The sequence below is a fragment of the Bacillus sp. FSL E2-8900 genome (assembly GCF_037966225.1).
Taxonomy (GTDB): Bacteria; Bacillota; Bacilli; order Bacillales; family Bacillaceae_G; genus Bacillus_A; species Bacillus_A cereus.
In genome coordinates this window covers 2915595-3838340 of record NZ_CP150193.1, presented here as the reverse complement: position 1 = coordinate 3838340, position 922746 = coordinate 2915595, and the positions used below count along the sequence as shown (strand labels likewise).

Sequence of the window (922746 nt, the reverse complement as noted above, 5' to 3'; positions counted from 1 at the left end):
ATGAAGGATATTTAGATATTACAGATTGCTACGCACTTGGTTCGCCTCTTGAAATAGCAAAGATGATTCAACAAGCACTATTAACAGAGTTGCAGCTTCCGTGTAGTATCGGAATCGCTCCAAATCTTTTCCTAGCAAAAACAGCTTCTGATATGAAAAAACCTCTCGGTATTACCGTACTTCGAAAACGTGATATTCCAGAAATGATTTGGCCACTTTCAGTTGAAGCAATGCATGGGATTGGAGAAAAAACAGCTGAAAAATTAAATGAAATTCATATACATACAATTGAACAGTTAGCGAAGGGAGACGAGCATATCATTCGCGCTAAAATTGGCAAGCACGGTATTGATTTACAAAAGCGTGCAAAAGGTACGGATGATAGGGAAGTGGATCCGAGTCAAATGGGCCAACATAAAAGTGTCGGTAACTCGATGACTTTTTCAAAGGATATGGATGAAGAGAAAGAATTACTTGATATGTTAGAACGGTTATCAAAATCAGTGAGTAAAAGATTACAAAAGCGAACCCTTGTCAGCTATAATATTCAAATTATGATTAAATACCATGATAGGCGAACAGTAACACGGAGTAAGCAATTGAAAAATGCAATTTGGGAAGAACGCGATATTTTTCAAGCAGCATCCCGTTTATGGAAGCAACATTGGGATGGTGATTCCGTTCGTTTACTAGGTGTTACAGCTACTGAAATAGAGTGGAAGACAGAATCGGTGAAACAATTAGATTTATTTTCATTTGAAGAGGATGCGAAAAAAGAACCACTACTTGCTGTCATTGATCAAATTAACGATAAGTATGGAACACCGATTTTACAACGAGGTAGTCAACTACTACGTAAGCAAGAGAAGTCGTTTCAACAAAAGTTAGAAAATAAGTTTATGTAGAAGGTGTCATGAAGTAGTAAAATCATGACACCTTTCCTATTATACAGGCACCAAGTGATACGAGAGCATTTGTCCGTAACCCAGCCATTCGGTGTCTCCATTGTCTTTCCATTCCAATGCAAGCTCCTACAATAATTGCTATAACTAACCTGAATACAATGTCGTACCATACCATCATGGTCACCTCCATATATAATATGTGTTATGTTTTTTAGAATGAGCGGGGGATACCCACTCATTCTTATTTTTACAACCAGCTATGAAACTTGTTAATATAAAGCTTTTTCAGGAATTGTGTTAAAAAAGCGTAGCCTAATAGTATTCCTACTAACCAAGGGAAATAGTTAAGTGGCAATGCTTGTAAACCAACGGCTGTACCAAGTGGTGAGAATGGAATATAAATCCCAATTGCCATAATAAGAGCGGTTAATAAAACGACTGGTGTTGATGCAGTGCTTTGAATAAATGGAATCTTTTGTGTTCTTATCATGTGAACAATTAAAGTTTGTGTTAACAATCCAACGACAAACCAACCGGACTGGAATAATGATTGCTCGCTCGATGTATTTGCACCAAATACATTCCACATGACTACGTATGTGATAATATCAAATATAGAACTAATTGGGCCGATACAAATAATGAAGTTTCGTAAGTTTGCAGTATCCCATTTTCGTGGTTTTTCTAGAAACTCTTTATCCATTTTGTCCCATGGAATAGAAAGTTGTGAAATATCATAAAGTAAGTTTTGAATTAAAAGATGAATGGCAAGCATCGGTAAAAAAGGAATGAAAGCACTTGCTACTAACACGCTAAACACATTACCGAAGTTAGAGCTAGCTGTCATCTTAATATATTTTAAAATATTTCCGAATGTAGTACGTCCTTCTAAAATCCCTGCTTCTAATATAGTTAAACTTTTTTCGAGTAGAATAATATCGGAAGCTTCTTTCGCAATATCAGTAGCAGTATCAACAGATATTCCGACATCAGCTTCACGTAATGCTACAGCATCGTTAATGCCGTCTCCCATGTAACCTACAGTGTGTCCATTTCCTTGTAATGCGTGTATAATACGAGATTTTTGCATTGGATTAAGCTTCGCAAATACAGTCGTTTCTTCGGCAAGTCTTGCTAATGCTTTATCTGGTAAAGAATCAATCTCGTAACCGAGGATTGGTTCGCAGATATCTAATCCAACTTCTATACAAACCTTTCTTGTAACAATTTCGTTATCGCCAGTTAAAATTTTCACTTGTACACCATGTTTTTGTAATGCTTGAATTGCAGCTGCTGCAGATGGTTTCGGTGGATCTAAAAAGCCGATATATCCAGCGAGAATCATATCAGTTTCGTCTTTTACTGCGTACTCTGTATCATTTATTCTTCTATTTTTTTTATAAGCAACAGCAATAACCCGCATACCTTCACTATTTAGTGTCTCACTTAGTTTTTTGACATTTGAACGTATTTCCTCGGTGAGTGGAACGATTTTTTCATCCACTTCAGTGTAGTTACAAATTGATAAAATTTCTTCTACGGCACCTTTACAAACCATTGTATGTTCACCTGAAATATCCTTTACGATGACTGACATACGCCGGCGGGCGAAATCGAATGGAATTTCATCTAGCTTTTGAAAAGCTGATGGATTAAATGTATTGTTTTCCTCTGTATGCTTAATAACAGCTTTATCTATTAAATTTTTCAATCCAGTTTGATAGAAACTATTTAAATAGGCAAATTGCAAGACGCGATTGCATTCATTTCCCTTGGGATCTAAGTGACGAACAAGGACAACTTTATCTTCTGTTAAAGTTCCGGTTTTATCTGTACAAAGAATGTTCATAGCACCTAAGTTTTGAATAGAATTTAGCTGTTTTACAATTACTTTTTGTTTAGACATGTTAACGGCACCTTTAGCTAAATTAGCAGTTACAATCATCGGTAACATTTCAGGTGTAAGGCCGACAGCGACGGCAATAGCGAAGAAGAAAGCTTCTTGCCAATCACCTTTTGTGAATCCATTAATGAGAAGGACAATAGGTGCCATAATAAGCATGAATGTAATTAAGAGCCAGCTTACTTTGTTTACACCTTTATCAAAGCTTGTTTCTACACGCTTTCCAATTACCTTATTGGCTAAAGAGCCGAAATACGTATCGGTACTTGTTGAGATGACAACAGCTTTTGCGCTACCACTTACAATATTTGTTCCCATGAAACAAAGGTTTTCCATATCGAGTGGATTGTAATTTTTTTTCATGTTTGTCGGTAAGATATGCTTATTTTCTGTATGGTAGCAGTGTTCGTATTTTTCTACAGGAAGTGCTTCCCCTGTTAAAGAAGATTGATTAACAAATAAATCTTTAGCGGATACAATACGCACATCAGCTGGAACGATATCACCGGCTGAAAGGGAAATGATATCGCCAGGTACAAGTTCCTCAATTGGAATTTCTGTTGTGTAATTTCGATTTAAATTCGTTACATTTTTTGTTTCATGTACAAATCCATTTATTCTAAATACGCTTGCAGTTGTTCGAACCATAGCTTTTAACTTATCGGCAGCTTTTTGAGAACGAAATTCTTGGGAAAACCGAATTGTTGCACTAAGTAGTACCATTGCAGATACGACAATTGTTCCTTGCATATCATCCGTGAAAAAGGAGAGTGCTCCAAGAGCTAATAAAACGAAAATAAATGGATTTTTAAATGCCAACAGAAATTGAATGTACCACGGCGCCATTTTATTATGAGCTATTTCGTTCGGACCATATAAAGAAAGTCTACGAGACGCTTCTTGTTTAGATAATCCATCTTGTGTTGTTTCTAAAAGTTTTAACGCAGAGCTTACATCTTGTGTTGCAACCTCCACTAATAATTCGTTATTTGTTTTCATGCTATCTTGCTCATAAGCATGCTTTGTTTCTTGTCTTTGTAAATTAAACATCGGTAGTTCCTCCTCTGTCATGAAGGAGGAAACAATCTGTTACCTAACTATTTGAAATGGTGAGGAACAGTTTCTTTCCTACCTACATGATGAAATATGAATGTAAAACGTATGGGTATCTGGGCCGAAGCATCAATTGCCAACTGTTCCTCACCTCCGTACAATTTAGTAGTTTCTGAATATGCTATGTTTGTTTCATAGTAAGGTGCATATAGACGTAAAAAGACCTTTACTCAAAACGAGTAAAGGTCTGAATTCGCAGCTAAAAGAGTCCACAACAAAGACTGTTAGTAGACATAAATAAAAACAGTTTTTGTGTATGACAAAATACATGCACCTCTCCCTCGTTGAGTTTTAGCACTGTATAGCATAGGTACTGAAACCAGCTACATTAAAAAAGGCCTTCATTCCGACCTTTCCTGTTGACCCATTGGCGTCTCTCGACATTTTTGGGCAGCAGCGTTTCTCTATACAGGAGCCTCACCTAACAGAGACCATATTCAATTACATGTTGAATGTTAGCACTGTAAAATTGTAGTGTCAATATCTTTTTATCTGTGTTTTTTAAAATATTAAACGGATTTATAATAGATATGTGGGATGAAATGCATGATATTGATTATGAATAATATGGAAAATAAATATTTTTATAAAAGGGGAATTTGTAATGGTACCACAAAATTTTATTATAAATATTGAGAATCAAAAGTGGTTGTTTAATGAGCAGGAAGATTTATGTTCTCACGGGGAAATTTATTTAAATGTGGATGGAACGATTATTACACAAACAGGTATGGATGAGGAATGGGGAATAAGTGAATCAGCTTTAGCTCTGTTACGAACTTTAGATAAAGAATATATTTGTGATATTGAAAATGAAGAGGGGCTTATTTTGCACGGATGTGGCACTATGCTCATGTTAGGATGCCCAATTTCAATTCATTGGACTATAAACCATATAGGTGAAAATGTGGTTTTAAAGGATTTTGTCAAAGTTATTTCTACTGATCAAAAGGCTATATACTATGAAGGGCTTCATATAGAAGTAAATGAAAATGAATATAGAAAACAAATTGTTTCTTTTGCGCTACAGGCAAAAGAATTATTCAATAAATCAAGTGAAAAGATAATTTTAGATGAGTTTGATCAAAGTATGTATACAGACTTTTGGACGGAATATGATCATTTGTTAAATAAGTATAAATAAAAAAGCACTGTAACCAGTGCTTTTTTATTATAGATTACGAGATTGTAGGGTTTTCAAAAATAACAATCTCTGAACTGTTTGTAGTTGAAACACGTTGGGCGTAATATGTTAAAGCTGAAGAAATATATGCTGGTAACGTATCATTTGTATGTGATGTTGTATATTCATGGATTAATTCCTTTAAAGTTGTCCATTCTAATTGTGCTGGGTGATCAGACACGAAAGAACTTACCCAGCGATCAAATGAAGATGAAAAATCAGTTTGTAAACGAAATACTTCTTTCATAATAAAACGCTCCCTTAAAATGTAGTATAATTATTTTAACACAAAACACGAACGATAGCTAAATTTTTTGAGTATAACGTTCGTGTTATATAGTTGTCTAGATGTTTGGTTATGTAAATTCAATTTGCCATTTGAAATAACATTCCGTAAGATGAGAGATAGAGTATATTTAGAGCTGGAGGAAAGAAAGTGGAATTTGTATTTTTAGGAACTGGTGCAGGTGTTCCTTCAAAAGGAAGGAACGTTTCAGCAATTGCTTTACAATTGTTAGAAGAACGAGGACAAACTTGGTTATTTGATTGTGGTGAGGCCACGCAACATCAAATATTACATACATCTGTACGTCCGCGCCGCATTGAAAAAATATTTATTACGCATTTACATGGCGATCATATTTTTGGATTGCCTGGTTTATTAGGTAGCCGTTCATTTCAAGGAGGAACTACGCCTTTAACGGTGTATGGACCGAAAGGAATTAAACAATTTATTGAAGTGGCATTATCGGTAAGTACGACACATGTGAAATATCCACTTGAAGTTGTGGAGATAACAGAAGAAGGTACCGTATTTGAAGATAATGAATTTTATGTAGAAACGAAAAGATTGTCACACGGTATAGAATGCTTTGGATATCGTATTGTAGAGAAAGATATACAAGGTGCTCTTTTAGTTGATAAGTTGCTTGAGATGGGTGTGAAACCAGGTCCAATCTTTAAACGTTTAAAAGATGGTGAAGTAGTTGAATTAGAGGATGGCACGATATTAAATGGAAATGAGTTTATCGGCCCACCTCAAAAAGGAAGAATTATTACTATCTTAGGTGATACGCGATATTGCGAAGCGAGTAGGGAGCTTGCGCAAGATGCAGATGTACTTGTCCATGAAGCGACTTTCGCAGCAGAAGATGAGCAACAAGCGTATGATTATTTTCATTCTACATCTAAGCAAGCTGCGAGCATTGCACTTCAGGCAAATGCGAAGCGACTAATATTAACTCACATTAGTTCTCGCTATCAAGGAGATACATATAAGGAATTATTGAAAGAGGCTAGAGAGTTGTTTTCTAATACAGAAATAGCGACAGATTTGAAATCATTCCCAGTAGAAAAATAATTATTTTGTAAAAAATGGTAACGGCGGGTTACCATTTTTTTATGTCTAAAAAAATTTAAAAATAAAACTGTTATTATTTTATACTTATACTTGGATGATACAGAAAATTAGGATGGTTTGAATATATAGGATAAAAATACGAAATAATGATTATTTAGAAAAACTGTTATATAAGTCAGATGACATACAAGTGATACAAATAGCAGAAATGGACTTTTATTCAGAACTTTTAAAATTCAACAAAAGTAAGCGTTTTATAAAAAACAAGCTATAATGAGGGCAGATTATAATTTATGATAAGCCGCATGTATTTTAGTCATTATCGTAACAAGTGAAGTTGACTAAATCATGAGAGAGTAACATGAGAATTATAATAGGAAAGATATCGCTTGTTTATGCTATCCTTGCAATGGCTTCTGTGTTAAACTTTGGATTGCTACCAGACTTTATTCTGGATCATCTTGTATCATTTTTAAATAAAAATAATGCTAAGATTCTTATGTAGTATGATAACTGGTATTATTTCAGGTTATATTGGATTACTTTTATTCAAAAACTATCCAATTCGTACAGCAGAACAAATTCGTGGTACAACTGGAAAAGCGACAGATGTAGCAGCTTAATAGAATAGTAGAATAAATTTTTTCATAGAGGTTTAGGGGGAGTTATGATGAAGTATCGCTCAGTATTTGATATTATCGGTCCAGTTATGATTGGACCATCAAGTTCACATACAGCAGGCGCAGCAAGAATGGGGCAAGTTGCTCGCCAGCTGTTTCGTCATGAACCAGAAAGAGTAAGCATTTCGTTATATGGATCATTTGCAAAGACGTATCGAGGGCATGGTACGGATGTAGCACTAATCGGTGGAATATTAGGATTTGAAACAGATGACTTACGTATTCCAGAGGCGCTAGAAATAGCAAAAGAGCGCGGAATTGAAGTGGAATTCATTGAAGAAGATGCCAATGCACCTCACCCAAATACAGCGAGAATTCGTTTGTATAAAGGTGAAGATGAAATTGAAGTTGTTGCTTGCTCAATTGGTGGCGGTAAAATTGAAGTTGTAGAATTAAACGGATTCGATCTTCAATTATCAGGCACGAGCCCAGCACTACTTATTGTAAATAACGATCGCTTCGGTGCTATTGCAGCGGTAGCTTCAATCCTTGCGAAACATGAGATTAACATTAGCACAATGAGTGTTTCTCGTAAAGAAAAAGGAAGAAGAGCGCTTATGGTCATTGAAACAGATGAATTATTAGCAGATGAAGTAATTGAAGAAATAAAAGCGCAACAAAATATTTGTCAAGTAACTATTATGGAATAATTGCAGGGGGGACACACCATGTTTCGGAACGCAGCGGAACTAGTGGCGCAAGCTAAAGAACAAAATGTAAAAATCGCAGAAATTATGATTCAATGTGAAATGGAAACAAGAAGTATTTCACGTGAAGAAGTAATTGCTGGTATGGAAAAGAACTTAGTCGTGATGGAGCAAGCAGTAGAACGTGGTATTCGCGGCGTGAAATCACCAACTGGTTTAACTGGTGGAGATGCTGTAAAAGTTCAAGCGTATATGAAGAGCGGAAAAGGCTTATCTGGAGATACGATTTTGGATGCAGTAAGCAAAGCTGTTGCAACAAATGAAGTAAACGCAGCGATGGGAATTATTTGTGCAACACCAACAGCAGGTTCTGCTGGAACAGTGCCAGGTGTACTATTTGCACTAAGAGAAAAATTGCAGCCTACACGTGAAGAAATGATTGAATTCTTATTTACAGCAGGAGCTTTCGGTATGGTTGTTGCGAATAACGCTTGTATTTCTGGTGCAGCGGGAGGATGCCAAGCTGAAGTTGGTTCAGCAAGTGGAATGGCGGCTGCAGCTGCAGTTGAGATGGCTGGTGGAACACAAGATCAAGCAGCTACAGCGATGGCAATTTCATTAAAGAACATGCTTGGTTTAGTGTGTGATCCTGTTGCAGGACTTGTAGAAGTACCTTGTGTAAAACGTAATGCGGCAGGAGCTGCGAATGCGATGATTTCAGCAGATTTAGCATTAGCTGGTGTAACGAGTACAATTCCATGTGATGAAGTAATTGAGGCAATGTTTAGAATCGGACAAACGATGCCAGTAGCACTTCGTGAAACAGCAGAAGGTGGACTTGCAGCAACGCCGACTGGTCGTCGCCTGCAAGAAGAGATTTTTGGGAAGAACAATAACTAAGTGTAATTATAGAAAAAGGAGCTCAAATAAACTTGAGCTCCTTTTTCTATTTTTCTTTTGTTAGTTGTTCTAATGTTTTTCCAAGATTATGTGATCGTTTCGTTGCCTGTGTAATACAAGAAATAAGTGCTTGTTGAAATTTATGTTCTTGTAATACTTCAATACCTGCTTCGGTAGTTCCACCAGGAGAAGTAATTTCCTTTCTCAAAATAGAAGGGTGTTTGTCACTTGCTTTTAGCATTTCAGCAGCACCAATCATCGTTTGAAGAATAAGTGATTTTGCAACATCTTCTTTTAAACCAATTTTTTTTGCAGCTTCTTCCATAGCTTCCACTACGTAATAAATATAAGCAGGTCCACTTCCGGATAATGCAGTGACAGCATGCATATCTTCTTCCTCTACAACAGAGACGAGACCAATCGTTTCAAATAAAGATGTTGCAGTGCGAATATGCTCCGCTGTTGCATGTTTTGAAGGGGAGATAGCGGTAGCTGATTTTAAAATGGCTGCGGAGGTATTTGGCATTGCACGAATAATTGGAACGTCTTTTTGAAGTAGTTTTCTAATTGAGTCAGTAGAAACACCTGCTAGTAATGAAATAATAAGCACGTTATTATTTATGTATTCTTTAAAAGGGGTAAGCGCCTCTGCAACATCCTTTGGTTTCATTGCTAGAAAAAGAATATTTGCATCAGTAAGTAATTCTTTTTTATTATGAGTACCTTTGACACCGTATTTTTTATGTAGCTCTTGTAATCTTGTCTCGTTAGAACGATTACTTACAGTAATTTGTTCACCTTTAACGACATTTGCATGTAACAAGCCACCAATAATAGCTTCGGCAATAGAGCCTGCACCGAGAAAGGAAATGTTTTGAATAGACATGATGTTCCTCCTTTAATTTTGGTTAGAAATTCTTATAAATGTACATACATTCGTTTTTTTATAGGAAACACCTCTTTTTATCTGAAAATAATGACAAATATATATAGAAGTTGTAAACTGAAGAAGTATTCATTTTTGAACCGGAAAGAGACAGGGGGGCTAAGCATGACGGCGATTCACCGAATGGAGATTCCTGTACCATTTGCAGTGGAAACTGTGAATGTGTTTTTAGTTGAGGGGGAGACATTAACATTAATTGATACAGGGACGAATACAGAAGAGGCAAGGAATGCGTTAGAAAGTCAATTAGGTGCATTAGGACATACGATAGAAGATATTGAAACAGTAGTCATTACGCATCATCATGCAGATCATTGTGGACTTTTAAATATATTTTCTGAGAAGACGAATATTATTGGACATCCTTGGAATGAGCCTTGGATTACACAAAATCCAGAATTTTTAAAGCGGTATCATGAATTTTTTAGAGGGACGGCCTTACAGTTTGGTGTGCCAGCAGCATTTTTGAAAGACGAGTCGTTATTGACGACGAGGACACTTAAATATTCTTGTAATAGATCGTTAACGCATACTGTGAGAGAAGGAGATCGTATTGATTCTTTGCCTGGATTTACAGTACTTGAAACACCAGGTCATGCTTCTACTCATATTTCTTTATATAGAGAATCTGATGGAATATTAATTGGTGGAGATGCTCTCATTAGTCATATTTCTTCGAATCCAATACTAGAACCGCCATATGAAGGGCAAACAGAGCGGGCACGCCCATTACTACAATATAATCAAACATTACAGCGTTTAAGCGAAATGAATATTTCACGCATTTTATCAGGGCATGGGGAAGATGTTCTAAATGTGAAACAACTTATTGAAACGAGATTACAAAAGCAAGAAACACGTGCTTTTAAAGTGCTTGAGTTATTAAAGGAAAAACCAATGACAGCATTTGAAGTATGTGTAAAACTATTTCCGGTATTATATAAAGAACAATTACCACTTACTATTTCAGAAACGGTTGGACAATTGGACTATTTAGCATATAATCAACAAGTGATGATTGATGAGTCATCGCAACAATTGATTTATTATGCAAAGTAGGTGACAGCAATGACAGGACGTTTACAAAATAAAGTAATCGTCATTACAGGTGCTTCTAGTGGGATTGGTGAGCAAGTTGCAATGCAAGTTGCAGCACAGGGAGCGACTCCAGTATTAATGGCTCGAACAGAAGAGAAACTACAAGCGTTAGTAGACAAAATTAAAGAAACTTATAATACGCCTTGCTATTATTATGTATTAGATGTAAGTGAAGAGATGGAAGTACAGTCTGTTTTTTCAAAGGTATTACAAGAAGTGGGACGTATTGATATATTAGTAAACAATGCGGGATTTGGTATTTTTAAAACGTTTGAAGATGCGTCAATGGGTGAAGTAAAAGATATGTTCCAAGTAAATGTATTTGGATTAGTAGCATGTACGAAAGCGGTACTACCTTATATGGTAAACAAGAACGAAGGACATATTATTAATATTGCTTCACTTGCCGGAAAAATTGCAACTCCGAAATCAAGTGCGTATGCAGCAACGAAACATGCTGTATTAGGATTTACGAATAGTTTACGCATGGAATTAGCGAATACAGATATTTATGTTACAGCAATTAATCCAGGTCCGATAGATACAAACTTTTTTGAAATAGCGGATCAATCTGGTACATATGTAAAGAATATGGGACGTTACATGTTAAAACCAACATACGTAGCAGAACAAATCGTAAAGTCGATGCACACGAAAAAACGTGAAGTAAACTTACCGAAGTGGATGGGAATTGGTCCAAAACTTTATGCTTTATTCCCAGGTTTATTTGAACGTGTAGCAGGTAAATCATTAAGTAAAAAATAGGAGATTTCCACATGGAAATCTCCTATTTTTTATTGTTTTCCAGTCACATAATCATAAACAATATCCTCAATCTCCTCGTATAAATCAATTTCAATATTTGAATGAGTCACCGTTTGAATATGTTTCACTAGCATTTCCTGATCTTCTTTTGATATTGGACTGCATTGATATTGCTGAAAACTTTTTATAATCATTTTCTCAATTAATTTTTCGTTCATATTTTTTCCCGCCTGTATGTACGTATGTATTGTTTTATTGTACTTGAAGTGAAATAAAAAAACTACTATGCACTATTTTTGTATAAAAATTCGGTTGAGTATATTATTTTTCTAATAAAATTAAGTTTTTTTAGATTTAAAAATTTATAAATATTTAATTGACTCTATAAATATACAATATTATAATCATACTTAATTTAAAGAATCGATTTGAGGAGGAACTTATGAAAGTCGCAATTATTGGAGCCACTGGATATGGGGGCATTGAATTAATTCGTTTATTAGAACAACATCCATATTTTTCTATAGCATCTCTTCATTCTTTTTCGCAAGTTGGTGAGTGTATAACAAATGTATATCCGCATCTTCGAAATGTCCTTTTTCATACGTTACAAGAAATTGATGTGAAGACAATAGGGAAAGAAGCAGAAATCGTATTTCTAGCAACACCAGCAGGAGTATCAGCGGAGTTAACTCCCAAGTTAGTAGCAGAAGGTTTAAAAGTAATTGACCTATCTGGAGACTTTCGTATGATAGATCCTTCGTCATATGAACTGTGGTATAAAAGGCCAGCAGCGAAAGAAGAAATTCTTAGAAAAGCAGTGTATGGGTTAAGTGAATGGAAAAGGACTGAGATTCAAAAGGCAAATTTAATTGCAAACCCAGGATGTTTTGCTACAGCCACATTGCTAGCGATAGCGCCGTTAATACGTAGCGGCATGATTGAAGAAGATTCGATTATTATTGATGCGAAATCTGGGGTATCAGGAGCAGGAAAAACACCAACAATAATGACTCATTTTCCTGAGCTATACGATAACTTACATATCTATAAAGTAAACCAGCATCAGCACGTTCCAGAGATTGAGCAAATGCTTACAGAATGGAATAGTGAATCACAGCCAATTACATTTAGCACACATTTAATACCGATATCACGAGGAATTATGATTACACTTTATGCAAAAGTAAAACAAAAGATGGAAATAAAGCAACTTCAAAAATTGTATGAAGAAACGTATGAACAATCTCCTTTCATCCGAATTTGTACGCAAGGGAAATTTCCAAGTCCAAAAGAAGTGAGAGGCTCAAATTATTGTGATATTGGCATAGCTTACGATGAAAGAACTGAAAGAGTTACGGTCGTTTCTGTTATAGACAATATGATGAAAGGCGCGGCTGGGCAAGCGATTCAAAATGCAAACATAATAGCGGGACTAGAAGAGACAACAGGTTTACAACATATGCCGCTTTATCTATAAGGGGGACATGATGATTAAAGTAGCGTCTATTACAAAATTAGAAAATGGTTCAATTGTAACGCCAAAAGGCTTTTCGGCAATTGGTACTGTAAATGGTCTGAAAAAGGAGAAAAAGGATTTAGGGGCAATCGTCTGTGACGTACCAGCATCATGTGCCGCTGTGTATACAACGAATCAAATACAAGCAGCCCCTTTGCAAGTAACGAAGGATAGTATAACGGCAGAAGGGAAGTTACAAGCAATTATCGTTAATAGTGGAAATGCAAATGCTTGTACTGGAATGCAAGGATTACAAGACGCATACGAGATGCGCGCGTTAGGGGCGGAACATTTTGGAGTGAAAGAAAATTACGTTGCAGTAGCTTCAACAGGTGTAATTGGTGTTCCACTGCCGATGGATATAATCCGAAAGGGGATTGCAACTCTTATACCGACGAAGGAAGAAAGTGAAGCATATTCTTTTTCTGAAGCAATTTTAACGACAGATCTTATCACGAAAGAAACTTGCTATGAAATGATTATTGATGGGAAGAAAGTGGCGATTGCGGGTGTTGCAAAGGGTTCAGGGATGATTCATCCGAATATGGCAACGATGCTTAGTTTTATTACGACAGATGCTCATATAGAGCATGACGTATTGCAAACAGCATTATCCCAAATTACGAATCATACATTTAATCAAATTACGGTAGATGGAGATACTTCTACGAATGATATGGTCATCGTTATGGCAAGTGGATTATCAGAAACAAGCCCGATAAATATGGAACATACAGATTGGGAAACTTTCGTATGTACTTTACAGAAGGTATGTGAAGATTTAGCAAAAAAAATTGCGCAAGATGGTGAAGGCGCTACGAAGTTAATAGAAGTAAATGTGCTAGGAGCTCAAACGAATGAAGAGGCAAAAAAAATTGCAAAGCAAATAGTCGGTTCGAGTCTTGTGAAAACAGCAATACATGGTGAAGACCCAAACTGGGGGCGAATTATTAGCAGTATTGGACAAAGTGAAGTAGCTATTAATCCGAACACAATTGACATTACTCTTCAATCTATATCGGTATTAAAAAATAGTGAGCCTCAAATATTTTCTGAAGAAAAAATGAAAGAGAGATTACAAGAAGATGAAATAGTCATTAATGTGTACTTACACTTAGGTGAAGAGACAGGATCAGCTTGGGGCTGTGACTTAAGCTATGAATATGTGAAAATAAACGCTTGTTATCGTACATAAGGAGAGAGAAGATGAGCGATTATATTGTAGTGAAATGCGGCGGTAGTATGTTGAATCAATTAAATGATGTGTTTTTTGAATGTATAAAGAAATTGCAACAGAAGTATAAAGTAGTGATTGTTCATGGTGGTGGACCAGAAATTGATGCCAAATTAAAAGATTGTAACATCAACGTAGAAAAAAGAGATGGATTACGGATAACACCAAAAGAAGTTATGGATGTTGTTCAAATGGTGCTATGCGGAAGTACGAATAAAAAACTCGTAATGAATTTACAAAAGCATAATTTACTTGCGGTAGGTTGTTCAGGGTGTGACGGCAATTTACTTCAAATTCAACCTGTCAGCGAAGAGATAGGATATGTAGGGGAAGTAAGTTATGTAGAAACAGCTTTATTAAAAGGATTAATAAATATGGAGTATATTCCTGTTATTGCTCCAATCGGGGTAAATGGTAATGAAATTTATAACATAAATGCGGACAATGCTGCGGCTGGGATTGCGGCCGCGTTAGGGGCAAAAGAGCTTGTTTTTATTACGGATGTAGATGGAATATTACATGAAGGGGATTTGGTAAAGGAAACGGATGAATCTGAAATTGCAACTTTTATAGAAACAGGTGTTATTACAGGTGGGATGATTCCGAAAGTACAGGCGGCACTAGCATCATTAAAAATGGGAGTGCAAAAGATAAGTATTGTGAATGGTACAAAAGATTTTACTGAGGTTACGGGAGAGTGTATTGGAACGACGGTAACGAAAGGCGTGAGTATTGCATGACGAGTCATCTTTTTCAAACGTATGGCAGAAGAACTATTGAGTTTGTAAAGGGAACTGGAACGAAAGTTATTGATAATAACGGTAAGGAATATTTAGATTTCACATCAGGAATTGGCGTATGTAATTTAGGACATTGTCACCCTACTGTTCTCAAAGGTGTACAAGAGCAACTTGATGATATATGGCATATATCTAACCTGTTTACAAACAGCTTACAAGAAGAAGTTGCGTCATTATTAACAGAAAATAGAGCATTAGATTATGTGTTTTTCTGTAATAGTGGGGCAGAGGCAAATGAAGCGGCTTTAAAGTTAGCACGTAAGCATACTGGAAAATCTCTCGTCGTAACATGCCAGCAGTCTTTTCACGGTAGAACATTTGGAACGATGAGTGCAACAGGCCAAGATAAGGTAAAAGAAGGATTTGGTCCATTACTTCCATCTTTTTTACACATCCCTTTTAACGATATTAAAGCATTAGAGGAAGTAATGAATGAAGAAGTTGCGGCGGTAATGGTAGAAGTAGTTCAAGGAGAGGGAGGAGTAATACCTGCTGATCTATCTTTTTTGAAAGAGATTGAAACATTATGTAATAAGTTCGGTTCCTTATTTATTATAGACGAAGTACAAACGGGGATAGGAAGAACTGGAACACTATTCGCTTATGAACAAGTGGGAATAGAGCCTGATATCGTTACCGTTGCAAAGGCACTTGGGAATGGGATTCCTGTCGGAGCGATGATTGGCGGGAAAGAGCTCGGAACGTCGTTTACTGCAGGATCACACGGTTCAACTTTTGGCGGGAATTACATCGCGATGGCTGCAGCGAAAGAAGTATTGCAAGTGAGTAAAAAACCATCGTTTTTAAAAGAAGTACAAGAAAAAGGCGAGTACGTATTAGAGAAGTTGCAAGAGGAATTACAGCATGTCGAATGTATTCAAAATATACGTGGTAAAGGGCTTATGATTGGGATTGAGTGTAAGCATGAAGTTGCAAGTTTTATAGAACAACTAGAAAACGAAGGACTTCTCGTATTACAAGCAGGCCCTAATGTTATAAGACTATTACCGCCACTCATTGTCACGAATGAAGAGTTAGAACAGGCAGTATATATAATAAAAAAAGTAGTTTGTACAAAAAACGTATCAATCATATAAGGGGGAAGTTTCATGTCAACTGTACAAGTACCGAAATTAAATACGAAAGATCTTTTAACACTAGAAGAATTAACGAAAGAAGAAATTATTTCTTTAATTGAGTTCGCTATATATTTAAAAAAGAATAAGCAAGAGCCTTTATTACAAGGCAAAATATTAGGGCTTATTTTTGATAAGCATTCAACTCGTACTCGTGTATCTTTTGAAGCGGGAATGGTACAACTCGGGGGACATGGTATGTTTTTAAGTGGAAAAGAGATGCAAATGGGAAGAGGAGAAACTGTTTCAGATACTGCGAAAGTATTATCGCAGTATATTGACGGGATTATAATACGTACATTCTCGCACGCGGATGTAGAAGAGCTTGCAAAAGAATCGAGTATTCCTGTTATTAACGGTTTAACGGATGATCATCATCCTTGTCAAGCATTGGCAGACCTCATGACAATATATGAAGAAACAAATACATTTAAAGAAATAAAATTGGCTTACGTAGGTGACGGAAATAATGTATGTCATTCATTGTTGCTAGCGAGTGCAAAAGTCGGAATGCATATGACTATTGCAACGCCTGTAGGATATGAACCGAATGAAGAGATTGTAAAAAAAGCGTTAGCGATTGCCAAGGAAACAGGAGCTGAGATTGAAGTTTTGCATAATCCTGAATTAGCGGTGAATGAAGCAGATTTCATTTATACTGACGTTTGGATGAGCATGGGGCAAGAGGGCGAAGAAGAGAAATATTCTTTATTTCAACCTTACCAAATCAATAACGAACTTGTTAAGCATGCGAAGCAAACATATCGTTTCTTACACTGTTTACCTGCCCATCGTGAAGAAGAAGTAACAGGAAAAATTATAGATGGACCGCAGTCTATCGTCTTTGAGCAAGCTGGTAATCGATTGCATGCTCAAAAAGCGTTATTAGTGAGTTTATTTAAAAATGTAGAAGAGCCTTCCTAAAAGGGAGGTTTTTTTATATTAAAATGTCATATGTATATTTAGTTAACCATTTCGATATCATTTATAATAAAAGAGAAAACTAAATTTGTTTTTCAGAGTGTGTAAGGACATACTACATATAAAAATATAGTTAAAGAGATGATGAGGGTGAAAACAACTAAGAAAACATATTCGTTTTTTCAGCGGATATGGAGAATATTAAAGTTTCAATATTATAAGTTGCTTCGATCGCCAGAAGGCGCAAAGAAAGTATCATTAGGGTTTGCTATAGGATTCGGCTTAGAAATGTTAGTCATTTATACGGCATCGCTCGTATATGTAATATTTTATCCAATCGTCAGGTTAGCAAAGGGATCTTTTCCTGCGGCAGTTATTGGCAATATTATTGGGAAAATATCGTTTCTCCCAGTATTTTTATTTCCGCTTGCGTATACGCTAGGAAAAATGATTTATCCATTTCATGTACAGAAAATTCATCATGAACCATTTAAGATATCGGACTTGTTTTCAAGTCACATTTTTACGATATTAAAGAGCTTATTACAAAGTGAAGTGTATGTATTAATTGGAATGACGATTTTAGGAGTTGTGTTTGGTCTCATTTCGTATTTCGTTGTGCATTATTTATACGAAAAGAACCGTAAGTTACGCTTGAAGAAAAGGAAGAAACGAGTGAGAGAACCACTTGTACAATTATAAACAATGTCACATTCATTTTCTCCTTTGAATATGTTTAAGAAAAAGGAGGAGAGGATAATGTATTATTATTACGTACCTCAAGTATATCCATATGTAAATTATTATCCGGTTTATGATACGAGTAGACAATACGAATTATATCGGCAACAACAATTACAGCAATTATCACAAATACCACAAATACCACAACAACAGCCTACACAGGAAAAAAAACCATATTTAACAACATGGCCATATTCCAATGTATACTATGGTAACTATTACGAATCATAAAGCTGCTTCTATTTAGAAGCAGCTTTATACGTTTGTTTTCAAAATTAAATTTTGAATGGTTTGAAGAGAATGAATGAGCTTTTCGCGCTCTTCCTCAGATAATGTTTGGAAATTTTCTTTTAGTTTGTCTAAAATGAATTGCTGATACTGATTTACTAATAATTTCCCTTCAGCTGTTAGGGAAATTAAAATGACCCGTCGATCTTTTTCGCTATAATGACGCTCTATTAGTTCTTCTTGAATAAGTTTGTTTAATAGAGGTGTCATGTTAGGCCGTGAAATCGCTAGCCGCTTGCCGATTTCGGAAACTGCTAATGTGCCGTTTTCATGCAAAAGCAGTAATACTTGTGTATGTGATGGCGGCATATGTCTTTGAGAAGAAAATTCTCCAGGAAGCATAAATTTGCGATAAAAAAGAGGCACTAGCGAAAGAAGATGATCAACAATACGTTCCCACTCGCGTGATTCCATATAAAGGCCCCCTTCCACTATCATTGTAACAAAAAAGACATGTTATAAAAATAGAATTGTTTCATGGTCGCTTTAATATTTGTAGGATAACACTTGCTTTGTAAATGTATTGGCAATAATTGCATAGCCGTTATCATTTGGGTGTACTTGGTCAAATAATAACTCTTTTTTATCATTCGATATTAATTTGCGAATTGGTAAAACGATAGATGGTTGATTTGCTTTGGAAATGGAATAAACAGATTCATTCCAGCCATCTAAAAACATATCTGCATAACTTGCGATGGAGTCATCGAGTTGTAACGGGTTATAGAGTTCTGAGAGAATGAGTAAAGCATCCGGATTTTGATCTCGAACTGTCTTTACAATACTTTTTATATCCGCTTCAAAATGGGCTTTTTCTTTATTTAACATTTTTATACCATCTATAACACCGACATCACGATTTAAACGAAATAAATTATTTCCTCCAATATTAATTGTAATTATATTTGCTGCTCTAATTTTTTCCTTTACATCTTCTGATTGAACTTTTTTAGCGAGACGATCTGTTGTAAGACCGTTTACCCCAAGGTTTTCTACTGTAATTGGTTTATGAATTTGTGCTTCTATTTGCTTAGAAGCTAATTCAGCAAACCCACCTTGTGTCGATCCATATCCTTTAGCGAGTGAATCACCTAATACAAGATGATAAAAAGATTCGTTTGTTTGCTTATCAATCCAATTTGGGGCAGATGTTTTTTCTGTTTTTTCTTCAGATTCATTTTGTTTTGTCTCGTCGTTCTTTTCAAAATAAGAATAAGAAATGATCAGAAGGAGGAGACAAACAATTGTTAAGATGACTTTTTTCATAAATTCATCCTCCTTGTAATTGGTAATTGTATCATATTCAGCAGTATTAGCAATGTAAGGGCATATTATATGTTTATGAAAAGTTTATAATAACTTTACAGAAAATTTGTTGAAGTTTGTCAAAAAATATTGACGATAGGAAAGAACTTTATATATGATAATGTCAGATAAGGTGAAACTTTAATGAGTGGGAGCTTTATTTCCTATTAATTGTTAGTCTTCATCAATCGGGCGTTTAAGGGGACTACTCGTTAGCGCAGGGTGAAATGAAAATTGTGTCTCTAATAGAAGAAAAAAGGTATGTGGTTAGAGACAGATAGGGATTCATTTCATTATTTCTGGTAATTGTATAAGGGGGATTTTTTGTGAAAAAGTCAAAAAAAATGCTAGCTGGAGCAACTCTTGCGATTGGTGTTATAGCACCGCAAGTAATGCCAACAACAGCTCATGCAGATGAGAACACTGGGGAGAGTACAGTTAACTTACGAATTCTAGAAACATCAGATATTCACGTTAACTTAATGAATTACGATTATTATCAAACGAAAACAGATAATAAAGTAGGTCTCGTGCAAACTGCAACACTCGTTAATAAAGCACGTGAAGAAGCGAAAAACTCTGTCCTATTTGATGATGGAGATGCATTACAAGGGACACCGCTTGGAGATTATGTAGCAAATAAAATAAAAGATCCGAAGAATCCTGTGGATCCTAGTTATACACATCCATTATATCGTGTAATGAATTTAATGAAGTATGACGTCATCTCTCTTGGGAATCATGAATTTAACTACGGCTTAGATTATTTAAACAAAGTGATTGAAAAAACGGATTTCCCGGTTATTAACTCGAATGTATATAAAGATGACCATGATGATAAGGAAGAGAACGATGAAAATTATTTTAAACCATATCATATTTTAAAGAAAGAAGTAGTGGATGAAGCAGGCCAAAAACAAATAGTAAAAATTGGTGTAATAGGATTTGTCCCACCTCAAGTTATGAACTGGGATAAGGCAAATTTAGAAGGAAAAGTAAAAGCGAAAGATATTGTCAAAACAGCGAATAAATTAGTACCGAAACTGAAAAATGAGGAACATGCAGATATTGTCGTTGCACTAGCGCATTCAGGTGTTGATAAGAGTGGATACAACGAAGGAATGGAAAATGCATCATATCATTTAGCAACACAAGTTCCTGGCGTAGATGCAGTATTAATGGGACATTCACATACTGAAGTGAAGGATGTATTTAATGGTGTTCCAGTTGTAATGCCTGGTGTTTTTGGTAGTAACTTAGGTATTATTGATATGCAATTGAAAAAGGTAAACGGAAAATGGGAAGTACAAAAAGATCAATCTAAGCCACAACTTCGCCCGATTGCTAATAGTAAAGGTACCCCATTAGTAGAATCTGATCAAAAATTAGTTAATGAAATTAAAGATGAGCATCAAGCGACAATCGACTATGTAAATACACCTGTAGGTGAAACGAAAGCACCAATTAATAGTTATTTTTCATTAGTACAAGATGATCCTTCCGTACAAATTGTGACAAATGCGCAAAAATGGTATGTAGAACAAGAACTTAAAAAACCAGAGTACGAAAAGATTAAAGATATTCCGGTTTTATCTGCAGGCGCACCATTTAAAGCAGGTGGCCGAAACGGTGCTACATATTATACGGATATTCCAGCTGGAACGTTAGCAATTAAAAACGTTGCAGATTTATACGTGTATCCAAATACGTTATATGCTGTAAAAGTAAATGGGGCACAAGTGAAAGAATGGCTTGAAATGTCTGCAGGTCAGTTTAATACAATTGATCCAAAGAAAACAGAAGAACAGCCATTAGTAAATATAGGCTATCCTACATATAACTTCGATATTTTAGATGGCTTAAAATACGAAATTGATGTAACACAACCGGCGAAATACGATAAAGATGGAAAAGTTGTAAATGCAAATACGAATCGTATTGTAAATATGACATATGAAGGTAAGCCAGTAGCTGATGATCAAGAGTTCATCGTCGCTACAAATAACTATCGTGGAAGTAGTCAAACGTTCCCAGGTGTAAGTAAAGGGGAGGTTGTATACCAATCACAAGATGAAACACGTCAAATCATTGTGAAGTATATGCAAAAAATAAAAAATATTGATCCAGCAGCTGATCAAAATTGGACGTTTAAACCGATTGTTGCAGATAAATTAAATACAACATTTGATTCTTCACCAAATGCACAAAAGTATATAAAGAAAGATGGGAACATATCATATGTTGGACCATCTGAAAATGAATTTGCTAAATATGCAATTGATATAACGAAGAAAAATGATGATAAAGAAACTGGTGAAGGAAATCCAACGACACCGCCAACAGGTGGGGGAGAAAATCCAACAACACCGCCAACAGAAGAAGGTAATAATGGTAATGAACCAAAACAAGATGGAAACAATACTGGATCTGGACAAACTACAACAGATGATCAAAATACAAAAGAAACAACAACAACTGTAAGTGAAAATAAAGAAGCTGAAAAAGATGAACGTGATTTACCGAAAACAGGTGCAAGTATTGCTTCTACAATTGGAGCGGGTCTTGCGTTTGTTGGAGCGGGATTACTTATGTTATTTAGAAGAAAGAAAGCGAATAGATAGTCGAGAAATATAAAAAGGATTACCGATTTGGTAATCCTTTTTGTTATATTATGAAACTGGTACTGCTTTTTCTTTTTTCCATGAAAGACCGAATCCAGTAAAGCCGACGATAATGGTTACGACTGGACATGCTAAACAGAAGATTGCGTATGGCAGGTAATCGAATGTTGGAACGCTAAGAACGTTTGTTAAGAATACGCCACTTACACCCCATGGTACGAGTGGATTAATTACTGTACCAGCATCTTCTAATACTCGTGATAAATTACGACGTTCTAAACCGACTTCATCGTATTTATTAGCAAATGCTTGTCCTGTTAAAACGATGGATAAGTACTGCTCACCGAGTAAGAAGTTTACACCAATTGCAGTTGAAGCAGTAGAAATAATTAAGCGTGTACTAGTTTTTACGAAGCTAGAGATAATATTCATCAGCTGCGCTATAATACCCATTCCTTGTAATAATCCTCCCATACAAAGAGCTAGGAAAATAAGAGCAATTGACATCATCATACTTTGCAGGCCACCGCGAGATAATAAGCTGTCAATGTCTTTGATACCAGTTTTAGAAACGTAACCGTCTTGCATAATTTTTATTAAATCAGCTAAAGAAGTGCTAGGTTTAAAAATAAAGAGAATAATAATCCCTACCACAATTCCTGCAAGTAATGTTGGAACTGCGGGTACCTTTTTAAATGCGAATAGGAACAGTAATAAAATAGGAATCAGTGTAACGATAGAAATCGTTGCATTTTTTTCTAGTGTGTTAATAAATGCTGAGAAATCAACGTTTCCACCAGATCCGCTTCCTAAAATGAAAAATGCGATAAAAGCAATAATGAAAGCTGGCACTGTTGTCCAAAGCATGTTACGAATATGTTCAAATAAATCTACACCTGTTACAGCAGGCGCTAAGTTTGTTGTATCAGATAAAGGAGACATTTTATCTCCGAAGAATGCACCAGAAATAATTGCACCAGCAATAAGAGCTGGATCGTATCCAAGGGCAGTACCCATTCCCATAAAGGCAAGTCCTACAGTTGCAGCAGTTGTAAATGCACTACCGATACTCGTTCCAACAATTGCACAAACAACAAAAACAGTTGGAACGAAAATTTTTGGAGATACAAGTTGGAAGCCGTATACCATTAAAGTGGGAATAGTTCCAGCTGCGATCCAAACGCTAATTAATACGCCTACAAGTAAGAAAATAAATATAGATGGAATGCCAGCTGAAATACTACTAATCATCCCTTTCTCCATAGTAGACCAAGAGATTTTCTTCAAGAATCCAAATGCTAATAAAAGAACGATACCAAATAAAATTGGGATGTGTGGTGAAACTTCTAATTGAATAACACTAAAACCAATACAGAAAAAGATAAAAATTGTTAAAAGAACAGACTCAATTTTTGAAACCATTGTTTTCCCCTCCTAAGTAATGTGAAATAGCTCTTTTTTATATAAAATTCGCCAATATTGTATATTTCCTTCTAAAATTTAGAATTTTGTGACAAATTACCGGTAATTGTTAGTCCTTCTATATGATACGGAAATGATTGGATAAAAAAACGTCCCTGCATATAATTATGCAGGGACGAAGAAATCGCGGTACCACCCTAGCTTGTGAAATGAATGTATCACAAAATAAAGGGTCATATGATATGCGCTTATAAAATAAAAACGCCCCTGCAATATATGCAGGGACGAAAAATTCGCGGTACCACCCTAAATTGTGAAACAGTTTCGTTTCACCACTCTTTAGACATAACGGTCTATAACCGTCTTTCACTACTCCTTACGTTTCGTAAAAGAAGCTCCAGGGGGTAATTCATAATTCGCTCTGTACTGGTTCGCACCGACCACCAGCTCTCTGAAATCAGAAATCGAAATACTACTAAATCCTATCAACGCCGATTCATATGATGTTAGTTAAATTTTTATCATATATTCATCATACATGTCAATAAAAATATGTGATATTTTTTTAGGGAAATAAAGGAGATAGGTTTTAACACTAAAAAATGTGCGTTATAATGAATTTGAAAGGGGAGGAAAGAGTGAAGAAAAAAATAATTCTTTTTACCACCTTACTAGTCATTGGCGGAAGTGCTGGCATTTACACAGCTTTTGCAGCTGAATCAGAGCAAGCGAAGCAAAAGCAAGTACAGCAGTCAGAAGTGAAGAAAGCGAAAGAAGCGGAAGAGAAGAAGTCGATGGAGAAAGCAGCTACGAAACTAGGGGTTTCTAGTGATGGAAAAACAAAAGAAGAAATTACGAAAGAAGTAAATAAGGCTAGATTTGAGCAGCGTCATGATTTATTAATTGAGCATGCGAAGCAGCTTGGAATTAATACAGAGGGAAAAAAAGATGAAGAAATTATTTTAGAAATTGGAAAGATACAGCATGGAAAGTAGAACAACTTATCGTATGATAAGTTGTTCTTTTTTAAGAACTATTTGATTTTAAAATAATTGACAGTCATTCAGATTTAATGTTAACTTTATTTGTAAACAAGTTAACATTAGGGGTGACAATTGTGACAATAAATAGTAAAACGATTGAAAAATCATCTTATACATATGAAGAATTAGCAGAGAAAAATAAAGCTTACGTATGGCACCCATTTACACAAATGAAAGATTATTTAGAAGAAGATCCTGTCATTATTGAACGTGGAGAGGGAAGAAAGCTATACGATGTAAATGGTAATGAATATTGGGATGGTGTTTCATCTATATGGTTAAATGTTCACGGACATCAAGTACCGGAATTAGATGAAGCAATTCGTGAGCAATTAAATAAAATTGCTCATTCTACTATGCTAGGACTTGCTAACGTTCCATCTATTTTATTAGCAGAAAAAATTATTGAGGTTGTACCAGATGGATTGAAGAAGGTATTCTATTCTGATTCAGGTTCTACCGCTGTTGAAATTGCAATTAAGATGGCTTTCCAATATTGGCAGCATAAAGGGAAACCAAAGAAACAAAGATTCGTTACATTAAAAGAAGCATATCACGGTGATACAATTGGAGCTGTTTCAGTAGGAGCAATAGACTTGTTTCACCAAGTGTATAGTTCGCTCTTATTTGATGCGATTAAAATGCCGTATCCATATACATATCGTTCTCCTTACGGAAATAATAAGGAGGAAATTGTAAAAAGCCATTTAGAAGAAATGGAAGAATTGTTGAAAGAAAAGCATGAAGAAGTAGCTGCCATCATTGTAGAGCCATTAATGCAAGGTGCTGGCGGGATGATTACAATGCCAAAAGGATATTTAAAAGGACTGCGCGATTTATGTACTAAGTACAATGTATTATTTATTACAGATGAGGTAGCAACTGGATTTGGGCGTACAGGGAAAATGTTTGCTTGTGAACATGAAAATGTGACGCCAGACATTTTAACTGCTGGGAAAGGTTTAACAGGTGGATATTTACCAATTGCAGTTACGGTAACGACAGATGAAATATATAATGCCTTCTTAGGAGAATATGAAGAACAAAAAACATTTTTCCATGGACATAGCTACACAGGCAATCCGTTAGGGTGTGCCGTAGCAATCGCGAATCTAGAACTATATGAAAAAACAAATTTAATAGAAGAAGTGGCACGTAAAACGGATTATGTGGCAGCGCAATTAGAAAAGCTCTTTGCTTATAAACATGTAGGTGATATTCGTCAGTGCGGATTAATGGTTGGTATTGAGCTTGTGAAGAATAAGGAAACGAAAGAAGCGTTTGACTGGACAGAGAGAGTCGGTGTTCAAGTATGTAAACGCTCAAGAGAGCTGGGTATGATTTTACGACCGCTAGGTAACACGATTGTATTTATGCCGCCACTTGCTTCTACTTTTGAAGAGATTGATGATATGTTACGCATTTTATATAAGGCAATCTCGGATGTTACGGAGGGAGAATAATGAGTGGTTTTTTCATAACAGCAACTGATACTGAAGTTGGAAAAACAGTAGTTGCAGGTGCTATAGCAGGTGTATTTAGAGAATTAGGATATAACGTAGGGGTATATAAACCGTTGCAAAGTGGGCATGTTGCATCAAACCCTGAGGGAGATGCGGCAAGGTTAAAATCATTATCAGGTGTACCGACACAAGAAAATGAAATTTGCCCTTATTCTATTGAAGAACCACTTGCTCCGAGACTTGCCATGAAAAGAGCTGGAAGAGTAGTAAAGTTAAAAGAAATTACTGATTACTATAATGGACTATTAAAAGAGTTTAATAGCTTATTTGTAGAAGGAGCAGGTGGGCTTGCTGTCCCATATACAGAAGATGCTTTAGTAATTGATTTTGCAAAAGAATTACAGTTGCCTCTTATTGTAGTAGCTCGTCCTACATTAGGAACAGTAAATCATACAGTGTTAACGATTGCTTACGCAAAGGCGCATGGCTTAACCGTAGCGGGTGTCATTTTATCAGGTTGCAAAGAATGTGAAATGGAAAGAGTGCAAGAAAATAAAGAGATGATTGAAGAGCTGAGCGGGGTACCAGTTTTAGGATTATTACCATTCTTTGCAGGTGAGTTTACGAAAGAAGAAGTATTAGAATCTGCAAAAGAACATATTATGATTTCAAAATTAGAGGAGTTTATCCAAAATGAATCAAACGTGGCGGGCGCACCTTCAATGTAAATTACAACAATTACATGAGCAAGGGCAGTATCGTGATTTGCATGTAACAGAGAAGGCAGAAGAGACTTGGCTTATTCGAGATAAAAAAAGGATGTTAAATTTAGCGTCAAATAATTATTTAGGGTTAGCTGGAGATGAAAGGTTAAAAGAAGCTGCTATTGCCTGTACAAAAAGATATGGAACTGGAGCGACTGCCTCTCGTCTCGTTGTAGGAAATCATCTATTATATGAAGAGGTTGAGAGAAGCATATGTGACTGGAAAGGTACTGAAAGAGCTTTAATTGTAAATAGTGGGTATACGGCAAATATAGGTGCCATATCTTCTTTAGCCTCTCGGCACGATATTGTTTTTAGTGATAAGTTAAATCACGCAAGTATTGTTGATGGAATCATATTAAGCGGGGCAGAGCATAAAAGGTATCGTCATAATGATTTGGATCATTTAGAGAAGTTGTTGAAAATGGCTTCGCCTGAAAAAAGGAAATTAATCGTAACAGATACCGTTTTTAGTATGGACGGTGATACTGCGTATTTGAGAGATTTAGTACAGCTGAAAGAGAAATACGGGGCAATCATTATAGTCGATGAAGCACATGCGAGTGGAATATATGGAATCGGCGGAGCTGGGTTATCTCATATAGAAAAAAATCTTTCTCAAAAAATTGATATACATATGGGGACGTTTAGCAAGGCTTTAGGGTGTTATGGTGCGTATTTGACAGGTGATGAAATTTATATAGAGTATTTACAAAATATGATGAGAAGCTTTATTTTTACTACAGCCTTACCACCAAGTACGTTAGGAGCAGTGCAAAAAGCAATTGAAATTGTAAAAGAAGATAACGAAAGAAGAGAGAACCTTATAGCAAACGGAGAATACTTCAGAACTAAATTAAGGGATGCTGGTTTTGATATTGGAAATAGTTCAACTCATATTGTACCGATTGTAGTCGGTTCAAATGAACATGCTTTACGGTTTAGTAAAAGGTTGCAAGGGGCAGGGATTGCGGCTATTGCAATTCGTCCGCCAACTGTGCCGGTTCATAGTTCTCGAATTCGCTTTGCAGTTACATCGCAACATACAATAGCTGATTTAAAATGGGCTATTGACCGAATTATCCACATTGCGAAAGAAGAGGAGCTTTTCGTATGAATGAGCTAAAGATTATTTTTATCCCCGGATGGGGAATGGAAGAGAATATTTGGGATTTAGTACTTCCGTATTTTAAAGGATATTCTGTTCAATGCATAGATTGGCGTAATGTGAAAGAACGAAGTGAATTTGCGGAACGAATTATAGATGTAGCGCATAATGACAACGTAATATTGGTTGGATGGTCACTAGGAGCGTTAGCAGCAGTTGAAGCTTATAAAAAGATTCAGGCAAAAGGCATCGTATTAATTGGTGGTACTGCTAAATTTACAAATACGAGCGATTACAGTAACGGATGGAATGCTTTGCATGTAGAACGGCTGAAAAGGAATTTGGCGAGAAGGAAAGAAGATACGCTCAAGCGGTTTTATGAAAATATGTTTACGAAAGATGAGCTAAAAGAGAATAAAAACTTTGAAGACATTGTAGACCGTTTTAAAGGTGATTCTATTCAGTCTTTACAACTAGGTTTAGATTATTTAATAGAAACAGATATGAGAGAAGAACTAAAAGAAATTAAAGTACCTATACTACTTATTCACGGAGAACAGGATGTAATATGCCCATTGTCTGCGGCACGTAGTATGACGGAAAATAGCAGCAGCGAGCTGAAAGTAGTAAGTGAAGCAGGGCATGCATTATGTGTGACGAATTTTGAATATTGCGCAAATGAAATAATTCAATTTGTAGAGGGGATACGACATGATCAACAAAACGTTACTACAAAAACGGTTTAATGGGGCAGCCGTATCTTACGATCGATATGCAAATGTACAAAAAAAGATGGCACATTCATTACTTTCAATCTTAAAGGAACGATATAGTGAAACGGCATCAATACGTATTTTAGAACTAGGATGCGGGACGGGGTATGTAACAGAGCAATTATCAAAGTTATTTCCGAAATCACATATTACAGCAGTTGATTTTGCTGAAAGTATGATTGCGATTGCGCAAACTAGACAAAATGTAAAAAATGTAACGTTTCACTGTGAAGATATTGAGCGATTACGATTAGAAGAATCATATGATGTCATTATTTCAAATGCTACATTTCAATGGTTAAATAATTTACAACAAGTGTTAAGAAATTTATTTCAACATTTGTCTATAGATGGGATATTACTCTTTTCAACGTTTGGACATGAAACATTTCAAGAATTGCATGCTTCGTTCCAACGTGCGAAAGAAGAAAGAAATATAAAAAATGAAACATCGATTGGTCAACGTTTTTATTCAAAAGATCAGTTGCTTCATATATGTAAGATAGAAACAGGAGATGTGCATGTTTCTGAAACATGTTACATAGAGAGTTTTACAGAAGTTAAGGAGTTTCTGCATTCTATTCGAAAAGTAGGAGCAACTAATAGCAATGAAGGATCATATTGTCAAAGTCCCTCACTCTTTCGTGCGATGCTACGCATATACGAAAGAGACTTCACGGGAAATGAAGGGATAATGGCAACGTATCATGCTTTATTTATACATATAACAAAAGAGGGGAAGAGATGAAATGAAACAAGTACAAACAAAAAGGGATTGGAAAAAACTTGCATACGACGTAGTGGAAGAGAAAATGATTACGAAAGAAGATGCAATAGCGATATTAGAAGCTGATGATACAGAAGTTTTAGAAATTATGAATGCAGCTTACATTATTCGCCATCATCACTTTGGTAAGAAAGTAAAATTGAATATGATTATTAATACGAAATCTGGATTATGTCCTGAAGATTGTGGATATTGCTCACAGTCTATTATTTCAGAAGCACCGATTGATAAATATGCATGGTTAACGCAGGAGAAGATTGTAGAAGGGGCACATGAAGCAATACGCCGTAAAGCAGGTACATATTGTATTGTAGCGTCTGGTCGTCGTCCGACGGATAAAGAGGTAAATCACGTAATTGGAGCAGTTAAGGAAATTCGTGAAACGACAGACTTGAAGATTTGTTGTTGTTTAGGTTTCTTAAATGAAGATCAAGCAGGACGTTTAGCGGAAGCAGGCGTGCACCGTTATAACCACAACTTAAATACACATGCAAATAATTACGATAGTATTTGTTCAACTCATACGTATGATGATCGTGTTGATACAGTTCAAAAAGCAAAACAAGCGGGCATTTCCCCATGCTCTGGAGCGATTTTTGGCATGGGAGAAACAATTGAAGAGCGTGCTGAAATTGCATTTGAATTACAACGTATAGATGCAGATTCTATCCCTTGTAATTTCCTTGTTGCTGTAAAGGGGACACCTCTTGAAGGGCAAAAAGAGTTAACGCCAGTAGAATGTTTAAAAGTACTGGCAATGATGCGTTTTGTAAACCCGACAAAAGAAATTCGTATTTCAGGAGGACGTGAAATCAATTTACGTTCTGTACAGCCAATCGGTTTATTTGCAGCGAATTCTATTTTTGTCGGGGACTACTTAACGACAGCTGGACAAGAGCCGACTGCAGACTGGGGTATGATTGCAGATTTAGGATTTGAGATTGAAGAGTGTGCATTATAAGATAGATGAAAAAGCAAACTTGTAAAAGGGTTTGCTTTTTTTGTAAATAAAATGTAATAAATAGTTGTGAACGCCTGTTACTATTGGTTTTTGAACGAAAAAAAGAATTTTTGTGGACGAATTTTCCAAGCCCTAGTTGTACATAGTAAATATGTAATTTATATTGGGTTGGAGGATTTTACATGTACAAATACATATTAGCGATTATGACTTGTTTAATTTTAATAAAAGCAATAAGTTCTGATCCAGTTAAGGCTGCTGAAAATCCTGAACAAAAAGAGATGCAACAAAGAATCGAACAACACTTTCGAACGAAAGCTGAACATTTTGGATTGAAAACGGAAGGAAAAGATTTAAAGGAAGTTAGAAAAGAAATTACTATTATAGAAGAAGCGAAAAAAAGAGAGAATGTATGGAGAACAGCACAAGCTCTTCATATAAAAACAGAAGGAAAAACGATGAATGAATTAATAAAAGATGTACAAAAAAAGGTGAAAAAATAAAAAGAGGCCGTAGCCTCTTTTTTTATGCCCATTGTTTTGATAAGTGAGCCATTTCAATTGCAGCAACAGCTGATTCATATCCTTTATTACCAGCTTTCGTACCTGCGCGTTCAATCGCTTGTTCAATTGTTTCTGTCGTTAATACGCCGAAAATAACTGGGATGTCCATTTGTAGTGATAAAGACGCAACACCTTTTGCTACTTCATTACAAACGTAATCGTAGTGAGTTGTAGCACCTCGGATTACAGTACCTAATGTAATAACAGCATCATACTTTCCGCTACTAGCCATCTTTTTAGCGATTAAAGGAATTTCAAATGCACCAGGAACCCAAGCAACATCAATATCACTTTCTTCTACACCGTGACGCTTTAATCCGTCTAAAGCGCCGCCAAGTAACTTACTTGTAATAAATTCGTTAAAACGTCCAACAACAACTCCAACTTTTAATCCTGTACCAACTAAATGACCTTCGAATACCATAATAAATCTCTCCTTTAATTATAAGTTTAGTAAGTGTCCTAATTTGTTTACTTTCGTTTGTAAATACGATTTATTCTCTTCTTTTGCTGGCATTTGCAACGGTACACGCTCGATTACTTCTAAATCGTAACCTTGTAAGCCAGCAATTTTTCTTGGGTTATTCGTTAATAATCGTAAACTCTGTAAACCTAAATCTTTTAATATTTGAGCACCGATACCGTAATCACGAAGATCAGCAGGGAAGCCGAGTTTTTCATTTGCTTCTACAGTATCGAATCCTTCTTCTTGTAATTTATAAGCACGAAGCTTATTAAGAAGCCCAATGCCTCTTCCTTCTTGCCTCATATAAAGAAGAACACCTTTTCCTTCACGCTCAATTTGAGCAAGTGCTGCATGGAGTTGTGGTCCGCAATCGCAGCGATGTGAACCGAATACATCTCCTGTTAAGCATTCAGAATGAACACGCACAAGTACCGGTTCACCTGTTGAAATATCACCTTTTACAAGTGCGATATGTTCTTTCGTATCTAATGAGTTAGAATAGCCAATTGCGTGGAAAGTACCGAAATCTGTAGGTAATGTAATTTCCACTTCTCTCGTCACAAGTGTTTCATGATGGCGGCGGTAAGCAATTAAATCTTCTATTGTAATCATTTTTATATCAAATTGTTTTGCGCATTCTATTAAATCAGGTACACGTGCCATCGTGCCGTCCTCATTTATAATCTCGCAAATAACTCCAGCTGGTTCGGCACCGCATAGCTTTGCTAAATCAACAGCAGCTTCTGTATGACCTGCACGACGCAGGACACCGCCTTCTTTCGCAATTAATGGAAAGATATGTCCAGGTCGATTGAAATCAGCGCCTTTTGATGCGGGGTTTAACAATTCTTGTATCGTAGTTGCACGTTCGTGAGCGCTAATCCCTGTTGTTGTAGAGACATGGTCAATGCTCACTGTAAACGCAGTATGATGTGAATCTGTATTATGAGATACCATTGGTTCTAATTGTAGACGTTCTGCGTACCCTTCCGTAATCGGTACACAAACGAGACCACGGCCATGTGTAATCATAAAATTAATTGTTTCTGGTGTAATGTACTCTGCTAAAGCAATAAAATCGCCTTCATTTTCTCGGTTTTCATCATCACATACGATAACGACTTTACCTTTTTTTAAATCTTCTAGAGCTTCTTCAATACGATGAAACATTGTGCTTCCCCCTTATAGAAATCCGTTTTCTTGTAAAAAGCTTTCGGTCATTGAACCTACTCGTTTTGTAGGTTTAGTAATAAAGCGTTCGATATATTTACCAATCATGTCACACTCAATGTTTACGATATCTCCGGCATTTTTTTCTCCAATGACAGATTCGCTTACTGTGTGCGGGATGAGTGAAATCGTTATGGAAGATTCGTCTATATCAAATATCGTTAAACTCGTTCCATCAACAGCAATGGACCCTTTCTGCAAACAATAGCGCAGCAGGTCATCAGAAATTGCTATTTTGTAATAGACGGCATTGTAATGTTGTTTTTTATTTAAAATCGTTCCGATTCCATCAATATGTCCTGAAACGAAATGTCCACCGAATCGTCCGTTTGCAGCCATTGCTCGCTCTAAATTTACTTTAGAGTGCGGTTTAAGCATGCGAAGTGATGTCGACTGCATCGTTTCAGGCATTGCATCAACTGTAAATGAAGTAGTTGTAAAGTTTGTTACAGTTAAGCAAATACCGTTAACCGCGATACTATCACCTAAGTGAACATCTGATAAAATTTTCTTTGCATGAATCGTTAATTTCATCGCTTCTCCGCTTTGTTGCATGTTTGCTATCGTTCCTAATTCTTCTACAATTCCTGTAAACATTTCGTCACCTCGTTTCGGGCATTCGCAACGATTTTTATATCATCACCAATTTGTTTCATCTCTTGAATTTTCAAGGAAAGCGCATCTTGTAATTTTGAAAAACCATTTCCTCCAAATAAAGTAGGAGCATCTTTCCCACCAATTAATTTCGGGCTTATATAGGTTACAATTTCATTAAAATTGTTTGTTTTTAAGAAACTTGCATGAATCGATTGGCCACCTTCAACGAATAGAGAAAGAATTTGTTTCTCTCCAAGAAAGGAAAGAAGGTCCTCGATTTCTATATGCTTCGTTTCCATTTGGAATATAGCTATATTTTTAGATTCATAAGAAGATATCTTCTCTTTCTTTACATCCTTACCGACAATAATCCATGTCGGTGCTAAACCATCTGTTATAACATGAGAAGATGGTGGCGTTCGTAAATGGGTATCTAAAACAACGCGAATAGGATGTTTCCCACCATTTGGAATTCTTGTTGTTAAATGAGGATTATCAGCTATAACTGTATTCACTCCAACAAGAATTGCATCATGTGTATGGCGATATTGGTGAACATCAGCACGTGCTTCTTCACCTGTAATCCACTTACTTTCACCAGTTACAGTTGCTGTTTTTCCATCTAAGCTCATCGCTGTTTTGATTGTTACAAAAGGGCGCTTCGTTTTCATGTAGTGAAAAAAGTAGCGATTTAATAAAACTGCTTCTGCTTCAAGAACACCGGTAGTTACTTCAATTCTAGCTTCCTCTAATCTTCTTTTTCCGTTACCAGAAACGAGCGGATTACAATCGAGAGTAGCAATTACAACACGCTTAACTCCTTTTTCGATGAGCAATTCACAACAAGGTGGTGTTTTTCCAAAGTGGCTACACGGTTCCAGTGTTACATAAACGGTAGCGTCTTTGGCGTTCTGACCAGCCATTTGAAGGGCATGAACTTCTGCGTGTTCTTCACCAGCTCGTAAATGAGCCCCCATACCAACGATGTTTCCATCTTTTACAACAACAGCACCAACCATAGGATTTGGACTTGTTTGTCCTGATGTCCCTTCTGCTAACTGCAGGGCAATCCTCATATATTCTTGATCTGTCATTTTCTTCACCTCTCCTAAAAAAATCAAAAAACCCCAAGGATTTAATATCCTTGGGGTTTGGGAGACGTGATTTCTAGAAATATAGTTTGAATACGAAAGCATAGGAAAGAAACCTAACGATAATTGATATTTCTGCATAAGGAAAAAACCTAGCAAAATATCGAATTTTTAAACGCTAGTTGTCTCTTTTTATTTCAGTATAAAAAATAAGTATAGAAAATTAAACATATATAAAGAATCAAAATGAATCTTTAAAAATATGCATACTGAAATAAAAGTGTATTCACTATATAAAAAACTAGAAACATATCCTTCTCCCATCCAGACTATACTGTCGGCCCTAGAGTTTCACTAGATCCACCGTTTTCGAGTTGAAAACGGGTCACGGACTTAGAAGTTTTCACTTCATCACCGCCGGTTGGGAATTTCACCCGACCCCGAAGGATGCTGTTTGCTCAAATTATAGCACAAAAAAAATAAAAGGCTAGTAAAAAATATTCGAATGTGAAGAATTGTGTGAAAATATATGCAGGCTGGAATGGAAATAAAAGTATTAGAAATGTTGTAAGGAGAAGGGATATAACGGAGTTGCTAAAAAGAAAAAACATGCACAAAAAAATGTGCATGTCACATGTAAAATTATTCTGCCTCTGGTGCTCTAACAACAGACTCGAATTTACCTTTATGCGAAGCGTCGCAATAAGGCATATTTTTTGATAAACCACAACGGCATAAAGAAAATGCCGGTTTTGCTGGGAATACATTCCCTTGTGAGTCGACTAATTCCACGTCCCCTGTAACGCGAAAAGAGCCATTATCATTTACTTTAATTTGTACTTTTGCCAACGTTATCCCTCCTTCCCAAACGCTTAATTTCATCATATAATCAAGGGAAGTGCTTGACAATATAAAAAGAGCACTTTGTTTGAGAAAGAAGAGAGTGTTATAATAGTTTTCATAACTGACTAGAGTAAGGTGACGAGAGATGGATAAACAATTACATACATTACGAAACATTGCAAATGAGCGCACGTGGGCATCATTTTTGAATGATAATCATCCATATAGTTTGTTACATTGGTCCATTGCAGGTGTAGGGCAAGAGGCAAAGGATGTTTGGTTACTTCAAGATGAAGTAACATTTCAAACGACAGAATTCCCAACGTTAGATGATGCAATGCAATGGATTTCTGAAAATATGGAACAAGTTACAGACGTTTTAGCGCAATAAAAAACAGGCTTATGCAAGCCTGTTTTTTGTTTCTTTCACATATGTGTTTAAAAATTGATCGACGGCTGCTTCGTACTCTTCTTTATTTTCGTTATAAGAGCAAGCGTGTGCACCGTGTTCTGCAATATAAAGCTGCTTATTATTTTCTTTCGCTTCATATAACGCTTTTGTCATATCAGCTAAAATATAGTCGTCATCTTTACTATGAATAAAGAGAACGGGATTGTTAATGTTTTTTATACAGTCGATTGGTGAAACTTCACGAATTGTATAACCGTCACGAACTTTTAAAAATGCGTTTGCTAAAGGTAATAAAGGCCATTTTGGTAGATGGAATTCAACCTTTAAACGGTGCTGTAATTGTCCGTGAAAATCAGAGAAAGGACAATCTGCAATATAGAAATCAGCACCATCTTCTACAAGTCCTGCGTATTGAAGAAGTGTTGCAGCTCCCATAGATTCACCATGAATACCAAGTGTAATATTGGTGCCAAAACGGTTTTTTAGCCAGTCAACTACGGATTTTAAATCATGTTTTTCATAGTATCCATAGCTTGTTGTTTTTCCGCCAGTTTTACCATGACGACGATGATCGTAAATGAGGACGTTATATCCCCTTTTTAAGAATAAGTTTGCATATTTTACAGAGTTTATTTTATTTACAGTTACACCGTGGCAAAAAACCATAAACTTATTGGTGGAATGACCAGCAGGAATGTAATATCCGTGAAGGTCGTATCCGAATTGTGAAGGGATATGAATTTCTTCTTTATGAAGAGCATCAAAATCCTCTATACGAAAATGTTTTTTCGTTTCTCTTTCGAGTACTTCTTCCTCTGTTTTTTTCTTTAAGTACATCACTTTATTTGTAAAGAAAATCCCAAGGGCAGTTATTGCACCTAGTATAGTAAACAATGCTGCAAAAAAACGTTTCATACTTTACCTCATCCTCCAAATACCGTTACATGTGATACACTTATATTGTATCACAATGATATAAAAGGGGAGAAATAGGAAATGCTGCATATACAAAAAATTACGCCAGCGATGAAAGAAACAATCCGAATGTTCATGTGTGAGAACTGGGGAAGTTCATTGATGGTTTCACGTGGTAAGGGACATCAGTTAGAAGAGTTGCCAGGATTTGTTGCGCTCTCAGATGACAGAATAATCGGAATTATAACGTATGAAGTGACCGGAAATATATGCGAAATTGTATCGCTAGATAGCTTTGAAGAAAGAAAAGGAATAGGGACGAAACTTGTGGATTGTGTATTACAAGTTGCAGAAGAAGAACGGTGCAGACAGGTTTGGCTTATTACAACAAATGATAATATGAATGCGTTACGATTTTACCAAAAGCGCAATTTTGTAATGACTAATTTATATGTGAATGCGGTAGAGGAGGCACGAAAAATAAAGAAAGAAATTCCACGTATGGGATATGATAATATCCCAATTTTACATGAAATTCAGTTGGAGTATCGTTTAGTGAAATGATGTAACAATTTTCAGAAATGTGAGTTATTAATCTTGACGGATAGTGTAATTTAGGTTACCGTAAAATTGTAATCTATTACCATATTAAGGGGTGACGATGTGGCAACTATACGTGATGTTGCAAAATTGGCAGGTGTTTCAGTCGCAACCGTTTCACGAGTTATTAATGAAAAAGGATACGTTCATGAGGACACAGTAAAACAAGTAAAGGAAGCAATTGAAGAATTACGTTATAGGCCAAACAGTGCAGCGAAGCCACTATTTAAAGAGAATTCAACGATAATTGCATTACTTGTAGATAATTTATGTAACCAATCAAACATCACTTTGCTACATTGTATTGAGGAAATAGCATATAAAGAAGGCTATCAAATCATTATTTGTAATATAGAGAATAAAGATAGATACATACATATGCTGAAGCAAAATAACATTGCAGGTGTTATTTTGACGAGAGCAGTTTTTAAAAGTGTAGGAGAAATTCCATTTCCGTTTGTTGTGATCGATGAGCAACAATCACATGGAAATTATTATGAAAGTGGACAGAGAGCTGTTTCTTTATTAAAAGAGAAAGGGTGTCATTTTCTTGCATATTTCGGTGAGGGAGAAGAAAGTGAAGAAATGGAAGATCATATAGCAGGGTTTTTAGACGCTGTTTGGGATGAAGGAATCTCTTATCGAGAAGAATGTGTACAAGGGTATACAAATAAACAATTTATTACATTATTGCAAAACAATCCGTATATAGATGGAATTGTAGCCTCAAGTGATCAGATTGCTATTGAGTTAATTCGGTCAGCGAGATTTCTAAATATACATATACCAGATAAATTAAAAATTGTTGGACCGAATGGGAGTATAGAGTGTGAATGGATAGGTTCATCACTACCGACAATTGAAAGCTATGTCAAAGATAACGGAAAAGTAGCTTTTCAACAATTAAAAGGAAAAATAAAAAAGTAAAAGGTGCGTTTTATACGCACCTTTTTATAATGTAATTGCGGCAATAAAGCCAAATATAAGTAACGGTATATTGTAATGTAGAAAAGTGGGTACACATGTATCCCATATATGATGGTGCTGACCATCAGCATTTAAACCGGATGTTGGTCCAAGGGTACTATCCGATGCTGGAGATCCTGCGTCACCTAGTGCTCCGGCTGTACCGATAATTGCAATTGTGGCCATTGGACTAAATCCAAGCTGAATGCAAAGAGGTACAAAAATGGTTGTTAAGATAGGGATGGTTGAAAAGGATGAACCAATTCCCATCGTAACGAGAAGTCCAATAACGAGCATAAGAAATGCAGCGAGTGGTTTGTTATTTCCAATTATATGTGCACTCGTTTGCACCAGAGATTCAACATGTCCTGTTTTTCGAAGAACAGCGCCGAATCCAGCGGCAGCAATCATAACAAAGCCAATAAAGGACATCATACGCATTCCGCTTGTTAATATCGCATCTGCTTCTTTAAGTGGTAGACTGCCACTAACTGATAAGACGATAATACCTGCTAAAGCACCGAAAATCATTGATTCTGTTGTTAATTGAACAGTTAATGTAGCAATGATAGATAATAACCCGAAAGTAATGCTACGTTTTGTATAGGGAACGATTTCATTTTCGGTAGTATGAATTTGTTCTGTTTCATACGTACGAGGTTTTCGGTACGTAATGAATACCGCTACACATAATCCAATAATCATACCAATTGCTGGAATAGTCATTGCTTTTGGAATAAGTGTGACATCAAATGTAAGGCCGCTTTGCGCAGCGTTGGTTTGTAATACGTCATGATAAATTTTTCCGAATCCTGCAGGGATCCACATATAAGGAGTAATCAATCCAAATGTAATAATACATGTGACAAGTCTGCGATCCACTTTCAGCTCATTTAATACTTTTAAAAGTGCTGGAATTAAGATGGGGATGAAAGCAATGTGAACAGGAATCACATTTTGTGAGAAACAAGCCATCGTTAAAATAATGAATAAAATAAGTATTTTAGAATAAACTTGTTTTTTCGTGTCTTGTTCATGGCCAATCCATTTTAATGCAGTTTGAATCATAGCATCTGGAAGTCCTGTTTTGGAAAGGGAAATAGCGAAACCACCAAGCATTGCATAACTTAAAGCGATTGGAGCACTGTTTCCAAGACCAGTTGTAAAAGTGTTAATCGTTTCTGAAATACCGAGTCCGCCGATAAGTCCGCCTGTTAAAGCTCCAACAATGATGGCGACAATGACCTGGACACGTAACAAACTAAGCAATAGCATAATTGCTACTGCGACGAGTACAGCGTTCATAATAAATGTAATCTCCCTAAATTTTTATTCTGTTAAGACAAGTAAATATGAAACATTTTGCTATGTTTATACATGCTTGCGACATATTATTATAAAATGTTTTCTATGAAATGTAAAAGAGCCTTTTGTTACTAATGCTGAAAAGCTAGCTCTTGTTTAATTGATTGTAAAGAATTAGCGAATAATTCTGGTTCTTCTAAATCAGGAGAATGTGCTGAATTTGGGAACCAAATCATCTTTTTTATAGGCGCTTCAATAATATCGCAATATTCCTGAACGAGTGCATAAGGAGTTTGATAATCATAGCGACCAGAACAAAAATAAACTGGAATAGATAAACTTGAAATAGAAGAAAAGAAATCGATTGTCAGCATTTCTTCCCATAAAACACCAGATTTTAAATTTCCTGCGAGAAACTTGAACCAATCTAATAGCGTATATTCAGGAGAAAAGAAACCTTTTCGTATGAAAGAAAAGGAAGATCCGTTTTGGATTGCGCCTCCAAATGTGCCAAGCCACTTTCTTTGAATAATGAGACGTCTCGTATCTAAAAATGGTGGTTTGCCTAATTTTAAAAGGGAAGCTAATGCTTTTTTATGATCATGTTTTTTTGCAGAATGAATTAAATGTTGATATAGCAATTCTTCATTTTGTTTCATATGTACAATTTGCCCAATACCGATGTAAGCCTCGATATACTTTGGATATTGATGTGCTATGTTAAGCCCAATAATACTTCCCCAAGAATGACCAGCGAGAAATAGTTTTTGTTTGTTGAACTTTTTAAGTACATATTGAATCACTTCTTTTGCATCGGAAACGAATTGTTCGATTGTGAAATTTGCTCCGAAATCTTTCATTGAAAAGGATTTACCAGCCCCGCGCTGATCCCAATTAATAACAATAAATTGCTTCTCTAATTCTTTTTGAAAATGGCGAATAAATCCGATTTGTGCCATCCCAGGTCCGCCGTGACAGCATAATAAAATAGGTTGCTCTACGTTTTGTCCACGCATAAGGAGAGTTTGTTTTCGATTATTAATCATAACGCTTTCTATCGTAGCGATACTATTAGGAATGAGTTGTTTGTTTTCGTTATAGAACTGAGGGGTGTAGCTACGAAAAAGCATATTGAAAACCTCCTTTTGTGAAATCGTATGAATCGCACAGGCTATTCATTTTGCATATACTGTTAGAAAATCATTGTAACATACCATACTAGTGTCATTTCAACACGGGAGGAGGGAAATTGTGACGATTGGAGAAATTATAGATGGTTTAAATAGACGTGAATCCATCGCTATTATAGCAAAACGTCTTGAAATAAGCCCGTATACATTATCGAAGAAATTAAGATTGATTGGATACGAATATGATGGAGAGCAGAAGAAACGTATTTTTGTAGGAGATGGAGAAGAACCACGTCACTTACAACTCCAAGAAGCGACCGCCCTTCAATATGAGAAAACAGATTATCAATTATTAATTTATGAGCAATTACAAAGCATTTATGAGTTATTAAGAAAAAGAGAAGAAGTAATTGCACCAATTGTGAGTAAAAGTACAGAGAAAAAGAGACGGACCTTTTCTATTAATACAGAAATATTAGCAAGATTGGACCTTATATCAGAATCGAAAGGAATTCAAAAATCTAAACTTGTAGAAGAGGCGTTGCAACAATTTTTACAGCAATATGAAGTTGACAAAACATCACATTTTGATAACTAAAGAAAAGGATACTGTGTTCATTAGAAGAACGAGTATCCTTTTTATGATGTATATTACGTATAAAATAGAGGATCAGTACAAATCCTTTATGCGTGAAAAATGAAATTTATTATTAGAGAAACACTTAATTTACTTTTTGAATTCTTCCATCAATAACTGGCTGAATTGGTTCTTTTAATTGTTTTACGTAATTGACTAACGCTTCAAAGTCGTTTGGCCCAGTTTCTGCATTTTTACCATTTTTAAATGATACGAATCCATCACCGCCAGAAGCTAAGAAGGCATTTGCAACTACGCTATACGTTGTAGATGGAGATAATTCTTCTCCGTTTGTTAAACGTATATTTGTAACTTTTTCACCGTTTGGTTTATTTGCATCCCACGTATATTGAATACCTGAAATTTGAAGCATTCTTGTTGTTCCCTTTTGCCATTGCTGATTTAAAATATCGCGAATGTCTTGACCTGTTAAATTTACTTTAATCAATTGATTTCCAAAAGGTTGAATGCCGTATAACTCACCCCACGTAATATCACCAGCATCTAAGTCATTACGAATGCCACCAGGATTCATGAGGGAGATTTGAGTTTGCATCGTTTGACGCTGAGCATCGGCAACTAAATTTCCAAGAGTGGACTCACCAGCATCATTTTGTTTACGGTCGATAGGTGCTGTAGATTTTCCGACCACTTCATTTACAAGTGGTGCGATTTTTTCTTTATATTGATCTAGTTTTTTCTTTACTTGTTTATCAGGTTCTACACCTTCATGATACGTTGTAACAACTTCAGCTTTTTTCTTTACAATATCCTTTGTTTTACGATCAATTGTTACATCGACGTCTGAGAAAGCCATTCCGTATGAATTTGCTTGGACAATTAGTTTATTATTTACTGTACCATTTACATACGTATGACTATGTCCACCGAAGATAACATCAACTTCTGGGTCTGTTTCATTTGCAATTCGAGTAAGGTCGCCATTTGTTACCCCAGACTCATCGGTTGTTCCACCGACATGAGCAAGAACGACGATAGATTTAACGCCGAGGCGTTTTAATTGTTGTGTTGATTTATTAATTGCTTCTACTTCATCAGTAATTTGTACATTGTTAAGCATCGTAGGCATAACAACATTTGGTGTATCAGTTGTAACAACCCCAATGAATCCTACAGGAACACCATCTACCATTTTTACAGTAAATGGTGGTAAAAATAAGCGGCCAGTTGATTTGTTATAGAAATTAGCAGCTACATAGGGGAAGTTAGCCCCTTTGAAATTTCCTGTTTTTTCATGATATCCACCGTAAATGAGGCGTTTCATTTCATCAATGCCTTCATCAAATTCATGGTTCCCGATTGTACCGACATCAAATTTTAAGTCATTTAAAAATTCAATCGTCGGTTCATCTTGTAATAATGCTGAAACTGGTGGACTAGCTCCGACGATATCACCAGCATGTAAGAGAAGTGTATTAGGGTTTTGTTTTTTATGTTCTTTTAAATAAGTAGCTAAGTAATCAGCGCCACCAGCTTCTTTATTATTGATTTTTTTAACAGTATCTAGTTGTCCATGGAGATCATTAATACCAAGCATTTGTACGTCTATGTAGCGGTTTTGTTCAGCTGGATTCTGAGATGGGGGAGCGGCAAATACGCTTGAAAAAGTAATGGTGCTTAAAACAGCAACGGCAGGAATAATTTTTTTCCACATAATATAATTCTCCTTTTTTATAATCTGACATCATACGACATAATTTTAATAGATTCATAGGATTATAGCTACATAAAAATTTAGTCTTTTCGAAAAATTAACATATTTACAAAAAGTGAATAATAGAGTAAAGACCCTTTTTTATTGTCGATTTCATTGTGTATCTACTATAATGGAGAAAAAAGTAAAAGGTGAGTAGCATGAAGAAAAAGAAACAAAGACAAATGCAAAGACAATCACAAGTGAATCAACCAAAGAAAGAAACACTTACATTAGGCGATCAATTAAATGATTCACTCATGCAACAATTAAAGAGTAAGAAGAAAGAGTTGCAAGTGAGGGAAGAGGAAAAAGAGGCAGCTGAACTGGAAAGAAAGCGCCAAGAACAAAAAGAACGTGAAAAGAATAAATCATTTGAAGAACTGCTAAGTGAAAGTAACCTTACTTGGAAAGACTTTAAATAATAAAAAAATGATCAGTGAAATACCACTGATCATTTTTTGACGAGCTTGTAAGAAAAGGGGAGTTAGAATGAGAAAAATTGTCGTTGTTCCACATGAAAACCATTGGAGTGAAAAATTTCAAATGGAGGCTAAAAGATTAAAATCAGCGATGCCAGAAACGGTAAAAATTCATCATATTGGAAGTACGTCAGTTCCCGGACTGGCAGCTAAACCTATTATTGATATGATCATGGAAGTAGAAAATATCGAAAGAGTAGATGGGTGGAATGAACGATTTATAGAGCTTGGTTACATCGTAAAAGGGGAAAATGGTATTTCAAGACGCCGATATTTTATTCATGGAACTGAAGAAAAACGCTCGTATCATTTACACGTGTTTGAAAAAGGAAATCCAGAGATAGTAAGGCATTTAGCATTTCGTGATTATATGATGGCTCATTGTGAAGAAGCAGAGGCATATGCAACCTTAAAGAAAGAATTAGCCGAAAAGTATACATATGATGGCGCGTTATATACGGAAGGAAAAAATGAGTTTGTGCGCAATGTGGATGAAAAAGCGAAAGAATGGAGAAAAAATAACGTGAATGAATGAGTTCACGCTATTTTTTAGCTATATAAAAGTGTTATGTAAACTGTACGTATGTTTTGACTTTTGGGATGAATCTTGTTGAAATAAAATTGTGGCTTATAAAAAATGTAACAATGAAAGGGAGACGACTGTGCATATTCCAACAACTACACTTCATAATGGCGTGAAAATGCCGATGATTGGTCTAGGCGTATATAAAGCGAAAGAAGGAGACGAAGTAAAGCAAGCAGTAAAAACAGCGTTAGAAGTTGGATACCGTTCGATTGATACAGCAACTGTATATGAAAATGAAAGCGGTGTCGGAGAGGCGATACGTGAATCAGGAATTCCAAGAGAAGATATATTTATTACAACAAAAGTATGGAACGACGATCAAGGATATGAGGAGACACTCGAGGCGTTTGAAAAGAGTTTGAAAAAATTACAAATGGACTATGTAGATTTATATTTAATACATTGGCCGGTAAGAGGGAAGTATGTTGATACGTACCGAGCTTTAGAGAAATTGTATGAAGAAGGTAAAGTGCGTGCGATTGGTGTTTCTAATTTTCATAAACATCATTTAGAACTATTATTACCAAATTGCAAAGTGAAGCCGATGGTAAACCAAGTGGAACTTCATCCGATGTTGACGCAATTTGAGTTGCGAAATTATTGTCAAGATGAGCAAATTCAAATGGAAGCATGGAGTCCGTTAATGAGGGGCGGAGAAGTATTCCAGCATCCAATCATTCAGGCTATTGCTAACAAATATGAAAAAACACCTGCACAAGTTATATTAAGGTGGGATATTCAAAGCGGGATTGTTACAATTCCTAAATCTGTTACACCATCTCGTATTAAAGAAAACTTTACTATTTTTGATTTTGCACTAACTGAAGAAGAGATACGTCAAATTAACACGTTGAATCGTGATTTACATGTAGGAACGAATCCTGATAAATATGATACGTTATAAAAAAGACTGTCTCCTAATACTGGAGACAGTCTTCTGTTTTATCGGTAATTCGATATTTTTAACGATGCAAAGCATATGTGTCATATTTAACAATCTTTTGAAGTTGTATATATTCTTCTTTCGTTAAAGGTAACTGTTGACTAGCTCGTATATTTTCCTGTAATTGTTGAAGAGAGCTTGCACCAGGTATAATAGCTGCAACAGTCTTATTATGTAAGCAATATTGAATAGCTGTTCCTGTTAAAGAGCGTTCTCCAATTATTTCTTTTACACTTGCTAGAGTTGCATGTAATTCATCGTAAGAATAAGAGAGATAATCCTTTTCCTTTACTCTTTCTATCTTTCTTGCATTATTGTCAGTTAAAATTCCTTTTGCAAGTGGCCCGCGGGCAATGACGCTAATTTGGTGTTCATTTAGAAGGGGGAACCATTCTTCTGGACGACGATTTAAAAGGTTATATTCCATTAGTACACTAACGATGTTTGAGCGTTTTGCATATTCACGAACGACATTTGGGCGTATAGAAGAAATACCGTAATGGCGAATAATACCTTCCTTTTTCAATTCTTCAAAAGCTTCAATTGTTTCATCTATTGGATCTTCAATTGTTCCGCCATGAAGTTGGTAAAGGTCAATATAATCAGTTTGAAGTCTACGTAAACTTTCCTTTACTTCAGTCTTTATGTAAGCTTTAGAAGGATCCCAAGACCAGCCATTTTTTTCTTCTGTCCAACGATTTCCAACCTTCGTTGTAAGTACAATTTGGTCTCTTCTTCCCTTCAAGGCTTTTCCAACAAATTCTTCATTTAATCCGTAATCATATAAATCTGCTGTATCAAAAAAATTAATTCCTAAATCGATCGCTTCATCGATAATATGCATAGCTTCTGTTTCAGATGTACCGAGAGACATACAGCCAAGGCCCATTTCTGTAACAAACAAATCTGAGTTTCCTAATTGACGTTTTTTCATAGGTCAACCTCCTTACCTTTATTGTACGAGAGGGAAAAGAGGTTGACAAACGTTTACTTTCCGCTTCGCATTAACTGCCCGTAAAAGCATGATTAATGTTTCACTTTATTTGCTGTAATCCACTCTTGTACAGTTGTATACTCTTTGCTATATTGCTTTAGCTTATGGCGAATTTGCCATGCTTTTCCGACTAAAGTGACGCGATTTGGTAAAATATAAACTTTCATTTCTATCACGCTCCTTTCAATGTGGTAAAATGTATGAGGAAAGAATAGGAAATAGAACAGGGAGATGAAGTAGTATGAGTAATCTTGCAGAGAGAACAGTAAAAACTGAGCCAATTTTTGATGGTAGAGTTATAAAAGTTCGTGTTGATGATGTAGTATTACCAAATGGAGCAATGAGTAAACGTGAAATTGTAAATCACCCTGGTGCAGTTGCTATTATTGCTATTACTGATGAGGGGAAAATTGTGCTTGTTGAGCAGTATCGTAAAGCACTTGAAAAGGCGATTATAGAAATTCCGGCTGGCAAGTTAGAACCTGGTGAAAAACCTGAGGTAACAGCAGTTCGTGAATTAGAAGAGGAAACAGGATATGTATGTGAAAATATGGAGCTCATTACTTCTTTCTATACATCTCCAGGATTCGCAGATGAAATTTTATATGTATATAAAGCGACAGGTTTGACAAGAAAAGAAAATAAAGCTGAGTTAGATGAAGATGAGTTTGTGGAATTAATGGAAGTATCGTTAGAAGAAGCGATTACTCTTATGAAAGATCTTCGTATTCATGATGCGAAGACGATGTTTGCAGTACAATATTTACAACTACAAAAATAAACACTCGCCAAAGGCGAGTGTTTTTTAATTGATTTTTGCATATACACGTGCATCACGTAAGCTACCATCTGGTGCTAGGAAATCATTTTCCATTGTCCCTTCTAGAATGAATTCTAGACGTTCTGCTAAGCTACATGCATTTATATTTGTTGCATCAGTACGAATTTCAATTCTTCTAGCGCCTAGTTTATCAAAGGCGAACTGAATTGCACCTTTAACAGCTTCGGTCATATAGCCTTGTTTTGTATAGGCACTATGTAGCCAGAAGTGAAGTGAAAACTTTGGAATATCCCAGTTTTCAGGCTTTAGTGTAATTGCTCCGATGAATGTACCAGATACTTTATCGTATAAGTGAAAATCAAGTGTTTCACGAAGTAAAAACTGTCCGTGAGCTTCGCGAACAATTTCTTCAGCACTCTCTTCTGTTTCAGCGTTAATTGGTATCCACGGTACTAAGTCTTCTAGAGAAGCTTGGATTGCTTCATATACTTCTGCACCATCACCTGGAAATGGTTTACGAACTTGCAAGCGTTCAGTTTGAAATAATGTTGGAAAATCTAATAATAATGGTTTCAAGAGAAATCCCTCCTATTCTCTACTTTTTAGTTTAGCAAAGTAGAGCGGAATTTCAATGTTAATTCGTCATACTTTTTTCTTTCTTTCATACATTTTTAATAAGAGTGTGAACGGAGGGAAGAAAAATGTGGCGAAAAAATTGGCAAGACCGTGTAATGTCTCACATACAGGAAAACTCTTCATTATATATATTTAACGCTGTTTTATTATTGATGGGAGTAATATTCGGAGCCATTCTCGTGAATAGTTTACAAATCAATCAAAAACAAGATTTATCATTTTATTTACAACGTTTTTTTGGACAAGTCTCTAAAGGAGAATTTGCCATTGCGGGCGAAATGTTTCGAGAAAGTTACTTTTCGCAATTAAAATACATCGGATTTATTTGGATTTTAGGAATTTCAATTATTGGATTACCACTTATTTTTATTTTATTATTTGTAAAAGGAGTTGTCGTTGGATTTACAGTTGGTTTTTTAGTAAGTCAGCATGGATGGAATGGACTATTATTAGCATTTGTATCTGTTTTGCCACAAAATTTAATTATCATTCCAGTCTTTCTCGTTATGACAACCATTGCTGCAAGTTTTTCTTTACGGATGATTAGGCATCAATTTATTAGAAAAATAACCGAGCCACTATTACCATTATTAATCCGTTATACATGCTTCTTTCTCGTAATTGGAGTGGTGTTAGCACTTGCTTCTAGTGTGGAGGCTTACGCATCACCAGTTTTAATGAAAGAAGTCGTTGAGGCTATTAATAAAAAATAAATACTTTTTGAGAATAATTATCAATTTGTTTTTATTGTTTTTTCTTTTGACAGAAGCCCTTCTTCTGATATAATGGTGTAAGAGTGGCGAGGAGGGAGTAGTACCGAATGGAAGAAAGAATTGAACGAATTAAGAAGCAATTACATGCAGCGAGCTACAAATTAACACCGCAACGTGAAGCAACAGTTCGTGTGCTGCTAGAAAATGAAGAAGATCATTTAAGCGCAGAAGATGTTTACCTCCTTGTAAAAGAAAAGTCGCCAGAGATCGGATTAGCAACCGTCTATCGAACTTTAGAACTATTATCTGAGTTAAAAGTTGTCGATAAGATTAACTTCGGAGACGGTGTTTCACGCTATGACTTACGCCAAGAAGGTGCGCAGCGTTTCCACCATCATTTGATTTGTACACAATGTGGTGCTGTACAAGAAATACAAGAAGATTTACTTGGTGAAGTGGAAAGGAAAGTAGAACGAGACTGGAGCTTTAAGGTGAAAGATCATCGTTTAACATTCCATGGGATTTGTAAAAATTGTCAAGAAAATGAAACGGATGAAAAATAACCTTTTCCTATTTATCTAGGAAGAGGTTTTTTATTTGAATAAGGTATAAATTGGTGAAAGCTTGGCATATGTTGTAATAACTTATATTTTGGAGGAATTTACAATGCGCCGAGCTTTAAAATTAACTTTTGATGGAATAAAAGTATTTTTATTATTTACAAGTTGTACGATTTTGTTTTATTTCGCTATACTATGGATAAATGAAGAATATGAAAGCTATCATCGTTATGAAAAACCTAAAGAAGAGACTGTAGAAAAAGTATCAGGGAATGAAGAACCGGCAAAGGATGCTTTCGTAAATAGAATGATGTTTTTCTATGAAAATGGGGAGTAGTGTAGAGTGGAAGATCAATTAAAAGATTTTATTCATTATATGGTTGTCGAAAAAGGATTAGCAAAGAATACAGTAGTATCGTATGAACGGGATTTAAAAAGCTACGTAAAGTATTTGCAAAATGTGGAACAGACGAAAACTTTTCATGAAGTGACCCGTTTACACATTGTTAACTTTTTGCAGTATTTAAAAGAGAACGGAAAATCTTCGAAAACATTGGCGCGTCATATCGCATCAATTCGTTCGTTCCACCAATTTTTACTTCGTGAACGAGCGGTAGAACACGACCCATCCGTACATATTGAAACGCCACAAGGGGAACGGAAATTACCAAAAGTATTATCAGTTGATGAAGTAGAGGCGTTACTTCAAACACCAAAAATGACAAGTGCTTTTGGTATTCGTGATAAGGCGATGCTAGAGTTACTGTATGCGACAGGACTTCGTGTTTCAGAATTGATTGCACTCAATTTAGAAGATGTACATTTAACGATGGGATTTGTTCGTTGCATAGGGAAAGGGAATAAAGAAAGAATTATTCCACTAGGAAGTTTAGCAACGGAAGCGATTCAAAAGTATATTGAAAAAGGAAGAAGAGAATTAATGGGGAAAAAAGTAGTAGATGCACTCTTTTTAAACCATCATGGTAATCGATTATCAAGACAAGGATTTTGGAAAATATTAAAACGATTAGCGAAAGAAGCAAACATTGAAAAAGAGCTTACACCTCATACGTTGCGTCATTCGTTTGCTACGCACTTATTAGAAAATGGAGCAGATTTACGTGCTGTACAAGAAATGCTTGGACATGCAGATATTTCAACGACGCAAATCTATACGCACGTTTCAAAAACTAGATTAAAAGATGTATATAAACAGTTTCATCCGAGAGCATAGTTACTATGCTCTTTTTTTCATAGATTAAGAGGGAAAGACAGTTTCACAGAAACTTCACAAACATTTCGTATATTGTTTTCAGCAGAAGACTGGAATATTACAATGTATTTCATCTATACTAAATAAAGTATAAAGGAGGAAATGATGATGAAAAAACTGATTATAACTTTATTTATCGCGATGCTAGCGTTGGCTGGCTGTAATACAAACAAAGAAGAACCGAAAAAAGAACAGAAACTTGAAGCTGTAAAAGTAGCAGTCCAAACAAATCCGAAAGAAATTAAACCAGGTGAAAAAACAGAAGTACAAGCACTTGTTACACAAGGGAAAGAAAAAGTAACGGATGCCGATGATGTAAAGTTTGAAATTTGGAAAGATGGCGACGAAAAGCACGAGATGTTAGATGGTAAGCATAAAGGAAAAGGTGTTTATGCAGTAGAGAAAACATTCGAAACGGATGGAGTATACCATATTATCGCTCACACAAATGCACGTGAAATGCACGTTATGCCAGAAGTGAAAGTTGCTGTAGGAAATGCGAAAGTAGAAGATGCGAAAAAAGAAAATAGTGATCACAGTGCAGGACATGGAGATCATAAAAGTGACACAATGATCCATCTTATGGCTGGAGACATAAAGGCAAATGCTGAATCTACAATGAAAGTTCATTTAAAACAAAAAGAAGAAGCCCTAACTGGTGCTGAAGTACAACTAGAGATTTGGAAAGATGGTGTTGAAAAACACGAATTTATTCCAGCGAAAGAAGGGAATAAAGGAGAGTATGAAACGAAACATACTTTCAAAGAGAACGGTGCTTACAAAGTGAAAGTACATGTAAGAAAAGGCGAATTGCATGAACATAAAGAGGAAACAATAGAAGTAAAATAAAAAGTAGCTCTTTAGAGCTACTTTTTATTTTTTATGAAGAAATAAATCATAAAAAAATTAGCACTTCGTTGCAGAATGGATTACAATAGAAGTGTGAAGAAAATGAGAAATTCTACGAAAATGTATTAAAAAGAAAGCGTAAACATGTTATGATATCAGTATCAGATGTCTGACATCTGACTTAGAAAAAACTAGAAATGTTTTTGAATCGTTTCAAGTAAACGAAATAGGTTAGAAAATGATTTAAAGAAGTACTGTTTGACAATGAGAATTCTTTTGGATAACAGTTTCACTTTATAGCGTTTTGAACATACTACAAGAAGTAGAACTGAACTTATAGGAGGTCGCAGTTATGAATAAATATAAACGTATATTCCTAGTCGTAATGGACTCTGTGGGAATCGGTGAAGCACCAGATGCTGAGCAATTTGGTGATTTAGGATCTGACACAATTGGTCACATTGCTGAACATATGAATGGGTTACAAATGCCTAACATGGTGAAATTAGGTCTTGGTAACATTCGAGAAATGAAAGGTATCTCTAAAGTAGAGAAACCACTTGGATATTACACAAAAATGCAAGAGAAATCTACTGGTAAAGATACAATGACAGGTCACTGGGAAATCATGGGCCTTTACATTGATACACCATTCCAAGTGTTCCCGGAAGGATTCCCGAAAGAATTACTTGATGAATTAGAAGAAAAAACAGGCCGTAAAATTATCGGTAATAAGCCAGCTTCTGGAACTGAGATTCTTGATGAACTTGGTCAAGAGCAAATGGAAACAGGTTCTTTAATCGTTTATACTTCTGCTGATAGCGTATTGCAAATTGCAGCACACGAAGAAGTAGTGCCACTTGATGAGTTATATAAAATCTGTAAAATTGCACGTGAATTAACATTAGATGAGAAATACATGGTAGGTCGTGTTATTGCTCGTCCATTCGTTGGTGAACCTGGAAACTTTACACGTACACCAAATCGTCATGACTATGCATTAAAACCATTCGGCCGTACAGTAATGAACGAATTAAAAGATAGTGACTACGATGTAATTGCTATCGGTAAAATCTCTGATATTTATGATGGCGAAGGGGTAACGGAATCACTTCGTACGAAGTCTAACATGGATGGAATGGATAAGCTTGTAGATACATTAAATATGGACTTTACAGGTCTTAGCTTCTTAAACTTAGTTGACTTTGATGCATTATTCGGCCACCGCCGTGATCCACAAGGATACGGAGAAGCTCTGCAAGAATATGATGCACGTCTTCCAGAAGTATTCGCAAAACTAAAAGAAGATGATCTATTATTAATTACAGCAGACCACGGTAATGATCCAATTCACCCTGGTACTGACCATACACGTGAATATGTACCATTATTAGCATATAGCCCAAGCATGAAAGAAGGCGGACAAGAGTTACCACTTCGTCAAACATTTGCTGATATTGGTGCAACAGTAGCAGAAAACTTCGGTGTGAAAATGCCAGAATACGGAACAAGCTTCTTAAATGAGCTAAAGAAATAGGGGGATAAACAAATGAATCGTGAACTTATTACAAAATCAGCTTCATACTTAAAAGAGAAATTTCAAGAGACACCACAAGTAGGACTAATCCTTGGATCAGGACTAGGTGTATTAGCAGACGAAATTGAGAACGCAGTAACAGTACCGTACAGTGAAATCCCTGAATTCCCAGTATCAACTGTAGAAGGCCATGCAGGTCAACTAGTATTTGGTACACTTCAAGGTGTAACAGTAGTAGCAATGCAAGGACGTTTCCACTTCTATGAAGGATACGACATGCAAAAAGTAACATTCCCAGTTCGTGTTATGAAAGAACTAGGTGTAGAAACAGTAGTTGTAACAAACGCAGCTGGTGGTGTAAATACATCATTTGAGCCAGGCGATCTTATGTTAATTTCAGACCACATTAACTTCATGGGTACGAATCCATTAATCGGACCGAATGATTCTGAAATGGGCGTACGTTTCCCTGATATGTCTACATCATATACAGTAGAACTTCGCGAAATGGCGAAACAAGTTGCAGCAGACTTAAATATTAAAGTACAAGAAGGTGTATACGTGGGAATGACAGGTCCTGTATATGAAACACCTGCTGAAATTCGTATGCTTCGTACACTTGGCGGAGATGCAGTTGGTATGTCAACAGTACCTGAAGTAATTGTAGCGCGTCATGCTGGTATGAAAGTATTAGGTATTTCTTGTATTTCAAATATGGCAGCTGGTATTTTAGATCAACCACTTCATCACGATGAAGTAATTGAAACGACAGAACGTGTTAAAGCTAACTTCTTAGCATTAGTAAAAGCAATCGTAAAACAAATGAAGGGGTGACTTCACAATGAGAATGGTGGACCTAATTGCAAAAAAACGTGACGGACATGCATTAACGACAGAAGAAATTAACTTTATTGTTGAAGGATATACGAATGGTGATATTCCTGATTATCAAGTAAGTTCACTTGCAATGGCAATTTTCTTCCAAGATATGAACGATCAAGAGCGTGCTGATTTAACGATGGCAATGGTAAATAGCGGTGATACAATCGACTTATCGGCTATTGAAGGTGTAAAAGTAGATAAGCATTCAACAGGTGGTGTTGGTGATACAACGACACTTGTATTAGGTCCATTAGTAGCTGCTTTAGATGTACCAGTAGCGAAAATGTCTGGACGCGGTTTAGGACATACTGGTGGTACAATTGATAAATTAGAAGCAGTTCCAGGATTCCATGTGGAAATTGAAAACGATGAATTCATGCGTCTTGTAAATGAAAACAAAATCGCTGTTATCGGTCAAAGTGGTAACTTAACACCTGCTGATAAAAAGCTATATGCACTTCGTGATGTAACAGCAACAGTAAACTCAATTCCGCTTATTGCAAGTTCGATTATGAGTAAAAAAATTGCTGCTGGTGCAGATGCAATTGTTCTTGATGTAAAAACTGGAGCAGGTGCATTTATGAAAACGGATGAAGATGCAAAACGTTTAGCAGAAGCAATGGTACGTATCGGTAATAACGTTGGTCGTAATACGATGGCAGTTATTTCTGATATGAGTCAACCACTCGGTGAAGCTATCGGTAACGCATTAGAAGTTCAAGAAGCAATTGATACATTACAAGGTAAAGGGCCGAAAGATTTAGAAGAGCTATGTTTAACACTTGGAAGTCAAATGGTGTACCTTGCTGGACAAGCTTCATCTTTAGAAGATGCACGTGAAAAGCTAATTGAAGTAATGAACAACGGAAAAGCGCTAGAATCATTTAAAACGTTCTTATCAGCGCAAGGCGGTGACGCATCTGTTGTTGATGACCCTTCTAAATTGCCACAAGCACAATTTAAAATTGAAGTGGAAGCGAAAGAAGACGGATATGTATCAGAAATCGTTGCAGACGAAATCGGAACAGCAGCAATGCTTTTAGGAGCAGGACGTGCAACGAAAGAGTCTGAAATTGATTTAGCAGTTGGTCTAATGCTGCGCAAAAAAGTAGGCGATAGCGTGAAGCAAGGTGAATCTCTCGTTACAATTTACGCAAACCGCGAAAATGTTGAAGATGTAAAAGCGAAAATTTATGAGAACATGAAGATCTCTAAAGAACACGTAGATGCACCAACTTTAGTACACGGTATCGTAACGAAGTAATAAAAAAAGCTGAGGAGGTTTCTCCTTGGCTTTTTTTACTATTTTTTGTTTATAATAATAATGGGTGAAATTATGATTAGAATTTGTGCAGTAACAAAAACAAATGAAGTATTATATGATGTTTCTCTAGAAGAAACAAAGAAAGACCATATTGTATGGTATTGGCTAGATTTATATAAGCCAACGAAAGAAGAGTATACATATATTCTGCAGGACCATTTTAAGTTCCATCCCCTTGCAATTGAAGACTGTATAGAATACGTACAGAGGCCAAAAGTTGATTTTTATGATGGATATAACTTTTTAGTTCTTCATGCATTTGGGGAAGATGGACTAGAACCGCACGAAATCGATTTATTTATTAGTGATCGTTATATTGTTTCTTTCCACTTTTCTCATAACAATGCAATCGAAAGAGTATGGAAAACACTTGGAGAAAAGAAGCGTATTAAAAATAGTCCTTTACACGTAGCTCATACAATTATTGACCAAATTGTAGATGACTATTTTGCGCCTGTATATTACATTGAGGATCATTTAAATGCAATTGATGATAATTTAACCGGGGAGACAGCAGGAAGCGTATTAGAAGAGGTATTTGATATACGTGCAGATTTATCAAAGCTAAGGCGTACAATCATTCCAATGCGTGATTTATTATATCGTATTTTAAATTCGACTCGTTTTTATGGTATAAGCGATCATGAAATTTACTTTAAAGATATACATGATCATTTGCTTAAACTAACAGAAATGATTGAGGCAAGTCGAGAGTTAACAGCAGATATTCGGGATAGTTATTTTTCATTAAACTCACATCATATGAATAACATTATGAAAACATTAACTGTATTCTCGACTATTTTCATGCCATTAACATTTATTGCGGGAGTATATGGAATGAACTTTACGCATATGCCAGAGCTTGGTGGACAATATAGTTATTTTATTTGTCTACTTATCATGGCACTAATTGGCGGCGGAATGATGGCCTGGTTTTATAAAAAAGGATGGTTTAAGTAAAAAAACACCGAGGATTTCCTCGGTGTTTTTTTAACCAATAGCATGTAATACAAACATAGCTAAGAATAAGCATGTAATGATATACATAGATGGTGCGACTTCTTTACGCTTTCCAAGAGCAACTTTTAAGATAGGGTAAGCAATAAATCCGAACGCAATGCCATCAGCGATACTATATGTGAGCGGGATCATAACGATAATTAAGAATGCTGGAAATCCTTCTGAAAAGTCATTCAGAGGAATTTGTTGGATGCTTGTAATCATCAGCCCGCCAATAATAATTAAGATTGGTGCAATGGCACTATCAGGAATTAATTTGACAAATGGAAGAGCAAACAGTGATGCAAAGAATAGCAACCCAGTAACGATAGACGTCAGACCTGTCTTACCACCTGCAGTAATACCTGCGGCACTTTCTACTGTTGAAACGGTAGGACTTGTGCCAAATAGACCACATGTCATTGCTGAAATTGCATTGGCTTGGTAAGCACGTGGGAATTTACGATCATCTTCTAATAAACCGTGCAGAAGTCCCATGTTCTCAAAGATAAGCACCATGCTTAAAGAGAATGTTGCAATCCAAAACGGTAAGGAAGAAAGTTTCCCAAATGACATAGCTCCAAACACATCACCGTAATTAGCGAATGAGAATGAACTATTTCCCACTTGACTCGTATCCACAAGACCAAATAACCATGCGATACCAGTTCCTATTGCAATCGTCCATAAAAAGTTTCCACGTACGTTACGAATAAATAATACAAGTGCAATGATAAGAGTAAGTAATGTCGCAAGAACGACAGGATTACTTAATTTCCCCATTGCCACAGCAGTATTTGGGTTCGAAACGACTAAACCACCTTTTTGCAATCCGATAAACGCTAAAAATAATCCGATGCCGACAGTAATCGCTTCCTTTAATGACTTTGGAATTGATATTGATAGCACGCGAGCGATTGGTGTAAAAGCGGCAATTGCAAAAATAATACCAGAGATAAAGACAGCAGCCAATGCTTCTTGCCAAGTTAGTCCAAGCGCATGCACAGCTGTGTACGTGAAGAATGCATTTACACCCATACCCGGGACAAGAATAGCAGGTGCATTTGCCCAAAATGCCATGAGTAGACATCCGACAAATGAACTAAAAACAGTTGCTAAAATTCCAGCTTCAAGAGGAATGCCAGCATCTGATAAGATTGACGCATTTACAATCATAATATATACGATTGTGAAAAATGACGTAACTCCAGCTAAAACTTCTTGTTTTGGTGATGTTTCGTGTAAACCTAATTTAAATGTTCTTTCAAGTATTCCTTTCATGTTAAACCTTCTTTTTCATATCCCTCTCCCACCCGTGATATCTCTTTTGTAAGAGCTCACCGTTCTTTATTATATCAGAACATCATGTTTTTACAACAAGTAAAATGATAACGTTTACTTGTAAAGAGAATTCGTTATAAATACGTAAAAATAGCCCGTATGGATGAAATGATTTCTAATTCACCCGATTGAATAGGCGGGGCTGCTTGTGCATGTAAAGTAGCATAAGACGTAACCTCCCTTGGTAATTGGGCAGATTCTTCAACGAATGAGAGGGGAACAGGATTAATATTTAAATTATATGTACTCGCAATAGCACGAGCTTTTTCTACTGCTTGGTGCAGAGCTTGAATGAGAGCTTGCTCATAATATTTATTTGGATGAGATACTCGGAAACGTAAACCTTTTGCTACATTTGCACCATTTGAAACGGCTATATCATATACTTCCCCAGCTTTTTGTACATTTAAAACGGTAATTTCATACAAATGCTCCACGCGGTATCCTTGTAGCAATGCTTTATCATTTACATATTCGTATTGAGGAGTGATCGTATAAGAAATCGTTTCTATATCTTTATCGGCAATACCAAGCTGTTTAAGTGCATCCAGCAATTGTTTGGATTGCACTGCATTTTCTTCTTGAGCCTGTTTTACATTTTTATCATCTGTTCGAATGCCAAGCGTTAATATAACAACATTCGGTTTTGCTTTAACGACGCCTTCCCCTTGTACAGTAATAGTAGCTTCTTTACCAGTATTAGCTGTGCGTACGTTGTGTAAATAAGGATTCATTCCACCCTGCATTTTCCATCACCATCCTTTTTATATGTATATGTGTGAACAAAAAAGAAATTTATATGAAAAAAGTTACATAAATGAGAATGTTGAGGAAAGAAAGCATATACAACATAGGTATTTATAGATTATAATATGTGTAAATATGATAAAAAAGGGACGAGGCTATTGAACGAAAAAAGAGAAACACTGATTTTAGATTTATCTGCATCATTTCGAAAAATGATACGTTTATTACAAAATGATATTAATACACGTTTTGCAGAACATATGCCATATAATGAATTTTCTGTATTACGTGCGTTATTTTTAAAGAGTCCACAGATGGCTTCGCAAATTGCGAGTGAAGTAAACGTAACCTCCAGTCATATTACAGCTGTTACAGATCGTCTCGTACGAAAAGGATTAGTAGAAAGAAAACGTTCTAATTCAGATCGTCGAATCGTGTACTTAGAAATTACAGAGCACGGAAGAGAAGTAACTGAAAAACTTGAAGCTGTGCGTAAAGAATATTATAAAGAGAGATTTAAAGGTTGGAGCGACCAAGAAATAGAAATGGTCTTAGAACTATTTGGCCGCGTATTATAATAAATGAGGATAGGAAGCGAAAGCATTCCTATCCTTTTTCTTTTGAATAAAAATATTTTGAAACTCCGATACTTTAATTAAAAGATCGGAGGAAAGATTATGAAATATATTGCTGCACTTACCATTTTATTTGGTGGTTTTTTCTGTTTTCAAACATTCACGTACGCAAATACGCCTATCCAAGTGGTGCGAAAAGAAGTGAAGTACATTGAAAATGATAATACAGTTTTATATTCGAAATTATGGGTTCGTTCTATGCAAAACGCAGTATTATTCCACCATAGCGATAATATTCGTAATCAGGACACATTACGTAATGTAACAAGTTCATCGCTTGTTAAAGCGAAGCAACTATCTTTTCAGAAAGCAGCACTCTATATACCGAGACTATCGCAATACGTATCAAAAATAGGAAAAGAAAATATTCAAGTGTACTACATTGCGATTCACTATAATGTAAAAAAAGAAAATGCATATCAATTAGATGGCATGAACTATTTTCTACAAGTATTCGTAAAAGAGCGTGGGGAATGGAAAATTGCCGAAAGTGTAGTTGCCCCGACAGAGCAAATTGTGCAAAATGGTGATGGATTTGGGATGAAAGAAGAGATGGTGTATGGGGATAGGAGAGAGAATGTGAAATAACCTCCTTTTAAAGGAGGTTATTTCACACGCCAAGAAAATTTTAATTTTAATAAGCGAGATAATAGTAGGTAGACTATCGTACTGGTCCCTATAAAACCAATATAATAATTTAAGATAGAACGACTTCCGCCCGCTGCCATTCCTCCAAACATTCCAATAAAGATTACACAACATATCATACATAGTGTTTTAAGCTTCGGGTATAATAGAAAGTTTCCGTTTTGTTCATTAGGTGATCTTGTATATAAGTACATTCCTAAAGGGAATAGAATAAGTATATTTGCAATTGGACCGGTAAGTTTTGTTGCTGAAGGAATATACGTAAAATTAGGTTCATCATGACGTACGCCTTGTTGATCAGTATAAGCACGTTGAGGATCGTAATTAAAATTAATATTAAATCCACGAACGGGCGCTAAAATACTCATTTTTTCTATTACTGAACCGTAACGATCTACATTTTCCTCCGTATAGACGGTATGATTGGAAGTAAGTCCAACCGTATGAATAGAAATAGCTCCGGCAATTAGAGTCGGCAAAATAAAAGGGAATCCAAGTATAGCAACACTGAAGAATCCTTGTGAAATCATATTACCAGCAATTGTTCCTATGCATAATGCAAGTGTATAGATAGCAATTAAGATGATAACCATGTACAAGAAGTAAGTATGAAATGGTGAAAATATTTGATACTTATTATGAAAGGTTGTCTTTTTCATAATAGCAAAAAGTCCCCAATTTAGTATAACGATAGCTACAATATTACACACAACAAAAAGCCATTTCGTTATGAAGAGATGTTTTCGTTTAAATGGCATAGACCATAAAATGTCACTGGATTGATTTTGACGTTCCCATCCAATAAGAATGCAGGCTAATATAATAAGGAGTCCTCCTTGAACCATGATAGCATCGGGAAGTGAAAGTTGATAATAGTATCGGTATATATATTTCCATTCATTATGTTCATGAAAATATTTTAATTGCTCGGCAGCTGCTAAATAGTATTTATATGATAGTACATAAAAACTTACTAACCAAAATAGCCAAACAATATATTTACTTTGTTTGTAGGTATGCACCCATAATGCTTTTTGAAACATAGGATCTCTCCTTTAAAAAACTTTATAGTTTGTAAGACGTGATAATATAAAATAAGTGACGATTCCAAATAAAAAGAATCCAACATAGTAACTAAATAATAAATCAAAACGTTTTAACATTTGCCCACCTATTAATGCAAAATAAAAGGTAGTACACCACATCCAGAGTGAGTTGTATTTTGGAAAAAGGAAAATTTTCTTATTATGTTCATTAGGTGACCTTGCATAGAGAAACATCCCAATAAGCAAACTGAAAATTGTATAGAAGATAGGAACAAGTATTATTTTTGCAGAGTAATAACTATGAAAAGTAGGTCCCCTTTGTATTACTTTTCCATGATCTTCATCTGATTGGGCAGTAGGGTGGTAATTATAACTAATTGAAAAGTCTAATATAGCGCTTGAAATGTTGGTTTTTTTATTGAATTTATAAACGTTTTCGAAACTTGTATAACTTTTATTTTCGTGTATTGCTTCAGCATGAGCTGTAAAGAAAAGGAGTAAGAGTGAAAAGATTCCCATTCCCATTATGCAAAAAGTAATGCTGAAGATGCTTTGTGAAATAATACTGCCAGTAAATGTACCTATACATAAAGAGACAGTATAGATAGCGATATATGTGAAAATTGCATACAAGAAATATCGATGAAACGGTTCGAAAGATTGATATTCAAAGTGAATCGTAGATTTATAAATAAAATACATAAGACCCCAATTGATTAGAAATGATAGTAAAATGAAAAATCCACCGAAAACCCACTTCGATAAGAACATATCACGTCTTTTAAATGGAAATGTCATAAGTGAATCTCCATTTTGATTACTTCGCTCCCAGCCAATTAATATACAGGATAGGATAATTGTAATAATACTTAACCAAAAGCTATTAGAAGAATAAAAAGAATAATGATAGTAGAACTTTTCTTCACCTATTTTTTCTGGATGGAGAAAGAGAGACTGTTGAGTTTCTGCTGCTTGATAGTATTCGAAAGATAAAAAATAAAGTGAACTGAAGAGAAAAAGTAACGCAGCATATTTCCCACGCTTCCAATTCCACATCCACAATGCCTTATGAAACATACCCATCCTCCTCCAGTGTCGTAACGAAGACATCTTCAAGTGACATTGTTAATTCTTCAATGAGTATAGGTTGCTCTTTATAAAACTTCTCCAGTGTTGTAGCCACATTTCCCTCAATTAAAATCGTATACACTTTTCCTGTTTGATTTAATATTTTAATATTGCTTAAGTTTTCTAGTTTTTGAGGTAATGAACGCTCGTAAGCTACTTGTATTTTTGCGAATCGTGATTTTGCATCGTCTAGTGATGTAATAGACGAGATAGTATGGCCTTTTAATATAATGATTGTATCTGCAATTTGTTCCACTTCATCTAAATGGTGAGTTGAGATGAAAATGGTAATTTCTTTTTCTGCAACTTCTCCAACGAGAAACTGTAAAATCTGTCTTTTAACGATAGGATCAAGTCCGTTTGTTGGTTCATCTAAAATAATATATTCTGCCTGTGCAGCAACAGCTAAAATGATAGCAAGCTGTGCCTTCATTCCTTTTGAATAACTACGAATTCGTTTGTTTGGTAAGTTGAAACGTTCTAGTAGTTCGTAGAAATATGGTTCATCAAATGCGGTATAAACTGCTTTATAAAACTTCACGATTTCTTTTACTGTATAACCGTTCAGTATGTTAGTAGAATCCGGGACATATACGATTTTTTGTTTCGTTTCAGGATTCTTATGAATGTCGATATCCTCATATGTAACAGTTCCCTCATCTGGGTCTAAAATGCCGACTATCGTTCGTAATAAAGTTGTTTTCCCCGCACCATTTCTTCCAAGTAATCCGACGATACTACCTTTTTGTAATGTGAAAGAAACATCGTCTAAAATTGTTTGATTATCAATTGTTTTCTTCAAGCTTGTCACTTTCAACATCCGTATTCCCTCCAATCTCTTTATAGTATGAATCTATCCAATCATGAATTTTATCTTTCGTAATACCAAGATAAGAGGCTTCTAATAGTAATTGATGAAATTGCTTTTCAACCATAGCGATTTTCCTTTCGTCTAATGTTGGGGTAATCGATTGGGATACAAATGTTCCTTTTCCTCGTAACGTTTCAATAATTCCTTGTCGCTCTAACTCTTGATACGCTTTACTCACTGTATTTGGATTTATAACGAGTAAAGAAGCGAGTTCGCGTACAGAAGGAAGTTTATCACTTGGAGCCAACATGCTTTTCAATACGAGTTCTTTTATATTTTGAACAATTTGTTCCCATATCGGAGTGTTGCTTCTTGGGTCAAGTTGAATATGCAAGAGCAATGTCTCCTTCCTCATATGTATTAAGTGTACTACTATGTGTAATACACTTAATACAATATAAGGAACGAATGTATTTGTCAACTGAAAATAATAGAAAAAATTGGTATTAAAAAAGGAGAATTGGAAAAAATAGGTCTGATATAGAATGGAGGGTTAGTCATGAAGCGAGTTTTTGGAATACTTGTTTGTTTCATGTTATTGCTTTCTGGAACTTCAGTGAGTTTTGCGCAATCTGAAAAAACGAAGCAGGAGAAAACAGAAGAAACAACGCCGAAGTTAGCGGAACAAGCGTCGTCAGCAATCGTAATTGAGCAAGATACAGGTAAAGTTTTATTTGATAAAAACCCAAATGAAAAATTACCACCTGCTAGTATGACAAAGATTATGACAATGCTTTTAATTATGGAACAAGTTGAAAAAGGAAAACTAAAACTGACCGATAAAGTTAGAGCGAGTGAACATGCAGCTTCAATGGGTGGATCGCAAATCTTTTTAGAACCTGGGGAAGAGATGACTGTAAATGAGATGTTAAAGGGTATTGCAATTGCATCTGGAAATGACGCATCTGTTGCAGTAGCCGAGCATATCGCAGGTTCAGAAGAAGGATTTGTAAATATGATGAACAAAAAGGCGAAAGATTTAGGGCTGAAAAATACACATTTTCAAAACCCAACAGGTCTTCCGGCCAAAGACCATTATTCGACAGCAAATGATATGGCTATAATGGCGAGAGAATTGATGAAGTATCCACTTATTCGTAAATACACAGGTAAGTACGAAGATTATTTACGTGAAGATACGGATAAAAAATTTTGGCTCGTTAATACGAATAAGCTAGTACGTTTTTATCCTGGCGTAGATGGAGTAAAAACAGGTTTTACGACAGAAGCGAAATATTGTTTAACAGCATCGGCTGAAAAAAATGGCATGCGTGTCATTTCAGTTGTCATGGGAGCACCAACATCAAAAGAACGGAACAACCAAGTGACGAAGCTTCTTGACTATGCATTTGGACAATATATGACAAAGAAATTGTATACGCGTGGCGAAAAAATTAAGACAGTTCAAGTAGGGAAAGGGAAAAAAGAAAAAGTAGATTTAGTTGCATCAGATAATGTTTCTCTTCTTATGAAGAAGGGCGAGAATATGGACAAGGTAAAACAAGAAGTAATTGCTGAAAAGAAAGTAAAAGCACCGATTAAAAAAGGTGACGCGCTTGGTACACTTGTTATAAAAAAAGATAAAGATGTTTTATTAAAACAAACAATTGTAGCAAAAGAAGATGTTGCTGCAGCGAGCTGGTGGGAGTTATTTAAAAGAAGTTTTGGGATGTTTTCAACATCAAAATAGCGGCAAATATTTTGCCGCTTTTCTATTCGTATATAAGTGAATAATGCTGAAAGGTTTCACTTTATGACGAAATAGTTCTTCTTTTGTCAGCAGGAAGGATTCTTATTTTGTATCACGAAAATCTTTATGTATGTGAATAAGTAAAGTTTGAGCATAAGGAGGAAATCGTGTGAGTCTTTCCATGCAATTAGAAGTAAAACGTGACGTCCTATGTGTGAGACTAGAGGGTGAATTAGATCATCATACGGCTGAAGAGTTGCGAACGAAAGTAACAGATATGATTGAGACACATGGTGTTCATCATATTGTTTTGAGCCTAGAGAACTTATCTTTTATGGATAGTTCTGGTCTAGGTGTTATATTAGGCCGATATAAACACGTAAAGGGATTAGGTGGAGAAATGGTTGTTTGTGCAATTTCACCGCCTGTTAAGCGTTTATTTGAAATGTCGGGCTTATTCAAAATCGTTCGCTTAGAAGAAAGTGAAGCGCACGCGCTCGCGACGTTGGGGGTGGCATAGATGAGAAATGAAATGAACCTTCAATTTTCAGCATTAAGTCAAAATGAATCGTTCGCTCGCGTTACTGTGGCGGCTTTCATTGCACAACTAGATCCAACGATGGAAGAATTAACGGAGATTAAAACAGTTGTGTCAGAAGCGGTTACAAATGCAATTATTCATGGATACGAAGGAAATGCAGAAGGTATTGTTTATATTTCTGTAATTTTGGAAGAAGCAATGGTGAAACTCACGATTCGAGATGAAGGGATTGGAATCTTTAACTTAGATGAAGCGAGACAACCCCTTTTTACAACTAAACCTGAATTAGAGCGTTCCGGAATGGGATTTACTATCATGGAAAATTTTATGGATGAAGTAGAAGTTATTTCAAACGAATCTTTCGGGACAACAATCCATTTGACAAAATACTTATCAAATAGTAACGCTCTATGCAATTAAGGAGAATAGCCTATGGACATAGAGGTCAAAAATGAGAAGAAGAAACCTCAGTTAAAGGACCACGAGCTAAAAGCGTTAATTCAAAAAAGTCAAGATGGAGATCAACAAGCGAGAGATACAATCGTTCAAAGTAATATGCGCCTCGTTTGGTCGGTTGTACAGCGGTTTCTTAATCGAGGATACGAACCAGACGACCTATTTCAAATTGGATGTATTGGGCTCTTGAAATCGGTAGATAAATTTGATTTATCTTTCGACGTGAAATTTTCAACATATGCAGTTCCAATGATTATTGGTGAAATACAACGTTTCTTACGTGATGATGGATCAGTGAAAGTTAGTAGGTCTTTAAAAGAAACAGGAAACAAAATTCGAAAGATGAGAGATGAGCTTTCGAAAGAATTCGGAAGGGCTCCAACGATTAATGAAGTGGCAGAGGCACTAGAACTAACGCCAGAGGAAGTTGTTCTAGCACAAGAAGCGAGCCGGGCCCCTTCATCTATACATGAAACTGTATATGAAAACGATGGAGATCCAATCACTATTTTAGATCAAATTGCAGATCAATCTGAAACGAAATGGTTCGATAAAATTGCTTTAAAAGAAGCGATTAGAGAACTAGATGAACGAGAGCGCTTAATTGTATACTTGCGTTACTATAAAGATCAAACACAGTCAGAAGTAGCCGAGCGCATAGGCATTTCGCAAGTACAAGTTTCAAGACTTGAAAAGAAAATATTAAAACAGATGAAAGATCGAATAGACGAATAATTGTCTATTCGATTTTTTTATGCCGTTAATAGGAGAGAGATGTTAATTTTCGCAAAAATTAACAGAATTTATTGATAATTTAGTAAATTTAAAATATAATCCAAGTATGAACTTGTCATAAAGGGGGAAGGAAACATGGAAACGAGGCAACAGTGGGGAACGAGAGCTGGATTTATTTTCGCAGCGGTCGGATCTGCCGTTGGATTAGGAAACATATGGCGTTTTCCTTATACAGCGTATGAAAATGGAGGAGGAGCATTCTTTTTACCGTATTTATTTGCATTATTAACGACTGGTATTTCATTGTTAGCGTTTGAGTTTGCCCTTGGTCATCGTCATCGTGGCTCAGCACCACTTACATTTTTCCGTATTAGCCCGCGTGCAGAATTTATTGGATGGTGGCAAATGTGCGTAACATTTATTGTTTCAACATATTATGCAGTGATTATTGCTTGGTCTATATCGTATACATACTTTGCAATTACTGGAGCATGGGGAAAAGACACGCAATCATTTTTATTTAAAGAGTACTTACATGTTGCAGATAAGCCAGGACAATTTGGAGGACTTGTACCAGAAGTATTAATTCCGTTAGCTCTCGTTTGGATTATTGTGCTTGGCGTTGCATTTAAAGGAGTTAAAAAAGGAATCGAAGTTGTTAACCGTATATTTATTCCTTTATTAGTTGTTATGTTCCTTATTATCGTTGTTCGTGCAGTGACGATGGAAGGTGCTATGCAAGGACTAGATGCATTCTTTAAACCAGATTGGAGTCGTATTTTTGATGGGAAAGTATGGCTTGCTGCTTACGGTCAAATATTCTTTAGTTTATCTTTAGCATTTGGAATTATGATTACGTATTCTAGTTATTTACCGAAAAACTCGGATACAACAAATAATGCCTTTATTACTGGATTTGCAAACTCAGGATTTGAATTATTAGCAGGTATTGGGGTCTTTGCAGCTCTTGGATTTATGGCAAATAATATGGGAGTACCGGTTGATAAAGTAGCAAGTGCTGGCGTTGGGCTTGCGTTCGTAGTATTTCCCCAAATTATTAATGAATTGCCGATGTCACCGTTGTTTGGTGTTTTATTTTTCTTATCGTTAACGGTTGCTGGAATTACATCACTTATTTCACTCGCGGAAGTATGCTTTGCCGCTGTATCTGAAAAATTCAGTTTAAGTCGGGAAAAAACTATTGGAATTATGGGAACCCTTCTCGTGTTAGTTTCTCTTGTTTTTGCAACACGTGGTGGACTTATGTTCTTAGATGTTGTCGACTATTTCGCTAATAATTTCGGATTAATTACAATTGCACTTGCGGAAGTAGTTACGATAGGACTCATTTTACGCCGTTTACCAGTTTATCAAAATCATGCAAACTTTGTATCTGATATTAAATTAGGAACGTTTTGGAGAGTGAGTTTACTCGTTATTACTCCGCTTATGTTAGGGTATATGCTAATTGATGGTACAATCCAAAATATTAAAAAGAACTACGGAGATTATCCGACTGAGTTTGTTGTAACGTATGGTTGGTCGATAGCAGCAGCATTCCTCATAGTTGCAATAATCATTGGCCTGAAAAAATGGGATGCACAAATTCATTCGGATTCTGCCAAGCTTGAAAAAGAATGGAAAGATCGAGGTGTTTCATAATGAGTGGATCAGCGATTATGATGATGGTTATTGGAATAGTAGTCATTTGGGGAGGGCTTGCATTAAGTATTGCAAACTTATTTAAGAAAAAGGCATAAGTAAAAAACATCTGTACCGAAATGGTGCAGATGTTTTTTTATGAAAAAATTGTATTAGAAAAAAATTCAATAACCATACTACAACTACGAGGAAGAGTGAAGGGGTGAATGAAAGTTGGAACAAACGATTTATATTAAAATGCGCAATCGTTTAAAAGTTTCTCCTACTTATGAAGTAAAGCTGGGCGATGTTGCTCAACTTGCCGGAGATTCTTCCGTAGTTGAGTTGTTACAAAATGAGATAGTTTACAAAATAACAGCGCATGATAAGACGCATGTTGTAATTGATGTTATGAAAGTAATTGAGATTATTCAACAGAAAGCATCTCACGTACAAATTAATTTACTCGGTTCTGGACAAACTCTTGTTGAAATTATATACGAAAAAAAGAAGACACACCCAATTTTTTTCGGGCTTGTATGGCTGTTACTGTTCATTGGAGCGGCCCTTGCGATCATTTATTTCCATGAAGATGTAAGTATGCAACAAGTACATCAACGGTTATATTACATGATTACTGGAGAATTTAATGCACAACCACTTTTATTTCAAATTCCTTATTCTTTAGGTCTTGGCTTAGGGATGGTTTTATTCTTTAATCATGTATTTCAAAAGCGAATTAATGAAGAGCCGAGTCCGTTAGAAGTTGAGATGTTTCAATACCAACAGTCACTTGATCAGTATGTAATCGTTAATGAAAACAAGGATAATATGAAACAACTTGCCGATGATTGAGTCTGGATTTGTTATTTTAATTGGTTTAGCTGGAGGGATTGCGGTAGGTAGCGGATATGTCGCATTTTTAGCTGTACTTGGTATAATCCCCCGTTTAGCTCAATTAACGAGAAGTGGAAAGCATATTCAATATTTTGAGTGGGCAGTCATTGCAGGTACTTTAACAGGGGCTTGGTGCAGTTTGAAAAACATTACATTTCAAACGTCGCAATATTGGCTCGTTATATTAGGGATATTTTGTGGCACATTCATCGGAATGCTTGCTGCGGCATTAACAGAGGTGTTAAATGTTCTACCTATTTTAGCGAAACGAGTAGGGGTAGAGGGGAAGATTATTGTTTTACTCGTTGCTCTTGTACTTGGGAAAGTAATAGGATCGTTGTTTCACTGGATTTATTTCGTAAAGTAGGAGGCAGTATATAAATGACAAGTCAGAAATTGAAGGATGATTACATAAATAAAGTGAAGGAGTATCATCCAAAGCCAAACTATTTACTAAATTGTATCAAAGCATTTCTTGTAGGTGGACTCATTTGCACAGTTGGAGAAGTATTGATGAAATTTTATATACATTATTTTCACTTCAGTGAACAAGAGGCAGGAAACCCAACTGTTGCAACCCTTGTTTTATTATCCGCGATTTTAACAGGGTGTGGTGTATATGATAAAATCGGTCAATTTGCTGGAGCAGGATCAGCGGTACCGGTAACAGGATTTGCAAATTCTATGGCGAGCGCTGCCTTAGAACATAAGAGCGAAGGGGTTGTTCTAGGGATTGCTACAAATATGTTTAAACTGGCAGGAAGTGTGATTGTATTTGGGGTTGTTGGTGCATATATCATTGGGTTAATAAGGTATACCTTTAAAATTTTTATGTCTTAAAGGAGGGGCTAGTATGAGGTTGACCGGAAAACAAACGTGGGTATTTCAAAATGATATATATGTGAATGCAACGGGTACTGCTGTCGGTCCGAAAGAAGCTGAGGGCCCTCTTGGGAAAAAATTTGATACTTCATATGATGACTTGCATTGTGGAGAAGAAAATTGGGAGCTTGCCGAACGAAGATTAATGTCAGACTCAATTCAACAAGCAGTGCAAAAAGGGAATATAAAAACATCGCAAATTGATTTCTTTTTAGCGGGAGATTTATTAAATCAAACAGTGACAGCAAATTATGTTGCGCGTAAATGGGGCATTCCTTTTTTAGGAATGTTTAGCGCTTGTGCGACGTCTATGGAGACTTTAGCAGTTGGCTCAGCTTTTATAGACGGTGGATTTGCAAATCGTGTTTTAGCTACAGTAAGTAGTCATAATGCAACGGCTGAAAGACAATTTCGCTATCCAACAGAGTACGGTGGACAAAAGCCAGGGACAGCAAATTCAACTGTGACTGGTGCAGGGTCTATATTAATTAGCAATGAAAAAAGTGCAATTAAAATTACGTCGGCTACAATTGGAAAAGTGCAAGATTTAGGAATCACAAATCCTTTGGATATGGGAGCAGCGATGGCTCCAGCAGCAGCTCATACAATTCAACAACATTTTGAAGATTTAAGAAGAAGTGCCGATGATTATGATTTGATTGTTACGGGTGATTTATCAGCTGTTGGGACGCCGATTGCGAAACAACTTTTACTTGAGGAAGGTTATGATCTTGGACATATATACAATGATTGTGGATTGATGATTTATGAATCAAGTCAAGAAGAAGTGTTTGCAGGTGGTAGTGGTTGCGCTTGTTCAGCAGTTGTCACATATGGTCATTTATTACACGAGATGCAAAAAGGGAATTTACAACGAATTTTTGTCGTTGCGACTGGTGCATTATTAAGCCCGATGATGATGCAACAGAAGGAAACGATTCCAACAATTGCACATGGTGTCGTATTTGAGAGAGTTAAAGGAGAGTGAATTGTGGATTTTATATATGCATTTCTTGTAGGTGGAGTTATTTGTTTAATTGGGCAACTATTGTTAGATTTCGTAAAGTTAACACCAGCTCATTTAATGGCAACTTTTGTAGTCATCGGAGCAATTTTAGATGGATTTGGATTGTACGATAAACTAATAAAGTTTGCAGGTGCTGGAGCAACAGTCCCTATTACAAGTTTTGGACATTCACTATTGCACGGAGCAATGCATGCAGCAGAAAAACATGGATATTTAGGAATTGGTATTGGCATGTTTAGTTTAACGTCTGCGGGCATTTCCGCAGCGATATTGTTTTCGTTTTTTATAGCACTTATATGTAAACCGAAAGGATAAATCAAATGAGACGAAGGGTTGTTTTGGTCACAGATGGAGATGAATATGCAAAGCGGACAATTGAGCTTTTAACGAAGGAATTTGGGGGAAGGTGTATTTCAGCATCACAAAGTAATCCAACCAAATTGACAGGGAAAAAAGTTGTTGAGCTTATTATGCAAACGCCATATGACCCTGTATTTGTCATGTTTGATGACAGTGGATTTATTGGAGAAGGATCTGGTGAAAAGGCTTTAAAATATGTGGCTACCCATAAACAAATTGATGTGCTCGGTATTTTAGCGGTAGCGTCTAATACGCATCATTGGGAATGGGCACGTGTAGATGTAAGTGTAGATCGGAACGGGAATTTAACCGAATACGGTGTTGATAAATTTGGACTTCCAGATGGTGAAATTGGCAGAATTAGCGGAGATACAATTTATTGTTTAGATGACTTGAATGTTCCTGTCATCGTTGGAGTCGGTGACATTGGTAAGATGTGTGGAAATGATGAATGGGAGAGGGGATCACCTATTACGAAGAAAGCAATTCAATTAATTTTGGAAAGGAGTGGTTTTTATGACGAAGCCTAAAAAAGTGGATATCCCTATATCAACTTTCATAAGTGACAATGAAAATTATTTAAAGCAGACAGTTGGACTAGGCGTTACATACGATGTTGGTATTCGTAAATTTCAAATTTTGAATAAAGAAATTGGTGTGTTATTTGTAAACGGACTTTGTGATACAAATTATATTATCCCTATTTTAGAAGAAGCGGTGGATACAAATGAGATAAGGGATGTAGAAGAAGATACAGTGAAGCTTTTAGAGAATCGCTTAATCCATCAACAAGTAAGTAAAGTGAAAACGATGGATGAGGTAATGCTCCAAGTATTATCAGGACTCATCGTGATATTTGTGGAAGGTGAAACGGAAGCGTTCGCAATCGATGTTCGTAGTTATCCAGGGCGAACGCCGACAGAACCAGATACCGAAAAGGTAGTACGCGGTGCAAGGGATGGATTTGTTGAAAATATCGTTGTAAATACAGCATTAATCCGTAGAAGAATTCGAGATCCACGTCTTCGAAATGAAATGGTTCGAGTAGGAGATAGATCACAAACGGATATTTGTATTACATACGTTCAAGATGTTGCAAATCCAGATTTAGTAAAGATTATAAAACAAGAATTAAATAACATCGATGTAGATGGAATTACGATGGCGGATAAAACAGTAGAAGAATTTGTTGTAAAGCAAAGCTATAACCCATTCCCACTTATTCGATATACAGAAAGGCCAGATGTAGCAGCAAATCATCTACTAGAAGGACATGTGTTAGTACTTGTTGACACATCGCCAAGTGCTATGATTACACCGACAACATATTTTCATCATTTACAGCACGCGGAAGAGTTTAGACAAAATCCAGCTGTCGGTACATTTTTACGCTGGGTGCGCTTTTTAGGTGTTATATTCTCGTTATTTTTATTACCATTTTGGTTAGTGTTTGTATTTGATCCAACTCTTTTGCCAGCAAATCTTGCTTTTATTGGACCGACTAAGATGACGCATTTACCAATTTTATTACAGGTGTTAATGGCAGAGGTCGGACTTGAGTTTTTAAGGATGGCAGCCATTCATACTCCAACGCCGTTATCGTCTGCAGCAGGGTTGATTTCCGCTATATTAATTGGTCAAATTGCAATTGATGTAGGTTTGTTTGTGCCAGAAGTGATTTTGTATGTAGCAGTTTCGATGATTGGTGCATATGCAACACCGAGTTATGAATTAGGATTAGGGAATAAGGTTGGGAAATTGTTTGTTATTATTTTAACAGGCCTCTTCCATGAGATGGGATTTGTAATTGGTATGACGATATTAATTTTATTTTTAACGTCTATAAAAAGTTTACAAACACCTTATTTATGGCCGTTTTTACCATTTGATTGGGGCGCATTAACAAAAATTTTACTCCGTCCAACGATGTCTAGTTTAAAAGTACGACCAAGTATTGTAAGACCTCAAAATGTAAAAAGACAAAAATAAACGGGATTATACACCCGTTTATTTTTTTTTAGCAAAAATTTATTATTTTTTAACAAAAATCAAACATTTTTTGTGTACACTTAGAGTAGATATTGTGTATGGAAGGGGAAGAGGACATGATTAAATTATTTGTAAGTGATTTAGATGACACGCTCGTTTACGATGTGAATCATATGCAAAAAGAAGATGAACGTGCGCTGTGTTGGTTAGCTGAGAAAGGGACAAATATTTGTTTTGCCTCTGGCCGCTTTACACACAGAATTGATGAAGTTGTAAAAAGGTTTTCATTCCCATATTACACAACTGGCTTAAATGGAGCGACAATGTTGCTTCCGGATGGAAATTTATTTCATGAATCGAGTTTTGAAAATGTGGTTGCCCAGGAAATATATCGATATATACATAAAAAAGGACTAGCGGATATTGTTTGTGCAAATGAGCAGCGATATACAAAAAGGAAGAATGAACATCACCATAATTTTGAAGCGTATATGGGCGTGCATATCGCTGAAATTGAAGCGTTAGAAGAAGAGTTTGGTAAGACTGTACACCCTGCAAAATTGTTTGTTTTTGGAGAAGAAGAGAAAATTGTGACGTTAGATCAAGAGCTACGAGATATGTTTCAAGGCGAAGCGGAAGTTTTTATATCAGGTAAACGCTATGTTGATATTATGCCAAGAGGCGTGAGTAAGGGGAGTGCTCTAAAGCGACTAATGGACCATTTGCAAATTGAAGCAAATGAAGTTGCTTGTATTGGAGATTCTTTCAATGATATTTCTATGTTTGAAGTAACCCCGCATTCATTTACTCTTCATCATGCCCATCCATATGTAAAGGAGAAAGCAAATCATATAGTGCGTTCGGTTGAAGAGGCTGTTATGAAATTACCGTTACTTGTATAAAAAAAGAAGCCCGTCACTGGCGGGCTTCTTTTTTACTTGAATAAAGATTTAACAAAATCAATGATACTTGAGAAGAAATCTTTCACTTTATCTAGAAAACTTTGTCCTTCTTCAGAACCTAAGAAGGCAGAAACGTGTTCTTTTGCTTTGTTTAATTGACTACCAACTTGATTCCAATCGATATTAAGATTTTTCATTTTATCAAATAACGATACTAAGTTATCTAACTGTTCATCTGTCAATGTAATGCCGAGTTGATCAGCAATTTTTTTAATTAATGAACGTAAATCTTCTGTTGTTTTTGGCTGTTCTTTTGCAATTTCTTCTTTAATTTTTGCAACAAGTTGAACTGCTTTTTCTTCACCAATTTTATCACCAAGCTGGGCTGTTTGTACCATTTCTTCATTCGCTACTTTTTTAACTTCTTCAGGAATTTGTTTATTGGACGCAGTTTCGTATGCTTTCATTAATCCAGTTAAAGCTGCAGTTCCTGAAACTTTAAAAGGTGCAGTAATTTGAATTTCTGCATCTTTTACACCTGCTGTAATCAAAGCGTTAGTGTACATTGCATCTGTTACCCAGTTAATGTTCTTTGATTGTACAATAAGACCAGATCCTGGTTTTGTGTATGTAATCATAGAAGAAGAAATTGCTCTCGTACCAATTTGTGCTTTTGGAACAATGCCTTCTAGAAATTTATGTTCTTCCGCATTAGATACAGTAATAATTGTAGCATCTTTCGGTGCTTTCATTTCTTTTAACAGATCTTGTTTTTGTTGTTCAGATAAGTTCTCTCCTAATGTAACAATTGATTCTCCCTCGATGATGTCTGCAAACGAAGCTGTTGGCATCATAAATACCGTTACAGCTAATAGCAGAGCTAGTAATTTCGTTTTCACGAAAAATCGCTCCCTTTCTCTTTCTAAAATTTTCGGGCAACAAAGTTATTATAGTATATATTTCTTATTTGTCACCTAGCTTTTTCCACATTTCAAAAAAGAAGTATCTAGATTGTCGGATTCTTTTTGTTTCTAGTCATGAATGTGGTAATATAGTGCTGAGATACTTGAAAGGAGACATATACGTATGAAAACTTTAGGATACATATTAATGGAAAACGGTGAAAAAATCGACTTGGAATTTTTCCCAGAAGAAGCACCGAAAACAGTAGAAAACTTTAAAAAATTAGCAGAGCAAGGATTTTATGATGGTGTTACATTCCACCGTGTTATTCCTGGCTTCGTAAGCCAAGGTGGAGACCCAACAGGTACAGGTGCAGGTGGCCCAGGATACTCTATTCCATGTGAAACTGATGGAAACCCTCATAGACACCTTGTAGGATCACTTTCTATGGCTCACGCTGGCCGTAACACAGGCGGTAGCCAATTCTTTATCGTTCATGAGCCACAGCCGCATTTAGATGGTGTTCATACTGTATTCGGTAAAGCAACAAGCGGTATTGAAACAGTATTAAAAATGCGTCAAGGCGATGTAATGAAAGAAGTTAAAGTTTGGGAAGAATAAGGTAAGGAAAAAGAGAGCTTTTGCTCTCTTTTTTATTTTTAATGAGATTGAGTACTACTTCTACAGCTCATCATACAAGTAGTATTGTTGCTAAAATATATTGCTTGTGAGAACAAACCTTTAACCAATTACATAGAATACATTACATTATATGTTTCAATAAATATTTTTTGTTATATTAATTTTGCTAGAATTGTGCTGCTTTAGAGTAACTATAAATGAAGTGCTGTTGAATGATATGTTTCTTTCCATTCCATATAAAATTTTCTTTTTTTAACTCTATTTATTAAAGGAATAGTGCTGAAACATAGATTTGACTTTCTTCTTTTCGCTTTGTATGATTATCAAGTTGTTTTAGACTCTTCTCACTCTGTTGAAAATATTGTAAAATGAATGTGATATGAAAAGAGTGATTGAGGGGATTACTAGTTTGTAACTTTTGTAAGAAGGGATAAGGGTTATGTTAATTCGTTTTAAAAAAAGTTATGAAAAAATTGCAATGGGGCTTCTTTCGTTTATGCCAACTGAAAAAGATGTGAAAACATTACAATTGACAATGAAAGAATATGAAGCAAAAGATGATTGGCAATTGTATTTGTGGAAAGAAAATGAAGATTTTGTTGGAATAATGGGGATTGTAAAAAAAGAGAATCAAGTATTAGAAATTCAGCATTTGAGTGTGAACCCGTCTCACCGTCATGTGGGGATTGGGACGAAGATGGTTCAAGAGTTAAAGAGTAAATTTCTTGAGTTTACAATTTGCGGAAATGAGCAAACAGCAAGTTTTTGCGAAAAATGTAAAGGGCTAGAACAAAATATACATTCGTGAAAGCAGAGATAAGTAGTTTATTATCTCTGCTTTCTTTTTTGTAATTGTTCGTTTCGTTCAGTAATGACCTCTGTGCGATCACGCAAAGTGTGCTTGTTTATAATATATTCACCTGGGATAGCATTCAAGTCTTTCCAAGGGAGGTTTTGTTTTTGACATAACTCTATGCACTGCTTCTCTAACGATGAATCTGATAAGGGTAAAAATAAAGGTACAAAACGTTCTTTTTTATGGATAGATTGCAATCTTTCATTGAGCAAGGAAAGAAGTTGTACTTGATTAATTCCTAAACGTTGTAAAGGCACACCGCTTTTTTCTAAAATTGTAATTGCGCTTTTCATCATTTTTGTAGAACCATTCCAATTAGCACGTCTTTGGTGGTATAAAGAAACTGCAATTTGAATGAGACCAACTAAGTAATGATCACGATTACCTCTTGGTTTTGTCTTCCAATACTCTTCTAGTATTTCGTGGCATTCAAAATAGTCATAATCTCCATGGAAATGAATTAAAAATTGTATGTATTCGGTAGGATACATGTTTTCTCGCTCCTATCTAACGGTTATACATATAAGTGTATCATAGAAATATGAACAATAAACGACTAGGAGGTTTCCCCCTAGCCGTTATTGTTCATATTAGCAGAAGCAAGCTGCTCCTACAATAATTAGTAAAATAAACAGTACAACAAGTAATGCGAACCCACCGCTAAAACCACAATCAACGTGACCCATAGTTTTTTGACCTCCTACATTGTTCTTACTACACTGTTATCATATGAAGTGGTGGGCATGATGACATAGGCATCGGTCTATTTTTAATTAAATTTCTTAAAAAGGTTGGATAGAACATGAGTATGCTCTATACTTATGTTGTTATAGAAAAAATGTGGTGGGATGCTTTGTGCAATATAATTTTAAAGTAGAGGCTTTTGAAGGGCCGTTAGATCTATTGTTACATTTAATACATCGTTATGAAATTGATATATATAATATTCCTGTAGCAGATATTACAGAGCAATATTTATCTTATGTGCATACGATGAAAGAACTTCAATTAGATGTTGCAAGTGAGTATTTAGTAATGGCTGCAACGTTATTACAAATTAAAAGTAAGATGTTGTTGCCGAAACATGAAGAAGATGTACTTGATAACGGTGATGATTTTATAGATGATCCTCGTCAAGAATTGATGGAGAGGTTAATTGAATATAAGAAATATAAGCAAGTTGCTACTGAGTTAAAAGAAAGAGAACAAGAAAGAGCACAGCTATATACACGTCCACCAATTGACTTTACATCGTTGCAACAAGAAGAGGAGACAAGCTTACCTCTTGATGTTACGTTATATGATATGCTAGCAGCATTTCAAAAATTAATGCGCCGTAAAAAGGCAAAAAAACCTGTAACAACACGTATTACTCGTCAAGAAATACCAATTGAACAGCGAATGACTGATATTTTAAAACAGTTAAAAATAAAGGGTGGTCGCCAAAGTTTTTATGATTTGTTTGTTGATGATGAACGTGAAATAATGGTTGTAACATTTTTAGCAGTTCTGGAACTTATGAAAAATCAACAAATCATAATTGAGCAAGAACATAATTTTGATGAAATTTTCGTATCAAGCTCTAATAAATCTGCATAGAGCAAGTATGTGAAAATGGGATAGCAACATTTTATCTCATGCTATGTTTTAATGTATCGTTTGGAACAAGAGAAAAAATATTGAACCGAACGCATTAATTGTGATTCGGTTTTTTGATGTGTATTTTTATGAGAAAATAGAAGGAAGGAGCTCGTGAAATGGATAGGAAAGAACAAAAGTCAATTATTGAAGGCCTTTTATTTGTTTCTGGTGATGAAGGGATTTATCCAGAACAAATAGCGAAAGTTCTTGAAATTGAAATGAATGAAGCAATTAATATTTTAGAAGAAATGCAACAAGAATGTGAAGGTGCAAACCGTGGTTTGCAAATTGTACAGTATGCAAAAGTATATCGTTTTGCTACAAAGAAAGAACATGCTTCATATTATCAAAAATTAATAGATACACCAACAGCTGCTTCACTCTCACAAGCTGCCCTCGAAACGTTAGCGATTGTTGCATATCGCCAACCAATCACAAGGACTGAAATGGAAGAGATTAGAGGAGTTAAAACTGATAAGGCGTTACAAACGTTGGTTTCACATTTACTTATAAAAGAAATGGGAAGAGCAGAAGGACCAGGGCGTCCTATTTTATACGGAACAACAAAAGAATTTTTAGACACATTTGGATTGAAAACATTAGATGATTTACCACCGCTTTCTGAAGAGAATGAACAAATGAATGAAGCAGATTTATTCTTCGGTTCCTTACAAGAGATATCGAAATAAAAGCTTAGCATTTTGCTAAGCTTTTTTTGTATATCAATTATTTACAGTGCCATACTAAATGAAAAAAGGAGACGAGTTATGAGAGGTATGCGGATTATTTTATTATTAGTTTCTGTTTTATTATGTTTTTCTTTAAATAGCGCATCAGCTAAAAGGTATATGATGTCCATTCATACTACGTCTCCTTTACATATGCATCGGCAACATCTTAGTAAAATGAAAGTGAGCTTTTTAAAAGTGGGGCAAGGTGACGCAACACTTATTATAATGCCAAATGGACAAACAATGTTAATTGATGGAGGACCTTATGAAGCAGGAGAGGTTATTATTCAGAAATTAATTGAGAAAGGGATTAATCATTTAGATGTAATTGTCAGTACGCATCCCGATATGGATCATATAGGGGGGTTAATTCCAATTGTAGAGCAAATGCCGGTATCGCTTATATTAGATAGCGGAAAAACATATAGTTCTCTTACTTATCATACGTATCGGAATAATATAAAAAAAAGAGGGATACCTTTCGTTTCAGTAAAGGAAGGACAATATATACCGCTGGATCCACATGTTTCTATACAAGTATTAAACAACGGGAAATCAAAAGATGAAAATAATGAATCCTCAATTGTTTTAAAGGTGCGATATGGAAAAGCGGATTTTTTATTAATGGGTGACGCGGATGTACGGACAGAACATGAAATATTAAAACAATTTGATGTCCATGCAGATGTGTTAAAAGTGGGGCATCACGGCTCATATACTTCAACAAGTGAAACGTTTATAAAAAAAGTGGAACCGCAGTTTGCTATTTTGTCGTACGGGAGTAGTAATCCGTATGGACATCCTCACCAAAGTGTAGTGAAACGCTTAAAAAGGCACGGTATAATGGTATATAGAACGAATAAAAGTACAGTAGAAATGGAAACAGATGGTGAACATATTATGTTAGAGTCTAGCGGGTTAATGCCATTATTGAAGTGATTTCTATATTAGGGGGGCGATACTGTCCCTTTTTGGAAAAATGAATAATATATATTATAATTATAAGAGACGTAAGAAATTTCCTTTTCTGTTGAATAAAAAGGAAATTTTATTAGAATGTATAGACAACTACTCGTGTGTATATTAAGATGGAACTAGGCGAATAAGGTAATAATAACAAGTAGGTAATTCATGGGAAAGGATCGATGAAAATGAAAACGCAAATTGTCATCAATGCCAAAATTTACACAGGTCAAGAAATAGTGGAAAACGGATTTATTCGTTACGCAGAAACCATTAAAGAAATTGGTTTGATGGCTCAATATGTACCACAAGAAAATGAAACTGTTTTTGATGCTACAGGGAAGATTGTAATTCCAGGTATGATCGATGTTCATATTCATGGTGGATACGATATTGATGCGATGGATGCAAATAGCGATGGGTTAGTAACTCTAGGTAAAGAAATGTTAAAAGAAGGGGTTACAACTTACTTCCCAACAACAATGACACAAGCTCCAGAGGCAATTGAAGCAGCGTTAACTGCTGCAAAAGAAGCAAAAGAAAAAGGAGCGCATTTCGAATATATTCACTTAGAAGGACCTTATGTTTCAAAGAAACGTGCAGGTGCACAACCACTTGAACATATCGTTCCTGCAAATATTGAGCAATTTAAACAATGGCAAGAAGCAAGTGGGAATTTAATTAAATTAGTAACATATGCACCAGAAGAAGAGGGAGCATTAGAGTTTGAACAATATCTTGCTGAAACTGGTGTAGTTGGCACAATGGGGCATACAGATGCAATTGATGGGCAACTAAAAAATAGAAAAATTACACATGCAACACATTTATACAATCAAATGCGTGGATTACATCACCGTGAACCAGGAGTTGTTGGTCATGTGTTATTAAATCCAGATGTAATGGTTGAAGTAATTACAGATGGTATTCATATTCACCCTGATATGGTGAAATTAGCATATAAGTTAAAAGGACCAAAAAAAGTAAGTGTTATTACTGACGCAATGCGTGCAAAAGGTCTTGAAGATGGATTATATGAGCTTGGCGGACAGCCAGTACATGTAAAAGATGGTAGTGCTCGATTAGAAGATGGAACGTTAGCTGGTAGTATTCTAAAAATGGATCAAGCTTTCCGAAATGTAATTGAATTTACAGGTTGTTCAATCGAAGATGCAGTACTGATGACATCAGTTAACCAAGCAGAAGAGTTTGGATTAAATAATAAAGGTGCATTAGCGGTAGGAAAAGATGCAGACTTTGTTGTGATGAATGAAGATTTACATGTATATGATACGGTTCGTTTAGGAATTCATATGAAGGAAGGGAAGTAATTAAATGAATATTCTTGTTGTAAAAACTCCAGAAGAACTAGCAGAAGCAGGTTATAAATTAATTGAAGAAGTTGTAAAAACAAAAGAAAATCCAACATTAGGAATGGCTACAGGAAGCTCTCCATTAGGTATTTATGCAGAAATGCGAAAAAATAAACTTGATACAAGCCGTGTAACCACTGTAAACTTAGATGAGTACGTAAATTTACCACATGAAGATAAAAACAGCTATCACTATTTCATGCAAGAACAGTTGTTTGATCATCTTCCATTTAAACAAACTTATGTACCAAACGGGATGGCAAGTGATTTAGAGGAAGAGTGCAAACGTTACGAGAGCATTCTAGCTGCTAACCCAGTTGACCTACAGATTCTTGGAATCGGTGAAAACGGTCACATCGGATTTAATGAGCCAGGAACACCGTTTAATTCTCCAACAAACATTGTTGAATTAACAGAATCTACACGCCAAGCAAACCTTCGCTTCTTCGAAAAAGAAGAAGATGTGCCAACTCATGCGATTACAATGGGAATTGGAAGCATTATGAAAGCGAAACAAGTTCTACTTGTTGCTATGGGTTCTAAAAAGGCAGAAGCTGTTAAAGAATTATTGCAAGGTGAATATAGTGAAGAGTGTCCGGCTACAGTTTTACAACGTCATCCGAATGTAACCGTAATCGCTGATCAAGAAGCTCTATCTTTATGCAGTGAGGCGATTGCTGATGAACATCGACAAGTATTCACCATTTCCGATCTATTATCAGATTCAAGAGTGGGTGAAACAGCTAATTGAGGACGGCGAATGGAAGCCGGGAGATAAAATCCCATCTGAGAATGAACTTTGTGATAAGTTCGAAGTGAGTCGAATGACAATCAGACAGGCGATTAATAATTTAGTGGAACAAGGCTATTTATATCGGAAGCGTGGAATTGGAACATTTGTCCAACTTCCGAAAGTGGAACAAAAATTGCAAGGAATGACGGGATTCACAGAAGACATGATTTCTCGTGGGATGAACCCAAGTAGTCAATTACTTAGTTTCCGCCTAGTTCCAGCTACTGCTAAAATAGCAGACCGGTTGAGAATACAGGAGGGGGAATCGGTTTATGAAGTGAGGCGTATTCGCTTAGCTGATGATGAACCGATTGCTTTTGAGACGACATATTTGTCGCCAGCTCTTGTAAAAGATATTAACGAAGAGATATTGCAACAATCTTTATATGAACATTTAGAGAAAAAACTGGGCTTTAAACTTGTTAGCGCTACTCAGTCAATTGAAGCTTCCGTTGCGACGGAAAATGAAGCTGAACATCTGCATATTCCTAAAAAGGCGCCTGTACTTGTAATGCGTCAATGGTCATATTCAGAAGGTGAGGTACCGCTAGAGTACGTGAAATGTATTTATCGTGGAGATCGTTATAAATTTATTACGAATATCGCACGTAACAAATAGTATATTTCAGTTTGTGAAGTACAGTGGAATTGAAAATGGTTAACATGTAAAGAAATAAAAATACGACTCATCCTTATAAGGAATGAGTCGTATTTTTATTATGAGCAATTACGTGGTTAACAGCATCTTTGACGTGATTTACTACATAGTGAGCGTGATTTTTTACTGCATCATCTGCTTGTGACATAGCAAAACTGTGAGGAGTTAAAGAAAACATAGGAATGTCATTGTAAGAATCCCCTATACAAGCAATTTCCTCAGGTTTTATTTGAAACTCATTTAATAAAACAGAAATGGCAGAGCCTTTACTAACATTCGGTGGCATTACATCTAAACATTGTTCTGCTGAGATGAAAGTACTAACTTTCCCGTGGAATTTTTCATCAATTTTTTTCTGAAGGAGTTGTAAGCTCTCCTTTGTTCCGCCGACAGAAATTTTATTTGGGAAAATTGTATCATCAATCTTCTGTAGTAAGTTTGGTTCTTCAACAGAAGTCATAGTTACTTGTTGTTCAAGTTCTTGAATAAAAGGTGTTTTCTCTTCAATGTAATAATTATGCTCATCACTTACATAACGGAAATAAGGCTCTTCATTCGTCATAGCTAACAAATCGGGAAGTATGCTGGAATCAAAAGTTGCAGATAATAGTTGTTTATTTTCATGTGTATATACAAAAACACCATTTACACTAATACGATGAAAATTTGTATTCACAGCTTTCATTAAGTCTGCAATTTCATTATCAAGTCTTCCGGAAGCGAAGCAAAGAATAACATTTTGTTCGGCAAGGCTGCGCAGTGCCGCAACATCTTGTTCATCAATAAGACCTCCGTGTTGCATCATTGTACCATCGATATCACTTACAAACATTTTAATCATGCTGTTATCTCCTTTCTATGTACAGTTGCTCTTACATTATACGCATCATATATAAACATGTCTAAAAAATGAATTTTTATTAAATGGCAGATGTTTTACATTGACGACAAAGAAGAATATTCTGTAACATAAAAGTAGGCTATTTAAGTACGAGGGTGGTGTTATATGAGTAATTATCTAGAAATTAAAAAAGTTTTAAATAATAATGTCATCATTGCTAGCCATCCGGAACACGAGGAAGTAGTAGTGATTGGTAAAGGAATTGGATTTGGGAAAAAAGCGAAAGATGTATTGGAGCAAGAACAAATCGAAAAAATGTTTGTCTTAAAAAATGAACGTGATCGTGAACAATACAAATTATTAGTGCCGCATATTAGTGAAAAATTAATTGAATTGATGAACGATATTATGCTGTACATTCAAGGAAAAGCGAAATCTCCACTAAATGAACATATTCATATTGCGTTAACAGATCATATTTCATTTGCGATTAAAAGGTTAAAACAAGGACTTACAATTGATAACCCTTTTTTAGTTGAAACAAAAATGCTCTATCCAGAGGAATATGAAATTGCGGAAGGTGTTGTAGAACTTTTAAATTCTCGTTTGCAAATTACATTGCCTGAAGGAGAAATTGGTTTTATTGCACTGCACATTTACAGTTCGCTTACAAATTCTGATTTATCTTCAGTTAATCAAAACTCCCGTCTTATTGCACAACTTGTATCTTTAATTGAGACAAACTTACAAATTACATTAGATCAAGAGAGCATTCATTATTTACGTCTTATTCGTCATCTTCAATATGCTATTGAGAGGGTGAAAAAAGGAGAAAAAGTAGAGGAATCGCAAAGTTTTGCTGATTTATTAAAGGCGGAGTATCCAGTTTGCTATAACTTGGCTTGGAAGCTAGTTAAGGTCATGCAAAAAGAGTTGCAACTACCTGTATATGAAGCTGAAAGTATTTATTTAACGATGCACTTGCAACGCTTAGTAAAGGCAGAGCATGTGTAAAAAGTCATATATTTTTGTCTAAAATGAAAACGTTAAAAAAAATGATTGAATCGCTTACAATAGTTATGTATAATAACTATTGCAAAGTTATACAAATTTCGACAAACACATTAAGGTGAGTAACGAAAACGTTTGCCTTAATTATAGTGAACTTATACGTAAACCTATTTTTGACACGTGTTACTGATTCGATCAGGCATGAGTGGAGAAAAGTAAGGAATGTAAGCTAGAGAAAGGGATATACTACCCTTTGTATAGCTATCGTTCTATCTTTTTTTCCTCATGTCTTTTTGGCGTTTGTCGGAAGGTATCAATATAGATAAGAGAGGAAGGGTTTCCATGTTTAAGAATATCTTTGGTGTTCTTCAAAAAGTCGGAAAAGCGTTAATGCTTCCAGTAGCGATTTTACCGGCGGCAGGTATTTTACTTGGATTTGGTAATGCATTTCAAAATCCACAGTTAACAAATGTTATTCCTGCTTTAAAAGCAGATTGGTTCGTAATGGTTGCAAAAATTATGGAACAATCTGGTGATATTATTTTCGCTAACCTTGCATTATTATTCGCAGTTGGGGTAGCAATTGGTTTAGCTGGTGGAGACGGAGTAGCTGGTTTAGCAGCATTCGTCGGCTACTTAATTATGAACAAAACGATGAGTGTGTTCTTAGAAGTAGATAAGCTAGTGAAAGTAACAAGTTCTGGAGCAGACCCAGTAAAAATTGGATTTGCAGATCCAGCGTATGCGAACGTATTAGGTATTCCAACGCTACAAACAGGGGTATTTGGTGGTATTATCGTCGGTATAGTAGCGGCATATTGCTATAATAAATACTTCAACATTGAATTACCATCATACTTAGGTTTCTTTGCAGGTAAGCGTTTCGTACCGATCGCAACTGCAACATTCTCTTTAATAGTAGGTATTATCATGTGCTTCGTTTGGCCATACATTCAAGGTGGCTTAAATACGTTCTCACATCAAATGATTGATGCAAATAGAACAATCGCAGCATTTATATTCGGTTTAATTGAACGTTCATTAATTCCATTTGGATTACATCACATTTTCTATTCACCGTTCTGGTTCGAATTCGGTCAGTATACAAATGCAGCTGGCGAATTAATCCGTGGTGACCAAAAAATCTTTATGGCACAGTTAAAAGACGGTGTAGAATTAACAGCAGGTACATTTACAACTGGTAAGTATCCGTTCATGATGTTCGGTCTTCCAGCAGCAGCTTTAGCAATGTACCATGAAGCACGTCCAGAAAATAAAAAATTAGCAGCAGGTATTTTAGGTTCTGCAGCATTAACATCTTTCTTAACAGGTATTACAGAGCCACTTGAATTTTCATTCTTATTCGTAGCGCCAGTATTATTCGGAATTCACGCTGTATTTGCTGGTCTATCATTTATGACAATGCAAATTTTAGGTGTTAAAATTGGTATGACATTCTCTGGTGGTTTAATTGACTTCCTATTATTCGGTGTACTACCAGGCCGTACAGCATGGTGGTGGGTAATTATTGTTGGTCTTGTACTAGCAGTTATTTACTACTTCGGATTCCGCTTTGCAATTCGTAAATGGAATCTAAAAACACCTGGTCGTGAAGTGGCAAATGCAAATGACGGCGCAGGAAAAGCAGAAGCAGGCGAACTTCCTCGTGAAGTATTAGTAGCACTTGGTGGTAAAGAAAACATTGCTTCTTTAGATGCTTGTATTACTCGTTTACGTGTTCAAGTTAACGAACACAAGAATGTAAACAAAGACCGCTTAAAAGAACTTGGAGCAGCTGGTGTACTTGAAGTTGGAAATAACATTCAAGCTATTTTCGGACCGAAATCTGACACATTAAAATCACAAATTCATGATATTATGTCAGGTCGTACACCTCATGTTGAAAAAGAAGAACCTGTAAAAGTGGAAGAAACTCCTCAAAAAGTTGATGAAAATGAAACAATTGTATCACCAATCGAAGGGAAAATCTTACCAATTACAGAAGTGCCTGACCAAGTATTCTCAGGAAAAATGATGGGAGACGGATTTGCAATTGAGCCAACTGAAGGAACAGTAGTTTCTCCAGTGAACGGTGAGATTGTCAATGTATTCCCTACAAAACATGCGATTGGTATTCAATCTGAAGGCGGAAAAGAAATTTTAATCCACTTCGGTATTGATACTGTAAAATTAAATGGTGAAGGTTTTGAAGCGCTTGTAGCACAAGGCGACAAGGTGAAACAAGGCCAACCATTATTAAAAGTAGATCTTGCATTTGTAAAAGAAAATGCACCATCTATCATTACACCAATTGTCTTTACAAACTTACAACAAGGGCAACAAGTCGAATTGAAAAAAGATGGAAATGTTAAGAAGGGCGAAACCGCTATTATTGACATTCAGTAGGAATTTGACGCAAAATGTTTATAATTATAATAGGCGATGTGGTTGACCGAACATCGCCTATTATATACAATAGATGATGTAGTACTCACGTCTATACAACTAAAAAATACTGTAATTTAAAGGAGATAAATTATCATGGAAAAAATCTTTAAAGTAACTAGCGACTCAGGAATTCATGCTCGTCCAGCAACTCTACTTGTAAACACTGCAAGCAAATTCGGTTCTGACATTAACTTAGAGTATAACGGAAAGAACGTTAACTTAAAATCAATCATGGGCGTTATGTCTTTAGGCATTCAACAAAACGCAGAAATTAAAATCACTGCAAATGGTGATGATGCAGCTCAAGCACTAGCAGCTATCGAAGAAACTATGAAAAACGAAGGATTAGGAGAATAATGACTCTTAACATTCAAGGGATCGCTGCATCAAGTGGGATTGCTATTGCAAAGGCTTTCAGACTTGAAAATCCTGAATTTAACATCGAAAAGAAATCAATTACAAACGAAGCTGCAGAAATTGCACGCTTAGACGCTGCGCTTGAGAAAGCAAAAACTGAATTAGAAGCTATTAAGGACCACGCATTTGCTGAGCTAGGTGCTGACAAAGCTGCGATCTTTGAAGCACATTTATTAGTGTTAAATGATCCAGAACTAGTAAATCCAGTAAAAGATAAAGTAAATAGCGAAAAAGTAAATGCTGAATTTGCAATGGATGAAGTTGCATCAATGTTTATTTCTATGTTTGAAAACATGGATAACGAATATATGAAAGAACGTGCTGCGGACATTCGTGACGTAACAAAACGCGTTCTTGCACATTTACTAGGAATTAACTTCTCAAATCCTGGTACAATTTCTGAAGAGGTAATCATCATTGCTGAAGATTTAACACCATCTGATACAGCTCAATTAAACCGTAAGTATGCAAAAGGTTTCACTACTGATATCGGTGGACGTACATCTCACTCTGCAATTATGGCTCGTTCTATGGAAATTCCAGCTGTTGTTGGTACGAAAGTTGTTATGGAGAAAATCCAAAACGGCGATATCGTTATCATTGACGGTTTAGATGGAGAAGTAATTGTAAACCCATCAGAAGAAACTCTTCGTTCGTTTGAAGAAAAGAAAGCGAAATTTGAAGAGCAAAAAGCTGAATGGGCTAAATTAAAAGACCAAGCTACTGTAACAAGTGACGGACATCACGTTGAGCTTGTTGCAAATATCGGAACACCAAATGATGTACAAGGTATTATCGATAATGGCGGAGAAGGCGTTGGCTTATACCGTACAGAATTCTTATACATGGGCCGTGACAATCTTCCAACAGAAGAAGAGCAGTTCGAAGCGTATAAAGCAGTTCTTGAAGGTGTAAAAGAAGGTCAGCCAGTCGTTGTTCGTACACTTGACATCGGTGGAGATAAAGAGCTTCCATACTTACATTTACCAAAAGAAATGAACCCATTCTTAGGATACCGTGCAATTCGCTTATGTCTTGATGAGCAAGATGTGTTCCGTACACAACTTCGTGCATTACTTCGTGCTAGCGTATACGGTAACTTAAAAATTATGTTCCCAATGATTGCAACTCTTGATGAGTTCCGTCAAGCGAAAGCGATTTTATTAGAAGAGAAAGCGAAACTTGTAGAAGCGGGTACAACTGTTTCTGATTCTATTGAAGTTGGTATGATGGTTGAAATTCCAGCTTCAGCAGTATTAGCAGATCAATTCGCGAAAGAAGTTGACTTCTTCTCTATCGGAACAAATGATTTAATCCAATACACAATGGCTGCAGACCGTATGAACGAACAAGTATCATACTTATACCAACCATATAACCCATCTATTTTACGTCTTGTAAAAATGGTTATCGATGCTGCTCATAAAGAAGGCAAATGGGCTGGTATGTGTGGTGAGATGGCGGGCGATTCACTTGCTATCCCATTATTATTAGGATTAGGTTTAGATGAGTTCAGTATGAGTGCAACATCTATTCTTCCTGCAAGAACACAGCTAAGCAAGTTGTCAAAAGCAGAAATGGAAACATTAGCAGAAAAAGCATTAATGATGTCAACTGCTGAAGAAGTTGTTGAACTAGTTAAAAGCATATAATTAATAAAAAAACCTGAGTCGATTTGAAATCGGTCTCAGGTTTTTTCTATGAGAAAAGTAAATCTTATTTGCTTACTATCGAGGATAAGAGACAGAATTAGATAGCGATTGCAACGATATCAGTTGGGCATACACGTAAAATACCAGTAAAAGTATTTCGATTTTGATTATTCTTATCGTCTTTATTGTTATCTTTGTTGTCTTTGTCATTACGAGCTAAAGCAGAGAAAAGAGCAACACCGTTAGCGAAACCTTCAAAAATAACATTGTTGAATGTGCCGTTACCTCTAATGCTTAAAAGAGAAAGTTCTGTTCCAACTGAAATGTTAGCAAGTACGTTACATACAGCTGGTTGTTGTGGTCTAACCTCTCTCTCTCTCTCTTTCTCGCGATGGTCGCGCTCTCTTTCATGATGATGACATTCTCTAAAGTTATCACAGCATCCAAATGATCCAAACATAATCCTCATCACCCCCTTCACACTTATAATCTATGTAAGTTCGGTAGTTAGTGACTGGACAGAGAGTGGAATTTTTTCTAGGGGATTTTCTCATTTTAAATGACTAGCTGGGTGTTTAGTATGGAATGATGTTTAAAATAGGGGGAATATAACAAAAAAATGTAAAAACCACCGAAATAAATGAAATGGGTAGCCTTTACACTTTTTTACTTTTATATAAAACGATGATATATACAGGAAGAGCTAGGAGTAGTGGTACAATGGATCGTGCAGTATGTTTTTCTGATTCTAATTGGAATGCTTCTTCTTTTGGAAATTGTAAAATGGAGATGTTTGCGGCATCACCAATAAAATATAGAAGCAGTACAGTTACTATGTAACATAAAAGTGCGATAAAGCTTCCGTATGAACTCAATGAAAATCCCTCTCTTGTTATCTATTTGTTATCATTGTATCACAATTGTAACAAAAATACACGGGTATATTTCAACGCCTTAACAAAATTCGACACGAAACGTCACGTTTATTTATGAGAAGGGAATAGAATATACTTTTCCATAAGTATAAATGTCGAATGATTTGTAGTAATATTACAAAAGTATGACAGGGAATAAAAAAACGAAGGCAATGTAGTTGCCTTCGTTTTTTATTATTTTGCCCACTCGCTCACTTGCTCTACGCTCATGCGAGGTGCAGGGTGGCCTTTTAAAGTTGATTCACCAATTGTAATAAGCATAATTGGAACGTAACGAGATGAAACGTTAAATTCGTCTGTCAGTGCTTGTGGATTGAAGCCACCAATAGCACAAGTATCCCAACCAGTTGCTTTAGCTGCAAGCATAAGTTGCATTGCTGCTAAAGATGCATTTGAAAAGGCAGCATCTCTTGGGAATTGTTCACGAGCATATGCAGATTCAATATTTTTAGCTAAGCGTTCTTTTGCTTCTTCTTTCATAAATCCTTGTTCTACAATTGGACCATATACTGGCTCAACATTTTTATAAGCTTCTAAATCACCTAAAATAGCGACTACTGCAGAAGCATCAAGAATTTGTTGTTGGTTATAAGCTATTGGATGTAATCGTTTTTGTACATCTTCACCTTGAAAAACAAGGAATTTCCAGTGTTGTAAGTTCCAAGCGGAAGGTGCTTGTGCTGCTGCTTTTAAAATCTCATGTAATTCTGTAGATGAGATTTCTTTATTTGGGTTGAATGCACGTGTAGATGTGCGTTCATATAGAACGTTAAAAAAGTTGTCGTTTGTCATAATATATCCTCCAAATTGTATATAAAATTATCAGGAAAACGCAATGTATATTACTTACATTTTGTAAGTTATCGAATTTAAGAATATAATATCTTTATTTTAATTGTCAAGTTTTAAGAAATAAGCTAGGGCATTCATACAAACGATATAATTCCTATAATCATACACTAAAAAAGGAATTTATAGAGTGAAAAGGGAAGATAACATTCTCAATTAGCTTGTTAATATGTATTTCTCACAAATTAAAGTTTATTGGAGAACAGTCTTTTAAAAATATTTGTGAGGAATTCAGTAGAACAAGATATATGAAGTGAGTGAAGACTAGTGATGAACATACTACATTTTTTATTAGAGAATACGGTTTTCCAAAATGTGTTACAAGATCTGCAGTTAAATGTCCTTTATATAGAAAATGGATGTAAACATCAACAAACGATAGAAAATATCCATCCAAAATGTATGTTTATAGCAAATAGTTTTGAAGAGGGTGAACTATTATTTCAAAGAACGAAACCGCACATTATAATTATGTATGTAACAGATTATTCTCAAATAAAATATATAAAGAATATGTATACCTCGCAAAGTACATTCATTGTCATTTGGGATCAACAAATAACAAAAGAATTTACAGATGTACTTGCATTAGGAATACGTAATATTGTAATAGCCCCTGTAACTCCGCAAGCAGTGTTAGAAGAAGTGAATAAGAGTTTGTATCAACTTTCTTTGGTAAGGCAAGTTAGTTTACAACAGGAACTGCTTCAAACGATGTTTGATTTTCAAAATGATTTATTATTTATAGTAGAAGATGATGAAATTGTTGATTGTAATACAAATTTTTTAACGTTTTTCGGATATGAAAATTTGTTTGCCTATCGCGAGCAACATTTAGTATTTGCTGAACATTTTATTAGAGAAAATGGATACTACTCGACGACGCATGATATAACATGGCTAGACGATACTTTATCAAGCGGTAGAAGAATTAAGATGTCAAATTATGAAGGGGCAGTATCTACTTTTCTATTACGTGCGACACCATTGCCAGAAGATTTATCAAGATTTATTGTAAAGTGCACGGAAATTACAGAATTAGATGAAATCTATCAAGAACAAGAAAGACTTGCTATGATAGATTCATTGACAGAGATTTATAATCGTTTAAAGTTTCAACAAATACTAGAGGTAGAATGGGAAAAGGTAATACGTAATGATGAGAAAATAGCAATTATTTTATTTGATATAGATAATTTTAAAACAGTTAATGACACATATGGTCATGATTTTGGCGATTTGGCATTAATACAACTTGCAGAGCTTATGAAATCTAAAGTGGAGCAGCAACATGTATTTGCAAGATGGGGAGGGGAAGAATTCATTATATTAGTGACAAATACAGTAGAAAAGGAAGCATTTCAAGTTGCGGAATCATTACGATTCTTCATTGAAACAAAGCAATTCACTGGAATTTCGAAGTTAACAGCTAGCTTTGGAGTTGCGTTATATGAACAAGGAACTACAAGAGAAGAATTAATGCAACGAGCGGATATTGCATTATATGAAGCGAAAAAAAATGGAAAGAATCAAGTATGTGTGTATAGAAAAGAAAAAATGTGATTTTTCGCAACAAATTGTTGCGATTTTTTTTTATTGTTTGATAATAGAATAGGGGGACAATTTTTAGCGAAGGAATTATGGAGGATTAATATGATAAAAAAAGTAATGGTGGTGGCTTCACTGTCTGCTATAGTTGGCGGCGGAGTATACTATTTTCTTGTTAGCCCCAATATAAAGGAAAACACTGTATTAACAACGAAAGTGAATCCTACTATTGAATCGGAAGTACAAGGGAATATAGAAGAAAAAGAAGAGCAACAAATTGATTATGCTAGCATATCTCAAAAATTAGATCAATATTTAGTCGGAAAGCAATTCAATGGAACAGTTTTGGTAACAGATAAAGAGCATGTTATATTGAATAAAGGATATGGGTATGCTGATGTTCAAAATAAAATAGAAAATACGCCTCAAACAAAATATCGTATCGGTTCTATTACGAAAACAGTCGTTGCCACATCTATTTTACAGCTGCAAGAACAAGGGAAATTGAATATTCAAGATAATGTAAATAAATATATTCCTTCATTTCCGGAGAATAAAAATATTACGCTATATCATTTATTAACGCATACCTCTGGTTTACCTGAACACGCAAAAGGCAATATTAATGCGGCTTCCCGCTTACAATTAATTAATTGGATTGGACGTCAAAATTTAGAATTTCCTGCAGGAACAGGTTGGAGATATACAGATTATAATTATATGGTGCTTGCTTATATAATAGAACATATATCGAAAAAACCTTTAGGAGATTACATAAAAGAAAACATATTTGTAAAAGCAGATATGCATGAATCCGGTATGGGAAATATGGTACCTGGAGATAAAAATTTTACAAAGGGTTATGTGAAAAAAGATCAAGAGCTTGTACCAGCGCAGAAGTTAGGCATGGATTGGCTATATGGTTGTGGTGAGATGTATACGACAGTTGGAGATATGAAGAAATTAGACGAAGCAATTATAAATGGAAAACTTCTTTCTGAACAAAGTATACAGGCAATGTTTTCACCTTCAGCAGAACGGAAATATGCATTTAGTTTATATATATATCCAGATTATTTTCATAATCATGGTGTATTATCTGGTTGGAACACTTTCAATAATTTTAATAAAGAAAAAGGAACTTTTGTTATTTTATTTTCAAATGTGAAAAATAGTATGGATGATGACTTTAATAAAGAGTTCCGAAAGATGGTAAATGATTTATTAGAACAAAGGGGATGAGAAAATGGAACATAAAACTTTATCAATAGGTTTCATTGGGATTGGCGTAATGGGAAAAAGTATGGTTTATCACTTAATGCAAGATGGTCATAAAGTATATGTATATAATAGAACGAAAGCAAAAACAGATTCTTTAGTGCAAGATGGTGCAAATTGGTGTAATACGCCAAAAGAGTTAGTGAAGCAAGTTGATATTGTAATGACAATGGTTGGATATCCACATGATGTAGAAGAAGTGTATTTTGGTATAGAAGGAATTATAGAACATGCAAAAGAAGGTACGATAGCAATTGACTTTACGACATCTACACCTACTTTAGCAAAACGGATTAATGAAGTTGCAAAAAGCAAAAATATATATACGTTAGATGCACCTGTCTCAGGAGGAGATGTTGGTGCGAAAGAGGCAAAACTCGCAATTATGGTAGGTGGGGAGAAAGAAATATATGATAGATGCTTACCTTTACTTGAAAAGTTAGGAACAAACATTCAATTACAAGGACCAGCTGGGAGTGGACAACATACAAAAATGTGCAATCAAATTGCGATTGCTTCCAATATGATTGGAGTATGTGAAGCTGTTGCTTACGCGAAGAAGGCTGGACTGAATCCAGATAAAGTGTTAGAGAGTATTTCAACAGGGGCAGCAGGTAGCTGGTCATTAAGTAATTTAGCTCCTCGAATGTTAAAAGGAGACTTTGAGCCAGGATTTTATGTAAAGCATTTTATGAAAGATATGAAAATTGCTTTAGAGGAAGCAGAAAAATTACAATTACCAGTCCCAGGCTTAAGTTTGGCGAAAGAATTGTATGAAGAGTTAATTAAGGATGGCGAAGAAAATAGTGGAACACAAGTACTATATAAAAAATATATAAGGGGGTAAACGAGGTGGACCTTCAAAAGTTTGATGAGATGATTGATACTGTACAGCGAGCTACTTGTATGCAAATTAATGAAAAACAAAAAGAAGCTTTTAAACAAAAATATGATTTTGAACCAGAATTTGAATATGGAAGAGATGAGAAGGGGCATTATGTAATTCGAACCTCAAAAAAGATGTTAGAAGAAATGGAGTTTTATTTAGCATTGAAATATGATCGTGATGGAGTGGATCTTTATATGCAAGCTGAGATTGACGGCATATTTTATGTATCTATTAGCTATGGTGAAGATGCCCTACATCTACAAGAATTGTTTCAATTTCTAGAAGAAAATAAATAAAAGTCCTCAAATGAGGACTTTTATTTATTTAGTCATCTTTAATTTTTATAATTATAAGTTAGAAGCCCGGCGGCATCGTTCAACCGGGAACGGGATAATTTGTGCGATATGATTAGGACCAAATTGTTTTGTACGAGCATGGCGTATTATATAAAAAGCACACAGAATTGAAACAGGAATAGCGCCGAATAAACCAAATAATAAAGCGCTTACACAAGATGCGACAAATCCTAAAACACCAATTTCTAACTCTTCCATAATAGCTCCTAAAATAACAGGAAATGCTCCACATGTAACTCCAAGTATAAGTGCGATAAGTAAGCTCATGATTATCCCCCTCTGTTTGCGATATTATTTTCCTTCTTAGTTAATTGTAGTATATCACACATAAAACAGAATTTTCAGAAAAAATTCAATAAATGTTCAAAAAATGTTCGAAAAATGCACTTGAAAAATCAAGGTGTTAAATTTGTGATGAAATGGTACTTTCAAGTAAATAAAAAATCAGGCTTATTTCAAAATGAAATAAGCCTGTTCCATAGGAGGATGTATATATGTAGAGTGAATAAAAGTTTGGAAAAGGGGGTCCAAGTCCTTTTATTCAACTAACTACCTTAATAGATTGGAACCCAGCCTTCAGTTGTCACAAAAATACGAATAGCTACAACTTGGCGATCATCTTGCAAGGTAAAATAATGTCTTGCATTTTCAGGAACAGATATTAAATCGCCTGGCTCAAGTTCAACATCAAAGAATTTCCCATCTTTACCTTCAATAGCGAAAATGCCATGACCACTGACGATAAAGCGAACTTCGTCATCTGTATGATGGTGTTCCTTTTGGAAATTAATTAATAATTCGTCAAGGTTAGGGGTGCTATTTGAAAGTGAAATTACATCATGTGCTTTATAACCACGGCGTGCTGAAACATCAGCGATTTCTTTTGAAAAAATAGCTAATATTTCAGCTTTGTTTTCATCTGTTAACGAATAATTTTCATTTAAATGAGTAGGAAGTTTAGAAATATTCCATTTCTCATATAAAACGCCTTCCTCTTGTAGAAATTTAGATACTTCCACTTCATTTTCAATACGAGTATTTACTTCATGAATACGAATTTGCGCCATTAGAAACGCCTCCCTGAATTGATAATAGTTTTATATGAAATTGGAATAAAAACTCATAAGCTTCTAATCTCTTCTTTGCATCAAAGCTATCTCGGCCCCATACAGTAATACCGTGGTTACGGATTAATACTGCACCCGAATCTCCTTGTATATGCTTTCGGAAGTTTTCTCCAAGCGTTGGGATATGGGCATGGTTTTCGATAATAGGAATGTGAATTGTTGCACCTTCTTCCCAAATATCGAGTGCTTTAATAATTTCTTGATTTTGAAGGGTGACTGCATCACTATATAAATTTGTGATGACATTATTATCGGTTGTATGAACATGAAGTACGCAACCGGCATTCGTATTGTTATAAATGTGTGTATGCAATATTGTTTCTGCTGAAGGACGTAATTCAGTCTCTAAAACGGGAACTCCTACATGATCTACTAATAGAAAATCATCTGGAGTGGTTTTTGTTTTATCTTTACCGCTTGCCGTAATAAGAAAAGTAAGTGGTTCATGACTAACCTTTATAGAAATATTACCACTTGTTGCTGGGAACCAATTTCGTGTTGTTAACTCTTTTTTTATCTCGCTTAAGTCATACCATTGACGAAAAAGTTGTTTCATGCCTTCACCTCCAACAAAAGTTTTAATTCAGCTTGCACATCTTGAAATGTTTCAAACGGTGTATAAGCAATATGATTTTCTGCACACTTTGTAATAAGAAAATCGCGAGCGAATACTTTATCAGCTTGTTTCGCGGCTTGTAAATCAGTAATAGAATCTCCAATTACAATATGAAAGTCATCTGTATCACTTAATTTACGGATTAATGATGATTTACATAATCCGCAATGATTTTGACAATGATCATCACAAGAATGAGGCCATTTAACTGTAATAAACTCTGCTGAAAAGTCTGTTTCATTACAATAAATTTGCTCTTTTGGAATGATTCCTTGTAAGAGTGGATAGACGAAGAAATCCATTCCACCTGATATCACGTAAAAAGAAATGTTATTTTCCTTTACGAATTGTATAAACTCATGAAAACCACTACGGATTTCAGCAGTTTCTATTAAAAATTGAATAATATCATCGTGCAGATTAGTAGGTATTAATTGAAATAATTGAGAAACACCTTCTTGAATGGATAGTTCTTGTGATAAAATTTTATTCTTTACTTCTTCGGCTTCTGGTGGTGCGAATTTTTCCATAATGGAAATAATGTTATCATTATTTGTAATCGTGCCATCGAAATCACAAAATACTTGAATACTCATAATTTCACCTCATAAGAGGGATTTCCCCATATTTGTAGTGCACTATGCAAATTTATGTCGTCTACTTCATGGAGTGGTTTATTTTGCAAAGTAGCATCAATTGCAGTACGAAAAGCTTTACCGCCGCCTTGCGCTCCATTTGGATGTCCGTGTATCCCGCCGCCAGCATTAATAACAACATCTTTACCGAAATCTCGTACAATAAAGGGAACGAAACCAGGATGAATACCAGCAGACGGAACAGAAAAGCTCTTCTTGAAAAATGCATCGTCTTCAGTTAAATATTTTGAGATAGCAAGAGCCTCCTCTTTTTCTAGCGCAACACTTCCGTATGGAGATGGGAATAATGAAAAGTCAGCCCCAGCATAACGTAGTAGCTTTCCAAGTAATAATGGAGATGAAACTCCATATAACTTGGATGCTGAATAAGCACCACTTACAGCAGGATGTGCCATAATAGGAACTGGGATTTCATCATCTTCTGCAAGTGATTGTAGTACATCTAGTCCGTAAGCAAATACGTTAAATAATAGAATATCAGCTCCAGCTTGCACTGCACGTTTAGCATTTTCTTTTAAATCAAAAGTTCGCCCTGTTAAATTTACGGCATATAACGTTTTATGACCGTATGTTTCGTAGACAGATTGTAAAACTTCTTTTCCAGATACAATGCGTTTCGTAAGGGGTGTTAATGCATTTTCAAATAATATTTCATCATCTTTTACTATATCTACACCACCAATTGCTTGATCGCGTAATTGCGTTTTTAAATACCCAATGTTTCGTCCAATCATTCCTTTAAAAATACTCATTAAAAGGGGACGATCATGCACTTGTAAAAGATTTCGAATACCATCTATCCCGAATTTTGGACCAGGAAAATGTTTTTTTAACTCGTCTGAAAAAGTTAAGTCAATTAGTTTTACTTCGCCATCAAGTGATAGCTTTCCAAATGTAGTCGTTAAAATCGCTGGTAAATCTGGACTGAAGTTTAATAGCGGATATTCGATTTTAATAATTCCGCGTTTTACTTTTTTACGTAAATACGAATTGGTATGTTCATGTTCAGCTAATTCCTCAACATGAATGACGTTGCCTTTATGCTGCTTTAATTGTTCTTGCAATAAGTGTGGCAAATGAGTCCAAGAGCCAATTGTTAAACCGAGTGCAATTTGCTCAGCTTTTTTTTCTAAGTTATGTGAATCATCATGGATTAAATACGTCGCTATAATTCCGCTCATTGTTATAACCTCCTAGTTAAATAAAAAAACCTCTCAGCTAAGGAGAGGTTTTTTTACAACCAGCTCCTTATCTGTCAGCGTAATGCTGCGAGAATTAGCACCGTGTCTACAATTGTAGATCGGTTGCCGGGTTTCGTCGGGCTCGTCCCTCCACCTGCTCTTGATAAGAAGTATTTAGAAATGTTTAAATTTTTAAGATAACTGAATTTTGTCAGATATTTTTCGTGTTGTCAATTACTTTTTGAAAAAATTTAATTTATCAATTCGATTAATGGCTTCTCGTAATCTATCTTCTGTATGCAAGAGACCAACACGGACATACCCTTCCCCATGCTCACCAAATCCAACACCAGGAGCAACTGCGACATGTGCTTTTTCTAGTAAAATATTAGAAAATTGCTCAGAGGTATATCCTGTTGGAACGGGAAGCCATGCAAAGAATGATCCTGTTGGAATGTCTACATTCCAACCAATTGAGTGACAGGCTGAAATAAGAGCGTTTCTTCGAGATTCGTAACTATTTACAAGGTCTATTACACAAGACTGTGAACTTAATAGCGCTTCTCGAGCAGCATCTTGAACTGCACCGAATATACTAACATACATATGATCTTGTAATAGGTTAATTGTTTCAATCACACTTTCATTCCCTACAGCAAAAGCGATGCGCCAGCCAGCCATATTGAAAGTTTTTGATAATGTGTAAATTTCAATTCCTATATCTTTCGCACCATCTGCTTGCAAGAAACTAACAGGTTTTTGACCATCAAATCCGATAGCGCCATAAGCAAAATCGTGAACAACTAATATATTATGTTTATTAGCAAAGTGAATGGTTGCATCAAAAAAATCTTTTGATGCAGTAGCACCGGTAGGATTATTTGGATAGTTTAAAAACATTAATTTTGCACGCTCTGCAATAGAGTCATCAATGTTCGTATAATCTGGCAAAAAGTTATTTTCTGCAATAAGCGGCATTGTTTCAAAGTGTGCTTTTGCTAAAGCAACCCCGGATAAATAATCTGGATAACCTGGATCCGGAACGAGAATCGTATCACCGGGATTTGTAAAACAAATCGGTAATTCTACTAGTCCAGCCTTCCCTCCAAACAAAATAGCAACTTCAGTTTTTGGGTTTAATTCCACGCCGTATTCATGTTTATAGAATGTAGCCACGGCTTCCTTTAAGCTTTCATGTCCGCGAAATGGCGGATATTTATGATGAATGGTCTTTTCGGCAGCATCTTGTAAAGCTTTTACGATATGCTGCGGTGTTGGTTGATCTGGATTACCTTGACCTAGATTAATAACATCGTGACCAGCTGCAACGACTTTGTTAACTTTTGCAACAAGTGAAGCGAAAAATTGTGTTGGCAATGATGTTACTATCTCAGAAGGTTGAAATAATTTCATACTTTCCACCTCTTTTGAAAGTTGTTACAATTCTAGTGACAAATGATATAATCTTTCCAGTATTTTGTAAAGAGAAAAATAAGAATGGGGCTGAAAAAATGAAAGTCGCATGTATTCAAATGGATATTGTTTTTGGAGATGTAGAAAAAAATATTGAGAATGCTAAAAATAAAATAAGTGAAGCTATGAAGGAAAGGCCAGATGTTATCGTCTTACCAGAACTATGGACAACAGGATATGATTTAACGAGACTTTCTGAAATTGCAGATAGGGATGGAGTGGAAACGAAAGAAAAGTTAATAGAATGGGCGAAGCAATATGATGTACATATTGTTGGTGGGTCCATAGCAAAGCAAACAGAGCAAGGCGTTACAAATACGATGTATGTTGTAAATAATGAAGGACAGTTAGTCAACGAATATAGTAAAGTACATTTATTTCAGCTTATGGATGAACATAAATATTTAATAGCTGGTAATGGTACGGGCGAATTTAAGCTAGATGATGTTGAATGCGCTGGAACAATTTGTTATGATATTCGTTTTCCAGAGTGGATGCGTGTTCATACTGCTAAAGGGGCAAAAGTATTATTTGTTGTAGCAGAATGGCCATTAGTTCGTTTAGCACATTGGCGTTTGCTATTGCAAGCAAGAGCAGTTGAAAATCAGTGTTATGTTGTTGCGTGTAATAGAGCAGGAAAGGATCCGAATAATGTGTTTGCAGGTCATTCTTTAATTGTGGATCCTTGGGGTGAAGTTGTAGTAGAGGCGAATGAAGAGGAATCAATTTTATTTGGAGAGCTTGTATTCGAGAAAATTAGAGAAGTACGAAAAGGAATTCCAGTTTTTGCGGATCGTCGTCCAGAATTATACAAATAAAATGTTGACAAGTGATTTTTATTCTTGGTATAGTCATCAACATAAAGTTAAAAATTCAAAAAATTATACAACTCTTATCAAGAGCAGGTGGAGGGATTTGGCCCGATGAAGCCCAGCAACCGACCGTAATACCATTGTGAAATGGGGCGTTTATTACGCCAAAAGGCACGGTGCTAATTCCAGCAGAAAGTAAAACTTTCTGGCAGATAAGAGGGGAGAAGATAAACTTCAAACCTCTTTCTTAGTGGAAAGAGGTTTTTCTGTGTTAGAAAAACCTCTGAATTTAAAAAGGGGGAGAAGACGATGGGATATTATTCATTAACAGAAATAACAGCTGTACAATATGCGAAAGATCATGGTTATTTTGAAGAGAAGGCAAATGTCATTTGTCATGAAATTGGAGATGGAAACTTAAATTACGTGTTCAAATTAGATGATGGAGAGAAATCCATTATAATAAAACAAGCACTGCCTTATGCTAAAGTAGTTGGTGAAAGCTGGCCATTGTCTATAAAAAGAGCAACGATTGAAAGCAAGGCATTACAAATTTTTGCGCAGTATGTACCGGATTATGTTCCAGTAGTGTACAGTCATGATGAAGAGTTAGCGATAACGGTAATAGAAGACTTATCAAGACTAACAATTACAAGAAAAGGATTAATAGACGGAGAAGAATATCCGCTTTTATCCCAGCATATTGGTCGTTTTCTAGCACATGTTTTATTTTACACTTCAGATTTTGGTTTACAGTCAGAAGAGAAGAGGATACTAGAAGGTACCTTTGTAAATCCGGACCTATGTAAAATTACAGAGGATTTAGTGTTTACAGATCCTTTTGGGCATTATGATACAAATGATTATGAGCCAGATTTACAGCTCGTGGTTGATGAACTTTGGAGTGATAAAACTTTAAAACTAAAAGTAGCACAATATAAATATAAGTTCTTAACAAGAAAAGAAACTCTTATTCATGGTGATTTACATACTGGTAGTATTTTTTCGTCACCTTCTGAAACGAAAGTGATTGATCCAGAATTTGCGACATATGGCCCATTTGGATTTGATATAGGTCAATTTATTGCAAATCTATTATTAAATGCTTTATCTAGAGAAGAAGAAAAGAGAAGTGTACTATTTTTTCATATAGAAAAGACGTGGAGTTATTTTGTAGAGACTTTTACAAAGTTATGGATTGGGGAAGGTGTAGAAGCATATACGAAAGAAAAACAATGGTTACCAATTATTTTGCAAAATATCTTTACTGATGCTGTTGGATTTGCCGGATGTGAACTAATTCGTAGAACAATTGGTTTAGCTCATGTAGCAGATTTAGATGAAATAGAAAATAAAGAAACAAGAATTCAAGCTAAGAAACAAGCGCTATCCTTAGGAAAAGAACTAATAAAATATGAATCTAAAAGTGCTGATATTCAACTGTTTCGAACATTATTTCAACAGACAGTTTCAAGGGGTGTAAAAGCATGAGTACAATTGTTACTGTTCCGAGATCTGTAAGTTGGAAAGGTGATGCAATTGCAGTATTAAATCAAACGAAATTGCCACATAGCACAGAATACAAAACATTAACGACTATTGAAGGGGTTTGGAAAAGTATCATAATGTTAGAAGTACGTGGAGCGCCTGCAATTGGAATTGTAGCTGCATTTGGCTTGGCGCTTGCAGCGAAAAAATATAATACTTTACATATCGAAGAATTTCAAAAGAAGTTTAATAGAGACTGTAACTATTTAGGGACATCACGCCCAACGGCAGTAAATTTATTTTGGGCAATTGATCGTATGAGAGAATCTATTCGAGAGATTACTACAATAAAAGAAGCACAAAAAATATTAGAAGAAGAAGCGCTTCGCATTCAACAGGAAGATGAAGAGGTGTGTCGAAATATTGGGGAATATGCGTTAACATGTTTTAAAGATGGCGATAATATTTTAACAATCTGTAACGCTGGAAGTATCGCAACTGCCAGATATGGAACTGCATTAGCTCCCTTTTATATTGGAAAAGAGAAAGGTGTGCGTTTACATGCATATGCGTGTGAAACGAGACCAGTTTTACAAGGTGGTCGCTTAACGACGTGGGAATTGAAGCAAGCAAATATTGATGTGACCCTTATAACAGATAATACTGCAGCTCATGCTATTCAAACGAAAGAAATAAACGCAATTATTGTGGGGGCGGATCGAATTGTCGCAAATGGAGATACAGCCAATAAAATAGGGACAATGAATTTAGCTATTTTAGCAAAGTACTTTAATATCCCATTTTACGTTGCTGCGCCACTGTCAACATTTGATGTTACGAAAGAAACTGGAGCCGAAATTATTATTGAAGAAAGAGATGAAACAGAAGTTACGAAAATCTTTGGAAAACAAGTAGCACCAATTGGAACGGATGTTTATAATCCAGCATTTGACATAACGCCGAATGAATTAATTACAGGAATTATTACTGAGAAAGGTATTATACGCGGGGACTATAAACGAGAAATTGCATCATTATTTGAAAAACAAGCTAATACATAATAGCTTGTTTTTTTATGCCTAAATGCAGTGTTTTCTCTTACTTATATAATGAAAGGAGGGGAAGAGGGTGGAAGAGTGGATCAAGATGATAGGTAATGTAGGGTTTCCAATTGTTGTAACATTATATTTACTCCACCGTATTGAAAGTAAATTAGAGGGGGTAATTGTTGCAATTGAGAAGCTCCCGCGGCAATTACTAAAGTACGAAGATCCTCGGGATAAAAAATAAAGTTTGCTCTTCTTGAGCAAACTTTATTTTTATTGAGCGGTATAACCACCATCGATAACGACAGCTTGACCAGTTATACCTTTAGCTTTTTCACTCGCTAAAAACATCGCATAATCTGCAATTTCTTGTACTTGTAATAAGCGCTTTTGTGGAACGAGTGGATAAATAACATCTTCTAAAACATTTTCAAGTGGTACATTTCGTGTAGTAGCTAAGTCTTGTAGTTGATTACGTACAAGGGGGGTATCAACATAACCAGGGCAAAGGGCATTAACAGTAATACCATGCGTAGCACCTTCTAAAGCGGCAACTTTTGTTAATCCAATTACGCCATGTTTTGCACTATTGTAGGCAGCTTTTCCAGCAAACCCGACAAGGCCGTTAATAGAAGCGATATTAATAATACGACCATATTTTTGTTGTTTCATAATCGGAAAGGCATGCTTAATTGCAATAAACGGAGCAATTTGCATAATTTGAATTAGTAGCTCGAACTTTTCAGTTGGAAAGTCTTCAATGGGTGAAACGTGTTGCATTCCTGCGTTGTTAATTAATATATGTAATGAACCGAAATGATCAACTGTTTGAGAAATTGCTGCTGTAATTTCCTCTTCAGATGTAACGTCACATTTTAAACCGATAGCTTGAAAACCTTCATTTTGTAATTGTTCAGCAGCTTCTTTTGCGCGTTCTTCAAGCCGATCGGTAATCACAACTTTTGCACCTTCTTTTGCAAAAGCCTTTCCCATTTCATAACCAATGCCACTTGCAGCACCTGTTAAAAAGACAACTCGATTTGTAACCATGATGAAAAACATCCCTTCATAATAAAGTTTTCATAGTGCTCTATTTAGAGAAGCTATAATGAAATTCCTGCAAACATTTGGAAAAAATATCGTTAGCTATCTTGTTTTGCAAAATAGTCTTTGCTATACTATTTTGTAAAGCAAGATACTTACGCTTATCTATCTTGTAAAGCAAGATAGTAGGAGGATTTGAATTATGTCGACAAGTCAAATGCTGAAAGGGATTTTAGAAGGATGCTTACTTGCTATTATTTCTGAAGGCGAAATATACGGTTATGAAATGAGTGAAAAGCTAGCGAAGTATGGTTTTACAATGGCGAGTGAGGGAAGTATTTATCCGTTATTAATACGAATGCAAAAAGAAGGACTAATAACAAGCGTAATGAAGGAATCTCCATCTGGTCCAAAGAGAAAATATTATACATTAACAGAAAAAGGCGAGGAAGCACTTGATGAATTTATGGATCGCTGGGAAACGATGCAAAGTAGTGTAGAACGTCTACTTGAAGGGAAGGGAAGGAGAAAATAATGCTATCAAGTGAAGCGCGAAAGTTTTTGTTAGATATGAGATTATTTTTGACGGCAAAGAGTGTGAAAGAAAGCGATATTGAAAATTTTATAGAAGATGCGGAACTCCATTTAATTGAGGGGGAGAGTGATGGGAAAAGTGTAGAAGATATTTTCGGAAGCTCACCGAAAGAATATGCAAATGAACTTGTCAAAGTAATGGAAAGAGATAGACAGGAAACGTGGAAGCAAATTGGTTTTACAGTAATGAATATCGTATCGTTTTGGATTATTGCTTCTATCTTAATAGTGAATCATGGAATGTTACAGATTTCACTTATTCAGTGTATCGGTTACAGTTTTTCATTGATTTTAGTTGTTATAGGTCCTAATTTTCTACTTCGCAAAATGACCTTCGTCACAAGCTTTACAAAAACATGGTTTTCCATGTGGTCTTTAGTTATGATTGCTCCATTGTTTTTATTAGGAGCTGTTACGATATTAGATGTGATATATCCTACAAAAATGCTCACATTCACCGAAGTCCAAAGTTATATAGTAGCTGGTGGGATTTTTATGATCACAGTAGCGATAAATATATATTTTGAAGGATGGTTTAAAAACTTATATTTAATCATTCCACTTTCTATTATGTTACTGTTTAAAACATTTACATCGGAAGATCTTATGCCAATGCTATTTCAAATTATATGTTTATACGGAAGTTTGTTTATTTTAATTTTCCTTGAAATTATGATGAAGACGAATAGAAGAGAAATGGTTAAATAAGGGAGGGGTTATAATGAATGTTTCTAAAGAAGGAGAAAAGTTTTTAATCGATACGAAAGTATATTTAATAACAAAAGGGATTAAAGAAGAAGAGGTGAACGCCTTTCTAGAAGATGCAGAACTTCATTTAATAGAAGGTGAAAAAAAGGGAAAGACGGTAAGGGACATATTTGGTGACTCACCAAAAGAGTATGCGGAAGAATTAGCGAAAGAGATGGAGAAGGATAAAAGCGGAAGTATAAAGAGTGTTTTAGGAATGATTATTGGTATTGGTGGGTATTGGTTACTAACCAATATTTTATTTGGAAATTCGAATCAACAATTTACGTTAACAAATGTACAGTTAATTGGTTATCCTATCGTTTTAATTATTACAATTATTGGAACGGTTTTTGCGTTTAGAATGTCTTCTTTTAAAAGTAAATTAGTAGAGTTTGGAATTATTTATGTAATAGTAATGATACCTATTTTATTATTAGTGTTATTAATGTTTATGAATAAATGGTACGGGACACCTGTATTGCAATTAACTACAATGCAAAGTTATATACTAGCTGGAATAATCTTATTAGTACTGCTAATTGGTGAAGCGTACATACTTGGATGGATTGGAATATTAGCTGTTATCATACCGTTATTAATTATGTTTGTATTTAAAGAATTAGGGAAGCAAAACCCATATTGGGGAATGTTAGAGCCTTTACTTCTGTACGGAAGTTTATATGTATTAATGAGATGGTCTTTTAAAAATGAAGAGGAAAAAACTATAAGCTAGTTTTATACTAATAGTGAAGTGAACGAACTGAATTTTTTATCAAGGGGGGAACGAATATGCAAAGTATATTTCTAGGTATATTGTCTATTGTGTTTTTAGGTTTAACGATTTTTGGGCTCTATACTACCTTTGTGAAAAAGGTACATGATGACTATTTCGATACTTTATTAGATGACACATCGGGTTATATTCTGTTCTTCGGTTTTATTGGAAAAGGGCTGCTCTGGATACACCAAAAATTATTTCCAAAGAAATATTATATAGGGATTTTTAGAGGGATTACATTTACATTTAGTTGTCTATTTTTATTTCTAGCAGCCGGGATTTGGTTTGTTGATTGGAATAAGTCGTTTTAAACAGTAACATGAGGGTTACTGTTTTTTTCTTTGTAATAAAGAGCTTTGTAAAGAGAGCGCTTTTTGTTCTGCTGTTAATAAGGAATGAATATGAACGTTTTCTGGACGAGGGACTATCGGATACATAAGATTGGTTGGAGAAGGATGGTGCTCCGAGCCAGTTGGGGAATGAGGATCTGCATGAGTAAGTTTTCCGTGAATACGTCTTGTAAATAAGATATGACCGATTTCGTGAGCGAGCGTATATATATTTTTCATAGGAGCAGCTGAGTTTGTTAAAACGATATATCCTGTAAGTTGTTGCTGTTTTGCTAAAGAGTAAGCGCAGGCAATTACTGCTGTTTCTTTGAAATAATCACTGCCAATATAACAAATATAAAGGTCGCATTCAGGAGCTTCATTTACACATGTTTGGAAAAAGGATGCCAGCTTTTCTTGACTTTGAATGGAATTTTTATAACTGATTTCACGGTCAAAAAAACGGAAAAGTTCATTTAATACAATTACTTCTTGAATTTGAAATGTAATGGGGTGCCAAATTGATTCTGCAACAGCTAAATCTTTTGCGATGCGGTCATCAGAAATATCGGCGCCGGGAGTAATACAAATACATATATTGACGTATGGATCCATAAGGAACACCTCAAATGAAAAAAGTTCTTCCTATAATATATGTGGGAAAAAGATGTCATGTATGGATAAACGCCTTCTTTATTGAATATATAGATGACAAGTCGAAAAAATTTCATAGTTCTATAACGTAGTGTGATCATCTTTTTGATATAGTAAAGGAAAGGGGGAGAATATATGTATACATTAAAAATCGTTTCAGACAGAGAAGCACTTTATCAATTTGCGAGTTATGTAAGAGTTGTACAAGGGGTGGAAGATGTATATGTAGAGGTGGGAGAACCTTTATATGAACATCCGTTAATGAAGTTTTATGTACATATTAAGCTGAAAGAAACATATGAGCAGCATAAAGCGTTACAGGAAATAGCAAGATTAGTAGAATTGGGGCGTTTTACATATGTCCATTATCGTAATGATGAAATTGAGGAAGCTTTTGAAGCTGTAAAATATGAAAGTTTTAAGAAATAAAGGTGAAAAAAAGGAGGCGAAAGCTTCTTTTTTTCTTTAAAATTACATGAACAAAAAGAGCAAAATTTTGTTATGATAAGGGAGGTTAGGGAAAGGGGAATTTACATATGGGGTATATTGAAGAGTTACGAAAAGTCGTTGGTACAAGGCCGCTTATTCTCGTAGGATCAGCAATTATTATATTAAACGATAATCAAGAAGTATTGCTTCAATATCGTTCAGATACATATGATTGGGGTGTACCTGGTGGGGCGATGGAACTGGGCGAAACGACAGAAGAAACTGCACGTAGAGAGTTATTTGAGGAAACGGGGTTAACTGCAAAAATAATGCAATTTCTTGGTGTTCTATCTGGAAAAGAAGTATATTTCCGTTATCCGAATGGCGATGAAATTTTCAATGTTATTCATCTGTATCAGGCACATCATGTGAGCGGGGAATTAAAGCTCGATCATGAAGGGTTAAAACTTCAATATTTTCCAGTAGATAAGTTGCCAAAATTGAATGAAACGACAGAGAAAATTTTACAAAAGTTTTTATATGCGCTGACAGAATAGAAGGTTAATTCCTTCTATTTTTATTATATTAAATATTTTGATTTTTTAGTATGTTTATAGTATGATAGTTATAGATATACATCTTATGGAATTTCACCTAAAAACTGACTAGGGTACATAAGAGAGGGGCAAGTGCAAAATGCATAATGTTGTTATTACAGCTGCAGTTCGTTCGCCAATTGGAACTTTTGGAGGAGCGCTAAAAAATGTAACGCCAGTAGAATTAGCTGTTCCTGTACTTCAGGAAGCTGTAAAACGAGGCGGGGTAGAACCACATGAAGTTGATGAAGTAATTTTAGGTCATTGTATTCAAAGAACTGATGAAGCAAATACGGCGAGAACAGCTGCATTAGCGGCAGGATTTCCTGACACAGTTACGGGATATACAATCCAACGTCAATGTTCTTCAGGTATGCAAGCAATTATGTCAGCTGCAATGCAAATCCAATTAGGTGTAAGTGATGTTGTTGTTGCAGGTGGGGTAGAAGCGATGAGTTCGAGCCCTTATGCATTGAAACAGCACCGCTGGGGACAACGTCTACAGCACGGAGAAATTCGTGATACGGTGTGGGAAGTGTTAGAAGATCCGATTCACCATATTATGATGGGTGAAACAGCGGAAAATTTAGTTGAACAATATGAAATTACAAGAGAGGAACAAGATGAAGTTGCTCTTCGCAGTCATACATTGGCACTGAAGGCAATCGAGTCTGGATACTTTGACGATCAAATTGTTCCTATTACAATAAAAGAGCGTAGAAAAGAAGTTGTATTTTCGAAGGATGAACATCCACGTGCAGATATTACAGCTGAAAAATTAGCTGGATTGAAGCCGGCATTCCGTAAAGATGGATCAGTGACTGCTGGAAATGCATCTGGCCTTAATGACGGGAGTGCAGTTCTAGTATTAATGAGCGAAGAAAAAGCGAAAGAAAAAGGTTTACAACCGTTAGCTAGAATTGTTGGATATTCAGTAGCTGGAGTAGATCCAAAAATTATGGGTATTGGACCAGCACCAGCAATTCGTAAAGGTTTAGAAAAAGTAGATTGGTCATTGGAAGATGCAGATTTACTTGAAATTAATGAAGCTTTCGCGGCTCAATATTTAGCTGTAGAGAAAGAGTTAGGCTTAGACCGTGAAAAAGTGAACGTAAACGGTAGTGGCGTAGGACTTGGGCATCCAATTGGTTGTACAGGGGCTCGTATTACAGTAAGTTTAATTCACGAATTAAAAAGACGTGGGTTAGAAAAAGGAATTGCCTCTTTATGCGTCGGTGGCGGTATCGGGGTTGCCTTATTTATAGAAGCACTATAAAAAAGAAGCAGCTATTGCTGCTTCTTTTTTTACGACTCAAATAGATGATGGAATAATCGATCGCGATTTTCAAAGAAAAGTTTCGTCGTTTGGTAATGCTCAGTTTCTTCTAATGTGGATTCGTGAATTCCCTCTTGTGTTAAAGAATATATAGTGGATTCAGGATAAGCCATTAAAATAGGAGAATGCGTCGCGATAACAAATTGTGAACCTTGTTCAGCTAGTTCGTGCATTCGAATGAGCATGGAAAGTTGTCTCATTGGTGATAAAGCTGCCTCAGGCTCATCTAAAATGTATAAACCTTGTCCTGAAAAACGGTTCATAAATAATGAGAAGAATGATTCACCGTGTGATTGTTTGTGTAGTGAGATACCACCATAAGAGTTGATAACCGGATTCCCACGTGCTTCTCTATCAGCATCTATTTCATCAATATAAGAAGCAACGTTATAAAATGATTCAGCGCGAAGAAAGAAACCGTCGTTTGGTGTATTGAAACTTTTTGAAATGCGAAGGTATTCATGTAAAGATGAATGGGAATCGTTTGTGCTAAAGCGGAAGTTCTTCGTTCCACCTTCTGCATTAAAACCTAACGCAATTGCAATTCCTTCAAGTAATGTTGATTTACCTGTTCCGTTTTCTCCAATAATGAATGTTACATTTGGATGGAAAGCTAGTGATTGTAATGTTCGAATAGCGGGTAAGCAGTAAGGATATGCGGAAAAACTAGGGATATTTTCTTTTTTTAATGTGACATTTTGTAAAAAGGGTACGTCAATCAATATATAAACCTCAATTCATAACGGATTTTGAATTTAAAAAGGCAGCAAATACAAGTGTTAATGACACCTGAATCCCTTCTTGTTTTCTGAATATTTTATGTGGATTATATCATTTAAACTATCATATTCCAATGTGAAAATAAATATTGCATGAAGATCCATTCTCTCGTTATGATATATGGTATTCTATTGAAAATGTGAGAAGGAGTTAAAGTATGCCGTTTACATTTGCACATCCAGCAGCAGTTCTTCCTTTTGCGAAAAAGCATTCTAAACATATTTCAGTAACGGCTCTTATATTAGGTAGTATGGCGCCTGATTTTGAATATTTTTTGCACTTTAGACCCTATGGTGTTATTGGCCATACATGGCTTGGGTTCTTATATTTAAATTTACCGCTTGTATTTCTAATCGCATACATATATCATTACATTTTAAAAAAGCCGTTTATAACGCATTTGCCTAAACCGTTTGCTGGTTATTATTCATATGCAATAGATGAGAGGTGGGGGCTACATACCTGGAAAGAATTCTTTGTATTTTGCTATTCTGCATTATTCGGTATGCTCACGCATGTTGTTTGGGATGCATTTACTCATAATACAGGCTATTTCGTTATGAAAATAGCATTGTTACAAATTGAATTACGCAGTATTCCATTGTATAAATATATGCAACATGGGAGTACATGTGTTGGCTTATTATTGCTATTATACGTACTATGGAAGTATAAAGATGAAACAGGGAAAGATATGATTGTAGCTTTAGAAAAAAGAAAGTATTGGGTTTCGATAATCATTGTGACAGCTTTTATATTTATCGTGCATGCGTTCCTAGATCCCTATTTTCATATTTTCCAAATTGGAGGTATAATAGTATCTGGATTGACAAGTTCATTTTGTGGAATTGTCATTGTTTCTATAGTTTACAAAGCAAGGGACTAATTTTATATTCATGAATGATAGCGTTAGGAGAAATGAAATGATGAAAGCATGGAAAAGTATTTTTGTTTTATGTAGTTTTCTTCTTATGTTAAGTGGTTGCTTCCATCAAGAAGAAAAGAAAGCTGAACCGAAGAAGAAAGAATCTATTCCTGAAACGAAAGAATATGGTGGGCGTGAGCTGAAAAAAGTAGGACAAAAAGTGAAAGAAACAGGATGGGGTACTTTCAAGTTAGAGCAGATGCATTCTGTGAATCAAACATTTGAAGTAGCGCCAATGAAAATTCACGTACAAGATGTGAAAGTAATCTCTTTATCACAAATGAGTGAAAAGGCAAAAAATACATTGAAAGTATATACGGCACTAACTCCTGAAGAAGTAAAACGTAGATTAGGGGATAAAGTAAGCCAAGAAGATGCAGAATTATATGCATCGCTAAGTGGAACAGAGATTAGTAATACAATTCGTTACGTTGAGATTACATATAAAGTGGAGAATAGCGGAAATAAAAATATGCAATTTTTCTCTATGAATGATGTTATGATTAATGGTAAGCAACATTTTAAAGTAGCCACTCAAAACTTTTTATATGACGAAGATACGTTAGTTGGTACAAAAAATGTATCAAGAGAAGACTATAAGCCTGGTGAAATAAGAGATGGTATTATTGGTTTAATACTTGACGATGGAAAAGACAAGGTAAAGGATATTCAGTTTACAACTGATGATTTACTTGCAGGAGATTCAGAAACACAAGATGTTGTAAAAGAGCCACAAACGTTTAACATCTCACTAAAATAATGTAAGACAAAACAGTCAGCATACAAATATTATGCTGACTGTTTTTTTATTTCTTTTATGTATGAATCTACATTTTGAAAAGGCACCTTAATTTTAAACGCATCTTTTTGTTCATTAAATTGCTTTTCATTGTAGGGACCGAAACGTTTATTGTGCTTTACATCAATAATCCAATAATGTTCACTTTTTTTATTTGCAATTGCTGCGTCAGGGTTATTTGGATCTGATTTTTCCTCAGTTTGTTTTGCAATAATGTATTTATCATCCCAAGCAATGTCTGTAATTTTTGCAGGGATGTATTGTGTGGCATATACAGCATCTTGCGAGGGGAAAAGTTCAAATGCATTTCCAGAAGTACGTATGAGTTCGTATTCATCGTTAACCATATAAGTTAAGTGACTTGTGTTTCCTGCACAACCAGTTAATAGGAAGGCGACGAATAGGATTATCCATTTTTTCAATATGGGAACCTCCTTTATAATGCTATTGTAACAAATTGTACAAGAAAAGTAAGAGAAACGCTAGTTTACAATGTTTTTTAGAAGTGGTACGATGAGACGGGTAAAGAAGGATATGAAGGAGTCGACATAAAATGAAGTTAAAGATGCATCGTCCAGCGCTTGTAATGAATCGCATAGGTGCTTCCCTAATTGACATGTTTTTAATCTCGGTTATGTATGGTGCAGTAGTAGCTATTATGACCGGAAACTATAGTGCTATGTTTAAGCGCTTTAATATAAGCTTAGGTGATTTTAGATATGATTTTGCAGTAGTTTTCATATTAATGGCGATATATTTTATTGTATTACCCTTTCTTTGGAACGGTGTTACACTTGGAAAAAAGATAACGAGAATAAAACTAATTTCATTGAAGAGTGAAAAGCTAACATTGCAAACATTAATTATAAGATTTTTTGTAGTGTTATTACCGAACGTATTGCTATTAGGAATTCCATTAATATGTAATGTATATATGATGTTGTTCCGCAAAGATAATTGTGGTTTTCAGGATTTAATTACAAAAACGAAAGTAATAAGTCTTGTATAATGAAAAAAAGACCTTTTTATATATAAAAGGGTCTTTTTGATTTTATAAGTATATGGGGAATGTTTACAGTAAGGAAAAGCCAAAATGTATTATTTCTATTTGTAATAGATTGAAAATTAAGAAAATGATATAATGATTAAAAATAATATCTTTATTCCGCCATATTGGGGCTGAGTAAAATTTCACTTTATATAATAAGGGGGAAGTTAAAATGACAGGAGGTAGCATAATTTTTTGGGGTATTCTCATTTTTATCGGTCTAGTTTTCGATCAGCGTAATAATAAGAAAAAAGAAGGATAAAAAGTAAACGTTTACAAATTAAATAGCAATTTTTCTTGCTTGCAGATTAATCTTATAAAGGAGTATACTGAATGACGGTAAGACTTATAGAAGGGGTAATGAAAATGAAGCTTGCAGGAAAAGTTGCTATCGTAACTGGCGGTGGCATCGGTATTGGACGTAATACAGCTCTTTTGTTGGCTAAACAAGGCGCAAAAGTTATTGTGACGGACATTGATCAAGAGAGTGGACAAGCAACAGTGGAGGAAATTATGAATCTAGGCGGAGAAGCACTTTTTGTATCCTATGATATGGGAAAGCAAGGAGATTGGCAACGCGTTATTAGCATTACTTTGAATGCATTCAGTCGCATTGATATGCTTTTTCAAAATGCTGGTTTATATAAAATAGATTCTATTTTTTCTCGCCAACAAGAGAACGATTCCAATGTACTTTGTATTAATGACGTTTGGATAGAGATAAAACAATTAACGTCATCTTTTATGAAACAGCAAGAAGAAGTGGTGCTTAGTGATTTACCGATTTTCGGTATTATTAGCACGAAAGGACAATCATTTCATACAGTAGAAGCCCTAGTATAATAATGAAAACCGCCCTCAATATATGTGGACGGTTTTTTGTATGTGTATAGTAAAGATAAATTTTTTAGCGAATACGTTGTTCAGTTTGGTTATCAAAGAAATGCGCTTTATTCATATCAAATGCTAATTTAATTTGGTCACCAGGTGAAAACGTATGTCTTGCATCTACACGTGCCGCAAAATCTTGATTCCCAAGTTTCATATATAAAATGGATTCAGCACCTAATAACTCAGCAACTTCAATTTTTGTTGTGAAGGCAGTAGATTGTGAAGCTTCTAAAAATAGTAGTTCATCATGAATGTCCTCTGGACGAATACCTAAAACAATTTCCTTATTTACATAGCCTTGTTCACGTAGCATCTTCATTTTTCCTTCAGATACTTTAATTTTTATAGTATTGTCTATAACGAAATCGGTTTCAGTCAATTTACCACGGAAGAAGTTCATAGCTGGTGAGCCGATAAATCCACCCACGAAAATGTTTTCTGGTGTTTCATATACTTCTTTTGGAGTTCCAATTTGTTGGATTTTTCCATCCTTCATAACGACAAGACGCGAAGCCATAGTCATTGCTTCTGTTTGATCATGTGTTACATAAATTGTTGTTGTTCCAAGACGATGATGTAGCTTAGAAATTTCTGAGCGCATTGCAACACGGAGTTTAGCATCTAAGTTTGATAATGGTTCATCCATTAAGAAAACTTTTGCATCTCGAACGATTGCTCTACCTAAAGCAACACGTTGGCGCTGTCCACCTGATAATGCTTTCGGTTTTCTATCTAAATATTGTTCAAGTCCTAAAATTTTTGCTGCATCTTTCACACGACGATCGATTTCATCTTTTGGTATTTTTCGAAGTTTTAATCCAAATGCCATATTATCATATACACTCATATGTGGATAAAGAGCGTAGTTTTGGAATACCATAGCGATATCTCGATCTTTTGGAGGAACATCATTCATTAGTTTACCATCAATTGAAAACTCGCCTTTTGAAATATCTTCAAGTCCAGCTACCATTCGTAATGTTGTAGATTTTCCGCATCCAGAAGGACCGACAAATACAATAAATTCTTTATCTTGAATGTGTAAATTAAAATCAGTTACAGCTGTTACGTTATTATCATATATTTTATAAATGTTTTCTAATTTAAGTTCTGCCATGGTATTTCCCCCTAGAAATAATTATGCAAACGTTTTCTTTGAGTTCATTATAAACGAATAGATTCAAAAAATAAATAAAAAAATAAAACGTTTTCATTTATTGGAGATTTATTAGTGGTTTTCATATGTTTTCTTAGAAAAAGAACAATAAAAATTGTAAGCGCTATTTTAAATTGAGATAGAATCTGTTATCATTCATTAATGAAAACGTTTGCGCCTTAAAAAAGAGAAAAATGAATGATGAATGAAATGGGGTAGCATAATGGAAAAACAATGGTGGAAAGAAAGTGTAGTATATCAAATTTATCCTCGTAGCTTTATGGATAGTAATGGTGATGGTATAGGAGATCTTCAAGGGATTATTTCAAAGCTAGATTACTTAAAAGAGTTAGGGATTGATGTGATTTGGTTATCACCAGTCTATGAATCTCCAAATGATGATAATGGTTATGATATAAGCGATTATTGTAAAATTATGAACGAGTTCGGAACAATGGAAGATTGGGATGAGCTATTACATGAAATGCATGAACGTAATATGAAACTTATGATGGACTTAGTTGTTAATCATACTTCGGATGAACATAATTGGTTTATTGAATCACGTAAATCAAAAGATAATAAATATAGAGATTACTATATATGGCGCCCTGGAAAAGAAGGAAAAGAGCCGAATAACTGGGGAGCAGCGTTTAGTGGATCAGCATGGCAGTATGATGAAATGACAGATGAATATTATTTACATCTGTTTTCTAAAAAACAGCCAGATTTAAATTGGGATAATGAAAAGGTAAGACAAGATGTTTATGAAATGATGAAGTTTTGGTTAGAAAAAGGAATTGATGGCTTCCGTATGGATGTTATTAATTTTATTTCTAAAGAAGAGGGATTACCAGCTGTTGAAACAGAAGAAGAGGGGTATGTTTCAGGTCATAAGCATTTTATGAACGGTCCAAACATTCATAAATATTTACATGAAATGAATGAGGAAGTATTATCGCATTATGATATTATGACGGTTGGTGAAATGCCTGGTGTAACGACAGAAGAAGCGAAATTGTATACTGGAGAAGAACGAAAAGAATTGCAAATGGTATTCCAATTTGAACATATGGATTTAGATTCAGGAGAAGGTGGAAAGTGGGATGTAAAACCATGCTCACTTCTTACTTTAAAAGAGAATTTAACAAAGTGGCAAAAAGCATTAGAGCATACCGGATGGAATAGCCTTTATTGGAATAATCATGATCAGCCTCGCGTTGTATCTCGTTTTGGTAATGATGGAATGTATCGCATTGAATCAGCAAAAATGTTAGCGACAGTTCTTCATATGATGAAAGGAACGCCATATATTTATCAAGGAGAGGAAATCGGAATGACGAACGTTCGGTTCCAATCAATTGATGAATATCGAGATATTGAAACGTTAAATATGTATAAAGAAAAAGTGATAGACCATGGTGAAGATATAGAAAAAGTAATGGAATCTATTTATATAAAGGGTCGTGATAATGCTAGAACTCCGATGCAGTGGAATGATCAGAATCACGCTGGATTTACAAAAGGTGAACCTTGGATTACTGTAAATCCTAACTATAAAGAGATTAATGTGAAACAAGCAATCCAAGATGAAGGTTCAATTTTTTATTACTATAAGAAATTAATTGAACTACGCAAAAATAATGAAATAGTTGTGTATGGATCATATGATTTAATATTAGATAATGACCCTTCTATTTTTGCTTATGTAAGAACATATGGAGATGAAAAACTACTTGTCATTGCAAACTTTACTGCGGATGAAAGTGTATTTGAAATGCCTAAGGATATTAGTTATAGTGAATCAGAGTTATTTATACACAATTACGATGTAGAAATCGGATCAATAGATAACATTCCATTACGTCCGTATGAAGCGATAGTGTTCAAATTGAAATAAGAAAAAGCCTTATGCCACTTCAAACTTGGCATAAGGCTTTTTTGGATTACCATTTTAATATGGAGAATCCATATGGAGGAAGTGTAACTTGTAATACACTTGCTTCTGCTGAAAATTCTTCGTTTGTATAAATGTTAATTATTTTCTTACCAGTAACATGAAGAGGGAGTGAAACTGTAACTTCACTATTAGTAGGGTTTAAAACGAAAAAGATAGTTTCATCCTCATATGTTTTCGTATAAGAAATATAATTATGTTCATCATTTGCTTCGATGAATTGAAAAGTACCATGTCCTCCAAATGCTTTATGTTGTTTCCGTAATAAAATCAATGTTTGTATATGGGTAAATAATGCATGATCTTGTTCTTTAGTATCCCAAATCATACATTTACGGCAATCAGGGTCCATGCCGCCATCCATACCAATTTCATCTCCGTAATAAATACAAGGAGAGCCGATGAAAGAAAGATGGAATACATAGAGCAATTTCAACTTATTTTTATCTCCGTTGCATGTTGTTAAAATTCTTGGAGTATCATGGCTGTCTAATAAATGAAATGCTGCTTCATTTACATTCATAGAGTAGGAATGTAGAGATTCTGTAATTTGCTTCATGAATTCACTTGCTTTAATGGAATCGTTAGCAAAGTAAGAAAGTAGAGCGTTTGTAACAGGATAGCTCATGACAGCATCAAATTGATCGCCTTGTAGCCACGGAAGGGCATCGTGCCAAATTTCTCCCAAAATATATACTTCAGGATTTAGTGTCTTTATTTCAGTTCGGAATTCTCTCCAAAAGTTGTGATCGACTTCATTGGCGACATCAAGGCGCCAGCCATCTATATTGAATTCTCGTACCCAATAACGTCCTACTTCAAGTAAGTATTCTTTTACATCTGGATGAGCTGTATTTAATTTTGGCATATACGGTGTAAAGGCGAAAGTATCATAATTTGGAAGTGGTTCTGTTATAATCGGAAATTCATGAATGTGGAACCACTCTTTATATGCGGACTTCTCACCATTCTCTAGTACGTCTTGAAATTTCTCGAAAAAGTATCCACTATGATTAAACACAGCATCGAGCATTACTTTTATACCGTGCTTATGACATTCTTCAACGAGCTCTTTAAAAGTTTCTTTCGTCCCAAATTGTGGGTCAATTTCCATATAGTCAATTGTGTCATATTTATGGTTTGAATGAGCTTTGAAAATAGGTGTGAAATATATTCCGGAAATGCCAAGCTTAACAAGGTAATCAAGGTTTTGAATAACACCAGAAAAATCTCCGCCGAAAAAGTTAGTTGGAGTTGGATTCGCACTTCCCCAAGGGAGGGTGTTTTCTGGATTCAGCGTACTATCGCCATTAGCGAATCGCTCAGGGAAAATCTGATACCAAATGGTGTCTTTAATCCAAGATGGTGCTTTGAATACATCATCTGCATGAATAAATGGAAAACAGAAAAAGTTACCAACATCATCATTTGGAATGCTAGAAAAGAATCCTCGCTCTGCATAAATAAGAGTGTCTGTTTCAGATTTTAATTCAAACCCATAACGTAAGCGCTTAAATTTTGGTTCGATTGAAATGAACCAATAATCAAATAATGCAGTAGAACCCGTTTTTTTCATGGGTGTACTTGCTGATATCCATTTCCCGTCTTTCCATTCGTAAGGATCACCGTAAATAAGATCGGCGCTTTGAATATCATCTCTCTTAGTACGTACTCGGATGTGAATTGTTTGTTCATCATAAGCGTATGCATAATTATCTTTCGGCCTATGATAAATGGCTTCTTTAAACATATAGAAAATCCCCCTTCAATATCTCTATACATAGTATTCCCTTAAGTGTAATAATAAAGCCTATATTGCAAACGATTGCCTTTCTCGTAGCTTTAATATTGCTTATAAGAGTAGTATTCATTTCATATAAAGTCAATGTATAAAGAGTATAATGACATAATTTTTAAATTAATATTTGCAAAATGAATAAAAGAATGTATAATGATAGACAAATAGCGCAAACGTTTTCATAGATTGAGATATTGTTTGCGCTTCAATTAAACTATTAAATGCAAACGTTTTCAGTTACTGAGGTACATAGACAATTTAGGGAGGTTTTTGGGATGAAGAAAGCATTATCATTATTAACGGTTTCAGCATTATCTATTGGTATGTTATCTGCATGTGGGCCGAAAGATTCAGGGAAAAAAGAGGAAAGTAAAGCGAAAAAAGACTATGATCTTCTTGTTTGGGAAGATGATAAAAAAGGTGTTGGTTTAGAACCAGCAGTGAAAAGCTTTGAGGAAAAATATAAAGTAAAAGTAAAAGTTGTTGAAATGCAAATGACAGATCAAGTGAAGAAGTTACGCCTTGATGGGCCAGCGGGGACTGGACCAGATGTTGTAACATTGCCACACGATCAAATCGGAAATGCAGTAACAGAAGGTTTACTTTCTGAAGTGAAAGCAGATGATGCTGTAAAGAGTAAATTTACTAATTCATCAATAGAAGCACAGACATATAATGGGAAATTATATGGTTTACCAAAAGCAATTGAGACACCAGTCTTTATTTACAATAAAAAACTAATGCCAAAAGCGCCAGAAACGATGGACGAGCTGTTTAACTTCTCAAAAGAATTTACGAAAGATGGCAAGTACGGATTTTTAGCATTAGGAGATAACTTCTACTTTGCTAATGCATTCATGGCAGGTATGGGCGGTTATGTATTTGGTGAAAAAGATGGAAAGCCAAATGCAAGTGATGTTGGATTAAATAATAGCGGAGCAGTACAAGGTGCTGAATATCTTCAAAAATGGTACAAGGAAAAATTATTCCCAAAAGGTATTATCGGTGAATCAGGTGGGCCTGCTGCTGATGGACTATTCAATGAAGGAAAAGCAGCTTCTATCATGAATGGCCCATGGGCGTTCCAAGCAATGGAAAAGAACGGGATTGATTATGGCGTTGCTCCAATGCCGAAATTACCAAATGGTCAACCAATGAAAACGTTTGTTGGGGTTAAAGGATGGCATGTAACAAGTTTCTCTAAACAAAATGATTTAGCTACAAAATTCACTGAGTGGGTAACAAATGAAGAAAACGCAAAAATTCGATTTGAGAAAACAAAAGAAATTCCTCCAGTAAAATCAGTAATGGAAGATCCAATTATTAAAGATAACGAAGCTGCAAAAGCAGTTGCAACGCAATCTGAAAATGGAATTCCAATGCCAAACATTCCAGAAATGCAAGAAGTTTGGAAACCAGCTGGAGATGCGCTTCAATTAGTTGTTACAGATAAAGAGGCACCAAAAGCGGCGCTTGATAGTGCAGTGAAACAAATTAAAGGTAATATTGAGGCAAATCATAACAAGAAAAAATAAGGTGAAATTCGTGCCTCGAATATGAGAGGCACGAATTCTCTCCCTTCCATGTAGGAAGAAAAAAGGGGGAAGGAACATGCAAACATCTATGGAACCAGCAAATGGGTTAAACCATTCAAAGCATAGGAAAATGGCAACCATGTTATCAATCATTCCAGGCGTGGGCCAAATGTATAATAAACAATTTGTAAAAGGTCTTATTTTTCTAGTATTAACAGGTTCATTTATTGTAGCCTTTGCTGATTTATTAAATATGGGATTATGGGGTATTGTAACGCTTGGTACAGAAGTTCCACGTGACCATTCTGTTTTTCTATTAGTAGAAGGAATCTTGGCCCTTATCGTTATCGCTTTTGGGCTCGGCATATATGCATTTAACTTATATGATGCATACCAAAATGGAAAGAAACGTGATAGCGGAACACCGTTAAATTCTGTAAAAGAGCAATACCGTAATTTGTTAGATCAAGGTTTTCCTTATTTAATGGTTTCACCAGGTTTTCTACTACTTATCTTTGTGGTTGTATTTCCAATCATCTTCGTAATTTTAATTGGATTTACAAACTATGATTTATATCATTCTCCTCCAGCTAAATTAGTAGATTGGGTGGGCTTTAAAAACTTTATTGATATTTTCACTTTACCGATGTGGAGAGAGACATTTGTAAGTGTATTCTCTTGGACTGTTATTTGGACATTCGTTGCAACAACATTACAAGTTGCACTTGGTATTTTCTTAGCGATTATCGTAAATCAGCCCGGTATTAAAGGAAAGGCGATTATTCGAACAATCTTCATTTTACCGTGGGCGGTTCCAGCATTCGTATCTATTCTTGTTTTCTCTGGTATGTTTAATGAAACATTCGGAGCGATTAACAATCAAGTATTAGCTTTATTCGGAATTGAAAAGATTGCTTGGATGACAGATCCATTTTGGGCGAAGATTGCTTTAATTATGATTCAAACGTGGCTTGGGTTCCCGTTTATCTTTGCGATGACAACAGGTATACTGCAATCGATTCCGGGAGAATTATATGAAGCGGCTACAGTAGATGGAGCGACAGCTTGGCAACAGTTTCGCAAAATTACATTGCCACTTGTGTTATATGCAACAGCACCAATATTAATTACGCAATATACGTTTAACTTTAATAACTTTAGTATCATCTATCTATTTAACGGTGGAGGTCCTGCTGTAGCTGGACAAGACGCAGGTGGAACGGATATTTTAATTTCATGGATTTATAAGTTAACGATGACTTCAGCGCAGTATGGAAAAGCAGCAGCTCTTACAATGATATTATCGTTAATTGTTATTACAGTTGCGTTATGGCAATTTAAGAGAACAAAATCATTCCAAGAAGAGGATATGATGTAAATGAATATTAAAAGACAGAAGATGTTACGTCTCTCATTAAGTTATTTAGTTATTTTCGTAATGTGTGCCATCATTTTCTATCCGTTATTATGGATTATTGGCTCATCGTTTAATCCGGGTGATAGTTTATCTGGATCAAGTATTATTCCACAAAATGCAACGTTAGATCATTATCGTAAGTTATTAGATCTAGAGAATAGTAATTACTTACTATGGTATAAAAACACATTAAAAGTAAGTGTTTTAACGATGATTTTCTCAGTGTTAGCAATTAGCTTTACTGCTTATGCATTTTCGAGATATCGTTTTGTTGGAAGAAAAAATGGTTTATTAACATTTTTAATTCTGCAAATGATTCCAAACTTTGCAGCGTTAATTGCTTTATACGTATTAGCTCAATTAACAGGATTAATTGATACACACCTTGCATTAATTTTAATTTATGTAGGTGGGGCTATTCCGATGAATACATGGCTTATGAAAGGGTATTTTGATACGATTCCGAAAGAACTAGATGAATCAGCTCGAATGGATGGAGCAGGGCATTTTCGTATTTTTTGGCAAATCATTATGCCACTTGCAAAGCCAATCGTAGCGGTTGTAGCGTTATTTACTTTCATTGGTCCATTTACAGATTTCATTTTAGCGAGTATTATTTTGCGAACACCAGAAAATTATACTTTAGCAGTTGGATTATATGAAATGGTTGCGAAGAAATTCGGTAATGAATTTACAACGTTTGCAGCGGGTTCTGTGTTAATTGCGATCCCAATTTCAATTTTATTCCTATCACTACAAAAATACTTTATTTCTGGTTTAACAGCTGGAGGTACAAAAGGATGAAAAATGGGACATTACGTCCCATTTTTCTTTTCATCTCCCTATAAATAAGTTTATAGGGAGATGAAAAGAGATTTGACATCACATGTGAAAAGAAGTGAAATAAATAGTATATTATAGTATAGGAAAAAATAGCTATATCCCTTACAATACATGAAGAGGGAGAATAGGATTAGTTTTGCAAGATATAAGAAATGAAAGTTTATGACTTGCAATGAGTGCGAGATAAAATATATGAAAAATGGCAGAGAAATGAGAGGAGGGGGATTTTTATGACAGTTACAATTAAAGATGTGGCGAAGCAAGCGAATGTGGCACCATCAACAGTTTCTCGTGTAATTGCTGATAATCCAAGTATAAGTGAAAAGACAAAGCGCCGTGTTAGGAAAGTGATGAGTGAATTAGGGTATCATCCCAATTTAAATGCGAGAAATCTTGCGAACCAAACGACGAAAACACTTGGTCTTGTTATGCCAAGTTCTGCAAGTAAAGCTTTTCAAAATCCATTTTTCCCAGAAGTTATAAGAGGGATTAGTTCATTTGCACACGTAGAAGGTTATGCGCTTTACATGTCGACAGGTGAAACGGAAGAGGAAATTTTTAATGGTGTCGTAAAGATGGTACAGGGACGCCAAATTGGTGGCATTATTCTTTTATATTCAAGGGAGAATGATCGGATTATTCAATATTTACATGAACAAAATTTCCCGTTTGTTTTAATAGGAAAACCATATGATCGAAAAGATGAAATTACATATGTAGATAATGACAATTATACAGCTGCAAGAGAAGTGGCAGAATATTTAATTTCATTAGGGCATAAGCAAATCGCGTTCATTGGTGGTGGATCAGATTTACTTGTAACGAGAGATCGTTTAGCTGGTATGAGTGATGCCTTGAAATTAGCAGACATTGTATTACCAAAAGAATATATTTTACATTTTGATTTTTCGAGGGAAAGTGGTCAACAAGCTGTTGAGGAATTAATGGGACTGCAGCAACCGCCAACGGCAATTATGGCAACCGATGACTTAATTGGACTTGGTGTGTTAAGTGCTCTTTCTAAAAAAGGATTCGTTGTACCGAAAGATGTTTCTATTGTAAGCTTTAATAATGCTTTATTATCAGAAATTGCGAGCCCTCCACTTTCGACAGTTGATGTGAATATTTATCAGCTAGGATATGAGGCAGCAAAAGCTTTAGTTGATAAAGTAGAGAATGCAGAATCCACTGCAAAGTGTATCATTATTCCTCATAAATTACTAAAACGTCAAACTTGTGATCATTATGCATAAAAAAGCTAAGAGTTTAACTCTTAGCTTTTTTCATTAGAAAGGCTTCTAATCGGTCGCAGCCTTCTTTTAAAGTTTCGATACTATACGCATAGGACAAGCGAAGGTAGCCTTCACCGTATTCAGAGAATGCTGTTCCAGGAACTACAGCTAGTCCCGCTTCTTTGACAAGATCAAGTGCAAAATCAAATGATGAAGATGTCAAATGACCAACATATGGGAATAAGTAAAATGCACCTGTTGGCTTTTCAACTGTTAATTCCATTTGAGTGAGTCTATTATATACGTAATCACGGCGTTTTTTATATTGGTGGCGCATCATTTTTGGTGCGTCTTTAGCTGCTGTTAATGCTTCAATTGCAGCGTATTGAGCGATTGAAGTAGCACACGTTACATTGTATTGATGAACTTTTAATATGTGTCCTGCTAAATAGCTTGGTGCAAATAAAAGTCCAACACGCCAGCCAGTCATAGAATGTGATTTAGATAAACCGTTAATGACAATTGTCTTTTCACGCATTTCTGGGAAATGTGCGATAGATGTATGCTTTTGTTCATATACAAGCTCACTATAAATTTCATCTGAAAGGACGAAAATATTTTTATCTTTTAAAACATCTACAATATCTTTTAATTCTTCTGTGGATAAAGTTACACCAGTTGGATTAGAAGGATACGGTAGTACGATACATCTTGTTTTTTCTGTAATAGCATTTTTAAGCGCTTCAGCTGTTAAACGAAATCCAGTTTCACGAACATCTACAAAAATAGGCGTTGCACCGCATAATCGAATAATGGGTTCGTAACCTGGATAAATAGGAGCAGGTAAAATTACTTCTGTTCCTGGCTCTAAAATCGTTCGGAATGCAACATCAATTGCTTCGCTAGCACCGATTGTAACGATGGTTTCGTTTTCAGGTGAGTAATGTAAATCGTAGTTATCTTTTACGAAGTTACAAGCTGCCTTACGTAATTCTAGTAAACCAGCGTTATGTGTATAGCTTGTATAGTTTTCTGTAATAGCCCGTTTTGCCGCTTCTTTCACGAGAGAAGGTGTAGGGAAATCGGGTTGTCCAATTGTTAAAGAAATCAAATTATCATAGTTTTGAATCATGTTAGAGAATTGACGGATTCCAGAAATTTGGATATCCTTCACTCTAGGGTTAATGAATTGTTCCATTGTATCTCCCTTTCTTCCGTTTGAAAATTAAGTTCATTTTATCATATTTTCTATGATTACGCTTTGTATATGTTATTTAGAAAGAGAGAGAAAAGAGAAAAAAAGCCGCTATAAGCGACTTTTTAATATCCGTATTCCCAATCTATTTCATCTTCATTCCAGAGTACAGAGGATACCTTGCCAAGGTGAACAACTGATTCGTTCACAGCACATGTGCAGTTTTCTTCTCCCGCTTTATGCTGTAACTCTTCATATACTGATTTTTCAACATTTTCTAGAACAACCAAATTTTCTTCTTTTAAAACAAGCGTAGTACCCGCCATATTTATCTTCCTCCTACTAAAGTAATGATCACTTATTTGTAAACATAGATAGTATGGATTATATGCTGTATTTTGCTATAGTTGTCCGTCTAAAAAAGTATTTTTATATTTTCTTTGTAATCCGTATTCATTGTATACTGCACGAAGGAAATTTGGTACAGGGTTTACAATCATTTCGAAAATCTGTAACAATTATTATGAGTTGTTAACAAAGAATTAACAAATATGTTAAGAAAAATCAAAATTTTAAAACAAATACACCTATAAAATGATATAATCATATCAAAATACATATAGGGGATGAGAGGTTATGGAGCTTATCCGTGATTTATTGATTCAAATTGCCATCATAATTTTGCCACTATTTTTATATGAAGCGATTCGTTTAAATCGCTATCAAGAAATGCCTCCGAAGCCAAATCGTTACTTTATTATGTTTTTATCTAGCGTTACGCTCGTTCTCTCCATGACATACTCTATTTGTTTTGGCAATGTGTGTGGGTATAACTTTCATCCCATTCCAATTGTCAGTGGTTTTTTATATGCTGGGATTGTTGGTTTAATCCCAGCGGTTATTTTTGTTGCATACGAATGGTTACTAAAGGGAATGAGCTTTCTTCCAGTTTTAGAAGTAATATTTTTATTGATAGTTCCGCTATTTTTATCAAAGAAATGGTCTCTTTTTTCAAGGGATAAGAAATTAATTTTAGCATTTATGATTTCATCATTTTATGTGCTTGTTTCTTTAGTATTAGGCATGATTAATGTTCTTTTGGAAACAGGATTTACACCGTATATTTCGCAAATATATAGCGGATTTATATTTGCCTCGCTTATCATGGTCATGACAATGGTATTCCAGGTGTATTTAACTGAATATTTAAATGAAAATGCATTGCTACGTACAGAGATGCAAAAATCAGAAAAGCTTAATATTGTAAGTGAGTTAGCAGCAAGTGTGGCACATGAAGTTCGAAATCCACTAACTGTTGTTCGTGGATTTATCCAATTGCTAGAAAGTACGGAAGATGTGAAGAATAAGGATTATATGCGTCTCGTATTAGCTGAATTGGATCGGGCGGAACAAATTATTTCAGATTACTTAAATTTAGCAAGGCCACAAATTGAGAAAAAAGAACACATTTGTTTATCAGCCCAATTAATAGAAATGACCACTCTTATGTCGTCATTTGCAGCGATGCAAGGTGTATATTTACAAGTTGAAATTTCAGAAAGTCTTTATACGATTGGTGATAAGACAAAATTGAAGCAAGCCATTATGAATGTTGTTAAAAATGGTATTGAAGCAATTCAAGGAAATAAAGGATATTTAAAAGTAACAGCTATTCAAAAAGATGAAACAATCATAATAAGAGTTAAAGATAGTGGTGTTGGTATGACGAAAGAACAGTTAGCAAGGCTTGGGCAACCATATTATTCTTTAAAAGAAAAAGGGACAGGATTAGGACTTATGGTAACATTTAGTATTTTACAAGCGCATAATGGTACATTGGAATATAAGAGTGAAAGTGGAAAAGGCACTGAAGCAATTATTATATTACCAGCTGTACAAAATAAGGAATAAAAGTTACCGATGAAAGGTAACTTTTTATTTTATATTGTTTATTCATTTGTTTTTTCTTGTTTTGCTCGGCTAAATAAACTTTTAAATGATTGAAAGAAGCTTTGCTCTTTTGAGGCAGCAACCATTCTTTTTGTTTCTTGAATTTCTCGAATAACTTGCATAAGCTGTGCATCACGGTTACTGTCTTTATTATAAATTTGACTAACAAGTTTATTCATTTTTTCTTCCTGTTTGGATTCTCGTTTATACATATGATTCATTAATAAGTCCATCTTTTCTTTTTGCAGTGCATCTGTTTGAGCGGCGTGATCGACTAACTCTTGAAGCATTTTTTCTTGAGAGCCTTCTTTTACATAAACTTGTTGCATCAATTCGTCTAGTTTCTCATCCTTTAAACGATTTTGTGTAATTAAAGTAGAATTTTGATGAATAATTGCCTCATTTAATTGAGCTAGCATTTCAAGTTTTAACATGAACTCCTCAAAGTTACGCCCATCTTCTTTTTCTTTCGTTTGTATCTCTTGCTTATCTTGTATAACTGGTACAGGTGGGGCCTCTTTTTCTTTTAAAATAATCGGTATCGTTTCTGAAATATCTTCTTGTAATGTAGCAGCTCTTTCGTGTATAGATTTCAATAATTTTAAATCATCAAGTTTATAAATACGAGCATCAGCTGTTTTGGAAATCATATAACCATGTTCCTCTAACAGTTGACTATATTTGCGAACTATATGTTTTGGGATGCCTGTTTTATTCGTGACATCTTTCGTTTTATAGGTAGCTTCCATCATATTTCCTCCCCAAAAAGTATCGTATATATCATTTCAATCTTTTATGAGGACTTCCTTTGAAAAAGAATGTCGGAAGGCTATTAGTTTTCTACAGCATTAGTGAAAAAATGAAAATTTTTGGCGGAATGGCAAGGAATAACTAAAATAATGTCTGAAAACATATACAGGAGAAGTTTGTTATAATAACGGAGGAAAAGAAACTGGTAGAAACATGGAGGTATACATGAAGCAATTAAAAGGTATTATCATTTCAATTATCGCAATTCTGTCTATTTTAGTAGCAGTTTATGAAGTACTTGTGCCAGAGGAAACAAGTGTAAAGAAAACGAATACGTATGATCAAGTGTTAGAATTTCCGAAAGAACGTTATCCAGAGACAGGAAAACATATTACGGATGCTATAAAAGAAGGGCATTCAGAAGTTTGTACAATCGATCGTGGTGGTGCTGCAGATAGAAGGAAATTGTCGTTAGCACCATATCCATCAAAAAAAGGGTATGATCGTGATGAATGGCCAATGGCGATGTGCAAGGAAGGCGGAAAAGGAGCACATATTGAATATATAAGTCCGGCGGATAACCGTGGAGCAGGCTCTTGGGTAGGGAATAAGTTAGATAAATACCCAGATGGTACGCGAGTAAAATTTGAAGTGAAGTAGTAGTTGTATATTTCATAATGAAGGAGAAGGGGAACTATGGAGTTAACGATTTCTTATTCGCAATTAATGTTGATGAACTATGACGGTGAGCAGCCTTATGTAGATTGGACTGATGAAGATTTTGAAAGAGGTTATGCTAAGGCAGATGGAACTGTTATTTTTGAAGCACTTTCTGATTATACTTGTGAAGTGAAAGTGACCCCAGGGAAACATATTGAAAAAGAAGAAGTAGTTAGAACGATTACGGTTCCTTTTACAGTTGAAAATGAAAGTATCGTTATAACGAGTATTCTTTCTAATAAATTTCAAATACCTATTCCAAATGGTGAGTATACAGTTGTATTACAAGCAATTCCTCTTGAAGAGCCAACGGATGATGAATTATATAAAATACAATATGAATTCTTTTTTGAAAGTAAAGAATAAAAAATGGGTTATCCTGAGAAAAGGATAACCCATTTTTGTTATGCGTTTGTTTTTAAAAGGGAACGAGCATCTTTCGCTGCTTGCACCATATGTTCTAAAGCTGGAATAACTTCTTCTGTTCTTCTCGTTTTTAAACCACAATCAGGATTAATCCAGAAATATTTAGGATCACATACTTCTAAAGATTGTTCTACGATTGTATACATTTCATCTTTACTCGGTACACGTGGGCTATGAATATCATATACACCTAGGCCGATGCCTTTTTCATATGTTGTATGTTTTAATGTATCAATAAATTCTCCGTGACTTCTTGATGTTTCGATAGAAATTACATCTGCATCTAATGCGCGAATCGCGTCAACAATATCTTCGAAGTTACTGTAACACATATGAGTATGAATTTGTGTTTCATTTGCTACAGAAGAAGTTGCTAAAAGGAAGGATTGTACTGCCCATGTAATATAAGCATCCCAATCTTTTTCTTTTAGTGGCATTCCTTCACGAAGTGCGGGCTCATCGACTTGGATTACTCTAATTCCGGAAGATTCAAGTAGTTCAATTTCGTGACGAAGAGCTAGTGCAATTTGATACGAAACTTCTTTTCTTGGAATATCATTTCGAACGAAGGACCAATTTAAAATTGTAACAGGTCCGGTTAACATTCCTTTTACAACTTTCTCTGTTAAGCTTTGCGCATAAACTGTTTCCTTAATAGTCATGCCGTTAATAAAGGCTACATCACCATAAATAACAGGTGGTTTTACGCAGCGGGAACCGTATGATTGTACCCAACCGTTTTTAGTGAATGAGAAACCAGCAAGACGCTCACCAAAATATTCGACCATGTCAGTTCTTTCAAATTCACCATGTACAAGGACATCAAGCCCAATTTCTTCTTGGTAACGAATCCATTTTTCTGTCTCTTTTTCAATAAATTGTTCATATTGTTCATTTGAAATAACACCGTTACGCCATTCTTTTCGCGTTTGACGAACTTCAGTTGTTTGCGGGAAGCTACCAATAGTCGTTGTTGGTAATAGCGGTAACTCTAGAGCAACTTGTTGTAATTCGTATCGTTTTTCAAATGGAAGAGGACGTGAAAAATCTTCTTCTTTTAGTGCTGTTCGTGCTGCTTTGACATCTTCTCGGTTACGTGCAGCAGATGAACGAATTGTATGATGTACGTTTCGATATGTTTCCAGCTCATTACTAATGCTTTCTGTACCTTGAGTGAGAGCGGAATGAATAAGAACTAACTCTTCTAATTTTTGATTTGCAAATGCTAACGCATCAAACAGCTCAGTCGATAAGTGAGTTTCTTCTGTTTTATCGATTGGTGTATGCAATAAGCTACAAGAAGGCTGAACGATGATATCTTTCGTTTGGACTTGTTTTTGTAACGTTGTAAATAACTCAAGAACTTCATCAAGGTCAGCTCTCCAAATGTTACGGCCATCTATACAACCGACAGCTAAAGTTTTATCAGCTGGGAATCCATATTTTGAAATAGCATTTAGATTACCTTCTTTACCATGAATGAAATCTAATCCAATACCGGATACCGGGAATGTAATAATTTCTTCATAGTTTTCTTCTACGCTATCAAAATATGTTTGTAAAAGAAGAGTCGCATTTGGAACTTCTTTACGAATAGCTTCATAAATTTCTTTTGCTTGTTGAACTTCTTTTTTAGTTAAAGAAGCGAAAATCGGTTCATCAACTTGAATGGCTGGTGCACCAGCTGTATGTAGTTCTGAAAGCAGTTGTACGTAAGGTGCAACTAACTGTTTTAAAATGGTAGGAAATTGTTCTTGTGTATAGCCTTTAGCTAATTTTAAGAAAGTATATGGTCCTAAAATAACAGGCTTTCCATCTACTCCTAATTCTTGTTTTGCCTCTTCGTATAAGCGAAGGGGACGATTATCTTTTAAAGAGATTTGTAATCCCTCTTCATATTCAGGAACGATATAGTGATAGTTTGTGTTAAACCATTTTGTCATTTCGGAAGCTACGTGATCTTTAGAGCCACGCGCCATTGCGAAATATACATCAAGGTAAGATGTAAACTCAGAAAAACGTGATGGAATAAATCCTAGCATATAGGCAGTATCCAAAACGTGATCATAATATGTAAAGTCGCCAATTGGAATGAGTTCAATCCCTTTTTCTTGCTGTACTTTTACGTGTTGAAGGCGAATTTCTTTCATTGTTGTTAAAAATTGTTCTTCATCGATTTTATTGGACCAAAAAGCTTCCAATGTTTTTTTCCACTCTCGTTGTAGTCCGATACGTGGATAACCTAAGTTACTTGTTTGAATTGCCATTTTAAATTCCTCCCTAATTGAAAGTAAGCATTTCCGTTTACTAGGAAATACCTATAACAAAAAGTACAAAGACATAGAAAATAAGCCTTCCTTTTTGTTTTAACACCTCATCATCATCCGTGAATCTATCAGTGTTGTTAAAACAGGCAGGTCTCCTGACTTATGCTTCATATAATTTCTTTTACCTTCCCGTTTTCACAGTGGCACCAAAAAGAAATCTCAGCATTTACAGTGGCGGGACCGTGTTGGAGTTTCACCAAGCTTCCCTTTTAAACACGAAACAAAACTTTCGTGTACCTATTTTCCTTTTGAAAGGAATTTAACAAGCGATATGATATTGAAACAAATTTTAACATAATTTTTGGAATTTTGTCTACTGTTTTAAAATAAGAAAATTCTAAAGTTTTTATTTCTTAGTATTCTGACTTTTTATATTCTGGAGTAACGAATAATATTACAGTATGAAAAGAGAAATTGAGCTATGAAAGAAGTAGGGATGTCTTCTTTCATAGCTCAATCTTCATCTATAGCAACTTCTGAAAGTCGGCCTGCTATAGCATCTTTAAGGAGGGTGTTTAGCCATTGTAATTCAACTGTAATATGCTCAATTACACTTTGCAAAATATATAGTTGTGCACGTGGAACCTTTCCTTTATTACAATCATATATCGTTTGCATAGTATGTAAATATTGAAGAGTATCGTTTTTCTTTTTTTCTAAAATAGGAACTAATTCGTGATCATTGCTAAAGTGAGCGAAAGATAAGGCTGAATAAATAGGTTTATATATTTGGTTTTTGGCTTCGAATTGTTTTAATAGTAAAGTGTGGAATAGTTTTTTGCCTTCTTCTGTTATATGAAAAATCGTTTTGTCAGGTCGATTTGTGTCTCTAATTACATTTGTAATATGAATTGCCCCTTGCTTTTCTAATTGCTCGAAGGCGTAATAAAGTGATCCTTTAGCATATTTAATGTAACAATCCATTTGTCGTTCTTTCATAATATGCTGCACTTCATATGGATGTTTATCTCCTTCGAGTAGCAAGCCGAGAATGACTAATTTCATGCTCATGCTGTCTCAACTCCTGTATATAAAAACTTTATCCAGTAAGATCCCCACCCAAAAATTCAGCGGAAGCAAAGAAGTTAGGTGGGGATTAACTGCCCGTAAAAGCCCGATTGGTGTGGGCTAATAATCAGTGGGGGATGAACATCCCCCACTGATTAAAGTTTCACTTTATACATATTATAAACGGCATATCCTTTTTCATAAAGGAATATGCCGCTTCTTTTTTATATTAACTAACTTGCTTTTGTTTTTCTTTCTTTTTAGGGCCTGTAAAGAGGCGTTCATTTCCCATAAGTAAAATACAAATAATACTTAGTACAGCCGGGATGAGTGCCCAGAAGAATGTATTCGCAATAGATGTAGCGAGAGCTTCTTTAATACCCGCTAATATTTCAGCAGGAATTTTTGCGGTAGCGCCTGGTGATAATAAGAAACTTGTGTCTCCGCCTTTTGGAGCTAATTTTGCTAGTTCAGGGGGGAATACAGAGTTTAGTTTATCTGTAAAAATATGATTTTGAATTGTACCGAAAATCGTTACACCAAGGGTCATACCGAGTGATCGGAAGAATGAGTTTGTTGATGTCGCCGAACCACGGTCCCGCATTTCCAACTTGTGAATAGAAGACATACTTAATACTGAGAATGAGAAGCCAACACCAAGCCCAGCGAGAATCATAAATAGTGTTACGAGTAAACGAGGTGTGTCCATTGTTAAAGTACTTAATAAATAAATACCAAGAACGAAGAAGACACCAGATACCATCATAATGTTACGATAGCTTGTTCGAGAAGCTAATTGTCCTCCTGTTTGACTTCCAATTACAGAACCAACCATCATTGGTGTTAAAATTAATCCAGCATTAGAGGCGGAACCTCCAAGAACGCCTTGAATGAAGATTGGAATATAAACTGTACAGATAATAAAAGCGGCACCATAGAAAAAGGCAACTCCTTGACTAGCTGCGAATAAAGGTTTTTTAAATAGATGGAACGAAATAATAGGCTCGGTTGCTTTTCGTTCTACAAAGAAGAAAATAATAAGCGTAATAACTACTGTTGTAAATAAGCCAATAATTACAGTAGAATTCCAGGCATATTCCTTACCACCAAGTTCTAATGCGAACATTAAGCAAACGATACTTATGACAAGTGTAATAGCACCAGCCCAATCAATTTTTTGTTTTCTAAATTCTAGAGACTCACTGTAGTATTTAGTAATGAAGAAAAAGGAGATAAGTCCTAATGGAATATTAATATAGAAGACCCAATGCCAACTTATATAGTCTGTAATATAAGCACCTAATAAAGGACCGAATACACTAGATGTCCCGAAAACAGCACCGAATAGTCCTGTCATCTTCCCGCGTTTTTCTGGTGGGAAGATATCGTACATAATTGTGAAGGCGATAGGCATAAGGGCACCACCACCGATCCCTTGAATAGCTCTATAAATACTTAATTGCTCAATACTTGAAGCTGTTCCGCAAAGAGCAGAACCGAATAAGAAAAGAATGAGGCCCCCAATATAAAAACGTTTCCGCCCGTACATATCAGAAAGTTTCCCGAAGATAGGCATCCCTGCCATTGTTGCTACCATATAAGCTGATGTGACCCAAACAAACTTATCAAATCCTCCTAGGTCTCCAACGATTGTTGCCATTGCGGTTGCAACGATTGTATTATCCATTGCGGCCATTAATATACCAAGCAGTAAACCAGCAACAACAAATTTTGTCTTGTTGGCTTCTTTTTTTAATGGTTGAGTTTCCAAATATAACCCTCCTTTAGAAATAAGTAAACTATATTAAGTTTTGAGTGCAGTGGATAAAAAATTTTAATGTATAGTTGATTTTAATTTCTTTTCCATAAGTGCACTGATATGCCATAAAGAATATTATAGTCAAATTTGACTATAAGGCAAACTTTTTCTTACGTCAAAATATTCTTTCGTATGAGTAGAGAACGAGTGAGCCATACTGAATATTGCTATGAAGGGAATGAAGTAAATTGTAAAAAAATTTCATAAAGAACACCTTCTGTTAATAGATGAAAAATGGTTTTTTCTTCATATTGTCGAATAGGATAAAAGGAAGAGAAATATTAAACATTGCTTGTAGCAAGCTTTAGTAATTTGGGGAATTCATTGTGTGTATGTTACATCTGAAATGAGGTGAATATATATTATGAAAATATGGGGACGAATTTCGGATACAGGAAAGTATTCAATACCGCTACAACCAGTATTGTGGATTGACGGATCGAAAAAGGAAAACGAATTTCCTCAAGTAGCCGTTACATTACAAATTGGTAGTATGTATACAGAACAGTTTTCGTATGAATTGACCTACGATGTAAACGACATACTTATTATGCGAATTGAAGTGGAAAATAAAGGGGTAGAAATGATTTCGAGAGTTGTTGTAAGTCATATGATTCGAGATTACTTTGCTTATATTCCTAATTCTTTAAAAGTTGATAAGGGGATAAGTGAGTTTTTATTCCAGCTTGTTAGATGGCGAATTGATGATTTGTTACCGAATGAGAAGGTGGAACTACGTTGTAAAATAAAAGCTAATAAAGATAAAGCTCTTAAACAAACATTCTTTCAGGCTACATATACATTTCAAGATAAAGAGATATCATATGGCCCACTGCAAACAAATGAAGTTGTTGTGCGTCAATGATAAAAAGGAACCTGTACAAAAGGTTCCTTTTTTAGTGAAGGTTGTGTTTTTTGAGTATTTTCTTTTGCTCCATTCCTTTTTTTCCTACATAGTTATTTTTGTAGCCAAAGTATAGAATAAATAAAAATGAAACAACATTAACAATAGCGTCGATTTGATCGTTTGTAATAAAGTGTATCCCGAAAGAGGTAAATAATAATTTTAATGATAATAGAAAACCAGCTAGTAAACGCATAGCATCTGATAGATTCTCTTTTTGTAGCATATAGATTACTCCTTTCTATAAAAGTTATATATTATATATATGAAATAGAGTAGAAAAGGTATACAAGCTTAAGCAGAAATGTACATTGCATATGTACATTTTTTATTTTGTAGAAAAACATTATTGATATAGAAACATATATTGGTATAAAAGGGGGAAAAGTATGAAACATAAAGGGAAAATTAGTGGATTATTGCTTGGCAATACTGTGGCAGTTACAGAATGGATTGCACTTCAGGATGTAATTGCAAAACTGGATTCACGATCATTTTATACCGTCTTTATTATTTATATATTGCAAATGATACTAAGTTATTATTTTGGACATTGGTACGATAAAAGAGCGAACGAGCGTATGGGTATGGAAGTAGGAGGAATGGCAAGCAATGATTTTGTTGTTGATTTTTTTGGGAAAGTAGCTGCTTTATCTGAAAGAGATTCTCGTAATATTACAGTGTACATTCTTTCTGTAAAAGAATGGGAAGGATTAAAAGACACGTTGCAAGAAAAAAAGTTGGGAGTGTTAGTACAAAAATTAGAGAGTACCATTGTAAAGACAATTCGGAAGGGTGATGTTGTTACAAAGTGGGATGAAAATAAGTACGTTATTGTAGCAATTGATAATGGTCATGAAACATCAACAATAACAAAACGATTAATGAAAAATATTGAAAGTGAAATAGAAGGTGATTTACTCAGTGTCACTCTTTTATTTGGAGCAGCTAGCTATCCAGTAGAAGGAAAAACGTTTGAAGAACTGTTGAGAAAGTCGCAAAATCAATTGTACCAGTATAGAAATTTGCAGGAAAATGAGTGAAGCTTTGATTTGAAGATATATGATAGGAAGATGTTTTATTTGTAACATTTTTTTGACTTTTATTACAAAAAAACGCCGCGTTTGTAATAAAAGTCTTTAAAAATATATGAAATAAGCATATAATTATGATGGTAGTGCCAATGCAATTTGCACAGTGTGTTTTATTTTAAAAGTGTAGAGGAAAGCAAGCTCTACACTTTTCCTTTTTAGGAAATGAAAAGAATATTTGTAAGTTGTTGCGAGATATCGATTGTACTGTGTAAAATGAACAAAGAGATTAATTGATAGAAAGCTGGAAAGGGAATGATAGACGTGAGAGCGGAGCGATCACCTTTTATCAGGTGAACTATTATAGTCTTATTAAGACTGAGGTGAAATTCCGTGGATATTAAAGTAATACATAGTGTGAACAGGCCTTAAAAAACACGAAGTAGTATACTTAAAGATGGATATGGAATTGCTAAATAATTCAAAAAGAATAATGTAATATCAAGTAATAATTTGTACAAACAATATTAATGATCTTCGTAAAAAAGATGCGAGTGTATAGAACAATTACATATTTTATAACTTTTTTATATTACACGATGGTCGTTTATAAGTAGGAGGAAGAGATGTTGAAATATAGTAAATTAGCAATTGTAACTACATTATCAATGATTTTATTAGCCGGTTGTTTCGGCCCGAAACCAGAAGAAGAATTATATGTAGCGTTTGAAAACGCTGCTAAACAAGAAAAAACAATGTTTGAAGATGCAAAAAAACTTGAGACTTTAGAGAAAGAAGGACAAGAATTATATAACCAGATTGTTCAAGAAGGAAAAGATAATAATCAAACTGTTAAAGAAAAACTGAATCAAGCAGTGAAAAATACAACTGAACGAGAAAAAGTGCTTACAAAAGAAAAAGAAGTTTTAAATACAGCGCAAGAAGAAGTGAAGTCAGCTGATAAGTATGTGAAGAAAATTGAAGATAAGAAATTGAAAGATCAAGCTGATAAAGTGAAAAGCACGTATGAGAAACGCCACGATTCATTTAATAAAATGTATGACAGCTATAACAAATCTTTAAAACAAGAAAAAGAGTTATATACAATGTTACAAGATAAAGGTACTAAATTAAAAGATATTAGTGAAAAAGTAAAAGTAGTAAATCAATCTTATAAGGATATTGAGTCAGAAAAAGATAAATTTAATGAATTTACAAAGTCTTATAATACAGAAAAAGTAGCTTTTTATAAACAAGCAAATATTAAAATTAAAGAAGAGAAAAAATAAAACAGTTTGGCCTACACTTGGCCAAACTGTTTTATTTTTTTGTATAAGTACGACTATACCATGGAACAGGCTCACTTAATTTTTTTTCTTGTTTTAATGCTTCAGGACCAATATAATCTTGAAGTGTTTTTTTTGCTACTGTTAAAGATAAGGTTGTTTTCGGATTTCGATAGGAGGATTCAAGATGACCAAGATGCGGTAGAATTCGAAAATCTTCTTTCGTAGGAGGGATGTGGAAAAAATAATCGCCTAAACGTATAAGGACATCAGATTGTTGTTGGCTAAAACGTGGGTTTCTAGAAAAATGCAATCCTTCTTTAATTGCTTTTTTTTCAGCGATCAAACGTTCTAAAGCTGTCTTTTTTAACCAGTATAAATATTTAGGATTAGTAGCTGCTTTAGCATGACGATTCACAACGAAAATAGATTGAGCTAGTCGATTAATAGAATGTTGGTTTTGTAATTGAGATTGTGGTTGTGAAGGTTTCATATTGAATCTCCTTTCAATTTTTCATTATTATACCATAAATAAAATAGGTATTTATTATACGCAAAAAGTGATTGTATATATTTTCAATATTAAAGCAATATTGTTACAAAAAACAACTATTTTGTATAATAGTAATAGAATATGTTTTTGAAATTTGATAATGAAAGAGTGAGAAGTTTGAAAGAAATATTAAAACAACAGTATGCCATTATAGATATTGGATCTAATACAATGCGTTTAGTTATTTATGAAAAGCAAAATGGAGGTTTTTATAAAGAGATTGAAAATACGAAAGTTGTTGCTAGGTTAAGGAATTACTTAATTGATGGTGTATTGAATGAAGAGGGAATAGAAGTATTATTACAGACATTATTTCAATTTCAAGAAAGTACAAGATTCCATCAGTTGCATCATGTACTTTGTGTTGCAACAGCAACAATTAGACAGTCGGAGAATCAAGAGGAAATTAAAAAGCTTGTTGAAGGACAAACGGACTTTACTCTTAGAGTATTATCAGAGTATGAGGAAGCGCGTTACGGATACTTGGCGGTTATGAATTCTACATCGTTTTCAGAAGGAATAACGGTAGATATTGGTGGGGGAAGTACGGAAGTTACATACTTTAGAAATAGAGAGATTTTAGAGTACCATAGTTTTCCTTTTGGGGCACTTTCTTTAAAGCAACAATTTATTAAAGGTGATATTCCTACTAAAGATGAGTTAGAGGGAATGCAACAGTATTTAGAGTTTCAATTTCGAAAGTTACCATGGTTAATCAATAAGAAATTGCCTCTTATTGCAATTGGTGGTAGTGCTAGGAACTTAGTAAAAATCCATCAAAATTTAATATGTTATCCTATAGCAGGATTACATTTATACAAGATGAAAGAAGAAGATATTGAAAGTGTAAAAGAGGAATTGGAAAAATTGTCGTTCATAGAACTTCAGAAATTGGAAGGATTAGCAAAAGATCGAGCAGATACGATTATTCCAGCGGTTGAAGTATTTCATACACTTGTTAATGTTATAGAGGCACCGGCATTTGTATTAAGTAGAAAAGGGTTAAGAGAAGGTGTTTTCTATGAAGAGTTGACAAAAGATTTGGGGATTTCATATTATCCGAACGTAGTTGAAGAAAGTTTGCATTTACTATCACATGAATACGAAATGGACATGGAATTTGTTATTCAACTTATTAAACATGGAAGATTAATTTGCAAACAACTTGAGGAAATAGGGCTTATTTCTATGACAGTAAAAGACTGGGAAGTGTTCCATCAAGCTGCGAAAGTATTTAATATAGGCAAATATATAGACGAAGAAGCGAGCCGTTTACATACGTTTTATTTATTAGCGAATAAGACAATTGATGGCATGATGCATAAAGATCGAGTAAGGCTAGCGCTTATTGCATCGTATAAATCAAAAATGTTATTTAAACAACATTTATCTCCATTTGAAGGTTGGTTTGATAAAAGCGAACAAAAAAAAATCCGCCTGTTAGGAGCTGTTTTACAATTTTCAGCTACTTTAAATGTAAGGCAACGATCGCTTATTGATACCATATCTATAACAGAAAGCGAAGAGGGATTAATGTTTAAAGTTTTATGTGAACAATCGGCATTAGCAGAAAAAGTACAAGCTGAAAAACAAAAAAAACAGTTAGAAAGAGTATTAAAAACGAATATTAATTTATTATTTGAACTAAAACATTAGGTTGTACGGATGTCTTTACGAAAAATTTACACTTTGTAATATTGTAATTTGATAAAATGAAATTAACTAAATTATAGTAAAAAAGTTTCAAGGGGAAGTGTGAAGAGAATGGAATTATTGAAGGGGAATGCAGTAAATTTAAATGATACAGCTTATTACAATAATCGAGAGTTAAGTTGGTTAGCATTTAATGAACGTGTCTTACAAGAAGCGCAAGATGCAAATAATCCACTTTTGGAAAGATTGAAATTTATTAGTATTTTTAGTTCGAATTTAGATGAATTTTTTATGGTACGTGTAGCGGGATTAAAGGATCAAGTGAGTGCTGGATTTAATCAACCAGAAAATAAAGCTGGCTTAACACCGAAAAAGCAATTAAATAAAATTGCGATAAAAGCCCATGTACTAATGACAGTACAATATGATACATTTAAAAATTATGTATTACCAGCACTTGAGTTAGAGGGAATTGAACGTTTAACATTCAATGATTTGACGAAAGAGCAGCGAGAATTTATAGAAGAGTATTTTGACGAGCAAATTTTTCCGGTGTTAACTCCTGTAGCTATTGATGCATATCGCCCATTTCCAATGTTATTAAACAAAAGTTTGAATTTGGCTACTCTTTTATATGATGAGAAGCAAGCGGAAGAAGAAAACAGGACGAAGTTAGGGATTGTACAAGTTCCTTCATTACTTGAGCGCTTCATAATTTTACCGAGCGAAGGGCAAAAGCATAAATTTATTTTATTAGAAGACGTAATTAGTAGCTTTACTCATAAATTATTTACGGGATATACAGTATCATCTGTTACTCGTTTCCGTATTACACGCAATGCAGATTTAACGATTCATGAAGAAGGTGCGAGAGATTTATTAAAGGTAATTGAAAAAGAATTAAAAAAGCGTAAGTGGGGGGCTGCTGTACGTTTAGAAGTTGGGAAAGAACACATTGATGAAAGAGTATTAGCGTTATTATATGAGGTTCTGGAAGTAAAAGATGAAGATGTATATATAATGGATGGCCCATTAGATTTGACATGTTTGTTTTCTTTATATAAAAAACTAGCTCCTTTATATGAACATCTTGTATATCCAGCTCTTATTCCGCAACCGCCTCAAGATTTAGGTGATGAAGAAGATGTATTTGAAAAAGCAATTGAGCATGATATTTTATTACATCATCCTTTTGAATCATTTCAGCCGGTAGTTGATTTTGTCCGTGATGCGGCAGACGATCCGAATGTACTTGCGATTAAACAAACGTTATATCGTGTAAGTGGTGATTCACCGATTATTCAGGCGTTAAAGATAGCGGCTGAAAAGGGAAAACAAGTGACGGTATTAGTTGAATTAAAGGCAAGGTTTGATGAAGAAAACAATGTTCACTGGGCTAAAGAATTGGAACAGGCAGGCTGTCATGTTATTTACGGTGTCAGTCACTTGAAAACACATAGTAAAATTACGCTAGTTGTAAGGAGAAAAAACGGAAAAATCGAAAGGTTCGTACATCTGGGAACTGGGAACTATAATGATGCAACAGCGAAGTTATATACTGATTTTGGATATATTACATCAAGAAAAGATTTTGGGGTCGATGCAACCAATTTCTTTAATTATTTAAGTGGTTATACAACAAAGCCACATTTTCATCATTTATCGGTTGCTCCATTTGATATAAGAGAGCAATTTATGGATTTAATAGATGAAGAAATCCGTTATCATAGGCAATATGGAAATGGATATATTATCGCTAAGATGAATTCATTAACAGATAAACCGTTAATAAAAAAAATGTACGAAGCATCACAAGCTGGAGTAAAGGTAGAGCTCATTGTTCGAGGAACATGTTGCCTACGACCTGGTATTCCAAATGTAAGTGAAAATATTCGTGTAGTTAGTGTTGTTGGAAGATATTTAGAACATAGCCGTATTTATTATTTCCATCATAATGGGGAGGAGAAAATATATTTATCTTCAGCTGATTTGATGACGCGAAATATGGAGAAGCGAGTGGAAATATCTTTCCCGATATTAGATATTGAAATGAAGGCACGAATTAAGGCGATTTTACAGCTTACATTAGCTGATAATGTGAAAACACGTGAACAAAATAAAGATGGTGATTACTATTATGTTATTAATGGTAGTACAGAAGAAATTGATAGCCAAGTGAAGTTGTTTAAGATGGCGTATCAAAATACAGACGCTGAATAATGAAAAAAAGTAAAAACCTCTTATGTCCATAAGAGGTTTTTACTTTTTTCTACTCATATGCTCCAAAAATGGAAGGATGAGTAGAAACAATAGTTTTATTATAAGCGTGTAATGAGATGGCTCGTTGAGAGAATAATATTTGAAAGAATCGTTACTTTAACCTAGTAATAGTATGGTTGCTGACATGGTCCACCGTAACAAGGATAAGGTGCTGGCGGCGGGAAAGGTGGTGGATAAGGTGGATAAAATGGTCGAGGGCCGAAAGCTAATGCTCCGCCGAGCAATCCACCAGCAATTCCAGCTAGAAAGGGAACGCCAAAAAACGGGAAGAAGCGTGAGTCGCCTACTGGACCAATAGGTGCTGAACGGACTGGAATTGGTTGATAATATGGATACATGAACATACCTCCTTTATTGGACTCACTTTTATCATATGGTAAACGAAACATGGATGAGCGCGTACAAGAAAGGATATGTAAGAAAATAGGCGAATTATTACGAATGTTGGAGTGTGAAAATTGTGATTTCAGGTTTTGACATAAAACGAAATGGGACACGTGTTCTTCCAAGACCTCGATTGACATAGAGAGTTAAATCCTGCATCGTATAGAAGCCTTCAATATAGTCTTTGGCGAGTGATGGTGTAATAATAGCACCTAAAAAAGGAATTTGTACTTGTCCGCCATGGCTATGACCAGAAAGTTGCAAGTTGATTGGATATTTGGAAATTTGCGGCGCGATATCTGGCTCGTGAACAAGAACGATGTTATAAGTATTTTGCCGTGCATGTTGTAATGTTTTCTCTATTTTTGGTTTGCCTAGTAGTATATCATCGAGACCGAAAATAGAAATTTCACTATTATCCATTAGACGAATTCTTTTTTCACTATTTAGCAATAGTTCAAATCCTGATTCACGCATGATGTGCTCATAGTATTCAGTTCCATATCCACCGTGATCATGGTTACCATAAATAGCGAATTTACCGAAGGGGGCTTGTATATTTTTTAAAATGGATGCGACAAAAGGAGTGTCAGTATACGTTTGATAATTATCAATGAGATCTCCGGTAAAAAGGACAATATCTGGATTTACAGCATTAATTTTAGAAACAACTTGAGATAAATGTTGAAGCGAGAAATAGTATCCGAGATGTAAATCGCTGAATTGAAGAATTTTCATACCATGAAAACTTTTTGGGATGAGTTGTGATTTTAATGTGTGCTGTGTAAAAGAAATGAAATGGGGTTCTATATATTTAGCATAGTAGTATCCGATGCCACTGGTTATAAATGAATAGAGACAAGTACGCATACCAATTTTCAAAAAATTTCTTCTTGTAATGTGCGTCATAAAAATATGAGTATACCTCAATGTTTTTATTCCATTTACAGGCTACTCAAATCTCCTTTCAGTTTATTTAAAAATATATTTTACATAATAAAAAATTAGTATAGATTACGAAAAAAATGAATAAAAAGAAAGTTCTTTACATTAAAATATCAGAAAAGTTTAAAAATATAAAGATTTCTATTAAATAAAGTGATAAAATGAATGTGTATTCATTTTTTGGAGGGGATGTATGTGAAAGAAAAGGTAGTTATTATAACAGGTGGATCGAGTGGAATGGGAAAAGGAATGGCGACTCGCTTTGCAAAAGAAGGGGCACGAGTTGTTATTACAGGACGTACAAAAGAAAAACTAGAGGAAACAAAGTTGGAAATTGAACAATTTCCAGGGCAAGTATTACCTGTACAAATGGATGTAAGAAATACGGATGACATTCAGAAAATGATTGAACAGATTGATGAGAAGTTTGGTCGAATTGATGTTTTAATAAATAATGCAGCTGGAAACTTTATTTGTCCAGCAGAAGATTTATCCGTGAATGGCTGGAATTCGGTCATTAATATTGTATTAAACGGTACATTTTACTGTAGCCATGCTGTCGGAAAATATTGGATTGAAAAAGGTATAAAAGGGAATATCATTAATATGGTAGCAACATATGCATGGGATGCAGGTCCAGGAGTTATTCATTCGGCTGCAGCGAAGGCAGGAGTATTAGCGATGACGAAGACGCTCGCTGTTGAGTGGGGACGTAAATATGGAATACGAGTTAACGCTATCGCTCCAGGACCAATTGAACGTACGGGTGGTGCTGATAAATTATGGATTTCAGAAGAAATGGCTAAGCGTACGATACAAAGTGTTCCGCTTGGAAGGCTGGGTACGCCAGAAGAAATCGCTGGTCTAGCTTATTATTTATGCTCAGATGAAGCTGCGTACATAAATGGAACTTGCATGACAATGGATGGAGGACAACATTTACATCAATATCCATTTTAAAAGGGATAAAAAAATGAATGTTTGATTCATTTTTTCACGGTTAAATGTGACGGAATTGTGACATATGAAAGAAAAGTGTTTACAAGAGGTCATATATACGTTATATTTAAGACCTCTTTTTTCTTCATAGTAGAATTGCTAATTCCCCTTAGCATTTTACCCCTCTAATCCCTTCAGGAAAACTGAAGGGATTTTTTATTATTTTTCCGTAAATATCATGTTATAATTTTTGAAAAGTAAAGGGAGGGAAGCACGTTGATAGATGCATTAGATGTAATGAGTAACTTGGATAAAGTCCTTCCTTATTATCAAGCTATTTTTAGTGCTGATGAGCATACTGTAATTGGATATGAAGTAGTAGGACGTATTCAAACAGAAGAGGGCATACAAAGTTTAGCTTCTTTCTTTCACGATGATTCGATTCCAAGTGAATTTCAACTGGAAGCGGATAATATTATAGTAGAAAAAGCTTTAAATCGTTATTTAGAAAGCGATCAAAAATTATTATTATTTATACATCGGAATGCTAATGTATTAATGAATGATGATGATGAAAGCTTGCTTCAACTTTTATTGAGGTATGAAGAACAAGGTTTAAATTTAAAACAAATTGTTTTAGAGATTACAGAGCATGAATGTAAAGAAGATATAGAGCAATTTAATCATTTGCTTATGTATTATCGTACATATGGTATTCAAATTTCGATTAATAAAGTCGGAACGGGTACAAGTAATTTAGAGCGTATTAGCGTGTTAGCACCTGATATTTTAAAAGTAGATTTAACGAACTTAAGGCAAACAGCACTTTTACAATCTTATCAAGATATTTTATATTCTTTATCATTACTTGCTAGAAGAATTGGTGCAACTTTATTATATGAAGAAATAGATGCTTTTTATCAACTGCAATATGCTTGGAAGAACGGCGGAAGATATTATCAAGGTAATTATTTAAAAGAATGTTTACCTGATTTTATTGAAACGAATGTTTTGAAAGAGCGACTAGGTAATGAATGTCATCAGTTTATTCAGCATGAAAAGAAGAAGTTACAAAAAATTTATAATTTAACAGAGATGTTACGCGATCGCATTGGCGATGTTTTATCAAAACAAAAAAAGAATGAAGATATAAATGATTGGTTATTACAATTTAGTCAAAGTGTATCACAGTGTAGTTTTCGTATATTTATTTGTAATGAAGATGGTTTCCAACAATCAGGAAATGTTATGAAAAAAGATGGAGAATGGATTGTGATGCCGGATTATTATATGAAGAACTGGAGCTGGCGCCCGTATTTTCTCGAGAATATAATGAAAATGCGTTTTGAGAATAAGGCGAGGCTTTCAGATTTATATGCAGATATTGAAACGGGAGAAATGGTACGAACATTTTCTTTCCCGATTGATGATGACAACTTTTTATTTATAGATTTATCTTATGAATATTTATATGAAGAAGATGTTTTATTTTAATGCACGAAGAGATTCGTGCATTTTTTGTTTGTTTTTATCATAAATTGGTAATAGTGAAAATGGTGATGAAAATGCTGTCTATCGTTGTAAAGATTTTACGAACGAAATCTGTCCTTTCTTTGCATAATCATTGTTACAATGAATACTACAAAGACAAGTTCTTTTAAAAGGAAGGTGAAAAAATGAGGAAATATGGAATATGGCTTGTTCTATTTGTATGTGTTGCCTTTCTAGTTGGTTATAGTGTTACGACTGTTTTAGGAAAAGAGGAAGTGGAAGTCGATCGGAAAGAAGTATTTACAACGATACAAAAAGGCTATGAAACCCAGTTTTCAATTCGTGGGAAGCATTTGCCGATGAATAAGATGATAGAGACGTTATCACCGTATTTTACAGATAATTTCCTTCAAGTATTTACAGATGAAAATAGCAGAAGTGATAAACAAAGTGGTGAATATTTACTTCCGGCAAAAGAAGCACCGTTTTCTTTTAATTCAGAAACGAAAATGTCGTATGATGAAGAACATAAAAATTTATATGTATATGAGCGGACAAAAAGTGGACAATATCAAATTGTAACATTGAAAAGGGATCAAGATAAATGGAAGTTAGCAGGATATCATGAAAGTCAGGAACTTTTAACTGAAATAAAAAGGTTGCAACAATTATAAAGTGAAACTTTTAATCAGTGGGTGGGAGTTTTACTACCTACAAATAGCGGGATAAGAATAGGAATAGGTATTTACCTATTCCTATTCTATATTGAGTAGTTGTTGTAACTTTTCAATTTGAAAACCTGCAACTACTTCGCCATCAATTACGACTGTTGGAGTTGAATAAGAATCATAGTCGTATAAAAGACGATTGCGAGCAGCAGCGTCTTTTTTTACGTCAAATTCTTCATATGCAACGTTATTATGCTTCAAAAATTCTTTTACAATAACACATGGCGGACAATCGGGTTGTGTATAAACCTCAATTTTTTTCATTGTAATTCCTCCTTTTTTCTGTTTTTTATTATATTCTTCCAGTATAAAAACCGCAATAATGAAGGAGAAATATGTTCTTTCTGTTTTTTCCTTCGCATTTCGACAAATTTTTAGTTGAGTTTCTGGCCAATAACCTTTATCCTAGAGTGTGGAACATTTTTTCTGTTATGACGGATAGAATGAGTATAGCTGTAAAACCTATTGGTAGGAAGATCAGAGAAAGGAGAGATTTCATGTCTCTACTCCAAGGAATTTTAACTCGACTTGTTAGTCTACAAGAACAAGCTGAAAGCGGTGAAGTAGCACAACGCTATTTTGAAGTGAACGGTGAGCGCAAATGTAGCGTGAAATTTTTCGATAAAAGTGAAATGTATGAGTTAGAAGTGTATCAACAAGGTGAAAAACCTCAAGTATATCAATTCGATAATATCGACATGGTTGCAATTGAGATTTACGATATCATTTCTTGATACATATAAAAAAGGTACTGCCACATGGCAGTACCTTTTTTAGTTCTATTACTTTCTAGCATAATGTATAGAAGTTTTTTATTTTTCCTACAATGGTATTAAAATGAAAATTTAATCCGTGCAAGTTTGCTTATCCATGTGGATAATTAGTCCCGTCAACCGGGTGAATATGTGAAGCTAAATTTCTCACTATCGCTGGGTTTTGCAAATAGCGGGAGAAATATAACTAGGAGGTTATCGTATGGAACGTTTACCAGTTGTGATTTGTCCTAATTGTCAAAGTTCTGCTGAGATTATTCATGTATTAACGGCTCAATCTAATCAAAATGTAATTTATACGTGCCAAGTTTGTCACTTTGTAATTCGAAATATTGAAACGAATAAAGGATAGGAAGTTATAATTTTAGTTTTTGTCCCATACAATGAGAATACGAAAAGTCTGTCTAATTGAAAGGACGTGACTCTGTGGACGGTGCACATAAATTTTACAATGTTTCAGAGAGACATTTAAATTTTGATATGGTCTTTAACCGTATTTGTAGTTTCATTGAAAAGGATCCGCGAAATTTGTATCGATTATCCATTGGGACAGACTCGCAAGCGCATCAAAAGGATACGAGGTTTATTACAGCAATCCATATTCATCGTATTGGAAAAGGTGCCTGGGGTTGTTTACACCATAGATCAGTAAAAGATAAGCCAGCGACCTTACGTGAGAAAATATATTTAGAAACGCAGTTTAGTCAAGAAATCGCATGTCTATTTACGCCTACTCATATACAAACAATATGGGAGTTATTGCATCCTTATGCTCAAGATGGGGCTGGATTCATAATGGAAATTCATTTAGACATTGGGAATGATGGCTTAACAAAAGAATTTATTTTAGATATGACAGAAAAAATTCGAGCGATGGGATTAACTGCAAAAATTAAGCCGGATGCTTATGCGGCGTTTAGCTATGCAAATCGATATACGAAATGATTTTTTTGTATGTGTACGATTGTTACATATCTTTTAATAAAAACTGAATATTACATCTATTAAATAGGTTGAATTTTTTATATAATAAGAGTAACGATGCGAGTGTAAGGAGAGGGGTATATGCAAAGGGAAGTTGTTTTAACGAAGGAAGAAGAAAGTTTACTACTAGATATTTTATTTCAGCAAAATTACGCAAGTGAAATTTTAGCTGTGGAACTTACAGATATTGAGAATGGTTTGAAACAGACAGATGTGATGCAATATAAAAAAATCACAAGGTTATTTTACAGATTAAAAAATAAAGGGTATTAAGCGCTACCGGAATGGTAGTCTTTTTTTTGTGCGGTATGCTAAAATAGCTGTGTGATTGTATTTTTATTGAAATAAATTTAGGACAAAATAATAATATGAAAACGCTGTCATAAAATGTGAATAGAGTTGTGAACATAAGCAGGAAAAAGGGAAAATGGGGGATGTAATATGATTAGTATTCCGAAAGACGAATTTCAACAAATTCTTGTGAAGGATTTAATGATTTCATCGGAAAAAGTAGCTCATGTCCAAATTGGAAATAGTTTAGAACATGCTTTACTTGTTCTTGTAAAATCTGGATATTCAGCGATACCTGTCTTAGATCCAATGTATAAACTACATGGTTTGATTAGTACTGCCATGATATTAGATGGTATGTTAGGATTAGAACGTATTGAGTTTGAAAGGCTCGATGATATGAAAGTAGAGCAGGTGATGAAAGAAGATATACCTGTTCTTAAATTAGACGATTCATTTGCAAAAGCTTTAGAAATGACAATTGATCATCCTTTTATTTGCGCTGTTAATGAAGAAGGCTATTTTGAGGGGATTTTAACACGTCGGGCTATTTTAAAATTGTTGAATAAGAAAGTAAGGCAACATAATCGATAAAGTGAAAAAAGTGACTTCATAGAAACGAAGAAGTCACTTTTTTTCGTGCATATCACTTGTGTATGTATTATATTTAAAAAGACATAAAACATAAGGAAAGTTTGCGCTGGACAATTGTATTTTCTGAATGAAAGCATTCGGATAAATTAAGGATGAAAAGCTTATTGAAATAAGGTGTATGGAAGCTAAGGAAAGAGGGAGAAAGTTGCAAATTGATGATTTTCAAATGATGGTTGTGTTAGCTCAGGAATCAAATATGAGAAAAGCGGCGGAACGTTTATTTGTTTCCCAACCTGCGCTGAGTCAACGATTACAATCTATGGAGAAACAATGGGGAATGAAGTTTTTTATTCGCTCACAAAAAGGATTGACAATTACACCTGAAGGGGAAAAAGTTGCAAATTATGCCAAAGAAATGTTGCAAAGGGAAGAAGATATAAAAAGTGAGCTGGCTGTTTTCAGAACGGAAACTCATGGAACGTTAAAAATAGCTGTTGCATCAGTTATTGGTCAATATTGGCTCCCTCCTGTTTTGAAAAAGTTTGTGCATAAATATCCTTCTGTAAAGATATCGCTGTTTACTGGATGGAGTAGTGAAGTGCAAAAGCAGTTTTATGAAGGAGACGTGCATGTTGCTATACTGAGGGGAACACAAGAATATAAAGGTCAGAAGCAACAATTATTTGAAGATGAACTGTATTTAGTTGATAAAGAAATAAAAGATATTTCGATGTTAAAAGAAACAAATAGGCCGTTCATTCAATTTAAAAGTGACTCGACTTATTATGGACAAATACAAAATTGGTGGTATGGTTTATTTTCTAATCCGCCTAAGCGAACGATTGTAGTTGACCAAATTGAAACATGTAAACAACTTGTTTTAAATGGTATAGGTTATGCCCTTTTACCTTCTACTGTTTTAAAGGAAGTACAGGAAAATATGTATAAAACACCTGTTCAACTGACGAGAGAAACATGGTTGTTAACAAGTGACTCGGCAAGGCAGTTGAAGCAAGTACAAGCATTTTTAGAAATTATAGAAGAAATTCAAAGGGAAAAATAAGATTATTATCTTGCTACTCGCTCTTTCGTTTGGTAGAGTAACATTATAAATGGATTTAGGAGGCAACAAGAATGAAAATGATGGACGCTAACGAAATTATTTCGTTTATTCAAAAAAGTGAAAAGAAAACTCCTGTAAAGGTATACATAAAAGGGGATTTAAAAGAAGTAACATTCCCTGAAACAGTACAAGCATTTGTGAATAAAAAATCAGGTGTATTATTCGGAGAATGGTCTGAAATTAAGACAATTCTTGATGAGAATAATAAGCACATCGTTGACTACGTTGTAGAAAACGATCGTCGTAATTCTGCAATCCCAATGCTTGATTTAAAAGGTATTAAAGCTCGCATCGAGCCAGGTGCTATTATTCGTGACCATGTTGAAATTGGTGACAACGCTGTAATTATGATGAATGCAACAATTAACATTGGTGCTGTAATTGGTGAAGGTTCTATGATCGACATGAACGCAGTACTTGGTGGACGTGCAACAGTCGGTAAAAACTGTCACGTAGGTGCAGGTGCTGTACTTGCAGGTGTTATTGAGCCACCTTCTGCAAAACCAGTTATCGTTGAAGATGATGTAGTAATCGGTGCAAATGTAGTTGTTTTAGAGGGTGTTACAGTAGGTAAAGGTGCAGTTGTAGCAGCGGGAGCTGTTGTAACAGAAGATGTACCTCCATACACAGTTGTTGCAGGTACTCCAGCACGTGTAATCAAAGAAATTGATGAGAAGACAAAAGCAAAAACAGAAATTAAACAAGAGCTTCGTCAATTAAACCCAGAGAAATAAAAAGTAAAAAAAGCGTAAGAGCGTAAATGGGCTCTTACGCTTTTTATAGATAGAGGTGCAAAAATGACAGTAAGCAAATTTGTCCAAATTCGTAGAGATCTACATAGAATTCCAGAAATCGGATTTAAGGAATGGAAAACACAACAGTATATTTTAGATTATATAGGAACACTTTCTCATGAATTTGTGGAAGTGAAGACATGGAAAACGGGTGTAATCGTTAAAGTAAATGGAAAAAATCCCGAAAAAATAATAGGTTATCGTGCAGATATAGACGGTTTACCAATTACAGAGGAAACTGGATACGAGTTTGCTTCTATTCATGAAGGAATGATGCATGCATGTGGCCATGATGTACATACAACAATCGGTTTAGGCCTTCTAACGAAAGCTGTGAGCGAAAGAATAGATGATGACCTTGTATTTCTATTCCAGCCAGCAGAAGAAGGACCAGGCGGTGCTCTTCCTATGTTAGAAAGTGAAGAGTTAAAAGAATGGAAACCGAATATAATTCTTGGTCTTCATATTGCACCAGAATACGCTGTGGGGACAATTGCAACGAAAGAAGGACTGTTATTTGCCAATACTTCAGAATTATATATTGATTTAAAAGGGAAAGGTGGCCATGCTGCCTATCCGCATACTGCAAATGACATGATTGTTGCAGCGAGTCATCTTGTTACACAGCTTCAATCCGTTATTAGTCGCAATGTAAATCCTCTTGATAGTGCAGTAATTACAATCGGGAAAATTACTGGTGGTACGGTTCAAAATATTATTGCAGAAAAATCTCGTTTAGAAGGAACGATTCGAACATTATCAGTGGAATCAATGAAGCGTGTGAAAAGCAGAATTGAGTCAATTGTTGCAGGTATCGAAGCTTCTTTCCAGTGTGAGGCGATTATAGATTACGGAGCAATGTATCATCAAGTATATAACCATGAAGAGTTAACGAGAGAGTTTATGGAATTTGTACATAAACAAACTGATATGAATGTTATTACATGTACTGAGGCAATGACGGGTGAAGATTTTGGTTATATGCTTCGAGAAATCCCTGGATTTATGTTTTGGCTTGGAGTAAATTCAGAATATGGTTTACATCATGCAAAATTAAAACCAGACGAAGAAGTGATTGAAAAGGCAATTACATTTTTAAGCCAATATGTAAAGTGGAAAGGGAATAGAAAATAAAACTTCCACTTTCTTGAAGGTTCCAAAAAACTTTTTGTTCTGAGGTGTAAGTAACGCTCGTATAGATTGATTTTAGACATTTATATACAAATGGAAGAATTAAAGTTAATTGTACTGTTTTAATAATGAGCAGGGGGTTTAGCCACTGCTCATTATTAATTATTTGACTAACTTATATATGTTTACTTTTAGTATGAAAAGTGTGTAAAATCAATGTGAAACATAGAAAAAAGGGTGGGGAATTACGTGCAAATTAGCAGTGCGATTTTATGTTTCGTCTTATATGCGTATGTTATTATTGCGGCGGTTTATTTTGGGATAAGTTTTTATGCCTATCGTCTAGTAGATAATAATGAATATGACGAAACATACAAATGGGTGAAGAGATATTTATCACCTGTACTAGAAATTATGAATGGGTTTGTGCTCTTTTTATTTATTGGATTAATTGCTTTTTCAACGAGTTTAGTAGGGAATAAAACTACGTTATTTGTATTGGGTATCATTATTTTTATGTTGTTAGGAATAAGGATTGGTAATACGGTCTTTTGGAATGAAAGAAAAGTAGATGGTTGGACGGGAATGTTAATTCCGTGCATGTTAGCTGCAATCGTGACAAATATAGAGCATGAATATTATCAATTACATTTTTGGCTTATTATCGTTTTAACAATTCTTTCTGTTCTGTATATAAGCACAGTAGTACTAACATATATTGCACATGAAAAAGGAGATGTTAAAGGCACTCGTTTCTTTAGAGGACGGGCATTATTTTGGAGTGTGCCGACGATGGTAGTTATCGCGCTTATTGCGATATTAGTAAATGGATATCAATTTTCTAATTGGCAACTATTTTTAGAAAATTGGTGGATCTTTATCTTTTCGTTTATTGCTTTTTTAGGTGCAACGCATTATTTATTCCATCAACATCATTACATATGGGCGTTGTTATTTGCATTCACACAGCTTCTATTTGCCTTTTTTGGTCAAGAAACATTATTATTCGTTTTTGAAACATTTAGTTCTTTTGGAAATATATTTGTATTTGCTATGCTACTTGTGGGTATCGCTTTTTACTTGCAACAATATTTTTATATACAAAAACAAAAATAAGAGCTAATTACAGTTTTTGTGACGCATATAAAGTGTGTTACACTGAAAATAAATAGTACTTGAAGTTATTGGAGGAATTCCCGTGGGTGAGAAAGAAAAAGAATTTGCTGTCATTGGACTTGGTCGCTTTGGTGGAAGTATTTGCCGAGAACTAGCTCAATTAGGAATGGAAGTAATGGCAATCGATTCAGATGAGGATAAAATTAATGAATTTGCAAATATAGCTTCGCATGCTGTAATTGCAGATTCAACAGATGAGATGGTATTAAAAAGCCTTGGTATTCGAAATTTTGATCACGTAGTCGTTGCTATTGGAGATAATTTAAATTCAAGTATTTTAACGACTTTGATTTTGAAAGAGTTGGGTGTAAAAAATATTACTGTAAAAGCTCAAAATGATTATCATGAAAAAGTGTTAAGTAAAATAGGTGCAGATCATATTGTGCATCCAGAACGTGATATGGGAAAAAGGATTGCTAATAATATTGCATCAAGCAATGTGCTAGACTACCTTGAGCTTTCAGATGAGCATAGTATTGTAGAGATTATTGCGAATAAAAAAATTGATGGGCACTCTTTAATTGAATTAGATATTCGTGCGAAGTTTGGATTGAATATTGTAGCAATTAAACGAGGCAAAGAAGTTATCGTATCCCCTCGAGCTACGGAGAATATTCAAGCAGGAGATATATTAATTGTCATTGGTCATGACGATGAAGTGGATCGATTTAAACACTTTTTAAGATAAGAGAAAAGAAAAGGACAATGCCTTCATGGCATTGTCCTTTTTCTTATATTTCCATAATGATTGGTAAAATCATTGGACGGCGTTTCGTTTTCTCATATAGGAATGGAGCTAATGTGTCTGTAATTTCATTTTTAATTTCAGACCATTGTGTTGTTTTACGCTCCATTACTTTTTCTAAATGAGTTGTAATTAATGTTTGTGCATCATTGATTAAATCGCTACTTTCACGCATGTAAACGAAACCGCGTGAGATGATATCAGGTCCTGCTGCAACTTTAAATTCTTTCATATCAATGCTTACAACTACAATTACAAGTCCTTCTTCAGAAAGGATACGACGATCGCGTAATACGATATTGCCAATATCTCCAATACCGTTTCCATCAATGTAGACCGAACCAGATGGGATTTTTCCAGCTACGCTAGCTTCATCCGAACGTAAAGCAAGAACATCGCCATTATCCATAATGAAGCAATTTTCTTCAGGGATGCCACAATCATTTGCTATGTTCATGTGCATACGCTGCATACGATATTCACCATGAATTGGCATGAAGTACTTCGGTTTAATTAGACGTAACATTAATTTTTGTTCTTCTTGTCCACCGTGTCCACTTGTATGGATATTTGAAAGTTTCCCATGAATTACATCAGCGCCAGCGCGGTACAACATGTTAATTGTACGACTTACGCTAATTGTATTTCCTGGAATTGGTGAAGAAGAGAAAACAACTGTATCTCCAGGAATAATTTGAATTTGGCGGTGTGTACCGTTTGCAATACGTGAAAGTGCTGCCATCGGTTCACCTTGACTACCTGTACATAAAATAACAACTTTATTAGCTGGTAAGCGGTTTAGTTGAGATGCATCTATGAATGTATCTTTCGGGCAACGAATATAACCAAGGTTTTGTCCAATTTCAATCGCTGCTTCCATACTTCGACCAAACACAGCTACTTTACGGTTGTTTTCAACAGCAGCTTCAACAACTTGTTGTAAGCGGTGAATATTTGATGCAAAGGTTGCGAATATAATCCGTCCTTCTACTTTACGGAAAATGTCTTGAATGCTATCACCAACGCGACGCTCAGACATAGTAAAGTTTGGAACTTCACTGTTCGTACTATCAGATAATAGACATAGTACGCCATCTTTACCGATTTCAGCCATTTTTGTTAAATCAGCTGGTTCACCAACTGGTGTGAAGTCAAATTTGAAGTCACCTGTATGAACAACTTGACCTTGAGGTGTTTTCACAACAACGCCGTACGAATCTGGAATACTGTGAGTTGTACGGAAGAAGGATACAGACGTTTTTTTGAATTTAATAACGTCATCTTCTTGAATCTCGTAAAGTTTTGCTTTACGAAGTAAGCCGTGTTCTTCTAATTTGTTTTTGATGAGTGCAATTGCTAATTTTCCGCCGTAAATTGGAATGTTCACTTGACGTAATAGGTAAGGGATTCCGCCGATATGATCTTCGTGACCATGTGTAATGAATAACCCTTTAATTTTATCTTCGTTTCGCACAAAATAAGTGTAGTCTGGTATTACATAATCGATTCCGAGAAGTTCGTCCTCTGGAAATTTAATTCCAGCATCAATTATAATAATTTCATCTTGAAATTGAACAGCGTATGTATTTTTACCGATTTCACCAAGCCCACCGAGAGCAAATACAGCAACTTGGTCGTTTTTTAGAAATTTCATATCGCTATACGATTTCCGCTAATGTTAAATCAGCGTTTTCTTTTTCATATTCAAGATGAGCGCCAGTAACAGACTGAACAAACTCGATATTATATGCGAACTTATTTAATTTTGTACGAACATCCTTTTCAGACGTAGCCTCTAAATATAAAACTTTTGTATTTTCACGTACTGGAACCTCAGTTAATTTTTCTTGATAAAATACTTTAAAAATCATTTGGAAAACCTCTCCTTGTCTATGTTTTGCATTATCTGTTACTTATTATAAAGCAAACAGTCACGATTTTCATGTTTTTTCGAATGAGAATGAAGAAAAAGCCCGAAATGGGCACAATTTAAGCGACTGTCTTTTTACGGACTAGACCATTTAAATAACGCTTGAGCTTTTTCTTCAGCTTCTTCAGCATGATTACTCCTTCCTTTCCTTATTTTAAACATGCCTATTACTAGTGAAAACTCTATCTCTGATATAAGAGATAGGACAAAAGTGAATGGTGAATCTTGTCCTTTCCCATACAGTGAAAGTTATTCTATAGTAACGATCAGTAGCCGTTAGTTATAGGTATAGTATGAGGTAGAATGGAAAAGAAAATTCATCCGAACAAGTATCTACATGTTTTACTAATATATATATGCAAAGTTTACAAATAAGGTCAGAAAGGGAACGCTTTCTTCACAGATGTTTAATATGTTATACTTTTTTTTAGAATTTGAAAAGTGATATTCAAAATAGGAATATAGAGTCTCAGAAAGGATTTTGACAAATGAATGATAAAATTGTCTTTTTTGATATTGATGGAACATTATTAGATCATGATAAAAAAATTCCGCAATCTACACGAGATGCAGTAAAACAGTTACAAGAAAAAGGTGTACATGTAGCAATTGCGACAGGGCGCGCGCCATTTATGTTCGAAGATATTCGTAAGGAACTTGATATACATAATTATGTTAGTTTTAATGGACAATATGTTGTCTTTGAAGATGAGGTAATATTTAATAATCCGTTACATCCAGATGCTTTACATAAGTTTACTCAGTTTGCAAAACAAGAAGGATATCCACTTGTATATCTTGACCATCAAGATATGAGAGCATCAGTGGAATATCATGATTATGTGAAAGAAGGCTTTGGAAGCTTAAACTTTGAGCATCCAGCATATGAGCCTAATTTTTATGAGGAACGTAATATTTATCAAACACTACTTTTTTGTGAAGTAAATGAAGAGGAAAAGTTTATTAATCATTATCCAGATTTCCATTTTATTCGTTGGCATGCATATTCAATGGATATCATTCCGAATGGTGGTTCTAAGGCAAAAGGAATTGAGAAATACATTGAAAAGTTAGGTTTTAATCGTGATCAAGTGTATGCATTTGGAGATGGCTTAAATGATTTAGAAATGATCGAAGCCGTTGGCACAGGTATTGTGATGGGAAATGGCCATGAAGACTTGAAAAAACTTGCAAATCATGTGACAAAGGATGTTAATGAAGACGGTATATATCATGGACTAAAGTGGGCTGGATTGCTATAAGTGAATATGGAACCCATTTCATAATAAAAAGGCGGAAGATTAACTTCCGCCTTTTTATTATTATCGCTCTAGAGGTTTGGAATCATCAGGAGCGGCAAAAGGATTTTCTTTATTGATATGGTCATAGAACATAACGCCATTTAAATGATCAATCTCGTGTTGGAATACGATTGCTGGTAAACCTTTTAAACGTAATTTTACTTCTTCTCCGTTAATAGAAGTTGCTTTTACTGTAATTCTTGTATAACGAGGAACATAACCAGGTACTTCGCGGTCTACAGATAGACAGCCTTCACCACCCTGTAAATATGTACGTTCAACAGAATGGCTAATGATTTTTGGATTGAATAATGCATGGCTATATAATGTACCATCCGCATCGGTTACATGAACTGCAATCATTTTTTTTGAAACACCGATTTGCGGAGCCGCTAATCCGATTCCAGGGCGTAAACTATATTTTTCAGCCATTTCAGAATCTTGGCTATTTATTACGAATTCAATCATTTCTTTTAAGGTAGTTGTATCTTCTTCGCTTGCCGGTAAGGACACCTCTTCTGCAACGTTGCGCAAAATAGGATCTCCTTCGCGAATAACATCTTTCATTGTAAGCATATGTAATCTCTCCTTTCCTCTTTAGTCTACCAAAGGAGATGGAAAAAGTCATCGGCAAGAAAGGGAAGGCATTTTGGAAATCGTTCTATTATAGAGTAGTTATGTATGTGATAAACAGAAAAAGACGGCAAAGCCGTCTTTTTCTTTCCATAGTTGTTTCGTTTTACAATTAGCGAATGCAAGCAGCACCAACGATAATTAAAAGAATAAACAACACAACGATTAAGGCGAAGCCGCGTCCAGACCCGCCACAAGAACCGCCATAACCGTAGGAAGGATATGAACAAGTTGGATAGCAATATGAGTATCCGTACATGAGATGACCTCCTTTATCATTTCCCGCTAATACTGCGGTTACTATAATGTATGGAAGAGAGGGTAGAAATGTATAGGTATTTACCTAAAAAAGGAAGAGTAGTTTGTATATTTTTGTTACGAAGAGAGAAAAACTAAAGAGAATTAAATCGTTTACATATTATTCTAAGAGAAAAAATAAGTGAAAAAGGGAATAATATAACAGTAGGTCAATGCTTACTAATACAGATGTAAAAAATAAAAACACGTTTGTGTAGTAGAAACCTGCATATTATTTATAAAAAAACGTATTCAAAGTAATTGACATCGTAATTAGAATAGTTGTAAACTAAAAAACGTGATCAAGATTGTATTAATATGTTTCTGAAAAAACATTAGTACAGATTGTTAGGTACACAAAATTATTCTCAACCGACATACAAACATGTTGGTTTACATCGTTGCGCTTTTTAAACTGGAAAATAGCCAGTGAAAGCGTTTCAGAATATGGTTCAAGAGAGGAAGAGGTGAACGGAATGGGTACTAAAACAAAAAAGACCCTATTTAATGTTGATGAGCAAATGAAAGCTATCGCAGCTCAATTTGAAACATTACAAATTTTAAATGAAAACGGTGAAGTTGTGAATGAAGCAGCTATGCCTGAATTATCTGATGATCAATTAAAAGAATTAATGCGTCGTATGGTGTATACTCGCGTATTAGATCAACGTTCTATTTCTTTAAACCGTCAAGGACGTTTAGGTTTCTACGCACCTACAGCTGGACAAGAAGCTTCTCAATTAGCAAGTCATTTCGCACTTGAAGCAGAAGACTTCATCTTACCAGGATACCGTGATGTACCACAATTAGTATGGCACGGATTACCATTATACCAAGCATTCTTATTCTCTCGTGGACACTTCATGGGTAACCAAATGCCTGAGAATGTAAATGCATTAGCTCCACAGATCATTATCGGTGCGCAAATCATCCAAACTGCTGGTGTTGCGTTAGGTATGAAACTACGTGGTAAAAAATCTGTTGCAATTACTTACACTGGTGACGGTGGTGCTTCACAAGGTGACTTCTACGAAGGTATGAACTTTGCAGGTGCATTCAAAGCTCCAGCAATCTTCGTTGTTCAAAACAACCGTTATGCAATCTCTACTCCAGTAGAAAAGCAATCTGCAGCTAAAACTGTAGCACAAAAAGCAGTAGCAGCAGGTATTTACGGAATTCAAGTAGACGGTATGGATCCATTAGCTGTATACGCAGCAACTGCTTTCGCTCGTGAGCGCGCAGTAAATGGCGAAGGCCCTACTTTAATCGAGACTTTAACATTCCGTTACGGTCCACATACAATGGCTGGTGATGACCCAACTCGTTACCGTACAAAAGATATCGAAAACGAATGGGAACAAAAAGACCCAATCGTACGCTTCCGTAAGTTCTTAGAAGCTAAAGGCCTATGGTCTCAAGAAGTTGAAGAGACAGTAATCGAAGAAGCAAAAGAAGATATCAAACAAGCAATTGCTAAGGCTGACCAAGCTCCAAAACAAAAAGTAACTGATTTAATGGAAATCATGTACGAAAAAATGCCTTACAACTTAGCTGAACAATATGAAATCTACAAAGAAAAGGAGTCGAAGTAAGCCATGGCTCAAATGACAATGATTCAAGCAATCACTGATGCTTTACGCGTTGAAATGAAAAATGACCCTAACGTACTTGTATTTGGTGAAGACGTTGGTGTAAACGGCGGTGTATTCCGTGCTACTGAAGGTTTACAAGCTGAATTTGGTGAAGATCGTGTAATGGATACTCCACTTGCAGAGTCTGGTATTGGTGGACTTGCAGTTGGTCTTGCACTTGAAGGATTCCGTCCAGTTCCAGAAATCCAATTCTTCGGTTTCGTTTATGAAGTAATGGATTCAATTTCTGGTCAATTAGCTCGTATGCGTTACCGTTCTGGTGGACGTTGGACTGCTCCAGTAACAGTTCGTTCTCCATTCGGTGGTGGTGTTCATACTCCTGAACTTCATGCTGATAGCTTAGAAGGATTAGTGGCTCAACAACCTGGTCTAAAAGTTGTTATTCCATCTACTCCATACGATGCTAAAGGTCTTTTAATCTCTGCGATTCGTGACAACGATCCAGTTATCTACTTAGAGCATATGAAATTGTACCGTTCATTCCGTCAAGAGGTACCAGAAGGTGATTACACAATTGATTTAGGTAAAGCTGATATCAAACGTGAAGGTACAGATGTATCTGTTATCGCTTACGGTGCTATGGTTCACGCTGCATTAAAAGCTGCTGAAGAACTTGAAAAAGAAGGTATCTCTTTAGAGGTTGTTGACTTACGTACAGTTCAACCATTAGATATCGAAACAATCATCGCTTCTGTTGAAAAAACAGGTCGCGTAGTTGTAGTTCAAGAAGCTCAAAAACAAGCTGGTATTGCAGCTAACGTTGTAGCGGAAATTAACGACCGTGCAATCTTAAACTTAGAAGCTCCAGTTGTACGTGTTGCAGCTGCTGATACAGTATTCCCATTCTCTCAAGCAGAGAGCGTATGGTTACCAAACCACAAAGATATTGTTGAAGCTGTAAACAAAGTAATGAACTTCTAATTTTTAGCTTTTCATGTGCAAAAGAAATCAGCACATGCTGGTTTCTTTTGCACATATTCCATAATAATGAAATGAATCAGGGGGCTGAATTCCGTGGCATTTGAATTTAAACTACCAGATATCGGTGAAGGTATCCACGAAGGTGAAATCGTAAAATGGTTTATTAAACCAGGCGATGAAGTAAACGAAGACGATGTACTTCTTGAAGTACAAAATGATAAAGCAGTAGTAGAAATCCCTTCTCCTGTTAAAGGTAAAGTACTTGAAGTACTTGTAGAAGAAGGAACAGTTGCAATCGTAGGAGATACATTAATTAAATTTGATGCTCCTGGATACGAAAACCTTAAATTTAAAGGTGACGATCATGATGAAGCTCCAAAAGCTGAAGAAGCAGCAGTAGAAGCTCCAGCAGCGGAAGCTACTCCAGCAGCAACTGCAGAAGTAGTAAATGAGCGCGTAATCGCTATGCCATCTGTTCGTAAATACGCTCGTGAAAAAGGCGTAGACATTCATAAAGTAGCTGGTACTGGTAAGAATGGCCGTATCGTAAAAGCTGACATCGATGCATTTGCAAATGGTGGACAAACTGTAGCAGCAACTGAGGCTCCAGCAGCAGTAGAAGCTACTCCAGCAGCAGCGAAAGAAGAAGCACCAAAAGCACAACCAATCCCAGCTGGTGAATATCCAGAAACTCGTGAGAAAATGAGTGGTATCCGTAAAGCGATTGCGAAAGCAATGGTTAACTCTAAACACACAGCTCCTCACGTAACATTAATGGACGAAGTAGATGTAACAGAACTTGTTGCTCACCGTAAGAAGTTCAAAGCAGTAGCAGCTGACAAAGGTATTAAATTAACTTACCTTCCGTACGTTGTTAAAGCTTTAACATCTGCATTACGTGAATACCCAATGTTAAACACTTCTTTAGACGATGCATCTCAAGAAGTAGTTCATAAACATTACTTCAATATCGGTATCGCAGCTGATACAGACAAAGGTCTATTAGTACCAGTTGTTAAAGATACAGATCGTAAGTCTATCTTCACAATCTCTAACGAGATCAATGATCTTGCTGGTAAAGCACGTGAAGGTCGTCTAGCTCCAGCTGAAATGAAAGGTGCTTCTTGCACAATTACAAACATTGGTTCTGCAGGTGGACAATGGTTCACTCCAGTTATCAACCACCCAGAAGTAGCAATCCTTGGTATCGGCCGTATCGCTGAAAAACCAGTTGTGAAAAACGGTGAGATCGTTGCAGCTCCAGTATTAGCATTATCTCTAAGCTTTGACCATCGTTTAATTGACGGTGCAACTGCTCAAAAAGCGTTAAACCAAATTAAACGTCTATTGAATGACCCACAATTATTAGTAATGGAGGCGTAATAACAATGGTAGTAGGAGATTTCCCAATTGAATTAGATACAGTCGTTGTTGGTGCAGGTCCTGGTGGATACGTTGCGGCAATTCGTGCAGCACAATTAGGTCAAAAGGTAGCAATCATTGAAAAAGCTAACCTTGGTGGCGTATGCTTAAACGTTGGATGTATTCCTTCAAAAGCGTTAATCAATGCAGGTCATCGTTATGAGAATGCAATGCATTCTGATGACATGGGTATTACTGCAGAAAACGTAAAAGTTGACTTTACAAAAGTTCAAGAATGGAAAAACGGCGTAGTTAAGAAATTAACTGGCGGTGTTGAAGGCCTTCTTAAAGGTAACAAAGTTGAAATCATTCGCGGTGAAGCTTACTTCGTAGATGCTAATACATTACGCGTTATGACTGAAGATGCAGCTCAAACTTATACGTTTAAAAATGCTGTTCTTGCAACTGGTTCTACACCAATCGAAATTCCAGGATTCAAATACTCTAAACGTGTTATCAACTCTACAGGTGCTTTAAGCTTACCTGAAATTCCTAAAAAACTTGTTGTAATCGGCGGCGGTTACATCGGTATGGAATTAGGTACTGCATATGCTAACTTCGGTACAGAAGTTACTGTAGTAGAAGCTGGCGACGAAATCTTAGCTGGTTTCGAAAAAGCTATGAGCTCTGTTGTTAAACGCGCTCTACAGAAAAAAGGTAACGTAAATATCCATACAAAAGCTATGGCTAAAGGCGTTGAAGAGACAGAAACTGGCGTAAAAGTTAGCTTTGAGGTTAAAGGTGAAATCCAAACTGTAGAAGCAGATTACGTATTAGTAACTGTAGGTCGTCGTCCAAACACTCAAGAAATCGGTCTTGAGCAAGTTGGAGTTAAAATGACTGACCGCGGCATCATCGAAATCGATGAGCAATGTCGTACAAATGTACCAAACATCTATGCAATCGGTGATATCGTTCCTGGACCACCATTAGCTCACAAAGCTTCTTACGAAGGTAAAGTAGCTGTAGAAGCAATTAGTGGCCATGCATCAGCTATCGATTACATCGGAATTCCTGCAGTATGCTTCACTGATCCAGAATTAGCATCTGTTGGTTACACTAAAAAACAAGCTGAAGAAGCTGGAATGACTGTGACTGTATCTAAGTTCCCATTCGCTGCTAACGGTCGTGCATTATCATTAAACAGCACTGACGGTTTCTTACAACTTGTAACACGTAAAGAAGATGGTCTTCTTGTAGGTGCTCAAGTTGCAGGTGCAGGTGCTTCTGATATTATCTCTGAGATTGGTTTAGCTATCGAAGCTGGAATGACAGCTGAAGATATCGCTCAAACAATCCATGCTCACCCAACATTAGGTGAAATCACAATGGAAGCAGCTGAAGTTGCTCTTGGAATGCCAATTCACATTGTAAAATAATTTAAGTAATGTAAATAGCCCTTCTCTTATTGTAAGAGAGGGGCTATTTTTATTTTCATCAAATGACTTGCAAGGTCTTTAAACGTACTTGTCGAATGAATATATAATACTTTAACAAATGATTCCGGCTTAACTTACTTCAAAGGTAATATATATCATCCTATAATATGTAATTGATTCAAACGTAACCCCATATATTAATAAAATAGAGCATGTCAAAGGAGAAGGTTCCATGAAAATATTACATGTTATATTTTATCATTTACTACTATGGAGTGGCTTTTCCACTGTATTAACATTATCGAATGGTGATAAGTTTCATTATAAAGTTATTCTTTTTTTCGTATTTCTATATTTAGCCTATGTAATAGCATATTTTGTATTGCACGTAAGAAAGCAAGCTTTATTTCTTACATGTTCGAATTGTATATTATTTTTAATCATATTATCTATTTTTTAAATTAGCGTTTATAAAAATACATTGTTCTTCCATTAAATAATTGTAACTCTCCTTCTAATTTCTTCGCTAAAAAACGGCAAAATTCATTTGCTTTCCCTTTGTCACCAAATGTTGCATTAGGTGGTAAAGAAACTTGGATGAAAGATTGTTCATTTTCTATACCAACACCAATATAAATTGAGTCATACCGGTCGTGATTGGATTGAAGTTTTAATGTTGTTGTAGATGTATCTAAAATTTCATAAGGAAAAGCGGTATTTGTATACGTGTAATTAATTTGGGCACCAGTTTTAGAAGTAACTGTTTTATAATAATGAAAAAGTTGTTTTATATCATCTATTGAAACTGATTGTTGGTTGGATTTCGGTACAAGCGTAATAAAGGCGTGTTGCATATAAGTTCCCCCTAACTTAGTAGAATACTATCATTCTACATCCTACTGAATTTTTTGACAATTAAAAGGAGTATTACATGTTTTGTTTAATATACTATTAATGAAACGTGATGTAGAAAGGTGGAAACCAATGTTTGAAAAATTGTATGATGAGCATGAAAGTGTGAAGGTACGATTTTTAGGGTTTATGACACATGATACACGTTATGATTTTGGTGTTATTTATACAAATATGTTTTTTGGAAAGCCGCTCATTGTTTGTATGCAAACAGGAAGGTCTACTTTACTCGGACGAGATGATGTAGAGAATGTTCAATATATACAGGAGATTTTTAAATTAGGATCAGAAGAGGAAGCAAAGGAGTTAGCTCAGTTTTTCAAATTTCTAGTTCCGTCAACTTCTTTACATGCGGAATATGAAGAATAATTAATGTGAAACAGTCGTACTTATAAATATGGCTGTTTTTTATTTGAATATCGCATACTAATTTAAATTTAAAATATTTAATGTGTTATACTAAAAACCTATTGACGTAAAAAGTATAACATATTAAAATAAAGACAGAAAGTTAAGCGGTTACAAAAAGTTTTTGGGATTATAAACTTAGGGGGAAATGAAAAATGGGAACAATCGTATGTCAAGATTGTGAAGGTACAATTGCACACTTCGAAGATGAGAAAGTAACGGTACTTTACGGGAAATGTGGATCTTGCGGATGTGATCACACAGAGCATACAAAAGCCCAATAATTGATAGGAAATGGACAGCTAAAAGTTTTTAGGACCATAAACTTAGGGGGAAATGAAAAATGGGAACAATCGTATGCCAAGTATGTGAAGGAACAATCGGACATTTTGAAGATGAGAAAACGACGGTACTTTACGGAAAATGCGGAACAAATTGTGACTGTGCTAGAAAAGATAATGCGAAAGCTTAATGATAAATAAATAGATTACTATTGAAACTCAGGGGGAAATGAAAATGGGAACAATCGTATGCCAAGTATGTGAAGGAACAATTGGACATTTTGAAGATGAAAAATCAACAGTACTATACGGGAAATGTGGATCTCATTGCGAATGTGACCATAAAGAACATACAAAAGCTTAATAATAAGAAAAAGCGCCTACATGTGTAGGCGCTTTTTTAATAAATTGTAGTTGTATGACCAACTGTTGCAACGATTGCATCATCCCTAATCGGAATAAAGCTTATGGAGGTCTGTGGTGTACTAGAAGAAGCGTATTGGCTCATTATACGACTATCGATACGGGTAATAGTATCGGTCAAGAAAGCTGAAATAAAAGCGTAAGGGACTCGTCGTTCATTTAATGAATAAATAATTTCTTCTTTTGTTTTTACACCTACGCCATGCCCGTAAAAAAAGAAATTTCCTAAATAGATTGTATTTTCTCCTTGCCATTCAATCGTAGCTGGATTTACTTGTGGGTTTTTAAAGTAAACGAGGTCACCTGGAACAAGATCGCCACCGTTTTTTGTTATAAGCCTTAGATCTTGGTCGTAGTCCCATGTATAAAGTAAAAGGTTTGCAAATAGACGATTGAAAGTTTCTTCCTCATACAATGATAGTAAAGCTTTATAAAAAATAATGATCATAGCGGTTGCGCATTCAGTTCCATATAGTTTTCCGTTTTTGAAAATATCCTGTATGGCAATAGAAGGTGGTATGTTTGGAAGAAGCTCGAATCCCCCAAGAGACGTTCTTTTCCAATACTGGGGGTTGCAAAAGGATTGTTGAAATGTACGAAACTGAAATCCACTTTGAAAAAGCTCTAGTGCAGAGATAATAATATTAACTCGTAAATTGAGATCAAAGCTGAGTTCATCAGCTGTTCGGAAGGAATAAACTTCTTGATTTCCTGCCATTATTGATAAAATTTGTTGTTTCTCTGCTGCAAATGGCTCATATTCATTTGTAATATAAGGATGTACAATAGAACGGCCTATTACAATCATAATAGTATCCCCACCTATACGTTACATTCTTAAGTATCGTATGAAGAAAAGGAAAAAAGGTGAAAAAAAAGCCTATCAACTGATAGGCTTGTACTCTTTAATAACACGTAATGTTTGTAATGTCATATCTTCAGGACCTTGTACAGGTAAACCTGCTTCTAAGTTTTTACGAATATACTCTAAGTTTTCTTGTGTAATAATTTCCCCCGGAGTAAAGATTGGAATCCCTGGCGGATAAACCATAACAAAATCAGCTATAATACGACCCGCTGCATTTTCAAATGGAATGACTTCTGTTTCCGAATAAAAAGCATCTCGAGGAGAAAGTGCTAGCACTGGAATTTCTGGAATCTCTACTTGTACTTGAACACCTTTATCTGCCCTATTTCTAAATGTTGCTGCTAAATCTTGTAATGCTGCAATAAGTGTATTTGTATCACTTTCTGTATCTCCCAAAGTGATAAGACATAGTATGTTGTATAGATCTGAGAGTTCTACTTCAATGTTATATTGCTCTCTAAGCCATACTTCAGCTTGGTGGCCGGTAATACCTAGATCTTTTACAGATACAATTATCTTTGTAGGATCATAGTTAAAGGTAGCATCTGTACCTAACATTTCTTTTCCAGGACAGTAAAGATGCTCAATAGAATTTATAGCATCACGAACATGCTCAGCTAATTGTATTGTTTGTTCTATGAGTGCTGTTCCTTCTGTAGCAAGACGTTTTCTCGCAACATCAAGGGATGCTAACAAGATGTAAGAAGTTGATGTAGTTGTAAGCATGCTAATAATAGATTGGACATGCTTTACATTCACTAAGCCTTCTTTCACATTAAGAATAGAACTTTGAGTTAAAGAGCCTCCTAATTTGTGAACACTTGTTGCTGCCATATCCGCACCAGCTTGCATCGCTGACATAGGTAATTCATCGTGAAAATGAATATGAACACCATGAGCTTCGTCGACTAGTACAGGGATGTCATAAGAATGTGCTAATTGTACAATCTGTTCTAAGTCTGCAGCAAACCCAAAGTACGTTGGGTTAATAACAAGTAAGCCCTTTGCATCTGAGTGCTCTTCAAGTGCTTTTTTGACAGATTGAATTGTGATTCCATGAGAAATACCGAGCTTCGGATCGATTTCAGGATGCATGAAAATCGGTTTTGCACCTGAGAAAATAATAGCTGACATTACTGATTTATGCACGTTTCGTGGTACTAGGATTTTGTCACCAGGACCGCAAACGCTCATCACCATTGTCATAATAGCGCCACTTGTACCTTGAATAGAAAAGAAAGTATGATCTGCACCGAATGCGGCTGCTGCTAAATCTTGTGCTTCTTTAATCATACCTTTTGGATGATGTAAATCATCGAGTGGCGCAATATTAATTAAATCAATTGCTAATGCATTATGCCCAATAAATTCGCGAAATGTAGGATCCATGCCTTGTCCTTTTTTATGACCAGGAATATGGAATTGAATTGGATTTCGCTTACTGTGCTCAACTAAAGCGGTAAACAATGGTGTTTCGTATTGGGACAATCTATACACCCCTTCTTCTTCATAATATTTAGTGTAATTTGTTTTATATAATCCTGCTCTAAAAAAGTGTAGCCCTTTTTAGAATAAGGCTTGTTTTTCTGCCATTCAAAAAATCGTTTTTGAGATGGTAGCTTCACTTTATTTTCTATAAAACAAAAGCATTATATCACCAATAATTATAGATGTATAGAAAAAAATCTTTTTAAGGTGAGTATGTTTAATAGTTAGCCTCAACTAATGAATAGAGGAAGACAATTCCATTAAAATGAATAAATAGTGTATAATGCAGAGTGGCTATAATGAAGAATAAAATATTCTCTTTAAGATAGCATAATGAAACAAGAAGAAATGATAAATGAGGTGCGAAATGGAATATCAATATCCGTTAGATTATGATTGGTCAAATGAGGAAATGGTTACAATGGTGAAGTTTTATGAAGCGATTGAGAAAGCTTATGAAAAAGGAATTATAAGAGAAGAGTTAATGGGTTTATATCGTCGTTTTAAAGAGATTGTTCCATCGAAAGCAGAAGAAAAGAAAATTGATAAAGAATTTCAAGAAGTAAGTGGATACTCTATATATCGTGCTATTCAAAGGGCAAAAGAAGTCGAAGAACAAAAGCTTGTAAAAATGTAAAAAATATTTTGAAAAATAAAAACTGAAGTGATATAATGTGATAACAACTAAAAACGGACAATATAAATTGTCCGTTTTCTACTATCGATTACAAAGTGCATATAAAGGAAGGAGTGATTGCATCGTAGATTCAATCTTAGCAAGGAATTGTTCGTTGGTCATTGCTGAAAACTCCTCTGGTGATATATGAATACCAACTAATAATTCTGCTTTTTTTACAGTAGCTAATCGTTCAATCATCTTTTGTAAGTCTTCGGTTTCAAGTGTTTTATGTAATTTCACACTTGGTTTAGTATGGTCAATGGACCAAACGAAGTCATTTGGAATATTTGTTTTTAAATCATTTAAATGTTCTAAGAAGGCATGAGCCGTCTCAACTTTTTGTGGACACTCATAGATTAAACCAAAGTATATGAAGGCATGAGTACCCCATAAGCCGATTTGGAAATGCGGTAGCATTTTATATCCTCGTTTATTTGTTGAAAAAGCAACCCAAGTATCGTTTGGTGGATTGACTTTGCGGCGTGCGTGTTTTGCAACATGATAAAAAAAGTTCTCATCAGTTTGTTTGGATAAGTATTCTGCAAATTGTTCCCCTAAAGCTTCTAGCTTAGGATGAATGTTCGTTTTAATTGCACTCATTCGTTCTTCGAGACCATCAACTGTAAAGACATCAAAATCAGTTGACTTGAATGTTTGAATTGTCATGATTGTTCCTCCAACTCCTATTTTGCTTTTATTTTAGCATAGCTTGTACTATTCATAAAAAAAACAGCACAAAAAAATTTAAATAAAAAAATATAATTTTGTTGCATAGATGATTTATCCAACATAGTATAGTATAAAACAAAAAATCAGAAAATTGAATTAATTCTAGTCCGAGGGCAGACGAATATTGGGAGGAGGCAAATAATATGAGACAGGTGATTAATGCGTTAAAGAGAACAGATGCTGAAAAGAGAATACCGGTGCTACGTTTGGAGCTAGATTATGAATTAGCAACTTTATATGATGCGATGATGGAAGATGATAACCAGAAAAAAGAAGAGTGTGTACAAAAGTTAGAAGTGTTAAGACTTGAAATGATTCGTTTAGAAGCGTAATAATAGTATATGTATAAAAAATTAGTTGGTGCGAACCTTATAAAGGGTTCGTTTTTTCTGTGAACAGTATAGATCGGAGTGTTTAAACATGCAAGAAGTATGGAAAGACATCGATGCACACGCCAAACGGTGGATTCGGGATGCAGGAGAGCATTTAATGGCATCAATGAAAAAAGCACTTATTATAGAAACAAAATCAAATGCAGCTGACTTAGTTACAAATATGGACCGAGAGATAGAACAGTTTTTAATTGGGAAAATTAAAGAAACATTCCCGAATCATAATATTTTAGGAGAAGAGGGTTATGGAGACGAGATAACGTCTTCTGACGGGGTTGTTTGGTTAATTGATCCAATTGACGGCACGATGAACTTTGTTCATCAAAAAAGAAATTTTGCGATTTCAATTGGGATTTATGAGAACGGTATCGGAAAGATTGGACTTATATATGATCCAGTGCATGATGAACTATATCATGCAGTCAAGGGATCTGGAGCTTTTTGTAATGATATATCAATTCCTCCATTGGAAAAAGGAACTGTAGAGCAAGGTATTGTAGCTTTAAATGCGATATGGCTTACAGATAATCCATTGCTTAATATGGAAAGTATGATGGCACTTGTTAAGAAAGCAAGGGGCACAAGGTCATATGGCTGTGCAGCGTTAGAGATGGTATACGTTGCAACAGGAAGAATAGATGCATATGTAACGCCGAGATTATCACCATGGGATTTTGGCGGAGGGCAGATAATTGTAGAAGAAGTTGGAGGTAAGGTGACGACATTCTCTGGAGCGCCACTTTCTATCATAGAGAAGAGCAGTGTGTTAGTTGCAAAACCAGGAGTGTATGAAGAAGTGTTATCGTTTATATGAGAGCAACAAAAAAAGTAAGAGGCTGTGTATAAGCTTCTTACTTTTTAGCGTTATTGTGATTTGCGCATTTTTCTTTTTGTTACAAAACCGTATCCAACTGTAACAAATGTGCCGATAATGCAAATAATAATACCGATTGGACTATTTTCAGCAATCATAATGCCGATACCGATTAAGAAAATAACACCGATAATTGCAGTTAATAAAAAGCGATATTGAATGTGTTCCATTTCTTCACCCTCCAATCTCATTTTACTTTCACAAAAGTAAGAATACAACTATATTTTCATTCTTGCTTTTATTTTAATTGCTATTGTATCCCCTTCGCTCTTATAATAGAGAAGGATTAAAAAGACATTAGGAGTTGGACATGTTGAAAAAACGACAAGATTTACGTAATATAGCAATTATTGCCCACGTTGACCATGGTAAAACAACACTTGTTGACCAGTTATTACGTCAAGCGGGGACTTTCCGTGCGAACGAACACGTTGAAGAACGCGCAATGGATTCAAATGATCTAGAAAGAGAACGCGGTATTACAATTTTAGCGAAAAATACAGCGATTCACTATGAAGATAAAAGAATTAACATTTTAGATACACCTGGTCACGCTGACTTCGGTGGAGAAGTAGAACGTATCATGAAAATGGTTGATGGTGTTTTACTTGTTGTTGATGCATATGAAGGTTGTATGCCACAAACACGATTTGTTTTAAAGAAAGCTCTTGAGCAAAACTTAACTCCAATCGTAGTTGTAAACAAAATTGACCGTGACTTCGCTCGTCCAGATGAAGTAGTTGATGAAGTAATCGACTTATTCATTGAGCTTGGTGCAAACGAAGATCAATTAGAGTTCCCAGTTGTATTTGCATCAGCAATGAACGGAACAGCAAGCTTAGATTCAAATCCAGCAAATCAAGAAGAGAATATGAAATCATTATTCGATACAATTATCGAACATATTCCAGCACCAATTGATAACAGCGAAGAGCCACTTCAATTCCAAGTAGCACTTCTTGATTACAACGACTACGTTGGACGTATTGGAGTTGGTCGCGTATTCCGCGGTACAATGAAGGTTGGACAACAAGTTGCTTTAATGAAAGTAGACGGAAGCGTGAAGCAATTCCGCGTAACGAAATTATTCGGTTACATGGGATTAAAACGTCAAGAAATTGAAGAAGCAAAAGCAGGGGACTTAGTAGCCGTTTCTGGTATGGAAGACATTAACGTAGGTGAAACAGTATGTCCAGTTGAACATCAAGATGCGTTACCATTATTACGTATTGATGAGCCAACACTACAAATGACGTTCCTTGTAAATAACAGCCCATTTGCAGGTCGTGAAGGTAAATACATTACATCTCGTAAAATTGAAGAGCGTCTTCGTTCACAATTAGAAACAGATGTAAGTTTACGTGTAGATAATACAGATTCTCCTGATGCGTGGATCGTATCTGGACGTGGGGAACTACATTTATCTATCTTAATTGAAAACATGCGTCGTGAAGGTTATGAATTACAAGTATCTAAGCCAGAAGTAATCATTAAAGAAGTTGATGGCGTAAGATGTGAGCCTGTAGAGCGCGTACAAATCGATGTACCTGAAGAATACACTGGTTCTATTATGGAATCTATGGGTGCACGTAAAGGTGAAATGTTAGATATGGTGAATAACGGAAACGGTCAAGTTCGCCTTACTTTCATGGTTCCAGCACGTGGTTTAATTGGTTACACAACAGAATTCTTAACATTAACTCGTGGTTACGGTATTTTAAACCATACATTCGATTGCTACCAACCAGTACACGCTGGACAAGTTGGTGGACGTCGCCAAGGTGTTCTAGTTTCACTTGAAACAGGAAAAGCATCACAATACGGTATTATGCAAGTTGAAGACCGTGGTGTAATCTTCGTTGAACCAGGTACAGAAGTATATGCTGGTATGATTGTCGGAGAACACACTCGTGAGAACGACTTAACAGTTAACGTTGTGAAAATGAAACAACAAACTAACATTCGTTCTGCGACGAAAGATCAAACTTCAACAATGAAGAAACCACGCCTAATGACTTTAGAAGAATCATTAGAGTACTTAAACGATGACGAGTTCTGTGAAGTAACTCCAGAATCAATTCGTCTACGTAAAAAGATTCTTGATAAGAGTGAGCGCGAAAGAGCTGCTAAGAAAAAGAAATCTGTTGAAGCGTAAAAATAAAAAAACAACGCCCTTTATAAAGGGCGTTGTTTTTTTATTTTGTTTATTTTTTAGAATATTTACTCTTTTTTGTGGACAGTATTTTTTTTGCGAGTTACTCTTGTATTAAGTGTATAAAGAAAATTGCATTTTACTGCTAGGGGGGAAGAGTGTGTTAGAAAGGATGTCTTTTTTTGCAAAATTGTGTAAGGTAGATGAAAATCCAGAGTTAGGAATGTGGTTACTTTATGGGACGATTATTATATTAAGTGCTCTCGTTTATAATTTAGGGTTTGCTAGAAAGTTGTCTGTACTAAAAAATATTGTGATATACATATCATTAGCAATTGGATGCACAGTATTAACCTTTTTTGCTGTGTTTTTACCTGTTGGAGAAGGACTTGTTGTAGCAGCAATTGTACTTGGAATTTATAGACTGCGTTTGCGTCAAGCGAAACAACAAAAAGCAGGATAAGAAAGGGGAGTTTTCATGCGTTCAGTGCAAGATGCACTATATAATTGGTTAACAATTAAAACAGTTGCGGAAGCACGTCCAGATGATAGTGCTGCAAAAGAAACATATTTGTTATTTCAAAATATGGTATATGAAGAACATAAATTAAGAAATGTGGAAGTCGAAAAGAACGAGGAAATGTATTTAATTACATATGAAATAAATGGAGAACGGAAATCTGCAAGGTTTCCGTTAGAAGCCATTGATTGTTTTTTGGATCAGATGAATCGTGAACCAGAAAAATATAAATAAGTCCTTATCTATATGAGTAAGGACTTATTTACATTTTACCAATCATCTTCGATTTTTTTATCACGATATAATCGGAAATTACCACTTGCATGACGTTCCATTGTACGCTCTGCAATTCGTTCCGAACATTCCATGCACATATATGTATGAATAGGGCGATTACGCAGTTTTTTTGCCATAGGATTTTCATCATCTAACATATCTTTTTTATCACAAATCATACATTTGACTCTCATTTCGTCACCTCAATACGAATTCTATCAGTATAAGTATATCATGGAAGTATAATGTTTTTGAATAATAGTGGGAAAAAATAATATTTTCGCAATTCAAAAAATAAGTTATGATAAGGATATACCAAGTATATTTGGAGGTGAAAATATGGCGAATGTAGTAGAGCCTACCTTAACAGAGGATTTAGTACAAACGTTGCGTAAAGAGTGTATTGTTATGATAGCAACGACAGATTTCGAAAAACAAGTTCCTAACGTAAGTGCTATTTCTTGGGTGTATGCAGTGAGTAAAACTAGTATTCGATTTGCAGTAGATCAACGTTCACGTATTGTGGAAAATATACGTCATAATACAGGTGTGGTATTGACTATAATGGCGAATGAATCCGTATTTTCTATAAGTGGTGCAGGTGAAATTTTGACAGATAGAATGGAAGGTATTTCTCTAAAATTAACTGTAATAGAAGTAAAGGTGCAAGAAGTGCGTGATGTTATGTTTTATGGAGCGAAACTTGCAATTGAACCAACATATGAAAAAACATATGATCTTCGGGCAGCGAAAAAGCTGGATAACGAAGTCTTAGTAGGGATAAGAGAATTATAAAGATGCTAAATAAGAAATTCGTTTATTCACTTTTGTAGTCGGTTATTGTGATTTAACGTTAATAATTATAATAAAAAGTAATATATTGAATAGAAATGAATAAAGAATAAATAAAAGGTTTAATGACTATGATTTTCGATTCTACCTCGTTTACACGGTACATATAATTATAACAATGGTTCGTCCATATTTTATGGATGAAACCCTTGTTCTACAAATTTAAAAGTGGAGTCAGGGGGTAACAGGTTGGATAAAATTTATGTGTTAGATACGAATGTACTTTTGCAGGATCCTTTATCTATTTTTTCATTTGAAACCAATGAAGTAGTGATTCCAGCAGTTGTATTAGAAGAGGTTGATTCGAAAAAACGTTATATGGATGAAGTAGGAAGAAACGCTCGTTATGTATCTAAGTTAATAGATAAATTTCGTGAAATAGGAAAGCTGCATGAAAGTATCCCGCTAGAAAACGGCGGAACATTTCGTATTGAATTGAACCATCGTTCATTTGTGCAACTACAAGATATTTTTGTAGAAAAAACAAATGATAATCGAATTTTAGCTGTAGCAAAAAATCTATCTTTAGAAGAACAGGAAAAAGAGGACGGGAAGTCTGTTATTTTAGTAAGTAAAGATGTACTCGTAAGGGTAAAAGCTGATGCAATTGGTTTGAAGGCTGAAGATTATTTAAGTGATCGCGTAATTGAAGTAGAAAATATATATTCTGGTTTTTTAGAAGGATATATATCAAAAGAACAATTGGATTATTTTTATGAGAAAGGTGAATTGCCTCTATCTGAAATTGCGAATCATCCTTTTTACCCAAATCAATTTGTAGTAATGAAAGATGCATTAGGGGGCTCTAGTTCTGCGCTTGGCATTGTGGATCACTTAGGGAAGAAGGTAAAGAAACTTATTTTTCACAATGAACAAGTGTGGGGGATACGACCACGAAACGTGCAGCAAATTATGGGATTAGAATTGTTGCTTCGTGAAGATATTCCGCTTGTAACGTTAACGGGGAAAGCCGGCACAGGAAAAACGTTACTTGCGTTAGCTTCGGGACTTATGCAAACAGAAGACTTAGGGTTATATAAAAAATTACTTGTGGCAAGACCAATTGTTCCAGTCGGAAAAGATATCGGTTATTTACCAGGAGAAAAAGAAGAAAAATTAAGACCATGGATGCAGCCAATTTTTGATAACCTAGAGTATTTATTTAATACGAAAAAGCCAGGAGAGTTAGATGCTATTCTAGCGGGAATGGGTTCGATTGAAGTAGAAGCCCTTACTTATATACGCGGGAGAAGTATTCCAGATCAGTTCATTATCATTGACGAAGCACAAAATTTAACAAAGCATGAAGTGAAAACGATATTAACTAGGGTAGGGGAAAAGAGTAAGATTGTATTGATGGGAGATCCTCAGCAAATTGATCACCCATATTTAGATGAATATAATAATGGCTTAACGTATGTTGTAGAGAAGTTTAAAGAACAGCGTATTAGTGGTCATGTGAAGTTTGTTAAAGGAGAGCAATCTAATTTAGCTCAACTAGCAGCAGATTTATTGTAAAAAGGAGTGAGCTTAAGCTCACTCCTTTTCTTTAAATAATTGTAAATTTACGGATGTTACGGATTGGATTTTGTTGATTAGATCCATCATTGAAATAGAGATGAACAGGCCCGTCTTCTTTTAATGGTTTTCCTTCTTTTGAAAAGCCTAGTATAGCATTTTTGACAGTTTCTAATGGAAGTGTCATTGTATGATCTACCGTTTCAATTTCAACTTGCGTAGCGTCCTCTAAAATTTCAGCGTTAGCAAGGAATGGATGAAATGGTATACCAAATGTTCCAGTAATCAGCTGTTCTTTTTTATATTTCTTCACACTTTGTTGTATTGGAGGAAAAGCGGCACCATCACGGATTTCGCGATCCCAATGTTCTGAAGTGTTTTTTAAATAAGTTTCTAGTTCAGACGTGTTTTCTCTAGTTTCATCAAAGTAAGTTGTCAAATCTACTTTTCGATCATCAAAGATCCAAACAGTTGGATCAATAGTGATTGGAAAACGTACTTTTCCGTTAATAAATAAAATTTCGCTCATTGTTGTTCCCCCATTTGTGTTATACTCCCACTTTTCAGTATAATAGTATTAGACACTGTTGTCACAAAAAATGTTTCTATTGCAATTTATTAAAACTATCGCTAATATTAATAGATAGGATAGAGGAGAGTAGGACGGAAACGGAGGGAATCAATTTGGCGTCTGAGACAGTAGCAAATCATCAGGAAAAGGCACTAGCCCTTCTACAAGCGGATGCAGAGAAGATTTTAAGACTTATTAAGGTGCAAATGGACCATCTTACAATGCCGCAATGTCCATTATATGAAGAAGTGTTAGACACACAAATGTTTGGACTATCCCGCGAGGTCGATTTTGCAGTTCGCCTTGGTCTTATTGCAGAAGAACAAGGGAAAGCAATGTTAGGTGAGCTCGAACGTGAGTTATCTGCACTTCATGAAGCATTTACAAACAAACAACAATAACGGGTTCAAATAAGGGGGCTCAAACTAAATTAGTTTGAGCTTTTTATTTGTATAATAAAGCAGGAAGAATCAATGTACATATGGAATACAACAATAATTAAATTGAAACAGAAAGAGGAAATGAAATGAAAAAAGTATGGAAATCAATGGATTATTCATTGTTACTTCCTCTTGTTATCTTATGTGTGCTGGGGGTAATAATGGTATATAGTTCTAGTTCCATTGTTGCGATTTCGCGATTTGATAAACCAGCAAATTTCTTTTTTAAAAGACAATTAATTACTTTAGTTGCTGGGACAATAGTATTAATAATTATTGCTACTATCCCATATAAAGTTTGGAGAAAACGAATTTTTTTGTTGGGGAGTTACGGTGCTAGTGTTGCTTTATTAGCTGCAGCTGCCTTTTTCACTAAGTCAGTAAACGGTGCAAACGGATGGATATTTGGAATACAGCCTGCGGAATTTGTAAAGATAACGGTTATCCTCATATTAGCTCATTTTTTTGCGAAAAGACAAGAAACGAATACACCTGTTTTCAAAGGGTCAGGTCCAGTACTCATTGGTGTTGGTATAATCATGTTTTTAATATTAAAGCAAAATGATTTAGGTACTGATTTGTTAATTGCAGGAACAGTAGGAATTATGTTCCTTTGTTCGGGAGTACAGGTTAACTTATGGATTAAACGAATTGCTTTAACTTCTATAGTATGGATTCCGGCACTATATCTTCTTGGCAATTATGCATTAAATCCATATCAAAAGGCACGTTTTTCTGTTTTCCTTGATCCGTTTAATGATCCTCAAAAGGATGGATTCCAATTGGTAAATTCATTTATTGGAATTGCTTCTGGAGGGCTTAATGGTAGGGGATTAGGAAATAGTGTGCAAAAGTATGGTTATTTACCAGAACCACAAACGGATTTTATTATGGCAATTATATCGGAAGAACTTGGTTTTATAGGCGTAGCAATCATTTTGATTTGTTTATTGCTTATAATTATTCGATCATTTAGAGTCGCACAAAAGTGTACAGATCCATTTGGAAGTTTAATAGCTATCGGAATTGCAAGCTTGTTTGGAGTTCAAACGTTTATTAATGTTGGTGGTATGTCTGGAGTAATACCACTTACCGGAGTACCATTACCGTTTGTCAGTTACGGTGGTAGTTCTTTATTAGCTAATCTACTTGCGATGGGGATACTACTCAATATTGCTAGTCACGTGAAACGACAAGAGAAACAACAGAATGGATTAATGAAAGAAAAAGAACAAAATGGACCACATCTTGTAGTTGTAAAATAAAAACACATTGTGCTTTAGAGCATGATGTGTTTTTATTTTTAAGTAGTTTTAAATGTGATGTATTAATATATCTTTCGGTTAAACGATATATCACATTTAGTTTAATGTGATATACAATTAAGTTGTTAGAAAAGGAAGAGGTATGCTATACTATTTTTGTGAAACAAATTGCACAGAAAACTTATCATTTGTTAAAAAATAAGGTATGATGGATAAAAATAAAGTGAAGCTTTCTAAGTATAATATAATGTGGAAAGTGAAGAACTTCACGCTTTTTAAGGTGTGTATATATTTTATCTCTAGAGTGGTAGGAAAGTAGAGGGGGAAAATCATGACAAAGCTGCAACGTATTCAAAAAGTATTGGTAGCTAACCGTGGAGAGATTGCAATTCGTGTGTTTCGAGCTTGTTCGGAACTTGGATTAAAAACAGTTGCAATCTATTCTAAAGAGGATAGTGGTTCTTATCATCGCTATAAAGCCGATGAGTCCTATTTAGTTGGGGAAGGAAAAAAACCAATTGATGCTTATCTAGATATTGAAGGCATTATTGAGATTGCAAAAAGTAATCATGTAGATGCAATCCACCCTGGATATGGTTTCTTGTCAGAAAATATTCAATTCGCTAAACGTTGTGAAGAAGAAGGAATTATCTTTATCGGTCCGAAAAGTAAGCATTTAGATATGTTTGGAGATAAAGTGAAAGCAAGAACACAAGCGCAGCTAGCACAAATTCCAGTTATACCTGGTAGTGATGGTCCAGTAAATTCATTAGAAGAAGTCGAAAAATTTGCTGAAAAGTATGATTACCCGATTATTATTAAAGCATCCCTTGGGGGTGGCGGTCGTGGTATGCGTATTGTGCGTACTAGTGAGGAATTAGGAGAATCATATAATCGAGCGAAATCAGAAGCGAAAGCAGCCTTTGGTAATGATGAAGTTTACGTCGAAAAATTCGTTGAAAAACCTAAACATATAGAAGTACAAATTTTAGCAGATGAAGAAGGCAATGTTGTTCATTTATACGAGCGTGACTGTTCTGTACAACGTCGTCATCAAAAAGTTGTAGAAATTGCACCGAGTGTATCACTTTCAGATGATCTGCGTCAGCGTATTTGTGATGCTGCTGTGAAGTTAACGAAAAATGTAAATTATTTAAATGCAGGAACAGTAGAATTCCTTGTAAAAGATGATGAGTTTTACTTTATTGAAGTAAATCCACGTGTTCAAGTAGAACATACGATTACAGAAATGATTACGGGAGTAGATATTGTTCAATCACAAATTTTAATAGCTGATGGACATGCATTACATAGCAAAATGGTAGGTGTTCCGAAGCAAGAGGAAGTAGTTGTACATGGATTTGCAATTCAATCTCGTGTAACAACTGAAGATCCGCTAAATAATTTTATGCCGGATACAGGAAAAATTATGGCGTATCGATCAGGCGGTGGTTTTGGTGTACGTCTTGATACAGGAAATAGCTTCCAAGGTGCAGTTATTACACCGTACTACGATTCTTTACTTGTAAAAGTTACAACTTGGGCACTTACTTTTGAGCAAGCTGCTGCAAAAATGGAACGTAACTTAAAAGAATTCCGTATTCGTGGTATTAAAACAAATATTCCATTCCTAGAGAATGTAGTAAAACATAAAAACTTCTTATCAGGAGAATATGATACTTCATTTATCGATGCGTCACCTGAATTGTTCTTGTTCCCGAAACGTAAAGACCGTGGAACGAAAATGTTAAATTACATTGGTACAGTAACAGTAAATGGTTTCCCAGGGGTAGGTAAAAAAGAAAAACCAATATTCCCAGATGCTCGTATTCCATGTTTAAAACATTCAGAGCCAATCCAAAATGGAACGAAACAAATTTTGGACGAGCGTGGAGCGGACGGATTAGTAAAATGGGTACAGGATCAAAAGCGTGTACTTTTAACGGATACAACATTCCGTGATGCACACCAGTCATTACTTGCAACTCGTATTCGTACAAAAGATTTACATCAAATTGCGGAGCCAACAGCGAGAATGTTACCGAACCTATTCTCAGCGGAAATGTGGGGCGGTGCAACATTTGACGTTGCGTATCGTTTCTTAAAAGAAGATCCATGGGAACGATTACTAGATCTGCGTGAAAAAATGCCGAACGTGTTATTCCAAATGTTACTTCGTTCTTCAAACGCAGTTGGATACAAAAACTATCCAGATAATTTAATTCAAAAATTTGTGGAATGTTCTGCTCAAGCAGGCATTGATGTATTCCGTATTTTTGATAGCTTAAACTGGGTGGAAGGCATGAGAGTTGCAATTGACGCTGTACGAGACACTGGTAAAATTGCAGAAGCAACAATGTGCTACACAGGGGATATTCATGATCCACTGCGTAGTAAATATGATTTAAATTACTATAAAAATTTAGCAAAAGAGTTAGAAGCATCAGGAGCTCACATTTTAGGTATTAAAGATATGGCAGGCTTACTAAAACCAAATGCAGCATATGATTTAGTTTCTGCATTAAAAGAGACAGTGTCGATTCCAATTCATCTGCACACGCACGATACGAGTGGAAATGGTATATTAACGTATACGAAGGCAATTGAAGCGGGTGTTGATATCGTCGATGTAGCAGTGAGTTCTATGGCTGGTCAAACGTCACAACCAAGTGCGAACACGCTATACTATGCATTAGGTGGAAACGAAAGACAACCAGATGTTAATATAGATTCTTTAGAAAAACTATCTCATTATTGGGAAGATGTACGCAAATACTATGCACCGTTTGAAAGTGGTATGAATGCGCCGCATACAGAGGTATATATGCATGAAATGCCGGGTGGGCAGTATAGTAATCTTCAGCAACAAGCGAAGGCGGTTGGTTTAGGAGATCGCTTCGATGAAGTGAAAGTAATGTACCGCCGTGTGAATGACATGTTTGGAGATATTGTAAAAGTAACGCCATCATCAAAAGTTGTTGGTGATATGGCATTATTTATGGTTCAGAACCATCTGACAGAACAAGATGTTTTAGAGCGTGGACATGCGATGGACTTCCCAGGGTCTGTTGTTGAAATGTTCTCTGGTGATTTAGGTCAACCGTACGGTGGTTTCCCGAAAGAATTACAAAAGATTATTTTAAAAGGGAAAGAGCCATTAACAGTAAGACCAGGTGAATTACTAGAGCCAGTAGATTTCGAAGCGTTAAAAGAAGAATTATTCCATAAACTTGGACGCGAAGTAACGATTTTTGATGTAGTGGCATATGCTTTATATCCAAAAGTATTTATGGATTATGAAAAAGTTGCTGAGCTTTATGGAAATGTATCTGTACTTGATACACCGACGTTCTTCTATGGTATGAGACTAGGTGAAGAAATTGATGTAGAAATTGAACAGGGTAAAACATTGATGGTTAAACTAGTATCAATTGGAGAACCTCAGCCGGATGGAAACCGTGTTCTTTACTTGGAATTCAACGGTCAACCACGTGAAATTATCGTGAAAGATGAGAGTGTAAAAGCAACAGTTGCACAACGTGTGAAAGGAAACCGTGAGAATCCAAATCATATTAGTGCAACGATGCCAGGAACGGTAATTAAAGTAGTTGTAAAAGAAGGCGACGAAGTGAAAAAAGGCGATTCTATGGCAATTACAGAAGCGATGAAAATGGAAACGACAGTTCAAGCGCCGTTCAATGGTAAAGTGAAGAAAGTATATGTTAACGATGGTGATGCAATTCAAACGGGTGATTTACTTATTGAATTAGATCACTAAAATAAAAAAAGGGCTGTGTAAATACAGCTCTTTTTTTATTGCAAAAAAATCCCTTGCCAATTCGGCAAGGAATTTTAGTTTTATATTATTTTGTTTGTTTAGAAGTTGATGCAGCTTCTTTTGCATTCACTTTACTTCTTGTTCCTAACATAACTAAATAGCATAGTACAGCAAACAAGCAAGAAATAAATAGAGAATGTAACAATGCCATCGCTAAACTAGCGTTTGTAAATACAACTAAAACTCCTACTACAGCTTGAAGTGTAACAAGGATAAATGAAATGATCCATCCCCAATATACGACAGGTTGCTGTTTGTAATGGCGAATAGCGAGAATCATCGCGTATAGTATCCAAGCGAAAATTAACATCGCTGCAACTCTATGGCCCATTTGAACCCATTCATGTAGTTGAGTTGGCATAGGTCTGTTTTTGCTACATAAAGGAAAGTCTGGACAGGCTAAGCTAGCTCGTTCGTGACGTACTAAAGCGCCTGTGTAGACGACGATATAACTGTAAATTGTTACACCATAAATATGAAATTTCATTTTTTTGTCCATAATAAGTGAACGTGCATCAAATTTTTGGTCAATTTCAAAGATAAGACACGTTAATAAAATGACAGAAGCAAATGAAATTAAGGAAATACCGAAGTGGATAGCAAGTACAGCGGGCATTTGGCCCCAAACAACTGCTGCTGCTCCCATTAATGCTTGTGCAACTAAAAATACGAAGGATAAAATTGCTAACGTTTTTGTTTCACGCACATGTTTATAATATTTCCAGGACAAAATACAAAGGAGAGTGACAAGAATTCCAGCTGATCCTGATGTTAATCGGTGGCTAAGTTCAATAATAGTTTCCATTGATAAATTAGATGGAACAAATTCACCGTTACAAAGTGGCCATGATTTACCACAACCTTGACCAGAACCTGTTTTTGTAACTAAAGCGCCTCCTAATAAAACTATTAATAAATCAAGGCTTGTAATGACTGCTAACCATTTAATAAAGCGTTGCAATCTCTTTCACCATCTTTCTGCTATGAAGTTATTGCGAAATATTTTCATTCCATTATGTATAGAATAAAACGCGCTAGTTCCTATGATATATAAAAAATAATAAAATAGCAAAGAAATGGAGGAGGAAGGAAATGGGGAGAAAACAGGTGTAAAAACAGGGTTCCTAAGGAAAATTTTGGGTGAAAAATAGGCTATTTTGAAAAGAAATGGGGAGAATACGTGTTAAATAGGACAAAATAGTTTATTATAGAAGGTAACATCATGTTATGATAAGGACAAGTCAGAATGAAGTTTTTTATATTCGACACAAAAAGTTCATGTTTTCTTCACAAAATGTTCGGGAAATATGATTTAATATATTGGAGTATGAGCGTAGATTAGTAGTAGAATGGGTTAACAATGTTTCTACTGTAATAATATTGCTATATAGAAGCGAATTATTTCATTTGAAATATGCGCAAAAAGAAAGATGAAAGTTTTAAGAGGGGGTTAGAGTGATGAACCATGCAACAAGTGAGCTGCATGATGAGTCCGCTGTTACAAGTGTACCGGAAACAACTCGGTTACAAGATTTAAAAGCACTCGTTAAAATGGGGATTGTAAACTCAAATACACTTACTGTATTTACAGGATTTTGGTTGGCATTACACTTTAATGGATTAAGTGTAATGGACAATCTGGATAAGTTATTCTTTACAATCGTTGGTTCTGGATTAGTTATGGCAGGGGTATGTTGTTTAAACAACTACATTGATCGAGACATCGATCCATTAATGGAAAGAACAAAGACCCGTCCAACGGTTACTGGAAAGTATAAACCAGGATTTGCACTTACATTTGGACTAGTCATATTACTTCTTGGTTTTGTATTTTTATTATTAACAACACCAATGGCAGTCTTAATGGGATTTATTGGTGCTTTCACATATGTTGTTCTATATAGTTTATGGACAAAGAGAAAGTATACACTAAATACTGTTGTAGGTAGTATATCTGGTGCAGTTCCTCCTTTAATTGGATGGGCAGCAATCGATCCATCTTTAGGCCATCCAATTGCTTGGATGTTATTTTTAATTATGTTTATTTGGCAAATCCCACATTTCCTTGCATTAGCAATGAAACGTGTTGATGAATATCGAAATGCAGGAATTCCAATGCTTCCTGTAGTTCATGGATTTGAAATTACGAAACGCCAAATTATGATTTGGACAGTATGTTTATTACCACTACCATTTTATATGAGTGGACTAGGGATAACATTTATGGTAATTGCAACACTGCTTAACATCGGATGGATCGTTTTAGGATTTTATGGCTTCCGTAAGAAAGATGACATCAAATGGTCCGTGCAAATGTTTGTTTATTCCCTAAATTATTTAACAATCTTATTTGTATCAATGATTGTAGTTACATTCTTCTAAGACAACGACATAATTGGATTTCTTTACGTTGAGATTTACTTTACTTAACTATAAAGTACAATCTAATTCACAAGGAAAGTGGGGGTTGTTTGTATGAAGAAACAGTGGCGACTGCTTTCGTTCGTTTCACTGCTGGCTTTACTGTTAGGGGGATGCGGTAAAGCCTTTCAATCTACTTTAATTCCGCAAGGAGAAGTAGCAAAAATGCAATATGATTTACTTCTACTGGCGAGTGCAATCATGGTAGGAGTAGTACTAGTAGTTACTATTATTTTCTTATATGTAATTGTGCGTTTCCGACAAAAGAAAGGTCAGGAAGATTATATTCCAGAGCAAGTTGAAGGGAATCACAAGCTAGAAATTATATGGACAGTTATTCCGATTATTCTTTTACTAATCTTAGCTGTTCCAACAGTTACATATACATTCAAACTTGCTGATGTAAGTGCGATGGAGAAAAAGAATATTGATAAAGATACTATCGTTGTTGATGTAACAGCGAATCTTTATTGGTGGGAATTTTCTTATAAATCAGAAAAGATAGTAACTTCGCAAGATTTGGTCATCCCCACAGGTAAGAAAGTGTATTTAAATTTGAAGGGTGCCGATATTAAACACTCATTTTGGGTTCCATCTTTAGCAGGGAAAATGGATACAAATACAGACAATGTGAACAAAATGTGGTTAAAGGCAGATAAATCGGGCACTTATAATGGTTTTTGTACAGAATTTTGCGGCCCATCACATTCTTTAATGCAATTTAAAGTGAAAGCTTTAGATGAAAGCGAGTACAAAAAATGGCTTGCTGATATGAAGAAGATTGATGGGAAGAAAGAAGTAGCTTCAACAAAGGCGCAAGAGGGCCAAGAAATATTTAATAAAAGCTGTATTGGTTGTCACGCAGTTGGATCTAATGATAGTAGACCACCTTCCGCTCGTATCGCACCAAACTTAGCAAACTTTGCGGATCGCGATATGGTTGCCGGTATTGCCGAAAACAATGAAGAAAACTTAAAAAAATGGCTGAAAGATCCTGAAAATATGAAGCCAGGAAACAAAATGACTGGCAAATATGGCAACTTAACGGATGATCAAATTGATGCATTAAATGCATACTTACAAACGTTAAAAGTTGAAAAGTAAAGAGGGACTATTCGCGAAGGGGAGGTTGAAAACGTGAGTTCTGTAGCAAAAAAACAGGGGATGGGTGCTGTCATATGGGATTATTTAACGACAGTAGACCATAAAAAGATTGCCATTCTCTATTTAATTGCAGGTGGATTGTTTTTTGTAATAGGCGGAATAGAAGCTCTATTTATTCGCCTTCAATTAGCGATTCCTAACAACGCTTTTCTTGTTGGGGATGCTTATAATCAAGTATTAACGATGCACGGTACAACAATGATTTTCCTCGCAGCTATGCCACTCGTGTTTGCATTTATGAACGCCGCTGTACCACTTCAAATTGGTGCACGTGATGTAGCGTTCCCGTTTTTGAATTCACTCGGATTTTGGTTATTTTTCTTTGGTGGAGTATTTTTAAATTTAAGTTGGTTTTTAGGTGGAGCACCTGATGCAGGATGGACATCTTATGCATCTTTAGCTTTAGCCTCTAAAGGTCATGGTGTTGATTTCTATGTACTCGGCTTGCAAATCTCAGGTATTGGTACACTAATTGGAGGAATTAACTTCCTTGTAACCATTATTAATATGCGCGCTCCAGGAATGACGTATATGCGTATGCCGATGTTTACATGGACAACATTTGTAACATCTTCGCTTATATTATTCGCTTTTCCGCCGTTAACTGTAGGATTAGGACTTTTAATGTTAGATCGTTTATTTGGAACAAGTTTCTTTAATCCGGCATTGGGCGGGAATACAATTATATGGGAGCATTTATTCTGGATTTTCGGTCATCCAGAAGTATACATTCTTATACTCCCAGCTTTCGGAATATTCTCGGAAATCTTCGCAACATTTTCGAAAAAACGATTGTTTGGTTATTCATCGATGGTGTTTGCGACTGTATTAATTGGATTTTTAGGATTTATGGTATGGGCGCACCATATGTTTACTGTTGGACTTGGTCCAGTTGCTAATGCTATTTTCTCAGTTGCAACAATGGCGATTGCGGTTCCGACTGGTATCAAAATATTCAACTGGCTCTTTACAATGTGGGGCGGAAGTATTCGTTTTACGACACCAATGATGTGGGCAGTAGCTTTCATTCCATCATTCGTAATGGGTGGAGTTACAGGGGTTATGCTAGCATCTGCACCAGCTGATTATCAATTTCATGATAACTATTTCGTAGTAGCGCATTTTCATTATGTAATCGTTGGCGGTGTTGTATTTGGTTTACTTGCAGGAGCTCATTATTATTGGCCACTGATGTTTAATAAAGTATTAAATGAAACATTAGGAAAGATAACGTTTTGGCTATTCTTTATCGGCTTCCATTTAACTTTCTTTATTCAGCATTTCCTTGGCTTGATTGGTATGCCACGCCGTTACTACACATATCTTGAAGGGCAAGGGTTGGAAATGGGGAATATGATTAGTTCCATCGGAGCGGTGTTTATGGCTCTTGGAACGATTGTTCTTCTATTCAATGTAATTAAAACGACAGTATCAAAAGAAAAAGCTGGTCGTGATCCGTGGGATGCACGTACATTAGAATGGACAATGCCAGCACCGACACCAGAATATAACTTTAAACAATTACCATTTGTTCGCGGATTAGATCCGTTTTGGATTGAAAAACGTGAAGGTAATAAAGAAATGACAGCAGCGGAACCAGTTGGTGATATTCATATGCCAAATCCTTCGTTTTCACCATTTGTCATTTCTTTCGGATTGTTTATAGCGGCATTTGGTGCGATGTATATGCAGGGCGGAAAAGATAAGTTCTGGTTATTAGTAGCAATTATTGGTTTAATCATTACATTTGGCACAATGTTCCTACGTTCAGTAATTGATGATCATGGGTATCATATTCATAAAGAAGATTTAGAGGATAAGGGGGGCAAGGCATAATGCATGTAGATGAAAAATTAACGAATGAAACATTTCCAGCAGAGCCTGAAAAAGCAACCCTTGAAGGGAAAAATAAGTTTGTCGGTTTTTGGTTATTTCTTGGAGGCGAAACAGTGTTGTTCGCTTCCTTATTCGGAACATATTTAGCGTTAAAGAATTCTACAAATGGTGGACCAACATCTCAAGAGATGTTCCAAATGCCACTCGTTTTCATTATGACGATGCTTTTATTAACGAGTAGCTTAACGAGTGTATATGCGATGTATCACATGAAAAACTTTAACTTTAAGAAAATGCAGCTTTGGTTACTAGTAACAGTATTGCTAGGTTTAGGGTTTTTAGGATTTGAGATATATGAGTTTTATCATTATACACATGAATTTAAGCATACTATGAGAAGTAGTGCGTTTGGCTCTGCGTTTTATGCTCTTGTTGGTACACATGGACTCCACGTATTGTTTGGGTTATGTTGGATTTTAACATTAATCTTTAGAAATGCGAAGAGAGGTCTAAATTTATACAATGCACCGAAGTTTTATGTTGCATCGATTTATTGGCACTTTATTGACGTAGTTTGGGTGTTTATTTTCACTGTAGTATATTTAATGGGAATGGTGGGATAAACAATGGCGATAAAGCAAACGAATAATCCTAAAGTTGATCTTGTTTATCGGAAGAGAAAAAGTGCGGAGGAAATGAGGCATCAAGTTATTACGTTTGCATTAATGATTTTTTTAACATTAGTTGCATTTGTAGCGGTGGCGTATCCAAAAACTTTTAGTCCGATTTTCTCTGTACCGTTTATTTTACTATTAGCAGTGGTACAAGTAATTTTTCAATTGTATTATTTTATGCATATGAGTCATAAAGGACATGAAGCAGCAAGTTTCTTTCTTTACTCTGGTCTGCTAATAGGGTTAATTACAATTTTAGCTTTTATGACAATCGTGTGGATTTGAAAAGTGAAAAATAAGGGAGCTTGTGTTGTCACAGCTCCCTCTTCATATTATGAGATAACCTTACGAAGGTAGGTGTGAAAATGAGTAACTTGTGGATATTTGGTTTTCAGGCTTTATGGAGTCCAATCTTTTTATTATTTATGCTTTCGATTCTTATTGGGTACTTCTTAATTATTGGGCCATATAGAATGCGATTTGAAAATGCGACGAAGGTAAGTAAAAAGCAAATTTTTTATTTTACGACTGGTATTGTTCTTTTGTATTTTGTAAAGGGAGGGCCTATTGATTTAATTGGCCATATTATATTTAGTGCTCATATGTTTGAAATGGCAGTCATGTATATTGCAGTTCCACCGTTACTGTTGCTTGGTATACCAATTTGGTTATATCGTTACATTACTTCTTTTAAGTTTGTTCAAATTATATTAAAGGCATTTGCTAAACCGCTTATTGCGTTATTTGTATTTAACGGCCTGTTTTCTTTTTATCATTTACCAGTTGTTTTTGATACGGTAAAACAAAGTCAAATAGCTCATCCTATTTGTCTCGCTATATTGTTTTTTACAGCAATCATGATGTGGTGGCCGATGTTAAATCCATTACCAGAATATCAAACGTTAAGTGATATAAAGAAACTTGGTTATATGTTTGCTAACGGCATATTATTAACGCCTGCATGTGCGTTAATCATTTTTGCGACAGCCCCGTTATTTGCAACGTATACGGATCCGGCTGCTTGGATGAAAGCGATGGAACTATGTGTACCAGCGGGCACTTTATCAGATTTAAATATAACGGGACCAGAATTTTTGCACTGGATGCCAGTCGTACAAGATCAGCAAACTGGTGGTATCATAATGAAAATTGTCCAGGAAATAGTGTACGGTACAATTATAGGCTATGTATTCTTTAGATGGGCACGTAGAGAACGTGAAAAGGATAAGGAGCAGTTGCAACAATTGCCGCCGTATTTACAGATTAAGTAAAAAAGTGTATGGGATTCCATGCGCTTTTTCTTTTTAGTTACCTTAAAAAGATTGAATTTTCTAACTTTTTATGTTAAGTTAGTGTAGGCGTGTACTAAAAGTGGAGATAAAATTTACTACTAGCTTTCATGCGTAATAATTCCATATGTAGTGCAAGTTTTTTAGAGAGTTACAAATATATATTGTTATCTTTAATAAACACGAACTATTTTAAGGGGGAGTTTAAATGGGTAGTAGTGGAAGTATGGTAAAGCCGATTAGTGGTTTTTTGACAGCACTAATTCAATATCCAGTACCAGTAGTAGAATCGCGTGCAGACATTGATAAACAAATTCAACAAATCATAAAAACAATTCATTCGACCAAATCAGGTTACCCTGGTTTAGAATTGATAGTATTTCCTGAATATAGTACACAAGGGCTCAATACAAAAAAATGGACTACAGAAGAATTTTTATGCACAGTGCCTGGGCCAGAAACAGACTTATTTGCTGAGGCATGTAAAGAATCTAAAGTATATGGTGTTTTTTCAATAATGGAGAAAAATCCTGATGGTGGAGAGCCATATAATACAGCAGTTATTATTGATCCACAAGGTGAAATGATTTTGAAGTATCGTAAGCTAAATCCTTGGGTGCCAGTCGAGCCTTGGAAAGCTGGAGATTTAGGCTTACCTGTTTGTGATGGACCTGGAGGAAGTAAATTAGCTGTTTGTATTTGTCATGATGGCATGTTCCCTGAAGTAGCTCGTGAAGCGGCCTATAAAGGTGCAAATGTCTTAATTCGTATTTCTGGATATAGTACACAAGTTAGTGAACAATGGATGCTAACCAATCGTTCAAATGCATGGCAGAATTTAATGTATACATTGTCGGTAAACTTAGCGGGTTATGATGGCGTATTTTATTACTTTGGTGAAGGACAAGTATGTAATTTTGATGGGACTACTTTAGTACAGGGACATCGAAATCCTTGGGAGATTGTTACTGCTGAAGTATATCCAGAACTAGCAGATCAGGCTAGATTAGGATGGGGATTGGAAAATAATATATATAATCTAGGTTCAAGAGGATATGTAGCAACTCCTGGTGGGGTGAAAGAAAATCCATATACGTTTGTAAAAGATTTAGCTGAAGGTAAATATAAGGTTCCTTGGGAAGATGAGATTAAAGTAAAAGATGGATCTATTTATGGATATCCAGTAAAAAAAACGATTCATTCTTAGGGAAGGGAAATAAAACAAGCGCATCATATTGATGCGCTTGTTTTTGTTAATCAATAATTTGAAATTCTTTTAACTCTTTTTCGACATTTTGTAGGAGTTGTTCGCTTTTTTGAAGTACATTCGTTGGGAAAGTCTCATCATCACCATATTCAACGCCGTGAGGATAATAATGTTTTCCTAATAAGGGGGGAAGTAGTTTTACTTCAGCGTGTCTACTGCCAATGTCACCTTCAACAGCAACTCCTTGCACTCGTAAATAATAAACATCCTTTAATATTTCAAATTTATAATCGTATGTAACTCGCTCATAATCCCACTGTCCGGCAAGTACGAAGTGGTTGTTTTCCATGATTTCAGTTAAAAGAGTTAATTCAACGACGGCTCCATTAAATTTCGTATTTTTAAATTGCATATAATACCTCCTTTTTTAATGTTACACCATTATTTTTATAATAGTATGAATAATAAGAAAGTGCAATTCATATTGAGAGAAAAGGGATAATCCAGACTTTTTTCACAAAAATATGATATAGTGAAAAGAGTACGGTACACACAAAAAGAAAGAAAAGGATTTGTGTATATCTCAATTTTATGTTTTGTTCAGGAGGTATATCGTTTGAAGAAATTATTGCGTATCGTAATGATTACATTTTTAATTTTAGCTGTTGATTTATACGGGAAATTACTCGTTTCACAATATATATTAACCCCATCTCAATCAAAGCAAGAAAATAAAATTGTGAAAAAGAAAAAGCAAATTAAGGAAGACTCCTCAGACACTGTTTTAAATATGATTGGTGAAGACTCTGAAAACTTATTAGCGAAGTGGGGAGAACCCTCTCGAATAGAGCCATCTGCATACGGATATGAATGGTGGGTATACAACCAGGATTTAACTCAGTATGTTCAATTTGGAGTTTCTGAACGTAAAGTTGTAACGGCATACGCAGCTGGTGAACAAGTTAAGGTTCCACCTTATTATATAAATGAAAAATATGAAGAAGTATATAAAAAAAGTCCGCTTTCGCATGAAATTTCATTAAAAAGAGGGAAAAATAGTTATCAATTTGAGCTATCTGATACCGAAGTCATGGAACAACCGTTAATACCTGTAGAAGATGGATGGGCGCAATTGTATTTTGATCAATTTACACATGAGCTTGTTGGTGTTCGTTATATGGATGATGAAACTTTATTACGCCAAAGACCGTATCAGCTCGTTTATTCAGGTGAATTAATAGCAGAACAACCATTGACTCCAGAAAAAATAAAACAAGTAGAAAATGGGAATATGCAACAAATTTTTGATTTAACAAATATCATTCGAAGTCGTCATAAATTACCATTATTAACATGGGATCAGGAAACAGCAGATGTTGCTGTTGGTCACAGTAAAGATATGAAAGACAATAATTATTTTTCTCATGACTCACCTACATTAGGTACACTAGGAGATCGTTTGCAGCGCGGGAAAGTAGGATTTCAACTTGCTGGTGAGAACATAGCGGCGCAACATAGTGATGGAATTGCGGCAGTGCAAGGTTGGTTAAATAGTGAGGGGCATAGAAAGAATTTATTAAATGAACAATTTACAGGATTAGGTGTTGGTGTATACGATAAATTTTATACACAAAACTTTATTCGAAAATAAAGTGAAATTGTAAGCGGTGGGGTGTTAACATCACCAAATTAGTTACTTCGTATTCACTGAATTGTAGGTGGGAATCTGACCGTATGCAAATAGCAGAAAAAAAGGTGCATGAATCGTCTAAAAATAGGCGAACCATGCGCCTTTTTTTTCTTACTATATAGTAGATATACATGGAGAGGTGAGGATTATGCCAACAACAAAAGGACCGTTACATCCATCGGTTCAACAGTTTAAAGAATTTGTAAACCATCACCCTAAAATGGTTCATGAGGTTAGAAGTGGTCATAAAACATGGCAACAATTTTATGAAGAATGGTACTTACTTGGTGAAGAAGATCCAATATGGGCAACTTATAGACCGGATGGAGCGCCTGCGTTTTCTTCGGTAAAAGAAAATAAAAAAGAAAAAGATAATCGAACTGAAGAGGAAAAAACTGCTGATGTGATGGGGCAAATGCTTTCTTTTTTTAAAAAGTTGGACGTGGAACAAATGCAGAACCATTTAGCCAATGTGACGAGTGCAATTGGGAGCGTGCAACAAGTTATTCAGCAATTTCAAGGTAACCGTACGCAGCAAGAGCAAAGTACTTCAGAAAATAACCCGTTTTTCTTTCAAAAGGATTAGGGGGAAAGATGATGAGAGCAGAAATTATGGAGTTTATAAAGGCTGATGAGGATTTATCTCGCTATATTAGAGAGCAACCGTACTGGTATAGAAAATTAACACGAAATCCTGAAGAAAAAGAGGCTTTTGAGTTAGCGGCGATGCAACATTTCAAAAAAACAATACCAGATAAAGTGGAAAAGTTTCAAAATCAATTGGCCGTTGCTTCGATCATGATTGATATGTTTCAGTATATGAAGCAACAAAATGCAACCTAATTGGAAGTGAAAAATATGTCCGTCATGCAGAACTTTTGTTACAATAGAGGTTGATTATTTAAAAAGGAGTTGCAGCATGACGGAAATTTGTTTAGTACGACATGGACAAACTGATTGGAATTTTCAAGAAATTATTCAGGGGCGAGAAGATATTCCGCTTAATGAAGTTGGTAAGAAGCAAGCGAGTCAGAGTGCAGCTGCTTTACAAGAAGAAACGTGGGATATCATTATAAGTAGCCCGTTAATTAGAGCGCAAGAAACGGCTAATGAAATTGCAAAGACAGTTGGATTACAATCGATTTTATTAGATGAGCGATTTGTTGAACGGAATTTTGGAGAAGCTTCAGGGAAGCCGGTTGCGGCTGTTAGAGAGTTGATTGCTGAAGGTAAAGTAGAAGGTATGGAGCGAGATGAAGAGATTGTAGCTCGTTGCTTTGCTGCTTTAGAAGATGTTGCGACAACTCATTTTGGCAAACGTATTATTATTGTTGCTCACTCACACGCGATAAAAGCGATTTTACATGCCATTGAACCAGATGAAATTACATTTAAGACACCATTAAAAAATGCGTGTATTAGTTATGTGAAACAAAATAGTGGAAAGTGGGATGTTCTTAAATATAATATAGCGGAACATATTAATGTATAAGTGTGTACGGATATAGTGTAAAAATAGTTTCATTATATCTTTCTTTTGAGTAAGTCACTTCAATTAGTAGTTCTAATCTAAATGTGGTATGATGGATACTCGGAGGTGTCTCTCATGATTGTAGCGACGCTAGAAAGCGTATTAATATTAGATAAGGCAGAGCAGCTTGCAAAAGCGATTATCTGTTCAGATATAGCAGAAGATTATCGTAAGTATTATAGAGAATTACATGAAGATATGGAACTTCAGACGCTCATTCAGCAATTTACAGCGATGAAAGAACGGTATGAGGAAGTACAGCGTTTTGGAAAATACCATCCTGACTATACTACCGTGTCAATGAAAATGAGAGAATTAAAGCGTTCTGTGGACTTACATGATAAGGTTGCAGCTTTTAAAAGAGCAGAAACTGCTTTGCAGAAGTTATTAGACGAAGTTAGTGTAGCAATCGGTTCGGAAGTGTCTTCTTCCATTAAAGTGCCAACAGGAAATCCATTCTTTGATGCTGGTGGCTGTGGTGGAGGTTGTGGTACTGGCGGAGGTTGTGGTTGTAAAAAAACGGGGTGATGTACCCCGTTTTTTAGAAGTTGGAAGAAAACGTATACAGAGTTTGTCCTGTAATGTTATAAATTTCTGATTGGTTTTCATAGAATATAAAATATATGTTTTTAAAAGGAGAAGATGGAGAAGATTATGTTCGGGCAACGACAAAGTATGATTGTTTATTTACATTCATTGAAACATGCCAAGATTTTAAGGAAATATGGTAACATACATTACATATCAAAACGATTAAAATATGCTGTAGTATATTGTGATATGGAACAAATTGAGCATATGATGCATAAGTTGAACAAACTTCCTTTTGTGAAAAAGATAGAACAGTCGTATCGCCCGTATTTAAAAACGGAATTTGAAAATTCCCGTCCTGATCGAGCAAAAGAATACGATTATAGCTAATAGAAAAAATCCCCGGCTAAATTTAGCCGGGGATTTTTCACTTGAAATAACGTGTTATTTCATCGGAGGAATGAAATTGTTCATTCGTAAAATACCAATTAAATGATTAAAAAATAGTTCTTTTTCTGGGAAAGTTGTAGATGGTTTTACAGTAAAGGTAGCCACTTTTTTTCCGAGTTGTTCCGCCGTTTCTTCAAATAAAATGACACGTTTACTTTTTTTATTTTCAAATACAGGAATGCCTTCACGACATATGTATAATGGTTGGAAATCACCAGTAGTAGTTGGTTTTAATATTACAACAAGCGAACATACTTTTTTATCGTTTTTTATCGTTTCAAATTGTAACATATGTGCTATACGTTCTTGATTTGTTTTGGCAATTTCAAGTAATTCATATAAATCAGAGTAGCCTTCTCCAAGTTCTATAAAGCGTTGAATCATATCTTTTCCTCCTCTTTCTTTTACTGTACCATTTCACTTTTTAAATGAAAAGCACACAAAGAAAAAAAACCCTGCATAGCAGGGCCCTTCTTATACTAGCATGTACTAGTAAGAAGGCAAAGGGAGAGGAGAAACCGGAGGAAGAACTTATGGGGAAACGTAAGTCTTCTCCGCGGTTGGCAACAACATCGAAGGTGATGTTGTTATAATTATTTATGTCCAATCTAAATGAAGATATACATAATGAAATTAAATTTTATGTTGGGCTTTTTATTTTTCTTTTTTTTATTTTGTGATAGGATAAAAAAGATAAAGTGGAACTAATATACATATTGGGTTCATATTAGTGAATGATGAGATGAATACATAAAAATAACGAGAGGTTATTTGAGGCCGAGTTTTCCTATAGTTAGGTGAATGTGGTTTGTTAACGGTTACCGAAGTGGGAATGGCTTTCTATAATCGCTCGATAGATTGAAATAAAGGTAGTGACAACAGATGAGAGTAGTTTCAGGAAAATGTAAAGGACACCCACTTAAAGCGGTTCCTGGTAATACAACACGTCCAACGACAGATAAAGTAAAAGAATCTATTTTTAATATGATAGGTCCTTATTTTGATGGTGGTATCGCCCTTGATTTATTTGGTGGTAGTGGTGGTCTTGGAATTGAGGCTTTGAGCAGAGGGATTGATAAAGCAATTTTTGTTGATCGGGATAGTAAAGCGATAAAAGTAATTCATCAAAATTTAGAAAGTTGTAGAGTACAGGAACAAGCTGAAGTATATCGAAATGATGCTGAACGTGCAGTAAAGGCGCTAATAAAACGTGAAATGTCATTCGATCTTATATTGATAGATCCTCCATATAAAGAGCAAAAAATTGTATCTTTAATTAGTATAATGGATCAACATGGATTGCTACATAGTGATGGATTAATTATGGCAGAGCATGGTAATGATGTAGTTTTACCTAATTCAATAGGAAGGCTTGTAAAAGTACGAGCTGAGAATTATGGGATTACTGCAATATCGATTTATAAGTATGAAGGTGAGGGGACAGAATGACAAGTATAGCTATTTCTTCAGGAAGTTTTGATCCAATTACCCTTGGGCATCTGGATATTATTAAAAGGGGAGCAAAAGTATTTGATGAGGTGTACGTAGTCGTTTTAAACAATTCATCAAAAAAACCATTCTTTTCAGTTGAAGAGCGATTAGAATTAATTCGAGAAGCGACAAAGGATATCCCGAATGTAAAAGTAGATTCGCATAGTGGGCTATTAGTAGAGTATGCAAAAATGCGTAATGCAAATGCAATATTACGTGGTTTACGAGCAGTTTCTGATTTTGAATATGAGATGCAAATTACTTCTATGAATCGAAAATTAGATGAAAATATTGAAACATTTTTTATTATGACAAACAATCAATATTCATTTTTAAGCTCGAGTATTGTAAAAGAAGTTGCGAGGTATGGAGGAAGTGTAGTAGATCTTGTACCTCCTATTGTAGAACGTGCTTTAAAAGAAAAGTTTCAAACCCCGTTAAAGTGAACGGGGTTTTTCTTTATATGTGCGCAAAAATAATAAAATAACATATAAGTATAGACAAAATAATGTGAAAATTGGTCCATAATGTATAAAAGATGTCCAAATTTCATGTAGTATAGAAGGATGCTCGGATAAAAATACAGGAATATCTTTTGGCATAGGCGAGAAAGAACTCACTTTCTCATAAAATGGTGTCCAAAATACAAATGTAAAAATAGGGGCAAGAATACTTTGAATAATTCGTGCGAAAAAATAGGGTTTAAATCGGATATCTGTTTCAGCTAATATGCTAGCAACTTGTGCCTGAATAGAAAGACCACTAAATGCTAAAATGAAGCTTGTTACCATAGCTTGTTGTAAGAGCGGTGTTTCATTTATTTGACTAATCATTTGGCTTCCGAGTGTCATTTCGAAAATACCTGATAATATAGGTATACTAAAATCTGTACTTAGTTGGAAGAATGATAAAATATGTTGCATAATAAAAGAAAGAGCTGCTGTAATGTGAAATACAGTAATCATTTTATTTAACACAGAGAATAAAATAATAAATCCGCCAATCATAAGTAATGTTTGAATAGAAGAAACAATGGCATCCCCAAGTAATTTACCAATTGGTCTTTTTTCTTGTAAGCGTGTCTCGTGAAGGATTAAAAAAGGGTTTTGAAAGCGACGTTTTTTTGTAGTGTGTGTATTAATTTTGTAAGCGGTATTATCGCCGTAAAAACGCATAATTAATCCGACAGCAAAGTTACTGAAATAATGGGCAGCGGCTAATATAATTCCTAATTTCGGATTATTAAAAAAACCGATAGACACAGCACCGAAAATAAAAAGTGGATTAGAAGAATTTGTGAAAGAAACGAGGCGCTCCGCTTCAATCTGAGTTAAAAGATTGCTTTTTCGTAGTCTAGCGCTTAATTTGGCGCCTGCAGGGAAACCAGAAGCCATTCCCATCGCCCAAACAAATCCGCCTATCCCTGGAACGCGAAAAAGTGGGCGCATGAGTGGTTCTAATATAACGCCAATAAATTTTACAACACCGATACTAATTAGAAGTTCCGCAATGATGAAAAACGGTAGTAGTGAAGGGAATACAACTTCCCACCATATATTTAACCCGCGAATAGAAGCTTGCAAAGCGGCTTGGGGGTGGAGTACAAGAGAAAAGGTTAAAAATAGCGTTGATATGGTAAGGAAAGCGGTTTTCCATTTTTCATACATGTAAGTAAATCCCCCTTTGTCCCAAAAAACGTTCATTTCAGTATACGTGGATACGTAGTGAATTTAGACCATAAGTATGAAAAAGGAATGAAAAAAATTAAAGGGTGAGAAAAATGAAAGAACCAAAGATTGGTTTAGCACTTGGGTCTGGAGGAGCGAAAGGGTTTGCTCATATTGGTGTAATAAAGGTTTTAAGGGAAGCGGGTATCCCTATTCACATGATTGCAGGAAGTAGTATGGGGGCGCTAATAGGTACGTTTTATGCGGCAAGTAGCAACGTTGAAAGATTGTATAAATTGGCATCTGTTTTCAAGCGGAAGTATTATTTAGATTTCACGGTACCGAAAATGGGATTTATTGCTGGAAAACGTGTCAAAGATATGATTAAAATGTTTACATATAATAAAAATTTAGAAGAGTTAGATATCCCGACGGCTGTTGTGGCTACTGACATATTGAAGGGGGAAAAAGTGGTTTTTACAAGTGGGCCAGTTGCAGATGCGGTGAGGGCTAGCATATCTGTTCCTGGAGTGTTTGTACCAGAAAAAATAGATGGAAGATTATTAGTGGATGGTGGAGTCATTGATCGCATCCCAGTATCGGTTGTGAAAGAGTTAGGGGCCGATATTGTTATCGCTGTTGATGTATCTCCAATTAAGGTAAATGGCGATGTTACGTCCATTTATGACGTAATCATGCAAAGTATTGAAATTATGCAGCATGAGCTTGTAATGAATCGGCAAATTGCATCGGATTTAATGATGCGACCAGCTGTAGAGCAATTTAGTTCACGTGCTTTTACAAACATTGAAGACATTATTCGAGTTGGAGAAGTAGAAGCAGAAAAACATATTTCAAATATTTATTTATTAATTGAGCAGTGGAAGGAGAAACATAATGTTTAAGCGTTTTCGGTTTATATATGCAATCTTAATAGGGGTTATATTGGCGATGTTACTTGTTTACGTACGTTTACCGTATTATATAACAAAACCAGGAATGGCTGCCAAATTAGAGCCTTATGTTCAAGTTGAGGGTGGAACGAAAGAATCTGGTGATTTTATGCTTGTTACGGTTTCAATGGGACCAGCAAATGTGGTGAATTTAATAGCGGCACAGTTTAATAAATATACACATATTTCGAAAGCGGAAGAAATATTGCAAAAAGGTGAGAGTGATGAAGAATATCAATTTCGCCAAAATTATGCGATGAAAGATTCACAAAATGCAGCAATTTATAATGCATATAAACGTGCAAATCGCTCAGTATCTTTTGAAAATAAAGGTGTATTAGTTGCTGGTGTGGCAAAAGGAATGCCGTCAGAAGGAAAGCTTAAGCTTGGTGATGTTATTATAGCTGTTGACGGAAAAACGTTTGAAAAGACGGAGCAATTTATTGAATATATGACAGGGAAAAAAGAAAATGATGCTGTAAGTATTGAGTACATGAGAAATGGAAAACAATTGAAAGAGAATTTAAATGTAAAGACGATTCCTAATGGGAATGGACGTGTCGGTATAGGTGTTTCTATCGTTACGGAAAGAGAATTAGTGGTCGATCCGAAAGTGAAAATTAATTCTCATGAAATTGGTGGACCATCCGCAGGTTTAATGTTCACATTAGAAATATATAATCAACTTGTGGAAGAAGACTTAACGAAAGGACATGAAATAGCTGGAACAGGTACAATTAATGAAAAAGGAGAAGTGGGCCCGATTGGTGGTATAAATCAAAAAGTGGTGGCTGCTAGCGATGCTGGGGCTGAAGTGTTCTTTGCGCCAAATGAAAAAGGTGCGGAGAAATCGAACTATAAAGATGCACTTGAGACTGCAAAGGATATTAAAACAAAAATGAAAATTGTACCAGTGGATACGCTGGATGATGCGTTAACATATTTAGAAAAGATGGATAAGGAAAAAACCTCTCTGAAATAGAGAGGTTTTTTATAGGAATTTTGTAGTTGTTTCATCATAGCGAATAGGATGGTGTGTTATATCCTGTTTTAATAGTTGTGTGCGTAACGGTTCGTGCATGATGGAGAAATATACAGAGTTTGCTTTTTTCTCTATATCTAAAGCGGCATGGTCGAATGTTTTTGTATGAGTAAGGATTGGAAGTTCGATTTTTTTCTTATTTTTTGAAAGGTAAGTTTGTCCTTTTTGTGACATGCCTAGCAGGCGAATATATGGTGCGTGTTGTTCTATATTTGCGCTACGTATATCCTCTTTTGTTGTGTTTGTTAAAATGTGTGTACAAGCTCTTTGTAATCTAGTCCATGTATAACGTTTTGTTTTTAATGCTTCCATGAATGAATAGAAGGAGGAACTGTTTTGTATTTTTGATAAAATACGATGCTCTAAACCTTCTTCTATTTCATATATATGTCGTAAGTCCCCTGGAGACATCGTCATGAGTCTATATTTAAAAAATGAAAAGTATTGTTCCCAATTATGTAATATCCCGTAGTTTTGTTTGTAATTTGCTAAAAGCGAAGTGGTTGCCTGTGGGAGAAAAGGTTCAATTGTTGTAAATGATCCTTCTTCGCTAAAGAGTTGTTTTCGGATGCTTGTCGCGCTTGCAATATGTTGGTCATTAAATGTTTCATCGTGATAATGAGAGGCAAATCTTTTTATAGTTTGAGCTTGTATAGAGCTATTTTGTGACAGAATTGCTTTCATATATTGGAAGCCTAAAATATTATTTGGTTGTGACATATCTATGTTTTTTTCAGATGTTAAAATGTGTGAGAAAGCATCCGATGTTGCTTTTGCATAACTATTACCAGCGTCCATGAATTGTTTTACAAGGCAGTTAAAAGTCTCTTCTTCGTTTTTTTGTATGGAGATGGTATTATAAAAATTTTCGATTTGTCCATCCTCACTACCGAAACAAATTTCGGAAACACGTAGGGCATTTAAAATGGAAATAGCACCATTTGCGAAGGTTTCAGCCTTTTGTGTTGCAAAGACGTATGGAAGCTCTACAACAAGGTCTACGCCGTTTGCTAAGGCCATTTTAGTGCGATACCATTTGGAAATGAGTGCGGGCTCACCACGCTGTAAAAAAGGACCACTCATAACGGCAATTATTATATCGGATTGTGTTAACTTTTTTGTCTGTTGCACATGATAAAGATGACCGTTATGAAAAGGGTTATATTCAACAACAATACCACCAGCTTTTATGGTAATCTCTCCTTTCGATGTAGCATCTTTTTGAAAAACGTGATACTCTATATATTATTTACTATGATGACTTCATTATAGTGTAAAGAAAAAACATTGACAAATATAAAATGGCTAGCTATAATTTTGTTTGTTGCCTTGAGGTGATATGATATGAAATGGTCCATCCATCAATTGAATAAATTGAGAAATAAAGGATTGACATTGGATGAGATGGTAGATGTAAGTGAGCTAAAAGAGGTCGAGAAAGATATTCGTGAAATTAATCCTGTTCATGTAACGGGAAGAGTTGATTTTGGCTCCGGTAAGTTTACGTTTCATCTACATATAACTGGAAGCATGGTTTTACCATGTTCTCGCTCTTTAGTAGATGTGACATTACCATTTGACATTAAAACAACTGAGGTGTTCCAAACTTCACAAGAAGAATTTGAAACTGAAGCTGAAATTCATTCTTTAGAAGGAGAAGTACTTGACTTACTGCCCGTAATCAAGGAAAATATACTTTTGGAGATTCCAATGCAAATTTTCAGTGATGATGTTTCTGGTGGAGCACCGACGCAAGGTCAAGACTGGCAAGTGATTTCGGAAGAAGACAAAGAAAAGACTGTTGATCCAAGATTGGCAGGACTTGCAAAGTTTTTTGACAAATAATCGGAAGACTGGTTCAGGCCTTCATATGAAAATAACTATTTCTTTTAAGGAGGTGGGAAGAATGGCTGTACCTTTTAGAAGAACTTCTAAAACAGTAAAAAGAAAGCGTCGTACGCATTTCAAATTATCAGTACCTGGTATGGTAGAGTGCCCAAGCTGTGGTGAAGCGAAATTAGCTCACCGTGTATGTAAAGCATGCGGTACTTACAAAGGTAAAGAAGTAATCAGCAAGTAATTGCGGGAAAATAAACGCAGAAGATATCTTCTGCGTTTATTTTTTTTGTCTTAATCTTTAGTTGTTGTATTCTATCTTTTCTAGTAACTGCATATGCTTAATAAAAAATGCATAGGGAGGACTAGAGAGATGGCGACAACAAGACAAGATGCTTGGACTGATGATGAAGATTTGCTTCTGGCAGAAGTAGTACTCCGGCATATTCGAGAAGGTGGAACACAACTTTCTGCCTTTAAGGAAGTGGGAAAAAATTTATCTCGTACACCAGCAGCATGTGGGTTTAGGTGGAATTCTTACGTAAGAAAGCAATATAAAGAACGTATTGAGGAAGCAAAGCAACTTCGTAAAGTAGAACATTATGAAGTGAAAGAGACAAAGGTGTTAGAACCTACGTCAATTACGTTGAATGATGTTATTGATTTCTTGCAAAATTATAAAGATGAAAACTCTTTAACGGTGTTGCAACAACAAGTTGAATCATTACAAACAGAAAGAGAGCGCCTTCTGGAGCGATTATCAGTATATGAAGAAGAGTATAGAACATTACTTGATTATATCGATCAAAAAAGAAGTGTAATGGTAGCGGAAAGAAACAATGCTCGCTCGAATGAGAAGTTAGAGAAGCTTAAGAAATAAAAAACAGCTGTTATACAGCTGTTTTTTTATTTCTTAAGCCGATTCTTCGTTTGTAACCGCATTCAAATTTGTTTCTGGATGCCAAATATAAAAATCACCATCAGTTACTGATACGGGGTTGAAATTTAATTTATCCCAAAAACCAGCTGAATGAATACGTGCTATTGTTTTAATAGGAAATTGCATTTGTTTCGCATGATTTACAAGCATTTGCCCGAATCCTTGTTTTTGAAAAGTTGGTAATACTTCAAGTTTATAAAGTTCTAGGTAAGGACCTGTAATTTCGAATGGTTCTCCGCCGTTTCTTTTCATATATAGACTCATACGTGCGATTAGTGATCCACCATAATAAATGCCGTAAAATGGAGATTCACTGTCGTTTTCAATAATGTTTGCTTGCAATTCTTCCAGCATAGATAGTTCTTGGGCTCCGCACCCTTTAAATTTTTTGAATTCATCTAACGTTTTATAATTGATGAGCAAGCGCTCAACTTTTGGGAATCCCATTACATCACATCCTTTTGTTATCTTGTTGAATGCAGAAAAGTAAAAATATTTACAATAATAGTATAACTCATTTTTTTATTTTTATGAAGAAGATAGTATATTTCTTTTATTATTTTTTTGAGGATTTGCTAAACTAAGAGTATAAGTGTATTAATAGGCAGTATTATACATAGCGAAAAAAGAGAGTGTATTTGTTTGGCAGAGGACAACGAAATTATAGGGCGTGCTCATGTACTTTAAAAAGATATAAAAAGGAGGGGAGGCAAGGGCGCTTAATGTGAATCCCTTGTGTGAAAATGAAAATTGGAATTGTCGGACCAGGTGCTATTGGTCTATTGTATACATTTTATTTACAAAAAAGTAACCAAGATGTTACGTTGTTTACAAGAACGGCTAAGCAGGCTGAAGAGTTGAATGAAACAGGTGTAACTTGTATTAGAGATGGAAGATGTGAAACAGTATATCCATCTGTTTTACCGATAGAAAGTATGGTAGCACAAAATTTAGATTATATATTTATTTCTGTGAAGCAATATCATATAGATGACGTACTACCGTTTGTGGAAGGGGCATCATCATTAATCTTTTTGCAAAACGGAATGTCGCATCTTCAAAAGATGCTGAAAATAGGGAGTGAAAATATAGCTGTTGGTATTGTAGAACATGGTGCGAAAAAAGAGGGAGGGCATATCGTTCATCATACTGGGATAGGGGTAACAAAATTTGGAGTGGTTTGTGGTCAATCTATACATTTCAAGAAAATATTCCGTTATTTTCCTGTTACTTATTTTCCAGTTCAAATAGAAACGGATTGGGAAGAGATTATGCACAAAAAATTAGTAGTAAATGTATGTATCAATCCATTGACAGCACTATTGGGAGTTAAGAATGGTGAATTAATCACGAATCGTTTTTTTTATCAAATGATGGAGCAAGTGTTTCAGGAGGTCGCATTTCTTATTAGAGGAGAAAAAGAAATGGTATGGCAAATGGTACGAAATGTGTGTGAAGGAACGTCTCGTAATACATCCTCTATGTTAGCGGATGTAAGAGCGAATAGACAGACGGAAATTAATGCGATTGTTGGATATGTATTAGAAGAAGCTAAGAAACAGCAACTACCAGTTCCGACACTTCAATTTTTGTTCGATGCAATAAAAGGGTTAGAAACAAGAGTATAAGTGTTATTCTTTGCTTTTACGTGAAACATTGACTACAATGTGGATTGGTGAGAGAACTGGATACGAAAGGAAGAATTATATGGAGATAAAAGAAATCTCTGTTCCGCAACAAGGTGTTGTAGCGGACTATATGAACGGTAAAAAAGAGATACAGTCATGTTTTGATTATATGTTAACAGAAGATGCTTTTAAACAACGTTTACATGATTTGCGTGAAAGGGAGTTTTTCCGCCAAGATTTAGTAGCGCATTTATTAGAATATAATACAAAATTACAAGCGGGAGAATCTACACTTCAAAATGTAAAAGCGCTTGGAGATGAAAATACATATGTTGTTATAGCTGGACAACAAGCAGGGTTATTAACTGGACCGCTTTATACAATTCATAAAGTTATTTCAATTTTACAGCTTGCAAAGGAAAAGGAAGAAAGTTTAGGAGTTAAAGTTGTCCCTGTCTTCTGGATTGCGGGTGAAGACCATGATATGGATGAGATTAACCATACTTTTGTAGCGAAAAATAAAAAGATGAAAAAAACTATTTTTTATGACCGTAATCCGAAAAAGGCGAGTGCTTCTGAGTCTGAACTTTCTGTTGAAGATTGTAGAAATTGGATTGAAGAGATTTTTAAAACATACCCAGAAACAAATTTTACAAAGGATGTATTAAAATTTGTTGAAGATGCTTTGAAAAAATCGAATACGTATGTAGATTTCTTTGCTCATCTTATTACGAAAATCTTTGCTAATTCTGGTTTAATCCTTGTTGATTCACATCATCCTGAATTAAGAAAGTTAGAAATTCCATTTTTCAAGCGAATTATAAGTAAGTATAAAGAGATACAAGAGGGGCTTCGTAATCAGCAAGAAGTAATGAAAGAACTAGGATACAAACCGATTATTGAAACGAAGTCTCATGCAGTGCATATATTCATGGAAATAGATAATGAACGAGTATTGCTTGAAGATCAACAAGGTAAGTTTGTTGGAAAGGATAGGGCGCATTCCTTTTCATACGAAGAGTTGATTGAAGAGATGGAGAGAAATCCGGCACGTTTTAGTAATAATGTTGTAACACGTCCTCTTATGCAAGAGTATGTATTTCCTACGCTCGCATTTATTGGAGGTCCAGGAGAATTAGCTTATTGGAGTGAATTACAACAAGTATTCCATACTGTCGGTTTTCAAATGCCACCTGTCGTTCCTCGTCTTACAATTACTTATGTGGAGAGAGATATAGCGACGGATTTATTTGATTTGCAATTGAGAGAAAGTGATCCGTTTTTAAATGATGTCGATAAATTGCGTGAAAACTGGTTGTCTAATCAAATAGAGGAACCGATTGATGATCATTTTGAAAAGGCGAAAAAAGAAATTGCCGATATTCATACATCTTTACAGCAATTTGTAAAGAAAATAGAGCCAGGGTTAGGTGCGTTTGCAGGGAAAAACGAATTGAAAATTAATGAACAAATTGAACTGCTGGAAAGAATGTTGAAAAGAAATGTTGAGAAAAAGTATGAGGTTCAGCTAAATAAATTCCGCCGTATACAATTCGCACTTCGTCCATTAGGTGCACCGCAAGAACGTGTGTGGAATGTATGTTATTATTTAAATCAGTTTGGTTTGGATTTCGTTGATCGTGTAATGGAAAACCCTTTTTCTTGGGACGGAAAACATCATGTTATAAAACTATAAAATCTTGCTCTTTGGAGCAGGATTTTATTTTTATTCCGTTGAATTTACTGTGAAGTGATTTTTTTCTGAATTATCAATCAAAAAAAGTGTTAAATATGGCAATTGTGTTGGATACTTAAATATATGACAAAATAGCACAAAATGTAAACGTATTATTCGCTTTTTCGACAGTTTTTTATTTAAATTCCCGCAAAAGATGATAAAATTTAGTATATAATAAAAGAAAATAGCGATTTGTATAGTATGTTGCCTTTGTTGGTAAGTTAAATGAGTCGTTCTTTCGTATTATTTCATTCTCTAAGCGTGAAATATGTGTTTAGAGGAAGGGATACATTCAACATAATTAATTGGAAAAAGAGTAGGTGCAACAATGTTTAAACACGTAACAGTGCTTTTAAAGGAAACAGTAGACGGCTTAGATATAAAGCCAGATGGTACATATGTAGATTGTACACTGGGGGGAGGAGGACATAGTTCTTATTTATTATCCCAATTAACTGAAGGTGGAAAATTAATAGCGTTTGATCAAGATGAGATAGCGATTCAAAACGCGAAAGAAAAGTTCTCTTCATACGGTGAACAGTTTATAACAGTAAAGAGTAACTTCCGTTATTTAGCTGAAAAACTGCAGGAAATAGGTATAACAGAAGTAGACGGTATTTTATTTGATTTAGGTGTTTCATCCCCACAATTAGATACACCAGAACGAGGCTTTAGTTATCATCATGATGCACCGCTAGATATGCGGATGGATCAAGATGCCCCATTAACAGCGTACGATGTTGTAAATAGCTGGTCATATGAACAACTTGTAAGGATTTTCTTCCAATACGGTGAAGAGAAATTTTCAAAACAAATTGCAAGAAAAATTGAAGCTTATCGTGAGAATAAAGCTATTGAAACGACAGGAGAATTAGTAGAGCTAATTAAAGAAGGTATTCCGGCTCCTGCTCGCAGAACGGGTGGGCATCCTGCTAAGCGAGTGTTTCAGGCAATTCGTATAGCTGTAAATGATGAATTAAAAGTATTTGAAGAAGCATTGGAATCTGCTATTGAGATGGTTAAGCCAGGTGGAAGGGTTAGTGTTATAACATTCCATTCATTAGAAGATCGTATTTGTAAAACAACGTTTAAGCGAAATAGTACAACGCCACAATTGCCGCCAGGATTACCGATTATTCCTGATGAATTTAAGCCGAAATTAAAGCTTATTACAAGAAAACCGATTTTACCTTCTGATATAGAGCTAGAAGAAAATAATCGTGCGCGTTCTGCGAAGTTGAGAATCGCTGAAAAACGATAAAAGGGAGAGAGAGGTATGACTAATTTAGCTGTAAAGTACAAACAACAAGCGCAAGAAGAGGTGCAAATTCAAACGCCCCCACAGCAGATGGCTAAGCCGAAGGTTAAAGCGAAAATTACAAGAATCGAAAAACTGTTGTATGTAGCGTTTATTGGCTTTTTATTGTATGCCTGTGTCGCGTTTATTGGAAATAAAGCAGGCCTTTATCAAGTTAATGTAGAAGCAGCGACGATAGAAGAAAAAATTGTACAGCAGCAAAAAGAAAATCAAGAATTACAAGCTGAAGTAGAGAAGTTAAGTCGCTATGAACGGATCGCTGAAGTTGCAAAAAAACACGGGCTAGAAATTAATGCGAATAATGTGAAAGGCCTCAAATAAGGCAATAGGTGTGAAGGAACGATGAAGAAGAATATGACTAAATTTCATACCAATAAGGGAGCAGGTTATTTTATGATATTTTTCCTCCTGCTCTTTTTGCTGTTATTAGCCCGATTTTTTTACATACAATCAACAGGAACAGTTCATAATCAGGATTTAGATGCACTTGCTAAACAAAAGCATAGTAAAACAGGAGTTCTTGAAGCGAACCGAGGAACCATTTATGATCAAAACGGTCATGTGTTAGCGCAAGACGCAAACTCTTACAAAATGGTAGCTGCACTAAAAGGTGCTAACTCAGTTGAGAATAAAGAAGATACTGCAAAGAAAATTGCAGGAGTACTTGGAAAAGGCGAAGAGGATATTTTAGCTTCTTTAAACAAGGAAGGTAGAAGTCAAGTCGAATTTGGAACGTTAGGCAAGGATTTGACGAAAGAAAAGAAGGAACAAATAGAAGCGTTGAAGTTGCCGGGAATATCTTTTATTACAGAAAATGCAAGGGTGTATCCAAACGGTGATTTTGCATCTTACGTTATAGGTCATGCAAAACCAAATGAGAATGGAACCTCGGTAGGTCAATTTGGCATAGAGAAAAGCTTGGATAAATACTTAAGTGCTTCGAACGGAGAAGTAGCATATACAGGTGATCGTAAGGGTGTGTCCCTTGATGGGGGAAAAGTTAATGTAAAGGCACCTAAAAATGGAGATAACGCTTATTTAACAATTGATCAACGTGTCCAAAGTTATTTAGAAGACGCGATGAAAGCAGCAAGTAAGCAATATGAGCCAGAAAGTTTAATAGGGATTGTTGCAGATCCGAAAACTGGGAAAATATTAGCGATGTCTACTAAACCTAGTTATGACCCTAATGATCGCCAAATTAAATATTTCTTCAATGACGCGATTGCCAATGCATTTGAACCTGGATCAACAATGAAAATTTTTACGTTAGCGGCAGCTATTAATGAAGGTGTGTACAAAGGACAAGATTATTATCAATCCGGGACATATCAAGTCGGAAATAGGAAAATAAAAGATCATAATGGCGGTGCTGGTTGGGGCTCTATCACGTTTGATGAAGGGGTAGAGCGTTCTTCAAACGTAGCGTTTGCAATTTTAGGAGATCAAAAACTTGGTCCAGAACGTTTCCGAAAATATATTCATAGTTTTGGATTAGATGAAAAAACGAACATTGATTTATCAGGTGAAGGATCGAATACAATTTTATTTGATCAGCAAATACAACAAGTGACAACAGCTTTTGGACAAGGTTCCACTGTAACACCAATTCAGCTTGTACAAGCTGCAACGGCCATTGCAAATGATGGGAAAATGATGAAACCTTATGCAATTGATAAAATTGTAGATCCGATAACAGACAAAGTAAAATTAGAACATAAGCCAGAAGAAGTAGGAAAACCTGTTACAAAGGAAACAGCAGCGCAAGTAAGACAGTTATTAGAACGTGTTGTTACATCTCCGAAAGGTACAGGGACAGCTTATAAAATTGATGGATATTCAGTTGGTGGTAAAACAGGTACAGCGCAAATTCCGGATGGAAAAGGCGGCTATATGACAGGAAGACAGAATTATATATTCTCATTCTTAGGTATGGCACCAATGGACGATCCACAACTTGTCGTGTATGTAGCTGTTAAACAGCCGAAATTAAAAGATGACGAGAACGGCGCACAACCTTTAGCTGATATTTTTAAATATGTAACAAAAAATAGTTTAGAGTATTTAAAGATTAAGCCAAATGAAGTGAAAGATCCGAAAAAACATCTGAAAGAACAACAAACTACTGTTCCAGATGTAACTGGTAAAACGATGGCTGAAGCGGGGAAAGCGATTGATAAAGCAAAACTTCGTCCAATCGTACTAGGTGAAGGGAAAGTACAGCAACAAGTACCAAAAGCGACTGAACAAACATTAAAAGGCGACCGAGTCTTCTTGGTAGGAGATAAGCCTACAATGCCAAATATACAAGGATGGGCACTGCGTGATGTTATGAATTTAGCGAAGACATTACAGCTTAACTTGAAACCTTCTGGTACAGGATACGTAACAGAACAAAGTGTGGCGGAAGGAACATTATTACAACCTGGTACAGAATTAGGTGTCACACTCGTACCGCCACTCGAACCACAGCAAGAAGCAGAAAAGCCGTAATGGTAAAAGAGAATAAGTTCTAATTAAATAAGTACAAGCATATATTGGAACAAGCTAGGCGTAAGGGAGGCTTGTTCCGATATGCGTGTATCAAATGTAACAGTTAGAAAACGACTTATTTTTATACTTATATCAGGTATACTTATTTTCACTATTATCGATATTCGTCTTGGATATGTGCAATTTTTTCTTGGGAATATGTTAACGGATCGTGCGAAAGATTCATGGAGTCGTAATATTACTTTTGAACCCGAACGTGGGAAAATTTTAGACCGAAATGGTGTGGAACTTGCCACGAATAAAAGTGCTCCAACTGTCTTTGTTGTACCGAGGCAAATTGAAAAACCAGCAGAGACTGCAGAGAAGTTAGCTGCAGTATTAGGTGTGGAAAAAGATGAGATTTATAAAAGGATTACAAAAAAAGAATCGATTGTAAGGTTAGATAAAGGCGGAAGGAAAATATCACATGACAAAGCGAAAGAAGTACGAGGATTAAGTTTGAAGGGCGTGTATATCGCAGAGGATTCTATCCGGTACTATCCATTTGGAAACTTTTTATCACATGTATTAGGTTTTGCAGGTAGCGATAACCAAGGTCTTATGGGACTAGAAAAATATTATGATAAAGAGCTAAATGGGGACAAAGGTCATGTGCGTTTTTTTGCAGATGCGAAAGGACAAAGGATGCCTAATGTTGGTGATGATTTCAAAAAGCCAGAAGCTGGTTTAAATTTAGGATTAACAATCGATGCGCGTATTACAAGGATTATGGAAAGAGAAATGAATATTGCGGAGTCAACTTATAATCCTGACGGTATGATTGCGATTGCAATGAATCCTAAAAATGGTGAAATTTTAGGTATGTCTAGTCGACCGAGTTTTGACCCAGCGGATTTTCAAAGTGTCTCTCCAGAAGTGTATAACAGAAATCTACCTGTATGGAGTACGTATGAGCCTGGTTCAACATTTAAGATCATTACATTAGCTGCAGCATTGAATGAAAATTTAGTAGACTTAGAGAAGGATACGTTTTATGATGATGGAGCAGCTGAAGTAGGTGGAGCTAGATTGAAATGCTGGAAAGCAGGAGGTCATGGCAGTCAAACGTTTTTAGAAGTCGTTCAAAACTCATGTAACCCGGGATTTATTGAACTTGGTGATCGCCTTGGTAAAGACCGATTATTTAAATACATTCGTAATTTTGGTTTTGGGCAGAAGACTGGAATTGACTTGCAAGGTGAAGGCAGTGGGATTTTATTTAATTTAGATAAAGTTGGTCCAGTAGAGCAAGCAACAACTTCATTCGGCCAAGGGGTTTCTGTTACACCAATTCAACAAGTAGCAGCTGTAGCGGCGGCTGTAAATGGTGGAACATTGTATCAGCCGTATATAGCTAAGGAGTTTATTGATCCGAAAAATAATCAAGTTGTTAGTAAAAAGACACCTGTTGAGAAAAGAAAAGTTATTTCCAAGGAAACTTCAGAAAAAGTTCGTTATGCATTAGAGAATGTTGTAGCGAAAGGTTCTGGTAAAGGTGCTTATATTGATGGATATCGTGTAGGTGGAAAAACGGGTACTGCTCAAAAGGTGAAAGATGGTAAATATTTAGAGAATAATTATATAGTATCTTTTATCGGATTTGCTCCAGCGGATGATCCAGAGATTGTTGTGTATGTTGCTGTTGATAATCCAAAAGGGGTTACACAGTTTGGTGGAGTGGTAGCAGCTCCGATTGTCGGGAATATCCTTCGAGATGCGCTTCCTGTTATGGGAGTGAAACCGAGAAAAGAACAAGTTGAGAAAGAATATAAATGGGGCGATACACCAACTGTGGAAGTTCCGAATTTAATTGGAATGAAAAAGAAAGACTTACAAACACAACTCGTCGATTTGAAGCTTGATATAAGTGGAGATGGAGAGAAAGTAATTAAACAATCACCAGAAGCGGGAGCTAAAGTAAAAGAAGGCTCAAAAATTAGAATTTACTTCGGGAATTAAAGGTAACATAGTACGTTTTATGGTACAATTGGTGGAAGTGAGTTCTTTATAGAACAGTTACTTAATTTGAGACAGTAAGTGTCTCATTCATAAATAGGTCAGTAGCACTTACCTCCTTATATAGGAGGTAATGTGTTGCTTACTGAAAAAAAGATAAATAAACAATGTAGAGAGGGTTTAGTGAAATGAAGTTGCATACACTTGTATCATGTTTGCATGATTTTCCAGTTGTTCCAAAAGAAAATCCAGAAATCACATCTATAGAAGCTGATTCACGTAAAGTGAAAGAGGGAAGCTTATTTGTATGTATGAAAGGATATACGGTTGATAGCCATGATTTTGCTAAGCAAGCAGCGGCACAAGGAGCGGCTGCTATTGTTGCGGAAAGACCAATTGATGTTGACGTTCCAGTTGTACTTGTGAAAAATACTTTTCGTTCGTTAGCGGTTTTAGCTGATTATTTTTATGGTCAACCGACACACAAGTTACATTTAATCGGAATTACAGGTACAAATGGAAAGACAACAACATCGCATATTATGGATGAGATTATGCGAGCACATGGTCATAAAACAGGGCTAATTGGAACGATTAATATGAAAATCGGTGATGAAACATTTGAGGTGAAAAATACAACACCAGATGCACTAACACTTCAACAGACGTTTTCAAAAATGGTTGAACAAGGTGTGGACAGCACGGTAATGGAAGTTTCGTCACATGCGTTAAATCTTGGTCGTGTACACGGATGTGATTACGATGTAGCGGTGTTTACGAATTTAACACAAGATCATTTAGACTATCATAAAACGATGGAAGAATATAAACATGCAAAAGGGTTACTATTTGCACAGCTTGGCAATAGTTATAATCATAATCGTGAAAAGTACGCTGTGCTGAATAGCGATGATAATGTAACAGAAGAGTATATGAGAAGTACTGCAGCAACAGTTGTAACATATGGTATTGATACAACAAGTGACATTATGGCAAAAAATATCGTTATGACGAGTGGCGGGACTACATTTACGCTTGTCACACCATATGAAAGTGTAAATGTTACGATGAAATTAATAGGTAAATTTAATGTATATAACGTACTTGCAGCAACAGCAGCAGGACTTGTTTCGGGTGTGAAATTAGAAACAATCATTGCTGTTATAAAGGATTTAGCTGGGGTTCCAGGACGTTTTGAAGTTGTTGATGGAGGGCAAAATTATACAGTTATTGTTGATTACGCACATACGCCAGATAGTTTAGAAAATGTATTAAAAACTGCAAAACAATTTGCAAAAGGTGATGTGTATTGTATCGTTGGTTGTGGCGGCGATAGGGACCGAACGAAGAGACCGATAATGGCAAGTGTTGCAACAAAATATGCAACTCATGCAATTTATACATCAGATAATCCAAGAAGTGAAGATCCAGCGGCTATTTTAGATGATATGGTACATGGTGCAAGCGGGAAAAATTATGAAATGATCATTGATAGAAAAGAAGCAATACACCATGCAATCGCTAAAGCGAAAGCAGATGATATCATTATTATTGCTGGTAAGGGGCATGAAACGTATCAAATTATTGGTAAAGAAGTTCATCATTTCGATGATCGTGAAGTTGCTAAAGAAGCAATTACAGGGCGTTTAAACAACGAAGAGTAACAACGTGAGAGGAGGACTACATGTGCTTGAGCAAGGTTTATTAGTAACGGCTGGGGTAGCATTCTTAATTTCTGTTGCCCTTTCGCCATTGTTTATTCCATTTTTAAGAAAATTAAAGTTCGGACAGAGTATTCGTGATGAGGGACCGAAGTCACATCAAAAAAAATCAGGGACACCGACAATGGGTGGTATCGTCATATACGTATCTATGATGGTAACTTCACTTATTATGGCGATTAAGTTTAATTATTTAGGTGCAGAGGTTTCGTTATTACTATTAGTGACGTTTGGTTACGGATTGATTGGATTTTTAGATGACTACATAAAGGTAGTTAAGAAGAGAAATCTTGGTTTAACATCAAAGCAAAAATTAGTAGGTCAGCTTGTTATTGCTATTGCATTCTTTTTAATTGGAAAAGGGCAAGCGTTCCACACATACATCATGATTCCGGGAACGGATGTTAAGTTTGAATTAGGTTGGGCGTATTTCGTACTTGTACTATTTATGCTTATTGGTGGATCAAATGCAGTTAACTTAACTGACGGTTTAGATGGTTTATTATCAGGAACAGCTGCTATTGCATTTGGAGCATTTAGTATTATTGCTGTGGCACAAGAGCAATTTGGAGTAGCGATATTCTGTATGGCAGTTGTAGGAGCTGTACTTGGATTTTTAGTATTCAATGCGAATCCAGCAAAAGTGTTTATGGGAGATACAGGTTCATTAGCTTTAGGTGGAGCCATTGCAGCTGTAGCGATTTTATTAAAACAAGAATTGCTACTTGTAATTATTGGCGGAGTATTCGTAATGGAAACTTTATCGGTTATCATTCAGGTCATTTCATTTAAAACAACAGGAAAACGTGTCTTTAAAATGAGTCCATTACACCATCATTATGAATTATGCGGTTGGTCAGAGTGGCGTGTTGTTGTGACGTTTTGGTCTGCAGGATTTTTATTAGCTGTGTTAGGAATTTATATCGGGGTGTGGATGTAATTGAAAACTGTAACTGAATTTCAAAATAAGAATATTCTTGTATTGGGTATTGCAAAAAGTGGTTATGCAGCAGCTACATTGTTACAAAAGCTAGGGGCAAATGTTATTGTAAATGACGGAAAGCCTTTAGCAGAGAATGTACTTGCTGCAGAATTACAAGCAAAAGGAATGGACGTTGTATGCGGTGGTCATCCTTTAGAATTATTAGAGAGAAATATTTCTCTTGTAGTAAAAAATCCAGGAATCCCGTATTCTAATCCAATATTAGTTGCTGCGAAAGAAAAACAAATTCCGATTGTTACGGAAGTTGAATTAGCATATCGTATTTCAGAAGCACCATTTGTTGGGATTACGGGGTCTAACGGTAAAACGACGACGACAATGCTGACATTTGAAATGCTAAAAGAAGGACAAAAGCATCCTGTAATTGCAGGGAACATTGGAACTGTAGCGTGTGAAGTAGCACAGGATGCAAAAGAAAATGAAGTTGTAGTTACAGAACTTTCATCGTTTCAATTGATGGGAGTAGAATTGTTCCAACCTAAAATTGCTGCGTTTTTAAATTTATTTGAGGCCCACTTAGATTATCATGGGACGAAGAAAGAATATGGTTTAGCAAAAGCAAATATTTTTAAAAACCAAACAGAAAATGATTATAGTGTAATAAATGCGGATGATGCAGATGTGATGGCTTTGTCTGCGTATTCTAAAGGTCAAAAAATCCTGTTTTCGACAACGAAAGAAATTGAAGATGGTGCGTGTATAAAAGATAACGCTCTTTATTTCAAAGGTGAAAAAGTTGTTGAAGTAAGCGATATCGTTTTACCTGGTCAACATAATCTAGAAAATATTTTAGCTGCGATGAGTATTGCGAAATTATTAGGTACTTCTAATGAAGCAATTACGGTCGTGTTAAAACGTTTTACGGGTGTAAAACATCGTTTAGAATATGTAACAACGATTAACAACCGTAAGTTTTATAATGATTCAAAAGCAACGAATATGTTAGCGACTGAGAAAGCACTATCTGCGTTTACACAACCGATTGTGTTACTAGCAGGTGGGCTTGATCGCGGAAATGAATTCGATGATTTAATTCCGTATTTCAAAAATGTAAAAGCGATTGTAACATTTGGACAAACAGCTCCTAAACTAGTAAGAGCGGCAGAAAAAGCGGGATTAGATATAATTGAAAGTGTCGATACTTTAGATGAAGCAGTGGTGAAAGCTTATGCTCATTCTAAAGATGGTGATGTCGTTCTTCTTTCTCCAGCGTGTGCAAGCTGGGATCAATTTAAAACATTTGAAGAAAGAGGAGACATTTTTATACAAGCTGTGCATAAACTTATATAAAGTAAATCAAAACATCAGTAGGCTAACACCTACTGATGTTTTGTTACATAGGGCAAAAGGTTCTGCCTAAAGAGGTGGTGTTTGTGGGTAATGAAGAAAACGCCTGATTTTATGCTCATCATCGTAACACTTTCATTGTTGACAATCGGAATGATTATGGTTTATAGTGCGAGTGCAGTTTGGGCCTCTTATAAAATGGGGGACTCATTCTTTTTTGCAAAAAGACAATTACTGTTTGCGGGTCTTGGTGTAGTAGCTATGTTTTTTATTATGAAAATTGATTATTGGGTGTGGCGTACGTATTCAAAAGTGATTTTGCTAGTTTGCTTCATTCTTCTTATTCTCGTTCTTATTCCTGGAGTAGGTCTTGTTCGAGGAGGAGCACGAAGTTGGATTGGAATCGGAGCATTTTCGATTCAACCGTCAGAATTTATGAAGTTTGCGATGATTATTTTCTTGGCAAAGTTTTTAGCAGAACGGCAAAAATTGATTACATCTTTTAAACGTGGTTTATTACCGGCTCTTAGTTTTGTGTTTCTTGCTTTTGGGATGATTATGTTACAGCCAGACCTTGGGACAGGAACGGTAATGGTTGGGACATGTATCATTATGATATTCATTTCGGGAGCGAGGGTCTTTCACTTTGCAATGTTTGGTTTGATTGGTGTAGCAGGATTTGTAGGGTTAATTGCATCAGCACCGTATCGAATGAAACGCATTACATCATATTTAGATCCGTGGTCAGATCCGCTCGGGAGTGGATTTCAAATTATCCAATCATTACTTGCAATTGGACCTGGTGGATTATTTGGGCTTGGACTTGGACAAAGTAGACAAAAATTTCTTTATTTACCTGAACCACAAACTGACTTTATATTTGCGATCTTATCCGAGGAATTAGGTTTTATTGGTGGTTCATTTGTGTTATTATTATTTAGTCTATTATTATGGCGCGGGATTCGTATCGCATTAGGAGCGCCAGATTTATATGGTACGTTTTTAGCAGTAGGTATTGTGGCGATGATTGCGATTCAAGTAATGATTAATGTTGGTGTTGTAACAGGACTGATGCCTGTTACGGGTATTACCTTGCCGTTTTTAAGTTATGGTGGATCAAGTTTGACATTAATGTTAATGGCAGTAGGTGTATTATTAAATATAAGTCGCCATTCTCGCTACTAAACCCTGTTTATAAGACAGGGTTTTTCGTATGTGTGTAAAAATGCAATATGTATATAGAAATAAATATAATGGAAATAAGAAAAGAGAAGCGGAGGAGTTAGTAGTGCGTGTATTAGTGAGTGGTGGGGGTACTGGTGGTCATATTTATCCAGCTCTTGCTTTAATTAGAGAAATAAAAAAGTTAAATCCAGAAGCAAGATTTTTATATATTGGTACGGAAAATGGACTAGAGAGTACAATCGTTCCAAAAGCAGGTATACCATTTCAATCTATTGTTATAAGTGGATTTAAACGAAAAATATCATTAGATAATGTGAAAACAGTAATGCGTTTTCTAAAAGGTGTACAGGATAGTAAACGATATATTCGTCGTTTTAATCCGGATATCGTAATTGGAACGGGTGGATATGTATGTGGACCAGTTGTATACGCTGCAGCCAAATTAGGTATTCCAACTATTGTACATGAACAAAATAGTGTACCAGGTGTAACGAACAAGTTTTTAAGCCGTTATGTTGATAAAGTTGCTGTTTGTTTTGAAGCAGCTATAGAGCATTTTCCAGAGTCAAAAGTGGTAATGACAGGTAATCCACGAGCATCAGAGGTAATGGATCAAAATGGAATGAAGGGGAAACGTTCAGTTGGGCTTTCTCTTCCTAAAAAGTCTGTACTTATATTTGGTGGAAGTCGTGGGGCTAGACCGATTAACGATGCCTTCGTTGAAGCAATTGAACAGTTTGGGAACAAAAGCTACGAAATACTATATGTAACAGGTGAAGTACATTATGACAAAGTGATGGAAGCCGTGAAGCAAAAAGGGAACCCAAGCAATGTTATTATTAAGCCGTTCATTCATAATATGCCAGAGGTACTAACTGGTGTAGACCTTGTTGTTTCAAGGGCTGGGGCAACAACACTTGCAGAATTAACAGCGTTAGGAAAACCAAGTGTGTTAATACCGAGTCCGTATGTAACAAATAATCATCAGGAAAAGAATGCACGTTCAGTTGTTGATAAAGGAGCGGCAAAAATGTTACTAGAAAAAGATTTAACAGCTGAAACGCTTATTCGTGATATTGATGAGATTTTATTAGATGCACAAACATTACAAAATATGAAGCTAGCTGCTAAGCAACTAGGTATTCCAGATGCAGCAAATAAGCTGTATGAAGTAATGAATAAGCTTGTAAAAAAATAAAGTGAGGCTTTAATCAGCGGGGAGTGATTCTCTCTCGTTGATTATTACCTTTCACTAATCGGATGTTTACTGGTATCCTCATTCCGCCTAATTTCTTTATTATCGCCTAATTTTGATTTAGGAGCTGTACTGCCCGTAAATAGAGGGATAACGTTAGGTGAATGCCCTGCATATTATTGTCATAAGGAGACTTAATATGGGGGAGATTGTCTATGGAACAATTAGTAAATGAGCTTATAGAAGCAGACGTTGGTCGTGTTTTAGTTAACGAGCCGTTAGCACGTTATACAACTATGAAAATAGGTGGACCAGCGGATATTTTAATTGTGCCAAAGCATGTAGCCGGTATTGAAAAAACATTACAGTTAGTAAAACAATACAAAACGAAGTGGACTGTAATTGGTCGCGGTTCAAACCTTCTTGTATCTGATCAAGGCATAGAAGGTGTTGTTATTCGTTTAGGAGAAGGATTAGATCACTTAGAGGTCGAAAAACATAAGGTAAGAGTTGGTAGTGGATATCCTCTTATTAAATTGTCAACTTTACTTAGTCGTCAAGGGTTAGCTGGATTGGAGTTTGCAAGCGGTATTCCAGGAAGTGTCGGTGGTGCAGTATATATGAATGCAGGTGCACATAAATCGGATATATCGAGTGTATTATCGAAGGCTCTCATTCTGTTTGAAGACGGTACAATTGACTGGTTAACGAATAAAGAACTGGAGTTTTCTTATCGGGCATCTGTATTGCAAACGAAACGTCCTGGTATTGTTTTAGAGGCGGTGTTTCAATTACAGGCGGGAAAACGTGAAGAAATTGTACGTAGCATGCAAAATAATAAAGATTACCGCCGTGAAACGCAACCATGGAATCACCCGTGTGCAGGAAGTGTATTTCGGAATCCAATCCCACATTTTGCAGGAGATTTAGTAGAAAAAGCAGGGCTTCGTGGTTATAGGATTGGTGGAGCTCAAATTTCTGAAATGCATGGCAATTTTATTGTTAATACCGGGGGAGCTTCAGCGCAAGATGTATTGTCTTTAATTGAATTAATAAAACATACAATTAAGGATAAATTTGATGTAGATATGCACACAGAAGTAGAAATCATTGGAAGATAACGGTTATTCGTTCCGCTCATTATCATTTATGTTATAATAAGAAGATAAGAACGGCATGAGGAACATGCCGTTCTTTATGTTACATAGGGGGATCGTACATGAATAATAGTAAAGTGATTAAACTACAAGATCGTGTACCAAAATTGAAAAATCAAAAGAAAAAAAACAAAAAAAATGTTAATCATCGATTGATTTTATACATATCAATTTTATTTTTATTAGTGCTCTTTTTAATTTATTTTCGGTCTCCGCTTAGTAATATAAAAAAGATTAGTGTGTTTGGAAATCACTATATGACGGATGAACAAGTAATGAAGGATTCAGGCGTGACATATGATACAAGTTATTTCCGAGTGACAGCACATAAAGCTGAAGAAAACTTAACGAAGCGAAAAGAAATTAAAGCAGTAAATGTAAAAAAACGTTTTCCAAACAATATTGATATTCATATCGAAGAATATGTAACGATTGGTTATATAAATAAAGAGGGAAAATTACAACCGTTATTAGAGAATGGAAAAACACTTGATGTACTACCTAATGGAAAACTTCCTGTTGCAGCACCGATTTTCGAACCTTTTAAAGAAGAGAAAATGAAGGAGTTAATCGCTGAACTAGAAAAATTAACACCAGCTATTTTAAAATCTATTTCGGAGATTCGCTATTCACCAACGAATGCGAATGAAGATCATCTTACTTTATATATGAATGAAGGTTATGAAGTGAGCACTACAATTCAAAATTTCGCAAAACGTATGGAAGCCTATCCGCTTATTTTAAAAACAATTGAGCCAGGTAAGAAGGTATTAATTGACTTAGAAGTAGGTGCATATACGAAAGAATTAGGTGCAGAAGAAAAAAAAGAATAGAATGGTAGTTTTCGTTACTTATAGCAGAAAAAACGAAACGAATGTTCTATTATGTGTATACGAATTTAGAAGAATGGTTCATTTGATGAAAAATATGTAAAAATTCTTAGATTCATACTAGTATTGGTACAAGTTTCACTTTTCTATGAGTACATCTTAGTGTAGACTTATACTTGGCGGTAAACTTTACACTCGAAATAGAATTATTTCAAGATAAGCAGTTATTCATAGTTTACTGCGATATTCTTAATTGAATGCTAAATAAAAATAAGAAAAATATAGGGTTAAAAAAGGGAAACGTATAAAGACGTTGAATATTTTTCTTATAAATAGTAAAGTTGCGATTGTTGTTCCATATATTGAGTTGTATGGTATAAATAAAGAAGGAGGTGCCAAAGAATGAACAGCAATGAAATATATGTTAGTCTTGACATCGGTACATCCAATGTTAAAGTCATCATTGGTGAAATGGTTAATGACAGCTTAAACATTATTGGTGTTGGAAATGTAAAATCAAATGGTTTAAAGAAGGGATCGATAGTTGATATAGACGAGACTGTTCGATCAATTAAAAAAGCAATTGAACAAGCTGAGCGCATGGTGGGAATCCACATTGAGCAAGTTGTAGTAGGTGTCAATGCAAACCAGGTACAGCTACTTCCTTGTCACGGAGTAGTCGCTGTTTCAAATGAAGATCGTGAAATCGGGAATGAAGATGTCTTACGCGTTCTAGATGCAGCACAAGTTGTGTCAATTGCTCCAGAACGTGAGTTTATTGATGTGGTACCTCGACAGTTCATCGTAGACGGTCTTGACGAGATTAACGATCCACGCGGGATGATCGGTGTAAGATTAGAAATGGAAGGTACACTTATTACAGGCTCGAGAACTTTACTACATAACCTACTTCGTTGTGTAGAAAAAGCAGGTCTTGAAATTGTTGATATTTGTCTTCAACCTTTAGCGGCTGCAACAGTTGCAATATCTTCAGATGAAAAAAATAGAGGAGTAGCCCTTGTTGATATGGGGGGAGGATCTACAACTTTATCTATTTTTAAAGATGGAGAGTTACAAGCGACGAGCGTATTACCATTAGGTGGAGACCATATAACGAAAGATATTGCGATTGGGTTGAAAACTTCAACAGAAAATGCAGATCAAATTAAGTTGAAATATGGACATGCTTTTTATGATACAGCATCTGAAGAAGAGATGTTTACGGTTCCTATTATGGGAAGTGATCAAACAGAACAATATTCTCAGTTGGAATTATCGGATATAATAGAGGCTCGTGTAGAGGAAATTTTAATGTTTGTTCAAGATGAAGTGCGTAAGTTAGGAGTAAAGCAAGTGGCTTCTGGTTATGTACTAACTGGCGGAATTGCTTCTATGCCAGGTGTTCTTGATCTTGCATATGATATTTTACATGAAAATGTTCGTGTAGCAACTCCTGATTATATTGGTGTGCGTGAGCCCCAATATACAAGTGGAGTTGGATTAATTAAACATTCTTATCAAAAAGCTAAATTACGTGGGAAAAATGTGCAGGAAAAGCAAGAGCATTTTGAACCAGTACCAGCACCAGCACCAACGCCGGTACAACAGCAACCCACGAAACAAAAAACTCGTAATCAAAACAATAATAATCAAAATGATGACCGCATGATGTCAAAAGTAAAACGTGTATTCCGTTATTTATGGGATTAAAATTGGACACGAAAAATGAGGTTCTAGGGGGATTTCGACATGTTAGAGTTTGATACTACTCAAGATCAATTAGCGAATATAAAAGTTATCGGTGTCGGCGGTGGCGGAAACAATGCTGTAAACCGTATGATTGAACACGGTGTACAAGGTGTAGACTTTATCGCTGTGAACACTGATGCACAAGCATTAAATCTATCAAAAGCTGAAACAAAAATGCAAATTGGTGGAAAATTAACGCGTGGACTTGGTGCAGGCGCAAACCCTGAAGTAGGGAAAAAAGCTGCAGAAGAAAGTAAAGAACAGATCCAAGAAGCACTTCGTGGTGCGGATATGGTCTTCGTAACTGCCGGTATGGGCGGTGGAACTGGAACTGGTGCAGCTCCAGTTGTTGCTCAAGTTGCAAAAGAATTAGGTGCTTTAACAGTAGGTGTTGTAACACGTCCATTTACTTTTGAAGGACGTAAGCGTGCGACGCAAGCAGCATCTGGTATTGCAGCATTTAAAGAAAATGTAGATACTCTTATTGTAATTCCAAACGATCGCTTATTAGAGATTGTTGATAAAAATACGCCAATGTTAGAAGCATTCCGTGAAGCTGATAACGTATTACGTCAAGGTGTTCAAGGTATTTCGGATTTAATTGCAACGCCAGGTTTAATTAACTTAGACTTTGCAGACGTAAAGACAATTATGTCTAATAGAGGTTCTGCTTTAATGGGTATTGGTTCTGGTAATGGGGAAAATCGTGCTGCAGAAGCTGCGAAAAAAGCGATTTCTAGCCCATTACTAGAAACATCTATTGATGGAGCTCAAGGTGTTATCATGAACATTACGGGTGGCGCTAACTTAAGCTTATATGAAGTACAAGAAGCGGCAGACATCGTAGCTTCAGCTTCAGATCCAGAAGTAAATATGATCTTCGGTTCTGTTATTAACGAAGGATTAAAAGATGATATCGTTGTAACTGTAATTGCAACTGGTTTTGATGATAGCATTGCAACTCAACCACCAAAACCAATTATTCGTCCGAATGCGAACCACACGCAACAACAGCAACAACCAGTAGCTCAACCTTCAAAACAGCGTGAAGTAAAACGTGAAATGAAGCGTGAAGAGCCAGTTGTACATGAGCGTCATTCAGATTCAGATGATATCGATATTCCAGCATTTTTACGTAACCGTCGTAGACGATAAAAAAAGGAGCTTTCATGCTCCTTTTTGTTTTTTATGGAAAAGACCTGCTAAGCAGGTCTTTTTTTTTATTTCGTATATTTCAATATATTTTGTTTGTGAAAATAAGAGTATATCATTCTATGAATTTGTACTTTTATTTTTTACCGACAGATTATGTCTAGAAATCACAAAATAACAAAAAAACACCTCCGCAAATTGACACACTTTCCTATTGGATATGCATTATACTAGTCTCAACTTGAAAAAAGAGGTGAATTGTTTGGTTGTTTACGCCGACGTTGTTTGGTTGTTAAACGCCTGCATTGATTTTCTTTTGCTTTTATTAACAGCTACCGTGTTAAAAAAGAAAATCAAAAGATGGAGGCTTGTGTTAGGGGCATTTATAGGTTCAACTATTGTTATTTTTGCCTTTACTCCTTTTGCTTCTATGATGACACATCCAATTATGAAACTACTGTACTCGTTACTTATTGTGTATACAGCATTTGGGTTTACAACATTTAGAAATTATGCACAAACTGTTTTTACTTTTTACTTTGTAACCTTTATGGTTGGCGGAGGATTAATTGGAACTCATTTCTTTTTGCAAACGAATGAAATGGTAAATGGATTGGTTCAATCTCAGTCAATTTCTTACGGTGATCCAATTAGTTGGTTATTTGTTATTTTTGGTTTTCCAGTAATTTATTATTTTTCTAAAAAGCGTATTGAAAGCGTAGAGGTCACGAAAATACACTATGATCAAATTGTGAAAGTAAAAATTCAATTAGCCGAAGAAGAACTAGAACTCGCAGGTCTTATTGACAGTGGGAACCAACTTTATGACCCATTAACAAAAACACCTGTTATGATTATGCATGTTTCATCATTAGAACATTGCTTACCATCTTGGTTAACAGAACAAATTTATTCCAAAACAGAAATTCCTCAAATACCAGAAAATGATTCTGGTTGGGCGACCAAATTACGCTTAATTCCTTTCCGTGCAGTAGGAGTAGAGAGTCAATTTTTGTGGGCAATTAAGCCTGACAGTGTGCAAGTTGACCATGAAGGTAGTTCTATTGTTGTAAACAAAGTATTAATTGGATTAAATACACAACAGCTGTCTACTAATGGGGAGTATCAATGTATTGTGCATCCAAAAATGTTGATTTCGCAAAAAATGGTGATCGCTTAATAAATGAGAGGCGGGATAATATGATGAAATTAAAATTTTATTTAGTATACCTTTGGTATAAAGTATTGCTGAAATTAGGAATTAAGACCGATGAAATTTATTATATTGGTGGAAGTGAAGCGTTGCCACCACCGTTAACAAAAGAAGAAGAGGAAGTTCTTTTGAATAAATTGCCAAAAGGAGATCAGGCAGCAAGGTCATTACTTATTGAACGTAACTTAAGGCTCGTTGTATATATAGCAAGAAAGTTTGAAAATACAGGGATAAATATTGAAGATTTGATTAGTATAGGAACAATCGGCCTTATTAAAGCGGTAAATACATTTAATCCAGAAAAGAAAATAAAATTAGCAACATATGCATCGCGTTGTATAGAAAATGAAATTTTAATGCATTTACGTCGAAATAACAAAAATCGTTCGGAAGTTTCTTTTGATGAACCACTAAACATTGATTGGGATGGGAATGAACTGTTATTGTCTGACGTGTTAGGTACAGATGATGATATTATTACAAAAGATTTAGAAGCTACTGTAGATCGTCACCTTTTAATGAAAGCATTACACCAATTAAATGATCGTGAAAAACAAATTATGGAACTTCGGTTTGGGCTTGCTGGAGGAGAGGAAAAGACGCAAAAAGATGTGGCGGATATGCTTGGGATTTCACAGTCATACATTTCGCGTTTAGAAAAAAGAATTATAAAAAGATTACGAAAAGAATTTAATAAAATGGTGTGAAGAATAAGACCAGCCGTTATGTAGGCTGGTCTTATTCTATTTAGTTGTATTAGGAAAGATAATTTAAATAAAAAATCGTGAAAAAACCACATGCATAAAATCCCCTTCAAAGGAAATACTTTACACTGTACAGCAACTCCCGATAGGAGGGAACACTTTGACGAGAAACAAAGTAGAAATTTGCGGTGTTGATACAGCTAAACTTCCAGTATTAAAAAATGATGAAATGCGTAAATTATTTCGTGAAATGCAAAGTGGAGAGATAAGCGCAAGAGAAAAATTAGTGAATGGAAACTTACGTCTTGTACTGAGCGTCATCCAAAGATTTAATAACAGAGGAGAATATGTTGACGATTTATTTCAAGTTGGTTGCATCGGACTTATGAAATCAATTGATAATTTTGATTTAGGCCAAAATGTAAAATTTTCAACGTATGCTGTGCCGATGATTATTGGGGAAATACGCAGATATTTGCGTGATAATAATCCGATTCGCGTATCGCGCTCATTGCGAGATATTGCGTATAAAGCTTTGCAAGTAAGAGAAAAATTGATTGCAGAAAATTCAAAAGAACCAACAGCAATGGATATTGCAAAAGTGCTAGAAGTAACTCATGAAGAGATAGTATTTGCTTTAGATGCGATTCAAGATCCAGTTTCATTATTTGAACCGATTTATAATGATGGGGGAGATCCTATCTTTGTTATGGATCAGTTAAGTGATGAAAAACAAAAGGACGAGCAGTGGGTTGAAGAATTAGCATTGAAAGAAGGAATGAAGCGTTTAAATGATAGAGAGAAAATGATTATTAGAAAACGTTTCTTCCAAGGAAAGACACAGATGGAAGTTGCAGAAGAAATTGGGATTTCCCAAGCGCAAGTATCACGTTTAGAGAAGTCAGCTATTAAACAAATGAATAAAACGATTCAAGGATAAGGTCTCACCAATTATGGTGAGACCTTTTTATATGTAATATGGTTTGTGCTCATAGTAGGGGATTAGTGTTCATATAATGAAACTAGCATGGTGTTTCGTATAGATGGCTTCCTGTAAATATGAGAAACAGTTTCCAATTTGTCATATAAGGGAGAGGATAAAAATGGTGATACGAATTTCAGAGTTACAGATGAAGGATGTTATAAATATTTCAGATGGAAAAAGGATTGGGAATATTGGAGATATTGAAATTGATATGAACACAGGGCAAGTTTGTTCTGTTATTATTTCCAAACAGACACGTATGCTAGGTATTTTTGGAAAAGATGTTGAGATTGTAATTCCTTGGAAGGAAATTGTGAAAATTGGGGAGGATGTCATACTTGTAAGAGTAAATCCTGTTAATTCTGTAACAGAATCAATACAAACACCGACAATTTCATAAAGAATATTACAAATTCCTCTTTTTTTTCTGTTAGGATTATGAAAAAATAAAAGTATGGTAAAATAGACAGGAAGTACCATGCTTTTTTCTGTTATTTTAATTAAAAGGAGCCGCTTTATTATGAGAGAACCATTTAAATATGTGGACGGTATACTGTATTTACAAGCGTGGAAAGAACTTGGAAACATTACTGCTGGATTTACGACAAAAGATGGTGGGATAAGTACGGGCTCCTTTCATGCGATGAATTTAGGATTACATGTGAATGATATCGTGGAGAACGTTCATGAAAACAGACGCATTTTAGCAAATAAGTTACAAAAACCATTAGAAAACTGGATTTGCTCTGAACAAGTTCATGCTCATCATGTTGAAAAAGTAGGGCAACAGGAAAAGGGAAGTGGTGTCTATTCATATGAGGACGGCATTTCAAAAACAGATGGCATTTATACGAGTAATGAAGATGTTCTGTTAACGTCTTGTTACGCGGATTGTGTTCCGCTCTATTTTTATGCACCATCACATGGTATGATAGGACTTGCGCATGCTGGATGGAAAGGCACTGTACAAGAGATTGCAAAGGAAATGATTCAAAAGTGGAATGCAGAAGGTATTTCAAGTGATGAAATTCATGTTGCAATTGGGCCGTCGATCGGATCTTGTTGTTATGTTGTGGATGATCGTGTATTAACAGCAGCACAGGAAGTAGTTAGCGGTGCTGTTCCTCATCAAAAAATTTCTGACGGGCAGTACGCAATTAATTTAAAAGAAATTAATCGTATATTATGTGTACAAGCAGGCATAAAAGAAGAGCATATTGTAATGTCATCTCTTTGTACAAGCTGTGAAGAGCAACTATTTTTCTCTCATCGTCGTGATCAAGGTAAGACAGGAAGAATGTTGAGTTTCATAGGTTTTAAGGAGGAAGGAAGCAAGTGACAGTACAAGAAAATTTAGTAATTGTAAACGAAGCTATTAAAGAATCTTGCGCTCGAGCTGGACGTTCGTTGCAAGATATTAAACTTGTTGCAGTTACAAAAACTGTAGGGATTGAAAAAACAAACGAAGTAATTGAAGCTGGAATTATCGATTTAGGTGAAAATAGAAATGAAGGTTTCTTACAGAAATACGAGCATTTCGGTTCAAAAGTTAATTGGCACTTTATTGGCTCATTACAAACGAGAAAAGTAAAAGAAATCATTAATGAAATTGATTATTTACATTCGTTAGATCGTCTTTCGCTGGCGAAAGAAATTCAGAAACGTGCTGATAAGAAAGTGAAATGCTTTATTCAAGTGAAAACCTCATCTGAAGAATCGAAGCAAGGATTGGCAATAGAAGAGGTTGTTTCTTTTATTCAAAGTTTGCAAGAATTCGATAAAATTGAAGTGGTTGGACTAATGACGATGGCTCCATTTACAGAAGAAGAGGAAGAAATCAGACGCTGTTTTAAGGAATTACGTATGCTGCAAACAGAGGTGCAGGAGCTAGAGTTATTACATGCGCCATGTAAAGAATTATCAATGGGAATGTCCAATGATTACACAATTGCAATTGAAGAAGGGGCTACATATATTCGTTTGGGAACGATTTTAGTAGGAAAAGCGTAAAAGGAAGGAGAATCTTATTATGAGTTGGTCAAAAGTAAAATACTTCTTTTTTGATACACCGGAAGAAAAAGAAGCAGCTCAATATGGTTATGAAAAGGAGCAAACAGACATGAAAAAGCAGCAAGATCCACCAGAACAACAAGACGTTACGTTTCCGAAAGCGCAACCGAAGCAAAATGTTGTGAGTATTGAAACAGCAAAACAATCTTCAAAAGTTGTTTTATTAGAACCACGCACATATTCGGAAGCACAAGGGATTGCGGACCACTTAAAAGGTAGACGAGCTGTTGTAATTAATTTGCAGAGAATGTCTACTGATCAAGCGGTACGTATCGTTGACTTTTTAAGTGGTACTGTATACGCTATAGGCGGGGACATTCAAAAAATAGGACCGAAAACATTTATGTGTACACCTGAAAATGTAGATATTGTTGGTGCGATTTCAGAGTTATTCGGTGAAGAAGAAGAAACAAATATAAAGAGGTGGTAATACGCCATGACAACAGTTTTTATAGTGTTAAGTTATGCTATCGAGATTTACTCGTGGGCACTTATTATTTACATTCTCCTATCATGGTTTCCTGGTGCAAAGGAATCAGCTTTTGGAGAGTTCCTGGCACGTATTTGTGAACCGTATTTAGAACCATTCCGCCGCTTTATTCCGCCGCTTGGAATGATTGATATTTCTCCAATCGTTGCGATCTTTGCGTTGAAACTTGCTAAAACTGGTTTGTTCAGTTTATTAAGCTATTTCTTATAGTAAGAAGGTAAATACATGAGCATCTACGAACATTTTAGGCCTGATGAGGAGGTCTTTGTGGATAAAGTGCTAGAGTGGAAGCGAGCGGCGGAATACCATCAAGTGAAGTTAACGGATTTTCTTGATCCTAGGCAACAACAAATTGTTTCTATGGTAATAGGACAAGGTGATGTTGCTGTGCAATTTGGTGGTGCAACGCCTAATGCAGAGCGTAAAAGAGCACTTATTTATCCAGACTATCTAGAATTAAATGAAGAAGAATTTCAAGTAGAAGTATTAGAAATTGACTATCCTTCCAAGTTTTATACGCTAGAACATAGGCAAATATTAGGTACATTTATGTCTCTTGGTTTAACAAGAGAAAAATGTGGTGATATTTTGCTGCAAGAAAATCGTGCCCAAATTGTAGTTGCGAAAGAAATTGTATCGTATATTGAGATGAACTTACAATCAATAGGGAAAGTAAAAGTCTCTTTAGCGTCAGTGCAAGGAGAACAAATTCTACAGATAGATGAAACGTGGGGAGAGAAATCTGGAACGGTTTCTTCACTTCGTTTAGATGTTATGTTAGCTGAAATGTTACATTTATCTAGACAGAAAGTACAACCTTTCATAAAAAATGGTTTAGTAAAAGTCAATTGGAAAACAGTGGAGCAAACTTCTTATGAATGCTATCCAGGAGATGTTTTTTCTGTTAGAGGATATGGCCGAAGTAAATTATTTTCTGTAGAAGGTAGAACAAAACGCGACAAATGGAGAATTTTGTATGGTATACTAAAATGATTGGTTTTTTAGAAGGAAATCCTCCTATTTTGTCGAAGAAAAGATATAATTGAAAGAGGAAATTTAGATAACTACTTGGAGGTGGCGTTGTGCCGTTAACACCATTAGATATTCATAACAAAGAATTTGGTCGCGGATTCCGTGGCTATGATGAAGATCAAGTAAATGAGTTTCTTGATCAAATTATCAAAGATTATGAATTGGTCATTCGTGAGAAAAAAGCTTTAGAAGAAAAAGTTGCGCAGTTAGAAGGGAAGTTAGATCATTTCTCTAATATTGAAGATACGTTAAACAAATCTATCGTCGTTGCACAAGAAGCAGCGGAAGAAGTAAAACGTAATGCGCAAAAAGAAGCGAAATTAATTGTGCGTGAAGCTGAAAAGAATGCTGATCGTATTATTAACGAAGCATTAGTAAAATCAAGAAAAGTTGCTTTTGATATTGAAGAGCTAAAGAAACAAGCGAAAGTATTCCGAACTCGTTTCCGTATGTTATTAGAAACACAGCTTGAGATGTTAAACAACGATGATTGGGATAAACTAATTGAATTAGAAGACGAAGTAGATGAACTGTTGAAAAAAGAAGAAACAGTGTAAGCTTGACGTTTTTCTCATTATTACATATAATTTTAAACAACATATTTATTAAGAAAAACGAAGATAGGGATAAGTACCTTTTCAAACCTTATATAGCGAACTGAGGATGGTGTAAGCTCAGGATAAGGAGATAGTGGGAATATCACCCTGGAGTTCCGCGCTGAACAAATAGAGTAAGCGTAGGCGTGTATTCGCGTTAAGAATATAAAGAGGATTCTATACACATGTATATGATCTACTAGGGTGGTACCGCGGGAGACTTTCTCGTCCCTTTTTGGGATGAGAAGGTCTCTTTTTTATTCCGTTTTTTAAGTGTTTCTTTTATACATGTAAGGAGGAATTGAGCATGGAGTACAAAAATACATTACTGATGCCAAAAACAGAGTTCCCAATGCGTGGGAATTTACCAAAACGTGAGCCTGCAATGCAAGAAAAATGGGCTGAAATGAATATTTACGAAAAAGTACAAGAACATACAAAAGGACGTCCTTTATTTGTATTGCATGATGGACCTCCATATGCGAATGGTGACATTCATATGGGACATGCATTAAATAAAGTATTAAAAGACTTTATTGTTCGTTATAAATCAATGACTGGTTTTAGTGCGCCATATGTTCCAGGATGGGATACGCACGGTTTACCAATTGAACAAGCTTTAACAAATAAAGGTGTAAAACGTAAAGAAATGACAGTTGCTGAGTTCCGTAAGTTATGTGCAGAGTATGCATATGAACAAGTAGAACGTCAACGTGAACAATTTAAGCGTCTAGGTGTACGTGCAGATTGGGATAATCCATATATTACTTTAGAGCCAGCTTATGAAGCACAACAAATTAAAGTGTTTGGTGACATGGCGAAAAAAGGTTATATCTATAAAGGTCAAAAACCAGTTTACTGGTCTCCAACGAGTGAATCTGCTTTAGCGGAAGCTGAAATTGAATATCAAGATAAAAAATCAGCATCTATTTACGTAGCATTCCCTGTAAAAGATGGAAAGAACGTATTAGAAGGTGATGAAAAGTACATCATTTGGACAACGACACCTTGGACATTACCTGCAAACTTAGGTATTTCTGTTCACCCAGAGCTTGAATATAGCATTGTAAAAGTAAACGATGAGAAATATATCATTGCTTCTGAGCTGTTTGAGACAGTTGCAAAAACGTTAGAGTGGGAAAATGCTGAAGTTGTGAAAATAGTAAAAGGTAGCGAACTTGAGTACACAGTTGCAAAACATCCATTCTACGATCGTGATTCATTAGTTATGCTAGGAGACCACGTAACAACAGATGCAGGTACAGGTTGTGTTCATACAGCACCAGGACACGGGGAAGATGACTTCGTTGTTGGTAAAAAGTATGGATTAGAAGTACTTTGCCCAGTCGATGATAAAGGTGTATTAACAAATGAGGCACCTGGATTTGAAGGCTTATTCTATGATAAAGCTAACAAACCAATTACAGAAAAATTAGAAGAAGTAGGCGCGTTACTGAAACTAACATTCATTACACATTCATACCCACATGATTGGAGAACGAAAAAACCAATTATTTTCCGTGCGACAGCACAGTGGTTTGCATCTATTGAAGCATTCCGTAAAGAATTAATAGAAGCTGTAGCAGAAACAAAATGGGTACCAGCATGGGGAGAAACTCGTCTTCATAATATGGTTCGTGACCGTGGTGACTGGTGTATTTCTCGTCAGCGTGCATGGGGTGTGCCAATTCCAGTATTCTATGCTGAGAATGGTGATCCAATTATTACGGATGAAACAATTAACCATGTAGCAGATTTATTCCGTGAACACGGTTCTAACGTATGGTTCGAGCGTGAAGCGAAAGATCTATTACCAGAAGGATTTACACATCCAGGTAGCCCAAATGGCGAATTCCGTAAAGAAACAGACATCATGGATGTATGGTTCGATTCAGGTTCTTCTCACCAAGCGGTATTAGAAGAGCGCGAAGATTTACAGCGTCCAGCTGATTTATATTTAGAAGGATCTGACCAGTATCGTGGTTGGTTTAACTCTTCATTATCAACAGCAGTTGCTGTAACAGGTAAAGCTCCATATAAAGGCGTACTAAGTCACGGTTTCGTACTAGATGGTGAAGGACGTAAGATGAGTAAGTCGATTGGAAACATTGTCGTACCGAAGAAAATTATGGATCAATTAGGCGGAGACATTTTACGCTTATGGGTATCTTCTGTTGACTATCAATCTGACGTACGTATTTCAGATGATATTTTAAAACAAGTAGCAGAAGTGTATCGTAAAATCCGTAACACATTCCGTTTCTTATTAGGAAACTTAGACGACTTTAAGCCAAGTGAAAATGCAGTAGCTGTAGCTGAACTTCGTGAAGTAGATCGTTACATGTTAGTGAAATTAAATGACTTAATTACAAAAGTTAAAGAAGCATATGAGACATACGACTTCGCTGCTGTGTATCATGCAATTCATAACTTCTGTACAATTGATTTAAGTTCATTCTATTTAGACTTTGCAAAAGACATTTTATATATTGAAGGTGCAAACCACGAAGATCGTCGTGCGATTCAAACTGTATTATATGATGTTCTTGTTGCGTTAACGAAACTTGTAACACCAATCTTACCGCATACAGCTGATGAAGTATGGCCATACATTCCAGGCGTAACAGAAGAAAGTGTACAATTAACTGATATGCCAGAAGCTGTACAATTAGATGACGCGGAAGCGTTAAAAACAAAATGGGATGCATTTATGACATTACGTGATGACGTGTTAAAAGCACTAGAAGTAGCTCGTAATGAAAAAGTAATCGGTAAGTCATTAAATGCAAGCATTACGCTATATCCAACTGCAGAAATGAAAGCTATGTTAGAGTCTATTAGTGAAGACTTAAAGCAATTATTCATCGTTTCTGAGTATAAACTTGGTGGTATGATGGATGAAGCGCCAGCAGATGCACCGAAGTATGAACATACAGCGGTTGTTGTTGCTCAAGCAACTGGTGAAACATGTGAACGTTGTTGGGTAGTTTCAGAAACAATTGGTAAAGATGCTGAACATGAAACATTATGTGAGCGTTGTGCAACAGTTGTTAAAGAAAACTATGTAAAATAATAAAAAAAGCTGACTGCTATTGATGCAGTCAGTTTTTTTGTTGATGGCATATCAAAATCACTTTCAGACTCTTTCCTGTGAAGGAAAAATGTGTGTGAGGTAAGCAAATAAATTTCGGACACACTAACTGTACATTACAGCTAGGAGGAATGTACACGTGAATGAAATTTACATGGAAATAAAAGAAGAATTGCAATTGATGAGAAAAGAGTTGCAAGAGAGACTAGCTAAAGAAGTAATGCACAAATATGATGTCGAGTTCAGCCAAGAGCTTGGATATGAAATTAAGGAAGAGATAAAGAAAAAATTGCTATTACATGATATAAAAGAGGATTTAAAGGATGTAGAACGCGCATTATTTAAAATGGAAATAGACATGTATGGTATTTGTGAAGATACGGGGAGATTAATTTCGACAAAGCAAATGAAGACAATGCCGACTGCCCGTACGATTCATGAATTCTTTTATGAAAAGGTAAATGTATGAATACGCACAACGATATTATATTACCTTTTTTTAATTTATTTTATTCTTCTATAAAGGTTCATTGTGAAAAGGTAGCAGCTATGCTAAAATTTTGAGGTACACTGTCTTTGTGGGGGAAATGAAAATGATATATTATGTAATAGCGTTATTCGTCATTGCTATCGATCAAATATCGAAGTGGTTAATTGTAAAGAACATGGAATTGGGTACGAGTATTCCGATTATCGACAATGTATTATACATAACATCACATCGAAATAGAGGCGCTGCTTGGGGTATTTTAGAAAATAAAATGTGGTTCTTCTACATTATTACAGTTGTTTTTGTAGTGTTTATTGTATTTTATATGAAAAAGTATGCGAAAACAGACAAGCTTCTAGGTATTTCGTTAGGCCTAATTTTGGGCGGGGCAATTGGTAACTTTATTGATCGTGTATTTAGACAAGAAGTAGTGGATTTCATTCACGTGTATATTTTCTCGTACAACTATCCAGTATTCAATATAGCTGATTCAGCATTATGTATTGGTGTTGTATTAATTATTATTCAAACATTATTAGAAGGCAAGAAAGCGAAGGAGTAATTGAATGAGTGAAGTAGTACAAGTAACAGTTGCAGCAGAGCAAAAAAACGAGCGAATTGATAAATTCGTTACAGGGATAAATAACGAATGGTCACGTACGCAAGTGCAGCAATGGATTAAAGATGAAGTTGTGACAGTAAACGGGAAAGCGGTAAAAGGGAATTATAAAGTAAAAGAAGAAGATGAAATTACAGTAACAATTCCTGAACCAGAAGAGTTAGATATTCAACCAGAGGATTTAAATTTAGAAATTTATTATGAAGATGCAGATGTGCTTGTTGTAAATAAGCCACGTGGTATGGTTGTACATCCAGCACCAGGGCATACAAGTGGTACACTTGTAAATGGCCTTATGCACCATTGTACAGACTTATCAGGCATTAACGGTGTAATGCGTCCAGGTATCGTGCATCGTATCGATAAAGATACATCTGGACTATTAATGGTTGCTAAAAATGATATGGCACATGAATCGCTTGTAAATCAGCTTGTAGCAAAAACAGTAACGAGACGTTACAAAGCGATTGTACACGGTGTGATTCCGCATGATAAGGGAACGATTGATGCTCCGATTGCTCGTGATAAGAAAGAGCGTCAAAGTATGACAGTTGATGAAAATGGTAAGAACGCTGTTACGCATTTCCAAGTGTTAGAACGCTTTAAAGACTTTACACTTGTAGAATGTCGCTTAGAAACGGGACGTACGCACCAAATTCGTGTTCATATGAAATATATTGGCTATCCACTTGCAGGAGATCCGAAGTATGGTCCGAAGAAAACGTTAGATATGAATGGACAAGCACTTCATGCGGGTATTTTAGGCTTTGATCATCCTCGTACTGGTGAATATATTCAGTTTGAGGCACCGATTCCAGAAGTGTTTGAAGACGCATTAAATATTTTACGAAAATAGTATTGACAAATCATAAGAAAACTGAGATACTGACAACAGTTAAATAATGATCCTTTAACACAGCCCCGTGAGGTTGAGAAGGTAACGGTTTGAAATACTTAGGGTATGTTGTACCCTTTTTTCAAAAGTCCTCTCGCACACGCTGAGAGGACTTTTTTTATACCATTACTCTCACGCAAGAAAAAAGCTTGGAGGTGTAGAGCATGCAAGAGAAAGCTGTCGTTTTAGATGACCAAATGATTCGCCGCGCTTTAACACGAATTAGTCATGAAATCGTGGAACGAAATAAAGGTGTCGATAATTGTGTTCTTGTCGGAATTAAAACTCGTGGAATTTTTATTGCACAACGTTTGGCAGAACGAATTGGTCAAATTGAAGGAAAAGAAATGGAAGTTGGAGAGTTAGACATTACGTTATATCGTGATGATTTAACACTACAATCGAAAAATAAAGAACCACTTGTAAAAGGTTCTGATATCCCTGTAGATATTACGAAGAAAAAAGTTATCCTTGTGGATGACGTATTATATACAGGAAGAACAGTTCGAGCAGCAATGGATGCTCTTATGGATTTAGGTAGACCATCTCAAATCCAATTGGCGGTTCTTGTTGATAGAGGTCATCGCGAATTACCAATTCGCGCTGATTATGTAGGGAAGAATATTCCAACATCAAGTGAAGAGCGTATCGAAGTTGATTTGCAAGAGACAGATCAACAAGATCGAGTAAGCATATACGATAAGTAAAGCCCTTTTAAATGTAGTCCTGTGAGGCTGCCAAAGGGTCTTGGCTTTCATATGTCAAATTTGGCATACGAAAGTGTAGGACTCTTTGTGCACAGGCACAAAGAGTTTTTTTATTGCAAAGATTTAAACTGAAGGAGGATGTAACAATGGAACAAAAGCCAGTGTTAGACGTTAATGAAGTACCGAAACCGGGAAAATGGTTATTTTTAAGTATACAACATTTGTTCGCGATGTTTGGATCAACAGTGCTTGTTCCGTTTTTAACAGGATTGAATCCATCAGTAGCATTAATATCAAGTGGATTAGGAACGTTAGCGTTTCTTCTTATAACGAAAGGTCAAGTACCTGCTTATCTAGGATCATCATTCGCCTTTATCGCACCGATTATAACAGCGAAAACGGCAGGTGGACCGGGAGCGGCAATGCTTGGTGGTTTGCTAGCAGGACTTGTGTACATCTTAATCTCACTCGGAATTAAGAAATCAGGATCAGAGTGGATTATGAAATTACTACCACCAATCGTAGTTGGTCCAGTAGTAATGGTAATCGGTCTAGCTTTAGCACATACAGCAGTTAACATGGCGATGAACGGTGCGGATGGCAAATATAGCTTTACACACTTTTCAGTAGCGTTAGTAACATTAGCAATTACAATTATATGCTCGATATTTGGAAGAGGATTTTTCAGTATCATACCAGTGTTACTTGGCATTATCGGCGGATATATCTTCGCTTACTTCCAAGGGCTAGTAGACTTAAAGCCGGTAGCTGAGGCAAAATGGTTTGTTGTACCAGATTTCACAGTACCATTTGTAACATACACACCAGAGTTTTCATGGAAGATTGTACTCTTGATGGTACCAGTTGCACTAGTAACAATATCAGAACATATCGGACATCAAATTGTTCTTGGAAATGTTATTAAAAGAGATTTAATTGAAAAACCAGGTTTACACCGTTCAATCTTCGGTGACGGAGTAGCAACATTAATCGCGTCACTAATCGGTGGGCCACCGAATACAACGTATGGTGAAAACATCGGTGTGCTAGCAATTACGAGAGCATACAGTGTATACTTATTCATCGGTTCAGCAGTATTCGCAATCATGTTCGGATTTATCGGTAAGATTTCTGCACTGATTCATTCGATCCCAACACCAGTTATGGGTGGTGTATCAATCTTACTATTCGGTGTAATCGCATCAAGCGGATTACGCATGATGGTAGATGATAAAACAGATTTAAGTGACAAACGAAACTTAATGATTGCATCAGTAATATTAGTAATCGGTATTGGTGGAGCGGTACTTCATGTAGGAGAATCATTCCAAGTAGAAGGAATGGCACTAGCAGCAATTGTAGGTGTACTGTTAAATCTACTACTACCGGAAACGAAACAAATAAAACAATCTAAGCAGATTGCTTCATAATAATAACCTTTTAATTCAGTCCTGTGAGACCGGAAAGGGTGGCTTCTTTCTTGCACCCTAGTCTCACACGATTAGGGTATTTTTATGCAAAGGTTGTTATAAAAATTCAAAAGTGGTAACATAAAAATCAGAAAGATGAGGGATGACGATGAGCCATTTGTTAACGATGAGTGAATTATCGGAAGTAGAAATTTCAGAAATCCTAAAAGATGCAGAAGATTTTGCGAATGGAAAAGAGAGCAAAACGACAGAGCAAACTTTTGTTGCGAACTTGTTCTTTGAGAATAGTACGAGAACGAGATTTAGCTTTGAAGTTGCTGAGAAGAGATTAGGACTTGATGTTTTAAACTTTTCAGCTGATGCATCTAGCGTACAAAAAGGAGAAACTCTATACGATACGATAAGAACACTAGAATCAATCGGAACAAAAGCAGTGGTCATCCGCCACGAGCAAGATCGCTACTTCGATGAACTAAAAGATCAGGTGAATATTCCAATCTTAAATGCTGGAGATGGATGCGGAAACCACCCAACACAGTGCCTACTGGACCTTCTTACAATTAAACAAGAGTTTGGAAGATTTGAAGGTTTGAAGATTGCAATAGTAGGAGATGTTCGTCATAGCCGAGTAGCACGTTCTAATGCAGAAGCATTAACGAAGCTTGGTGCAACAATTTACTTTGCAAGTCCAGAAGAGTGGCAAGATGAAGACAACACATTTGGAACATACAAACCATTAGATGAACTTGTTCCAGAAGTTGATGTAATGATGTTACTCCGTGTACAACATGAGCGTCATGATCATTATGAAACAGACATTATGAAAGAATATCATGAGAAACACGGATTAACAGTAGAAAGAGAAAAGCGTATGAAAGAAGGAAGCATTATTATGCATCCAGCTCCTGTAAACCGTGATGTTGAAATTGCAAGTGAACTTGTTGAGTGTGAGCGTTCACGTATATTTAAACAAATGGAAAATGGAGTTTACGTAAGAATGGCTGTACTAAAACGCGCCTTACCAAATGTATTAGGAGGAATGAAACATGAATTATTTGTTTAAAAATGGTCGTTATATGAATGAAGAAGGAAAAATCGTAGCAACGGATCTTCTCGTACAAGACGGTAAAATCGCTAAGGTAGCAGAAAATATTACGGCAGATAATGCTGAAGTAATCGATGTGAACGGAAAGTTAATCGCACCTGGATTAGTAGATGTACACGTACATCTTCGTGAACCAGGTGGTGAACATAAAGAAACAATTGAAACAGGTACACTAGCAGCGGCAAAAGGTGGATTCACTACAATTTGCGCAATGCCAAATACACGCCCGGTACCAGATTGCAGAGAACATATGGAAGACTTGCAAAAACGTATTGAAGAAAAAGCTCATGTTAACGTACTACCATACGGAGCAATTACAGTACGTCAAGCTGGTTCTGAAATGACAGATTTCGAAACATTAAAAGAACTTGGAGCATTTGCTTTCACAGATGACGGCGTAGGCGTACAAGATGCGAGCATGATGTTAGCGGCTATGAAACGTGCAGCAAAATTAAATATGGCAGTAGTTGCGCACTGTGAAGAGAATACGCTTATTAATAAAGGTTGTGTACATGAAGGGAAGTTTTCTGAGAAACACGGATTAAACGGTATCCCATCAGTATGTGAATCTGTACATATTGCAAGGGATATACTGCTTGCTGAAGCAGCAGATTGCCACTATCACGTATGTCATGTAAGTACGAAAGGTTCTGTACGTGTAATCCGTGATGCGAAACGCGCTGGAATTAAAGTAACAGCAGAAGTAACACCGCATCACCTAGTGTTATGTGAAGATGATATCCCATCAGCTGATCCTAACTTTAAAATGAACCCACCGCTTCGTGGAAAAGAAGACCATGCAGCATTAATTGAAGGTTTATTAGATGGAACGATCGATATGATCGCAACTGACCATGCACCGCATACAGCGGAAGAGAAAGCACAAGGAATTGAAAGAGCACCGTTTGGAATTACTGGTTTTGAAACAGCATTCCCGCTTCTATACACAAACCTTGTGAAAAAGGGAGTTATTACGCTAGAACAGTTAATTCAATTCTTAACAGAAAAGCCAGCTGATACATTCGGCTTAGAAGCAGGTCGCCTAAAAGAAGGTAGAGCAGCTGATATTACAATCATTGATTTAGAACAAGAAGAAGAGATTGACCCAACAACATTCTTATCAAAAGGAAAAAATACACCATTCGCAGGTTGGAAATGCCAAGGATGGCCGGTAATGACAATCGTTGGTGGTAAGATCGCATGGCAAAAGGAGAGTGCATTAGTATGAAAAGACAACTTATCTTAGAAGATGGAACAGTATTAATTGGAACAGGTTTCGGAGGCGAAATCGAAAAGTCAGGTGAGGTTGTATTTACAACAGGAATGACTGGATATCAAGAAACATTATCTGATCCATCATATTGCGGTCAAATCGTAACATTCACGTACCCATTAATCGGAAACTACGGCATTAACCGTGACGATTTTGAATCCATTCACCCATCTGTAAATGGTTTAATCGTAAACGAAATTTGTGATCACCCATCAAACTTCCGTAATGAAATTTCGTTAAATGATTACTTGAAAGAAAGAAATATCCCAGGATTAGCAGGGATTGATACGAGAAAATTAACGAGAAAAATTCGTCAATACGGTACATTACGTGGACGCCTTTGTAACATGGATGCAGATGTAGAGTACATTGTAAGCCAATTAAAAGCGACAGTATTTACAGATCATGTAAAACGCGTATCAACGAAAGATCCATACCCAAGCCCAGGTCGTGGTCACCGAGTTGTACTAGTAGACTTCGGTATGAAACATGGTATTTTACGAGAATTAAATAAGCGTGACTGTGATGTAATTGTAGTTCCTTACAACACAACAGCGGAAGAAATTTTACGCCTTAGCCCAGATGGAATTATGTTAAGTAATGGACCTGGAGATCCGAAAGATGTACCAGAAGCAATTGAAATGTTAAAAGACATTATCGGTAAAGTTCCTTTATTCGGAATTTGCCTAGGACATCAATTGTTCGCTCTAGCATCAGGTGCAAATACAAGTAAGTTGAAATTTGGTCACCGTGGTTTAAACCATCCAGTAAAAAATCTTGCAACTGGAAAAGTAGCAATTACATCTCAAAACCACGGATACGCAGTAGAAGAAGAATCAGTTGAAAATACAGATCTTGAAATTACACATGTTGCTTTAAACGATGGAACGGTAGAAGGTCTTCGTCATAAGAAGTTCCCGGCATTTACAGTACAATACCATCCAGAAGCTTCAGCGGGACCAGAAGATGCAAATGATTTATTCGAAGATTTCTTAACAATGATTGAAAACTTCAAGAAAGAAGGGGAAGAGTTATGCCAAAACGCCTAGACATTAACACAATTTTAGTAATCGGATCAGGACCAATTGTAATTGGGCAAGCAGCGGAGTTTGACTACTCTGGTACACAAGCTTGTCAATCTCTTAAAGAGGAAGGTTACAAAGTAATCCTTGTTAACTCTAACCCAGCAACAATTATGACGGATACTGCAACAGCTGATAAAGTATACATCGAGCCATTAACATTAGAATTCGTAAGCCGTATTATTCGTAAAGAACGTCCTGATGCAATCCTACCAACATTAGGTGGTCAAACAGGTTTAAACATGGCTGTTGAACTTGCAAAATCAGGCGTACTTGACGAGTGCGGAGTTGAAATTTTAGGAACAAAATTATCAGCAATCGAGCAAGCGGAAGATCGTGATTTATTCCGTACATTAATGCAAGATTTAAATGAACCAACACCACCAAGTGAAATTATTCATAACCTTGATGAAGCATATGGATTTGTAAACGAAATTGGTTACCCAGTAATCGTTCGACCAGCGTTCACATTAGGAGGAACGGGCGGCGGAATTTGTCATAACGAAGAAGAGCTAATTGAAATCGTAACAAGTGGTTTAAAACATAGCCCAGTAACACAATGTTTATTGGAGAAAAGTATTGCTGGCTGTAAAGAAATTGAATACGAAGTAATGCGTGATTCAAATGATAACGCAATTGTAGTGTGTAACATGGAAAACATCGATCCAGTTGGTGTTCATACAGGTGATTCAATCGTTGTAGCACCGAGCCAAACGCTAAGCGACCGTGAATACCAAATGTTACGTAACACGTCATTACGAATTATTCGTGCACTAGGAATTGAAGGTGGATGTAACGTTCAGCTTGCACTAGATCCATATAGCTTCCAATACTATGTAATCGAAGTAAATCCACGTGTAAGTCGTTCATCTGCACTAGCATCTAAAGCAACTGGATATCCAATTGCGAAATTAGCAGCAAAAATTGCAGTCGGCTTAACGTTAGATGAAATCGTAAACCCAGTAACACAAAAAACTTACGCTTGCTTCGAGCCAGCGTTAGACTATGTTGTTTCAAAAATTCCACGTTGGCCGTTTGATAAGTTTGAATCAGCGAACAGAACGCTTGGAACACAAATGAAAGCAACTGGTGAAGTTATGTCAATCGGACGTAACTTAGAAGAATCATTACTAAAAGCAGTTCGTTCTTTAGAGCTTGGCATTTATCACTTAGAATTAGACCACTTAAAAGAACTTGATAAAGAAACGATGAAAAAACGTATCATTAAAGCGGATGATGAACGACTGTTTATTGTAGCAGAAGCAATTCGCCAAGGTGTAACGAAAGAAGAAATCAATGAATGGTGTGAAATGGACTTCTTCTTCTTACAAAAAGTTGAAAACATCGTAAATATGGAACGTGAAGTAAAAGCGAATGTAGGAAATATGGAAGTACTACAAACTGCAAAAGAAATGGGCTTCAGCGATCACTACATTGCAGCAGCTTGGAACAAAACGGAGCGCGAAATTTACGATATGCGTAAAGAAAATAATATGATGCCAGTATTCAAAATGGTAGATACTTGTGCGGCAGAGTTTGAATCTGCAACGCCATATTACTACAGCACATATGCGGACGAAAATGAATCGATTGTAACAGATCGTAAGAGTGTAGTAGTTCTAGGATCTGGTCCGATCCGTATTGGTCAAGGTGTTGAGTTTGATTACGCAACAGTTCACTCAGTATGGGCAATTAAAGAAGCTGGATATGAAGCAATTATCATTAACAACAACCCAGAAACAGTTTCAACAGACTTCAGTATTTCTGACAAATTATACTTTGAACCATTAACGATTGAAGATGTAATGCATATTATCGATTTAGAAAAACCAGAAGGTGTTATCGTTCAGTTCGGTGGACAAACGGCAATTAACTTAGCAGCGAAACTAGAAGAACATGGTGTGAAAATTTTAGGAACATCACTTGAAGACTTAGACCGTGCAGAAGATCGTGATAAATTCGAAGCTGCTTTAACAAAACTTGGCATCCCGCAACCAGTTGGTAAAACAGCAACGACTGTAGAACAAGCGGTAGCAATCGCAGAAGAAATTGGTTACCCAGTATTAGTAAGACCATCTTACGTACTAGGTGGACGTGCGATGGAAATCGTATATCGCCAAGAAGAACTACTGCACTACATGAAAAATGCAGTTAAAGTTCATGCAGATCACCCAGTATTAATCGACCGTTACATGGTTGGTAAAGAAATTGAAGTAGATGCAATTTCCGATGGTGAGAATGTATTCATTCCAGGTATTATGGAACATATTGAACGCGCTGGAGTTCACTCTGGTGACTCAATTGGAGTATATCCACCACAAAGTTTATCTGAAAAACTAAAAGAACAAATCATTGAACATACAATTGCACTTGGAAAAGGATTAAACATTGTTGGATTACTAAATATCCAGTTTGTAGTATTCAAAGATCAAGTGTACGTAATTGAAGTAAATCCACGTGCAAGCCGTACAGTACCGTTCTTAAGTAAAATTACAGGCGTACCGATGGCGAATGTTGCAACGAAAGTTATTTTAGGGCAAGACCTAGTAGAGCAAGGATACGGAACTGGCTATCACCCAGAAGAGAAAGAAGTATATGTAAAAGCTCCGGTATTCTCATTCGCGAAACTACGCTCAGTTGATACAACATTAGGACCTGAAATGAAATCAACAGGGGAAGTAATGGGTAAAGACTTAACGCTTGAAAAAGCATTGTATAAAGGATTAGTTGCTTCTGGAATTAACATCCCAACGCACGGCTCAGTAATCATTACTGTAGCGGATAAAGATAAAGAAGAGGCGATGGAAATTGCAAAACGTTTCCACGAAATCGGCTATAACTTATTAGCAACAGCTGGAACAGCACAATCATTAGAAGAGCAAAATATCCCAGTACAAGTTGTAAACAAAATTGATTCTGAAGACTACAACTTACTAGATATTATCCGTCAAGGAAAAGCACAGTTTGTAATTAACACATTAACAAAAGGTAAACAACCAGCGCGTGATGGTTTCCGCATTCGCCGTGAATCAGTAGAAAATGGTGTGGCTTGCTTAACATCACTTGATACAACAAGAGCAATCTTACGAGTATTAGAATCTATGACATTCTCAGCTCATTCAATGAAAGAAATTACGCAAACAAAGCGTCACGAGGTGGTACATGCATGATGCAAAAGCAAAATATGATCGTCGTTAACCAAAAAGAAATCGCAAAAAATATTTACGAATTAGTGCTTCAAGGAACGTTAGTACAGCAAATGAACGAACCAGGGCAGTTTGTACACATTAAGGTAGCAGAGGGCATTGCGCCCCTTCTGCGCCGCCCAATTAGTATTTGTAATGTAGATCAAGAGAAGAACGAATTTACAATGCTATATCGTGCCGAAGGACAAGGGACAAAAACATTAGCAACTAGAAAACAAGGTGAAATGGTAGATGTACTAGGACCATTAGGACACGGTTTTCCTGTAGAAGAAGCAGAAGCTGGTCAAACAGCTTTACTAGTAGGTGGGGGAATTGGTGTACCACCACTTTATGAATTATCACAGCGCCTCGTTGCAAAAGGTGTACGTGTTATTCACATCTTAGGCTTTCAAACGAAAGATGTAGTTTTCTATGAAGAAAAATTTGCAGAACTTGGTGATACGTACGTTGCGACAGTAGACGGTACACACGGTACAAAAGGATTTGTCACAGATGTAATTGATAATTACGGAATTGACTTTGATATTCTTTATTCATGTGGTCCGCTAGCGATGCTTCGTGCATTAGAAGGACGTTACAAAGAGAAAAAAGCCTATATTTCATTAGAAGAACGTATGGGCTGTGGTATTGGAGCTTGTTTCGCATGTGTATGCCACTTACAAGAAGATCCAAGTGGACATTCTTACAAGAAGGTGTGTAGCGACGGACCAGTATTTCCAATCGGGGAGGTTGTACTATGAACAGATTGCAAGTTGAATTACCAGGATTATCATTAAAAAATCCAATTATACCGGCATCTGGATGCTTTGGGTTTGGTCGTGAATATGCACAGTTTTACGATTTAAGTGTACTAGGATCAATCATGATTAAAGCGACGACAGAACAACCACGTTATGGAAATCCAACGCCTCGTGTTGCTGAAACACCAGGCGGCATGCTAAATGCAATCGGACTTCAAAACCCGGGATTAGACAAAGTAATGAATTCGGAATTACCATGGTTAGAACAATTTGACCTTCCAATTATTGCAAACGTTGCAGGCTCACAAGCTGAGGATTACGTAGCGGTTGCGAAGGAAATTTCTAAAGCGCCTAATGTCCATGCACTAGAATTAAACATTTCTTGTCCGAACGTAAAAACAGGTGGTATCGCCTTTGGTACAAATCCTGAAATTGCTGCTGATTTAACGAAGCGAGTAAAAGAGGTTTCTGAAGTACCTGTATACGTGAAATTGTCACCGAACGTGGCAAACATAGTAGAAATTGCAAAAGCGATTGAAAATGCAGGTGCAGATGGTTTAACGATGATTAATACATTGCTTGGTATGCGTCTAGATTTAAAAACAGCTAAACCAATTTTAGCAAACCGTACAGGCGGATTATCAGGTCCTGCGATTAAGCCAGTAGCAATTCGCATGGTACATGAAGTAAGCCAAGCGGTTAACATTCCAATTATCGGAATGGGTGGTATTGAAACAGCTGAAGATGTAATTGAATTCTTCTATGCTGGCGCAAGCGCAGTTGCAGTAGGTACAGCGAACTTTATCGATCCGTTCGTATGTCCGACAATTATTGAAGAGTTACCAGCATTATTAGATGAATTAGGATTTGATCACATTTCGGAATGTCAAGGAAGGAGCTGGAAGCAAACATGTCACAGTCGTTAATCGTTGCACTAGATTTTCCAGGGAAACAAGAAGTAGAACAATTCTTACACCACTTTGAAGGGGAAGAGTTATTTGTCAAAGTAGGTATGGAGTTATTTTACAAAGAAGGCCCTGCGATTATTACGTACTTAAAAGAAAAGGGACATAAGATCTTCTTAGATTTAAAACTTCATGATATTCCGAATACAGTAAAAAGCGCTATGCGTAGCCTAGCTAGTCTAGATGTTGATATGGTAAATGTTCATGCTGCTGGGGGAAGCAGCATGATGAAAGCTGCGATTGAGGGATTAGAGGAAGGTAAGCAAGAAGGAAAAGAGAGACCGATTTGTATTGCAGTTACACAACTAACAAGCACTTCGGAAGCTATGATGAAAAAAGAGATCGGCATTGAGAAAACGTTAGAAGAAGCGGTTGCTCATTATGCAAAATTAACGAAAGAAAGTGGACTTGATGGCGTTGTTTGTTCAACACTTGAAGTTCCAAAATTACGTGAAGTATGCGGAAATGAATTTGTAACAGTAACACCGGGGATTCGTCTTGCAAGCGATGATGTAAATGACCAAGTGCGCGTAGCAACACCGAAACGTGCGAGGGAACTTGGCTCAAGCTACATCGTAGTTGGACGTAGTATTACAAAAGCAGAAAATCCGCTTGAAGCGTATAAAACAGTAAAACAACAGTGGGAAGGTGTAACAGTATGAAAAAAGAAATCGCATCGCATTTATTAGAAATTGGAGCAGTATTTTTACAACCAAATGATCCATTCACTTGGTCTTCAGGTATGAAATCACCAATTTATTGTGATAACCGTTTAACTTTATCTTATCCAAAAGTACGTCAAGCGATTGCAGCTGGATTAGAAGAGTTAATTAAAGAGCACTTCCCAACTGTAGAAATTATTGCAGGAACAGCAACTGCTGGTATTGCGCACGCTGCATGGGTAAGCGATCGTATGGATTTACCAATGTGCTACGTACGTAGTAAAGCAAAAGGTCACGGTAAAGGGAACCAAATCGAAGGAAAAGCTGAAAAAGGTCAAAAAGTCGTAGTAGTAGAAGACTTAATTTCAACTGGCGGTAGTGCAATTACATGTGTAGAAGCACTTCGCGAAGCTGGATGTGAAGTATTAGGAATCGTATCAATCTTCACATACGAGCTTGAAGCAGGAAAAGAAAAACTAGAAGCAGCTAACGTAGTATCATACTCTTTAAGCGATTACAGTGCATTAACTGAAGTAGCAGCAGAAAAAGGTATGATTGGACAAGCTGAAACGAAAAAATTACAAGAGTGGCGTAAAAATCCAGCTAACGAAGCTTGGATCACAGCGTAACACGAAAAAAACGACTGCGGGGGAACGCGGTCGTTTTTTTATATCATTGTTAAAAATTCAAGTAAAGTTCCATCAATATCAAAGAAAATCATATTACAATCTCCTTAACTACTTAGTGCTTTCTGCAAGCTTATATCCTCTTACAAACAATAGAGTCACATAAGAAACAATAAATGAGAAAATGCTATACATGCCGACCCAAAAGAAAAATTTTGGAGTAAAGGCGATAACACCTATTATTAAAAAACTAGCAAACGTTACAATCGGCATTACGTAATACGTTTTCGACTTGCGCGTTCCAATAACAGAAACGATAAAGATAAGTAACGGACAAATTAATAAGACGAAAATCAATTCATTCATAGTTATGTCCCCTTTTCTAATTGCAGTAATCTGTTTCTCGTAAACGTTTTGAAAAAATTACTCTCCTAATATAATTTCGCTAAGGGATAACGAATCCCTGTTGAAAACCAGTAATTCATGATGAATTTTACAAGAAAAAACGTAAGCAAGAGAATGCTTGCTTACGTTATAAAATAAACATTGCAAAGATAGTGGTGACAATTAAACCGATAACAACCGGTAAAAAGTTTCGGCGTGCCAGTTCAAATGGATCTACCTTGCAAATTGCAGCAGCAGGAATAAGCGCCCAAGGAATTAACGTCCCGCCCCCGGTCCATATAGCCGCAATTTGTCCGAGTGCTGTTAATGTAGCTGTTCCATGACCTAAAGCTGTTCCGAAAAGGTTTGCAATGGAACCAGCAAGCGATATACCGGAAAAACCAGATCCATCTAAGCCTGTTATGACACCAACGATAGTTAATGTTCCCGCCGATACGTATTGGTTTAAAGGGACCGTTTGAGATAAGGCAATCCCTAAGTCGTTAATGATTCCATGTGAACCTTTCGGTAAATAGTCTCCGATAATTTTCACAAAGCCGCTATCTCCTAAATAAAAGAGTGCAGCAATTGGAATAACTGGACCAAAGATTTTAAATCCAAATTGGAGCCCTTCTATAAAATAATCGGTTGTTTTATTTAGTCCATTACCTTTGTAGGCGATGAGTGAAATGATGATAATCATAATAACAGTCGTTCCGCCGATAAGTGCAGTTGCGTCGCTTCCTTGTAGTTTAAATTGAATCATGCAAAGGATATCAATGATATATACGATAGGAATACATATAGCGAGCCATTTCTTTATGCGAGGAGATAATGAAGTGAGCGTTTTAGAAGACGCAGTTAATGGAATAGATTCTTGTATAGATAAGCCTGTATGAAACTCTTTTCGTAAGAAGAAAAAAGCGACGGAAGTTGTCACAATGCCCATAACGATAACAAGTGGAACACTTGCAGATACGACGCTGGAAACAGGGAGACCAGCCGCGTCTGCAGTTAATTTCGGTGCACCTTGAATAACGAAGTCGCCAGATAAGGCGATGCCGTGTCCGAATAAGTTCATAGCAATTGCAACCCCAATTGGAGGAAGACCGACACGTACAGCAACCGGCAATAAAATAGCTCCCATTAAGGCGACAGCTGGAGAAGGCCAAAAGAAGAAAGAAATGGTCATCATTAAAAGGCCGATAATCCAGTAGGCGAGTGTAGGTGTACGAATCATTTTTGTAAATGGTGAAATCATCGTATCATTTATGCCAGTATGAACGAGTAAATTGCTCATTGATACGATAATGGAGATGATTAATATAGTTGGTAATAGCTCAGTAATGGCGTAAATGAAACTTTGAAAAATCCCGCTAATGGCAAGAGGGATAGAACTTGTTGCAGTTAATGCTAATAAAAAGATAAAAACGATACAAATAATCGTCGTATCTTTCCGGAGAATAAAAAAGGTAATAATAGTGAGTAAACAAATAATGTAGAGAGCGTGTAATAGCGTTAATTCAACTCCCATAACATTCACATCCTTTAGGCATTCGTGTAGTTTATTGTATGAAAGCAGTGAAAGTATGTGAGTATAGGAAAAAGAAAAAAGTAAAATTTCATGTACTGTAATGGTAAGGACGATAAATGGATGTTACAATACAATTAATCCTAAAAATGGAATTTGAGGAGAAGTAGAATGGGGGAGTACGAATGAGAGAGAGAATAGGATATTATGGTGTGCTCGTTTGTTTACTATTATCAGTTATTTCAGGGCAATTTCTTAACAGTGGATGGGTACCAGTTATATTATGTATTGGCGTATTGATTTTTGCTCCTATGTATCGCTGGAATGAATGGAAAGCATATAGTCGAAAAAAGAAAATGCTTTTCAGTATCGAGTTTATCATTATAATTAGTATGATCCTATTTTTGTTATTAAAAGGAAATGAAATAATAGATGGAATTGTAATGTTTCAAGGATGGTTGTTTATTGCGAAATTACTATATTTAATTTGCATTTTAATGTTGGTAGCGATAGTCACTAAAAAATTAAACGAAAAGTTATTCGTTAATGAATAAAAGAAAATGCCACCTTATTCGGTGGCATTTTCTCATTTTACTGAATGGGCTTTTTGCATTTTTTTAATTAAACGAATTTGTCCGCGATGATTGATTTCATCTTCAAAAACGTGAAACCATTTAAAGTAGTTGTTAGCTGGTTTGTCATACCAAAAGTCTGTTGTTTTAAACAGCCATTCATCAGGTAATGATTGAAATGTTGCAATCGTTTTGGAACGTACTTCTTGTAATGTATTGATGTAAAATTTTATAGGTTTTCCTTTTATTTTCTCGCGTCCAAGGTTCCCTAACTCAATAGCAGGTAACCAATGTTCTAATTCGGCTTCCGTCGGTTCACGGTCTTCAAAGGTATGAATTTGGTAGTAAAATTCAATAGCAGCCATATGGTACAATAACATACCAATTGAATTTGCGTCCTTATCATATAAATAATCAAGTTCTTCAATTGTTAAACCTTCCACTGCTTGCATTGTTGTATAGCGAGCGTAATTCATCATGGAAACAAGATTTGAAAATTCTACTTGTAAACCCTCTATTTTATCAATTACAAAATTCAATTTAAATTCCTCCTCTTTAAACGAATACTCCAGAGAAGGAATTCTATGTGTAGAGAAAAACTCCTTTTAAAAAGGCCATGATTTTAACAAGGGATTACAATTAGTTCTCTATTTGATTTTGTAATAACTTCATATCCGTCTTTTGTAATGACGATATCGTCTTCAATTCTACAACCGCCCCAGTTTGGTATGTAAATACCTGGTTCAACTGTAACAACCATACCTTCTTTTAATGTAGCTTTACTTTCTTGGGATAAGCGAAGAGGTTCATGTATTTCTAAGCCAAGACCATGACCAGTAGAATGACCAAAATATTGACCATATCCACAATCTGTAATGTAGTTTCTTGTTACATCATCGATACTTTTCGCGGTTTCTCCAGGCTTAATCGCTTCAGTCCCACGTTTTAACGCTTCTCGTACAACATTGTATATTTTTTTGAATTCTTCCGATGGTTCCCCTATTGCTACAGTACGTGTTATATCAGAACAATATCCGTCATAAAGTGCACCGAAATCTAATGTAACGATGTCGCCTCGTTCAATTATTTTATTTGATGCAACTCCATGTGGAAGAGAAGAACGAACACCAGAAGCTACAATAATTTGAAATGATGAAGATGCAGCACCTTTTTTTCGCATGAAAAATTCTAATTCATCTCGTACAGCATTTTCACTTAGTCCTGGTTTTAGAAACGTAAGAATGTGGTGAAATGCTTCGTCCGCGATATTAGCTGCAATTTTCATTGTTTCTATTTCAGGCGTGTCTTTAATGATACGAATATTTTCGATAATTTCGCACACTTGAATCATTTCCGCCTGTACGTATTTTTGCAAGTTTTTATATTGTTGCAATGTCATGTTGTTTTCTTCAATTCCAAGTTTTTGAATGTTTAATTTCGATACTTGATGTGCAATTTCTTTTTCTAAATTTCCTTTATGCATAATAATTTCAGCATCTTTTATTTGTGATTTCGCTTGATCTACATAGCGGAAATCAGTGATAAAAACAGCTTGATCGGCAGAGATTAAGACGACGCCAGCGCTACCTGTAAAGCCTGTTGCATATTGGCGATTTTCTTTTTTTGTAATAAGTAACCCGTCAATTTCATAGTTTTGTAGTTGATTTTGGATTTTATTAATTTTTAAAGTCATGTTAATTCCTCCTATTCATAGTATTGAATAAAGCAAATAGCGTGCCAAAATGTATATTTGAAGAAAGGATAGTAGGGACAACATATATTTTAGGGGAGATAAAAAAATAGCCCGTAATTTGTGGGAGACGGTTTGTTCATAAAATCTAGATTGCTTCAATGAATAGCAGGGGGATGGGGAAAAATGATTGGAGTTACACTTGTACTTTATTTACATGCTGTAAAAAAATTTATACAAATGTGAAATGATACTGTCAATTTTTTTGACAATATTGAATGGATATAGCAACGAAATTGAAAACATATAAAAAATGCGCTGCATACAAGCAACGCATTTTTTTATTTATGCTTTTAATTTCATTACAATATCAGCATCTGGTGTTACATATACGGTTTGCTGATTGTCGTACGTAACAAAACCAAGTTTTGCACCACTCGGTTTTTTGACATGGCGTATTTTGGTGAAATCAACAGGTACAGAGCTAGACTCTTTCGCTTTACTGTAATAGGCAGCAATTTTGGCAGCTTCTAGTAAAGTTTCTTCAGCAGGCTCTAAAGAACGAATGACAACGTGAGAGCCAGGTATATCTTTCGTATGTAACCAAATTTCATCACGGCGGGCAAACTTCGTTGTTAAATAATCATTTTGTTTATTGTTTTTACCAACGAAAATCTCTGTGCCATCACTTGCTACATATTTATCTAATACTGGTTTAGTAGGCTTTTTCTTTGCGTTTTTCGTTTTGCGATTGCGCACATAACCTTCTTCAGCTAATTCCTCACGAATTTCTTCAATGTCTTTTGAAGAAGCAGCTTCCATTTGTTGAAGTAAGCTATCAAAATAAAGAATTTCTTCATTTGTTTTTTCAATTTGTTCTTCTACAACAACAACTGAATTTTTTGCTTTTTGATACTTTTGGAAATAGCGTTGTGCATTTTCAGATGGTGTTTTTAAAGGATCTAATGTGATTTTTACAGTTCCACCATTCTCATCGTAATAATTAACGACCTCAATATCTTTATCGCCCTTTTTTAAAGCGTACATATTGGCTGTAAGTAGCTCTCCAAATAGTTGATACTTATCTGCTTTTCCAGCATCTTGCAGTGTTTTTTCGAGTTTAATGAGTTTTTTCTCGTTTTTATTTTTTTCGTTTTGCATAAAGCGTTCTAAATCATGAGCTTGTTGTTTTACACGATCACGTTCTGCTTTGCCAAAGAAGAAACGATCTAACAATTCGCTCACTGATGAGAATGTTTTTTCTTCTCCTTGCAAGTGTGTAAGAGGGAAAAGATAAAAGAATTCTTTTCCATTTGCAGTAATCATTGTAGGTGTATATGCATGAGATAGTAATGGTGTTTGTACAGAGAAAAATGCTTCTGATAATGCTTTCTCGTTTACCATACCGGCTTTCTTTACTACTTCTTTTGCAAATAATGGGGATATTCCCATGAAAGCACCGACGAGTTGTTTATCCATATTTCCAGATAGAAAGTCTAGCGGTCTAATAAAATCATCTGCGGTTTCAATTTGCAGAGGATTGATTTTATGTTGGGCTGGTGGCGCGACGTACTCAGCACCAGCATATACAGTTCGGTGACGGTTTACGGCTAATGAAACGTGTTTTAAGCTATCTAAAATCACGTTTGTTTTCGTATCTAATAAGATAATGTTACTATGTCGTCCCATTATTTCAATTACTAATGTTTTTAATGATTCGTCTCCGATCTCATTACGACTGCGAACTGTAATTTGAATAATGCGTTCTAAGTCGATTTGTTCAATTTTTTCAATAAATCCACCTTCTAAATGTTTGCGAAGAAGCATACAGAACATCGGCGGTATTGCTGGCGAATCGTAGTTTTGATTCGTTAAGTGCATACGCGCATATGTAGGATGAGATGAAAGAATTAGTTTTTGGTTCTTTCCATTCGCTCGAATATGTAATAAAATCTCGTATTTTGAAGGTTGATATATTTTGGAAATTCTTCCTGTGTAAAGAGAATTTTCAATTTCATGTGTAATCGCTCTTGTAAATAATCCATCGAATGCCATAAATGAACACTCCTTTCTAACTAAATGTTAATTATAGCATTTTTTTGGACGAGGCTGAATAAGCTTTCAATAGAGTATGTCTGGAATCAGGAGGTCGATAGCAGGATGAACTGGTATGGAATGCGAGCACATGAAGTGGAAGAAAGAACGAATACGAATGTAAAGGTTGGACTTACAGAGAAAGAAGCAGAAGGGCGAGTAAAGAAATTTGGTACTAATGAATTAGAAGAAGCAAAAAGGCCTTCTGCACTAATGGTATTTTTAGCACAGTTTAAAGATTTCATGGTACTCGTTTTGTTTGGAGCAACAATTGTTTCTGCGTTTTTAGGTGAATACATTGATTCTATTGCTATTGTTGCCATTGTTATTATCAATGGTATTCTCGGCTTTTTTCAAGAAAGAAAAGCTGAAAAATCATTGGAAGCTTTAAAGGAACTAGCTGCCCCGCAAGTTACTGTAATGCGGAATGGAAAGTGGGTAAAAGCACCATCTAAAGCACTTGTTTTAGGTGATATTATTAAGTTTTCCAGTGGTGATCGTATTGGGGCTGATGTGCGTCTTGTTGAGGCATCAAGTTTATATATTGAAGAGTCTGCTTTGACAGGGGAGTCCGTACCTGTACAAAAGAAGGTAGAAGCACTGCAAGGGCAAGATGTTGCAATTGGGGATCAAAAAAATATGGCTTTTATGGGGACAATGATTACGCGAGGATCTGGTACAGGAGTCGTTGTAGCAACTGGTATGAATACAGCGATGGGGCAAATTGCAAATATGTTGCAAAATGCAGAGCAAATGGAAACGCCACTGCAAAGAAGGTTAGAACAGCTCGGAAAAATATTAATTATTGTAGCTCTTATTTTGACAGCGCTCGTTGTATTGGCTGGTGTGTATCAAGGGAATGAAGTATATCATATGTTTTTAGCTGGGGTATCGCTAGCTGTTGCGGCTATTCCAGAAGGATTGCCAGCAATTGTTACAGTAGCTTTATCACTTGGTGTACAGCGTATGATAAAAAAGAGAGCAATTGTAAGGAAGTTACCGGCCGTAGAAACGTTAGGCTGCGCTTCTGTTATATGCTCTGATAAAACGGGAACAATGACACAAAACAAAATGATGGTAACACATATGTGGTCAGGCGGAGAATTGTGGAAAGTGACAGGGCAAGGATATGAACCTAATGGCTCTTTTATGAAAGGTGAAAAAGAAGTGAATCCAGCTAAGACAAAATCACTTTATCAGCTACTTACATTTGGTTCACTATGTAACAATGCAAATATTATTCAAAAGAAAAAGGCGTACGTATTAGATGGGGATCCAACAGAGGGAGCGCTTGTAGCTGCAGCAATGAAAGCTGGGATAACACGTGAGGCATTGAAAGGGAAATTTGAAATTATTCGTGAATTTCCATTTGATTCAACTCGAAAAATGATGAGTGTTATTGTACGAGATCGAGAGGGGAAAAAGTTTATTGTTACGAAAGGAGCACCGGATGTTCTTTTGCAAATGAGTCAAACAATCTTATGGGGGGATAAGCAGCAGCCGTTAAGTGAGCTATATAGAAAAGAAGTACAGGCGGCTATTCATAGCTTAGGTAGTCAAGCGCTTCGAACAATTGCAGTTGCGTTTAAACCTTTAAAAGTCACGGATTCTATTGAACATGAAAGAGACGTTGAAAAAGATTTTATGTTGGTTGGGATACAAGGTATGATTGACCCGCCAAGGCCAGAAGTCGCGCAGGCGGTAAAAGAGTGTAAAGAAGCTGGTATTCGAACAGTAATGATTACAGGTGATCATAAAGTGACAGCAATGGCGATTGCTGAACAATTAGGAGTTTTACCACCAGATGGACGCGTTGTTGAAGGAGTAGAACTCGCGAATATGGATGTGGAGGAATTAGAAAATGTTGTAGAAGATACGTATGTATTCGCTCGTGTATCACCTGAGCATAAATTGAAAATTGTTAAAGCATTGCAAAATCAAGGACATATAGTAGCGATGACAGGTGATGGAGTGAACGATGCTCCAGCTATAAAAACAGCGGATATTGGGATAGCGATGGGGATTACAGGGACAGATGTTGCAAAAGAAGCCTCTTCACTTGTTTTACTAGATGATAATTTTGCTACAATTAAGTCAGCGATTAAAGAAGGAAGAAATATATACGAGAACATACGTAAGTTCATTCGCTACTTATTGGCGTCAAATGTTGGAGAAATTTTAGTTATGTTATTTGCGATGTTACTTGCATTACCACTGCCGATGGTTCCTATTCAAATTTTATGGGTGAACTTAGTTACTGATGGTTTACCAGCGATGGCATTAGGTTTGGATAAGGCTGAAGGAGATGTGATGAAGAGAACACCGCGTCACCCGAAAGAAGGGGTATTCGCTAGAGGGCTTGCGTGGAAAATAATAAGTCGAGGGTTTTTAATTGGAGCAGTGACGTTAGTGGCGTTTATTATTGCGTATAACCAACATCCAAATGAACTGAAATATGCACAAACTGTAGCGTTCGCGACGTTGGTACTTGCACAGCTTATTCATGTATTTGATTGTCGTAGTGAGCATTCTGTCTTTCACCGTAATCCATTTGGGAACGTGTATTTAGTAGGGGCGGTTATTATTTCGTTACTACTTATGCTAGTGGTTATATATTATCCACCGTTACAACCGATCTTTAGCACAATGCCGATACAAGCAAGAGATTGGTTATTAATTGGAGGTTTGTCATCAATTCCGACTTTCTTACTAGTAGGTTCTTTATTAACAGGGAAAAAGGCTAAGAAGAAAAAGCCGATGTTATATAAGAAGGGATTAAACTTGAAATAGTCAATGTTATGAAAATGTGATATAATTTACAGAAGGTAGTAGAGCCTTGTCTCTATTACCTTTTTCATTGAGTTATTTTATGGCTTGGATGTGATAAAAATGATTTCTAGTATGACAGGGTTTGGAAGATCGAAAGTAGAAAGTGATACTTTTCAAATTACAGTAGAAATGAAATCGGTGAACCACCGTTTTTTAGAGATGAGTATTCGACTTCCTAAGCAAATGATGGTATTTGAGGACAAAATTCGTAAAATAATTGCACAGCAAGTTCGACGTGGACGCATCGAAGTGTCTATTAGTATAGCAGGTGAAGGACTTGTTGAAAGAAAATTAAGTGTGAATTGGTCACTTCTTGAGCAGTACCAATCGATGATGGAAGATATAAAAGGGAAATTTCAATTACAAGATTCTATTACACTCGAACAATTAATGGCAATGCCAGAAGTAACAGCAATTGAAGAAATAGAAAATGTAAATGAACATTTTGAGAACAGTTTATATGAGGCTGTTCGTCAAGCTGCTCATATGTTGAAAACGATGAGAGATGGCGAAGGAGAACGATTACATAAAGATATAGCGTATCGTTTACAAGAGATTAGCAATTGTGTAAATGCGATTATTCCACATGCACCAATTGTTACACAAAAATATCGTGAACGATTAGAAAATCGCTTAAAAGAATTACATAATCAAGATCTAGATGAACAAAGATTGCTAACAGAAGTCGCAATCTTTGCAGAGCGTTGTGATATTCATGAAGAGTTAGTTCGTTTGCAAAGTCATTTAGAGCAATTTCGTGAAACATTGCAGATTGAAGAGCCTGTTGGAAGGAAAATGGATTTCATCGTGCAAGAGATGCATAGAGAAATTAATACGATTGGTTCTAAGGCAAATGACTTAACAATTTCAAAATATGTTGTAGAAATGAAAAATAACCTTGAAAAAATTCGTGAACAAGTACAAAATATTGAGTAGCTTTCAAAAAATATATAAAGTTATACGTGGTGGAGAAATCGGATAGACTTACTAGGAGGCGCAAACTATGGCCATGCGGTTTTTAAATATTGGATACGGAAATATTGTATCTGCTCATCGAATTATTGCTATTGTAAGTCCGGAGTCAGCTCCTATTAAACGAACAGTACAAGAAGCACGCGAACATAATGCTTTGCTTGATGCTACGTATGGGAGAAAAACAAGGGCGGTTATTGTTATGGATGATGGGCATGTTGTATTAAGTCCAATTCAACCAGAGACGATTGCACATCGTTTGAATAATAAAGAAGATTTAAGTGAGGAAGGGTAGGTTTTACATATTTATGAGAAGTAGAAGAGGATTGCTCATCGTTCTTTCAGGGCCTTCTGGGGTTGGAAAAGGGACGGTTCGTAAAGAGCTGTTTAGCCATGAGGATACACGTTTTCAGTACTCTATTTCAGTAACGACACGTAAGCCGCGTGAAGGTGAAGTAGATGGTGTGGATTATTTCTTTAAAGAAAGAGAAGAATTCGAGGAAATGATTCGTAATGAAAAATTACTTGAGTGGGCTGAGTTCGTAGGTAATTATTACGGAACACCGATTGACTATGTTGAAAAAACATTACAAGAAGGAAAAGATGTATTCTTAGAAATTGAAGTGCAAGGAGCAATTCAAGTTAAGAAAGCTTTCCCAGAAGGTGTATTTATTTTCTTAGCACCTCCAAGTTTATCTGAACTAAAGAGCCGTATTGTCGGACGTGGTACAGAGACTGAAGATGTTATTGAAAATCGTTTAACTGTAGCGAAAGAAGAAATCGAGATGATGGACGCTTACGACTATGTAGTAGAAAACGATCAAGTTGAATTAGCTTGTGATAGAATTAAAGCAATTGTGGTTGGCGAACATTGCCGCCGCGAAAGGGTAGCAAAATATTATAAAGAAATGACGGAGGGTCTATAATTATGTTAAATCCATCAATTGACTCATTACTACAAAAAATCGATTCTAAGTACACTTTAGTAACAGTGGCTGCAAAACGCGCACGTGAAATGCAACTTGCTAATAACTGTGTTGTAGAAAAACCTGTTTCTCATAAATGTGTAGGTAAAGCATTAGAAGAAATCGATGCAGAAGCATTAAGCTACGTACCAAGTGAAGATAAAGTAGCTGAATAAGCCTTTGCCTTCGACAAAATAAAACATAGACTTTATAATTTTCTATGTAACGGTAACAACCTATTTACAAGTAGGTTGTTATTTTTTTACGAAAGGAATGAAATATTGGTACTGACGAGCTGAGAATTCTATTTCAGTATTATAAGTTTGAAAAAGAAAGAGGACGAGTCATATGCTAAAAGGGAAAAAGATACTTCTATGTGTAACAGGAGGCATTGCGGTTTTTAAAGCAGCTGCGTTAACGAGTAAATTGACACAATCTGGCGCGATTGTCAAAGTAATGATGAGTGAGTCGGCAATGAAGTTTGTTACGCCTCTTACATTCCAAGCGCTTTCTCGCCATGATGTATATACGGATACATTCGATGAGAAAGACTCAGCTGTTATTGCTCATATTGATTTAGCAGATTGGGCGGATGTTGTACTTGTCGCACCTGCTACTGCCAATTGTATTGGAAAGTTAGCTGGTGGTATTGCAGATGATATGATTACAACTACTTTGTTAGCTACTACAGCTCCGGTATGGATTGCGCCTGCTATGAATGTGCATATGTATGAAAATAAAATAGTTCAAAAAAATATGATGACATTGAAAACGCTAGGATATACATTTATTGAGCCTGGGGAAGGCTTTTTAGCATGTGGATATGTAGCGAAGGGACGACTAGAAGAACCTGAAGCAATTATTGCACGGTTAGAGGAAGCTTTCTCAGAACACAAACCATTGCAGGGAAAAAGAATATTAATAACTGCTGGCCCAACACGTGAAAAGGTTGATCCAGTTCGTTTTATGACGAATTTTTCTTCTGGGAAAATGGGGTATGCGATTGCGGAAGTGGCAGCGAATTTAGGCGCTGATGTTATACTCGTTTCAGGACCGACAGCATTAAATCCACCGTTACATGTAACGACAGTGCAAGTGGAATCTGCACAAGATATGTTAGAAGCAGTTCTTCAACATTATCAAAACGTAGACGTTGTCATTAAAACAGCAGCAGTTGCAGATTATCGTCCGAAATATGTGCATGAGAATAAAATGAAAAAGCAAAATGGTGATGCTGTCATTGAACTTGAAAGAACGGTGGATATTTTAAAAACGTTAGGTCAGAAAAAGGATAAACAGTTACTTATCGGTTTTGCTGCTGAAACGACAAATGTAGAGGAATATGCAACGAAAAAACTACGTGAGAAAAATGCAGATATGATTGTCGCGAATGATGTAAAAGCGCAAGGAGCTGGATTTGGCACGGATACGAATATTGTAACAATGTATAGAAAAGATGGAAAAGTTATTGAGTTGCCACTTTTAATGAAAAAAGAGGTAGCTCGTGAAATATTGAAGCAAATTGAAATGATGTTAGAAGATGATCGTTTATGAAATTTGCAAGTGTAATTGTTGATGTACCTGCCCGTCAGACAGATCGACCATTTGATTATATTATTCCTAAAAAATGGGAAGATATTGTACAGACAGGAATGCGTGTAGTAGTTCCGTTTGGGCCAAGAAAATTGCAAGGTTTTATTATTGGGATTAAAGATTCGGTGGATGTAGAAAGTAAGAAGTTAAAGACAATCCATGAAATATTAGATGTAACACCGGTTTTAAATGATGAATTATTAAAGCTTGGATATTGGCTTACAAGTGAAACGTTATGCTACATGATTTCAGCTTTTCAAGTGATGCTTCCAACTGCGATAAAAGCAACGTATAAAAAACGTCTACAACTTTGTAAACAGGAAGAAATAGCACCTGAAATACTATATTTATTTCAGGATAAAGAAGCAATTGATTTTGAAGTAATCGAGCAACAGCCACATTTATACCGAACTATTCAACAAGAAATTAAAAATGGTACGGTTGAAGTCGTTTATCAAGTGAAAGATAAAGTACAAAAGAAGAAGCAAAGAGTGGTTCAGCCGGAGTTGCCAGAAGATAAATTGGAATTAGCGGCATTTGAACTGAAAAGTAAAAAACAACAAGATGTACTTTATTATTTTGTGGAAAATTATAAAAGTACACCGTTGAAAGTAATTACAGAAGAGTTACAAATAACAGATGCTCCAATAAAAGCACTTGTTAAAAAGGGATTCATTTCAGAAAAGTATGTGGAAGTATACCGAAATCCGTATGACGATGATGATTTTGAACAAACAAAACCATTTCCACTTACGGAGGAACAAAAACAAGTTATTACACCGATTTTATCATCAATTACAAATGAAACTTATAATCCATTTTTACTATATGGTGTTACAGGAAGTGGAAAGACAGAAGTATATTTACAATCTATAGCAGCAGTGCTCAAGAAAGGAAAAGAAGCTATCGTTCTTGTTCCTGAAATTGCACTAACGCCCCAAATGGTGGATCGTTTTAAAGGTAGGTTTGGCTCGCAAGTTGCAGTTCTTCATAGTGCGTTGTCTGTTGGAGAAAAGTATGACGAGTGGCGTAAGATTTTAAGAAAAGAAGTGAAAGTTGTAGTTGGTGCGCGTTCAGCTGTTTTTGCGCCTTTTGAGAATTTAGGGATTATTATTATTGATGAAGAGCATGAATCAAGTTACAAACAAGAAGATAATCCGAGGTATCATGCAAGAGATGTAGCTGTCTGGAGAGGACAATATCATAAATGTCCTATCGTTCTTGGTAGTGCGACACCAACACTTGAATCGTTTGCAAGGGCGAAAAAAGGTGTTTATGAACTATTAACAATGGAAAAACGTATGAATGAACAAGCTTTACCAACGGTAGAGATTGTTGACATGCGAGAAGAACTTCGTGACGGGAATCGATCAATGTTTTCTAAGGCGCTGCATGAAAAAATAGCAGATCGATTAGAAAAGAAAGAACAAATGGTACTCTTTTTAAATAGAAGAGGTCATTCTACATTTGTTATGTGCCGTGATTGTGGGTATGTTGTCCAATGTCCGCATTGTGATATTTCATTGACATATCATAAAATGAATCATCGTTTAAAATGTCATTATTGTAGTTACGAAGAGAATATGCCAACTGAGTGTCCAGCTTGTCAAAGTACATACATTCGTTTCTTTGGTACAGGTACACAAAAGGTAGAAGAAGAAATTACAAAACTATTTCCAGAGGCACGAGTCATTCGAATGGATGTAGATACGACAAGTCGAAAAGGAATGCATGAAAAATTATTAAAGGCGTTTGGGGAAGAAAAAGCAGATATATTACTTGGAACACAAATGATTGCTAAAGGATTAGATTTTCCGAAAGTAACGCTCGTTGGGGTTTTAACTGCAGATACGATGCTTCACTTACCTGATTTTCGGGCGAGTGAAAAGACATATCAGTTACTGACGCAAGTAAGTGGACGAGCGGGTAGACATGAATTGCCAGGGGAAGTTGTGATTCAAACGTATACGCCAGAACATTACAGTATAGAGTTAGCGAAGAACCAACAATATGATGTGTTTTTTGACCAAGAAATGCAAATGAGACGAACAAGACAATATCCCCCATATTACTATGTTGTACTCGTAACTGTATCTCATCCAGAATTATTAAAAGCGGTACAAGTGACGGAAAAAATTGCCTCGTATTTACGAACGCATTGCTCACAGCAAACAATGGTGCTAGGACCAGTTGCTTCAGCGATTCCAAGGATAAAAGATAGATATCGTTATCAATGCATGATAAAATACAAACGGGAACCAAACTTAAAGAACGTGCTCAAAATGGTAAATGAACATTATCAAGCAGAAATGCAAAAAGAGCTACAAATCTCAATTGATTTTAATCCAACAATGTTAATGTAGCGGAGGGAAATATGGCAGTTTTAGAAATAATAAAGCATCCAAATGAAGTGTTAGAAACACCATGCGAAAGAGTAATTAACTTTGATAAAAAGTTAGTGAAATTGTTGAAAGATATGCATGAAACAATGTTAATTGCGGACGGAGTCGGTTTAGCTGCGCCTCAAGTAGGTGTAAGCTTGCAAGTAGCGGTTGTTGATGTAGATGATGATACTGGGAAAATCGAGTTAATCAATCCATCAATATTAGAAAAACGTGGTGAACAAGTAGGTCCCGAAGGCTGTTTAAGCTTCCCGGGACTTTATGGTGAAGTAGAACGTGCCGATTATATTAAAGTAAGAGCGCAAAATCGCCGTGGGAAAGTATTCTTATTAGAAGCGGAAGGATTTTTAGCGCGTGCAATTCAACATGAAATTGATCATTTACACGGTGTTTTATTTACATCGAAAGTGACAAGATATTATGAAGAAAACGAACTAGAATAGGTGTTAAAAGGAGCGGTTTTTAAATGATAAAAGTAGTGTTTATGGGAACACCGGACTTTTCAGTGCCGGTGCTTCGTCGTCTTATTGAAGATGGCTATGAGGTAGTAGGTGTTGTGACGCAACCTGATCGTCCAGTAGGTAGAAAAAAAGTATTAACACCTACACCTGTTAAAGTTGAAGCGGAAAAACATGGTATCCCTGTGTTACAGCCGTTAAAAATTCGTGAAAAAGATGAATATGAAAAAGTATTGGCATTAGAGCCAGATTTAATTGTAACAGCTGCATTTGGGCAGATTGTACCAAATGAAATTTTAGAAGCACCAAAGTATGGGTGTATTAATGTTCACGCTTCTTTACTTCCTGAACTTCGTGGTGGTGCACCAATTCATTATGCAATTATGGAAGGTAAAGAAAAAACAGGTATTACAATTATGTATATGGTAGAAAAATTGGATGCTGGTGATATCTTAACGCAAGTGGAAGTTGAAATTGAAGAGCGTGAAACGACAGGCTCATTATTTGATAAATTAAGTGAAGCAGGAGCACACCTTCTATCTAAAACAGTGCCTTTATTAATTCAAGGTAAGTTAGAACCGATTAAACAAAACGAAGAAGAAGTAACGTTTGCGTACAATATAAAACGTGAGCAAGAGAAAATTGATTGGACAAAAACAGGTGAAGAAGTATACAATCACATTCGCGGATTGAATCCATGGCCAGTTGCTTATACAACTTTAGCAGGACAAGTTGTTAAAGTATGGTGGGGGGAAAAAGTGCCTATAACTGAACCGGCTGAAGCAGGTACGATTGTTGCAATCGAAGAAGATGGTTTTGTTGTAGCAACGAGTAATGAAACAGGTGTTAAAATTACTGAATTGCAACCTTCTGGTAAAAAGCGTATGAGTTGTTCACAATTTTTACGTGGAACAAAACCTGAAATTGGAACGAAGTTAGGAGAAAATGCATGAGACAAAATGTTCGTGAATTAGCTCTTGATGGTTTAATTCAAGTGGAAAAAAGTGGTGCATATAGCAACTTACTTTTAAATAATCTAATTGAAAAAAGTGCAATTGATAGAAAAGATATTGGTTTATTAACTGAAATTGTATATGGAACGATTCAACGTCGTGACACATTAGATTATTATTTACAGCCTTTTTTAAAAAAGAAGGTTGAGGCGTGGGTAAGAGTATTGCTTCGCTTATCTTTATATCAAATGATTTATTTAGACCGAGTGCCAGAAAGAGCGGCTATTCATGAAGCGGTTGAGATTGCAAAGCGTCGCGGGCATAAAGGAATTGCTGGTATGGTGAACGGTGTATTACGTTCGATTCAGAGAGAAGGTGTACCTTCTGTAGATGAAATCAAGGATCCAGTAGAACGTCTTGCAATTACAACAAGTCATCCAGTTTGGCTTGTCCAAGAGTGGACTTCAGAATACGGTTTAGAAACTGCAGAAAAAATGTGCGAAGTAAACATGTTACCCCCTGTACCAACAGCGCGTGTGAATGTTGATAAGGTAACTGTAGAAGAAGCGATTGAGTTGTTGGCAAGTGAAGGTATAGAAGCAAAACGTGGTGACTTATCAGATGATGCTATTCAGATTGAAAGCGGAAATGTAGCGCATACAGAAGCGTTTAAAAAAGGATTTCTTTCTATTCAAGATGAAAGTTCTATGCTTGTAGCACGCGCTTTAGAACCGAATACGGGAGATGCAGTTCTTGATAGTTGTGCTGCTCCAGGCGGAAAAACAACGCATATCGCGGAACGATTAAAGGGAACTGGTAAGGTCATGTCCCTTGATTTACATGCACACAAAGTACGTTTAATTAAACAGCAAGCAGAGCGACTTGGTCTAGAAAATGTCGAAACTAAAGCGCTAGATGCTAGAAAAGTGCAAGAGCACTTTGCAAATGAAACGTTTGATAAAATATTGGTAGATGCACCGTGTTCTGGATTTGGTGTAATTAGACGTAAACCTGATATTAAGTTAGGAAAAGATAAAGGCGATAGTGAAAGATTATCGAAGATTCAAATTGCAATACTAGAAAAAATAGCACCATTATTAAAACAAGGCGGTCGTCTTGTTTATAGTACGTGCACAATTGAGAAAATAGAAAATGAACAAGTAATAGAGAAATTTTTACAAGAACATCCTGAATTTGAATGGGATACTACGCTTAAAGAGCGTATGCCAGAAAAATTAACTCCGTATATTGATGAAGGTCAAGTGCAAATTTTACCGCATTATTTTGCGACGGATGGCTTTTATATTGCTTGTTTAAGGAAGAAGGTGTAGCATCATGGAAACGACTGTAAGAAAACAAAAGAAAAATTTAGAAATGAAGAAACCATCAATTTACTCTTTACAACTTCATGAAATGCAAGATTGGTTAAAGGAACAAGGAGAACCGAAGTTCCGTGCTGGACAAATTTTTGATTGGTTATATAAAAAACGTGTAAAAAATTATGAGGATATGTCAAACCTTTCTAAAGGATTGCGTGATAAATTGTCGAATTCCTTTGATATTACTACTTTAAACACGTTAGTAAAACAAACGTCTTCGGATGGAACAATTAAATTCTTATTCCAATTATATGACGGATATTCTATTGAAACGGTATTAATGCGACACGAATATGGAAATTCCATTTGTGTAACAACGCAAGTGGGTTGTCGTATTGGGTGTACGTTCTGTGCTTCGACACTTGGTGGATTAAAGCGAAACCTAGAAGCTGGAGAAATCGTAGCGCAAGTAGTAGAAGTTCAGCGTGCGCTTGATGAAACGGAAGAACGTGTAAGTTCTCTTGTTGTTATGGGGATTGGAGAACCATTTGATAACTATGATAATTTAATGGGATTCTTACGCATCATTAACCATGAAAAAGGACTTCATATTGGTGCGAGACATATGACTGTTTCGACGAGTGGAATTATCCCGAAAATTTATAAGTTTGCTGAAGAAGATCTACAAATTAATTTTGCGATTTCATTGCATGCTCCAAACTCAGAATTACGTTCAAAATTAATGCCGATTAACCGTGCTTATAAATTACCAGATTTAATGGAAGCTATTAAATACTATGTAAATAGAACAGGGCGTCGTATTACTTTTGAATATGGATTATTTGGAGGAGAAAATGACCAAGTAGAGCATGCTGAAGAGCTTGCTGCGCTCTTAAAAGGTGTAAAATGTCATGTGAACTTGATTCCGGTAAACTACGTACCTGAACGTGATTATGTACGTACGCCACGTGAACAAATTTTCTTGTTCGAGAAAACGTTAAAAGATCGTGGAGTGAATGTAACGATTCGCCGTGAACAAGGTCATGATATTGATGCAGCCTGCGGTCAGTTGCGTGCGAAGGAGCGCAAAGAAGAGACGAGGTGACGAGATGAAAGCCGTATTTCTATCGGATAAAGGAAAAGTTCGTCAACATAATGAAGATAGTGCAGGAGTTTTTCACAATTTAGATGGAAATGTATTAGCGGTAGTAGCAGATGGAATGGGAGGTCATCGAGCTGGTGATGTAGCTAGCTCGATGGCCATTCAATTATTCCATGATTATTGGAAGCAAACACATAATATGAATGAGCCGAAAAAAGTAGAACAATGGTTACATACTAGTGTTGGGATTATTAATGAGCGTATATATGAATACGCTCAGCAAAATGTAGAATGTAATGGTATGGGAACAACGCTTATAATAGCTGTTTGTACACCAAGCTTTGTGACAATAGGGCATATAGGAGATAGTCGTTGCTATATGGTATCAGAAGGAGAAATGACGCTAGTAACGGAAGATCATTCACTTGTAAATGAGCTTGTGAAACATGGTGAAATTTCGAAGGAAGACGCAGAGTATCATCCGAAAAAGAATGTGTTATTAAGAGCATTAGGAACAGAAGAAAAAGTTGGGTTAGATGTTAAAACGTTGGTGATTGAGGAAGATGATCAATTACTTCTTTGCTCTGATGGGTTATCAAACAAAGTTTCTATTGATGATATGCGACAAATTTTACAGTTAAATGAACAGCTTGAAGGTAAAGGGCAGTGTCTCATTCAATTGGCAAATGATCGCGGTGGAGAAGATAATATCACACTTGTTCTTATTGATTATGCGGGTTCGACAAACGAAAGTAGGTGAAGTGCAACGTGCTGATTGGAAAACGCTTAAATGACCGTTATAAGCTGCTGAAAATGATTGGTGGTGGCGGAATGGCCAATGTATATTTAGCTCATGATGATATACTTGGCCGGGATGTAGCGGTAAAAATATTAAGACTCGACTACTCAAATAACGAAGAGTTTATTAAACGTTTCCATCGAGAAGCGCAGTCTGTTACAACGTTGTCGCATCCAAATATTGTGAATATGTATGATGTCGGAGAAGAAGATGGTATATACTATCTTGTCATGGAATATGTACCAGGGCAAACATTGAAGCAATACATAATTGAGCGAGGGATGTTACCTATAGGAGAAGCTCTTGATATTATGGAGCAGTTAACATCCGCTATGGCACACGCCCATCATTTTGAAATTGTGCATCGTGATATAAAGCCGCACAATATTTTAATTCGAGCTGATGGAATAATAAAAGTAACAGATTTTGGAATTGCGACAGCTACAAGTGCAACAACAATTACACATACAAATTCAGTGCTCGGTTCAGTCCATTATTTATCACCAGAACAGGCACGTGGCGGGATAGCAAATAAACAATCAGATATCTATTCTCTTGGGATAGTTATGTTTGAATTGTTAACAGGAAGACAACCGTTTTCTGGCGAATCTGCTGTTGCTATAGCTTTAAAACATTTACAAAGTGAAATCCCATCACCAAAAAGATGGAATGAAAATATTCCGCAAAGTGTTGAAAATATTATATTAAAAGCAACTGCAAAAGATCCGTTCCATCGATATCAATCTGCCAATGCGATGAAGCGAGATATTGAAACTGCGCTATATCCAGAGAGGATAAATGAGCAACCGTTTTACATACCAGAAGATATGGAAGCGACGAAAGCGATTCCGATTATTCAACAAGAACAATTATTTGAAAATGTAAGTGATGAAACGATTGTTTTAAAAGGGAGTAAGGTGGAAGAACCGATAAGAGCAGAAGCAGCTGAGTTAGATAAGAAGAAAAAACGGAGTAACAAGTGGCTTAAAGTTTTAATTTCAACATTTTTATTTTTAGCAATAGGAATAACATTAGCGCTTACGGTTATTCCAGGATTATTTATTCCGAAAGATGTGAAAGTTCCTGATGTGGCTGGTATGAAATACACGACAGCTGTAAATACATTAGTAGAAAAGGGCTTTGAGGTGACGGAGCCTAATATTGTATATACAGATGATGTTGAAGTTGGGGATGTAATAAAAACGGACCCTGTAGCAGGAAGAGTCGTAAAAGAAAACGCTAAAATTACTATCTATCAATCAGGTGGAAAAAAGAAAAGTAAGATGGCAAATTTCACAGGTCAAAACTTTGAGAGTGTAAAAGCTGAGTTAGAAGAAAAATATAAACAAGTTACGGTAAATTATATTGAAAATGATAAGCCGAAAGGTGAAATTGTAGAACAAATTCCGACGCCTGATCAGATGGTTATAGAAGCGGAGCAAGAACTGAAAATCTGGGTAAGTAAAGGGCCTTATCAAATTAGACCAGGTGACTTTTCGGGGTGGACTGAAAATAGTGTAACTGGTTATTTGAATGAGAGAAAACTAACGTCAGATATAAAACGAGAGTATTCAGATACAGTCGAAAAAGGACTTGTAATTTCGCAATTTCCAAAACCAGGTACACCATTAAAAGAGGGAGATAAAGTAACTATTATTATCTCTGATGGTCAAAAGCCTAAAGTGACTAAAACGGTAAAAGTGGACAATATCTCTATCCCATATGAGCCTGCTGTAACAGGTGAAAAAAAGCCGCAAACAATAGAAATTTATAAAGAAGACATGCAGCAAAAAATGGATAGACCGGTTGAAACGAGAACAATTACTGAATCAGCGACTATTTCTTTAGAATTTGTAATTCAAGAAGGTTCAAAGGGACACTATAAAATTGTACGGGATGGAGTAACGATTATTGATAAAGAAGTACCATATCCAACTCAATAATAGTGAAAGTCTACTTATTATTATTGCCTGTTATGCTGTCTACAAAGTGGACGGTATAGCAGGCAAAAATATATGATTCAAAAAGCTAGTAAAGTGATGCAGCTGTAAATATTTTTTTGCATTTAATGGGAAATTCAATGTATATTAGCGAAAGTATATATGGTAGGTTTTGAAATCGTTATTTGGAAAATTTAAATCCATTCATTTTTAAATTCAGCATCACCTTATACAAAAAAGGAGAATTCTATGCCAGAAGGAAAAATTATAAAAGCTTTAAGTGGGTTTTATTACGTGCAGCATGAAGAAGGGGTTACGCAATGTCGTGGACGAGGTGTATTTAGAAAAAATAAAATTACACCACTTGTAGGAGACCAAGTTGTTTTTCAGGCAGATAATCCAACTGAAGGTTATGTGCTTGAAGTGTTTGATCGAAAAAATGAACTTGTTAGACCTCCTATTGCTAATGTCGATCAAGCGATCCTTGTGTTCTCTGCAGTAGAACCAGATTTTAATCCTGGACTGTTAGATCGATTTTTAGTGCTGATTGAATATCATAACATTAAGCCAATTATTTGTATTAGCAAGATGGATTTAGTAGATGAAAAGATGAAAGCAACTGTTGAAGCTTATGCGAATGATTATCGTGAGATGGGTTATGATGTTTTATTTACTTCTATTAATACGTCAGAAAGTATTGATATATTAAAACCATACTTAGAAAATTGTGTTTCTGTCGTTGCGGGCCAATCTGGTGTTGGGAAATCTTCAATGCTTAATGTGCTACGTCCAGAATTAGAGCTGAAAACAAATGATATTTCTTCCCATTTAGGACGCGGGAAGCATACGACAAGACACGTAGAATTAATTGCAATTGGGAGTGGACTAGTAGCAGATACACCGGGTTTTAGTTCACTAGATTTCATTGATATAGAAGTAGAAGATCTTACATATTGTTTTCCAGAGTTGAAAGAAGCGAGCCAATACTGTAAATTTAGAGGGTGTACACATCTTTCTGAACCGAAATGTGCGGTGAAAGCTGCGGTTGAAGAAGGGAAGATTACAGAATATCGCTATAAGAACTATAAACAATTCGTAGAAGAAATTAGAGAGAGAAAGCCGAGGTATTAGTTATGATTAAAATTGCACCATCGATTTTATCAGCAGATTTTTCAAAATTAGGGGAAGAGATTAAAGATGTAGAAAAGGGCGGAGCGGATTACATTCACGTTGACGTAATGGATGGACATTTCGTACCAAATATTACGATTGGACCGTTAATTGTAGAAGCAATCCGTCCGATTACATCATTACCATTAGATGTACATTTAATGATTGAAAATCCTGATAACTATATCCCGACTTTCGCACAAGCGGGAGCGGATATTATTACTGTTCACGTAGAGGCGTGTCCGCATCTACATCGTACAATTCAGTTAATTAAATCTCATGGTATTAAAGCGGGCGTTGTATTAAATCCACATACGCCAGTTTCAGTGATTGAGCATGTATTAGAAGATATAGATATGGTATTACTTATGACAGTAAACCCTGGATTTGGTGGACAGAAGTTTATCCATTCTGTATTACCGAAAATTAAACAAGTTGCAGACATGGTGAAAGAGCGCAATCTAGAAGTGGAAATTGAAGTTGATGGTGGTGTAAATGCTGAAACAGCAAGACTTTGTGTGGAAGCAGGAGCAAATGTACTTGTAGCTGGGTCAGCAGTATACAATCAAAAAGACCGCGGTGAAGCAATTCGCGTAATTCGTGGGTAGTGGTGAACTTTTATCCTAGTAAGGCATTTATAGGATAGGATAAAAATATGTAAAAAGGCAATCTACCGAATGGCAGATTGCCTTTTTACAATGGAAGGAGAAGAAAAAATGATTATTCATATTTTGGCAGGAGGACCTTCGGAATATTGCGCAGATTTTGCTCGATACGAGAATGAGGAAGTAGTGTGGGCAGCGGTTGATAGGGGAGTATACCGTCTATTAAAGAAAGGGATTACCCCGGCTGTTGCGTTTGGAGATTACGATTCAGTTACTGAAGAAGAATTAGTATGGATGGGACAGCAAACGAACGAATTACATATTGTTCCGCGGGAAAAAGATCAAACGGATTTAGAAATTGCAATCAACTGGGCATTAGAACAGAAGCCGGCACTAATTCGTATTTTTGGTGCTACTGGTGGAAGGCTTGATCACGGTTTGGCAAATATACAGATGCTTTTAAAAGGGTTAGAAGTAGAGATAGAAATGTGTATTGTGGACAATAAAAATGAAATAACAGTTAAAAAAATGGGTACACATATAATTGAAGAAAATAAAAATTTTCCTTATGTATCTTTTGTACCAGTTACTGAAATAGTGGAAGGGATTACATTGTTTGGTTTTAAGTACCCTCTTACTAATAAAACAATAGAGTGGGGATCAACACTTTGTATTAGTAACGAACTCGTTGAGGAAAAAGGTACTTTTTCATTTACTTCTGGCATATTAATGTTGATAAGAAGCACTGATTGAAGAAACAATTTTGCTCCTTACATCATATAGTGACCAAGTGGAGTAATGGGGATTAGGAGGGAAACCATGAGATTTTATACAATTAAGTTACCTAAATTTCTTGGTGGAATAGTTCGTGCAATGTTAAATACCTTCAAAAAAGATTAAAAAAAGCACCTATCACCGGTGCTTTTTCCATTGTTATAGTAAAAAAAGAGCCTATCGGCTCTTTTTTTTATTATTAAACACGTTCGATTTTGCCAGATTTTAATGCTCTAGCAGAAACGTAAACACGTTGAACTTTTCCGTCGATGCGTACGCGAACTTTTTGAAGGTTAGCGCCCCATTTACGTTTTGTAGCGTTCATTGCGTGAGAACGAGAGTTACCAGAACGAGCTTTTCTTCCAGTAATAGCACAAACACGAGCCATTTATATTTCCCTCCCTTGATACCTTACCATACGTAATTTTTCAATGTTAGTCTTTTATGCGATGCTAAAAACACTACTATAATTTAACACAACTAAAAAGAGAATGCAACACCGTAGAAAAAAGAAATCAAGAAAATTTACTTGACACTATATGTTAATGAAGAAAAGTTGAAATCCATAAAAATTGCTTGACATATTATAGTGGTACATGTTGTATAATAACAATGGACTATTTTGCTCATCATAAAAAAGTGTAATTTAAAACATAAAATATGAGAGTGAAAAGAAAGAACGATGGAATTTTCTTTAAAAAGATTATATGATAGTAACTAAAGTAGTCTAGCTCACTTTCACCATTTATGAAGGGGGAAACGAGATGTCAATTGAAATTAAAACGAAGTACGGTCAAATTGATATTAGTACAGATGTAATTGCAACAATTGCTGGAGGTGCCGCGGTAGATTGCTACGGTATCGTAGGTATGGCATCAAAAAATCAGTTAAAAGATGGATTAACAGACATTTTACGAAAAGAAAACTTCACTAGAGGTGTTATTGTTCGTAAAGATGAAGATGAAGTACATATTGATATGTATATTATTGTGAGCTATGGTACGAAAATTTCAGAAGTGGCACATAATGTGCAGACGAAAGTGAAATATACATTAGATCAAACTGTAGGACTAGCAGTAGATTCTGTAAACATCTACGTACAAGGAGTTAAAGTAATAAACTTGTAATGTGCATTAAGGAGGAAAATCTGTGTCAATTCAAAAAATTGATGGAAAACGTTTATCACAAATGATCATGCAAGGAGCGAATAATTTAACAAACAATGTTCAGCTTGTTGATGCATTAAACGTATTTCCAGTTCCAGATGGCGATACCGGTACAAACATGAACTTATCTATGACTTCAGGTGCGCGTGAAGTGAAAGCAAACCCTTCACAGCATGCTGGTAAAGTCGGCGTAAGTTTAGCCAAAGGATTATTAATGGGAGCTCGTGGTAACTCTGGAGTTATTTTATCTCAGTTGTTCCGTGGTTTCTCTAAATCCATTGAACAAAAAGAAGAATTAACAACAGTTGATTTTGCTGCAGCACTAGAAGCTGGAGTAGAGGCGGCTTATAAAGCGGTTATGAAACCGATTGAAGGAACGATTTTAACGGTTGCAAGAGAAACGGGTAAATATGCAGTAACAGTTGCGAAAAAACAGCGCGACTTTGTTTTGTTTATGGAAGATGTTGTGAAAGAAGCAAACGCATCGTTAAATCGTACGCCAGATTTATTACCTGTATTAAAACAAGTTGGCGTTGTAGATAGCGGTGGTAAAGGTCTTGTAGTGGTATACGAAGGATTTTTAGCTGACTTAAAAGGAGAAACGATTTCTTCTGATGCACCGACGCAACCATCTATGAATGAAATGGTACGCGCAGAACATCACCGTAGTGTACAAAGCCAATTGAGTACAGAAGATATTAAGTATGGATATTGTACGGAGTTCATGGTGAAATTAGAGGCTGAAAAGGTGAAAGAGCATAATTTCTCTGAACAAAAATTCCGTGAAGATATTAGTGTATATGGTGATTCTCTACTAGTTGTGTCTGATGATGAAATTGTAAAGGTTCATATCCATGCAGAACATCCTGGAGACGCTATGAACTACGGGCAAAAATACGGTAGTTTAATTAAGATTAAAGTAGAAAATATGCGTGAACAGCATACTGCTTTATTAGATGAACCTACTATGGTTCCTGAACAACCAGCTCAATCGAAAGAAAAACAACCATATGGTATCGTAACTGTAGCTATGGGGTCTGGTATTAAAACTTTATTTGAGAGCATCGGCGCAACGAAAGTTATCGAAGGTGGTCAAACGATGAATCCAAGTACGGAGGATATCGTGAAGGCAATTGAAGAAGCAAATGCTGAAAAAATCATTATTTTACCGAATAACGGAAATATTGTAATGGCAGCAGAACAAGCGGCATCAGTTGTAGATCAAGAAGTTATTGTTGTTCGTTCGAAAACAGTTCCTCAAGGTATGGCAGCAATGTTAGCATTTAACCCAGTTGGAACGTTAGAAGAGAATGAAGAAAACATGCAAGAAGCTTTATCTCATGTGAAAACAGGTCAAATTACGTATGCTGTACGTGATACGGAAATTGATGGTGTAGCAATTCAAAAAGATGACTTCATGTGTATTGCAGATGGGAAAATTGTATCTACAAATGCTGAAAAAGTAGGAGCTGCGAAGCAATTACTAGAAGCGCTTATTGATGAAGATTCTGAAATCGTAACGATTCTACAAGGTGAGGATGCAACTGACGAAGAAGTAGCGGAGTTAGTTGAATTTGTAGAAGAGAAATTTGAAGATGCAGAAGTAGAAGTGCATGCTGGAAACCAACCAGTGTATTCTTTCATCTTCTCTGTAGAATAAGATAAGATTCGTTTTGAAAATAAATGGATTACTTACTTGCTAATGGATAAGAAGTAGTAATATGAAGTTTATTACTAGTTTTTATTCAAAAGGCTAGCATATTGAAGAGAGAAAAGAGCCTTGCTGCTAATAGTGAGGCTCTTTTTTACTTGTTTTATATAAGGGATTTGAGTAGTTTCTCTTAGAATGCCTATGATAGAATATATAAGGTGAAAGAGAGCGATTACAGATGCTAATTGGTACTCAAATAAAATGCAATAAAGAAAATAATGTGACGGGGTGTGAGAATCTTGAATGATGTTGTACAAGTTCCTGTTACGGATGTAAAGGGGATCGGAGGAGAAACATCTGAGTTACTACATGAGATGGGTATTTATACAGTTTCTCATCTATTAGAACATTTTCCATACCGTTATGAAGATTATGCGATGAAAGATCTTGCTGAAGTAAAGCATGATGAACGTGTAACGGTTGAAGGGAAGATTCATAGTGCTCCTTTGCTGCAATATTATGGTAAGAAGAAATCGCGTTTAACAGTTCGTGTTCTCGTCGGTCGTTATTTAATTACGGCGGTATGTTTTAATAGGCCTTACTATAAGCAAAAATTAAAGTTAGATGAAACGGTAACGATTACTGGTAAATGGGATCAACATCGTCAAACAATTGCTGTATCAGAACTTCATTTTGGGCCGGTTGTACGTCAACAAGAAGTGGAACCTGTTTATTCAGTAAAGGGGAAACTTACAGTAAAACAGATGCGTCGTTTTATTGCTCAAGCGTTAAAGGAATATGGAGATTCTATAGTCGAAGTGTTACCGGATGGTTTGTTAGGGCGATATAAATTATTACCAAGATATGAAGCGCTTAGGGCATTGCATTTTCCGGTAGGACAGGAAGATTTGAAGCAAGCGCGTCGCCGTTTTGTATATGAAGAATTTTTCTTATTTCAGCTGAAAATGCAAACGCTCCGGAAAATGGAGAGGGAAAATTCAAAAGGGACGAAGAAAGAGATTCCGTCAGTAGAATTACAAGAATTTATCGATGCACTGCCGTTTCCATTAACGGGTGCGCAGCGCCGAGTTGTAGATGAAATTTTGAAAGATATGACATCTCCTTATCGGATGAACCGACTATTGCAAGGTGACGTTGGTTCTGGGAAAACAGTTGTTGCTGCGATTGGCCTTTATGCATCGAAATTAGCCCATTATCAAGGTGCTTTAATGGTTCCTACAGAAATTTTAGCTGAGCAACATTATCAGTCGCTTGCTGAAACGTTTTCGCATTTTGGTATGAAGGTGGAACTGTTAACAAGTTCTGTTAAAGGGGCGAGACGTCGAGAAATTTTAGCGAAGTTAGAACAAGGAGAAATAGATATTCTTGTTGGAACGCATGCCTTAATTCAAGATGAAGTTATATTTCATAGGTTGGGTCTCGTTATTACAGATGAACAGCATCGATTTGGTGTAGCGCAGCGCCGAGTTTTACGGGAGAAAGGTGAAAGTCCAGATGTATTATTTATGACAGCGACACCAATTCCGCGTACGCTTGCAATTACTGCATTTGGAGAGATGGATGTTTCGATAATCGATGAGATGCCAGCAGGTAGAAAGGTGATTGAAACATACTGGGCAAAACATGATATGTTAGATCGCGTTCTCGGTTTCGTTGAAAAGGAGATAAAAAAAGGAAGACAGGCATACGTTATTTGTCCTTTAATTGAAGAATCTGAGAAACTTGATGTGCAAAATGCTATCGACTTACATAGTATGCTGACGCATCATTACCAAGGGAAATGCCAAGTTGGATTGATGCATGGGAGATTATCGTCTCAGGAAAAAGAAGAGATAATGGGACAGTTTAGTGAAAATAAAGTACAAATTCTTGTATCGACAACAGTTGTTGAAGTAGGTGTGAACGTACCGAATGCGACTGTAATGGTTATTTATGATGCAGAACGTTTCGGTTTATCGCAGCTTCATCAGCTTAGAGGGCGTGTCGGCCGTGGTAGTGAACAATCATATTGTTTATTAATAGCAGACCCTAAATCAGAAACAGGGAAAGAAAGAATGCGCATAATGACTGAAACAAATGATGGATTTGTATTGTCAGAAAAAGATTTAGAATTACGAGGTCCTGGAGATTTCTTTGGGAGTAAGCAAAGTGGCTTACCAGAATTTAAGGTTGCTGACATGGTACATGATTATCGAGCGTTAGAAACAGCAAGGCAAGATGCGGCGATACTAGTAGATTCAGAAGCGTTTTGGCATAATGATCAGTATGCTGCCTTGCGTACGTATCTTGATGGGACAGGTGTGTTCCAAGGAGAGAAGCTCGATTAAAGGGAGTCAACAAAAGTTTTTGTTGCATTCTACTTTTAATGATTATATACTACTGTTAGTACCTAGTCATAAAAATGGATGGTGCGGTATGAAAAAAAGAAGAAGTAAAAAAGAAAGACAAGAGTTATTACAACAAACAATCGAATCAAATCCTTTTATTACGGATGAAGATTTAGCGGAAAAATTTCAAGTGAGTATACAAACAGTACGACTTGATCGTATGGAATTGTCTATTCCTGAATTAAGAGAGAGAATTAAACATGTAGCTACAAAGCAACATGAAGAAGATGTGAAATCTTTACCGTTAGAAGAGGTTGTTGGAGAAATTATTGATATTGAATTAGATAGACATGCAATCTCTATCTTTGAAGTAAAGATAGAACATGTATTTAAAAGAAATCAAATTGCTCGTGGGCATCATCTGTTTGCGCAAGCAAACTCACTAGCTGTTGCGGTTATTGATGAAGAATTAGCTTTAACTGCAAAGTCTACCATTCGATACATTCGCCCTGTAAAATTAGGAGAGCGTGTTGTTGCAAAAGCGCGCGTTGAAGATGTAGAGAATGATAAAGGACGGACGGTTGTCAAAGTGCGTAGCTTCGTTGGAGAAGAACTTGTTTTTACAGGCACTTTTGAAATGTATCGATCTAGTAATTATAGTGAGGAAGGTAACAACTTATGAAAATCGCAATAGATGCAATGGGCGGAGATCACGCTCCAAAGGCTGTAGTATTAGGGGCAATGAAAGCTATTAAGGAATATTCTGATTTACATATTACGTTAGTAGGGAAAGAAGAGGAAATTCGTCAATACTTAACGAGTGATGAACGAATTACTATTCTTCATACAGACGAAAAAATAGAATCAACGGAGGAACCAGTAAGAGCGGTTCGTCGAAAAAAACAAGCTTCAATGGTGCTTGCGGCACAACAAGTAAAGGATGGAGAAGCAAACGCTTGTATATCCGCAGGTAGTACGGGAGCTTTAATGGCAGCTGGATTATTTGTAGTCGGTCGTATGGAAGGAATTGAGCGACCAGCTTTATCGCCTACAATGCCAACTGTAGATGGAAAAGGTTTTGTTATGTTAGATGTTGGAGCAAATGTTGATGCAAAACCAATTCATTTATATCAATATGCAGTAATGGGATCTGTTTATGCTGAGAAGGTAAGAGGAATTGAAAATCCTCGCGTTGGACTATTAAACGTTGGAACAGAGGATGGAAAAGGAAACGAGCTTTCAAAGCAAGTATTTGCAATGCTTAAAGATGCGCCAATTAATTTCGTTGGGAACGTTGAATCAAGAGATTTATTGCAAGGTGTAGCAGATGTTGTTGTATGTGATGGTTTTACAGGGAATGTAGCGTTGAAATCATTAGAGGGAACAGCACTTGCGCTATTCTCTATGTTGAAAGAACAGTTAATGAGTTCATTTACGAGCAAATTAGCAGCGGCGGTATTAAAGCCAAAACTTATGGTATTAAAAGATAAAATGGATTATTCGGAGTATGGAGGAGCTGCATTATTTGGATTGAAAGCACCTGTCATTAAGGCTCATGGTTCTTCTAATGACCAGTCGATATTTAGTGCGATTCGTCAAACGAGAGAAATGGTAGCGAAAGAAGTAATTCCTACGATTTCAAGCGTAATGGAGAAAGAGTCACTCCAATAAGAGGAGGATTTGAAATGGGAAAAATAGCATTTCTTTTTCCGGGCCAAGGTTCACAGGCAGTTGGAATGGGTAAACAATTAGCAGAGAATAATAAAGAGGTTGCAAAAGTGTTTGCAAAAGCAGATGAGGTGTTGGAAGATTCACTTTCAGAAGTGATTTTTGAAGGACCGCAGGAAAAGCTTACATTAACAACAAATGCGCAGCCTGCATTATTAACAACGAGTTTTGCTATTTTGACAGCTTTGAAAGAGTATGACATTACACCTGACTTTGTCGCTGGTCATAGTTTAGGTGAATATAGTGCTCTTGTAGCAGCTGGTGCATTAACTTTTGAAGATGCTGTATATGCTGTAAGGAAACGTGGCGAATATATGGAAGAAGCTGTTCCGGGCGGGGAAGGCGCAATGGCAGCTATATTAGGTGCTGACCCACATATGCTGAAACAAGTTACAGAAGAAGTAACAAGTGAAGGATATGCAGTGCAAATCGCTAATATGAATAGTACCAAGCAAATTGTGATTTCTGGAACGAAGCAAGGCGTAGAGGTTGCTTCTCAAAGAGCGAAAGAAAATGGTGCAAAGAGAGCGATTCCACTAAAAGTAAGTGGGCCATTCCATTCTTCACTTATGAAGCCGGCAGCTGAGAAGTTCCAAAGTGTTTTAAATGAAATTACAATTCATGACACGAATATTCCTGTTATTGCAAATGTTACGGCGGAAGTTATTACACGTGGTGCAGACATTCAAGAAAAGTTAATTGAACAGCTTTATTCGCCTGTATTATGGTACCCGTCTATTGAATATATGGTGAGCCAGGGAGTAGATACGTTTATTGAAATTGGACCTGGAAAAGTACTTGCTGGACTTATGAAGTCAATTGATTCATCAGTAAAAGCATATGCGATATACGATGAAGAGACATTAAAAGATACCATTTCAAATTTGAGAGGAGAAAACTGATGTTAAAAGGGAAGGTAGCATTAGTAACTGGCGCTTCACGTGGAATTGGTCGCGCGATTGCGATCGATTTAGCGAAACAAGGGGCAAATGTAGTAGTAAATTATGCTGGTAATGAACAAAAAGCAAATGAAGTAGTAGATGAAATTAAAAAATTAGGTTCTGATGCAATTGCGGTAAGAGCAGATGTTGCAAATGCTGATGATGTTACAAATATGGTGAAACAAACAGTAGATACATTTGGACAAGTTGATATTCTTGTAAATAATGCTGGTGTAACGAAAGATAATTTATTAATGCGTATGAAAGAAGAAGAATGGGATACAGTTATTAATACAAACTTAAAAGGTGTATTCTTATGTACAAAAGCAGTATCTCGTTATATGATGCGTCAACGTCACGGTAGAATTATAAACATCGCTTCGGTTGTTGGTGTTATAGGAAACCCAGGACAAGCTAACTATGTTGCTGCTAAAGCGGGTGTTATTGGATTAACAAAAACATCTGCAAAAGAGTTAGCAAGTCGAAATATTACAGTGAATGCAATTGCGCCGGGCTTTATTGCGACTGATATGACGGATGTACTAGATGAGAATATTAAAGCCGAAATGTTAAAAGTTATTCCAGCTGCTCAATTTGGTGAAGCGAAAGATATCGCGAATGCTGTAACGTTTTTTGCTTCTGATCAAAGCAAATATGTTACAGGTCAAACGTTAAATGTTGATGGCGGTATGGTAATGTAATAAAAGAATCGATTTCACCTAGTTTTTTTGGTCAATATTTAATATAATATTTGAGGGGAGGTGAATGGAATGGCAGATGTTTTAGAGCGCGTAACAAAAATCATCGTTGATCGTTTAGGAGTAGAAGAGACTGAGGTAGTACCAGCTGCAAGCTTCAAGGAAGATTTAGGAGCAGACTCCCTAGATGTAGTAGAACTTGTAATGCAATTAGAAGATGAATTCGAAATGGAAATTTCTGATGAAGATGCTGAAAAGATTGCTACTGTTGGCGATGCTGTGACTTACATAGAGAGTCATCTATAATGCTTAAGTGAAGTCCCGTTTTTTAGCGGGGCTTTCTGGCTTATATCTGGAGGGACCTATGCCGTACCGAAAATATAGAGAAAAAAAATACGAAACAAAATATCGTGAAGCATTTAAAGTGTTTCAAGAAAAGATAGGTATTACGTTTACAGATGAAAAATTATTGATTCAAGCATTTACGCATTCATCGTATGTGAATGAGCATCGAAAAAAACCGCATGAAGATAATGAGCGTCTTGAATTTCTTGGAGATGCAGTATTGGAACTGACTGTATCGCAGTATCTGTTTCAAAAATATCCGACAATGAGCGAAGGAGAGTTAACAAAACTACGTGCAGCTATTGTATGTGAGCCATCTCTTGTTCGTTTTGCGAACGAATTGTCATTTGGTAGCCTTGTTTTATTAGGAAAAGGTGAAGAAATGACAGGTGGACGTGAACGACCAGCTTTATTAGCGGATGTCTTTGAAGCGTTTATTGGTGCCCTTTATCTTGATCAAGGGCTAGAAACAGTTTGGGAATTCTTAAAAGAAATTGTATATCCGAAAATTAATGAGGGTGCTTTTTCTCATGTGATGGATTATAAGAGTCAGTTGCAAGAATTGATTCAGCGTGATGGCAGTGGCAATGTTGAGTATCAAATTTTGCAAGAAAAAGGACCAGCTCACAATCGAGAATTTGTGTCACGTGTTACGTTAAATAACGTAGCTTTAGGTCTTGGTAGTGGTAAGTCGAAAAAAGAAGCAGAGCAACAAGCTGCTGCAGAAGCATTGAAAAAATTAAAAGAACAACTATAAGGAATCCCCCTTTGAATGAGGGGGATTCCTTGTGCATAGAATGAAACTTTCTTTTTGTTTATAATGAAAAAGAAGGTAAATCCGTATAATACTTGTTTTTGTATAGAGAACATTTATAACGACGGAGAATAGGAGGAAGGCCTTTCGTGTTTTTAAAAAGATTAGAAATAGCAGGGTTTAAGTCTTTTGCTGAGCGTGTATCTGTTGATTTTGTCCCAGGTGTAACTTCTGTAGTAGGACCTAATGGAAGCGGGAAAAGTAATATTACTGATGCAATTCGCTGGGTACTTGGTGAACAATCTGCAAAATCATTACGTGGTGCAAAGATGGAGGATATTATTTTTGCAGGCAGTGATACGAGGAGAGCGGTTAATGTTGCTGAAGTAACAATAACTTTAAATAATGAAGATCAACGTTTACCAATTGAATACAATGAGGTGTGTGTAACACGTCGTGTATCTCGTTCAGGTGATAGTGATTTTTATATTAATAAACAATCATGTAGATTGAAAGATATTATCGATTTATTTATGGACTCTGGTATGGGAAGAGAAGCTTTTTCAATTATTAGCCAGGGGAAAGTGGAAGAGATTTTAAGTAGTAAGTCAGAAGAGCGTCGAGGTGTATTTGAAGAAGCGGCAGGCGTACTAAAATACAAACTTCGCAAAAAGAAAGCTGAAGGGAAATTAGCAGAAACACAAGAAAACTTAAATCGTGTACAAGATATAATTCATGAATTAAGTAGTCAAGTAGAACCTTTAGAAAGACAAGCTTCTATTGCGAAAGATTATCTTGAGAATAAAGAAGAATTAGAGAAAGTAGAAGCCGCGCTTATTGTCCATGAAATTGAAGAATTGCACGAGAAATGGGAAGCGCTTCGAAATCAGTTTGGGCATAATAAAAACGAAGAAGCTAAAATGTCAACGAATTTACAAAAAAGTGAAGAAGAGCTTGAGGAATTACGAGGACAATTACAAGCGGTAGATGAGTCTGTAGACTCGTTGCAAGAAGTACTTCTTCTTTCTAGTAAAGAGCTAGAAAAACTTGAAGGGCAGCGTGAGTTGTTAAAAGAGAGAAAGCAAAATGCTACGACGCATTGTGCGCAACTTGAGCAGTTAATTGTTGAATTAACAGAGAAAGCTAAAAGTTACGATGGTGAGATTGAGTCAAGTACAGAAGCTTTAATGCAATTTGTGAATGAAGTAAAAGAGTTGGAGCAAAAATTGCATGATAATGAGCAACTGCTTGCTACTTTTGCTGACAATTTAGAGGAACAGATTGAGAATTTAAAAGGTGACTATATTGAGCTTTTAAATCAACAAGCTAGTCATCGTAATGAATTATCTATGATTGAAGAACAATCTAAACAGCAAACGTCTAAAAACGAGCGTCTAGATGAAGAGAATGCGAAATATGTAGAAATGCGTATGGAAATTACAGCGAAAAAGACGAAACTTGTAGAAAGTTACGAACAAGCGAAAGAAAAAGTAGCTGGCATTCTCTCAAACATACAGAAGACAGAGGCGGCGCTTGGGAAATGTAAGACGCAGTATAGTGAAAATGAAACAAAACTGTATCAAGCATATCAATTTGTGCAACAGGCACGTTCTCGAAAAGAAATGCTTGAAGAGATGCAAGAAGATTATTCTGGATTCTATCAAGGTGTACGTGAAGTATTGAAAGCTAGAGAAAATAGGTTGCAAGGTATCGAGGGTGCTGTTGCGGAACTGTTAACGGTACCGAAAGAATACGAAGTTGCAATGGAAATTGCTCTAGGTGCAGCGATGCAGCACATTGTTGTACAAACAGAGGAGCATGCTCGTAATGCGATAGCATTTTTAAAGCAAAATAAACATGGACGTGCAACGTTTTTACCGCAAGCTGTTATTAAAAGCAGGTCTTTATCATTTGAGCAATTACGCATTGCAAATCAACACCCATCGTTTGTAGGTGTGGCGGCAGAACTTGTGCAGTACAACAATAAATATGAAAATGTAGTTTCAAATTTATTAGGTACGGTTATTGTTGCGAAAGATTTACGCGGAGCAAATGAGTTGGCGAAACAACTGCAATACCGTTATCGCATTGTAACAATCGAAGGTGATGTAGTGAATCCTGGCGGTTCTATGACTGGTGGGGCGGTAAAGCAAGCGAAATCTTCTTTATTAGGACGCCAACGTGAACTGGAAGAGTGGACTCGCAAGTTAACTGATATGGAAGAAAAAACAATGAAGTTAGAAAACTTTGTTAAAGCAGTAAAACAAGAGATTCAAGAAAAAGAAGTGAAAATACGCGAACTAAGGCAAACTGTAGAAGTAGATCGTGTAGATGAGCAGAAATTAAGAGAAGAGATTAATCGTCTAGAATTAGAAGAACATCGTATTAATGATCGATTGTCTATTTATGATTTAGAGATTGAAGGGTTTTTACAAGATCGAGTAAAAATGCAAGGGCGTAAAGAGGAGTTAGAAGGGATTTTAACGAATCTTCAAGCTGATATCACTAAGTTAGATAGTAAAATTGTAGCTTTAACAAAACAAAAAAGTGAGCAACATTCTTCGAAAGAAAAAGTTCAAAAAGAAATGACGGAGTTAAAAGTTCTGGTAGCTGAAAAGCAACAACGCTTATTTAATCAAAAAGAAAAAGTTGAACGATTGACGAAGGAAAAAGAAGAAACGGATGCGACACTTGTAAAAACGAAAGAGGATTTAGCGTTCTTAAAACAAGAAATGACATCTAATTCAAGTGGTGAAGAGCAAATTACGAATATGATTGAGAAGAAAGCATATGATCGTAATCAAACTTCAGAATTAATTCGCTCTCGTCGTGAACAACGTGTATCGTTGCAAGAGAGGGTAGAACATTTAGAGCGCAATTTGAAAGAAACGACAGGTAAACATAAATATATTCTTGAAATGTTGAAAGATCAAGAAGTGAGAATAAATCGACTTGATGTAGAGTTGGAAAATAGATTACAACATTTACGTGAAACATATACGATTTCATTTGAAGCGGCAAAACTAAAATATACAATGACAATGCCTGCAGAAGATGCGCGTAAGAAAGTAAAATTAATCAAATTATCTATAGAAGAGTTAGGTACAGTGAACCTAGGGGCAATTGATGAATATGAACGTGTAGCGGAGCGTCATACATTCTTACTAGAGCAGAGAGACGACCTAGAAGAAGCGAAAGCGACATTGCACCAGCTTATTACCGAAATGGATGAAGAAATGAAAAAACGCTTTTCTACTACGTTTGAAGGCATTAGAATGGAGTTTCAATCGGTATTCTCTGAATTATTTGGAGGCGGTAGAGCGGATTTAGTAATGACTAATCCAGAGGATTTACTAAATACGGGTATTGATATTGTAGCACAACCGCCAGGGAAGAAACTGCAGAACTTAGGTTTACTTTCAGGTGGAGAGCGTGCTTTAACAGCAATTGCGCTTTTATTTGGTATTTTAAAAGTACGCCCAGTACCATTCTGTGTACTAGATGAGGTAGAGGCAGCCCTTGATGAGGCGAATGTAGCTCGTTTTGCACAGTATTTAAAGAAATTCAGTAATGAGACGCAGTTTATTGTAATTACACATAGAAAAGGTACAATGGAAGAGTCTGATGTGTTGTACGGTGTAACAATGCAAGAATCAGGGGTATCTAAACTTGTTTCGGTTCGTTTAGACGCCGGAGAAGAACTTGTTGCAAGTGAATAGGAAGGATGGGAAAGTATGAGTTTTTTTAAAAAACTAAAAGAAAAAATTTCAAAACAAACGGATACAGTTACAGAGAAATTTAAACAAGGATTAGAAAAAACGAGAAATTCATTTGCGGATAAAGTGAATGATTTAGTGTATCGTTACCGTAAAGTGGACGAAGATTTTTTCGAAGAGTTAGAAGAAATCTTAATCGGTGCAGACGTTGGCGTTGCGACGGTAATGGAATTAATTGACCAATTGAAAGAAGAAGTACAACGTCGTAACATTCAAGATCCAAAAGAAGTACAAGCTGTTATTTCAGAAAAACTAGTAGGAATTTACAAAGGCGACAGCGATTTTAGTAACGAAATTAATATGCAAGAGGACCAATTAACGGTTGTTTTATTTGTTGGTGTTAATGGTGTAGGAAAAACGACGACAATTGGTAAACTGGCGCATAAGTTTAAATCAGAAGGTAAGTCAGTCCTATTAGCGGCAGGAGACACATTCCGTGCTGGAGCGATTGAACAATTAGAAGTATGGGGCGATCGCGTTGGTGTAGAAGTGATTAAACAAGGATCTGGATCTGATCCAGCGGCGGTTATGTATGACGCTGTACAAGCTGCGAAAGCACGTAAGGTAGATGTATTACTATGTGACACAGCAGGACGCTTGCAAAATAAAGTAAATTTAATGAAAGAATTAGAGAAGGTGAAGCGTGTAATTGAGCGTGAAGTACCAGGTGCTCCTCATGAAGTATTACTTGTTATTGATGCAACAACAGGACAAAACGGTTTAAGCCAAGCGAAAACATTCCGTGAAGCAACGAATGTAACTGGTATTGTTTTAACGAAGTTAGATGGAACTGCTAAAGGTGGTATTGTATTAGCGATTCGTAACGAAATGGATGTACCAGTGAAGTTTGTTGGATTAGGAGAGCAAATGGATGACTTGCAACAGTTTGATCCAGAACAATATGTGTATGGTTTATTTGCGAACTTAGTAGAAACAGAAGAAGTATAAGTGAAAGGAGCGGTATTTCCGCTTCTTTTTCTATAAAAAATATATGATGTTAAGAAAAAAACTTGACACTCTTTTGGACTACATGTAAACTAATTCATGTAAAGGGAAATCACTTAACAAAGGATGATCCAACATGCTCGAAAAAACAACGAGAATGAACTATTTATTTGATTTTTATCAATCGTTGTTAACGCAAAAACAAAGAAGTTATATGTCGCTTTATTATCTAGATGATTTATCTCTTGGTGAAATTGCGGAAGAATTTGATGTAAGTCGCCAAGCCGTGTATGATAACATTAAACGGACTGAAGCGATGCTTGAAGAATATGAAGAAAAATTAGTATTACTTCAAAAGTTTCAAGAGCGACAGCGACTTGTTGCAAAGCTAAAACAGCTAATCAGCGAAGAAGAGCATGTGAATGAAGAAATGAAACAAGTTGTTGAAGCTATCGAAAAATTAGATTAGGAGGGCGGCAATATGGCATTTGAAGGATTAGCCGACCGACTTCAACAGACAATGCAAAAAATCCGCGGCAAAGGAAAAGTTTCTGAAGCCGATGTGAAAGAAATGATGAGAGAAGTTCGTCTAGCTCTTTTAGAAGCAGATGTTAACTTTAAAGTAGTAAAAGATTTTGTGAAGCGTGTGTCTGAACGTGCTGTCGGACAAGATGTAATGAAAAGTTTGACACCTGGACAACAAGTAATTAAAGTTGTACAGGAAGAACTTACAGAACTTATGGGCGGAGAGCAAAGCAAAATTGCTGTTGCTAATAAGCCACCGACTGTTATTATGATGGTTGGTCTGCAAGGTGCGGGTAAAACAACGACGACAGGTAAGCTTGCGAATTTGCTTCGTAAAAAGCATAACCGTAAACCGATGCTTGTTGCAGCGGATATTTACCGTCCAGCAGCGATTAAACAGCTTGAAACATTAGGGAAGCAATTGGACATGCCTGTATTCTCTTTAGGAGATCAAGTAAGTCCTGTTGAAATTGCGAAACAAGCGATTGCAAAAGCAAAAGAAGATCATCACGATTATGTTTTAATCGATACAGCGGGTCGCCTGCATATTGATGAAGAACTAATGGATGAATTAGCGAAAGTTAAAGAAGTTGCGAAACCGGATGAAATTTTCCTTGTTGTCGATGCGATGACGGGACAAGACGCGGTAAATGTTGCACAAAGTTTCCATGAACAGTTAGGTTTAACAGGTGTTGTATTAACGAAGTTAGATGGTGATACGCGCGGTGGTGCTGCATTATCTATTAAGGCTGTAACAAACACGCCGATTAAATTTGCTGGTATGGGTGAAAAACTAGATGCAATTGAAGCGTTCCATCCAGAGCGTATGGCATCCCGTATTTTAGGGATGGGCGATGTCTTAACATTGATTGAAAAAGCGCAAGCTACAGTTGATGAAGAGAAAGCGAAAGAACTTGAGCAAAAAATGCGTACGCTTTCGTTTACGCTTGACGATTTCCTAGAACAACTTGGACAAGTGCGTCAACTTGGGCCGCTTGATGAATTGTTAGGAATGCTTCCTGGTGCAAATAAAATTAAAGGGCTGAAAAATGCACAAGTTGATGAAAAACAAATTGGGCATATTGAGGCAATTATTCGTTCTATGACTAAATTAGAACGAGAACAACCGGAAATAATCAATGCTAGTCGCAAAAAGCGCATTGCCAAAGGTAGCGGTACAACTGTACAAGAAATCAATCGTCTAATTAAACAATTCGATGACATGAAAAAAATGATGAAGACGATGACGGGAATGCAAAAAGGTAAGAAAAAAGGACTAGGTGGATTGAAGTTTCCATTCATGTAAGGAAAAAAAGATGGCTCTGTTAAGAAAAAATACTTTACAAAGCAATAGTCTTTTTGCTAATATAATTATCTGTGTGAAATAAATTCGGAGGTGCTTTATAAATGGCAGTTAAAATTCGTTTAAAACGTATGGGAGCTAAAAAAACTCCTTTCTATCGTGTAGTTGTTGCAGATTCTCGTTCTCCTCGTGACGGACGTTTCATTGAGGAAATCGGAACTTACAATCCAGTTGCTCAACCAGCTGAAGTTAAGATCAACGAAGAAGCAGCATTAAAATGGTTAGGAAATGGTGCTAAACCATCTGATACAGTTCGTAACTTATTCTCTAACCAAGGTATCATGGAGAAATTCCACTTATCTAAACAAGGTAAGTAATTGAGGCAATGACTATGAAGAAGTTAGTCGAGACGATTGTCAAGCCTCTTGTCGATTATCCTGAAGATGTAAAAGTTACACAGGAACTTTGCAACGGAGAGATAAAGTATCGATTAACTGTACATCCTGAGGATGTTGGAAAAGTCATTGGAAAGCAAGGGAGAGTTGCGAAAGCGATTCGAATGCTCTTGTATTCAGTGGGACATCATAATGATGAAAAAGTAACACTGGAAATTCAATAAACGTAAAAAAGGGCGAGGAGTTATTCCTCTCCCTTTTTTAACATTTAAATAGAGAGTGCATGTTCCATCTGTGAAATGGAGATGCTTAATTTATATAGAAACCAGGGGTGACATACTATTTATGACAAAATGGTTTAACGTAGGGAAGATTGTAAATACTCATGGCGTAAGAGGGGAAATCCGTGTTATTTCTCGTACTGATTTTCCAGAAGAGCGATATAAAGTAGGAAACACGTTATACATATCGAATGAGAAAGGCACAGACTACCTTCCGGTGAAGGTAACTTCTCATCGCCAACATAAGACATTCGATTTATTAACATTTGAAGGATATAACAATGTAGATGAAGTAGAGAAGTTTAAAGGTTCTTTAATAAAAGTACCAGAAGAGCAGTTAGGTGAACTTGCTGAAGGTGAATACTACTATCATGAAATTATTGGTTGCAGTGTTGTAACGGAAGAAGGAGAAGCGCTAGGGACAATCAAAGAGATTCTATCTCCTGGTGCAAATGATGTTTGGGTAATTAAACGCCCGAAGGGTCAAGATCTCTTAATTCCTTATATCGATGACGTTGTACTTCAAGTTAATATTGAAAATAAATTAGTAACCATTCATGTAATGGAAGGGCTGCTATAATGAAAATTGATATTTTAACGTTGTTCCCAGACATGTTTACCGGTGTATTTGGATCTTCTATATTAAAGAAGGCGCAAGAAAAAGAAGCGGTAAACCTTCGTGTTGTTAACTTTCGTGATTATACAACAAGTAAGCATAATAGCGTAGACGATTATCCTTACGGCGGAGGAGCTGGTATGGTCCTTACTCCTCAGCCTATTTTTGATGCTGTAGAAGATTTGACGAAAGAGACAGAGCGTAAGCCTAGAGTTGTCTTAATGTGTCCGCAGGGCGAAAGATTTACGCAGAAGAAAGCGGAAGAGCTTGCAGGGGAAGAACATTTGATCTTCGTATGTGGGCATTATGAAGGGTATGACGAACGAATTCGTGAGCATCTCGTAACGGATGAGATTTCTATTGGTGACTATGTATTAACGGGCGGAGAATTAGCCTCTATGGTTATTACTGATAGTGTTGTACGTCTCTTGCCAGGTGTGCTAGGAAATCATGCTTCACAAGTAGAGGATTCGTTTAGTACAGGTTTATTAGAGCATCCTCATTATACACGTCCAGCTGATTTTCGTGGTATGAAGGTACCGGATGTATTAATGTCAGGGAATCATAAAAACATTGATGAATGGCGACATAAGGAATCTTTGCGTCGAACGTATACGCGTAGACCTGATTTGTTAGATGAGAGAGAGTTATCTAAACAAGAGAAAAAATGGCTTGAGGAAATAAAGCGAGAGCAGTAATAACTTCATATATTTGCTATTGCAACAGGCCTAGTAATATGCTATTATAACATTTGTGCTACTGAAATCAGTAGCCGTATTAACGATGTTCCGCTGTAATTTATTAAGACTTTATAAGAGCATCTGTTTAAAGGAGAGAATTTAATATGCAACAATTAATCGCAGAAATTACAAAAGGCCAATTAAAAACTGACCTTCCTTCATTCCGTCCTGGTGACACTTTACGTGTACACGTAAAAGTTGTTGAGGGAACTCGTGAAAGAATTCAGCTTTTCGAAGGTGTTGTAATTAAACGTCGTGGTGGCGGAATCAGTGAAACATTCACAGTTCGTAAGATTTCTTACGGTGTAGGTGTTGAGCGTACATTCCCAGTTCACACGCCAAGAATCGCGAAAATCGAAGTACTTCGCCGTGGTAAAGTACGTCGTGCTAAGTTATACTACTTACGTAACCTTCGCGGTAAAAAAGCACGTATTAAAGAAATTCGATAAGACATGTATGGGAGCTTGTAAATGCACAAGCTCCCTTTTTCCAATCTATATGAAATTTTGGTATAATACGAGCAGTTTACATAACCGTGGAGGGGAAATGCATGAAAAAAGAGAAGAGTTCACTTTGGGAATGGATTAAAGCAATTTTGATTGCTGTTGTATTAGCTGGTGTTATTAGACAGTTTTTCTTTGCGCCAATTCTCGTAGACGGGGTATCGATGGCACCTACTTTACATGATCGTGATCGAATGATTGTGAATAAAATTGGTTATCACATTGGAGATCCAAAACGCTTTGATATTATCGTATTTCGAGCAACAGAAGATAAAGATTACATTAAGCGCATTATAGGCCTGCCAGGCGATGAAATAGAGTATCGTAATGATAAACTGTATGTTAACGGAAAGGCTTATGAGGAGCCGTATTTAGACAAGCAGAAAAAGCAAATTGCTGATGGACCGCTTACATATGATTTTAATCTTGAAGAAATGACAGGCAAGAAAACCGTTCCAAAAGATCAATTATTTGTTTTAGGTGATAATCGTCGTTTTAGTAAAGATAGCCGTTCAATCGGTACGATTTCAATGGATCAAGTAATTGGTAAAGCTAATATGTTATATTGGCCGTTAGAAGACGCACGTATTGTGAAATAAATGAAAAAGAAGGTGGCAACATGGTAATTCAATGGTTTCCAGGGCATATGGCGAAGGCTAGACGCCAAGTAACGGAGAAATTAAAATTAATTGATGTTGTAATTGAACTTGTAGATGCTCGATTACCATTATCATCTCGAAACCCAATGATTGATGAAATCATTACACATAAGCCAAGGCTTGTTGTTTTAAATAAAGCGGATATGGCGGATGATCGTTTAACAAAACAATGGATCGCATATTTTAAAGAAAAAGGCCATATGGCAATTTCGATTAACGCGCAAGCTGGACAAGGTATGAAGGAAATTGCAGCAGCTTGTAAAGTGCTTGTTAAAGAAAAATTTGATAAAATGGTTGCAAAAGGTATTAGACCGAGAGCGATTCGTGCATTAATTGTAGGTATACCAAATGTTGGTAAATCTACATTGATTAATAAATTGGCAAAGAAAAATATTGCTAAAACAGGAGATCGTCCAGGTGTGACAACAGCTCAACAATGGATTAAAGTTGGGAAGGAAATGGAATTGTTAGATACACCAGGTATTCTGTGGCCTAAATTTGAAGATCAATTAGTGGGTCTTCGTTTAGCGACAACGGGTGCAATTAAAGATTCAATTTTAAATTTACAAGATGTAGCTGTTTACGCATTACGTTTTATGGAGAAACATTATCCAGAACGCTTGAAAGAACGCTATAATTTAAATGAGATTCCAGAAGATATTGTGGAATTATTCGATGCAATTGGAAAAAATAGAGGCTGCTTAATGGGCGGCGGAATGATTGATTATGATAAGACATCTGAGCTTGTGCTTCGTGAGCTTCGTGGTGGCAAACTTGGAAAAATGACGTTTGAAACACCGGAAGAGTTTGGAGAGCAAGTGGAAGATGTGGAAAAAATAGAAGAAGTATAAGACGTGCGTTTGTGCGTCTTTTCTTTTTGGATATGTTTAAAAAGGAGCTTGTATAAATGCAAACTATGACGATAAAAGAAGCGGAAAATGTATTGAAAGAAATTATGAATGAAGAAGATGATCGCTTTCAACTGTTAATGAAAGATGATCGAAAAGGTGTTCAAAAGCTCGTTTTGAAGTGGTATAAACAAAAAGAGTTAGAACAGAAAGAAAAAGAGAAGTTTTTTGAAATGTCCAAGTATGAAAATGCTTTGCGTGAAAAAGGGGTCACATATATCGCGGGTATTGATGAAGTAGGGCGTGGGCCATTGGCTGGGCCTGTTGTGACGGCAGCTGTCGTTCTTCCTGAGGATTTTTATATTCCAGGGTTAAATGACTCGAAAAAGTTGAGTGAAGCGAAACGTGAGCGTTTTTATGATGAAATAAAAGTACAAGCAATTGCAATTGGAGTAGGAATTGTATCACCGCAAGTTATTGATGATATTAATATTTACCAAGCAACGAAACAAGCGATGTTAGATGCAGTTGCAAATTTATCTTGTACACCCCAACATTTATTAATTGATGCGATGAAGCTTCCTACACCAATTCCGCAAACATCAATTATTAAAGGTGATGCGAAAAGTGTTTCGATTTCAGCAGCATCCATTATAGCAAAAGTAACGAGAGATCGTATGATGAAAGAACTGGGAGAGAAGTATCCTGAATATGGATTTGAGCAACATATGGGATATGGCACAAAGCAACATTTAGAGGCAATTGAAGTGCATGGAGTACTAGATGAACACCGCAAGTCATTCGCACCAATTAAAGATATGATTCAAAAATAAGCTGTAAATATACAGCTTATTTTTTTATTTTGGCATATAAACATTACTATTTTCGAAAAAGAATAAAGCGATTTCAGTTTTCTGACACTTTATTGTAGACAGCGTGCCAATCATCTTATACAATGGCAATGTAATGTTTTTTAAACATTAAAAAACTTTTCGAGTAAAACAGGAAAACAGGGGAGGATGGGACCATGAATATCCATGAGTACCAAGGTAAGGCAGTCCTTAGAAGCTATGGGGTTAGCGTTCCGAACGGGAAGGTTGCATTTACAGTAGAAGAAGCTGTAGAAGCAGCGAAAGAATTAGGAACAGATGTATGTGTAGTGAAAGCACAAATTCACGCTGGTGGACGCGGCAAAGCTGGCGGAGTAAAAGTTGCAAAAAATTTAGATGAAGTTCGTACATATGCAGAAAGCATTTTAGGAACTACACTTGTGACACATCAAACAGGTCCTGAAGGTAAGGAAGTAAAACGCTTACTTATCGAAGAAGGTTGCGATATTAAAAAAGAATATTATGTAGGTCTAGTTTTAGATCGTGCAACTTCTCAAGTTGTTTTAATGGCGTCTGAAGAAGGCGGAACAGAAATTGAAGAAGTAGCAGAAAAAACACCTGAAAAAATCTTTAAAGAATATATTGATCCAGCAGTAGGCTTGCAAGGTTTCCAAGCGCGCCGAATTGCATTTAACATCAATATTCCAAAAGAGCTTGTAGGACAAGCTGTGAAGTTTATGATGGGCTTATATCGTGCGTTTATCGAAAAAGATTGCTCTATCGCTGAGATTAACCCACTTGTTACAACAGGCGAAGGTAAAGTTATGGCATTAGATGCAAAATTAAACTTTGATTCTAATGCGTTATATCGCCATAAAGACATTTTAGAGCTTCGTGATCTTGATGAAGAGGATTCAAAAGAAATTGAAGCTTCAAAATACGACTTAAACTACATTCCTTTAGATGGAAATATCGGTTGTATGGTTAATGGTGCAGGTTTAGCGATGGCTACAATGGATATCATTAAACATTACCACGGTGACCCAGCTAACTTCTTAGATGTTGGTGGCGGTGCAACTGCAGAAAAAGTTACAGAAGCATTCAAAATTATCCTTTCTGACAAAAATGTAAAAGGTATCTTCGTTAACATTTTTGGTGGCATTATGAAGTGTGATGTTATTGCAGAAGGTGTTATTGAAGCAACGAAACAAGTAGGTCTTGAGTTACCTTTAGTTGTACGTCTTGAAGGCACAAACGTAGAACTAGGTAAGAAAATTTTAAATGAGTCTGGCTTAAATATTGTTGCAGCAGAATCTATGGCAGACGGTGCACAAAAAATTGTTTCACTAGTGGGCTAATAGAAAGCGGGGGAGAAAAATGAGCGTATTAGTTAATAAAGATACAAAAGTTATTGTTCAAGGTATTACAGGTTCTCAAGGTTTATTCCATACAAAACAAATGATTGAATACGGTACGAAAATTGTCGGTGGTGTAACACCAGGTAAGGGCGGCACTGATATTGAAGGTGTACCAGTATTTGATACAGTAGAAGATGCAGTGAAAGCAACAGGCGCAAACGCTTCAGTTGTATACGTTCCACCCGCTTTTGCGGCAGATGCAATTATGGAAGCTGTTGATGCAGAAATTGATTTAGTAGTATGTATTACTGAAGGGATTCCTGTATTAGATATGGTAAACGTAAAGAGATATATGGCGGGTAAACATACACGTTTACTTGGACCAAACTGCCCAGGTGTAATCACACCAGATGAATGTAAGATTGGTATTATGCCAGGATATATTCATAAAAAAGGTCATGTTGGTATCGTATCTCGCTCTGGTACATTAACTTATGAAGCTGTACATCAGTTAACACAAGAAGGTATTGGCCAATCTACTGCTGTAGGTATCGGCGGAGACCCTGTTAACGGTACAGACTTTATTGATGCGTTAAAAGCATTTAATGAAGATGAAGAAACACATGCTGTAATTATGATTGGTGAAATCGGCGGTACAGCAGAAGAAGAGGCAGCTGAATGGGTAAAAGCTAATATGACAAAACCTGTTGTAGGCTTCATTGGTGGTCAAACAGCGCCTGCTGGCAAACGTATGGGCCATGCTGGTGCAATCATTTCTGGCGGTAAAGGAACTGCTGCTGAAAAGATTAAAACAATGGAAGCTTGTGGCATTAAAGTAGCTGAAACTCCAGCAGTTATGGGAGAAACGCTAATCTCTGTTTTAAAAGAAAAAGGTTTATTTGAGACTTGTAAAAACTATTAATCTGTTGAAAGACACCTTCTTACTTGAGGGTGTCTTTTTACACTTTTTTCTGTTTACATAATAAAAATTATGGGTAAGGAGAATCAAGATGAAAAGAGAGAGATTATTACATCTTCATTACTTGCTAGCAGATTATTGGAAGGCGATGGAGAGGCTACTATATGTCGATCCAGAATTAAAGAACATATATAAATTTAACGAAAAACAAATGGAACACTACACTGGAATATCCTCGAAAAAATCTTCAGAACTAGTAAAATTTCTTCAAAGTTCAAATCTTCCGCAATATATATCTTATTTAGAGAGAAATCGTATTTTTTATATAACGATATGGGATGAAGATTATCCGCAATTATTACGTGAAATACAAGACCCTCCCTTCGTTTTATATGGAAAAGGAGAGAAAGATTTCCTGAATAAAGTAAATAAATTAGCAGTTGTTGGAACGAGAGAACCATCATTATATGGTCATGAGAGTTTGAAGTTTATTTTACACCCTTTATTAGAAAGAGAGTGGCTTATTGTCAGTGGGTTTGCAAAAGGGATAGATACAATGTCTCATGAGATTACAGTAAGGCATCATCGCCCGACTATTGCGATATTAGGGCATGGATTGTCTTTTATGTATCCGAAAGAAAATAGACATTTATATGAAATGTGGAAGGAATATATATTGTTATTGACAGAGTATCCGCCGCACTATGCACCGAAAAAGTGGTATTTTCCAAAAAGGAACCGGATTATTAGTGGTATAAGTAAAGGTGTTTTAGTTGTAGAAGCGAAATCGAGAAGTGGAACACTTATTACTGCAGACCTTGCGTTAGAGCAAAATAGAGAGGTGTTTGCGCTTCCTGGACCTATATTTATAGAGGGGGCATCGGGAACGAATCATCTTATTCAGCAAGGAGCAAAACTAGTAAGAAATGCAGAAGATATCTTGGAAGAGATTTTAAATTAACCTTATATTTTTATGTTTTTATTAAACAATTATTGACAAATGGTAGATTGGCACTGTATGGTATATTCATTCTTGATTGACAAAAACAAGAGAAATCAATAAGATTAATGAAGACTTGAATCCACCTCTTAAGGAGGCACTAGCATGTCAGATTACCTCGTAATCGTGGAGTCGCCTTCTAAGGCGAAGACCATTGAGAAATATTTAGGGAAAAAATACAAAGTTGTCGCGTCTATGGGACATGTTCGCGATTTGCCAAAAAGTCAAATGGGGATAGAAGTAAAGAACAACTTCACCCCGAAGTATATTACCATTCGTGGTAAAGGTCCCGTCTTAAAAGATTTAAAATCAGCGGCGAAAAAAGCAAAGAAAGTCTATCTCGCGGCCGATCCAGACCGTGAAGGGGAAGCAATTGCTTGGCATTTAGCGAATACGTTAAATGTGGACGTTGAATCAGATTGTCGGGTTGTGTTTAATGAGATTACGAAAGATGCAATCAAAGAATCATTTAAACATCCTCGTGCAATTAATATGGATTTAGTGGATGCACAACAAGCAAGACGTATACTTGATCGTCTTGTTGGTTACAATATTAGTCCTTTATTATGGAAGAAAGTAAAAAAAGGATTAAGTGCAGGACGTGTACAATCTGTAGCAGTTCGTTTAATCATCGAGCGTGAAAGGGAAATTCAAAACTTTGAACCTGAAGAATTCTGGACAATTAAAACAGAATTTGTAAAAGGAAAAGACACATTTGAAGCAAGCTTTTACGGTGTAGATGGTGAAAAAGTTCAATTAACAAATGAAACGCAAGTGAATGAAATAATTGAACAGATGAAAGACAATGCGTTTTCAGTTGAAAATGTAACGCGCAAAGAGCGAAAACGTAATCCTGCATTACCGTTTACAACATCTTCCTTGCAACAAGAAGCAGCACGTAAGTTAAACATGCGAGCAAAGAAAACAATGATGCTTGCACAGCAATTGTATGAAGGGATAGATCTTGGAAAACAAGGAACTGTAGGTCTTATTACGTATATGAGAACTGATTCAACACGTATCTCAGAAACAGCTCAAACAGAGGCTCGTACTTACATCACTGAAGCGTATGGTACGGAATACATAGGAACAGAAAAGAAGCAAGAAACGAAAAAGTCAAATGCACAAGATGCGCATGAGGCAATTCGTCCTACTTCAGTAATGAGAAAGCCAGAGGAACTAAAAAGTTTCTTAGGTCGTGATCAACTTCGATTATATAAATTGATTTGGGAGCGATTTGTTGCAAGTCAAATGGCGTCTGCTATAATGGATACTGTGACAGCGAGACTCATTAATAACAATGTTCAGTTCCGTGCAAGTGGATCGGTTGTAAAGTTCCCAGGATTTATGAAAGTGTATGTAGAGTCAAAAGATGATGGTGCTGAAGAAAAGGATAAGATGTTGCCACCTTTAGAAGTAGGGGAAACTGTATTTTCAAAGGATTTAGAACCAAAGCAACATTTTACACAACCTCCTCCGCGCTATACAGAGGCTCGCCTAGTAAGAACACTTGAAGAACTTGGAATTGGAAGACCGTCAACATATGTACCTACACTTGAAACAATTCAAAAGCGTGGGTATGTAGGTTTGGATAATAAACGCTTCGTTCCGACTGAACTTGGTGAAATAGTAATTGAACTTATTTTAGAGTTTTTCCCAGAAATTATTAACATTGAATTTACTGCCAATATGGAGCAAAGCCTTGATGAAGTAGAAGAAGGAAATGCGAATTGGGTAAAAATTGTTGATGATTTCTACGTAGGTTTTGAACCGCGTTTAGAAAAAGCGGAAAAAGAAATGCGTGAAGTGGAAATTAAAGATGAACCAGCTGGGGAAGATTGTGAATTATGTAATCACCCAATGGTCTTTAAAATGGGTAAATACGGGAAATTTATGGCTTGCTCGAATTTCCCAGATTGTCGTAATACAAAGCCGATTGTGAAAGAAATCGGTGTTACTTGTCCAAAGTGTGATAAGGGTCAAATTATTGAACGCCGTAGTAATAAAAAGAAACGTCTTTTCTATGGGTGCGGTACGTATCCGGAATGCGACTTTGTATCTTGGGATAAGCCAATTGGTCGTAAGTGTCCGAAGTGCGAAGGCATGCTTGTAGAGAAAAAGTTGAAAAAAGGCGTGCAAGTACAATGTATTTCGTGCGATTATGAAGAAGAACAACAAATGTGAGCGTAACTGCTCACATTTTTTTCGGGAAGAAAAGGAAAGGTGATATAAATGACAACACAAGTAGTAAACGTCATTGGCGCAGGTCTTGCAGGAAGTGAAGCGGCTTACCAAATTGCAAAACGTGGTGTCCAAGTTAGATTATATGAAATGAGACCGGTAAGGCAAACGCCAGCTCATCACACAGATAAATTCGCTGAATTAGTATGTAGTAACTCACTTCGTGCAAACACTTTAACAAATGCAGTTGGAGTTATTAAAGAGGAAATGCGCTTAATGGATTCTGTAATTATTCGTGCGGCGGATGAGTGCTCTGTACCAGCTGGAGGTGCTTTAGCTGTAGATCGTCATGAGTTCGCAGCTAAAGTAACAGAATACGTAAAGAACCATCCAAATGTAACTGTAATGAATGAAGAAATTACAGATATTCCAGAGGGACCGACAATTATTGCTACAGGTCCATTAACATCTCCTGATCTTTCTGCAAAATTGAAAGAATTAACAGGAGAAGATTATTTCTACTTCTATGATGCTGCAGCCCCAATCGTAGAAAAAGACAGTATTGACATGAATAAAGTATATTTAAAATCGCGTTATGACAAAGGTGAAGCTGCATATTTAAATTGCCCAATGACAGAAGAAGAGTTTGATCGTTTTTATGAGGCTCTAATTGCTGCTGAGACAGTGCCTTTAAAAGAGTTTGAAAAAGAAATTTTCTTTGAAGGTTGTATGCCAGTAGAAGTTATGGCAAGTAGAGGGAGACAGACGTTAGTATTTGGACCTATGAAACCTGTTGGATTGGAAGATCCAAAAACAGGGAAAACGCCATATGCTGTTGTTCAGTTACGTCAAGATGATGCAGCGGGAACTTTATACAATATCGTAGGTTTCCAAACTCATTTAAAGTGGGGACCGCAAAAAGAAGTGCTACAGTTAATTCCGGGATTGGAAAATGCAGAGATTGTACGTTATGGTGTAATGCATCGTAATACGTTTATTAATTCACCTAATTTGCTTCGTCCAACATATCAATATAAACAACGTGATGATTTATTCTTCGCTGGTCAAATGACTGGAGTAGAGGGATATGTTGAATCAGCAGCATCAGGATTATTAGCAGGAATTAATGCTGCGCGTCTTGTGCAAGGTGAAGAGCCAGTTGTATTACCGCCAGTAACTGCGATGGGTAGCATGGCAAATTACATTACGGCAACGAACGCTAAAAACTTCCAGCCGATGAATGCGAACTTCGGTCTATTTGCACCGTTAGAGAAGAAGATTAAAAAGAAAGCAGAACGAAATGAAGCGTACGCAGCACGCGCTTTAGAAACGATTCGAAATTTTGTAAATATTTAGTTAAATTTCTTGCAAAGGCTACTAAGTTGTGATACGATTTAGTAGCCTTTATTGAGGTGAGTTGTGTGAATGTGAAGAAATTGTTACAATTATTCGTTGGATATTTACAAATTGAAAGAAATTATTCAAAATATACAATTGCAAGTTATCAAAATGATTTAGAACATTTTGTGCAATTTATGGAACGAGAAGGCATATCCTCTTTTTTAGACGTTACATACGCGGATGTTCGTTTGTACTTAACGACGTTGCACGATGAAAAGTTAGCCCGTAAATCTGTCGCAAGAAAAGTATCAAGCTTACGAAGTTTATATCGTTTTTTGATGCGTGAAGGTTATCGAAAGGATAATCCGTTTGCACTTGCGTCACTCCCCAAAAAAGAATTGTCAATCCCAAAGTTTTTATATGCTGAAGAGTTAGAGGAATTATTTGAAGTTTCTGACACGGAAACGCCATTAGGCCAAAGGAATCAAGCTTTATTAGAGTTGATGTATGCGACTGGGATCCGTGTGAGTGAATGTGTCAATTTACAACTTACCGATATTGACTTTGCGGTGGGAACAATTTTAGTAATGGGAAAAGGAAAAAAACAAAGGTATATTCCGTTCGGAAGCTATGCGCAAGATTCTTTAATTACTTATATAGAGAATGGGAGAAAACAGTTAGTTAATAAGACTGACGAAGATTCTCATATGGTATTTTTAAATGCGAAAGGTACACCGCTAACAAGTCGTGGGGTTCGTTATGTTTTAAATGAACTCATTAAAAAGGCTTCGCTGACAATGCGGATAAGTCCCCATATGTTAAGGCATACATTTGCTACACATATGCTAGATGAAGGGGCGGATTTACGTACTGTACAGGAGCTATTAGGCCATGAAAATTTGTCGACGACACAAATTTATACGCATGTCTCTAAAGAAAGATTGCGTTCTGTTTACATGAAGCATCACCCGCGGGCATAAATTGCTTTAAAAGCTATAAAAACAAATAAAGGAGTTTTTTCTATGGGAAATTTCCACGCTACAACGATATTTGCAGTTCATCATAATGGAGAATGTGCAATGGCTGGAGATGGCCAAGTGACAATGGGAAATGCTGTTGTAATGAAACATACAGCTCGTAAAGTTCGTAAACTTTTCCAAGGTAAAGTTTTAGCTGGTTTCGCAGGATCAGTTGCTGACGCATTTACTCTTTTTGAAATGTTTGAAGGGAAATTAGAAGAGTATAATGGCAACTTGCAGCGTGCTGCTGTTGAAATGGCAAAACAATGGCGTGGCGATAAAATGTTACGTCAGCTAGAAGCGATGCTCATTGTCATGGATAAAACAACTATGCTCCTTGTTTCAGGTACAGGAGAAGTGATTGAACCGGATGATGGTATTTTAGCAATTGGATCTGGTGGGAATTATGCACTTTCTGCAGGTCGTGCTTTAAAGCAATATGCAAGTGAACACTTAACAGCGAAGCAAATTGCGAAAGCGAGTTTAGAGATTGCTGGCGATATTTGTGTTTATACGAATCACAACATAATTGTTGAAGAATTGTAGAATCGTAAGGGAGGCATTTTATATGCATTTACATTTTACTCCGCGCCAAATTGTGGAAAAATTAGATCAATACATCATCGGTCAAAAAGACGCAAAGAAAGCGGTTGCTGTAGCGTTGAGAAATCGATATCGCCGCAGTAAATTAGCTGAAAATTTACGTGACGAAATTGCACCTAAAAATATTTTAATGATTGGACCGACAGGTGTTGGGAAAACAGAGGTAGCACGACGAATGGCGAAACTCGTTGGAGCACCTTTTATTAAGGTTGAGGCTACAAAATTCACAGAAGTTGGATATGTGGGTAGAGATGTAGAGTCGATGGTACGTGACTTGGTGGAAACATCGGTTCGTATCGTAAAAGAAGAAATGGTAGTGAAAGTTCAAGATAAAGCAGAAGAGCAAGCGAATCAACGTCTTGTTGAAATTTTAGTGCCGAGTCCGGAGAAGCAATCTGGATTCAAAAATCCATTAGAGATGCTTTTTGGAGGCGCTCAAAATTCGAATCAAACGTCTGATACACAAGAAGATGTTGAAATCGAAAAGAAACGTCAAGATGTGGAGAGAAAGCTTGCTGCAGGGCTTCTTGAAGAAGAAATTGTATCGATTGAAGTGACTGAACAACAGTCTTCCATGTTTGATATGTTACAAGGAACTGGCATGGAACAAATGGGAATGAATTTCCAAGATGCGCTAGGAAGTTTTATGCCGAAAAAAACGAAAAAACGTAAACTTTCTGTAAAAGAAGCAAGAAAACTCTTGACAAATGAAGAGGCACAGCGCTTAATTGATATGGATGAAGTTACACAAGAGGCTGTTTATCGTGCTGAACAGCTCGGGATTATTTTTATCGATGAAATTGACAAAATTGCTGGTAAGCAGTCGAATAGCGTAGATGTATCACGTGAAGGTGTGCAACGTGACATTCTGCCAATTGTAGAAGGGTCGAATGTTGCGACAAAATACGGATCAGTAAAAACGGATTATATTTTATTCGTTGCAGCTGGAGCGTTCCATATGTCTAAACCGTCGGATTTAATTCCGGAATTGCAAGGGAGATTTCCGATTCGAGTAGAATTAACAAAATTATCGACAGACGATTTTGTTAAAATATTAATCGAGCCTGACAATGCGTTAATTAAACAATATATGGCATTATTAGCGACTGAAGGTATAGAAATTGAATTTTCAGACGAAGCTATTCGTAAGATTGCTGAGATTGCTTATCAAGTTAATCAGGATACAGATAATATTGGAGCAAGAAGACTTCATACGATTATGGAGAAGCTCCTTGAAGATTTATCGTTTGAAGCATCTGAAATTACGTTAGAGAAAATAACGATAACACCTCAATACGTTGAGGAGAAATTAGCAACAATTGCTAAAAATAAAGATGTGAGCCAGTTTATTTTGTAATAGTGTCATCAGGTGACTCGCCCTAGTTTCCAAGTGATGAAAAAATATGTGAGTAACATGTAGGAGGAACTTTTGAAATGGAATTATTAGCAAAAACGAGAAAATTAAATGCGTTATTACAGAGCGCAGCAGGGAAGCCTGTAAACTTTAGAGAAATGTCTGACACAATGTGTGAAGTAATCGAAGCAAACGTATTCGTAGTTAGCCGTCGTGGTAAATTACTAGGTTATGCAATTCACCAACAAATCGAAAACGAACGCATGAAGCAAATGCTTGCAGAACGTCAATTCCCAGAAGAATATACACAAAGCTTATTCAACATTACAGAAACATCTTCAAACTTAGATGTGAACAGTGCTTACACAGCATTCCCAGTAGAAAACAGAGAATTATTCGGTCAAGGTTTAACTACAATCGTACCAATCGTTGGTGGCGGTGAGCGTCTAGGTACATTAGTATTAGCTCGTCTTGGTCAAGAGTTCTTAGATGATGATTTAATCCTTGCTGAGTACAGCTCAACTGTTGTAGGTATGGAAATCTTACGTGAAAAAGCAGAAGAAATCGAAGAGGAAGCGCGTAGTAAAGCTGTTGTTCAAATGGCAATCAGCTCATTATCTTACAGTGAGTTAGAAGCAATTGAGCATATCTTCGAAGAATTAAATGGAACAGAAGGTTTACTTGTTGCAAGTAAAATTGCTGATCGCGTAGGAATTACTCGCTCTGTAATCGTAAATGCACTACGTAAATTAGAAAGTGCTGGTGTTATTGAGTCTCGCTCTTTAGGTATGAAAGGAACATACATTAAAGTGCTAAACGACAAGTTTCTACAAGAACTTGCTAAATTAAAAACAAACTAATTTATAAAAAACTCTCCTCAATTGAGGAGAGTTTTTTTGTGCAATGGATAGAAGATGCTTGTGAAAAGTGTCATAAGCGTTTTTTCTGGGAAAACTATTAATTGTATTTACTTTTTTGCTTAAAAGAAAAGAAGGTTGGTAATACTAGAATTCGAGTATGAACAAAGAAAGTTTTACATTGTTCGCATTTTCGACTTGATTGTAATATTTCAGTATGATATAGTAAGCAGTGGTGTCAGTACAAAGTACACACGTTTACTGATTTAAGTGTTGGTGCTACGTTTGTAGTTTCGCTTAGAGATGAAGTAAACGGAGGATATCAAAAACCATTTAGGAGGAACTATATTATGTCAGTAATTTCTATGAAGCAATTGCTTGAAGCTGGTGTTCATTTCGGACATCAAACTCGTCGTTGGAACCCAAAAATGAAGCGTTACATTTTCACAGAGCGTAACGGTATCTACATCATCGACTTACAAAAAACTGTGAAAAAAGTTGAGGAAGCTTACAGAACGATGCGCGACATCGCTGCTGAAGGCGGAGACATCTTATTCGTAGGTACTAAAAAACAAGCACAAGAAGCTATTAAAGAAGAAGCAACTCGTGCTGGTATGTACTTCGTTAACCAACGTTGGTTAGGTGGAACTTTAACAAACTTCCAAACAATCCAAAAGCGTATCAAGCGTCTTAAAGACATCGAAAGAATGCAAGAAGATGGTACTTTCGAAGTACTTCCTAAGAAAGAAGTTGTTCAACTTAAAAAAGAGTTAGAGCGTCTTGAGAAATTCTTAGGCGGTATTAAAGATATGAAAGGTCTTCCAAGTGCATTATTCGTAGTAGACCCTCGTAAAGAGCGTATTGCAGTTGCTGAAGCACGCAAATTACACATTCCAATCATCGGTATCGTTGATACAAACTGTGATCCAGACGAAATCGATCACGTTATCCCAGCAAACGATGATGCAATTCGTGCTGTAAAACTTCTTACATCTAAAATGGCAGACGCGATCCTTGAAGCAAAACAAGGTGAAGAAACTGTTACTGCGTAACAAAGTTGGAAAGGTGATAAGGGGTTCGGCCTTTTATCACCTTTTTTAAGGTATAAACACCTTTATAAAAGGTATAAATACATATTTTAGGAGGATGAAAAGTATGGCAATCACTGCTCAAATGGTAAAAGAATTACGTGAAAAAACTGGCGCAGGTATGATGGACTGCAAAAAAGCTTTAACAGAAACTAACGGCGACATGGAGAAGGCAATTGACTTCTTACGTGAAAAAGGTATTGCGAAAGCTGCTAAAAAAGCAGACCGCATTGCTGCTGAAGGTTTAACTTTCATCGAAACAAACGGTAACGACGCTTTAATCTTAGAATTAAACTCTGAAACTGATTTCGTTGCGAAAAACGAAGGTTTCCAAACACTAATTAAAGAATTAGCTGCTCACTTATTAACTAACAAACCAGCTAACGTTGAAGAAGCTATGGCTCAAACAATGGAAAACGGTAAAAAAGTTGAAGAGCACATCAACGAAGCAATCGCTAAAATTGGTGAAAAACTTACACTTCGTCGTTTCGAAATCGTATCAAAAACTGATGCAGATGCATTCGGCGCTTACCTACACATGGGTGGACGCATTGGTGTATTAACAGTTCTTGAAGGTTCTACTGATGAAGCTGCTGCTAAAGATGTTGCAATGCACATCGCTGCAGTTAACCCTAAATACATCGACCGCGATGCTGTAACAGCTGAAGAAGTTGAGCATGAGCGTCAAGTATTAACACAACAAGCATTAAACGAAGGCAAGCCTGAGAAAATCGTTGCGAAAATGGTTGAAGGCCGTCTAGGCAAATTCTTCGAAGAGATTTGCTTACTTGACCAAGCATTCGTTAAAAACCCTGATATGAAAGTTCGTCAATTCGTTGAGTCTAAAGGCGGAACATTAAAAGGATTCGTTCGCTACGCTGTTGGTGAAGGTATCGAAAAACGCGAAGACAACTTTGCTGAAGAAGTAATGAACCAAGTAAAAGGTAGTAACTAATACAGATTAGGGAACACATTGTGTTCCCTTTTTTAAAATAAAGATGTAAGCAATTGGAGGTTCATTATGAGTAAACCGAAATATAATCGTGTCGTTTTAAAGCTAAGTGGAGAAGCTTTAGCTGGAGAGCAAGGATTTGGAATTAACCCAACTGTTATTAAGTCAGTTGCGGAACAAGTAAAAGAAATTGCAGAACTTGATGTAGAGGTTGCTGTTGTTGTTGGTGGCGGTAACATTTGGCGTGGAAAAATTGGAAGTGAAATGGGCATGGATCGTGCAGGGGCAGATTACATGGGCATGTTAGCGACAGTTATGAATTCATTAGCTCTTCAAGATAGCTTGGAGAATATCGGAATTCAAACTCGTGTACAAACTTCAATTGAGATGCGTCAAGTTGCAGAACCTTACATTCGTCGTAAAGCAGTTCGTCACTTAGAGAAAAAACGTGTTGTTATCTTTGCAGCAGGTACAGGTAACCCATACTTCTCTACAGATACAACAGCAGCATTACGTGCGGCAGAAATTGAAGCAGATGTAATTTTAATGGCGAAAAACAATGTAGATGGTGTATATAATGCGGATCCATCTATTGATCCAACAGCTACAAAATACGAAACGCTTACTTACTTAGATGTATTAAAAGAAGGTTTAGGTGTAATGGATTCTACAGCTTCTTCTCTATGTATGGATAATGATATTCCATTAATTGTATTCTCAGTTATGGAAAAAGGTAATATTAAACGTGCCGTTTTAGGCGAAAATATCGGAACAGTGGTAAGGGGGAAATAAATATGGGACAACAAGTATTGAAGTCTTCAAATGAAAAAATGGAAAAAGCAGTTGCTGCTTATTCTCGTGAATTAGCAACAGTTCGTGCTGGCCGTGCAAACGCGTCTGTATTAGATAAGGTACAAGTTGATTACTACGGTGCACCAACACCAGTTGTGCAATTAGCGAACATTACAGTTCCAGAAGCACGTTTACTAGTAATTCAACCTTATGATAAAACTTCTATCGGTGATATTGAAAAAGCAATTTTAAAAGCAGATTTAGGCTTAAACCCTTCTAATGATGGAACTGTAATTCGTATTGCATTTCCTGCACTAACAGAAGAGCGTCGTCGTGATCTTGTAAAAGTTGTGAAAAAATATGCTGAAGAAGCAAAAGTTGCTGTTCGTAACGTACGTCGTGACGGAAATGATGATCTTAAGAAGCTTGAAAAAGCTGGCGAGATTACAGAAGATGATTTAAGAGGATATACTGAAGATATCCAAAAAGAAACAGATAAATATATTGCAAAAGTTGACGAAATCGCAAAAAACAAAGAAAAAGAAATCATGGAAGTGTAATAGCGATAACTTCGCAAATATGACCCTCTTCTTAAGGGGGTCTTTTTACACTTTTAGGCATACGTCTGCTTGCTGGAGGGTATGAATGATGTTTAAAAACTTTCCTTTTTTTAAAGGTAAAAAGGACACATCGTTTGATCATCTCGTTGAAGAAGTGAAAAAAGGATATATCCCAGAACATATTGCCATCATTATGGATGGGAATGGAAGATGGGCAAAGAGGAGAGCAATGCCTCGTATTGCGGGACATCATGAAGGTATGCAAGTTGTAAAGAAAATTACAAAATTTGCAAGTAAACTTAATGTGAAAGTGTTAACTCTCTATGCTTTTTCAACTGAGAACTGGAAAAGACCGAAAAAGGAAGTTGATTATTTAATGAAGCTTCCAGAAGAATTTCTAGGTACATTTTTACCAGAATTGATTGAAGAAAACGTACAAGTCCGAGTAATAGGGCAAAAAGATCGTCTTCCTACGCATACACGCAGAGCGATGGAGAAAGCCATGGAAGATACGAAAGAGAATACGGGATTAATTCTTAATTTCGCGTTAAACTATGGAAGTCGAGATGAAATCGTTTCTGCTGTGCAACATATGATGAAAGATAATGAGGAAGGAAAAATTCGTTCTGAAGAGGTAAGTGAAGAAATGCTTTCCTCCTACTTAATGACGAGTTCTTTACCTGATCCAGAGTTGTTAATCCGAACAAGCGGAGAGCTACGTATTAGTAATTTCATGTTATGGCAAATTGCATATTCGGAGTTTTGGTTTACAGACGTGTATTGGCCAGACTTCAAAGAAGAACATTTGCTAAATGCGATTACTGACTTTCAACATAGAGGGCGCAGATTCGGAGGCGTGTAGAAAGAGAGGGTTTGGTAGTGAAACAGAGAATTATTACTGGAGTGGTTGCTGCCGCGCTATTCATTCCCATCGTAATATACGGTGGCGTGCCTTTTACGGTTTTAGTGTATGCACTTGCTTCTATAGGTTTATATGAATTAATTCGTATGAATAAGCTTACGCTTATTTCAGTACCGACAGTTTTAGCTGCAGTATTATTGTGGATTCTTTTAATTCCAAGTAGTGCATCAAAACTGTTTACATGGATTGGATTAGGTAAATTGGAAATCACATTTGTGATTGTTTTATTACTTTTATCATATACAGTCCTTTCTAAGAATACATTTACTTTTGATAATGCTTCATTTTTACTGATGGCAACGACATATGTGGCAATGGGATTCTTATATTTAAATGAAACGAGAATATTAGGAATTAAATATGTATTTTGCGCATTATTTGTTATATGGGCTACTGATTCAGGCGCATATTTCGTAGGAAAAGCATTGGGCAAGAGAAAATTGTGGCCAGAAATTAGTCCAAATAAAACGATTGAAGGTTCATTAGGCGGCATCGTTTGTGGAATTATTGTGGCACTTGTTTACAACGTGTTCTTCCCAGTCGAATCGAATGTAGTAATTTTAATTGTGCTGACAATTATCATTTCTATTTTTGGACAAATTGGTGATTTAGTACAATCTGCTTTTAAACGTCATTATGGCGTAAAAGATTCAGGTACAATTTTACCTGGACATGGTGGTATATTAGACCGAACAGATAGTTGGTTATTCGTTTTACCAATTCTCTACTTCTTATTACAATACAATTAATAAATGAACGAGGGGTTGGAGTCATGAAAAACATTAGTTTATTAGGTGCAAGCGGATCAATTGGTACACAAACTTTAGATGTATTACGCTCGCACCCAGACCAATTCCGTCTCGTTGCTTTTTCTGTAGGGAAAAATATTGACTACGCAGTAAAGGTAATTCAAGAATTTTCTCCGCAAATCGTCTCTGTGCAAAGAGAGGAAGATGTTTTAAAATTACAATCTGTTTCTGGTAATACAAAAATTGTATATGGTAGTGAAGGGCTTTTAGAAGTAGCATTACATCCAGATGCGGAGATTGTAGTAAATGCTGTTGTAGGTAGCGTAGGGTTGTTACCAACACTTCGTGCAATTGAGGCGAAAAAAACAATTGGAATTGCAAATAAAGAAACGTTAGTAACTGCAGGACATCTTGTAATGGAAGCAGCACGAAAACATAATGTTTCGTTACTTCCAGTAGATAGTGAACATTCGGCTATTTTTCAGTGCTTGAATGGTGAAAATGAAAAAAGAATTTCTCGTCTTATTATAACGGCTTCTGGTGGAAGTTTCCGTGATAAAACGAGGGATGAATTGCATCATGTGACCGTAGAAGATGCGCTTCGACATCCAAACTGGTCAATGGGTTCGAAAATTACAATTGATTCTGCTACAATGATGAATAAGGGACTAGAAGTAATTGAAGCACATTGGCTTTTTGGTATCCCTTATGAGCAAATCGATGTTGTTTTACATAAAGAAAGTATTATCCATTCTATGGTTGAATTTGAAGATCGTAGTGTAATGGCGCAGCTTGGTTCACCTGATATGCGAGTACCAATTCAATACGCACTTACATATCCTGATAGATTGCCTCTTTCAGACACAAAACAGTTAAACTTATGGGAAATAGGGACGTTGCATTTTGAGAAAATGGACCAAGAACGATTCCGTTGTTTACGTTTTGCGTATGAAGCTGGAAAAGCAGGTGGAAGTATGCCAGCTGTAATGAACGCAGCGAATGAAGTAGCTGTTGAAGCCTTTTTACAAAAGAGAATTGGTTTCTTAACAGTGGAAGACCTCATTGAAAAAGCAATGAACCATCACAATGTCATTGCACGACCGAGCTTAGAGGAAATTTTGGAAATTGATGCGGCCACAAGACGGTTTGTGATGGAACAAATTTAGCAAAGGTGGTTATGGAATTGAATACAGCGATTGCCTTTATATTAATTTTCGGTGCACTCGTATTTTTCCATGAGCTAGGGCATCTATATTTCGCAAAAAGAGCAGGTATTTTATGCCGCGAGTTTGCGATTGGTTTTGGTCCGAAAATATTCTCATTTGAAAAGAATGAAACGGTGTATACGATTCGATTACTGCCCCTTGGTGGCTATGTAAGAATGGCTGGCGAGGATGCGGACACAGTTGAGTTAAAGCCTGGGAAAAAGGTTGGCCTTGTATTAAATGAAAAAGACGAAGTTGTGAAATTAGTTTTTGATGGATATGAAAAGTATCCAAATGTTCGTGTTATTGAAGTCGAACAAGCTGATTTGGAGCATAATTTAACAATTTCGGGCTATGAAGAGTACGAGGAAGAGCTTCAAACATTCCGAGTGAATGAAAAGGCTCGTATTATTACTGCGGGGGAAGAAATTCAAATTGCTCCGTATAATAGACAATTTGGCTCGAAAAAACTAGGGCAACGCGCTTTAACAATCTTTGCGGGTCCTGCAATGAACTTCATTTTAGCATTTGTTATTTTTGTGATTCTTGGATTTGTACAAGGGGTTCCTATTGACAAACCAATGGTCGGAAAAGTGATGGATAACAGTGCAGCACAGCAAGCTGGATTGAAAGAGAATGATACAATTCAAGCTATTGATGGGAAAAACACAAGTACATGGAAAGATGTTGTTACTATTGTACGTGAAAACCCAAATAAAGAAATTACGTTACAAGTAAAGCGTAATAATGAACAGTTTAATGTGAAAGTAACGCCAACACTCGATAAAGAAGGGAAAGACGAAGTTGGTAGAATCGGTGTGTATTCTCCTGTAGAGAAAACAGTAATGGGTTCTATTAAATCAGGATTTGAACAAACGTACCAATGGACGAAACTAATTTTTGAATCTCTTGTTAAATTAGTAACTGGTCAATTTTCTATTAATGAGTTATCAGGTCCAGTAGGAATTTATAATCTAACAGATCAAGTTGTAGATTATGGGTTTACGCGTGTACTAAGTTTAGCTGCAGTTCTAAGCATTAATCTTGGTTTATTTAATTTATTACCAGTTCCTGCTTTAGATGGTGGCCGTTTATTCTTCTTCTTAATTGAAGCGTTACGAGGGAAACCAATTGATCGCCAAAAAGAAGGAATGGTTCACTTTATTGGTTTTGCATTATTAATGTTACTTATGTTAGTTGTAACTTGGAATGACATTCGTAAGTTTTTCTTGTAAAATAAAGTGAAACTTATAATGAAATAGAGCTCGTAGAATAAAATCCCTCACCTAACTCGAGGTGAGGGGTTTTACTGCGTGTAAGAGTAAAATGAAGAGGTGCAAATAAATGAAACAAAGTATGGTATTCAGTCCTACATTACGTGAAGTTCCAGCTGATGCTGAAATTAAGAGTCATCAGCTATTACTTCGTGCAGGTTTTATGCGTCAAAATGCTTCTGGTATTTATAGCTTTCTACCATTTGGATTAAAAGTATTACACAAAGTAGAACGTATCGTTCGAGAAGAAATGGAGCGCGCAGGAGCTGTAGAATTATTAATGCCAGCTATGCAAGCTGCGGAATTGTGGCAAGAATCAGGTCGTTGGTATTCTTACGGATCTGAATTAATGCGTATGAAAGATCGTAATGCTCGTGAATTCGCATTAGGAGCGACACATGAGGAAGTAATTACGGATCTTGTGCGTGATGAAGTGAAATCATATAAAAAATTACCGTTAACATTATACCAAATTCAAACAAAATTCCGTGATGAGCAAAGACCTCGTTTCGGCTTATTACGTGGAAGAGAGTTTCTAATGAAAGATGCATACTCTTTCCATGCTACACAAGAGAGCTTAGATGAAGTATACGATCGTTTATATAAAGCATACTCTAACATTTTTGCTCGCTGTGGCTTGAATTTCCGTGCAGTTATTGCTGATTCTGGAGCAATGGGCGGAAAAGATACACATGAATTTATGGTATTATCTGATGTTGGTGAAGATACAATTGCATACTCTGACACATCTGATTATGCAGCAAACATCGAAATGGCTCCTGTTGTAGCTACGTATACGAAGAGTGACGAAGCAGAAAAAGCACTTGAAAAAGTAGCAACACCAGACCAAAAAGCAATTGAAGAAGTATCTGCATTCTTAAACATTGCAGCTGACAAGTGCATTAAGTCTATGGTGTTTAAAGTAGATGAGAAATTAGTAGTGGTACTTGTTCGTGGTGATCACGAAGTAAACGATGTGAAAGTGAAAAATGTATACGGCGCTTCAGTTGTTGAGCTTGCTTCTCATGAAGAAGTAAAAGCATTATTAAATTGTGAAGTTGGTTCATTAGGACCGATTAATGTAACAGGTGATATCGAAATTATTGCTGATCATGCTGTAGCATCAATTGTTAACGGATGTTCAGGAGCGAATGAAGAAGGATTCCATTATGTAAATGTAAATCCAGAACGTGACTTTAAAGTAAGTCAATATACAGATTTACGCTTCATCCAAGAAGGAGACCAATCTCCAGATGGAAACGGAACAATTCTTTTTGCACGCGGAATTGAAGTTGGTCATGTATTCAAATTAGGAACTCGTTATAGTGAAGCAATGAACGCAACATTCCTAGATGAAAACGGAAAAACACAACCACTTATTATGGGTTGTTACGGTATCGGTGTATCTCGTACAGTGGCAGCAATTGCAGAGCAGTTTAACGATGAGAACGGCTTAGTTTGGCCAAAAGCTGTAGCACCGTTCCATGTGCATGTAATTCCAGTAAATATGAAATCGGATGCACAACGTGAAATGGGTGAAAATATCTACAACTCATTACAAGAACAAGGCTATGAAGTGTTATTAGACGATCGTGCAGAACGTGCAGGTGTTAAATTTGCAGATGCAGATTTATTCGGTCTTCCAGTTCGTGTTACAGTTGGTAAAAAAGCAGACGAAGGTATTGTAGAAGTGAAAGTACGTGCTACAGGTGAGTCTGAAGAAGTAAACGTAGAAGAACTTCAAACATATATTGCAAATATTTTAAAATAAGAAGAGGTACCTCGTAATGGGGTACCTTCTCTTTCTTTGTAAACGTATTTTGTAAAAGAAGAGGTGAGAAATCTTTCTTTGTGGTACGTTTCAATTTATAATAGCAAATGGAAGGAGAGTGCTTATGTCTTTAACAAATGAACAACAAGAGCGATTTCAAATTTTGCTCCAGCAGTTGCAAATACCAGACGACCTTATAAATCAATATTTACAAGGCGGTGGTATTGAAAGGCTCGTTATTGATAAAGCGAATAAAAGTTGGCATTTTGATTTACAGGTGCCACGTATTTTGCCTACAGAATTATATGAATTGCTAGAAACAAAGCTTAAGCAATCATTTTCTCATATTGCAAGAACAACATTTGCATTAGAAACAGAGAATAAACAATTTACAGAAGAAGAAGTGAGGGCGTATTGGCCGCTTTGTACGGAACGAATTACATTTTCACCTATGTTCGCATACTTAAAGAAGCAGCTTCCGCAGGTGAATGGAGTGAAGTTGCTAATAAATGTGAATAACGAGCTGGAGTCTACTGCTTTAAAGAAAAACGTTGCGAAACCAGTAGGGGATCAATACGAAGTTTTTGGATTCCCGCGTTTTCAGTTAGACACACATATACAGCAAAATACAGAAGAAATGCAAAAGTTTCGTGAACAAACGCAGCAAGAAGACCGCGAGCGTGTTATACAAGCTATGGAAGAAATGGCGAAGAAGCAAGCTGAAGAAAGCAGCGTTGTGTATGAAGGACCGATTACACTCGGGTATCTTATTAAGCCAGATGAAGAGATTACACCGATGCGAGAAATTCAAGATGAAGAAAGAAGAAAAACGGTTCAAGGATATGTCTTCCATGTAGAAACAAAAGAGCTTCGTAGTGGACGTACGTTATTAACTTTAAAAATAACGGATTATACGGATTCTATTATGATCAAAATGTTCTCGCGTGACAAAGAAGATATTCCAATGCTGCAATCCTTGAAAAAAGGAATGTGGGTGAAAGCGCGTGGTTCTGTTCAAAACGATACATTCGTTCGAGATTTAGTAATGATTGCAAATGATATTAATGAAATAACAGGACCGTCTCGTAAAGATAAAGCACCAGAAGGCGAAAAACGAGTAGAGCTGCATCTCCATACTCCGATGAGTCAAATGGACGCTGTCACTCCAGTTTCTAAGCTTGTTGCTCAAGCTGGTAAATGGGGACATGAGGCTATTGCGGTTACAGACCATGCCGTGGCTCAGTCCTTCCCAGAGGCGTATTCTGCGGGGAAGAAGGCTGGAGTTAAAGTTATATATGGTGTAGAAGCAAATCTAGTTAATGATGGTGTACCGATAGCGTATAACGAAGCGCATCGTTTACTTGCAGAGGAAACGTATGTTGTTTTCGACGTTGAGACGACAGGTTTATCAGCTGTATACGATACAGTCATTGAGTTGGCTGCCGTAAAAGTAAAGGGTGGCGAAATTATTGATCGCTTTGAATCTTTCGCAAATCCACATCAACCATTATCAGCGACGATTATTGAATTGACAGGTATTACAGATGATATGTTAACTGATGCACCTGAAGTGGACGAAGTGTTTAAAAAGTTTGAGGAATGGATGGGCGACCATACACTTGTTGCTCATAACGCGAGCTTTGATATGGGCTTTATTAACGTAGGTTTTAAAAAGGCTGGACTAGAAAAAACGAATAACCCCGTTATTGATACGTTAGAACTTGCACGATTCTTATTCCCAGAAATGAAAAATCATCGATTAAATACGATGTGTAAAAAACTTGATATTGAATTAACACAACATCACCGTGCGATTTATGATACAGAAGCGACGGGATATTTACTTGTGAAAATGTTGAAAGACGTAATTGAAAAGGGATTTGAATATCACGATCAATTAAATGATAGCATGGGACAAGGGGATGCGTATAAGCGTGGCCGTCCAAGTCATATGACGTTACTTGCCACATCAGATGTTGGATTGAAAAATTTATATAAACTTGTTTCATATTCTCACCTTAATTACTTTTACCGTGTACCACGTGTGCCGAGGTCACTATTAAAAAAATACCGTGAAGGAATTTTAGTAGGAACGGCTTGTGATAAAGGTGAAGTGTTCGAGGCAATGATGCAAAAGGCACCTGAAGAGGTAGAAGAAATTGCCCAGTTCTATGATTACATTGAAGTAATGCCTCCAGAGGTGTTGCGTCATTTAGTAGAACGTGAACTTGTTCGAGACGAAGGTCAATTAAAAACAATTATTTCTAACTTAGTAAAACTAGGTGAGACGTTAGATAAACCAGTTGTTGCTACAGGAAACGTGCATTATTTAGACCCTGAGGATGCAATGTATCGTAAAATTTTAGTCAGTTCGCAGGGCGGAGCCAATCCGTTAAATCGACATTCATTACCGCCAGTACATTTCCGTACAACTGATGAAATGTTAGAATGTTTTTCATTCTTAGGTGAAGACAAAGCGAAAGAAGTTGTTGTAACAAATACACAAAAGATTGCGTCATTAATTGGTGATGTGCATCCAGTAAAAGACGATCTATACACACCGAAAATTGAAGGTGCTGATGATGAAACGCGTGATATGAGTTATAAAATGGCGCGTAGCATTTATGGTGAAGAGCTACCGGAAATTGTAGAAGCACGTTTAGAAAAAGAATTAAAAAGTATTATTGGGCATGGATTCGCCGTAATTTATTTAATTTCACATAAGCTTGTGAAAAAATCGTTAGTAGACGGATATCTAGTAGGTTCGCGTGGATCGGTAGGGTCATCATTTGTTGCAACGATGATGGAAATTACAGAAGTAAACCCATTACCACCACACTATGTATGTCCGAAGTGTAAGCAATCAGAATTCTTTAATGATGGTTCTGTAGGTTCTGGTTTTGACTTACCAGATAAAGAATGCCCTGCTTGTAATATTCCATATGTAAAAGATGGACATGACATTCCGTTCGAAACGTTCCTTGGATTTAAAGGAGATAAGGTACCCGATATCGATTTGAACTTCTCCGGGGAATACCAACCACGTGCCCATAACTATACGAAAGTACTGTTCGGTGAAGACTATGTATATCGTGCAGGAACGATTGGTACAGTTGCGGAAAAAACTGCTTACGGATATGTAAAAGGTTATGCAAATGATCATAACTTAACGATTCGAAATGCAGAGATTGATCGCTTAGTAGCAGGGTGTACCGGTGTAAAACGTACAACAGGACAGCATCCAGGCGGTATTATCGTTGTGCCAGATTACATGGATATCTTTGATTTCTCACCAATACAGTATCCAGCTGATTCAATTGGTGCTGAATGGAGAACAACGCATTTTGATTTCCACTCGATTCATGATAATTTATTGAAACTTGATATACTAGGACACGATGATCCGACCGTTATTCGTATGTTACAAGATTTAAGTGGTATTGATCCGAAAACAATCCCAACGGATGATCCAGAAGTAATGAAAATTTTCTCTGGTCCAGAATCGTTAGGGGTAACGGAAGAACAAATTAACTGTAAAACAGGTACACTTGGTATACCAGAGTTTGGTACAAAATTCGTAAGACAGATGTTAGAAGAGACAAAACCGACGACATTCTCAGAGTTAGTCCAAATTTCTGGACTATCACATGGTACTGACGTATGGCTTGGTAATGCAAACGAGTTAATTTATAACGGTACATGTACGCTGAGCGAAGTTATCGGTTGTCGTGATGACATCATGGTATATTTAATCTATCAAGGTCTAGATCCATCATTAGCCTTCAAAATCATGGAGTCGGTTCGTAAAGGTAAAGGTGTACCGGAAGAATGGGAAGAAGACATGAAAAATAATAATGTACCAGGTTGGTATATTGATTCATGTAAGAAGATTAAATACATGTTCCCTAAAGCCCATGCGGCTGCTTACGTACTTATGGCTGTACGTATCGCATACTTTAAAGTACATTTTGCACTGTTATTCTATGCCGCATATTTTACAGTTCGTGCAGATGATTTTGATGTAGAGGCAATGGCGAAAGGTTCAGCATCTATACGTGCAAGAATTGATGAAATTGCTCAAAAGGGACTCGATGCTGCGCCGAAAGAGAAGAGTTTATTAACGGTACTAGAAATGACACTTGAAATGTGTGAGCGTGGATACTCATTCCAAAAGGTGGATTTATACCGCTCACATGCAACAGAATTTATTATTGATGGAGATACATTAATCCCTCCATTTAATGCAGTACCTGGTCTTGGCACAAACGCAGCTTTAAGTATTGTAGAAGCACGTAAAAATGGAGACTTCTTATCAAAAGAAGACTTGCAACAGCGAAGTAAGGTTTCGAAAACAATTATTGAGTATTTAGATAGCCAAGGTTGTTTAGGAGACTTACCGGATCAAAACCAGTTATCACTGTTCTAGTAGGTAGGAAAAGTCTTTGCAAATCAACATTTCCTATGATATACTATTAACCGAGATAACCATGTCATGTATATTGTGTAAAGAAAAGAGTGGGGAAACCCACTCTTTCGTGTTACTGTCTATGTTTTATCTACGTAGATAGGTAAAAGATTTCTGTCGTATATACATATTTTGTTACAAGTTTTACTTCTTAAATTTGGTAATACTAAGACAGATAATCCCTGCTGAACAGCAGGGGCTTTTGTTAGCTAACGAGAAAGAATAAGATAGACCGTTTTTAAATTGGCGGGGTCTTCTTCTTTTAAATGGTACATGACGGCAGGAAGGAGGCTGTTTATGGATAAGAAAGTCACAGAAGTTGTAGAAGCATTTGCGCAGCCGATCGTTGAAGAGTTAAATCTTGAACTTGTAGATGTAGAGTATGTGAAAGAAGGACAAGACTGGTTCTTACGCGTATTCATCGATTCTGAAAAGGGAGTCGACATTGAAGAATGCGGTGCGGTAAGTGAACGTTTAAGCGAAGCTTTAGATAAAGAGGACCCAATTCCTCATCTTTACTTTTTGGATGTATCATCTCCTGGAGCGGAACGCCCATTAAAGAAAGAAAAAGACTTCCAGCAAGCGGTAGGAAAACAAGTGGCAATTAAAACATATGAGCCGATTGATGGTGAAAAGATGTTTGAAGGAAAGCTGCTTTCTTACGATGGTACAACAATAACATTATTATTAACAATTAAAACACGTAAAAAAGAAATCCAAATTTCGATGGATAAAGTCGCAAATGCGCGACTTGCTGTTACGTTTTAGTTAGAAGGGGGATCTTCATGAGCACTGAGTTATTAGATGCTTTGCTCGTATTAGAATCTGAAAAAGGCATTAGCAAAGACATTATTATTGATGCGATTGAAGCAGCTTTAATCTCTGCTTATAAGCGCAATTTTAATCAAGCACAAAACGTTCGTGTGAGCTTTAACCCAGAAGTGGGAACAATTCAAGTTTTAGCACGTAAAGACGTAGTAGACAATGTGTTTGATCCACGTCTTGAAATTTCTGTAGAGGAAGCAAGACAAATTAATCCAAACTATCAAGATGGTGACGTACTAGAAATTGAAGTAACACCAAAAGACTTTGGTCGTATTGCAGCACAAACTGCAAAACAAGTTGTAACACAACGAGTGCGTGAAGCAGAGCGCGGTGTTATTTACTCTGAGTTTAGTGACCGTGAAGAAGATATTATGGTAGGTATTGTACAACGTCAAGATGCTCGTTTCATCTATGTAAGCTTAGGAAAAGTAGAAGCTTTATTACCTGTAAGTGAGCAAATGCCTAATGAGCAATACAAACCACATGATCGTATTCGCGTATTCATTACGAAAGTAGAAAAAACGACAAAAGGACCACAAATTTACGTATCACGTACACATCCTGGTCTTTTAAAACGTTTATTCGAAATGGAAGTTCCTGAAATCTATGATGGAACTGTAGAAATTCGTTCTGTAGCACGTGAAGCTGGCGATCGCTCTAAGATCTCTGTATATGCAGAGAACACTGATGTTGATCCAGTTGGTTCTTGTGTAGGACCAAAAGGGCAACGTGTACAACGCATTGTAGACGAATTAAAAGGTGAAAAAATTGACATCGTTCGCTGGTCAAATGATCCAGTTGAATATGTTGCAAATGCATTAAGCCCATCACAAGTTGTTAAAGTACTTGTAGATGAAGAAGAAAAAGCGACAACAGTAGTTGTTCCAGACCACCAGCTATCATTAGCTATCGGTAAGCGTGGACAAAATGCACGTCTTGCAGCTAAATTAACAGGCTGGAAAATTGACATTAAGAGTGAGTCTGATGCGAAACAACTTGGTATTGTAACAGAAGAAGATAGCGTAATCGCATTTGGATTCGATTCAGTGGAAGACGAAATCGAATAGAGGTGATGAGTATGAGCAATCGAAAAGTTCCGTTACGAAAATGTGTTGCAACGCAAGAAATGAAATCAAAACGAGAGCTCGTTCGCATTGTTCGTTCCAAAGAGGGAGAAGTGTCCATTGATTTAACTGGGAAAAAATCAGGACGAGGTGCTTACTTGTCGAAGGACAAGGAGAGCATTCTTCAAGCTCAAAAGAAAAATGTTTTGGAACATCATCTAAAAGCGAAAATCGACGGTTCTTTATATGAAGAGCTTCTTGAGCTTGTTGAGAAGGAGTCGAAATAAGTGTCCGATTGGAAATCGTTTTTAGGGCTAGCAAACCGGGCTCGGAAAATTATTTCGGGTGAAGAACTCGTTTTAAAAGAAGTACGAAGTGGCAAAGCAAAACTTGTATTGCTATCTGAAGATGCGTCAGTAAATACTACAAAACGCATCACAGATAAAACTACGTACTACAACGTACCAATGAGAAAGGTCGAAAATCGACAACAATTAGGGCATGCGATTGGGAGAGATGAGCGAGTCGTTGTAGCTGTGTTAGATGAAGGCTTTGCGAAAAAGCTGCGTAGCATGCTCGATACAAATTACCGGGGGTGAAGGTATGAGTAAAATTCGAGTGCATGAATATGCAAAAAAACATAATATCTCAAGTAAAGATCTTATGACAAAACTAAAAGAAATGAATATCGAGGTTTCGAATCATATGACAATGTTAGACGATGAAGTAGTAAATAAATTAGATAATGAATATCAAACTGAAAAACCTTCTGTTGCAGATGAGTTTGAAGTAGAAGAAAAAGTTGTTCGCAGTAAAAAGAACAGCAATAAGAAAAAGAAAAAAGGCAAAGGGAACGAAGACAAACGTCAAGAGAACTTTGCTGGTAGACAACAAACTCAAATTGTAGAAACACCAGATAAAATTACTTTCTCTGGAAGCCTTACAGTAGGAGATCTTGCTAAAAAATTAAGCAAAGAGCCATCTGAAATTATTAAGAAGCTTTTCATGCTTGGAATTATGGCAACAATTAACCAAGACTTGGATAAAGATACAATTGAGTTAATTGCTAACGACTACGGTATTGAAGTAGAAGAAGAAGTAATTGTGAGCGAGACTGAGTTTGAAACATTCATTGATGAGCAAGATGATGAAGAGAACTTAAAAGAACGTCCAGCTGTAGTTACAATCATGGGACACGTTGACCACGGTAAAACAACATTACTGGATTCTATTCGTAACTCAAAAGTAACTGCAGGCGAAGCGGGTGGAATTACTCAGCATATCGGTGCATATCAAGTTGAAGTAAACGATAAGAAGATTACATTCTTAGATACACCTGGTCACGCAGCATTTACAACGATGCGTGCTCGTGGTGCACAAGTAACGGATATTACAATCCTTGTTGTTGCAGCGGATGACGGTGTTATGCCACAAACGGTTGAAGCAATTAACCATGCGAAGGCAGCAGGAGTACCAATTATTGTTGCTGTGAATAAAATGGATAAACCAGCTGCAAACCCTGATCGCGTAATGCAAGAACTAACAGAATATGAATTAGTTCCAGAAGCTTGGGGCGGAGATACTATTTTCGTACCAATTTCTGCAATTCAAGGCGAAGGCATTGACAACTTACTAGAAATGATCCTTCTTGTAAGTGAAGTAGAAGAATATAAAGCAAATCCAAACCGCTATGCAACTGGTACAGTAATCGAAGCACAGCTTGATAAAGGTAAAGGAACTATCGTGACATTACTTGTTCAAAACGGTACGCTTCGAGTTGGAGATCCAATCGTTGTTGGAACTTCATTCGGACGTGTTCGTGCAATGGTAAGTGATATTGGTCGTCGTGTAAAAGTTGCTGGTCCATCAACTCCTGTTGAAATTACTGGTTTAAACGAAGTACCACAGGCTGGAGATCGTTTCATGGCATTCGCTGATGAGAAGAAAGCTCGTCAAATTGGTGAATCACGTGCACAAGAAGCTTTAGTTGCACAACGTGGTGAGAAATCTAAATTAAGCCTTGAAGATTTATTCCAACAAATCCAAGAGGGCGATGTAAAAGAAATTAACTTAATCGTAAAAGCAGACGTACAAGGTTCTGTTGAAGCGATGGCAGCATCACTTCGTAAAATTGATGTTGAAGGTGTAAAAGTTAAAATCATTCACACTGGTGTAGGTGCGATTACAGAATCTGATATCATTTTAGCTTCTGCATCTAATGCAATTGTAATTGGATTTAACGTACGTCCAGATGTGAACGCGAAGCGTACAGCTGAATTAGAGAACGTTGATATTCGTTTACACCGTATTATTTATAAAGTAATCGAAGAGATTGAAGCAGCGATGCAAGGTATGCTTGATCCAGAATTCGAAGAAAAAGTAATCGGTCAAGCAGAAGTTCGTCAAACGTTTAAAGTAACAAAAGTTGGAACAATCGCAGGTTGTTACGTAACAGACGGTAAAATTACGCGTGATAGTGGCGTACGTATTATCCGTGACGGCGTAGTAATTTTCGAAGGACAACTTGATACGTTAAAACGTTTCAAAGACGACGTAAAAGAAGTTGCACAAAACTATGAGTGTGGTATTACAATTGAGAGATATAATGATCTTAAAGAAGGGGACATCATTGAAGCGTACATTATGGAAGAAGTGAAGCGATGATTATCGCTTCACTCTCATTCGAGTGTATGATTTACGATGTGCATTCTTTAAAAGAGAAACGTGCAATTTTACAACGTGTGTTAACTCGTGTGAAACAGCGCTATAATGTAGCTGTTTCTGAAGTTGGGCATCAAGATGTATGGCAACGTACAGAAATTGCAATTGTTTCCGTATCCTCAAATCGTGTTATCTGTGAAAAAGAAATGAATCGTGTACTTGAGTACATCGATTCATTTCCTGAAATTGAACGTACAATAACACATTTGGAATGGTATTGAATGAGGTGAAGAGTTATGAAATTACGTGCGAACCGTGTGGGCGAGCAAATGAAAAAAGAATTAGGCGATATTATCAGTCGTAAAATTAAAGACCCACGTATTGGATTTGTTACAGTAACAGATGTACAAGTGAGTGGTGATTTACAAATTGCTAAAGTATATATTTCTGTTTTAGGTGACGAAGAACAGAAAGAAAATACTTTAAAAGGTTTAGCGAAGGCAAAAGGCTTTATTCGTTCAGAAATTGGCCAACGTATTCGTCTTCGTAAAACACCGGAAATTACCTTTGAGTTTGATGAGTCTATCGGATATGGTCATCGAATTGATACACTTTTACATGAAATTAATAAAGACGGTAAACGTGAAGAATAATGGATAGACATTTGTCTATCCATTTTTTCAATGCAAAATAAGTTTTGGATATTTAATACGAAAGAATTATGATGAGGTGAACATATATGGAAGGTGTAGTATTATTACATAAGCCAAAAGGCATGACATCACATGATTGTGTATTTAAATTAAGAAAGATATTGCGAGAAAAGAGAATTGGTCATACGGGAACATTAGATCCAGATGTAACAGGAGTATTACCTATTTGTGTGGGACGAGCAACGAAAATTGCACAATTTTTAACAAGTGAAACGAAAACATATGAAGGTGAAGTAACATTAGGGTTTTCGACGACAACTGAAGACGCTTCTGGTGAGGTTGTTGAAACGAAAAATGTAGATCGTACTATTACTCGTATGGAAGTAGAGAAAGCCCTTGCGGAATTAACAGGCACGATTGAACAAATGCCACCAATGTTCTCGGCTGTAAAAGTAAACGGGAAAAAATTATATGAATATGCAAGAGCAGGACAAGAGGTGGAACGTCCAGTTCGTACAATTACAATTCATGAATTCGTATTACTTGATGATCGTGAAGTTTTTGAAGGTGAAAATATTTCATTCCGTTTCCGTGTAACGTGTAGTAAAGGAACATATGTAAGAACATTAGCTGTAATGATCGGGGAGAAACTTGGTTTCCCATCACATATGTCTCACCTTGTAAGAACGGCATCTGGTGAATTTTTATTAGAAGATTGCATATCATTTGAAGAAATTGAAGAAAACGTGCAAAATGGAACAGTAGAGTCTATCTTCATTTCAATTGATGAAGCATTAAGTAAGTTTCCAAAAATGGTTGTAGATGAAAAGCAAGCAGAGAAAATAAAGAATGGTATGTTCTTAAAGAATGAATTAGAAATAACAGCACCATTTATTACAGTGTTTGATAAAAATGATCGTTGCTTAGCAATTTATGAACATCATCCGAAACATCCTGGCATGTTAAAGCCGATGAAAGTACTTGTGAATAATCAAGAACTAAAGCTATAATGAATTATTGGAAGGATTATTACAGAAAAAGGTGAATTCAAGCGTGAAACTTATTCATTTAACTCATCCACATGAACAAAATAAATTAGAATTACCACCTACTGTAATGGCATTAGGATTTTTTGATGGCATTCATTTAGGACATCAATGTGTAATTCGAACTGCGAAAAAAATAGCGGACGAACGAGGATATAAAAGTGCAGTTATGACATTTCATCCTCATCCATCTGTTGTTTTAGGGAAAAAGGATGCGCATGTGGAGTATATTACACCAATGCGCGATAAAGAAAAAATAGTCGAAAGCTTAGGAATCGATATATTATATGTGATTAAATTTGATGAATCATTTGCAGGGTTATTACCGCAACAATTTGTAGATGATTATATTATTGGTTTAAATGTAAAGCATGTAGTAGCAGGGTTTGATTATTCATATGGACGTTTAGGAAAAGGAAAGATGGAGACTTTACCATTTCATGCAAGAGGGGAGTTTACACAGACTGTGATTGAAAAAGTTGAATTTCAAGAAGAGAAAGTAAGTTCTACAGCATTACGAAAGTTAATTCGAAATGGCGAAATGGAGCAAATTCCATCTATTTTAGGTAGAGCCTATACTGTAGCGGGAACAGTTATACACGGCGACAAACGTGGGCGTCAAATTGGTTTTCCAACAGCTAATGTAGGTTTAAGTGATGAGTATTTATTGCCACCTGTAGGTGTTTATGCAGTGAGATTAAAAGTTCACGATGAATGGTACGATGGTGTATGTAATATTGGATATAAACCGACTTTTAAAGAAGATGAGCGTCAATTATCAATTGAAGTGCACTTATTTGAATTTAACAAAGATATATACGATCAAAATGTTACAGTAGAGTGGCATATGCGTATAAGAGCAGAAAAGAAATTCAACGGTATTGATGAGTTAGTTGAACAAATCGCAAAAGATAAGAAAACAGCACAAGAATATTTTATGAGCGAAAAGAATATACTTGCTTTTTCAAATGAAAAGTAGTATTCTATGTTATGTACTTTATGACAACCATTGCTTGGCATTGCGACTCACCGACGCTTGCTAGGTAATTGGGGGTTTAATTAATAGGAGGTGAAATAGGATGGCTTTAACACAAGAACGTAAAAATGAAATCATTGCACAATTTAGAACTCATGAGACTGATACTGGTTCTCCAGAGGTTCAAATTGCTGTCCTAACGGAGCAAATTAACACTCTAAACGAGCACTTACGTACTCACAAGAAAGATCATCATTCACGTCGTGGTCTATTAAAGATGGTTGGTAAACGTCGTAACTTACTAACTTACCTTCGTAATAGCGATATCACACGTTACCGTGAATTAATCACAAAGCTTGGCTTACGTCGATAGTCAAAGAAGCGGGAATATTCCCGCTTTTTTGTTAGGTAAAAATATATCTTCTACGCTTTATAGCTTACTTAATTTTAGGCAATACTAGAGGTAGAATATTGTGATATACTATCCATTTACATAGAAGAATTGAATACTTTAAATTGAGAGGGGTACTTAAATGAGTCAAGAAAAGCAAGTCTTCTCGATAGATTTAGCTGGTCGCCAGCTAACAGTTGAAACTGGTCAGCTTGCAAAACAAGCGAACGGAGCAGTATTAGTAAGATATGGCGATACAGCGGTTCTATCTACAGCAACTGCATCAAAAGAAGCAAAAAATGTAGATTTCTTCCCACTTACAGTAAACTATGAAGAGCGTTTATATGCAGTCGGAAAAATTCCTGGCGGTTTTATTAAGCGTGAAGGTCGTCCAAGTGAAAAAGCAATTTTGGCAAGTCGTTTAATCGACCGTCCAATTCGTCCGCTATTCGCAGATGGCTTCCGTAACGAAGTACAAGTTGTCAGCATTGTAATGAGTGTTGATCAAGATTGTTCTTCTGAAATGGCAGCTATGCTTGGTTCTTCATTAGCGTTATCGATTTCAGATATTCCATTTGAAGGTCCAATCGCTGGTGCGACAGTTGGCCGTATTAATGGCGAATTCGTTATTAACCCAACAGTAGAACAGCAAGAACAAAGTGATATCCACTTAGTTGTAGCTGGTACGAAAGATGCGATTAACATGGTTGAAGCAGGAGCAGATCAAGTACCTGAAGAAACAATGTTAGAAGCAATTATGTTTGGTCATGACGAAATTAAACGTCTAATTGCATTCCAAGAAGAGATTGTACAAGCTGTAGGTAAAGAGAAATCAGAAGTGAAACTTTATGAAGTTGACGCTGATCTTAACCAAGCTGTACGTGAAATGGCTGAAGAAGATATGCATTCAGCAATTCAAGTACATGAGAAACATGCACGTGAAGATGCAATTAACGAAGTGAAAAAGCGTGTTATTGAGCATTACGAAGCGCAGGAAGCTGACGCTGATACATTAGGACAAGTAAATGAGATTTTATATAAAATTGTAAAAGAAGAAGTACGTCGTCTTATTACAGTTGAAAAAATCCGTCCAGATGGCCGTAAAGGTGACGAAATCCGTCCATTAGCATCAGAGGTTGGTATTTTATCTCGTACACACGGTTCTGGTTTGTTCACTCGTGGACAAACACAAGCATTAAGTATTTGTACATTAGGTGCATTAGGCGATGTGCAAATTTTAGATGGTCTTGGCGTAGAAGAATCAAAACGCTTTATGCACCATTACAATTTCCCATCATTTAGTGTTGGTGAAACAAGACCAATGCGTGGACCAGGTCGTCGTGAAATCGGTCACGGTGCACTAGGAGAACGCGCACTTGAGCCTGTAATTCCATCTGAAAAAGATTTCCCATACACAGTACGTCTTGTATCTGAAGTTTTAGAATCAAATGGTTCTACTTCACAAGCAAGTATTTGTGGTAGTACTTTAGCAATGATGGATGCTGGTGTTCCACTTAAAGCTCCAGTTGCAGGTATTGCAATGGGTCTAGTTAAAACTGGTGAGCATTACACAATTTTATCTGATATTCAAGGTATGGAAGATCATTTAGGTGATATGGACTTTAAAGTAGCAGGTACAGCACAAGGTGTAACTGCACTACAAATGGACATTAAAATCGATGGTCTATCTCGTGAAATTTTAGAAGAGGCATTACAACAAGCGAAAGTTGGTCGTGTGCACATTCTAAATCATATGTTATCTGTTATTCCAGAGCCACGCACTGAATTATCAGCGTACGCTCCAAAGATTATTACAATGACAATTAATCCAGATAAAATCCGTGACGTTATCGGACCGAGCGGTAAACAAATCAATAAAATTATTGAAGAAACTGGCGTTAAAATTGACATCGAGCAAGATGGCACAGTATTCATTTCTTCAATAAACCAAGAAATGAACGACAAAGCTAAGAAAATTATCGAAGATATCGTTCGCGAAGTACAAGTAGGTGAAATCTACGAAGGAAAAGTGAAACGTGTTGAGAAATTCGGTGCTTTCGTTGAATTATTCAGCGGTAAAGATGGATTAGTTCACATTTCTGAACTTGCACTTGAGCGTGTAGGTAAAGTAGAAGACGTTGTAAAAATCGGTGACGTAATTACGGTTAAAGTTATCGAGATTGACAAGCAAGGTCGCGTAAATCTATCTAGAAAAGTATTGCTAAAAGAAGAGCAAGAAAAAGAAGCTGCTAAAGAAGAAAACAAACAAGAGCAGCAATAAGTAAAAGCCAGTTTAACTGGCTTTTTTTGTTATGTAAAAAACATGATGTTCAATATATTTTTATGTCGGTATAGGTATAGTTTTCATTATAACGCTCAAATTAACAAAGATAAGAAGAAAATGTTTTTATATAGTTAATTTGGGAGGGTTTATATGAAAGTTCGTATATTGGCATACATATGTATATTTTCTTTATATGTCAGTTTAGGCTCTTATTCTGTTTTTGCGCAAGATAACTTGCATGAAGAAATTCAAAAGCATGCAAAACAGTATGAGATTGCACCTCAAAATGCGATGATTGATAAAATATGGAAGGCAACACCTGGATATAATGGAAGACAAGTGGATATTGAAGCATCGTATAATAATATGAAGAAGCTAAAGGAATTTGATCAAAAATATCTTGAATTCAAAGAAGTCTCACCGAGTGTTCATTTAGAAGATTTATCACCAGCTCCAATTTATAGAGGGCATCCAAATAAAAAGATGGTAGGATTAACAATAAATGTGGCATGGGGAAATGAGTATTTGCCTCGCATATTAGAGATATTGAAAAAGCATGATGTGAAGGCCACTTTCTTTTTAGAAGGACGTTGGGTGAAAGAAAATTTGCGATTTGCAAAAATGATTGTCGATGCAAAACAAGAAGTTGGAAATCACTCATACACACATCCAAATATGAAAACGTTATCGTCTGATGAAATACGAGAGCAGTTACAAAAAACAAATCGAATGATAGAAGTAGTAACGAATCAAAAAGTAAGATGGTTTGCCCCGCCGAGTGGAAGTTTTCGAGATGAAGTCGTAAAGATTGCAGATGATTTTCAAATGGGAACGATTATGTGGACTGTAGATACGATTGATTGGAAGCGACCTGAGCCGGATGTACTATTGCAGAGAGTAATGAGAAAAATACATCCAGGTGCTATCATATTAATGCATCCTACTTCGTCTACAGCAGAGGCTTTAGATATAATGATTACAAAATTGAAGGAACAAGGATATAAAGTGGGGAATATAACTGAATTACTGGATGAAAAACGTGTGGATTAAATACATTTGCATGACATTCATCCTTAAACTTGTTATCATTAAATAATAGCGTTTTATTTAGAGAAACTGGCAGTAGGAGGAAAGTTTTTGATTAAAAAATATACTTGTAAAAATGGTGTAAGAATAGTTATGGAGAATATACCAACTGTAAGATCGGTTGCAATTGGTATTTGGATCCATGCGGGATCAAGAAATGAAAATGAAAAAAATAATGGGATTTCTCACTTTTTAGAGCATATGTTCTTTAAAGGGACAGAAACACGTAGTGCACGAGAGATTGCAGAATCATTTGATAGCATTGGTGGTCAAGTGAATGCATTTACTTCAAAAGAATATACATGTTACTATGCAAAAGTATTAGATGAGCATGCTAAATATGCTTTAGATGTTTTAGCAGATATGTTCTTTAATTCAACATTTGATGAGGAAGAACTGAAAAAAGAGAAGAATGTCGTATGTGAAGAAATTAAAATGTACGAAGATGCTCCAGATGATATTGTGCATGATATGTTAACGAAAGCAACATATGAAACGCATCCACTTGGATATCCTATTTTAGGAACAGAAGAAACGCTTAATACGTTTACAGGTGATACGTTACGTCAATATATAAAAGATCATTATACACCTGAAAATGTAGTTGTATCAATCGCAGGAAATATTGATGAAGCATTTTTACAAACAGTGGAGCAATATTTCGGTAGTTATGAAGGAACAACAAACCGTGAACAAGTACATAGCCCAATTTTCCATTTCAATAAGGTAGCCCGTAAAAAAGAAACGGAACAAGCTCATTTATGTCTAGGATATAAAGGCTTACAAATGGGACACGAAGATATTTATAACTTAATTGTATTAAATAATGTTTTAGGCGGTAGCATGAGTAGCCGTTTATTCCAAGAAGTACGTGAGCAACGTGGATTAGCTTACTCAGTATTTTCTTACCACTCTTCTTATGAAGATACAGGCATGTTAACACTTTACGGTGGAACAGGTAGCCAACAATTAGATACATTGTATGAAACAATGCAAGAAACATTAGAGACATTGAAAAATACAGGTATTACAGAAAAAGAGCTTATGAATAGTAAAGAGCAATTAAAAGGAAACTTAATGTTAAGTTTAGAAAGTACAAATAGCCGTATGAGCCGTAACGGTAAAAATGAATTGCTTCTTCGTAAACATCGTTCACTTGATGAGATTATTGAAAGTGTAAACACTGTAACAAAAGAAAATGTGGACGGATTAATTCGCAATATGTTTACTGACGAGTTCTCTGCAGCACTTATTAGTCCAGACGGAAAACTTCCAAAAGGAATAAAACTATAATCAATTTTTACGATGTAAAAAAAATAACCTTCTCTCTTTTTAAATGAGAGAAGGTTATTTTTTTTATACATATAGAATAGGTACTAATTATAGACAATGCAAATGAAAAATTCATTAGGGGAGTGGAGTGTGTATGCGATTAAGTGAATTAAGTGGTAAAGAGGTTGTAGATATAGAAAAAGCGGAAAGAATGGGAGTCTTAGGTTATATGGATTTAGAGATTAATGAGAAAGACGGGCAAATACAAACACTTATAATACCTGTAGGGAAGTGGGGAGGTTTTAAAAAGGAACCACAAGAAGTAAGGGTGGCATGGAGTCAAATAAAGAAAGTCGGACACGATATGCTTCTTTGTGATAGTATAGATCGTTCAAATTCGGAGTGAAGGATGGCCATTTTGGTCATCTTTTTTTGTATCTACATAGAAACCTGATAAATCATATGTGCATTTGGATTTTCAATCACCATAAACTCGTACATTACATATGATGTGGAGGAAAAAGAAAAAGTAGGCACTTTTCTTATAAATGACAGAAAAAGAAGGTGAATTAGGGAATGTTGACTGAGATGCATATTGCTGTCATAGGAGGAGATGCAAGGCAGCTAGAAGTAATTCGTAAGCTAGTTGAATTGGATGCGAAACTTTCTTTGATAGGTTTTGATCAGTTAGATCATGGTTTCACAGGGGCAGCAAAAGAAAGTATACAAAATTTAGATTTCACTTCTGTAGACGCAATTATTTTGCCGGTTGCCGGTACAAATGCCAAAGGAGAAGTAGATACTATTTTTTCAAATGAAAAAGTTTCAATAACGAAAGAACAAATTGAAAATACACCAGAACACTTTACTATATATTCAGGTATTGGTACACCTTACTTGGAAAATCTCGTATCTACTACGAACCGAAAACTTGTTAAATTATTTGATCGTGATGATGTAGCAATATACAATTCTATTCCAACGGTAGAAGGTACATTAATGATGGTAATTCAACATACCGACTATACAATTCATGGGTCCAATGTAATGGTTCTAGGATTTGGTAGAACAGGAATGAGTGTTGCGAGAGCATTTCAATCATTAGGAGCCCATGTCAAAGTTGGAGCAAGACGATCTGAACATATTGCACGTATTACAGAAATGATGTTTTCTCCTTTTCATATGCAAGACATAGAGAAAGAAGTAGGAAATATCGATATTGTAATTAATACGATTCCGCACCTCGTTGTAACAGCGAATGTTATTGCAAAAATGCCAGCTCATACGTTAGTGATTGATTTAGCTTCTAAACCAGGCGGTACCGACTTTAGATATGCAGAAAAAAGAGGAGTCAAAGCATTGCTAGCACCTGGATTACCAGGTATTGTTGCCCCAAAAACGGCTGGGCAAATCTTAGCAAATGTTCTTTCTCAGTTATTAGCAGCAGATGCAATCGCAAAGGAGGAGGAAAAGAAATGAGTTTGAAGGGGAAACGAATTGGTTTCGGATTTACAGGTTCACATTGTACGTATGAGGAAGTTATGCCGCACTTAGAAAAATTAATTGCTGAAGGAGCAGAAGTACGTCCTGTTGTTTCATACACTGTTCAATCAACAAATACTAGATTTGGAGAAGGAGCAGAGTGGATTAAGAAGATTGAAGAAATAACAGGTTTTAAAGCAATTAATTCAATTGTTGGAGCAGAGCCACTTGGACCTAAAATTCCATTAGACTGCATGGTAATCGCTCCTTTAACAGGAAATTCTATGAGTAAATTTGCAAATGCAATGACAGACTCTCCAGTACTAATGGCAGCAAAAGCGACGCTAAGAAATGGCAAGCCTGTCGTATTGGCAGTTTCGACGAATGATGCTTTAGGGTTAAATGGGGTAAATCTCATGCGCCTAATGGCAACAAAAAACATCTACTTCGTCCCATTCGGTCAAGATGCGCCAGAGAAAAAACCGAACTCAATGGTAGCTCGTATGGAGTTACTGGAAGATACAGTATTAGAAGCGCTGCAAGGAAAGCAATTGCAACCGGTGGTCGTAGAAAAATTCAGATATATGAATTAAAAAACGAAAAAAAACGGACAATTTTTGATGAAACCATCATTCTTACTGTAGAATATGATAAAATTAACGTTATTAAGATTAGAAGGGGTATTGTATACTCCTTCTGATTCTAAGTTATAGAAGGATTGGTATCTAGAAAGGGGCATAGTGATGGAAAAGCAAAAAACTTTTCATGTCGCTGTAGTTGGAGCAACCGGCGCAGTTGGTGAACAAATGTTAAATACTTTAGAGAAACGAGAATTTCCAATCGGGAAATTAACGTTACTTTCATCTAAACGATCTGCAGGTAAGAAACTTGTATTTAAAGGCGAAGAATTTACAGTTCAAGAGGCAACTCCTGAAAGCTTTGAAGGAGTAGATATTGCACTATTTAGTGCTGGTGGATCTGTATCGAAACAATTAGCGCCAGAAGCAGCAAAACGCGGTGCGATTGTTGTTGATAATACAAGTGCATTCCGTATGACAGAAAACGTGCCACTTGTTGTACCTGAAGTAAATGAAAACGACTTAAAAGAACATAATGGTATTATTGCAAATCCAAACTGTTCTACAATTCAAATGGTAGTAGCTCTTGAGCCAGTTCGTCAGCAATATGGTTTAAAACGAGTAATCGTTTCCACATATCAAGCTGTATCAGGTGCTGGTGCGGCAGCTATTGAAGAACTGCATGAACAATCACAAGCAATCTTAAATGGCGAAGAAGTTAAGGCAAATGTTCTTCCTGTATCAGGTGATAAGAAGCATTTCCCAATTGCTTTTAATGCGATTCCACAGATTGATAAATTCCAAGATAATGGATTTACGTTTGAAGAAATGAAAATGATTAACGAAACGAAAAAAATTATGCATATGCCTGAATTAGAAGTAGCGGCAACATGTGTACGTTTACCAGTTGTATCAGGACACTCTGAGTCTGTTTACATCGAAGTAGAAAAAGAAGGCGTAACAGTAGCAGAATTAAAGAGCTTACTTGCAAATGCGGAAGGTATTGTTCTACAAGATAATCCAGAAGAGCAGTTATATCCAATGCCAGCTACTGCAGTAGGTAAAAACGAAGTATTCGTTGGAAGAATCCGTAAAGATTTAAATAACGATAAAGGATTCCATCTTTGGGTCGTATCTGATAACTTATTAAAAGGCGCTGCATGGAATTCTGTTCAAATTGCAGAGCGCTTAGTAAAATTACAATTAGTGTAAACGGCTAAGAGAAGGTGCAAAATATGAAAATAATTGTTCAAAAATTTGGTGGCACATCAGTACGTGATGACAATGGACGTAAGCATGCGCTTCATCATATAAAAAAATCATTAGCTGCTGGTTATAAAGTAGTTACTGTCGTATCTGCTATGGGCCGTAAAGGTGAACCATATGCAACGGATACGTTATTAAGTCTTGTAAATCAAGAGGAATCTACTATTTCTAAGCGTGAGCAAGATTTATTATTATCGTGTGGAGAGTTAATCTCTGCAATTGTTTTCTCTAATATGTTGAATGAGAACGGTATAAAAGCAGCAGCATTAAATGGTGCACAAGCTGGTTTTGTAACGAATGATGACTTTACGAATGCAAAGATTATTGAAATGAATTGCGATCGTATACATGAAGAGTTAGAAAATGTAGATGTAATCGTCGTTACAGGATTCCAGGGACAAACGAAAAAAGGTGATACGACAACACTTGGACGCGGAGGTAGTGATACTTCAGCTTCAGCATTAGGTGTTGCACTTCATGCTGAATACATCGATATATTCACTGATGTAGAAGGTGTTATGACTGCGGATCCTCGTATTGTAAAAGATGCACGTCATCTTCAAACTGTAACGTATAACGAAATTTGTAACATGGCTTATCAAGGTGCGAAAGTCGTTCATCCACGTGCAGTTGAAATTGCGATGCATGCAAAAGTGCCACTTCGTGTACGTTCTACGTATTCTGATAGTGAAGGTACGCTTATTTCAGCATATGACGGTGCTACAAGAGGTCGTGATGTAGAAGAACGTCCTGTTACAGGCATTGCCCACGTATCAAACGTAACGCAAATTAAAGTGCTTGCAAAAGAAACGGCATATGATTTGCAACAACATGTGTTTAAAGAGATGGCGAACGAAGGAATAAGTGTTGATTTAATTAATATTTCACCTACTGGCGTAGCATATACGGTGAGTGATAATGTATCAAGTCATGCAGTTAAATTATTACAGAACCTTGGATATGAGCCAATTGTGACAGAACATTGTGCGAAAGTATCTATCGTTGGGGCTGGAATGGCAGGATACCCAGGGGTTACTGCGAAAATCGTTACAGCTTTAGCGGAAAAAGGTATTCAAATCCTGCAATCGGCAGATAGTCATACAACAATTTGGGTTCTTGTAAAAGAAACTGATTTAGTGGAGGCTGTAAATGCATTACATAGTGCGTTTGAGCTTTCAAAAGAAAAGCAACTGGAACAATAAGGAGTGAGACCATGATAGATTTTGGGACAATTGCAACCGCGATGGTAACACCGTTTGATATAAACGGGAATATCGATTTTGCAAAGACAACGAAATTGGTAAATTATTTAATTGATAACGGTACAACAGCAATCGTGGTAGGAGGAACGACAGGAGAATCTCCTACATTAACTTCAGAAGAGAAAGTAGCGTTATATCGCCATGTCGTATCTGTTGTCGATAAAAGAGTGCCCGTAATCGCTGGAACAGGTAGCAATAATACGCATGCTTCTATTGACTTAACTAAAAAGGCAACAGAAGTTGGTGTGGATGCAGTAATGCTAGTAGCACCGTATTATAACAAACCGAGTCAAGAAGGAATGTATCAGCATTTTAAAGCAATTGCTGAAAGCACGCCGCTTCCGGTTATGCTATATAACGTTCCAGGACGATCTATTGTACAAATCTCCGTTGATACAGTTGTTCGTTTATCAGAAATAGAAAACATTGTTGCTATTAAAGATGCCGGCGGCGATGTGTTAACAATGACAGAAATCATTGAAAAAACAGCGGACGACTTTGCGGTATACAGCGGTGATGACGGTTTAACGTTACCAGCTATGGCAGTTGGAGCGAAAGGTATCGTTTCGGTAGCCTCTCATGTTATCGGAAACGAAATGCAAGAAATGATTACAGCATTTCAAGCAGGAGAATTTAAGAAGGCACAAAAATTACATCAATTACTTGTAAGAGTAACTGATTCATTATTTATGGCGCCAAGTCCAACTCCAGTAAAAACAGCGTTACAAATGGTTGGATTAGATGTAGGTTCTGTACGTTTACCACTTCTTCCATTAACAGAAGAAGAAAGAGTAACGTTACAATCTGTAATGCAATCTATCCCTCGTTAATAAAAAATGACCTAGTGTAGAACTAGGTCATTTTTTATTATATGCAAATCTTTTCCTCTTTTTCTCACTTATATGTGTTCTTATAAGAATATTAATCGCTTCTTCATTATGTGTATAAGAAAATAATCGTACCCCTTTAACTGAGTCAAAAAATGATAGATATTATGGCATAAACGTAATAAACTACGGTGTCTGTTTTTAGAGAAATCCCCTCAAATGTGACGTAATTCATAAAAAAACTCCATTTTGTAAGTGTTTTTGTTGGATTCTAGAAAAATAAATCTTGAAACTTCCTATTATGAAATGAATTTAGCGTATGTATGGCTAGTTCTTAAAAATAATATGGAGTATAAAATCGGAGTAAATATAAAGGAAATACGTTCGATACTTTTGTTGTCATTCCGTTCTTTTACTCTTTCTTTCGCACGATTTAACTTGTGTTCTATTTCTTGTATCAGGTATAATATGGCTAAGTAGCTTAGTACGGGTATGCTTAGCAAAATTGGGAAAAATTATAATTTAATTAAATTTTCATATCATATCGAATAAGATATTTGATTTATATAATGAAAGAGAGGTGAAACCTGGTTTAAAAAATAAACAAGGACATGATATCGCATAACGGTAAGGACATTCGTCTTGGACGGTGAAAATATGGTGGTTGTAGAGTTTCCCCTGGTGTCTCTGCAATTTTAGTGAAATCAGTGTTTGCAAGATTTTTAAACCAGGCAACAACATGAAGAGAAAAGAGAATGAGTCTGTTAAAGTATTTGCTCTTGGTGGAGTAGGTGAAATCGGGAAAAATATGTACTGTGTTGAAATTGATTCTGAAATCTTTATCGTAGATGCAGGGTTAATGTTCCCGGGAGATGAAATGTTTGGAATTGATATCGTTATTCCTGATATTACATATTTAGTGGAAAATCAAGAGCGAGTAAAAGGTTTATTTATTACTCACGGTCATGAAGATCATATTGGTGGAATTGTGTATGTACTTCGTAAATTATCTATTCCAGTCTATGCAACGAAATTAACAGTAGGACTTATACAAGAAAAACTTGGTGAAGCGGGCATGTTAGGCCGTGTAGACCTAAAAACAATCGATTCAAATTCAACAGTAGAATTTAACACTACAACGGTGTCATTCTTCGGAACGACACATAGTATTCCGGATTCTGTTGGCGTTTGTTTCCATACATCAAAAGGTGCAGTCGTATATACGGGAGACTTTAAATTCGATCAAACTCCAATTGGAAATAGTGGAGCAGACCTTGGGAAAATGGCGCAAATCGGAAATGAAGGCGTACTTTGCTTATTATCTGATAGTACAAACGCAGAGCGCCCAGGCTATACAGGTTCAGAAAAAGAAGTTGGTGTAGAAATCTCTAAAGTGTTCTACGGTGCAGAAGGTCGTATTATCGTTGCTTCATTTGCATCGAATGTACATCGTATTCAACAAGTATTTGATGCAGCTGCTGAAACAGGGCGAAAAGTAGCGGTAGTAGGACGTAGTATGGTGAAAGTAGTAGACATTGCAAGACGTCTTGGTTATTTAGATGTTCCAGAAGGTATGGTTATTTCATTACAAGAAGTAGACAACTTCCCAGAGAAAAAGGTAGCTATTTTAACGACAGGTAGTCAAGGTGAACCGATGGCTGCTCTATCTAGAATGGCAAAACAAGCACATAAACAAATTTCAATTCGTAAAGGTGATACTGTTATCATTGCTGCTTCACCAATTCCGGGTAATGAAATATCTGTATCAAAAATTATTGATTTGTTATTTAGAGCTGGAGCTGAAGTTGTTTATTACGGCGAACGAAAAGTTCACGTGTCAGGTCACGGTAGCCAAGAAGAATTAAAATTAATGTTAAATTTAATGAAACCAAAGTACTTTGTACCCGTACATGGTGAGTTCCGTATGCAAAAAGCACATGCATATTTAGCTGAAGATGTAGGTATTACAAGAGAAAATATCTTTATCGTAGAAAAAGGCGATGTAATTGCTTTTGGTGACGATGAAGCGAACTTAGTCGGTAAAGTACAAGCTGGTAATGTTTTAATTGATGGATTAGGTGTAGGTGACGTTGGTAATATCGTTCTTCGAGATAGAAAGATGTTATCTCAAGATGGAATACTAGTAGTTGTTGTAACACTTGGTAAAGATGAAAAGAAAATTATCTCTGGTCCAGAAATCATTTCACGTGGTTTCGTATATGTTCGTGAATCAGAAGCGTTAATTGAACGATCTACAGAGATTGTACGTATGATTGTTGAGCAGTCAATTAAAGAATATTCAATTGAATGGTCAATGTTAAAACAAAATATTCGTGAATTATTAGGACAGTTCTTGTACGAAGAGACAAAGAGAAAACCTATGATTTTACCGATTATTATGGAAGTATAAAAAGATCACCCTTATGGGTGATCTTTTTTCTTTTTAACCCTATCGAATGAAATTTATAACTTAAGAAATAATAGTTATATACGAGTGAAAGGGGATGCGAAATGACAGAACGTGATGGATATACAAATGAAGAAAAAGAAGCTGAGCCAAAAGAAGCTGGAAAAGAGGCTTCAATAGTTGAAAAAATTCAACAGCTTGGACAGACAAATGTACCACAGATGAATGAATCACGTATTCATTGTTTAACGATTATCGGACAAGTGGAAGGTCATGTTCAATTACCACCGCAAAATAAAACAACAAAATATGAGCATATCATTCCGCAAATTGTTGCGATTGAACAAAATCCGAAAATTGAAGGTTTGCTTTTAATATTAAATACAGTTGGAGGTGACGTTGAAGCTGGGCTAGCAATTTCTGAAATGGTAGCTTCACTTTCAAAACCAACAGTATCTCTAGTTTTAGGTGGGGGACATTCCATCGGTGTACCGATTGCTGTTTCTACTGACTATTCGTTTATTGCGGAAACTGCGACGATGACAATTCATCCAATTCGTTTAACAGGTCTTGTCATAGGTGTGCCACAAACATTTGAGTATTTGGATAAGATGCAAGAAAGAGTCATTCGTTTTGTGACGAAGCACTCGAAAGTAACAGAAGATCGTTTTAAAGAGCTTATGTTTGCGAAAGGAAATTTAACGCGAGATATTGGGACGAATGTAATTGGTGGAGATGCAGTAAAGTACGGTCTTATAGATGATGTCGGCGGTATTGGAAATGCGATTCGAAAATTAAACGAATTAATAGATGTTCGTGCGGAAGATAGTACAGAAGGGACAATGCTACAATGATTTTATATACAATTATGCCAGAGCAACTTGTGTATCCGGTCGATTATTCACAATGTGAAAGTCAAAAAGTTGTAAATATAAATGGTGTGGAATTAATGGTTTCTGAAGAGGAACATGGATGTTATTCTATTGTACGTGTGCTAAGTACGGACCCACTTCACTATTTAGAGTTTGAGCCCGGTCAGAAAATAACCTTTTAGCAAAAAGAAGGATTTTGTTTAGAAGCTATGGTATAATATAAAAAACAAGACGGTTGAGCAGCCATGAGTAGGCTGCTTTCTTCTGTTTATTTAGCATTTTACAAGAAGTGTAAAAATAGAAGATATAAAGACCTGAAAAATAGAGAAAACAGACATATAAATAGAGCATTTTGAAGGGAGCTTTACTTATATGTAGAACACGAGGTGAAGAAATGGCAAAACAAAAGCAAAGAGGGACGAAGGCAAAGGCAAGACGTACGATAAAGCCAACTTTGTATTATGAAATCGTCGGTTTAACTCTTTTTGCACTTTCAATCATTACGATTTTACAGCTAGGTGTTGTAGGGAAATCGTTTGTGTTATTTTTTCGCTTCTTCTTTGGTGAGTGGTACATAATTGGTGTGTTAGGTGTAATAGCTTTATCGGTTTCCTTTGTTATAAAACGCGGATGGCCGAACCTTTTAAATAAACGATTAATTGGATTTTATTTAATTGTATTGGCGATATTAATGTTTAGTCATATTACATTATTTAACCTTCTTACAAAAGATGGAGCAGTGCAAAATACTTCTGTTATTGTGAGTACGAAAGATAACTTCTTTCTTGAAATGAAAAAGGGGCCAGATAGCGTTCATTTAGGTGGTGGTATGTTTGGTGCGCTTATGTTCGCAACATGTTACTTCTTATTTGACGAAGTAGGAGCTTATATCATTGGTATTATTCTAGTTATTCTCGGTATACTTTGTATAACAAATAAGCATATTGGAGAAGTGTTAGCTCCAGTTGGTAGAATTCTTAGAAGTCAGTTTCAAGTGATGCAAGGGGATTATAAAGATTGGAGAGCCAAAAGAACGGCTGAACAAACAGAAAAGAAAAAAACAACAAGAAGCACAAGAAGCAAACGTGCTGCAGAACAAGAAGAAATTATTGAGCCGATGGAAGAAATCTCAATTGATCCTCCGATTATTTCGAATTTCACTGAGAATTATCCTGTAAATGAAGAAGAGGATAAACGAATCGAAGTAGAGCAAGAAGAGTTGATCACTTCACCGTTTATTGAAGAGACTCCGCCAATTGAAGAACCAAAGAAAAAGCGTGGAGAAAAAATTGTTGAATCGTTAGAGAGTGAAGCGCAAGCACCTCCTATGCAATTTTCAAATGTAGAAAATAAAGATTACAAGCTTCCTTCACTTGATATATTAAAATTTCCAAAAAATAAGCAAGTTACAAATGAAAATGCGGAAATTTATGAGAATGCTCGTAAATTAGAACGTACATTCCAAAGTTTTGGAGTGAAAGCGAAAGTAACAAAAGTGCATAGAGGTCCTGCAGTTACAAAATATGAAGTGTATCCTGATATGGGGGTAAAGGTAAGCAAAATTGTCAGTTTAAGTGATGATTTAGCCCTTGCTTTAGCTGCAAAGGACATTCGTATTGAAGCGCCAATTCCCGGGAAATCAGCTGTAGGGATCGAAGTTCCAAACTCAGAGGTTTCGATGGTAACGCTGAGGGAAGTTCTTGACTCTAAGGCTAATAATCATCCGGAAGAGAAGTTGTTAATTGGTCTTGGCCGAGATATTACAGGTGAAGCTGTATTAGCCCGTCTAAATAAAATGCCTCATTTACTCGTAGCTGGTGCGACAGGTAGCGGGAAAAGTGTATGTATTAACGGTATTATTGTTAGTATTTTAATGCGTGCAAAACCACATGAAGTAAAATTAATGATGATTGACCCGAAAATGGTAGAGCTAAATGTATATAACGGTGTGCCTCATTTGTTAACGCCAGTTGTAACTGATCCGAAAAAAGCATCGCAAGCATTGAAAAAAGTTGTGAGTGAAATGGAACGTCGTTATGAATTGTTTGCTCATAGTGGTACACGTAACATTGAAGGATACAACGATTATATAAAAGAGCATAATAGTCAATCAGAAGCGAAACAACCCGAATTACCTTATATTGTAGTAATTGTGGACGAGTTAGCAGATTTAATGATGGTTGCTTCGTCTGATGTAGAGGATGCGATTATGCGTCTAGCGCAAATGGCTCGTGCTGCTGGTATTCATTTAATTATTGCAACGCAACGTCCGTCAGTTGACGTTATTACGGGTGTTATTAAAGCAAATATTCCATCACGTATTGCATTCGCTGTATCTTCTCAAACAGATTCTCGTACAATTCTTGACGGTGGTGGTGCAGAGAAGCTACTAGGTCGTGGAGACATGCTGTTTATACCAATTGGTGCATCGAAACCTGTACGTGTACAAGGCGCATTTCTATCAGATGATGAAGTTGAGAGAGTTGTAGAATATGTTATTGGACAGCAAAAAGCACAATATCAAGAAGATATGATTCCGCAAGATGTTCCTGATACGAAGCAGGAAGTAGAAGATGAATTATATGATGAAGCGGTTCAACTTGTAGTGGAAATGCAAACAGCATCTGTTTCTATGTTACAACGTAGGTTTAGAGTAGGTTATACGCGAGCTGCTCGCCTAATTGATGCAATGGAAATGAATGGTGTAGTAGGTCCGTATGAAGGGAGTAAACCGAGGGAAGTACTCATTAATGATGTACAAGAAAAAAGTTCTTAAAAAAAGCCTAATTGTTTTTACAATTAGGCTTTTTTATATAGTGTTTTTGTTATATACTATACTCAGCGATAAAGAAAGGGCTTACATTTAGGGGTGCCCTTTAGAATACGAATACTTTTAGTATGTTTTATGTAAATGTTCGATATTTAATGCAGAAAAATGTTAGATTTTGTTGACACGTATGAGAGCAAGTGGTAAGATTACTTCGAAAAGAATCACTGCCTCATATAATCTTGGAGATAAGGTCCATAAGTTTCTACCTGGCAACCATGAATTGCTAGACTATGAGGGGAAAAGTGTGTAACAAAGGATGTAAAGGATCTTTGTGCCGAACTTTTTCTCGAAATGAGGAATGTTTATGGTGCAAAGTTTTTTTTATGCAATAAAGAGTGAAAATTTTATTTTAAAAAATTATTATTATTTATTCGACAATTACACTTATTTTGGTGTTTAGTCATTTGTACTATGTTGTAAGTTGAAAAAAGAGAAAAGAAGTCTTACATCAGAGGTCGAATAATTGAAATGCGGGGGAGTCTTATGTCAGTAAAATCTGATAGTCGTCACCTATATCTACGGGTGATTGATCACATCAAAGAAAAAATTAAAGATGGCGCTTATAAAGAACGACAAAAGTTACCATCAGAGTTTGATTTAGCGAAAGAACTTGGCGTAAGTAGAGCGACTTTAAGGGAAGCGTTGCGTATTTTAGAAGAAGAAAATGTTGTCATTCGTAGACATGGTGTAGGGACATTTGTAAATGCAAAGCCATTATTTTCTTCTGGAATAGAACAACTTTCTAGTATTACAGATATGATTTCTAGTGTGGGGAAAACACCAGGAACAATCTTTTTATCATCATCTACTACAACTTTAACAGAAGAGGAAAAAGAGAAGTTTAATAGTGAAGATGGTTTTAATGCAGTGATGATTGAACGCGTGCGTACAGCAGATGGGGAACCTGTTGTGTATTGTATCGATAAACTTGCAAAAGAAATATTGCCAGACTTATCGGGTTACAATGAGGAATCATTATTAACGGTGATACATAATAACACGCATAAGCGCATAACATATGCGGTTGCTCACATTGAGCCAATTGGCTATCACCCTAAAATCTCACCAATTTTAGAATGTGAGCCTGAAACAGCACTGCTTGTATTAAAACAAATGCACTATGATCAAAATGATGAGCCAATCTTATATTCTATCAATTACTTTAGAGCTGATAAATTTAGCTTCCACGTATTAAGAAAGCGTATGTAGGTAAATTCCTTTTTAGGGAGGTGACAGCAAGAAGTAAGGAACAGCAGCGTAAGAATAAATAAATATATATCATTTTTGGAGGGGTTTCTAGTATGAAGAAAAAAGCAGGCCTTTTATTATCATTAACTTTAGCAGCAAGTACAGTTTTAGGTGCATGTGGTAACTCGGATAAGGCGAGCAGTGACAAGAAAGACACGAAAGACAATAAAGATTTCAAGGTTGGTCTTGTAACGGATGTTGGGGGCGTTGATGATAAGTCATTTAACCAATCTTCTTGGGAAGGGTTACAAAAGTTTGGTAAAGATAATGGTTTAAAAGAAAAGACAAATTATCGTTACCTTCAGTCTGAAAAAGAAGCTGATTATATTCCGAATTTAAAAAAATTCTCAAAAGATAAATATGATTTAACATTCGGAATTGGTTATAAATTAGAAGGTGCAATTAAAGAAGTAGCAAAAGAATCTTCAAAACAACAATTTGCAATCGTAGATACTGTTGTAGATGCACCGAACGTAACGAGCATTACGTTTAAAGATCATGAAGGATCATTCCTTGTAGGTGCGGTAGCAGCTATGTCAACAAAATCGAATAAAGTAGGATTTGTTGGTGGAATGAAAAGTGATTTAATTAGTAAATTTGAAAATGGATTTAAAGCTGGTGCAAAGGCAGTAAATCCAAACATTGAAATCGTATCTGAATATGCAGAAGCATTCGATAAGCCTGAAAAAGGTACAGTTCTTGCTTCAGCAATGTATGGTCAAGGCGTAGACGTAATTTATCATGCTGCTGGTGGTACAGGTAACGGTGTGTTCACAGAAGCGAAAAACCGTAAGAAAAAAGGTGAAAATGTTTGGGTAATCGGTGTTGACCGTGACCAACATCAAGAAGGTATGCCTGAAAATGTAACATTAACTTCAATGATTAAACGTGTTGATGTAGCAGTAGAAAAAGTAGCTAAAGAAGCAAAAGATGGGAATTTAAAAGGTGGAAAAATTGAAGAGTTTGGCTTAAAAGATGACGGTATTGGTATTTCAAAAACAACTGATAACGTGAAAAAAGTTAACCCTGAAATTTTAACAAAAGTAGAAGAGCTTGAAAAGAAAATTACAGCCGGTGAAATTAAAGTGCCAGCTACAGATAAAGAGTATAAAGAATACGAAGCTTCTCTAAAAAAATAAATAGAGAAATAGCAAAGGTTAGTTCATAGAACTAACCTTTGTATGTATAAAACTTCCGAATTGCTTAATAAGTTAATAGTGTAATAGGGAATGTTCCCTGTTAAAAGGAGGAACACAATGGAATACGTAATTGAGATGAATAACATTACGAAAGTATTCCCAGGCATTGTAGCGAATGATGATATTACGCTGCAAGTAAAGCAGGGTGAGATACATGCTTTACTTGGAGAAAATGGTGCAGGGAAATCCACATTAATGAATGTACTATTTGGTTTGTACCAACCAGAGCAGGGTGAAATTAAAATTAAAGGTAAACCTGTAAAAATCACAAATCCGAATATAGCAAATGACCTTGGTATTGGAATGGTCCATCAACACTTTATGCTTGTTCATAATTTTACAGTTACAGAGAATATTATTCTCGGAAATGAACCGAAGAAAAAAGGGAAAATTGCTGTTGAGGAAGCTGCTAAAGAAATTCAAAAACTGTCTGAACAATACGGTTTATCTGTAGATCCATATGCGAAAATACAGGATATTTCAGTTGGTATGCAGCAGCGTGTTGAGATTTTGAAAACTCTTTACCGCGGTGCAGAAATTTTAATATTTGATGAACCAACAGCTGTGTTAACACCGCAAGAAATTCATGAGCTAATTCAAATTATGAAAAAGCTTGTGCAAGAAGGAAAATCTATTGTTCTTATTACACATAAGTTGAAAGAAATTATGGAAGTTTGCGATCGTTGTACGATTATTCGTAAAGGAAAAGGGATTGGAACGGTTGACGTTGCAAATACGGATGAAAATAAACTTGCAGAATTAATGGTCGGACGTCAAGTGAATTTTAAAACAGAAAAAATAGACGCGAAGCCAAAAGAAGAGGTACTTTCAATTGCAAACCTTGTTGTTCACGATGCACGTCAACTACCTGCTGTAAAAGGCCTTGACTTAACTGTTCGTGCGGGGGAAATTGTTGGGATTGCAGGGATTGATGGAAACGGACAAAGTGAATTAATAGAAGCAATTACTGGTTTACGAAAAGTTGAGTCAGGTTCTATTGCAATTAAAGGAAAAGAAATAACAAATTGGCCTGTTAGAAGAATAACAGAAGAAGGAATTGGTCATATTCCAGAAGATCGTCATAAACACGGACTCGTTCTTGATTTTTCTGTTAGAGATAATATAGTTCTGCAAACGTATTATAAAAATCCATTTTCAAAGAAAGGGATTTTAAATTTCAGCAAAATTACAGAAAAAGCAAAGGCTCTTATTGAACAGTTTGATGTGCGTACACCTAGTGAGCAAACGTTAGCACGCGCTCTATCTGGGGGGAATCAACAAAAAGCAATTATTGCACGTGAAGTAGACCGAAATCCAGATTTATTAATTGCGGCACAGCCAACACGTGGTTTAGATGTAGGAGCAATTGAATTTATTCATAAGAGATTAATAGAGCAAAGGGATAAAGGAAAAGGTGTATTACTTTTATCATTAGAGTTAGATGAAATCTTAAATGTTAGCGATCGAATTGCTGTTATTTATGAAGGGGAAATTGTAGCAATAGTTGATGCGAAAGAAACGAATGAACAACAGCTTGGATTGTTAATGGCTGGAGGAACAAAGAAGGAGCAGGTGGGTACAAATGGCTAAAAAGCTTTTAACAGAACGAACGATAAATATTTTAGTCCCAGTACTATCCGTTATTTTCGGCTTACTTGTAGGAGCGATTGTAATGCTAGTTAGTGGCTATGATCCAATTGTTGGTTATAGTGCACTTTGGACAGGAATGTTCGGCAGCGCAAGTGCGATTGGTGAAACGCTTCGTACAATGATACCGCTTATTCTTGCTGGCTTATCGGTGGCGTTTGCATTTCGTACAGGTTTATTTAATATCGGGGTAGAGGGTCAATTGTTAGTTGGTTGGCTTGCAGCGGTTTGGTTCGGTTATGCAGTCTCACTACCAGCTTTCCTTCATATTCCATTATCTATTTTATTTGCAGCATTGGTGGGCGGAATTTGGGGCTTCATTCCGGGATATTTAAAAGGGAAGTTTCAAGTGAATGAAGTTATTGTAACTATTATGATGAACTATATCGCGTTGTATGTAACGTATGACATCATTAAGCGTTTCTTACATGCGGGTAATGACAAAACGTATGATATTAAAGAGAGTGCGTCACTATCTTCAGACTGGCTTGCTTCTATTACTGATGGTTCACGTCTACACTGGGGAATTATTGTAGCAATTTTAATCGCTATTTTAATGTGGTTCTTATTAGATCGAACAACTTTAGGTTACGAATTAAAGTCAGTAGGATTTAATCAGCATGCTTCTCAATATGCAGGTATGAAAGTTTCTCGTAATGTAGTATTCTCCATGACAATTGCTGGTGCATTTGCGGGGATTGGTGGAGCGATGGAAGGATTAGGGACATTCCAGAGTATGACAGCGATGTCTTCGTTTACAGGAGTAGGATTTGATGGGATTGCCGTAGCATTACTTGGAGGGAATAATCCGTTTGGTATAATCCTTTCAGCTTTATTATTTGGTGGTTTGAAAAGTGCTTCCCCTCAAATGAACTTTGAGGCAGATGTACCGTCAGAGCTTATTAATGTAATTATTGCATGTATCATCTTCTTTGTTGCATGTAGTTATGTGTTAAGATGGGCGCTTACACGCATGAGCAAGGAGGGGAAATAAATGAGCTTTTTAGATATATTAGCCATTCTTGTGACGGGTACGTTATATACATCGGCACCTATCATTTTCACAGCACTAGGTGGTGTATTTAGTGAACGATCGGGTGTTGTAAATATCGGATTAGAAGGACTAATGCTATTTGGTGCATTTATTGGAGTCGTTACAAACTTATTAATGGGTGATACTTGGGGAACGATGACTCCGTGGATTGCGTTACTATTTGCGGCAATTGGTAGTGGATTATTTGCATTACTTCATGCGGTAGCTTCTATTACATTCCGAGCAGATCAAGTTGTAAGTGGTGTAGCCATTAACTTCTTATCTCTTGGTTTAACAGTATTTGCAATTAAGAAGATTTTTGATAAAGGGCAGACTGACTTTATTCAGTATCGTATTGAAAAGATTGATATTCCAGGCCTTTCGGATATTCCGGTTTTAGGGAAAATATTTTTCTCGAACGTACCAATAACGTCATATATTGCCATTATTTTAGCATTCGTTGTTTGGTATGTTATTTATAAAACACCGTTCGGTCTTCGTCTACGTGCTGTTGGTGAACACCCAATGGCAGCGGATACGATGGGGATTAACGTATATAAAATGCGCTATATTGGAGTCTGTATTTCAGGAGTGTTTGCTGGAATTGGTGGAGCGATTTTTGCAATGTCAATTTCTAATAACTTCTCAGGGGCAACTATTACAGGACAAGGTTTCTTAGCTTTAGCTGCTATGATTTTTGGAAAGTGGAATCCACTAGGCGCACTAGGTGCAGCTCTATTCTTTGGTTTTGCGCAATCTCTAAGTGTAACGGGCGGAACAATCCCTGTATTAGACCAAATTCCAAGTGTTTTATTAACGATATTACCATATGTATTCACAATATTAGCGCTTGTCGGTTTTGTAGGTCGTTCTGAAGCTCCTAAAGCATTAGGAACTCCTTATGAAAAAGGAAAACGATAAGTATTTTATAAGTATAAAAAAGCTCGCACATTAGTGTGGGCTTTTTTACATAGAATATATTTAATACGGAATTTTACTATGTTCCTTACATATTAAAGTTTTTAGAAAGAATCATATGTAAGCATAATAAGGGAGAAAAGTTGATTTTTTATTTCTAAAAACTGTATATTGAAGAGGAATATTCCTATATACGTAAAGGAGGGCTATAAATGAAACTAATGGAACAACAACTACATGAGTTAGGTGGTTTGCGCGTACATATTATTCCGACTGATAAATATAAAACGAATACCTTTGTATTTCGTTTTAAAGCGCCTTTAAATGAGGAGACGGTGACAGAGCGTGCCCTATTGCCATACGTATTGCAAAGTGCGACAGAAAAATTACCTTCTGTAATTCGTCTTCGTCAATATTTAGAAGAATTATACGGATCTTCTTTAGCGGTAGATGTAAGTAAAAAAGGGGAAGACCATATTATCTCCATTTATGTAGACATTGCAAATGAAGTTTATTTACATGATGCACCACCGTTATTTGAAAAAGCGCTTTCTATGTTGTCAGATATTGTGTTACATCCAGCAACGGAGGGGAACGGTTTCCTATCTTCTATCGTAGAAAGTGAAAAAAGAGCACTGTTACAGAGAATTGAAGCTACTTATGATGATAAAATGCGTTATGCAAACGAGCGTTTAATTGAAGAAATGTGCAAAGTAGAACCGTATCGTTTAAGTGCAAATGGAAAAAAAGAGAGTGTTATGTCTATTACAAATGAAAGTTTGTATCAATATTATCAAAAGGTGTTAGCGGAAGATGAAATGGATCTATATATTATTGGTGATATTTCAGAAAACGCCGTTGATCTTGTAAGTAAGTATTTTTCTATTTCAACTCGTCCAGTGAGAGAAAGAAATGTACTCCTTCATAGACGAAATAATGAAGAAAAAGAAGTTGTTGAAAAACAAGAATTAAAACAAAGTAAATTACACATCGGTTATCGTACATTTGTCACATATAAAGATGAAGATTATTTTGCATTGCAATTGTTCAATGGATTGTTTGGTGGCTTTTCTCATTCGAAGTTATTCGTAAATGTGCGTGAAAAAAATAGTTTAGCGTACTATGCAGCATCGCGCTTTGAAAGTCATAAAGGTTTATTATTTGTTATGTCAGGAATCGAAGCGAAAAATTATGAAAAAGCAGTTGAGATTATTAAAGAACAAATGCTTGCGATGCAAAACGGAGAGTTTTCTGAAGAAGAAATACATCAAACAAAAAGTGTCATCCAAAATCAAATATTAGAGGCAATTGATACACCACGTGGCTTTGTAGAAATGCTATATCATGGTATTATTTCAGATCGTACACGTCCAGTTGAAGAATGGCTTACAGGTATAGAAAGTGTGACGAAAGAAGAAATTGTAAAAGTTGCTAAAAATATTGAACTAGATACAATTTACTTTTTACAAGGAACGGAGGGAGAGTAAATGGAGAAAATTGTTTATGAGCAATTAAAAGAAACACTCTATTATGAAAAACTTCCTAATGGATTAGATGTATATGTTTTACCGAAACAAGGATTTAATAAAACATTTGCGACGTTTACGACGAAATATGGTTCTGTAGATAATACATTTGTACCATTAGGGAAAGAAGAAATGATTCGTGTGCCTGATGGAATTGCACATTTTCTTGAGCATAAATTATTTGAAAAAGAAGATCACGATGCTTTCCAATTGTTTAGTAAACAAGGAGCATCGGCAAATGCTTTTACATCCTTTACACGAACAGCTTACCTTTTTTCATGTACTTCAAACGTAGAACGAAATTTAAATACATTGCTAAACTTCGTGCAAGAGCCTTATTTCTCTGAAAAAACGGTTGAAAAAGAGAAGGGGATAATTGGGCAAGAAATTCAAATGTATCAAGATAACCCAGATTGGCGTTTGTACTTCGGGTTAATTGATAGCTTGTTTGTAAAACACCCAATTAAAATTGATATTGCAGGGACAATCGAATCTATTAGTAAAATTACGAAAGATTTATTGTATGAATGTTATGAAACATTTTATCATCCGAGCAATATGTTATTATTTGTTGTGGGTGCAATTGATCCAGAGAAAACAATGGATTTAGTACGTGAAAATCAAGCGAAAAAAGATTATAAAAACCAGCCAGAAATTGTGCGTTCATTTGAAAAAGAACCAAATGAGGTAAATGAAAAGAAAAAAATTATTTCAATGCCTGTGCAAACACCGAAATGTTTAGTTGGTATTAAAGCGACTAATTTAAAGGAAAAGGGGCAAGCGCTTTTAAAACAAGAAATTGCGCTTACGTTACTCTTAGATTATTTATTTGGAAAAAGTTCTGTTCATTACGAAACTTTATATAATGAAGGGCTTATTGATGATTCATTCTCGTATGACTATACAGAAGAAAATAACTTCGGTTTTGCAATGGTTGGCGGTGATACGAAACAACCTGATGAATTGGCAAATCGTTTAAAAGATATTTTATTAAAAACAGATTATGATCAATTAGATGCGGCGGCATTAGAACGAGTGAAGAAAAAGAAAATTGGTGGTTTTTTACGCTCGTTGAATTCACCAGAATATATTGCAAATCAATTTACACGATACGCGTTTAATGAATCTAGCCTATTTGACGCATTGACTGTATTAGAAGGACTAACCGTTCAAGACTTACAAGAAGTAGCGAAATTATTGTTATCAGAAGACAAAATGAGTATTTGTCAGGTGTTACCGAAAAAATAAAATTAAAAAGATACCCTCATCTTATCATTGAAAAATTGTAAGATGAGGGTATTATTTAGTTATGTGAAAATTGAACTTGTAGAGATAAGAGAGGGACTTTATGAAAAAGTATGCGTTAGTAACTGGAGGGAGCGGAGGAATTGGCTCTGCTATTTCGAAACAATTAATTCAAGATGGATATACAGTTTATGTTCATTACAATAACAGTGAAGAAAAGGTATTGGAATTGCAGAAGGCATGGGGAGAAGTTATCCCTGTTCAAGCGAATTTAGCTTCTAGTGATGGAGCAGAGCAATTGTGGGGACAAATTGAACATCCTATTGATGTTATTGTATACGCAGCTGGGAAGAGTATTTTTGGACTAGTAACAGATGTAACAAACGATGAATTGGATTATATGGTAGAACTTCAAGTGAAGAACGTATATAAATTACTTTCTATGGCACTTCCGCCTATGATCGGGAGAAGAAGTGGTAATATTGTAATTGTTTCATCTATATGGGGACAAATAGGGGCTTCTTGTGAAGTGCTTTATTCAATGGTAAAAGGGGCACAAAATTCATATGTGAAAGCTTTAGCGAAAGAAGTTTCTTTAAGTGGATTACGTGTGAATGCAGTAGCACCAGGAGCAATTGAAACGGAAATGTTAAGTGTTTTTTCTGAAGAAGATAAAATGGGAATTGCTGAAGATATACCATTAGGTAGAATAGGATTACCAGAAGAAGTAGCGAAAACAGTTTCATTCCTCGTATCACCAGGAGCGTCTTACATAACTGGACAAATTATCGGAGTGAATGGCGGTTGGCACTGCTAAAAAATTCTTACATAAAAAATGAATAGTTGCACAAATTAAGGATGATTTTATTACTCAATAGTGAGGTGCTTAATTATGTCAGTATTAGATAATTTTGATCAGTGGAAGAGCTTTTTAGGAGAACGTTTAGAGCAAGCACAAGACAAAGGTTTAGATGGCGGTGCGGTATCAGATATGGCGTTTCGTGTTGGCGACTATCTTGCTAATGAAGTAGAAGGACGCAATGACCAAGAGAAATTATTAGCTGAGCTTTGGAAAGTTGCTGATGAACAGGAGCAACATACAATTGCAAATTTAATGGTTAAGTTCGTACAACATAAGTAAAAGTAGAGAGGAGATTCTCCTCTCTACTTTTTTTGTATAATAATTACACAGGGTAGATTATACATTTAGCTTCCCTATTAAGGTGAAATCATATAATATAGTACGTAGGTGTAAAGTAAGCAAGGGGAGTGATCTTGGATGATTGAATGGTATTTTGAATATGAAATACATAAAAACCGACCTGGCTTGCTTGGTGACGTTTCTTCGTTAATCGGTATGCTCGGCATTAATATTGTCACAATTAATGGTGTAGATAATGCACGACGTGGGTTACTTCTTATGTGTGATAATCAAGAGCAAATCTCTAGACTTGAATCAATTTTAAATACGATGGATAACATAACGGTAACGAAATATCGTCCGCCCAAGCTAAGAGATAAGCTAGCGGTTAGGCATGGTAGGTACATACAACGAGATGCAGATGATAAGAAAACATTTCGATTTGTGCGTGATGAATTAGGCTTACTTGTAGACTTTATGGCAGAAATTATGAAAAAAGAAGGCCATAAACTAATTGGGATACGCGGAATGCCTCGTGTCGGAAAAACAGAATCCATTGTTGCTGCAAGTGTTTGTGCAAATAAAAGGTGGTTATTTGTATCATCTACTCTTATTAAGCAAACTGTTCGTAGTCAATTAATTGAAGATGAGTATAGCGATGACAATATTTTCATCCTAGATGGAATTGTGTCAACGAAGCGTGCTAACGAAAGACATTGGCAGCTCGTTCGTGAAATTATGAGATTGCCTGCAACGAAAGTTGTGGAACATCCTGATGTATTTGTGAGTCAGTCAGAATACACATTGGATGATTTTGATTATATTATCGAGTTGCGTAACGATTATGATGAAGAAATTCAATATAATTTAGTAGATGAAATTGAGCAAGGTACGCAAAATAATTTCTCTATGTTTGACTTTTAAAGAAATATTGAGGTGTTAGTAGTGACGGAATTGGGACAAAAGCTGAAAGAAGCAAGAGAAGCGAAAGGCTTGTCTATTGATCAGCTGCATGAGATTACAAAAATTCAAAAACGCCATTTAGTGGCAATTGAAGAAGGCAATTATGATGTATTGCCAGGAGCTTTTTATGCGCGTGCATTCATTAAACAATACGCAGATGCGGTTGGATTAAATGGAGAGGAACTGCTCGTAGAACATCAGAGTACGATACCACAATCTGAAAAGCGTGAAGTTCCACAAGTATCAACGGGACAAAAAACACAAGAAACAATGCAAAAATCTTCATCATGGCCAATTGCAGATCACATGCCGAAAATCTTAGTTGCGCTGTTAGTAATCGCAGTTGGAGTGGTAATCTGGTTTGTGTTTCAAGCGTTAACTGGAAAAGATGATGAAAAAGTTCCGAGCGCTCAAAGTGAGAAAATTGAAGTTCAAAAAGCGAAAGATTCTCCGTTAGATACGAAGAAAGATGAAGTGAAAGCGGAAGAGCCAAAAAAAGAGGAACCAAAGAAAGAAGAACCAAAGAAAGAGGAGCAACCAGCACAACCAACTGGACAGCAAGAAGTGAAAGTAGTTGGAACAACTGGAAAGGTATCTACTTTGGAAATTCATAATAATAAAACATTAGAACTGGAATTATCGGGTAAAGGTGCGAGTTATGTAGATGTTAAAGATGATGCTGGGAATGTGATTCTAAACGCTACAGTACAAGAGGGCCAAATAGAAAAACGTGATGTATCAACATTAAAAGAAGTGCGACTTAATATTGGAAATGCAACGAATGTTGAAGTTAAACTGAATGGCCAAGTGGTCGCTTATCCATTGGATCCAGAAAAAGAACTTCACCAAAGATTGGTGATAAAAAACCAAGGGATAGAGCAACCTGCACAATAACAGTCATCGCTTCGATGACTTTTTTTCGATGAACAAATGTTTTTGATATGATGGAGGAATAGCTGTGAATTTACCAAATAAAATTACAATATCTAGAATCTTCTTAATTCCAATTTTTATGGTAATTATGTTAGCACCCTTTGACTGGGGTTCATACAAAATTGGTGATGTTGATTTACCGATTCAACATTTAGTGGGGGCACTTATCTTTATCATTGCTTCAGCTACAGATTGGATTGATGGACATTACGCAAGAAAATATAATCTTGTAACGAATTTAGGGAAGTTTCTTGACCCATTAGCTGATAAATTACTTGTTTCGGCAGCACTTATTACATTGGTAGAGATGCAATATGTACCGGCTTGGATTGTTATTGTAATTATCAGTCGTGAGTTTGCGGTAACTGGTTTACGTCTTGTACTTGCTGGAACAGGGGAAGTAGTTGCAGCAAACCAGCTAGGAAAAATTAAGACATGGACACAAATTATTGCGATTGCAGCATATTTATTACACGATGTACCTTTAAATTTAATCCATATTCCAGTTGCGGATATCTTCATATGGATTGCATTAATCTTTACTGTTATTTCAGGATGGGATTATTTCTGGAAAAATAGAGCTGCTTTTGTAAACTCAAAATAGAAGTTTATGGGGGAATTGGGATGAATGCTGAGATTATTGCGGTTGGAACTGAATTATTACTTGGACAAATTGCAAATACAAATGCCCAGTTTTTATCTGAAAAGTTAGCTTCAATCGGAATTAACGTGTACTATCATACTGTTGTTGGTGATAATAATAAGCGATTGCAAAAGGCGATTGAAGCTGCGGAAGAACGTGCTGATATACTTATTTTCACAGGTGGATTAGGACCGACAAAAGATGATTTAACGAAAGAAACGATAGCTACTAGTTTAGATGAAGAGCTTGTGTATGATGAAAAGGCATTAGCCTTAATAAGTAATTACTTTAAGCGTACAGGCCGTGAATTTACGGAGAATAATAAAAAGCAAGCGCTCGTTTTAAATGGAGCAACAGTATTTGCAAATGACCACGGTATGGCGCCGGGTATGGGGGTAAATAAGAACGGAAAAGTTTATATTTTATTACCAGGGCCACCAAAAGAGATGAAACCAATGTATGTAAGTTACGTAGAGCCTTTTTTACGTAATTTTACAACAGGAGAAAACATTTATTCTCGTGTGCTTCGTTTCTTCGGTATTGGGGAGTCCCAATTAGAGGTGAAAGTTCAAGATTTAATTGATGGACAAACAAACCCAACAATTGCCCCATTAGCAAATGATGGAGAAGTGACATTACGTTTAACCGCTAAGCATCAAAATGTTAGCGAAGCGGAGAAACTAATTCAATATGTGGAAGATTTGATTTTAGAAAGAGTAGGAGAATTTTTCTACGGATATGACCAAGAATTTTTGCATTATAAGGCAATCGAGTTATTGAAGAGAAAAGGGTTAACTTTAGCGTGTGCAGAAAGTTTAACAGGTGGTCTTTTTGGAAATCAAGTAACTGAAAACGCTGGTGTTTCTTCTGTGTTTAAAGGCGGTGTCATTTGTTATCATAATGATGTGAAGCAACATGTTTTACGTGTGCCTGAAGAAGTGTTGCATACTGATGGTGCAGTTAGTAAAGAATGTGCTCGTTATCTTGCTGAAAATGTTAAGGATGTACTAAAAGCGGATATCGGAATTAGTTTCACTGGTGTAGCAGGGCCAGATGCTTCAGAACAGAAAGAACCAGGAACAGTATTTGTTGGGCTTTCTATTAAGGATGAACCAACTGTAGTCTTTCCTCTTAATTTAAGCGGAAGTCGTCAACAAATTAGAGAACGAACAGCAAAATATGGATTTTATCATTTATATAAAAAGCTAGAAGAGATATAAGTTTCTTCTAGTTTTTTTACGGTTAAATTTAGATATTATTTGATAGAAAATAAAAAAATCGAATAAATGTTCGATTTTTGTTGGCAAATTGAATTGAAAATAGGTATAATAAGATTAGCAATTCAGTTAAGGAGGAATTTTGAATGAGTGATCGTCAAGCAGCGTTAGATATGGCGTTAAAACAAATAGAGAAGCAATTCGGTAAAGGTTCAATTATGAAATTAGGAGAACAAGCGGAGCGTAGAGTTTCTACAGTTTCTAGTGGTTCTTTAGCACTTGATGTGGCACTAGGGGTAGGCGGATATCCACGTGGCCGTATTATCGAAATTTACGGACCTGAAAGTTCAGGTAAAACGACAGTTTCATTACATGCAATTGCAGAAGTACAACGTCAAGGTGGACAAGCAGCATTCATCGATGCGGAGCACGCAATGGATCCTGTATATGCACAAAAATTAGGCGTTAACATAGATGAATTACTATTATCACAGCCTGATACAGGGGAGCAAGGATTAGAAATCGCGGAAGCACTTGTACGAAGTGGTGCGGTTGACATTATCGTAATTGACTCTGTAGCAGCTCTTGTACCGAAAGCAGAGATTGAAGGCGACATGGGTGACTCACACGTAGGTTTACAAGCACGTTTAATGTCACAAGCACTTCGTAAGCTTTCAGGAGCAATCAACAAATCAAAAACAATTGCAATCTTTATTAACCAAATTCGTGAAAAAGTTGGGGTTATGTTCGGAAACCCAGAAACAACTCCAGGTGGTCGTGCGTTGAAATTCTATTCAACTGTCCGTCTTGAAGTGCGTCGTGCGGAGCAATTAAAGCAAGGTAACGACATCGTTGGTAATAAAACAAAAGTAAAAGTAGTGAAAAATAAAGTAGCACCACCATTCCGTGTTGCTGAAGTTGATATTATGTACGGAGAAGGTATTTCAAGAGAAGGTGAAATCTTGGATATGGCTTCTGAGCTTGATATCGTTCAAAAGAGCGGTGCTTGGTATTCTTATAATGAAGAACGCCTAGGACAAGGTCGTGAAAATTCGAAGCAGTTCTTAAAAGAAAATACAGATTTAAGAGAAGAAATTGCCTTCTTTATTCGTGAGCATCACGGAATTAGTGAAGATTCTGGTGCTGAGGGCGCAGAAGATTCAACTCTTCTTGATTAAAAAAATAAAAGACACGGCCTCGTGTCTTTTATTTTTTTATCTACTATTAAGGAGCATAATATTATAGATAAAAAATATTTTTTTACTTCAAATGCGTTGTGTAAAGAGGGATATTTAAATATTTTAAGTAAAAGAAATGGGAATTACTAAGGTTTTCCAGTATAGTAGGCTCCTTACTTTTAAAATTTAGGTCACATTCAAGGCTGAAGGCAAAGAAAGTAAAAGTAGACAACGCTTGACAATGAAAATTACGATAGATACAATGAGAATGTATATTTTTTCTTATATACAATATACTCTTCTCAAGAAGAGAAGTAATATTCGGAGTAAGGTTTAAATCTTACCGAAATAATAATATGACATTTTAATTGTGAAATGAAGAAAGTCCCTTAAAAAAGCGGGACGACGGTCTTTGCTGTATGTTGTAATTCAATGTACATGCCGACAGTCTTTTTTCATTCATAGCAAGGGGAGGTGAAATCATGACGAGTACAGTTTGGATACTCATCTCCATTTTGCTTGCAACAGTCGGTGCAGTTGTTGGCTTTTTTGTTCGAAAGTCTATTGCTGAAGCGAAGATTAATGGTGCGGCTAATGAAGCGAGACGTATTTTAGACGAAGCGAATCGTGATGCTGAAGCACTTAAGAAAGAAGCGCTTTTAGAAGCAAAGGATGAAATTCATACACTTCGTACAGAAGCTGAATTAGAAATTCGTGACCGTAGAAGCGAATTACAAAAACAAGAAAATCGTTTAATGCAAAAAGAAGAGAACCTTGATCGTAAAGACGAAACGCTCGATAAACGCGAGCAACAGTTAGAGAAGAAAGAGGAATCTCTTGTAGCGAGACAACAACAGATTGAAGAGTTGGAAAGCAAAGTGGGAGAGTTAGTTCAAAAGCAACAAACAGAATTAGAGCGCATTTCCAATCTGACACGCGAACAAGCGAAAGCAATTATTCTTGGTAAAGTAGAAAGTGAAGTTTCTCATGAAATCGCTGTTATGGTAAAAGAAAGTGAAGTTCGCGCGAAAGAAGAAGCGGATAAGAAAGCAAAAGAGATTTTATCTCTTGCAATGCAAAGATGTGCAGCTGATCATGTTGCTGAAACAACCGTTTCGGTTGTAAATCTTCCAAATGACGAAATGAAGGGACGTATTATCGGGCGTGAAGGTCGTAATATTCGTACGTTAGAAACGTTAACGGGTATTGACTTAATTATCGATGATACACCAGAGGCGGTAATCCTTTCTGGATTCGACCCAATTCGTCGTGAAACAGCTCGTATCGCTCTTGATAAACTAGTACAGGACGGACGTATTCACCCAGCGCGTATTGAAGAGATGGTCGAAAAATCAAGACGTGAAGTGGACGAGTATATTCGCGAAGTCGGAGAGCAAACAACGTTTGAAGTGGGTGTTCACGGATTACATCCAGATTTAATTAAAATTTTAGGTCGTTTAAAATACCGTACAAGTTATGGTCAAAACGTCTTAAAACACTCTATGGAAGTTGCATATTTAACTGGACTTATGGCGGCAGAGCTTGGCGAGGATGAAAAACTAGCAAGACGTGCAGGTCTATTACATGATATCGGAAAAGCGATTGACCATGAAGTAGAAGGAAGCCACGTTGAAATTGGTGTTGAACTTGCAACGAAATATAAAGAGCATCCTGTAGTTATAAACAGTATCGCATCTCACCATGGTGACACAGAACCAACTTCTATCATTGCAGTTTTAGTTGCAGCAGCAGATGCTTTATCAGCTGCAAGACCGGGAGCTCGTAGTGAAACACTTGAAAACTATATTCGTCGTCTTGAAAAGTTAGAAGAGATTTCAGAGTCTTATGAAGGCGTTGAAAAGTCATTTGCAATTCAAGCAGGACGTGAAGTTCGTATTTTGGTAAAACCAGATACAATCGATGACTTAGAAGCTCATCGCTTAGCTCGTGATATCCGAAAACGTATTGAAAATGAACTGGATTACCCAGGACATATTAAAGTAACTGTTATTCGTGAAACACGTGCAGTGGAATACGCAAAATAAAGTGGTGAAACACCACTTTATTTTTTTGTGTTGGAATTGGATAAAATAAAGACAGTTAGTTATATAGTATAAAAGTGAAACAAACTTATAATAAACATATTATAAGGAATTTACTTGATGCTATAGCAATAAAAAATGCAGTACATAGAAAGGGTAAGACATATGAGAATATTATTTGTTGGGGATGTAGTAGGATCTCCTGGTAGAGGTATGATTCAACAATACGTACCGGCATTAAAGAAAAAATATACACCTACAGTAACAATCATTAATGGAGAAAACGCAGCAGGTGGCCGTGGGATTACAGAAAAAATATATCGAAACTTTTTAGAATGTGGGGCGCAAGCAGTTACACTTGGAAACCACGCTTGGGATAATCGTGAAGTATTTGAATTCATCGATGATGCAAAATATCTTGCAAGACCAGCTAACTTCCCAGAAGGAACTCCAGGAAAAGGACTTATCTTTGTGAACTGTAATGGAACAGAAGTTGCAGTTATTAACTTACAAGGACGTACTTTCCTTCCTCCGATTGATTGTCCATTCCGTAAAGTGGATGAATTAATTAATATTGCGAAAAAACGTACGAATATTATCTTTGTTGATTTCCATGCGGAGACTACAAGTGAAAAACAAGCGCTAGGTTGGTATGTAGATGGGCGTGCTACAGCAGTAGTAGGTACGCATACGCATGTCCCTACAGCAGATAACCGTATTTTACCAAGCGGAACAGCATACATTACAGATGTTGGGATGACAGGGCCATATGACGGAATATTAGGTATGGACAGAGAAGCAGTATTGAAGAAGTTTTTAACAAACTTACCAGTACGATTTGAAGTAACAAATGGTAGAACGCAATTAAGTGCAGTGTTAATTGATGTGGATCCAAATACAGGAAAAGCAAAGAAAATTGAACGTATTTTAATTAATGACGATCAACCATTTTTTGAGTAAATTCTCGTTAAATTTTAGATAAGTTATTATATTTTAATTTTTTAGAAAAATTACGAAAATTTAGCAGGAATACGCGCCATTCCTCGTGAATATAAGTTAAAGTGAAATAATTGCTAATACTTTTTAAAGAAACGAGGAGGAAACGCGGAATGGAAATATTAAAAGTTAAAGCAACGTCGGTCCCTAATTCTGTAGCTGGTGCACTTGCAGGTGTTATTCGCGAACGCGGAACAGCAGAAATTCAAGCTATTGGTGCAGGTGCATTGAACCAAGCGGTAAAGGCAGTAGCAATTGCAAGAGGATTTGTAGCGCCTAGTGGTTTGGACCTGATTTGTATCCCAGCGTTTACAGATATTATGATTGATGGCGAAGAGCGTACAGCAATAAAATTAATTGTAGAACCTCGTTAAGTTTTAAACAACCTGTTTGCAGTATGCAAACAGGTTGTTTTTATAATGGAGGAATGAAAATGAAAATTTTTGATGCTCATTGTGACGTGCTTCTTCAGTTATGGAGTGCACAAGGGAAAAGGAATTTTAACGATGATTCACAATTACATATTACATTTGAACAGTTAAAGAGAAGAAAAGGAAGTATACAATGTTTTGCTATATATGTACCAGAAACAGTGGCATATGAAAACCGATTTGAAGCAGCATTACAAATGGTAGATATTTTTTATAATGAAATTTTATCCCTACCAGGTGTAAAGTTTATTCAGACAAAAGATGATATTAACATGTTAAAACAGGACGAGGTTGGAGCGATATTAACACTAGAAGGATGCGAAGCAATTGGAAAAGAAGCAATGAAATTACGGTTGTTGTATCGCCTAGGAGTACGTTCTTTTGGACTAACATGGAATTATGCCAATCTCTTAGCTGATGGTGCGCTAGAGACACGTGGGGCGGGTTTAACGAATTTTGGTAAACAGGTTGTACAAGAACTGAATGCGCTACATGTATGGACTGATGTGTCTCATCTGAATGAAAGAAGTTTTTGGGATGTTATAGAGATTGCAAAAAATCCTATTGCTTCCCACTCAAATTGTATGAAACTTTGCGAGCACCCACGTAATTTAAACGATGAACAACTTAAAGCTCTTATAAAGAAAAATGGCATGATCGGTGTCACTTTTGTACCGCAGTTTCTAACGAATGAAAATGAAGCAAATATAACAGATATAGTAAGACATATCGAATATATTTGTTCATTAGGTGGAGAGTACAATATAGGATTTGGTTCAGATTTTGATGGGATTTTAGAAACAGTTGTAAATGTATCAGTTTATCGAGATTATGAAAATGTAATGAATGAGCTTTGTAAACACTATGCTGCATCTACTGTAGAACGATTTTTATATGATAATTTTGTAGAACATATGAGTTTTTAAGTTTTGGTTTAAAATTCAGAAAAATTAAAATTAATACATTTGATTTTATTGCTTTTTTTAAGACCTAATACTAGAATGAAAAACAAAATAGCTTTATACTAAAGATTCAGGGAAATCAGAAGAGGCATAATTTGCGTCCGTTGTAGTTTATTTGCATAAAAAATGCTAAACTATTACTGTAAAAAAATACACTACAATGAATGCAGCCAAAAGGGGTGTAGGAGATGATTAGTCAACTTTCATGGAAAGTTGGAGGCCAACAAGGTGAAGGAATTGAAAGTACGGGAGAAATCTTCTGTATTGCATTAAACCGATTAGGATATTACCTATACGGTTACCGCCACTTCTCATCACGTATAAAAGGCGGCCATACAAATAATAAAATTCGTGTAAGTACAACAGAAGTACGAGCGATCTCAGATGATTTAGATATTTTAATTGCTTTTGACCAAGAAACAATTGATTTTAATTTCCACGAACTACGTCCAGGTGGAATTGTAGTTGCGGATGCGAAATTTAATCCAACAATACCTGACAATACAGATGTAAATCTATATGTGATACCGTTTACAGATATTGCTTCAGAATTAGGCACATCATTAATGAAAAACATGGTTGCTGTTGGAGCATCAAGTGCAGTATTAGGATTAGATGAAACAGCTTATTTAGATGTTGTTGAAGAAATCTTTGGTCGTAAAGGAGAGCAAGTCGTTCAAAAGAATATGGACGCAATTAAACGCGGCTCTCAATATATGAAAGAATTACTAGGTGAGAAAGTAAACATGATGCAGCTTGAAAAAGCTGATGGTAAAAAACGCATGTTTATGATTGGAAACGATGCAATCGCATTTGGTGCGGTAGCTGGTGGTGCTCGTTTTATGTCAGCATACCCAATCACACCTGCATCAGAAATTATGGAATACTTAATTAAAAAATTACCGAAAGTCGGCGGAACAGTAATCCAAACTGAGGATGAAATCGCAGCTTGTACAATGGCAATCGGTGCAAACTATGCTGGTGTTCGTACATTAACGGCATCTGCTGGTCCAGGTCTTTCATTAATGATGGAAGCAATCGGTTTAGCAGGTATTACAGAAACTCCATTAGTAATTGTTGATACACAACGTGGCGGCCCAAGTACAGGATTACCAACTAAGCAAGAACAGTCTGACTTAATGGCGATGATTTACGGTACGCATGGTGAAATTCCAAAAATCGTAATGGCGCCAAGTACAGTTGAAGAAGCTTTCTATGACATTGTAGAAGCATTTAACTTATCTGAAGAATATCAAGTTCCTGTTATTTTCTTAACAGATTTACAGCTTTCTTTAGGAAAACAAACAGTAGAACCACTTAAATTAGATAAAGTGGAAATTCGTCGTGGTAAGCTTGATTTAGAAGTAGAATTACCAGAACGTGAAAATAAAGCATACTTCAAGCGTTATGAAGTAACAGAAGACGGCGTTTCACCACGTGTTTTACCTGGTATGAAAAATGGTGTTCACCATGTTACAGGTGTAGAACATGATGAAACTGGAAAACCATCGGAATCAGCAATAAACCGTAAAGATCAAATGGACAAACGTTTCCGTAAAATGGAGAACTTGAAGTTTAATACCCCTGTTTATAAAAATGTTAAGCATGAAGAAGCAGACGTATTGCTTGTTGGATTTAACTCAACTCGTGGTGCGATCGAAGAGGCAATGACGCGTTTAGAACAAGAGGGTATGAAAGTAAACCATGCTCATGTGCGTTTAATTCACCCGTTCCCAACAGCTGAAATCGATCCACTTGTGAAAAAGGCGAAGCGTGTTGTAGTAGTAGAAAACAATGCAACAGGTCAGCTTGCTAACATTATGAAAATGAATCTTGGTAATGGTGAGAAAATTTCTAGTCTTTTAAAATATGATGGAAACCCATTCTTGCCGAAAGAGATTTACAACGAATGCAAAAAAGGGGTTGTATTAAATGGCAACATTTAAGGACTTTCGTAACAGTGTAAAGCCAAACTGGTGCCCAGGTTGCGGAGACTTCTCAGTGCAAGCTGCAATTCAACGTGCGGCAGCTAACGTTGGCCTAAATCCAGATGAACTTGCTGTTATTTCTGGTATCGGCTGTTCAGGCCGTATTTCAGGTTATATTAATTCATATGGTGTGCATAGTATTCATGGTCGTGCCCTTCCAATTGCGCAAGGTGTGAAAATGGCAAATCGTGATTTAACAGTTATCGCTTCAGGTGGTGACGGTGATGGGTTTGCGATTGGTATGGGTCATACAATCCATTCTATTCGTCGTAATATCGACATTACGTACATCGTAATGGATAACCAAATTTACGGATTAACAAAAGGGCAAACTTCACCACGTAGTGAAGCTGGATTTAAAACGAAAAGCACACCACAAGGTTCAATTGAACCATCACTAAATGTAATGGAAATGGCCTTAACAGCTGGTGCGACATTTGTGGCGCAAAGCTTTTCGAGTGATTTAAAAGAATTAACACAAATTATTGAAGCTGGTATTAACCATAAAGGATTTTCATTAATTAACGTATTTAGCCCATGTGTTACTTACAATAAAGTAAATACTTACGATTGGTTTAAAGAGAATTTAACGAAACTAAGCACAGTAGAGGGATATGATCCATCTAATCGCATGATGGCTATGCAAACTTTAATGGAAAATAACGGTTTAGTAACAGGGTTAATTTATCAAAATACTAAGCAACCATCATATCAAGAACTTGTTAAAGGCTATAGTGAAGAGCCTTTAGTGAAATCTGATTTAAATATGGATCAGAAAATGTTTGATGAGCTTGTTGCTGAATTTATGTAATGTAAGAAGAGGAGGTTGCCGATTTGGTAACCTTTTTTTATGTACAAAAATATAGGGTAGCCTTATTTACTTAGAAAATTCAGAATGATAAAATAATATATAAATCGTTGTATGAAAATGGCAAGTTCATTGCTTATGAAATGTAAGATAATAAAGGGCCTCTTTATTGTTAAAATTGGCGAAATACATCATACTATGGTAATGTTTATAGGGATAAAGCAATATGCTTTTTGGTAGGACAACAAGAAATGATAAAAAGGGAATGTCTATTTGCGTGGGGAAGACTTCATTCTTATGAATGATTAGATTGATTACTCAAGTTTCAAAGGACAAGTTATCTCTCAAGCTATCTAACCATTTTTGAGGTGAGTCTAGGCGCATTAAAATGGACTATAGAGTATGTATAGTTAAGGGTGAAAGGAGATTACCGATGAACGAGCAACAACGATTAGCAAGTCAACAAGCAAATTCCTCTACGAAAAAAGAAGAGAAAGATTATAGTAAATACTTTGAAAATGTATATCAACCACCTTCCTTAAAGGATGCGAAAAAGCGTGGGAAAGAAGAAGTTAAAATTGAACGGGATTTTGGCTTACCTGAAGAGTTTCGCAATTTTGGTACAGGAAGAAAGTTCTATATTCGTACATATGGTTGTCAAATGAATGAGCATGATACGGAAGTAATGGCAGGTATTTTCACCGCACTTGGATATGAACCAACTTTTTCAACTGAGGATGCAGATGTAGTTTTATTAAACACTTGTGCAATTCGTGAAAATGCTGAAAATAAGGTGTTTGGTGAGCTAGGCCATTTAAAGTCACTCAAACGAAGAAATCCAGACCTTTTAATTGGTGTATGTGGTTGTATGTCTCAAGAGGAATCTGTTGTAAATAAAATTATGCAAAAAAATCAGCATGTAGATATGGTATTTGGAACGCATAATATTCATAGATTACCGTACATTCTAAAAGATGCGATGTTCTCGAAAGAGACGGTAGTTGAAGTATGGTCAAAAGAAGGTGACGTAATTGAAAACCTTCCGAAAGTACGTCGTGGTGATATTAAAGCTTGGGTAAATATTATGTATGGCTGTGATAAATTCTGTACGTATTGTATTGTACCGTATACACGTGGAAAAGAGCGAAGTAGACGTCCAGAAGATATTATCCAAGAGATTCGTCATTTAGCTGCAAATGGTTATAAAGAAATTACTTTACTTGGTCAAAACGTAAATGCATATGGTAAAGACTTTGAAGATATAGAATACGGTCTTGGCGATTTAATGGACGAACTTCGTAAAGTTGATATTGCCCGTATTCGTTTTACAACGAGCCATCCACGTGATTTCGATGATCACTTAATTGAAGTGCTTGGAAAAGGTGGCAACCTAGTAGAACATATCCATTTACCAGTTCAATCTGGAAGTACGGATATGTTGAAAATTATGGCACGTAAATATTCGCGTGAGCATTATTTAGAACTTGTAAGAAAAATTAAAGAAGCAATTCCAGATGCAGTATTAACAACAGATATTATCGTTGGTTTTCCAAATGAAACAGATGAGCAATTTGAAGAAACGATGTCGTTATATCGTGAAGTAGGGTTTGATACTGCCTTTACATTCATTTACTCTCCTCGCGAAGGTACACCAGCTGCAAAAATGAAAGATAATGTACCGATGGAAGTAAAGAAAGAACGTCTTCAACGCTTAAATACACTAGTAAATACGTTGGCAATTGAAAAGAATAGTCGTTACAAAGGTCAAATTGTAGAAGTGTTAGTTGATGGGGAAAGTAAAAATAATCCGGAAGTACTTGCAGGTTATACTCGTACGAATAAACTTGTAAACTTCGTCGCTTCAAAATCTTTAATTGGTCAGCTTGTGAAAGTAAAAATAACGGAAGCAAAAACTTGGTCTCTTAACGGGGAATTAGTTGAAGAGCCGATTGAGGTGAAATAATAGATGAAAGTATATTCGAAAGATGACATTGTTGAACAAGCGAAAGAATTAGCAAAAATGATTTCTGAAACAGAAGAAGTTGATTTTTTTAAGAAAGCAGAGGCGCAAATTCATAAAAATGAAAATGTAAAGCGCGCAATCGATGAAATTAAAGCACTGCAAAAACAAGCAGTAAACTTGCAACATTACGGGAAATGGGAAGCTTTAAAAAAGGTAGAAGCTGAAATTGATGCATTGCAAGATAAGTTAGACAGTATTCCAGTCGTACAACAATTTAAATCTTCACAAACATACGTAAATGACTTATTACAGTTAGTTGCTAGTACAATTTCTAACAACGTAACAGATGAAATATTAATTTCAACTGGTGGTGATGTACTAAAGGGTGAAACTGGCGCAGCGGTAGAAAGTAAAAAAGGAAATTGTGGTTGTTAAAGAGATGTCATATTGACATCTCTTTTTTTGTGGATTAAACGTAAGGTCTTCTCAAAAAAAGAATGACACATTCCGCTATTGTCACGCATATGATTAAGTGAATAGTGATTGAGGAGGGTTACGAATGTCCGAATTTAGAGAGATTATTACAAAAGCAGTGGTTGGAAAAGGACGTAAGTATACAAAGTCAACGCATACATGTGAATCGAATAATGAGCCAACAAGTATTTTAGGGTGCTGGGTAATTAACCACTCGTACGAAGCAAGAAAGAATGGAAAACATGTGGAAATTGAAGGTTTCTATGATGTGAACACTTGGTATTCATTTGATGGAAATACAAAGACTGAAGTTGTAACAGAACGTGTGAACTACACGGACGAAGTAAGTATTGGTTATCGTGATAAAAACTTTTCTGGTGACGATTTAGAAATTATTGCTCGTGTTATTCAGCCGCCAAATTGTTTAGAAGCACTTGTATCACCAAATGGTAATAAAATTGTTGTAACTGTAGAACGTGAATTTGTAACAGAAGTAGTTGGAGAAACGAAAATTTGTGTAAGTGTAAATCCTGAAGGCTGCGTAGAATCAGATGATGATTTCCAAATTGCTGATGATGAATTTGAAGAATTAGATCCGAACTTTATCGTTGATGCAGAAGAAGAGTAATAGAAAGCTAGGGAGAAGTTCTTCCTAGCTTTTTACTTTACATAAGTGGCGCTGAATGAACATGATTCTTTATGAAATATGTTATAATGAAGAAAGACTCCTGAAATAGGAGATAAGAGTGTCCGTGAAATGCGACATATATGAAAATAGATTATCATGTAAGAATTATGGAGGAAAAGTATGACTCAATATACGCCTATGATACAGCAATATTTAAAGGTTAAGGCAGATTATCAAGATGCCTTTTTATTTTTTCGCTTAGGCGATTTTTATGAAATGTTCTTTGAGGATGCTGTTAAAGCAGCCCATGAACTTGAAATTACATTAACGAGCCGAGATGGCGGTAGTAGTGAACGTATACCAATGTGCGGTGTACCATATCATGCGGCTAAAAACTATATTGAACAACTTGTTGAAAAAGGATATAAAGTAGCTGTTTGTGAGCAAGTAGAAGATCCGAAAACAGCTAAAGGTGTAGTACGTCGTGAAGTAGTACAATTAATTACGCCAGGAACGATGATGGAAGGGCGTACAATTGATGAGAAAGAAAACAACTTCTTAGCCGCATTAACACATTTTGAAGATGGATCATATGCATTAGCTTGTAACGACTTAACGACTGGACAAAATACAGTAACGTTACTGACTGGTTCAGTAGAAGATATTTTATTAGAAGTGTATGCAACTGGTTCGAAAGAAATTGTTGTTGATTCTTCATTTTCTAAAGATGAACTAAACAAGTTAACTGAAACATTGAAAATGACGATTTCGTATGAAGATGCAACGGCAATTCCGGAAGGATTAGAACATCTTGTGAAAAATGTTTCACAAGCAAAATTAATTAAAGCAGTTGGACGTTTATTTAACTATGTAATAAGAACGCAAAAACGTTCTTTAGATCATTTGCAACCAGTAGAAATTTATTATACGAATCAATTTATGAAAATTGATGTACATTCAAAGCGAAATTTAGAACTGACAGAAACACTTCGGACGAAAGAAAAAACAGGATCACTATTATGGTTATTGGACAAGACGAAAACAGCTATGGGTGGTCGTATGTTAAAACAGTGGATGGAACGTCCACTTATACAGAAAGAAAGAATTGAAGAGCGTTTAGAAATGGTTGAAACGTTTGTAAATGATTACTTCTTACGTGAAGATTTAAAAGAAAAGTTAAAAGAAGTATATGATTTAGAACGCTTAGCAGGAAAAGTTGCATTTGGTAACGTAAATGCAAGAGACTTATTACAATTAAGACGTTCATTACTTCAAGTGCCAGCTATTTTAGAAGCAATTAGTTTGTTAGATAACGCTTATGCATCGAGATTAATTCAAGGTGCAGATCCATGTGAAAGCTTAACAGAATTACTAGGAAGAAGTATTCAAGAAAACCCACCGCTTTCAATTAAAGATGGAGATATTATTAAAGATGGTTATAATGACAAGCTTGATCAATATCGTTACGTGAGTAAAAACGGGAAAACGTGGATTGCTGAGCTTGAAAAAAGAGAACGTGATATTACTGGAATTAAATCGTTAAAAATCGGATACAACCGTATTTTCGGTTACTACATTGAAGTAACGAAAGCGAATCTTGCAGCACTTCCAGAAGGTCGCTATGAACGTAAACAGACGCTTGCTAATGCTGAACGTTTCATTACAGATGAACTGAAAGAAAAAGAAACGTTAATTTTAGAAGCAGAAGAAAAAATTGTACAACTAGAATACGATTTATTTACAGCGCTTCGTGAAGAAGTAAAAGTATTTATTCCGAAATTACAACATTTAGCAAAAGTAATTAGTGAATTAGACGTACTGCAAAGTTTTGCGACAGTTAGTGAAGAAGAACAGTTTGTAAAACCTGTACTAACAACGAAGCGTGAAATCTTTATTAAAGATGGTCGTCATCCTGTCGTTGAAAAAGTATTGAACGGGAAATTGTATGTACCGAATGATTGTATTATGCCAGAGAAGATGGATGTCTTTTTAATTACAGGACCGAACATGTCTGGTAAAAGTACGTATATGAGACAATTAGCACTTGTAACTGTTATGTCGCAAATCGGTTGTTTCGTACCAGCAACAGAAGCAGTATTACCTGTATTTGATCAAATCTTTACGAGAATTGGTGCAGCGGATGATTTAATATCAGGTCAAAGTACATTTATGGTCGAAATGTTAGAAGCGAAAAATGCAATTGCAAACGCATCAGAAAGAAGTTTAATTTTATTCGATGAAATTGGACGAGGTACATCTACCTATGATGGTATGGCACTTGCACAAGCAATCATTGAACATATTCATGACCAAATTGGTGCAAAAACGTTATTCTCTACGCATTATCATGAATTGACTGTGTTAGAAGAGAGTTTAGATCAACTGAAAAATGTACACGTTTCAGCAATTGAAGAGAATGGAAAAGTAGTATTCCTTCATAAAATTCAAGACGGGGCAGCTGATAAAAGTTACGGAATTCACGTTGCGCAACTTGCAGAGCTTCCAGATAGCTTAATCGCCCGCGCGAAAGAAGTGTTAGCACAGCTAGAAGGACAGGAAGAAATTATTATTCCAAAACGAGTAGAAGTGAAAATACAAGAAGCTGCTCCAGAACCTGTAGTTGTAAAAGAGGAAATAGCAGAAATACAGGAAACGAAAGTAGAGACTGAAGAAGAATCGCAACTATCTTTCTTTGGAGGAGAACAGTCTTCGAAGAAACAAGACAAACCTCTGCTAGATCAAAAAGAAACAGCAGTATTGGCGCAAATTAAAAAAATCGATTTACTTGATATGACACCTTTAGAAGCGATGAACGAATTGTATCGCTTACAGAAAAAGTTAAAGAAAGGATGAGTAAGTAGATGGGGAAAATTCGCAAACTCGATGACCAACTCTCTAACTTAATTGCGGCAGGGGAAGTAGTAGAGCGCCCTGCTTCAGTCGTAAAAGAACTTGTGGAAAATTCTATCGATGCGAATAGTACATCTATTGAAATCCACTTAGAAGAAGCTGGGTTATCGAAAATTCGTATCATTGATAACGGTGATGGTATTGCAGAAGAAGACTGTATCGTCGCTTTTGAACGCCATGCGACGAGTAAAATTAAAGATGAAAACGATCTGTTTCGCATAAGAACACTCGGTTTCCGCGGTGAGGCATTGCCGAGTATTGCCTCTGTTAGTGAATTAGAATTAATTACTAGCACAGGTGATGCGCCTGGTACACACCTCATAATTAAAGGTGGAGACATTATAAAACAAGAGAAAACTGCGAGCCGAAAAGGAACAGATATTACAGTACAAAACTTATTCTTTAATACACCAGCGCGTCTTAAATATATGAAAACCATTCATACGGAGCTCGGGAATATTACAGATATCGTGTATCGTATTGCAATGTCACATCCAGAAGTATCGTTAAAACTGTTTCATAATGAAAAGAAATTGCTTCATACATCAGGTAACGGTGATGTAAGACAAGTACTTGCATCGATTTACAGTATTCAAGTTGCGAAGAAGCTTGTTCCAATTGAAGCTGAATCTTTAGACTTTACAATTAAAGGCTATGTAACATTACCAGAAGTAACGAGAGCATCTCGTAATTATATGTCAACGATCGTAAATGGTCGTTACGTTCGAAACTTTGTACTAATGAAAGCAATTCAGCAAGGCTACCATACATTACTGCCAGTTGGCCGGTATCCAATTGGCTTCTTATCGATTGAAATGGATCCAATGCTAGTTGACGTTAACGTACATCCAGCGAAGTTAGAGGTTCGTTTTAGTAAAGAACAAGAATTGCTAAAGCTGATCGAAGAAACATTGCAAGCTGCATTTAAAAAAATACAGCTCATTCCAGATGCAGGCGTAACAACGAAGAAAAAAGAAAAAGACGAAAGTGTGCAAGAACAGTTCCAGTTTGAGCATGCGAAGCCGAAAGAACCATCTATGCCGGACATTGTTTTACCAACTGGCATGGATGCAAAACAAGAAGAACCGCAGGCTGTGAAACAGCCACCACAACTGTGGCAACCGCCGAAACAAGAATGGCAACCACCACAGTCGCTCATAAGAGAAGAACAAAGTTGGCAACCATCCACTAAACCGATAATCGAAGAACCAATTCAAGAAGAGAAATCGTGGGACAGTAATGAAGAGGATTTTGAACTAGAGGAATTAGAAGAAGAAGTTCGGGAAATAAAAGAGATTGAAATGAACGGGAATGACTTACCACCGCTTTATCCAATTGGACAAATGCATGGAACATATATTTTCGCTCAAAATGATAAAGGCTTATATATGATTGACCAGCATGCCGCGCAGGAACGTATTAATTATGAATACTTCCGTGATAAAGTAGGAAGGGTAGCGCAAGAAGTACAAGAGTTACTTGTACCGTACCGTATTGATCTATCTCTTACTGAATTTTTACGTGTCGAAGAACAGTTAGAAGAACTAAAAAAAGTTGGGCTATTTTTAGAACAATTCGGCCATCAATCCTTTATCGTCCGCTCGCATCCAACATGGTTCCCGAAAGGACAAGAAACAGAAATTATCGATGAAATGATGGAGCAAGTTGTCAAACTAAAAAAAGTGGATATTAAAAAGTTACGTGAAGAAGCAGCCATCATGATGAGCTGTAAAGCATCCATTAAAGCGAATCAATATTTAACGAACGATCAAATATTTGCCTTACTGGAAGAATTACGTACAACAACAAACCCATACACATGCCCACACGGAAGACCGATTCTTGTGCATCATTCTACTTATGAGTTGGAGAAGATGTTTAAGAGGGTTATGTAGAGTGAATAAATTATATTTCAAAAGGGAGCAACATTTACTGTTGCTCCCTTTTCATATGTAGATTTAATAGTTAAACGAGAATATGGTGGAGTAATTTTACCGTTTATTTCTTGGTTGTGTTAGCTTAAATTTATCTATGTATAAAAAAGCGCTGTATACAGCACTTTTTAAAATGTGCATGAATTGTATCATTACTAACTAAATAACTATGCATGGTTGAATGTTGCTTCTTATTTAGCTAATTGTTATAAAGATCTATACAATTACTTATTTTTATTATTATTAATTTTTTCAGTGTATAGAACTTGCTCTTTATAGTGCTTCTTAATTGGGAAGTTATGTGTACCTGTGCCGTTCTTGAATTTTTTATCAATGGGGTTCTTTAGAGGAACTGTTGTAGTTTCAGTAAATTCATATGGGTAATTTATTTTAGATTTATCTTCAAACATGAAAATGCCTCCTTTTAGGATCTCCTAAATTCTTTACTATAACATGATATGCATATAGATATTTTTTGGACTAGTTATTTATATAGGTTAATGGAATTTAATTACATAACTACTGAAACATTTTAAAGGAAAACAATTTGAGAAAGAAATGGTATGAATAGCTGTTGGCTCCTATTGTTGTTTTTTTTGTTTGACAGCACAGTTAATTATGTATATAAATTCAATATAGATTGTTTTTATAATATGGTTTATATGGGGTTTTCTTGATAATATAATGTGTAATATTATAGTGTTATTAGGTTATTAGGAACATTTAATGCTGTTTCATAACTGAAAGGTAATTGAAAAAAAACTGAAACTTTTCTCATAAAAATTCAATCTAACTTGAAAAATGAAAGGAAAATGAAATTTTCCAAAAGATATTCTTTGTTAAGATAAAAAGCATACATACAAAAAGTATTGACATATCTTAAAAATGTATTTTCAAGATATAGTGGGGGAAAAGATGAGATTAGAAAAACAATTAATAAAAAAGATGTATTATGAAACATTCCTAATGGAGAATGAAACAAAACCAACTCTTGACGTACTTGGACAAGCTTATGTAAACGAAGAAAAAAATGAGATTTCTGATGGGTCTTATATTCGTTTTGCACAAGGTGAATTTTATTATCGTCATCAAGATTTTGAAGCAGCTATTTTTAAATGGGAGAAGGTTAGTAATGAATTAGCACCATGGGCACAAAAAAATATTGCGGATGCTTATTTCGAACTGAATCAGTTATCATTTGCTGAAAATATTTATACTTCTATTACTACTGATAATAAAATATTGATGACCGAAATTAGACTACAATTACTTTCTCTTTACATTGAGCAAAATAATTTTGACTCAGCTTTCGGTGTTATTAAAGAAGCAGTTTCTTTAAATCCTGATTATCCGAATGTCACAAAAATTGCCCGTTCCTTTTATGAGGAACAGCAAGATTTTGATAGTGCAGTAGAGCTTGCTGTGAATGAGTTAATTCGCATAGAATCGTATCCTTGGTTTGAGGTGTTAAAAGGATATATCGATAAAGGGTTTACTAAACATATTTCACCAGACTATTTTTATGATGCATTAGCTACATTAAATAATGTAGATCAAGTACAATTTACGCAAATGGTTTCATCACTCTGGAACAGTTATAAAAATGAAAAAAATTACTTATTGTGGCTTAACACAATAAATGAATTTTTCTTACATATTGAAATACATTCGTCCGATATATGGAACAAAGTTTCTGCTCTTTACGAAGAAACGTACTTTGCATTAATTCAAGGTCAATATACGCTTAGACAATTAAACGATATCATACCAAATCTGTTAGCAAATTGGTTAAAGGTAGTCAATCCATCTTATGCTGTATTTCCATCTGCAGCTGTATTGGCATGGGATGAGATTTTCCCTTCCAAAATAGATTCAGCAAATATAGAACATGCGGAAAACTTACTGTCACATTCTATTAATCATGTAAATGGCTTAGAGTACAGCTTACACCTTTTTGAATCTATTACACAGTGGGCACAAAAGCAGAATATAGAAATAGGTCACCGATTTAAATGGTTAGTTGACGAGCTCGCAGATTTAAGAACAAATCGTATTTTAGTAACGGGAACTTCAGGGAACGGAAAAACTACATTTATTAACTCTATATTAGGAGAAAATATATTAGAAAAATCAATTTCAAATGTAGTAGTTTTAAAAAATGATGCTCATATAGAAATAAACGCTATAACAGACTCAGCAATTACAACAACGGAAGATGTCTCTGATTACCATAATATGATGTCTCAGCACCATCAAACATATAGAGATAGAGCGTGTGTTGAATTTAAATTACCATGCAGATTTTTAAATGAAAATAAACTTACATTTGTAGTGACACCTGGCTTTAATAGGAATAACGACACTAGAGATGAGATATTCGAATATTTAAATTCTGTAGACGAATTACTGTTCGTATTGAATGCGGATTCACCTTTTACTGATAAAGAACGTGACATTCTATTAAGTATTCAAGAACATACGCCAAATTTACAAATTCATTTCTTATTAAATAAAATCGATAACATTTACAGTGAAGCAGAAGTGAAAAGGGTATTACATGATACGGCAACGAGAATAAACACATATTTCCCGTATGCGAGAATTTTCCCTTATTCCTCGTTATATACAAGTAGTCAACAATTAAATGATTTAACTGAGTTTATTCATTTTAACTTTAATCATAAAAATATCGATGCAGAACGTACTGAAAAGTTATTATTTTTCATTCGAAAAACAATTACATATCTTTTGGATAAACGTGTTGAGAAAGAAAATAATCTGGTGGATGCTATTAATTGGAATGAAGATATGCTAGTGAAACTAAACGGTAGCATTAATAACCTTACTACATTTGAGAGGGAAAAAATTCATTTCATTACACAATCATATCGTTCAATGAAGACTGAAATTACAAATGATCTTACTGAAAATATTCCGAAGATATTAAAGAGCTGTTCTAATTTAATTAGTGAAGAAAGTGATTTCGGGCACATGGATACGGAACTAAATAAAGCAATGAATGAAAGAGTGCATAAATATTTAGAACAAACTGTGTTACCTAATCTGGCTCTTTCTATGCAAAATTGGATTGCAACTTCTAATAATAAGCTTCTTCAAAGTCAAACGTATTTAGAAGAACTTAGTGAAGGGCTTAATTCACTATTTGGAGAAAATAGAATACAGTTAGAATGTGACTTTAAAGTGCTTGATGACTGGCGCAGAGATACTGACAGGATGACGACTAGAATACAAATGGATGAAGTAAATATTTTACGTCGATTTACGCCAGCACAATTTTTACTGAAAAGTGCCGGTAAATTGTTTGGAGTTCTTCCTAAAAATAAATCTATGCTATATAACAAATACAAACAGTATGTAGAAAATGAAGATTATACTGAAGTAACGGCTTCTATTATGAAGAAATTTTTCTTGCAATTTGAGCTGTTTGAAAACACACAAGAGCGAGATATTAATATATTCTTTAGGAATCCATTTAACTCTTTAAAGCAAGCTGTAGAAAACACGCATTTAGAAATACAAGAAAAACAAGAGATATTACATAAGATGAAATCAAATCCTGAAATCTATCATGATTCTATCATGCTCTTTGAATTGAGATTGCGTCAATGTGAAGTAATTTTAAATATAGGTAATGATAATACCTATACGGATGTAGCTTTAGAAACAAGCGTAGAATAAAAGTAAAAGGGAGCAACTGTAATAAGTTGCTCCTTTTTCATATATAGATTATTTTTCTGTTTCTTTAATTTTAGTTTGTACTTCGCCAGTTTTAATTTTATTGCTTTCTGAGAAGCGTAATAAATCGCCTTCAATAATTTTGTCAGACATTCGTAATTCATTTTGGGCACGTTTAATGAGGGCTTGAGCTTCTTTTTTTGGTAAATCTACAATTTCACCTGTTATACGGTCGTAGAAAGTGTTGTTTTTGTATGCATACTTATCTGTAACGAAGCTACCATCACGTAAAACAACAAAGCCAGTATATTCATCTGAAAACATATCATGGCCAAAACGAATATCATTCGTAGAATCAACACCTAATAAATTTAGAATAGTAGGTTTCATATCGATTTGTCCAGTAGGCTTTGAAATAGTTTGACCTTCTGTTTGTCCAGGAATATGAATATATAAAGGTGTACGTTGTAAATTTAAAGTATCAAATTCTGTTATTTGATCTTTTTCTAAAAACTGTGCCATTGCACGATTATGTTTTTCGGAAATACCATAATGATCACCGTATAACACAATAATAGAATCATCGTAAAGCCCCTCGGCCTTTAGACGTTCAATAAATTTTTTAATTGATTCGTCTAAGTAACGTGCTGTTACGATGTAACGATCAAATACGCCATTACCAGAGTTGTATGGTTCAATGAATTTTGTATCTTCATCATACGTAAATGGATAATGGTTTGTTAAAGTAAGGAAACGAGCATAGAATGGTTGATTAACAGTTTTTAATATATCTACTGATTGATCAAAGTATTCGATATCTTTTAATCCCCAATTTAAATTTGTTTCTGGTGTAATTTTGTAATCAAGCTCATTATAGTAACGATCATAACCAAGAGCAGAGTACATGATATTACGATTCCAAAATGTTGCGTTATTCGCATGAAATACAGAAGTGAAATAACCTTGCTGACGTAAAATTTCTGGAGTTGCAGTATAATCATTGTTACCGTGTGTAAAGAATACAGCTCCTCGATTTAATGGATACAACGACGTATCGATTAGAAATTCAGAATCAGATGTTTTCCCTTGACCAGTTTGATGGAAAAAGTTATCAAAGTAATAACTTTCATTTATGAATTCATTTAGGAATGGTGTAACTTCTTGCCCGTTCACTGATGCGCCTATTAAGAAGGTCTGCAAGGATTCAAGAGTGACGACAATTACGTTTTTTCCTTTCGCTGCACCAAACATATTAGGGTTTGGCTCGCTTTGATTTGCTTTTACGTAGTTTTCAGTTTCTTGTAATTTACTACTATCAGCAAGTGCTTTTTGTGACCCAGCTTTTACTTGCAGTGTTAAGTCATATACTTGGTGAGTATATAAGCCTAAATTTTTGACAAGCATGACTCGGTCGAATGATCTTGTTAATAATTCAGGGCGCTCTTTTTCTGCAAGATGTAGATTCGCAAAGAATACACCAATCGTTAAAAGAAAGTATAACAAGCGCGTAGAATGAGTTACACGTTCTGTTTTAAAGACCAATGATTTCTTTTTTAATAAAATAAAGAAGAAAACAATGTCTACGAATGCGAGTATAATTTTGTAGTTTAATATTTCTATAATACTGCCGCCTAATTGGCCGAAGTTTGAGGTTTGTCCAAGTACTGGTAATGTAACGAAATCACTATAAAAATCATAGAACATTACATTTCCAACAAGCACGATTGTTAATAAGAAATTAATACAGAGCGCTATATAATTTCGCTTTTCACCAGTTGCAAATAATGCTAATCCAACAAATGCTAATGATGCGGCTAGAGGGCTAATAAACAAAATGAGCTCTTGCGTTGAAGACTCGATTTTTAAATCAAAACTGAATCGCGTAATAAGATATGTTTTTAACCATACCGCTAAAGCCATTATTATAACAAAACTTATATTTTGCATTTGTAAATTTATTTTGTTCTTCATTTTTACACCTTCTTTATATAATTTATTTAACTAAAGTTATATATTATATTTTTATAACTATTAGAGTGTAATGAACCATTTAGACTTTGTTTTCTAAAGGGAATAATTTGAAGTATTCATATATATACAATGGGGATTTTTAAAGCGTAGTAGCATAAATATAACTCTTTTTGAGAAACGGGCAGAACAAGTCATAGTTGTAGTGAAATTGACTTATAGACATCCTACCATATTAAACACTATGATGATGTTACAAAATATCGAACAAATAAAAGTGAAAATGGATAGAGACTTTTAAAACGGTTGACATTCAATTTATTAGAATTGAATGTCAATCGTTTTAAATATACAGTTATATTACATATGTATTTTGTAAAATCAAAATCTTTTGTCTGTTAATCATTAGCCGTGAAGGGTAGGAGACTTATTAATATACTTTTACTATATAAGTAAAGTATTTTGAAATTGAAAATATTTGATTGACATCTTAATGATAAAAATTAAATGTCAGATAAGTACTTTCCAACATACAGACCACTTGCAGCTGCTTGAGATAATGAATGCGTAACGCCTGAACAATCTCCAATTAAAAATAGCCCATGTACACTAGTTTCAAAATGATTATTAATTTTTATCGTAGGAGCATAGAACTTTCCATCAATTCCATATAGTAAAGTATGTTGATCGATAGGCTCTTGTATAAATTGTTCTAAACCTAATAAAAATTCTTTTAGCCCTTCAATATATAATTGAGGAATTTCTTGATTCAAATCTCCATAATCTCCCTGTAGTGTAGGTTGTATACGATTATGTTCCATGCTGTTTTCCACCGTAGGTTGTTTCTTTAGTAAGTCCTCTAAGCGCTGTATAACAATCCGATCTCGTCCTTGGTTAATGCCTTGAATAATTGAACTTGCGTATACATTTGCTTCTTTGAGAGTTGGAAAATAGCGAGGAATAAATAAAGTGAAATTTAAGTTAGAAGTGCCAGTTCCTTGCTCTCGAAAATTTTGACCGTCAGGCATAACTAAACCTTCTTCGTACTTTCGAATGATGAGTCCTTTTGGATTCATACAGTAAGTAGTTGCTATGAAATGCTCACCTTGATAAGAAAGTTTTGTTTCAAAAGTATCTTTTAATATAGAGCGTAATTGATGTTCTTTCATTTCTACTCTAATTCCTAAATCTACACGTGTTTGCTCCTGAGAAATATTTAGGGAACTGCACATTTCTTTTAACCAATCGGCTCCAGAGCGCCCAGTTGCTAATACTAGTTGCTTAGTTTGAACTGTTCCTTGATTTGTCTCTATTGTAAAATGATCTTCCTGTTTCAGAATATGTTGTACATCTATATGAAATTGGATCTTTATTTTCGTCAGTAAAAATTCATAGAGCTGCTGAAAAATGTTACTGGAAAGTGTAGTACCAAGATGTCTTACTTCTGTTGTTAGCATTTGTAAACCACACGCTTCAGCTCTCTTAGTGAGACTTGAATTTTCAGTAGAATATTTTGAAACCGAACTTCCACCAAACTGACATAGAATTTCATCTACTTCAGCCATGAGTTGTATAAAACCCTCTTTACCGACTTTTTTCTCAAGTTCTCCGCCAAATCCGTTTGTATAATTAAATTTCCCTTCAGATTTGCCTAAACCACCAAACCCGAAATATTTATCACATGTAGTACAATTACACACTTTTCCTTCGTCTAAAGGACAATGGCGATCTTCTAGCGCTTTACCTTTATCAAGAATTAAAACTTTTTTGTTACTTTTAGCTAGTGAATAAGCCATAAAAATGCTACTTACTCCAGCGCCGATAATCGTAACATCATACATATTCTTCCACCTGCTAACGAATAGTTTGTTTTTTATTTTTCTAGTGTATAACAATTTTATGAAGTTAAGAAATAGCTTTTATTAATAAAGTGGGAGTTTTTGAACTTGATGCTTTATTAATTTCTACGAGTGGTGGAGTAAATACAAAAATTTTTATTTGAAAGAAAAAATAGTTTGAAAAATAACTATGTCATATGATTAATAACATCTTACATAGAAAAAAACAGACCTTTTAAGTGAAGAGGTCTGTTAATGATTTTAAATCTTATTTAGCAAACACATGGTTACCAATTACTGCTACTGTTTGACGTGTCGTAATCCACTTGTCTGTTGATGTTTTTGGATTGTAGAAATAAAGCCAGTCAGAATGTACTCCATTTGTGGAGATAGCCTCTTCTACAGCCATTTTTGCTTCTGCGCTTGCAGGCTGATTAATTCTTCCATCTGTAACAGGAGTAAATGCATATCCGTATTTAATAGGTTCATAAATAACGCCTGTTATTGTATTTGGAAAACCTTTTGCATTTACACGATTTAGTATAACTTTCGCTACTGCTACTTTTCCTTTATACGATTCGCCACCTGCTTCAGCAGTAACTAAGCGTGCCATTAAGTTTTTTTCTTTTTGTGAAATGCTTGAGTTGATTTTTAAATGTTGTCCTGTATAAAGCTTGTTTCCGACTGTATTGTTCATTTGTTTTATAGATTGGACAGTGACATTGTAACGCCTTGCTATCGTTTCTAATGAATCTCCCGGTTGTACTTGATAAATAATTTGTCCAGAAATGTTCGCTGGCTTGGCGTTTTGAGGGACAGTGATTTCATTTGATTTCACGGACCCTGGAATATGTAACTGTTCGCCAATAAAGGTTTGATCGTTTCCTTTATTATTAGCCTGTTTAATGGATTGTATTGAAACTCCGTATTGTTTACTAATGCCCCAAAGTGTATCGTTCTTTTTTACTGTATGAATGGTAGAAGCTTCAGCTGTGCTTTGACTACATACGAATGTAATTGCAGCTGCAGATAAAGGGATTATATGTTTTAGTTTTAGTAATTTCATTGTAAATCCTCCTAAGAAAAAATTAAGGTGAAACTATTAAGTAATGTAGTTTGGAATGTGTATATGCGTAATATATTAATGTAAGTATATTAGCACATATAAAATAAATAATCACTATAAGTTTCATATTCGTGTAGTGTAGAGTCCGAATATGAAATATTGCATATGAAAATACATTGAAGTTCATATTTCTGATTACTATAATCTATTTAGTAGAAAGGGAATACGTTATAGAAATAAAATCATTATAGATTAATATAATAATTAATTATTAATAGGAGGATTAATGGAATGAAAATATTTCAAAAAATGTGTGCGTCAACTGTAATCATTACAGCACTTTTAGGAACAGGAGGTACTATCAATAGTGTACATGCTGATTCTATAGAACAGCAGATTAAATCAGGGATAGAACAAGAAACAGATAAGCAAATCATTGTAAAATTTAAAGCGGATTTGGATTTGCCATATGAAGATGGTATTGAAAAACAAATACAATCTCAAACGAATGATAAAGTAATAAAAGATCTTTTGACAGAATATCCAGATGTAACATTTACTCGTTTATTCACATCTGTAAGCCCGGAACAAATACAAAACCTTGAAGTGAAAGCACCTAATCATGTATCTACAAGTTTATTAAACTACTATATTCTTCAAAATCAAAATAGTGGGTATGAAGAAGAAATAGTAGATAAGTTAAAGGCATCTTCTTTAATAGAAGATGCATATATGAAGAGAAAAGAGAAAATAATGCCACCTGAAGTGCAATCATCAAGTGTAGCTCTTAATCCTAGTAACAATCCTAGATTTAAAAAGCAAGGTTATCTTGAAGCGGCCCCATACGGTATTAATGCGCCTTTCGCCTGGGAAATTCAAGGCGGTAATGGAAATGGTATCACTTTTGTTGATATGGAATACGGATGGCTATTAAATCATGAGGATTTATTACATCAAAATATTGAATTAATGTCTGGAAGAAATATAGATCAGCATGTCGGTCATGGGACGTCTGTACTAGGAATTGTATCCTCTGAGGACAATGAAGTCGGGAATATTGGGATTGCGCCAAAAGCGAAAGCAAAGGTTATCTCTCAAATAAGAGATAACGGACAGTATAATACGGCTGATGCAATATTAAGCGCTGTAAATCAGTTAGAAGCTGGGGATGTTTTATTGTTAGAGGCGCAAGCATCTTTCGATGGATATGGTGATAAATATTTACCTGTTGAAGTACAACCAGATATCTTTGATGCAATTCGTGCTGGTACAGATAAAGGGATTGTAATTATAGAGGCTGGAGCAAATGGGTGGAATGATTTAGACCAGTTCAAAGATAGAAAAGGTAAGCAAGTCTTAAATCGTAATAGTAAAGATTTTAAAGATTCGGGTGCAATTATGGTAGGCGCTGGCTCTTCATCTTTCCCTCATGAACGTATGTGGTTTTCGAATTATGGAAGCCGTATTGATGTGTACGGATGGGGAGAAAATGTAGATACAACTACAGCTGAACAAAGTAGAAGTGCTGTAAATCTTTATACTTCAAGCTTTAGCGGAACATCTAGTGCTTCGCCAATTATTGCTGGGGCAGCGACTTTAGTACAAAGCATTGCTAAAGAAAATTTAGGACAACCATATAGACCTAGTGAACTAAGAGCAATATTAAGCAACCAGAGCACAGGAACAAAATCTAAAGATCCATATGCAGATAAAATTGGTGTTTTACCAGATTTGAAGTCTATACTAGTAAACTTAGGCTATGAACAAAGAAAACCAAACGGTGGGAATGAATTACAAGTAACAGAAAATGAACCAAATAATGAGCCTAGACAGGCAAATAAAGTTAACTTTCATACACCGGTGAAAGGAATGCTACATAATAGTGATAGAGTAGATGTATTTACTTTCCAAATTGACTCGCCGGAAAATATTAATATTTCTCTACTAAATGAACAAAATATCGGAATGACATGGGTACTTCATCATGAATCAGATTTAAATAACTATGTAGCATATGGTGAAAATGAAGGCAATGTAGTTAAAGGAACTTATAATGCAAAGCCAGGTAAATATTATTTATACGTCTATAAATATGAGAATACAGATGGTTCATACGTATTGAACATAAAATAAGTAAAAGGAACTTCAGATGAAGTTCCTTTAAATTTTTCTAATTTAGTATATGTGAATGATTTTTTAACTTTACTTCTATGCAATATTTCATATTGATGAAATGTTATTTATTTTTTCTGAACTAGCTTATATTATATTCAATAAGTTTGATATAAAAACAGAAAAAGAGAGGGATAATAATGAGCAATAAGAAGTTAATTTTGAAATTATTCATATGTAGTACAATATTTATCACATTTGTATTTGCTTTACATGATAAGCAAGTAGTTGCAGCTAGCTCTGTTAATGAGCTTGAAAATTGGTCGAAATGGATGCAACCTATACCTGATAATATCCCGTTAGCACGAATTTCAATTCCAGGAACACACGATAGTGGGACGTTCAAGTTGCAAAATCCGATTAAGCAAGTATGGGGAATGACGCAAGAATATGATTTTCGCTATCAAATGGACCATGGAGCTCGCATTTTTGATATAAGAGGACGTTTAACAGATGATAATACGATAGTTCTTCATCATGGGCCATTATATCTTTATGTAACACTGCATGAATTCATAAACGAAGCGAAACAATTTTTAAGAGATAACCCGAGTGAAACGATTATTATGTCTTTAAAAAAAGAGTATGAGGATATGAAAGGGGCAGAAGATTCATTTAGTAGTACGTTTGAAAAAAATTATTTTGTTGATCCTATCTTTTTAAAAACAGAAGGAAATATAAAACTTGGAGATGCTCGTGGGAAAATTGTACTACTAAAAAGATATAGTGGTAGTAATGAATCTGGAGGATATAATAATTTTTATTGGCCAGATAATGAGACGTTTACCACAACTGTAAATCAAAATGTAAATGTAACAGTACAAGATAAATATAAAGTGAGTTATGATGAGAAAGTAAAATCTATTAAAGATACAATGAATGAAACGATGAACAATAGCGAGGATTTAAATCATCTATATATAAATTTTACAAGCTTGTCTTCTGGTGGTACAGCATGGAATAGTCCATATTACTATGCCTCTTATATAAATCCTGAAATTGCAAACCATATAAAACAAAAGAATCCTGCGAGAGTAGGCTGGGTAATTCAAGACTACATAAATGAAAAGTGGTCACCATTATTGTATCAAGAAGTTATAAGAGCGAATAAGTCATTAATAAAAGAATAAAGATGGTGAGAGTGAGAAGCGATAAAATATATCGCTTCTTATTTCTTTTCCAATAACCAACAATATAAATTGTACTTTTATAATAGAAAAAAATAAAAACATAAGATATAATCATACATATAAAATTTGTACCTATAAATTTTATATGTATGATTGAATTTGATTTGTTGTAATGAAATGGAGGTATATACTATGAAGTTTCCACATGATTTTTTATTCGGAGCTGCTTCAGCTTCTTATCAAGTAGAAGGTGCATGGAATGAAGATGGAAAAGGTGTTACGAATTGGGACGAGTTTTCAAAAATTCCTGGCAAAACATACAATGGAACAAATGGTGATATAGCTGTTGATCATTATCATCGATATAAGGAAGATGTTCGCTTAATGGCTGAGATGGGATTAGAATCGTATCGTTTTTCTATTTCTTGGGCGAGAATATTGCCGACTGGAGATGGAAAGGTAAATGAAAAAGGGATTGAATTTTATAACAACTTAATTGATGAATGTTTAAAATACGGGATTGTGCCGTTTGTCACTTTATATCATTGGGATTTACCATTACCGTTAGAAAAAGATGGTGGATGGACGAATAAAAGAACAGCAGAGGCTTTCGTAAAATATGCAGAAACTTGTTTTAAGGCATTTGGTGACAGAGTTAAGCATTGGATTACTTTTAATGAGACCGTAATGTTTTGTGGATTAGGTTATTTAAAAGGTGCACATCCACCAGGAATACAAAATGATGTTCCAAAGTATTTTCAAGCGACTCATTATGTATTTTATGCACACGCGAAAACAGTTGCGGTGTACAAGCAGCTGAAACAATATGGTGAGATTGGGATTACACATGTTTTCTTACCAGCTTATAGTGTGGATGATCAAAAAGAAAATATACAAGCAGCAAATCATGCGAATGAATATGAAACGTATTGGTATTATGATCCAATTTTAAAAGGCGAGTATCCGTCTTATGTTGTACAACAATTAAAGGAAAAAGGATGGACTCCTAATTGGACGGTTGAAGAATTAGAAATCATTAAACAAAATGCAGAAGAAAATGATTTTATTGGCTTGAATTATTATCAACCAATACGAGTAGAAAGATACGATATGGATATAAAGAGTGAGGAACATTCTCGAGAAAACTCAACGCTTGCTCCAGGTAACCCTTCTTTTGATGGTTTTTATCGAACAGTTAAAATGGATGATAAAACATATACAAAATGGGGATGGGAAATATCTCCCGAAGGTTTCTTAGAGGGATTGCATATGTTGAAAGCGCGTTACGGTGACATAAAGATGTATGTAACGGAAAATGGACTTGGTGATGAAGATCCAATCATTGACGGAGAAATTGTAGATGTTCCGAGAATTAAATTTATTGAAGCGCATTTAAAAGTAATGAAGCGTGCAATTGAAGAGGGAATTAACTTAAAAGGTTATTATGCATGGTCAGTGATTGATCTTTTAAGTTGGTTAAATGGATATAAAAAGCAATATGGCTTTATTTTTGTCGATCATAATGATAACTTAAAACGTAAGAAGAAACTTTCGTTTCATTGGTATAAACGTGTGGTCGAAACGAGAGGGGAAGAGTTATAACAGATAAAAGCGTATTTTAGGAGAAAGTGTATGAGTGCAAAGTATAAACAAATTGCAGATGTGTTAGAGCAAAACATTCGAGATGGGCTTTTTAATGAAACGAAAAAACTACCTACAGAAGAAGCGTTGATGAATCGATTTGAAGTAAGCCGTAATACGATACGTAAAGTAATTAGTCAGCTTGTGAATAGAGGTTATATTTTTCAAGTGCAAGGTAGTGGCATGTTTTTACGCGAAACTTCTGTAACAGATTACATTAATTTAGGAAGTTTACGTGGATTAACGAAAAATCTTGTTTCACAAAATATTGAAACGAAAGTGTTAGAGCTGGAAGTAATAGATGCGGACGAAGAGATAGCAAAGCGGATGCAATGCGAAGCTGGAACTAGGTTGTATTTTTTGAAGCGCTTAAGAATTGTAGATGCTAAACCATTCTCTATTGAAGTAAGTTATTTCAAAAAGGATATTATTCCATATTTGAACGAAGAAATAGCATTAAGCTCTGTATACAGTTATTTCATTGAAGATTTACGATTAAATATTGGTTTTGCTGATAAAGTTATTAGTTGTGAAAAAGTAAATAAAGAAAATGCACAGCTTTTAGAATTAAATGAAGGTGATCCGGCGCTTCTTATTGAAAATACAGTGTATCTTGTAAATGGAACAATTTTTGAGTTATCTCAGTCGATGTTTCATTATGAAAAGGCGAAACTTTTAAATCGAATTAATTTTAAATGAAAAATTATCGTGTGAAAAAAGCAACTGGTCCTAAGTGATCAGTTGCTTTTTATTTTTTAAGTGGATGAGCAAAAAAACATGAAAGTGGTTGGTCCGCTTTTTGTAAACATCTATTATGATAAGAGAAGAAAGGTAGTATGTTATCGACGTTTTAAAGAGGAAGGTTTTTATGTAAGTTCTTTAATTAAAATAGATGGGTCTTAGAGAGGTGAAAAGACAATGAGTTTTGCAATTTCACTAGTCGTTATTATTGTAATTGTATCGCTATTTGGGACTGTACTAGTTGCAAGAAACGTGGAGGAGAATTACGGTAAGTCTACAAAAAGAAATGTGAAAAACTTATCTGCAATCTATATTCTTCTTCTTTTTGTTCTACTGGCCGGGGTAACATGGTACGCGGTAATGATTTAATAGTTTGTAAAAGAATTGAAATGAGAGTATGAAGTTGGAATTTCAGAAGCTATTGAGTAATCAGAAAGAGAACCATTTTGGATATATCCATTTACGGATAAGAAAATGTGACTAATTAATACTATTTTTACGGTGAATACTGTTAGTAAAAAATGAGGATAGTTCGTTTTGAAAGGAGGAAACTAGATGGAATGGAAACCAAATCGTGCAGATAAGACACCTGTATATAAACAAATTGCGGATTATATTGAAAGAGGCATTTCTTCAGGTGAATTTCCTTCTGATAGTAAGTTACCTTCTGAGCGTATGTTAGCAAAGAAATTACAGGTGAACCGGAGTACAATAGTAGCTGCGTATGAAGAATTAAAATCACTTGGAGTAGTAGAACGACAAAAGGGAAGCGGAACACGGGTCAATACAGATATATGGGGTGTCTCACATAAACGAATACCGAACTGGGGTAGGTACGTGGAGGATGGATCGTTCTTACCTAACGTACCACTCGTTCAACAAATTCGAACGGAAACACAAAAAGATGATTTAATTAATTTAGCAAGTGGTGAACTGTCACCAGAATTAATTCCAAGTGATAGATTTCGAACAATTTTGTCGGAGAAAACATTTATGGAAAACCTCGGCTATGACCATCCACTTGGAAATGAGATGTTGAGAAAAACAATTGCAGCACATGTTCAGCAATATAAACAAATTGAAGCAGATTCAAGCTCTATTCTTATTACGTCAGGAGCACAACAGGCGCTTAATCTTATCGTTCAATGTTTATTAAAACCTGGCGATGCGATTGCGATTGAAGATCCGTCATATTGTTTTTCGCTTCCAATGTTTAAATCGGCCGGTTTAAACATATTTCATTTACCTGTTGATGAGCATGGAATGAATCCAGATGACTTAATAGATTTGCACAAAAAGCATCGCATTCGTATGGTATTTTTGAATCCAGATTATCAAAATCCAACAGGTACTGTGCTTTCATTAGCGAGACGTAAAAAAATTTTAGAACTGTCTTCTGAGTTCGGTATACCAATTGTAGAAGATGATCCGTATAGTTTAATTTCTTTTAATGGAGAAGTGAACCCGACATTAAAATCAATGGACCAAAATGGAAATGTTCTTTATATAAGTTCATTATCAAAAATTGTTGCATCAGGATTACGTATTGGATGGATAATTGGTCCTACACGTGTAATTGAGCGTTTAGCAGATGCAAAGCAACAAGTTGATTTTGGCCATAGTGTATTTACGCAGTGGGTAGCAAATCAATTTTTAGAATCAAAGGATTTTCATACACATATTACGATACTTCGTGGACAATTGAAGCAAAGAAGAGATGAATTAATTGCAGAGCTTGAAGGAACATTGGGAGACCGAGTTGAATGTTTCGTGCCAGAGGGTGGAATACATGTATGGTGTAAAGTGAAAGGAAAGTTTGATGAATATCACTTATTAGGTGAATCTATACGGAATGGTGTCGCATTTGTTCCGGGCAGTGTTTTAGGTTCGAAAAATGAATATATACGATTTACGTTTGGTAGAGCGAATATAGAACAAATTCAACTTGGAATTAAACGGTTTGCCGACACGCTACATGAGATTTCATAATATGGATGTGTGATAGTGAAATGAGGGAAAGAAATGAAGTACGTGACGCTTTTACTTCAAGTAGGCGTGCTATATGTATTTAGCCTAGTGGGTACGTGGATTCAAGGAGTATTCCATCTATCAATGCCAGGAAGTTTAATAGGGATGTTAATGCTGTTCCTGCTCCTTTCCACTCGCATTTTACCGTTAAAATGGTTTGAGTTAGGTGCGGAAAAGTTAATCGTATTTTTACCGTTATTTTTAATCCCTTCGACAACAGGGCTGATGGAATACGGGTCTTTTCTTTTCAGTAAGGGGAGTATTATATTCCTTTTAGTAGTTGCAAGTACTGTAGTAACTTTGATTGTTTCAGGGTATATAAGTCAATTATTAATAACAACAAAAAAATAAAATCGACAAGGTGCACGATTCAAATGGTCTTAATTATTATTACTGTAGCAATTTATTTCTTGGCGACAAAGCTATATGAAAAATTTACGTTTGCATTTACGTTACCGGTGTTAACAGTTACGGCAATTATGATTTGTTTATTTTTCATTTTTGGTATTTCTCATCATGAGTATAGGGAAAATGGAGGAGACATTCTTTCAAGCTTATTGAGCCCTGCAATTGTAGCATTAGCCATACCTCTATTTAAAGAGCGAAAGATACTTATGAAAAATTTTTTATCGATACTTATTGGAGTAGTGATAGGTATAGTGGCTGTAACGAGTATGAATGTAGTGATTGGCGGAATTTTAAATATAGATAAGGAACTTATATTAACTACTTTACCACAGTTAGCAACGATGCCTATTGCCCTATCATTAGCGGATCAAATTGGTGGTATTCCATCTATGACTTCTAGTTTTGTAGTTGTTGCAGGAATAACAGGTGCTATGATCGGACCAACAGTACTTAAGTTTTTCCGTATAACAAGTACGATTGGAAAAGGAGTTGGAATGGGCTGTGCATCACATATTATCGGTGTGAGTCGTTTAGTGAAAGAAGGCGAGAAAGAAGCGACTATCGGTTCGGTAACGATGATTGTAACTGGAATACTTATTAGTATACTAATACCGTATGGAACGAAATTTATTTTTTAAATGTAATGGAGATGATAACAATGACAACATGGTTTATAGTTACATTATTTGTTTTTGGAGCTATTAAAGTATTAGTTTCTAGCATGCCCACTTCTGTTGTAGAATCAATTATTAGTAGATTTGAATTGCATCAAAAGCTTGAGGCGGAAAATACTTCTATATCGATAGATGGAAAAAATATAGAGGGAGAAATGAAACTACAAGTTATTCATGAATTTAATGAGGCGTTGTTTTTAGATAAACATTATTTCCCGCCGCACGGAGAAGGGACACCAATAGTCATTGATACGAAGAAAGGGAGTAAAGAGATTAAATTTTCGCTATATAGCTATGAGGAACATGTTGATGTCATTAAGCAATATAAGAAGAAAGTCGTTGCCTATCGTTTACGCTCTAAAAGCCTTCAAACATTGACACCATTAGTAATAACGGAAGAGTATGCGTAAGAAGAGACCTATAATGGTCTCTTTATTTTTTTATCCAATTATATACGTTCCAAATAAAAGAATGAAAAATTATATAACCAAATAAAGAATATGTATGGTTCCAATTCGCACTATGTACAAATAAACCTAAACTTTCAGCAATCTGTTCAAAAAGGCTAGCACAAATACCGATTGAAATAATAAATGAAATTCTAGAAACTTTAGATAATTTTTTTGAAATGTGTATAAAGATAACTGTTAAAATCGGCAGTACGAACAATGTAAAAGCTATATTAACCGAAAATGTGGATGAGAAGGGCCTAGCCGGAAAGGAATATATTTGTTTATGAACAAAAAAGGCATCTAAGCAAGTTGCAATAATAGAAGAGAGAAAGATTGTAACTACTAATGCTAGAAACTCATTCTTCTTCTCGGAGGAGGACATTTTTCTTTGCGAGAATGGCGATTTCAATTTTTTCGAGTGTTTTGCAGTAGTCTTCTGTAATTTGTCCATTTATATTTTCCTCCTTATCAACTAAGTAATTTACAACTTGCCAATCGGTAAACCAATCTTCACTGTCAACTTCTTCATGCTTCATATCTCGCCATGCATAGATGAGTGCAGGGCTGTATATACGATAAGCGCCATTTCGTAACTGGCATTTCTTAATTCGGCGCTTATAAAACTCACGGGAAAAAGATTCATTTACACTTGAAAATAAATGGGGCCAGTAATCTTTCCTAGATCCTGTATGTGGATGGTGTTGAGCCCAGCTTATTATTTGAGATAAAACATGTGTATCTCGAAATAATAATGAGTACAATCTTTTTCCGATTAATATCCGTTCATGTAAGGAAGTGAAATGTTTCATTGTATCACCAAATAGTAATACTTTTTGTTTCTTATCATTTTCGTAGAATGGGAAAAGAATATGATTAAACTGAAAGAAATCAAAGAGTTTAAATCCAATACTATTTAGTACAGTCTTTTTAAATTGTACATTTTGAATCACTCTTTTTTCTAAGTAGTTTTGTTCATTAATAATAGTTGCAATCGCTAAAGTTTTTTTGTTACCTGTTTTCCAAAAATGGTTCCACATCGTTTCCATAAATGTAGAAACATTTAGGTGAGAAAGAAGGTGAAATAACTTTTGTGATCTCTTTACACTTTGTTCGTAAAGTAAAAATTGAGGGTATACATCTTGGAAAATAAGCCAATTCCCTCTTTCTAAAAAAGAAAAAAATATGAATTGATCTTTCTCTGATAAAATTCTCGTATATAAATCCCCCTTTAAATCAGTCATATTCCAACCGCCGTTACGTGATACCATATGTCCAAGCAGTGCCCAATGTATTTCTGGATATTGAATGTAAAATTGGTAGTATGCGCGTGTTCTTGTAACATTATTTTTATTTAGCTGTTCTGTTTGTATTTTTATTTTGTTGATGATGAGTTGTTCTTCTTTCGTTAATTTATACATGGTGTCAGAAGGAATAAGCTTGCTTTTTTGTTTTAATTCATTTTTTACGTCGAATAGGGAGAGAGGCAGTGCTTTGGAAGGTCCGTTATATGTATGATTTGAATTGCTTCGGTCCATTCCGTTACCTCCCTTTTTCATAAATTTAAACATGATTATTGGCTATGAATCATTCTATTTATTTTATTACGAGTATAAGAAATAAATGAGCGGTGTTTTTTTACAAGGAATTTATTTATCATGCAAACAGTATAAAAAATCTTACTGTTGTGAGGTGAAATGAAAAACAGAAACTATGTTTAATAGTTTCTGTTTTTTTATTTTGTCAATTAAATGTAACAAACGACGATTATGATTTGAATCAATTGAAAATAATTCAATAAATATTATTTAAATTGAGATGTTTCGTAGGAGGAAAAAGAATGTTAAATAAAATAATTTTAATTACTGGTGGGACAGGTTCGTGGGGGCATGAACTTATAAAACAATTATTAGAAAAATCACCGAAAGAAATTAGAATTTTTTCAAGAAATGAAACGGTTCAGTTTGAAATGCAGCAAAAGTATATAAATGATGATAGGTTAAAATTTATTATTGGAGATATTCGTGATAAAGATCAACTAGTCTATGCTTGCCAAGGTGTACATTATGTGTTCCATCTTGCAGCTTTAAAACATGTTCCAGTATGTGAGTATTATCCTTATGAAGCTATAAAAACCAATATACATGGTACGCAAAATGTAATTGAAGCCTCTATACAGATGCAAGTTGAAAAAGTTATATATGTTTCAACGGATAAAGCAGCCGATCCATCAAATACGTATGGGATGACAAAAGCAATTGGTGAAAAATTAATGGTTCATGCGAATATACAAACGAAGAAAACAAAATTCATTTGTGTTCGTGGTGGAAATGTTTTGGGAACGAGTGGAAGTGTAGTACCACTTTTTAAACAACAAATTAAAAGATCTTCACCAGTAGGGATTACCGATGCGAATATGACTAGATTTTTCTTAACAGTTGAAGATGCTGTTGGATTGTTATTTAAAGCAGTATATCAAGGTAGAGGCGGGGAAATCTTTGTTATGAAAATGCCGGCATGTAAAATAACAGATTTAGCAGAAATATTAATTGAAGATTCAAAAAAAGAAAATATTAAGGTGAAAGAGGTAGGGATAAGACCGGGTGAAAAATTAAGTGAAATGCTTCTATCTGAGGTAGAGAGTAAAACAAGTATAAGTTTTGATCAAAATTATTTTGTGGTACTACCGACGATTCCTATCGAAGGACTTCAAGAATATTATTCTAGCTATCCGCTAGTGGATGTGAAGAGTTTTAGTTCTCAACAAGACTTGCTTGCAAAACATGAGGTGAAACAAATGCTATTAAAAGGAGGGTTTTTGCGATGAAAAAAAATGCGAGCCTTTTAATAACTGGTGCAAATGGTTTCACAGGACGCCATGCTTGCCACTATTTTTTAGAGCAGGGCTTTCATGTAATTCCTATGTTTCAAAATCGTGCACATAGAGAAAAAATTAGAAATGGTATTACGTGTAATTTAACTAATAAGAGCGAAGTAATGAAGGTAATGAAACAAATAAAGCCAGACTACGTATTGCATTTAGCAGGAAGGAATTCGGTTATAGAATCTTGGACAGCTGCTCTTGAGTATATAGAGATTAATGTAATAGGAACGTTATATTTATTAGAAGCAATTAAGCAAGAAGCCTCGCATTGTAGAACATTAGTTATAGGATCTGCTTTGCAAGCAGATAGTATGAACGAAATAAAAATTTCAAATCCATATAGTTTAAGTAAAACGATGCAAGTCATTATCGCAGAGGCTTGGGGAGGATTAATGGATTCAAATATTATCATTGCAAAGCCCTCAAACTTAATTGGTCCAGGGGAATCGAATGGCATTTGTTCGATTCTCGCAAAGAAAATGATAGATATAGAATCAGGTAGAAGTAAAGCCATTATTGAAGTAAACAGTTTGAAAGATAGTAGAGATTTTCTAGATGTACGTGATGCGATTAAAGCGTATCATGTGTTATTACGAGATGGAATAAATGGAAAACAATATAATATCGGATCAGGAGTAAAACAATCTTTATTAAATGTACTAGAACAATATAAAGAATTAACACAGCTAAATTTTTTTATAGAGGAAACAGGGAAAAGTGGGAGCGACTCAAATGAGAGTTTAGCAATAGAGGAAATAAAAAGGTTAGGTTGGATCCCAGAAATTGAATTTCATCAATCATTAAAAGATGTACTTGAGTATGCGAAGTGTAGTGACATCTGCATGCAATGAAAAACAAAAAAGGGTGTAAGAAATATATGAATGATTATGAAATAATAGATAATCAAAATACGCTATTTCTTTCAATTGTTGATACGTTGGATTGGAGAGATGAAGAAGCGCATGTATTGCGTCTGTATGAGGCAATACATAAATATCAAGCGTATGTAGAAGAAAAAAGGGTTAATCAAATAAAGTCAGCATTAGAGACGGAAACTAGGTATGTGATTCAAATCTTTGCTCAATACGAGTGTAGTGAGTATGGAAATGATTTTTATGAACTCATTAACGATCTTTTACAAGATATAGAGGTGGAGTTAAAGATTTATATAAAAAATAATAAGTTTATTTACATTTAAAAGGTAAAGAGAAAGCTAGATTTTTAATAATAAAGGTGGGTATAAGTTATGAGCAAAACGATTCTTTTTACTGGGGGCGGTACAGCCGGACACGTTATGATTAATATTGTATTAATTCCTAAATTTATAGAGAAAGGCTGGAGAGTCGAGTATATTGGATCCAAAAATGGAATTGAAAAATCATTAGTGCAAAATGTTAAATACAATAGTGTTTCAACGGGAAAGCTTAGGAGATATTGGGATTGGGAGAATTTTAAAGATCCTTTTAAAATTATACGCGGTTGTTTACAAAGTTATAATTTAATTAAGAAAACAAAGCCTGACGTTATCTTTTCAGCAGGAGGATTTGTTTCAGTTCCTGTAGCTATAGGAGCATGGTTAAATCGTGTGCCTATAATTATACGTGAACCAGATAGCACATTAGGGCTTGCCAATAAAATAGCATTACCTTTTGCTACAAAGCTATGCACAACATTTCCTCAGACAGGAGAAAATGTAAGTAATGAGAAGAAGGTTTATGTAGGACCAATTGTAAGGGAAGAAATTGAGAAGGGTAACGTATTACGAGGAAGAAGATATTGTGAATTTCAGCAAGATAAACCAGTATTATTAATTATGGGTGGGAGTCAGGGTGCTAAGTGGATAAATGATATGGTAAGGGAATGTGTAGATACAATACTATTAAACTTTAATATTATTCATATATGTGGTAAAGGGAAGGTAGACCCATCTATTGGCATGGAGGGATATATGCAATTTGAATATATAGGCGACGAGTTGCCGCATATACTAAATATGGCAAGTGTTGTAGTTTCTAGAGCCGGTTCTACTGCTATTTCTGAATTGTTATTTTTGAAGAAACCGATGTTGCTTATCCCGTTAACTAACAGTTCCAGTAGGGGAGATCAAGTTTTAAATGCTGAATATTTTTCACGGCAAGGATATGCGGAAGTTATACTCCAAGACAGAGTAAGTACGAATACATTTATACATGCAGTAAATAAGTTGTATACAAATAAGGAGAAATATATTCAAAACATGAATGGATATAAGAAAACAAATGATGAGGGAATTCATCAAATAATAGATATAATAAATGAAGTGGTGAAGTAATAGAAATGTAAATAGAAAAACAAAAGGAAAGAAGGTATCTTCTTTCCTTTTTGCTATATTTGTTCTAATTAGTTATGTACTATGGGTGAATGCCTTTTTCTAATAGCTCAGTAAATGCATGAATATGGATAGGTTTACTGTAATAATAACCTTGAATAAACTGACATTTATTTTTTTGAAGGAAATTTACGTGCTCTTTCGTTTCTACACCTTCAGCAATGACAGACATTCCTAATGTATTTGCTAATGTGATGATCGTTTTAATAATTTCCATTCCATCATCACATGTTTCAGACATTGTAATAAATTCTCTCGGGATTTTTAACGTATCAATTGGATACAAAGGTAAGTAGGCTAGCGAAGAATAACCTGTACCAAAATCGTCGATAGAAATGTGAATCCCTAAACTTTTTAGTGTACGCAGTTTTATCAATGTTTCTCGCTCATCCATCATTGCAATTCGCTCTGTTAATTCAAGATCAAGAGAGCTTGCTGGTAAACCTGTATTTGTTAAAGTAGAAGAAATAGATTTTACAAAATCCTCTTGTTCAAATTCCTTAGCAGATAAATTTACACCTATTTTTAAATGTGAATATCCGAGTGCATGCCAACGTTTCATTTGTTTACAAGCCTGCTCTAATGTCCATTTACCTATTGAAATAATTTGTAGTGTTTCTTCTGCAATCGGAATAAACTCGTATGGAGAAATAATACCTAATTCAGGATGATTCCACCTAATTAAAGCTTCTGCACCGATAATTTTATTAGATTCACTATCAACTTGAGGTTGATACAAAAGGAACAATTCTTCATTTTGTAGTGCGTTTGGTAAATCTTTTTCTAATCGCAATCGTCTTTCAATTTTTTTAGCGATTACATCGTCATAAATAGATACAGAGTTAAGTTCTTTTGCTTTTGCATCATACATTGCAACATTAGCGTTTTTCAGAAGTGTAGCGGTATCGATTCCGGAATGTGGATAAATAGCGATGCCGATACTCAGTGATAAAGTTAATTTATGCTCATGTATGATAAATGACTTTTTCATGCATTTAAATAATTGGTTACATAATTGGAATAAGTAATCTTCGTCAGTATAGTTTTCAATTATGATTGTAAATTCATCGCCACCGATTCTTGAAAGATGAGTATGTGATGGAAGACATGATTGGAATCGCTTTGCTACTTCTTCTAATATGTAATCTCCTGATGAATGTCCAAGTGTATCGTTAATTGCTTTAAAGCGATCTAAATCTAAATATAATAATGCAAACTCGCTTTCTGTTATTTCAGCATTTTTTATAACTCTCTTTAATTTCTTATGGAAAAAGGCACGGTTACCAATTTTCGTTACAGTGTCATGGAATGCTAAATATTTTATTTCTTCTTGCTGTTTTTTTAGTGCAGTAATATCTTTCACCATAATATAGCTTCCTGAAATTTGTCCGTCTATTATAATAGGAATGATTGTAACGTATAAAAAATAAGTAAAGCCATCTTTATATTGAGAACTAAGTTGTAAGAATGCCGATTCTTGTTGTTTCACTTTTTCTAATGCCAATGCTAGCTTATGCTTATCTTCATCTAAAATGATCGAAAAACAAGTTTCACCTAGTAACTCATCCGTTGGTGCCCCAAGTAGTACACTCCCAGCCTTATTTACATTTAAGAATATTCCATTTAAATCAATGGTGAAGATAGGGTCAGGATGATATTCATATAATGATTTAAACTTTTGCTGTTTTTGAGAAAGAGCCTCTGATTTATGAACTAGATCAGACGTCCGTAAAGTAACTTTTTCTTCTAGTTGGGCATTAAATGCCTGCAAACGTTTTGTTAAGGAATTGTTTTGCATACGTACGATAGAATGACGAATGAGTACGAAAATAAAAGTAATACAATTTCCTGTAATGAGAGTTGAAGATGATGTTTGTTCTTTTAATGTAAACCCGATTAGTATTGCAACAGCAAGATAGGGAAATACAACTAAAGCTTTTTTTCCTATTATAGGGTTTACAAGGAAATAATTTTTATGGCTATTATGATCTTCTGAAATAGAGCCAGCTATTGCAATAAGTAATATAGGTATTCTATATAAAAGACGTAATAATATTATCGTTTCAGTTGATAAGTGGTTATTTAAGTAAAAATAAATATAGTTAAAAGTTGCAGAACTTATTAATACAAAAATAAAGATATAAATTTTCCGTTTGGAATTAAAAATTGTTGGACGGAAAATGAGACTAACACCTAGCAGTAGAAATAATAAATCTGCAATTGGGTATAAAAATGAAAGGAAAACATCTCCTAGTGAAAGAGCGAATATATTTAAATTTGGTTGATTAAATAAATACCATTCTAATGTAAATATGGAAGTAAGCACTATGCATATATCACAAATAAAGAACGCTTTTTCCCATTTATTGCATTCCTTTAAGATTTTATAGCAGAAAGCGATAAGACAGAAAAATAGAAAAAACATGTAAAATACATCAGAAACCGTAAAACGATGTATTGGAATTTCGAAGAAGCTATCTTGATATGTATATACTATTTTCCCTAATAAAAAACTACCAATTGCTATTGTAATACATATCCAAAACGGATTTGAACTGACTTTTTTAGAATATATAGAGTAAATCAGTGATACAAATGTAATGGCTTCAACGACAAGTGAAGCGAAGCGTACATCTGAATTTGAAAAATGAGTAGGGAATAGATAGAAAAACATAAAATAGATTGAATAGCATATTAATGTTCCGATTAATATACATAATTGTAAATTTTTATTTAATTTCAATGAAATCACCTTCTTTAATTATGCACTATGTTCGTTATATCTATACATAATAATATTATTTAAGAATTGTATCAGATTTCCTTATAAAAATCATGTTTATAAGGAAAGTGTTAAAGAGTGTAAGTATTCTTAAGGTTGAAAAAATATTGCGGTTGATAGTACAGACTGTATTAAGACTTTAAATAGAAATTGTATATTTAGTCATCCTTTGAATTGTAAAGTTTTTTTAGTGATTTGTAAGTGGAGATGCAAAATTGCATATAAAATGATGAGTATCTTTTTTGGTGAGCTTTTTATTTTTAATCTGAAAATTAATATTTGCGAAAATGTTGAGAAAAGATATAAAATAAGAACGTGTATTCTTACAGAGTGGAATAGTATTGCCACTAAATAGGGAGGCTTTTTTATGATATATCGAATTAAAGATGCAGAAATATACTATGAAATTGTGGGAGAGGGTAAACCGGTCATTATCATACATGGCTGCGCCCCTGACCATAGGTTAATGATGAAATGTATGGAATCAGTATTTCAGAAATATGAAGGTTATAAGCGAATATATATTGATTTACCTGGAATGGGAAAATCGAATGCTCCAAATTGGATAAATAGTTCAGATCGTATAGTAGAAGTGCTTATCACATTTATTGAGGAAATCATTTCTACTGAAAAATTTTTATTGGTAGGAGAATCATATGGAGGCTATTTAGCCAAAGGTATACTTGCAAAGATGTTTGAGAGAGTTAGCGGATTACTATTAGTATGTCCTGTTATTGTAGCGGAGTCAGAAAAAAGGATTCTTCCATATAAACAGGTAATTGTACAAGATGAGGAATTTTTAAATACGCTCACTTCCACAGAAAGAGAGGAATTTTGTGAGTTAGCTGTAATAGCAAATGAATATACATATAAGCGATTTAAAGAAGAAATTAAGCCTGGGTTAGATGTTGCTAATTATGAATTTATTGAAAGGTTACAAAAGAATTACTCTCTTACTATGGATTTTCAGCATGAAAAATATGAAAATCCCGTTCTTTTACTGACTGGAAGACAAGATATATCAGTAGGTTATCAAAATATTATAGAAATTATTGAAGAATATCCAAGGGCAACATTAGCAGTGTTAGATATGGCAGGGCATAATTTGCAAATTGAGCAGCCTGAATTATTTGAGAGTTTAGTAGGAGAATGGATTAGACGAACAAATCAGCACAGTTTATAAAGTATTTTAGTATTACCCCTAAGTGTTGAAATGGGATAAATGAACGTGATTTATTAACTTATCTCGCTATTTGCCGGGCAGCCCGATTAGTGAGGGCTGATTAAAGTTTCACTTTATAAAAAATTTTAAGGAGAAATTATGAGCACATATATTTATATGGTTAGACATGGTGAATCACCAAAACTAGAAGGAAATGAAAGAATGCGTGGATTAACTGAGAGGGGACATATGGATGCCCGTAGAGTAACTGACATATTAAAAGCGGAGAGGATTGATACTTTTATTTCCAGTCCTTATAATCGGGCTATGCTAACGATAGAGGAGTCAGCTAATTTCCATGAAAAAGAAATAGTAGTATATGAAAATCTTAAAGAGTGTATGTTTTCAAGTGAGGATCAGGTTATATCAGACAAAGAGGTGTATCCACTTGTACAGAAGATGTTCTCTAATCCGGACTTTGCACGAACGGAAGGAGAGTCATATGCAGATTGCCAGAGAAGAGTAGTGAAAGTATTAAAAGAAATCTTAATGGATTTTCGAGGATGCAAAATTGTAATTGGTACACATGGGCTTGTCATGACATTAATGATGAACTATTTTGATAAACAATATGGTTTTGAATTTTTAATGAATACGTCAAAACCGGATATATATAAGATGGAATTTAAAGAAGAACAATTAATGAATGTAGAGAGATTATGGAAAGCTGAATAAAATTAGTTGCATGGATTTTGTTGTAAAAGTTACTTTTATAGCAAAGTCTTTTTTTGAATAGAAAGCATCTTTATCAATTATTGTTAGAATGTTAAATAAATAAGTAATTATTCAGTCTTTGAATAAATTATGGAGAAATTGGTTTAGGGAAACAATTTTAAATGTGTCAAAATTCCAAACGTTGGATTTATATTCAATAGGAGAAAAAGATGTAGAATTTTGTCTTACAGTCCCCGTTTACTTTTCATTTCATTACATATAGGCTTTGTGGTGTAAGGGAGGACATTGCCTTTACGTAAAATCTATAAGGAGGTCATTGTAATGAAACAGATTAAAAAGTTTGCGGGAGTTGCTTTAGCAGGTACGATTGGATTAAGTGGACTACTGTTTTTAGAACCAAGTGTAAGCGTTGCGGAAGCACAGCAAGTGAAAGTAGAAAATTTCAATACAATTGATGTAACGATGAATCTAAATGAATTGTATGTATTAAGTGGCAGAAGCATTGATATTCTTTCTGGAGATAAAGAAGCAATTCAGTTAAATAAATACACAATTAGTTTTAATAAACCTGGGAAGTATGTGATTAAAGTAAATGGCTGTATTTATGATGATGTATATACTTTTATTGTAAATGAGTAGTATATATTCTTAAATTGCGAGATAAAAACAGCAACACCCTATTTGCGATGAGAGTCGTAAATAGGGTGGATTTATTTGTATTAAGCTGTACTTTAAATATGTTCGCTAATTTTCTTTTTGCCATGTAAAGTATGTAAAAGTGTTTGAAACATCTTAAATGATTGCTGAAAGATTGGGCTTTGAATAAAGGTGTACAGAAAAGTTACGATGAAAACAGGACCTCCTAGCATAAATCCAATAACTAGTACAATACATTCTACTATGATTCTAGCACGGCTAATAGAAAGTCCTGTTTTGTCTGAAATAGTAAGCATGAATCCATCACGGGGTCCAGCGCCAATCCCAGCCGCAACGTACATACCTCCCCCGATACCTGTAATGGCAATACCAGAAAATAAAATGAGTAAGTTTATCCATAAATAATTACTAGCGTCTGGAAGCATGTTTGATTGTAAGAAAAAGTCCATAATGGGACCGATAAGTAGTGCATTCAAAAATGTCCCCACATTTATATATTTTCGATCTACTAGTAAAGATATTAGAACGAGACATAACCCACATATGACACTCCACGTACCGATGGTCCATCCAAACTTTTGGTAGAGAGCCATATTTAAAACTTCCCAAGGGTGCAAGCCGAGAAATTTAACTTTGACTGCAAGAGCGTTTCCAAGGCCAAAGAAAATTAATCCTAAGAAAAAAAGAAAATAGCGAAAGAGAGTTAGCCTCATCTTTACAACCTCCCATATTTTATAATTATGTATGTTACCTGTTACAGTTTTAATGTACAAATATTATGTCTTTTTATCATTCGTTTAAAAGTGTTAACAATGTAAATGAAATATACATCTTCACAGTCAAAAAAGTTAAAATATTTCGTTTTAAGGATTATAATGGAGGGAGGAACATAAAAGGGAGTGAATGAAATTGAAACAAGAACTTATTGAAAGATTTACGAGATATGTAAAAATTGATACGCAATCAAATGAAGAAAGTCATACAGTACCAACAACACCAGGACAAATTGAGTTTGGTAAGTTATTAGTGGAAGAGCTAAAAGAAATTGGTTTAACAGAAGTAACGATGGATGATAATGGCTATGTAATGGCAACACTTCCAGCTAATACGGACAAGGATGTTCCTGTAATCGGATTTTTAGCCCATTTAGATACGGCAACAGACTTTACAGGGAAAAACGTCAAACCACAAATTCATGAAAATTTTGATGGTAATGCAATTACGTTAAATGAAGAGCTAAATGTTGTGTTAACACCAGAGCAGTTCCCGGAATTACCATCATATAAAGGACATACCATTATTACAACTGATGGTACAACACTTCTAGGAGCAGATGATAAAGCTGGTCTTACAGAAATTATGGTTGCAATGAACCATTTAATACATAATCCGCAAATTAAGCACGGGAAAATAAGAGTAGCATTTACACCGGATGAAGAAATTGGTCGTGGGCCAGCGCATTTTGATGTAGAAGCGTTTGGTGCATCATTCGCTTATACGATGGATGGAGGTCCATTAGGTGGTTTAGAGTATGAAAGTTTTAATGCTGCAGGTGCTAAGTTAACGTTTAACGGAACGAATACACATCCTGGAACAGCGAAAAATAAAATGCGCAATGCTACTAAACTGGCTATGGAGTTTAACGGGTATTTACCAGTAGAAGAGGCGCCAGAATATACAGAAGGCTATGAGGGATTCTATCATTTACTTTCTTTAAATGGTGATGTTGAGCAAAGTAAAGCGTATTATATTATTCGAGACTTTGATCGTGAAAATTTTGAGGCACGTAAAAATAACGTTAAAAATATTGTGAAGACTATGCAAGAAAAATATGGCGAAGATGCAGTCGTTTTAGAAATGAATGATCAATACTATAACATGCTTGAAAAAATTGAACCGGTAAGAGAAATTGTTGATATTGCATATGAAGCAATGAAAAGTTTAGACATTGAACCAAATATTCATCCGATTCGCGGAGGCACAGATGGATCACAATTATCATATATGGGATTACCGACGCCGAATATTTTCACTGGTGGTGAAAACTATCACGGTAAATTTGAGTATGTTTCGGTAGATACTATGGAAAAAGCTGTTCAAGTTATTGTGGAAATTGCAAGACGTTTTGAGGAGCAAGCTTAAAAAAGAACCAAGTAGTACGAATGTGCTACTTGGTTCTTTTAATATAGTACTCGCCACAAATAAAAAGTCGCATAAGACTCCCAATTAGCCCAGTTTGCCGCGAAATCTTTTATTTCATTTTTAGTCGGTTTATTTTCGGAACCTGTTATAAATTTAATTGCATTATGCAGACCAACATCATCAATTGGAAAAGCTGAAGGAAATCTTAAACAACGCATTAAAACATAGTTGGCAGTCCATGGTCCTATACCATGGATAGCGGTTAATTGTTTCTCAGCAACCTTTACATCTTGTGTTTGCAGTAAATCCTCTTTTAATAGTTTTCTCTCTGTAATAAGCTTCGCAATACCGATTAAATATTCACATTTTCTAGTCGTCATTTTTAATTGTTGGAGATCTTCTACATGTAGATTTGCAATTGTTTCAGGTGATGGGAATATCCAATGCTTTCTACCGTCCCATTCTACATAACTTCCAAATTGCTCAACTAATCTTCTTTTTAGCGTATAAGCATATGTTAAGTTAATTTGTTGACCGATAATTCCCCAGGAAAGTGCCTCAAATAAGTCTGGAATACCTAAAGTACGAAGGCCGTAATATTGTTCAATTGGTCCTTGAAGGAGTAAATCATGTTTAGCTAATGTATAAAAGGGAGCTAAATCAGTAGTTAAATCAAACCATTCTTTTACATAGTTAGCTACAGCTTCACGTATCGATTTTTCAGATGTATATGATTCTTCTAAACAATGTATTTGAATATTGCCATCTGTATTCACACTAATTTCAACTAAAGGATTTACATCTTGAACAGGGATAACTTTATAAATTTTGTTATCTTCAATATGGAACATACATTCATTGTTAGAACGTGATAGATAACGTAAATTTTCTTGGAAACAAAATTCTTTTGGAACTGCTATAGATAATACGCTATTATATTCTGCTGTCATATGAATTCCACCTGCAACTTTTCTAATGTAAGCAATTTTTTCTTCATTTCTAATCCACCCCTAAATCCGGTTAGTTTCCCATTCTTCCCAATAACGCGGTGACAAGGAATGGTGATAAGAAGAGGATTAGCAGCAATAGCAGAAGCAACGGCGCGCACAGCTTTAGGTTTTTGAATTCTTTCAGCAATTTCTGTATAAGAATATGTCTTTCCATAAGGAATTTCACGTACCGTATTCCAAACAGATAATTGAAAATTAGTTCCATAAGCATCGATAGGGAATGTAAAAGTTTCTCGCTTGTTTTCTAAATACTCGATAACTTCTTTCGTATATATTTGCAAGTAATCTGGACTATGGATCAATATATGTTGGGGCAGTTTTTTTCTAGCCCATATATTTAATTCTTCAAAGTTTTCGTCTTGTGATCCAATGAAACATAGTCCATTTTCAGTTGCAGCAATATGAAATTGCCAATTTTTATGTGTAAGTAGCGTCCAATATATATAATTATTTTTGTAGGAATTCATTATCGTATCCCTCTTTCATCTCGTTCTTTTTTCGATATTCAGTAGGAGTAAATCCGGTTTTCTTTTTAAATAAAGTTGCAAAATATTCTGGGTTTTCTATCCCGACAGCAGTACTAATTTCTTTAATAGATTGATTTGTGTGTAAAAGGTATTCGGTTGCTTTAAGAATCCTGAATTGTTGTATATATTCTATAGGAGTTAGCCCTATTATTCTTTTGAAAGTACGTTGTAAATGAAAAGGGCTACCGTGACACATTTCCGCAAGCATGTCGAGAGTTAAAGATTTGTCATAATGCTTTTCGATATAGTCTTTAATTTGTTTTACCCACTCTTCATTAGGTAAAGTGATTCCATTTGGCTTACAACGTTTGCACGGGCGAAAGTTTTCACTTAATGCTTGCTCTGCATGATGAAAAATTCGTACATTGTTTCTATTCGGTATTCTTGATTTGCATGATGGTCTGCAAAAGATTCCAGTTGATTTCACAGCATAAAAGAATTTGCTATCATAGGAAGAATCATTATGAATAATTGCTTGCCAATACTCATTTGTTAATGTAACTCCTTCATTGTGCATAGAACATCACCTCTGAAATTAGTATAACCTGAATAAAGTGCGTATGTATGTATTCATAAATGTAAGAGCAAGATTACAAAGGTGAAAATATTGGATGGCGTTTAGATTATTTTGTTGTTTCGGAACGAATGAAAGACCAAATAACAGAAGCGAAAATTAATAGTGAAGTAATGGGGTCAGACCATTGTCCAGTTGAATTACATATAAATTTCTAAAAAAAAGAAGTATCTCCCTAATATTAGGGAGATACTTCTTTTTTTAATTCAGTTTGTTAAAATTTTTCAAATCATTCTTGAAATAATTTCATATTAAATATATACTTAGTAACGATAATCATTATCAGTGAAAATGATTATCAAGTGATGAAGGCGTAAAAGAATTATAGTCTAGGGGAAGTGAACGGGAATGAGTTCTGGATAAAATTATTAATCTAATGAAATATATATATGGGACAAGATTCATATAGTTAAATTTTATTGAGAATATAGTTTGAAAATTCGAGAGGAGACATATAAAGATGAACAAGAAATTATTTACTTTAGGGATGGTTACAGTTTTAAGTGTAGGTTTAGCGGCATGTAATAGTGCGGATAAAACTTCAGGCGAGCAAAAACAACAGACAAAAGCTACGGAAACGAAAAAAGATGAAAAACGAAAAATCACATATTTAGGTAAAGAGTATACAGTGCCAGCAAAAGTAGATAAAATTGCGACAGCTAGTTTAGAGTCAATGGAAGATGCGGCAGTACTTGGAATTAAACCAGTTGGTGCCATTACTGTAGGTGGTAAATTACCAAAATATCTTGAAAAAGAGTTAGAAGGTGCTAAATCTGTTGGTGAGAAAATGCAACCCAATTTCGAAACATTACTACAATTAAAACCAGATGTTATTACATCGAGTACGAAATTCCCAGCAGAAACAGCTGAAAAGTTTACGAAAGTAGCTCCTACATTCCCGGTATCACACGTTTCAACAAATTGGGAAGATAACTTAAAGTTAATGGGAGAATTAACTGGTAAAAAAGATAAAGCAGAAAAAATTATTAAGGATTACAATTCGGACGCTGAAAAAGCAAAAGCAAAACTAGGAGATAAGTTAAAAGATAAAAAAGTACTTGTCATAAGACTAAGAGCAAATGAATTATTCCTATATCCAGAAGGAGTATACTTCAACCCTGTAATTTATAAAGATCTTGGACTAACTGCTCCAGAACAATTGAAAACTGTAAAAGCACAAGAGAAAATTTCATTTGAAAAACTTGCTGAACTTAACCCAGATTATATTTTCTTACAATATGAGGCAAGTGAAAATAAAAACCCGAAAGTGTTAGAAGAAATTGAAAGTAATCCAATTTGGCAAAGTATGAATGCTGCGAAGGAAAAGAAAGTATTTGTAAATGTTGTAGATCCAATGGCACAAGGTGGTACAGCTTGGAGTAAAACAGCATTCTTAAAAGAAGCCGTGAAAAATTTATCTAAATAATACAATAAGTAAGGTGCGTTGAATGATATGCAGAAAACAAATGCAGTACCAGTAACTATATTATGTATAGCACCCATACTCATCTTATTTACAATTATACTTTCGATTTTGTATGGGGCAAAAAGTATTGACGCTGAAACAGTGTGGAACGCATTATTTCATTTTGATTCAAGCGATGTAAATCATAATATTATTATTACTTCACGTTTACCAAGGGTAGTTGCAGCTCTTTTAGTCGGAGCATTTCTAGCCATATCAGGAGCACTTATGCAGGGGATGACAAGAAACTATCTTGCATCCCCTTCTATTATGGGTGTGACGGATGGCGCTGCCTTTGTTATTACACTTAGCATGATTTTTCTTCCGGGAATGTCATCAATTGGTATGGTTGTATGTTCAATGATTGGTTCTGCACTAGGAGCCGGTATCGTATTTGGTTTTGGTTCGCTCCTTCAAAATGGCTTATCACCAGTTAGGTTAGCGATTATAGGAACAGTTATTGGAACATTTTTAAGTAGTGTATCGGCTGCAATGGCTTCGTATTTCCAAATTTCTCAAAATGTTAGTTTTTGGTTTAATGCAAAGTTAGATCAAGTAGATCCTAATATCATTAAAATCACGATACCGTTTGGGATAATTGGAATAATTTTAGCATTGTTAATATCAAAATCTATTACCATTCTTTCATTAGGCGAAGAGGTTTCTATTAATTTAGGGCAACGTACAAAACTAGTTAAAGCGATGGCAATTTTATCGGTAATTTTCTTAACAGGAACAGCAGTTGCTTTAGTGGGGAAAGTTGGTTTTGTAGGTTTAATTATTCCGCACATTACGCGCTTTATAATTGGGGTAGATTATAAGTGGATTTTGCCATGTGCAGGTGTTATTGGTGGCGTTTTCTTAGCGTTATGTGACGTTTTGAGTAGATTTATAAACTATCCATTTGAAACACCTATTGGAGTCGTTACCTCTTTAATTGGAATTCCTTTCTTCCTTTATTTAATCCGTACTAGAGGAGGAGAGAGACATGCTTAAAAGTTCAAGTCAACGTTTCGGAATGACGATGGGGATTATTATATTTTTAATACTATGTGCTATTTATATTAGTTTAACAAATGGTACGTTCGACATTACGATTACAGATGTATTTAAAACACTTTTTAGAATTGATCCAGTACCAGAACATGATTTAGTTATTTTTGAGTTTCGCCTTCCGCGCATCGTAATTGCTGGATTAGTAGGATTAGGCCTTGGTGTTGCGGGTGCCGTTATTCAAGGGATTACGAGAAATGGGTTGGCGGACCCAGGTATTTTAGGCGTAAATGCCGGAGCAGGAACAGCGATTGTCATTTTTATGTTTTTCTTTCAAGGGCAATTAAAAAGCACAGACTGGGTTTCTATTATGATGATGCCAATGTTTGGTTTAGTAGGCGGATTAGGTGCAGCTATCATCATTTATCTGTTTTCTTGGAAAAACGGTAAATTAGATTCGCAGCGACTTTTATTAACAGGGATTGCAATTGGATCAGGATTTGGAGCCTTTTCTATGTACTTATCACTCAAAATGAAGTCAACTGATTTTGAAATGGCCGCAGTGTGGGTGTCTGGAAGCATATATAGTGCAAACTGGAAGTATATTGTGGCTATGTTACCATGGCTTATTATCTTAATTCCGCTTATACAAAAGAAAGCTTATTTATTAGATTTATTTCAATTGGAAGAAACGAGTATTACAAGTTTAGGTGTTTCAGTAGAAAGAGAGAAATCGATTTTACTATTAAGTAGTATCGGGCTTGTGAGCGCATGTGTTGCTGTTTCAGGGAGTATCGGTTTTATTGGCTTAATGGCACCGCATATAGCGAAAAGGCTTGTCGGTATTCAACATAAGTATATAATTCCTACGTGCGGCGTAATCGGAATGTTTCTTGTAATTGCTTCAGACTTTATTGCGAAAACAGTTTTTACACCTGTAGAGCTACCAGTTGGAATCGTTATTTCTATTGTCGGTGTACCGTATTTCTTATATTTACTTTATAAGGCGAAAGCGTAAGAGGAGGAATAAAAGTGAGTATTTTAAGTGCAAAAAATTTAGAAACAAGTTATGAAAAGCTTACAGTGTTTCGCGATTTAAATGTGGAAATACAAGAAGGAAAAGTAACGACAATTATAGGTCCAAACGGTTGCGGTAAATCGACATTGTTAAAAACAATGGGAAGAATTTTAAAACAAAAAAGCGGTAAAGTATATTTGCAAGGACAGGATTTACATACAATTCCAACGAAAGAAATTGCGAAGCAGTTAGCTTTACTCCCGCAAACTCCAATTGCACCAGGTGAGCTTAAAGTGGAAGAATTAATTTCTTATGGACGCTATCCACATCGAAATAACGTAAATAAGTTAACGACAAAAGATAAAGAAATGATTGATTGGGCATTAGATATAACGAAAACTTCTGAATTTCGAACGAGACAAATTGCAAATTTATCAGGTGGTCAAAGACAAAAGGTATGGCTAGCGATGGCATTAGCACAAGAGACAGAAGTGTTGCTATTAGATGAGCCAACTACATACCTTGATATGTCTCATCAATTAGATGTATTACAAATTGTGGAGAAGTTAAATAAAGAACATAATTGTACGGTTGTTATGGTATTACATGATATTAACCATGCAGCAAGATTTTCAGATGAAATTATTGCAATGAAGGAAGGAGAAATTGTTACAACTGGTAGCCCGGAAGAAATCATTACAAATGAAGTGTTAAAAGAAGTATTTCATATTGATGCACGTGTCATGATTGATCCGTATAACGGGGCTCCTGTTTGTTTCGGATATGATAGCGTTGTATCTCAAGAAGAAAAAATCGAAATATATGTAACAAGTTAAAAAAGAGGGGGAATAGGGTGAATACTACAGTTGAAAAACAGCAGATTATAACATCTAATACAGAGCAGTGGAAAATGTATTCAAAATTAGAAGGTAAGGAATATCAAATTCATATTTCAAAGCCGAGGCAACCAGCACCGGATTCAGGATATCCTGTCATTTACGTATTAGATGGCAATGCCTTTTTTCAAACATTTCATGAAGCAGTTAAAATACAATCAGTAAGAGCGGAAAAAACCGGTGTTTCACCAGCTATTATAGTAGCAGTGGGTTATCCAATTGAAGGCGCATTTTCAGGGGAAGAAAGGTGCTATGATTTTACGCCTAGCGTAATTTCAAAAGATGCCCCTTTAAAACCAGACGGTAAACCGTGGCCTAAAACAGGAGGAGCACATAATTTCTATACTTTTATTGAAGAAGAACTGAAACCACAAATTGAAAAGAATTTTGAGATTGATAAAAGTAAGCAAACGTTATTTGGACATTCTTTAGGTGGACTATTTGCTCTTTATATACTATTTACAAACTTAAATGCTTTTCAAAATTATTTTATTAGTAGTCCATCTATATGGTGGAATAATAAATCCGTACTTGAAAAAGAAGAGAACCTTATACATGAATTAAACAATGCTAAGTTTGAAACAGGAGTGTTCCTTACAGTTGGGTCACTAGAACGAGAGCATATGGTTGTAGGTGCAAATGAATTATCAGAGCGCCTTCGCCAAGTAAACCACGATAAACTTAAATTTAAGTTTTATGAAGCTGAAGGGGAGAATCATGCATCTGTTGTGCCGACGTCTTTAAGTAAAGGGTTGAGATTTATTAGTTACATATAGGAAAAAAGGTTATGGATGAAACATTCCATAACCTTTTTTAATATGTAGAATTGTCCTTTTTGAAAGTTTTGTTTCAACTTTTCGTCTAAAGAGACAAAAAGTTGTCACAAAACGGTCACAATTAGCATAAACATAAAATAGACGAAATGAACTTATTTCCAAAAAGGCTTGGTTTATTCCGATCATGATTTGTAGAGCTGAAAAAGTATGGATGAAAAGTTCACTATATTCCCAAGGAGGTAGATCGTATGAAAACTATTCTTGCTATCGCTGGACTTATTTGGGTTCTATCGCATGGCATCCCAATTTATGAAGGAGAACAAATTCGCAGTGCTCTGAATAAAAATTTTAATGAATATCATATCATTGACCGGCAAGATAATGTTGTAACAGTTCGAGTAAATGACTGTTTTCATACGGTAACCGTTGAAGGAACTTCAGTAGTGAATGATACAAGAGTATGTGATCAACAATAATTATATATGGAAAGAAAAAATTCTTGAATTAAATATCCGAAAATTAAGATTTTAATATTGTAGACGAAGAATAAGCGGGGGCGGGTAATCCCCGCTTATTCTTGTTTCACTTTATTGAATTTTGATGAGAGATATAATGATTTTTTTGACAAAAAGGAAAGGGTATACTGAAAATTGAGATTAAGAAGCTAATGCGTTGTTAAGAATAATCATAAAGCGTAAATATACTCTTATGGGGTATCGTGCGTAGATATTTAATGCTATAATTGGTATACTCATAAAAACAATTGTTTTATTGGGTGAAGAGAAACTTTAAGAAGGTGATAATATGGATCATAAAGAGCATGAAGCAGTAACACATAGATCAGAAAAAGAAAAAGAACAGATTATAAATAGATTAAAGAGAATTGAAGGACAGGTCCGCGGTATTCAAAATATGATTGAAAATGATCGTTATTGCGTGGATATTTTAGTGCAAATTTCAGCGATTAATGCAGCGATGAAAAAAGTAGGAATGGGTGTATTAAAAAACCATACAAGTCATTGTGTTTCAGGTGCTATTAAAGATGGCAATGGTGACGAAGCAATTGAAGAATTAATGACTGTATTTGAACGTTTTTCAAAAGCGTAAAAACAAGCTAGTATGTCACTGGCTTGTTTTTTTGTTTACCTTCATAATAAGATCTCGGCGTATTGATGTGAAAAAGTGTGTGTAAAATAAACTTTTAGAAAATAATTGAAAAATCATGATATAAAACCATTGATTACCTTAGGGGGGTATGGTAAGATGTAATTGTGATTAACAAACAATGAATAAACAAGAGGAGGATTTTAAATGGAACAGTTAACATTACAGGTTGAAGGTATGTCTTGTGGACATTGTGTAAATGCTATCGAAAGCAGTGTGAAAGAGCTAAACGGTGTTGAACAAGTGAAGGTTCAATTAGCAGAAGGAACTGTTGAAGTTACTATCGACTCGTCTGCCGTAACATTAAAAGATATCGTTGCTGTAATCGAAGACCAAGGATACGATGTTCAATAATTATTTTTAGATATGGAAATAAATCGTACTTTAGATGAAGTACGATTTATTTTGCTAATCATTATACCTCATAAGGGTATATAGAGGTGAGAGACATGAATGAAAAAAAAGAGGCCAATCTTCAAATATCGGGAATGACATGTGCGGCATGTGCAAATAGAATTGAAAAAGGTCTAAAAAAAGTAGAAGGTGTTCATGAGGCAAATGTAAATTTTGCACTTGAAAAAACAAAAATAATGTACGATCCAACTAAAACAAATCCGCAACAGTTTAAAGAAAAAGTTGAATCGTTAGGATATGGAATTGTAAGTGATAAAGCTGAATTTACTGTTTCAGGAATGACATGTGCAGCATGTGCAAATAGAGTTGAAAAGCGTTTAAATAAGTTAGATGGTGTGAACAAAGCGACAGTAAATTTTGCTTTAGAATCAGCTACAGTAGACTTTAATCCTGATGAAGTTAATGTAAATGAAATGAAGAGTGCGATTACGAAGCTAGGATATAAATTAGAAGTGAAACCAGATGATCAAGATGCATCAACTGATCATCGATTACAAGAAATTGAAAGACAAAAGAAGAAGTTTATTATTTCGTTTATTTTATCTTTCCCATTATTGTGGGCAATGGTTAGTCATTTCTCATTTACGTCGTTTATTTATTTACCAGATATGTTAATGAACCCTTGGGTGCAACTAGCACTTGCAACTCCTGTTCAATTTATCATTGGTGGACAGTTTTATGTTGGAGCTTATAAAGCGTTACGTAATAAAAGTGCGAATATGGATGTTCTCGTGGCGCTTGGAACGTCGGCCGCGTATTTCTATAGTGTATATTTAAGTATTCAATCTATTGGTTCTTCGAAACATATGACAGATTTATATTTTGAAACGAGTGCGGTACTTATTACATTAATTATTTTAGGTAAATTATTTGAAGCGAAAGCAAAAGGGCGCTCATCAGAAGCAATTAAAAAATTGATGGGTTTACAAGCGAAGACAGCTACAGTTGTGCGAGATGGAACAGAAATAAAAATTTTGATTGAAGAAGTAGTAGCTGGTGATATCGTCTATGTAAAGCCTGGTGAAAAAATACCAGTAGATGGTGAGATTGTAGAAGGAAAGTCAGCAATTGATGAATCGATGTTAACGGGTGAAAGTATTCCTGTTGATAAGTCAATTGGGGATGTAGTAATAGGTTCGACAATAAATAAAAATGGATTTTTAAAAGTGAAAGCAACTAAGGTAGGAAGAGATACTGCATTAGCTCAAATTATTAAAGTAGTAGAAGAGGCACAAGGTTCAAAAGCTCCTATTCAAAGGGTAGCAGATCAAATTTCAGGTATTTTCGTACCGGTTGTAGTTGTGATTGCGATTATCACATTTGCAGTATGGATGATATTTGTTACACCTGGTGATTTTGGCGGAGCACTTGAGAAAATGATAGCAGTACTTGTTATTGCTTGTCCATGTGCATTAGGTCTTGCAACGCCTACATCTATTATGGCAGGATCAGGAAGATCGGCTGAGTATGGTATTTTATTTAAAGGTGGAGAGCATTTAGAAGCAACGCACCGATTAGATACGGTTATTTTAGATAAAACGGGTACAGTGACAAATGGGAAGCCGGTATTAACAGATGTAATTGTAGCAGATGGATTCAATGAAAATGAACTGCTTAGATTAGTAGGGGCAGCAGAAAGAAATTCTGAACATCCGCTTGCAGAAGCGATTGTAGAAGGAATTAAAGAAAAGAAAATTGATATCCCAAGTTCAGAAACGTTTGAAGCGATTCCGGGATTTGGTATCGAATCAGTTGTAGAAGGAAAACACTTATTAATTGGTACACGTCGATTAATGAAGAAATTCAATATTGATATTGAAGAAGTTTCTAAATCAATGCAAGCGCTAGAACGAGAAGGAAAAACAGCAATGCTTATTGCAATCGATAAAGAATATGCTGGTATAGTTGCCGTTGCAGATACTGTGAAAGATACTTCAAAAGCAGCTATCGCAAGACTGAAAAAAATGGGTCTAGACGTTGTGATGATTACAGGAGATAATACACAAACTGCTCAGGCAATTGCAAAGCAAGTTGGTATTGATCACGTAATTGCAGAAGTATTGCCAGAAGGAAAAGCAGAAGAAGTGAAAAAACTGCAAACAAATGGTAAGAAAGTAGCGATGGTTGGAGACGGGATAAATGATGCTCCTGCTCTTGCTACAGCGAACATTGGTATGGCAATTGGAACGGGAACGGATGTAGCGATGGAAGCAGCGGATATAACGTTAATCCGTGGTGACTTAAATAGTATTGCTGATGCGATATTTATGAGTAAAATGACGATAAGAAATATTAAACAAAATTTATTCTGGGCATTAGCTTATAACGCGTTAGGAATTCCAATTGCGGCATTAGGTTTCTTAGCCCCTTGGGTTGCTGGAGCAGCGATGGCATTTAGTTCTGTATCCGTTGTATTAAATGCATTACGATTACAAAGAGTTAAATTAAAATCTTAAAAAGCTACATTAAGTAATTGAATAGAATTAAAAAACAATACTTGAATAAGTATTGTTTTTTTGTTCGTATAGAAATTAAAACGATATAATAAAGCAGAAATATAGAATCGTATGTAGTAGAAAAGTTAAGAGGTAGTTTGGTAAGGAGACTTATATATGTTAAAAGATATTATAATTAGAACATTCCAGAAAAAAGATTTAGATCAAGTATTACAATTGTTCTATGAAACAGTTCATACGGTTAATGCAAAAGATTATAATGAGTTACAGCTACAGGCGTGGGCACCGGAGCGACTAGATAGAGAAAATTGGTTACAGTCTTTAGAAAAGAATATTAGCTATGTAGCCGATCATAAAGGTATGATTGTGGGGTTTGGGGATTATAACGATGATCGTTACGTAGATCGTTTATTTACGCATAAAGATTATCAAGGGAAAAGAGTCGCTTCATACATACTACAGAAGTTAGAAAAAGAAGCAGTGAACCTAGGGCATAGGGAGATATATACAGAGGCGAGCATTACCGCAAAACCTTTTTTTGAAAGTAAAGATTTTATTTGCATAAAAGAACAAAAGAAACAGCATAATGGTCAGATTTTTATTAATTATGTTATGAAAAAATATCCTTCTCATAAATGAGAAGGATATTTTTCATTATTTTACAGCTTCTTTTAGTTCTTTACCAGCTTTGAAAGCAGGTACTTTAGAAGCTGCGATTTGCATTTCTTCACCAGTTTGTGGGTTACGGCCTGTACGAGCAGCTCTTTCGCGAACTTCGAATGTACCGAATCCGATAAGTTGTACTTTTTCACCAGCAGCTAAAGTGTTAGTGATTGATTCTACTACAGTTTGTACAACTACAGTAGCTTCTTTTTGAGAAATCTCAGCATTTTGTGCTACGTTTTTAATTAATTCTGTTTTGTTCATGTTTTTCACCTCATATGTAAATAATGCTATTTAAGTTGTTATTATAACGTATAAAACATTCGAGAACAAGTGTACGTACATATATTCGCAAAAAAAATGAAATTTGTAATATTTTTAGGGTTCTTTATAGACATTCTATTTAAGCCGACAGAGATTTGTTCTTCATTTCAGTCTTCTCTTGATAAGAAGATAGTTTCTTATTATAAGATATGAAGTAAGGTAGTGCTACAAATAACATACCTCCTACTAAATTTCCAAAGAAAACAAAAATAAAGTTTGGAAAATATTCAGCCCAAGTGAAATGACCGGCAAAAATTGCGGCTGGGATGACAAACATATTTGCTACAACGTGTTGAAATCCAATCGCAACAAAAGTCATAACTGGGAACCAAATACCGATAATCTTTCCGATAAATTCTTTACTTCCCATACTGAGCCAAACAGCTAAACAAACGAGCCAATTACATCCGATTGCAGAAATAAATGCTTGCAATGGTGTATCTTGTAGTTTCACTTGAGCGATAGAAATAGTTTTCGCTAAAAAAGCTCCTTCAGTTAAGCCAACGATATGACCGAAAAAATAGGCTACAAATACAGCTCCTATGAAATTGCTAAATGTAACAATAACTAAATTTCGTATGAAATAAAATAAAGTAATTTTCTTTTGGAGCCAGGCCATAGAAACTGTCATCATGTTACCAGTTACTAGTTCACCGCCTGCAAGAATAACGAGAATAAGACCAACAGGGAATACAGCAGCGCCTAGAAAACTAGAAAATGATCCCCAATATTTTGGCATTGTCCCAATAACATGAATATCGAGTAAATACCCTAATGCGATAAAAGCACCGCCAAAAAAACCGAGAATTAGCATAGGGAGTAATGATAAATGAGCTTTTTTCCTTCCGGAATTCGCAGCAAGTTCCGTAATTTCTTCTGGTGTAAATACAGACATGAATAACCCCTCCGTAATAAAATGATGGAATGAATAGAAAAAATTTCGAAAATCTATGTATTATAAAAATATGTTATGACTTCTGTATAAAATTGTCAAAGTGAATAGAGAGGGAATTACATATTGATAACATTGTTCATGTTGTCACATGAATGTAACAATAAGGATTTAAAGTGTTTCTAGAGGTGAAAACATGAATACGAATCATGTAAAAAAAGAACGAAAAAAATCAATCGTAAAGATATTTATTATTAGTTTTATAAGTATATTAATGATACCAGTAAGTTTGTATTATTATGCGACAGAAATAGAACGAAAACTAGTAACAGTTACGTGGAATGAAATAGAAGCTTCTACAATTCCTAAAGAGTTTAATAATAAAAAAATATTGCAGTTTTCAGATGTACATTTAGGACCAGAGTTTACACTGAAACAACTTGAACATTTGGTGGAGAAGATGAATGAATTACATCCAGATATAGTAGTTTTTACCGGAGATTTAATAGATAAATTTGGTTCTTATAGTGCAGAAAGAGAGGAAGCGAAGGCTATTTTGCAGAAAATTTATGCTCCCTTAGGGAAATATGCTGTGTTTGGGAATCATGATAGGGGCGGGGGCGGTAGTTTATTTTACAAAAGATATATGGAGGAAGCTGGTTTTTCTGTATTAGTAAATGAAGTGCAGAAAATTAAAGTGGAAAACGGCAAATATATTACAATATCAGGTTTGGATGATTTTCTATTAGGGAAGCCGAAAATAGATTCAACTTTAAAAAACTTGAAACAAAATGATTTTAACATGTTATTAGTACATGAGCCGGATGTTGTAACCAAAATAAATCGTTACCCAGTTGATCTTCAACTGTCAGGACATAGTCACGGAGGACAAGTCCAAATCCCTTTTGTAGGTCCGTTAATTACTACCAAACTAGCTGAGAGCTATGTTGAAGGTATGTATGAAGTGGAGGGGAAGAGTAAGCAGTTATATTTATATGTAAATCGTGGTATTGGGACTACTAGGATGCCTGTTAGATTTTGTAGTGTACCTGAACTTTCAGTTTTTGTGTTGAAGCAAAAGAGTGACTAGAATATTTAACAATATGATTCGGAGGAACGTGCGATGTTGGGCGATGGAAAACAGTTTCTTGAAACTTTAGATGTGACAAAGTAGTTTTCATAAATAAAAAACAACAATAGGACCTATAAAGGGTCCTATTGCTGTTTTTATCCTGCATTGATTGCCCATAAATGTCCGATTGATGGGGGCTAATTATAGTTTTACTTTGTTATTTTTGCAAGGAAAGACCATCAAAATATGTTCTATAGTTATTTGAGAATTCGAAGTTGTTTTTTGCATCCCAATTAATAGACCAAGACATTAGGCCGCGGAATGCAGGATAGCCACTCTGGTTAGAAAGTTTATACTTTCCTCCGAACGGAACTCCTTTAATGATATAATTTAAAGCTTTTTTCATTTCAGTTGGCGAAATGTATCCACCACTTGGAGCTGCCGCTGGTGCTGCTGGAAGCCCAATCATGACTTGATCTGAACGAAGAGCTGGGAAAATGTTATTTGCATTACCACCTACAGGAAAACCATGTAAGAGCATATCTGCCATAGCGACCTCGTAGTCTGCTGTACCTTGATTGTAGTTATTACCGTCCATTCCAATCCCGCTACCAGCGTTGTAATGTTGAACATGAATGTATGTTAGTTTATCTTTCACTCCGTAAATAATTGGTAAATATGCACCCCATATGCTTCCATATGCGCTATAACCGCCTTGAACATAAGCTGTTTCAGGAGCCATGCTTAATAGAAAATCTGGACCATAATGATCTGAGATTGTTCGAATAGCTGATATAAGATTTACGATTTGGGGAGTAGTTGGATTTTTGAAATTAGTATCATTTCCGTTTAAGTAAATACCTGATTCAAGGTCAATATCTATTCCATCAAAACCGTATTTATCGATTAGAGACTGTATGGAATTAATAAAACGATCCTTAGCGGCATTGTCAGGAAGTAAAACGACTCCATTTTGTCCACCTATTGAAAGAACTACTTTCTTTCCTTTACTTTTTAAATAAGAAATATCTGATTTGAAGTCTGCATCTGTACCATACACAGGAGAAAATTCAACAGTGGAACGATCACCACCAGTTTCACCAAAAGATACATTGATTACATCCCATTTTGGTGAAACGTCTTTTAATTTAATAATGCCAGTACCGTTATCAAAGTTATGCCAATATCCAACGAGTAATTTTGAACCTAAATTGTTTGCTGCTTGTGCTTGGAAAGGGGATAGCGGTAGAAGTAAGAACATTACTAAAATACAACAAAAAAATTTGAACTTGTTTAACATATCAACACTCCTATACAAAAAGTTGTCTAGATGTATAATCTTGTTTATTTAATAATATCTGAAAATTCTTTCTTTTGTAAGGGGACTATAATTTTCTCAACAATTGTGTATGGGAAAGTATTAAACCTAATGTAATAATTTTTGAAGAAGGTTGAATTGCAATTGTTAAATTCAGAATATTTTGATATATTTTAAAGTATAGGACAAAATCTTTCGCACAGTACTCTTACATAAGTTTCAAAATTTAGTTTGGAAGGGGATGTACAAGATTTGGATAAAAATCTAAAGAAAGACCTCAAAATACGCCACATTACAATGATTTCAATTGGCGGTGTAATAGGGGCTGGTTTGTTTGTTGGAAGTGGTGCAGTTGTACATTCGGCAGGACCAGGTTCTATCGTTTCATATGCATTAGCAGGACTTCTAGTCATTTTCGTCATGAGAATGCTAGGAGAAATGGCAGCTGTTAATCCGACAAGTGGTTCATTTGCAACGTATGCAAGAGAAGCGATTGGTCCTTGGGCGGGTTATACAATAGGCTGGTTATACTGGTTTTTTTGGGTAATTGTTATTGCAATAGAAGCCACAGCAGGTGCTGGTATTATCCAATATTGGATTCCACAAATACCGCTTTGGTTATTAAGTTTAATATTAACAATTTTATTAACGCTGACGAACGTTTTTTCGGTGAAATCATTTGGAGAGTTTGAATATTGGTTTTCTTTTATTAAAGTAATAAGTATTGTTTTGTTCCTTTGTCTAGGTCTTGCTGTTATTTTAGGATTTGTTCCAGGAACAGAAGCACCCGGCACTTCGAATTTAATTGGACAAGGTGGATTTATGCCAAACGGTATAAGTTCGGTCCTGCTTGGGATTACTGTTGTTATATTTTCATTTATGGGATCAGAGATTGTAGCAGTAGCCGCAGGTGAATCTGCAGAACCTGTAAAAGCAGTAAAAACAGCAACAAACAGTGTGATTTGGCGTATTCTTGTATTTTTTATTGGGTCTATAGCGGTAGTTGTTACGCTACTGCCATGGAATTCAGCAAACATATTAAAAAGTCCATTTGTAGCTGTACTTGAACATATAGGAATACCAGCGGCAGCACAAATTATGAATTTTATCGTTTTAACAGCTGTACTTTCTTGCTTAAATTCAGGCTTATATACAAATTCAAGAATGCTTTTTTCAATGGCAGAAAGAGGAGATGCTCCAAAGTCATTTTTAAAATTGAACAGTAGTGGTGTTCCCGTTCGAGCGGTTTTATTTGGAACTTTCTTCGCTTATATTGGAGTTGTGTTTAGTTACATTTCTCCAGATAAAGTCTTTTTGTTTTTAGTGAATGCATCTGGCGGGATTGCGTTACTAGTTTATCTCGTTATTGCAGTTTCGCATTTAAAGATGCGTAAAAAAATGGGGAAAGTAGAACAACAAAATTTGAAAGTGAAAATGTGGCTTTTTCCGTATGTAACGTATGTTACAATTGCTGCTATTATAGCAGTTTTAGTTGCGATGTTCGCAATTGATACTTTACGTTCACAAGCATTTTTAACAATGTTTGTTACTGTTCTTATAATACTTTCTTATTTTATTTTTAATAGAAATAAAAATATCACAGTTTTGCATCCTAAAAGTAAGAATGAGGAATCTGTTCGATTCTAATTTTCTTATTTTCGAAGAGAGTTACACCCAATCATTGCTATAAAAGAATCATATATAATCATAGAAACAAGTAATTACTATTGTCATAGTGAATATAAACTTTTTTCTTGACTTTTTATACGAAGGCGAGCAAAATGGTAAAAAAGGAAGGGGGGATGATGATGGAAGAGTATGTATTAGAGCTGTATAACCTGTTATATACGACAGAATGGCAAGATATTGTTTCGTTTCTAGGAATCGTATTTTGCATGAAAATTGTAATTGTATATATGGAAGAGCAAGGTATGTTCTATTCCTTCTCATCTCCGTTCGATGTGCAGCGCGAGCCGTTGCTAAACTATGCCAATGTGAATTACGAACAATTTCCTTTTGTAGTTTTCTTTATGATTCGATTTATTACAGCAATTGTAAGGAAAAAGGAAAGTGACGATGAAGAGTGCCACTCAACTTGTAATATAGCGAATGTTTTTTAAGCTAAATACAAGGAGGAGATTTATATGTGGTTTCGATTTCTTATGATTGGTTTCTTTTCATTAACAGCAATTTCATTAATGGGATATCAAGTGTCTGAAATTTTTCAAGCATATAGCGATACATTTTTTAACAAAAACTAATCGCATTGCTATTTGAATAATAAAGCGATAAAATCCTTCTTAAGAAGTTTTATTAAGAAGGATTTTTTTCTTTGTTTGGTCTTGCTGTGTCAAACTATTGTCACATTTACACTGTGAATAATATGTTAAAATAGTGAGGTTATGTATACATACTTGAAGGAAGAGGGAGTGACCATTTTGGTGGATCAATCAACAAATCAGAAAAGCTATGCTCCTATTGTGATAACGCTTTCTGTAATTGTAAATGCGATTATTTTATTTTTGTTCTTTGGACCTGTTGGCTATGAAGGAGAAGTACATTTTGATGTAACGATTTTACCAATGTTAAACGCGATTTTTAATAGCTTTACGTTCGTATTTTTATTAGCAGCGTTATTCTCTATTATTAAAAAGAATGTGAAAATGCATCGTGGTTTTATCCTTGCAGCATTTACGACAACTTTACTATTTTGTGTGTCGTATTTATCGTATCATTACTTAGCGCCGGCAACACATTTTGGCGGAGAAGGATTCATTAAATATGTGTATTTCATCATTTTAATTACACATATTATCCTAGCAGCAATTATCGTACCACTTGCATTGTTTGCGCTTGTATTTGGTTTTACAAATCAATTAACACGTCACCGTAAAATTGTACGTTGGACGATGCCGATTTGGTTATATGTAAGTTTATCTGGTGTTATTGTTTACTTAATGATCTCACCTTATTACCAATAAAAAAATCTCAGCCTGTAGGCTGGGATTTTTTTATTAAGCAAATATTTTTGTGAAATGAAAAAAATATGGTATACAAAAGTATAGTTGCTTTTCATATAGAAGGGATGGTAAAGAAATATGCAAAATTTTGTATTTCGTAATCCAACGAAACTTATTTTCGGTAAAGGTCAATTAGAACAGTTAAAAACTGAAATTCCACAGTTCGGTAAAAAAGTTCTTCTCGTATACGGGGGAGGCAGCATTAAAAGAAACGGTATTTATGATAATGTAATTTCTATTTTAAAGGATATTAATGCAGAAGTATTTGAATTAACAGGTGTTGAACCGAATCCACGTGTATCAACTGTAAAGAAAGGGATTCAAATTTGTAAAGAGAATGGTGTTGAATTTATTTTAGCAGTTGGTGGAGGAAGTGTAATCGACTGTACGAAGGCAATTGCAGCTGGTAGTAAGTACGATGGAGATGTATGGGATATTGTAACGAAAAAAACATTTGCTAATGAGGCATTACCATTTGGTACTGTACTTACTCTTGCAGCAACAGGATCTGAAATGAATGCAGGCTCGGTAATTACAAACTGGGAAACGAATGAAAAGTATGGATGGGGTAGCCCGGTTACTTTCCCGCAGTTTTCGATTTTAGATCCAGTTCATACTACTTCTGTACCGAAAGATCAAACAATTTACGGTATGGTAGATATTATGTCGCACGTATTAGAACAATATTTCCATCATGGAACGAATACAGAACTACAAGATCGTTATTGTGAAGCTGTTTTAAAAACAGTAATTGAGACAGCTCCTAAGCTTTTAAGTGATTTAGAAAATTATGAGCATAGAGAAACTATTTTATATTGTGGTACTATGGCGTTAAACGGCATTTTAGCAATGGGAGTAAAAGGAGATTGGGCGACTCATAATATTGAGCATGCAGTTTCTGCTGTTCATGATATACCACACGGGGGTGGCCTTGCGATTTTATTCCCGAACTGGATGAAGCATGTTGTAGAGGAAAATGTAAGTCGTTTTAAACAGTTTGCTATTCGAGTATTCAATGTAGAAACAGATGGAAAGACTGATCGAGAAATTGCGTTAGAAGGAATTCAGGCGTTACGTCAATTTTGGACTTCAATTGAGGCGCCAGTAACATTATCTGATTACGCTATTGGAGAAAATGAAATTGATTTAATGGCGGATAAAGCGATGGCGTATGGTGAATTTGGTAACTTTAAAAAATTAAATAAAGATGATGTTTTAAGTATATATAAAGCTTCTTTATAAGTGAATTTAGAAAAGAAACCTATTTGATTGTTTGATCGAATAGGTTTCTTTTTGCTGTTTATAAACGTTTTTGGATGTTTTTGATTATTTTTGATTGTTTACGGTTGATTTTTGTGACCGTTTTCATTATACTGTAATCAAAGAAGAGGTGAATAAAATGTTAACTCCTGAACGTCATCAAATGATATTGCAACTTGTAAAAGAACAGAAAGTTGTAAAATTACAGCAATTAGTTGAAAGAACAGAAAGCTCTGAATCGACAATTCGCCGTGATTTAGCGCAATTGGAAAAGCAAAGGTTATTAAAAAGAGTTCATGGTGGTGCCGCTGTTTTAACAGGAAAAGGGCAAGAACCAACGATGGTTGAAAAATCATCCAAAAACATTCAAATAAAACAACAAATTGCTAAGTATGCGGCTAGCGTTATTGAACAAGGTGATTGTATTTATTTAGATGCAGGAAGTACAACATTTGAAATGATTCCATTTTTAATAAATAAAGATGTTACTGTCGTTACGAATGGACTTATGCATATTGAAGCTTTAGTTGAAAATAATATTCGTGCGTATTTACTAGGCGGAATGATGAAGAGTAGGACGAAAGCTTTAATCGGTGCTATGGCACAGGAAAGTATGCAGAAGTATCGTTTTGATAAATGTTTTTTAGGTGCAAATGGTGTACATGAACAGCTTGGCTTTACAACGCCAGATCCAGAAGAAGCGCTCTTAAAACAAATGGCATTAACATTAGCAAACGAAGGATATTTCTTAATTGATGAAAGTAAGTTTTCAGAAGTTGCATTTGCGAAAATTGCAAATGTTGAAGAAGCAAATATTATTACAAACCATTTAGAAATTGATTTAGAAAAATATAAACAACAAACCAATGTAATTGAGGCTGATAAACAATGATCTATACAGTTACTTTAAACCCATCTATTGATTATGTAGTGCAAGTTTCTTCTTTTGATTTAGGAACAATAAATCGAGCGGAGAAAGATATGAAGTTTCCTGGAGGAAAAGGAATTAATGTTTCTCGTGTTCTTCAGCGTTTAGGTGTTAAAAATATAGCACTTGGATTTACTGGTGGATTTACTGGTCAATTTATTAAAGAGGTATTACAGACGGAAGGTGTAACAACAAACTTCGTCCAAGTAGATGAAGATACTCGCATTAATGTGAAAATAAAAGGGGAAGAAGAAACAGAATTAAATGGCCAAGGTCCTATTGTAACAAAAGAGCAGTTCGAACAGTTAATGAAAAAAATTGAGAGTATGCAACCTGGAGATTGTGTTGTACTTGCTGGGAGTGTACCGGTCTCTATTCCAAGTACCTTTTACGAATCAATTGCTGCGTTTGGAGCTGAAAAAGGTATTCGTGTAGTAGTAGATGCAAGTGGAAGCGCACTGCAACATGTAATTAAAAATAAGCCATTTTTAATTAAGCCAAACCATCATGAACTTGGTGAGTTGTTTGGAGTGGAGCTTTCAACAGTAGAGGACGTTTTACCTTATGGAAGAAAATTAATTGAACAAGGTGTAAAACACGTTATCGTATCGATGGCTGGAGAGGGAGCTTTATTATTTACGGCAGAAGGTATATATGAAGCGACTGTTCCAAGAGGTGTTGTAATTAATTCAGTTGGGGCCGGAGATTCTCTTGTTGCAGGGTTTGTAGGCAAATATGAACAGACAAAAGATATTGAAAAGGCATTTCAATACGGCGTTGCAACAGGGAGTGCAACAGCATTTTCAGCTGATTTATGTAAGAAGGAAAAAGTAGAAGAATTATTGTCGCAAGTAATTGTAGCTAAGCGATAGGGGGAAGCAACATATGAAAATTACAGAACTATTAAAAAGGGATACAGTCATTATGGATTTGACAGCTTCAAATAAAGAAGCTGTCATAGATGAATTAGTTGAGAAATTAAACGGGGCAAATCGTTTAAATAGTAAAACGGAATTTAAAGAAGCTATTTTAAAGCGGGAGTCCCAAAGTACGACTGGAATAGGGGAAGGTATTGCAATACCTCATGCGAAGACAAAGGCTGTTAAACAACCATCGATTTGTTTTGGTAGAAGTGTAAGCGGTATCAATTATGAGTCGCTTGACGGACAGCCAGCACACTTATTCTTTATGATTGCTGCAAGTGAAGGAGCGAATAATACTCATTTAGAAACGTTGTCTCGTTTATCGACATTATTAATGGATGAAGGATTTCGCAAGCAACTATTAGAAGCAAAGGATGAAAGTGAGCTTCTTCAACTATTTGATGAAAAAGAGAATGAAAAAGAAGAAGAGACTGAAGTCGCAAAACCAGAAGGAAATGAACCGTACGTACTTGCTGTTACAGCTTGTCCAACTGGAATCGCTCACACATATATGGCAGCGGATAGCTTAAAAGCAAAAGCGACAGAGTTAGGAATAGCGATTAAAGTTGAAACAAACGGATCAACAGGTATTAAAAACGGTTTAACGAAAGAGGATATTGAACGTGCAACAGCTATTATTGTTGCGGCGGATAAACAAGTAGAAATGAATCGTTTTGCTGGTAAACATGTCATTCAAGTGCCAGTTGCTGATGGGATTCGAAAAACGGAAAATCTGCTTAAGCGAGCTGTCAAACAAGATGCACCAATCTTTAAAGGTGTAAAAGAGGACGGGAAATCAGAAAGTATTGAGGGAGAAAAAGGATTAGGAATTTATAAGCATTTAATGAGCGGTGTAAGTAATATGCTTCCATTCGTTGTTGGCGGCGGGATTTTAATAGCGCTAGCGTTTTCGTTTGGTGGTATAAAGGCGGAAGGTCCTTTAGCTGAATTGTTCATGTCAATTGGTGGAGGAAAAACAGGTGCGTTTTTATTCCTTGTACCAATTTTAGCTGGATTTATTGCAAGTTCTATCGCTGATCGTCCTGGTTTTATGCCTGGTGTTGTAGGTGGATTTTTAGCGGCGAATGCGAATGCTGGATTTTTAGGTGGGTTAATTGCTGGTTTCTTAGCTGGATATGTTGTTTTAGGGTTGAAAAGATTATTTTCAGGACTACCAGTACAATTAGAAGGAATTAAACCTGTATTGTTATATCCAGTCTTTGGATTATTGATTACAGGAGTTGTAATGCAAAAAGTAGTAATTCCGCCTGTAGTAGCATTAAATGAAATGTTGACAGGGTGGTTAAATGGTTTAAACGGTACGAATGCTATATTACTAGGTCTTATTTTAGGTGGTATGATGGCAATTGATATGGGGGGGCCAATTAATAAAGCGGCATTTACGTTTGGTATTGCTGCAATAGAAGCACAGAATTTTGGAGTGCACTCAGCAGTTATGGCTGGTGGGATGGTACCGCCACTTGCGATTGCATTCGCAACTACATTCTTTAAATCAAAGTTTACAGAAGCGGAACGTAAATCTGGTTTAACCAATTATATTATGGGAGCATCGTTCATTACAGAAGGTGCGATTCCGTTTGCTGCTGCAGATCCGGTTCGAGTAATCGTAAGTTGTGTTGTTGGTTCAAGTATTGCAGGTGCGTTATCTATGTTATTCCAAATTACATTACCGGCACCGCATGGTGGATTATTTGTAATAGCGTTAGTAAATAAACCGTTACTATATATTTTCTCTATATTAATTGGAACAATTGTTTCGGCTGTTATGCTAGGTGTTTGGAAAAAGAAAGTTCAATAACAAATAAAAAGAGAGCAGTTTTTAGTAGCTGCTCTCTTTTTATTACAAAAAAATAGGTTAACAATTGAATATTGATGTTTTTGGTAAAATATGTAACGAATTGTGAATTTTTTGTAACAAAAAAGTAACACTGTAATTTTTTCTGGAAAAAAGTTCTTGTGCTCGTATATGAAAAATATATGAAAACCACTGGAGATTGTATGAGGAATACATTTTATTAATATGGAAATTTATGTTACAACTCGTTAATCGTATATTACGAATGCTTTGTAATTGTGTGATTTCTAAAAATTCTAAAAATCTGTTGCTATAATGAAAATACGAAAACAAAGCAAATGGAGGCTATTCATGAAAAAATTATTAGGTATAGCAACAGCAGCAGTTTTTGGTCTTGGGATTTTTGCGGGTTCTGCTAAAGCGGAAACAGTTGTAACAACAGACGTATTAAATGTTAGAGAAAACCCAAATGTAGAGTCAAAGCTTGTAGGTAAAGTGTTCAGTGGGAATACACTAGATGTTATAAATACAGAAAATGGATGGACAAAAATTAAGTTGAACGGTAAGGAAGCGTTTGTAAGTGCCGATTTTACAAAGAGCACATATTATGTAACGGCGGGCGTATTAAATGTTCGTGCTGGAGCGAATACTGATTCTGAAATTTTAGGTAAACTTAATAAAAATGATGTGATTGAAACGACGAATCAAGTTCAAAATGAATGGTTACAATTCGACTACAATGGAAAAGTTGGATATGTTCACGTGCCATTTTTAACAGGAACAGCACCTGTAATCGAAAAGAAAGAGGTTGTAGCTCAAGAAGAAGCGCCAGCTAGAACAAATACGCCAGTTAAAAATAATACAGTAGTTAAGAATAAAGAGTCTGTTAAGAGTAACGATTCTATTAAGAATGTAGAATCAAGTAAACCTGTGGTAAAAGAAAAACCGGCTGCAAAACCAGTTGCAAAATCTACTGAAACAAGTGCGCCTGCTGGTGGTCGTGAAATTACAGTAGAAGCGACGGCATATACAGCAGATCCGAGTGAGAATGGTTCGTATGGTGGTCGTGTATTAACTGCAATGGGGCATGATTTAACAGCAAATCCAAATATGAAAGTAATTGCTGTTGATCCGAAAGTAATTCCGCTTGGATCAAAAGTATGGGTAGAAGGATATGGAGAAGCGATTGCTGGAGACACCGGTGGTGCGATTAAAGGAAATCGTATTGATGTATTAGTCGGTTCAGATGGTAGTGCTAATAGCTGGGGGCGCAAATCTGTAAAAGTGAAAGTTATACAATAGGTTATCGATATTAATATAAAAAGCGGTTGCTTGAAACTATGTAAGCAGCCGCTTTTTATGGATTATTGAAATGGATAAATAGTTTTACCTGTGATAATTTTATATGCACTGCAAAATTGCGTTTGTATATATTCTGTATTTTTATTTTCTGGATGTAATGTTGTTTCATGGAGAGTAGAATGAAAAGCCCGTAGTAAACAATTTAGGGCGAAGTATAATTCCTCTTGTGAACAATTTTGTTCTTTTGTAGAAGTGGCTAAAATGAGGTCTTTTGTCAAAGATGAAAAATTGATGGTGGATTGTTTCATAGTTAACTCATCCTCTCGAAACTATTTTTATCATGTATATGCAGAATTGGACAAACTATGTTCTTTTTTCTGTGTAATTTCATGTACCGAAATGAAAGAACTTGCAATCATGCCGTTAAAATTGGTAAGATTGGGTATAATCAATAGATGGAGTATATTACATAAAGAGAGTTGAATGATATGGGAGAAGTGCAACGTGAAAAAGTTGCTGTCATCATTGGACCAACTGCTGTTGGAAAGACGAAGTTAAGTATCAATCTTGCCAAAGCGTTGAACGGTGAAATTATTAGTGGTGATTCCATGCAGATCTATCGAACGATGGATATTGGAACTGCAAAGGTAACAAAAGCAGAGATGGACGGAATTCCACATTATATGATCGATATAAAAAATCCGGAAGATTCATTTTCTGTCGCGGAATTTCAAGAACGTGTTCGCAAGCATATTCGAGAAATTACAGAACGTGGTAAATTACCAATTATAGTTGGTGGGACCGGTCTTTATATACAATCTGTTTTATTCGATTATCAGTTTACAGATGATGCTGGTGATGTGATATACCGAGAGCAAATGGAAAAGTTAGCTTTAGAACGCGGTGTGGAATATGTACATAAAAAATTGCAAGAAGTAGATCCAGAAAGTGCGGAGCGTATTCATGCAAATAATGCACGACGTGTCATTCGGGCGTTAGAAATTTTCCACATGACGGGTGAAAAAATGAGTGACCAAATTGAGAAACAAGAAAAAGAGTTACTCTATGATGTTTCATTAATTGGCTTGACAATGGATCGAGAAATGCTATACGATCGCATTAACTTACGAGTGGATTTGATGATGGAACAAGGCCTATTAGAGGAAGTAGAAGGGCTGTATAATAGAGGGATACGAGATTGTCAATCTATTCAAGCGATTGGATATAAAGAAATCTATGATTATTTTGAGAATCGAGCCTCTTTAGAAGATGCGGTGTCACAATTAAAGACGAATTCGCGTCGTTATGCAAAACGTCAATTAACGTGGTTCCGTAATAAAATGGATGTCACGTGGTTTGATGTTACAGACGGTGAAAAAACGTCAGAAATTTTACGATACATAGAAGGAAAGTTACAAGTAAAGTCGAATAATAGTAAGTAGAGAAAAAGAGGAGGATTCGACATGAAGCAATCAATCAATATTCAAGATCAGTTTTTAAATCAACTCCGTAAAGAAAATACGTTTGTTACGCTGTACTTATTAAATGGTTTCCAGCTTCGTGGATTAATTAAAGGATTTGATAATTTTACAGTCCTGCTGGAAACAGAAGGTAAGCAGCAGCTTATTTATAAACATGCAATTTCTACATTTGTACCACAAAAAAATGTTTCAATTGAATTAGAATAGTAATGAATTATTGTACATAACAAAAAAGAGCGAGTTTCCTCGCTCTTTTTTTATTTGTCATAAACAATATATGATGAAATTTAAGCGATTCTAAATACAGTAAGGCGGATATTAGTATTTCCTGTCGCAGGGATTGTAATCTCATTAAGAGTAGATTGGACAGAAATTCTTGCACCAGCTGCTAATGTTTCGATTGTAGTAAATGAAAGTGAGTCGCCTATTAAATTTGAAGAGAAATTATCAGTTGCGACTGCTCCATTAATTGAAATGCCTACTCCGAGTGGAGCGCATCCTGGCGCAGTTGTAGAAATGGATACGCTAATTACATAAATACCACCGTTAATAACAGTAACTGTATCTGTGCCGTTGAAGATAATATTGTTTACGTTAATTGCAGTACTAAAAATAAAGTTATTAAATTGCAGTACTGTTTGCTGAATATTGTTTGTTACAACAATTGTTGCTATAGGGAAGCTAGGTCCAGTTGGCCCAGTAGGTCCGGTAGGTCCACCAGAAGGTCCAGTAGGTCCAGTAACTCCTATGCCAGTAGCGCCGGTAGCACCCGTTGGTCCTTGAATGCCTTGAGGTCCGGTAGCGCCCGTGTTACCTTGAACACCCTGAGGTCCAGTAGCACCCGTGTTACCTTGAACGCCTTGAGGTCCAGTAGCACCGGTAGCACCCGTGTTACCTTGAACGCCTTGAGGTCCAGTAGCGCCGGTAGCACCCGTGTTACCTTGAACGCCTTGAGGTCCAGTAGCACCGGTAGCACCCGTGTTACCTTGAACGCCTTGAGGTCCAGTAGCGCCGGTAGCACCCGTGTTACCTTGAACACCCTGAGGTCCAGTAGCGCCCGTGTTACCTTGAGCACCTTGAGGTCCAGTAGCACCCGTGTTGCCTTGAACACCCTGAGGTCCAGTAGCACCCGTGTTACCTTGAACACCTTGAGGTCCAGTGGCACCAGTAGCACCAGTAGCGCCCGTGTTACCTTGAACACCTTGAGGTCCAGTAGCACCGGTAGCACCCGTGTTACCTTGAACACCTTGAGGTCCAGTGGCACCAGTAGCACCCGTGGCACCCGTGTTACCTTGAACACCTTGAGGTCCAGTGGCACCGTAGCGCCCGTGTTACCTTGTAGCACCAGCAGGTCCTTGAGCACCTTGAGGTCCAGTAGCGCCAGTAGCACCCGTGTTACCTTGAGGTCCCTGAGGTCCAGTAGGTCCAGGAGGCCCGCCAGAAGGTCCGGTAGGTCCGGTAACTCCTATACCAGTAGCGCCAGTGGCACCGGTAGCACCCGTGTTACCTTGAGGTCCAGTAGCACCAGTAGCGCCCGTGTTACCTTGAACACCTTGAGGTCCAGTAGCGCCGGTAGCGCCCGTGTTACCTTGAGCACCTTGAGGTCCAGTAGCGCCGGTAGCACCCGTGTTACCTTGAACGCCTTGAGGTCCAGTAGCACCGGTAGCGCCGGTAGCACCCGTGTTACCTTGAACGCCTTGAGGTCCAGTAGCACCGGTAGCACCAGTAGCACCCGTGTTACCTTGAACACCTTGAGGTCCAGTGGCACCAGTAGCACCAGTAGCACCCGTGTTACCTTGAACACCTTGAGGTCCAGTGGCACCAGTAGCACCCGTGTTACCTTGAACACCTTGAGGTCCAGTGGCACCAGTAGCACCAGTAGCACCAGTAGCACCCGTGTTACCTTGAACACCTTGAGGTCCAGTAGCACCCGTGGCACCCGTGTTACCTTGAACACCTTGAGGTCCAGTGGCACCGGTAGCACCAGCAGGTCCTTGAGCACCTTGAGGTCCAGTAGCGCCAGTAGCACCCGTGTTACCTTGAGGTCCCTGAGGTCCAGTAGGTCCAGGAGGCCCGCCAGAAGGTCCGGTAGGTCCGGTAACTCCTATACCAGTAGCGCCAGTGGCACCGGTAGCACCCGTGTTACCTTGAGGTCCAGTAGCACCAGTAGCGCCCGTGTTACCTTGAACACCTTGAGGTCCAGTAGCGCCGGTAGCGCCCGTGTTACCTTGAGCACCTTGAGGTCCAGTAGCGCCGGTAGCACCCGTGTTACCTTGAACGCCTTGAGGTCCAGTAGCACCGGTAGCGCCGGTAGCACCCGTGTTACCTTGAACGCCTTGAGGTCCAGTAGCACCGGTAGCACCAGTAGCACCCGTGTTACCTTGAACACCTTGAGGTCCAGTGGCACCAGTAGCACCAGTAGCACCCGTGTTACCTTGAACACCTTGAGGTCCAGTAGCGCCGGTAGCACCCGTGTTACCTTGAACACCTTGAGGTCCAGTAGCGCCGGTAGCACCCGTGTTACCTTGAGCACCTTGAGGTCCAGTAGCGCCGGTAGCACCCGTGTTACCTTGAACACCTTGAGGTCCAGTAGCGCCAGTAGCACCCGTGTTACCTTGAACGCCTTGAGGTCCAGTAGCACCGGTAGCACCCGTGTTACCTTGAACACCTTGAGGTCCAGTAGCGCCGGTAGCGCCCGTGTTACCTCGAGGCCCAGTGGCGCCGGTAGCACCAGTAGCACCCGTGTTACCTTGAGGTCCAGTAGCGCCGGTAGCGCCCGTGTTACCTCGAGGCCCAGTGGCGCCGGTAGCACCAGTAGCACCTGTGTTACCTTGAGGTCCAGTAGCGCCGGTAGCGCCCGTGTTACCTCGAGGTCCAGTGGCACCGGTAGCACCAGTAGCGCCTGCTGGTCCAGTAGGTCCGGTAGGTCCTTGAATAAACGAAGCGGAATTAACTAGAGCAGTTTGTAATGCTGCTATTAATTTAAGGAGCTCTTGAAGTGTGCAAGGGTCAATTCGGAATAATTTTGTAATGTATAGTAAATAGTTAATGAGATTTTGAAGCTCAATAAATACAGCGCTTGCTACAAAGGTTGGATTTCTTAATATAGTTATTAAGTTTTTAATGATAGCTAACCCTTGTGCTTTCAGGGAGGAAGTAGCGTCTAGTGAACAAATAAATTTACTCAGTAGGTTCAATGTATCGATTAGATCTTCAATATTTTGGGGAGATGGATTTGCGAAAAGTGTTGGGATTATTTTTGTTAAATCAATAATAATCGCACGAAATGTTCTAAGTTGAGCTTTAGTAATTGGGATTGATGGAGTATTTGGGATTCGTCCGGCGCTACTTGGAAAGCATGGTTTGGAGAATTTGTTTTGATTGTCGTTATAACGAGACATTAAATCTCTCCTTTCTCACGAAAATGTGAACGAAACTCATCATAGTAGATGCAGAAATTAGTTAAATGGTCATAGTAAAATCGTTTGTTTAAAGAAAAAATAGAAAAAACGCCTTACAATAAGGCGTTTTTTCTATTTTCTGCGTATTGATAATATCGCTTTAATGAAATTTTTGATTTGAATCCAGCGAGTTTTATAATTTCTGATTCAGGAGTTTCTTTTTTTATTAAGTTTAAAATATAGGTGTTACGAAAATGTTGTCCTGAAATTCCTTTACGTAAATTGGCTCTAGCCACTTCGAGGCGAATCATTTTTTGTATAGCAATTTCCGTTAATGCCTTTGGTGCATCATTTTCATATACCCACCTGTATGTTCCACGGTTAAAATCGAATGCGACAAATAATGGATCATCACTATGGTATTTAGGACGAACTGGTTCCGGGATGCTTTTGTAATAATTATATAGTTGTTTTTTGTCTTCTTTTGCTAATGTAATTGTTCTTTCTACACCTGCGGTTGCTGGGATTGATAATGTGTTAGTTTCAAAGTGAACGTGATGCATTGTTAATGCTGTAAGTTCCTGTAAGGATAAACCGTAGTCAATCAATAGATTTAAAATAGCAATATTGCGATCCATTAATAAGGGGCGCACAGGAAGTTGTTTTTCTGAAAGTCCTTCTAATGAAGTGACTATATACTTTAACCTTTTTTCTTCATCAGGTGAAATGAAATCTTCGTTACGAAGTGTACGGTCTGGTTGAATAGATATCTCCATATTTTTCAATGGATTAGGAATGTTTAGAAAATGATGCATTCTATTTAGTACAATAAATACACGATGCATCGTTTTTTCTGAGTAATGTCGATTCGTTTTTAAATCGGAAAAGTAATCTTCGTAGTCTTTTGTACAAAGTGTAGCCCATATATTACTGGAAGGGAGCTTTTTGTTTTTTTCTAACCAATGTCCGAAGTCTTCAACGTCATAAACATAACGTTTAATAGTTGAGGGTTTTCGGCCTTTATTCAATAAAAAAATAGAAAAGGCTTGTATTGTATCATGGAATTCCGTTGTCTCCATAGTCCCACCACCTTAATTATTTCTTATATTATAGCAAACTTTTCTGAAAATAGGCATTTACAAGGGGGACAGGAATAATAATATTTGGTGAGTGGATAAAATGAGGTGATTGTATGGAACAATCGATGCGAAAGAAAAACAACAATCAAATTAATATTGTGTTAAACCATCGAAAGAAAATTTCTTTGCCAGCCGCAGAAAATAAAACGGTAATTTCAAATGAAACTGCAATTAAACATGAAATGCTGCAGAGAATTGAAGAAGAGATGGGGAAGCTTGTTGGGATGGATGATATAAAAAAGATAATAAAAGAAATATATGCTTGGATTTATGTGAATAAAAAAAGACAAGAGAAGGGATTGAAGTCAGAGAAGCAAGTACTTCATATGCTGTTTAAAGGGAATCCAGGTACAGGGAAGACAACTGTTGCTAGAATGATAGGGAAATTGCTGTTTGAGATGAATATTCTATCGAAAGGCCACTTGGTTGAAGCTGAACGTGCTGATCTTGTAGGAGAGTACATCGGCCATACAGCTCAAAAAACAAGAGACTTAATAAAAAAAGCAATGGGAGGTATTTTGTTTATTGATGAGGCGTATTCTTTAGCTCGAGGAGGAGAGAAGGACTTTGGAAAAGAAGCAATTGATACGCTTGTAAAACATATGGAAGATAAACAACATGGTTTTGTATTGATTTTAGCTGGATATTCAAGAGAGATGAATCACTTTCTTTCATTAAATCCAGGGCTGCAATCTCGTTTTCCATTTATTATTGAATTTGCGGATTACTCGGTAAATCAGTTGTTGGAAATTGGGAAAAGAATGTATGAAGATCGTGAATATCAGTTATCGAAAGAGGCTGAATGGAAATTTAGGGATCATTTACATGCTGTAAAGTATTCGTCGCAAATTACATCGTTTAGTAATGGGCGGTATGTACGGAATATTGTTGAAAAATCAATTCGTACACAGGCGATGCGGTTGTTGCAAGAAGATGCCTATGATAAAAATGATTTAATTGGAATATCGAGTATGGATTTGATGCTCGAAGAGGAGACGCACAGTACATAAACTGTGCGTCGATTTTTGTGTATAAGTTCGTTTACTCTTTTTTTTCTTTTTCTTGGTGTACTTCATGGAAGTGTTCCATTTTAGCGCTCTTTTCGTGTGCTGAATTAGGATCGTGTCCAAATTGATTTACTGAGCTTTTTTGAGCTCCTTTATTAACGTGGTTTGTCATTTGTATTCACCTCACTTTAAAAATTAGTATAAACATTATATAAAGAAAAAATCGTTAGAAAAGAAAAACCTCTTTACGATATGTAAAGAGGTTAGATTGCTATTTATGGATTGAACGTTCTTTCGTTTCGATACGTCTGTGTGGTAAATGCCATTTGTAATGAATAGAAACCATGCGGAAGCAAACAATTAAAATGAATAAAATGTAAAGAGCCCAATCGCTAACAATAATTTGAGCGCCAATTAAAAAACCTGCTAAAATTGTCCAAAAGGCATATACTTCAGCTCGAAGAACGAGAGGTTTCCTGCGGGCTAAAAGATCGCGAATGATACCGCCGCCAATACCAGTTAAAACAGCTGCTACAATTGTGGCGCTAATTGGTAAATTTAATTTTTGGGCATATAATGCTCCTTGTACAGCAAATGCTGATAAGCCGATAGCGTCAGTGATATTTTCCCACTTTTTCCAATGTCTAATTAACTTATTTGGAAAAAGAAAAATAATAGTCATTGATAAAAGTGCGATTTGGAATAACATGTCTTGTTGCCAAAACGCGACAATCGGATAACCGATTAATAAATTACGAAGGGCACCTCCCCCAAATGCGGTTGCCATTCCTAAAATATACACCCCGAAAATATCATAATCCTCTTCCATTGCAACAATGGCTCCGCTTAGTGCGAAAGCGATTGTGCCTATGATGCTAAAAATCTCCCATGCCATGAATTTTCTCCCCCGCTAACTAGATGAAATGTGCTTCCTCTGCTATTATATTAGAAGGTTTAAATTTCGAAAAGGATGAGTGAACATATTTGATGGAAGAAAAAGAAAAAGTCATATTAGTAGGCTGTCAATTGCCACAAGATGATGATGAAAAATTTATGCATTCCATGAAAGAGCTTGCATCACTAGCGAAGACTGCACGAGCAGAATTGTTAGTGTCAACAACGCAAAAACGACCAAAGTTTCATCCGGCAACTTACATAGGTAAAGGGAAATTAGAAGAGCTTACAATGTTAACTGAAGAATTAGAGCCGGATGTTATTGTATTTAATAATGAATTAACGCCGAGTCAAATTCGGAATTTATCCTCAGTATTAAATGCGAGAGTAATTGATCGAACGCAACTAATACTGGATATTTTTGCGCAACGTGCGAAGTCGAGGGAAGGTAAGCTTCAAGTAGAATTAGCTCAGTTGCAATATACAATGCCGCGTCTTATGGGGCAAGGATTGTCCTTATCGCGTCTTGGTGGTGGTATTGGAACGAGAGGACCAGGTGAGACGAAATTAGAGACGGATCGTCGTCATATTCGATCCCGTATTGATGAAATAAAGAAACAACTTGCAGTTGTTGTGGAACATCGAAAAAGATATCGTGAGAGAAGAAAAGATAATAAAGTATTTCAAGTTTCGTTAATAGGGTATACAAATGCAGGGAAATCGACACTGTTTAATAGATTAACGGAAGCTGATACGTTTGAAGAAAACCTTCTGTTTGCAACATTAGACCCAACGACGAGGAAGATGCCGTTACCTTCTGGTTATACAGTATTACTAACTGATACTGTTGGTTTTATACAAGATTTACCCACTTCATTAATCGCTGCTTTTCGTTCGACACTGGAAGAAGCGGGGGAAGCAGATGTCATTTTACATGTAGTTGATTCCGCGGATCCTAACTACATAGGGCATGAAAAAACAGTAAAACGATTATTATCAGAACTTGAAATTAACCATATTCCTATTATTACGTTATATAATAAAAAAGATGAATTACATCAAAACTTTATTCCGTTTCCGAAAAGTGATTTCTTAATGACTAGTGCTTTTGAAGAAAGTGATTTATTGCGTATAAAAGAAGCGATAGAAACGAAGATGAAGAAAGAAATGGATTGTTATCGAGTGGAAATCCCTCCGAGTGAAGGTAAGTTGTTAACGCTTTTAAAGACGGAAACTCTATTAGCAAAGATGGAGTTTCTAGAAGATAAATTTGTATATGATTGTGCAGGGTATATTTTTACTCATTCATCGCTTAATGTGCAATTAAAGAGATTTTTAGTGGAAGAAGGAGAAAATAAAAATGTTTGATCGTTTGAAAAATGGAGAAAAAATTGCTCCAATTGTAAAAGAAGTAGAGAGTCAGATTACAGAAGTACATAAACGTGCGGATGAAGTGATTGAAAGCAATCAGTTTCGTGTATTAGAAAGTTTTCGGAAACATAAAATTAGTGACTCGCATTTTAACCCGACAACAGGTTATGGTTATGATGATATTGGCCGTGATACGTTAGAAAAAGTGTATGCTGATGTATTTGGGGCGGAAGCTGGACTTGTTCGTCCGCAAATTATTTCAGGTACTCACGCTATCTCTACAGCGTTATTTGGTATTTTACGCCCGGGAGATGAGTTATTGTATATCACTGGGAAACCGTATGATACGTTAGAGGAAATTGTTGGTGTACGTGGGAAAGGTGTAGGTTCATTTAAAGAATATAATATCGGTTACAATGCAGTTCCGCTAACTAGTGCTGGGCTTGTTGATTTTGAGGCTGTTGCAGCGGCGATTCATAATAATACGAAAATGATCGGTATTCAGCGTTCGAAAGGTTATGCTACTCGTCCATCGTTTACTATTTCTCAAATTAAAGAGATGATCGCGTTTGTTAAAGAAATTAAACCTGATGTTGTTGTGTTTGTAGATAACTGTTATGGCGAGTTTATTGAAGAGCAAGAGCCATGTCATGTTGGTGCAGATTTAATGGCGGGTTCGCTTATTAAAAACCCGGGCGGCGGAATTGTTAAAACTGGTGGTTATATTGTCGGGAAAGAACAGTATGTTGAAGCGTGTGCATATCGTTTAACGTCTCCGGGAATTGGTGCGGAAGCTGGAGCGTCTTTATACAGTCTGCAAGAAATGTATCAAGGGTTCTTCTTAGCGCCACATGTTGCAGGACAAGCGCTGAAAGGTGCAATTTTTACAGCTGCGTTTTTAGAAAAGTTAGGAATGAACACGTCACCAGCGTGGAATGCGCCAAGAACAGACTTAATTCAATCGGTTCAATTTGATGATAAAGACCGTATGATTGCCTTCTGCCAAGCGATTCAATATGCATCTCCAATTAATTCGCATTTTACTCCGTATGCAAACTATATGCCAGGTTATGAAGATGATGTAATCATGGCGGCGGGAACGTTTATTCAAGGTGCAAGTATTGAATTGTCTGCTGATGGTCCAATTAGACCACCGTATGTTGCGTATGTGCAAGGTGGCTTAACGTATTCGCATGTTAAAATTGCGATTTGTTCTGCGATTGACGAATTGATTGAAAAGAATTTATTAATAATTTCTTAATGGGAAGCTGTCGATTTTGGCAGCTTTTTTCGTATAAAAGTAATGATTTATGCGATTAGAAAAAAGAATGAAAAAATTCATAAAAAAATTATAAAAAATCATGTAAGAAAAGCTAACATCTATTGACACTAAACATAACATGGTATAAAATGAGAAGCAGTTAAGGCGAAGGAGGAACTGAAAAATGAAAGAAGATAGACGTTCTGCCCCGCTGTTTCCTATTGGTATTGTTATGGATTTAACACAATTGTCTGCACGTCAAATTCGCTACTATGAAGAGCATAATCTTGTTTCTCCAACCCGTACAAAGGGGAATCGTAGATTATTTTCATTTAACGATGTAGATAAGTTGTTAGAAATTAAAGATTTGTTAGATCAAGGCCTGAATATGGCTGGTATTAAACAAGTGTTACTAATGAAAGAAAATCAAACAGAAGCAGTGAAAGTAAAAGAAGAAACGAAAGAAATTTCAAAAACTGAGCTTCGCAAAATACTTCGAGATGAACTACAACATACAGGTAGATTCAATCGAACTTCATTGCGACAAGGTGACATTTCAAGATTTTTTCACTAAAGATAACTGATTCTGAAGGCGATTAGAGGGACTAAGGAGGAATTTATAATGTCTAGATACACAAAAGAAGATATTTTCCGTTTGGCGAAAGAAGAGAATGTAAAGTATATCCGTTTACAATTTACGGACCTTTTAGGGGTAATTAAAAACGTAGAGATTCCAGTGAGACAATTAACGAAAGCTCTTGATAACAAAATGATGTTTGATGGATCTTCGATTGAAGGTTTCGTACGTATTGAAGAGTCTGATATGTATTTATATCCTGATTTAGACACTTGGGTAATTTTCCCTTGGACAGCTGAAAAAGGTAAAGTAGCTCGACTAATCTGTGATATTTACAATGCAGATGGCACTCCATTTGATGGAGACCCACGTAACAACTTAAAACGTGTGTTAAAAGAAATGGAAGCTTTAGGATTTTCAGACTTCAATCTTGGACCAGAGCCAGAATTCTTCCTATTTAAGGTTGATGAAAAAGGAAATCCAACATTAGAACTAAACGATAACGGTGGATACTTCGACCTTGCGCCGATGGATCTAGGGGAAAACTGTCGTCGTGATATCGTTCTTGAACTTGAAGAAATGGGATTTGAAATTGAAGCATCTCACCATGAGGTTGCTCCAGGACAGCACGAAATTGACTTTAAATATGCAAATGCAATTCGCTCATGTGATGACATTCAAACATTCAAACTTGTTGTAAAAACAATTGCTCGTAAACATGGTTTACACGCAACGTTTATGCCAAAACCACTATACGGTGTGAACGGTTCAGGTATGCACTGTAACTTATCATTATTTAAAAATGGTGAGAACGTATTCTTTGATGCAAACGGTGACTTACAATTAAGTGATGATGCTCGTCACTTCATCGCAGGTATTTTAAAACATGCACCAGCATTTACAGCGATAGCAAACCCAACTGTAAACTCATATAAACGTCTAGTACCTGGATATGAAGCGCCTTGTTACGTAGCATGGTCTGCACAAAACCGTAGTCCGTTAGTACGTATCCCTGCATCTCGTGGTATTAGTACACGCGTAGAAGTGCGTAGTGTTGACCCAGCTGCAAACCCATATTTAGTAATGGCTACATTATTAGCTGCAGGTCTTGATGGGATTAAAAACAAATTAACTCCACCAGCAGCAGTAGATCGTAACATCTATGTAATGACAAAAGAAGAGCGCGAAGAAGCAGGTATCGTTGACTTACCAGCAACATTAGCGCAAGCATTAGTTACATTACAATCTAATGAAGTAGTATGCGGTGCACTAGGAGAACACTTACTTGAGCACTTCATCGAAGCGAAAGAGATTGAGTGGGATATCTTTAGAACACAAGTTCACCAATGGGAACGCGATCAATACATGTCTCTATACTAAGAGGCTTGAACCCTTGATACAACTCGTATCAAGGGTTTTTTAATTCCCTATTATTACAATTTTATGTGGTTGCAAAATGAAAAATAGCCACATAAAAGCCAATAATTAATAACAAGTAGTGATATCATAGAAAAACATTATCAGATAAACGTAAGTTTTATATAATTTATGAACTAAAAAAGCCTTGATACTACGGTATCAGGGCTTTTTTAGTGAAGTTATTGGATATATTAACTACTAGATAATGGATTGTTTTTGGTTATTTTAAATCATGTTACTAAGAAAATCTTTTCAAAAGAATTGATTTTATCTTTTTTAAATCACTTGTGCTATAACTTAATAATTCTTTACTGCCTGTACAACGCGACCAATTATTTTTACATCTTCAGCTGAAAGGTCGTAAGTTTTTGGTTCGTGGATAGGGTCATTACTCAATGGTATTAAAGTAATGATGCTTCCGGATTTTGAAATCTTTTTCACGGTAGCATCATAACCATTGACTTTTACAACAGCAATTTGTCCGTTTTCAACATAAGGAGTTTCCTCTACTAAAACATAAGAACCATCAGGGAATTCGAGATTCATGCTAGTGCCTTTTACAGTAAGATAAAAATACTTTTTACGTTTGTTTAAAAATGTACTCAGCATGGGTAAATAGCCTTCGATATTTTCTTCAGCGAATATTGGTGTACCAGCTGCTACAGAACCAATGATAGGAATATGAAGAATGTTTGATTGATCGTTTTGGATGGTTTCATAAATAGAAACTTCTTCTTTAACAGTATTGTCCTCTTGAGTTGCGAGTCTTTCTAAATCATCAGTAGTAATTCCTAATCCCTTACAAACTTTTATGACATTATCAACAGACGCTTTACCAATCCCTCTTGATAACATGGATTGCAGTGTTGTGGGGGGGAGACCTATTTTTTCGGCGAAGGCTCTTTTGCTATAGCCAGCTTCTTTTATTAAGCGTGTTACAACCTCTGCTTTTTTCATTACTTTCACCATCTTTCTTATTAAAATGTATACGATATTGCGTATTTCTGTATATATCATAACCTAACTAAAATTGTTAGTAAATAGAAAAATATACGAAATTGAGTATTTAAATACGTTTTTTTGTTGACTAAATACGAAACTGAGTTTATATTTAAATGGAAATGAACGCAATATCGTACAAAAAACAGGTGGTGAGTCAATGTATCCGAATTTGCGTGCAGAGATGGCGAGAAAAAGAATTATGATTACACAAATTTCTTCGCATCTGAAACTTCGCCACGCAACAGTGAGCGACAAAATAAATGGTAAATTTCGTTTTTATTATGATGAAGCTTTTGAAATTAAGAAAACTTTTTTTCCAGAACATAGTTTGGAATATCTTTTTGAATTTGAAGAAAATGAAGCGAATTGAAATCGGAGGAAATTTACTTAAAATGTAACCCTATAATCGAATTATTGAATGATGATTTAATAAGAGGGTTCATATCAAAGTATTTAATTTAAATTCCGATAACTAGTTAATTTGTAAAAAGAAAGTAAAGAATTATGCGTAGTGCGAAATTATCTCAATGCAATAAAGATAGTCCAAAATTAGTAGTGAGGAGGAGATGAGGATGGGGCAATTAATTGACTCATCAGTACATAGTTCATTAGTATTTGAAGTTAATGGCAAAGTAGTAACGGATAGTTTGATAATTGCGAAGATATTCAAAAAAAATCACTTCGACGTTTTGAAGGAAGTTCGAAAACAAATTGTATATGTAGGTGAAGAGTTTGGAGGAGAAAATTTTCACGAGTCCACTTATTTTAATTCAAAGAATAGGCGAATCCCTAAATATGATTTAACAGAAGAAGCATTCACGTTACTTGTTATGGGATATACCAGTAGAGAAGCGGTTGGAATGAAAATCAAATTTATGAAAGAGTTCAAACGAATGAAGCAATATATACAAAATCAACAAAATGTGCCAAAGGATCCAATGGGGGTTTTAAAGTTAACATTTGCTGCGTTAGAAGGACATACTCAGGAGATACAAGAGATAAAGTCTGAGGTGAAGGGTTTGCGAGAAAATACGCCGCTTTATGCTATCGAGTGTGAAGAGATAACAAGGGCTGTAAAAAGGTTAGGTGTTATGTTATTGGGAGGTAAAAATTCAAATTCTTATCAGGATATCGGTCTTAGAAGGAAGTTATATAGAGATATTTATAGTCAGTTACATCGGGAATTTGGTGTGAATAGTTATAAAGCTATTAAACGTTATCATTTGGATAGAGCAATACAAATGATTAATGAAGAATATTCAATTCCAACTGTTTTAAATGAAGAAATTACAGTTAAAAACTCACAAATAAATATGGCAGACATTCAGTAGGAGGAAAGAACATGCAAAGAAAGATTTTAGTAATTACTAGCAGTTTAGCAGGGTTACCAACTGTCAGTGAATTTAAAACAAAAGAAGATGCAAAAGAGCAGGTTAGAAAGCTTATTCAAAAAGGAATGAGTCAAAATGTGATTCGTATAACACAAGAAATTCCAATGAATATCGAAATCCAAGTGGATGTTGAACTTGAGGAATAAGAGAGGTTTAGAAGAAAATAGATATGGATAGCATGATTGTTTTGAATGAATGCATAAGAAAAGAATCCGTTGCAGCGGATTCTATAAGAAAAAATATCTCTAGATAAGTATAACATTGAATACCGTTTTTGAGAATTGATGAGGTGGCTAGTATGGGGATTATTCGAGTGAAAAAAGATAGTAATTATTCCGTTATAAATAATACTGGTTTAAAAGATGAAAGGTTGTCATGGAAAGCGAAAGGAATCTTAGCCTATGCGCTTACATTACCAGACGATTGGACTTTTCATATTAGCGAATTAGCTCGACATGCTAAGGATGGAGAAGATTCGCTCCGTACAGGTTTTAAGGAATTAAAAGAATTAGGTTATGTAAAACGTTATCCTGTTCGTGATGGGAATACGAAAAAAATTACAAGGTGGGATACGGAAATTTACGAAACGCCACAAAGGAACATGCCACAAATGGAAAACCAAGATGTGGTAAAGCCATATGAGGAAAATCAGAAACTACTAAATACTAATAGACTAAATACTAATAAACGAAATAATAATGATGATATGGATAAATTAGAATCTCGTGTATTCATCAATGAGAGGGTTAAAGTAAGTTGTAACTTTATTAAGGGGATGGGCATTCCGTTAAGTGAAATTGCAATTGCAGAGTTGGGGAGTTTTTGTAATTTGTTTAGTGGGGAGTTAATTCAGCATGCAATTAATAAAGCCGTTGATGAGAATGCGCCAAGATGGAACTACATTAAGGCTATATTGAGGAATTGGAAGGAGCAAGAAGTTAAAACATTAGTTGATGTGGCCATACTAGATAGACGTTTCGAAATGAGCAAGAAAAAGAAATATAACGGGACAGGTAGGAAGTATTCAAATAGAAAAGAGATTGTACCCGATTGGTTATATAAAGATGATGAATCAACAAATCTAGAAGAGGAAAGAAAAACCGTGCAGTCTACTGATGAAGAGCGTGAGAGATTACAAGAAGTGTTAAATAAATATAGGTCATAAGAAAAAATGCTAGATGATTTACAAGTAATAAAGATTGAAAAGGCTAATAAGCATATTCATGCTATTAAATTAGTATTAAGAGACTTTGTAAAAAGAACGGAAGTGGGTGAATCAGTAAGTGTTCGAATGGCTCAAAGATTATAAGAAGTTAGAAGAAGAAATTGCTTATTTAGAATACAACTTAGATAAATCAAAAGCCGAATTGAAGCGTTGGATTAGCGGTGATTTGCAAAATGTAAGATTAACCGCTGAATCGGAAGGGGCTAAGGTAGAAGGGCGGATTGAAGCAATTGAATATGAATTAGCTCATAAAATGAATGAAGAGTATGATTTAAAGCTTTTGATTAATAAGTTTACAGGACTGGATCATCAAATACTTAAAATGAAATATGTTGATGGAATGACTTTAGAGCAAATTGCGTTTGAATTACATTATAGTACAGGCTATATACGCCGAAAACATGCTGAAATAAGGAAGATTGTCAAGTTTTTAGATGGATTTTAGTGTTACCTTTTTGTAGGATACATGTAGTGTACAGAAAGTATTGAAAAAGTGATTTATAGTAGTAATATAAGATTTCGACGAAAGAGCAACTATTTTTATGGTTGCTCTTTTTGTTGTGAAAGAAGGTGAGTAATATGAAGTGATTTGATGGATTAATAGGTCTTTAGCTTCTAGTTATATTTAGTAAAGTAGTAGTTTTACAGGCGAAAATAATAGAAAAATAAGGAGATGTTTAATGATGAGTTTATTAGCTGCTTCAGTCAAAACAAAGAATTTGCCACAACAGGTATTACGTTGGCAATCAATGGTAGAAAGCGAATGTTCTGCACAAGGTGTACCTGAGTTAGTTCCTTACGTGCTTGGAATTATTATGGTGGAAAGTGGAGGGAATTCTGAAACGACACCTGATATTATGCAGTCTAGTGAATCACAAGGATGGGCAATGAATACAATTAAAAACCCGAAAGATTCAATTTATTACGGAGTGAAGCATTTAAAGGGTGCTTTTGATGATGCGAAGAAAAATGGCATTACAGATTTAAGTGCCATTGTTCAATCGTATAATTTTGGACGAGCTTACCTTCGCTGGTTAGCTTCTAACAATAAACAGCATTCATTACCGGTGGCAGATCTGTATTCTAAAACGGTTGTTGCGCCATCACTTGGAAATACGACCGGTGCTATGGTGAAATATAGTAACCCTATCGCTGTTGCCTACAATGGTGGTTATCGATATAAAAACGGGGGGAATTTCTTCTACTCTGAAATTGTTAAACAATATGTAGATTTTGATGGAGGAACTGGTGGCGGTGACAATAAGCCGTTACAACCAAAAGGACTGGGAATTGCAACGTCTAAATACCCAGAAGGATGGGGCATCAATTTATATAGTGGTCCTGGAAAAGATGCTTGGTTTACAGGTCATGTCATTAATACAAAAATGCCATATTTAATTATAGATGCTGCTTGGTATGGCGGGAATGAAAATATGTTATGTCTAGGTTGGGAAGCCTGGGCAAAAGAAGAACACTTTGAAGTGCAGTGGTTCCATGCTTACTCAAAATATCCAGCAGGTTATGGTATTAACACATATGATGGTCCAAATGGAAATTATAAAGGAAATGTGGATGGATCTTATCCATATGGTGTTTTTGCGAGAAAAGATGGTTACATTGATATTGGACAAAACACATGGGTAAAAGAAGAACATTTTAATGTAAGGTAATAACAAAGTTTTTTATTATTTGATTTTAAATTATAAATTTTAATATATAGAAAAAATATAAAAGGGTGCTTTTTTAAGTGCCTTTTTATATTACGTATGAATAGAAAGGAAGATTATTATGGCAAAATTTATTTATCCAACAGATACAACGAGAGTAACAAGTGGATTTCGGGGGAGCAGACCAGATCATCATGGGATAGATCTTGCTGAATCGGGCTATCATCCAATTTATGCAGCAGCTAGCGGACGAGTTAGTCGTTCTTATATTTCATCCAGTTATGGTGAATGTATTATGATTGTGCACACTATTGATGGGGTTACATGGGAAACAGTATATGCCCATATGCGTAGCGGTTCTCGAACAGTAAAAGAAGGTGATTATGTTACACAAGGACAAACTATTGGGGTTATGGGGAACACAGGGGATTCTAGTGGTCAACACTTGCATTTTGAATTGCATAAAGGGTCTTGGAACATCAATAAGAGTAATGCTGTGAATCCATTAGACTACTTAGGAAAAGGAGACGGTGGTGGTACAACTGAACCTTCTGATAAACCGCTACAACCAAAAGGGCTGGGAATTGCAACGTCTAAATACCCAGAAGGATGGGGCATCAATTTATATAGTGGTCCTGGAAAAGATGCTTGGTTTACAGGTCATGTCATTAATACAAAAATGCCATATTTAATTATAGATGCTGCTTGGTATGGCGGGAATGAAAATATGTTATGTCTAGGTTGGGAAGCCTGGGCAAAAGAAGAACACTTTGAAGTGCAGTGGTTCCATGCTTACTCAAAATATCCAGCAGGTTATGGTATTAACACATATGATGGTCCAAATGGAAATTATAAAGGAAATGTGGATGGATCTTATCCATATGGTGTTTTTGCGAGAAAAGATGGTTACATTGATATTGGACAAAACACATGGGTAAAAGAAGAGCATTTTAATGTAAGATAATATCTTTAAATCAGCATGTATTAAGTAGGATGAAAAAACTTGTTATCATACCTCTTGAGATGAGAGTAATATCTGTAAAATGCTGGGCGGAATATAGAGTGCGATTTTTGAAAGAGCAACTGATGTAAAAAGTTGCTCTTTTTCTTTTTTTGAATGTGAGGACCATAACCCATTATATAGAATATGGCCTGTCTGAGGATTTAGTTTCTAGATGTACTTAATAATTCAGTGGAATTTTAAATGATAAAAAATAAAAAAGGAGATAATCAGTAATGGAAATTAGAAAAAAATTAGTGGATCCAAGTAAATATGGTATAAAGTGTCCCAATACAATGACACCAGAATTCATCACAGTACATAATACGTACAATGATGCATCAGCAGAAAATGAGATATTGTATATGATTGGGAATAATAATTCAGTGTCGTTTCATGTTGCAGTAGATGACAAAGAAGCAGTACAAGGTATTCTGTTTGATCGTAATGCTTGGCATGCAGGTGATGGTAACGGAAATGGTAATCGTAAATCTATCGGAGTGGAAATTTGCTATTCTCTAAGCGGTGGGGATAGATATTACAAGGCGGAGGATAATGCAGCAATTGTTATTGCTCAGTTAATGAAACAATTCAATATACCGATTAGTAATGTACGTACACATAAATCGTGGAGTGGAAAGCATTGCCCACATCGAATGCTCGATGAAGGAAGAGTGGATCAATTCATTGAGAAGATAAACAAAGCATTTAATGAAGATAACAATAAACCACTACAACCAAAAGGGCTGGGAATTGCAACGTCTAAATACCCAGAAGGATGGGGCATCAATTTATATAGTGGTCCTGGAAAAGATGCTTGGTTCACAGGTCATGTCATTAATACAAAAATGCCATATTTAATTATAGATGCTGCTTGGTATGGTGGGAATGAAAATATGTTATGTCTAGGTTGGGAAGCGTGGGCGAAAGAAGAACACTTTGAAGTAGAGTGGTTCCATGCTTACTCAAAATATCCAGCAGGTTATGGCATTAACACATATGATGGTCCAAATGGAAATTATAAAGGAAATGTGGATGGATCTTATCCATATGGGATTTTTGCAAGAAAAGATGGTTATATCGATATTGGGCAAAACACATGGGTAAAAGAAGAACATTTTAATGTGAGATAAGGATATGAGAGTAGGATCACTCGTATGATTCTCTTTAATTTTTGAAAAGGAGATGAGAACGATGGAAGAACAAATCTTCAATTCAATGATTCAACAAGGAGCATTCGCAGCTTTATTTGTATGGATGCTGTTTACTACGCAAAAAAAGAATGAACAGCGCGAAGAACAATATCAAAAAGTTATTGAAAAAAATCAACAGGTCATTGAAGAACAAGCAAAAGCATTTAGTTCGTTGTCGAAGGATTTATCAGATGTTAAGCGAAAAATCTTGGGGAACGATGATGAGAAATAAAATATGGTATTAAAGTATTTGTCGCATATGCAGGTTCTCAAATAGGAATTCGATTCATATATAGCTAATGAGAAAAAGCCCTAATACCGATAAGTATTGGGGCTTTTTCTCATTAGCTATAGTGAATAAGGTTGTGGTGGATTTTTCAAGAGGAAAGAGTGAATGAAGTCTAATATTAATGTAAATGAAATGAAACTTTGAATGCTGCTTAGTTATAACATAGTTTTATTCAGAATTTTGTTAGTTCATTTTCTAAATTTAGGGAATAAATATAGTTTAGTACCTTGCAATAAACAATACTAAGTGGTATATTATGGATAAAACAGGTACCGTGTATTGAACAGTACTAAGATAGGAAAGGAGGATGGCACTTGAACGTTCAATTTAAAAAAGGTGTGCTTGAACTTTGTGTATTAGCACTTGTAAAACGTAAAGATAGTTACGGTTATGAACTTGTTCAGCAAATTTCTAATAAATTTTTAATATCGGAAGGATCAGTATACCCTTTATTACGTCGTTTGACGAAAGAAGGGTATTTTCAAACGTATTTAAAGGAATCTACGGAAGGGCCACCTCGTAAATATTATCAATTAACAGAGCAAGGGGAGACGCAATTTCATTTGTTAGTAACAGAATGGCGTGATTTTGCGAAAGGGGTACAAGAAATTATTGAAGGGGTGGAATGGGATGAGTAAAGAAGGGTTTCTTAAAGAATTATCAAGTTATCTTAGAAAGTTACCAGAGGAAGAGAGGCAAGATATTTTATTGGATTATGAAGAGCACTTTCAGTTTGGACTAGAAGAGGGGAAAACTGAATCGGAAATAATACAGGGCCTTGGTTCTCCGAAAGTAATCGCGAAAGAATTACTTGCGATGTATCGCTTCGATGAAATGAAAAAAAATCCATCGACTTCAAATGTGACAAGAGCTGTTATGGCAGCCATTGGACTTAGTTTGTTTAATTTTATTATTGTGTTAGGCCCGTTAGTCGCAATTATTGCTTTTATATTTTCTTTTTGGATCGGTGGTATTGCTAGTGTAGTAACACCATTTTTCGTTATTGGAAAAGTATTTATGGGTACTTTTATATGGTTGGATCTTTTCGTTAGTATAACGTTTGTTGGAGTAGGTTTATTGTTATGTATTATCGCTTTTTATAGTACAAAGTGGTTTAAGAGATTGTGTGTACGATATGTAATATGGAACTTCAAAATGATAAAAGGAGAGTAAATGATGAAAAAACTATTTTTAATCGCTATCGCTTGTATCATTATTGGAGTAATAGGAATTTCCCAAACATATGAAAAAGCAGTACAAACTGCTGAAAAAGGCGATAAAGAAAATGTAATTAAAAACGAAACATTAAAAAATATAGAAGTTAAGTTAGATGCCGGGGATATTATTGTCCAAAAATCTCCTGACTCTTCTTTTTATGTAAAGCAATCGGGAGATGTACGTAAACAAGAGATTCGTATCGCAGAAAATGGTGACACATTAAAAATTATTGGGGAAAGAGAAAAAGGTGCTTCATTTGATTTTTCTTTTTACGATTTTAGGTTTCAAACGTCTAAATTGACTCTACTTGTGCCCGAACGCTCTTACCAAGATGTAAAAGTAAATTCATCTGCTGGACAAATCGAAATGAGTGATGTGAAAAGTGATAGCGTAAGTGTTAGAACACTTGCTGGAGAAGTAGAGTTGAAACAAGTAACGGCTAAGAATGTGGAGGGATCGACAAAAGCTGGTGAGGTGAACTTTAAGAAGGTATTAGGGAAAGTGACCGCAAAAACAACAAGTGGGGAAATAAATATTCAAGATCATGATTCTAAATATAATCTAGAAGCAAGTTCAACTGCGGGAGATATAGATATTACTTTATCGGAAAAACCACAAGATGCGGTAATTACTGGGCAAAGTGCTGCGGGAGATGTAACGATTTTTAATGAAGAAAATAAAAATGTAACAATTGGAAATGGTAGTAAAAAGATTAGCGGTAAAACGGCTGCGGGAGATGTGACGATTGAAACTCGTTAATAAGAAATAGAATGCATGGAAATCTATCAAAATACAAAAAGAAGATAATTACCGTATATAAATAAGGTAATTATCTTCTTTTTGTTATTTTTAATGTAAATCACGATATACGCCAATTACTTTCCCGATAACTGACACTTGTTTTAAAATGATAGGTTCTAATGAAGAGTTTTCTGGTTGTAGACGGAAATGGTCTTTTTCTTTATAGAAACGTTTAACTGTTGCTTCGTTATCCTCTGTTAAAGCGACTACAATTTCACCATTATATGCAGACTGCTGTTGGCGAACAACAACTAAATCTCCATCGAAAATACCAGCTTCAATCATACTATCTCCAGAAATACGTAACATGAACACTTGGTCTGCTCCAGCAACAATACTAGCTGGAAGTGGGAAATGTTCTTCTACGCTTTCGACCGCTGTAATTGGTAAGCCAGCAGTGACTTTTCCGACAATTGGAACTTGAATAACAGATTGTGTTTCCGTATCCATTCGGTCTTCACCTAAAATTTCAATGGCACGTGGTTTTGTTGGATCGCGTCGAATGTATCCTTTTTCTTCTAATCGTGATAAATGTCCGTGCACTGTAGAACTAGAAGCGAGGCCGACTGCTTGACCAATTTCACGTACGGAAGGTGGATATCCTTTTTCTTGTACTTTTAGCTTAATAAAGTCGAGAATGTCTTGCTGGCGTTTCGTTAACTTTTCCATGTTTTCTAACACCTCGTTTTCTTTCATTTTTCTTATTAATAAGTATAACATGTGAAAAAACATTCTACAAACATAAGTTCGAACAAATGGCGGATTTATGTTACACTATAGGGAAATAATAGGGAGAAAGAGGGGTTCAAAATGAATGCAATTATTTATGCACGTGTGAGTACAACGAAAGAAGCGCAAGAAACATCATTATTACGTCAAAAAGATGAATTATTGCATTTAGCTGAGCGCTATCAAATGAATGTTACTAAGGTGATTGAAGAGCAGGCTAGTGGATATACAATTGAACGTGACGGTATATTGGAGGTGTTGGATACAATTCGAGACGAACAAATTGATGTGTTACTTATACAAGATGAAACGCGTCTTGGTAGAGGAAATGCGAAGATCGCGTTAATGCATTGTTTACATAAAGAAGGCATAAAAGTATATACGCATACACATAATGGTGAATTACAATTGTCGGATTCTGATTCAATGGTATTAGATATTATTGGTATTGTTGAAGAATATCAAAGAAAGATTCATAATTTGAAAATTAAACGAGGTATGCAACGTGCAGTAGAAAAAGGTTATCGTCCAGAAAAAAATTTAAAAAATCGTCATTTAAGTGTAGGAAGAGAGAAAAAAGAAGTGCCAATTGAGGAAATTGTACGTTTGCGAAAAAGTGAACTCACGTTTGAAGAAATTGCAGCAACATTACGTGGATTTGGTCATAATGTTTCAAAGGCGACTGTACATCGTAGATATGTAGAGTATACGAAGCAATTGCTTGATAAAGAAGAGTAACTATTGTATGATAATAATCAGTTTTGATTAGAAGGGGGATTCGAGATGATTAATCACGAACTCGTTGAACGCATTAACTTCTTAGCGAAAAAAGCAAAAGCTGAAGGTTTAACTGAAGAAGAGCAACGTGAGCGTCAATCGCTACGTGAACAATATTTAAAAGGATTTCGTCAAAATATGTTAAACGAACTTAAAGGTATTAAAGTTGTTAACGAAGAAGGTACAGATGTTACACCGACGAAATTAAAAGCTTTAAAAAAGCAAGATAATGCAAAATTAAATTAAAAGATGGGCGAAGCCCATCTTTTTTATATGTAAAAATCGTTATTTAATAACTTTCCAGTTGTTATTAACTGTTGCTTCTATCGTTTTATGTTCCAATATATAATTAGCGATAAGTTCAGACATATCTGTGGGTATATCTTTTACTACCGGTTTGTTTTGAAACATAAAGAAATTTCCCCCGCCACTTGCACGATAATTATTCATTACAACGTCATATTCTTCATTCATATTAAGAGGAGCACTGTTATGCTGTAAAGATTCTACTCTTTCACCAATTGGTTTTGAAATGTTTAATACGTATGAAATCCCTTCCCACATATCATAATTATAATGTTGTGGCTTTGGTTCTATGTAGGTAGGACTTACGGTGATGGATCCATCTGTTTTTAATGTGAAATAAGAAGCAGAGAGTTCAAGAGCATTTTTTATGTCCGCTCCAGTTATTCTAATTACTTTTAATGTGTTTGGATAAATATAATTAGAAACGATGTCACGCATTGTTACATGTTCCGGGAAACCTGGAGATGTATTATGGAACAAACTTGTACAAGAAATTGATACATTAGCTATATCCATCTGTATTTTATTTATGAATTCGATAAAAGGATGATCATGCAAACGAGTTTGCATAGCATCTGAAATTTGCATATCCCCCTGAATGATTCCAATAGGTTGATCAAGCCACTTTTGTGTTTTCTCTTCGTAATCGGCTACCAATGAAAGTACATCTTGGTCAGCCTCAACTCCTTGTACAGATAATAATTCAGAAGAACTCTCTTTTTTAACCCATTTATGTTTTGTTTTTTCGAATGTTATTTTTACTTTTACAACTGAGTTTCCATTACATCCGGTCTGTAAAATTGTTACACCGTTAGCCATTGTGTGAGCAATTTCCCGGTGTTGGTGGCCTGTTAATAAAATATCTATGTCTTCAATTTCATGGCACATTGCATATCCTTGGTTTTCTCCTGTTAAAACTTCAGTCGGTACCCCGGTTTGTAAATCTCGTTCAACTCCCCCGTGATACGCTACGACTAGTAAATCTGGTTTCTCATGTTTGCGAATGTAAGAAACCCACTTTTTCGTTGTTTCTAATGCATCTTCAAATTGTAAGTCTTTAATGTGATGGGGTTGTTCCCAATTGGTAATGTAGTGCGTTGTCACCCCTAAAATAGCGATTTTTATATTGGATTCAATCTGTTTGATTATATAAGGTTTTCCGAAATAAGGTTTCTTTATGTTTTTATCTAAAATGTTTGCTGATAGGTACGGGAAGTTCGCAGTAGTCACAGCGTTATTTAATATACCCATCCCGTAATTAAACTCATGATTGCCGATAATTGCAGCGTCATACTGTAAGTAATTTGCTAATAAGGACATTGGGTTTTTTTTGTTTTTTTCGTATGTAACATAATGATAAGTAAATGGTGTTCCTTGAATAAAGTCGCCATTATCAATTAAAAGAACGTTTGTATTTTGGGAACGTTCTTTTTTTATAAGAGTAGAAATTTTAGCTAAACCAAGTTCTGCTGGGGAGTTATCTTGGTAGTGAATAGGATAAACAGTGCCATGTATATCGCTTGTTAATAAGATGTTTAAAGTTACAGTTTGATTTTGTTCCAATATGACTCACCTTTTCTAGTGTTATCTTCCAATTCATCATATCAAATATGTGAAGAGAATTTTAATGTGAGTGTATAGAATGTGTAAAGATTCTGTAAATAATCAATTATTTGTAAAAATATGTGATATATTTCTTCATGTTTATGAAAGGTTATTTTATAACAATGAAAAATGGAGGCATTAATATGTTGAAAAAAGTTTTTGCAATGAGCACAACAGTTGTACTAGCAGCGGGATTATTAAGTGGCTGTGGAACGAAGGAATCAAGTGCAAGTAAAAATGCAGATACGAAAAAAGGGTATGTACCGAAGACTTTAAATGTTCAATTTGTTCCTTCTCAAAATGCAGATACGTTAGAGGCGAAGGCAAAACCGCTTGAGAAGCTATTAAGTGATAAGTTAAATATTCCAGTAAAAGTTAGTATTTCAACGAACTACAATACAATTGTAGAAGCGATGGCATCTAAACAAGTAGATGTAGGATTTTTACCGCCAACAGCGTACGTATTAGCACATGAAAAGAAGGCTGCAAATGTAATTTTACAAGCACAACGTTTTGGAGTAGAGGATGAAACAGGAGCTCCTACAAAAGATTTAGTAGATTATTATAAATCTGAGTTTGTTGTTAAAAAAGACTCTAATATAAATAGTGTAAAAGATTTAAAAGGTAAAAAGATTGGTTATCAAGATGTAACATCATCAGCAGGGTATGTATGGCCTGCAGCTGTTCTATTAAAAGAGGGAATTGATCCGTTAAAAGATGTGAAACCTGTTACATTAAAAGGTCACGATCAGTCGCTTATTGCTCTTTTAAATGGTGACGTAGATGCAGCTGTTGTATTCCAAGATGCTCGTAATATTGTAAAAAAAGATTATCCGAATATATTCGAGCAAACGAAAATAGTGAAATTTACGGAGAAAATTCCAAACGATACGATTTCGGTACGTTCTGATTTAGATGAAGAGTGGAGCAAGAAATTACAGGATGCTTTCATTGAAATTGGAAAAAATGAGGAAGGTCACAAAATCATTAAAGAAGTATATTCACATGAAGGATATGTTAAATCTGATGATAGTAAATTTGACATCGTTCGTGAATATGGGAAGAAAGTAAAAACGCAATAATACATATGGAAATGGCAGCTAGCTGAAAGGGAATGTTTTCAGTTAGTTTGCCGTTTTGAATACATAGAAGGTAGGTAAGATGTGTGATAGAATTTCGAAATGTCTCCAAAGTGTATCCAAATGGTACAAAAGGATTGAATAATATAAACTTGAAAATTCAAAAAGGTGAGTTTGTTGTAATGGTAGGGCTGTCCGGAGCTGGAAAGTCTACACTTCTAAAATCGGTAAATCGTCTTCATGAGATTACAGAAGGCGAAATCATGATTGAATGTGAGTCTATTACTGCTGCAAAAGGAAAAGATTTACGACGTATGCGCCGGGATATTGGTATGATCTTTCAAAGTTTTAACCTTGTAAAGCGATCAACAGTATTGAAGAATGTATTAGCTGGCCGTGTTGGATATCATTCGACATTGCGTACAACGTTAGGTTTGTTTCCGAAAGAGGATGTGGAGCTCGCATTTCAAGCGTTAAAAAGAGTGAATATTTTAGAAAAAGCATATGCACGTGCTGATGAATTATCAGGAGGACAACAACAACGTGTATCGATAGCTAGAGCATTGGCGCAAGAAGCAAAAATCATATTGGCAGATGAACCTGTTGCGTCGTTAGATCCGCTAACAACAAAGCAAGTATTAGATGATTTAAAGAAAATTAATGAAGATTTTGGAATTACAACAATTGTAAACTTACATTCTATTGCTTTAGCTAGGCAATATGCGACGCGTATTATTGGATTACATGCAGGCGAAATTGTTTTTGATGGTTTAGTAGAAGCAGCAACGGATGAAAAGTTTGCTGAAATTTATGGTGACGTAGCACAGAAAAGTGAATTGTTAGAGGTGGCAGCTAAATGAATGATGTGACGATATATTCGAAGTCGATACCGAAGCCGCCGAGTAAGTTAAAACATATGTTAACGTTTATTCTATTCATTTTACTGTTGTGGGGAAGTAGTATACAGGTCGACGCATCATTTTCAAAGCTAGTAGTTGGTTTTCCTAATATAATGGATTTGTTAAAAGAAATGGTGCCGCCAGATTGGAGTTATTTTCAAGTTATTACAACAGCAATGTTAGATACAATACGTATGGCGATTATTGGGACGACTTTAGGAGCGATTTTAGCTATTCCACTTGCACTGTTTGCGGCAAGTAATGTGTTTACTAGTACATTTTTATACAGTCCAGCTCGATTGATTTTAAATTTTATTCGAACGATACCAGATTTATTATTAGCGGCAATTTTCGTAGCTATTTTTGGAATAGGACCACTTCCGGGTATTTTAGCTCTTACTTTTTTCTCAATTGGGCTCGTGGCGAAATTGTTGTATGAATCAATTGAATCAATTGACCCTGGCCCACTAGAAGCGATGACAGCTGTAGGGGCTAATAAGGTGCAATGGATTGTTTATGGAGTCATTCCACAAGTAAAAGCACACTTTGTTTCCTATGTACTATATACATTTGAGGTGAATGTACGGGCAGCGGCTGTCCTAGGTTTAGTAGGAGCAGGTGGTATTGGACTATATTATGATCGTACACTTGGATTTTTACAATATCAACAAACTGCATCTATTATCATCTATACTCTTGTTGTTGTATTGGTAATTGATTATGTAAGTACATTGTTGCGGGAGAAATTATAATGAGTAAAACGACGATAATCGTACCAAAACCGAAGAAACCGAGTGTGTATCGCTCGTTTATTTTTATAGCACTTACATTTGTTTATATATGGGCTTTTTCAGGAGTACCGCTAGAGGGAATAAAGGAAACGGCGGGAGAAATTACAAAAGCAATTATGACAGGGATATTGAGTCCAGACTGGTCGTATGTATCTTTGCCAGATGGTGAAGATTTATTACATGGATTAATTGATACGTTGGCAATTGCGATATTAGGTACATTTATTTCTGCATTTTTATCTGTTCCGTTTGCCTTTTGGGCGGCAACGAATATGAGTAGTGGAAAATTAACTTCAGGATCTGGGAAAATTGTACTTAGTTTTGTTCGTACGTTTCCTGAATTAGTTATGGCTCTTTTATTTATAAAAGCTGTTGGTCCAGGCTCTTTTGCAGGAGTATTAGCCTTAGGATTGCATTCTATTGGAATGTTAGGAAAACTATATTCAGAAGGAATTGAAAACATAGATAAAGGACCGACGGAAGCGTTACTAGCAACAGGAGCAAATCGTTTTCAAATACTTTGGTATGCGGTGTTACCGCAAGTGTTACCAGATTTTCTATCGTATACGTTATACAGATTTGAAATTAATGTACGATCCGCTGCAATTTTAGGGGTTATTGGAGCAGGAGGGATTGGTACACCTTTAATTTTTGCGCTGAGTTCACGGAATTGGTCTCGTGTTGGTATTATTTTATTAGGTATTATTTTAATGGTAATTATAATTGATTTGATTTCAAGCTCGATTCGGAAACGGATTGTTTAACTTATTTGAAAAGCATCGAAGTTAGATGCTTTTTTATGTTTTTAAAAACTTATTTAAAAAAGTAAGTATAGAAGGAATTTGTATAAATATACAGATAATTCCCTTTCTTTTTAAAATAAAAATAATGAAAAAGTATGTCATATTGAATGCCCATACATTCCCGGAAACATTGATTTTTTTATAAAAAATCAAAAAAATATCAACATATTTGTCGATACATGTTGTATAATCTTGCGTGGGAAGCTATCATATAAATGTATAAAACGTTTACTAATATAAGCGAAGGGAAGAATAGCATGTCACATTCAATCGAACAACTTTCTATCAACACGATTCGCACATTATCCATCGATGCGATTGAAAAAGCAAACTCTGGTCACCCAGGAATGCCAATGGGTGCAGCACCAATGGCTTATACATTATGGACTCAATTTATGAAACACAATCCAAATAACCCAACGTGGTTTAACCGTGATCGTTTCGTATTATCTGCAGGTCATGGTTCAATGTTATTATACAGTCTACTTCACCTATCTGGTTATGATGTAACAATGGATGACTTAAAGAACTTCCGTCAATGGGGAAGCAAAACTCCAGGACATCCTGAGTACGGTCATACAGCTGGTGTAGATGCAACGACTGGTCCACTTGGACAAGGTATTGCAACTGCTGTAGGTATGGCAATGGCTGAAAGACATTTAGCTGCTAAATATAACCGTGATGCGTATAATGTAGTAGATCATTATACATACGCTATTTGTGGTGATGGAGATTTAATGGAGGGCGTTTCTGCTGAAGCATCTTCATTAGCTGCTCATTTACAATTAGGTCGTCTTGTTGTGCTTTACGATTCAAACGATATTTCATTAGATGGCGATTTAAATCGTTCATTCTCTGAAAGTGTAGAAGATCGTTACAAAGCATACGGATGGCAAGTAATCCGTGTTGAGGATGGAAACGATATTGAAGCAATCGCGAAAGCAATTGAAGAAGCGAAAGCTGACGAAAAACGCCCAACGCTAATTGAAGTAAGAACGACAATTGGTTTCGGTTCTCCAAACAAATCAGGAAAATCAGCTTCACATGGTTCTCCACTTGGTGTAGAAGAAACAAAATTAACGAAAGAAGCATATGCTTGGACTGCTGAGCAAGACTTCCACGTAGCAGAAGAAGTATATGACAACTTCCGTAAAACAGTACAAGATGTTGGTGAAACTGCGCAAGCTGAGTGGAACACGATGCTAGGTGAATATGCACAAGCATACCCAGAATTAGCAAACGAATTCCAAGCAGCAATGAACGGTCAACTTCCAGAAGGTTGGGAGCAAAACTTACCGACTTATGAATTAGGATCAAAAGCAGCAACTCGTAATTCTTCTGGTGCTGTAATTAATGCAATTGCAGAGTCTGTACCATCATTCTTCGGTGGATCTGCTGACCTTGCTGGTTCTAACAAAACATACATGAATAACGAAAAAGACTTTACAAGAGATGATTACAGCGGTAAAAACATTTGGTACGGTGTACGTGAGTTCGCAATGGGTGCAGCAATGAACGGTATTGCACTACATGGTGGTTTAAAAACTTACGGTGGTACGTTCTTCGTATTCTCTGATTACTTACGTCCAGCAATTCGCCTTGCAGCATTAATGCAATTGCCAGTAACGTATGTATTCACACATGACAGTATCGCTGTTGGTGAAGATGGTCCAACACATGAACCAATCGAGCAATTAGCAGCGCTTCGTGCAATGCCAAACGTTTCTGTTATTCGTCCTGCTGATGGTAACGAATCTGTTGCAGCTTGGAGACTAGCTTTAGAATCTACAAACAAACCAACTGCTTTAGTATTAACTCGTCAAGACCTTCCAACATTAGAAGGTGCAAAAGATGATACGTATGAAAAAGTAGCAAAAGGTGCATATGTAGTTTCTGCAAGCAAGAAAGAAACGGCTGATGTAATCTTACTTGCAACTGGATCTGAAGTAAGCCTAGCTGTTGAAGCTCAAAAAGCATTAGCAGTAGACGGCGTTGACGCAGCTGTTGTCAGCATGCCATCTATGGATCGCTTCGAAGCTCAAACTGCAGAGTACAAAGAATCTGTATTACCAAAAGCAGTAACAAAACGTTTCGCAATCGAAATGGGTGCTACATTCGGATGGCACCGTTACGTAGGTCTTGAAGGAGATGTGTTAGGTATCGATACATTCGGTGCTTCTGCTCCTGGTGAGAAGATTATGGAAGAGTATGGATTTACTGTAGAGAACGTTGTTCGTAAAGTAAAAGAAATGCTTTAATGATTTCAGAAAAATCTCTCCGGCATGGAGAGGTTTTTCTATGTAAATGAGTTTTTTCGACAGAAAAAGTTTTTTATCTCTCCGCAGTCAGACAATCATTGCAAATTTTCTTATATATAATGAAGAGAAAAGGTTGTCCAGATTGGGAGTGGAAAAATGAAAACGTATGAATTGTATTTAATTCAAGAGGATATTGCGAAAGCTTATTTTGGTCGTGAATATTTGTTTTTTGATTTATTTGCTCGATTTTCAGAATCTGGGTCCCTTTCGGAGAAAAAAGTGTTATATAAGCAAATGATGTATATAACGATGCCATTGCAAGTAATGAAAATTCATCATAAATTAGAACAAGCTTTGCGCGTTCTTGGTAAATATGATAGAACACATCATACACATACACTTTATACGGGAGCGGAGTACGGCGAAATAATGGTGAAACCGCACTATATTCGTATGAATACCTCTGGAAATGTCTCTATGGAAACGACGTTCTTTGAGGTGTTAAGAAAGTGTGAATTAACATTTTTAGCTATGGATTATGAAAATACAAAGTACGGATGGCTGAATCCTCTAAAACAAGTACGAACATATGTGTAAAAAATGTCGAATTGTATCTTGTCTTATTGAAAAGGTTTTAGTACACTGTAAGGTAGACAACATGAAGGAGGAAAATATATGCCAATTTGGTTAGGTATTCTAGTGGGCGTAGTAGCACTAGTAGCAGGCGTGGCGTTAGGATTTTTCATTGCCCGCAAATACATGATGAATTACTTACAAAAAAATCCACCAATTAACGAACAAATGTTAAAAATGATGATGATGCAAATGGGACAAAAACCTTCCCAAAAGAAAATCAATCAAATGATGAGCGCAATGAACAAGCAACAAATGAAATAAGCGCTAAAAGACACTCGCTAAGAGTGTCTTTCTTTTTGTTAGTTATAGTTTTTAAAACTTTTAAAAATTCTGTATTTTTGGTAAACTGAAAACATCGCTCATTTTAAGGGAGGAGGAAAAAAATGAAAGTGTTTATGAATTTAGCATGGTTTTTTAAACAAGAAAAACGAGCGTACATAACTGGAATTATTTTATTGTTTGGCGTTGCACTTTTAGAACTTGTAGCACCAAAAGTAATTGGAATCGTTGTAGATGAAATTAATGATGGAACATTGACGACCGATAAGTTACTAAAATGGGTTGTACTATTAGTAATTGTAGGTATTACGATGTACATATTACGTTACATATGGCGTATTATGATTTTCGGGTCTTCATTAAAATTAGCTCGCCAATTACGAAAAAATTTGTATGAACATTTTACAAAGATGAGTCCATCTTTCTATCAGTCAAATCGAACAGGTGATTTAATGGCACATGCGACCAATGATATTCAAGCGATCCAGCAAACTGCTGGAGCAGGTGTTTTGACGCTTGTTGACTCATTAGCTGTCGGAGGATGTGTACTCGTAGCGATGGGTTTTACAATTAGTTGGAAGTTAACATTATTAAGTTTAATTCCAATGCCGATTGTAGCTATTTCGACAAATTATTATGGAACTTTATTACATAAAAGGTTTCATAAAGCACAGCAATCGTTTTCGGAAATCAATGATAAAGTGCAAGAGAGTATGAGTGGAATGAAAGTGATTCGCTCGCTTGGACAAGAGAAAGAAGATTTACAGGCGTTTCGAAGAAAATCAGAAGATGTTGTACATAAAAATGTGTTAGTTGCACGTATTGATTCGTTATTTGATCCGACAATCTCTCTTATCGTTGGATTTTCTTTTTTAATCGCAGTATGTTACGGATCAGTATTAGTTGTAAGAGGTGAATTAACAGTAGGTGATCTCGTTACATTTACGACATATTTAGGTACCCTCGTTTGGCCAATGTTAGCGTTTGGATGGTTATTCAATATTATGGAGCGTGGGCGTGCTTCATATGACCGTGTAGAAAAAATTCTTTCACAAAAATCAGATGTAGTAAATAGCGAAAATGCTGTACATACAATAGCGAGCGGTAATGTTTCGTTTGCCGTTGATTCATTTTCGTATAAGAAAAATGAATTGTTACATTTAAACGATATTCACTTTGATTTGAAGAAGGGCGAAACGCTAGGAGTTGTAGGACGTACAGGCGCAGGGAAAACGACTTTATTAAAATGTTTAATCCGTGAGTATGATCATTTTAATGGTGAATTAAAAATTGGGGAGCGAGATATTCGAGATATAACACTTCATGGTGTCCGTTCTGCCATTTCATACGTGCCGCAAGATCATTTTTTATTTTCAGCAAGTATTGGTGAGAATATTGCCTTTGGAAAGGCGGATGCTACATATAATGAAATTACCAAAGCTGCAGAGATTGCTTGTATTCATAATGACATCCTCCAATTTTCAGAAGGATATGAAACAGTAGTAGGGGAAAGAGGTGTTTCGTTATCTGGTGGTCAAAAACAGCGAATCTCTATTGCTCGTGCTTTATTAACAAATGCTGAAATTTTAATTTTGGATGATTGTTTATCAGCGGTAGATGCAAAAACAGAAGAGACGATTTTAAGTGCCTTAAAGAGGGAGAGAGCAGGGAAAACGACGATTATTACTGCACACCGATTAAGTGCAATTCAGCATGCCAATCTTATTCTTGTTGTTGATGAAGGTAGAATTGTACAAAGAGGTACACATGAGGAATTAATGAAGGAAAACGGCTGGTATAAGGAAATGTATGAAAGCCAGCAATTAGAAGCTTTAGTCGAGAAAGGAGGCGTATGATGGTAGAGAAGAAGCGAAGTGATTTAAGTAGATTGCTTTCCTATATGAAGCCATATAAAGGGTTACTATCTTTAGCATTTATCTTTTTAGTTGGTGCGACAGTAACGGAAATGATGGGTCCTTTTTTAATTAAACAATTCCTCGATGAACACCTAGTACCGCGGGATTTTGAACGATCAGCGCTCGTTACTTTATTTGTAATTTACATAGTTGCTCATTTATTAAAAGTACTATTTACGTATTTAAATCTATTGTACTTTCAGAACATTGCTTTTAAGATTGTTCAAGATATGCGAGTTGAAGTATATGAACATGTTCAAAAGCTGTCATTAAGTTTCTTTGATCGTACGCCGATTGGTACACTTGTATCGCGTATAACAAATGATACGGAAGCGATTAAAGATTTTTATGTCAGTGTATTATCAACATTTGTAAAAAATGTAGTCTTTTTAGTAGGTATTTTAGTAGCGATGTTTTTATTAGATGTAAAATTAGCGCTATTTTCTCTCGTATTAATTCCGATAATGTTTGCGATTATGGTATTATATCGCCGGAAAAGTGCAGCTTTTTATTTAGAAGTACGTAATCAACTAAGCGTGTTAAATGCAAAGTTGAACGAGTCCATACAAGGAATGAATATTGTTCAAGTGTTCAGACAAGAAAAACGTATGAGAAAAGAGTTTGAAGAAGTGAATAATAAACATTATAGTGCAGGGCGACGTACTTTGAAGTTAGACGCATTACTTTTACGACCAGCTACGGATTTAGTACATATTGTAGCTATTGCGTTAGTACTAGGTTTATTTGGAATTGATGCTTTAAAGAGTCCTGTTGAAGTAGGAGTTTTATATGCTTTTGTTAACTATATACATCGTTTCTTCCAACCTGTAAATGAGATGATGATGAAATTGTCCTTCTTCCAACAGGCACTTGTTTCGTCATCACGTGTATTTCATTTAATGGACGAGAAAGATTTAGCACCGGTTCAAAAAGGCAATGAGAATCCTCAAATCGTGGATGGAGATATTGAATTTAAAAATGTTACTTTTTCATATGATGGAAAGCGTGACGTTTTAAAAAATGTATCATTTCACGTGAAACAAGGGCAAACGGTTGCTTTTGTTGGGCATACTGGTAGCGGAAAAAGTACGATTATGAATTTGTTAATGCGATTTTATAATATTAAGTCAGGAAATATTGTAATAGACGGTGTAGATTTAGAAAAATTTGAAGAACGAGAAATTAGAAAGAAAATAGGACTCGTATTGCAAGATGCATTTTTATTTGCTGGAAATGTAAAGCAAAATATTCGTATGTATAATGAAGAAATTACGGATGAAGAAGTAAAAGAAGCTGCTCGATTTGTGCAAGCGAATACGTTTATTGAAAAGTTACCAAAACAGTATGAAACAGAAGTAGTAGAAAGAGGTGCAGCATTTTCAAGCGGTCAACGACAATTAATTGCTTTTGCTAGAACGATAGCAACGAATCCGAAAGTATTAGTATTAGATGAAGCAACAGCTAATATCGATACAGAAACAGAAGAGGCTATTCAAACAGCGTTGCAACAAATGCGAAAAGGTAGAACGACGATAGCCATTGCGCATAGGTTATCTACAATTCAAGATGCGGATCAAATTTTTGTGATGCATGATGGAGAGATAATAGAGAGAGGGACACATCAAGAATTATTAAGTGAGCAAGGTTTGTATTATAATATGTATTTGCTACAAAATAAAGTGAGTTTGCAAAAGGCCTTGTAATACAAGGTCTTTTTTATTTTGTATACAAAATATGTTTACTCTTTGTTTCTATAGCATAAATGTCGTGTCCTCTTATGAAACTTGTACATATTGTATGTATACGAAGTAAAAAAATGATAGGAGATTTTATATGCAAAACAGATCAAGTTCAAATGTTACGTTTATTGATGTGTCTCATTGGGAAGGGAATATTGATTGGAATGCAGTGAAGGCATCTGGAATTCCAGCAGCGTATGCAAAAGCGACAGAAGGTGTAAACTACATTGATCCTACTTTTACTAAGAATGTACAAGCAGCACGAAATGCGAATGTATTAATTGGTGCATACCATTTTGCACGCCCAGAACAAAATGATGCAATTTCAGAGGCAAAATATTTTGTGAGTATATTACAAAATAACCAGACAGACTTAATGCCAGTTCTGGATTTAGAATCACCAACAGATCCGAGTAACAGTAATTTAACTGGTAACGCTATATCGAATTGGGCAAGAAGCTTCATAAATTATGTGAAACAGGCTACTGGAAAAGATGTAATGTTATATACAGGAGTTTGGTATATTAATGAGTTCGGAATTAGCGGATTAAGTGATATACCGCTTTGGATTGCTAAATACTCGAGTACACCGCCTGCTGATGCTGGTGGATGGACAGCGTGGACAGCGTGGCAGTACACAGATTCTGGACAAATTTCAGGCGTAGGAAATTGTGATGTATCAGCTGCAGTTTCATTAGAAGCTTTAAAAGGGAATGGAGCAAGTGGTGGAGGTAATGTTTCCCCGTCTAATAATGCAACTCCAGTGTACGGGGTTGCTATAATTAATGGAGATCATGTGAATTTGAGAAGTGGACCATCTTTGCAGTCTAGTGTAATTCGCCAATTGAATCGTGGCGAAACATATGAAGTTTGGGGAGAACAAGATGGATGGCTTTGTTTAGGGACAAATCAGTGGGTATATAATGATCCGAGTTATATTCAGTATAAACATTATGTGGCGACTATTACTGGTGATAATGTAAATTTGCGTGATGCTCCATCATTAAATGGAAATGTTATAAGACAGTTACATCATGGTGAATCGTATCGAGTATGGAGCAAGCAAGATGGATGGCTTTGCTTAGGGACAAATCAATGGATATACTACGATCCAAGTTATATTCAGTATGGTGTACAATAGAGTGAAAATAAAAGGTGCCCCGTCAGAGGTGCCTTTTATTAAAAATATACAACTTTTACAAAGTCTATATCGAAACCATAGTATACTATAATAGATATATTTATAAAAAAATAATCGAAAATGAAATAAAGGGGTAAAAATATGAATTATGTGCTAATAGGTGCGGTTTTAATATTATTAGCTGTAGTATTTGTGCTGTTTTATAAAAATAAACAGTTAGAATCAGAGAGTCAGCAAGTAGAATTTGAAAAGAAACAAGCGATTGAAACGTATAAAAATGAAATTGCAGCTACGGTGATAGAGCATAAAGAACAACAAAATAATTTAAAAAATATGGAACAGAAAAAATACAATGATTTACAAGTAAGTGCAAATAGAGAAATTGAAAATATGCGTATGATGAAAAATCAATTAGCTGTGCAGCATAGTAAAGAACGTAGTGAAATGCAAAATAAACATAATAACGAAATACATATGTTTCAAAAACTAATTGCAAATCTACGAGAATATACTAAAAACGGCGCTGAAATGAATACGTACGAAACATTACATTATATGAAACGAGGATTCATAGAGCAAGGCACCATATTAGATGCTGAAATTCAAATCATGCCGAATGTTTTTATTAAAAATAATAGTGAAATAAACGATAATCGAATCCATCATCTCATCTTGTGCAAAACTGGTATTTATCTACTTGAGACGAAAGAATGGGAAGAGAAATTAATTCATGGTTTAACGAAAGAAAATGCGGGTATATATTCATTTATGATTGATGAAATGGGTAAGTATCAACAAGAAGTTGAAAAAGAAGAGACATTTGAATATATAGTAGGTAAAGATTCGTCAACTATACAAGTGAAAAATGAAGGGAATCCAGTATATAGGGCGAAGAAACTATCTCAAATTTTATACAGTGGTTTGAAAGAAATGCAGGCTAATAGTATAAAAGAAAAAGTAAAACCAGTTGTATATTTTTATAATAAAAATGGAAAAGAAATAGTAGACCTTTCTAGTGAGGAAACACCTAGATTAAAAGATCGGGAGCAAATTGTAACGTTCTTTAGAAATGAAATATTAGCAGGGGAAGTAGTATATACAGTGCAAGAATTAGAACAGATTCAAGAAATGATTAGCCGGATGAATTATATAGTGAGTTAAAAGGGGAGATCTTTCTGAACGCTATGCTACGTGGCATTTTGTATGTCTCTTTTTGTTTATATATAGTAATGTACATTGTATTTATATTCGTCATTGATATGGTCCATATCCCCTTAAGTGTAAGGAGCATTTTTGTAGTATTCATACCATTTGTTTTATTAGTCATGATTCAAAGGGCTATTTTATATGTTTCTAAAAATCGTAATGAAGAAAAGAAGCAAATGTTGGGGGGGGGTTAATAGTAGCACTCATACCATTAATAGTGTGCAATGTACAACTAAGTGTAAATGAATATACATCAAAGTTTAATCAAAATAGATGGTTAAATCATGCAGATAAGCGGGTACATATGGTAGATGATCTATTACAAAAATATAAATTAATAGGGAAATCAAATGAAGAAATTACACAATTGTTAGGAGCCCCAACGGAAACGAGAAGTGGGGAAGAAGGAGTTATCACTTTGTATTATCTTGGGACTGAACGTGGCTTTATTCCAATAGATAGCGAACAGCTTATTTTACAATTTGATAGAGATGGTAAAGTCATGGAATATACGGTGCATAAAGATTAAAGAAACGTGGAGGGAAGCTATATGTTATAGCTTCTTTTTTATTTTTCAATATGTCAAGGAAGGGGGAGAAGGTTTTTGAGTGGAATAAGGAATGAAAGCGGAGGTGATGCATATATATAGATGCATTGGGCGATTATTCGCCCGATTGGTGAGGGTTAATAATCAATAAGTACGGACAAAAACCCCACTGATGAAAGTTTCACTTTATCATATTGTATAAATGAAAAGGAGGTAAGACGGTGAAAGCAATCCCGACTGATGTCCTGAGTAAAGAATTGATGGAAAGAGAAGGAGTTATATCTATTACAGTAAAGGAATTTGAAAAAATAGAAGTAGCTGGAGTAGTAGTAGCTGGTCCAGCGGTTATTTTGATTAATCAAGATTAAGTACATATCATTGAAATAAAAAGCATCCATCTAGGATGCTTTTTATTTGTATGTAAGGATAAATATGATGGATAATTGTGTTACTGGAGGGAAAGTCTGTGGCAATTATTATAACAATGTTAGTAATGGGTATTTTATTAGGATTTGTTGGAGCTGGAGGAGCTGGGTTTATTATCGCGATACTCACTTTAGTATTTCATATTCCTATTCATGTTGCTCTTGCAACATCTTTAACTGCAATGGCGTTTACGACATTATCAGGTGTTGTCAGTCATTACCGTGAAGGTAATGTAGCACTTATTATAGGCGGGATTGTTGGGGGATTTGGCGCAATTGGCTCTTATATTGGTTCTAAATTTGGTTCACTTATACCAGCACATCTTCTTCATTGGTTTACAGCTGGGATGTTATTTTTATCGGCGATTTTTATGTTTATTAAATTAATTATGTTCCAAAACAAAGAACAGTCATCTTTATATAAGCATAAAGAGTTTTCCATGAACTACTTGTTGAAATGTATATGCCTTGGATTAGTTACTGGAATGATGGCTGGTTCATTTGGGATTGGTTCTGCACCGTTTATTCAGCTTGGATTAATGGTTCTATTGGGATTAACGATTCAGCAATCTGTAGGGACAACAATGCTTGTTATATTACCGATTGCAATTGGAGGCGGTCTAGGATATAGTTCGGAAGGATATTTAGATTATATATTGTTATTGCAAGTATTAATTGGGACCATGTTAGGGGCATATATTGGCGCGAAGTTTACAAATTATGCACCGCGAATGCTTTTGAGGTTTTCGATGATTATGACACCGGTTTTAGCTGGATGTATGCTATTGATGGAATAAGGTGAAATTATAATAAGTAGGGGGTTACTGCTTACAAATAGCGGGATAAAATTAATATAGCAAACTATTAATATATTTTACGAATGAATTATGTAGGTAATTCATATTTCCCATATAAAAGGATTTGTTTTAATATTATGAGTGTAAAGTTCGAGTATTCGAAGTACTACTTGAATTATATCCCTATCCCTTTTCTAAAAATGCGAACAAGTTTTGCCCTATTCTATTCAATAGTTAATTGCATAGAAATATATTGTTCGATGACCATTATGGAACGTACATAATGGGAAAATCCCGATCCTTAAAGAGGATGCCCCTAATCTTCATGTGAAAATATGATCGGATAAGAAAGCTGACCAATTTATGGTCGGCTTTCTTTTTGTTCAAAAACAATTTTTTCTTTAATTTCTGTTTGTAATAATACAGTTTTTCCGAAGCGACGTTTGCATTCCGCACGCACTTTTTCAATGGCTAGTAGCTGAGTAGTCGCGGGAACTGTGACAATAGCTTGGCGAGCCTTTCGATTTTCTTCACAAAAGACACATTCCACAACATAATTAGAAATCATATTTTCATCCTTCCAGTTTTAATTTCTAAAAAGGATTGTCTATGAAGTTGATGTAATTTTTCGTCATTGTTTTATTATTTTCCTCTTTTTTTCAAGGGGAAAATAAAAAAGAGGACGAATTTTAGTAGGGGAGGGATGTTTATGGAGAGATGGATAGGTAGTGCAGCGGTATGTGTAAATGAAAGAAATGAAGTTTTAATGGTACTGCAGGGCAAAGAGGGAGAAGAAAAAAGATGGTCTGTCCCAAGTGGAGGACTTGAAAAGGGAGAGACACTAGAAGAATGTTGTATCAGGGAAGTTTGGGAAGAAACAGGTTACAATGTGGAAGTGGTAAATAAAATATATGAAAAAGAGGGTATTACATACGGTGTTCCAGTGTATGTCCATTATTATTTTGTTAAACAAATAGGCGGTAATATGAAAATCCAAGATCCTGATGAGTTAATACATGAAATTGCTTGGAAAGGGATACATGAAGTTGAACAATTGTGTTTAGCTTTTCCAGAGGATTATGAATTGCTGTGCCAATATATAGATAAAGAAGCAAGTATGTAAATACTTGCTTCTTTAATGTATCCAAGACAAGAAAAGCGGAACGATAACTAAACTAGCGCCTGCTGTTAAAAGCATGGATAAACTTGCAATTGTTCCTTCCACAGGACCGATTTCGAATGCTTTTGATGTACCGGTTCCATTTGCGCTCGTTCCTAACATAATACCTTTTGCGATTGCTGTTTTAATACGGCAAATACGTATGAGAGAAGGACCGAGCAATGCTCCTGTTAAGGCAGTTAAAACGACAAATACAGCAGTTAATTGTGACATACCACCAATCATTTCTGAAATAGCCATTGCGATTGGTGTTGTTACGATATGTGGCGCTAAACTATGTTCTAGTGATGAATCAATTTGAAAATAATTTGCTAGTAGTGCTGAAGTAATGACTGATAAAAACGAACCGACAATGACATTAAGTAAGATAGCCATTCCATGTTTCTTTAATAAATCAAAATATTTATAGATTGGCCATGCAAAAGCAACTGTTGCGGGCTTTAATAATTCAGTTAACCAGTGACCACCAGATTCATATGTTTCATAAGGTGTATCTAATCCGAGCAATAAAGCAATTAAAATAATGGGACAGACGAGAAGAGGAGAAAGTAGACTCCAATTCCAACGTTGATACATTTTTTTTGATATCCAATATGTGAATAGTGTTAATAGTAAACAAAGAAATCCGATCATTGCGTTGATCCTTTCCGCTTTAGTAGCAATTCTGTTAAAAGTCCTGTAACTAAGGTAACGCAAAGAGTGCTAATCATAATAATTAAAATGAGATCGATTCCATATTGTGTTAGTGTATCTCTGTAACGTATGACAGCGACTGCAGAAGGGATGAAAAATAAAATAAGTTCTTTTAATAAAAAATCTGCTCCGTCCTGTATCCATTCTTTTTTAACTAGGTTAAATTTTAATGAAATTAATAATAAAAAAATACCGATTATACTTCCTGGAACTGGGAGGTGTGCCTGTTTTGCAATCCATTCACCTGTCCAAGCGAAACAAAATAGTAATAAAATTTGTCCGCTTAACTTCCACCATTTCATACAGTAACCACCTCTTTCTTTTTTTACATAAAAATTGTAAAAAAGAATTAACAATTTCTACTATACGTTCATTCAAAATATTTGTCTAATATATAAATTATATGTTATTAATATATTAGACATATTAATCGAAAGTGAAAAGGGTGTCCAAAAATGGAATTACGGCATTTGCAATATTTTGTTGTTGTGGCAGAAGAGTTACACTTTGGACGGGCAGCTGCTCGTTTACAAATGACACAACCACCACTTAGTCAACAAATACAGCAATTAGAAAAAGAAATGGGAGTTACATTATTTTCAAGAACGAAAAGAAAGGTTGAACTAACAGAAGCAGGAGAAATGTTTTTAAAAGAAGTAAAAAAAGCGTTTGAACAAATTGAAAAAGCAGTAGAAGTTGCACAAAGTGCGCAAAGGGGAGAAGTAGGATCACTTTCAATTGGTTTTGTAGGTGCGGCGATATATGATATTTTACCATCAATTGTTAGGGAATATAGAAAGAAATTTCCGAGAGTGTCTGTTGCATTACATGAATTGTCAACACCAGATCAAGTTCATGCACTTCATGATAACCGTATTGATATTGGCTTTTTACGTCCACCAATTCCAACACAATTATTAGAATTAGAGCCAATTCAAAGGTTATCTTGCACCTTATGTTTACCAAAGGCACATCCACTTGCAGAGAAAGATGAAATACATATAGAAGATTTACGAGATGAGCCGTTTGTATTTATTACGAGACCAGTATGGCCAGCTTTGTATGATACAATTTTATCTCTTTGCAGAGAAGTTGGATTTAGTCCACGTATTGTACAAGAAGCAACAGAGTATCAAACAGTTATGGGGCTTGTAGCAGCAGGGATTGGAATTACAGTAATACCCGTATCGGCAAATAAGTTATATAAAACAGAAGTTGTATATAAAGAATTATATGATTCTAATTTTGTGGCAGAAATGTCAGTGGCTTACAAAAAAATGAATAGTAATCCAGAGCTACTAGAGTTTTTAAAAATTGCAAGAGAGAAGAAAAGAATAGAAGTAGAAGATGAGTAATAGTAGTAACAGAAAATGGAGTTAATTCAGATTTATAAAAGTACACCTTGTTAAACAATAAAGCGGAAATGCAACTTAAGTTGCATTTCCGCTTTATTGTTCTTTTTTTAGCTCGATACTAAATAGATAAACGTGTTCATTTTCTTTTAAGAGTAAATCAATACCTTTGTCTTCGTCAATTGTAGGGACGCTTACAGTTTCTTTACTTGTTTGGATTACAGCAGCTAAAATTGTTTTTTGATTGTATTTTAAATTTTTTATAGATTGGATTGTAGTAGTTGCGGAGCTATTTACGCTTGTTGGTGCTTCTTCATGAACAAGCGTTGAATCACCTTCAATATTCATATACCACTGCCTTTTTTCTTGTATATCTTTATCGAATTGGAAATGTGGTGGTAAAAAAGAAAGCTTTACTTTCTTTTTTGAAAAATGTGAGGTAGCTATATTAGCAATTTCTTTTGTTTTTTTACCATTGTTATAATAATCAATTGTAGCATTTATTTCATCTTTATCATGTTTAAGCGTAACGTTATAAAACATGCTATTTCCTTCTTGAAAAGGAGTCATTTGTAAAATAGAAGCTTGCTCTTTTGTTAATTTGTATGGCTCAACAATGGCAACTTCATTGTTTTTTATTTGGCTACAACTTGGGAGTAATAATAAACACAAGATTGATAGTAATTTTATACGCATACAATCTCCTCCTTTTTACAATTATATTCTAAATGTGATTTTTTATCATTTCGTTTTCTAGGACTAAAGACTTAGAAGAAATTCCGATTGTAGTGCGATGTTTAAAATGTCATATTTTTATACACTAGTAGTATAGAATGCGTATGTAATAAGGTAGGGGAAGAATTTTATGTCTTTATGTCGGTTAGCGAGAAAAAATATTAGAACATTTGCTACCAAAAGGATAAAACAATTTATGTGGATTGCTATGAGTACTATGATTTTGTTTTTTATGATATCGCTACAATTTAATGAAGTAGTTGCTGGGGAATTAGGGACTACGCTTTTATTTCAAATGTGTTTTTACACGTTGTTTATCGTAGTCATTTTCATATGTACGTTTATTACATATAAAATGACTTATTCTCTTCTGCAAGTGAGGAAAGAAGAAGTTAAATCTTATGTAGCAGAGAATAGGAAGAGAAATGATGTACTATGTTTATTATGTCAGGAGCAATTATTCCTTTATGGAGCAGCGTTTGTTTTTGGATTAGTTAATGGGATGTTATTTTTAAAATTATTTACGATTATCTTTATAAGAATAGCAGGAATACAAGGGATAAATAGTGCACCGATTACAATATATGCAATAGTAGTAGTGAGTATAATTATGATTGTTATCCTTCTATTATCGATGGTGCAATGTTTTCGATTTGTTCAAAGTTTACAAGATAAAAATTCGTTGCATTTCAAGAAAAAGGCATGAGAAATCATGCCTTTTTCCATTTTACACATAAAAATAATCATGTTACAGTGAAAAGACCTGACAAAGAATGGGAAGGAAAGGTTGTATAGAATGACAAATGAACAATCAATTGTAAAAGTCGATCGGTTAACGAAGCGAATCGGATCAAAGACACTTGTACAAAATATTAGTTTTGAAGTGAAAAAAGGCGAGGTTGTCGGTTTACTCGGACCAAACGGTGCTGGAAAAACGACTTTAATGAGAATGATGGTTGGTATGATTCGTATGACAGAAGGTGAAGTATGGATTGATGGTCAATCTGTGAAACAGCAATTCGAAAAAACAGCTGCGAAAATTGGAGCGGTAATTGAGACACCTGAATTTTATCCTTTTTTGAGCGGCTATGAAAATTTAACATATTTCGGACGAATGAATGGTAATGTGACCGAAGAACGTATCGATGAAGTAGTGAAATTGTTAGGGATGGGACAAGTAATTGATCGCAAAGTAAAAGCGTATTCCCTCGGCATGAGACAACGTTTAGGAATCGCTCAGGCACTTATTCACGATCCAGACGTGTTGATACTAGATGAACCGACAAATGGATTAGACCCTAGTGGAATACATGAAATGAGAATGTACATAAAAAAAATTGCACATGAACAAGGAAAAGCTGTACTTGTATCAAGTCACTTACTTTCAGAAGTTGAATTAATGTGTGACAGAGTTATCATTATTCAGCACGGGGAATATGTGGCTACGCAAAATATTCAGCATAGCCAAAGCGAAGAGATGGAGACGATCCGTATACGTGTAGATGATGCGAATAAAGCAGCAGAAATATTAGGGCATGATGTTTTAGTAAAAGATAATGAATTACTTATTAATGTAAAAGATGAAGAAATCCCAAATGTTATTCGTACATTGCTTGAGAAAAATATTCAAGTGTATCGTGTATATGAAGAAAGAAAAACGTTAGAAGAGCAATTTTTAGAATTAACAGGGGGAAAAGATATTGTTTAATTTAGTATATAACGAACTGTATAAAATATTTAAGCGGAAGCGAACGATTATTCCATTTGCAGTTATTGCAGTATTAATAATCGGATTAGGATGGGTTACGGTAAAGTATTTTGAACCGGAAACAAAAGGATGGAAAGTAGATTATACAGAACGAACTGTAGAAATTGAGAAAAAGCTTGGCATGAAAAAAGAAGCTATTTTAGCAGAAAAATCAGGGGATGAGCTTGTAAAAGAATACCAGCTTAAGATGAAGCATTTAGATACGGATACAGCACCGGCAAGCAGTTCTCCACTTTCTTTCATGAGAGATACAGGTTTTATCGTATTTCCAATTTTGCTCCCATTTATCCTCGTGTATGCAAGTACAATTTTTGCGAATGAATATAGCTGGGGAACATATAAATTTTTAACGATACGACCAGCGAGTCGCTTTAAAATTTTAACAGCAAAATTTTTAGCAATCGTTATATTTGCAGCTTTATTATTTATATTTAATATGATCTTCTCCGCTTTATGTGGACTTGTTATTTATAAATTCCAACAGCCTGCATGGAGTGAGTTTATTTTCCAAGATGGAAATATAATAAAACAAAACATTTTTGTAGAAGCAAGTAAATATTATGTTTTATCGTGGTTACCAACGGTTGTGTACGCATCGTTTGCATTTATGATTTCTGTGTTAACGAGATCTAGTGGAGGTGCAATTGGTATTTCACTATTCCTTGCTTTATCAGGCAATATTGCGTTATTAGCAGCCACTAGATATAACTGGGCGAAATATTTATTGCCAGCAAACACAGATTTATATAGTATTTCAAAGAACGGAAGTTTTATTGATGGAGTAACATTCCCGTTTGCATCATGTATGTTGCTACTTTATTTGTTCGTATTTTTATGTATTTCATATACTGTGTTTTTAAAACGTGATTTAACTTAATAAGAAAAGCCGTTCAGGGTGCTGAGATGCACTTTGAACGGCTTTTTTTATGAGAATTGTTTAAGTGCTCTTTCGGCTAGTAAAGCAAAGTATTCTGCACTTATAGGCAGTGCCTCTTCATTAATTGTAAAAGCAGGATGATGCCATTCATGTGTACCGCTCGTTCCCATAAAGACGAATGAACCTGGTATTTCCTGTTGGTAAAATGAGAAATCTTCTCCAGCCATTGATAGACTAGGCGAGATGATATTAAGATTCATCTTTGTGGCAACTTGAGTAGATAAGTCTGTAAGAGCTTTATCGTTGTGAACAGCAGGAGGACCTGAATAAAAACGGAATTTCGTTTTTACACCTAATGCATCAGATACACCTTTAATAATACGCTCCATGAGTGCTGGAATCTTTTCACGTGTTTCAGCTTGGAACGTGCGAATCGTTCCTTCTAACGTAGCTTTTTCAGGAATCACGTTCCACGTATTTCCTGCGTGAATATTTGTAACACTAACAACCGCATTATGAGATGAACTTATATTTCGGCTTACAATTGTTTGCAGTGCCATCACAATTTGAGAGGATGCGACAATAGGATCTACGCCAGCATCTGGTACAGCCGCGTGTGTACCAACTCCGTGAATTTCAATTTCAAATCGATCAACTCCAGCCATCAGTGGACCATCTTTAATGCCAATTGTACCTACTGGTAAATCAGGTTTATTATGCATGCCGAAAATCGCTTGCACATTACGTAAATGTCCAGCATCAATAACTTTGCAAGCGCCATTACTACTTTCTTCAGCTGGTTGGAATATGAAGCGAACCGTTCCATTTAGGGAAGATTCTCTTTCTTTTAATAAGAAAGCAGTACCTAAAATGGCAGCTGTATGAAAATCGTGTCCACAAGCATGCATTTTCCCTCGTACTTTAGATGCATAGGACAAATGTGTTTCTTCTTGAATAGGAAGGGCATCAATATCAGCACGAACTGCTACAATTGGTCCGTTTTTATTACCAGACACTTCAGCGATAATTCCTGTTTCTAAATTGGAGTCAATGATAGTAATGTTTTTTTCTTCTAACCAATTTTTTATTGCTTTTGTTGTTTCGAACTCTTCATATGATAGTTCTGGATACTCATGTAAATGTCGACGGATGGAAATAAGTTTTTCTTTTAGTTGATTTGAAATAGATACCATGTAGTATGCCTTCTTTCTTCAGCAAAATATTTATCATAAGTATACAACAATAAAAGAGAGGATTCTCAAATGAAAATCCTCTCTCGTTTATCCCGTATTAATGGGCAGTCCGATTGGTTCAACTAATTAAAGTTTCACTTTATGCTGCGACTTTTTTATGCGTATGATGTTTACGATAACGTCCACGCATTGCGTATGCAATTTGCGGGATTGCAATCCCGATTAAAATAAGTGATACACCGAACCATTGTGAAGATAGTACAGCCTCTTTTAAAACGAATACTGACATAATTGTTGTAACTGGTAGTTCCGCTGCACCAAGAATAGTTGCTAAGCCAGAACCGATTTTTGGAATACCGATTGTAAAGGCAATAGATGGAATTACGATACTAAATGTTCCTAATCCTAAACCGTATTTCCAAAGACCTTGAGAAATGGCACCATTAAAAATAAATGTTGGTGGGAATACAATCATGACTAAAGTTAAAGCACCGGTCATTAAGAGAACACCGCGCGGTAATGAAGGTACTTCAACAGCAACTTTTCCGCTCACGAAAATGTATGTTGCGAATGTAACTGCAGATAATAAACCTAAAATGATCCCAGTCGTATCGAAAGCACCTGCTGATTGTTCAAGTAAACCACTTGATAAAAATGTCCCTACAAGTAAGAAAATAACAGAAATAACTTTTTCTCTTGAAGGTAATGTTTTTGTTGCGACTGCTTCAATGATAATTCCGACCCAAACGAATTGGAATAAAAGAATAATTGCAATAGAAGCTGGTACAGTTTTTAATGAAGCATAATAAAAAATCCCGGTAAAACTTGCAGATGTTCCTGCAACGAATAAAAGTAATGCTTGCTTTAAAGGAACGCGATGTCTAGAAAATAGAAGTGTAATAGCAAGCAAAATAATCCAACCGAACAAATATTGGCTGCCAATTACCTCTCCAAGTGAAAATCCTTCTGCATATGCAAGCTTAACAAAAATAGCTAAAATTCCATAACTACACGCTCCTAATAAAACTAAAAGAGAATAACGAAGCATGAAAAATTCCTCCCATCTATATGAAGTTGTTCCGTATCGAAAATATATAACTAGAGGGAAGTATACAAAATTAGAAATAAAGGGTCAAATGAAAGAAAAGTATGACATTTTATAGAATAATAATAAAAGTATGATATTTATGCATAATCTTGAAATTATTAATAGTAGAAGTATTATAAAATCAACTTTGCATTGTATAGAGCTAGCATTTGAAAAAAATATTTTTTAAACCAATATGTATATGGACGTACTAGTAACGTGCTAATTATTTGAGAAACTATGTTACCTTTGTTATGGTAGTGACAATTAAAGGAGTTTCATAATCCATTTGAGTTTTTTCTATATAATAGAAGGAAATGAAAACGTTTTATTAGAAACTGTGAGGAAGTACGGTTTTTCTTATTGCCACGTTGTAAAATTGATTTCACGAATTGTTCATAGTATTTTTATGTGTTTTTGTTACAATATTTAGGGAGAGGAGTGGAATGATGCAAGATATTAGTATTTTTTTAGCGTTTGGCGCCGGGTTCTTATCATTTATTTCCCCATGTTGCTTACCGCTTTATCCGGCATTTTTATCGTACATAACAGGTATGTCGGTTTCTGAATTGAAAGAAGAAAATGCAATGCTTCGCAAAAGAAGTATGATACATACAGCGTTTTTCTTACTTGGATTTTCAATTATATTTATTGCAATTGGATTTGGTACAAGTTTTATTGGAGGAATCTTTACTGACTATAAAGATTTAATCAGACAGTTAGGTGGTATATTTATCATCGTGTTCGGCTTAATTATTGTTGGGGTGTTTAAGCCGAAATTTTTAATGCAAGACCGTAAATTTACATTTAAAAATCGTCCAAGTGGCTATTTTGGATCAGTACTAATTGGATTAGCCTTTGCAGCAGGGTGGACGCCATGTACCGGACCAATTCTAGTGTCTGTAATTGGATTAGCAGCAACAAACCCAGAATCAGCAATGATTTACATGATTGCTTACATACTTGGATTTGCTATCCCGTTTTTCGTACTGTCATTCTTTATTACGAAAATGTCTTGGATTAAAAGAAATAGTATGGCCTTCATGAAAGTCGGAGGATATATTATGATTGTTATGGGGGTCTTCCTATACTTTAACTGGATGACGAAAATTATCGTATATTTCTCAAGTTTATTTGGTGGTTTTACCGGTTTTTAGTATTATTCTGCGAAAATGTTGGAAATACTAACGGAAAAGCATATAATGAAAGTATATTTTGCATATAGCCACAAAAAAGGATGAGAAAATATGAACATAGTTCTTTTATCAAGTATCGTTGCTGTTTGTATGGCTGTCGGTGCGATGTTTATTCGTTTAAAAGCAGCTAAGAAACCTGCAACATTGAAAAAAATTATACTTCCGCCATTTTTTATGAGCACGGGAGCATTGATGTATGTTTTTCCTGAATTTCGATTAACTCCAGCGGAAATGTTAGAAGCAATTGGCGTCGGTTTGTTTTTCTCTATTTTTCTTATTAAAACATCTAAATTTGAAATTAGAGGACAAGAGATTTATTTGAAGCGTTCAAAAGCCTTTGTTTTTATATTAATTGGATTACTTGTAGTGCGGATTGTATTTAAAACATACTTAAGCCAATCTCTTGATTTAGGACAACTTAGTGGCATGTTCTTTTTACTTGCGTTCGCGATGATTGTGTCATGGAGAATTGCAATGTATCGTTCCTTTACGAAATTACAGAAGGAAATGGAAAAAGAAGATGGTTTTTATAATGAAAAAGATATGAAGCTAACTTAAAAACTGTATATGTACCAAATAAAAAGACAGCGTCAAAGGCGCTGTCTTTTTTATCGAAAATAATATGAAGTTACTTTGCGAGTAAAGATCGATAGTTAGAATAATCAATCTTTTTTTCTTGTAGTTTTTTAATTAAAAATTTATGATCACGCTTTGGTGTGGCAATGATATATCCTTTAATAAGTAAGTCTTGTGTAATTTGAGAGGCATTTTCTTGTAATGCAAGTTCCCCGATTTTTCCAGCAATCTTTGATTTTGCAACATCGCGAAATAGTTCTGGAACAGGACTTACAAGCTCTTCTAACAATTGTTTTTGTTCGTCAGCCCATAAATGTCTCGTTTTATTTATGTAGTGTTCTTCCCAATCCAAAATGGACATGCCGTCTTCTTTTGGTAAACGTTTTAAAAATTTTCTGAACATAAAGTATCCACCGATAGACATAAGCCCTAATAAAATAACCGTCCATAATACAATGAACCAACTGAACCATCCTTCGAGCAAGCATATCCCCCCTTAATGATAGCGGTTTTCTTTTATTCATATTATATACAGTGAGATTCATAGAAAGCAAGAACGCTTGGTCATTTTGACCAAGCGTTATCATCTAAACAAAGTATAGTTGTTCCACATGTAAATTATTATTATCATCTTCTACATATTCAATGATTAATGTGCCAACTTTACGATCTTTATCTTCAGTTGTGAAAATAGAGTAAGAAGTAAAACGTGTTTTTGATAGGCCGCTTATGTGTGTAGGTAAAGAAATGTAGTCGTTATCGCGGAAGAATTCCATCAGTTCAATATCCTCAAATTCTTTTCGGTCAACTTGTTTGTTTGTATAGCGGCGTTGAAGTTGTTTTAAAGATTCATTCCAAGAAATTGCTTTTGTGTCGTATACCATTGTTCTATCTCCTTACTGTATGTAATTATTAAGAACATACGTTCTAATCTAGTATACTCTTTTTATTAGAAAAGGGAAAGCAAAAAATAATGTAAGCTTGGATTTCCAAGCTTACATTATTGATGCGTCCGTCATAATCTCTATTTTTCATTATAAGTTAGATAAGAATAAGAAACAAGATGATATATATAATGTTGAGAGTTTTCAAGATTCTGTATATTATAGGTGTACTAAAGTGTAAGGGAATGAGAGGTGTGACATACGTAATTTCACTGCAAGGGCCGATGGCTAGCGGAAAAACAACATTAGCAAAAAGGTTAGAAAAGAGAGGGTTTCGAGTTATATATGAAAATCCATATCCAATTGTAGAGAAGCGAAAAAAATTGAATTTAGATATGAATTCAAAAGTAGGGTTTATTATGAATCAAAAAATGTTTATGGAAGCAAAAATAAAGGAGTTTCAAAATGTGAAAGATTCAGTCGTAATTTTTGATCGCGGACCAGAAGACATTGAGTTTTTTACACTCTTTTATCCAACGATTATAGGAGAAGAGTGGGATATAGAAACTGAATTGAAAGATGAATTATATAAATTAAGAGAATGCCGTTCGGATGTGATTTTTTACTTAGATGTTACGAAAAAGAATGTATATGATAGAAAAAATAATGATAGAACAAGAAACAGAAGTACGTTTGAGGAGCAATTTAAATTAGTAGAAACTGAAAAAGACTGGTATAAACAATTTCCTGTAACTTATGTGGACACGAATAGATTAACAGTGGACGATTTAGAGGTATATTTTATGGACTGGTTAAAGGAGAGAGGGCTATGAAAAAAATACTTTTATTTGTATACTCAACATTTGCAGAGTTTGAAATAACAGTAGCGACGGCATTGCTGAAAAATAAATATGAAATCATTACAGCGGGCTTAACGAATGAATTGGTTATAAGTGAAACTGGGTTGCAAGTGCAGCCACATATAGAAGTAAGTGAAGTACGTGTAGATGAGTATGAGGGGATACTTATTCCAGGTGGAGAAGAAGTACAGTTGGAAGATGCAAAACCTCTTTTTTCAATCATTCGTCAATTTCATGAACAAGAAAAATTAGTGGCGGCAATTTGTGCTGGACCGTATGCGCTAGCAAAAGCAGGGTTATTTAAAGAGATTTCTTATACTGCGACTATAGATTATCAAAAATTCGATTGTTTTCCAGTAGAAAATTTCGTGTATGAAGAAGTTGTGCAACACTCAAATATTATTACAGCACAAGGGCATGCATTTGTACCATTTGGAATAGCAATTGCCTCTTATTTTGGAGTGGCAGACAAACATAATACAGATTTTTATTGTGGTAAAGGTAATGTAGTAATGGAGAAACTTTTACGAGAAAACGTGTAAAAGCTAGCAAATGCTAGCTTTTTTCTTTTTTACACCGATAAATTACTAACGTTTTTGGATCGCGCCATATACCGTTATGGAGAGATAATTCCTTGTTGATTTCTTCTGTTAGCCATTCTTTCATCTCGGCTTGAAGATACATATTATCGGGTATATTTAACGATGGAAACATGCTGGAAATATAGTTTACTATTGGGGTAGCATGATCAAAAACGAGCGCATTATGAATAACTGTTTCTTCAACCGTTTGAAAAGCAGATGCTACTATCTCTTTACCATTTTCTAAACAAAATGGAGAGACTGCTGGTGATGTTTTCGGTAGATCAAATGCGTCAAGCATGTTGTTACACATTTCAACTATACGAGGTAATGAAACTTTAGAATTTGTTGTAGCTAAAAGTGTTCCGCCAGAACGAATGACTTTATAAAAGCCTTGAATTGTTTTTTCAACATCTTTCACATGGTATAACATATGTCTTGCAATTATTAGGTCATAACAATTTGTTTCGAAAGGAAGTTTACTAGCGTCCCCTCGTTTCCATTCTATTAAGTTATTTATTTTAGCAGCTTCAGCAAGCATAGCTTCGGATTGATCAAACCCGGTTAATGGGCCTTTATGACCATTTGTTTGTAAAAGGGAAAGGAATTTTCCACTAGCGCACCCAACCTCTAATATGTTTTCATCCCCTTGAAGGTGTAAATGTTCAATGACGATCTTATCTAAATCTACGTGTTTTTCTTCGTAATGTGTATGTGTGTCGATGCGTGTTTGTAAATGGTTGCTAACGTTATATTGACGTTTTACATCATTCATTTTGTCACATTCCACCTTTGTGCAAAATTGTTGGATTGCATGTGTTAATACATCTGTTTTCTTTAAACCTTCGTAATGGAGTGCTGATTCAAACCTTTCAAGTAATTTCTCTTCAATTCGAAAATGAATATCTTTTCGTTTTGTCACTGAAATTTCGCCCCTTTGCATCTGTTAGTGAGACTATAGCACGTCTGGAAATTTTGTGTAAATCATTTGTGTACACAAAATTAGGGGGATGAAAAAAATGTTTGAATATGATTTTAAACTATTGACGATTTAACCGTTTTCATATATTCTTAAATTAAGTAATATTCAAATAATTCAAAAGAAATGAGAGAGTCACATGCTTCTTCAAGGAACACATCGAATTGGTCGTATGGCCATGCTGTTGGCACTTGCGGATGAGAATGAAAGTCCTGTATTATCCATTCCAAAAGGTTGGAAGTATTGTACGGGGAAAGTGGGTTCGATGAATTCGCAAAAGGTTGTCGCAGCAATGGAAACAGCGGCTAAAAGCAACCAAGTTATTGAAACAGACGTTTACAGAGAAACACATGCACTTTATCATGCAATTATGGAAGCTTTGTACGGAGTGACGAGAGGTCAAATTCAGTTAGCAGACGTTCTTCGTACAGTAGGACTTCGTTTTGCGATTGTGCGCGGTACACCATACGACGGGAAAAAAGAAGGCGAATGGGTTGCTGTTGCATTATATGGAACGATTGGTGCACCTGTAAAAGGATCTGAGCATGAGGCGATTGGTTTAGGAATTAATCACATATGATTTGCCCATAGTCTATTAGTTAGAAGGGGGCCTTACTTTTTTAGGACAGAAGTCTGTCTTAAAAAGATAAGGTCCCCTTTTGCCTTTTTAAGGAGGAAAAATGATGATTACGTTAACAGGACATACATTGACAGTTGAAGAAATGAAGAGGTTATTACTGGAAGGAGAAGGTGTAACAGCTTGTCCAACTAGTATGCAAAAGGTAGCGGAGTGCCGCGAAGTAGTTGAGAAAATTGTAGAGGACGGAAAAGTCGTTTACGGTATTACAACTGGATTTGGAAAGTTTAGTGATGTGCTTATCCAAAAAGATGATGTAAAGGCACTTCAACATAATTTAATTCAGTCACATGCATGTGGGATAGGTGATCCATTCCCGGAAGAAGTATCGCGCGGAATGTTAATTTTACGAGCGAACACGATGCTTAAAGGAGTATCAGGCGTAAGGCCGCTTGTTGTAAATATGCTTCTTGAGTTTGTAAATCGTAAAATTCATCCAGTCGTTCCGCAACAAGGTTCACTTGGTGCAAGTGGAGATTTAGCGCCTTTATCTCATCTTGCGCTCGTATTATTAGGCGAAGGTGAAGTGTTCTATAAAGGGAAACGCGTTCATGCAATGGTTGCTCTTACAGAAGAAGGGCTTGAGCCAATTGAACTTGAAGCGAAAGAAGGTCTTGCGTTAATTAATGGTACGCAGGCGATGACAGCACAAGGAGTTCTTTCTTATATAGAAGCAGAAGCAACGGCGTATCAAGCTGAACTAATTGCTTCGATGACAATTGAAGGGTTACAAGGCATTATTGATGCATTTGATGAAAATGTTCATAAAGCACGTGGTTATAAAGAGCAAGTGGATGTAGCAAGCAGAATTCGTGACATTCTTCATGATAGTAAGTTAACAACAAAACAAGGAGAACTACGTGTACAGGATGCCTATTCACTTCGTTGTATCCCGCAAGTACACGGTGCTTCTTGGCAAGTATTAAATTATGTGAAAGAAAAATTAGAAATTGAAATGAATGCGGCGACAGATAATCCGCTAATCTTTGATGGCGGGGAAAAAGTAATTTCAGGTGGTAATTTCCACGGTCAACCAATTGCATTTGCGATGGACTTCTTAAAAGTAGGAATGGCAGAACTTGCAAACATTTCAGAGCGTCGTATTGAGCGTTTAGTAAATCCGCAGTTAAACGATTTACCGCCATTTTTAAGTCCAGAACCAGGACTTCAGTCTGGTGCAATGATTATGCAATATGCTGCAGCGTCACTAGTTTCTGAAAATAAAACGTTAGCACATCCGGCGAGTGTTGATTCAATCCCGTCATCAGCTAACCAAGAAGATCACGTAAGTATGGGAACAATCGCTTCACGTCATGCACATCAAATTATTCAAAATGTAAGACGTGTTCTTTCAATTGAAATGATTTGTGCGATGCAAGCGGCAGAATATCGCGGGATTGAAAACATGAGTACAGTGACGAAGAGCTTCTACCATCAAGGGCGTCAGCAAGTACCATCTATTACAAATGATCGCATCTTCTCAACGGATATTGAAAATATTGCACATTGGTTAAAAACGAATTATTCGATAAAAGAAAGATTGGATGTAAACGCAGCACTATAAAACGAGAAAAGGGAGAGATTGAAATGGAAAAAGTAAAACAAACAATTCGCGCGCCAAGAGGTACAGAGTTACAAACGAAAGGGTGGGTGCAAGAAGCTGCACTTCGTATGTTAATGAACAATTTAGATCCGGAAGTTGCTGAAAAACCAGAAGAATTAGTTGTGTATGGCGGAATTGGCCGTGCAGCTCGTAACTGGGAAAGCTATCAGGCGATTGTAGATTCATTAAAAACGTTAGAAAGCGATGAAACGTTACTTGTTCAATCAGGAAAACCAGTTGCCATTTTTAAATCACATGAAGATGCACCTCGCGTTCTGTTAGCGAACTCAAACTTAGTACCAAAATGGGCAAACTGGGATCACTTCCGAGAACTAGAGAAAAAAGGTCTTATGATGTACGGACAAATGACAGCTGGTAGCTGGATTTACATTGGAACACAAGGGATTCTACAAGGAACATATGAAACATTTGGTGAAGCAGCTCGTCAACATTTCGACGGTTCATTAAAAGGTACATTAACACTTACTGCTGGTTTAGGTGGTATGGGTGGTGCACAACCTCTTGCTGTAACGATGAACGGCGGTGTTGTCATTGCTATTGATGTTGATAAGCGCAGCATCGATCGTCGTATTGAAAAGAGATATTGTGACATGTATACAGAATCATTAGAAGAAGCATTAACTGTTGCGAACGAGTATAAAGAGAAGAAAGAACCAATTTCAATTGGCTTGCTAGGAAATGCGGCAGAGATTTTACCAGAACTAGTGAAGCGTGATATTACGCCAGATTTAGTTACAGATCAAACATCTGCTCATGATCCATTAAACGGTTATATTCCAGTAGGTTACACATTAGAAGAAGCAGCGAAACTTCGTGAAAAAGATCCAGAACGTTACGTACAATTATCAAAAGAAAGTATGACAAAACATGTGGAAGCGATGCTTGCGATGCAAGAAAAAGGTGCAATTACATTTGATTATGGAAATAACATTCGCCAAGTTGCTTTCGATGAAGGTTTGAAAAATGCTTTCGATTTCCCAGGATTCGTTCCAGCATTTATTCGTCCATTATTCTGTGAAGGAAAAGGGCCATTCCGCTGGGTAGCACTTTCTGGTGATCCAGAAGATATTTATAAAACAGACGAAGTAATTTTACGTGAGTTCGCTGATAATGAACATTTATGTAACTGGATTCGTATGGCACGTCAACAAGTTGAGTTCCAAGGACTTCCATCACGTATTTGTTGGTTAGGTTACGGTGAGCGTGCGAAATTTGGTCGCATCATTAATGAAATGGTTGCAAATGGTGAATTATCAGCACCGATTGTTATTGGTCGTGACCATTTAGATTGCGGATCAGTAGCATCTCCAAACCGTGAAACAGAAGCGATGAAAGACGGTAGTGATGCAGTAGCTGACTGGCCAATTTTAAATGCATTAATTAATAGTGTAAACGGTGCGAGCTGGGTATCTGTTCACCACGGTGGTGGCGTTGGTATGGGTTATTCACTTCATGCGGGAATGGTTATCGTTGCAGATGGAACAGAAGCAGCAGCAAAACGAATTGAGCGCGTATTAACTTCTGATCCTGGTATGGGTGTTGTTCGTCACGTGGATGCAGGGTATGACTTAGCTGTGGAAACTGCGAAAGAAAAAGGCGTTAACATTCCGATGATGAAATAAGGAGGAGAAAACATGCTGGACACTTTACTAATAAATATCGGTCAATTACTAACAATGGATCAAGAAGATGGCTTGTTAAGACGGGAAGCGATGAACACGCTTCCTGTTATCGAAAACGGTGCGGTTGGAATTGAAAATGGTGTAATTACTTTTGTTGGAACAGCGGAAGAAGCGAAAGGATTACAAGCGAGAGAAGTTATTGATTGCGGCGGGAAAATGGTTTCTCCTGGTCTTGTTGACCCGCATACTCACCTTGTATTTGGTGGATCTCGTGAAAATGAAATCGCACTAAAACTACAAGGAGTTCCGTACTTAGAAATTTTAGAACAAGGCGGAGGCATACTTGCAACTGTAAATGCAACGAAACAGGCGTCGAAAGAAGAACTTGTTCAAAAAGCGAAATTCCATTTAGACCGTATGCTATCTTTCGGAGTTACTACTGTAGAAGCGAAGAGTGGTTATGGATTAGATGATGAGACGGAATGGAAACAATTAGAGGCAACAGCACAATTACAAAAAGAGCATCCAGTCGATTTAGTTTCCACATTTTTAGGTGCTCATGCAGTTCCGAAAGAATATAAAGGTAGATCGAAAGAGTTTTTACAATGGATGTTAGATTTATTACCAGAAATGAAAGAGAAACAATTAGCGGAGTTCGTTGATATTTTCTGTGAAACAGGTGTGTTCTCTGTGGAAGAATCAAAAGAATTTTTATTAAAAGCGAAAGAGCTTGGCTTTGATGTGAAAATTCATGCAGATGAAATCGACCCTCTTGGTGGTGCGGAAGCAGCGGCAGAAATCGGTGCAGCATCAGCGGACCATTTAGTTGGAGCTTCTGATAAAGGGATTGAAATGCTTGCAAACTCGAATACAGTAGCAACATTATTACCAGGAACAACTTTCTATTTAAATAAAGAAAGCTTTGCTCGTGGTCGTAAAATGATTGATGAAGGTGTTGCAGTTGCGTTAGCTACAGACTTTAACCCAGGTAGCTGTCCAACTGAAAATATTCAGCTTATTATGAGCATTGCGATGCTAAAACTGAAAATGACACCAGAAGAAGTTTGGAATGCCGTAACGGTTAACTCATCATATGCTATTAACCGTGGTGATGTAGCTGGGAAAATTAGAGTTGGTCGTAAGGCAGATTTAGTTTTATGGGATGCTTACAATTATGCTTACGTACCGTATCATTACGGCGTAAGTCATGTGAATACAGTATGGAAGAATGGTAATATTGCATATACAAGAGGTGAACAATCGTGGAGCACGGCCACTATTTAAAGAAAAATGCAAAGTTTATTGATCGTGAAGTGACAAAATGGAGTGAGATGATTAAAGATTGGGAGGAAGGCGTAGAAATATTCGGTGCTGCCTTAATTGGAGCACCCCTTTCTAAACCATCTATTAGTCATTCAGGAGCAAGTTTTGCTCCAAAGACAATTCGTGCGATGTTAGATGCATATAGCACATATGCAATTACAGAAAAACACGATATGAAAGAAAGTGTCTTATATGATTGCGGCGATATTACGATGCATGTGACGGATATAAAAGAAAGTCATAAACGAATTGCGGAAACAGTTGGTCATGTAACGAAAGTAAACCCGAACATGATACCAATCGTTCTTGGGGGTGACCACTCGATTAGTTTTCCGAGTATAACAGGTTTTGCAAACAGTAAAGGAAAGGTCGGAATTATTCAATTTGATGCTCATCATGATTTACGTAATTTAGATGATGGAGGCCCGTCAAATGGTACACCATTCCGTAGTTTACTAGAAAATGATATCATTACAGGGAAACAACTTGTTCAAATTGGAATTCGTAATTTTTCTAATGCACGTGCGTACCATGAATATGCAATAGAGCATGGTGTAACAGTGTATACAATGAAAGACGTACGAGAGCGAGAAATAAAAGATATTATCACGGAAAGTATTGAATTATTAAGAAATCAAGGTGTGACTTCTATTTATATTTCTCTTGATATGGATGTGCTAGACCAAGCGTTTGCGCCAGGTTGTCCAGCAATTGGGCCTGGTGGAATGGATAGTACGACTTTACTAGATGCGATTGAATTCCTTGGTAAAGAACCGCTCGTTCAAGGGATGGATATAGTAGAGATTGATCCAACTCTTGATTTCAGAGATATGACGAGTAGAGTAGCAGCGCAAGTGATTATGAGTTTTCTTTTAGCGAGGGAAACGGTTAGTAAGCAAGTTAGTATATAGACGGAAAAGTAGATCTTTATTTATGCCTTAACAAAAACACATCACTACTTAAATGTAGTGATGTGTTTTTGTATTAAAAGAGAATGAATGTGTGTGGAACCGTTAATGGAATTGCGATTTTTATAGTGTATTGTGTAAATTTAATTTCTTGCTTCTGAAGTATTGACGTGTAAAATAATTTTATGATAAAATAAAAATTTTGCTAAAAAACTAAAAGTATGTTAAGCTTGAGAAGGTTACCATATATGGAGGTGGATTATTTGTTTCAAATTGGCGATAACATTGTTTATCCAATGCAGGGAGCAGGTATAATTAAAGCCATAGAAGAGAAGGAAATCTCAGGAGAAAAACAACAGTATTATGTTATAAAAATGTCGGCTAGTAATATGGAACTAATGATTCCAGCAGGGAGAATATTGAATTCGAATATACGTCCAGTTACGGATATAACCGCATTAGCACACATAATGGATATTTTTCAACATGGGGAATCAGATAGATTACTTACATGGAAACAAAGGTATAAATTGAACACTGATAAAATAAAGACGGGTAAAATGCAAGAAGGTGCTGAAGTTGTGCGTGATTTAATGCGTATACAGAAAGAAAAAGCACTTAATGCAAGCGAAAAGAAGATGTTAGATAACGCATATGAATTTTTGATTAGTGAACTGGGATTAATTGAAGGTATCACAGAAAATCAGATAAAAAGCTTTTGTTAAGGTTCATTACAAATAATGTATTATATCCCAAAAAAGATCTTGAATTTTTTGGGAACATAATTATAGAAAATTTATCATTTCAAAGACATTCAACTCTTTCAAACCACTTTTAGAGCATTACCTCTATTGTTATTACTACAATCAAATCCATTTTTATTTTTTAATTTCATTTATGAATGTTCGAAGTTTAATTGAATACTTCGATAAAATAGTTACTTGATTTTTGCAATCCTGATTCACACTGGCACGGACGAGGAGCCGTAAGGATGAAAGAGAGGTAGGGCTTTCATTGTTTTAGGTATATAAGTTATTATTTTTAGAAGAATACTGAACCATTTTTACTTCTATTGATAAGGTGTTTTTTTTATTAAAGAGATAAACGAATTGACAGCCATATATGGTCAACAAAAAAGGTTTCCTCCTAAGGAAACCTTTTTAATATTATTTATAGCATTTTATTTTTTGGATATTCGAATTTTTTATTGTAAAGTCGTAAAAATTGACGTTACTATCTAAAAGTAAGTATGATGCGGTTATAGTAAGATTTTTTAGGGGGAAGAAAAATGACAAGTTCAAGTAATAAAGCAGCGAGTATTTATGAAGGAACAAATGTAAATGCTGGGGGATTTTTTGAAAACGTTGAAGAAACAAAGTTGTTTGATCCAATTCAAGTTGGAGCTTGGTCTCTTCGTAATCGTATAGCGATGGCACCGATGACAAGATGCTTTGCAGATAATGAGACTGGAGTAGTTGGTGCGGATGTAGTGGAGTACTACAGAAAACGTGCTGCGGATGGAATTGGACTAATTATTACAGAAGGAATTGTCATTAGTCCGAGAGCAAAAGGAAACCCAGGAGTACCAGGTATTTATACACAAGAGCAAATCGATTCTTGGAAACCTGTTACAGAGGCGGTACATAAAGAAGGCGGGACGATTATTGCTCAAATATGGCATGTTGGGCGTATGAGTCATCATGAAATAATTGGTGGTCAAATGCCACAAGCACCGTCGGCTATCGCTGCAGAGGGAAATGTTCCACGCTTTCGTAAACCGTTTGATACGCCAGAAGCAATGACGTTAGAAGAAATACAAGAAGTGATCGGGCAATACGCACAAGCTGCGAAAAATGCGATCGAAGCTGGATTTGATGGAGTAGAAATTCACGGTGCACACGGATATTTAATCGATCAATTTACGTATGAGTTTGCGAATAAGCGAACAGATAAATATGGCGGTGATTTAAAACAAAGGTTAACGTTTATGAAAGAAGTAACGGCGGCTGTAATAGAAGCTGTTGGAGCTAATAAAACACTTCTTCGTTTCTCTGCTTTCAAAGGTGATAATCCTACTTATATGTGGGAAAACCCTGAGTTTGCAATTGAAACGTTCATAAATATGTTTAAAGAGGTTGGGTTAACGATGATCCATCCTTCAACGATGAATTATACCCAAGAGATTGCTGACGGAAAGAATTTTCATCAACTAGTAAGAAAATATTGGGATGGTACGATTGTTGGGGTTGGTAATTTAAATCCAAAAGAGGCCGAAGAAGCGTTGCAAGAAGGAACGATTGATGTAGCGGCATTCGGAAGACCGTTAATTGCTAATCCAGACTTTGTTCATCGAATTAAACACGCTGAAAGTTTAGTTGAATATGACGCGAAAGAGCATCTTGCTACGTTAGTATGAATAAAGATAAAAGGAGAGCACATCTAGTGTTCTCCTTTTATTATGGAATTTCATAGGGGGAAGCGGGATGAGTGAAACGCTACTCGTTATTATTAGTATATTACTATTTTTAATGTTGCTTTTAATCGTCTTTTTTATCATTACATTTTTTATAAAAAAACGAACACACCATTCTATTTTAAAATTACATCCGTACTTAGGAAGAATGCGCTACTTACTGGAAAAGATAGGGCCTGAATTTCGACAATATTGGTTTGATCATGATACGGATGGAAAGCCTTTCTCACGTTATGATTTTCAAAGTGTTATGTTTTTAGCGAAATATCGCTCTGAAATACTTGGTTTTGGATCAAAACGAGATTTTGAAGCTTCTGGATATTATATTGCTAATACATTATTTCCGATATTAACTGAGGAATTAAGTGTGAATCTCACGCAAGAGCGGGAAGGTAAAAAGTACGTGATTCATAAAGAAGGGTTCTTTTCAAGAAGAGAAAAATTGACAGCGGATACAACGAATCTTTGGCTGTACGAAGAAGAAGATGCAATTATAGTCGGTGAGAACCGTAAATATCCGTGGAAGCTACATGGCATGTTTGGTGCATCTGCGACTTCTTACGGTGCGATTGGAGAAAATTATATTTTAGCGAGTGGTTTTGGAGCAAAAATGGCAGGCGGATCGTGGATTAATACGGGTGAAGGTGGCGTTATTCCAGAACATTTACATACAGGAGCGAATATCGTTGCGCAAATTGGTCCAGGGTTATTTGGATACCGTGATGAAGACGGTAATTTTTCAATGGGAAAATTCATGGAGAAAGCGAAAGAAAGTAATATTAGAGCATTCGAATTGAAATTTGGGCAAGGTGCTAAAATACGTGGTGGTCATTTAGAGGGGCAAAAAGTAAATGAGAAAATTGCTTCTGTTCGCAACGTCCGAAAGGGAGAGACGATTAATTCACCGAATCGATTTTCATTTTTAAAGAATGCAGCGGATACACTTTGTTTTATTCAACAGTTGCAAGAAAACAGCGGTAAACCAGTTGGAATGAAAATTGTAATTGGTCAGCAGGAGCCTTTGGAAGATTTAATAAAAACAATGAAAGAACTAAACATTTACCCAGATTTTATTACAATCGACGGTTCAGAAGGCGGGTCAGGAGCAACGTATAAATCGATGGCAGATTATATGGGACTGCCGCTTATTCCAGCATTACTTACATTTATTGATACAGCAAACCATTATGGTGTCCGTAACAAGTTTAAAGTATTTGCATCGGGTAAATTAATCACACCAGATAAAGTGGCGATTGCTTTAGCGATTGGGGCGGATGCTGTAAGTTCAGCCCGTGGGTTTATGATGGCAAGTGGCTGTATTATGGCCCTTCAATGTAATTCTGGTCAATGTCCATCTGGTGTAGCCACGACGAATCCGCATTATCAAAAAGCGTTAGATCCGTATGAGAAGAAGTGGCGAGTCATGAATTATATTATTAGTATGAGATATAGTTTATTTTCATTAGCGGCAGCGGCGGGAGTGAAGAGCCCGCGCCATTTAACTAGAGAGCATATTGTGTTTAAAGACGAGGTGGGGAGAGTAGTTCCTCTTTCGGAATTGTTTCCTATAGTAAATCAAACCTAAAAGTATATTTGATGTGTAAGATTTTTTAGAGGAATAATTATATTTTTGGAAAAATTAGGAGTATAATAGGGGAGTATTTTTGAAAATGACTATTTTTAGGGAGAGATTCACTTGCAGCAAGGTTCGTACAGTATTACAATTTTTTTACTCGTCATAGGGCTCGTTATATTTAGACGCATGCGCTCTATGAATCGACCAATTAATAATAAAGGAAGACGACTACTATTGCCATTATTCTTCTTATTACCAGGTTTTTCTTTATACGCAGCACCGATACAACTTGCTGGTTGGCAAATTGGTATAGCTGCTGGGATCGGACTGTTATTGTCAATTCCACTTATTATTTTAAGTGGGTATGAAGTCAGAGAAGATGGTCAAATTTATGCAAAAAAAAGTATCGCTTTTATTGCTACATTTTTAGTTATCGTTCTTTTACGTGCTTATTTTAGAAGACATTTACAAGGTCTAGATCCAAAGTCAATCGGCATTCTTTTCTACACTCTTGCGGTTTGTTATATAGTACCTTGGCGTATTGGATGCTATATGAAATTTCGTAAAGTATATGTAGAGAAAGCGAAAATTGAGACGTCAATAAGCTAAAAGTCATACATTTGTATGGCTTTTTCTTTTAAAATTTATCGGGTAAACGAATGTAAATAAGGTGTGAAAAAACACTATATAATTTTCTGAATATTTTTACTTTGAATTCTTGAAAAATCATTGTAATCCACTGGAATAAAGGCGTTTATAAAGGTTTTCACATGTAATGAACAGTGCTCGTTCACTTGAAAGAACAAAAAATGTTTGTTAAGGTAGGGAACCATAAGCGAAAACAAGAAAATAGAAAAAGTCATTTTTCGAAATTTTGAATGGCTTATGGACTAAGGGAGAGATTTGGTGAAGATTGAAATTATGGTTTCGCTTGCTATTTATATGGCAGGTATGTTGTATATCGGATATTGGTCTTATAAGAAGACATCCGATTTATCAGATTATATGTTAGGCGGGAGGGGACTCGGCCCAGCAGTTACAGCTTTATCAGCTGGTGCTTCTGACATGAGTGGTTGGATGCTAATGGGATTACCTGGTGCGATGTATGCAACAGGATTATCAAGTGTATGGATTGCGATAGGTTTATTAATAGGTGCGTATGCAAACTATTTAATCATTGCCCCGCGTTTACGAACGTATACAGAAGTGGCAAATGATTCAATTACGATTCCAGACTTTTTAGAGAATCGGTTTAAAGATCGTACGAAAATACTTCGTTTTGTCTCCGCTATCGTCATTTTAGTATTTTTCACATTTTATGCATCGGCTGGTTTAGTTTCAGGTGGACGTTTGTTTGAAAATTCTTTTAACCTTGATTATAAAATTGGTTTATTTGTAACAGTAGGTGTCGTTGTTGCGTATACACTATTTGGTGGCTTTCTAGCCGTAAGTTGGACGGACTTTGTGCAAGGTTGTATTATGTTTATTGCGCTTGTACTAGTGCCAATTGTTGCTTTTACGGATGTCGGTGGTGTAACAGAAACATTTAATACGATTAAGCAAGTCGATGCATCGCATTTAGATATGTTTAAAGGGACCACAATACTTGGTATTATTTCATTTTTAGCATGGGGCCTTGGATATTTTGGTCAACCACATATTATTGTCCGCTTTATGGCAATTACCTCTATTAAAGATTTAAAAACTTCTCGTAGAATCGGTATCGGTTGGATGACGATTTCAATTATAGGTGCAATGCTTACTGGTCTAATTGGTATCGCCTATTATGCTAAAAATAATGCGACATTACAAGACCCAGAAATGGTCTTTGTAACATTCTCAAATATTTTATTCCATCCGTATATTACAGGATTTTTATTATCAGCTATTTTGGCTTCGATTATGAGTAGTATTTCCTCACAATTACTTGTTATTTCAAGTGCAGTAACGGAAGATTTCTATAAAACATTTTTCCGTCGTAACGCAAGTGATAAAGAACTTGTATTTATCGGTAGGCTGTCAGTATTAGTTGTAGCGATGATTGCAGTTGTTTTAGCGTATCATCCGAGTGATACAATTTTAACGCTTGTTGGATATGCTTGGGCAGGATTTGGATCAGCATTTGGACCAGCAATTTTATTAAGTTTATATTGGAAGAGAACGAACAAATGGGGCGTTCTTGCTGGGATGATTGTCGGTGCATTAGTTGTTATCACTTGGGTACAAATTCCAAGTTTAAAAGCGACTATGTATGAAATGGTACCGGGATTCTTCTGTAGTTTATTAACTGTTATCGTTGTAAGTTTATTAACGAAAGAACCCGTTAAGGCAGTTCATCGTGAATTTAATGAGATGGAAGCAGTACTGGAAGAAGAAAAGAAATGATTTGCAAAAAGAGTAAACGGTGAATAGCGTTTACTCTTTTTACATGTAAAATGAAAGTAAGGACTTATTGACAATAAAAAATAAGTAACTTATAATAAATCTTAAGTTCGAGATAAATAATGTTCATAATGAAAATTTATTATGGTTATAAATCGAACAAATATTTTTTGTGAATTATCTTGAATTCGAGATAATTCGATAGGTTAGACGCCAATACGTAATTTTGTGATTAATATCTCGAATTCGAGATAAAATTATAATGACGGATTTTACTTTGTAGCATGGACAAAATGAATAATGAATTTAAATGTAAAAGAATTTTTATAATGAAATAAAAAAGGAGTGGAAGAAATGGAAAAGAAAACAACGGGAATCCATCATATTACAGCGATTGTAGGGCATCCACAAGAAAATGTAGACTTTTATGCTGGTGTATTGGGGTTACGTTTAGTGAAACAAACAGTGAATTTTGATGATCCAGGTACGTACCATCTTTATTTTGGAAATGAAGGAGGAAAGCCTGGAACAATTATTACGTTTTTCCCATGGGCAGGTGCTCGTCAAGGTATTATTGGAGATGGTCAAGTAGGAATTACATCTTACGTTGTACCAAAAGGTGCAATGGAGTTTTGGGAAAATAGATTAGAAAAATTCGATGTTTCGTATACAAAAATGACTCGTTTTGGAGAGCAGTATTTAGAATTTGATGATCCGCATGGTTTGCATATAGAATTAGTTGAAAGAGAAAAAGGCGAATTAAATAATTGGAGTTTTGGAGAAGTTACACCAGAAGTAGCAATTAAAGGGTTTGGAGGTGCTGTTCTTTTATCTACACAGCCTCAAAAAACTGCTGAATTGTTAGAACATATTATGGGTCTTGAGAAAATTGGAGAAGAGGGTGAATTTGTTCGATTCCGTTCTTCTGCTGACATTGGAAATATTATTGATTTGAAATTATCAACAATCGGTCGTGGCCAAATGGGCGTTGGCACAGTTCATCATATTGCCTGGAGAGCGAGTGACGATGCTGATCAGCTAGACTGGAAAGAGCATGTGTCGCGTTTTGGATATCACGTAACTCCTGTACAAGATCGAAATTATTTTAATGCGATTTATTTTAGAGAACATGGTGAAATTTTATTTGAAATTGCAACAGATCCTCCTGGTTTCGCTCATGATGAATCGTTAGAGACGATGGGTGAGGAATTAAAGTTACCGGAACAATATGAACAACATAGAAAACAGATTGAACAAACGCTTTTACCATTTGAAGTGAGAAATTTAGATTAAAGTGATTGAAGGGGGAAAAGGATTATGATGAAACATGTTTTTCAAAAAGGAAAAGATACGTCAAAACCAGTGTTGTTATTACTTCATGGCACAGGTGGTAATGAAGTAGATTTACTACCACTTGCAGAAATAGTTGATCCGGAAGCGTCGGTATTAAGCGTTAGGGGAAATGTGTTAGAGAATGGGATGCCGCGTTTCTTCCGCCGATTAGCAGAGGGCATTTTTGATGAAGAGGATTTAATTTTCCGTACGAAGGAATTAAATGAATTTTTAGATGAAGCGGCTAAAGAATATAAATTCGATAGAAATAACATTGTAGCTATCGGTTATTCGAATGGGGCAAATATCGCAGCAAGCTTATTATTCCATTACGAAAATGCATTGAAAGGTGCTGTGCTTCATCACCCAATGGTACCAAGAAGAGGAATGCAATTAGCAAATTTAGCAGGGAAATCTGTATTTATTGCTGCTGGGACAAATGACCCAATTTGTTCATCAGCAGAGTCAGAGGAATTGAAGGTACTATTAGAAAATGCAAATGCGAATGTAACAATGCATTGGGAAAATCGAGGGCATCAATTAACGATGGGTGAAGTAGAAAAAGCAAAAGAGTGGTATGACAAAGCATTTTAAAAAAGAAGCATCTGCTAACGATTAGCAGATGCTTCTTTTTTATTTAAGACTGGATTGCAAGGTGAGATGAAGAAAGTGGTAGCTCAATATCAACAATTGTACCTTTATTTAATTCGCTTGAAATGTGTAATTTACCATGATGTTCTTCAATTATTTTGTAACACATCATTAATCCTAGTCCTGTGCCTTTTTCTTTTAAACTATAAAAAGGTTCGCCTAGACGGGAGATACGATCTTCTGGAATGCCACAACCTTCATCGATAATTCGTATTAAGATGAAATTATTCTCTAATGGTTTTGTTTGGATGAAAATATTTCCGCCATTTGGCATTGCTTCTATCGCATTTTTTAATATGTTTATAAACACTTGTTTTAATTGGTTACCGTCACATTGAATATCATATACGTAATCAAAATGATCCATGATGATATGAACGCTATGCATAATTGCAGTCGGTAAAATAAATGTAACTACCTCTTCAATTAAAGTTTGTATGTTACAAGTTTGGATAGATAATACTTGTGGCTTAGACATCGCCATAAATTGACTCGTGATGGATTCCATTTGTGAAATCTCACTTAACATAACATCGATATACCATTTCTGCTCTTCACTTATTTCAGGGAGGAGCAACGTTAGAAAACCTTTTAGAGAAGTGAGTGGATTTCGAATTTCATGGGCAATTCCAGCTGTCAGTTGTCCGACTACTGCGAGCTTCTCTGATTTTCGTAGTAACTTTTCAGTTTCTTTTAGCTCAGTAACATCTCTCCCCATCACGATAAGACCTTTGCGAGAACCATCAGGATGATAAAGCGGAACTTTTGATATACTTAAGATTAGATCGAAATCATCTCTATGTATAATAAATTCCTCACCATGAAGAATTTGTCTTTGTTGCCATGCTAGTTCATCGATTTCTTCACAATGTAAAAAAGCTTCTCGGTATGCTTCATTATATTGAATGAGTTCGCTATCTTTTTTCCCGTGGTAAGGTACATGATGGAAATTGAAGCAAGAAAGTGCGTAGTCATTTGCCTCAAGCCAGCGCCCTTCATGATCTTTAAATATAACAAACGCAGGCATGGAGTTTACTAATGTACGTAATCTCTTCTCACTTTCTTTTAGCATATTTTCAATTCTTTCTGATTTTTCAAGCGGCTTCATAATAGCATATACGCCAGTAAGACGATTTTGAACAAAAATAGGAACTAGTTTTGTCACAACATCTAATAAGAATCCATTTTTATGATAAATAGATAAGATATACTCTTGTTGATTATCCGCTTCAGTATTCTTTATATTTTGTAATACTTGCTCAGAAATATGGGCTTCTAAAATAGAGGTAATATTTTTCTGTTCTAATTCTAAAGAAGTGTAACCTAATATTCTTTCGGCAGAAGGATTTATATGTAGAATAACTCCTTCTAAATTTAATGAAATAATACTATCAGGATTGTGTTCGAACAGAGATGCGTACATTTCTGTTAATGAACGATCTTGTATATGGTTTCGCAAACGTCTAGAAATGTTCGGATGACGTTTTTTTTGAGTTGGTGAATATTTTTTACGACTCATAATAGTTCCTCCGTACAAATAGCATCTAAAAAGATTTGTCTATTCATAACTATAATATAGATGTAATGTGTATTTCTATAAAAAATGGAAGTTATAGAATAAATTTTGTTTTTTTTATTTTTTGCAAGGTGAATGCAGGATGGTAATAAGGGGAGCTTATATTGTTTTATAAACCTTTTGTAAGTTACAGACGGCTGTTTTCCGTATAACATTAGGGTAGAGGAGGGGGAGAGAAAATGAAAAATTATATTCAAGGGATTGATCACGTGCAAGTAGCTGCACCTGTAGGGTGTGAAGAAGAGGCGCGTGATTTTTATGGGAATACGATTGGTATGGAAGAAATTCCAAAGCCAGAAGAGTTGAAAAAACGAGGTGGATGTTGGTTTAAATGCGGAAATCAAGAAATCCATATTGGTGTCGAGCGGAACTTTATACCAGCTAAAAAGGCTCATCCAGCTTTTTATGTGAATGAAATTAATGAATTTAAGCAAACACTTATAGAGCAAGGTGTTAAAGTGATTGATGATTATGCACGGCCAGATGTAATTCGATTTTACGTGTCAGATCCATTTGGAAACCGAATTGAATTTATGCAAAATAAAGACTAGGTGGATTCCCACCTAGTCTTTAACTTCTTCTGAAAAGTCCTAACACTTCTACAGTTTCTGTAATATTAACGAAAGCATTCGGGTCGATTTCAGAAATTGTTAGTTTCATACTTGCTAATTCTTCACGAGAAACGACGGTCATAAGTACACGCTTTTTCTCGCTTGAATAAGCACCTTCGCCATCAAGTAACGTTATTCCACGTACAACAGTTGAAAGAAGTTGTTTTTTCATTTTTTCTGCTTCATTTGTTACAATCATAAGTGTAACTTTACGATGTTTTGTATGAACAGCATCAATTACTTTACCAGTTACATAAATTGAAAGTAAGCTTGTAAGTGCAACATCCCAAGTGAAGAAGAATCCTGCGATTATTACAACGACTGCATTTAAAATAATAAGGAATCCGCCAAGTTTAATGTCTCGCTTGCGGGATAAAAGCATACCGATAATATCAAATCCACCAGTGGATCCATTACAGTTAAAAACAAGACCAATACCAGCTCCGGCGATGACACCCCCGAAGATAGAAGATAACAATGGATCTGTTGCTACGACTTTTACTGGAACGTAGTATAATGCAACAGATAATACAACTACAGAGACAACTGTGTTAAAAATTACTTTTTTTCCAAGACCTATGTACCCTAAAATAAGGATAGGTAAGTTTAATACAAAGTTAATAATGCCTGTGTTTACAGGGGTTACAATCCCTAAAATAATAGCAATTCCGCCAATTCCACTACTTAAAATTTTGTGGGGGATAAGGAAAAGATTAAAGGCAACTGCAATAATAATAGAACCGATAATAACACCAAGGAATCTGACCATTTCTTTCCCGTCCTTCACTGAAAAATTCATATTATTTCAAGATTATATATGATATTGAAAGTTTTGGGTAAAAACAGTTTATTTTGGTAAATTAGATTAATCAAAAGAATTTGAGTATTTTATCATTTGGAAGGGGATACAGTTGTGAAGATAAAAACATATCAACAGAAAAGCCCGTTGAAGCAAGAATGTGAGGATTCTTATTTTTGTAATAAAGAAAAAAAGATTTATGGTGTATGTGACGGTGCAACACCACTTGTCCCGTTTCGTGATGAAAAGGGACATAATGGAGCATACATCGCTTCGCATTTATTTGCAAGTTATTTTACTGCATTACGAGAGAATCATAGTTTACAATTTGCAGTTGCCAAAGCAAATGAAGCATTGCAAAGCAAAATGTTAGAATATGAAGTAGACACGAGAAAAAAAGAGCATTTGTGGTGCACATGTATCGCGGCAATCCAAATAGTTGGTGAGAAAATTGAATATGCGCAGCTTGGGGACTGTATGATTGTCGCAACTTTTCAAAATGGAACGATGCAAGTATTAACGAAAGACACAGTTGAAGGAATTAGTAAAAGAGCAAAAAAGAAGAGGGAAGAAGATCGTAAAAAAGGGTTATCTGTACCAGAAGAATATGTTTTTCAAGATGTTCGAGAACAGTTAAAATACAATCGTTATCTTGCAAATATGCCAAATGGTTATTCAGTTGCAAATGGAATGAAAGAAGCGATACATTATTTACAACATGGTGAATTACATACAGATGAAGTGAGTGGGATTTTTATTTGTTCAGACGGGTTATTTCACCCAGATTGGTCATTAGAACAAACTGTTGCATATATAAGAAAGAATAGTATAAACGAATATATAGCAATTATTGAAGAGCTAGAAGCGGAAAAGAGAATAAGGCCAGATGATAAAACGATTATTATGATTGATTTTTAAGAGGAGGCAGTTCAAATGGAAATTAAACGTGTCAATCTAACATTTCAAGATGAATTAGTTCCTTTAGAAAAAGTAAACAAACTGATTATTCACCATACAGCTGAAGATGGATGGGACGTGTATAAAACGCATGAATTTCATCAAACTGTAAGGGGGTGGAGCGGAATTGGTTACAACTATTTTATCGAAAAGGATGGAACTGTAGTGGAAGGACGAGGTTTACATATTGGAGCGCACGCGAAAGACCATAACCGCCATACAATTGGAATATGTATGACGGGAAATTTCGATAAATACGATCCCACTCCCCCGCAAGTGAATGCATTATATTCTTTATGTAAACTGTTTATGAAGCAATTTGCTATAAAGAAAGAAAATATACTAGGTCATAGGGAGTTAGAAGGAGTTACAAAAAGCTGTCCTGGTAATCGTTTTTCTATGGTAGAGTTAAGGAAGATATTATCTTAAATATAGAGGAGTAACAACGATGATGAATATAAAAATACCAAATGATAAAAAAGAAGAGCTTGTAGCGCAAATTCAGCAATTTTTCATGGAAGAAGATCTAGATGAAATTGGACGTTTCCAAGCAGAGCGTTTAATAGAAGAAATGATTAAATTAGTTGGACCATTTGCATACAATCAAGCAATTGGAGATGCAAGAAAGCTTGTAAGTGAGAAATTAACGAATATGGAAGAAGATTTATACGTGTTAGAGAAGAATGAAGCGAAATAAAAAAAGAGCCGATGGGCTCTTTTTTATTTTTCTTTCTTATGTTCCTTATATTCATGTACTTTTTCTTTCACATTACCAACTGTATCTTTAGCAGTGCCTTTCACCTTATCCCATTTTCCTTCAGCTTGTAATTTCTTATTGTCAGTTACTTTCCCAACAACTTCTTTTACTTCACCTTTTACCTTATCAATGGCACCTTCTACTTTTTCTTTTAAACCATGATCATGTTTAGTCATACATTTCTCCTCCTTGTAGTTTGATTAGAATTCTCTTTTCATATTGCAAGTTGAATGATGTATCTAGTAATATCGTAACAAATCTAGTTTGAATATTCAAATGATTAATAGGATAGAAAAGGATTTGTCATAAAATGTTTAAAAATGTAACGGAAGGAGAAATAAAGTAAATTATATGTCTTTTGCGGTCCATATTGATTTTGTATAAGCAATTTTCATGTGGGCACGTTCCATGTTATTTTGACTGCCGCTACCGAACCTTGCTTGTCCAACTATTAAAGTACAATTGGATTCAATAGCTGTCTTAATTCGTTTTTGAATTAATGCAGTGTGACAGCCTTTACGCTGAAATTCTGGTAAAGTAGCAGAAGCAGCTAATGATGCGACACCTTTATTTATATACAGGACACCAATACCAGCAGGGATATTTTGAACTTCAGCTATGAAAAAATGCCATCCTGGTTCATTGTAAAGAATTTCATTATTTTGGCGTACGCTATCTTTTGTAAAGGATGGCATATTAAATCCACGTACATATATGTCTGCAAAAATATCAAATTCATTTTCTTTCAGTTTTCGTAATGTAATATTAGAAGGAAGAAGTGATGAACTCTCTCTCGGTATACTATACAAAGCAGTATGGAAGCTAGATTGGTAAAAACCTTTTTGAGATAAGTATTGAAATAGTTCAGTTGTGCCTTGCGCTGGTGTAATTTCAAAACGGCAAGGAATTTGTAGTGATTCATAATAAGAAATAATTGCATCAATCGCATCTGCATTTGTAATACCTTTTACCGTATTAAAAGCAGGACCGGCAATTATTTTTGATGAAAAGGCAGTGGCACTACCGAAATTTTTCATTTGCACTTGCATTGGGTTTCCGCTCATTGTTTGTAGTCTCTCTAATCTAGAAGAGAGCATATCAATTTCTGCATTTTCAATTTCTGTTGCTATATCGAGTGTCATAACAGTAGTCATAAAATTCCTCCGTTAATAAATATATTTCATAGTACATATACGATTTTTGTTTTGAGATTCCTGTTGAAATGTGAGAGAATAAGAGGTTTTTTGGAAGGGAAATGGAAGTGAGCTGTCGAAGGGAGTGGAAACAGATTAAAGGTGGTGCTCTCATGAAACAAAAAACCGTGCAGACATGCTCTAATTGTGGTTCTCAAAACATAGGAGAAGGTGAGTTTGTCGGATATGCACAAATACGGAAAAAGGAAACGATGTTCACATCTTCACCGGTGGATGCTTATATTTGTACAGATTGCGGGAATATCCTTCTATTAAAAGTACGACATTATGAAAAGTTTAAGCAGAAGCCGTTATGATCATTGAGAAATGGTCATATCCAACGTTGTATACGAAACGACTTATGTTAAGGAAAATGAATATGAGTGATAGTTTACATATATATGAGTATGCTACAGATAAAGAGATGATAACTTTTACTGTATGGGATGCTCATCAATCGTTATGTGACACATATAACTATGTAGAAGAAATTGTGGGGCAATATAATGAAGGGCAAGTAGCACCTCTTGGAATTGTATTAAAAGAGGAGAAAAAACTTATAGGCACGTGTGGATTTATAAAATATGATTTGGTCACACATACAGCAGAAATTGCATACGCCTTATCTCGAAAATATTGGGGAAGAGGATTAGCCACGGAGGCTGCATTAGCTTTTTTCTACTATGGTTTTCATGAGTTGCATCTTAATAGTATTGAAGCGGGATGTGATTCAGAAAATGAAGCATCTGAAAAATTAATGAAACGTTTGAATATGGAGTACAAATATACAATTCAGAAGGATATGTTTATTAAAGGTAAGAATCGCGATACAAAAAGATATTGTATATCTAGAGAAGGATATATGAATCAATGAAATATCTTACATTGAAAACTCCTTTAAATGAATCAAGGAGTTTTTTTATTTTGATAACAACAAATCGGAGTTTATCTTTTTGTTCGTGTGTTAGGAGTATGGGAGATATATCGAATTTTAGTAGAAAATAAGGAATACAGTAATCGTTTTATTTTTAAACTGAAAAAGAAAGTAAGAAAAAAGATAGATAGTTTATCGTTCTGAATTATTTCCAAAGAAATAATTCAGAAAATACAGAGAAATGTCGTAATCATTTGCGGAAGTCTGTTATAATAAACGAAAAAATGAAAACGCTTTAAAGGGGGATATAACCAATATGATGATGAATGTACCGCTAACAATTAGTTCTATGATGGAAAGAGCAGAGAAACTGTTTTCGAAGAAAGAAATTGTTTCACGGACGCATGATACAGTTACAACGTTAACGTATAAGCAGTTAGGGGAAAGGACGAGAAGACTCTCCAGTGCGTTGAAAAAGCTTGGAATTAAAGAAGGTGAACGTGTAGGAACATTAGCGTGGAACCATCATCGGCATGTGGAAGCGTATTTTGCTATTCCAGGTATTGCTTCTGTTTTGCACACAATTAACATTCGTTTATCTCCTCAACATATTTCATATATTATTCAGCACGCAGAAGACCGAATTCTACTTATAGATGAAGATCTCGTACCGCTTGTTGAAAATATTCAATCACAATTATCAACTGTACAAGCTTACATTATTATGACTGATAAAGATGAACTCCCAAACACTACGCTGAAGCCTGTATATCATTATGAAAAGCTATTAGAAGAAGGCGATCCAAATTTCCAATTTGTAAAAGATATTGATGAAAATACACCAGCTGGTATGTGTTATACGTCAGCGACTACAGGAAATCCGAAAGGTGTTGTATATACGCATCGTAGTACTGTATTACACTGTATGGCACTCGGTTTAGCGGATACAGCTGCTTTATCGGAAAGTGATGCTGCAATGGCGATTGTACCGATGTTCCATGTGAACGCTTGGGGACTTCCTTTCGCTGCTACTTGGTTTGGGTCAAAACAAGTTCTTCCAGGACCGATGTTTACTCCGAAAATTTTATTAGAGATGATTCAATCAGAAAAAGTGACGTTAGCTGCGGGTGTGCCGACAATTTGGCTCGGCGTATTACAAGAGTTAGAAAATAATAGTTACGATTTATCTAGTATGACGAGAATACTATGCGGAGGTGCAGCTGCGCCGAAAAGTGTTATTAAAGCATTTGAACAGAAACATAATGTTCCGTTCATACATGCATATGGTATGACTGAAACGAGTCCACTCGTAACACTTGCGCGTTTAAAAAGTTATGAAACGGAAGTATCGTATGAAGAGCAACTAGAAATTCGCTCTAAACAAGGATATCTTGTACCTGGTGTCGAGATGAAAGTAGTCGGTACAAATGGTGACGTGAAGTGGGATGGTACTGAGATGGGAGAATTATGTTTACGAGCACCTTGGATCGCTGAAAGCTATTATAACGATGATCGTACTGTCGAAGGTTTTCGCGATGGATGGTTATATACTGGTGATGTTGTCACAGTGGATGAGGAAGGTTGCGTGAAAATTGTTGACCGTACGAAGGATGTTATTAAAAGCGGGGGAGAATGGATTTCTTCGGTCGATCTTGAAAATGCTTTAATGGCACATGATGCTATATTTGAAGCGGCTGTCGTTGCAGTTCCTCACCCTCAGTGGCAAGAGCGACCAATTGCCTGCGTTGTTCAAAAGAAAAATAGTACGGTTACAAAAGAAGAAATATATGAGTTTTTAAAACCACAGTTTGCGAAGTGGTGGTTGCCAGACGATATTGTCTTTATGGAAGAAATACCGAAAACATCTGTTGGGAAGTTTTTAAAACAGGCGCTTCGGAAAGAACTGGAGCATTTGCATAGAGAGAAATAAGTGAACTTCTATTTGTAAACTCTAATACATTAACGGTTGACAAAAGAGGGGTGGAAAGATAATATAATTTTTGTGATATGTTATCTAAAAATAATTTTAAGTTTACAAATAGGAGAAGCAAATATGAATACAAAAAATTTAGTTTTCGTCGCTTTATTTAGTTCTATTATGGGAGTGTTAGGGTTAATACCTCCGATTGCTCTTTCTATTACACCAGTTCCAATTACATTGCAATCACTCGGTGTTATGCTTGCGGGTGGGTTGTTAGGATCACGTCTAGGTGCGTTAAGTCAGCTTATTTTCTTACTTATTGTAGGAGTTGGAGCACCATTGCTTGCTGGTGGACGTGGTGGCCTTGGTGTATTTGTTGGACCAAGTGCAGGATATTTACTTGGTTACATCATTGGGGCGTTTGTTATTGGTTATTTAATTGAGCGTTTACGTGAAATTTCTATTATAAAAGTATTATGTATTAATATAATTGGTGGTATTTTCGTAGTTTATGTATTTGGTATTACTGTACAAGCGTTCTTAATGGATGTTTCTGTATGGGAGATAATGAAAGTGAGTGCTGTGTTTTTACCAGGGGATTGTATAAAAGCAATTATTGCGGCAGTTCTCGTAACAAAATTACATCGTTCATTGAAACATATTATTACGCCCGCTTTAAAGAATGGAAAATATACAAATGCGGGATGATAAAGGGAAGAAACACGTTAATTGCGTGTTTCTTTTTATTATTATTGTAAAGAAAGGACGTCTCATATGGGGATTACAAAAGAATATAAAAAGCATGCCTCTTTACAACCAAATAAAATAGCGATAAAGGAAAATGATAGAGTTTTAACATATAAAGAGTGGTTTGAATCAGTTTGTAAAGTAGCAAGCTGGTTAAATGAAAAAAAATCGAAGAATAAAACGATAGCAATCCTATTAGAAAATCGTATAGAGTTTTTACAACTATTTTCTGGTGCCGCTATGGCCGGGTGGGTTTGTGTTCCGTTAGATATAAAGTGGAAACAAGATGAGCTCAGAGAAAGAATTGAAATTAGTAATCCGGATATGATTGTGACAGAACGATATAAGGTGAATGATCTATTGGATGAAGAAGGAAGAGTAATTGAAATTGATGAGTGGAAAAGAATGATAGAGAAATATCTTCCTACATATTCCACTGTAGAAAGTGTACAACATGCTCCTTTTTATATGGGATTTACATCAGGATCAACAGGAACAGCAAAAGCATTTTTACGTGCACAGCAATCGTGGGTTCATAGTTTTGATTGTAATGTACATGACTTTCATATGAAAAGGGGGGATTCAATTTTAATAGCTGGGACGCTCGTTCATTCTCTTTTCTTATACGGGGCAATAAGTGCATTATATGTAGGACAAACAGTGCACATTATGAGAAAGTTCATTCCGAATCAAGTATTAGATAAGTTAGAAACTGAAAATATATCGGTTATGTATACAGTTCCGACAATGCTTGAATCTTTATATAAAGAAAATAGATTAATAGAAAATAAAATGAAAATTATTTCATCAGGAGCGAAATGGGAAGCTGAAGCGAAAGAAAAAATAAAGAATATATTTCCTTATGCGAAAAGATATGAATTTTATGGTGCATCAGAGTTAAGTTTTGTAACAGCACTAGTCGATGCAGAAAGCGAAAGAAGGCCAAATTCAGTAGGAAAACCTTGTCATAATGTGCAAGTTCGAATATGTAATGAAGTAGGCGAAGAAGTACAAAAAGGTGAAATAGGAACTGTTTATGTGAAAAGTGATCAGTTTTTTATGGGATACATAATAGATGGGGTTTTAACACGGGAGTTGAATGCAGAAGGCTGGATGACAGTGCGAGATGTAGGCTATGAAGATGAAGAAGGCTTCATATATATTGTTGGTAGAGAGAAGAATATGATTTTATTTGGAGGAATCAATATTTATCCAGAAGAAATAGAAAGTGTATTACATGAACACCCAGCTGTTGATGAAATAGTTGTAATTGGTGTGAAAGATAGTTACTGGGGTGAAAAGCCGGTCGCGATCGTAAAAGGAAGTGCTACAAAACAACAATTAAAGAGTTTTTGCTTACAACGATTATCCTCGTTTAAAATACCGAAAGAATGGCATTTTGTAGATGGAATACCTTATACAAATAGTGGGAAAATCGCTCGTATGGAAGCAAAAAGTATGATTGAAAACCGGGAGAAAATATATGAATAGAGCAGTTATTGTAGAGGCGAAAAGAACACCTATTGGTAAGAAGAATGGGATGTTAAAAGAGTATGAAGTTCAGCAATTAACAACGCCGCTTCTTACGTTTTTAAGTAAAGGGATTGAGAGGGAAATAGATGATGTCATATTAGGTAATGTTGTTGGGCCAGGAGGGAATGTTGCGAGACTATCTGCTTTAGAGGCGGGACTTGGCTATCATATTCCTGGTGTAACGATTGATCGGCAATGTGGTGCTGGTTTAGAAGCAATTCGAACTGCGTGTCATCTCATTCAAGGCGGGGCAGGTAAGTGTTATATCGCCGGGGGAGTAGAGAGTACAAGTACGTCACCTTTTCAAAAAAGAGCACGATTTTCACCTGAAACAATTGGTGATCCTGACATGGGAGTAGCGGCTGAATATGTTGCGGAGCGTTATAATATAACGAGAGAAATGCAAGACGAGTATGCTTGTCTTAGTTATAAGCGGACACTGCAAGCGTTAGAAAAAGGATATATACATGATGAAATATTTTCTTTTAATGGATTATTAGATGAATCTATAAAGCCAGAAATGAATTATGAACGAATCATTAAAAGAACAAAGCCCGCATTTTTACAAAATGGAACAGTGACGGCAGGTAATTCATGTGGTGTAAATGATGGGGCATGTGCTGTTCTTGTAATGGAAGAGGGACAAGCCCGAAAGTTAGGGTATAAACCTGTCCTTCGTTTCGTTCGTAGTGCTGTAGTGGGAGTGGATCCTAATCTTCCAGGGACTGGTCCGATATTTGCGGTGAACAAATTATTAAACGAAATGAATGTAAAAGTAGAGGACATCGATTATTTTGAAATAAATGAAGCATTCGCCTCAAAAGTTGTTGCTTGCGCAAAAGAGTTACAAATTCCGTACGAAAAAGTAAATGTAAATGGTGGAGCAATTGCGCTCGGTCATCCGTACGGCGCATCTGGTGCTATGCTTGTAACACGTTTGTTTTATCAGGCACAAAGAGAGTCTATGAAATATGGAATTGCTACATTAGGAATTGGAGGCGGGATAGGGATTGCGCTATTATTTGAGAAAGTAGAAGACTAGCGAGGTAACTAGTTTTCTACTTTTTGAGGAACATAAACATTACTACCAGGTTTCGCTTTCATTTCGTTCCAAGCAGCAATCGCATCAGCTTTTGCTTTCCCTTTATTATTTGGATCTTCGAAAAAGTCACGAGTAAAGCGATTGTATTCAAATTGTGCACCGATAGTTGTTTTGTATGCAGGGTCTTTTTTTCGTTTGTTTTCTTCATGCCAAAAAGCTACCGCGTCTTCATATGTTTTTCCAACATTGTCTTTAAAAAACTTTTGAAGAGCTACTGTAAAGCGGAAGTTTGCTCCGATTTTTTCTTTGAAAAAAGCACGAACCTCTTCGCTACAGCGGTGATTGTTAGTAATAATCGTTTGAAGAGAAAGGTCTTTATAGGATAGGGAAGCTTTACTCACCTTTTGAACAGAGCTGTTTTTTAATATTTTACCAGTAGTTAAATAATGTGAGATACGCTCGGTTATTTCGATCTTAGAGCCACTAGCTGGCAACCTATTCTCACGACAAAATGTTTGGAGTTCTGCTTTTAACCAATAATAGTTTTGGAAATCTTCAAGTTGTATAGACTTTGTTAAAGGTGGACGCATGAATGTAACAACTACTTTCTTCCATAATTTTCTTTAATTATAAAACGTATGTTCTTTTTATGGAAAGGTTAATTTGTAAATATAATGGGAAGAGGAGATTACATATGGAAAATGTAATGCAAGTTCGTGTTACGGGAATTTTAATTGAAGGTGAAAAATTATTGCTAGTAAAGCAAAAAGTTGCTAATAGGAATTGGTCTTTACCTGGAGGAAGAGTGGAGAATGGCGAAACGTTAGAGGAAGCAATGATTCGAGAAATGAGAGAAGAGACAGGGTTAGAAGTTAACATTCAGAAGCTACTCTATGTTTGTGATAAACCAGATGCTCGCCCGTCTTTATTACATATAACGTTTTTGCTTAAAAGGATTGAAGGTGAAATTATGCTACCTTCTAACGAGTTTGATCATAATCCAATTCATGATGTGCAAATGGTGCCGATTAAAGATTTAAGTCATTATGGTTTTTCGGAAACTTTTATCAATCTTATAAGTGAAGGTTTTGTAAATGCAGGGAGTTATCAAGGTTTGAAACAAAATATAGGTCTGTAAATATAGGGGAAGGATAGCCTTTCGCTATCCTTCATAACATGTTTTAAACTGCTGACTGTAAAGAAGAAACAAGCTGATTTAAAAATTCATCTCCACTCATAATTGCTTTCCCGCCACCGCGGGCACTCTTTTTATTTCCGCCACCTTTTCCTTCGATTGTAGGAAGAGCATCTTTTAAAAGAGCATTCATATCGAGCGATACTGATTTTCCGCAAGCGAGAATACATTGTAGTTTGTCATCATTTTCGATGACGAAATACGTAATTGCATGCTCTTGTTGTTCTGTAATAATAGCGGAAAGCTTTGCGATTTCTTGCATAGAACGATTTGTAAATACTTTAGAAATAAGTATGCCGGCATGAATTTTTATAGGTTGTAGAAGTAGTTCATTTGCCTCTGCAAATAATAATTTTTCATTCATTGTTTGTATTGCTTTTTCGTTTTCTTTTTGAGAAGTAAGCAGTTGCGCCACTTTTGCTGGAATATCAGTTTCGCTACTGTTTAATTGTTTAGAAACATTTTTCATAATTTGTTGCTGTTGTCCCATTAATTTAAGTGTACGCCAACCAGCGATAAACGTTAAGCGTATACCACCTTTATCGCGCTCCCATCCTAGTACTTGAATAGGACCAACTTCACCAGTTCGTTTCGGATGCGTTCCACCACAGCCGTTGTAGTCAAAGTTTTCGATCATAACAACGCGTATATTTTCTGTCATAGTCGGTTCTTTACGAAGGGGCAACCTTTTCGCTTCTTCTAAGTTCATCCACTGGATGCGGATTGGATGGTTTTCAAAAACAATTTTGTTTGCAATTTGTATTGCTTTTTCAACCGTTTCTGCATGAAGATTTTCTGTTTCTAAATCAATTGTTACTGTTTCTTTACCAAGATGGAATCCAATTGTAGGCATGTTAAAATGGTCCCAAAAAGCAGCAGATAAAATGTGCTGAGCTGCATGTTGTTGCATATGATCAAAACGGCGATCCCAATTGATTTTACCTTCTACGTCTTTTGTATGGAATTGTTCTGCAATGTAGTGACGAATTTCTCCGTTTATCTCTTCTACATTGATTACATTGATATCATTTAATGTACCAGTATCATATGGTTGTCCGCCACCTGTCGGATAAAATGCTGTTTCATTCAAAACAACGTATAAGTTACCGTCTTTATCATAATCTTGCTTTATAATTTTAGTAGTAAAGTCTTGCTTATAAGCGTCAGTGTAATATAATTTGTGCTCCAATTTTCTTTCTCCTCCCGCATTAACTAGTTTCATTGTAAAGCAATTGAAATTAGTTTCCTAATATTTCAGAAGAAAGAAACTATTTTTAGAATTTTCTTGCTATAATAAGAAAAAGAAAATGCGGGGGTGGAATGAATATGTTATATGAAAACGGCGTAGATAAACTGCTTAGTTTAAGCAGAAATATTTCTGAATTATATCGAGAATTAAATGAAATGACCCGGATTTTAACGGATTGTAATCGAGAAAGTGTGAAGTTTGATCGGTTATATGTAAAAGAGTTACTTTGGAAGAAAGAAGATGTAATAGAGAAATATGACCAGCTACTTGTACAACTTTGTATTAACGAATGCTTTGATCTAAAAAGTGTCATTACAGGGGAATATAAGTATACATATGAAGAAGTAGAAAACATAGTTTTACAATTTAATGAAAAGTATAATGTCGCAATCTTAATTAAAGATGTGTGTAAAGAATTACAGTTCACATATGGAATTGATATGGACATAACGAGAACAACTCGGGTATCAACAGCTCAAGTATAGAAAAAGGAAAAGAAAGCAGATCCTTTGCTTTCTTTTTTTTGTGAAAATAGAGAGAGTAGGTTTAACGATGAAGGGGAAGCTACAGCATATTCATCCGCTTGGAATGAGTATTATTTTAGGGACATTGTTTGCTAGGTTTGCAACTTCAATGAGTATCCCTTTTTTAGCGATTTATTTAACGACTGTTAAAGGTGTATCAGCTGGAATGACTGGTGCTATTATCGGAACGAGTGCACTTGTTGGTGTTTTTGCTAGTTTTATCGGAGGGAATTTATCAGATCGATTTGGCCGGAAAACAATTATGCTCTGGTCCATGATCGTTTGGATTTTTGTGTTTATAGGTTTTTCACTTGCGGATCATGTTTTAAGTTTCTTTTTATTAAACGCTTTAAATGGATTATGTAGGTCGTTTTTTGAGCCAACATCAAGAGCATTATTATCAGATTTAACAAAGCCTGAGTATCGGTTACTCGTCTATAACTTACGATACGGTGCAATAAATGTTGGAGTTGCTATTGGACCAATTGTTGGATTACAGATTGGAAGTGCAAAATCAACAATTCCTTTTTTAGTAGCAGCTGGGGTATATATTCTATATACAGCTATATTAGCGTTCCAATTTAAGAAGTATCCAATGGAAAAAAAGAAAGTGAGTACAGAAAAACCTGTTACAATGTTAAATGCAATGCGTATATTGCGAAAAGATATAGTATTTTTAGTTGCTTTAGTCGGTATTATTTTGAGTAATTGCGGTTTTTCACATTTAACGACGACAGTATCTCAATATTTTGCAAATGCACATATATTTGAGGATGGGGTGAAGCTATTCTCATATATGCTCGCTTTAAATGCAATTGTTGTAGTGATTATCCAATACCCTGTTATTCAAATGTGCAAAAAGTATACACCGTTAACATCAATTATGGTTGGGACTTTATTTGTGAGCGGGGGATTATTTGGCTTTGGAATAGTAGAATCTATGCTAGGTGCTGCCGTTTGTACAATTATTTTTACAATTGGAGAAGTCTTAATGTTTTCGATGACGGATGTATTTATTGATGATATTGCTGTTGCGCATCTAAAAGGAACATACTTCGGTGCGATGGGTTTTTCGGGAATTGGAGCAGTAATAGGTCCGTGGTTTGGAGGAGTACTTCTCGATTACTACGGGTACCAAAATGGGTTTGCAGTATTTTCAGCACTAGCTATATTTTCAACTGTGGCATTTCCTGTGCTTTTAGTTACAAAAGGTTTATCGAAAAAAAGATATGATAGAAATTCTAATATAGAAATGCATGCGAAATAACATAAGCCCCAGTAACCAACTGGGGCTTAGTGTGTATTATATTAACTCTTAATTTGAAAAAAGAACTTTCATTTCATGCTTATCAGCAACTTCATTTTTGGAAATATGAATGGCTAAATATCCATTTTCTAAGCAGGCTAGCATCTTCTTATAAATAATATTATCGGGTAAAGGAATGATCCGCTGTAAAGAAATATTATTATGAAGTATGCAAATGGTTAGGCCTGTCTTCATCTTTTTAATGACTACATTTTGTTCAGTTACATTTGGTACATCTGTTTCCAAAATGTATTCTTGTTCCGTTTCGCAAAGGTCAATATGAATTTGATTTGGGAAACTAAAGTTACTACAAGAGTCAGAACAAAATTGATCCATCCATTCTTCGAAACCATCAACATGAAAAAGACAATCCTTCTTTTTCTTGCCCATGTAAGACACCCTCCGTAAAATCTCAATTCATACTATGTTATGCATGAATGAATTAGGGGTGAAGAATAAATGGAAAAATATAAACATTGTATGTGGAAAAGATAGCTAGTGTGCACTTTTTGTTTTACATATCATGATGCGCATGATGTTTTTGGCGTGAATGGTTACGGTTTTTTACTTTATGAGATCCGCTTAATGGTTCAGGTTGTCCTTTTTTTTCTTTCGCTTCACGATTGTTTTTTCCCATGGTATGTGACACCTCCTCTTCCTCTTTAGAATGAGAGAAGTTTGCAAATTTATACGAGAATGTTTTTAGAAAAAAAGGTAAAGATAATTGGGACTAACTATTACAGAAAGGGGATTATACAATGCCATATCATAAAGATAAACAACAAGCGTTTCAAGCAGCGCAGCAAGGCGTTACACAAGCAGAAAATGCATTTAACAACATTGTGAAAAATGATCCAAACTACGGTCATGATTTAAAAGAATTACGCCAAGAGGTTCAGGAAGCATATGAACAAATTCAAAATGCACTAGAGGTAGCTTCAGAAACACAACGTCCACAACTTGAGCAATATGAAAATAATCTCCAAAATATAATGCGAAATGTAGATCGATTAGAAAAGTAAATGAGGTTGTTGTTTATTCGACAACCTTGCTGCTTTAGTAAACGTTATGCTAAAACAGAAAATTTTTCTATTAGTTTTTTCTTTGCTATGTGCAGTACATATATTTCAAGTGGAAAAAGTGGAAGCGAAAATGTTGCTCAGAAAAGAGTTAGAACCAACTGGTTATGTAACATGGGAAGTACCTAATAATGAAAAAATTATTGCAATTACATTTGATGATGGACCAGATCCAACGTATACACCACAAGTTTTAGATTTATTACGTCAATATAAGGCTGAAGCGACATTTTTTATGATTGGATTTCGAGTTCAGCGCAATCCATATTTAGTGAAACAAGTGTTAAAAGAGGGACATGAAATTGGAAATCATACGATGAATCATTTGTATGCGAGTAATTCATCAGATGAAAAATTAGAAAATGATATTTTAGATGGAAAGAAATTTTTTGAAAAATGGGTGAAAGAACCTTTGTTATTCCGTCCTCCTGGCGGATATATTAACGACGCTGTATTTAAAACAGCAAAAGAAGCTGGTTATCAAACTGTTCTATGGTCGTGGCATCAAGATCCACGTGATTGGGCAAATCCAGGGGTTGAATCCATTGTAAATCATGTAGTGAAAAATGCTAAAAGTGGCGATATTGTATTGTTACATGATGGAGGAAATGATCGTAGTCAAACGGTAGCAGCACTAGCAAAAATTTTACCTGAGCTGAAAAAGCAGGGCTATCGATTTGTAACGGTTTCGGAATTACTACGTTATAAACATTAGAAAAAATCCCAAAAGGAAAATAGACCTTTTGGGATTTTTCTTTACTGGTTCTTTTTACGTTTCTTATTATTTTGTCGCTCTGCTGGAGTTAAAGGCTCGTTTGCAAATTCTTCATTGTAACCAGTTCCTTGTCCTTGTGCAGATGTAGCATTCATTCCTGAAATAGTATGATTTGCTTTTCTTTTACCCATTTTATTTCACCTCTATAACATTTTTTGTATGTTGAATGATGAGCAGTTCATAGTATGTACGAACTGTAAGTAAACCGCGGATAGAGCACTTTACTTTATGATAATAGTATTCATAAGGAGCATGAAAGCTATTCAAATTTAGAAACATAAAGAAAACTTATGATAATCTATAAGTTTCTTATTATTTACTTATTTAGAAAGTTGTAATAAGATATTATCGTAAGGTATTGAAAAGTTTGTCTACATTTTATATTCAGACAACTTAGTCACGTTTAACAGGGGGGAAACATAATGGTCAAACATAATCCATTTCAATCACGTGCAACTTTTGAAGTAGATGGAAAAACGTATCATTATTATGATTTGAAAGCGCTTGAAAATGCAGGGGTTGGCAACGTATCTCAATTACCATATTCCGTGAAAGTTTTACTTGAATCAGTACTTCGTCAAGTAGACGGACGTGTAATCACAGAAGAGCATGTTACAAATTTAGCGAAATGGGGAACGAAAGATGTTCAAGATATCGATGTTCCATTTAAACCATCTCGTGTAATTTTACAAGATTTCACTGGTGTTCCAGCTGTTGTTGATTTGGCTTCGCTTCGTAAAGCAATGGCAGACATGGGCGGAGATCCTGACAAAATTAATCCTGAAATTACTGTAGACCTTGTAATTGACCACTCTGTACAGGTTGATAGAGCGGGTACGGCAGACGCGCTTGCATTCAACATGGACTTAGAGTTTAAACGTAATGAAGAACGTTATAAATTTTTAAGCTGGGCACAGAAATCATTTGATAACTACCGTGCGGTTCCACCAGCTACAGGTATTGTACACCAAGTAAACCTTGAATATTTAGCACCAGTTGTTCATGCTGTGAAAAATGCTGAAGGTGACTTAGTTGCATACCCAGATTCATTAGTTGGAACAGACTCACATACAACAATGATTAACGGTATCGGCGTTCTTGGATGGGGCGTTGGTGGTATTGAAGCAGAAGCAGGAATGCTTGGACAGCCTTCATACTTCCCAGTACCTGAAGTAATCGGTGTGAAATTAACTGGTACACTTCCAAGTGGTACTACAGCGACAGACGTTGCATTAAAAGTAACACAAGTATTACGTCAAAAAGGTGTAGTTGGTAAATTTGTTGAGTTCTTCGGTAATGGACTAAAGAGCATGCCTTTAGCTGACCGTGCAACAATTTCAAATATGGCACCAGAATACGGCGCAACTTGTGGATTCTTCCCAATCGATGATATTTCATTAGAATACTTACGTTTAACAGGTAGAGATGAAGAACAAATTCGCGTTGTTGAAGAATACTGTAAAGCGAACGGTTTATTCTATACAGCAGACAGTAAAGATCCAATCTATACTGATCTTGTTGAAATTGATTTAAATACAATTGAATCTAACCTTTCTGGACCGAAACGCCCACAAGATTTAATTCCACTTTCAGATATGAAAGATGCGTTCCATAAAGCTGTTGTAGCACCAGTTGGAACACAAGGACTTGGATTTAATGAGCAAGAGTTCGATAAAGAAGTGAAGGTTACATTAGAAGATAAAGAAGTAACGATGAAAACAGGTGCAATTGCAATCGCAGCAATTACAAGCTGTACAAATACATCAAACCCATACGTATTAATTGGAGCAGGTCTAGTTGCGAAGAAAGCAATTGAAAAAGGACTTGTAGTACCTGAGTATGTAAAAACATCATTAGCACCAGGATCTAAAGTTGTTACAGAGTACTTAGATAAGTCTGGTTTAACAACATATTTAGATCAATTAGGTTTCCAAACAGTTGGTTACGGCTGTACGACTTGTATCGGTAACTCTGGTCCATTAGCGCCAGAATTAGAAGAAGCAATCGCAGCAAACGACTTACTAGTAACATCTGTTTTATCTGGTAACCGTAACTTTGAAGGTCGTATTCATCCACTTGTAAAAGCAAACTACTTAGCATCACCACCACTTGTTGTGGCATATGCACTTGCAGGTACTGTTGATATTGACCTGAAAAATGATGAAATCGGTAAAGATGCAAATGGCAATGCTGTTTACTTCAACGATATTTGGCCATCAGCTAAAGAAATTGAAGATGTAGTTCAAAGCGTTGTTACATCTGAACTGTTCAAGAAAGAATATGCACAAGTATTTAACAGCAATGAGCGTTGGAATGAAATCCAAACTTCAAACGAAGCTTTATATACTTGGGATAATGATTCAACATACATTCAAAACCCACCATTCTTTGAAGGTTTATCTAAAGAACCAGGTGAAGTTGAAACGTTATCAGGCTTACGTGTAGTTGGTAAATTTGGTGACTCTGTAACGACAGACCACATTTCACCAGCAGGTTCAATCGGTAAGCACACACCAGCTGGACGCTACTTATTAGAAAACGGCGTACAACCAGTTGACTTTAACTCTTACGGTTCTCGTCGTGGTAACCATGAAGTTATGATGCGTGGTACATTCGCGAACATCCGTATTAAAAACCAAATTGCACCAGGAACAGAAGGCGGATATACAACATACTGGCCGACTGGTGAAGTAACATCAATCTATGATGCTGCTATGAAATATAAAGAAGATGGCACAGGTCTTCTAGTTGTTGCTGGTAAAGATTATGGTATGGGAAGTTCTCGTGACTGGGCTGCGAAAGGTACTAACTTATTAGGTATTAAAGCAGTAATCGCAGAAAGCTTCGAACGTATTCACCGCAGTAACTTAGTGTTAATGGGTGTATTACCACTTCAATTTAAAGATGGCGAAAGTGCTGAAACGTTAGGTCTTGTTGGTAACGAGTCATTTGAAATTCAAATCGACAAATCAGTTAGACCACGTGATCTTGTAAAAGTAGTTGCAACTGATTTAGATGGCAACGAAAAACAATTTGAAGTAGTAGCTCGTTTCGATAGTGAAGTTGAAATTGATTACTACCGTCACGGTGGTATTCTGCAAATGGTTCTTCGTGAGAAAATTGAAGAATCAAAAGTGTCGAACTAAATAATTGAAATGAACAATAAGGAAGCTAACAATAGTTAGCTTCCTTATTTTATGGAAAGGGATGAAACCATTTGGTTTCATCCCTTTCTTTTTACTATAAAAATGGAGGAAACGTCATGACAGAGTATAAAAGAATATTGTTGCCGTTACGACAAGAGAAAATATTAGTAATAGCAGCTGTATGTAGTGGGATAATTGCTGCCATTTTAAATTTATCACGCCCAATTTTCATGGGATTAATTGTAGACAATCTTATTCAAAGAGAGCTAAAAGGTGCGTATTTATATATAGCTTTGTTTGCGGGTAGTCGTTTTTTAATGTGGGCGAACAATCTTTTATTTGATTATATAAGTTCAAAAGCGAGTCAACGTATATTACAAACGAAACGTATAGAATTATTGCGTCACTATTTCTCATTACCGTTTGAAGAGAGTGAGAAGATTAAGCAAGGAGAGTTAGAAACTTTGGTCGTGTCTGATATTCCGAACTGGGTCAGATTATATGGCTCTATATTAATAGAATATATACACGCTATTGCCCAATTTATTGGAGCTTTCATAGCACTACAACATATAGATATACAGTTTATATTGTGGGTAACTCCGTTTTTATTTTTAAGTACAATTGTTCCAATACTGATGGGAGAAAAGGTAAGAGATATTGCAAGCGTTGCTCAAAAAAATCACTCAAGTGTTGTAGAGATGGTGTCACAGTTTGTAAAGGGGATACAAGATTTGCGGAGTTTACAAAAAGAAAAATGGGCAATTCGCTTATTTAAAAGAGTAACGGCACAATCGTATAAATCGGAAGTAAAGAAGACGATGATGCAACATTGTATTGGAGTAGTTGGAACGGTGATTGAAACAGGAGCATATATCCTTGTTCTCATTATAGGTGCACAAAAAATAATGAGGGGAGAAATAGAAGTTGGTTCACTCATTGCAGTGTTAGCGACAATTGAGATGCTCTTTTTCCCTGTCCGTTATGTGGGCGATTTATTAATAATGACACAAGTTGCAGTCGCTTCGGCAAATAGAACTTTTTGCTTTTTAAATAAACGAGCAGCAGATAACAATGTAGAAAGAGCGATGGGTATCAGGATAACAAATGTTTCATTTCAGGAGAATGACGAAGAGAAATGCAGAATTCGTAATATTGATTTGCAAATTCGTCCTGGTGAACTCGTTATTATTGTGGGAGAAAGCGGTGCAGGAAAAACAACGCTTTTAAAGTTAATAACGGGCTTGTATAAACCATCTAACGGTAGCATTGCTTATTATGGTAATGAAGCTCGTATGACTACAGTTTGGCAAGAACCACGTTTTTTCCGAACGACGGTAACAGAGAATATGTATTTCGGGGAAGAGTGTTTAGAAAATCAGTTAGAAAAAAATAGTGAACTTATAAATGTAACGCCGATTATTAGAGGGTTACCTGAAGGGAGTCAAACTGTGCTACATAAAAGCGGTGAAGAGCTTTCAGGAGGCGAAAGAAAACGTCTCGCATTATTGCGAGCGATTGTATCAAATCCAACTCTTATTATTTTAGATGAACCGACGGCTGGGTTAGATCCAGGCAATCAAGAACTGGTTTGGAATATGATTGAAGGGATAGGAAGAGATGTAACGAGAATTGTGGCAACACATGATGTAGAGAGAGCGATGATAGCAGATTGTGTTGTTGTCATAAAGAATGGGACTATTGTGGAATGTGGGAATCCTAGAGAATTATTAAATTGCAACTCATTGTACAAAGAGTTGCAAACAAAAAGATAAGAGATATGTAATGCCCTTATCTTTATTCAGCTATTTGCCGGGCAGCCCGATTGGTGAGGGCTGATTAAAGTTTCACTTTATTCGTTCTCATTAAGTTGATAAGTATAAGAATTCGGATCACTAGAATTAACTTCTTTGACGAGAGTAAGTTGATTTGTATCTGGATTATATTTGAAAATCTTAATTGTATGTTCGCTACTTAGTAATGGATTATATTCTTGAATAGCGAATGTATTTTCCGCAATTTGTGTCATATTACTGGTGGGAACATTTTCTATGGAATCATGATTTGTAGAAATTTCAACGACTTTTTCACTGTTGAAAAATAAAAGAACGATTACTAAAATAACTAAGCATATTCGTATATAGCGTAGCTCTTTGGTGATAGGGTGTTCTCCCAAAATAATCATCCTTTCTATAACTATTCTATAGTAGTAATGGTAGTCATCGTGAAAAAAGTAATAATGCCGAGGCCTGCCCAAAGGATAAATGAGATTAATGCGATATAGAGACAAATACGTCCAACTTGTTTTTTTTCAGGGTCTTTACTAAATAGTGAGATAATCCATGTGATAATTCCGATTGGGGAAAATATAAAACTAAGAATATATAGAAGTATTTTTTCAAATAAATTCATGAGAGCTCCTTTCATTGTAAAATATTCTATTTATTTCTAATTATATGATGGAAAGGTAAAAATTTCATCACAGTTATAAAAATTCTGATTATTTAGAATGTGAATATTTCCAAGCTTGTCCGTATAAGCTAAAATAAGATATATAGTATTTTGATGAATGTGTTAAAAGAAGATAATACGTTAGGGTGATATAAAATGTGGCGGAAGCTTACGATTATTGTAGTGTTACTTTGTTTAGCGGGATACGCAGCTTATGAACAGTTTGGTAATAAAGAGCAGGCGGTAAAAGTGAAGCAAGAAAAAAGTGAAGCTGCGATGAAAGAGATTATCGCAAGGAATGGTATTGAAATAGGGAAGAGTGCGCCAGACTTCGAATTAACGAAGTTAGATGGAACGAATGTAAAGCTATCAGATTTAAAAGGAAAGAAAGTGATTTTAAACTTTTGGGCAACGTGGTGTGGACCTTGCCAACAAGAAATGCCGGATATGGAGGCTTTCTATAAAGAACATAAAGAAAACGTAGAAATTTTAGCAATCAACTATACGCCTTCAGAAAAAGGTGGGGGGGAAGAAAAGGTAAGCAATTTTGCTAAAGAAAAAGGAATTACTTTTCCTATTTTATTGGACAAGAACATTGATGTGACAACAGCGTATAAAGTAATTACGATTCCAACTTCGTATTTTATAGATACAAAAGGTGTCATTCAAGATAAGTTTATTGGGCCGATGACGCAAAAAGAGATGGAGAAAAGGGTTGCTAAATTAAAATAATGGTGAAAAGGTAGAGGTGGAGAGTTCCCATTTCTGCCTTTTCTTTTTCAAGTAGTAATAACTTCATGATATGATGTAAGAAATATAATCGTTTAGAGATAAAGGAGTGTATGGAGTGGGGAATGTATCCTTACCGTTAGATTATGTTGTAATTGATTTTGAAACAACAGGATTTAACCCTTATAATGATAAAATCATTCAAGTTGCAGCGGTGAAATATCGTAATCATGAACTGGTAGATCAATTTGTTTCATACGTGAATCCAGAGCGGCCAATTCCGGACCGAATAACGAGTTTAACCGGTATTACCAATTATCGTGTTTCAGATGCACCGACGATTGAAGAGGTATTACCTTTATTTTTAGCATTTTTACATACAAATGTTATTGTGGCCCATAATGCTTCTTTTGATATGCGCTTTTTGAAAAGTAATGTAAATATGCTAGGGCTACCTGAACCTAAAAATAAAGTAATTGATACTGTATTTTTAGCGAAGAAATACATGAAGCAGGCGCCTAATCATAAACTTGAAACGTTAAAGCGAATGCTTGGAATTCGTTTAAGCTCTCATAATGCATTTGACGATTGCATTACGTGTGCTGCTGTTTATCAAAAGTGTGCAGCTATTGAAGAAGAAGGACAGAGAAAAGTAAATAAGGTCTCACTTGATGAAATCGTAGTATACGAAGCGGTGAAAGAAATGCTTGCACGTAATAAACGTAATGTAGAATGGCTACGTTGTATGAATGTAGGAAGTTATTTAGATATAAAAGCTTTTTATCCAGTTATGAGAGTAAAGGTAAAAGGGCGAAAGAAATATGTATTAACAGAGATATTAGAAGAAGATGTGAAAGAAATATGTACAAGTTTAAAATGTGAACCGGCGTTAAAAAGTGAAGTTGGTAATACGAGAATTATGCTTAATAGCTTAGAGGATGTTATGAAATTAGAAAGTTATATTTTAGAGCAGTATGATTTTGTATTACAGGCGCTTCATGATTATAAAGAAAATGAAATGAATGCAGATGAAAAGTTGAAAGAGTATTTAAATATTATGGTATAAAAAACTCCGTGTGCAATATATTGTACACGGAGTTTTTTTAGGAGTACTAAAACATAAAATTTTCTTGCAAATCTGATTAAAGAGTTTTTTGTTTGCTCATACTATGTAATAAGAAAGCGAAGGAGAGAGGGTGAACAACATGAGAAGAAGTCGCCGTAAATCGTTTGAAGAACTTGTAAATGAAAATAAACAACAATTATTAAGCGATCGTGATGCAATTGATCGCATTGAAGAGCGCATTGAAAAACGTTATGAAATGAAACTTTTTAAGCAAGCTGAATAATTCTTAACACTAGTACGATACTAGTGTTAAGGAGGCGATAGTAATGGGTAATCCGAAAAAAAATTCAAAAGACTTTGCACCAAATCATATTGGAACACAATCGAAAAAAGCTGGTGGAAATAAAGGAAAGCAAATGCAAGATCAAACAGGTAAACAACCGATTGTTGATAATGGTTAAAGAAAAGGAGAATATTACATTCTCCTTTTTTATGTATAAATTTGAGGAAAGATAGGTAATTTAAGATGGTGTGTATATACAATATTAGGAGGGAAGTACATGCCAAATCCAGATAATCGAAGTGACAACGCTGAAAAGTTACAAGAAATGGTGCAAAATACAGTTGATAACTTTAATGAAGCAAAAGAAACAGCGGAACTTTCTAATGAAAAAGATCGTGCTGCTATTGAAGCAAAAAATCAAAGACGTTTAGAAAGTATTGACTCATTAAAAAGTGAAATCAAAGATGAATCTTAACAAAATGTACAAAAAGGGCTGACTTTTGTCAGCCCTTTTTCGTAATCGTAAAATTTTCAACGAGTAAACGCCAATTTTGTGGGAATGGTAAACCGATTTTCCAGTAACTAATACCACCTATACCTTGTTCTTTCATTAAATTGAATTTACTTTGAACAGACCGTGAATCTTCAAACCAAACTTCGTGTTGCACGCCGTTTTCATCAAAATAATTAAAATGAGGAGCTTGGGCTGTGAAATCATAACGAATAGGGACATTATATTTACGAGCTAGTGCAACAGCTGCGACAGAGCTAATTGCTTTTGCGGGTGGATTTCCTTGTTTAAATGGAAGCTTCCAATCAAACCCGTATAAATTTTGCCCCATCATAATTTTTTGTGGAGGCATTTGAGATTTTGCATATTGAAGTACTTCTTTCACTGGACCGATAGGAGAAATCGCCATCGGTGGACCGCCTTGCCATCCCCAGTCATATGTCATAATGACGACGAAATCAACAATTTGCCCTTGCGCTTTATAATCGTGAGCTTCGAAAAATTTTCCCTTTTGATTTGAACTTGTTTTCGGTACGAGAGTTGTGCTCAATGTGTACCCGCTAGGTAAGCGTGTTTTTACATTTCGTAAAAAGCGATTATACGCCTCGCGGTCTTCAGGTGCTACACTCTCGAAATCGAAATGAATGTCTCGCATGCCATATTTTTGAGCTGTTTGCAAAATGTTAGTAATAAATTTGTTTTGAATCGTTGCGTCGCGTAAAATAACTGATGTTAGATCGGCACTGAAATTACCATTTTCAATATTTGTAATAACGAGCATAGGGATTGTTTTACCTTGCGTTGCAATATTAGCAATTTTAGCTGTTTCAGTAGGTTCTTTTAATGTGCCATCTCTTTTTGCCTCAAAACTAAAATAGGCTAAGTATGTTAAAAATGGATTGATGGCGCGTGTCGCATTAACTAAACTCTCTTTAATCGGTATAGTTGAAGGTTGTAAATAAGCGATGGATTCTACAGCTCGTTTTGTGCCTTTTGGTACATATAATTGTTGTCCGACATGGAGAATAGATTTTAAAGATAAATTATTAACTTTAGCTAAACTAGCGAGGGGGACATTATATGTTTGAGAAATTCGATATAGGCTGTCACCAGGCTGTACATAATAATTATTCCCTTTCGTATTAACGATAAGTGCCTGACCGACAACGAGCGTTTCAGCTGGATTTAATCCATTGTCTTTTACTATTTCGTCAGGTGTTGATCCATATTTTGATGCCAAGCTATATACGCTATCACCACTACGAACCGTTACAATTTGAATCATATGCTGGCTCCTTTCGGGAAAAGATTCACTATTTTTATTTTATTTTTGATGTCACTGTATTATGATTAAATGTATGCAAGGTAGCAGAAGTGAAAGAAGGCGAATACATATGTTTGTAGCAGAACATGAAGTTGAAATCCGTTATGCGGAAACAGATCAAATGGGTGTTGTTTACCATTCAAACTACTTAGTGTGGCTTGAGTTAGGTCGCACGAAACTTATACAAGATTTAGGTTTTTCATATGTTGAAATGGAGAAAGAAGGAATTATTTCTCCTGTGTTAGATTTACAAATTTCATACCGTAAAGCGATGCGTTACGGAGAAAAAGCAATCGTAAAAACATGGGTAGATACTGTGAGCCCACTTCGCGTTGTATATGGATATGAAATATATAATGGTGATGGTGAACTGTGTATTACTGCAAGCACAACGAATATTTGTGCGAAAAAAGAAGGGTTCCGCCCTGTATCATTTAAAAAGTTATATCCTGAGTGGTATGCGAAATATGAGGAAATTAAGAAAAAATAAAAAAGCGTGGCAGAAGCCACGTTTTTTTATTTTTCATAATTAAATTGTGGGAAGTCGTCACCTTCGTTAAGTGTAACAGATAAATTATGTCCATCGAAGAACCATTCATCATCGCCTTCAATAAAGAAATTAATACCTTCTTCTTGAATTTGAACAGCAGGATGTGCAGGATCATCTTTACGAATACCTAAAGAAAGTCCTTTTTGAACAGTACTGCAACCACCGTATTGTACGAAAAAGCGTAGTGTTTCATTTGATTGTAAGTTTAATTCAGTTTTATACCATTGTGCTGCTTCTTTTGTTACGGAAAGATTCATGTATAGTTCCTCCAAATTATGTTGCTTTTTCTTTAGTATAAAAAATAACGCAAAAAGACGCTATTAATATGCTTCACGTTTTCTTTTTGCGTTATGTGGGTTGCGATCTTATTTTTGCTTTTTTGAAAAGTTTGCTTTTGGTTCAGTTTTATTTATAATTCGTCCGATATTTGCACGGTGTTTATAAATAACCATACCTGCTAATAAACACATCGCAATAATGAAGATTTTATCCCCGCTAACAATGGATGCAATAACAGCAACAACTGCTGTTACCATAGAAGAAAGTGATACGTATCTTGTTGTAAATAAAAGGGTGAAAAATACAACAGCCAATATTGCAAAAACAACTGGTGAATAGCATAATAGCACCCCAGCAGAAGTTGCAACTGCTTTACCACCGCGGAATTTCGCGAAGATTGGATAGACATGTCCAAGAACAGCCGCTAACCCGAACCATAGTGGATGAATATCTAACCCGAAAATCATTGGTAGACTTGTTGCTAATGTCCCTTTTAAAATGTCAGCAATTGTAACGGTAAAACCTGCTTTTTTCCCTAATGTGCGGAATGTGTTTGTTCCGCCTAGATTACCGCTCCCGTGCTCACGAATATCGATTCCGTAGCCGATTTTTCCAACAACTAGTGCAAATGGAATCGAGCCAAGTAAGTAGGCAACGATAAATAAAAGATATGTAGTAACCATAAGTTCAGTCTCCTTTATTCAAATGTGTTGATAAAGGGTAAAAAGAGTTTTTCCCGTATATTGTACCATACATTTGTAAAGAGCACATTTCTTTTTTGTAAATGAAAAATTCATTATTTCGTGAAAAAAATTTCACAGTAATGTTACATTTCTCACAGAAACAGTAAGACTATATGTAGTAACATTTTAATCAAAAGATAACAACATATTGGTGGAGGGTTATAAATGTTACAAAATAATACACGTGGAGAAGAAGAATTAATGAAAGTGTTTGAGACAATAGTCCACGGCAATGAACAAGATTTGATGCAAGAAAATGCAAATGTAGACGGCCGCTCTCCAATGGGCGTAATGGGAACATTCGCATCTGAGAGTGCAAAATATTATGCTGTTGAGAATTTATTGTCAGATCAAGTGAAAAAAGCCATAAATGAAAATATATTATATCCACATGATTTAGATTTTTATGCAACAGGAACGACGACTTGTTCACAAATTCCGTTAGCGCAAATGCTTGCTAATGGTTTTCATACTGGACATGGACATATGAGACAACCGCAAGACATTAAAAGTGCATTGGCTCTTTCGTCTATTATTTTTCAAGCGAATCAAAATATGCAGCATGGTGGTCAATCGTTTGCACTCTTTGATATTGATTTAGCACCTTATGTACGAAAAACAATTGAGAGACATAAAAAACGATTACAATCATATCCGCTTACGAAAGAACAAATAGAAGAATTTGCATGGGAAGAAACGGAAAATGATACGTATCAAGCGTGTGAGGCTTTCGTTCATAATTCGAATAGTATGCATAGTAGGGGCGGAGGACAAGTACCGTTTATTTCTATTAATTATGGAACAGATACATCAAAAGAAGGAAGAATGTTAATTAAACAACTTTTAAAAGCGACACAAGCTGGACTTGGTAAAGGGGAGACACCGATTTTTCCGATTCAAATTTTCAAGATGAAAAAAGGTGTGAATTTTGAAGAAAGTGATCCGAACTACGATTTATTTGAATTAGCATTAGAGACAACGGCTGAACGATTGTTCCCTAACTTTTCATTTTTAGATGCTCCGTTTAATGCAGTACATTATGATGGAAGACCAGAAAGTGAAGTATGTTACATGGGATGTCGTACCCGTGTTATGTCTAATATACATGGAGAAGAAACAGCGATTGGTAGAGGGAATTTATCATTTACGTCTATTAATTTAGTGAAATTAGCGTTAATTAGTGGTTCAAAAGAAGCGTTTTTTGAAGCGCTAAACTATTATTTAGATTTAGGAATTAAGCAGTTATTAGAAAGATTTGCGTATCAATGTACGAAGCGAGCAAGAGATTTTCAGTTTTTATATTCACAAGGTGTATGGCGTGGTGGAGAAACGTTGCAGCCTGAAGACTCCGTAGCCTCGATTTTAAAACAAGGGACGTTAAGTATTGGTTTTATCGGTCTTGCGGAATGTTTAGTAGCTTTAACAGGAAAGCATCATGGGGAAGATGAAGAATCATGGAAACTTGGGTATGAAATTATTTCCTTTATGAGAGATAGAATGGATAAAGCGACAGAAGAACATCAACTGAATTTCTCAGTAATTGCAACTCCAGCAGAAGGATTATCAGGGAAGTTTGTGAAAAAAGATAGAAAAGAATTTGGCGTGATTAGCGGTATAACGAACCATAATTACTATACGAATTCATTCCATATTCCAGTTTATTATAACATTCAAGCGATAAATAAAATCCGTTTAGAAGGCCCGTTTCATGCTCTATGTAACGGGGGACATATTACTTATATTGAACTAGACGGAGCAGCAATGCATAACAAAAAGGCATTAAAACAAATTGTACAAGCCATGGCAGAACATGGCGTTGGATACGGTTCAATTAATCATCCTGTTGACCGTTGTAAGTGCTGTAGTTATCACGGGGTTATTGGGAATGAATGTCCAAGTTGCGGGAATGAAGATGAGGCTAATATAGAAAGAATTCGCCGTATAACAGGCTATCTTGTAGGAGATATGTCAAAGTGGAATAGTGCGAAACGTAGTGAAGAGATAGATCGGGTGAAACATAAATGAAAGTGATGAATATTATTCATGATAGTGTAGTAGATGGAGAAGGATTGCGGACAGTCGTGTTTTTTGCGGGCTGTCCGCATCGTTGCGTTGGTTGCCACAATCCGAAATCGTGGAATATTTGCAACGGAACGGAAATGACAGTAGAAGAAATTGTGAAAGAGATTGCAAGTAATCCATTAACTGATGTAACATTTTCAGGTGGAGATCCATTTTTTCAAGCTGCTGAAGTGAAAATGGTAGCAAAAATCGTGAAAGATTTGAAAAAAAACCTATGGATGTATACAGGTTATACGTTAGAAGAGATACAGAGTTCTCAAAATAATGATATGATAGAGTTGTTACATTATGGGGATGTTTTAGTCGATGGAAGGTTTGAAATTGAGGAAAAAGATTTAACACTTCCATTTCGCGGAAGCTCCAATCAACGTATTATTCGATTGAAAGAGTAAAAAGGCGGGATAGATTATATGAATAAAACAGTATTGCTTGTTGAAGATGAAAGAAGATTACGTGAAATTGTTAGTGATTATTTTCGTAATGAAGGCTTTGAAGTAATCGAAGCAGAAGATGGAAAAAAAGCGTTAGAGTTATTTGCAGAGCATGAAATTGATTTAATTATGTTAGATATTATGTTACCGGAAATAGATGGATGGTCTGTTTGTAGAAGAATTAGAAAAGAATCAGCAGTACCAATTATTATGTTGACAGCACGTTCGGATGAGGATGATACATTGCTAGGTTTCGAATTAGGTGCAGACGAGTATGTAACGAAACCATTTAGCCCGAAAGTATTAGTAGCTCGCGCAAAGACGTTATTGAAACGTGCGGATGGTGCGGTAGGAGTAGCGGAAGAAAATGCTATGTCTTTAGCTGGAATAGAAGTGAATCGTCTATCTAGAACTGTTTTAGTAGATGGAGAAGAAATTATATTGACACATAAAGAATTTGAACTTCTTGTGTATTTAATGGAGAACAAAGGAATTGTGTTATCACGTCAACATTTATTAGACCAGTTATGGGGATATGACTATTACGGTGATGACCGAACGGTTGATACCCATATTAAAAAACTTCGAAATAAGCTAGGAGATAAAGCGAAGCATATCGGTACTGTTATTCGAGTTGGTTATAAATTTGAAGAATAATCTAGAACGATTTGTGTAATTTAGCCTAGGGAAATGGTAATTTTATACTCTCTTTTGAAGGTAAAATGTACAAAAAATACTTTTTTTGTCTACAATGTTAGATAAGTGTATTTTTTTAATTGGATTTCACGATGAGTTCACAAGAAGGACACAAAACGTGACTATACTGAAAATACGAATTCACCAGAGAGGGGAAATAAAACATGGGATATTACGACGGACCAAATTTAAATGAAGAGCATAGTGAAACGAGAGAAGTGAGAAAATCAGGTAGTAAAAAAGGCTATTTCTTCACAGGTTTAGTGGGAGCTGTAGTCGGAGCGGTTTCGATTAGTTTTGCAGCACCATATATGCCATGGGCTCAAAATAATGGAGCGCCAGTATCATCATTTAGTTCGGATTCAAAAGTAGAAGGTACTGTAGTTCCTGTTGTAAATAAAGCGAAAAATGAAACTGATTTACCTGGTATGATTGAAGGGGCGAAAGATGTTGTTGTAGGTGTTATTAATATGCAACAAAGTGTTGATCCATTTGCAATGCAACCGACAGGTCAAGAACAACAAGCCGGTTCAGGATCAGGTGTTATTTATAAAAAAGCAGGAAATAAAGCATATATTGTAACAAACAACCACGTAGTAGATGGAGCAAATAAACTTGCTGTGAAGCTGAGCGACGGAAAGCAAGTTGATGCGAAATTAGTTGGTAAGGACCCTTGGTTAGACTTAGCGGTTGTTGAAATTGATGGATCTAATGTAAATAAAGTTGCCACTTTAGGTGATTCAAGTAAACTTCGTGCGGGTGAAAAAGCCATTGCAATCGGTAATCCACTTGGATTTGATGGAAGTGTAACGGAAGGTATAATCAGTAGTAAAGAACGCGAAATTCCGGTTGATATTGATGGGGATAAACGACCAGATTGGCAAGCACAAGTTATTCAAACGGATGCAGCGATTAATCCAGGTAATAGTGGTGGTGCATTATTTAACCAAAATGGTGAAATAATTGGGATTAATTCAAGTAAAATTGCACAACAAGAAGTTGAAGGAATTGGATTTGCTATTCCAATTAACATCGCAAAACCAGTTATTGAATCTCTTGAAAAAGATGGAGTAGTAAAACGTCCAGCTCTTGGAGTAGGTGTTGTTTCACTAGAAGATGTGCAAGCTTATGCAGTCAATCAATTGAAAGTACCGAAAGAAGTAACAAACGGCATTGTATTAGGTAAAATTTACCCAATATCACCAGCTGAAAAAGCTGGTTTAGAGCAATATGATATTGTAGTAGCATTAGATAATCAAAAAGTAGAGAATGCTCTTCAATTCCGTAAATATTTATATGAAAAGAAAAAAGTAGGCGAGAAAGTAGAAGTTACATTCTACCGTAACGGTCAAAAAATGACGAAATCGGCTACTTTAGCAGATAATTCAGCTACAAAGAATCAATAATCGAAATAAAAGAAAGTCTCTTTCATATTGAAAGAGACTTTCTTTATCGGCTATACTAAAGGAATAGGAGGGATTAATTATGACAATTGAAAACCCAACTCGTACGGAAATTGGTGAAGTGTTAAAGAAAAGCAAAACAATTGCGGTTGTTGGATTATCAGATAAGCCAGAACGTACATCGTATATGGTTTCAAAAGCAATGCAAGATGCTGGATACCGCATTATTCCAGTTAATCCAACAGTAGATGAGGTGCTCGGAGAAAAGGCAGTTTCTTCACTAAAGGATATTAAGGAACACGTTGACATTGTAAATGTATTTCGTCGCTCAGAGTTTTTAATGGATGTTGCAAAAGAATTTGTAGAGATTGATGCAGATGTTTTTTGGGCACAATTAGGAGTACAAGATGAGGATACATATAAACTTTTAAAAGAAAAAGACTATACTGTAATAATGGATCGTTGTATTAAAGTAGAACATGCGATGACAAAATAGTATAGATTTAAAGGTAGAAAGATTGATTCAGCCCTCATTATAGATAAGTAGGGCCGATGAACGAGGTGTTCATCATGAGATTTTTTAAAGGCTGTTTTTGGGGATTGTTATTTGTAATCCCATTTTGGATCTTGATCATTTGGATCATAATAAAGGTTTGGAATGTGTAATCTTGGAATACATATCCATTTCTCGTTGACAAACGATTATTTTTCTGAAATAGTAGCCTAGAGGAATCCTTGTGAGAAAACAAGGATTTTTCTATTGAAGATGGTATATAAAAGAGATAAGATAACTTGCCAAAACTATAGTCGAGGCGTTATTCTATAATAGAAACATATGTTCTGATTTTGGATTAGGAAAGGGGCAAGGAGTTTGGCGAAGCATCAGTTCCAATATAATGAAGATGCGATTCAAGTGTTAGAAGGACTTGAAGCCGTTCGAAAACGCCCGGGTATGTATATCGGGAGTACGGATAGCCGTGGATTGCATCATTTAGTATATGAAATAGTAGATAACTCCGTTGACGAAGCGTTAGCGGGATTTGGCGACGAAATTTCAGTCGTAATACATAAAGATAATAGTATTAGCGTTATAGATAAAGGGCGAGGAATGCCTACGGGAATGCATAAACTTGGGAAACCTACACCTGAAGTTATTTTAACTGTACTTCATGCAGGTGGTAAGTTTGGTCAAGGTGGTTACAAAACGAGTGGTGGTTTGCACGGTGTTGGGGCATCGGTTGTAAATGCCTTATCAGAATGGTTAGTCGTAACGATTAAGCGTGACGGAAATATTTACGAACAACGCTTTGAAAATGGCGGTGTTCCTGTAACGACGCTTGAGAAAATCGGGAAGACGAAAGAGTCTGGTACTACGATGCATTTCAAACCAGATACAACGATTTTCAGCACGACAAATTACAATTATGAAACATTATGTGAGAGATTACGTGAATCTGCATTCTTATTAAAAGGAATGAAAATCTCGATAAAAGACGAACGTAATGATTTAGAAGATATATTTCATTATGAAACAGGAATCGAAGCTTTCGTTTCATATTTAAACGAAGAAAAAGATTCAATTCACCCGGTTGTATATTTCACTGGTGAACAAAACGGGATTGAAGCAGAACTAGCATTCCAGTTTAATGATGGTTACTCAGAAAATATTCTTTCGTTTGTAAATAACGTACGTACAAAAGATGGTGGAACACACGAAGCTGGATTTAAAACAGCGATGACGCGTGTGTTTAACGAGTATGCTCGTAAAGTAGCACTATTAAAAGAAAAAGATAAAAACTTAGAAGGTACAGATATTCGTGAAGGTGTAGCGGCTATCGTTTCGGTACGTGTACCAGAAGAAGTGCTTCAGTTTGAAGGGCAAACGAAGGGGAAACTAGGTACAAGTGAAGCGCGTTCTTCAATTGATGCCATTGTATCTGAGCATTTAGCATACTTTTTAGAAGAAAACCCTGATGTAGCTACACTTCTTGTGAGAAAAGCAATTAAAGCAGCACAAGCCCGTGAAGCAGCCCGTAAAGCAAGAGAAGAAGCGCGTAGTGGTAAGAAAAAGAAAAAATCAGAAGGTACGTTAAGCGGGAAATTAACACCTGCACAATCACGTAACCCGCAAAAAAATGAACTGTACCTAGTAGAGGGTGACTCTGCCGGTGGTTCTGCGAAACAAGGACGAGACCGACGTTTCCAGGCCGTATTACCGTTACGTGGTAAAGTAATTAATACAGAAAAAGCAAAGCTTGCTGATATCTTTAAAAATGAAGAGATTAATACAATCATTTATGCGATTGGCGGCGGTGTAGGAAATGAATTTGATGTTGAAGATATTAACTACGATAAAGTTGTAATTATGACCGATGCCGATACGGATGGGGCTCATATTCAAGTATTGTTATTAACGTTCTTCTACAGATATATGAAGCCACTTATCGAAGCTGGTAAAGTATTTATCGCACTTCCTCCTTTATACAAAGTAAGTAAAGGAAAAGGTAAGAGTGAGGTAATTGAATACGCTTGGTCAGATGAGGAATTAGACGGTGTAACGAAAAAAGTTGGAAAAGGCTATATGTTACAACGTTATAAAGGACTTGGTGAAATGAATGCGGATCAATTATGGGAAACAACAATGAATCCTGAAACGCGTACATTAATTCGCGTGAAAATTGATGATGCAGCAAGAGCAGAGCGTCGCGTTACAACATTAATGGGCGATAAAGTAGAACCGCGCCGTAAATGGATTGAACGTAATGTACAGTTTGGTATGCAAGAAGAAGGAAATATTTTAGAAAATGAAATGATTATGGAGACGGAGGTGGAATAACATGCAAGCAGAGAAGTTTCATGACCTCCCGCTTGAAGACGTGTTAGGTGATCGCTTTGCACGTTATAGTAAATATATTATTCAAGATCGTGCACTTCCAGATGCACGTGATGGCTTAAAGCCAGTACAAAGACGTATTTTATATTCTATGTATGTAGAAGGTAATGTACATGATAAAGCGTTTCGTAAATCAGCTAAAACAGTAGGTAATGTTATCGGTAATTATCATCCACATGGAGATTCCTCTGTATATGAAGCAATGGTACGCTTAAGCCAAACTTGGAAAGTACGTAATGTTTTAGTTGAAATGCATGGTAATAACGGTAGTGTTGATGGGGACCCAGCGGCAGCGATGCGTTATACGGAAGCTCGTTTATCACCAATCGCATCTGAATTATTACGTGATCTTGATAAAGAAACAGTTGAATTCGTGTCAAACTTTGATGATACGAGTGAAGAACCAGTTGTATTACCAGCAGCGTTCCCGAATTTATTAGTGAACGGATCTACAGGGATTTCCGCTGGTTATGCAACAGAAATTCCTCCGCATCATCTTGGAGAAGTTATTGATGCTACAATGATGCGTATCGATAAGCCAAATAGTACTGTTGACGATTTATTAACAGTTATGAAAGGACCAGATTTCCCAACAGGCGGTATTATTCAGGGGATTGATGGTATTAAAAAGGCGTATGAAACAGGTAAAGGTAAAATTATTATTCGCGGAAAAGCAGAAGTTGAAACAGTGCGCGGTGGGAAACAACAAATTGTAATCACTGAAATTCCTTACGAAGTGAATAAGGCAAACCTTGTAAAGAAAATGGATGAATTACGTCTAGATAAAAAGTTAGATGGTATTGCTGAAGTGCGTGATGAGACAGATCGTACTGGTTTACGAATTGTTGTTGAATTAAAGAAAGAAGCAAACTCCGAAGGTATTTTAAATTATTTATATAAAAATACAGATTTGCAAATTCCATATAACTTTAATATGGTAGCGATCAATAATCGTCGTCCAACACTTATGACATTACCGAAAATTTTAGATGCTTATATTGGACATCAAAAAGAGGTTATTACGAGACGTTCGCAATATGAATTAAGAAAAGCAGAAAATCGTCAACATATTGTAGAAGGTTTAAAGAAAGCATTATCGATTTTAGACCAAGTAATTGAGACAATTCGAGCTTCAAAAGATAAACGTAACGCGAAAGATAATTTAAGTGCAAAATTTGGCTTTACAGAAGCACAAGCAGAAGCAATTGTTTCCTTGCAATTATATCGCTTAACGAATACAGACATTACGGCGTTACAAGAAGAAGCAGATGAGCTTAATAAGAAAATTATTGAGCTACAGGCAATTTTACAAAGTGAAAAAAAATTACTTCAAGTAATTAAAACAGATTTAAAGAGAGTTAAGAAAACATATAGTGATGATCGACGCGCGATTATTGAAGATCAAATCGAGGAAATTAAAATCGATGTAGAAGTGATGATCCCACAAGAAGATGTCATCGTTACTGTAACGAAAGAAGGATATGTGAAACGTACTGGATGGCGCTCACATAATGCCTCAAACGGCAAAGACTTCGGTATGAAAGAGGGTGACATCTTACTTGAACGATTCGATACGAATACGACAGAGACAGTCCTCTTATTTACGAATAAAGGAAACTATATATATCTGCCAGTATACGAAATGCCAGATATTCGTTGGAAAGATTTAGGTCAGCACGTTGCTAATATCGTTTCACTCGACCGGGATGAAACAATCATTTGGGCAACGGTTGTACCGAACTTTGAGGAAGAAAAACGATTTATCGTATTTGTAACACGAAATGGTATGATAAAGAAAACAGAATTAAATCAATATAAAGTTCAGCGTTATTCAAGGGCATTCGTTGCTGTAAACTTGAAAAAAGATGATGAAGTTGTCGATATATTTGCGACAGATGGAACGAGTGATATTGTTCTTGCTACACACGGTGCATATGCACTTATTTTCCATGAAGATGAAGTAAGTCCAGTCGGTGTAAGAGCTGCTGGTGTTAAAGCAATTAATTTAAAAGAAGATGACTATGTCGCTTCTGGTAAACCGTTAAATGGTGACAAAGATCAACTTATTCTCGTAACACAGCGCGGTGCTGTAAAACGTCTAAAAGCATCAGAAATTGAAAAGTCAACGAGGGCGAAACGCGGTCTTGTTATTTTCAAAGAATTAAAACGTAATCCGTACCGCATTGTCGGTATTGAAATTGTTCGGGACGATGAATTAGTTTACATGAAGACAGAGAAAAACATTGTAGAAGAGATTGATCCGAAAGCGTATCGAAATAAAGACCGGTATAGTAATGGTAGCCTTGTGCTAGATGTTAATGATACTGGTGAAGTAGTAGAAACGTGGACGAAGAAAAGACCAGAATAAAGAGGGCATCTTGCTATGAATAGTAGCAAGATGCTTTTTTCTAGGCAATTTATTATGTAAATAATAATAATCTTGTTATAATAACTGAATGAAATCGTTCTCATAAAGTGAAACTTTAATCAATGGGGAGTTTCTTCATCCTCACTGATTATTAGTTGAACCAATCGGGCTTTAACAAGCAGTTGATTCCTCACCTAATGCCTTAGCTTTCACTGAATTTTGAGTTAGGAATCTTACTGCCCGTTAAAGCGGGACAAATGGAGGGGCAACATGAAAAAAATAGGTGTAGGGATTGTAGGATATGGTTTTTCTAGTACGACATTTCATATCCCACTATTACAAACAATAGAAGAATATGATATTCGTGCTGTATTATCCTCAAAAGAAGAGGTAGTAAAAGAAACATTACCAAACGCTAATGTTGTTAGTACAATTGATGAATTGGTGAAGCGAGCTGATGTTGACTTAGTTGTTATTACATCACCTAATACAACTCATTTTCCATATGTAAAAGAAGCAATTTTAAAAGGTAAGCATGTTGTTGTAGAAAAACCATTTGTTGTCTCAATTGAAGAAGGAGAAGAGCTTATTTCATTAGCAGAGCAGCATAATGTAATGTTAAGCGTATATCATAATCGTCGTTTTGATAATGATTTCTTAACAATTAAGAAATTGTTAGGAGAAAACAGAGTAGGGAATGTATACGCATATGAATCGAATTTTGATCGTTTCCGTCCACATGTACGTGATCGATGGAGAGAAAAAAATCTACCAGGATCCGGTATATTATACGATTTAGGATCGCATTTAATTGACCAAGCGTTATCAATATTCGGGAAACCAGATGCGATAAGTGCAGATGTAATAAAACAACGACCAGGTGCAGAGGTGGATGATTATTTCCACATAGTACTTCATTACGGAGTTAAACGTGTCATTTTACGTAGTAGCAGTTATGTGAAAAAAGCTGGACCGCATTTTATAGTGCATGGAGAGAAAGGTTCTATCGTGAAGTACGGTATGGATTCGCAGGAAGAGCAATTAAAAAATGGAATGAAGCCAGGTGATAACGGTTATGGAGTAGACGATGAAGAGGATTTTGCTACTTTAGAAACAGAAGAAAGCTTAGAGCGTATTCCAACAGAAGTCGGTTGTTATGACAATTATTATAAAGGTGTACGAGATAGTATATTAAATGGTGAGGAACTACCTGTAACAGCAAAAGAAGGTTTAGATGTTATTAAACTGATTCAATTAGCGATTGAAAGTAGTGAAAAGGGTAGAGTCATTTCTATAAAATAAAAAAGACACGAAATTCGTGTCTTTTTTATTTTTGTGGAACAGAAAGACCATAGAAGAACATCGTAACGATATCTTTTATATGTTTTTCCCGATCTCCTTCAAGAAGTTGTGCTCCAAATTCATCACCTAATTTTGTAAACATTTGAATGTAAAGTAACATCATTTCTTTAGTAAGGTGTGGATTAATTTCGTTTTTGCGCTGAGCTCGTTCTAATATTTCTAAATACCAGGGTAGGATTTTTTCATTTTGATAACTATAAATAAACTTACGGAGTTCTTCGTCCCTTTGCATCATTTGTAGTAACATATCAGGTTGAAATAATCCGCCAGTATTCATTTTTCTTACAATCATTTTTTGCATCATATCATGAAAAGGTAATTTTTCTTCTGCAAGCTCTTTATAATATTGAAATTCAGATATGATAAATTCTTGTATAAGCTCCCTAAATAACGCATCTTTACTTCCGAAATGATTATAAATTGTAACTTGAGAAACGTTTGCTTCTTTTGCGATATGTTCTATTTTCACTTCATTAAATCCACGTTCTGAAAATAATACGAATGCTGCTTCTTTAATGGCACGCTTTTTCTTTTCTTTTACTCTTTCAAAGCCGTTCAATGCAATCACCTCACTTAAAATATACAAGAAAAAATAATGGAAAACAATAATTTTGAAATATGGACTAATAAATATTTCAAAAAGTTGTTGCGAATATGGAAGATGAGGAGTACAATAATTTTGAAATATCACACATTAAATATTTCAAAAAATGAGGTGGAATTATGATTTCAGTTCAAGATGTCACAAAACAGTTTTCGAACGGAAAAGGTTTGTTTCATATTACATTTGATGTAAAAGAGGGAGAAGTATTTGGTTATTTAGGACCGAATGGTGCCGGGAAATCAACGACGATTCGTAATTTAATGGGATTTATAAAACCGACAACTGGTAAAGCGACAATTTTTGGATTAGATTGTTGGAATGAAGCGGCGAAAATTCAAAGGGAAGTTGGTTACTTACCGGGTGAAATTTCTTTTATTGAAGGAATGAACGGATTAGAGTTTTTAAAATTAATGCAAGGAATGCGAGGATTAAAGGATACGAAAAGACGAGATGAACTGATAGAGCGTCTGCAATTTGATGTGAAAACACCGATTCGCAAAATGTCTAAAGGAATGAAGCAAAAAGTAGGGATAGTCGCTGCATTTATGCACGATCCAGAGGTGTTAATTTTAGATGAACCAACATCTGGACTTGATCCACTTATGCAGCAAGTATTTATAGATTTAATATTAGAGGAAAAGCAAAGAGGAAAAACAATCCTAATGTCATCACATATTTTTACTGAAATTGAGAGAACTTGTGATAGAGTAGCTATTATTAAAGATGGTCGACTCGTAACGGTTGAAAATATTCACGATTTACAAAGTATGAGAAGACAGGTGATAGATGTAACAGTATCATCACAAGAAGAGATTGAGTCCCTTACAAAGTGTAATTTGCAATTTGAAGCGGTAAAAGGCAGAGAGGCATCTATCATTGTACAAGGAAACTATCAAACTGTTTTACAAACACTTTCAAACTATAATGTAACGGCACTTCAAACGAGAGCGATGGATTTAGAACATTTATTTATGCATTATTACGATAAGAAAGAAGGGGTAATGCATGAATAAGCAATTATTTTTAGCTAGTTTGAAAGAAACACAAAAAAATATTTTGAGTTATGCGTCTGGTGCAGCTTTATATCTGTGGTTATTAATTTGGATATTCCCGTCAATGGTATCAGCGAAAGGGCTAAATGAATTAATAGCTGCCATGCCTGATAGCGTGAAAAAAATCGTTGGTATGGAAAGTCCGATTCAAAACGTAATGGATTTTCTAGCGGGCGAATACTATAGTCTATTATTTATTATCATTTTAACAATTTTTTGCGTAACAGTTGCGACACATTTAATTGCTCGTCATGTAGATAAAGGCGCAATGGCATACTTGCTAGCAACACCTGTATCTAGAGTGCAAATTGCGATTACACAAGCTGCTGTTCTCATATTGGGACTTCTAATTATTGTATCTGTTACGTATGTAGCTGGGTTAGTAGGTGCAGAATGGTTTTTACAAGATAATAACTTAAATAAAGAATTATTTTTGAAGATAAATGTAGTCGGAGGGCTCATATTTTTAGTCATTAGTGCGTATTCATTTTTCTTTTCTTGTATATGTAATGACGAAAGAAAAGCACTAAGTTATTCAGCGAGTTTAACTATCTTATTTTTCGTATTGGATATGGTAGGGAAGTTAAGTGATAAGTTAGAATGGATGAAAAACCTATCATTATTCACGCTGTTTCGTCCGAAAGAAATTGCTGAAGGATCATATAATATATGGCCGGTAAGTATAGGTTTAACTACTGTAGCGCTTTGTATTTTTATCGTAGCGATTGTAGTATTTAGGAAGAGGGATTTACCGTTATAGAGTAGAAAGTCCACTGAGAAAGTGGGCTTTTTTTATTTGTAAATTTAAACTATTATGTTTATTGCATCCTTATAAAGGATATTTATCTTTTTAGTTACAAAAATATTCAAAAAAGTGAACCTTTTTCTAGGTTCATACGTCTAATATATGTAAAGTTAAATTGGAAGTGATGAAGTGAGGATGAAACAGGAGGAGCAATTGTGAAAGTAATCCCTTTATATAAAATGATTGTAAAAGAAGAAACGGATGTTTCTTTAGCGAAAAAAGGTGATCATGAAGCCTTTATAGCGCTTATACATACAGAAAAAGCGAAGATGTATCGAATAGCAAAGGCGATGTTACGTGATGAGACAAATATAGAGGATGCGATACAGACAACAATTTTAAAAGCCTATGAAAATATAAAAAAATTAAAAAAAGAAGAATTTTTTCAAACTTGGTTAATTCGAATACTAATAAATGAGTGTAACAATATTATTAGAGCGTATAAAAATGTAATTGTGACAGAAGAGAATGATTATATTATGAGTGCGTGTGATCAGTATGAAGATATAGATTTGTGTAATGCGATTCAATCGTTACATGAAGAATTAAGAGCTGTTACGGTGCTTTATTACTATGAAGACATGAATCAAGAGAGTATAGCAAAGCTGTTAGAAATACCGAAAGGAACAGTGAAATCAAGATTATCACGTGCGAGGGAACAACTACAAAAACGATTAAAGATGGAATAGGGGGTGTAAAGGATGGATAATGAAAAATTATTTGATGAGAAATTAAAAAAGAGAATAAAAGATGAAACTGTTATAGTACCTCCAGAGTTAAATGAAAAGATTAATGGCACGCTACATAATCTTAAGGTAAAAAAGAAGAGTTACAAAATTCATATGATGATAATTAGTGCAGCGGTTTGTATACTTTCAGTGGTATCTATGTCTGAGTTTTCTATACAAAGTTTTGCGCAAAATGGTGGAGTATTTGAATATGTAAAGAAAAAAACGTTTTCTGATTATGAAAATGAAGAAGAAATAAAATCGAATGTACATTATCCAGATAAAGAAAAGATTCATCAAAAAATGCTAGATTCTATTGATTATTTTAAAAATATTTCAGGACAATTTGAGGAATATTCTAGCTCATCAAGAATTGCTACAACATATAAGTATGCGATTGATACGGAGAAACAAAGAGGTATCTCTTCGAAAGAAGATAAACTAGCCAAAAAACGAACAATTATATATAACGAGGGCAAGAAAAAAGAGTTTGATGATGAGAAGTATACCTATAAAGAGACAAAATGGAACCCGAAAGAAAGAAACAATGAACTATTAAAATTAAATCCTACGGAAAGGTTAGTGAGAAAATCAGATGAGAAAAAGAGATATGATGATGAATATGTAGGGCTAGCTAAATATAGTATTCAATCAGAATTCGCAGATTTATTAATTCGATATAAAGATTGGAATTATAAAGAAACGAAATATCTTGGATTAGATTGCTACAAAATTGAAGGAGTTATAAACATAGAGATGCCTGTTAGCACCTCTGAAGATTTAAGAGGGAAATTCGAAATGGTTGTGGAGAAAAATACAGGGATTATGTTGAAATTTCTTAGTTTTCAAGAAGGCTTGATTCAATATTCAGTTACGACTGAATGGATACAAATAGATAAGGGATTGAAAGAAAGTATGTTTCAAAAGGATAGCGCTAAATATGAAAAAATGAAAAACATATTGGATGAATAGAAACAGGAGGAGAGTAAATGGGGAATCATTCATTTTTAAGAGAAGAGAAAAATAAGCAAAAATATAAAAAGAAAAAGATAATAAGTTTACTACTGGCGGTATTACTATTTGGTGGAATTGGCTATGGAGCCTATGTATATATGAAAACTTCTAGTCTTGTACAAAAATCTAATTTGAATTTAGCACGAGGTGAAAAATCTAATTTACGTGAGAAATCTGTAAAGCCAATTGCAAATCATGTTTCACTTTTAATTATGGGAATTGATGAAAATCAAGAACGACAAAAGGAATATAATGGTGCATTTCATACAGATGCATTATTGTTAGCGACTTTTAATAAAGACGATAAAACAGTGAAATTAACGAGCATACCGCGTGATACATATACATATGTTCCAGTTGAAAAGAAAAAAGATAAAATAACCCATGCATATGGAAGTGGTTTCGTTAAAAATGGTAAAGATGGAGGACCGCAAGCTTCTGTGGAAGCGGTAGAGAAATTGTTACAGGTGCCTGTTGATTACTTTGTGAAATTTAATTTTGGTTCCTTTACTAAAATTGTTGATGGGTTAGATGGTATTGAAGTGGATGTCCCAGTTGAATTTACGGAGCAAAATAGTAAAGATGAACCTGATGCGATTCATTTGAAAAAAGGATTACAAAAATTAAATGGGGAAGAAGCACTTGCACTAGCAAGAACGCGCCATATTGATAGTGATGCAATGAGAGGACAGCGCCAACAACTGGTTATTGAAGCGATTTTAAGTAAATTAAAAAGTGTAGGATCGGTTACGAAGCTAGAAAAAATAGTTGAGGCGGTTGATGGTGATTTTAAAACAAATTTAGTAATGGATGATATTTTATCTTTTTATAAATACGGTTTAAACGGTTCAGTTGAAAAAATACAATTAGCTGGTGATGATTTATACTTACCTAATGGCCCAAACGGGCAACGTGTATATTATTATAATCCTAATAAAAAAGATCTACAGAGTTTGAGTAATACTCTTAGAACACATCTAGGATTAAGTGAAAAACAGATTGAGGAGAATTAAAGCAGATGTAATGTCTGCTTTTTTATTATGTTAAATAGTATGTATTTTATCCTTAAATGTTATATACTATTTTCAAATTTAAGATAATAGTGTAACATAAATTATAGTTTAAGTTAAATAACAGGGGGGCTATTACATAGAATATATCATTAGCAATTATTGAAATAGTATGGGAGAAATGAAAATACAGGGGAGTATCAAAAATGAGAATCGTAAAGAATTTAACATTCCAAGTTATTGTGGCTATTATTTGTGGTATTGCAGTAGGGGCAATTTGGCCGAGTGTTGGACAACAAATGAAGCCAATTGGTGAAACATTCATCAATATGATTAAAATGGTTATTGTACCGATTATCTTTTTAACAATTGTGCTAGGTATTGCAAGTATGGGAAGTATGAAAAAGGTAGGCCGTGTTGGTGGGAAGGCACTATTATATTTTGAAATTGTTACAACAGCGGCTTTAATTATTGGTATCATCGTAGCGAATGTTGTACGTCCAGGAGATGGATTAGATCCCTCAAAACTAAAGGGCGGAGATGTTTCACAATATGTTCAAAGCGGACAAGAAATGAAATGGATGGATTTCTTTTTACATATCGTGCCGTCTAACATGTTTGAAGCATTTTCCAAAGGTGATATTTTACAAGTTCTGTTCTTCTCCATTTTATTCGGCGCAGGGTTAACGATGTTAGGGAAAAATGGACAACCGGTTATTGACTTTTTTGAAAGATTATCGAAAGTATTTTTTAACATTTTATCAATTGTAATGAAATTAGCACCGGTTGGAGCATTCGGTGGGATGGCATTTACAATTGGGAAGTATGGTTTAAGCACGCTCATACCACTTGGTAAATTAATGATTTGTGTATATGCGACAATGGCATTATTTGTTTTTATTGTTTTAAATTTTATTTGTAAACTGTACAAATTTAGTTTGTGGAAATATTTAGCGCATATTAAAGAAGAATTACTTATTGTTCTCGGGACATCATCGTCAGAATCAGTACTGCCGCGGATGATGACAAAGATGGAAGACTTCGGGTGTTCGAAGCCGGTAGTAGGTTTAGTCATTCCAACAGGTTACTCTTTTAACTTAGATGGAACAACGATTTATTTATCAATGGCAACTATATTTTTAGCGCAAGTTTTTCACGTCGATCTTTCACTAGGTCAACAATTAACTATAATAGCTATTTTGTTAGTTACATCTAAAGGAGCAGCAGCAGTAACCGGCGGGGGATTCATTGTACTAGCATCTACTCTATCTGCAATGAATGTTATCCCATTAGAAGGTTTAGCGTTATTACTTGGTGTAGATCGTTTCATGTCAGAAGCACGTGCTATCGTTAATTTAATTGGTAACGGTATTGCAACTGTAGTTGTTGCGAAAAGTGAAAATGAATTTGATGATGAGAAGTATACGAGAGTAGTAGAGGAAATGAAAAGAGAGAAAATGGTCGGGTAAAAAGTCAGCTTTGCTGACTTTTTTATTTTTGTAGAAAAGATGTTTTTAGATATATGCATTATTTATTAGCAATAATTAACAAGTATTCAAGTGGTAAATGAGATGAAAGTGATTAAAACAACGAATGTGTATGAATGCGAAATAAGGTTTGAACAAAATATGGAATTTTTATGAATATTACTGTAAAAAAATAATTTTTTAAAAATTTTCAATAATAATACTTTACAAAAATTAAAAAATTAGTAGAATAAGAATTAGTAAGAATCGTCTGATAAATATATAGAGAAAAACAGAATTATCAGAAAATTCTTTAATAGCTATCGTTAAGAATTAGGGAGGGTACAAAATGAAAAAGAAACAAATGAAAAAACTAACAGCAGTTGTAGCACCGGTTTTAGCAATGAGCATGGCGTTAACAGCATGTTCTACATCAGGTGGAGATAAGAAGACAAGCACAAATTCTAGCTCTAGTGGAGATAGTAAATCAGGGGAAAAATTAGCAGCAAAACAAGTGTTAAATCGAACAGTAACACAAGAGATTCCGACGATGGACTCTTCAAAATCAACTGATACAGTATCTTCACAAATGCTAGGTAATACGATGGAAGGGTTATATCGTCTTGATAAAGATAATAAGCCGATTCCAGCAGCAGCAGAATCTAGCACGAAAAGTGAAGATGGTAAAAAATATACGTTCAAACTACGCAAAGATGCAAAATGGTCAAATGGAGATCCAGTAACTGCGAAAGATTTCGTATACGCTTGGCAACGTCTATTAGATCCAAAAACAGCTGCTGAGTATGCATTTATCGCATTCCCGATTAAAAATGCAGAAGTAGTAAATAAAGGAGAAAAACCTGTAACTGAATTAGGAGTAAAAGCAGTAGATGATCTTACGCTTGAAGTTGAGTTAGAGCAAGCAGTACCGTACTTCTTAAACTTAGTAGCATTCCCATCATATTATCCATTAAATGAAAAGTTCGTAAAAGAAAAGGGCGAGAAGTTCGGTTTAGAGTCTGATACAACTGTCTATAACGGACCGTTCGTTCTTAAAGATTGGAAGCATGAACAAGGATGGCAATTAAAGAAAAATGATCAATATTGGGATAAAAAGACTGTGAAACTGGAAGAAGTTAACTTTAGTGTTGTTAAAGAGGCTGCGACTTTAGTCAATCTATATGATAGCGGTCAAGTTGACTTTGCTTTATTAAATGGAGAGTTCGTTGATAAATATAGAAGCAAGAAAGATGAATTTGGCACATATTCACAAGTGAGTACGTATTTCATTCGTATGAACCAAAAACGTGATGGACAAGACACGCCATTAAAGAGCAAAAAATTACGTGAAGCAATTGCGCTATCAATTGATAAAAAGAATTTAGCAAATGTAATTTTAAATGATGGATCAAAAGAAGCTGACTTCTTAGTACCAAAAGGGTTAGCAACTGGACCGGACGGTAAAGATTTCCAAGAAACATTTAAAAACGGTTTGAAACCAAATCCTAAAAAAGCTGCTGCAGCTTGGGAAGAAGCGAAAAAAGAACTTGGAAAAGATCAAGTTACGATTGAATTCTTAAACTACGATACTGGTAATGCGAAAAAAGTTGGCGAATATATTAAAGATCAGATTGAGAAAAACCTAAAAGGTGTAACAGTTAATATTAAACTTCAACCATTTAAGCAAAAACTAAAATTAGAAACTGAACAACAATATGATATTTCGTATGGCGGATGGAATCCGGATTATGCAGATCCAATGACGTTCTTAGATATGTTTGAGACTGGACATTCTCATAACCAAATGAGCTTCTCTGACCCTAAATATGATGGCATGGTGAAAAAAGCTGGAACGGAATTAATGAGCGATGCGAAAAAACGTTGGGAAGAGTTAGGAAAAGCTGAAAAAACATTACTTGAAGAAGATGTAGCGATTGTACCTTTATATCAACGTGGAGATTCTTATGTTTTACAACCAAATGTAAAGGGAGTAGTAAAACATAATATCAGTCCAGAATTTAGCTTTAAATGGGCATATGTAACTGAAAAATAATAGAGTTAAAAAAGCATTTCAAAGTAGCTTAGCTACTTTGAAATGCTTTTTTTGTGAGCTTAAAATACTAATTTTTAGTATGGTTAAATAGAGGAGAATAAGGTGTATAGTATGTACATATAGTAGATGGGGGATAAATCCTACTAGAATAAAAAGTCAGAATATTTAAAATTAAACTATTTACAAATGCGAAAAAAAGAGTAGAATAACATTAGTTGTAATTTTCTGAAAAACGAATCTTTAGTAAGGGGTCTCTCAAGGGTTGGTAATGTACATATAATTAGGGAGGGTACAAAAATGAAGAGAAAAAAGATGAAAAAGTTAACGGCAGTTGTAGTACCAGTTTTAGCGATGAGTGTTGCATTGACAGCATGTTCTGGGTCAGGTGGGGAAAAGAAAACGACTACTACATCAAATAGTGGGGAAGAAAAAAAATCTGATATTAAATATGCAGCGAAACAAGTATTAAATCGTACGGAAAACCAAGAAATTCCGACGATGGATACTTCTAAATCTACTGATACATTAGGTGCGCAAATTTTAGGGAACACGATGGAAGGCCTATATCGCCTTGATAAAGATAATAAGCCAATTCCTGCTGCGGCAGAGTCTAGTACGAAAAGTGAAGATGGTAAAAAGTATACGTTTAAGCTGCGAAAAGATGCAAAATGGTCAAATGGTGATCCTGTAACAGCGAAAGATTTCGTTTTCGCATGGCAGCGCTTACTTGATAAGAATACTGCGGCAGAATATGCATTTATTGCTTACTATATTAAAAATGCGGAAGCGATTAATAAAGGAGAAAAACCTGTAACTGAATTAGGAGCGAAGGCGGTAGATGATTACACGCTGGAAGTAGAATTAGAAAAACCGGTACCGTATTTCTTAAATTTATTAGCATTCCCATCATACTATCCATTAAATGAAAAATTCGTAAAAGAAAAAGGTGATAAGTACGGTTTAGAAGCAGATACAACTGTGTATAACGGTCCATTCGTTATGTCTTCATGGAAACATGAACAAGGTTGGCAGCTGAAGAAAAATGATAAGTACTGGGATAAAAAGACTGTGAAATTAGAAGAAATTAACTATAGTGTAGTAAAAGAGGTTGCAACGAAAGTAAACTTATATGATACAGGATCAATTGATTTTACATTACTATCAGGAGAGTTTGTAGATAAATATAAATCGAACAAAGAAGAATATGGTGAGTATGCGGAATCAAGTACATTCTTCTTACGTTTAAATCAAAAACGTAACGGACAAGACACGCCTTTAAAGAGCAAAAAACTTCGTGAAGCAATTGCATTATCAGTTGATAAAAAAGGATTGGCAAATGTAATTTTAAATAATGGATCAAAAGCAACAGATCAATTGGTTCCAAAAGGACTTGCGACAGGGCCAGATGGTAAAGATTATCAAGATACATTTAAAAATGGTCTGAAATATAATCCGAAAAAAGGAGCAGCAGCGTGGGAAGAAGCGAAAAAAGAACTTGGAAAAGATCAAGTTACAATTGAATTGCTAAGTTATGATGATGGAACTGCGAAAAAGATTGCTGACTATGTAAAAGATCAAATTGAGAAAAATTTAAAAGGTGTAACGATTAATACAAAAATTCAGCCGTTCAAACAAAAATTAAAATTAGAAACTGCGCAAGATTATGAAATTTCTTATGCAGGTTGGAGTCCAGACTATGCGGATCCAATGACATTTATTGATATGTTTGAATCGAAGAGCCCGTACAACCAAATGAGTTATTCAAATCCAAAATACGATGAAATGGTAGGAAAAGCAGGTAATGAATTAATGAGTGATGCGAAAAAACGCTGGGAAACGTTAGGAAAAGCTGAAAAGTTATTCCTTGAAGAAGATGCAGGGTTAGTTCCTTTATATCAAACAGGAAGATCGTACGTAATGAAACCGAATGTAAAAGGAATTGTGAAACATAACATCAGTCCAGAATATAGCTTTAAGTGGGCGTATGTAACTGAGGATGGCGGAAAAAAATAAAGTGAAAGCATTTCAAAAGTGGCTGAGCTGCTTTTGAAATGCTTTTTAGTATGCATAAGGGAATAAATCTCGTTAGCCTATTGAGAATCGGGTAGGTAATTAGGAAGGTTCTATCGGAGGAAAATAGAGAGGTCAGTAAGTAGTAAGACAGATGAATGATAGTAAGAGACCTCATGCTAATAAGAAAAATATAGAACGTAGTAATAGATTGGAATAAGGGAAGGGATGTTTACATATAGTAGACGGGGGATAATTCATATAGTAGTTAAAACAGCAAGTTACTATAATAAAAAAATAAATATTTAGAAATTTACAAAAATACTTTACAAAATCTAAAAAAACAGTAGAATATTAATTAATAAGAATTTTCTGATAACGAAAGTTAGTAGAGAATTTCTAAATGTTAATATCGTACATATAATTGGGGAGGGTACAAAAAAATGAAGAGAAAAAAGATGAAAAAATTGACAGCGGTCGTAGCACCAGTTTTAGTAATGAGTATGGCATTAACAGCTTGCTCTGGATCAGGAGATAAAGAGAAGGCAAGCACAACACCGAAAAGTGGTGAAAAAGAAGGCGGAAAGTTAGCGGCGAAGCAAGTGCTTAATTTAACAGAGTCTCAAGAGATTCCATCTATGGACTCTGCTAAAGCGACAGACCAAGTATCGTTTCTAGCTTTAAACAACGTAATGGAAGGTTTATATCGACTTGATAAAGATAATAAGGCAGCTCCAGGGGTTGCTGAATCATATAAAAAGAGTGATGATGGTAAAAAGTATACATTTACATTAAATAAAAATGCAAAATGGTCAAATGGAGACCCTGTAACAGCGAAGGATTTCGTGTTTGCTTGGAAACGTGTGGTAGATAAAAATACAGCAGCGGAATATGCATACATTATGTTTGATTTAAAGAACGCAAAAGCAATTAATGATGGGAAAGCACCACTTGATACGTTAGGTGTAAAAGCTGTAGATGATTACACATTAGAGGTAGAATTAGAAAATCCAGTTCCTTACTTTGTAGAATTAACTTCATTCGGAACATTCTATCCGTTAAATGAAAAATTCGTAAAAGAAAAAGGTGAAAAATTTGGTTTAGAAGCAGATACAACGTTATACAACGGACCATTTACATTAACAGACTGGAAACATGAAGAAGGATGGAAATTAAAGAAAAATGCACAATATTGGGATAATAAAACAGTTAAGTTAGATGAAATCAACTTTAACGTAGTAAAAGATAGCGGTACACGTGTAAACTTATATGAAAGTGGACAAATCGATCGTGCGGGACTTACATCTGAAATGGTTGACAAATATAAATCAAATCCAGACTTCTATACACAAAAAACACCATCAACGTTCTTCTTACGTTTAAACCAAAAACGTGGTGGGCAAGATACAGTATTAAAAAACAAAGATTTACGTTTAGCGATTGCAAAGGCATATGATAAAAAAGGCTTAACGAACGTTATTTTAAATGACGGATCTACACCGGCAGATTACTTAGTACCAAAAGAATTTGCGAAGAGTCCAGATGGAAAAGACTTCCGTAAAGATAACGGAGATATTTTAAAAACAGATGTGAAAAAAGCAAAAGAGCATTGGGAAAAAGCGAAAAAAGAACTTGGAAAAGAGCAAGTAACGATTGAGCTATTAAACTACGATAGCGATAATGCGAAAAAAGTAGGGGAGTTCTTAAAAGGAGAACTTGAGAAAAACTTACCAGGGTTAACAGTGAACTTGAAAAATCAACCGTTTAAGCAAAAGTTAAAATTAGAATCAGATTTAGATTATGATTTATCTTACGCTGGTTGGGGCCCTGATTACTTAGATCCAATGACATTCATTGATATGTTCGTTACAAATGGTCCTCATAACCAAACTGGATATTCAAATCCAAAATATGATGAAATTGTAGAAAAAGGTAAAGGCGAGCTATTAACGAAAACGAAAGAACGTTGGGATAGCTTACTAAAAGCTGAGAAAATGTTACTTGATGATGCTGTAATTGCACCATTATATCAACGTGGTGATGCTATCGTTCAAAGACAGAAAGTAAAAGGTATTGTTCACCATCCAGTTGGTGGAGACTACAGCTATAAATGGGCATATATTACAGAGGATAAGTAAGATGAGGGGCGTACAATACGCCCCCTTTTTCTATGCACTTTTCTTCCGTCCTCGAATATATAAAATAAAAAAGGGAGAATCCCATGAAACGAAACACATACATCGATTTCCTAGCTTATTACGGAATAGGAAGTGCTCATCCTGGTGGTTTTACGTTAACAAAACAATTGTTAGCACAACTGCCTTTTAAATATGGAGCGAATGTCCTTGAGATAGGTTGCGGTACGGGGAAAACAGCGGCATATATGACAAGGGAATTTGGTTATAAAGTAACAGCGGTTGAAAAGAATGAAATTATGATTCAAAAGGCAAAAGATAGATGGTTGTTTGAAGGGTTAGATATACAATTAATTGAAGGAAATGTAGAGAATTTACCGTGTTTGAATAACTCATTTGAGTTCGTACTTGGAGAATCAATCATCGCTTTTACAGATAAAGAAAGGGTTATCTCGGAGTGTTATCGTGTATTACAGCAGGACGGTAAGCTTGTTGTCATTGAAATGATTATTGATAGGCACATTGATAAGGGTGAGGAAGAAAAAATCGCCCAATTATATGGCATGAAAGAACTGTTAACTGAGAATGAGTGGGTACAATTATTTCAGAAAGCAAATTTTAAAAGAATTACAATTGCGGGTGGTGGCACGATTGCAGAAACAATCTCTGGCTCTGTAGAAGAGCCAGAATGGAATGTATCCTCACATATTCCGAATGAGTTATATGAGGCGTGGGCACAGCATGAAAATGTACGGCTTATGTACCAACACATTTTAGGGCATCGTATTTTTATATGTGAAAAATAAAGAAAAAGAGTTGGCTAAAGGTAGCCAACTCTTTACTATGTTAAATGAAAAATAATGCAGCTAATGTAATTCCGAAGATGAAACCAAATCCGAGTTCAACACCCCAGCCACAACCGCCGCCTCCCCAGCCGCCGCAACCACAACTACTACAACCACGACCACCACATCCGCAGCTGCTGAATCCACCACCGCATCCGAATCCACAACTATCACACCTGCTAAGGCCTCCACAAAGGTCACAACCACCGTTTGCATAAGCGTCGTAGTATCCGAACCCTGAATCAAAAGATGAGCGCTGTTGCACCGGTTCGATCCATACAGAGTTTTGTGTCACATCGATTATTTTACCTAAATGTATACGGCCATCACGGTCTTCAATCCGAACAACTTTTCCGAAATAACGTTGGCATGTATGATAACATTTTTGTCTATGCATATTCTTTCCTCCTTCCGCATTACAGTAATACGATATGTAAGGGGGACAAGTGCGGCTTGTACGAATGCCCTATCTATCATAATTGTTATAGGAAAGGGGAAATATAAGAAGAGGATATATAAGGAGGAAAAGGCATGAAATCTACAGATCAGTTTCAGACATACGAAGTACCATGGGAAGATTTTATTGAAGCGTTACGAGAGGAAATGAAGAAGCAAGTAGGGACAGATATTATTGATACAGTAGTTTGCAATTTAGAAGATGGTTTTGAAGTGTATACATATGTGCAGGGGGATTTAGATTTTGAATATAAGGAAGCGCTTGAGAGAAAATACGGAAGTGATGCGAAGACACCTAATGTGTTAACGATAATGTTATTAGCTAGTATTTATAATACAGGTGAAGAGAATATACGCTTGCATGCGGATCATAAAGAGAATCCGATTGTTGAAGTGTATGTAAAGCAATGAAACACGCTGTGAAAGGCGTGTTTTTTAATTGTATGATAAAATGTTAGAAAATTAAGAAAGAAGGTGATGAGTTGGGAATTAAACATCTTAATTTAACAGTTGCAGATGTAGTAGCTGCAAGAGAGTTTTTAGAAAAGTATTTTGGCTTAACTTGTAGTGGAACAAGGGGGAATGCCTTTGCAGTTATGCGTGATAATGATGGATTTATACTAACGTTAATGAAAGGGAAAGAAGTTCAGTATCCAAAAACATTTCATGTAGGATTTCCACAAGAAAGTGAAGAACAAGTAGACAAGATAAATCGAAGATTGAAGGAAGATGGATTTTTGGTCGAGCCTCCTAAGCATGCCCATGCGTATACGTTTTATATTGAAGCACCTGGTGGATTTACAATAGAAGTGATGTGTTAAGTCAAAAATCAAACTTTTTGTTATGCGTTTTTAAAATAAAAAGTAGGAAAAGTCTGTTTTAAGCGTGGAGCTTAAACAGGCTTTTTTACTTATATAATTGGATAGAGAATGCTAGAAGGAATATTACCAAGTGTATGATCTGTTTACATAATAAGGTTATGGTGGGTTAGTTGTCCTAAAATACAAGTCATATATCTTGTTTCCTCTCATAAATTTAAACATAGGAATTTGTCTACAAAGGTGGCGAAGCCTCATCATGAAAATCCGAATTTGTGCCACGTTCATGTTGTTTCTATTTATATGTTTACCTTTATCAGCTTTTGCAAAAGGAGAGGAGGCAAAGGAAAGGGTCGTTTCACTTGTATATGACGATTCGGGCAGCATGAGAAATAACGATCGCTGGAAATATGCCAATTATGCTTTGCAAAGTTTAGTTGCGCTATTGGATGAAAAAGATAAATTTTCTTACGTTCCAATGAGTAAGCCGAATGATCCATTAAACATTTCGTTAACGAAGGATAAAAGGCAAACAGAAATTGAGGGAATTGGAGCGTGGAAAACGTATTTAAATACTCCATTTAGCGCGGTAGAAACGGCGATGCAATCTATAAAAAAGGAAGCAGATATAGATGGAAAACGTGAATTTTGGCTTATTGTATTAACTGACGGGGCATTTAATGATTTAGAGAAAGATAAGGTTGGCGGAAAAGAACAAATTTTGCAGAAATTAGCCCAGTTTAAGAAAGAAATGGATACAAAAAAGATATCGTTACATCCAGTCTTAATTACGATGGAAGAAGATTTAGGACAACAAGAAAAAGAACAACTAAATACGTTCAAGGAAATATGGAAGAAAGAGATAAATGGTGTTACGATGCCGTCAAGCGGAGAAGATGGCATTGTAAAAAGTGTAAATCAAGTGGCAGCATTAGTTGCAAATCGTGATCCATTCTCCTCTGTTGAATCGATTGTAAAAACGAAAGTAGTGGGGAAAAGAGTAGAGATTACAACACCATTTCCGTTAAAGCGTATGACGCTTGTACGACAATCGCCTTCTCTGCCCGATTATCAGGTCACACAAATTTCTAAACCATTACAATTACAATCTTCTTTTTCCATACATGCACCAGGAGAAGCAAAATTGTTCGGAAATATAGTTCATATAAGTACGGAAAATGAGGAAGTTATTAAACCAGGAACTTATACGATAGAAGTGGACCAGGACATTGAGAAAGAAGGACTACAAGTATTAGTTGAACCAGCGCTTAATTATACGGTTTCTACTTATGACAAAGATGATAGTAGTCAAAAAAATGTAGAGAACATGTACGAAGGTGTTACTGCTGTTATTGAAGCAAAGCCTACGGAGTTGCCAGTTCAGTCTTCTTACTTTCAGGCAGAAGTAGAAATAGATGGAAAACAATATGCAATGAAGTGGAACGATAAAAGGCATGTGTTTTATTACGAAACGAAGCTTGGTAAAGGGTTAGTACGCGGGAAAGTTCATATGAATATAAAGGGGTTTTATAGACAGACGAAAGAATTTAAAATTGAAACAGCTGAGAAACCGAAATTATCACTTCAAACTGTTACAAAAGATTATGAAGAAAAAGTGACAAATTTAGAGAATAGTAAACCATTTGTTTTACAACCACAGTTAGATGGTAAGTTAATGACAGAAGAAGCTGTAAAAAAACTATTAAAATCTACTGGTGTCACATCTAAACAATCAATCAATTATGAAATAAAGCAACATGGAAATCAAATCTATGTTTATCCTCGTCCCTATTACTCCGACACATTTAATTTTACAGATACCGGCACCGTAGAAGCTACCATCGTAATGCAGGATTCAAAGTTACAAGAAGTAAAGAAAAACATAACATTCCATATTCAAGATGCTCCGTTTTATGAAAAATATGCGCTTATTTTTAAGTTTGTCATTCCTATCACTTTATTACTGCTAGTAGTAGGAATCATTGTTTTAGGATGGATTGTTCGGCCAAGATTTCACCGGAAAGCACTACTGTATTATGAATGGGATCAAGAGGTAGCGAAAGATTGGCTATATCAATCTGAACCAGAATTACTTCGAAATAAATGGTGGAACCATTATTTTGGTATCCCATTTAGAGCAGAAAGAAAAACCGTGCAATCCGTTACGTTTATAGCGAAGAAAGGTTCGAAATCTGTCTTTGTAGCGAAAGAATCACAAGTAGTTGGAATGATTATTGATGGAATGTTTATAGCAGAGGATGAAGTAGGAATGGAACATAAGACACTATATCCAAATGAACTTTTACTAATTGATAGGGGATATGGTAAAGAGATTTACAAGTACGAATGTGAATAGTAGGTAGGGATAAGAAGGGGATGGAGTATTGATCCTCTTTCCCTTTTTTCAAACAAGCAAGAATAGGAAGGTGGTTCACATGACATTACAAGTTCCAACAATATTAATTGGTTTAGGTGGAATCGGTAGTACTGTGACGCATCAAATATATGAAAAACTGCCTGAAGAGCGCCGGAAAAAGGTAGCAATGCACGTATTTGATACAGATGTGAATACATTAAGTAAATTCGATCATATTCGAAAGTTTAAGACACAAACAAGTTCTAGTAAAACGCCTAGGGAGTATATTGCGGGAGATCCAACGATCCCAGAGTGGTTTCCGATGGATCCGACTATACTTGATAAACCATTAACAGAAGGAGCAGGACAGTTACGCGTCATTTCACGTTTAGCGTTACGTGCTGCGATGAAAGAAGATAAATTGACGTCTTTTTGGCAAGAAATCGAGAAGATTTTTCCGGTTACAAGTGATCAAACGGAATATGGTGTGCGTGTCATTATAGTAACATCACTAGCAGGCGGAACAGGTTCAGGGATGTTTCTGCAAATTGCTTTATATTTACGTGAAATGCTTCGGAAGAAATTGCAGCATCATAACATTTTAATACGCGGTGCGTTTTTAATGCCGGATGTTTTAGTAAAGACGAGAACGGTTAGCGCGAAAGAATTTGAAACGGTGCAAGCAAATGGCTATGCATCGTTAAAAGAATTACATGCTATTACGCTCGGGTCTACTGGAGAATTATCAAAACGCGGCGGTGTAACAATTGAATTAGAGTATCGCCCTGATCAAGTAGATGAAGACGGAAGAACGAATCATACAATTAAACAACATCATTTACCGTACAATTATTGTTTCTTATACGATTACGAAAACCTACATGGACACCATTTACACAATTTATCAGACTATATGGAACAGATGGCAAATACAATTTATTTACAGTTATTTAGCCCGATGTCCACAAGTCATTTTGCACAGGAAGACAATCAAATTCAGCAATTAGCAGAATCAAGCGGAAAAGGACGATATTGCGGGGCAGGAACGGCAAAACTCATTTATCCATATGAACATGTGTTAAAATATTGTGCTTTAAAATGGGCTGTGCAAGGTTTAGATGAATCGTGGCTTCATTTAGATCAACTGTTTCAAGAGAAGAAGCAAAGATACGATCAAGATGTAAAACGTGGGATGCAACGTGAAAAGCCGGAGAGAGGTAAAAGTTATTTAGAGGACTTGGAGCATCTTGCTACCCGTCCAGAGCAAGCTCATATTTTCTATAGACAAATGTACAATGAAACACGTGAAGGAGCAGAGGGTGGTAAGCTCGGAGTTGCGAAATCAAAACTTTTTTTAGAAGCTGTAGAAAGTTATGTACAACGAACGGTGCAAAAAGATGAGGAATTAAATCGTCTGCAACATGAGTGTAAAATTTCAGCTACGAAACTGAAAATGATGGAACAAATGAAGGGTGAAGTGGCAAGAGTGGATCATGCGGTTCGTTTATATGCGTATGCGATTCCGAGCCGGGTACATGAACATGTAACGACACTTTTATATGACATGATTGAATCAGACCGCTTTTCACCAAGTGGCTCTGAAGGGCAGTCCTATCAATTAAATACATGGTTTTTAAAGAAAACAGATCCCGTTCACCCAGTAGCAGCACGTTTTATGTTATATGAAATTCGAAAGCAGTTAGTAGAAAAAATGAATCGACTACATGAAAATAATGAACAAAAGCGTAATGTAATTCAAAATTACGATAAAAAATTTAATGTGGGTAATATTGATGGAACGGTAACGGCTGTACGCCGAGTAGAAATTGCTCAACAACAAGGCTGGTTCGGAAAAATGATTAATAATCAGCAACGTTTATTCAAAAGAGAATTTGAAGACATCGTAACGCAATATGTACACAAATTAAATGAATATCGAAAAGAAATGCTATTAGAACTTGTATATCAATCGCTATATCAAGCAGTTAATAAAATGATTCAATATTGGGAAAGATTTTTTGATAATTTACATGAAACACGTGAAAATTTACTGTTTGAAATCCAAAAGCGCAGTAAGGAATTTGAAGGGAAAACAAACCCGACGAATGTATATGTATTAGCTGAGGAACAGCTGCAAGAAAAGATATGGCAAGATATGCAGCAACATTTAAATTTAGGTGTACTACCGAAAGATATATCAGCGGAAATTTATATGAGTTTGTACGGGGAATACTGTCGTGATGCGAAAACAGAAGAGATTCAGTCGAAAAAGGTAGAGGATTTCTACCGAGAACATATACTGAGCTATTGTTATGACGAACTGCAAGTACGCTATCGTGATAAATTAGAACTGAATATTATTGAAGCGTTGCGAAAAGAAGCAGATTATAAGAAACGTGATCGCGATGAATACGTTCGTGAAAAAATTGAAGACCTGTTCCATTTAGCGAGTCCATTCGTTCCGAAAGTTGCTCATCATAGGGAATTACAATATTGGGGTATACATCCTTCTTTAAAGAAAGAGTTGCAAGAGGAATTAATTCAAGAAATGTTTAAAGAAAAAGATACAGTACATGAAGCCTTTTCGCTATTTGAAGTGATCTGTTATCGAGCGCATTACGGCTTATCGCTGCAAGACTTTCCTAAATTATCATCAGGACATATTTCAAATGGATTTATGAATGATAAAGGTGACTATTTCCAATCGTATTATCGCCGTGTAAACAAATTAAATAGTAAAAAATCTAGTTTAACGCCGCATTTAGATAAGTATTGGCATTTACCAGCCTTTATGCCAGATTTAAACGCGACTCAAACAAAATTAGATTATGATAAATGTAATCGTGCATTACTATACGCATATATGTATCGCTGGATTAGTTTAGTTGCTGTTGATGGACAGTTTGTGTATCAATATAACGGTGTAGGACGTAGCTTTTTAATTCAGTCGATGGGGAAAAATATTTCAAGCGAAAGTTATAAATTACACAGAGCGTTGCTTCATAATCCGTTTATTTATGAAAACATCTTGTCACGATTTGAAGAAGAGCAAGAAAAGGCGATGATACAAGGTGGACATTTATATACACATCCGTTCGTATTAGGAGCCCAAGATGTAAGATGGCTTAGAAAAGAACATGTCCACAATCTTTTAGATATGATTTTAATGTATGACCGTGAAGCGAAGTATGATTCGACGTTAGAAGAAACATCAGATGAATTATTAAGACTATTCCTTGATGAAATCGAGTTGTATTTCCAGAACTATTACGGTACAGGTGCCGATATGGTGGCAAAGAAAGAGAAAGAAATGTTTATTAAACAATTGTGGGATCGCTCGCATGCAAAAGGATATGTAGATCCAAATAGCGCTCCGTATAAAAAATGGCAAAATTTATTAGGTGTTCAAGATGAAGAAGAAACGTCAAAAACGAATGTATAATGAATGAAAAGGGAATCCTTAAAAGTGGCAATACAACTTTAGAAAAGAGGGATTCTGATGCCGTTTTTAGGAAGTGTATATCAAATATTTGGGTTATATCCGGAACTTTATTATGGGATGATTTCAGCGGAGCTGCAAGAGGAAGCTCAGAAGGAGCATCTTGAAAATAGTAGTGCAGAAGCTGAAGCGGAAGAATAAAAAAAGTGCAGATGAAAATCTGCACTTTTTTGTTAGTATTAAAATGGTAAAATAACCTCAAATGAATTATTATTTTTAAATAATAACTCATTTGAGGTTATTATGATTTTCATTGCATTGTATGTAATGAAAATTGTATGAAAATCAATGTAATAAAATGTGTATGAATATTAAGGTGGAAAACAACAATGTTTTTGAGAAAATAATTATGTATAAAAATAACATTTGATACATAATCAACCGATTATTTTTGATTGATTTATTATTGACAATATAATTAATTGTATGATAAATTCAATCAGCATTCTTAATGGTTTTTTGTACCATTAATATTTTGAAAATTCAATATGCTATAAGGGAATTGATTTTTCTGTTTTTTTGAGGTGGGTTACTAAGTCTATAGGGGAAGTGAACTATGTATATTTTTATTTTTAAAATAGAACAGTAATAAAGAATGTAACAAGTAAGAGATAAACTTGAAAAAGAGGTTTCAAAGAATGAGTCTTTTCATAAAGAAAGCAATGGATGAAGAAAAGAAAAAAGTATTGAATCAAACTTTAGGAGCGATTGATTTAACTCTTTTAGGTATTGGAGCAATTATTGGTACAGGTATTTTCGTATTAACTGGTATTGTAGCAGCGAAACATGCTGGTCCGGCGATTGTATTATCTTTTGTATTAGCGGCAATTATATGTGCATGTGTAGCTTTCTGTTATGCTGAATTTGCATCTACAGTTCCAGTTTCGGGAAGTGTATATTCATATACATATATGACACTAGGTGAGATTTTTGCATTTATAGTTGGCTGGTGTGTTATGCTGGAGTATTTATTAGCGACTTCTGCGGTTGCAGCAGGCTGGTCAGCATATTTTCAGTCATTGTTACTAGGTTTTAATATTCACATTCCTACGGTTTTTGCTTCGGCACCAGGAATGGGGAAGGGTGGAATCATTGATTTACCAGCAGTTCTTATTATTTTAGTTGTTACATTTTTATTAAGCCGTGGTGCAAAAGAAAGTGCACGAATAAATAATATAATGGTTATTATTAAACTGGCTGTTATTGTAGGATTTATTGTTGTAGGGACACAATATGTAAGACCAGAGAATTGGCAACCATTTCTACCGTTTGGTTTTCACGGTGTGGTAGGAGGCGCTGCTACTGTATTTTTTGCTTTTTTAGGATTTGATGCAGTTGCAACAGCCGCAGAAGAAGTGAAGCGTCCACAACGTAACGTGCCAATTGGGCTACTTGTTTCCTTGTTCATTTGTACGGTTCTATATGTAGGTGTTTCATTCGTGTTAACTGGAATGGTTCCGTTTACGGAATTAAATGTTGCTGATCCGGTTGCATATGCGTTGCGCATTGTAGGAGAAGATAGAATTGCTGGGTTGTTATCGGTGGGAGCGATAGCAGGGCTAACAACAGTTCTGTTAGTAGCTATGTTTGCATTTGTTCGTGTATCTTATTCGATGAGTCGAGATGGATTGTTACCAAAAAGACTTTCAAGTGTCCATAAACGTTTACAAACTCCATTTTTTAATACATGGGTTACAGGTATACTAGCAGCTTTATTAGCGGGATTAGTGGATTTGAATTTATTAGCTAATTTAGTGAATATGGGAACGATAACAGCATTTGTGTTTGTATCTATAGCTGTCATTGTATTAAGAAAGACACATCCTAATATGAAGAGGCCATTCCGTGCTCCTCTAGTACCTTTTTTACCTATCGTTTCGATAGTAAGTTGTATATATTTAGCTTTGAACCTTTCTAAGCTTACTTTAATTAGTTTTGTGGCATGGATTATAGTAGGGGTTTTCATATATTTTGTATATGCTAAAAAACATAGTAATGTTAGAAATAGAAATAAAGTATAGTCCATTGAAATAATACTTGTAATGGAAATGAAAACACGCTACTTATTCATATAAGAACAAGTAGCGTGTTTTTTCTATTTAATAATCCCATTTTCTAAAATTTTAATAGTTGGTGCCACTTTCACATTAGCTTTTGAAAAGGCACTCGGCCAATCATCTTCGACTTGTTTCCATTCTTTATATTGAAACGCTCTCGCATAATCACCAAATCCGAATGGATCAAGTTGCTGTTTTTGAATGTTGTGGATTAAATCGTTCAAATCTTTGTTTAGTTGTTTTGTAATAAGAGAAGTTAATTTCTTTCTATCTTTGTCTATATCCATATTGAATGTAAGTTCAGAGACAGCAATTTTTAAATCCATTTTAACATGAAATTTGAAGTGGTTATCGCTATAGTCTGTATGGATATCACGATTCATGCTAAGAACATTTATTGTTACGAAATCGCCGCCATCGGTATCTTTTAAATCACTATTACTTTCAACTGAAGTAGAAGGGATTTTCAATGTAAGCGAAACCGGTGTATTCGCTTTCTTTTGTAACAAAAGAAGAAGGGCGCTTTCATAACGATTTAATGACATTTTATAAATTCCGCGAGAAGTTAATAGCGCGGAACCAGTAACGATAACATCCTTTTTATCTTTTTTTATTTCTGAAATAGCAGGTGTTATACCTTTATTAAACGTTTGCCTGTGAAATTCATGGAATGTCGTAAAAACGGTCCGATTGTACAGTTTGTTCGTGTTAATTAAATCTGTTAAATACTCGGGAAGGGCAGGCTTATCTTTAAAGTTATTATATATAACTGAAGAAATTGGACCGTCTACTGCAACCATGCGCATGTTTCCAGTGTTTTTAGGATCACGATACCAAACATCAAGGTAAGGCATAGCCCCTTCTTGTTTTAAAAAAATTGTGCTAAATAAAATGAGCTGTAACTTTTCTGTAGATACTAAACCGCCACTTGAACTATTAAACGTTGCTTTTGCTTCTCGAGGTGTACGTACTTTCGCTTCATGTGTTTCGTACTTTTTTTCTACGTCTTCATTAAAAATAGGATTTACGTGGTACACAATTAATTTTCCTTTTGCTTTTGCGTCAAAGCCGTAAATTAATGAAATCGATTGTTTTTCTAAGTCGAGTCGATCTCCACAGCCTGTTAAAAAGGTTATGAGAAAGTAAAGTATAGTGAAATGAATAAAGCGCCTCATTTAAACTCTTCTCCTTTTCCAATGCTGATAAAGTGTCATGTATAAGAGAAATACGACTGGGAATAGAAAAACGATAAAATAACTTGCAGTTCCCCAAAATTCTCGCAACGAACTTATTTGGTAAGAGGAAGGGATATAAAAGAATAAGATGAAAATACACCCGAATAATAAAACATAAATAGGTAATGAACTGCTTTTTTTGTTAAGTAATTGATTAATTCCATCTGAAGCAGTGAAAATATAAGGAATACAGGAATCAAAAATAATAAAGAGATAAAATGACAAAAAGATAATTTCAAATCGCTCAAGAAATGAGAAGTGAAATGGTGTAACAAGAGAAAGAGTCGGCCATAAAAACTTTGTTATACCATCTGGACTAAAATAAACAAAAGAGACAAACGTGACTTGAAGATAAATAAATAGCGTAATCAAATTCGCAAGAACAATTCCTTTTTTTGCAGATGATTTATTACTGAGATAAGGATAAAGGACAAATGCAAACTCAAATCCGAGAAACGCAATGATAGTTGATTTTACTGTGTTTAAAACTGGTATCCAGCCTTCTTTAAGAAGAGGAAGAAGATAAATCCAATGCCCATCTTTAAGCGGAATAAACAATAGAAAAGGCATCCATAGTGTGAAAAATACAGTGAAAACAGCATAGCGACTTATAATAAGAACGCCTTTACATGCTAGCATTAACATTGGAATAGATAGTAAAATCATAATTAAAAACATTGGAGTTCTAGGTAAAATCCAAATGTGAATAACGTATAAGAGGGAAAAAATTAAGGAAATAGCTGCAAGGACAGCATATAAAATCCAAAAAATCATTCCTACTCTTCCTAGCCACTCCCCAAGATAACGAGTCAGCACATCGAGTAAAGTATATCCAGGATGATTTTCCATAATTTTCACAATACATAAACTGACTAAAGTAGTGAGAGCACATCCAATAATAATAGACATCCAGCCATCTGTATTTGCCCCTTGTGCAACTTCACGCGGAAGTGTAAGGACACCGAATCCTACTTGAACACCACTAATCGTTAAAATGTATTGAAATAAACTAATCTCCCTCTTTGCACGTTTTGTCACTTATTATCCTCCTTTTCCTCAACATCTCTTTGCCGGTTATCTTGTTTTAATTGTAGAGATAGTGGTCGTTTCTTCATAATTTTCCATGGGAAACGTACAAGGGTATCTTTTAAATCCGAAGCAAATAACGGAGAAAAAGGACTACCATAAGGAACACCGAGAGATTCCATAGAAAGTATATGAATAATAATGATTGCCATCCCAACCATAATTCCAATGACGCCAAATAAAGAGGCGGCTATCATCATTGGGAATCGAAGAAGTCGAATTCCTGCTGACATTTCTAAGTTAGGAATAATGAAGGAGGCAACCGCAGTAATTGATACGACGATAACCATAACGTTACTAACAATCCCAGCTTGAACGGCAGCTTGTCCAATTACAATTCCTCCTACGACGCCGATTGTTTGTCCAACAGGCCCAGGAAGCCGAATCGCTGCTTCTCGGAGCATTTCGAGAACTAATTCCATTAATAAAGCTTCTAATATGGGGGGAAAAGGAATTTTGGCTCGAGATTCTCCAATCGTTAACAACAATTTGAGCGGAATCACTTCATAATGGAAGGAAATCATAGCAATATAAAGAGCAGGAGCAAATATTGCAATAAATAGCCCAGTGAAACGAAGAAGTCGTATAAAAGATGGAATCATGGGTCTGAAGCTGTAATCATCTATCGTCTGAAAAAAGGATGAAAAGGTCATAGGTCCTATTAATACGCCTGGTGAGCGATCTACAACAACGGCAATTCGCCCATCTAGAATATGATGTGCTGTTGTGTCAGGGCGTTCAGTTATTGATAATTGCGGAAAGAGAGTAAAGGAATTATCTTCAACAAACCCCTCTAATTCACCAGTAGTAAGAATCGCATCAACTTTTACTGACTCGATACGAGATGCCATTTCTTTTACGACATTTTCGTTCGCAACATCTGCTAGATAAAGCAAAAAAACCTTTGAAGTAGCTCGTTCACCAACAGTGAATTCCTTCACTTTTAATTCGCGATTTGGAATATATCGACGAATAAGTGCAAGGCTGTCGCTCGCTACTTCATTAAATCCTTCGTGTGAGCTTTTTATGGAGCTCTCTGTTGTAGGTTCTTCAATGCTCCTTTTTGGTGCCGCTTGCGTATCAAGCTCTAAAGTGGATAGTTGTCCGTTTATAAATAAAATACTTTTGCCGTGTAAAAGAGATTGTTCAATGTCTGTCCACTGTTGAACTTTTTTAATATTTCCGATAGAAACAGATGCTTCCCAAAAATCGTCTTCATTCCACTCTTTAAATAAGAGAGGACGAAGAATGTTTACGTTAATAACAGTTTTGTCTACAAGTCCTTCCATATATATAAGTGCAGCTTCCTGTCCGTTTTTTAATGGAAAAGTGCGTGTTATTAATTCTGGAATACCGCTAAACATTTTGGACAAGTGCTTTAAATTAAGGGAAAGGGAAGAAGAGATAGATTTATTTAATGCGTAATCAGCTTGCTCTTGGGTAGAAAAAGATTTTTCACCACGAATCCATTTATTAAAAGACCCCATTTGTTCGCTTACTCCTTGTTATGTTTTATCTCGATTGGTGAGGGCTGATAATCAGTGGGGATGAAGAAAACCCCCCACTGATTAAAGTTTCACTTTATATGGGTTATTATGGATAGTTACAAGCTGACATATGCGTAGTTTAAATTTTATATTGTATATTTTTAACTTTAACGCTATAATTATAGTGTTAAAGATGGAATCGTGATATGACCTGTTATGACTCTATCGTTTTATTTATGAATAAATGGATTGGTATTTTAGCAAGATGTGCTAATAAACTACTCCACCATGATAATAACGTGCCGAAATGCGGTGCGTATATTTTCGTGGTGGAGTTTTTTTATTCTCAAAAAGGGGGAAAGACCATGAATAACAACATGGTTCATATTACAATTGACGGAAAAAAGTATACAGCGGAGCCCGGTTCAACGATATTGGGTGTTATTAATGAGAACGGGATTGAACATCCGCAAATTTGTTACGTGCCAGAAGTAGATCCTATTCAAACATGTGACACTTGTATTGTAGAAGTTGACGGAAAGTTAATGCGTTCTTGTTCGACGATAGCAACGGAAGGTATGAACATTGAACGTGCTTCTGTTCGCGCAAAAGAAGCACAAACAGAGGCGATGGATCGGTTACTAGAAAATCATTTATTATACTGTACAGTATGTGACAACAACAATGGGAACTGTAAACTGCATAATACAGCAGAATTAATGGAAATCGAACATCAAAAATATCCGTATGAACCGAAAGTAGATGTAAGTGAAGTTGATATGACGCATCCGTTTTATCGCTATGATCCTAATCAATGTATTGCATGCGGTCAATGCGTTGAGGTGTGTCAAAACTTACAAGTAAATGAAACGTTATCGATAGACTGGGAAGCGGAACGCCCACGAGTTATTTGGGATGAAGGAGTAAATATTAATGATTCTTCATGCGTTAGCTGTGGTCAATGTGTAACGATTTGTCCTTGTAACGCTTTAATGGAGAAAACGATGCTCGGTGAAGCTGGATTTATGACGGGATTAAAACCAGATATTCTTGAACCGATGGTAGATTTAATTAAAGAAGTTGAGCCTGGTTATAGCGGTATTTTTGCGGTATCAGAAGTGGAAGCGGCCATGCGTGATACTCGTACGAAGAAAACGAAAACAGTATGTACATTTTGTGGTGTAGGTTGTTCGTTTGAAGTGTGGACGAAGGGGCGTAAAATCCTTAAAGTACAGCCATCTTCAGATGCACCAGTTAACGCAATTTCCACTTGTGTAAAAGGGAAATTTGGTTGGGATTTCGTAAATTCTAAAGAACGAATAACAAAACCTTTAATTCGTAAAAATGGAACCTTTGTTGAATCTACATGGGAAGAAGCACTGAATGTAGTTGCAAATAAATTAGGCGCTATTAAAGAAGAGTACGGTAAAGGTTCTATTGGATTCATTTCTTCCTCTAAAATTACAAATGAAGACAATTATGTAATTCAAAAATTAGCTCGACAAGTATTTGGAACGAATAATATTGATAACTGCTCACGTTATTGCCAATCACCAGCAACGGATGGTTTGTTCCGTACAATTGGTATGGGCGGTGATGCCGGAACGATTAAAGATATTGCGCAATCTGGTCTTGTTATTATTGTAGGATGTAATCCGACAGAAGGTCATCCTGTTCTAGCTACACGTATTAAACGTGCACATAAATTACACGGACAAAAGTTAATTGTAGCTGATCTTCGTAAAACCGAAATGGCAGAGCGATCAGATGTCTTTATTAGTCCAAAACAAGGAACAGATCAAGTATGGTTAATGGCTGTTACGAAATATATGATCGATCAAGGTTGGCATGATCAGGAATTTATTAATGAGAATGTAAACTTCTTTGAAGATTTCAAAGAGAGCCTAGAAGAATATACACTTGAATATGCAGAAGAAGTAACAGGTATTTCAAAAGAAACACTTATTCAAATGGCTGAAATGATTCGTGATGCAGATGGTACATGTATCCTTTGGGGTATGGGGGTAACGCAAAATACAGGTGGTTCTGATACTTCCGCTGCAATTTCAAACTTACTTCTTGCAACAGGGAACTATCGTCGTCCAGGAGCAGGTGCATACCCACTTCGAGGTCACAATAACGTACAAGGTGCTTGTGATATGGGTACTTTACCAGGATGGCTTCCAGGATATCAGCACGTTACTAACGAAATGGAACGTGTGAAATTTGAAACTGCTTACGGAGTGAAAATTGATAGTGAACCAGGTCTTAATAATATTGAAATGCTTCACGCAATTGACGAAGGAAAAATGAAAGCAATGTATCTTGTCGGAGAAGATATGGCTCTTGTAGATTCTAATGCAAATCATGTACATGAAGTGTTGTCGAGCCTTGATTTCTTCGTTGTGCAAGATGTTTTCCTTTCTAAAACTGCTCAATATGCAGATGTTGTATTACCAGCAGCGCCATCTCTTGAGAAAGAAGGTACTTTCACAAATACAGAGCGCCGTGTCCAAAGATTATATCAAGTGCTTCCTACGCTAGGAGATGCGAAACCAGACTGGTGGATCGTCCAGGAGGTTGCGAATAAACTAGGGGCAAACTGGAATTATAGCCACCCAAGTGAAATCTTTGCTGAAATGGCAAGTTTATCACCATTGTTCTCGCAAGCGAACTATGAAGTGCTTGAAGGATGGAACAGTTTCCATTGGGGAAGTTTTGATGGAACAAATACACCACTTCTGTTCCAAGATGGATTTAACTTCCCAGATAAAAAAGCTCGTTTTGCGATTGCTGACTGGGTACGTCCAGCTGAATTTCCAGCTGAGTTCGACCTTCACATTAACAACGGTCGTATGCTTGAGCATTTCCATGAAGGGAATATGACAAATAAATCAACAGGTATTCAAACGAAAGTACCTGGTGTTTTCGTTGAAATCTCTCCAGACCTTGCAAAAGAACGTGGCGTAAAAACAGGTTCGTTAGTTCGTCTTGTCTCTCCTTTTGGAGCATTAAAATTACGTGCACTCGTTACAGATCGTGTAAAAGCGAATGAGTTATATTTACCGATGAACTCTACAGATAACGAAACGGCAATTAATTTCTTAACAGGTCCTGCTGTGGATGTACGTACGAATACACCTGCGTATAAACAAACGAAAGTACGTATGGAAGTGTTAGAAGTTGACGGCGAAAATCCGATGCCAAAAGCGAACCCACGCAATAAAAAACGTCACCCTCAAGCTGGCATTGAGGTACATCGTAAGTGGGCACGTCCAGGGTATGTGCATTTAACGGATAAGTAGGAGGAGAAAACTATGGCTGCACCTATAAAAATGATTCAAAAACAAGAATTAACTGAGGAAGAAATAAAACAGCAAAAGTTAGATGATTTAAAAGAGCTTCTAACTAATAATGAGGAAGCTCTAAATCAGATGTTTAATATAGTAGGGGAATTAAATGACATTGGAATGCTAGAAGCTGCAAATTCAATGCTAAAAGCGAAAGAACCAATTGCGAAAATTGTTCTAGGTCAAGTAACTCGTGAGCCTGTTACAAATTTAATTAATAATATGATGGGTGCTGCAGGTGCGTTAACTGAACTTGACCCAGAACTTACGAAAAAGCTTATAGGTAGTTTATTAGTCGGACTAGAAGAAGGTAATGAACATCTAGAAAGTAATAAAAAAGTAGGGGTATTCGATCTTATGAAAGTATTGAAAGACCCAGATATTAACCGTGCTATCGGGTTTGGGCTTCATTTCTTAAAAGGTATGGGGAAAGGGTTAAAAGACGAATAAACTTCATGAAGTGAACCTTTCTGTCCAAATATTTGTACGAAATAGTTTGGGCGGAAGGCTCATTTTGGTAAAATATATAATAAAGTAAAATGAGGCTTTTGGGAGGTATAATTGTATGTCAAAAAAAGTACATGAATTTAATGATATGATACGAAAACTTCGAAAGGAACTTTTCGGAAAAGGACCAGAACGAATTCATACTGTTTTTGCGGAAAATATGGCTATAGCGACTCTTTATGGAAACTTAACACCTACTGAAAAATTTATTTCAAGTACGATGGACGGTGCGGAAATGGTTCATATGGCTAGAACGAAAATGATTCAAGAAGTGTATGCTGTGAATTCACGTGAACATTTGGAGGAACTTGTTGGAGCGAAATTAGTGAATTTGTTTTCAGATATGAAAGTAGAAGAAGATATTGCAGTTTCTGTATTTGTTTTTGATAAAAATATAACGTGAGAGAAGGATACTGATCGTGAAACCGATACAGGTAGAAAGAGAAATCTTTCGTTATGAACAAGGAGCATTTAAACATATAGAGGACAGCATTGTAACAGAGTTTCCTGTCACCATTAAAATGAACGGACAGGAGTTTGTTACAATGGTTAGTACTCCAGAATATATAGAAGATATGGTAATAGGCTTCTTAGCGTCTGAAGGAATCATTCGGAAGTATGAAGATATTGATAGTGTATGGGTGCAGGAGAAAGAAGGATTTGTGCATGTAACAACGACAAAAGTAAATCCGTATTATGAACAAATGCAAAATAAACGCTATATTACGTCTTGTTGTGGTATGAGTAGGCAAGGGTTTGTTTTTGCAAATGATGCACTAAGTGCAAAAAAAATGAAGGGTGTCCATGTACAGGTTGCGGCAGAGGATTGTTTTCGGTTAATGAAAGAAATGCAGCAATCTGCGGATACGTTTCATCATACTGGCGGGGTTCATAATGCAGCGTTATGTGATGTGAATGGTATTATTTTAAGCCGAATGGATATTGGTAGGCATAATGCATTAGACAAAATTTACGGTTATTGTTTAAGAAACGATATTTCTATAAAAGATAAAATCATTGTTTTTAGTGGTCGTATTTCTTCGGAAATATTATTGAAAGTTGCAAAAATCGGTTGTGAAATTATACTATCAAAATCAGCTCCAACTGAGTTAGCTTTGCAACTAGCGGAAGATTTAGGTATTACGACAATAGGATTTATTCGTAATCACTCCTTAAATGTATATACCCATCCAGAACGTGTTTTAAATATAAAATAAAAGTGAGGCAATGAAGATGAAATCAGTTACATTAGACAAGTTGCAACGTCCGTTAAAGGATTTACGTATTTCAGTTACTGATCGCTGTAATTTTCGCTGTCGATATTGTATGCCAGAAGAAATATTTGGTCCTGATTACTCGTTTTTGTCTAATGATAAAATTTTATCTTTTGATGAAATTGAAAGGATAACACGTATTTTCGTTTCTTTAGGTGTGAGAAAATTACGGATTACGGGCGGAGAACCGTTACTTCGAAGAGGGCTTCCAAAGCTTATTGAGCGCCTTAATAAAATTGATGGTGTAGAAGATATCGGTTTAACAACCAATGGATCGTTACTTAAAAAGTTTGCTCCTGATTTATATAAGGCGGGACTATCACGTGTAACAGTTAGCTTAGATTCCTTAGAAGAAGAGCGGTTTTTCTATTTAAATGGTAATAGGAGCAAAGTGCAAAGGGTTCTGGAAGGAATACAGGCTGCAGCTGAAGTTGGAATGAAAATTAAAATAAACATGGTCGTTCAAAAGGGAAAAAACGAACAGGACATTTTGCAGATGGCGCAATATTTTAAGGAAAATAAGCATATTCTTCGTTTTATTGAGTATATGGATGTTGGAAATTATAATGGTTGGGAGTTAAAAGAGGTCGTCTCTAAACAAGAAATAGTAGATACGATTCATCAAGTTATGCCGTTAGAACGGATAGAAGCAAATTATTCTGGTGAAGTGGCTACTAGGTATCGTTATATAGGAAGCGATGAGGAAATAGGTATTATTTCATCAGTAACAGATTCTTTTTGCTCATCATGTACGAGAGCTCGTATTTCTGCAGAAGGAAAATTATATACTTGCTTATTTGCTTCTAAAGGAAATGATTTAAGAGAATTGCTTCGTTCTGAACATACAGATGAGGACATTACAGATGTAGTACGCGATATATGGAATAATAGGGAAGATCGTTATTCAGATGAACGCTTAAATCATACAAATAAGAAAACAATACCTAAAATTGAAATGTCACATATCGGTGGTTAATATATAAAGCTAGCGTCATAGTGAAAAATGGAAAATTTACAAGAGTTGTGGATTTTCTATTTTATAGTAAAAGTGATGATTGATATCTCTGTAAAAGATGTGCAGAGAAATTAAGCAGCATTCAAAAACCTTTATTTTGAGGAGGTTTTTTGAAGCTGCTTTTTTATTTGGAGAAAATGGAGGAATGGGTAATGGCATTTCATAAGCCGGAACAAATTGCTGAGCTTGTCATTGAGGCCGGTGTTCAAAAAGTAAGACAGACATTGCCAGCGATGCTTATTCTCGGTTTTTTAGGAGGAGCGTTTATTGCGATAGGTTTTTTACTTAACATTCGAGTTTTAGGGAATTTACCTGAGCGCTGGGGAAGTCTAGTGAATGTTTTAGGAGGAGCAGTATTTCCTGTTGGACTCATGCTCGTAGTATTAGCAGGAGGAGAATTAATTACGGGAAATATGATGTCACTGTCTATGGCGCTTTATGCAAAGAAAATTACATTGATAAGTGTACTGAATAACTGGGTTTGGATTACTCTCATGAATTTTATTGGGGCAATTTTCGTTGCGTATTGCTTTGGACATCTTGGCGGATTAACAGAGGGAGAGTATTTAAATAAAACGGTAGCGATAGCGGAAGGGAAGTTACATGAATCATTTGGGAGAACTTTAATTTTAGCAATTGGTTGTAATTGGCTCGTCTGTCTTGCTCTTTGGCTCGCTTACGGGACGAGTGATTTTGTCGGAAAAATCATCGGAATTTGGATTCCAATTATGGCATTTGTAGTGATTGGATTTCAGCAAGTAGTAGCAAATATGTTTGTCATTTCCGCTGTTATTTTTGCTGGTCATCTAACGTGGATGGATTTGGCTAAAAATTTTGTTCCTGTTTTTATCGGAAATGTAATTGGAGGAGCTGGGTTTGTTGGTTTCGCTTACTTTGCTTGTTATCAGAAACAACATTCTAATATGAAATAGAGTTCTTGAGAGGAAGGGTATGTAATGGCTGATCGGTATTCACGACAACAGTTGTTCAAACCAATTGGGAGTAAAGGACAAGAAAAAATTCGAAATAAACATGTGTTAATTGTAGGGGCAGGCGCATTAGGAAGTGCAAGTGCCGAAAGTTTCGTACGTGCAGGTGTTGGCAAGTTGACGATTATTGATCGTGACTACGTTGAATGGAGTAATTTACAAAGGCAACAATTGTACGCTGAACAAAATGCGAGAGAGAAAATGCCGAAAGCAATTGCTGCAAAAAATCGGCTAGAACAAATTAATTCGGAAGTACAAATACATGCTTTCGTCATGGATGCAACTTCAGAAAATATGGAAGGTCTATTAAAAAATGTAGATGTAATCATTGATGCAACAGATAATTTTGATATTCGATTTGTAATAAATGATTTATCACAAAAACATAATATTCCGTGGGTATATGGTTCTTGCGTTGGATCGTATGGTATGAGTTATACAATTATTCCACAAGAGACACCGTGTTTACATTGTATGCTTAAAAATATTCCTGTTACAGGTGTGACATGTGATACCGCTGGAATTATTAGCCCTACTGTTCAAATCGTCGCAGCATATCAAGTGGCAGAAGCACTCAAAATTTTAGTGGAAGATTTCTCAGCAATTAGAAAAACATTTTTCATGTTTGATATATGGAGTAATCAAAATCATTTTATAAAATTAGGGAAAATAAAAACAGACGCTTGTCTCTCATGCGGTTCAAATCGAACTTATCCTTATTTATCATACGAAAATCAAACGAAAGCAGCTGTTTTATGCGGAAGAAATACAGTTCAAATTAGAACAGTAGACAATAGGAAATACAATTTTGATGATATAGAAAAAGTATTACAAAAACTGGGGAAAGTAGATCGGAATCCGTATTTACTATCTTGCCAATTCGATGATTACCGCGTGGTTGTTTTTCGAGATGGTCGTGTTTTTATTCATGGTACAAATGATATTTCGAAAGCGAAACAACTATATTATCGCGTATTTGGTTAATAGAGAGGGTGTCAACAATGGAAAGAAGAGTGCCAATTACGGTTGAAGAAGCTGTTCGTAAAGTGATGGGATTTGCTGATAAAGGCTTAAAGGAGCTATTACCAATTGAATTAGCTTATGGACGTATATTAGCAGAGGATTTAGTAGCTGACCATGATGTACCGTCATTTAATCGTTCGCCATATGACGGATTTGCTATTCGAGCAGAAGATACTAATTTAGCAAGTTATGAAACGCCAATTGTATTTGAAGTAGTGGGTGAAATTGGTGCAGGATCGCTATTCCATGAGAAAGTAGCTCCGTTTCAAGCAGTTCGAATTATGACGGGAGCACAAATTCCGAATGGGTGTGATGCGGTTGTTATGTTAGAGCTGACTCGTCAATATGAGAAGAATGGCAACAATTATATGGAAGTGAAGCGATCATTCAAAGCGGGCGACAATATTTCTTTTCAAGGTGAAGATGCTCGTAAAGGAACAGTTCTTGCAAAGAAAGGATCGTACATTAATCCAGGTATTTCAGCTCTTCTTGCTACATTCGGTTATAGTGAAGTACCAGTTGCGAGAAAGCCTGTAATTGGACTGTTAGCGACTGGGAGTGAATTACTGGATGTCAATGATTCATTACAGCCAGGGAAAATCCGAAACAGTAATACGTACATGATATTGTCTCAAATTCGAAGAGCGGGCGGAAGAGTAAAATATTTTGGGAAGTTTAGTGATGATTTTAATACGTGTTTTACAGCTGTGAAAGAAGCGCTTGGCCAAGTAGATATGTTAATTACAACGGGCGGTGTATCAGTAGGAGATTATGATTATTTACCAGCTATTTACGAAAAGTTAGGTGCATCTGTTCTTTTTAATAAAGTTGCAATGCGACCAGGAAGTGTTACGACTGTAGCACAATTAAATGGCAAGTTATTATTTGGTTTATCAGGAAATCCATCAGCTTGTTACGTAGGGTTTGAATTATTCGTAAGACCGTGTATTCGGACGTATATGTTTAGTGAAAAAGTACATTTAAAAAGAGAAAAAGCGTTATTAGGAGAAGATTTTCTAAAACCGAATCCATTTACAAGATTTGTACGAGCAAAACTGCAATATGATGAGGGGAAATTAATCGCTTATCCATCAGGGTTTGATAAATCTAGCTCAGTTTCTTCATTGGCAAAATCCAACGCGTTTATCGTATTGCCGGGCGGGACAAGAGGATATAAAAAAGATATGTTTGTCGATGTTCTTTTATTAGAAGATAACGAAGGTAGTGAATGGCCTTGGACATTTCATAAAGTGAGAGGTGGTTTTAATGGAACAAGTGCTATTTGAGATTGTAGATAATCCGATTTTAGTTGAAGAAGTAACGAATAAAGTCGCAAGAAGAGAAGCAGGTGCGATTACAACATTTATTGGTACGGTGAGAGAATTAACAAAAGGAAAACGAACGCTACATTTAGAGTATGAAGCATATAAACCGATGGCAGTAAAACAACTTATGAGAATTGGAGAAGAAATTTGTGAAAGATGGCCGGATACAAAAGTAGCAATTACGCACCGTGTAGGGCGGCTAGAAATAATGGATATTGCGGTAGTCATTGCAGTTTCATCACCGCATCGTAAAGTAGCTTATGAAGCGAATGAGTACGCGATTGAACGTATAAAACGAATTGTTCCAATTTGGAAAAAAGAATTTTGGGAAGATGGAACGATGTGGATTGGAGATCAACTTGAAAATACACCATATCCAGAAGGAAAACCAAAGAAGGAAGAATGAGAAAATGATTATAATTTTATTGTTTGCAAATTTGCGTGAGGAAGTTGGATCGGATCGATTAGTAATTTCAGAAAAGCAAGAAATGACAGTGCAGCAATTAAAAGAATGGCTCAAAGCCAGCTATTGTTTACAATCGCTGGATAAAGTGATGGTGGCTGTTAATGAAGAGTTTGTAATGAATGAAGAGATGATAAAAGCCGGAGATATAGTCGCATTAATCCCACCCGTTAGCGGGGGATAATAAGCTTTTTCACCAGATGAAGCGCCAAGAAAATGTTGTATATAAATTAGAATAAGAGAAGGGATGAGTTCTATGCTTACTCAAGAACAAATAATGAATGCATTAAAACATGTAGAGGATCCAGAGTTACACAAAAGTGTTGTAGAATTAAATATGGTTAGAAATATACAAATGAACGGAACAGAGGTTAAACTTGAAGTAGTACTAACAATCCAAGGTTGTCCGTTAAAAGCAAAAATTCAACAAGATATTGAAGAATCGCTTCACGCAATTGGTGCCTCTAAAGTGGAGGTAACATTTGGCTCTATGACACAAGAAGAACGTGCAGCTTTAACAGAGAAGTTAAAGCGAAATACTAGAACAGAAACTGGTATGCCGAGCATGCTTCGCCCGGATTCAGGAGTACGTTTTATTACTGTAACGAGCGGAAAAGGCGGAGTTGGAAAATCAACGGTGACAATTAATCTTGCAACTGCACTAGCTCGTATGGGCAAAAAAGTGGGGATATTAGATGCAGATATATATGGTTTTAGTATTCCGGCTATGATGGAAACGAATAAGAAACCAACGATGATTGATCAAACGGCAATTCCAGTCATTAGTCACGGTGTTAAAATCATGTCGATGGGATTCTTTACAGAAGGAAATAACCCAGTGATGTGGCGCGGACCGATGCTAAATAAATGGATTCAAAATTTCCTTGCGAATACGCACTGGGGAGAATTAGATTATTTATTACTTGATTTACCACCAGGTACAGGAGATGTTGCGATTGATGTTGCAGCGATGATTCCGCAATCGAAAGAAATAATTGTTACAACTCCGCACAATATAGCTTCATTCGTTGCTTCAAGAGTTGGTGTAATGGCAAAACATACGAAGCATGAGATTTTAGGTATTGTGGAAAATATGGCTTATTATGAAGAACAAGATGGATCGAAAAATTATCTCTTTGGAAAAGGCGGCGGCGAAATGCTTGCAGAACAATTGCAAACAGAAGTAATTGCCAAAATACCTTTTGCGAAACGTGAAGAAAATAATGGTTCATCTGTATATGATGAAGATTCTCTTGTTGGAGAAGTGTTTACATCGTTAGCTGAGGATATTATTTATAGAGGATAGAGGGGGAAGTTTAGTATGGCATGTAACATTGATCATTCTATTGAAGATGTGATGAATAAGCTTGAAAGTCAAAAGAATTTTTTACCTGAAGGGATCTTTAAAGAGTTAAAGAGTTTTTTGCAAGGTATTCATTCGCAGAAATTATTAAATGATGTTTTTCACCTCCTAAAAAAGTATGATTTAGTCAGTGAGGAAGAACGAGAGACGAGAAACGCACAATTGTTGTACATTTTGAATTAAGTACTCTTTGGCTTTAGAATTTTTTCAGAAGGGGTGAATGTGATGGATATGAAAAAGATGATTGAAACGATAGAAGTAACTAGAGTGACTGACGAGGAATTATCGATTTCGAATTTACATCCAAAGCTTGTGAAGTTGTATAGTCAAAAAGATAGTGCAGAGTACACGAAGCTATTAAAATATATTTTATCATTATCCGTACAGCTGAAGCTGAATCTTGTATTGAAATATTTTGGTGTACGTCCCATTGTTGCTGTAGACGAGCGGGGGCAATTTCAAGAGATATTTAAATGCTTAGCTAAGAAAGATGAGAATGGGGAATGGTTTCTAAATTTTGTTTCTTTATATGTAGGGCTAATTGTAGTTCTTCGTTTTGATGAGAAAGTGATTGAGAGCAATTTTTTTGATGATATGGTAGTGGATGAATGTAATGAAATATAAGATTCTGCTCATAACATTTTTCCATATTAAATGCTTTAACTGCGATTTTAGTTGGTTATGTAAATATGAAGGTAGCTAATTAAGAAAAAGGAATGAAACTAGTTGGATAAAAAGAGTTCTTCAGTTGTTTCCGTCGTTTTTTCGTGTTACTATTAATCAAATTTTTCATAAGGAGAGAAAGCGATGAAATGGATTTATTTTCTTATTATTAACGTTATAGCTTTTAGCCTTATGGGGCTTGATAAACGAAAAGCAAAGAAGAAACAGTGGAGAACGCCAGAAAGTACGTTGTTTTTATCGGCGGCAGCTGGAGGAGCAGTTGGAGCTTGGATCGGCATGTATATGTTTCATCATAAAACTCATAAAAAGAAATTTGTTTTCGGCATACCGTTACTTGTTGTAATAACGGTATGTTTATTATTCGTTGTATGAGAAATGTCGAAAGAAATGCAGATTGATTATTGGTAAAGTGAGCATGTGAGACCGTATAATGGAGAAAAAATGAGAAGAGGAGAAAAAGGAAGATGGGGAGTCAATCAGCAGAGCAAAAAAAAGGGATACTATATGCGGCTGGTGCTTATACGATGTGGGGAATTCTACCGATTTATTGGAAATGGGTTGAGGAAGTTCCAGCAGATGAAATATTAGCACACCGCATCGTTTGGGCATTTGTTTTTATGTTACTTGTATTAGGTGTTACGAAGAGGTTTCGCCAGTTTATTGGGGAATTTGTGAATCTTTTTAAACGACCTAAATTATTAATGTCATTAACAATAGCTTCAGTCTTGATTAGCGGAAACTGGTTTGTTTACATATGGGCCGTTAATCATAATCATGTTATTGAAGCGAGTCTTGGCTATTATATTAATCCGCTTATTAGTATTTTACTTGGTACAGTCGTTTTAAAGGAAAAGTTAAACTTTTGGCAATATGTTGCAGTTGGTTTAGCAGGAGTAGGGGTTGTCATTTTAACAGTACGTTTCGGATCTATTCCGTGGGTTTCTCTTTCACTTGCCTTTTCATTTGGATTATACGGATTAACGAAAAAACTGTTAAACTATGATGCCACAATTGGACTTACGATGGAAACGATGTTAGTGACGCCGTTTGCAATCATTTATCTTGTTATGACAGGAGCACATGGTTTCGGCTCATTTGGATCTATTTCAATGTTATCAACGTTACTTTTAATAGGAGCAGGTATTGTAACGGCATTACCACTATTTTATTTTGCAAAAGGAGCACAACTTATTCCGCTTTATATGGTGGGATTTTTACAATATATTGCGCCAACAATTAGCTTAATTTTAGGTGTATTTGTATTTGGTGAACATTTCACATCTACACATATGATTGCATTTTTCTGTATATGGGTTGCTTTATTTGTATTCTCGGTAGCGAAGACAAAGTTTTTAGTGCAGAAACAACCGAAATTTATAAAAAATAAATCAGCAAAAGTATCATAATGCGTAGTATTTTCTACGCATTTTTCTTTATACTGATACTATATAGGATTTCCATCATAGCTAGTAGGGAGCTGAGAACGTGGAAACAATTTTACATAATGATCCGCTTATGGCCGCTGTAATTTCATGGTTTTTAGCACAATTAACGAAAGTAGTCTTTAAATTAGTCAAAACGGGTGAATTTGATTTTGCAAAGTTTTTCGCTTCAGGTGGGATGCCGAGTTCTCATGCTTCAACTGTTACAGCACTTGCTACAGGAGTTGGGGTAGTAGAAGGTGTGGAAAGCTCGATGTTTGCGGTTGCTACTATTTTTGCCATTATTGTTATGTATGATGCTTCAGGAGTAAGGCTTGCAGTAAGTAAACAAGCAAAAATATTGAATGAGTTTTTTCACGGTAGACAAACAGAATATAAGAAGTTAAATGAACTTGTTGGGCATACACCGTATGAAGTAGTAGTTGGTGCTTTATTAGGGATTATTGTCGGAGTAGGATATTGTTTATGAGCGGAACATTTTATATGTTCTGCTTTTCTTTGTTTTTATACATATTCAGCTACCTTTTTGAATATCGTTATACGGATTTCGAAAGGGTGGGTGAGTAACTTGTTATTATATGAAAAAGTGCATGAAGAAATAGCGAGAAGAACAACTGCACTTCAAACAATGCAACGGCAAGATGGTACGTGGCAGTTTTGTTTTGAAGGAGCGCCACTAACAGATTGTCATATGATTTTTTTATTAAAATTATTAGGTAGAGATAAAGAGATAGAACCGTTTGTAAAAAGATTAGCATCACTTCAAACAAATGAAGGAACATGGAAATTGTATGAAGATGAAATGGGTGGTAATTTATCTGCTACAATTCAATCTTATGCTGCCTTACTTGCATCGGAAAAATATACAAAAGAAGATGCGAATATGAAGCGAGCGGAAATGTTTATAAATGAGCGCGGTGGGGTAGCGCGTGCTCATTTTATGACGAAGTTTTTATTAGCGATTCATGGAGAATATGAATATCCTTCTCTCTTTCATTTGCCAACACCAATTATGTTTCTGCAGAATGATTCCCCTCTCAGTATTTTTGAACTGAGTAGCTCAGCACGTATTCATTTAATTCCGATGATGTTGTGTTTAAATAAAAGATTTCGAGTAGGGAAAAAGTTATTGCCAAATTTAAATCATATTGCAGGCGGGGGCGGAGAATGGTTTCGGGAGGATCGGTCTCCAGTTTTTCAAACGTTAGTAAGTGACGTGAAGAAAATTATAACGTATCCACTTTCTTTGCATCATAAAGGATATGAGGAAGTAGAACGTTTTATGAAAGAGCGTATTGATGAAAATGGAACATTATATAGTTACGCAACTGCCTCGTTTTATATGATTTATGCTTTACTTGCATTAGGACATTCTATTCACTCACCAATTATTCAGAAGGCTATAATGGGAATCACATCTTATATATGGAAGATGGAGAGAGGGAGCCATTTGCAAAACTCTCCGTCAACTATATGGGATACAGCTTTACTCAGTTATGCTTTGCAAGAAGCTCAAGTTCCGAAAGCAAGTAAAGTGATTCAAAATGCATCAGCGTATTTACTAAGAAAACAGCAAACAAAGAAAGTAGATTGGAGTGTACATGCACCGGATCTCTTCCCAGGTGGTTGGGGCTTTTCGGATGTGAATACGACGATTCCAGATATTGATGATACAACTGCTGCGTTAAGAGCATTGGCGCGAAGTAGAGGGAACGAAAATGTAGACACTGCTTGGAAGCGAGCGGTTAATTGGGTTAAAGGATTGCAAAATAATGATGGTGGTTGGGGGGCTTTTGAAAAAGGGGTAACGAGCCGTATATTAGCAAATTTACCAATCGAAAATGCAAGTGATATGATTACAGATCCTTCTACACCAGATATTACAGGAAGAGTATTAGAATTTTTCGGAACGTATACGCAAAATGAATTGCCCGAGAAACAAAAACAAAGTGCGATAAATTGGTTAATGAATGTACAAGAGGAAAATGGATCGTGGTATGGGAAATGGGGAATTTGTTATATATATGGTACGTGGGCAGTGTTGACTGGTTTACGGTCACTAGGAATACCATCTAGCGATCCATCAGTGAAACGAGCAGCTTTATGGCTTGAACATATACAGCATGAAGATGGTGGCTGGGGAGAATCTTGCCAAAGTAGTGTGGAAAAAAGATTTGTTACTTTGCCATTTAGTACACCATCCCAAACAGCATGGGCGTTAGATGCCCTCATTTCTTACTATGATAAAGAAACGTCAGTTATTCGAAAAGGTATTTCATATTTGCTCTCCAACTCTTATATAAATGAAAAATATCCTACTGGAACAGGTTTACCAGGTGGGTTTTATATTCGTTATCATAGTTATGCTCATATATATCCGTTGCTTACTTTGGCTCATTATGCAAAAAAATATAGAAAATAAACCGAGAGATGTCTCTCGGTTTATTTTGTTGGGTAGTAGGTCCCTTTTGAAAAGAATAAGGTTGTGATGTACCTTATTTTTCGGTTGATTGGCGCTTTTGACGTGCATCAGCGGCATTTGCACGTGCGTTTGCTTCTAAGTCATTGTGGTCAGCGAGTTCGCGAGAGAACTCAACATCAATGCCATCCGTTGCTTTGCTTTGTTTGAAATTCTTTTTGTTCATTCGACACAATCTCCTTGCGTTTATGCGACGTTGCAAAGTTAGTTTGACACAAATAGACTTTTTTATACAAAGAGGAATTGGAAAGCAAGGAGCCGAAATATACAGTATAAGTAATAGAAATGGGGGATAGGAATGGAGTTTTTAAATGGGAAAACAGCTGTTGTAACAGGAGCTGCACAGGGAATTGGAAAAGAGATTGCAAGGGTTTATGCAAAACTAGGGGCGAAAGTATTAATTAGCGATGTAAATGAAGAGAATCTACAAAAAACGACACACGAGTTATCAGATGAAGGATATGAAGTGTGCTCATATCGATGTGATGTGAGTAATCAAAATGAAGCAAAGTCGTTAATTGAATATGCGGTTCAAAAATTTGGTACGTTACATATTTTGGTGAATAATGCTGGAATTACAAGAGACGCAATGTTACATAAAATGGAGAAGTCTGCCTGGGAACAAGTATTACAAGTGAATTTAACTGGAGTTTTTTATTGTATGCAACCCGCGCTTCTTTACATGAGACAACAAGGGTATGGACGCATTATTAATATATCTTCAATTAGTAGAGAAGGAAACATAGGTCAAGCAAATTATGCGGCTACAAAGGCAGGAGTTGTAGGATTAACGAAAACAGCAGCGAAAGAAGTTGGAAGTTTCGGTATTACTTGTAATGCGATTTGTCCGGGGTTTATGGATACAGATATGACCAAAACGATACCAGATAAAGTGAAAGAAAAGATGGTTGGCGCTATTCCAGTTGGTAGAATTGGAACGCCAGAAGATATTGCGAACGCAGCAGCCTTTTTAGCATCAGAATACGCATCTTATATTACAGGTGAAGTATTAAATGTGAGCGGAGGACTGCAAGTTTAAAGGAATACATAATGAAAAGAACCTGACCAGGTAGGTCAGGTTCTTTCTCATTAATTTAAGTTAAGCCAAACGCTCTTTACTTCTGTATAGTTATTTAATGCGTAAGATCCCATTTCACGGCCAAGACCAGATTGTTTAAATCCTCCAAATGGAGATGCTGCATCAAAGACGTTATAACAGTTTACCCATACTGTACCTGCACGTACTTTACTTGCAACATAGTGTGCTGTTTTAACATTTTCTGTCCACACACCAGCCGCTAAGCCGAATTGTGATTTATTTGCACGTTCAATTACTTCGTCAATATCGTTAAACGGTATTGCAGAAATAACTGGACCGAAAATTTCTTCTTTTGCGATCGTCATTTCATCATTTACGTCAGCGAATACTGTAGGAGAAACGAAGTAGCCTTGATCGAATGGATTACTTCCTCCGCAAAGTACTTCAGCGCCTTCTTCAATCCCTTTTTCAATGTAGCCCATTACACGTTTTTGTTGTTCTTCGGAAACGAGAGGGCCAATTGTTGTTTCAGGGTTAAGACCGACACCTTGATTTAGTTTTTTAGAATAGAGGACGAGATCAGCCATGACATTATCATACATTTTCTTCGGAACAAATAAGCGTGATCCAGCAGAGCATACTTGTCCTTGGTTAAACATAACACCAGAAAGTGCACCAGGAATCGCGCGAGATAAATCAGCATCTGGCAATATGATATTTGGTGATTTACCGCCTAATTCAAGTGTAACGCGTTTTAATGTTTCGGATGCTTGTCGCATAATTTGTTTACCGACAGGAGTAGAACCGGTAAATGCAATTTTGTCAACGAGTGGATGATTAACGAGAGCTTGTCCAGCCGATTCACCGAATCCAGGTACGATATTAATAACACCTTTCGGGAATCCAGCTTCTTCAATTAATTCAGCTAAGTATAGAGCAGATAGTGGAGTTTGTTCTGCAGGTTTTAAAACGATTGTACATCCTGTAGCAAGCGCTGCTCCCATTTTCCACATTGCCATAAGAAGCGGGAAGTTCCAAGGGATAATTTGACCAACGACACCAACAGCTTCATGGCGTGTATAGTTAAAGTAATCACCGGAAACAGGAATTGTTTGACCAACGATTTTCGTAGCCCAACCAGCGTAATAGCGCATATGCTCAATTGCAAGTGGTATGTCTGCTGCCATTGTTTCACGGATTGGCTTTCCGTTATCTAATGTTTCGAGCTGTGCAAGCTCTTCTTTATGTTCATCCATTAAATCAGCTAACTTGTACATGAGACGGCTTCGCTCAGCAGTGCTCATACGAGACCAAGGACCTTCGTCAAAAGCCATACGAGCTGCGACTACAGCTTTATGAATATCTTCGCGACCAGCTTCAGAAACGACGGCAAGTGTTTCACCAGTTGCTGGGTTAGGTGTTTTAAATGTTTTTCCGGAAGCGCTTTCAATGAAAGATCCATTCACATATAACTTTTTTGTACCTTGAAGAAACTTTTCTACCTTTTCATGAAGATTTACAGCTAGTTGACTCATTGTATAACCCCCTTGAAAATATAATGTAAACGCAGTACGAGACGGCGTTTATTCCGAAATCAAGGATGTGGAAACTAGATGGAAAGCCTCTAATTAAAATCATAATTAAGAAATACTGAAAATTCAAATTTCATTTGTGTTACAATTGTAAAAAATATGTAATGTAAGAGAAGCTTCTATATGATTATAAAAAATCCTGCTTGTTTTTGCTTTCTAGTAGGAAAAACTAGAAGAACAATGGTACAATAATACATCGTGAGAGGAGGGGGAAAAATGAAAGATTATCATGATGATCCACGCTTTCGAATAGCCCATAGAGAAGCGTTAATTGGTCTTGGACTTGCTATTATTAATTTTATAATATGGTACGGATTTGCTTATGGGCTTGGTAGTAAAAATCCGAATGAATATACATATGTATTAGGTTTTCCCGCATGGTTTTTTTATAGCTGTATCGTTGGATTTATCGTTATGGTTATTTTACTTAGTTTAGTTGTTCGTTTTGTATTTCAAGATATTTCACTCGATGAGGAAGAAAAAAGTGAGGAATAATAGATGAATTGGTATGTAATCATTCCAATGATAATTTCGTTTATCGTTGTATTTTTAATTGGTGTATATGCTTCAAAACGTGTGCAAGCAACTGCTCATAATAAATTTTTACAAGAATATTTTCTTGGTGGGCGTGAGCTAGGCGGTTTATTATTAGCGATGACAATGATTGCTACGTACGGTAGTGCAAGTAGCTTTATTGGTGGCCCTGGTATTGCTTACAATATGGGGCTTGGATGGGTACTGTTATCTGCGATTCAAGTTGTAACAGGCTATATCGTTTTAACGGTTATCGGTAAAAAGTTTGCAATTATCGCTAGGAAGATGGAAGCAATTACTCTTATCGATTATTTAAAAGGGAGATACAATAATAAAGCAGTTGTTATACTTTCTGCGTTATGTATTATTATCTTTTTATTTTCAGCGACAGTAGCCCAGTGGGTCGGCGGGGGACGATTAATCGAGTCACTAACGGGTCTATCGTATACAACAGCACTATTTTTATTTACTTTTTCTGTACTTGTGTACGTATTAATTGGTGGATTTCGTGCAGTTGCTCTATCAGATACATTATTAGGAATCATTATGTTAGTTGGAACGACAATCATTTTAATTGCTACTGTCATTGCTGGTGGTGGAATTGAAAAGATTATGCAGGAACTTGTTCAAATTAATCCAAAGTTAATTACACCATTCGGAGCAGATGGCAGTTTAACGAAATCATATGTTACATCATTTTGGATTTTAATTGGAATTGGCGTTGTCGGCTTACCGCAAATTAGCGTGCGTGCCATGTCTTATAAAAATTCAAAAGCGATGCATCAAGCTTTAATAATTGGAACCGTTGTCGTTGGCACAATTATGATCGGTATGCATTTAACTGGTGTATTTGCAAGAGTAGTACTTCCAGGTATAACGGTACCAGATAAAGTAATGCCGCTACTTGCGATGGAAGTGTTACCTCCTTGGTTAGCTGGAGTTTTCTTAGCTGCACCGATGGCAGCGATTATGTCTACAGTAAACTCTTTATTATTACTTGTAAGCTCGTCAATTATTAAAGATATATACGTAAATTACATAAATAAAGATGCAGCAGACAGTACGATAAAAAAAGGAAGTTTATGGATTACTGGTATTGTAGGACTACTCGTTTATGCAGCGGCGATTAAACCCCCAGATTTTTTAATATGGCTAAATTTATTTTCTTTCGGTGGATTAGAAGCAGCATTCATTTGGCCAATCGTATTAGGGTTATATTGGAGGAAAGGAAATGCTACAGGAGCGCTTGCGTCTATTTTAGTTGGGGTAGGCTCATATATGTGTATTCATCTTTTCTATCCAAATCCGTTCGGTATACATACAGTTGTCTTCCCAATTTGTTTTGCGTTTATCGCTTATGTTATTGGAAGTATGAGTGCTGTAAAAAAAACAGTATAGGTTAGCTGAAAAAACGTAGTCCTTAGAAGACTGCGTTTTTTCATATGAATTTGTTCTTTTTTTATTCTGTATATCCACGGTTATTCATAAATTAATAACAACTGAGGGGATGGAGTTGAGGTCGATGAAAAAAGTGTTATTTTTAGGAGACCCAGGAATTGATGACTCTTTAGCAATTATGTATGGATTGTTGCATCCTGATATTGATATTGTTGGTGTAGTAACGGGATATGGAAATGTAACACAAGAAAAGGCGACAAGTAATGCCGCATATTTATTGCAAATGGCAGGACGGGAAGATATACCTGTTATTAATGGTGCGAAAATTCCTTTATCCGGAGATATTACGACGTATTATCCAGAAATTCATGGGACAGACGGTTTAGGGCCAATTAAACCTCCAAAAACTTTTTCACCAAATATAAAGCCTTTTTGTACATTTTTTGATCTTCTTGAAAAATATAAAGGAGAATTAATAATAGTCGATGCTGGTAGATCAACAACATTAGCGACAGCATTTATTTTAGAAAAGCCGATGATGAAGTATGTGAAAGAATATTATATAATGGGCGGTGCTTTCTTAATGCCTGGCAATGTAACACCAGTCGCAGAGGCGAATTTTCATGGTGATCCCATTGCGTCACAATTAGTTATGCAAAATGCCAAAAATGTGACATTAGTGCCACTTAACGTTACATCTGAAGCAATTATTACACCGGAAATGGTAAAATATATTACGAAACACTCTAAAACGAGTTTTAATAAGTTAATCGAGCCGATATTTACGTATTATTATAAAGCATATAAAAAGTTAAACCCGAAAATAACAGGTAGTCCAGTACATGACGTCGTTACAATGATGGTTGCGGCAAATCCATCCATTTTAGATTATGTATATCGTCGTGTCGATGTAGATACAGTTGGAATTGCAAAAGGAGAGAGTATTGCTGATTTTCGGCCTCAACCTGATGCAAAAGCATTAAAAAATTGGGTGCGAATTGGTTGGTCGTTACATTATAAAAAGTTTCTTGAGGATTTTGTGAAATTTATGACGTAGACATAATAGGAGCATACAAGTTAAAATAATGGAGATGGTTATTTAAATGACCATCTCCATTATTTTGTTTTTAAATGATAAATAGAGAAGAGTTACACAATAGGAGAGGAATTTTACTTGAAAAAAACTATAGTATGCGCAGTAATTGTGGGTATTTTTGTTTTGCTAATATCGGGTAACTTTTTAGTGAAAAAAGTGTGGAGTTCAAATAATGATGATGCACAGTATATTGCATCTTTTATTGAAGAACATAAAGATGAAAAAAATAGTGCGCTTCTAGTAAAGAGAAATGATAAAGTTGTTTATTCTGTAAACCCAAATGTTGTATTGCCAGTTGCTAGTACGATGAAATTAATTGTGGCGCTTGAATATACGAAACAAGTTACTGAAGGGAAAATTGATTCTTCTAGTTTCGTGTCGATTAATGATGTGAATCGTTATTATGTGCCGAATACAGATGGTGGTGCACAAGATAGATGGCAAAAGTATTTGGAGAAGACGGGCAAGATAACTGAAGGAGCGGTTTCTTTAGAAGAAGTGGCAAAAGGAATGGTTAAGTTTAGTTCGAATGCAAATGCTGAATACTTAATGGAATTGTTAGGATTAGATAACATCAATCGAAATTTACAAAGTTTATCACTTCCTGCACATCAACCACTATTTCCAATCGTTTCATCTTTGTATATCCCGGGATATTTGCATAAAGAATTACATGTTCCAAAATATAAAATAGAGAAAAAGTTAAAAGAAATGTCTCAAGAGCAATATCGTGAATATGCGATGATTATTCATGAACGCTTAAAGAAGAAGGGACCATTATTACAGAAGGAAATTCCGCTTTATTTAGAGGAACGTTACGACAAAATTTGGTCAGATAGATTACCAGCAGCTTCTGCAAATGATTATATGGTATTACTTCAAAAGGCAAACCATAAAGGTGGCTTGACAGAAGCTGAAGAAAAAGTGTGGGCAAATATCGTTGAAACAGACATGAGTGCCAAGAAATACCGTAAAACATTTAGACATGCTGGGCAAAAGAATGGTTACACACCATGGACGGTTACAAAAGCAGTTTATGCTATGGATAAACATGGAAATTGTACCGAGATTGTGTTTTTGGCGAATAATTTAAATGAAGACGATAGTGCAGAAATACGGAAACATTTAGCAAACTTACATTTCCAAGTGTTGCAAAGTGATAAGTATGATGCGACTTTTATTAAATAAACTCGGTGCAGAGAGCACCGAGTTTATTTTTATGTACAAGCACTTTTTTTCTATCTCTGGGTATGATGGGTAGTAATACTTAGGTGAGAGGGGAAAAGGTGATGAAACAAAGTAAAGAAGAGTTTATAAAGAGTGAAGGCGCTGATTTCCCTGGGAAAACATATGTGGATTGTGTATTACAACATGTATTTCATTTTCAAAGAAATTACTTATTGAAAGATATGTTTCAAGTGCATAAAGCACATATTACGATGCTGACGGAAGAAAATTTAATGAAAAAGGAAGAAGCTAAAGTTATATTACACGCATTAAAAAAGGTAGAGGGAATTCCAGAAGAGCAATTGCTCTATACAGAGCAGCATGAAGATCTCTTTTTTTTAGTCGAACATTTAATTTCTCAAGAAGCGAAATGCGATTTTGTAAGTAATATGCATATTGGTAGAAGTAGAAATGATATGGGCGTAACGATGTATCGCATGAGTTTAAGGCGATATGTATTACGATTAATAGAACATCATTTGTTATTGCAAGAAAGTGTACTGCAACTTGCCGCTGATCATAAGGAAACGATCATGCCAGCTTATACACATACACAACCAGCACAGCCAACAACATTTGGTCATTATACGTTAGCAATTTATGATACGATGCAAAGAGATTTAGAACGAATGAAAAAAACGTACCAGCTTTTAAATCAGTCTCCAATGGGGGCAGCTGCACTCTCTACAACAAGTTTCCCGATTAAACGAGAACGAGTTGCTCATCTACTTGGATTTACAAATGTAATTGAGAACTCATATGATGCTGTTGCTGGAGCGGATTATTTATTAGAAGTTAGCTCGCTACTTATGGTAATGATGACGAATACGAGTAGATGGATTCATGACTTTTTGTTGTTAGCAACGAAAGAATATGACGGTATTACTGTTGCAAAGCCATATGTACAAATCAGTAGTATTATGCCGCAAAAACGAAATCCGGTTTCAATTGAACACGCTCGTGCAATTACGAGTAGTGCTTTAGGAGAAGCATTTACAGTATTTCAAATGATTCATAATACACCATTTGGTGATATTGTCGATACGGAAGATGACCTGCAGCCATATTTATATCAAGGGATTGAAAAGGCAATTCGTGTTTTTTGTATGATGAATGCAGTGATCCGAACGATGAAAGTAGAAGAAGAAACGTTAAAAAGTCGTTCCTATAAACATGCAATAACGATAACGGATTTCGCCGATGTTTTAACAAAAAACTATGAAATTCCATTTCGGCATGCTCATCATGCAGCAAGTGCTATTGCAAATATGTTATTGGAGCAGAAAAAAGAGCTACATGAATTACACTTCAAAGAGGTAAATATGTACTTGCAAGAACATTTTAAAATAAATTTATTAGAAAAAGAGTGGAAAGAAATTATATCGCCAGAAGCTTTTATTCAAAAAAGAAATGTATACGGTGGACCGAGTAAAAAAGAAATGAATCGTATGATTAAAAATCGACAAGAGTCATTTCGAAAAGAAGAAGATGTATTTGAAAAGGAAAAACAGAGAATTTTACATGCTGAAAATGCTTTGAATACATTAGCTTTGAATATTATTGAATCGTAAAAGAGGGATTTAATGAATTAATCGCCAATACTTAATTAAAATATAAATAGAGAGAAGAGATTGTCGATGATTCAATTACATGTATATGAAGAGATTGTTCATTTTAAAGAAGATGTTACACCATTTCTAGAAAAGAATGAGCAGGAAAACAATCTCATATTAGGTGTATTACAAATGGTCCAACAACCAACATTTATGGGGATAGCGAAACAAGGAGAAGAAATTGCGGTTGTATTTCTGCAAACAGAAGAGAAGAAACAAATCATTGTTGCAACTTCTGAAATTGCGGGAGTAACTATTGAGGAACTTGCAAAAGAATTAACGAAAGTATATCCGGATATTCCTGGATTGATCGGTAATAAGAAAATTGTACAGAAATTAGCGGAAGAGATTGCAGTATTAGAAAATAAAAAAACGCATGTTGCAATGGAGCAAGGTGTGTATGAGTTGAACAGAGTAAAGAAGAAGTGTAATGCGAATGGACTTTTTCGAGCGGTAAATAATGATGAATTACCATTAATAGAACAGTGGATATATCAATTTTGTGAAGACGTAAAGCTTCCTACTACGAAAGAAGAAGCAAAACAAACTGCGTATACATTAATAACTACAAATCGACTGTTTGGTTTGGAAGTGGATGGGAAACTCGTTTCTGTAGCTGCAAAAACGAGACCAACTAAAAATAATATAACAGTTAATTTTGTATATACGCCGAAAGAAGCAAGGAAAAAGGGATACGCATCTAAGTGTGTAGCAGCACTTAGTCAACGTATGTTAGATGAAGGGTACAAGACGACTACGTTATATACTGATTTAGCGAATCCGATATCGAATAAAATTTATCAAGAAATTGGTTATGAGAAAATTGCGGAGTCTGTGCTTATATTTTTAGAGAAGTAAAACAAAAAGGTGTGCTATTTTAGCACACCTTTTTGTTATTCATCAATTCTAATAATCTCGCCTTGAGGGAAGTCCTCAGTTTCTAGTAAGTTACGAATAGCTTTCGCAACATATTCAGGTGATAATAGTTTTCCTTCTTCTTTTAATGCAATGAAGCGGTCCAAGTTTATGAAATCTTCTTTATTTGTTTCACGAATTTGTGATTGCATATTAGTATCAACAACGCCAGGTGCAAAAGCGACGATTTTTACTGGATATTCTTTTTCTGCTTCTTCAGTTGCTACGCACTGTGTAAACATATTTACACCAGCTTTCGTTGTACAATAAGCACCCCAGCCAAAGTAAGGATTTTTTCCTGCGCCAGATGAAATGTTAATAACGCGTTTATCTGCTTTCCAGTCTTTCGTATGTTTCATAAATGTAGATGTAAGAATCATAGGTGCAAGTAAATTAATGTGAACGTTCGTAATGAATTGTTCGCTTTCTGCTTTTTCAATTGGTTTCATAGGTGCAACTGTACCCGCATTATTAATTAAATGAATAGAGGATACATTGTCTTTTTTAATAAATGAGATAATTTCTTTAAAGTTAGTTTCTAAGTTATGTACATCTTGAAGATCTAGGGAATAAAAAATGCAATTGCTGTTATATTGTTCTGCAAGTTTCGTAAGCTCTTTATTTTCTCTTCTAGAAATAGAGATGACAGTTGTATTTTCTTCTAATAATTGCGTAGCGATTGCCTCACCTAAACCTTGTGAAGTTCCTGTTATGATAACGTAGCGCATAGTTTTATAAACCCCTCTCATATGTGCGGAATTTTGTTGGACAACGTACATTGTATAGTTTGTCTACATTTTATAGTATAGAGCACTTTTTACTATAATTGAAATGAGATGATTGTGTGCCTTTTATAAATAGGTTTACGACAACAGTACCTGGTGCCGTCACGTTTACTGGGAATACGCTGGGACTTAGCCCTACATCACCTGCACCAGGTAATATTTTTGGTACACTTGCTGTGTTTACGACAGTAAATACAGCATTGCAAGTACCAGGGTTCCCAGCAGGGACAACAGATGAATGGCAATTGAATTCTTCAAGTGCAATTTTAAATCTTCCAGCGGGAAGCAGTGTATTATATGCAGAATTAGTTTGGGCTGGTACTTTCCGGACTGATACGGAAGATGTGTTACCATTTTTAAATGATAACATTACATTTACAACGCCAGCAGGGACGTTTTCTGTTACGCCAGATCCTGCTACCGCGCAGCAAGGTTCAGTAGGAAATCAGTTTTATTATGCTCGCTCTGCCAATGTAACGAATCTTGTTAGTGCAGGTGGGGCAGGCACATATACAACGGGTGCTGTGCCAGCTGCAAGAACTTCAGCCGACCCAACAATCAGTCGTTCAGCTGGATGGACGCTTGAGGTTGTGTATCAAAATGCAAGTTTACCACTTCGAAATTTGTCAGTATATGCAGGTCAAGAAATTATCGATGCTTCATCCCCGCCAGTTGATGCTACAATTTCAGGTTTTGCTACGCCGGCAACAGGAGCTGTTACAGGAAGAGTGCTCGTAACTGCTCAAGAAGGTGATTCTAACATTGTTGGAGATCAACTTCGCTTTGGGCCGAATGCAAATGCTACAGTTGCATTATTCGGACCGAGAAATCCTGCCAATAATTTCTTTCAGTCACAAATTTGTAATGACAGTGGAAATTTAGATACGAGCGGCACGTTTGGAGATTTGAATCAGCCGTTAGGGGTAGCTTTGGCCGTCCGAAGACAGGGGTGGGATATTACGAATGTAGATGCCTCCTCATCTTTAGTAAACAGTCAAACATCAGCAACGGTTCGATTTGTTACAAATGGAGATGGATACGCTGCAGCTGGTTTTGGTGTTCAAATTGATGCAACAGGTCCAATTATTAATCCTGTTAAATCAGTTAATAGAACAGTCGCGGGGGTAGGGGATACTCTCACTTATACAATTACGGTCCCAAATACAGGAACAGGAAGTGCAGAAAACGTTGTATTACGTGATAGTATTCCGAGCGGAACGACGTTTGTTGCAGGTAGTGTTACGGTAGGGGGAGTAACACAGCCGAATGCAAACCCTGCTAATGGAATTAATTTAGGCACAATCCCAAATAACACGCAAAGAATTGTTACATTTCAAGTTCGAATAACATCATTCCCGAATCCCAATCCTATTTTAAATCGTGCAATGGTGTCATATCAATTCCGTCCCTTCGTTGGTAGTCCTCCTATTACAAGTACGTCTTCTTCAAACACAGTACAAACGACAGTGAATCAAGCAACTATAAGTATGCAGAAATCTGTAGATTTACAGACGGCAACGCTTAATGATGTATTAACGTACACAGTTAATGTCACAAATAATGGAAACGTCACTGCGAACAATGTTATTTTTGTTGATAGTATCCCTGCTGGAACAACATTTGTCGCAAATAGCGTTACGGTAAATGGAGTAGCGCGTCCAGGTGCAAATCCAGCAAGTAGTATTAATCTTGGAAGTATTAATGCATCGCAAACGACTGTAGTGCGCTTTCAAGTTCGAGTAACATCGAACCCTCTTGTCAATCCAATTCCAAACCGTGCGAGTGTAACATTTACCTTTACTCCAGTGCCTGGTCAACAACCAGTTTCAGGGCAAGCGACAAGTAATACTGTAGTTACGACAATTAATATAGCTGATATAGCAACGAGAAAAACAGTGGATAAAGCTTTTGCAACGGTTAACGACGTTCTTACGTACACGGTAACAATTCAAAATACAGGAAATGTACTTGCAACGAACGTTATTTTTCAAGATCCGATCCCAATTGGAACGACATTTATCGTAAATAGTGTGACTGTGGATGGGGTTTCACAACCTGGGGTAAATCCAGCGACTGGGTTTACAGTAGCTAATATATCTCCTGGCGGAAGTAGGACTGTTACATTTCAAGTACGAGTAACATCTACACCATCGGGAGGTACGATTGCGAATCGCGGAAATGTATCTGCTAATTTCGTCGTTATTCCGAATCAGCCACCGATAACAATTAATAGACAAACGAATACAGTTGTGACACAAGTTAATACAGGCGGTTTAAATGTAATAAAAGAAGTAAATACAACGCAAGCGGCGGTAGGGGATACTTTAACGTACACAATTGCCGTCCAAAATACAGGGAACGTTCCGTTAACAAATGTATTTTTCCAAGACCCTATTTCTTCTGCTGTTTCATTTGTTGCAAATTCTGTAACAATTAATGGAGTACAGCAAAGTGGACTAAATCCGAATACAGGATTCTCTCTTCCGAATATTCCTGCGGCTCAAACGGTTGTAGTCACATTTGACGTAGTAATTGTACAGAATCCAGAAAATGAAGATATTTTAAATCAAGCAAATGTAACAGCAAGCTTTCAAGTGAATCCGAATGAACCACCAGTAACAATTAATGTTCCGAGTAATGTTGTGAATACGACAGTACAATCAGGAAATTTTGAAGTTGTGAAAGCAGTGAATACAGATGTTGCAACGGTAGGAGATGTTTTAGTATATACAATCGAAGTTATAAATGCAGGTAGTGTACCAGCTACAAATGTATTTTTCCAAGATTCAATTCCACAAGGGACATTATTTATTGAAAATAGTGTAGTTGTGAATGGTGTTTTACAAGAAGGGGCAGATCCAGAACTTGGATTCCCATTAAATAATTTGCCTACTGGTACCAGTGTTATTGTTACATTTGAAGTATTAATTGATGAAATTCCCCAAGGAAATAATGTTGTAAATAATGCGAATGTAACTGGAGATTTCCTTGTAAATCCAACAGAGCCACCGATTACTGTAACAGTACCAAGTAATACTGTTATGACGATTGTGAATTCTTCAGGGTTAAATGTAATGAAAAGTGTAAGTGCTACTGAAGCCGGTGTAGGAGATACGTTAACGTATACAGTTCGTATACAAAATAGTGGAACGGTGACAGCGACAAATGTATCATTCCTTGATCCGATTCCAGCTGGAACCACTTTTGTAGCGAATAGTGTAACGATAAATGGGACACCTCAACCAGGTTTAAACCCGACAATTGGATTTCCACTTGCTAATATTCCAGTAGGAGGTATGGTGACGGTCACTTTTCAAGTGACAATCACGAGTGTACCACCAAATAGAGTTCTTCCGAATAATGCGAATGTCACTGCTGATTTCCAAGTAAGTCCTCTCCAGCCACCAATTACAATTGTAACGATTAGTAATATTGTTGTGACGCGAGTGAATGTAGGATCACTTAATGTAATGAAGAGTGTAAACACACCACAAGCTGGTGTAGGAGATACGTTAACGTATACGATTCTTATTCAAAATACAGGAACTGTTCCTGCAACGAATATTGTTTTTCAAGATCCAATTCCGTCTGGTACTGCCTTTGTAGCAAATAGTGTGACGATAAATGGAGTCGTACAGCAAGGCGCGGATCCTATGGCAGGATTCCAGGTACCAAATATTCCGGTCGGGCAAACGGCTACCATTACGTTTCAAGTTACAGTGACGGGTGTTCCGAGCGGTGGAAATATAAGAAACCAATCGAACGTTACTGCAAGTTTTCTTATAAATCCAGCAAACCCTCCAATAACGACTGTTACAAATAGTAATTTTGTAGTGACGCAAGTAAACACAGCACAGTTAAATATACAAAAATCTTCATCTGTACAACAAGCAGCACTTGGAGAAACTTACACGTATTCTGTTGTCATTCGAAATAACGGTACAGTAACAGCAACGAATGTCTCTTTCCTTGATCCAGTTTCTCCAGAAACAACATTTGTAGCAAATAGTGTAACGATAAATGGAACGCCACAACCTGGATTTGACCCAAATGTTGGTTTCCCGCTTCCTAATATTGCAGCTGGAACAGCATTGACAGTAACGTTCCAAGTTACGGTAGTTGCACCGTCTACACGTGGAGCAGTATTAAATACAGCATCTGCTACAGCCACTTTCTTATTAAATCCTTTACAACCACCTGTAACAACAACGAATTCAAGTAATACAACGGTAGTTACAATACCGTTACCTCCTCCTGGTGAAGTAACAGCAACAAAAACAGTTGATGTTGCAACTGGGGCTGTTGGGGATGTATTAACGTATACCGTGCTCATTTCAAACGTAGGAATTATCCCTGTTACAGATGTGTTCTTCCAAGATGTCATACCAGAAGGAACGACGTTTGTTGACAATAGTGTAACGATAGGTGGAGTGCAGCAACTTGGTTTAAATCCAGAAATAGGATTTACAGTTACGCCATTATTAATCGCTGGTGGAAGTATTGAGGTCACATTCCAAGTGACGATTACAGAAATTCCAGATAATGAAGTCATATTAAATGATGCAGACGTTACATTTACTTCACAACCAAATCCGCAGGAACCACCGATTATGGAAACGATATTAACGAATTTAGTCGTTACGACAATTAATATAGCGTTTATTTTTCCAGTGAAAATAGTAGATAAGGAAGTAGCGACTGTAGGAGAAATATTAACGTATGATGTATTGATTTTTAATTTCGGAACAGTGCCAGCGACGAATGTTCAATTTATCGATACTACTTCCGCCGGTGTAGCATTCGTACCAGGAAGCGTGAGTATAAACGGGGTACCAGCACCAGGATTAGATCCTTTCATTGGTTTTACAGTTCCAGATATACCTGTAGATGATTTTGTACTCGTCACATATCAGGAAGTGGTTACGAGCATACCAGAAGGTGGAACGATTGTTAACTTTGTAGATGTTACAGCTACGTTTGCTGTAAGTGAAACAGAGCCGCCTATTACGGAAACGACGACAAGTAACACGACATTAACAGAAATAAATGAATCTGGTTTGAATGTTTTAAAATCAGTAAGTCAGCCGGTTGTTGCAGTAGGCGATACAATCACATATACAACAGTAGTTCAAAATACGGGAACAGTGATAGCGACGAATGTTCAATATAGTGATGTATTACCATCCTCTATAACATTCGTACCGAATAGTGTAACGATAAACGGTGCGTTACAGCCTGGATTAGACCCTAACACTGGCTTCTCACTTCCGGATATAATTCCAGGTGAAAGTGTAGAAGTCACTTTCCAAGTAACAGTTGTTAGCGTTCCGTCAAACGGAACAATTGCCAATACGGCAAATGTTACCGGAAGCTTTATTTTAGTACCAGGAGAACCACCAGTTATAGTAAATCAGCCAAGTAATACAACACTCACAACTGTAAATAGAGGACGCTTTAATGTTATTAAACAAGTAAATAGAGCCGCTACTCTAGTTGGAGATGTATTGACGTATACAGTGCAAATAACGAATACAGGAACAGTAACAGCTAACAATGTTCAGTTTATTGATACGATTTCAACAGGTGCGTCATTTGTACCAAATAGTGTAACGATAAATGGAGCTCCGCAACCAAACTTAAATCCGATTACTGGATTTGGAGTTGGAGATATCCCAGTTGGTGAAACAGTTATAGTGACGTTTCAAGCGACAGTTACAAACATCCCGTCATCAGGAACAATTACGAACGTTGCAAATATAACAGGAAGCTTTACTTTAGTGCCAGGAGAGCCACCGGTTGTAATAACAGAGCCGAGTAATACGACGATAACTAGAGTGAATAGAGGACGATTCAGCGTTATAAAATCTGTAAATAAAGAAGCGACACGATTAGGAGATACGTTAACGTATAGTGTGCAAGTTACAAATACGGGAACGGTAACAGCGACGAACGTTCAGTTTAGCGATGTTCCATCACCTAGTTTAGAATTCGTTCCTGGGAGTGTACAAATAAATGGAATTCCGCAAGTAGGTTTAGATCCATTTGTAGGCTTTGCATTGCCTAATCTTGCAGTAGGGGATAGCGTATTAATTACATTTGAAGTAAATGTAATCGCAGTTCCGCCTTCTAGTAGCATTATGAATACAGCAAGAGTAACGGGTGATTTTGAATTAATTCCAGGAGACCCTCCGTTTACAATTACGAATTCAAGTAATACGACAGTCACACCAGTAAATAGAGGCAGTTTAGATATGCAAAAAGAAGTAGATCATTCAATTGTTGGAGTAGGAGAAACAGTAAAGTATACGGTTCGAATATTAAATACTGGTACTGCTGATGCGATGAATATTCAATTTATCGATGTCCTATCTCAGGAAGCTGTTTTTGTACCAAATAGTGTAACTGTAAATGGAGTAGCTCGTCCGGGAGTAAATCCGCAGGTTGGATTTACGATTGTAGACATTCCAGTCGGTGAGACGGCGATTGTAACATATGAAGCTACGATTACAAGTTTTCCAGATGGTGGTACAGTAGTGAACGTTGCTGGGGCGTTAGCAGAATATATTTTAGTACCAGGGGAGCCGCCAGTTACAGTGATGGATACGAGCAATACCGTTATAGTGACGGTAAATACTGCAATCTTATTTGTTGCAAAAGGAGCAAACTTTGAAGTAGCAATGATAGGGGATGTTGTCACTTACGGAATCGCTGTTATAAATGATAGTACAGTTCCTGTGACCAACATTGTGTTAACAGATATCATTGATCCGAATACGCTATTTATAAATGGCACGGTAACGGTAAATGATGTATCTTTTCCATTCGCTAACCCGAATACTGGTATTCCATTAGGTGATTTTCAGCCAAATGATGCAGCAATTATTAATTTCCAAGTTGTAATAATAGGAGGGCAAATAAATAATTTAGTTACAAATACTGCTACAGCGAATGGGCTTGCAACTGTAAATCCGAATGAGCCGCCAGTAGTAGTTGAAGGTGATAGTAATACAGTTGTTATCCCGTTTATTCCTCAAAATGTCTCAACGACAGTCGTAAAAACGGCAGATTTACAGGTAGCAACAATTGGAGATGTCATTACGTTTACGACAGTCATCACAAATACGGGTGATACTGTAATGCAAAATATTCGTTTTCAAGATATGTTAGATAGTAGTGTTCGATTTGTTCCTGGAAGTGTAACGGTTGATAATACGCCAGTGCCGAATGTAAGCCCGGCAGTAGGGTTTCTTATCGGAAGTTTAAATCCTGGTGAAGCAAGGACAGTTTCGTTCCAAGTAGCAGTACAGAGCGCGCCAAATGGTTCAGGAAATTATATAAATCAAGCGAGTATTCGTTTTGAACATCAAGTAGGCACAGTATTGCCACCTGTTACACAAATAGTAGAAAGTAACATAGTTGTCATTCCATTTGTTCCAACGATTGAACAAATTTGCGAAACGAATCTTAATTGCTTAGGGAAAATTCCTTTTCAATGTTCTCCGTGTGATCATTTGCAAATAAAGAAAAAATAAATGAAGAAAGAGCATCCTGTAAGAGAAGGATGCTCTTTCTTCATTAATCATGTAGATTCTTTTTCGGGCGAGGTGAAAAATTCGTCGATTTTGTCGGAAAGTAGTAATGGAATAGCTCCTTTTATAACAGAAATGTCCCAGTCCCACCATGCGAGATTCTCTAGTTTGTCAATTGTTTCTTGCGGGAAACGATAGCGAATAAATTTTGCAGGATTACCAGCCACAATTGCATATGGCGGTACGTCCTTTGTAACAACACTCTTTGCACCAATAATGGCACCGTTACCAATTGTAACACCAGATAAAATGCAGGATTGATAACCAATCCATACATCATTGCCAACTACGATATCACCTTTTGAAGAAGGGTGACCAGTAATATGTGCTCCTTCATCAAAAAGTGCATTAAATGGATAAGTCGTTATCCAGTCTGCGCGATGTTCACCGCCAAGTATGAAAACGACTTCTTCTGCTAATGAACAAAACTTACCTATTTTCAATTTTGTTTCATCGTTCCAAGAAAAAATGGTTGGCCCTACTTTACTATAAGTATAATCACCAATATCATATTTATTATATTCAGGTTTTTGATTTAAATATAACATGCTTCTTCAGCCTCCTTTCTCAATTAAGTGATACGTATGGAATATTATATGCAAGATGTAGTAATGTGAACTGTATTAATAGGTGAAATGAACAAAAGGGAGTGGGATGTATGCGATACGAAATGGGTTTATATAATAAACCGTTTCAGTCAATTCGATCAGGGGAAAAAGTATATGAAGTACGCCTATACGATAAAAAACGTCAACTAATAAACAAAGACGATGAAATCGTATTTACGAATCTTAAGACAACAGAAATGATGACGGTAAAAGTAACGGAAATAAAGCGATACGAGAGCTTTAAAGCTATATATGAACAAATCGATAAAAAATTATTGGATTGTGAAAATGATAGTTTAGAGGAAATGTTAGAAAGTACATACAAAATATATACGAAAGAACAAGAAAAAGAGTGGGGAACAGTTGCGATTCGTATTGAGGTAATAAAATGATAAGAAATCGCGGAGCCGCCATCATTGTACAGGAAGGAAAAATCGCTCTTATAAAACGTATTCGAGAAGAGGAAAGATATTATGTTTTTCCTGGCGGAGGGATTGAGGAAGGTGAAACGCCTGAAGAGGCAACGAAAAGAGAGGTATACGAAGAATTAGGGGTACATATACAAGTGGAGCACCTTATTGCAAAGGTAAAATATAAAGGAAATGAATATTATTATGCTGCCTATATTACAGGCGGAGTGTTCGGAAGCGGAACAGCTGAGGAATTTCAGCTGGAAGGTAGGGGAAATTATATTCCGTTATGGCTACCGATAAACGAGTTGGAAAAAGTGAATATAAAACCTTATGGAGTGGTCAGAAATATATTTAATCATTATAAAATATAACGTCTGACAACATACAAAAAAAACCATTGACATAGTCTTCTGATTTAAGTATTGTATTCGAGTATGTTTATAATCAGGAGGTTTATATGAGCAATCAAACTACTACACATCATGTGAAAATGACAACAGCGGATCCATCTGGAATTGGTCTATTTGGATTAGCGATGGTAACACTTGTAGCATCATCTCAAAAGTTAGGCTTAACAGATGGCGTTTCACTTGTATTACCGTGGGCAATCTTTTTAGGAGGATTTGCACAAATCTTTGCTTGCATTCATGATGCAAAGCATAACAATACATTCGGTACAACAGCATTCGGTGCGTACGGTCTATTTTGGCTAGGTGTTGGAATGACTTGGTTAATTCAACTTGGAGTATTTGGCGAAAAATTAGCACAAGCTGCAGATTCAAAACAGCTTGGTGTAGCCTTTATCGGATATTTGATTTTCACAATCTTTATGACAATTGGTGCAATGGAAACACATAAAGTATTATTTATGATTTTCGTCCTTATTGATTTCTTATTTATCGGTCTTTCATTAAGTACTTTAGGTGTTATGCCGCATGCAATGCATAATTTAGCAGCATATTCTGAACTTCTTATTTCGTTATTATCTTTCTACGGTTCAGCAGCAGCAGTGTTAAATACACACTTCGGAAAAGTTGTTTTACCAGTAGGAAAGCCTTTTGGTATTTTTAAAAAATAATAAAAAAGCACAGATGATTGTATAGTCATCTGTGCTTTTTTATTTATTCCGCTCTTTGTGGGCTGTCTGAAAAAGCCTGATTGGTGAGGACTCATTAAACTTTCACTTTATCCCGCTATTTGCCGGGCGGTAAGACACCCCGCCTCAAAATTCAGCGGAAACAAAGAAGTTAGGTGGGGATGAATACCCTCACTGATTAAAGTTTCACTTTATTTGAAATAAGTAATGTGAAATGTAAATAAAAGTAGAAAGAATCAATTGAAATTGATTCTCATTATTAATATAATGAGAATGAGAATCATTTATTGTTAGAGGGGGATGCCAAAGTGGCAAAAATTTTAATAGCTTATGCAAGTATGTCAGGAAATACAGAGAGTATTGCTGATTTAATTAAAGTTAGTTTAGATGCTTTTGATCATGAAGTAGTATTGCAAGAAATGGAAGGCATGGATGCTGAAGAATTATTAGCTTATGATGGAATCATTTTAGGATCTTATACGTGGGGCGATGGTGAATTACCATTTGAAGCGGAAGATTTTCATGATGACTTAGAAAATATAGATTTAGCTGGGAAAAAGGTAGCGGTATTCGGATCGGGTGATACGGCGTATGAACTGTTTTGTGAAGCGGTAACGATATTTGAAGAACGTCTTGTGGAACGCGGTGCAGAGCTTGTACAAGAAGGGCTGAAAATTGAATTAGCTCCAGAAGATGAAGAGGATGTTGAAAAATGCAGTAATTTTGCAATTGCATTTGCTGAGAAGTTCTAAGAATGGGAGTGTCAACGTGGAGACAATGTTAAGTGCAACTGCTATTACAAAGTTAAGAGATGGAAAACTGTTGTTAGCTACTACATATAATGGCTTATTTGTTGAACAAGACGGAGAATGGAAACGAATTTTAAATGGTTTTCAAAAACGAATTAGGGATTTACATAGCGAAGATAATGTAGTTTATGGTGTAGGTGACGAAGGGATTTTTATTCGCAGTATGAATGGTGGAGAGAACTGGACGATTCAGCGTTTTCCAACAAAAGCAACGAGTTGGAATGTATGTAGCACTGTACAAGGAACTGTTGTTGCTCATGGAGAAAAAACGCTGTATCTTTCTAATAATTTCGGTTTGACATGGGAAACTATTCATCCGTTTCTTGAGTATGGCAGTGCGGCACCGTCTATTCGATCATTATTTTTATATAAACATTACTTATTTATTGGTACGAAAATACATGCTAAATATGGTGGTGTTTGGCTCTTTGATTTGAAGACACGTAAATTAAAGAGGATTAAAATTGCGATGAATCAAATGATCTCCGCGTTGACTTTACACAATTCTTATTTAGTAGCGGCAAGTGGATCGTGCAAGGGAGTTAGCGGAAATATTTCTTATTGTAAAATAGATGAAAGTATTGCAAGTGAAAAAATATATTGGCATACATGTCAAAGTGAGCAGAAAGCAAATAGTTATTTAGACTTAAGTGTAGATCAACATGTTTTATATACAACTTCAACGCAAAATAAGGCGGGGATTAGTAGTGTGTGCCGTGTGCTTCTTGAAGAAGGTATTGTTACAGTATGTGATTCAGTTAAAGGGCACGGATGGCGCATTGTTAATCAAAAAGATGGTTATGTAGTAGCCGGATCAGGTGAATTAAAAGCAATGCAGTGGGAACAAAAAATAATTTAAGAAAAAAACTTTACTTTTATTATATTGATATGATATAGTATATTTAAACCATTTTACTTTTAATAATATAGAGATTTAAATGAGCTGTAACTTCCGAGGAGGATAGCAATGTTAAATCTCCTCAGGGGTTGCAGTTTTTTAATATCTGGCTTATTATTGTAAGGTGGTTGAAAATGAATATGTACATATAGGTACATTGTAGGAGGATTTTTTTCATGCAAAACGGTAAAGTAAAATGGTTTAACTCAGAAAAAGGTTTCGGTTTCATCGAAGTTGAAGGCGGAGAAGACGTATTCGTTCATTTCTCAGCTATCCAAGGCGAAGGCTTCAAAACTTTAGAAGAAGGTCAAGAAGTTACTTTCGAAGTAGAACAAGGTAACCGTGGACCTCAAGCTACTAACGTAAACAAGAAGTAATTTTTGAAAAAAGAAGGGCTCGCCCTTCTTTTTTTTTGCATTTTTATAGATGTCCTCCTACTTACATATCATAACAAGACTGAATTTTCATTTATTTATTCGGAGTATTTTTGTATAAAGTACATGAATAAATAAATACTGAAAATAAAGTGTTTGTGTGAAAAGGAATTTAGAAAGAGGTAAATAAATTGAAAAACGCTACACATTTCATTGTGTTTGATATTGAAAGGAATTTCAGACCGTATAAATCAGAAGATCCATCAGAAATAGTTGATATCGGAGCTGTAAAAATAGAAATAGGTACAATGAAGATAATTGAAGAATTTTCGGAGTTAGTAAAACCAAGTGCACGATTAACTCGTCATACAACAAAATTAACCGGTATTACGAAAAAAGATTTAATGGGTGTAGAAAAATTCCCTCAAATTATAGAGAAATTTATTCAGTTCATCGGCGAAGGTTCTATATTTGTTTCATGGGGAAAAGAAGATTATCGCTTTCTATCTCATGATTGTACATTATATGGTGTTGAATGCCCAAGTATAGAAAAAGAAAATAGAATTGATTTGCAAAAATTTGTTTTCCAAGCATATGAGGAATTGTTTGAACATACGCCAAGTTTACAATTTGCGGTAGAACAGCTCGCTTTAACGTGGGAAGGGAAACAGCACCGTGCTTTAGCAGATGCCGAAAATACAGCAAATATACTTCTTAAAGTGTATAGCGAGAGAGATATTAATAAGCGATACAAAAGACATGGTGAACTTGAACTTGTAAAGAACGGGAAACTAACGGAAAAAGCGAAAAAAAAGATGCGAAAATGGGTGTTTAAAGAACTAAAGAAAAATACAGAACGCCCTTTTGAATGGAGTACATTTGAAAGTAGTGACACGTGGGAAAGTATAACGGAAAGATATTATATAAGTGAAAATACAGTAGAACTTCTGAAAAAACATTTTCGTACGGCAGTGAGAAAAGCGGAACGACAGATTAGGTATTTGGCTGAGATGGAGGAGAATACAGAGGTTAAATGAATTTCTCCTCCACCTCTAACTACATACATGTAATAACAGCGTATTGATATTAAATAGGCATCAATTTGTTGTTGTGATTGTGCATTATAATTGTTTTGGGATTGTTAAGACGTAATAAGCGTTTTAAACCGTATTAATAAAATAAAAATATATATAAAGAAAAGAGTGTAGTTTAATGGAAACAATCTTTAACATTTTAACTGTTTTAGTTTTTGGGATAATATTTACCACACAATTAGCATTAACTACACTTTCTTTCATAGTAAAGAAGAATTGGAAAAAACTTAATATCTCTTTAAGTTGTGGTGTATTAAAGTTTAAAATAGAAGAGTAAGATTGAGTTTTGTACAAGGGAGGTGTGATAGTGGTAGACTTGGATATTAAAGATGTCACAGTAAAGATGGAATTAAACGGTGTCTTTTGGAATGAGGATCGGATTGCTGAAATGAAGGTGACTACAAAAGAAGAGCATTCTGTTATTCTTCGTCTAGTAGTTGATTTAGAAAGTAAAACTATTAGGGCGACGAGTGCGGAAATAGTGAATGGATTCTGCCCTCTGTGCAAACAGAAAAGGGACGAATGTAGTGAACTTAATGACTTGCAAAACAAAATGGAAATTTTAGAAGAAGCCTACGATTGGGTGAGAGAACATCCGGAATATCGTTTTCAATTATCTTTTTACGAGTACAATAAATTTGAGGTAGTAAAGTGAAATTTGCATCTTAACAACTTATAGAAGGACTTGGTCAACTAGAAATATTGAAGTAGATATTTCTAATGGAAATAAGCTTGTATAACAAGGAAGGGATGTATTTGATTCTGCAACAAATGTCATCTTGCATCAAAAAAATTTGAAAATAAACATGTTTTATTATAAAGCAGAAAAATCGATTCTTAGTAGAATCGGTTTTTAATATAAACAAAAGAGCGCTTATTAAAAGCGCCCAGTAACAACAGTTATATGGAAGTATTTATCCCGTAAAAGCCCGATTGGTGAGGGTTAATAATTAGTGGGGGATGAACAAAACCCCACTGATTAAAGTTTCACTTTATTCAATACCGCTCGGATCAAACGAATACTGCTGCTTATTCTCAATCCGCTCAATCACATCTTGCAGCTCATCTGGCTTCAGAAACTCAATAGGAGAGAAGCCTTTTTCAAATGTAAGTGTGTCTGCTTCAATCATAAGTACATATCGATCATTTACCTTCGCAATATGTATTTGATCCCCGAAATCAGCAAGCAGGGCCTTCACAGAGATATGATCTGCTTTTAGTTTTAATTCGACTTCAGGAGCATGCTCGACGATTTGAGCAGTTGCTTCCATTACTTCTTCGGTTGAAAATTGTTCCATAATTTCGCGTTTCGGACTGGCAGCCCATACTTCCATCGCTTGGTCGAATTGTTCGCGTTCTTCCGTACCTTCTTCAAATACATCTTCAATTTGGTCGTATACCATGTCCATTACTTGTGTTTTCATAATTTCAGGCATAGAGCGTTCGTATTCGACGAATTTTAAGAAGTCTTCAAAGTAGCGGGCATGTGATGCTTGGTGTATTTTTAGTTCGCCTACTTCAACCATACCTTCTTCAGGCATGTACGGATATTGGATAGATTTCATATTCTTTGTTGTGATGGCCATTTCAACGTTACGAATCAGTGTTGATTCATCAGAAATAGAAGCAACCTTTGGTTCAAAGTCGCATTTCATTACGAATACGAATGGATCATCAAAGTATTTGCGTAGTTTTGCCTGAGCAATTAAAAATACACCACCACGTACAGCGCTTGTGTCAAGATATGTATAAACGAGAGGTTCGCTCATATCTTTAAAGTTTTCTTTTGTTTCTGCAAAGCGAATACGATTAAAAAGGTTGTAATGAGGGTTTGAATCAAGTTCGTGCCCTTCTTCTACAATAAAGCGACCAATTTTTGTTGGGGCTTGTTCTGTTTTTGCATGACGTTCTACTTTTCGCTTCGATATTTTTAATAACTCACCATTCAAAAATTCTTTTAAGGAACTATCTTCATATTCTTCAGCGTCTAAAGTTTGAAAATGTTTGTAGCGTTTATCAACTGCTTCACCTTTTCCTTCTACTTGTACAACATAAAAGGAAAGATAATTTATTTCAAAATCCATATTTATCACCTTGTTTCATTTCATTAACTCTTATCAGTATAGAGATGGAAAAAACTTTCGTCAATTTATATAAGGAAGGGGAAGCCCCTTCCTTTATATAATCTTTATTTTCTCGATTAAAATCCGTCTTCTAATGCTGCGAATGGAATGTTTAGTCTGTTTTCTACTGTGCGTAAACGTTGGTTTAAGCGGTTTAGTCTACGTGTATGGCGCTCAACTGTATTTTCTAGTTGACGAACTCTTTGTTCAAGCTCATTTACGCGTCTTTCTAATTGACGATTTCCAGTGCCAGGAAAAGAGATTGGAAGTTGGAATTGTCTATTTTGGTCATATGGATTCGTGTGCTCTGCTTGATCTATATAAGATTGATATTGTGTTTGTAAGTCATACTGTGGTTGTTGGTACGCATATTGATTATATGGATCATATGGATTGTAGGGATACATAATAACATCCTCCATTTCTTTAAAATAGGTTGAATTCACCATAATGTATGTGCAAAAGCGGAGTGGTGGCACGGCAAATACCTATTTATGTTGACGGGATTTCTCTTTATCCCGCATTAACGGGCAGTAAGACCCCACTGATTAAAGTTTCACTTTATAAAAAATAGCTTGAGGGTTTTTGATTTGTATTTCTTTTGCTTAATGGTATATACTGGATAAAAGAGAGAGTTTACATAAAAGTTACAATTCTATCAAACTCAAACTTTTATGTAAATATGTATAGACATTTATAAAAGAAAAGAGTAATTTATATAGAGTGAAAAATAACTTGTAACATTTTATAAACATATTGTAAAATGATTGTAACAAAACATACATAAAAATGAAATAAATACATAATAGTGATGTTGGGGAAAGGGAGAGAGTATATTGTTCCGTAAAGTAAAGGGTATATTGGTTGGGGTGTTATGTGTAGCTATAATGAGTGGCTGTGGTGCAAAAGTAAGTGATGTTGCATTGGTAAGTGATATTGGTGGGCATACTGTAGAGGCTAAAGCAGAAGTGCAGGATACTATTAGTTTAGTTGATGGTCGAACTGGTACTGAAGTGAAAAAATTAGATTTATCTAGTTTAGGCTATTTTGAAGATGAAGCGAAATTTAAAAAGTCTGTAACAAAGGTTGTTGGTGAGGTTGGAAAAAGCGTCGACAAAAAAATGGTTCCTTCACGTATAGCACCTGATGGAAGTTGGCAAGAAGGAAAACCTTCTTATGAATTAATGGAAAAAGAATTAGTAGATAAATTGTTAAATGTTGGTATGTGGGATGCTACGTATCAGTTGCCGATCGTGGAGAAAAAACCAGTCGCAACATTAAGTGATGCGCAAGGAAATGGTACGGTAATTGGTAGATATGAAACGAACTTAGGTGGTTCAACAGGTGGCCGTATTGAGAATATTCGTTTGTCAGCAGCGAGCATAAATGGAGTTGTGTTAGCAAAAGGAGACCGTTTCTCTTTTAATTCATTAATCGGTGATACAACACCAGATAAAGGATATCAATTAGGGAAAGAAATAGTTGATGGTAAATTAGTAGATGGATATGGCGGTGGTGTTTGTCAAACATCTTCAACTTTATACAATGCAGCAGATCAAGCTGGCCTGAAAATGGTGGAGAGAACTACACATTCTAAAACGGTAGGTTATGTTCCACAAGGAAGAGATGCTACAATTGCATATCCATATTTAGATTTAGTATTTGAAAATACGAATGATGCACCTGTGAAGCTTTATATGGGCATTCAGGGTGGAAAGCTAGTTGCTGAAGTACATAAAATGAGATAAGAGTTAAAATGCCACCTTTTCTAAAAGTTAGAAAAGGTGGCATTTTTATTATGAAAATAAAAATGCATGTGAATTCTGACTTTTCTTATTTACATAGGATGATTTTAGTTGTATCCTTCATAGTAACGGTTATATGTAATGGGAAAATATAGGGATAAGGAGATGAAGTTATTCATGGTAAAAATTCATCCGAAAACACGTATTGGTCATGTTGAATTTAAAGTGAAAGATTTAGAGCGTCAAATTGCTTTTTATGAGAATGTTGTAGGATTAGAGGTAATTAAGCAAGAGGGGAATAAAGCATATTTATCTGGAAAAGGTGGAAAGAACGCGTTACTTGTTCTTGAAAGGTTAGAGGACGGGGTACTGCAAGAACCGCGTACGACTGGTATATATCATGTAGCCTTTTTAGTTCCGACTCGTGAAGCTTTTGCTTCTGCGCTATTTGGGGTTCTTCGTAATAAAAATGTAATTGACAGCCCGGATGAGCAAGAAGGGCGTTATACATATTCAAATGAAATTTTACCAATTTCAAGGTTTAATAGTGCAAGTGATCATACATATAGCGAAGCTTTTTATTTGCAAGATTTAGAGGGGAATGGTATTGAAATTTATGCAGACCGTCCGCGTGATCAATGGGGAGAAGGGCCAGGAGGAAGTACACCACTTGATTTAAAAGAATTGGCAACACTTGTTGATTATGAGTTTGATGGTTTGCCTGCTAATACTGTCGTTGGGCACGTACATTTACGAATAGCTGATGTAGAGAAATCACATGAATTTTATGTGGAAACAGTAGGTTTTGAAGTACAACAGCGTGAAGAGGATTGCTTATTTATTTCAGCAGGGGGATATCATCACCATATTGGTGCAAATACGTGGAACGGAGTAAACAATCCACACCCACCAGTACATGCAATTGGGCTAAAGGTGTATACGATTGTACTACCGTATAAAGAGGCGTTAGATGAAGTGAAAGAAAGATTAATAGAAAAACAACATGAAATAAATGAAACTACAAATGGGTTTGTGGTGGTAGATCCAAGCGGTATTACAGTACAATTTGAAATAGAAGCAGTGTAAAATAAGCGAGAAAGTGTATAATCACTTTCTCGCTTATTTGTGATCATTCATAGCTCAATCCAATATCTTCTTACTACATTCCCATCTTCCTCAGTGAAATCATGATCACGAAGCCCGCCGTTATGTAAAATCGTTTTTTCAGAAGCGGTATTCACTGCGTCGCAAACGACAAGTACTTTCGTGATGTCTAATTCCTTCGTTTTTTCTAATGATAATGCTAGTAATTTCGTAGCATAACCTTTTCTTCTTTCAGAAGGGCGAATGCCATAACCGATATGACCGCCAGCGTTAAATAGATGTTCAGTTAAACTATGACGTATATTAACAGCTCCGACAATTCTATTATTATTTGTAACGAGCCAATATGTAGAATCTGGTACCCAAGTTTCAGGGATATTTATTCCGTTATGCGCATCGAGAAGTTCTTGAACCATAGCTGGGAAGTTAGCAGGATTTTTTGAGATAACCCACGGGATCATTGTTTCACCGCTATCTTTCCATTCGTTATAGAAATCTAAGTATTCTTCTTGTAAATCAGTAGTAGGTGTAAGTAACGAGACGTTCATTGTTAGTAAGCTCCTTTGTTTATGTAGTATTTATAAAAAATTATGATACAAAATGAAAGCGTTTTCTGAAGTTTCTCAACCTAATTTCATGTAATTCACCTTTTATTTTTTAGAAAATTAGTGAAGGTTTAAAATTAGAAGTTATTTATTTTATGTTAATATTTTAAATATTAACATAAAACGACCGGAGTATTAAGTGTATTTTAGTGGTATTCCTTCATGTTGATAAATGGATGTTTGTGATATTTTTTGTTTTATCTATCTATAATGAATGAAAGGGGGAAGTGCCCGTGAGTGTAGATTTTGATTTTATTATACGAATCGGTGTTGCTGGCTTGTTAGGAGCAATGATTGGTATTGAAAGAGAAATTCGATCGAAAGAAGCTGGATTAAAGACTCATTTCCTCGTAGCGGTAGGAAGTGCGTTAATAATGGTTGTTTCGAAATATGCCTTTTCAGATATTGTGTTTGAAGAGCATATGTCTCTAGACCCAAGTCGTATTGCAGCACAAGTCGTTAGTGGAGTTGGTTTTTTAGGTGCAGGCACAATTATTATTCAAAAGCAGGCGGTGAAAGGATTAACGACCGCGGCTGGTTTATGGGCTACTGCCGGTATAGGATTAGCAATTGGAGCGGGAATGTATGTAGTAGGCATTGGAGCGACGATTCTCGTTTTAATTGGTTTAGAAATTGTAAGTCGTATTTTTAAGGTGCAATTTTTATTTCCACAAAATATAACAGTGCAAATGTTTGTAAATAAACATGAAGCGATACAACAAATATTAGAAACACTACAAGTGAAAGGCATCCCAATACTCTCATATGAGGTGGAAGCTTCACAGCAAGGTACAGAAACTGTTTATAAGGTAGGAATGCAACTGAAAAATATATCGTCAGAAGAAAAGAATGAGTTTATTCAGCATATGCAAACATTACCGGAAGTTACGTTTATAAAGTTAAAATCATAGTGTTGAAAACGAGGATAGATGTAGCAGAAATTTTGCTATTATCTATCTTTTTTTGATATAAAATGCACGGAAAGTCAAGCGTTAATTTTACATGGAATGGATACATGTGTGAACGTTACCTTATTTTTTCTCAATACAGGACAAAAAGTAAAAATAGTAAAATAATGGAGCGGGACACTAAAAATGTAAGGTAGGGGAGAGCATGAAAGGCTATTCAAAGAAAATGTTAGTAGGGGTAAGTTTTGCTAGTTTAATGTTAGGGAGTTTTCAAGGGGGAAGTTTGGCAGAAGATACTAAGGGAGAGCAAGTTTCTTATCGAAATGTGCTCAAAATGGAGCCAGTCGGTGTACAACTACCAGTACAAGAATTAGCTCATTCATCGAAAGTGCTCGAAAGCAAGTCTTTTGAGAAAAGGCTACAATTTGCCGATTTATCACAAAGACCACCTGAGGTGAAAAAAGAAAGTAAGCAATTAGCTGTAGCGAAAACTTATACAATTGCTGAATTAAATCAATTAAGCAATCAGCAGTTAGTAGATTTACTTGTAACAATTGATTGGGAGCAAATTACGGGGCTATTTCAGTTTAATACAGACAGTCTAGCATTCTATCAAAATGATAGTAGGATGCAGGCGATTATTGATAAATTGAAGCAGCAAGGACAAGCCTATACGAAGGATGATTCAAAAGGGATTGAGACATTAGTGGAGGTATTACGTTCAGGATTTTATTTAGGATTTTATAATTCGGAACTTAGTAAATTAAATGAACGGAGTTATCATGATAAATGCTTACCTGCATTAAAAGCGATAGCTAACAATTCAAATTTCAAGCTGGGTACATTAGAGCAAAATAGAGTGGTATCATCATACGGAAAGTTAATAGGAAACGCTTCGAGTGATGTGGAAACGATAACATCAGCTGCAAAGATTTTTAAACAATATAATGATAATTTCTCTACATTAGTAGATAATCTTTCAGCTGGAAATGCTATTTACGATATTATGCAAGGTGTTGATTACGATATTCAATCGTATTTGTACGATACGAGGAAAGCACCGAAAGATACAGTATGGTATCAGAAAATAGATAGTTATATTAATGAATTAAGTCGTTTTGCATTAATGGGAACGATTACAGCAAAAACCGGTTGGCTTATTAATAATGGCATTTATTATACAGGTAGACTCGGTACGTTCCATAGTACAGGAACGAAAGGGTTACAAGTTGTAACAGATGCGATGAAAATATATCCATATTTAGGGGAGCAATATTTCGTAGCTGCTGAGCAAATTGCAACGAATTATGGCGGGAAAGATGCAAATGGTAAAGTGGTGAATTTAGATCAAATAAGAGAAGATGGAAAGAAAAAATATTTGCCAAAAACGTATACGTTTGATGATGGGGCAATTGTTTTAAAAGCTGGAGATAAAGTGACAGAAGAAAAAGTAAAACGTTTATATTGGGCGGCAAAAGAAGTGAAGGCACAATTCCATCGTACGGTTGAAAGTGATCAACCTTTAGAAAAAGGAAATCCTGATGATGTATTAACGATGGTTATTTATAATAGCCCAGCGGAATATCAATTTAATCGTCAATTGTACGGATATGAAACGAATAACGGCGGTCTTTATATAGAAGGAACAGGTACGTTCTTTACTTATGAGCGTACGCCAGAAGAAAGTATTTATAGTTTAGAAGAATTATTCCGGCACGAGTTTACGCATTATTTACAAGGTAGATATGAAGTACCAGGGTTATGGGGACAAGGAAAAATATATGAAAATGAAAGATTATCTTGGTTTGAAGAAGGAAATGCTGAATTTTTTGCAGGGGCAACGAGAACGGATAATGTTGTACCGAGAAAGAGTATTATAGGAGGGTTATCTTCAAACCCAGCAGAGCGTTATACGGCAGAGCGAACGTTAAATGCAAAGTATGGAACGTGGGATTTCTATAATTATTCCTTTGCTTTACAATCGTATATGTACAATAAGAGATATGATATGTTTGATAAAATACATGATCTTATTAGGAAAAATGATGTAACAGCATATGATGCATATCGCTCTACATTAAGTAAAGATGCGAATTTAAATAAAGAATATCAAGACTATATGCAAATGTTAGTTGATAATCGTGAGAAATATAATGTGCCATTAGTATCAGACGATTATTTAGCGAATCATGCATCGAAGCCAGTTTCAGATATTGCAGCAGAAATAACAGCGGAAGCAAAATTGAAAAATGTATCAGTGAAGAAAAATAAATCACAGTTCTTTAATACATTCACACTACAAGGAACATATACAGGAACTGCAGCAAAAGGAGAATATGAAGATTGGAAAACAATTACACAAAACGTTAATGATACGTTAAAACGTTTAAGTGCAAAGGAATGGACAGGCTATAAAACAGTAACAGCATACTTCGTAAATTATCGCGTGAATGCATCAGGACAATTTGAATATGATGTTGTGTTCCATGGTATTAATACGGAAGAAGGGGCAGAGAATAAAGCACCAGTTGCGGTTATAAACGGTCCGTATAGTGGAAATGTAAATGAAGCAATTTCATTTACAAGCAACGGATCAAAAGATGAAGATGGGAAAATTATTTCATATAAATGGGAGTTTGGTGATGGAGCAGTAAGTAATGAGCAAAATCCAACTCACGTATATACAAAAGAAGGAACGTATACGGCTAAATTAACAGTAACAGACGATAAAGGAGCAACTAATACTGCTACAGCGACTGTAGCTGTTCAAAAGAAAGAAGATAACAGTGTAGAAAAAGAACCGAATAACTCATTCCAAACAGCAAACAAACTGCAGTTAAATCAAGTCTTACGTGCTAGTTTAGGAAATGGCGATACAAGTGATTTCTTTGAAATTAATGTGGAAACTGCTAAAAACCTTCAAATTAACGTAACGAATGAAAATAATATTGGAATGAACTGGGTACTTTATTCTGAAGCAGATTTAAATAATTATGTTACGTATGCTCAGCAACAAGGGAATAAATTAGTAGGTAGCTACTACACGTATCCAGGGAAGTATTATTTACATGTGTATCAGTATGGCGGGGGGACAGGGAATTATACGGTGGAAGTAAAGTAGTAAAAGGGGAGTTGTCTTTTTCAATGAATGGAAAAAGGTCTGTACTTTAATGAAAAAACAACTGCAGGAAATGTCACTAGTGATAATAACAAATTAAGTGTCGCGAGATATTATATTTACATTAAACAAATCTAATCAGTAAATGAGATAAAATCGATGAACTAGTATTTCATCACGATGTAAGAAAAGTTATAAATATTAAGTGCGTTTAATGTAGTTAAACTAAAGGATCAGAGTGTATCTGTAACAATAGATAAGCTCTGATCCTTATTATATTTAATTAACGCATATGAATTTAAGATAATTAATAAATAAGCTAGCTAGCGGGATTCTTAAAATTCATTTATGTAATTAACTAAACAGAAAATTGTTATCACATTAGCAAGGGATACTAATAGAAAAGCGTGTCCCTTTACCTAATTCACTCTCTATTTCTATATCTCCGTTTAATTCTCTAATAATACTATAAGCAATCATAGTACCAAGCCCAGTTCCTTTTTCTGTTGTTGAATAGAATGGCAAAGCAATTCGTTTTATTTGTTGAGATGACATCCCAATTCCTGAATCAATAATATCAATTATGATATTTCCTTTTACTTTTTGTATATTTATTTGTAATAATCCACCATTTTTCATAGCCTCAATTCCGTTTTGGATGATGTTGTTTAGACAGAGTTTGAATTTTTCGGGGTCCCCATTTATATAAAAGGAATCTGTACTATTTTGTTTGATTTCAACTTTGTATGATAAAGCGAGTGGTGAAATAGTATCTTTCACCTGATTTAAAATGTGATTAATATCTATTTTTTCTTTTAGGGTATTCTGTGGTTTGGTTAAAGATAAATAGTTATTAATAGTAGATTGTATTTGCTGCATTTCAATTAACATGATTTCTAAGTATTGATCCTGAGATAGCTTAGAGGCATGTTTTTCATTTAATAATTGAGTGAATCCATGTACCGTGGTTAGTGGATTGTGGATTTCGTGTGCAATTGACGCTGCTAGTTCGCTAGCTATATAAAATTTTTCAGCCCGTTGCAGTTTTTCTTTCATTTTATATTTCTCAATCATTTCCTCTATAAAATAAACTGATAATAATACTGTGAAAATATTAATGATTATATAATTTAATAAAAATTCTATGAGAGTAGAGTCTATTTTACCTCCTGTATTTATTTGAGTTACAATACCGCAAATAGAAAGGGAAGCTGTACATACTAAAATAAGAAGTAAGCTTAATAATATCTTTTTTTCTTTAAAATACATAGGTAATAAGTAACGAAAGAGCATTGTTATAACAGAAATGATAGTAAAGATAATAAATGATGGAAGAACGCCATTTCCGCCTAAGTAAAACCGGTAAGAAAGATATAAAATTCCTATAAAAACAATGTTTTTTGTATTTCCATATAGAAAAACTAATATTATAGGAATAAAACGTAAATCATAAATAAATCCCACATGTAAATGAAAAGGAAAAGTCATACAAAAAATAATAGCAATGGAGGAAAGGATAGAAAATAACATATTATTACATGTTATTTTTTCTTTAAACTCTAGCCAAAATACGTGATAGCTAAGGATACAAATTATTATAATAAAGGTATTTAATAAAAGAGTAGAAATTCCCATAGTTTTGCATCTCCGATAGTTTGTAAGTAGAATTATGTATGAGTTGGACATAGATGTTTAGTATTAGTAGACTTTTTATCTAAAAAAGGAAGGGTACTTGAAAAGTGCTGTTATATTACTCGTATTAAAATTGATAAGGAAAATAGAAAAAATAATAGATAAAAAATCTATTTAAATTTATGTATATATGAAATTATAAACTAACTTTTGTATAGGTGAAATTTGGATTGAGTTACTGATAAAATAAGTCTTTTTAAGTATGAATATTCTGTGAAAATGATATGCGTGGTGACTCCTGTTTTGTAGCCTTCGTTATATTAACATGGAATATATCAAATTACAAAGTGAAATTTTAGAAAAATTTTATTAGTACATTTTATCTGAAATAGAAATGCTATTTATTTGAGTATTTTGGTACTTAATCGTAGAAAACTTTGTTAGAAAAAGATTTTAAAATTTACATGTTTTTTATGAAGTGTAATATTGTAGCTTTATCTATGTGGCTTTCTCAATAACTATTAAGGCGTAAAGTTAAAATATATAGGTTTATAGATATGAATTATTACATAAAAGCGCACTTAAAAAAGGATGTATGATGGTAATAGAATACAAACATCAAGGGGGAACTTAAAATGAAGTTAAATAAACTAGTGCTTAGTTGTGGAGTAGTTTCAGCATTAACATTTGGTGTGTTAGGGAATAATACTTATGCTGAAGAAGTACACAAAACGAACGATCCAATTCATGTAGTTGAACATGTTTCTGCAGACTTATTATTAACCCAAACAATGGATTATAGTGGCGAAGCTGTAACTTCTTTCGTATATGATGGGAGTGCTGACTTAAGCTTCTCTATGAAAAATAATGGTCAAAATACAATGGGATATAGTGTAAAAGGTCCAAATACAGAGCTAATTGTTGGTGGTTATATAAAACCTGGAGAACAACAAATTAATGTTACAAATGTACGGAATGCTTTATCTTCATTACCGAATGGAACATATAAAATTTACGTTTCAAATGATGATGGTTCTAAGGGGCAATTCCAAGTTTCAGTAAGATCTATGAATTAAATTTAAAACGCTATGCTTTTAAGTTAATTTAATCTTTACTTATCGGAAAGAAGCTAAATTGAATTGAGAATTACCGATAAAAATAAAAACGAGCACCTTATCTAATTGAGAGGGTGTTCGTTTTTTGCTATTAAACAGAAAATAATTATAAATATATTTTGATATTCCCATTGCTAACCTACTAGATTGTGTCAACGAGAGAATGTCTACTATAAAAGATAGTAAAATAAAGATGATGTAACATTCCGCTAAATTATATGGGGAAATAGAAAAACCACCCTTATATGAGTGGTTTTTAGTAATTATTTTTAGGTTATACATTTAAAATTAGGCTAAGTTATAGAAATAATAAACATTTAATCCGTTGTTATTATTTTGGTTCTGGATAATGATTGTAGTATGAGATTCTAATAAATTCTTGGTAGACATTTGTTAATTTGGCATCTCTAAGAGCATCGTTGAATTTTTGCATACGTACACTCCCTTGAGCGTAGCCTCCACCTGGAGTATAAGGGTTTCTAGCTTCAAAGTCATCCAAAAATACTTTTAATTTTTTATAGTCTTGAGATTGATAGAAAGCCACGGCCTCTTCAGGAGTGACATCAAAGTAAGAGGATGACGTTGAGTTATAAGAAGCTGCTTGAGCAGTAGGTGCCTCTAGCATAGTTGCAGCTCCACCGAACATAGTAAGCGCCATAGAAGATACAATAATTTTTTTAAACATAATAAAACCTCCATGTAGAATATTAGATTAATAGTAATCCTGTAATCATTATAGTTACAGTGAAAATGATTATCAAATGCAATATTGCATAATATATCCCACTATTTTTGGGGAGTAAGACTCCCGCCCAAAAATTCAATGAAAGCAAAGAAGTTAGGTGGGAATCGGGCAGATTAAAGTTTCATTTTATTCTTTGAACGAGAAGTCACCTTTATATTTAAATGGAGGAGTGTAATAGATTAAAAGAGGTGTATAAATTACTCAGGTTAACAAAAAAATGAAAAGGCTATTTTAAATAGGGGAAAGCTTAATAACTGGAGTAAAGGAATTGCTATTTATATATTTAACATACATATTTGTCTTTTAAATTGTAGGCGTGTTTTAGAATTTGTATATAGTAAATTCGTTAAAAAACTTGATAAATAATAAAATGTGTAAATTTTTTGACTATTTTATTAAAATTATTTAATATTTGTAATTTATTGTTTTATAATGATAATTGGGTCGATCGTGAATGTTTTAGATATTGCGATATATACTCGGATTAATTTATTCTAGGGAGGTTACAAAATTGGGTAAGAGAGTCATTATAAGAGTTTTTACATTATTATCAGTACTGGCATTATTCCTTAATGTATTTTTACCTAGGGCTAGTGCAGAGGTTATGACGCATGAGAAATATTCAATGGACTGGAGTTATAGTAATAGTCTAGGTAAGTACATTCGCACTGAAATGATTAAAAATTCAAGTGGTCAAATTGCTTATTGCTTAACCCTTGGATTAAAATCACCAAATGGTGAAGATCTTCCTGAAATGGGGAAAACAGATAATGTAGTATATAGAGTCTTATTAAATGGTTTCCCGCAAAAAAGTGCTGAACAGCTGGGAGTAGCTAATAAAAATGAAGCGCATTATGCAACGCAACTTGCGGTTTGGAATGCATTAGGTCAACTCGATGTAAATGAATTAAAACATGAGAATAAAAATGTTGAAAAAGCAGCTAAGGCTATTATTAGTAATGCTAATAATAGTGAAGAGACTCAAGATGTTTTTATGAATGTGATTCCTGCTGAAAAGCAAAAAGCAGAATTAAAGGGTGAATTCTTCGAAACAAATCTATATTCAGTACAAACAAATGCTAAGAGTGGTTCTTATAAGGTAGTAGCGAAAAATGCACCTAATGGAGTTAGAATTGTTAGTGAAAGTGGAGAAGTGAAAGATCAGCTTTCAGTTGGAGAAAAATTTCGTATCCAAATTCCTAAGAATACAAAAACGGGTGAATTTAATTTAAGTGTTGCTGCTAATTTAACTAAAGTTCAAGCAATTGCTTATCGTGGTACGGATACTGTTCAGAATGCTACAGTACTATTAGAGAGAAATGAAGAAAAGCTTAGTAGTGATCTTGCAGTAAATTGGGAAGCAGCTGGTTCTTTAAAAATTAAAAAGGTTGGAGAAAATGGAGAAGTTTTAGCTGGTGCAGTATTTGAGGTCTTTAATGCAAATAATGAATCAGTCGGAAAAATCACGACTGGTGCTGATGGTATGGCAGAATTAAACAACTTACCAATTGGTACTTACACATTAAAAGAAATTAAAGCACCAACAGGCTATGTTTCAGATGATAAACCACAAACTATTGAAGTTAAGACAGGGGAAACAGGAGCTGTCCAAATAGTAAATAACAAAGTAAAAGGTAACATCGAAATTAAAAAGCTTAGTGATTCAGGAAAGATTTTACCAAATGTTGAATTCACAGTCTTCACTGAAGATGGAAAAGAAGTGAAAAAAGTAGTAACAAAAGAAAATGGAATTGCAAACGTTGAAGGTCTTACGTATGGTAAATATTATTTCTTAGAGACAAAAACACCTAATGGATATATTGGAAATAAGACAAAGTATCCTTTTGAAATTAAAGAGCACAATAAAACACTTACTTTTACAGTGGAAAATACCGAAGTGAAAGGTAGTGTAAAATTACTAAAAGTAGATAATGAAGATATTAGTAAAAAATTAGAAGGTGCAGCATTCGAGCTAAAAGATGCAAGTGGAAAAGTAGTTGGGGAATATAAGACAGATAAAAATGGTGAGATTAACGTCAAAGATTTAGCGTATGGTAAATATTCATTTGTAGAAAAGGCTTCTCCAAATGGTTACGTTCTTGTTAAAGAACCGATTGCGTTCGAAATAAAGGAACATGGAAAGATTATTGAGTTATTGGCAGTTAATCATCTTATCAAAGGTGATCTAGAAATTACAAAGGTAGATGTAGCTGATGGAAATAACAAGCTTCCAAATGCAGAATTTACAATTTATAACGAAGCAGGAAAAGAAGTAGTAAAAGGTAAAACAGATGATAAAGGTATCGCTAAATTTGAAAAGTTACCATTTGGAAAATACACATATAAAGAAACTGTTGCACCAAACGGTTATATCTTAAATGAAGAGACGTTTTCTTTTGAAATTAAAGAGAATGGTCAAATCATTAAACACATTGTCAAAGATGAGAAGATTCCTTCAATTAAAACAACAGCATCTGATAAAAAAGATGGTACAAAAGAAATGCACACTTCTAAGTCTGTAACAATCCAAGATAAAGTGGAATTCAAAGACCTACAAGTAGGTAAAGAGTACACTTTAAAAGGTAAATTAATGGATAAAAAGACTAATAAACCATTCGTTGTAAATGGTAAAGAAGTAACTGCTGAAACGAAGTTTACACCAAAAGAAGCAAATGGTTCTATTACATTAGACTTCACATTTGATGCAACTGGTTTAGAAGAAAAAGAAGTAGTAGTATTTGAAGAGTTACTGAAAGACGGAAAAGTTGTTACGACACATGCTGATATCAATGATAAAGGTCAAACAGTTAAGTTCGTTAAGCCATCAGTAAAAACGACAGCAACAAACAAAGCTGATGGTGGAAAAGAGATTCATTCAAAGGATTCTATCACTATTCAAGACAAAGTGGAGTATACTAACTTAGTTGTAGGTAAAGAGTACACTGTAAAAGGTAAACTAATGAACAAAGCTATTAACAAACCATTATTAATTGATGGAAAAGAAGTAACAGCTGAAACGAAGTTTACTGCAAAAGAAAAGAATGGGTTTGTAACATTAGACTTTACTTTTGTTGGTGCTGAACAGCAAGGAAGAGAAGTAGTCGTGTTTGAAGATTTATTACATGAGGGTCAAGTAATTGCAACTCATGCTGACATTAACGATGTAGGTCAAACAGTTCGATTTGTAGAACCTTTTATTAAAACGGCAGCAACAAACAAAGCTGATGGTTCTAAAGAGTTAGATGCTTCTAAATCTGTAACAATCCAAGATAAAGTGGAATACAAAGACTTAATCGTGGGTAAAGAGTACGTTGTAAAAGGCAAACTAATGGATAAAGCAACAAACAAGCCATTATTAGTTGATGGTAAAGAAGTAACAGTAGAATCTAAGTTTACTGCTAAAGAGAAAAATGGTTCTATCACACTAGATTTCACATTTAATGCTTCTGCATTACAAGGTAAAGAAGTAGTAGTATTTGAAGAACTGTATCAAGATAATATATTAGTAGCTATTCACGCTGAAATTGAAGATAAGGGACAAACAGTGAAATTTAAAGAAGTAAAACCAGAGCAACCAAAACCAGAACAGCCGAATCAAGATAAAAATACTCCAACTACAGAACAACCAAAAGAGCAACCACAATCTAAGAAAGAAGTTCAATCTAAAATTGGATGGTTACCGCAAACAGGTACTAATCTTACAAGTTGGATTTCTATGGCTGCAGGAGCATTACTGTTAATTGCTGGTGGAGTTATTTTCTTAAAACGTAAAAATGCATAAAAACTAAAAAATAAGCACATCTGTTTTTATAACAAGATGTGCTTATTTTTATCATTTTAGCCAAGAAGACTCCTATATTTAAGCGTGAATGGCATTTAAAATAGCAACTTTATTTGTAGTAAACAATACATAATTTTGTTTTACTGTTTTAATTAAAATACGGTCTGTTTTCCCATAAGATGTTCCAATACGTATTACATCTACTTCTTCAACACCAGCATAGGTAGCATCTTCGGTAACCTCAATCACATCACGTAATGGAATTGTAATCTCCGCCAATTGCCATGAAATAATTAATTCTTCATTTGTTTTTTTTACATTAATGCCTAGCATTATACCAAGACCTTTCAATAATAATAATAATATGCTACACTTCTAATCTTATTATATAAATTTTTAGATTATTTATCTATATATAGGAATAGAATTTATTTCTATTTATGAGCATCTTAATGATGTCAAACAAATAGAAGGATATACAGTCTTTCTATTAAGAAATATGTTAAGAACAAAATTTTACTTCAAATTAATATGAATTTGATATGGTTGAGATATTATGAACGAGAAACAGTAAGAGTTGCAGGAAGGAAATGAATAATGAGACTTGAATTAGTAGGGATTTTCATTTGTGTAATTATGATGTTAGGTATCTTTATAATTTACACCAATCAATCTATTGCTAAAGAATCAGATAAGATGAACTATGAATCTCGTGAAAACTTCATAAATAAAGAGAAAGATAGTAGAGGAAAAAGGCAATCAAAATACACTGAAAGTTCTTTTGCTAGTATACAGGCTGTAGTTAATAAGGAATATGGATTACCCGAAGACTTAGTGGACAGGATTGTTACTGCATTAACAGATAAACCTAATGTGTAAATTATTCAGTGTTTATGAATTCTATTATTACTATTTAAAGCCTAATTTCTCAATGTATTGTAGAGAAATTAGGCTTTTTTTATCAATTCATTAAAGTTTTTATAATTCAAGGACTCAAGTTAATGATTATATTTTCAAGTATTCGTTTTGAGCTACATAGATATAGTTTTCGTTGCAACTGTTTGTTGAAATATTTTATCATGCTCAACAATAACCATTGTGGGATTAAATTGTTGAATAAGTTCTTCAATCTGCATACGGGAATAGATATCTATAAAATTTAGTGGTTCGTCCCATATATATATATGAGCTTTTTCACATAAACTTTTAGCGATAAGCAGTTTTTTCTTTTGTCCACCAGAATAATGAGATATATCTTTTTCAAATTGAATTCGGTCAAAGTCCATCTTACTTAGGATGGACTTAAATAAGGTTTCATCAATCTTGTGCTCTTCAATAAAGCCTGATAGCGATCCCTTCAAATGAGAAGTATCTTGTTGGACATAGGAAATGATGAGTCCTGTACCTAAAGTAACTAAGCCTGTATGCTGTATCGGATGTCCTAGAATTAGTTTTAGGATACTACTTTTTCCGCTCCCATTCGTTCCATCAAGTACAATTCGGTCACCTTGTTCAACTATGAAGCTAATCGGCTCATTCACAATTTGATCATTGTACTTAACGGACACGTCAACTAAAGTAATCAATTCATTTGATTTAAATTGTAGTTGTTCCAATTTTAATGATTCAGTTTTCTCCACATTTTTTAGTAATTTTGATTTTTCCTCAATAGCTTTTTGTTGCCTTGATTCAAGGTTTTTTGCTCTTTTCATCATCTTGGCTGCTTTATGTCCTACAAACCCCTTATCCAACTTAGAGCCTGAATTCCTCGTTCCATTTTTGGAAGCTTCCACGTCATGAGACCAACTTGCTGAACGTTTGGAAGACTGTTTTAATCGCCCTATGTCTTTTTGTAGACGCTCATTTGTAGCCTTCTCGTGTTCTTGCTGTCTATCAAAATTTAACTTCCAAGAAGAATAGTTACCACTTTGAACTTCAATATTTGCTCTATTAATAGATAGGATATGGTCAACGCACCCATCTAAAAAGATTCTGTCATGTGAAATTAAAATAAATCCTTTTTTCTTCCTTAGATAATCGGAGACTATCTTTCGTGCATCTGTATCTAAGTGATTTGTTGGTTCATCAATTAATAGAAATTGACCCGCATTTAAAAACAGTGCAGCAAGCAACACTTTTGTTTGTTCCCCATTTGATAATGTTTTAAATGGTCTGTACATGACCTCAGCATCAACATTTAAATAGGATATCTCACGTAGAAGTTCCCAATCTGCGGCTTGGGGACAAATTCCTTCAAGGATTTCATGAGTGAATTTGTTCTTATCTGAAACAGAGTAGGGGAAGTAATTGAATTCTACTGAAGCAAGGATTTTCCCGCTATACTCATAATTCCCTAACAATAAATTAAAGAATGTCGTTTTACCTCGTCCGTTTCTACCAATAAATCCTAGCTTCCAATCCGTATCTATTTGGAAGTTTACACTTTCAAAAATATTATCAAAGCTACCTGGGTATGAAAAAGTTAAGTCTTGGACCTTTATCATTGACATAATAATTCCTCCTTTATATATCGAAACGTTTCATATAAAGTCGGAACATCCATCCATTTTTTAATTCCTCTATATAAGTTTGATGGATATTAACGACTTATATAGAGCATTACATGTGTAACAATAGTATCTGAAGTACTCATTTTTCTCGCTCCTTTATTTGTGAAGTACATTTAACAATTAGTAAGTTTCAACTAAGACAAACGGGAATAAAAAAATCCCCCAATTTGTAATCGGAAGGATTAGTCTTTCGTCTATACTTAATAAGTACTTATTAATCATTTGAATCATGACAAATAAAGTATGAACTGAATTTTAAAAATGGATAGACTAACCCTATATTTTGTAGTTTGAAGTTATAAAATTCAACTTAAAATATAAATTAGTTAATCATTATTCATCCATCATTCCTTTCATAATTCTATTTTTAGAGTAACATTCTTTTTAGGGAGATGCAATATTAGCTTCAATTTCATCTAATTCTAAATCATTTATAATTCTTTGAGTAAGGAGATAAAACTTTACCGCCCTTTTTATAAACATCACATTTTTGTTCAATAGGTCATGTCTTTTGTCCGTTAAAAAGGGAGGATATGAAATTGACATCAACTTTTTGTGTAACTATAATAGTTACGGTTGGTTTCGTAAACTAATTTGAATTTCTATTTTAATGATAGTATATTTTCATTCCTTTTTAAGTGTGACAGATAGCAACTATAATCCAATAGAGGAGTAGATTCTATCTCATATGTAAAGAGTAGATAAGTTGTACCCGCCAAATTTACGATGCTCAAATACTTAAAAAATTACATTTTTCAGCTTATCCTTTTTAGAATCCTCAGTATTGATAATTGTAAACATCTACAAAAAGTTAATAAGATTGTTGTGTGTAGAAAGAAATCTTTTAAAAAGGTCATAATATGGATAATAGGTAGCACACATTTTAATTAGTAGGACTTGTGCCACCATCAAGCCATTTTTTAATAAAAGTATAGAAAAATCAAGAAGGTGAATCCATTGCGTAAACATGTATATGTGCAATTTTATGTATTGATATTGGCTTTAATAACTTATATAAGCTTTTGCTTTATATTTTTATTTGTTTTTCCGAATCATTATTTCGTATCAGATTTTAATATCCGACTATCATCTTTAGTCGTTGAAACTACTGTATTTATCTCATTACTGTATTCTATATTATCCCAAAAAATTAAGTTAGGAGTATTCTGGGTTTGCATTACTATTGCAATAGGGTGTTTTTTGATAGGGAATTTCATATCCGCTTTTCAAGTACTTAATGTAGAATTGCCAATACAAAATTTTAATATTTCTGATGTATTTCTACTGTTTTTCTTATTCTTCTTTCTTTTTGCGTTCTTTTATAAAATTATGATGGAATGTAACAAATGGGAGAAAGCGTATTTACTTTGTGATTTATGCATTGTTGTTACTGCTATTTTTACATTAGAGTGGTACCTATTTAATAAACCATCTGCAAATATTTTATTCTTATCAATTGGAGATGTTTTTCTCTCATTTATTTTTCCGATTATAGATTTATTGCTTCTATTACTTGGAGTTACACTGATCTTTCGACCTGCTATTTTCAATGCAAAAAGTAAATTGTTTATTTTTATCCTAGTATTAACTGGATTGGCTATTACGGACTATTTGTATTTTTACTTACAAGGTGATTTGTCAGAGCGTTCAGTTATATTTTTAAGGTGTTTGTATAGAGTTTTCCTATTATTTATCGCTATTGCTGCTACAATCCCAAAGAATACTTCTTCTAAAAGAAATTATTTTATTATTAATCCGACATTTGGAGAGAAACTTCTTGGTATATTCCCTTATCTTGCAGTTGCAGTCTTAATTGGCTTTACTTTGAAAGAGCAAACTTCTTCAGCTACATTAATTACGGGAAATTGTATTGCTTTTGTATTTGTACTGATTCGTCATACAATCGTACGAATGCAAAACAAAGAGTTAACTAAAACATTAAAAGTGTTTAATAATCAATTAGAACAAACAGTATCTCAAAGAACAAGGGATTTAATAAATAAATCTAATGATTTAGTAAAAAATCAAGAGAGATTTAAGTCATTATATGAGTATCATCCGGATCCTATTTTAACGATTGATTCAAACGGTATCGTATTAAATATAAACCAGGCTGGAAGTATGTTATTAGGAAAAGAAAGTGCTGCATTGATAGGGAAAGAGTGCTTCTCTATTTTTTTAGATGAAGATAAATCTGAATTGGAAGTAGCTATAAAGAAAGGGAAACGATGTAGTTCATCTTCACTACAGTTACGTGTGAAAAATAACAATGAGAAGGATATACTCTTTTGGTATGTCACTATAGTTCCTATTATGATAGAAGGACAAACCTTTGGGAGCTATGTAATGGTAAAAGACATAACAAGGATGAAACAACAACAGGAAGAGATAAATTACCTTGCATTCCATGATACGGTGACGGAGATTGGAAATCGTATATTCTTCCAACAAGAATTAGATAGATCTATTAAGCGTGCACAAAAAACACAGGATAAGTTTGGGCTCCTGTATATTGATTTAAATCGCTTTAAGACTATTAATGATACATTGGGTCATTCGATTGGTGACAAGGTTTTAAAAGAAGTTGCCAAACGTTTTAGGACATGTCTGTCACCGACTATTCCTCTAGCAAGAATAGGTGGTGATGAGTTTGCGATCATTGTCCATAACCAAACAGAGCAACAGCTATTGGATTTGTGTAAAACTCTATTTCGTATAACTGAAGAACCATTTGTAGTAAATCAGCATAGTTTTTACTTATCTCTTAGTATAGGAATAGCAGTGTATCCATTTGGAGGAATAAATACTACTACACTTTTACAACACGCTGATATCGCTATGTATAGCGCAAAGGAAAAAGGTAACAATGCTGTTTGTATGTATGACGAGACATTATCTCAACAAGTAACTCGTCGATTACGATTAGAACAGGATTTACCAAATGCAATTGAAAATAATGAGTTGTTTTTATTGTATCAACCACAAATTGATAGTAAGGCAGGTAAGGTTATTGGTGCAGAGGCTTTAATACGTTGGCAACATCCAGAGCTTGGGCTGATTTCTCCTTTTGAGTTTATACCTATCGCAGAAGAAACGGCGCAGATTATTTCAATTGGGAAGTGGACGTTACAGAAAGCGTGTCAACAACTGAAAGAATGGCATTCTGCGGGCTTTTCAAATCTAAAGATGGGGATAAATTTATCAGCTATAGAGTTTGAACAGAAAGATTTTGTTCAAACCATTATATCTACCATAGAAGAGATAGGAGTACCTGCTAATTCGATTGATTTGGAATTAACAGAGCGAATAGCAATGGTAGATGAAAAGGAAACCTTATCGAAGTTAAAAGCATTAAAATCATATGGTGTACATTTATCAATTGACGATTTTGGTACAGGTTATTCTTCATTAGCGTATCTGCCTCTTTATCCAATTGATACTTTGAAAATTCCAAGAGAATTTGTTAATAGGATTGGAACTTCTACTGATGGAGATGAAATTATACAAACCATTATTTCACTTGCTCATACTTTAAACATGAAAGTGATAGCAGAAGGGGTAGAAACGAAGGAACAATTAACAGTGTTACAACGTAATGCATGTTATCTAATTCAGGGCTATTACTACAGTAAACCTGTAAATGAAGATGAATTTATTGGTTTTTTAAGTACAATACAAAATGAATAAGTGAAAAATCAGTATATGTATGAAATAAAGTGAAAAGACGATCTATCCATATGGATTTGAACGTCTTTTCACTTTATTTTCAGTAGTTATGCAGCAAGGTTTCAGCCTTTGAAAGTAAAATAAGTATCTATATTCCTTGTATTTAGGGCTAATGGGATATGAGGTGAAAGTTGCTTCTTGTGAAACCGCATTAGGGACAGCTCGTATATTCTTAAAGCAATTTGAAAAAGCGGAAGAACATTTCAATCGTTCCATTGACCTTTTGTAAAAACATAATGAAGAAAAATTGATTTTAATAGTAAGGCATAATCTAGGACTATTATATGCAACTCAAAATTTATCTAAATTAGCAATTCGTCATTTATCAGAAGTCACAGAGAAGAATATTGCCCATTTTAAAGCAGTGTTCTTACAAGCGCGTGAACACTATAAGCTAAGAAAAACAAATATTGTAAAAGAACTTATTGAAAAAGGATTAGCAGTTTGTATGGAATTAGGAAATGAAGAGTATGTATATCATTTCAATATTTTACGTTCTCTTAATGAAGATGAAGCAATTAAACTCTTAGAAGAAGTGAAAAAAGTATTTCTTACTTCGAAAAGCAAGGTTTATGGGATTTCGTAGAAGAATATGCAGATCTAAAAAAGGAAGAAATTATACAATAATCACATGCTATCATTTTTAATAGCTAATTAACAAAAGGACTCCAATTATGGAGTCCCTTTGTTAATGGGATAATGCTTTAGTTTATCTAATTATAACAATATTTGTAAAAAGTGTAAAGGGGTCCTAGTTTGGAGGGGGAATTATTTAATCTTTTTTATTTAATAAAGGGATGATATTTAGTTATCTGCGCTTCTTAATTATGTTTTTTATCACAATTTGAAGTAAATTCCAGTTAATCTTATTTATTTTATAGGAATTATAAGTTATACTAAAAGTAGGTGCAAAATGTACCATTTGAAAAAGAGTGCATTGCAAAAAGGAATCCGTAAAGGATTCCTTTTTTGTTTCTTTTAAAATGAAGCAACGTTCTAATTATCTCTTTCATTTTTTATGAATGAACTACCAATGTATAAATTTAAAAGGTATTTTTGGAAAATTGCCATATTCCTGTAACAAAACAAAGGTATGTTATGTGTGTTAAATATAAAGAGAAAGAAGGAAAAGTTGTGAAAAAAGTTTTGCCAATTGTTGCGTTATTAGGCATGATGAGTTTTGGAGTACAGGAAATGAATGTAAGAGCTGATACATACCACAAGGGCGATTCAAAAATTAGTTTTTGGGATTCGAAAAGAAAGGGTACTAATTTCATGAATAGTACGTCATTACCTGAAAACTATAAAAGTGCAAAAGAAGCTAATATTGAATATGTACGTTTAGCACCTGATAAATGGGCAAAAGATAAAGATTTTCTATTTGAGGATAAACCAGATACTTCTGGAAAGGATTTTCTGATAGGTAATGCAGATAACTATCGGGGATTAGTAAAGGAAGATCTAGAAAAATTAAAGGCGGATTTAGATGCCGCACAATCACAAGGAATGAAAGTCGTTCTTACAATGTTATCCTTACCTGGTGATCGATGGCGCCAATTTAATAATAATAAGAATGACGACAGAATATGGGAAGAAGAGAAGTATCAAGAACAAGCAAGTCAATTTTGGAAGGATCTCGCTCTGGAACTAAAAGATCACCCCGCGGTGGTTGGTTATAATATTATAAATGAACCACATCCAGAAACAGCTAAAAATAATAGATATAATGATTTTTGGACGGAAGATTACGAGAAATGGTATGCAAAAGTAAAAGGAACGACAGCTGATTTAAACAGATTTTATGAAAAGGTGATTAACTCCATTCGTGAAGTGGACAAAGAAACACCGATTATTTTAGATTCAGGTTTATATGCTACTCCATGGGCCTTTAAATATTTAAAACCAGTAGAGGATAAAAAAACACTATACGCATTTCATATGTATGAACCATATGAATTAACGAGCCAAGGTGAAAAACAAAACAAGGAATATCAATATCCAGGATTAGTAAAAGTAGGGGATTTAGAGAAACCTGTAATGTGGAATAGACAGGGATTAGAGAAGTTTTTGAAGCCAATTCAACAATGGTCTAAGAAAAATCATGTACCATCTAATCGAATTATTGCAGAGGAGTTTGGAATTAACCGTACTGTTCCAGGTGCTACCCAATACATGCAAGATCTTATTTCTATCTTTAACCAAAAAGGATGGCATAAATCATTCTATGCATTCCGTGAAGACACATGGACAGGGATGAATTATGAATTGGGAACAGAAAAAATAAAATGGGATGAAGAGGGTAAACCGATGCGTCAAGATAATTCACTCTGGGATGTAATAAAAAAAGATTTACAAACGCGTAAATAGTTTAGAATATTAGGTTTAAGGACTAAATATAAGCATCTAATTCAAATAGAATTAGATGCTTTTTATTATAAAAAAGGTGGAGTTTTAAACAAATGTCTTTGCAATTGTATTAACCTTTAAAGTGAAAAAAGTTTTATGAATTTTTCGTGAGATCTCAACCTTTAAATGTTGTAATTTATTTACTTATTTCCCCAATTGGATATATTTCTCTAATTGGATGGAAGTTTAGAATACAGAATCAAAACATAATAGGCTGTTATCGATGAGTTTATCGTAAATTTGTTATTTAATGTGTCATCAAATAACATTTATATACAATAATACATAAAGAAAAGGAGATATTTATGAAAAAATATAGAGTAATAGACACAACTTAAATAGTATGAATAGCTTAGATTGTAAAAAAATGGAGAAGAAAACAAAAAACTTAAGAGTACTAAGGAAAAATGAGGGAGATAATATGGGGAATAATTCAAAACATAAAACTAGAAAAATACTTGCGGCCACTGCTACAGTAACTATGCTTGCGACTGGAATGATTTCTTCATCAGATGTCTTTGCGGAGCAAAAGGAGCAGCAAAAAAATTTATCGACATCACTGCAAAGTGAAAAGTCAGTTAAATCAGAAAATAGAGTATTTACGGTCCCAGGAAAAGGGGATGTTGAGGTACTGAAACAACAGGAAAGAAAAAATATGGCATTTAGTCCATATGAACCAACTGGTTTATATGCAAAGCCAAATGAACAAATAACGATTAATGTAGAAGGTAATCAAGATATTCAGGTATATATTGGAACGTATTCGTATGATGCTTCTTGGAGAGAAGATTCTAAGATAAAATCATTCACATTAAAAGCTGGTATAAACACAATCCAATCTCCAAATGGGGGGCTGATTTATTTTTATAATAAACAACAAGGTGGTACCATTCGAACAACAATCACAACAGGTGGAACGACTACGCCTTTCTTTGAACTAGGAAAGCATACGAAACAAGATTTAATAAACATGCTGGACCAGTATCCTAATGCACATGCAGTGGAGTTAAAAGGCGAACGTGTATTAATTACGGCCAGCCCTGCACGTGTTAAGAAATATTTGTTGGGTTCTAATACGGATCCTGTACAACTCTTAAAAAAGATGGATGAAGCTACTCGAATTCAAGACAAAGTAGCTGGATTATCTGAAGAACAAGTAGATAAACATTATGTTCATTACGTAGAAGAAAATCATTCTCCTGATTATTATATGTATGCAACTTCTTATCGAACAGCATATGTAGGAGATGCAATCCAATACGTGTTAGATATTAATAAATTTGTAACAGATGGATGGGGTCCTTGGCATGAGGCAGGACATTTGAGACAACAATCACCCTGGAAGTTTTATAATATGACAGAAGTACAAAATAATATATACAGCCTTTCTGTAGAAAAAGCATTTAATCAACCATCCAACTTAGAGAAAAGTGGAGTTTATCCAAAAGCGTTTCAATATCTAGAACAAACGAATAAAAATTATGACGAAATTAGTGATGTTTTTGTAAAACTTGTTATGCTCTGGCAACTACAGTTAGCGTATGGAGAGGATTTCTATCCTAAATTGCATCAATTGTATAGAGACATGCCTTCAAGTGAACTTCCACAAACTGATGAAAATAAAAAACAATTATTTATGATTTCAGCATCAAAAGTAGCCAAACAAAATTTGATTCCTTTCTTTGAGAAGTGGGGATTACGTCCAAATAACGATACCATTCAAAAAGTAGCTGCATTAGGATATCCAATTTTAACAGCAGAGATTTGGAAGGGTACGGATTCTAATCCAATTAAACCAGATATGCCTAATGTAAATAATATTTTAGAAGGAAACCAGTTTGCATGGTCACTAAAAGGAATTAGTGATTTCGAGTTTGCTAAAATTAATTTCAATAAATCGACAGAAGAAATACAAGTAGACTTAAAAGCAGGCGTACCGCATCATTATTTTAATGAAACATATGCGAGTATTAGAGTACAAAATGCATCAGGGAAAGTAGTATACAATAAAGACATTTATGGAAATAAACAACAAAATGCTGAATCGCAAAAAGTTTCAGTCAAAGTAGGAGATTTTATTGAGTTAACACATCTAGAAGGTGTGCATAGAGCTACTCTCACAAATGTAGATAATAGTAAACAAGAGAGCTTTGGAAAAAAAGCCATGTACGAAGTTACAAAGGAAGGTCTGAAGAAAGTAAATCAAATTGTTAATCCGAAACCGGACACAGAAGCTCCAACACAGCCAAAAGGATTATATGCAAGCAACCTTACTTCTAACAGTGTAGAGCTAAAATGGAATCCTTCTACAGATAATGTAGGTGTAAAAGAATATCAGGTATTACGCGATGGACAATTGATTCAAACGGTACAAGGAACGACGTTTACTGATCAAAACTTAACAGTTAATAAGGAATATAAATATGCAGTGAAGGCTGTAGATGCAGCTGGAAATACATCAATCCAAAGTGAAATTCTTCTTGTAAAAACCAAAGATCAAAATGTATCTTATGAAAAATGGGATCCAAAGAAGGCATATACAAAGGGCGATAAAGTAGAACATCAAGGGACAGTGTATGAAGCTGTTCAAAATCATCAAGGAAATGGTGACCCGAATTGGATATTTGCACTATCGTTATGGAAAGCAATTACAATCAATTAATATGTAAGAATCAGATGTAAAGATAGAACAACATCCAGTATTTTAAAGAATTACTGGATGTTGTTTGAATTTTGATAGATTTCTCTACTACGTTAGTATTCAATAATAAAAATTAGAAAAGGATGTAGATTAGTGATTAGTCAGAAAACAAAGCAAAGATTTAATAAAGTTATTATAATTACCGCAGCATGTAGCATGTTTTCTATGTTTGGAACGTCTATTTTGCACACTAAAGCTGCAACACATTCAGCTGCTCCAGCAGTTTATGTGAGTCCCCAAAATATATCTGCCTCAGATATTATTAGTATAGACTGGTCACCAGTTCAGACACCACCTTATACGTACTGGGCTGTACACAACTGGAATGCAGGTGGTGAAGCTGGAGGATATGCTGGTTTTCAACAACAAAGTGGGTTTGATGAAAATGGAAAACGTACTTTACATTTTGCCTTATGGGATCCAATTTCCTCTAAAGAAGCAATAAAGGCCGAATACTTATCTCCGAATTCGCAAGCTGGACCCTTTGGAGGAGAAGGAACAGGAATGAAGGTTCAAACAACTTATGGTTGGAAAGACTACAATTGGTACACAATGACAATGCGTTCATGGCAAGAAAATGGTCATACTAAATTTGGACAATGGATGAAAGATGTAACAAAGAATAAATGGCATCAAATTGCAATTATGGACTTTCCGGTTGCTAATGTTGTATTTAATCATGGTTTAGGAATGTTTCAAGAAGACTGGGCTGATAGTGGACAGAATGTTCGAGAAGCGCGCTTGAAAAATGGTTATAGCCGAAAATTAGTTGATAAACAATGGAGTTCTTGGAATAATCAAAGTATTTCTGGAACGCATGATAATACTTATCAATATGATGGAGGATCTACTTCAGAATATGTATGGGTCAAAGCAGGAGGTAATACGCAGTCTACTATTGGGGCAGGAAAAATATTCACGCTAAATCAACCTACTCAACCTGAAATAGGAAAACTAGATTTTGATATCCAATCTATATATTATGAAAATGAAAAATTAAATGTATCTTGGAAACTAAAAGAAAATAGTACACCGCAATTTAAGGGGAAAATTGAAATTTATAACAATGAAAATATGACGGGCCAACCTATTAACGTAATTAATGATATTAAATCTTATCAAAATGGAATCAGTCAATCTATATCATTACCAACAAATGCTTATGCAAAAATTGTATTAACGGATATATTTGATCAAACTGTTGAGAAAAAGGTACAAATCAAAAATGAATCTCCAAACATTTTTGAAGGTAATGAATTTGCATGGTCGCTGAAAGGGATTGGAGATTTTGAATTTGCGAAAGTAAATTTAAATAAATCAACAGAAGAAATGCAAATTGATCTAAAAGCAGGTGTACCACATGACTACTTTGATAGTACATATGCAAGTATTAAAGTGCAAAACACATCAGGTAAAGTGGTCTATAACAAAGAGATTTATGGAAACAAACAGCAAAATGCTGAATCGCAGAAAGTTCCAGTCAAAGTAGGCGATTATATAGAGTTAACACATCTAGAAGGTGTACATAGAGCTACTCTTACAAATGTAGATAATAGTAAACAAGAGAGCTTTGGAAAAAAAGCCCTATACGAAGTTACAAAGGAAGGCCTGAAGAAAATAGAAAAAATGCCAGAAGCAACAATTTTAGAAGGAAACAAGTTTGCATGGTCATTAAAAGGATATAGTGATAGAGAAATTGCAAAAGTAGATTATGATGAAACGGTAGAAGAGATGAAGGTAAAACTAGAAGCAGGTGTACCACATTCCTATTTTGCTAGTACGTATGCTAGTATTAAGGTCCAGAATTCTTCTGGTAACGTTCTGTACAAAAAGGAAATCGTGGGAAATAAACAACAAAATACTGAAAGCCAAACTGTGCCCGTCAAGGTAGGGGATTACATTGAATTTACCCATATAGAAGGAGAAGCAACAAAGGAAAAAACGCGAGCAACTTTAATTAACCTTGAAAATAACAAAAATGAAACCATTGGAAAAACAGCAAGATATCAAGTTACAAAAGAAGGCTTGAAGAAAGTAGAAAAAATGCCAGAAACAACGGTTTTAGATGGAAATCATTTTGGGTGGTCATTAAAAGGATATGGTGATAGAGAAATCGCAAAAGTAGATTATAATAGGACAACAGAGAAAATGCAGGTGAACTTAGAAGCAGGCGTACCACATTCTTACTTTAATAATACGTATGCAAGTATTACAGTAAAGAGTTTAACCGGTAGTGTTGTGTACAATAAGGAAATCGTGGGAAATAGACAACAAACTGCTGAAAGCCAAATCGTGTCCGTAAAAGTGGGAGATTACATTGAGTTTACCCATATAGAAGGGGATGCAGTAAAGGAAAAGACACGAGCTACACTTATTAATCTTGAGAATAATAAACAAGAATATATGGGCAAAAAAAGAATCTATCAAGTTACTTCAACAGGATTAAACAAAATAGATTAATATGAAAAACATTCTAAGTATTAATTAGATGCAAATAGTCGTTCATTGTGAACGGCTATTTGGCTTTTATTTAAAGAAAAGTGAAAGGAAAATACTCTCATTTTTATATATACTCTCGTTGTCATCAACTGCTATATTTTTTATCAGGGGAAAATAATTTAAAAAATGCGCTTGAGAATTGATACATGTTTAAGTGCTATAGATTTGAGAAAAAAGAAACAGAATAGTAAGGTATTTGTTGATAAACCCTTTCTTTTATTACAATATTTTACATATTTAGTATAATGTATATGAGTTCTGTATATTAAGGGAGGAATGATAATGAAAAGGCTCATAACACGTGCAAGTGGTAATACAATCTCAAAAAGGTTAGTTTTAATGGTTTTGTCGGTGGTTTTAATGATAGTGATGATTATACCATCGAATGATGTATCGGCAGCCAATCTATCAAAAGCAGGCTTACTAAAAGGCGTAAATTTATTTAATGGAAGTTGGACAGTTGCTATACAGGCAGCAAATTTACAATATGTTTCGGCTGAGCCTTCGGGAAATATAATAGCAAATCGTAATGCAGTTAATGAATGGGAGAAATTCGAATTAATTCCGACTGGGGAATTATATACGTACGCTTTAAAAGCTAAAAGTAATGGGAAGTATGTTTCGTTTGAGCCAAATGGTAGAGTAGTAGCAGATCGTACATCAATTGGTGCATGGGAAAAGTTTATTTTATATAATGGTGGAGACAATAGGATATATGTATTACAAGCACTAAGTAATGGTAGATATATATCAGCAAATGGTGGTAGAGAATTAACAGCTACTAGTTATGTAGCTGGAAGCTGGGAAAGATTTGTTATTGTATACTTCTAAACTTTGAAGTGTTATATATCTAAATGATAATGGCATGTTTAGTTGGTATAAATACCTAATACAATAAAGTTTTAAGCATGTAATACAAGTGTATATTAACGTGTAAAAGGGCTGCAAATAATTAGCAGTCCTTTTTGCATGTTAAATAAGGACTTACTGAGGTTATAATGAGAAGAAAAAGAACCCTATAGGGTTCTTTTTCAAGGCATATTAACAGTAAGGAGAATCATGAAATGCTACTTCAAATCTTTATTAGGGGAAAGATTTTGAAAAAGCTTAACATGTATTTATTTTTACATAAATGTAAGATGTAGTAAATTGATAATATTTATACTTACTATTACTAATATTCAATTAAGATAGTTAATACTATTTATATAGTGTTAACTGGTGTATAGTACAGTATAGATTTAGAAATTTAATATTAGATTACATTTGTTAAAAAAGTTAATAGATATATTTTTTCAAATCCTAACTAACATTTAAACGGTTTTAATTGAAATTGGTTGTGTATTAACCCTTATAAGCCAATAAAAGTAAATAAAATAAACAAAGACCCTGTAATAAATACAGGGCCGGATACAGGGTTAAGGGAACGCATAGTTTCTTAATATCATAGTAGCATATATTCTTTGTATAGCTACATGAGGATTTTGACAGAATTAAGAACAAGACAGAAAATCTGTAGGAAAGCAAATATAGTGCTGGAAATGTGATTTTAAATTAAGCTATAGGTATATTGAAATGGATGAAAACTCTTGAGTACCATGATTAAATTGCCTTTAATTATGAGGTTTAGGTTAGAGGGATAATTGGATCTTACTGAAAAGAAAAAATGTTTTTTAGATTAAAAGAAGAAAAGACACCTTTTGGGTGTCTTTTCTTTAGGTAAACAGTTCACATATTGCTGAATTAGATACGAAACCATAATTCGACTACGAAGTAAATCCTAACATAATCTGAACAGAAAAAATATGTAATATTACATTTTTAGTTTTTAATTATTTTATTCAATATAGAGAAGCAACGTAAATAAAAGGGCATGCAGTCGTATCTGCAGCCCTTTTTAGGAGGAATTCAAGATACCATTAGGACACGTATTGGTAAACAGGTTCAAAAATAGTATGTGTGAAAAGAAAAAGTCCTATACCAAAAGTAGACAGGACCTTATCTTTTTTACATTTTAAAAAATGAAATTCTGTCCTTTTGAAATCAGTACAGCACACACTTGGTTTGAAATGAAATTAGAAAAAGTATACATGAAAATGGCAGACAACTATTTTGTTGCCTGCCGGTGCCAGTGGGTTGAATGAGTTAGTCAATTCAATAAATTGTGCTATCCCATTACCAGAAGAGTGAAGCCGTTAGTCCAAACGGCTTAGACATAGTTTGTCTAATAAAGAAAAAATTATGAGTAGAAATTTTGTTTGCTCTATATGAAAAGATAAATAGATATTCATCAGACAAGGATAATTTAGCATATCTTGAATAGGGTGTAGGAACGAATTAAAGAAAGGGATATTTGTTTAGGAAGGGACTGACTCAGGAGTGGGACTTTTGGACAGGGTTTGGGGAGCGGTGATTGCCTTTGGCATTGCGACTAATATCGTTGCTTGTATAATGGCAGTATACATTCAAAAATATGAGCTAATGATAAATCATCTTACAAATATTTTATTTTTAATAATTATCTCTTTAACGTTTATAAAGATGAAAATTAACAGATGGGTGGCTTTAGGATTTACATTAGTTGTAATAGAGAAAGGTATTAAAGCGGGCTATGACTTCTACACACATAATTATTATAGTGTCAGTTGGAGTTTAGCTATCATTGTCTATTGCATATACGAGATGGAAAAGTATCATATTGAAATAAACGAATAGGCGCAACAAAAAGGTGTTAGTAGGTGGAATTCTTTTTAAAATACTATAAAAAAGACACTACAAGAGTGTCTTTTTTTTGAAAATACTCTATAATTAACTTTGGGGAAGGTAATGTTAGAGTATTCGTTTAGCATTATCTTTATATTTGATAAACCATGAAATCGAAAGATTTTGTGGTTTATTTTATGAACAATAGATATTACAGTATTGGCAGTGAGTTATTAATCATTTTAAGCATTAGGGGAGAATGGATTAAAAGTCTAACATCGAATAACGGTTCCGGAATATAGTGTTGCGAAATGATCTCCCATATCCCAAACGGTACTTGCCTGTATATAGCCCTTAAAGCCTTCTGAAGAATAATAAATCTCTTTTGGTATACTTTCTTTAGTTTGGAAATGTGCTTTAGAGTACTTTACATAATGGTTTTTAACAACTTTTGCTTCTGGAACAATAGTGTTTTTTTGTTCCAATTTTGGCCTAGCACTAGAAGGTGGTATGAATTTTACATTGTCTTGGTAATTAGGATCTAAGGTGTCAGCTTGTACACTGTGTGACGAAACAAAGGTGCTTAGACTACTTCCCGCAATTAAAGTTGCAAATACTAACTTTGAGAATTTTGTTAATCTACTCATTCTATAATCTCCTTTTTATTATTTTGTAAGGTATCTCCTTACACCTCACAGTCTATATCCACTACAAAAGGGTGTACATACATATTGATAGACAAAATTCTACAAAATACCGCATGTTTTTGGGATTTATGTATAATAATCCAATGTCTAATAATCTATTAAAAGTAAAAAGGTAGGTCTTATATAAAAGAAAATGAATAATTTATACAGGTAATGTATATGGAATTATTGTTTAAATATTCTAAAATGAGTTGATAAAGATGTTGGTAGGTTTTTTGGAAAACAAATAATTCCCTAGGTGAAATTTGGAAGGAAGATTCTCTGTTAGAGTTTTTATAAGGGAATTCATTTTCGTAGATTCAAAATGTAAAAATAACTAAAAGAGCAAGTGTTTCAATGGGTAAAAAGCTATGTTGAGTCTTTTTTCTCTGTCGGTGGTCGTCTAATCAATGAAATGACGGATGCTTATGATAGTTTGTGTCTAGCAACATTCGTGTATAAACGAATGAATTAAGAAAAGGGTGAAATATTGGATAACTCGAAATGGATGCCTTTAAGTAATGTTGATGATGATGAGGAAATTTGGGTAGGAGCAAGAGTTAGGTTGTACAATGTTGGTATGAATAGAGAAGATAAAGAAAATAATTTCTATGAATATATTATTTCTTATATCTACGACAACACTAACTACTTACAACTAACTAATTTAACAACAGGAAAAGCAGGTTATATTATTTGTGTCATTGAAAAAGAATTACCAAATAATTATGCTTTGGGCAGAACATTAAAGCAAAGAATAGGTTTAGAAAATACCTATTTTAGATTTGAATAATCAACAAATAAGGGAAGCACCAACTCTAAGGTGTCTTCCCTTATTTAATACTTTTTATCAATAATCAATATTAACAGAGCCTAAATAAAAAAGTGAGAAAAATGATAAACACTCTTCTCACTTTCATCAATTAGGGTGGCATATATATAAATATGCGTTTGGGTGGATTTTGGATGAAAAATCCACATGCATAGTATAACAAAAAAATTATGGCTTTTCGCATGTAATATTGCATATGAAAAATAGTAAAGTTTTAAATTTTAATATTAACAACTTATATATATGTGTTACAATGTAATTCTCTAATTTATTTTATTCTCCTATTTAGAATTTATAGTTTAGTGATTCAATAATACAAAAGTGGTTTTAATAAATAGATAAAACGATGAAATAATACAGTTAGAATGGTTAAAAGGCAGCTAAATATAAGTATTAAAAAAAAATTACTTATTTATGTTTAGTGAATGTATTATGGTAAGAATTTCATCCGATTGGATTAGCGCTAAACTAGATTTTTATCCAAACAAATCCAATAATTATTTTTTAAATGAAGTATATGTTGCATCAAGTTTATTTGGAATAATTCGTAGTCTAATAATTGCTGAATCTAGAAAAATAACATATTCGAAAGGAGGACAGATAAAACTCTGTCTGTGAAAATTAAATCTCTAAATTATAAAGTATGGATAATAGGATGTAATTGTGGTTTCATTTCGAATGGTACCATAAATGAATGTGGAAAAGTAAAGGAGAAAAATTTAAATAAACTATATAAGTAGTAAAAATGAAAAGGAGAAGTAGCTAGTGTTTAATATAAAAGAAAGATTGGGGCAAATAAAGCTTAAAACGAAGTTGTCTATGGCATTTATAGCAATATTAATTATACCAAGCCTTATCGTAGGAGTATTATCTTATAATAAAGCAAAAACAGATCTTAATGAAACAATTCTACAATCAGCAAAAGATAATATAAGTATTTTAGATAAGATTGTTGATGATGAATTAGAAAATAAGCATACAGATATCACTCATTTTGCAAAGGTACTCACACAAGGGGATTATAATCCTGAACAATCGCAAAATGTACAGAATAAATTTGATCAATATATACAGTTACATCCAGAGATAGAAACAATTTATACGGCATCCAGTAACAATCAATTTATTCATGCACCTGTTGGAAAAATACCAGAAGGGTTTAATCCGCTAGAAAGCAGTTGGTATAAGGATGCAGTAAAAGCAGATGGAGAGATTATTGTTTCATCTCCATATAAATCAAAGTCTACAGGAAATATGGTAATTGCAATTGCAAAGCAGAATGCAGATAAAAGTGGTGTCATTGGCGTAGATTTGAATATTAAAGATATCGTAAAAACATCCAAAATGATAAAAATTGGGAAGCAAGGATTTGTATCTATAGTTAGTCAAGATAAAACTATAGTTGTTCATCCATCACTAAAACCTGGAGAGAAATTAGATAAAACTTTAGTGGATGAATTGTACAAGACAGAAGATGGAGTAATTACTTATAGCCTCAATGGTGAAGATCGAAACATAAGCTTTAAGACAAATAAAAAAACAGGTTGGAAAATAGCTGGCGTAATGCCTACGAAAGAAATTGAAGAAGCTACCAATCCTATTTTTTATAAAACGCTCACTATAATAGGTGCTTCATTATTGTTAGGTGGAATTGTAATTCTATTCATACTTAGATCTATTATTACTCCACTAAGACAATTAGTCATTTCAGCTCAAAGAATTAGTCAAGGAGATTTAACCGAGAAAATAGATATTCGTTCAAAGGATGAACTTGGGCAATTAGGTGGTAGTTTCAATACAATGGCAGAGTCGTTACGTAATATTATTTCTCAAATTAACACATCTGCAGGACATGTAGCTGCGTCTTCTGAGGAACTAACTGCTAGTGTAGAGCAAGCAAGTGTTGCGACAGAACAAATTACAAAAGAGATGGAAGAAATCTCGAACAGTGCAGAGGTTCAAAATAATGAAGTTGAGTCTGGAGCTGAATTAATTGGTGAGGTAACACGAAATATTCAATACGTAGCTGAGAATGCTTCTGAAGTATCGGCTTCATCCATATACACTAAACAAAAAGCAAATGAAGGTGAACAATTAGTAGAACAAACTGTAACACAAATGCAGTCTATCCATCACTCTGTTTCTCAATCCGATAATGTCATAAAATTATTAGATAAGAAATCACAGCAAATTGGCAGTATATTAGAAGCGATTCAAAATATTGCGGAACAAACAAATTTATTAGCATTAAATGCAGCGATTGAAGCAGCTAGAGCTGGGGAACAGGGGAGAGGGTTTGCAATTGTTGCTGATGAAGTTAGAAAGTTGGCGGAGCAATCATCCGAATCTTCAATGGAAATTGGAAGTTTAATTAAGGAAATACAAGCAGACGTACATGAGACTGTAAAAGCTATGAATGAAGTAGGCGTAGAAGTACAGTCGGGAATTAAGGTTGCTAACGATACAAAACAAAGTTTTTATGAGATTTCAAAATCTGCAAATGATATTGTATCAAAAGTGCAGGGTATGGTAGAACTATCAAATAAAATGACAACTGATGCAATGAAAGTTGATACATCGATTGATCAAATAGCTATGGCTGTAAAAGAAAATTCTTCAAGTATGCAAACGATAGCTGGTTCATCTGAGGAACAACATGCTTCTATGGAAGAGATAAATTCTTCAGCAATACAATTAGCACAGATGGCGGAAGAACTTCAAGAGTTAATTGGTGGATTTAAGATTTAAGTTGAGATTCTAGGAGAGAATGCTAGAATCTTGTTACAGAGTGGAAATGAAAAATCTTATAACATAGTAAATAAGTATAATATGTACTCTCTATGCGTATTGAACAGGCAGATAAGCCATTTAAAAACCCTCCATTTGGAGGGTTTTTAAATACATTTACATTAAATTTGTGGTGGTGCACCACCATAATCGCCAACACTATATGAAGGAGCAGGATAATGCCCATGAGTAGCAAGTTGATCTGTTTTAGAAAACTGAAAAATTCCCACCGTTAATACCCCAATAAAAGCAATGCCTGATAATAATAAGCTAATTTTTTTCATTATTTTAACACTCCTTTTGCGATTGATTTTTGTCTTGCTTGATAACAAATATGGAAATAGTCACTTACTTTTTGGTGGTTCTCTAATTGTCTACATTTTGTGGCAAATAATTCGGCGTATTCGACAACATATTCCCATAATTCTTCTTCCTCAAAGTATAAGATTCCTTCTTGAATGATTTTTTCTAATTCTTCCAATGGAATATTTTCGTTTAATTTTTTTAAAATAGAGAAGTGGTGTGTGTATTCTTCGTTATGAATTTCTCTGCAAATTTGTAGTCCCTTATCAATGAGTTGGCCGGCCATTGATTGTTCTCCTAACTTATAATGTTCCTTAGCTTGTAGGAAGATAGCCTTGAAGTGTGTAGGGATTTTCTCTGTTACTTCTGAAAGGTGACGAATAGCTAAAGTAGACATACTTTGATCAGAATACAGCCACCCCATAGTATTTTTTACGTATAATAAGGAATCTTCTTCCCTATTTTTTTGTAGTAAATCAATTGCACAATGTAGATATTCTTCTGCTTGTTCGTACTGTTTTAAATAGATGCAGCAACCACCTAGCAAACTATTACAAAAGGCTGTTTTTACTTCATAACCTTCGTACTTTGAAAAGATTGCTCTCGATTTATTTGCGTATTCGATAGAAGCGAGATTGTTATAGGTATGGTGATAGAAAGTAGCAATTCTATAGTAAAATTCAGCATGTTCAATTTCATCTGGTATAGCTACCAATATTTTTTCTGCTAGTTTATAATGTTCCTCTGCCTCAGTATAATTTGATATAAAAGTGGAATGAATGGATTTGAAAAAATGATAATAGAATTGTAGAAATTGATCTGTAGGCATATCATAATCGCTAATAGTATCAAAACTATTTTGTTGAATACCAAGGCTATCTGTTAAGACCTTGTAACGAAATTCGAGTAGTGAATAGTATAGTAACAAATTTTGATCCTGATGCTCTTGATCCGGTTCAATGCTTAACTTATTAATTTTTTCATCAATTTTCTTTTTTAGATTAGTAGCTTTTATAACTTGCTGAGATAGCATAGATCGATACCAGTCGTTCAATAGAGAGGTTAATTGCTCATTTCCTTTTACTGAGACACTCATAATATACGCCTCCATTTTCTAAAAAAATCCTAATCTAATTTAATTATAAACATCATAACAAAATAGAAGAAAAAATGGAGTGATATTACAATATTTTTCAAGAAAATTCATAAAAAATAATCAATTCGTGTCGAATATACTTAGAATAAAGCATTCAAAAATAATCAAAAGATGATATGAGTCTTTATACGTTCTATCAGGTGAACTTAGAAACTGTGATTGAAGATTTATGAAATTTCCTTTTCTTAAAACGGATTAATTACGTATTAATTTTCAAATTATTTTATCGGATACATATAGTATGTATCAACACCAAATATATAAATCTTGCGTATGTAAATAAGAAGACAATAAAGAAAACAAAAAAAAACTTGTAAGAATTCCTACAAGTTCTTTTTTTAGATAATGTAAAAAGGTGAAACAGAACATCTCATTATTTGTAATAGTGAAATTATCTTACTTATGGTTTTGTTTTACAGAAGAGGTACTATATTGAAGATTTGTTCTTATTGTTGATTAAAGACAAGTTAAAGACTGGTAGGGAAGAAGTGCATAAAAGAGAAATCCTTCTTTACTTATTCTAAAAAGATAATTCAAAAAGCAATTTGTGTATAGAATAAGCAATGCATGAATTCATCAACATTGGTGATAATAAATCAGAGAATCAATATATAAGCATGAACTTTAGTGGAATAGCTACAAGAAGGGGATAATTCTATAATAGTAGATATAATTATCAAAATTTTCATCTTAGTTACTTTTCGGGTAGGATAAGTAGAAGAAAATAGGAAGTTTTTCTTTGAAGAAAGCTCTTTTGACAGGAATAGATTTTTTCATAACTAGAACAAATAAATTAATAATCGCATATACTGTATTGTCGTTAAAGCAAGACATTATTTTCTCAGAACAAGGGAATCACTAAAAAAATATGTGATTCCTTTATTCTTAAGTATAATGTCAATAGTTGATTTGAAATAACCGAAGAAATAAAATCTTTGTTAATGGACAATCACATAATTTTAGGTATAGTAGGTTTATAATTTAGACTATAAAAATTAATGTATCTTTTATTATTTTAACCAAGAAGACTCCCTCCATAAGGAACTCACAGCAAGTATGGGGAAGTGGGAGTAGTTCAAAGCATGCAATATTGTTTGATTTGGCTAATACATAGATTTATCATCTCAGAACTGGTGTAAGAATTATAATGTTTATACCATTCTATTGTATTTTCTAAAGTCTGTTGTAGGGACCATTTTGGCTGCCAATTAAGATTGAATTTTGCTTTGCTAATGTCAAGGTTTAGTAAATTTGCTTCATGAAAATTTATTGGACCTATATTTTCTGCTGTCCAATCCCCGCAGCCCCAAATATCTAGTAAACTGGTCACTAATTTTTCTACTGAAACAATATTGTTTAGGGATGGCCCGAAGTTCCATGCTCCTGAAAAAAGGATACCATTATTTATAATTTTTTCTGTAAGGAGTAAATACCCGCTTAAAGGTTCTAGTACATGTTGCCAGGGTCTAATAGCAGTAGGATTTCTAATAATAATCTTTTTGTTTGATTCTAATGCTCGTATACAATCGGGAATAATTCTATCTATTGACCAATCACCACCACCAATTACATTACCAGCTCGAACACTTGCAATTATTTTCTTGTGTTGAGAAAATTTTTCTTCTGAAAAGTAAGAATTACGATAGGAAGAAATTAAAAGTTCGCAGCATCCTTTGCTTGAGCTATATATGTCATGGCCGCCCATAGGGTCAATTTCACGATAACCCCAAGGCCATTCTTTATTTTCATAGCACTTGTCACTTGTCACCATAATTCCTATTTTAGCTGATTCATGTAATCGAATTGCCTCTAGTACATTCATAGTTCCTACAACGTTTACCTCGTATGTTTCCCTAGGATATTCATATGAATACTTAACTAAAGGTTGGGCAGCTAAATGGAATACAATTTCAGGTTTATAATCTGTAAAAACCTTATTTAATTTATTAAAATCTCTAATGTCTCCACGAATATCAATTATATTATTTTGAAGGTTAGTAATGTTAAAGTTATCATTTTTATTTTTAGGATCTAATGAATATCCGATTACAGTAGCACCTAATTCATTCAACCATAGGGATAACCAAGAACCTTTAAAACCAGTATGTCCAGTAATTAAAATTCTTTTTCCGTAAAAAGCATTATTAAAGTTTTGGTTTAACAATTAGTCCACCTCCTTTAGTACCCTATTTTTAGGGGGTTAGGTATAAATGTTTATTATTTTTATACCAATTAATAGTTTTTATAATTCCTTCTTCAATATTAATTCTAGGTTCCCAGGAAAGAGAGTTTTTTATTTTTTGCACATCCGCTTCAGGAACCCATCTTTCATTTGTTCTAGAGGAAATTGCACCGTAATTTGGTCTGGAATTGGTTTTCAAATGTTTGAATAATAATTCTACATAATGTTTCAAGGGGTGAATAGTGCCGCTCCCAATATTAAAGATTTCATTTTGTATAGTAGTATTTTCTACTGCTAGGATACAGGCATCTATTACATTTTCTATATAACAATAATCTCTTAATTGATTACATAAAGTTAAATTTACATCTTTGTTTTGTAATACTCGCAAGATTATATAGCTAAAAATTTTATGCGGCTCTTCGCCTTCTCCGAATATGCCAAAAGGTCTTAATGTTATAAGATTAGTATTGTTTTCGCTAGCAATTTGATGGGCGAGTATAGTAGCAGCAGCTTTGGTACTTCCATAGATGTCCACAGGAGTTAGTAACATATTTTCATGAATAGGTTCCATCTTGTTACCGTATTCAGAACTACTCCCAAAATTGATGATTTTTTTACAATTCACCAATTTTGCTGCTTGAATAATGTTACAAGTCCCTATAACATTTGTTTCTATAGCATGGATGTAATCTGTATGGGCAGAATTTACACCATAGGCTGCCAGGTGAAAGATATAATCGGGATTAATTTTCTTTATTGCATCTTGTACTTGTTTTTTATCTCGTATATCTATTTCATAGGTTTCAATATATTTTAGAATATCCTCTAGTCTCCAAGAGTTTGATGGTGTTCTTATGAAAAGAACAATTTTTGCTTGTAAATTTAAAAGTCTTCGTGCCAAGTGAGAACCAATAAAACCGTATCCACCAGTAATAAGGAAAGTTTTATTTTTAAATGAAGCAATCATAGTGATAATCTATCCTTTATTAAGATGTATTTTTAGTTGCTGAAATAAATAGATTTATTTTTAAATAAGGAAAGTATCAGTCTTAATTGTGATGAGGGGAGGGGTATTTAAAATAATTTTTTATTGTTGTTGTATCAATTTGGTCAGCAAATAAAGAGGAGGGAGATTTTTGAAAAGTATTATGAAGGGTATGACATGTCTTGTTCAATTGTTCAATATAAGGAATGTATATATAATTTAAAACTGCTGGAGGTAATTCTAAAGTTTCTTGTTTCCATAAATCAAACTCATTTGGATTAATAATTTGCATACTTCCAAAATGAAAAGCTATTAATTCATCTTGATCAATAAAAACTTTATTATCTGTTTTGGATATAGAACTGCTATTTAAAATGACATTCCAAGGTGCTGCATCAATACCTTTATGAGTCATGATTTTTATATTAGAAAAGATGTTAGGAATGTGATTTAAATATTTTTGGTCACCCCATCTATTCATTTCAACATCATATTGATTATTGCAATATTCTAGGCATTTATCTTTCCACCATGTTAAAATTTCTTTACTATTTTGATCATTTTTGAAGCCTACTAAACCAGCTTGGTATATACCGTGTATGCTTTCAATTTCAGTAGAGCTTCTTTGAGGGCAAAGGAATACAGAGTATTTCCACCACTCATTAAGAATGATATTAGGTGCTGTAAAGAAATACATATCAGCATCACAATATATAATGTGATCAACTTCCGGATAAAGACTAAGGACATGTAGACATAGGGGCGCTTTTAATGTCCAACAATATTCTTGTAAACTTCTATCATTTTTTATACTGAGGAGTTCATGATTTTCAATATCCTTGACCGGAATTAGTATGGCGTGCTTTAATTTTAATTTCTCTAATATTTGATACGTTAAATCATCCATACAACAGATCCATACAGTAAATTTAGCGTTGAAATTTTCTAAGGAATAATAAGAGGTCAATCCTTGAATTAATCGTTCTTTACTTATAATCATGGAAAAGTTCATAAAATGATTGGATTGATTCATTTTTCTTCTTAATTGTGAATCTTTATATAAAGTTTGAGCTTTATTTATATCTTTTTTACTTAAAAATTGTTTAGTATCTTTATTGAATTTATCCTTTAATTGCTTTAAAACAAATTGAATTCTCTCTAAATACGGAGTGTAAATATGGTTTAATATATTATTGGGTATTGAAATTTCTCCCAAAGACCAAAGATCAAAATCATTTTCAGTAAAGATAGTAATACATGCAAAATGGTAAACAACTAGTTTGTCGTTTTCAATAAATATATCGTTTTTAGTCTTGTCAATTTTATAATCGTTATTATATATACAGTTCCAAGGCGCAGCATTTATACCTAAGTTATTTGAAATTTTTACTTTTGGAAAATATATAGGGATATAATCTAAATACTTTTGGTCTCCAAATTTCCCCTCCTCAGCCTCGGCACTGCACCAATCTATACATTTATTTTTCCACCATCTTACACTTTTTAGTCCATAGAGATCATTCTTAAATCCAATTAGACCAGCCTGATATTTTCCATACATTTTTTCTACCCAATCACGATCTCTTTGGGGGGTTAGGAAAATAGAATGGTCACCCCATTCCTCAAAAATAATATTAGGGTCAGAGAAAAAGCATAAATCACCATCACAATATAGAATAGATGGTAAATCATAATTGACCAATAGATATTCTATCAAGACAGATTTTAAAGTCCAACAATATTCATTTACTTTTCTTTTTCTCTTAATTGCTTTTAATTCACGATCTTCTAATTCTTCAACTTGTAAAAGGTTTACATTAATTAAACTCATTTCTTTTAATAGTGAATATGCAAAAGGATCTATACAACAAATCCACAATGTGAATTTTTCTGAGTACTGCATTAATGATTGCTGTAAAGCAATAATTTTCAAGACATACTCACTACCTACAATGACGCAGAAATGATTATTTAGATCATGTTGTTGATTATAGAATTGGGGATTAATTCTTTTTTGAGTATTTTTTTTGGAGAGATTTGAAGCTTTAATTCCTGTTGAAAGTGGGTTAACTATTTTCTCATTAGAGGGGATATACAATCGAGGTAAACTTATTTTTTTATCATTAGAGTTCAATGCTTATTCAGTCCTCTCCACTAAAATTTATTTGGATTCCAACTTTCATTTACAGTTTTTAAATCTTTAGGTGTATCGACACTAGCCCAAAAGTCATTGTGTTCATAGACTGCGAGCTCATTGTCTTTTATTAAATTTCGAAGAGGATCTTCTTCTAGAACACAATCATCATTATTACTTAAATAATTGAATATTTCTTTGTTAAATACAAAAAAACCGCCATTAATTACTTCATCAAGTAATGGTTTTTCTTTAAAATCAATAGCAATTCCATCTTCGACCGCCAATAGTCCGTATTGACTATTTTTTTTAATTCCAGTTAATGTAGCAATTTTTCCTTTTTCTTTATGGAATGCTATTAGTTGATCAATATCTATATTGGCTAATCCGTCACCATAAGTTAATAAAAAGGTTTCACCCTGTACAAAGGATTCAAGTTTTTTTAGTCTTGCCCCGGTCATTGTATCAATTCCTGTATCTATAAAGTGTATATTCCAATTTTCTAATTTCTGAAGTAGCGTATATTGACTGGTTTTAAAATTCAAACTAAAGTCATTCTCTTTCCAGCTAAAGTCCATAAAATATTCCTTAATTTTCTCACCTTTATATCCTAAGGGCAAAATGAAATCAGAATGTCCATATTTTCTATACCAATTCATTATATGCAAGAGGAGAGGCTTTCCTTGAACTCGAACTAATGGTTTGGGAATGTCCTCTAAAATTCCTTGCATCCGAAGCCCTTTTCCGCCACACAAAATTATGACTTTCATAGATTTATTTCCTTCCTCTCTATATATTTTACTAATTTAAACTATGTAGTTTGTTTGGTAAATGTATACACGGTTGTACCATAATGACAATCAACTAAAAAAAATATGTTAGATTTATAATTCAGATGCTGATTAAACGTGGAGAATACACATTGTAGTTTATCATTAATTATATGTAAATTAGGTTCTTTTAAAATCTATGCTTTAGTTTATTTAATATTAATGAAAGAAATTGCTTGTTCTTAAGATAAAAGAAGGGGAAGGAAATCAAGGGAATTGAAGAAGCTTATAATGAAATATCCAAGAAGACAAAATATAAGATAAAGTATGGAAGTAAGTAGTCGTGAATGCACTACATAAGCAGAATATGCTGATCGCATAAATGATTATACAGAAATCAACAGAAGAATAACAAAGGGAATTAGCCATTTGAAGGAAAATGGAACAACTATTTTTACATTTTATAAATTCAAAAAAGAGCACCGCATAAAGGTGCTCTAGTGATGGAACTAATTTTGTAAAGAACTATTTATTCAATAAAGAAGGACTTACTAATTATTATATGAACGTTTTGTTAATTAAGTGTGTATCAATTAGACAGGAATTTTATTTCTCTACACCTATTTGATTTTACGGGCCAAATCATGTTAAAAGAAAGAAGAAAATTATTAAGTTAATGTTATTTTGTTTAAAATAACATCCCAATCGGAATCATCACCTTCCCATCTATCCTGATAACGTGGGAGTTCAATTGAACAAACCCGCGATATTCCCCAATTTTGTTCAACAATATTAGATATACCCTCCTTGAAATTAACAATAAGGATATTAAAATCCTTATTTGTAATTTTAGATAATACGTTTTGTAATTCAACCGCTTCATCTCGATTTCCCCAAATTCTAATGAATAAAATGGATTCACTACTATTTATTTTTTCAAGGAATTGATTAATTCTAGTGTCTAATTTAGCTTTAAAAGAAGGATAGGTTGATTTCAAATCCTTTTCTGAATTAATAGGAAAATCATGCATTGAAAAACAATTATAATAAGTGTCCTTTATACAGTAGGTAATTCGTTCTGCCCATTTAATTTGATTATCAAATTCTGATTCAATAAGACCGTAACTTTCTGAACCTTCTATAATCATATTTTCTAACTTCATAAATTTTTTAAATCGATTTTGAAGTAATCTGTTTACATCTGAAAGTGATGGATAATAAAACCAATCTAAAGGTCCAGAAAATGTTCTTAAATTGTGTCTTTTGATTTGGTTGGTGACTTGACACAATCCTCCTAAACTTACAATTACGCCATAGGATTTTTGTATATCTTCTAGGTTCATCCTCATCATCCTTTATAAAAGTAATTTAAATTATCTGTTCAGTATATGATGCAATAACATATTGATGTGGACCTATATATCACAGTACATAGAGCTAAGACATTTGTATAAATTTAAAAAGTCAAATACCTAAGTTGAGGGATTTCATCTTTGACGTTATATCATGGAGTTATTATTGGAATGAAAGCTGGTAGGGATATTGCGCCAGAGTTATATATTCTCCAGTAACTTAATTTAGAAACCTGTTCTTGATTACTGTAGTAAAATTGTTGTTCTTTTAAAAGAATCCTTAGATAAAAAAGAAAAATCTATTGGTTAGCATTTAACCAGTAGATTTTTCTTTGAGTTAGCATCTGTTATATGATAAATATTGAAGATGGAAAACCACTTAGAAAGACTTTTAAGCAGAAAAATAGACTAGTCTATTTTAATTTCTAATGGTCCCAGTATCTTTCATTTTAACGTGTGTCTTTACATTTATTTTAGCCTCTGCTAATGCTTGCAACCAATCACCTTTTACTTTTTTCCACTCTTTATATTGAAAGGCTCTAGCATATAGGGATAATCCGATTGGATCAATTTTATTCTGCTGCATTTCATTTAAAATATTTTGTAACTTTTTATTAACTTCTTTTTGAATAGCACTTTCTAAATTATTTACATTTTTTTTATTATCATAGTGCCCCTTTATTAAATTCGCATTGGTTTTTTCTATTAAAGCTACATTAGCATATATATCGAGATTAAATACAAACTTTCCGTTTTGGAAAGCAACAACTACCTTCCTTATCGCGTTCTGTACGAAGATAGAAGTGTTTGTTTTCTTGCTGGACTTTTTAGGAGGAAGCGCAAGGTGTAGTATCATTCGCCCGCTACTTTTTTGCTTATTTATAAGATTGAAAAATTTAACATCTTTTTTAGGAATATGAGTTAAATATTTCCCTTTTCGATTTAAAAATGCAATTCCTACTGTGTCGATTTCATTCTTTGTTTTTTTGATAATTGGAACAGTTTGCGTCATTCCTTCTTCATTTTGTTCTCTCATTAATTGTTGAATTGTAGAAGAGACGGATTGGTTATTTTGAATTGATGATTCAATTACACCACTTATATAAGATGAAAGTGATGGTTTACTAGGCTTGTGAATTTTAAAAATTTCTTCTGCAGGTCCATCTACAAGTACTACTTTAGCATTAATGGTAGCGTAAGGATCACGGTAAGAAGAATCAAGCTCCTGCAACCAATTTGCTTCTTGCGCTAATTTTTTCCCAATTAAAATGATTTCAGCTTTGGAAGCTGTCATAAAGCCCGTTAACTTTGTATCTATCTTACTGAATCCAGTATATACAGTTGATGCTTGTGTCCAATGCTCTATAGTACTTTTTGACTGTTTATGATGAAAGAGTGGTATGCTTGTTCCAACTTTTATGTCTCCATTAGAGGTTCTATCCAAGCCAATTAAAAGGATTAATGAAACCTTCTCAAGAGGAACTCTCTGACTACAACCAATTATATACACACAACAAATTACAATCCATATCCATTTTCGAATCAAAGTTGTTTCCTCCTAGTAACCCAAGTAAAAAGAATACTGTAAGCGAAAAATAAGATTGGTAAAAGAATAAAGAAAATGACATTTAAGATATCCATAAGAGAATATATAAACAAATATTGATCCACATCGGGATTTAGGAAAATAAATAGCCCAACTATAAATAACATAAAAGCAAGCAGCGCCCAATTTCGGGCGTTTTTTTGAAGTGATATGGTCATAGATTCAAAACTGAAAAATAAATACGGATATATTGTAGTGGAAAATACAATCAAGTAGTAAGCGATATATATAATTTCTAATCTTTCCATGAAAGAAAAACGAACCCCTTTTAACAGATGAAATACTGGCCAGATTACGTCTTTTATCCCCTCTGGACTAAAGTATATATAAGAAAGAATAGTCACATATAAATAGAAAAACATAGTTCCAGTATTCGCTATTAGTAGTCCTTTTATGGCTTTTTGTTTTTTTTGTAAGAACGGGTATATATAATATGCAATTTCTAAGCCAGCATAAGGTGTAATGGTTTCTTTTGTTGCCTTTATAATAGGGTATAATCCATCTTTAAAAATAGGTAGTAGGTGTAAAGGGGTGTAGTTAGTCTTTAGTGAAAACAGAAGAAATAGTGGCATCCAAGTAGTGAAGAAGAAAACAAGCATAGAATAACTAGTAAGGGCCCTTAACCCACTCAGGGTTAAAATAATAAAAGGTAATAGTAATAATATGGTGATTTGATAAGTAGGAGTGGAAGGGAATATCCACACTTTTACAATATCAGTTGCCTTTAATAAAGTATTAAAGCCAGCAAAAAATAGATAACAGGCATATAAAAGAAAAAGAATCGTCCCTAGCCATTTACCAAAGTATGTTTTTAAGATTTGCGAGAAATTTTTGTTGGGATTTTTTTGTAACATTAATATAATAAATACACCGATTATAGAAGTAACCATCCATCCAAGAATGATTGAAATCCAGCCATCTGTACCAGCAGTAGTAGCAAGTGGGCTTGGCATAATTAACATACCAGATGCAAGTTGCAGCGAATGGATGAAAATAATAAATTCGAATAAAGTTATATTTTTGAATTTAAGATTCCCCATGCGGACCACCTTCTTTTTTCTTTTCTTGTTTCGGCTGTCCAGTACTCGAACGGGTGGTAATCATCGAAATAGGAAACCTTACAAAAGAATCTTTTAACTCTTGAAGCCGAAATGGCGCGATTGGCAATCCGTATGGTGAACCATAGGAAGTCAGTGAAACAAAATGAGCAAATAAGAGCATTAATCCACTAACAATACCTACAACCCCATAAAAGTATGCCAATAACATCATTGGAAAACGAATAAGGCGTATAGAACTTGATAAATCATAATTAGAAACAATAAATGATGCAATGGCTGTAATAGATACGATAATAACCATAACGTTACTCACAAGTCCAGCTTGAACAGCCGCCTGTCCAATTACAATCCCTCCAACAATACCAATAGTTTGTCCAATAGGTTGTGGTAAGCGAATACCAGCTTCACGTAGCATTTCCAGTGTAATTTCCATTATAAAAGCTTCCAATAAGGGAGAGAAGGGGACCTTAACTCTTGACGTTGCAATAGAAGTGTATAAATCTATAGGAATGATCTCAAAGTGAAAGGATACTATAGCAATATAAAATGCGGGTAAAAAAATAGCTATAATAAATCCTGCAAATCGTAATAAGCGAAAAAAAGATGCAATGAGCCAATGAATATTATAGTCATCTGGGGTTTGAAAAAATCCAATCAAATTCATAGGAACAACCATAGCACCAGGGGATCTATCCATTAACACCGCTACTTTCCCATCAAGTATATGGTTTGAAATGGCGTCTGGACGTTCGCTTAAATAAGCCTGTGGAAAAGGAGTCCAATTTTGATCTTTTGTATAATTAGATAGCTCTCCAATACTTAATACCGCATCTGTTTTGATTTTGCAGATTCTAGTTTCTATTTCTTGGACTACATCTGCGTTTGCTACATCACCTAAGTAAATTAAATAGACTAAAGAAGTGGCTCGTTCTCCAATCGTCAGCTTTTTGATTTTTAACTCTGTAGAAGGAATATATCGACGAATTAGGCCTATATTTTTTGTGACATTCTCAATAAAACCATCATGTGAGCCTTTAATAGTAACTTCTGAAATTGGTTCTTGAATGGCTCTCTCTGCCCAGCCTTTTGTATTTATTAGAAGTGACCGATTTTCTCCTTCCATAAACAGTACACATTGACCCTCAAGTAATCCTTCTTTAATTTCATTCCATGTATATACGATTTTTGTATGAGTAGCAATAATATTAGAATTAAAAATTTGACTGTCTTCATTTACTTCTTGTAATAATGGTGTAACAACATTGGCTTTTAATGCAACACCATCTGTAAGGCCTTCAAAATAATAAAGTAAAATATTCGTGTTTGTTTTTAATTGCAAAGGGTGTTCAATTAAATCTGCACTAATATCAAAGATGTTATCTAATGTATTTTTAAGTTCTTTTAAGTTACTTGTTTGGATCTTTTCAATGTTTTTATCTGTTTTAGTTTCTAAGATCTCTTCATTTAAAGACAAAATTGACACCTCTTTAATATATAACGATTAGTTATATTTATTATTTTTATAAGATGGAATTTTATTCACAAATTTAAACAAATTGGGAACGGAAATTAATAATTGAGAGCAAAAAAGTAGAGGTGATTTGTGGGGGAATCTAAGTACCAAGATAGAATTGAAATTTGAATGATTATCACAAAAAAGAACCCTTGATAGGCTCTTTTTCATAGTTGATAAATATATTGTCAACAATAGATGGCGTTTAAGGTAGTAATTTAGATGTCTTTAAGTTCATCAGCTGAATTTTGTAGGAAGAATTCTTTTTTAATATCTTAATGCTCAATTAAAAAGACATTATATTTATTTGGGTGTTCTAGTGTAATTAAAGTTTGCGCGCTAACAAATTTTGTTTAGGGACAAAATGTTTTTTCTGAATTAACAGAAAAATATATGCGCAAAATTCCTATTAGTTATTTTGGTAGGTATCAAATATTGCTTTGGCCTTATTTTCTTGAGATTACCGTACGTTTATATGTTTCTAAGGGAAAGAAATACTTTCATTTTTATGACCATCTATTGTTTGATTAAGATGGTAACATGAAATAGAAGCGTTTACAACCAGAAAATAAAGAAAAAATATTAAAATTAGACTTTTTTCGACAATTATTTTATGTTTATATTTCATTTTATTATAGGAAAAGGCGGGGGAAAGCGGACCTTTTCCTATAAAATGTTTTGTTGGAATTAGAAATAACTAAAAAAGTAATATTAGCTTAAAATTAAAATGAAATTCAATGATAAGGTTATAATTGAATTTTTAAACCTCATGTGTATTGAAAATATGGTCAAATCTTAATCCACGTTGCGTTTCTTCCTTTTGTAACTAGCTTAATATGGCCAAACACTTGCAAGGAATTTAAAGCCTTACTGATTGTACTTTCTGCAATATCTGGATAAGTGTTACGAATACTCTCCTTAGTAAAAGGTTGTTTTTGTTTAAGTATAAAATCTTGAATTCTCTCAACTTTAGTATGTTTACATATAGAATCTAGAACTGTGTTATGAAGATCTTTGTAAGCCTCTAATATAATTGTTAAAAACGTTTTTAACCAAAAGCTATTATTATGTTCCTCGCAGTACCAATTGACCGAAGATTTATAAATCGAATTGTAATAATCAGATTCATTTTTCTTAATATATTTATCCAAACATACATATTTTACAAATGTATGTCCACTCTTAATTAACAGCAATTGCATTAACATAAATGCCAGCCTGTTATTACCTTGATTGAAAGGGACTATGCAATAAAAATTTAATATAAAACGAGCTATTAATAAAAGTGAATGTAGCCCCTTACTAGTATTTAATGAGTTGTATTGATCACATAATTGCTCCATAAACTGTGGAATGAGTTCATGCGGAAGAATGCGGTAACTATTCAAGTGCATTCCATGCTCAGGAATACCTGGAATAATAAAAGGTTTTTCACGCCATTTGGCACTGTCAGAGGTAAGGTAATGTATTAGTTGAAAATGTAATTCCTGTATAGTTGCTGGATTAATTGATAAAGTACAGGAGTTTTTATGTACAAAAGAAAGTGTTTGATAATAACAAAAAATAGCATCTTCAGAAATATTTTGAGGTACTATATCATCTAAAATAAGTTCTTTTAATCTTTTATTAGGAACTTTTATATCCTCATAAATAGTTGTGAAATTTTTTATGTAATGTAGTGGTATAGTTTTTTCTAAACTATTAAATATGTCAGGGTTTTGTTCCTGATAAGCAGTTAATTTTCCTTTGAATTCGCTAATTTCACTTATTAAATTGATTAACCTCCTTTTTAATTCAATATTTTTGTACTTATCATCAAAAAAGTCTCTCATTTTTGTTCCTCCTGTAACCCCTTAACACGTTGTTGCATATATCTTTCCATTCTAAAGGTATGCTACGACATCATTGTAAAATAAAGATATTTTCGGTCTGATTTTGAATATATATCAGAATCTATATTTTTATTTAACAATTAAAATATGGAAATTATAAAGAAGAATCGTTAGGATTCAATTTTAATAGGCATAATCCTAACATCAAATGCACAAATGTACAATAAAAAAATAAAAAAAATAAAACTATCGACTCTTTTGAAATATTATCTAAAAGAATTTTAAGAAATTGTAGGTATAGATGTGCTTTGGTTTAGGAGTAAATAATAAAGCGGTAATAGAGTTTTTATAGGTAATTAAAAAGTAGATAGACTATTAATTTGTGTCAATTACGTGCCTAATCTATCATATGCTTTTATAAGAATTTTAAAATTAAATCCTAACGAGCTGAATTTTCTATATTTAGCATAAATATTAGGGAGGCGTGCTGATGAAATGTATCATTTTATATAGAAATATGTAACGTTTAACACTCGTATTGTAAAATATTTTGACATACGTTAATTTAAATATTAGGTACAGGAACATTTAATAAAAACTCAGTACTAAAGTACCCTTTAAACGTTTCACCCTAAGAACGTTTCTCAAGCACACTGAAGTTTACCCGTTGTTTCTGTGCCTTATTAGATAAAAATAATATAATAAATTTTTATAATATGATAATGAAAAATGGGTTTTCTCCTTAAATATTAACAATCTCTTGATAATCTGCTTAAAGTAAGAAAATGCAGGATAGACAATGGTTATTAATAAAGAAAATACAGTTAAGCTAGATACCTTAAGTCATTTTATAAGTAATTAAGCGTTAGATTGAATTAGTAAGAATATTATATGTGATTGCTAAATGGCTTGTTTTAATTGTTCTGTTACTATTAATTTATGAATTTTAACATTTAGAAGCTAGTCAACATATAGGTTATATTGATTATGTGGGTTTTAACCTCAAGTGTATATGTTTAAGGTTAAGGGATTTGTGAGTGTTATAAAAGAAGTGAAAGTCTGGAAGAAACGGATATAATCGGCTTCTTCCAGACTTTTTTTGCTTTTTTGTAATATAAAAAAATTATTTTTCCTACATGATTTAATTATCTGTTTTAATATTTGAATTTTTTGTGAAATTAAACGAAGTTTTTATTCTTTTTTTAAAACATAATGTTACAAAATAGACTTATTGTATTTATTTTATTTTTATATGAGATTAAAAATAATAATAAACGTACCAATGTATGAGAGGTATTAGTATATTTATTAGTAATTTGTTCGTTTATCTCTATATTGCTATTATATTAGCGATAACAATAATATATTGGGGGGACAAGAATGAATTTGAAATTTACATCTAAATTGGAAAGATTAAGAAAAAGTAAAAAAGGAATTGGTGCTTGTGTTTTAGCTGCAGGGGTAACGGCTATTACTATGATTCCTCAAAGTGCTTATGCACATGGATTTGTTGAAAAGCCAAGTAGCCGTGCTGCTTTATGTAGTCAGAATTATGGAGCATTGAATTTAAATTGTGGAAATATAATGTACGAACCTCAAAGCCTAGAAGCACCTAAAGGATTCCCAGATGGGGGACCGATTGATGGAAAAATCGCTTCGGCAGGAGGACTGTTTGGAGGAATTCTTGACCAACAAACATCAAATCGCTGGTTCAAAAACACGATTAAGGGTGGAGCAAATACCTTTACATGGAAATATACAGCTGCACATCCTACAAGTAAATGGCATTATTACATTACAAAAAAGGGATGGGATCCTAATAAACCATTAACACGTGCTGAATTAGAACCAATTGGAACTGTGAAACATGATGGTTCTGCCGCATCAAATAATTTAACACATACAATTAATGTACCAACTGATCGCAATGGTTATCATGTTATTTTAGCTGTATGGGATGTAGCAGATACGTCAAATGCGTTTTATAATGTAATTGATGTAAATCTAGTAAATAATGAAACTCCCGATACAGTAGCTCCAAGTCAACCAACTGAATTAAATGCCTCTAAAGTTTCTGCCAATAGTGTTGAAATAACATGGAAGGCCTCTACTGATAATATAGGTGTAAAAGAATATCAAGTGTTACGTAATGGCGAAGTAATTGATACGGTACCAGGTACAACTTTTATTGATAAAAAACTAAAAGCAGATACGGAATATACCTATACAATAAAGGCATTAGACTCTGCTGGAAACATATCAAAAGAAAGTGAAAAACTAAAGGTTAAGACAACACATGCAATCCCAGATATAGAGGCTCCAACTCAACCAAAAGGATTACATAGTATGGGTACAACAGCGAAAACTGTTGATTTGATGTGGAGTCCGTCTGAAGATAATGTAGGTGTTGACCATTATATTGTATATAGAGAAAGCGCTGGGGTTATGAATAAAATTGGGACAGCGGCTAATACATCCTTTATGGATAAAGATTTGAAGGCTAATACATCGTATAAATATGTAGTGACGGCGGTTGATTTAGCTGGAAATGAATCTAGTAGAAGTGATGTTTTGACTGTAACAACAAAGTCAGAGGATTCCACATATGAAAAATGGGATGCAAGAAAAGCATATATTAAAGGCGATAGAGTAGTACATGAGGGAAAAGTGTATGAAGCAGTTCAAGATCATCAAGGAAATGGCGACTCAAATTGGATTTTTGCCTTATCGCTTTGGAAGCCAGTTTTGAATAAGTGACAGGTGGGAAAAGGTAGTTAACATTTTTGGGTTTTCTTTTAAAAATTAAGGGCTGTTCCAAATATGAATTATCTTATGATTTAAATGATAAATCAATAAGATTTAAACCCCATCCTAATGTTTACGAAATGAAATTAAAAAAGAATCCCAATGGAATTTCATTGGGATTCTTTATTTTCTAATTTGTAATAGCGTATATTTTCACTGTGAATTTGTTAGTGGCACCCATTGGACTTGCAATATAATATTTAGTATTTGTGTAAGCTTCAGTCCTAGATCCATGTGAAATGTTTTTCCAACGAGTAGAATCTATTCCTAGGGAAACATCAATCATTACATTGAAAGAGATAGTAGAAGAATAATCTTTTTCTGAAGGCTCAATAACCCATTTTAATTCTTTGGTACCTACAGGTAAACTATCAATTTTAAAGTTTTGACTGGATCGATTTTGTTGCCCGGATAAAGGACAAGATTCAGATGATATTTGCGAAATTAATATTTCTTTTTCATTAGAATGTATACCATTTAATTTAATGATACTATCAATTAAACCTGGACCAGGAAAATCAGCTGCGATGATACCAGAATGTTTAATTATGCCTTGTTGTAAGAGTTCGGTCCCAAGTGTATTCATTCCTCCATAGTATACTTGCCCGTTTCTATCGCGAGGGAAATCACTCCATGCATTTGTGGAATTCGTTTGAATCAATTTAGGACTACTATCAGTATTTCTGCTCTCTTTTCCGCTTGCAACAAACCAAGGATATACATTATTTGAAAATGCTGCTGCGCCTCCCGTACCACTAAAATGGTTGAGATGAATTTTTCCATTATTAAAATTAGTATTTGTATTTTGTAGATGGGTTTTTATCGCAATCCATTTTGCATATATTTCGTCTGGTCCGCTTCCAATTTCAAATTTATCTTGTATATTCAAACCTTCGTAATCAATGCCGTACAATTGAGTAGATGTAAAGTTTTGTAAGATTACAATTTTCCCGCGGGTATCTCCTAAAGTAGGGTTATTTCTATCTGAGGTTGGTACGGAATTAGGATTCCAAAAATATGAAGCATTAACGTTTTTATATTTTAAAAATATCTCCTCAAATGATAGAGAGCCGCTTTCAGGAGTAGTTTCTTCTTTTAGGCGCATTAATATTGTTTCTGTTGGATGCTCTTTTAAAAATTGAATTGTCTCTTTTAATACATCTTCAAACACAGCTTTTTGATTTACAATGCCATGATACATTGCAAAAGAATCTTTTACACGTTTAACACGCATATCTACATATCGGATTCCAGAATTTAATTGTTGGGATAGACCCATAGTTTGATTTCTTGTCAAATTTTCATCAAGAAAGCTTGCTCCATGTAAAGCCATTGTACCGTGAGTCCCTGGAATAGATATTTCACTTAATTTTGTTGAATCTTCTATTTTGGACATCCACGATGGATTTTGATATCCTATATTGGATTCATAGGAGTAACCTGGATGACTATCAGCTAAAAGAGTAGATGGTGTACTTAAACTTGCTAGTGTAATACAAGTGAGGATGCTAATTTTAATGAAATTTCTCATTTTTATTTTCTTCATTTTATCTCTCCTGATCTTTAAACAATTGCTAGATGATGTTTTTACTATATTTATTGTTTTTCATTCTTGAGGTAATAAATTTTTGGATTTGAAAATAATTAAAAACAGGGGGAGTAAGTTATTTGAGACTTTAATAATTTGTTTTTATGAATTGTACCTAATAGCCAAACGTATTCTTGAAAAATCGAAATATAGCCTCCAAAAACCAACCGTTGCTCGTATTGTATACAAACAAAACAGAAGCCTTAAAAAAGACTTCTATTTTGTGACATATAATGAATGATAAGGTGGTAAACAAATCAAAATAATGTGAATGAGTAGTAAAAGTTTATTAATAGCTGTTTTAGAATCTCTTATAACAAGGCTGATTACAAAAAGTGAATCCCTACAATGCTAATAAAAATTGAAAAATTCTACTCATTAAAACTTAGACTAACTACAGTTGCGATAGATTGGGCTGCATGTTCCCAGCTTCCATCTATAACTTTACCAATCTGCTGACCAAGTGTATTTAAATCATTTGGATTAACTGGAATTCCATTATACGCAGCAAGAATTGATAAAAGTGGAGCAGCAAATGGTGTCCAACCACCTCTATCAATACTAAATACAGGCTTATCTACTACTTTTCCATCTTGCACAGTAAACTCATAATAAAATTGATCATCTGGACGGAAACTTAAATGATGAGAAATTTGTCCCTTAACATATTTTTTTCCTGCACCTAGATTTACTACTTCTATTTCCTTTACGTTAAATTCATGCTCAAATACTTTTATTTTTTTGACTTCTGGACCATTTAAGGCAGCATTAACAGCTGTTTCTAAATTATTTTGTGCTAATGGTTGAATACTCATTTGTTCCTTGTTTTGTTGGATAGGAGCCTCTTTTTCTGCAGCAAACACTGATGTGGTAGGTAGTGCACCTGTAGCTAATGTTGCTGCAAGTGCTGTTGTCATAATGATTTTTCGTTTCATCTTCATAGTTTTCCTTCCTCTCTTAAAGTTATGATATATAATTTTTTAAGATTGACACGGTACAATTTTTTTCATAATGCACGCAAAAAACTAGTTTAAGAACTATGTGAAAAAACGTGTCGGAAAATTAAAATTAATTATATATGTGTTTTAAATGATATCTATCTACACATATTTTTTCAATTTTTAGACAAATGAAACGATAATTACTGCATAAGAGTCAATTTAGCACTTTATTTATCTATAAATTTCCTATAAACACATTTAGTTCATGGTAAAAGTAATATATTTGATATTAAATGTCTTGCATAATGCGATGAAATTTCACAATTTTTTATCAATATATACAGAAAAAAAGTAACGAAACTTAAGTGATATTTAATACTTTTCATATTTGTGAAGTATGTGAATTTGTTTATTATAACATCTAAGATGTTAGATGTTATTTTTTAAACATTACTTATCCGGATTCATGAAAAGTATTTTAATATATTTTTTATTTTATATAACAATATATAGTTTTGATATTAAAACTAAAATATGGAAGTAACATAGGGGATTTACGCATATAGTAATGTTGATGGTAAAATTAACAAAATTTTCATTTGAATCAGATAAAGCTATGATGTTTTTAACTTATAATAATGTTACTACGATGAAAAAATGGCTACTAATTAGTTAATTTAAAAATCAATTTTAGATAGGAAGAGGATAATGAAGACCAGAGATAGTTATAAAATTATTGTAATTGGTGCTGGGACAGCAGGACTATCTTCTACTGCACATTTATTACGAAATGTACCCCTATTGAAAGAAAGTATAGCAATTATTGATCCATCAAAAAAACATTACTTTCAGCCACTATGGAGTTTAGTGGGGGGAGGAATTGTTTCAAAGGAAAGTACGATGCGTAATCAGGAATCGCTTATTCCAAAAGGGGCAACGTGGATCCCTAAAAGTGTTGTTAAGTTATTTCCATCTGAAAATAAGATACTTTTAGATGACGGACTGCTACTTGAGTATGAAATTCTTATTGTAGCAGCTGGTATACAAATAAATTGGGACAGTATTAAAGGCTTAAAAGAGTCTATTGGCACTAATGGGGTATGTAGCAATTATTCTTATACATATGTTGATTCTACTTGGAGAGAAATCGAAAAATTTAAAGGAGGAAATGCGCTTTTTACCCACCCTAATACTCCTATTAAATGCGGTGGTGCTCCACAAAAAATTATGTACTTAGCAGAGGAGTATTTTTGTAATAGTGGTTTAAGAAACAGAAGTGAAGTAATGTTTTATTCTGCAAACAATAACATATTTCAGGTTCCAAGATATGCAAATACTTTAGAACAAGTACTAGAAAGAAAGCAAATTATAACGAATTATAATAAAAATCTAGTGGAAATTATCGCCGAAAAGAGAGAGGCAATTTTTGAAGATACGCAAACACTAAAAAGAGAAACCGTACCATATAGTATGATACATGTTGTTCCGCCAATGGGGCCACCTAATTTTATTAAAGAGAGTGAGATAAGTGATCATCAGGGGTGGGTAGATATAAGCCCTTATACTTTGCAGCATGTGCAATATAAAAATATTTTTGGACTTGGAGATTGTACCAATTTACCTACCTCTAAAACTGGAGCAGCAATTCGAAAACAAATACCCGTCTTAAAACAAAATATTATGGACGTACTTAGCGGAAGAGATTTACAGGCTAAATATGATGGATATACATCATGTCCGATTGTTACAGGATATAAAAGTCTTATACTTGCTGAATTTAACTATGAACATGAGCCTCAAGAAACGTTTCCATTTAATCAAGCGAAAGAACGGTATAGTATGTTTTTACTTAAAAGATATATGTTGCCATATATGTATTGGAATTTAATGTTGAAAGGGATTCTATAGGAGAAGATAAAAAGTGGTTACAAAAATTGAAAATTAATTTGAAATAACTAATTGGAGGGAATAGCTATGCTTTTAAAATATTTTTATGATGAAAAATTAGCACATGCTTCCTATTTAGTCGGTTGTCAGAAAGAAGGCGTAGCAATCGTTATTGATCCTAGTCGCTATATAGAACAATATATAGAATTTGCTAAGAAAGAGGGGATGGAAGTAATTGCTGCGGCTGAGACCCATATTCATGCTGATTTTCTTTCTGGGTCTAGAGAACTTTCTAATCTTTACCATGCAAATTTATATGTATCTGATGAAGGAGATTGTGATTGGAAATATCAATATCTTAACGAAGGTCGATACAAATTGGTTAGAGAGGGCACAGAGTTTAAAGTAGGTCATATAAAATTTAATGTAATTCACACCCCAGGGCATACGCCTGAAAGTATTTCTTTTTTAGTAACTGATACAAGTCAAAATAATTATACGAATGATAAACCGATAGGAATATTCACAGGTGATTTTATATTTGTAGGAGATATAGGAAGGCCGGATTTATTAGAAACTGCAGTCGGTATTAAAGATACTGCAAAAATAGGAGCGAAACAATTATTTGATTCTATACAAAAAATAAAAATACTTCCTGATTATTTGCAAATATGGCCATCACATGGTGCGGGAAGCGCATGTGGAAAAGCATTAGGAGCAATTCCAACTTCTACATTAGGTTATGAAAAGATGTTCAATTGGGCATTTCGGTGTAATGAAGAAAGTGATTTTATATCGACTTTATTGACGGCACAGCCAGAGCCTCCAAAGTATTTTTCATTAATGAAGAATTTAAATAAGTATGGTCCGCCAATTCGTAAGAAGAGAAAAAGTACTGCTATTAATACAGTAGAAGAACTTCAAGAAATTTTGAAGAGCGTTTATCAAATAGTTGATATAAGGGATGTAGAGAGTTTTGCTGCAGGTCATATCGAGAAGTCAATTAACATACCTTATAACAATTCTTTCACAACTTGGTGTGGATGGTTATTAGATTATAAAAAAGAAACTTTAATAATTCTAGATGAGGAAAAGGTTAAAGTAGAGGCAGTTATTAGAGAATTTGAATCTATTGGGTTAGATAATATTATTGCTTTTGCACCCTTAAAAGTAATACAAAGACTTGATAGATTTGAAAGTTACAAAGAAAAAACATCGATTGAATTATATCCGCATATAAAAGGTGGAAGCGTTAAGGTTATCGATGTGCGTAGTAAAAAAGAGTGGGAGGAAGGACACCTTCATGATGCAATACATGTCACTTTAGGTAATCTATTTGAACAACTAGATTATATACCGAAAGATTTTCCAATAGTTTTGCAATGTCGAACCGGATTACGTTCCGCTATAGCAGCTAGTATTTTACAAAGAGCTGGTATAAAGGAAGTAGTGAATTTAAAGGGAGGATTTCTTGCATGGAAAGAAGAAGGGCTTCCTTATACAACATGCAATCTCAATGTGTAGGAAAATATTATATGCTAGGTAAGAATAATTAAAAGAAGTTATAGATGACGTGTTAGAAAAGGGAATCATAATTGTCGCAGATTCAGGAAATACATTAGGATTATTAATTGATTATCCAGTTAAATATGAAAATGTAATATTTGTTTTAGCATTAAATAATTTAACATTGGATCCATCTTTTATGGAATGGCAGTGTTGGAAGTACTTAGGTATTATCAATAAGAACCCAATTTAAAATTCTCTTGGATGCAAGAGAATTTTTTTATTGGGAATAGTAAGGGGGAGGGGAGGTGCATTACATATGGGAAAAGGTAGAAGTAATAATGCTGGTAAAAAGCAACCGAATTTTGATGATTCATCTAATTTTGCTAAACAAAGCCAACCGACAGAAAAGAAGAAGAAATAAGAACAGGAGCTCTCTTGATAAAGGGAGCTCCTGTTAAAAGTGGACTGACGTTTCAGAATAACAGATCGATGGATTAACCCAATAGCCATAAATACAAGGTTTTAATTTTTCGAAGGGCACCTAATTTAATATTATTGTCCCGCTTTTTTATACTTATTGACGCGTTAAATCCATTTAAAATGCTCCTTAATGGCGTTGGGCGTGACCTTCATTAAAATTTTTTAAACCTAATGGGACTTACCATTAAGAGGGCGAGGATTAAAGTAATCCATGCATTACTATATGAAAACAATGCCATGCCAGCCAATGATAATCCTGCAGCTGGAATAGGTAATCCCTTAAAATATCCAATAGTTGGTTTAATACTAAATTTAGCTAATCTTAAAGCACCCATTGTTGGGAATAGGATAAATGCCAAAGAAGTTAAAATAGAAGGTGTTGCTATCGTATGAAATAAAAGCGCAGGAGCGACGCCGAAACTAACAATATCAGCTAAGGAATCCAATTCTACGCCAAACTCACTGTTCACTTTTAATTTTCTTGCAATTCTTCCATCAAGAAAATCTAAAACAGCTGAAAAGAAAATGAGAATGGAGGCTGCTCCTAAATATTCACTCATATTCAAGGTGATTGAGAAAACACCGCACAATAAATTTCCAATCGTAAATAAATTCGGTATAACTTTTACAAGCTGATTAAACAAGTTTGTTCCTCCTAAATTAATTAAACTTCACATTTCTGTAGCAATTTCTATATATTCTTCCGTTATTCTTAAAAATATATGACCACTGTATTACTGTAAGCTAATTAAATTTCGATAAGAGAAAAATTGATTTCTTAAATGTTCCACGGGTTTATAAAAATGTTTAATCATTTTCAGTACGCGTTATTGAATATTAGCACCTGATAGTTGATATTTCGAGTAGTCAGGGATTTTCCGGTTCTGGTGCAAAAAATTAAAGGTAATTAAAAATAATCTCTAAAAAGGAGACATAATGATACTATTATTTTAAAAAGGTTCGTGGTTGGTATCGAATATGAAAAAATAGAATTTTTATACAAAAATCACCCGAAAGGGTGCCTTTTGTACCTCTTAAAATGACTGAAGATGTGTTTACTTGAGTTCATTAGGTAGTTAGAGGTTGATAGACTATCTTTAACGAAAATGTTGAGTAGTTCATCTTCATTATATATCAATTTAATAATGATTGGGATTTAGAAAGTTCCATGGAAAGTACATATCAACCTGATTGGAAGATTGGAAATTTAATAACTGGTGATACATTTTACTTAACGCAACATTTTGGTGCGCAAATGAAAATTTTTAAAGTCCACACAAATGGTACCCTAGAACGATTCCAAACAATAGAACCAGAATTAAAATAAAATTTTTGTAGCATCAATTAAATTCATTTCTTTTTATGCAAACACACTTTCAGCGGAACTAACTTCTTCACTATTTTGCGCTGGAAAGACTGTATAAAAAATGGTTACGTTTTCTGATCTTGAAATAACCCTCTCAAATTGCAATCCTGCTTTTTCTAAAAGCTTTACTGCATCAACAATAGAAGTAATTGCTACAAAAGTTTTTCAAATAAAATTTATAAAAGCTTGATAGGTAATACCAAGGGAAAAGACCGTAGCTACTATATGTGCAGTCCATTTAGGCATATTTAAATTTAATACGGTATTGTACAACATTCCATATACGATACAAATGATTAATATGAATGCAATGAATTGAAGAACTAATAAAAATAGCGGTTGTTCCATTTATTCTCACTTCCTTTATTTGATATATTAATATAATTTATTTAAATGTGAAAGTTTTATTTCTATGAATTTCCAAAAAATGTGATATGAAAGGCATAGTAGTAATCACAAGAATTACTGCAAAACTATAAATGGAACTAAAAGTATTATGACGAGATCAGTAAAATAGTAAAGAAGGTCACCATTCACGGCGACCTTCTTTACTATGCGTTATACCCAAATAATTTTAAATCTTCTCCTGAATCTGAAATGATTTTCTCAAATCGTAATCCTACTTTTTCTAAAAGCTTTCCTGAGGCGATGTTATCTACAGAAGTAATTGCTACAATTCGTTTCATGCCAAGCTTTTGTACACCGTATTCGATTATCGCAGAAGCTGACTCGTAGCCATATCCTTTTGAACGGAATGTCTCTAAAAAGGCAAACCCGATATCAACGTTTTCTAATGAATCTCTTTTAATAAGGCCACACATACCAAGTGGAGTGAGATCTTTTTTTCGTTCTACTAAGTAAAGGCCGAATCCAAGTTTGTTATACATATCGATGGGACCGTTTACAATATAATTTTTTGCATCTTCTAAGTTACTAACTCCTTTGTCACCGATAAACTGAATCCATGCAGGATCGTTTACTAACTCAAGAATAAAAGGAGCGTCTTTTATATCAAACCAGCGAAGATTAAGACGTTCAGTTTCAAGAACTATCAATAATTACACCACCTTTAAAAAGTTATAACAATTAGTATGGATTGTGTAAAACAAAAGTGCAACATATTTTAATGGGGGTGTTTGTTCACATAAAGTTCGTTTGTTTTGTATAGAGAGATATCTTATAATTAGGATTAATTGTAAAGAGTGAGATGCTTATACAATGACTCCTAGGTGACTAGGAGTTTTTACTATATAACTATCATTATTACTAAATATGACACACTATACATTCTACTCAAGGAGGTACATAATGAAGAAATTATATAATGCATCGTTTACGTATTTGATTATCGGTTTATTATCAGGGATTTTCGCTAGGGAGTATGGTAAGTATAAAGGGATTTTAGGGTCTACTTTGTTAAATCTTTTGCATACGCATACACTTGTACTTGGCTTTTTCTTCTTTTTAATTGCTTTAGGATTAGCAAAAGTATTCGCGTTTCATGAAGTGCAAGGGTTTAATAAGTGGTTTGTTTTACATAATATTGCATTAACATTAATGTTAGGTTCGCTAGCAGCGAGAGGGCTTCTTCAGTTAAATGGAGCTGACTTTAAAGGGTTAACTTATATTGTAGGATTTTCTCATTCGTTGATGGCAGTTACTTTAATTTGGTTTATGTTGTTAATAAAGAAATCGTTTAAAATGTAGTGAAAAAGAACTTGTAGCGTGTGCTGCAGGTTCTTTTTTGTATGTTCAGGTTTAATAATCTTATTTTTCTAATTATTTTGTATAAAGATGGTATACTTGTTTTAAAATTAAAAAGGAGAGTTGATTATGGAAATAACAATTGAACATGTAGTAAATGAATTAAAAGGCATACTTCCTGAAGATCGAGTAGTAATAAATATGACAGTACGAGAGTTACATAGTAAAGATGAATCTTACCATAGTAGTAGTTTGCCTGATGTAGTTGTTTTTCCAAAAACGACCGAAGAAGTTAGCGCGATAATGAAAATAGCGATTCAGCATGGAACAGCTGTCGTTCCATTTGGAGTAGGATCCAGTTTAGAGGGACATGTAATTCCTTACGAAAAAGGAATTACAATGGACTTTTCTCTTATGAACAAAATACTTGAAATAAGAGAAAATGATTTTCTTGTGAGAGTACAGCCAGGGGTGACGCGCTCTCAGCTTAATAAAGAATTGAAAAAGTATGGATTATTTTTTAGTGTAGACCCAGGAGCTGATGCAACGTTAGGAGGAATGGCTGCTACAAATGCGAGCGGAACGACAGCGGTAAAGTATGGGGTAATGCGTGATCAAGTTCGAGATTTAGAAGTCGTTCTTGCTGATGGAGTAGTAATACATACCGGGAATTTAGCGGCGAAGTCATCATCAGGTTATCATTTAAATGGTATTTTCGTAGGCTCAGAAGGAACACTTGGATGTTTCACGGAGTTAACTTTAAAAGTATACGGTATACCAGAACATGTTATGGCTGCGAGGGCATCGTTTCCAACTATAAATGATGCAGTAGAAGCTGTAATTAACATATTACAGGCAGGTATTCCAATCGCGAGAATTGAACTCGTTGATGAATTATCTATGAAACAAGTAAATCATTACAATGAAACAAGTTACAGAGAAGAACCGACACTGTTTTTAGAGTTTCACGGCAATGAAGCAGGGTTAAAGCAAGATATTGAATTTACGAAAGAAATCGTTCTTGATCATAAATGTATAGAAATTGCGTTTGAGATGGAAACAGCAGCGAGAAATAAACTGTGGGATGCAAGACATAACTTAGCGTACTCTTACGTGCATAGTTATCCTGGTAAAAAGCTAATGAGTACAGACGTATGTGTACCAATTTCGGAATTAGCTGGAGCGATTCAACATGCGAAAGAGGTATTACATAAAGTAGGGCTTATTGGCGGTATTCTCGGTCATGTTGGGGATGGGAATTTCCATGTACTCTTAATGATTGACACAAATGATAAGGAGGAAGTGAAGAAGGCAGACGAAATAAATGAAAGTATCGTTCAGTATGCTCTTAAACGAGGAGGAACGTGTACAGGAGAACATGGCGTTGGAATCGGGAAACGAAAGTATCAAGAAGAAGAACATGGGGAGGCATTATTTGTAATGGGGAAAATAAAGAAAGTTCTTGATCCGCAAAATATTTTGAATCCGAAAAAGGTGTTTCAATTAAAAGATAGGGGCTGAGTGGATGAAAGTAATATAGCTGGAAAGTATTTTGCATTTTGGACCGGCTGCTGCACTCCCAAGTGTATTAGCGGCAGTATGGCATAACATTGCAGGGCCAATATTAGCAACCATCTGGTCAAAAAATGCAAAGAACACTGTCAGCGATGAAAATGTATCAATAAATATAGAAAAATAGGAATGATAAATAATGCAAAAACGTATTGTACATTTTGAAGGAATGGTTGTATTTTTAGCCACGATTTATATGTATTCGATATATGAGTTTAGTTGGATTATATTTTTTGTATTCCTTTTAGCGCCGGATCTATCAATGTTAGCATATGGGATTAATAATCACGTTGGTGCGAAAATATATAATGTATGTCACACATATATCATATCCATATTAATTGTTCTAATAGGTGTCTATTTTAAGATAGATACCGTTATAATGATTGGCTTAATATGGACAGCACATATTGGAATGGATCGAATGTTTGGATATGGATTGAAATATGAGACGGATTTTAAGGATACTCATATTCAGAGGTTATAAGAAAAAGTATTCATATTTACAGCGGGTCTATTAAAATATTGAACAAAATTCAGTGAATGAATTTCGTTCAATTGTTGAGAAATATATATATAGATAGATAGATAGATATAATCGAATTATGTTATTTTTATGATAATTAAAAGAAGGAGAGTGGATTTGATGAATATACAAATCACTGGCAATGAATTAATTAATAAGATGCTGAATGATTGGTATCGAGATATTAGAGCTCAACGTATAAGTGAAGCAAAAAAAATAAAAGAAGAGATCGATAAAAAGCTTTATATTATCGAATCAGATATAAAGGTTTCATTTCACTATTATCTGTTAGAATTTCGATATAAAGTGCTAATAGATGGTTTAGGTAATTTGAAAAAAGCTTTTGATAAAATAGATGCATTGCCTAAACCAAATGATGAATATTCTAATTATTATTATTATTTATTCAAAGCCATTCATTATACAATTCTTACTAATTATAGTGAAGCTAGCAACTATTTTGAAAAAGCTGAAGGGTTATTAGAGCATATTTCAGATGAAATTGAATATGCAGAGTTTAATTATAGAGTTGCTATATTAAAATACCACTTGCATTACGCATATTCAGCTATTGAATACGCTTCAAAGGCAAGAGATATCTTTGTTAAACAAGCAGGGTATGAAGTGAACATAGCGCTGTGCGAAAATATATTAGGATTATCTTTTTCGGAATTAAAGCAGCATGATAAAGGTGAGGAATATATTGCGTCAGCAATAAACATTTTACAAAAAAATGATGCAGAAATGTTAGTATTAAGAATCAGACATAATTTAGGTTTATTGTATGCGAGTCAAAATCTTTCAGTTTTAGCAATTAGACACTTATCTGAGGTTTCTAAAAAAATGCCTACTCATTATAAGGCAATCTTTTTAGAGGCAAGAGAATATTATAAATTAGGTGAAATAGAAAAAGCGAAGGAATTAATTGAAAGTGGATTGAAGGTTTGTGAGGAATTAAAAAATGATGAATATAGATATCACTTTTTAATTCTAAAGGGATTTTGTCAACATTTAGAGGTAGAAAAAATAGAAAAAATTATTGTTGAAGGTTTTTCTTACTTTGAAAGAAAAAATTTATCGGAGTATATTCACGAATATACTGAAAGTCTGGCACTAGAGTTTCATAAAGTAGGTAATATAGAAAAAGCAGAAAAGTATTTTTTTATGAGTTATGAAATAAAAAAGAGAATATTTGAAAAAGAAGCATTAAAATAAAGAAAAAACTTGGATTATCTATAATGGGAATAGCAGCTGGAGTTATGGGGTTTTATGGTAGAAGGTCTTTGCAATAAATTAGCTCACAGTGGATATGGTGGAACGTTTATAATTATAAAACCTAATGAAAATCCATATGCTGTCTCTGAAGATACAACGATGCCTGCAAAACAAATCTTCTATTAAACGTGGGTAATTAAACAAGTCACAAATTATAATTTGTGACTTGTTTAAGGTTGGATACTAAATGTGTTGCTTTCAATATTGAAAGCAACTTTTAAGTTTGTGATTAATAGTGAACTTAATAAATTTTGGGTTAAAATAAAAACAAATTTTTAATCAAGTCCCACAAAAAGTACGATAAGGGCGATTCGTCGGTGCAGGTGGAATGCAGTATTCTTCTTGATCTGTAGAATACGCATAAGGGTTTGATAAAGCTTCAAGAAGTTTCTCCATTACGCTATAGTCGTCATTTGTAACAGCTGCTTCTAGTGCTTCTTCTACACGGTGGTTCCTCGGGATGATTGATGGGTTATTATTTTTCATCATCTCGTAGGCGTTTTCTTTCGATTGTTCTTGTCTGTCTAATCGAGATTGCCACAGTTTGTACCATTCTTTAAATTCAGGACTTTTAAATAGAGCTGTATTTTCGATAGCATCAAGAGTTAATGAACGGAATGTATTTGTGTAATCCGCTTTATATTTCTCCATCATTTTTAAAAGTTGCTCAATAAGTGAGTGATCTTGTTCTTCGTTGCTAAATAGTCCTAATTTCTTTTTCATTCCAAGGAACCACTGTTTTTCATACTGTACGCTAAATTTCGAAATTTCGTCTTGAGCGATTTTTAATGCTTCTTCTTCATCTTCGTGCAGAATTGGTATTAAAGATTCAGCTAGTCGTGCTAGATCCCATGCGGCCATATATGGTTGATTTCCATATGCATAACGACCTTGTGTGTCAATAGAGCTAAATACAGTTCCTTGGTCGTAATTGTCCATAAATGCACAAGGACCGTAATCAATTGTTTCGCCACTGATCGTTATATTGTCAGTGTTCATTACGCCGTGAATAAATCCAACAAGTTGCCATTTTGCGATAAGACTGGCTTGTCTTTTAATGACTTCTTGTAGTAATGCAGTATATCGGTTTTCATGAGATTCAATTTCTGGGTAATGCCTTTTTATTGTATAGTCAGCTAGTGATTTCAGGTCCTCTATTGAACCACGAGCTGCAGCATATTGAAATGTACCGACGCGAATATGGCTACTAGCTACTCTAGTTAAAATTGCTCCAGGTAACTTTGTTTCACGATAGGTTGGTTCACCGGTTGTGACAACTGCTAAACTGCGGGTAGTTGGAATATCGAGTGCATACATTGCTTCGCTAATAATATATTCACGTAGCATCGGACCGAGTGCAGCACGGCCATCTCCTCGGCGTGAATAGGGAGTAGGGCCAGAACCTTTCAGTTGAATATCGAAACGCTCACCTGAAGGAGTAATTTGTTCGCCAATTAAAAGAGCGCGACCGTCGCCTAACATATTAAAATGTCCGAATTGATGACCAGCATATGCTTGAGCTAATGGATGAGCTCCTTCTGGGAGTGCATTACCAGCGAAAATAGCAATTTCAGCTTCCTTTTTCAGTTCTTCAGGGGTCAAGCCAAGAGATATCGCTAATGAATGGTTTAGTTTAACTAACTCCGGTGAACTTACGGGAGTAGGGGGGATTTCTGTATAAAATGATTGTGGTAAAGTCGTATAACTATTATCTAAATTCCAACCTGTTTCATTATTTTTAGTCATTGTATCTCCTCCTTTTTGTATTTTAAGTTATGTATTTGTACGTATGTATTCTTTGTAAAGTTAACTAAAAGTATAATATAATATTTCCCCTTGCAATCTATTGTAAGGACTTCATTGCACTATGTCTATTTAACAGCAAATTTAAAACCTCCATTTTAAGAAAATGGAGGTTTTATTATTATTTAATTTTTACAATTATTTTTCCTTTTGCTCTTCCAGACTCTGAATATTCCATTGCTTTTTGCGCATCTTCAAAAGGGAAAATTCGATCGATTACCGGTTTAATTTTTCCGGCTTCAATATAGTTTGCAATAGTACGTAATTGATCCCCGCTTGGCTTCATAAATAAAAATGAATATTGAGCATTATGCTTTTTTTCAAGTGCAGTAAGTTTTTTGCTGGCTAATGAAAATAAGAGAGTTTTAAAGAATCCTGAACCAAATTCTTTACCGAAGCGAGCATTCGGCATACCTGAAACGGAAACAATGTTTCCTCCGCTTTTTATAATATTGAATGATTTTTCAAGTGTTGCACCGCCGATTGTATCAAATACCCCATCATAATTTTTTAGTATATCTTCAAATTTTTCTGTTTTGTAATTAATAATTTCATCTGCGCCAAGAGACGTTACTAAATTCGCACCAGCTTCACTAGCAGTCGTTGTAACAGTAGCACCCATTATTTTTGCTAACTGAATAGCGAAAGTACCAACACCACCGGACCCAGCGTGAATTAAAATCTTTTGTCCTTTTTGTAATTGCATGATGTCATGTAAAGCTTGATAGGAAGTTAAGCCAACGAGTGGAATCGAAGCCGCTTCCTCAAAACTTAGATTTTTTGGTTTTAAAGCAATATCATCTTCATGAATGGCTATATACTCCGCGAAAGTACCAATCTTATTTTTTCTTGGACGAGCATATATTTCATCACCGACTTTAAAACGAGTCACTTTTGATCCAACCTTCGTGATGACACCGGAAAAGTCATTCCCAAGGATTAGAGGCATTTCATATTTCAGTAACATTTTAACTTTTCCATCACGTATTTTAAAATCAATTGGGTTAATACTAGCTGCATGAATTTCTGCGAGCACTTCATACTCATTAATTTCAGGAGTAGGTACCTCTGCCATACGCATTGGGACTTTTCCATATCTATCAATTATCATTGCTTTCATATCTTATACCTCCAAGTTTTAATAAAAGTTTTGCAATAGCTTCTCAATATCTAATACAAGATTTTTTAATAAACCTAATTTTGTACGTATATCAATATAATAAAAATTTTTTGTACCTTCTTTTCTCATTAAAATAATGCCAGCTTCTCGTAAAATCTTAAGGTGATGTGATACTGCTGGACGGGAAAGGTGTGTTTGCTTCGTGATTTCTCCTACACGTAATCCTGTTTGACATTCCGTTTCCATTAGCACTAATAAAATAGCTTGACGTGTTTCATCACCAATTGCCAATAATACTTTTTGAGAATCAATAAAATCTTTTTTTATAATATTTAATTGTTCTTGTTTATTCATTTCAATCACTTTGCCTCCAGGTAATTAGTCGAAAGGTTTAAGATGATAAACCATTATTTCGATACGGTAATGCTACATGATTGTTGCATGAGGTGCAATATTGAGAAAGAAAATCGAGACGAATGAATTTTTTATTGTTGAAAATTATAGGGAGATAGAAAAGGGATTGGAAGGATTACATAACACAATAGATGAAGTTTTAAAAACAAAAAATGATGTAACAATAAAATAAGCGGTCGTAACCTTGTATAATCCATAAGGTTACGACCGCTTATAATGTTTGTATTATTTTTGATTTTTACGATAGAACATGGTTCAACGTAAAGTACATTCTTTTGTTTTACACTTTCATACAGACACAATTCAGGTAGATTATAGATGTATGAAAAGGTAAAAGGAATTTTGGGGCGTAATCTATCTATATGATAATTCAAAATGAAATATAAGTCTATATTTTAATGTTTTTTTTGATTATATTTATGTCACTGTGCTCAGAACAATGATGTGGAGGGTAAATATATGAAATCGAATTATGTACCAGTTTTAATTGTTGGAGGGGGATTATCTGGGTTAGCGTCTGCGTTATTTCTTGCAAAACATAACATTGAGTACTTACTTATTGAAAGGCATCCATCTACTGCCATTCATCCGAAAGCAGGTGGTCTTACTTTACGTACAATGGAGTTATTTCGAGAATTAGGCTTGGAACAAAGAATTAAATTGGCAGGTAAAGCATTAGAGAACTGCCGAGGAAGAATAGCGGTTCATACAATAGCTGAAGCGAATAAAGAAGAATTGGAACAAATGAGAGCGACGCAATACAGAAACGATGAAGAGTTACTTCAAAAAATAGAAAAGATTAGTCCATCAAAACAAACTGCATGTTATCAAATTATTTTAGAAGAGATGATGTTACAAGAAGCAAAAACGCTAGGCGGACAACTATCTTTTTATCATGAATTAGTTTCATTTGAACAAAGTGAAAACGGGGTAAAAGCAAAGCTTCGAAATCGTGAAACAGACAAAGAAAGTGTCATACATTGTGACTATGTAATTGCAGCGGATGGAGCGAAAAGTAAAATACGTGAGCAGTTAGGGATTAAAACTGAGGGTCGTGGAACCATTGGTGGCTATTATATGAATATTTATTTTGAAGCTGATTTAAGAGAGTTTATACAAGGAGACGCATTCGGTTTTTCGATGATACTTCATCCGGAGGTTCTTGGTGCACTTATCCCGGTTGATAACGTAAAAAAATGGATTTATCATGTAGCCTACGATCCATTAAAAGGAGAGGGGCTAGAGGACTTCACTATAGAACGTTGTAAACAAATTATTCAAATAGCAATTGGAAGTACAAATGTTGAATCAAAAATATTAAGTGTTTTACCGTGGAAAGCGGCCGAAAGTACAGCGGTGAAATTTCAAGGGAATCGAACCTTTTTAGTTGGAGATTCAGCACATATTATGCCGCCAACAGGAGGATTTGGTTCAAATACAGGAATACAAGATGCGCATAACTTAGCTTGGAAATTAGCGGCTGTTATAAAAGGGAAGGCAAAACCAAAACTGTTAGAAACATATCATGAGGAGAGACACTCTGTTGCAAAATTAACGACAGCTTATGCAAGTAGTTTACTGTTTCGTGCTGCGAATAGAGAGGAAGGCAGTTTGAATAATATGGATGGTTTAGCTGTTACAGTTGGATATCAGTATGGTTCAGAGGCAATTATAGATGATTCAGTCACTCCGCATAGAATGGATAGCATAGAGTTGAACGGAAGACCTGGAACGCGAGCGCCACATTTATGGGGAACGTATGAAGGGAAGAAAGTTTCTACATTAGACTTATTCGGTAACAGTTTTGTATTACTTACAGGAGTAGAAAATAGTTCTTGGGCTGAGGCAGCACATGCTGTTTCAGCTAAATTAGGAATACATATAAAAGGGTATCGTGTTGGCTTAAGTGGAGACTTTGTTGTTCCAGAAGATATTTTTAGCAAATTATATGGTATAGAGAATGGAGGTGCTGTATTAATTAGACCAGATGGCTTTATCGGATGGCGTTCGGAAAAAACGGTAGTAAATCCAGATATAGTATTGGAAGGGGTAATGAGAAATTTATTATGTGATTTTTAAGTAACTACAGAAATATTGTTTTATGCGCTTCACTGTACTGAAAAAAATATTCACAAATTTCAATAGGTTTGATATGATTAAATTCGACAAGTTAATAGAGGCCGGAGATATTTGAGAAAAGCCATAAATTTATTTAGGGACACAGGAGTGTATTCTAAATAATTTATGGCTTTTTTTATTGAATGAACCGTACAAAATAGGGAGTTACATGTGAAAAGGAGGGCTATAGAAATTAAATAGGATAATACTAGTTTTCTATATTAATAATATAGAAAACATTTGTAAGATTGGAATTTTAATATAGGTTTATAAAAATAATGAAAGTGTGTCTTCTGTTTCGTATAAATCTCATTAGCTTGTTGAAATTTGCAACGTAGGAAGGGTTAGAAGGATGAGAAAGATTATTAGCGTTTTAGTTATTTTCTTTATGACGGGAAGTATCTTTGCTGGGGGAGCTGTTCATGCGAAAGCAGAAGGAAAGCATGAATGGAATACGAATAAGTTTTTAAATATTGCACATCGCGGAGCAAGTGGACATGCACCTGAGCATACTTTTGCTTCTTATGATTTAGTGAAAAAAATGAAAGCGGATTATTTAGAGTTAGACATTCAATTAACAAAAGATGGCCAATTAATTGCAATGCATGATACAGCAGTTGATCGCACTACAAATGGAACAGGAGAAGTACGCGATAAAACGTTAAGTGAAATAAAGAGTTTAGATGCTGGGTCATGGTTTAATAAAGCGTATCCAGAAAAGGCTAAGCAAGAGTATGTTGGGCAAAAGGTTCCAACTCTTGAAGAAATATTCCAAAAATATGGAAGAAGTATGAAGTATTATATTGAAACAAAATCACCAGATGTGTATCCAGGAATGGAAGAGAAATTGTTGGCGTTGTTACAAAAATATAATTTAGTAGGCCAAAACATGTCTTCTAGCCGTGTTATGATTCAATCATTTAGTAAAGATAGTTTGAAAAAGATTCATAGTATGAATGAAAATATTCCGTTAGTTCAATTGCTTTGGTATTATCCAAATGAAAACAATGAAATTGTTGAATGGTCTGGTATTACACATGAACCGAAAAGTGTAACAAATGATGATTTTCAAGAAATTAAAAAGTATGCAGCTGGTATTGGACCAAACTTACGTAATGATAACGGAGAACTAATTATTGATGAGTCATATATGAAAATGGCTAGGAAAAATGAACTGTTAATTCACCCTTATACAATTAATGAGAAACCCGATATGAGACTGTTAATCAAATGGGGTGCTACAGGAATGTTTACAAATTATCCGGATCGATTACATAGTGTATTGAAAGAAAAATAAGTAAAAAAGGGTATACCAGTGTTTTAGGTATACCCTTTTTAATCTAACTCCCCGATAAACAGAATCTCTTTTTCATAGCATTCATCTGCATCATAAATAATTTCTTGAAAGTGAAGCGTTTTGAAGGAATGACAAACTGATATTTTCCATGTCTCCCAAAAATCAATTTCATTTGAAAGAAGAATCCATTTTTGAAATTCACTATCTCTATTAAAGAAATTATGAAAGTAGTCCTCATTTTTAAATATAATGATTTCCGAATCCCACAAATTATTTATAGAAATCAAAACAACAACTCGATATGTATGTGTATCGCTCGGTTTCATATTTATTAAATGATTTGCTTGATTTAATAAGGTTTGAATACATAACCGTTTTACTTTTCTAGGTGTTTTACGAGAGTCAATAAAAGCTTGCGAAACTGGCAATAGCATATTCCAATATTCATCGTTATAGAAAGTAGAAGGGAACGTTTTTGTATGTTCCTCAATTCGGTTTATCATAGTGTTTGTTTTTCGGTTCATACCACGTATTTTCTTTTCACGCATTGTGAGTCATCTCCATAAATTTTTGTAATGCAGCAGAGTGATATATATCTTTTCTAGTAATAAAAGTAGTAGGAACTTTTTTGAAGCTATTTGGTAAAGGATTGAATGATATGTCATGTTTATGACCACTTAAAATAGACTTCATCATAATTGCTATGCCCATACCTGATTTTACACATGCGAGAATCGCTTCAATTGTTCCAAACTCTAATACTCGCTTAGGTGAAATTCCTTCTTCTTGAAGCCAATCTTCTAATAAATTTCTATAATAGCACCCATGACTAAATGCAAGTAAATTCATGTCTCCTATGTCTTTAAAGGAAGATAAAGGCTTTTTGCTAATGAGAACTAATTCTTCTTCACGAAATATATTTGTATGAAGTTCAGCATGCTGAGTAGAGCCAGCTATAAACGCTCCGTCCAGTTTTCGTCCTAGTACAAGCCTAATCAATTGTTCCGTCGTATTTGATTCTAAAATCAATTCGACTTTTGAGTATTTCTCATAATAGGCCGTTAATATAGATGGAAGTCTTACAGCGGTTGTAGATTCTGTACATCCAATTTTTAAAGTGCCTCTTGGTTCGATCCCATTACTTTGAACTGCTTTAACAGATTGATCCATTAAGTAGATAATTTGTTTGGCGTATGTTAATAAAATCTCACCGTTAGAAGTTAAAGTTACACCTTTTCCGTTTCGGTAAAATAAAGGCACACCTAATTCGTTTTCTAGTTGTTTCATACGCATTGTTACGCCAGACTGTACATAGTTTAAATTTTTAGCTGCGTGAGATATGTTTTTTTCTTTCGCAACTTCGTAAAATACAGTTAAATCTTTTATATCCAAATATCATCCCTCCAGAAAAGGTATCATTTTTTTTGATGAATTACATGATAAATCTTTATTTTATATGATATCAGAACTTTCATACAATGGAAGGGGATGGAGGGATTATTGTGTTAATGGAAGAAAGGGTGAATAGTACTTATAAGTGGGTTATGTTAATTTTTGCGACGGTTGCTCAAACAACAGCGACACTTATAACGTATGGTGTTGGAGCGTTTGCTTTATTTTGGAAAGAAGAATATGCACTTACGAATACGGAGATTGGATTGTTAGTAAGTGTTGTAAATATAGGACCGCTATTTTGTATGCTTTTTGTCGGGCGGCTACTTGATCAATACAATGAAAAGTTGTTAATTTCGATAGGTTCATTTTTACTAGGAGGTTCGTTTTTACTGACTAATATGGTCAATGGATTTAATGGGTTACTCTTTGTACTTTTATTAGTAGGAACGTTTTATAGTGTTTCGCAGCCAGGAGGAAGTAAGGTGATAATGAAGTGGTTCTCAAAAGAAAATCGCGGGTTAGCGATGGGGATTAGACAAGCCGGTATACCGATTGGTGGTACATTAGCGGGAGTATTGATCCCGGTTCTTACAATAAAATATAATATGGCCTATGCGGTAAATAGTATTGCATGTATTTGTATAATTGGAGGGTTTTTATTTTTTATATTTTATAAGGAACCATATATTCAAGAGAAAGTTAAACAAGAACGTAGTAAACTTTCTTTTTGGATGCAGTTAAAAGAAGTGATGTGTAAAAAAGAGTTATATGCAATTTATATAACTGGCATTTGTATGATTTCATTGCAAATGGTGTTAGTTGCGCACTTTATAAAATTTTTAGTATTGGAACAATCAATCACGCCAATTTTAGCTGGAAAAGTATTTTCCGTTATGTTCTTTTCTGGAATGGTTGGTAGGGTTATATTAGCAGCTACTAGTGATTTATTTTATAAGGGGAATAGGCGTACCCTCTTATTTATAACTGTTTGTATTTCTATTTTCTTCATTCTAATATTAGTAATGAGCATACATACAATAACGAATGTATTGTATGGTGTAAGTGCATTGTTAGGGTTCTTTTCAATTGGATGGTTTAGCCTTTTTATAACTGAAGTTGCGGAATCAGCAAGTGAAGAATCGGTAGGGATGACAGTGAGTTTTGCACTTACATTAAATCAAATTGCCATTATTGCTGCGCCTGCTTTATTTGGTTATATTGTAGATAAGAAGGGATATACGTATGCGTGGTTATGCATAGTTGTATTACTAACTATTTCAGCGGTTAGCTTATATAGGAAGTATAGAAAATGAAGGAATGTTAGTAATGTAAATCTTTTATGAAGAAAGTCTAAAGAAATGTTGAATGAGCGACATTTCTTTTTTTATTTGTTGTATAATCAAAATGTAAATGAGATTCGTTTTCAATTTCGTTCATTACCTCTTTTGAAATTACCTGTAATTTTAGCCATAATTAGCTGTTTTTCTTTATCGTTATTTGCATGATTTATTTTATTTAAAAATTTTTCAGCATCATTTCCTTTTAATATTTTTATTTGTTTTCCGTAATATTCAATTAATACCATGTTATTTTTTGTTATCCGATAATGAAACATCTTATCATCTAAACGATTGCGTTTATCGGTGTTTTTCATATTACATCTCCATTCTTTTTAGTATGTAACAAATGTTACAAAAGAATTTGAAATTATAGTGTAATGCATCCGATTGTATGTTGGAAATTTTGCAAGAAAGAAATACAATAGAGAGTAGTCAAAATTGAAAATGAGAAAAAGGAATCTAGTTTTAACAGAGTGAATATTAAATAATATTATAATATACTTGATAATTAAAAGATATAAAATAGAATGGATGTACGTTAAGTGAAACTAGATAAAAGAGGGTTCCTAGTATGTTAAAGAAATGGTTAATCGTTTTCTTTATTTTTGCAGTTTTTTGTGGAAGTATTGTTACACTAATACATGCAAATAAAGGAAAAAAATATGATGCAAAGGCATTTTCTAATGTAAATAGTAAGCAAAAAGATGTTAAGCAGGAAATTGATGCGAATGAGAAAAAGCGTTATGAAATTGCAGCTGGAAAACTAGATCAGTACTTAAAAGATAAAGGATTTAATGGGAGTGTTCTTGTAGCAAGTAAAGGTCATGTAATTTTACGAAAAGGCTACGGTTATGCGAATGTGAAAGATCAAGTATTAACAACGCCAAGAACGAAATATCGCATTGGTTCTATTACGAAAACAGTTGTTGCAATATCTATTATGCAACTAAAAGAAAAAGGGAAGTTGAACATTGAAGACAATGTAAATAAATATATCCCATCGTTTCCGGCAGATAAAAACATTACGTTACGAAACTTGTTAACACATACGTCTGGATTACCAGAACAGGGACAAGGTAGTGTTGACGCAGCATCACGGTTAAAATTAGTAACGTGGATTGGGGCACAAACGTTACAATTTCCAGCAGGGACAGGATGGAAATATACAGATTATAATTATATGGTGCTTGCATATATTGTAGAAAAAATATCGAATAAACCACTTGCTGAATATGTGAAAGAAAATATTTTGACTCCCGTTGAAATGAATGAATCTGGAATGGGCGCAACACTTCCAGAAGATATTTTCTTAGCAGAAGGGTATACGAAAAAAGATAATAAGTTAATAGCCACGCCGCGCTTAAAAATGAACTGGCTGTATGGTTGTGGTGAAATGTATACGACTGTTGAAGATATGAAAAAGTTAGATGAAGCTATTATGGATGGTAAACTACTTTCTAAACAAAGTGTATCAGATATGTTTTCTGCATCACCTGCAAGAAAATATGGATTTAGTTTCTATATTTACCCAGATTATTATCATAACCACGGTGTATTAGCTGGCTGGAACACTTTTAATAATTTTAACTGGGATAAACGAACGTTTGTTATATTATTTTCTAACGTCCAAAATGGTATGAATGACGCATTTAATCAAGAATTTAGGAAAATGGCGAATGATTTAATAGAAGGAAAATAATTATAAAAAATCGGTATGGATATGTAATTATCAATACCGATTTTTTTATTTTGTAAAGTTTTACTTACTGAATAAAGTTTTACTTACTGAATAAAGTGAAACTTTATTCAGTGGAGGGGCTTTGTTCATCCCCCACTGAGTAGAAGCCCTCATCAATCGGGCTTTTACGGGCAGCAGGGCCCCCACCTAACTTTTTTGCTTGCGCTGAATTTTGAGGTGAGGGTCTTACTGCCCACAAATAGCGGGATAAATAGGTAAGAAAGGTGATTGGCATATGAATAAATCTAAATAGGTAGTTAAATGCTAAGTAATGCAAAGAACAATTGGTAATTTTTACATTGATAAAAAAGCTTGAGCTTCACACTATGTGAAGCTTTATATTATTGGAGACAAGAACAGGAGGTTGAAAAAATGAAAAAAGCAATAAAGTTTTGTTTAATAGCTACATTATCTACAACAATTATTAGTGGATGCTCTTTTGAGGGTAACAATGAAAATGTTAAAGGGAAAGAAGGGGAAAAAGTAGAGGTACAGAAAAATGCTGGGAAATATACGATGCCAGATGAAAAAGATAAACATGAAGGTACATGGCTGCAATGGCCACATGAATACACATATGGTGAAGAGTATAAGAAGGAAGTTGAACCTATTTGGGTTAAGATGGCAAGTGCTTTAACTGAGGGTGAGAAAGTCCACATTGTTGCATATGACCAGGAAGAAAAAGAAAGAATCAATAACCTTTTAACAGATGAAGGGTTAAATATGGAGAAGATTGATTTCTTTATCGCGCCTACTGATGATGTATGGGCAAGGGACAGTGGACCAATTTTTGTTTATGACAGCAATAAAAATCTCAAAATATTAGATCCAGCATTTAATGGTTGGGGGAAGAAAACACCTTATAAAAATGATGCTCAAATACGTAAGAATGTTAGTAAACAATCAGGAATTGAAAGAGTTGATTGGGGGAAATTTGTCCTTGAAGGCGGCGCAATTGAATTAGACAGCAATGGGACTGCTTTATTAACTCGAAGTGCAGTAACGAATAAAAATAGAAATCCTGATTTATCAGAAAAGGAAATTGAAAAATATATAAGTGACCTTGGGGTATCAAACTTTATTTGGTTAGACGGAGTACCTAATTTAGATATTACGGACTTTCATATTGATGGATTTGCTAAATTCCATAATAAATCTACCATTGTAACGATGAAAGAAGATGACCTAGCCGAATGGGGTTTATCTAATAAAGATATGGATACATTGTTAGATGCAAAAAATGCTTCAGGACAGAAATATAAGTATGAATACTTGCCGCTTAGTAAAGAAAAGGTTGCTTTAGAAAATGGAAAAACTCTCGATTATAAGGGGTCGTATATCAATTATTATATCGGAAATACAGTTGTATTAGTGCCTAATTATAATGATCCGAATGATAAAATTGCAAACGATACGATTCAGAAGTTATACCCAGATCGTAAAGTAGTCGGTATTGATGTGAGAGAGTTGTATAAAAACGGCGGTATGATTCATTGTGTGACACAACAACAACCCATTGCATTGAAGTAATTGATTGTAATTTCGTTGTTCTGCTATATAGACAAAATAGGTGGAATCTTATTACCTATTTTGTCGTTCCTTATTATTTATAATAATAAAATTTTAATATAATGATAAAAGAATTATAGTGTATATTCACTTTTCGTTTTATATGGTAAAGGGGAAAAATGTTTGTGTTAAAAAATTTTAAAATAGTGTTTTCGTATTTCCCTATCGTTTTACAGTACATTTTAAATGTAGCTTTAATTTGCTTAGGGTTTATTCTAAGTGTGTTTCTTATGAAAGAAGTCATTCAGTTTATACAAGAACTGAAATTGGATGGTAATGAATCGAGTTATCATTTAATTGATAGTATCGTCGTATTCTTTCTGTACTTTGAATTCATCGTAATGATTATAAAGTATTTTCAAATGAATTTTCATTTTCCATTACGATATTTTATATATATAGGTATAACAGCTATTGTGCGTCTCATCATTATAGATCACGATAGTCCGTTAGATTTATTGTTATATGCCTGTGCAATCTTTGTATTAATTAGTGCATTGTTCATTGCGAATTCTAAAATGATGCGTCGGGATTTAGAATAGTGACATTTGTTGTTGAATTAAATAAGATATTTTATCTTTTTGCAAAAAAGGAGTAACGGTATTGAAAGAAATAATCTTAACCAGCCTCATAATGATAGGGTTTATGATTCTATTATTTAATTGTATACTTTCATGATTTAAAAGAATAAAAGGTTAATAGAGAAAGAGGTTTTTGTAAATATGATTCATTACAATAATCAAAATAGTTTACATTTATAAGTTTTGCATTTATAGGTATTGAAGCAATAGGGGTTGAAATTGAAGATCCCTTTGGTCAGGATCCAAATGATCTTCCGCTAGAAGGAATTTGTATAGGAGTAGAAGCGCATTTGGTGAATCTATATAATCAAAATGATCTATTAGAAGTAATGGGTTTGAATCTTGATAAAAAAATCATTTAATCATTTATTGTTGTTTTAAAATAGGTTATTTAAAAACTTGTCAAGAGTCAATTTAAGGCTTAACGTCAGCTTTATATTTTTTATATAAATATATAATATTCCTCCATGCTATAATCCATTCATGAAATGTACATGTTGCATGAGTTGGAATGAAAAAGACATGAATTGAGGATTAGTTGGCTTTGTGAAATCAATTATGTAACTACTATTAAAAAGCGAGGTAAATAATATGGAACAAAAACATAATGGAATTATTTTTACTGCAATACCAGACGAATCAAATGAATATTATCAACCATTTTATGAAGACTTGATTTACTTTAATGAATGTTTAAATGAAAAGAAATCAATTGCGGATCAACTTATATCTTTATCTGCTGAAGAACAAGACTTTCATACGAGCTGTTTTGAGTATGATGATATTTGGCTAAGAGATGTTGCACCGGTTGTCACAAATCATCTAGTTAAATTTAAATATCGACCAAATTATTTACCAGATGATCAAGGGCGATATTTAGATCAACAATTTAATAAATGGTTGAAAAAGAATGACTTTGAATATGAAAAATCCCCATTAATATTAGATGGCGGTAATCTTATTTGGAATAAAAAAGATACTGTAATATTAACAGAACGCATATTTGATGATAACGATGATTGGACAGAAGAGGAAATTATTGAGCAGTTAGAATGGGATTTAGATGTGAGCCGAGTTATTATTATTCCTGCTGAAGAAGGGGATGTACTAGCACACGCAGACGGAATGGTTAAATTTATTGATGAACATACAATGTTTATTAGTGATTTTTTAGGGGATCATGAATTTAGATATAGTGTTCAAGAGATTATTCAAGAACAAATGCCAGAAGCTGAATTTATAGTTGTTCCTTCATCATATACAGAGAAAGGACAATATGATCAAGAGATAGCATCAGCAAAAGGGTTGTATATAAATATGTTAGAATCATGTGATGCTCTTTATGTTCCTAAGTTTGGACTAGCTAAAGATGAGGAAGTTTTACGATATATTCAACAGTATACGGAGAAGCAAGTTATTCAAATTCATGTAGGAGAAATATCAACAATGGGAGGCGCAATGAATTGTTTAACGTGGTATTGTCCAAGCCATTTGTTACCTTCAAAAATGAGAAGATTAAAAAATCAGAATGAAGATTTTTCAATGAAGAAGATTTTTGATTGGTTTTAATAAATAAGTAATGAAAAGAAAATCTATTCAAGGAGTATTGATATGTATACCATCGCTGAGTTTTCTCGGATTTGTAAAATGAGTACGCGGATGTTAAGACATTATGACAAAGAGGAGATATTAAAACCGGCATATGTGAATCCGGTTAATGGGTATAGATATTATGAACAAGAGCAGCTGGAAGTAGCGTTGAAAATCAAAAAGTTAAGGGAGTATAAATTTCCTCTTCCAAAAATTAAAATTGTTTTGCAGTCATCAGATCAAGATTCGTTTGTTCAACATATACAATCACAAATTATCGAGTTGTCTCATGAAGTGAAGCAAAATTTACAGGTTATTTCAGAAATGAATGAAATGGTAAAGGTGAATAGTAGTCTAAATATTGCTCGTCATAGAAATTACGATATATTAATGGGAATGAGGAATGAAGTAACGATAATTACTCAAAGAGTAAAAATAGATATAGATGATATGGATGATTATTTTTATGACTTATATGAAGAGGTACAAAAAAATAATTTTCAAATAGTCGGTTCACCATCTGCAGTCTTTTATGATGAAGAATATATTCCAAGTAACAGTGATATTGAATTAAGAATCCCGGTTATGCAGGGGAATGATGAAGACGTAGCACAAGAGTATGAAATGAAACAACTAAGTCCACATCATATCGTTACTACTATGCATTATGGAAGTTACGACTATATAGGTTACGCTTATATAGCGTTAGAAGAATGGATTGAAAGAAATGGGTATGTGATAATTAATTCGCCATATGAGGTTTATATAAAGGGATCTGAATGTGATTGTTTAGCAGAAGAGTATGTGACACAAATTTGTTTTTTAGTTACGGAAATAGAATGAGAATAAGGATTGACATTAACATTATGTCAATCCTTATTCTATGTACGAAAGCAATTTATCATAATAAAAAGGCGAAATAAAGAGTCACCTTATAAAGTTGCTACAAGTAAATGAAGATATTCCTGTTGACCTTAACACGATGTCAAAGTATAGACTGGACATACATTCATATAAGGGGTGAACACGTATGAGAAATATAGAAAATAGTTTGTATTATATGCCTGCGGAATGGGAGAAACATGAAGGTACATGGCTCCAATGGCCACATGATAAAACACATAGGGGTGAAGGTTACAGAGCTAAGTTAGATGATATTTGGATATCGATGGCAAAGGAGCTTCACTATGGAGAAAATGTCCATATTGTTGTATGTGATGAAGAAGAAAAAATACATGTCCAATCGAAGTTAATGGAAGCTAACGTGAATATGAATAAAATTGATTTCTTAATTCAAGAAACTGATGATATTTGGATAAGAGATAACGGACCAATCTTTGTAAAAGATAAAGAAGGGAACCGCTATCTAACGCACTGGATATTTAATGGTTGGGGAGATAAATATCCGTACGAAAACGACGCTAATATTCCGAATAAAATAAGTGAAATGTATCGCATTCCAAAAGTTGAATCTAGTGTCTGTTTAGAGGGCGGGGGAATTGAGATAAACGGAAACGGGACCTTAATGGCGGCGGAAACGTCTATTATAAATGAAAATCGAAATCCTACACTAAGTCAGAAAGAAATTGAAATGGAGTTAACGAAATATTTAGGAGTAACGAATTTTATATGGATAACTGGTATACGCGGAGAGGATAATTATGATGAAGATACAGATTATCATATTGATGGCGCGGCACGGTTTGTAAATGAAAATACGATATTGTATGAATATGATCCTTTCGGTGAAGGAGAGTCATATCTTTTGGAGGCGTACGAAAAGCATTATCAAGAATTGCGACAAGCAAGAAATATAGATGGCAAGCCATTTCAGCTCATTCCAGTACCAGTAACAAGAAAATTGGCAAAAGAAGCAGATTGTAAAGGATCGTACTTAAATTTTTACATTGGTAATGAAGTTGTATTGGTACCTATATACGGTGATGAACATGATAAATTAGGGCTTCAAATCATTGAAGGTCAATTTCCAGGGAGAAGAATTGTCGGTATATATGTTAACGAATTGTATGCATACGGTGGTATGATTCATTGTGTGACGCAGCAGCATATAGAATAGAGTAATTCAAATAAAAAGCATGCAGAGCATATACTCTGCATGCTTTTTATAATGTTGAAAACTCCTCAACAAGTTGAGTGAATTGTTTCAATGCACTTTCAATCGGTTCTGGCGTAGTTAAATCAACACCAGCTTTTTTCAATAGGTTTAGTGGATAGTCAGAACTTCCACCTTTCAGGAATTCAATATAATTTTTCTGAGCATTCGGATCATCACTTAATAGTTTATCAGCGATTTGAATGGCAGATGCGAATCCAGTTGCATATTTGTATACGTAAAACGGGCGATAGAAATGAGGGATTCTAGCCCATCCGTATTTTACTTCTTCATCAAATACAAGTGAATCACCGTTATATTCTTTAAATAGCTTTTCATAAATTTCACTGAAGACTTGTGCATTTAATGGTTTACCTTGTTCAGCCATTTCATGTGTGATTTTTTCAAATTCTGCAAACATAATTTGTGTAAAGAAAGTACCTTTAAATTTCTCAATAAAATGGTTAATTAAATGGTTACGCACGTCCGTATCTTTTGCTTCTTTTAATAAATAGTGAATTAATAACACTTCATTTACTGTAGAAGCGACTTCTGCGACAAAGATAGAATAATGTGCAGAAATTCTTGGTTGGTATCCATGTGAATAGTGCGTATGCATACCGTGACCGCATTCATGAGTAAGAGTGAACAGGCTGTTTAAATCATCGTGATGATTTAAAAGAATGAAAGGATGAACGCCGTATACACCAAAGTTATAAGCACCAGAACGTTTTCCTGGTGTTTCTCTTACGTCTATATATCTTTTATCTTTAAAACTTTTTAATGTCTCAATATATTCTTCTCCTAAAGGAGCTAGTGATGCAATCATAATGTCAAATGCTTCACTATATGGGATGTCTTGTTTTGCACCTTCTACTAAATCGACGCCTAAGTCGTATTGTCTTAGTTCATCTACGTTTAATTTTTCTTTTCGAATTTCATTGTATGTATGTAATGTTTGAATGTTTTTTTTCGTTGTATCAATTAGGTTTTCGTATACTTCTTTCGGAACCATATCGCCAAATAATGATTTCTCTAGCGCTGATGGATAGTTTCTTAATTTCGAAACAGTAACATTATTTTTAATAGCAGCGGATAAAGTAGATGCGATGGAATTCTTTAACTGAACATATGGTTTGTAATATGCTTTATAAGCTTCTTTACGCTTTTCACGATTCGTATCTTCTATTAACTTTGCATACATTCCGCGTGTTAAGTTCACTTTTTCTCCATCGTCAGTCGTCACTTCACCAAATAATATATCTGCATTATTTAACATACCAAATGTGTGCTGTGGAGAAGAAAGAGCTTCACCCATTTGTGATAAAATTGCTTCTTGGTCCTTATTCAATACGTGTTTTTTATAACGATATAATTCAAATAAGTCTTCTTTATAATATTGTAAGCCTTCTGTATCTTCTATATAAGAATGTAATGTGTTTTCGTCTATGCTAAGTAAGAAGGGGGAAAAGAAAGATTTCGCTGCACTTACTTTCACGTGTAATTGTGATACTTTATCGACAAGAGATTGCGCGTCAGTATCGCGTGTATCAAGGTCAGATTGTAATCGTGCATAAGCGAACATTAAAGATATTATGCTAGAAATTTCTTCACTCTTCGTTAAATAAGCTAATAAACTATTGCCATTGTGAATATTGCCATTAAACTCGTGTAATTCCTTCGTTAATACTTCAATTTTATGAAAATCACTTTCCCAATCTTCAATTGTATGGTAAATGTCTGTTAAATCCCATTTTTCTATATCAGCTACTTGTAATCGATCTTTAAGTTCTGTCATAATCATTTCCTTTCTAAACATGTAGTTATATTTCTATATAACTATGAAATACAACAAATTGCAAAAAATCCCTGCTGAAAATTGAAAAGCCTTGCTAAAATAACAAGGCTTACATACTTATAGTGTAATTCCGAATTTTGAATGTAAAAGGTTTGTATATTGCATGTCTGTAACGGTTTCTTTCGTTTTTTTACCATTTTTCGCTACTGTAAGGCTATCTTTCGTTAAAGAGGCATGCCCATCTTCAGTTAGTTTTACAATAAGAGGTACTTTATTAAAGGGTGATCCTTCATGTTCAACGATAATTTTTTGTGCTATATTTGCTTTTTCTTCATCCACTTCTTCTATATAAAATGCATAGCCTAACGTCCAATCATCAGCAGAAGATTGATCCAAGAACTCATTGTTTTTCCGCATCTCTAAAATGTAGTTTCCCTTTTCGGTCATTTCTTTACGAATACGATAATCTCCTGTAACAGAGTGAATGACTTCACCTGAGAAAGGGACAGGGGCAAGAGGTAAGTATGATCCGAATCCTACTTCAATTAAATAAAGTTCATTATGATGTGTTAAAACGGTTGCGATATGGCCAGAATCAACAGCCCATATGGAGTTTGCAGCGTTATAAACTGTTCCTGGAACGAGATGAACATCGAATCCAGAATCTTTCAGGAAGTAATACATAGTAGGATTGAGTTCATAACAAAGACCGCCACGGTTATTTACTAAAATTTTCTCTTTCAAATTTTCTTTTGATATTTCTTTAAAATTCTTTTCGAGAATATTTAAGTTTTCAAAAGGAACAGTTTGTGCCATTGCGTACATAATGTTAGATAAATCTTCAAATGAAACTGTGTCTTTTTCTTCTATATGTAATCGTGCGAAAAATTGTTTTTGAAAGTCTGTCATCGAAATCCCTCCGTTATGCTTTTATAGGTAAATTGTAAACAATCTTGAATAGGATGTGAAATGAAAACTACGTTGAATATTTGAAATTAGATTAAAAATAATATGGGAGAGTGAGAGATTGCTACTTTACTAACGGTGGGACGAATATTATAATAATTCTGATAAACTATGCAAACGCTTTCTTGGAAGGGGATGGTGTACAGATGTTTAAAAGAATAACAATAGTCGGATTGTCAGTTGTTATGTTTTTACCTAGTATATATGAGGGGAGTAAGGTATATGCAGACACAGTTAACAATGGAACGTTAATGCAGTATTTTGAGTGGTATTCTCCGAATGATGGGAATCATTGGAATCGTTTGCGTACTGATGCTGAAAATTTAGCGGAAAAAGGAATTACATCTGTTTGGATACCACCTGCATATAAAGGAACTATGCAAAATGACGTAGGATATGGAGCATATGATTTATATGATCTGGGGGAATTCAATCAAAAGGGCACAGTGCGGACGAAATATGGGACGAAAGCACAATTGAAATCTGCAATTGACGCTTTACATAAGAAAAACATCGATGTATACGGTGATGTAGTTATGAATCATAAAGGTGGGGCTGATTATACAGAAACTGTCACAGCAGTTGAGGTAGACCCGAGCAATCGAAATAATGAAGTATCAGGTGATTATGAAATTAGTGCGTGGACGGGATTTAACTTTCCAGGGCGTGGAGATTCTTATTCTAATTTCAAATGGAAATGGTATCATTTTGACGGAACGGATTGGGATGAAGGAAGGAAATTAAACCGAATTTATAAATTTAGGGGCATAGGTAAAGCATGGGACTGGGAAGTGTCTAGCGAGAATGGGAATTATGATTATTTGATGTATGCGGATCTTGATTTTGATCATCCAGATGTTGCGAATGAAATGAAAAAATGGGGAACGTGGTATGCGAATGAATTAAATTTAGATGGTTTTCGTTTAGATGCTGTTAAACATATTGATCATGAATATTTGCGCGATTGGGTAAATCACGTTAGACAGCAAACAGGGAAAGAAATGTTTACAGTAGCTGAATATTGGCAAAATGATATCCAGACTTTAAATAATTATTTAGCGAAGGTTAATTATAATCAATCTGTGTTCGATGCACCACTTCATTATAATTTTCACTATGCTTCAACAGGAAATGGGAATTATGATATGAGAAATATTTTAAAAGGAACGGTAGTTGCGAATCATCCTACACTTGCGGTTACTCTAGTTGAAAATCATGATTCACAGCCTGGTCAGTCATTGGAATCTGTAGTGAGCCCTTGGTTCAAACCGTTGGCATATGCATTTATTTTAACGCGTGCAGAGGGGTATCCTTCTGTTTTCTATGGTGATTACTATGGTACAAAAGGAAATAGTAACTATGAAATTCCAGCGTTAAAGGACAAAATTGATCCGATTTTGACGGCACGAAAAAACTTTGCATATGGTACGCAGCGGGATTATTTTGATCATCCAGATGTGATTGGCTGGACAAGAGAAGGTGATAGTGTACATGCTAATTCTGGTTTAGCAACATTAATCTCTGATGGACCAGGAGGGGCGAAGTGGATGGATGTTGGAAAGAATAACGCAGGGGAAGTATGGTACGATATTACGGGTAATCAAACAAATACTGTAACAATTAATAAGGACGGATGGGGGCAATTCCAAGTAAGTGGAGGATCAGTTTCCATATATGTTCAGCAGTAATTTGGTGATGAAAAAGAAGAGGTAGACTGAAATATAAGTTTTCCTCTTCCTTTTTACATTCTGTATAGTTATAAAAGTATGACACCTTTACTTCTCACGTAACATATAGTATGATGATTTCAATAAATTAGATTTCAATGACTATAATATAACTTAATGAGAGGTGCTTTTTGTGAGTGCGGTAGGTATTAAATAGGAAAAATTTAATGAAATAAATCGGATAAGACCAGGGGATTTTTATGTACATCATACCCCTAATTTTGTCATGCATTTATTTCAAAACCTATGAAGATACCTACAATACTTTATAAAGCGTGTAATAAGGGACTGCCATCTATTTTTTATGGCTTATTTCCTCATATGTTATTACACATGCCTTGTAAATGTAAAAGCTGCGGTATCCCCGCAGCTTTTTTGTATATGTTTTTATTGTATAATTATGGAATTTTATATATGACTCATTGGAATCTAATGAGTAGGTATCTTCATTTATGATAAAAATCAATCATAGTGAGGAGAAACAAAATGAATACGATGACTTTTGAAAAGTTACAATATAACGAATTAAAGGATATAGTGAAATCTTATTGTGTAAGTGGATTAGGTAAGGAATTATTAAACAAATTAGAGCCGAGTACGAGTATAAAAGTAGTGAGAAATCGGTTGAATGAAACGACAGAAGCACGAGCTATATTAGATGCAGAAGGGCATGTTCCTTTCTTCGGCATTTCTAATATTGCTAGTACAATTCAAAAATTAGAAAAAGGTATGATTTTAGATCCAGAAGAATTAGTGAGTGTTTCAGACTTTTTACGTGGATGTAGAAAGATTAAAAAGTTTATGTTAGATAAAGAATTTTTTGCACCAGTATTAGCTTCTTATGCAAATTCAATGACTGAATATAAAAGTATTGAAGAGGAAATTAACTTTTCAATTAAAGGAAATAGTATTGATGCAGCTGCAAGTAAAGAGTTAAAACGAATTCGAAATAATATCGATTCTGTAGATGGGAAAATAAAAGAACGTTTAACGAAGTTTTTAAATAGTAGTGCAAATAAGAAATTCATTCAGGAATTCTTTATTAGTAAAAAGGATGACCGTTATACGATTCCAATTAAATCTTCCTATAAAAACCAAGTTGCCGGAAGTATTATTGAAGCCTCGGCAAAAGGTTCTACTGTATTTATAGAACCGCATACGGTTACGAAATTGAATGCAGAACTAGCAGGTTTGAAAGCAGAAGAAGCGGTTGAAGAATATCAAATTTTAGCGACTTTATCAGGGATGGTATTAGAAAATATTTATAGTATAAAGATTAACATGGAGCTAATTAGTCAGTATGATATGGTATTTGCGAAAGCGAAGTTTAGTAAATCGATTGATGGAATAGAACCGAAGTTAAATGATCATGGCTACATTCATTTAGTGAATTGTAAGCATCCGCTTTTAACAGGGCAAGTTGTACCCTTAAATTTTAAAATTGGTCAAGAGTATCGTAGTTTAATTATTACAGGGCCGAATGCGGGCGGAAAGACAATTGTGTTAAAAACAATTGGATTGTTAACATTAGCTACAATGTCAGGTCTTCATATTGCAGGAGATAAAGGGACAAAAATCGCTATTTTTGAAAATGTATTTGTAGATATTGGTGATAATCAAAGTATCGAAAACGCACTAAGTACATTTTCATCTCATATGAAAAATCTTTCTGAGATTATGAGGATGTCAAATAATAATACGTTACTTTTATTTGATGAAATAGGGAGCGGTACAGAACCGAATGAAGGTGCAGCACTTGCAATATCCATTTTAGAAGAGTTGTACCTTGCAGGATGTATTACCGTTGCGAGTACGCATTACGGAGAAATTAAACGATTCTCAGAAATGCACGATGACTTTATGAATGCAGCGATGCAATTTAATAGTGAAACGTTAGATCCGCTTTATAAATTAGTTATCGGAAAATCAGGAGAAAGTAATGCACTTTGGATTGCGAATAAAATGAGCGTAAAAGAACATGTGCTGAAAAGAGCGAAAGAGTATATGGGAAATAAAGAGTACGCTTTAGAAAAAGTGAATGAAAGTAAAATTAGAAAACCGAAATTTGTACAAGAAAAAAGAGAATCTCATTATGAGTACAAAATCGGAGATCGTGTTAATTTATTGGATCATGATGATTTTGGTATCATCTATAAGGAAAAAGATAATTTTTATAACGTTGTTGTATATTATAACGGTGAATTCGTTGAAGTAAATGTGAAACGTATTACTTTAGAAGTAGCAGCGAAGGAGTTATATCCAGAAGGATACGATTTAAATACACTATTTGTTGATTATAAAGAAAGAAAAATGCAACACGATATTGAGCGCGGATCGAAAAAAGCACTTCGTAAAATTCAAAAAGAAATAAGAAAGAATAGAGGATAAGTTAAAATGGTAACGATTAGACAAGAACAAAAAAATGATTATAGAAAAACAGAAGAAGTCGTAAAAGAAGCATTTTTAAAGGAAGAATTTAGTGATAAAACAGAACATGAACTTGTAAAACGTATTAGAGAATGTGACGCGTTTGTTCCGGAGTTATCAATTGTTGCGGTAGATGAAGATATAGTTGGTCACATTATGTTATCGAAAATTACAATAGAACAATGTGGAACTTCTGTAGAATCGTTAGCACTTGCACCAGTTTCAGTTGCTAGGGGCCATCAGAAGAAAGGAATTGGTGGAAAACTGATTACGGCTGCTTTAGAAAAAGCGAAAGAACTTGGATACGGATCAGTTGTAGTATTAGGACATCCAGAGTACTACCCGAAATTTGGTTTTAAGAAAGCAAGTGAGTGGAATGTAAAAGCACCGTTTGAAGTGCCTGAAGAGGTATTTATGATAAAGGAATTAACAGAAAATGCTCTTCTAGGTGTAGAAGGAATTGTACAATATTCGAGTGCTTTTGCTGAGTAGGAGTAACGGTTAAGAAATGTAATCATAAAAGATGCTATCTTTTTGTATGGATATACAGAAAGATAGCTTTTTTTATTAAGCGGATCTACTGACGTATATTTTGCTCAATGAATAATTGAGGTGGTAAAATTGATATAGAAACGTAAAGGGAGAGAATGAAATGAATAAGCGAGAAACAGATAGCAATGAGAATGCAGTTACGTTATATGTTACAAGACACGGTAAAACAATATTAAATACGAATCATCGCGCGCAAGGTTGGGCTGATTCTCCATTAGTAGAAAAAGGTGTTGAAGTTGCCACAAATTTAGGAACAGGATTAAAAGATATTCATTTTATGAATGCGTATAGTAGTGATAGCGGCCGCGCAATTGAAACTGCTAATTTAGTATTAAAATATAGTGAGCAATCAAAATTAAAACTTGAGCAAAGAAAAGATTTGCGAGAATTAAATTTCGGTATTTTTGAAGGTGAAAAACTTGAGAATATGTGGGATGTGGTTGGAAAAGCTGCAGGCGTTGCATCACCAGAAGAACTTATGAAGTTTTCTATTCAAGAAGTGATTAATCTTATTAGAGTAGCAGATCCTACAAAACAGGCGGAAGATTGGGACTTATTTTCTACTCGTATAAAAACAGAGATAGATAAAATTAGTGAAGAAGCTGCTGGAAATGGTGGCGGTAACGTTTTAGTTGTCGTTCATGGGCTTTTGATTACTACCTTAATAGAAATGTTAGACAGTAGCAAAACAAAACTTGGAGTGGAAAATGCTAGTGTGACGAAAATTGTATATCAAGATGGAACATACACAGTCGAGTCTGTTGGAGATATGAGTTACGTTGCAAAAGGGAAAGAAAGTGTTGAAATATAATTAAATCTCCAATAGATATAAGAAAAGGAAGGTAGAGAAATCTAGCTTCCTTTTCTTATTTTTAATATATCATTTATTAATATGAATCGGAATATTCTGTTAAAAATTAACTATTGAAATTATTGTAATGGTATAATTAGAGAGTAGGAACAATAAATTAGTTTGCAGTGTATTGGAGTTGGAGGGACATTAGTCTAGCCTTACATTTCATCTCGGAATCTAAAGTAAGTATACGAGAAATAAAACAAAGTAAGGAATATGTGAATATGGATGGTACATAGTATGTGATTTATGTTCAGTTCTAAGGAGAAAAAATATTAACAATTATATGGAGAAGTGATTATGTTGATTAAATTCGTTCATTTGTTATTTGGAAAACCGTGTGAAAAAGGTGATTCGTTCCAAACTAAGTTTCCACGTTTTATTTATTGGAGTGCAGTTGTATTTTATTTTTTTGGAATGCTATTATTTGGGATTCTTTCTTTTATTGATACTGTATTTATTGGATCGTTGATATCAGGAGGTTTGTTCTTTCCTTTAATATTTAGATTCATTTATTATATAAACTTAAAAATGAGGGGCCTAGAAAGAGAAGCGTAGAGAAAAAATATAAATAACAGGGTTATTGAAAAGAAGCGAGATTGATGTTAAGAGATAATAAAGTTGTTTAATTTACAATAAAGTCCTTTGAAAATAATAAAGTTGTTTAATTCTTATTGAATTAACGGTGCAGGATAGTTGAATAAGGATGATGATATACTTAAGGGGAATTTACTTTATTTTATAATTTATGAGGTGGAAAATGGACTCTTTAGAATTAAACAAATCTAAATATATTGTCTCTAATATCAAAGAAATTTTGCATAAAAAGCTTATTCTTGATAAACCGTTAACTAAAGATGAGGTAAAAAAATTAAAACTAGTTAATCCCCCTGTATACGAAAAAGAGAAGTATCTCATTCAAAAACGGTGGTTTTATAGTATTAATATCGGAGAATGGGAAGATGTGGAGATTATTATTCAGGGGAATAATGAAAATCCCGATATGGAGATTATCGAAATGGCAGAAAAAACATTCGATGAACTCCATCTACATATAAGCTGTGCATTAAAATATTTACAGAAATTCTTCCCTAATCAAGAAATGAAGAACTACTATCTATCCACAATATTTTTTGGAAAGATGGTTAATTTTGACGATTATATATTTTCTGGGTTTAGTTTAGCTTTTATTTATGATGGTCACTTTGAGTTTCAGTATAAAGTAAAATTTAAAAACGATGGAGGGCCTATTGGTTTTGAAGGTGGGCCACTTTAATAATAATAGATAATTTTTTCTTATTGAACTAACGGGTGCTTTAGTTGAACAAGATTTAAACAACTTTATTATTAATTTTTGTCTACAAGCACATTTAAATGGTTAGAAATTAAACAACTTTAAAGAGCTTTACCACAATATGATTTGTAGCCAGGCTCTTATATTTTTAGATCAGAATTAAATAACTTTATTATCACTTTACAATTGAACATAAATAACGTTAAAAAAGGAAGCAAAGAAATACATTCTAGCTTCCTTTTTTTATTGGAACAATTATGGAATTAATAAAATCTTCCCAGTACTTTTTCTGCTCTCTAATAATTCATGGGCAAGAGCACCATCTTGTAAGGCGAATGTGGTAGGGTTCTCAATATTTAATTTTCCAGTAGCGATCCAATTAAATAATTGAGTAGATCGCTTTTTACGTTCTTCATACGTAGTAAGCACGTTCCAAAGGTCTCCGCCAGTTAAAGTTTTTGAAGTATCCATAAGCATACGCGGATCAACGGGAGCAGGATTACCGCCGGCCATTCCGTAAAATACGACAGTACCACCAGTTTTAGTAGCATTAAAACTTTCCTCTAATGTAGAACCTACTGATTCATATACAATATTTACTCCAGTTCCATTAGTCATTTCAAGTACCTTCGTATGCCATGATTCCGTATATAAAAATACGTGATCGGCACCAGCTAATGTAGCAATCTTTGCTTTCTCTTTTGATGACGTTAAACCAATTACTTTTCCGCCATATAGTTTAATCATTTGAACGAGAAGTTGACCAACGCCACCAGCCGCAGCATGGACTAAAGCTGTATCACCTTGTTTTATTTGATAGCTATCTTTCGTTAAATAATGTGCCGTTAGACCTTGCAATAAGACAGAAGCGGCTGTTTCAAAAGAAATAGAATCTGGAAGCTTAATTGCTCTCTCTGATGGAACGGCAACTAATTCTGCATTTGCAAATGGGACGTCCGCAAATGCAATACGGTCTCCTAGGTTGATAGTAGTAACGGCAGCTCCTACTTTTTCAACAATTCCAGCTCCTTCATAACCTAATACATAAGGCGGATTGCCAGCAAGATGATAATCGCCGCGGCGTCTATAAATATCAGCGAAGTTCAAGCCGATTGCTTTCGTGCGGACGAGAATTTCATTTGGACTTATGATTGGATCGTGTATTTCTTTATAGTGTAGAACATTAGCGTCTCCGAATGTTTCGAAACAAAGTGCTTTCATATGGAATACCTCCATTTTATTGTTTGTCGATGCTCTTTATCATACAATATAAATATCAATAGACAAAGAGGATTATTTCGATGAAATCAATCGGAAATACCGATTGAAAAAGAGGGATGATAAATGGAGATAAAACAATTAATTACATTTAAAGTAGCAGCAGATACTTTGAACTTTACACAAACTGCGAAGAAATTAAACTTTGCTCAATCGAGCGTTACAGCACAAATTAAAACGTTAGAGGCTGAGCTCGGTACACCACTATTTGAGAGATTAGGGAAACGTCTTTTCTTAACTGAAGCAGGAAGAAAGTTTCAACTATATGCGGACAAGATAATCGCACTTAGTAACGAAGCGAAGACGGCTGTGAAAGATGATGAGGAAATAGCAGGTACGTTAATAATTGGTGCACAAGAAAGTCAATGTACATACAGACTGCCTTCTATATTAAAGAGGTTTAAAATACAATTCCCAAAAATAAAACTTATATTTAAACCAGCACATTCCAATAAAGATGCGAAGGAACAATTGATGGAGGGGAAAGTAGATCTTGCATTTATTTTGGACGAATGTAAAACAGAAGATGTTTTGCATGTGGAACCACTTATGAAAGAAGAATTAAAAGTAGTAGCTGCTCCAGGGCATCGTTTACTTGAACAGACTACTGTTTCTATAAAAGATTTAGAGAGTGAAACACTTTTACTAACAGAATTAGGCTGCTCGTATCGGACTTTATTTGAAGAGCTATTTCGCGGGGAAGATGTATATCCAGCAAATAAAATTGAGTTTGTTAGTGTTGAAGCAATTAAACAATGTGTTATTGCAGATTTAGGCATAGCCGTTTTACCAGCAATAGTAGTAGAAAAAGATATACGAGAGGGGACGATAAAAGAGTTACATTTAGAAAATACAATCTCTCCGATTTATACGCAAATCGCTTGGCATAAAGACAAATGGATGACAGTGCCACTGCGACAATTTATTGATGTAACGAGGGAGTTTTTTGTAACGGATTAAGTGGAGAAATATTTATTTTATATAAAAGAAAAAATGGCAATTTTGTATAAAGAACCGATGCTTGAATATAACAAGTATCGGTTCTTTTATGTTTTAAATATAGAATGCTATAAAATGTGTATTTCTCAACTTTTTTTCTTACAAGGATAAGTAAAATTCTTCGTATATTCCAATAATCATAAGGGAATTTACAACGTTTATTCGTTTCTGTAAGATGCCTCTAGGAAGCGTGAAAGGAGGACTTACATAGCAGTATAGCTTGTCTTTAGTATACGTACTTATTGTGAGGAGGAATTTAAAATGTTTAAAAAGTTAATGAAAGTATGCGTGTTAAGTGTGGCAAGTATAGGTGTATTATTTAGTTTTCAAGAAAGTACATTTGCAGCTACTGATTTAAGTAGTTATTATGACGGGAAAAATCCAGCAACAACGAAAGTATACGGGGGAAGTACGACGTGTGATGCAGATGGATTTAATGCAAAGTCTACAGCAGTTTATGAAGGTAGTAAAAAAGTAGGAACAGTGTATTTACGTTACAGTAATAAATGTCATGCAGCATGGTCTAAGCTTGTTTTAGATCAACCAGCTCCTTCTGTTTCTGGAGGGGTATATGCTTACGCTGTTATTAATAAATATAAAAATGGTGTATTCCAAAAATCAGTAGACTCTAATAGTGGCAATGGAGCAATAAAAACAGGACAAACGAGTACGTATACAGGAATGGTGTTTGATTTAACTGCTGATTTTGGTTATACAGCTGATGCCGAAGCGGTGACGATTAATAACGGCTACGGGAAAACTGGACGTTATTAATAAAGGAGTGGAATTCTATGAAGCTTTTTAAAAAGGTAAGCGCATGTCTTTGTCTGGCATTGCTCATCGTAACTAGTGTGTTTAGTACGACCAACAATGATAAAGCATACGCAGAAGACCATTCATATGATGGGAAAAGTCCTTATTATAATAGCTGTGATCAATCCGCAGTAACGAAAGAAAAGAAGTGGATTGATTCAAATTCTTATGTAGAATTAAAATTTAGCACGACATGTAAGACAGCATGGGCAAAAGTTACTGTAACTCGCCTGGCAATTTATAATAATGAAGCTGATGCAAGGATTGTTAGAAAAACAGATGGAAAGGCATACACTTGCGGAAGTGCTGGAGGAAATGGTGTTGTAAATAAAGGGCAAACATCATGCTATACGCCAATGGTATATGATTTAGATCCAAGAAAGGCACAAGCACAAGGGAAACATGCCATTCCGAATAGTGATGCATATAATTATGCGGAGACTATTTGGTATTGATACGATTATACATGTTTTAAGAGCTGTTATTTGATATAAAAAAAGAAAGAGCCTTACTGCATTTTATTGTGGTAAGGTTCTTTAAAATTGTTTAATAGATTAAGTACATCCATTTACAAAGGTCTGTCTATATAATCGCTTTTAAGTATGGCCATAATAATTTCATCTGAGTATGTATCGTTATAAAATAAAGATTGACGTAAGGTTCCTTCTTTTACAAAACCAACTTTTTCATAAGCTTTAATTCCGCGTAAATTATGGCTAAATACTTCTAACTGTAAACGATTTAATGATAGTTGTTCAAAAGTAAAACTTAAAACTATTTTACTAGCTTCAGTTCCATAGCCTTGTCCTGTTAATGCTATTGAAATCATTGATATTCTGAATCCTGCTCTTTTGTTCTCCTCATCGATATCTAAAATCGACAACTCTCCAATCATCTCGTCAGTACTTTGTAAACAAATAGCGAAATCATAGCGACTTGAATCATTATTTATATGATCTATATGTTTCGTAATTTGCTCCAATGAAAAAGTGGACTTAGTTCCAGTCATATATCTTATTTCATCATCCATTGTACTTTCTAATATAATAGGAGCATCTAGCTGACAAAGAGGCCTTAAATAAATTCTTTCGCTCTCTAATCTCATTATAATTTTCTCCTTTAGTTAGTAATTGAATGTATAAATACTTAAACTTTCTTCAATGAGTTACATAAAAAATATGAATCTTAATTCGATGTTACATGAATTTTATAATGGTATGGTATACCTAAAACAAATAATAAAAGTTTTATACACAACAAAATGTATCAACGAGTTTTTTGATCATACTATTATTCTTGCTGCTCATTCCGCTTTTAAATGAACACGAATGTATTAACTAAGGTCTGTATCAGGAGGAGTATATCCAAGGTGACGAGCCATAGATACAATTTGTCCTTTATGGTGAAATTCATGCGTCTCCGTATGAGTTAAAAGCCATAGCGGAGTTGTGCTCCAAGGTTCTTTTTGCCATTTCACTTCATTTGCTATATTTTCGAGCCAACGGTCATTGTATTCATCTAAAAAACGTTGTACAGTCTCATCTACTAACTTAAATCTAGCGCGAACTTTTTCCACATCTGCATGCTCAATTTCGTAATCGCTAGCAAATGAAAAATCTGCTCTTTTTTGCTTGAATGCGAATGATCCAAGCCAGTATCGATAGCAATCGGCTACATGAATATGAGTCTTTATAATGCTACCGCTTCCGAAATTAGAAACTGTGCTATGTAATTTTTCTACTGGGATTTCTTCCAAAAACGAAAATAGAGTTTCTCTTGTAGCACTAATAAGATTATATTGTTGTTTTAAAATATGTAACATGCAAGTACACTCCTCTTTTATTAACATAGTAAGTAATTCTATATTTACGAGGAGTGAACCTTTTTATTATTTTTAATAAGCATATTAGATGTATTTCTTATTTGTTTCTGATAGATTAAACAAGGTGAAACTTTAATAAGTTGAACATTCTTAGTTCATAATAAATTGTACATCAAGAAGGGGAACGATAAAATGAATAGACTAGTGGGTTTAAAACAATTTGAAATAACGCGCGGGGCGTTACTTAAATTTATGGAAACGTTAGATGATAAAACTGTGGATACGCAGCCAGAGGGTTTTAACAATACAATTCGTTGGCATATTGGACACGTGTTAACAGCAGCAGAGACTTTCATGTTCGGAAAAGAATTTAAACAATTGCCAACTGAATATCCAGGTATGTTTGGATATGGATCAAGACCATCTAAATGGACGACAGAAGGACCATCGTTAGAAGTGTTAACGGCTCAATTAAAAGAACAAGCAAAACGTATTAACGAAATTCCAGCAGAAGCATTTGAAAATAAACTGCCAGAGCCATTCCTAGGATTGGAAACAGTAGGGGAGCTTTACGGTATGATGCTTTATCATGAAGCTGATCATATTGGGCAAATGAAGGCGATGGAACGTATTATTAAAGCTCTTTAGTCTTAATTGCATATAACAAGCAATACAGTTGTAATGTTAAATAATATATACAAAAAAGGTAGATAAATTATTATCTACCTTTTTTGTATAACTTCTTGAAGGATTAGAGAATTTTATAATTTTTTATGTGGTGATTATTAATTATAGTATTCCTAAATATGGAATATACGTATAATGATAGAGAAGAACTAGAAATAGGGGTGAATACTATGATTACATTAGAGAAAAAGTTGGAGCAATATAAACATACATATGTACAGTTAAAGGGAGAACTAAAATGGAAAACGAGTGATTCTCGAACAGGAATGATGATTGCTGCTATGTATGCAGATAGTGATAAATTGTTTGATCTCGGACGTTTTTTAGAAATTAGTAGTTATATTAAGAATCAGGTAGGGATGTTTTCATACTTAAAGTCTTATCATCGTTTTGTAGTGGCCGCAACATTAGATATTCACTTTACAGATTACAAGAAAGCTTTTCGGACGTTTTTAGATTTATATGAACAATTGGTCACTGGTGGCTTTAGCCGGAGTATATTTACTTATCTCGCAGCAGCTGTGCTTTTGACAGAAGAAGATGAACAGCATGGCGCGCACATTCAGCGTTCGATGCAAGTATATAAACGCATGAAAAAGGATCATCTCTTTCTTACAAGTACAAATGATTATCCGCTCGCAGTTTTATTAGCAGGACAATCAGAGCATGTAGAAACACTTATGGACCGAGTGGAACGTCTTTATCAGAAACTAGCGACAGCTGGTTTGCGTAAAGGGAATGATCTTCAATTCTTGAGTCATATTCTTTCATTAAAGAAGGAGGTCAGGGAAGAACTATTAGTTGCAAAATGCACAAATATATGGAATTTGTTAAAGCAAGAAAAGGTAAAAGTAAAACAGATGCATTACCCAGCTATCGGGCTACTAGCGTTACTCGAGGACGGAGAAAAAGAGATTCATTCTATTCGAGCATTTATTGAAAAATTGCAGGGGGATAAATTGTTCCGTTGGCATACAGATACAAATATTCTTATTGCTATTCAACTGTTCGTAAGTCAGAAAGGTGAGGAAAGTAAAGCTACCAACACAGGTTTACAAACAATGATAGAAGTCCTCATACAAGCACAACAGGCAGCCATGATGGCAACGATTGCTGCTTCATCTGCAGCAACATCTTCTGCTAGTAGTGGTTCATAATGTGCAACTGCTTATGCTCTTGTAAATTATAACTCCTTTGATAAGGTCGGTTTAAAAAATATTACTAAAAAAAGCCCATCACTCTCTAATGAGTGATGGGCTAATTGATTTTACATAATCAGCATTATCTTTTTGATTCCTTCAAGTGTTTGAGCTGCGTGACAATCATAATGCTAATAACAACTAATAAAAACCATGAGCTAATTTTGCTTAAGTGAACGAGGTTCCATGCTTCCCGTTGATTTGGATATTGCCATGCACCGAAAAATGTTGCGATGTTCTCTGCAATCCAAATGAAAAATCCGATAAGGAAAAAGGAGAGAACGAGTGGTATTTTATATGTAACGCCTCGTAATGAAAATTCCACAAATGTCTGAAAGAAAACGATGAATAGAAGTAAAGTTAAGAACCATCTAAAATCGTATAGAAAATGATGCGTAAAAAAATTGAAGTAAATCATTGCTCCTAATGGCACGGTAAAAATAGCTTTCGGCCAATAATGCATTTGTAAATGCAACCTTCTCCACGCTTGACATATGTAACTTGCGACACTTGCGTACATAAAGCCGCTGTAAAGCGGAACTCCAAAAATCTTTGAATACGCCTCTTCAGGATAACTCCATGAACCGAAATGAACTTTATATATTTCTAGTAAAAGGCCGATGAGGTGAAAGACAGTAATTACTTTTAATTCGTCTTTCGTCTCAAGTCCAGTCTTGTACATAATCCACTGCATAAGAAGACATGCGATGAGTATGAAATCATAGCGATATAACCCTGGAATAGAAACGATTTTTGAAAGGGCTAGTGTTAAGAAAATAACGACTGGGAATAAGCAAGATAATGCTTGCTCGTAAGTGAAGTGTAGTAGTTGTTTTATATAGAACATTGTGTCACCTTTGGGATTTTTATTAGAAAAATCAAAATAATTAATAAGTATACTACAATTTAAAAAATAATTCAGTAGTCTATTTTGCGTGTATTTGTAAGTCTTGGAAGGGAATTGTAATGAGTATTTTAATATTTAGCGAAGTGAAAAAATAGTTTGCTATTTAAAAAAAGTGGGGATATAATATCTAAATGAAAATGATAATTATTATCAATAATAATTACAAATAAAAAATAATTATAAAAAACAACTGAATATAAAGGATGAAATGAAACATGTTACATAAGTCTACTGTACATGCTGGTAGTAACCGCTGGATACATATTAAGTTCATATGTTTCATGAGCTTAACAATTTTATGTTTAATTGGATCTATATTTTTAGCCATTTCATTTGGTGCAAAGGATATTCATTTACAAACGGTGTGGGCAGCGGTTTTGAATTACGATCCGAAATTAACACAGCACCAAATTATTTATGAATTAAGGCTCCCGAGAGTAATTGGAGCAGCAGTTGTAGGGGCAGCTTTTGCGGTAGCTGGTGCTGTTATGCAAGGTGTAACACGAAACCCTTTAGCTGATGCAGGTGTACTCGGAATAAATGCAGGTGCGATGTTTGTAGTAGCACTTAGTTTTGCTTTTTTTCCGCATATGCCGTATTCCTATTTAATGATTGTTTCCTTTATTGGAGCAGTCTTAAGTACAGTACTTATTTTTGTTATTGGATCAGCAACATCAGGTGGGTTAACACCAATGAGGTTAACGATTGCTGGAGCTGTTATGGCAGCGCTTTTACATTCATTAAGTTCAGGTGTTGCGATTTATTATGATTTAAGCCAAGATTTAGCGTTTTGGTATGCTGGTGGTGTTGCAGGGGTTAAGTGGGAACACTTGAAATTTTTAGTCCCTATTATTCTTATAACGATTATTTTTGCAATAGTGTTAGGGAAATCTATTTCACTCATATCAATGGGGGATGATGTTGCTACAAATTTAGGAGTGAAAACGAACCGAACGAGAATACTAGGGATGATTATAGTAGTTATTCTGGCAGGTGTTTCTGTTTCAGCTGTTGGTTCTATTGGATTTGTGGGACTAGTTATCCCACACATTGCTAGAAAATTAGTTGGTGTTAATTATAGACTCATTATTCCTATGGCAGCATTATTAGGAGCTATGTTATTAGTTGTAGCTGATTTAGGGGCAAGAACAGTAAATCCTCCTAAGGAACTTGCGATAGGGATTATGGTAGCTCTTGTTGGAGTTCCGTTCTTCCTCTATATAGCACGTAAAGTTGGGAGGGAGTTATAAGTGAAAGATCTTTTTAACACGGATAAAAAGAGAGCTATTACTGTAACTACAATCTTCGGATGTATAAGTATCGCTGTAATTTTAATTAGTTTAAATACAGGGACACTGAGTATAGCGCCACTTAGAGTAATTGAAACACTTTTGGGTTATGGTAATTTTGAGAGTGCAACCGTGCTATATGATTATCGTATGCCAAGAATAATAATCACGATGTTAGCCGGTATTGGTCTTGGTATTTCCGGTGCGATTTTGCAAGGGTTATCACGTAATACACTTGCAGATCCTGGTATTTTAGGGTTGCATTCAGGTGCATCTTTCGGTCTTATCGTATTTGTTACTCTCTTTCATTCTATTAATGAGAGTGCATCCATTTTAATACCGTTATTTACATTTGGCGGAGGAGTATTAGCTGCATTTCTTATTATTTTACTTGCGAGTGATCGGTCAAAAGGTTTACTTCCCATTAGACTTATTCTCGTTGGTATTGCAGTTTCAGCTGGCTTTAGTGCAATTTCGTTATTTTTCTCTCTCAAGTTAAATGATGAGACGTATACATTCGCTTCTAGATGGCTAGTTGGTAACGTGTGGGGAAGGGATTGGATTCATGTCTTTGCATTATTACCTTGGATTTTCATACTAACCCCTTATGCGTGGCTAAAATCTAAAACGATAAATGCATTGTCACTAGGTGATAGTGTAGCAGCAGGACTTGGTGTTTCTGTTCAAAAAGAACGGTTATTACTTTTAGCTACAGCGGTTGGATTATCTTGCACAAGTGTATCGATGGCAGGAGGAATTGGTTTTATCGGTTTAGTTGCTCCGCATATCGCAAGGAAGTTAGTAGGTACTACATATCAACACTTTCTTCCTTTAGCTGGCATTATCGGAATGATTATTTTAGTGCTAGCAGATACGATAGGTCGTTCTATATTTGAGCCAAACTCTATTCCGGCTGGTGTAGTAGTGGCAGCTTTAGGAGCACCGTATTTTCTTTATTTACTTACAAAAACAAAATAAATACTTCAAAGAGGAGAACATATGAAAAAGAAACTTACTATTTTATTTAGCATGATGTGTATTTTAGTATTAGCAGCATGTGGTCAAACGAAAGCTAATGAAGAGGCAACGAAAAAAACGGAAAAAAGTAATGATCCAAAAATTGCTTCAATGTCTATTCATTTAACAAATGATTTACTTGCATTAGGAATTACACCAGTAGGTTCTGTTATTGGTGGAGATTTAAAAGATTTCTTACCGCACGCTAAAGAGAAGTTGAAAGATACGAAGAAGCTTGGTGTTGTAACAGATCCGAATATGGAAGCGTTACTTCAATTAAAGCCAACTGACATTTATGTTGATGAAAAATATGCTGGTAAAGATGTAGCGAAATACGAAAAAATTGCAAAAACACATTCTTTCAATTTAGATGAAGGTACGTGGAGAGAGCATTTAAAACAAGTTGGTAAACTTGTAAACCGTGAGAAAGAAGCAGATAAATATATTCAAGATTACGAAGAGCAATCAAAACGAGTAAAAGGTTTAATAGATAAAGAGCTAGGTAATAACGAAAAAGTAATGGCAATTCGCGTTACTGCAAAAGAATTGCGTGTATTTAGTACGAAAAGACCGATGGGACCAATTTTATTCCAAGACTTAGAGTTACAGCCTGCAAATGGTGTAGAGAAAATTGATGGAAACCGCCCTTTCGAAGTCATTTCACAAGAAGTATTACCTGACTTTGATGCAGATGCGATTTTCGTTGTTGTAAATAGAGATGATAAAGCAAAAGCAGCATTTAAACAACTTCAAGAAACGCCAATTTGGAAAGACTTAAAAGCAGTTAAAGGCAAGCATGTATACATTATCAATGATCAACCATGGCTTGACTATTCTGCTTTAGGAAACAAAATGGCAATGGATGAAGCGGAGAAAATGTTTACGAAATAATATAGTTTTGTTATTAGGAAAGGCCCTCTAAATTTGAAGGGCCTTTCTATTATTGTTAGAATAAATAAAAAATTATACAATGAAGTTAATTCAATATGGAGGAGATGTGCCAATGTCAGTGCTTATTGTAAGTATCCCGTTTATGAAACAGTTTATGGAACAAGGGGATAAATAGGCTAAAATAAGTATCCCTGTTATTTAAAAGGGGGAGTTTGAAATGACAATGAATCTTTTTCGAAATAAAACGATTAAATTATCAGCTATGAGAGAAACAGATGCTGAAGTAATGGCTATGTGGCAAGAAGATAGTGAGTATTTAAGAAATGTTGATACAGATGTAGCATTCCCGCAATCTTTAAATGAAATAGCAAGTGATGGGTTATTAAAAGGACGGAGATCGAATAGTGTTTCTTTCATGGTAAGGACAGTTCAAGAAGATCGCTTAATTGGTTTTGTGGCGATTCATGGTATAGAGTGGAATAACAGAACAGGTTTATTAGCCATTGGTATAGGAGATGCGAATGATAGAGGAAAAGGATATGGGAAAGAAGCAATACATCTTATTCTAAAGTATGCTTTCTATGAATTGAATTTACACCGCATCGGTCTCGATGTTATTTCGTATAATAAACCTGCCATTGCATTGTATAAAAAGATGGGTTTTGAAATGGAAGGCTGTATGAGAGAAGCGGTTCAAAGAGATGGGAAGTGTTTTGACCGTATCATTATGGGGATATTGCGGGATGAATGGATAGAGCGGCAAGTTTAGAAAGTACATTCGAAATTATATATGTAGTATGCAGGAGATATAATGGTAATTGGCGAAAATTTACAGTGTGCTGATTGAATTTATAAGGAGTCATGCAAAATGAATTTAGAAAAGGAAAAACCAGTAAATGAAGAGGTCGCCGAATTAAAAGAACTTATTAAAGAGTTACACGGAAGTGTGCACCAACTTCAAAGTGAAGTGCAGCAACTAAGGCACGAAAGACCAGTTGTTGAAGTGAGAAAAGGTGTTCAATTATCACCAACAATTATCGGACAAATTGGTGGTATGATTTTAGGTGGTTTAGCAATTATCGGTATATTTTGGTGATGAAAAAAGGTTTGCAGCACGATGCTGCAAACCTTTTGTATTTGACGATATAATGTCATGCAATACAACTTTTACATTAAATAACGTAAATATATATAAGCATGTGATAACAAGAGTGCAACAATAGTTAATGGTAAACCAATTTTTAAGAAGTCCATATAAGAGAAGCCATGTCCTTCACGTTTTGCAATACCAGCAACGACTACGTTTGCAGATGCTCCGATTAGCGTTCCATTTCCTCCTAAGCAAGCTCCAAGAGATAACGCCCACCATAGTACTTCGATTTGCGGAGAATCGACAGATAGTCCGAGTCCTGTAGCTAAGTCTTGAATAAGAGGAATCATCGTAGCGACAAATGGGATGTTGTCGATTGTCGCAGATGCGATGCCAGATACCCATAAAATAAGTATAGCTGCGAATCCGATGTCACCGTTTGTTACGCCGATTACTTCTTTTGCAAGTGAAGAGATAAGTCCGATATCAATTAACCCGCCAACGAGAACGAATAGTCCAGCGAAGAAGAAAATGGTTACCCATTCAACGTGGGCAAATACATCTTCAATATCATGTTCTTTCACGCCGATTAACATAAGAAGTGTAGCGCCTGTCATCGCTATAACGGCAGCGTCTACATGAATAATCGAATGAAGTACGAAGCCTAAAATAGTGAGTCCTAAAATCGAAATAGATTTTAAAAGGAGGCTTTGATCTTTAATGTAATCTTTTTCGTTTAATGCCATTAGTTTTTCGATTTGTTCAGGTGTTGTTTTTAGTTTGTTACGATACATGAAGTAAATAATGCCAAGTGTCACGATAGAAATAATAATTACGATTGGAGCTAAGTTAATTAAAAAGGCGTTAAAGTCTAAATGCTTGTTTGCTGATCCAATCATAATATTAGGTGGATCACCGATTAATGTTGCTGTTCCGCCTATATTTGAAAACAGCACTTCTGAAATCAAATAAGGCACAGGATTTACTTTTAAAATACGTGTAATGGATAATGTAACAGGAACGATTAATAAAACAGTCGTTACATTGTCCAAAAATGCTGATCCGACGGCAGTTAATAGGGATAGTAATAATAAAATGCGAATCGGTTTTCCGCCAGCTGCTTTTGCCGCTTTAATGGCCACAAATTCAAAGACGCCTGATTGACTCGTAATATGTACGAGAATCATCATCCCAATTAAAAGGGTAATCGTTTCCCATTGAATATGTGATGTGAAAGCAGTATGTAAATCTACAACTCCAAAAATAATCATAATAGCAGCACCGAATAGTGCGATTACAGCACGATTCAATTTCTCAGAAATAATAAATCCGTACGTGATTAAAAATACGGCAATTGCAAAATAATATTGCCAATTTGCTACTTCATGTGCTGACTGTTCCAATCATGTCACCTTCTTTAAATTATGTATTCAATTGTCGAAATGTATCTCGCTGCAATAATACGGGATAAAATATATTGTAGCAAATTCAAAAAAGAAAGAAAACTATTTAACAAAGTGAAGGAAAAAATGTATTTTTTACATATCATATAAAAAATATAAAAAACACAGTGCAAATTATTAGGAAAAGTGAGCGTTGTCCTCTAATATAGAGATAGCAATTTACATTATTTTTGCGTAAAATGGTTTAAAGAGGTGAATTCCGATGGAAATAGTAAAAGATAGTTCTCTTATTCAAAATGAAATTGAACGTTTTGTAAATAAAGATGTATATATTCATTTAGAAACGACAAACGGAGCGTATGCATCACACATAAATGAAAAGATGATGACAGTTGGTGCTTTCATTCGAAATGCGATTATCCGTTTTGAACGCGGGAAGATAACTGGAACAAATCCATACCGAGTTGGTCTGAAAATGGATCACGGTTGGGTATATGCTGAAGGTATTACGCACTGGGAAGTAGACGATCAAGAGCGTTTATTATTAGCTGGACATGATAATTTAGGTCGTCTAGCAGTTGCACTTGAGTTAAGCTTAACACCATTTAAGTAAGAAGGAGGGAAACTTATGGAGAGACATGTACTTGTTGTATTTCCGCATCCAGATGATGAAGCATATGCTGCGGGAGGAACAATTCGCTTATTAACAGATCAAGGAGTACCTGTAACATATGCATGTGGTACTCTAGGACAAATGGGACGTAACATGGGTAAGAACGTATTCGCTAACCGTGAAACGATTCCACATATCCGTAAGAAAGAATTGAAAGATGCTTGTGAAGCGATGGGTATTAAAGATTTAAGAATGCTTGGCTTCCATGATAAAACGTTAGAATTTGAAGATGTTGATTTCGTTGCTGACAAAATTGAAGCAATCATTCAAGAAGTAAATCCATCTCGAATTATTACATTTTATCCAGAGCACGGTGTACATCCAGATCATAATGCATTTGGCCGCGCTGTCGTTCGCGCTGTATCACGTATGCCAAAAGAAGAGCGCCCAGTTATTCATGCTGTTGCGATTACGAAAAATCGTGAAGCAGTATTAGGAGAACCGGATGTTGTAAATAACATTAGTGAAGTATTTGATCATAAATTAACTGCATTAGGTGCGCACCGTTCACAAACAGAAGCAATGCTTGAAGACACGCATGCAAAAATAAAAAACAAAGATGCAGCAACATTAAAATGGCTGCAACTTGAACAGTTTTGGACTTATAAATGGGAGTAGGCTAGAAGGATACCTTCTAGTTGCTCTTACATAGAAAAAGCGCCGTCACTTGTGATGGCGCTTTTTCTTGTTGAAGACTATACATTTTTTAGGGTGCTTCAAAATTTTTAAATTAACGTGCAGTATAGCCTCCATCAACAAGAAGTGTTGTACCGTTAACAAAACTAGCATCATCACTTGCTAAAAATAAGACAGCTTTAGCGACTTCTTCTGGTGTTCCAAGTCTGCCTTGCGGATGAAGTGAAGCTAAATATTCTTTCTGTTGAGGATTAACACTACCCAGTAAAGGGGTGTCAATATAACCAGGGCACACCGCATTAATACGTATTCCATATTTAGCGTAGGCAGTACATAAATTTTGAGTTAATAGTTTCACACCACCTTTTGCAGAGGAGTATGCTGTTGGGGTAGGTAATGAAACAAAACTATGAATCGAACCAGCGTTAACGATGACACCACCTGTACCTTGTTTAAGAAATTGTTCAATCGAATATTTATCAGAAAGGAATACCCCAGACAAATTAATATCAATAGTTCTTTTCCATTTTTCATAGGATAATTCGTTTGCCGGTGCATCATCAGCAACGCCGGCATTGGCATACATAATATCTAATTTACCGTATGCACTTACTGTCTCATGAATTAGCTGTTTAATATCTGCCTCTTTTGTTACATCAGTTTTAATAAATAACGTATTATATCCATGTGCATTCAATTCATCTGATAGTTCTTTTCCACGTTCAGAAAAGTCAGCAATAACTACTTTTGCACCTTCTTCGATAAAAAGACGAACAGTAGATTCGCCAATTCCACTTGCACCACCAGTTATGATTGCCACTTTGTCTTTTAATTTCATATAAACCTCTCCATTCATCAATGAATTTAAGTCGAATTTTTAAATCTTGTTACTAAACTATTAACCTTAAATAGTAAGTAGATAGAAGAAAAAGCTCGCGTTTACTTAATCGTGAGAGTGCTATTTTTTCTTTATCCCGCTATTTGCCAGGCAGTAAGACCCTCACCTCAAAATTCAGCGGAAGCAAAGACATTAGGTGAGGGCTAATAATCAGTGGGGGGGAACAGAACCCCCACTGATTAAAGTCTCACTTTATTGTACTTTTTGATACAGTGATGGGAGAAAATATTAATTTGGTCAATTTTATCATTAGATTGAATATTTGGTAAAGTATTCTCGAATAGAGTGAGTGCTGAAGCTAAACTACTGACCTACATAGGTATAACGAGGGGGATTTACATATAATTGCTCTTTTTTATTTTAGTAATTAACAAATTTTTAAACTTGCTGATGATGTAGTGGACTTAAATAAGTCACTTGTTTTTAAATTGAATCAAAAATAAAAACAGTAAAAATAAAACGTTTAATAATAATTATTTATTGAAAAACGATAAATAAAATGATATTATCAAATTGAAAATTAGTAAGAGAGGTGCTTTTTATAAAATGTAAAACGAATGTTATGTATTAAAAAGAAATTGATGTAAATTAGGAAAATTATATATTTTAATAGCGAAATAAGAAAAGGGAGTTAGAGCATGATTAATAAAACAGTAAAGAAAGTTATCTTGATTGCAGGTGGTTTGTATATTACATATTTAGTAGGTGTAGTTATTTTAGCGGAATCTATACCGTATCCTACATCTCAACAACTTAAAGAAGCCGAAAGAGTAGTTGAACGCTATGTAGGTGAAAATAATGGAGTGAAAATGATAAATACATCTAGTAGCTTCACGGCTGAGATGTTCGATCGGAAAATTCAGATTGAAGGGAATTCAAAAGAGAATCCGGAACAAGTATATCGAATGGATTTAGATCAAGTTTCTAATGAAAGTGAAAAAATAACCGAAAAATCGATAAATACAGTTTGTAAATCAAATGATGGGGGAAAGAATTTTACTTGTGCTGATGCTGAATAGCTAAAAGTAGAATCCGTAGCAGCGGAGTAACAGTTGATAACCATTACTCTAGTTAAATAGGAAAAAGCCTCGCAGGGGGGCGAGGCTTTAAACAGGGTATTAAAAATTATCGATTCATTAAGAATAACTTCTATTGAATAAACTAATTTTAGCATGATAACTCATATATATGTGTTACGAATTTATGAACAAAAAATCAATAATAAGAATGTAGAAAAGATAATAATTTATTTAGAATTTGTATCATTACATAAAGTTTGAGTGGAGAAGAAATTATACTTTTGTATGGTGTAATAAAGATATAGTCCGCCTACAGAAATAGGCGGGCTATTTTTTTATAAAGAAAAGACAACTTGAGGTAGAGTCCGTGTTAAGAAATAAGATCGTTCAAAAGATAAAGATATTGTATTGAAACACGTCATTATTCGTGGAATAAGTTATATTTTTGATAAAAAATCTTTAAAAAGCATTATAATCCCTAGAAGAGATAAGACTTCAATTGAAAACCAAAATACACTTTTTTGAGGTTTTTTAAACTCCATTAGTATGGAGAAAAATAAAAAGATAGCAATGAGAAATATAATTAAGAGACGAAGTATATCAAACATAAATAGCACTCCTAATAGTTAATTTGTTTTACTATATAGTTATTTCCAATATTACAGAATGTAAGAAGCGACTTATCAATATTAAAGCAAAAAGTTCTCAGAAGCTATGAATTAAAAATAAAAAAATTTCGAACTACTGAGCACAGAGGGATTATATATTAATTAGTTTAGCAATTGAAAGAGTAATTTTTTAATCTTGTAAAAGTCCGATTGGTGAGGGCTGATTAAAGTTTCACTTTATTTGTTTTCTTTTTTATATAAAGCCTTAGAACTGGGATTTAGTAATGGTTTATAAGAAACATATATTTTGAATTATTTAATAGAATAATATATATTTATATTGATTTAGTGATTTTAGTTTGTTAAAAATGGGGAAATCGATATGAAGGTTAAATTTGCCGTAATAAAAGATGAGAGCTTTGATTGTAGTTTATTGGAAACAAAATTATTGAAAACTTTTAAAGAAGTAGATTGTGAAGCAGATATTGTAAAGGTTGAGGATGGAATTTTTGAAAACAATGATATACAAACGTATTTATCAGAAATAACCATTCATGTTACTGGAAAAAATATTGGATATAGATCCGTTTCAGCCAGTATATTTATTGTTCTAGAGAGTTTATCAATACAGCTATTTCGTATTCATATTAGTATACTTTAAGCAGTTCAAAAAGTGGCTTCTTCAGAAAATCATACTGATTATATGGAGTTGTAAATATGAAAACAATAGAAATTATCGTAGGTGCTCCCGAATAGTGGATTGCACCTTGTTTGTTGTTAAATAAACAAGGGATTCCTTTTCTAATTTTAATGTATCTCAGCGCTAATTTATAAATAGAAGAATGGAAACATGTGAGTAATTCAATTAGATTGTACAAAAATTTGGTACGCGGATATACGCAATGTATTCACAGGTAAGAGGGTTGTCTCATAATATATATAGATTTTTCTATTAAGATGAACAGAGGGTGTGAATATATGGAAGATGTTTACGCTAAAATTGACAGTCTCAAGGCGGAGCAAAAAGAAATTATGAGAGACATTCGTGCTTTAGAAACGCGTACTACTATTAATGAGAAAGATATAGCAACAATCAATAAGCAATTAGAAAAAATAAGTACAAACACAACTTGGATTTTACGAATTATTATTAGTGCGATAATAATGTCAGTTTTAGGATTAATATTAAAAGGAATGATTTAGTCTTGTGAAATAGAACGATATAAAAGAAAGAGGGGAGCTCCCTCTTTCTTTTATATAAATGAGAAGCTATAAATTTTCCGTTTCCTCTTCACCTGCATATTTTTCCTCTAAAGAAATTAATAGAGGAATGGATACGGTTACTAGAATGATTAAAGTAGTTATAAAAGATTTAGAAAGAGAAAAAGAACCTTCAATTAAAGGTGATAAAAACTTGAATGAAAGTATACTTGTTATGAAGGAAATTACTAAAAAGCTAAAAAGAGAGATATTTTTATTCTTTATAGATGTTTCTATAGAGTCTTTAACACAGGTTATTACGACAAATATAGTTAATATGATAAGAGAAACAAAATAATGTGTTAAATTCGTCATACTAATAGTAGGATCGTCTATTATGTAAGCAAGTAACTTAGATACTAATATTCCTCCAAACAATAAAATAATAAAAGCAAGTAATCCTTCCGATATATAAGTGCTGAAATTATCTTTCTTGTTAAAAAGCTTATAGTTCAGAGTAGATTGGGTTATTTGAATTAGGAATAGGCTAATAATCCATACATAATATACAATTGGTAATTCTCCTGAGAATAGAGAAATTAGAAAGTTTACTACTGTCCTTAAAATTTCAATCATTACGAAAGTCCTCCTGTTTGTAAGCTTGTGACATTAAAATATGCTAGTCTATCGTTTAATAATTAAACTTACGAATTCAAACTATTTCTAATTATTCCATAAAAAGGTATCTGCATCAAGTTATCTTTTTAACAATCCTCCAAGGCCGAGCACTAGTAAAAGAAACGCAATATGTAATATAATTGAAAAAGTATATTTAAAAATCAATGTTAATATTACCCTCCTATAAGTATTAACATACGTAATTGAGGTGTTTTCTTTGTTGTTTTATGACCGGATTTCTATAATGGCCCCTCCTGTTCCGTAGCTAAGGAAAGTCTTTTTATTTCTGAGATTTTCAAAGTTATAGGAGGGTATGAAAAATGAAAAAAGTCTCAGTACCATCACTTTTGTTAATGATTATTCTTGTCGCATTTCCGCAAATTAGTGAAACGATTTACACACCGTCTTTACCGGACATTTCAAAGGCGTTACATGTAAGTAATAATGAGGTGCAGTTAACACTTAGTGTGTATTTTGCTGGATTTGCGTTAGGTGTATTTTTTATTGGGTGGTTATCAGATATAATTGGTCGTCGCCGAGCGATGTTACTTGGAATTGTCATTTATGGCGCTGGGAGTTTCTTATGCTATATTGCAAATTCCATTGAAGTTTTATTGGTAAGTCGTTTTATTCAAGCGTTTGGAGCAAGTGCAGGATCCGTGGTTACACAAACGATTCTTCGTGAAAGTGTAGAAGGGCATAAGAGGCATGTTATGTTTGCTCAAATCTCGGCAGTCATTGCTTTTACACCAGCGATAGGACCGTTAATTGGGGGCTTTCTTGATCAAATGTTTGGTTTTAAAATAGTATTTTTAAGTTTAGTAGTTATGAGTGTCGGAATTTTTCTGTATACGTTTGTTTCTCTTCCCGAAACAAAGACGGGATCAGTAACGAATAAAATAAATGTGTTTTCAGTCTTGAAGAGGCTAATTACAAATCCGAAAGTGGTAACATATGGGCTATTAATTGGAGGAGCAAATGGTGTTTTATTTAGCTATTATGCAGAAGCGCCGTTTATCTTTATTGAATACTTTCAATTATCGCCTAGTATGTATGGATTTCTAGGAATTGTTGTTGCATCTGCTTCTATTGTTGGAGCGAAAATTTCAAAACGTTTACTTGCTACTTATAAACCAGAGAAGATTATATATGTCGGTTGTCTTGTAATGACAGGGGGAGCTATTCTTTTATCTGTTATTACGTTTGTTGGATCAAATCCAAACATAATATATATGATTGGATTTTTAGTAGCGATGTTTATATTGCTATTAGGAATTGGAGTAGCGTTGCCTAACTGTTTAAGTTTAGCATTAGTAGATTTTCAAGATGTTATTGGTACAGCCGGAGCATTGTTTAGCTTAGGATACTATGTAATTGTAACGATGACAATTTTGGGGATGAGTCAGCTGCATACAGGCTCGTTACTAGTGATGCCACTTTATTTTCTGGTTATTGTAGTTATAATGGTAGTGTTTACTAGGGTATTTATCTTTGGTAAGCAAACTTCGAAATCGATTTAAATATGAAATTGTAAAAGAGTCTCATTTTTTAATGAGACTCTTTTATATTTTGGCTGGGGTAAAGAAGTTAGTAGTTTATTAATATATTAAATTTCTCATTGGTATATAAATCGAATGTGTGGGAAATTACGTTATCAACTATAAAGGTTGAAGTATTTGACATATGAAACCGAGAAAGAAATGCTCTCCTCTGTTATTTATATTGTAATAATATACATGCTGGAATCATATTGAATAGATGTATTTTATTGTTAATTTAGTTAAAAATTAATCAGACTTATGTATAATAATTTATTGAAAAAATAATTGAATTTTTCAGATTAATGAATTAATATAAGGTAAGTAATTTTAAGATTTATAGAATATTGGAAGATGAAAGGTTTTGAGAATTTTATTAGGAGCACAAAACGATTTTAGGATAGCTTTAAAGCTAGTGTAAAATGACGTTTGCTTCATCATTTTCAGGGCCGAAAGGAATTAGGGGAAAGCATCTTGTGTTAAAATGCGGCTATGAATCATCTAAGAGGGGGAAGTGAAGTGGCAAACAAAGAATTGAAAAGAGGTTTAGAAGCACGTCATATTCAAATGATTGCTTTAGGCGGAACGATTGGTGTTGGTTTGTTTATGGGGTCAGCCAGCACAATTAAATGGACAGGTCCGTCAGTAATGCTTGCTTATGCAATTGCAGGTATTTTCATCTTCTTCATCATGCGTGCCATGGGAGAAATGTTGTATATGGAGCCAAGTACAGGCTCATTTGCGACATTCGGTCATAAGTATATTCATCCACTAGCTGGTTATATGACAGCGTGGAGTAACTGGTTCCAGTGGGTTATCGTTGGGATGTCAGAAATTATCGCGGTTGGAGCGTATATGCAATATTGGTTCCCAGATTTACCAGCTTGGATACCAGGTATAATTGCAATGGTTATTCTTGGTGCAGCTAATTTAATTTCTGTTAAGTCATTTGGTGAATTTGAATTTTGGTTTGCGATGATTAAAATCGTTACGATTCTATTAATGATTATTGCAGGATTTGGCCTTATTTTCTTTGGAATTGGTAACGGCGGAGAAGCGATTGGCATATCTAATCTTTGGTCAAATGGCGGTTTCTTTACAGGTGGTTTCTCAGGATTCTTCTTTGCTTTATCACTTGTAGTTGGTGCATACCAAGGTGTGGAATTAATCGGTATTACTGCTGGTGAAGCGAAGGATCCAAAGAAGACACTTACAAGAGCGATTCAAAGTACAATTTGGCGTATCTTAATTTTCTATATTGGTGCTATTTTCGTTATTGTAACTGTGTATCCGTGGGATCAATTAAGTACAATTGGTAGTCCGTTCGTAGCAACTTTTGCGAAAGTTGGTATTACGGCAGCTGCTGGACTTATTAACTTCGTTGTAATTACAGCAGCAATGTCTGGTTGTAATAGTGGTATTTATAGTGCTGGTCGTATGCTTTATACGTTAGGTGTAAATGGACAAGCACCGAAATATTTCACGAAACTTTCTGGAAATGGTGTACCTTTATTTGGTACAGTTGGCGTAATTATCGGTCTGGCGGTTGGTGTTGTTTTAAGTTACATCGCACCGAAAAACTTATTCGTATATGTATATAGTGCGAGTGTACTTCCTGGAATGGTACCATGGTTTGTCATTTTAATTAGTCAAATTAATTTTAGAAAAGAAAAGGGAGCAGAGATGAAAGATCATCCGTTCAAAATGCCATTTGCTCCTGTTACAAACTATTTAACAATTGCCTTTTTAATTATGGTATTAATCGGAATGTGGTTTAACGATGATACTCGTATTTCATTAGTTGTAGGTATTATTTTCTTAGCTATCGTTACAATTAGTTTCTATGCTTTCGGAATAGGAAAGCGAGCTCCGTTAGACGTTCAAAATAATAAAGAGATTTCAAGTAAATAAAGAAAAGGCTGTTCATCTGGAACAGCCTTTTCTTATTGTTGTTATTTGTCGATAAATCGATATAATTTGATTTATGATAGATATATTTGAAAAATCGTTGATATATTGTACGTTATGATAGATATATTTGAAAAATCGTTGATATATTGTACGTTATGATAGATATATTTGAAAAATCGTTGATATATTGTACGTTATGATAGATATATTTGAAAAATCGTTGATATATTGTACGTTATGATAGATATATTTGAAAAATCGTTGATATATTGTACGTTATGATAGATATATTTGAAAAATCGTTGATATATTGTACGTTATGATAGATATATTCGAAAAATCGTTAATATAATTTTACATACTATCTGTCACTATCATGATTAAAATTTCTCTAATACGATTTTCCCAATGGTGTGCCCGGTTTCAAGTAGTGCATGTACTTTCATTAAGTTTTCAGCGTTAATCGGTGTTAATGTTTCATTTTTATGTAAGCTGTACTGATAGTCTAGAAGGAGTTTATTTCTAAAAAGAAGAATTTTTTACTGTATTACTTTATCCCAAACTAAATGTAAAGGTGGATACATAATGACAGTAAAGAAACTTTATTTCATCCCAGCAGGTCGTTGTATGTTGGATCATTCGTCTCTTAACAGTACGTTAACACCGGGAAAATTATTAAACTTGCCGGTATGGTGTTATCTTTTGGAGACAGAAGAAGGTCCTATTTTAGTAGATACAGGTATGCCAGAAAGTGCAGTTAATAATGAAGGGCTTTTTAACGGTACATTTGTTGAAGGACAGATTTTACCGAAAATGACTGAAGAAGATAGAATCGTGAATATATTAAAGCGTGTAGGGTATGAGCCGGACGACCTTTTATATATTATTAGTTCTCACTTACATTTCGATCATGCAGGAGGAAACGGTGCTTTTACAAATACACCGATTATTGTGCAACGAACGGAATATGAGGCAGCACTTCATAGAGAAGAATATATGAAAGAATGTATATTACCGCATTTGAACTATAAAATTATTGAAGGGGATTATGAAGTGGTACCAGGTGTTCAATTATTGTATACGCCAGGTCATTCTCCAGGCCATCAGTCGCTATTCATTGAGACGGAGAAATCCGGTCCTGTATTATTAACGATTGATGCATCGTACACGAAAGAGAATTTTGAAGATGAAGTGCCGTTCGCGGGATTTGATCCAGAATTAGCTTTATCTTCAATTAAACGTTTAAAAGGAGTTGTGGCGAAAGAGAAACCAATTGTTTTCTTTGGTCATGATATAGAGCAGGAAAAGGGTTGTAGAGTGTTCCCTGAGTATATATAGTGCAAAAAGTCATGAGTTCGCGTGCTCATGACTTTTTCGTTTAAATAATTTTTTTAAATAAATTATAAACTTTTTTTGAACTATCTTCGTTTAACTGATAGTACGTAAGGTTTACATCATCAGGAGTATCTTGCTGAGCAATCATCACTTCGCTGCTGTGATGATCAACTATCCATATGAAATATTTTTTATAAGTTCCATCCTCGAAAGTAATCCACATATCACAATCTATTAAATCTGATCCTTCTTCATCCAATGTTAATTTGCCTTTTTTTGCGGTATTCATACTGTTAATAAATGTTTTTAATTCATCTGTTTTTGTGAGAAAGATATCCTGTTTTGTTTTAATTGATTCGACATGTATATCTTTTATTTCCTGTTTACCTAAAAAAACAGGAGGCTCATTTGGATCTCGCGAGCTTGAAATAATAGTAGCTTTCTTTTTCGGTTTATTTGCAGTATAGAGATCTTGAATAGATTTTCCCGAGTTTATAAACCATACAATTCCACAAATAATCAATACACTACCTAGCAATAAAATAATTTTTTTAATAGGATTTTCTCCTCTCTATTACTTCGTGTGAAGAGCTTTTCTATTAATATATGATAGGTAAGCGTAAAGTATTATAGTTGAACTTGGTTATGCTTCACAGTTTTTATCGGGCGATCTATGAGTAAATTGTAAGTGAGCCCAATTAATACGAAAATGCCACCGATAACTTTACCAATTGAGAGTTCATTTGTTAGGAAGAAATCAATAATAGTCCCCGCAAATAATTGTCCGATAAAGATGAGTAATGTTAAATAAAAGGCTGATATTTTAGGAGTAATATAGTTGGATAATGAAATAACGATAACGCCTACTAATCCGCCTAAGTATACGGCGATAGGAATAGATTGCAATTTATGAATAGGGATATACAATGAATCTGAACTGAAAATTAAAAATAACATAGAGAAAAATAATCCAGTAATATAATTGAAAAACGTGCCTTCCCAGTTTCCAATTTCCTTTGCTAAATTCGCGTTAATAATTCTAGCAACGACGATAGAAACACCAGCTAAAATAGCGATAGTAATATATAACATATTTTTGCCCCCATTAATATATTGTCATGATAATAATCCCAGAAGAGATAAATACTAATCCAACTAGTTTTTTCTTTTCAAACTTTGCAACTTTCATTCCTAATAAGCCGAAATGATCGATAATGATGGAAGCAATGGATTGGCCGAGTAAACTTAATGCGATCGTAATAGAGGCACCAAGGACGGAGAAACTTATATTATTAAAAAGAACAGTGAATACTCCAATCGCTCCAGCGCTATATAAAAAAAGCGGAATACCTTTATCGAAATGAATTTTATGTTTGTTTAAGATTAAAACGAAAATAACTGCAATTAAACCGACAAGGTGAATGACCACGCTTGCTGTATACTTGCCAATTAACTCAGATAAAATCCCATTCAATGGAAGCATAACGGCGATGAGCACACCAATAAAGACAGAAAGAAAGTTATACAATGCAATATCCCCTTTGTATTTCATATTTGTAATGACTGTATCATGCTGAAATTGTGTATTACTATGACATATGTCATAGTGGAAGAAGAAAATTTTGATTACAATGGGGATGAGTTGTAAAGGTGGGGACTATGAAGAAAGTATGTAATTCTATTAAATTAGCAGAGTATATGAAGAAAAATAATATTGATTCATTTTTTAGTCATGATATGAAGCCATATATGGAACTTATATTTTTTAAAAAGAATGAGTTTATTTGTAGAGAAAATGAAGAGATAGATTATTTATATTTCTTTGTTGAAGGAAAAGCGAAAGCGTTTAACACATTAAGTAACGGGAAATCCGTATTACTGTGTTTTTATGATAGTTTGCAGTTACTTGGAGATGTGGAGTTAATTCATTCCCAAAGGATTACTTCAAATGTACAAGTAATGGCAGATTCATATTGTGTTGGTTTACCATTAGGAAAAGTGAGAAACCAGCTATTTCATGATGCGAAATTTTTAAGATGTATTTGTGGATCGTTAGCACATAAGTTAAATCGACTTTCAAAAAATAGTACAATTAATTTATTGTATCCGCTTGAAAATAGACTTGCGAGTTACATGTTAGCAGCAGGGGAACGAGCAGTTCAGCATGAAAATAGAATTGTATTTAGTGGGAATTTAACGGAAATAGCGGAATTGTTAGGAACGAGCTATCGGCATTTGTTGCGAACATTAAATATTTTTTGTGATAAAGAGATAATAAAGAAGAACGATGGATGCTATGAAGTAGTAAACGTGGATGTTTTGAGAGAATTGGCAGCAGATGTTTATAAATAGGAGGAGAGTATAAATGATAACACCTATATTTAGAATTTTTGATATTGAAAAAGCAAAACTATTTTACTTAGGTTTTTTAGGATTTAAACTGGATTGGGAACATCGGTATGAGGAAAATATGCCATTATATTTGCAAATTTCGTTACAGGATGCTGTGATACATTTATCAGAACATCATGGTGATGCCTCACCAGGTGGTGCGATTCGGATCAAAATAGATGATGTAAAGGATTATCATTCTGTATTATTAAGTAAAGAATATGCTTATTCGAAGCCGAATATAGAAAAAACACCTTGGGGTACAATTGAATTAACTGTAATTGATCCGTTTTCAAATAGAATTACACTGTACGAGGAAAAATTGTAGAAATGGAATGAAGAGTAGTTCATAGAGCAGTGAACTGCTCTTTTTTATTTTGAGTAGATATTGAATCATATAAAAAGAAAATGTTATGATTATGGAAACGTATGAATATATGAACAAGTATTCATACGTTTAAGAAGAGGAGGGATTAGAATGAAAGATCTAATTATTATTGGGGCGGGTCAAGCTGGATTAACAATGGGATATTACTTGAAGCAAGAAGGGTATAATTTTTTATTACTTGAGGCAGGAAAACGAGTTGGTGATTCATGGAGAAATCGATATGATTCTTTGCAGCTTTTTACCCCAAGGTCTTACAGTAGCTTGCCGGGTATGGCGTTAATAGGTGAAAAAAATGAATTTCCATATAAAGATGAAATTGCAACTTATTTAGAAAAATATGCAAGACATTTTCAATTACCGGTACAATTACAAACGGAAGTTCTAAAAATAAAGAAAGAAAAAGAAATATTTGAATTATATACTCCTACAGAAATTTTACAAACGAAAAAAGTTATTATCGCAACAGGTGGTTTTCAGCAACCGTTTATTCCCTCAGTTTCAGCAAATCTATCATTACATGTTTTTCAAATACATTCATCACAATATAAATCACCATCACAAATTCCTAAGGGAAAAGTACTAGTAGTAGGTGGTGGGAATTCAGGGATGCAAATAGCAGTAGAACTTGCAAAAACTCATGAAGTTATGATGTCTATCAGTCATCCTTTAACGTTTTTACCGTTACATTTTTTTAGAAAAAGTATTTTTAATTGGTTAGAAAAATTGGGTGTATTGTATGCTGAAGTTAGTACCAAGAGGGGGAAATGGTTTCAGAAGAGAAAAGATCCTATTTTTGGATTTGAAGGTAAGGAACTCATTCGTAATGGAGCAATACAACTACAGGAAAAAGTAGTAAGTGCATCAGAAAATAACATCATGTTTCAGAATGGTGATACTTATAGTGCAGAAAGCATTATATGGTCAACTGGTTTTATTCAAAATTATAATTGGATTGAAATTGAACAGGCAGTGAATGAGAATGGATTTCCTAATCATATAAAGGGAATCAGTCCAGTAAAAGGATTGTATTATATCGGTTTACCATGGCAATCTCAAAGGGGTTCCGCACTTATTTGTGGTGTAGGAAAGGATGCAGCGTATGTACTTTCTGAAATCAAAAAAATAGATCAGTAGTGATAACTACTGATCATCCATATGTACATGAATTAGGAGAGGTCAAACATTTATTAACTTTATTATAATAGATTTTCACGGAATTAAAAACTGAAAATTCGAATTAAATGTTGAGAAAGTTTTTTGTATCGAAATATATGAAAGAATAGGGATTTTTATTAAAACAGAAAAAGATATTTCTATTTTAGTAAATTATGATATAGTCTAAATAAGCGTGTTTTTCCATAAATGTAATTATTTTCATTGTAGTTTTGTTTATATGAGGGAAGGAGAAGTAATTATGAAGTTTGATGATCAACGCTTACTAGGGGTCCGATTAGGTTCTGTACTTGTGACAGAGGAAAATCAATATTTAGTAATTAAGAAAAAAGATCATTATGCACTGTTAAATATACATAATTTAGAATGCACTCATGTTGAAGTGCAGTTAGAACATTTGGAAGAAATGTTGCGGGAAGATTTCCAAGAAAGTATAACGGAGATTATCGCACCAGAACATATAAAAATTGTTGCGAAAAATGTTATATAGGTAAAGAAGCTGGAAGGAACAGCTTCTTTATTTTCATTATAAGGGTAACGTTTTTACAACTTCACCAATGATCCCTTCCATTTGATGAACACCTAAATCGGAATTGGTCATAATAACAGCACCATTCCCGCAGTATGGATAACAAACCATCATACATTGAAATCCAACGCCCCATCCGAGTGAATAAACCTGTAATTCTTCATTAGAATCATCTAGAAAAACACCTAATCCAGTCCATTTTGAGCAACCTTGAGGAGAAATCATGTCTATTACTAATTTTTGAGAAAGTTTTAGTTTACCCTTTCCTTGTAAGGAATGAATGATTTCAATAACTAAAGCTGATAAGTCAGTTGGTGTTGTCCAAATACCTGAAGCAGCTGCGAATGGATAAAATGGATACTTCTCATTTGTTACAGTTCTATCTTTATTATGTCCGCAAGCAAAAACATCGGTTTTATCTATGTCTTTTGGAGAGAAAAGTGTACTATTTTTCATTTGTAGTGGCTGGAAGATGTGTTCTTCTAATAACTGACTAAATGATCTTCCTGTAATATCTTCAAGTAGTAGTTCAATAATACAAAAGTTTGCATCGGAGTAGTGAAATTCGTTTTCTGGTTTATAAGTTATTTCTATCGGTACTGGGCAATAGGATGTTTTACCGGCAAGGAGTTCAGACATGTTTGGTCGCCCATGTGCAAATGTATAATGTCCAAAACTATTAGGAGGATCAATAATTCCAGATTGGTGACTTAATAAATTTCGCAGGGTGACTTTTTTCTGTGAGGTAAATAGGTTGGTAGGTATGTTCCAAGATGTGAGTCTATCATTTATGTCTTCATCTAAATGTATGATTTCTTGATCTGATAACGTTAGTACGAGCATTGTAGTGATGAATTTGCTGATAGAACAAGAATTAAAGAGAGAATTTGTAGTAACAGCTCTAGTTGTTCTAGCTTCAAGTGTTCCAAAGGCAGTCGCTTCATCTAGTTTGCCATTACATATAACAGCGAGGCTTAAACCTGCAACGGAATATTGGTTCATTTTCTCGTATATATTGCTACTTTTTAAGTTCATGGTGACTCCTTTCTTTAAAGACAGAATATTATTTTTATTATACAGTAGTAAAAAAAGAAAACACTTCGTCATTCACCAATGAAGTGTTTTCTTTTTTAGTTAGTTTGAAGTGAACTTTTGAAAAAATTTGTCTCGGTATATGTACATAACCCATGAGATTGTTATTAAAGAAATAATGATTTGTTTGTTTTTAATTGGTGCATTGAGAACAAGCCAACCAACTATATCAAATAATAAATGTAGCACGATTGAAAGAACTACAAATTGAAGTAACGTATTTAAAAATCTTTTCATAAAGTGTCCCCCTAAAATAATAGGTTTTATTAACAGTTTGATATAGTGGTATTATACAGTAAATGTGTCCTGTGGTAAAATTTACATAAGTTAGTGAAATAAAACAAATGAAAGTTAGTAAGGGGGAACATTCATGGAATTCTGGATGGTTATACTGATAGTAGCCGTTGGTTTCATTTATATCGCTGAAAAATTAGCTACAATTGAAAAGAAAAATGATGCGCGTTTAAAGAGAATTGAAGATAGATTACAATTAATTACGAAAGAGATGGGAATTATAGAAAGAGAACCTGAAATTAATAAAGAACTACGCCAGCTTGTAGAAGAAGGCAAAAAAGTTACAGCAGTTAAGAGAGTAAGAGAAGCTTTTGGGTTTTCTTTACTAGAAGCGAAGCAATATGTTGATAAATTATAAAAAAGATCATCCATTTGGGTGATCTTTTTCACTGCACCATGCGTGTATTTACATAAGCCGCGATTATAAAGTGTCCAATTATAATGATAGGAATAACGATTGTGACATTAGGCGTAGTGAAGACACTACCGATTGTCGCAATGACACCAGCAATTAAATTATAAAGACCTACTATTTTTGATAGTTTCACTTTATCAGGCACGCGGCGTTCGTTGAATCCTGATAAGAGCCAAGTGTACTGCTTTACTCCGATGAAATAAGCTAGTGCAAATGAAATGATTGCTACTATAAATAATGTTGGTGAAGCGAAGAGAGTCATTGCAAACACCTCCGTTAATGGGCTATAAATAAATTATAGTCCCAATGTTATAATTTAACAAAATATAATTTTGGTTTTAAGTGTAATAGAAAAATGGAGTATTGGTAATGAGGGGAGATTAAGTATGAATATTGTGGAGTTTCAGAGGTATGTATCAAATTTCAGTAAAGAAAAAGGATTTCAAGATACAACAATTGAAGAGCGTACGATATATACGATGGCGGAATTAGGTGAATTAGCGGAAGTCATATTAAAGCGTGATACAATACAAGATGCGAAAAGAGAAATCGGTTTAGAAATGTTTGATGTAATTTGGAATGTATGTGATTTAGCAAATAAATTAAATATTGATTTAGAGAAGGCGTTTAAAGAAAAAATGAAAATTAATAAAAAGCATGAATGGTAAGTAGAATTTTAATTTGTAAAGATGGGTGATATGAATGAAAAAGAAGCTTTTTATAGGAGGAATCTTTACTTTAATTAGTGTAATAAGTGTTGTCGTTTACTTAGTTTTTCAAGGCATATTCATTCCGAATCAAATAAGTGCTGAAAAGTATGAAATAAAAGGTGTAGATGTCGCATCGTATCAAGGGGATATAGATTGGAGAGAGTTGGAAAAGCAAAATATGAAGTTTGCGTTTATAAAGGCTACTGAAGGAAGTTCGTTTGTGGATGAGTACTTTTCGAAAAATTGGAGGAATGCGAATAAGACAGATATGCGCATCGGAGCGTATCATTTTTTTAGTTTCGATAGTAAGGGTGAAACACAAGCAGAGCAATTTATACGAACTGTTCCAAAATATAAACAAGCACTGCCACCCGTGATTGATGTTGAGTTTTACGCTAACAAAAAAGATAATCCACCTAAGCGTGAAGATGTTACGAAAGAGTTGGCGGTCACGATTGAAATGCTAGAAAAACATTACGATAAGAAAGTAATATTGTATGCAACGCAAGAGGCGTATGATTTATATATAAAGGATGCGTATCCAAAATGTGATATATGGATTCGTAGTGTTCTTACAAAACCGAGTTTATCTGATGAGAGAAAATGGACGTTTTGGCAATACACGAACCGCGGGAGATTAAGCGGTTATAATGGAAAAGAAAAGTATATTGATTTGAATGTATTTTATGGGAATGAGGAAGAGTTTGAGAATTATGGAATGGAAGATTAAGTTTTAAAGCGTACAAAATTTTGTACGCTTTTTTGTTAATTACATAAAAATATGCAAATGAAGATGGAACAAACATTTGAGATAAATTGTCTAATATAGGTAATAACTATTTAGCTTGAAAGAAAGGGTTGATAACATGAAAAAGAATACGTTGTTAAAAGTAGGATTATGTGTAGGTTTACTAGGAACAATTCAATTTGTTAGCACAATTTCTTCTGTACAAGCATCACAAAAGGTAGAGAAAACAGTAATAAAAAATGAGACGGGAACCATTTCAATATCTCAGTTAAACAAGAATGTATGGGTTCATACGGAGTTAGGTTCTTTTAATGGAGAAGCAGTTCCTTCGAACGGTCTAGTTCTTAATACTTCTAAAGGGTTAGTACTTGTGGATTCTTCTTGGGATGACAAATTAACGAAGGAACTAATAGAAATGGTAGAAAAGAAATTTCAGAAGCGCGTAACGGATGTCATTATTACACATGCGCACGCTGATCGAATTGGCGGAATAACAGCGTTGAAAGAAAGAGGCATTAAAGCGCATAGTACAGCATTAACCGCAGAACTAGCAAAGAAAAATGGATATGAAGAACCGCTTGGAGATTTACAAACCGTTACAAATTTGAAGTTTGGAAATATGAAAGTAGAAACATTTTATCCAGGGAAAGGGCATACAGAAGATAATATTGTCGTATGGTTACCGCAATACAATATTTTAGTTGGAGGCTGTTTAGTGAAATCTACGTCCGCGAAAGATTTAGGAAACGTTGCGGATGCTTATGTAAATGAATGGTCTACATCGATTGAGAATGTGCTGAAGCGATATAGAAATATAAATGCAGTAGTGCCTGGTCATGGGGAAGTAGGGAACAAAGGATTACTTTTACATACATTGGATTTATTAAAATAAGAAATTGTAGAAATACAAAAGAGAGGAGAAATAATTTTCTCCTCTCTTTCTTCTAACTATATTTAAATGCTGAATCTGTTGATTACGTCAGCATATATTACTGAGATTTTAATTCCAAGTATACAAATACTAGTACTGTCATAATTGCTATAACAACATAAGTAGCATCAAGCATTATAAGTGTTTTTAAAGTTTCAGTCATCGTAATTCACCCCTGTTATAAAAATATAACATGATCTTTTTATTGATTAGATAAGAGATCATAAAGATAAAATGTATATGAAATTTCTTAAGTAGCTTCTATATAAATATATCATATAAATAATGTAAGTAATGTTAAGATAATGTAAATGTATTGTAAATAAAAAGGTTTACAGTAAAGACTTTAATAAAAAATGATAGTTCCTTAAAATGACAAATACGCTCTTCTTTCTATTGAATGATAGAAAGAAGAGCGTATTTTTATATCTATTTCATATGTGATGAATTGCAACTATTTGTACATGGGATTCAAAAAATTTTTTCGTTGTATATATTTCTCCAAATTAATTAGCTATTTAAAAGTATCGAAAGATGTGTGTACACTAATGCATATTTTTTAGTGTCAATAAAAATATTATGTCAACAATATGAACTGTCACAAATCTTTATATATTATTGTGATTGATATCACATCACTTTTTTTCAATGGGTATTATGCTTAAGGTGTAATGAATGATTGGGAGAGGGTGGGATGATATGTTTTGTTATCAATGTGAACAAACGCCAATAGGCGGATGTAAAGTAATGGGTGTTTGTGGTAAGAATGAAACGATTGCGAGTTTACAAGATACGATTGTGTTTGGGCTAAAAGGAATTGCAGCTTATCGCACACATGCCGCTCAGCTAGGGTATACGGATGCATTTGTAGATGCAACAACACAAGAAGCTTTATATATGACATTAACAAATTCTAACTTTAACGAACAAGAGCATATTGATATGGCTATGAAAGTGGGGAAATCTGCTTTACGGGTGATGGAATTATTAGATGAGGCACATACGAATCATTTTGGTGTGCCAGAGCCTGTACAAATTACACAAAATCGTGTAGAAGGTAAAGCAATTGTAGTTACGGGCCATAATTTATTTGCATTAGAAGAACTATTAAAGCAAACAGAAGGAAAAGACATTAATATTTATACGCATTCTGAAATGCTACCAGCACACGGATACCCGCAGCTGAAAAAATATAAACATTTAAAAGGAAACATCGGTAAGGCATGGTATGATCAAAGACGCCTTTTTGAAAAATTTACTGGTGCCATATTAGCTACAACGAACTGTGTTATGCCAATTAAAGGCTCGTACTCTGATCGATTCTTTTCATATGAAATTGCAGGTTTAGAAGGTGTACAAAAAATTGGAAATGATGATTTTACACCATTGATTCAAAAAGCGCTAGAACTTCCAGAAGTACATATGGAGTCGGATGAACAGTTAGTGACAGGGTTTCATCATAATACAGTATTATCATTAGCTCCAGAAATTATTGATGCAGTAAAAGAGGGGAAGATAAAGCGTTTCTTTGTTATCGCCGGTTGTGATGCACCGGGAAAAGGCGGAGAATATTATCGTGAATTAGCAACGTCACTTCCGCCAGAAACGGTTATTTTAACAACTTCTTGCGGGAAATTCCGCTTTAATGATGTGGATTACGGTGTTGTACCTGGTACGGAAATTCCGCGTTACATTGATTTAGGACAGTGCAATAATTCAATTTCTACAGTGAAAATAGCGGCTGCTTTAGCTGATGCTTTTCAATGTGAAGTGAATGAATTGCCAGTAAGTATTGTACTATCATGGTTTGAACAAAAAGCGGTTGCCATTTTACTAGGGCTATTTAGTCTTGGGATTCAAGATATTCGCATCGGTCCAAAGGCTCCTGAATTTATTTCACCTGGCGTGCTTGATGTATTACAAGAAACATTTGGTTTAAAACTAATTACAAATGCAGCAGAAGACATGGCTATGATGTTATCGTAACGGAAAAGATGTTTTCACTTAATTGTGGCTTTATAAATCATTTGTATGTGTGTGAGTAAACGCACATACAAATGATTATTAATAAAGAAAATCGCTATATCTATAAAATTTATAGAGCTTTTAAAGTATAACACCACATGCCCATCACCTTAAGATTTTAAGTATCCCCAAAACGAAATTTCTACATGAATATCTATAATTTTACCTCTTTTTCATTTGATTTGAAAATAAGCTTTCTATTTTTAAAAACCAACGATACCACCTCAAATTATAGGAATAAAATCCATTCATTTATTAGGAAAATGGATTGAAAATAATAAGGTAGACTAAAAAGTAAAATATTATTTATGATAATCATTCTTTTATAAAATTTAAATTGGAAATAGCCCTACTCATTTTGATTGCGCATTTTCAAAATGGAGGGGCTTTTTTTACTGTAAAATCAATAACTGCATCTTATTTTTGTTGAAAAAATTCTCATTCTTATTTTGAAAGTGATATGGGTACATTTACATGCACATCAATCTTTTATTATGAAGTGGCCCTTGAATATATTGTTTTTTATTGACAGACATAAAAATGATTTATTTGCTGTATTGATAATTTGTAGACGTTATAATAAAATGTTTATGTATATGTAAACTTAATTTATTTTTGTTTGGTTTTATTGTGAGGTTAGGCAGTGTTAATAACAATAAAATAATGAATATATCACCTGTAAAAAGAATGAAACCAATACGGAGAAGATGATTTTGTTAAAAATTCGAAAAATAAGCGTTATTAGCTCTTGAAGAAAAATGACTAGAAAAATTACAAGCATATGGAAAATAGGGTTATACAAAAAGTCCTAAAGGGGGACGGAATTATGGAGAAAAGAAAGTATTCAGTAACACCACAAGATCGAATGAATTATGTATTAGGTCTTTATTCTGCAGATCAACAAATTAATGCAGTTCTTTATTTTCCTGTAGGTATATCTAAGGAAATACTTGAAGAATCAGTAAGGATAACGTTGCAATTGCAACCAGTTTTGAACAGCCGGTTTGTAGAAAATGATATTCCTTACTGGGAGGAACATTCATCTGACACTAACTCATCTATTTGCTTTTTTGCAGAAGGAAATAATCAAGAACTTGAAATAATGGCAATAGATTTTATTAAGGAACCTGGTGATCGTATTCAGGGGCCTATGGTTCAAACGAAATTATTACGGGGCACTACAATAGATATGTTAGTTGTGAAATTGTCTCATCTATGTTCAGATGGTGCAGGAGTCAAGGAATATATAAAATTGCTTGGAACAATATATACTCACCTTTCATTGGGACGGTCTAAGAAGCAAATTATAAAGGAATTTGATGAGGGAAATGAGAGTTGTCGAGATCAATCACATGTATTCAAATACGCTGGAATATCGGACATAAAAAGTGCGTATCGTCCTAACCAAGAACAACAGGCATCGTTATGGTCTTTTCCATCTCAACCTAACAAAAATAAATTTCCCCAAATGTCCGTACGGCGATTGAGCCATAAGCAAACTCTACGTTTAACCCAATGGACAAAAGCACAACAGGTTACCTTGAATGATGTAATCATGACTGCTTACTTCCGAGTTTTATCACATTTCACTGTGTATGCAGAACCTCGCACTGCAGAAAAAATGATTGGTTTGACAATTGATTTACGTCGATATCTGCCTAATAATACAACTGGTGCTATTTGCAACTTATCCGGTATGGAAATGCCAGTGATTAAAATGGAAGACGATGAAACATTTAAGCAGACTCTTGTTCGAGTTAAACAATCAATGGATAAAATAAAGTCTCAAAATCCAGGTCTTTCTTCAGCAGCAGGAATGGAGTTACTGGCAGAAATGAAGCTATCTACAGTGAAGGAAATGTATAATCAGCAATATGAACAGGCTGTACAGATGGGGATGGCGTTGCCATTACTGACAAATTTGGGAGTGATTGCTGAGGAACCTATTCAGTTTGGTCAAATTCAAGCTGAGGACGGGTATATGGCATCACCTATTATGTATGCACCATTCTTTTCAATGGGAGCAAGCTCTTATAATGGAAGGCTTACATTTACGATCGGTTATCATGCGCCGGATACATCAAAAGAAAAGGTAGAAAAATTTTTAGATAGTGTTGCTAATCAACTATCAGAAATAAAATAAAAGAGAATATAGAGAACAGATTTCTAACAGAATTGTATTTTAGGGGCTCGTATCATGTACGGATAATCTCTGGAAATTTTCTCTGACCGCACTTGCCTTTATGCTTTATATGCAATGGGAATGGTAGTGAGAAACAATTTGTATCGTGAAAAAACAAGATATATCGGTATAAAAACAATAAAACAGAGCTGATTTAAATTACACTTTGAATCAGTTCTGTTTTGCTAGTGTGATGGTCCTTACAACAAAAAAGTAGGCTGTATCCGATTAGGGTAAAGCGGATTTTTAATTTTTTTGAAAATAAAGTTGACATCCATAACTACTTAGTCATACAATGTAGATGTAATAAGTGATACTGAATAGTTCGGATTCACAAAAACTGTTCAGTAAAAAATTCGCCTTAGTACTCTGTGATACTGAATATAAGTCAGACAGAATAGGGGGTAAAGGAGGATCAGGACATGGAAAATTTAACTGAAATGCTGAAAGGTTCACTGGAAGGGTGTGTACTGGAAATCATTAGTCGCCGTGAAACGTATGGCTATGAGATTACCCGCCACCTGAATGATCTTGGGTTTACCGAAGTTGTGGAAGGTACGGTGTATACCATCCTCGTACGATTAGAGAAGAAAAAGCTTGTGAATATTGAAAAGAAACCATCAGATATGGGACCGCCTCGTAAGTTTTATTCATTAAATGAAGAAGGCCGCCAGGAGCTTGAATTGTTTTGGGAAAAATGGGATTTTGTATCGTCAAAAATTAACGTCTTGAAGTCAAAATAGGTTCATAAGATAAAATGTTCCGGCCGATACTTTGGGAATTTCTTGTTCGGTTTTATAAAAAAGGAGGAAAATAAGATGTTAGAAATGTTCAAAAAGTTAATTGGTGATAAAAAAGAGTACAAAATGATGATGGCACGAGTTGAGGCTCTGCCAGAGGACTACCAATTTGTATTTAAGAAAATTCAAAACTACATGTGGAATTTTTCAGCGGGTAACGGGATGGATATGTTACACATACAGTATGAATTAATCGATTTGTTCGAAGCGGGTGCAGCGGAAGGAAGACAAGTGCTTGACATTACTGGGGATGACGTGGCTTCCTTTGCTGACGAACTAGTGGCAAATGCTAAAACTTACGTCTCCAAGTATCGTGAAGATTTGAATGAAAGTATTATGAAGAAATTGAGAAAAAAATAAATGGAATAAGTAGTACAGACTGATTAGCTGGTTACACATATGAATTGCCATCATAGCTATTCAGTTATATTTTTAACTCGGTACTAAGTAATACAGAATATCAGTGATACTAAATAGATAGAGGTAAATAAATAGTCTTCGCAAAACATTTTTATAGGGAGGAAAAAAGTATGAGTCATGCAGCGATTTCTGTAAAAGGCTTGAAAAAATCCTTTAAAGATAAGGAAGTTTTAAAAGGGGTAGATTTTGAGGTGCAGCGTGGAGAAATTTTCGCGCTGCTAGGCTCAAATGGAGCGGGAAAGACGACAACGGTCAACATCCTTTCGACACTAATGAAGCAAGATAGCGGTGAAGTAAGTATTTGTGGATTTGATGTACAGAGTCAATCAGATCATGTTCGTCAAAGTATCAGTTTGACAGGGCAGTTCGCAGCTTTAGACGGTATGCTGACTGGGAGGGAAAACTTGATAATGATCGCCAAATTACGTGGTGTTTCCAATCCTGCTCAAGTTGCTGACAATCTACTTGCAAGATTTAGCCTGACTGATGCGGCAAACCAAAGGGCAGATCAGTATTCAGGCGGGATGAAGCGCCGGCTTGATATCGCGATGAGTTTGATTGGGGCGCCAGCAGTTATTTTTCTTGACGAACCAACGACTGGACTTGATCCTGAAGCGCGAATCGAAGTGTGGGATACAGTCAAGGAACTTGCTGGTAGCGGTACAACTATTTTGCTTACGACTCAGTATTTGGAGGAAGCAGAACAACTGGCAGACCGTATCGCTATTTTGCATGGCGGAAAAATTATTACGACAGGTACTCTTGCTGAACTAAAAGAGATGTTCCCGCCAGCAAAAGTGGAGTATATCGAGAAGCAACCGACATTGGAAGAAATATTCCTTGCGATCATTGGAAAAAAGGAGGAGATGTAAATGAAAAGTAAAACAGGTGTATTACTAGGTCGTTTAATGCGTAACATTATGCGCAGTCCGGATACAATTATTACAGTGGCGATTACACCGATTATGATGATGCTATTATTTGTCTACGTGTTTGGCGGCGCAATAAAAACTGGAACGGAAAACTACGTTAATTATTTATTGCCGGGAATTTTGCTAATGGCTATCGCATCCGGTGTAGCTTACACTTCCGTTCGACTATTTACGGATGTAAAGAGTGGGCTGATGGCACGTTTCATTACGATGCCTATTAAGCGCTCATCGATATTGTGGGCTCACGTTCTAACCTCTCTGGTTGCTAATGTACTTACTATCGTGGTGGTTATTCTTGTTGCACTCTTAATGGGTTTCCGTTCCAGTGCTAATATTCTAGATTGGCTCGCGGTAGCTGGGATACTTGGGATGTTTACGCTAGCGCTAACATGGCTAGCTATCATTCCAGGATTGAAAGCGAGGTCTATGGAAGGGGCGACTGCTTACTCGTACCCGCTAGTTTTTCTTCCATTTATTAGTTCGGCCTTTGTGCCTACCGAAACGATGCCAAAAATTGTTCGTGCGTTTGCAGAGAATCAGCCTGTAACTTCAATCGTGAATGCGATTCGTGCTCTTTTATATGAAGGAACTGTTGGAAACGATATTTGGATTGCGCTCGCTTGGTGCGTAGGTATAATGGTCATCTCTTACTTTTTCGCCAGTAAAGCATTTAAACGTCAGTTAGGGTAAGAAACGTGATAAACGAAACCTTCAGGAATAATATATATTTAGAAAAGCACGGGAGATTTTCCGTGCTTTTATTATTTATCATGCTCTCATTGTAGTAAATGAAATGGTATTTAAAAATAGGATAATTATCCAGTGATAAAGCTTAATATTTGAGGCTCACTGCTTATGGAATGTATAAGCACACTCGTTTTTGTAAATCTGCTAATACTTCATCGGGTATTTCTTTGATTTTAATATCCTTCCCTAGAAAAAGCAGCCAATTTATTATTTCCGTCACTTCATCGGGATTGTTAACATTGATAAAAGTTTTTAAAATGGCTGTGGATTGGTAAGGATTAGTATAAGATATTGAAATTTTTAAAGGATGGTATTTTTTGAACTGGGCAATTGCTTTTGGTCCAAGTTCAAGTACCAAGTTGATTATTTCGTCCTTCTTACTTAGTTTTTCTAAAATCTTTTTCTTATTTAGCCTTTTGTTCGTCGTGTATGGTTCGATATTAATGAGATCATCGACAGGAAACATCATCTTCTTTTCTTTTTTTAAGTCAAACCCTTCAATGATCCAATGGCTTTTTTCTTGATAAAGGTGCAATAGATAAATTGGATAAGTCTTGATTTCTTCATCTTCTTTAATGGTAATCAATAAATGGTTATCCAAAAGAAGGATTTGAATGAGTTTTTCTAACATAGGATGGGGGAGATCAGAAAGCTCAAGTAGATCGGGATTATGAGGGTTAGTCCCTTGGAAAAGCAAGAGTTGATTTAAAAGAACGAGATCATCTTGCTGGGTTTCTGAGATGAGTCCTAGTAGTTTTTCGGCTAAAGATTGACGACTCTTTAGGTAGGGAAGTTGTTGATTCCTCGTAGCCATAAAGGCAATAAAAAGAGCTTTTACTTCATTATCAGTAAAGCGAACAACGGGCAGGATAGAGTTGTGCATAACAAAATATCCCCCGGTCCTCCCAACTTCAGCGACAAGTGGCATTCCCATAGCTTCAATTTCTCTAATGTCTCTAATAGCTGTCGACCGTGATATGTTAAATTCTTGTATAATTTCAGAAATTGTAAAGTGAGAGCGGTTGTTGATATACCGCATAATTGTATTAATCCGTTCAACTTTTTTCATTTTAGTCTCCTAAACAGTATCATTTTTTGATATGGTTTAAAGGTATTATAAACGTATCAGATGAAAAGATAAATCGTTTGATTAATAAAAAAAGAGGCAGGTTTTGAATATGAAAAATTATACGATAGAAGAAAAAGATAGCTTTATTGTGTTAGGTATTGGAACTGAAATTAAGAGTGCATACACAGACTTTGCTGGAATAAATAAAGAAAAGGAAGAATTTTGGTCGGCTGTTAAAGAAGATGGAAGGCTGGACACTTTAAAAGCTTTAGCTACAAATGAATACATTTTTTCCGTGAGCGAAGCGGTGAATAACAAAATGATGTATTATGCGGGTGTCATGACAGAAGCACAAATAGAAGAAGAATCTAGAGTAATCCAGTTTCCGAGGGGAGAATACTTAGTAGTGAAAGGGGAGGGCAAAACGGCTGAAGAGCTAAGTAATAAGTTGACTGGTATCGCCTTCGGTCAAGCTTTACCAGATGCAAATGAGTTTGCTTATGTTGGTGGACCAAATACGACGGTTGAGATGGGGAAAAGAAACGGCTTAGTGTTTGGTGAAATGTGGATTCCAGTTGTTAGGAAGTAAAGTGATAAAAGGTACGAATATGGGAAGTAGAGGCTAACAATCTTGGATTGTTGGCCTTTTTAACATGAATATAATATTCATATGTCTATTGTATTTTTTGCGGCAAGATTAAATAGCTTTTTTGTTACTTTACAATAAAGTATACTTAATATCAGTAATTCATGTAATTAGGGGTGGTTTCTATATTTAGAGAAAATACAAAAAGGATACTTCTGTCATTAGTAACAAATCCAATACTAATAATTGTATATGGGATTTTTTGTTATGAGTTGGCCTTATACTGTAAGTACGGAAGAATGAATTATAATATTTACATTTTGTTATTATGTATAGTACTTTTTATATCCATAACTACATTTACTACAATGCGGGTGATAAAAAATAGAGAATATGAATCTAAAAAATTAACAAATTCAATAGCATGGAGATCCATTTCTATTATCATTATTGTTGCAATTACATCATTTTATGGGATGCAGATTTATAAAAGTGCAATAAATTACAATGGTAAATTGGCATGGTTTATAGAAAAGTTAAAACATGAAAGGTCAGTTAAACTTAAACATAATAATATATATAAGTCTGGAGTAGAAGGTATTTTTGAAGATATAAATAAAAAATATCCTTTGCCAAAGAAATTGTATATGGCAACTGATTTTGATCTTACATTTCATTCAGATGGAACAATCACAGCGTTTGATACATTTGTTTATGGGAAAAATGATGATGGGAAAGAAGAAACTTATTTAATCTCTTATAATAAGAAGAAGTCAGAAGGTATTACTATAATACGAGACGGATACGCAAAGCCTGATTATAATGATGATAAATTAGTAGAACCTTTAATTGAAACGGTTAAGGCGATTCCAGTTAAGCAAACGGTTAGAAAATGGAATGAAAGTAAGTATGGGTTGATTTATTATGGAAAAAGAAATTGGGGATCCAATACAGAGGGAATTATTAATATTACTGAGGATGGTAAGGGGCAGAGTCTTAAAAAAGCAGCTTCTGATATCATTGGATATACTGTATCTATATTTGTCCCTGGAAAAGAGCAAGAGCTAGTCCCTGCTAGATATAATTTAATAAGTGACGCAAGTTGGAGTAAATCAAAGACGCCTCCAAAAGAAGATATGCTTAAAGAGAAGAAACAACAAGATTTAAAGAATGAAAAAGAACAGTTTTTCCTATCGAAAGAAGTTGGTTATAAACTAAATATGACAGATAAAGCATTAGGGAGCGCCTTTTATTCATTAAGCAAGACTAGTGATGAAGGGAAAACATGGGAGGTTATCAATCCAGACCCATTTAATGGGGGGATTGGTAGTGTATCAGGAATCACTTTTATAAATGATAAACTTGGGTTTTTAGGAGCAATTAGGCCTTCTGGTAATGAAGGAGAGTTATATCGCACAGATGATGGGGGAGTATCTTTCAAAAAGGTAGAATATCCGCCGCATGAAGTGAAATTAGATCATACACAGTCCACAATAAGTCCTTTTGATTCACCTAGTATGCCATATGAGAAAGATGGGGTTTTTAATATGTTAGTTGGACAAGGGGCAGATGGAGACTACAATGGCGATAGTAGTGCACTTTATCAATCAAAAGATAACGGAGAGACATGGGAATTTGTAGAAGAAGTGAAAAAGAAATAATCAGAATTTTTTTTTGAAAAATAAGGTAACTACTCAGCTATATATTTCATGACGGACAGGAAGAATTTACGAGTGAAATAATTAAAGTTCTTTCTCATGCTGGAGATTGGTTAATATGGTCTACTATTCTTGCATCTTCCATCATGTATACTGTTACTTTATATAAGAATCATCCAGATATCAGAAAAATTATACATGCTCGTTTTGAAGAAATAAAGCAACGAATAAAATATTAATGTAACTAATAAAAAACGTTATTCTTTCTAGTAATTTTGCTTATTTAGAAAGAATAACGTTTTTGTTTTTTAATACTCAAGTAATAGTTTACCTGCAGTTCCTATCATATAATTTATTGAATTTTAATATACGTTATGTATAACAGATATTTACCTTATAAAATAAGGGGGGAATATTATGACTGAGACAAACGAATCTTTAGAAGTTAATTTGAAAAAAGATGTGAAGTTTTCTATTATAATTCCTGCGCATAATGAAGAAAAGTACATTAGAAAATGTTTAGATTCAATTGCAAAGGCATCAGAGGCATATAAAGAGCAAACGGAAGTTATAGTTGTTTTAAATCGTTGCACAGATCAAACAGAGGAAATAGCAAAATCTTATAATTGTGTTACATTGAAAAATAACGATAAAAACTTATCTAAAATTCGAAATGCAGGGGCTAAAATAGCTAATGGAGAAATAATCGTCACTATAGACGCTGATACCATAATGACAGAGTCTATGTTGTCTAATGTAGATAAATATTTAGCTTCAGGTACATACATTGGTGGTGGGGTAAATGGGAAGTTTGAAAGAATATCTTTAGGAATATTTCTCTCCGCAATGTTAATCATAACCCCCTTACTTTTTAAGTACGGAGCTATATCTGTAGGGATTTTTTGGTGCTATAGAAAAGATTTTATGGCAATCAACGGATTTAATGAAAACATGCTTATGGCAGAAGATGCAGATTTCGCTAAACGTTTAAAAGAGTGGGGAAAGAAAAATAATAAGAAATTCGGTACTATTAAAAATGGAATGATAACTTCATGCAGAAGATTTGATACATATGGAGACTGGACTTTACTTAAAAATCCAAAAGTAATTTTAGCTTATCTAAAAGGAAATGATAGAAAATACGCAGATAAGACATATTATGATAACCAAGAAAGATGAAAATGGAGAAAATCTGCAGGGGAGAGCTAGTACTTTTTTAGATATAATGAGAATCCAACTTAATTTAATAGATATTATAAGAAAACCATCAATTTGATTACCCTTTTTCAAATTGATGGTTTTTATTTTTGAAATAAATATGTATTTTTTTATAAAAATATTTTTTGACCCCCATAAAACTTTGTACTCCTCCGAATATGTATAGTGAAAAAAATAAATAGAAGAAAAATGACTATGAAAGAATATAGAAGTATTAATAAAATTACTAGATTAAGTGGCATCCAAAACGGAAGGATGAAATTACCAATTATATAGAGAAGAGTTATTCAAGGATTGCAGATAAAATAGAAAATGAATAAGCAAAACGAACGGTAGAAAATAAGAAAGTAGATAAAAATACAAACTTAACTTTAGTGCCGAGAGAAAAGGAAAAATCATTAAGAAAACGTTAGACTCTAAAAATATAACTAACAGCAAGAAAACAAGACCGAAGAAAAGTACCAAGAAAATCTGGTTAAATGGTCACTTTTGTAGTGGCCATTTTGCTATTTGAAGGAGGCTGGGAGATTACAAGTGTTGAGTTTAGTAATGAAGATCTTAAGAAAACCGAAAATAGAAGATATCGTATGTAACATACAAAACAACGAAGAAGATAAAGAAGCGTTTATCGTACAGTATCAGCCTTTTATTAGAAAATCAATCTCATCTGTCTGCCGCCGATATATTACAGAACAGGATGATGAATATAGCATTGGATTGTTTGCATTTAACGAAGCAATTGAACAGTATTCCTATACAAAAGGAAAATCCTTTTTAGCGTTTGCTGATCTTCTTATAAAAAGAGATGTAATTGACTATATACGTAAGGAGTCTAAACATAACTTTGTCTTTTTAAAAGAAGATGAGCAAGAGGAAATGTTAGAAATGCAAGTGTCGCTTACGGAGTATATGAAAGAGATGGAAAATAGTAACCGTAAGGAGGAAATTCTTCATTTTCAAAGTGTGCTAGCTGAGTTTAAAATCACATTCTCAGAGCTTGCTAAAGAATCTCCTAAGCATCGTGATACGCGTGAGCACTTAATAGAAATTGTAAAAATTATTATAAAAGAAGAGGAAATGATGGAAGAGCTGTTCCGAAAGAAAAAGTTACCGCTTAAACATATTGAACCGCGTGTTAGAGTAAGTCGTAAAACGTTGGAACGACATAGAAAATACATTATTGCAATGTGTATTATTTTTGCAAACAACTATACATATATTCTGGATTACATAAGAGGGGAAAAGCATGATGAATAAAGGAATTGTGATGGATATAAAAAAGCATAGCGTAGTTGTTTTAACACCAAATGGAGAGTTTATTACGTGTAAAAGAAAAGGGGATTCTTGCATGATCGGGGAGGAAATCTCATTTGATGAGCAAGAACAAAAAGCATCGCATTTTTCGATCCCTTCCTTTTTAAAACCTGCATCAATACTTGTTGCTTGTTTTCTATTTGCAGTGCTGTTTTTCTACAACCAACCAGAAGAAAAAGTATTTGCTTACGTCTCAGTTGATATAAATCCAAGTTTAGAGGTGAGCGTAACGAAGGATTTTCGTGTTATAGATTTACAGGCTTGTAATGATGATGGAAGGCGTATTTTAAAAGAATTGAAGCAATGGGAAAATAAACAATTACAAGAAGTAATACGTACTATTATAAAGCAAAGTCAAGAGGATAAGTATTTAACGAATGATAAGCAAGTTATGCTAACAGCAGTTGCAAAGGACAAGGCGCTAGAACCACAGTTAGAAAAGGCAATGAAAGAATTGAAGAAAGAATATGAGTTAAAACATATTACAGTTGAATATCAAAGTAGCACGATGCAAGTACGAGAGAATGCTAGAAAAGCTGGAATTGGCACAGGTGTCTATATAAAGCAAGAGAATGAGAAAAACAAATCGCTTACTCCTCCTGCCACGCCGCCTAATCCGGTGGGAAATGAAGAAGAGGTGCAATCACAGCCGGAGTCATCTCCTGATGCATCAATGGATTTATCTCCTGTAGACGAAAAAAAATATGAAAAGCAAGAGCAGAAAGAACAAAAGAAAACAGAGGAACAGCCATCGAAGCAAATAAAAGAAAACAATGGAAGAGGATCTCAGCAAGAAAATAGAGGGAATCAACAGGAGAATAAAAGTAGAGAAGCTCAACAAGGAAATAATGGGAATCAGCAAGGGAACAACGGAAGAGGATCACAACAAGGGAATAATGGAAATGGGCAAGGGAACAACGGAAGAGGATCACAACAAGGAAATAATGGAAATGGGCAAGGGAGCAACGGAAGAGGATCACAACAAGGGAATAATGGAAATGGGCAAGGGAACAACGGAAGAGAATCACAACAAGGAAATAATGGAAATGGACAAGGGAACAACGGAAGAGAATCACAACAAGGAAATAATGGGAACGAGCAAGGAAACAACGGAAGAGGGTCACAACAAGGGAATAATGGAAATGGGCAAGGGAACAATGGAAGAGGATCCCAGAAAGAAAATGGTGGAAACGAGCAAGGGAACAATGGTAGGGGGTCTCAACAAGAAAATAGAGGCCACCAGCAAGGGAATGAAAAGAAGAATCAATAGAATATGGAAGTGAGAGATTCATTTCAAAGCTAAAAGGATTTCTCTCGCTATTGTGGGCAGTAAAACTCCCATCTCAAAATTTGGCTGGGCAAAGAAGTTAGGTGGGAGTTGGGCTGCTTGTAAATGCCCAATTGGTGAGGGCTGATTAAAGTTACACTTTATTATTTTATAGTTCTATTAAGAAGGAGTATGTGAAAAATATAATGGAGAAAAACATTCAACAAGACAAAGATAAAGAAAAACCTGTTTTTTATGATCCGAAAGGAAGGAGAAACATAGCCTTTATTTCGTTTCTATGTATCTCAATAGTTAGTGTAGGTGTTGTATTCTATTTTTTCTTTCAAAGTATTTTTTCAACACCAGAAATTCCAAATATGAATACCGCTGTACAACAAGATACTAAACTTGTACCAATTAATCAAAAACTTAGTGATCAGCAGTTAAAGAAGGAAGAATTTAACCCAAATACCGAAACGAAGGATAATAAAAATTTGGTGAATCCGCCGAAGGATAGTAAACAACCTAAAGAAGTGTATGGTTTTTACGTAAACTGGGATGAAAATAGTACCGCTTCTTTAAAAGAAAATATCGATTCCTTAACTACGTTAGTACCAGAGTGGTATCATTTAAAAGCAGATTTAACGATTAGAAGTGAGATCAAACCTGAGATAGTAAAGTTGGCAGAAAAAAATCAAGTGAAGATTATGCCTTTGCTTACTAACTATACTGAGGAAGCTTCTGGTCCTGATGGTGGGCTAATTCATAAGTTACTGAATTCCTCAAATGATGTAAAGACAAAGTTTATTAATGATTTAGTAAGCCAAGTTAAAAAGAATCATTTTTCAGGAATTAATATTGACTTTGAGGCCGTACCTGAAAGTGATAGAGAAAACTTAACAAATTTTATGAAAGAACTTACTACGGAATTTCATGAACATGATTTGCTCGTTACACAAGATGTTCCAGCTAATGATAAGGCTTTTGATTATAGTGCGTTAGCAAAAATAATAGATCGAATGATTGTAATGATGTACGATGAGCACTATGGAGCCGGGGAACCAGGACCAATTGCTTCAAATAAATGGTTCCAACATACATTGAAAGAACTGAATATTCCGTCTAATAAGCTTATAGTTGCTTTCGGTAACTATGGATATGATTGGGAAGTAAATAGTAAAGAAGCTGCGAAATCATTAACTTTTTCAGAAGTTATGGCAATGGCTCAAGGTTCAAATATGAAAATTCAATGGGATAAGAGTAGTGGAAATCCTTATTTTAGATATAAAACAGGAGAGAAAGAACATACTGCTTGGTTCTTAGACAGTGTTACTCTCTATAATCAAGTGAAAATTGCAATGGAGAACAATGCAAAGGGCTTTGCATTATGGAGACTAGGAGCAGAAGACCCTACAATATGGAAAGTTTTAAAAAATCCTATTGAGGCACAAAAAAATCCTAATGTATTACATAAAATCAATAGTTTAGATGAAGTAAATTATTCTGGACAAGGTGAAATTTTACAGATTGAGAATGAAAGAAAAAATGGATTGAGAGATTTTAAAGTAGGCAAAGATGGTTATATTACAGATGAAGTATATCAATCCTTACCATCTGCATATGAAGTGCAACGATATGGAAAACCAAATGGGAAACAAGTAGTATTAACATTTGATGATGGACCAGACCCGAAATATACGCCAGAAATATTAGATATATTAAAAGAGAATCAAATAAAAGCTGCTTTTTTTGTACTTGGTGAAAACGCACAACTAAATACTAGTATTGTAAAAAGAATATACGATGAAGGGCATGAAATTGGGAATCATACTTTCAAGCATCCTAACATAGCTGATACGTCTTTACTACGAACGAAAGTAGAACTTAATACGACGCAACGTTTAATTCAGGAAGTAACTGGACATTCTACGGTTTTATTTAGACCGCCATATGAAGCGGATGCTAACCCGGATTCATCAAATGAAATATTGCCTATTTTACGTGCACAAAATATGAACTATACAATGGTAGCGGAAAAAGTTGATCCCGAAGACTGGGCAACACCATCAACAAATGAATTAGTAAGACGTGCTCTTAATCCTATTTATAAGGGAGAGGGAAATATTATTCTTCTCCATGATGCGGGAGGGGATCGTACCCATACAGTAGAGGCGCTCCCAATCATTATTAAAGACTTAAAAAAGCATGGATATAGTTTTGTAACAATTTCAGATTTAATGAATAAAGAACGAGATGAAATTATGCCTCCTGTTTCTTCTGAGGGGAAGCAATATTTACTTTACAATAAAGCTGTCTTTTCAGGAGCTGGATATTTTAAGCATATATTAACAACTATTTTTTATATTGCTATTGGATTAGGGATTTTTCGATTTTTATTCTTAATTTATTTTGCATGGAAGCAGAAAAGAAAAACGTTATCTCGCTATATTAATTCGTCTTATCAACCTTTTGTTAGTGTTGTCATAGCGGCATATAATGAAGAAAAGGTGATAGCCAAGACGATTCACTCAATTTTGAATAGTAATTATAGAGAATTTGAAGTTATTGTTGTGGATGACGGATCGACAGATGGTACGTCAAAAGTAATGAAAGAAACATTTTATAAACACCCTAAAGTTCGTTTCATTCAGAAAGAAAACGGCGGGAAATCATCGGCAATGAACCTAGGGTTTCAACAATCGCGAGGAGAAATCATTGTCACTTTAGATGCGGATACTATTATTGCGCAAGATGCTATTTCTTTAATGGTTAGACACTTTGAAGATCAGAATGTAGCTGCAGTTTCAGGTAATGTCAAAGTGGGGAATAGACGGAATTTGTTAACTACTTGGCAACATGTTGAGTATATTACAGGGTTTAATTTAGAACGTAGAGCTTTTGATGAGTTAAATTGTATTACAGTCGTTCCAGGAGCTATTGGGGCGTGGCGCAAGAAGAATGTAGTTGAATCTGGATATTTAAGCGAAGATACATTAGCAGAAGATACGGATCTTACTATTACATTTTTACGTCAAGGGCATAGAATTGTATATGAAGAAAAAGCGCATGCTTTTACGGAATCACCTGAGGATGTGAAAAGTCTCATTAAACAGCGATATCGTTGGTCATATGGTACACTTCAATGTCTTTGGAAACATCGAAAAGCGTTGTGTAATTCAAAACATAAAACATTAGGGTTTATTGCACTGCCTAATATGTGGTTATTCCAATATGTTCTGCAATTCATTGCTCCTTTTGCAGATATATTAATGATTATAGGACTATTTAGTAGTAATCCGCTAAAAGTTTTAGGGTTTTATCTTGTATTCTTTTTAATGGATCTTCTCGCTTCTCTGTTCGCATTTAAATTAGAGGAAGAGAACCCAAAACCATTGGCATGGTTAATTTTACAACGTTTTATTTATCGTCAATTTATGACTTATGTTGTCATTAAATCTATATTCTCATCGCTTCGAGGAGTAGCGGTAGGGTGGAATAAACTAAAGAGACTGGGGAGTGTTAAACATTCCACGGAACATAAGGAGGCATCATAAAAGAGCAGACTATTTGCTCTTTTTTCATTGATTTTAGTTAGTTGAATGTAGAGTTGTAGCATAAAAACTGCTGCTTCTATAATGAGATTCCTATTCCTCATTAATGGTGAGACATTATGTTAAGCTAATCCTTTAGTTTCGGATTAAATTTTTTTTATATTTTTTTAAAATGACGGACACAAAAACGCATATACCTTCGAATTATATATATGGATAACATAAATATGTATATAAAAGGGGAGAAATAAGATGAAAGAAAAAAAAGAAATGTTTCAAGAAATCGCTGAGGTGTTAAAGGTATTGGCGCATCCAGTTCGTCTATCTTTAGTAAAAATAATGCTTGCAAAAGGTCCTACTAATGTAACAACAATGTATGGGGATTTACAAATGCCTCAAAGTACAATTAGTCAACATTTATCTAAACTAAAAGCTGCTAAAATGGTTACAGGTACTCGGAAAGGATTAGAAATTTATTATGAGGTAACTGACAATCGCACAAAATCAATATTAGCATGTTTAGTTTAAATAATGACTTCTATTTCAAAATAAAAAACGCTATTCTTTTCTATGATTTTACAGAGAGAATAGCGTTTTTTACTTTTAAGGAGTATCTTTTTATATGCCTATAGAATGGAGCGAAAGGTTTATGGGCTTAAATGTACCTACTATTACCTTAGGTTCTAATGCGTCTAATAATGAAAAAATTCTCGGTTTAGGGGTACTTTTTTATAGCTTACGTACAATTGAGATTAGAAAAAGTAGAGCGAGCGTTTAATGAGGCGGAAGTAGTGTTTATATGCGAAACTGTATAGAAATCTCATTTTTCTAATTGTATCTTTTTAGATTGATGGATGTGGCGTCACGTCCATCAATCTAAGAAAACAAGTTAGCTAAAAAACGATGAAAATAAACTTTATAAAAATAAAAAATATGAACGTAGAGGATGAAACAAAGTATATAGTGCTTTTTTAGTCATGTAATCTTTTAATCTGATGATCTTTTCCCCATTCAAACAGATCATTCATTATTTGCATTAAAGATTTTCCGTATTCACTTATGGTGTACTCGACCTTTGGTGGTACTTCTTGATATACGGTACGATAGATAATCCCATCAGCTTCAAGTTGCCGAAGTTGTTGTGTAAGAACCTTTTGTGTAATGTTTGGGATTTCTCGTTTAATTTCATTTGTTCGCATTTTTCCATCCGACAAAATACATAAAATATGGACTTTCCATTTTCCACCGATTACATCGAGTGTTGTTGCAATTGGGCAATTATCATTTTGATTCATATAACACCTCCAAAGGTACTTCAAGGTTCCTATAGTACCTGAAAGTACGTACTTTTCAATTATATGTAACTCATTCATACTAATACGTAAAGGATTGATTAATTTATAAAGGGGCTGGAAAATGATGAGAACACTTGTAATTGTAGCACACCCTCATATTGAAAAATCAAAAATTAATAAAAGATGGATAGAAGAACTTGAGAAACATTCAGATGAAATTACGGTGCATGAATTATATAAGGTGGCACCAAATTGGGAGTTTAATATTGAAGAAGAGCAAAAGTTATTAGTAGAACATGACAGATATATATTTCAATTTCCGCTTTACTGGTACAGCACACCACCATTATTAAAAAAATGGTATGATGATGTATTAACATATGGATTTGCGTACGGCTCACAAGGAGATAAAGTGAAGGAGAAAGAATTTGGTTTAGCTATTTCTATAGGTGGATTAGAAAAAGACTATGAAAATAGTGGAATTATAATGGATGAGTTGACGAAACCATTCCAAGCTACATGCTTATATACAGGTATGAAATTTATACCTTCCTTTTATTTATATGGTGCAGAATATAAACTAAGTGATGAAGAGATTGATAAAAGTGCACCTGAGTATGTGCAATATGTGATGAACAAGAAGTATTCTAATATATAATGAAAAATAGCCATTTACTTGTGAAGTAAATGGCTATTTTATATTTTTCTTATATTCACTAAGTGTAATCTTTAGTAAATTAATAGTTAATCTGATAAAATAAAAAACCTAACATATATAAAGGGGAGTTTTACTTGAGAACGATGCGACAATTATTACAAAAGAGAGCAATGCAGTCACCAAATTTGGAAGCGCTTGTAGGAGGGAAGAAAAGATATTCGTTTCAGCAATATAATGAACGAGTAAATCAGCTTGCACATTATTTGTTACATAATGGTGTGCAAAGAGGAGATCGTATAGGAATACTATGCAAAAATAATCACCCATTTCCAAGCGTTATGATGGCAAGTTTAAAAATTGGAGCGGTATTTATTCCGCTAAATCATCAGCTTACTGTATATGAATTAGAAACGATTGTAAAAGAAGCGAAATTAAAAGTGCTAGTTATTGATGAAGAATTTAGTGAAGTGTTATTAAAGGTTGATGCTGTTAAAGAAATTCCTTATGTAATTCAAACGACAAAAGAAGGTTTTGGTTCATTTGAATTAGAGCTACAAAAACAGCCAACGACAGAACCGAACGTAGAAGTTCATGAAGAAGACGACGCCATTTACTTATTTACTTCAGGAACGACTGGACAGGCGAAAGCATGTGTAATTGGACATAAAAACTTACATCACTATTTTGCTGAAATTGCGGGACAAAGAGAAATCCCAGCAGGTGAACGCTTTTTATCTGTGCATCCATTGTTCCATATGAGTGGCGTGCTTTCTATTTTAAATTGTATTTATCATGGCGTTACGATGATTTTCTTAGCTGATTCGAATCCTACTCTTATTTGGGATAAGATTGAAGAAGAGAAAATTACTACGATGCTTGCGTTCCCTGCTGTTTATAGTTACATGCTTGATGAATTAAATAAAAAAGAACGTAATATTTCAACCTTTAAAGTAGCACAAAGCGGTGGTACAAAAGTGCCAGAAACACTCATTCAAAAATATATGGAAAAAGGAATATATATGGTGCAAGGTTATGGTAGTACAGAAGGTTGGGTTGTAACCTCATGGCATCCAATGATGGGAAAAGAAAAGATGTCTTCTGTAGGAAAAACCTTGAAAAATGTAGAGGTGAAAATTGTTCATCCGGAAACAGGACATGAATTAACAACAAATGAAGTTGGAGAGATTTATGTGAAAAGTCCATACATGTTTAAAGGGTATTGGAATAATGAAAAGGCGACAAAGAAGGTAGTAAAAGATAACTGGTTTAACATGGGTGATGCTGGCATGATAGATGACGATGGATTCCTGCATATTATGGGAAGATATAAAGACGTTATTATACGCGGTGGTGACAACGTATATCCAGATCAAGTAGAAGATGTTATTCATGAAATACATGGTGTTTTAGAAGTTGCAGTAGTTGGAGTTCCAGATGACTTTTGGGGAGAGGTTCCAAGAGCTTACATTGTGAAGGATGGCGAAACAACATTAACAGAAGAAAGTATTATTCAGTATTGTAAGGAGAAGTTAGCAAGTTACAAAATTCCAGAAGTGGTATTCTTAGAAGAGTTACCGAAAAATGCTTTAGGGAAAGTGTTAAAGAGGGAATTAAGAGAAAATGTACTTGTAAAATAAAAAACGATTAGATAATGAGGAATCCAGTTATGTACAAAGCATAACTGGATTTTTTGTTTATGGTTCTGTTAGTAGATATCATAAAGATTTTAAAAATTTCGTGTTTTTGGTGTAATATTGAAAATAAAGGGAGCTAACTAATTTCAGTACAAGGGGGAGAAAAGATGGCTATAAAATTAGAAACTGAGCATTTATGTATAGAACCTTTTACCAATGATGATGTTTTTAGAATTAAAGAATTGGCTAATGACAAGGAATTAGCTAATATTCTTGGGCTTCCGCATCCATATAAATTGGAGTTCGCGCAAGATTGGGTTGATATGCAACCAGAACTTATAAGGAAAGGAATCGAATATCCTTTAGGAATTGTCTCTAAAGAATCAAGAGAAATTGTAGGTACAATTACACTAAGAATTGACAAGGGTAACAATAGAGGTGAACTTGGTTATTGGATTGGTAAGAATTATTGGGGAAAGGGTTTTGCAACTGAGGCTGTAAACAGAATGATTCAATTTGGCTTTATCGAATTAGGTCTAAACAAAATTTGGGCATCTGCCATTTCTAGAAATAGATCGTCGATTAAAGTATTAGAGAAGTCGGGTTTACGTAAAGAAGGCACATTGAGACAGAATAGACTTTTATTAAACACATATGAAGATGTTGATGTGTATGGAATATTAAAGACAGAATACAACGTTTTAAATTATAGATAAGTTTGGTAGTGTGATGACAAAAGGAAATCCTTTAGAACAGGGTTTCCTTTTGTATTTTAATAGAAGCATGTTTATCAAAAACATAATGATTTACTAGATTTTGTATTTTGTGTAAGATAATAAAGAATATTCAAATATTAATCAAGGGAAGAGATGTAAATGAAGCTGCCGCTATTACAGATAGAGACAGAGAGACTCATGATCCGTCCGTTCCAAAATGATGATTATGAAAGTTGGTTAGATGGATTTAATAAGAGGCTGCCATCTCAGTATAAATACGACGATGGTTATCAAGTTATGGCATCATCAACAAAAGAATGGTTCACGGAATGGATTAGAGGATTTGATGAAGCAGCACATCGAGATGAGATGTATGTATTAGGTATTTTTCGTAAAGAAGATGGGGCTAATATTGGAAAGCTAGAGCTAATAAAAATTTTACGTATGGACTATCAATGGGCGATGATGGGATACTCCATACATAATCAATATTGGAGAAATGGATATGGTGTTGAAAGTGTGAAAGCTGCGTTACCGTTATTTTTTAGTAGCCTTGATTTTCATAGAATCGAATTACATATACGTGTTGATAATGAGCCATCAATGCGTCTTGCGAAAAGAGCAGGTTTTTCTTTTGAATGCAAGAGAGAGGCGTTTTCATTAGAGAATGGTAAGTGGATGGATTTTCTTATTTATTATAAAAATAAGGAGATGAATATATGAGAGTGTTTATTACAGGTGGCAGCCGCGGGTTAGGATTACAGTTAGTAAAAGTATTTTATGAAAATGGGCATATCGTTTATCCATTAGTTAGAACTGAGGTTGCGGTAATGCAATTGAAGCAAATGTTTAGTGGTAGATGTTTTCCTATATTGGCAGACTTATCGGCTGATGAGAGTACGGAGCAAATTAAGAAGCAGCTTGAGGAATATACAGAGTATGTTGATTTAGTTATAAATAACGCTGGCATTACTGGGAAGGAGACTGAGATTTTACATACAAATTCAGAAGAGTTAACGGACTTATTTAATATTCATTGCTTAGGTGTAATTCGGGCTGTAAAAGGTACATATGTGGCGTTAGCTAAATCGGATCATCCGAGAATAATAAATGTGTCCTCTCGATTAGGATCATTACATAAAATGGCGAACAAAGAGTTTCCGCAAGGCCAGTTCTCATATTCATATCGAATTGCTAAAGCAGCACAAAATATGTTAACACTCTGCTTACAACAAGAGTTTGAGAATAAAGGAATTCGTGTAACTGCCATTCACCCAGGAAAATTAAAAACTGATATTGGTGCCTTTGATGCGAATATGACTCCGGCTGAAGGAGCAAAAGATATATATGATTGGGTAATAGATTCAAATGAGGATATTTCAGGGAAGTTTATTGAGCCTGGTGTGGGGGAATTGAAGTGGTGATATACGATCTTGCAATCATTCAGAATCTATTTGGCCCTTCTAAAAAAGTATTAAATGGCTTACCAAATGCAGTAACGATTGAAGAGATAGAAGAGAATGTTCTTTATGATGTACAAACTTATAAAGAAAAGATAAGTAGATTTGAAGAAGTTTGTTTTAACTGGGAGTTAAAAAGAGCGAGTATTGTATTAAACAAAAGGTTTAGTAGTTATAACTCAAGTGTGAGAGTGTTACTTGATGCCGGTTTTTCTTTGTATGCCGCAAAGATAGAAGTATGTAGAGAATTGAACAATGTAGAAGGACCTGAAAGACAATATACATATAGATCAATAGCAGAAGGAACGTTATCGGAAAAAGAATTTAAATATATTTGGGAACAATGTATGTCGGGTTCAGGGAATCAAACTTCAATTTTAACTATCGATGAGCATTTTTATTCAGTGCAAACAGAGTTAGGTACAGGCTGGGAAAAGTCATGTATTGTTTTTTATGATAAAACTGAGCCAATTGGTATGTCCATACCGCATATAGAAACTGGAACAGAAAGTGAAGGACGAGTATTTTATTTTGGGGTAATGCCTTATTATCGCGGGAAAGGAATTGCTTCTCGGTTGCATCTTCAATCGTTGCATATGTTAAAGGAAATGGGGGCTACTTATTACATCGGAAGTACGCATACTTCAAATGAAAAGATGCAGAGGATATTTTGGAGAAATTATTGTTCGGTGAAAACGGAGACAGAGCTTTATTATAAAATTTTTAAAGTAGATTAGGAGAAAAGAAAATGAAGACTATAAACGTATTTCATTACGACGCATTTACGAATAAACCAAATAAGGGAAATCCAGCAGGTATTGTATTAGAAGCAGGTGGATTAACGGAAGAGGAAATGCAAATTATTGCTGAAAAAGTTGGATATAACGAAACTTCTTTCGTTCTTCCTTCAGAAGTAGCGGATATAAAAATGCGCTACTTTACACCTGGTTTTGAAATGGATTTATGTGGTCATGGGACAGTAGGGACGATATATGCCTTGCGCGAAAAAGGTTTATTAGAAGAGAAAAGTAACCTTACGATTGAAACGAAGGCTGGGATTTTACCGATACAAATAGGTGTAAATGAAAATGGAGAACCCTTTATTAAAATGAGACAGGCAGCACCTCAGTTTAAAGAATTTACAGGTTCAAAAGAAGAATTAGCTCATAGTATCGGTTTAGAAGTAAATGATTTAGATGTAAGTTTACCGATTGTATATGGAAGTACTGGTAATTGGACTGTAATTGTACCGATTAAAAATCTTAATGCATTTGAGAGAATGAAACCTAATAATGCTGCATTTCCATCAGTATTAAAAGAAATACCTAATGCTTCTATTCACCCAATTTGTCTAGAAACTTATGATGAACTAGCACAAATGCACGGCCGTCATTTTTCATCAGCTTACGCTGGGACGATTGAAGATCCAGTGACAGGAACAGCTTCAGGTGTAATGGGAGCGTATTATGCGGAGTATTTAGAGAAAGATTTTGAACATGAATTGGGTTTAATCGTTGAGCAAGGACAGGAAATAAATAAAGATGGTCGTGTAACTGTTTATGTAACGAAAGGGATAGAAAACGAAAAGTTAAAAATAGATATTGCTGGAACAGCGGTGTATGTGAAAGAGCTTGAAATTTCGATATAAAGTGAAACTTTAATCAGTGGGGGTCTTACTGCTCGGTGAATAGCGCGATAAAAAAGAAAGCCCGGAATACATCCGGACTTTCATTATCTGTTCAATACTTCAATGTACGAAGCATTTCCAGTTGTTCTTAAAGCGGAGCGGAAATTATTATTTTCTAACGCCTTAGCAACTTGTTGTAATTGCTGTGCATCATCATGATGAATAAGTAAGCTGTCAGCACCGCTTTCTTCTATATGAATGTGTTCAATATTTCCAATGGCATCATGTACAGCTTTTAAAAATTCAGGTTTCATATTTGTCCTCCTATATGTATGTAACGTTGTAATTTAGTATTTCCTTATTTATGAAATATAAAAGTAAATGAAAGGAGAAATAAAATGAATATAAAGCAGTTTAACGAACATATAACATCACTATTTGGAGAGGACCTTCATAAATACGGCGATGATGAATATGGTTTTACTCATATAAGTAAAGATGAATTTCACAAAATCGGTTACACAACAAATTTGACATTAGAGACGATTGAAGAAGCGTATAAAAATGGAGTCGATATGATAGTTACACATCATGCGCCATGGAGTTTTTTATTTGGTATGGAAGAGGCTTGTATTGAGAAATTGAAGCAATATGAAATGAATCATTTTTGGATTCACTTGCCGTTAGATTTTGTAAAGTTTGGCACGTGTACATCGTTATTTAACGAAATTGGGATAGATACAATACTGGAATATTCAACCTATGAGGAAGAAGAACTACCGGGAATAGGAGAATATAAAGAATCGATTCCTTTTTCAAACTTAGTTGGAAAACTTGAAGAAAGAATGGAAGAGAAAGTGAAGAGCTGGAGAAATCACGATAAACCAGTAAAACGAATCGCGATTTTAACCGGTGCAGGAAACAATACAAATTTGATTGAACGTGCATTAGAAAAAGGGTGTGACACGTACATAACAGGTGAAAAAACATTATATACAGTTCAACATGCGAAATTTAAAGGGATTAATTTAATTGTAGGCAGTCATACGTTTACAGAAGTGTTTGGTGTAGAAAGTTTGGCTCATAAATTACAAGACATAGACCCTGCAATAGAAATTATTAGAGTATATGAAGAGCATTTAGAGTGATAAAATCACGTTATCATAAATGGGATATTGAAGAAAGCCATTGTAATAAAATAAAATTGTTGTTTGTTATATTAGGATGGTTGGGAGGATTTTCCTTGCGTTTGTCAAATAATAGTAAAGTTGTCTTTTGAATTAAGGAAATATTCGGAGTTGAAGGGTGAGTGAATGGACATTTCAATAATCACTGCACAACTAGTTAAGGAGAAAGTGATTTCACATTATCCAAATAGCGTAAAAGCATTAAACGGGGGAACGGCAAGTACTATATATTTGTTAGATGAACAATACGTTGTAAAGTTGAATGAATCGGATGTCATACGTGAAGAAGCTTATTTTCTTCAGTTTTATAAAAAGGACGAATTATTTCCAAAGCTTTTATATAAGGAACCTTTAAATCGCTATATTGTTTACTCATTCCTTGAGGGCACAACTTCTTGCAAACTAGGCTATAAACGGAGTGTTCTTTGTAAACTTGTAAAAGAAGTTATCAATGAGTATGAAGTAGCTACAGAGGTTGATGGCTGGGGATGGAAAGAAAATTCGGTTCAATCTTGGAGTGAATTTTTAACAACAAATGTGATAGAAGCTCATGAAAATGTAAGACGTTACATAAGTGAAGAAGAGTATAGAACGGTTCTTAAGTTAGCGAATAGGGACGCTGGAATAAATCAGCCGTTTTTATTGCATGGTGATCTTGGATTTCATAATTTTATATTTCAAGAGAATAAACTGCACGGTGTAATTGATCCTTTACCAGTGTTAGGAGATCCTATATATGATTTAATTTATGCGTTCTGTTCAACTCCGGAAGATTTAACAAAAGAAACGATTGGTTATGCGATGAAACAATGTGTATTTCATAAAAATGACCGTGATTTATATGAAGAAATAGTCATAGGATTATATTTTCGTATAGATACATGTTTACGGCACCACCCGAAAGATTTAAAAGATTATTTAGAAGCTTGGCGTTATTGGATGGGTGAGGTTGAGGTGACTTTATAGTACAAATATTTTTGGGGAGATAGTGAGATGAATGTTGCAGAAGCGAAAAAGGATTTAGCAATAAAAACGAAGAGAGGCTTACCGATTATATTAGCCGGCGTTTTATTTTGGGTAGTTATGAGTATAACAGGATTTGTTCTTTCTGAAAAACAAGTGGTGTGGGTATATTTAATCGGTATGGGCTGTGTGTTTCCTTTTGGCTTAATGATAGCTGCTATATTGAAAATTGATATGTTTGCGAAAGGAAATCCGTTAGGGATTTTGGCTGGATTAATTGGTGGGATAAATGTATTGAATATTCCACTTGTATTACTTGCCTATTTTCAATTTCCAGAATGGTTACCTTTTGTAGTAGCAATGTTAATAGGTGTTCATTTTATCCCGTACGTATGGATTTATGAAAGCAAAAGTTATGGTTTATTATCAGTAGGGACTGTATTCGTAACGTCAGTTTGCGGGATTCTTTTTGCAGAAAAAGGATTTACTGTCATTCCATTATCGGTTACAGTTGTCTATTTACTTACTTTTATAAGTTTATTAATTGAAAATAAAAAAGCAGATCATTATCAACAAAAATCAGCTTAATAAAAATATAGGGATAGGGGAAATTATGATGAAAAATTTCGTTTGTACAACGTGTGGCGTGCAGTATGCAGCGAGTGTAGAAGAACCGGTGAGTTGTCATATTTGTGATGAAGAAAGGCAGTATGTGAATCCGAAAGGGCAGTCTTGGACGACTTTAGAAAATTTGCAAACAGATGATACATATAAAAATGAAATAATCAAAGAGGAAAATGGACTTTATAGTATTACGACAAAACCAGGATTCGCGATCGGTCAAACGGCATTTGTAGTGAAAACAGAGTCATATCGTTTACTGTGGGACTGTATTACGTATTTAGATGAAACGACAATTATGAAAATAAAAGAGCTTGGCGAATTAGATGCGATTGCATTGTCTCATCCTCATTATTATTCAACGCAAGTAGAATGGGCAGAGACATTTGATGTACCAATTTATATACATGAAGATGATAAAGAGTGGGTGATGCGTCCGAGTAGTCGTATTATTTATTGGTCTGGTGAGTCTTTACAATTAGCTGATGGATTAGTCATTCATCGTTTAGGGGGACATTTTAAAGGTGGATCTGTCTTACATTGGGAAGAAGGTAATGACGGAAAAGGAATTTTGTTAACAGGTGATATTATTCAAGTTGTAGCAGATGAGCGGTGGGTAAGCTTCATGTACAGCTATCCAAACTTAATTCCACTACCAGCGAGAAAAGTGGAAGAAATGGTGAATCGAGTGAAGCCGTTACAGTTTAATCGTTTATACAACGCTTTTCATCGAGTAGTAAAAGAAAATGCAAATGAAGCAGTTGAACGTTCTGCTGAAAGATATATAAAAGCAATAGAAGGAAAGTTGTTTCATACGTAAAAGGAGAGTAGCTTAATGAAAACGTTAGTATGCTTTGGAGATAGTATTACAGCTGATGAAACATTTTTTGATGGAATGCCGAGATTAACACCACGTTTGCAAGAGATGTTTCCGAAGTGGAAAGTAGTGAATGCAGGTGTTCCAGGGGATAATACATTTGATGCGTTAAATAGGATTGAAGAAGATGTAATATCATATAAACCAGATTTCGTAACAGTTTTTCTTGGTACGAATGATGCAGTTTCTTTTTCTCAAGTGTCATTACAAGCATATAAAGAAAACTTAGAGAAGATTGTGAACCATATTTCATCAGATAAAGTACTACTGATTAGTCCTGCACCAGTTGATGAAGAAAGACAGCGTAATAGAACAAATAGAGTGCTTGGTCAGTATGCAGACGTGGTGGAGAAAGTGGCGAGGGAAACAGGAAGTTATTTTCTAAACGTATTCGCTGAAATGATTCAAGAACGGGATTATAAAAGATTTGTAGAAAATGGTGAAAAAGATGGATTACACTTTGGACCAGAAGGCTATGAGTATGTAGCGAGGTTAATTGGTGAAAAGTTAAAAGGAATTTTATAAGGAGCAAAGCACTTAGTGCTTTGCTTTTTCTTGTTTTTTTGTAGTCTATAAACTTATTCACCGCTGTAATTTGCACAGATATTTTGTTTTTTTTATATGCGTAAAAGGTTAGCTCTGTTTTAAAGTAATATAAATTTATTTTTAAAAATTTATATTTCGTAGTTGAAAATTAATATAGTTGTAACTATAATAGTTACAGTTGGTTTGTTATTTTGAAATATATACATTGAATTACAAGAATGAAATGAGTTTTTATGTAAATCAAAAAGTTATAAAAATCTATTAATTTTTATAATAAGATAAAAAGATTTTTGGTTCATACACATTATTAAATATGTTAATTCTAATAGAAAACTAGAGGTGGAAAGATGAAAAATTTTAAAGGTATGTTGATATCATCACTTGCAATTACAACTTTTGTTGGGGTAGGTACGACATTTGTAACAAATACAGTACATGCTGCCAATAACGATTCTAGTAAAATACAATTTCGTTCTAATAAGAGTATAAACACAACAACTAGCTCGAGATTGCCTGTATTATCAATCAATCCTTATGATGAACCTAGATTTTCGAGACAGGGATATCTTGAAGAGGCACCTTTAGGAATTAATGCTCCTTATGCTTGGGGAATTAAGGGAGGAGATGGTCAAGGAGCAACCTTTGTAGATTTGGAAGAAGGCTGGTTATTAAATCATGAAGATTTAGTCGGTCAAAATATTGAATTTATGTCTGGAAAAATGAGTAATGATCTTTCTCACGGTACTTCAGTTCTAGGTGTTGTTTCTGCAGCTGACAATCGGATTGGGAACATTGGGATTGCACCAAAAGCAAAGGCAAAAGTAATTTCAGTGATCCGAGATAATGGGAGAATCGATGTAAGAGATGCTATTTTAAGTGCCGTAGATTCTTTACAGGCTGGAGATGTTTTATTAATAGAAGAATCCTTTAAATATGATGGATATGGAGATGACCCTTTACCAGTAGAAGTATACCCGAGTATATTTAACGCAATTCGCAAAGGTACAGATAAAGGCATTATTATTGTAGAAGCAGCTGGTAATGGTGGGATTGATTTAGATGAATTTAAAGACCGCAATGGTAAACAGATTTTAAATCGAAATAGTCCAGACTTTAAAGATTCAGGAGCTATTATAGTTGGAGCATCTACTGCAAGAGTTCCTCATAAACGTTTAGGTTTCTCTAACTATGGTAGTAGAATTGATGTATATGGTTGGGGAGAGTATGTTGATACATTAGATACATATCAAAATCAAAATAGTAAAGGGCAAAAAGTTACAGATCAGAATATAATGAATCGTTATACTTCTAACTTCCGTGGTACTTCTAGCGCTTCGCCTATAATTGCTGGGGCTGCTGTATCAATTCAAGGGATTGCTAAAGAACATTTAGGTAAGGCATATACACCAAAAGAATTGAGGGCAATTTTAAGTAATCCTAATACAGGCACAAAGTCTAATAATCCATCATCTGATAAAATAGGGGTTTTACCAGATTTAAAAGCGATTTTGTCTAACCTTGGATTTCATAGTGATTTGACTACCAATGATCCTATGGTATTTCCAGATAACGTAGAAAAAAATGAAGGAAAAGAAAATTCAACTTTCGTATTTCCAGGTGAAGAAACAAAAAGAACAGGTGATAAAAATTCAACTGTAACCTTCCCAGAAGAAGATTTAAAACAGGAGGAAAAAGAAGAGGGATTAATTGTTTTTCCTGATTAATAAAAAAATACTACCTTCCATTTGGAGGTAGTATTTTTTATTTCTTGTCATTAACAAGCAGGCATGAAATTTGTATTTGTTTATCTTTCATAATGAACTTAACCACAAAATCGAATGTTTGACTGTTAATTAACTTTTTCTTCTCAATCAATTACATGAATTAATCTAGAAATGCTTGCTGCAATGCTTTCAGTCCATCGCTGTATATACCATGAAACAGATTTATTGCCTCTTCATCACTAACCTCAACAGGAGTGAACGTACCAGACCACTCTACTAATGATGTGTTACTTTCAGTACCTTTTTTCACCCGGATTGTAGATAGATAATTAGTGACTGGAAACGGTGCGTTCATGACTGAATACGTGTAGTAGCGTTCCTTATCATTGAATACTTCTAAGCGTTCTATAATTGTATCACCATCTGGATTAGCTAGATGACGTACACGACCGCCTTCAGTTAATTTACTACTAGGTATATAAGGTAACCAGTCTGGAAGGGAGTTGAAACCTCCGATTAATTGCCATACTTGTTCAGGTGATCCGAAAATTTCCATAGATATAATAGTATATGCCATGTTCATTACGCTCCTTTTCATCCCGGTATTTACGGGTAAGTAATCAGTAGGGGATAAACCGCCCCACTGATTAAAGTTTCACTTTATAGGTCCATAACTTATAGTGAGAATGAATTTTATCGCGGATTTTTTATTTAATATATAATTATAAAGTTAAAACTATATACTTTTAATAATTAAATTATATAATAAATATAGAAATGAAAATTTATGAGCAAGGAAGTTGAAAAATATGACATTAACAATGGGCTTTATTGGATTTGGAAAGTCAGCTAACCGCTATCACTTACCTTATGTAAACACGCGTAATAATATAAAAATAAAAACGATTTTTGTACGTCAAATAAATGAAAAATTAGCGGCTCCATATAAGGAAAAAGGTGTTTACTTCACTACTGATTTGGACGAATTGTTGAATGACAAGGAAATTCAAGTGGTGACGGTCTGTACGCCAGCACATACGCATTACGAATTAGCGAAAAAAGTTATACTTGCTGGAAAATCAGTTATCGTTGAAAAACCATTTTGCGATACAGTGGAACATGCGAAAGAATTATTAGCTTTAGGACGAGAAAAAGATGTAGTAGTTATGCCTTATCAAAACCGCCGTTTTGATGGTGATTTTTTAGCTGTGAAGCAAGTAGTTGAACAAGGATTCCTTGGTGATATTATTGAGATTGAATCACATATTGATTATTTCCGTCCTGGTTCAATCACTCATGAAGCTCCAAAAGAAGAAGGTTCATTTTACAGTTTAGGTATTCATACGATGGACCGCATGATTTCACTATTCGGCCGTCCAGATACGGTTACATACGATATTCGCAATAATGAAATGGAAGGTGCGGTTGATAATTATTTCGATGTTGGTTTACATTACGGAAATCAGTTGAAGATTAAGCTGAAAACGAACCATGTCGTAGCAAAAGATTATCCACGCTTTATCGTCCATGGAACAAATGGATCATTTATTAAATATGGTGAAGATCAGCAGGAAAATGATTTGAAAGCGGGGATTATGCCTGAGAGTGCAGGGTTTGGTGAAGATTCACCGATGTACTATGGAGTTGCTAAATATCGTAATGCAAATGGTGACTGGATTGAAAAACAAATTAAAACGCCGCTTGGTGATTATGGTCGTTTCTATGATGCTGCGTATGAAACAATTATAAATGGTGCACCAAAACTTGTGAAAGACGAAGAAGCGGTAACGAATATTGAAATCTTAGAAAATGGATTTGCTGCCCCATCACCTTCAGTTTACAAACTTGAGGCTTTACATTTGAATGAATAGAAGAGAGTTTGCAGTATAAAGGAGGTATGGAAATGGCAAGCGGATCAACACAAGTAAAATACCTCGGCATTTATCAAAAGATTAAACAGCAAATTTTAGACGGTGAATATAAAATCAACGAAAAAATTCCGAGTAGCCCCGTCCTTGCTGAAGAATTTGGTGTTTCAGCCCTTACTATTAAGAAAGCGTTGGATCTATTAGTTAGAGATGGCTACATTATCCGCCGGCGCGGAAGTGGAACAGTGGTGCAAGATTGGCGTCAACAGGAAAAGGCACGAATGATTCAAACTTTAACGGGTACGAAAGCTGTATACGGCAGTGAGGTAGAAAGTAAAATTATCGAGTTTGCGATTGTTGGGGCTGATGAAGTAGTTGCTGAGAAATTGGGAGTTTCAATCGGTGATTTCGTCTATAAAATCATTCGCCTCCGCATCATTCACAGCATTCCGACGATTATGGAGCATACATGGATGCCAATTTCGGTTATCCCAGGTGTTGAGGCTTCTGTTTTAGAGGAGTCGATATACTCACATATTCAAAATAAACTTGGTCTTGAAGTAGGGACATCTGTTGTCAGGGTTAAAGGAATTCGCCCAGATGATAGGGAAAAGCAGTTTATGAACTTAACAAATCAGGATTTCCTAATGCGAGTTGAACAAGTAGCTTATTTAACGGATGGACGAACTTTTGAATATTCTTATGCAGATCATCTCCCCGAAACCTTTGAGTTTGAAACAGTCATTACTGCAAAAAATTATAAAGAGATATAAAAATCGGTTGAGGCAAGTATTGTCTCAACTGCTCCTATTATACGTTAATAGAATGCATCCAAGACTTAACATTTGATTTATAGAACTGTAAAGTTTAAAATTACAGTATAGTTTTTAGAAGTGAGTTGTTATCGTCTGTAAAATGTAGATAAATTAAATATTCTCGAATAAATAATATTGCTTGTATTTGATTCTAAACTGTAATTTTTTTTAATACATTTCAATAACCGATGTTTAAAATGTACGTTTCATAACATTAAAGGAGTGAGTTAAATATGGTAATTCTATATACAACAGCAAGCTGTGCCTCATGCCGAAAAGCGAAAGCATGGCTTGAAGAGCATCAAATTGATTATATTGAAAAAAACATCGTATCAAATTCTATGACAGTTGATGAGCTTAAATCAATTCTTCGTTTAACTGAAGAGGGGGCTACTGAAATTATTTCAACTAGATCCAAAACTTTTCAGGACTTAAATATAAATATTGAGGAGCTCTCGCTCAATGAATTTTATACATTAATAATTGAGCATCCACTAATGTTACGTCGCCCAATTATGCTGGACGAGAAAAGATTGCAGATTGGTTTTAATGAGGAAGAAATTCGTAAATTTTTACCACGTAGCGTTCGAACGTTTTTGAACATTGAATTGCAAAAGTTGGCTAATTAATAAGTAATATTTTTTAGGGAAAGTGGTATGAAAGGAGGAAGCAGAAAATGATAGAAGTATGTGTTACAGTCAATTATAACGATAGAAATTATCAAACAAATGTTATTGTAAGTAAAGATACGATATGGACAAAAATTAAACAATTGGCAGAAGAACAAGTGAAGAAACAGTGGAGTGTTTAATTTTATTTTCAACTTAAAAAGCTAAATGAAGTTATCAGATATAGGTGGGACCGGATAGAATATAAGAGAATTAATTTTTTATGGCAAGAAGTATTCTATATGTATTAACGTTCTAACCTATCTGTAATATTTATGGCTACAGTTAATATATGAGAAACAATATTTTTGATCGTAGGAGGAAAACAATGAACAGCGACTTTACCTTGGCCATACACAGTTTAACTTATTTAGCTTTACAGCCAGATCGGATGTCAACAAGTAATGCTATTTCAGAAAGTGCAGGTGTTCACCCAGTACGCATTCGCAAAGTACTAAGTTTGTTAAAAAAACATAAGTTTATACAATCGAAAGAGGGAACTGGTGGAGGTTTTATTTTCGCTCGCGATTTAGATGAAATTAATCTTTGGCATATTTATCAGATAACCTCTGAAGGTGCTTTGCAGCCGAAGTGTCCAGAATCAAACAATCAGTGTGTTGTAGGTTCGAACATGCGAAAAGTTCTTTTCGCTATTTTCTTAGGTGCTGAAGAGCATCTAGGTGAATACTTAAAGAATTATACAATGAAAGAAGTTGTTGATCTTATCAATCAAGAGCGTTAAGCGGCTTAATTATTATATAGCCGTGAGTTCTTAACACTTAAATGTAATGAAAAATATTACAGTATAATTGTTTTTATATCTTTTTTATCGTCACAAAAAATATTTATAGGAAGGTGAAACGGTATGATGTCAAATAATAATCATGTTTTAAAAGTAGGAGATTGGGTTCGTGGAATATCAAATGAAGGTGAATTAATAGTTGGTTATATTGTATCACTTGATGATGTAGAGGATATAGTTACAGTTAGTATTGTGAAACGTGACGGCAAGTACACAATAAACGAAGCGATTTTACTCTTTAGTAAACACGTTAACAAACTCCCTGAATCAAAGGTAATAAATAAGGAACAAATCCTTTATCTTATAGATCTTGCATTATTAACGGGGGATGAAGAATGGTTTATCGAGCTTTCTTCAAAATTAAACTCGATAAAAGAGCTAGTTAATGAGGGATTTTAAAATTTAAACTTTTGAGGGTGCACACAATCCGCCTTATGGAGAGGACACAATTATTTTTCGCATAAAAGGAAATGATGTAAAAATGATTCATTACAAACATAGAGATATCCCTGAAGAAGAGCCGAACAAACTACAATTAAGATGATATTGAAGTGATTTGTTTGTGTATTCCTGATAACGATAATTATGTAAATGAGCTGTCCATATGGGGCAGCTTTTTTGCTTTTTGCTCAGTGTAGCTTTTTAAATTGTATATGAATTCAATATTAATAATATATATCCTAAAATTTGGTTTTTGTATTTTGGGATTTTTTTCTTTTTACCTACATTAATTATTTATTAGAATATCTTTTATGTTTAAAATAAGATTTTTTGATAAAAGAGGATATAAGTATCTTTATAATAAGTCACCTAGAAAAACAATGTATTATTGTATTTTTTTACTAACTAATTCAGCTTTAAGCGATAAAAACAATGGCTACATGCTAACTGTAAAATATTATCCATATAAAATTATTCCTCTTTAATATTTCTGAAAATATAAAAATATTAATTTTATAAATATACACGTTATAATGAGGGCGTCGAGAGAAATTTTATTATCTCTGGAGAAAATATAAAAAATGCGATTATTAGTAAGAAAGGTGTGTGATTAGAGGCGAAATGTATGTAATGTGCTTCAGTGGCTTGTGTAAGCAATATCATCAGTGCTACCGAAGTTATGAAAGTAATGTATAGAATTGAGAAAGAAACGCCTCGCAAATGAAGAGAGGCCGGTTTAGCTAAAATTACTTTTAAAAGTAAAAAAGAGAAACCATTAAAGTAATACACTGTTATTAGAAATGTTGCAACGTATTTATGAAGTCTATTCTATATTGTTCTCTTAAGGGGTCTTTATATAAAGAGCGGATATTACGAGTAAACTTTTTTGTGAACGCTAACAATTATATTAGGACGCTAATTAGCGAATGTTTCAATTTGGATTCATTATGATGAAGGACATACAATGTGGGGCAACTTGTAAGGAATTCATTTTCCAAAACGGGAATATTTGTTAGGTGCAAAGAGAGATGCAGGAATAGATACAAGGGGGAGTTATTATATGAACGGGAATACTGCAAAGAAAATAGAAGTTCAAGCTGAAAATACCGCACGAAAAAATGAGCAATATGCAGATCCGAAAAAGTGGCATAAGCAGGATACTACATGGGCACTCAGTCTATTTGGAACTGCAATTGGAGCAGGGGTGCTCTTTTTACCGATTAATGCAGGTTCAGGTGGTTTATTATCTTTACTACTAATTACATTGCTTGCATATCCAGTTATGTACTACTCACATAGGGCACTTGCTAAAATGATATACGCTTCTAATTCTGCTGATGAGGGGATCACAGGTACAATTAGAGAGTATTTCGGAAATAAAGCGAGTATCATTTTTAACATCGTATATTTCGGTTCAATTTATACAATCGTACTAATGTATTCGGTTGCGCTTACAAACACTGCAAGTAGTTTTATCGTGCATCAATTGCACATGCCAGAACCTCCAAGAGCTATTTTATCACTTGTATTAGTTCTTGGTCTTATCGCTATACTGAATTTTGGTCAAGATATTACTGTAAAGGTAATGAGTATGTTAGTGTATCCTTTCATAGTTTCTCTACTGTTTATCGCAATATCTTTAATTCCACAGTGGAATACGTCAATGCTTAGTTTTTCAGCTGTTTCAACTGCTTCAACAGGAACAGGCTATTTTGGGACGATATTGATGATTCTACCAATCATCGTATTCTCATTTAATCATTCACCTATGATTTCATCATTTGTTGTGAAACAGAGAGCTACGTATGGAATCGAAGCCACTGATGCGAAATGTGCGCAAATACAAAAGGTTTGTTATATCATGACATTCGCTGTTGTTATGTTCTTCGTTTGGAGTAGCGCATTGAGCTTGACTCCAGAGGATATAAAAATGGCAAAAGAACAAAACTTATCAATTCTTTCATATCTTGCGAATGAGCTTAATTCGCCTGTAATCACGATTGCAGCTCCAATTATTGCTTTTGTGGCTATTACAAAGTCTTTCCTTGGCCATTATATCGGAGCATTTGAAGTAATGCGTGACATGATTATTAAGTTTGGTAAATCACGTGGAAAAGATATTGAAGAAAAAACAATTAAGACAATAATCCTTACTTTTGTTGTATTATCATGCTGGTTTGTTGCTTATACAAATCCAAGTATTCTTGGACTTATTGATTCTCTAAGCGGTCCATTAGTTGCTGCTATCTTATGTCTATTACCGATGTATGCGATTCAAAAAGTGCCAGTACTAGCTAAATACAAAGGGAAAATGAGTAACGTATTTGTTATTATTGTAGGTGTACTTACTGTCTTAGCAAGTATTAAGTCATTATTCTAATTCACTATTATTCGTATTAGTGTAAAAATAGTTAATATGAAAAACTTTTTGGACAAACTTCTCACATTGGAGAGTTTGTCCTTTTTTAGTCATTCTATCAACTTGCCGACAAACAGCCACCTTCCAGGCAGAAGGTGGCTTGTTTCGGTATTAATTTATTTTAACTATTCACGTCTGAATGGCCTTTTTGGAGCAATTAGCTCTAAATTAGTACCATCTGAATCGGGGAAGTAGGCAACTCCTGTATCAAATCCAGTTTTCTAGCCGTCTTCTTGAAAGATAATTGGTTCGTCATCTGGGTGCTATCCTATGCCCATCAAGCTAACAAAATGGATTGCCTCTGAAACAAAAAATGATTTTTATTACTATAAAAAACGTAAAGTATCTGTTTTTAGAAAAAATTAATTTTTATAAATTGATGGAGGTATAACTCAATTCTTTTATATATGTAGTTAAATATGATTGTCAGAATGAACTTAAAGTAATTATGATTTCTAGAAATGCGAACTGATGTTTTGAATTGGTTTAAAGTTGCTGGAACAAAATAAAACCAATTGAGCAAAAAAACTTGCAAAAATAAAAAGAGAGATGTATATTAATTGATATATCAATAATTGATATATCAATTAATATTTTAACAAGAAAGAAAAGGAACATTTTATGAAGGAAATGTTCGTAAATATCAGTGGAGAAGAACGCAAAATACTTATTCAAGTTCTATTACAGATGCAAAAAAATGTAGAGAATATTAAAGAATAGAGAGTGTAGGGGGGCAGAATAGTGTGGAAATAATCGCAGCTATTTTAGTCGGGATCGTAGCATTAGAACATTTGTTTATCATGATCCTTGAAATGTTTTTTATTGATTCAAAAGTAGCGAAACGTGCTTTCAAATTACCGAAGCATTTAGAAGGAGATCGAAACGTAGCCATTATGTTTGCAAATCAAGGTTTATATAATGGATTTTTAGCGGCTGGTCTCATTTGGGGACTTGTACTTGGGCTCAATCCAATTGGTTATATGGTCCAATTATTTTTCGTGATTTGTGTGGTGATAGCAGCTATTTTTGGAGGTTTCACATCTAATAAATCAATTATTGTGAAACAAGGTCTTCCAGCTGTTTTAGCACTGGTTGCCCTTTTATGTATAATATAGAATCAAAGTTTCTCAATAAAAGAACTCATTTTTGAAAAGAATACGCTATTCTTTCTTTAGAATTATAGGAAAGGATGGCGTTTTTGTATGTCTATTTCTATATGTAGTGAATTATAACTATTCCCTCAAGGGACTCAACTGCTCTTCAGCTTTTGGATATATTTTCATCCATCTTTGTTTCCTCCTATTGTTGGATAGTGTAATAATTGATAAAAATTTTGATGAAATTGGATTATAACGATTGATCAAAAAAGTTAGTGATTAAAAATATTATTCTTTAGTACATACATTTTTAAGATGTTAAATATATTTCATAATAGTCTCTGTAAGATAGGGATAAGTAGAATAGTACTTTTTATAACTTTGAATATCATTCATAATAGCACCAGTAAGAAGAAAACAAGCTTTACGGTACTACTAGTTACCAAAGATGTTACAGTAGTTTATTTAGAATCAGATTGATTGAAAGGTTGTACTATATGGCCTAATAATTTCGAAAAATGCCGGTGTGGCATAAAACAATTATGGAGGTTAAAGGTATGAGTACTTCAAATTTGAATGAAATAAGTAAACAAATTTTAAAAGAGGAGGAAACACTTCAATTTTCCTCTTTTACAAATGAAGATGCCTTGCAACTAGGTTTATTTATCGTTGAAACAGCAAAGCGAGAGGGAAAATTGATTGCTGTTGATATAACGAAAAATGGTGTGCAATTATTTCATTTCAAGATGACAGGGACAAATGAGGAAAATACGAAATGGATTGAGCGTAAAAAACGAGTCGTTTCCCTGCATGATCGTAGCTCGTATTATATGCAGATACAAAGTGAAATAACTGGGGTCTCCTATAATGAAAAATATCTTTTAGATACTTCAGAATACGCTGCGTTTGGTGGATGTTTTCCTATCAGAATAAAAAACGTAGGGGTTATTGGAATGATAACAGTTTCAGGATTACCACCAGAAGAAGATCACGAATTGGTAATAAGGGCAGTTAAAAATCATTTGAAGCAATAGTAAAAATAAATGTGATGGTTAAGTAAAAGCCAAGAATGAACATATTATTGTTCGTTTTTGGCTTTTTATTATTTTTTCTTATAGTCGGCTAAGAGGGTTCTTTTACAGGTAGTACTTAATTTTGCAATGTTCTTTAAATTGCATCGTTTTGTTCGAGTGAGCGAAATTGCTGTAATTGAAGATGCTCTAAATTAATGTGAAATTTGGTGATTAAAGTAGCTACATTTCATATTTGTGTAAATATGAAACAAGCAGGATACATGAATAGAGAATGGGTAAAATAGTACCGAATGATGATTAGATTTTATGAATGATGTTATAAGGCTTTTTTTAGGAAAACTGAAAGAAGCAGTGTGTTTAGATTTAGAATGACTGGCAATGGGTGCTAGGAAGTTCAATGATTCAAAAATGAACTCATTTAAACGCATACTATCTTCGAGATGTATCATTTTGAAGAATATTAAAACTTAGGAGGAACGGAATTATGACAAAAGATTTCTATACTGCACTGAAAGAAAGACGTACTTACTATGGGATTAATAAAGAGGTACAAGTATCGGATGAAAAAATTAAAGAAATCGTGGAGTTTGCTGTGAAATATACTCCATCCGCTTTCAATTCTCAAACTGCACGATTAGTTGTATTATTTGGTGAAGCTCATGATAAATTATGGGATATTACCACTGAAACATTAAGAAAAGTAGTTGGAGATGGAGATTTTTCAGGAACGCAACAAAAAATGGATTCTTTTAAAGCTGGTTATGGAACAGTATTATTCTTTGAAGATGAGGCTATCGTTAAATCGCTTCAAGAAAAATTTGCTGCATATGCTGAAAACTTCCCAATTTGGTCACACCAAGCATCAGGTATGCACCAATTAGTCGTGTGGACAGGTTTAGAAGCAGAAGGATTAGGGGCATCTTTACAACATTATAATCCATTAATTGACGATGAGGTAAAACAAGAATGGAATGTCCCTGCTAATTGGAAACTAATTGCACAAATGCCATTTGGTAATCCAACAGCTGCACCAGGTGAAAAAGAATTCCAACCACTTGAAGAGCGTGTGAAATTTCATAAGTAATATTCGAATGTAATAATACGGTCTAGCTATAGTAGAGTTATTCGCTCTTTTTCGGGAAAGGGCCATGCTATTGATGAAATAGGAAAAATACTATTATATTTAAAAAAGAACAAGGCGATCATTTTTGATTGCCTTGTTTGACATTTGTACAATTAATCTACGCATTAAGCTAACAGCATGAATCATTATTTATATTATCGGGTTATTGTTACCAAACGTTTTTCAAAACTATTTTACCTATTGCTTTATTTGACTCCAAATATTCATGTGCTTGTGCAACTTCATCAAACGTAAAAGGTTTAGAATCTAGCAATGGTCGAAGGTGTCCTTCTTCTACTATTTGCGTTAGTTTAGTTAAAATTTCCCCGCAAGCGTCACGTTTATCTGTATGTAATATTTTTAATGCCATAAAAGTAACGTGCAGAGAGAGTCCTTTTGCGTGTAAAGGAGAGAGGTCATGGGTTGAACGAGCTGCAATAGTTACGACAGTTCCATTGACCGCAGCAGCTTCAAAAGAATGATCAAGATTCTTGCCACCTACTGTATCAAATATAACTTCAAATCCGTTTCCGTTCGTATGTTTTTGTACATATTCTTGAACAGATTCTTCTTTATAATTAATAGCTATATCGGCTCCTAAACGATGGGCTATTTCTATTTTATTTTGCTGAGAAGCTGTTGTGAAAACTTTAGCGCCTGCCCATTTAGCTAGTTGAATGGCTACGTGTCCTACGCCACCAGTAGCTCCATGAATGAGAACATTTTGACCAGGTTTAATATTTGCACGATCAAATAAAGATTCCCAAGCTGTAATTGCAACTAATGGTAGAGCAGCAGCTTCTTCCATTGTTAAATTATTAGGTTTGTGAGCAATTAATCGTGCATCAGCAAGCATAAATTCTGCAAGTGCACCTCCAGTTTCTTTAAAACCTCCGGCACATCCGTATACTTTATCCCCTGATTTGAATTTCGAAACACCTTCTCCTACTTCAATGACAATACCAGCTACATCGCCGTGTAATATAGCTGGAAACTCAGGAGCGACGGCTGAAACGGCACCACTACGCATTTTTGTATCGATTGGATTTACACTTGTTGCTTTTACATCGATTAGAACATGACCTGGTAAAAGTTTTGGTTTTGAAACTTCTTCTAATTGAAATACAGATGAATCCCCAAAAGAATGGATAATTTGTGCTTTCATAGTTTATACCTCCTGTTTGTGGTTATAGCATAGCAAAGTACGAAAAATAAGTATAATATTTTGAATTTGGTTAGTGAGAATTTTATATAAAGAAGAGGAAAGTGCATGAAATGAAATAATGTAACGTACTTCTAAAAACTACTGTAAAGCTTTTTGAAGAAAGGGTATATGTTATTTTTGCAGCATGATTTATTCATTACGTTTATCCCGCTATTTGCCGGGCAGTAAGACCCCCGCCTCAAAATTCAGCGAAAGCAAAGAAGTTAGGTGGGAGTTGGGCTGCTCGTAAAAGCCCGATTGGTGAGGGCTGATTAAAGTTTCACTTGATTCGGAGCGACAGAGGATTTAGCGAAACGCAAAATTTACCCTGCTTTATATAAACTATTTAGTAATGAAAATATACCGCAATCTATTTCGATTATCGGTATTGGCAGAAGGCTAATGTCAGATATGGAATTTCAAACAAAGGTAGAACAATCCCTTGCTACATTTTCTAAAATATCTACTGATGACGAATCAGGAGTAGAAGAATTTATTAGTACATTTCGTTATTGTCAATTAAATACAGCGAATATAGAGGACTATCAAGATTTGTTACGTCTTGTAAAGATGCGTGAAACAGAATTAAACATTCCTAAAAATCGCATGTTTTACCTATCTGTTATACCAGAAGTATTTGATGTCATTGCTTTAAATATTAAGGAAAGTGGATTGTGGGCTACAAAAGGATTGAACCGTCTTATTATAGAGAAGCCTTTTGGTTATCATGTAAAGTCTGCTTGTGAGTTTAACGAAAAAATGATTGAAGATTTTGATGAAACTGACATTTGTTATATCAATCATTATCTTTGAAAATGAATGGTAATTAGGAATACACTTAGAAAAGCATTACGAAATAAATAGTATGTAATGCAAGACATTTTTATTGACGATAATAATTTATGTGGTTAATATATTAGACATAATATTATTTAATTACTAAAAGTAATCAGATATAAAATGTTTCGTTAAATTCTATAAATAAGTAAGTTGTGGTAGAAATGCTTTGAATTGCCACTATTAATATTGGGGACAATTAAAAAGCGAAAGGTATAAAAAGAATTGGGATTTGATAACTCTTTGTTTTTATAAAACATGAGCTTCTGTACAATTCATTTTTAAAATATTGACAAGGATTATACAACAAGAGGGGGACTGAAATTGGAATCAATGACCTTTGTTTTATTTGGAGCGACAGGGGACTTAGCGAAACGCAAAATTTACCCCGCACTATATAACTTATATAGAGATCAAAAGCTTCCAAAGCAAATATCTGTTATCGGGCTTGGGAGACGTGAAGTACCTCATGTAGATTTTCAAAAAAGAATAAAAGAATCAATAGAGACGTTTTCTCGCCATAGAGAAGAAGGGACTTCAGATCTCGAAGGTTTTTTAGATAATTTTCGCTATTGTCCATTAGATGTGAGTAAGCCGGAAGACTATGAGAGATTATTACAAGTCGTTCGCCAAAGGGAAGAAGAACTACATATAAAAGGTAATAGAATGTTTTATCTTTCCGTTGCTCCTGAATTTTTCGAGACAATCGCTTTAAATATTAAGGAAAGCGGACTTGATAAAACGGATGGATGGAAACGCCTAATGATTGAGAAACCGTTTGGGCACGACCTTACATCTGCTCGTGAGCTGAATGATAAGCTTAGTCGCACGTTTGAAGAAGACGAGATATACCGTATTGATCATTATTTAGGTAAACCGATGATTCAAAATCTTGAAGCACTAGAATTTGCAAATCCTGTTCTCCAGTCTATTTGGAATAAAGAACATATAGCGAATGTACAAATCACAGCTAGTGAAACAGTTGGGGTTGAAGAAAGAGCAGGATATTATGATCAGGCAGGAGCCATTCGAGATATGGTTCAAAATCATATGTTACAAATATTAATGATGACTGCTATGAATCTGCCGGAAAAGGTTAATGCATGTGAAATTCGAGAGGAAAAGCGAAAGGTAATGGAAACGCTTCGTAAAGTGAAAAAAGAAGACGTTCAAAGCCATATCATTCGCGGACAATACGCTGCAGGTGAGATAAAAGGCGGGCAAGTTGTAGCATACAAAGAGGAACCAGGAGTAAATCCTTCTTCTAACATAGACACATTTGTTGCTGCTCGCCTGTGGATCGATAATCCATTTTGGACTGGCGTTCCCTTCTATATACGAACAGGCAAACGAATGAAAGAAAAGTCTACTCGTATTGTAATCGAATTTAAAAATACGTTAAAACAGCAATATCAAGATAATAATCCAAATGCAGCACCTAACTTGTTAATAATTGAAATTAGTCCAGGTGAGAACGTTTCATTACAGTTAAACAGTAAAAATCCATTGAAAAATGGAGAAATTGAACCGATGCGTATTAACTTTACTTGTGAGCAAGCGGATGTGGGAGTACCTGAAGCGTATGAAAGACTCATTCATGATGCTGTGAGTGGAGACGCTACATTCTTTGCACATTGGAGAGAAGTTGAATTGTCATGGGAATGGGTACAACCAATTCTTGAAGCGTTCGAGGAAAACTTATTGCCGCTTCATGAATATGAGTCTGGTTCATATGGTCCAGAAGCGTCTAATGAACTGTTGCAAGAAAGTGGATTTAAATGGTGGTTAGATCAAGAGACGGAAAAATAAGTACTTTCTTTCATGAAAGCATTTAGGGGGACGATTACTATGACACAAAACATAAATCAATTAGCAGTGAATACACTTCGTACGTTATCAATTGATGCTATTAATGCGGCAAATTCAGGTCATCCAGGTCTTCCAATGGGAGCAGCACCGATGGCTTATGCATTATGGGCGAATCATTTAAATTACAATCCTAATCACCCAGAATGGTTTAACCGTGATCGTTTCGTTTTATCGGCGGGACATGGATCTAGTCTGTTATATAGCTTACTTCATTTAGCTGGATATGACGTTTCAATTGATGACTTGAAAAACTTCAGAAAGTTAAATAGTCAAACACCAGGACATCCTGAGTTTGGTCATACTCCTGGAGTTGAAGCGACTACAGGCCCGTTAGGACAAGGGATTGCTAATGCTGTCGGAATGGCAATGGCAGAAGCTCATTTAGCAGCGAAGTTCAATAAGGATGGTCACTCTATTATAGATCACAATACGTATGCTTTAGTCGGAGATGGTGACTTAATGGAGGGTGTCGCTTATGAAGCGATGTCAATGGCAGGGCATATGAAACTTGGCAAGTTAATTGTACTGTATGATTCAAATGAAATTTCACTTGATGGTGAATTAAACATTGCTTTTTCTGAAGATATGCAGAAAAGGGTAGAATCTGCACATTGGCAATATGTAAGAGTTGAGGATGGAAACGATGTTGATGCGATTACAAAAGCGATTCAATTAGCGAAAGACAATACGGACCAACCTACTCTTATAGAGATTAGAACCGTTATAGGTTACGGAAGTCCAAAAGTTGCTGGAACGAACAAAGCACATGGTAACCCGCTTGGAGTAGAAGAAGCGACAGCGACAAAACAAGTGTATGGTTGGCATTATGAGGAAGACTTCTTTGTGCCTAAAGAAGTAACAGCTCATTTTAATGATTTGAAACAAAAAGGTATTGAAAAAGAGAACGAATGGAATGAGCAGTTCAACGTATACAGAGAGTCGGACCCTGCACTAGCAGATGAATTAGAAAAAGCGATTACAGGTGAGGTTTTAATTGAAGCGAAAGACATTCTATCCTTTGATACTGAAAAAACGATTTCTACTCGTGTTGCAAGTGGGGAAGCTATTAACCATTATGTGAAATCGATTCCTTCTATTTTCGGTGGAAGTGCGGATCTTTCTCATTCTACGATGACAGATATAAAAGGTGAAGCAGTGTATGCAGTAGAATCGTATGCTGGTCGAAATATATACTTCGGTGTACGTGAACATGCAATGGGCGCGGCAGCGAATGGACTGGCACTTCATGGAGGGGTAAAACCGTTCGTAAGTACATTCTTTGTATTTAATGACTATCTTCGTCCATCTATTCGACTGGCTGCATTGCAAAAGTTACCTGTTACGTACGTATTTACACATGATTCAATTGCTGTAGGAGAAGATGGTCCAACGCATGAACCTATTGAACATTTAGCAGCTCTTCGGGCAATTCCTGGTTTAACAGTTATCCGCCCGTCAGATGCAAATGAAACAGCAAGTGCGTGGGCGTATGCATTACAGCAAACGGATGGTCCAGTCGTTTTAGTACTGAGTCGTCAAAATTTACCGGTGTTTAATGAAACGAAAGCGAACATAGAGAATCTCTCTAAAGGAGCTTACGTATTAACGGAAACAAATGAAAATCCGGATGTAATTTTAATTGCGACAGGTTCTGAAGTATCTTTAGCTGCTAGTGCAAAAGCAAAACTAGAAGAAGACAATGTCTCTGTTCGCATCGTTGCAATGCCGAGCTGGGAGTTATTTGATCGCCAATCGAACGAATATAAAGAATCCGTTCTTCCGTCTTCTATAACGAAACGAGTATCTCTTGAGATGGGTGTATCTCTCGGTTGGGAACGTTATGTAGGGCAAGAAGGAAAAGTACTATCAATTGAAACATTTGGAGCTTCAGGTACTGGAGCTGAAGTCATGAATCTATTTGGATTTACGATAGAAAATGTTGTTCAAATTACAAAAAATGTGTTGAATTCTTAAGCTATGACTGTGAATACCTTTCTAGATTTATCAATACTGAATGGTATTCAAAATCGTAGTGATATGAATTTTTAATAAAAGATAATCTGAGGAGGAATTATATTATGCAAGTAGGATTAATTGGGTTAGGTAAAATGGGATTAAATTTAGGGAAAAATTTAATGGATCATAAACATGAAGTAGCAGCATTTGATTTAAATGCAAGTGCAGTGGAAGAAATGAAAGAGTACGGGGCAACAGGTACATCTAGTTTAAGTGAACTTGTTCAGTCATTACAATCACCAAGAATTCTTTGGGTAATGGTACCACACGCTGTTGTTGATTCTGTTATTGATGAGGTTACACCACTTTTATCAAAAGGAGATATTTTAATTGAAGCAGGTAATTCACATTATAAAGAGTCTATCCGCCGATATGAACAATTAAAGAAAGATGGCATTCACTTTATGGATGCAGGAACTTCTGGCGGAATGGAAGGCGCTCGTAATGGTGCTTGTTACATGATCGGAGGAGATCAAGAAGCTTGGGACATCGTTGAACCTATCTTCCGCGATACTGCTGTAGAAAATGGATTTTTATATGCTGGAAAAGCTGGTAGTGGTCACTTCTTAAAAATGGTTCACAACGGAATTGAATACGGTATGATGGCTGCTATTGGTGAAGGATTTGAGATTCTAGAGAAAAGTGAATTTGACTACGATTATGAAAAAGTATCAAGAGTATGGAACAACGGTTCAGTCATTCGCTCTTGGTTAATGGAATTAACAGAAAATGCATTTTCTAAAGATGCAAAACTGGATGAAATTAAGGGTGTTATGCATTCTTCTGGTGAAGGAAAATGGACAGTAGAAACAGCATTAGACCTTCAAACAGCAACTCCTGTTATCGCAATGTCTCTATTAATGCGCTACCGCTCATTAGACAATGATACATTTACAGGAAAAGTTGTAGCAGCTCTGCGCAATGAATTTGGCGGACATGCAGTAGAAAAGAAATAAAGTGAAACTTTAATAAGTAGGGGCTTTATTCCACACCAATCGGGCTTTTACGGGATAAGCATATTAAACATGTAACTCATCAACGTTTAAAAACTGGAGGGAATGGATCATGAAATTTTTTATTGATACTGCAAATCTTGAGGACATAAAAAAAGCATATAAACTTGGAGTTTTAGCTGGTGTTACAACAAATCCTTCTTTAGTAGCAAAAGAGGGCATTAAGTTTGAAGACCGTATTGCAGAAATTTGTCAGGCAGTGCCGAAAGTTGAATCTGTTTCGGCAGAAGTAACGCCAGATGCTGTTACAGCTGAAGAGATGATCGCTCAAGCAGAGGAACTGATTAAGATTAACGGCGGCGATGAAAAAGTTACAATAAAACTTCCGATGACGCTAGCAGGATTAGAAGCTTGTCGCTATCTTACTGAAAAAGGTGTAAAAACGAACGTTACACTTATTTTCACCGTGAACCAAGCACTTTTAGCAGCTCGAGCAGGTGCAACGTATGTTTCTCCATTTTTAGGGCGCTTAGATGATATTTCTGAAGATGGCGTATTATTAGTTGCTAAAATTGCTGAATTATTCGATGTTCATCAATTAGATACACAAATTATTGCGGCTTCTGTTAGACATCCAGATCACGTAACTCGTGTAGCGATGGCAGGTGCTCACATTGCAACAATCCCTTATAAAGTAATCGAGCAACTTGCTATGCACCCATTAACAGATCAAGGTATTGAGAAGTTTGCTGCGGATTGGGCGAAAGCTCCTAAATTATAATGCATAAAAGTGAAGGGGCTTTCCGAAAATTGCTTTTCATGAGAGGACAAATCCTAAGTAACTTCATCGTTTAAACTGGATCCTGAGTTTGTAGTCTTACTACGTGAAAACAGCAGAGAAGAAAGTGTCATTCACTTTTGAAGAAGGAAAATATGCTCGTATGAAGCATGTATAAAATAACACTATAATTATGAAAGAGAAATCCCCTTATCAGAGAGAGTAGTTAACATGTATCTCTGATAAGGGAGATTCTTTTTGTATAAATTATTATTTTGTGAAGATGATTTGTATATCGATATATAAATTCTTACTCATGAAAGAACGATATAGGTTCTCTTAATTGTATAGTAATTTTGAAAGGGTTTACATAAAGGGGTGGAACTGAGTATGAATATGTACCTTTTAATGATTACATTATTATCAATCGTAATTGTTATTTTAGGGGTGTCGTGGTGGAGATGGCATGCGTTTATTAGTTTAACGGTTGCAAGTTTGTTTTTAGCAATTATGTCTGGAATGCCAATGGATAAAATAGTGAGTGCTTATGAAACAGGAGTGGGAAGTGTTCTAGGGCATTTAGTAGGTATTTTAGTATTAGGTACAATTTTAGGGAAAATGATGGCAGAGTCAGGTGCTGGAATGCAAGTGGCAGAGTTCTTTATTAAATCCTTTGGGATAAAAAACTTACCATGGGCTATGTTAATTGCAGGTTTTATTATTGGAATCCCGGTGTTTTTTGAAGTAGGTATTTTAATATTACTGCCGTTAGTAATTTCAATTCATAAAACAACGAAACAAAATATTTTATTAATAGCATTACCAGCAATTGCTGGGCTATCTGTCGTGCACGGTCTTGTTCCTCCGCATCCAGGGGCCATAGTTGCAATTGGTATTTATAAAGCGAATCTTGGGAAGGTACTAATGTATTCACTCATTATTACATTTTTTGCAGCGATTATTGCAGGTCCTATATTTGCGAAATGGATTCACAAACGTGTAATTCCTGAAAATGAGCCAGAATTGATTCGTGTAAATACAAAATCAACGAAATTACCAGGAATAGGGGTTTCATTTTTAGTTATATTGTTACCTGTTATGTTAATGGTTTTAGCTGCAGCAGCTCCTTATGTGCCTCTTTCTAATACTTTGATGAAGATTATCACATTAATCGGTAGTCCTATCATTGCACTATTGATTGCATGTTTTGCGGCGTTCTATTTTCTTGGATTTCGTCAAGGTATCGATAAAAAAGCTATTAAGAAGATAACAGAAGATAGCTTATTACCAATCGGTTCAATTGTTGCGATTATTGGTGCTGGCGGGGGTTTTAAGCAAATTCTTATCGATAGTGGGGTAGGGAATGCTATTGCTCAAATGTCTGAACATTTAGCTCTATCTCCAATTGTATTAGCATTTATAGTAGCTGGTTTAATTCGAATTGCGACAGGGTCAGCGACAGTCGCCTTAACAACAGCAGCGGGTATCGTTTCGCCAATCGTTGAAAATACAACAGGTGTGAACTTAGAATTACTCGTTATTGCAACAGGTGCAGGAGCATTAATGTTTTCACACGTAAACGATGCTGGTTTTTGGATGGTAAAAGAATACCTAGGTTTAACAGTGAAAGAAACATTTAAAACATGGACAGTATTAGAAACGTTACTTTCATTTATCGCTTTTGGAGGCGTTTTACTAATCGATATGTTTGTTTAAGATAAAGATGTTTCTATTTAGATAATTGTGGCATACAACGTTATCAATAGATAAAAGGAATGTATTTTTATGGTGGGATACTGTAACAATTTTTTGTTAGGAGGAAGAAATGGTGAGCTCAAAATATATGATTGGTGTAGACATTGGGACAACTAGTACAAAATCAGTTCTATTTTCTACTGATGGATCTGTTATTGCTAGTCATGGAATTGAATATCCTTTATATTCTCCTACGCCTGAAACAGCAGAACAAGACCCAGAAGAAATTTTTCGTGCAGTAATACATACGATTAAAGAAACTGTACGATCAAGTAGTGTACAGCCAAGTGATATTCTTTGTGTCTCTTTTAGTTCGGCAATGCATAGTATCATTGCTGTAGATGAAAAGGGAAAGCCGTTAACGAGATGTATCACTTGGGCAGATAATAGAAGTGCAAGCTGGGCGGAGAAAATAAAGAATGATATGAATGGTCATGAAATTTACCTTCGTACTGGGACACCAATTCATCCGATGTCACCACTTTCGAAATTAGTTTGGCTACAGAATGAGAAGGCAGAGTTATTCGCAAAAAGTTATAAATTCATTTCTATTAAAGAATATGTTTTTTACAAGTTATATAAAGAGTATGTAATTGATTATTCTATAGCATCAGCAACAGGGATGTTTAATTTAAAATCTTTAAAATGGGATGAAGAGGCTTTATATGTTGCGGGAATTACAGATGAAAAGCTTTCAAAGCTTGTTCCAACAACGCACAGTTTAACAGGATTAGATGAAGAGCTTGCCAAAGAGATGAATGTACCTGTTTCTACGCCTTTTGTAGTAGGAGCGAGTGATGGAGTACTATCTAATTTAGGGGTAAATGCAATAGATCCTGGCGTTGTGGCTGTTACAATTGGTACAAGCGGTGCGATTCGTGCTGTAACAAATCGTCCTGTAACAGATCCAAAAGGGAGAATCTTTTGTTATGCGTTAACTGAAGACCATTGGGTAATCGGTGGTCCAGTTAATAACGGTGGTATGATTTTCAGATGGGCTCGTGACCAATTGGGTACTTCAGAGATTGAACTTGCGAAGCGTTTAGGAAAAGATCCATATGAAGTACTTACTGAAATAGCAGCAAAAGTGAATCCTGGATCTGACGGTTTATTATTTCACCCGTATTTAGCAGGGGAAAGAGCTCCTTTATGGAATGCAAATGCACGAGGATCTTTCTTTGGACTCGGATTGCATCATAAGAAAGAACATCTGATCCGTGCTGTTTTAGAAGGAGTAATTTATAACTTATATACAGTTCTTCTCGCTTTAAAAGAGCTAATTGGTGAACCGAAAAAAATTCAAGCGACAGGTGGTTTTGCAAGATCGGAACTTTGGAGACAGATGATGGCAGATATTTTCCATCAAGACGTATATGTTCCGGAAAGTTTTGAAAGTTCTTGCTTAGGAGCTGCAATCCTGGGTTTATATAGTTTAGGTGAAATAGATACGTTGCATGTAGTTTCTGAAATGGTAGGTGCAGATTTTCATCATGAGCCAAATATGGAAAGTGTGGAAAAATATAAAGATTTAACGCCAATCTATATCCGTTTGTCCCGTCAATTGGAAGAAGAATATGAAAGTATAGCAGCGTATCAAAAAAAGTGGGTTTAAAAGCTATTTACCAAGAAAATATGGTAACGTATAAAGAGGTACTCCGATTTTTTAGGATACTCTTTCAACATAAAATATTTTAAGAAGCATGATGAACGAAAAATATAGGGAGAGAGGGTTATGAAAATGAAGGATAACAAAGAGTTTATTGGATATGTTGGAACTTACACGAAAGAAAATAGCGAAGGAATATATAAATTTACGCTAGATGTAGAAGCAAAAAAAATTAGTAATGTAACACTTGCCGCTAAGCTGGATAACCCTACATATGTAACGATTAACCGAAATAATGAATATCTCTATTCCGTTGTTAAGGAAGGCGAATCTGGCGGTGTAGCTACGTATTCCATTGATAGTCATACTGGAGAACTAAAAGCGAAAAATAGACAAGTAGTAGAAGGTGCTTCTCCTTGTCATATTAGTGTTGATAGTGGAAATCATACAGTAGTTACAGCGAATTACCATAAAGGAACGATTGAGTCTTTTGAAATAAATGAAGAAAATGGAACTGTAAATCCTGCTTCATCTATTATGGCACATGAAGGTTCAGGTCCGAATAAAGAAAGACAAGAAAAACCACATGCACATTACGCGGGGTACACTCCTGATGAAAAATATGTAGTGGGCGTTGATTTAGGGATAGATAAAATAATTACGTATGAAGTAAAAGATAGTACATTAATAGAAGTGAATAGCCTGTCTGTGAATCCGGGAAGTGGACCAAGACACATTGCTTTTCATCCAAATGGAAAATACGCTTATGTAATGACGGAGCTTAGTTCAGAGGTTATTGCGCTAACATATAACTCGGAAGAAGGATCCTTTACAGAATTACAGTATATTTCTACTGTTCCAGAAGAGTTTGATGAAAATAATCAAGGAAGTGCGATTCATATTTCTTCTGACGGCCGTTTTGTATATGCAGGTAATCGTGGTCATAATAGTATCGCTGTTTATAGCGTAGATCAAAACTCAGGCCAGCTTACATTTGTGGAACATACATCTACAGAAGGAAATTGGCCAAGAGACTTTGTATTAGATCCTACTGAAAAGTTTCTTGTTGCTACAAATGAAAAGTCACATAATCTTGTGTTATTTTCAAGAGATGAATCTACAGGTAGGTTAACACTTTTACAATCTGATGTTGTTGTGCCAGAGCCTGTTTGTGTGAAGTTTTTAAATATATAATTTCAGATGCCTAAACAAAAGCAAAGCGATATCGCTTTGCTTTTTATTATTTCTTTTTCGGCCTACGTACTAATTCGCCGCCGCAGTTTGGACAAACGTTATGTCTTTCTTCTGTACATGGTGCGCAAAATGTACATTCATATATACAAATGTATGCTTCAGAATCTTGTTCGAGCGATTGATCGCAAATTTGACAGTTTGTTTTCATTTCTAGTGCCATAATAAGTCTCCTTTTCAGTTAGAAAATTTACAATTTAATTATAATTCATTAAATAGAAATAGTCCTTTTCAATTGAAAGGAAATCGAATGATAAAGTTATGAATTGAAACGAAAGATGCTGGTTTATTTTAAAATTGATTATTTATTACAGTTGGAATATTATGAAATAGTCAAAAGACAACAGGGGGTATAGATTTTGACTAATCATAACGATCATTTAAAAGCAAACTGCGAAACATGCTTCGGTCTATGTTGCGTTGCATTACCGTTCGCAGCATCGGTAGATTTTGCAGTGAATAAAGATGGTGGTAAACCATGTTCCAACTTACAATCAGATTTCAAATGTAGTATACATAAAAATCTTAGAGGAAAAGGTTATAAAGGTTGTACAGTATTTGAGTGTTTCGGTGCTGGACAGAAGATTTCTCAGGGTACGTTTAAAGGGATTGATTGGCGGAAAGATGCAAAGCATGCAAGAAAAATGTACGATGCTTTTCCGGTTATGCATCAACTTCATGAAATGCTTTGGTATTTGAATGAGGCGATTCTTTTAAAGGCAACACAGCCAATTCATAAAGAGCTGGAGACCGCAATTGAGGAGACAGAGCGACTTTCGAATTTAAATCCAGATGAGTTAATGAAAATAAATGTTCCAATGCATAGGGCAGAGGTGAACATTCTTCTTTTAGAAACGAGCGAATTAGTATGGAAGGAAATGAATACTGCGCGTAAGAAACGAATCATACACCGCGGAGCAGACCTTATGGGAGCGAATCTGAAAAAGAAAAATTTACAAGGTGCAAATTTAAGAGGAGCTTACTTAATTGCGGCTAACTTAAATGGTGCAGATTTAAGAGGAGCAGATCTCATCGGAGCAGATTTGCGAGATGCAGATATTCGCGGGGCTGATTTTACTAATAGTATTTTTCTGACGCAAGTTCAAGTTAATGCTGCGAGAGGGGATAAGCATACGAAATTACCGAAATTATTGTCCCGTCCATCGCATTGGAGTGCGTAAAGAGTGAGGAGTGTTTAGTGTGGATATATTTCAGTATTTAGAAGAGATGCAAGAGGATGTCTTTTCGTTAGCAGTAGAGCAAATAGAAGCGAAGTATTTTGAAATTTGTAGCATGTTAGCGTCTGCAGAATATGCAGAACGAATTAAAGCAATTGATTTAGAGTCATATAAGGAAAGTATTCGAGTAGGTTTGGATGCAGCTGTAGAAATGGCTACTAATGAAGAATCAAAAGCGATTTATTTTGAGTATGACCTTGATAACGAATGGGATAGTCAGTTTTATATTTGTGAGGAATATATTCCACTTGAAGAAGAGGACGATGATTGGGCATCTGAATGGACATATAATATTGAGGGGCCGGGGTCTGTAGAATTAGCAGATATGTATAATGGAAATGGCTTTGACACAAGTGAAAAAGCAGTCGGTATAACTTTATATTTAATTGCTAAAACGCTGTGTAATTTTATAAGTGTACGTAGTGAAGTGCAAAGTAATATACCGATTTGTATTGGTTTTCACGATCAAGATCCAATAATGCGAACAGGCAGAGACTAAGAATCTCTGCCTGCTTTTTATTTCTTTTCAAAAGTAGTAATTAAAACGCTACATATAATAAGAATACCGCCAATAAAAAGGTTACTATTTAATGTCTCATTTAATAAGAGCCAGCCAAGTAATGATCCAACAATAGGTTGGAAGAAGAAAAATAAGGAACCGATGCTTGCATCTATTAATTCTAATCCTTTATTCCAAAGGAAAAAGGCACCTGCTGTTGAGACAATACCTAAGTATAATACGCCAAATATTACGTACGTATTTACTGTTCCGATAGAGGATGTTTGTAGTTCCCATATCATAAAGGGTGTAATAAAAAAGAGTGAAAAGAATATGGCATACGTTGTAATAACTAAGGATGAGAATTGGATTGAAGCGATCTTTACATAAATAGATAGTAAAGCCCACGTAATAGCGGCTCCAACTAAAATGATTGTTCCGATAAAATAGGAGCCAATTTCAATATCCCACCCGATTACGATAATGACGCCGATTGTCGCTAGTATAGTAGATAAAAGTCTACGGGCGCTTAGTTTTTCTTTCAAAATGAGCGCTGCAAATATAACCATAAATGCAGGTGTAGCTGATGTAACTAACGAGCCTGTATGAGCGTCGGATAATTTTGTTCCGATAAATTGGCATGTGATCGAAATGAAATAGCCGATAAATCCAATCCAAGCGAATAGGAGCCAATCTTTTTTGCGAATGGTTACTTTTTTCTTTTGCTTTTTCTCAGCTAGTTTCAAAATGCCATACAAAACAACAAAAGCAATGATAAAGCGTAGCCAAACGAGTGTTAGTGGTGGGATAAAATCGAGTACGTATTTGCTAACAACATACATACCACCCCATATACTTGCTGCTAGTGATAAACATATAGCGCCTAAAATTGTGTGTTTCATATAAAGTACCTCCGTCTATTTTTAGGGTATTATGAGTTCCCTAAGACGAGGCATGGTGCACGTGTTATATGATTGCCCGTCTTAGTTTATAGACGGCCTACAGGTTGATCGTTTTCGAATGAAGTGTTGTAGTACATGTGTATTCCTCCTCTTTAAGTTATAATGATATTATAACTTAATTTTCTGATTATTGGAGGTTGTTATGAAATATATTGTTATAAAATCACATGTTAGCAATTATCCTAATCCAATTCGCTTAGAAGAGGGGGATGTAGTGAAAATGATAGAGAGCTACGCTGGTCCGGAAAACTGGGGAAACTGGATGTTTTGTCACGAAGAGAAATATGACGGGAAAGGATGGGTTCCGGAGCAAATTATAAAAAAAGATATGAATGGAACAGGAATTATTATAAAACAATATACTGCGAAAGAATTAAATGTGAGTATTGGAGAAAGAGTGATTGGATTAGAAGAATTGAATGGATGGGTTTGGTGCGAAGGAAGAGATGGTGAGAAGGGCTGGGTACCAAAGGAAAACTTACAAAAATATTAATAATAATATTTGATCAATAATTAGGAAACATATTTTTGCTTATGAGTATATTGGTTGTAGGATAAAAAGTAGATTAATAGAGAAAGAGGAGGAGATTATTATAACTACAACCGTTATTTCGCATTTTTACAATGAAGAGTATTTATTGCCATGGTGGCTTATGCATCATACGAAACTTTTTGATCATGGTATTTTAATTAATAAAGGTTCAACAGATCGTTCCGTTGAGATTTGTAAAAAATTCGCACCGCATTGGGAGGTGCGAGATTCTGTAAATCCAGAGTTTGATGCATATGCGACAGATCATGAAGTGATGAGGATAGAACAAGAAGTACAAGGATGGAAAATGATTTTAAATATGACTGAGTTTCTTTGCGTGCAAGATAAAAATCAGTTTTGGAAATCGCTAAATGAATTGGGGGGGAGGATGTATTGGCTGGACGGGCTTATTATGGTTGATGATCCTAACTACAACTATCCGGACCTTAACTTTGTAATACCTTTAATGAAACAGCGGTTTCATGGTTATTTACCAGAAGATTGGCCGTTATGGAGAAGAGGTAGATTTATTCATAATCATGAGCATGGAAGTTATACGGTTGGAAGACATTTATCTGCGCATGAATCGATGATTTATCCACCTCTTGCCTGTATATTATGGTTTGGGTTTAGTCCGTGGAACGATGCAATGAGAAAGAGAAAGTTACAAATTGGTCCGACTCTTTCTGAAGCTAGTAAGCATGGGGGAATGGGGACGCATCATATTGTTACGCCGGAAAGATTAGAAGGATGGTATAAGGAATTAGCGAGAGGAACGAAGGATTTACGTTTTAATGATGCATATCGTTATGTTTTTGTATAAATGATTTCCACCATAAAATTGTTTCTTCAATTCCTGTATTTATATCGTATGTTGGTTTCCAGTTTACTTCAGTTTTTAAACGTTCTACATTAACCCCGACAAATAAAGGTTCATCTTTAGAGAAAGGGATTGCACCTAGTTTAATTAAATGTTCTTTTCCTATCTTTTTAGCAATGATAGAAGCTAAATCTTTAATTTGTACAGATTGGCCAGAAGCGATATTGATGGTGCCTGTAACGCTGTGTTCTAATATTGTTACGAGAGCGTCAGCGACGTCATTCACATGGAGGAAATCTCTCGATTGTTTTCCATGTGTACATAGTGCTTCCTCGTTTTTTAATAAGGAAGTGATAATGTTAGAAACGAGCCGATTACCTTGTTCTTGAGGTCCATACATATGAAAAATGCGGCCCCAACACATGCTGAGGCCTGTTTGTTGTGCATACGTTTCTAGCCAGGAGTGCAGTGCATTTTTACATAAAGAATACGGGGTTTTATAGGAAAGGAGCGGTGAATCTTCAAATAATACGCCGTTAAACCATTCGTACTCTGCGCCAGTACCTGCAACGACAACACGCTTTCCACCACATGTTGTAAAGTGTTGAATCAATGAAATACTAGACTTTAGCCAATAGTAATTATTAATAGATACATAGCATGCTGGTGGCGCTGCTTCCCAAGCAAGGTGAATGAGATGGCTAGGCTGAACGTCGTAAATGAATTGTTTTACTTCGTCATCGCGAAGCAAGTTTACTTTATGCCAATGGCAAGGGAGGTGAGAGGGGTTATTTTTATTATACGTGGCGTGCACTTCATATCCCTTTTGTATAAGTGAATGTACAACATATTTACCTATCCAGCCACTACCACCTGTTACAACAACTTTCTTCATGGCTCGATCACCTCAATTTCTGGAACCGTCACTAAAAATTTACCGCCCCATTCACGAATGAAAGAGCATTCTTTCATAATTTCGTCTTTCAAATTCCAAGGAAGTATAAGAATGTAATCTGGTTTTGTACGTTTAATTTCTGCTGGAGATTTTATTGGAATACGAGTTCCTGGTAAAAGGAGATTTTGTTTGTGAGGATTTTTATCTACTGTATAAGCTAGAAATTCTTTACCTATCCCGCAATAATTCAAAAGGGTGTTTCCTTTAGCTGGAGCACCGTAACCGATAATTTGTTTGTTTAAAGCTTTCGCTTCAATAAAAAACTTTAAAATATTTATTTTCAATTGTTCGATGCGTTTAGAAAAAAGGAGATAGCAATCTAAAGTATCTAACCCGTGGTCGACTTCTTTTTGAATTAATTTTGTAACATTGGAATGGATAGTTGATTGGGCACTTGGATGGTTTACAAAAATCCGTAAGGAACCACCATGCGTTGAAAGTTCTTCTACATCAACAATTTGTAAATGATGATAACTTAAAACTTTTTGAAGGCTTATAAGTGAGAAGTAGGAAAAGTGCTCATGGTAGATAGTATCGAACTGTTTAAAGGATATGAGGTTTAATAAGTGTGGGAATTCAATTGTTATCGTGCCATCTTGTTTTAATAACGTTTTTAAACCGGCAACAAAATCATGCAAGTTTGGAACGTGTGCTAATACGTTATTTGCGACGATTAAATCAGCTTGTGGCAATTTTTTTGCTAAGTCATTACTGAAAAAATTCACATGAGTAGGAATTCCTTTTTTGATAGCAATTTCTGCTACGTTTTTCGCGGGTTCAATTCCCAATGTCTCGATATTTTCTTTTTTAAAGTATTGTAATAAGTACCCATCGTTACTTGCGATTTCAATCACTTTTGAATGTTTCGTTAAGTTGAAACGCTTAATCGCCATTTCTACATATTGTTTAGCGTGTAGTAGCCAACTTGAGGAGTAAGAGCTGAAGTATAAATAGTTATGAAAAATATTTTGTGGAGATTCAAATTCATCTAGCTGTACGAGTAAACAAGAGTTACAAACAAATGTGTGCAGCGGATAAAAAGGTTCCATTTTATATGAGCTTTCAGGAGCTACAAATGAATTAGCAAGAGGGGAAACGCCCAAATCTAAAAAAGTGTTGGTTAGTAATGAGTGGCAAAAACGGCATTTTTTCTGTTCCATTTTATAGCCCCCTTATAAATTTTTGAATGCATCGATTTGTTGTCGCGTGAAAGATTCTATATTTTCACCGGATGCATATTTTTTGTACCAATCAACAGTCCAAGCAATAGAATCATCTGTTGATAACTTAGGGGTCCAGCCGAGTTTGTTTACTGCTTTTGTACTATCGAGTGTTAAAACAGGTGATTCATAAGGAGTATTTGTAGAGGAGGAAATGATTGTTAGTGGGTTATTCCATAATTTTATTACAGATTCAATGACATCATGAACGGTTCTGTTATGTTCATTCATTGGGCCGAAATTCCACGCTTCTGCATATTTAGCATCATTCCAAAGTTTCTCAGCTAAAAGGATATAGCCATGTAGAGGATCTAAAACATGTTGCCACGGACGGACGGCATATTTGTTTCGAATACACAAAGTATGATTGTGCAAATATGCCCGAATGATATCAGGGAATAATCGATCTTCTGCCCAATCACCACCGCCGATGACGTTACCAGCTCTGACTGAGGCGAGTTTCTGGGTATTAGTACGGAAGAATGATTTTTGATAGGATGTTGCCACTATTTCAGCGCAAGCTTTACTAGCGCTATAAGGGTCGAAACCTCCTAGTCGGTCATTTTCCACGAACGCTCGGTCGCCACTACCGTCATTCTCATAACATTTATCGCTTGTCACATTAATAATGGCACGTACGCTTTCGACGGACTTTGCTGCTTCTAGCACGTGGACAGTACCTAAAACATTCGTTTTGAATGTATCGATAGGGTTTTTGTATGAAGCAGTTACGATTGGCTGAGCTGCTAAATGAAATATTATGTCAGGTTTATGCTGCTTCATGGCATGAAATAAAGAATGGTAATCTGTAATATCGCCTTTCATTGTCGTGCACTCTTTTGCTACGTTACCTTGTTCGAAAATGTTAGGAATGGATGGGGGATGAGAAGAAAAGCCTACTACTTCTGCACCTAAAGAACTTAAGAAAAGGGTGAGCCAGGAGCCTTTAAATCCAGTATGTCCCGTAATAAATACTTTTTTCTTATTCCAAAAAGATGATGAAGCCATATTACCAAACCTTCCACGGAGCGTTATTACTTTCCCATAGCTCGACTAATTTATTTTTATCGCGCAATGTATCCATCGGATGCCAAAAACCAGAATGTTGATATGCGGCCAATTCATTTTTATTTACTAACTGAACTAAAGAGTCTGTTTCAAAAACAGACTTATCTCCACTAATGTAATTGAAAACTTCAGGATTTAAAATGAAAAATCCACCGTTAACCCATCCGCCATCACCTAATGGTTTTTCTTGAAAAGATGTTACAGACTGTTTATCTAATATGAGAGAACCGAATCTACCAGGAGGTTGTACGGCAGTAACAGTAGCCATTTTTCCATGTTTTTTATGGAATGTAATAAGTTCTTTTATATTTACATTACTTAATCCATCACCATAAGTGAGGCAGAAAGGTTCGTCTCCGACATAATTTTGAATCTTTTTCACTCGGCCACCCGTTTCGGTATTTACACCAGTATCGATTAGTGTAACTTTCCATGGTTCTACACGATGAGAATGGCTAGTAATTGTATTATCGTTTAACTGTATTGTGAAATCAGACATGTGTAAGTTGTAATTTAGAAAGAACTCTTTAATTGCATATCCTTTATAGCCTAAGCAAATAATAAACTCAGTAATCCCGTAATGACTATACAAACTCATAATGTGCCATAGAATGGGTTTTGTTCCAATTTCAATCATAGGTTTCGGTTTTAAATGTGTTTCTTCCCCAATTCTTGTACCGTACCCACCAGCAAGAATAACAGCTTTCATTTTTTCCTCCTAAAATAAAAATTTATTATTTATACAGTATTCATGTTTTATGCAAATGAGATTGTTTTTGATTAAGTGAATGAAAATGTTTGAGGTGATGACGATGCAGAAAATATTACGGTTTGAATTTTGGAAATAATTTTTGATATTCAGGGTTATGACGGAGGTCTTGTGTTAGGTTACTAAGCTCTAAAAAACGTATGTCCAGTACTTCAGGAGATTGACCGTAATGTGTTTGAAGTCCCATTTGAACACCCCTTTTTGAAAGGGTAGGTGTAATTTGTAATTTTCTTGCTTTTGATTGTTCATTCCAAGGGCTAAAATAAAATTTTAAAATAAATGAAGGATAGTCATAAATTATATATCCGTGCCGCGAATGATGTCTACCAGGTAAATATGCACCGTCTAGATGATTGTGAATAAATCTCCAAGCACATCCGAGATTTGGGTTATAAGGGAAGACACCGTGGTATCGCTGTTCTACTAAGGGGATAGAATATCTAGGCTTTGAATAATTATAATTATGATTATCTATCATTAAAATCATTCTAATCGCATACATGTTTTGGCCTAGTGTATGAAGAGATGAAAAAAATTCTTCAGTATTATTACAACAAAAGAATTCAGTAGTATTTAAAACGATTTTCCAACCTGAAACTTCTCTTTCAATTTCCATCACTTCAATATCAGTATTAGTTGGATCAAACTCAAGAAATCTTGAATTTCGTACTTCCCAGTGGGGTGCTAATAGTTTACAAATCTCTACGGAACGATCTGTAGACCCTCTATTAATTAAAATGCCGTGATCGAATATTTTCGTGTGATGCATAAGCCACCATGGAAGTAGGTATTCTTCATTATAAAAATGAGAAATGATTGTCTTTTTCATATTAATTCCCTCCTATACAAGCAATCATTATTAGTAGGATATGCTTTTAAATAAGAAAGGTTAAAAGTGGCAGACAATGTAGTGATTAGGTAGTAGTTTAGTAATTTTATTGTATAAGTGTAGATTACTCGTATTGAATCATCATAGGAGGAGATTGGGATTTTGTATAAATTGTGAATAATAAACCGTCACGTTTGACTGTACAGTTTATGTATTGTATGATGTAAGTAATATAAACAAGGGGGGAAGATCGTTGGGAAGGTGTATCGAATCGGACAGTTGGCTCTCATGGCTCACGTGTCGAAACGAACGATTGATTATTATACGAATCTAGGTATCTTAAAAGCGGAGCGATCTCAATCTAATTATCGCTATTACGACGAAACAGCATTTGAGACATTACAATTTATTGAGAAGTGCAAAGAAATGCATATGCCGCTTTGTGAGATTAAAGAGAAAATCGAGGAGAAGAAGAAGCTGCTCGGTATCAATGAACACGTTTCGAAACAAGTGAATGAAGTGACAGACCATATTCATCAATTAGAAGTGGAACTTACTGAGTTAAAGCCGCTTTTAGATGGATTGACTGATTCACAACGTGAAAAAATATCGAAATCTTTATCTGGTCAAACGACAGCTTTAATACAGACACTTGCTCTATTATTATAGAATAAGTGAAATCCGACCTCTTTAATTTTTGTATCGGGCTATGTTTTCTAACGAACAAATAAGAAAACATTATAGTATACAGGAGGTGGACACCTTAGTTTTTTAACTAAGGGGATTCATTGGAAATATTTAATTTAGTCATGGTTGCGATTTTAATCGCATTTACTGGATTTTTCGTAGCAGCAGAGTTTGCGATTGTAAAGATACGTTCAAGTCGTATCGATCAGCTTGTTGCGGAAGGAAAACGCGGTGCTTTAGCAGCGAAAAAAGTAACAACAAATTTAGATGAATATTTATCTGCTTGTCAATTAGGTATTACAGTTACAGCTATGGGATTAGGTTGGTTAGGTGAACCGACAATCGAAAAGTTATTACACCCGTTATTTGAGAAATGGAACTTAAATCCTTCTATTTCATCAGTATTAACATTTGGTCTTGCTTTTATGATTATGACGTATTTACACGTTGTAGTAGGGGAATTAGCTCCGAAAACGATGGCAATTCAAAAGGCTGAAAGGGTAACGTTATTATTGGCAGGTCCATTAATGATGTTCTATAAAGTAATGTATCCATTTATTTGGGTATTGAACGGTTCAGCTCGTGTGATAACTGGTTTATTCGGTTTAAAGCCAGCTTCAGAACATGAAGTAGCTCATACAGAAGAAGAATTACGTCTTATCCTTTCAGATAGCTATGAAAGTGGCGAAATTAATCAAGCTGAATACAAGTATGTAAATAACATTTTTGAATTTGATAATCGTATTGCAAAAGAGATTATGGTACCGCGAACAGAAATCGTTGGTTTCTACCTGGAAGATTCAGTAGAAGAACACATGAAAGTGATCCAAAATGAGCGATACACACGTTATCCGATTTTTGGAGAAGATAAAGATGATATTATCGGTATGGTCAACGTAAAAGATTTCTTTATTCGATATATGACCGAGGATCAAAAAGATTTATCATCTATTCGCTCGTATATGCGTCCGATTATTGAAGTGATGGAAACGACTCCAATTCACGATTTATTACTTCAAATGCAGAAGAAGCGAATTCCGATGGCTGTTTTATATGATGAGTACGGAGGAACAGCCGGAATTGTAACGCTTGAAGATATCTTGGAGGAAATCGTCGGCGAAATTCGTGACGAATATGATGAAGATGAAGCACCGCCAATTCAACATGTGAACGAGCAACATATCATTGTTGATGGAAAAGTGCTTATCTCAGAAGTGAAAGATTTATTTGGATTACACATCGAAGAAGATGATGTGGATACAATCGGTGGATGGATTATGATGCAAAATCATGAAATCGAAGAAGGACAACACGTTGAGGCGGAAGGTTATGAATTTAAAGTGTTAGAAAAAGACGCTTACCAAATTAAACGTGTTGAAATTCGTAAGATGGAACAAGAACAAGAAGAAGAGAAAGCAGCAACTGTGTAAGTTGCTGCTTTTCTTCTAAAGTACAAAAAATGAGAACTTAGGAGCGGATATTTTGATTCAAGAAGCCTTACGTGTATATCGATTACAATTGTATGTGATCTTTAGTGGTTTACTACTTATGTGGACGATTACTCCGTTTGGAAAACAAGTGACAGGGTTCGGTATTGGATTAGCAGTAAGCGCCTATTGTCTTTGGTTATTAGCTCGCAGAGTGGAGAAACTCGGAAAAAGTATCGTAATGAAGGAAAAGGCTCCTGGATTAGGAGTTTTAAACCGATTTGCAGCTGCTATTTTAGGAGCTATCATCATGTATGAAATTGAGCATGAAATGGAAATGTGGGCATTCGGTACAGGTATTTTAGGTGGTCACTTTTTAATGATTGCAAATTTAGCGTATGCAAATATGCAGTTAGTGAAAGAAGAAGAGAAGCAAAGAGAACATGCTTCGAAAAACATAGAGCTATGATGAAAGGGACCTAATCAGGTTCCTTTTTTAGTTTAGCGATATGATACAAGTAATCAAATTAATGACAAATATAATACGCTTCTTTTTTGTGTTTTTCAATAGTATGAAAAATAATAAAAAAATTTTAAAAAACCCATCGATTTCTAAAGGTTATGTATGTTATTATGACAAAAGACTTTTTGAAAGAGGTGGATACCAATGTTACAAGCGCTACTTATTTTTGTGCTTCAAATTATTTACGTTCCAATATTAACAATCCGTACGATTTTGCTTGTAAAGAATCAAACAAGATCCGCTGCTGGTGTTGGATTGTTAGAAGGAGCTATTTACATTGTCAGTTTAGGTATTGTGTTTCAAGATTTATCAAATTGGATGAACATCGTTGCCTATGTCATTGGCTTTAGTGCGGGACTGTTATTAGGCGGTTATATAGAGAATAAATTAGCAATTGGTTATATTACGTATCAAGTTAGTTTACTAGACCGTTGTAATGAATTAGTAGATGAATTACGTCACTCTGGATTTGGCGTTACAGTATTTGAGGGCGAAGGTATTAATTCTATACGTTATCGCTTAGATATCGTTGCAAAGCGTTCTAGAGAGAAAGAACTTTTGGAAATCATTAATGAAATTGCACCGAAAGCGTTTATGTCTTCGTATGAAATTCGCTCGTTTAAGGGTGGATATTTAACGAAGGCGATGAAGAAAAGAGCGTTAATGAAAAAGAAAGATGAACATGCATCGTAAAAAAGAGGAGTAGTGCTGCATTAAAAGCGCAGTATAAGTCCAAATGTAAAAGGGAGGAATCTATTTTGATGTAGATTCCTCTCTTTTTTATTGTTAATTGAAAAACTAAATCGTATAATTATTTTTTCTACTCATCCTCAAATTAATGATTAGCCATATAACTTGAAAAAATACCGGTATGATAAACGCGATCAATATAACGATAAGTGATATGGATTTAATTTCAGGTGTTTGAATAACACCAGCACCATCAACCTCTCGTAACCAAATAATAGCGGCCCATATTCCAAAAACGATAATCCAAAATAGGTTACCAATCCACCAAGAAATCCATCGTTTTTTCATGTTAGCACCCCTTACATTTATCTACTGTTAAAAGTATATTTTCGTTCGTTACATTTATAATGAAACAACTTTAAAATTAGTTTTTAACTGTATATCTAACTTGTTTGAAGGTTAGTATTTCTCCATCATCATTATCATCTTTCGTTTGCAAAAGTTGAACTTTTGGTTTGTAGTCTGTCCGATGAGCGTGTTCGATATCTTTAATGTTAAGCTTGTAGGATTCACCATTCTTTAGCTTTTGTTCTAACACTTTTTTATTAGCAACATAAATAAAAGTTACTTTATTTTCATCAATTCCCTCGGTCTTAATTTCTAACTCATTATCTTTTGCTGTGATCGTTGGTGTTAATAATTCCATACTGCCTTTCCCGCTTTCTAAAGAATTCTCTGCTATAGTTGAACATCCTGATAGTATGATTCCGGTGAATAGAAGAACAAGTAATTTCCTTTTCATAACATCCCCTCCGATTCTATGTGATTTTTGATTTTGGCATTGTTAGACTGCTAGTGTGGAGCGTAAATGTTTAGCTAGTACTCTTTTTATTGTACCATAATATGTAAATTAAAAAAGGCTGTATATCCAATGTAAGAGAGACTGAAAAATTTACTTATTGTTGTAAATTCGTGTGTTTTAGCTTCTATTTCAATCGAAATGTAGACGAGAAAAAGAAATTTTTTTATAGAAATTATAATTTTTACATTTTACTATAATGATAGGGAATAGATGAATTCATTTACTTCGGAGGTAGTTATTTGAACATTAATGAGAAGGCAATTGAAATGTTTGAACAAAATAAATATGAGGAAGCAATGGAACTGTTTCAACAAGCAGTACATGAATCTAGAGACCTACAATCTCTCAATAATCTTGCCTGGATGTATTTTTATGAGGAAGAGAATGATGATAAAGCTCTTGAATTAATAAGAGAAGTTGTTAAGTTGAATCCATCTTCATACTTTCCTTATAACATCTTAGGGGACATTTACATGAAACAAGAAAAATGGACAGAAGCGAAAGAAGCATTACAAAAGTCTATTTCGATTCAACCATCAGATGAAGCATATCATAATGTAGCTGTAGCGCATTATAACCTTGGAGAGCTGGAAAAAGCTTCAGAATTTTTCTTGCGAGTTGCAGGGGATTCGGACTATATCATGTATAGCTATGTAAAATGTTTAATTGATTTAGAACGAACGACAGAAGCAAAAGAGAAGTTAGATACTTTTAACAGGGAGTCTGATAATTTTTTAGGGGAAATTCATGTAGCAGATTTATATGTTGAGTTGAATTGCTATAAAGAAGCAATTGAATGGTTCGAAAAGGGATACAAAAAATGCTGGAAAAGTCCTAATTGGATTAGTAGATTTGTTTATGCTCTATATAAAGTGAATCATTTCTCGCGTATAAATGAAGTGATACGGGAATCTATCGAAGCGAAAACAGCAGAAATAAAAGATGTCGAGAATGAAGAAGTAGAAGACAACTGGACAGAGAAAGATAAGAAAGAGTTAATTGAGGAATATACAGAAGCGAATAATGATTATAAAACAATGATAGAGCGTATTAAATCAGGATATGTTCCAGGGTTAGAATTTGAAACGGATTTTATAGGTGGGTGCTATTTGTTTGGTTGTAAAAGGCATAATCATCTTGAATATGAAGAATAAAAAAATCGACTGTCACATATGATGGTCGATTTTTTTTATTATAGGACGCTTGTATTACATAGGTATATATCTATCCTCTTTAGAGGCCACTTTTTTTATATTCAAAATATGTAGTGAAATAAAACCAGTAAGCCCTATTCCGCCAAAAATAAGCCATGGTGTATACACTCCGCTTAAGTTGGATGTAAAAGATGTACCGGTATAATTACCAATGATAAAACCAAATGCGAGTGATAGTTGATAAAATCCAAAGAAAGTGGCTGTATATGATTCATTACTGTAATTTGCAATAGCGATATCAGCGTTTGGTAATACAAGTGTTTCACCGATTGTAAATAAAATTACACAAATAAAGAGCCAATATGGGTGTTGAAATAAAGGAATGAGTAAAAAGGAAATACTCATTAGTAAAACACCGTATTTAATAAAGGAAAGGGTGTTGTATTTGAGAAAGAGTTTTCGGAATAACACCATAAATAGGACGCCTGTTATTGCATTTATCGTAATGACTAATGTAGCAAGTTGATTGCTACTACTAATGTTTTTCATATGAAGTGGAAGTGCGACAGTAAGCTGAGTAAACATAATATAGAAGAAAATCATGATAAAGGAAAACAGAAGGAAATACTTGTTTTGTAAGATGGCCTGTATTCCTAATGTAATAGACGTGTTTTCAGTAGTGACTTGGAAGTGATTTTTAAGTAAGTAAAAGATAAAAGCGAATAACAGCATAAGAGATCCTGTTAGAGAGAAAGCGTAGAGTGGATCGAGTAAGAGTAAGAACCCTCCTGCAATTGGTCCGATTATTGCACCGCAATTAAAGCTAAGGTTTAAATATGTAAATAAATTTTTTCTCAAATGAGCTGGTTGTGAACCGAATATGGCGCGCGCAGCAGGTTCGTAAAATGCAGTTCCGAAGCCAATAAGTGCAGAAGAAATAGAAATTGTATAGAAATCAGAGCATATTCCTAAAGCGATAAATCCGATTCCTCTCAAAAATAAACCGGATATCATCATAATGATATAGCCTATTTTGTCAGCAATTAACCCTGAGAATAATGGGATAACTCGTGATGTAATTGTCATAACCGTCAACACTGTTCCTACTTGGACAGCAGAAAAATGAAGAAAGGTTAATAGATAAATAGCTAAAAATGCGTATACTGCAAAATACCCAAAAGACATAAAAAATGAAGAAATAAGCATGAAACGTATCGGTGTTGAGAAACTTTTCATAGAAATCCTCCTAATTATGTAACCAGTAAAATCATTTGATGGTTAACTATTTTATACTATAATTATACATAAAGTCAGAAAAAAGTAAATTTTAAGAAGAAGGTGGATCGAATTGAATCAAAACGCTCCAAATGAACTAGAACATATTCGGGAATTTTTAAATACATGGAGAATACCAAACGATACGAGAGAGCCAATTGATTTGCTGCAAACAGAAGAAGACATAAAGCTTTTTATGAAAGAATATTTTGATGAAGAGTTTCCATTTCATACGATAGAGGAATTAAGAGGTTTTCGAGAAGATATTCGGATGACAATTGAAGGCGAAGGATCATTGCAAAAATGGTTAGAGAAATACCCATTTCATGTACATATAAAGGATGATATGAAAGATATTACATATGAACCGGTATATGAAGAGAATGTGTATACAAAAGTGTTAAGCATTGTGTTAATGTCAATTCAAGAAAATGTATGGGGAAGGTTAAAAGCATGTCCAGATTGTCGCTGGGTATTTTATGATCATTCGCGAAATGGAAGTAAAAGATGGTGCGGTATGTATGCTGGAGAAGAAGGAGGAAGAGCATGCGGTACGATTGCGAAAGTGAAAAACTACCGGGCGAAGAGAAAAGGGCGATCTGGTTATGATATGTAATTAATATTAGAGAAAGAAAAATGGATGGGGGAATGTAGAATATGAAAGGTACGCAAATGTTAGCTTTAAATAAAAAGTGTTGGGATACAGTTGCACCTTATTTCTTTCAAGTGGATTGTTTACCTAAATATGGTCCGTATACGGCGTCTGAAGATGAGATTCGTTTGTTCGATTCAATCAGAAAGAAAAAGGTTCTTGATATTGGCTGTGGAAGTGGGCATTCGTTGCAATATATGGCGGAACAAGGGGCAGAGGAATTATGGGGGCTTGATCTTTCGAGTACACAAATTGAAATAGCGAATAAGACGTTAAAGGAATGGAATCCAAAGTTAGTATGCGGAGCAATGGAAGAAGAAGGAGATATTCCGAAAGGATATTTTGATATTGTATATTCCATTTATGCATTAGGTTGGACTTTGGATTTAAGAAAAACGTTGGAACTGATTTATTCATATGTAAAGCCAGGAGGAAGTTTTATTTTTAGTTGGGAGCACCCGGTATATTCAAACTTACAGTATGGTACGGAAGAAGTTGCTATAAAGTCTTCTTATCATAAGGAAACGCCCATTACGTTTGAAACATTTAAAGGAGAAAATGTACAAGCGACATTATATAAGAGAAAAATAAGTACATACATAAATGAGTTAAATAGAGCGGGATTTAAAATTGAGAGAATAGAAGAGCCTGAACCATCAAGCTCGTTTGATGGAGAACTAGCTGAGCCGTCTACGAAGTATTATTCTTTATATAAAGCTAGAATGGTGCCGACTACTTTTATTATTAAAGCTAGAAAGTAAAGTGTTTTTATAAAAGAAGCCTATGATTTCAAATAGATGAAATGATAGGCTTCTTTATTTTAAAAAAATGAGGTCAAAGGTGTACTTTTCTTATAAAAATGCATTTCATATAAAAGGTGTAATTATTTTGGGGAAGGGGGATTGTTGTGCGTCATCATAGAAAGTGCAAAAAATTTGGAGTGGCACTGCCTCTTCCGTTTATAGGAGCAACGGGTCCGACAGGTAATAGTGGTCCAATCGGTCCAACTGGAGGGCATGAAGGTCCTGTTGGTCCTACAGGGGTGACTGGACCGACGGGAGCAACTGGGCCCCAAGGTCCTCAAGGTATCAGGGGAATACAAGGTCCCCAAGGGACAACAGGAGCACAAGGAATACAAGGGGCTATTGGTGATACAGGAGAGCAAGGTATAACTGGCCCGACTGGTCTCCAAGGTGCTCAAGGATTAATCGGTAACCAAGGTCTAATTGGTGATATTGGAGTACAAGGATTAGAAGGAATACAAGGAGCAACGGGTCCTGCTGGTAGTCAAGGTATACAAGGCACACAAGGAATACAAGGGGAAATAGGCGAGCGAGGACAAACAGGGGCACAAGGAATGCAAGGAGAGAGAGGCATAACTGGAGTCTCGGGTGTAACTGGTCCACAAGGCCCTCAAGGTGTTCAAGGAATACAAGGAGAGCAAGGGGCTATTGGTATACAAGGAGAAGACGGCTTCCAAGGTATACAAGGAATTACTGGAGAGGAAGGCCCGCAAGGAGCTCAAGGAATACAAGGGGAAGTGGGTCCAACTGGTTCTACTGGAATGCAAGGTGCCCAAGGTATAAGTGGAATAAAGGGGATAACAGGTGCAATAGGTTTACAAGGACCACAAGGTGTGCAAGGAATACAAGGTATAACGGGAGCAACAGGTTTTCAAGGGATAAAAGGAATAAGAGGTATAACGGGAGCGACAGGTAGCATTGGTATTCAAGGCTCAGAAGGACCACCGGGCGGTCCGACGGGAACAACTGGTCCAATTGGTCCATCTAGTGGGGTGACTGGACCAGCTGGACCACCCGGTCCACCAGGAGGTCCAACAGGTCCAACGGGTGCGACTGGTTCAACAGGTGTAAGCGGTGGGATAGGACCAATTGGAGCGCAAGGAGTGCAAGGTATAACCGGTCCAACAGGTCCTCAAGGTGTAAGAGGAGCGCAAGGTTCCCAAGGTGTAGTTGGAGCAGTTGGAGTACAAGGGGCACAAGGTCCTCAAGGTAACCAAGGTATAACCGGTCCAACGGGTGCAGAAGGTTCTCGAGGAATACAAGGTCCGCTGGGAGTAATCGGTCCAACAGGTGCAGAAGGCCCTAAAGGTATTCAAGGTATTCAAGGTGTAATCGGTCCAACAGGTGCACAAGGAATGGTGGGAATCCAAGGTGTAGCTGGTCCAGCTGGTGTTACAGGAGCGGAAGGAGCTCAAGGTGCACAAGGAATCCGAGGAGTAACCGGTCCTGCTGGATCACAAGGTATACAAGGAGTTCAAGGGATACAAGGAGAAACAGGAGCAGCTGGAATACAAGGTCCTCAAGGTGTTCAAGGGATACAAGGGACTACCGGATTGACAGGCACACAAGGTGCACAAGGTCCTCAAGGAGTGCAAGGAATAATAGGACCGACTGGAGCTATTGGCTTGCAAGGTTCTCAAGGATTACAAGGAATAACGGGTCCAACAGGAGCGCAAGGAGTGCAAGGAATACAAGGAGTGCAAGGAATTATCGGTCCAACAGGTGCACAAGGAATTAGAGGTCCCCAAGGAAGTGCAGGGGAAGTCGGTATAACAGGCCCACAAGGAGTCCAAGGAGCGCAAGGTAGTCAAGGCCCACAAGGCCCACAAGGAAATGTTGGAATTACAGGTGCAACGGGTGAAACTGGGGCTACTGGAGCAACCGGGGCAACTGGACCACAAGGTGTGCAAGGAGTGCAAGGGATTACGGGAATACAAGGAATAACGGGAACGACAGGCAATACAGGTGCAACGGGTCCGCAAGGAATACAAGGTATACAAGGGATTCAAGGGTTGCAAGGCCCAATTGGAGCAAGTGGGGTGACAGGTGCTAGTGGTAGTATAGGCCCAGTTGGAGCACAAGGTAGTCAGGGCCCAAGTGGTGTGGTGGGACCGACAGGAGCAACTGGTAGTGCAGGTTCAATAGGTTTCTTGGGAATAGCGGGAGCGACAGGAGCGACTGGCTTACCTAGCGGGGGGGGTTATTTCTTTTCTACTTCAACGAGTACAATTGCAGCGAATGCGTTAATACCAATTAATTCTGGATCTACAGTTTTTGGTTCTGATGTCAGTTTAACAAATGCAACAACTGTAACGTTAAGTACGCCGGGAATTTATTTAGTAAGCTATTATTTTCAAGGCGATCCAACTGGGGGGAATGAAACGATTTCAGTGAGGCTTACTTTAAATGGAACACAAGTCGCAGGGAGTTTTATTTTTTATGTTACAGGAGGTACTTTTATATTAGAACCAGCAGTTTCGAATACGATGGTCATTGAAGTTACTTCTTCAAATGCTACTTTATCTTTACAAAATGGCCCATTAGCTATTGGGCATGTAACGACATTATCTGGTGTGATAACAGCTAGTTTAAATGTATTAAAAATAGTTTGATACGTTAGTTATAACGGGGGGAGCTGCTTGTGAGGGATCAAGATAAGTGTAGTAAGTTTCAAGCACCTATTCCTTTTCCGGCGTCAGGTATTACGGGACCGACTGGTCCAACGGGTCCGACAGGTTCTTTAGGTGGACCAACTGGACCGCAAGGAATACAAGGCGTACAAGGGCCAATTGGTCCAACAGGTCCGACAAGAATACAAGGAGTGCAAGGGGTGCAAGGAGAGATTGGACCAACAGGTCCTACTGGTTTAACAGGACCACGGGGGGCTCAAGGTAATCAAGGGCCTATGGGAGAACGAGGCCCACAGGGAATACAAGGTGTTCAAGGAATACAAGGAGAAAGAGGTCCGACTGGTCCAACTGGTATTCAAGGGATACAAGGAATTCCTGGCCCAATCGGTCCGACCGGTCCAACAGGAATACAAGGCATACAAGGAATGCAAGGAGAAATCGGTCCAACCGGCCCAACAGGAGTACAAGGAATACAAGGAGTGCAAGGGGAAATTGGTCCGACTGGACCAACTGGAAATACTGGTATACAAGGTGTGCAAGGTAATTTAGGAGGTAGTGGTTTACAAGGTGTAACCGGAATACAAGGAATACAGGGTCCGATTGGTCCAACAGGGCCAACTGGTTCTCAAGGAATTCAAGGGGAGCAAGGACCAATGGGTCCACAAGGGGAAACTGGTGTTCAAGGTTTACAAGGTCCCCAGGGAGAAATGGGGCAGGTAGGTCCAACAGGAATACAAGGAATACAAGGAGTGCAAGGTGTAATCGGTCCGACTGGTCCAACCGGTTTACAAGGTGATCCAGGTCCAACCGGCCCAACAGGAGCCACTGGGATAACTGGTCTGACAGGTTCTGCAACTGGCCCGACTGGAGCAACCGGTCCAACTGGTCCACCAGGAGGTCCAACTGGTCCAACCGGTCCAGCAGGATCACCAGGGGGTCCAACGGGTCCGACTGGAGCAACAGGGGCAACAGGAGCGACCGGAGCAACAGGAGCGACTGGAATTCAAGGGGTACAAGGAATCCAGGGACCGACCGGAGCAACTGGTGTAACAGGTTTGCAAGGAGTACAGGGACCAATGGGGGCAACGGGTCCAACGGGTGATCAAGGCATTCAAGGTCCACAAGGGATACAAGGAGTAACCGGTCCGACTGGTCCGCAAGGTCTACAAGGAATCCAGGGACCGGCAGGAGCAACCGGTCCGACTGGTCCACAAGGAGTGCAAGGAGCACAGGGGCCAATCGGTCCAACCGGCCCTCAAGGTCTACAAGGCATACAAGGTGAGCAAGGAGTAAGGGGAGCGACCGGTCCAACTGGTTTACAGGGGCTACAAGGAATCCAAGGTCCGAGTGGTCCAACCGGTCCTCAAGGAGTGCAAGGCGTACAAGGTCCGAGTGGCATAACCGGTCCAACTGGTCCTCAAGGAATACAAGGTATTCAGGGACCACAAGGAAGTATAGGCCCAACCGGTCCGACTGGTGCAACTGGTCCTCAAGGAATACAGGGAATTCAAGGACCACAAGGAGTAACGGGTCCACAGGGAATACAAGGTATACAAGGAATTCAAGGTGTAATCGGTCCAACCGGCCCAACTGGACCGCAAGGAATTCAAGGGATAACCGGTTCGACGGGTCCAACAGGAGCAACAGGAGCAACCGGACCTACTGGTGCAACGGGTCCCCAAGGTCCTCAAGGAATTCAAGGGATAACCGGTTCGACGGGTCCAACAGGAGCAACAGGAGCAACCGGACCTACTGGTGCAACGGGTCCCCAAGGTCCTCAAGGAATTCAAGGACCACAAGGAGAAACTGGTCCAACAGGAGCAACCGGACCTACTGGAGCAACGGGTCCTCAAGGTCCACAAGGAATCCAAGGTCCACAAGGGGTAACGGGGCAGGCGGGAGCGACCGGCCCTACGGGAGCAACAGGTCCACAAGGAATCCAAGGAATCCAGGGGCCACAAGGTGTGACGGGAGCAACCGGAGCAACCGGAGCGACTGGAGTGACTGGTGCAACAGGACCGACCGGAATACAAGGCATACAAGGAATAACTGGAGCAACAGGGGTAACGGGGATAACGGGCCCAACAGGTGCCACAGGTCCAACAGGCTTAACTGGAGCAACAGGATCATCTGCTATATCGACAGGTGGCGGATATTTCTTTTCTACATCAACAAGCACAATTGCAGCAAATGCCAACATCCCAATTAATTCTGGATCCACTGTATATGGAACTGGTGTATCTTTAACTAGTGCTACGACAGTCACAGTAACGACGCCAGGAATATATTTAGTAAGCTACTATTTTCAAGGGGATGCAAATGGTGGGAATGAGACAGTATCTGTTAGATTGCTATTAAATGGAACGCAACTAACAGGGAGTTTTATACAAAACGTAACGACATCAACTGTAGTAATCGAACCAGCCATTTCAAATACACTTCTTGTGAATGTGACGAGTGCCAATTCAACATTAATATTACAAAATGGCCCGTTAGGTGTAGGGCATGTGACTACTATAGCAGGTGCGATTACAGCAAGCTTAAATGTAGTGAGAATTTTATAAAGAATATAAAAAACACAAGGAATGTCTTTGTAAGACACACCTTGTGTTTTTTAATATTAAATAAACATTTTCTTTATCTTTTCGGTTGAAAAATATGCTGAAAGAAGTATTTGTGATGTAAGTTATCTACAACCTTATTTGCTTGATATGTGCGTTGTTTTTCAATTCGAAGTCTTTGCTCCATCATTTTAATTGCGTGATCAGATAAACGTAACATAATACATTCTCCTTTTCTATAAATATAGGTGACTATTTGATATCGATCCCATATTTATAATTAAGGAGGCAAAATGTGTAACATAGGCAAAAAGCACCTTCCTCTCCCATTACGCTTACGAGGTTAGCTGTCGGACTCGGGAAGTGAGAGTTTCCCTACTTAAAAAAGATTCGCCCCAAGTAGCATAGCTACAAAAATGGTTCCCCCGCTCCAAAATTTGGACTCAGCAAAAGGTTTTATAAAGTAAAAAATAACATAAAGGAGCGAACAAGTCAAATTATTTTGTGTATTCTGTCTTTTTTAATTGCGTAAGAATCATACCGTCAGGAAGTATTGTATCTGATACTGTAATGAATCCGTGTTTTTTATATAAAGTAATAGCAGGGGTATTCGCTTTACCTGTTTGTACAATATATGTCATTGGAGAGGGAAACATGTTAAATATATAAATTAGGAGTTTCGTTGCGATTCCTTTTTGAAAAAAATCGGGCGATACAACTAGCCTATGGATATCGATTAGTTTTTCTTCTTGTACAAAAGAAATAAAACCGACAAGTTTATTTTCAGAAAAATATCCATAGAATGTTTCAACGCAATTTTGAATATCGTTTACAGTATCATATAAACGAGGTATGGCAGTACTATTTAAGTAGTCTGCTTCAACTTTATAAGCTGGAATTTGAACCTGTAAAATGGATGTTGCTACTTCAAAAGAAGTGGAATTTAACTTAAGAATCATAGATAATGAAGCCTCCTTTAAATATGGTATATGAATATAATTGCTTTATGGGTGAGTTTGACAATATTTTTCTTTTTTGCATATAATATATGTATCTCCATATGTAAAATAGTAGTAAATATATTTCTATAGTGAAATATGATTAGCAATGATAAATACATATGTTTGTATTAAATCATACAAACTATAATAGAAATGGAGGACTAAAAATGGGATGGATTATCACATTAATAGTTGGTGCTATTATAGGTGCAATTGCTAGTTCTATAACGGGTAAAAATTTCCCAGGTGGTATGTTCGGAAATATTATCGCAGGTTTATTAGGTGCTTCATTAGGTGGTAAATTATTTGGAACTTTTGGGCCGTCTTTTGGTGGGATTCATGTCGTGCCAGCATTATTAGGTGCAATCGTGTTAATTTTTATTGTATCATTTGTAGTGAAAGCTGCAAAGAAATAGATATATAGATTATGATGAAGAGCCCTGAATAAGGGCTTTTCATCATTCGAAGAGGTGGTTTCGTTGGAGAAAATAAATATAAGAAAAAGAGATAAGTTAAGAAAGTTTTTTAGAGAACAAAATTATTTGGCGGTATTACTTGGATTTGCGTTATTGTTCATTAATATTTTATTGCTAACAAAAATATCATTTGTTTTTACACCGTTTATCGTATTTTTAAAAACAATTTTCTTCCCAGTACTATTAGCAGGCGTGCTATTTTATATTTTACATCCATTCGTTTCGCTTTTAGAAAAGAAAGGTGTTTCAAGAATCGTATCGATAGCTTCCATATATTTAATCGTACTAGGATTATTTGTATTTTTAGTTGTAACGGTTATCCCTATTATTAAAGATCAAATTGATGCATTAATTGATAACTTACCGTATTTTGGCCATGAGATTGAACAAGCAGCACGTAGATTCGGGGAAAGTAATTTACTCGGTAAAATTCAGGAGAATTTAAATATTAATGTTGCGAATATGGTAAAAGAATACACAGTTGATTTTACAAAGTCATTATCATCAGTAACTGGGAATGTAACTGGATTTTTGAGTACTGTTACAGAGGTTGTTTTGACATTTGTAATGGTTCCATTTATATTGTTCTATCTTTTAAAAGATGGTGAGCAATTGCCGAATCACTTTTTAAAGTTTATTTCAGAGCAAAGACAACCAGCAGCAATGAGAATACTAGATGATATGCATTATGCGATTAGCTCGTATATTAGAGGTCAAATTATCGTCAGCTTATTTATCGGTATTATGCTATTAATTGGTTATCTTATTATTGGTATTAAATATGCGGTATTACTTGCGATTTTAGCGATGATTGTAAATATCGTTCCGTACGTAGGACCAATTATCGCGATTACACCAGCGTTAATTATCGCATTTATCGACTCGCCAGCAATGGTGTTAAAAGTAATTATTGTTATGATGGTTGTACAATTAGCAGAAGGTAAATTTATTTCTCCGCAAGTCATGGGTAAAAAGTTAGATATTCACCCGATTACTATCATTTTTATCATTTTAACTGCCGGAAACTTATTCGGGATTATGGGCATTATTTTAGCCATTCCAGGATATGCGATATTAAAAGTGTTAGTTACACACGGTTATAGATTTGTTAAGTTGAATACGTGAAAAAAAGCGCTAAAACAGTGGGAACTGTTTTAGCGCTTTTTTATTAACAATTCATTTGCATATTGGCGCGCCCATTGATCCGCTTCTAATATAGCATCTAGTGAAGGATCTTTTACGTTATGATGAGCTTCAATTGTTTTGTAAATTGTTTTTTCAATATCGAAAAAGGCAATTTCATTTTTTAAGAATAGCGCATTCGCAATTTCATTTGCTGCATTTAATACAGCGGGAGTAGTACCACCGATTTTGCCACATTCATATGCGTATTGTAGACAAGGGAACTTCTCTAAATCTGGTTTTTCAAAATGTAAACTACCGATTTCTAATAAATTTAATTTTTCATAGGAAGAAGGTAGCCGAGTAGGATAGTGAAACGCATATTGAATCGGCATTCTCATATCAGGAGCACCGAGCTGTGCCATAACTGATCCATCAATAAATTCTACTAAAGAATGAATGATACTTTCTTTATGAATCATTACATTAATTTTTTCATATGGAATATCAAATAGCCATCTCGCTTCCATTACTTCGAACCCTTTATTCATTAATGTGGCAGAATCAATCGTTAGTTTTGCGCCCATTAACCAGTTTGGGTGCTTTAAAGCATCTTTTGCTTGTAATGTTTGCATTTCATCACGTGCTTTATCACGGAATGCACCACCGGAAGCTGTTACAATTAACTTCTCAATCTCTTTATTATTTTCTCCGTTTAAACATTGGAAAATAGCTGAATGCTCACTATCTACTGGAATTAAGCGACATCCGTTTTGTTTCGCTAGTTCAGTTACGATATGTCCAGCTGCAACCAAAGTTTCTTTATTAGCAATAGCGATATCTTTCTTCGCTTTTAATGCTTCAATTGTTGGAAGTAATCCTGAAACACCTACAACAGAGCTTAATACAAGATTTGAATCAGGGTGAGTAGCTACTGCAATTAAGCCATCAGTCCCGTGTGTGATTTTTGTATTTGCTGAAATACGCGTACGAAGCTTGTCTGCTAAGTCTTTTGTCGCAACGCTTACAATACGAGGTTGAAACGTTTTGATTTGTTGCTCAAGAAGATCGATATTATAATTTGCGGTTAAACCGGCGATTTTAAAATGTTCAGGATGAGCTGAAACGACATCTAATGCAGATGTGCCGATGGATCCTGTGGAACCTAAAATGGATATATATTTTACCATGAAAAAACCTCCAAAGTTGTTTCGAATATTTCTGCAAACCTATATAATATTAGACAATTGAAGTGGAAATTCCTTCTATATAAAATAGAAAATTTTGGTTTGTTTGGAAGTGAAATGTGATAAACTGTAAAAAATAACGAAAAAGCAATGAAAGAGAAGAGTACATATTCGAAACTTTTCAGAGAGCTGATATGTGGTGAGAATCAGTAAGGGATGAATATGGAATGGACTCTGGAGCTTCTAACTGAAATGAGTAGGTAAAGACGGTTACTTCACGTTATTGAAGTATGAAGTGAGCTAATGATAGCTAATTAAGGTGGTACCGCGGGAGTCTCTCGTCCTTTTTTAGGATGAGGGGCTCTTTTTATTTTGAGAAAGGAGGAGTTAGTGTGAGTGAAAAAATAATGTTAACAGGAATTAAGCCGACAGGTTATCCACATTTAGGAAATTATATTGGTGCGATTAAACCTGCATTACAAATGTCAAAGAATAATGAAGGAAAAGCATTGTACTTTATAGCTGATTATCATGCATTAAATGCTGTGCATGATTCAGAAAAGTTCAGCAGTTATACGAAAGAGGTAGCAGCTACTTGGTTATCGCTTGGACTTGGAGAAGATGTTATTTTTTATCGACAAACAGAAGTACCGGAAATTCTAGAATTAGCTTGGATTTTAGCTTGCCTAACTCCGAAAGGTCTTATGAACCGTGCTCATGCGTATAAAGCGAAGGTGGAGCAAAATAAAGAAGCAGGGTTAGAGGTCGATGCGGGAGTGAACATGGGGTTATATACGTACCCGATCTTAATGGCAGCTGACATATTATTATTTCAAGCTACACATGTACCTGTCGGAAAAGACCAAATTCAACATATTGAAATCGCGCGTGATATTGCGACGTATTTTAATCATACATTTGGCACGACATTTACACTTCCGGAGTATGTCATACAAGAAGAAGGAGCAATATTACCTGGCCTTGACGGAAGAAAGATGAGTAAAAGTTACGGAAATGTGATCCCATTATTTGCAGAGCAAGAAAAACTACGAAAGTTAATATTTAAAATCAAAACAGATTCTTCACTTCCAAATGAACCAAAAGAACTAGAAACCTTATTTACAATTTATAAAGAATTTGCGACAGAAGACGAAATACAGTCATTACGTGAAAAATATGAGACTGGAATCGGATGGGGCGATGTGAAAAAAGAGTTGTTTCGCATAGTAGATCGAGAGTTAGCTGGACCTCGTGAAAAGTACGCAATGTATATGAATGAGCCGGATTTATTATATGAAGCATTAGAAAACGGTGCTGAGAAGGCACGCGCTATTGCAAAGGTAAATTTAGCGGAAATTAAAAAACGGATTGGATTTAAGAGGGAACGTTAAGCGTTCCCTTATTTTTTTTGATAATCTGTAATAATCCTCTCAATAACAGGGGGAAGATTATTAGGTAATTCATCAAGTGAAAAGAAGCGTAGTTCTTTTGATTCACTTTGATCGCATACAAGTTCACCATGAAATTCTCGGCAAATATAAACAACGAGTACACCGTGTACTTGATCGCCGTTTGGATAGATTTGAAAGTAATCTGGTCCAGAGTATGTACGGAATAGTTCTGGATTTTTAATAATAAGTCCAGTTTCTTCATATACTTCTCGCTTTAAAGCGTCTTCTAATGTTTCGTTATATTCTAAGGCACCGCCAATAATGCCCCAGCGGTTAAAATCTGTACGGAGTTGCAGCAATACTTCATCTTTTTCATTTAATATAATGGCGTGTGATCCTATTAGAATAAGTGGATGATTTCCTACTAGATTTCTCATATCTTCAATATAACCCATGTCATTGCTCCTTGTATTTAATAATAGTTAGGAAGTTCTTTTAACATTCTTTCTGTTTTACGTGCTGTAAAGGCTAAGTTATGGTCATCTTTCGTTCTGAAAAATAATGTGCGTAAAAAGGTTTTAATATTGGCACATAAAATACAATACTCATTAAGCGAAAGGCGTTTTCTAATTTGAGGAAGCCTTTTTATTTTTTTATGAATAATAGAAATTAAATCGTTCTGAGGAAAATCATGATACAGCATTGCTAGTAATGGAGTAACAATGCGTTCATCTTCGTTATTATGAAAAAGGTCAGATGGAATAAAGATTTTATTTAATAAACAATGAATTAATTCTTCGTACCATTCAAAAGTTGTATACGTATTATGAACAATTTCAGTAAAGGCATCAGATACATGAGCAAGACAATGAGCCCATCCTTTATTTTCGATATAGCCCCGAAAATCTGTTTCTAAGTTTGTGTATGTAATGAGTTTATTTTTTATTTCTTCGATATCCTCCTCTGTACAAAAGTAGTGCGAATTAGCGAATTGGAGTATTAACGCAATTAACGAAACAGTGTAAGAACGTGTGAAAACCCCATCTGTATGTGGGGAGTAAATGTCACAATATAAATACTCATCACTTAAACAAGTTTGCAGAAGTAATTTCAGCTGATCGTCCATAAGGAATTCATGATGAATGAAATGCGCAAAACATTTATATATAAGTTGGTAACGAACGTAGCTATCAGTCGTTCCGATATACTGAAGCATGTTCAAAGTTAACTCATTTACGTCTATATGTTGCAGTTGCGTATAGTCATTTTGTTGTATAAGCTCTAACTGTTGTTGCAATGCTGTAATATCCACTGGAGAACCTCCTCCGCACTTTAAAGATGCGATCTTTTCTAGTATTCTATATATTCAAGGACAATCCTGCTCATGCAAGGAGAACGATTAGAAATTCGAGTATGATATAGATGAGGGAAGAATATGACGACGATAGAACAGTTAGAAAAACATTTTAAAATAAGAAGAAATGCTTCTTCTATTATGATAAAAGAAAATAATGCAGAGATTTTTACAGAAGAGCAATTAGAGGAAATGATGCAATATTGCGTTGCTGAAGCTAAAAAAGATGGATTAGAAAAACTACATTTTGAAATCTCTTCAAAAAGTCCAAATTATGATGTGTATAAAAGATGTTTTGAAACGTATTTATTTGAATATGTTACGGAAAACATGATTGTATTTAAAGATATATACGAAGTAGAAGATGTAGAAAGTGAAATTGATTTTAAGCTTATTGAAGAAGTTGGAGAAGAGGCTTTTTATTCACTGTGGAATGAAGCAACGGGAGAACCAGTCGCTCATGATCAATTTGTGCATATGATGCTACAAGAAATTGGTGAGCAATGGAAAGAACATTGCTTAACAGCGAGTGCCGATGAAGAGCCGATAGGAATTGTAATCCCGCATATTGAAAGAGGTACGTTAGAAGAAGGGAAACTTATGTACTTCGCAGTTACTCCAAATATGCGTAATAAGGGATATGAAGCTGCGTTATTTGCAGGTGCGATGTTTGTCTTAAAGGAAATAGGTGCATCTTATTATATTGGTGAGACAAATATGCAAAATGAGTGGATGAAGGATGTTTTTGAAAAGAACGGATGTCAGCTGCTGAGTTGTACTGAGCGGTATGTGAGGAAGTTTTAGGAGGATGAAGGATGTATACTCTCGAACTCGTATAGCGGGAGGGGACTATATATGTTAAAGCAATCCATGCATTCATTCGTGTTACTGTATCCAAATGTATTGTTAGAAGGCTGGAATGTTGAAAAAGTTTCAGAACGTTATGAAGGTGAAAAGTGGGGAACTTTTTGGTTTCAGGTTGTTACTCCAACTGGGATGTTTCGAGTAAAGGAATTTTTTCTCGATATAATGGAACCAGTATTTCCGGATAGCTGTATTTCTCAAGCAAAAGGAGATTGTTTTCAATATAAAGGGCTTGTGTATTGGAAAGGTATAAATTATAAAGGAAAAGAAAGTTACGTTACATCTATATGGAAAACACAAGTTGAAATTTCTGTTGATCATGGATATGTAAAACAAGACGAAATGGAACGATTTCTATTTGAATTACAACCAGTAAATATGGAGCTTGGGAAAACGATATTACATACATCATTTCACTTATTAAGCTTTCAAGCGAAGAGAAGTGAAATGGGTGAGATAGGAAGATGTAGAGAGTGGAATGCTCCAGATGACGTATCCTATGTAAATTTGTTAATTCATGAAAAACTAAATTGGAAACTTGAATCGGTCGGTTTCGGAAATGACGAAACGCAGTATGTATACTGGGACGAAGTTAATAAACTATATGCACTTTGGGTTTGTAGACATAAAAACAAAGCGTACTATCCTATTTCTTCATGGACAATGAACTATGGCCCAAAACAAATTATAAACGGGTTAGAGTTTTATTCGCACCCTAATCGCGGAACAGTTGTATACGAAGATTTAGGTAATGAACAAATCGCATACGTATTTCGCGGTAATCCATGTACAAATTTTGAACAAGTAAAAGAACTTTTCGCCTGTTTGTAAGATAAAAAGAAAAATGAGAACGACAAAATGGATATTCCCATAATACAATAGGGTAAGATTCAATTATAAGAGAAAGCGTTGGTGAAAGAATGGAGCAGCAAAGAAATTGGCTACAAGCAACTGTAGAAAGAATTGAAGATAATACGTTACAAATAAAGTGGGAAAATAATATAGAAGAAGTTCGTATTTATTGGAGTACTTCACCAGATCATATTGAAGAAAATGGAGAACTACTTGCAACTGTAAATGGAGAATTATCATATACAATTGAAAACCCGAGTGAAAATGAACGTCCATATTTTAGACTAGTAGGAAGTAATGGACAAGCAGTGACAGTAGCTGAGCGTAGATTGCCATTACAAGGTGCGTTTAACTTCCGTGATATGGGTGGATATGAAACGACAGATGGACGTAAAGTGAAATGGGGCAAATTATACCGTTCTGAAGAATTAGCAGGACTAACAGAGTGGGATATCGACTATTTACAAAAGTCTGGTTTAAAGTTAATTTGTGACTATCGTACAAACTTTGAGGTAAAGCATAAGCCAAATCCTGAGATTACAGGTGCTCGTCAAGTGTGCTTACCAGTTATGCAAGACTTAGCGAAAGACTTAAATATAAATGAGTTTTTCCAAGTTGGTGACCTTTCTATGTTAGGAAAACCAGGTGAGTATCTTGTGAAAATGAATCAAGATTTCGTAAGTGGCAACGAGGCATTCGTGAGTTTCTTAAACTTAGCGCAAAACCCGGAAAACTTACCGTTAGTAAACCACTGTACAGCTGGAAAAGATCGTACTGGATTTGGTTCAGCATTATTACTACTTTTACTAGGTGTACCAGAAAAAACAGTAATGGAAGACTACTTACTAAGTAACGGATTCCGTGAAAAGCTAAATGAAAAAATGATGGCCTTTTTAGGTGCGAAATTACAAAACGATGAGAGCAGAGCGATATTAGGTGCAATGTTTGAAGCGCGTGCTGAATACTTGCAAGCTGCGATTGGTGAAATTCAAAAGCAATACGGATCAGTTGAAGCATACGCTGAAAAAGCTCTTGGCTTTACGAAAGATTCGTTAGAGGAAATGAAAGAGTTACTGCTGGAAGAAAAGTAAAAAGAAGGGAGGCTGGTTTTAATTAGCCTCCCTTTCTTATTGTTGTTATAATTAAGCTATGAGAATATAGGAGTTGAGAAAAACATCATGAAATACAAAGTTATATTATTCGACGTAGATGATACATTATTAGATTTCCCTGAAACGGAAAGAAACGCATTACATAATGCGTTTGTACAGTTTGATATGCCTACAGGGTATAATGATTATCTTGCAAGCTATAAAGAGATTAGTAATGGATTATGGAGAGATTTAGAAAATAAAATGATTACGCTAAGTGAATTAGCAGTAGATCGATTTAGACAATTATTTGCGCTTCATAATATAGACGTAGATGCACAGCAATTTAGTAATGTATATCTTGAAAACTTAGGGAAAGAAGTACATCTTATAGAAGGCGCAGTACAATTATGTGAAAATCTACAAGATTGCAAGTTAGGTATTATTACGAATGGATATACGATGGTGCAACAATCAAGAATCGGAAATTCACCTTTATGTAATTTTTTTGATCATATTATTATTTCTGAAGAAGTTGGTCATCAAAAACCAGCACGTGAGATTTTTGATTATGCGTTTGAGAAGTTTGGGATTACGGATAAATTAAGTGTACTAATGGTCGGAGATTCGCTAACTTCTGATATGAAAGGCGGAGAAGACTTCGGCATTGATACGTGTTGGTATAATCCGAGTTTGAAAGAGAATAAGACGAGTGTTAATCCGACTTATGAAGTGGAGAGTCTTCTACAAATTTTAGAAATTGTAGAAGTGGCGGAAGAAAAGGTAGCTTCATTTTAATCGTGCTGATATTTGTCGAAAAATCGATATATTGAAAAAATCGTTGATATATTGTAAGTTGTGATAGATATATTTGAAAAATCGTTGATATATTGTAAGTTGCGATAGATATATTGAAAAAATCGTTGATATATTGTAAGTTGCGATAGATATATTTGAAAAATCGCTCATATAAATTCATATACTAAGATATAGAACAAAAAAATAGAGCTACTATACAAGGTCATTCACGTGTTATAATGCGTGAATTAAATATGCGTATATAAATAGTTTCCTAGCGTGATGCGATGTCATGTATGATTAGTGTAACAACTAGAGGTGAATAAAGGATGTTAACGTTTTTATTTGAGTTAGACAAAAATCTCCCGCAGAAGGATGAGCCACGGTATGATGCTTATTCAAAGGGCTTTATCGAAGGAGATGTAACGATTTGCGCGAGTGACAGCGTATTTTTTCAAAAATCATGTATGAAGGTTGCAGAGCTGGGGATTTATTTAGGTCAGTGGATGGAACAAGTTCAACATGGGCAGAACGTGCCTATGAAATATGAAACGGCTGACCGTGAAGAGGTAATTCTTGGTTTCTTCTATGAAGAGGATCATAATCAATGGACTGTTTTTTCCAGCTGGCAAGAATTTGAACTTCAAGAGCGTATAGCTACTGCAACATTAATAGAGAGTGTTCAACGCTATTTGTATGAGCTAAATAAAGAACTGCGCATGATAGAATATCCTGTGACGTTTGATCAGTACTTAAGAGGAGAGCGAATGATGCAGCTCTCTTACAAACGACCGTGTGATAGCAAAGCAGATACGACACCGATAGAGGTTTATAATGGAAGTGAGCAAGTAGGTGTAGTAAGGGGCTATTATAAAAATACGCTGATGAGAGTGCTGGATTTTATTCCGAAAATTGGTAGTAATATTATTTATGAAATAAAGGATAGTAAGGACAATATTCGCGTCATTGCAAAGGATGTAAGTAGGCAGCGCCAAAGAAGGATTTTAGTAATGTACAAAGATAATCATGATGCAGAGCATGAAATACTTGTATGTGACGGAAAGTTATTGGATGCAAATTTCTTATTTACCTTTACATATAAGGCAGAAGAATATGTTGTTCATAAAACTTTATTTGGAATGGGAAAGTTATTACGAAAGGGCTATGTAATTGCAGATTGGAATATTCGTCTTGAGGAAGATATGTATTACATTGAGATGAATGTATATGATGAAGATTACATGCAGGATCAATACTTGCTATTAGGCGTATTTCATGCGGTTTTATATGGATAATCAATGAGAAATACCGTCATTCTTCTTGGAAAGAATGACGGTATTTTTTTTGTGATTCTTGTGACTGGACGTCTTTAATCAATCCTCAAAAATAAAAATCTCATCAATCGTACTATGTAATGCCTTCGCTATATCGTGAGCAAGTTGTAAGGAAGGATTGTATTTACCTTTTTCGAGATGACTAATTGTTTCACGTCGCACACCAACGTTCTTCGCTAAATCTTCTTGTGTCATGTTCAATTTGGCACGGTATTCTTTTATTCTCGTTACGAATGCCATGGTGCATCTTCCATTTCATCAATTGGTTTATCGAAAAAGAACATAGAAAAGCCGAATGTAAGAATGAGTGTGCCGAAAATAAGAGCGATATCAATCTCTTGTAGCGTAGGGTTTGGAAATAACATTTCAATAAACATAATGATTGTGGTAGTTAGTAACGTAACGATAAATGCATTGCGACACGATTTATTGACAATTTGTTCAAACAGTTCATCGTGTTGAACTGTTCTATACGATGTGAAAAAGGAGAAGAAACAGAACATAGTAAACAATCCTTTTTCATAAAAAAATCCGAGGAAACCGAAGAAACCGAGAAATCCTAAATATTTTATCCAAGTTGTTTTCATGATAGTTCCTCCTTATATTGTTAGAAATAAATCACGTTATGTTATAAATATATCACATATGGATAGGAATGGTAATAATAGTTTTCCAGTTTGGTTCATAATAATAGTAAAAAGAGGAAATATGCTGCGAAATAAAGAGGATAATATTGTAAAATGGTTGTAAGGAGGGGGAGGAAGAAATGCTAACTTGGATCATGATCGTTGTATTACTTGTAGTGATTACTGTCATTGCGACGGTGTTAATTGGGCGGAATGGTGATGCAAATTATAGCAAAGCGACAAAGGGGAATATTAAACGCTTAACAATGATTTATATTATACTAGCTGTCGTTTTAGTTGTTGGATTAGGGGTGTATATTTATTTTAAAGGTTAAATATACTGAAAAATGTAAAAATCTTAAAATAGAACTATGCTATAATATCAATATAGTTATTTGGTAATTAAGGAAAGGATTGGATGAAATGATTGAAATTACGAATGTGTCAAAAAGTTATAATGGGTCTACCTATGCAGTAAAAGACTTAAGTTTATCTGTACCTAGCGGCGAAATCTTTGGATTTTTAGGACCGAATGGTGCGGGTAAATCAACGACAATTAAGATGATTACTGGTATTCACGGGGTGGACAAAGGGACTATTACGATTAACGGAAAAAATATTATGGAAGAGCCGATGGAAGCGAAGAAGACGTTTGGTTATGTACCAGATAGTCCAGATATGTTTTTACGATTAAAAGGAATTGAATATTTAAACTTTATGGCCGATATGTATGAAGTGCCGAAAGAAGTACGACAAGAACGAATAGAGTCTTTAGCGAAGAAGTTTGATCTTTATAATGCTTTATCTGATCAAATTCAAAGTTATTCGCACGGTATGAGACAAAAAATCGTTATTATTGGTGTGCTCGTACATGAGCCAGATGTATGGATTTTAGATGAACCATTAACTGGGCTTGATCCGAAATCTGCATATATTTTAAAAGAAATGATGAGAGAGCATGCGGATAAAGGAAAGATTGTATTTTTCTCTACACACGTATTAGAAGTGGCAGAAAAATTATGTGACCGCGTCGCGATTATTAATAAGGGAAACCTTCAGTTTAAAGGGAATTTAGATGAAATGAGAGATCATTTTAAATCCAATGAATCACTTGAAAAAATGTTCTTGGAGATGACGGGCAATGAGTAAAATTTGGACGTTAACGAAAGTATTATTGAAATTAAATTATGCAGATTTTATAACAGATAAGAAGAAGCGATGGGCGTATGTATTTTCATTTGCAGCTATTTTATTTGTCGGCTTTTTACTGTTTGGTTCTATCACGCATGCAATGTATGAGGGAATGATACATTTAGGGCAAGATCCAGGAATGATTATCGCAATGGGACTTGCGATTGCGAGTATATGGGTATTTTTAATGAGTATTACGAACATTTTAACTGTATTTTACTACAGCAATGACATTGAAATGTTATTACCATTACCATTAAAACCAGCGCAAATTATTTCAGCCAAATTTTTAACAGTATTAATTACACAATACGTAATGAGTTCATTTATTTTATTACCGATCTTTATTACGTACGGTTTAAAAAGTGGCGCATTTATTACATATTACATATATATGATTTTCATTTACTTACTCTTCCCAATTGTGCCGTTAGTACTAGCTTCGTTACTGATGACAGTTATTATGAGGTATACAAATATAGCGAAAAATAAAGACCGAGGAAATATATTTATTGGAATCGTAAGTATACTATTTATTGTAGGAATTAACGTATTTTTGCAGTGGAAAAATAAAAGTTCGTTTTCTGAAGATGCAATTGCGGATTACCTTGCAAACAACCAGTCTTCTCTTTTAGTACAAATGACAAACTATTTTCCAACTACATATTTTGGAGCAGTAGCATTAGTAGAAAATGCAAATTGGAAGGGACCTTTATATGTAATAATCTTTGCAGTTATTTCATTTGTCTTCTTTGTGTTGTTTTATTACATAGCAGAGCGTACATATTTAAAAGGGGTTATTGGACTTTCAACGAGTACAGCAAAGAAACAAGTTATTTCGGCGGAAGGTTTACAGAAATCAACAGTACAAAGTTCGCATTTAAAAGCGTATGTGAAAAAAGAATTTAAAACGTTATTCCGTACACCACAATTTTTCTTAAATTGCATTGTACAAACTTTCGTTATGCCAATTATGTTGTTCTTTATTTTATTTGTGCAAGATGGAAATTTAAAGTTTATTACAGAGTATATTAACAATTCAGAGACAACGGGATTTGCAATTGGTGTTGGCCTTTGTGCATCGTTATTTTTAATGGGTAGTAACGTCATTGCAACAACGTCATTTTCGCGAGATGGAAGCTCTTGGTTTGTGAATCGTTATTTACCAGTAAAGGCTTCGGATATCTTTTTTGCGAAAGCAATCACTGCTTGGTTAATTAATGTGATCATTTTAGCAGTATTCGGTATTACGATGGCAGTTGTAGCTGGGATTTCTCCAGTCTTTATGATACTGTGGTTTTTACTAAGTGCGAACGGGTTGTTATTAATTAATTTAATCGGAACACGCTGGGACGCGCAAACTGCAGATATTCATTGGGATACAGAGCAGAAATTATTTAAAAGTCGATATACAACTTTGTGGAATTTTTTAGCTAATATTTTAATAGCTTTAATTATTGTGGGGGGAGTAAGTGTATTATACTTCTTCCTTCATGTCGGACTGTGGGTTATGTTTATCGTTTTATTTGTAATGTTTACGATTGTAAATTATATCTTTATTAAAATGTTAAAATTAGGTGCTGAACGTATACTGTCAAATATTCAATAAGAAGATAGATCCTCTGTATTCATGCAGGGAATCTGTGTATAGATGGAGGAGAAAAAGGTGAAGAAAATAGCAATTGTAACAGGGGCAACTCGTCTGAATGGAATTGGTGCAGCTGTATGCAAGGTGCTTGCTCAAAAAGGGATAGACATTTTTTTCACGTACTGGCCAAAGTATGATAAAGCGATGCCATGGGGAATGAGTGATCAAGAACCCTTTTTGCTGAAAAAGGAAATTGAAAGTTACGATGTTCGATGTGAAATGGCAGAAATCAATTTATCGCAGTCTTATTCGCCAAATCGTTTGTTTTATATGGTATCAGAACGGTTAGGTGATCCATCTATTCTAGTTAATAATGCAGTATATTCTACTCATACGAGAATTGAGGAATTAGATGTAGAGCAGTTGGATAAACATTATACAGTTAATGTTCGGGCTACTATGCTATTAAGTTCATTGTTTATAAAACATTATTCACTTAAAACGGGCGGGAGTATTATTAATCTTACTTCAGGACAGTCAGTAGGTCCAATGCCAGATGAACTAGCATATGCAGCAACGAAAGGGGCAATTGAAGCATTTACAAAGTCAGTAGCACCAGTTGCGATGGAGAAGGGGATTACAGTGAATGCTGTAGATCCAGGACCGACGAATACAGGATGGATTACAGAGGAGCTGAAGCATCATTTAGTATGGAAGTTCCCGCAAGGTAAAGTAGGAGAACCGGTGGATGCTGCGCGCTTAATTTCTTTTTTAGTAAGTGAAGAAGCGAAATGGGTTACTGGGCAAGTCATTCACTCGAATGGTGGTTATTCATAAAAATATTATGTTAACAAATGTTGAGAAACAAAAAACGAAAGAAAATTTTATTTTTTTTGTATAAATAAAATGTCAAGAAAGATAAAAATTTGATAGAAGAGTATATCGTCATATGAAGATAGTAATTCTTAATGTGACAATATACTCTTTTTCTTTTACTTGCGAGTAGAAAAATGAAGTAGAAGAAACTCGAATATTAAAATGAGTTTATCAGTTTTTGTACGTATTATTATGAAGATTACTGTCGGAAAGATGATAATTCGTATGAAAAGGGATTTTTTAAGGGGGAATCGAATCGTAAAGGGGAGGATAAATTATGTAAAACATAGGGGGATTTATATGAAAATGAAAAAGGTCGCTATCGCATCGATAACAATTGGTACAATGCTTACTATGGCAGCTTGTAGTCCTTCAGCAGATAAAGAAACGGAAAAGAAAGAGCAAGTAACTGCGCAAAATGATGGAGAAGCAAAAACGACAAGTGCAGATGAAGCGTCAAAAACAACGAAAGATACTGAAAAAGAAACAAATACTTCTTCAAATGAAAAAACAGATAAGGATGCAAAAAATACGAAAGAATCATCAGGGACAGAAAGTAACGGCAAAACGTCAACTCAAAACGAAAATGTAAAAACAAAAGAAAAAGAGACGACAGGAAAAACGAATGATCAAACGACTAGCGGGAAAACAACAGATCAAAGCACAAGTACAAGCACAAACAATAATGGAAAGACAACGAAAGATCCGAAGAAAAGTGTTGCTGTGAAAACGAATGTTAAAGAAGTTGTAGCATTAATTGATAGCTTGGACAAGCAGTTAGCTGCTAATCCAAAATTGGAAACAGTGAATAAGCTTGGCAAACAAATTAATGAAAAGTGGGATGTGATTGAAAAAGAGCTAGAAGCATCACATCCGACGGATTCTAAAACAATCGGTCAAAGTATGTATCCGTTAATTGTAGGAGCGGAGAAAGAAAAAATCGATATTAATAAAATGAAATCATTAACGACGAAAACGAAAAAAGATTTAAATCAGTTATTGACGAAACTTTCATAGTTTCAAAAGCCTACTCGTGTGAGTAGGCCTTTTTTAGTTTGTTGTAATGTGCACAGTATAACTTATTTATTTTCATTTTCAATTACGATGCGAAAGGAACTGAATGCTTGTTGACTGATATAATCTTCTTCGCTAACTTTATAAGGAAATGGAAAAGCGACGAGTTGCAAATTACTTTCCTGATCCACTGAAGGCAATGTGAAATTAAAGATTTGTCTTGTTTCAGGTGCAACCTTAGTATAAACGACTTTTCTATTGTTAAATATTTCAACTTGTTTCCAATCTTTAAAAGCCACGATTGCGTAAGTCATTTCATCATTTGTTTCATTACCGTTTGATAAAATTAATTGCTTGCCTTCCTTTTCAAAGAAGACAGTTTGTAAGTTCTCTTCACGGTTCGTAACAAATACTGGTTCGTAAAGACCATCTTTTAAAATAGCATCTGGATTTATAAGGGAGAGTTTTATTTTTTCGTTTTCTTTCTGAAGAGGATGCATTGAATATCGCATACTTAGAATATCTTCTAAAATAGCTGCTTTATTTAAGTTATTATCTTTTAATTTGTATTCAGGTTTTTTAATTATTAAAAAGGTTAATTCACTTGCATTAGGAGAAGTGCGTAAAGAGATTTTCGTAGTAATTGAACTGTTTGGTTTCATATCAAAAAAATAGTGTAATATTTCATTAGTAGTATCTTCTATTTTAAAAGGTTTTTGTTCGTAATCTTCTAGAACAATTAATCCATATTTTCGGTTTTCATTAATAGTATGTACGAATGATAATGTTACATTAATTTTATTATCCTCACTAGTAATTGTACTACCATTGTTAATATGTTGGCCTTGATTATCCTTCAATCCGTAAGAAATAGTATTGGTTTGTTGCTCTCGTTTATTTTCTATGGAAGGTGGATGAGGTTGTATGAATGAAGTATTGAACAAAATATAAATTGTAAGTAATGAAATAAGTAAAACACCGCTAATAATATATATTTGTTTCATAAATAGCACCTCAATATATGTAAAATATTAGAGAAAAAAGATATGCAAGATGCATATCTTTTTTCTCTTTCTTACCAGAAAGCTTTTGTTTCGTGATTCACATCATTATAACCACTTAATTTATAGGTATGATTACCGATAGCGTAATCATCTCCATAATAAATGCTTGTGTTGGTCGCTGTAGCACTTACAAAGGATGATTTTTTTGCACTATTACTTTTCGTATTCACTAATGAGCCATCGCCATTGAAAGTTCTTGCTTTTGCATAAACATAGTCTTCGGTCGTAGTTGATTTCGATTTAGCAACTGCATAGGGGTTACCAAAAAAGGGAGTATATACGCTAATGTTAGAGTCATTCTTAGGTGCAGCTGCAATAGTCAAACTAGGAACACTAGATGTTTTTGTTGATTGAATTGTATCAAAGTCAACTAAAACGGGCTGCTTGTCTACAGTATCGACCTCTGAAGCACTTGCGTTATTAGTAAAACCAAAACCTAAAACCGCTAACCCTAAAGTTGTCACCGATAAAGATTTTTTCATATTCACTAATTTTCCCACCTTTTTAAATTTTTGAGTTCGAACTCAATTCATACAATATATGAAAATTTCGAAACTCTCAATGGTTTATTCCATACTTAACTTTTCTTTTACTTTCGATTCAACATGTCTTCATTTGCAAAAAAGCGAATATATCTTCTAATGCTTAGCCAGCAAGGGATACAGGTTTAACTTTATGAAATTCGTGTAAATTTAAATCTATTCATGTCAGAATCTCTGTTATTTTTAAGTTCATATGGGAAACTTATTAAAAAAAGGATGGTGACAAAAATGACAATCGATCGAATTTGTACAATTGGACCCGCAAGTAATAATAAAGAAACGTTAGCACAGTTAATAAAGAATGGTATGAAAATTGTTCGACTGAATTTATCGCATGGCACGCATGAAAGTCATAAAGACATCATTCGTTTAGTGAAATCATTAGATGACTCTATTAAATTTTTGGGTGATGTACAAGGACCTAAAATAAGATTAGGTGAAGTGAAGGGAGAGCAAATTACACTTCAGGCAGGAGATTCTTTTATTTTACATACACAATCAGTTACAGGGAGTAATACAGAAGCGAGTGTTGATTATGAAGGAATTGCGAATGATGTAAAAGTAGGCAGTAGAATTTTAATTAATGATGGAGAAGTTGAATTAATTGTTGAAAAGATAAGTACGGACAAAATAGAAACGAAGGTAAAAACAGGTGGCAATATCTCATCTCATAAAGGAGTTAATTTACCAGATGCGGCTGTTCGTTTACCAGCTATTACAGAGAAAGATAAAAAAGATATTCAGTTTCTTTTAGAGGAGAATGTTGATTTTATCGCGTGTTCTTTCGTAAGAAAACCTAGTCATATAAAAGAAATACGAGATTTTATACAACAGTATAAAGAAACGTCACCTAATATAATGGCAAAAATAGAAACGATGGAAGCAATCGAGAATTTTCAAGATATATGTAAAGAAGCAGATGGAATTATGATTGCAAGGGGCGATTTAGGAGTAGAGTTACCGTATCAATGCATTCCGCTTTTACAGAAAATAATGATTCAGGAATGTAATCGAACGAATACATATGTCATTACAGCAACACAAATGCTTCAATCTATGGTAGATCATTCTATTCCAACAAGGGCAGAGGTGACTGATGTGTTTCAAGCTGTACTGGACGGAACGAATGCAGTTATGCTTTCAGCTGAAAGTGCATCAGGAGAGCATCCAATCGAAAGTGTAAGAACATTACGTCTCGTTTCAGAATTTGCGGAACATGTTAAAAAAGATGGACCTTTTGCGATGAAAGATGTACTGCAATTACTGCGTGAGTCTCTGGATGAGTAATAAATAAAAAGAGGGCGGATATACATCCGCCCGCGTGTTTTTCATTCATACTATTCTTGCTCTTGCTCATCCAAAATCTTTTCAAACGCAGCAGATACTTTATCAAACTCTTCATCATTTTCAATGTATGAAAACTCATTATCTTCTTCTACTTTCAAAAAGAAAATATCAATGTCTTCCTCAGTTTCTGTTTGGATATCTTCAACAAAGGCAACTGCAATATATTCTGCACCTTCGACATCCATCGCTCCAAGTACTTCTACTTCTTGCTCTTCGTTATTCTCATCACTAAGAGTAAACACTTCGCCAACTTCAATATCAGACATATTCATTCTCCTCCTGTTCGACTCTAAAAATAGAGCACTCAAACTGTATACATACTAACATATCTTTCCATGAAAAACCAAATTCATACGTAAGAAAACAATTCATTCTTCTTTAGTATGAGTATACAGCTATTAGGAGCATTATTTGTCTGTGCTATATTACTTAATCCATTCAACAATTGTATCCATAGTCTGTCTTGTTTTATCACGCTTTGGCTCTTCTTTACGGTAACCAAAGGCAACCATAACTGATACTTCAAGATTATCGCCTTGTATAATGCCTTCTTGACGAAGTAAAGAATCTACTTCCTCTTTATCAAATCCTTCTATTGGACAAGAATCAATACCGATTTGAGCTGCGCTCGTCATCATATTACCTAAAGCAATATAAGTTTGTTTAGATGCCCAATCAAATACAGCACGATCGGATTGTAATAAGTTAAAATCTGATTCCTGGAACTTTTTGAAGAATTCATATCTAATTTTTTGAGTGTCTTCAGGCAATCCAATAATATCGTTCATCATATATTTAATATACTCTGCATCATAATGCATATCTTTAATGTTTCTTGAAAGAACAATGACGAAATGGCTTGCTGTTGCAAGTTGCCCACCAGCGCCCCATGAATACGGTTGTAGTTTTTCTCTTAATTCTTTATTTTGTACGACAATAAATTTCCAAGGCTCATATCCAAAAGAAGAAGGAGATAATCTGCCTGTTTCTAAAATGAATTTGAAATCCTCTTCTGAAATTTTGTGCATAGGATCGAATTCTTTACATGCATGTCTGAAATGAAAAGCCTCCATAATCTTTTCTTTTGTAATTTCATTTGTATTTGTCATAAAAGTTCCTCTTTTCATGAATTTATTTTTGTAAGTAAATTATATTTTTAAAGTAACACAGATACAAGTACGCACATTTATGTGGTATAGTATCAAAAAAGATACTATTGATAAGGGAAGGGATTTATTATGGATTGTTCAAATGAAAATAATATAAATTACCCATTTTTAAATAAATATTCTTGTCCAGTTGAAGCTATGGTTGAGGTGATTGGAGGGAAATGGAAAGGGGTAATTTTGTATCATTTATTAGATGGTACAAAGCGGTTTAATGAATTAAAAAGATTAAAACCAAATATCACACAAAGGATGTTAACACTGCAGCTGAGAGAACTTGAAGCTGATGGGATTATACATCGTGAAGTATACCGTGAAGTACCACCTAAAGTTGAATATTCGTTAACTGAGCTTGGTGAATCACTACGTCCAGTGATTCTATTAATGATGGAATGGGCAACTCATAATATGGAGAAGGTTTTGGAGAATAGGAATACGAAAAATAATAGTTAAGAGTTGAAATTGATATAGACGAGTTATGTGAAATAGTTGTAGAAATAAAAGGTGTTTCCATACGTGAAAACACCTTTTATTTCTATATTTTTTACTTTTTAACTTCAACTGCTGAAGTTGGAAAGTTATTTAAGTTTGCAGTTTGACCATACCAATCAGCATGTTTAAAAACAACACCTTTTCCATATCCGTCAGTTGAAGTACGTTCCCATAGTGTTGTTGAGTAGCTAGCAGTAGGAGCTGCTGTACGTACAGAAACAATTTGATTTTGCCAACTAGCAGACAAGTTTTTATAACCGCTACTTAGAGAAAAATACTCGCTACCTTGATTTGTAAGTTTATAGAAGTCTGTACTACCAGGTCCGCTTCCTCCAACACCAAGGGGAGTGATTGAATGATTCAACCTTTGTTTATCTTTTTCAATAAAAGACTCTAAACTTTCTTTGCTCGAAAATCCATAAGATAACCAGTCTCCATTTTGATTTTGTTTCGGTAGAACTAACGTTATTTTTACGTCTTCCTTTGATGGAGCACTCAATTTGTTAAACGAATCAACAGTCTTTTCATCTACAGTTACATATTCGAAAGAGGAAATCGTATAATCTTTTTCGGTACTAGCTGATACTGATCCCAGTCCTCCAGTTAACGACGAGACAGTTAATAATGCACCTGCTACCAACTTTTTCAGCATGGATTCATCTCCTTAAAACTTAGATTTTTTACATAACTAAAATGTATGTTAATTTGAATGTTTTATAAATATTTAGAAATTTATAAAAATTAAACAGAATATTCTTTTATTATTCTGAAGTAAGGAAAGTAATTAAAAATGAAAAAAGGTTTACTTAAAAAGTAAACCCTTTTTGCTGACCTATTTCAAAACTCAATGGATGAAAGTTTCATTTTATCCATCTATGAATCATACACTTCTTTTGCATTCGTAGAAGCAGCATCTAATAAAAGGAAAATGGCTGCTATCATATGTAGAAAGATGTCTATATAAGGAAAGAAGGCAACTAGAGTAACGATAATACCGATATACTGAGGGTACGTATTCATGCCTTCTTTTTTAGCTAATAAAATAGTAGTGATATGAAAAACAATCAATAGTAGTAAAGGTAACCCATATAGGTTAACAAGACTTGGAAATACATAATAACAAGGAAGTAATAAAAGATGATAGATCCCTGTAGTCCACTTTAGTGCTTGAATGTAGGTTTTCAAAGTTAATCCTCCTAAAACAACTCATATCTATATATTACCAAAAATAACAGGTAATTGGATATTGTTTATTTGTATTTTTAATAGATTATAATAATTTTATGTAAACTAATTGTTAGGTATCTATAAAATAGAAAAACCACCCAAACGAGGGTGGTTCGTATTATAAATAACTACTTAAAGAAGAAATCGGAACCTTCACTTCACTACCTTCCTTCATATTCCGCAGCATAACGGTTTCTGTACTAAGTTCGTCTTCCCCAATAATAAGCACATAAGGTATATTCTCTTTATTGGCATAATTAAGGGCGCGTTTTAATTTGCGTCCTGCTAGTTCAAGTTCGACTTTTAAGGAAGTGGTGGAACGTAATTGCTGGGCAATTTGTAAGCATTGTAACTCTGTCCCAAGCGGGATGATAAATAGATCCGCTGTAGATGAGATTGTTTCTTTCTGCGATAGTGCTGTATAAATAACGTCTAAACCGAATGAAATACCGACTGTTGGATAGTTTATATTATCACCACGGAAAGCTCCGATAATGTTATCGTATCGACCACCGCTACCGATGCTAGATGTAATCGATCCATCTTTTAAAAAGATTTCATATACAGTACCTGTATACATTGTGAGTCCTCGCGCTAAAAACGGGTTGAATATCGTATTTTCATTTATTCCAAGGGCGATTAAATATTGCTGTAATTGTTGTAGTTCGTTTACTCCATCGGCAACGAGTGGATTATTGAAAGTTTCTTTAAAGTCAGCGATAGTAAGCTTTAGACAAGATAATACGGTATTACATATCGTATCAGCCATTTCTTCAGAAATTCCGCGCTCTAATACATCTTTTCGTACACCATCAATCCCAATCTTTTCGATTTTATCTAATGATAAAATGACGTCACTTGTTAACTCAGTAGGGATGTTAATGGCCTGAAGAATACCATTTAACAATTTTCGGTTATTATATTGGATCGTTATCTCTAAGTTTAACGTTCGGAACAGTTCAAACGCCATACCCATAAGTTCAGCTTCTGCCATGACAGACTCAACACCGACGATATCAACGTCGCATTGTATAAATTCACGAAATCTTCCTTGTTTAATTGGCCCATCTCGAAATACTTTCCCAATCTCATAACGTTTAAAAGGGAGGCGGAGGTTCGGATTCATTGCCACAACTTTTGCGAATGGAATAGTTAAATCGTATCGTAAGGCGAGCTCACGTTTCCCTTGATCCTGAAGTGTATATATTTCTTTTAATATTTCATCGCCACCGCCGTACTTGTAAGACATAAGCTCATACATATTTAACGTCGGCGTTTCTAAAGGTTTGCATCCGTATCGTTCAAACGTATCTTCACAAGCTCTTTTAATTTTATTTCGCAGCACTTGTTCTTCTGGTAAATAGTCTTTCGTTCCTTTTACATTTCTCATTTCCATCATAATCACTCCTTTTTTAAATTAAAAAAAGCTATGCAGGTATAAAAATACCCACATAGCTTTATGAACGCTTCGTGGGTCAACAGGAAAAGCCCTGTACCCACGAAGAAAAACTTTTCTTCGGATACACGGCGTTACGTATGATGATGAAGTTGGAAAGAAGTATTAAAATTTCGCATGACAAATCTCTCCTTAACGTAAGTTTTTCCAAATTATATCAGATGATTTTTGAATTATCAATATTTTTAGTTTTGAAAAATACGTGAAGTTATGTAGGAGAAATGGAAAAGGGTGTATAATAAAGGAAAACTTAATGATATGAAATAAAGTTTTAAGGAGAACGTTATGAAAAAAGATAAAACAAATGCGATGCGAATATTAGATAAAGAAAAAATTGAATATTCGATGATGTCATATGATCCAGACGATGGGAAAATTGATGGCGTATCAGTAGCCGAGAAAATTGGACGAGAAGTGAGAGAAGTATATAAAACGTTAATCGCTCAAGGGAATAGTAAAAATTATCATGTGTTTATTATTCCGGTAGATGAGGAACTAAATTTAAAAGCTGCCGCAAAAGCAGTAAGTGAAAAGAAAATTGAAATGATTCCTGTTAAAGATATTACGAAAGTGTCAGGATACATTCGCGGCGGTTGTTCACCAGTTGGAATGAAAAAGTTATTTTCTACATGTATCGATGAAAGCGCCCAATTACTTGATAAGATGATAGTGAGCGGCGGGAAAATTGGTATACAAATTGAGCTGAAAGTTGATGACTTGGCGAAAGTGACGAGAGCGCAGTTTGGAGAGGTAACGAAGTAAATATACATAGGAAAAGAAGTTCTGGTTTTATCCCGCTATTCGCCGGGCAGTAAGTAAGACCCTCACCTCAAAATTCAGCGGAAGCAAAGAAATTAGGTGGGGATTAATTGCCCGTAAAAGCACGATTGGTGAGGGCTGATAATCAGTGGGGATGAACAAAACCCCCACTGATTAAAGTTTCACTTTATTGAATTTAGATAATAATTTATAGGATAGTTAGTCCATTATGGGGCTGATTGTCCTTTTTTATTTACAAACTGGATAAAGATTGAATGTTTAGTTTGATATAGGCATGTAATCTGAATTGTTTGTTTGGCTTTGGGAGGAGGACAAAGGCTCGGTGCGAGGACTTTAAATAAGTTACTCTTAAAGATAGACAAGTGACGGGAGAGTGTTTAATGGAGGTTCAAGAAATACCCTAAGAAAGCACGTATTGGGGGGCAGTGTTTTGGCCCCCATCGGCTAAAAGTATGAAAGATTTTATACAGTTTTTTTGCTAATCCAGTAACAAACAAGAACACTAAAACCGCGTTAGGATAGGAATGTATAAAAAATGTCTAGATTCATAGAACTAAAAAAGAAGTTTCACTTGTGAGAGCAGGGTTCTCCTTTTTCATTGCTACTGATAATGAGACGTTATGTTAACTAATTTTGAATATCGTATACAGACTAAAAACAGAGAAAACTTCCTGTTGTGTAGGGTATTTTTTCTGTTTTTTTGATGATAGTTGTTAACTGATTTCTCACATTTCAAAAAAACTACTTTTTTGTTTGCTTGTCCACACCATTTCACCTCTTTGTGAATTTTATAGTATTAAAGGAGGTGAAAAGAATGAATGAAGATATTATTTCAATTGGAGCAAATTGTATAGTGAGAATTAGAAACAGATTCTTTCTTCTAGTAGAAATTGAAGTGGAATTTGGAAATGTAGCCATAGAGGAATTTGTTTTTATTCGAATATCTGAGCAAGAAGCTAGAACATTGTTAGCAGGGGGTATTCAACGTTGTACTATTTCCAATTGTATTCCTAGGTCTCATGATGATTTAGAAGTAGAATTCATTTGTGTTTTAATCGTAGGTGGGGAAGCATTTGCGGTTTTTGATGTAGAAGACGATGTTGATGAAGCTGTACTTGTTCCAATTTCATTAAGAGAAGCCGAGCGTTTAATCTGTAGAGGAGCAAGACGATGTACAGTTATTAATAGATAAGAGTAAGCCTTTTGGGTACTAAAGAGGTTTCATTTTGTGTGGCTTCTTGTAAGAATGATTATGTAAATATGAATATCCTCCAGAGTACTTAACTGGAGGATATTTTTTAGACTTCTAGATGTATTAACTACTGATAATGAGACGTTATATTAATTAGGTTTGGATATTGTATACATCGTCTTTTCTTCAACTAAGAGTGCAGATTCATACAGTAAAAATTACTTTTTTAACTATAAAATAAGAAGAAATGAACCTATATTACTACTGATAGAGCTATGTTATAATGAAAATAAGGGTTTTATCCTTATTTTCATTATATAGGAGAGTGTTGAACATGATTATCAAGTTCATTCGTTTACGTTAATTTTAAACACAATTCGTTATGCCCGACTATTTTTTTCGAAATGTGTGGGTTTATTTGGTTGTGTCTTTTTTTATTAACTAAATACGAATGAAATGAGGAGTTAATCATGACTGAAAAGATTATTAAAATTAATAAAATTGATATATGTACAGAGAGCTTTGGCAATTCAGCAGATCCAGCAGTCTTACTAATTATGGGAGCCATGTGTTCAATGGTTTATTGGGATGAGGAATTTTGTCAACAATTAGCTGATACGGGCCGATATGTTATTCGTTATGATAATAGAGATGTCGGACGGTCAACTACTTATGAACCGGGGAGTTCCCACTATACTGTGGTAGATATGGCTGATGATGCGATTGGGGTACTCGATGCATATCATATTGACGAAGCACATATTGTTGGAATGTCATTGGGTGGAATGATTGCTCAAATTGTAGCCTTAAGGAACCCTGAGAGAGTTATAAGTATAACTTTGATTGCATCAGGTATTTTTGGTTCTGAAGATAACGACCGAAATTTGCCTCCGATCGATGAAAAGATACTCGCTTACCATACTAATGCGGCCAAACTAAATTGGTCGGATGAAGAATCTGTTGCAAATTACTTGGTTGCAGGATCAGCATTACTTTGTGGTTCAAAGCATAAATTCGATAAGAAGAGGGCTTATAAGCAGGTAGAAAACGAAATAAAACGGGCAAATAATCTACTCAGTATGTTTAATCATTCCCTTCTTAAAGGTGAGGATTCTTATGAGGGGAGATTAAAAGAAATCAATATACCTACTTTGGTTATCCATGGTACAGAAGATACAGTGCTTTCATACGAGCATGGTCTTGCTCTTGTTAATGAAATACCGCATGCTGTGTTACTACCCTTAGAAGGATCGGGTCACGAGATTCACTGTGACGATTGGAATCATATAATCAACGCTATTTTGAATCATACTTCAGTCCTGTAATCATTATAGAAATCGTATAAAACAAAAAATATTTGGAAAAAGGGTTACAATCGAATCTGTAACCCTTTTTTTCTATTAAAAATCAATTTTAGAACTGTTACTCATTTAAAGAATAGTAATACGCTTAGTTATTGGTATTTACTTCCAATGATGAAAATTATGTAAATAAGCTGTTCACTGGATTCCCATAGAAAACTGTGGTGAGATGAGATTTTTGATTTTGAAGTACTTCAAAATCTTAGCTAGATGGCTATGTAGCGGTACCCAAATTAAAAATGCAGGAACATATCAAATATGTTCCTGCATTTAATTTTATTAAGTTTAATATCTATGACCTAAATATAATAGAATTTGGAGCTTCTTTTTATTTTAAATAAATTGGGTAATTAGATTATAACTTCAATATTTGTGATTGAATATAATAATAATATAATGGAGGTGATGTTATATGGCTCTTACTACAGGACCAATTGAAAACGTAGGAAATCAACCTGCTAATGCAAATAAAGTTAGGGTGAAGATCCTTAACCGTACTGCGGGCCCACTTACTGGAGTAGCTAGAGTTTTTAGACTTGACGGTTCATTAGTATTAATTGAACAGGTAAACTTCAATGTGAATTCTAATGCTTCTACTTTTGCAACTCTAAGCTTAGTTCATCCTGCTCTTGGACAAGCATTTGAATATGAAGTTCAAATTGTTCCTAATCAACCTGGTGGACTATATAGTGTTTATGGACTAACAGCTGAAAATGTTATTATTACTGCACAACGTGTTGTGAACTCAGAATTGACACAGTTTCTTTAATTAAAATAGATTGGTGCCTACATGGTATCCAATCTATTTTTGTACGTATTATTCAGAGAAAGAATGGTTTTACACAAAAATAAAGATAGTTATGGAAAAGGGAAAAGTCGAGCTATCATCTTAATTTTTATTATTTCTGTCTTAGACCGTATCTGTTTTGTGGCACGGTTTTCTTTGAATGCATTTTATTCAAACTGTTTTTTAAAGTATTTATCAAATATGCATTATTGCATAAATAAATTTAAATTTATAAGTTAATATTAAACTACTTTTTAGTTGTAAAGAATATGTTAATAATCTTTATAAGAAAAGGATATTCCTTGTAAAAAGTGAAATTGTTTGGAATGTGAATAAACAAAAAGTTTAGAAGTGATACAGACTGGATAGAGTCTTGTATTAAATAAACAGAAAAGGGGTATGGGTTTCTAAAAGGTTTCGGGGGTTAGAAAGCACTTTTTAGTTAATAGCTTTAAATTATATTTTAAAGGGGAATGGGTATATGAAGTTTCGAAATACAAAGATTGCTATGGTTACACTGTCTTCATTTTTTATTTTAGGTTCTGCATCTCTATCATTCACAGATACTATACACGGTGAAGTAGCTTCTGCATCAGCACAAGAGATTATTGTGAAAAATTATGATGATACATATTATAATAACGCAATAGGAAAAACGGGGTTAGAATTAAAGAAGGAACTGCATAATATTATTGATAATCATACAAAGTTATCATACAGTGCGGTTTGGGAAGCGTTAAGAGATACTGATGAAGATCCAAATAATAAAAATAATGTGATACTCTTATATACTGGTCGTTCGCAAGGGAAACTTACGAATGGATCAGGAGTAAATAACTGGAACCGAGAGCATGTTTGGGCAAAATCTCACGGTGACTTTGGAACGACTGCAGGACCTGGAACAGATCTACATCATTTAAGAGCGACGGATGTATCTGTAAATAGTTCACGTGGAAATCTAGATTTTGATAATGGTGGTGTGAATCATTCTGAAGCGACAGAATGTAAATATGATAGTGATTCTTGGGAACCTCGTGATAGTGTAAAGGGAGATATTGCTAGAATGCTGTTTTATATGGCTGTTCGTTACGAGGGAGACAACGGCGAAATAGATTTAGAACTAAATGAAAAAGTGAATAACAATAAAGATCCATACATGGGGAAACTATCTGTCTTATTAAAATGGAATGAACAAGACCCGGTCGATGATTTAGAGCGAAAGCGTAATGAAGTGATTTTTACAAAATATCAACATAACCGCAATCCTTTTATTGATCATCCAGAATGGGTAAATAAAATCTGGAACTAAGATTTTTAAAGGTATTATATTTTGATAAAAGGGATTGATCATTATGATCAATCCCTTCTTATATTTTTACTAGAATAAATGATTTTTATAGGACTAGTGAGGGAAATAGAATAGATATTTATATGGAACGATAGTACTTATTTATCTAGTTAAGTATTTAGTAAGGTCCCCACTCAATATTCACCCCAACAATAAGAAAAACAAGTCCAATGATAAACCAAATGAGTGCAAGTGGAGCCATGAAACGAATCCATTTTCCATAAGAAATCCCGCTTGCTGCGAGAACGCCCATTAAAACACCGGAAGTTGGATTTAAGCAGTTTACTACACCTTCTCCGAGCATAACAGCTTGTACTGTAACTTGGCGTGTAATGTGCATAAAATCAGCTAATGGAGCTAATATCGGAATAAAAATAACCGATTCTCCTGTCCCGGATGAAATAAGGAAATGTAATGCAGCACTACTTACGTACATACCGATAACGCCAAATACAGGGCTTTGTCCTTCAAGAGACTGTGCGAGCTGGTTAACGATAGTATCAAGTAATTTGCCTTGTTCTAAAATGACTGAAATACAGCGAGCCATTCCGACAATTAAAGCACCATAGATAAGGTTTTGGCAGCCAGTTAGAAAAGTAGAAGCGATATCGTTTGCTTTCATGCCACCTATTATTCCGGCTGTAATTGCTATGAAAATAAAAGTAGCGGTCATTTCTGCGTCCGTCCAATGCAGACGAAAAGCGCCTATTAAAAATGCAATTAATGATAAAGCTGAAACGAGTAAAATTAATTTATGACGTATCGTCCAAGGAACTTCCTTTTTCTCTGCTTCTTTTTCGCTTGAAAGAGCGTTACTTGGAAACCAGTTGTCGCCAAGGATGCTTCCTTTATTCGATTTTTTCAAGCGCTTTACATACCAATTTATATATAGAATGGTAGCAAGTAAAAAAGATATATAAATTGCTGTGCGTAAACCAATTCCCGAAAACATCGGAAGTTCTGCGATCTTTTGTGAAATGCCTAAAGGTGAGGGAGATAAAATAGTAGCATTAAAACCAGCATAAGTACCTAAATAAATAATTGCTACACCGACGATAGCGTCCCATTTTAACGTGCGTGCAACGATGATGCCGATGGGGATAAAACCGATAACTGAGTTAACGATAATACCAGTCGTTCCAAGAATAGAAAAAAGCGCAGCAACTATACAAATGAAAAGTAATTGCTGATTACGAAATTTGTTAATAACATGATAGATTAAACCGTCAAGAGCACCTGTTTTTTCAAGAATTGCAATGGCTCCACCTGTAAATAAAATTAGAAAGATAATAGGAGCAGCAAGTGTCATTCCTTTTTCAATAGCGGTAAAAAAAGAAACAAATCCTACGGGTGATTGCGGAACAGAATGGTAGCTACCTGGTATTGTCGTTGTAACGGTCCCGTTTGTAACCCTTTTAAATTCTCCAGCAGGAACGAAGTACGTAGCAATGGCGCAAAGTAAGGCAATAAAAAATAGTAGTACGTACGCATCAGGCATTTTAAACTTTGGTTTACTAGGTTGTTTTTTTGCCTCAGTTTGTATTTGCATAAAATCCCTCCTTCTTTACTTGGTTAATTTTTAATATTCTGAATTTAATCTGTGAAATAGATTATAATAAAGGTAGCTTCTTAAGGCAATAGTTTTTGTATCCTTTCCCGTACATACAAATTATTGCAATATTAGACAGGGAAACGATAATAAGCCAAGAATATGTTATGTAGAAAGAAAAAGGAAAAGAGGGAACAAGATGTGGAAAACTACTGATCTATGTGATGAATTTGAAAAGGAATTACAAATATGTCGCCAGTCTTTTCGGTCTTTTGGGAAGAAAGAACAATTCCACGGGAAAATTGCAACTGTAAAAGTGAAAGATGATAATGTACTAGTGAAGGAAGGATTGCAAACATTACCAGAAGGAACAGTATTAGTTGTTGATGGCGGAGCGTCTACGAATTGTGCGTTACTCGGTGATAATTTGGCAGCTATTGCGGAAGAAAGAAAGCTAGCAGGAATTATTGTGAATGGGTATGTTCGTGATTCTAGTGAACTAAAGAATATTAATATTGGTATTTTAGCGTTAGGAACGATGCCAAATAGAAGTGTGAAAGAAGGAAAAGGAGAACGAAATATTTCATTGCACTTTGGACAAGTAGAATGGAATCCAAATGAATATGTCTATGCGGATGAAGATGGCGTCATTATTAGTGAAAAGAGTTTACATCGTTAAGAGTTAATAAGTTATTATTCTTAGAAAATAAATCCGATAAAGCATGGACAAAATTCTTTGTCAATAGTAAAATAATACAGAAATTTAAAATTTACAGAATGTATAGGTTTATCGTTTTACGATAACTTAAATGGGAGTAAGTTGTGCCAAGAAAAGTGAATGTTATCACAATGATACGTTCATAAACAAAATTATTTTTCCTATACAAATATAGCCGCGAATGATGCGGGTAGGAGGTGTTGTACATTTTTGTTCGACACTTACAAAAAGAGAGTGTCAATCGCACGCCCTTGAAGGGCCTTTTTTTGTGTAAATGGTAGTAAGGGAGGAAATTTTGGGATGGCAATGTTGAAAAAATGGCTGCTTACGTCGTTAATGGCAGTGACACTTGTATTTGTTTCTTTTGCGAATACAGTACATATTACGTTTGCTGAAGGAAATACAGCAAAACTTGCAATTATTGGGGAATCACAAAAAGGCATTATGTTATGTCCGAAAGAAGAGCAAATTAAAGATGGGGAAACAGCTTTAAGTTTGCTGCAAAAGGTCATGGGGGACAAAGTAGAATCTGAAACGATGTCGTTTGGAACATATGTAAAAGGCATCGATGGTTTAATGGCCGGGGCTACAAGTGCTTGGCTGTATGATGTAAATGATCAGTCTGCAGAAGTCGGAGCAGATAGTTATAAATTAAAATCTGGAGACGTTGTTGTCTTTCGTTTTGTTTCAGACTGGAGCAATATAAGCCAGGAAACATTGAAAGAAACGTTAGATAAGTTCGGAACGTGTAAAACAGAAGAACCTGACGGCGGCAAACCAGAAGAACCAAAATCAGAAGGTCAAGATGATAAAACGCCAGATGGGAAAAACCAAGGTGACCAAGACGGTAAAACGCCAGATGGGAAAAACCAAGGTGATCAAGATGGTAAAACGCCAGATGGGAAAAACCAAGGTGACCAAGACGGTAAAACGCTAGATGGGGAAAACCAAGGTGACCAAGATAGTAAAAAACCAGAACAACCAAAGCAAGAGAATGTTCAAATTCCAGCGAAGCAATTAGAGGAAGCAATCTCAAAAACATCTGAAAAAATGTTACAAGATGGAATTGAAAGTGACTGGGTAGCTGTAGCGCTTTCTCGTTCTGGAAAGAATGTGCCAATTGAGGCAAAATTAAATTATGTTAAGTCAGTAACTGAAAAAGTAGAAAAGCGCATTAATCGTTTTTCAGCGACAGATTTAGCTAGAACAATTATTATGATGAATGCAATGAGTGCAGACCCTAAAAATGTAGGTGGACATAATTTAGTTCAAAAATTGTATGAGTCAGATAAAGTGAATTCTGTTACAGGTTATGCATTTGCTTTACTTGCATTTGATACGAAGAAGTATGAGATTCCAGTTGAATCAAAATGGAACAGAGTTGCTCTAGTGGAAGCACTGTTAAATAATCAGCATACAGACGGTGGATGGACTTATAATAGTTCAGGTAGTAAAGATAGTGCTAGTAGCGTTGATGTAACAGGTATGGTTTTATCAGCATTAGCTCCTTATCAAGAGTGATCAGATGTGAAACCAGCTATACAAAAGCTGTTACGTATTTATATAACGAACAGCTGCAAAATGGTGGTTTTTCAGCTGATGGACAAGAAAATTCAAATAGTACTGCGCAAGCAATTATTGGATTATCGCTTGTTAAAGATGTAGATCAAAATCGTCTTCATAAGGCAATGCAAAACCTATTATCATATCAACTTTCAAATGGTGAATTTAAATGGTTACCAAGTGATCAAAATGGTAACGGAATGGCTACAGAACAGGCTCTTTTAGCATTACTTCAATTTAAGGAAATGGGAAAATCTATTTATGATTGGTCTAATGTAGACGCTGGTAATGTAATTAAGCCAAAACCGATTGAAGAGCCAGAAAAGGTCGTTGAACCAGAAAATAATGTAGTAGAAAAAGAAGTTACTGAAGAACCGAAAGAACAAAAACAAGTACAACAAGAAACAAAAGATGAAAATCTAAAAGTAGTTGTAGATAACGAACCGGTTAAGAATAAAAAAATCGGAAACGGTAACAGTCTACCAAAAACAGGAGCATCTTCTCATGGTGCAGCAACAGAAGTAGGTATGGGTGTATTATGTATTGCTTCTGCATATGTATTATGGAGACGTAAAGCAGCTTAACAAAAAATTAGGAGCAATTATTTGCTCCTAATTTTCGTATGAAAGGTGAGAGATAGGATGAGTAAGGTGAAATGGTTCATTTCTTTACTGCTTTCGCTCGGGCTACTTGCCGGATGTGAAGAGGCAGCTGTAAAGCCTGAGAAGAAGGTAGAACCGAAGCAAGAAGAGGTAGCGAAACAAGAAGAACAAAAAGATGAAGTGAAGCCGGAAGAAAAAACAGAAGAAAAGCAAGCTGAATCAGAGCAAAAGCAGCAAGAAGAACAGAAAGAGAAACAAGAACAAAAAGTAGAAGAGAAGCCGAAAGAGGAAAAGCCGCAGGCACAACCAGAGGTAAAGAAAGAAGAGAAACAACAGGAACAACCGAAAGAACAGCCGGCTGTAAATAAGCAACCAGAGCAGCAACAAGCACAAGAAGAGAAACAACAACCGAAAGCACCAGAAGTAAAAGAAGAAGCAAAGGTTGTGAATCAGCCGAAAGAAACACCGAAGCAGGAGCAAAAAGAAGATCCGAATAAAGCGGAGAAAACGATACCGACTCCGACCGTTCCAAATTCTGAACAACGAAAACCAGATCCGGTTCCACCGCCTAAACCACAAGCAAAACAAGTAACAATCTCGGTAAAAGGAAATAACGGATATATAATGGGTGCGAAAAAGATGGATGTACAAGAAGGCGATACAGTGTATAAAGTATTGCAACGTACAGGATTAGATGTTGATGCAAGCGGATCTAGAGATAGTATTTATGTAAAAGGTATTAATGATTTATATGAAAAAGATATTTCGGATACTAGTGGTTGGAAATATCGTGTGAACGGTGCTTTTCCAAACCATAGTGCTGGTGTAGTTACGGTAAAACCAGGAGATACAATTGAGTGGGTATACGTATTACAATAAGAAAGGCATTCGGTAAAGGGCTATGAAAATAAGTTTTTCTTCTTTACATCCTTTTGTGAATTTTTTCTATTATATCGGGGTGATGATACTATGTACGATGTGTCTTCATCCTCTTTTTTTAATTGGAGCAATAGTATTAATTATTATGTTAAATGTGATGCAAGGAAATAGCGAAAAGATAAGAAAGATGCTACCGAGCACAATTGTTTTCTTTTTTATGGTAATTTTATTTAATTCGTTATTAACGCATAGAGGTCGAACTACGTTATTTTGGTTAGGTGATAGCCGTATTAAGCTTGAGGCGATTATGTTTGGAATAGTAATGGGGTTATTACTAGTTGCAGTTATGTTTACGTTTGCGTCATACAATGATATTATTTCCAGTCATAAATTTTTATATTTGTTTTCAAGAATTTCACCGAAAGTTGCATTGTTAACGATGATTACAGTGAGATTTGTTCCTTTGTTTATAAGACGATTAAAGAAAATCACACTCGTCCAAAAAACGAAAGGTGTGCAGGTAGATTCAGGTTCGATAATTGAACGCGTCAAAAATGGTATGCAATTGCTGCAAGTATTATTAATTTGTTCATTAGAAGATGCACTGCAAACGGCAGATTCTATGCAAGCTCGTGGATTTGGTGTAACGAAGCGTACGACGTATATTCGCTATAGAATGGAGAGGCGTGATTGGTATACGCTCAGTTATTTAATCATTTTATTTATAGCTGCTATTGTATGTAGTAATTATGGCGGAGGGAAATTGATTATTTATCCGAAAGTCGAATCTATTTTATTCCAGCAATACGATGGAATGATGTTTGTATTATTTACACTGTTTATTAGTTTACCAATTATGATGGAAGGGAGAGAATGGATATGGTGGCGCATGCAGAAATAAACAATTTATCATTTGTATATGCTGATGAAAACGAATACGCGTTACAGCATATTTCTCTTTCTGTTCAAAAAGGTGAGTTTATTGCACTTGCTGGAGGATCGGGATCTGGGAAGACGACGTTATTAAAACATTTTAAAAAGGAGTTACTTCCAATTGGTACGCGTTCTGGAGAGATATTTTATGAGGGTGTTTTAATAGAGGAAGTAGCTGATTTGTTATCTGCCCAAGAAATTGGGATGGTATTTCAAAACCCAGAAAACCAGATCGTTATGGATACAGTGATTCAAGAATTAGCATTTTCTTTAGAAAATATCGGATTACCATCACATATTATTCAAAAAAGAATAGCAGAGCTTATTAGCTTTTTAGGATTTCAAGATTTATTGCATCAATCTGTTCATACGTTATCTGGTGGGCAGAAGCAGCTTGTCAATTTAGCTGCGGTATTAGTTATGCAGCCGAAATTGCTATTATTAGATGAACCGACAGCGCAGTTAGATCCAATCGCTGCAAAAGAGTTTTTAGGATTATTAAAACGGATTAATGAAGAACTTGGAATTACGATTATTTTAAGTGAACATCGTTTAGATGAAGTTATCCCGCTTGCAACACGCGTTGTTTGTATGGATAATGGCCGTATTATGTATGATGGTAGTCCTAAAATTGTTATTACGGATATGTGGGGAGTAGAAACATTCCGTCCATTTATTCCGCAAATTCCAAGGCTATTTTTAGAGTGGAATGTGAGAGATATTCCGTTTACAGTGCGAGAGGCGCAAATGAAAATGAATGATTTTGCAGCGATATCATATGTAAATGACCCAATAGCACAAAGTGAAAAGCAAGAGGTAATTTTAAGCGCAGAGCATATTTCGTTCCAATATGAAAAAAATAGTCCGCTTATTTTACGTGATTTATCAGTTTCGATTGAAAAAGGAAAATGGGTAGCGCTCGTTGGGAAGAACGGTACAGGTAAGTCTACACTGTTAACGATTTTAGCAGGATTACAAAAAGCGAGAAGAGGAAAAGTAAAGTGGAACGGAAAAGTGATACATAAAATCGATTCGAAAGAACGGTTTAAAAGTATTGGGTATGTATCGCAGCATCCGTATTACCATTTTACATTTGATACAGTATGGGACGAGGTTTATGAACGTGCGCGTGAATTATATGGAGAACAAGGAAAAGAAATAGCAGAAGATACGCTAAAACAGTTTTGGTTGTATTCGCTTAAAGAACGCCATCCGCACGATTGTAGCGGAGGAGAGCAACAATTACTTGCGTTATGTACGACGTTGTTATCAAAGCCGACTTTATTATTACTGGATGAACCGACAAAGGGATTAGATCCATGGAAGAAAGAAAGAGTAGGAGAGCTATTTAGGAAGCTACAAAAAGAAGGTACAACAATTGTAATGGCAACGCATGATATTGAGTTTGCAGCGAAATACGTGGATCAATGTATGATGTTATTTGATGGAACAGTCATTATGAATGATGCACCGAAAGAATTTTTTAGCGGCAACTTCTTTTATACAACATCTATTAATCGATTCATTCGAAAAGAATTGCCATATGCATTAACGTGGGAGGATGTGTACGAAGCTTGTCCAAACGATATGTTGCATTCATAATATGTATCTTTGCAGTAATAATCGGCACATTACTCTTTACGACACTTGTCATGGACGGTTATTACATGTTAAGTAGTTTGTTTATATTAGCGGTTATTATGTTACCTTTCTATATCCGTTTTGAAAGAAAGGCGTTTGTTTCACGTGAAATTGTTCTCGTTGCTGTATTAGCGGCAATTGCAGCAGTAAGCCGGGTACCATTTTCTATTTTACCAAGTGTACAACCAACTTCTTTTGTCATTATCGTTTCTGCAATTGTATTTGGAAGTGAAACTGGTTTTATGATTGGTGCTACAGCAGCAATCGTATCTAATATTTTTTTGGGACAAGGTCCATGGACACCGTGGCAAATGTTTTCGTGGGGCATGATTGGTTTTATAGCAGGTTTACTTCGTAATACATTTTTTATGAAAAAGCTATGGGGGAGACTTCTTTACGGAGTAATTGTTGGCTTTTTATTTGGCTGGATTATGAATTTCTGGGGCCTTCTCGGTTTTATACGAGAAGCAACATGGGAAACTGTCATTTCGTATTATATCGCAAGTTTTTACTTTGATTTGAGCCATGCGATTTCGAATGTTATTTTCTTATTACTATTTAGTACTTCATGGATTACGATTCTTACAAGATTTAAAAAGAAATACGGTATATTAGATGAGCATAACGTGACATAGAAAAGCATACTCATATAAGGTAGGGTCGCGACTTACATATTCGTTTGCCTCTTTCATGCTTCTTACATAATGTAAGGAGCATTTTTTTGTCAAAAAATCGATTCAATATGCATCCGCTATTATATAAAATTATTTGTATAATTGTAGGTGAGAACTTTTTTCAAAAGGGAGGTGTATAGTTAATGAAGTTAGTTATTCCGAAGCAACATGGTGCATGGGCTATGCTTGTTATTCCTTTTTTATTAAGTGTCATACTTGGGAAACCTACTATTTATCATATTCCATTGTTTTTAGCGTGGTTCTTTATCTATTTAGCCACGTATCCATTTCTTACGTACATAAAGCAAAGACGAAAAAAAGAGTTTTTACAAGCTGCCATTGTTTATTTTATTATTGCGTTCCTATTTGGGACGATTTCTTTATTATATGAGTGGCGAATTCTTTTATTCGTAATAGTAATGATTCCATTATTTATAGTGAATATGTATTACGCTCGTCAAAAAAATGAAAGAGCACTATTAAATGATATTTGTGCGATTATTGTGTTTTGTATCGGTGGGTTAATTAGTTATTACTTTTCAATGAAGCAAATCGATCATACAGCTATATTTATTGCACTTATTTCATTTTTATACTTTTTAGGTAGTACGTTCTATGTGAAAACGATGATTCGTGAAAAAAATAATCCGAAGTATCGTCTTATATCTTGGGGATATCATATCGTATTAACGATAATTGTATTTGCGATTAATCCGTGGTGTTCTCTTATTTTTATACCAAGTGTCATTCGAGCAATTGTGTTGTATGGCAAAAAAATTTCTATTATAAAAGTAGGAATTTTAGAAATTGCTAATTCTGTATATTTTTTAATCATAACGGCAATAATTATGAAGTATGCCATTTGAAAAAACTTCCCATCAATTGATGGGAAGTTTTTAATCTTTTTCTAAAATGTGAACGGTGTACTCGCAACGTTGAATAGCTTGTTCAACAGCATAAAGTGATTGTTCAATACGAGCGCGATTAAAATCTTTTTCAACTGTTTCGAGCGCTTCTTCTAAACAATTTTTAGCTTCTTGTAATGATTGAAAAGAATCTTGTACATATCCGCGAGCATTTTGATGCATTTCATAATCCTCCTTGCATGTTCGTATATGGGTAGTATGAACAGTAAGGAAGAAAATATAATTTGTTATATTTATTATATTTGTTATATTTGTTTGACAATTAAAGTGGAATTACGTATAGTAAGAATTAAGTGAATATTTTCTTATCCAGAGAGGTGGAGGGACTGGCCCGATGAAACCCAGCAACCGCGATGCAGGTGCTAATTCCAGCAGAACATATTTGTTCTGGGAGATAAGACGAAGATATATACGTAACTTCTTCTTATCGGAGAGGTTTTTTTATTGCAAAAAAACCGATTACGAAAATTTATATTAAGAAGAAAGGGGTTGCGCATTACTGTGACACTCGAAAAATACGTAAAACTGCGTAGTACAGTTTATGAATATATGATAGAGCAAGATAAGCCGATATCATTGTTAGATATTCAAGAACATATCGTTTCGCATCATGAAGGAAAATTCACGAAAAAGATGTTGCATCAATTTTATTTATCAAGATTATTAGACGAACTAAAACTGGATGGGAAAATTACATTAGCTGATGAATATCTCTATGCTGAAAAAGGGGTATTGTATAAGGCGAGAAAAGGGAGCTAAGCTCTCTTTTTTCTTAAAATAACGGAGTATGTAGAGTAAAAGACTGCTAAAGCAGCCTGATACAGGGAATGGTGTTGAGTGTGTAGTGTCAAAAATTGAATGTGCCTGAAAGAGGCAATTCATATCGGCTGCAAATGAAAAGAGACACCTTCGCCGAATAGGTGTCAGTCGTTTTGTCACGTAGACTTGCTACTTAACAGTAATTAGAATAACATGCAGGATTTTTGAAGTCAAAAGGGAATTAAAGGAAGGGGTACAATTATGTACGCTTACTTATTAAAAGATATAACGAAATGGATCCCAAAGTACATTGTAGATAAGGGATATGAATATTATGAAGATGGGCATGTAGAAGATGTTGAAATACAAGATAAAAAAGTGTTTGCTTTCGTTACTGGAAATGCAGGGAATTATGAAGTAGTTATCGATCTCGAAGATTTTTCAGAAAGTAACTGTGAGTGTCCCTATGAAAATTATTGTAAACATATGGCGGCAGTTGTTTATGATATGCAAGGTGCTGGTGAGAGTGCAGTTAAAGAGAAACTGAAAGATTTAGAAAAAGAAGAGTTACTTATATTATTAAATCGATTGTTGCAAAGTTCGAAAAACGTACAAATTGTAGAGAAGTTATTAAAGAAGGGGAAACTTTAACGTATAGAGGGAGTTGTTTTGTAGTGAACGTACTAATTATATATGCCCATCCTAACCCTTCAAGTTTTAACGCGGCAATTTTCAATCATGTGCAAAAAGGACTACAGGAAACAAATCATTCAGTTACCGTACTTGATTTATACAAAGAACAATTTGATCCAGTCCTCGTATTTAATGAAGAGAAGAAAAGACGCGATTTAGTAAATGAAGAGGAAACAGCTCGGTATAGAACGTTAGTAGAAGAAGCAGATACACTTTTATTCATCTATCCAATATGGTGGTGGGGGATGCCAGCAATTTTAAAAGGTTTTATTGATCGTATTTTCGTAGCTGGATTTGCTTATAAATATGAAGGGGCTCTGCCGAAAGGATTATTGCAAGGGAAAAAAGCGTGGGTTATTAATACGTTAGACTCGCCTCTATGGTACGTCGCATTGTTATATCGATCAGTAGATTGGATTATAATGAAGAGAGGTGTTTTACGTTTTTGTGGCATTCGCGATATAAAACGGTCAGTGTTTCAATCTGTGAAAACGAGTAAAGTATCAAAGCGTGAGAAATGGTTATTACAAATAGAAGAAAAGGCTCGTGCATTATGAATGAAGTCGATCGTATTATAAACTGTGTTCAGTATGATGGCGAACTTTTTCGGAAGTATGTTACATGTTTACTTCAATTGAAAAAATGTAGCGAAACATTTCAGCAAATTCAAATAGAGTTAAGAAATGATTATTTAATAAGAGGAATTTGTGAAAGAGAAGTTGATGAGGTAGTACGGGGAAGTAAAGAATATGAAATGCATTTTCTTCCTAAAGTATTACAGTGGAATTTTTTGAGGGGAAATCCACATCTAATTAAAAAAGTGTGCGAAGATTTTTTTGCATTTGAGTCATTACATCTTACGGAGTCAGAGTGGGAGAAGATTATAAATTGCGTGGGAAATAAGTGATTTATTATGTAAAAAAGCTAGTATAAAACTAGCTTTTCGTTTAAATAAATAAGAAACATAGACTAATAATAAAACCCGCATATAGTAAGTTCACAACACAAAATCCCATAATGTCACGAGCACCTAAACCAGCTATCGCTAATGCTGGTAATGCCCAGAAAGGTTGAATTAAATTCGTCCAAGCATCGCCCCATGCAATTGCCATTGCTGTTTTTGCAGCAGGTACACCAAGTTCAGCGCCAGCTGGAATCATAATTGGTGCTTGCACAGCCCATTGACCGCCGCCAGATGGAACGAAAATGTTAACAATGCCAGCACTTAAAAATGTAAAGAGCGGAAAAGTCGTTTCATTTGAAATGCTAATAAAGAAATTAGAAATAGCTCCTCCAAGTGAAAGTCCTTCACTATTTACTCCAATCATCATGCCCATAATTCCTGCGTAAAACGGAAATTGAAGTAAAATGCCAGAAGCACTTTTCGTAGAGTCTGAAAAAGCACGAATATACTGAATCGGAGTACGGTGGAAAATAAGACCTGCAATTAATAACATAAAAATCACGATATCGAGAGTAAGGTTAAAACCTTTCGTATAAAAGTAATTGAAAATATAAATGAGACCTAACAATCCAACGCAAAGTGTAATAATAATGCTATTTTCCATCTTTTCAGCGAACGTATTTTTTTCTACTTCTTGAGCAGCAGCTTCTTCATGGAACACGCTAGGATCTACTGTAATCGTATGTTTTTCATCTGGATGCATCGCTTTATTAATGAGAGGCATCGTAATGAGAAAAATAATAACTGGAACGAGAGCGTATGGTGAGAATAACGTTTCTGTTATTGGAATCGCCTCTTTAATACTTCCAGCAGTCGTTTTAATTAACGTTTCACCGCCTGTTGCTAACGTAAGAGGGATAGAGGCAGAAAGACCGGCATGCCAAATGAGACATCCAGAGTAAGAAGAGGCGATTGCTAGTCTATAATCTAATCCGTCCAGCTGCCTTGCCACTTCTTTTGCGTATAAAACAGATACAACAATTCCAAAGCCCCAGTTTATGTATGCACCGAGTAAACTTACAATTGAAATGGCAATAATGCCTTGTCCAGTTGTTTTTGGTAGTCTGGCAGCTTTCGTTAATCCTTTTTTAATAAGAGGAGCATTTGCTAAAGCAGATCCAGTCACGAGTACAAGTGCCATTTGCATAGAAAAGGCGAGGAGTCCCCAAATTCCATTACCCCAGTGATTAATCATTTCTACAGGTGTTTGGTGAGTCGCAAACATACCAAAGAAGATAACGAAAACAGTTAGTAAACATGATAAAATAAACGGTTCTGGCAAGAAGCGTTGCACTAAGGCGACGCAACCATTTGTAAAGGAACGAAACAAAATAGATCAACCTCCTTATGTATATGTATTACAATTATTCGAGGTTGTTTAGGAGATAACCTTCAAAGTAAAGAAAATTCAGATATTTACAGAGTGGTAATTAGCTGGCTTCAAAGCTACTGTTGCAAAGGGAGAGGAGATTCAATACAATAGTGTTGCATTACATGAGAAATATGTTTTAGCACAAATCTAGCTAAAAATGTTTATACAAATACATTTAAAATTGATGGGGGAATTATGATCAAAAGTTTTTATCTTTTAAAGCCTAAAATGTTTACGGCAGATATATATTATAAAGTTTTTATTACAGGTGACTGTATATATTTTATAAAGATTGGCGGACAGTTTCATAGCCGACATGCTTATAAAAAACAATTACCTGGTATTTCAGAGCTATTGTTTTTGTTTTGGTTCAAAAAAATTGAGAAAAAACAATTAAACTTAGAAACTGAAATAGATGTAAAAATACATACTGGCGATGTACATGAACTCTTGCAATTAAAGAATAACTTTTCAATTGAAATAAATATAATTGAAGAGGTACTATTAAATAAACGAGGAACGTTTCATACAGGTTTTAATGATAATGGAACGATTTCCTTCATGTTAAAAAATGGTCAAAAAATAAAGTTCATCATCCCGGAAGAAACTTTATTTTCATCTATAGAAGAAATTTTCGACCAATATGAACAGACAATCTTTGTAAGGGAAGTGTTTTAATACATTCTCCAAAAGATGTGGATGTATAAGTTAAACGCTCAATTAAAATTGTAAACTGCTTATAAAATTTTCGATAGGTGTATTTTAGGTAATTGTTTTTTCAATCTTTTCTAATAACGAAAAGATAATTGGTATAGTAGTGTAAATAATGTACTGTAATGAAAAAGCTTCCACTACTGTGGAAGCTTTTCTAAATGATGTGCAATATCAATATACATATTTGAGTAAACCGAATGTATTTCATTACTTGGCGTTGCGTTAGAAGAGAAATGAACGATTACCATATTTGTTTTCGGATCGATGTAAAGTGTTTGTCCGTAACTACCTAACACTTCGAAAGCACCTTGTTCATTGTGCGGAATCCACCATTGATTATGATAAGAAATGGAAGCTCCAGGGGCAATTGCAAGTTCACCTTCTTGGACATTTTTTATATCTTTAGTAATAGAAGAAGGGAGAATTTGTTTTCCGTTATATTCCCCGTTGTTTAATAGTAATTGCCCGAATCTCGCCATATCTCTAGCAGTTGCATTTAATCCAGCACTAGCTTGTTCTACTTTTGTTTCATCTGTAACGTAATACGCGTTTTCTTCCATACCAATTTGAGACCAAATTCGTTCGCTTACATTTTCAGCTAGTGATTTACCAGTAATAGTTCTAATAATCCAAGCGAGCGTTTCTGTTGATCCGTTATTGTAAGAAAAGGCAGAACCAGGCGGTGCCGTTTCTTCGGCTTCTCGTAACATATCATAAATTTTCATCGGACCGTCGTAATTTTTGCCGCGGGGTAAAATATTGCTAGCTAAATATAATTGTGCATCTTGATTTTCTAGCCCAGGCTGCTCATATCCGTGGGTCGGGTATTCTGCTGACACTTGCATGTCCATTAATTGCTGAAGTGTGGCATTACCGAACGGTGTGTTTTTTAATTCTTTTATGTAAGTGTCAGCTGTTTTCTCTAAATCGATACGATTCTCTTCAGCGAGAGATTGTATAATTGCCCCGGTAAAGACTTTTGCTAATGATGCCATACCATGAGGTTCATTCTGTTTATACCCATTGAAATATCGTTCGTAAACAAGTTGTCCATTATGTACAACGACAAAAGCATCTGTTTTGTTATCATCTAAAAGTTTTTTTAGAGGAGTTGTATTTCCAAATCTACGCTCCACAGCAAAATCGTCTAAGTTTTGCAATGCGGAAGGGAAGTGAGCAATTTGGTCAGGATTGTTTTTTACGTCATTAACTAAAGTGAATTCTTTCATGTGTGTGTACGACCAACGTAAGTAAGGGTCATTTAACCAGTTTTCTTTTGTCACATTATGTTTTGATGGGGTCGTTTTATTTTGTTTGAAGTAAGTAAACCCAAGCCCTGTAATTACAAATATGAATGTTAGTATAAGTAAGAGTAGGGGAGATTTTTTTAGTTTCATATATGGCCCTCCTTTTTATTTCTACTATAAGTATACGCTCGTCTTGAAAGAAATACAAAATAAGGAAAGTAAACGGGGAAGTTTACTTTCCTTATTAACGTTAAGCGGAAATTTTTTCGTCTGTAGGTTGTTTCTTGAATTTTTGTTTTCGTCCGTGTAATCCATAATATAAAAGTAAAGTGAACGCAACGATAATAGCTGCGATAAAATACATATTATGATAACTGGATTTCGCTGCGACAATACCTAAAATGAAAGAACCAAAACCAATACCACTATCAAAGAATGAGAAATACGTAGCTGTCGCAGAACCACGTCTATGGTTTGGAGCGGCAGAAATCGCAATCGTTTGGAAACTCGGAATTAATGTCCCGTAACCTAAACCGATTAGCATACCTGCGCCAAGGAACCAAAATGAAGTTTGTGCTTGGCTTAATATGAACATTCCGATTGTGAAAATAATGATAGCAGGGTAAACGAGTACATTTTCACCGAAGCGATCAAAAATCTTTCCTGTAAATGGACGAGAAATGACAACAACAAGTGCGTATAAAATAAAGAAGTAACTTGCAATTTCACTTAAACCGAGTTCTTTCGCATAAATAGGAATAAAGGATAAAATACCACTATAAGAAAAGGCTAAAACAAATCCTGTAAGTGCAATCGGAATAGAAGATGGTTCGATTAAGTCTTTCCATTTCATTTTTTCACGTTTTTGTTTGCTAACAGGTGCTTCGTGTGGAATATCTACAAGTAGTCCTAATAAAAATGCAAGTAATGAAAATACGGAACAAACGATAAATAACACAGTAAACGAAAAATGAGAAATAATTGTTAAACCTAAAAAAGGACCAATTACCATCGGCAGACTCATAAATACGCCGAAATATGCAAGCGCTTCGCCTCGTCGATGAGCTGGCGCAACATCAGTTACAATCGTACCAGTAGCTGTCGTTGCCATCCCGAACCCAATACCGTGCAAGAAGCGAAGGGCAAGTAATAAGAATAAACTTTGCGCACCGAAATACATAACAGTAGCGGCTAAAAATAATGAAAGTGAAATAAATAATATTTTCTTTCTTCCTAAATCATCGAGCCATTTTCCTGTGAATGGTCTACATAAAACAGAAGAAATAAGAAACACAGTTGCAACTAAACCAATTTCCTCAGGTTTTCCTTTTAGGCCGTCTATGACATAGACAGGCAGAGTAGTCATAAGCATGTAAAATGTTAAGAAAAGAAATAGACTACTAAAACAAGTTCCGAGGAAATCCTTCGTCCAAAGTTTCTCACTTTGCATCGTCATCCCTCCAATTTAATCTAAATTTTTAATAATTTGTTGTAACACTTGAAATGCTTGATGTAAATCATCTTCATTAATACCTTCTAGCGTTTTTTCTTCGAAAGTATCAACTTCTTCTTGCCATACTGGAATCATCTTTATCGCCGTTTCGGATAAAGAAATGAGCTTCTCGCGGCGATCTTTACCTTCTGTACGAATAATCCATCCCATTGTTTCCATACGTGTTAACGTACGAGTCATCGTTGGTGATTCAACATTTAAATACTGGCATAATTCTGTTTGCGTACAAGAACCAGTTTGATTAATGCGGAAAATAACAGCCCATTGCGCACTAAATAACCCTGTTGGAGATACACGTTCATTAAATTTCTTCGTAAACTTTCGAGAAGTCTGGCTGACGATGTGAAAAAAATGTTGTTTTTCGTCCATGTATGTTGATCCTTTCAAATTAGTTACCTAGCTAACTATATACTTTTTTATAATAATTGTCTAGTAATAGACATGTTGATTTATGTAAAAAATTCTTATAGGTTTTATGTTGCGAACGTATATTCTACGTGCTATTCTTTAATTAAGTAAAGAATTTTCTTTCTATTAAATAGAATGGGGGAACTTGTGATGATTAAGCCTGCAACAATGGAGTTTGTTTCACTATCGAACGGAGAAACGATTGCATATCAGGAAGTTGGAAGGCGAAATACAGATATTCTTGTACTCATTCACGGGAACATGACATCGTCACAACATTGGGATTTAGTTATTGAAAAGTTGCAAGATCAATACCATATTTACGCTCTTGATTTAAGAGGGTTTGGACAATCAACGTATAATCAGTCGATAGATTCATTACAAGACTTTGCAGACGATGTAAAATTATTTATTGACGAGTTAAAGCTAGAGAAATTTTCATTAATGGGCTGGTCAATGGGTGGTGGCGTTGCGATGCAATTTACAGCGAATCACCCAACTTTTGTAGAAAAGTTAATTTTAGTAGAATCAGTAGGAATGAAAGGATACCCAATCTTTAAAAAAGATACGAATGGGCAGCCGATTGTATCAAGTTTAGTAAAGACGAAAGAAGAAATTGCGCAAGATCCAGTACAAATCGCTCCAGTATTAGATGCGATAAAAAATATGAACAAACTATATTACCGTACAGTATGGAATCTATTAATATATACACATAATCAACCTGAACCGGATCGTTATGAAAAGTATTTAGATGATATGTTAACGCAACGTAATTTCGTAGATGTGAATTATGCGCTCATTACATTTAATATTTCAGATGAACATAATGGGGTTGTAGAGGGAAGTAAACAAATTCATCGTATTAAAGCGCCAACACTCGTCATACAAGGTGATAGAGATTATGTCGTACCGCAAGTAGTCGGTGAGGAATTAGCGAAACATTTGCCAAATGCAGAGTTGAAGGTATTAGAAGATTGCGGACACTCGCCGTTTATTGATTGTTTAGATGTATTTATAAAACATGTAGAGGATTGGTTAGAACAGAAATAATCCCCGAAATGAGAAGTGTTGCATATACTATAACATTTGTATGTATAAGGGGAGATTATCAATGCATAAACCATCCTTAATCGCTTATTCGCCATATAATCATCATATCTATACAAAAATAATGATAGATCCGATGTATATGCAAGTTTCACCAGCTGTAGTTCCTTTACAAATGCAGCAGCCACTAACAGCTCATATGCAACATTACTTATATGGACCTTCATTTTATGAAAATCCATATTTTAAACACTTTCATTACAATGTGAAAGCGCAAGTTTGGGAAGGATAAGATAACAAGCTAAAAGGTTCATTCTTTTAGCTTGTTTTTTATTGCGAATATTCGTACACGCATTTGAAGAAACAGTTTATAATGAAAAGTGGAAGCGTGAGAAGGAGAGGGACAGAGGATGTCAATGCGTTTTACTTTTTGGATTATGGTTGGGATTGTAGCAATCTCGGGTTTGTCACAAGGAATGCTCTTACCTGCCATTGCAATGATTTTTGAACAAGAAGGGGTTAGTTCAAGTATTAATGGTATTCATGCGACGGCATTGTACATTGGGATATTAGTTATTTCGCCGTTTCTTGAAAAACCGATGCAAAGGTTTGGGATGAAGCCGATTATTGTTATAGGTGGGTTTCTCGTTATTATTTCATTATTCTTTTTTACACAAACATTTTCGTTTTGGGTATGGTTTATCCTTAGATTTCTAGTTGGAGTCGGAGATCATATGCTTCATGTCGGAACACAAACGTGGATCACGACAACATCAGACCCAAGTAAAATAGGGAGACAAGTATCGATATACGGTGTATTCTTCGGAATTGGTTTTGCCGTTGGTCCGTATTTAGCAAGCACTGTGCAGTACGGTCTTGCAACGCCATTTATTATATCTACTATACTTTGTTTAATAGGTTGGCTGTTACTACTTCCAACAAAAAATGCATTCCCAGCGCAAGATGAAAGAGAAGTGAAGAGTGAATCATCATTTTCTCGTTATAAACAAGTTGTTGGATTAGGATGGATTGCACTGCTAGGTCCACTTGCATATGGCGTACTTGAAGCAATGCTAAACAGTAACTTACCAGTATACGCACTTCGTAAAGGGTGGTCTGTTTCAGATGTATCCTTCTTATTACCAGCATTTGCAGTTGGGGGTATTATTACACAAATTCCGCTCGGTATATTGAGTGATAAATACGGAAGGGACCGTATATTAACGTGGACGTTTAGCATAAGTACGGGCATTTTTCTACTTGCCGCCGTATTTGATCAATATTACTGGATCGTCTTTGCCTGCATGCTTTTAGCGGGTATGGTTATTGGATCGTGCTTCTCTTTAGGGCTTGGATTTATGACTGATTTATTACCGAGACATTTACTACCGGCAGGTAATATATTATCCGGAATCGCTTTTAGTTTAGGAAGTATTATGGGACCTGTATTAGGCGGCATATTTATAGAAAAAATACAGTATACAAGCTTTTTTATTGCGGTTATGATTATAATGGGAATTCTCGCAATGTTATATATGGTCTACATGAAAAATCAATTTGCATCAAGAAAAATAGAAAGTAGGTTAGGGCATGACAAAACAACCTAATAAAAAGAAATTTGAAGTACTTGAAAATGAAACAATTACAGACTGCTTAGCACGTATGGAACAAGAAGGCTACGCTCCGTCTCGTCGTATGGAAGAGCCAATCTTTCATGAAGTAAAGAAAGACGGCAAAACAGTAGTTGAGCCGTGCGGTAGGAAGATTGTTTTTGAAGGGAAATTGAAGTAATCCAATAACAAATTCTTTTTATAGTATAGAGCCATCCAATAGTTGGGTGGCTTGTTTTTTTATTAATCAATGAAGGAATTGAATAGAATGAATCTCTCGTTCATTTCTCCTAATTGGCTTCTTTATATGGGGCAAAAGATTGCTACTTTTTTCGTATATTGGTAAAATAAGTTCTTGGGTCTTACTTATTGTTATCGGTATAATGTTTGTCGCTTCAATGAAAGAAATTAGTTGCAAAAATTTCGCACTATGTAAAGGGTTACAGCAACGATCCCTTTTTTGGGAGGCACTTTAAACATAAAGCGAGAGAAGAGGCTATATGAACGATTCTCCTATCTTGTTTAAATATTAAACGAGTTATTGCAATTGGAATAGGTATATCAAACTAGTCGACATCCTGATGGATCATCTTTTTCTAGTAACCTATCACTTCTGATGGAATCGATAGATTGCTAGAAAGCGGAAAACAATTATTAGTATATTCCGAAGCAGGTGTAACAGAGTGTCCTTCCATAATTAAGGGTAAAACCAAAATACGTTGTTTTAAAGAATGATTTGTTAGAACTGGTTATAAGGAATAAAACAGAAAAGAGGATCACATGTTAGATACTTTACAGAGAAGTAAAAAGTTTTTTTTAGTATGTCTTATTTTTTTAGTGCTTTTAACCGCTTGTAGTAATACAGATGTTAAGACATCTAAAGCTTCATTACCACCGGCTGAATCCAATATAGATACATCATTAAAAGCACCGAATTGGGTAGATAAAAGTCCTATCCAACAGTCTCCTAATTTTACGGAAGATAAAAAAGTACAATCGGTTGTGAATTTAATAGCAACGGGTGATAATTTATATCATGACGCAGTAATTAAAGATGGCAAACAAAAAGACGGTTCATATGATTATAATTATATTTATGAAAATATCAAAAAAGCTGTTAAATCAAGTGATCTTGCTATAGTGAACCAGGAGACTCCGATTGCCGGAAATAATTTAAAAGTACAAGGATATCCGACTTTCAATACACCTGAAGAAGTAGGCCAATCTTTAGTGGACACTGGATTCAATATAGTGACGCAAGCGACAAATCACGCTATGGATATGGGTATTAAAGGTGTTGCGAATACAAGAGAATACTGGAAAAAATATCCGGATGTTATCCCAGTAGGTATTAATGAGAGTAAAAACGAGCGTAATGAAATAAAAACGATTACAAAAAATGGTATTCGTTTTGCGTTACTAAATTATACATATGGTACGAATGGAATTAAAATTCCAGCTGATAAGTCTTGGGCTTTAAATTTAATTGATAAAAAAGCGATACAAAATGATGTGGAAAAGGCAAAGAGTAGCTCTGATATGGTGATTGTTATGGTGCATTGGGGAGTAGAATATACCTCAACACCTTCAAAGCAACAAAAAGAAGTTGCTCAATATTTAACAGATTTAGGTGTAGATGTAGTAATTGGAAATCATCCACATGTAATTCAACCAATTGAGTGGAAACAAAATAAAGATGGACATGAAACGCTAATCTATTATTCTCTTGGAAATCTTATTTCTGCGCAAGAAAAATTAGAAACATTGGTTGGAGGATTATCTTATGTACAATTTGTTAAGTATGAAGATAAAACTTTTGGTATACGACAAGCGGCAATCGTACCGACAGTAACCGACTATGCTGATGGTAAGAAACAATTTAAAATTCAATTTTTAAAAGATTATTCGGATGAAAATTCTAAAAAACATGGAATTAAAAAATTTGTCGGCCCGATTTCTTTGAAGGATTTCAAGGAGATTCCTAGAGACGTGTTGGGAAATTGGTATAAAGACTAATAAACAAAAAGGGAATGAGATACAATTAAAAAATTTATAATTTTAGCATTGGTATTAGCAATGGGATGGAGTCTTGCTGCTTGTAGTGGAAAGCAAACATCTCAGGCAACTACTAATAATAACGATAAAAATAAAAATGAAATACATGCGAAGAAAAAAGATGTTTTACCTATCTCTGATGTTAATGATTGGAGAATTATCCTTGTAAATAGAGAGCATATGTTATCAAAGGAACTAGGAATTGAATTAACAAGTATCACTCAAAATGCGAAGCCAAATATGAAAATAGATAGTAGAATTGCAACTTCCTATCAGGATATGGTAGCAGCTGCAAAAAAAGAGGGAATCAATCTTTATTTAAGATCAGGTTATCGAGCTATAAAATTACAACAAACTTATTATGATGCTTCAATTAAAAGCTATAAATCTCAAGGCTTGTCGGATAAAGAGGCTAGTGCTAAGGCATTGGAATATCTTCAGTATCCTGGTGCAAGTGAACATCATACTGGATTAGCGTTAGACATTATTTCAGTTGAATGGCAGAATACTGTAGAAGATTTAAATGCAAAATTTGAAACTACCGATGCATTCAAATGGTTAGATAAGAATGCTGCAGAATATGGATTTACTCTCCGCTATCCAAAAGAGAAAGAGAATATTACTGGCATTAAGTATGAGCCATGGCACTATCGTTATGTAGGGAAAGAAGTTGCTGTTTATCTAAAAGAAAAAGGGTTAACTTTAGAAGAATATAACGAAAAAATTAAGTCTGGTAAGTAAAAATATGCTTTAATTTTATTAAACATTATGCACTGCTACAAGAAAAGGTGAATCTGAGGATGTGTTAACCTTCCACCTAGTATTGTAAAAACTGAGTATGATAATTTGAGCACGTACGAACCAGTTATCGTGTAAAAAGATGTATGTATTAAGAAATTAAAGTTAAGGATCTGATATTCATATCAGATCCTTTTTCTATTGTTCTTTTAAGAGCGACTGAGCCAAAATATTGGAATGAATATAGAAACAAAACAGCCCAAGAAATAGTATAACGAATCAGGGAGCCTACTCGTACGCTTCATTGGGATTATCCAGAAATAGTTGTTGATGAAATAAGAAAGAACTGGTCTTACTCTCAAGCAAGGATTTAATACGAATGAATTGGATAAAAGGTAGTAATAAAAAACACTGCGCCTGGCAGTGTTTTTTATTATTTCTGCACATAAATACATAGTCATATTGATTAAAGTTTCACTTTATTGAAGAAAAATGCGAAAGCCATTCATAAAATATGGAAATGTTAAAATCCCTTTGATAAAATAGCAATATGTAAAAATAATTATTTGTTAATTCTTAATGTAATGAATATTCATGTTTAAATATACGGATTTAACTACATAGTTATTGTGCTAAAGGGGGAGAAAGATGTTAGATGAATTGTACAATGCTTTTTTAAATGCGTCTGGTTTTACAGAAAGTGCGAGGAAACGAGATCGGTATGATGATTTACATGATTATTTAAAAGATAAAGAAAGAGAGTTAAAGCAATTCATTCAAGAGGCTGAATCAGCGAAGAGAGAGTATGAGAGTAAAAGTAATGGCTTAGAAGCTAATAAAATTCCGGCAGTTGAATTTGAACAAAAACGTCATGAAAAGGATGAAGAATTACATACATTAGTATCCTATTTTAAAAGTGCATTAAGCGATGTTGGATCTGCAAAAAGTACAGCTTATGCAAAGTATTTGGAATATAAAGCGAAAGCAGAATCGGAGAAAGCGTCAGCATACGCTGCAGCGACCAAGGCTTTTGAAGAAAAGAAAAAGGAATTTGAAAAACTTATCCATTAAGCATACAAAGAATGGAGGGAACGAACATGAGTGGTAAAGAGGTTGAAATTATAGGAAGTAACACTGCAAGTGCCATTTCTTACGCACAAAACATTGAAAATGGTATGAAGGATTCTTTAAACCAAGCGAAAGACTTAAAAGCATATGTCACAGGTGCGAAATGGAATGGAAAAACGAGAGATGCATTTTTAAGTTATCTTGATTTGATCATTCAATATAATTCAGAAATGGTAGAGGCATTTGAAGGACATACGAAAGCTTTGAAAGAGTTAGATAAAAGCATTCAAACGTACGGAGATAAATCGGAAGTAAGGGCGATAAAACAACTGTGATGGAGAAACGAGGGATAAAAGAATGGGGAAAGAAATGAGTTTTGCACCTGCTGAATTATATGTTCTCGCAGGTGCAGCTGGGGTTACCGATATATTTGGATTGCCAAACCGTGACGCAATTATTTTACTTGATGCAGAATGTGTCACGAAAGCAACTACGAGTTTAAAAGAAAAAGGCCTACTTACAAGTGAAAATGGAATTACCCCTGCAGCTTTTCAAATAATTGAACTATTAAAGGAATATGAAAATTGTCATGAATACACGAGAATGAATAATGTATTAATTGGCTTTTTAAAAGAGGATAAAGATCGAGTGGCTGTATTAACGGAAATAGAGCCAAATAAAAAATACGAGATCGACTACATACCAAAACCGGACGTATATTTTTCATTATTAACACGCATTCCTTTCTTATTGAGAGAACCGAGGGAAATAGAAGATACATTTTTCTCAAAGAGAATGACAGAGGCAGAACAACAAACATTTGAGGAAAAAGATTTATCAAATAAAGACGTTATAGCGATAGAAACGTATACGAGGCCTCGAAGTAATAGAGGAGGAAAATGGGAATGTTTCTTATATTTCACTGAAGGAGAAGATTTCGTTCAAATAGATGTAGATCGTAATCGATATGACTGGGTGAGCCTCTATGCGGTTAATAAGAAATTGTATGACGTGTTAAAAATGCCATATAAAAAGTTAATTGACCCGAGACAATTCTCGTTAGGAGGTATTCAATAATGCAAGTATCAATGGGAGATAGTGGTTCTGGTGGTGGAGAAGAAGTATTAGTTAATTTTCAAGAACTACTTGATATAGTAATGAAGTTAGAAAATATATATAAAATCCATGTAGACGTCATTGGAACGAATATTGAGAGTTTATTAAGCTGTGATTTTTATCAAAAAGGTGAAGCGATGAGAGTAATTGAAAAATATCCTGATATATTACACAAAACACTAGAATTGGCTGAACACTATTCTAGGTCAGCGACAGTTGTAGGAAATGTATGTGTAGAAATGCTTGAAAAGGACGAACAATTACGTGAAATATTAAGTAAGTTGTAGAAATCACCATACGGCTGGGGGGATGAAAACGAGATGGATGTGAAATATAGACCTGAACCATGGCAAAACATGGGGGATGGTATGAATCGAATTACAAAAGATGCACTCATGAAATTACGGGAAGCAAATGAATCATTAAAAAGAATTGATGGAAGAATACGAGATTTAGACTCGGATGGTAGTATACATTTTAATCCTAAAGATCAATCGCAAAAAATCGGGGAATTACTTGATAGCTATTCGACATTACAAAAATATTGCGGAGAAGCAGGTCGATTAGTCTCTGAACATATAGATAAACCTTTTTTAGTAGAAATGGATAAATTCGCTCAAAAAATGAGAGATATATCTATTCTCAGTTTTGAAACAAATAACCGAATTGGCTCTACAACAACGACAGTATTACCAGGTGCGCATGCAGGCTACGGAAGTGTACCACAAACAATACAGAAGAAGAAAGATAAAATAACAGTAGAAGATATTTTTAGAGATTCTCCTGCATTTGATAACGTACTTAGGGCAGAATACAAAGAACTAAAAAAACAAAATCCAGATGCAAAATTAAATTATGAAGAATACAAGAAAGTAGTCCCATCCACACGAGGATTTGAATACAAATCGATAGAAGATGAACAGAAAAAACTAGAAATGGTGCGAGACATAGGAATAGGCGTAGGAATCATCATCACAACAATCCTTTGTCCACCACTTGGGGCCGCTGCCGCAGTAGTATACGGAGGTGTACAAATAAAAAGCGGTATCGACGGAGAAGACTGGGGAACACATAGGAAATTGAGCCAAGAAGAGCGGGTAGGAAACATCATTTTTGGCGGATTAGATGCAATCCCAGTTGTTGGAGCAGTAGGAAAAGGAGTAAAAGCATTCAAAGGGACGAGTGAATTAGCTGATTTAGCCAAATTATTAAAATTCAAAGAAGGAATGCCTGGTTTTAATCCAAATTTGGGTAAAAATGTGGTACAATCGCTTAAGGAAAATAAGAATTTAAAAAATGCACTAGATGCTATGAAAAATACTCCTATTCCAGTAGCAGTTAGGACGGTGGATACTGGAATAGGAATGAAGCTTCCTTATATAGAATCTTCAACTGTTGGAGAAGTAGCTGGAAAGTTTTCAAAGGCAAGTACGGCAGCTAAGGATGACGCTTATCAACTTGCTAAGGGTACGGGTGAAGGACCTGTAAAAGTAAACTATGGAGAACAATATGCTAGGGAAAAACGTAAAAAGATATTAAAGCCAAATGTTGAGTATACAAGTAAAGAAGGATATACATATACAACAGATAGTCAAGGGCGTGTTGCAAGTTGCGAGGGTAGCCTTCAATTAGGTGATGGTAAGCGGAATAACTACGCTCAGAGAGTGGTAGGTGGGAATGACCGTTTGGATGATGATGACGGCGGACATTTAATTGCAACTATATTTAAAGGCTCTGGTAATATGGATAATTTAGTTCCAATGAATAGTAACTTAAACAGAGGAGAATGGAAAAAACTAGAGAATGAATGGGCTAATGCTCTTAATGATGGTGATAAAGTTAGGGTGAAAATAACGCCGAATTATAGCGGGAATTCAAAACGTCCAGACAGTTTTGTTATTAGATATAAAATTGGTGATGAAGATAGATGGAGATTAAAGAATTTTGATAATGTACCAGGAGGAAAATTAGATGAATGATGAAAAATTAAGCAAGTTATACAATGAAATAGCAGAGGTTGTAATTGATACAATTCCAGAGAAGTGGTTTAAGGTTTACCTGTATGGTGAGGTTGGGGAAGGTGCTCAAGAATCATATTTTTATTACTACCCTGAAGAGAATAGTACTCCTATTTACAGTCATAGTATTTTTGAACTCTTTAATGTCCCAGAAGAAGAATATTTTAAGAAGTGGCATCGTTTGTTAGATTGTATTAAGAGAATGAAGAAAGAGTTTATTGATAATGATCAAGAAGCTTGGACAAATTTCACTATGATTTTTGATAATACAGGAAAGTTTAATATTGACTTTAATTATGATGACCTTTCAGATGAAAATTCCCACGAGAGAATGATTATTTGGGAATATGAACATCTTGGTCTTATGCCTAAAAGTAATTCAGGGAAAAAATACTTAGAAAAGCATCTTAAAAATCTTGAAGATACAAAAAATTGAGTGCAATACCATATATGATAAAAGTTTATAGTGGTTTAACGTAAACATGCATAAGCATATATGAGAAGTGGGTAGAAAAAGAAATGGCTATTTTGAAGAGTAAACTCCATGATGGTTGTACCATCATGGAGTACTATGTACAATGATAGAAAAGAAAAAGAAGTACGAGCTTTGGCGAGATGACATTTTACTGGATGCTGAATATAAACACATGGAATATATATTAAACTAACGAACTCGTACAAACTCGTAAGTTTTAACGTAGTAGTTGTTACCACATATAAAAGGTGTCATACTGTTACTACAAAACTTACAAATTTATGCTACTTAAAAACATATGAACTTAAAGCACTTGATTGCCAATTAAAGGTAACAAGTGCTTTTTGCGTTTTAGGATAGAAATAGGTAGACACATTATAATTTTATAAGTGCATTAAGTGTTAAATTTTATAGATTGTAGTGGCTTTGTACAGTGTACGACATTACTAGAGAAAAAATTATTGTAAAAATTAAGGGTTGTATTATGTTTTGAAGTCATCGTAAAGTACGTTTTAACGGATGGACGTTATGCACACGTTATCCGCAAAAAACGGGTAAACGTTACAGGGACTTTAATTGCTGTAACGAGAGGGAGTTTGATATGGAGGAGAAAGTTGTTGGCTATGTACGAGTTTCAACAGAAGGACAAGTGCGTGAAGGTTATAGCTTAACGTATCAAGTAGAAGAAATCGAACGTTACTGTATGGAAAACAACTTACAATTGCTTCATGTATATGAAGATAGAGGACTAAGTGGCGCAACTGTTGATGAAAATGGATTAACAATTGAACGTGAAGGCTTACAAGAACTATTGTCAGATATGGCATATCAACAAGTGAAGCACGTGATTGTACTCAATACATCTCGGTTATGGCGCTCTGATATGGCAAAAGTGTTAATACAAAGAGAACTAAAGAAACACAAGGTAGATGTGAAAGCAATTGAACAACCAAATTACAGTATATACACACATGACCCAAATGATTTTTTAGTAAATGGCATGCTAGAGCTATTAGACCAATATCAACGTCTAGAGATTGCATTAAAGTTAAGTCGAGGTAGAAAGAAAAAAGCGGAACAAGGTGGCTATGCAGGTGGCGGTGTGATGTTTGGTTATAGAGTAAAGAAAGGACAAAAAGTGTTAGAAGTAGATGTGGAGAAAGCAGTAGTTGTACGGAGACTATTTGAATTAAGACACTTTTTTAAACATTGGTCGCTAACTCAATTGGCAGAAAGACTGAATAGGGATGGTTATCGTACAGAGAAAGGAAAGCTGTTTACGAAAGTACAAGTGAAACGTATGTTAGACCGAGAGAACTTTTATCGAGGGGTGTATACATACGGACAAATACAAACAAATGGGAAACATCCAGCAATTATTTTATAAATTCACTTAAAAAATTAGCTCATTTTACTATATGTACTTATGAAATTATGAAAATGGATAGGCTTGCGTACCTATGCGCATCGGAAGATGAACGCTCGAACTAAGGTTGCCGACGTTTTTATATATGACTAAATCATTGAATAGAGGGATGAGTTATGCATAATAGACAGAACTATATGTATGTAGGAGTAGCTTTACATAAGGAGCATCATACGGCTGTTATAATTAATTGTTGGCAAGAGAAATTAGGAGAAATACAATTTGATAATAAACCATCGGCATTTTCGGAGTTTTTATTAGAAGTAGAGACATATGTGAGTAATGATTTATCAGTTGTATTTGGTTTAGAAGATGTTGGTGGTTACGGAAGAGCGTTAGCGAAATATTTAGTAGATCATGAACAAGTAGTGAAAGAAGTAAATCCAGCTTTATCATTTTTAGAACGAAAGAGCCAAGTGATGATACAAAAAAATGATAGTTGGGATGCGGAATGTGTGGCACGCATATTGGTAAACAAATTTAATCAATTGCCAGATGCAAAGCCAAACGATTTATTTTGGTCGATACAACAATTGGTTTCAAGAAGGAATGCATTAGTAAAAGCACAAAGTGCATTAAAGAACCAATTACATATTCAATTAAATCACCATTATCCAAGTTATAAAAAGTTTTTCTCAGAGTTAGATGGAAAAACAGCATTAGCGTTTTGGCAGCAATATCCGTCACCCTCTTGTTTAGAGGGGACGAATATAAAGCGATTAACAGCTTTTTTATTAGATGTTAGCAACAATACATGTTCAGTAAAGAAAGCAAGTGACATATTAAAACTTGTAAAAGAAGATGGACAAACAATGAAAGAGTATCAAGAAATGCGAAACTTTTTAGTAAGAAGTATTGTACGGGAGATTGAGTTTAAAAAGAAGGAAATGAAATACATCGAAAGAGAATTAAAACAGCTAGTAAAACTACTAGATTATCAATTAGAAACGATGCCGGGAATAGAACTTGTGACGGCATCAGCATTAATAGCTGAAATTGGAGATGTAAGACGATTTCCAAATGCCAATAAATTAGCACGATTTGCGGGGATTGCGCCTGTTTACTTTGGTTCTGGTGGGAAAGGTAAGACACACAAAAGCAAACAAGGAAACAGAGCGCTACACGCTTTATTTTATAATTTAGCTGTACAGCAAGTGCAAGTAGCAAAAGGAAGTAAATTACCCAGAAACCCAGTGTTTCATGCATATTATCAAAAGAAACTTAAAGAGGGAAAAACAAAAGGACAGGCATTGGTATGTATTATGAGAAGGCTTGTAAACATTGTATATGGCATGATGAAATATAAAACGGCATATGAATTGCCGATAGTAGAAGAAAAAGAAGTAGTTTAATAAGGTTTACATGGTTTGCTTTTTTATTGTAAGGGTTTAAGATTACAACATAGGGTACGGGTAATAGAGAGGCTGAAGTTCCACCAGCCTTCAAGCAAGAGGAATTTGCCAGTACATATGAATCAAGATTTAAGCAAACACCCGCAGAAACGAATTCAAATGTCGTTTTTGAAGGGGTTAGAGGTGAGTCTTTATGTACCCTAAAACCACCACCAGATCCTACGTTACAGAAAATCTTAAATGAAGCTGGTATTAATGGAATTGAGTATAAAAATGGAGTTCCTGATTTTTCACCAGTAGCAAAGGCACAGTTGGAAATCGATTATATGCTAGGTGGAAAAGGGGCTAAAGGAAATACTGCTAGAGATTATAATTTTAAGCAAGCAAATGAAAGGTTAGCAGATCAGCTTAATAATTCACCAGAATTGGCAAACCAATTTGGAATGGAAGCTGGTGGAATTACGGCAAAAGATATAGAAAAATACCGAGTGAAAAATAAATTAACATGGCATGAGTTAAATGATGGAGTTACTATACAACTTGTGCCAACAGAAATAAACGCCAAATTTGGACACCTTGGTGGAGTTGGTGAAATAAACGCAGGAGCTTTTGAACCTGGAGGATTTGCAAATAAATAATAAGGAGATTATAAAATGACAATAAATGATAAAGTTTTTGGAGAACTTGATTATCAGTATACATGGGTAGGATACAGAACCATAAAGTTTTTAGGAAAGGACACGGAGATAGCATTATTAATTGGAGGAGAAGATGATGGTAAATTTGATGAAGGTCAATATGTGGCATACAATTCATTAATGGATAATTGGGAGAAAATCCAACATAACATATTACAACCAATTTTAAATTATTATAAACAAAAAAGGCATGAGCTTGGTTATGATGTTGCATTTAATGAAGATTATCCATTAATTGAAACAGTTGATCAATTAATAGAACATATAACATTAGTAGGTATTTCTGTTCCGTATGATTTCCTTCGTGATGGACGTGATGTAGGGATCTCGTTTGATTGTTCATGGGATGAGGAAAATGGTTTAGGAATTCGTCTTATAAATGAAAGGGTAGATGAAGTAGGTTATCAAGATGTCGCTATTTAAAATGGGCTGTTAAAAAGTACAGACTAATGATGGTTGTATCATCATGGAGTGCAATGAAAGAACAGAAAACAAAGTACGAGCTTAGGTGAGATGAGGTTTTATTTGGCTATGAATATATACCACTTAAAATGAAACTGAAACTAATGAACTCGTACAAGCTCGTAAGTTTTAATGTACTTGTCACGATGCATATAAGGTGTCATACTTTTACTAAAATACTTATAAATTTATGCTACTTAAAAACATATGAACTTAAAGCACTTGATTGTCGACTACAGGCAATGAGTGCTTTTTTTATTGAAAGATATACTATAAATTTAAAGAAATTATTTTTATGAATTAAAGCCAACAAAAATTACTAGTATTATATAACTAGAACTACATTAGCAAAAGGTGTGGACTCCGTATCCCCAATCTTTAAAGGTGTAGAAATACTGCCAGATGGAAGTGTCGTTAGAACTGGAACGAATTATAGCGGGAAATTCCAAGAAGCCCATGATGCCTCAAAGGCGAGTATTCAGAGTAGGATCTCGAATTTGGAGAGTGGTGGGGTTAAGGAGACAGGTGAAGGTAGTAATACAAACCCAAACAAAATTAAACTAACTTCAGAACGAGAAAAATACTATCGAATGAAAATAGATGAAGCCAAAGCGCGAGGAGATTATAAGGCAGCAGATGATATTAGATATGATTGTCATTGTGAAGAAACAAAACAACCTTTAGAGCGTAAAGATTGGGACGCTAGGACTGAAAATTTAAGGAAGAGCCAAGAGCGTGGAAGAGAAGAAGAAATAAAAGGGAGAAAAAGCCTTGGGAGAACATCTTGATCGCCAATTAGAAGACAATAACGCTGGTGAGGTTGTTACATATACATCTAGTAGATGTTTAACGTTTAAATATAGGAAGAAAAACAATTAAGCTTTTATTTTATTTAAAATGGATACTCTATTAGTAGTGAATAATAAATAATTTTGTTTTACTGTCTTAATTAAAATACGATCAGTTGTACCATATGCTGTTCCAATTCGGATTACGCTTTTTTCTTCAACACCAGCATATGTATTATCTTCCATTACCTCAGTGATTTCACATAATGGAATATGAATTTTAGAGAATTGCCATGAAATAATTAGTTCTTCTTTTGTTTTTTTAACATGAATACCTAACATGTTACCAGAACCTTTCTATAATAAAATTTTACTCTTGCTATTTTATTATACGAATTTATAGATAATATTTCTATTTTTTTACAGGTGGTATATAATTTCATTCTCATTATAACGAATTCTACAATAGAAAACAGAACGTATATTTGGTATAATCGAAATATACTATATGAAACGATGTACATGAGTTTGAGATTTATGAAAAAAGGTAAGTAATACATACGCTATAGGATTCAGTTCATGTTATACAAATCAATCGTTAGAAAGGAAAAGAAGTATGAATCAAATTTCATTCGAAGATTTATTTGAAGAAGAAAACAAACCAGAAAAGGTGGAGGTAGCTGAGACCCCTGTGCCTTTATCGCCCTTACAAAAGGATATTTTAGAATTAATTAATTCTGAAGAAATAAGTGCACTTGAGTTATGCGAACAATTAATACGAGCTGGTAAAATATCAGATGAGAGATTCACAACGAATAAGCCTAAAGCATATGGGCAAGTATGCTTACTATTAGAAGGTTTTGTTAAAGAAGGAAAGCTTATTTTTGTCAAAAGTGATGAGAAAAGAGATAGAGTATATAAATTGAATGAAGAAGATTCTAACGAATAAGATTCTAACGAATAAAATGTGTAAAGTATAGTAATGAAATAAGGAAGTCCTCATATTTGTGTTGAAAGATTATTTTCACATAAGCGTGGGGATTTTTTTTGAGGGAGGATGTATGAAAGATTGGGAGTATAATGAATTATTTCATGCAATTCGGGAGGCGTATGAAGAGTTATAAGATGAAGAGAGATGGTATCGATATGCTATAGCAAAACTAGCGGATGAATTTGATAATTTAGGAAAGATTGAAGGTGTTATAGTTGATACTGCCATAGGAGAAATTGCAGTCGATCATCATATAGTTTTTGTTGGGCGTATTGAAGGTATAACAAAGAGGCTAAGTATGTTTAACCCTCAAGAGGCAGAAGGAGAATTGACAGTAGAGGAAATAAAAGATTTATTGGGAAGAATAAATAATGTAATAGAAGGATTGAAAAATGTAAAGGTTGCTTATAAATCTTCGATTGAATAGTTCATGTTTCTGCAAATCTAGGAGACATAGTTAGACAAGAGAAAAGAAATATAGGAGGTGATGTTGTGGAGGAGAAAAATATAAATAAAAAAATAAGAAATGCTATTAAGCTTGGTGACATTAATGAAGTAAAACGTCTAATAGGTGATAATCCAAAATTTTATATTCGATGACACCATTTGGTACGTGGTTACATGTTGCAGCAAAGAAAGGACATATTGAAATTGTTCAGCATTTGATTAATAAAGGGATAGATATGAATGCTAGAAATATTTGAAGCACCATATGGAACAGTCCTTTTTTGGGTATATGAAGATAATGTACATGTTGGTTTTTACGATTTAGTGAAGGACTGTATGACAGATATAAATAAGATTTTAAATGTAATTTATTAAGGTCTCTTATAACTATTTTAGATGTGTAGTAATTAATTGAGGAAATTCAGAGGGATGGTGCGAGATGAATAAAGTAGAATGGAGATCACCAGATAAGCCTTTATTGCGAGAAAATGTAAAGAATGTGGAAAAAGAGTTGGGCATTCATTTTCCTTTAGATTATATAGAATGTGTAATGAAGAATAACGGAGCACATGTTAGCCCAGAAGTATTTGAAGTTGAGGGGAAGAGAAAAGTTTTTGGTACATTACTAACTTATGATATGGATGATGATGAAAATATTATTGAGGTATTCAATGACTACAATGGCACATTACCTAGTGCATTGGTGCCATTCGCATTTGATCCAGCAGGAAATTTAATCTGCTTTGATTATAAAAATCATAAAGAAGATCCAATTGTCGTCTTTTGGGAACATGAGGGGGCATGGGAAAAGGAAATATTGATGGAAAGTGAAGGGGTTACGGCTGAGGAAGCAGAGGAAGTAGCGAGAGAAAATGTATTTTTTGTAGCTAATAATTTTACGGAGCTTTTAAATAAGTTACATGATTAATAGTGGGAAAGGATTCAAACTTATCTGGCAGTGATAAATGAAAATAGTTACATAACCTTGTTCCTAATAAAGTGGAGATTAAAATGAAACCGAATTATTTTACAATCGCAATGTATCCGACTGTAGCATTTAACGAAGAAGAGATATTAAATCGTCTTCTAGATGTATTTGAGTCAAACGAAAAATCCGCTCCTACTCATTGGGGAAACTGTGAAACGATGCAGGTAGAATATAATCGCCAGGAAATCATAGAAAAAGTAATTTCGGAGCGTAGAGTATCTGAAGTTCACCTGTATCGTGATAAAACAGTGCATTATTAACTCTACATCAGTAGAGTTAATAAATTATTTAAATAAAAAACTGTTAATAAACAACGAGAATTAATGACGGGTTATATTCACTTAAGAATATAACCCTATTTATTAGAACCAGTAGTATATAAGGAGATTATCCCACGAGTTATTTGCAAATATTAGACGCTGTAAAAGAAAAAAATATTGACTTTTATATTATTATTGATGTTGTCCTCAATTTTCCTCATGTAGCACTTGAAAATCAGTAACAAGTGAAACGATTTTTCCTGCTTCATCGATTCCCCAATAGGAAGGATAAAATCCATCTCCATAACCTGAACGGAATATAATGATATTACTTCCTGTTTCCTCACAAACCACGCAATTTCCCCAATCTTCATCATGTTCTGTTAGTATGTCATCTATAAGATCATCATACAAACTAGTAAATTCTTCTCCTAGTTCTTGTTGTAACCTATCTTCTATTTCTTCTAACTTATCAATTGCTTCAACATCTGCAAAGCACCCTAAGCCTGTATCAACCGGGTAACCAAAAATATATCCGTCTTCCAGTTCACTGACATTTTGTTCTGGTTTTGTTGCCATCTTCCATCCTACCGCTTTTGAATCCGACAATTTCAATTCAGCACCAGCAATGACTCCATCTTCCTTATGCCACCAAGCAACAATTGAATATGTACCTGGCTGAATTGTTTGTTCGAAGTGATTTTTATTAAAAATAAGAGGATCACAAGCAACAATTTTACCTGAAGTAACTTTTAACTGTTCTAGTGCTTCGGAACGCAGGGCCTCACTATCCGGTTTAGATAATTCACGTAATAACTTTGACATAATGTTTCTCTCCCTTTCCTTTTAAAATATTTGTTGGTGCTGCCTCCCATATATTTTTACATGAGTTACATTTGTGTTCTGTGGTATTTCTAGCGCCTTTGTATGTTCCTATAACTTCGATATTATCGCCATGAACTTCTAAAACCTCTGCGGCATATCATACCCGCGTTTTCTAATAGTTCCTCAACATATTCTTCATGCGTTTTACGTTTTCGGATATATTGCTCCGTACAAGTGTAGATGGAACAAACCTTTATTCATTGAAAAATATAACAAATGAATTTGACTTTAAAATTAGAACCAGTTTTGAGGATGTAAATAATAATCCACCCGTTGATTATATTATTTTAAGGGTAAAAATGCATTAATTAAAAATTCAATAAAAGAAGATTAGACTAGATAGTCTTTCTAGATTAATCTTCTTATTTTATATTCTCAAGGGATATCCCACTTCACTGCGACTCATTGCAATATGTCTACTTCTGTGACACATTACACAATTGTACAGAGATAATGAAGTAATATGAAAAAAATATAAAGATTTAAATTTAATCCTATATATTTTTTATAAATTCTAAAAGTAAATCCCTTATTTTTGGTATGATTGACAGAGACTATTTAATTTCTTATGAATATTCTTGAAAAGGAAGTCATGCTGTATGAAATCAATAAATGTAAATGGGAATATATATTATATTGAATCTGTTCCTTTTGAAGATAAGAGTGAGCAGGATGAAGAAGGATACTACGAATATTTTTACAAAGGAGTCAATTTATCGTTTCACTCGGACAAAGAAATAATTAAAGCCCGAATTTATGACGACGAAGAAATAATATATTTCTTAAAAAATCCATTTCTTGCTTTTGGTAAAGGTTTTGAAGCTATAAAAGTATATATAATTAAAGAATATGATGTAAATAAATTTAAAATTCCAGGTAAAAAAAAGCCTATATAGAATTATAGCTATAATTCTATATAGGCGTTACCATGACCAATTATAATAAAACAGGAAAACTCACAAAGTACTTATGCCTGTGGGCTATGAAAGGAATGTATTCGAAATTGAGTAAATCAAGTGAAATAAGTAGATTTGAAAATAGATTCTCAGAAAATGTGATTGAAATAGCAGCTGTCACAGGGGCATTAGGAATCGGTGCATCAAAAGGCGGTGACAACATTTTGTGGACTGCGTCAATTGATTTGATTGCGTGGAAAGACTTACATAACAATGAAACGATTAGAAAAGAAGACATACGACTGGCATGGTTGGTTGATGATGCAGAATGGAGAAAATCAAAAGACATTTTGACAGCAAATACAGTTGTAGCATTACAGGTGCGCAAGTCAGAAAATTCATTGATGCTTGTTAAGGTTTTGGAAACACCATATAAAGATGATGAGTTGGAAATCATCTTACAAGATGCAATGAAACCGCTTTTTTATCATGATGAGATGTTGGGTGTGTTCGAACTCGATAAAAGAGTGAAAACTTTTGAAAAGAGAATATCTTGGGCTGGTGAAGAATGTCATTTATATTTTGATTGGAGTGAAGACAAACATATGATGAAGTCTGCACTGGAAACAGCACATGCACTTTTCAAAGAGCAAGATGAATGGAAAATGAAAATGAAAATGTACGCTGCAAAAGAACTGGTAGAGTTAGCAAATGAATGGCTACAAGATGATGATGAAGCAGAAATCGACGAAATTACAAAAGAAATGTTCATTAATTCCATCACATTAAGCAGCTTAAGCGTTTATTCAGAAGGTGATTTTGAAATATTCTTTTCGGATGGAGATATATTTTGGGGACATTCTATCATTGTAAGCGGAAATATTCATGAGGGGCTCTCTTCGGCTGAGATTGCAGGATAAAGTGAAACTTCCATCAGTGAGGATTTTTCTTCATCCTTACTGATGGATTATTTAAACCACTCAGGCACTTACTGCCCAAAAGTAGCGCGATAAATTGTTATAGTTTTTGATTATTAGGCGTTTTCTTCTCGTCTATCTCTTCTCTTATTAAGTGAGAACTCCAAACCTCTTTAATAATTAATGAAATTTAAGGTTTACATATACGATGGAACTTGCATAGATGTTTTAAATAATCCCTTAGTATCTGATATGGATACGTTATTTGATAGTTGGCTATCTACAATGAAATATTTAGAATCAGCACAAGCAATGGCTATACCAAGTTTTGAGGAGGATCGGAGGGGTGTATCCTTTTCTCCAAATGTTTCTGGGAAGGATTATCTAAAAAATTAAAAGAAACGAGGTCGTAATTAGACTGGAATTTACATAAAACCTTAGATGATGCAATTAGTTATTTCGGATAAACGTGATGTGATTTGTTAGGAGGTGAAGTTAAATGAGAAATGACTTAACATGGCTAGTACCGGATGAGACAGTTTCAGCAGAATATATAAACAATGTGGGAAAAGAGATAGGGTATATATTTCCAAGTGACTATGTAGAATGTGCTACAAATAATAATGGTTCAGCTGTATTACCTTATAAATTTGAAATAGATACGATAACAAAGGTATTTGGAATTTTGCTTTCTTATGATGTAGATAGTAGTGAATATATCGTTAAAGTATATAACCAGTATATTTCTACTCTGCCAAATGAATTGGTGCCATTCGCATTTGATCCAGCAGGAAATTTAATTTGCTTTGATTATAAAAATCATAAAGAAGATCCAATTGTCGTCTTTTGGGAACATGAGGGAGCATGGGAAAAGGAAGCATTGATGGAAAGTGAAGGGATTATGGAAGAAGCAGCAGAGGAAAGAGCAAGAGAAAATGTATTCTATATTGCTAATAATTTTACGGAGTTTTTAAATAAGTTACATGATTAATAATATTATTCATATGAAATGGTTCGTATAAATGTAAGCAGCAATAAAAGGAGAGAGAATGATGGACTTAGAGCATTTAAAAAAAGTTAGTATGGAGAAGTTTCTAATCATACAATTGAAACTCTTAAGTCTAACTTAAGGGATAGTGCAACAGAGAAAGAATCCTTTATTTTAATTAATGAATTGTTAAAGCTTGGTGATTTCTCTGTAAAGAGGTTACTAATCGAACTTATGAATAGTACTCGAGATGAGCTTGTTTTGAATTTATGCACTAGACTATTTTGTTCAGCAGCTACTCACGATGATTTATTAGAAACGAATAATTTGAAATTCCTTTCAAGTGCTTCAGAGGATGGAGTTCATAATTTTGTAGTAAGTGCTGGTGAAACTCTTTCATATCATGTAGTACCATATTTTTTAGCGTTACTAGAAGAGTGGGAAGATACCTTTGTTGAAAAAGCTATAAGAAATGAACTTTCATGGATGCTTGGAATTGAGGACGAGTATTATGAAGTATCGTTAGAAGAATTTAATGAAGTTTATTCTGATTTTATCGAAAATAACGATACGCAAGAATACTATTATCGTAATAGACTATCTTTTCCTGGAGATTTGGCAAAGGAGTTAGTTTCGGAAGTTATGAGTTTTTTAAGAGATAGAACTACTTATAATGTTGTTACTATACCTTCCGTTTTATCAATTTGGAGTGGAATCAAATGTCCAATTCAGTACGATACGATAATAACAGATGAAAAAAATAGAGAGTTGATGTCATATATCGATGTTCTAACAAAGAAAGAATGGAAGATTGGTAAAAAGTATTTTTATGGATATGTAGTCGTATAAGAAAACGATATATGTGATGAATATAAAACCATTCTATCGCACTCTGTTAAGTGTTGATGGAAGTTAACAATAAGCAGGGACACCTTAGTAATAAGTGCGAGAGGAATGACAGATAAATGAGAGTGAACAATTCAGTTTTTGGAGAGATTGAATATAATTATGCTTGGGCTAAGTGTATGCCTATAACTTTTATAGGCAATGTAACTGAGATTGATTTGATGATAGATGGTGAAGAAGATGGAGTGTTTGATGAAGGGCAGTATGTAGCATATCAATCATTAATAAAAAATTGGGAAGAGGTACAAATAAGTTTATTACATTCTATATTAGATTATTACAAACAAAGGCGATGTGAATTAGGATATGATGTTGGAATGCAAGAAAATTATCCATTAATTGAAACAAATGATCAAATACTAGAGATGATTAGTTTAGATGGTATTGTTGTTCCGTATGCAGATATTATGGAGGGAAAAGAGGTTGGAATTACATTTAATTGTACGTGGGATATAGAAAATGGTGTAGGAGTTCGTTTATTAAATGAAAAGGTAATGGAAGTAGGTTATCAGGATATTATTTTTTAATATAAGTTAAAAGTAAATGAGGGGATATATAACCTGAATGAAAAAGGTGTCAATCTTTATCAAATTGACACCCAGATACGAATCTGTTTAACATCTTACATACTTACGCTTAAAACCAAGTCTTCCTCTATCAAGTTCTTTCTGAATACTTTCAGAAGCATTTAACAAACTGCTTTTTTTATTATTACGTTTGACTTCAACTATACCAACTTCTTTTGCAATCTCGACTGCTTTTTCGTGTAGTGGTACATATGAAATTGCCACGGTGTTTAGGAAATTATTCATAGCGGATTTTGTTCGTTCTGGAGAATGATGAATTGTATCTTTCACCATTTCAAGCATATCGGAAATTTTACTTTCGGAAAACTCATTGTCTTTGCGATTTCCTAAAAGCCAACAGTAGCAACTCCATCCGGCAGACATTTTAAGCTCGTCCCCACTTGCAATCCATTTATCAGCAACATCTTGTGCAATATTTGACTCCGATAAAGTTACTGCCACTACATAATCGGATAGCATATAAAAATATGCCCCGTCTATCCAGCGATCAAAATCAGACTCACTCATAGCTTTTGGATCGGCAATAATACCTGCAAAGTACATAGCATCGTAGTTGCCTGTGGCATAAAGTTCTTCAGCTAATTCTTGATTTAATTTTATTTTTTTAGCGATTGGTTTCATAGCACCTGTAGCTACTCCGAATACTGGCTCATGTGCACCGTTAGATATGTATATTTTTTTCGTTCGTTCCTTACCTAGAGCTTCAAGTTCTTGCATAACTGTTTTAAAATCCATAGTTGTGCAACTTCCTTTCATCATGTAAAAGCCTTTTTAAGCTTTTCATATTTCATATGTTAATACTAATTGTATTCAAGAGGTATGTCTACTTTCTAAAAGTATCGAAACCGGTTAGTAATTTTGAAGCTTTTGATTTTGTGACTGCTACAAGCTATCTATAGTTAGAAGCAAAGTATAGTAGAATAAAAAATACATTTGTATAGTTTTTCCAGTGAATATTTGGTATGATGGTGAATGGGAAAAATATACAAGTTGTTAGTGGTTCATAAAAGGGGGATTGAATTGAAAAGAACACCTGAATTCGTATTAGGTTTAATTGGTGGCATTTTGGGAATTATTATTTCCATAATATTAATAGTTGTAGCGTTTAATATTATGGAAGGTGTTGATTACGAACTTTTAGCTTATTACTCTATTATTTTAACGGTTCAAATAGGATTGTTCATTTTATCGTGTTTAGTAAACAAGGTTAATAATAAAGTTTATGGAGTTTGTATGATTGTGATTCCTATAGTTATGTTGTTTATGTCATTATTCTTTTTACTTATTCCGACAATTTTACAAATTATATCTGGTTCATTTGCATTTAGGACATTAAAGTTAGAATCTAATGTAAGCTAAATATGATTATCAACGTCTGAATATTCGGTTTTTTAAACATTTTCGTTTGCAGTTCAAATTAACATAAAGTACAAAGTTGTACGCTTTAGGAGGAGAAATAGATGATTATTTGGTCTGGTTGGGGTTTTTTAGTCGCAATTATTGTAATTATTAATACTCTTTTGGGTAAGGCTATCTTTGGATCTATAACGGGGGACGCTACATATTTTCAAGACCATAGTTGGCCAATGGCGGTAATGTTTATTATATCAGGGGTTATGTCTTGGTATTTAGGTAAATATATTAATAAGCCAGATGGGAAAGTTTATATAGATGCCGAAACTGGTGAAAAAGTTATGTTTAACAAAAAGCACTCATTATTTTTTATAAAAATGGAATATTGGGGACCGATTCTAGGAGTTATTGCGATTGTAACTTTAATTACAAGATAAAAAAAGAGGATGGGTATAGCAAGAGTAATCTATTCAAGTAGAAGGAGAAATCAGTCATGAATGCAAAGAAACTACTAGGGGTAGCAGTTCCGGTCATGTTGTTATTTGGTTGTGGAGTTTCTGAGAAAACGAACACTTCTAAACAGGAGAAAACGGAAGAGTCTAAAGTAAAAGAATCGAAGTCTAATAGTAAGAAAGAAAAAGTTTCAAAGGAAGACTATCCTAATAAAGTGTATAAATTAGGAGTAGAGTTTGATAAGTTGTTTGCGGAGCATAACAATATTACAAGAGAGGTTTTTGACGGTAAGAAAAAGAAATCAGATATAGTAGATAGTGTGAAAGAATTAAATAAAGTGTTAGATAAATTTGAGTCAATAGATCCCCCTACAGAGTATGTAAATCAACAAAAGGATTTTGAAAAAGCAATTGGTTATTTTAGAGAGTCTTTTTCTTTAATAAATGAAGTATTCACCCGAAAAGAAAAAAGAGAAAAAGGCGATAAGACTGATAAAGAGTTAATGGAGAAATCCGAAAAGTTAGTGAAAGAAGGAGATATTTACTGGCTTAAGGCATTCAAAGATCTTGAAGGGGATATTAAAATCGGTGACGGTACAGTATCTGTGAAAGATTTGAAAGAGTTAGATAAGAAAGCTGGAATTAATACGGATAACGTTATGAAGAATGTGAAAGATAGTACGGAATTAATCGGTAATTGGGGATTCAAAGGAACAGACGGTTTCATTATGTCACTTATTCTAAAAGGTGATAAGACATTTGAAACGTATGGTAAAGGTGAGTATCCAAATAAAAAGAATTATATTGAAGGCACTTGGGAATATGATAAGGAAGCTTTTACAATCTATTTACATCTCAATAAACGTTTAGTAGACGGTGTAGAAGATACAATTCAAAAAAAGAAAATAGCATATAAAGTTCAAGATTATGATGGGGAAAACTTGCAATTATTTAATGAGACGTCATTTCATACAATTAAGTATGTGAAGCAAAGTTAAAGTTATGTAGGACTAGGTTTAAATGGCCTAGTCCTTCATTAAAGTGCGAGTATGTAAAGAATATGTTATCTTTCGTTCTGTTTACTTAATATCATGTTATTCTTTAATAGAGTAATAAATGGAGTTTTGCATTAAATATATGAGGTTGGTTACAAATGATAAAGAAATTTACTAGATTCGTATTAATAGTGGTTATCCCAATCAGTCTTATTACAGGTTGTGGGACTGCTGAAAAAACTGAAGCACAAAAGCCGAAAGTGGTACAAACGGAGAAAAAGGACTATATGGATTACTCATATGGTAGCAAAGGTATATTAGTAAGTGGCAAAGCGAAAGAACGGCAACAATACGAGATTGGATATATGGATGATAATAAATTAATTGGGATTGATGAAAATATTGAAGACTGCATTATTTTAGATAATAAAGATGAAGCAGGTCTCATTTGGAAACAAATAGAGCGAGGATCTATTATTGAAGTGCAATACGGTAAGGATCGCAATGATATCGTAGGCGTGCAATTCGTAGGAGATCGTGAGTCATATGAAATTAGTGATAAGTTTGATCGGAATACGATAAATGAGATTGTTGAAAACGTTAAAGGGAATTTGTAATAGATGTATTTCGATAGTATAGGATCTCTTATTATGAAATTGTATGTCAGTTATTTGTCTAAGTTTAAATTGATTATTTTGACGGTATTTGTAATTAGTTGTAAAATAATGTTTGTTGATGAATTTTATAAAAAGTATGTTAGATGAAATTCATCTGTAGGGATGACATATAAATATTTTCTTAATGGATATAAAATATGGTAATTTAAATATATAAATAAAAAGAAAATATATTGGGAGTACATAGTAGATTCATATTTTTAAAAATTAATGTGACAATAAAGGGAGGTTGAGATACATACACGGTGGGAGTGTGTATGTATTTATTATAATAATGAATAAGACAATCAAACAACAAGTAATCGCACTATCAACAAGTCTAGTGATTTTAGGGAGCGCACCTTTATCAGCATCAGCAGAAGAGATCAACAAATCTCAAACTGATCAACTTAATATTGCCCAAGGAGAACACGGAACGAGCGGATTAAATTATTCTAATTTCAAGTTGGAAGTTCCTGATCATGTACAAATTAACGAAGCAGAAGTATCTGAAAATGAAAAAATGCTTTTAGAAGAATATAAGCATAAACATGATGAAACAGAAGAATTAAACAAAATGCAAGATGCTAAGAAGGGACAAGTAGCAGAAAAGGAAGCTATTTCAAACATTGAAAAGGCATTTGAATCTGTAGATGGTCGAAATGATGGATCTGATCGTCAAATGAAACCTGTTGCAAAGCCAAGAAGTATTCAATATAGTGCACAGAGTACGAAGAAATATGGAACACTTGCAGGAGTTCCATTTGTGGAGTGGATTGTTCCAGCAGGAAATCCTGATATTCGTCCTGCGAATCCGATGAAAGCACGTTACATTACAATCCATGAGACCGCAAATACAGCCGCTGGTGCGAATGCTGAAAATCATGCGAAATATTTATACAAGCAAGCAACTGAAGGCACTTTCCGAACAGCTTCATGGCATTTTACTGTAGATGATAAACAAATTTATCAACACTTACCAACAAACGAAAATGGTTGGCATGCAGGAGATGGAGATGGTTCAGGAAACAGGGAGTCTATCGGTATCGAGATTGCGGTTAACCAAGACGGTGATTACAATAAAGCGTTAGAAAATGCAAAACGACTTGCAGGTTATTTAATGAACAAAGAAGGAATTGGTGCAGATCATATTTACAAGCATCAACAATGGAGCGGGAAAAAATGTCCTGACATTTTAATTTCACGTGGTAATTGGGCTGGTTTCGTACAAGGAATTCAGTGGTATGCAAATATAAATGCGCAGATTGATACGCCTTTACAAGATAAAAATGACTCATTTAATCCAAATGAAAATAATCCAGCTGAACCTAGCATGGAACTAGTGGTAAATGGTAGTGGCATCAATGTACGTAGTGATGCGGGTATTGAACATCGTGTTGTACGTAAAGCTTCAAACGGAGATCGTTACAAAGTATTAGCCGTTAAAAATGGTTGGTATAAAGTAGGTAATGGAGAATGGATTTTCTATGACCCAAGTTGGATTAAAATTAACTACAATGTACCAAAGGAAGAAGTACAAAAGCCTAAGGAAGAAGTACAAAAACCAAAAGATGATATTACAGGTGGCTGGTTTGAAGGGCATATTCGTAAATTAAACAGTCTAGGTATTATGCAAGGCGAAGGCAATGGTGTATTTGCTCCATATCGAAATGTAACGAGAGCGGAGTTTGCGAAATTAATCTCGAATGCTCTTAAACTACCAGAGGGAAATAAGTCATTTGTAGATGTTAATGAGGCACATCCATCACTTCATGACGGTATTAAACGTTGTGCAAGTGCAGGAATTATTAATGGTCGTGGTGAAGGGATTTTTGATCCTAACTCACCAATTACTCGTGAAGAAGTATCTATTATGATTGACAAAGCATTACGATATAAAGGAATTACAGGTGAGTTAGTAGCATTACCATTTACAGATAAGCATTTAATAACATACAAAGAATCGGTTCAACGATTATACAGTCTAAAGGTAGTTAATGGTATTGGAAATAATGAGTTTGATCCTCGAGGCACAGCAACTCGTGGTCAGGCGGCTGCCTTTATTGTGAAGATGTTAGATTCAATGCAAAAATAAAAGGAAACTTTAATCAGTGAGGGCCACTCGCATTGCAATCAAGCAGTTTATTCACCAAATTTTGAAATGAGAGTTTTACTGCCCACAAATAGCAGAAGAAATTGTATGTAGAAGCTGACATTGGTAGAAGTAAAAAAATAAGAAGAATTTGAAAGGAGCTATCCAAAATAATAATTTGGAATAGCTCCTATTTAGTAGGAAGAACAAATTGTATTTGATAGATTGTAATGTAGAATGCCCTTCCAAGCCCCTTATAAGCCCCTACCAAGTAATAAATCACTAAGAAAAAACAAAAACAAAAACAACTACAAGAACAAAACAAGCGCGAAAAAATGAAACCGGCGTTGTAGTAGTAAAAAAATTGTAATTCGAATGCCAAAACCATTCCCGCATGCCTATCTTTATAATGAAGGATTAAAATTTTCCTATTTACTAGCAAAGAGTGGAGGGAAACATATGGCAGTATACCGTAATGTGCAGGTGAACTTTTGGCAAGATGAATTCATATTAGATTTAACGCCAGAGGAGCGTTATTTTTACATATATTTGTTAACTGGTACGAAAACGAAGCAATGTGGTATTTATATATTACCGAAGCGTGTGGCAGAGCTTGAAACAGGTTATAGTATGGAGACTGTTGAGAAGTTGCTAAACAGGTTTGTTGAGTATGGAAAGATTTTATATGATACGGAAACGAAAGAGGTATTCATAATAAATTGGTTACACTATAACCCTATTTCAAATACGAATGTGGAGAAGTGCGTATTACGTGAGTTAAAGACTATAAAAAGTAATGAGTTCATACATATATTTTTACGTAAATGCCTTGAAGAAGAATACAAGATTCCATTATTATTGCAGCATTTTGGTATGCCAAAAGAAGAGGATAATAGTAGTTCACAAGTAGTTATTGAAGAGAAAGAAGAAGCGGAAGAGATAGAGGTGGAAACCATAGAAGAGGACGTTCCAAATAGTGAAGTTTATAAGTTTTATGAACAAAATATTAGTAGTTTATCCCCATATATTGTGAAGGAATTGAAGAATTGGATACAAAGACTTTCTGGAGAGAAAGTGTTAGAGGCACTTAAAATTGCGTTTGAAAATAATAAGAAAACGTTAGCTTATGTGAAGGGGATTTTGAGGAATTGGTGTAAGAAAGGACGAGTAGATTTTAGTGAAGGAATGCATAGGAGAGAAGTATTTGGTTCGTATGATCCATAGTTTGGATAAGGATTTTTTCTAGTCTAAAAGGTTCTTTTACTATAGAAGCGAATAGTGTGAGAAAGGGGTGGTTATATGGAAGTCGTTATAAAGAAGAAACGAAAAAGGGGAAAAAGAATTTTTATTTGGGCTAGTAGTATCGTTCTTTTGTTAGTTATTTTCGCTGCGATTTTTTTGAACATATATACGCTGAAATCTATGCCAAAGATAGATGGAACGATAAAGCTAGAGGATTTACAACAAGCTGTTACGGTGAAGCGTGATAGTAAAGGTGTACCGCATATTAAATCGGAAAATGCACATGATTTATATTTTTCACAAGGATATGTGCAAGCGCAAGATCGTTTGTTTCAAATGGATTTAAGTAGAAGACAAGCGTCTGGTATGTTAAGTGAAGTTGTTGGGGAAGCAGCTGTTGATCGAGATAAATTGTTTCGAACACTCGGTTTACGGCGAGCTGCCGAAGCTTCAGTTAGTCAATATGATGGAGAAGCGAAATATGCCCTGCAGTCATTTGCTGATGGGGTGAACGCTTTTATACGTGAGGCGAAAGAGGAAAAGAAATTACCAGTTGAGTTTACTATATTAGGTTATGAACCTGCTGAGTGGTCAATTGTTGATACTTTAACGATCGGGAAGTATATGGCGTTTGACTTAGGAGGACATTGGCACGGACAGGCATTTCGATATTGGGCGCTGAAAAATCTTCCGAAAGAGCAAGCGAATGAGCTATTTCCTGCATATCCGAAAGATGCTCCTAGATTGCTAGCTGAACTGAAAAATACAAATGTGGACGTAGCACAAAGTTTTTCAAAAACGATAATTCCGCCGGAGTTTAACGGTAGTAATAACTGGGTTGTGAGCGGTGAGAAGAGTGCGTCAGGTAAGCCAATTTTAGCAGCTGATCCTCATTTATCTCTTGCGACCCCTTCTATTTGGTATCAAACGAGCCTTGAAATGAAAGGTTTAAATGTGAGTGGCGTTATTTTCGCTGGAGTACCAGGTGTTATATTAGGACACAATGACAAAATAGCGTGGGGTGTTACGAATACAGGGCCTGATGTGCAAGATTTATATATTGAGAAGAGAAATCCTAATAATGAAAATGAATTTCTGTATAACGATAAATGGGAAAAAGCTACCGTTGTAGACGAGTCTATTAAAGTAAAAGGCGGGAAGACAATTCCTTATAACGTTACGATTACGAGGCATGGACCAGTAATTTCAGAGTTTGCGGATAAGGGGAAGGAGAAAACGAAAACAGTATTCTCTTTAAAGTGGACAGCTTTAGAACCGTCAGCTGAGTTAAAAGCTGTATTAAATATGAACAAAGCAAAAGACTGGAATGAGTTTGAAACCGCTCTTCAAGATTTTCATACACCAACCCAAAACTTTGTGTTTGCATCAAACGACGGCACAATTGCTTATAAAGCGAATGGAAATATACCAGTGCGTAAAAAAGGTGATGGTAGCTTACCTGTTCCAGGATGGACAGATGAATATGAATGGGAAGGGTATATCCCGTTTGATCAACTTCCAAAAGTAATTAATCCAAAACAAGGGTTTATTTCAACTGCGAATAATAAAATTGTTGATGATGATTATCCGTATCATATTAGCAATACGTGGGCGCAGCCATATAGGCAAATGCGTATTCAAGAATTTTTGCAAGAGAAGGAAAAGTATACGGTGAAAGATTTAGAAGAGTTACAGATGGATCAAAAGAATTTATATGGGAAAGAGTTTACTCCTATATTTTTAAAAGAGTTAAATAAAGCATCTTTAAATGAGGTAGAGAAAGAAGGCGTAGACCAATTAACAAAGTGGAATTTTTACGATAGTAAAGATGAAGCGGCACCATTAATATTCCATTTGTTAATGAAAGAGATTTCAAATACGTTATTTTCAAAAGAAATACCGAAAGATGTACTGGAGTTATTTGAAGGGAAGTCACAAGTTGTTGATGAATTGATTCGAAAAGAAGTAGCGGGAGAAAATAGCGTTTGGTTTACGAAGTACGGAGGTTTCACAAAAGTTGTGCATACATCGTACGAGAATGTAATGAAGAAATTGCAGAAGGAATATGGACCCGATGTTGGAGAGTGGAAGTGGAGCGATTACCATCAACTCGCTTTTACACATCCCATTTCGAAATCATCGAGTATGTTAGCATTACTCGCTTTTAATCGTGAGAAGCCAGTTCCAATTGGTGGGAGCCAAGTTACCGTGCAAGCAGCGAGTTACGGCGAAAACGGCATTGTAAATCACGGGGCGTCTTGGAGATTCATTATTGATACGAAAGATATGTCAAACGGTTATCATATCGTAGGGCCAGGACAGTCGGGCCATTTTAGAAGCGATTGGTATCATGATCAAATAGATGATTGGGTAAATGGCACGTATCATACGACTACATTGAATACGGAGGGGATAGAGGGGAAGGTATTAACTTTGCAGCCGAAGTGATAGTAAGTTCTTATTTGCAGATGGCCCAGCTTTATGAGGTAATACTCCTTCGGCTAATGAAAGTTTTGCTTTATACAAGAGACTCTTACGATTGTAAGAGTCTCTTTATTATGATAATGGATAAAATATCCTTTTTGTAAAGAAGCGACAAGTTTTGACAAAATATTATACAGAGACTTGTTATAATACCTTTTGGAATATTATGTTTATTAAACGGAGGATGAAGTAGTGTACAACAAGGAAAATTTCTTAATAGTTGCAGTGAAATCGAATAGGGGGATTTAATATGAGCGTTAAAGTAATAAGGGCAACAGGGATGATGGGCGGAGCAGCAAGAGTTGCTGTAAAGGTAGATAACGAAGTAGTAATGAAACTTGAGAATAACGAAGAATATACGCTTCCTTTTGAATTAGATGAAGCGAATATTAAAGTAAAACAATTCTTTTTTGGAAGTAAAGAAAAGAAAGTAAAGGATGGCGATGTAGTAGAAATTAAGATAAATAGTATTGCTATGCTATTACTGATGGTGTCAATGATGGCTGTTTTATTTGGTTCGTCAATTGGTATAAATATTGTTGTTTTTGGTGTGATAGGAGCTTTAGTTACATTAGTATACGGATTGAATAACTGGTTTCGTTTAGAGGTTAAATAATTATTGTATATATATTTATTTCAGTTGATTTACTATACATGGGATGAAAATATTTTTAAGTGGGAAATGGGGAGAATCAGTATGAAGAAAATGGTTGTAATATCTAGTTTGGCGCTAATAGTAGGTTTAACAACTGGTTGTAGCAGTGAAAAAACAAGTGGACCTAAAACAGTATCTGTAAAAAAAGAAAAAGAGTTAGTAGCGAAAGATATTTTTAAAAAAGCAGCTGACGGATTAAAACAAGAGGAATATCTTACATTGACATCTCTTATGTCAATGAAGGGGAGCGGCCAATCAGAAGAAATTAAAATGAAAATACAAATGGAGCCGAAACTGAAGAATTCTAGAGCTGAAATGAAAATAAGTGGTACAGATATTGTAACGTATGAAGTAGATGGAAAGGTCGCTGCTCAAGTGAAAAACCCTGATACAGGAGAGTTAGTTACGATACCTAATGATCAATTTAATGTAAATGATGTAATGGTCAGTAAAAATTTACTTAATGAGTTAGATTTACCAGAAGCTTTGGCAAAGAAAATGAAGGCAAAGAAAGATGGAGACACATATAAACTTACACTTGAATTAAAGGGAAAAGAAGCGGTAGATACGTTACAAAAAATTAATGGAGATATGAAAAAATTAACGGAAGGATTTAATATGGATGCGTTTAACATTGAATATATAATAACAAAAGATTATAAATTTGAAGAGATGCGAACAACTATAAAAGTGAGTGAAAGTAACTCAGATAAAAAAGCTAGTACAGATAAGGAAAAATTGGATGCAGTTGTGAGTATAAAGATTGATTCATATGAAAAGTTTGATTCAATTAAGTTACCAGAAGGGATTCAATAATTTCAATCGTAAAAGGATAAAAAGGAGCGGAAATCTGCTCCTTTTTTATTTTTCCTACTATTTTTAGAAGATTTATATGAATATAGTTGAACGAAACTTCATTTTTTTTCTGGAATAAATGTGAAACGTTGTATAAAATAATCAAGAAAGCCAAAAATTATAGGGGGAAAGTTGTGAAGAAAAATAAGAGTTTAATAAGTTTTTTAGGAGTGTTTATTATGTTGTTTTCTTTTTGTTTTCAAGGAAATGTACAGGCAGATGTAAATACTGTTCAATCTGGAAAAATCAAATCAGGAAACGTAACAGTATGGGAAGTTGGAAATGTAGCGAAAGTATTAGCGGATGTGGAGCGCTTAAATTTAAATACAGTAAATGTACCGATTCAAGTAGATATCCCAAATGTGACTTCTACTAACATGGTAATTAATCAAGCGCAAAAGCAACAAGCTATTATTTTAATTCAAGAATTATTAAAGCGTAATATTCAAGTTATAGTGGAACCGTTCCCGTATATTCAGCAGGGGAATGTTGGAGAGACAGAATGGAACCCAAGTAACATTAATGATTTCTTCTGGAATTGGAAGACGGTTATTCTGCAAGATATTTTTAATTCCATTACAAGTAAATACAATGTGTATGGACTAAAGATTGCTTCTAATTTCGTGAATATGGAGTATGCAGAAGGATACTGGAGCGATACAATTGATTTTGTTCGTAATCAGTATAAAGGAAATATTTTGTATCAAATGAACTGGTGGTTAACAGCAAGCTGGGACTCTTCTTATGAAGAGAAGTTTATAGAGAAAATAAACCGTCCGTATTTAAAGAAGGTAGATATTGTTAGTATCGATAGTTGGTTTGAAGTTTCTGGAAAAAGAAATCCGTCATATGAAGAAGTGAAGCAAAGTTTATTTGCGACGACAGTATATAATCGTGGGCAAAATGTTGTTCAGCAATTGGAACAATTACATAATGCAACAGGAAAGCCAGTTTACTTCGGTGGATTTAACGTTCCAGCACGTGAACTTGGATTACAAAATCCATGGAATCCAGATGTTTCAAATGTGTTTTCGAAAGATGTACAATTAAATGGATGGCGTGCTTACCGCGATGTATTAGAACCGAAACCATATTTTAAAGGTTTTTCAATTTGGTTTATTGGCTCTAATGATAGTACACATCCGTATCAAATACATAGTAAAGAAGCAGAGGCAGTTATTAGCGGGTGGTACCGAAAATAATTTTTATAAAATAGGTAAGTTTTAAAGTTTACTACATATATTTCTAGTGAAAGGCCTTTCACCATCTTATCACCTAGGGGGCAATCATAATGAAATTTTTGTCTTACCTTACAGTAATATTGGTGATTCTTGGCGGTTTGAATTGGTTATTGGTAGCGTTAGATTACAATGTAGTTGAGAAATGGTTTGGTTCTATGCCGGCGCTTGTGGACACTATTTATTGGCTCATTGGTCTTTCTGCTATTTATCAAATTTTTGATCGGTTCTTTACGAACGACTAGCTATTATTCTTTCATTATTAGAGTGTTAAGTACGATTATGTACTTAACACTTTTTTATATGTCCATAAAAAAGTCTGCACTTGCAAGCGATTCCATCGCGTCTTGCGCCCTAATAATAGAAAACAAATTGACCGTATATTATATTTTAGGTTATAATTCAGAAAGTTTAAAAATATCCAAATAAAAAATAGGGAGGTTATGAAGGTAATGGAGAGAGTCTATAATTTTTCAGCAGGACCATCAATACTCCCTTTGCCAGTTTTAGAGAAAGTGCAAAAGGAGCTATTAAATTATAACGGGACAGGCATGTCTATTATGGAAATGAGTCATCGATCTTCTTATTTTCAAAGTATTATAGAGGAAGCGAGTAACTTACTTCGTGAATTAATGAGCATCCCTGATGAGTATGAAGTTTTATTTTTACAAGGCGGTGCGTCATTACAATTCTCTATGATACCACTGAACTTAATGAATACGTATAAAAAAGCTGGATACGTACTAACTGGCTCATGGTCTAAAAAGGCACTGCAAGAAGCCGAAAAAGTTGGGGAAGTACAAGTGATTGCTTCTTCCGAGCAAGAGAAGTTTACTACGATTCCTAAACTGGACGGTTTACTAAGCGATGAAAAACTAGATTATGTACATATTACAACGAATAATACAATTGAAGGGACAAAATATGTGGGAATTCCACATGTAGAAAGAGTGCCGCTCGTTGCGGATATGTCTTCAAATATTTTGTCAGAACAATATGATGTTTCGAAGTTTGGTCTTATATATGCGGGGGCGCAAAAGAATTTAGGACCTGCGGGCTTAACGATTGCGATTATAAAAAGAGATTTAATCGGGGGAGCAGATCGCTCTTGTCCGACAATGTTAAATTATGAAACTTACAGTAAAAATAACTCCTTATATAATACACCGCCATCCTTTAGTATTTACGTAACAAAACTTGTACTAGAGTGGTTGAAAGAGCAAGGCGGAGTATCTGCGATTGAAGAACAAAATAGAATGAAATCTTCACTTATTTATCATTTTTTAGATGAATCTAAATTGTTTACTTCACCAGTTGATCCTGCGTATCGATCACTTATGAACATTCCGTTTACAACACCGTCAGAAGAACTTAACAATGAGTTTTTACAAAAAGCGAAGGAACGCGGCCTTGTTACGTTAAAAGGACATCGATCAGTCGGTGGTATGCGCGCTAGTATTTACAATGCGATGCCAGTACAAGGCGTACAGCAATTAGTAAATTATATGAAGGAATTTGAGCTTGAGAATAGATAGGGAGATGGGGATATGTTTCGTGTTCAAACGTTAAATCAAATTGCAGAAAAAGGTTTGCAAGTTTTTACTGAAGAACGTTATGAAGTAGGAGATAGAATCAATCATCCAGATGGAATTTTGCTTCGTAGCTACTCTTTACATCAAGAAGAGTTTTCAAAAGACTTAAAGGCGATTGCAAGAGCTGGCGCTGGTGTAAATAATATTCCTGTCGAGCGATGTACAGAAAAAGGAATTGTAGTATTTAACACGCCGGGGGCAAATGCAAACGCTGTAAAGGAACTCATTATTGCCAGTCTTATTATGTCTTCACGCAACATTATTAATGGTGTAAGTTGGACGAAAAACTTAGAGGGTGAAGAAGTACCACAGCTTGTTGAATCAGGAAAAAAACAATTTGTTGGATCAGAAATTGCAGGGAAACGTCTAGGTGTTATCGGACTTGGCGCAATCGGTGCTTTAGTTGCGAACGATGCGTTAGCGTTAGGCATGGATGTTATCGGATATGATCCTTATATTTCAGTTGAAACAGCTTGGCGTCTTTCTACACATGTGCAAAGAGCATTTAGCCTAGATGAAATTTTTGCAACATGTGATTATATTACACTGCATATTCCTCTTACGAATCAAACGAAGGGGATTATTGGGGAACACGCTGTAGAGAAGATGAAAAGAGGGATGCGTCTATTTAATTTCTCTAGAGGAGAACTTGTAGATGAAAAGGTTCTTCAAACAGCATTAGAAGAAGATATTATTACACATTACGTAACGGACTTCCCGAATGAAAATGTAATAAAGATGAAAAATGTAACAGCGACGCCTCACCTTGGTGCATCTACGTCTGAATCGGAAGAAAATTGTGCAGTAATGGCAGCACGTCAATTACGTGAATATTTAGAGACAGGAAATATTCGTAATTCAGTAAATTATCCAAACGTAGAATTGCCGTATATCGGAAAGAAACGAATTACAATTATGCATCAAAACGTCCCGAATATGGTAGGGCAAATTACAGGATGCTTAGCGGAACATCATATTAATATTGCCGATATGATTAATCGTAGTAAACATTCTTGGGCATACACAATGATTGATATCGATAACGGAATTGATGATATAATAAAAGAGAATATTGTAGAAAATATAAGCAAAATTACAGGTGTTGTAGCCGTTCGAATGATTGTGTAAAGGAGAGAGGAATGTGGCAAAAATACGACCGTTTCGGGCCATTCGTCCAGTAGAGGAAAAAGCGGCACAAGTGGCAGCTTTACCGTATGACGTATTAAATAGTGAAGAGGCAAGGGGAGTTGTAAAAGGGAATCCATATTCTTTCTTGCATGTTGATAAAGCAGAAATTGATTTAGATCCTGAACTGTCACCGTATGATGATCGCGTGTATGAAAAAGCGGGAGACAATTTAAAGCAATTTATACGAGAAGAAGTGTTCATACAAGATGAAGAGCCAGCGCTATATATTTATGAACTGACGATGCAAGGAAGAACGCAGTCAGGCCTTGTCGTTTGTACATCTATTGATGAGTATGAAGATGATACAATTAAAAAACATGAAAGAACACGTCATGAAAAAGAGCTAGATCGTATTCGCCACGTAGATGTGTGTGACGCCAATACAGGCCCAATCTTTTTAACGTACCGTACAAAAGATGAAGTAAAGCATTTAATTAGAAGCTGGAAAGAAGAGCATGCGCCAATTTATACATTTACAGCAGAAGACGGTGTTAAGCATGTTGCGTGGAAGATTGCAGATGAAGATGTAATTACGACCTTAGTAAACGCATTTGAAGATATTCCTAATCTTTATATTGCAGATGGGCATCACCGTTCTGCATCAGCTGCAAAAGTAGGACTTATGCGAAGAGAACAATATCCAAATTACACAGGAGAAGAGGAATTTAATTTCTTCTTATCGGTTCTATTCCCTCATGATGAATTATCGATTTGGGACTATAACCGAGTTGTGAAAGATTTAAATGGCTTATCAGAGGAACAGTTTTTAAATCAAATTACGCAGTACTTTTATGTAGAAGAAGCACCTGTTTCTCCGTATAAACCAAATGAGCCAAAAACATTTGGTATGTATGTAAATGAGAAGTGGTATAAGCTTACTGTGAAAGAAGAAACATTTGATGCGAATGATCTTGTTAGAGGTTTAGATGTATCTATCCTGCAAGATCATTTATTAAGCCAAGTACTTGAAATACATGATCCGCGTTCTGATTCACGTATCGATTTTGTCGGAGGAATCCGCGGATTAGAAGAACTAGAACGCCTTGTGAACAGCGGCGAATACAAAGCAGCATTCGCATTATATCCGACATCTATGGAAGATTTATTAGCAATCGCAGATGCCGGAGAAGTCATGCCACCGAAATCAACGTGGTTTGAACCGAAACTGCGTAGTGGGTTGTTTGTCCATTCTTTAAAATAAATAGACTTCTTTAGTTAGAAAAACCGAAATGATTTTAGTTTCGGTTTTTCTTATTTTGGCTCAGTAAACGTTTAATGTTGATTTTAATGTTAAGATTGAAATATGTAACAACAGGTCGCTACAAAAAATGGAGGAAATACGATGAAAATGCAGCTGCAAAAAAGTTTTTATGTTGAATTGAAAAATGCAATTCGTTGTCATTATAACGAACTTTTAACAAGATGCGGTGTTGACACAATATACGGGTACTCCATATTAACAGACGATTGTGTCAATAGCATTGGACCAGTGGCAAATAAAGAAAGACTAATCAAAGTTAATAAATCGGACCCTTTATACAATTATTATAGATACGGAGCTGTTGAGTGGAGCGAATGGGACGATTTTGGAATGTTTGATGAAGTGAACAAAATTATTAAGAAATATCATAATATCGTCGAAGATGACTTTAACATACGAGTACATACACTGTTGAAAGAAACGTTAAATGTGTTAATGGAGCTTGAATCAGAAGGGTTGTTTGGAGATAGAGATGATAATCGATTTATTGTCATTTGTGTAACTGATTCATCGAACGAAATCATGATTGAATCAGCTCGATTGCTTAATACATTAAAGACATACGAAGAATATGCTTCAGAATTTGCATAAGAATGAACATAAGTAAAACTGCGCTCTATAAGAGGCGATTTTCATTTAATAGAAAGTCACCAATTAATAGTAACCATTCGTTGTGACGTAACCATTGAACAATTAGAACCTGATGAAAAAACGTCCAAAGATAATTAAAATGTTTATATGTATGAATCAACTTGGAAAAGAAGTAATGCAGGGGAGCTTTTCAGGCATTATTCTTTGATTGGTAGGAAAAGTAATGAATAAGTGGGCCCCCGCTGCCTCTCAGGCTTAGAGTTTTAATTTCCCTCATAACGAAAATTTGATGTATCGTTGAATACTGATAATAAGACGTTATGTAATATACTCTGTTCTTTTCTTAACTATTAGAAAATAGGTGATGGATAAACTCGTCAACAAAAAGGACATTCCTAGTATTACAAGAAATGTCCTTTCCACTAAATTATAAGGTATTTTGCTGAAATTCAAACTCTAAAATTAGTTTACTAGTTTGACCTGTAAACTGATAATTATAGGATCCTCTCAGGTTTTCTAAGTTACCGGTAGCTTTAATAATTGTTCCTGGGGAATCTAAATTTCCTTTATCAAATATTCCTTGCTCTATAGCTGTAAATGTCCCTTGTTGCCCCTTATAAATTCCTTCAAAGTGTAAAAAACCAGAAATTTTAGCAGTAGCCAAGTGACCATCATTTATATTTGAGTCCAAATAATATAATAAGTATTCAACAAAAGCTTTTCCTTGTAATTCCCCATCGATATCATATTCAACATGAGCAATATTAATAGGGAAATCTTTTTTATTATCATCGATTGGTTTTTCATCCCACTTACTTACTGTAAATGTTACCTCCATACACGTAAATCCCCCTTTATCATTAGATAAGTAATCTCCATATCATTTAAAAAGTACTAATTCACAGTCATATCTTATAGGAGTGTTTTTATTTATTTAAGCTCTGTCATATCGTTATCTTATCTCAGAATCACCTGCGCTTCCCCATGAAGGACTTACTGTCGCCACGATATCTTCTGCTTGTAACCTCTTTGGTTTTATTAACATGTTAACTCCGCTGCTACAGAATGTAATGGACTACGATTATACAAACTGTATTATTGAAAAACATGATGTATGACATTAGTTTCTTCATCATCAATTCGTTTACCTGCTGGGATTCAAGAATTCAGTCTTAGTGTTGAATATAGGAATAACCAATTTATATTTGAAAATTACAGTATGCAACATTGTATGAGAAAGACGGTTGATATTTTCTGCAATCTGTAACTGTAATGATTATAAGTTGGTCGTATTCAATCCGAAAAATAAAATCATCATGAATGGAGAGGTTATAGCTTTTCCTGAACAAGAAAGCTATCGCCTTTAGGCATGGGAGGAAAGGGAGGTTTGATACGGATTGTCCCTAAAAATCGCAACGTTCGTGGTACTTTAAGTGTCCGAAGTATAGATAGATTCTTCGTTTTTTTTGATTTTTAGGGAATTATTCTTTAATTAGTAGATAGAGAGGTAAAATAAAAATACACCTAATTAATAGGTGTATTTTTTAGACTTGAAAACCACATATGTATTGGAGATTTCTCTTAGTTAGAATGTATCACAATAGAAATCATGTATATACATAATATTTGTTACATCGAATGGTTTCCTTGTAAGTATATGAAAATGGTAATCTAAATAGATTTTAATTTTGTTAACTTACCAACCTGTACTATGTTCAGAATTAGCAGGGGCGCCGCCAGTATTGCCATGAGATTCAACTTTCGGAGCAGGGAAATGTGTATGCCCTTCTTGTTTAGGAGCTCCACCAGTGTCGCCGATGTTTAAAGCAGGAGCGCCGCCAGTATCGTCACGGGAATCTAATTTTGGAGCAGGAGTATCACCAACATTTAAAGCAGGAGCGCCAGTATTACCATGCGCTTCTAACGTAGGAGCAAAGAAGTCAGCGTGACTCTCTTTTTTAGGAGCCATTCCTTCCCCATGAGTATTTGTATAAGAAGGAGCCCAAGTGTCGCCATGTGAATCTAATTTAGAGCTTAGATCAGCATGTGTCTCTAGTTTTGGAGCAGGAACATCGCCATGCTCTGCTTTTACAACGCCCCCATCCCCAATATTTACACCAAAAAGACCAAAGCTAAACACTGATAACCCTACAACAGCTGTACTAATTTTTCTTTTCAATCTATCTCTCTCCTTTTTATTGTTTTATTTCATTTTGTCTAAACGTGGTAGATAAAATGAAATGAATCGTAAAAAAATACAATTATATTACGATATACGAATAATTCTGTGTAATATTTTGTAAAACCTCCTTGAAATTTGAATTTTATGAAAATAAAATTCGACATGGTTCATTTTTCAACTAGTTGAATAGATTTTGATTGAGTTTTTATAAAGCTATTCATTAACCTTAGGACCGAAAGTAGATCTTAATTTCTTTATACCGTGGTCATAAGGTTATTTTAGCTTTGAATTAAATTAAAGCCCTCTTGCTTTATATTTAAAAAGTACAGTATGCATCATTGCATGAGAAAGAGGGTTGCTATTTTTTATATGTTGTAACTATAATAGTTACAGATTGGTCGTATCCAATCAAAAAAAATCATCATGAATGGAGATGTTTCATAATGGGTATGAAAAAAATAATTTTAGCAGGTGCTTTAGGGATCGCAGCATTATCAGGAACAAATGTACCAGGATTAGAACTAACAAAAGCGAGTGCAGCTTCTATTGAATCGAACTTCTCGACGTTAGAAGGACGAGTAGTAGAAGTAGATAACGGTGTAATTGTTGTAAAATCTCAGCAATATGAGGAACCTGTTAGTGTGTATATTGATTCACTTTCAAACGTTAAAGTAGGAGATGAAGTAAAAGCTACTGGATCTATGATGCGTAATTTTACAGAATATATGGTTGCAACTGCAGTTGAAAATACAACAAACAAGTTAGGTATGCATATGAAAGAAGATGGCTCACCTGATTATGTAATTGGAGAAGTAGCAAAAGTAGGAACGATGGAAGATGAGGGAGACGGTGCTACTAAATATGTCGTAGTTGAATATCCATCGCTAAATGGGAAGAAAGATATTATTGATGTTTTCTTAACAAAGGGACAAGTATTTAATACGGGTGAGAAAGTAAAAATTGATATGAAGTATGTAGGCTGGGGCGGAAGTTCTATTAACTGGAACACAGTTGATCATATCGAAAGAGTTCATGAAGCAAAGACGAACACTGAAAATAATGATGATGTATGGATTTGGTCTTAATAAGGCGAGTATAGGTCGTTATTTGCAATTTTCTCCAAACAATACATGTAAAAACTAAATGTATCATGCAGTACCCATCTAATTCTCATTGCGTATGACAATTAGATGGGTACTTTTTTATTTGAAATTTGTGCAAGTCAATGTTCAGCATTTCTTTTTAAGAGTAAATTACGGGTGAAATCAAAACTTTATTTGCAGTACATAATAAATAATGTTGATTTTTTATCCTATATTAAAATAAAAACAAACCACTGTTCGATTTGAATATTCCACGATATAATAGTGAGAGTTTATGGCAGAATAAATATTTACATAAGAAGTGAGGTACTGTATGAAAAAAAGAACGACAGACATTATTTTTATTATTATCGGTGCATTTCTTTTTGCGTTAGGTGTCAATTTATTTGTTATTCCGAACGAGTTTGGTGAGGGCGGGGTAACAGGTATCACGATTATTACGTACTATTTATTTGAGTGGTCACCAGGTTTAGTTAACTTAATTTTAAATGCGATTTTGTTAATAGTCGGTTATAAATTTTTAAATAAGATTACAACGATTTATACGATTATTGCTGTAGTGACCAACTCGCTATTTCTTCATTTAACAGAAGGCTGGACGATTGCTTCTGATGAAATGCTCGTAAATGCCATTTTCGGTGGAATATTTATTGGGTGTGGTATTGGTCTAATCATTCGTGTTGGCGGAACAACTGCAGGTACTACGATTTTAGCAAGAATGACGCATAAGTATTTAGGCTGGAGTATTAGCTATGGTCTACTGTTCTTCGATTTAATCGTTGCGTTTTCATCTTATTTCATCATTGGTGCAGAAAAACTGATGCTGACAATTATTATGTTATATGTAGGAACGAAAGTAATGGAATTTGTAATTGAAGGTTTAAATCCGAAAAAGGCCATCACGATTATTTCTGATAAACCAGATGAAATTGCTGGGAAGGTGACGACTTTAATGGGTAGAGGGGTTACTGTGTATTCAGGTCATGGCTATTACACGAAAACTCCGAAGGAAATTCTTTATGTTGTTATTAATAAGCAAGAAGTAGTGAAGCTAAAGCGGATTGTTCAAACTACAGATCCAGCTGCGTTCATCGCTATACACGATGTTCGTGATGTGTTCGGAGAAGGATTTGTTGATATTTCGAAGGCTTAGAAATTGTTTTTGATTAAAATAATCTTAATACTAAAACGTAAGAATCTATTTTGAATCATCTGTTTTCAAAATAGATTCTTTTTTAATTAAACGCCAGTCACTTTCAGTTCAATCTTTTACGTTCTAAAGAAAACCGCCGATAAAGCGCTCCAGTCTGTTCTTTAATTTTGAAATGTGAGAGTTGAATAACGATGGATTATATGTGATTTTTTAATCTACTCCCCATGAGTTTCGCCATTTGTTTTGCATCTGGATTTTCTTCATCGTACAATTTCTCAATAATGTTAATATAATCCGTCTCATTTCGATTTTGACTTAATTTATATGCAGCCTGGATGTCTCCCACCTTAACCTTAAATCCAACTATACCTTTCAGTTCATTTTCTAAGAGAGTAGGGGAAAGTTTATCCCATAATACTGGATTTTCACGATGCTCTTCATATTTTTTCAGCATTGTTGTTAATTCATCTATTAATTCCTCTTTATCTAAAATACTTGCTTTACCATATATATGGACAGCTTGATAATTCCATGTTGGAACTTCTTCATTTTCATACCAAGAAGAAGAGATATAAGAGTGCGGTCCCTGAAACATTATAAGAACATCCTCACAGGTTTCAAATGTTCTCCACTGGGGGTTCCCATAAGCCATATGTCCAGTAATAAAATAATCATCACCTTGTTTAGTTAACCCAAAAGGCAAATGAGTTGCGATTGGTTTCTCTTTTTTTGTTGTGACGATTGTTCCAAAAGAGTTTTTTTGAACAAAATCCCAAATTTCATCAACATTTGTGACTTTAAAATACTTTGGAATATACATAATAGCCCACCTCTCAAAAAAGTTATATGAGTGTTTTGATCATGATAAGGTCAACTTGTTCGTCATCGCCCATATAAAAGGAGTGAGAGCCAGCTTGTACAAAACCTAAGTTCTTATAAAAAGCAATAGCATTTTCATTTTTTTCCCATACGCCTAGCCAAATATTCTTTTTATTATTTGCTATTGCAATTTCAATAGCATTATTTAGTAGGTGTTTACCAAGACCATGTTTTTGAAAGGAGCTCTTTATATAAATTCTCTCGACTTCAAGTGATTCATCGCCCATTTCTTCAGACTGAGCATCATCAGTATTGATCTTCAGATACCCAGCAATTTCATCGTTGAAGTAGACAAAAAAGAATTGAGAAGAGTTATTGGATAATTCTTTTTCTAATTGCTTTAAGTTAAATGCCTTTTCCAAATAATGATGCATATTTTCGGGTGAATTTTGATGTTTAAAAGTTTCATTAAATGTTTCATAACTAATTTCTTGAAGTTTGTGTATATCTTTAAGGGTGCACTTTTCTATATGTGTAGTCATATTAATAGTTCGCTCCTTTATATAATCAATAATCTCTCTTATTTCCCTTTTTTACAAATTCCCAATCTTTTTCTATATTTTTTCTTACTCTTTGAAGAAGGTTAGAAATAGTTTCCGCTTCTGTTTCCGAAAATCCCTCTAATGCAACAGTATTTGAATAATCGTTTTCTCTTTTAATAAAAGGATAGACGTTTTTCCCTTTTTCTGTTGGGAAAAGTTTTTTGATTTTCTTGTTAGATTCATCTTCTTTCTTTTCGATAAATCCATTGAGTTCAAGCTTTTTGATAGCACGGGCTGCGGTTGTACGATCTACTTTTATCATCTCAGATAGCTTTTCTTGAATGATTCCTGGGTTTTCACATATTCGCACAAGGTACAAATACTGACCTTTTGTAAGCTCATATTCTTTAAATTCTATATTACTAATAGAATCTAATGCCCTTGCAATCATGCCAATTTCACGAAGAATTTCTTTCATAATGAACTCCTTATCTTTTATTTTTATTGCAAATGCAACAATTTGAAGTTACATTTAATATAAAATATTTTTATTGTAAATGCAACAAAAATAACGATGAAGAGGTTGATTAAAATGAAGTATGTTTTTTATGTATTAGGAATTTTAATATTAACCCTTGGTATTTCTTTCACAATACAATCAGATCTTGGAACGTCACCTTTTGATGCGCTTTTAGTAGGACTTTCTTTAAATGTGGGACTTACTGTGGGAAGCTGGGAAATAATAATAGCTTTATTATTAATATGTTGTAACTCAATTTTAAAAAGACATAGACCAGAGATACTAGGGTTGTTAACAGCATTCATAACGGGTATTGGTATTGATGTGTGGCTATTTTTATTACGCAATTTAATTACACCTGAAATATGGTACAGTAAAATGATTTATTTTGGAATCGGATTAGTTATTACAGGATTAGGAACTGCAATATATTTACAAACAAATTTTGCTCCCATTCCAATTGATCGATTAACTTTAATCATACAAGAATTAACTAGAACGAATATCTTTATATCACGAACATGTATTTACCTTATATTCTTAATAATGGCAACGATTTTACATGGACCAATTGGTGTTGGGACTATATTAACTGTTTGTTTAGGTGGGCTATTACTGAATTTCTTTATGCCACTTACTAAAAAAGTAATAGATCACTTATTCGTACACCAGAGTACAACATCACCAAGTTATAAGAGTAATAAAGCAGCTGACCACAATGATAACAAGAGTATCTTCTAAGGAATCCTTTTCTTTTTCTTGCAAAAAATCCAATTGTTTCTTAATGTAGTGATGTAGAAGGATGAACGAGAGAGGGTTTAATGAAGATGATACATATTTTATTAGCTGATGACGATAAACATATTAGAGAGTTATTGCATTATCATTTACAAAAAGAGGGGTTTAAAGTTTTTGAGGCGGAAGATGGAAAGGTAGCGCAAGACGTATTAGAGAAGGAAAACATTCATCTTGCGATTGTAGACATTATGATGCCGTTTGTTGATGGTTATACGTTATGTGAAGAAATTCGGAAGTATCATGATATTCCTGTTATTTTATTAACTGCGAAAGACCAGTTAGTGGATAAAGAAAAAGGATTCATTTCTGGTACAGACGATTATATCGTAAAACCATTTGAGCCAGCTGAAGTCATTTTCCGTATGAAAGCTTTATTACGTCGTTATCAAATGCTGAGTGCAGATATTATTACGTTGCACGGAACGACAATTGATCGAAAAGGTGTGGAAGTAAAGTGTAACGGTCAAACAATTTTGCTTCCTTTAAAGGAATTTGAGCTATTATCACAACTTGCTAGTTATCCTGGAAGAACATTTTCAAGAGAAGAGTTAATTGAACTAGTATGGGGAATGGATTTTGAAGGGGATGAACGAACAGTTGATGTTCATGTGAAAAGGCTCCGAGATCGTTTCTCAAAACGAACGGATGATTTTCAAATTACGACAGTACGCGGACTCGGATATAAGTTGGAGCTGAAATAAAATGAAATCACTATATTCTAGATTTGTATTTATGACGGTCGGTATTATGCTACTTAGTAGTATTATCGGCTTTTTATTAACGAACGTATATTATCAAGTGAAGTTAAAACCGTATAATAGTGAAAAGATTTTAAAGTATGCGGAAGAAGTTAAATCGTTATATGAAAAGCAAAGTGAAGAAAATCAAGAGACGTATTTGCATTCTATTGCAAAGTTAGGGTATGAAATTTATATTGTCGATGATCAAAAGAATGGGAAGCGTATCGGTAATGCGTTTCGTAAGACGTCTATTAGCGATGCTACTGTTCATAAAGTATTGCAAGGAGAAACGTTTAATGGTGTTTCTACGTATCCAACGCGTCTCTTTATTACCGGTTTTTTCGATAATGAATTAATAAATAGTGTCGGTGTACCAGTGCAACACGGTGATAAACAGTACGCTTTATTTATTCGTCCCGACATTCAGAACCAATTTGGCGAGATGCGAATTTTCTTAGCGGTATTACTTGGGTTTATCGTACTATTAAGCATTATCTTTATAGTGATTGCAGCAGGTTACATCGTTCGCCCAATTCGTAAATTTACGAAGGCTACGCAAAAAATTGCGAGTGGGGAATATGAAATTGAATTAGATGTAAAACGAAAAGATGAAATAGGAACGTTATCTACAAGCTTCCAAAAGATGACGAAGAGTATTAAAGAACTAGATGAAATGAGACAAGAATTTGTTTCGAACGTTTCACATGAATTCCAGTCGCCGCTTTCTTCTATACAAGGTTTTTCGAAAACATTGCAAACAGAAAAGATGAGTGAGGAAGAAAGAAACCATTACTTACAAATTATTGAGGGGGAAAGTAAGCGAATGTCTAGTTTATGTAAACAGTTACTGACGCTCGCTTCATTAGATAAAGAAGAGAAAGTTTTACAAATAAAAGAATTCAATTTGCAGAAGCAAATTAAAGACGTCATTTTTATGCTCGAATGGAAATGGCGTGAGAAAGATATCGCTGTTGAGTTTGATGTGCCGGACATTACAATTAAAGGTGATGAAAACTTGCTTCATCAAGTGTGGAGTAATATTTTTACGAATAGTATTAAGTTTTCAAACGATGCTGGGACGATTGAGTTTTTCGTGGAAGAGTTAGAGTATAGTGTCATTATCTCTATATCCGATAACGGAATCGGAATGGAAAAAGAAGAGATGGAACGTATTTTTGATCGTTTTTACAAAGTAGATACAGCAAGGGCAAGAAACGTAGAAGGTAGCGGTTTAGGATTGTCGATTGTGCAGAAGATTGTTGAACTGCATAACGGAACTGTTTCAGTTTATAGCACGAAAGGGGAAGGGACGACTGTACGGGTGGAACTTCCTAAATAGATGGAAGAGGCTGTTTGAAAATAGCCTCTTCTTTTTTGTTGCTAGTATACGTGTGAAATGAAAAAATATGAGTCATTTTAATTGCATAATCGGATGAGTTTATGGAGTGGGATTAGGAGGAAGTTTATTTAAAAATGTAGAATCTCTACAGAGTTAGAGGGAGTGTATTAAAACTTGAACTGTGTAGGGAGGAAATTATTTTGAAACGAATTGACTTGTTATTAAATAAACTAGATTCAACATTCGATAAAGAGAGTTGGTATGCACCGTTTAAACATGCTATAGAAGGACTTACGGCCGAACAGGCTATGTGGAAACCATCTAGTGAGGAAACGAATACCATTTGGGAGAACGTTAATCATCTCATTTATTACAAAGAGAGGCTTGCTGCCAACTTGGAAGGCCGTGAATGGACACATAACCTTGATGGAAATGAGACATTTTATCTTACTAAGCAATCTAATGATGATATGGAATGGAAGAAAGTCGTTGAACGTTCTGAAGATGCTCAACATAATTTAAGACAGGTATTAAGTGCAATTTCCGAAAGAGAGCTTGAGCAAAATTCACTAGAGGGGAAATTACTGGATATCATGCTTCATGATGCTTATCATACAGGACAAATTATTCAATTAAGGAAAATGCAGGGGGCATGGCCATCAAAGCGTTAACGGAACCTTTTAGTTGGTGCTATTGTTGAATAAATTTTAGATATTCAAACGACTTCATTGTTATATTTTTAGTGAAGTATTTTACATCCAAAATGAAATAATTATATTTTTAACCCCGTCCCCAATTTAGAACGGGGTTATGTTTGTTCTGTTATAAAGCCGCACCTTTCCCGCACTCTCCTTTAAACCGAAGCTCAAAAGTATCCGCTGTAATGTCATCAGCTTTTGGAAAAGCCCGTAATTTCGGATGAAGTAGCCATACGAGGGAAATGAATAAAATCCCGATGCTAGCAAGCGCGAAAATGAGTTGGCTACTATATACATTCGCAGTGTATCCGCCAATTAAAGAGCCGAGTGGCATAGCAATTGTGCCCATGCTTCGTGTGACTGAATTGATACGCCCAAGATATTGGTTTGGAATTACAATTTGACCAATAGTCGCAAATAATATGTTGGTCGCACCAATTGGTATCCAAGCTAAGCCGAATAAAAAAATGGATAACCATTGAAACGGTACAACTGTAGAGAGAAACCAAAAGAAAGCGCCAGTCGCAAAGCTAATAATGGAGACACGGCCAACATTATGTTTACCAACCCATGAACTGAATAGTGCTCCAATTAAACAACCGGCGGATATAGCGGCTAAAAAGAAACCATATAATTTTACACCGCCTAAAGAATCAGCGAAAGAAGGGAGTATTGCCATCGTCATACCGATTGAAAAATTAGCGACAACGGAACCGATTAAGAATACGCCCATTAAGGAACGGAAGACAATTGAAAACCCTTCTTTTAAATCAGAGAAATATTGTTTAGTTGAAAGTGATGTGCCCGTTTCGGTTTGCTTTGGTATTTTCAATGAAAAGAACAAAAGGGCAGTAATTGCGAATGTGAAAGAGTCAATTACATATAAAGTGATCGCGCCAAATAGTGCTACTAATATTCCAGAAAGCGTCGTACAAATTAAATCAATGCCTTGATATGCAAATGAGAAGAGTGAATTTCCTTTTAATAATTGTGTTTTATGCAGTAGAAGTGGTAAAGCTTTTGATTGTGCGGGATAGGCGAATTGTTCAATAAAGGCTACGATAGGCATGATGATGAGTAGTAGGTGGACTGTTAGTAGGTCGAAGTAGTGTGTAATAGGAATGATTAAAATAAGAATGCATTGCAGAACTTGTGTAATGACGAGGGTGTTTTTAATGGACCATCTATCAACGAATGGACCAGTAAGAAATTGTAATGCAGAAGGTAATAACGTAAGGGAACCAGCCAATCCAGAATAAAAAGGATTACCACTTAATTTGTATACGAGCCACATCGCGGCTACATAATACAAACTATCTCCTATGTTGGTGAAAATTCTTCCTAAAAATAATAAGAGGAAATTCCGGTTTTTTAATATGTCCACTTTATCTACTCCTTTATAATAAATTTATTCGGTAAAATAAATTTGACCGTTTATGTAAAAAAAATCGTATTACGATTTTTCTTCTTTTTTAATAAATTGCTGCATTGTTCTCTCAGCGATTTGAAGTGCAGTAGTAGAAATATAATAAGGTTTGCTATTCGGATCTTTATCTGCACCTTTTGTGATTTCGTTTAATTCAGCCATTAATTCATAAAACTTTTTCACCCACACTTGAAATTGTTCTGGCGTAGCATCAAATTCCCAGCAGGATGAAACGTAATTCCACTTAGCTGGATCTTCACTTGCATTTTGTAATGTAAAAGCTTCTTCTGGTGCAGCGAGAATTTGGCTTTTCGTTCTTTCTATCATTTGTAAAAAGATTTGGCGACCTGATTCGCTTACTATCTCTAAATGAGGTAATAGATCTGTAGCAGGGGTGAAGCCTTTCGCGACAGATTGATAAAACTTTTGAATAATCCCATTCTTTTCCTCTGTATAAACGATCTCTATAAGACCATTCTTTTCTAATTCTTTTAAATGATAATGAATTTTCGCCCTTGAAATGCCGAATTTCTCAGATAGTAATTGTCCAGTATAAGGACGTTCGCATAGACGTATCATCATTTCGGCACGTAGTGGATCGCTTAATGCTTTTAGTTGGCTATAAGTAGTTAGTGTTAATACGGGCTTCAAAATGATCAACTCCTTAAATGAAATTACTCGGTCAATATTATTTGACTGAATTGTATCAAGGATTTCAATTATTTTCAATACTTTCTGAAAATTAAATCTTACCCTCTGTAATCTTCTGTTCATATTCCGTTCATATTTCTTTTTTATGATAAGTGCATAGAAAGAAAGAGGAAGGAGCGAGCGAAATGTTTTTAGCTCTGCGTGAATTAAAACAATCAAAATTACGATACGGATTAATCGGATTGATTATGGTGTTATTATCATTTTTAGTCCTTGTTATTTCAGGATTAGCAAATGGATTATCATATGATAATGCTTCATCGATTCAAAATATGGAGGCAAATAAGTTCGTTTTAGCAGATGATGCGGAAAATAAATTACTTCGTTCACAAATTAAGAAAGACGATGTAGATAACGTAGTAAATCAAGTAGGTGACAAAGAGGCAGTTCCGTTTCGTGTGAAAGTTTCAACATATGAAAAGAAAGATAGTTCGAAAAAGGTTGATATCGCTATTTTCTCAAGCGAACGAGATTCATTTTTAGAACCGAACATTGTAAAAGGTGAGAAATTAGGTACAGCAAACAACGAGATGGTTGCTGACGAATCAATTACAGAAAAAGGAATTGATATTGGAGATACAATTATCGATCCTGTTTCAAAGAAAGAATTTACAATCGTTGGATTTACGAAAGATCAAATGTTTAGCCATACACCAGTCGTTTATGTAAATGAAGACGTATGGGGATCTATTTCACAACCAAACCAAAAAGATTATAGTGCAATTGCACTTAACACAGATAAAGAGATTAAAAATGCACACGTAATTGACAAAAAAGAAGTGCTACAAAGTATTCCAGGATTTAAAGAAGAACAAGGAACATTAACGATGATCATTGCGTTCTTACTTGTTATCGCTGCATTACTAATCGGTGTATTCTTCTACGTTATTACACTGCAAAAAACACAGCAATTAGGTGTATTAAAAGCAATCGGTACAAAGAACTCGTATTTAGCAAATAGCTTAGTCGTACAGGCGTTATTCTTATCAGTCGTTGCGATGGTAATTAGTATCGTTCTTGTACAAGGGTTAGAACAAATTTTACCAGCGGGTATGCCGTTCTTATTAACAACACCGATGATTGCACAATACGCAGCAATCTTTATCGTAATTAGTATTTTAGGAACACTTATTTCGTTATACCAAGTATTAAAAGTTGATGCATTAGAAGCAATTGGAGGCGGGATGTAATGACTTCATTATTAAAATTAGACAAAGTAAGTAAAGTGTACGGAGAAGGGAATACGGAAGTAACAGCCCTTCATCCGATATCGCTTGATGTGAAAGCCGGAGAATTTATCGGAATCGTCGGTCCTTCTGGATCAGGGAAAAGTACGTTATTATCAATCGCGGGTGCATTATTATCACCATCAAAAGGGGATATTTACATTCGTGAGCAAAATATTACACAGTTATCAGAAAAGGAAATGACAGACATTCGTTTGAAAAAAATCGGCTTCATTTTCCAGTTTGCAAACCTTGTTCCATATTTAAATGTGAAAGAACAGTTACTTTACATTGCAAAGCTAAAAAAAGAAAGTAAACAAGAATCCGAAAAGCGTGCAGATCATTTATTAGCGGCATTTGGATTAGGAGAAAGAAAGAATCATTATCCAAATCAACTATCTGGCGGGGAAAAACAAAGGGTAGCAATCGCTCGTGCGTTCATGAACAACCCAGATTTAATATTAGCGGATGAGCCAACGGCAAGCTTAGACTCAAAACGCGCACGTGAAGTTGTTGAAATGATGAAACGCGAAGTGAAAGAGAGCCAAAAAGCAGCAATTATGATTACACATGATGAAAGAATGCTTGATGTATGTGATCGTATATTGACGCTTCGAGATGGACAGTTAATATAAAGAAAAAGGCCAACCGTATATGCGGTTGGCCTTTGTATCATTGTTTTTAATAAGTATAATGGCTTTATTTTGAGAATAACGTTTTAATTTTATTGCGTGTTATTAATAAAATCCCGCCTAATACAGATAGCATTCCTAGAGCCATATTGTTTGATTGCTCGCTACCAGCGTTAGGAAGTTCTTTAGCGTTATTGTTTTTAGTACTATTATCTGCTTGCGTTTGTTTAGACTGTGACACTTCATTAATCTTGTTATCAACATTTTGCTTCGTTGTATGTAACTCAGCTAATTTGTCGTCAATTTTTTTCTCAGTATGCTTAAAGTCGTTGATTTTAATATCTAAGTCTTGTTTTTTCTTTGTTAAATCGTCTGAAACAGTTTGTTTCGATTGTTTAATTTCGTTAATTTTATTTAGTAAATCTTCTCTAGCCTTTTGTAATTCAGCTAGTTTGTTTTTTACATCTTGTTTAGCTAGTTCTAAGTTAGCGGAAAGACTGTCTAAATTGCCTTTAATTTTCTTAAGTTCCTCTAACGTATTACCAGTATTCGGCTTGTTTTCTTTTAGTTCAGCGAGTTTGTCCTCAGCAGTTTGTTTCGCTTTTTTTAACTCAGCTAATTTTTCATCTACTTGTTTTTTAACTTCCTTAAGTTCATTAACCTTTTGATCAATGTTCTCTTTATGTTGCTTCATTTCATTCACTTTTTCATCGACATTTTGTTTATGTTCTTTAATCTCATTCACTTTGTTATCGATATTTTGCTTATGCTCTTTTACTTCAGCAACTTTATCTTCTACTTGTTTTTTATGCTCTTTAATTTCAGCGATTTTATCTTCGGCGATTTGCTTGTCTTGCTGAAGTTTTGCATCTAACTCTTGTTTATGTTGTTTAATCTCGTTAATTTTTTCATCAGCAACTTGTTTACGTTCATGTAGTTCATTCACCTTCGTATCAACATTTTCCTTAACCTTGTTAAGTTCATTCAATGTTTGATCCACGTTTTCTTTGTGTTGCTGCAATTTCGCATCTAACTCTTGTTTATGTTGCTTAATTTCAGCTAATCGATCTCCCGTACTTTGCTGAGGAGTAGCATCATTTACTTCCGCATGAGCAGGGTTCGCGCCAGCAATCATTGCTAAAGCTAGTGTAGACGCAGCGATTGTTTGTTTTGTTTTCATATTTTTGTACCTCTTTTCTTTCATATGCATGAACTGTTTTGTGTAAAAATGAGCATATAGAAGTAGATTATCTTATTATTATATACTATGTTAGGCGCTTAGAGGAAGGATTTGCATAATAATCTATGATTATGTAATTTTTATAATCTCTTATTTGGGGTAGGGAATAAACCTTTAGCTAGATGAACAATTTCTTCTATAGTAAAGCTTACATCTTTATTATTGCGAATAACAAACAAATAATCAGCCTCGTTTTCTACAGGATCTACCACATCATCGTGAAGTGATTCAGTTTGTTGTCGATCAAGTACTTCTTTGAAACTAGAATATCCACCTCTAAAAATATTGGTACTTCGCGTGCTTCGAGCCACTCTTTCGTAAAGTACATCATCTGGAATGTCAAAATGAACTAATATGCGTACATATTCATTCTGTGGAAATAATTCGTTTAATAAATAGAATCTTCCGCTTTTACTGCGATTGGAATTACAAATAATAAGGTGTAAATTTGTATGTTCTTTCGCATAATCAACAATGAATTTTGAAAGACCGTGCTTAAATGTATTAGCACCTTCAGCCGGCTGTAATTTTTCATAATGCGTGTTAATAAATTCAGCTTGGTTATCTTGATCCATAACGAAAGAGTGGGGTAACTCTTTTTCTAAAGCTTTTGCAAATGTAGTTTTTCCACTGTGTGTTTTTCCAACTGTAATGATGACTAATCTTTTCATGACGCCCTCCATTTGTATTGTTATGAACTGGAATATTCGGTGTAGATCGAAATCTTCCTGCTAGAGATTACACAAATTGTTGGAGCGTTAGTAGGCTGGAAACTTGACAAAAAAACTTTTTTATGCTATAATTTACCAATATAAAAATAAGGTGTATAATAGGGTTCTCCTGGCCAGGGGAACCCTATTTTTGTTGTGAAAATGAAGGAGAGTGTATGTGCGTGAAACAAGGTGAAGCAAGTGTAACATCGTTAGTATCAGCTTTCAGCAGGGCATATCATAGTGAATTTGATAATCCGAAAATCTTTGATGATTATGTAGCTAAAGAGTTCATTTCGCCAAAAGAACGAATTAATATTGAAACGAATATGGTTCAAGGAATACATTTCTTCAATACAGACATTGCACAGCAGTTTCAAGATAATCCAAAAGAAATATTAAAATGGATTACGCAAGTTCAGTTATCACCAACACCTTTAGCACGTGCCGCATATTGTGAAAGAGTATTACTACATGAAATTACATTAGGAGCGAAACAATACGTTATACTCGGTGCGGGATTAGATACATTCAGTTTTAGACACCGAGAATTAGAAAATAAAATAGAAATATTTGAAGTGGATCATCCTTCTACGCAGGCGTTTAAGAAGGAAAGAATAAAAGAAGTAGAACTTGAAGTTCCAAATAACCTTCATTTTGTTTCAATGGATTTTACGAAAGGATTTTCCTATGAACAGTTACGCAATGAAGGATTTGAACATAAAAAGACTTTCTTTAGCCTTTTAGGTGTTACGTACTATTTAACGAAAGAGGAACTTGCTAGTTTATTAGAATGTTTATTCGAGATGGTTCCGACAGGTAGTTCTATCGTTTTTGATTATCCCGATGAAAACTTGTTTACAGAAAAGGGACTGTCCAATCGAGTTGAAAATATGGTGAAAATGGCTGCGGTAGGCGGAGAACCGATGAAATCATGTTATTCTTATGCTGAAATGGAAGCACTGTTAGAGAAGGCGGGCTTACTCATTTATGAGCATTTATCACCAGAGGATATTGATGTATTATATTTTGAAGGAAGAAATGATTATTTAGAAGCTTTTGAGACGGTGCATTATGTGCATGCGGTGAAGAGGTAGAGGTTAGTAGGCATGGAGAGGAATCTCTGTGCTTTTTTGTGGAAAACAAGAGGATAGGGTTTATTGGGAAAGATAATGAAAAATATATTGCTATATAAGTTATTATATCTAAATGAACATCAGGAAGAGTTTTGGGTGTATTTGTCGGAAAACATAGAATATTCAACAGAAATCCATGATTATGTTATATAATGATTTTAATAAACCATATTTTAGAAATTACCCCCGATTGTGTAGAAGGTATATTTTGTTTTGATAAGCTAAAATGTTTAGCTAAAAGAACTTGTAGTGGGGCTTGCTACAAGTTTTTTATTTGTAAAATTTTTATTGGCTAAAATATGGAAAAAAGGAGGATGCAAGTTTGATAAGAAATTTAAAGAAAGCAGCACTTAATTCGTTAGATGGGAAATGGGGAGTAAGTATAGGGATATCGGCGTTATACTATTTTGTACCAACTTTAAGTGCATCAGCAATCGCTAGTTTTATATATTTAATATTTGGTTTGTTTATTGGGATAATTGGTTTGGATGTTTTCTTTATTTATTCAATGGGTGGGCAACTACAAGTAGATCTAACAGCACTAGTTTTACTTATTCTAAGTTATTTTTTTATAGGACTGATTTGTTTCTTAATTTACAGTGTCATACAAGGTATCTTTAATTATGGGTATTCTGTTTTCACCTTACGCTTAGGTAAAAATGAAGATGCTAAGGTGGACGATGTATTTGTGGGGTTTAGGAAAAATAATTTGTGTAAATCAATGAAATTAGGAGTGTTGCAGGCTGTTTTTCTATTTTTATGGAGTCTGTTATTAATTGTTCCAGGTATTATTAAATATTTTTCTTATTCAATGGCATATTATATTTTAATAGAGAATCCGGATTATACAGCAAGTGAAGCATTAAGGGAGAGTAAAAGAATAATGAAAGGACATAAGTTCAAGTTATTTGTTCTTTGGTTATCTTTTATTGGTTGGTTTTTATTAACTGCATTTATAGGCATGTTTACATTTAATCTGTCATTCATATTCATTTCCCCTTATTACAACACAACTGTCTCGCATTTTTACTTAGACTTAATTAAGAAACAAGATGCTAGAGAAGCGAAGGTAAGTATATAAAGAATATAATTAGTAAGAAAATATTATGTATAATGTATATTTTCTCGATTGTGGACATGCAATTAAGCATATCCCTTTTTAATGTGATATTGAAAGAAATAAAGAAGCTGCAATTGGATATGTTTTACTTATAATAATTTGGACAAGGATGTTATAACATTGGAGGAATTTAAAATGAGGAAGAGTAAAATGTTTCAGGATTTTAATTTTAAGTTAGTAGTAATTGAAGCTTTATTAGATAAAGAGCCACTATTTCTAAAAGAATTGAAAGACTTAATAGAAAAGCATACGAATTATTTTGAATGGTATTCAGGAGCTGGGCCAATTGTTGAAATCAAAGCTTTTTTAGAAGCGTTAACTTTGGAAATAAGTGATTTGGAAAAGATTGAGTCCCTTTGCTTTGATGGTGGGAATGAAATTTATCATATTTTAAAGCCTGATTGGGACGGTGAAGACAGTTTATTTGATGTTATATCTGTTGAAGGATTTCAAAATCTAAAAAATTTAAAAACAGTGGAATATATTTCAATGTGTTACCCGAAAGTATTAGAACCATTAAAACAGGCTGGAATAGAAGTTGAGGATTAATGAAGAGAATTTAAAATGGTAAAGTACTTTATTGAAATTGTGTAAAGGAAATTAAAACACAACATATTAAACGAAGTGATTTATTGTATAAATTTACATTCAGTTAATATTAGTAGGTTAATAGAAAAATTAGTGTTAATTGTTAAATGGGGCGTGTAAAAAAGACAAAATCTCTTAAAAAACACTTAATTTTTTACTCCATCTATCTTTACAATCCCTCTTTATAATGTGAATTGGACAAGCACCTAAGAGAAAGCAGAATATGTCAGTTTGTACTTTCTATTATTAGGGGGGAGAATTTGTATGAAAAAGACAGTTGCTTCGTTAGCAGTTATGGCGGCATTATTACCGACGTTTTCAGTGCATGCGGAAGGGAAAGAGCAAGCCCGAAAATCAGCTACAACTTTTAATGTTATTAGTGATATTCAAGGGGATTTAGGGGATTTTGATCATGTGCTAAAAGATATGAACAAAGTGACGCCACTTTCTAGAGCGCTTATTATGAATGGGGATATAACGCCGACTGGACAACAGTCACAATATGATGATGTAAAGCGTGTGTTAAATAAAAATAAGCATCCAGAAAATGTATGGTCTACTGTTGGGAATCATGAGTTTTATGCTGGTAAATGGACAGCGGATGGGAAACTCTCTCAAAGTACATGGCCAAATGGTGTAACTGAGGAAACTTTATTTAACCGCTATCTGAAATTTAGTGGACAAGAAAAGGTATATCATAAAAAAGAATTAGATGGTTATCCGCTTCTATTTTTAGGAACTGAAAAATATATGAAATACCATGATTCAAAAATGTGGGATGAAGTATATATGAGTGATGAGCAACTAGGTTGGTTAAAACAAAATTTAGAAGAGTACAGCCAAAAAGATAAAAATAAACCAATTTTCATTTTCTCTCATCACGTTTTACCCGATACTGTGTCTGGATCAAGACAATCACCATATTTACAAGACTATTTAAACGTTGATAAATTGTACGATATATTAAAAGACTATCCGCAGGTCGTTTTCTTTACGAGTCATACGCATTGGGATTTAAACTTACCGGACTGGGCTGGTAAAAAGAAAATTGCAGGCGGAGATAAAAAAGGATTTACTGTTGTAAATACGGGCGGGATTGAAACGGGCTGGATGTCAGCAGGACCAAATGGAGGAGAGAAGACTGCTCCTGATGGCTATTCATTTAAACAAGGGTTGCAAGTGAAAGCATATGGTAACGATGTAATTGTGACAGCTTACGATTACAAACGTGATAAGGATATAAAGAAGTTATTAATTAGTGATTCAAAAATTGCGCAGATGGCACCAAATGTAACAGCAGATGATAGTAAAAATATAATTGTCGGTGCAACTGAATATATGGAGTACACTATAGAAGGAACGAATGAGTGGCATACGTATAGTAAAGCAAATCCTCCGAAGTTTGATGGGGATAAAGTCGTATACGTACGCCATAAAGGTGAAATGAATTTAGAGCCGGGATTAACACAGTTACTTCGTTTTTCGGTAAATAAGTGATTGGAGGGAGTCTGCATTTGAATGTGTAGGCTCTTTTTTTGTTGATGAGAAAGGGGTTGCCTGTCTGTCGTTTTTTGTCGATAGATCGATATATTAAGAAAATCGTTGATATACTGCAAGTTACGATCGATATATTTGAAAAATCGTTGATATATTGTAAGTAATGAACGATATATTTAAAAAATCGTTGATATAAATTTCATGTACCGTAATTAAGTTAAAATCATTAATACGGTTTTACTTATCAAAATGAAATTCTAATACATTTTTAACCGAGAAAGATGACTTCACCATTTTTACGTGTAATAATAGTAACGTTACATATATTGTGAAAGAAGTACAAAAGGAGCGTTACAATGAATTTAGCTAAATTCCCGAGAAAAAAATATACAGAATTATATACACCAATTGAAAAGTTAAACAATTTTTCTGAAGCACTTGGTGGCCCGACTATTTATTTTAAACGAGATGATTTACTTGGTTTAACAGCCGGTGGCAATAAGACGAGAAAGTTAGAATTTCTAGTTGCAGATGCACAGGAAAAGGGTGCAGATACATTAATTACAGCTGGTGGTATTCAGTCAAATCATTGCCGCCTGACACTTGCTGCTGCGGTAAAAGAAAAAATGAAATGTATTCTTGTATTAGAGGAAGGGCTTGAGCCAGAAGAGAAGAGAGACTTTAACGGAAACTATTTCTTATATCACTTATTAGGTGCTGAGAATGTCATTGTTGTACCGAACGGAGCAGACCTGATGGAAGAAATGCATAAAGTAGCAAAAGAAGTAAGTGAAAAAGGGAATACACCATATGTAATTCCAGTTGGTGGATCAAACCCTACGGGCGCTATGGGATACGTTGCTTGTGCGCAAGAAATTATGGCGCAATCATTTGAGCAAGGAATTGATTTCAGTTCAGTTGTTTGTGTAAGTGGTAGCGGCGGTATGCATGCTGGTTTAATTACTGGTTTTTCTGGAACACAAAGCCATATTCCTGTAATTGGAATTAACGTAAGTAGAGGAAAAGCTGAGCAAGAAGAGAAAGTAGCAAAACTTGTAGATGAAACTTCAGCACACGTTGGTATTCCAAACTTTATCTCGCGCGACGCTGTTACGTGCTTTGATGAATATGTAGGACCAGGCTATGCGTTACCAACGCCAGAAATGGTAGAGGCAGTTCAGTTACTTGCGAAAACAGAAGGTATTTTACTTGATCCAGTGTATACAGGTAAGGCAGTAGCGGGATTAATCGACTTAATTAGAAAAGGTAATTTTAATAAGGAAGACAATATTTTATTCGTACATTCAGGTGGTTCACCAGCTTTATATGCGAATACTTCTTTATTTGCGTAAGTGTAAAAAGCATTGGGTATCCAATGCTTTTTTTGTTATATACTCGAATTATCGGGGAGTAGGAGGATGATATGAACTCAAATTTAAAAGGGATTATATATACGGTACTCGGCATTTCTATTCTATTGATCTTATTTGTAGGTTACGGAGTGTATTTGTATTTCACATCTTAAAAGAAAGATCATAATAGAAGTGAACCATTTAGTAAGAAATATAGAGTGAGAAGTAAATCTAAATAAAACCAAAAAGGGATAAATAGGAAAATGTAGAATCTTTATATATAAGATGTTCTGAATTTTTAGATATAAGGTAGAGTGGAGGAAGAAAGATGATTCAATTTCCTATGGAAGATGCTGAACAATTTTTTAGATCCTATAGTATTGGTAGGTTTACAGTTAGTGAAGATGAAGGGAAATTAATTTTTAGTACAAACTTAAATGGTCATTCTAATTTATGGGCGATGGATTTACCCAATTTATCCCCTTATCCATTAACATATTGTAATCAATCAAGCAATTTTATTAAAATGGATTCTTTAAATCGATTTATTTTAGCTGGATTTGATAAAGATGGGGATGAAAATTATCATATTTATGCATTAAAGCCAGAGGGTGGTGGATTGCTTGAATTGATTCCAGCAGGAGAGACAGAAAAGGATTACTTTGTGCATTTAACAGAGGATGGGGAACGATTATACTATGTCACAAGTAAAGATAACCCAATGTTCTTAAACTCTCGTTGTTATAATATACGCACAAAAGAAGATACGCTGTTGTTAACTGGTGTGGAGACACCTACATATGTAGAGGCAGTAAGTCCGAATGAATCAAGTTACATTGTTTTAAAGTCATATAGTAATACGTATAATGTAGGATATGTAAAAAAGGGAGAAGAACTTATTTGTATAGTACCTTCCAGTGAGAAAGAACATACTATAGGGTCCATTTGTTATATTGATGAAAATACAGTGATTTTCGTTACAAATTATGAAGAAGAGTTTTCCTATGTAGCTTCTTTTGATTTAAATAAACAGGAATTCAAACCAATCTGTAAAATAGAGAAGGAAGATATATCCGATATAAAATGGCATGCTGAAACAAAAAATGGCTACATTGTTTCGTCGAAAGGTGTTACAGATAGGTTATATAAATTTGTATGGGATAAAAAAGAGTTAATTCTATTGAATTCTCCGGTAGATACGATAAGTCAAATTGAAATTACAAAATCGGAAAATTTATATTTGCTAGGTGAAAGTGCGACGAAAACAGCAAACATCTATTACAAGAAGAATAGAGATACAGAATGGGCAGCATTAACAAAAAACTATGTTATTGGTCTATCTGAATCTTCTTTTGTTGAACCGGATGTTATAACATATGCCTCTTTTGATGGGTTAAACATAGAAGCATTATTATTCCGGGCGAAAGGAGAAGTACAAAACGGATATACAATATTTTGGCCTCATGGTGGTCCACAAAGTGCTGAGACGAAAGGTTTCAGAGAATTATTTCAATATTTATTAAGGCAGGGATATAATATTTTTGCGCCAAACTTTAGAAGTAGTACAAGATATGGTTCAACGTTTACAAAAATGATTGAAGGTGATTGGGGAGAAGCACCACGTTTAGATTGTGTAGCAGGGATCGAATGGTTATTTGAACAGGGGATATCAACTCCTGATAAATTATTTGTTATGGGCGGTAGTTATGGAGGATATATGACCTTATTGCTTCACGGGCGTCATTCAGAGTATTTCCGTGCAGCCATTGACATTTTTGGACCTAGCAATTTATTTAGTTTTATCGAATCTATGCCTGAAAATTGGAAACCGCTCGCAGTTAATTTAATAGGTGATATTAATAATGATAAAGATAAGCTTATACAAGATTCACCAATTACTTACTTAAATCAAATGAATAAACCACTCCTTATCATCCAAGGGGCAAATGATCCACGAGTTGTAAAGGAAGAATCGGATCAAATTTTTCACGCGTTGCAAGAACAAGGAGTAGATGTAGAATACCTAGTATTAGACGATGAAGGGCATGGATTTTCAAAAAAAGAAAATGAAATATATGTATATCGTCGCATAACAGAATTTTTAGCAAAGCATAAGTAAAAGAAATGGCATTTTACGGGGGATGATCATATCGCTATCAGGCTAAAAATGCAGAGAAATGACAATGAAATTATTGAATAAATAAGAATGAAACAACTTAATCATTACGTAACAAAAACGCTATTCTTTCCCTAGAATCATAGGAAAGGATAGCGTTTTTGTTGTGAACTTATTGATTTTGTATGAACTGGAATTGTTGTCTAAAGAGTTGCAACAGATTTTTTTATAAATTGAAAGACAAGGAGACGAACTTGGATGGAGTATTGGAAGCACACAATAAATATATTGAGGAGTACATGTTTGAAAACATTAAATCAATGGAGAATGAAATATTTTGTTGGAATGTCTGAGCTGCGGACCAATTCTATCACTTTAATTAACTAAAAGAAGAACTTCCCCATCCCGATTAGACTACTAATCATTCCTATTCCACCCATTGTGCCTTTTCCTGCTGTAAGTAAGTTTCCAAGCATTCCTAGCTGACCGCTACCTCCGTTATTTCCCCATCCCATTGGGGCCCACGGACTACCCCATCCTGGAGGGTTTCCAAAAACACCCGAGTTATTGGTATTGAAATGAAAAGACTTGGCTGGCGGCGATAGTAAAGCGGCAAGATGCCCTTGTGCGAACATCCCTGTATGATTGAATGGTTGCGCCCAGGGGAAGGAAGGTTTTTGAAAATTAAAACCTGCATGACCTGGTAGTGGAGTCCAATTAGTAGGGTGACCTTGTGGCATTATCCCTGCATAATTGATTGGCTGCTGCCCCCAAGAGAAGGGAGGGGGTTGGGGATTGAATCCCGTATAATTGGCTGATGAATCCCAACTAACTGGATAAACTCGGTAACTCCACTTCTCAGGAAGCTTCAAATCATTCATTACCTCAGATTTAGTTATTTCGGGCTGTGAATATAATGAAATTTGGTTAGTATATTGTTCCCCGTTTCCCTTTGAATTCAAATACCAATATTGGTCCATACGCTTATTCTCCTCACTTTAAAAATGTAATGTTAGACTTAGCCTATGTAATATTCCTTTTTATGGATGGTTACATAACTAGATCTACAAGCCTGTATTTAAAGGAATGGGTGTGTGGACTTGTTGATTTAAAGTTTCACTTTATTTTAGAAGGGTATTTTCAGTTGCTTCTTTTATATATTTCAGCCTAATTTAAATTTCGTTAACAAACATTTTTATAAAGGTTTAATCAACAAAAAGATTTTAAAATGTTATGTTGGGCAAGTGGAATTGCTAAAAAGAGAATATCCATTCGAAGAGTTTGGCAAAATACTGCAAGGGTAATGTTTTCTTGTGCAAATATGTAAACGATTTAAACGAATCAATGAAATTTATAATGAAGGGGCAATTAAATATATGAGTGAAACATTACATAAAAGAAAACCACCATATTTAATGCTTGTAATTCTTTTTATTGGGGCATTTGTTTCATTTCTAAATAACTCGCTTTTAAATGTAGCCTTGCCATCAATAATGAAAGATTTAAACATTCAAGATTATTCAACGATCCAGTGGCTTTCTACAGGGTATATGCTTGTAAGTGGTATATTAATTCCGGCATCAGCATTTTTAATAACGCGTTTCTCGAATAGAAGCCTATTTATTACATCTATGTTGATTTTTATTCTTGGTACTGCCTTAGCGGCTGTAGCGCCGAATTTTGGTTTATTACTTACTGGTCGGATGGTTCAAGCGGCAGGCTCTTCAGTTATGGGACCTTTGTTAATGAATATTATGCTAGTAAGCTTTCCGAGAGAAAAAAGGGGAACAGCAATGGGGATTTTTGGACTAGTTATGATTACGGCTCCAGCAATTGGACCGACACTATCAGGTTATATTGTAGAGTATTATGACTGGCGTTTGCTTTTTGAAATGATTTTACCGTTAGCAATCATTAGCTTACTGTTAGGGATTTGGAAATCTGAGAATGTCATGAAACAAAACAAAAATGCAAAACTTGATTATCTCTCATTACTATTATCTTCTGTCGGTTTTGGCGGTTTGTTATATGGATTCAGTTCTGCAAGCTCCGATGGTTGGACAAATAAAGTTGTCTTAACAACCTTAATCATAGGCGCTATTGCCCTAATTGCTTTTATTATCCGCCAATTAAAAATGGATGAGCCGTTATTGGATTTACGTGTTTACAAGTACCCAATGTTTGCACTTGCGTCTGTAATTGCAATTGTTAACGCGGTGGCCATGTTTTCGGGTATGATTTTAACACCAGCTTATGTACAAAACGTCCGTGGTATTTCGCCGCTGAGCTCTGGGCTGATGATGCTTCCAGGTGCGGTTATAATGGGGATTATGTCACCAATTACAGGTAAACTATTTGATAAATATGGTCCTCGTATTCTTGGTATAGTAGGACTTTCCATTACAGCCGTTTCAACTTATATGCTAGCAAACCTGCAACTCGACTCTAGTCACACACATATTATTCTTATTTACACACTGCGGATGTTTGGGATGGCGATGGTGATGATGCCACTTATGACAAATGGTCTTAATCAATTACCAACTCGTTTAAATCCGCACGGTACAGCTGTTAATAATACAGCTCAACAAGTGTCCGGTTCGATTGGTACTGCTATTCTTGTTACGATTATGAATTCTGTAACAAAAACAAAAGTTGAAAGTTTAATGTCTGATATAGATCCAACAACCTTCACAGAAACTACGAAGGCAATAGTAACTCAAAAGGCTTTATTATCTGGAATTCAGTATTCCTTCTATGTAGCGCTTGGCATGAATGTTGTTGCACTACTATTAGTTTTTTTCGTTAAACGTGTAGATACAAGTGCGGAAGCCGTCGAGAAGTTAAATCGGTAGAGAAGAATAAAACGTTAGATAAAGATTCCTACAAGTTTTTTTGCTACTAAGGCGCCGGTATTTAAAATGGGAAAAGAACTGAAAGAAGCAGTGACATAATTATATAGTGAAAGAGGACCTGATGTTCATATCAGGTCCTCTTTCATTAATAGCACGGTATACTTGCTTATCGTATTGGTTTAACTAAACCACTGATTTTTCATATACTACAATCTTAAGCTCGTCAACTTCTCTATTTTGGGGTGTTTTAGAAGAAAATGAATCAAAATAATCATTTTTATGAACAAATACAAGAGATGAGATCCGTTTGCAATTTCTCATAAACATTACAAGTTTAGATTATCTTTTAATACCAACATTAAAAGGCTCCAACTATATTTATTCGCTTCATTTTAATTTAGTATTTTTCTACAAGTTATAAATCTAATTGCCAAGCTTATACGCAATATCATAATCATGAATAGTTAGGGAAAAGATAAAATAAGGTAATCAATTACATATCTTTATTTCATGCTTTTTTGAAAGGGTGTTTTAAATGGAAAAAAAAGTATCTGCCATTCCTCAGCCGAAAACATATGGACCGCTGGGTAATCTCCCATTAATCGATAAAGATAAACCGACGCTATCCTTTATCAAGATAGCGGAAGAGTATGGTCCCATTTTTCAAATTCAAACTTTAAGTGATACCATTATTGTCGTTTCCGGACATGAACTGGTAGCAGAAGTCTGTGACGAAACACGGTTCGATAAAAGTATAGAGGGTGCTTTAGCAAAAGTTCGCGCCTTTGCTGGAGACGGATTATTTACAAGCGAGACTCACGAGCCTAACTGGAAAAAAGCTCATAATATTTTGATGCCTACATTTAGCCAACGGGCAATGAAAGATTACCATGCCATGATGGTCGATCTTGCTGTACAACTCGTTCAAAAATGGGCACGGCTTAATCCGAATGAAAACGTAGATGTTCCGGAGGATATGACTCGCCTTACGTTAGATACAATTGGTCTATGTGGTTTTAATTACCGATTTAATAGCTTTTATCGTGAGACCCCTCATCCTTTTATCACTAGCATGAGCCGTGCTCTAGATGAGGCGATGCACCAATTGCAGCGGCTAGATATAGAAGACAAACTTATGTGGAGAACGAAACGTCAATTTCAGCATGATATTCAATCTATGTTTTCTTTAGTAGATAATATTATTGCTGAACGTAAAAGTAGTGGAAATCAGGAAGAAAATGATTTACTTTCCCGTATGTTAAATGTACAAGATCCGGAAACTGGTGAAAAATTAGATGATGAAAACATTCGTTTCCAAATTATCACTTTTTTAATAGCTGGACATGAGACAACAAGTGGATTGTTATCTTTTGCAATTTACTTTTTATTAAAGAATCCGAATAAGTTGAAAAAAGCCTATGAGGAAGTAGACCGTGTTTTGACGGATCCTACTCCAACATACGAACAAGTTATGAAACTGAAGTATATACGGATGATTTTAAATGAATCGCTACGTCTATGGCCTACCGCTCCAGCATTCAGTCTCTATGCAAAAGAAGATACAGTGATTGGCGAGAAATACCCAATTAAGAAAGGAGAAGATCGTATTTCTGTTCTTATTCCACAGCTGCATAGGGATAAAGATGCGTGGGGAGACAATGTGGAAGAATTCCAACCTGAACGATTTGAAGAGCTGGATAAGGTTCCTCATCATGCTTATAAGCCATTTGGAAATGGCCAGAGAGCATGTATCGGTATGCAATTTGCACTTCATGAAGCCACTCTTGTAATGGGAATGCTTCTTCAACATTTTGAATTAATCGATTATCAAAACTATCAGCTGGACGTAAAACAAACATTAACGCTAAAGCCCGGTGATTTTAAGATTAGGATTCTACCCCGAAAACAAACTATTAGTCATCCTACTGTTCTTGCACCTACAGAGGACAAGCTGAAAAACGATGAAATTAAGCAGCACGTCCAGAAGACACCTTCTATTATTGGGGCCGATAATCTTTCACTTCTTGTTCTGTACGGCTCGGATACAGGTGTAGCAGAAGGTATTGCAAGAGAATTAGCAGATACAGCTAGTTTAGAAGGAGTTCAAACGGAAGTGGTAGCTCTTAACGATCGAATTGGAAGTTTGCCAAAAGAAGGAGCGGTACTTATTGTGACTTCTTCTTATAATGGAAAACCGCCAAGTAATGCAGGGCAGTTTGTGCAATGGTTGGAGGAACTAAAACCAGATGAGCTAAAAGGGGTTCAATACGCAGTTTTTGGTTGTGGAGATCATAATTGGGCTAGTACCTACCAACGGATTCCAAGATACATTGATGAGCAGATGGCTCAAAAAGGAGCAACAAGATTTTCTAAACGCGGAGAAGCAGATGCAAGTGGTGATTTCGAGGAACAGCTTGAGCAATGGAAACAAAACATGTGGTCTGATGCGATGAAGGCATTTGGATTGGAGCTCAACAAAAATATGGAAAAAGAGCGCAGTACTTTGAGTCTGCAATTTGTTAGTCGTCTTGGAGGATCTCCTCTTGCACGAACATATGAAGCAGTTTATGCATCTATACTAGAAAATCGTGAACTCCAATCACCCAGCAGTGATAGAAGTACACGACATATCGAGGTATCTTTGCCAGAAGGCGCTACATATAAAGAAGGAGACCACCTTGGAGTGTTGCCAGTTAATAGCGAGAAAAATATCAACCGAATTTTAAAACGTTTTGGATTAAATGGGAAGGATCAAGTTATACTGAGTGCAAGTGGACGAAGTATAAATCACATACCTTTAGACAGTCCTGTTAGTTTATTGGACCTTCTTAGTTATAGTGTTGAAGTTCAAGAAGCTGCCACTCGAGCACAAATACGAGAAATGGTAACATTCACAGCATGTCCTCCTCATAAAAAAGAATTGGAAGCATTATTAGAAGAAGGAGTTTACCATGAACAAATACTAAAGAAACGGATTTCAATGTTGGACCTTCTTGAAAAGTATGAGGCTTGTGAAATCCGATTTGAACGCTTTTTAGAACTTCTTCCTGCGCTCAAACCGCGTTACTATTCTATTTCAAGCTCTCCACTCGTTGCACACAATCGTCTGAGCATTACGGTCGGTGTTGTTAATGCGCCTGCATGGATTGGAGAAGGGACATATGAAGGCGTCGCTTCTAATTACTTAGCTCAGCGTCATAGTAAAGATGAGATTATCTGTTTCATTCGAACGCCACAATCAAACTTTGAATTGCCTAAAGATCCAGAAACACCAATTATTATGGTTGGGCCAGGTACTGGAATTGCACCATTCCGTGGATTCTTGCAAGCGCGTCGTGTTCAAAAGCAAAAAGGTACTAACTTAGGACAAGCGCATCTATATTTTGGTTGTCGTCATCCTGAAAAAGATTATCTCTATCGTACAGAACTAGAAAATGATGAAAGAGATGGATTAATCTCTTTACACACAGCTTTTTCTCGTCTAGAGGGACATCCAAAAACATATGTACAGCATTTAATAAAACAAGATAGAATCAATTTAATTTCGTTATTAGATAATGGAGCTCATCTTTATATATGTGGTGATGGAAGTAAAATGGCTCCGGATGTAGAAGATACCCTTTGTCAAGCGTATCAAGAAATTCATGAAGTCAGTGAACAAGAAGCAAGAAATTGGTTGGATCGTGTGCAAGATGAAGGGCGATATGGAAAAGATGTTTGGGCTGGTATATGAATGTTTCTTAATTAGTTACGTATTAACTAATGAATTTCTTTCGAATAAATTTCACTTTATTAGTATAGTGTATTTAGATGAATAGTGATTAACCGGACTATTTAGTATCTACTAAATAAAAAACAGGACCTGATATGCATCTATCGGGTCCTGTTTCACATAGATATTATACATCGATATTTTCTACACATTATCAATGTTTGTAATGTAGTTAGCCTTTTGGGTCAGCAATAAAATCAGATATTATTTTTTCGATATCGAAAGGAGTAATCCCTTTATCCAAAGAAAAAATGCTTTCTGCTTCTTCGATTTCTTGAACGAGTTCACCTCTAGCTTCAATATGTAATCGGAACAAGTCATATAAATTCGGTTTAACTAAATTAGTTAAAGCCTTTCCAACTAGTATCATACCTTTTTGATTAGCCTCGATGGTATTATCATAAGTTAGATCTCTTGTAAGAGACAAATCTGTCCAAATCAATTTTCGTTCCTTTAAGTCTAAAATAACTGGAATAGAGATTTGGGTGTCGGCAGTAATATCCACTTTATCTTGAACAGTAGAAGGTTCAAATACTTCACCTGAACCAGGATATTGACGAACCATCCAACCAGTAAAGCATTCTGGTAAATCTTTATATGGTTGGTCTGTGTAAGAAAGCAAAGTCATAACTACATAGCGTCCACCATATTTCAGCACAGACGGAATATCGAAATCAATGAATTCAGATGCTCCCTTTGGTGCAGAAGTAATATCTCCGCTATGGTAAGCTTTGAAATTTTTTGAACGTAAGTTCGTGAAGGATACATGTTCTTTGTATTGCCAATCTTCGTCGTACATTGCAGCAGACAAATCAATGTCAACACGTCCTGTATGTTGTCCATTCACATAGCCTTCTTTCCACCATAGGAAAAAACGAATCGTATCTCCTTCTGGCAAATCTACTTTACTTCCTCGAGATAATGTGCGAAGCGCTTTGCTGGCTGAACGTTGAGAGAAGGGAACTAAGTGATTTTTTAACTGTTCATCCAAAAATACTTTCCCAAGAATTGGAAGTTCTGCGAAGCGATTTTTTAAAGTATCTTCACACATTTTTACAATCATTAAACAAATATCCTCTGAGATAAATGGAAGTGTATTTTCAATACCTATAGCTTTTGCTACATTTCCCTTTGGAAAAAAGGTACGAAATTCATTTTTATCATTTCGATGCTTAAAATGAGCCGTGAGTTGAAGTAATACAGGAGTAGAAACGTTTCCTATTATACTTAGAAAATCTTCGAGAATATTGAAAACATCTGTTGACTTATTACTACATAAACGGATTAAATGATCCAAGCGTCTGGCAAATTCCCCCGGGCGAGTTTTTAAAAGATTTTTCGCTGTCATGATATCACGATTCAACAAAGCTGCTTCTATTTTTCCATTAAATGTTTCAACTTTAATGTTGTTGCGAAGCATTTCAAATGCTCGGTGGGTTTTTGGGAAACGAGTATGATATTCTGCTGGATGAAGAATTTCACCTAAACGAATCCAACGTTTTTTGTATCGAAGCATATCTTCTGTAATGTTTCCGCATTGCTCTAACAATCCTAAAAGGAAGCGTCTTTCTACTCGGTTAAACTTCTTGAATCGACCGGAAGATGCTAAACTCACATCGCCTTCAGATAAAGCAACTGCAAGGCGAAGAACATCAGTTGCTGTTTTAAAATACTTTGCAGCAGCATCGGCTGATATTTTTCTGTTTATTAATAAAACTCCAATTATAAAAGACATATTTTCCTTATGAGGAATTACATTAGGTAGAAAACAGGAAACATCTTCAGTGTGTGTAATAGCCCATTCTACATCTGTCTTATCAGTTGAGGAAATAGAGCTGTTTGCACTAATCAATTGAGAAATCATTTGATTGAAATCTTCTTCACTTCCTAAGTCAATAACTTTCAAATCAACGCCATCTAAAAGAGGAAGTCGTTCTTCTACTTTTGATACAGGTAGGCGCAACGTCACATAATGAATAACGGCATTGATGTATAAATCAGCGTCACTTAAATCCATCATTTGTTGCGGAAAGTTTGGATACATAGGAGTAAACTGAATATGTGCACCAACCATTTCTTTTAAATGTTTTACCAACTCTTTGTAAAACGATGTGAATGCATCAACCGAAAGTGTTTGCAACTCTTCTATTAAAGGCTCGGAAAAAGTAAATCCTAAACTTTCCAAGTTTTTTAAAACAGTGGCTAAATACATGTTCGGTAGTTTATTTTCTTCTCTTTTTATAATTACTTTCAAACTTCTTCTTATGTAAATAGAATTTTTCATGAGAACGCCGATTATTCACTCCTTATAAAAGAGGGGAATAGTCTGACTGTCCTCCTTTCAGTGGTAGATTTTTATTTTTACATGTATAAACACACTAATTGTAGAAAAATGCACAGAGGTTACATAGCTATTTTTTAGTGAAAAATTAGGGGTATAACATTTAGTTGTTAAGTGGTAATTTATTAATTAAGAAAAGAAAACCTCTACATCAATGGTTGATAAACTAAAGTTTATTCAATCCCAAAGAAGAAAGAGGTTTTATAGTCTAATTATTTTTCATAGGGAATTGACAACTCTAAAACAATTTGAAAATTCTAAAAATAAGGAAGGATTGTCATAGCCTATGTGTTTAGCAGGAAAGTAACATCCCTATTTGGCCAAAGAAGTTAGAAGGAAGGAACGTCATAGCCTGCTCTATTAGTATATTCTCATGCGAAGAGCAATTCAAGTATACTGTCTGATTTTTTATATTTTTCTTAAAGGGGAATTGTCATGTTTATCACGCATTAACGGGTAGCCCGATTGGTTAGGGTGATTAAAGTTTCATTTTATAAATAGGGGGAACATCACATGCTCTTTTTATAATACTATTAAGGGAGGATTTTTATTTTTGATATATTATACCATTTATTTAATGGTATAATATGGTATGTGTTCTATGGAATGGAGTTGAATGAGTATTATAAATACAAAAGGTGAAATTAAAAAAACAAAAAGAAAAGTATTACTAACTATACTTACTATGTTAGTAATTATAATTGGATTTGGATATTGGAAACTTTTTAGTTTGCAAGGCGTTCCAAAAGGGGAATTAATTCGAACAGTGAAATCTCCAGATGGCAAATATCTCATCAAGACTTATTTT

General features: G+C 35.1%; 909 protein-coding genes, 21 pseudogenes, 8 riboswitches and 3 other annotated features (2 of these 941 running past the window's edge). Of the genes and pseudogenes, 699 read left to right on the top strand and 231 right to left on the bottom strand.

The genetic code is table 11. The annotated features are described in order from the left end of the window. A protein-coding gene (locus NST90_RS19545) for a DNA polymerase IV (protein ID WP_001208858.1) crosses the window boundary here: on the top strand, positions 1–905 show its 3' portion. Its footprint begins 334 nt before the window's first position; only the last 905 of its 1239 coding nucleotides appear in the window; the start codon falls outside the window, past its left edge; its stop codon occupies positions 903–905. A gap of 40 nt (positions 906–945) precedes the next feature. Here the strand turns inward: NST90_RS19545 and NST90_RS19540 are convergent. Then, positions 946–1080: pseudogene (locus tag NST90_RS19540) on the bottom strand (MgtC/SapB family protein); the annotation flags it as partial. 72 nt (positions 1081–1152) lie between these two features. After that, entirely contained in the window at positions 1153–3858 is a 2706-nt protein-coding gene (mgtA, locus tag NST90_RS19535) for a magnesium-translocating P-type ATPase (RefSeq protein ID WP_061113553.1), read from the bottom strand. 331 nt (positions 3859–4189) lie between these two features. Beyond that, positions 4190–4357, bottom strand: a riboswitch (M-box (ykoK) riboswitch). Between the two features lie 168 nt (positions 4358–4525). On the opposite strand from mgtA, the gene NST90_RS19530 reads away from it, so the two are divergent. Continuing rightward, on the top strand, positions 4526–5065 hold the full coding sequence (locus tag NST90_RS19530) for a hypothetical protein (protein ID WP_016123317.1): 540 nt from the start codon (positions 4526–4528) through the stop codon (positions 5063–5065). Positions 5066–5099: 34 nt separating this feature from the next. Here the strand turns inward: NST90_RS19530 and NST90_RS19525 are convergent, their stop codons facing one another. Then, positions 5100–5351 (bottom strand): DUF3932 family protein, encoded by a 252-nt coding sequence (locus NST90_RS19525; protein ID WP_000665709.1) that lies wholly within the window; start codon positions 5349–5351, stop codon positions 5100–5102. Positions 5352–5540: 189 nt separating this feature from the next. Here NST90_RS19525 and rnz point away from each other — a divergent pair, with 189 nt between their 5' ends. From rnz to sdaAA, 3 genes are all read left to right on the top strand, one after another. Then, positions 5541–6464: a ribonuclease Z gene (gene rnz, locus NST90_RS19520; RefSeq protein WP_000397455.1), complete on the top strand. Its 924-nt coding sequence runs from the start codon at positions 5541–5543 to the stop codon at positions 6462–6464. A gap of 670 nt (positions 6465–7134) precedes the next feature. Next, a complete protein-coding gene (gene sdaAB / locus NST90_RS19515) occupies positions 7135–7794 on the top strand; it encodes an L-serine ammonia-lyase, iron-sulfur-dependent subunit beta (protein WP_000877450.1) in 660 nt (219 codons plus the stop codon). An 18-nt stretch (positions 7795–7812) separates the two neighbouring features. Continuing rightward, positions 7813–8691: an L-serine ammonia-lyase, iron-sulfur-dependent, subunit alpha gene (gene sdaAA / locus NST90_RS19510; protein ID WP_000489461.1), complete on the top strand. Its 879-nt coding sequence runs from the start codon at positions 7813–7815 to the stop codon at positions 8689–8691. A gap of 46 nt (positions 8692–8737) precedes the next feature. Here sdaAA and proI read toward each other — a convergent pair whose 3' ends face one another. Then, complete coding sequence (gene proI / locus NST90_RS19505) at positions 8738–9577, bottom strand: pyrroline-5-carboxylate reductase ProI (protein ID WP_000027249.1); 840 nt, start codon at positions 9575–9577, stop codon at positions 8738–8740. Positions 9578–9742: 165 nt separating this feature from the next. Between proI and NST90_RS19500 the strand changes: the two genes are divergently transcribed. Together NST90_RS19500 and NST90_RS19495 are read left to right on the top strand one after the other, a co-directional pair. Continuing rightward, entirely contained in the window at positions 9743–10696 is a 954-nt protein-coding gene (locus NST90_RS19500) for an MBL fold metallo-hydrolase (protein ID WP_061113551.1), read from the top strand. Positions 10697–10705: 9 nt separating this feature from the next. After that, positions 10706–11500, top strand: a complete 795-nt coding sequence (locus tag NST90_RS19495) for an SDR family oxidoreductase (protein ID WP_000147794.1) — start codon at positions 10706–10708, stop codon at positions 11498–11500. Positions 11501–11529: 29 nt separating this feature from the next. Here the strand turns inward: NST90_RS19495 and NST90_RS19490 are convergent, their stop codons facing one another. Continuing rightward, entirely contained in the window at positions 11530–11718 is a 189-nt protein-coding gene (locus NST90_RS19490) for a YqzH family protein (protein ID WP_001003222.1), read from the bottom strand. A 224-nt stretch (positions 11719–11942) separates the two neighbouring features. Here NST90_RS19490 and argC point away from each other — a divergent pair, with 224 nt between their 5' ends. From argC to NST90_RS19455, 7 genes are all read left to right on the top strand, one after another. Continuing rightward, positions 11943–12980, top strand: coding sequence for an N-acetyl-gamma-glutamyl-phosphate reductase (argC, locus tag NST90_RS19485; protein ID WP_061113550.1), 1038 nt, complete (start codon positions 11943–11945; stop codon positions 12978–12980). Between the two features lie 10 nt (positions 12981–12990). Beyond that, a complete protein-coding gene (gene argJ / locus NST90_RS19480) occupies positions 12991–14214 on the top strand; it encodes a bifunctional glutamate N-acetyltransferase/amino-acid acetyltransferase ArgJ (RefSeq protein WP_000598394.1) in 1224 nt (407 codons plus the stop codon). An 11-nt stretch (positions 14215–14225) separates the two neighbouring features. Next, entirely contained in the window at positions 14226–14993 is a 768-nt protein-coding gene (gene argB, locus NST90_RS19475; RefSeq protein ID WP_061113549.1) for an acetylglutamate kinase, read from the top strand. Further along, on the top strand, positions 14990–16150 hold the full coding sequence (locus NST90_RS19470) for an acetylornithine transaminase (protein ID WP_000200552.1): 1161 nt from the start codon (positions 14990–14992) through the stop codon (positions 16148–16150). The genes argB and NST90_RS19470 overlap by 4 nt, the downstream gene beginning before the upstream one ends. A 12-nt stretch (positions 16151–16162) precedes the next feature. After that, positions 16163–17113: an ornithine carbamoyltransferase gene (argF, locus tag NST90_RS19465; RefSeq protein ID WP_283748086.1), complete on the top strand. Its 951-nt coding sequence runs from the start codon at positions 16163–16165 to the stop codon at positions 17111–17113. 138 nt (positions 17114–17251) lie between these two features. Then, positions 17252–17812: a DUF2062 domain-containing protein gene (locus tag NST90_RS19460; protein WP_050252208.1), complete on the top strand. Its 561-nt coding sequence runs from the start codon at positions 17252–17254 to the stop codon at positions 17810–17812. Between the two features lie 57 nt (positions 17813–17869). Then, entirely contained in the window at positions 17870–18085 is a 216-nt protein-coding gene (locus NST90_RS19455; RefSeq protein WP_000291955.1) for a hypothetical protein, read from the top strand. A 24-nt stretch (positions 18086–18109) separates the two neighbouring features. Here the strand turns inward: NST90_RS19455 and NST90_RS19450 are convergent, their stop codons facing one another. Continuing rightward, positions 18110–18556, bottom strand: a complete 447-nt coding sequence (locus NST90_RS19450; RefSeq protein WP_000445819.1) for a MarR family transcriptional regulator — start codon at positions 18554–18556, stop codon at positions 18110–18112. Positions 18557–18628: 72 nt separating this feature from the next. After that, positions 18629–19408, bottom strand: coding sequence for a GDSL-type esterase/lipase family protein (locus NST90_RS19445; protein ID WP_000755850.1), 780 nt, complete (start codon positions 19406–19408; stop codon positions 18629–18631). Between the two features lie 365 nt (positions 19409–19773). Between NST90_RS19445 and cpdB the strand changes: the two genes are divergently transcribed. Beyond that, positions 19774–22068, top strand: coding sequence for a bifunctional 2',3'-cyclic-nucleotide 2'-phosphodiesterase/3'-nucleotidase (gene cpdB, locus NST90_RS19440; protein WP_046392986.1), 2295 nt, complete (start codon positions 19774–19776; stop codon positions 22066–22068). A 48-nt stretch (positions 22069–22116) separates the two neighbouring features. Here the strand turns inward: cpdB and nhaC are convergent, their stop codons facing one another. After that, on the bottom strand, positions 22117–23490 hold the full coding sequence (nhaC, locus tag NST90_RS19435) for a Na+/H+ antiporter NhaC (RefSeq protein WP_000253730.1): 1374 nt from the start codon (positions 23488–23490) through the stop codon (positions 22117–22119). A gap of 277 nt (positions 23491–23767) precedes the next feature. Continuing rightward, positions 23768–23988, bottom strand: a binding site (T-box leader). A 140-nt stretch (positions 23989–24128) separates the two neighbouring features. Here nhaC and NST90_RS19430 point away from each other — a divergent pair. The 8 genes from NST90_RS19430 to NST90_RS19395 all read left to right on the top strand — a co-directional run bounded on the left by NST90_RS19430 (position 24129) and on the right by NST90_RS19395 (position 30892). After that, positions 24129–24485 (top strand): hypothetical protein, encoded by a 357-nt coding sequence (locus NST90_RS19430; RefSeq protein ID WP_000726896.1) that lies wholly within the window; start codon positions 24129–24131, stop codon positions 24483–24485. A 77-nt stretch (positions 24486–24562) separates the two neighbouring features. After that, positions 24563–25996 (top strand): adenosylmethionine--8-amino-7-oxononanoate transaminase, encoded by a 1434-nt coding sequence (gene bioA, locus NST90_RS19425; RefSeq protein ID WP_044307303.1) that lies wholly within the window; start codon positions 24563–24565, stop codon positions 25994–25996. Next, entirely contained in the window at positions 25996–26724 is a 729-nt protein-coding gene (gene bioD, locus NST90_RS19420) for a dethiobiotin synthase (protein ID WP_000012476.1), read from the top strand. The genes bioA and bioD overlap by 1 nt, the downstream gene beginning before the upstream one ends. Beyond that, the gene (gene bioF, locus NST90_RS19415; protein ID WP_001077286.1) at positions 26690–27877 is read left to right on the top strand and encodes an 8-amino-7-oxononanoate synthase; all 1188 of its coding nucleotides are present in this window, start codon (positions 26690–26692) and stop codon (positions 27875–27877) included. The genes bioD and bioF overlap by 35 nt, the downstream gene beginning before the upstream one ends. Next, on the top strand, positions 27874–28614 hold the full coding sequence (locus tag NST90_RS19410; protein WP_001004172.1) for an alpha/beta hydrolase: 741 nt from the start codon (positions 27874–27876) through the stop codon (positions 28612–28614). The genes bioF and NST90_RS19410 overlap by 4 nt, the downstream gene beginning before the upstream one ends. Then, positions 28580–29389: a malonyl-ACP O-methyltransferase BioC gene (gene bioC / locus NST90_RS19405; protein WP_000608914.1), complete on the top strand. Its 810-nt coding sequence runs from the start codon at positions 28580–28582 to the stop codon at positions 29387–29389. The genes NST90_RS19410 and bioC overlap by 35 nt, the downstream gene beginning before the upstream one ends. 1 nt (position 29390) lies before the next feature. Continuing rightward, positions 29391–30389: a biotin synthase gene (bioB, locus tag NST90_RS19400; protein WP_000815856.1), complete on the top strand. Its 999-nt coding sequence runs from the start codon at positions 29391–29393 to the stop codon at positions 30387–30389. A 182-nt stretch (positions 30390–30571) separates the two neighbouring features. Beyond that, positions 30572–30892, top strand: coding sequence for a hypothetical protein (locus NST90_RS19395; protein WP_000280032.1), 321 nt, complete (start codon positions 30572–30574; stop codon positions 30890–30892). Between the two features lie 22 nt (positions 30893–30914). Here the strand turns inward: NST90_RS19395 and ribH are convergent, their stop codons facing one another. From ribH to NST90_RS19370, 5 genes are all read right to left on the bottom strand, one after another. Beyond that, complete coding sequence (ribH, locus tag NST90_RS19390) at positions 30915–31376, bottom strand: 6,7-dimethyl-8-ribityllumazine synthase (protein WP_000230899.1); 462 nt, start codon at positions 31374–31376, stop codon at positions 30915–30917. An 18-nt stretch (positions 31377–31394) separates the two neighbouring features. After that, positions 31395–32588: a bifunctional 3,4-dihydroxy-2-butanone 4-phosphate synthase/GTP cyclohydrolase II gene (ribBA, locus tag NST90_RS19385; protein WP_000468975.1), complete on the bottom strand. Its 1194-nt coding sequence runs from the start codon at positions 32586–32588 to the stop codon at positions 31395–31397. Between the two features lie 12 nt (positions 32589–32600). After that, on the bottom strand, positions 32601–33245 hold the full coding sequence (gene ribE, locus NST90_RS19380) for a riboflavin synthase subunit alpha (RefSeq protein ID WP_000493900.1): 645 nt from the start codon (positions 33243–33245) through the stop codon (positions 32601–32603). Continuing rightward, positions 33227–34339, bottom strand: a complete 1113-nt coding sequence (ribD, locus tag NST90_RS19375; protein WP_000131988.1) for a bifunctional diaminohydroxyphosphoribosylaminopyrimidine deaminase/5-amino-6-(5-phosphoribosylamino)uracil reductase RibD — start codon at positions 34337–34339, stop codon at positions 33227–33229. Before ribD ends, ribE begins: the two co-directional genes overlap by 19 nt. 305 nt (positions 34340–34644) lie before the next feature. Continuing rightward, a riboswitch (FMN riboswitch) is annotated at positions 34645–34788 on the bottom strand. A 190-nt stretch (positions 34789–34978) separates the two neighbouring features. Then, the gene (locus NST90_RS19370; protein WP_001151582.1) at positions 34979–35185 is read right to left on the bottom strand and encodes a CDGSH iron-sulfur domain-containing protein; all 207 of its coding nucleotides are present in this window, start codon (positions 35183–35185) and stop codon (positions 34979–34981) included. A 139-nt stretch (positions 35186–35324) separates the two neighbouring features. Here NST90_RS19370 and NST90_RS19365 point away from each other — a divergent pair, with 139 nt between their 5' ends. Further along, complete coding sequence (locus NST90_RS19365) at positions 35325–35570, top strand: DUF2552 family protein (RefSeq protein WP_000360793.1); 246 nt, start codon at positions 35325–35327, stop codon at positions 35568–35570. A gap of 9 nt (positions 35571–35579) precedes the next feature. Here NST90_RS19365 and NST90_RS19360 read toward each other — a convergent pair whose 3' ends face one another. After that, complete coding sequence (locus tag NST90_RS19360; RefSeq protein ID WP_000819234.1) at positions 35580–36506, bottom strand: alpha/beta hydrolase; 927 nt, start codon at positions 36504–36506, stop codon at positions 35580–35582. An 81-nt stretch (positions 36507–36587) separates the two neighbouring features. Between NST90_RS19360 and NST90_RS19355 the strand changes: the two genes are divergently transcribed. Both NST90_RS19355 and NST90_RS19350 read left to right on the top strand, forming a co-directional pair. After that, positions 36588–37070 (top strand): GNAT family N-acetyltransferase, encoded by a 483-nt coding sequence (locus tag NST90_RS19355; RefSeq protein ID WP_000902435.1) that lies wholly within the window; start codon positions 36588–36590, stop codon positions 37068–37070. Positions 37071–37169: 99 nt separating this feature from the next. Then, entirely contained in the window at positions 37170–38033 is an 864-nt protein-coding gene (locus tag NST90_RS19350; RefSeq protein ID WP_000201346.1) for a LacI family DNA-binding transcriptional regulator, read from the top strand. A 24-nt stretch (positions 38034–38057) separates the two neighbouring features. On the opposite strand, the gene NST90_RS19345 is transcribed toward NST90_RS19350, so the two are convergent. Together NST90_RS19345 and NST90_RS19340 are read right to left on the bottom strand one after the other, a co-directional pair. Beyond that, entirely contained in the window at positions 38058–39377 is a 1320-nt protein-coding gene (locus NST90_RS19345; protein ID WP_025709122.1) for a Na+/H+ antiporter family protein, read from the bottom strand. Positions 39378–39508: 131 nt separating this feature from the next. Further along, complete coding sequence (locus tag NST90_RS19340; RefSeq protein WP_000898970.1) at positions 39509–40507, bottom strand: alpha/beta hydrolase; 999 nt, start codon at positions 40505–40507, stop codon at positions 39509–39511. A gap of 121 nt (positions 40508–40628) precedes the next feature. Between NST90_RS19340 and NST90_RS19335 the strand changes: the two genes are divergently transcribed. Continuing rightward, positions 40629–41105, top strand: coding sequence for a ribbon-helix-helix domain-containing protein (locus NST90_RS19335; RefSeq protein ID WP_000151931.1), 477 nt, complete (start codon positions 40629–40631; stop codon positions 41103–41105). A gap of 124 nt (positions 41106–41229) precedes the next feature. On the opposite strand, the gene NST90_RS19330 is transcribed toward NST90_RS19335, so the two are convergent. Next, positions 41230–42819: a 5'-nucleotidase C-terminal domain-containing protein gene (locus NST90_RS19330; protein WP_025709121.1), complete on the bottom strand. Its 1590-nt coding sequence runs from the start codon at positions 42817–42819 to the stop codon at positions 41230–41232. A gap of 200 nt (positions 42820–43019) precedes the next feature. On the opposite strand from NST90_RS19330, the gene NST90_RS19325 reads away from it, so the two are divergent. From NST90_RS19325 to NST90_RS19315, 3 genes are all read left to right on the top strand, one after another. Next, positions 43020–43283 carry a YqkE family protein gene (locus NST90_RS19325; RefSeq protein ID WP_000727561.1) on the top strand — a complete coding sequence of 88 codons (264 nt, stop codon included), beginning with the start codon at positions 43020–43022 and terminating at the stop codon, positions 43281–43283. A 67-nt stretch (positions 43284–43350) separates the two neighbouring features. Next, a complete protein-coding gene (locus tag NST90_RS19320) occupies positions 43351–43875 on the top strand; it encodes a GrpB family protein (protein WP_001227186.1) in 525 nt (174 codons plus the stop codon). Positions 43876–44002: 127 nt separating this feature from the next. Next, complete coding sequence (locus tag NST90_RS19315; protein ID WP_000547992.1) at positions 44003–44830, top strand: aldo/keto reductase; 828 nt, start codon at positions 44003–44005, stop codon at positions 44828–44830. 58 nt (positions 44831–44888) lie between these two features. Here NST90_RS19315 and NST90_RS19310 read toward each other — a convergent pair whose 3' ends face one another. After that, positions 44889–45803, bottom strand: a complete 915-nt coding sequence (locus tag NST90_RS19310) for an aldo/keto reductase (RefSeq protein ID WP_044307304.1) — start codon at positions 45801–45803, stop codon at positions 44889–44891. A gap of 92 nt (positions 45804–45895) precedes the next feature. Next, positions 45896–46030: a Z-ring formation inhibitor MciZ gene (gene mciZ, locus NST90_RS19305; RefSeq protein ID WP_000870302.1), complete on the bottom strand. Its 135-nt coding sequence runs from the start codon at positions 46028–46030 to the stop codon at positions 45896–45898. A gap of 74 nt (positions 46031–46104) precedes the next feature. Here mciZ and NST90_RS19300 point away from each other — a divergent pair, with 74 nt between their 5' ends. Then, complete coding sequence (locus NST90_RS19300; RefSeq protein WP_000067042.1) at positions 46105–46644, top strand: NUDIX hydrolase; 540 nt, start codon at positions 46105–46107, stop codon at positions 46642–46644. Between the two features lie 24 nt (positions 46645–46668). Here the strand turns inward: NST90_RS19300 and NST90_RS19295 are convergent, their stop codons facing one another. Beyond that, positions 46669–47220 carry a GNAT family N-acetyltransferase gene (locus NST90_RS19295; protein WP_000803479.1) on the bottom strand — a complete coding sequence of 184 codons (552 nt, stop codon included), beginning with the start codon at positions 47218–47220 and terminating at the stop codon, positions 46669–46671. A 155-nt stretch (positions 47221–47375) separates the two neighbouring features. Here NST90_RS19295 and spoIIM point away from each other — a divergent pair, with 155 nt between their 5' ends. The 9 genes from spoIIM to corA all read left to right on the top strand — a co-directional run bounded on the left by spoIIM (position 47376) and on the right by corA (position 55381). Then, positions 47376–47993 carry a stage II sporulation protein M gene (gene spoIIM / locus NST90_RS19290; protein ID WP_013142149.1) on the top strand — a complete coding sequence of 206 codons (618 nt, stop codon included), beginning with the start codon at positions 47376–47378 and terminating at the stop codon, positions 47991–47993. A 107-nt stretch (positions 47994–48100) separates the two neighbouring features. Next, complete coding sequence (locus tag NST90_RS19285; protein WP_000392657.1) at positions 48101–48556, top strand: Fur family transcriptional regulator; 456 nt, start codon at positions 48101–48103, stop codon at positions 48554–48556. A gap of 103 nt (positions 48557–48659) precedes the next feature. Next, on the top strand, positions 48660–48890 hold the full coding sequence (locus tag NST90_RS19280) for a YqzK family protein (RefSeq protein ID WP_001250432.1): 231 nt from the start codon (positions 48660–48662) through the stop codon (positions 48888–48890). Positions 48891–48896: 6 nt separating this feature from the next. Beyond that, the gene (gene xerD / locus NST90_RS19275; RefSeq protein ID WP_000390088.1) at positions 48897–49787 is read left to right on the top strand and encodes a site-specific tyrosine recombinase XerD; all 891 of its coding nucleotides are present in this window, start codon (positions 48897–48899) and stop codon (positions 49785–49787) included. Between the two features lie 147 nt (positions 49788–49934). Then, the gene (locus tag NST90_RS19270) at positions 49935–50675 is read left to right on the top strand and encodes a FixH family protein (protein WP_000733456.1); all 741 of its coding nucleotides are present in this window, start codon (positions 49935–49937) and stop codon (positions 50673–50675) included. Between the two features lie 352 nt (positions 50676–51027). After that, entirely contained in the window at positions 51028–52212 is a 1185-nt protein-coding gene (deoB, locus tag NST90_RS19265) for a phosphopentomutase (protein ID WP_001046079.1), read from the top strand. A gap of 12 nt (positions 52213–52224) precedes the next feature. After that, positions 52225–53046: a purine-nucleoside phosphorylase gene (locus NST90_RS19260; protein ID WP_001078446.1), complete on the top strand. Its 822-nt coding sequence runs from the start codon at positions 52225–52227 to the stop codon at positions 53044–53046. 7 nt (positions 53047–53053) lie between these two features. Next, positions 53054–54358 (top strand): pyrimidine-nucleoside phosphorylase, encoded by a 1305-nt coding sequence (locus NST90_RS19255; protein WP_001243069.1) that lies wholly within the window; start codon positions 53054–53056, stop codon positions 54356–54358. 60 nt (positions 54359–54418) lie between these two features. Further along, a complete protein-coding gene (gene corA / locus NST90_RS19250) occupies positions 54419–55381 on the top strand; it encodes a magnesium/cobalt transporter CorA (RefSeq protein WP_025709112.1) in 963 nt (320 codons plus the stop codon). Positions 55382–55411: 30 nt separating this feature from the next. Here the strand turns inward: corA and NST90_RS19245 are convergent, their stop codons facing one another. Together NST90_RS19245 and NST90_RS19240 are read right to left on the bottom strand one after the other, a co-directional pair. Further along, positions 55412–56701, bottom strand: a complete 1290-nt coding sequence (locus tag NST90_RS19245) for an NCS2 family permease (protein ID WP_283748085.1) — start codon at positions 56699–56701, stop codon at positions 55412–55414. A gap of 134 nt (positions 56702–56835) precedes the next feature. Then, positions 56836–57507, bottom strand: coding sequence for an SIMPL domain-containing protein (locus NST90_RS19240; protein WP_001161448.1), 672 nt, complete (start codon positions 57505–57507; stop codon positions 56836–56838). A 159-nt stretch (positions 57508–57666) separates the two neighbouring features. Between NST90_RS19240 and NST90_RS19235 the strand changes: the two genes are divergently transcribed. Beyond that, on the top strand, positions 57667–58086 hold the full coding sequence (locus NST90_RS19235) for a MarR family transcriptional regulator (RefSeq protein WP_001003305.1): 420 nt from the start codon (positions 57667–57669) through the stop codon (positions 58084–58086). Between the two features lie 99 nt (positions 58087–58185). Continuing rightward, entirely contained in the window at positions 58186–58731 is a 546-nt protein-coding gene (locus NST90_RS19230; RefSeq protein WP_025709110.1) for a hypothetical protein, read from the top strand. A 17-nt stretch (positions 58732–58748) separates the two neighbouring features. Here the strand turns inward: NST90_RS19230 and NST90_RS19225 are convergent, their stop codons facing one another. The 4 genes from NST90_RS19225 to NST90_RS19210 are packed head-to-tail and all read right to left on the bottom strand — an operon-like array spanning position 58749 to position 62170. Beyond that, positions 58749–59834 (bottom strand): ABC-2 transporter permease, encoded by a 1086-nt coding sequence (locus NST90_RS19225; RefSeq protein WP_283748084.1) that lies wholly within the window; start codon positions 59832–59834, stop codon positions 58749–58751. A 12-nt stretch (positions 59835–59846) separates the two neighbouring features. Then, entirely contained in the window at positions 59847–60914 is a 1068-nt protein-coding gene (locus NST90_RS19220; RefSeq protein WP_025709106.1) for an ABC transporter permease, read from the bottom strand. Beyond that, positions 60904–61785, bottom strand: coding sequence for an ABC transporter ATP-binding protein (locus NST90_RS19215; RefSeq protein ID WP_016123302.1), 882 nt, complete (start codon positions 61783–61785; stop codon positions 60904–60906). Before NST90_RS19215 ends, NST90_RS19220 begins: the two co-directional genes overlap by 11 nt. Beyond that, positions 61751–62170, bottom strand: a complete 420-nt coding sequence (locus NST90_RS19210; RefSeq protein WP_000548044.1) for a GntR family transcriptional regulator — start codon at positions 62168–62170, stop codon at positions 61751–61753. The genes NST90_RS19215 and NST90_RS19210 overlap by 35 nt, the downstream gene beginning before the upstream one ends. 165 nt (positions 62171–62335) lie before the next feature. On the opposite strand from NST90_RS19210, the gene dacF reads away from it, so the two are divergent. From dacF to NST90_RS19140, 14 genes are all read left to right on the top strand, one after another. Then, the gene (dacF, locus tag NST90_RS19205; RefSeq protein WP_000831998.1) at positions 62336–63526 is read left to right on the top strand and encodes a serine-type D-Ala-D-Ala carboxypeptidase DacF; all 1191 of its coding nucleotides are present in this window, start codon (positions 62336–62338) and stop codon (positions 63524–63526) included. A 169-nt stretch (positions 63527–63695) separates the two neighbouring features. Continuing rightward, positions 63696–64046 carry an anti-sigma F factor antagonist gene (gene spoIIAA / locus NST90_RS19200; RefSeq protein ID WP_000059135.1) on the top strand — a complete coding sequence of 117 codons (351 nt, stop codon included), beginning with the start codon at positions 63696–63698 and terminating at the stop codon, positions 64044–64046. Then, positions 64047–64487 carry an anti-sigma F factor gene (spoIIAB, locus tag NST90_RS19195; RefSeq protein ID WP_001243398.1) on the top strand — a complete coding sequence of 147 codons (441 nt, stop codon included), beginning with the start codon at positions 64047–64049 and terminating at the stop codon, positions 64485–64487. It abuts the gene before it with no gap. A 12-nt stretch (positions 64488–64499) separates the two neighbouring features. Then, entirely contained in the window at positions 64500–65258 is a 759-nt protein-coding gene (sigF, locus tag NST90_RS19190; RefSeq protein ID WP_000350729.1) for an RNA polymerase sporulation sigma factor SigF, read from the top strand. A gap of 135 nt (positions 65259–65393) precedes the next feature. Beyond that, complete coding sequence (locus tag NST90_RS19185) at positions 65394–66920, top strand: sodium-dependent transporter (RefSeq protein ID WP_000450088.1); 1527 nt, start codon at positions 65394–65396, stop codon at positions 66918–66920. Then, positions 66920–67018: a methionine/alanine import family NSS transporter small subunit gene (locus NST90_RS19180; protein ID WP_000016826.1), complete on the top strand. Its 99-nt coding sequence runs from the start codon at positions 66920–66922 to the stop codon at positions 67016–67018. Before NST90_RS19185 ends, NST90_RS19180 begins: the two co-directional genes overlap by 1 nt. Before the next feature lie 115 nt (positions 67019–67133). Continuing rightward, positions 67134–67754 carry a stage V sporulation protein AA gene (locus NST90_RS19175; RefSeq protein ID WP_000438369.1) on the top strand — a complete coding sequence of 207 codons (621 nt, stop codon included), beginning with the start codon at positions 67134–67136 and terminating at the stop codon, positions 67752–67754. Beyond that, positions 67747–68163: a stage V sporulation protein SpoVAB gene (gene spoVAB / locus NST90_RS19170; RefSeq protein ID WP_000572936.1), complete on the top strand. Its 417-nt coding sequence runs from the start codon at positions 67747–67749 to the stop codon at positions 68161–68163. Before NST90_RS19175 ends, spoVAB begins: the two co-directional genes overlap by 8 nt. Positions 68164–68177: 14 nt before the next feature. Further along, entirely contained in the window at positions 68178–68636 is a 459-nt protein-coding gene (spoVAC, locus tag NST90_RS19165) for a stage V sporulation protein AC (RefSeq protein ID WP_000203810.1), read from the top strand. A gap of 13 nt (positions 68637–68649) precedes the next feature. Beyond that, positions 68650–69666: a stage V sporulation protein AD gene (gene spoVAD, locus NST90_RS19160; RefSeq protein WP_006921412.1), complete on the top strand. Its 1017-nt coding sequence runs from the start codon at positions 68650–68652 to the stop codon at positions 69664–69666. Positions 69667–69669: 3 nt separating this feature from the next. Then, positions 69670–70020 (top strand): stage V sporulation protein AE, encoded by a 351-nt coding sequence (spoVAE, locus tag NST90_RS19155; RefSeq protein WP_000345916.1) that lies wholly within the window; start codon positions 69670–69672, stop codon positions 70018–70020. A gap of 5 nt (positions 70021–70025) precedes the next feature. Then, positions 70026–70595, top strand: a complete 570-nt coding sequence (locus tag NST90_RS19150; protein WP_001254415.1) for a stage V sporulation protein AE — start codon at positions 70026–70028, stop codon at positions 70593–70595. Continuing rightward, entirely contained in the window at positions 70582–72054 is a 1473-nt protein-coding gene (spoVAF, locus tag NST90_RS19145; protein ID WP_000165595.1) for a spore germination protein SpoVAF, read from the top strand. Before NST90_RS19150 ends, spoVAF begins: the two co-directional genes overlap by 14 nt. Before the next feature lie 98 nt (positions 72055–72152). Beyond that, positions 72153–72956: a Cof-type HAD-IIB family hydrolase gene (locus NST90_RS19140; RefSeq protein WP_002024734.1), complete on the top strand. Its 804-nt coding sequence runs from the start codon at positions 72153–72155 to the stop codon at positions 72954–72956. 32 nt (positions 72957–72988) lie between these two features. On the opposite strand, the gene NST90_RS19135 is transcribed toward NST90_RS19140, so the two are convergent. Continuing rightward, positions 72989–73855, bottom strand: a complete 867-nt coding sequence (locus tag NST90_RS19135) for a DUF1002 domain-containing protein (RefSeq protein WP_283748083.1) — start codon at positions 73853–73855, stop codon at positions 72989–72991. Between the two features lie 187 nt (positions 73856–74042). Here NST90_RS19135 and NST90_RS19130 point away from each other — a divergent pair, with 187 nt between their 5' ends. Together NST90_RS19130 and ribT are read left to right on the top strand one after the other, a co-directional pair. Further along, positions 74043–74480 (top strand): peptidylprolyl isomerase, encoded by a 438-nt coding sequence (locus tag NST90_RS19130; RefSeq protein WP_000853782.1) that lies wholly within the window; start codon positions 74043–74045, stop codon positions 74478–74480. Between the two features lie 460 nt (positions 74481–74940). Continuing rightward, on the top strand, positions 74941–75309 hold the full coding sequence (gene ribT, locus NST90_RS19125) for a GNAT family N-acetyltransferase RibT (protein ID WP_000908401.1): 369 nt from the start codon (positions 74941–74943) through the stop codon (positions 75307–75309). 20 nt (positions 75310–75329) lie between these two features. Here the strand turns inward: ribT and NST90_RS19120 are convergent, their stop codons facing one another. After that, complete coding sequence (locus NST90_RS19120) at positions 75330–75848, bottom strand: DUF309 domain-containing protein (protein WP_000283596.1); 519 nt, start codon at positions 75846–75848, stop codon at positions 75330–75332. 99 nt (positions 75849–75947) lie between these two features. Beyond that, positions 75948–76043, bottom strand: a complete 96-nt coding sequence (locus tag NST90_RS19115; RefSeq protein WP_000510194.1) for a YjcZ family sporulation protein — start codon at positions 76041–76043, stop codon at positions 75948–75950. Between the two features lie 169 nt (positions 76044–76212). On the opposite strand from NST90_RS19115, the gene scpA reads away from it, so the two are divergent. From scpA to phnF, 6 genes are all read left to right on the top strand, one after another. Then, positions 76213–76956: a segregation/condensation protein A gene (gene scpA / locus NST90_RS19110; RefSeq protein ID WP_001199753.1), complete on the top strand. Its 744-nt coding sequence runs from the start codon at positions 76213–76215 to the stop codon at positions 76954–76956. A 158-nt stretch (positions 76957–77114) separates the two neighbouring features. Continuing rightward, entirely contained in the window at positions 77115–77687 is a 573-nt protein-coding gene (gene scpB, locus NST90_RS19105) for a segregation/condensation protein ScpB (protein ID WP_000375168.1), read from the top strand. Between the two features lie 78 nt (positions 77688–77765). Continuing rightward, positions 77766–78668: a ComEC/Rec2 family competence protein gene (locus NST90_RS19100; RefSeq protein ID WP_001214830.1), complete on the top strand. Its 903-nt coding sequence runs from the start codon at positions 77766–77768 to the stop codon at positions 78666–78668. A 212-nt stretch (positions 78669–78880) separates the two neighbouring features. Beyond that, entirely contained in the window at positions 78881–80023 is a 1143-nt protein-coding gene (gene nagA / locus NST90_RS19095) for an N-acetylglucosamine-6-phosphate deacetylase (RefSeq protein WP_006928115.1), read from the top strand. A 4-nt stretch (positions 80024–80027) separates the two neighbouring features. After that, positions 80028–80816, top strand: a complete 789-nt coding sequence (nagB, locus tag NST90_RS19090) for a glucosamine-6-phosphate deaminase (protein ID WP_001024210.1) — start codon at positions 80028–80030, stop codon at positions 80814–80816. Further along, entirely contained in the window at positions 80746–81477 is a 732-nt protein-coding gene (gene phnF / locus NST90_RS19085; RefSeq protein ID WP_021727649.1) for a phosphonate metabolism transcriptional regulator PhnF, read from the top strand. The genes nagB and phnF overlap by 71 nt, the downstream gene beginning before the upstream one ends. 73 nt (positions 81478–81550) lie before the next feature. Here the strand turns inward: phnF and NST90_RS19080 are convergent, their stop codons facing one another. After that, a complete protein-coding gene (locus NST90_RS19080) occupies positions 81551–82357 on the bottom strand; it encodes a Cof-type HAD-IIB family hydrolase (protein WP_000594248.1) in 807 nt (268 codons plus the stop codon). A gap of 165 nt (positions 82358–82522) precedes the next feature. Here NST90_RS19080 and glcT point away from each other — a divergent pair, with 165 nt between their 5' ends. The 4 genes from glcT (at position 82523) to ptsP (ending at position 87885) form a co-directional block, all read left to right on the top strand. Beyond that, positions 82523–83371, top strand: coding sequence for a ptsGHI operon transcription antiterminator GlcT (glcT, locus tag NST90_RS19075; protein WP_000073858.1), 849 nt, complete (start codon positions 82523–82525; stop codon positions 83369–83371). Positions 83372–83710: 339 nt separating this feature from the next. Beyond that, on the top strand, positions 83711–85774 hold the full coding sequence (gene ptsG, locus NST90_RS19070) for a PTS glucose transporter subunit IIABC (RefSeq protein WP_283748082.1): 2064 nt from the start codon (positions 83711–83713) through the stop codon (positions 85772–85774). A 135-nt stretch (positions 85775–85909) separates the two neighbouring features. Continuing rightward, positions 85910–86173, top strand: coding sequence for a phosphocarrier protein HPr (ptsH, locus tag NST90_RS19065; RefSeq protein WP_000411080.1), 264 nt, complete (start codon positions 85910–85912; stop codon positions 86171–86173). After that, positions 86173–87885: a phosphoenolpyruvate--protein phosphotransferase gene (gene ptsP / locus NST90_RS19060; RefSeq protein WP_000174207.1), complete on the top strand. Its 1713-nt coding sequence runs from the start codon at positions 86173–86175 to the stop codon at positions 87883–87885. The genes ptsH and ptsP overlap by 1 nt, the downstream gene beginning before the upstream one ends. Before the next feature lie 97 nt (positions 87886–87982). Here ptsP and NST90_RS19055 read toward each other — a convergent pair whose 3' ends face one another. The 3 genes from NST90_RS19055 to NST90_RS19045 all read right to left on the bottom strand — a co-directional run bounded on the left by NST90_RS19055 (position 87983) and on the right by NST90_RS19045 (position 89612). Beyond that, positions 87983–88345, bottom strand: coding sequence for a DUF3915 domain-containing protein (locus NST90_RS19055; protein ID WP_000468040.1), 363 nt, complete (start codon positions 88343–88345; stop codon positions 87983–87985). Between the two features lie 196 nt (positions 88346–88541). Beyond that, a complete protein-coding gene (locus NST90_RS19050; protein ID WP_000100485.1) occupies positions 88542–88760 on the bottom strand; it encodes a hypothetical protein in 219 nt (72 codons plus the stop codon). Positions 88761–88994: 234 nt separating this feature from the next. Next, positions 88995–89612 (bottom strand): nitroreductase family protein, encoded by a 618-nt coding sequence (locus tag NST90_RS19045; protein ID WP_000180387.1) that lies wholly within the window; start codon positions 89610–89612, stop codon positions 88995–88997. Positions 89613–89939: 327 nt separating this feature from the next. Between NST90_RS19045 and NST90_RS19040 the strand changes: the two genes are divergently transcribed. The 4 genes from NST90_RS19040 (at position 89940) to NST90_RS19025 (ending at position 93680) form a co-directional block, all read left to right on the top strand. After that, a complete protein-coding gene (locus tag NST90_RS19040; protein WP_001023185.1) occupies positions 89940–91232 on the top strand; it encodes a GGDEF domain-containing protein in 1293 nt (430 codons plus the stop codon). Positions 91233–91322: 90 nt separating this feature from the next. Further along, entirely contained in the window at positions 91323–92459 is a 1137-nt protein-coding gene (locus tag NST90_RS19035; RefSeq protein WP_025709089.1) for a serine hydrolase, read from the top strand. Positions 92460–92463: 4 nt separating this feature from the next. Beyond that, on the top strand, positions 92464–93342 hold the full coding sequence (locus NST90_RS19030; RefSeq protein WP_000400431.1) for an NAD(P)-dependent oxidoreductase: 879 nt from the start codon (positions 92464–92466) through the stop codon (positions 93340–93342). A 5-nt stretch (positions 93343–93347) separates the two neighbouring features. Continuing rightward, a complete protein-coding gene (locus NST90_RS19025) occupies positions 93348–93680 on the top strand; it encodes a DUF3909 family protein (protein ID WP_000365620.1) in 333 nt (110 codons plus the stop codon). A gap of 51 nt (positions 93681–93731) precedes the next feature. Here NST90_RS19025 and NST90_RS19020 read toward each other — a convergent pair whose 3' ends face one another. From NST90_RS19020 to NST90_RS18995, 6 genes are all read right to left on the bottom strand, one after another. Next, on the bottom strand, positions 93732–94007 hold the full coding sequence (locus NST90_RS19020) for a hypothetical protein (RefSeq protein WP_000054659.1): 276 nt from the start codon (positions 94005–94007) through the stop codon (positions 93732–93734). A 287-nt stretch (positions 94008–94294) separates the two neighbouring features. Continuing rightward, a complete protein-coding gene (locus NST90_RS19015; protein ID WP_000057313.1) occupies positions 94295–94807 on the bottom strand; it encodes a cupin domain-containing protein in 513 nt (170 codons plus the stop codon). Next, a complete protein-coding gene (locus NST90_RS19010; protein ID WP_000811341.1) occupies positions 94785–95423 on the bottom strand; it encodes a methylthioribulose 1-phosphate dehydratase in 639 nt (212 codons plus the stop codon). The genes NST90_RS19015 and NST90_RS19010 overlap by 23 nt, the downstream gene beginning before the upstream one ends. Next, positions 95420–96079, bottom strand: a complete 660-nt coding sequence (locus tag NST90_RS19005; RefSeq protein ID WP_283748081.1) for a 2-hydroxy-3-keto-5-methylthiopentenyl-1-phosphate phosphatase — start codon at positions 96077–96079, stop codon at positions 95420–95422. Before NST90_RS19005 ends, NST90_RS19010 begins: the two co-directional genes overlap by 4 nt. Beyond that, positions 96076–97320: a 2,3-diketo-5-methylthiopentyl-1-phosphate enolase gene (gene mtnW, locus NST90_RS19000; RefSeq protein WP_000014180.1), complete on the bottom strand. Its 1245-nt coding sequence runs from the start codon at positions 97318–97320 to the stop codon at positions 96076–96078. The genes NST90_RS19005 and mtnW overlap by 4 nt, the downstream gene beginning before the upstream one ends. A 64-nt stretch (positions 97321–97384) precedes the next feature. Then, a riboswitch (SAM riboswitch) is annotated at positions 97385–97490 on the bottom strand. 64 nt (positions 97491–97554) lie between these two features. Beyond that, complete coding sequence (locus NST90_RS18995; RefSeq protein ID WP_000765508.1) at positions 97555–98733, bottom strand: pyridoxal phosphate-dependent aminotransferase; 1179 nt, start codon at positions 98731–98733, stop codon at positions 97555–97557. A gap of 14 nt (positions 98734–98747) precedes the next feature. Here NST90_RS18995 and NST90_RS18990 point away from each other — a divergent pair, with 14 nt between their 5' ends. From NST90_RS18990 to NST90_RS18975, 4 genes are all read left to right on the top strand, one after another. Beyond that, positions 98748–99611 (top strand): carbon-nitrogen family hydrolase, encoded by an 864-nt coding sequence (locus tag NST90_RS18990; RefSeq protein WP_016123295.1) that lies wholly within the window; start codon positions 98748–98750, stop codon positions 99609–99611. A 71-nt stretch (positions 99612–99682) separates the two neighbouring features. After that, positions 99683–99824: riboswitch (SAM riboswitch) on the top strand. Positions 99825–99914: 90 nt separating this feature from the next. Next, entirely contained in the window at positions 99915–101096 is a 1182-nt protein-coding gene (gene mtnK, locus NST90_RS18985) for an S-methyl-5-thioribose kinase (RefSeq protein WP_000542682.1), read from the top strand. Next, positions 101093–102154 carry an S-methyl-5-thioribose-1-phosphate isomerase gene (gene mtnA / locus NST90_RS18980; RefSeq protein WP_000104624.1) on the top strand — a complete coding sequence of 354 codons (1062 nt, stop codon included), beginning with the start codon at positions 101093–101095 and terminating at the stop codon, positions 102152–102154. The genes mtnK and mtnA overlap by 4 nt, the downstream gene beginning before the upstream one ends. 67 nt (positions 102155–102221) lie before the next feature. Further along, on the top strand, positions 102222–102383 hold the full coding sequence (locus NST90_RS18975; protein WP_000393336.1) for a YvrJ family protein: 162 nt from the start codon (positions 102222–102224) through the stop codon (positions 102381–102383). 29 nt (positions 102384–102412) lie between these two features. Here NST90_RS18975 and NST90_RS18970 read toward each other — a convergent pair whose 3' ends face one another. After that, a complete protein-coding gene (locus NST90_RS18970; RefSeq protein WP_000258427.1) occupies positions 102413–103189 on the bottom strand; it encodes a 3-hydroxybutyrate dehydrogenase in 777 nt (258 codons plus the stop codon). 196 nt (positions 103190–103385) lie between these two features. On the opposite strand from NST90_RS18970, the gene NST90_RS18965 reads away from it, so the two are divergent. Genes NST90_RS18965 through NST90_RS18950 form a run of 4 tightly spaced genes read left to right on the top strand, consistent with a single transcriptional unit; the run spans position 103386 to position 105616 of the window. Further along, positions 103386–103718, top strand: a complete 333-nt coding sequence (locus NST90_RS18965; protein WP_000107982.1) for a PadR family transcriptional regulator — start codon at positions 103386–103388, stop codon at positions 103716–103718. Then, the gene (locus NST90_RS18960; protein ID WP_000952889.1) at positions 103718–104485 is read left to right on the top strand and encodes a DUF1129 domain-containing protein; all 768 of its coding nucleotides are present in this window, start codon (positions 103718–103720) and stop codon (positions 104483–104485) included. Before NST90_RS18965 ends, NST90_RS18960 begins: the two co-directional genes overlap by 1 nt. 13 nt (positions 104486–104498) lie before the next feature. Further along, positions 104499–105260, top strand: coding sequence for a DUF1129 domain-containing protein (locus NST90_RS18955; RefSeq protein ID WP_025709087.1), 762 nt, complete (start codon positions 104499–104501; stop codon positions 105258–105260). A gap of 56 nt (positions 105261–105316) precedes the next feature. Beyond that, the gene (locus NST90_RS18950) at positions 105317–105616 is read left to right on the top strand and encodes a hypothetical protein (protein WP_001190643.1); all 300 of its coding nucleotides are present in this window, start codon (positions 105317–105319) and stop codon (positions 105614–105616) included. A gap of 15 nt (positions 105617–105631) precedes the next feature. Here NST90_RS18950 and NST90_RS18945 read toward each other — a convergent pair whose 3' ends face one another. Next, the gene (locus tag NST90_RS18945) at positions 105632–106249 is read right to left on the bottom strand and encodes a hypothetical protein (protein WP_000371605.1); all 618 of its coding nucleotides are present in this window, start codon (positions 106247–106249) and stop codon (positions 105632–105634) included. A gap of 174 nt (positions 106250–106423) precedes the next feature. On the opposite strand from NST90_RS18945, the gene NST90_RS18940 reads away from it, so the two are divergent. From NST90_RS18940 to NST90_RS18930, 3 genes are all read left to right on the top strand, one after another. Beyond that, the gene (locus tag NST90_RS18940) at positions 106424–106717 is read left to right on the top strand and encodes a DUF3928 family protein (RefSeq protein ID WP_000288330.1); all 294 of its coding nucleotides are present in this window, start codon (positions 106424–106426) and stop codon (positions 106715–106717) included. A 107-nt stretch (positions 106718–106824) separates the two neighbouring features. Beyond that, entirely contained in the window at positions 106825–107274 is a 450-nt protein-coding gene (locus NST90_RS18935; RefSeq protein ID WP_000540529.1) for an NUDIX hydrolase, read from the top strand. Between the two features lie 139 nt (positions 107275–107413). Beyond that, complete coding sequence (locus tag NST90_RS18930; RefSeq protein ID WP_000552078.1) at positions 107414–108589, top strand: acetyl-CoA C-acetyltransferase; 1176 nt, start codon at positions 107414–107416, stop codon at positions 108587–108589. A 29-nt stretch (positions 108590–108618) separates the two neighbouring features. Here the strand turns inward: NST90_RS18930 and NST90_RS18925 are convergent, their stop codons facing one another. Further along, the gene (locus NST90_RS18925; RefSeq protein ID WP_000567998.1) at positions 108619–109371 is read right to left on the bottom strand and encodes an AAA family ATPase; all 753 of its coding nucleotides are present in this window, start codon (positions 109369–109371) and stop codon (positions 108619–108621) included. A gap of 215 nt (positions 109372–109586) precedes the next feature. Between NST90_RS18925 and NST90_RS18920 the strand changes: the two genes are divergently transcribed. Further along, the gene (locus NST90_RS18920) at positions 109587–110315 is read left to right on the top strand and encodes a DUF4184 family protein (RefSeq protein ID WP_001116855.1); all 729 of its coding nucleotides are present in this window, start codon (positions 109587–109589) and stop codon (positions 110313–110315) included. Between the two features lie 37 nt (positions 110316–110352). After that, complete coding sequence (locus NST90_RS18915) at positions 110353–111114, top strand: hypothetical protein (RefSeq protein ID WP_000973899.1); 762 nt, start codon at positions 110353–110355, stop codon at positions 111112–111114. A 29-nt stretch (positions 111115–111143) separates the two neighbouring features. On the opposite strand, the gene NST90_RS18910 is transcribed toward NST90_RS18915, so the two are convergent. After that, positions 111144–111575: a DUF3997 domain-containing protein gene (locus NST90_RS18910; RefSeq protein WP_000758787.1), complete on the bottom strand. Its 432-nt coding sequence runs from the start codon at positions 111573–111575 to the stop codon at positions 111144–111146. Between the two features lie 131 nt (positions 111576–111706). On the opposite strand from NST90_RS18910, the gene NST90_RS18905 reads away from it, so the two are divergent. From NST90_RS18905 to NST90_RS18895, 3 genes are all read left to right on the top strand, one after another. Next, positions 111707–112162: an RDD family protein gene (locus NST90_RS18905; RefSeq protein ID WP_000769082.1), complete on the top strand. Its 456-nt coding sequence runs from the start codon at positions 111707–111709 to the stop codon at positions 112160–112162. A 211-nt stretch (positions 112163–112373) separates the two neighbouring features. Then, the gene (locus NST90_RS18900) at positions 112374–112463 is read left to right on the top strand and encodes a hypothetical protein (protein WP_000145636.1); all 90 of its coding nucleotides are present in this window, start codon (positions 112374–112376) and stop codon (positions 112461–112463) included. Between the two features lie 71 nt (positions 112464–112534). Beyond that, positions 112535–113044 (top strand): SDR family NAD(P)-dependent oxidoreductase, encoded by a 510-nt coding sequence (locus NST90_RS18895; RefSeq protein ID WP_000218410.1) that lies wholly within the window; start codon positions 112535–112537, stop codon positions 113042–113044. 64 nt (positions 113045–113108) lie between these two features. Here NST90_RS18895 and ugpC read toward each other — a convergent pair whose 3' ends face one another. Next, the gene (gene ugpC / locus NST90_RS18890; RefSeq protein ID WP_000818931.1) at positions 113109–114209 is read right to left on the bottom strand and encodes a sn-glycerol-3-phosphate ABC transporter ATP-binding protein UgpC; all 1101 of its coding nucleotides are present in this window, start codon (positions 114207–114209) and stop codon (positions 113109–113111) included. A 262-nt stretch (positions 114210–114471) separates the two neighbouring features. Between ugpC and malL the strand changes: the two genes are divergently transcribed. Then, entirely contained in the window at positions 114472–116148 is a 1677-nt protein-coding gene (gene malL / locus NST90_RS18885) for an oligo-1,6-glucosidase (protein ID WP_000415178.1), read from the top strand. A gap of 46 nt (positions 116149–116194) precedes the next feature. Here the strand turns inward: malL and NST90_RS18880 are convergent, their stop codons facing one another. Then, positions 116195–117955 carry an alpha-glycosidase gene (locus NST90_RS18880; RefSeq protein ID WP_000471775.1) on the bottom strand — a complete coding sequence of 587 codons (1761 nt, stop codon included), beginning with the start codon at positions 117953–117955 and terminating at the stop codon, positions 116195–116197. A 323-nt stretch (positions 117956–118278) separates the two neighbouring features. Here NST90_RS18880 and NST90_RS18875 point away from each other — a divergent pair, with 323 nt between their 5' ends. From NST90_RS18875 to malR, 4 genes are all read left to right on the top strand, one after another. Continuing rightward, complete coding sequence (locus NST90_RS18875; protein WP_000709923.1) at positions 118279–119538, top strand: extracellular solute-binding protein; 1260 nt, start codon at positions 118279–118281, stop codon at positions 119536–119538. A 76-nt stretch (positions 119539–119614) separates the two neighbouring features. Continuing rightward, positions 119615–120916 (top strand): maltosaccharide ABC transporter permease MalC, encoded by a 1302-nt coding sequence (gene malC / locus NST90_RS18870; RefSeq protein WP_001194996.1) that lies wholly within the window; start codon positions 119615–119617, stop codon positions 120914–120916. After that, positions 120917–121759: a maltosaccharide ABC transporter permease MalD gene (gene malD, locus NST90_RS18865; protein ID WP_001022608.1), complete on the top strand. Its 843-nt coding sequence runs from the start codon at positions 120917–120919 to the stop codon at positions 121757–121759. It abuts the gene before it with no gap. A gap of 269 nt (positions 121760–122028) precedes the next feature. Further along, positions 122029–123051: a maltose operon transcriptional repressor MalR gene (gene malR, locus NST90_RS18860; protein WP_000219053.1), complete on the top strand. Its 1023-nt coding sequence runs from the start codon at positions 122029–122031 to the stop codon at positions 123049–123051. A gap of 13 nt (positions 123052–123064) precedes the next feature. On the opposite strand, the gene NST90_RS18855 is transcribed toward malR, so the two are convergent. Together NST90_RS18855 and NST90_RS18850 are read right to left on the bottom strand one after the other, a co-directional pair. Then, positions 123065–124228, bottom strand: a complete 1164-nt coding sequence (locus tag NST90_RS18855) for an aminotransferase A (protein ID WP_000434577.1) — start codon at positions 124226–124228, stop codon at positions 123065–123067. A gap of 122 nt (positions 124229–124350) precedes the next feature. Next, on the bottom strand, positions 124351–124551 hold the full coding sequence (locus NST90_RS18850; RefSeq protein WP_000929280.1) for a hypothetical protein: 201 nt from the start codon (positions 124549–124551) through the stop codon (positions 124351–124353). 310 nt (positions 124552–124861) lie between these two features. Between NST90_RS18850 and kinB the strand changes: the two genes are divergently transcribed. Further along, positions 124862–126136 (top strand): sporulation sensor histidine kinase KinB, encoded by a 1275-nt coding sequence (gene kinB, locus NST90_RS18845; protein WP_283748080.1) that lies wholly within the window; start codon positions 124862–124864, stop codon positions 126134–126136. Positions 126137–126174: 38 nt separating this feature from the next. On the opposite strand, the gene NST90_RS18840 is transcribed toward kinB, so the two are convergent. Beyond that, positions 126175–126924: a DUF3967 domain-containing protein gene (locus tag NST90_RS18840; RefSeq protein ID WP_000388471.1), complete on the bottom strand. Its 750-nt coding sequence runs from the start codon at positions 126922–126924 to the stop codon at positions 126175–126177. 226 nt (positions 126925–127150) lie between these two features. On the opposite strand from NST90_RS18840, the gene nucA reads away from it, so the two are divergent. Continuing rightward, positions 127151–127585, top strand: coding sequence for a DNA-entry nuclease (nucA, locus tag NST90_RS18835; RefSeq protein ID WP_000811494.1), 435 nt, complete (start codon positions 127151–127153; stop codon positions 127583–127585). A gap of 36 nt (positions 127586–127621) precedes the next feature. After that, the gene (comJ, locus tag NST90_RS18830; RefSeq protein ID WP_000424030.1) at positions 127622–128011 is read left to right on the top strand and encodes a competence protein ComJ; all 390 of its coding nucleotides are present in this window, start codon (positions 127622–127624) and stop codon (positions 128009–128011) included. A gap of 38 nt (positions 128012–128049) precedes the next feature. On the opposite strand, the gene metE is transcribed toward comJ, so the two are convergent. From metE to NST90_RS18815, 3 genes are all read right to left on the bottom strand, one after another. Continuing rightward, on the bottom strand, positions 128050–130338 hold the full coding sequence (metE, locus tag NST90_RS18825) for a 5-methyltetrahydropteroyltriglutamate--homocysteine S-methyltransferase (protein WP_001007610.1): 2289 nt from the start codon (positions 130336–130338) through the stop codon (positions 128050–128052). 127 nt (positions 130339–130465) lie between these two features. After that, positions 130466–130654, bottom strand: a riboswitch (cobalamin riboswitch). 197 nt (positions 130655–130851) lie between these two features. After that, positions 130852–131409 carry a PadR family transcriptional regulator gene (locus NST90_RS18820; protein WP_000062062.1) on the bottom strand — a complete coding sequence of 186 codons (558 nt, stop codon included), beginning with the start codon at positions 131407–131409 and terminating at the stop codon, positions 130852–130854. Positions 131410–131635: 226 nt separating this feature from the next. Next, positions 131636–133177 carry an MDR family MFS transporter gene (locus NST90_RS18815; RefSeq protein ID WP_000449912.1) on the bottom strand — a complete coding sequence of 514 codons (1542 nt, stop codon included), beginning with the start codon at positions 133175–133177 and terminating at the stop codon, positions 131636–131638. Between the two features lie 412 nt (positions 133178–133589). On the opposite strand from NST90_RS18815, the gene NST90_RS18810 reads away from it, so the two are divergent. Beyond that, on the top strand, positions 133590–134090 hold the full coding sequence (locus tag NST90_RS18810; protein ID WP_000708120.1) for a hypothetical protein: 501 nt from the start codon (positions 133590–133592) through the stop codon (positions 134088–134090). A 31-nt stretch (positions 134091–134121) separates the two neighbouring features. On the opposite strand, the gene NST90_RS18805 is transcribed toward NST90_RS18810, so the two are convergent. Next, positions 134122–134355, bottom strand: a complete 234-nt coding sequence (locus NST90_RS18805; RefSeq protein WP_000939448.1) for an SPP1 phage holin family protein — start codon at positions 134353–134355, stop codon at positions 134122–134124. A 163-nt stretch (positions 134356–134518) separates the two neighbouring features. Between NST90_RS18805 and NST90_RS18800 the strand changes: the two genes are divergently transcribed. Together NST90_RS18800 and NST90_RS18795 are read left to right on the top strand one after the other, a co-directional pair. Next, positions 134519–135172, top strand: coding sequence for a diguanylate cyclase (locus NST90_RS18800; protein ID WP_000680811.1), 654 nt, complete (start codon positions 134519–134521; stop codon positions 135170–135172). Positions 135173–135786: 614 nt separating this feature from the next. Further along, positions 135787–136449 (top strand): YkyA family protein, encoded by a 663-nt coding sequence (locus NST90_RS18795; RefSeq protein ID WP_025709081.1) that lies wholly within the window; start codon positions 135787–135789, stop codon positions 136447–136449. 31 nt (positions 136450–136480) lie between these two features. Here the strand turns inward: NST90_RS18795 and NST90_RS18790 are convergent, their stop codons facing one another. Continuing rightward, positions 136481–136939, bottom strand: a complete 459-nt coding sequence (locus tag NST90_RS18790; RefSeq protein WP_000804864.1) for a YkyB family protein — start codon at positions 136937–136939, stop codon at positions 136481–136483. Positions 136940–137080: 141 nt separating this feature from the next. On the opposite strand from NST90_RS18790, the gene ppx reads away from it, so the two are divergent. Beyond that, positions 137081–138655, top strand: coding sequence for an exopolyphosphatase (ppx, locus tag NST90_RS18785; RefSeq protein ID WP_116344706.1), 1575 nt, complete (start codon positions 137081–137083; stop codon positions 138653–138655). A 108-nt stretch (positions 138656–138763) separates the two neighbouring features. Continuing rightward, complete coding sequence (locus tag NST90_RS18780; RefSeq protein WP_339200425.1) at positions 138764–140872, top strand: polyphosphate kinase; 2109 nt, start codon at positions 138764–138766, stop codon at positions 140870–140872. A 161-nt stretch (positions 140873–141033) separates the two neighbouring features. Here the strand turns inward: NST90_RS18780 and NST90_RS18775 are convergent, their stop codons facing one another. Both NST90_RS18775 and NST90_RS18770 read right to left on the bottom strand, forming a co-directional pair. Next, on the bottom strand, positions 141034–141270 hold the full coding sequence (locus tag NST90_RS18775) for a hypothetical protein (protein WP_000283738.1): 237 nt from the start codon (positions 141268–141270) through the stop codon (positions 141034–141036). A gap of 97 nt (positions 141271–141367) precedes the next feature. Continuing rightward, entirely contained in the window at positions 141368–142225 is an 858-nt protein-coding gene (locus NST90_RS18770; RefSeq protein WP_002024756.1) for a metallophosphoesterase, read from the bottom strand. A gap of 231 nt (positions 142226–142456) precedes the next feature. Here NST90_RS18770 and fadH point away from each other — a divergent pair, with 231 nt between their 5' ends. The 3 genes from fadH (at position 142457) to NST90_RS18755 (ending at position 145365) form a co-directional block, all read left to right on the top strand. Then, complete coding sequence (fadH, locus tag NST90_RS18765) at positions 142457–143221, top strand: 2,4-dienoyl-CoA reductase (RefSeq protein WP_000660913.1); 765 nt, start codon at positions 142457–142459, stop codon at positions 143219–143221. A gap of 255 nt (positions 143222–143476) precedes the next feature. Further along, positions 143477–144694, top strand: a complete 1218-nt coding sequence (locus tag NST90_RS18760; protein ID WP_000564306.1) for an EAL-associated domain-containing protein — start codon at positions 143477–143479, stop codon at positions 144692–144694. Positions 144695–144876: 182 nt separating this feature from the next. After that, positions 144877–145365: a DUF3993 domain-containing protein gene (locus tag NST90_RS18755; protein ID WP_001233804.1), complete on the top strand. Its 489-nt coding sequence runs from the start codon at positions 144877–144879 to the stop codon at positions 145363–145365. An 81-nt stretch (positions 145366–145446) separates the two neighbouring features. Here NST90_RS18755 and NST90_RS18750 read toward each other — a convergent pair whose 3' ends face one another. Further along, positions 145447–145683 carry a glutaredoxin family protein gene (locus tag NST90_RS18750; RefSeq protein WP_000717875.1) on the bottom strand — a complete coding sequence of 79 codons (237 nt, stop codon included), beginning with the start codon at positions 145681–145683 and terminating at the stop codon, positions 145447–145449. Between the two features lie 233 nt (positions 145684–145916). Between NST90_RS18750 and NST90_RS18745 the strand changes: the two genes are divergently transcribed. The 10 genes from NST90_RS18745 (at position 145917) to NST90_RS18700 (ending at position 152973) form a co-directional block, all read left to right on the top strand. Continuing rightward, positions 145917–146153: a YkuJ family protein gene (locus NST90_RS18745; protein ID WP_000055151.1), complete on the top strand. Its 237-nt coding sequence runs from the start codon at positions 145917–145919 to the stop codon at positions 146151–146153. Positions 146154–146394: 241 nt separating this feature from the next. After that, a complete protein-coding gene (locus NST90_RS18740; protein ID WP_000440540.1) occupies positions 146395–146544 on the top strand; it encodes a hypothetical protein in 150 nt (49 codons plus the stop codon). A gap of 74 nt (positions 146545–146618) precedes the next feature. After that, positions 146619–147137, top strand: coding sequence for a ribonuclease H-like YkuK family protein (locus NST90_RS18735; RefSeq protein ID WP_000348487.1), 519 nt, complete (start codon positions 146619–146621; stop codon positions 147135–147137). A gap of 120 nt (positions 147138–147257) precedes the next feature. Further along, positions 147258–147449 carry an antirepressor AbbA gene (gene abbA, locus NST90_RS18730; RefSeq protein WP_001188692.1) on the top strand — a complete coding sequence of 64 codons (192 nt, stop codon included), beginning with the start codon at positions 147258–147260 and terminating at the stop codon, positions 147447–147449. A 168-nt stretch (positions 147450–147617) separates the two neighbouring features. Beyond that, positions 147618–148061 carry a cyclic-di-AMP-binding protein CbpB gene (gene cbpB / locus NST90_RS18725; RefSeq protein WP_000623579.1) on the top strand — a complete coding sequence of 148 codons (444 nt, stop codon included), beginning with the start codon at positions 147618–147620 and terminating at the stop codon, positions 148059–148061. A 178-nt stretch (positions 148062–148239) separates the two neighbouring features. After that, positions 148240–149124 carry a LysR family transcriptional regulator gene (locus NST90_RS18720; protein WP_001987174.1) on the top strand — a complete coding sequence of 295 codons (885 nt, stop codon included), beginning with the start codon at positions 148240–148242 and terminating at the stop codon, positions 149122–149124. A gap of 71 nt (positions 149125–149195) precedes the next feature. Then, a complete protein-coding gene (gene dapD, locus NST90_RS18715) occupies positions 149196–149918 on the top strand; it encodes a 2,3,4,5-tetrahydropyridine-2,6-dicarboxylate N-acetyltransferase (RefSeq protein WP_000783241.1) in 723 nt (240 codons plus the stop codon). A 63-nt stretch (positions 149919–149981) separates the two neighbouring features. Continuing rightward, positions 149982–151112, top strand: coding sequence for an N-acetyldiaminopimelate deacetylase (locus NST90_RS18710; protein WP_000218672.1), 1131 nt, complete (start codon positions 149982–149984; stop codon positions 151110–151112). A gap of 246 nt (positions 151113–151358) precedes the next feature. Then, the gene (locus tag NST90_RS18705) at positions 151359–152225 is read left to right on the top strand and encodes a cytochrome c oxidase assembly protein (RefSeq protein WP_001167324.1); all 867 of its coding nucleotides are present in this window, start codon (positions 151359–151361) and stop codon (positions 152223–152225) included. Between the two features lie 82 nt (positions 152226–152307). After that, complete coding sequence (locus tag NST90_RS18700) at positions 152308–152973, top strand: TrkA family potassium uptake protein (RefSeq protein ID WP_000504032.1); 666 nt, start codon at positions 152308–152310, stop codon at positions 152971–152973. Positions 152974–153016: 43 nt separating this feature from the next. Here the strand turns inward: NST90_RS18700 and rnjA are convergent, their stop codons facing one another. Both rnjA and NST90_RS18690 read right to left on the bottom strand, forming a co-directional pair. After that, on the bottom strand, positions 153017–154684 hold the full coding sequence (gene rnjA, locus NST90_RS18695; protein WP_000670377.1) for a ribonuclease J1: 1668 nt from the start codon (positions 154682–154684) through the stop codon (positions 153017–153019). Between the two features lie 4 nt (positions 154685–154688). Continuing rightward, positions 154689–154901 carry a DNA-dependent RNA polymerase subunit epsilon gene (locus NST90_RS18690; protein ID WP_000576435.1) on the bottom strand — a complete coding sequence of 71 codons (213 nt, stop codon included), beginning with the start codon at positions 154899–154901 and terminating at the stop codon, positions 154689–154691. Positions 154902–155448: 547 nt separating this feature from the next. Between NST90_RS18690 and NST90_RS18685 the strand changes: the two genes are divergently transcribed. After that, positions 155449–156222, top strand: coding sequence for a Cof-type HAD-IIB family hydrolase (locus NST90_RS18685; protein ID WP_000998268.1), 774 nt, complete (start codon positions 155449–155451; stop codon positions 156220–156222). 60 nt (positions 156223–156282) lie between these two features. Here NST90_RS18685 and def (NST90_RS18680) read toward each other — a convergent pair whose 3' ends face one another. Further along, a complete protein-coding gene (gene def, locus NST90_RS18680) occupies positions 156283–156837 on the bottom strand; it encodes a peptide deformylase (RefSeq protein ID WP_283748079.1) in 555 nt (184 codons plus the stop codon). 169 nt (positions 156838–157006) lie between these two features. Continuing rightward, complete coding sequence (locus NST90_RS18675; RefSeq protein WP_000274562.1) at positions 157007–157153, bottom strand: YjcZ family sporulation protein; 147 nt, start codon at positions 157151–157153, stop codon at positions 157007–157009. A 514-nt stretch (positions 157154–157667) separates the two neighbouring features. Here NST90_RS18675 and pdhA point away from each other — a divergent pair. From pdhA to NST90_RS18650, 5 genes are all read left to right on the top strand, one after another. Continuing rightward, a complete protein-coding gene (gene pdhA / locus NST90_RS18670) occupies positions 157668–158783 on the top strand; it encodes a pyruvate dehydrogenase E1 component subunit alpha (RefSeq protein WP_000536895.1) in 1116 nt (371 codons plus the stop codon). A 3-nt stretch (positions 158784–158786) separates the two neighbouring features. Further along, positions 158787–159764, top strand: a complete 978-nt coding sequence (gene pdhB / locus NST90_RS18665; RefSeq protein ID WP_000068168.1) for a pyruvate dehydrogenase complex E1 component subunit beta — start codon at positions 158787–158789, stop codon at positions 159762–159764. A gap of 93 nt (positions 159765–159857) precedes the next feature. Beyond that, the gene (gene pdhC, locus NST90_RS18660) at positions 159858–161147 is read left to right on the top strand and encodes a pyruvate dehydrogenase complex dihydrolipoyllysine-residue acetyltransferase (protein WP_000863419.1); all 1290 of its coding nucleotides are present in this window, start codon (positions 159858–159860) and stop codon (positions 161145–161147) included. A gap of 5 nt (positions 161148–161152) precedes the next feature. Beyond that, positions 161153–162565, top strand: a complete 1413-nt coding sequence (gene lpdA / locus NST90_RS18655) for a dihydrolipoyl dehydrogenase (protein WP_000260104.1) — start codon at positions 161153–161155, stop codon at positions 162563–162565. Positions 162566–162797: 232 nt separating this feature from the next. Next, positions 162798–163025, top strand: a complete 228-nt coding sequence (locus tag NST90_RS18650; protein ID WP_000697469.1) for a hypothetical protein — start codon at positions 162798–162800, stop codon at positions 163023–163025. Between the two features lies 1 nt (position 163026). On the opposite strand, the gene NST90_RS18645 is transcribed toward NST90_RS18650, so the two are convergent. After that, positions 163027–163419 carry a DUF1885 family protein gene (locus NST90_RS18645; RefSeq protein WP_001163299.1) on the bottom strand — a complete coding sequence of 131 codons (393 nt, stop codon included), beginning with the start codon at positions 163417–163419 and terminating at the stop codon, positions 163027–163029. A gap of 130 nt (positions 163420–163549) precedes the next feature. Between NST90_RS18645 and NST90_RS18640 the strand changes: the two genes are divergently transcribed. From NST90_RS18640 to NST90_RS18625, 4 genes are all read left to right on the top strand, one after another. Beyond that, positions 163550–163846 carry a DUF3055 domain-containing protein gene (locus NST90_RS18640; protein WP_000462038.1) on the top strand — a complete coding sequence of 99 codons (297 nt, stop codon included), beginning with the start codon at positions 163550–163552 and terminating at the stop codon, positions 163844–163846. A gap of 194 nt (positions 163847–164040) precedes the next feature. Continuing rightward, positions 164041–164169 carry a GapA-binding peptide SR1P gene (locus NST90_RS18635; RefSeq protein ID WP_000536778.1) on the top strand — a complete coding sequence of 43 codons (129 nt, stop codon included), beginning with the start codon at positions 164041–164043 and terminating at the stop codon, positions 164167–164169. 59 nt (positions 164170–164228) lie between these two features. Then, positions 164229–164357 (top strand): GapA-binding peptide SR1P, encoded by a 129-nt coding sequence (locus NST90_RS18630; protein ID WP_000536803.1) that lies wholly within the window; start codon positions 164229–164231, stop codon positions 164355–164357. Between the two features lie 44 nt (positions 164358–164401). Further along, positions 164402–164530 (top strand): GapA-binding peptide SR1P, encoded by a 129-nt coding sequence (locus NST90_RS18625; protein WP_000536796.1) that lies wholly within the window; start codon positions 164402–164404, stop codon positions 164528–164530. A 36-nt stretch (positions 164531–164566) separates the two neighbouring features. On the opposite strand, the gene NST90_RS18620 is transcribed toward NST90_RS18625, so the two are convergent. Next, on the bottom strand, positions 164567–165397 hold the full coding sequence (locus tag NST90_RS18620; protein ID WP_000635337.1) for a protein-glutamine gamma-glutamyltransferase: 831 nt from the start codon (positions 165395–165397) through the stop codon (positions 164567–164569). Positions 165398–165472: 75 nt separating this feature from the next. Further along, complete coding sequence (gene speA / locus NST90_RS18615) at positions 165473–166945, bottom strand: arginine decarboxylase (protein ID WP_000084899.1); 1473 nt, start codon at positions 166943–166945, stop codon at positions 165473–165475. Positions 166946–167312: 367 nt separating this feature from the next. On the opposite strand from speA, the gene NST90_RS18610 reads away from it, so the two are divergent. Beyond that, entirely contained in the window at positions 167313–167582 is a 270-nt protein-coding gene (locus tag NST90_RS18610) for a UPF0223 family protein (protein WP_000456562.1), read from the top strand. 81 nt (positions 167583–167663) lie between these two features. Here the strand turns inward: NST90_RS18610 and NST90_RS18605 are convergent, their stop codons facing one another. Further along, a complete protein-coding gene (locus NST90_RS18605; protein WP_000155317.1) occupies positions 167664–168290 on the bottom strand; it encodes a DUF1054 domain-containing protein in 627 nt (208 codons plus the stop codon). A gap of 206 nt (positions 168291–168496) precedes the next feature. Between NST90_RS18605 and NST90_RS18600 the strand changes: the two genes are divergently transcribed. Then, the gene (locus NST90_RS18600; protein WP_001250165.1) at positions 168497–168685 is read left to right on the top strand and encodes a hypothetical protein; all 189 of its coding nucleotides are present in this window, start codon (positions 168497–168499) and stop codon (positions 168683–168685) included. A gap of 88 nt (positions 168686–168773) precedes the next feature. Continuing rightward, positions 168774–169559: an inositol monophosphatase family protein gene (locus tag NST90_RS18595; RefSeq protein ID WP_001158701.1), complete on the top strand. Its 786-nt coding sequence runs from the start codon at positions 168774–168776 to the stop codon at positions 169557–169559. 50 nt (positions 169560–169609) lie between these two features. On the opposite strand, the gene NST90_RS18590 is transcribed toward NST90_RS18595, so the two are convergent. Further along, positions 169610–169789, bottom strand: coding sequence for a DUF5325 family protein (locus tag NST90_RS18590; protein WP_000400127.1), 180 nt, complete (start codon positions 169787–169789; stop codon positions 169610–169612). 140 nt (positions 169790–169929) lie between these two features. On the opposite strand from NST90_RS18590, the gene typA reads away from it, so the two are divergent. The 3 genes from typA (at position 169930) to NST90_RS18575 (ending at position 172525) form a co-directional block, all read left to right on the top strand. Next, complete coding sequence (gene typA / locus NST90_RS18585; RefSeq protein WP_000914762.1) at positions 169930–171774, top strand: translational GTPase TypA; 1845 nt, start codon at positions 169930–169932, stop codon at positions 171772–171774. A gap of 157 nt (positions 171775–171931) precedes the next feature. Beyond that, positions 171932–172234: a YlaH-like family protein gene (locus NST90_RS18580; RefSeq protein ID WP_000893662.1), complete on the top strand. Its 303-nt coding sequence runs from the start codon at positions 171932–171934 to the stop codon at positions 172232–172234. 15 nt (positions 172235–172249) lie between these two features. Beyond that, entirely contained in the window at positions 172250–172525 is a 276-nt protein-coding gene (locus tag NST90_RS18575) for a hypothetical protein (protein WP_001258151.1), read from the top strand. 35 nt (positions 172526–172560) lie between these two features. Here the strand turns inward: NST90_RS18575 and NST90_RS18570 are convergent, their stop codons facing one another. Beyond that, entirely contained in the window at positions 172561–172761 is a 201-nt protein-coding gene (locus NST90_RS18570) for a YlaI family protein (RefSeq protein ID WP_002082250.1), read from the bottom strand. A 145-nt stretch (positions 172762–172906) separates the two neighbouring features. On the opposite strand from NST90_RS18570, the gene NST90_RS18565 reads away from it, so the two are divergent. Both NST90_RS18565 and NST90_RS18560 read left to right on the top strand, forming a co-directional pair. Next, the gene (locus NST90_RS18565; protein ID WP_000024596.1) at positions 172907–173362 is read left to right on the top strand and encodes a pyridoxamine 5'-phosphate oxidase family protein; all 456 of its coding nucleotides are present in this window, start codon (positions 172907–172909) and stop codon (positions 173360–173362) included. Between the two features lie 246 nt (positions 173363–173608). Next, the gene (locus NST90_RS18560) at positions 173609–174937 is read left to right on the top strand and encodes a PhoH family protein (RefSeq protein WP_283748078.1); all 1329 of its coding nucleotides are present in this window, start codon (positions 173609–173611) and stop codon (positions 174935–174937) included. 31 nt (positions 174938–174968) lie between these two features. Here NST90_RS18560 and NST90_RS18555 read toward each other — a convergent pair whose 3' ends face one another. Next, a complete protein-coding gene (locus NST90_RS18555; RefSeq protein WP_001289809.1) occupies positions 174969–175466 on the bottom strand; it encodes a hypothetical protein in 498 nt (165 codons plus the stop codon). Between the two features lie 155 nt (positions 175467–175621). On the opposite strand from NST90_RS18555, the gene NST90_RS18550 reads away from it, so the two are divergent. The 3 genes from NST90_RS18550 (at position 175622) to pyc (ending at position 180991) form a co-directional block, all read left to right on the top strand. Then, a complete protein-coding gene (locus NST90_RS18550) occupies positions 175622–175909 on the top strand; it encodes a YlaN family protein (protein WP_000135694.1) in 288 nt (95 codons plus the stop codon). 125 nt (positions 175910–176034) lie between these two features. Further along, positions 176035–177213 carry an FtsW/RodA/SpoVE family cell cycle protein gene (locus tag NST90_RS18545; protein WP_016123290.1) on the top strand — a complete coding sequence of 393 codons (1179 nt, stop codon included), beginning with the start codon at positions 176035–176037 and terminating at the stop codon, positions 177211–177213. Positions 177214–177544: 331 nt separating this feature from the next. Further along, on the top strand, positions 177545–180991 hold the full coding sequence (pyc, locus tag NST90_RS18540) for a pyruvate carboxylase (RefSeq protein WP_000164085.1): 3447 nt from the start codon (positions 177545–177547) through the stop codon (positions 180989–180991). An 85-nt stretch (positions 180992–181076) separates the two neighbouring features. Here the strand turns inward: pyc and ctaA are convergent, their stop codons facing one another. Next, on the bottom strand, positions 181077–182012 hold the full coding sequence (gene ctaA / locus NST90_RS18535; protein WP_001188742.1) for a heme A synthase: 936 nt from the start codon (positions 182010–182012) through the stop codon (positions 181077–181079). Positions 182013–182509: 497 nt separating this feature from the next. Between ctaA and ctaB the strand changes: the two genes are divergently transcribed. The 7 genes from ctaB to NST90_RS18500 all read left to right on the top strand — a co-directional run bounded on the left by ctaB (position 182510) and on the right by NST90_RS18500 (position 189642). Next, on the top strand, positions 182510–183433 hold the full coding sequence (gene ctaB / locus NST90_RS18530) for a protoheme IX farnesyltransferase (RefSeq protein ID WP_001015058.1): 924 nt from the start codon (positions 182510–182512) through the stop codon (positions 183431–183433). 93 nt (positions 183434–183526) lie between these two features. Beyond that, positions 183527–184576, top strand: a complete 1050-nt coding sequence (gene coxB / locus NST90_RS18525; protein WP_000745268.1) for a cytochrome c oxidase subunit II — start codon at positions 183527–183529, stop codon at positions 184574–184576. 60 nt (positions 184577–184636) lie between these two features. After that, positions 184637–186472: a cytochrome c oxidase subunit I gene (gene ctaD / locus NST90_RS18520; RefSeq protein WP_153578907.1), complete on the top strand. Its 1836-nt coding sequence runs from the start codon at positions 184637–184639 to the stop codon at positions 186470–186472. After that, entirely contained in the window at positions 186472–187095 is a 624-nt protein-coding gene (gene ctaE, locus NST90_RS18515) for a cytochrome c oxidase subunit III (protein WP_000557861.1), read from the top strand. The genes ctaD and ctaE overlap by 1 nt, the downstream gene beginning before the upstream one ends. 3 nt (positions 187096–187098) lie before the next feature. Continuing rightward, positions 187099–187431: a cytochrome c oxidase subunit IVB gene (gene ctaF / locus NST90_RS18510; RefSeq protein ID WP_000985706.1), complete on the top strand. Its 333-nt coding sequence runs from the start codon at positions 187099–187101 to the stop codon at positions 187429–187431. An 80-nt stretch (positions 187432–187511) separates the two neighbouring features. Beyond that, positions 187512–188417 carry a cytochrome c oxidase assembly factor CtaG gene (gene ctaG / locus NST90_RS18505; RefSeq protein WP_000069022.1) on the top strand — a complete coding sequence of 302 codons (906 nt, stop codon included), beginning with the start codon at positions 187512–187514 and terminating at the stop codon, positions 188415–188417. A 226-nt stretch (positions 188418–188643) separates the two neighbouring features. After that, positions 188644–189642 (top strand): formamidase, encoded by a 999-nt coding sequence (locus tag NST90_RS18500; protein ID WP_000535802.1) that lies wholly within the window; start codon positions 188644–188646, stop codon positions 189640–189642. 46 nt (positions 189643–189688) lie between these two features. Here the strand turns inward: NST90_RS18500 and NST90_RS18495 are convergent, their stop codons facing one another. Next, the gene (locus NST90_RS18495; protein WP_025709069.1) at positions 189689–190054 is read right to left on the bottom strand and encodes a YugN family protein; all 366 of its coding nucleotides are present in this window, start codon (positions 190052–190054) and stop codon (positions 189689–189691) included. A 204-nt stretch (positions 190055–190258) separates the two neighbouring features. Between NST90_RS18495 and NST90_RS18490 the strand changes: the two genes are divergently transcribed. The 6 genes from NST90_RS18490 (at position 190259) to NST90_RS18465 (ending at position 193784) form a co-directional block, all read left to right on the top strand. Further along, the gene (locus tag NST90_RS18490; protein ID WP_000735378.1) at positions 190259–191293 is read left to right on the top strand and encodes a CAP domain-containing protein; all 1035 of its coding nucleotides are present in this window, start codon (positions 190259–190261) and stop codon (positions 191291–191293) included. A 187-nt stretch (positions 191294–191480) separates the two neighbouring features. Further along, positions 191481–191918 (top strand): YlbD family protein, encoded by a 438-nt coding sequence (locus NST90_RS18485; RefSeq protein ID WP_001143346.1) that lies wholly within the window; start codon positions 191481–191483, stop codon positions 191916–191918. 11 nt (positions 191919–191929) lie between these two features. Further along, positions 191930–192175 carry a YlbE-like family protein gene (locus tag NST90_RS18480; protein ID WP_001200990.1) on the top strand — a complete coding sequence of 82 codons (246 nt, stop codon included), beginning with the start codon at positions 191930–191932 and terminating at the stop codon, positions 192173–192175. A 76-nt stretch (positions 192176–192251) separates the two neighbouring features. Further along, entirely contained in the window at positions 192252–192824 is a 573-nt protein-coding gene (locus NST90_RS18475) for a histidine phosphatase family protein (protein WP_000134946.1), read from the top strand. 114 nt (positions 192825–192938) lie between these two features. After that, positions 192939–193391, top strand: a complete 453-nt coding sequence (locus NST90_RS18470; RefSeq protein WP_000634366.1) for a YlbF family regulator — start codon at positions 192939–192941, stop codon at positions 193389–193391. Between the two features lie 126 nt (positions 193392–193517). Next, positions 193518–193784 carry a YlbG family protein gene (locus NST90_RS18465; protein ID WP_002082261.1) on the top strand — a complete coding sequence of 89 codons (267 nt, stop codon included), beginning with the start codon at positions 193518–193520 and terminating at the stop codon, positions 193782–193784. 54 nt (positions 193785–193838) lie between these two features. On the opposite strand, the gene NST90_RS18460 is transcribed toward NST90_RS18465, so the two are convergent. After that, positions 193839–194228, bottom strand: coding sequence for a hypothetical protein (locus NST90_RS18460; protein WP_000616017.1), 390 nt, complete (start codon positions 194226–194228; stop codon positions 193839–193841). 498 nt (positions 194229–194726) lie between these two features. On the opposite strand from NST90_RS18460, the gene rsmD reads away from it, so the two are divergent. After that, positions 194727–195293 carry a 16S rRNA (guanine(966)-N(2))-methyltransferase RsmD gene (rsmD, locus tag NST90_RS18455; RefSeq protein WP_001266978.1) on the top strand — a complete coding sequence of 189 codons (567 nt, stop codon included), beginning with the start codon at positions 194727–194729 and terminating at the stop codon, positions 195291–195293. Further along, the gene (coaD, locus tag NST90_RS18450; RefSeq protein ID WP_000200601.1) at positions 195290–195781 is read left to right on the top strand and encodes a pantetheine-phosphate adenylyltransferase; all 492 of its coding nucleotides are present in this window, start codon (positions 195290–195292) and stop codon (positions 195779–195781) included. The genes rsmD and coaD overlap by 4 nt, the downstream gene beginning before the upstream one ends. Here coaD and ylbJ read toward each other — a convergent pair. Beyond that, positions 195773–197002, bottom strand: a complete 1230-nt coding sequence (ylbJ, locus tag NST90_RS18445; RefSeq protein WP_000273082.1) for a sporulation integral membrane protein YlbJ — start codon at positions 197000–197002, stop codon at positions 195773–195775. The genes coaD and ylbJ overlap by 9 nt on opposite strands. A 113-nt stretch (positions 197003–197115) precedes the next feature. Here ylbJ and NST90_RS18440 point away from each other — a divergent pair, with 113 nt between their 5' ends. Both NST90_RS18440 and NST90_RS18435 read left to right on the top strand, forming a co-directional pair. Beyond that, positions 197116–197907 carry a patatin-like phospholipase family protein gene (locus NST90_RS18440; protein ID WP_000662588.1) on the top strand — a complete coding sequence of 264 codons (792 nt, stop codon included), beginning with the start codon at positions 197116–197118 and terminating at the stop codon, positions 197905–197907. After that, positions 197900–198937 carry a SepM family pheromone-processing serine protease gene (locus NST90_RS18435; RefSeq protein WP_000476280.1) on the top strand — a complete coding sequence of 346 codons (1038 nt, stop codon included), beginning with the start codon at positions 197900–197902 and terminating at the stop codon, positions 198935–198937. The genes NST90_RS18440 and NST90_RS18435 overlap by 8 nt, the downstream gene beginning before the upstream one ends. Before the next feature lie 9 nt (positions 198938–198946). Here the strand turns inward: NST90_RS18435 and NST90_RS18430 are convergent, their stop codons facing one another. Next, a complete protein-coding gene (locus NST90_RS18430; RefSeq protein WP_002182932.1) occupies positions 198947–200128 on the bottom strand; it encodes a nucleotidyltransferase in 1182 nt (393 codons plus the stop codon). Between the two features lie 213 nt (positions 200129–200341). Between NST90_RS18430 and NST90_RS18425 the strand changes: the two genes are divergently transcribed. From NST90_RS18425 to NST90_RS18415, 3 genes are all read left to right on the top strand, one after another. Beyond that, entirely contained in the window at positions 200342–200842 is a 501-nt protein-coding gene (locus NST90_RS18425; protein ID WP_000872149.1) for a DUF177 domain-containing protein, read from the top strand. Between the two features lie 61 nt (positions 200843–200903). After that, a complete protein-coding gene (rpmF, locus tag NST90_RS18420; protein ID WP_001984764.1) occupies positions 200904–201077 on the top strand; it encodes a 50S ribosomal protein L32 in 174 nt (57 codons plus the stop codon). A gap of 129 nt (positions 201078–201206) precedes the next feature. Beyond that, positions 201207–201713: an RsfA family transcriptional regulator gene (locus NST90_RS18415; RefSeq protein WP_000246467.1), complete on the top strand. Its 507-nt coding sequence runs from the start codon at positions 201207–201209 to the stop codon at positions 201711–201713. 33 nt (positions 201714–201746) lie between these two features. On the opposite strand, the gene NST90_RS18410 is transcribed toward NST90_RS18415, so the two are convergent. Beyond that, positions 201747–202220, bottom strand: a complete 474-nt coding sequence (locus tag NST90_RS18410) for an N-acetyltransferase (protein WP_000506694.1) — start codon at positions 202218–202220, stop codon at positions 201747–201749. A 296-nt stretch (positions 202221–202516) separates the two neighbouring features. Here NST90_RS18410 and panE point away from each other — a divergent pair, with 296 nt between their 5' ends. From panE to pyrE, 39 genes are all read left to right on the top strand, one after another. Then, positions 202517–203401: a 2-dehydropantoate 2-reductase gene (gene panE, locus NST90_RS18405; protein WP_002182931.1), complete on the top strand. Its 885-nt coding sequence runs from the start codon at positions 202517–202519 to the stop codon at positions 203399–203401. A gap of 79 nt (positions 203402–203480) precedes the next feature. Next, positions 203481–205097, top strand: coding sequence for a bacillithiol biosynthesis cysteine-adding enzyme BshC (gene bshC / locus NST90_RS18400; protein WP_283748077.1), 1617 nt, complete (start codon positions 203481–203483; stop codon positions 205095–205097). A 370-nt stretch (positions 205098–205467) separates the two neighbouring features. After that, on the top strand, positions 205468–206400 hold the full coding sequence (rsmH, locus tag NST90_RS18395; protein WP_000472508.1) for a 16S rRNA (cytosine(1402)-N(4))-methyltransferase RsmH: 933 nt from the start codon (positions 205468–205470) through the stop codon (positions 206398–206400). Positions 206401–206415: 15 nt separating this feature from the next. Further along, complete coding sequence (ftsL, locus tag NST90_RS18390) at positions 206416–206778, top strand: cell division protein FtsL (RefSeq protein ID WP_000182804.1); 363 nt, start codon at positions 206416–206418, stop codon at positions 206776–206778. A 72-nt stretch (positions 206779–206850) separates the two neighbouring features. Next, a complete protein-coding gene (locus tag NST90_RS18385) occupies positions 206851–208950 on the top strand; it encodes a penicillin-binding protein (RefSeq protein ID WP_006928288.1) in 2100 nt (699 codons plus the stop codon). 81 nt (positions 208951–209031) lie between these two features. After that, positions 209032–210948 carry a stage V sporulation protein D gene (locus NST90_RS18380; RefSeq protein ID WP_001266234.1) on the top strand — a complete coding sequence of 639 codons (1917 nt, stop codon included), beginning with the start codon at positions 209032–209034 and terminating at the stop codon, positions 210946–210948. A gap of 185 nt (positions 210949–211133) precedes the next feature. Then, positions 211134–212609 (top strand): UDP-N-acetylmuramoyl-L-alanyl-D-glutamate--2,6-diaminopimelate ligase, encoded by a 1476-nt coding sequence (gene murE, locus NST90_RS18375; RefSeq protein WP_000766320.1) that lies wholly within the window; start codon positions 211134–211136, stop codon positions 212607–212609. A gap of 22 nt (positions 212610–212631) precedes the next feature. Next, positions 212632–213606 carry a phospho-N-acetylmuramoyl-pentapeptide-transferase gene (mraY, locus tag NST90_RS18370; protein ID WP_000893060.1) on the top strand — a complete coding sequence of 325 codons (975 nt, stop codon included), beginning with the start codon at positions 212632–212634 and terminating at the stop codon, positions 213604–213606. Then, a complete protein-coding gene (gene murD / locus NST90_RS18365) occupies positions 213607–214959 on the top strand; it encodes a UDP-N-acetylmuramoyl-L-alanine--D-glutamate ligase (protein WP_000860116.1) in 1353 nt (450 codons plus the stop codon). A gap of 90 nt (positions 214960–215049) precedes the next feature. Then, complete coding sequence (gene spoVE, locus NST90_RS18360) at positions 215050–216141, top strand: stage V sporulation protein E (RefSeq protein ID WP_000753524.1); 1092 nt, start codon at positions 215050–215052, stop codon at positions 216139–216141. Between the two features lie 103 nt (positions 216142–216244). Then, positions 216245–217339: an undecaprenyldiphospho-muramoylpentapeptide beta-N-acetylglucosaminyltransferase gene (gene murG, locus NST90_RS18355; RefSeq protein ID WP_025709060.1), complete on the top strand. Its 1095-nt coding sequence runs from the start codon at positions 216245–216247 to the stop codon at positions 217337–217339. Positions 217340–217551: 212 nt separating this feature from the next. Then, the gene (murB, locus tag NST90_RS18350) at positions 217552–218457 is read left to right on the top strand and encodes a UDP-N-acetylmuramate dehydrogenase (protein WP_000437024.1); all 906 of its coding nucleotides are present in this window, start codon (positions 217552–217554) and stop codon (positions 218455–218457) included. A 98-nt stretch (positions 218458–218555) separates the two neighbouring features. Next, positions 218556–219326 carry a cell division protein DivIB gene (divIB, locus tag NST90_RS18345; protein WP_001065794.1) on the top strand — a complete coding sequence of 257 codons (771 nt, stop codon included), beginning with the start codon at positions 218556–218558 and terminating at the stop codon, positions 219324–219326. Positions 219327–219725: 399 nt separating this feature from the next. Further along, entirely contained in the window at positions 219726–221033 is a 1308-nt protein-coding gene (gene ftsA / locus NST90_RS18340; RefSeq protein WP_001087558.1) for a cell division protein FtsA, read from the top strand. Between the two features lie 39 nt (positions 221034–221072). Beyond that, positions 221073–222227: a cell division protein FtsZ gene (gene ftsZ / locus NST90_RS18335; protein ID WP_000888984.1), complete on the top strand. Its 1155-nt coding sequence runs from the start codon at positions 221073–221075 to the stop codon at positions 222225–222227. A 259-nt stretch (positions 222228–222486) separates the two neighbouring features. Continuing rightward, entirely contained in the window at positions 222487–223404 is a 918-nt protein-coding gene (spoIIGA, locus tag NST90_RS18330) for a sigma-E processing peptidase SpoIIGA (protein WP_000261975.1), read from the top strand. A gap of 20 nt (positions 223405–223424) precedes the next feature. Beyond that, positions 223425–224144, top strand: coding sequence for an RNA polymerase sporulation sigma factor SigE (sigE, locus tag NST90_RS18325; protein ID WP_000976948.1), 720 nt, complete (start codon positions 223425–223427; stop codon positions 224142–224144). Between the two features lie 157 nt (positions 224145–224301). After that, complete coding sequence (gene sigG / locus NST90_RS18320) at positions 224302–225081, top strand: RNA polymerase sporulation sigma factor SigG (protein WP_000197753.1); 780 nt, start codon at positions 224302–224304, stop codon at positions 225079–225081. 163 nt (positions 225082–225244) lie between these two features. Further along, positions 225245–225526 carry a YlmC/YmxH family sporulation protein gene (locus tag NST90_RS18315; protein WP_000236750.1) on the top strand — a complete coding sequence of 94 codons (282 nt, stop codon included), beginning with the start codon at positions 225245–225247 and terminating at the stop codon, positions 225524–225526. Between the two features lie 120 nt (positions 225527–225646). Next, positions 225647–226465 carry a peptidoglycan editing factor PgeF gene (gene pgeF, locus NST90_RS18310; RefSeq protein WP_001209008.1) on the top strand — a complete coding sequence of 273 codons (819 nt, stop codon included), beginning with the start codon at positions 225647–225649 and terminating at the stop codon, positions 226463–226465. Then, complete coding sequence (locus tag NST90_RS18305; RefSeq protein WP_000218005.1) at positions 226462–227136, top strand: YggS family pyridoxal phosphate-dependent enzyme; 675 nt, start codon at positions 226462–226464, stop codon at positions 227134–227136. The genes pgeF and NST90_RS18305 overlap by 4 nt, the downstream gene beginning before the upstream one ends. 19 nt (positions 227137–227155) lie before the next feature. Next, positions 227156–227626, top strand: coding sequence for a cell division protein SepF (locus NST90_RS18300; RefSeq protein ID WP_000119129.1), 471 nt, complete (start codon positions 227156–227158; stop codon positions 227624–227626). 6 nt (positions 227627–227632) lie between these two features. Beyond that, on the top strand, positions 227633–227896 hold the full coding sequence (locus tag NST90_RS18295; protein ID WP_000214232.1) for a YggT family protein: 264 nt from the start codon (positions 227633–227635) through the stop codon (positions 227894–227896). A 15-nt stretch (positions 227897–227911) separates the two neighbouring features. Next, positions 227912–228679: an RNA-binding protein gene (locus tag NST90_RS18290; protein ID WP_002164454.1), complete on the top strand. Its 768-nt coding sequence runs from the start codon at positions 227912–227914 to the stop codon at positions 228677–228679. 89 nt (positions 228680–228768) lie between these two features. After that, positions 228769–229275, top strand: coding sequence for a septum site-determining protein DivIVA (gene divIVA / locus NST90_RS18285; RefSeq protein ID WP_001131611.1), 507 nt, complete (start codon positions 228769–228771; stop codon positions 229273–229275). 51 nt (positions 229276–229326) lie between these two features. Further along, positions 229327–229550: a binding site (T-box leader), on the top strand. 71 nt (positions 229551–229621) lie between these two features. Continuing rightward, the gene (gene ileS2, locus NST90_RS18280; RefSeq protein WP_044307310.1) at positions 229622–232387 is read left to right on the top strand and encodes an isoleucine--tRNA ligase; all 2766 of its coding nucleotides are present in this window, start codon (positions 229622–229624) and stop codon (positions 232385–232387) included. A gap of 157 nt (positions 232388–232544) precedes the next feature. Beyond that, a complete protein-coding gene (locus NST90_RS18275) occupies positions 232545–232874 on the top strand; it encodes a molecular chaperone DnaK (RefSeq protein WP_001002955.1) in 330 nt (109 codons plus the stop codon). A 124-nt stretch (positions 232875–232998) separates the two neighbouring features. Further along, positions 232999–233457, top strand: a complete 459-nt coding sequence (gene lspA / locus NST90_RS18270; protein WP_000642180.1) for a lipoprotein signal peptidase LspA — start codon at positions 232999–233001, stop codon at positions 233455–233457. A gap of 4 nt (positions 233458–233461) precedes the next feature. Next, on the top strand, positions 233462–234370 hold the full coding sequence (locus NST90_RS18265) for an RluA family pseudouridine synthase (protein ID WP_000005833.1): 909 nt from the start codon (positions 233462–233464) through the stop codon (positions 234368–234370). A gap of 203 nt (positions 234371–234573) precedes the next feature. Beyond that, complete coding sequence (gene pyrR, locus NST90_RS18260; protein WP_001156491.1) at positions 234574–235116, top strand: bifunctional pyrimidine operon transcriptional regulator/uracil phosphoribosyltransferase; 543 nt, start codon at positions 234574–234576, stop codon at positions 235114–235116. Positions 235117–235262: 146 nt separating this feature from the next. Further along, positions 235263–236546 (top strand): uracil permease, encoded by a 1284-nt coding sequence (gene uraA / locus NST90_RS18255; RefSeq protein WP_000435928.1) that lies wholly within the window; start codon positions 235263–235265, stop codon positions 236544–236546. Between the two features lie 148 nt (positions 236547–236694). Beyond that, a complete protein-coding gene (gene pyrB / locus NST90_RS18250) occupies positions 236695–237609 on the top strand; it encodes an aspartate carbamoyltransferase (protein ID WP_000018861.1) in 915 nt (304 codons plus the stop codon). Then, positions 237593–238879 (top strand): dihydroorotase, encoded by a 1287-nt coding sequence (pyrC, locus tag NST90_RS18245; protein ID WP_046392970.1) that lies wholly within the window; start codon positions 237593–237595, stop codon positions 238877–238879. Before pyrB ends, pyrC begins: the two co-directional genes overlap by 17 nt. Continuing rightward, positions 238876–239973, top strand: coding sequence for a carbamoyl phosphate synthase small subunit (locus NST90_RS18240; RefSeq protein ID WP_000828680.1), 1098 nt, complete (start codon positions 238876–238878; stop codon positions 239971–239973). The genes pyrC and NST90_RS18240 overlap by 4 nt, the downstream gene beginning before the upstream one ends. Next, complete coding sequence (gene carB, locus NST90_RS18235) at positions 239958–243176, top strand: carbamoyl-phosphate synthase large subunit (protein ID WP_001126101.1); 3219 nt, start codon at positions 239958–239960, stop codon at positions 243174–243176. Before NST90_RS18240 ends, carB begins: the two co-directional genes overlap by 16 nt. Then, positions 243173–243952, top strand: a complete 780-nt coding sequence (gene pyrK, locus NST90_RS18230; protein ID WP_000983359.1) for a dihydroorotate oxidase B electron transfer subunit — start codon at positions 243173–243175, stop codon at positions 243950–243952. Before carB ends, pyrK begins: the two co-directional genes overlap by 4 nt. Further along, the gene (gene pyrD, locus NST90_RS18225; RefSeq protein WP_001081049.1) at positions 243949–244878 is read left to right on the top strand and encodes a dihydroorotate oxidase B catalytic subunit; all 930 of its coding nucleotides are present in this window, start codon (positions 243949–243951) and stop codon (positions 244876–244878) included. Before pyrK ends, pyrD begins: the two co-directional genes overlap by 4 nt. Then, positions 244863–245579, top strand: a complete 717-nt coding sequence (gene pyrF / locus NST90_RS18220) for an orotidine-5'-phosphate decarboxylase (RefSeq protein ID WP_000083510.1) — start codon at positions 244863–244865, stop codon at positions 245577–245579. The genes pyrD and pyrF overlap by 16 nt, the downstream gene beginning before the upstream one ends. Next, positions 245576–246208, top strand: coding sequence for an orotate phosphoribosyltransferase (pyrE, locus tag NST90_RS18215; protein ID WP_000711443.1), 633 nt, complete (start codon positions 245576–245578; stop codon positions 246206–246208). The genes pyrF and pyrE overlap by 4 nt, the downstream gene beginning before the upstream one ends. Before the next feature lie 108 nt (positions 246209–246316). Here pyrE and NST90_RS18210 read toward each other — a convergent pair whose 3' ends face one another. Both NST90_RS18210 and NST90_RS18205 read right to left on the bottom strand, forming a co-directional pair. After that, positions 246317–246571 (bottom strand): YbeF family protein, encoded by a 255-nt coding sequence (locus NST90_RS18210; RefSeq protein WP_006928316.1) that lies wholly within the window; start codon positions 246569–246571, stop codon positions 246317–246319. A gap of 166 nt (positions 246572–246737) precedes the next feature. After that, on the bottom strand, positions 246738–248123 hold the full coding sequence (locus NST90_RS18205) for a hypothetical protein (protein WP_016123279.1): 1386 nt from the start codon (positions 248121–248123) through the stop codon (positions 246738–246740). 182 nt (positions 248124–248305) lie between these two features. Here NST90_RS18205 and NST90_RS18200 point away from each other — a divergent pair, with 182 nt between their 5' ends. Beyond that, a complete protein-coding gene (locus NST90_RS18200; RefSeq protein ID WP_001209171.1) occupies positions 248306–248674 on the top strand; it encodes a YoqO family protein in 369 nt (122 codons plus the stop codon). A 32-nt stretch (positions 248675–248706) separates the two neighbouring features. On the opposite strand, the gene NST90_RS18195 is transcribed toward NST90_RS18200, so the two are convergent. The 3 genes from NST90_RS18195 to NST90_RS18185 form a co-directional block, all read right to left on the bottom strand. Beyond that, positions 248707–249231, bottom strand: coding sequence for a DinB family protein (locus NST90_RS18195; protein WP_283748076.1), 525 nt, complete (start codon positions 249229–249231; stop codon positions 248707–248709). Positions 249232–249314: 83 nt separating this feature from the next. After that, on the bottom strand, positions 249315–250385 hold the full coding sequence (locus NST90_RS18190; RefSeq protein ID WP_000172805.1) for a Xaa-Pro peptidase family protein: 1071 nt from the start codon (positions 250383–250385) through the stop codon (positions 249315–249317). A 342-nt stretch (positions 250386–250727) separates the two neighbouring features. Beyond that, a complete protein-coding gene (locus tag NST90_RS18185) occupies positions 250728–252437 on the bottom strand; it encodes an NFACT RNA binding domain-containing protein (RefSeq protein WP_000863286.1) in 1710 nt (569 codons plus the stop codon). 105 nt (positions 252438–252542) lie between these two features. Between NST90_RS18185 and NST90_RS18180 the strand changes: the two genes are divergently transcribed. From NST90_RS18180 to spoVM, 17 genes are all read left to right on the top strand, one after another. Beyond that, the gene (locus tag NST90_RS18180) at positions 252543–255266 is read left to right on the top strand and encodes a calcium-translocating P-type ATPase, SERCA-type (protein ID WP_001104778.1); all 2724 of its coding nucleotides are present in this window, start codon (positions 252543–252545) and stop codon (positions 255264–255266) included. Between the two features lie 99 nt (positions 255267–255365). After that, complete coding sequence (locus NST90_RS18175; protein WP_000625866.1) at positions 255366–256241, top strand: YicC/YloC family endoribonuclease; 876 nt, start codon at positions 255366–255368, stop codon at positions 256239–256241. Between the two features lie 67 nt (positions 256242–256308). Beyond that, positions 256309–256572 carry a DUF370 domain-containing protein gene (locus NST90_RS18170; protein WP_001251456.1) on the top strand — a complete coding sequence of 88 codons (264 nt, stop codon included), beginning with the start codon at positions 256309–256311 and terminating at the stop codon, positions 256570–256572. Between the two features lie 13 nt (positions 256573–256585). Further along, on the top strand, positions 256586–257203 hold the full coding sequence (gmk, locus tag NST90_RS18165) for a guanylate kinase (RefSeq protein WP_001257741.1): 618 nt from the start codon (positions 256586–256588) through the stop codon (positions 257201–257203). A gap of 2 nt (positions 257204–257205) precedes the next feature. Continuing rightward, positions 257206–257418: a DNA-directed RNA polymerase subunit omega gene (rpoZ, locus tag NST90_RS18160; RefSeq protein WP_000933960.1), complete on the top strand. Its 213-nt coding sequence runs from the start codon at positions 257206–257208 to the stop codon at positions 257416–257418. 172 nt (positions 257419–257590) lie between these two features. After that, positions 257591–258796 (top strand): bifunctional phosphopantothenoylcysteine decarboxylase/phosphopantothenate--cysteine ligase CoaBC, encoded by a 1206-nt coding sequence (gene coaBC, locus NST90_RS18155; protein ID WP_000911750.1) that lies wholly within the window; start codon positions 257591–257593, stop codon positions 258794–258796. Continuing rightward, positions 258793–261198: a primosomal protein N' gene (priA, locus tag NST90_RS18150; RefSeq protein ID WP_000666720.1), complete on the top strand. Its 2406-nt coding sequence runs from the start codon at positions 258793–258795 to the stop codon at positions 261196–261198. Before coaBC ends, priA begins: the two co-directional genes overlap by 4 nt. An 11-nt stretch (positions 261199–261209) precedes the next feature. After that, the gene (gene def, locus NST90_RS18145) at positions 261210–261680 is read left to right on the top strand and encodes a peptide deformylase (protein WP_000279455.1); all 471 of its coding nucleotides are present in this window, start codon (positions 261210–261212) and stop codon (positions 261678–261680) included. A 23-nt stretch (positions 261681–261703) separates the two neighbouring features. Continuing rightward, positions 261704–262648 carry a methionyl-tRNA formyltransferase gene (gene fmt / locus NST90_RS18140; protein ID WP_000598804.1) on the top strand — a complete coding sequence of 315 codons (945 nt, stop codon included), beginning with the start codon at positions 261704–261706 and terminating at the stop codon, positions 262646–262648. Next, positions 262645–263979 (top strand): 16S rRNA (cytosine(967)-C(5))-methyltransferase RsmB, encoded by a 1335-nt coding sequence (gene rsmB, locus NST90_RS18135; RefSeq protein ID WP_283748075.1) that lies wholly within the window; start codon positions 262645–262647, stop codon positions 263977–263979. Before fmt ends, rsmB begins: the two co-directional genes overlap by 4 nt. Positions 263980–263983: 4 nt before the next feature. Next, positions 263984–265072, top strand: a complete 1089-nt coding sequence (rlmN, locus tag NST90_RS18130; RefSeq protein ID WP_000450537.1) for a 23S rRNA (adenine(2503)-C(2))-methyltransferase RlmN — start codon at positions 263984–263986, stop codon at positions 265070–265072. A 4-nt stretch (positions 265073–265076) separates the two neighbouring features. Beyond that, positions 265077–265829, top strand: a complete 753-nt coding sequence (locus tag NST90_RS18125) for a Stp1/IreP family PP2C-type Ser/Thr phosphatase (RefSeq protein ID WP_000648707.1) — start codon at positions 265077–265079, stop codon at positions 265827–265829. An 8-nt stretch (positions 265830–265837) separates the two neighbouring features. Further along, positions 265838–267811, top strand: a complete 1974-nt coding sequence (gene pknB / locus NST90_RS18120) for a Stk1 family PASTA domain-containing Ser/Thr kinase (RefSeq protein WP_000904748.1) — start codon at positions 265838–265840, stop codon at positions 267809–267811. A 246-nt stretch (positions 267812–268057) separates the two neighbouring features. After that, the gene (rsgA, locus tag NST90_RS18115; protein ID WP_001113932.1) at positions 268058–268939 is read left to right on the top strand and encodes a ribosome small subunit-dependent GTPase A; all 882 of its coding nucleotides are present in this window, start codon (positions 268058–268060) and stop codon (positions 268937–268939) included. 2 nt (positions 268940–268941) lie between these two features. After that, positions 268942–269586, top strand: coding sequence for a ribulose-phosphate 3-epimerase (gene rpe, locus NST90_RS18110; protein WP_000589974.1), 645 nt, complete (start codon positions 268942–268944; stop codon positions 269584–269586). Between the two features lie 69 nt (positions 269587–269655). Further along, positions 269656–270336 (top strand): thiamine diphosphokinase, encoded by a 681-nt coding sequence (locus tag NST90_RS18105; RefSeq protein WP_000752663.1) that lies wholly within the window; start codon positions 269656–269658, stop codon positions 270334–270336. A gap of 66 nt (positions 270337–270402) precedes the next feature. Further along, positions 270403–270483 (top strand): stage V sporulation protein SpoVM, encoded by an 81-nt coding sequence (gene spoVM, locus NST90_RS18100; protein WP_001213599.1) that lies wholly within the window; start codon positions 270403–270405, stop codon positions 270481–270483. 73 nt (positions 270484–270556) lie between these two features. Here the strand turns inward: spoVM and rpmB are convergent, their stop codons facing one another. Then, complete coding sequence (rpmB, locus tag NST90_RS18095) at positions 270557–270745, bottom strand: 50S ribosomal protein L28 (RefSeq protein ID WP_000124776.1); 189 nt, start codon at positions 270743–270745, stop codon at positions 270557–270559. A gap of 376 nt (positions 270746–271121) precedes the next feature. Here rpmB and NST90_RS18090 point away from each other — a divergent pair, with 376 nt between their 5' ends. The 88 genes from NST90_RS18090 (at position 271122) to mutL (ending at position 369589) form a co-directional block, all read left to right on the top strand. Beyond that, positions 271122–271484 carry an Asp23/Gls24 family envelope stress response protein gene (locus tag NST90_RS18090; protein WP_000021109.1) on the top strand — a complete coding sequence of 121 codons (363 nt, stop codon included), beginning with the start codon at positions 271122–271124 and terminating at the stop codon, positions 271482–271484. A gap of 22 nt (positions 271485–271506) precedes the next feature. Beyond that, a complete protein-coding gene (locus tag NST90_RS18085; RefSeq protein WP_000027129.1) occupies positions 271507–273183 on the top strand; it encodes a DAK2 domain-containing protein in 1677 nt (558 codons plus the stop codon). Between the two features lie 290 nt (positions 273184–273473). Beyond that, positions 273474–275522 (top strand): ATP-dependent DNA helicase RecG, encoded by a 2049-nt coding sequence (recG, locus tag NST90_RS18080; protein WP_001000813.1) that lies wholly within the window; start codon positions 273474–273476, stop codon positions 275520–275522. Between the two features lie 88 nt (positions 275523–275610). After that, complete coding sequence (fapR, locus tag NST90_RS18075) at positions 275611–276204, top strand: transcription factor FapR (RefSeq protein WP_000747348.1); 594 nt, start codon at positions 275611–275613, stop codon at positions 276202–276204. Further along, positions 276201–277193 (top strand): phosphate acyltransferase PlsX, encoded by a 993-nt coding sequence (plsX, locus tag NST90_RS18070; protein ID WP_063548487.1) that lies wholly within the window; start codon positions 276201–276203, stop codon positions 277191–277193. Before fapR ends, plsX begins: the two co-directional genes overlap by 4 nt. Positions 277194–277207: 14 nt before the next feature. After that, positions 277208–278152, top strand: a complete 945-nt coding sequence (fabD, locus tag NST90_RS18065) for an ACP S-malonyltransferase (protein ID WP_000515900.1) — start codon at positions 277208–277210, stop codon at positions 278150–278152. Continuing rightward, the gene (gene fabG, locus NST90_RS18060) at positions 278152–278892 is read left to right on the top strand and encodes a 3-oxoacyl-[acyl-carrier-protein] reductase (protein WP_000911773.1); all 741 of its coding nucleotides are present in this window, start codon (positions 278152–278154) and stop codon (positions 278890–278892) included. The genes fabD and fabG (NST90_RS18060) overlap by 1 nt, the downstream gene beginning before the upstream one ends. Positions 278893–278961: 69 nt before the next feature. Beyond that, the gene (gene acpP, locus NST90_RS18055) at positions 278962–279195 is read left to right on the top strand and encodes an acyl carrier protein (protein ID WP_000786062.1); all 234 of its coding nucleotides are present in this window, start codon (positions 278962–278964) and stop codon (positions 279193–279195) included. A 58-nt stretch (positions 279196–279253) separates the two neighbouring features. Further along, positions 279254–279991 (top strand): ribonuclease III, encoded by a 738-nt coding sequence (rncS, locus tag NST90_RS18050; protein ID WP_001146875.1) that lies wholly within the window; start codon positions 279254–279256, stop codon positions 279989–279991. A 146-nt stretch (positions 279992–280137) separates the two neighbouring features. Continuing rightward, positions 280138–283707: a chromosome segregation protein SMC gene (smc, locus tag NST90_RS18045; protein WP_000478974.1), complete on the top strand. Its 3570-nt coding sequence runs from the start codon at positions 280138–280140 to the stop codon at positions 283705–283707. A gap of 15 nt (positions 283708–283722) precedes the next feature. Beyond that, positions 283723–284712, top strand: coding sequence for a signal recognition particle-docking protein FtsY (gene ftsY, locus NST90_RS18040; protein ID WP_000007655.1), 990 nt, complete (start codon positions 283723–283725; stop codon positions 284710–284712). A 133-nt stretch (positions 284713–284845) separates the two neighbouring features. Further along, positions 284846–285178: a putative DNA-binding protein gene (locus NST90_RS18035; protein WP_000891062.1), complete on the top strand. Its 333-nt coding sequence runs from the start codon at positions 284846–284848 to the stop codon at positions 285176–285178. A 12-nt stretch (positions 285179–285190) separates the two neighbouring features. Beyond that, a complete protein-coding gene (gene ffh / locus NST90_RS18030; RefSeq protein ID WP_000863460.1) occupies positions 285191–286540 on the top strand; it encodes a signal recognition particle protein in 1350 nt (449 codons plus the stop codon). Between the two features lie 101 nt (positions 286541–286641). Further along, positions 286642–286914, top strand: coding sequence for a 30S ribosomal protein S16 (gene rpsP / locus NST90_RS18025; protein ID WP_000268750.1), 273 nt, complete (start codon positions 286642–286644; stop codon positions 286912–286914). Positions 286915–286928: 14 nt separating this feature from the next. After that, positions 286929–287156, top strand: coding sequence for a KH domain-containing protein (locus tag NST90_RS18020; protein ID WP_000737401.1), 228 nt, complete (start codon positions 286929–286931; stop codon positions 287154–287156). A 121-nt stretch (positions 287157–287277) separates the two neighbouring features. After that, complete coding sequence (gene rimM / locus NST90_RS18015) at positions 287278–287793, top strand: ribosome maturation factor RimM (protein WP_000170278.1); 516 nt, start codon at positions 287278–287280, stop codon at positions 287791–287793. Then, positions 287793–288527, top strand: coding sequence for a tRNA (guanosine(37)-N1)-methyltransferase TrmD (gene trmD, locus NST90_RS18010; protein WP_000686903.1), 735 nt, complete (start codon positions 287793–287795; stop codon positions 288525–288527). Before rimM ends, trmD begins: the two co-directional genes overlap by 1 nt. A gap of 146 nt (positions 288528–288673) precedes the next feature. Further along, positions 288674–289018, top strand: a complete 345-nt coding sequence (rplS, locus tag NST90_RS18005) for a 50S ribosomal protein L19 (protein ID WP_001186516.1) — start codon at positions 288674–288676, stop codon at positions 289016–289018. Between the two features lie 101 nt (positions 289019–289119). Further along, complete coding sequence (lepB, locus tag NST90_RS18000; protein ID WP_000711853.1) at positions 289120–289671, top strand: signal peptidase I; 552 nt, start codon at positions 289120–289122, stop codon at positions 289669–289671. Between the two features lie 20 nt (positions 289672–289691). Then, on the top strand, positions 289692–290582 hold the full coding sequence (ylqF, locus tag NST90_RS17995) for a ribosome biogenesis GTPase YlqF (RefSeq protein ID WP_000236704.1): 891 nt from the start codon (positions 289692–289694) through the stop codon (positions 290580–290582). 56 nt (positions 290583–290638) lie between these two features. Continuing rightward, positions 290639–291412, top strand: coding sequence for a ribonuclease HII (locus tag NST90_RS17990; RefSeq protein ID WP_001194265.1), 774 nt, complete (start codon positions 290639–290641; stop codon positions 291410–291412). A gap of 194 nt (positions 291413–291606) precedes the next feature. After that, entirely contained in the window at positions 291607–292767 is a 1161-nt protein-coding gene (sucC, locus tag NST90_RS17985) for an ADP-forming succinate--CoA ligase subunit beta (RefSeq protein WP_001020791.1), read from the top strand. A gap of 19 nt (positions 292768–292786) precedes the next feature. After that, positions 292787–293689 carry a succinate--CoA ligase subunit alpha gene (gene sucD, locus NST90_RS17980; protein WP_000115178.1) on the top strand — a complete coding sequence of 301 codons (903 nt, stop codon included), beginning with the start codon at positions 292787–292789 and terminating at the stop codon, positions 293687–293689. A gap of 88 nt (positions 293690–293777) precedes the next feature. Then, complete coding sequence (gene dprA / locus NST90_RS17975; RefSeq protein WP_000818043.1) at positions 293778–294647, top strand: DNA-processing protein DprA; 870 nt, start codon at positions 293778–293780, stop codon at positions 294645–294647. Between the two features lie 144 nt (positions 294648–294791). Then, complete coding sequence (gene topA / locus NST90_RS17970; RefSeq protein WP_283748073.1) at positions 294792–296870, top strand: type I DNA topoisomerase; 2079 nt, start codon at positions 294792–294794, stop codon at positions 296868–296870. Between the two features lie 48 nt (positions 296871–296918). Continuing rightward, on the top strand, positions 296919–298223 hold the full coding sequence (trmFO, locus tag NST90_RS17965; RefSeq protein WP_000213002.1) for an FADH(2)-oxidizing methylenetetrahydrofolate--tRNA-(uracil(54)-C(5))-methyltransferase TrmFO: 1305 nt from the start codon (positions 296919–296921) through the stop codon (positions 298221–298223). A 65-nt stretch (positions 298224–298288) separates the two neighbouring features. Further along, positions 298289–299188, top strand: coding sequence for a tyrosine recombinase XerC (gene xerC, locus NST90_RS17960; RefSeq protein WP_001101243.1), 900 nt, complete (start codon positions 298289–298291; stop codon positions 299186–299188). Positions 299189–299230: 42 nt separating this feature from the next. After that, positions 299231–299773 (top strand): ATP-dependent protease proteolytic subunit HslV, encoded by a 543-nt coding sequence (gene hslV, locus NST90_RS17955; RefSeq protein WP_000526272.1) that lies wholly within the window; start codon positions 299231–299233, stop codon positions 299771–299773. Between the two features lie 22 nt (positions 299774–299795). Then, positions 299796–301187 (top strand): ATP-dependent protease ATPase subunit HslU, encoded by a 1392-nt coding sequence (hslU, locus tag NST90_RS17950; protein ID WP_000550078.1) that lies wholly within the window; start codon positions 299796–299798, stop codon positions 301185–301187. 77 nt (positions 301188–301264) lie between these two features. After that, the gene (gene codY, locus NST90_RS17945; RefSeq protein ID WP_000421290.1) at positions 301265–302044 is read left to right on the top strand and encodes a GTP-sensing pleiotropic transcriptional regulator CodY; all 780 of its coding nucleotides are present in this window, start codon (positions 301265–301267) and stop codon (positions 302042–302044) included. A 347-nt stretch (positions 302045–302391) separates the two neighbouring features. Beyond that, the gene (gene rpsB, locus NST90_RS17940; RefSeq protein WP_000111485.1) at positions 302392–303093 is read left to right on the top strand and encodes a 30S ribosomal protein S2; all 702 of its coding nucleotides are present in this window, start codon (positions 302392–302394) and stop codon (positions 303091–303093) included. A gap of 103 nt (positions 303094–303196) precedes the next feature. Next, the gene (gene tsf / locus NST90_RS17935; protein ID WP_001018578.1) at positions 303197–304084 is read left to right on the top strand and encodes a translation elongation factor Ts; all 888 of its coding nucleotides are present in this window, start codon (positions 303197–303199) and stop codon (positions 304082–304084) included. Positions 304085–304150: 66 nt separating this feature from the next. Beyond that, a complete protein-coding gene (pyrH, locus tag NST90_RS17930) occupies positions 304151–304873 on the top strand; it encodes a UMP kinase (protein ID WP_000042668.1) in 723 nt (240 codons plus the stop codon). Positions 304874–304875: 2 nt separating this feature from the next. Continuing rightward, a complete protein-coding gene (gene frr / locus NST90_RS17925; protein ID WP_000531501.1) occupies positions 304876–305433 on the top strand; it encodes a ribosome recycling factor in 558 nt (185 codons plus the stop codon). Between the two features lie 85 nt (positions 305434–305518). Next, positions 305519–306295 carry an isoprenyl transferase gene (uppS, locus tag NST90_RS17920; RefSeq protein WP_000971296.1) on the top strand — a complete coding sequence of 259 codons (777 nt, stop codon included), beginning with the start codon at positions 305519–305521 and terminating at the stop codon, positions 306293–306295. A 17-nt stretch (positions 306296–306312) separates the two neighbouring features. Continuing rightward, positions 306313–307104 carry a phosphatidate cytidylyltransferase gene (cdsA, locus tag NST90_RS17915; protein WP_000813594.1) on the top strand — a complete coding sequence of 264 codons (792 nt, stop codon included), beginning with the start codon at positions 306313–306315 and terminating at the stop codon, positions 307102–307104. Positions 307105–307127: 23 nt separating this feature from the next. Then, entirely contained in the window at positions 307128–308270 is a 1143-nt protein-coding gene (gene dxr, locus NST90_RS17910; RefSeq protein ID WP_000790373.1) for a 1-deoxy-D-xylulose-5-phosphate reductoisomerase, read from the top strand. Between the two features lie 17 nt (positions 308271–308287). Then, entirely contained in the window at positions 308288–309544 is a 1257-nt protein-coding gene (rseP, locus tag NST90_RS17905; RefSeq protein ID WP_283748072.1) for an RIP metalloprotease RseP, read from the top strand. A 109-nt stretch (positions 309545–309653) separates the two neighbouring features. Then, complete coding sequence (locus NST90_RS17900; RefSeq protein ID WP_000814300.1) at positions 309654–311354, top strand: proline--tRNA ligase; 1701 nt, start codon at positions 309654–309656, stop codon at positions 311352–311354. A gap of 124 nt (positions 311355–311478) precedes the next feature. After that, positions 311479–315780: a PolC-type DNA polymerase III gene (locus NST90_RS17895; protein ID WP_000060005.1), complete on the top strand. Its 4302-nt coding sequence runs from the start codon at positions 311479–311481 to the stop codon at positions 315778–315780. Between the two features lie 336 nt (positions 315781–316116). Further along, the gene (gene rimP, locus NST90_RS17890; RefSeq protein ID WP_000359096.1) at positions 316117–316587 is read left to right on the top strand and encodes a ribosome maturation factor RimP; all 471 of its coding nucleotides are present in this window, start codon (positions 316117–316119) and stop codon (positions 316585–316587) included. Positions 316588–316604: 17 nt separating this feature from the next. Beyond that, positions 316605–317711: a transcription termination factor NusA gene (gene nusA / locus NST90_RS17885; protein WP_000102604.1), complete on the top strand. Its 1107-nt coding sequence runs from the start codon at positions 316605–316607 to the stop codon at positions 317709–317711. Positions 317712–317722: 11 nt separating this feature from the next. After that, complete coding sequence (locus NST90_RS17880) at positions 317723–317995, top strand: YlxR family protein (RefSeq protein ID WP_000071127.1); 273 nt, start codon at positions 317723–317725, stop codon at positions 317993–317995. After that, positions 317996–318307 (top strand): YlxQ family RNA-binding protein, encoded by a 312-nt coding sequence (locus tag NST90_RS17875; protein ID WP_001286523.1) that lies wholly within the window; start codon positions 317996–317998, stop codon positions 318305–318307. A gap of 4 nt (positions 318308–318311) precedes the next feature. Next, positions 318312–320372, top strand: a complete 2061-nt coding sequence (gene infB / locus NST90_RS17870) for a translation initiation factor IF-2 (protein ID WP_283748071.1) — start codon at positions 318312–318314, stop codon at positions 320370–320372. Next, positions 320369–320650 (top strand): DUF503 family protein, encoded by a 282-nt coding sequence (locus tag NST90_RS17865; RefSeq protein WP_000582363.1) that lies wholly within the window; start codon positions 320369–320371, stop codon positions 320648–320650. The genes infB and NST90_RS17865 overlap by 4 nt, the downstream gene beginning before the upstream one ends. 15 nt (positions 320651–320665) lie before the next feature. After that, positions 320666–321022, top strand: coding sequence for a 30S ribosome-binding factor RbfA (gene rbfA, locus NST90_RS17860; RefSeq protein WP_000776437.1), 357 nt, complete (start codon positions 320666–320668; stop codon positions 321020–321022). 86 nt (positions 321023–321108) lie between these two features. Then, complete coding sequence (truB, locus tag NST90_RS17855; protein WP_000399350.1) at positions 321109–322032, top strand: tRNA pseudouridine(55) synthase TruB; 924 nt, start codon at positions 321109–321111, stop codon at positions 322030–322032. Between the two features lie 43 nt (positions 322033–322075). Further along, positions 322076–323047 (top strand): bifunctional riboflavin kinase/FAD synthetase, encoded by a 972-nt coding sequence (ribF, locus tag NST90_RS17850; protein ID WP_000766706.1) that lies wholly within the window; start codon positions 322076–322078, stop codon positions 323045–323047. 100 nt (positions 323048–323147) lie between these two features. Further along, on the top strand, positions 323148–323417 hold the full coding sequence (rpsO, locus tag NST90_RS17845) for a 30S ribosomal protein S15 (RefSeq protein ID WP_001229392.1): 270 nt from the start codon (positions 323148–323150) through the stop codon (positions 323415–323417). 160 nt (positions 323418–323577) lie between these two features. Then, positions 323578–325716, top strand: coding sequence for a polyribonucleotide nucleotidyltransferase (gene pnp, locus NST90_RS17840; RefSeq protein WP_000076737.1), 2139 nt, complete (start codon positions 323578–323580; stop codon positions 325714–325716). A gap of 153 nt (positions 325717–325869) precedes the next feature. Continuing rightward, positions 325870–326769 carry a polysaccharide deacetylase family protein gene (locus NST90_RS17835; protein WP_000868224.1) on the top strand — a complete coding sequence of 300 codons (900 nt, stop codon included), beginning with the start codon at positions 325870–325872 and terminating at the stop codon, positions 326767–326769. A gap of 87 nt (positions 326770–326856) precedes the next feature. Then, positions 326857–328098 (top strand): pitrilysin family protein, encoded by a 1242-nt coding sequence (locus NST90_RS17830; RefSeq protein WP_000592996.1) that lies wholly within the window; start codon positions 326857–326859, stop codon positions 328096–328098. Between the two features lie 133 nt (positions 328099–328231). Continuing rightward, a complete protein-coding gene (locus NST90_RS17825) occupies positions 328232–328483 on the top strand; it encodes a YlmC/YmxH family sporulation protein (protein WP_046392967.1) in 252 nt (83 codons plus the stop codon). Between the two features lie 170 nt (positions 328484–328653). Continuing rightward, the gene (gene dpaA / locus NST90_RS17820) at positions 328654–329556 is read left to right on the top strand and encodes a dipicolinic acid synthetase subunit A (RefSeq protein ID WP_000954735.1); all 903 of its coding nucleotides are present in this window, start codon (positions 328654–328656) and stop codon (positions 329554–329556) included. Then, a complete protein-coding gene (gene dpaB, locus NST90_RS17815; protein ID WP_000053596.1) occupies positions 329553–330152 on the top strand; it encodes a dipicolinate synthase subunit B in 600 nt (199 codons plus the stop codon). The genes dpaA and dpaB overlap by 4 nt, the downstream gene beginning before the upstream one ends. A 150-nt stretch (positions 330153–330302) precedes the next feature. After that, a complete protein-coding gene (asd, locus tag NST90_RS17810) occupies positions 330303–331349 on the top strand; it encodes an aspartate-semialdehyde dehydrogenase (RefSeq protein ID WP_000414846.1) in 1047 nt (348 codons plus the stop codon). Between the two features lie 23 nt (positions 331350–331372). Further along, on the top strand, positions 331373–332605 hold the full coding sequence (dapG, locus tag NST90_RS17805; RefSeq protein WP_000692451.1) for an aspartate kinase: 1233 nt from the start codon (positions 331373–331375) through the stop codon (positions 332603–332605). Positions 332606–332616: 11 nt separating this feature from the next. Next, complete coding sequence (dapA, locus tag NST90_RS17800) at positions 332617–333495, top strand: 4-hydroxy-tetrahydrodipicolinate synthase (protein WP_000564763.1); 879 nt, start codon at positions 332617–332619, stop codon at positions 333493–333495. A 736-nt stretch (positions 333496–334231) separates the two neighbouring features. Then, positions 334232–335902, top strand: a complete 1671-nt coding sequence (locus NST90_RS17795; protein ID WP_000823096.1) for a ribonuclease J — start codon at positions 334232–334234, stop codon at positions 335900–335902. 101 nt (positions 335903–336003) lie between these two features. Then, complete coding sequence (gene tepA / locus NST90_RS17790) at positions 336004–336753, top strand: translocation-enhancing protein TepA (RefSeq protein WP_283748070.1); 750 nt, start codon at positions 336004–336006, stop codon at positions 336751–336753. Beyond that, positions 336750–336953, top strand: coding sequence for a YlzJ-like family protein (locus NST90_RS17785; RefSeq protein WP_000605036.1), 204 nt, complete (start codon positions 336750–336752; stop codon positions 336951–336953). The genes tepA and NST90_RS17785 overlap by 4 nt, the downstream gene beginning before the upstream one ends. Positions 336954–337165: 212 nt before the next feature. Next, positions 337166–339547 carry a DNA translocase FtsK gene (locus tag NST90_RS17780; protein WP_001118782.1) on the top strand — a complete coding sequence of 794 codons (2382 nt, stop codon included), beginning with the start codon at positions 337166–337168 and terminating at the stop codon, positions 339545–339547. Between the two features lie 203 nt (positions 339548–339750). After that, positions 339751–339852: riboswitch (purine riboswitch) on the top strand. Positions 339853–340084: 232 nt separating this feature from the next. After that, complete coding sequence (locus tag NST90_RS17775; RefSeq protein WP_000114182.1) at positions 340085–340810, top strand: GntR family transcriptional regulator; 726 nt, start codon at positions 340085–340087, stop codon at positions 340808–340810. 92 nt (positions 340811–340902) lie between these two features. Continuing rightward, the gene (locus NST90_RS17770) at positions 340903–341988 is read left to right on the top strand and encodes a BMP family ABC transporter substrate-binding protein (protein WP_000725771.1); all 1086 of its coding nucleotides are present in this window, start codon (positions 340903–340905) and stop codon (positions 341986–341988) included. Positions 341989–342105: 117 nt separating this feature from the next. Further along, entirely contained in the window at positions 342106–343638 is a 1533-nt protein-coding gene (locus tag NST90_RS17765; RefSeq protein WP_000456914.1) for an ABC transporter ATP-binding protein, read from the top strand. Then, on the top strand, positions 343631–344689 hold the full coding sequence (locus tag NST90_RS17760; RefSeq protein WP_001085254.1) for an ABC transporter permease: 1059 nt from the start codon (positions 343631–343633) through the stop codon (positions 344687–344689). The genes NST90_RS17765 and NST90_RS17760 overlap by 8 nt, the downstream gene beginning before the upstream one ends. After that, positions 344690–345649 carry an ABC transporter permease gene (locus NST90_RS17755; protein ID WP_000008857.1) on the top strand — a complete coding sequence of 320 codons (960 nt, stop codon included), beginning with the start codon at positions 344690–344692 and terminating at the stop codon, positions 345647–345649. A 209-nt stretch (positions 345650–345858) separates the two neighbouring features. Further along, entirely contained in the window at positions 345859–347133 is a 1275-nt protein-coding gene (locus NST90_RS17750; protein ID WP_000772418.1) for a pitrilysin family protein, read from the top strand. Continuing rightward, complete coding sequence (locus NST90_RS17745) at positions 347134–348420, top strand: pitrilysin family protein (protein ID WP_000411980.1); 1287 nt, start codon at positions 347134–347136, stop codon at positions 348418–348420. 100 nt (positions 348421–348520) lie between these two features. Continuing rightward, complete coding sequence (locus NST90_RS17740) at positions 348521–349234, top strand: SDR family oxidoreductase (protein ID WP_000759604.1); 714 nt, start codon at positions 348521–348523, stop codon at positions 349232–349234. A 75-nt stretch (positions 349235–349309) separates the two neighbouring features. Continuing rightward, positions 349310–349558 carry a DUF3243 domain-containing protein gene (locus NST90_RS17735; protein WP_000114450.1) on the top strand — a complete coding sequence of 83 codons (249 nt, stop codon included), beginning with the start codon at positions 349310–349312 and terminating at the stop codon, positions 349556–349558. Positions 349559–349696: 138 nt separating this feature from the next. Continuing rightward, positions 349697–350482, top strand: coding sequence for a DUF3388 domain-containing protein (locus NST90_RS17730; RefSeq protein ID WP_000574107.1), 786 nt, complete (start codon positions 349697–349699; stop codon positions 350480–350482). A 21-nt stretch (positions 350483–350503) separates the two neighbouring features. Beyond that, positions 350504–351415: a RodZ domain-containing protein gene (locus NST90_RS17725; protein ID WP_000137461.1), complete on the top strand. Its 912-nt coding sequence runs from the start codon at positions 350504–350506 to the stop codon at positions 351413–351415. A gap of 64 nt (positions 351416–351479) precedes the next feature. Beyond that, positions 351480–352058 (top strand): CDP-diacylglycerol--glycerol-3-phosphate 3-phosphatidyltransferase, encoded by a 579-nt coding sequence (pgsA, locus tag NST90_RS17720; RefSeq protein WP_001052967.1) that lies wholly within the window; start codon positions 351480–351482, stop codon positions 352056–352058. A gap of 20 nt (positions 352059–352078) precedes the next feature. Next, positions 352079–353317, top strand: coding sequence for a competence/damage-inducible protein CinA (gene cinA / locus NST90_RS17715; protein WP_006928395.1), 1239 nt, complete (start codon positions 352079–352081; stop codon positions 353315–353317). Positions 353318–353460: 143 nt separating this feature from the next. After that, the gene (gene recA / locus NST90_RS17710; protein ID WP_001283860.1) at positions 353461–354492 is read left to right on the top strand and encodes a recombinase RecA; all 1032 of its coding nucleotides are present in this window, start codon (positions 353461–353463) and stop codon (positions 354490–354492) included. 482 nt (positions 354493–354974) lie between these two features. Then, a complete protein-coding gene (rny, locus tag NST90_RS17705) occupies positions 354975–356537 on the top strand; it encodes a ribonuclease Y (RefSeq protein WP_000204911.1) in 1563 nt (520 codons plus the stop codon). Between the two features lie 162 nt (positions 356538–356699). Beyond that, on the top strand, positions 356700–357494 hold the full coding sequence (locus tag NST90_RS17700) for a TIGR00282 family metallophosphoesterase (protein WP_001221095.1): 795 nt from the start codon (positions 356700–356702) through the stop codon (positions 357492–357494). 149 nt (positions 357495–357643) lie between these two features. Beyond that, a complete protein-coding gene (gene spoVS, locus NST90_RS17695; protein ID WP_000404341.1) occupies positions 357644–357904 on the top strand; it encodes a stage V sporulation protein SpoVS in 261 nt (86 codons plus the stop codon). 59 nt (positions 357905–357963) lie between these two features. Further along, on the top strand, positions 357964–358887 hold the full coding sequence (locus tag NST90_RS17690; RefSeq protein WP_000688045.1) for a dipeptidase: 924 nt from the start codon (positions 357964–357966) through the stop codon (positions 358885–358887). A 224-nt stretch (positions 358888–359111) separates the two neighbouring features. Next, on the top strand, positions 359112–360869 hold the full coding sequence (locus NST90_RS17685; protein ID WP_000625418.1) for a 2-oxoacid:acceptor oxidoreductase subunit alpha: 1758 nt from the start codon (positions 359112–359114) through the stop codon (positions 360867–360869). Next, the gene (locus NST90_RS17680) at positions 360856–361722 is read left to right on the top strand and encodes a 2-oxoacid:ferredoxin oxidoreductase subunit beta (protein ID WP_000190155.1); all 867 of its coding nucleotides are present in this window, start codon (positions 360856–360858) and stop codon (positions 361720–361722) included. The genes NST90_RS17685 and NST90_RS17680 overlap by 14 nt, the downstream gene beginning before the upstream one ends. A 430-nt stretch (positions 361723–362152) precedes the next feature. Further along, positions 362153–363682, top strand: a complete 1530-nt coding sequence (gene miaB / locus NST90_RS17675; protein WP_001005378.1) for a tRNA (N6-isopentenyl adenosine(37)-C2)-methylthiotransferase MiaB — start codon at positions 362153–362155, stop codon at positions 363680–363682. A 3-nt stretch (positions 363683–363685) separates the two neighbouring features. After that, a complete protein-coding gene (locus tag NST90_RS17670; protein WP_000870461.1) occupies positions 363686–364117 on the top strand; it encodes a RicAFT regulatory complex protein RicA family protein in 432 nt (143 codons plus the stop codon). Between the two features lie 124 nt (positions 364118–364241). Beyond that, entirely contained in the window at positions 364242–364784 is a 543-nt protein-coding gene (gene cotE / locus NST90_RS17665; RefSeq protein WP_001288799.1) for an outer spore coat protein CotE, read from the top strand. Positions 364785–364964: 180 nt separating this feature from the next. Then, entirely contained in the window at positions 364965–367637 is a 2673-nt protein-coding gene (gene mutS, locus NST90_RS17660; protein ID WP_048558695.1) for a DNA mismatch repair protein MutS, read from the top strand. 8 nt (positions 367638–367645) lie between these two features. Further along, positions 367646–369589, top strand: a complete 1944-nt coding sequence (gene mutL / locus NST90_RS17655; protein ID WP_000516465.1) for a DNA mismatch repair endonuclease MutL — start codon at positions 367646–367648, stop codon at positions 369587–369589. Positions 369590–369852: 263 nt separating this feature from the next. On the opposite strand, the gene NST90_RS17650 is transcribed toward mutL, so the two are convergent. Beyond that, complete coding sequence (locus NST90_RS17650) at positions 369853–370038, bottom strand: hypothetical protein (RefSeq protein WP_000461138.1); 186 nt, start codon at positions 370036–370038, stop codon at positions 369853–369855. 505 nt (positions 370039–370543) lie between these two features. Here NST90_RS17650 and NST90_RS17645 point away from each other — a divergent pair. After that, positions 370544–373327 (top strand): dynamin family protein, encoded by a 2784-nt coding sequence (locus NST90_RS17645; RefSeq protein ID WP_283748069.1) that lies wholly within the window; start codon positions 370544–370546, stop codon positions 373325–373327. Between the two features lie 48 nt (positions 373328–373375). Here NST90_RS17645 and NST90_RS17640 read toward each other — a convergent pair whose 3' ends face one another. From NST90_RS17640 to NST90_RS17630, 3 genes are all read right to left on the bottom strand, one after another. After that, positions 373376–375295 carry an LTA synthase family protein gene (locus NST90_RS17640; RefSeq protein WP_000791027.1) on the bottom strand — a complete coding sequence of 640 codons (1920 nt, stop codon included), beginning with the start codon at positions 375293–375295 and terminating at the stop codon, positions 373376–373378. A gap of 500 nt (positions 375296–375795) precedes the next feature. Then, positions 375796–377133, bottom strand: coding sequence for an NAD(P)-binding protein (locus NST90_RS17635; RefSeq protein ID WP_025709024.1), 1338 nt, complete (start codon positions 377131–377133; stop codon positions 375796–375798). A gap of 265 nt (positions 377134–377398) precedes the next feature. Continuing rightward, a complete protein-coding gene (locus NST90_RS17630; RefSeq protein WP_283748068.1) occupies positions 377399–378196 on the bottom strand; it encodes a cell wall hydrolase in 798 nt (265 codons plus the stop codon). Positions 378197–378487: 291 nt separating this feature from the next. On the opposite strand from NST90_RS17630, the gene NST90_RS17625 reads away from it, so the two are divergent. The 9 genes from NST90_RS17625 to NST90_RS17585 all read left to right on the top strand — a co-directional run bounded on the left by NST90_RS17625 (position 378488) and on the right by NST90_RS17585 (position 387400). After that, positions 378488–380329, top strand: coding sequence for a S8 family serine peptidase (locus NST90_RS17625; protein WP_025709022.1), 1842 nt, complete (start codon positions 378488–378490; stop codon positions 380327–380329). A gap of 179 nt (positions 380330–380508) precedes the next feature. After that, entirely contained in the window at positions 380509–381498 is a 990-nt protein-coding gene (plcA, locus tag NST90_RS17620; protein WP_000066288.1) for a phosphatidylinositol diacylglycerol-lyase, read from the top strand. Between the two features lie 192 nt (positions 381499–381690). Beyond that, positions 381691–383100, top strand: coding sequence for a glycoside hydrolase family 1 protein (locus NST90_RS17615; protein ID WP_025709019.1), 1410 nt, complete (start codon positions 381691–381693; stop codon positions 383098–383100). 30 nt (positions 383101–383130) lie between these two features. Beyond that, positions 383131–383838 (top strand): GntR family transcriptional regulator, encoded by a 708-nt coding sequence (locus NST90_RS17610; RefSeq protein ID WP_001274912.1) that lies wholly within the window; start codon positions 383131–383133, stop codon positions 383836–383838. Between the two features lie 219 nt (positions 383839–384057). Next, positions 384058–384249 (top strand): hypothetical protein, encoded by a 192-nt coding sequence (locus NST90_RS17605; RefSeq protein WP_000006458.1) that lies wholly within the window; start codon positions 384058–384060, stop codon positions 384247–384249. A gap of 186 nt (positions 384250–384435) precedes the next feature. After that, complete coding sequence (locus tag NST90_RS17600; RefSeq protein WP_016123267.1) at positions 384436–385869, top strand: PLP-dependent aminotransferase family protein; 1434 nt, start codon at positions 384436–384438, stop codon at positions 385867–385869. 33 nt (positions 385870–385902) lie between these two features. Continuing rightward, the gene (locus tag NST90_RS17595) at positions 385903–386259 is read left to right on the top strand and encodes a CidA/LrgA family holin-like protein (RefSeq protein WP_000878492.1); all 357 of its coding nucleotides are present in this window, start codon (positions 385903–385905) and stop codon (positions 386257–386259) included. 23 nt (positions 386260–386282) lie between these two features. Then, entirely contained in the window at positions 386283–386954 is a 672-nt protein-coding gene (locus tag NST90_RS17590; protein WP_025709015.1) for an LrgB family protein, read from the top strand. A 20-nt stretch (positions 386955–386974) separates the two neighbouring features. Beyond that, on the top strand, positions 386975–387400 hold the full coding sequence (locus NST90_RS17585; RefSeq protein WP_025709013.1) for a YfmQ family protein: 426 nt from the start codon (positions 386975–386977) through the stop codon (positions 387398–387400). A gap of 22 nt (positions 387401–387422) precedes the next feature. Here NST90_RS17585 and NST90_RS17580 read toward each other — a convergent pair whose 3' ends face one another. Continuing rightward, positions 387423–387824 (bottom strand): CBO0543 family protein, encoded by a 402-nt coding sequence (locus NST90_RS17580; protein WP_033667178.1) that lies wholly within the window; start codon positions 387822–387824, stop codon positions 387423–387425. After that, entirely contained in the window at positions 387799–388977 is a 1179-nt protein-coding gene (locus tag NST90_RS17575) for a DUF2515 domain-containing protein (RefSeq protein WP_025709012.1), read from the bottom strand. The genes NST90_RS17580 and NST90_RS17575 overlap by 26 nt, the downstream gene beginning before the upstream one ends. A gap of 302 nt (positions 388978–389279) precedes the next feature. Between NST90_RS17575 and NST90_RS17570 the strand changes: the two genes are divergently transcribed. From NST90_RS17570 to NST90_RS17555, 4 genes are read left to right on the top strand one after another with little or no spacing between them, the layout of a single operon-like run. Then, positions 389280–390266, top strand: coding sequence for a UDP-N-acetylglucosamine 4,6-dehydratase family protein (locus NST90_RS17570; RefSeq protein ID WP_025709010.1), 987 nt, complete (start codon positions 389280–389282; stop codon positions 390264–390266). Further along, positions 390263–391174, top strand: coding sequence for an NAD-dependent epimerase/dehydratase family protein (locus NST90_RS17565; protein WP_000739075.1), 912 nt, complete (start codon positions 390263–390265; stop codon positions 391172–391174). Before NST90_RS17570 ends, NST90_RS17565 begins: the two co-directional genes overlap by 4 nt. Further along, positions 391171–391521, top strand: a complete 351-nt coding sequence (locus NST90_RS17560) for a DUF6572 domain-containing protein (protein WP_015055176.1) — start codon at positions 391171–391173, stop codon at positions 391519–391521. The genes NST90_RS17565 and NST90_RS17560 overlap by 4 nt, the downstream gene beginning before the upstream one ends. Positions 391522–391569: 48 nt before the next feature. Continuing rightward, positions 391570–392634 (top strand): undecaprenyldiphospho-muramoylpentapeptide beta-N-acetylglucosaminyltransferase, encoded by a 1065-nt coding sequence (locus NST90_RS17555; RefSeq protein ID WP_000047564.1) that lies wholly within the window; start codon positions 391570–391572, stop codon positions 392632–392634. A gap of 79 nt (positions 392635–392713) precedes the next feature. On the opposite strand, the gene NST90_RS17550 is transcribed toward NST90_RS17555, so the two are convergent. Then, complete coding sequence (locus NST90_RS17550; RefSeq protein WP_025709007.1) at positions 392714–395434, bottom strand: bifunctional diguanylate cyclase/phosphodiesterase; 2721 nt, start codon at positions 395432–395434, stop codon at positions 392714–392716. A 406-nt stretch (positions 395435–395840) separates the two neighbouring features. On the opposite strand from NST90_RS17550, the gene NST90_RS17545 reads away from it, so the two are divergent. The 3 genes from NST90_RS17545 to NST90_RS17535 all read left to right on the top strand — a co-directional run bounded on the left by NST90_RS17545 (position 395841) and on the right by NST90_RS17535 (position 398009). Further along, positions 395841–396656 carry an alpha/beta hydrolase gene (locus NST90_RS17545; protein WP_025709005.1) on the top strand — a complete coding sequence of 272 codons (816 nt, stop codon included), beginning with the start codon at positions 395841–395843 and terminating at the stop codon, positions 396654–396656. A 138-nt stretch (positions 396657–396794) separates the two neighbouring features. Beyond that, positions 396795–397370 carry a histidine phosphatase family protein gene (locus NST90_RS17540; protein WP_000109179.1) on the top strand — a complete coding sequence of 192 codons (576 nt, stop codon included), beginning with the start codon at positions 396795–396797 and terminating at the stop codon, positions 397368–397370. 321 nt (positions 397371–397691) lie between these two features. Continuing rightward, a complete protein-coding gene (locus NST90_RS17535) occupies positions 397692–398009 on the top strand; it encodes a hypothetical protein (RefSeq protein ID WP_000809495.1) in 318 nt (105 codons plus the stop codon). Positions 398010–398101: 92 nt separating this feature from the next. Here NST90_RS17535 and NST90_RS17530 read toward each other — a convergent pair whose 3' ends face one another. Continuing rightward, positions 398102–398740 carry a YitT family protein gene (locus NST90_RS17530; protein ID WP_001241256.1) on the bottom strand — a complete coding sequence of 213 codons (639 nt, stop codon included), beginning with the start codon at positions 398738–398740 and terminating at the stop codon, positions 398102–398104. Between the two features lie 196 nt (positions 398741–398936). Between NST90_RS17530 and pepT the strand changes: the two genes are divergently transcribed. Next, positions 398937–400169: a peptidase T gene (gene pepT / locus NST90_RS17525; protein WP_000807014.1), complete on the top strand. Its 1233-nt coding sequence runs from the start codon at positions 398937–398939 to the stop codon at positions 400167–400169. 38 nt (positions 400170–400207) lie between these two features. Here pepT and NST90_RS17520 read toward each other — a convergent pair whose 3' ends face one another. The 3 genes from NST90_RS17520 to NST90_RS17510 are packed head-to-tail and all read right to left on the bottom strand — an operon-like array spanning position 400208 to position 402223. Next, a complete protein-coding gene (locus tag NST90_RS17520) occupies positions 400208–401119 on the bottom strand; it encodes a DNA-3-methyladenine glycosylase 2 (protein ID WP_000123520.1) in 912 nt (303 codons plus the stop codon). Then, entirely contained in the window at positions 401116–401646 is a 531-nt protein-coding gene (locus NST90_RS17515; RefSeq protein WP_001089833.1) for a methylated-DNA--[protein]-cysteine S-methyltransferase, read from the bottom strand. The genes NST90_RS17520 and NST90_RS17515 overlap by 4 nt, the downstream gene beginning before the upstream one ends. After that, complete coding sequence (locus tag NST90_RS17510) at positions 401627–402223, bottom strand: bifunctional transcriptional activator/DNA repair enzyme AdaA (RefSeq protein WP_006922223.1); 597 nt, start codon at positions 402221–402223, stop codon at positions 401627–401629. The genes NST90_RS17515 and NST90_RS17510 overlap by 20 nt, the downstream gene beginning before the upstream one ends. A gap of 77 nt (positions 402224–402300) precedes the next feature. On the opposite strand from NST90_RS17510, the pseudogene NST90_RS17505 reads away from it, so the two are divergent. From NST90_RS17505 to NST90_RS17455, 11 genes and pseudogenes are all read left to right on the top strand, one after another. Then, positions 402301–402438: pseudogene (locus NST90_RS17505) on the top strand (exodeoxyribonuclease III); the annotation flags it as partial. Positions 402439–402740: 302 nt separating this feature from the next. Beyond that, positions 402741–403706 carry an iron-hydroxamate ABC transporter substrate-binding protein gene (locus NST90_RS17500; protein ID WP_001035506.1) on the top strand — a complete coding sequence of 322 codons (966 nt, stop codon included), beginning with the start codon at positions 402741–402743 and terminating at the stop codon, positions 403704–403706. A 27-nt stretch (positions 403707–403733) separates the two neighbouring features. Further along, entirely contained in the window at positions 403734–404741 is a 1008-nt protein-coding gene (locus tag NST90_RS17495; protein WP_006922226.1) for an iron ABC transporter permease, read from the top strand. Continuing rightward, positions 404734–405756: an iron ABC transporter permease gene (locus NST90_RS17490; RefSeq protein WP_000920450.1), complete on the top strand. Its 1023-nt coding sequence runs from the start codon at positions 404734–404736 to the stop codon at positions 405754–405756. The genes NST90_RS17495 and NST90_RS17490 overlap by 8 nt, the downstream gene beginning before the upstream one ends. A 14-nt stretch (positions 405757–405770) precedes the next feature. After that, a complete protein-coding gene (locus NST90_RS17485) occupies positions 405771–406592 on the top strand; it encodes an ABC transporter ATP-binding protein (protein WP_000025764.1) in 822 nt (273 codons plus the stop codon). A 17-nt stretch (positions 406593–406609) separates the two neighbouring features. Continuing rightward, positions 406610–407428, top strand: a complete 819-nt coding sequence (locus tag NST90_RS17480) for an alpha/beta hydrolase-fold protein (protein WP_025708999.1) — start codon at positions 406610–406612, stop codon at positions 407426–407428. 248 nt (positions 407429–407676) lie between these two features. Then, a complete protein-coding gene (locus NST90_RS17475) occupies positions 407677–407904 on the top strand; it encodes a hypothetical protein (protein ID WP_025708997.1) in 228 nt (75 codons plus the stop codon). 328 nt (positions 407905–408232) lie between these two features. Beyond that, the gene (locus NST90_RS17470) at positions 408233–408535 is read left to right on the top strand and encodes a metal-sensing transcriptional repressor (RefSeq protein ID WP_000349636.1); all 303 of its coding nucleotides are present in this window, start codon (positions 408233–408235) and stop codon (positions 408533–408535) included. A gap of 204 nt (positions 408536–408739) precedes the next feature. Beyond that, a complete protein-coding gene (gene copZ, locus NST90_RS17465; RefSeq protein WP_000436973.1) occupies positions 408740–408946 on the top strand; it encodes a copper chaperone CopZ in 207 nt (68 codons plus the stop codon). A 95-nt stretch (positions 408947–409041) separates the two neighbouring features. Next, positions 409042–411462, top strand: coding sequence for a heavy metal translocating P-type ATPase (locus NST90_RS17460; RefSeq protein ID WP_283748067.1), 2421 nt, complete (start codon positions 409042–409044; stop codon positions 411460–411462). A gap of 156 nt (positions 411463–411618) precedes the next feature. Continuing rightward, positions 411619–412101 carry a GNAT family N-acetyltransferase gene (locus NST90_RS17455; RefSeq protein ID WP_000910167.1) on the top strand — a complete coding sequence of 161 codons (483 nt, stop codon included), beginning with the start codon at positions 411619–411621 and terminating at the stop codon, positions 412099–412101. Positions 412102–412116: 15 nt separating this feature from the next. Here NST90_RS17455 and NST90_RS17450 read toward each other — a convergent pair whose 3' ends face one another. Both NST90_RS17450 and NST90_RS17445 read right to left on the bottom strand, forming a co-directional pair. Continuing rightward, complete coding sequence (locus NST90_RS17450) at positions 412117–412389, bottom strand: HU family DNA-binding protein (RefSeq protein WP_001043904.1); 273 nt, start codon at positions 412387–412389, stop codon at positions 412117–412119. A gap of 139 nt (positions 412390–412528) precedes the next feature. Further along, positions 412529–413344 carry a formate/nitrite transporter family protein gene (locus tag NST90_RS17445; protein ID WP_016123260.1) on the bottom strand — a complete coding sequence of 272 codons (816 nt, stop codon included), beginning with the start codon at positions 413342–413344 and terminating at the stop codon, positions 412529–412531. Between the two features lie 193 nt (positions 413345–413537). Here NST90_RS17445 and NST90_RS17440 point away from each other — a divergent pair, with 193 nt between their 5' ends. After that, positions 413538–414431, top strand: a complete 894-nt coding sequence (locus NST90_RS17440; protein WP_025708992.1) for a metallophosphoesterase — start codon at positions 413538–413540, stop codon at positions 414429–414431. Between the two features lie 199 nt (positions 414432–414630). On the opposite strand, the gene NST90_RS17435 is transcribed toward NST90_RS17440, so the two are convergent. Next, on the bottom strand, positions 414631–415713 hold the full coding sequence (locus tag NST90_RS17435; protein ID WP_000932436.1) for a chitinase: 1083 nt from the start codon (positions 415711–415713) through the stop codon (positions 414631–414633). A gap of 270 nt (positions 415714–415983) precedes the next feature. Between NST90_RS17435 and gabP the strand changes: the two genes are divergently transcribed. The 8 genes from gabP (at position 415984) to entD (ending at position 424980) form a co-directional block, all read left to right on the top strand. Next, positions 415984–417378 (top strand): GABA permease, encoded by a 1395-nt coding sequence (gene gabP, locus NST90_RS17430; RefSeq protein WP_000360111.1) that lies wholly within the window; start codon positions 415984–415986, stop codon positions 417376–417378. A 134-nt stretch (positions 417379–417512) separates the two neighbouring features. Continuing rightward, a complete protein-coding gene (locus NST90_RS17425; RefSeq protein ID WP_002026213.1) occupies positions 417513–417851 on the top strand; it encodes a hypothetical protein in 339 nt (112 codons plus the stop codon). Between the two features lie 318 nt (positions 417852–418169). Continuing rightward, a complete protein-coding gene (locus NST90_RS17420) occupies positions 418170–418712 on the top strand; it encodes a DUF420 domain-containing protein (RefSeq protein WP_000228315.1) in 543 nt (180 codons plus the stop codon). 117 nt (positions 418713–418829) lie between these two features. Further along, positions 418830–419993, top strand: coding sequence for an iron-containing alcohol dehydrogenase (locus NST90_RS17415; protein ID WP_025708990.1), 1164 nt, complete (start codon positions 418830–418832; stop codon positions 419991–419993). A 157-nt stretch (positions 419994–420150) separates the two neighbouring features. Then, positions 420151–420903, top strand: a complete 753-nt coding sequence (locus NST90_RS17410) for a DeoR/GlpR family DNA-binding transcription regulator (RefSeq protein WP_016123256.1) — start codon at positions 420151–420153, stop codon at positions 420901–420903. Further along, on the top strand, positions 420900–421811 hold the full coding sequence (gene pfkB, locus NST90_RS17405; protein ID WP_006922254.1) for a 1-phosphofructokinase: 912 nt from the start codon (positions 420900–420902) through the stop codon (positions 421809–421811). Before NST90_RS17410 ends, pfkB begins: the two co-directional genes overlap by 4 nt. A gap of 13 nt (positions 421812–421824) precedes the next feature. Continuing rightward, positions 421825–423681 (top strand): PTS fructose transporter subunit IIABC, encoded by a 1857-nt coding sequence (locus NST90_RS17400; protein ID WP_006922259.1) that lies wholly within the window; start codon positions 421825–421827, stop codon positions 423679–423681. A gap of 348 nt (positions 423682–424029) precedes the next feature. Further along, on the top strand, positions 424030–424980 hold the full coding sequence (gene entD, locus NST90_RS17395; RefSeq protein WP_046392959.1) for a cell wall-binding protein EntD: 951 nt from the start codon (positions 424030–424032) through the stop codon (positions 424978–424980). 62 nt (positions 424981–425042) lie between these two features. Here the strand turns inward: entD and NST90_RS17390 are convergent, their stop codons facing one another. Beyond that, positions 425043–425288, bottom strand: a complete 246-nt coding sequence (locus NST90_RS17390; RefSeq protein WP_000814429.1) for a hypothetical protein — start codon at positions 425286–425288, stop codon at positions 425043–425045. Between the two features lie 180 nt (positions 425289–425468). Between NST90_RS17390 and miaA the strand changes: the two genes are divergently transcribed. After that, on the top strand, positions 425469–426422 hold the full coding sequence (gene miaA, locus NST90_RS17385; RefSeq protein WP_061113309.1) for a tRNA (adenosine(37)-N6)-dimethylallyltransferase MiaA: 954 nt from the start codon (positions 425469–425471) through the stop codon (positions 426420–426422). 21 nt (positions 426423–426443) lie between these two features. Beyond that, positions 426444–426668 (top strand): RNA chaperone Hfq, encoded by a 225-nt coding sequence (gene hfq / locus NST90_RS17380; RefSeq protein ID WP_000813896.1) that lies wholly within the window; start codon positions 426444–426446, stop codon positions 426666–426668. Between the two features lie 80 nt (positions 426669–426748). Here hfq and NST90_RS17375 read toward each other — a convergent pair whose 3' ends face one another. From NST90_RS17375 to NST90_RS17355, 5 genes and pseudogenes are all read right to left on the bottom strand, one after another. Further along, positions 426749–427093, bottom strand: coding sequence for a Gly-Xaa-Xaa repeat protein (locus NST90_RS17375; RefSeq protein ID WP_232481218.1), 345 nt, complete (start codon positions 427091–427093; stop codon positions 426749–426751). Positions 427094–427206: 113 nt separating this feature from the next. Continuing rightward, positions 427207–427851 (bottom strand): hypothetical protein, encoded by a 645-nt coding sequence (locus NST90_RS17370; protein ID WP_339200299.1) that lies wholly within the window; start codon positions 427849–427851, stop codon positions 427207–427209. Positions 427852–428956: 1105 nt separating this feature from the next. Next, positions 428957–429391: pseudogene (locus NST90_RS17365) on the bottom strand (hypothetical protein); the annotation flags it as partial. Positions 429392–429469: 78 nt separating this feature from the next. Then, a pseudogene (locus NST90_RS17360) lies at positions 429470–429862 on the bottom strand (collagen-like repeat preface domain-containing protein); the annotation flags it as partial. Positions 429863–429975: 113 nt separating this feature from the next. Further along, a complete protein-coding gene (locus NST90_RS17355) occupies positions 429976–430941 on the bottom strand; it encodes a site-specific integrase (protein ID WP_000450326.1) in 966 nt (321 codons plus the stop codon). 113 nt (positions 430942–431054) lie between these two features. Between NST90_RS17355 and spoVK the strand changes: the two genes are divergently transcribed. Then, entirely contained in the window at positions 431055–432011 is a 957-nt protein-coding gene (spoVK, locus tag NST90_RS17350; RefSeq protein ID WP_000438174.1) for a stage V sporulation protein K, read from the top strand. 31 nt (positions 432012–432042) lie between these two features. On the opposite strand, the gene NST90_RS17345 is transcribed toward spoVK, so the two are convergent. Continuing rightward, a complete protein-coding gene (locus NST90_RS17345) occupies positions 432043–432180 on the bottom strand; it encodes a hypothetical protein (protein WP_046392956.1) in 138 nt (45 codons plus the stop codon). 99 nt (positions 432181–432279) lie between these two features. Further along, positions 432280–432903: a trimeric intracellular cation channel family protein gene (locus NST90_RS17340; RefSeq protein ID WP_000312266.1), complete on the bottom strand. Its 624-nt coding sequence runs from the start codon at positions 432901–432903 to the stop codon at positions 432280–432282. Between the two features lie 92 nt (positions 432904–432995). Here NST90_RS17340 and hflX point away from each other — a divergent pair, with 92 nt between their 5' ends. The 4 genes from hflX (at position 432996) to glnA (ending at position 437491) form a co-directional block, all read left to right on the top strand. Next, entirely contained in the window at positions 432996–434270 is a 1275-nt protein-coding gene (gene hflX / locus NST90_RS17335; RefSeq protein WP_000391407.1) for a GTPase HflX, read from the top strand. Continuing rightward, on the top strand, positions 434263–435534 hold the full coding sequence (locus NST90_RS17330; RefSeq protein ID WP_283748318.1) for an aminotransferase class I/II-fold pyridoxal phosphate-dependent enzyme: 1272 nt from the start codon (positions 434263–434265) through the stop codon (positions 435532–435534). Before hflX ends, NST90_RS17330 begins: the two co-directional genes overlap by 8 nt. A 184-nt stretch (positions 435535–435718) precedes the next feature. After that, positions 435719–436108, top strand: coding sequence for a transcriptional repressor GlnR (glnR, locus tag NST90_RS17325; protein ID WP_000656783.1), 390 nt, complete (start codon positions 435719–435721; stop codon positions 436106–436108). A 48-nt stretch (positions 436109–436156) separates the two neighbouring features. Then, positions 436157–437491: a type I glutamate--ammonia ligase gene (gene glnA, locus NST90_RS17320; protein ID WP_000092763.1), complete on the top strand. Its 1335-nt coding sequence runs from the start codon at positions 436157–436159 to the stop codon at positions 437489–437491. Positions 437492–437827: 336 nt separating this feature from the next. Here the strand turns inward: glnA and NST90_RS17315 are convergent, their stop codons facing one another. Then, positions 437828–438487 (bottom strand): XRE family transcriptional regulator, encoded by a 660-nt coding sequence (locus tag NST90_RS17315; protein WP_033692152.1) that lies wholly within the window; start codon positions 438485–438487, stop codon positions 437828–437830. A gap of 202 nt (positions 438488–438689) precedes the next feature. Between NST90_RS17315 and NST90_RS17310 the strand changes: the two genes are divergently transcribed. The 12 genes from NST90_RS17310 to NST90_RS17255 all read left to right on the top strand — a co-directional run bounded on the left by NST90_RS17310 (position 438690) and on the right by NST90_RS17255 (position 447274). Beyond that, entirely contained in the window at positions 438690–438902 is a 213-nt protein-coding gene (locus NST90_RS17310; RefSeq protein ID WP_000283431.1) for a hypothetical protein, read from the top strand. Positions 438903–439104: 202 nt separating this feature from the next. Then, the gene (locus tag NST90_RS17305) at positions 439105–439863 is read left to right on the top strand and encodes a phage regulatory protein (RefSeq protein WP_006920058.1); all 759 of its coding nucleotides are present in this window, start codon (positions 439105–439107) and stop codon (positions 439861–439863) included. Positions 439864–439874: 11 nt separating this feature from the next. Continuing rightward, entirely contained in the window at positions 439875–440069 is a 195-nt protein-coding gene (locus tag NST90_RS17300; RefSeq protein WP_001189065.1) for a hypothetical protein, read from the top strand. Between the two features lie 152 nt (positions 440070–440221). Continuing rightward, complete coding sequence (locus NST90_RS17295) at positions 440222–441088, top strand: DnaD domain protein (RefSeq protein ID WP_033696536.1); 867 nt, start codon at positions 440222–440224, stop codon at positions 441086–441088. A 118-nt stretch (positions 441089–441206) separates the two neighbouring features. Next, the gene (locus tag NST90_RS17290; protein WP_000464425.1) at positions 441207–441593 is read left to right on the top strand and encodes a DUF1492 domain-containing protein; all 387 of its coding nucleotides are present in this window, start codon (positions 441207–441209) and stop codon (positions 441591–441593) included. Between the two features lie 238 nt (positions 441594–441831). Then, positions 441832–442818 carry a lysozyme family protein gene (locus NST90_RS17285; protein ID WP_033692154.1) on the top strand — a complete coding sequence of 329 codons (987 nt, stop codon included), beginning with the start codon at positions 441832–441834 and terminating at the stop codon, positions 442816–442818. 118 nt (positions 442819–442936) lie between these two features. Further along, positions 442937–443779 carry a M23 family metallopeptidase gene (locus tag NST90_RS17280; RefSeq protein ID WP_006920050.1) on the top strand — a complete coding sequence of 281 codons (843 nt, stop codon included), beginning with the start codon at positions 442937–442939 and terminating at the stop codon, positions 443777–443779. Positions 443780–444051: 272 nt separating this feature from the next. Continuing rightward, positions 444052–444948, top strand: coding sequence for an N-acetylmuramoyl-L-alanine amidase (locus NST90_RS17275; protein ID WP_048536034.1), 897 nt, complete (start codon positions 444052–444054; stop codon positions 444946–444948). 61 nt (positions 444949–445009) lie between these two features. Continuing rightward, a complete protein-coding gene (locus NST90_RS17270) occupies positions 445010–445240 on the top strand; it encodes a BhlA/UviB family holin-like peptide (RefSeq protein WP_000392444.1) in 231 nt (76 codons plus the stop codon). Positions 445241–445611: 371 nt separating this feature from the next. Next, the gene (locus tag NST90_RS17265; protein WP_001102628.1) at positions 445612–445935 is read left to right on the top strand and encodes a PadR family transcriptional regulator; all 324 of its coding nucleotides are present in this window, start codon (positions 445612–445614) and stop codon (positions 445933–445935) included. Then, entirely contained in the window at positions 445928–446470 is a 543-nt protein-coding gene (locus NST90_RS17260) for a DUF1700 domain-containing protein (protein ID WP_000031383.1), read from the top strand. Before NST90_RS17265 ends, NST90_RS17260 begins: the two co-directional genes overlap by 8 nt. Beyond that, positions 446471–447274, top strand: a complete 804-nt coding sequence (locus NST90_RS17255; protein WP_048536031.1) for a DUF4097 family beta strand repeat-containing protein — start codon at positions 446471–446473, stop codon at positions 447272–447274. A gap of 90 nt (positions 447275–447364) precedes the next feature. On the opposite strand, the gene lexA is transcribed toward NST90_RS17255, so the two are convergent. Further along, a complete protein-coding gene (gene lexA, locus NST90_RS17250) occupies positions 447365–447985 on the bottom strand; it encodes a transcriptional repressor LexA (RefSeq protein WP_000413738.1) in 621 nt (206 codons plus the stop codon). A 141-nt stretch (positions 447986–448126) separates the two neighbouring features. Here lexA and NST90_RS17245 point away from each other — a divergent pair, with 141 nt between their 5' ends. Together NST90_RS17245 and NST90_RS17240 are read left to right on the top strand one after the other, a co-directional pair. Then, the gene (locus NST90_RS17245) at positions 448127–448783 is read left to right on the top strand and encodes a recombinase family protein (RefSeq protein WP_000991469.1); all 657 of its coding nucleotides are present in this window, start codon (positions 448127–448129) and stop codon (positions 448781–448783) included. Positions 448784–448828: 45 nt separating this feature from the next. After that, positions 448829–449068, top strand: a complete 240-nt coding sequence (locus NST90_RS17240; RefSeq protein ID WP_000607015.1) for a DUF896 domain-containing protein — start codon at positions 448829–448831, stop codon at positions 449066–449068. A 39-nt stretch (positions 449069–449107) separates the two neighbouring features. Here NST90_RS17240 and NST90_RS17235 read toward each other — a convergent pair whose 3' ends face one another. After that, positions 449108–450691 carry a bifunctional metallophosphatase/5'-nucleotidase gene (locus tag NST90_RS17235; RefSeq protein WP_283748123.1) on the bottom strand — a complete coding sequence of 528 codons (1584 nt, stop codon included), beginning with the start codon at positions 450689–450691 and terminating at the stop codon, positions 449108–449110. A 185-nt stretch (positions 450692–450876) separates the two neighbouring features. Here NST90_RS17235 and NST90_RS17230 point away from each other — a divergent pair, with 185 nt between their 5' ends. From NST90_RS17230 to NST90_RS17165, 14 genes and pseudogenes are all read left to right on the top strand, one after another. Further along, positions 450877–451815, top strand: a complete 939-nt coding sequence (locus NST90_RS17230; RefSeq protein WP_061113401.1) for a phosphate/phosphite/phosphonate ABC transporter substrate-binding protein — start codon at positions 450877–450879, stop codon at positions 451813–451815. A gap of 83 nt (positions 451816–451898) precedes the next feature. Next, positions 451899–452672 carry a phosphonate ABC transporter ATP-binding protein gene (phnC, locus tag NST90_RS17225; RefSeq protein ID WP_000569244.1) on the top strand — a complete coding sequence of 258 codons (774 nt, stop codon included), beginning with the start codon at positions 451899–451901 and terminating at the stop codon, positions 452670–452672. Next, on the top strand, positions 452669–453463 hold the full coding sequence (gene phnE / locus NST90_RS17220; protein WP_001000763.1) for a phosphonate ABC transporter, permease protein PhnE: 795 nt from the start codon (positions 452669–452671) through the stop codon (positions 453461–453463). Before phnC ends, phnE (NST90_RS17220) begins: the two co-directional genes overlap by 4 nt. Beyond that, positions 453463–454266, top strand: a complete 804-nt coding sequence (phnE, locus tag NST90_RS17215) for a phosphonate ABC transporter, permease protein PhnE (RefSeq protein ID WP_000047893.1) — start codon at positions 453463–453465, stop codon at positions 454264–454266. The genes phnE (NST90_RS17220) and phnE (NST90_RS17215) overlap by 1 nt, the downstream gene beginning before the upstream one ends. A gap of 296 nt (positions 454267–454562) precedes the next feature. Next, positions 454563–456563, top strand: a complete 2001-nt coding sequence (gene tkt / locus NST90_RS17210) for a transketolase (RefSeq protein ID WP_000019766.1) — start codon at positions 454563–454565, stop codon at positions 456561–456563. Between the two features lie 156 nt (positions 456564–456719). Then, the gene (gene sirA, locus NST90_RS17205; RefSeq protein WP_000860645.1) at positions 456720–457160 is read left to right on the top strand and encodes a sporulation inhibitor of replication protein SirA; all 441 of its coding nucleotides are present in this window, start codon (positions 456720–456722) and stop codon (positions 457158–457160) included. Positions 457161–457238: 78 nt separating this feature from the next. Continuing rightward, positions 457239–457460: a YneF family protein gene (locus NST90_RS17200; protein ID WP_001123317.1), complete on the top strand. Its 222-nt coding sequence runs from the start codon at positions 457239–457241 to the stop codon at positions 457458–457460. Positions 457461–457582: 122 nt separating this feature from the next. Beyond that, positions 457583–459334 carry an ABC transporter transmembrane domain-containing protein gene (locus NST90_RS17195; RefSeq protein WP_006920021.1) on the top strand — a complete coding sequence of 584 codons (1752 nt, stop codon included), beginning with the start codon at positions 457583–457585 and terminating at the stop codon, positions 459332–459334. After that, positions 459334–461097, top strand: coding sequence for an ABC transporter ATP-binding protein (locus NST90_RS17190; protein ID WP_006920020.1), 1764 nt, complete (start codon positions 459334–459336; stop codon positions 461095–461097). Before NST90_RS17195 ends, NST90_RS17190 begins: the two co-directional genes overlap by 1 nt. A gap of 130 nt (positions 461098–461227) precedes the next feature. Beyond that, positions 461228–462274 (top strand): GH25 family lysozyme, encoded by a 1047-nt coding sequence (locus NST90_RS17185; protein WP_025710102.1) that lies wholly within the window; start codon positions 461228–461230, stop codon positions 462272–462274. A 141-nt stretch (positions 462275–462415) separates the two neighbouring features. After that, positions 462416–463435, top strand: a complete 1020-nt coding sequence (locus tag NST90_RS17180) for an NERD domain-containing protein (protein ID WP_001110280.1) — start codon at positions 462416–462418, stop codon at positions 463433–463435. Positions 463436–463458: 23 nt separating this feature from the next. Continuing rightward, positions 463459–464009 (top strand): annotated as a pseudogene (locus tag NST90_RS17175) (hypothetical protein). A 239-nt stretch (positions 464010–464248) separates the two neighbouring features. Then, positions 464249–464395 carry a BC1881 family protein gene (locus NST90_RS17170; protein WP_000644411.1) on the top strand — a complete coding sequence of 49 codons (147 nt, stop codon included), beginning with the start codon at positions 464249–464251 and terminating at the stop codon, positions 464393–464395. 98 nt (positions 464396–464493) lie between these two features. Continuing rightward, on the top strand, positions 464494–465249 hold the full coding sequence (locus tag NST90_RS17165; protein WP_000974659.1) for a sulfite exporter TauE/SafE family protein: 756 nt from the start codon (positions 464494–464496) through the stop codon (positions 465247–465249). 361 nt (positions 465250–465610) lie between these two features. Here NST90_RS17165 and NST90_RS17160 read toward each other — a convergent pair whose 3' ends face one another. Then, positions 465611–465817 (bottom strand): DUF3903 domain-containing protein, encoded by a 207-nt coding sequence (locus NST90_RS17160; protein WP_000625222.1) that lies wholly within the window; start codon positions 465815–465817, stop codon positions 465611–465613. A gap of 141 nt (positions 465818–465958) precedes the next feature. On the opposite strand from NST90_RS17160, the gene NST90_RS17155 reads away from it, so the two are divergent. Further along, entirely contained in the window at positions 465959–466372 is a 414-nt protein-coding gene (locus NST90_RS17155; protein WP_000442982.1) for an NUDIX hydrolase, read from the top strand. 12 nt (positions 466373–466384) lie between these two features. Here NST90_RS17155 and NST90_RS17150 read toward each other — a convergent pair whose 3' ends face one another. Together NST90_RS17150 and NST90_RS17145 are read right to left on the bottom strand one after the other, a co-directional pair. Next, positions 466385–467062, bottom strand: coding sequence for an LrgB family protein (locus NST90_RS17150; RefSeq protein ID WP_000578954.1), 678 nt, complete (start codon positions 467060–467062; stop codon positions 466385–466387). Then, positions 467059–467424, bottom strand: coding sequence for a CidA/LrgA family holin-like protein (locus tag NST90_RS17145; RefSeq protein ID WP_000872365.1), 366 nt, complete (start codon positions 467422–467424; stop codon positions 467059–467061). The genes NST90_RS17150 and NST90_RS17145 overlap by 4 nt, the downstream gene beginning before the upstream one ends. Before the next feature lie 153 nt (positions 467425–467577). Between NST90_RS17145 and alsR the strand changes: the two genes are divergently transcribed. Continuing rightward, a complete protein-coding gene (gene alsR, locus NST90_RS17140; protein ID WP_000423234.1) occupies positions 467578–468477 on the top strand; it encodes an acetoin biosynthesis transcriptional regulator AlsR in 900 nt (299 codons plus the stop codon). A gap of 93 nt (positions 468478–468570) precedes the next feature. On the opposite strand, the gene NST90_RS17135 is transcribed toward alsR, so the two are convergent. Further along, positions 468571–469170, bottom strand: coding sequence for a hypothetical protein (locus tag NST90_RS17135; RefSeq protein WP_001220599.1), 600 nt, complete (start codon positions 469168–469170; stop codon positions 468571–468573). 169 nt (positions 469171–469339) lie between these two features. On the opposite strand from NST90_RS17135, the gene NST90_RS17130 reads away from it, so the two are divergent. The 3 genes from NST90_RS17130 to NST90_RS17120 all read left to right on the top strand — a co-directional run bounded on the left by NST90_RS17130 (position 469340) and on the right by NST90_RS17120 (position 471854). Then, the gene (locus NST90_RS17130; RefSeq protein WP_000050608.1) at positions 469340–469915 is read left to right on the top strand and encodes an FtsX-like permease family protein; all 576 of its coding nucleotides are present in this window, start codon (positions 469340–469342) and stop codon (positions 469913–469915) included. 90 nt (positions 469916–470005) lie between these two features. Further along, a complete protein-coding gene (locus tag NST90_RS17125; RefSeq protein WP_000180622.1) occupies positions 470006–470917 on the top strand; it encodes an ABC transporter ATP-binding protein in 912 nt (303 codons plus the stop codon). Then, positions 470910–471854 carry an ABC transporter permease subunit gene (locus NST90_RS17120; RefSeq protein WP_000482759.1) on the top strand — a complete coding sequence of 315 codons (945 nt, stop codon included), beginning with the start codon at positions 470910–470912 and terminating at the stop codon, positions 471852–471854. Before NST90_RS17125 ends, NST90_RS17120 begins: the two co-directional genes overlap by 8 nt. A 47-nt stretch (positions 471855–471901) precedes the next feature. Here the strand turns inward: NST90_RS17120 and NST90_RS17115 are convergent, their stop codons facing one another. Beyond that, positions 471902–473047 (bottom strand): M20 peptidase aminoacylase family protein, encoded by a 1146-nt coding sequence (locus tag NST90_RS17115; RefSeq protein ID WP_000253675.1) that lies wholly within the window; start codon positions 473045–473047, stop codon positions 471902–471904. 139 nt (positions 473048–473186) lie between these two features. Beyond that, positions 473187–474095 carry a DMT family transporter gene (locus NST90_RS17110; protein WP_000947043.1) on the bottom strand — a complete coding sequence of 303 codons (909 nt, stop codon included), beginning with the start codon at positions 474093–474095 and terminating at the stop codon, positions 473187–473189. 322 nt (positions 474096–474417) lie between these two features. Between NST90_RS17110 and NST90_RS17105 the strand changes: the two genes are divergently transcribed. The 3 genes from NST90_RS17105 to NST90_RS17095 all read left to right on the top strand — a co-directional run bounded on the left by NST90_RS17105 (position 474418) and on the right by NST90_RS17095 (position 475888). After that, complete coding sequence (locus NST90_RS17105) at positions 474418–474567, top strand: peptidase T (protein WP_074619206.1); 150 nt, start codon at positions 474418–474420, stop codon at positions 474565–474567. A gap of 16 nt (positions 474568–474583) precedes the next feature. Continuing rightward, positions 474584–475291 carry a cytochrome c-type biogenesis protein CcdA gene (gene ccdA / locus NST90_RS17100; protein WP_001152676.1) on the top strand — a complete coding sequence of 236 codons (708 nt, stop codon included), beginning with the start codon at positions 474584–474586 and terminating at the stop codon, positions 475289–475291. 90 nt (positions 475292–475381) lie between these two features. Then, positions 475382–475888, top strand: coding sequence for a cytochrome c biogenesis protein CcdC (locus NST90_RS17095; RefSeq protein ID WP_001028439.1), 507 nt, complete (start codon positions 475382–475384; stop codon positions 475886–475888). Positions 475889–475958: 70 nt separating this feature from the next. On the opposite strand, the gene NST90_RS17090 is transcribed toward NST90_RS17095, so the two are convergent. Together NST90_RS17090 and NST90_RS17085 are read right to left on the bottom strand one after the other, a co-directional pair. Continuing rightward, the gene (locus NST90_RS17090) at positions 475959–476390 is read right to left on the bottom strand and encodes a DUF2621 domain-containing protein (protein ID WP_000889377.1); all 432 of its coding nucleotides are present in this window, start codon (positions 476388–476390) and stop codon (positions 475959–475961) included. A gap of 103 nt (positions 476391–476493) precedes the next feature. Then, entirely contained in the window at positions 476494–476790 is a 297-nt protein-coding gene (locus NST90_RS17085; protein ID WP_000262401.1) for a hypothetical protein, read from the bottom strand. A 245-nt stretch (positions 476791–477035) separates the two neighbouring features. Here NST90_RS17085 and NST90_RS17080 point away from each other — a divergent pair, with 245 nt between their 5' ends. Continuing rightward, entirely contained in the window at positions 477036–477623 is a 588-nt protein-coding gene (locus tag NST90_RS17080; protein WP_002024590.1) for an AAA family ATPase, read from the top strand. After that, positions 477620–478192 (top strand): DJ-1/PfpI family protein, encoded by a 573-nt coding sequence (locus NST90_RS17075; RefSeq protein WP_000722233.1) that lies wholly within the window; start codon positions 477620–477622, stop codon positions 478190–478192. The genes NST90_RS17080 and NST90_RS17075 overlap by 4 nt, the downstream gene beginning before the upstream one ends. A 13-nt stretch (positions 478193–478205) precedes the next feature. On the opposite strand, the gene NST90_RS17070 is transcribed toward NST90_RS17075, so the two are convergent. Continuing rightward, on the bottom strand, positions 478206–479153 hold the full coding sequence (locus NST90_RS17070) for a class I SAM-dependent methyltransferase (protein WP_000166760.1): 948 nt from the start codon (positions 479151–479153) through the stop codon (positions 478206–478208). 196 nt (positions 479154–479349) lie between these two features. Here NST90_RS17070 and hutP point away from each other — a divergent pair, with 196 nt between their 5' ends. From hutP to NST90_RS17010, 12 genes are all read left to right on the top strand, one after another. Continuing rightward, complete coding sequence (gene hutP, locus NST90_RS17065) at positions 479350–479790, top strand: hut operon transcriptional regulator HutP (protein ID WP_000926516.1); 441 nt, start codon at positions 479350–479352, stop codon at positions 479788–479790. A 103-nt stretch (positions 479791–479893) separates the two neighbouring features. After that, positions 479894–481411 carry a histidine ammonia-lyase gene (gene hutH, locus NST90_RS17060; protein ID WP_000631874.1) on the top strand — a complete coding sequence of 506 codons (1518 nt, stop codon included), beginning with the start codon at positions 479894–479896 and terminating at the stop codon, positions 481409–481411. A gap of 23 nt (positions 481412–481434) precedes the next feature. Continuing rightward, the gene (gene hutU, locus NST90_RS17055) at positions 481435–483093 is read left to right on the top strand and encodes a urocanate hydratase (RefSeq protein WP_000416711.1); all 1659 of its coding nucleotides are present in this window, start codon (positions 481435–481437) and stop codon (positions 483091–483093) included. Positions 483094–483105: 12 nt separating this feature from the next. Next, positions 483106–484377: an imidazolonepropionase gene (gene hutI / locus NST90_RS17050; RefSeq protein WP_000887539.1), complete on the top strand. Its 1272-nt coding sequence runs from the start codon at positions 483106–483108 to the stop codon at positions 484375–484377. Further along, on the top strand, positions 484356–485327 hold the full coding sequence (hutG, locus tag NST90_RS17045; RefSeq protein ID WP_000399849.1) for a formimidoylglutamase: 972 nt from the start codon (positions 484356–484358) through the stop codon (positions 485325–485327). Before hutI ends, hutG begins: the two co-directional genes overlap by 22 nt. A gap of 260 nt (positions 485328–485587) precedes the next feature. Continuing rightward, positions 485588–486049 (top strand): CarD family transcriptional regulator, encoded by a 462-nt coding sequence (locus NST90_RS17040; protein WP_170317877.1) that lies wholly within the window; start codon positions 485588–485590, stop codon positions 486047–486049. A 563-nt stretch (positions 486050–486612) separates the two neighbouring features. After that, positions 486613–487740: an alkene reductase gene (locus tag NST90_RS17035; protein WP_000204582.1), complete on the top strand. Its 1128-nt coding sequence runs from the start codon at positions 486613–486615 to the stop codon at positions 487738–487740. Between the two features lie 67 nt (positions 487741–487807). After that, positions 487808–489382: an FMN-binding glutamate synthase family protein gene (locus NST90_RS17030; RefSeq protein WP_283748124.1), complete on the top strand. Its 1575-nt coding sequence runs from the start codon at positions 487808–487810 to the stop codon at positions 489380–489382. A gap of 111 nt (positions 489383–489493) precedes the next feature. Beyond that, the gene (locus NST90_RS17025; RefSeq protein ID WP_016111168.1) at positions 489494–489982 is read left to right on the top strand and encodes a cytochrome c biogenesis protein CcdC; all 489 of its coding nucleotides are present in this window, start codon (positions 489494–489496) and stop codon (positions 489980–489982) included. Between the two features lie 297 nt (positions 489983–490279). After that, entirely contained in the window at positions 490280–491758 is a 1479-nt protein-coding gene (gene putP / locus NST90_RS17020; RefSeq protein ID WP_000687591.1) for a sodium/proline symporter PutP, read from the top strand. Positions 491759–492109: 351 nt separating this feature from the next. Continuing rightward, the gene (locus NST90_RS17015; protein ID WP_000412754.1) at positions 492110–493048 is read left to right on the top strand and encodes a ring-cleaving dioxygenase; all 939 of its coding nucleotides are present in this window, start codon (positions 492110–492112) and stop codon (positions 493046–493048) included. Between the two features lie 24 nt (positions 493049–493072). Next, entirely contained in the window at positions 493073–493681 is a 609-nt protein-coding gene (locus NST90_RS17010; protein ID WP_283748125.1) for an alpha/beta hydrolase, read from the top strand. Positions 493682–493724: 43 nt separating this feature from the next. Here NST90_RS17010 and NST90_RS17005 read toward each other — a convergent pair whose 3' ends face one another. After that, complete coding sequence (locus NST90_RS17005; protein WP_000087654.1) at positions 493725–495257, bottom strand: BA3702 family sensor histidine kinase; 1533 nt, start codon at positions 495255–495257, stop codon at positions 493725–493727. 236 nt (positions 495258–495493) lie between these two features. Between NST90_RS17005 and NST90_RS17000 the strand changes: the two genes are divergently transcribed. Then, positions 495494–495865, top strand: coding sequence for a VOC family protein (locus NST90_RS17000; protein WP_000800771.1), 372 nt, complete (start codon positions 495494–495496; stop codon positions 495863–495865). Positions 495866–495884: 19 nt separating this feature from the next. Here the strand turns inward: NST90_RS17000 and NST90_RS16995 are convergent, their stop codons facing one another. Continuing rightward, on the bottom strand, positions 495885–496694 hold the full coding sequence (locus NST90_RS16995) for a YitT family protein (RefSeq protein WP_000251344.1): 810 nt from the start codon (positions 496692–496694) through the stop codon (positions 495885–495887). Positions 496695–496820: 126 nt separating this feature from the next. Between NST90_RS16995 and NST90_RS16990 the strand changes: the two genes are divergently transcribed. Genes NST90_RS16990 through NST90_RS16980 form a run of 3 tightly spaced genes read left to right on the top strand, consistent with a single transcriptional unit; the run spans position 496821 to position 498378 of the window. Beyond that, a complete protein-coding gene (locus NST90_RS16990) occupies positions 496821–497642 on the top strand; it encodes a protein phosphatase 2C domain-containing protein (RefSeq protein WP_025710107.1) in 822 nt (273 codons plus the stop codon). A 15-nt stretch (positions 497643–497657) separates the two neighbouring features. Continuing rightward, positions 497658–498110, top strand: a complete 453-nt coding sequence (locus NST90_RS16985) for a peptidoglycan recognition family protein (protein WP_000404001.1) — start codon at positions 497658–497660, stop codon at positions 498108–498110. Positions 498111–498129: 19 nt separating this feature from the next. Further along, positions 498130–498378, top strand: a complete 249-nt coding sequence (locus tag NST90_RS16980) for a DUF2164 domain-containing protein (protein WP_000981065.1) — start codon at positions 498130–498132, stop codon at positions 498376–498378. 23 nt (positions 498379–498401) lie between these two features. Here NST90_RS16980 and NST90_RS16975 read toward each other — a convergent pair whose 3' ends face one another. Together NST90_RS16975 and NST90_RS16970 are read right to left on the bottom strand one after the other, a co-directional pair. Beyond that, on the bottom strand, positions 498402–498614 hold the full coding sequence (locus tag NST90_RS16975; protein ID WP_000160410.1) for a CsbD family protein: 213 nt from the start codon (positions 498612–498614) through the stop codon (positions 498402–498404). A gap of 171 nt (positions 498615–498785) precedes the next feature. Next, positions 498786–499592: a GNAT family N-acetyltransferase gene (locus tag NST90_RS16970; RefSeq protein WP_000214346.1), complete on the bottom strand. Its 807-nt coding sequence runs from the start codon at positions 499590–499592 to the stop codon at positions 498786–498788. A gap of 152 nt (positions 499593–499744) precedes the next feature. On the opposite strand from NST90_RS16970, the gene NST90_RS16965 reads away from it, so the two are divergent. The 7 genes and pseudogenes from NST90_RS16965 (at position 499745) to NST90_RS16935 (ending at position 505748) form a co-directional block, all read left to right on the top strand. After that, positions 499745–499948: a hypothetical protein gene (locus tag NST90_RS16965; RefSeq protein WP_000810948.1), complete on the top strand. Its 204-nt coding sequence runs from the start codon at positions 499745–499747 to the stop codon at positions 499946–499948. Beyond that, positions 499945–500505, top strand: coding sequence for a GNAT family protein (locus NST90_RS16960; RefSeq protein WP_000582837.1), 561 nt, complete (start codon positions 499945–499947; stop codon positions 500503–500505). Before NST90_RS16965 ends, NST90_RS16960 begins: the two co-directional genes overlap by 4 nt. Positions 500506–500568: 63 nt before the next feature. Then, a pseudogene (locus tag NST90_RS16955) lies at positions 500569–500709 on the top strand (transcriptional regulator); the annotation flags it as partial. A gap of 112 nt (positions 500710–500821) precedes the next feature. Beyond that, positions 500822–502435, top strand: coding sequence for a long-chain fatty acid--CoA ligase (locus NST90_RS16950; RefSeq protein ID WP_000980205.1), 1614 nt, complete (start codon positions 500822–500824; stop codon positions 502433–502435). Positions 502436–502558: 123 nt separating this feature from the next. Continuing rightward, positions 502559–503134, top strand: a complete 576-nt coding sequence (locus NST90_RS16945) for a biotin transporter BioY (protein ID WP_283748126.1) — start codon at positions 502559–502561, stop codon at positions 503132–503134. A 66-nt stretch (positions 503135–503200) separates the two neighbouring features. Further along, complete coding sequence (locus NST90_RS16940) at positions 503201–504664, top strand: acyl-CoA synthetase (protein WP_283748127.1); 1464 nt, start codon at positions 503201–503203, stop codon at positions 504662–504664. Next, positions 504657–505748 (top strand): acetyl-CoA C-acyltransferase, encoded by a 1092-nt coding sequence (locus tag NST90_RS16935; protein WP_001078005.1) that lies wholly within the window; start codon positions 504657–504659, stop codon positions 505746–505748. The genes NST90_RS16940 and NST90_RS16935 overlap by 8 nt, the downstream gene beginning before the upstream one ends. A gap of 8 nt (positions 505749–505756) precedes the next feature. Here the strand turns inward: NST90_RS16935 and NST90_RS16930 are convergent, their stop codons facing one another. Beyond that, on the bottom strand, positions 505757–506338 hold the full coding sequence (locus NST90_RS16930; RefSeq protein WP_001247726.1) for a DUF6434 domain-containing protein: 582 nt from the start codon (positions 506336–506338) through the stop codon (positions 505757–505759). Positions 506339–506442: 104 nt separating this feature from the next. Between NST90_RS16930 and NST90_RS16925 the strand changes: the two genes are divergently transcribed. Next, a complete protein-coding gene (locus NST90_RS16925; protein ID WP_006927347.1) occupies positions 506443–506886 on the top strand; it encodes an NUDIX hydrolase in 444 nt (147 codons plus the stop codon). Positions 506887–506929: 43 nt separating this feature from the next. Here NST90_RS16925 and NST90_RS16920 read toward each other — a convergent pair whose 3' ends face one another. Beyond that, a complete protein-coding gene (locus tag NST90_RS16920; protein WP_283748128.1) occupies positions 506930–508132 on the bottom strand; it encodes a DHHA1 domain-containing protein in 1203 nt (400 codons plus the stop codon). Positions 508133–508269: 137 nt separating this feature from the next. Here NST90_RS16920 and NST90_RS16915 point away from each other — a divergent pair, with 137 nt between their 5' ends. Together NST90_RS16915 and NST90_RS16910 are read left to right on the top strand one after the other, a co-directional pair. Further along, positions 508270–508677 carry a hypothetical protein gene (locus NST90_RS16915; protein WP_000965149.1) on the top strand — a complete coding sequence of 136 codons (408 nt, stop codon included), beginning with the start codon at positions 508270–508272 and terminating at the stop codon, positions 508675–508677. 67 nt (positions 508678–508744) lie between these two features. After that, on the top strand, positions 508745–509983 hold the full coding sequence (locus NST90_RS16910; RefSeq protein WP_000676812.1) for an MFS transporter: 1239 nt from the start codon (positions 508745–508747) through the stop codon (positions 509981–509983). Positions 509984–510031: 48 nt separating this feature from the next. On the opposite strand, the gene NST90_RS16905 is transcribed toward NST90_RS16910, so the two are convergent. Then, positions 510032–510412, bottom strand: a complete 381-nt coding sequence (locus NST90_RS16905; protein ID WP_000516749.1) for an Hsp20/alpha crystallin family protein — start codon at positions 510410–510412, stop codon at positions 510032–510034. A 124-nt stretch (positions 510413–510536) separates the two neighbouring features. Continuing rightward, positions 510537–510659, bottom strand: coding sequence for a small acid-soluble spore protein P (locus tag NST90_RS16900; protein WP_000517649.1), 123 nt, complete (start codon positions 510657–510659; stop codon positions 510537–510539). 121 nt (positions 510660–510780) lie between these two features. Here NST90_RS16900 and NST90_RS16895 point away from each other — a divergent pair, with 121 nt between their 5' ends. Together NST90_RS16895 and pdaB are read left to right on the top strand one after the other, a co-directional pair. After that, positions 510781–511044, top strand: coding sequence for a hypothetical protein (locus tag NST90_RS16895; protein WP_001146296.1), 264 nt, complete (start codon positions 510781–510783; stop codon positions 511042–511044). Between the two features lie 46 nt (positions 511045–511090). Next, a complete protein-coding gene (gene pdaB / locus NST90_RS16890) occupies positions 511091–511816 on the top strand; it encodes a polysaccharide deacetylase family sporulation protein PdaB (protein WP_061665781.1) in 726 nt (241 codons plus the stop codon). 41 nt (positions 511817–511857) lie between these two features. Here pdaB and sspO read toward each other — a convergent pair whose 3' ends face one another. Further along, positions 511858–512007 carry a small acid-soluble spore protein O gene (gene sspO, locus NST90_RS16885; protein WP_000518058.1) on the bottom strand — a complete coding sequence of 50 codons (150 nt, stop codon included), beginning with the start codon at positions 512005–512007 and terminating at the stop codon, positions 511858–511860. 291 nt (positions 512008–512298) lie between these two features. On the opposite strand from sspO, the gene acnA reads away from it, so the two are divergent. Together acnA and NST90_RS16875 are read left to right on the top strand one after the other, a co-directional pair. Further along, entirely contained in the window at positions 512299–515022 is a 2724-nt protein-coding gene (acnA, locus tag NST90_RS16880; RefSeq protein WP_000238564.1) for an aconitate hydratase AcnA, read from the top strand. Positions 515023–515138: 116 nt separating this feature from the next. Then, the gene (locus tag NST90_RS16875; protein ID WP_000141522.1) at positions 515139–516797 is read left to right on the top strand and encodes an ABC transporter ATP-binding protein; all 1659 of its coding nucleotides are present in this window, start codon (positions 515139–515141) and stop codon (positions 516795–516797) included. Between the two features lie 77 nt (positions 516798–516874). On the opposite strand, the gene NST90_RS16870 is transcribed toward NST90_RS16875, so the two are convergent. Then, positions 516875–517207 carry a YmzC family protein gene (locus tag NST90_RS16870; RefSeq protein WP_074555548.1) on the bottom strand — a complete coding sequence of 111 codons (333 nt, stop codon included), beginning with the start codon at positions 517205–517207 and terminating at the stop codon, positions 516875–516877. Between the two features lie 11 nt (positions 517208–517218). After that, positions 517219–517434 (bottom strand): hypothetical protein, encoded by a 216-nt coding sequence (locus NST90_RS16865; protein ID WP_001047912.1) that lies wholly within the window; start codon positions 517432–517434, stop codon positions 517219–517221. 195 nt (positions 517435–517629) lie between these two features. Here NST90_RS16865 and NST90_RS16860 point away from each other — a divergent pair, with 195 nt between their 5' ends. The 5 genes from NST90_RS16860 to tlp all read left to right on the top strand — a co-directional run bounded on the left by NST90_RS16860 (position 517630) and on the right by tlp (position 520026). Next, a complete protein-coding gene (locus NST90_RS16860) occupies positions 517630–518205 on the top strand; it encodes a redoxin domain-containing protein (RefSeq protein ID WP_000269083.1) in 576 nt (191 codons plus the stop codon). Between the two features lie 115 nt (positions 518206–518320). Continuing rightward, positions 518321–519268 carry a 3'-5' exonuclease gene (locus NST90_RS16855; protein ID WP_025710109.1) on the top strand — a complete coding sequence of 316 codons (948 nt, stop codon included), beginning with the start codon at positions 518321–518323 and terminating at the stop codon, positions 519266–519268. Positions 519269–519407: 139 nt separating this feature from the next. Next, positions 519408–519551 (top strand): FbpB family small basic protein, encoded by a 144-nt coding sequence (locus NST90_RS16850; RefSeq protein ID WP_001254699.1) that lies wholly within the window; start codon positions 519408–519410, stop codon positions 519549–519551. A 43-nt stretch (positions 519552–519594) separates the two neighbouring features. Next, the gene (gene sspN, locus NST90_RS16845) at positions 519595–519729 is read left to right on the top strand and encodes an acid-soluble spore protein SspN (RefSeq protein WP_000527987.1); all 135 of its coding nucleotides are present in this window, start codon (positions 519595–519597) and stop codon (positions 519727–519729) included. Between the two features lie 99 nt (positions 519730–519828). Next, positions 519829–520026 (top strand): small acid-soluble spore protein Tlp, encoded by a 198-nt coding sequence (gene tlp / locus NST90_RS16840; RefSeq protein WP_001133511.1) that lies wholly within the window; start codon positions 519829–519831, stop codon positions 520024–520026. 28 nt (positions 520027–520054) lie between these two features. Here tlp and NST90_RS16835 read toward each other — a convergent pair whose 3' ends face one another. Beyond that, positions 520055–521347: a glycosyl hydrolase family 18 protein gene (locus NST90_RS16835; RefSeq protein ID WP_000614858.1), complete on the bottom strand. Its 1293-nt coding sequence runs from the start codon at positions 521345–521347 to the stop codon at positions 520055–520057. 109 nt (positions 521348–521456) lie between these two features. On the opposite strand from NST90_RS16835, the gene NST90_RS16830 reads away from it, so the two are divergent. Then, complete coding sequence (locus NST90_RS16830) at positions 521457–521876, top strand: thioesterase family protein (protein ID WP_000495812.1); 420 nt, start codon at positions 521457–521459, stop codon at positions 521874–521876. Between the two features lie 26 nt (positions 521877–521902). Here the strand turns inward: NST90_RS16830 and NST90_RS16825 are convergent, their stop codons facing one another. Together NST90_RS16825 and plsY are read right to left on the bottom strand one after the other, a co-directional pair. After that, complete coding sequence (locus NST90_RS16825) at positions 521903–522193, bottom strand: HesB/YadR/YfhF family protein (protein ID WP_001054455.1); 291 nt, start codon at positions 522191–522193, stop codon at positions 521903–521905. Between the two features lie 108 nt (positions 522194–522301). Continuing rightward, positions 522302–522898 (bottom strand): glycerol-3-phosphate 1-O-acyltransferase PlsY, encoded by a 597-nt coding sequence (gene plsY / locus NST90_RS16820; RefSeq protein WP_000258974.1) that lies wholly within the window; start codon positions 522896–522898, stop codon positions 522302–522304. 225 nt (positions 522899–523123) lie between these two features. On the opposite strand from plsY, the gene NST90_RS16815 reads away from it, so the two are divergent. The 8 genes from NST90_RS16815 (at position 523124) to NST90_RS16780 (ending at position 534133) form a co-directional block, all read left to right on the top strand. Next, positions 523124–524983: an anaerobic ribonucleoside triphosphate reductase gene (locus NST90_RS16815; RefSeq protein ID WP_000940063.1), complete on the top strand. Its 1860-nt coding sequence runs from the start codon at positions 523124–523126 to the stop codon at positions 524981–524983. Continuing rightward, positions 524980–525432 carry an anaerobic ribonucleoside-triphosphate reductase activating protein gene (nrdG, locus tag NST90_RS16810; protein ID WP_000867081.1) on the top strand — a complete coding sequence of 151 codons (453 nt, stop codon included), beginning with the start codon at positions 524980–524982 and terminating at the stop codon, positions 525430–525432. Before NST90_RS16815 ends, nrdG begins: the two co-directional genes overlap by 4 nt. Positions 525433–525450: 18 nt before the next feature. After that, the gene (locus NST90_RS16805; protein ID WP_001044679.1) at positions 525451–526128 is read left to right on the top strand and encodes a response regulator transcription factor; all 678 of its coding nucleotides are present in this window, start codon (positions 525451–525453) and stop codon (positions 526126–526128) included. 203 nt (positions 526129–526331) lie between these two features. Next, positions 526332–527573: a trypsin-like peptidase domain-containing protein gene (locus NST90_RS16800; protein ID WP_283748129.1), complete on the top strand. Its 1242-nt coding sequence runs from the start codon at positions 526332–526334 to the stop codon at positions 527571–527573. A gap of 79 nt (positions 527574–527652) precedes the next feature. Beyond that, complete coding sequence (locus tag NST90_RS16795) at positions 527653–528066, top strand: CoA-binding protein (RefSeq protein ID WP_000151390.1); 414 nt, start codon at positions 527653–527655, stop codon at positions 528064–528066. Between the two features lie 375 nt (positions 528067–528441). Further along, entirely contained in the window at positions 528442–530406 is a 1965-nt protein-coding gene (gene parE, locus NST90_RS16790) for a DNA topoisomerase IV subunit B (protein ID WP_001062199.1), read from the top strand. Between the two features lies 1 nt (position 530407). After that, complete coding sequence (gene parC / locus NST90_RS16785) at positions 530408–532831, top strand: DNA topoisomerase IV subunit A (protein ID WP_001147468.1); 2424 nt, start codon at positions 530408–530410, stop codon at positions 532829–532831. Between the two features lie 270 nt (positions 532832–533101). Next, positions 533102–534133, top strand: a complete 1032-nt coding sequence (locus NST90_RS16780; protein WP_000719782.1) for an oxidoreductase — start codon at positions 533102–533104, stop codon at positions 534131–534133. 25 nt (positions 534134–534158) lie between these two features. Here NST90_RS16780 and NST90_RS16775 read toward each other — a convergent pair whose 3' ends face one another. Then, on the bottom strand, positions 534159–534761 hold the full coding sequence (locus NST90_RS16775; RefSeq protein WP_002024578.1) for a TetR/AcrR family transcriptional regulator: 603 nt from the start codon (positions 534759–534761) through the stop codon (positions 534159–534161). A gap of 155 nt (positions 534762–534916) precedes the next feature. On the opposite strand from NST90_RS16775, the gene NST90_RS16770 reads away from it, so the two are divergent. The 10 genes from NST90_RS16770 (at position 534917) to NST90_RS16725 (ending at position 547876) form a co-directional block, all read left to right on the top strand. Continuing rightward, positions 534917–535810, top strand: coding sequence for an ABC transporter ATP-binding protein (locus NST90_RS16770; protein ID WP_283748130.1), 894 nt, complete (start codon positions 534917–534919; stop codon positions 535808–535810). After that, positions 535803–536609: an ABC transporter permease subunit gene (locus tag NST90_RS16765; protein ID WP_001041419.1), complete on the top strand. Its 807-nt coding sequence runs from the start codon at positions 535803–535805 to the stop codon at positions 536607–536609. The genes NST90_RS16770 and NST90_RS16765 overlap by 8 nt, the downstream gene beginning before the upstream one ends. A 200-nt stretch (positions 536610–536809) precedes the next feature. After that, positions 536810–537343, top strand: coding sequence for a sigma-70 family RNA polymerase sigma factor (locus NST90_RS16760; RefSeq protein ID WP_000864730.1), 534 nt, complete (start codon positions 536810–536812; stop codon positions 537341–537343). Positions 537344–537355: 12 nt separating this feature from the next. Then, positions 537356–538354, top strand: coding sequence for a hypothetical protein (locus tag NST90_RS16755; protein WP_044306930.1), 999 nt, complete (start codon positions 537356–537358; stop codon positions 538352–538354). 17 nt (positions 538355–538371) lie between these two features. After that, positions 538372–539409 (top strand): LCP family protein, encoded by a 1038-nt coding sequence (locus tag NST90_RS16750; protein ID WP_000526716.1) that lies wholly within the window; start codon positions 538372–538374, stop codon positions 539407–539409. 203 nt (positions 539410–539612) lie between these two features. Beyond that, complete coding sequence (locus NST90_RS16745) at positions 539613–540875, top strand: dicarboxylate/amino acid:cation symporter (RefSeq protein ID WP_283748131.1); 1263 nt, start codon at positions 539613–539615, stop codon at positions 540873–540875. 346 nt (positions 540876–541221) lie between these two features. Then, on the top strand, positions 541222–542925 hold the full coding sequence (locus NST90_RS16740) for a peptide ABC transporter substrate-binding protein (protein ID WP_000730167.1): 1704 nt from the start codon (positions 541222–541224) through the stop codon (positions 542923–542925). A 297-nt stretch (positions 542926–543222) separates the two neighbouring features. Further along, complete coding sequence (locus tag NST90_RS16735) at positions 543223–544938, top strand: peptide ABC transporter substrate-binding protein (protein ID WP_000823467.1); 1716 nt, start codon at positions 543223–543225, stop codon at positions 544936–544938. 440 nt (positions 544939–545378) lie between these two features. After that, a complete protein-coding gene (locus NST90_RS16730) occupies positions 545379–547073 on the top strand; it encodes a peptide ABC transporter substrate-binding protein (RefSeq protein ID WP_283748132.1) in 1695 nt (564 codons plus the stop codon). 83 nt (positions 547074–547156) lie between these two features. Further along, entirely contained in the window at positions 547157–547876 is a 720-nt protein-coding gene (locus NST90_RS16725; protein ID WP_000828241.1) for a class I SAM-dependent methyltransferase, read from the top strand. Between the two features lie 40 nt (positions 547877–547916). Here NST90_RS16725 and NST90_RS16720 read toward each other — a convergent pair whose 3' ends face one another. Beyond that, on the bottom strand, positions 547917–548312 hold the full coding sequence (locus NST90_RS16720; RefSeq protein WP_000555006.1) for a hypothetical protein: 396 nt from the start codon (positions 548310–548312) through the stop codon (positions 547917–547919). Between the two features lie 134 nt (positions 548313–548446). Between NST90_RS16720 and NST90_RS16715 the strand changes: the two genes are divergently transcribed. From NST90_RS16715 to NST90_RS16690, 6 genes are all read left to right on the top strand, one after another. Continuing rightward, positions 548447–548782 (top strand): hypothetical protein, encoded by a 336-nt coding sequence (locus NST90_RS16715; protein ID WP_000842887.1) that lies wholly within the window; start codon positions 548447–548449, stop codon positions 548780–548782. Between the two features lie 71 nt (positions 548783–548853). Then, entirely contained in the window at positions 548854–549192 is a 339-nt protein-coding gene (locus NST90_RS16710) for a VOC family protein (RefSeq protein ID WP_000511518.1), read from the top strand. Positions 549193–549448: 256 nt separating this feature from the next. Beyond that, the gene (locus NST90_RS16705; protein WP_016123220.1) at positions 549449–551545 is read left to right on the top strand and encodes a vWA domain-containing protein; all 2097 of its coding nucleotides are present in this window, start codon (positions 549449–549451) and stop codon (positions 551543–551545) included. 79 nt (positions 551546–551624) lie between these two features. After that, positions 551625–554987 (top strand): tubulin-like doman-containing protein, encoded by a 3363-nt coding sequence (locus tag NST90_RS16700; RefSeq protein WP_283748133.1) that lies wholly within the window; start codon positions 551625–551627, stop codon positions 554985–554987. A gap of 57 nt (positions 554988–555044) precedes the next feature. Beyond that, complete coding sequence (locus NST90_RS16695) at positions 555045–555185, top strand: hypothetical protein (protein ID WP_001116192.1); 141 nt, start codon at positions 555045–555047, stop codon at positions 555183–555185. Between the two features lie 497 nt (positions 555186–555682). Then, the gene (locus tag NST90_RS16690; RefSeq protein WP_000051661.1) at positions 555683–557065 is read left to right on the top strand and encodes an amino acid permease; all 1383 of its coding nucleotides are present in this window, start codon (positions 555683–555685) and stop codon (positions 557063–557065) included. Positions 557066–557139: 74 nt separating this feature from the next. On the opposite strand, the gene gerSC is transcribed toward NST90_RS16690, so the two are convergent. From gerSC to NST90_RS16675, 3 genes are read right to left on the bottom strand one after another with little or no spacing between them, the layout of a single operon-like run. After that, a complete protein-coding gene (gene gerSC, locus NST90_RS16685) occupies positions 557140–558276 on the bottom strand; it encodes a spore germination protein GerSC (protein ID WP_283748134.1) in 1137 nt (378 codons plus the stop codon). Continuing rightward, entirely contained in the window at positions 558277–559374 is a 1098-nt protein-coding gene (locus NST90_RS16680; protein WP_000166518.1) for an endospore germination permease, read from the bottom strand. Next, positions 559371–560909, bottom strand: a complete 1539-nt coding sequence (locus NST90_RS16675) for a spore germination protein (RefSeq protein ID WP_000534516.1) — start codon at positions 560907–560909, stop codon at positions 559371–559373. Before NST90_RS16675 ends, NST90_RS16680 begins: the two co-directional genes overlap by 4 nt. 365 nt (positions 560910–561274) lie before the next feature. On the opposite strand from NST90_RS16675, the gene fdhF reads away from it, so the two are divergent. The 17 genes from fdhF (at position 561275) to NST90_RS16590 (ending at position 576766) form a co-directional block, all read left to right on the top strand. Beyond that, positions 561275–564214, top strand: a complete 2940-nt coding sequence (fdhF, locus tag NST90_RS16670) for a formate dehydrogenase subunit alpha (protein ID WP_098218494.1) — start codon at positions 561275–561277, stop codon at positions 564212–564214. Between the two features lie 12 nt (positions 564215–564226). Next, entirely contained in the window at positions 564227–564709 is a 483-nt protein-coding gene (locus NST90_RS16665; protein WP_000729897.1) for a DUF1641 domain-containing protein, read from the top strand. 115 nt (positions 564710–564824) lie between these two features. Further along, positions 564825–565169 (top strand): DUF2294 domain-containing protein, encoded by a 345-nt coding sequence (locus NST90_RS16660; protein ID WP_000039583.1) that lies wholly within the window; start codon positions 564825–564827, stop codon positions 565167–565169. 16 nt (positions 565170–565185) lie between these two features. Further along, positions 565186–565983: a formate dehydrogenase accessory sulfurtransferase FdhD gene (gene fdhD, locus NST90_RS16655; protein WP_000802689.1), complete on the top strand. Its 798-nt coding sequence runs from the start codon at positions 565186–565188 to the stop codon at positions 565981–565983. A 16-nt stretch (positions 565984–565999) separates the two neighbouring features. Beyond that, positions 566000–567016, top strand: a complete 1017-nt coding sequence (gene moaA, locus NST90_RS16650) for a GTP 3',8-cyclase MoaA (protein ID WP_283748135.1) — start codon at positions 566000–566002, stop codon at positions 567014–567016. Between the two features lie 191 nt (positions 567017–567207). After that, positions 567208–567987, top strand: coding sequence for a formate/nitrite transporter family protein (locus tag NST90_RS16645; RefSeq protein ID WP_000863998.1), 780 nt, complete (start codon positions 567208–567210; stop codon positions 567985–567987). Between the two features lie 24 nt (positions 567988–568011). Next, positions 568012–569028, top strand: a complete 1017-nt coding sequence (locus NST90_RS16640) for a molybdopterin-synthase adenylyltransferase MoeB (protein WP_283748136.1) — start codon at positions 568012–568014, stop codon at positions 569026–569028. A 17-nt stretch (positions 569029–569045) separates the two neighbouring features. After that, positions 569046–570353, top strand: a complete 1308-nt coding sequence (gene glp / locus NST90_RS16635; RefSeq protein WP_283748137.1) for a gephyrin-like molybdotransferase Glp — start codon at positions 569046–569048, stop codon at positions 570351–570353. Next, a complete protein-coding gene (moaE, locus tag NST90_RS16630) occupies positions 570334–570798 on the top strand; it encodes a molybdopterin synthase catalytic subunit MoaE (protein ID WP_000438664.1) in 465 nt (154 codons plus the stop codon). Before glp ends, moaE begins: the two co-directional genes overlap by 20 nt. Before the next feature lie 4 nt (positions 570799–570802). Continuing rightward, complete coding sequence (moaD, locus tag NST90_RS16625) at positions 570803–571039, top strand: molybdopterin converting factor subunit 1 (RefSeq protein WP_000583943.1); 237 nt, start codon at positions 570803–570805, stop codon at positions 571037–571039. A gap of 72 nt (positions 571040–571111) precedes the next feature. Further along, positions 571112–572161, top strand: coding sequence for a P-loop NTPase (locus tag NST90_RS16620; RefSeq protein ID WP_061113618.1), 1050 nt, complete (start codon positions 571112–571114; stop codon positions 572159–572161). Between the two features lie 15 nt (positions 572162–572176). Next, the gene (locus NST90_RS16615; RefSeq protein ID WP_000752375.1) at positions 572177–572401 is read left to right on the top strand and encodes a hypothetical protein; all 225 of its coding nucleotides are present in this window, start codon (positions 572177–572179) and stop codon (positions 572399–572401) included. Between the two features lie 42 nt (positions 572402–572443). Then, a complete protein-coding gene (locus tag NST90_RS16610) occupies positions 572444–572842 on the top strand; it encodes a hypothetical protein (RefSeq protein WP_000367302.1) in 399 nt (132 codons plus the stop codon). Positions 572843–573025: 183 nt separating this feature from the next. After that, the gene (locus tag NST90_RS16605; RefSeq protein ID WP_000871349.1) at positions 573026–573274 is read left to right on the top strand and encodes a DUF1294 domain-containing protein; all 249 of its coding nucleotides are present in this window, start codon (positions 573026–573028) and stop codon (positions 573272–573274) included. Between the two features lie 92 nt (positions 573275–573366). After that, on the top strand, positions 573367–574308 hold the full coding sequence (gene rarD, locus NST90_RS16600; RefSeq protein WP_000535541.1) for an EamA family transporter RarD: 942 nt from the start codon (positions 573367–573369) through the stop codon (positions 574306–574308). 79 nt (positions 574309–574387) lie between these two features. Then, positions 574388–574813 carry a divergent PAP2 family protein gene (locus NST90_RS16595; RefSeq protein ID WP_000447822.1) on the top strand — a complete coding sequence of 142 codons (426 nt, stop codon included), beginning with the start codon at positions 574388–574390 and terminating at the stop codon, positions 574811–574813. Between the two features lie 99 nt (positions 574814–574912). Beyond that, positions 574913–576766 (top strand): prenyltransferase/squalene oxidase repeat-containing protein, encoded by a 1854-nt coding sequence (locus NST90_RS16590; protein WP_283748138.1) that lies wholly within the window; start codon positions 574913–574915, stop codon positions 576764–576766. A gap of 73 nt (positions 576767–576839) precedes the next feature. On the opposite strand, the gene NST90_RS16585 is transcribed toward NST90_RS16590, so the two are convergent. Next, entirely contained in the window at positions 576840–576989 is a 150-nt protein-coding gene (locus NST90_RS16585; protein ID WP_001035815.1) for a YfhD family protein, read from the bottom strand. Between the two features lie 132 nt (positions 576990–577121). On the opposite strand from NST90_RS16585, the gene fabG (NST90_RS16580) reads away from it, so the two are divergent. Beyond that, the gene (gene fabG, locus NST90_RS16580; RefSeq protein WP_025708953.1) at positions 577122–577862 is read left to right on the top strand and encodes a 3-oxoacyl-ACP reductase FabG; all 741 of its coding nucleotides are present in this window, start codon (positions 577122–577124) and stop codon (positions 577860–577862) included. A gap of 50 nt (positions 577863–577912) precedes the next feature. Here fabG (NST90_RS16580) and dhaS read toward each other — a convergent pair whose 3' ends face one another. Beyond that, positions 577913–579397 (bottom strand): aldehyde dehydrogenase DhaS, encoded by a 1485-nt coding sequence (gene dhaS, locus NST90_RS16575; RefSeq protein ID WP_000080274.1) that lies wholly within the window; start codon positions 579395–579397, stop codon positions 577913–577915. A gap of 273 nt (positions 579398–579670) precedes the next feature. On the opposite strand from dhaS, the gene NST90_RS16570 reads away from it, so the two are divergent. From NST90_RS16570 to NST90_RS16545, 6 genes are all read left to right on the top strand, one after another. Continuing rightward, complete coding sequence (locus tag NST90_RS16570; RefSeq protein ID WP_000656239.1) at positions 579671–579949, top strand: YhdT family protein; 279 nt, start codon at positions 579671–579673, stop codon at positions 579947–579949. A gap of 3 nt (positions 579950–579952) precedes the next feature. Next, the gene (gene panF, locus NST90_RS16565; RefSeq protein ID WP_001104812.1) at positions 579953–581386 is read left to right on the top strand and encodes a sodium/pantothenate symporter; all 1434 of its coding nucleotides are present in this window, start codon (positions 579953–579955) and stop codon (positions 581384–581386) included. A gap of 124 nt (positions 581387–581510) precedes the next feature. Further along, positions 581511–582443, top strand: a complete 933-nt coding sequence (locus NST90_RS16560) for a nucleoside hydrolase (RefSeq protein WP_000756457.1) — start codon at positions 581511–581513, stop codon at positions 582441–582443. A 117-nt stretch (positions 582444–582560) separates the two neighbouring features. Beyond that, positions 582561–583670 carry a serine hydrolase gene (locus NST90_RS16555; RefSeq protein ID WP_000751365.1) on the top strand — a complete coding sequence of 370 codons (1110 nt, stop codon included), beginning with the start codon at positions 582561–582563 and terminating at the stop codon, positions 583668–583670. A 101-nt stretch (positions 583671–583771) separates the two neighbouring features. Next, positions 583772–585280 (top strand): argininosuccinate lyase, encoded by a 1509-nt coding sequence (gene argH / locus NST90_RS16550; RefSeq protein WP_283748139.1) that lies wholly within the window; start codon positions 583772–583774, stop codon positions 585278–585280. A gap of 66 nt (positions 585281–585346) precedes the next feature. Beyond that, entirely contained in the window at positions 585347–586180 is an 834-nt protein-coding gene (locus NST90_RS16545; RefSeq protein ID WP_006922614.1) for a GNAT family N-acetyltransferase, read from the top strand. Positions 586181–586215: 35 nt separating this feature from the next. Here the strand turns inward: NST90_RS16545 and NST90_RS16540 are convergent, their stop codons facing one another. Further along, positions 586216–586965, bottom strand: coding sequence for a (S)-benzoin forming benzil reductase (locus NST90_RS16540; RefSeq protein ID WP_006922615.1), 750 nt, complete (start codon positions 586963–586965; stop codon positions 586216–586218). A gap of 116 nt (positions 586966–587081) precedes the next feature. On the opposite strand from NST90_RS16540, the gene NST90_RS16535 reads away from it, so the two are divergent. Then, positions 587082–594554: a hypothetical protein gene (locus NST90_RS16535; protein ID WP_283748140.1), complete on the top strand. Its 7473-nt coding sequence runs from the start codon at positions 587082–587084 to the stop codon at positions 594552–594554. Positions 594555–594601: 47 nt separating this feature from the next. Here NST90_RS16535 and NST90_RS16530 read toward each other — a convergent pair whose 3' ends face one another. Next, complete coding sequence (locus tag NST90_RS16530; RefSeq protein ID WP_000966302.1) at positions 594602–595159, bottom strand: CatB-related O-acetyltransferase; 558 nt, start codon at positions 595157–595159, stop codon at positions 594602–594604. Positions 595160–595269: 110 nt separating this feature from the next. Here NST90_RS16530 and NST90_RS16525 point away from each other — a divergent pair, with 110 nt between their 5' ends. The 8 genes from NST90_RS16525 to NST90_RS16490 all read left to right on the top strand — a co-directional run bounded on the left by NST90_RS16525 (position 595270) and on the right by NST90_RS16490 (position 600558). Continuing rightward, the gene (locus NST90_RS16525; RefSeq protein ID WP_001268366.1) at positions 595270–595611 is read left to right on the top strand and encodes an ASCH domain-containing protein; all 342 of its coding nucleotides are present in this window, start codon (positions 595270–595272) and stop codon (positions 595609–595611) included. Then, on the top strand, positions 595608–596003 hold the full coding sequence (locus NST90_RS16520; protein ID WP_000620823.1) for an NUDIX domain-containing protein: 396 nt from the start codon (positions 595608–595610) through the stop codon (positions 596001–596003). The genes NST90_RS16525 and NST90_RS16520 overlap by 4 nt, the downstream gene beginning before the upstream one ends. 86 nt (positions 596004–596089) lie before the next feature. After that, complete coding sequence (locus tag NST90_RS16515) at positions 596090–596710, top strand: GPR1/FUN34/YaaH family transporter (protein ID WP_000070938.1); 621 nt, start codon at positions 596090–596092, stop codon at positions 596708–596710. 326 nt (positions 596711–597036) lie between these two features. After that, a complete protein-coding gene (locus tag NST90_RS16510) occupies positions 597037–597480 on the top strand; it encodes a flavodoxin (RefSeq protein WP_001062752.1) in 444 nt (147 codons plus the stop codon). A 16-nt stretch (positions 597481–597496) separates the two neighbouring features. Next, entirely contained in the window at positions 597497–598396 is a 900-nt protein-coding gene (locus tag NST90_RS16505) for a hypothetical protein (protein ID WP_061113625.1), read from the top strand. A 215-nt stretch (positions 598397–598611) separates the two neighbouring features. After that, on the top strand, positions 598612–598812 hold the full coding sequence (gene cspB, locus NST90_RS16500) for a cold shock-like protein CspB (RefSeq protein WP_001179150.1): 201 nt from the start codon (positions 598612–598614) through the stop codon (positions 598810–598812). A 188-nt stretch (positions 598813–599000) separates the two neighbouring features. Beyond that, positions 599001–599846, top strand: coding sequence for an exonuclease (locus NST90_RS16495; RefSeq protein WP_000786419.1), 846 nt, complete (start codon positions 599001–599003; stop codon positions 599844–599846). Between the two features lie 364 nt (positions 599847–600210). Then, positions 600211–600558 (top strand): hypothetical protein, encoded by a 348-nt coding sequence (locus NST90_RS16490; RefSeq protein ID WP_000227983.1) that lies wholly within the window; start codon positions 600211–600213, stop codon positions 600556–600558. Between the two features lie 337 nt (positions 600559–600895). Here NST90_RS16490 and NST90_RS16485 read toward each other — a convergent pair whose 3' ends face one another. Continuing rightward, positions 600896–601987, bottom strand: coding sequence for a DUF3900 domain-containing protein (locus NST90_RS16485; protein WP_000345046.1), 1092 nt, complete (start codon positions 601985–601987; stop codon positions 600896–600898). Between the two features lie 116 nt (positions 601988–602103). Further along, positions 602104–602433 (bottom strand): hypothetical protein, encoded by a 330-nt coding sequence (locus NST90_RS16480; protein ID WP_000283715.1) that lies wholly within the window; start codon positions 602431–602433, stop codon positions 602104–602106. 429 nt (positions 602434–602862) lie between these two features. Between NST90_RS16480 and NST90_RS16475 the strand changes: the two genes are divergently transcribed. Then, a complete protein-coding gene (locus NST90_RS16475) occupies positions 602863–603774 on the top strand; it encodes a VanW family protein (RefSeq protein WP_000488973.1) in 912 nt (303 codons plus the stop codon). 138 nt (positions 603775–603912) lie between these two features. Next, complete coding sequence (locus tag NST90_RS16470; RefSeq protein ID WP_141402239.1) at positions 603913–604857, top strand: VOC family protein; 945 nt, start codon at positions 603913–603915, stop codon at positions 604855–604857. Positions 604858–604904: 47 nt separating this feature from the next. Here the strand turns inward: NST90_RS16470 and NST90_RS16465 are convergent, their stop codons facing one another. Beyond that, positions 604905–605423 carry a GNAT family N-acetyltransferase gene (locus tag NST90_RS16465; RefSeq protein WP_001103123.1) on the bottom strand — a complete coding sequence of 173 codons (519 nt, stop codon included), beginning with the start codon at positions 605421–605423 and terminating at the stop codon, positions 604905–604907. Between the two features lie 290 nt (positions 605424–605713). Between NST90_RS16465 and NST90_RS16460 the strand changes: the two genes are divergently transcribed. Then, on the top strand, positions 605714–606391 hold the full coding sequence (locus NST90_RS16460) for an MgtC/SapB family protein (protein ID WP_000109719.1): 678 nt from the start codon (positions 605714–605716) through the stop codon (positions 606389–606391). A 202-nt stretch (positions 606392–606593) separates the two neighbouring features. Continuing rightward, the gene (gene colA, locus NST90_RS16455; RefSeq protein WP_000679510.1) at positions 606594–609509 is read left to right on the top strand and encodes a collagenase ColA; all 2916 of its coding nucleotides are present in this window, start codon (positions 606594–606596) and stop codon (positions 609507–609509) included. Positions 609510–609887: 378 nt separating this feature from the next. On the opposite strand, the gene NST90_RS16450 is transcribed toward colA, so the two are convergent. Then, positions 609888–611141 carry a HAMP domain-containing sensor histidine kinase gene (locus NST90_RS16450; protein ID WP_000513016.1) on the bottom strand — a complete coding sequence of 418 codons (1254 nt, stop codon included), beginning with the start codon at positions 611139–611141 and terminating at the stop codon, positions 609888–609890. Positions 611142–611773: 632 nt separating this feature from the next. Between NST90_RS16450 and NST90_RS16445 the strand changes: the two genes are divergently transcribed. Beyond that, positions 611774–612214 (top strand): hypothetical protein, encoded by a 441-nt coding sequence (locus NST90_RS16445; protein ID WP_048535983.1) that lies wholly within the window; start codon positions 611774–611776, stop codon positions 612212–612214. Positions 612215–612584: 370 nt separating this feature from the next. On the opposite strand, the gene NST90_RS16440 is transcribed toward NST90_RS16445, so the two are convergent. Further along, positions 612585–612938 carry a hypothetical protein gene (locus NST90_RS16440; RefSeq protein ID WP_000473483.1) on the bottom strand — a complete coding sequence of 118 codons (354 nt, stop codon included), beginning with the start codon at positions 612936–612938 and terminating at the stop codon, positions 612585–612587. A 571-nt stretch (positions 612939–613509) separates the two neighbouring features. Here NST90_RS16440 and NST90_RS16435 point away from each other — a divergent pair. After that, complete coding sequence (locus NST90_RS16435; RefSeq protein ID WP_283748141.1) at positions 613510–616779, top strand: VaFE repeat-containing surface-anchored protein; 3270 nt, start codon at positions 613510–613512, stop codon at positions 616777–616779. A 78-nt stretch (positions 616780–616857) separates the two neighbouring features. On the opposite strand, the gene NST90_RS16430 is transcribed toward NST90_RS16435, so the two are convergent. Then, positions 616858–617112 carry a hypothetical protein gene (locus NST90_RS16430; protein WP_025708935.1) on the bottom strand — a complete coding sequence of 85 codons (255 nt, stop codon included), beginning with the start codon at positions 617110–617112 and terminating at the stop codon, positions 616858–616860. Between the two features lie 264 nt (positions 617113–617376). Here NST90_RS16430 and NST90_RS16425 point away from each other — a divergent pair. Continuing rightward, a pseudogene (locus NST90_RS16425) lies at positions 617377–617610 on the top strand (hypothetical protein); the annotation flags it as partial. Between the two features lie 200 nt (positions 617611–617810). Here NST90_RS16425 and NST90_RS16420 read toward each other — a convergent pair. Further along, complete coding sequence (locus NST90_RS16420; RefSeq protein WP_070179417.1) at positions 617811–619289, bottom strand: Lsa family ABC-F type ribosomal protection protein; 1479 nt, start codon at positions 619287–619289, stop codon at positions 617811–617813. A 1017-nt stretch (positions 619290–620306) separates the two neighbouring features. On the opposite strand from NST90_RS16420, the gene NST90_RS16415 reads away from it, so the two are divergent. From NST90_RS16415 to NST90_RS16385, 7 genes and pseudogenes are all read left to right on the top strand, one after another. After that, the gene (locus tag NST90_RS16415; protein ID WP_025708933.1) at positions 620307–623036 is read left to right on the top strand and encodes a GGDEF domain-containing phosphodiesterase; all 2730 of its coding nucleotides are present in this window, start codon (positions 620307–620309) and stop codon (positions 623034–623036) included. A 154-nt stretch (positions 623037–623190) separates the two neighbouring features. Beyond that, a pseudogene (locus NST90_RS16410) lies at positions 623191–623675 on the top strand (tetratricopeptide repeat protein); the annotation flags it as partial. A gap of 498 nt (positions 623676–624173) precedes the next feature. Then, positions 624174–625442, top strand: a complete 1269-nt coding sequence (locus tag NST90_RS16405; RefSeq protein WP_002026152.1) for a cellulase family glycosylhydrolase — start codon at positions 624174–624176, stop codon at positions 625440–625442. 460 nt (positions 625443–625902) lie between these two features. Beyond that, positions 625903–628143 (top strand): M60 family metallopeptidase, encoded by a 2241-nt coding sequence (locus NST90_RS16400; protein ID WP_046392936.1) that lies wholly within the window; start codon positions 625903–625905, stop codon positions 628141–628143. A gap of 132 nt (positions 628144–628275) precedes the next feature. Continuing rightward, on the top strand, positions 628276–630642 hold the full coding sequence (locus NST90_RS16395) for a putative mucin/carbohydrate-binding domain-containing protein (RefSeq protein WP_025708931.1): 2367 nt from the start codon (positions 628276–628278) through the stop codon (positions 630640–630642). A gap of 321 nt (positions 630643–630963) precedes the next feature. Further along, positions 630964–631512 (top strand): hypothetical protein, encoded by a 549-nt coding sequence (locus NST90_RS16390; RefSeq protein ID WP_025708930.1) that lies wholly within the window; start codon positions 630964–630966, stop codon positions 631510–631512. A gap of 1548 nt (positions 631513–633060) precedes the next feature. After that, positions 633061–633396, top strand: a complete 336-nt coding sequence (locus tag NST90_RS16385) for a hypothetical protein (RefSeq protein WP_025708929.1) — start codon at positions 633061–633063, stop codon at positions 633394–633396. Between the two features lie 260 nt (positions 633397–633656). Here NST90_RS16385 and NST90_RS16380 read toward each other — a convergent pair whose 3' ends face one another. Further along, on the bottom strand, positions 633657–634031 hold the full coding sequence (locus tag NST90_RS16380; RefSeq protein WP_000088960.1) for a hypothetical protein: 375 nt from the start codon (positions 634029–634031) through the stop codon (positions 633657–633659). Between the two features lie 547 nt (positions 634032–634578). On the opposite strand from NST90_RS16380, the gene NST90_RS16375 reads away from it, so the two are divergent. Next, the gene (locus NST90_RS16375) at positions 634579–634863 is read left to right on the top strand and encodes a hypothetical protein (RefSeq protein WP_002024558.1); all 285 of its coding nucleotides are present in this window, start codon (positions 634579–634581) and stop codon (positions 634861–634863) included. An 804-nt stretch (positions 634864–635667) separates the two neighbouring features. Then, positions 635668–637650: a methyl-accepting chemotaxis protein gene (locus NST90_RS16370; protein WP_025708927.1), complete on the top strand. Its 1983-nt coding sequence runs from the start codon at positions 635668–635670 to the stop codon at positions 637648–637650. 161 nt (positions 637651–637811) lie between these two features. Here NST90_RS16370 and NST90_RS16365 read toward each other — a convergent pair whose 3' ends face one another. The 11 genes from NST90_RS16365 to NST90_RS16315 form a co-directional block, all read right to left on the bottom strand. Further along, complete coding sequence (locus NST90_RS16365) at positions 637812–637973, bottom strand: hypothetical protein (protein WP_000724107.1); 162 nt, start codon at positions 637971–637973, stop codon at positions 637812–637814. Then, a complete protein-coding gene (locus tag NST90_RS16360; RefSeq protein ID WP_025708925.1) occupies positions 637973–639088 on the bottom strand; it encodes a Rap family tetratricopeptide repeat protein in 1116 nt (371 codons plus the stop codon). Before NST90_RS16360 ends, NST90_RS16365 begins: the two co-directional genes overlap by 1 nt. A gap of 1135 nt (positions 639089–640223) precedes the next feature. Next, positions 640224–641312, bottom strand: coding sequence for a CDP-glucose 4,6-dehydratase (gene rfbG / locus NST90_RS16355; protein WP_025708923.1), 1089 nt, complete (start codon positions 641310–641312; stop codon positions 640224–640226). Positions 641313–641340: 28 nt separating this feature from the next. Beyond that, positions 641341–642300: an NAD(P)-dependent oxidoreductase gene (locus tag NST90_RS16350; RefSeq protein WP_025708921.1), complete on the bottom strand. Its 960-nt coding sequence runs from the start codon at positions 642298–642300 to the stop codon at positions 641341–641343. 82 nt (positions 642301–642382) lie between these two features. Beyond that, the gene (locus NST90_RS16345; protein WP_025708920.1) at positions 642383–644452 is read right to left on the bottom strand and encodes a hypothetical protein; all 2070 of its coding nucleotides are present in this window, start codon (positions 644450–644452) and stop codon (positions 642383–642385) included. Positions 644453–644472: 20 nt separating this feature from the next. Next, positions 644473–645222, bottom strand: a complete 750-nt coding sequence (locus NST90_RS16340; RefSeq protein ID WP_000864434.1) for a sugar phosphate nucleotidyltransferase — start codon at positions 645220–645222, stop codon at positions 644473–644475. A gap of 668 nt (positions 645223–645890) precedes the next feature. Beyond that, positions 645891–646565, bottom strand: coding sequence for a papain-like cysteine peptidase (locus NST90_RS16335; RefSeq protein ID WP_001047148.1), 675 nt, complete (start codon positions 646563–646565; stop codon positions 645891–645893). Between the two features lie 427 nt (positions 646566–646992). Beyond that, on the bottom strand, positions 646993–648120 hold the full coding sequence (locus NST90_RS16330) for a Ger(x)C family spore germination protein (RefSeq protein ID WP_025708918.1): 1128 nt from the start codon (positions 648118–648120) through the stop codon (positions 646993–646995). Further along, positions 648117–649220, bottom strand: a complete 1104-nt coding sequence (locus tag NST90_RS16325) for an endospore germination permease (protein ID WP_025708917.1) — start codon at positions 649218–649220, stop codon at positions 648117–648119. Before NST90_RS16325 ends, NST90_RS16330 begins: the two co-directional genes overlap by 4 nt. Beyond that, entirely contained in the window at positions 649207–650715 is a 1509-nt protein-coding gene (locus NST90_RS16320) for a spore germination protein (protein ID WP_025708916.1), read from the bottom strand. The genes NST90_RS16325 and NST90_RS16320 overlap by 14 nt, the downstream gene beginning before the upstream one ends. Before the next feature lie 827 nt (positions 650716–651542). Then, complete coding sequence (locus tag NST90_RS16315) at positions 651543–652586, bottom strand: Fic family protein (protein ID WP_025708915.1); 1044 nt, start codon at positions 652584–652586, stop codon at positions 651543–651545. 1380 nt (positions 652587–653966) lie between these two features. Between NST90_RS16315 and NST90_RS16310 the strand changes: the two genes are divergently transcribed. Further along, positions 653967–655343 carry a lytic polysaccharide monooxygenase gene (locus tag NST90_RS16310; RefSeq protein WP_025708914.1) on the top strand — a complete coding sequence of 459 codons (1377 nt, stop codon included), beginning with the start codon at positions 653967–653969 and terminating at the stop codon, positions 655341–655343. Between the two features lie 178 nt (positions 655344–655521). Here NST90_RS16310 and NST90_RS16305 read toward each other — a convergent pair whose 3' ends face one another. Both NST90_RS16305 and NST90_RS16300 read right to left on the bottom strand, forming a co-directional pair. After that, positions 655522–656937 (bottom strand): phosphatidylinositol-specific phospholipase C, encoded by a 1416-nt coding sequence (locus NST90_RS16305; protein ID WP_025708913.1) that lies wholly within the window; start codon positions 656935–656937, stop codon positions 655522–655524. Between the two features lie 413 nt (positions 656938–657350). Continuing rightward, on the bottom strand, positions 657351–657920 hold the full coding sequence (locus NST90_RS16300) for a hypothetical protein (protein WP_025708912.1): 570 nt from the start codon (positions 657918–657920) through the stop codon (positions 657351–657353). 708 nt (positions 657921–658628) lie between these two features. Between NST90_RS16300 and NST90_RS16295 the strand changes: the two genes are divergently transcribed. Both NST90_RS16295 and NST90_RS16290 read left to right on the top strand, forming a co-directional pair. Continuing rightward, positions 658629–659828 carry an FAD/NAD(P)-binding oxidoreductase gene (locus tag NST90_RS16295; protein WP_025708911.1) on the top strand — a complete coding sequence of 400 codons (1200 nt, stop codon included), beginning with the start codon at positions 658629–658631 and terminating at the stop codon, positions 659826–659828. A gap of 66 nt (positions 659829–659894) precedes the next feature. Further along, positions 659895–661331: an MBL fold metallo-hydrolase gene (locus NST90_RS16290; protein ID WP_025708910.1), complete on the top strand. Its 1437-nt coding sequence runs from the start codon at positions 659895–659897 to the stop codon at positions 661329–661331. Positions 661332–661948: 617 nt separating this feature from the next. Here NST90_RS16290 and pssA read toward each other — a convergent pair. Then, a complete protein-coding gene (gene pssA / locus NST90_RS16285; protein WP_000483080.1) occupies positions 661949–662440 on the bottom strand; it encodes a CDP-diacylglycerol--serine O-phosphatidyltransferase in 492 nt (163 codons plus the stop codon). Between the two features lie 524 nt (positions 662441–662964). On the opposite strand from pssA, the gene NST90_RS16280 reads away from it, so the two are divergent. Next, entirely contained in the window at positions 662965–663123 is a 159-nt protein-coding gene (locus NST90_RS16280) for a DUF5065 family protein (RefSeq protein WP_000446433.1), read from the top strand. Between the two features lie 204 nt (positions 663124–663327). On the opposite strand, the gene NST90_RS16275 is transcribed toward NST90_RS16280, so the two are convergent. Both NST90_RS16275 and NST90_RS16270 read right to left on the bottom strand, forming a co-directional pair. Continuing rightward, positions 663328–663510: a hypothetical protein gene (locus NST90_RS16275; protein ID WP_000437513.1), complete on the bottom strand. Its 183-nt coding sequence runs from the start codon at positions 663508–663510 to the stop codon at positions 663328–663330. A gap of 203 nt (positions 663511–663713) precedes the next feature. Then, positions 663714–664217: a GNAT family N-acetyltransferase gene (locus NST90_RS16270; protein WP_000636209.1), complete on the bottom strand. Its 504-nt coding sequence runs from the start codon at positions 664215–664217 to the stop codon at positions 663714–663716. Between the two features lie 253 nt (positions 664218–664470). Between NST90_RS16270 and NST90_RS16265 the strand changes: the two genes are divergently transcribed. The 6 genes and pseudogenes from NST90_RS16265 to NST90_RS16240 all read left to right on the top strand — a co-directional run bounded on the left by NST90_RS16265 (position 664471) and on the right by NST90_RS16240 (position 668365). Beyond that, complete coding sequence (locus NST90_RS16265; RefSeq protein WP_000737896.1) at positions 664471–664869, top strand: DUF2871 family protein; 399 nt, start codon at positions 664471–664473, stop codon at positions 664867–664869. A 126-nt stretch (positions 664870–664995) separates the two neighbouring features. Next, entirely contained in the window at positions 664996–666387 is a 1392-nt protein-coding gene (locus tag NST90_RS16260; RefSeq protein WP_025708906.1) for an FAD-linked oxidase C-terminal domain-containing protein, read from the top strand. Positions 666388–666421: 34 nt separating this feature from the next. Then, positions 666422–666565, top strand: a pseudogene (locus tag NST90_RS16255) (bile acid:sodium symporter family protein); the annotation flags it as partial. A gap of 12 nt (positions 666566–666577) precedes the next feature. Next, positions 666578–666925 carry a DUF4260 domain-containing protein gene (locus tag NST90_RS16250; RefSeq protein WP_001172063.1) on the top strand — a complete coding sequence of 116 codons (348 nt, stop codon included), beginning with the start codon at positions 666578–666580 and terminating at the stop codon, positions 666923–666925. Positions 666926–667084: 159 nt separating this feature from the next. Beyond that, a complete protein-coding gene (locus NST90_RS16245; RefSeq protein WP_025708904.1) occupies positions 667085–668179 on the top strand; it encodes a histidine kinase in 1095 nt (364 codons plus the stop codon). Between the two features lie 54 nt (positions 668180–668233). Further along, positions 668234–668365, top strand: coding sequence for a hypothetical protein (locus NST90_RS16240; RefSeq protein ID WP_033695106.1), 132 nt, complete (start codon positions 668234–668236; stop codon positions 668363–668365). Between the two features lie 153 nt (positions 668366–668518). On the opposite strand, the gene NST90_RS16235 is transcribed toward NST90_RS16240, so the two are convergent. From NST90_RS16235 to NST90_RS16225, 3 genes are all read right to left on the bottom strand, one after another. Continuing rightward, positions 668519–669985, bottom strand: coding sequence for a YdiU family protein (locus NST90_RS16235; protein ID WP_025708902.1), 1467 nt, complete (start codon positions 669983–669985; stop codon positions 668519–668521). Between the two features lie 178 nt (positions 669986–670163). Then, positions 670164–671162, bottom strand: coding sequence for an NADP-dependent oxidoreductase (locus tag NST90_RS16230; protein WP_025708900.1), 999 nt, complete (start codon positions 671160–671162; stop codon positions 670164–670166). A gap of 18 nt (positions 671163–671180) precedes the next feature. After that, positions 671181–671525, bottom strand: coding sequence for a metalloregulator ArsR/SmtB family transcription factor (locus tag NST90_RS16225; protein ID WP_000571870.1), 345 nt, complete (start codon positions 671523–671525; stop codon positions 671181–671183). Positions 671526–671616: 91 nt separating this feature from the next. Here NST90_RS16225 and NST90_RS16220 point away from each other — a divergent pair, with 91 nt between their 5' ends. The 3 genes from NST90_RS16220 (at position 671617) to NST90_RS16210 (ending at position 674991) form a co-directional block, all read left to right on the top strand. After that, positions 671617–671748: a hypothetical protein gene (locus NST90_RS16220; protein ID WP_001227549.1), complete on the top strand. Its 132-nt coding sequence runs from the start codon at positions 671617–671619 to the stop codon at positions 671746–671748. Between the two features lie 287 nt (positions 671749–672035). Then, entirely contained in the window at positions 672036–673655 is a 1620-nt protein-coding gene (locus tag NST90_RS16215) for an FAD-dependent oxidoreductase (protein ID WP_025708897.1), read from the top strand. A gap of 391 nt (positions 673656–674046) precedes the next feature. Then, complete coding sequence (locus NST90_RS16210) at positions 674047–674991, top strand: glycerophosphodiester phosphodiesterase (RefSeq protein ID WP_025708896.1); 945 nt, start codon at positions 674047–674049, stop codon at positions 674989–674991. 38 nt (positions 674992–675029) lie between these two features. Here the strand turns inward: NST90_RS16210 and NST90_RS16205 are convergent, their stop codons facing one another. Both NST90_RS16205 and NST90_RS16200 read right to left on the bottom strand, forming a co-directional pair. Further along, on the bottom strand, positions 675030–675539 hold the full coding sequence (locus NST90_RS16205) for a DUF3916 domain-containing protein (RefSeq protein ID WP_025708894.1): 510 nt from the start codon (positions 675537–675539) through the stop codon (positions 675030–675032). Beyond that, positions 675532–676383 (bottom strand): LysR family transcriptional regulator, encoded by an 852-nt coding sequence (locus NST90_RS16200; protein WP_025708893.1) that lies wholly within the window; start codon positions 676381–676383, stop codon positions 675532–675534. Before NST90_RS16200 ends, NST90_RS16205 begins: the two co-directional genes overlap by 8 nt. An 86-nt stretch (positions 676384–676469) precedes the next feature. Here NST90_RS16200 and NST90_RS16195 point away from each other — a divergent pair, with 86 nt between their 5' ends. Beyond that, positions 676470–677699 (top strand): MFS transporter, encoded by a 1230-nt coding sequence (locus NST90_RS16195; RefSeq protein ID WP_033695104.1) that lies wholly within the window; start codon positions 676470–676472, stop codon positions 677697–677699. Positions 677700–677809: 110 nt separating this feature from the next. Here the strand turns inward: NST90_RS16195 and NST90_RS16190 are convergent, their stop codons facing one another. Next, positions 677810–678040, bottom strand: a complete 231-nt coding sequence (locus NST90_RS16190) for a hypothetical protein (RefSeq protein WP_025708891.1) — start codon at positions 678038–678040, stop codon at positions 677810–677812. Between the two features lie 257 nt (positions 678041–678297). Here NST90_RS16190 and NST90_RS16185 point away from each other — a divergent pair, with 257 nt between their 5' ends. The 7 genes and pseudogenes from NST90_RS16185 to NST90_RS16155 all read left to right on the top strand — a co-directional run bounded on the left by NST90_RS16185 (position 678298) and on the right by NST90_RS16155 (position 685281). Continuing rightward, a complete protein-coding gene (locus NST90_RS16185) occupies positions 678298–679425 on the top strand; it encodes a serine hydrolase domain-containing protein (RefSeq protein WP_000915192.1) in 1128 nt (375 codons plus the stop codon). Between the two features lie 411 nt (positions 679426–679836). After that, positions 679837–680994, top strand: coding sequence for an agmatine deiminase family protein (locus NST90_RS16180; RefSeq protein ID WP_000709181.1), 1158 nt, complete (start codon positions 679837–679839; stop codon positions 680992–680994). Between the two features lie 164 nt (positions 680995–681158). After that, positions 681159–681575 carry a phosphate-starvation-inducible protein PsiE gene (gene psiE / locus NST90_RS16175; RefSeq protein ID WP_000916566.1) on the top strand — a complete coding sequence of 139 codons (417 nt, stop codon included), beginning with the start codon at positions 681159–681161 and terminating at the stop codon, positions 681573–681575. Positions 681576–681784: 209 nt separating this feature from the next. Then, positions 681785–681976: pseudogene (locus tag NST90_RS16170) on the top strand (bestrophin family ion channel); the annotation flags it as partial. A 229-nt stretch (positions 681977–682205) separates the two neighbouring features. Then, positions 682206–683183: an agmatine deiminase family protein gene (locus tag NST90_RS16165; protein ID WP_025708888.1), complete on the top strand. Its 978-nt coding sequence runs from the start codon at positions 682206–682208 to the stop codon at positions 683181–683183. Between the two features lie 42 nt (positions 683184–683225). Next, positions 683226–684047, top strand: coding sequence for a MerR family transcriptional regulator (locus NST90_RS16160; protein ID WP_025708886.1), 822 nt, complete (start codon positions 683226–683228; stop codon positions 684045–684047). 187 nt (positions 684048–684234) lie between these two features. Further along, positions 684235–685281: an agmatine deiminase family protein gene (locus NST90_RS16155; protein ID WP_025708884.1), complete on the top strand. Its 1047-nt coding sequence runs from the start codon at positions 684235–684237 to the stop codon at positions 685279–685281. 46 nt (positions 685282–685327) lie between these two features. On the opposite strand, the gene pepF is transcribed toward NST90_RS16155, so the two are convergent. Beyond that, positions 685328–687115: an oligoendopeptidase F gene (gene pepF, locus NST90_RS16150; RefSeq protein ID WP_006925387.1), complete on the bottom strand. Its 1788-nt coding sequence runs from the start codon at positions 687113–687115 to the stop codon at positions 685328–685330. Positions 687116–687232: 117 nt separating this feature from the next. After that, positions 687233–688024, bottom strand: a complete 792-nt coding sequence (locus NST90_RS16145; protein WP_044307092.1) for an arylamine N-acetyltransferase — start codon at positions 688022–688024, stop codon at positions 687233–687235. 203 nt (positions 688025–688227) lie between these two features. Here NST90_RS16145 and amyS point away from each other — a divergent pair, with 203 nt between their 5' ends. The 6 genes from amyS to NST90_RS16115 all read left to right on the top strand — a co-directional run bounded on the left by amyS (position 688228) and on the right by NST90_RS16115 (position 694916). Next, entirely contained in the window at positions 688228–689769 is a 1542-nt protein-coding gene (amyS, locus tag NST90_RS16140; protein WP_242266176.1) for an alpha-amylase, read from the top strand. A 525-nt stretch (positions 689770–690294) separates the two neighbouring features. Then, positions 690295–692196, top strand: a complete 1902-nt coding sequence (locus NST90_RS16135; protein WP_025708875.1) for a mannonate oxidoreductase — start codon at positions 690295–690297, stop codon at positions 692194–692196. 6 nt (positions 692197–692202) lie between these two features. Continuing rightward, a complete protein-coding gene (locus NST90_RS16130; RefSeq protein ID WP_006925380.1) occupies positions 692203–692727 on the top strand; it encodes an N-acetyltransferase in 525 nt (174 codons plus the stop codon). A gap of 160 nt (positions 692728–692887) precedes the next feature. Next, entirely contained in the window at positions 692888–693598 is a 711-nt protein-coding gene (locus NST90_RS16125; RefSeq protein ID WP_025708871.1) for a histidine phosphatase family protein, read from the top strand. 342 nt (positions 693599–693940) lie between these two features. Beyond that, positions 693941–694198, top strand: a complete 258-nt coding sequence (locus NST90_RS16120; RefSeq protein ID WP_000905655.1) for a hypothetical protein — start codon at positions 693941–693943, stop codon at positions 694196–694198. Positions 694199–694400: 202 nt separating this feature from the next. Next, a complete protein-coding gene (locus NST90_RS16115) occupies positions 694401–694916 on the top strand; it encodes a hypothetical protein (protein WP_025708869.1) in 516 nt (171 codons plus the stop codon). A gap of 273 nt (positions 694917–695189) precedes the next feature. Here the strand turns inward: NST90_RS16115 and NST90_RS16110 are convergent, their stop codons facing one another. Next, entirely contained in the window at positions 695190–696155 is a 966-nt protein-coding gene (locus NST90_RS16110; RefSeq protein ID WP_025708867.1) for a quinone oxidoreductase, read from the bottom strand. Positions 696156–696278: 123 nt separating this feature from the next. On the opposite strand from NST90_RS16110, the gene NST90_RS16105 reads away from it, so the two are divergent. The 3 genes from NST90_RS16105 (at position 696279) to NST90_RS16095 (ending at position 698479) form a co-directional block, all read left to right on the top strand. Beyond that, positions 696279–697172 (top strand): LysR family transcriptional regulator, encoded by an 894-nt coding sequence (locus NST90_RS16105; RefSeq protein WP_025708865.1) that lies wholly within the window; start codon positions 696279–696281, stop codon positions 697170–697172. Positions 697173–697472: 300 nt separating this feature from the next. Beyond that, entirely contained in the window at positions 697473–697985 is a 513-nt protein-coding gene (locus NST90_RS16100) for a DUF2690 domain-containing protein (protein ID WP_025708863.1), read from the top strand. A gap of 17 nt (positions 697986–698002) precedes the next feature. Then, on the top strand, positions 698003–698479 hold the full coding sequence (locus NST90_RS16095; protein ID WP_016123103.1) for a DUF2690 domain-containing protein: 477 nt from the start codon (positions 698003–698005) through the stop codon (positions 698477–698479). A 113-nt stretch (positions 698480–698592) separates the two neighbouring features. Here NST90_RS16095 and NST90_RS16090 read toward each other — a convergent pair whose 3' ends face one another. Beyond that, positions 698593–699129 carry a GNAT family protein gene (locus tag NST90_RS16090; RefSeq protein WP_025708860.1) on the bottom strand — a complete coding sequence of 179 codons (537 nt, stop codon included), beginning with the start codon at positions 699127–699129 and terminating at the stop codon, positions 698593–698595. Between the two features lie 228 nt (positions 699130–699357). Further along, a complete protein-coding gene (locus NST90_RS16085) occupies positions 699358–699846 on the bottom strand; it encodes a DinB family protein (protein WP_006925360.1) in 489 nt (162 codons plus the stop codon). A gap of 192 nt (positions 699847–700038) precedes the next feature. Between NST90_RS16085 and NST90_RS16080 the strand changes: the two genes are divergently transcribed. Beyond that, the gene (locus NST90_RS16080) at positions 700039–700494 is read left to right on the top strand and encodes a DinB family protein (RefSeq protein WP_025708857.1); all 456 of its coding nucleotides are present in this window, start codon (positions 700039–700041) and stop codon (positions 700492–700494) included. A gap of 158 nt (positions 700495–700652) precedes the next feature. Continuing rightward, a complete protein-coding gene (locus tag NST90_RS16075) occupies positions 700653–701690 on the top strand; it encodes a DUF4003 domain-containing protein (protein WP_135811571.1) in 1038 nt (345 codons plus the stop codon). Positions 701691–701814: 124 nt separating this feature from the next. Here NST90_RS16075 and NST90_RS16070 read toward each other — a convergent pair whose 3' ends face one another. Continuing rightward, entirely contained in the window at positions 701815–702579 is a 765-nt protein-coding gene (locus tag NST90_RS16070; RefSeq protein ID WP_000499387.1) for a DUF817 domain-containing protein, read from the bottom strand. A 275-nt stretch (positions 702580–702854) separates the two neighbouring features. Here NST90_RS16070 and NST90_RS16065 point away from each other — a divergent pair, with 275 nt between their 5' ends. The 5 genes from NST90_RS16065 (at position 702855) to NST90_RS16045 (ending at position 706932) form a co-directional block, all read left to right on the top strand. Next, positions 702855–703889, top strand: coding sequence for an iron ABC transporter permease (locus NST90_RS16065; RefSeq protein WP_000902738.1), 1035 nt, complete (start codon positions 702855–702857; stop codon positions 703887–703889). Next, on the top strand, positions 703890–704906 hold the full coding sequence (locus NST90_RS16060) for an iron ABC transporter permease (protein WP_000653822.1): 1017 nt from the start codon (positions 703890–703892) through the stop codon (positions 704904–704906). 21 nt (positions 704907–704927) lie between these two features. Beyond that, complete coding sequence (locus tag NST90_RS16055; protein ID WP_000728217.1) at positions 704928–705836, top strand: iron-hydroxamate ABC transporter substrate-binding protein; 909 nt, start codon at positions 704928–704930, stop codon at positions 705834–705836. A 217-nt stretch (positions 705837–706053) separates the two neighbouring features. Then, entirely contained in the window at positions 706054–706605 is a 552-nt protein-coding gene (locus NST90_RS16050) for a GNAT family protein (RefSeq protein ID WP_000178508.1), read from the top strand. 99 nt (positions 706606–706704) lie between these two features. Then, positions 706705–706932: a hypothetical protein gene (locus NST90_RS16045; protein ID WP_001047311.1), complete on the top strand. Its 228-nt coding sequence runs from the start codon at positions 706705–706707 to the stop codon at positions 706930–706932. A 71-nt stretch (positions 706933–707003) separates the two neighbouring features. Here NST90_RS16045 and NST90_RS16040 read toward each other — a convergent pair whose 3' ends face one another. Next, positions 707004–708329, bottom strand: coding sequence for an ArsB/NhaD family transporter (locus tag NST90_RS16040; RefSeq protein ID WP_000437982.1), 1326 nt, complete (start codon positions 708327–708329; stop codon positions 707004–707006). Between the two features lie 262 nt (positions 708330–708591). Here NST90_RS16040 and NST90_RS16035 point away from each other — a divergent pair, with 262 nt between their 5' ends. Together NST90_RS16035 and bshB2 are read left to right on the top strand one after the other, a co-directional pair. Continuing rightward, a complete protein-coding gene (locus tag NST90_RS16035; RefSeq protein WP_000407045.1) occupies positions 708592–708942 on the top strand; it encodes a YojF family protein in 351 nt (116 codons plus the stop codon). A gap of 15 nt (positions 708943–708957) precedes the next feature. Then, positions 708958–709620, top strand: a complete 663-nt coding sequence (gene bshB2 / locus NST90_RS16030) for a bacillithiol biosynthesis deacetylase BshB2 (RefSeq protein WP_000439483.1) — start codon at positions 708958–708960, stop codon at positions 709618–709620. Positions 709621–709732: 112 nt separating this feature from the next. Here bshB2 and NST90_RS16025 read toward each other — a convergent pair whose 3' ends face one another. After that, positions 709733–710476: a glucose 1-dehydrogenase gene (locus NST90_RS16025; protein ID WP_000768015.1), complete on the bottom strand. Its 744-nt coding sequence runs from the start codon at positions 710474–710476 to the stop codon at positions 709733–709735. 698 nt (positions 710477–711174) lie between these two features. On the opposite strand from NST90_RS16025, the gene NST90_RS16020 reads away from it, so the two are divergent. From NST90_RS16020 to NST90_RS16010, 3 genes are all read left to right on the top strand, one after another. After that, complete coding sequence (locus tag NST90_RS16020) at positions 711175–711555, top strand: hypothetical protein (protein WP_000608949.1); 381 nt, start codon at positions 711175–711177, stop codon at positions 711553–711555. A 990-nt stretch (positions 711556–712545) separates the two neighbouring features. Further along, entirely contained in the window at positions 712546–712824 is a 279-nt protein-coding gene (locus NST90_RS16015; protein ID WP_000865019.1) for a hypothetical protein, read from the top strand. Between the two features lie 317 nt (positions 712825–713141). After that, positions 713142–713366 carry a hemolysin XhlA family protein gene (locus tag NST90_RS16010; protein ID WP_000390461.1) on the top strand — a complete coding sequence of 75 codons (225 nt, stop codon included), beginning with the start codon at positions 713142–713144 and terminating at the stop codon, positions 713364–713366. A gap of 66 nt (positions 713367–713432) precedes the next feature. On the opposite strand, the gene NST90_RS16005 is transcribed toward NST90_RS16010, so the two are convergent. Next, positions 713433–713999: a DUF5823 family protein gene (locus NST90_RS16005; protein ID WP_000570047.1), complete on the bottom strand. Its 567-nt coding sequence runs from the start codon at positions 713997–713999 to the stop codon at positions 713433–713435. Between the two features lie 362 nt (positions 714000–714361). Between NST90_RS16005 and NST90_RS16000 the strand changes: the two genes are divergently transcribed. The 3 genes from NST90_RS16000 to aiiA all read left to right on the top strand — a co-directional run bounded on the left by NST90_RS16000 (position 714362) and on the right by aiiA (position 718828). Next, positions 714362–715561, top strand: a complete 1200-nt coding sequence (locus NST90_RS16000; RefSeq protein ID WP_000757998.1) for a multidrug effflux MFS transporter — start codon at positions 714362–714364, stop codon at positions 715559–715561. A 537-nt stretch (positions 715562–716098) separates the two neighbouring features. After that, entirely contained in the window at positions 716099–717490 is a 1392-nt protein-coding gene (locus NST90_RS15995; RefSeq protein WP_001284404.1) for an amino acid permease, read from the top strand. A gap of 585 nt (positions 717491–718075) precedes the next feature. After that, entirely contained in the window at positions 718076–718828 is a 753-nt protein-coding gene (gene aiiA, locus NST90_RS15990; protein ID WP_000216572.1) for an N-acyl homoserine lactonase AiiA, read from the top strand. A 40-nt stretch (positions 718829–718868) separates the two neighbouring features. Here aiiA and NST90_RS15985 read toward each other — a convergent pair whose 3' ends face one another. From NST90_RS15985 to NST90_RS15975, 3 genes are all read right to left on the bottom strand, one after another. After that, on the bottom strand, positions 718869–719363 hold the full coding sequence (locus NST90_RS15985) for a hypothetical protein (RefSeq protein ID WP_000901692.1): 495 nt from the start codon (positions 719361–719363) through the stop codon (positions 718869–718871). Between the two features lie 89 nt (positions 719364–719452). Then, positions 719453–719917 carry a DMT family transporter gene (locus NST90_RS15980; RefSeq protein ID WP_000965811.1) on the bottom strand — a complete coding sequence of 155 codons (465 nt, stop codon included), beginning with the start codon at positions 719915–719917 and terminating at the stop codon, positions 719453–719455. A gap of 13 nt (positions 719918–719930) precedes the next feature. Further along, the gene (locus NST90_RS15975; protein WP_002024519.1) at positions 719931–720377 is read right to left on the bottom strand and encodes a DMT family transporter; all 447 of its coding nucleotides are present in this window, start codon (positions 720375–720377) and stop codon (positions 719931–719933) included. 107 nt (positions 720378–720484) lie between these two features. Here NST90_RS15975 and yeiL point away from each other — a divergent pair, with 107 nt between their 5' ends. The 4 genes from yeiL (at position 720485) to NST90_RS15955 (ending at position 723267) form a co-directional block, all read left to right on the top strand. Further along, positions 720485–721177 carry a transcriptional regulator YeiL gene (gene yeiL / locus NST90_RS15970; protein WP_000754830.1) on the top strand — a complete coding sequence of 231 codons (693 nt, stop codon included), beginning with the start codon at positions 720485–720487 and terminating at the stop codon, positions 721175–721177. Between the two features lie 13 nt (positions 721178–721190). Next, entirely contained in the window at positions 721191–721544 is a 354-nt protein-coding gene (locus tag NST90_RS15965; protein WP_000632403.1) for a glyoxalase superfamily protein, read from the top strand. A gap of 150 nt (positions 721545–721694) precedes the next feature. Beyond that, a complete protein-coding gene (locus NST90_RS15960) occupies positions 721695–722738 on the top strand; it encodes an NAD(P)/FAD-dependent oxidoreductase (protein ID WP_061113041.1) in 1044 nt (347 codons plus the stop codon). A 280-nt stretch (positions 722739–723018) separates the two neighbouring features. Beyond that, positions 723019–723267: a hypothetical protein gene (locus tag NST90_RS15955; protein ID WP_000666948.1), complete on the top strand. Its 249-nt coding sequence runs from the start codon at positions 723019–723021 to the stop codon at positions 723265–723267. Positions 723268–723303: 36 nt separating this feature from the next. Here NST90_RS15955 and NST90_RS15950 read toward each other — a convergent pair whose 3' ends face one another. Together NST90_RS15950 and NST90_RS15945 are read right to left on the bottom strand one after the other, a co-directional pair. Further along, complete coding sequence (locus NST90_RS15950) at positions 723304–724341, bottom strand: serine hydrolase domain-containing protein (RefSeq protein ID WP_025708839.1); 1038 nt, start codon at positions 724339–724341, stop codon at positions 723304–723306. Between the two features lie 99 nt (positions 724342–724440). Beyond that, entirely contained in the window at positions 724441–724635 is a 195-nt protein-coding gene (locus NST90_RS15945) for a hypothetical protein (protein ID WP_025708838.1), read from the bottom strand. Positions 724636–724768: 133 nt separating this feature from the next. Here NST90_RS15945 and NST90_RS15940 point away from each other — a divergent pair, with 133 nt between their 5' ends. Beyond that, positions 724769–725050, top strand: coding sequence for a hypothetical protein (locus NST90_RS15940; protein WP_000397722.1), 282 nt, complete (start codon positions 724769–724771; stop codon positions 725048–725050). A gap of 28 nt (positions 725051–725078) precedes the next feature. On the opposite strand, the gene NST90_RS15935 is transcribed toward NST90_RS15940, so the two are convergent. Further along, on the bottom strand, positions 725079–725369 hold the full coding sequence (locus NST90_RS15935) for a DUF3784 domain-containing protein (protein ID WP_000171772.1): 291 nt from the start codon (positions 725367–725369) through the stop codon (positions 725079–725081). 124 nt (positions 725370–725493) lie between these two features. Between NST90_RS15935 and NST90_RS15930 the strand changes: the two genes are divergently transcribed. The 9 genes from NST90_RS15930 (at position 725494) to NST90_RS15890 (ending at position 734545) form a co-directional block, all read left to right on the top strand. After that, positions 725494–725775 (top strand): MazG nucleotide pyrophosphohydrolase domain-containing protein, encoded by a 282-nt coding sequence (locus NST90_RS15930; RefSeq protein ID WP_025708837.1) that lies wholly within the window; start codon positions 725494–725496, stop codon positions 725773–725775. Between the two features lie 34 nt (positions 725776–725809). Beyond that, positions 725810–726547, top strand: a complete 738-nt coding sequence (locus NST90_RS15925; protein ID WP_025708836.1) for a GH25 family lysozyme — start codon at positions 725810–725812, stop codon at positions 726545–726547. Positions 726548–726683: 136 nt separating this feature from the next. Continuing rightward, positions 726684–727457 (top strand): BcII family subclass B1 metallo-beta-lactamase, encoded by a 774-nt coding sequence (gene bla2, locus NST90_RS15920; protein WP_025708834.1) that lies wholly within the window; start codon positions 726684–726686, stop codon positions 727455–727457. A gap of 738 nt (positions 727458–728195) precedes the next feature. Then, positions 728196–729482, top strand: a complete 1287-nt coding sequence (hcp, locus tag NST90_RS15915) for a hydroxylamine reductase (RefSeq protein ID WP_025708832.1) — start codon at positions 728196–728198, stop codon at positions 729480–729482. A gap of 865 nt (positions 729483–730347) precedes the next feature. After that, on the top strand, positions 730348–731664 hold the full coding sequence (locus NST90_RS15910) for a condensation domain-containing protein (protein ID WP_000415478.1): 1317 nt from the start codon (positions 730348–730350) through the stop codon (positions 731662–731664). A gap of 461 nt (positions 731665–732125) precedes the next feature. After that, positions 732126–732446 carry a PadR family transcriptional regulator gene (locus NST90_RS15905; RefSeq protein ID WP_000429487.1) on the top strand — a complete coding sequence of 107 codons (321 nt, stop codon included), beginning with the start codon at positions 732126–732128 and terminating at the stop codon, positions 732444–732446. Positions 732447–732521: 75 nt separating this feature from the next. Continuing rightward, positions 732522–732863 carry a DUF1048 domain-containing protein gene (locus NST90_RS15900; protein WP_000891986.1) on the top strand — a complete coding sequence of 114 codons (342 nt, stop codon included), beginning with the start codon at positions 732522–732524 and terminating at the stop codon, positions 732861–732863. Between the two features lie 170 nt (positions 732864–733033). After that, positions 733034–733795 (top strand): ABC transporter ATP-binding protein, encoded by a 762-nt coding sequence (locus tag NST90_RS15895; protein WP_000017473.1) that lies wholly within the window; start codon positions 733034–733036, stop codon positions 733793–733795. Further along, positions 733796–734545 (top strand): ABC transporter permease, encoded by a 750-nt coding sequence (locus tag NST90_RS15890; RefSeq protein ID WP_000837816.1) that lies wholly within the window; start codon positions 733796–733798, stop codon positions 734543–734545. It abuts the gene before it with no gap. 163 nt (positions 734546–734708) lie between these two features. On the opposite strand, the gene NST90_RS15885 is transcribed toward NST90_RS15890, so the two are convergent. Then, positions 734709–735671 carry an HTH domain-containing protein gene (locus NST90_RS15885; RefSeq protein WP_044306819.1) on the bottom strand — a complete coding sequence of 321 codons (963 nt, stop codon included), beginning with the start codon at positions 735669–735671 and terminating at the stop codon, positions 734709–734711. 109 nt (positions 735672–735780) lie between these two features. Between NST90_RS15885 and NST90_RS15880 the strand changes: the two genes are divergently transcribed. The 9 genes and pseudogenes from NST90_RS15880 (at position 735781) to NST90_RS15840 (ending at position 746043) form a co-directional block, all read left to right on the top strand. Beyond that, positions 735781–736260 carry a GyrI-like domain-containing protein gene (locus tag NST90_RS15880; protein WP_000801022.1) on the top strand — a complete coding sequence of 160 codons (480 nt, stop codon included), beginning with the start codon at positions 735781–735783 and terminating at the stop codon, positions 736258–736260. A 173-nt stretch (positions 736261–736433) separates the two neighbouring features. Next, positions 736434–737918, top strand: coding sequence for a glycosyl hydrolase (locus NST90_RS15875; RefSeq protein ID WP_074619281.1), 1485 nt, complete (start codon positions 736434–736436; stop codon positions 737916–737918). A 29-nt stretch (positions 737919–737947) separates the two neighbouring features. Beyond that, a pseudogene (locus NST90_RS15870) lies at positions 737948–738154 on the top strand (hypothetical protein); the annotation flags it as partial. Positions 738155–738332: 178 nt separating this feature from the next. Further along, a complete protein-coding gene (locus tag NST90_RS15865; protein WP_046392918.1) occupies positions 738333–739094 on the top strand; it encodes a glycosyltransferase in 762 nt (253 codons plus the stop codon). 573 nt (positions 739095–739667) lie between these two features. Beyond that, positions 739668–740390, top strand: a complete 723-nt coding sequence (gene sigI / locus NST90_RS15860; RefSeq protein WP_002082432.1) for an RNA polymerase sigma factor SigI — start codon at positions 739668–739670, stop codon at positions 740388–740390. Next, a complete protein-coding gene (locus NST90_RS15855; RefSeq protein WP_000981224.1) occupies positions 740380–741717 on the top strand; it encodes an anti-sigma factor domain-containing protein in 1338 nt (445 codons plus the stop codon). Before sigI ends, NST90_RS15855 begins: the two co-directional genes overlap by 11 nt. Before the next feature lie 203 nt (positions 741718–741920). After that, positions 741921–745268 (top strand): glycosyltransferase, encoded by a 3348-nt coding sequence (locus tag NST90_RS15850; protein ID WP_061113143.1) that lies wholly within the window; start codon positions 741921–741923, stop codon positions 745266–745268. Between the two features lie 249 nt (positions 745269–745517). After that, the gene (locus tag NST90_RS15845) at positions 745518–745793 is read left to right on the top strand and encodes a metalloregulator ArsR/SmtB family transcription factor (RefSeq protein ID WP_000660066.1); all 276 of its coding nucleotides are present in this window, start codon (positions 745518–745520) and stop codon (positions 745791–745793) included. Between the two features lie 94 nt (positions 745794–745887). Continuing rightward, positions 745888–746043: a hypothetical protein gene (locus NST90_RS15840; RefSeq protein WP_044307607.1), complete on the top strand. Its 156-nt coding sequence runs from the start codon at positions 745888–745890 to the stop codon at positions 746041–746043. Positions 746044–746236: 193 nt separating this feature from the next. Here the strand turns inward: NST90_RS15840 and NST90_RS15835 are convergent, their stop codons facing one another. After that, on the bottom strand, positions 746237–746560 hold the full coding sequence (locus tag NST90_RS15835; RefSeq protein WP_001072980.1) for a helix-turn-helix domain-containing protein: 324 nt from the start codon (positions 746558–746560) through the stop codon (positions 746237–746239). Positions 746561–746684: 124 nt separating this feature from the next. Between NST90_RS15835 and NST90_RS15830 the strand changes: the two genes are divergently transcribed. From NST90_RS15830 to NST90_RS15800, 7 genes are all read left to right on the top strand, one after another. After that, the gene (locus tag NST90_RS15830; RefSeq protein ID WP_044307611.1) at positions 746685–747218 is read left to right on the top strand and encodes an NAD(P)H-dependent oxidoreductase; all 534 of its coding nucleotides are present in this window, start codon (positions 746685–746687) and stop codon (positions 747216–747218) included. A gap of 143 nt (positions 747219–747361) precedes the next feature. Continuing rightward, positions 747362–748855: a class I adenylate-forming enzyme family protein gene (locus NST90_RS15825; RefSeq protein ID WP_283748262.1), complete on the top strand. Its 1494-nt coding sequence runs from the start codon at positions 747362–747364 to the stop codon at positions 748853–748855. 164 nt (positions 748856–749019) lie between these two features. Further along, positions 749020–749568, top strand: coding sequence for a GNAT family N-acetyltransferase (locus NST90_RS15820; RefSeq protein WP_000985518.1), 549 nt, complete (start codon positions 749020–749022; stop codon positions 749566–749568). Between the two features lie 159 nt (positions 749569–749727). Beyond that, the gene (locus NST90_RS15815) at positions 749728–750291 is read left to right on the top strand and encodes a GNAT family protein (protein ID WP_000775352.1); all 564 of its coding nucleotides are present in this window, start codon (positions 749728–749730) and stop codon (positions 750289–750291) included. After that, positions 750288–750992: an SDR family NAD(P)-dependent oxidoreductase gene (locus NST90_RS15810; protein ID WP_025708823.1), complete on the top strand. Its 705-nt coding sequence runs from the start codon at positions 750288–750290 to the stop codon at positions 750990–750992. The genes NST90_RS15815 and NST90_RS15810 overlap by 4 nt, the downstream gene beginning before the upstream one ends. Further along, the gene (locus tag NST90_RS15805; protein WP_283748263.1) at positions 750989–751765 is read left to right on the top strand and encodes a GNAT family N-acetyltransferase; all 777 of its coding nucleotides are present in this window, start codon (positions 750989–750991) and stop codon (positions 751763–751765) included. Before NST90_RS15810 ends, NST90_RS15805 begins: the two co-directional genes overlap by 4 nt. Before the next feature lie 11 nt (positions 751766–751776). After that, positions 751777–752676, top strand: coding sequence for a PhzF family phenazine biosynthesis isomerase (locus tag NST90_RS15800; protein ID WP_025708820.1), 900 nt, complete (start codon positions 751777–751779; stop codon positions 752674–752676). An 83-nt stretch (positions 752677–752759) separates the two neighbouring features. Here the strand turns inward: NST90_RS15800 and NST90_RS15795 are convergent, their stop codons facing one another. Next, entirely contained in the window at positions 752760–752969 is a 210-nt protein-coding gene (locus tag NST90_RS15795; protein WP_025708818.1) for a hypothetical protein, read from the bottom strand. Positions 752970–753053: 84 nt separating this feature from the next. Here NST90_RS15795 and NST90_RS15790 point away from each other — a divergent pair, with 84 nt between their 5' ends. The 6 genes from NST90_RS15790 to NST90_RS15765 all read left to right on the top strand — a co-directional run bounded on the left by NST90_RS15790 (position 753054) and on the right by NST90_RS15765 (position 758573). After that, positions 753054–753803, top strand: coding sequence for a Nif3-like dinuclear metal center hexameric protein (locus tag NST90_RS15790; RefSeq protein WP_025708816.1), 750 nt, complete (start codon positions 753054–753056; stop codon positions 753801–753803). A gap of 165 nt (positions 753804–753968) precedes the next feature. Next, on the top strand, positions 753969–754808 hold the full coding sequence (locus NST90_RS15785; protein WP_025708814.1) for a phosphotransferase: 840 nt from the start codon (positions 753969–753971) through the stop codon (positions 754806–754808). Positions 754809–754835: 27 nt separating this feature from the next. Further along, positions 754836–755393 carry a hypothetical protein gene (locus NST90_RS15780; RefSeq protein ID WP_001099749.1) on the top strand — a complete coding sequence of 186 codons (558 nt, stop codon included), beginning with the start codon at positions 754836–754838 and terminating at the stop codon, positions 755391–755393. A gap of 25 nt (positions 755394–755418) precedes the next feature. After that, entirely contained in the window at positions 755419–756246 is an 828-nt protein-coding gene (locus tag NST90_RS15775; RefSeq protein WP_080342266.1) for an MBL fold metallo-hydrolase, read from the top strand. Between the two features lie 15 nt (positions 756247–756261). After that, complete coding sequence (locus NST90_RS15770) at positions 756262–756828, top strand: SGNH/GDSL hydrolase family protein (protein ID WP_000855202.1); 567 nt, start codon at positions 756262–756264, stop codon at positions 756826–756828. Between the two features lie 368 nt (positions 756829–757196). Continuing rightward, complete coding sequence (locus tag NST90_RS15765; protein WP_025708810.1) at positions 757197–758573, top strand: S8 family peptidase; 1377 nt, start codon at positions 757197–757199, stop codon at positions 758571–758573. A gap of 160 nt (positions 758574–758733) precedes the next feature. Here NST90_RS15765 and NST90_RS15760 read toward each other — a convergent pair whose 3' ends face one another. Further along, positions 758734–759150: an SRPBCC family protein gene (locus NST90_RS15760; protein ID WP_283748142.1), complete on the bottom strand. Its 417-nt coding sequence runs from the start codon at positions 759148–759150 to the stop codon at positions 758734–758736. Positions 759151–759382: 232 nt separating this feature from the next. Between NST90_RS15760 and NST90_RS15755 the strand changes: the two genes are divergently transcribed. The 8 genes and pseudogenes from NST90_RS15755 to NST90_RS15720 all read left to right on the top strand — a co-directional run bounded on the left by NST90_RS15755 (position 759383) and on the right by NST90_RS15720 (position 765547). Further along, on the top strand, positions 759383–760444 hold the full coding sequence (locus NST90_RS15755; RefSeq protein WP_000176641.1) for an oxidoreductase: 1062 nt from the start codon (positions 759383–759385) through the stop codon (positions 760442–760444). Between the two features lie 32 nt (positions 760445–760476). Then, positions 760477–761214, top strand: coding sequence for a GntR family transcriptional regulator (locus NST90_RS15750; protein WP_000146278.1), 738 nt, complete (start codon positions 760477–760479; stop codon positions 761212–761214). A gap of 275 nt (positions 761215–761489) precedes the next feature. After that, positions 761490–761885: a transcriptional regulator SpxA gene (spxA, locus tag NST90_RS15745; protein WP_000236190.1), complete on the top strand. Its 396-nt coding sequence runs from the start codon at positions 761490–761492 to the stop codon at positions 761883–761885. Between the two features lie 47 nt (positions 761886–761932). Continuing rightward, complete coding sequence (locus NST90_RS15740; protein ID WP_000573532.1) at positions 761933–762067, top strand: BA3454 family stress response protein; 135 nt, start codon at positions 761933–761935, stop codon at positions 762065–762067. Positions 762068–762252: 185 nt separating this feature from the next. Then, on the top strand, positions 762253–762666 hold the full coding sequence (gene saiR, locus NST90_RS15735) for an Rrf2-family transcriptional regulator SaiR (protein ID WP_001083465.1): 414 nt from the start codon (positions 762253–762255) through the stop codon (positions 762664–762666). Positions 762667–762789: 123 nt separating this feature from the next. Continuing rightward, entirely contained in the window at positions 762790–763125 is a 336-nt protein-coding gene (locus tag NST90_RS15730) for an IDEAL domain-containing protein (protein WP_000987461.1), read from the top strand. Then, a pseudogene (locus tag NST90_RS15725) lies at positions 763124–763270 on the top strand (DUF3888 domain-containing protein); the annotation flags it as partial. The gene NST90_RS15730 and the pseudogene NST90_RS15725, both read left to right, overlap by 2 nt. 957 nt (positions 763271–764227) lie before the next feature. Then, entirely contained in the window at positions 764228–765547 is a 1320-nt protein-coding gene (locus tag NST90_RS15720; RefSeq protein WP_044306805.1) for an aromatic amino acid transport family protein, read from the top strand. A gap of 164 nt (positions 765548–765711) precedes the next feature. Here NST90_RS15720 and NST90_RS15715 read toward each other — a convergent pair. Beyond that, a pseudogene (locus tag NST90_RS15715) lies at positions 765712–765858 on the bottom strand (VOC family protein); the annotation flags it as partial. 471 nt (positions 765859–766329) lie between these two features. Here NST90_RS15715 and NST90_RS15710 point away from each other — a divergent pair. The 3 genes from NST90_RS15710 (at position 766330) to NST90_RS15700 (ending at position 768801) form a co-directional block, all read left to right on the top strand. Further along, entirely contained in the window at positions 766330–766701 is a 372-nt protein-coding gene (locus NST90_RS15710; protein ID WP_000402471.1) for a DUF1304 domain-containing protein, read from the top strand. A gap of 500 nt (positions 766702–767201) precedes the next feature. Next, a complete protein-coding gene (locus NST90_RS15705; protein ID WP_130813683.1) occupies positions 767202–767717 on the top strand; it encodes a heme-degrading domain-containing protein in 516 nt (171 codons plus the stop codon). A 484-nt stretch (positions 767718–768201) separates the two neighbouring features. Beyond that, entirely contained in the window at positions 768202–768801 is a 600-nt protein-coding gene (locus NST90_RS15700; protein WP_000158938.1) for a nitroreductase family protein, read from the top strand. A 208-nt stretch (positions 768802–769009) separates the two neighbouring features. On the opposite strand, the gene NST90_RS15695 is transcribed toward NST90_RS15700, so the two are convergent. Continuing rightward, entirely contained in the window at positions 769010–770005 is a 996-nt protein-coding gene (locus NST90_RS15695; RefSeq protein WP_000647252.1) for a zinc-dependent alcohol dehydrogenase family protein, read from the bottom strand. Between the two features lie 339 nt (positions 770006–770344). On the opposite strand from NST90_RS15695, the pseudogene NST90_RS15690 reads away from it, so the two are divergent. The 8 genes and pseudogenes from NST90_RS15690 to NST90_RS15655 form a co-directional block, all read left to right on the top strand. Beyond that, positions 770345–770857: pseudogene (locus NST90_RS15690) on the top strand (glucose-6-phosphate dehydrogenase); the annotation flags it as partial. Between the two features lie 348 nt (positions 770858–771205). Then, on the top strand, positions 771206–772690 hold the full coding sequence (zwf, locus tag NST90_RS15685; RefSeq protein WP_046392915.1) for a glucose-6-phosphate dehydrogenase: 1485 nt from the start codon (positions 771206–771208) through the stop codon (positions 772688–772690). Positions 772691–772729: 39 nt separating this feature from the next. Next, complete coding sequence (gene tkt / locus NST90_RS15680; protein ID WP_283748143.1) at positions 772730–774724, top strand: transketolase; 1995 nt, start codon at positions 772730–772732, stop codon at positions 774722–774724. Between the two features lie 104 nt (positions 774725–774828). Continuing rightward, complete coding sequence (gene gnd / locus NST90_RS15675; RefSeq protein ID WP_001195911.1) at positions 774829–775722, top strand: phosphogluconate dehydrogenase (NAD(+)-dependent, decarboxylating); 894 nt, start codon at positions 774829–774831, stop codon at positions 775720–775722. A 109-nt stretch (positions 775723–775831) separates the two neighbouring features. After that, positions 775832–776500, top strand: a complete 669-nt coding sequence (gene fsa, locus NST90_RS15670) for a fructose-6-phosphate aldolase (RefSeq protein WP_000667676.1) — start codon at positions 775832–775834, stop codon at positions 776498–776500. Positions 776501–776887: 387 nt separating this feature from the next. After that, positions 776888–778213 carry a gluconate permease GntP gene (gene gntP / locus NST90_RS15665; RefSeq protein WP_006922503.1) on the top strand — a complete coding sequence of 442 codons (1326 nt, stop codon included), beginning with the start codon at positions 776888–776890 and terminating at the stop codon, positions 778211–778213. A gap of 109 nt (positions 778214–778322) precedes the next feature. Then, a complete protein-coding gene (gene gntK, locus NST90_RS15660) occupies positions 778323–779864 on the top strand; it encodes a gluconokinase (RefSeq protein ID WP_000254946.1) in 1542 nt (513 codons plus the stop codon). Between the two features lie 120 nt (positions 779865–779984). Next, positions 779985–781052 carry a lactonase family protein gene (locus NST90_RS15655; RefSeq protein ID WP_283748144.1) on the top strand — a complete coding sequence of 356 codons (1068 nt, stop codon included), beginning with the start codon at positions 779985–779987 and terminating at the stop codon, positions 781050–781052. Between the two features lie 46 nt (positions 781053–781098). Here NST90_RS15655 and NST90_RS15650 read toward each other — a convergent pair whose 3' ends face one another. Further along, the gene (locus NST90_RS15650; protein ID WP_242320583.1) at positions 781099–781272 is read right to left on the bottom strand and encodes a DUF1272 domain-containing protein; all 174 of its coding nucleotides are present in this window, start codon (positions 781270–781272) and stop codon (positions 781099–781101) included. Positions 781273–781468: 196 nt separating this feature from the next. On the opposite strand from NST90_RS15650, the gene NST90_RS15645 reads away from it, so the two are divergent. Next, complete coding sequence (locus NST90_RS15645) at positions 781469–782290, top strand: pentapeptide repeat-containing protein (protein WP_000181453.1); 822 nt, start codon at positions 781469–781471, stop codon at positions 782288–782290. Between the two features lie 19 nt (positions 782291–782309). Further along, positions 782310–782846 carry a hypothetical protein gene (locus NST90_RS15640; protein ID WP_070180356.1) on the top strand — a complete coding sequence of 179 codons (537 nt, stop codon included), beginning with the start codon at positions 782310–782312 and terminating at the stop codon, positions 782844–782846. Positions 782847–782863: 17 nt separating this feature from the next. Here the strand turns inward: NST90_RS15640 and NST90_RS15635 are convergent, their stop codons facing one another. Further along, positions 782864–783748: a DMT family transporter gene (locus NST90_RS15635; protein WP_242266164.1), complete on the bottom strand. Its 885-nt coding sequence runs from the start codon at positions 783746–783748 to the stop codon at positions 782864–782866. Between the two features lie 202 nt (positions 783749–783950). Between NST90_RS15635 and NST90_RS15630 the strand changes: the two genes are divergently transcribed. Both NST90_RS15630 and NST90_RS15625 read left to right on the top strand, forming a co-directional pair. Beyond that, on the top strand, positions 783951–784301 hold the full coding sequence (locus NST90_RS15630; protein WP_070180355.1) for an SH3 domain-containing protein: 351 nt from the start codon (positions 783951–783953) through the stop codon (positions 784299–784301). Positions 784302–784362: 61 nt separating this feature from the next. Beyond that, a complete protein-coding gene (locus NST90_RS15625) occupies positions 784363–785163 on the top strand; it encodes a glycosyltransferase family 2 protein (RefSeq protein WP_078384832.1) in 801 nt (266 codons plus the stop codon). Here the strand turns inward: NST90_RS15625 and NST90_RS15620 are convergent. The 5 genes from NST90_RS15620 to NST90_RS15600 all read right to left on the bottom strand — a co-directional run bounded on the left by NST90_RS15620 (position 785132) and on the right by NST90_RS15600 (position 790001). Next, entirely contained in the window at positions 785132–786055 is a 924-nt protein-coding gene (locus NST90_RS15620; RefSeq protein WP_046392910.1) for an NAD-dependent epimerase/dehydratase family protein, read from the bottom strand. The genes NST90_RS15625 and NST90_RS15620 overlap by 32 nt on opposite strands. After that, the gene (locus NST90_RS15615) at positions 786052–787275 is read right to left on the bottom strand and encodes a class I SAM-dependent methyltransferase (RefSeq protein WP_046392909.1); all 1224 of its coding nucleotides are present in this window, start codon (positions 787273–787275) and stop codon (positions 786052–786054) included. Before NST90_RS15615 ends, NST90_RS15620 begins: the two co-directional genes overlap by 4 nt. A gap of 12 nt (positions 787276–787287) precedes the next feature. Next, entirely contained in the window at positions 787288–788343 is a 1056-nt protein-coding gene (gene rfbG, locus NST90_RS15610; protein WP_016111537.1) for a CDP-glucose 4,6-dehydratase, read from the bottom strand. Between the two features lies 1 nt (position 788344). Continuing rightward, complete coding sequence (gene rfbF, locus NST90_RS15605) at positions 788345–789112, bottom strand: glucose-1-phosphate cytidylyltransferase (protein WP_000648805.1); 768 nt, start codon at positions 789110–789112, stop codon at positions 788345–788347. Positions 789113–789227: 115 nt separating this feature from the next. Next, positions 789228–790001 carry a glycosyltransferase family 2 protein gene (locus NST90_RS15600; RefSeq protein WP_000750974.1) on the bottom strand — a complete coding sequence of 258 codons (774 nt, stop codon included), beginning with the start codon at positions 789999–790001 and terminating at the stop codon, positions 789228–789230. A gap of 261 nt (positions 790002–790262) precedes the next feature. On the opposite strand from NST90_RS15600, the gene NST90_RS15595 reads away from it, so the two are divergent. From NST90_RS15595 to NST90_RS15580, 4 genes are all read left to right on the top strand, one after another. Continuing rightward, on the top strand, positions 790263–790670 hold the full coding sequence (locus tag NST90_RS15595) for a MerR family transcriptional regulator (RefSeq protein WP_000285635.1): 408 nt from the start codon (positions 790263–790265) through the stop codon (positions 790668–790670). Positions 790671–790789: 119 nt separating this feature from the next. After that, positions 790790–792118 (top strand): hemolysin family protein, encoded by a 1329-nt coding sequence (locus tag NST90_RS15590; protein WP_000402258.1) that lies wholly within the window; start codon positions 790790–790792, stop codon positions 792116–792118. Positions 792119–792170: 52 nt separating this feature from the next. Beyond that, the gene (locus tag NST90_RS15585) at positions 792171–792584 is read left to right on the top strand and encodes an ATP synthase subunit I (RefSeq protein ID WP_000613876.1); all 414 of its coding nucleotides are present in this window, start codon (positions 792171–792173) and stop codon (positions 792582–792584) included. Positions 792585–792782: 198 nt separating this feature from the next. Continuing rightward, positions 792783–793331: a DUF2179 domain-containing protein gene (locus NST90_RS15580; protein ID WP_000938438.1), complete on the top strand. Its 549-nt coding sequence runs from the start codon at positions 792783–792785 to the stop codon at positions 793329–793331. Positions 793332–793436: 105 nt separating this feature from the next. Here the strand turns inward: NST90_RS15580 and NST90_RS15575 are convergent, their stop codons facing one another. Beyond that, the gene (locus tag NST90_RS15575; RefSeq protein WP_000747695.1) at positions 793437–793676 is read right to left on the bottom strand and encodes a DUF3923 family protein; all 240 of its coding nucleotides are present in this window, start codon (positions 793674–793676) and stop codon (positions 793437–793439) included. Between the two features lie 76 nt (positions 793677–793752). Further along, a complete protein-coding gene (locus NST90_RS15570) occupies positions 793753–794130 on the bottom strand; it encodes a hypothetical protein (RefSeq protein WP_044306797.1) in 378 nt (125 codons plus the stop codon). A gap of 299 nt (positions 794131–794429) precedes the next feature. Here NST90_RS15570 and NST90_RS15565 point away from each other — a divergent pair, with 299 nt between their 5' ends. Next, positions 794430–795344 (top strand): tetratricopeptide repeat protein, encoded by a 915-nt coding sequence (locus NST90_RS15565; RefSeq protein ID WP_098955206.1) that lies wholly within the window; start codon positions 794430–794432, stop codon positions 795342–795344. Between the two features lie 54 nt (positions 795345–795398). Here the strand turns inward: NST90_RS15565 and NST90_RS15560 are convergent, their stop codons facing one another. Next, the gene (locus NST90_RS15560) at positions 795399–796580 is read right to left on the bottom strand and encodes an MFS transporter (protein WP_061113582.1); all 1182 of its coding nucleotides are present in this window, start codon (positions 796578–796580) and stop codon (positions 795399–795401) included. Between the two features lie 112 nt (positions 796581–796692). Between NST90_RS15560 and NST90_RS15555 the strand changes: the two genes are divergently transcribed. The 4 genes from NST90_RS15555 to NST90_RS15540 all read left to right on the top strand — a co-directional run bounded on the left by NST90_RS15555 (position 796693) and on the right by NST90_RS15540 (position 803268). Continuing rightward, positions 796693–797235, top strand: coding sequence for a CGNR zinc finger domain-containing protein (locus NST90_RS15555; RefSeq protein ID WP_006922529.1), 543 nt, complete (start codon positions 796693–796695; stop codon positions 797233–797235). 41 nt (positions 797236–797276) lie between these two features. Then, positions 797277–798032 (top strand): class I SAM-dependent methyltransferase, encoded by a 756-nt coding sequence (locus tag NST90_RS15550; protein WP_025708778.1) that lies wholly within the window; start codon positions 797277–797279, stop codon positions 798030–798032. Positions 798033–798178: 146 nt separating this feature from the next. Next, a complete protein-coding gene (locus NST90_RS15545) occupies positions 798179–800686 on the top strand; it encodes a collagen-like protein (protein ID WP_061113583.1) in 2508 nt (835 codons plus the stop codon). Between the two features lie 23 nt (positions 800687–800709). Further along, a complete protein-coding gene (locus tag NST90_RS15540; RefSeq protein WP_326040605.1) occupies positions 800710–803268 on the top strand; it encodes a BC_3345 family exosporium-associated protein in 2559 nt (852 codons plus the stop codon). A gap of 73 nt (positions 803269–803341) precedes the next feature. Here NST90_RS15540 and NST90_RS15535 read toward each other — a convergent pair whose 3' ends face one another. Both NST90_RS15535 and NST90_RS15530 read right to left on the bottom strand, forming a co-directional pair. Further along, positions 803342–803485 carry a hypothetical protein gene (locus NST90_RS15535; protein WP_000945243.1) on the bottom strand — a complete coding sequence of 48 codons (144 nt, stop codon included), beginning with the start codon at positions 803483–803485 and terminating at the stop codon, positions 803342–803344. Between the two features lie 96 nt (positions 803486–803581). Next, positions 803582–803724, bottom strand: a riboswitch (cyclic di-AMP (ydaO/yuaA leader). Between the two features lie 38 nt (positions 803725–803762). Beyond that, positions 803763–804224, bottom strand: a complete 462-nt coding sequence (locus tag NST90_RS15530; RefSeq protein ID WP_000601226.1) for a GNAT family N-acetyltransferase — start codon at positions 804222–804224, stop codon at positions 803763–803765. 209 nt (positions 804225–804433) lie between these two features. Between NST90_RS15530 and NST90_RS15525 the strand changes: the two genes are divergently transcribed. Continuing rightward, positions 804434–804682: a GlsB/YeaQ/YmgE family stress response membrane protein gene (locus NST90_RS15525; protein WP_000539727.1), complete on the top strand. Its 249-nt coding sequence runs from the start codon at positions 804434–804436 to the stop codon at positions 804680–804682. 63 nt (positions 804683–804745) lie between these two features. Further along, positions 804746–805867: an AI-2E family transporter gene (locus NST90_RS15520; RefSeq protein ID WP_000411484.1), complete on the top strand. Its 1122-nt coding sequence runs from the start codon at positions 804746–804748 to the stop codon at positions 805865–805867. A 29-nt stretch (positions 805868–805896) separates the two neighbouring features. Here NST90_RS15520 and NST90_RS15515 read toward each other — a convergent pair whose 3' ends face one another. Next, positions 805897–807054 (bottom strand): 1-deoxy-D-xylulose-5-phosphate reductoisomerase, encoded by a 1158-nt coding sequence (locus NST90_RS15515; RefSeq protein WP_283748146.1) that lies wholly within the window; start codon positions 807052–807054, stop codon positions 805897–805899. A 138-nt stretch (positions 807055–807192) separates the two neighbouring features. Continuing rightward, positions 807193–807400 (top strand) — a binding site (T-box leader). Positions 807401–807443: 43 nt separating this feature from the next. On the opposite strand from NST90_RS15515, the gene NST90_RS15510 reads away from it, so the two are divergent. Beyond that, positions 807444–808442 (top strand): tryptophan--tRNA ligase, encoded by a 999-nt coding sequence (locus tag NST90_RS15510; protein WP_242266159.1) that lies wholly within the window; start codon positions 807444–807446, stop codon positions 808440–808442. A gap of 8 nt (positions 808443–808450) precedes the next feature. On the opposite strand, the gene NST90_RS15505 is transcribed toward NST90_RS15510, so the two are convergent. Both NST90_RS15505 and NST90_RS15500 read right to left on the bottom strand, forming a co-directional pair. Continuing rightward, positions 808451–808897, bottom strand: coding sequence for an NUDIX hydrolase (locus NST90_RS15505; RefSeq protein WP_000540463.1), 447 nt, complete (start codon positions 808895–808897; stop codon positions 808451–808453). Between the two features lie 17 nt (positions 808898–808914). Continuing rightward, on the bottom strand, positions 808915–809754 hold the full coding sequence (locus NST90_RS15500) for a DUF2785 domain-containing protein (RefSeq protein WP_000355451.1): 840 nt from the start codon (positions 809752–809754) through the stop codon (positions 808915–808917). 123 nt (positions 809755–809877) lie between these two features. On the opposite strand from NST90_RS15500, the gene NST90_RS15495 reads away from it, so the two are divergent. The 5 genes from NST90_RS15495 to NST90_RS15475 all read left to right on the top strand — a co-directional run bounded on the left by NST90_RS15495 (position 809878) and on the right by NST90_RS15475 (position 814696). Beyond that, a complete protein-coding gene (locus tag NST90_RS15495) occupies positions 809878–810600 on the top strand; it encodes a GNAT family N-acetyltransferase (RefSeq protein WP_000207371.1) in 723 nt (240 codons plus the stop codon). Between the two features lie 51 nt (positions 810601–810651). Next, positions 810652–811491: a hypothetical protein gene (locus tag NST90_RS15490; RefSeq protein WP_000917826.1), complete on the top strand. Its 840-nt coding sequence runs from the start codon at positions 810652–810654 to the stop codon at positions 811489–811491. A gap of 89 nt (positions 811492–811580) precedes the next feature. Next, complete coding sequence (locus NST90_RS15485; RefSeq protein WP_000437803.1) at positions 811581–812603, top strand: tyrosine-protein phosphatase; 1023 nt, start codon at positions 811581–811583, stop codon at positions 812601–812603. Positions 812604–812690: 87 nt separating this feature from the next. Next, entirely contained in the window at positions 812691–813401 is a 711-nt protein-coding gene (locus tag NST90_RS15480) for a YjjG family noncanonical pyrimidine nucleotidase (RefSeq protein WP_048534814.1), read from the top strand. A 329-nt stretch (positions 813402–813730) separates the two neighbouring features. Beyond that, complete coding sequence (locus tag NST90_RS15475) at positions 813731–814696, top strand: hypothetical protein (protein ID WP_000955103.1); 966 nt, start codon at positions 813731–813733, stop codon at positions 814694–814696. 78 nt (positions 814697–814774) lie between these two features. Here NST90_RS15475 and NST90_RS15470 read toward each other — a convergent pair whose 3' ends face one another. Beyond that, complete coding sequence (locus tag NST90_RS15470) at positions 814775–814975, bottom strand: helix-turn-helix transcriptional regulator (protein WP_242266158.1); 201 nt, start codon at positions 814973–814975, stop codon at positions 814775–814777. Further along, positions 814963–815322 (bottom strand): DUF3796 domain-containing protein, encoded by a 360-nt coding sequence (locus tag NST90_RS15465; protein WP_000859224.1) that lies wholly within the window; start codon positions 815320–815322, stop codon positions 814963–814965. The genes NST90_RS15470 and NST90_RS15465 overlap by 13 nt, the downstream gene beginning before the upstream one ends. 179 nt (positions 815323–815501) lie before the next feature. On the opposite strand from NST90_RS15465, the gene NST90_RS15460 reads away from it, so the two are divergent. The 5 genes from NST90_RS15460 (at position 815502) to NST90_RS15440 (ending at position 820033) form a co-directional block, all read left to right on the top strand. Then, entirely contained in the window at positions 815502–815696 is a 195-nt protein-coding gene (locus tag NST90_RS15460) for a hypothetical protein (protein ID WP_000958863.1), read from the top strand. Between the two features lie 88 nt (positions 815697–815784). Further along, positions 815785–816510: an ABC transporter ATP-binding protein gene (locus NST90_RS15455; protein WP_000570206.1), complete on the top strand. Its 726-nt coding sequence runs from the start codon at positions 815785–815787 to the stop codon at positions 816508–816510. Next, positions 816503–818161: an ABC transporter permease gene (locus NST90_RS15450; protein WP_000036886.1), complete on the top strand. Its 1659-nt coding sequence runs from the start codon at positions 816503–816505 to the stop codon at positions 818159–818161. The genes NST90_RS15455 and NST90_RS15450 overlap by 8 nt, the downstream gene beginning before the upstream one ends. A gap of 57 nt (positions 818162–818218) precedes the next feature. Beyond that, positions 818219–818977, top strand: coding sequence for an SDR family oxidoreductase (locus tag NST90_RS15445; RefSeq protein ID WP_000716965.1), 759 nt, complete (start codon positions 818219–818221; stop codon positions 818975–818977). A gap of 339 nt (positions 818978–819316) precedes the next feature. Next, entirely contained in the window at positions 819317–820033 is a 717-nt protein-coding gene (locus tag NST90_RS15440) for a hypothetical protein (RefSeq protein ID WP_000782545.1), read from the top strand. A 62-nt stretch (positions 820034–820095) separates the two neighbouring features. On the opposite strand, the gene NST90_RS15435 is transcribed toward NST90_RS15440, so the two are convergent. Both NST90_RS15435 and NST90_RS15430 read right to left on the bottom strand, forming a co-directional pair. Then, positions 820096–821034 (bottom strand): hypothetical protein, encoded by a 939-nt coding sequence (locus tag NST90_RS15435; RefSeq protein ID WP_242266156.1) that lies wholly within the window; start codon positions 821032–821034, stop codon positions 820096–820098. A gap of 71 nt (positions 821035–821105) precedes the next feature. Continuing rightward, positions 821106–821582, bottom strand: a complete 477-nt coding sequence (locus NST90_RS15430; protein ID WP_001056353.1) for a hypothetical protein — start codon at positions 821580–821582, stop codon at positions 821106–821108. 282 nt (positions 821583–821864) lie between these two features. Here NST90_RS15430 and NST90_RS15425 point away from each other — a divergent pair, with 282 nt between their 5' ends. Then, positions 821865–822923 (top strand): pyruvate kinase, encoded by a 1059-nt coding sequence (locus tag NST90_RS15425; protein WP_242266155.1) that lies wholly within the window; start codon positions 821865–821867, stop codon positions 822921–822923. A 50-nt stretch (positions 822924–822973) separates the two neighbouring features. Here the strand turns inward: NST90_RS15425 and NST90_RS15420 are convergent, their stop codons facing one another. Both NST90_RS15420 and NST90_RS15415 read right to left on the bottom strand, forming a co-directional pair. Beyond that, the gene (locus NST90_RS15420; RefSeq protein ID WP_002005464.1) at positions 822974–823255 is read right to left on the bottom strand and encodes a DUF1292 domain-containing protein; all 282 of its coding nucleotides are present in this window, start codon (positions 823253–823255) and stop codon (positions 822974–822976) included. 153 nt (positions 823256–823408) lie between these two features. Beyond that, the gene (locus NST90_RS15415; protein WP_000185709.1) at positions 823409–824092 is read right to left on the bottom strand and encodes an NAD(P)H-dependent oxidoreductase; all 684 of its coding nucleotides are present in this window, start codon (positions 824090–824092) and stop codon (positions 823409–823411) included. A 129-nt stretch (positions 824093–824221) separates the two neighbouring features. Here NST90_RS15415 and NST90_RS15410 point away from each other — a divergent pair, with 129 nt between their 5' ends. Then, a complete protein-coding gene (locus NST90_RS15410) occupies positions 824222–824602 on the top strand; it encodes a winged helix-turn-helix transcriptional regulator (protein WP_000340659.1) in 381 nt (126 codons plus the stop codon). 91 nt (positions 824603–824693) lie between these two features. Here NST90_RS15410 and NST90_RS15405 read toward each other — a convergent pair whose 3' ends face one another. From NST90_RS15405 to NST90_RS15395, 3 genes are all read right to left on the bottom strand, one after another. Further along, a complete protein-coding gene (locus tag NST90_RS15405) occupies positions 824694–825293 on the bottom strand; it encodes a hypothetical protein (protein WP_000914421.1) in 600 nt (199 codons plus the stop codon). Between the two features lie 221 nt (positions 825294–825514). After that, entirely contained in the window at positions 825515–825826 is a 312-nt protein-coding gene (locus NST90_RS15400) for a hypothetical protein (RefSeq protein WP_000860724.1), read from the bottom strand. Positions 825827–825986: 160 nt separating this feature from the next. Continuing rightward, the gene (locus tag NST90_RS15395) at positions 825987–827264 is read right to left on the bottom strand and encodes a histidine--tRNA ligase (protein WP_000425991.1); all 1278 of its coding nucleotides are present in this window, start codon (positions 827262–827264) and stop codon (positions 825987–825989) included. Positions 827265–827609: 345 nt separating this feature from the next. On the opposite strand from NST90_RS15395, the gene ybaK reads away from it, so the two are divergent. The 5 genes from ybaK to NST90_RS15370 all read left to right on the top strand — a co-directional run bounded on the left by ybaK (position 827610) and on the right by NST90_RS15370 (position 832753). After that, a complete protein-coding gene (ybaK, locus tag NST90_RS15390; protein ID WP_000710857.1) occupies positions 827610–828086 on the top strand; it encodes a Cys-tRNA(Pro) deacylase in 477 nt (158 codons plus the stop codon). Between the two features lie 832 nt (positions 828087–828918). Beyond that, positions 828919–829296: a hypothetical protein gene (locus tag NST90_RS15385; RefSeq protein WP_001001282.1), complete on the top strand. Its 378-nt coding sequence runs from the start codon at positions 828919–828921 to the stop codon at positions 829294–829296. A gap of 470 nt (positions 829297–829766) precedes the next feature. Beyond that, a complete protein-coding gene (locus NST90_RS15380) occupies positions 829767–830621 on the top strand; it encodes an alpha/beta hydrolase (RefSeq protein ID WP_025708764.1) in 855 nt (284 codons plus the stop codon). 448 nt (positions 830622–831069) lie between these two features. Beyond that, positions 831070–831426, top strand: coding sequence for a hypothetical protein (locus NST90_RS15375; RefSeq protein ID WP_001229415.1), 357 nt, complete (start codon positions 831070–831072; stop codon positions 831424–831426). Positions 831427–831925: 499 nt separating this feature from the next. Then, entirely contained in the window at positions 831926–832753 is an 828-nt protein-coding gene (locus NST90_RS15370; protein WP_000672189.1) for an endonuclease, read from the top strand. A 157-nt stretch (positions 832754–832910) separates the two neighbouring features. On the opposite strand, the gene NST90_RS15365 is transcribed toward NST90_RS15370, so the two are convergent. Further along, positions 832911–834341 (bottom strand): SLC13 family permease, encoded by a 1431-nt coding sequence (locus tag NST90_RS15365; protein WP_001166966.1) that lies wholly within the window; start codon positions 834339–834341, stop codon positions 832911–832913. Positions 834342–834540: 199 nt separating this feature from the next. Here NST90_RS15365 and rraA point away from each other — a divergent pair, with 199 nt between their 5' ends. From rraA to NST90_RS15330, 7 genes and pseudogenes are all read left to right on the top strand, one after another. Next, a complete protein-coding gene (gene rraA / locus NST90_RS15360; RefSeq protein WP_000266039.1) occupies positions 834541–835020 on the top strand; it encodes a ribonuclease E activity regulator RraA in 480 nt (159 codons plus the stop codon). 339 nt (positions 835021–835359) lie between these two features. Further along, positions 835360–837206: pseudogene (locus NST90_RS15355) on the top strand (DUF4430 domain-containing protein). Positions 837207–837263: 57 nt separating this feature from the next. Further along, the gene (locus NST90_RS15350) at positions 837264–838103 is read left to right on the top strand and encodes a DUF4430 domain-containing protein (RefSeq protein ID WP_000048898.1); all 840 of its coding nucleotides are present in this window, start codon (positions 837264–837266) and stop codon (positions 838101–838103) included. 22 nt (positions 838104–838125) lie between these two features. Continuing rightward, complete coding sequence (locus NST90_RS15345; RefSeq protein ID WP_002178524.1) at positions 838126–839004, top strand: energy-coupling factor transporter transmembrane component T; 879 nt, start codon at positions 838126–838128, stop codon at positions 839002–839004. Beyond that, positions 838977–840638 (top strand): energy-coupling factor ABC transporter ATP-binding protein, encoded by a 1662-nt coding sequence (locus NST90_RS15340; protein WP_025708760.1) that lies wholly within the window; start codon positions 838977–838979, stop codon positions 840636–840638. The genes NST90_RS15345 and NST90_RS15340 overlap by 28 nt, the downstream gene beginning before the upstream one ends. Continuing rightward, positions 840611–841312 carry an ECF transporter S component gene (locus tag NST90_RS15335; protein ID WP_000044901.1) on the top strand — a complete coding sequence of 234 codons (702 nt, stop codon included), beginning with the start codon at positions 840611–840613 and terminating at the stop codon, positions 841310–841312. The genes NST90_RS15340 and NST90_RS15335 overlap by 28 nt, the downstream gene beginning before the upstream one ends. A gap of 182 nt (positions 841313–841494) precedes the next feature. After that, the gene (locus NST90_RS15330; protein WP_000779976.1) at positions 841495–842217 is read left to right on the top strand and encodes a YwiC-like family protein; all 723 of its coding nucleotides are present in this window, start codon (positions 841495–841497) and stop codon (positions 842215–842217) included. Between the two features lie 30 nt (positions 842218–842247). Here the strand turns inward: NST90_RS15330 and NST90_RS15325 are convergent, their stop codons facing one another. Next, a complete protein-coding gene (locus tag NST90_RS15325) occupies positions 842248–842439 on the bottom strand; it encodes a hypothetical protein (protein ID WP_000554032.1) in 192 nt (63 codons plus the stop codon). 140 nt (positions 842440–842579) lie between these two features. Beyond that, a riboswitch (SAM riboswitch) is annotated at positions 842580–842678 on the top strand. A 100-nt stretch (positions 842679–842778) separates the two neighbouring features. Here NST90_RS15325 and NST90_RS15320 point away from each other — a divergent pair. The 4 genes from NST90_RS15320 (at position 842779) to NST90_RS15305 (ending at position 844636) form a co-directional block, all read left to right on the top strand. After that, entirely contained in the window at positions 842779–843036 is a 258-nt protein-coding gene (locus NST90_RS15320) for a hypothetical protein (RefSeq protein WP_000171476.1), read from the top strand. A gap of 261 nt (positions 843037–843297) precedes the next feature. Beyond that, complete coding sequence (locus NST90_RS15315; RefSeq protein WP_000271527.1) at positions 843298–843687, top strand: SWIM zinc finger family protein; 390 nt, start codon at positions 843298–843300, stop codon at positions 843685–843687. Between the two features lie 23 nt (positions 843688–843710). Further along, a complete protein-coding gene (locus NST90_RS15310) occupies positions 843711–844286 on the top strand; it encodes an NAD(P)H-dependent oxidoreductase (protein ID WP_001101573.1) in 576 nt (191 codons plus the stop codon). Beyond that, positions 844283–844636: a hypothetical protein gene (locus NST90_RS15305; protein WP_001006474.1), complete on the top strand. Its 354-nt coding sequence runs from the start codon at positions 844283–844285 to the stop codon at positions 844634–844636. The genes NST90_RS15310 and NST90_RS15305 overlap by 4 nt, the downstream gene beginning before the upstream one ends. A gap of 40 nt (positions 844637–844676) precedes the next feature. Here the strand turns inward: NST90_RS15305 and NST90_RS15300 are convergent, their stop codons facing one another. After that, positions 844677–846023, bottom strand: coding sequence for a short-chain fatty acid transporter (locus tag NST90_RS15300; RefSeq protein WP_283748147.1), 1347 nt, complete (start codon positions 846021–846023; stop codon positions 844677–844679). Between the two features lie 237 nt (positions 846024–846260). On the opposite strand from NST90_RS15300, the gene NST90_RS15295 reads away from it, so the two are divergent. Next, positions 846261–846743 (top strand): hypothetical protein, encoded by a 483-nt coding sequence (locus NST90_RS15295; RefSeq protein ID WP_000597308.1) that lies wholly within the window; start codon positions 846261–846263, stop codon positions 846741–846743. Positions 846744–846916: 173 nt separating this feature from the next. On the opposite strand, the gene NST90_RS15290 is transcribed toward NST90_RS15295, so the two are convergent. From NST90_RS15290 to NST90_RS15280, 3 genes are all read right to left on the bottom strand, one after another. After that, positions 846917–848176 carry a serine hydrolase gene (locus tag NST90_RS15290; RefSeq protein ID WP_000768741.1) on the bottom strand — a complete coding sequence of 420 codons (1260 nt, stop codon included), beginning with the start codon at positions 848174–848176 and terminating at the stop codon, positions 846917–846919. A 100-nt stretch (positions 848177–848276) separates the two neighbouring features. Next, positions 848277–849476: an MFS transporter gene (locus NST90_RS15285; protein WP_001190317.1), complete on the bottom strand. Its 1200-nt coding sequence runs from the start codon at positions 849474–849476 to the stop codon at positions 848277–848279. Between the two features lie 15 nt (positions 849477–849491). Beyond that, a complete protein-coding gene (locus tag NST90_RS15280; RefSeq protein ID WP_000343680.1) occupies positions 849492–849908 on the bottom strand; it encodes a MarR family transcriptional regulator in 417 nt (138 codons plus the stop codon). A gap of 189 nt (positions 849909–850097) precedes the next feature. On the opposite strand from NST90_RS15280, the gene NST90_RS15275 reads away from it, so the two are divergent. The 18 genes and pseudogenes from NST90_RS15275 to NST90_RS15190 form a co-directional block, all read left to right on the top strand. Further along, positions 850098–851000 carry an alpha/beta hydrolase gene (locus NST90_RS15275; RefSeq protein WP_000594877.1) on the top strand — a complete coding sequence of 301 codons (903 nt, stop codon included), beginning with the start codon at positions 850098–850100 and terminating at the stop codon, positions 850998–851000. 61 nt (positions 851001–851061) lie between these two features. Continuing rightward, positions 851062–851289 carry a hypothetical protein gene (locus tag NST90_RS15270; protein WP_000549500.1) on the top strand — a complete coding sequence of 76 codons (228 nt, stop codon included), beginning with the start codon at positions 851062–851064 and terminating at the stop codon, positions 851287–851289. Positions 851290–851407: 118 nt separating this feature from the next. Further along, on the top strand, positions 851408–852604 hold the full coding sequence (locus NST90_RS15265; RefSeq protein ID WP_098220010.1) for an MFS transporter: 1197 nt from the start codon (positions 851408–851410) through the stop codon (positions 852602–852604). Continuing rightward, entirely contained in the window at positions 852588–852788 is a 201-nt protein-coding gene (locus NST90_RS15260; RefSeq protein WP_000166303.1) for an NETI motif-containing protein, read from the top strand. Before NST90_RS15265 ends, NST90_RS15260 begins: the two co-directional genes overlap by 17 nt. A gap of 599 nt (positions 852789–853387) precedes the next feature. After that, positions 853388–854623: a CapA family protein gene (locus tag NST90_RS15255; protein WP_098272713.1), complete on the top strand. Its 1236-nt coding sequence runs from the start codon at positions 853388–853390 to the stop codon at positions 854621–854623. Between the two features lie 48 nt (positions 854624–854671). Then, complete coding sequence (locus NST90_RS15250; protein WP_098529405.1) at positions 854672–855403, top strand: M15 family metallopeptidase; 732 nt, start codon at positions 854672–854674, stop codon at positions 855401–855403. 645 nt (positions 855404–856048) lie between these two features. Further along, a complete protein-coding gene (locus tag NST90_RS15245) occupies positions 856049–856471 on the top strand; it encodes a hypothetical protein (RefSeq protein ID WP_000883470.1) in 423 nt (140 codons plus the stop codon). Between the two features lie 26 nt (positions 856472–856497). Further along, positions 856498–856803 carry a WXG100 family type VII secretion target gene (locus NST90_RS15240; protein ID WP_000014535.1) on the top strand — a complete coding sequence of 102 codons (306 nt, stop codon included), beginning with the start codon at positions 856498–856500 and terminating at the stop codon, positions 856801–856803. A 22-nt stretch (positions 856804–856825) separates the two neighbouring features. Further along, positions 856826–857545 (top strand): DUF5081 family protein, encoded by a 720-nt coding sequence (locus NST90_RS15235; protein ID WP_000514121.1) that lies wholly within the window; start codon positions 856826–856828, stop codon positions 857543–857545. Next, positions 857545–857871 (top strand): hypothetical protein, encoded by a 327-nt coding sequence (locus NST90_RS15230; RefSeq protein WP_001198201.1) that lies wholly within the window; start codon positions 857545–857547, stop codon positions 857869–857871. The genes NST90_RS15235 and NST90_RS15230 overlap by 1 nt, the downstream gene beginning before the upstream one ends. 33 nt (positions 857872–857904) lie before the next feature. After that, the gene (locus tag NST90_RS15225; protein ID WP_098529409.1) at positions 857905–859563 is read left to right on the top strand and encodes a DNA/RNA non-specific endonuclease; all 1659 of its coding nucleotides are present in this window, start codon (positions 857905–857907) and stop codon (positions 859561–859563) included. Next, positions 859556–860038, top strand: coding sequence for an antitoxin YezG family protein (locus NST90_RS15220; protein WP_000997350.1), 483 nt, complete (start codon positions 859556–859558; stop codon positions 860036–860038). The genes NST90_RS15225 and NST90_RS15220 overlap by 8 nt, the downstream gene beginning before the upstream one ends. A gap of 640 nt (positions 860039–860678) precedes the next feature. Beyond that, entirely contained in the window at positions 860679–861464 is a 786-nt protein-coding gene (locus NST90_RS15215) for a recombinase family protein (protein ID WP_098955629.1), read from the top strand. A 155-nt stretch (positions 861465–861619) separates the two neighbouring features. Continuing rightward, positions 861620–862855 (top strand): IS110 family transposase, encoded by a 1236-nt coding sequence (locus NST90_RS15210; RefSeq protein ID WP_098955628.1) that lies wholly within the window; start codon positions 861620–861622, stop codon positions 862853–862855. Between the two features lie 233 nt (positions 862856–863088). Further along, positions 863089–863493, top strand: a complete 405-nt coding sequence (locus tag NST90_RS15205; protein WP_309307350.1) for an HNH endonuclease — start codon at positions 863089–863091, stop codon at positions 863491–863493. 15 nt (positions 863494–863508) lie between these two features. Continuing rightward, on the top strand, positions 863509–863976 hold the full coding sequence (locus NST90_RS15200) for a DUF2004 domain-containing protein (protein WP_000154325.1): 468 nt from the start codon (positions 863509–863511) through the stop codon (positions 863974–863976). Positions 863977–864110: 134 nt separating this feature from the next. Further along, positions 864111–864314 carry a hypothetical protein gene (locus NST90_RS15195; protein ID WP_114556408.1) on the top strand — a complete coding sequence of 68 codons (204 nt, stop codon included), beginning with the start codon at positions 864111–864113 and terminating at the stop codon, positions 864312–864314. A gap of 57 nt (positions 864315–864371) precedes the next feature. Next, a pseudogene (locus NST90_RS15190) lies at positions 864372–864855 on the top strand (ADP-ribosyltransferase); the annotation flags it as partial. A gap of 35 nt (positions 864856–864890) precedes the next feature. Here NST90_RS15190 and NST90_RS15185 read toward each other — a convergent pair. Further along, positions 864891–865145, bottom strand: coding sequence for a hypothetical protein (locus NST90_RS15185; protein ID WP_283748148.1), 255 nt, complete (start codon positions 865143–865145; stop codon positions 864891–864893). Positions 865146–865419: 274 nt separating this feature from the next. Between NST90_RS15185 and NST90_RS15180 the strand changes: the two genes are divergently transcribed. The 6 genes and pseudogenes from NST90_RS15180 to NST90_RS15155 form a co-directional block, all read left to right on the top strand. Beyond that, positions 865420–865752, top strand: coding sequence for a DUF3895 domain-containing protein (locus NST90_RS15180; RefSeq protein ID WP_001071920.1), 333 nt, complete (start codon positions 865420–865422; stop codon positions 865750–865752). Positions 865753–865864: 112 nt separating this feature from the next. Continuing rightward, positions 865865–866221, top strand: a pseudogene (locus tag NST90_RS15175) (Imm3 family immunity protein). Between the two features lie 65 nt (positions 866222–866286). Then, positions 866287–866483: pseudogene (locus tag NST90_RS15170) on the top strand (ankyrin repeat domain-containing protein); the annotation flags it as partial. Then, complete coding sequence (locus NST90_RS15165) at positions 866482–866616, top strand: hypothetical protein (RefSeq protein WP_002024463.1); 135 nt, start codon at positions 866482–866484, stop codon at positions 866614–866616. The pseudogene NST90_RS15170 and the gene NST90_RS15165, both read left to right, overlap by 2 nt. 64 nt (positions 866617–866680) lie before the next feature. Continuing rightward, on the top strand, positions 866681–867169 hold the full coding sequence (locus NST90_RS15160; RefSeq protein WP_001044975.1) for an SMI1/KNR4 family protein: 489 nt from the start codon (positions 866681–866683) through the stop codon (positions 867167–867169). An 83-nt stretch (positions 867170–867252) separates the two neighbouring features. Next, positions 867253–867486 (top strand): annotated as a pseudogene (locus NST90_RS15155) (hypothetical protein); the annotation flags it as partial. A 210-nt stretch (positions 867487–867696) separates the two neighbouring features. Here the strand turns inward: NST90_RS15155 and NST90_RS15150 are convergent. Beyond that, positions 867697–868314, bottom strand: coding sequence for a DUF4241 domain-containing protein (locus NST90_RS15150; protein ID WP_098955627.1), 618 nt, complete (start codon positions 868312–868314; stop codon positions 867697–867699). A 659-nt stretch (positions 868315–868973) separates the two neighbouring features. Here NST90_RS15150 and NST90_RS15145 point away from each other — a divergent pair. The 6 genes and pseudogenes from NST90_RS15145 (at position 868974) to NST90_RS15120 (ending at position 872608) form a co-directional block, all read left to right on the top strand. Then, entirely contained in the window at positions 868974–869270 is a 297-nt protein-coding gene (locus tag NST90_RS15145; protein WP_139366580.1) for a hypothetical protein, read from the top strand. Positions 869271–869356: 86 nt separating this feature from the next. Then, a complete protein-coding gene (locus NST90_RS15140) occupies positions 869357–870190 on the top strand; it encodes a DUF2262 domain-containing protein (RefSeq protein ID WP_004406083.1) in 834 nt (277 codons plus the stop codon). A 201-nt stretch (positions 870191–870391) separates the two neighbouring features. Next, a pseudogene (locus NST90_RS15135) lies at positions 870392–870583 on the top strand (hypothetical protein); the annotation flags it as partial. A 103-nt stretch (positions 870584–870686) separates the two neighbouring features. After that, positions 870687–871178: an SMI1/KNR4 family protein gene (locus tag NST90_RS15130; protein WP_098955626.1), complete on the top strand. Its 492-nt coding sequence runs from the start codon at positions 870687–870689 to the stop codon at positions 871176–871178. A 61-nt stretch (positions 871179–871239) separates the two neighbouring features. After that, positions 871240–872024 (top strand): annotated as a pseudogene (gene imm47 / locus NST90_RS15125) (Imm47 family immunity protein). A 116-nt stretch (positions 872025–872140) separates the two neighbouring features. Further along, on the top strand, positions 872141–872608 hold the full coding sequence (locus NST90_RS15120) for a DUF2004 domain-containing protein (RefSeq protein ID WP_001265696.1): 468 nt from the start codon (positions 872141–872143) through the stop codon (positions 872606–872608). Positions 872609–872695: 87 nt separating this feature from the next. Here NST90_RS15120 and NST90_RS15115 read toward each other — a convergent pair whose 3' ends face one another. Then, the gene (locus NST90_RS15115) at positions 872696–873403 is read right to left on the bottom strand and encodes a DNA alkylation repair protein (RefSeq protein ID WP_283748149.1); all 708 of its coding nucleotides are present in this window, start codon (positions 873401–873403) and stop codon (positions 872696–872698) included. 285 nt (positions 873404–873688) lie between these two features. Between NST90_RS15115 and NST90_RS15110 the strand changes: the two genes are divergently transcribed. From NST90_RS15110 to NST90_RS15040, 15 genes are all read left to right on the top strand, one after another. Further along, the gene (locus NST90_RS15110; RefSeq protein ID WP_000831724.1) at positions 873689–874027 is read left to right on the top strand and encodes a DUF4064 domain-containing protein; all 339 of its coding nucleotides are present in this window, start codon (positions 873689–873691) and stop codon (positions 874025–874027) included. 101 nt (positions 874028–874128) lie between these two features. Next, the gene (locus NST90_RS15105) at positions 874129–874458 is read left to right on the top strand and encodes a hypothetical protein (RefSeq protein ID WP_000587853.1); all 330 of its coding nucleotides are present in this window, start codon (positions 874129–874131) and stop codon (positions 874456–874458) included. A 56-nt stretch (positions 874459–874514) separates the two neighbouring features. Further along, positions 874515–875471 (top strand): DUF3994 domain-containing protein, encoded by a 957-nt coding sequence (locus NST90_RS15100; protein WP_063264119.1) that lies wholly within the window; start codon positions 874515–874517, stop codon positions 875469–875471. Between the two features lie 155 nt (positions 875472–875626). Continuing rightward, on the top strand, positions 875627–876085 hold the full coding sequence (locus tag NST90_RS15095) for a hypothetical protein (RefSeq protein ID WP_000591626.1): 459 nt from the start codon (positions 875627–875629) through the stop codon (positions 876083–876085). A gap of 334 nt (positions 876086–876419) precedes the next feature. Then, positions 876420–878219 (top strand): S-layer homology domain-containing protein, encoded by a 1800-nt coding sequence (locus NST90_RS15090; RefSeq protein WP_283748264.1) that lies wholly within the window; start codon positions 876420–876422, stop codon positions 878217–878219. Positions 878220–878591: 372 nt separating this feature from the next. After that, positions 878592–879440, top strand: a complete 849-nt coding sequence (locus tag NST90_RS15085) for a DnaD domain protein (RefSeq protein ID WP_002041481.1) — start codon at positions 878592–878594, stop codon at positions 879438–879440. Between the two features lie 75 nt (positions 879441–879515). After that, a complete protein-coding gene (locus NST90_RS15080; protein ID WP_283748150.1) occupies positions 879516–881906 on the top strand; it encodes a penicillin acylase family protein in 2391 nt (796 codons plus the stop codon). A 286-nt stretch (positions 881907–882192) separates the two neighbouring features. Continuing rightward, positions 882193–882558, top strand: coding sequence for a hypothetical protein (locus tag NST90_RS15075; RefSeq protein ID WP_000114231.1), 366 nt, complete (start codon positions 882193–882195; stop codon positions 882556–882558). Positions 882559–882639: 81 nt separating this feature from the next. After that, entirely contained in the window at positions 882640–883413 is a 774-nt protein-coding gene (locus NST90_RS15070; RefSeq protein WP_000738991.1) for a DUF6612 family protein, read from the top strand. Positions 883414–883586: 173 nt separating this feature from the next. Next, positions 883587–884654, top strand: coding sequence for a hypothetical protein (locus NST90_RS15065; RefSeq protein WP_044307392.1), 1068 nt, complete (start codon positions 883587–883589; stop codon positions 884652–884654). 89 nt (positions 884655–884743) lie between these two features. Next, complete coding sequence (locus tag NST90_RS15060; protein WP_000670805.1) at positions 884744–884935, top strand: DUF378 domain-containing protein; 192 nt, start codon at positions 884744–884746, stop codon at positions 884933–884935. Between the two features lie 207 nt (positions 884936–885142). Beyond that, positions 885143–886225, top strand: coding sequence for a 3-phosphoserine/phosphohydroxythreonine transaminase (gene serC / locus NST90_RS15055; protein ID WP_044307393.1), 1083 nt, complete (start codon positions 885143–885145; stop codon positions 886223–886225). Positions 886226–886237: 12 nt separating this feature from the next. Then, positions 886238–887410, top strand: coding sequence for a 3-phosphoglycerate dehydrogenase family protein (locus tag NST90_RS15050; protein WP_000490230.1), 1173 nt, complete (start codon positions 886238–886240; stop codon positions 887408–887410). Between the two features lie 13 nt (positions 887411–887423). Further along, entirely contained in the window at positions 887424–888671 is a 1248-nt protein-coding gene (locus NST90_RS15045; protein WP_048534781.1) for a DUF1015 family protein, read from the top strand. A 141-nt stretch (positions 888672–888812) separates the two neighbouring features. Next, entirely contained in the window at positions 888813–889322 is a 510-nt protein-coding gene (locus tag NST90_RS15040) for a DUF4303 domain-containing protein (protein WP_000783832.1), read from the top strand. A 427-nt stretch (positions 889323–889749) separates the two neighbouring features. On the opposite strand, the gene NST90_RS15035 is transcribed toward NST90_RS15040, so the two are convergent. Continuing rightward, positions 889750–890160 carry a DUF3224 domain-containing protein gene (locus tag NST90_RS15035; RefSeq protein ID WP_000454094.1) on the bottom strand — a complete coding sequence of 137 codons (411 nt, stop codon included), beginning with the start codon at positions 890158–890160 and terminating at the stop codon, positions 889750–889752. An 858-nt stretch (positions 890161–891018) separates the two neighbouring features. Further along, positions 891019–891501 carry a hypothetical protein gene (locus NST90_RS15030; RefSeq protein WP_000823365.1) on the bottom strand — a complete coding sequence of 161 codons (483 nt, stop codon included), beginning with the start codon at positions 891499–891501 and terminating at the stop codon, positions 891019–891021. A 446-nt stretch (positions 891502–891947) separates the two neighbouring features. On the opposite strand from NST90_RS15030, the gene NST90_RS15025 reads away from it, so the two are divergent. Both NST90_RS15025 and NST90_RS15020 read left to right on the top strand, forming a co-directional pair. Next, positions 891948–892589, top strand: coding sequence for a F0F1 ATP synthase subunit alpha (locus tag NST90_RS15025; RefSeq protein WP_000525489.1), 642 nt, complete (start codon positions 891948–891950; stop codon positions 892587–892589). Positions 892590–892920: 331 nt separating this feature from the next. Continuing rightward, the gene (locus NST90_RS15020) at positions 892921–893760 is read left to right on the top strand and encodes a YitT family protein (RefSeq protein ID WP_000747497.1); all 840 of its coding nucleotides are present in this window, start codon (positions 892921–892923) and stop codon (positions 893758–893760) included. A gap of 196 nt (positions 893761–893956) precedes the next feature. Here the strand turns inward: NST90_RS15020 and paiB are convergent, their stop codons facing one another. The 3 genes from paiB to NST90_RS15005 are packed head-to-tail and all read right to left on the bottom strand — an operon-like array spanning position 893957 to position 895599. After that, positions 893957–894580: a protease synthase/sporulation negative transcriptional regulator PaiB gene (gene paiB, locus NST90_RS15015; protein WP_000275824.1), complete on the bottom strand. Its 624-nt coding sequence runs from the start codon at positions 894578–894580 to the stop codon at positions 893957–893959. A 22-nt stretch (positions 894581–894602) separates the two neighbouring features. Next, positions 894603–895121: a GNAT family N-acetyltransferase gene (locus NST90_RS15010; RefSeq protein ID WP_000207064.1), complete on the bottom strand. Its 519-nt coding sequence runs from the start codon at positions 895119–895121 to the stop codon at positions 894603–894605. 25 nt (positions 895122–895146) lie between these two features. Next, positions 895147–895599 carry a MarR family transcriptional regulator gene (locus NST90_RS15005; RefSeq protein WP_000658990.1) on the bottom strand — a complete coding sequence of 151 codons (453 nt, stop codon included), beginning with the start codon at positions 895597–895599 and terminating at the stop codon, positions 895147–895149. Positions 895600–895713: 114 nt separating this feature from the next. Here NST90_RS15005 and NST90_RS15000 point away from each other — a divergent pair, with 114 nt between their 5' ends. From NST90_RS15000 to NST90_RS14985, 4 genes are all read left to right on the top strand, one after another. Then, a complete protein-coding gene (locus tag NST90_RS15000; RefSeq protein WP_000878277.1) occupies positions 895714–896382 on the top strand; it encodes a YitT family protein in 669 nt (222 codons plus the stop codon). 80 nt (positions 896383–896462) lie between these two features. Continuing rightward, positions 896463–897140, top strand: coding sequence for a response regulator transcription factor (locus tag NST90_RS14995; protein ID WP_000781961.1), 678 nt, complete (start codon positions 896463–896465; stop codon positions 897138–897140). 1 nt (position 897141) lies between these two features. Further along, positions 897142–898518 carry a HAMP domain-containing sensor histidine kinase gene (locus NST90_RS14990; protein WP_048558184.1) on the top strand — a complete coding sequence of 459 codons (1377 nt, stop codon included), beginning with the start codon at positions 897142–897144 and terminating at the stop codon, positions 898516–898518. Between the two features lie 200 nt (positions 898519–898718). Then, the gene (locus NST90_RS14985) at positions 898719–899189 is read left to right on the top strand and encodes a DinB family protein (protein WP_000820997.1); all 471 of its coding nucleotides are present in this window, start codon (positions 898719–898721) and stop codon (positions 899187–899189) included. Between the two features lie 151 nt (positions 899190–899340). Here the strand turns inward: NST90_RS14985 and NST90_RS14980 are convergent, their stop codons facing one another. Continuing rightward, a complete protein-coding gene (locus NST90_RS14980) occupies positions 899341–900600 on the bottom strand; it encodes an MFS transporter (RefSeq protein ID WP_061113222.1) in 1260 nt (419 codons plus the stop codon). Positions 900601–900669: 69 nt separating this feature from the next. Then, positions 900670–901293 carry an ArsR family transcriptional regulator gene (locus NST90_RS14975; protein WP_000805789.1) on the bottom strand — a complete coding sequence of 208 codons (624 nt, stop codon included), beginning with the start codon at positions 901291–901293 and terminating at the stop codon, positions 900670–900672. Positions 901294–901478: 185 nt separating this feature from the next. Between NST90_RS14975 and NST90_RS14970 the strand changes: the two genes are divergently transcribed. After that, positions 901479–902543 (top strand): ABC transporter permease, encoded by a 1065-nt coding sequence (locus NST90_RS14970; RefSeq protein WP_000477745.1) that lies wholly within the window; start codon positions 901479–901481, stop codon positions 902541–902543. After that, positions 902543–903214, top strand: coding sequence for an ABC transporter ATP-binding protein (locus NST90_RS14965; RefSeq protein ID WP_000202597.1), 672 nt, complete (start codon positions 902543–902545; stop codon positions 903212–903214). The genes NST90_RS14970 and NST90_RS14965 overlap by 1 nt, the downstream gene beginning before the upstream one ends. A 64-nt stretch (positions 903215–903278) precedes the next feature. Here the strand turns inward: NST90_RS14965 and NST90_RS14960 are convergent, their stop codons facing one another. Continuing rightward, positions 903279–904391, bottom strand: a complete 1113-nt coding sequence (locus tag NST90_RS14960; protein WP_000850996.1) for an LPXTG cell wall anchor domain-containing protein — start codon at positions 904389–904391, stop codon at positions 903279–903281. A gap of 140 nt (positions 904392–904531) precedes the next feature. Continuing rightward, a complete protein-coding gene (locus NST90_RS14955) occupies positions 904532–905122 on the bottom strand; it encodes an AAA family ATPase (RefSeq protein ID WP_000826966.1) in 591 nt (196 codons plus the stop codon). 215 nt (positions 905123–905337) lie between these two features. On the opposite strand from NST90_RS14955, the gene NST90_RS14950 reads away from it, so the two are divergent. From NST90_RS14950 to NST90_RS14925, 6 genes are all read left to right on the top strand, one after another. Beyond that, positions 905338–906258, top strand: a complete 921-nt coding sequence (locus NST90_RS14950; protein WP_052733437.1) for a class I SAM-dependent methyltransferase — start codon at positions 905338–905340, stop codon at positions 906256–906258. A gap of 361 nt (positions 906259–906619) precedes the next feature. Then, the gene (locus NST90_RS14945; RefSeq protein WP_000620770.1) at positions 906620–907378 is read left to right on the top strand and encodes a DUF975 family protein; all 759 of its coding nucleotides are present in this window, start codon (positions 906620–906622) and stop codon (positions 907376–907378) included. A gap of 174 nt (positions 907379–907552) precedes the next feature. Then, positions 907553–907966, top strand: a complete 414-nt coding sequence (locus NST90_RS14940) for a hypothetical protein (RefSeq protein ID WP_001232168.1) — start codon at positions 907553–907555, stop codon at positions 907964–907966. A 303-nt stretch (positions 907967–908269) separates the two neighbouring features. Continuing rightward, the gene (locus NST90_RS14935; protein WP_046392887.1) at positions 908270–909502 is read left to right on the top strand and encodes a DUF4073 domain-containing protein; all 1233 of its coding nucleotides are present in this window, start codon (positions 908270–908272) and stop codon (positions 909500–909502) included. Between the two features lie 356 nt (positions 909503–909858). Beyond that, on the top strand, positions 909859–910854 hold the full coding sequence (locus NST90_RS14930; RefSeq protein ID WP_048558187.1) for a D-cysteine desulfhydrase: 996 nt from the start codon (positions 909859–909861) through the stop codon (positions 910852–910854). 328 nt (positions 910855–911182) lie between these two features. Beyond that, a complete protein-coding gene (locus NST90_RS14925; protein ID WP_283748151.1) occupies positions 911183–912973 on the top strand; it encodes a prolyl oligopeptidase family serine peptidase in 1791 nt (596 codons plus the stop codon). 380 nt (positions 912974–913353) lie between these two features. Here NST90_RS14925 and NST90_RS14920 read toward each other — a convergent pair whose 3' ends face one another. Continuing rightward, complete coding sequence (locus NST90_RS14920; RefSeq protein ID WP_044307404.1) at positions 913354–913950, bottom strand: hypothetical protein; 597 nt, start codon at positions 913948–913950, stop codon at positions 913354–913356. Between the two features lie 396 nt (positions 913951–914346). On the opposite strand from NST90_RS14920, the gene NST90_RS14915 reads away from it, so the two are divergent. Continuing rightward, the gene (locus NST90_RS14915; RefSeq protein WP_025708674.1) at positions 914347–915825 is read left to right on the top strand and encodes a DHA2 family efflux MFS transporter permease subunit; all 1479 of its coding nucleotides are present in this window, start codon (positions 914347–914349) and stop codon (positions 915823–915825) included. 535 nt (positions 915826–916360) lie between these two features. Next, positions 916361–919558 carry a bifunctional P-450/NADPH--P450 reductase gene (gene cypD / locus NST90_RS14910; RefSeq protein ID WP_048558188.1) on the top strand — a complete coding sequence of 1066 codons (3198 nt, stop codon included), beginning with the start codon at positions 916361–916363 and terminating at the stop codon, positions 919556–919558. 211 nt (positions 919559–919769) lie between these two features. On the opposite strand, the gene NST90_RS14905 is transcribed toward cypD, so the two are convergent. Then, the gene (locus NST90_RS14905; RefSeq protein WP_046392882.1) at positions 919770–921881 is read right to left on the bottom strand and encodes a TerD family protein; all 2112 of its coding nucleotides are present in this window, start codon (positions 921879–921881) and stop codon (positions 919770–919772) included. 673 nt (positions 921882–922554) lie between these two features. On the opposite strand from NST90_RS14905, the gene NST90_RS14900 reads away from it, so the two are divergent. Next, positions 922555–922746: the start of a DUF5412 domain-containing protein gene (locus NST90_RS14900; protein ID WP_000022540.1), read on the top strand. Its footprint extends 237 nt past the window's final position; the window shows 192 of its 429 coding nt (coding positions 1–192); the start codon lies at positions 922555–922557; the stop codon falls past the right edge of the window.

What these genes read in the sequence shown, in the direction of transcription:
- mgtA (WP_061113553.1), bottom strand. Translation starts at nt 3,858, where the DNA reads ATGTTTAATTTACAAAGACAAGAAACAAAGCATGCTTATGAGCAAGAT.
- NST90_RS19530 (WP_016123317.1), top strand. Translation starts at nt 4,526, where the DNA reads ATGGTACCACAAAATTTTATTATAAATATTGAGAATCAAAAGTGGTTG.
- NST90_RS19525 (WP_000665709.1), bottom strand. Translation starts at nt 5,351, where the DNA reads ATGAAAGAAGTATTTCGTTTACAAACTGATTTTTCATCTTCATTTGAT.
- sdaAB (WP_000877450.1), top strand. Translation starts at nt 7,135, where the DNA reads ATGAAGTATCGCTCAGTATTTGATATTATCGGTCCAGTTATGATTGGA.
- sdaAA (WP_000489461.1), top strand. Translation starts at nt 7,813, where the DNA reads ATGTTTCGGAACGCAGCGGAACTAGTGGCGCAAGCTAAAGAACAAAAT.
- proI (WP_000027249.1), bottom strand. Translation starts at nt 9,577, where the DNA reads ATGTCTATTCAAAACATTTCCTTTCTCGGTGCAGGCTCTATTGCCGAA.
- NST90_RS19500 (WP_061113551.1), top strand. Translation starts at nt 9,743, where the DNA reads ATGACGGCGATTCACCGAATGGAGATTCCTGTACCATTTGCAGTGGAA.
- NST90_RS19495 (WP_000147794.1), top strand. Translation starts at nt 10,706, where the DNA reads ATGACAGGACGTTTACAAAATAAAGTAATCGTCATTACAGGTGCTTCT.
- NST90_RS19490 (WP_001003222.1), bottom strand. Translation starts at nt 11,718, where the DNA reads ATGAACGAAAAATTAATTGAGAAAATGATTATAAAAAGTTTTCAGCAA.
- argC (WP_061113550.1), top strand. Translation starts at nt 11,943, where the DNA reads ATGAAAGTCGCAATTATTGGAGCCACTGGATATGGGGGCATTGAATTA.
- argJ (WP_000598394.1), top strand. Translation starts at nt 12,991, where the DNA reads ATGATTAAAGTAGCGTCTATTACAAAATTAGAAAATGGTTCAATTGTA.
- argB (WP_061113549.1), top strand. Translation starts at nt 14,226, where the DNA reads ATGAGCGATTATATTGTAGTGAAATGCGGCGGTAGTATGTTGAATCAA.
- NST90_RS19470 (WP_000200552.1), top strand. Translation starts at nt 14,990, where the DNA reads ATGACGAGTCATCTTTTTCAAACGTATGGCAGAAGAACTATTGAGTTT.
- argF (WP_283748086.1), top strand. Translation starts at nt 16,163, where the DNA reads ATGTCAACTGTACAAGTACCGAAATTAAATACGAAAGATCTTTTAACA.
- NST90_RS19460 (WP_050252208.1), top strand. Translation starts at nt 17,252, where the DNA reads ATGATGAGGGTGAAAACAACTAAGAAAACATATTCGTTTTTTCAGCGG.
- NST90_RS19455 (WP_000291955.1), top strand. Translation starts at nt 17,870, where the DNA reads ATGTATTATTATTACGTACCTCAAGTATATCCATATGTAAATTATTAT.
- NST90_RS19450 (WP_000445819.1), bottom strand. Translation starts at nt 18,556, where the DNA reads ATGGAATCACGCGAGTGGGAACGTATTGTTGATCATCTTCTTTCGCTA.
- NST90_RS19445 (WP_000755850.1), bottom strand. Translation starts at nt 19,408, where the DNA reads ATGAAAAAAGTCATCTTAACAATTGTTTGTCTCCTCCTTCTGATCATT.
- nhaC (WP_000253730.1), bottom strand. Translation starts at nt 23,490, where the DNA reads ATGGTTTCAAAAATTGAGTCTGTTCTTTTAACAATTTTTATCTTTTTC.
- bioA (WP_044307303.1), top strand. Translation starts at nt 24,563, where the DNA reads ATGTTAACTTTATTTGTAAACAAGTTAACATTAGGGGTGACAATTGTG.
- bioD (WP_000012476.1), top strand. Translation starts at nt 25,996, where the DNA reads ATGAGTGGTTTTTTCATAACAGCAACTGATACTGAAGTTGGAAAAACA.
- bioF (WP_001077286.1), top strand. Translation starts at nt 26,690, where the DNA reads ATGAATCAAACGTGGCGGGCGCACCTTCAATGTAAATTACAACAATTA.
- NST90_RS19410 (WP_001004172.1), top strand. Translation starts at nt 27,874, where the DNA reads ATGAATGAGCTAAAGATTATTTTTATCCCCGGATGGGGAATGGAAGAG.
- bioC (WP_000608914.1), top strand. Translation starts at nt 28,580, where the DNA reads ATGATCAACAAAACGTTACTACAAAAACGGTTTAATGGGGCAGCCGTA.
- bioB (WP_000815856.1), top strand. Translation starts at nt 29,391, where the DNA reads ATGAAACAAGTACAAACAAAAAGGGATTGGAAAAAACTTGCATACGAC.
- NST90_RS19395 (WP_000280032.1), top strand. Translation starts at nt 30,572, where the DNA reads ATGTACAAATACATATTAGCGATTATGACTTGTTTAATTTTAATAAAA.
- ribH (WP_000230899.1), bottom strand. Translation starts at nt 31,376, where the DNA reads ATGGTATTCGAAGGTCATTTAGTTGGTACAGGATTAAAAGTTGGAGTT.
- ribBA (WP_000468975.1), bottom strand. Translation starts at nt 32,588, where the DNA reads ATGTTTCATCGTATTGAAGAAGCTCTAGAAGATTTAAAAAAAGGTAAA.
- ribE (WP_000493900.1), bottom strand. Translation starts at nt 33,245, where the DNA reads ATGTTTACAGGAATTGTAGAAGAATTAGGAACGATAGCAAACATGCAA.
- ribD (WP_000131988.1), bottom strand. Translation starts at nt 34,339, where the DNA reads ATGACAGATCAAGAATATATGAGGATTGCCCTGCAGTTAGCAGAAGGG.
- NST90_RS19365 (WP_000360793.1), top strand. Translation starts at nt 35,325, where the DNA reads ATGGATAAACAATTACATACATTACGAAACATTGCAAATGAGCGCACG.
- NST90_RS19360 (WP_000819234.1), bottom strand. Translation starts at nt 36,506, where the DNA reads ATGAAACGTTTTTTTGCAGCATTGTTTACTATACTAGGTGCAATAACT.
- NST90_RS19355 (WP_000902435.1), top strand. Translation starts at nt 36,588, where the DNA reads ATGCTGCATATACAAAAAATTACGCCAGCGATGAAAGAAACAATCCGA.
- NST90_RS19345 (WP_025709122.1), bottom strand. Translation starts at nt 39,377, where the DNA reads ATGAACGCTGTACTCGTCGCAGTAGCAATTATGCTATTGCTTAGTTTG.
- NST90_RS19340 (WP_000898970.1), bottom strand. Translation starts at nt 40,507, where the DNA reads ATGCTTTTTCGTAGCTACACCCCTCAGTTCTATAACGAAAACAAACAA.
- NST90_RS19330 (WP_025709121.1), bottom strand. Translation starts at nt 42,819, where the DNA reads ATGTGGAAAAAAATTATTCCTGCCGTTGCTGTTTTAAGCACCATTACT.
- NST90_RS19325 (WP_000727561.1), top strand. Translation starts at nt 43,020, where the DNA reads ATGAAGAAAAAGAAACAAAGACAAATGCAAAGACAATCACAAGTGAAT.
- NST90_RS19320 (WP_001227186.1), top strand. Translation starts at nt 43,351, where the DNA reads ATGAGAAAAATTGTCGTTGTTCCACATGAAAACCATTGGAGTGAAAAA.
- NST90_RS19310 (WP_044307304.1), bottom strand. Translation starts at nt 45,803, where the DNA reads ATGAAAAAACGTCAATTAGGAAACTCAGATTTGTTTGTTACAGAAATG.
- mciZ (WP_000870302.1), bottom strand. Translation starts at nt 46,030, where the DNA reads ATGAAAGTTTATATTTTACCAAATCGCGTCACTTTAGTCGGAAAAGCA.
- NST90_RS19300 (WP_000067042.1), top strand. Translation starts at nt 46,105, where the DNA reads ATGAGTAATCTTGCAGAGAGAACAGTAAAAACTGAGCCAATTTTTGAT.
- spoIIM (WP_013142149.1), top strand. Translation starts at nt 47,376, where the DNA reads ATGTCTCACATACAGGAAAACTCTTCATTATATATATTTAACGCTGTT.
- NST90_RS19285 (WP_000392657.1), top strand. Translation starts at nt 48,101, where the DNA reads ATGGAAGAAAGAATTGAACGAATTAAGAAGCAATTACATGCAGCGAGC.
- NST90_RS19280 (WP_001250432.1), top strand. Translation starts at nt 48,660, where the DNA reads ATGCGCCGAGCTTTAAAATTAACTTTTGATGGAATAAAAGTATTTTTA.
- NST90_RS19270 (WP_000733456.1), top strand. Translation starts at nt 49,935, where the DNA reads ATGAAAAAACTGATTATAACTTTATTTATCGCGATGCTAGCGTTGGCT.
- deoB (WP_001046079.1), top strand. Translation starts at nt 51,028, where the DNA reads ATGAATAAATATAAACGTATATTCCTAGTCGTAATGGACTCTGTGGGA.
- NST90_RS19260 (WP_001078446.1), top strand. Translation starts at nt 52,225, where the DNA reads ATGAATCGTGAACTTATTACAAAATCAGCTTCATACTTAAAAGAGAAA.
- NST90_RS19255 (WP_001243069.1), top strand. Translation starts at nt 53,054, where the DNA reads ATGAGAATGGTGGACCTAATTGCAAAAAAACGTGACGGACATGCATTA.
- corA (WP_025709112.1), top strand. Translation starts at nt 54,419, where the DNA reads ATGGGTGAAATTATGATTAGAATTTGTGCAGTAACAAAAACAAATGAA.
- NST90_RS19245 (WP_283748085.1), bottom strand. Translation starts at nt 56,701, where the DNA reads ATGAAAGGAATACTTGAAAGAACATTTAAATTAGGTTTACACGAAACA.
- NST90_RS19240 (WP_001161448.1), bottom strand. Translation starts at nt 57,507, where the DNA reads ATGCAGGGTGGAATGAATCCTTATTTACACAACGTACGCACAGCTAAT.
- NST90_RS19230 (WP_025709110.1), top strand. Translation starts at nt 58,186, where the DNA reads ATGAAATATATTGCTGCACTTACCATTTTATTTGGTGGTTTTTTCTGT.
- NST90_RS19225 (WP_283748084.1), bottom strand. Translation starts at nt 59,834, where the DNA reads ATGTTTCAAAAAGCATTATGGGTGCATACCTACAAACAAAGTAAATAT.
- NST90_RS19220 (WP_025709106.1), bottom strand. Translation starts at nt 60,914, where the DNA reads ATGTTTCATAAGGCATTGTGGATGTGGAATTGGAAGCGTGGGAAATAT.
- NST90_RS19215 (WP_016123302.1), bottom strand. Translation starts at nt 61,785, where the DNA reads ATGTTGAAAGTGACAAGCTTGAAGAAAACAATTGATAATCAAACAATT.
- dacF (WP_000831998.1), top strand. Translation starts at nt 62,336, where the DNA reads ATGAAGCGAGTTTTTGGAATACTTGTTTGTTTCATGTTATTGCTTTCT.
- spoIIAB (WP_001243398.1), top strand. Translation starts at nt 64,047, where the DNA reads ATGAGAAATGAAATGAACCTTCAATTTTCAGCATTAAGTCAAAATGAA.
- sigF (WP_000350729.1), top strand. Translation starts at nt 64,500, where the DNA reads ATGGACATAGAGGTCAAAAATGAGAAGAAGAAACCTCAGTTAAAGGAC.
- NST90_RS19185 (WP_000450088.1), top strand. Translation starts at nt 65,394, where the DNA reads ATGGAAACGAGGCAACAGTGGGGAACGAGAGCTGGATTTATTTTCGCA.
- NST90_RS19180 (WP_000016826.1), top strand. Translation starts at nt 66,920, where the DNA reads ATGAGTGGATCAGCGATTATGATGATGGTTATTGGAATAGTAGTCATT.
- spoVAB (WP_000572936.1), top strand. Translation starts at nt 67,747, where the DNA reads ATGATTGAGTCTGGATTTGTTATTTTAATTGGTTTAGCTGGAGGGATT.
- spoVAC (WP_000203810.1), top strand. Translation starts at nt 68,178, where the DNA reads ATGACAAGTCAGAAATTGAAGGATGATTACATAAATAAAGTGAAGGAG.
- spoVAD (WP_006921412.1), top strand. Translation starts at nt 68,650, where the DNA reads ATGAGGTTGACCGGAAAACAAACGTGGGTATTTCAAAATGATATATAT.
- NST90_RS19150 (WP_001254415.1), top strand. Translation starts at nt 70,026, where the DNA reads ATGAGACGAAGGGTTGTTTTGGTCACAGATGGAGATGAATATGCAAAG.
- spoVAF (WP_000165595.1), top strand. Translation starts at nt 70,582, where the DNA reads ATGACGAAGCCTAAAAAAGTGGATATCCCTATATCAACTTTCATAAGT.
- NST90_RS19140 (WP_002024734.1), top strand. Translation starts at nt 72,153, where the DNA reads ATGGAAGGGGAAGAGGACATGATTAAATTATTTGTAAGTGATTTAGAT.
- NST90_RS19130 (WP_000853782.1), top strand. Translation starts at nt 74,043, where the DNA reads ATGAAAACTTTAGGATACATATTAATGGAAAACGGTGAAAAAATCGAC.
- ribT (WP_000908401.1), top strand. Translation starts at nt 74,941, where the DNA reads ATGTTAATTCGTTTTAAAAAAAGTTATGAAAAAATTGCAATGGGGCTT.
- NST90_RS19120 (WP_000283596.1), bottom strand. Translation starts at nt 75,848, where the DNA reads ATGTATCCTACCGAATACATACAATTTTTAATTCATTTCCATGGAGAT.
- NST90_RS19115 (WP_000510194.1), bottom strand. Translation starts at nt 76,043, where the DNA reads ATGGGTCACGTTGATTGTGGTTTTAGCGGTGGGTTCGCATTACTTGTT.
- scpB (WP_000375168.1), top strand. Translation starts at nt 77,115, where the DNA reads ATGGATAGGAAAGAACAAAAGTCAATTATTGAAGGCCTTTTATTTGTT.
- NST90_RS19100 (WP_001214830.1), top strand. Translation starts at nt 77,766, where the DNA reads ATGAGAGGTATGCGGATTATTTTATTATTAGTTTCTGTTTTATTATGT.
- nagA (WP_006928115.1), top strand. Translation starts at nt 78,881, where the DNA reads ATGAAAACGCAAATTGTCATCAATGCCAAAATTTACACAGGTCAAGAA.
- nagB (WP_001024210.1), top strand. Translation starts at nt 80,028, where the DNA reads ATGAATATTCTTGTTGTAAAAACTCCAGAAGAACTAGCAGAAGCAGGT.
- phnF (WP_021727649.1), top strand. Translation starts at nt 80,746, where the DNA reads ATGAACATCGACAAGTATTCACCATTTCCGATCTATTATCAGATTCAA.
- NST90_RS19080 (WP_000594248.1), bottom strand. Translation starts at nt 82,357, where the DNA reads ATGATTAAAATGTTTGTAAGTGATATCGATGGTACAATGATGCAACAC.
- glcT (WP_000073858.1), top strand. Translation starts at nt 82,523, where the DNA reads ATGAGTAATTATCTAGAAATTAAAAAAGTTTTAAATAATAATGTCATC.
- ptsG (WP_283748082.1), top strand. Translation starts at nt 83,711, where the DNA reads ATGTTTAAGAATATCTTTGGTGTTCTTCAAAAAGTCGGAAAAGCGTTA.
- ptsH (WP_000411080.1), top strand. Translation starts at nt 85,910, where the DNA reads ATGGAAAAAATCTTTAAAGTAACTAGCGACTCAGGAATTCATGCTCGT.
- ptsP (WP_000174207.1), top strand. Translation starts at nt 86,173, where the DNA reads ATGACTCTTAACATTCAAGGGATCGCTGCATCAAGTGGGATTGCTATT.
- NST90_RS19055 (WP_000468040.1), bottom strand. Translation starts at nt 88,345, where the DNA reads ATGTTTGGATCATTTGGATGCTGTGATAACTTTAGAGAATGTCATCAT.
- NST90_RS19045 (WP_000180387.1), bottom strand. Translation starts at nt 89,612, where the DNA reads ATGACAAACGACAACTTTTTTAACGTTCTATATGAACGCACATCTACA.
- NST90_RS19040 (WP_001023185.1), top strand. Translation starts at nt 89,940, where the DNA reads ATGAACATACTACATTTTTTATTAGAGAATACGGTTTTCCAAAATGTG.
- NST90_RS19035 (WP_025709089.1), top strand. Translation starts at nt 91,323, where the DNA reads ATGATAAAAAAAGTAATGGTGGTGGCTTCACTGTCTGCTATAGTTGGC.
- NST90_RS19030 (WP_000400431.1), top strand. Translation starts at nt 92,464, where the DNA reads ATGGAACATAAAACTTTATCAATAGGTTTCATTGGGATTGGCGTAATG.
- NST90_RS19020 (WP_000054659.1), bottom strand. Translation starts at nt 94,007, where the DNA reads ATGAGCTTACTTATCGCACTTATACTTGGAGTTACATGTGGAGCATTT.
- NST90_RS19015 (WP_000057313.1), bottom strand. Translation starts at nt 94,807, where the DNA reads ATGGCGCAAATTCGTATTCATGAAGTAAATACTCGTATTGAAAATGAA.
- NST90_RS19010 (WP_000811341.1), bottom strand. Translation starts at nt 95,423, where the DNA reads ATGAAACAACTTTTTCGTCAATGGTATGACTTAAGCGAGATAAAAAAA.
- NST90_RS19005 (WP_283748081.1), bottom strand. Translation starts at nt 96,079, where the DNA reads ATGAGTATTCAAGTATTTTGTGATTTCGATGGCACGATTACAAATAAT.
- mtnW (WP_000014180.1), bottom strand. Translation starts at nt 97,320, where the DNA reads ATGAGCGGAATTATAGCGACGTATTTAATCCATGATGATTCACATAAC.
- NST90_RS18995 (WP_000765508.1), bottom strand. Translation starts at nt 98,733, where the DNA reads ATGAAATTATTTCAACCTTCTGAGATAGTAACATCATTGCCAACACAA.
- mtnK (WP_000542682.1), top strand. Translation starts at nt 99,915, where the DNA reads ATGGGATATTATTCATTAACAGAAATAACAGCTGTACAATATGCGAAA.
- mtnA (WP_000104624.1), top strand. Translation starts at nt 101,093, where the DNA reads ATGAGTACAATTGTTACTGTTCCGAGATCTGTAAGTTGGAAAGGTGAT.
- NST90_RS18970 (WP_000258427.1), bottom strand. Translation starts at nt 103,189, where the DNA reads ATGGTTACAAATCGAGTTGTCTTTTTAACAGGTGCTGCAAGTGGCATT.
- NST90_RS18965 (WP_000107982.1), top strand. Translation starts at nt 103,386, where the DNA reads ATGTCGACAAGTCAAATGCTGAAAGGGATTTTAGAAGGATGCTTACTT.
- NST90_RS18960 (WP_000952889.1), top strand. Translation starts at nt 103,718, where the DNA reads ATGCTATCAAGTGAAGCGCGAAAGTTTTTGTTAGATATGAGATTATTT.
- NST90_RS18955 (WP_025709087.1), top strand. Translation starts at nt 104,499, where the DNA reads ATGAATGTTTCTAAAGAAGGAGAAAAGTTTTTAATCGATACGAAAGTA.
- NST90_RS18950 (WP_001190643.1), top strand. Translation starts at nt 105,317, where the DNA reads ATGCAAAGTATATTTCTAGGTATATTGTCTATTGTGTTTTTAGGTTTA.
- NST90_RS18945 (WP_000371605.1), bottom strand. Translation starts at nt 106,249, where the DNA reads ATGGATCCATACGTCAATATATGTATTTGTATTACTCCCGGCGCCGAT.
- NST90_RS18940 (WP_000288330.1), top strand. Translation starts at nt 106,424, where the DNA reads ATGTATACATTAAAAATCGTTTCAGACAGAGAAGCACTTTATCAATTT.
- NST90_RS18935 (WP_000540529.1), top strand. Translation starts at nt 106,825, where the DNA reads ATGGGGTATATTGAAGAGTTACGAAAAGTCGTTGGTACAAGGCCGCTT.
- NST90_RS18930 (WP_000552078.1), top strand. Translation starts at nt 107,414, where the DNA reads ATGCATAATGTTGTTATTACAGCTGCAGTTCGTTCGCCAATTGGAACT.
- NST90_RS18920 (WP_001116855.1), top strand. Translation starts at nt 109,587, where the DNA reads ATGCCGTTTACATTTGCACATCCAGCAGCAGTTCTTCCTTTTGCGAAA.
- NST90_RS18915 (WP_000973899.1), top strand. Translation starts at nt 110,353, where the DNA reads ATGATGAAAGCATGGAAAAGTATTTTTGTTTTATGTAGTTTTCTTCTT.
- NST90_RS18905 (WP_000769082.1), top strand. Translation starts at nt 111,707, where the DNA reads ATGAAGTTAAAGATGCATCGTCCAGCGCTTGTAATGAATCGCATAGGT.
- NST90_RS18900 (WP_000145636.1), top strand. Translation starts at nt 112,374, where the DNA reads ATGACAGGAGGTAGCATAATTTTTTGGGGTATTCTCATTTTTATCGGT.
- NST90_RS18895 (WP_000218410.1), top strand. Translation starts at nt 112,535, where the DNA reads ATGACGGTAAGACTTATAGAAGGGGTAATGAAAATGAAGCTTGCAGGA.
- ugpC (WP_000818931.1), bottom strand. Translation starts at nt 114,209, where the DNA reads ATGGCAGAACTTAAATTAGAAAACATTTATAAAATATATGATAATAAC.
- malL (WP_000415178.1), top strand. Translation starts at nt 114,472, where the DNA reads ATGGAAAAACAATGGTGGAAAGAAAGTGTAGTATATCAAATTTATCCT.
- NST90_RS18880 (WP_000471775.1), bottom strand. Translation starts at nt 117,955, where the DNA reads ATGTTTAAAGAAGCCATTTATCATAGGCCGAAAGATAATTATGCATAC.
- NST90_RS18875 (WP_000709923.1), top strand. Translation starts at nt 118,279, where the DNA reads ATGAAGAAAGCATTATCATTATTAACGGTTTCAGCATTATCTATTGGT.
- malC (WP_001194996.1), top strand. Translation starts at nt 119,615, where the DNA reads ATGCAAACATCTATGGAACCAGCAAATGGGTTAAACCATTCAAAGCAT.
- malD (WP_001022608.1), top strand. Translation starts at nt 120,917, where the DNA reads ATGAATATTAAAAGACAGAAGATGTTACGTCTCTCATTAAGTTATTTA.
- malR (WP_000219053.1), top strand. Translation starts at nt 122,029, where the DNA reads ATGACAGTTACAATTAAAGATGTGGCGAAGCAAGCGAATGTGGCACCA.
- NST90_RS18855 (WP_000434577.1), bottom strand. Translation starts at nt 124,228, where the DNA reads ATGGAACAATTCATTAACCCTAGAGTGAAGGATATCCAAATTTCTGGA.
- NST90_RS18850 (WP_000929280.1), bottom strand. Translation starts at nt 124,551, where the DNA reads ATGGCGGGTACTACGCTTGTTTTAAAAGAAGAAAATTTGGTTGTTCTA.
- kinB (WP_283748080.1), top strand. Translation starts at nt 124,862, where the DNA reads ATGGAGCTTATCCGTGATTTATTGATTCAAATTGCCATCATAATTTTG.
- NST90_RS18840 (WP_000388471.1), bottom strand. Translation starts at nt 126,924, where the DNA reads ATGGAAGCTACCTATAAAACGAAAGATGTCACGAATAAAACAGGCATC.
- nucA (WP_000811494.1), top strand. Translation starts at nt 127,151, where the DNA reads ATGAAGCAATTAAAAGGTATTATCATTTCAATTATCGCAATTCTGTCT.
- comJ (WP_000424030.1), top strand. Translation starts at nt 127,622, where the DNA reads ATGGAGTTAACGATTTCTTATTCGCAATTAATGTTGATGAACTATGAC.
- metE (WP_001007610.1), bottom strand. Translation starts at nt 130,338, where the DNA reads ATGGCAATTCAAACAAGTAACTTAGGTTATCCACGTATCGGACTACAA.
- NST90_RS18820 (WP_000062062.1), bottom strand. Translation starts at nt 131,409, where the DNA reads ATGAGCATGAAATTAGTCATTCTCGGCTTGCTACTCGAAGGAGATAAA.
- NST90_RS18810 (WP_000708120.1), top strand. Translation starts at nt 133,590, where the DNA reads ATGAAAATATGGGGACGAATTTCGGATACAGGAAAGTATTCAATACCG.
- NST90_RS18805 (WP_000939448.1), bottom strand. Translation starts at nt 134,355, where the DNA reads ATGCTACAAAAAGAGAATCTATCAGATGCTATGCGTTTACTAGCTGGT.
- NST90_RS18800 (WP_000680811.1), top strand. Translation starts at nt 134,519, where the DNA reads ATGAAACATAAAGGGAAAATTAGTGGATTATTGCTTGGCAATACTGTG.
- NST90_RS18795 (WP_025709081.1), top strand. Translation starts at nt 135,787, where the DNA reads ATGTTGAAATATAGTAAATTAGCAATTGTAACTACATTATCAATGATT.
- NST90_RS18790 (WP_000804864.1), bottom strand. Translation starts at nt 136,939, where the DNA reads ATGAAACCTTCACAACCACAATCTCAATTACAAAACCAACATTCTATT.
- ppx (WP_116344706.1), top strand. Translation starts at nt 137,081, where the DNA reads ATGTTTTTGAAATTTGATAATGAAAGAGTGAGAAGTTTGAAAGAAATA.
- NST90_RS18780 (WP_339200425.1), top strand. Translation starts at nt 138,764, where the DNA reads ATGGAATTATTGAAGGGGAATGCAGTAAATTTAAATGATACAGCTTAT.
- NST90_RS18775 (WP_000283738.1), bottom strand. Translation starts at nt 141,270, where the DNA reads ATGTATCCATATTATCAACCAATTCCAGTCCGTTCAGCACCTATTGGT.
- NST90_RS18770 (WP_002024756.1), bottom strand. Translation starts at nt 142,225, where the DNA reads ATGACGCACATTACAAGAAGAAATTTTTTGAAAATTGGTATGCGTACT.
- NST90_RS18755 (WP_001233804.1), top strand. Translation starts at nt 144,877, where the DNA reads ATGAGGAAATATGGAATATGGCTTGTTCTATTTGTATGTGTTGCCTTT.
- NST90_RS18750 (WP_000717875.1), bottom strand. Translation starts at nt 145,683, where the DNA reads ATGAAAAAAATTGAGGTTTATACACAACCCGATTGTCCGCCATGTGTT.
- NST90_RS18745 (WP_000055151.1), top strand. Translation starts at nt 145,917, where the DNA reads ATGTCTCTACTCCAAGGAATTTTAACTCGACTTGTTAGTCTACAAGAA.
- NST90_RS18740 (WP_000440540.1), top strand. Translation starts at nt 146,395, where the DNA reads ATGGAACGTTTACCAGTTGTGATTTGTCCTAATTGTCAAAGTTCTGCT.
- abbA (WP_001188692.1), top strand. Translation starts at nt 147,258, where the DNA reads ATGCAAAGGGAAGTTGTTTTAACGAAGGAAGAAGAAAGTTTACTACTA.
- cbpB (WP_000623579.1), top strand. Translation starts at nt 147,618, where the DNA reads ATGATTAGTATTCCGAAAGACGAATTTCAACAAATTCTTGTGAAGGAT.
- NST90_RS18720 (WP_001987174.1), top strand. Translation starts at nt 148,240, where the DNA reads ATGGAAGCTAAGGAAAGAGGGAGAAAGTTGCAAATTGATGATTTTCAA.
- dapD (WP_000783241.1), top strand. Translation starts at nt 149,196, where the DNA reads ATGAAAATGATGGACGCTAACGAAATTATTTCGTTTATTCAAAAAAGT.
- NST90_RS18710 (WP_000218672.1), top strand. Translation starts at nt 149,982, where the DNA reads ATGACAGTAAGCAAATTTGTCCAAATTCGTAGAGATCTACATAGAATT.
- rnjA (WP_000670377.1), bottom strand. Translation starts at nt 154,684, where the DNA reads ATGAAATTTCTAAAAAACGACCAAGTTGCTGTATTTGCTCTCGGTGGG.
- NST90_RS18690 (WP_000576435.1), bottom strand. Translation starts at nt 154,901, where the DNA reads ATGATTTTTAAAGTATTTTATCAAGAAAAATTAACTGAGGTTCCAGTA.
- NST90_RS18685 (WP_000998268.1), top strand. Translation starts at nt 155,449, where the DNA reads ATGAATGATAAAATTGTCTTTTTTGATATTGATGGAACATTATTAGAT.
- def (WP_283748079.1), bottom strand. Translation starts at nt 156,837, where the DNA reads ATGCTTACAATGAAAGATGTTATTCGCGAAGGAGATCCTATTTTGCGC.
- NST90_RS18675 (WP_000274562.1), bottom strand. Translation starts at nt 157,153, where the DNA reads ATGTACGGATACTCATATTGCTATCCAACTTGTTCATATCCTTCCTAC.
- pdhA (WP_000536895.1), top strand. Translation starts at nt 157,668, where the DNA reads ATGGGTACTAAAACAAAAAAGACCCTATTTAATGTTGATGAGCAAATG.
- pdhB (WP_000068168.1), top strand. Translation starts at nt 158,787, where the DNA reads ATGGCTCAAATGACAATGATTCAAGCAATCACTGATGCTTTACGCGTT.
- lpdA (WP_000260104.1), top strand. Translation starts at nt 161,153, where the DNA reads ATGGTAGTAGGAGATTTCCCAATTGAATTAGATACAGTCGTTGTTGGT.
- NST90_RS18650 (WP_000697469.1), top strand. Translation starts at nt 162,798, where the DNA reads ATGAAAATATTACATGTTATATTTTATCATTTACTACTATGGAGTGGC.
- NST90_RS18645 (WP_001163299.1), bottom strand. Translation starts at nt 163,419, where the DNA reads ATGCAACACGCCTTTATTACGCTTGTACCGAAATCCAACCAACAATCA.
- NST90_RS18640 (WP_000462038.1), top strand. Translation starts at nt 163,550, where the DNA reads ATGTTTGAAAAATTGTATGATGAGCATGAAAGTGTGAAGGTACGATTT.
- NST90_RS18635 (WP_000536778.1), top strand. Translation starts at nt 164,041, where the DNA reads ATGGGAACAATCGTATGTCAAGATTGTGAAGGTACAATTGCACACTTC.
- NST90_RS18630 (WP_000536803.1), top strand. Translation starts at nt 164,229, where the DNA reads ATGGGAACAATCGTATGCCAAGTATGTGAAGGAACAATCGGACATTTT.
- NST90_RS18625 (WP_000536796.1), top strand. Translation starts at nt 164,402, where the DNA reads ATGGGAACAATCGTATGCCAAGTATGTGAAGGAACAATTGGACATTTT.
- NST90_RS18620 (WP_000635337.1), bottom strand. Translation starts at nt 165,397, where the DNA reads ATGATTGTAATAGGCCGTTCTATTGTACATCCTTATATTACAAATGAA.
- NST90_RS18610 (WP_000456562.1), top strand. Translation starts at nt 167,313, where the DNA reads ATGGAATATCAATATCCGTTAGATTATGATTGGTCAAATGAGGAAATG.
- NST90_RS18605 (WP_000155317.1), bottom strand. Translation starts at nt 168,290, where the DNA reads ATGACAATTCAAACATTCAAGTCAACTGATTTTGATGTCTTTACAGTT.
- NST90_RS18600 (WP_001250165.1), top strand. Translation starts at nt 168,497, where the DNA reads ATGAGACAGGTGATTAATGCGTTAAAGAGAACAGATGCTGAAAAGAGA.
- NST90_RS18595 (WP_001158701.1), top strand. Translation starts at nt 168,774, where the DNA reads ATGCAAGAAGTATGGAAAGACATCGATGCACACGCCAAACGGTGGATT.
- NST90_RS18590 (WP_000400127.1), bottom strand. Translation starts at nt 169,789, where the DNA reads ATGGAACACATTCAATATCGCTTTTTATTAACTGCAATTATCGGTGTT.
- typA (WP_000914762.1), top strand. Translation starts at nt 169,930, where the DNA reads ATGTTGAAAAAACGACAAGATTTACGTAATATAGCAATTATTGCCCAC.
- NST90_RS18575 (WP_001258151.1), top strand. Translation starts at nt 172,250, where the DNA reads ATGCGTTCAGTGCAAGATGCACTATATAATTGGTTAACAATTAAAACA.
- NST90_RS18570 (WP_002082250.1), bottom strand. Translation starts at nt 172,761, where the DNA reads ATGAGAGTCAAATGTATGATTTGTGATAAAAAAGATATGTTAGATGAT.
- NST90_RS18565 (WP_000024596.1), top strand. Translation starts at nt 172,907, where the DNA reads ATGGCGAATGTAGTAGAGCCTACCTTAACAGAGGATTTAGTACAAACG.
- NST90_RS18555 (WP_001289809.1), bottom strand. Translation starts at nt 175,466, where the DNA reads ATGAGCGAAATTTTATTTATTAACGGAAAAGTACGTTTTCCAATCACT.
- NST90_RS18545 (WP_016123290.1), top strand. Translation starts at nt 176,035, where the DNA reads ATGAAAAAAGTATGGAAATCAATGGATTATTCATTGTTACTTCCTCTT.
- pyc (WP_000164085.1), top strand. Translation starts at nt 177,545, where the DNA reads ATGACAAAGCTGCAACGTATTCAAAAAGTATTGGTAGCTAACCGTGGA.
- ctaB (WP_001015058.1), top strand. Translation starts at nt 182,510, where the DNA reads ATGAACCATGCAACAAGTGAGCTGCATGATGAGTCCGCTGTTACAAGT.
- coxB (WP_000745268.1), top strand. Translation starts at nt 183,527, where the DNA reads ATGAAGAAACAGTGGCGACTGCTTTCGTTCGTTTCACTGCTGGCTTTA.
- ctaD (WP_153578907.1), top strand. Translation starts at nt 184,637, where the DNA reads ATGGGTGCTGTCATATGGGATTATTTAACGACAGTAGACCATAAAAAG.
- ctaE (WP_000557861.1), top strand. Translation starts at nt 186,472, where the DNA reads ATGCATGTAGATGAAAAATTAACGAATGAAACATTTCCAGCAGAGCCT.
- ctaF (WP_000985706.1), top strand. Translation starts at nt 187,099, where the DNA reads ATGGCGATAAAGCAAACGAATAATCCTAAAGTTGATCTTGTTTATCGG.
- ctaG (WP_000069022.1), top strand. Translation starts at nt 187,512, where the DNA reads ATGAGTAACTTGTGGATATTTGGTTTTCAGGCTTTATGGAGTCCAATC.
- NST90_RS18500 (WP_000535802.1), top strand. Translation starts at nt 188,644, where the DNA reads ATGGGTAGTAGTGGAAGTATGGTAAAGCCGATTAGTGGTTTTTTGACA.
- NST90_RS18495 (WP_025709069.1), bottom strand. Translation starts at nt 190,054, where the DNA reads ATGCAATTTAAAAATACGAAATTTAATGGAGCCGTCGTTGAATTAACT.
- NST90_RS18485 (WP_001143346.1), top strand. Translation starts at nt 191,481, where the DNA reads ATGCCAACAACAAAAGGACCGTTACATCCATCGGTTCAACAGTTTAAA.
- NST90_RS18480 (WP_001200990.1), top strand. Translation starts at nt 191,930, where the DNA reads ATGAGAGCAGAAATTATGGAGTTTATAAAGGCTGATGAGGATTTATCT.
- NST90_RS18475 (WP_000134946.1), top strand. Translation starts at nt 192,252, where the DNA reads ATGACGGAAATTTGTTTAGTACGACATGGACAAACTGATTGGAATTTT.
- NST90_RS18470 (WP_000634366.1), top strand. Translation starts at nt 192,939, where the DNA reads ATGATTGTAGCGACGCTAGAAAGCGTATTAATATTAGATAAGGCAGAG.
- NST90_RS18465 (WP_002082261.1), top strand. Translation starts at nt 193,518, where the DNA reads ATGTTCGGGCAACGACAAAGTATGATTGTTTATTTACATTCATTGAAA.
- NST90_RS18460 (WP_000616017.1), bottom strand. Translation starts at nt 194,228, where the DNA reads ATGATTCAACGCTTTATAGAACTTGGAGAAGGCTACTCTGATTTATAT.
- rsmD (WP_001266978.1), top strand. Translation starts at nt 194,727, where the DNA reads ATGAGAGTAGTTTCAGGAAAATGTAAAGGACACCCACTTAAAGCGGTT.
- coaD (WP_000200601.1), top strand. Translation starts at nt 195,290, where the DNA reads ATGACAAGTATAGCTATTTCTTCAGGAAGTTTTGATCCAATTACCCTT.
- ylbJ (WP_000273082.1), bottom strand. Translation starts at nt 197,002, where the DNA reads ATGTATGAAAAATGGAAAACCGCTTTCCTTACCATATCAACGCTATTT.
- NST90_RS18440 (WP_000662588.1), top strand. Translation starts at nt 197,116, where the DNA reads ATGAAAGAACCAAAGATTGGTTTAGCACTTGGGTCTGGAGGAGCGAAA.
- NST90_RS18435 (WP_000476280.1), top strand. Translation starts at nt 197,900, where the DNA reads ATGTTTAAGCGTTTTCGGTTTATATATGCAATCTTAATAGGGGTTATA.
- NST90_RS18425 (WP_000872149.1), top strand. Translation starts at nt 200,342, where the DNA reads ATGAAATGGTCCATCCATCAATTGAATAAATTGAGAAATAAAGGATTG.
- rpmF (WP_001984764.1), top strand. Translation starts at nt 200,904, where the DNA reads ATGGCTGTACCTTTTAGAAGAACTTCTAAAACAGTAAAAAGAAAGCGT.
- NST90_RS18415 (WP_000246467.1), top strand. Translation starts at nt 201,207, where the DNA reads ATGGCGACAACAAGACAAGATGCTTGGACTGATGATGAAGATTTGCTT.
- NST90_RS18410 (WP_000506694.1), bottom strand. Translation starts at nt 202,220, where the DNA reads ATGGGATTCCCAAAAGTTGAGCGCTTGCTCATCAATTATAAAACGTTA.
- panE (WP_002182931.1), top strand. Translation starts at nt 202,517, where the DNA reads ATGAAAATTGGAATTGTCGGACCAGGTGCTATTGGTCTATTGTATACA.
- bshC (WP_283748077.1), top strand. Translation starts at nt 203,481, where the DNA reads ATGGAGATAAAAGAAATCTCTGTTCCGCAACAAGGTGTTGTAGCGGAC.
- rsmH (WP_000472508.1), top strand. Translation starts at nt 205,468, where the DNA reads ATGTTTAAACACGTAACAGTGCTTTTAAAGGAAACAGTAGACGGCTTA.
- ftsL (WP_000182804.1), top strand. Translation starts at nt 206,416, where the DNA reads ATGACTAATTTAGCTGTAAAGTACAAACAACAAGCGCAAGAAGAGGTG.
- NST90_RS18385 (WP_006928288.1), top strand. Translation starts at nt 206,851, where the DNA reads ATGATATTTTTCCTCCTGCTCTTTTTGCTGTTATTAGCCCGATTTTTT.
- NST90_RS18380 (WP_001266234.1), top strand. Translation starts at nt 209,032, where the DNA reads ATGCGTGTATCAAATGTAACAGTTAGAAAACGACTTATTTTTATACTT.
- murE (WP_000766320.1), top strand. Translation starts at nt 211,134, where the DNA reads ATGAAGTTGCATACACTTGTATCATGTTTGCATGATTTTCCAGTTGTT.
- spoVE (WP_000753524.1), top strand. Translation starts at nt 215,050, where the DNA reads ATGAAGAAAACGCCTGATTTTATGCTCATCATCGTAACACTTTCATTG.
- murB (WP_000437024.1), top strand. Translation starts at nt 217,552, where the DNA reads ATGGAACAATTAGTAAATGAGCTTATAGAAGCAGACGTTGGTCGTGTT.
- divIB (WP_001065794.1), top strand. Translation starts at nt 218,556, where the DNA reads ATGAATAATAGTAAAGTGATTAAACTACAAGATCGTGTACCAAAATTG.
- ftsA (WP_001087558.1), top strand. Translation starts at nt 219,726, where the DNA reads ATGAACAGCAATGAAATATATGTTAGTCTTGACATCGGTACATCCAAT.
- ftsZ (WP_000888984.1), top strand. Translation starts at nt 221,073, where the DNA reads ATGTTAGAGTTTGATACTACTCAAGATCAATTAGCGAATATAAAAGTT.
- sigE (WP_000976948.1), top strand. Translation starts at nt 223,425, where the DNA reads ATGATGAAATTAAAATTTTATTTAGTATACCTTTGGTATAAAGTATTG.
- NST90_RS18315 (WP_000236750.1), top strand. Translation starts at nt 225,245, where the DNA reads ATGGTGATACGAATTTCAGAGTTACAGATGAAGGATGTTATAAATATT.
- pgeF (WP_001209008.1), top strand. Translation starts at nt 225,647, where the DNA reads ATGAGAGAACCATTTAAATATGTGGACGGTATACTGTATTTACAAGCG.
- NST90_RS18300 (WP_000119129.1), top strand. Translation starts at nt 227,156, where the DNA reads ATGAGTTGGTCAAAAGTAAAATACTTCTTTTTTGATACACCGGAAGAA.
- NST90_RS18295 (WP_000214232.1), top strand. Translation starts at nt 227,633, where the DNA reads ATGACAACAGTTTTTATAGTGTTAAGTTATGCTATCGAGATTTACTCG.
- NST90_RS18290 (WP_002164454.1), top strand. Translation starts at nt 227,912, where the DNA reads ATGAGCATCTACGAACATTTTAGGCCTGATGAGGAGGTCTTTGTGGAT.
- ileS2 (WP_044307310.1), top strand. Translation starts at nt 229,622, where the DNA reads ATGGAGTACAAAAATACATTACTGATGCCAAAAACAGAGTTCCCAATG.
- lspA (WP_000642180.1), top strand. Translation starts at nt 232,999, where the DNA reads ATGATATATTATGTAATAGCGTTATTCGTCATTGCTATCGATCAAATA.
- NST90_RS18265 (WP_000005833.1), top strand. Translation starts at nt 233,462, where the DNA reads ATGAGTGAAGTAGTACAAGTAACAGTTGCAGCAGAGCAAAAAAACGAG.
- pyrR (WP_001156491.1), top strand. Translation starts at nt 234,574, where the DNA reads ATGCAAGAGAAAGCTGTCGTTTTAGATGACCAAATGATTCGCCGCGCT.
- uraA (WP_000435928.1), top strand. Translation starts at nt 235,263, where the DNA reads ATGGAACAAAAGCCAGTGTTAGACGTTAATGAAGTACCGAAACCGGGA.
- pyrB (WP_000018861.1), top strand. Translation starts at nt 236,695, where the DNA reads ATGAGCCATTTGTTAACGATGAGTGAATTATCGGAAGTAGAAATTTCA.
- pyrC (WP_046392970.1), top strand. Translation starts at nt 237,593, where the DNA reads ATGAATTATTTGTTTAAAAATGGTCGTTATATGAATGAAGAAGGAAAA.
- NST90_RS18240 (WP_000828680.1), top strand. Translation starts at nt 238,876, where the DNA reads ATGAAAAGACAACTTATCTTAGAAGATGGAACAGTATTAATTGGAACA.
- carB (WP_001126101.1), top strand. Translation starts at nt 239,958, where the DNA reads ATGCCAAAACGCCTAGACATTAACACAATTTTAGTAATCGGATCAGGA.
- pyrK (WP_000983359.1), top strand. Translation starts at nt 243,173, where the DNA reads ATGATGCAAAAGCAAAATATGATCGTCGTTAACCAAAAAGAAATCGCA.
- pyrD (WP_001081049.1), top strand. Translation starts at nt 243,949, where the DNA reads ATGAACAGATTGCAAGTTGAATTACCAGGATTATCATTAAAAAATCCA.
- pyrF (WP_000083510.1), top strand. Translation starts at nt 244,863, where the DNA reads ATGTCACAGTCGTTAATCGTTGCACTAGATTTTCCAGGGAAACAAGAA.
- pyrE (WP_000711443.1), top strand. Translation starts at nt 245,576, where the DNA reads ATGAAAAAAGAAATCGCATCGCATTTATTAGAAATTGGAGCAGTATTT.
- NST90_RS18210 (WP_006928316.1), bottom strand. Translation starts at nt 246,571, where the DNA reads ATGAATGAATTGATTTTCGTCTTATTAATTTGTCCGTTACTTATCTTT.
- NST90_RS18205 (WP_016123279.1), bottom strand. Translation starts at nt 248,123, where the DNA reads ATGGGAGTTGAATTAACGCTATTACACGCTCTCTACATTATTTGTTTA.
- NST90_RS18200 (WP_001209171.1), top strand. Translation starts at nt 248,306, where the DNA reads ATGAGAGAGAGAATAGGATATTATGGTGTGCTCGTTTGTTTACTATTA.
- NST90_RS18190 (WP_000172805.1), bottom strand. Translation starts at nt 250,385, where the DNA reads ATGACTTTAAAAATTAATAAAATCCAAAATCAACTACAAAACTATGAA.
- NST90_RS18185 (WP_000863286.1), bottom strand. Translation starts at nt 252,437, where the DNA reads ATGGCATTCGATGGATTATTTACAAGAGCGATTACACATGAAATTGAA.
- NST90_RS18180 (WP_001104778.1), top strand. Translation starts at nt 252,543, where the DNA reads ATGAACTGGTATGGAATGCGAGCACATGAAGTGGAAGAAAGAACGAAT.
- NST90_RS18175 (WP_000625866.1), top strand. Translation starts at nt 255,366, where the DNA reads ATGATTTCTAGTATGACAGGGTTTGGAAGATCGAAAGTAGAAAGTGAT.
- NST90_RS18170 (WP_001251456.1), top strand. Translation starts at nt 256,309, where the DNA reads ATGGCCATGCGGTTTTTAAATATTGGATACGGAAATATTGTATCTGCT.
- gmk (WP_001257741.1), top strand. Translation starts at nt 256,586, where the DNA reads ATGAGAAGTAGAAGAGGATTGCTCATCGTTCTTTCAGGGCCTTCTGGG.
- rpoZ (WP_000933960.1), top strand. Translation starts at nt 257,206, where the DNA reads ATGTTAAATCCATCAATTGACTCATTACTACAAAAAATCGATTCTAAG.
- coaBC (WP_000911750.1), top strand. Translation starts at nt 257,591, where the DNA reads ATGCTAAAAGGGAAAAAGATACTTCTATGTGTAACAGGAGGCATTGCG.
- priA (WP_000666720.1), top strand. Translation starts at nt 258,793, where the DNA reads ATGAAATTTGCAAGTGTAATTGTTGATGTACCTGCCCGTCAGACAGAT.
- def (WP_000279455.1), top strand. Translation starts at nt 261,210, where the DNA reads ATGGCAGTTTTAGAAATAATAAAGCATCCAAATGAAGTGTTAGAAACA.
- fmt (WP_000598804.1), top strand. Translation starts at nt 261,704, where the DNA reads ATGATAAAAGTAGTGTTTATGGGAACACCGGACTTTTCAGTGCCGGTG.
- rsmB (WP_283748075.1), top strand. Translation starts at nt 262,645, where the DNA reads ATGAGACAAAATGTTCGTGAATTAGCTCTTGATGGTTTAATTCAAGTG.
- rlmN (WP_000450537.1), top strand. Translation starts at nt 263,984, where the DNA reads ATGGAAACGACTGTAAGAAAACAAAAGAAAAATTTAGAAATGAAGAAA.
- NST90_RS18125 (WP_000648707.1), top strand. Translation starts at nt 265,077, where the DNA reads ATGAAAGCCGTATTTCTATCGGATAAAGGAAAAGTTCGTCAACATAAT.
- rsgA (WP_001113932.1), top strand. Translation starts at nt 268,058, where the DNA reads ATGCCAGAAGGAAAAATTATAAAAGCTTTAAGTGGGTTTTATTACGTG.
- rpe (WP_000589974.1), top strand. Translation starts at nt 268,942, where the DNA reads ATGATTAAAATTGCACCATCGATTTTATCAGCAGATTTTTCAAAATTA.
- NST90_RS18105 (WP_000752663.1), top strand. Translation starts at nt 269,656, where the DNA reads ATGGCAGATTGCCTTTTTACAATGGAAGGAGAAGAAAAAATGATTATT.
- spoVM (WP_001213599.1), top strand. Translation starts at nt 270,403, where the DNA reads ATGAGATTTTATACAATTAAGTTACCTAAATTTCTTGGTGGAATAGTT.
- rpmB (WP_000124776.1), bottom strand. Translation starts at nt 270,745, where the DNA reads ATGGCTCGTGTTTGTGCTATTACTGGAAGAAAAGCTCGTTCTGGTAAC.
- NST90_RS18090 (WP_000021109.1), top strand. Translation starts at nt 271,122, where the DNA reads ATGTCAATTGAAATTAAAACGAAGTACGGTCAAATTGATATTAGTACA.
- fapR (WP_000747348.1), top strand. Translation starts at nt 275,611, where the DNA reads ATGAAAAAAAGAAGAAGTAAAAAAGAAAGACAAGAGTTATTACAACAA.
- plsX (WP_063548487.1), top strand. Translation starts at nt 276,201, where the DNA reads ATGAAAATCGCAATAGATGCAATGGGCGGAGATCACGCTCCAAAGGCT.
- fabD (WP_000515900.1), top strand. Translation starts at nt 277,208, where the DNA reads ATGGGAAAAATAGCATTTCTTTTTCCGGGCCAAGGTTCACAGGCAGTT.
- fabG (WP_000911773.1), top strand. Translation starts at nt 278,152, where the DNA reads ATGTTAAAAGGGAAGGTAGCATTAGTAACTGGCGCTTCACGTGGAATT.
- acpP (WP_000786062.1), top strand. Translation starts at nt 278,962, where the DNA reads ATGGCAGATGTTTTAGAGCGCGTAACAAAAATCATCGTTGATCGTTTA.
- rncS (WP_001146875.1), top strand. Translation starts at nt 279,254, where the DNA reads ATGCCGTACCGAAAATATAGAGAAAAAAAATACGAAACAAAATATCGT.
- ftsY (WP_000007655.1), top strand. Translation starts at nt 283,723, where the DNA reads ATGAGTTTTTTTAAAAAACTAAAAGAAAAAATTTCAAAACAAACGGAT.
- NST90_RS18035 (WP_000891062.1), top strand. Translation starts at nt 284,846, where the DNA reads ATGCTCGAAAAAACAACGAGAATGAACTATTTATTTGATTTTTATCAA.
- ffh (WP_000863460.1), top strand. Translation starts at nt 285,191, where the DNA reads ATGGCATTTGAAGGATTAGCCGACCGACTTCAACAGACAATGCAAAAA.
- rpsP (WP_000268750.1), top strand. Translation starts at nt 286,642, where the DNA reads ATGGCAGTTAAAATTCGTTTAAAACGTATGGGAGCTAAAAAAACTCCT.
- NST90_RS18020 (WP_000737401.1), top strand. Translation starts at nt 286,929, where the DNA reads ATGAAGAAGTTAGTCGAGACGATTGTCAAGCCTCTTGTCGATTATCCT.
- rimM (WP_000170278.1), top strand. Translation starts at nt 287,278, where the DNA reads ATGACAAAATGGTTTAACGTAGGGAAGATTGTAAATACTCATGGCGTA.
- trmD (WP_000686903.1), top strand. Translation starts at nt 287,793, where the DNA reads ATGAAAATTGATATTTTAACGTTGTTCCCAGACATGTTTACCGGTGTA.
- rplS (WP_001186516.1), top strand. Translation starts at nt 288,674, where the DNA reads ATGCAACAATTAATCGCAGAAATTACAAAAGGCCAATTAAAAACTGAC.
- lepB (WP_000711853.1), top strand. Translation starts at nt 289,120, where the DNA reads ATGAAAAAAGAGAAGAGTTCACTTTGGGAATGGATTAAAGCAATTTTG.
- ylqF (WP_000236704.1), top strand. Translation starts at nt 289,692, where the DNA reads ATGGTAATTCAATGGTTTCCAGGGCATATGGCGAAGGCTAGACGCCAA.
- NST90_RS17990 (WP_001194265.1), top strand. Translation starts at nt 290,639, where the DNA reads ATGCAAACTATGACGATAAAAGAAGCGGAAAATGTATTGAAAGAAATT.
- sucC (WP_001020791.1), top strand. Translation starts at nt 291,607, where the DNA reads ATGAATATCCATGAGTACCAAGGTAAGGCAGTCCTTAGAAGCTATGGG.
- sucD (WP_000115178.1), top strand. Translation starts at nt 292,787, where the DNA reads ATGAGCGTATTAGTTAATAAAGATACAAAAGTTATTGTTCAAGGTATT.
- dprA (WP_000818043.1), top strand. Translation starts at nt 293,778, where the DNA reads ATGAAAAGAGAGAGATTATTACATCTTCATTACTTGCTAGCAGATTAT.
- topA (WP_283748073.1), top strand. Translation starts at nt 294,792, where the DNA reads ATGTCAGATTACCTCGTAATCGTGGAGTCGCCTTCTAAGGCGAAGACC.
- trmFO (WP_000213002.1), top strand. Translation starts at nt 296,919, where the DNA reads ATGACAACACAAGTAGTAAACGTCATTGGCGCAGGTCTTGCAGGAAGT.
- hslV (WP_000526272.1), top strand. Translation starts at nt 299,231, where the DNA reads ATGGGAAATTTCCACGCTACAACGATATTTGCAGTTCATCATAATGGA.
- hslU (WP_000550078.1), top strand. Translation starts at nt 299,796, where the DNA reads ATGCATTTACATTTTACTCCGCGCCAAATTGTGGAAAAATTAGATCAA.
- codY (WP_000421290.1), top strand. Translation starts at nt 301,265, where the DNA reads ATGGAATTATTAGCAAAAACGAGAAAATTAAATGCGTTATTACAGAGC.
- rpsB (WP_000111485.1), top strand. Translation starts at nt 302,392, where the DNA reads ATGTCAGTAATTTCTATGAAGCAATTGCTTGAAGCTGGTGTTCATTTC.
- tsf (WP_001018578.1), top strand. Translation starts at nt 303,197, where the DNA reads ATGGCAATCACTGCTCAAATGGTAAAAGAATTACGTGAAAAAACTGGC.
- pyrH (WP_000042668.1), top strand. Translation starts at nt 304,151, where the DNA reads ATGAGTAAACCGAAATATAATCGTGTCGTTTTAAAGCTAAGTGGAGAA.
- frr (WP_000531501.1), top strand. Translation starts at nt 304,876, where the DNA reads ATGGGACAACAAGTATTGAAGTCTTCAAATGAAAAAATGGAAAAAGCA.
- uppS (WP_000971296.1), top strand. Translation starts at nt 305,519, where the DNA reads ATGATGTTTAAAAACTTTCCTTTTTTTAAAGGTAAAAAGGACACATCG.
- dxr (WP_000790373.1), top strand. Translation starts at nt 307,128, where the DNA reads ATGAAAAACATTAGTTTATTAGGTGCAAGCGGATCAATTGGTACACAA.
- NST90_RS17900 (WP_000814300.1), top strand. Translation starts at nt 309,654, where the DNA reads ATGAAACAAAGTATGGTATTCAGTCCTACATTACGTGAAGTTCCAGCT.
- NST90_RS17895 (WP_000060005.1), top strand. Translation starts at nt 311,479, where the DNA reads ATGTCTTTAACAAATGAACAACAAGAGCGATTTCAAATTTTGCTCCAG.
- rimP (WP_000359096.1), top strand. Translation starts at nt 316,117, where the DNA reads ATGGATAAGAAAGTCACAGAAGTTGTAGAAGCATTTGCGCAGCCGATC.
- nusA (WP_000102604.1), top strand. Translation starts at nt 316,605, where the DNA reads ATGAGCACTGAGTTATTAGATGCTTTGCTCGTATTAGAATCTGAAAAA.
- NST90_RS17880 (WP_000071127.1), top strand. Translation starts at nt 317,723, where the DNA reads ATGAGCAATCGAAAAGTTCCGTTACGAAAATGTGTTGCAACGCAAGAA.
- infB (WP_283748071.1), top strand. Translation starts at nt 318,312, where the DNA reads ATGAGTAAAATTCGAGTGCATGAATATGCAAAAAAACATAATATCTCA.
- NST90_RS17865 (WP_000582363.1), top strand. Translation starts at nt 320,369, where the DNA reads ATGATTATCGCTTCACTCTCATTCGAGTGTATGATTTACGATGTGCAT.
- rbfA (WP_000776437.1), top strand. Translation starts at nt 320,666, where the DNA reads ATGAAATTACGTGCGAACCGTGTGGGCGAGCAAATGAAAAAAGAATTA.
- truB (WP_000399350.1), top strand. Translation starts at nt 321,109, where the DNA reads ATGGAAGGTGTAGTATTATTACATAAGCCAAAAGGCATGACATCACAT.
- rpsO (WP_001229392.1), top strand. Translation starts at nt 323,148, where the DNA reads ATGGCTTTAACACAAGAACGTAAAAATGAAATCATTGCACAATTTAGA.
- pnp (WP_000076737.1), top strand. Translation starts at nt 323,578, where the DNA reads ATGAGTCAAGAAAAGCAAGTCTTCTCGATAGATTTAGCTGGTCGCCAG.
- NST90_RS17835 (WP_000868224.1), top strand. Translation starts at nt 325,870, where the DNA reads ATGAAAGTTCGTATATTGGCATACATATGTATATTTTCTTTATATGTC.
- NST90_RS17825 (WP_046392967.1), top strand. Translation starts at nt 328,232, where the DNA reads ATGCGATTAAGTGAATTAAGTGGTAAAGAGGTTGTAGATATAGAAAAA.
- dpaA (WP_000954735.1), top strand. Translation starts at nt 328,654, where the DNA reads ATGTTGACTGAGATGCATATTGCTGTCATAGGAGGAGATGCAAGGCAG.
- dpaB (WP_000053596.1), top strand. Translation starts at nt 329,553, where the DNA reads ATGAGTTTGAAGGGGAAACGAATTGGTTTCGGATTTACAGGTTCACAT.
- asd (WP_000414846.1), top strand. Translation starts at nt 330,303, where the DNA reads ATGGAAAAGCAAAAAACTTTTCATGTCGCTGTAGTTGGAGCAACCGGC.
- dapG (WP_000692451.1), top strand. Translation starts at nt 331,373, where the DNA reads ATGAAAATAATTGTTCAAAAATTTGGTGGCACATCAGTACGTGATGAC.
- dapA (WP_000564763.1), top strand. Translation starts at nt 332,617, where the DNA reads ATGATAGATTTTGGGACAATTGCAACCGCGATGGTAACACCGTTTGAT.
- NST90_RS17795 (WP_000823096.1), top strand. Translation starts at nt 334,232, where the DNA reads ATGAAGAGAAAAGAGAATGAGTCTGTTAAAGTATTTGCTCTTGGTGGA.
- tepA (WP_283748070.1), top strand. Translation starts at nt 336,004, where the DNA reads ATGACAGAACGTGATGGATATACAAATGAAGAAAAAGAAGCTGAGCCA.
- NST90_RS17785 (WP_000605036.1), top strand. Translation starts at nt 336,750, where the DNA reads ATGATTTTATATACAATTATGCCAGAGCAACTTGTGTATCCGGTCGAT.
- NST90_RS17780 (WP_001118782.1), top strand. Translation starts at nt 337,166, where the DNA reads ATGGCAAAACAAAAGCAAAGAGGGACGAAGGCAAAGGCAAGACGTACG.
- NST90_RS17775 (WP_000114182.1), top strand. Translation starts at nt 340,085, where the DNA reads ATGTCAGTAAAATCTGATAGTCGTCACCTATATCTACGGGTGATTGAT.
- NST90_RS17770 (WP_000725771.1), top strand. Translation starts at nt 340,903, where the DNA reads ATGAAGAAAAAAGCAGGCCTTTTATTATCATTAACTTTAGCAGCAAGT.
- NST90_RS17765 (WP_000456914.1), top strand. Translation starts at nt 342,106, where the DNA reads ATGGAATACGTAATTGAGATGAATAACATTACGAAAGTATTCCCAGGC.
- NST90_RS17760 (WP_001085254.1), top strand. Translation starts at nt 343,631, where the DNA reads ATGGCTAAAAAGCTTTTAACAGAACGAACGATAAATATTTTAGTCCCA.
- NST90_RS17755 (WP_000008857.1), top strand. Translation starts at nt 344,690, where the DNA reads ATGAGCTTTTTAGATATATTAGCCATTCTTGTGACGGGTACGTTATAT.
- NST90_RS17750 (WP_000772418.1), top strand. Translation starts at nt 345,859, where the DNA reads ATGAAACTAATGGAACAACAACTACATGAGTTAGGTGGTTTGCGCGTA.
- NST90_RS17745 (WP_000411980.1), top strand. Translation starts at nt 347,134, where the DNA reads ATGGAGAAAATTGTTTATGAGCAATTAAAAGAAACACTCTATTATGAA.
- NST90_RS17740 (WP_000759604.1), top strand. Translation starts at nt 348,521, where the DNA reads ATGAAAAAGTATGCGTTAGTAACTGGAGGGAGCGGAGGAATTGGCTCT.
- NST90_RS17735 (WP_000114450.1), top strand. Translation starts at nt 349,310, where the DNA reads ATGTCAGTATTAGATAATTTTGATCAGTGGAAGAGCTTTTTAGGAGAA.
- NST90_RS17730 (WP_000574107.1), top strand. Translation starts at nt 349,697, where the DNA reads ATGATTGAATGGTATTTTGAATATGAAATACATAAAAACCGACCTGGC.
- cinA (WP_006928395.1), top strand. Translation starts at nt 352,079, where the DNA reads ATGAATGCTGAGATTATTGCGGTTGGAACTGAATTATTACTTGGACAA.
- recA (WP_001283860.1), top strand. Translation starts at nt 353,461, where the DNA reads ATGAGTGATCGTCAAGCAGCGTTAGATATGGCGTTAAAACAAATAGAG.
- rny (WP_000204911.1), top strand. Translation starts at nt 354,975, where the DNA reads ATGACGAGTACAGTTTGGATACTCATCTCCATTTTGCTTGCAACAGTC.
- NST90_RS17700 (WP_001221095.1), top strand. Translation starts at nt 356,700, where the DNA reads ATGAGAATATTATTTGTTGGGGATGTAGTAGGATCTCCTGGTAGAGGT.
- spoVS (WP_000404341.1), top strand. Translation starts at nt 357,644, where the DNA reads ATGGAAATATTAAAAGTTAAAGCAACGTCGGTCCCTAATTCTGTAGCT.
- NST90_RS17690 (WP_000688045.1), top strand. Translation starts at nt 357,964, where the DNA reads ATGAAAATTTTTGATGCTCATTGTGACGTGCTTCTTCAGTTATGGAGT.
- NST90_RS17685 (WP_000625418.1), top strand. Translation starts at nt 359,112, where the DNA reads ATGATTAGTCAACTTTCATGGAAAGTTGGAGGCCAACAAGGTGAAGGA.
- NST90_RS17680 (WP_000190155.1), top strand. Translation starts at nt 360,856, where the DNA reads ATGGCAACATTTAAGGACTTTCGTAACAGTGTAAAGCCAAACTGGTGC.
- miaB (WP_001005378.1), top strand. Translation starts at nt 362,153, where the DNA reads ATGAACGAGCAACAACGATTAGCAAGTCAACAAGCAAATTCCTCTACG.
- NST90_RS17670 (WP_000870461.1), top strand. Translation starts at nt 363,686, where the DNA reads ATGAAAGTATATTCGAAAGATGACATTGTTGAACAAGCGAAAGAATTA.
- cotE (WP_001288799.1), top strand. Translation starts at nt 364,242, where the DNA reads ATGTCCGAATTTAGAGAGATTATTACAAAAGCAGTGGTTGGAAAAGGA.
- mutS (WP_048558695.1), top strand. Translation starts at nt 364,965, where the DNA reads ATGACTCAATATACGCCTATGATACAGCAATATTTAAAGGTTAAGGCA.
- mutL (WP_000516465.1), top strand. Translation starts at nt 367,646, where the DNA reads ATGGGGAAAATTCGCAAACTCGATGACCAACTCTCTAACTTAATTGCG.
- NST90_RS17650 (WP_000461138.1), bottom strand. Translation starts at nt 370,038, where the DNA reads ATGTTTGAAGATAAATCTAAAATAAATTACCCATATGAATTTACTGAA.
- NST90_RS17645 (WP_283748069.1), top strand. Translation starts at nt 370,544, where the DNA reads ATGAGATTAGAAAAACAATTAATAAAAAAGATGTATTATGAAACATTC.
- NST90_RS17640 (WP_000791027.1), bottom strand. Translation starts at nt 375,295, where the DNA reads ATGAAGAACAAAATAAATTTACAAATGCAAAATATAAGTTTTGTTATA.
- NST90_RS17635 (WP_025709024.1), bottom strand. Translation starts at nt 377,133, where the DNA reads ATGTATGATGTTACGATTATCGGCGCTGGAGTAAGTAGCATTTTTATG.
- NST90_RS17630 (WP_283748068.1), bottom strand. Translation starts at nt 378,196, where the DNA reads ATGAAATTACTAAAACTAAAACATATAATCCCTTTATCTGCAGCTGCA.
- NST90_RS17625 (WP_025709022.1), top strand. Translation starts at nt 378,488, where the DNA reads ATGAAAATATTTCAAAAAATGTGTGCGTCAACTGTAATCATTACAGCA.
- plcA (WP_000066288.1), top strand. Translation starts at nt 380,509, where the DNA reads ATGAGCAATAAGAAGTTAATTTTGAAATTATTCATATGTAGTACAATA.
- NST90_RS17615 (WP_025709019.1), top strand. Translation starts at nt 381,691, where the DNA reads ATGAAGTTTCCACATGATTTTTTATTCGGAGCTGCTTCAGCTTCTTAT.
- NST90_RS17610 (WP_001274912.1), top strand. Translation starts at nt 383,131, where the DNA reads ATGAGTGCAAAGTATAAACAAATTGCAGATGTGTTAGAGCAAAACATT.
- NST90_RS17605 (WP_000006458.1), top strand. Translation starts at nt 384,058, where the DNA reads ATGAGTTTTGCAATTTCACTAGTCGTTATTATTGTAATTGTATCGCTA.
- NST90_RS17600 (WP_016123267.1), top strand. Translation starts at nt 384,436, where the DNA reads ATGGAATGGAAACCAAATCGTGCAGATAAGACACCTGTATATAAACAA.
- NST90_RS17595 (WP_000878492.1), top strand. Translation starts at nt 385,903, where the DNA reads ATGAAGTACGTGACGCTTTTACTTCAAGTAGGCGTGCTATATGTATTT.
- NST90_RS17590 (WP_025709015.1), top strand. Translation starts at nt 386,283, where the DNA reads ATGGTCTTAATTATTATTACTGTAGCAATTTATTTCTTGGCGACAAAG.
- NST90_RS17585 (WP_025709013.1), top strand. Translation starts at nt 386,975, where the DNA reads ATGACAACATGGTTTATAGTTACATTATTTGTTTTTGGAGCTATTAAA.
- NST90_RS17580 (WP_033667178.1), bottom strand. Translation starts at nt 387,824, where the DNA reads ATGTCCTCCTCCGAGAAGAAGAATGAGTTTCTAGCATTAGTAGTTACA.
- NST90_RS17575 (WP_025709012.1), bottom strand. Translation starts at nt 388,977, where the DNA reads ATGGACCGAAGCAATTCAAATCATACATATAACGGACCTTCCAAAGCA.
- NST90_RS17570 (WP_025709010.1), top strand. Translation starts at nt 389,280, where the DNA reads ATGTTAAATAAAATAATTTTAATTACTGGTGGGACAGGTTCGTGGGGG.
- NST90_RS17565 (WP_000739075.1), top strand. Translation starts at nt 390,263, where the DNA reads ATGAAAAAAAATGCGAGCCTTTTAATAACTGGTGCAAATGGTTTCACA.
- NST90_RS17560 (WP_015055176.1), top strand. Translation starts at nt 391,171, where the DNA reads ATGAAAAACAAAAAAGGGTGTAAGAAATATATGAATGATTATGAAATA.
- NST90_RS17555 (WP_000047564.1), top strand. Translation starts at nt 391,570, where the DNA reads ATGAGCAAAACGATTCTTTTTACTGGGGGCGGTACAGCCGGACACGTT.
- NST90_RS17545 (WP_025709005.1), top strand. Translation starts at nt 395,841, where the DNA reads ATGATATATCGAATTAAAGATGCAGAAATATACTATGAAATTGTGGGA.
- NST90_RS17540 (WP_000109179.1), top strand. Translation starts at nt 396,795, where the DNA reads ATGAGCACATATATTTATATGGTTAGACATGGTGAATCACCAAAACTA.
- NST90_RS17535 (WP_000809495.1), top strand. Translation starts at nt 397,692, where the DNA reads ATGAAACAGATTAAAAAGTTTGCGGGAGTTGCTTTAGCAGGTACGATT.
- NST90_RS17530 (WP_001241256.1), bottom strand. Translation starts at nt 398,740, where the DNA reads ATGAGGCTAACTCTCTTTCGCTATTTTCTTTTTTTCTTAGGATTAATT.
- NST90_RS17520 (WP_000123520.1), bottom strand. Translation starts at nt 401,119, where the DNA reads ATGACAGCAGAATATAATAGCGTATTATCTATAGCAGTTCCAAAAGAA.
- NST90_RS17515 (WP_001089833.1), bottom strand. Translation starts at nt 401,646, where the DNA reads ATGAATTCCTACAAAAATAATTATATATATTGGACGCTACTTACACAT.
- NST90_RS17510 (WP_006922223.1), bottom strand. Translation starts at nt 402,223, where the DNA reads ATGCACAATGAAGGAGTTACATTAACAAATGAGTATTGGCAAGCAATT.
- NST90_RS17500 (WP_001035506.1), top strand. Translation starts at nt 402,741, where the DNA reads ATGAACAAGAAATTATTTACTTTAGGGATGGTTACAGTTTTAAGTGTA.
- NST90_RS17495 (WP_006922226.1), top strand. Translation starts at nt 403,734, where the DNA reads ATGCAGAAAACAAATGCAGTACCAGTAACTATATTATGTATAGCACCC.
- NST90_RS17490 (WP_000920450.1), top strand. Translation starts at nt 404,734, where the DNA reads ATGCTTAAAAGTTCAAGTCAACGTTTCGGAATGACGATGGGGATTATT.
- NST90_RS17475 (WP_025708997.1), top strand. Translation starts at nt 407,677, where the DNA reads ATGAAAACTATTCTTGCTATCGCTGGACTTATTTGGGTTCTATCGCAT.
- NST90_RS17470 (WP_000349636.1), top strand. Translation starts at nt 408,233, where the DNA reads ATGGATCATAAAGAGCATGAAGCAGTAACACATAGATCAGAAAAAGAA.
- copZ (WP_000436973.1), top strand. Translation starts at nt 408,740, where the DNA reads ATGGAACAGTTAACATTACAGGTTGAAGGTATGTCTTGTGGACATTGT.
- NST90_RS17460 (WP_283748067.1), top strand. Translation starts at nt 409,042, where the DNA reads ATGAATGAAAAAAAAGAGGCCAATCTTCAAATATCGGGAATGACATGT.
- NST90_RS17455 (WP_000910167.1), top strand. Translation starts at nt 411,619, where the DNA reads ATGTTAAAAGATATTATAATTAGAACATTCCAGAAAAAAGATTTAGAT.
- NST90_RS17450 (WP_001043904.1), bottom strand. Translation starts at nt 412,389, where the DNA reads ATGAACAAAACAGAATTAATTAAAAACGTAGCACAAAATGCTGAGATT.
- NST90_RS17445 (WP_016123260.1), bottom strand. Translation starts at nt 413,344, where the DNA reads ATGTCTGTATTTACACCAGAAGAAATTACGGAACTTGCTGCGAATTCC.
- NST90_RS17440 (WP_025708992.1), top strand. Translation starts at nt 413,538, where the DNA reads ATGAATACGAATCATGTAAAAAAAGAACGAAAAAAATCAATCGTAAAG.
- NST90_RS17435 (WP_000932436.1), bottom strand. Translation starts at nt 415,713, where the DNA reads ATGTTAAACAAGTTCAAATTTTTTTGTTGTATTTTAGTAATGTTCTTA.
- NST90_RS17425 (WP_002026213.1), top strand. Translation starts at nt 417,513, where the DNA reads ATGGTAAAAAAGGAAGGGGGGATGATGATGGAAGAGTATGTATTAGAG.
- NST90_RS17415 (WP_025708990.1), top strand. Translation starts at nt 418,830, where the DNA reads ATGCAAAATTTTGTATTTCGTAATCCAACGAAACTTATTTTCGGTAAA.
- NST90_RS17410 (WP_016123256.1), top strand. Translation starts at nt 420,151, where the DNA reads ATGTTAACTCCTGAACGTCATCAAATGATATTGCAACTTGTAAAAGAA.
- pfkB (WP_006922254.1), top strand. Translation starts at nt 420,900, where the DNA reads ATGATCTATACAGTTACTTTAAACCCATCTATTGATTATGTAGTGCAA.
- NST90_RS17400 (WP_006922259.1), top strand. Translation starts at nt 421,825, where the DNA reads ATGAAAATTACAGAACTATTAAAAAGGGATACAGTCATTATGGATTTG.
- entD (WP_046392959.1), top strand. Translation starts at nt 424,030, where the DNA reads ATGAAAAAATTATTAGGTATAGCAACAGCAGCAGTTTTTGGTCTTGGG.
- NST90_RS17390 (WP_000814429.1), bottom strand. Translation starts at nt 425,288, where the DNA reads ATGAAACAATCCACCATCAATTTTTCATCTTTGACAAAAGACCTCATT.
- miaA (WP_061113309.1), top strand. Translation starts at nt 425,469, where the DNA reads ATGGGAGAAGTGCAACGTGAAAAAGTTGCTGTCATCATTGGACCAACT.
- hfq (WP_000813896.1), top strand. Translation starts at nt 426,444, where the DNA reads ATGAAGCAATCAATCAATATTCAAGATCAGTTTTTAAATCAACTCCGT.
- NST90_RS17355 (WP_000450326.1), bottom strand. Translation starts at nt 430,941, where the DNA reads ATGGAGACAACGGAATTCCATGATACAATACAAGCCTTTTCTATTTTT.
- spoVK (WP_000438174.1), top strand. Translation starts at nt 431,055, where the DNA reads ATGGAACAATCGATGCGAAAGAAAAACAACAATCAAATTAATATTGTG.
- NST90_RS17345 (WP_046392956.1), bottom strand. Translation starts at nt 432,180, where the DNA reads ATGACAAACCACGTTAATAAAGGAGCTCAAAAAAGCTCAGTAAATCAA.
- NST90_RS17340 (WP_000312266.1), bottom strand. Translation starts at nt 432,903, where the DNA reads ATGGCATGGGAGATTTTTAGCATCATAGGCACAATCGCTTTCGCACTA.
- hflX (WP_000391407.1), top strand. Translation starts at nt 432,996, where the DNA reads ATGGAAGAAAAAGAAAAAGTCATATTAGTAGGCTGTCAATTGCCACAA.
- NST90_RS17330 (WP_283748318.1), top strand. Translation starts at nt 434,263, where the DNA reads ATGTTTGATCGTTTGAAAAATGGAGAAAAAATTGCTCCAATTGTAAAA.
- glnR (WP_000656783.1), top strand. Translation starts at nt 435,719, where the DNA reads ATGAAAGAAGATAGACGTTCTGCCCCGCTGTTTCCTATTGGTATTGTT.
- glnA (WP_000092763.1), top strand. Translation starts at nt 436,157, where the DNA reads ATGTCTAGATACACAAAAGAAGATATTTTCCGTTTGGCGAAAGAAGAG.
- NST90_RS17315 (WP_033692152.1), bottom strand. Translation starts at nt 438,487, where the DNA reads ATGAAAAAAGCAGAGGTTGTAACACGCTTAATAAAAGAAGCTGGCTAT.
- NST90_RS17310 (WP_000283431.1), top strand. Translation starts at nt 438,690, where the DNA reads ATGTATCCGAATTTGCGTGCAGAGATGGCGAGAAAAAGAATTATGATT.
- NST90_RS17305 (WP_006920058.1), top strand. Translation starts at nt 439,105, where the DNA reads ATGGGGCAATTAATTGACTCATCAGTACATAGTTCATTAGTATTTGAA.
- NST90_RS17300 (WP_001189065.1), top strand. Translation starts at nt 439,875, where the DNA reads ATGCAAAGAAAGATTTTAGTAATTACTAGCAGTTTAGCAGGGTTACCA.
- NST90_RS17295 (WP_033696536.1), top strand. Translation starts at nt 440,222, where the DNA reads ATGGGGATTATTCGAGTGAAAAAAGATAGTAATTATTCCGTTATAAAT.
- NST90_RS17285 (WP_033692154.1), top strand. Translation starts at nt 441,832, where the DNA reads ATGAGTTTATTAGCTGCTTCAGTCAAAACAAAGAATTTGCCACAACAG.
- NST90_RS17280 (WP_006920050.1), top strand. Translation starts at nt 442,937, where the DNA reads ATGGCAAAATTTATTTATCCAACAGATACAACGAGAGTAACAAGTGGA.
- NST90_RS17275 (WP_048536034.1), top strand. Translation starts at nt 444,052, where the DNA reads ATGGAAATTAGAAAAAAATTAGTGGATCCAAGTAAATATGGTATAAAG.
- NST90_RS17270 (WP_000392444.1), top strand. Translation starts at nt 445,010, where the DNA reads ATGGAAGAACAAATCTTCAATTCAATGATTCAACAAGGAGCATTCGCA.
- NST90_RS17260 (WP_000031383.1), top strand. Translation starts at nt 445,928, where the DNA reads ATGAGTAAAGAAGGGTTTCTTAAAGAATTATCAAGTTATCTTAGAAAG.
- NST90_RS17255 (WP_048536031.1), top strand. Translation starts at nt 446,471, where the DNA reads ATGATGAAAAAACTATTTTTAATCGCTATCGCTTGTATCATTATTGGA.
- lexA (WP_000413738.1), bottom strand. Translation starts at nt 447,985, where the DNA reads ATGGAAAAGTTAACGAAACGCCAGCAAGACATTCTCGACTTTATTAAG.
- NST90_RS17245 (WP_000991469.1), top strand. Translation starts at nt 448,127, where the DNA reads ATGAATGCAATTATTTATGCACGTGTGAGTACAACGAAAGAAGCGCAA.
- NST90_RS17240 (WP_000607015.1), top strand. Translation starts at nt 448,829, where the DNA reads ATGATTAATCACGAACTCGTTGAACGCATTAACTTCTTAGCGAAAAAA.
- NST90_RS17230 (WP_061113401.1), top strand. Translation starts at nt 450,877, where the DNA reads ATGTTGAAAAAAGTTTTTGCAATGAGCACAACAGTTGTACTAGCAGCG.
- phnE (WP_001000763.1), top strand. Translation starts at nt 452,669, where the DNA reads ATGAATGATGTGACGATATATTCGAAGTCGATACCGAAGCCGCCGAGT.
- phnE (WP_000047893.1), top strand. Translation starts at nt 453,463, where the DNA reads ATGAGTAAAACGACGATAATCGTACCAAAACCGAAGAAACCGAGTGTG.
- tkt (WP_000019766.1), top strand. Translation starts at nt 454,563, where the DNA reads ATGTCACATTCAATCGAACAACTTTCTATCAACACGATTCGCACATTA.
- sirA (WP_000860645.1), top strand. Translation starts at nt 456,720, where the DNA reads ATGAAAACGTATGAATTGTATTTAATTCAAGAGGATATTGCGAAAGCT.
- NST90_RS17200 (WP_001123317.1), top strand. Translation starts at nt 457,239, where the DNA reads ATGCCAATTTGGTTAGGTATTCTAGTGGGCGTAGTAGCACTAGTAGCA.
- NST90_RS17195 (WP_006920021.1), top strand. Translation starts at nt 457,583, where the DNA reads ATGAAAGTGTTTATGAATTTAGCATGGTTTTTTAAACAAGAAAAACGA.
- NST90_RS17190 (WP_006920020.1), top strand. Translation starts at nt 459,334, where the DNA reads ATGGTAGAGAAGAAGCGAAGTGATTTAAGTAGATTGCTTTCCTATATG.
- NST90_RS17185 (WP_025710102.1), top strand. Translation starts at nt 461,228, where the DNA reads ATGCAAAACAGATCAAGTTCAAATGTTACGTTTATTGATGTGTCTCAT.
- NST90_RS17180 (WP_001110280.1), top strand. Translation starts at nt 462,416, where the DNA reads ATGAATTATGTGCTAATAGGTGCGGTTTTAATATTATTAGCTGTAGTA.
- NST90_RS17160 (WP_000625222.1), bottom strand. Translation starts at nt 465,817, where the DNA reads ATGATTTCTAATTATGTTGTGGAATGTGTCTTTTGTGAAGAAAATCGA.
- NST90_RS17155 (WP_000442982.1), top strand. Translation starts at nt 465,959, where the DNA reads ATGGAGAGATGGATAGGTAGTGCAGCGGTATGTGTAAATGAAAGAAAT.
- NST90_RS17150 (WP_000578954.1), bottom strand. Translation starts at nt 467,062, where the DNA reads ATGATCGGATTTCTTTGTTTACTATTAACACTATTCACATATTGGATA.
- NST90_RS17145 (WP_000872365.1), bottom strand. Translation starts at nt 467,424, where the DNA reads ATGAAATGGTGGAAGTTAAGCGGACAAATTTTATTACTATTTTGTTTC.
- alsR (WP_000423234.1), top strand. Translation starts at nt 467,578, where the DNA reads ATGGAATTACGGCATTTGCAATATTTTGTTGTTGTGGCAGAAGAGTTA.
- NST90_RS17135 (WP_001220599.1), bottom strand. Translation starts at nt 469,170, where the DNA reads ATGCGTATAAAATTACTATCAATCTTGTGTTTATTATTACTCCCAAGT.
- NST90_RS17130 (WP_000050608.1), top strand. Translation starts at nt 469,340, where the DNA reads ATGTCTTTATGTCGGTTAGCGAGAAAAAATATTAGAACATTTGCTACC.
- NST90_RS17125 (WP_000180622.1), top strand. Translation starts at nt 470,006, where the DNA reads ATGACAAATGAACAATCAATTGTAAAAGTCGATCGGTTAACGAAGCGA.
- NST90_RS17115 (WP_000253675.1), bottom strand. Translation starts at nt 473,047, where the DNA reads ATGGTATCTATTTCAAATCAACTAAAAGAAAAACTTATTTCCATCCGT.
- NST90_RS17110 (WP_000947043.1), bottom strand. Translation starts at nt 474,095, where the DNA reads ATGCTTCGTTATTCTCTTTTAGTTTTATTAGGAGCGTGTAGTTATGGA.
- ccdA (WP_001152676.1), top strand. Translation starts at nt 474,584, where the DNA reads ATGCAAGATATTAGTATTTTTTTAGCGTTTGGCGCCGGGTTCTTATCA.
- NST90_RS17095 (WP_001028439.1), top strand. Translation starts at nt 475,382, where the DNA reads ATGAACATAGTTCTTTTATCAAGTATCGTTGCTGTTTGTATGGCTGTC.
- NST90_RS17085 (WP_000262401.1), bottom strand. Translation starts at nt 476,790, where the DNA reads ATGGTATACGACACAAAAGCAATTTCTTGGAATGAATCTTTAAAACAA.
- NST90_RS17080 (WP_002024590.1), top strand. Translation starts at nt 477,036, where the DNA reads ATGAGAGGTGTGACATACGTAATTTCACTGCAAGGGCCGATGGCTAGC.
- NST90_RS17075 (WP_000722233.1), top strand. Translation starts at nt 477,620, where the DNA reads ATGAAAAAAATACTTTTATTTGTATACTCAACATTTGCAGAGTTTGAA.
- hutP (WP_000926516.1), top strand. Translation starts at nt 479,350, where the DNA reads ATGCTTCTTCAAGGAACACATCGAATTGGTCGTATGGCCATGCTGTTG.
- hutH (WP_000631874.1), top strand. Translation starts at nt 479,894, where the DNA reads ATGATTACGTTAACAGGACATACATTGACAGTTGAAGAAATGAAGAGG.
- hutU (WP_000416711.1), top strand. Translation starts at nt 481,435, where the DNA reads ATGGAAAAAGTAAAACAAACAATTCGCGCGCCAAGAGGTACAGAGTTA.
- hutI (WP_000887539.1), top strand. Translation starts at nt 483,106, where the DNA reads ATGCTGGACACTTTACTAATAAATATCGGTCAATTACTAACAATGGAT.
- NST90_RS17035 (WP_000204582.1), top strand. Translation starts at nt 486,613, where the DNA reads ATGACAAGTTCAAGTAATAAAGCAGCGAGTATTTATGAAGGAACAAAT.
- NST90_RS17030 (WP_283748124.1), top strand. Translation starts at nt 487,808, where the DNA reads ATGAGTGAAACGCTACTCGTTATTATTAGTATATTACTATTTTTAATG.
- NST90_RS17015 (WP_000412754.1), top strand. Translation starts at nt 492,110, where the DNA reads ATGGAAAAGAAAACAACGGGAATCCATCATATTACAGCGATTGTAGGG.
- NST90_RS17010 (WP_283748125.1), top strand. Translation starts at nt 493,073, where the DNA reads ATGATGAAACATGTTTTTCAAAAAGGAAAAGATACGTCAAAACCAGTG.
- NST90_RS17005 (WP_000087654.1), bottom strand. Translation starts at nt 495,257, where the DNA reads ATGAGTCGTAAAAAATATTCACCAACTCAAAAAAAACGTCATCCGAAC.
- NST90_RS17000 (WP_000800771.1), top strand. Translation starts at nt 495,494, where the DNA reads ATGAAAAATTATATTCAAGGGATTGATCACGTGCAAGTAGCTGCACCT.
- NST90_RS16995 (WP_000251344.1), bottom strand. Translation starts at nt 496,694, where the DNA reads ATGGTCAGATTCCTTGGTGTTATTATCGGTTCTATTATTATTGCAGTT.
- NST90_RS16985 (WP_000404001.1), top strand. Translation starts at nt 497,658, where the DNA reads ATGGAAATTAAACGTGTCAATCTAACATTTCAAGATGAATTAGTTCCT.
- NST90_RS16980 (WP_000981065.1), top strand. Translation starts at nt 498,130, where the DNA reads ATGATGAATATAAAAATACCAAATGATAAAAAAGAAGAGCTTGTAGCG.
- NST90_RS16975 (WP_000160410.1), bottom strand. Translation starts at nt 498,614, where the DNA reads ATGACTAAACATGATCATGGTTTAAAAGAAAAAGTAGAAGGTGCCATT.
- NST90_RS16970 (WP_000214346.1), bottom strand. Translation starts at nt 499,592, where the DNA reads ATGACTACTGTTATGACACTCGATATAGCAACAGAAATTGAAAATGCA.
- NST90_RS16965 (WP_000810948.1), top strand. Translation starts at nt 499,745, where the DNA reads ATGAAACAAAAAACCGTGCAGACATGCTCTAATTGTGGTTCTCAAAAC.
- NST90_RS16960 (WP_000582837.1), top strand. Translation starts at nt 499,945, where the DNA reads ATGATCATTGAGAAATGGTCATATCCAACGTTGTATACGAAACGACTT.
- NST90_RS16950 (WP_000980205.1), top strand. Translation starts at nt 500,822, where the DNA reads ATGATGATGAATGTACCGCTAACAATTAGTTCTATGATGGAAAGAGCA.
- NST90_RS16945 (WP_283748126.1), top strand. Translation starts at nt 502,559, where the DNA reads ATGAATACAAAAAATTTAGTTTTCGTCGCTTTATTTAGTTCTATTATG.
- NST90_RS16940 (WP_283748127.1), top strand. Translation starts at nt 503,201, where the DNA reads ATGGGGATTACAAAAGAATATAAAAAGCATGCCTCTTTACAACCAAAT.
- NST90_RS16935 (WP_001078005.1), top strand. Translation starts at nt 504,657, where the DNA reads ATGAATAGAGCAGTTATTGTAGAGGCGAAAAGAACACCTATTGGTAAG.
- NST90_RS16930 (WP_001247726.1), bottom strand. Translation starts at nt 506,338, where the DNA reads ATGCGTCCACCTTTAACAAAGTCTATACAACTTGAAGATTTCCAAAAC.
- NST90_RS16925 (WP_006927347.1), top strand. Translation starts at nt 506,443, where the DNA reads ATGGAAAATGTAATGCAAGTTCGTGTTACGGGAATTTTAATTGAAGGT.
- NST90_RS16915 (WP_000965149.1), top strand. Translation starts at nt 508,270, where the DNA reads ATGTTATATGAAAACGGCGTAGATAAACTGCTTAGTTTAAGCAGAAAT.
- NST90_RS16910 (WP_000676812.1), top strand. Translation starts at nt 508,745, where the DNA reads ATGAAGGGGAAGCTACAGCATATTCATCCGCTTGGAATGAGTATTATT.
- NST90_RS16905 (WP_000516749.1), bottom strand. Translation starts at nt 510,412, where the DNA reads ATGGGCAAGAAAAAGAAGGATTGTCTTTTTCATGTTGATGGTTTCGAA.
- NST90_RS16900 (WP_000517649.1), bottom strand. Translation starts at nt 510,659, where the DNA reads ATGGGAAAAAACAATCGTGAAGCGAAAGAAAAAAAAGGACAACCTGAA.
- NST90_RS16895 (WP_001146296.1), top strand. Translation starts at nt 510,781, where the DNA reads ATGCCATATCATAAAGATAAACAACAAGCGTTTCAAGCAGCGCAGCAA.
- pdaB (WP_061665781.1), top strand. Translation starts at nt 511,091, where the DNA reads ATGCTAAAACAGAAAATTTTTCTATTAGTTTTTTCTTTGCTATGTGCA.
- sspO (WP_000518058.1), bottom strand. Translation starts at nt 512,007, where the DNA reads ATGGGTAAAAGAAAAGCAAATCATACTATTTCAGGAATGAATGCTACA.
- acnA (WP_000238564.1), top strand. Translation starts at nt 512,299, where the DNA reads ATGGTCAAACATAATCCATTTCAATCACGTGCAACTTTTGAAGTAGAT.
- NST90_RS16875 (WP_000141522.1), top strand. Translation starts at nt 515,139, where the DNA reads ATGACAGAGTATAAAAGAATATTGTTGCCGTTACGACAAGAGAAAATA.
- NST90_RS16870 (WP_074555548.1), bottom strand. Translation starts at nt 517,207, where the DNA reads ATGATTATTTTGGGAGAACACCCTATCACCAAAGAGCTACGCTATATA.
- NST90_RS16865 (WP_001047912.1), bottom strand. Translation starts at nt 517,434, where the DNA reads ATGAATTTATTTGAAAAAATACTTCTATATATTCTTAGTTTTATATTT.
- NST90_RS16860 (WP_000269083.1), top strand. Translation starts at nt 517,630, where the DNA reads ATGTGGCGGAAGCTTACGATTATTGTAGTGTTACTTTGTTTAGCGGGA.
- NST90_RS16850 (WP_001254699.1), top strand. Translation starts at nt 519,408, where the DNA reads ATGAGAAGAAGTCGCCGTAAATCGTTTGAAGAACTTGTAAATGAAAAT.
- sspN (WP_000527987.1), top strand. Translation starts at nt 519,595, where the DNA reads ATGGGTAATCCGAAAAAAAATTCAAAAGACTTTGCACCAAATCATATT.
- tlp (WP_001133511.1), top strand. Translation starts at nt 519,829, where the DNA reads ATGCCAAATCCAGATAATCGAAGTGACAACGCTGAAAAGTTACAAGAA.
- NST90_RS16835 (WP_000614858.1), bottom strand. Translation starts at nt 521,347, where the DNA reads ATGATTCAAATTGTAACGGTTCGTAGTGGTGATAGCGTATATAGCTTG.
- NST90_RS16830 (WP_000495812.1), top strand. Translation starts at nt 521,457, where the DNA reads ATGTTTGTAGCAGAACATGAAGTTGAAATCCGTTATGCGGAAACAGAT.
- NST90_RS16825 (WP_001054455.1), bottom strand. Translation starts at nt 522,193, where the DNA reads ATGAATCTTTCCGTAACAAAAGAAGCAGCACAATGGTATAAAACTGAA.
- plsY (WP_000258974.1), bottom strand. Translation starts at nt 522,898, where the DNA reads ATGGTTACTACATATCTTTTATTTATCGTTGCCTACTTACTTGGCTCG.
- NST90_RS16815 (WP_000940063.1), top strand. Translation starts at nt 523,124, where the DNA reads ATGTTACAAAATAATACACGTGGAGAAGAAGAATTAATGAAAGTGTTT.
- nrdG (WP_000867081.1), top strand. Translation starts at nt 524,980, where the DNA reads ATGAAAGTGATGAATATTATTCATGATAGTGTAGTAGATGGAGAAGGA.
- NST90_RS16805 (WP_001044679.1), top strand. Translation starts at nt 525,451, where the DNA reads ATGAATAAAACAGTATTGCTTGTTGAAGATGAAAGAAGATTACGTGAA.
- NST90_RS16800 (WP_283748129.1), top strand. Translation starts at nt 526,332, where the DNA reads ATGGGATATTACGACGGACCAAATTTAAATGAAGAGCATAGTGAAACG.
- NST90_RS16795 (WP_000151390.1), top strand. Translation starts at nt 527,653, where the DNA reads ATGACAATTGAAAACCCAACTCGTACGGAAATTGGTGAAGTGTTAAAG.
- parC (WP_001147468.1), top strand. Translation starts at nt 530,408, where the DNA reads ATGCAAGCAGAGAAGTTTCATGACCTCCCGCTTGAAGACGTGTTAGGT.
- NST90_RS16780 (WP_000719782.1), top strand. Translation starts at nt 533,102, where the DNA reads ATGAAAAAAATAGGTGTAGGGATTGTAGGATATGGTTTTTCTAGTACG.
- NST90_RS16770 (WP_283748130.1), top strand. Translation starts at nt 534,917, where the DNA reads ATGATTTCAGTTCAAGATGTCACAAAACAGTTTTCGAACGGAAAAGGT.
- NST90_RS16765 (WP_001041419.1), top strand. Translation starts at nt 535,803, where the DNA reads ATGAATAAGCAATTATTTTTAGCTAGTTTGAAAGAAACACAAAAAAAT.
- NST90_RS16755 (WP_044306930.1), top strand. Translation starts at nt 537,356, where the DNA reads ATGGATAATGAAAAATTATTTGATGAGAAATTAAAAAAGAGAATAAAA.
- NST90_RS16750 (WP_000526716.1), top strand. Translation starts at nt 538,372, where the DNA reads ATGGGGAATCATTCATTTTTAAGAGAAGAGAAAAATAAGCAAAAATAT.
- NST90_RS16745 (WP_283748131.1), top strand. Translation starts at nt 539,613, where the DNA reads ATGAGAATCGTAAAGAATTTAACATTCCAAGTTATTGTGGCTATTATT.
- NST90_RS16740 (WP_000730167.1), top strand. Translation starts at nt 541,222, where the DNA reads ATGAAAAAGAAACAAATGAAAAAACTAACAGCAGTTGTAGCACCGGTT.
- NST90_RS16735 (WP_000823467.1), top strand. Translation starts at nt 543,223, where the DNA reads ATGAAGAGAAAAAAGATGAAAAAGTTAACGGCAGTTGTAGTACCAGTT.
- NST90_RS16730 (WP_283748132.1), top strand. Translation starts at nt 545,379, where the DNA reads ATGAAGAGAAAAAAGATGAAAAAATTGACAGCGGTCGTAGCACCAGTT.
- NST90_RS16725 (WP_000828241.1), top strand. Translation starts at nt 547,157, where the DNA reads ATGAAACGAAACACATACATCGATTTCCTAGCTTATTACGGAATAGGA.
- NST90_RS16720 (WP_000555006.1), bottom strand. Translation starts at nt 548,312, where the DNA reads ATGCATAGACAAAAATGTTATCATACATGCCAACGTTATTTCGGAAAA.
- NST90_RS16715 (WP_000842887.1), top strand. Translation starts at nt 548,447, where the DNA reads ATGAAATCTACAGATCAGTTTCAGACATACGAAGTACCATGGGAAGAT.
- NST90_RS16705 (WP_016123220.1), top strand. Translation starts at nt 549,449, where the DNA reads ATGAAAATCCGAATTTGTGCCACGTTCATGTTGTTTCTATTTATATGT.
- NST90_RS16700 (WP_283748133.1), top strand. Translation starts at nt 551,625, where the DNA reads ATGACATTACAAGTTCCAACAATATTAATTGGTTTAGGTGGAATCGGT.
- NST90_RS16695 (WP_001116192.1), top strand. Translation starts at nt 555,045, where the DNA reads ATGCCGTTTTTAGGAAGTGTATATCAAATATTTGGGTTATATCCGGAA.
- NST90_RS16690 (WP_000051661.1), top strand. Translation starts at nt 555,683, where the DNA reads ATGAGTCTTTTCATAAAGAAAGCAATGGATGAAGAAAAGAAAAAAGTA.
- gerSC (WP_283748134.1), bottom strand. Translation starts at nt 558,276, where the DNA reads ATGAGGCGCTTTATTCATTTCACTATACTTTACTTTCTCATAACCTTT.
- NST90_RS16675 (WP_000534516.1), bottom strand. Translation starts at nt 560,909, where the DNA reads ATGGGGTCTTTTAATAAATGGATTCGTGGTGAAAAATCTTTTTCTACC.
- fdhF (WP_098218494.1), top strand. Translation starts at nt 561,275, where the DNA reads ATGAATAACAACATGGTTCATATTACAATTGACGGAAAAAAGTATACA.
- NST90_RS16665 (WP_000729897.1), top strand. Translation starts at nt 564,227, where the DNA reads ATGGCTGCACCTATAAAAATGATTCAAAAACAAGAATTAACTGAGGAA.
- NST90_RS16660 (WP_000039583.1), top strand. Translation starts at nt 564,825, where the DNA reads ATGTCAAAAAAAGTACATGAATTTAATGATATGATACGAAAACTTCGA.
- moaA (WP_283748135.1), top strand. Translation starts at nt 566,000, where the DNA reads ATGAAATCAGTTACATTAGACAAGTTGCAACGTCCGTTAAAGGATTTA.
- NST90_RS16645 (WP_000863998.1), top strand. Translation starts at nt 567,208, where the DNA reads ATGGCATTTCATAAGCCGGAACAAATTGCTGAGCTTGTCATTGAGGCC.
- NST90_RS16640 (WP_283748136.1), top strand. Translation starts at nt 568,012, where the DNA reads ATGGCTGATCGGTATTCACGACAACAGTTGTTCAAACCAATTGGGAGT.
- glp (WP_283748137.1), top strand. Translation starts at nt 569,046, where the DNA reads ATGGAAAGAAGAGTGCCAATTACGGTTGAAGAAGCTGTTCGTAAAGTG.
- moaE (WP_000438664.1), top strand. Translation starts at nt 570,334, where the DNA reads ATGGAACAAGTGCTATTTGAGATTGTAGATAATCCGATTTTAGTTGAA.
- moaD (WP_000583943.1), top strand. Translation starts at nt 570,803, where the DNA reads ATGATTATAATTTTATTGTTTGCAAATTTGCGTGAGGAAGTTGGATCG.
- NST90_RS16620 (WP_061113618.1), top strand. Translation starts at nt 571,112, where the DNA reads ATGCTTACTCAAGAACAAATAATGAATGCATTAAAACATGTAGAGGAT.
- NST90_RS16615 (WP_000752375.1), top strand. Translation starts at nt 572,177, where the DNA reads ATGGCATGTAACATTGATCATTCTATTGAAGATGTGATGAATAAGCTT.
- NST90_RS16610 (WP_000367302.1), top strand. Translation starts at nt 572,444, where the DNA reads ATGGATATGAAAAAGATGATTGAAACGATAGAAGTAACTAGAGTGACT.
- NST90_RS16605 (WP_000871349.1), top strand. Translation starts at nt 573,026, where the DNA reads ATGAAATGGATTTATTTTCTTATTATTAACGTTATAGCTTTTAGCCTT.
- rarD (WP_000535541.1), top strand. Translation starts at nt 573,367, where the DNA reads ATGGGGAGTCAATCAGCAGAGCAAAAAAAAGGGATACTATATGCGGCT.
- NST90_RS16585 (WP_001035815.1), bottom strand. Translation starts at nt 576,989, where the DNA reads ATGAACAAAAAGAATTTCAAACAAAGCAAAGCAACGGATGGCATTGAT.
- fabG (WP_025708953.1), top strand. Translation starts at nt 577,122, where the DNA reads ATGGAGTTTTTAAATGGGAAAACAGCTGTTGTAACAGGAGCTGCACAG.
- dhaS (WP_000080274.1), bottom strand. Translation starts at nt 579,397, where the DNA reads ATGAGTCAACTAGCTGTAAATCTTCATGAAAAGGTAGAAAAGTTTCTT.
- NST90_RS16570 (WP_000656239.1), top strand. Translation starts at nt 579,671, where the DNA reads ATGAAAGATTATCATGATGATCCACGCTTTCGAATAGCCCATAGAGAA.
- panF (WP_001104812.1), top strand. Translation starts at nt 579,953, where the DNA reads ATGAATTGGTATGTAATCATTCCAATGATAATTTCGTTTATCGTTGTA.
- NST90_RS16560 (WP_000756457.1), top strand. Translation starts at nt 581,511, where the DNA reads ATGAAAAAAGTGTTATTTTTAGGAGACCCAGGAATTGATGACTCTTTA.
- argH (WP_283748139.1), top strand. Translation starts at nt 583,772, where the DNA reads ATGAAACAAAGTAAAGAAGAGTTTATAAAGAGTGAAGGCGCTGATTTC.
- NST90_RS16545 (WP_006922614.1), top strand. Translation starts at nt 585,347, where the DNA reads ATGATTCAATTACATGTATATGAAGAGATTGTTCATTTTAAAGAAGAT.
- NST90_RS16540 (WP_006922615.1), bottom strand. Translation starts at nt 586,965, where the DNA reads ATGCGCTACGTTATCATAACAGGAACTTCACAAGGTTTAGGTGAGGCA.
- NST90_RS16530 (WP_000966302.1), bottom strand. Translation starts at nt 595,159, where the DNA reads ATGTTATATTTAAATCAAAAACCTGAATATAATAAATATGATATTGGT.
- NST90_RS16525 (WP_001268366.1), top strand. Translation starts at nt 595,270, where the DNA reads ATGCGATACGAAATGGGTTTATATAATAAACCGTTTCAGTCAATTCGA.
- NST90_RS16520 (WP_000620823.1), top strand. Translation starts at nt 595,608, where the DNA reads ATGATAAGAAATCGCGGAGCCGCCATCATTGTACAGGAAGGAAAAATC.
- NST90_RS16515 (WP_000070938.1), top strand. Translation starts at nt 596,090, where the DNA reads ATGAGCAATCAAACTACTACACATCATGTGAAAATGACAACAGCGGAT.
- cspB (WP_001179150.1), top strand. Translation starts at nt 598,612, where the DNA reads ATGCAAAACGGTAAAGTAAAATGGTTTAACTCAGAAAAAGGTTTCGGT.
- NST90_RS16485 (WP_000345046.1), bottom strand. Translation starts at nt 601,987, where the DNA reads ATGGATTTTGAAATAAATTATCTTTCCTTTTATGTTGTACAAGTAGAA.
- NST90_RS16480 (WP_000283715.1), bottom strand. Translation starts at nt 602,433, where the DNA reads ATGTATCCCTACAATCCATATGATCCATATAATCAATATGCGTACCAA.
- NST90_RS16470 (WP_141402239.1), top strand. Translation starts at nt 603,913, where the DNA reads ATGGGAAAATATAGGGATAAGGAGATGAAGTTATTCATGGTAAAAATT.
- NST90_RS16465 (WP_001103123.1), bottom strand. Translation starts at nt 605,423, where the DNA reads ATGAACGTCTCGTTACTTACACCTACTACTGATTTACAAGAAGAATAC.
- colA (WP_000679510.1), top strand. Translation starts at nt 606,594, where the DNA reads ATGAAAGGCTATTCAAAGAAAATGTTAGTAGGGGTAAGTTTTGCTAGT.
- NST90_RS16450 (WP_000513016.1), bottom strand. Translation starts at nt 611,141, where the DNA reads ATGGGAATTTCTACTCTTTTATTAAATACCTTTATTATAATAATTTGT.
- NST90_RS16445 (WP_048535983.1), top strand. Translation starts at nt 611,774, where the DNA reads ATGAAGTTAAATAAACTAGTGCTTAGTTGTGGAGTAGTTTCAGCATTA.
- NST90_RS16440 (WP_000473483.1), bottom strand. Translation starts at nt 612,938, where the DNA reads ATGTTTAAAAAAATTATTGTATCTTCTATGGCGCTTACTATGTTCGGT.
- NST90_RS16430 (WP_025708935.1), bottom strand. Translation starts at nt 617,112, where the DNA reads ATGCTAGGCATTAATGTAAAAAAAACAAATGAAGAATTAATTATTTCA.
- NST90_RS16420 (WP_070179417.1), bottom strand. Translation starts at nt 619,289, where the DNA reads ATGTCAATGATAAAGGTCCAAGACTTAACTTTTTCATACCCAGGTAGC.
- NST90_RS16405 (WP_002026152.1), top strand. Translation starts at nt 624,174, where the DNA reads ATGTGTGTTAAATATAAAGAGAAAGAAGGAAAAGTTGTGAAAAAAGTT.
- NST90_RS16400 (WP_046392936.1), top strand. Translation starts at nt 625,903, where the DNA reads ATGGGGAATAATTCAAAACATAAAACTAGAAAAATACTTGCGGCCACT.
- NST90_RS16390 (WP_025708930.1), top strand. Translation starts at nt 630,964, where the DNA reads ATGAAAAGGCTCATAACACGTGCAAGTGGTAATACAATCTCAAAAAGG.
- NST90_RS16380 (WP_000088960.1), bottom strand. Translation starts at nt 634,031, where the DNA reads ATGAGTAGATTAACAAAATTCTCAAAGTTAGTATTTGCAACTTTAATT.
- NST90_RS16375 (WP_002024558.1), top strand. Translation starts at nt 634,579, where the DNA reads ATGCCTTTAAGTAATGTTGATGATGATGAGGAAATTTGGGTAGGAGCA.
- NST90_RS16365 (WP_000724107.1), bottom strand. Translation starts at nt 637,973, where the DNA reads ATGAAAAAAATTAGCTTATTATTATCAGGCATTGCTTTTATTGGGGTA.
- NST90_RS16360 (WP_025708925.1), bottom strand. Translation starts at nt 639,088, where the DNA reads ATGAGTGTCTCAGTAAAAGGAAATGAGCAATTAACCTCTCTATTGAAC.
- NST90_RS16350 (WP_025708921.1), bottom strand. Translation starts at nt 642,300, where the DNA reads ATGATTGCTTCATTTAAAAATAAAACTTTCCTTATTACTGGTGGATAC.
- NST90_RS16340 (WP_000864434.1), bottom strand. Translation starts at nt 645,222, where the DNA reads ATGAAAGTCATAATTTTGTGTGGCGGAAAAGGGCTTCGGATGCAAGGA.
- NST90_RS16335 (WP_001047148.1), bottom strand. Translation starts at nt 646,565, where the DNA reads ATGAACCTAGAAGATATACAAAAATCCTATGGCGTAATTGTAAGTTTA.
- NST90_RS16325 (WP_025708917.1), bottom strand. Translation starts at nt 649,220, where the DNA reads ATGGGGAATCTTAAATTCAAAAATATAACTTTATTCGAATTTATTATT.
- NST90_RS16315 (WP_025708915.1), bottom strand. Translation starts at nt 652,586, where the DNA reads ATGAGAGACTTTTTTGATGATAAGTACAAAAATATTGAATTAAAAAGG.
- NST90_RS16310 (WP_025708914.1), top strand. Translation starts at nt 653,967, where the DNA reads ATGAATTTGAAATTTACATCTAAATTGGAAAGATTAAGAAAAAGTAAA.
- NST90_RS16305 (WP_025708913.1), bottom strand. Translation starts at nt 656,937, where the DNA reads ATGAAGAAAATAAAAATGAGAAATTTCATTAAAATTAGCATCCTCACT.
- NST90_RS16300 (WP_025708912.1), bottom strand. Translation starts at nt 657,920, where the DNA reads ATGAAGATGAAACGAAAAATCATTATGACAACAGCACTTGCAGCAACA.
- NST90_RS16295 (WP_025708911.1), top strand. Translation starts at nt 658,629, where the DNA reads ATGAAGACCAGAGATAGTTATAAAATTATTGTAATTGGTGCTGGGACA.
- NST90_RS16290 (WP_025708910.1), top strand. Translation starts at nt 659,895, where the DNA reads ATGCTTTTAAAATATTTTTATGATGAAAAATTAGCACATGCTTCCTAT.
- NST90_RS16280 (WP_000446433.1), top strand. Translation starts at nt 662,965, where the DNA reads ATGGAAAGTACATATCAACCTGATTGGAAGATTGGAAATTTAATAACT.
- NST90_RS16275 (WP_000437513.1), bottom strand. Translation starts at nt 663,510, where the DNA reads ATGGAACAACCGCTATTTTTATTAGTTCTTCAATTCATTGCATTCATA.
- NST90_RS16265 (WP_000737896.1), top strand. Translation starts at nt 664,471, where the DNA reads ATGAAGAAATTATATAATGCATCGTTTACGTATTTGATTATCGGTTTA.
- NST90_RS16260 (WP_025708906.1), top strand. Translation starts at nt 664,996, where the DNA reads ATGGAAATAACAATTGAACATGTAGTAAATGAATTAAAAGGCATACTT.
- NST90_RS16250 (WP_001172063.1), top strand. Translation starts at nt 666,578, where the DNA reads ATGCAAAAACGTATTGTACATTTTGAAGGAATGGTTGTATTTTTAGCC.
- NST90_RS16245 (WP_025708904.1), top strand. Translation starts at nt 667,085, where the DNA reads ATGAATATACAAATCACTGGCAATGAATTAATTAATAAGATGCTGAAT.
- NST90_RS16240 (WP_033695106.1), top strand. Translation starts at nt 668,234, where the DNA reads ATGGTAGAAGGTCTTTGCAATAAATTAGCTCACAGTGGATATGGTGGA.
- NST90_RS16235 (WP_025708902.1), bottom strand. Translation starts at nt 669,985, where the DNA reads ATGACTAAAAATAATGAAACAGGTTGGAATTTAGATAATAGTTATACG.
- NST90_RS16230 (WP_025708900.1), bottom strand. Translation starts at nt 671,162, where the DNA reads ATGAAAGCAATGATAATTGATAGATATGGAAAAGTCCCAATGCGTATG.
- NST90_RS16215 (WP_025708897.1), top strand. Translation starts at nt 672,036, where the DNA reads ATGAAATCGAATTATGTACCAGTTTTAATTGTTGGAGGGGGATTATCT.
- NST90_RS16210 (WP_025708896.1), top strand. Translation starts at nt 674,047, where the DNA reads ATGAGAAAGATTATTAGCGTTTTAGTTATTTTCTTTATGACGGGAAGT.
- NST90_RS16205 (WP_025708894.1), bottom strand. Translation starts at nt 675,539, where the DNA reads ATGCGTGAAAAGAAAATACGTGGTATGAACCGAAAAACAAACACTATG.
- NST90_RS16195 (WP_033695104.1), top strand. Translation starts at nt 676,470, where the DNA reads ATGGAAGGGGATGGAGGGATTATTGTGTTAATGGAAGAAAGGGTGAAT.
- NST90_RS16190 (WP_025708891.1), bottom strand. Translation starts at nt 678,040, where the DNA reads ATGAAAAACACCGATAAACGCAATCGTTTAGATGATAAGATGTTTCAT.
- NST90_RS16185 (WP_000915192.1), top strand. Translation starts at nt 678,298, where the DNA reads ATGTTAAAGAAATGGTTAATCGTTTTCTTTATTTTTGCAGTTTTTTGT.
- NST90_RS16180 (WP_000709181.1), top strand. Translation starts at nt 679,837, where the DNA reads ATGAAAAAAGCAATAAAGTTTTGTTTAATAGCTACATTATCTACAACA.
- NST90_RS16165 (WP_025708888.1), top strand. Translation starts at nt 682,206, where the DNA reads ATGGAACAAAAACATAATGGAATTATTTTTACTGCAATACCAGACGAA.
- NST90_RS16160 (WP_025708886.1), top strand. Translation starts at nt 683,226, where the DNA reads ATGTATACCATCGCTGAGTTTTCTCGGATTTGTAAAATGAGTACGCGG.
- NST90_RS16155 (WP_025708884.1), top strand. Translation starts at nt 684,235, where the DNA reads ATGAGAAATATAGAAAATAGTTTGTATTATATGCCTGCGGAATGGGAG.
- pepF (WP_006925387.1), bottom strand. Translation starts at nt 687,115, where the DNA reads ATGACAGAACTTAAAGATCGATTACAAGTAGCTGATATAGAAAAATGG.
- NST90_RS16145 (WP_044307092.1), bottom strand. Translation starts at nt 688,024, where the DNA reads ATGACAGACTTTCAAAAACAATTTTTCGCACGATTACATATAGAAGAA.
- amyS (WP_242266176.1), top strand. Translation starts at nt 688,228, where the DNA reads ATGTTTAAAAGAATAACAATAGTCGGATTGTCAGTTGTTATGTTTTTA.
- NST90_RS16135 (WP_025708875.1), top strand. Translation starts at nt 690,295, where the DNA reads ATGAATACGATGACTTTTGAAAAGTTACAATATAACGAATTAAAGGAT.
- NST90_RS16130 (WP_006925380.1), top strand. Translation starts at nt 692,203, where the DNA reads ATGGTAACGATTAGACAAGAACAAAAAAATGATTATAGAAAAACAGAA.
- NST90_RS16125 (WP_025708871.1), top strand. Translation starts at nt 692,888, where the DNA reads ATGAATAAGCGAGAAACAGATAGCAATGAGAATGCAGTTACGTTATAT.
- NST90_RS16120 (WP_000905655.1), top strand. Translation starts at nt 693,941, where the DNA reads ATGTTGATTAAATTCGTTCATTTGTTATTTGGAAAACCGTGTGAAAAA.
- NST90_RS16115 (WP_025708869.1), top strand. Translation starts at nt 694,401, where the DNA reads ATGGACTCTTTAGAATTAAACAAATCTAAATATATTGTCTCTAATATC.
- NST90_RS16110 (WP_025708867.1), bottom strand. Translation starts at nt 696,155, where the DNA reads ATGAAAGCACTTTGTTTCGAAACATTCGGAGACGCTAATGTTCTACAC.
- NST90_RS16105 (WP_025708865.1), top strand. Translation starts at nt 696,279, where the DNA reads ATGGAGATAAAACAATTAATTACATTTAAAGTAGCAGCAGATACTTTG.
- NST90_RS16100 (WP_025708863.1), top strand. Translation starts at nt 697,473, where the DNA reads ATGTTTAAAAAGTTAATGAAAGTATGCGTGTTAAGTGTGGCAAGTATA.
- NST90_RS16095 (WP_016123103.1), top strand. Translation starts at nt 698,003, where the DNA reads ATGAAGCTTTTTAAAAAGGTAAGCGCATGTCTTTGTCTGGCATTGCTC.
- NST90_RS16090 (WP_025708860.1), bottom strand. Translation starts at nt 699,129, where the DNA reads ATGAGATTAGAGAGCGAAAGAATTTATTTAAGGCCTCTTTGTCAGCTA.
- NST90_RS16085 (WP_006925360.1), bottom strand. Translation starts at nt 699,846, where the DNA reads ATGTTACATATTTTAAAACAACAATATAATCTTATTAGTGCTACAAGA.
- NST90_RS16080 (WP_025708857.1), top strand. Translation starts at nt 700,039, where the DNA reads ATGAATAGACTAGTGGGTTTAAAACAATTTGAAATAACGCGCGGGGCG.
- NST90_RS16075 (WP_135811571.1), top strand. Translation starts at nt 700,653, where the DNA reads ATGGAATATACGTATAATGATAGAGAAGAACTAGAAATAGGGGTGAAT.
- NST90_RS16070 (WP_000499387.1), bottom strand. Translation starts at nt 702,579, where the DNA reads ATGTTCTATATAAAACAACTACTACACTTCACTTACGAGCAAGCATTA.
- NST90_RS16065 (WP_000902738.1), top strand. Translation starts at nt 702,855, where the DNA reads ATGTTACATAAGTCTACTGTACATGCTGGTAGTAACCGCTGGATACAT.
- NST90_RS16055 (WP_000728217.1), top strand. Translation starts at nt 704,928, where the DNA reads ATGAAAAAGAAACTTACTATTTTATTTAGCATGATGTGTATTTTAGTA.
- NST90_RS16050 (WP_000178508.1), top strand. Translation starts at nt 706,054, where the DNA reads ATGACAATGAATCTTTTTCGAAATAAAACGATTAAATTATCAGCTATG.
- NST90_RS16045 (WP_001047311.1), top strand. Translation starts at nt 706,705, where the DNA reads ATGAATTTAGAAAAGGAAAAACCAGTAAATGAAGAGGTCGCCGAATTA.
- NST90_RS16035 (WP_000407045.1), top strand. Translation starts at nt 708,592, where the DNA reads ATGGAAATAGTAAAAGATAGTTCTCTTATTCAAAATGAAATTGAACGT.
- bshB2 (WP_000439483.1), top strand. Translation starts at nt 708,958, where the DNA reads ATGGAGAGACATGTACTTGTTGTATTTCCGCATCCAGATGATGAAGCA.
- NST90_RS16025 (WP_000768015.1), bottom strand. Translation starts at nt 710,476, where the DNA reads ATGAAATTAAAAGACAAAGTGGCAATCATAACTGGTGGTGCAAGTGGA.
- NST90_RS16020 (WP_000608949.1), top strand. Translation starts at nt 711,175, where the DNA reads ATGATTAATAAAACAGTAAAGAAAGTTATCTTGATTGCAGGTGGTTTG.
- NST90_RS16015 (WP_000865019.1), top strand. Translation starts at nt 712,546, where the DNA reads ATGAAGGTTAAATTTGCCGTAATAAAAGATGAGAGCTTTGATTGTAGT.
- NST90_RS16010 (WP_000390461.1), top strand. Translation starts at nt 713,142, where the DNA reads ATGGAAGATGTTTACGCTAAAATTGACAGTCTCAAGGCGGAGCAAAAA.
- NST90_RS16005 (WP_000570047.1), bottom strand. Translation starts at nt 713,999, where the DNA reads ATGATTGAAATTTTAAGGACAGTAGTAAACTTTCTAATTTCTCTATTC.
- NST90_RS16000 (WP_000757998.1), top strand. Translation starts at nt 714,362, where the DNA reads ATGAAAAAAGTCTCAGTACCATCACTTTTGTTAATGATTATTCTTGTC.
- aiiA (WP_000216572.1), top strand. Translation starts at nt 718,076, where the DNA reads ATGACAGTAAAGAAACTTTATTTCATCCCAGCAGGTCGTTGTATGTTG.
- NST90_RS15980 (WP_000965811.1), bottom strand. Translation starts at nt 719,917, where the DNA reads ATGTTATATATTACTATCGCTATTTTAGCTGGTGTTTCTATCGTCGTT.
- NST90_RS15975 (WP_002024519.1), bottom strand. Translation starts at nt 720,377, where the DNA reads ATGAAATACAAAGGGGATATTGCATTGTATAACTTTCTTTCTGTCTTT.
- yeiL (WP_000754830.1), top strand. Translation starts at nt 720,485, where the DNA reads ATGAAGAAAGTATGTAATTCTATTAAATTAGCAGAGTATATGAAGAAA.
- NST90_RS15965 (WP_000632403.1), top strand. Translation starts at nt 721,191, where the DNA reads ATGATAACACCTATATTTAGAATTTTTGATATTGAAAAAGCAAAACTA.
- NST90_RS15960 (WP_061113041.1), top strand. Translation starts at nt 721,695, where the DNA reads ATGAAAGATCTAATTATTATTGGGGCGGGTCAAGCTGGATTAACAATG.
- NST90_RS15955 (WP_000666948.1), top strand. Translation starts at nt 723,019, where the DNA reads ATGAAGTTTGATGATCAACGCTTACTAGGGGTCCGATTAGGTTCTGTA.
- NST90_RS15950 (WP_025708839.1), bottom strand. Translation starts at nt 724,341, where the DNA reads ATGAACTTAAAAAGTAGCAATATATACGAGAAAATGAACCAATATTCC.
- NST90_RS15945 (WP_025708838.1), bottom strand. Translation starts at nt 724,635, where the DNA reads ATGAAAAGATTTTTAAATACGTTACTTCAATTTGTAGTTCTTTCAATC.
- NST90_RS15940 (WP_000397722.1), top strand. Translation starts at nt 724,769, where the DNA reads ATGGAATTCTGGATGGTTATACTGATAGTAGCCGTTGGTTTCATTTAT.
- NST90_RS15935 (WP_000171772.1), bottom strand. Translation starts at nt 725,369, where the DNA reads ATGACTCTCTTCGCTTCACCAACATTATTTATAGTAGCAATCATTTCA.
- NST90_RS15930 (WP_025708837.1), top strand. Translation starts at nt 725,494, where the DNA reads ATGAATATTGTGGAGTTTCAGAGGTATGTATCAAATTTCAGTAAAGAA.
- NST90_RS15925 (WP_025708836.1), top strand. Translation starts at nt 725,810, where the DNA reads ATGAAAAAGAAGCTTTTTATAGGAGGAATCTTTACTTTAATTAGTGTA.
- bla2 (WP_025708834.1), top strand. Translation starts at nt 726,684, where the DNA reads ATGAAAAAGAATACGTTGTTAAAAGTAGGATTATGTGTAGGTTTACTA.
- hcp (WP_025708832.1), top strand. Translation starts at nt 728,196, where the DNA reads ATGTTTTGTTATCAATGTGAACAAACGCCAATAGGCGGATGTAAAGTA.
- NST90_RS15910 (WP_000415478.1), top strand. Translation starts at nt 730,348, where the DNA reads ATGGAGAAAAGAAAGTATTCAGTAACACCACAAGATCGAATGAATTAT.
- NST90_RS15905 (WP_000429487.1), top strand. Translation starts at nt 732,126, where the DNA reads ATGGAAAATTTAACTGAAATGCTGAAAGGTTCACTGGAAGGGTGTGTA.
- NST90_RS15900 (WP_000891986.1), top strand. Translation starts at nt 732,522, where the DNA reads ATGTTAGAAATGTTCAAAAAGTTAATTGGTGATAAAAAAGAGTACAAA.
- NST90_RS15895 (WP_000017473.1), top strand. Translation starts at nt 733,034, where the DNA reads ATGAGTCATGCAGCGATTTCTGTAAAAGGCTTGAAAAAATCCTTTAAA.
- NST90_RS15890 (WP_000837816.1), top strand. Translation starts at nt 733,796, where the DNA reads ATGAAAAGTAAAACAGGTGTATTACTAGGTCGTTTAATGCGTAACATT.
- NST90_RS15885 (WP_044306819.1), bottom strand. Translation starts at nt 735,671, where the DNA reads ATGAAAAAAGTTGAACGGATTAATACAATTATGCGGTATATCAACAAC.
- NST90_RS15880 (WP_000801022.1), top strand. Translation starts at nt 735,781, where the DNA reads ATGAAAAATTATACGATAGAAGAAAAAGATAGCTTTATTGTGTTAGGT.
- NST90_RS15865 (WP_046392918.1), top strand. Translation starts at nt 738,333, where the DNA reads ATGACTGAGACAAACGAATCTTTAGAAGTTAATTTGAAAAAAGATGTG.
- NST90_RS15855 (WP_000981224.1), top strand. Translation starts at nt 740,380, where the DNA reads ATGATGAATAAAGGAATTGTGATGGATATAAAAAAGCATAGCGTAGTT.
- NST90_RS15850 (WP_061113143.1), top strand. Translation starts at nt 741,921, where the DNA reads ATGGAGAAAAACATTCAACAAGACAAAGATAAAGAAAAACCTGTTTTT.
- NST90_RS15845 (WP_000660066.1), top strand. Translation starts at nt 745,518, where the DNA reads ATGAAAGAAAAAAAAGAAATGTTTCAAGAAATCGCTGAGGTGTTAAAG.
- NST90_RS15840 (WP_044307607.1), top strand. Translation starts at nt 745,888, where the DNA reads ATGCCTATAGAATGGAGCGAAAGGTTTATGGGCTTAAATGTACCTACT.
- NST90_RS15835 (WP_001072980.1), bottom strand. Translation starts at nt 746,560, where the DNA reads ATGAATCAAAATGATAATTGCCCAATTGCAACAACACTCGATGTAATC.
- NST90_RS15830 (WP_044307611.1), top strand. Translation starts at nt 746,685, where the DNA reads ATGAGAACACTTGTAATTGTAGCACACCCTCATATTGAAAAATCAAAA.
- NST90_RS15825 (WP_283748262.1), top strand. Translation starts at nt 747,362, where the DNA reads ATGCGACAATTATTACAAAAGAGAGCAATGCAGTCACCAAATTTGGAA.
- NST90_RS15820 (WP_000985518.1), top strand. Translation starts at nt 749,020, where the DNA reads ATGGCTATAAAATTAGAAACTGAGCATTTATGTATAGAACCTTTTACC.
- NST90_RS15815 (WP_000775352.1), top strand. Translation starts at nt 749,728, where the DNA reads ATGAAGCTGCCGCTATTACAGATAGAGACAGAGAGACTCATGATCCGT.
- NST90_RS15810 (WP_025708823.1), top strand. Translation starts at nt 750,288, where the DNA reads ATGAGAGTGTTTATTACAGGTGGCAGCCGCGGGTTAGGATTACAGTTA.
- NST90_RS15800 (WP_025708820.1), top strand. Translation starts at nt 751,777, where the DNA reads ATGAAGACTATAAACGTATTTCATTACGACGCATTTACGAATAAACCA.
- NST90_RS15795 (WP_025708818.1), bottom strand. Translation starts at nt 752,969, where the DNA reads ATGAAACCTGAATTTTTAAAAGCTGTACATGATGCCATTGGAAATATT.
- NST90_RS15790 (WP_025708816.1), top strand. Translation starts at nt 753,054, where the DNA reads ATGAATATAAAGCAGTTTAACGAACATATAACATCACTATTTGGAGAG.
- NST90_RS15785 (WP_025708814.1), top strand. Translation starts at nt 753,969, where the DNA reads ATGGACATTTCAATAATCACTGCACAACTAGTTAAGGAGAAAGTGATT.
- NST90_RS15780 (WP_001099749.1), top strand. Translation starts at nt 754,836, where the DNA reads ATGAATGTTGCAGAAGCGAAAAAGGATTTAGCAATAAAAACGAAGAGA.
- NST90_RS15775 (WP_080342266.1), top strand. Translation starts at nt 755,419, where the DNA reads ATGATGAAAAATTTCGTTTGTACAACGTGTGGCGTGCAGTATGCAGCG.
- NST90_RS15770 (WP_000855202.1), top strand. Translation starts at nt 756,262, where the DNA reads ATGAAAACGTTAGTATGCTTTGGAGATAGTATTACAGCTGATGAAACA.
- NST90_RS15765 (WP_025708810.1), top strand. Translation starts at nt 757,197, where the DNA reads ATGAAAAATTTTAAAGGTATGTTGATATCATCACTTGCAATTACAACT.
- NST90_RS15760 (WP_283748142.1), bottom strand. Translation starts at nt 759,150, where the DNA reads ATGGCATATACTATTATATCTATGGAAATTTTCGGATCACCTGAACAA.
- NST90_RS15755 (WP_000176641.1), top strand. Translation starts at nt 759,383, where the DNA reads ATGACATTAACAATGGGCTTTATTGGATTTGGAAAGTCAGCTAACCGC.
- NST90_RS15750 (WP_000146278.1), top strand. Translation starts at nt 760,477, where the DNA reads ATGGCAAGCGGATCAACACAAGTAAAATACCTCGGCATTTATCAAAAG.
- spxA (WP_000236190.1), top strand. Translation starts at nt 761,490, where the DNA reads ATGGTAATTCTATATACAACAGCAAGCTGTGCCTCATGCCGAAAAGCG.
- NST90_RS15740 (WP_000573532.1), top strand. Translation starts at nt 761,933, where the DNA reads ATGATAGAAGTATGTGTTACAGTCAATTATAACGATAGAAATTATCAA.
- saiR (WP_001083465.1), top strand. Translation starts at nt 762,253, where the DNA reads ATGAACAGCGACTTTACCTTGGCCATACACAGTTTAACTTATTTAGCT.
- NST90_RS15730 (WP_000987461.1), top strand. Translation starts at nt 762,790, where the DNA reads ATGATGTCAAATAATAATCATGTTTTAAAAGTAGGAGATTGGGTTCGT.
- NST90_RS15720 (WP_044306805.1), top strand. Translation starts at nt 764,228, where the DNA reads ATGAACGGGAATACTGCAAAGAAAATAGAAGTTCAAGCTGAAAATACC.
- NST90_RS15705 (WP_130813683.1), top strand. Translation starts at nt 767,202, where the DNA reads ATGCCGGTGTGGCATAAAACAATTATGGAGGTTAAAGGTATGAGTACT.
- NST90_RS15700 (WP_000158938.1), top strand. Translation starts at nt 768,202, where the DNA reads ATGACAAAAGATTTCTATACTGCACTGAAAGAAAGACGTACTTACTAT.
- NST90_RS15695 (WP_000647252.1), bottom strand. Translation starts at nt 770,005, where the DNA reads ATGAAAGCACAAATTATCCATTCTTTTGGGGATTCATCTGTATTTCAA.
- tkt (WP_283748143.1), top strand. Translation starts at nt 772,730, where the DNA reads ATGACACAAAACATAAATCAATTAGCAGTGAATACACTTCGTACGTTA.
- gnd (WP_001195911.1), top strand. Translation starts at nt 774,829, where the DNA reads ATGCAAGTAGGATTAATTGGGTTAGGTAAAATGGGATTAAATTTAGGG.
- fsa (WP_000667676.1), top strand. Translation starts at nt 775,832, where the DNA reads ATGAAATTTTTTATTGATACTGCAAATCTTGAGGACATAAAAAAAGCA.
- gntP (WP_006922503.1), top strand. Translation starts at nt 776,888, where the DNA reads ATGAATATGTACCTTTTAATGATTACATTATTATCAATCGTAATTGTT.
- gntK (WP_000254946.1), top strand. Translation starts at nt 778,323, where the DNA reads ATGGTGAGCTCAAAATATATGATTGGTGTAGACATTGGGACAACTAGT.
- NST90_RS15655 (WP_283748144.1), top strand. Translation starts at nt 779,985, where the DNA reads ATGAAAATGAAGGATAACAAAGAGTTTATTGGATATGTTGGAACTTAC.
- NST90_RS15650 (WP_242320583.1), bottom strand. Translation starts at nt 781,272, where the DNA reads ATGGCACTAGAAATGAAAACAAACTGTCAAATTTGCGATCAATCGCTC.
- NST90_RS15635 (WP_242266164.1), bottom strand. Translation starts at nt 783,748, where the DNA reads ATGAAACACACAATTTTAGGCGCTATATGTTTATCACTAGCAGCAAGT.
- NST90_RS15630 (WP_070180355.1), top strand. Translation starts at nt 783,951, where the DNA reads ATGAAATATATTGTTATAAAATCACATGTTAGCAATTATCCTAATCCA.
- NST90_RS15620 (WP_046392910.1), bottom strand. Translation starts at nt 786,055, where the DNA reads ATGAAGAAAGTTGTTGTAACAGGTGGTAGTGGCTGGATAGGTAAATAT.
- NST90_RS15615 (WP_046392909.1), bottom strand. Translation starts at nt 787,275, where the DNA reads ATGGAACAGAAAAAATGCCGTTTTTGCCACTCATTACTAACCAACACT.
- rfbG (WP_016111537.1), bottom strand. Translation starts at nt 788,343, where the DNA reads ATGGCTTCATCATCTTTTTGGAATAAGAAAAAAGTATTTATTACGGGA.
- rfbF (WP_000648805.1), bottom strand. Translation starts at nt 789,112, where the DNA reads ATGAAAGCTGTTATTCTTGCTGGTGGGTACGGTACAAGAATTGGGGAA.
- NST90_RS15600 (WP_000750974.1), bottom strand. Translation starts at nt 790,001, where the DNA reads ATGAAAAAGACAATCATTTCTCATTTTTATAATGAAGAATACCTACTT.
- NST90_RS15580 (WP_000938438.1), top strand. Translation starts at nt 792,783, where the DNA reads ATGTTACAAGCGCTACTTATTTTTGTGCTTCAAATTATTTACGTTCCA.
- NST90_RS15575 (WP_000747695.1), bottom strand. Translation starts at nt 793,676, where the DNA reads ATGAAAAAACGATGGATTTCTTGGTGGATTGGTAACCTATTTTGGATT.
- NST90_RS15570 (WP_044306797.1), bottom strand. Translation starts at nt 794,130, where the DNA reads ATGAAAAGGAAATTACTTGTTCTTCTATTCACCGGAATCATACTATCA.
- NST90_RS15560 (WP_061113582.1), bottom strand. Translation starts at nt 796,580, where the DNA reads ATGAAAAGTTTCTCAACACCGATACGTTTCATGCTTATTTCTTCATTT.
- NST90_RS15550 (WP_025708778.1), top strand. Translation starts at nt 797,277, where the DNA reads ATGAAAGGTACGCAAATGTTAGCTTTAAATAAAAAGTGTTGGGATACA.
- NST90_RS15535 (WP_000945243.1), bottom strand. Translation starts at nt 803,485, where the DNA reads ATGTTACGTTTATCTGATCACGCAATTAAAATGATGGAGCAAAGACTT.
- NST90_RS15530 (WP_000601226.1), bottom strand. Translation starts at nt 804,224, where the DNA reads ATGATTCTTAAGTTAAATTCCACTTCTTTTGAAGTAGCAACATCCATT.
- NST90_RS15525 (WP_000539727.1), top strand. Translation starts at nt 804,434, where the DNA reads ATGGGATGGATTATCACATTAATAGTTGGTGCTATTATAGGTGCAATT.
- NST90_RS15515 (WP_283748146.1), bottom strand. Translation starts at nt 807,054, where the DNA reads ATGGTAAAATATATATCCATTTTAGGTTCCACAGGATCCATCGGCACA.
- NST90_RS15505 (WP_000540463.1), bottom strand. Translation starts at nt 808,897, where the DNA reads ATGGGTTATATTGAAGATATGAGAAATCTAGTAGGAAATCATCCACTT.
- NST90_RS15495 (WP_000207371.1), top strand. Translation starts at nt 809,878, where the DNA reads ATGACGACGATAGAACAGTTAGAAAAACATTTTAAAATAAGAAGAAAT.
- NST90_RS15490 (WP_000917826.1), top strand. Translation starts at nt 810,652, where the DNA reads ATGTTAAAGCAATCCATGCATTCATTCGTGTTACTGTATCCAAATGTA.
- NST90_RS15485 (WP_000437803.1), top strand. Translation starts at nt 811,581, where the DNA reads ATGGAGCAGCAAAGAAATTGGCTACAAGCAACTGTAGAAAGAATTGAA.
- NST90_RS15480 (WP_048534814.1), top strand. Translation starts at nt 812,691, where the DNA reads ATGAAATACAAAGTTATATTATTCGACGTAGATGATACATTATTAGAT.
- NST90_RS15475 (WP_000955103.1), top strand. Translation starts at nt 813,731, where the DNA reads ATGTTAACGTTTTTATTTGAGTTAGACAAAAATCTCCCGCAGAAGGAT.
- NST90_RS15470 (WP_242266158.1), bottom strand. Translation starts at nt 814,975, where the DNA reads ATGGCATTCGTAACGAGAATAAAAGAATACCGTGCCAAATTGAACATG.
- NST90_RS15465 (WP_000859224.1), bottom strand. Translation starts at nt 815,322, where the DNA reads ATGAAAACAACTTGGATAAAATATTTAGGATTTCTCGGTTTCTTCGGT.
- NST90_RS15460 (WP_000958863.1), top strand. Translation starts at nt 815,502, where the DNA reads ATGCTAACTTGGATCATGATCGTTGTATTACTTGTAGTGATTACTGTC.
- NST90_RS15455 (WP_000570206.1), top strand. Translation starts at nt 815,785, where the DNA reads ATGATTGAAATTACGAATGTGTCAAAAAGTTATAATGGGTCTACCTAT.
- NST90_RS15450 (WP_000036886.1), top strand. Translation starts at nt 816,503, where the DNA reads ATGAGTAAAATTTGGACGTTAACGAAAGTATTATTGAAATTAAATTAT.
- NST90_RS15440 (WP_000782545.1), top strand. Translation starts at nt 819,317, where the DNA reads ATGAAAATGAAAAAGGTCGCTATCGCATCGATAACAATTGGTACAATG.
- NST90_RS15435 (WP_242266156.1), bottom strand. Translation starts at nt 821,034, where the DNA reads ATGAAACAAATATATATTATTAGCGGTGTTTTACTTATTTCATTACTT.
- NST90_RS15425 (WP_242266155.1), top strand. Translation starts at nt 821,865, where the DNA reads ATGACAATCGATCGAATTTGTACAATTGGACCCGCAAGTAATAATAAA.
- NST90_RS15420 (WP_002005464.1), bottom strand. Translation starts at nt 823,255, where the DNA reads ATGAATATGTCTGATATTGAAGTTGGCGAAGTGTTTACTCTTAGTGAT.
- NST90_RS15415 (WP_000185709.1), bottom strand. Translation starts at nt 824,092, where the DNA reads ATGACAAATACAAATGAAATTACAAAAGAAAAGATTATGGAGGCTTTT.
- NST90_RS15410 (WP_000340659.1), top strand. Translation starts at nt 824,222, where the DNA reads ATGGATTGTTCAAATGAAAATAATATAAATTACCCATTTTTAAATAAA.
- NST90_RS15405 (WP_000914421.1), bottom strand. Translation starts at nt 825,293, where the DNA reads ATGCTGAAAAAGTTGGTAGCAGGTGCATTATTAACTGTCTCGTCGTTA.
- NST90_RS15395 (WP_000425991.1), bottom strand. Translation starts at nt 827,264, where the DNA reads ATGGAAATGAGAAATGTAAAAGGAACGAAAGACTATTTACCAGAAGAA.
- ybaK (WP_000710857.1), top strand. Translation starts at nt 827,610, where the DNA reads ATGAAAAAAGATAAAACAAATGCGATGCGAATATTAGATAAAGAAAAA.
- NST90_RS15385 (WP_001001282.1), top strand. Translation starts at nt 828,919, where the DNA reads ATGAATGAAGATATTATTTCAATTGGAGCAAATTGTATAGTGAGAATT.
- NST90_RS15380 (WP_025708764.1), top strand. Translation starts at nt 829,767, where the DNA reads ATGACTGAAAAGATTATTAAAATTAATAAAATTGATATATGTACAGAG.
- NST90_RS15375 (WP_001229415.1), top strand. Translation starts at nt 831,070, where the DNA reads ATGGCTCTTACTACAGGACCAATTGAAAACGTAGGAAATCAACCTGCT.
- NST90_RS15370 (WP_000672189.1), top strand. Translation starts at nt 831,926, where the DNA reads ATGAAGTTTCGAAATACAAAGATTGCTATGGTTACACTGTCTTCATTT.
- NST90_RS15365 (WP_001166966.1), bottom strand. Translation starts at nt 834,341, where the DNA reads ATGCAAATACAAACTGAGGCAAAAAAACAACCTAGTAAACCAAAGTTT.
- rraA (WP_000266039.1), top strand. Translation starts at nt 834,541, where the DNA reads ATGTGGAAAACTACTGATCTATGTGATGAATTTGAAAAGGAATTACAA.
- NST90_RS15350 (WP_000048898.1), top strand. Translation starts at nt 837,264, where the DNA reads ATGAGTAAGGTGAAATGGTTCATTTCTTTACTGCTTTCGCTCGGGCTA.
- NST90_RS15345 (WP_002178524.1), top strand. Translation starts at nt 838,126, where the DNA reads ATGAAAATAAGTTTTTCTTCTTTACATCCTTTTGTGAATTTTTTCTAT.
- NST90_RS15340 (WP_025708760.1), top strand. Translation starts at nt 838,977, where the DNA reads ATGGATATGGTGGCGCATGCAGAAATAAACAATTTATCATTTGTATAT.
- NST90_RS15330 (WP_000779976.1), top strand. Translation starts at nt 841,495, where the DNA reads ATGAAGTTAGTTATTCCGAAGCAACATGGTGCATGGGCTATGCTTGTT.
- NST90_RS15325 (WP_000554032.1), bottom strand. Translation starts at nt 842,439, where the DNA reads ATGCATCAAAATGCTCGCGGATATGTACAAGATTCTTTTCAATCATTA.
- NST90_RS15315 (WP_000271527.1), top strand. Translation starts at nt 843,298, where the DNA reads ATGTACGCTTACTTATTAAAAGATATAACGAAATGGATCCCAAAGTAC.
- NST90_RS15305 (WP_001006474.1), top strand. Translation starts at nt 844,283, where the DNA reads ATGAATGAAGTCGATCGTATTATAAACTGTGTTCAGTATGATGGCGAA.
- NST90_RS15295 (WP_000597308.1), top strand. Translation starts at nt 846,261, where the DNA reads ATGATCAAAAGTTTTTATCTTTTAAAGCCTAAAATGTTTACGGCAGAT.
- NST90_RS15290 (WP_000768741.1), bottom strand. Translation starts at nt 848,176, where the DNA reads ATGAAACTAAAAAAATCTCCCCTACTCTTACTTATACTAACATTCATA.
- NST90_RS15285 (WP_001190317.1), bottom strand. Translation starts at nt 849,476, where the DNA reads ATGCAAAGTGAGAAACTTTGGACGAAGGATTTCCTCGGAACTTGTTTT.
- NST90_RS15280 (WP_000343680.1), bottom strand. Translation starts at nt 849,908, where the DNA reads ATGGACGAAAAACAACATTTTTTTCACATCGTCAGCCAGACTTCTCGA.
- NST90_RS15275 (WP_000594877.1), top strand. Translation starts at nt 850,098, where the DNA reads ATGATTAAGCCTGCAACAATGGAGTTTGTTTCACTATCGAACGGAGAA.
- NST90_RS15270 (WP_000549500.1), top strand. Translation starts at nt 851,062, where the DNA reads ATGCATAAACCATCCTTAATCGCTTATTCGCCATATAATCATCATATC.
- NST90_RS15265 (WP_098220010.1), top strand. Translation starts at nt 851,408, where the DNA reads ATGTCAATGCGTTTTACTTTTTGGATTATGGTTGGGATTGTAGCAATC.
- NST90_RS15260 (WP_000166303.1), top strand. Translation starts at nt 852,588, where the DNA reads ATGACAAAACAACCTAATAAAAAGAAATTTGAAGTACTTGAAAATGAA.
- NST90_RS15255 (WP_098272713.1), top strand. Translation starts at nt 853,388, where the DNA reads ATGTTAGATACTTTACAGAGAAGTAAAAAGTTTTTTTTAGTATGTCTT.
- NST90_RS15245 (WP_000883470.1), top strand. Translation starts at nt 856,049, where the DNA reads ATGTTAGATGAATTGTACAATGCTTTTTTAAATGCGTCTGGTTTTACA.
- NST90_RS15240 (WP_000014535.1), top strand. Translation starts at nt 856,498, where the DNA reads ATGAGTGGTAAAGAGGTTGAAATTATAGGAAGTAACACTGCAAGTGCC.
- NST90_RS15235 (WP_000514121.1), top strand. Translation starts at nt 856,826, where the DNA reads ATGGGGAAAGAAATGAGTTTTGCACCTGCTGAATTATATGTTCTCGCA.
- NST90_RS15230 (WP_001198201.1), top strand. Translation starts at nt 857,545, where the DNA reads ATGCAAGTATCAATGGGAGATAGTGGTTCTGGTGGTGGAGAAGAAGTA.
- NST90_RS15225 (WP_098529409.1), top strand. Translation starts at nt 857,905, where the DNA reads ATGGATGTGAAATATAGACCTGAACCATGGCAAAACATGGGGGATGGT.
- NST90_RS15220 (WP_000997350.1), top strand. Translation starts at nt 859,556, where the DNA reads ATGAATGATGAAAAATTAAGCAAGTTATACAATGAAATAGCAGAGGTT.
- NST90_RS15215 (WP_098955629.1), top strand. Translation starts at nt 860,679, where the DNA reads ATGGAGGAGAAAGTTGTTGGCTATGTACGAGTTTCAACAGAAGGACAA.
- NST90_RS15210 (WP_098955628.1), top strand. Translation starts at nt 861,620, where the DNA reads ATGCATAATAGACAGAACTATATGTATGTAGGAGTAGCTTTACATAAG.
- NST90_RS15200 (WP_000154325.1), top strand. Translation starts at nt 863,509, where the DNA reads ATGACAATAAATGATAAAGTTTTTGGAGAACTTGATTATCAGTATACA.
- NST90_RS15185 (WP_283748148.1), bottom strand. Translation starts at nt 865,145, where the DNA reads ATGTTAGGTATTCATGTTAAAAAAACAAAAGAAGAACTAATTATTTCA.
- NST90_RS15180 (WP_001071920.1), top strand. Translation starts at nt 865,420, where the DNA reads ATGAATCAAATTTCATTCGAAGATTTATTTGAAGAAGAAAACAAACCA.
- NST90_RS15165 (WP_002024463.1), top strand. Translation starts at nt 866,482, where the DNA reads ATGCTAGAAATATTTGAAGCACCATATGGAACAGTCCTTTTTTGGGTA.
- NST90_RS15160 (WP_001044975.1), top strand. Translation starts at nt 866,681, where the DNA reads ATGAATAAAGTAGAATGGAGATCACCAGATAAGCCTTTATTGCGAGAA.
- NST90_RS15150 (WP_098955627.1), bottom strand. Translation starts at nt 868,314, where the DNA reads ATGTCAAAGTTATTACGTGAATTATCTAAACCGGATAGTGAGGCCCTG.
- NST90_RS15145 (WP_139366580.1), top strand. Translation starts at nt 868,974, where the DNA reads ATGAAATCAATAAATGTAAATGGGAATATATATTATATTGAATCTGTT.
- NST90_RS15140 (WP_004406083.1), top strand. Translation starts at nt 869,357, where the DNA reads ATGAAAGGAATGTATTCGAAATTGAGTAAATCAAGTGAAATAAGTAGA.
- NST90_RS15130 (WP_098955626.1), top strand. Translation starts at nt 870,687, where the DNA reads ATGAGAAATGACTTAACATGGCTAGTACCGGATGAGACAGTTTCAGCA.
- NST90_RS15120 (WP_001265696.1), top strand. Translation starts at nt 872,141, where the DNA reads ATGAGAGTGAACAATTCAGTTTTTGGAGAGATTGAATATAATTATGCT.
- NST90_RS15115 (WP_283748149.1), bottom strand. Translation starts at nt 873,403, where the DNA reads ATGGATTTTAAAACAGTTATGCAAGAACTTGAAGCTCTAGGTAAGGAA.
- NST90_RS15105 (WP_000587853.1), top strand. Translation starts at nt 874,129, where the DNA reads ATGATTATTTGGTCTGGTTGGGGTTTTTTAGTCGCAATTATTGTAATT.
- NST90_RS15100 (WP_063264119.1), top strand. Translation starts at nt 874,515, where the DNA reads ATGAATGCAAAGAAACTACTAGGGGTAGCAGTTCCGGTCATGTTGTTA.
- NST90_RS15095 (WP_000591626.1), top strand. Translation starts at nt 875,627, where the DNA reads ATGATAAAGAAATTTACTAGATTCGTATTAATAGTGGTTATCCCAATC.
- NST90_RS15090 (WP_283748264.1), top strand. Translation starts at nt 876,420, where the DNA reads ATGAATAAGACAATCAAACAACAAGTAATCGCACTATCAACAAGTCTA.
- NST90_RS15085 (WP_002041481.1), top strand. Translation starts at nt 878,592, where the DNA reads ATGCCAAAACCATTCCCGCATGCCTATCTTTATAATGAAGGATTAAAA.
- NST90_RS15080 (WP_283748150.1), top strand. Translation starts at nt 879,516, where the DNA reads ATGGAAGTCGTTATAAAGAAGAAACGAAAAAGGGGAAAAAGAATTTTT.
- NST90_RS15075 (WP_000114231.1), top strand. Translation starts at nt 882,193, where the DNA reads ATGAGCGTTAAAGTAATAAGGGCAACAGGGATGATGGGCGGAGCAGCA.
- NST90_RS15070 (WP_000738991.1), top strand. Translation starts at nt 882,640, where the DNA reads ATGAAGAAAATGGTTGTAATATCTAGTTTGGCGCTAATAGTAGGTTTA.
- NST90_RS15060 (WP_000670805.1), top strand. Translation starts at nt 884,744, where the DNA reads ATGAAATTTTTGTCTTACCTTACAGTAATATTGGTGATTCTTGGCGGT.
- serC (WP_044307393.1), top strand. Translation starts at nt 885,143, where the DNA reads ATGGAGAGAGTCTATAATTTTTCAGCAGGACCATCAATACTCCCTTTG.
- NST90_RS15050 (WP_000490230.1), top strand. Translation starts at nt 886,238, where the DNA reads ATGTTTCGTGTTCAAACGTTAAATCAAATTGCAGAAAAAGGTTTGCAA.
- NST90_RS15040 (WP_000783832.1), top strand. Translation starts at nt 888,813, where the DNA reads ATGAAAATGCAGCTGCAAAAAAGTTTTTATGTTGAATTGAAAAATGCA.
- NST90_RS15035 (WP_000454094.1), bottom strand. Translation starts at nt 890,160, where the DNA reads ATGGAGGTAACATTTACAGTAAGTAAGTGGGATGAAAAACCAATCGAT.
- NST90_RS15025 (WP_000525489.1), top strand. Translation starts at nt 891,948, where the DNA reads ATGGGTATGAAAAAAATAATTTTAGCAGGTGCTTTAGGGATCGCAGCA.
- NST90_RS15020 (WP_000747497.1), top strand. Translation starts at nt 892,921, where the DNA reads ATGAAAAAAAGAACGACAGACATTATTTTTATTATTATCGGTGCATTT.
- paiB (WP_000275824.1), bottom strand. Translation starts at nt 894,580, where the DNA reads ATGTATATTCCAAAGTATTTTAAAGTCACAAATGTTGATGAAATTTGG.
- NST90_RS15010 (WP_000207064.1), bottom strand. Translation starts at nt 895,121, where the DNA reads ATGACTACACATATAGAAAAGTGCACCCTTAAAGATATACACAAACTT.
- NST90_RS15005 (WP_000658990.1), bottom strand. Translation starts at nt 895,599, where the DNA reads ATGAAAGAAATTCTTCGTGAAATTGGCATGATTGCAAGGGCATTAGAT.
- NST90_RS15000 (WP_000878277.1), top strand. Translation starts at nt 895,714, where the DNA reads ATGAAGTATGTTTTTTATGTATTAGGAATTTTAATATTAACCCTTGGT.
- NST90_RS14995 (WP_000781961.1), top strand. Translation starts at nt 896,463, where the DNA reads ATGAAGATGATACATATTTTATTAGCTGATGACGATAAACATATTAGA.
- NST90_RS14990 (WP_048558184.1), top strand. Translation starts at nt 897,142, where the DNA reads ATGAAATCACTATATTCTAGATTTGTATTTATGACGGTCGGTATTATG.
- NST90_RS14970 (WP_000477745.1), top strand. Translation starts at nt 901,479, where the DNA reads ATGTTTTTAGCTCTGCGTGAATTAAAACAATCAAAATTACGATACGGA.
- NST90_RS14965 (WP_000202597.1), top strand. Translation starts at nt 902,543, where the DNA reads ATGACTTCATTATTAAAATTAGACAAAGTAAGTAAAGTGTACGGAGAA.
- NST90_RS14960 (WP_000850996.1), bottom strand. Translation starts at nt 904,391, where the DNA reads ATGAAAACAAAACAAACAATCGCTGCGTCTACACTAGCTTTAGCAATG.
- NST90_RS14955 (WP_000826966.1), bottom strand. Translation starts at nt 905,122, where the DNA reads ATGAAAAGATTAGTCATCATTACAGTTGGAAAAACACACAGTGGAAAA.
- NST90_RS14950 (WP_052733437.1), top strand. Translation starts at nt 905,338, where the DNA reads ATGTGCGTGAAACAAGGTGAAGCAAGTGTAACATCGTTAGTATCAGCT.
- NST90_RS14940 (WP_001232168.1), top strand. Translation starts at nt 907,553, where the DNA reads ATGAGGAAGAGTAAAATGTTTCAGGATTTTAATTTTAAGTTAGTAGTA.
- NST90_RS14935 (WP_046392887.1), top strand. Translation starts at nt 908,270, where the DNA reads ATGAAAAAGACAGTTGCTTCGTTAGCAGTTATGGCGGCATTATTACCG.
- NST90_RS14930 (WP_048558187.1), top strand. Translation starts at nt 909,859, where the DNA reads ATGAATTTAGCTAAATTCCCGAGAAAAAAATATACAGAATTATATACA.
- NST90_RS14925 (WP_283748151.1), top strand. Translation starts at nt 911,183, where the DNA reads ATGATTCAATTTCCTATGGAAGATGCTGAACAATTTTTTAGATCCTAT.
- NST90_RS14920 (WP_044307404.1), bottom strand. Translation starts at nt 913,950, where the DNA reads ATGGACCAATATTGGTATTTGAATTCAAAGGGAAACGGGGAACAATAT.
- NST90_RS14915 (WP_025708674.1), top strand. Translation starts at nt 914,347, where the DNA reads ATGAGTGAAACATTACATAAAAGAAAACCACCATATTTAATGCTTGTA.
- cypD (WP_048558188.1), top strand. Translation starts at nt 916,361, where the DNA reads ATGGAAAAAAAAGTATCTGCCATTCCTCAGCCGAAAACATATGGACCG.
- NST90_RS14905 (WP_046392882.1), bottom strand. Translation starts at nt 921,881, where the DNA reads ATGAAAAATTCTATTTACATAAGAAGAAGTTTGAAAGTAATTATAAAA.